This is a genomic window from Flavobacterium sp. KY-23415 (assembly GCF_055384985.1).
On the sequence record NZ_AP044001.1, the window covers coordinates 1 to 922,746 of the forward strand.

849 protein-coding genes, 8 tRNA genes, 6 rRNA genes, 3 CRISPR repeat arrays and 1 riboswitch (1 of these 867 only partly in view) are annotated in these 922,746 nt (G+C 31.1%); of the genes, 330 read left to right on the plus strand and 533 right to left on the minus strand.

Features of this window, described 5'->3' with window-relative positions; translation table 11 throughout:
* The 5 genes from dnaA to ACZ49Z_RS00025 all read left to right on the plus strand — a co-directional run bounded on the left by dnaA (window position 1) and on the right by ACZ49Z_RS00025 (window position 5,069).
* Complete coding sequence (dnaA, locus tag ACZ49Z_RS00005) at window positions 1–1,428, plus strand: chromosomal replication initiator protein DnaA (RefSeq protein ID WP_464306157.1); 1,428 nt, start codon at window positions 1–3, stop codon at window positions 1,426–1,428.
* Between the two features lies 1 nt (window position 1,429).
* On the plus strand, window positions 1,430–1,888 hold the full coding sequence (locus ACZ49Z_RS00010; protein ID WP_464306158.1) for a low molecular weight protein-tyrosine-phosphatase: 459 nt from the start codon (window positions 1,430–1,432) through the stop codon (window positions 1,886–1,888).
* 254 nt (window positions 1,889–2,142) lie between these two features.
* Window positions 2,143–2,874, plus strand: coding sequence for a glycosyltransferase family 2 protein (locus ACZ49Z_RS00015; RefSeq protein ID WP_464308086.1), 732 nt, complete (start codon window positions 2,143–2,145; stop codon window positions 2,872–2,874).
* Between the two features lie 410 nt (window positions 2,875–3,284).
* Window positions 3,285–4,154 (plus strand): hypothetical protein, encoded by an 870-nt coding sequence (locus ACZ49Z_RS00020; protein ID WP_464306159.1) that lies wholly within the window; start codon window positions 3,285–3,287, stop codon window positions 4,152–4,154.
* 183 nt (window positions 4,155–4,337) lie between these two features.
* Window positions 4,338–5,069 carry an SAM-dependent methyltransferase gene (locus tag ACZ49Z_RS00025; protein ID WP_464306160.1) on the plus strand — a complete coding sequence of 244 codons (732 nt, stop codon included), beginning with the start codon at window positions 4,338–4,340 and terminating at the stop codon, window positions 5,067–5,069.
* Window positions 5,070–5,072: 3 nt separating this feature from the next.
* On the opposite strand, the gene ACZ49Z_RS00030 is transcribed toward ACZ49Z_RS00025, so the two are convergent.
* The 4 genes from ACZ49Z_RS00030 to dapF all read right to left on the minus strand — a co-directional run bounded on the left by ACZ49Z_RS00030 (window position 5,073) and on the right by dapF (window position 8,653).
* Complete coding sequence (locus ACZ49Z_RS00030; protein ID WP_464306161.1) at window positions 5,073–5,732, minus strand: peptidoglycan-binding protein LysM; 660 nt, start codon at window positions 5,730–5,732, stop codon at window positions 5,073–5,075.
* A 377-nt stretch (window positions 5,733–6,109) separates the two neighbouring features.
* Window positions 6,110–7,153 (minus strand): endolytic transglycosylase MltG, encoded by a 1,044-nt coding sequence (gene mltG / locus ACZ49Z_RS00035; protein WP_464306162.1) that lies wholly within the window; start codon window positions 7,151–7,153, stop codon window positions 6,110–6,112.
* Window positions 7,154–7,157: 4 nt separating this feature from the next.
* Window positions 7,158–7,691, minus strand: coding sequence for a GNAT family N-acetyltransferase (locus ACZ49Z_RS00040; protein WP_464306163.1), 534 nt, complete (start codon window positions 7,689–7,691; stop codon window positions 7,158–7,160).
* A gap of 179 nt (window positions 7,692–7,870) precedes the next feature.
* Window positions 7,871–8,653, minus strand: a complete 783-nt coding sequence (dapF, locus tag ACZ49Z_RS00045) for a diaminopimelate epimerase (protein WP_464306164.1) — start codon at window positions 8,651–8,653, stop codon at window positions 7,871–7,873.
* Window positions 8,654–8,906: 253 nt separating this feature from the next.
* Between dapF and ACZ49Z_RS00050 the strand changes: the two genes are divergently transcribed.
* Window positions 8,907–10,295, plus strand: coding sequence for a S1C family serine protease (locus tag ACZ49Z_RS00050; RefSeq protein ID WP_464306165.1), 1,389 nt, complete (start codon window positions 8,907–8,909; stop codon window positions 10,293–10,295).
* Window positions 10,296–10,428: 133 nt separating this feature from the next.
* Here the strand turns inward: ACZ49Z_RS00050 and ACZ49Z_RS00055 are convergent, their stop codons facing one another.
* On the minus strand, window positions 10,429–11,067 hold the full coding sequence (locus ACZ49Z_RS00055) for an acyloxyacyl hydrolase (protein ID WP_464306166.1): 639 nt from the start codon (window positions 11,065–11,067) through the stop codon (window positions 10,429–10,431).
* Between the two features lie 313 nt (window positions 11,068–11,380).
* On the opposite strand from ACZ49Z_RS00055, the gene ACZ49Z_RS00060 reads away from it, so the two are divergent.
* Window positions 11,381–12,829 (plus strand): glyceraldehyde-3-phosphate dehydrogenase, encoded by a 1,449-nt coding sequence (locus ACZ49Z_RS00060; protein ID WP_464306167.1) that lies wholly within the window; start codon window positions 11,381–11,383, stop codon window positions 12,827–12,829.
* A gap of 314 nt (window positions 12,830–13,143) precedes the next feature.
* Here the strand turns inward: ACZ49Z_RS00060 and ACZ49Z_RS00065 are convergent, their stop codons facing one another.
* A complete protein-coding gene (locus tag ACZ49Z_RS00065) occupies window positions 13,144–13,812 on the minus strand; it encodes a Crp/Fnr family transcriptional regulator (RefSeq protein ID WP_464306168.1) in 669 nt (222 codons plus the stop codon).
* A gap of 420 nt (window positions 13,813–14,232) precedes the next feature.
* Between ACZ49Z_RS00065 and ACZ49Z_RS00070 the strand changes: the two genes are divergently transcribed.
* From ACZ49Z_RS00070 to ACZ49Z_RS00090, 5 genes are all read left to right on the plus strand, one after another.
* Window positions 14,233–16,620 carry an outer membrane beta-barrel protein gene (locus ACZ49Z_RS00070; protein WP_464306169.1) on the plus strand — a complete coding sequence of 796 codons (2,388 nt, stop codon included), beginning with the start codon at window positions 14,233–14,235 and terminating at the stop codon, window positions 16,618–16,620.
* Between the two features lie 87 nt (window positions 16,621–16,707).
* On the plus strand, window positions 16,708–16,902 hold the full coding sequence (locus ACZ49Z_RS00075) for a hypothetical protein (protein WP_464306170.1): 195 nt from the start codon (window positions 16,708–16,710) through the stop codon (window positions 16,900–16,902).
* Between the two features lie 54 nt (window positions 16,903–16,956).
* A complete protein-coding gene (locus ACZ49Z_RS00080; protein ID WP_464306171.1) occupies window positions 16,957–18,219 on the plus strand; it encodes a radical SAM protein in 1,263 nt (420 codons plus the stop codon).
* Between the two features lie 35 nt (window positions 18,220–18,254).
* Entirely contained in the window at window positions 18,255–20,423 is a 2,169-nt protein-coding gene (locus ACZ49Z_RS00085) for a peptidase domain-containing ABC transporter (RefSeq protein WP_464306172.1), read from the plus strand.
* A gap of 501 nt (window positions 20,424–20,924) precedes the next feature.
* Window positions 20,925–21,332, plus strand: a complete 408-nt coding sequence (locus ACZ49Z_RS00090; protein ID WP_464306173.1) for a hypothetical protein — start codon at window positions 20,925–20,927, stop codon at window positions 21,330–21,332.
* An 81-nt stretch (window positions 21,333–21,413) separates the two neighbouring features.
* Here the strand turns inward: ACZ49Z_RS00090 and ACZ49Z_RS00095 are convergent, their stop codons facing one another.
* From ACZ49Z_RS00095 to ACZ49Z_RS00185, 19 genes are all read right to left on the minus strand, one after another.
* Complete coding sequence (locus tag ACZ49Z_RS00095; RefSeq protein ID WP_464306174.1) at window positions 21,414–21,998, minus strand: hypothetical protein; 585 nt, start codon at window positions 21,996–21,998, stop codon at window positions 21,414–21,416.
* A gap of 219 nt (window positions 21,999–22,217) precedes the next feature.
* Entirely contained in the window at window positions 22,218–22,961 is a 744-nt protein-coding gene (locus tag ACZ49Z_RS00100; protein ID WP_464306175.1) for a hypothetical protein, read from the minus strand.
* Window positions 22,962–23,230: 269 nt separating this feature from the next.
* Complete coding sequence (locus ACZ49Z_RS00105) at window positions 23,231–23,905, minus strand: DUF4919 domain-containing protein (RefSeq protein WP_464306176.1); 675 nt, start codon at window positions 23,903–23,905, stop codon at window positions 23,231–23,233.
* A gap of 158 nt (window positions 23,906–24,063) precedes the next feature.
* Entirely contained in the window at window positions 24,064–24,645 is a 582-nt protein-coding gene (locus ACZ49Z_RS00110) for a hypothetical protein (protein ID WP_464306177.1), read from the minus strand.
* A 136-nt stretch (window positions 24,646–24,781) separates the two neighbouring features.
* A complete protein-coding gene (locus tag ACZ49Z_RS00115; RefSeq protein WP_464306178.1) occupies window positions 24,782–25,594 on the minus strand; it encodes a hypothetical protein in 813 nt (270 codons plus the stop codon).
* Window positions 25,595–25,751: 157 nt separating this feature from the next.
* Window positions 25,752–26,258 carry a hypothetical protein gene (locus ACZ49Z_RS00120; RefSeq protein ID WP_464306179.1) on the minus strand — a complete coding sequence of 169 codons (507 nt, stop codon included), beginning with the start codon at window positions 26,256–26,258 and terminating at the stop codon, window positions 25,752–25,754.
* Window positions 26,259–26,430: 172 nt separating this feature from the next.
* Complete coding sequence (locus tag ACZ49Z_RS00125; RefSeq protein ID WP_464306180.1) at window positions 26,431–26,760, minus strand: hypothetical protein; 330 nt, start codon at window positions 26,758–26,760, stop codon at window positions 26,431–26,433.
* Between the two features lie 344 nt (window positions 26,761–27,104).
* Entirely contained in the window at window positions 27,105–27,893 is a 789-nt protein-coding gene (locus ACZ49Z_RS00130) for a hypothetical protein (protein ID WP_464306181.1), read from the minus strand.
* A 210-nt stretch (window positions 27,894–28,103) separates the two neighbouring features.
* Window positions 28,104–28,433, minus strand: coding sequence for a hypothetical protein (locus ACZ49Z_RS00135; RefSeq protein ID WP_464306182.1), 330 nt, complete (start codon window positions 28,431–28,433; stop codon window positions 28,104–28,106).
* Between the two features lies 1 nt (window position 28,434).
* Window positions 28,435–28,920 (minus strand): phosphoribosylaminoimidazolesuccinocarboxamide synthase, encoded by a 486-nt coding sequence (locus tag ACZ49Z_RS00140; protein ID WP_464306183.1) that lies wholly within the window; start codon window positions 28,918–28,920, stop codon window positions 28,435–28,437.
* Between the two features lie 428 nt (window positions 28,921–29,348).
* Window positions 29,349–30,050, minus strand: a complete 702-nt coding sequence (locus ACZ49Z_RS00145) for a hypothetical protein (protein WP_464306184.1) — start codon at window positions 30,048–30,050, stop codon at window positions 29,349–29,351.
* A 464-nt stretch (window positions 30,051–30,514) separates the two neighbouring features.
* Window positions 30,515–31,153: a hypothetical protein gene (locus ACZ49Z_RS00150; protein ID WP_464306185.1), complete on the minus strand. Its 639-nt coding sequence runs from the start codon at window positions 31,151–31,153 to the stop codon at window positions 30,515–30,517.
* A 513-nt stretch (window positions 31,154–31,666) separates the two neighbouring features.
* Window positions 31,667–32,434, minus strand: coding sequence for a hypothetical protein (locus ACZ49Z_RS00155; protein ID WP_464306186.1), 768 nt, complete (start codon window positions 32,432–32,434; stop codon window positions 31,667–31,669).
* Window positions 32,435–32,522: 88 nt separating this feature from the next.
* Entirely contained in the window at window positions 32,523–33,470 is a 948-nt protein-coding gene (locus ACZ49Z_RS00160; protein ID WP_464306187.1) for a hypothetical protein, read from the minus strand.
* Window positions 33,471–33,764: 294 nt separating this feature from the next.
* Window positions 33,765–33,980, minus strand: a complete 216-nt coding sequence (locus ACZ49Z_RS00165; protein WP_464306188.1) for a hypothetical protein — start codon at window positions 33,978–33,980, stop codon at window positions 33,765–33,767.
* A 181-nt stretch (window positions 33,981–34,161) separates the two neighbouring features.
* Window positions 34,162–35,274, minus strand: coding sequence for a GNAT family N-acetyltransferase (locus ACZ49Z_RS00170; protein WP_464306189.1), 1,113 nt, complete (start codon window positions 35,272–35,274; stop codon window positions 34,162–34,164).
* A complete protein-coding gene (locus tag ACZ49Z_RS00175) occupies window positions 35,271–36,266 on the minus strand; it encodes a polysaccharide deacetylase family protein (protein WP_464306190.1) in 996 nt (331 codons plus the stop codon). The genes ACZ49Z_RS00170 and ACZ49Z_RS00175 overlap by 4 nt, the downstream gene beginning before the upstream one ends.
* A gap of 666 nt (window positions 36,267–36,932) precedes the next feature.
* Complete coding sequence (locus tag ACZ49Z_RS00180) at window positions 36,933–37,367, minus strand: hypothetical protein (RefSeq protein WP_464306191.1); 435 nt, start codon at window positions 37,365–37,367, stop codon at window positions 36,933–36,935.
* Between the two features lie 427 nt (window positions 37,368–37,794).
* The gene (locus ACZ49Z_RS00185; protein ID WP_464306192.1) at window positions 37,795–38,634 is read right to left on the minus strand and encodes a GIY-YIG nuclease family protein; all 840 of its coding nucleotides are present in this window, start codon (window positions 38,632–38,634) and stop codon (window positions 37,795–37,797) included.
* Window positions 38,635–39,278: 644 nt separating this feature from the next.
* Between ACZ49Z_RS00185 and ACZ49Z_RS00190 the strand changes: the two genes are divergently transcribed.
* Window positions 39,279–39,485, plus strand: a complete 207-nt coding sequence (locus tag ACZ49Z_RS00190; RefSeq protein ID WP_464306193.1) for a hypothetical protein — start codon at window positions 39,279–39,281, stop codon at window positions 39,483–39,485.
* A gap of 205 nt (window positions 39,486–39,690) precedes the next feature.
* On the opposite strand, the gene ACZ49Z_RS00195 is transcribed toward ACZ49Z_RS00190, so the two are convergent.
* From ACZ49Z_RS00195 to truA, 5 genes are all read right to left on the minus strand, one after another.
* Complete coding sequence (locus tag ACZ49Z_RS00195) at window positions 39,691–40,437, minus strand: DUF6261 family protein (RefSeq protein ID WP_464306194.1); 747 nt, start codon at window positions 40,435–40,437, stop codon at window positions 39,691–39,693.
* Window positions 40,438–41,094: 657 nt separating this feature from the next.
* The gene (gene lpdA / locus ACZ49Z_RS00200; protein WP_464306195.1) at window positions 41,095–42,483 is read right to left on the minus strand and encodes a dihydrolipoyl dehydrogenase; all 1,389 of its coding nucleotides are present in this window, start codon (window positions 42,481–42,483) and stop codon (window positions 41,095–41,097) included.
* Between the two features lie 128 nt (window positions 42,484–42,611).
* On the minus strand, window positions 42,612–44,402 hold the full coding sequence (locus ACZ49Z_RS00205; RefSeq protein ID WP_464306196.1) for a BamA/TamA family outer membrane protein: 1,791 nt from the start codon (window positions 44,400–44,402) through the stop codon (window positions 42,612–42,614).
* Between the two features lie 48 nt (window positions 44,403–44,450).
* Window positions 44,451–46,196, minus strand: a complete 1,746-nt coding sequence (locus ACZ49Z_RS00210; protein ID WP_464306197.1) for an ABC transporter ATP-binding protein — start codon at window positions 46,194–46,196, stop codon at window positions 44,451–44,453.
* Between the two features lie 33 nt (window positions 46,197–46,229).
* On the minus strand, window positions 46,230–46,970 hold the full coding sequence (gene truA / locus ACZ49Z_RS00215; protein ID WP_464306198.1) for a tRNA pseudouridine(38-40) synthase TruA: 741 nt from the start codon (window positions 46,968–46,970) through the stop codon (window positions 46,230–46,232).
* A gap of 164 nt (window positions 46,971–47,134) precedes the next feature.
* On the opposite strand from truA, the gene ACZ49Z_RS00220 reads away from it, so the two are divergent.
* Window positions 47,135–47,632, plus strand: coding sequence for a metallophosphoesterase family protein (locus ACZ49Z_RS00220; RefSeq protein ID WP_445710968.1), 498 nt, complete (start codon window positions 47,135–47,137; stop codon window positions 47,630–47,632).
* 98 nt (window positions 47,633–47,730) lie between these two features.
* Window positions 47,731–50,127: a hypothetical protein gene (locus ACZ49Z_RS00225; protein ID WP_464306199.1), complete on the plus strand. Its 2,397-nt coding sequence runs from the start codon at window positions 47,731–47,733 to the stop codon at window positions 50,125–50,127.
* A gap of 81 nt (window positions 50,128–50,208) precedes the next feature.
* Here ACZ49Z_RS00225 and ACZ49Z_RS00230 read toward each other — a convergent pair whose 3' ends face one another.
* Entirely contained in the window at window positions 50,209–50,622 is a 414-nt protein-coding gene (locus ACZ49Z_RS00230; RefSeq protein ID WP_464306200.1) for a DUF4293 domain-containing protein, read from the minus strand.
* Between the two features lie 187 nt (window positions 50,623–50,809).
* On the opposite strand from ACZ49Z_RS00230, the gene rho reads away from it, so the two are divergent.
* On the plus strand, window positions 50,810–52,579 hold the full coding sequence (gene rho / locus ACZ49Z_RS00235; RefSeq protein WP_464306201.1) for a transcription termination factor Rho: 1,770 nt from the start codon (window positions 50,810–50,812) through the stop codon (window positions 52,577–52,579).
* 84 nt (window positions 52,580–52,663) lie between these two features.
* Here rho and ACZ49Z_RS00240 read toward each other — a convergent pair whose 3' ends face one another.
* The 7 genes from ACZ49Z_RS00240 to ACZ49Z_RS00270 all read right to left on the minus strand — a co-directional run bounded on the left by ACZ49Z_RS00240 (window position 52,664) and on the right by ACZ49Z_RS00270 (window position 58,520).
* Window positions 52,664–53,380: a DUF4339 domain-containing protein gene (locus ACZ49Z_RS00240; RefSeq protein WP_464306202.1), complete on the minus strand. Its 717-nt coding sequence runs from the start codon at window positions 53,378–53,380 to the stop codon at window positions 52,664–52,666.
* Between the two features lie 276 nt (window positions 53,381–53,656).
* On the minus strand, window positions 53,657–55,009 hold the full coding sequence (locus ACZ49Z_RS00245) for a hypothetical protein (RefSeq protein ID WP_464306203.1): 1,353 nt from the start codon (window positions 55,007–55,009) through the stop codon (window positions 53,657–53,659).
* A gap of 4 nt (window positions 55,010–55,013) precedes the next feature.
* Window positions 55,014–55,505: a T9SS type A sorting domain-containing protein gene (locus tag ACZ49Z_RS00250; protein ID WP_464306204.1), complete on the minus strand. Its 492-nt coding sequence runs from the start codon at window positions 55,503–55,505 to the stop codon at window positions 55,014–55,016.
* Window positions 55,506–56,033: 528 nt separating this feature from the next.
* A complete protein-coding gene (locus tag ACZ49Z_RS00255; RefSeq protein ID WP_464306205.1) occupies window positions 56,034–56,621 on the minus strand; it encodes an alpha-ketoglutarate-dependent dioxygenase AlkB in 588 nt (195 codons plus the stop codon).
* A 140-nt stretch (window positions 56,622–56,761) separates the two neighbouring features.
* Window positions 56,762–57,709: a tRNA dihydrouridine synthase gene (locus ACZ49Z_RS00260; protein WP_464306206.1), complete on the minus strand. Its 948-nt coding sequence runs from the start codon at window positions 57,707–57,709 to the stop codon at window positions 56,762–56,764.
* Window positions 57,710–57,795: 86 nt separating this feature from the next.
* The gene (locus ACZ49Z_RS00265; protein ID WP_464306207.1) at window positions 57,796–58,029 is read right to left on the minus strand and encodes a hypothetical protein; all 234 of its coding nucleotides are present in this window, start codon (window positions 58,027–58,029) and stop codon (window positions 57,796–57,798) included.
* 2 nt (window positions 58,030–58,031) lie between these two features.
* Window positions 58,032–58,520: a DinB family protein gene (locus ACZ49Z_RS00270; RefSeq protein WP_464306208.1), complete on the minus strand. Its 489-nt coding sequence runs from the start codon at window positions 58,518–58,520 to the stop codon at window positions 58,032–58,034.
* A gap of 427 nt (window positions 58,521–58,947) precedes the next feature.
* Between ACZ49Z_RS00270 and ACZ49Z_RS00275 the strand changes: the two genes are divergently transcribed.
* The 12 genes from ACZ49Z_RS00275 (at window position 58,948) to ACZ49Z_RS00330 (ending at window position 68,564) form a co-directional block, all read left to right on the plus strand.
* Window positions 58,948–59,262: an HPF/RaiA family ribosome-associated protein gene (locus ACZ49Z_RS00275; protein WP_464306209.1), complete on the plus strand. Its 315-nt coding sequence runs from the start codon at window positions 58,948–58,950 to the stop codon at window positions 59,260–59,262.
* A 124-nt stretch (window positions 59,263–59,386) separates the two neighbouring features.
* Window positions 59,387–59,815 carry a hypothetical protein gene (locus ACZ49Z_RS00280; RefSeq protein ID WP_464306210.1) on the plus strand — a complete coding sequence of 143 codons (429 nt, stop codon included), beginning with the start codon at window positions 59,387–59,389 and terminating at the stop codon, window positions 59,813–59,815.
* 128 nt (window positions 59,816–59,943) lie between these two features.
* Window positions 59,944–60,612 carry a YggS family pyridoxal phosphate-dependent enzyme gene (locus ACZ49Z_RS00285; RefSeq protein ID WP_464306211.1) on the plus strand — a complete coding sequence of 223 codons (669 nt, stop codon included), beginning with the start codon at window positions 59,944–59,946 and terminating at the stop codon, window positions 60,610–60,612.
* A 58-nt stretch (window positions 60,613–60,670) separates the two neighbouring features.
* On the plus strand, window positions 60,671–61,042 hold the full coding sequence (locus tag ACZ49Z_RS00290; RefSeq protein WP_464306212.1) for a four helix bundle protein: 372 nt from the start codon (window positions 60,671–60,673) through the stop codon (window positions 61,040–61,042).
* A 98-nt stretch (window positions 61,043–61,140) separates the two neighbouring features.
* On the plus strand, window positions 61,141–62,502 hold the full coding sequence (locus tag ACZ49Z_RS00295; RefSeq protein WP_464306213.1) for an exonuclease domain-containing protein: 1,362 nt from the start codon (window positions 61,141–61,143) through the stop codon (window positions 62,500–62,502).
* A gap of 19 nt (window positions 62,503–62,521) precedes the next feature.
* The gene (locus ACZ49Z_RS00300) at window positions 62,522–63,361 is read left to right on the plus strand and encodes an ion transporter (RefSeq protein ID WP_464306214.1); all 840 of its coding nucleotides are present in this window, start codon (window positions 62,522–62,524) and stop codon (window positions 63,359–63,361) included.
* A complete protein-coding gene (locus ACZ49Z_RS00305; RefSeq protein ID WP_464306215.1) occupies window positions 63,362–63,820 on the plus strand; it encodes an HAD family hydrolase in 459 nt (152 codons plus the stop codon).
* The gene (miaA, locus tag ACZ49Z_RS00310) at window positions 63,813–64,736 is read left to right on the plus strand and encodes a tRNA (adenosine(37)-N6)-dimethylallyltransferase MiaA (protein ID WP_464306216.1); all 924 of its coding nucleotides are present in this window, start codon (window positions 63,813–63,815) and stop codon (window positions 64,734–64,736) included. Before ACZ49Z_RS00305 ends, miaA begins: the two co-directional genes overlap by 8 nt.
* A gap of 43 nt (window positions 64,737–64,779) precedes the next feature.
* Window positions 64,780–65,451, plus strand: a complete 672-nt coding sequence (locus ACZ49Z_RS00315) for a peptidase associated/transthyretin-like domain-containing protein (protein ID WP_464306217.1) — start codon at window positions 64,780–64,782, stop codon at window positions 65,449–65,451.
* Between the two features lie 62 nt (window positions 65,452–65,513).
* A complete protein-coding gene (locus ACZ49Z_RS00320; protein WP_464306218.1) occupies window positions 65,514–66,029 on the plus strand; it encodes a hypothetical protein in 516 nt (171 codons plus the stop codon).
* Between the two features lie 11 nt (window positions 66,030–66,040).
* A complete protein-coding gene (locus ACZ49Z_RS00325; protein WP_464306219.1) occupies window positions 66,041–66,778 on the plus strand; it encodes an acyl-[acyl-carrier-protein] thioesterase in 738 nt (245 codons plus the stop codon).
* A gap of 115 nt (window positions 66,779–66,893) precedes the next feature.
* Window positions 66,894–68,564 carry an IS1182 family transposase gene (locus ACZ49Z_RS00330; protein WP_464306220.1) on the plus strand — a complete coding sequence of 557 codons (1,671 nt, stop codon included), beginning with the start codon at window positions 66,894–66,896 and terminating at the stop codon, window positions 68,562–68,564.
* 53 nt (window positions 68,565–68,617) lie between these two features.
* Here the strand turns inward: ACZ49Z_RS00330 and ACZ49Z_RS00335 are convergent, their stop codons facing one another.
* The 5 genes from ACZ49Z_RS00335 to glmM all read right to left on the minus strand — a co-directional run bounded on the left by ACZ49Z_RS00335 (window position 68,618) and on the right by glmM (window position 74,121).
* Window positions 68,618–69,316, minus strand: a complete 699-nt coding sequence (locus tag ACZ49Z_RS00335) for a response regulator transcription factor (protein ID WP_464306221.1) — start codon at window positions 69,314–69,316, stop codon at window positions 68,618–68,620.
* Between the two features lie 5 nt (window positions 69,317–69,321).
* Window positions 69,322–70,905: a sensor histidine kinase gene (locus tag ACZ49Z_RS00340; protein ID WP_464306222.1), complete on the minus strand. Its 1,584-nt coding sequence runs from the start codon at window positions 70,903–70,905 to the stop codon at window positions 69,322–69,324.
* A 71-nt stretch (window positions 70,906–70,976) separates the two neighbouring features.
* Complete coding sequence (gene coaE / locus ACZ49Z_RS00345; RefSeq protein ID WP_464306223.1) at window positions 70,977–71,564, minus strand: dephospho-CoA kinase; 588 nt, start codon at window positions 71,562–71,564, stop codon at window positions 70,977–70,979.
* Window positions 71,565–71,573: 9 nt separating this feature from the next.
* Window positions 71,574–72,566 carry a glycosyltransferase family 2 protein gene (locus ACZ49Z_RS00350; protein WP_464306224.1) on the minus strand — a complete coding sequence of 331 codons (993 nt, stop codon included), beginning with the start codon at window positions 72,564–72,566 and terminating at the stop codon, window positions 71,574–71,576.
* Between the two features lie 166 nt (window positions 72,567–72,732).
* Window positions 72,733–74,121, minus strand: a complete 1,389-nt coding sequence (gene glmM / locus ACZ49Z_RS00355; RefSeq protein ID WP_464306225.1) for a phosphoglucosamine mutase — start codon at window positions 74,119–74,121, stop codon at window positions 72,733–72,735.
* Window positions 74,122–74,252: 131 nt separating this feature from the next.
* Here glmM and ACZ49Z_RS00360 point away from each other — a divergent pair, with 131 nt between their 5' ends.
* The 3 genes from ACZ49Z_RS00360 to ACZ49Z_RS00370 are packed head-to-tail and all read left to right on the plus strand — an operon-like array spanning window position 74,253 to window position 77,739.
* Window positions 74,253–74,837, plus strand: coding sequence for an acyl carrier protein phosphodiesterase (locus ACZ49Z_RS00360; RefSeq protein ID WP_464306226.1), 585 nt, complete (start codon window positions 74,253–74,255; stop codon window positions 74,835–74,837).
* A gap of 48 nt (window positions 74,838–74,885) precedes the next feature.
* Window positions 74,886–76,706 carry a chloride channel protein gene (locus ACZ49Z_RS00365; protein ID WP_464306227.1) on the plus strand — a complete coding sequence of 607 codons (1,821 nt, stop codon included), beginning with the start codon at window positions 74,886–74,888 and terminating at the stop codon, window positions 76,704–76,706.
* A 43-nt stretch (window positions 76,707–76,749) separates the two neighbouring features.
* Window positions 76,750–77,739: a tetratricopeptide repeat protein gene (locus ACZ49Z_RS00370; RefSeq protein ID WP_464306228.1), complete on the plus strand. Its 990-nt coding sequence runs from the start codon at window positions 76,750–76,752 to the stop codon at window positions 77,737–77,739.
* 56 nt (window positions 77,740–77,795) lie between these two features.
* On the opposite strand, the gene ACZ49Z_RS00375 is transcribed toward ACZ49Z_RS00370, so the two are convergent.
* Entirely contained in the window at window positions 77,796–78,317 is a 522-nt protein-coding gene (locus ACZ49Z_RS00375; RefSeq protein ID WP_464306229.1) for a hypothetical protein, read from the minus strand.
* Window positions 78,318–78,493: 176 nt separating this feature from the next.
* Here ACZ49Z_RS00375 and uvrA point away from each other — a divergent pair, with 176 nt between their 5' ends.
* Genes uvrA through ACZ49Z_RS00395 form a run of 4 tightly spaced genes read left to right on the plus strand, consistent with a single transcriptional unit; the run spans window position 78,494 to window position 84,017 of the window.
* The gene (gene uvrA / locus ACZ49Z_RS00380) at window positions 78,494–81,325 is read left to right on the plus strand and encodes an excinuclease ABC subunit UvrA (RefSeq protein WP_464306230.1); all 2,832 of its coding nucleotides are present in this window, start codon (window positions 78,494–78,496) and stop codon (window positions 81,323–81,325) included.
* A 22-nt stretch (window positions 81,326–81,347) separates the two neighbouring features.
* Window positions 81,348–82,736: an AAA family ATPase gene (locus ACZ49Z_RS00385; protein WP_464306231.1), complete on the plus strand. Its 1,389-nt coding sequence runs from the start codon at window positions 81,348–81,350 to the stop codon at window positions 82,734–82,736.
* A 3-nt stretch (window positions 82,737–82,739) separates the two neighbouring features.
* Window positions 82,740–83,270, plus strand: coding sequence for a hypothetical protein (locus tag ACZ49Z_RS00390; RefSeq protein WP_464306232.1), 531 nt, complete (start codon window positions 82,740–82,742; stop codon window positions 83,268–83,270).
* A 21-nt stretch (window positions 83,271–83,291) separates the two neighbouring features.
* Window positions 83,292–84,017 (plus strand): LOG family protein, encoded by a 726-nt coding sequence (locus ACZ49Z_RS00395; protein ID WP_464306233.1) that lies wholly within the window; start codon window positions 83,292–83,294, stop codon window positions 84,015–84,017.
* Between the two features lie 36 nt (window positions 84,018–84,053).
* Here the strand turns inward: ACZ49Z_RS00395 and ACZ49Z_RS00400 are convergent, their stop codons facing one another.
* The 3 genes from ACZ49Z_RS00400 to trxA (ACZ49Z_RS00410) are packed head-to-tail and all read right to left on the minus strand — an operon-like array spanning window position 84,054 to window position 85,033.
* Window positions 84,054–84,263 (minus strand): YgaP family membrane protein, encoded by a 210-nt coding sequence (locus tag ACZ49Z_RS00400; protein WP_464306234.1) that lies wholly within the window; start codon window positions 84,261–84,263, stop codon window positions 84,054–84,056.
* A gap of 44 nt (window positions 84,264–84,307) precedes the next feature.
* Entirely contained in the window at window positions 84,308–84,697 is a 390-nt protein-coding gene (locus ACZ49Z_RS00405; RefSeq protein ID WP_464306235.1) for a rhodanese-like domain-containing protein, read from the minus strand.
* A gap of 33 nt (window positions 84,698–84,730) precedes the next feature.
* Window positions 84,731–85,033 carry a thioredoxin gene (trxA, locus tag ACZ49Z_RS00410; protein WP_464306236.1) on the minus strand — a complete coding sequence of 101 codons (303 nt, stop codon included), beginning with the start codon at window positions 85,031–85,033 and terminating at the stop codon, window positions 84,731–84,733.
* A gap of 124 nt (window positions 85,034–85,157) precedes the next feature.
* On the opposite strand from trxA (ACZ49Z_RS00410), the gene ACZ49Z_RS00415 reads away from it, so the two are divergent.
* Window positions 85,158–86,507 (plus strand): DEAD/DEAH box helicase, encoded by a 1,350-nt coding sequence (locus ACZ49Z_RS00415; protein WP_464306237.1) that lies wholly within the window; start codon window positions 85,158–85,160, stop codon window positions 86,505–86,507.
* An 18-nt stretch (window positions 86,508–86,525) separates the two neighbouring features.
* Window positions 86,526–87,098 carry a pentapeptide repeat-containing protein gene (locus ACZ49Z_RS00420; protein WP_464306238.1) on the plus strand — a complete coding sequence of 191 codons (573 nt, stop codon included), beginning with the start codon at window positions 86,526–86,528 and terminating at the stop codon, window positions 87,096–87,098.
* A gap of 130 nt (window positions 87,099–87,228) precedes the next feature.
* Here ACZ49Z_RS00420 and ACZ49Z_RS00425 read toward each other — a convergent pair whose 3' ends face one another.
* Window positions 87,229–87,612, minus strand: coding sequence for a helix-turn-helix domain-containing protein (locus ACZ49Z_RS00425; RefSeq protein ID WP_464306239.1), 384 nt, complete (start codon window positions 87,610–87,612; stop codon window positions 87,229–87,231).
* A 129-nt stretch (window positions 87,613–87,741) separates the two neighbouring features.
* Here ACZ49Z_RS00425 and ACZ49Z_RS00430 point away from each other — a divergent pair, with 129 nt between their 5' ends.
* The 5 genes from ACZ49Z_RS00430 to gwsS (ACZ49Z_RS00450) all read left to right on the plus strand — a co-directional run bounded on the left by ACZ49Z_RS00430 (window position 87,742) and on the right by gwsS (ACZ49Z_RS00450) (window position 91,455).
* Window positions 87,742–87,993: a hypothetical protein gene (locus tag ACZ49Z_RS00430; RefSeq protein WP_464306240.1), complete on the plus strand. Its 252-nt coding sequence runs from the start codon at window positions 87,742–87,744 to the stop codon at window positions 87,991–87,993.
* A gap of 101 nt (window positions 87,994–88,094) precedes the next feature.
* Entirely contained in the window at window positions 88,095–89,099 is a 1,005-nt protein-coding gene (locus tag ACZ49Z_RS00435) for a hypothetical protein (protein ID WP_464306241.1), read from the plus strand.
* Between the two features lie 62 nt (window positions 89,100–89,161).
* Window positions 89,162–90,148, plus strand: coding sequence for an ATP-grasp domain-containing protein (locus ACZ49Z_RS00440; RefSeq protein WP_464306242.1), 987 nt, complete (start codon window positions 89,162–89,164; stop codon window positions 90,146–90,148).
* Window positions 90,138–90,371, plus strand: a complete 234-nt coding sequence (locus ACZ49Z_RS00445) for a hypothetical protein (RefSeq protein ID WP_464306243.1) — start codon at window positions 90,138–90,140, stop codon at window positions 90,369–90,371. The genes ACZ49Z_RS00440 and ACZ49Z_RS00445 overlap by 11 nt, the downstream gene beginning before the upstream one ends.
* A complete protein-coding gene (gene gwsS / locus ACZ49Z_RS00450) occupies window positions 90,364–91,455 on the plus strand; it encodes a grasp-with-spasm system SPASM domain peptide maturase (protein WP_464306244.1) in 1,092 nt (363 codons plus the stop codon). Before ACZ49Z_RS00445 ends, gwsS (ACZ49Z_RS00450) begins: the two co-directional genes overlap by 8 nt.
* A 78-nt stretch (window positions 91,456–91,533) precedes the next feature.
* On the opposite strand, the gene ACZ49Z_RS00455 is transcribed toward gwsS (ACZ49Z_RS00450), so the two are convergent.
* A complete protein-coding gene (locus ACZ49Z_RS00455) occupies window positions 91,534–92,820 on the minus strand; it encodes a sensor histidine kinase (protein ID WP_464306245.1) in 1,287 nt (428 codons plus the stop codon).
* Between the two features lie 194 nt (window positions 92,821–93,014).
* On the opposite strand from ACZ49Z_RS00455, the gene ACZ49Z_RS00460 reads away from it, so the two are divergent.
* The 5 genes from ACZ49Z_RS00460 to ACZ49Z_RS00480 all read left to right on the plus strand — a co-directional run bounded on the left by ACZ49Z_RS00460 (window position 93,015) and on the right by ACZ49Z_RS00480 (window position 96,735).
* Window positions 93,015–93,485, plus strand: coding sequence for an OsmC family protein (locus ACZ49Z_RS00460; RefSeq protein WP_464306246.1), 471 nt, complete (start codon window positions 93,015–93,017; stop codon window positions 93,483–93,485).
* A 17-nt stretch (window positions 93,486–93,502) separates the two neighbouring features.
* Window positions 93,503–94,015 (plus strand): hypothetical protein, encoded by a 513-nt coding sequence (locus ACZ49Z_RS00465; RefSeq protein ID WP_464306247.1) that lies wholly within the window; start codon window positions 93,503–93,505, stop codon window positions 94,013–94,015.
* 2 nt (window positions 94,016–94,017) lie between these two features.
* Complete coding sequence (locus ACZ49Z_RS00470) at window positions 94,018–94,599, plus strand: Crp/Fnr family transcriptional regulator (protein ID WP_464306248.1); 582 nt, start codon at window positions 94,018–94,020, stop codon at window positions 94,597–94,599.
* Between the two features lie 89 nt (window positions 94,600–94,688).
* Entirely contained in the window at window positions 94,689–95,159 is a 471-nt protein-coding gene (locus ACZ49Z_RS00475; protein ID WP_464306249.1) for a YybH family protein, read from the plus strand.
* Between the two features lie 352 nt (window positions 95,160–95,511).
* Window positions 95,512–96,735 (plus strand): DUF4272 domain-containing protein, encoded by a 1,224-nt coding sequence (locus ACZ49Z_RS00480; protein ID WP_464306250.1) that lies wholly within the window; start codon window positions 95,512–95,514, stop codon window positions 96,733–96,735.
* A 304-nt stretch (window positions 96,736–97,039) separates the two neighbouring features.
* Here ACZ49Z_RS00480 and ACZ49Z_RS00485 read toward each other — a convergent pair whose 3' ends face one another.
* A complete protein-coding gene (locus ACZ49Z_RS00485; protein ID WP_464306251.1) occupies window positions 97,040–99,142 on the minus strand; it encodes a starch-binding protein in 2,103 nt (700 codons plus the stop codon).
* A 217-nt stretch (window positions 99,143–99,359) separates the two neighbouring features.
* Complete coding sequence (locus tag ACZ49Z_RS00490) at window positions 99,360–99,653, minus strand: hypothetical protein (protein WP_464306252.1); 294 nt, start codon at window positions 99,651–99,653, stop codon at window positions 99,360–99,362.
* Between the two features lie 222 nt (window positions 99,654–99,875).
* Window positions 99,876–99,943, plus strand: a riboswitch (Fluoride riboswitch).
* 32 nt (window positions 99,944–99,975) lie between these two features.
* On the opposite strand from ACZ49Z_RS00490, the gene ACZ49Z_RS00495 reads away from it, so the two are divergent.
* From ACZ49Z_RS00495 to eptA, 10 genes are all read left to right on the plus strand, one after another.
* Window positions 99,976–101,292, plus strand: a complete 1,317-nt coding sequence (locus ACZ49Z_RS00495) for a voltage-gated chloride channel family protein (protein ID WP_464308087.1) — start codon at window positions 99,976–99,978, stop codon at window positions 101,290–101,292.
* A gap of 12 nt (window positions 101,293–101,304) precedes the next feature.
* The gene (locus tag ACZ49Z_RS00500) at window positions 101,305–101,922 is read left to right on the plus strand and encodes a hypothetical protein (RefSeq protein ID WP_464306253.1); all 618 of its coding nucleotides are present in this window, start codon (window positions 101,305–101,307) and stop codon (window positions 101,920–101,922) included.
* Between the two features lie 100 nt (window positions 101,923–102,022).
* Window positions 102,023–102,511, plus strand: a complete 489-nt coding sequence (locus ACZ49Z_RS00505) for a DUF2867 domain-containing protein (protein ID WP_464306254.1) — start codon at window positions 102,023–102,025, stop codon at window positions 102,509–102,511.
* A gap of 7 nt (window positions 102,512–102,518) precedes the next feature.
* Window positions 102,519–102,998: an SRPBCC family protein gene (locus tag ACZ49Z_RS00510; protein ID WP_464306255.1), complete on the plus strand. Its 480-nt coding sequence runs from the start codon at window positions 102,519–102,521 to the stop codon at window positions 102,996–102,998.
* A gap of 144 nt (window positions 102,999–103,142) precedes the next feature.
* Window positions 103,143–103,850, plus strand: coding sequence for an ATP-grasp domain-containing protein (locus tag ACZ49Z_RS00515; RefSeq protein ID WP_464306256.1), 708 nt, complete (start codon window positions 103,143–103,145; stop codon window positions 103,848–103,850).
* Between the two features lie 18 nt (window positions 103,851–103,868).
* Window positions 103,869–104,630 (plus strand): cyclase family protein, encoded by a 762-nt coding sequence (locus ACZ49Z_RS00520; RefSeq protein WP_464306257.1) that lies wholly within the window; start codon window positions 103,869–103,871, stop codon window positions 104,628–104,630.
* 38 nt (window positions 104,631–104,668) lie between these two features.
* Window positions 104,669–105,034 (plus strand): biotin/lipoyl-containing protein, encoded by a 366-nt coding sequence (locus ACZ49Z_RS00525; RefSeq protein ID WP_464306258.1) that lies wholly within the window; start codon window positions 104,669–104,671, stop codon window positions 105,032–105,034.
* A gap of 58 nt (window positions 105,035–105,092) precedes the next feature.
* Window positions 105,093–105,827, plus strand: coding sequence for a M949_RS01915 family surface polysaccharide biosynthesis protein (locus ACZ49Z_RS00530; RefSeq protein ID WP_464306259.1), 735 nt, complete (start codon window positions 105,093–105,095; stop codon window positions 105,825–105,827).
* A gap of 354 nt (window positions 105,828–106,181) precedes the next feature.
* Complete coding sequence (locus tag ACZ49Z_RS00535) at window positions 106,182–107,012, plus strand: phosphatase PAP2 family protein (protein ID WP_464306260.1); 831 nt, start codon at window positions 106,182–106,184, stop codon at window positions 107,010–107,012.
* Window positions 106,999–108,519, plus strand: coding sequence for a phosphoethanolamine--lipid A transferase EptA (gene eptA, locus ACZ49Z_RS00540; protein WP_464306261.1), 1,521 nt, complete (start codon window positions 106,999–107,001; stop codon window positions 108,517–108,519). The genes ACZ49Z_RS00535 and eptA overlap by 14 nt, the downstream gene beginning before the upstream one ends.
* A gap of 57 nt (window positions 108,520–108,576) precedes the next feature.
* Here eptA and ACZ49Z_RS00545 read toward each other — a convergent pair whose 3' ends face one another.
* Complete coding sequence (locus ACZ49Z_RS00545; RefSeq protein ID WP_464304835.1) at window positions 108,577–110,247, minus strand: IS1182 family transposase; 1,671 nt, start codon at window positions 110,245–110,247, stop codon at window positions 108,577–108,579.
* A gap of 283 nt (window positions 110,248–110,530) precedes the next feature.
* Window positions 110,531–111,892, minus strand: coding sequence for a transposase family protein (locus ACZ49Z_RS00550; RefSeq protein WP_464304430.1), 1,362 nt, complete (start codon window positions 111,890–111,892; stop codon window positions 110,531–110,533).
* A 450-nt stretch (window positions 111,893–112,342) separates the two neighbouring features.
* On the opposite strand from ACZ49Z_RS00550, the gene ACZ49Z_RS00555 reads away from it, so the two are divergent.
* The 7 genes from ACZ49Z_RS00555 (at window position 112,343) to ACZ49Z_RS00585 (ending at window position 120,629) form a co-directional block, all read left to right on the plus strand.
* Entirely contained in the window at window positions 112,343–114,187 is a 1,845-nt protein-coding gene (locus tag ACZ49Z_RS00555; protein WP_464306262.1) for a type VI secretion system Vgr family protein, read from the plus strand.
* 3 nt (window positions 114,188–114,190) lie between these two features.
* The gene (locus ACZ49Z_RS00560) at window positions 114,191–115,807 is read left to right on the plus strand and encodes a phospholipase effector Tle1 domain-containing protein (protein ID WP_464306263.1); all 1,617 of its coding nucleotides are present in this window, start codon (window positions 114,191–114,193) and stop codon (window positions 115,805–115,807) included.
* Window positions 115,800–116,888: a DUF2931 family protein gene (locus ACZ49Z_RS00565; protein WP_464306264.1), complete on the plus strand. Its 1,089-nt coding sequence runs from the start codon at window positions 115,800–115,802 to the stop codon at window positions 116,886–116,888. The genes ACZ49Z_RS00560 and ACZ49Z_RS00565 overlap by 8 nt, the downstream gene beginning before the upstream one ends.
* 35 nt (window positions 116,889–116,923) lie before the next feature.
* Window positions 116,924–117,136: a hypothetical protein gene (locus tag ACZ49Z_RS00570; RefSeq protein ID WP_464306265.1), complete on the plus strand. Its 213-nt coding sequence runs from the start codon at window positions 116,924–116,926 to the stop codon at window positions 117,134–117,136.
* Complete coding sequence (locus ACZ49Z_RS00575) at window positions 117,120–118,598, plus strand: T6SS phospholipase effector Tle1-like catalytic domain-containing protein (protein ID WP_464306266.1); 1,479 nt, start codon at window positions 117,120–117,122, stop codon at window positions 118,596–118,598. Before ACZ49Z_RS00570 ends, ACZ49Z_RS00575 begins: the two co-directional genes overlap by 17 nt.
* 62 nt (window positions 118,599–118,660) lie before the next feature.
* On the plus strand, window positions 118,661–119,611 hold the full coding sequence (locus ACZ49Z_RS00580; protein WP_464306267.1) for a DUF2931 family protein: 951 nt from the start codon (window positions 118,661–118,663) through the stop codon (window positions 119,609–119,611).
* A 67-nt stretch (window positions 119,612–119,678) separates the two neighbouring features.
* The gene (locus ACZ49Z_RS00585; RefSeq protein ID WP_464306268.1) at window positions 119,679–120,629 is read left to right on the plus strand and encodes a DUF2931 family protein; all 951 of its coding nucleotides are present in this window, start codon (window positions 119,679–119,681) and stop codon (window positions 120,627–120,629) included.
* 206 nt (window positions 120,630–120,835) lie between these two features.
* Here ACZ49Z_RS00585 and ACZ49Z_RS00590 read toward each other — a convergent pair whose 3' ends face one another.
* Complete coding sequence (locus ACZ49Z_RS00590; RefSeq protein WP_464306269.1) at window positions 120,836–121,516, minus strand: hypothetical protein; 681 nt, start codon at window positions 121,514–121,516, stop codon at window positions 120,836–120,838.
* Window positions 121,517–122,164: 648 nt separating this feature from the next.
* Here ACZ49Z_RS00590 and ACZ49Z_RS00595 point away from each other — a divergent pair.
* From ACZ49Z_RS00595 to ACZ49Z_RS00660, 14 genes are all read left to right on the plus strand, one after another.
* Complete coding sequence (locus ACZ49Z_RS00595) at window positions 122,165–122,731, plus strand: hypothetical protein (RefSeq protein WP_464306270.1); 567 nt, start codon at window positions 122,165–122,167, stop codon at window positions 122,729–122,731.
* Window positions 122,728–123,099 carry a hypothetical protein gene (locus ACZ49Z_RS00600; protein ID WP_464306271.1) on the plus strand — a complete coding sequence of 124 codons (372 nt, stop codon included), beginning with the start codon at window positions 122,728–122,730 and terminating at the stop codon, window positions 123,097–123,099. Before ACZ49Z_RS00595 ends, ACZ49Z_RS00600 begins: the two co-directional genes overlap by 4 nt.
* Window positions 123,100–123,491: 392 nt before the next feature.
* Window positions 123,492–124,037, plus strand: coding sequence for a hypothetical protein (locus tag ACZ49Z_RS00605; RefSeq protein WP_464306272.1), 546 nt, complete (start codon window positions 123,492–123,494; stop codon window positions 124,035–124,037).
* 140 nt (window positions 124,038–124,177) lie between these two features.
* Window positions 124,178–124,762 (plus strand): DUF2202 domain-containing protein, encoded by a 585-nt coding sequence (locus ACZ49Z_RS00610; protein WP_464306273.1) that lies wholly within the window; start codon window positions 124,178–124,180, stop codon window positions 124,760–124,762.
* A 375-nt stretch (window positions 124,763–125,137) separates the two neighbouring features.
* On the plus strand, window positions 125,138–126,055 hold the full coding sequence (locus tag ACZ49Z_RS00615; RefSeq protein WP_464306274.1) for a hypothetical protein: 918 nt from the start codon (window positions 125,138–125,140) through the stop codon (window positions 126,053–126,055).
* A gap of 41 nt (window positions 126,056–126,096) precedes the next feature.
* Window positions 126,097–126,768, plus strand: a complete 672-nt coding sequence (locus tag ACZ49Z_RS00620) for a hypothetical protein (RefSeq protein WP_464306275.1) — start codon at window positions 126,097–126,099, stop codon at window positions 126,766–126,768.
* Window positions 126,769–126,960: 192 nt separating this feature from the next.
* On the plus strand, window positions 126,961–127,791 hold the full coding sequence (locus ACZ49Z_RS00625) for a DUF5694 domain-containing protein (protein ID WP_464306276.1): 831 nt from the start codon (window positions 126,961–126,963) through the stop codon (window positions 127,789–127,791).
* Between the two features lie 407 nt (window positions 127,792–128,198).
* The gene (locus ACZ49Z_RS00630; protein ID WP_464306277.1) at window positions 128,199–128,684 is read left to right on the plus strand and encodes a tetratricopeptide repeat protein; all 486 of its coding nucleotides are present in this window, start codon (window positions 128,199–128,201) and stop codon (window positions 128,682–128,684) included.
* The gene (locus tag ACZ49Z_RS00635) at window positions 128,684–129,472 is read left to right on the plus strand and encodes a PhzF family phenazine biosynthesis protein (protein ID WP_464306278.1); all 789 of its coding nucleotides are present in this window, start codon (window positions 128,684–128,686) and stop codon (window positions 129,470–129,472) included. Before ACZ49Z_RS00630 ends, ACZ49Z_RS00635 begins: the two co-directional genes overlap by 1 nt.
* 295 nt (window positions 129,473–129,767) lie before the next feature.
* On the plus strand, window positions 129,768–130,382 hold the full coding sequence (locus ACZ49Z_RS00640; RefSeq protein ID WP_464306279.1) for a hypothetical protein: 615 nt from the start codon (window positions 129,768–129,770) through the stop codon (window positions 130,380–130,382).
* On the plus strand, window positions 130,345–130,971 hold the full coding sequence (locus ACZ49Z_RS00645) for a DUF7000 family protein (protein ID WP_464306280.1): 627 nt from the start codon (window positions 130,345–130,347) through the stop codon (window positions 130,969–130,971). Before ACZ49Z_RS00640 ends, ACZ49Z_RS00645 begins: the two co-directional genes overlap by 38 nt.
* A gap of 210 nt (window positions 130,972–131,181) precedes the next feature.
* Window positions 131,182–131,697, plus strand: coding sequence for a hypothetical protein (locus ACZ49Z_RS00650; protein WP_464306281.1), 516 nt, complete (start codon window positions 131,182–131,184; stop codon window positions 131,695–131,697).
* A gap of 68 nt (window positions 131,698–131,765) precedes the next feature.
* Entirely contained in the window at window positions 131,766–132,203 is a 438-nt protein-coding gene (locus tag ACZ49Z_RS00655; RefSeq protein ID WP_464306282.1) for a DUF3997 domain-containing protein, read from the plus strand.
* Between the two features lie 258 nt (window positions 132,204–132,461).
* A complete protein-coding gene (locus ACZ49Z_RS00660; RefSeq protein WP_464306283.1) occupies window positions 132,462–132,932 on the plus strand; it encodes a nuclear transport factor 2-like protein in 471 nt (156 codons plus the stop codon).
* A 209-nt stretch (window positions 132,933–133,141) separates the two neighbouring features.
* Here the strand turns inward: ACZ49Z_RS00660 and ACZ49Z_RS00665 are convergent, their stop codons facing one another.
* Complete coding sequence (locus ACZ49Z_RS00665; RefSeq protein WP_464306284.1) at window positions 133,142–133,405, minus strand: hypothetical protein; 264 nt, start codon at window positions 133,403–133,405, stop codon at window positions 133,142–133,144.
* Window positions 133,406–133,873: 468 nt separating this feature from the next.
* Here ACZ49Z_RS00665 and ACZ49Z_RS00670 point away from each other — a divergent pair, with 468 nt between their 5' ends.
* From ACZ49Z_RS00670 to ACZ49Z_RS00685, 4 genes are all read left to right on the plus strand, one after another.
* Window positions 133,874–134,725, plus strand: coding sequence for a response regulator transcription factor (locus tag ACZ49Z_RS00670; protein WP_464306285.1), 852 nt, complete (start codon window positions 133,874–133,876; stop codon window positions 134,723–134,725).
* Window positions 134,726–134,837: 112 nt separating this feature from the next.
* Window positions 134,838–135,512, plus strand: coding sequence for a hypothetical protein (locus ACZ49Z_RS00675; RefSeq protein ID WP_464306286.1), 675 nt, complete (start codon window positions 134,838–134,840; stop codon window positions 135,510–135,512).
* Window positions 135,513–135,516: 4 nt separating this feature from the next.
* The gene (locus ACZ49Z_RS00680) at window positions 135,517–136,800 is read left to right on the plus strand and encodes a hypothetical protein (RefSeq protein ID WP_464306287.1); all 1,284 of its coding nucleotides are present in this window, start codon (window positions 135,517–135,519) and stop codon (window positions 136,798–136,800) included.
* A 466-nt stretch (window positions 136,801–137,266) separates the two neighbouring features.
* On the plus strand, window positions 137,267–137,977 hold the full coding sequence (locus ACZ49Z_RS00685; RefSeq protein ID WP_464306288.1) for a hypothetical protein: 711 nt from the start codon (window positions 137,267–137,269) through the stop codon (window positions 137,975–137,977).
* A gap of 116 nt (window positions 137,978–138,093) precedes the next feature.
* Here the strand turns inward: ACZ49Z_RS00685 and ACZ49Z_RS00690 are convergent, their stop codons facing one another.
* The 11 genes from ACZ49Z_RS00690 to ACZ49Z_RS00740 form a co-directional block, all read right to left on the minus strand.
* Window positions 138,094–138,906, minus strand: a complete 813-nt coding sequence (locus tag ACZ49Z_RS00690; RefSeq protein WP_464306289.1) for an enoyl-ACP reductase FabI — start codon at window positions 138,904–138,906, stop codon at window positions 138,094–138,096.
* A gap of 47 nt (window positions 138,907–138,953) precedes the next feature.
* Window positions 138,954–140,147: an enoyl-ACP reductase FabV gene (gene fabV / locus ACZ49Z_RS00695; protein WP_464306290.1), complete on the minus strand. Its 1,194-nt coding sequence runs from the start codon at window positions 140,145–140,147 to the stop codon at window positions 138,954–138,956.
* A gap of 166 nt (window positions 140,148–140,313) precedes the next feature.
* Window positions 140,314–141,138 carry a TlpA family protein disulfide reductase gene (locus tag ACZ49Z_RS00700; protein WP_464306291.1) on the minus strand — a complete coding sequence of 275 codons (825 nt, stop codon included), beginning with the start codon at window positions 141,136–141,138 and terminating at the stop codon, window positions 140,314–140,316.
* Between the two features lie 102 nt (window positions 141,139–141,240).
* Complete coding sequence (locus ACZ49Z_RS00705; protein ID WP_464306292.1) at window positions 141,241–141,906, minus strand: bacteriocin fulvocin C-related protein; 666 nt, start codon at window positions 141,904–141,906, stop codon at window positions 141,241–141,243.
* 346 nt (window positions 141,907–142,252) lie between these two features.
* Window positions 142,253–143,905 (minus strand): DNA repair protein RecN, encoded by a 1,653-nt coding sequence (gene recN, locus ACZ49Z_RS00710; RefSeq protein ID WP_464306293.1) that lies wholly within the window; start codon window positions 143,903–143,905, stop codon window positions 142,253–142,255.
* A gap of 24 nt (window positions 143,906–143,929) precedes the next feature.
* Window positions 143,930–144,820 carry a type IX secretion system protein PorD gene (gene porD / locus ACZ49Z_RS00715; RefSeq protein ID WP_464306294.1) on the minus strand — a complete coding sequence of 297 codons (891 nt, stop codon included), beginning with the start codon at window positions 144,818–144,820 and terminating at the stop codon, window positions 143,930–143,932.
* A complete protein-coding gene (coaBC, locus tag ACZ49Z_RS00720) occupies window positions 144,813–146,021 on the minus strand; it encodes a bifunctional phosphopantothenoylcysteine decarboxylase/phosphopantothenate--cysteine ligase CoaBC (RefSeq protein ID WP_464306295.1) in 1,209 nt (402 codons plus the stop codon). Before coaBC ends, porD begins: the two co-directional genes overlap by 8 nt.
* Before the next feature lie 9 nt (window positions 146,022–146,030).
* Entirely contained in the window at window positions 146,031–146,345 is a 315-nt protein-coding gene (locus ACZ49Z_RS00725; protein WP_464306296.1) for a DNA-directed RNA polymerase subunit omega, read from the minus strand.
* An 8-nt stretch (window positions 146,346–146,353) separates the two neighbouring features.
* Window positions 146,354–147,160, minus strand: a complete 807-nt coding sequence (locus tag ACZ49Z_RS00730; RefSeq protein WP_464306297.1) for an outer membrane protein assembly factor BamD — start codon at window positions 147,158–147,160, stop codon at window positions 146,354–146,356.
* Window positions 147,161–147,254: 94 nt separating this feature from the next.
* On the minus strand, window positions 147,255–148,133 hold the full coding sequence (gene dapA, locus ACZ49Z_RS00735) for a 4-hydroxy-tetrahydrodipicolinate synthase (RefSeq protein WP_464306298.1): 879 nt from the start codon (window positions 148,131–148,133) through the stop codon (window positions 147,255–147,257).
* A gap of 1 nt (window position 148,134) precedes the next feature.
* Complete coding sequence (locus tag ACZ49Z_RS00740; protein ID WP_464306299.1) at window positions 148,135–148,653, minus strand: DUF6913 domain-containing protein; 519 nt, start codon at window positions 148,651–148,653, stop codon at window positions 148,135–148,137.
* Between the two features lie 49 nt (window positions 148,654–148,702).
* Between ACZ49Z_RS00740 and ACZ49Z_RS00745 the strand changes: the two genes are divergently transcribed.
* The gene (locus tag ACZ49Z_RS00745) at window positions 148,703–149,491 is read left to right on the plus strand and encodes a 5'-nucleotidase C-terminal domain-containing protein (RefSeq protein WP_464306300.1); all 789 of its coding nucleotides are present in this window, start codon (window positions 148,703–148,705) and stop codon (window positions 149,489–149,491) included.
* Window positions 149,492–149,504: 13 nt separating this feature from the next.
* Window positions 149,505–150,422: a bifunctional metallophosphatase/5'-nucleotidase gene (locus ACZ49Z_RS00750; RefSeq protein ID WP_464308088.1), complete on the plus strand. Its 918-nt coding sequence runs from the start codon at window positions 149,505–149,507 to the stop codon at window positions 150,420–150,422.
* Between the two features lie 39 nt (window positions 150,423–150,461).
* Here the strand turns inward: ACZ49Z_RS00750 and ACZ49Z_RS00755 are convergent, their stop codons facing one another.
* The 6 genes from ACZ49Z_RS00755 to rpsF all read right to left on the minus strand — a co-directional run bounded on the left by ACZ49Z_RS00755 (window position 150,462) and on the right by rpsF (window position 154,862).
* Complete coding sequence (locus ACZ49Z_RS00755) at window positions 150,462–151,172, minus strand: hypothetical protein (protein WP_464306301.1); 711 nt, start codon at window positions 151,170–151,172, stop codon at window positions 150,462–150,464.
* Window positions 151,165–153,165 (minus strand): NAD-dependent DNA ligase LigA, encoded by a 2,001-nt coding sequence (gene ligA / locus ACZ49Z_RS00760; protein ID WP_464306302.1) that lies wholly within the window; start codon window positions 153,163–153,165, stop codon window positions 151,165–151,167. Before ligA ends, ACZ49Z_RS00755 begins: the two co-directional genes overlap by 8 nt.
* 9 nt (window positions 153,166–153,174) lie before the next feature.
* Window positions 153,175–153,648: a DUF6495 family protein gene (locus ACZ49Z_RS00765; RefSeq protein ID WP_464306303.1), complete on the minus strand. Its 474-nt coding sequence runs from the start codon at window positions 153,646–153,648 to the stop codon at window positions 153,175–153,177.
* A 62-nt stretch (window positions 153,649–153,710) separates the two neighbouring features.
* Complete coding sequence (gene rplI, locus ACZ49Z_RS00770; RefSeq protein ID WP_464306304.1) at window positions 153,711–154,154, minus strand: 50S ribosomal protein L9; 444 nt, start codon at window positions 154,152–154,154, stop codon at window positions 153,711–153,713.
* Window positions 154,155–154,221: 67 nt separating this feature from the next.
* Entirely contained in the window at window positions 154,222–154,518 is a 297-nt protein-coding gene (rpsR, locus tag ACZ49Z_RS00775) for a 30S ribosomal protein S18 (RefSeq protein ID WP_045971798.1), read from the minus strand.
* A 2-nt stretch (window positions 154,519–154,520) separates the two neighbouring features.
* Window positions 154,521–154,862, minus strand: coding sequence for a 30S ribosomal protein S6 (gene rpsF, locus ACZ49Z_RS00780; RefSeq protein WP_464306305.1), 342 nt, complete (start codon window positions 154,860–154,862; stop codon window positions 154,521–154,523).
* Window positions 154,863–155,013: 151 nt separating this feature from the next.
* Here rpsF and ACZ49Z_RS00785 point away from each other — a divergent pair, with 151 nt between their 5' ends.
* On the plus strand, window positions 155,014–155,709 hold the full coding sequence (locus tag ACZ49Z_RS00785) for a LytR/AlgR family response regulator transcription factor (protein ID WP_464306306.1): 696 nt from the start codon (window positions 155,014–155,016) through the stop codon (window positions 155,707–155,709).
* On the opposite strand, the gene priA is transcribed toward ACZ49Z_RS00785, so the two are convergent.
* From priA to ACZ49Z_RS00835, 10 genes are all read right to left on the minus strand, one after another.
* Window positions 155,706–158,165: a replication restart helicase PriA gene (gene priA, locus ACZ49Z_RS00790; RefSeq protein ID WP_464306307.1), complete on the minus strand. Its 2,460-nt coding sequence runs from the start codon at window positions 158,163–158,165 to the stop codon at window positions 155,706–155,708. The two genes, ACZ49Z_RS00785 and priA, sit on opposite strands and share 4 nt — an antisense overlap.
* Window positions 158,166–158,260: 95 nt before the next feature.
* Window positions 158,261–158,370, minus strand: a 5S ribosomal RNA gene (rrf, locus tag ACZ49Z_RS00795).
* A 145-nt stretch (window positions 158,371–158,515) separates the two neighbouring features.
* Window positions 158,516–161,387, minus strand: a 23S ribosomal RNA gene (locus ACZ49Z_RS00800).
* A gap of 175 nt (window positions 161,388–161,562) precedes the next feature.
* Window positions 161,563–161,636: transfer RNA gene (locus ACZ49Z_RS00805), tRNA-Ala, on the minus strand.
* A 91-nt stretch (window positions 161,637–161,727) separates the two neighbouring features.
* Window positions 161,728–161,801, minus strand: a tRNA-Ile gene (locus ACZ49Z_RS00810).
* 84 nt (window positions 161,802–161,885) lie between these two features.
* Window positions 161,886–163,402: ribosomal RNA gene (locus tag ACZ49Z_RS00815) — 16S ribosomal RNA — on the minus strand.
* The 16S, 23S and 5S rRNA genes sit together here with 2 tRNA genes alongside, the layout of an rRNA operon.
* Before the next feature lie 606 nt (window positions 163,403–164,008).
* Complete coding sequence (locus ACZ49Z_RS00820) at window positions 164,009–164,839, minus strand: alpha/beta hydrolase (protein ID WP_464306308.1); 831 nt, start codon at window positions 164,837–164,839, stop codon at window positions 164,009–164,011.
* Between the two features lie 52 nt (window positions 164,840–164,891).
* Window positions 164,892–165,482: a TetR/AcrR family transcriptional regulator gene (locus ACZ49Z_RS00825; RefSeq protein WP_464306309.1), complete on the minus strand. Its 591-nt coding sequence runs from the start codon at window positions 165,480–165,482 to the stop codon at window positions 164,892–164,894.
* A 98-nt stretch (window positions 165,483–165,580) separates the two neighbouring features.
* Window positions 165,581–166,621, minus strand: coding sequence for a PLP-dependent cysteine synthase family protein (locus tag ACZ49Z_RS00830; protein ID WP_464306310.1), 1,041 nt, complete (start codon window positions 166,619–166,621; stop codon window positions 165,581–165,583).
* A 75-nt stretch (window positions 166,622–166,696) separates the two neighbouring features.
* Window positions 166,697–168,829 (minus strand): S9 family peptidase, encoded by a 2,133-nt coding sequence (locus ACZ49Z_RS00835; RefSeq protein WP_464306311.1) that lies wholly within the window; start codon window positions 168,827–168,829, stop codon window positions 166,697–166,699.
* 66 nt (window positions 168,830–168,895) lie between these two features.
* Between ACZ49Z_RS00835 and ACZ49Z_RS00840 the strand changes: the two genes are divergently transcribed.
* Window positions 168,896–169,219, plus strand: coding sequence for a YbaB/EbfC family nucleoid-associated protein (locus tag ACZ49Z_RS00840; protein WP_464306312.1), 324 nt, complete (start codon window positions 168,896–168,898; stop codon window positions 169,217–169,219).
* A gap of 38 nt (window positions 169,220–169,257) precedes the next feature.
* Here the strand turns inward: ACZ49Z_RS00840 and ACZ49Z_RS00845 are convergent, their stop codons facing one another.
* From ACZ49Z_RS00845 to ACZ49Z_RS00920, 16 genes are all read right to left on the minus strand, one after another.
* Window positions 169,258–169,974: a tRNA threonylcarbamoyladenosine dehydratase gene (locus ACZ49Z_RS00845; RefSeq protein WP_464306313.1), complete on the minus strand. Its 717-nt coding sequence runs from the start codon at window positions 169,972–169,974 to the stop codon at window positions 169,258–169,260.
* Between the two features lie 56 nt (window positions 169,975–170,030).
* On the minus strand, window positions 170,031–170,678 hold the full coding sequence (locus ACZ49Z_RS00850; RefSeq protein ID WP_464306314.1) for a TatD family hydrolase: 648 nt from the start codon (window positions 170,676–170,678) through the stop codon (window positions 170,031–170,033).
* Window positions 170,678–171,271, minus strand: a complete 594-nt coding sequence (locus ACZ49Z_RS00855; protein WP_464306315.1) for a DUF1684 domain-containing protein — start codon at window positions 171,269–171,271, stop codon at window positions 170,678–170,680. Before ACZ49Z_RS00855 ends, ACZ49Z_RS00850 begins: the two co-directional genes overlap by 1 nt.
* A 124-nt stretch (window positions 171,272–171,395) precedes the next feature.
* Window positions 171,396–172,085 (minus strand): hypothetical protein, encoded by a 690-nt coding sequence (locus ACZ49Z_RS00860; protein ID WP_464306316.1) that lies wholly within the window; start codon window positions 172,083–172,085, stop codon window positions 171,396–171,398.
* 15 nt (window positions 172,086–172,100) lie between these two features.
* Window positions 172,101–173,054, minus strand: a complete 954-nt coding sequence (ftsY, locus tag ACZ49Z_RS00865; RefSeq protein ID WP_464306317.1) for a signal recognition particle-docking protein FtsY — start codon at window positions 173,052–173,054, stop codon at window positions 172,101–172,103.
* A gap of 92 nt (window positions 173,055–173,146) precedes the next feature.
* Window positions 173,147–173,299 (minus strand): DUF4295 domain-containing protein, encoded by a 153-nt coding sequence (locus ACZ49Z_RS00870; protein ID WP_113988621.1) that lies wholly within the window; start codon window positions 173,297–173,299, stop codon window positions 173,147–173,149.
* Window positions 173,300–173,307: 8 nt separating this feature from the next.
* Window positions 173,308–173,490, minus strand: coding sequence for a 50S ribosomal protein L33 (gene rpmG / locus ACZ49Z_RS00875; RefSeq protein ID WP_026714106.1), 183 nt, complete (start codon window positions 173,488–173,490; stop codon window positions 173,308–173,310).
* A 26-nt stretch (window positions 173,491–173,516) separates the two neighbouring features.
* The gene (gene rpmB / locus ACZ49Z_RS00880; RefSeq protein WP_464306318.1) at window positions 173,517–173,753 is read right to left on the minus strand and encodes a 50S ribosomal protein L28; all 237 of its coding nucleotides are present in this window, start codon (window positions 173,751–173,753) and stop codon (window positions 173,517–173,519) included.
* A 79-nt stretch (window positions 173,754–173,832) separates the two neighbouring features.
* Window positions 173,833–175,080, minus strand: a complete 1,248-nt coding sequence (locus tag ACZ49Z_RS00885; RefSeq protein WP_464306319.1) for a CinA family nicotinamide mononucleotide deamidase-related protein — start codon at window positions 175,078–175,080, stop codon at window positions 173,833–173,835.
* A 5-nt stretch (window positions 175,081–175,085) separates the two neighbouring features.
* Complete coding sequence (locus ACZ49Z_RS00890; RefSeq protein WP_464306320.1) at window positions 175,086–175,436, minus strand: Hpt domain-containing protein; 351 nt, start codon at window positions 175,434–175,436, stop codon at window positions 175,086–175,088.
* Between the two features lie 12 nt (window positions 175,437–175,448).
* The gene (locus ACZ49Z_RS00895) at window positions 175,449–176,060 is read right to left on the minus strand and encodes a fumarylacetoacetate hydrolase family protein (RefSeq protein WP_464306321.1); all 612 of its coding nucleotides are present in this window, start codon (window positions 176,058–176,060) and stop codon (window positions 175,449–175,451) included.
* 78 nt (window positions 176,061–176,138) lie between these two features.
* The gene (locus ACZ49Z_RS00900) at window positions 176,139–176,909 is read right to left on the minus strand and encodes an exonuclease domain-containing protein (protein WP_464306322.1); all 771 of its coding nucleotides are present in this window, start codon (window positions 176,907–176,909) and stop codon (window positions 176,139–176,141) included.
* Entirely contained in the window at window positions 176,890–177,567 is a 678-nt protein-coding gene (locus ACZ49Z_RS00905; protein ID WP_464306323.1) for a DUF2306 domain-containing protein, read from the minus strand. Before ACZ49Z_RS00905 ends, ACZ49Z_RS00900 begins: the two co-directional genes overlap by 20 nt.
* 9 nt (window positions 177,568–177,576) lie before the next feature.
* Window positions 177,577–178,521: a YARHG domain-containing protein gene (locus tag ACZ49Z_RS00910; RefSeq protein WP_464306324.1), complete on the minus strand. Its 945-nt coding sequence runs from the start codon at window positions 178,519–178,521 to the stop codon at window positions 177,577–177,579.
* Between the two features lie 83 nt (window positions 178,522–178,604).
* Window positions 178,605–179,930 carry a dihydrolipoamide acetyltransferase family protein gene (locus ACZ49Z_RS00915; protein WP_464306325.1) on the minus strand — a complete coding sequence of 442 codons (1,326 nt, stop codon included), beginning with the start codon at window positions 179,928–179,930 and terminating at the stop codon, window positions 178,605–178,607.
* An 81-nt stretch (window positions 179,931–180,011) separates the two neighbouring features.
* Window positions 180,012–181,142, minus strand: coding sequence for a glycosyltransferase family 2 protein (locus ACZ49Z_RS00920; protein ID WP_464306326.1), 1,131 nt, complete (start codon window positions 181,140–181,142; stop codon window positions 180,012–180,014).
* Between the two features lie 139 nt (window positions 181,143–181,281).
* Here ACZ49Z_RS00920 and ACZ49Z_RS00925 point away from each other — a divergent pair, with 139 nt between their 5' ends.
* The 4 genes from ACZ49Z_RS00925 (at window position 181,282) to ACZ49Z_RS00940 (ending at window position 186,807) form a co-directional block, all read left to right on the plus strand.
* The gene (locus ACZ49Z_RS00925; protein WP_464306327.1) at window positions 181,282–183,132 is read left to right on the plus strand and encodes a CocE/NonD family hydrolase; all 1,851 of its coding nucleotides are present in this window, start codon (window positions 181,282–181,284) and stop codon (window positions 183,130–183,132) included.
* A 119-nt stretch (window positions 183,133–183,251) separates the two neighbouring features.
* Complete coding sequence (locus ACZ49Z_RS00930; protein ID WP_464306328.1) at window positions 183,252–185,114, plus strand: ABC-F family ATP-binding cassette domain-containing protein; 1,863 nt, start codon at window positions 183,252–183,254, stop codon at window positions 185,112–185,114.
* A gap of 72 nt (window positions 185,115–185,186) precedes the next feature.
* The gene (locus ACZ49Z_RS00935) at window positions 185,187–186,014 is read left to right on the plus strand and encodes an O-methyltransferase (RefSeq protein WP_464306329.1); all 828 of its coding nucleotides are present in this window, start codon (window positions 185,187–185,189) and stop codon (window positions 186,012–186,014) included.
* Between the two features lie 85 nt (window positions 186,015–186,099).
* The gene (locus tag ACZ49Z_RS00940) at window positions 186,100–186,807 is read left to right on the plus strand and encodes an ABC transporter ATP-binding protein (RefSeq protein WP_464306330.1); all 708 of its coding nucleotides are present in this window, start codon (window positions 186,100–186,102) and stop codon (window positions 186,805–186,807) included.
* A 44-nt stretch (window positions 186,808–186,851) separates the two neighbouring features.
* Here ACZ49Z_RS00940 and ACZ49Z_RS00945 read toward each other — a convergent pair whose 3' ends face one another.
* Genes ACZ49Z_RS00945 through ACZ49Z_RS00960 form a run of 4 tightly spaced genes read right to left on the minus strand, consistent with a single transcriptional unit; the run spans window position 186,852 to window position 193,901 of the window.
* Entirely contained in the window at window positions 186,852–189,278 is a 2,427-nt protein-coding gene (locus tag ACZ49Z_RS00945; RefSeq protein WP_464306331.1) for a glycoside hydrolase family 31 protein, read from the minus strand.
* 46 nt (window positions 189,279–189,324) lie between these two features.
* Window positions 189,325–191,226 (minus strand): 1,4-alpha-glucan branching protein GlgB, encoded by a 1,902-nt coding sequence (gene glgB / locus ACZ49Z_RS00950; protein ID WP_464306332.1) that lies wholly within the window; start codon window positions 191,224–191,226, stop codon window positions 189,325–189,327.
* Between the two features lie 2 nt (window positions 191,227–191,228).
* Window positions 191,229–192,491, minus strand: coding sequence for a glucose-1-phosphate adenylyltransferase (locus ACZ49Z_RS00955; protein WP_464306333.1), 1,263 nt, complete (start codon window positions 192,489–192,491; stop codon window positions 191,229–191,231).
* A 3-nt stretch (window positions 192,492–192,494) separates the two neighbouring features.
* Window positions 192,495–193,901, minus strand: coding sequence for a glycogen synthase (locus tag ACZ49Z_RS00960; RefSeq protein ID WP_464306334.1), 1,407 nt, complete (start codon window positions 193,899–193,901; stop codon window positions 192,495–192,497).
* Between the two features lie 295 nt (window positions 193,902–194,196).
* Between ACZ49Z_RS00960 and ACZ49Z_RS00965 the strand changes: the two genes are divergently transcribed.
* On the plus strand, window positions 194,197–194,520 hold the full coding sequence (locus tag ACZ49Z_RS00965; protein ID WP_464306335.1) for a hypothetical protein: 324 nt from the start codon (window positions 194,197–194,199) through the stop codon (window positions 194,518–194,520).
* On the opposite strand, the gene ACZ49Z_RS00970 is transcribed toward ACZ49Z_RS00965, so the two are convergent.
* The 3 genes from ACZ49Z_RS00970 to ACZ49Z_RS00980 form a co-directional block, all read right to left on the minus strand.
* A complete protein-coding gene (locus ACZ49Z_RS00970; protein WP_464306336.1) occupies window positions 194,504–195,232 on the minus strand; it encodes a hypothetical protein in 729 nt (242 codons plus the stop codon). The genes ACZ49Z_RS00965 and ACZ49Z_RS00970 overlap by 17 nt on opposite strands.
* Before the next feature lie 476 nt (window positions 195,233–195,708).
* The gene (locus ACZ49Z_RS00975; RefSeq protein WP_464306337.1) at window positions 195,709–196,809 is read right to left on the minus strand and encodes a thioredoxin-like domain-containing protein; all 1,101 of its coding nucleotides are present in this window, start codon (window positions 196,807–196,809) and stop codon (window positions 195,709–195,711) included.
* Between the two features lie 92 nt (window positions 196,810–196,901).
* The gene (locus tag ACZ49Z_RS00980; protein WP_464306338.1) at window positions 196,902–197,144 is read right to left on the minus strand and encodes a bacteriocin-like protein; all 243 of its coding nucleotides are present in this window, start codon (window positions 197,142–197,144) and stop codon (window positions 196,902–196,904) included.
* Between the two features lie 177 nt (window positions 197,145–197,321).
* Here ACZ49Z_RS00980 and ACZ49Z_RS00985 point away from each other — a divergent pair, with 177 nt between their 5' ends.
* On the plus strand, window positions 197,322–197,723 hold the full coding sequence (locus ACZ49Z_RS00985) for a TlpA family protein disulfide reductase (protein WP_464308033.1): 402 nt from the start codon (window positions 197,322–197,324) through the stop codon (window positions 197,721–197,723).
* A gap of 184 nt (window positions 197,724–197,907) precedes the next feature.
* Here ACZ49Z_RS00985 and ACZ49Z_RS00990 read toward each other — a convergent pair whose 3' ends face one another.
* Window positions 197,908–198,732, minus strand: a complete 825-nt coding sequence (locus ACZ49Z_RS00990; protein WP_464306339.1) for an Omp28-related outer membrane protein — start codon at window positions 198,730–198,732, stop codon at window positions 197,908–197,910.
* A gap of 138 nt (window positions 198,733–198,870) precedes the next feature.
* On the opposite strand from ACZ49Z_RS00990, the gene ACZ49Z_RS00995 reads away from it, so the two are divergent.
* Window positions 198,871–199,353 (plus strand): TlpA family protein disulfide reductase, encoded by a 483-nt coding sequence (locus ACZ49Z_RS00995; RefSeq protein WP_464306340.1) that lies wholly within the window; start codon window positions 198,871–198,873, stop codon window positions 199,351–199,353.
* On the plus strand, window positions 199,353–201,098 hold the full coding sequence (locus ACZ49Z_RS01000; RefSeq protein ID WP_464306341.1) for a DUF6029 family protein: 1,746 nt from the start codon (window positions 199,353–199,355) through the stop codon (window positions 201,096–201,098). Before ACZ49Z_RS00995 ends, ACZ49Z_RS01000 begins: the two co-directional genes overlap by 1 nt.
* Window positions 201,099–201,887: 789 nt before the next feature.
* Here ACZ49Z_RS01000 and ACZ49Z_RS01005 read toward each other — a convergent pair.
* From ACZ49Z_RS01005 to ACZ49Z_RS01025, 5 genes are all read right to left on the minus strand, one after another.
* Window positions 201,888–202,418 (minus strand): putative periplasmic lipoprotein, encoded by a 531-nt coding sequence (locus ACZ49Z_RS01005; RefSeq protein ID WP_464306342.1) that lies wholly within the window; start codon window positions 202,416–202,418, stop codon window positions 201,888–201,890.
* 33 nt (window positions 202,419–202,451) lie between these two features.
* Window positions 202,452–204,257 (minus strand): T9SS type A sorting domain-containing protein, encoded by a 1,806-nt coding sequence (locus ACZ49Z_RS01010; RefSeq protein ID WP_464306343.1) that lies wholly within the window; start codon window positions 204,255–204,257, stop codon window positions 202,452–202,454.
* Window positions 204,258–204,546: 289 nt separating this feature from the next.
* Window positions 204,547–206,811: an aconitate hydratase gene (locus tag ACZ49Z_RS01015; RefSeq protein WP_464306344.1), complete on the minus strand. Its 2,265-nt coding sequence runs from the start codon at window positions 206,809–206,811 to the stop codon at window positions 204,547–204,549.
* Window positions 206,812–206,933: 122 nt separating this feature from the next.
* On the minus strand, window positions 206,934–209,711 hold the full coding sequence (locus tag ACZ49Z_RS01020; RefSeq protein WP_464306345.1) for a bifunctional aconitate hydratase 2/2-methylisocitrate dehydratase: 2,778 nt from the start codon (window positions 209,709–209,711) through the stop codon (window positions 206,934–206,936).
* A 309-nt stretch (window positions 209,712–210,020) separates the two neighbouring features.
* Window positions 210,021–211,127, minus strand: coding sequence for an acyltransferase family protein (locus tag ACZ49Z_RS01025; RefSeq protein ID WP_464306346.1), 1,107 nt, complete (start codon window positions 211,125–211,127; stop codon window positions 210,021–210,023).
* A 38-nt stretch (window positions 211,128–211,165) separates the two neighbouring features.
* Here ACZ49Z_RS01025 and ACZ49Z_RS01030 point away from each other — a divergent pair, with 38 nt between their 5' ends.
* A complete protein-coding gene (locus ACZ49Z_RS01030; protein ID WP_464306347.1) occupies window positions 211,166–212,311 on the plus strand; it encodes a hypothetical protein in 1,146 nt (381 codons plus the stop codon).
* Between the two features lie 119 nt (window positions 212,312–212,430).
* Here the strand turns inward: ACZ49Z_RS01030 and ACZ49Z_RS01035 are convergent, their stop codons facing one another.
* The 13 genes from ACZ49Z_RS01035 to ACZ49Z_RS01095 form a co-directional block, all read right to left on the minus strand.
* Complete coding sequence (locus tag ACZ49Z_RS01035) at window positions 212,431–212,979, minus strand: hypothetical protein (RefSeq protein ID WP_464306348.1); 549 nt, start codon at window positions 212,977–212,979, stop codon at window positions 212,431–212,433.
* Window positions 212,980–212,990: 11 nt separating this feature from the next.
* Window positions 212,991–213,944, minus strand: coding sequence for an AAA family ATPase (locus ACZ49Z_RS01040; RefSeq protein ID WP_464306349.1), 954 nt, complete (start codon window positions 213,942–213,944; stop codon window positions 212,991–212,993).
* Window positions 213,945–214,169: 225 nt separating this feature from the next.
* A complete protein-coding gene (locus tag ACZ49Z_RS01045; RefSeq protein ID WP_464306350.1) occupies window positions 214,170–215,522 on the minus strand; it encodes a peptidylprolyl isomerase in 1,353 nt (450 codons plus the stop codon).
* Window positions 215,506–216,354: a hypothetical protein gene (locus tag ACZ49Z_RS01050; protein ID WP_464306351.1), complete on the minus strand. Its 849-nt coding sequence runs from the start codon at window positions 216,352–216,354 to the stop codon at window positions 215,506–215,508. Before ACZ49Z_RS01050 ends, ACZ49Z_RS01045 begins: the two co-directional genes overlap by 17 nt.
* Window positions 216,354–218,312: a peptidylprolyl isomerase gene (locus ACZ49Z_RS01055; RefSeq protein ID WP_464306352.1), complete on the minus strand. Its 1,959-nt coding sequence runs from the start codon at window positions 218,310–218,312 to the stop codon at window positions 216,354–216,356. The genes ACZ49Z_RS01050 and ACZ49Z_RS01055 overlap by 1 nt, the downstream gene beginning before the upstream one ends.
* Window positions 218,313–218,453: 141 nt before the next feature.
* The gene (locus tag ACZ49Z_RS01060; RefSeq protein ID WP_464306353.1) at window positions 218,454–220,394 is read right to left on the minus strand and encodes an OmpA family protein; all 1,941 of its coding nucleotides are present in this window, start codon (window positions 220,392–220,394) and stop codon (window positions 218,454–218,456) included.
* Between the two features lie 14 nt (window positions 220,395–220,408).
* Entirely contained in the window at window positions 220,409–221,338 is a 930-nt protein-coding gene (locus ACZ49Z_RS01065; RefSeq protein WP_464306354.1) for a PorP/SprF family type IX secretion system membrane protein, read from the minus strand.
* 54 nt (window positions 221,339–221,392) lie between these two features.
* Window positions 221,393–231,016 (minus strand): T9SS type B sorting domain-containing protein, encoded by a 9,624-nt coding sequence (locus ACZ49Z_RS01070; protein ID WP_464306355.1) that lies wholly within the window; start codon window positions 231,014–231,016, stop codon window positions 221,393–221,395.
* 22 nt (window positions 231,017–231,038) lie between these two features.
* A complete protein-coding gene (locus tag ACZ49Z_RS01075; RefSeq protein ID WP_464306356.1) occupies window positions 231,039–231,344 on the minus strand; it encodes a hypothetical protein in 306 nt (101 codons plus the stop codon).
* A gap of 396 nt (window positions 231,345–231,740) precedes the next feature.
* Window positions 231,741–233,240, minus strand: coding sequence for an ATP-binding response regulator (locus tag ACZ49Z_RS01080; protein WP_464306357.1), 1,500 nt, complete (start codon window positions 233,238–233,240; stop codon window positions 231,741–231,743).
* Complete coding sequence (locus ACZ49Z_RS01085) at window positions 233,230–233,715, minus strand: Rab family GTPase (RefSeq protein ID WP_464306358.1); 486 nt, start codon at window positions 233,713–233,715, stop codon at window positions 233,230–233,232. Before ACZ49Z_RS01085 ends, ACZ49Z_RS01080 begins: the two co-directional genes overlap by 11 nt.
* Complete coding sequence (locus ACZ49Z_RS01090) at window positions 233,708–234,526, minus strand: cell envelope biogenesis protein OmpA (RefSeq protein WP_464306359.1); 819 nt, start codon at window positions 234,524–234,526, stop codon at window positions 233,708–233,710. Before ACZ49Z_RS01090 ends, ACZ49Z_RS01085 begins: the two co-directional genes overlap by 8 nt.
* A gap of 20 nt (window positions 234,527–234,546) precedes the next feature.
* The gene (locus ACZ49Z_RS01095) at window positions 234,547–234,912 is read right to left on the minus strand and encodes a fructose 1,6-bisphosphatase (RefSeq protein WP_464306360.1); all 366 of its coding nucleotides are present in this window, start codon (window positions 234,910–234,912) and stop codon (window positions 234,547–234,549) included.
* A gap of 390 nt (window positions 234,913–235,302) precedes the next feature.
* Here ACZ49Z_RS01095 and ACZ49Z_RS01100 point away from each other — a divergent pair, with 390 nt between their 5' ends.
* Window positions 235,303–236,898 (plus strand): peptide chain release factor 3, encoded by a 1,596-nt coding sequence (locus ACZ49Z_RS01100; protein ID WP_464306361.1) that lies wholly within the window; start codon window positions 235,303–235,305, stop codon window positions 236,896–236,898.
* 215 nt (window positions 236,899–237,113) lie between these two features.
* Here the strand turns inward: ACZ49Z_RS01100 and ACZ49Z_RS01105 are convergent, their stop codons facing one another.
* Window positions 237,114–237,995 carry a bifunctional 5,10-methylenetetrahydrofolate dehydrogenase/5,10-methenyltetrahydrofolate cyclohydrolase gene (locus ACZ49Z_RS01105; RefSeq protein ID WP_464306362.1) on the minus strand — a complete coding sequence of 294 codons (882 nt, stop codon included), beginning with the start codon at window positions 237,993–237,995 and terminating at the stop codon, window positions 237,114–237,116.
* Between the two features lie 78 nt (window positions 237,996–238,073).
* Window positions 238,074–239,411, minus strand: coding sequence for a signal recognition particle protein (ffh, locus tag ACZ49Z_RS01110; protein ID WP_464306363.1), 1,338 nt, complete (start codon window positions 239,409–239,411; stop codon window positions 238,074–238,076).
* A 435-nt stretch (window positions 239,412–239,846) separates the two neighbouring features.
* Between ffh and ACZ49Z_RS01115 the strand changes: the two genes are divergently transcribed.
* Window positions 239,847–240,149: a YbjQ family protein gene (locus ACZ49Z_RS01115; protein WP_464306364.1), complete on the plus strand. Its 303-nt coding sequence runs from the start codon at window positions 239,847–239,849 to the stop codon at window positions 240,147–240,149.
* 62 nt (window positions 240,150–240,211) lie between these two features.
* Here the strand turns inward: ACZ49Z_RS01115 and ACZ49Z_RS01120 are convergent, their stop codons facing one another.
* The 18 genes from ACZ49Z_RS01120 to ACZ49Z_RS01205 form a co-directional block, all read right to left on the minus strand.
* Window positions 240,212–240,676, minus strand: coding sequence for a hypothetical protein (locus ACZ49Z_RS01120; RefSeq protein WP_464306365.1), 465 nt, complete (start codon window positions 240,674–240,676; stop codon window positions 240,212–240,214).
* 262 nt (window positions 240,677–240,938) lie between these two features.
* Window positions 240,939–241,127: a YgaP family membrane protein gene (locus ACZ49Z_RS01125; RefSeq protein WP_464306366.1), complete on the minus strand. Its 189-nt coding sequence runs from the start codon at window positions 241,125–241,127 to the stop codon at window positions 240,939–240,941.
* 64 nt (window positions 241,128–241,191) lie between these two features.
* Complete coding sequence (locus tag ACZ49Z_RS01130; protein ID WP_464306367.1) at window positions 241,192–244,389, minus strand: efflux RND transporter permease subunit; 3,198 nt, start codon at window positions 244,387–244,389, stop codon at window positions 241,192–241,194.
* A 74-nt stretch (window positions 244,390–244,463) separates the two neighbouring features.
* Window positions 244,464–245,543: an efflux RND transporter periplasmic adaptor subunit gene (locus ACZ49Z_RS01135; RefSeq protein WP_464306368.1), complete on the minus strand. Its 1,080-nt coding sequence runs from the start codon at window positions 245,541–245,543 to the stop codon at window positions 244,464–244,466.
* 177 nt (window positions 245,544–245,720) lie between these two features.
* Window positions 245,721–247,034, minus strand: a complete 1,314-nt coding sequence (locus tag ACZ49Z_RS01140) for a TolC family protein (protein ID WP_464306369.1) — start codon at window positions 247,032–247,034, stop codon at window positions 245,721–245,723.
* Window positions 247,035–247,914: 880 nt separating this feature from the next.
* Complete coding sequence (locus ACZ49Z_RS01145; RefSeq protein WP_464306370.1) at window positions 247,915–249,696, minus strand: ATP-dependent nuclease; 1,782 nt, start codon at window positions 249,694–249,696, stop codon at window positions 247,915–247,917.
* 522 nt (window positions 249,697–250,218) lie between these two features.
* Window positions 250,219–251,046 (minus strand): TlpA family protein disulfide reductase, encoded by an 828-nt coding sequence (locus ACZ49Z_RS01150; RefSeq protein WP_464306371.1) that lies wholly within the window; start codon window positions 251,044–251,046, stop codon window positions 250,219–250,221.
* Window positions 251,047–251,132: 86 nt separating this feature from the next.
* Window positions 251,133–251,927 (minus strand): retropepsin-like aspartic protease family protein, encoded by a 795-nt coding sequence (locus ACZ49Z_RS01155; RefSeq protein ID WP_464306372.1) that lies wholly within the window; start codon window positions 251,925–251,927, stop codon window positions 251,133–251,135.
* Window positions 251,928–252,099: 172 nt separating this feature from the next.
* Window positions 252,100–252,648 (minus strand): REP-associated tyrosine transposase, encoded by a 549-nt coding sequence (locus ACZ49Z_RS01160; RefSeq protein ID WP_464306373.1) that lies wholly within the window; start codon window positions 252,646–252,648, stop codon window positions 252,100–252,102.
* 108 nt (window positions 252,649–252,756) lie between these two features.
* Window positions 252,757–253,317 carry a hypothetical protein gene (locus tag ACZ49Z_RS01165; protein ID WP_464306374.1) on the minus strand — a complete coding sequence of 187 codons (561 nt, stop codon included), beginning with the start codon at window positions 253,315–253,317 and terminating at the stop codon, window positions 252,757–252,759.
* Between the two features lie 178 nt (window positions 253,318–253,495).
* Window positions 253,496–254,254, minus strand: a complete 759-nt coding sequence (locus ACZ49Z_RS01170; protein ID WP_464306375.1) for a hypothetical protein — start codon at window positions 254,252–254,254, stop codon at window positions 253,496–253,498.
* 502 nt (window positions 254,255–254,756) lie between these two features.
* Window positions 254,757–255,275 carry a nuclear transport factor 2 family protein gene (locus tag ACZ49Z_RS01175; protein ID WP_464306376.1) on the minus strand — a complete coding sequence of 173 codons (519 nt, stop codon included), beginning with the start codon at window positions 255,273–255,275 and terminating at the stop codon, window positions 254,757–254,759.
* Between the two features lie 47 nt (window positions 255,276–255,322).
* On the minus strand, window positions 255,323–255,976 hold the full coding sequence (locus ACZ49Z_RS01180; RefSeq protein WP_464306377.1) for a hypothetical protein: 654 nt from the start codon (window positions 255,974–255,976) through the stop codon (window positions 255,323–255,325).
* Window positions 255,977–256,305: 329 nt separating this feature from the next.
* Window positions 256,306–256,593: a GIY-YIG nuclease family protein gene (locus ACZ49Z_RS01185; RefSeq protein ID WP_464306378.1), complete on the minus strand. Its 288-nt coding sequence runs from the start codon at window positions 256,591–256,593 to the stop codon at window positions 256,306–256,308.
* A 241-nt stretch (window positions 256,594–256,834) separates the two neighbouring features.
* On the minus strand, window positions 256,835–257,290 hold the full coding sequence (locus ACZ49Z_RS01190) for a DUF2750 domain-containing protein (protein ID WP_464306379.1): 456 nt from the start codon (window positions 257,288–257,290) through the stop codon (window positions 256,835–256,837).
* Between the two features lie 162 nt (window positions 257,291–257,452).
* Window positions 257,453–257,980 carry a DUF4833 domain-containing protein gene (locus ACZ49Z_RS01195; RefSeq protein ID WP_464306380.1) on the minus strand — a complete coding sequence of 176 codons (528 nt, stop codon included), beginning with the start codon at window positions 257,978–257,980 and terminating at the stop codon, window positions 257,453–257,455.
* A gap of 167 nt (window positions 257,981–258,147) precedes the next feature.
* A complete protein-coding gene (locus ACZ49Z_RS01200; RefSeq protein WP_464306381.1) occupies window positions 258,148–258,822 on the minus strand; it encodes a hypothetical protein in 675 nt (224 codons plus the stop codon).
* A 130-nt stretch (window positions 258,823–258,952) separates the two neighbouring features.
* The gene (locus ACZ49Z_RS01205) at window positions 258,953–261,064 is read right to left on the minus strand and encodes a TonB-dependent receptor domain-containing protein (RefSeq protein WP_464306382.1); all 2,112 of its coding nucleotides are present in this window, start codon (window positions 261,062–261,064) and stop codon (window positions 258,953–258,955) included.
* Window positions 261,065–261,170: 106 nt separating this feature from the next.
* Between ACZ49Z_RS01205 and ACZ49Z_RS01210 the strand changes: the two genes are divergently transcribed.
* The 6 genes from ACZ49Z_RS01210 (at window position 261,171) to ACZ49Z_RS01235 (ending at window position 266,247) form a co-directional block, all read left to right on the plus strand.
* The gene (locus ACZ49Z_RS01210) at window positions 261,171–261,992 is read left to right on the plus strand and encodes an alpha/beta hydrolase (protein WP_464306383.1); all 822 of its coding nucleotides are present in this window, start codon (window positions 261,171–261,173) and stop codon (window positions 261,990–261,992) included.
* Window positions 261,993–262,116: 124 nt separating this feature from the next.
* On the plus strand, window positions 262,117–263,199 hold the full coding sequence (locus ACZ49Z_RS01215) for a hypothetical protein (protein WP_464306384.1): 1,083 nt from the start codon (window positions 262,117–262,119) through the stop codon (window positions 263,197–263,199).
* Between the two features lie 94 nt (window positions 263,200–263,293).
* Window positions 263,294–264,220, plus strand: a complete 927-nt coding sequence (locus tag ACZ49Z_RS01220; protein WP_464306385.1) for a TolB-like translocation protein — start codon at window positions 263,294–263,296, stop codon at window positions 264,218–264,220.
* 1 nt (window position 264,221) lies between these two features.
* Entirely contained in the window at window positions 264,222–264,740 is a 519-nt protein-coding gene (locus tag ACZ49Z_RS01225) for a GNAT family N-acetyltransferase (protein WP_464306386.1), read from the plus strand.
* A gap of 151 nt (window positions 264,741–264,891) precedes the next feature.
* The gene (locus ACZ49Z_RS01230; RefSeq protein ID WP_464306387.1) at window positions 264,892–265,725 is read left to right on the plus strand and encodes a hypothetical protein; all 834 of its coding nucleotides are present in this window, start codon (window positions 264,892–264,894) and stop codon (window positions 265,723–265,725) included.
* A 132-nt stretch (window positions 265,726–265,857) separates the two neighbouring features.
* A complete protein-coding gene (locus ACZ49Z_RS01235) occupies window positions 265,858–266,247 on the plus strand; it encodes a DUF2721 domain-containing protein (protein ID WP_464306388.1) in 390 nt (129 codons plus the stop codon).
* A gap of 4 nt (window positions 266,248–266,251) precedes the next feature.
* Here the strand turns inward: ACZ49Z_RS01235 and ACZ49Z_RS01240 are convergent, their stop codons facing one another.
* On the minus strand, window positions 266,252–268,471 hold the full coding sequence (locus tag ACZ49Z_RS01240) for an ATP-binding response regulator (RefSeq protein ID WP_464306389.1): 2,220 nt from the start codon (window positions 268,469–268,471) through the stop codon (window positions 266,252–266,254).
* 165 nt (window positions 268,472–268,636) lie between these two features.
* Between ACZ49Z_RS01240 and ACZ49Z_RS01245 the strand changes: the two genes are divergently transcribed.
* Window positions 268,637–269,392 carry a hypothetical protein gene (locus ACZ49Z_RS01245; protein ID WP_464306390.1) on the plus strand — a complete coding sequence of 252 codons (756 nt, stop codon included), beginning with the start codon at window positions 268,637–268,639 and terminating at the stop codon, window positions 269,390–269,392.
* Window positions 269,393–269,439: 47 nt separating this feature from the next.
* Here ACZ49Z_RS01245 and ACZ49Z_RS01250 read toward each other — a convergent pair whose 3' ends face one another.
* The 4 genes from ACZ49Z_RS01250 to ACZ49Z_RS01265 are packed head-to-tail and all read right to left on the minus strand — an operon-like array spanning window position 269,440 to window position 272,505.
* Window positions 269,440–270,408: a sodium-dependent bicarbonate transport family permease gene (locus tag ACZ49Z_RS01250; RefSeq protein ID WP_464306391.1), complete on the minus strand. Its 969-nt coding sequence runs from the start codon at window positions 270,406–270,408 to the stop codon at window positions 269,440–269,442.
* Between the two features lie 10 nt (window positions 270,409–270,418).
* On the minus strand, window positions 270,419–271,381 hold the full coding sequence (locus tag ACZ49Z_RS01255) for an L-threonylcarbamoyladenylate synthase (RefSeq protein WP_464306392.1): 963 nt from the start codon (window positions 271,379–271,381) through the stop codon (window positions 270,419–270,421).
* Window positions 271,382–271,385: 4 nt separating this feature from the next.
* Window positions 271,386–272,222: a DUF6671 family protein gene (locus ACZ49Z_RS01260; RefSeq protein ID WP_464306393.1), complete on the minus strand. Its 837-nt coding sequence runs from the start codon at window positions 272,220–272,222 to the stop codon at window positions 271,386–271,388.
* A gap of 4 nt (window positions 272,223–272,226) precedes the next feature.
* Window positions 272,227–272,505 (minus strand): hypothetical protein, encoded by a 279-nt coding sequence (locus ACZ49Z_RS01265; RefSeq protein WP_464306394.1) that lies wholly within the window; start codon window positions 272,503–272,505, stop codon window positions 272,227–272,229.
* Window positions 272,506–272,744: 239 nt separating this feature from the next.
* Between ACZ49Z_RS01265 and ACZ49Z_RS01270 the strand changes: the two genes are divergently transcribed.
* Window positions 272,745–273,668: a LysR family transcriptional regulator gene (locus ACZ49Z_RS01270; RefSeq protein ID WP_464306395.1), complete on the plus strand. Its 924-nt coding sequence runs from the start codon at window positions 272,745–272,747 to the stop codon at window positions 273,666–273,668.
* Here ACZ49Z_RS01270 and ACZ49Z_RS01275 read toward each other — a convergent pair.
* Window positions 273,665–274,282 (minus strand): murein L,D-transpeptidase catalytic domain-containing protein, encoded by a 618-nt coding sequence (locus tag ACZ49Z_RS01275; RefSeq protein WP_464306396.1) that lies wholly within the window; start codon window positions 274,280–274,282, stop codon window positions 273,665–273,667. The genes ACZ49Z_RS01270 and ACZ49Z_RS01275 overlap by 4 nt on opposite strands.
* Before the next feature lie 304 nt (window positions 274,283–274,586).
* On the opposite strand from ACZ49Z_RS01275, the gene ACZ49Z_RS01280 reads away from it, so the two are divergent.
* From ACZ49Z_RS01280 to ACZ49Z_RS01315, 8 genes are all read left to right on the plus strand, one after another.
* The gene (locus tag ACZ49Z_RS01280; protein WP_464306397.1) at window positions 274,587–275,483 is read left to right on the plus strand and encodes a DMT family transporter; all 897 of its coding nucleotides are present in this window, start codon (window positions 274,587–274,589) and stop codon (window positions 275,481–275,483) included.
* Window positions 275,484–275,638: 155 nt separating this feature from the next.
* Entirely contained in the window at window positions 275,639–276,349 is a 711-nt protein-coding gene (gene aqpZ, locus ACZ49Z_RS01285; RefSeq protein ID WP_464306398.1) for an aquaporin Z, read from the plus strand.
* Window positions 276,350–276,416: 67 nt separating this feature from the next.
* Complete coding sequence (locus tag ACZ49Z_RS01290) at window positions 276,417–277,019, plus strand: alpha-ketoglutarate-dependent dioxygenase AlkB family protein (protein WP_464306399.1); 603 nt, start codon at window positions 276,417–276,419, stop codon at window positions 277,017–277,019.
* Window positions 277,020–277,159: 140 nt separating this feature from the next.
* Entirely contained in the window at window positions 277,160–277,441 is a 282-nt protein-coding gene (locus ACZ49Z_RS01295; RefSeq protein ID WP_464306400.1) for a DUF2805 domain-containing protein, read from the plus strand.
* A gap of 94 nt (window positions 277,442–277,535) precedes the next feature.
* Complete coding sequence (locus tag ACZ49Z_RS01300; protein WP_464306401.1) at window positions 277,536–279,395, plus strand: M61 family metallopeptidase; 1,860 nt, start codon at window positions 277,536–277,538, stop codon at window positions 279,393–279,395.
* A gap of 86 nt (window positions 279,396–279,481) precedes the next feature.
* Window positions 279,482–280,786, plus strand: a complete 1,305-nt coding sequence (locus ACZ49Z_RS01305; protein WP_464306402.1) for a DUF819 family protein — start codon at window positions 279,482–279,484, stop codon at window positions 280,784–280,786.
* A gap of 26 nt (window positions 280,787–280,812) precedes the next feature.
* Window positions 280,813–281,529, plus strand: a complete 717-nt coding sequence (locus ACZ49Z_RS01310) for a DUF4369 domain-containing protein (protein ID WP_464306403.1) — start codon at window positions 280,813–280,815, stop codon at window positions 281,527–281,529.
* Window positions 281,530–281,736: 207 nt separating this feature from the next.
* On the plus strand, window positions 281,737–282,303 hold the full coding sequence (locus ACZ49Z_RS01315; protein WP_464306404.1) for a hypothetical protein: 567 nt from the start codon (window positions 281,737–281,739) through the stop codon (window positions 282,301–282,303).
* A 54-nt stretch (window positions 282,304–282,357) separates the two neighbouring features.
* On the opposite strand, the gene ACZ49Z_RS01320 is transcribed toward ACZ49Z_RS01315, so the two are convergent.
* The 7 genes from ACZ49Z_RS01320 to idi form a co-directional block, all read right to left on the minus strand.
* Window positions 282,358–282,431 (minus strand) — tRNA-Thr (locus ACZ49Z_RS01320).
* 130 nt (window positions 282,432–282,561) lie between these two features.
* Window positions 282,562–282,635: transfer RNA gene (locus ACZ49Z_RS01325), tRNA-Thr, on the minus strand.
* An 83-nt stretch (window positions 282,636–282,718) separates the two neighbouring features.
* Entirely contained in the window at window positions 282,719–282,988 is a 270-nt protein-coding gene (locus ACZ49Z_RS01330) for a hypothetical protein (protein WP_464306405.1), read from the minus strand.
* Window positions 282,989–283,046: 58 nt separating this feature from the next.
* The gene (locus ACZ49Z_RS01335; RefSeq protein WP_464306406.1) at window positions 283,047–284,012 is read right to left on the minus strand and encodes a type I phosphomannose isomerase catalytic subunit; all 966 of its coding nucleotides are present in this window, start codon (window positions 284,010–284,012) and stop codon (window positions 283,047–283,049) included.
* Window positions 284,013–284,047: 35 nt separating this feature from the next.
* A complete protein-coding gene (locus ACZ49Z_RS01340) occupies window positions 284,048–284,503 on the minus strand; it encodes a peroxiredoxin (RefSeq protein WP_464306407.1) in 456 nt (151 codons plus the stop codon).
* 1 nt (window position 284,504) lies between these two features.
* A complete protein-coding gene (locus ACZ49Z_RS01345; RefSeq protein ID WP_464306408.1) occupies window positions 284,505–284,915 on the minus strand; it encodes a 6-pyruvoyl trahydropterin synthase family protein in 411 nt (136 codons plus the stop codon).
* Between the two features lie 22 nt (window positions 284,916–284,937).
* The gene (idi, locus tag ACZ49Z_RS01350) at window positions 284,938–285,465 is read right to left on the minus strand and encodes an isopentenyl-diphosphate Delta-isomerase (RefSeq protein WP_464306409.1); all 528 of its coding nucleotides are present in this window, start codon (window positions 285,463–285,465) and stop codon (window positions 284,938–284,940) included.
* A gap of 322 nt (window positions 285,466–285,787) precedes the next feature.
* Here idi and ACZ49Z_RS01355 point away from each other — a divergent pair, with 322 nt between their 5' ends.
* Complete coding sequence (locus ACZ49Z_RS01355) at window positions 285,788–286,234, plus strand: cold-shock protein (RefSeq protein WP_464306410.1); 447 nt, start codon at window positions 285,788–285,790, stop codon at window positions 286,232–286,234.
* 72 nt (window positions 286,235–286,306) lie between these two features.
* On the opposite strand, the gene recQ is transcribed toward ACZ49Z_RS01355, so the two are convergent.
* A complete protein-coding gene (recQ, locus tag ACZ49Z_RS01360; RefSeq protein ID WP_464306411.1) occupies window positions 286,307–288,502 on the minus strand; it encodes a DNA helicase RecQ in 2,196 nt (731 codons plus the stop codon).
* A gap of 86 nt (window positions 288,503–288,588) precedes the next feature.
* On the opposite strand from recQ, the gene ACZ49Z_RS01365 reads away from it, so the two are divergent.
* From ACZ49Z_RS01365 to ACZ49Z_RS01385, 5 genes are all read left to right on the plus strand, one after another.
* On the plus strand, window positions 288,589–289,554 hold the full coding sequence (locus tag ACZ49Z_RS01365) for a KpsF/GutQ family sugar-phosphate isomerase (RefSeq protein ID WP_464306412.1): 966 nt from the start codon (window positions 288,589–288,591) through the stop codon (window positions 289,552–289,554).
* Complete coding sequence (tatC, locus tag ACZ49Z_RS01370; protein ID WP_464306413.1) at window positions 289,554–290,381, plus strand: twin-arginine translocase subunit TatC; 828 nt, start codon at window positions 289,554–289,556, stop codon at window positions 290,379–290,381. The genes ACZ49Z_RS01365 and tatC overlap by 1 nt, the downstream gene beginning before the upstream one ends.
* 2 nt (window positions 290,382–290,383) lie before the next feature.
* The gene (locus ACZ49Z_RS01375) at window positions 290,384–290,734 is read left to right on the plus strand and encodes a carboxymuconolactone decarboxylase family protein (protein ID WP_464306414.1); all 351 of its coding nucleotides are present in this window, start codon (window positions 290,384–290,386) and stop codon (window positions 290,732–290,734) included.
* 145 nt (window positions 290,735–290,879) lie between these two features.
* Window positions 290,880–291,668, plus strand: a complete 789-nt coding sequence (gene lptB, locus ACZ49Z_RS01380) for an LPS export ABC transporter ATP-binding protein (RefSeq protein ID WP_464306415.1) — start codon at window positions 290,880–290,882, stop codon at window positions 291,666–291,668.
* A 230-nt stretch (window positions 291,669–291,898) separates the two neighbouring features.
* Window positions 291,899–293,260: a transposase family protein gene (locus tag ACZ49Z_RS01385; protein WP_464304430.1), complete on the plus strand. Its 1,362-nt coding sequence runs from the start codon at window positions 291,899–291,901 to the stop codon at window positions 293,258–293,260.
* Between the two features lie 158 nt (window positions 293,261–293,418).
* Here the strand turns inward: ACZ49Z_RS01385 and ACZ49Z_RS01390 are convergent, their stop codons facing one another.
* From ACZ49Z_RS01390 to ACZ49Z_RS01475, 18 genes are all read right to left on the minus strand, one after another.
* Window positions 293,419–293,916, minus strand: a complete 498-nt coding sequence (locus ACZ49Z_RS01390) for a GNAT family N-acetyltransferase (protein ID WP_464306416.1) — start codon at window positions 293,914–293,916, stop codon at window positions 293,419–293,421.
* Between the two features lie 121 nt (window positions 293,917–294,037).
* Window positions 294,038–294,448, minus strand: coding sequence for a hypothetical protein (locus ACZ49Z_RS01395; RefSeq protein ID WP_464306417.1), 411 nt, complete (start codon window positions 294,446–294,448; stop codon window positions 294,038–294,040).
* Window positions 294,449–294,677: 229 nt separating this feature from the next.
* Window positions 294,678–295,211: a hypothetical protein gene (locus tag ACZ49Z_RS01400; RefSeq protein ID WP_464306418.1), complete on the minus strand. Its 534-nt coding sequence runs from the start codon at window positions 295,209–295,211 to the stop codon at window positions 294,678–294,680.
* A 433-nt stretch (window positions 295,212–295,644) separates the two neighbouring features.
* Window positions 295,645–296,256, minus strand: a complete 612-nt coding sequence (locus ACZ49Z_RS01405) for a hypothetical protein (RefSeq protein WP_464306419.1) — start codon at window positions 296,254–296,256, stop codon at window positions 295,645–295,647.
* A gap of 301 nt (window positions 296,257–296,557) precedes the next feature.
* Window positions 296,558–297,853 (minus strand): Fic family protein, encoded by a 1,296-nt coding sequence (locus ACZ49Z_RS01410; protein WP_464306420.1) that lies wholly within the window; start codon window positions 297,851–297,853, stop codon window positions 296,558–296,560.
* Window positions 297,854–298,313: 460 nt separating this feature from the next.
* Window positions 298,314–298,766 carry a hypothetical protein gene (locus ACZ49Z_RS01415; protein WP_464306421.1) on the minus strand — a complete coding sequence of 151 codons (453 nt, stop codon included), beginning with the start codon at window positions 298,764–298,766 and terminating at the stop codon, window positions 298,314–298,316.
* A gap of 516 nt (window positions 298,767–299,282) precedes the next feature.
* On the minus strand, window positions 299,283–299,669 hold the full coding sequence (locus ACZ49Z_RS01420; protein WP_464306422.1) for a hypothetical protein: 387 nt from the start codon (window positions 299,667–299,669) through the stop codon (window positions 299,283–299,285).
* A gap of 562 nt (window positions 299,670–300,231) precedes the next feature.
* Entirely contained in the window at window positions 300,232–302,886 is a 2,655-nt protein-coding gene (locus ACZ49Z_RS01425; protein WP_464306423.1) for a TonB-dependent receptor, read from the minus strand.
* Window positions 302,887–303,648 carry a GLPGLI family protein gene (locus ACZ49Z_RS01430; RefSeq protein ID WP_464306424.1) on the minus strand — a complete coding sequence of 254 codons (762 nt, stop codon included), beginning with the start codon at window positions 303,646–303,648 and terminating at the stop codon, window positions 302,887–302,889.
* Window positions 303,648–304,427, minus strand: coding sequence for a GLPGLI family protein (locus ACZ49Z_RS01435; RefSeq protein ID WP_464306425.1), 780 nt, complete (start codon window positions 304,425–304,427; stop codon window positions 303,648–303,650). The genes ACZ49Z_RS01430 and ACZ49Z_RS01435 overlap by 1 nt, the downstream gene beginning before the upstream one ends.
* Before the next feature lie 158 nt (window positions 304,428–304,585).
* A complete protein-coding gene (locus ACZ49Z_RS01440) occupies window positions 304,586–304,825 on the minus strand; it encodes a hypothetical protein (protein ID WP_464306426.1) in 240 nt (79 codons plus the stop codon).
* Window positions 304,826–304,848: 23 nt separating this feature from the next.
* Window positions 304,849–305,100, minus strand: a complete 252-nt coding sequence (locus ACZ49Z_RS01445) for a hypothetical protein (protein ID WP_464306427.1) — start codon at window positions 305,098–305,100, stop codon at window positions 304,849–304,851.
* Window positions 305,101–305,434: 334 nt separating this feature from the next.
* On the minus strand, window positions 305,435–305,884 hold the full coding sequence (locus ACZ49Z_RS01450; protein ID WP_464306428.1) for a sterol desaturase family protein: 450 nt from the start codon (window positions 305,882–305,884) through the stop codon (window positions 305,435–305,437).
* A complete protein-coding gene (locus ACZ49Z_RS01455; RefSeq protein ID WP_464306429.1) occupies window positions 305,884–306,723 on the minus strand; it encodes a phytoene/squalene synthase family protein in 840 nt (279 codons plus the stop codon). The genes ACZ49Z_RS01450 and ACZ49Z_RS01455 overlap by 1 nt, the downstream gene beginning before the upstream one ends.
* A 175-nt stretch (window positions 306,724–306,898) precedes the next feature.
* A complete protein-coding gene (locus ACZ49Z_RS01460) occupies window positions 306,899–308,362 on the minus strand; it encodes a phytoene desaturase family protein (protein ID WP_464306430.1) in 1,464 nt (487 codons plus the stop codon).
* Between the two features lie 37 nt (window positions 308,363–308,399).
* Window positions 308,400–309,293 carry a MerR family transcriptional regulator gene (locus ACZ49Z_RS01465; RefSeq protein ID WP_464306431.1) on the minus strand — a complete coding sequence of 298 codons (894 nt, stop codon included), beginning with the start codon at window positions 309,291–309,293 and terminating at the stop codon, window positions 308,400–308,402.
* A gap of 44 nt (window positions 309,294–309,337) precedes the next feature.
* On the minus strand, window positions 309,338–310,204 hold the full coding sequence (locus ACZ49Z_RS01470) for a glycoside hydrolase family 25 protein (protein ID WP_464306432.1): 867 nt from the start codon (window positions 310,202–310,204) through the stop codon (window positions 309,338–309,340).
* A gap of 8 nt (window positions 310,205–310,212) precedes the next feature.
* Window positions 310,213–310,944, minus strand: a complete 732-nt coding sequence (locus ACZ49Z_RS01475) for a CDP-alcohol phosphatidyltransferase family protein (RefSeq protein ID WP_464308034.1) — start codon at window positions 310,942–310,944, stop codon at window positions 310,213–310,215.
* A gap of 243 nt (window positions 310,945–311,187) precedes the next feature.
* On the opposite strand from ACZ49Z_RS01475, the gene ACZ49Z_RS01480 reads away from it, so the two are divergent.
* Together ACZ49Z_RS01480 and ACZ49Z_RS01485 are read left to right on the plus strand one after the other, a co-directional pair.
* Window positions 311,188–312,258, plus strand: a complete 1,071-nt coding sequence (locus ACZ49Z_RS01480) for a putative type IX sorting system protein PorV2 (RefSeq protein WP_464306433.1) — start codon at window positions 311,188–311,190, stop codon at window positions 312,256–312,258.
* Window positions 312,259–312,276: 18 nt separating this feature from the next.
* Complete coding sequence (locus tag ACZ49Z_RS01485) at window positions 312,277–313,392, plus strand: lipoprotein N-acyltransferase Lnb domain-containing protein (RefSeq protein WP_464306434.1); 1,116 nt, start codon at window positions 312,277–312,279, stop codon at window positions 313,390–313,392.
* A gap of 112 nt (window positions 313,393–313,504) precedes the next feature.
* Here ACZ49Z_RS01485 and ACZ49Z_RS01490 read toward each other — a convergent pair whose 3' ends face one another.
* The gene (locus ACZ49Z_RS01490) at window positions 313,505–313,867 is read right to left on the minus strand and encodes a DUF983 domain-containing protein (protein ID WP_464306435.1); all 363 of its coding nucleotides are present in this window, start codon (window positions 313,865–313,867) and stop codon (window positions 313,505–313,507) included.
* Window positions 313,868–313,957: 90 nt separating this feature from the next.
* Between ACZ49Z_RS01490 and ACZ49Z_RS01495 the strand changes: the two genes are divergently transcribed.
* Window positions 313,958–314,824, plus strand: coding sequence for an AraC family transcriptional regulator (locus ACZ49Z_RS01495; RefSeq protein WP_464306436.1), 867 nt, complete (start codon window positions 313,958–313,960; stop codon window positions 314,822–314,824).
* Here the strand turns inward: ACZ49Z_RS01495 and ACZ49Z_RS01500 are convergent.
* Window positions 314,821–315,057: a hypothetical protein gene (locus ACZ49Z_RS01500; RefSeq protein ID WP_464306437.1), complete on the minus strand. Its 237-nt coding sequence runs from the start codon at window positions 315,055–315,057 to the stop codon at window positions 314,821–314,823. The two genes, ACZ49Z_RS01495 and ACZ49Z_RS01500, sit on opposite strands and share 4 nt — an antisense overlap.
* A gap of 79 nt (window positions 315,058–315,136) precedes the next feature.
* On the opposite strand from ACZ49Z_RS01500, the gene ACZ49Z_RS01505 reads away from it, so the two are divergent.
* The 3 genes from ACZ49Z_RS01505 (at window position 315,137) to ACZ49Z_RS01515 (ending at window position 319,411) form a co-directional block, all read left to right on the plus strand.
* Window positions 315,137–316,186, plus strand: a complete 1,050-nt coding sequence (locus ACZ49Z_RS01505; protein ID WP_464306438.1) for a DUF2891 domain-containing protein — start codon at window positions 315,137–315,139, stop codon at window positions 316,184–316,186.
* A 78-nt stretch (window positions 316,187–316,264) separates the two neighbouring features.
* On the plus strand, window positions 316,265–317,833 hold the full coding sequence (locus ACZ49Z_RS01510; RefSeq protein WP_464306439.1) for an NAD(P)/FAD-dependent oxidoreductase: 1,569 nt from the start codon (window positions 316,265–316,267) through the stop codon (window positions 317,831–317,833).
* A 216-nt stretch (window positions 317,834–318,049) separates the two neighbouring features.
* Window positions 318,050–319,411: a transposase family protein gene (locus ACZ49Z_RS01515; protein ID WP_464304430.1), complete on the plus strand. Its 1,362-nt coding sequence runs from the start codon at window positions 318,050–318,052 to the stop codon at window positions 319,409–319,411.
* A gap of 259 nt (window positions 319,412–319,670) precedes the next feature.
* On the opposite strand, the gene ACZ49Z_RS01520 is transcribed toward ACZ49Z_RS01515, so the two are convergent.
* From ACZ49Z_RS01520 to ACZ49Z_RS01660, 29 genes are all read right to left on the minus strand, one after another.
* Entirely contained in the window at window positions 319,671–321,038 is a 1,368-nt protein-coding gene (locus ACZ49Z_RS01520; RefSeq protein WP_464306440.1) for a sugar transferase, read from the minus strand.
* A gap of 90 nt (window positions 321,039–321,128) precedes the next feature.
* Window positions 321,129–322,148, minus strand: coding sequence for a glycosyltransferase family 4 protein (locus ACZ49Z_RS01525; RefSeq protein WP_464306441.1), 1,020 nt, complete (start codon window positions 322,146–322,148; stop codon window positions 321,129–321,131).
* Window positions 322,105–323,400, minus strand: coding sequence for an O-antigen ligase family protein (locus ACZ49Z_RS01530; protein WP_464306442.1), 1,296 nt, complete (start codon window positions 323,398–323,400; stop codon window positions 322,105–322,107). Before ACZ49Z_RS01530 ends, ACZ49Z_RS01525 begins: the two co-directional genes overlap by 44 nt.
* A gap of 64 nt (window positions 323,401–323,464) precedes the next feature.
* Complete coding sequence (locus ACZ49Z_RS01535; RefSeq protein ID WP_464306443.1) at window positions 323,465–324,535, minus strand: glycosyltransferase family 4 protein; 1,071 nt, start codon at window positions 324,533–324,535, stop codon at window positions 323,465–323,467.
* A gap of 12 nt (window positions 324,536–324,547) precedes the next feature.
* Window positions 324,548–325,690 (minus strand): glycosyltransferase, encoded by a 1,143-nt coding sequence (locus tag ACZ49Z_RS01540; protein ID WP_464306444.1) that lies wholly within the window; start codon window positions 325,688–325,690, stop codon window positions 324,548–324,550.
* Complete coding sequence (locus ACZ49Z_RS01545; RefSeq protein WP_464306445.1) at window positions 325,668–326,210, minus strand: serine O-acetyltransferase; 543 nt, start codon at window positions 326,208–326,210, stop codon at window positions 325,668–325,670. The genes ACZ49Z_RS01540 and ACZ49Z_RS01545 overlap by 23 nt, the downstream gene beginning before the upstream one ends.
* 4 nt (window positions 326,211–326,214) lie before the next feature.
* Window positions 326,215–327,216 carry a glycosyltransferase family 2 protein gene (locus ACZ49Z_RS01550; RefSeq protein ID WP_464306446.1) on the minus strand — a complete coding sequence of 334 codons (1,002 nt, stop codon included), beginning with the start codon at window positions 327,214–327,216 and terminating at the stop codon, window positions 326,215–326,217.
* A 2-nt stretch (window positions 327,217–327,218) separates the two neighbouring features.
* On the minus strand, window positions 327,219–328,235 hold the full coding sequence (locus ACZ49Z_RS01555; RefSeq protein ID WP_464306447.1) for an exostosin domain-containing protein: 1,017 nt from the start codon (window positions 328,233–328,235) through the stop codon (window positions 327,219–327,221).
* Complete coding sequence (locus ACZ49Z_RS01560; protein WP_464306448.1) at window positions 328,235–329,764, minus strand: glycosyltransferase family 2 protein; 1,530 nt, start codon at window positions 329,762–329,764, stop codon at window positions 328,235–328,237. Before ACZ49Z_RS01560 ends, ACZ49Z_RS01555 begins: the two co-directional genes overlap by 1 nt.
* A 3-nt stretch (window positions 329,765–329,767) precedes the next feature.
* Complete coding sequence (locus ACZ49Z_RS01565; protein WP_464306449.1) at window positions 329,768–330,670, minus strand: hypothetical protein; 903 nt, start codon at window positions 330,668–330,670, stop codon at window positions 329,768–329,770.
* Window positions 330,671–330,725: 55 nt separating this feature from the next.
* Window positions 330,726–331,874, minus strand: coding sequence for a glycosyltransferase family 4 protein (locus tag ACZ49Z_RS01570; RefSeq protein ID WP_464306450.1), 1,149 nt, complete (start codon window positions 331,872–331,874; stop codon window positions 330,726–330,728).
* Window positions 331,875–331,877: 3 nt separating this feature from the next.
* Complete coding sequence (locus ACZ49Z_RS01575; protein ID WP_464306451.1) at window positions 331,878–332,552, minus strand: hypothetical protein; 675 nt, start codon at window positions 332,550–332,552, stop codon at window positions 331,878–331,880.
* Between the two features lie 77 nt (window positions 332,553–332,629).
* Window positions 332,630–333,721 (minus strand): acyltransferase family protein, encoded by a 1,092-nt coding sequence (locus ACZ49Z_RS01580; RefSeq protein ID WP_464306452.1) that lies wholly within the window; start codon window positions 333,719–333,721, stop codon window positions 332,630–332,632.
* Window positions 333,722–333,876: 155 nt separating this feature from the next.
* On the minus strand, window positions 333,877–335,271 hold the full coding sequence (locus ACZ49Z_RS01585; RefSeq protein ID WP_464306453.1) for a glycosyltransferase family protein: 1,395 nt from the start codon (window positions 335,269–335,271) through the stop codon (window positions 333,877–333,879).
* Window positions 335,272–335,291: 20 nt separating this feature from the next.
* Entirely contained in the window at window positions 335,292–336,107 is an 816-nt protein-coding gene (locus ACZ49Z_RS01590; protein WP_464306454.1) for a polysaccharide pyruvyl transferase family protein, read from the minus strand.
* A 1-nt stretch (window position 336,108) separates the two neighbouring features.
* A complete protein-coding gene (locus tag ACZ49Z_RS01595; RefSeq protein ID WP_464308035.1) occupies window positions 336,109–336,984 on the minus strand; it encodes an N-acetylneuraminate synthase family protein in 876 nt (291 codons plus the stop codon).
* A 129-nt stretch (window positions 336,985–337,113) separates the two neighbouring features.
* Window positions 337,114–338,271, minus strand: a complete 1,158-nt coding sequence (locus tag ACZ49Z_RS01600) for a cytidylyltransferase domain-containing protein (protein WP_464306455.1) — start codon at window positions 338,269–338,271, stop codon at window positions 337,114–337,116.
* Window positions 338,272–338,328: 57 nt separating this feature from the next.
* Window positions 338,329–339,180 carry a hypothetical protein gene (locus ACZ49Z_RS01605; RefSeq protein WP_464306456.1) on the minus strand — a complete coding sequence of 284 codons (852 nt, stop codon included), beginning with the start codon at window positions 339,178–339,180 and terminating at the stop codon, window positions 338,329–338,331.
* Between the two features lie 10 nt (window positions 339,181–339,190).
* Window positions 339,191–340,141, minus strand: a complete 951-nt coding sequence (locus ACZ49Z_RS01610) for a glycosyltransferase family 10 domain-containing protein (RefSeq protein WP_464306457.1) — start codon at window positions 340,139–340,141, stop codon at window positions 339,191–339,193.
* Window positions 340,128–341,264 (minus strand): glycosyltransferase family 4 protein, encoded by a 1,137-nt coding sequence (locus ACZ49Z_RS01615; protein ID WP_464306458.1) that lies wholly within the window; start codon window positions 341,262–341,264, stop codon window positions 340,128–340,130. The genes ACZ49Z_RS01610 and ACZ49Z_RS01615 overlap by 14 nt, the downstream gene beginning before the upstream one ends.
* Window positions 341,265–342,335, minus strand: coding sequence for a glycosyltransferase family 2 protein (locus ACZ49Z_RS01620; protein WP_464306459.1), 1,071 nt, complete (start codon window positions 342,333–342,335; stop codon window positions 341,265–341,267).
* Window positions 342,310–343,290 (minus strand): glycosyltransferase, encoded by a 981-nt coding sequence (locus tag ACZ49Z_RS01625; protein WP_464306460.1) that lies wholly within the window; start codon window positions 343,288–343,290, stop codon window positions 342,310–342,312. Before ACZ49Z_RS01625 ends, ACZ49Z_RS01620 begins: the two co-directional genes overlap by 26 nt.
* Window positions 343,244–344,170: a glycoside hydrolase family protein gene (locus tag ACZ49Z_RS01630; protein ID WP_464306461.1), complete on the minus strand. Its 927-nt coding sequence runs from the start codon at window positions 344,168–344,170 to the stop codon at window positions 343,244–343,246. Before ACZ49Z_RS01630 ends, ACZ49Z_RS01625 begins: the two co-directional genes overlap by 47 nt.
* A gap of 1 nt (window position 344,171) precedes the next feature.
* Window positions 344,172–344,825, minus strand: coding sequence for an acetyltransferase (locus ACZ49Z_RS01635; protein ID WP_464306462.1), 654 nt, complete (start codon window positions 344,823–344,825; stop codon window positions 344,172–344,174).
* A 5-nt stretch (window positions 344,826–344,830) separates the two neighbouring features.
* Window positions 344,831–345,466: a class I SAM-dependent methyltransferase gene (locus ACZ49Z_RS01640; RefSeq protein ID WP_464306463.1), complete on the minus strand. Its 636-nt coding sequence runs from the start codon at window positions 345,464–345,466 to the stop codon at window positions 344,831–344,833.
* A gap of 2 nt (window positions 345,467–345,468) precedes the next feature.
* Window positions 345,469–346,167: a WbqC family protein gene (locus ACZ49Z_RS01645; protein WP_464306464.1), complete on the minus strand. Its 699-nt coding sequence runs from the start codon at window positions 346,165–346,167 to the stop codon at window positions 345,469–345,471.
* A complete protein-coding gene (locus ACZ49Z_RS01650; protein WP_464308036.1) occupies window positions 346,167–347,240 on the minus strand; it encodes a DegT/DnrJ/EryC1/StrS family aminotransferase in 1,074 nt (357 codons plus the stop codon). Before ACZ49Z_RS01650 ends, ACZ49Z_RS01645 begins: the two co-directional genes overlap by 1 nt.
* Window positions 347,237–348,502 carry an ABC transporter ATP-binding protein gene (locus tag ACZ49Z_RS01655; protein WP_464306465.1) on the minus strand — a complete coding sequence of 422 codons (1,266 nt, stop codon included), beginning with the start codon at window positions 348,500–348,502 and terminating at the stop codon, window positions 347,237–347,239. Before ACZ49Z_RS01655 ends, ACZ49Z_RS01650 begins: the two co-directional genes overlap by 4 nt.
* A gap of 27 nt (window positions 348,503–348,529) precedes the next feature.
* Window positions 348,530–349,420 (minus strand): ABC transporter permease, encoded by an 891-nt coding sequence (locus ACZ49Z_RS01660; protein ID WP_464306466.1) that lies wholly within the window; start codon window positions 349,418–349,420, stop codon window positions 348,530–348,532.
* Between the two features lie 123 nt (window positions 349,421–349,543).
* On the opposite strand from ACZ49Z_RS01660, the gene ACZ49Z_RS01665 reads away from it, so the two are divergent.
* The gene (locus tag ACZ49Z_RS01665) at window positions 349,544–350,278 is read left to right on the plus strand and encodes a tyrosine-protein phosphatase (RefSeq protein ID WP_464306467.1); all 735 of its coding nucleotides are present in this window, start codon (window positions 349,544–349,546) and stop codon (window positions 350,276–350,278) included.
* Here ACZ49Z_RS01665 and ACZ49Z_RS01670 read toward each other — a convergent pair.
* The 8 genes from ACZ49Z_RS01670 to recR form a co-directional block, all read right to left on the minus strand.
* Window positions 350,271–351,401 carry a DegT/DnrJ/EryC1/StrS family aminotransferase gene (locus ACZ49Z_RS01670; protein ID WP_464306468.1) on the minus strand — a complete coding sequence of 377 codons (1,131 nt, stop codon included), beginning with the start codon at window positions 351,399–351,401 and terminating at the stop codon, window positions 350,271–350,273. The two genes, ACZ49Z_RS01665 and ACZ49Z_RS01670, sit on opposite strands and share 8 nt — an antisense overlap.
* Window positions 351,402–351,423: 22 nt before the next feature.
* A complete protein-coding gene (locus tag ACZ49Z_RS01675; protein ID WP_464306469.1) occupies window positions 351,424–352,029 on the minus strand; it encodes a sugar transferase in 606 nt (201 codons plus the stop codon).
* A 32-nt stretch (window positions 352,030–352,061) separates the two neighbouring features.
* Entirely contained in the window at window positions 352,062–353,339 is a 1,278-nt protein-coding gene (locus ACZ49Z_RS01680) for a nucleotide sugar dehydrogenase (RefSeq protein WP_464306470.1), read from the minus strand.
* Window positions 353,340–353,342: 3 nt separating this feature from the next.
* Window positions 353,343–354,734, minus strand: coding sequence for a UDP-glucose 6-dehydrogenase (locus tag ACZ49Z_RS01685; protein WP_464308037.1), 1,392 nt, complete (start codon window positions 354,732–354,734; stop codon window positions 353,343–353,345).
* A complete protein-coding gene (locus ACZ49Z_RS01690) occupies window positions 354,735–355,709 on the minus strand; it encodes an SDR family oxidoreductase (protein ID WP_464306471.1) in 975 nt (324 codons plus the stop codon).
* Window positions 355,710–355,731: 22 nt separating this feature from the next.
* On the minus strand, window positions 355,732–358,185 hold the full coding sequence (locus ACZ49Z_RS01695; RefSeq protein ID WP_464306472.1) for a polysaccharide biosynthesis tyrosine autokinase: 2,454 nt from the start codon (window positions 358,183–358,185) through the stop codon (window positions 355,732–355,734).
* Window positions 358,186–358,194: 9 nt separating this feature from the next.
* Window positions 358,195–359,001 (minus strand): polysaccharide biosynthesis/export family protein, encoded by an 807-nt coding sequence (locus tag ACZ49Z_RS01700; protein ID WP_464306473.1) that lies wholly within the window; start codon window positions 358,999–359,001, stop codon window positions 358,195–358,197.
* 68 nt (window positions 359,002–359,069) lie between these two features.
* Complete coding sequence (gene recR, locus ACZ49Z_RS01705) at window positions 359,070–359,690, minus strand: recombination mediator RecR (protein WP_464306474.1); 621 nt, start codon at window positions 359,688–359,690, stop codon at window positions 359,070–359,072.
* Window positions 359,691–359,886: 196 nt separating this feature from the next.
* On the opposite strand from recR, the gene ACZ49Z_RS01710 reads away from it, so the two are divergent.
* On the plus strand, window positions 359,887–361,335 hold the full coding sequence (locus ACZ49Z_RS01710; RefSeq protein WP_464306475.1) for a sodium:solute symporter: 1,449 nt from the start codon (window positions 359,887–359,889) through the stop codon (window positions 361,333–361,335).
* Here ACZ49Z_RS01710 and ACZ49Z_RS01715 read toward each other — a convergent pair.
* Complete coding sequence (locus ACZ49Z_RS01715; protein WP_464306476.1) at window positions 361,306–361,662, minus strand: CoA-binding protein; 357 nt, start codon at window positions 361,660–361,662, stop codon at window positions 361,306–361,308. The two genes, ACZ49Z_RS01710 and ACZ49Z_RS01715, sit on opposite strands and share 30 nt — an antisense overlap.
* Window positions 361,663–361,769: 107 nt before the next feature.
* Between ACZ49Z_RS01715 and ACZ49Z_RS01720 the strand changes: the two genes are divergently transcribed.
* From ACZ49Z_RS01720 to fcl, 5 genes are all read left to right on the plus strand, one after another.
* Entirely contained in the window at window positions 361,770–362,393 is a 624-nt protein-coding gene (locus tag ACZ49Z_RS01720) for a MarC family NAAT transporter (RefSeq protein ID WP_464306477.1), read from the plus strand.
* Between the two features lie 248 nt (window positions 362,394–362,641).
* Window positions 362,642–364,066, plus strand: coding sequence for an SDR family oxidoreductase (locus tag ACZ49Z_RS01725; RefSeq protein WP_464306478.1), 1,425 nt, complete (start codon window positions 362,642–362,644; stop codon window positions 364,064–364,066).
* A gap of 238 nt (window positions 364,067–364,304) precedes the next feature.
* Window positions 364,305–364,523, plus strand: a complete 219-nt coding sequence (locus ACZ49Z_RS01730) for a hypothetical protein (RefSeq protein WP_464306479.1) — start codon at window positions 364,305–364,307, stop codon at window positions 364,521–364,523.
* Between the two features lie 726 nt (window positions 364,524–365,249).
* Window positions 365,250–366,314, plus strand: coding sequence for a GDP-mannose 4,6-dehydratase (gene gmd, locus ACZ49Z_RS01735; RefSeq protein WP_464306480.1), 1,065 nt, complete (start codon window positions 365,250–365,252; stop codon window positions 366,312–366,314).
* Entirely contained in the window at window positions 366,308–367,249 is a 942-nt protein-coding gene (gene fcl, locus ACZ49Z_RS01740) for a GDP-L-fucose synthase (protein ID WP_464306481.1), read from the plus strand. The genes gmd and fcl overlap by 7 nt, the downstream gene beginning before the upstream one ends.
* Window positions 367,250–367,427: 178 nt before the next feature.
* On the opposite strand, the gene ACZ49Z_RS01745 is transcribed toward fcl, so the two are convergent.
* On the minus strand, window positions 367,428–367,625 hold the full coding sequence (locus tag ACZ49Z_RS01745) for a hypothetical protein (protein WP_464306482.1): 198 nt from the start codon (window positions 367,623–367,625) through the stop codon (window positions 367,428–367,430).
* Window positions 367,626–368,267: 642 nt separating this feature from the next.
* Here ACZ49Z_RS01745 and ACZ49Z_RS01750 point away from each other — a divergent pair.
* Window positions 368,268–369,140, plus strand: a complete 873-nt coding sequence (locus ACZ49Z_RS01750) for a hypothetical protein (protein WP_464306483.1) — start codon at window positions 368,268–368,270, stop codon at window positions 369,138–369,140.
* Between the two features lie 125 nt (window positions 369,141–369,265).
* On the opposite strand, the gene ACZ49Z_RS01755 is transcribed toward ACZ49Z_RS01750, so the two are convergent.
* The 27 genes from ACZ49Z_RS01755 to ACZ49Z_RS01885 form a co-directional block, all read right to left on the minus strand.
* A complete protein-coding gene (locus tag ACZ49Z_RS01755; protein ID WP_464306484.1) occupies window positions 369,266–369,634 on the minus strand; it encodes a hypothetical protein in 369 nt (122 codons plus the stop codon).
* Window positions 369,635–369,747: 113 nt separating this feature from the next.
* Window positions 369,748–370,242: a hypothetical protein gene (locus ACZ49Z_RS01760; RefSeq protein ID WP_464306485.1), complete on the minus strand. Its 495-nt coding sequence runs from the start codon at window positions 370,240–370,242 to the stop codon at window positions 369,748–369,750.
* Between the two features lie 126 nt (window positions 370,243–370,368).
* A complete protein-coding gene (locus tag ACZ49Z_RS01765) occupies window positions 370,369–370,839 on the minus strand; it encodes an MlaD family protein (protein ID WP_464306486.1) in 471 nt (156 codons plus the stop codon).
* Between the two features lie 246 nt (window positions 370,840–371,085).
* Entirely contained in the window at window positions 371,086–371,421 is a 336-nt protein-coding gene (locus ACZ49Z_RS01770) for a hypothetical protein (protein WP_464306487.1), read from the minus strand.
* A 199-nt stretch (window positions 371,422–371,620) separates the two neighbouring features.
* Complete coding sequence (locus ACZ49Z_RS01775) at window positions 371,621–372,301, minus strand: hypothetical protein (protein ID WP_464306488.1); 681 nt, start codon at window positions 372,299–372,301, stop codon at window positions 371,621–371,623.
* Window positions 372,302–372,659: 358 nt separating this feature from the next.
* Window positions 372,660–373,004 carry a hypothetical protein gene (locus ACZ49Z_RS01780; RefSeq protein WP_464306489.1) on the minus strand — a complete coding sequence of 115 codons (345 nt, stop codon included), beginning with the start codon at window positions 373,002–373,004 and terminating at the stop codon, window positions 372,660–372,662.
* 77 nt (window positions 373,005–373,081) lie between these two features.
* Window positions 373,082–373,474 carry a hypothetical protein gene (locus tag ACZ49Z_RS01785; RefSeq protein ID WP_464306490.1) on the minus strand — a complete coding sequence of 131 codons (393 nt, stop codon included), beginning with the start codon at window positions 373,472–373,474 and terminating at the stop codon, window positions 373,082–373,084.
* 77 nt (window positions 373,475–373,551) lie between these two features.
* A complete protein-coding gene (locus tag ACZ49Z_RS01790) occupies window positions 373,552–374,085 on the minus strand; it encodes a hypothetical protein (RefSeq protein WP_464306491.1) in 534 nt (177 codons plus the stop codon).
* Window positions 374,085–374,621 (minus strand): hypothetical protein, encoded by a 537-nt coding sequence (locus tag ACZ49Z_RS01795; protein WP_464306492.1) that lies wholly within the window; start codon window positions 374,619–374,621, stop codon window positions 374,085–374,087. Before ACZ49Z_RS01795 ends, ACZ49Z_RS01790 begins: the two co-directional genes overlap by 1 nt.
* Complete coding sequence (locus tag ACZ49Z_RS01800) at window positions 374,611–376,599, minus strand: hypothetical protein (protein ID WP_464306493.1); 1,989 nt, start codon at window positions 376,597–376,599, stop codon at window positions 374,611–374,613. Before ACZ49Z_RS01800 ends, ACZ49Z_RS01795 begins: the two co-directional genes overlap by 11 nt.
* A 619-nt stretch (window positions 376,600–377,218) precedes the next feature.
* A complete protein-coding gene (locus ACZ49Z_RS01805; RefSeq protein WP_464306494.1) occupies window positions 377,219–377,647 on the minus strand; it encodes a hypothetical protein in 429 nt (142 codons plus the stop codon).
* 451 nt (window positions 377,648–378,098) lie between these two features.
* Entirely contained in the window at window positions 378,099–378,707 is a 609-nt protein-coding gene (locus ACZ49Z_RS01810) for a hypothetical protein (protein ID WP_464306495.1), read from the minus strand.
* A gap of 369 nt (window positions 378,708–379,076) precedes the next feature.
* Window positions 379,077–379,388 (minus strand): hypothetical protein, encoded by a 312-nt coding sequence (locus tag ACZ49Z_RS01815; RefSeq protein ID WP_464306496.1) that lies wholly within the window; start codon window positions 379,386–379,388, stop codon window positions 379,077–379,079.
* Window positions 379,389–379,487: 99 nt separating this feature from the next.
* On the minus strand, window positions 379,488–380,642 hold the full coding sequence (locus tag ACZ49Z_RS01820; RefSeq protein ID WP_464306497.1) for a hypothetical protein: 1,155 nt from the start codon (window positions 380,640–380,642) through the stop codon (window positions 379,488–379,490).
* An 80-nt stretch (window positions 380,643–380,722) separates the two neighbouring features.
* Entirely contained in the window at window positions 380,723–381,238 is a 516-nt protein-coding gene (locus ACZ49Z_RS01825; protein WP_464306498.1) for an REP-associated tyrosine transposase, read from the minus strand.
* A gap of 168 nt (window positions 381,239–381,406) precedes the next feature.
* Entirely contained in the window at window positions 381,407–382,225 is an 819-nt protein-coding gene (locus ACZ49Z_RS01830; protein WP_464306499.1) for a hypothetical protein, read from the minus strand.
* Between the two features lie 485 nt (window positions 382,226–382,710).
* The gene (locus ACZ49Z_RS01835; protein ID WP_464306500.1) at window positions 382,711–383,727 is read right to left on the minus strand and encodes a hypothetical protein; all 1,017 of its coding nucleotides are present in this window, start codon (window positions 383,725–383,727) and stop codon (window positions 382,711–382,713) included.
* Between the two features lie 247 nt (window positions 383,728–383,974).
* Window positions 383,975–385,366: a hypothetical protein gene (locus tag ACZ49Z_RS01840; RefSeq protein ID WP_464306501.1), complete on the minus strand. Its 1,392-nt coding sequence runs from the start codon at window positions 385,364–385,366 to the stop codon at window positions 383,975–383,977.
* A gap of 380 nt (window positions 385,367–385,746) precedes the next feature.
* Complete coding sequence (locus ACZ49Z_RS01845; protein ID WP_464306502.1) at window positions 385,747–386,382, minus strand: JAB domain-containing protein; 636 nt, start codon at window positions 386,380–386,382, stop codon at window positions 385,747–385,749.
* A gap of 1,540 nt (window positions 386,383–387,922) precedes the next feature.
* On the minus strand, window positions 387,923–389,167 hold the full coding sequence (locus ACZ49Z_RS01850; RefSeq protein ID WP_464306503.1) for a sulfate adenylyltransferase subunit 1: 1,245 nt from the start codon (window positions 389,165–389,167) through the stop codon (window positions 387,923–387,925).
* A 2-nt stretch (window positions 389,168–389,169) separates the two neighbouring features.
* A complete protein-coding gene (cysD, locus tag ACZ49Z_RS01855) occupies window positions 389,170–390,087 on the minus strand; it encodes a sulfate adenylyltransferase subunit CysD (RefSeq protein WP_464306504.1) in 918 nt (305 codons plus the stop codon).
* Complete coding sequence (locus tag ACZ49Z_RS01860) at window positions 390,068–390,793, minus strand: phosphoadenylyl-sulfate reductase (protein ID WP_464306505.1); 726 nt, start codon at window positions 390,791–390,793, stop codon at window positions 390,068–390,070. Before ACZ49Z_RS01860 ends, cysD begins: the two co-directional genes overlap by 20 nt.
* The gene (locus ACZ49Z_RS01865; RefSeq protein ID WP_464306506.1) at window positions 390,781–391,014 is read right to left on the minus strand and encodes a DUF2061 domain-containing protein; all 234 of its coding nucleotides are present in this window, start codon (window positions 391,012–391,014) and stop codon (window positions 390,781–390,783) included. The genes ACZ49Z_RS01860 and ACZ49Z_RS01865 overlap by 13 nt, the downstream gene beginning before the upstream one ends.
* 72 nt (window positions 391,015–391,086) lie before the next feature.
* A complete protein-coding gene (locus ACZ49Z_RS01870; RefSeq protein ID WP_464306507.1) occupies window positions 391,087–391,500 on the minus strand; it encodes an RrF2 family transcriptional regulator in 414 nt (137 codons plus the stop codon).
* A 2-nt stretch (window positions 391,501–391,502) separates the two neighbouring features.
* Window positions 391,503–392,441, minus strand: coding sequence for a citrulline utilization hydrolase CtlX (ctlX, locus tag ACZ49Z_RS01875; RefSeq protein WP_464306508.1), 939 nt, complete (start codon window positions 392,439–392,441; stop codon window positions 391,503–391,505).
* Between the two features lie 52 nt (window positions 392,442–392,493).
* Complete coding sequence (locus ACZ49Z_RS01880) at window positions 392,494–392,862, minus strand: four helix bundle protein (RefSeq protein WP_464306509.1); 369 nt, start codon at window positions 392,860–392,862, stop codon at window positions 392,494–392,496.
* Between the two features lie 37 nt (window positions 392,863–392,899).
* The gene (locus tag ACZ49Z_RS01885) at window positions 392,900–393,814 is read right to left on the minus strand and encodes a dimethylarginine dimethylaminohydrolase family protein (protein ID WP_464306510.1); all 915 of its coding nucleotides are present in this window, start codon (window positions 393,812–393,814) and stop codon (window positions 392,900–392,902) included.
* Window positions 393,815–393,950: 136 nt separating this feature from the next.
* Here ACZ49Z_RS01885 and ACZ49Z_RS01890 point away from each other — a divergent pair, with 136 nt between their 5' ends.
* Window positions 393,951–394,313, plus strand: coding sequence for a hypothetical protein (locus tag ACZ49Z_RS01890; RefSeq protein ID WP_464306511.1), 363 nt, complete (start codon window positions 393,951–393,953; stop codon window positions 394,311–394,313).
* Window positions 394,314–394,357: 44 nt separating this feature from the next.
* Here the strand turns inward: ACZ49Z_RS01890 and ACZ49Z_RS01895 are convergent, their stop codons facing one another.
* The 37 genes from ACZ49Z_RS01895 to rpsL all read right to left on the minus strand — a co-directional run bounded on the left by ACZ49Z_RS01895 (window position 394,358) and on the right by rpsL (window position 417,457).
* Window positions 394,358–395,641, minus strand: a complete 1,284-nt coding sequence (locus ACZ49Z_RS01895) for a citrate synthase (protein ID WP_464306512.1) — start codon at window positions 395,639–395,641, stop codon at window positions 394,358–394,360.
* A 309-nt stretch (window positions 395,642–395,950) separates the two neighbouring features.
* Window positions 395,951–396,565 carry a hypothetical protein gene (locus ACZ49Z_RS01900; protein ID WP_464306513.1) on the minus strand — a complete coding sequence of 205 codons (615 nt, stop codon included), beginning with the start codon at window positions 396,563–396,565 and terminating at the stop codon, window positions 395,951–395,953.
* A gap of 89 nt (window positions 396,566–396,654) precedes the next feature.
* Complete coding sequence (locus ACZ49Z_RS01905; protein WP_464306514.1) at window positions 396,655–397,554, minus strand: LytR/AlgR family response regulator transcription factor; 900 nt, start codon at window positions 397,552–397,554, stop codon at window positions 396,655–396,657.
* A gap of 76 nt (window positions 397,555–397,630) precedes the next feature.
* The gene (eno, locus tag ACZ49Z_RS01910) at window positions 397,631–398,926 is read right to left on the minus strand and encodes a phosphopyruvate hydratase (protein WP_464306515.1); all 1,296 of its coding nucleotides are present in this window, start codon (window positions 398,924–398,926) and stop codon (window positions 397,631–397,633) included.
* Between the two features lie 101 nt (window positions 398,927–399,027).
* Window positions 399,028–400,137 (minus strand): glutamine-hydrolyzing carbamoyl-phosphate synthase small subunit, encoded by a 1,110-nt coding sequence (gene carA / locus ACZ49Z_RS01915; protein ID WP_464306516.1) that lies wholly within the window; start codon window positions 400,135–400,137, stop codon window positions 399,028–399,030.
* 113 nt (window positions 400,138–400,250) lie between these two features.
* On the minus strand, window positions 400,251–400,733 hold the full coding sequence (rplQ, locus tag ACZ49Z_RS01920; RefSeq protein WP_464306517.1) for a 50S ribosomal protein L17: 483 nt from the start codon (window positions 400,731–400,733) through the stop codon (window positions 400,251–400,253).
* Window positions 400,734–400,794: 61 nt separating this feature from the next.
* Window positions 400,795–401,787 carry a DNA-directed RNA polymerase subunit alpha gene (locus ACZ49Z_RS01925; RefSeq protein ID WP_464306518.1) on the minus strand — a complete coding sequence of 331 codons (993 nt, stop codon included), beginning with the start codon at window positions 401,785–401,787 and terminating at the stop codon, window positions 400,795–400,797.
* 20 nt (window positions 401,788–401,807) lie between these two features.
* Complete coding sequence (gene rpsD, locus ACZ49Z_RS01930) at window positions 401,808–402,413, minus strand: 30S ribosomal protein S4 (protein WP_464306519.1); 606 nt, start codon at window positions 402,411–402,413, stop codon at window positions 401,808–401,810.
* Between the two features lie 89 nt (window positions 402,414–402,502).
* Window positions 402,503–402,886: a 30S ribosomal protein S11 gene (rpsK, locus tag ACZ49Z_RS01935; protein ID WP_140962416.1), complete on the minus strand. Its 384-nt coding sequence runs from the start codon at window positions 402,884–402,886 to the stop codon at window positions 402,503–402,505.
* 12 nt (window positions 402,887–402,898) lie between these two features.
* A complete protein-coding gene (rpsM, locus tag ACZ49Z_RS01940; RefSeq protein WP_045968397.1) occupies window positions 402,899–403,273 on the minus strand; it encodes a 30S ribosomal protein S13 in 375 nt (124 codons plus the stop codon).
* 2 nt (window positions 403,274–403,275) lie between these two features.
* Entirely contained in the window at window positions 403,276–403,392 is a 117-nt protein-coding gene (gene ykgO / locus ACZ49Z_RS01945) for a type B 50S ribosomal protein L36 (RefSeq protein ID WP_002987490.1), read from the minus strand.
* Window positions 403,393–403,402: 10 nt separating this feature from the next.
* Entirely contained in the window at window positions 403,403–403,618 is a 216-nt protein-coding gene (gene infA, locus ACZ49Z_RS01950) for a translation initiation factor IF-1 (RefSeq protein ID WP_045968400.1), read from the minus strand.
* Between the two features lie 5 nt (window positions 403,619–403,623).
* Window positions 403,624–404,970, minus strand: coding sequence for a preprotein translocase subunit SecY (secY, locus tag ACZ49Z_RS01955; protein ID WP_464306520.1), 1,347 nt, complete (start codon window positions 404,968–404,970; stop codon window positions 403,624–403,626).
* A 14-nt stretch (window positions 404,971–404,984) separates the two neighbouring features.
* The gene (gene rplO / locus ACZ49Z_RS01960) at window positions 404,985–405,437 is read right to left on the minus strand and encodes a 50S ribosomal protein L15 (protein ID WP_464306521.1); all 453 of its coding nucleotides are present in this window, start codon (window positions 405,435–405,437) and stop codon (window positions 404,985–404,987) included.
* Between the two features lie 11 nt (window positions 405,438–405,448).
* Window positions 405,449–405,631 (minus strand): 50S ribosomal protein L30, encoded by a 183-nt coding sequence (rpmD, locus tag ACZ49Z_RS01965; protein WP_464306522.1) that lies wholly within the window; start codon window positions 405,629–405,631, stop codon window positions 405,449–405,451.
* A gap of 14 nt (window positions 405,632–405,645) precedes the next feature.
* Window positions 405,646–406,170 (minus strand): 30S ribosomal protein S5, encoded by a 525-nt coding sequence (gene rpsE, locus ACZ49Z_RS01970; protein WP_464306523.1) that lies wholly within the window; start codon window positions 406,168–406,170, stop codon window positions 405,646–405,648.
* 6 nt (window positions 406,171–406,176) lie between these two features.
* Window positions 406,177–406,527, minus strand: coding sequence for a 50S ribosomal protein L18 (rplR, locus tag ACZ49Z_RS01975; protein WP_464306524.1), 351 nt, complete (start codon window positions 406,525–406,527; stop codon window positions 406,177–406,179).
* 11 nt (window positions 406,528–406,538) lie between these two features.
* On the minus strand, window positions 406,539–407,081 hold the full coding sequence (gene rplF / locus ACZ49Z_RS01980; RefSeq protein WP_464306525.1) for a 50S ribosomal protein L6: 543 nt from the start codon (window positions 407,079–407,081) through the stop codon (window positions 406,539–406,541).
* A gap of 15 nt (window positions 407,082–407,096) precedes the next feature.
* A complete protein-coding gene (rpsH, locus tag ACZ49Z_RS01985; RefSeq protein ID WP_464306526.1) occupies window positions 407,097–407,495 on the minus strand; it encodes a 30S ribosomal protein S8 in 399 nt (132 codons plus the stop codon).
* A gap of 71 nt (window positions 407,496–407,566) precedes the next feature.
* Window positions 407,567–407,836 carry a 30S ribosomal protein S14 gene (rpsN, locus tag ACZ49Z_RS01990; protein ID WP_045968415.1) on the minus strand — a complete coding sequence of 90 codons (270 nt, stop codon included), beginning with the start codon at window positions 407,834–407,836 and terminating at the stop codon, window positions 407,567–407,569.
* Window positions 407,837–407,839: 3 nt separating this feature from the next.
* Window positions 407,840–408,391, minus strand: a complete 552-nt coding sequence (gene rplE / locus ACZ49Z_RS01995; protein WP_464306527.1) for a 50S ribosomal protein L5 — start codon at window positions 408,389–408,391, stop codon at window positions 407,840–407,842.
* Window positions 408,392–408,393: 2 nt separating this feature from the next.
* On the minus strand, window positions 408,394–408,708 hold the full coding sequence (gene rplX / locus ACZ49Z_RS02000) for a 50S ribosomal protein L24 (protein WP_464308038.1): 315 nt from the start codon (window positions 408,706–408,708) through the stop codon (window positions 408,394–408,396).
* Window positions 408,709–408,719: 11 nt separating this feature from the next.
* The gene (gene rplN, locus ACZ49Z_RS02005; protein ID WP_007803649.1) at window positions 408,720–409,088 is read right to left on the minus strand and encodes a 50S ribosomal protein L14; all 369 of its coding nucleotides are present in this window, start codon (window positions 409,086–409,088) and stop codon (window positions 408,720–408,722) included.
* A 2-nt stretch (window positions 409,089–409,090) separates the two neighbouring features.
* The gene (rpsQ, locus tag ACZ49Z_RS02010; RefSeq protein WP_045968420.1) at window positions 409,091–409,348 is read right to left on the minus strand and encodes a 30S ribosomal protein S17; all 258 of its coding nucleotides are present in this window, start codon (window positions 409,346–409,348) and stop codon (window positions 409,091–409,093) included.
* A gap of 17 nt (window positions 409,349–409,365) precedes the next feature.
* On the minus strand, window positions 409,366–409,557 hold the full coding sequence (gene rpmC, locus ACZ49Z_RS02015) for a 50S ribosomal protein L29 (RefSeq protein WP_464306528.1): 192 nt from the start codon (window positions 409,555–409,557) through the stop codon (window positions 409,366–409,368).
* Window positions 409,558–409,569: 12 nt separating this feature from the next.
* Entirely contained in the window at window positions 409,570–409,989 is a 420-nt protein-coding gene (gene rplP / locus ACZ49Z_RS02020) for a 50S ribosomal protein L16 (protein ID WP_140962404.1), read from the minus strand.
* A gap of 19 nt (window positions 409,990–410,008) precedes the next feature.
* Entirely contained in the window at window positions 410,009–410,731 is a 723-nt protein-coding gene (gene rpsC / locus ACZ49Z_RS02025) for a 30S ribosomal protein S3 (protein ID WP_236457044.1), read from the minus strand.
* 8 nt (window positions 410,732–410,739) lie between these two features.
* On the minus strand, window positions 410,740–411,150 hold the full coding sequence (rplV, locus tag ACZ49Z_RS02030; RefSeq protein WP_464306529.1) for a 50S ribosomal protein L22: 411 nt from the start codon (window positions 411,148–411,150) through the stop codon (window positions 410,740–410,742).
* A gap of 9 nt (window positions 411,151–411,159) precedes the next feature.
* Entirely contained in the window at window positions 411,160–411,438 is a 279-nt protein-coding gene (rpsS, locus tag ACZ49Z_RS02035) for a 30S ribosomal protein S19 (protein ID WP_464306530.1), read from the minus strand.
* Window positions 411,439–411,448: 10 nt separating this feature from the next.
* On the minus strand, window positions 411,449–412,273 hold the full coding sequence (gene rplB / locus ACZ49Z_RS02040) for a 50S ribosomal protein L2 (RefSeq protein ID WP_464306531.1): 825 nt from the start codon (window positions 412,271–412,273) through the stop codon (window positions 411,449–411,451).
* A gap of 5 nt (window positions 412,274–412,278) precedes the next feature.
* Window positions 412,279–412,569, minus strand: coding sequence for a 50S ribosomal protein L23 (rplW, locus tag ACZ49Z_RS02045; protein ID WP_464306532.1), 291 nt, complete (start codon window positions 412,567–412,569; stop codon window positions 412,279–412,281).
* A gap of 8 nt (window positions 412,570–412,577) precedes the next feature.
* Complete coding sequence (gene rplD, locus ACZ49Z_RS02050) at window positions 412,578–413,207, minus strand: 50S ribosomal protein L4 (RefSeq protein WP_464306533.1); 630 nt, start codon at window positions 413,205–413,207, stop codon at window positions 412,578–412,580.
* Window positions 413,207–413,824 carry a 50S ribosomal protein L3 gene (gene rplC / locus ACZ49Z_RS02055; protein WP_464306534.1) on the minus strand — a complete coding sequence of 206 codons (618 nt, stop codon included), beginning with the start codon at window positions 413,822–413,824 and terminating at the stop codon, window positions 413,207–413,209. Before rplC ends, rplD begins: the two co-directional genes overlap by 1 nt.
* Window positions 413,825–414,058: 234 nt before the next feature.
* Window positions 414,059–414,364: a 30S ribosomal protein S10 gene (gene rpsJ / locus ACZ49Z_RS02060; RefSeq protein WP_045968439.1), complete on the minus strand. Its 306-nt coding sequence runs from the start codon at window positions 414,362–414,364 to the stop codon at window positions 414,059–414,061.
* 11 nt (window positions 414,365–414,375) lie between these two features.
* Window positions 414,376–416,532: an elongation factor G gene (fusA, locus tag ACZ49Z_RS02065; RefSeq protein WP_464306535.1), complete on the minus strand. Its 2,157-nt coding sequence runs from the start codon at window positions 416,530–416,532 to the stop codon at window positions 414,376–414,378.
* A 17-nt stretch (window positions 416,533–416,549) separates the two neighbouring features.
* The gene (rpsG, locus tag ACZ49Z_RS02070) at window positions 416,550–417,026 is read right to left on the minus strand and encodes a 30S ribosomal protein S7 (protein ID WP_140996213.1); all 477 of its coding nucleotides are present in this window, start codon (window positions 417,024–417,026) and stop codon (window positions 416,550–416,552) included.
* Between the two features lie 23 nt (window positions 417,027–417,049).
* Complete coding sequence (rpsL, locus tag ACZ49Z_RS02075; protein ID WP_045968445.1) at window positions 417,050–417,457, minus strand: 30S ribosomal protein S12; 408 nt, start codon at window positions 417,455–417,457, stop codon at window positions 417,050–417,052.
* A gap of 239 nt (window positions 417,458–417,696) precedes the next feature.
* Here rpsL and ACZ49Z_RS02080 point away from each other — a divergent pair, with 239 nt between their 5' ends.
* The 4 genes from ACZ49Z_RS02080 (at window position 417,697) to rlmB (ending at window position 424,906) form a co-directional block, all read left to right on the plus strand.
* Window positions 417,697–419,346, plus strand: a complete 1,650-nt coding sequence (locus tag ACZ49Z_RS02080) for a BamA/TamA family outer membrane protein (RefSeq protein WP_464306536.1) — start codon at window positions 417,697–417,699, stop codon at window positions 419,344–419,346.
* Window positions 419,347–419,442: 96 nt separating this feature from the next.
* Window positions 419,443–422,661 (plus strand): SusC/RagA family TonB-linked outer membrane protein, encoded by a 3,219-nt coding sequence (locus ACZ49Z_RS02085; protein WP_464306537.1) that lies wholly within the window; start codon window positions 419,443–419,445, stop codon window positions 422,659–422,661.
* A gap of 12 nt (window positions 422,662–422,673) precedes the next feature.
* Window positions 422,674–424,092 (plus strand): SusD/RagB family nutrient-binding outer membrane lipoprotein, encoded by a 1,419-nt coding sequence (locus ACZ49Z_RS02090; RefSeq protein WP_464306538.1) that lies wholly within the window; start codon window positions 422,674–422,676, stop codon window positions 424,090–424,092.
* Between the two features lie 73 nt (window positions 424,093–424,165).
* Entirely contained in the window at window positions 424,166–424,906 is a 741-nt protein-coding gene (gene rlmB / locus ACZ49Z_RS02095) for a 23S rRNA (guanosine(2251)-2'-O)-methyltransferase RlmB (RefSeq protein WP_464306539.1), read from the plus strand.
* Here rlmB and ACZ49Z_RS02100 read toward each other — a convergent pair whose 3' ends face one another.
* Window positions 424,907–425,662, minus strand: coding sequence for a rhomboid family intramembrane serine protease (locus tag ACZ49Z_RS02100; RefSeq protein ID WP_464306540.1), 756 nt, complete (start codon window positions 425,660–425,662; stop codon window positions 424,907–424,909).
* A gap of 145 nt (window positions 425,663–425,807) precedes the next feature.
* Here ACZ49Z_RS02100 and ACZ49Z_RS02105 point away from each other — a divergent pair, with 145 nt between their 5' ends.
* Window positions 425,808–427,085, plus strand: a complete 1,278-nt coding sequence (locus ACZ49Z_RS02105) for a replication-associated recombination protein A (RefSeq protein ID WP_464306541.1) — start codon at window positions 425,808–425,810, stop codon at window positions 427,083–427,085.
* 64 nt (window positions 427,086–427,149) lie between these two features.
* On the opposite strand, the gene ACZ49Z_RS02110 is transcribed toward ACZ49Z_RS02105, so the two are convergent.
* From ACZ49Z_RS02110 to ACZ49Z_RS02135, 6 genes are all read right to left on the minus strand, one after another.
* Window positions 427,150–427,887: a hypothetical protein gene (locus tag ACZ49Z_RS02110; RefSeq protein WP_464306542.1), complete on the minus strand. Its 738-nt coding sequence runs from the start codon at window positions 427,885–427,887 to the stop codon at window positions 427,150–427,152.
* A 113-nt stretch (window positions 427,888–428,000) separates the two neighbouring features.
* A complete protein-coding gene (locus ACZ49Z_RS02115; RefSeq protein ID WP_464306543.1) occupies window positions 428,001–428,699 on the minus strand; it encodes a YjjG family noncanonical pyrimidine nucleotidase in 699 nt (232 codons plus the stop codon).
* Window positions 428,700–428,848: 149 nt separating this feature from the next.
* On the minus strand, window positions 428,849–429,331 hold the full coding sequence (locus tag ACZ49Z_RS02120) for a hypothetical protein (RefSeq protein ID WP_464306544.1): 483 nt from the start codon (window positions 429,329–429,331) through the stop codon (window positions 428,849–428,851).
* Window positions 429,324–430,628, minus strand: coding sequence for an ABC transporter permease (locus tag ACZ49Z_RS02125; RefSeq protein WP_464306545.1), 1,305 nt, complete (start codon window positions 430,626–430,628; stop codon window positions 429,324–429,326). Before ACZ49Z_RS02125 ends, ACZ49Z_RS02120 begins: the two co-directional genes overlap by 8 nt.
* A gap of 1 nt (window position 430,629) precedes the next feature.
* The gene (locus ACZ49Z_RS02130) at window positions 430,630–431,259 is read right to left on the minus strand and encodes an ABC transporter ATP-binding protein (protein ID WP_464306546.1); all 630 of its coding nucleotides are present in this window, start codon (window positions 431,257–431,259) and stop codon (window positions 430,630–430,632) included.
* 157 nt (window positions 431,260–431,416) lie between these two features.
* Window positions 431,417–431,764 carry a MerC domain-containing protein gene (locus ACZ49Z_RS02135; RefSeq protein ID WP_464306547.1) on the minus strand — a complete coding sequence of 116 codons (348 nt, stop codon included), beginning with the start codon at window positions 431,762–431,764 and terminating at the stop codon, window positions 431,417–431,419.
* 58 nt (window positions 431,765–431,822) lie between these two features.
* On the opposite strand from ACZ49Z_RS02135, the gene ACZ49Z_RS02140 reads away from it, so the two are divergent.
* Window positions 431,823–432,224: a Fur family transcriptional regulator gene (locus ACZ49Z_RS02140; RefSeq protein ID WP_464306548.1), complete on the plus strand. Its 402-nt coding sequence runs from the start codon at window positions 431,823–431,825 to the stop codon at window positions 432,222–432,224.
* Here ACZ49Z_RS02140 and ACZ49Z_RS02145 read toward each other — a convergent pair whose 3' ends face one another.
* The 4 genes from ACZ49Z_RS02145 to radC are packed head-to-tail and all read right to left on the minus strand — an operon-like array spanning window position 432,225 to window position 434,989.
* On the minus strand, window positions 432,225–432,683 hold the full coding sequence (locus ACZ49Z_RS02145; RefSeq protein WP_464306549.1) for an RES family NAD+ phosphorylase: 459 nt from the start codon (window positions 432,681–432,683) through the stop codon (window positions 432,225–432,227). It lies immediately after the preceding gene.
* A complete protein-coding gene (gene parS, locus ACZ49Z_RS02150) occupies window positions 432,683–433,186 on the minus strand; it encodes a type II RES/Xre toxin-antitoxin system antitoxin (RefSeq protein WP_464306550.1) in 504 nt (167 codons plus the stop codon). Before parS ends, ACZ49Z_RS02145 begins: the two co-directional genes overlap by 1 nt.
* Window positions 433,187–433,245: 59 nt before the next feature.
* Window positions 433,246–434,247: an acyl-CoA thioester hydrolase/BAAT C-terminal domain-containing protein gene (locus tag ACZ49Z_RS02155; RefSeq protein WP_464306551.1), complete on the minus strand. Its 1,002-nt coding sequence runs from the start codon at window positions 434,245–434,247 to the stop codon at window positions 433,246–433,248.
* 58 nt (window positions 434,248–434,305) lie between these two features.
* The gene (gene radC, locus ACZ49Z_RS02160; protein WP_464306552.1) at window positions 434,306–434,989 is read right to left on the minus strand and encodes a RadC family protein; all 684 of its coding nucleotides are present in this window, start codon (window positions 434,987–434,989) and stop codon (window positions 434,306–434,308) included.
* 113 nt (window positions 434,990–435,102) lie between these two features.
* Here radC and ACZ49Z_RS02165 point away from each other — a divergent pair, with 113 nt between their 5' ends.
* Entirely contained in the window at window positions 435,103–435,753 is a 651-nt protein-coding gene (locus ACZ49Z_RS02165; protein ID WP_464306553.1) for a DUF1287 domain-containing protein, read from the plus strand.
* A 94-nt stretch (window positions 435,754–435,847) separates the two neighbouring features.
* Here ACZ49Z_RS02165 and ACZ49Z_RS02170 read toward each other — a convergent pair whose 3' ends face one another.
* Window positions 435,848–437,203 carry a UDP-N-acetylmuramate--L-alanine ligase gene (locus ACZ49Z_RS02170; protein ID WP_464306554.1) on the minus strand — a complete coding sequence of 452 codons (1,356 nt, stop codon included), beginning with the start codon at window positions 437,201–437,203 and terminating at the stop codon, window positions 435,848–435,850.
* A 50-nt stretch (window positions 437,204–437,253) separates the two neighbouring features.
* Window positions 437,254–437,940 carry a tetratricopeptide repeat protein gene (locus ACZ49Z_RS02175; protein ID WP_464306555.1) on the minus strand — a complete coding sequence of 229 codons (687 nt, stop codon included), beginning with the start codon at window positions 437,938–437,940 and terminating at the stop codon, window positions 437,254–437,256.
* A gap of 140 nt (window positions 437,941–438,080) precedes the next feature.
* Between ACZ49Z_RS02175 and ACZ49Z_RS02180 the strand changes: the two genes are divergently transcribed.
* Both ACZ49Z_RS02180 and lysM read left to right on the plus strand, forming a co-directional pair.
* Window positions 438,081–444,581 carry an alpha-2-macroglobulin family protein gene (locus tag ACZ49Z_RS02180; RefSeq protein WP_464306556.1) on the plus strand — a complete coding sequence of 2,167 codons (6,501 nt, stop codon included), beginning with the start codon at window positions 438,081–438,083 and terminating at the stop codon, window positions 444,579–444,581.
* A gap of 72 nt (window positions 444,582–444,653) precedes the next feature.
* Complete coding sequence (gene lysM / locus ACZ49Z_RS02185; protein WP_464306557.1) at window positions 444,654–445,115, plus strand: peptidoglycan-binding protein LysM; 462 nt, start codon at window positions 444,654–444,656, stop codon at window positions 445,113–445,115.
* 64 nt (window positions 445,116–445,179) lie between these two features.
* Here the strand turns inward: lysM and obgE are convergent, their stop codons facing one another.
* On the minus strand, window positions 445,180–446,181 hold the full coding sequence (gene obgE / locus ACZ49Z_RS02190) for a GTPase ObgE (RefSeq protein ID WP_464306558.1): 1,002 nt from the start codon (window positions 446,179–446,181) through the stop codon (window positions 445,180–445,182).
* Window positions 446,182–447,046: 865 nt separating this feature from the next.
* Window positions 447,047–448,159: an adenylate kinase gene (locus ACZ49Z_RS02195; protein ID WP_464306559.1), complete on the minus strand. Its 1,113-nt coding sequence runs from the start codon at window positions 448,157–448,159 to the stop codon at window positions 447,047–447,049.
* A gap of 97 nt (window positions 448,160–448,256) precedes the next feature.
* Here ACZ49Z_RS02195 and ACZ49Z_RS02200 point away from each other — a divergent pair, with 97 nt between their 5' ends.
* The 7 genes from ACZ49Z_RS02200 to pepT all read left to right on the plus strand — a co-directional run bounded on the left by ACZ49Z_RS02200 (window position 448,257) and on the right by pepT (window position 456,402).
* Window positions 448,257–448,790 carry a hypothetical protein gene (locus tag ACZ49Z_RS02200; protein WP_464306560.1) on the plus strand — a complete coding sequence of 178 codons (534 nt, stop codon included), beginning with the start codon at window positions 448,257–448,259 and terminating at the stop codon, window positions 448,788–448,790.
* A gap of 355 nt (window positions 448,791–449,145) precedes the next feature.
* A complete protein-coding gene (locus tag ACZ49Z_RS02205) occupies window positions 449,146–450,303 on the plus strand; it encodes a 5-(carboxyamino)imidazole ribonucleotide synthase (protein ID WP_464306561.1) in 1,158 nt (385 codons plus the stop codon).
* Between the two features lie 112 nt (window positions 450,304–450,415).
* Complete coding sequence (locus ACZ49Z_RS02210; RefSeq protein ID WP_464306562.1) at window positions 450,416–451,726, plus strand: AAA family ATPase; 1,311 nt, start codon at window positions 450,416–450,418, stop codon at window positions 451,724–451,726.
* A gap of 3 nt (window positions 451,727–451,729) precedes the next feature.
* Window positions 451,730–452,308: a hypothetical protein gene (locus ACZ49Z_RS02215; protein WP_464306563.1), complete on the plus strand. Its 579-nt coding sequence runs from the start codon at window positions 451,730–451,732 to the stop codon at window positions 452,306–452,308.
* A 24-nt stretch (window positions 452,309–452,332) separates the two neighbouring features.
* Complete coding sequence (gene purE / locus ACZ49Z_RS02220) at window positions 452,333–452,815, plus strand: 5-(carboxyamino)imidazole ribonucleotide mutase (protein WP_464306564.1); 483 nt, start codon at window positions 452,333–452,335, stop codon at window positions 452,813–452,815.
* Between the two features lie 256 nt (window positions 452,816–453,071).
* A complete protein-coding gene (locus tag ACZ49Z_RS02225; protein WP_464306565.1) occupies window positions 453,072–455,099 on the plus strand; it encodes a M3 family metallopeptidase in 2,028 nt (675 codons plus the stop codon).
* A 64-nt stretch (window positions 455,100–455,163) separates the two neighbouring features.
* The gene (gene pepT, locus ACZ49Z_RS02230) at window positions 455,164–456,402 is read left to right on the plus strand and encodes a peptidase T (protein ID WP_464306566.1); all 1,239 of its coding nucleotides are present in this window, start codon (window positions 455,164–455,166) and stop codon (window positions 456,400–456,402) included.
* A gap of 35 nt (window positions 456,403–456,437) precedes the next feature.
* On the opposite strand, the gene ACZ49Z_RS02235 is transcribed toward pepT, so the two are convergent.
* Both ACZ49Z_RS02235 and rimK read right to left on the minus strand, forming a co-directional pair.
* Entirely contained in the window at window positions 456,438–457,394 is a 957-nt protein-coding gene (locus ACZ49Z_RS02235; RefSeq protein WP_464306567.1) for a succinylglutamate desuccinylase/aspartoacylase family protein, read from the minus strand.
* Window positions 457,387–458,259, minus strand: coding sequence for a 30S ribosomal protein S6--L-glutamate ligase (gene rimK, locus ACZ49Z_RS02240; RefSeq protein WP_464306568.1), 873 nt, complete (start codon window positions 458,257–458,259; stop codon window positions 457,387–457,389). The genes ACZ49Z_RS02235 and rimK overlap by 8 nt, the downstream gene beginning before the upstream one ends.
* 162 nt (window positions 458,260–458,421) lie before the next feature.
* Between rimK and ACZ49Z_RS02245 the strand changes: the two genes are divergently transcribed.
* Entirely contained in the window at window positions 458,422–458,994 is a 573-nt protein-coding gene (locus ACZ49Z_RS02245; RefSeq protein ID WP_464306569.1) for a YdeI/OmpD-associated family protein, read from the plus strand.
* 103 nt (window positions 458,995–459,097) lie between these two features.
* Here ACZ49Z_RS02245 and yajC read toward each other — a convergent pair whose 3' ends face one another.
* From yajC to ACZ49Z_RS02265, 4 genes are all read right to left on the minus strand, one after another.
* Window positions 459,098–459,376: a preprotein translocase subunit YajC gene (gene yajC / locus ACZ49Z_RS02250; protein ID WP_464306570.1), complete on the minus strand. Its 279-nt coding sequence runs from the start codon at window positions 459,374–459,376 to the stop codon at window positions 459,098–459,100.
* A gap of 23 nt (window positions 459,377–459,399) precedes the next feature.
* Window positions 459,400–459,900: a DUF1573 domain-containing protein gene (locus ACZ49Z_RS02255; protein WP_464306571.1), complete on the minus strand. Its 501-nt coding sequence runs from the start codon at window positions 459,898–459,900 to the stop codon at window positions 459,400–459,402.
* Window positions 459,901–459,924: 24 nt separating this feature from the next.
* Window positions 459,925–460,866 carry a transcription antitermination factor NusB gene (nusB, locus tag ACZ49Z_RS02260; RefSeq protein WP_464306572.1) on the minus strand — a complete coding sequence of 314 codons (942 nt, stop codon included), beginning with the start codon at window positions 460,864–460,866 and terminating at the stop codon, window positions 459,925–459,927.
* Window positions 460,867–460,983: 117 nt separating this feature from the next.
* Window positions 460,984–462,087, minus strand: coding sequence for a Glu/Leu/Phe/Val dehydrogenase dimerization domain-containing protein (locus ACZ49Z_RS02265; protein WP_464306573.1), 1,104 nt, complete (start codon window positions 462,085–462,087; stop codon window positions 460,984–460,986).
* Between the two features lie 189 nt (window positions 462,088–462,276).
* Here ACZ49Z_RS02265 and ACZ49Z_RS02270 point away from each other — a divergent pair, with 189 nt between their 5' ends.
* Together ACZ49Z_RS02270 and ACZ49Z_RS02275 are read left to right on the plus strand one after the other, a co-directional pair.
* On the plus strand, window positions 462,277–464,037 hold the full coding sequence (locus ACZ49Z_RS02270; protein ID WP_464306574.1) for an ABC transporter ATP-binding protein: 1,761 nt from the start codon (window positions 462,277–462,279) through the stop codon (window positions 464,035–464,037).
* A gap of 69 nt (window positions 464,038–464,106) precedes the next feature.
* Window positions 464,107–464,481, plus strand: coding sequence for a PUR family DNA/RNA-binding protein (locus tag ACZ49Z_RS02275; protein ID WP_464306575.1), 375 nt, complete (start codon window positions 464,107–464,109; stop codon window positions 464,479–464,481).
* 52 nt (window positions 464,482–464,533) lie between these two features.
* Here ACZ49Z_RS02275 and ACZ49Z_RS02280 read toward each other — a convergent pair whose 3' ends face one another.
* Window positions 464,534–464,878 (minus strand): tRNA-binding protein, encoded by a 345-nt coding sequence (locus tag ACZ49Z_RS02280; protein WP_464306576.1) that lies wholly within the window; start codon window positions 464,876–464,878, stop codon window positions 464,534–464,536.
* The gene (locus tag ACZ49Z_RS02285; protein ID WP_464306577.1) at window positions 464,868–465,329 is read right to left on the minus strand and encodes an Mpo1 family 2-hydroxy fatty acid dioxygenase; all 462 of its coding nucleotides are present in this window, start codon (window positions 465,327–465,329) and stop codon (window positions 464,868–464,870) included. The genes ACZ49Z_RS02280 and ACZ49Z_RS02285 overlap by 11 nt, the downstream gene beginning before the upstream one ends.
* Before the next feature lie 112 nt (window positions 465,330–465,441).
* Between ACZ49Z_RS02285 and ACZ49Z_RS02290 the strand changes: the two genes are divergently transcribed.
* The gene (locus ACZ49Z_RS02290) at window positions 465,442–465,996 is read left to right on the plus strand and encodes a thioredoxin family protein (protein WP_464306578.1); all 555 of its coding nucleotides are present in this window, start codon (window positions 465,442–465,444) and stop codon (window positions 465,994–465,996) included.
* Window positions 465,997–466,119: 123 nt separating this feature from the next.
* Window positions 466,120–466,449 carry a hypothetical protein gene (locus tag ACZ49Z_RS02295; RefSeq protein ID WP_464306579.1) on the plus strand — a complete coding sequence of 110 codons (330 nt, stop codon included), beginning with the start codon at window positions 466,120–466,122 and terminating at the stop codon, window positions 466,447–466,449.
* 156 nt (window positions 466,450–466,605) lie between these two features.
* Here ACZ49Z_RS02295 and ACZ49Z_RS02300 read toward each other — a convergent pair whose 3' ends face one another.
* From ACZ49Z_RS02300 to ACZ49Z_RS02335, 8 genes are all read right to left on the minus strand, one after another.
* Entirely contained in the window at window positions 466,606–467,064 is a 459-nt protein-coding gene (locus ACZ49Z_RS02300; protein WP_464306580.1) for a hypothetical protein, read from the minus strand.
* A gap of 39 nt (window positions 467,065–467,103) precedes the next feature.
* On the minus strand, window positions 467,104–467,604 hold the full coding sequence (locus tag ACZ49Z_RS02305; RefSeq protein ID WP_464306581.1) for a hypothetical protein: 501 nt from the start codon (window positions 467,602–467,604) through the stop codon (window positions 467,104–467,106).
* Window positions 467,605–467,619: 15 nt separating this feature from the next.
* Complete coding sequence (locus ACZ49Z_RS02310) at window positions 467,620–468,210, minus strand: hypothetical protein (protein ID WP_464306582.1); 591 nt, start codon at window positions 468,208–468,210, stop codon at window positions 467,620–467,622.
* Between the two features lie 52 nt (window positions 468,211–468,262).
* On the minus strand, window positions 468,263–468,754 hold the full coding sequence (locus ACZ49Z_RS02315; RefSeq protein ID WP_464306583.1) for a hypothetical protein: 492 nt from the start codon (window positions 468,752–468,754) through the stop codon (window positions 468,263–468,265).
* Window positions 468,755–468,887: 133 nt separating this feature from the next.
* A complete protein-coding gene (locus ACZ49Z_RS02320) occupies window positions 468,888–469,904 on the minus strand; it encodes an ATP-grasp domain-containing protein (protein WP_464306584.1) in 1,017 nt (338 codons plus the stop codon).
* Between the two features lie 65 nt (window positions 469,905–469,969).
* Window positions 469,970–470,950: an MvdC/MvdD family ATP grasp protein gene (locus ACZ49Z_RS02325; RefSeq protein WP_464306585.1), complete on the minus strand. Its 981-nt coding sequence runs from the start codon at window positions 470,948–470,950 to the stop codon at window positions 469,970–469,972.
* Window positions 470,951–471,049: 99 nt separating this feature from the next.
* The gene (locus tag ACZ49Z_RS02330; RefSeq protein WP_464306586.1) at window positions 471,050–471,301 is read right to left on the minus strand and encodes a microviridin/marinostatin family tricyclic proteinase inhibitor; all 252 of its coding nucleotides are present in this window, start codon (window positions 471,299–471,301) and stop codon (window positions 471,050–471,052) included.
* A 279-nt stretch (window positions 471,302–471,580) separates the two neighbouring features.
* Window positions 471,581–472,513, minus strand: a complete 933-nt coding sequence (locus ACZ49Z_RS02335; RefSeq protein WP_464306587.1) for a peptidylprolyl isomerase — start codon at window positions 472,511–472,513, stop codon at window positions 471,581–471,583.
* Window positions 472,514–472,708: 195 nt separating this feature from the next.
* Here ACZ49Z_RS02335 and ACZ49Z_RS02340 point away from each other — a divergent pair, with 195 nt between their 5' ends.
* The 4 genes from ACZ49Z_RS02340 (at window position 472,709) to rplS (ending at window position 475,256) form a co-directional block, all read left to right on the plus strand.
* Entirely contained in the window at window positions 472,709–473,428 is a 720-nt protein-coding gene (locus ACZ49Z_RS02340; protein WP_464306588.1) for a 3-ketoacyl-ACP reductase, read from the plus strand.
* A gap of 124 nt (window positions 473,429–473,552) precedes the next feature.
* Complete coding sequence (locus tag ACZ49Z_RS02345; protein WP_464306589.1) at window positions 473,553–473,999, plus strand: DUF1569 domain-containing protein; 447 nt, start codon at window positions 473,553–473,555, stop codon at window positions 473,997–473,999.
* 84 nt (window positions 474,000–474,083) lie between these two features.
* Window positions 474,084–474,761, plus strand: a complete 678-nt coding sequence (trmD, locus tag ACZ49Z_RS02350) for a tRNA (guanosine(37)-N1)-methyltransferase TrmD (protein WP_464306590.1) — start codon at window positions 474,084–474,086, stop codon at window positions 474,759–474,761.
* Between the two features lie 141 nt (window positions 474,762–474,902).
* Complete coding sequence (rplS, locus tag ACZ49Z_RS02355; protein ID WP_464306591.1) at window positions 474,903–475,256, plus strand: 50S ribosomal protein L19; 354 nt, start codon at window positions 474,903–474,905, stop codon at window positions 475,254–475,256.
* 287 nt (window positions 475,257–475,543) lie between these two features.
* On the opposite strand, the gene lpdA (ACZ49Z_RS02360) is transcribed toward rplS, so the two are convergent.
* The 3 genes from lpdA (ACZ49Z_RS02360) to ACZ49Z_RS02370 form a co-directional block, all read right to left on the minus strand.
* On the minus strand, window positions 475,544–476,947 hold the full coding sequence (gene lpdA, locus ACZ49Z_RS02360; RefSeq protein ID WP_464306592.1) for a dihydrolipoyl dehydrogenase: 1,404 nt from the start codon (window positions 476,945–476,947) through the stop codon (window positions 475,544–475,546).
* Window positions 476,948–477,134: 187 nt separating this feature from the next.
* Entirely contained in the window at window positions 477,135–477,326 is a 192-nt protein-coding gene (locus ACZ49Z_RS02365; RefSeq protein WP_464306593.1) for a hypothetical protein, read from the minus strand.
* A gap of 65 nt (window positions 477,327–477,391) precedes the next feature.
* Window positions 477,392–477,850: an Lrp/AsnC family transcriptional regulator gene (locus ACZ49Z_RS02370; RefSeq protein ID WP_464306594.1), complete on the minus strand. Its 459-nt coding sequence runs from the start codon at window positions 477,848–477,850 to the stop codon at window positions 477,392–477,394.
* Between the two features lie 148 nt (window positions 477,851–477,998).
* Here ACZ49Z_RS02370 and ACZ49Z_RS02375 point away from each other — a divergent pair, with 148 nt between their 5' ends.
* The 8 genes from ACZ49Z_RS02375 (at window position 477,999) to ACZ49Z_RS02410 (ending at window position 486,093) form a co-directional block, all read left to right on the plus strand.
* Window positions 477,999–478,634, plus strand: a complete 636-nt coding sequence (locus ACZ49Z_RS02375; protein WP_464306595.1) for a MarC family protein — start codon at window positions 477,999–478,001, stop codon at window positions 478,632–478,634.
* A gap of 6 nt (window positions 478,635–478,640) precedes the next feature.
* Window positions 478,641–479,840, plus strand: coding sequence for an aminotransferase class I/II-fold pyridoxal phosphate-dependent enzyme (locus tag ACZ49Z_RS02380; protein ID WP_464306596.1), 1,200 nt, complete (start codon window positions 478,641–478,643; stop codon window positions 479,838–479,840).
* 80 nt (window positions 479,841–479,920) lie between these two features.
* Entirely contained in the window at window positions 479,921–481,276 is a 1,356-nt protein-coding gene (locus tag ACZ49Z_RS02385; protein WP_464306597.1) for a M28 family peptidase, read from the plus strand.
* Window positions 481,277–481,401: 125 nt separating this feature from the next.
* On the plus strand, window positions 481,402–482,859 hold the full coding sequence (nhaC, locus tag ACZ49Z_RS02390) for a Na+/H+ antiporter NhaC (RefSeq protein ID WP_464306598.1): 1,458 nt from the start codon (window positions 481,402–481,404) through the stop codon (window positions 482,857–482,859).
* A gap of 120 nt (window positions 482,860–482,979) precedes the next feature.
* Window positions 482,980–483,615: a peroxiredoxin gene (locus ACZ49Z_RS02395; RefSeq protein WP_464306599.1), complete on the plus strand. Its 636-nt coding sequence runs from the start codon at window positions 482,980–482,982 to the stop codon at window positions 483,613–483,615.
* Window positions 483,616–483,697: 82 nt separating this feature from the next.
* On the plus strand, window positions 483,698–484,006 hold the full coding sequence (locus ACZ49Z_RS02400; protein ID WP_464306600.1) for a thioredoxin family protein: 309 nt from the start codon (window positions 483,698–483,700) through the stop codon (window positions 484,004–484,006).
* 28 nt (window positions 484,007–484,034) lie between these two features.
* Window positions 484,035–484,295, plus strand: a complete 261-nt coding sequence (locus ACZ49Z_RS02405; RefSeq protein WP_464306601.1) for a DUF6952 family protein — start codon at window positions 484,035–484,037, stop codon at window positions 484,293–484,295.
* A 103-nt stretch (window positions 484,296–484,398) separates the two neighbouring features.
* Window positions 484,399–486,093, plus strand: coding sequence for a T9SS type A sorting domain-containing protein (locus tag ACZ49Z_RS02410; protein ID WP_464306602.1), 1,695 nt, complete (start codon window positions 484,399–484,401; stop codon window positions 486,091–486,093).
* Between the two features lie 63 nt (window positions 486,094–486,156).
* Here ACZ49Z_RS02410 and ACZ49Z_RS02415 read toward each other — a convergent pair whose 3' ends face one another.
* The 13 genes from ACZ49Z_RS02415 to ACZ49Z_RS02475 form a co-directional block, all read right to left on the minus strand.
* On the minus strand, window positions 486,157–486,825 hold the full coding sequence (locus ACZ49Z_RS02415) for an MIP/aquaporin family protein (RefSeq protein WP_464306603.1): 669 nt from the start codon (window positions 486,823–486,825) through the stop codon (window positions 486,157–486,159).
* Window positions 486,815–487,429 (minus strand): arsenate-mycothiol transferase ArsC, encoded by a 615-nt coding sequence (locus ACZ49Z_RS02420; protein ID WP_464306604.1) that lies wholly within the window; start codon window positions 487,427–487,429, stop codon window positions 486,815–486,817. Before ACZ49Z_RS02420 ends, ACZ49Z_RS02415 begins: the two co-directional genes overlap by 11 nt.
* Window positions 487,430–488,044 (minus strand): class I SAM-dependent methyltransferase, encoded by a 615-nt coding sequence (locus tag ACZ49Z_RS02425; RefSeq protein WP_464306605.1) that lies wholly within the window; start codon window positions 488,042–488,044, stop codon window positions 487,430–487,432.
* Between the two features lie 2 nt (window positions 488,045–488,046).
* On the minus strand, window positions 488,047–488,520 hold the full coding sequence (locus ACZ49Z_RS02430) for a DUF6428 family protein (protein ID WP_464306606.1): 474 nt from the start codon (window positions 488,518–488,520) through the stop codon (window positions 488,047–488,049).
* 31 nt (window positions 488,521–488,551) lie between these two features.
* Entirely contained in the window at window positions 488,552–488,875 is a 324-nt protein-coding gene (locus ACZ49Z_RS02435) for an ArsR/SmtB family transcription factor (protein ID WP_464306607.1), read from the minus strand.
* A 231-nt stretch (window positions 488,876–489,106) separates the two neighbouring features.
* Window positions 489,107–490,873, minus strand: a complete 1,767-nt coding sequence (rpsA, locus tag ACZ49Z_RS02440) for a 30S ribosomal protein S1 (RefSeq protein WP_464306608.1) — start codon at window positions 490,871–490,873, stop codon at window positions 489,107–489,109.
* A 267-nt stretch (window positions 490,874–491,140) separates the two neighbouring features.
* Entirely contained in the window at window positions 491,141–491,824 is a 684-nt protein-coding gene (gene cmk / locus ACZ49Z_RS02445; RefSeq protein WP_464306609.1) for a (d)CMP kinase, read from the minus strand.
* 27 nt (window positions 491,825–491,851) lie between these two features.
* Window positions 491,852–492,868 (minus strand): type IX secretion system protein PorQ, encoded by a 1,017-nt coding sequence (gene porQ / locus ACZ49Z_RS02450; RefSeq protein ID WP_464306610.1) that lies wholly within the window; start codon window positions 492,866–492,868, stop codon window positions 491,852–491,854.
* Between the two features lie 13 nt (window positions 492,869–492,881).
* A complete protein-coding gene (locus tag ACZ49Z_RS02455; protein ID WP_464306611.1) occupies window positions 492,882–493,733 on the minus strand; it encodes a hypothetical protein in 852 nt (283 codons plus the stop codon).
* A 102-nt stretch (window positions 493,734–493,835) separates the two neighbouring features.
* Window positions 493,836–496,292: an endopeptidase La gene (gene lon / locus ACZ49Z_RS02460; protein WP_464306612.1), complete on the minus strand. Its 2,457-nt coding sequence runs from the start codon at window positions 496,290–496,292 to the stop codon at window positions 493,836–493,838.
* 201 nt (window positions 496,293–496,493) lie between these two features.
* Window positions 496,494–497,234: a hypothetical protein gene (locus tag ACZ49Z_RS02465; protein WP_464306613.1), complete on the minus strand. Its 741-nt coding sequence runs from the start codon at window positions 497,232–497,234 to the stop codon at window positions 496,494–496,496.
* A 39-nt stretch (window positions 497,235–497,273) separates the two neighbouring features.
* Window positions 497,274–498,566 carry an MFS transporter gene (locus ACZ49Z_RS02470; RefSeq protein ID WP_464306614.1) on the minus strand — a complete coding sequence of 431 codons (1,293 nt, stop codon included), beginning with the start codon at window positions 498,564–498,566 and terminating at the stop codon, window positions 497,274–497,276.
* Window positions 498,567–498,623: 57 nt separating this feature from the next.
* The gene (locus ACZ49Z_RS02475) at window positions 498,624–499,442 is read right to left on the minus strand and encodes a M48 family metallopeptidase (RefSeq protein WP_464306615.1); all 819 of its coding nucleotides are present in this window, start codon (window positions 499,440–499,442) and stop codon (window positions 498,624–498,626) included.
* Between the two features lie 290 nt (window positions 499,443–499,732).
* Here ACZ49Z_RS02475 and ACZ49Z_RS02480 point away from each other — a divergent pair, with 290 nt between their 5' ends.
* A complete protein-coding gene (locus ACZ49Z_RS02480) occupies window positions 499,733–500,431 on the plus strand; it encodes an alpha/beta fold hydrolase (RefSeq protein WP_464306616.1) in 699 nt (232 codons plus the stop codon).
* 152 nt (window positions 500,432–500,583) lie between these two features.
* Here the strand turns inward: ACZ49Z_RS02480 and ACZ49Z_RS02485 are convergent, their stop codons facing one another.
* The 6 genes from ACZ49Z_RS02485 to menD all read right to left on the minus strand — a co-directional run bounded on the left by ACZ49Z_RS02485 (window position 500,584) and on the right by menD (window position 505,755).
* On the minus strand, window positions 500,584–501,150 hold the full coding sequence (locus ACZ49Z_RS02485) for a chalcone isomerase family protein (RefSeq protein ID WP_464306617.1): 567 nt from the start codon (window positions 501,148–501,150) through the stop codon (window positions 500,584–500,586).
* A 43-nt stretch (window positions 501,151–501,193) separates the two neighbouring features.
* Window positions 501,194–501,757 (minus strand): chalcone isomerase family protein, encoded by a 564-nt coding sequence (locus tag ACZ49Z_RS02490; RefSeq protein WP_464306618.1) that lies wholly within the window; start codon window positions 501,755–501,757, stop codon window positions 501,194–501,196.
* 25 nt (window positions 501,758–501,782) lie between these two features.
* Window positions 501,783–502,709, minus strand: a complete 927-nt coding sequence (locus ACZ49Z_RS02495) for a YihY/virulence factor BrkB family protein (RefSeq protein WP_464306619.1) — start codon at window positions 502,707–502,709, stop codon at window positions 501,783–501,785.
* Window positions 502,709–503,566, minus strand: a complete 858-nt coding sequence (gene nadC / locus ACZ49Z_RS02500; RefSeq protein ID WP_464306620.1) for a carboxylating nicotinate-nucleotide diphosphorylase — start codon at window positions 503,564–503,566, stop codon at window positions 502,709–502,711. Before nadC ends, ACZ49Z_RS02495 begins: the two co-directional genes overlap by 1 nt.
* A 94-nt stretch (window positions 503,567–503,660) precedes the next feature.
* Window positions 503,661–504,005 (minus strand): DUF2853 family protein, encoded by a 345-nt coding sequence (locus ACZ49Z_RS02505; RefSeq protein ID WP_464306621.1) that lies wholly within the window; start codon window positions 504,003–504,005, stop codon window positions 503,661–503,663.
* 79 nt (window positions 504,006–504,084) lie between these two features.
* The gene (menD, locus tag ACZ49Z_RS02510) at window positions 504,085–505,755 is read right to left on the minus strand and encodes a 2-succinyl-5-enolpyruvyl-6-hydroxy-3-cyclohexene-1-carboxylic-acid synthase (protein WP_464306622.1); all 1,671 of its coding nucleotides are present in this window, start codon (window positions 505,753–505,755) and stop codon (window positions 504,085–504,087) included.
* A gap of 105 nt (window positions 505,756–505,860) precedes the next feature.
* On the opposite strand from menD, the gene ACZ49Z_RS02515 reads away from it, so the two are divergent.
* The gene (locus ACZ49Z_RS02515; protein ID WP_464306623.1) at window positions 505,861–506,361 is read left to right on the plus strand and encodes an N-acetyltransferase family protein; all 501 of its coding nucleotides are present in this window, start codon (window positions 505,861–505,863) and stop codon (window positions 506,359–506,361) included.
* Window positions 506,362–506,366: 5 nt separating this feature from the next.
* Here ACZ49Z_RS02515 and ACZ49Z_RS02520 read toward each other — a convergent pair whose 3' ends face one another.
* Window positions 506,367–506,954, minus strand: coding sequence for a glutathione peroxidase (locus ACZ49Z_RS02520; protein WP_464306624.1), 588 nt, complete (start codon window positions 506,952–506,954; stop codon window positions 506,367–506,369).
* Between the two features lie 111 nt (window positions 506,955–507,065).
* On the opposite strand from ACZ49Z_RS02520, the gene ACZ49Z_RS02525 reads away from it, so the two are divergent.
* The 4 genes from ACZ49Z_RS02525 (at window position 507,066) to ACZ49Z_RS02540 (ending at window position 509,744) form a co-directional block, all read left to right on the plus strand.
* A complete protein-coding gene (locus ACZ49Z_RS02525) occupies window positions 507,066–507,452 on the plus strand; it encodes a potassium channel family protein (protein ID WP_464306625.1) in 387 nt (128 codons plus the stop codon).
* A gap of 79 nt (window positions 507,453–507,531) precedes the next feature.
* Window positions 507,532–507,990, plus strand: a complete 459-nt coding sequence (locus ACZ49Z_RS02530; protein WP_464306626.1) for a YHS domain-containing (seleno)protein — start codon at window positions 507,532–507,534, stop codon at window positions 507,988–507,990.
* 105 nt (window positions 507,991–508,095) lie between these two features.
* Window positions 508,096–509,067 (plus strand): M28 family metallopeptidase, encoded by a 972-nt coding sequence (locus ACZ49Z_RS02535; protein WP_464306627.1) that lies wholly within the window; start codon window positions 508,096–508,098, stop codon window positions 509,065–509,067.
* Window positions 509,067–509,744 (plus strand): SDR family NAD(P)-dependent oxidoreductase, encoded by a 678-nt coding sequence (locus tag ACZ49Z_RS02540; protein WP_464306628.1) that lies wholly within the window; start codon window positions 509,067–509,069, stop codon window positions 509,742–509,744. The genes ACZ49Z_RS02535 and ACZ49Z_RS02540 overlap by 1 nt, the downstream gene beginning before the upstream one ends.
* Here ACZ49Z_RS02540 and ACZ49Z_RS02545 read toward each other — a convergent pair whose 3' ends face one another.
* Both ACZ49Z_RS02545 and ACZ49Z_RS02550 read right to left on the minus strand, forming a co-directional pair.
* Entirely contained in the window at window positions 509,745–510,440 is a 696-nt protein-coding gene (locus ACZ49Z_RS02545) for a VanW family protein (protein WP_464306629.1), read from the minus strand. It lies immediately after the preceding gene.
* Window positions 510,437–511,111 carry a class I SAM-dependent methyltransferase gene (locus ACZ49Z_RS02550; protein ID WP_464306630.1) on the minus strand — a complete coding sequence of 225 codons (675 nt, stop codon included), beginning with the start codon at window positions 511,109–511,111 and terminating at the stop codon, window positions 510,437–510,439. Before ACZ49Z_RS02550 ends, ACZ49Z_RS02545 begins: the two co-directional genes overlap by 4 nt.
* 48 nt (window positions 511,112–511,159) lie before the next feature.
* Between ACZ49Z_RS02550 and ACZ49Z_RS02555 the strand changes: the two genes are divergently transcribed.
* The 3 genes from ACZ49Z_RS02555 to ACZ49Z_RS02565 all read left to right on the plus strand — a co-directional run bounded on the left by ACZ49Z_RS02555 (window position 511,160) and on the right by ACZ49Z_RS02565 (window position 514,691).
* Entirely contained in the window at window positions 511,160–511,762 is a 603-nt protein-coding gene (locus ACZ49Z_RS02555) for a SprT-like domain-containing protein (protein WP_464306631.1), read from the plus strand.
* A gap of 475 nt (window positions 511,763–512,237) precedes the next feature.
* Window positions 512,238–513,293, plus strand: a complete 1,056-nt coding sequence (locus tag ACZ49Z_RS02560; protein WP_464306632.1) for a mannose-1-phosphate guanylyltransferase — start codon at window positions 512,238–512,240, stop codon at window positions 513,291–513,293.
* 3 nt (window positions 513,294–513,296) lie between these two features.
* Window positions 513,297–514,691, plus strand: a complete 1,395-nt coding sequence (locus ACZ49Z_RS02565) for a DUF389 domain-containing protein (RefSeq protein ID WP_464306633.1) — start codon at window positions 513,297–513,299, stop codon at window positions 514,689–514,691.
* On the opposite strand, the gene ACZ49Z_RS02570 is transcribed toward ACZ49Z_RS02565, so the two are convergent.
* The 3 genes from ACZ49Z_RS02570 to ACZ49Z_RS02580 all read right to left on the minus strand — a co-directional run bounded on the left by ACZ49Z_RS02570 (window position 514,688) and on the right by ACZ49Z_RS02580 (window position 516,669).
* Window positions 514,688–515,458, minus strand: a complete 771-nt coding sequence (locus ACZ49Z_RS02570; protein ID WP_464306634.1) for an ABC transporter ATP-binding protein — start codon at window positions 515,456–515,458, stop codon at window positions 514,688–514,690. The genes ACZ49Z_RS02565 and ACZ49Z_RS02570 overlap by 4 nt on opposite strands.
* Entirely contained in the window at window positions 515,458–516,204 is a 747-nt protein-coding gene (locus ACZ49Z_RS02575) for an MlaE family ABC transporter permease (protein WP_464306635.1), read from the minus strand. Before ACZ49Z_RS02575 ends, ACZ49Z_RS02570 begins: the two co-directional genes overlap by 1 nt.
* Window positions 516,205–516,435: 231 nt before the next feature.
* Window positions 516,436–516,669 (minus strand): hypothetical protein, encoded by a 234-nt coding sequence (locus tag ACZ49Z_RS02580; RefSeq protein ID WP_464306636.1) that lies wholly within the window; start codon window positions 516,667–516,669, stop codon window positions 516,436–516,438.
* Window positions 516,670–516,948: 279 nt separating this feature from the next.
* Between ACZ49Z_RS02580 and ACZ49Z_RS02585 the strand changes: the two genes are divergently transcribed.
* The gene (locus tag ACZ49Z_RS02585; RefSeq protein ID WP_464306637.1) at window positions 516,949–517,191 is read left to right on the plus strand and encodes a hypothetical protein; all 243 of its coding nucleotides are present in this window, start codon (window positions 516,949–516,951) and stop codon (window positions 517,189–517,191) included.
* Between the two features lies 1 nt (window position 517,192).
* Here ACZ49Z_RS02585 and ACZ49Z_RS02590 read toward each other — a convergent pair whose 3' ends face one another.
* From ACZ49Z_RS02590 to gcvP, 6 genes are all read right to left on the minus strand, one after another.
* Window positions 517,193–518,875, minus strand: a complete 1,683-nt coding sequence (locus ACZ49Z_RS02590; protein WP_464306638.1) for a helix-turn-helix domain-containing protein — start codon at window positions 518,873–518,875, stop codon at window positions 517,193–517,195.
* 18 nt (window positions 518,876–518,893) lie between these two features.
* Window positions 518,894–519,745, minus strand: a complete 852-nt coding sequence (locus ACZ49Z_RS02595) for a glycosyltransferase family 2 protein (RefSeq protein ID WP_464306639.1) — start codon at window positions 519,743–519,745, stop codon at window positions 518,894–518,896.
* A gap of 39 nt (window positions 519,746–519,784) precedes the next feature.
* The gene (locus ACZ49Z_RS02600) at window positions 519,785–520,309 is read right to left on the minus strand and encodes a methyltransferase (RefSeq protein WP_464306640.1); all 525 of its coding nucleotides are present in this window, start codon (window positions 520,307–520,309) and stop codon (window positions 519,785–519,787) included.
* Window positions 520,310–520,375: 66 nt separating this feature from the next.
* The gene (locus ACZ49Z_RS02605; RefSeq protein WP_464306641.1) at window positions 520,376–521,434 is read right to left on the minus strand and encodes a 3-oxoacyl-ACP synthase III family protein; all 1,059 of its coding nucleotides are present in this window, start codon (window positions 521,432–521,434) and stop codon (window positions 520,376–520,378) included.
* 132 nt (window positions 521,435–521,566) lie between these two features.
* Window positions 521,567–521,941 (minus strand): group III truncated hemoglobin, encoded by a 375-nt coding sequence (locus ACZ49Z_RS02610; RefSeq protein WP_464306642.1) that lies wholly within the window; start codon window positions 521,939–521,941, stop codon window positions 521,567–521,569.
* A gap of 231 nt (window positions 521,942–522,172) precedes the next feature.
* Complete coding sequence (gcvP, locus tag ACZ49Z_RS02615) at window positions 522,173–525,016, minus strand: aminomethyl-transferring glycine dehydrogenase (RefSeq protein WP_464306643.1); 2,844 nt, start codon at window positions 525,014–525,016, stop codon at window positions 522,173–522,175.
* Between the two features lie 148 nt (window positions 525,017–525,164).
* Between gcvP and ACZ49Z_RS02620 the strand changes: the two genes are divergently transcribed.
* From ACZ49Z_RS02620 to ACZ49Z_RS02765, 30 genes are all read left to right on the plus strand, one after another.
* A complete protein-coding gene (locus tag ACZ49Z_RS02620; RefSeq protein ID WP_464306644.1) occupies window positions 525,165–525,971 on the plus strand; it encodes a UbiA prenyltransferase family protein in 807 nt (268 codons plus the stop codon).
* 512 nt (window positions 525,972–526,483) lie between these two features.
* Window positions 526,484–527,020, plus strand: coding sequence for a helix-turn-helix domain-containing protein (locus ACZ49Z_RS02625; protein WP_464306645.1), 537 nt, complete (start codon window positions 526,484–526,486; stop codon window positions 527,018–527,020).
* Entirely contained in the window at window positions 527,017–527,955 is a 939-nt protein-coding gene (locus ACZ49Z_RS02630) for an alpha/beta hydrolase (RefSeq protein WP_464306646.1), read from the plus strand. Before ACZ49Z_RS02625 ends, ACZ49Z_RS02630 begins: the two co-directional genes overlap by 4 nt.
* Before the next feature lie 387 nt (window positions 527,956–528,342).
* On the plus strand, window positions 528,343–529,062 hold the full coding sequence (locus tag ACZ49Z_RS02635; protein WP_464306647.1) for a hypothetical protein: 720 nt from the start codon (window positions 528,343–528,345) through the stop codon (window positions 529,060–529,062).
* A 35-nt stretch (window positions 529,063–529,097) separates the two neighbouring features.
* Complete coding sequence (locus ACZ49Z_RS02640) at window positions 529,098–529,682, plus strand: Crp/Fnr family transcriptional regulator (protein WP_464306648.1); 585 nt, start codon at window positions 529,098–529,100, stop codon at window positions 529,680–529,682.
* 50 nt (window positions 529,683–529,732) lie between these two features.
* A complete protein-coding gene (locus ACZ49Z_RS02645) occupies window positions 529,733–530,182 on the plus strand; it encodes a DMT family transporter (protein ID WP_464306649.1) in 450 nt (149 codons plus the stop codon).
* Between the two features lie 2 nt (window positions 530,183–530,184).
* Window positions 530,185–530,916 (plus strand): GNAT family N-acetyltransferase, encoded by a 732-nt coding sequence (locus ACZ49Z_RS02650; RefSeq protein ID WP_464306650.1) that lies wholly within the window; start codon window positions 530,185–530,187, stop codon window positions 530,914–530,916.
* 332 nt (window positions 530,917–531,248) lie between these two features.
* Window positions 531,249–532,043 carry a DUF2314 domain-containing protein gene (locus ACZ49Z_RS02655; RefSeq protein WP_464306651.1) on the plus strand — a complete coding sequence of 265 codons (795 nt, stop codon included), beginning with the start codon at window positions 531,249–531,251 and terminating at the stop codon, window positions 532,041–532,043.
* Between the two features lie 175 nt (window positions 532,044–532,218).
* Window positions 532,219–533,070 (plus strand): hypothetical protein, encoded by an 852-nt coding sequence (locus ACZ49Z_RS02660; RefSeq protein ID WP_464306652.1) that lies wholly within the window; start codon window positions 532,219–532,221, stop codon window positions 533,068–533,070.
* A 377-nt stretch (window positions 533,071–533,447) separates the two neighbouring features.
* Window positions 533,448–533,936 carry a T9SS type A sorting domain-containing protein gene (locus tag ACZ49Z_RS02665; protein ID WP_464306653.1) on the plus strand — a complete coding sequence of 163 codons (489 nt, stop codon included), beginning with the start codon at window positions 533,448–533,450 and terminating at the stop codon, window positions 533,934–533,936.
* Window positions 533,937–533,941: 5 nt separating this feature from the next.
* Window positions 533,942–535,171 carry a hypothetical protein gene (locus ACZ49Z_RS02670; protein ID WP_464306654.1) on the plus strand — a complete coding sequence of 410 codons (1,230 nt, stop codon included), beginning with the start codon at window positions 533,942–533,944 and terminating at the stop codon, window positions 535,169–535,171.
* A gap of 54 nt (window positions 535,172–535,225) precedes the next feature.
* Window positions 535,226–535,741: a hypothetical protein gene (locus tag ACZ49Z_RS02675; protein ID WP_464306655.1), complete on the plus strand. Its 516-nt coding sequence runs from the start codon at window positions 535,226–535,228 to the stop codon at window positions 535,739–535,741.
* A gap of 100 nt (window positions 535,742–535,841) precedes the next feature.
* Entirely contained in the window at window positions 535,842–537,581 is a 1,740-nt protein-coding gene (locus ACZ49Z_RS02680) for a tetratricopeptide repeat-containing sensor histidine kinase (protein WP_464306656.1), read from the plus strand.
* Window positions 537,574–538,320, plus strand: coding sequence for a LytR/AlgR family response regulator transcription factor (locus ACZ49Z_RS02685; protein WP_464306657.1), 747 nt, complete (start codon window positions 537,574–537,576; stop codon window positions 538,318–538,320). Before ACZ49Z_RS02680 ends, ACZ49Z_RS02685 begins: the two co-directional genes overlap by 8 nt.
* A 127-nt stretch (window positions 538,321–538,447) precedes the next feature.
* Window positions 538,448–539,791 carry a beta-1,3-glucanase family protein gene (locus ACZ49Z_RS02690; RefSeq protein WP_464306658.1) on the plus strand — a complete coding sequence of 448 codons (1,344 nt, stop codon included), beginning with the start codon at window positions 538,448–538,450 and terminating at the stop codon, window positions 539,789–539,791.
* A gap of 417 nt (window positions 539,792–540,208) precedes the next feature.
* Window positions 540,209–540,445 carry a hypothetical protein gene (locus tag ACZ49Z_RS02695; protein WP_464306659.1) on the plus strand — a complete coding sequence of 79 codons (237 nt, stop codon included), beginning with the start codon at window positions 540,209–540,211 and terminating at the stop codon, window positions 540,443–540,445.
* A 166-nt stretch (window positions 540,446–540,611) separates the two neighbouring features.
* On the plus strand, window positions 540,612–542,117 hold the full coding sequence (locus tag ACZ49Z_RS02700; protein WP_464306660.1) for a hypothetical protein: 1,506 nt from the start codon (window positions 540,612–540,614) through the stop codon (window positions 542,115–542,117).
* A 209-nt stretch (window positions 542,118–542,326) separates the two neighbouring features.
* Window positions 542,327–542,782 carry a hypothetical protein gene (locus ACZ49Z_RS02705; protein ID WP_464306661.1) on the plus strand — a complete coding sequence of 152 codons (456 nt, stop codon included), beginning with the start codon at window positions 542,327–542,329 and terminating at the stop codon, window positions 542,780–542,782.
* A 264-nt stretch (window positions 542,783–543,046) separates the two neighbouring features.
* Entirely contained in the window at window positions 543,047–543,562 is a 516-nt protein-coding gene (locus tag ACZ49Z_RS02710; protein ID WP_464306662.1) for a hypothetical protein, read from the plus strand.
* A gap of 26 nt (window positions 543,563–543,588) precedes the next feature.
* Window positions 543,589–545,301 (plus strand): tetratricopeptide repeat-containing sensor histidine kinase, encoded by a 1,713-nt coding sequence (locus ACZ49Z_RS02715; protein WP_464306663.1) that lies wholly within the window; start codon window positions 543,589–543,591, stop codon window positions 545,299–545,301.
* Entirely contained in the window at window positions 545,301–546,047 is a 747-nt protein-coding gene (locus ACZ49Z_RS02720) for a LytR/AlgR family response regulator transcription factor (protein ID WP_464306664.1), read from the plus strand. The genes ACZ49Z_RS02715 and ACZ49Z_RS02720 overlap by 1 nt, the downstream gene beginning before the upstream one ends.
* Before the next feature lie 298 nt (window positions 546,048–546,345).
* Window positions 546,346–546,711: a hypothetical protein gene (locus ACZ49Z_RS02725; protein ID WP_464306665.1), complete on the plus strand. Its 366-nt coding sequence runs from the start codon at window positions 546,346–546,348 to the stop codon at window positions 546,709–546,711.
* A 221-nt stretch (window positions 546,712–546,932) separates the two neighbouring features.
* Window positions 546,933–548,036: a linear amide C-N hydrolase gene (locus ACZ49Z_RS02730; protein WP_464306666.1), complete on the plus strand. Its 1,104-nt coding sequence runs from the start codon at window positions 546,933–546,935 to the stop codon at window positions 548,034–548,036.
* Between the two features lie 211 nt (window positions 548,037–548,247).
* Window positions 548,248–548,508 (plus strand): hypothetical protein, encoded by a 261-nt coding sequence (locus tag ACZ49Z_RS02735; RefSeq protein ID WP_464306667.1) that lies wholly within the window; start codon window positions 548,248–548,250, stop codon window positions 548,506–548,508.
* A 41-nt stretch (window positions 548,509–548,549) separates the two neighbouring features.
* On the plus strand, window positions 548,550–548,876 hold the full coding sequence (locus ACZ49Z_RS02740; RefSeq protein WP_464306668.1) for a hypothetical protein: 327 nt from the start codon (window positions 548,550–548,552) through the stop codon (window positions 548,874–548,876).
* A 211-nt stretch (window positions 548,877–549,087) separates the two neighbouring features.
* Entirely contained in the window at window positions 549,088–549,549 is a 462-nt protein-coding gene (locus ACZ49Z_RS02745) for a cupin domain-containing protein (protein WP_464306669.1), read from the plus strand.
* 107 nt (window positions 549,550–549,656) lie between these two features.
* A complete protein-coding gene (locus tag ACZ49Z_RS02750) occupies window positions 549,657–550,001 on the plus strand; it encodes a hypothetical protein (protein ID WP_464306670.1) in 345 nt (114 codons plus the stop codon).
* Window positions 550,002–550,022: 21 nt separating this feature from the next.
* Entirely contained in the window at window positions 550,023–551,057 is a 1,035-nt protein-coding gene (locus ACZ49Z_RS02755) for a heme-binding protein (protein ID WP_464306671.1), read from the plus strand.
* A gap of 8 nt (window positions 551,058–551,065) precedes the next feature.
* On the plus strand, window positions 551,066–552,730 hold the full coding sequence (locus ACZ49Z_RS02760) for an FAD-binding oxidoreductase (RefSeq protein ID WP_464306672.1): 1,665 nt from the start codon (window positions 551,066–551,068) through the stop codon (window positions 552,728–552,730).
* Window positions 552,690–553,265 (plus strand): hypothetical protein, encoded by a 576-nt coding sequence (locus ACZ49Z_RS02765; protein ID WP_464306673.1) that lies wholly within the window; start codon window positions 552,690–552,692, stop codon window positions 553,263–553,265. The genes ACZ49Z_RS02760 and ACZ49Z_RS02765 overlap by 41 nt, the downstream gene beginning before the upstream one ends.
* Window positions 553,266–553,780: 515 nt before the next feature.
* Here ACZ49Z_RS02765 and ACZ49Z_RS02770 read toward each other — a convergent pair.
* Window positions 553,781–555,349 carry a protein adenylyltransferase SelO gene (locus tag ACZ49Z_RS02770; RefSeq protein ID WP_464306674.1) on the minus strand — a complete coding sequence of 523 codons (1,569 nt, stop codon included), beginning with the start codon at window positions 555,347–555,349 and terminating at the stop codon, window positions 553,781–553,783.
* A 271-nt stretch (window positions 555,350–555,620) separates the two neighbouring features.
* Between ACZ49Z_RS02770 and ACZ49Z_RS02775 the strand changes: the two genes are divergently transcribed.
* From ACZ49Z_RS02775 to ACZ49Z_RS02790, 4 genes are all read left to right on the plus strand, one after another.
* A complete protein-coding gene (locus ACZ49Z_RS02775) occupies window positions 555,621–557,012 on the plus strand; it encodes a Gfo/Idh/MocA family protein (RefSeq protein ID WP_464306675.1) in 1,392 nt (463 codons plus the stop codon).
* Window positions 556,999–557,922, plus strand: coding sequence for a nucleotidyltransferase family protein (locus ACZ49Z_RS02780; protein ID WP_464306676.1), 924 nt, complete (start codon window positions 556,999–557,001; stop codon window positions 557,920–557,922). Before ACZ49Z_RS02775 ends, ACZ49Z_RS02780 begins: the two co-directional genes overlap by 14 nt.
* Window positions 557,923–557,935: 13 nt before the next feature.
* The gene (locus tag ACZ49Z_RS02785; protein ID WP_464306677.1) at window positions 557,936–558,979 is read left to right on the plus strand and encodes a phosphotransferase enzyme family protein; all 1,044 of its coding nucleotides are present in this window, start codon (window positions 557,936–557,938) and stop codon (window positions 558,977–558,979) included.
* A 345-nt stretch (window positions 558,980–559,324) separates the two neighbouring features.
* Window positions 559,325–559,873 carry an inclusion body family protein gene (locus ACZ49Z_RS02790; protein WP_464306678.1) on the plus strand — a complete coding sequence of 183 codons (549 nt, stop codon included), beginning with the start codon at window positions 559,325–559,327 and terminating at the stop codon, window positions 559,871–559,873.
* Window positions 559,874–559,903: 30 nt separating this feature from the next.
* Here the strand turns inward: ACZ49Z_RS02790 and ACZ49Z_RS02795 are convergent, their stop codons facing one another.
* The 7 genes from ACZ49Z_RS02795 to ACZ49Z_RS02825 all read right to left on the minus strand — a co-directional run bounded on the left by ACZ49Z_RS02795 (window position 559,904) and on the right by ACZ49Z_RS02825 (window position 564,058).
* Entirely contained in the window at window positions 559,904–560,359 is a 456-nt protein-coding gene (locus ACZ49Z_RS02795) for an SRPBCC family protein (protein WP_464306679.1), read from the minus strand.
* A gap of 2 nt (window positions 560,360–560,361) precedes the next feature.
* The gene (locus ACZ49Z_RS02800; protein ID WP_464306680.1) at window positions 560,362–561,270 is read right to left on the minus strand and encodes a TIGR01777 family oxidoreductase; all 909 of its coding nucleotides are present in this window, start codon (window positions 561,268–561,270) and stop codon (window positions 560,362–560,364) included.
* A gap of 3 nt (window positions 561,271–561,273) precedes the next feature.
* Window positions 561,274–562,095 carry a DCC1-like thiol-disulfide oxidoreductase family protein gene (locus tag ACZ49Z_RS02805; RefSeq protein ID WP_464306681.1) on the minus strand — a complete coding sequence of 274 codons (822 nt, stop codon included), beginning with the start codon at window positions 562,093–562,095 and terminating at the stop codon, window positions 561,274–561,276.
* Complete coding sequence (locus ACZ49Z_RS02810) at window positions 562,061–562,435, minus strand: hypothetical protein (protein WP_464306682.1); 375 nt, start codon at window positions 562,433–562,435, stop codon at window positions 562,061–562,063. Before ACZ49Z_RS02810 ends, ACZ49Z_RS02805 begins: the two co-directional genes overlap by 35 nt.
* A complete protein-coding gene (locus ACZ49Z_RS02815; RefSeq protein ID WP_464306683.1) occupies window positions 562,432–563,142 on the minus strand; it encodes a YqjF family protein in 711 nt (236 codons plus the stop codon). Before ACZ49Z_RS02815 ends, ACZ49Z_RS02810 begins: the two co-directional genes overlap by 4 nt.
* A gap of 28 nt (window positions 563,143–563,170) precedes the next feature.
* Window positions 563,171–563,389 (minus strand): hypothetical protein, encoded by a 219-nt coding sequence (locus tag ACZ49Z_RS02820; RefSeq protein WP_464306684.1) that lies wholly within the window; start codon window positions 563,387–563,389, stop codon window positions 563,171–563,173.
* 162 nt (window positions 563,390–563,551) lie between these two features.
* Window positions 563,552–564,058 (minus strand): GbsR/MarR family transcriptional regulator, encoded by a 507-nt coding sequence (locus tag ACZ49Z_RS02825; RefSeq protein WP_464306685.1) that lies wholly within the window; start codon window positions 564,056–564,058, stop codon window positions 563,552–563,554.
* 131 nt (window positions 564,059–564,189) lie between these two features.
* On the opposite strand from ACZ49Z_RS02825, the gene ACZ49Z_RS02830 reads away from it, so the two are divergent.
* Both ACZ49Z_RS02830 and ACZ49Z_RS02835 read left to right on the plus strand, forming a co-directional pair.
* Window positions 564,190–564,693, plus strand: coding sequence for a hypothetical protein (locus tag ACZ49Z_RS02830; RefSeq protein ID WP_464306686.1), 504 nt, complete (start codon window positions 564,190–564,192; stop codon window positions 564,691–564,693).
* 418 nt (window positions 564,694–565,111) lie between these two features.
* Window positions 565,112–565,591, plus strand: a complete 480-nt coding sequence (locus tag ACZ49Z_RS02835; protein ID WP_464306687.1) for a hypothetical protein — start codon at window positions 565,112–565,114, stop codon at window positions 565,589–565,591.
* Window positions 565,592–565,662: 71 nt separating this feature from the next.
* On the opposite strand, the gene ACZ49Z_RS02840 is transcribed toward ACZ49Z_RS02835, so the two are convergent.
* From ACZ49Z_RS02840 to porU, 5 genes are all read right to left on the minus strand, one after another.
* A complete protein-coding gene (locus tag ACZ49Z_RS02840; protein WP_464306688.1) occupies window positions 565,663–567,282 on the minus strand; it encodes a 2-oxo acid dehydrogenase subunit E2 in 1,620 nt (539 codons plus the stop codon).
* 4 nt (window positions 567,283–567,286) lie between these two features.
* Window positions 567,287–568,285: a pyruvate dehydrogenase (acetyl-transferring) E1 component subunit alpha gene (gene pdhA / locus ACZ49Z_RS02845; RefSeq protein WP_464306689.1), complete on the minus strand. Its 999-nt coding sequence runs from the start codon at window positions 568,283–568,285 to the stop codon at window positions 567,287–567,289.
* Window positions 568,286–568,439: 154 nt separating this feature from the next.
* Window positions 568,440–568,922: a cytidine deaminase gene (locus ACZ49Z_RS02850; protein ID WP_464306690.1), complete on the minus strand. Its 483-nt coding sequence runs from the start codon at window positions 568,920–568,922 to the stop codon at window positions 568,440–568,442.
* A 64-nt stretch (window positions 568,923–568,986) separates the two neighbouring features.
* Entirely contained in the window at window positions 568,987–570,183 is a 1,197-nt protein-coding gene (gene porV, locus ACZ49Z_RS02855; RefSeq protein ID WP_464306691.1) for a type IX secretion system outer membrane channel protein PorV, read from the minus strand.
* A 39-nt stretch (window positions 570,184–570,222) separates the two neighbouring features.
* On the minus strand, window positions 570,223–574,110 hold the full coding sequence (gene porU / locus ACZ49Z_RS02860; RefSeq protein WP_464306692.1) for a type IX secretion system sortase PorU: 3,888 nt from the start codon (window positions 574,108–574,110) through the stop codon (window positions 570,223–570,225).
* Window positions 574,111–574,320: 210 nt separating this feature from the next.
* Here porU and gldJ point away from each other — a divergent pair, with 210 nt between their 5' ends.
* Both gldJ and ACZ49Z_RS02870 read left to right on the plus strand, forming a co-directional pair.
* A complete protein-coding gene (gene gldJ, locus ACZ49Z_RS02865; RefSeq protein WP_464306693.1) occupies window positions 574,321–576,018 on the plus strand; it encodes a gliding motility lipoprotein GldJ in 1,698 nt (565 codons plus the stop codon).
* Between the two features lie 73 nt (window positions 576,019–576,091).
* Window positions 576,092–577,375 carry a UDP-N-acetylmuramoyl-tripeptide--D-alanyl-D-alanine ligase gene (locus ACZ49Z_RS02870; RefSeq protein WP_464306694.1) on the plus strand — a complete coding sequence of 428 codons (1,284 nt, stop codon included), beginning with the start codon at window positions 576,092–576,094 and terminating at the stop codon, window positions 577,373–577,375.
* Here ACZ49Z_RS02870 and ACZ49Z_RS02875 read toward each other — a convergent pair.
* The 11 genes from ACZ49Z_RS02875 to ACZ49Z_RS02925 all read right to left on the minus strand — a co-directional run bounded on the left by ACZ49Z_RS02875 (window position 577,372) and on the right by ACZ49Z_RS02925 (window position 588,489).
* Complete coding sequence (locus ACZ49Z_RS02875; RefSeq protein ID WP_464306695.1) at window positions 577,372–577,701, minus strand: thioredoxin family protein; 330 nt, start codon at window positions 577,699–577,701, stop codon at window positions 577,372–577,374. The two genes, ACZ49Z_RS02870 and ACZ49Z_RS02875, sit on opposite strands and share 4 nt — an antisense overlap.
* Window positions 577,702–578,050: 349 nt before the next feature.
* On the minus strand, window positions 578,051–578,605 hold the full coding sequence (locus ACZ49Z_RS02880) for a sigma-70 family RNA polymerase sigma factor (RefSeq protein WP_464306696.1): 555 nt from the start codon (window positions 578,603–578,605) through the stop codon (window positions 578,051–578,053).
* Window positions 578,602–579,933: a polyprenol phosphomannose-dependent alpha 1,6 mannosyltransferase MptB gene (mptB, locus tag ACZ49Z_RS02885; protein ID WP_464306697.1), complete on the minus strand. Its 1,332-nt coding sequence runs from the start codon at window positions 579,931–579,933 to the stop codon at window positions 578,602–578,604. The genes ACZ49Z_RS02880 and mptB overlap by 4 nt, the downstream gene beginning before the upstream one ends.
* Before the next feature lie 2 nt (window positions 579,934–579,935).
* On the minus strand, window positions 579,936–581,426 hold the full coding sequence (locus tag ACZ49Z_RS02890) for a cellulose synthase family protein (RefSeq protein ID WP_464306698.1): 1,491 nt from the start codon (window positions 581,424–581,426) through the stop codon (window positions 579,936–579,938).
* A complete protein-coding gene (locus ACZ49Z_RS02895) occupies window positions 581,426–582,118 on the minus strand; it encodes a glycosyltransferase family 2 protein (RefSeq protein ID WP_464306699.1) in 693 nt (230 codons plus the stop codon). Before ACZ49Z_RS02895 ends, ACZ49Z_RS02890 begins: the two co-directional genes overlap by 1 nt.
* Window positions 582,118–582,519 (minus strand): toxin-antitoxin system YwqK family antitoxin, encoded by a 402-nt coding sequence (locus ACZ49Z_RS02900; protein WP_464306700.1) that lies wholly within the window; start codon window positions 582,517–582,519, stop codon window positions 582,118–582,120. The genes ACZ49Z_RS02895 and ACZ49Z_RS02900 overlap by 1 nt, the downstream gene beginning before the upstream one ends.
* A 62-nt stretch (window positions 582,520–582,581) precedes the next feature.
* On the minus strand, window positions 582,582–584,441 hold the full coding sequence (locus tag ACZ49Z_RS02905) for a 4Fe-4S binding protein (RefSeq protein ID WP_464306701.1): 1,860 nt from the start codon (window positions 584,439–584,441) through the stop codon (window positions 582,582–582,584).
* A 2-nt stretch (window positions 584,442–584,443) separates the two neighbouring features.
* On the minus strand, window positions 584,444–585,739 hold the full coding sequence (locus tag ACZ49Z_RS02910; RefSeq protein WP_464306702.1) for an NAD(P)/FAD-dependent oxidoreductase: 1,296 nt from the start codon (window positions 585,737–585,739) through the stop codon (window positions 584,444–584,446).
* A 66-nt stretch (window positions 585,740–585,805) separates the two neighbouring features.
* Window positions 585,806–586,708: a hypothetical protein gene (locus ACZ49Z_RS02915; protein ID WP_464306703.1), complete on the minus strand. Its 903-nt coding sequence runs from the start codon at window positions 586,706–586,708 to the stop codon at window positions 585,806–585,808.
* 20 nt (window positions 586,709–586,728) lie between these two features.
* Complete coding sequence (locus ACZ49Z_RS02920) at window positions 586,729–587,427, minus strand: DUF547 domain-containing protein (protein WP_464306704.1); 699 nt, start codon at window positions 587,425–587,427, stop codon at window positions 586,729–586,731.
* 198 nt (window positions 587,428–587,625) lie between these two features.
* On the minus strand, window positions 587,626–588,489 hold the full coding sequence (locus ACZ49Z_RS02925; protein ID WP_464306705.1) for an anti-sigma factor: 864 nt from the start codon (window positions 588,487–588,489) through the stop codon (window positions 587,626–587,628).
* A 156-nt stretch (window positions 588,490–588,645) separates the two neighbouring features.
* Between ACZ49Z_RS02925 and ACZ49Z_RS02930 the strand changes: the two genes are divergently transcribed.
* Together ACZ49Z_RS02930 and ACZ49Z_RS02935 are read left to right on the plus strand one after the other, a co-directional pair.
* On the plus strand, window positions 588,646–589,908 hold the full coding sequence (locus ACZ49Z_RS02930; RefSeq protein ID WP_464306706.1) for a BamA/TamA family outer membrane protein: 1,263 nt from the start codon (window positions 588,646–588,648) through the stop codon (window positions 589,906–589,908).
* A gap of 21 nt (window positions 589,909–589,929) precedes the next feature.
* The gene (locus tag ACZ49Z_RS02935) at window positions 589,930–590,922 is read left to right on the plus strand and encodes a glycoside hydrolase family 113 (RefSeq protein ID WP_464306707.1); all 993 of its coding nucleotides are present in this window, start codon (window positions 589,930–589,932) and stop codon (window positions 590,920–590,922) included.
* A 91-nt stretch (window positions 590,923–591,013) separates the two neighbouring features.
* On the opposite strand, the gene ACZ49Z_RS02940 is transcribed toward ACZ49Z_RS02935, so the two are convergent.
* Complete coding sequence (locus ACZ49Z_RS02940) at window positions 591,014–591,727, minus strand: T9SS type A sorting domain-containing protein (protein WP_464306708.1); 714 nt, start codon at window positions 591,725–591,727, stop codon at window positions 591,014–591,016.
* Between the two features lie 288 nt (window positions 591,728–592,015).
* On the opposite strand from ACZ49Z_RS02940, the gene ACZ49Z_RS02945 reads away from it, so the two are divergent.
* Window positions 592,016–594,871 (plus strand): zinc-dependent metalloprotease, encoded by a 2,856-nt coding sequence (locus tag ACZ49Z_RS02945; protein WP_464306709.1) that lies wholly within the window; start codon window positions 592,016–592,018, stop codon window positions 594,869–594,871.
* 760 nt (window positions 594,872–595,631) lie between these two features.
* On the opposite strand, the gene ACZ49Z_RS02950 is transcribed toward ACZ49Z_RS02945, so the two are convergent.
* Window positions 595,632–595,979, minus strand: coding sequence for a helix-turn-helix domain-containing protein (locus ACZ49Z_RS02950; protein ID WP_464306710.1), 348 nt, complete (start codon window positions 595,977–595,979; stop codon window positions 595,632–595,634).
* Window positions 595,980–596,082: 103 nt separating this feature from the next.
* Between ACZ49Z_RS02950 and ACZ49Z_RS02955 the strand changes: the two genes are divergently transcribed.
* Complete coding sequence (locus tag ACZ49Z_RS02955; RefSeq protein WP_464306711.1) at window positions 596,083–596,598, plus strand: hypothetical protein; 516 nt, start codon at window positions 596,083–596,085, stop codon at window positions 596,596–596,598.
* An 18-nt stretch (window positions 596,599–596,616) separates the two neighbouring features.
* Here the strand turns inward: ACZ49Z_RS02955 and ACZ49Z_RS02960 are convergent, their stop codons facing one another.
* Genes ACZ49Z_RS02960 through ACZ49Z_RS02970 form a run of 3 tightly spaced genes read right to left on the minus strand, consistent with a single transcriptional unit; the run spans window position 596,617 to window position 597,376 of the window.
* Complete coding sequence (locus tag ACZ49Z_RS02960; protein WP_464306712.1) at window positions 596,617–596,805, minus strand: hypothetical protein; 189 nt, start codon at window positions 596,803–596,805, stop codon at window positions 596,617–596,619.
* Entirely contained in the window at window positions 596,795–597,211 is a 417-nt protein-coding gene (locus ACZ49Z_RS02965) for a hypothetical protein (protein WP_464306713.1), read from the minus strand. The genes ACZ49Z_RS02960 and ACZ49Z_RS02965 overlap by 11 nt, the downstream gene beginning before the upstream one ends.
* 12 nt (window positions 597,212–597,223) lie before the next feature.
* Window positions 597,224–597,376 (minus strand): hypothetical protein, encoded by a 153-nt coding sequence (locus tag ACZ49Z_RS02970; protein WP_464306714.1) that lies wholly within the window; start codon window positions 597,374–597,376, stop codon window positions 597,224–597,226.
* A 603-nt stretch (window positions 597,377–597,979) separates the two neighbouring features.
* On the opposite strand from ACZ49Z_RS02970, the gene ACZ49Z_RS02975 reads away from it, so the two are divergent.
* From ACZ49Z_RS02975 to ACZ49Z_RS03010, 8 genes are all read left to right on the plus strand, one after another.
* Window positions 597,980–598,273, plus strand: coding sequence for a hypothetical protein (locus ACZ49Z_RS02975; RefSeq protein ID WP_464306715.1), 294 nt, complete (start codon window positions 597,980–597,982; stop codon window positions 598,271–598,273).
* Window positions 598,274–598,430: 157 nt separating this feature from the next.
* Complete coding sequence (locus ACZ49Z_RS02980) at window positions 598,431–599,177, plus strand: GLPGLI family protein (RefSeq protein ID WP_464306716.1); 747 nt, start codon at window positions 598,431–598,433, stop codon at window positions 599,175–599,177.
* A gap of 84 nt (window positions 599,178–599,261) precedes the next feature.
* Entirely contained in the window at window positions 599,262–599,474 is a 213-nt protein-coding gene (locus ACZ49Z_RS02985) for a hypothetical protein (RefSeq protein WP_464306717.1), read from the plus strand.
* Window positions 599,475–599,534: 60 nt separating this feature from the next.
* Window positions 599,535–600,215: a GLPGLI family protein gene (locus tag ACZ49Z_RS02990; RefSeq protein ID WP_464306718.1), complete on the plus strand. Its 681-nt coding sequence runs from the start codon at window positions 599,535–599,537 to the stop codon at window positions 600,213–600,215.
* Between the two features lie 27 nt (window positions 600,216–600,242).
* Window positions 600,243–600,515 carry a hypothetical protein gene (locus ACZ49Z_RS02995; RefSeq protein WP_464306719.1) on the plus strand — a complete coding sequence of 91 codons (273 nt, stop codon included), beginning with the start codon at window positions 600,243–600,245 and terminating at the stop codon, window positions 600,513–600,515.
* A gap of 80 nt (window positions 600,516–600,595) precedes the next feature.
* The gene (locus tag ACZ49Z_RS03000; RefSeq protein WP_464306720.1) at window positions 600,596–601,339 is read left to right on the plus strand and encodes a GLPGLI family protein; all 744 of its coding nucleotides are present in this window, start codon (window positions 600,596–600,598) and stop codon (window positions 601,337–601,339) included.
* Between the two features lie 148 nt (window positions 601,340–601,487).
* Window positions 601,488–602,201, plus strand: a complete 714-nt coding sequence (locus ACZ49Z_RS03005) for a GLPGLI family protein (RefSeq protein ID WP_464306721.1) — start codon at window positions 601,488–601,490, stop codon at window positions 602,199–602,201.
* Window positions 602,202–602,219: 18 nt separating this feature from the next.
* A complete protein-coding gene (locus ACZ49Z_RS03010) occupies window positions 602,220–604,886 on the plus strand; it encodes a carboxypeptidase-like regulatory domain-containing protein (RefSeq protein ID WP_464306722.1) in 2,667 nt (888 codons plus the stop codon).
* 527 nt (window positions 604,887–605,413) lie between these two features.
* Here ACZ49Z_RS03010 and trxA (ACZ49Z_RS03015) read toward each other — a convergent pair.
* From trxA (ACZ49Z_RS03015) to ACZ49Z_RS03160, 30 genes are all read right to left on the minus strand, one after another.
* On the minus strand, window positions 605,414–605,734 hold the full coding sequence (gene trxA, locus ACZ49Z_RS03015; RefSeq protein ID WP_464306723.1) for a thioredoxin: 321 nt from the start codon (window positions 605,732–605,734) through the stop codon (window positions 605,414–605,416).
* 59 nt (window positions 605,735–605,793) lie between these two features.
* Complete coding sequence (locus tag ACZ49Z_RS03020; protein ID WP_464306724.1) at window positions 605,794–606,342, minus strand: carboxymuconolactone decarboxylase family protein; 549 nt, start codon at window positions 606,340–606,342, stop codon at window positions 605,794–605,796.
* A 37-nt stretch (window positions 606,343–606,379) separates the two neighbouring features.
* Window positions 606,380–606,538 carry a hypothetical protein gene (locus ACZ49Z_RS03025; protein WP_464306725.1) on the minus strand — a complete coding sequence of 53 codons (159 nt, stop codon included), beginning with the start codon at window positions 606,536–606,538 and terminating at the stop codon, window positions 606,380–606,382.
* 846 nt (window positions 606,539–607,384) lie between these two features.
* Window positions 607,385–608,206, minus strand: coding sequence for a helix-turn-helix domain-containing protein (locus ACZ49Z_RS03030; protein WP_464306726.1), 822 nt, complete (start codon window positions 608,204–608,206; stop codon window positions 607,385–607,387).
* 22 nt (window positions 608,207–608,228) lie between these two features.
* Window positions 608,229–609,281, minus strand: coding sequence for a flavin monoamine oxidase family protein (locus ACZ49Z_RS03035; protein ID WP_464306727.1), 1,053 nt, complete (start codon window positions 609,279–609,281; stop codon window positions 608,229–608,231).
* 77 nt (window positions 609,282–609,358) lie between these two features.
* Window positions 609,359–610,060 (minus strand): type 1 glutamine amidotransferase domain-containing protein, encoded by a 702-nt coding sequence (locus ACZ49Z_RS03040; RefSeq protein ID WP_464306728.1) that lies wholly within the window; start codon window positions 610,058–610,060, stop codon window positions 609,359–609,361.
* A 95-nt stretch (window positions 610,061–610,155) separates the two neighbouring features.
* The gene (locus tag ACZ49Z_RS03045; protein ID WP_464306729.1) at window positions 610,156–611,019 is read right to left on the minus strand and encodes an AraC family transcriptional regulator; all 864 of its coding nucleotides are present in this window, start codon (window positions 611,017–611,019) and stop codon (window positions 610,156–610,158) included.
* A 15-nt stretch (window positions 611,020–611,034) separates the two neighbouring features.
* Window positions 611,035–611,610 (minus strand): DUF2911 domain-containing protein, encoded by a 576-nt coding sequence (locus ACZ49Z_RS03050; RefSeq protein WP_464306730.1) that lies wholly within the window; start codon window positions 611,608–611,610, stop codon window positions 611,035–611,037.
* An 8-nt stretch (window positions 611,611–611,618) separates the two neighbouring features.
* Complete coding sequence (locus tag ACZ49Z_RS03055) at window positions 611,619–612,416, minus strand: DUF6503 family protein (RefSeq protein ID WP_464306731.1); 798 nt, start codon at window positions 612,414–612,416, stop codon at window positions 611,619–611,621.
* Window positions 612,417–612,421: 5 nt separating this feature from the next.
* Complete coding sequence (locus ACZ49Z_RS03060; RefSeq protein ID WP_464306732.1) at window positions 612,422–613,270, minus strand: helix-turn-helix domain-containing protein; 849 nt, start codon at window positions 613,268–613,270, stop codon at window positions 612,422–612,424.
* Between the two features lie 6 nt (window positions 613,271–613,276).
* Window positions 613,277–613,963 carry a TIGR04283 family arsenosugar biosynthesis glycosyltransferase gene (locus tag ACZ49Z_RS03065; RefSeq protein ID WP_464306733.1) on the minus strand — a complete coding sequence of 229 codons (687 nt, stop codon included), beginning with the start codon at window positions 613,961–613,963 and terminating at the stop codon, window positions 613,277–613,279.
* A 1-nt stretch (window position 613,964) separates the two neighbouring features.
* Complete coding sequence (locus tag ACZ49Z_RS03070) at window positions 613,965–614,660, minus strand: DUF547 domain-containing protein (protein ID WP_464306734.1); 696 nt, start codon at window positions 614,658–614,660, stop codon at window positions 613,965–613,967.
* A 178-nt stretch (window positions 614,661–614,838) separates the two neighbouring features.
* The gene (locus ACZ49Z_RS03075; protein ID WP_464306735.1) at window positions 614,839–615,711 is read right to left on the minus strand and encodes a sterol desaturase family protein; all 873 of its coding nucleotides are present in this window, start codon (window positions 615,709–615,711) and stop codon (window positions 614,839–614,841) included.
* A gap of 11 nt (window positions 615,712–615,722) precedes the next feature.
* Window positions 615,723–616,541: a hypothetical protein gene (locus tag ACZ49Z_RS03080; protein WP_464306736.1), complete on the minus strand. Its 819-nt coding sequence runs from the start codon at window positions 616,539–616,541 to the stop codon at window positions 615,723–615,725.
* Between the two features lie 48 nt (window positions 616,542–616,589).
* On the minus strand, window positions 616,590–617,558 hold the full coding sequence (gene arsM / locus ACZ49Z_RS03085; protein ID WP_464306737.1) for an arsenosugar biosynthesis arsenite methyltransferase ArsM: 969 nt from the start codon (window positions 617,556–617,558) through the stop codon (window positions 616,590–616,592).
* 33 nt (window positions 617,559–617,591) lie between these two features.
* Complete coding sequence (locus ACZ49Z_RS03090; RefSeq protein WP_464306738.1) at window positions 617,592–618,407, minus strand: purine-nucleoside phosphorylase; 816 nt, start codon at window positions 618,405–618,407, stop codon at window positions 617,592–617,594.
* Window position 618,408: 1 nt separating this feature from the next.
* A complete protein-coding gene (locus tag ACZ49Z_RS03095; RefSeq protein WP_464306739.1) occupies window positions 618,409–619,038 on the minus strand; it encodes a TIGR04282 family arsenosugar biosynthesis glycosyltransferase in 630 nt (209 codons plus the stop codon).
* Between the two features lie 6 nt (window positions 619,039–619,044).
* Window positions 619,045–619,872, minus strand: coding sequence for a metallophosphoesterase family protein (locus ACZ49Z_RS03100; RefSeq protein ID WP_464306740.1), 828 nt, complete (start codon window positions 619,870–619,872; stop codon window positions 619,045–619,047).
* On the minus strand, window positions 619,857–621,191 hold the full coding sequence (locus ACZ49Z_RS03105) for a sodium:solute symporter (protein ID WP_464306741.1): 1,335 nt from the start codon (window positions 621,189–621,191) through the stop codon (window positions 619,857–619,859). Before ACZ49Z_RS03105 ends, ACZ49Z_RS03100 begins: the two co-directional genes overlap by 16 nt.
* 7 nt (window positions 621,192–621,198) lie before the next feature.
* Window positions 621,199–622,644: a SusD/RagB family nutrient-binding outer membrane lipoprotein gene (locus ACZ49Z_RS03110; RefSeq protein WP_464306742.1), complete on the minus strand. Its 1,446-nt coding sequence runs from the start codon at window positions 622,642–622,644 to the stop codon at window positions 621,199–621,201.
* A 12-nt stretch (window positions 622,645–622,656) separates the two neighbouring features.
* On the minus strand, window positions 622,657–625,848 hold the full coding sequence (locus ACZ49Z_RS03115; protein ID WP_464306743.1) for a SusC/RagA family TonB-linked outer membrane protein: 3,192 nt from the start codon (window positions 625,846–625,848) through the stop codon (window positions 622,657–622,659).
* Between the two features lie 57 nt (window positions 625,849–625,905).
* Window positions 625,906–626,598, minus strand: a complete 693-nt coding sequence (locus ACZ49Z_RS03120; RefSeq protein WP_464306744.1) for a TIGR04282 family arsenosugar biosynthesis glycosyltransferase — start codon at window positions 626,596–626,598, stop codon at window positions 625,906–625,908.
* Between the two features lie 7 nt (window positions 626,599–626,605).
* Window positions 626,606–627,658, minus strand: coding sequence for an arsenosugar biosynthesis radical SAM (seleno)protein ArsS (arsS, locus tag ACZ49Z_RS03125; protein WP_464306745.1), 1,053 nt, complete (start codon window positions 627,656–627,658; stop codon window positions 626,606–626,608).
* Window positions 627,659–627,752: 94 nt separating this feature from the next.
* Window positions 627,753–628,088, minus strand: a complete 336-nt coding sequence (locus ACZ49Z_RS03130; RefSeq protein WP_464306746.1) for an arsenosugar biosynthesis-associated peroxidase-like protein — start codon at window positions 628,086–628,088, stop codon at window positions 627,753–627,755.
* Window positions 628,089–628,091: 3 nt separating this feature from the next.
* The gene (locus ACZ49Z_RS03135) at window positions 628,092–628,586 is read right to left on the minus strand and encodes a rhodanese-like domain-containing protein (RefSeq protein ID WP_464306747.1); all 495 of its coding nucleotides are present in this window, start codon (window positions 628,584–628,586) and stop codon (window positions 628,092–628,094) included.
* 1,059 nt (window positions 628,587–629,645) lie between these two features.
* Window positions 629,646–630,212: a hypothetical protein gene (locus tag ACZ49Z_RS03140; RefSeq protein WP_464306748.1), complete on the minus strand. Its 567-nt coding sequence runs from the start codon at window positions 630,210–630,212 to the stop codon at window positions 629,646–629,648.
* Between the two features lie 10 nt (window positions 630,213–630,222).
* Window positions 630,223–631,104 (minus strand): RHS repeat domain-containing protein, encoded by an 882-nt coding sequence (locus ACZ49Z_RS03145; protein ID WP_464308039.1) that lies wholly within the window; start codon window positions 631,102–631,104, stop codon window positions 630,223–630,225.
* A 1,192-nt stretch (window positions 631,105–632,296) separates the two neighbouring features.
* Complete coding sequence (locus tag ACZ49Z_RS03150; RefSeq protein WP_464306749.1) at window positions 632,297–633,160, minus strand: tyrosine-type recombinase/integrase; 864 nt, start codon at window positions 633,158–633,160, stop codon at window positions 632,297–632,299.
* Window positions 633,157–634,017, minus strand: coding sequence for a tyrosine-type recombinase/integrase (locus ACZ49Z_RS03155; protein ID WP_464306750.1), 861 nt, complete (start codon window positions 634,015–634,017; stop codon window positions 633,157–633,159). Before ACZ49Z_RS03155 ends, ACZ49Z_RS03150 begins: the two co-directional genes overlap by 4 nt.
* A 115-nt stretch (window positions 634,018–634,132) precedes the next feature.
* Window positions 634,133–636,448: a CHC2 zinc finger domain-containing protein gene (locus tag ACZ49Z_RS03160; protein WP_464306751.1), complete on the minus strand. Its 2,316-nt coding sequence runs from the start codon at window positions 636,446–636,448 to the stop codon at window positions 634,133–634,135.
* A gap of 164 nt (window positions 636,449–636,612) precedes the next feature.
* On the opposite strand from ACZ49Z_RS03160, the gene ACZ49Z_RS03165 reads away from it, so the two are divergent.
* Entirely contained in the window at window positions 636,613–636,963 is a 351-nt protein-coding gene (locus ACZ49Z_RS03165; protein ID WP_464306752.1) for a helix-turn-helix domain-containing protein, read from the plus strand.
* A gap of 76 nt (window positions 636,964–637,039) precedes the next feature.
* Here ACZ49Z_RS03165 and ACZ49Z_RS03170 read toward each other — a convergent pair whose 3' ends face one another.
* The 5 genes from ACZ49Z_RS03170 to ACZ49Z_RS03190 all read right to left on the minus strand — a co-directional run bounded on the left by ACZ49Z_RS03170 (window position 637,040) and on the right by ACZ49Z_RS03190 (window position 643,894).
* Window positions 637,040–637,621 carry a HEAT repeat domain-containing protein gene (locus ACZ49Z_RS03170; protein ID WP_464306753.1) on the minus strand — a complete coding sequence of 194 codons (582 nt, stop codon included), beginning with the start codon at window positions 637,619–637,621 and terminating at the stop codon, window positions 637,040–637,042.
* A complete protein-coding gene (locus ACZ49Z_RS03175) occupies window positions 637,618–638,550 on the minus strand; it encodes a putative toxin (protein WP_464308040.1) in 933 nt (310 codons plus the stop codon). Before ACZ49Z_RS03175 ends, ACZ49Z_RS03170 begins: the two co-directional genes overlap by 4 nt.
* Before the next feature lie 1,192 nt (window positions 638,551–639,742).
* Window positions 639,743–640,606, minus strand: coding sequence for a tyrosine-type recombinase/integrase (locus tag ACZ49Z_RS03180; RefSeq protein ID WP_464306749.1), 864 nt, complete (start codon window positions 640,604–640,606; stop codon window positions 639,743–639,745).
* Complete coding sequence (locus ACZ49Z_RS03185) at window positions 640,603–641,463, minus strand: tyrosine-type recombinase/integrase (RefSeq protein WP_464306750.1); 861 nt, start codon at window positions 641,461–641,463, stop codon at window positions 640,603–640,605. The genes ACZ49Z_RS03180 and ACZ49Z_RS03185 overlap by 4 nt, the downstream gene beginning before the upstream one ends.
* Before the next feature lie 115 nt (window positions 641,464–641,578).
* Window positions 641,579–643,894, minus strand: a complete 2,316-nt coding sequence (locus tag ACZ49Z_RS03190) for a CHC2 zinc finger domain-containing protein (RefSeq protein WP_464306751.1) — start codon at window positions 643,892–643,894, stop codon at window positions 641,579–641,581.
* 164 nt (window positions 643,895–644,058) lie between these two features.
* Between ACZ49Z_RS03190 and ACZ49Z_RS03195 the strand changes: the two genes are divergently transcribed.
* A complete protein-coding gene (locus ACZ49Z_RS03195) occupies window positions 644,059–644,409 on the plus strand; it encodes a helix-turn-helix domain-containing protein (protein WP_464306752.1) in 351 nt (116 codons plus the stop codon).
* 76 nt (window positions 644,410–644,485) lie between these two features.
* On the opposite strand, the gene ACZ49Z_RS03200 is transcribed toward ACZ49Z_RS03195, so the two are convergent.
* From ACZ49Z_RS03200 to ACZ49Z_RS03210, 3 genes are all read right to left on the minus strand, one after another.
* Window positions 644,486–645,067, minus strand: a complete 582-nt coding sequence (locus tag ACZ49Z_RS03200) for a HEAT repeat domain-containing protein (protein ID WP_464306753.1) — start codon at window positions 645,065–645,067, stop codon at window positions 644,486–644,488.
* On the minus strand, window positions 645,064–649,683 hold the full coding sequence (locus tag ACZ49Z_RS03205) for a DUF6443 domain-containing protein (RefSeq protein WP_464306754.1): 4,620 nt from the start codon (window positions 649,681–649,683) through the stop codon (window positions 645,064–645,066). The genes ACZ49Z_RS03200 and ACZ49Z_RS03205 overlap by 4 nt, the downstream gene beginning before the upstream one ends.
* Window positions 649,684–649,758: 75 nt before the next feature.
* Window positions 649,759–653,277 (minus strand): RHS repeat domain-containing protein, encoded by a 3,519-nt coding sequence (locus tag ACZ49Z_RS03210; RefSeq protein ID WP_464306755.1) that lies wholly within the window; start codon window positions 653,275–653,277, stop codon window positions 649,759–649,761.
* A gap of 687 nt (window positions 653,278–653,964) precedes the next feature.
* On the opposite strand from ACZ49Z_RS03210, the gene ACZ49Z_RS03215 reads away from it, so the two are divergent.
* From ACZ49Z_RS03215 to ACZ49Z_RS03240, 6 genes are all read left to right on the plus strand, one after another.
* Window positions 653,965–654,381 carry a hypothetical protein gene (locus ACZ49Z_RS03215; protein ID WP_464306756.1) on the plus strand — a complete coding sequence of 139 codons (417 nt, stop codon included), beginning with the start codon at window positions 653,965–653,967 and terminating at the stop codon, window positions 654,379–654,381.
* Between the two features lie 347 nt (window positions 654,382–654,728).
* Window positions 654,729–655,973: a site-specific integrase gene (locus ACZ49Z_RS03220; protein ID WP_464306757.1), complete on the plus strand. Its 1,245-nt coding sequence runs from the start codon at window positions 654,729–654,731 to the stop codon at window positions 655,971–655,973.
* A gap of 293 nt (window positions 655,974–656,266) precedes the next feature.
* Window positions 656,267–656,572: a helix-turn-helix domain-containing protein gene (locus ACZ49Z_RS03225; protein WP_464306758.1), complete on the plus strand. Its 306-nt coding sequence runs from the start codon at window positions 656,267–656,269 to the stop codon at window positions 656,570–656,572.
* A complete protein-coding gene (locus ACZ49Z_RS03230) occupies window positions 656,569–656,982 on the plus strand; it encodes a hypothetical protein (RefSeq protein ID WP_464306759.1) in 414 nt (137 codons plus the stop codon). The genes ACZ49Z_RS03225 and ACZ49Z_RS03230 overlap by 4 nt, the downstream gene beginning before the upstream one ends.
* 113 nt (window positions 656,983–657,095) lie before the next feature.
* A complete protein-coding gene (locus tag ACZ49Z_RS03235) occupies window positions 657,096–657,575 on the plus strand; it encodes a hypothetical protein (RefSeq protein ID WP_464306760.1) in 480 nt (159 codons plus the stop codon).
* A 111-nt stretch (window positions 657,576–657,686) separates the two neighbouring features.
* Window positions 657,687–658,109 (plus strand): hypothetical protein, encoded by a 423-nt coding sequence (locus ACZ49Z_RS03240; protein ID WP_464306761.1) that lies wholly within the window; start codon window positions 657,687–657,689, stop codon window positions 658,107–658,109.
* A 307-nt stretch (window positions 658,110–658,416) separates the two neighbouring features.
* On the opposite strand, the gene ACZ49Z_RS03245 is transcribed toward ACZ49Z_RS03240, so the two are convergent.
* Entirely contained in the window at window positions 658,417–659,331 is a 915-nt protein-coding gene (locus ACZ49Z_RS03245; protein WP_464306762.1) for an outer membrane protein assembly factor BamD, read from the minus strand.
* 322 nt (window positions 659,332–659,653) lie between these two features.
* Between ACZ49Z_RS03245 and ACZ49Z_RS03250 the strand changes: the two genes are divergently transcribed.
* Genes ACZ49Z_RS03250 through ACZ49Z_RS03270 form a run of 5 tightly spaced genes read left to right on the plus strand, consistent with a single transcriptional unit; the run spans window position 659,654 to window position 664,705 of the window.
* Window positions 659,654–659,956 carry a 7(1) septoil knot domain-containing protein gene (locus ACZ49Z_RS03250; protein WP_088445138.1) on the plus strand — a complete coding sequence of 101 codons (303 nt, stop codon included), beginning with the start codon at window positions 659,654–659,656 and terminating at the stop codon, window positions 659,954–659,956.
* A 10-nt stretch (window positions 659,957–659,966) separates the two neighbouring features.
* On the plus strand, window positions 659,967–660,899 hold the full coding sequence (locus ACZ49Z_RS03255) for a hypothetical protein (protein WP_464306763.1): 933 nt from the start codon (window positions 659,967–659,969) through the stop codon (window positions 660,897–660,899).
* Window positions 660,900–660,933: 34 nt separating this feature from the next.
* Entirely contained in the window at window positions 660,934–661,911 is a 978-nt protein-coding gene (locus tag ACZ49Z_RS03260) for a hypothetical protein (protein ID WP_464306764.1), read from the plus strand.
* Window positions 661,912–661,916: 5 nt separating this feature from the next.
* A complete protein-coding gene (locus tag ACZ49Z_RS03265) occupies window positions 661,917–663,878 on the plus strand; it encodes a DUF4365 domain-containing protein (protein WP_464306765.1) in 1,962 nt (653 codons plus the stop codon).
* 8 nt (window positions 663,879–663,886) lie between these two features.
* A complete protein-coding gene (locus ACZ49Z_RS03270) occupies window positions 663,887–664,705 on the plus strand; it encodes a Shedu immune nuclease family protein (protein WP_464306766.1) in 819 nt (272 codons plus the stop codon).
* Between the two features lie 96 nt (window positions 664,706–664,801).
* Here ACZ49Z_RS03270 and ACZ49Z_RS03275 read toward each other — a convergent pair.
* The 7 genes from ACZ49Z_RS03275 to ACZ49Z_RS03305 all read right to left on the minus strand — a co-directional run bounded on the left by ACZ49Z_RS03275 (window position 664,802) and on the right by ACZ49Z_RS03305 (window position 673,547).
* A tRNA-Ser gene (locus ACZ49Z_RS03275) sits at window positions 664,802–664,889 on the minus strand.
* Window positions 664,890–665,104: 215 nt separating this feature from the next.
* Window positions 665,105–667,618, minus strand: a complete 2,514-nt coding sequence (locus ACZ49Z_RS03280) for a sodium-translocating pyrophosphatase (protein ID WP_464306767.1) — start codon at window positions 667,616–667,618, stop codon at window positions 665,105–665,107.
* A 111-nt stretch (window positions 667,619–667,729) separates the two neighbouring features.
* On the minus strand, window positions 667,730–668,260 hold the full coding sequence (locus ACZ49Z_RS03285) for an inorganic diphosphatase (RefSeq protein WP_464306768.1): 531 nt from the start codon (window positions 668,258–668,260) through the stop codon (window positions 667,730–667,732).
* 73 nt (window positions 668,261–668,333) lie between these two features.
* Window positions 668,334–668,939, minus strand: a complete 606-nt coding sequence (locus ACZ49Z_RS03290; RefSeq protein WP_464306769.1) for a DNA-3-methyladenine glycosylase family protein — start codon at window positions 668,937–668,939, stop codon at window positions 668,334–668,336.
* 3 nt (window positions 668,940–668,942) lie between these two features.
* A complete protein-coding gene (locus ACZ49Z_RS03295) occupies window positions 668,943–671,423 on the minus strand; it encodes a DUF5686 and carboxypeptidase-like regulatory domain-containing protein (RefSeq protein ID WP_464306770.1) in 2,481 nt (826 codons plus the stop codon).
* Window positions 671,424–671,497: 74 nt separating this feature from the next.
* Window positions 671,498–672,475 carry a pyruvate dehydrogenase complex E1 component subunit beta gene (locus ACZ49Z_RS03300; protein WP_464306771.1) on the minus strand — a complete coding sequence of 326 codons (978 nt, stop codon included), beginning with the start codon at window positions 672,473–672,475 and terminating at the stop codon, window positions 671,498–671,500.
* A 172-nt stretch (window positions 672,476–672,647) separates the two neighbouring features.
* Window positions 672,648–673,547, minus strand: a complete 900-nt coding sequence (locus tag ACZ49Z_RS03305; RefSeq protein WP_464306772.1) for a PKD domain-containing protein — start codon at window positions 673,545–673,547, stop codon at window positions 672,648–672,650.
* 347 nt (window positions 673,548–673,894) lie between these two features.
* On the opposite strand from ACZ49Z_RS03305, the gene ACZ49Z_RS03310 reads away from it, so the two are divergent.
* Genes ACZ49Z_RS03310 through ACZ49Z_RS03345 form a run of 8 tightly spaced genes read left to right on the plus strand, consistent with a single transcriptional unit; the run spans window position 673,895 to window position 682,766 of the window.
* A complete protein-coding gene (locus ACZ49Z_RS03310; RefSeq protein ID WP_464306773.1) occupies window positions 673,895–674,485 on the plus strand; it encodes a C40 family peptidase in 591 nt (196 codons plus the stop codon).
* The gene (locus ACZ49Z_RS03315; protein ID WP_464306774.1) at window positions 674,482–675,411 is read left to right on the plus strand and encodes a hypothetical protein; all 930 of its coding nucleotides are present in this window, start codon (window positions 674,482–674,484) and stop codon (window positions 675,409–675,411) included. Before ACZ49Z_RS03310 ends, ACZ49Z_RS03315 begins: the two co-directional genes overlap by 4 nt.
* A complete protein-coding gene (locus ACZ49Z_RS03320) occupies window positions 675,412–676,275 on the plus strand; it encodes a TssN family type VI secretion system protein (RefSeq protein WP_464306775.1) in 864 nt (287 codons plus the stop codon). It abuts the gene before it with no gap.
* A 7-nt stretch (window positions 676,276–676,282) separates the two neighbouring features.
* The gene (locus ACZ49Z_RS03325; protein WP_464306776.1) at window positions 676,283–677,473 is read left to right on the plus strand and encodes a hypothetical protein; all 1,191 of its coding nucleotides are present in this window, start codon (window positions 676,283–676,285) and stop codon (window positions 677,471–677,473) included.
* Between the two features lie 33 nt (window positions 677,474–677,506).
* Window positions 677,507–678,022, plus strand: coding sequence for a type VI secretion system TssO (tssO, locus tag ACZ49Z_RS03330; RefSeq protein ID WP_464306777.1), 516 nt, complete (start codon window positions 677,507–677,509; stop codon window positions 678,020–678,022).
* Between the two features lie 4 nt (window positions 678,023–678,026).
* On the plus strand, window positions 678,027–680,489 hold the full coding sequence (locus tag ACZ49Z_RS03335) for an AAA family ATPase (protein WP_464306778.1): 2,463 nt from the start codon (window positions 678,027–678,029) through the stop codon (window positions 680,487–680,489).
* Entirely contained in the window at window positions 680,470–680,901 is a 432-nt protein-coding gene (locus tag ACZ49Z_RS03340) for a GPW/gp25 family protein (RefSeq protein WP_464306779.1), read from the plus strand. The genes ACZ49Z_RS03335 and ACZ49Z_RS03340 overlap by 20 nt, the downstream gene beginning before the upstream one ends.
* A gap of 11 nt (window positions 680,902–680,912) precedes the next feature.
* Window positions 680,913–682,766, plus strand: coding sequence for a hypothetical protein (locus ACZ49Z_RS03345; RefSeq protein WP_464306780.1), 1,854 nt, complete (start codon window positions 680,913–680,915; stop codon window positions 682,764–682,766).
* A gap of 83 nt (window positions 682,767–682,849) precedes the next feature.
* Here ACZ49Z_RS03345 and ACZ49Z_RS03350 read toward each other — a convergent pair whose 3' ends face one another.
* The 21 genes from ACZ49Z_RS03350 to ACZ49Z_RS03450 form a co-directional block, all read right to left on the minus strand.
* Window positions 682,850–683,632, minus strand: a complete 783-nt coding sequence (locus ACZ49Z_RS03350) for a hypothetical protein (RefSeq protein ID WP_464306781.1) — start codon at window positions 683,630–683,632, stop codon at window positions 682,850–682,852.
* 598 nt (window positions 683,633–684,230) lie between these two features.
* A complete protein-coding gene (locus tag ACZ49Z_RS03355; protein WP_464306782.1) occupies window positions 684,231–684,722 on the minus strand; it encodes a hypothetical protein in 492 nt (163 codons plus the stop codon).
* Window positions 684,723–684,724: 2 nt separating this feature from the next.
* On the minus strand, window positions 684,725–685,546 hold the full coding sequence (locus tag ACZ49Z_RS03360) for a hypothetical protein (RefSeq protein WP_464306783.1): 822 nt from the start codon (window positions 685,544–685,546) through the stop codon (window positions 684,725–684,727).
* 35 nt (window positions 685,547–685,581) lie between these two features.
* Window positions 685,582–686,355, minus strand: a complete 774-nt coding sequence (locus tag ACZ49Z_RS03365) for a hypothetical protein (RefSeq protein WP_464306784.1) — start codon at window positions 686,353–686,355, stop codon at window positions 685,582–685,584.
* A 6-nt stretch (window positions 686,356–686,361) separates the two neighbouring features.
* Window positions 686,362–687,045 (minus strand): hypothetical protein, encoded by a 684-nt coding sequence (locus ACZ49Z_RS03370; RefSeq protein WP_464306785.1) that lies wholly within the window; start codon window positions 687,043–687,045, stop codon window positions 686,362–686,364.
* A 16-nt stretch (window positions 687,046–687,061) separates the two neighbouring features.
* On the minus strand, window positions 687,062–689,839 hold the full coding sequence (locus tag ACZ49Z_RS03375; protein ID WP_464306786.1) for an OmpA family protein: 2,778 nt from the start codon (window positions 689,837–689,839) through the stop codon (window positions 687,062–687,064).
* Window position 689,840: 1 nt separating this feature from the next.
* Entirely contained in the window at window positions 689,841–690,341 is a 501-nt protein-coding gene (locus tag ACZ49Z_RS03380) for a DUF4280 domain-containing protein (protein WP_464306787.1), read from the minus strand.
* A gap of 74 nt (window positions 690,342–690,415) precedes the next feature.
* The gene (locus tag ACZ49Z_RS03385) at window positions 690,416–691,471 is read right to left on the minus strand and encodes a hypothetical protein (RefSeq protein ID WP_464306788.1); all 1,056 of its coding nucleotides are present in this window, start codon (window positions 691,469–691,471) and stop codon (window positions 690,416–690,418) included.
* Between the two features lie 133 nt (window positions 691,472–691,604).
* Window positions 691,605–692,666, minus strand: a complete 1,062-nt coding sequence (locus ACZ49Z_RS03390) for a DUF2931 family protein (protein ID WP_464306789.1) — start codon at window positions 692,664–692,666, stop codon at window positions 691,605–691,607.
* Window positions 692,667–692,751: 85 nt separating this feature from the next.
* Window positions 692,752–694,191, minus strand: a complete 1,440-nt coding sequence (locus ACZ49Z_RS03395) for a T6SS phospholipase effector Tle1-like catalytic domain-containing protein (protein ID WP_464306790.1) — start codon at window positions 694,189–694,191, stop codon at window positions 692,752–692,754.
* 31 nt (window positions 694,192–694,222) lie between these two features.
* Window positions 694,223–695,173, minus strand: a complete 951-nt coding sequence (locus ACZ49Z_RS03400) for a DUF2931 family protein (RefSeq protein ID WP_464306791.1) — start codon at window positions 695,171–695,173, stop codon at window positions 694,223–694,225.
* Between the two features lie 67 nt (window positions 695,174–695,240).
* Window positions 695,241–695,414 (minus strand): hypothetical protein, encoded by a 174-nt coding sequence (locus ACZ49Z_RS03405; protein ID WP_464306792.1) that lies wholly within the window; start codon window positions 695,412–695,414, stop codon window positions 695,241–695,243.
* Between the two features lie 2 nt (window positions 695,415–695,416).
* Window positions 695,417–697,255: a type VI secretion system Vgr family protein gene (locus ACZ49Z_RS03410; protein ID WP_464306793.1), complete on the minus strand. Its 1,839-nt coding sequence runs from the start codon at window positions 697,253–697,255 to the stop codon at window positions 695,417–695,419.
* A gap of 48 nt (window positions 697,256–697,303) precedes the next feature.
* On the minus strand, window positions 697,304–698,017 hold the full coding sequence (locus ACZ49Z_RS03415) for a tetratricopeptide repeat protein (RefSeq protein WP_464306794.1): 714 nt from the start codon (window positions 698,015–698,017) through the stop codon (window positions 697,304–697,306).
* Between the two features lie 98 nt (window positions 698,018–698,115).
* Window positions 698,116–698,607 carry a hypothetical protein gene (locus ACZ49Z_RS03420; protein ID WP_464306795.1) on the minus strand — a complete coding sequence of 164 codons (492 nt, stop codon included), beginning with the start codon at window positions 698,605–698,607 and terminating at the stop codon, window positions 698,116–698,118.
* 75 nt (window positions 698,608–698,682) lie between these two features.
* Window positions 698,683–699,636, minus strand: coding sequence for a polymorphic toxin type 23 domain-containing protein (locus tag ACZ49Z_RS03425; RefSeq protein WP_464306796.1), 954 nt, complete (start codon window positions 699,634–699,636; stop codon window positions 698,683–698,685).
* 6 nt (window positions 699,637–699,642) lie between these two features.
* Window positions 699,643–700,038, minus strand: a complete 396-nt coding sequence (gene tssD, locus ACZ49Z_RS03430; protein WP_464306797.1) for a type VI secretion system tube protein TssD — start codon at window positions 700,036–700,038, stop codon at window positions 699,643–699,645.
* Between the two features lie 87 nt (window positions 700,039–700,125).
* Complete coding sequence (gene tssD, locus ACZ49Z_RS03435) at window positions 700,126–700,512, minus strand: type VI secretion system tube protein TssD (protein WP_464306798.1); 387 nt, start codon at window positions 700,510–700,512, stop codon at window positions 700,126–700,128.
* A 105-nt stretch (window positions 700,513–700,617) separates the two neighbouring features.
* Window positions 700,618–701,985 carry a DUF5458 family protein gene (locus tag ACZ49Z_RS03440; protein WP_464306799.1) on the minus strand — a complete coding sequence of 456 codons (1,368 nt, stop codon included), beginning with the start codon at window positions 701,983–701,985 and terminating at the stop codon, window positions 700,618–700,620.
* Window positions 701,986–701,991: 6 nt separating this feature from the next.
* Complete coding sequence (locus ACZ49Z_RS03445; protein WP_464306800.1) at window positions 701,992–702,456, minus strand: hypothetical protein; 465 nt, start codon at window positions 702,454–702,456, stop codon at window positions 701,992–701,994.
* Between the two features lie 27 nt (window positions 702,457–702,483).
* Complete coding sequence (locus ACZ49Z_RS03450) at window positions 702,484–703,470, minus strand: PKD domain-containing protein (RefSeq protein ID WP_464306801.1); 987 nt, start codon at window positions 703,468–703,470, stop codon at window positions 702,484–702,486.
* 190 nt (window positions 703,471–703,660) lie between these two features.
* Between ACZ49Z_RS03450 and ACZ49Z_RS03455 the strand changes: the two genes are divergently transcribed.
* The 13 genes from ACZ49Z_RS03455 (at window position 703,661) to porT (ending at window position 716,942) form a co-directional block, all read left to right on the plus strand.
* Window positions 703,661–704,407, plus strand: a complete 747-nt coding sequence (locus ACZ49Z_RS03455) for an electron transfer flavoprotein subunit beta/FixA family protein (protein WP_464306802.1) — start codon at window positions 703,661–703,663, stop codon at window positions 704,405–704,407.
* Between the two features lie 68 nt (window positions 704,408–704,475).
* Window positions 704,476–705,444, plus strand: a complete 969-nt coding sequence (locus ACZ49Z_RS03460; protein WP_464306803.1) for an electron transfer flavoprotein subunit alpha/FixB family protein — start codon at window positions 704,476–704,478, stop codon at window positions 705,442–705,444.
* A gap of 256 nt (window positions 705,445–705,700) precedes the next feature.
* Entirely contained in the window at window positions 705,701–706,327 is a 627-nt protein-coding gene (locus tag ACZ49Z_RS03465) for a bifunctional nuclease family protein (protein ID WP_464306804.1), read from the plus strand.
* A 15-nt stretch (window positions 706,328–706,342) separates the two neighbouring features.
* Complete coding sequence (locus tag ACZ49Z_RS03470; RefSeq protein WP_464306805.1) at window positions 706,343–708,004, plus strand: NupC/NupG family nucleoside CNT transporter; 1,662 nt, start codon at window positions 706,343–706,345, stop codon at window positions 708,002–708,004.
* A gap of 77 nt (window positions 708,005–708,081) precedes the next feature.
* Complete coding sequence (locus ACZ49Z_RS03475; protein WP_464306806.1) at window positions 708,082–708,366, plus strand: hypothetical protein; 285 nt, start codon at window positions 708,082–708,084, stop codon at window positions 708,364–708,366.
* Between the two features lie 130 nt (window positions 708,367–708,496).
* Window positions 708,497–709,321 (plus strand): thymidylate synthase, encoded by an 825-nt coding sequence (locus ACZ49Z_RS03480; RefSeq protein ID WP_464306807.1) that lies wholly within the window; start codon window positions 708,497–708,499, stop codon window positions 709,319–709,321.
* 7 nt (window positions 709,322–709,328) lie between these two features.
* On the plus strand, window positions 709,329–709,769 hold the full coding sequence (locus tag ACZ49Z_RS03485; RefSeq protein WP_464306808.1) for an energy transducer TonB: 441 nt from the start codon (window positions 709,329–709,331) through the stop codon (window positions 709,767–709,769).
* A 92-nt stretch (window positions 709,770–709,861) separates the two neighbouring features.
* Window positions 709,862–712,306, plus strand: a complete 2,445-nt coding sequence (locus ACZ49Z_RS03490) for a zinc-dependent metalloprotease (protein ID WP_464306809.1) — start codon at window positions 709,862–709,864, stop codon at window positions 712,304–712,306.
* 496 nt (window positions 712,307–712,802) lie between these two features.
* Window positions 712,803–713,501, plus strand: a complete 699-nt coding sequence (locus tag ACZ49Z_RS03495) for a DUF547 domain-containing protein (protein WP_464306810.1) — start codon at window positions 712,803–712,805, stop codon at window positions 713,499–713,501.
* 81 nt (window positions 713,502–713,582) lie between these two features.
* Window positions 713,583–714,944, plus strand: a complete 1,362-nt coding sequence (locus tag ACZ49Z_RS03500; RefSeq protein WP_464306811.1) for an aldehyde dehydrogenase — start codon at window positions 713,583–713,585, stop codon at window positions 714,942–714,944.
* Window positions 714,945–714,990: 46 nt separating this feature from the next.
* A complete protein-coding gene (locus ACZ49Z_RS03505; RefSeq protein ID WP_464306812.1) occupies window positions 714,991–715,476 on the plus strand; it encodes a dihydrofolate reductase in 486 nt (161 codons plus the stop codon).
* A gap of 40 nt (window positions 715,477–715,516) precedes the next feature.
* Window positions 715,517–716,248 carry a bifunctional demethylmenaquinone methyltransferase/2-methoxy-6-polyprenyl-1,4-benzoquinol methylase UbiE gene (ubiE, locus tag ACZ49Z_RS03510; protein WP_464306813.1) on the plus strand — a complete coding sequence of 244 codons (732 nt, stop codon included), beginning with the start codon at window positions 715,517–715,519 and terminating at the stop codon, window positions 716,246–716,248.
* Between the two features lies 1 nt (window position 716,249).
* The gene (gene porT / locus ACZ49Z_RS03515; protein WP_464306814.1) at window positions 716,250–716,942 is read left to right on the plus strand and encodes a type IX secretion/gliding motility protein PorT/SprT; all 693 of its coding nucleotides are present in this window, start codon (window positions 716,250–716,252) and stop codon (window positions 716,940–716,942) included.
* A gap of 4 nt (window positions 716,943–716,946) precedes the next feature.
* On the opposite strand, the gene ACZ49Z_RS03520 is transcribed toward porT, so the two are convergent.
* Window positions 716,947–717,669, minus strand: a complete 723-nt coding sequence (locus ACZ49Z_RS03520) for a TrmH family RNA methyltransferase (protein WP_464306815.1) — start codon at window positions 717,667–717,669, stop codon at window positions 716,947–716,949.
* Between the two features lie 36 nt (window positions 717,670–717,705).
* Here ACZ49Z_RS03520 and tamL point away from each other — a divergent pair, with 36 nt between their 5' ends.
* From tamL to ACZ49Z_RS03540, 4 genes are all read left to right on the plus strand, one after another.
* On the plus strand, window positions 717,706–720,246 hold the full coding sequence (gene tamL, locus ACZ49Z_RS03525; protein WP_464306816.1) for a translocation and assembly module lipoprotein TamL: 2,541 nt from the start codon (window positions 717,706–717,708) through the stop codon (window positions 720,244–720,246).
* A 44-nt stretch (window positions 720,247–720,290) separates the two neighbouring features.
* Window positions 720,291–721,358 carry a class II fructose-bisphosphate aldolase gene (gene fbaA, locus ACZ49Z_RS03530; protein WP_464306817.1) on the plus strand — a complete coding sequence of 356 codons (1,068 nt, stop codon included), beginning with the start codon at window positions 720,291–720,293 and terminating at the stop codon, window positions 721,356–721,358.
* A gap of 72 nt (window positions 721,359–721,430) precedes the next feature.
* Window positions 721,431–722,285, plus strand: a complete 855-nt coding sequence (gene accD / locus ACZ49Z_RS03535) for an acetyl-CoA carboxylase, carboxyltransferase subunit beta (RefSeq protein WP_464306818.1) — start codon at window positions 721,431–721,433, stop codon at window positions 722,283–722,285.
* Window positions 722,286–722,416: 131 nt separating this feature from the next.
* Window positions 722,417–722,498 (plus strand) — tRNA-Leu (locus ACZ49Z_RS03540).
* Between the two features lie 26 nt (window positions 722,499–722,524).
* Here the strand turns inward: ACZ49Z_RS03540 and ACZ49Z_RS03545 are convergent.
* The 6 genes from ACZ49Z_RS03545 to ACZ49Z_RS03570 all read right to left on the minus strand — a co-directional run bounded on the left by ACZ49Z_RS03545 (window position 722,525) and on the right by ACZ49Z_RS03570 (window position 733,140).
* Window positions 722,525–722,968, minus strand: a complete 444-nt coding sequence (locus ACZ49Z_RS03545) for a hypothetical protein (protein ID WP_464306819.1) — start codon at window positions 722,966–722,968, stop codon at window positions 722,525–722,527.
* A gap of 93 nt (window positions 722,969–723,061) precedes the next feature.
* A complete protein-coding gene (locus ACZ49Z_RS03550; RefSeq protein WP_464306820.1) occupies window positions 723,062–725,929 on the minus strand; it encodes an alpha-amylase family glycosyl hydrolase in 2,868 nt (955 codons plus the stop codon).
* A 74-nt stretch (window positions 725,930–726,003) separates the two neighbouring features.
* Window positions 726,004–727,470 carry a SusE domain-containing protein gene (locus ACZ49Z_RS03555; RefSeq protein WP_464306821.1) on the minus strand — a complete coding sequence of 489 codons (1,467 nt, stop codon included), beginning with the start codon at window positions 727,468–727,470 and terminating at the stop codon, window positions 726,004–726,006.
* A gap of 18 nt (window positions 727,471–727,488) precedes the next feature.
* Window positions 727,489–728,574: a SusE domain-containing protein gene (locus ACZ49Z_RS03560; RefSeq protein ID WP_464306822.1), complete on the minus strand. Its 1,086-nt coding sequence runs from the start codon at window positions 728,572–728,574 to the stop codon at window positions 727,489–727,491.
* Between the two features lie 16 nt (window positions 728,575–728,590).
* Window positions 728,591–730,186 (minus strand): RagB/SusD family nutrient uptake outer membrane protein, encoded by a 1,596-nt coding sequence (locus tag ACZ49Z_RS03565; protein ID WP_464306823.1) that lies wholly within the window; start codon window positions 730,184–730,186, stop codon window positions 728,591–728,593.
* A gap of 11 nt (window positions 730,187–730,197) precedes the next feature.
* Window positions 730,198–733,140: a SusC/RagA family TonB-linked outer membrane protein gene (locus tag ACZ49Z_RS03570; RefSeq protein ID WP_464306824.1), complete on the minus strand. Its 2,943-nt coding sequence runs from the start codon at window positions 733,138–733,140 to the stop codon at window positions 730,198–730,200.
* A gap of 228 nt (window positions 733,141–733,368) precedes the next feature.
* Here ACZ49Z_RS03570 and ACZ49Z_RS03575 point away from each other — a divergent pair, with 228 nt between their 5' ends.
* From ACZ49Z_RS03575 to ACZ49Z_RS03620, 10 genes are all read left to right on the plus strand, one after another.
* Window positions 733,369–734,391 carry a LacI family DNA-binding transcriptional regulator gene (locus tag ACZ49Z_RS03575; RefSeq protein WP_464306825.1) on the plus strand — a complete coding sequence of 341 codons (1,023 nt, stop codon included), beginning with the start codon at window positions 733,369–733,371 and terminating at the stop codon, window positions 734,389–734,391.
* A gap of 202 nt (window positions 734,392–734,593) precedes the next feature.
* Entirely contained in the window at window positions 734,594–735,961 is a 1,368-nt protein-coding gene (locus ACZ49Z_RS03580) for an MFS transporter (protein WP_464306826.1), read from the plus strand.
* A 2-nt stretch (window positions 735,962–735,963) separates the two neighbouring features.
* Entirely contained in the window at window positions 735,964–736,620 is a 657-nt protein-coding gene (gene pgmB / locus ACZ49Z_RS03585; protein ID WP_464306827.1) for a beta-phosphoglucomutase, read from the plus strand.
* 3 nt (window positions 736,621–736,623) lie between these two features.
* Complete coding sequence (locus ACZ49Z_RS03590) at window positions 736,624–738,933, plus strand: glycoside hydrolase family 65 protein (protein WP_464306828.1); 2,310 nt, start codon at window positions 736,624–736,626, stop codon at window positions 738,931–738,933.
* Window positions 738,934–739,310: 377 nt separating this feature from the next.
* On the plus strand, window positions 739,311–740,243 hold the full coding sequence (locus tag ACZ49Z_RS03595) for an alpha/beta hydrolase (protein ID WP_464306829.1): 933 nt from the start codon (window positions 739,311–739,313) through the stop codon (window positions 740,241–740,243).
* Window position 740,244: 1 nt separating this feature from the next.
* Window positions 740,245–742,620 (plus strand): glycoside hydrolase family 31 protein, encoded by a 2,376-nt coding sequence (locus ACZ49Z_RS03600; RefSeq protein ID WP_464306830.1) that lies wholly within the window; start codon window positions 740,245–740,247, stop codon window positions 742,618–742,620.
* 1 nt (window position 742,621) lies between these two features.
* Window positions 742,622–744,280 carry an alpha-amylase family glycosyl hydrolase gene (locus ACZ49Z_RS03605; protein ID WP_464306831.1) on the plus strand — a complete coding sequence of 553 codons (1,659 nt, stop codon included), beginning with the start codon at window positions 742,622–742,624 and terminating at the stop codon, window positions 744,278–744,280.
* A 7-nt stretch (window positions 744,281–744,287) separates the two neighbouring features.
* The gene (locus ACZ49Z_RS03610; RefSeq protein ID WP_464306832.1) at window positions 744,288–745,715 is read left to right on the plus strand and encodes an alpha-amylase family glycosyl hydrolase; all 1,428 of its coding nucleotides are present in this window, start codon (window positions 744,288–744,290) and stop codon (window positions 745,713–745,715) included.
* A 66-nt stretch (window positions 745,716–745,781) separates the two neighbouring features.
* The gene (locus ACZ49Z_RS03615; RefSeq protein ID WP_464306833.1) at window positions 745,782–746,459 is read left to right on the plus strand and encodes a glycerophosphodiester phosphodiesterase; all 678 of its coding nucleotides are present in this window, start codon (window positions 745,782–745,784) and stop codon (window positions 746,457–746,459) included.
* A 61-nt stretch (window positions 746,460–746,520) separates the two neighbouring features.
* Complete coding sequence (locus tag ACZ49Z_RS03620) at window positions 746,521–747,732, plus strand: BaiN/RdsA family NAD(P)/FAD-dependent oxidoreductase (protein ID WP_464306834.1); 1,212 nt, start codon at window positions 746,521–746,523, stop codon at window positions 747,730–747,732.
* 142 nt (window positions 747,733–747,874) lie between these two features.
* On the opposite strand, the gene ACZ49Z_RS03625 is transcribed toward ACZ49Z_RS03620, so the two are convergent.
* From ACZ49Z_RS03625 to ACZ49Z_RS03635, 3 genes are all read right to left on the minus strand, one after another.
* Entirely contained in the window at window positions 747,875–748,429 is a 555-nt protein-coding gene (locus ACZ49Z_RS03625) for a hypothetical protein (RefSeq protein ID WP_464306835.1), read from the minus strand.
* Window positions 748,430–748,458: 29 nt separating this feature from the next.
* Window positions 748,459–749,397: an OmpA family protein gene (locus ACZ49Z_RS03630; RefSeq protein WP_464306836.1), complete on the minus strand. Its 939-nt coding sequence runs from the start codon at window positions 749,395–749,397 to the stop codon at window positions 748,459–748,461.
* Window positions 749,398–749,488: 91 nt separating this feature from the next.
* Window positions 749,489–749,965 carry a TspO/MBR family protein gene (locus tag ACZ49Z_RS03635; protein WP_464306837.1) on the minus strand — a complete coding sequence of 159 codons (477 nt, stop codon included), beginning with the start codon at window positions 749,963–749,965 and terminating at the stop codon, window positions 749,489–749,491.
* A gap of 82 nt (window positions 749,966–750,047) precedes the next feature.
* Here ACZ49Z_RS03635 and mvaD point away from each other — a divergent pair, with 82 nt between their 5' ends.
* The 18 genes from mvaD to ACZ49Z_RS03725 all read left to right on the plus strand — a co-directional run bounded on the left by mvaD (window position 750,048) and on the right by ACZ49Z_RS03725 (window position 763,531).
* Window positions 750,048–751,124 (plus strand): diphosphomevalonate decarboxylase, encoded by a 1,077-nt coding sequence (gene mvaD / locus ACZ49Z_RS03640; RefSeq protein ID WP_464306838.1) that lies wholly within the window; start codon window positions 750,048–750,050, stop codon window positions 751,122–751,124.
* A gap of 40 nt (window positions 751,125–751,164) precedes the next feature.
* Window positions 751,165–752,103 (plus strand): mevalonate kinase family protein, encoded by a 939-nt coding sequence (locus tag ACZ49Z_RS03645; protein ID WP_464306839.1) that lies wholly within the window; start codon window positions 751,165–751,167, stop codon window positions 752,101–752,103.
* Window positions 752,104–752,134: 31 nt separating this feature from the next.
* Window positions 752,135–753,055, plus strand: a complete 921-nt coding sequence (locus ACZ49Z_RS03650) for a geranylgeranylglycerol-phosphate geranylgeranyltransferase (RefSeq protein WP_464306840.1) — start codon at window positions 752,135–752,137, stop codon at window positions 753,053–753,055.
* 27 nt (window positions 753,056–753,082) lie between these two features.
* Window positions 753,083–753,964, plus strand: coding sequence for a pseudouridine synthase (locus ACZ49Z_RS03655; RefSeq protein ID WP_464306841.1), 882 nt, complete (start codon window positions 753,083–753,085; stop codon window positions 753,962–753,964).
* A 58-nt stretch (window positions 753,965–754,022) separates the two neighbouring features.
* The gene (locus tag ACZ49Z_RS03660; protein ID WP_464306842.1) at window positions 754,023–754,382 is read left to right on the plus strand and encodes a nuclear transport factor 2 family protein; all 360 of its coding nucleotides are present in this window, start codon (window positions 754,023–754,025) and stop codon (window positions 754,380–754,382) included.
* Between the two features lie 540 nt (window positions 754,383–754,922).
* Window positions 754,923–756,080: an RHS repeat domain-containing protein gene (locus ACZ49Z_RS03665; RefSeq protein ID WP_464306843.1), complete on the plus strand. Its 1,158-nt coding sequence runs from the start codon at window positions 754,923–754,925 to the stop codon at window positions 756,078–756,080.
* Between the two features lie 2 nt (window positions 756,081–756,082).
* Window positions 756,083–756,547 carry a hypothetical protein gene (locus ACZ49Z_RS03670; RefSeq protein ID WP_464306844.1) on the plus strand — a complete coding sequence of 155 codons (465 nt, stop codon included), beginning with the start codon at window positions 756,083–756,085 and terminating at the stop codon, window positions 756,545–756,547.
* A gap of 98 nt (window positions 756,548–756,645) precedes the next feature.
* On the plus strand, window positions 756,646–756,855 hold the full coding sequence (locus ACZ49Z_RS03675) for a transposase (protein ID WP_464306845.1): 210 nt from the start codon (window positions 756,646–756,648) through the stop codon (window positions 756,853–756,855).
* Window positions 756,856–757,045: 190 nt separating this feature from the next.
* Entirely contained in the window at window positions 757,046–757,753 is a 708-nt protein-coding gene (locus tag ACZ49Z_RS03680; protein WP_464306846.1) for a hypothetical protein, read from the plus strand.
* A 33-nt stretch (window positions 757,754–757,786) separates the two neighbouring features.
* Window positions 757,787–758,116 (plus strand): hypothetical protein, encoded by a 330-nt coding sequence (locus ACZ49Z_RS03685; RefSeq protein ID WP_464306847.1) that lies wholly within the window; start codon window positions 757,787–757,789, stop codon window positions 758,114–758,116.
* 70 nt (window positions 758,117–758,186) lie between these two features.
* On the plus strand, window positions 758,187–758,669 hold the full coding sequence (locus tag ACZ49Z_RS03690) for a hypothetical protein (RefSeq protein ID WP_464306848.1): 483 nt from the start codon (window positions 758,187–758,189) through the stop codon (window positions 758,667–758,669).
* A gap of 234 nt (window positions 758,670–758,903) precedes the next feature.
* Window positions 758,904–759,845: an RHS repeat domain-containing protein gene (locus tag ACZ49Z_RS03695; protein ID WP_464306849.1), complete on the plus strand. Its 942-nt coding sequence runs from the start codon at window positions 758,904–758,906 to the stop codon at window positions 759,843–759,845.
* Window positions 759,846–759,883: 38 nt separating this feature from the next.
* A complete protein-coding gene (locus ACZ49Z_RS03700; protein ID WP_464306850.1) occupies window positions 759,884–760,117 on the plus strand; it encodes a hypothetical protein in 234 nt (77 codons plus the stop codon).
* On the plus strand, window positions 760,104–760,607 hold the full coding sequence (locus ACZ49Z_RS03705) for a hypothetical protein (protein WP_464306851.1): 504 nt from the start codon (window positions 760,104–760,106) through the stop codon (window positions 760,605–760,607). Before ACZ49Z_RS03700 ends, ACZ49Z_RS03705 begins: the two co-directional genes overlap by 14 nt.
* 207 nt (window positions 760,608–760,814) lie before the next feature.
* Complete coding sequence (locus tag ACZ49Z_RS03710) at window positions 760,815–761,213, plus strand: hypothetical protein (protein WP_464306852.1); 399 nt, start codon at window positions 760,815–760,817, stop codon at window positions 761,211–761,213.
* Window positions 761,214–761,395: 182 nt separating this feature from the next.
* On the plus strand, window positions 761,396–762,727 hold the full coding sequence (locus ACZ49Z_RS03715; protein WP_464306853.1) for an RHS repeat domain-containing protein: 1,332 nt from the start codon (window positions 761,396–761,398) through the stop codon (window positions 762,725–762,727).
* Window positions 762,728–762,731: 4 nt separating this feature from the next.
* A complete protein-coding gene (locus ACZ49Z_RS03720) occupies window positions 762,732–763,172 on the plus strand; it encodes a hypothetical protein (RefSeq protein ID WP_464306854.1) in 441 nt (146 codons plus the stop codon).
* Window positions 763,173–763,201: 29 nt separating this feature from the next.
* Window positions 763,202–763,531, plus strand: a complete 330-nt coding sequence (locus tag ACZ49Z_RS03725) for a hypothetical protein (protein WP_464306855.1) — start codon at window positions 763,202–763,204, stop codon at window positions 763,529–763,531.
* 404 nt (window positions 763,532–763,935) lie between these two features.
* On the opposite strand, the gene dusB is transcribed toward ACZ49Z_RS03725, so the two are convergent.
* From dusB to flxA, 33 genes are all read right to left on the minus strand, one after another.
* Entirely contained in the window at window positions 763,936–764,931 is a 996-nt protein-coding gene (dusB, locus tag ACZ49Z_RS03730) for a tRNA dihydrouridine synthase DusB (RefSeq protein WP_464306856.1), read from the minus strand.
* A 102-nt stretch (window positions 764,932–765,033) separates the two neighbouring features.
* A complete protein-coding gene (gene flxY, locus ACZ49Z_RS03735; protein WP_464306857.1) occupies window positions 765,034–766,332 on the minus strand; it encodes a flexirubin biosynthesis putative acyl-CoA ligase FlxY in 1,299 nt (432 codons plus the stop codon).
* Window positions 766,329–768,005 carry a C45 family autoproteolytic acyltransferase/hydolase gene (locus ACZ49Z_RS03740; RefSeq protein ID WP_464308041.1) on the minus strand — a complete coding sequence of 559 codons (1,677 nt, stop codon included), beginning with the start codon at window positions 768,003–768,005 and terminating at the stop codon, window positions 766,329–766,331. Before ACZ49Z_RS03740 ends, flxY begins: the two co-directional genes overlap by 4 nt.
* Window positions 768,006–768,015: 10 nt before the next feature.
* A complete protein-coding gene (locus ACZ49Z_RS03745) occupies window positions 768,016–769,536 on the minus strand; it encodes a phytoene desaturase family protein (protein WP_464306858.1) in 1,521 nt (506 codons plus the stop codon).
* A 2-nt stretch (window positions 769,537–769,538) separates the two neighbouring features.
* Window positions 769,539–773,240 (minus strand): 1-acyl-sn-glycerol-3-phosphate acyltransferase, encoded by a 3,702-nt coding sequence (locus ACZ49Z_RS03750; RefSeq protein ID WP_464306859.1) that lies wholly within the window; start codon window positions 773,238–773,240, stop codon window positions 769,539–769,541.
* A 2-nt stretch (window positions 773,241–773,242) separates the two neighbouring features.
* Complete coding sequence (locus ACZ49Z_RS03755) at window positions 773,243–774,421, minus strand: DUF2062 domain-containing protein (protein WP_464306860.1); 1,179 nt, start codon at window positions 774,419–774,421, stop codon at window positions 773,243–773,245.
* Window positions 774,422–774,423: 2 nt separating this feature from the next.
* Complete coding sequence (locus ACZ49Z_RS03760) at window positions 774,424–774,906, minus strand: hypothetical protein (protein WP_464306861.1); 483 nt, start codon at window positions 774,904–774,906, stop codon at window positions 774,424–774,426.
* A gap of 3 nt (window positions 774,907–774,909) precedes the next feature.
* The gene (locus ACZ49Z_RS03765; protein WP_464306862.1) at window positions 774,910–775,281 is read right to left on the minus strand and encodes an ApeI family dehydratase; all 372 of its coding nucleotides are present in this window, start codon (window positions 775,279–775,281) and stop codon (window positions 774,910–774,912) included.
* Window positions 775,282–775,285: 4 nt separating this feature from the next.
* Window positions 775,286–775,882 carry an outer membrane beta-barrel protein gene (locus ACZ49Z_RS03770; protein ID WP_464306863.1) on the minus strand — a complete coding sequence of 199 codons (597 nt, stop codon included), beginning with the start codon at window positions 775,880–775,882 and terminating at the stop codon, window positions 775,286–775,288.
* 8 nt (window positions 775,883–775,890) lie between these two features.
* On the minus strand, window positions 775,891–776,532 hold the full coding sequence (gene lolB2 / locus ACZ49Z_RS03775) for a flexirubin biosynthesis protein LolB2 (RefSeq protein ID WP_464306864.1): 642 nt from the start codon (window positions 776,530–776,532) through the stop codon (window positions 775,891–775,893).
* Window positions 776,498–777,130, minus strand: coding sequence for a flexirubin biosynthesis/transport protein LolA2 (gene lolA2, locus ACZ49Z_RS03780; protein WP_464306865.1), 633 nt, complete (start codon window positions 777,128–777,130; stop codon window positions 776,498–776,500). The genes lolB2 and lolA2 overlap by 35 nt, the downstream gene beginning before the upstream one ends.
* Window positions 777,120–777,770, minus strand: a complete 651-nt coding sequence (locus ACZ49Z_RS03785) for a polysaccharide deacetylase family protein (protein ID WP_464306866.1) — start codon at window positions 777,768–777,770, stop codon at window positions 777,120–777,122. The genes lolA2 and ACZ49Z_RS03785 overlap by 11 nt, the downstream gene beginning before the upstream one ends.
* A 119-nt stretch (window positions 777,771–777,889) precedes the next feature.
* Window positions 777,890–778,954: a beta-ketoacyl synthase N-terminal-like domain-containing protein gene (locus ACZ49Z_RS03790; RefSeq protein WP_464306867.1), complete on the minus strand. Its 1,065-nt coding sequence runs from the start codon at window positions 778,952–778,954 to the stop codon at window positions 777,890–777,892.
* A complete protein-coding gene (locus ACZ49Z_RS03795; RefSeq protein ID WP_464306868.1) occupies window positions 778,954–780,150 on the minus strand; it encodes a beta-ketoacyl-[acyl-carrier-protein] synthase family protein in 1,197 nt (398 codons plus the stop codon). Before ACZ49Z_RS03795 ends, ACZ49Z_RS03790 begins: the two co-directional genes overlap by 1 nt.
* Before the next feature lie 95 nt (window positions 780,151–780,245).
* Window positions 780,246–780,503 (minus strand): phosphopantetheine-binding protein, encoded by a 258-nt coding sequence (locus ACZ49Z_RS03800; protein ID WP_464306869.1) that lies wholly within the window; start codon window positions 780,501–780,503, stop codon window positions 780,246–780,248.
* 2 nt (window positions 780,504–780,505) lie between these two features.
* Window positions 780,506–781,120 carry a 3-oxoacyl-ACP synthase gene (locus tag ACZ49Z_RS03805; RefSeq protein ID WP_464306870.1) on the minus strand — a complete coding sequence of 205 codons (615 nt, stop codon included), beginning with the start codon at window positions 781,118–781,120 and terminating at the stop codon, window positions 780,506–780,508.
* Window positions 781,110–782,243: a beta-ketoacyl synthase N-terminal-like domain-containing protein gene (locus ACZ49Z_RS03810; protein ID WP_464306871.1), complete on the minus strand. Its 1,134-nt coding sequence runs from the start codon at window positions 782,241–782,243 to the stop codon at window positions 781,110–781,112. The genes ACZ49Z_RS03805 and ACZ49Z_RS03810 overlap by 11 nt, the downstream gene beginning before the upstream one ends.
* A gap of 85 nt (window positions 782,244–782,328) precedes the next feature.
* Entirely contained in the window at window positions 782,329–782,775 is a 447-nt protein-coding gene (locus ACZ49Z_RS03815; protein WP_464306872.1) for an acyl-CoA thioesterase, read from the minus strand.
* A complete protein-coding gene (locus tag ACZ49Z_RS03820) occupies window positions 782,753–784,015 on the minus strand; it encodes an ABC transporter permease (RefSeq protein WP_464306873.1) in 1,263 nt (420 codons plus the stop codon). Before ACZ49Z_RS03820 ends, ACZ49Z_RS03815 begins: the two co-directional genes overlap by 23 nt.
* 7 nt (window positions 784,016–784,022) lie before the next feature.
* Window positions 784,023–784,775, minus strand: a complete 753-nt coding sequence (locus ACZ49Z_RS03825; RefSeq protein ID WP_464306874.1) for an ABC transporter ATP-binding protein — start codon at window positions 784,773–784,775, stop codon at window positions 784,023–784,025.
* Complete coding sequence (gene darH, locus ACZ49Z_RS03830; RefSeq protein WP_464306875.1) at window positions 784,775–785,773, minus strand: BtrH-related acyltransferase DarH; 999 nt, start codon at window positions 785,771–785,773, stop codon at window positions 784,775–784,777. Before darH ends, ACZ49Z_RS03825 begins: the two co-directional genes overlap by 1 nt.
* On the minus strand, window positions 785,773–786,177 hold the full coding sequence (gene DarG, locus ACZ49Z_RS03835; protein WP_464306876.1) for a flexirubin biosynthesis protein DarG: 405 nt from the start codon (window positions 786,175–786,177) through the stop codon (window positions 785,773–785,775). The genes darH and DarG overlap by 1 nt, the downstream gene beginning before the upstream one ends.
* Before the next feature lie 20 nt (window positions 786,178–786,197).
* Complete coding sequence (locus tag ACZ49Z_RS03840; protein ID WP_464306877.1) at window positions 786,198–786,650, minus strand: hotdog family protein; 453 nt, start codon at window positions 786,648–786,650, stop codon at window positions 786,198–786,200.
* Window positions 786,651–787,076 (minus strand): hotdog family protein, encoded by a 426-nt coding sequence (locus ACZ49Z_RS03845; RefSeq protein ID WP_464306878.1) that lies wholly within the window; start codon window positions 787,074–787,076, stop codon window positions 786,651–786,653.
* Window positions 787,077–787,078: 2 nt separating this feature from the next.
* The gene (gene darB, locus ACZ49Z_RS03850) at window positions 787,079–788,212 is read right to left on the minus strand and encodes a dialkylresorcinol biosynthesis protein DarB (RefSeq protein WP_464306879.1); all 1,134 of its coding nucleotides are present in this window, start codon (window positions 788,210–788,212) and stop codon (window positions 787,079–787,081) included.
* A gap of 16 nt (window positions 788,213–788,228) precedes the next feature.
* Window positions 788,229–789,131, minus strand: a complete 903-nt coding sequence (locus ACZ49Z_RS03855) for a dialkylrecorsinol condensing enzyme DarA (RefSeq protein ID WP_464306880.1) — start codon at window positions 789,129–789,131, stop codon at window positions 788,229–788,231.
* A 32-nt stretch (window positions 789,132–789,163) separates the two neighbouring features.
* Window positions 789,164–790,819: a phytoene desaturase family protein gene (locus ACZ49Z_RS03860; RefSeq protein ID WP_464306881.1), complete on the minus strand. Its 1,656-nt coding sequence runs from the start codon at window positions 790,817–790,819 to the stop codon at window positions 789,164–789,166.
* 60 nt (window positions 790,820–790,879) lie between these two features.
* Window positions 790,880–791,758, minus strand: coding sequence for an LpxL/LpxP family acyltransferase (locus ACZ49Z_RS03865; protein WP_464306882.1), 879 nt, complete (start codon window positions 791,756–791,758; stop codon window positions 790,880–790,882).
* Entirely contained in the window at window positions 791,758–792,012 is a 255-nt protein-coding gene (locus ACZ49Z_RS03870; RefSeq protein WP_464308042.1) for an acyl carrier protein, read from the minus strand. Before ACZ49Z_RS03870 ends, ACZ49Z_RS03865 begins: the two co-directional genes overlap by 1 nt.
* A complete protein-coding gene (locus ACZ49Z_RS03875; RefSeq protein WP_464306883.1) occupies window positions 792,005–793,240 on the minus strand; it encodes a beta-ketoacyl-[acyl-carrier-protein] synthase family protein in 1,236 nt (411 codons plus the stop codon). Before ACZ49Z_RS03875 ends, ACZ49Z_RS03870 begins: the two co-directional genes overlap by 8 nt.
* A 15-nt stretch (window positions 793,241–793,255) precedes the next feature.
* Window positions 793,256–793,987 carry a flexirubin biosynthesis SDR family reductase FlxB gene (gene flxB / locus ACZ49Z_RS03880; RefSeq protein WP_464306884.1) on the minus strand — a complete coding sequence of 244 codons (732 nt, stop codon included), beginning with the start codon at window positions 793,985–793,987 and terminating at the stop codon, window positions 793,256–793,258.
* A 15-nt stretch (window positions 793,988–794,002) separates the two neighbouring features.
* On the minus strand, window positions 794,003–795,115 hold the full coding sequence (locus ACZ49Z_RS03885; protein WP_464306885.1) for a WG repeat-containing protein: 1,113 nt from the start codon (window positions 795,113–795,115) through the stop codon (window positions 794,003–794,005).
* Between the two features lie 125 nt (window positions 795,116–795,240).
* Complete coding sequence (flxA, locus tag ACZ49Z_RS03890) at window positions 795,241–796,761, minus strand: flexirubin biosynthesis tyrosine ammonia-lyase FlxA (RefSeq protein ID WP_464306886.1); 1,521 nt, start codon at window positions 796,759–796,761, stop codon at window positions 795,241–795,243.
* Between the two features lie 372 nt (window positions 796,762–797,133).
* Between flxA and ACZ49Z_RS03895 the strand changes: the two genes are divergently transcribed.
* A complete protein-coding gene (locus tag ACZ49Z_RS03895) occupies window positions 797,134–798,387 on the plus strand; it encodes an NAD(P)/FAD-dependent oxidoreductase (RefSeq protein ID WP_464306887.1) in 1,254 nt (417 codons plus the stop codon).
* A gap of 23 nt (window positions 798,388–798,410) precedes the next feature.
* Here ACZ49Z_RS03895 and ACZ49Z_RS03900 read toward each other — a convergent pair whose 3' ends face one another.
* Window positions 798,411–798,992 (minus strand): hypothetical protein, encoded by a 582-nt coding sequence (locus ACZ49Z_RS03900; RefSeq protein ID WP_464306888.1) that lies wholly within the window; start codon window positions 798,990–798,992, stop codon window positions 798,411–798,413.
* A 74-nt stretch (window positions 798,993–799,066) separates the two neighbouring features.
* Window positions 799,067–799,681: a hypothetical protein gene (locus ACZ49Z_RS03905; RefSeq protein WP_464306889.1), complete on the minus strand. Its 615-nt coding sequence runs from the start codon at window positions 799,679–799,681 to the stop codon at window positions 799,067–799,069.
* A gap of 328 nt (window positions 799,682–800,009) precedes the next feature.
* On the opposite strand from ACZ49Z_RS03905, the gene lepA reads away from it, so the two are divergent.
* The gene (lepA, locus tag ACZ49Z_RS03910) at window positions 800,010–801,806 is read left to right on the plus strand and encodes a translation elongation factor 4 (RefSeq protein WP_464306890.1); all 1,797 of its coding nucleotides are present in this window, start codon (window positions 800,010–800,012) and stop codon (window positions 801,804–801,806) included.
* A 99-nt stretch (window positions 801,807–801,905) separates the two neighbouring features.
* On the opposite strand, the gene ACZ49Z_RS03915 is transcribed toward lepA, so the two are convergent.
* Complete coding sequence (locus ACZ49Z_RS03915) at window positions 801,906–805,553, minus strand: ABC transporter permease/M1 family aminopeptidase (protein WP_464306891.1); 3,648 nt, start codon at window positions 805,551–805,553, stop codon at window positions 801,906–801,908.
* A gap of 2 nt (window positions 805,554–805,555) precedes the next feature.
* Window positions 805,556–806,431 carry an ABC transporter ATP-binding protein gene (locus ACZ49Z_RS03920; protein WP_464306892.1) on the minus strand — a complete coding sequence of 292 codons (876 nt, stop codon included), beginning with the start codon at window positions 806,429–806,431 and terminating at the stop codon, window positions 805,556–805,558.
* A 253-nt stretch (window positions 806,432–806,684) separates the two neighbouring features.
* On the opposite strand from ACZ49Z_RS03920, the gene ACZ49Z_RS03925 reads away from it, so the two are divergent.
* Window positions 806,685–810,854, plus strand: a complete 4,170-nt coding sequence (locus ACZ49Z_RS03925; RefSeq protein WP_464306893.1) for a choice-of-anchor L domain-containing protein — start codon at window positions 806,685–806,687, stop codon at window positions 810,852–810,854.
* A gap of 67 nt (window positions 810,855–810,921) precedes the next feature.
* Here the strand turns inward: ACZ49Z_RS03925 and ACZ49Z_RS03930 are convergent, their stop codons facing one another.
* The 10 genes from ACZ49Z_RS03930 to ACZ49Z_RS03975 all read right to left on the minus strand — a co-directional run bounded on the left by ACZ49Z_RS03930 (window position 810,922) and on the right by ACZ49Z_RS03975 (window position 824,185).
* Complete coding sequence (locus tag ACZ49Z_RS03930) at window positions 810,922–812,172, minus strand: ABC transporter permease (RefSeq protein WP_464306894.1); 1,251 nt, start codon at window positions 812,170–812,172, stop codon at window positions 810,922–810,924.
* A gap of 202 nt (window positions 812,173–812,374) precedes the next feature.
* The gene (locus tag ACZ49Z_RS03935) at window positions 812,375–813,439 is read right to left on the minus strand and encodes a bifunctional methionine sulfoxide reductase B/A protein (protein ID WP_464306895.1); all 1,065 of its coding nucleotides are present in this window, start codon (window positions 813,437–813,439) and stop codon (window positions 812,375–812,377) included.
* 251 nt (window positions 813,440–813,690) lie between these two features.
* On the minus strand, window positions 813,691–814,260 hold the full coding sequence (locus ACZ49Z_RS03940) for a hypothetical protein (RefSeq protein ID WP_464306896.1): 570 nt from the start codon (window positions 814,258–814,260) through the stop codon (window positions 813,691–813,693).
* A gap of 201 nt (window positions 814,261–814,461) precedes the next feature.
* Entirely contained in the window at window positions 814,462–816,384 is a 1,923-nt protein-coding gene (locus ACZ49Z_RS03945; protein WP_464306897.1) for a lipoxygenase family protein, read from the minus strand.
* Window positions 816,385–816,664: 280 nt separating this feature from the next.
* Window positions 816,665–818,899 (minus strand): APC family permease, encoded by a 2,235-nt coding sequence (locus ACZ49Z_RS03950; RefSeq protein WP_464306898.1) that lies wholly within the window; start codon window positions 818,897–818,899, stop codon window positions 816,665–816,667.
* A gap of 144 nt (window positions 818,900–819,043) precedes the next feature.
* Window positions 819,044–819,153: ribosomal RNA gene (gene rrf / locus ACZ49Z_RS03955) — 5S ribosomal RNA — on the minus strand.
* A gap of 145 nt (window positions 819,154–819,298) precedes the next feature.
* Window positions 819,299–822,170, minus strand: a 23S ribosomal RNA gene (locus ACZ49Z_RS03960).
* A 175-nt stretch (window positions 822,171–822,345) separates the two neighbouring features.
* A tRNA-Ala gene (locus ACZ49Z_RS03965) sits at window positions 822,346–822,419 on the minus strand.
* 91 nt (window positions 822,420–822,510) lie between these two features.
* Window positions 822,511–822,584 (minus strand) — tRNA-Ile (locus ACZ49Z_RS03970).
* An 84-nt stretch (window positions 822,585–822,668) separates the two neighbouring features.
* Window positions 822,669–824,185: ribosomal RNA gene (locus ACZ49Z_RS03975) — 16S ribosomal RNA — on the minus strand.
* Window positions 824,186–825,348: 1,163 nt separating this feature from the next.
* Here ACZ49Z_RS03975 and purH point away from each other — a divergent pair.
* The 5 genes from purH (at window position 825,349) to rodA (ending at window position 832,469) form a co-directional block, all read left to right on the plus strand.
* The gene (purH, locus tag ACZ49Z_RS03980) at window positions 825,349–826,875 is read left to right on the plus strand and encodes a bifunctional phosphoribosylaminoimidazolecarboxamide formyltransferase/IMP cyclohydrolase (protein WP_464306899.1); all 1,527 of its coding nucleotides are present in this window, start codon (window positions 825,349–825,351) and stop codon (window positions 826,873–826,875) included.
* A gap of 56 nt (window positions 826,876–826,931) precedes the next feature.
* Window positions 826,932–827,960, plus strand: coding sequence for a rod shape-determining protein (locus ACZ49Z_RS03985; protein ID WP_464306900.1), 1,029 nt, complete (start codon window positions 826,932–826,934; stop codon window positions 827,958–827,960).
* 8 nt (window positions 827,961–827,968) lie between these two features.
* Window positions 827,969–828,793, plus strand: coding sequence for a rod shape-determining protein MreC (gene mreC / locus ACZ49Z_RS03990; protein WP_464306901.1), 825 nt, complete (start codon window positions 827,969–827,971; stop codon window positions 828,791–828,793).
* A 501-nt stretch (window positions 828,794–829,294) separates the two neighbouring features.
* Window positions 829,295–831,211: a penicillin-binding protein 2 gene (mrdA, locus tag ACZ49Z_RS03995; RefSeq protein ID WP_464306902.1), complete on the plus strand. Its 1,917-nt coding sequence runs from the start codon at window positions 829,295–829,297 to the stop codon at window positions 831,209–831,211.
* A 1-nt stretch (window position 831,212) separates the two neighbouring features.
* Window positions 831,213–832,469, plus strand: a complete 1,257-nt coding sequence (gene rodA, locus ACZ49Z_RS04000; protein ID WP_464306903.1) for a rod shape-determining protein RodA — start codon at window positions 831,213–831,215, stop codon at window positions 832,467–832,469.
* Window positions 832,470–833,181: 712 nt separating this feature from the next.
* On the opposite strand, the gene ACZ49Z_RS04005 is transcribed toward rodA, so the two are convergent.
* The 13 genes from ACZ49Z_RS04005 to ACZ49Z_RS04065 form a co-directional block, all read right to left on the minus strand.
* A complete protein-coding gene (locus ACZ49Z_RS04005) occupies window positions 833,182–834,162 on the minus strand; it encodes a carboxypeptidase-like regulatory domain-containing protein (RefSeq protein WP_464306904.1) in 981 nt (326 codons plus the stop codon).
* A 110-nt stretch (window positions 834,163–834,272) separates the two neighbouring features.
* Entirely contained in the window at window positions 834,273–835,613 is a 1,341-nt protein-coding gene (locus ACZ49Z_RS04010; RefSeq protein WP_464306905.1) for an HlyD family secretion protein, read from the minus strand.
* A gap of 95 nt (window positions 835,614–835,708) precedes the next feature.
* Window positions 835,709–837,901 (minus strand): peptidase domain-containing ABC transporter, encoded by a 2,193-nt coding sequence (locus tag ACZ49Z_RS04015; protein WP_464306906.1) that lies wholly within the window; start codon window positions 837,899–837,901, stop codon window positions 835,709–835,711.
* A 50-nt stretch (window positions 837,902–837,951) separates the two neighbouring features.
* Window positions 837,952–839,628, minus strand: a complete 1,677-nt coding sequence (locus tag ACZ49Z_RS04020; RefSeq protein ID WP_464306907.1) for a hypothetical protein — start codon at window positions 839,626–839,628, stop codon at window positions 837,952–837,954.
* Entirely contained in the window at window positions 839,567–840,556 is a 990-nt protein-coding gene (gene gwsS, locus ACZ49Z_RS04025) for a grasp-with-spasm system SPASM domain peptide maturase (RefSeq protein WP_464306908.1), read from the minus strand. The genes ACZ49Z_RS04020 and gwsS (ACZ49Z_RS04025) overlap by 62 nt, the downstream gene beginning before the upstream one ends.
* Window positions 840,553–840,738, minus strand: a complete 186-nt coding sequence (locus tag ACZ49Z_RS04030; RefSeq protein ID WP_464306909.1) for a hypothetical protein — start codon at window positions 840,736–840,738, stop codon at window positions 840,553–840,555. The genes gwsS (ACZ49Z_RS04025) and ACZ49Z_RS04030 overlap by 4 nt, the downstream gene beginning before the upstream one ends.
* A complete protein-coding gene (gene gwsG / locus ACZ49Z_RS04035; RefSeq protein ID WP_464306910.1) occupies window positions 840,731–841,693 on the minus strand; it encodes a grasp-with-spasm system ATP-grasp peptide maturase in 963 nt (320 codons plus the stop codon). The genes ACZ49Z_RS04030 and gwsG overlap by 8 nt, the downstream gene beginning before the upstream one ends.
* Window positions 841,694–841,911: 218 nt before the next feature.
* A complete protein-coding gene (locus tag ACZ49Z_RS04040) occupies window positions 841,912–842,076 on the minus strand; it encodes a hypothetical protein (RefSeq protein ID WP_464306911.1) in 165 nt (54 codons plus the stop codon).
* Window positions 842,077–842,158: 82 nt separating this feature from the next.
* Complete coding sequence (locus ACZ49Z_RS04045) at window positions 842,159–842,356, minus strand: hypothetical protein (RefSeq protein ID WP_464306912.1); 198 nt, start codon at window positions 842,354–842,356, stop codon at window positions 842,159–842,161.
* 42 nt (window positions 842,357–842,398) lie between these two features.
* Complete coding sequence (locus ACZ49Z_RS04050) at window positions 842,399–842,572, minus strand: hypothetical protein (protein WP_464306913.1); 174 nt, start codon at window positions 842,570–842,572, stop codon at window positions 842,399–842,401.
* Window positions 842,573–842,657: 85 nt separating this feature from the next.
* A complete protein-coding gene (locus tag ACZ49Z_RS04055) occupies window positions 842,658–842,873 on the minus strand; it encodes a hypothetical protein (RefSeq protein WP_464306914.1) in 216 nt (71 codons plus the stop codon).
* A 77-nt stretch (window positions 842,874–842,950) separates the two neighbouring features.
* A complete protein-coding gene (locus ACZ49Z_RS04060; protein WP_464306915.1) occupies window positions 842,951–843,136 on the minus strand; it encodes a hypothetical protein in 186 nt (61 codons plus the stop codon).
* Window positions 843,137–843,217: 81 nt separating this feature from the next.
* Window positions 843,218–844,750, minus strand: a complete 1,533-nt coding sequence (locus ACZ49Z_RS04065) for a vitamin K epoxide reductase family protein (protein WP_464306916.1) — start codon at window positions 844,748–844,750, stop codon at window positions 843,218–843,220.
* Window positions 844,751–845,069: 319 nt separating this feature from the next.
* Here ACZ49Z_RS04065 and ACZ49Z_RS04070 point away from each other — a divergent pair, with 319 nt between their 5' ends.
* Window positions 845,070–845,267 (plus strand): hypothetical protein, encoded by a 198-nt coding sequence (locus ACZ49Z_RS04070; protein ID WP_464306917.1) that lies wholly within the window; start codon window positions 845,070–845,072, stop codon window positions 845,265–845,267.
* Here ACZ49Z_RS04070 and ACZ49Z_RS04075 read toward each other — a convergent pair.
* From ACZ49Z_RS04075 to ACZ49Z_RS04130, 12 genes are all read right to left on the minus strand, one after another.
* The gene (locus tag ACZ49Z_RS04075) at window positions 845,264–847,006 is read right to left on the minus strand and encodes a tetratricopeptide repeat protein (protein ID WP_464306918.1); all 1,743 of its coding nucleotides are present in this window, start codon (window positions 847,004–847,006) and stop codon (window positions 845,264–845,266) included. The genes ACZ49Z_RS04070 and ACZ49Z_RS04075 overlap by 4 nt on opposite strands.
* Before the next feature lie 202 nt (window positions 847,007–847,208).
* A complete protein-coding gene (locus ACZ49Z_RS04080; RefSeq protein ID WP_464306919.1) occupies window positions 847,209–847,373 on the minus strand; it encodes a hypothetical protein in 165 nt (54 codons plus the stop codon).
* Between the two features lie 504 nt (window positions 847,374–847,877).
* Entirely contained in the window at window positions 847,878–848,084 is a 207-nt protein-coding gene (locus tag ACZ49Z_RS04085; protein ID WP_464306920.1) for a hypothetical protein, read from the minus strand.
* Between the two features lie 11 nt (window positions 848,085–848,095).
* On the minus strand, window positions 848,096–848,308 hold the full coding sequence (locus tag ACZ49Z_RS04090) for a hypothetical protein (RefSeq protein ID WP_464306921.1): 213 nt from the start codon (window positions 848,306–848,308) through the stop codon (window positions 848,096–848,098).
* A 147-nt stretch (window positions 848,309–848,455) separates the two neighbouring features.
* On the minus strand, window positions 848,456–848,605 hold the full coding sequence (locus ACZ49Z_RS04095; RefSeq protein ID WP_464306922.1) for a hypothetical protein: 150 nt from the start codon (window positions 848,603–848,605) through the stop codon (window positions 848,456–848,458).
* Between the two features lie 454 nt (window positions 848,606–849,059).
* Window positions 849,060–849,938 (minus strand): thiopeptide-type bacteriocin biosynthesis protein, encoded by an 879-nt coding sequence (locus tag ACZ49Z_RS04100; RefSeq protein ID WP_464306923.1) that lies wholly within the window; start codon window positions 849,936–849,938, stop codon window positions 849,060–849,062.
* Between the two features lie 3 nt (window positions 849,939–849,941).
* The gene (locus ACZ49Z_RS04105; RefSeq protein WP_464306924.1) at window positions 849,942–852,137 is read right to left on the minus strand and encodes a lantibiotic dehydratase family protein; all 2,196 of its coding nucleotides are present in this window, start codon (window positions 852,135–852,137) and stop codon (window positions 849,942–849,944) included.
* Window positions 852,138–852,676: 539 nt separating this feature from the next.
* Window positions 852,677–854,326, minus strand: a complete 1,650-nt coding sequence (locus tag ACZ49Z_RS04110; protein ID WP_464306925.1) for a S8 family serine peptidase — start codon at window positions 854,324–854,326, stop codon at window positions 852,677–852,679.
* Window positions 854,313–856,001, minus strand: a complete 1,689-nt coding sequence (locus ACZ49Z_RS04115) for a S8 family peptidase (RefSeq protein ID WP_464306926.1) — start codon at window positions 855,999–856,001, stop codon at window positions 854,313–854,315. The genes ACZ49Z_RS04110 and ACZ49Z_RS04115 overlap by 14 nt, the downstream gene beginning before the upstream one ends.
* A complete protein-coding gene (locus ACZ49Z_RS04120; protein WP_464306927.1) occupies window positions 855,988–857,676 on the minus strand; it encodes a S8 family peptidase in 1,689 nt (562 codons plus the stop codon). Before ACZ49Z_RS04120 ends, ACZ49Z_RS04115 begins: the two co-directional genes overlap by 14 nt.
* Before the next feature lie 4 nt (window positions 857,677–857,680).
* Window positions 857,681–857,902 carry a hypothetical protein gene (locus ACZ49Z_RS04125; protein ID WP_464306928.1) on the minus strand — a complete coding sequence of 74 codons (222 nt, stop codon included), beginning with the start codon at window positions 857,900–857,902 and terminating at the stop codon, window positions 857,681–857,683.
* A 128-nt stretch (window positions 857,903–858,030) separates the two neighbouring features.
* The gene (locus ACZ49Z_RS04130) at window positions 858,031–859,731 is read right to left on the minus strand and encodes a helix-turn-helix domain-containing protein (RefSeq protein ID WP_464306929.1); all 1,701 of its coding nucleotides are present in this window, start codon (window positions 859,729–859,731) and stop codon (window positions 858,031–858,033) included.
* 754 nt (window positions 859,732–860,485) lie between these two features.
* On the opposite strand from ACZ49Z_RS04130, the gene ACZ49Z_RS04135 reads away from it, so the two are divergent.
* The 12 genes from ACZ49Z_RS04135 to ACZ49Z_RS04190 all read left to right on the plus strand — a co-directional run bounded on the left by ACZ49Z_RS04135 (window position 860,486) and on the right by ACZ49Z_RS04190 (window position 872,720).
* The gene (locus ACZ49Z_RS04135) at window positions 860,486–860,698 is read left to right on the plus strand and encodes a hypothetical protein (protein WP_464306930.1); all 213 of its coding nucleotides are present in this window, start codon (window positions 860,486–860,488) and stop codon (window positions 860,696–860,698) included.
* Window positions 860,699–860,722: 24 nt separating this feature from the next.
* On the plus strand, window positions 860,723–860,914 hold the full coding sequence (locus tag ACZ49Z_RS04140; RefSeq protein ID WP_464306931.1) for a hypothetical protein: 192 nt from the start codon (window positions 860,723–860,725) through the stop codon (window positions 860,912–860,914).
* Between the two features lie 346 nt (window positions 860,915–861,260).
* Entirely contained in the window at window positions 861,261–861,893 is a 633-nt protein-coding gene (locus ACZ49Z_RS04145; protein WP_464306932.1) for a hypothetical protein, read from the plus strand.
* A gap of 389 nt (window positions 861,894–862,282) precedes the next feature.
* Window positions 862,283–862,801: a peroxiredoxin family protein gene (locus tag ACZ49Z_RS04150; protein ID WP_464306933.1), complete on the plus strand. Its 519-nt coding sequence runs from the start codon at window positions 862,283–862,285 to the stop codon at window positions 862,799–862,801.
* Between the two features lie 16 nt (window positions 862,802–862,817).
* Window positions 862,818–864,995 (plus strand): peptidase domain-containing ABC transporter, encoded by a 2,178-nt coding sequence (locus tag ACZ49Z_RS04155; RefSeq protein ID WP_464306934.1) that lies wholly within the window; start codon window positions 862,818–862,820, stop codon window positions 864,993–864,995.
* Between the two features lie 826 nt (window positions 864,996–865,821).
* On the plus strand, window positions 865,822–866,088 hold the full coding sequence (locus ACZ49Z_RS04160) for a hypothetical protein (RefSeq protein ID WP_464306935.1): 267 nt from the start codon (window positions 865,822–865,824) through the stop codon (window positions 866,086–866,088).
* A gap of 60 nt (window positions 866,089–866,148) precedes the next feature.
* Window positions 866,149–866,880 carry a GLPGLI family protein gene (locus tag ACZ49Z_RS04165; RefSeq protein ID WP_464306936.1) on the plus strand — a complete coding sequence of 244 codons (732 nt, stop codon included), beginning with the start codon at window positions 866,149–866,151 and terminating at the stop codon, window positions 866,878–866,880.
* A gap of 161 nt (window positions 866,881–867,041) precedes the next feature.
* Window positions 867,042–867,287, plus strand: coding sequence for a hypothetical protein (locus ACZ49Z_RS04170; RefSeq protein WP_464306937.1), 246 nt, complete (start codon window positions 867,042–867,044; stop codon window positions 867,285–867,287).
* 61 nt (window positions 867,288–867,348) lie between these two features.
* Window positions 867,349–868,035 carry a GLPGLI family protein gene (locus tag ACZ49Z_RS04175; protein ID WP_464306938.1) on the plus strand — a complete coding sequence of 229 codons (687 nt, stop codon included), beginning with the start codon at window positions 867,349–867,351 and terminating at the stop codon, window positions 868,033–868,035.
* Window positions 868,036–868,054: 19 nt separating this feature from the next.
* A complete protein-coding gene (locus ACZ49Z_RS04180; protein WP_464306939.1) occupies window positions 868,055–870,721 on the plus strand; it encodes a carboxypeptidase-like regulatory domain-containing protein in 2,667 nt (888 codons plus the stop codon).
* Between the two features lie 131 nt (window positions 870,722–870,852).
* On the plus strand, window positions 870,853–872,106 hold the full coding sequence (locus ACZ49Z_RS04185) for an alpha/beta hydrolase (protein ID WP_464306940.1): 1,254 nt from the start codon (window positions 870,853–870,855) through the stop codon (window positions 872,104–872,106).
* Window positions 872,107–872,309: 203 nt separating this feature from the next.
* Window positions 872,310–872,720 (plus strand): hypothetical protein, encoded by a 411-nt coding sequence (locus ACZ49Z_RS04190; protein WP_464306941.1) that lies wholly within the window; start codon window positions 872,310–872,312, stop codon window positions 872,718–872,720.
* A gap of 598 nt (window positions 872,721–873,318) precedes the next feature.
* Here the strand turns inward: ACZ49Z_RS04190 and ACZ49Z_RS04195 are convergent.
* Both ACZ49Z_RS04195 and ACZ49Z_RS04200 read right to left on the minus strand, forming a co-directional pair.
* Entirely contained in the window at window positions 873,319–875,373 is a 2,055-nt protein-coding gene (locus ACZ49Z_RS04195; protein WP_464306942.1) for a M16 family metallopeptidase, read from the minus strand.
* Between the two features lie 8 nt (window positions 875,374–875,381).
* Entirely contained in the window at window positions 875,382–876,707 is a 1,326-nt protein-coding gene (locus ACZ49Z_RS04200; protein ID WP_464306943.1) for a M16 family metallopeptidase, read from the minus strand.
* 198 nt (window positions 876,708–876,905) lie between these two features.
* On the opposite strand from ACZ49Z_RS04200, the gene rplU reads away from it, so the two are divergent.
* The 9 genes from rplU (at window position 876,906) to ACZ49Z_RS04245 (ending at window position 894,579) form a co-directional block, all read left to right on the plus strand.
* A complete protein-coding gene (gene rplU, locus ACZ49Z_RS04205; protein ID WP_464306944.1) occupies window positions 876,906–877,559 on the plus strand; it encodes a 50S ribosomal protein L21 in 654 nt (217 codons plus the stop codon).
* Between the two features lie 33 nt (window positions 877,560–877,592).
* Window positions 877,593–877,853 (plus strand): 50S ribosomal protein L27, encoded by a 261-nt coding sequence (rpmA, locus tag ACZ49Z_RS04210; protein WP_464306945.1) that lies wholly within the window; start codon window positions 877,593–877,595, stop codon window positions 877,851–877,853.
* Between the two features lie 289 nt (window positions 877,854–878,142).
* Complete coding sequence (locus ACZ49Z_RS04215) at window positions 878,143–880,170, plus strand: tetratricopeptide repeat-containing sensor histidine kinase (RefSeq protein ID WP_464306946.1); 2,028 nt, start codon at window positions 878,143–878,145, stop codon at window positions 880,168–880,170.
* A gap of 3 nt (window positions 880,171–880,173) precedes the next feature.
* Window positions 880,174–880,896, plus strand: coding sequence for a response regulator (locus ACZ49Z_RS04220; protein WP_464306947.1), 723 nt, complete (start codon window positions 880,174–880,176; stop codon window positions 880,894–880,896).
* An 85-nt stretch (window positions 880,897–880,981) separates the two neighbouring features.
* Window positions 880,982–881,977 carry a hypothetical protein gene (locus ACZ49Z_RS04225; protein ID WP_464306948.1) on the plus strand — a complete coding sequence of 332 codons (996 nt, stop codon included), beginning with the start codon at window positions 880,982–880,984 and terminating at the stop codon, window positions 881,975–881,977.
* Between the two features lie 5 nt (window positions 881,978–881,982).
* Window positions 881,983–882,996 carry a hypothetical protein gene (locus ACZ49Z_RS04230; protein WP_464306949.1) on the plus strand — a complete coding sequence of 338 codons (1,014 nt, stop codon included), beginning with the start codon at window positions 881,983–881,985 and terminating at the stop codon, window positions 882,994–882,996.
* A gap of 15 nt (window positions 882,997–883,011) precedes the next feature.
* A complete protein-coding gene (locus ACZ49Z_RS04235; RefSeq protein WP_464306950.1) occupies window positions 883,012–891,618 on the plus strand; it encodes a DUF7507 domain-containing protein in 8,607 nt (2,868 codons plus the stop codon).
* Between the two features lie 55 nt (window positions 891,619–891,673).
* The gene (locus ACZ49Z_RS04240; protein ID WP_464306951.1) at window positions 891,674–892,594 is read left to right on the plus strand and encodes a PorP/SprF family type IX secretion system membrane protein; all 921 of its coding nucleotides are present in this window, start codon (window positions 891,674–891,676) and stop codon (window positions 892,592–892,594) included.
* Between the two features lie 38 nt (window positions 892,595–892,632).
* On the plus strand, window positions 892,633–894,579 hold the full coding sequence (locus ACZ49Z_RS04245; RefSeq protein WP_464306952.1) for an OmpA family protein: 1,947 nt from the start codon (window positions 892,633–892,635) through the stop codon (window positions 894,577–894,579).
* A 283-nt stretch (window positions 894,580–894,862) separates the two neighbouring features.
* Here ACZ49Z_RS04245 and ACZ49Z_RS04250 read toward each other — a convergent pair whose 3' ends face one another.
* Entirely contained in the window at window positions 894,863–895,420 is a 558-nt protein-coding gene (locus ACZ49Z_RS04250) for a hypothetical protein (RefSeq protein ID WP_464306953.1), read from the minus strand.
* A 50-nt stretch (window positions 895,421–895,470) separates the two neighbouring features.
* Between ACZ49Z_RS04250 and ACZ49Z_RS04255 the strand changes: the two genes are divergently transcribed.
* The 3 genes from ACZ49Z_RS04255 (at window position 895,471) to ACZ49Z_RS04265 (ending at window position 899,556) form a co-directional block, all read left to right on the plus strand.
* Window positions 895,471–896,259: a DNA/RNA non-specific endonuclease gene (locus ACZ49Z_RS04255; RefSeq protein WP_464306954.1), complete on the plus strand. Its 789-nt coding sequence runs from the start codon at window positions 895,471–895,473 to the stop codon at window positions 896,257–896,259.
* A gap of 1,469 nt (window positions 896,260–897,728) precedes the next feature.
* Window positions 897,729–898,844: an AAA family ATPase gene (locus tag ACZ49Z_RS04260; RefSeq protein ID WP_464306955.1), complete on the plus strand. Its 1,116-nt coding sequence runs from the start codon at window positions 897,729–897,731 to the stop codon at window positions 898,842–898,844.
* Window positions 898,834–899,556 carry a hypothetical protein gene (locus tag ACZ49Z_RS04265; RefSeq protein ID WP_464306956.1) on the plus strand — a complete coding sequence of 241 codons (723 nt, stop codon included), beginning with the start codon at window positions 898,834–898,836 and terminating at the stop codon, window positions 899,554–899,556. The genes ACZ49Z_RS04260 and ACZ49Z_RS04265 overlap by 11 nt, the downstream gene beginning before the upstream one ends.
* 1,772 nt (window positions 899,557–901,328) lie before the next feature.
* Window positions 901,329–903,118: a CRISPR direct-repeat array (repeat unit 46 nt; unit sequence GTTGTGAATTGCTTTCAAAATTGTATTTTTACTTATGATTCTCAAC).
* A gap of 151 nt (window positions 903,119–903,269) precedes the next feature.
* Window positions 903,270–904,227: a CRISPR direct-repeat array (repeat unit 46 nt; unit sequence GTTGTGAATTGCTTTCAAAATTGTATTTTTACTTATGATTCTCAAC).
* Between the two features lie 150 nt (window positions 904,228–904,377).
* A CRISPR array of direct repeats spans window positions 904,378–906,850; the repeat unit is 46 nt; unit sequence GTTGTGAATTGCTTTCAAAATTGTATTTTTACTTATGATTCTCAAC.
* Between the two features lie 116 nt (window positions 906,851–906,966).
* Here the strand turns inward: ACZ49Z_RS04265 and cas2 are convergent.
* From cas2 to cas9, 3 genes are all read right to left on the minus strand, one after another.
* A complete protein-coding gene (gene cas2, locus ACZ49Z_RS04270; protein WP_464306957.1) occupies window positions 906,967–907,314 on the minus strand; it encodes a CRISPR-associated endonuclease Cas2 in 348 nt (115 codons plus the stop codon).
* Window positions 907,315–907,760: 446 nt separating this feature from the next.
* Entirely contained in the window at window positions 907,761–908,660 is a 900-nt protein-coding gene (gene cas1 / locus ACZ49Z_RS04275) for a type II CRISPR-associated endonuclease Cas1 (protein WP_464306958.1), read from the minus strand.
* A 5-nt stretch (window positions 908,661–908,665) separates the two neighbouring features.
* Window positions 908,666–912,721 carry a type II CRISPR RNA-guided endonuclease Cas9 gene (gene cas9, locus ACZ49Z_RS04280; protein WP_464306959.1) on the minus strand — a complete coding sequence of 1,352 codons (4,056 nt, stop codon included), beginning with the start codon at window positions 912,719–912,721 and terminating at the stop codon, window positions 908,666–908,668.
* Between the two features lie 720 nt (window positions 912,722–913,441).
* Between cas9 and ACZ49Z_RS04285 the strand changes: the two genes are divergently transcribed.
* The 3 genes from ACZ49Z_RS04285 to ACZ49Z_RS04295 all read left to right on the plus strand — a co-directional run bounded on the left by ACZ49Z_RS04285 (window position 913,442) and on the right by ACZ49Z_RS04295 (window position 918,919).
* Window positions 913,442–913,969, plus strand: coding sequence for a helix-turn-helix domain-containing protein (locus ACZ49Z_RS04285; protein WP_464306960.1), 528 nt, complete (start codon window positions 913,442–913,444; stop codon window positions 913,967–913,969).
* Between the two features lie 119 nt (window positions 913,970–914,088).
* On the plus strand, window positions 914,089–914,301 hold the full coding sequence (locus ACZ49Z_RS04290) for an ABC transporter permease (RefSeq protein ID WP_464306961.1): 213 nt from the start codon (window positions 914,089–914,091) through the stop codon (window positions 914,299–914,301).
* Between the two features lie 223 nt (window positions 914,302–914,524).
* Window positions 914,525–918,919, plus strand: a complete 4,395-nt coding sequence (locus ACZ49Z_RS04295) for an Ig-like domain-containing protein (protein WP_464306962.1) — start codon at window positions 914,525–914,527, stop codon at window positions 918,917–918,919.
* 646 nt (window positions 918,920–919,565) lie between these two features.
* Here ACZ49Z_RS04295 and ACZ49Z_RS04300 read toward each other — a convergent pair.
* Window positions 919,566–920,435, minus strand: a complete 870-nt coding sequence (locus ACZ49Z_RS04300) for a DMT family transporter (RefSeq protein WP_464306963.1) — start codon at window positions 920,433–920,435, stop codon at window positions 919,566–919,568.
* Window positions 920,436–920,538: 103 nt separating this feature from the next.
* On the opposite strand from ACZ49Z_RS04300, the gene ACZ49Z_RS04305 reads away from it, so the two are divergent.
* Window positions 920,539–920,919, plus strand: a complete 381-nt coding sequence (locus ACZ49Z_RS04305) for a heavy-metal-associated domain-containing protein (RefSeq protein WP_464306964.1) — start codon at window positions 920,539–920,541, stop codon at window positions 920,917–920,919.
* A 74-nt stretch (window positions 920,920–920,993) separates the two neighbouring features.
* Here the strand turns inward: ACZ49Z_RS04305 and gldD are convergent, their stop codons facing one another.
* Complete coding sequence (gldD, locus tag ACZ49Z_RS04310; protein ID WP_464306965.1) at window positions 920,994–921,542, minus strand: gliding motility lipoprotein GldD; 549 nt, start codon at window positions 921,540–921,542, stop codon at window positions 920,994–920,996.
* A 10-nt stretch (window positions 921,543–921,552) separates the two neighbouring features.
* Window positions 921,553–922,746 carry the 3' portion of a gliding motility-associated protein GldE gene (gldE, locus tag ACZ49Z_RS04315; protein WP_464306966.1) on the minus strand. The gene runs 99 nt beyond the window's last position, so 1,194 of the gene's 1,293 nt are visible here — the last part of the coding sequence; the start codon falls outside the window, past its right edge; the stop codon is at window positions 921,553–921,555.

The window sequence follows — 922,746 nt, forward strand, 5'->3', positions numbered from 1 at the left end:
ATGGATAAAACTGCGCAATCGGTCTGGAAAAATTGTCTGTTGTTCATAAAAGACAACATTCAGGAACAAGCCTACAAAACATGGTTTGAACCGATACAGGCAGTTGACCTAAATGAAAACGCACTTTCTATTCAGGTACCTAGTAAATTTTTTTATGAGTGGCTAGAAGAGCATTATGTTAAACTTTTAAAAGTTTCTTTAACCAAAGAACTTGGACCAAGTGCAAAATTACTTTATAAGATCAAAATGGAAAATGCTTACGGTAATAAATTACCATTTACCGAGCAAATCCCTAGTAACAATAGGCAACCCGTAAAGACACAAGAAGTTGACGTTCCTATTGTACAAAAGAACCCAGAACTTAAAAACCCCTTTATTATTCCAGGAATTCGAAACATCAATATAGATTCGCAATTAAATTCAAACTATAGTTTTGACAATTTCCTTGAAGGAGACTCTAATAGATTAGCTAGAAGTGCCGGTTTGGCTGTTGCCAACAAACCAGGTGGAACTTCTTTCAATCCTTTATTAATTTTTGGAGGTGTTGGTCTTGGAAAAACACATTTAGCACACGCCATTGGAGTAGAAATTAAAGATAAATTTCCTGAAAAAACAGTTTTATATATTTCTGCCGAAATATTCACACAACAATATATTGACTCTGTAAAAAAGAACACAAGAAACGACTTTATACACTTTTATCAATTAATTGATGTTCTCATTATTGATGATGTTCAATTTTTATCAGGCAAAACAGGAACACAAGATGTTTTCTTTCACATATTCAACCATTTACACCAAAACGGAAAACAAGTAATTCTAACATCGGACAAAGCACCTGTTGACATGCAAGACATTGAGCAACGTTTATTATCTCGTTTCAAATGGGGACTTTCTGCCGAATTACATCAACCAGATTACGAAACACGTATTTCTATATTAAAAAATATTTTATATAGAGACGGTGTTGAAATGCCCGAAGAGATTATTGAATATGTTGCAAAAAATATAAAATCCAATGTTCGCGAACTTGAAGGAGCCATTATTTCATTAATTGCTCAATCTTCTTTTAACAAAAGAGAAGTTACTATTGAGCTAGCAAAACAAGTTGTAGAGAAATTTGTTAAAAATGTGAAACGAGAAATTTCTATTGACTACATTCAAAAAGTAGTTTCTGATTATTTCCAACTAGACATTGAAACATTACAATCGAAAACAAGAAAAAGACACGTAGTACAAGCAAGACAATTAGCTATGTTTTTTGCAAAGAAATTCACAAAATCATCTCTAGCAAACATTGGCAATCAAATTGGTGATAGGGATCACGCTACCGTACTACATGCCTGCAAAACTGTTGATAATTTAGTAACAACAGACAAGCAATTTAGAAAATTTGTTGACGATATTACTAAAAAATTATCATTATAAAATGAGTACAAAAATCTTAATGGTTTGTTTAGGTAACATTTGCCGCTCTCCTTTAGCTGAAGGAATATTACAAAGCAAACTCCCTAAAGATAAATTCATTATAGATTCTGCTGGAACAGGCGGTTGGCATGCTGGAGAATTGCCCGACAAGCGATCTATTGCTATTGCAAAAAAGCACAATATTGACATTACTAATCAAAGAGCAAGACAATTCAAAGTCACAGATTTTGATACTTTTGATTATATCTATGCAATGGACAATTCAAACTATAAAGATATTTTAAATTTAGCTCCAAATGACAAAGCCAAATCTAAAGTAAAAATTATTCTTAATGAACTGTTTCCTGAAGAGAACATTGATGTACCAGATCCATATTATGGTGGTGCTGATGGTTTTGAAAATGTATTTAACATGTTAGACCAAGCTTGCAACATCATAGCAAACAAGTTAAGTAGATAGCTTCCTAAATCTTTCACTCTTTTTTAATCAAACTAAAAGCATCATACGCAAATCTTAAACCCATTTATAATTCAAAATTATAAACCAACTCTTCTTTTTTTACTTTCCGTAAACATAAGAATAAAAACGACACAATATATTTTATTATACATTTTCTTTTAAAATAAACTAATAAAAATTATATTTTTACATTTTATCACTAAACAAAAAATATTAGTAGTATAAAGCAAAATTAAAATAGTTATTAAATTAAAATTGTGAAAAAATTAAAAAAATTATCAATTGTAATACCTGTTTACAATGAAGAAAAATTAATATCAAAAATTCTATACAAAATAGATTCAATTACACTACTTGAAGATATAGAAAAAGAGATTATTATTGTTAATGATAAATCCACCGACAACACCCAAGAAAATATTAAAAATTTCATCTCTAAAAATTCACACATAGAAATAGTTTTAGTAAATCATGAAAAAAATAAAGGCAAAGGGGCAGCTATAAGAACAGGAATAGATAAATGCAACGGAGAATATATAATAATCCAAGATGCTGACTTAGAATATGACCCGAATGAATACAACCTACTACTTAAACCTATAATAGACAATCATGCCGATGTAGTATACGGATCAAGATTTATTGGGGGAAAACCACACAGAATACTATTCTTTTGGCACACAATTGGAAACAAATTCCTAACTTCTTTATGCAATATGTTTTCAAACTTTAACCTTACAGATATGGAAACATGTTACAAAGTATTCGATTCAAAAATAATAAAATCGATAGCATTAAAAGAAAACAGATTTGGATTTGAGCCTGAAGTAACAATAAAAATATCAAGGATTCCAAAAATTCGCGTTTACGAAGTTGGGATATCATATTATGGCAGAACTTATGAAGAAGGAAAAAAAATAAACTGGAAAGATGGATTTAGTGCTATTTGGTGTATATTTAAATATGGAATTTTAAAATTCAAGTAAGAATGTGGACTACTTTTACAAACAAAAAGATTTCTTTAAAGCAAGCAAAATTTTATATTATAACATTATTTATATTATTTTTCCTTTTCAGAATATTATCTCTCCCTCCTTTTCTAACAGATTCTTATGAATATTTAGAAACCGCCACGCTTATAAGAAATTTTGAATATTTTAACAACCCAAATATTGACCATACACTATTAACTAAAAGACCTTTCGTCTATCCGCTTTTTTTAGCTTTTTTAGTACACAAAAACCCATTCGTTATTATTTCTATTCAAACCTTAATTTCAATAATAAGTTTTTTCATTTTATTAAAAGTCATTAAAAATCTCAACATTAAAATCAATAATTTTTTTGTTTTCTTTCTTATTCTTACTCCTTCAATTTATATATATACCCAACTTCTAATGACTGAGTGGCTGGTTATGTTTTGGCTACACCTTATTTTATATTTAATCTTCAAAGATTGGAGTCAAAAAAATTTTTTATACATCCAACTAATTACGTGTCTCTTAGCCTTCACAAAACCTGTTTTCTACCCATTAGTTTATATTAATTCTATTTTTTTTATCTTTTTTTTTATACAAAAAAAAACATTTAGTATTTGGTTTTTTTTACCTATACTAACATTACAACTCTATTTAAACTATAATGAAAACAAGACAGGTTTTAGGCATTTTTCGTCCATCGAAAATATAAATCTAATCAACTATAATCTATATTATTTCAAAGCCAGCCAAAACGGAAAAGAAAAAGCTGATTTATGGAAAGAAATGATATACGACAACCCTAAGACTAAACAAAAATCATTCAAAGAAACCAGTATTTATTTAAGAAACATTGGAAAAAAAGAAATTCAAGACAACCTTTTAAGCTATTCATGGTATCATTTAAAAAACAGCATAAGAGGGCTATTTGATCCTGGAAGATTTGACATAATGAGTTTTTTTAAAAAAGAAAATGGGAGCGAAGGTCTTCTTGAGGTTTTGAACGGAAATAAATCTTTTAGTTATTTATTAAACACCACATATATATATATATATCTTTTATTAATCCCTATTTTTATTTTCAATTTTTTCAAATGGTGGTATTTTATTAAATTTTTCATAAAAAACAAATTACCTCTTTTGAATTATTACATCCTTATTCTATTAATATCTTATATTGCCCTAACTGGTCCCATTAATTGCTCAAGATTCATGATGCCATTCCAAGGAATAGTTTTATTCTTTTGTATATGGCAAATCAGCAAACAGACTGTAGAGAAATATCACTAATAAACAATATTTACCTTTCAAAAAATTTTCACCATTGTTCATACTTAAACAAAAAACACCACTAACTCTTTCATTCTACAAAAAAACTCCAATAAATTATCAAAATCGCATTTAATTTATTTTTTTTAGCATTAACATGATGGTGTTTTTTATACTTTTGCAAAAAAACAAAACAACAAATCAATGAACACTTCTTTTGGTAAACTTTATTTAATTCCTTGTACATTATCAAACCCTGGAGAAACAACCGTAGCCCCAGAAGATGTTTTACCACAAACTATAAAAAGAAGTATTGATTTTATTGACCATTTTATCGTAGAAAATGAAAAAACAGCTCGTCGTTTTATAAAAAGCATTCATCCTGAAAAGAAACAATCCGAATTAATTATTTCACTTCTTAACAAACACACAGAAGTAGCTGCTCATTATGATTTCATTAAACCTTTATTGGAAGGTAAAAATGTAGGCTTATTGAGTGAATCAGGTTGTCCAGGTATTGCCGATCCTGGAGCAGTAATTGTTAAAATAGCACATGAAAAAAACATTCAGGTTGTCCCTTTAGTAGGTCCAAGCTCTATTTTATTAGCACTAATGGCAAGTGGAATGAACGGTCAAAGTTTCGCTTTCAATGGCTATTTACCTATTGATAATTACGAAAAGAAAAATGAATTGAAACATTTTGAACGATTATCGCAAGAAAAAAATCAGTCACAATTATTTATAGAAACACCTTATAGAAACAACAAATTAGTTGAGGATTTACTCCAAATTCTTCAGCCTACTACTTTTTTATGTATTGCTTGTGACATTACACTACCCACAGAATTCATCAAAACTATGACTATAAAAGACTGGAAAAAAAACAAGGTCGACTTACATAAGCGACCTTGCATTTTCATTATTCACAAAATGTAAATTTTAGTTTAGTTTTACTTTTGCATTTTTGTTAGCTGGTACATGAGAAACATCATAACCTCCAAACTTTTTAAAGTAACTTTTTAATGAAGTTCCAAAACCGTCTTTAAAACCGTTTCTACCATTACTTCTCAAGTATTTCTTAACAGAACCTGCTCCACCTAAATGTGCTGCCGCTAAAATACCAGATTCGGTAATTCTAACCCCATTAATTACTTTACCATTGTATTTTTTGATTTCTTTTCTCAATTCCCACTTGTTTATAGACAGTAAAGCTCTAAAAGCTTTGTCTTGCCAATCAGCATTTCTTAGGAATTCTTGAAAATCATTTATTCCAACACAACGTAAAGCTGTTTTTCCGAATTGGTATTTCCCCATGTAACCATAGGAATTAACCATATTCAAAATACCTCGAGATTCTTTAAATGCAAGTGCTTGTTTAAAACCTGCAAAAGTTTTTCCTACATAAGGAACAGCATTTTCGATCACTACTGTTTCGTCTTCAATTTCATTTTCATCTTCACTTGGAACATGATAGGAAACCACTTCGTTTTCCTCTAAATAAAATCCTCTTACTTTTTTAGTTTCAATTGAATTAAATCCTGATGAAACCAATACTACTAGGATGGTCAATCCTAAAAAATACGAACCTTTTCTTACCATAAATTACCATTTCTCAGGAGCTGTCACCTCACTGAAATTTGCGAGGGCAAAGATACACTTTTTTTTATAATACTGAATAGCAACATGTTAAAGTTTACTTAAAGCCAATTCTTAAATACTTTTCAACCTCAGAACACCCTTATAACTAGAGAGATAGTAAGGCTCAGCAAGAAAAATATAAAAGTAAAATTTATAAAAAAACAGGTGTCATTTTTCTATTTTAAAGATTAAAAACATCAATTTCAAGATTAAACTGATTAAAAAAAATCATATTTTAACTTATAAATAACAAATTTACAACATAAAAAAAGTTTTAAAACCATGAGGATTAAACTCACAATTTTAAAAATTTAAATTTATTCTTACTAGTTAGCTTATTATCTATTTATTCCTAATTTATTAACCCATTCACTATACTTCCTCGCATTCTCTTGATGTTGTGTGTAGTTTGATGCAAAAGCATGATAACCTGGTTTTTCAGGATTAGCACAAAAATAGATATAATCATGCTTCTCTGCGTTTAAAACAGCGTCTATTGCAGAAATATCCGGCATTGCAATTGGCCCAGGAGGCAAACCTAAGTTAATATATGTATTGTATGGTGAAATTGTACCTTGTGTATCTTTACTATATACTCGTTTAATAACCTGATCAAAATCACCTGAATTTTTCTTCATTGCAAAAATAACAGTTGGATCGGCTTGAAGCGGCATTCCTGTAGCTATTCTATTCAAATAAACTCCAGCTACCGCAGGCCTTTCATTTACTTTTACAGTTTCTTTATGCACAATTGAAGCCAAAATAGATACTTCAACTGGTGTTAGCTTTAAATTAGAAGCTTTCAACCTTCTCTCATCGTTCCAAAATTTAGTATACTCTTTTGCCATTTTATTAGCCACTTTTGAAGCTGATGTATTCCAATAGAACTCATAAGTATTTGGAATAAACATAGCCAAAATATCCTCCTCTGTAAACTTATTTTCAGATAAAAAATCAGGATTTGTAAATGCTTGTATTAATGCTATACTATCTGGTTCTATTTGAGATGCCAAACGTTGCACTAATTTATTTATACTTTCTTGATTATTAAAAGCAACACTTATAGGAATGTTACTTCGCATAGCTCTCACAATATCGAAATTTGACATCCCTTTCTTTATTCTAAATTTTCCTGCTCTAACATTTTGTGCATATTTTCTTTTTTCTGCGACAAAACTAAAATCTTCAATATTTTTTAAATAGGGCGATAAAATCTCCTTAACATCTGCATAGGTTGCATTTGTAGGGACAAAAACCTCTACTTCTTTTTCTTGAAATTTTGTGTTTGTCAAAAAAGCTTTATTATAGACATAATAAACTACAACGCCAGCAACCACAATTCCTGCAACTGCTAAAAAAGCAATGATTTTTTTCAGACTCAATGTATTATTTTTTATTATTAATTAATTGAAACATAAGCTCATCTCTATAAATTCCATTCACTTTGTTCCATTCTTTTTTTACTCCAATTTCTTTGAAGCCAAATTTAGAAAAAAGTTGCAAACTAATTTTATTTTCACTCCCTATATTTGCATATAATTGATGTAATTGCAATTGCTGAAATGCATAATTCAACAACAACTCTAATGCTTCTGAACCAATCCCCTTTGTTCTGTCTTTTCGATCTTTTATTAAAATCCCGATTCCTGCCCTATTATTTTTAGGGTCAAAATCGAATAAATCGATTAAACCAATAGTCTCTTCTGTTACATTTAAACAAATAGCTAATCGCAATTGCTTGGCTTCATATATATCTTGATGTGCATTTTCCAGATATTGCCTAATTAAAAATCGACTATAAGGAGTTTGTGTATTGCTCACTTCCCAAATTGTTTCGTCATTTTCAACTGCATAAACAAACTCCAAATCTTCTGGCTCTAACGCTCTTAAATAGATACTATTTCCTTTTAAAGTTATCAATTATTTTTCTTTATTTAATTGTTTTATCTTACTTTATATTAGACTAACAAAAGAGAATAGATGAAAGAAAACAAAATTACCTGGTCTATAAGCTAATAGACTAGTTTTTCTATTTATTGTTTTTTTTTGTATCGCCTTTAATCGTAAAAGAATTATAATGTTTATTCAACAATTATATACTACTTCTCAATTTTCCCTTCAAAAACAAATGTTGCCGGTCCTTTTAAAAACACATCTAAAAACTGTCCGTTTACCTCTTTAAAACGTACTTCTAAATTTCCTCCTTCTACATTTAATTTTACAATGCTAGAAGATGTTTTGCCTGTTTTATACATTGCTATTGCAACTGCAGCCGCACCAGTTCCGCAAGATAAAGTTTCATCTTCTACTCCTCTTTCATAGGTTCTTACTGCAAATTTGTCACTGTCAATTTGATCTACGAAGTTAATATTACTTCCTGCTACACCATACAAATCAGAATAACGAAGTTTTGCTCCTTCCTTTTTAACATCATACTGTTTTAAATTTTCAACAAGCTGTACATGATGTGGTGATCCTGTATCTAAAAAAGCATAATCATTATGCAACTCAACTTCGGTCACATTTTTCATTTGTAATGACACCATTCCTTCCTCATCTATAGTTGCAAAATGATAACCATCTATGGCTTCAAATGCAGCTTTATTCGTAATTACTCCAAGTTGCTTTGCGAAAGCTACCAAACACCTACCGCCATTACCACACATACTACTCTCATTGCCATCTGCATTATAATAAACCATTTTAAAATCATATTTCTCATGATTTTCTAATAAAATAAGCCCATCTGCACCAATGCCAAATTTTCTGTCACACAAAAAAGCAACTAATTTGGTATTATTTTTGTTAAAAGTATTTTCACGATTATCGATCATTACAAAATCGTTTCCTGTTCCTTGATATTTATAAAATGTAAGATTCATGTTTAATTCTAAAAGATTAGAACAAAGATAAAACAAAGATTGGAGGATTTAAAAATATATTGAAACAGCATCCTTTAATATCACATTTTTATATAAAATACTCATTTATATTAAGGTTTATATTTTCTTTGGTTTGTTTTTTTTGAATTGCTAACAAGATGTTAAACAATGTTAAGCGAGCGTTAAACTGATTTTTTGTATGATTTTTGTAATTAACTTTACACTATAAGAATAACAAATTAGTATTATGTTTATGAAAAATTTAGGAAGTTTATTTTTAGTATCATTACTAAGCGGTGCCGTAACTTTAGGTGCATATAAATTTTTTATTGAACCCAAAAACGAAGCATCAACAATTGCCGTAGCACCCAACTACACAAGAAATGTGAGTCTAGCTGCTGAAAATATAGATTTTACAACTGCAGCAGAAAACACGATTCATAGTGTTGTGCATGTTAAAAACATGACAATGCAACGTGTTTACAGGGACCCATTTGAGTTTTTCTTTGGTGGTGGTCGAAGTGGTGGAACACAACAACAAATGCAAGTAGGAACTGGATCTGGTGTTATTATATCCGAAGACGGATACATTGTTACCAATAATCATGTGATTGACAAAGCAAGTGAATTAGAAGTTACCTTAAATAACAATAAAACTTACAAAGCAAAACTTATTGGTACTGACTCAAAAATGGATATTGCTTTAATTAAAATTGAAAGCGATGAGAAACTACCGTTCATTACATTTGGAGATTCAGAAAATGTAAAAGTTGGTGAATGGGCTTTGGCAGTCGGAAATCCGTACAATTTAACCTCTACTGTAACTGCTGGAATTATTTCGGCAAAAGCAAGAGATTTAAGCAATGAAGGGCTACAATCTTTTATTCAAACCGATGCGGCTGTTAACCCTGGAAACAGTGGTGGTGCTTTAGTTAACACCCGTGGAGAGTTAATCGGAATTAACACCATGATTTCTTCTCCAACAGGAAGCTATACAGGCTATTCTTTTGCAGTTCCATCCAACATTACTAGAAAAATAATTGAAGATTTAATGCAATTTGGCAATGTGCAAAGAGGTATTTTGGGTATTGAAGGTGGCGATTTGAACCCAATGACTTCAAAAGAATATGGAATAGATGCTTCTGAAGGAGTATATATTGGAAAAGTTACTAAAAAATCTGGAGCAGAAAAAGCGGGCATTAAAGAAGGAGATGTTATCATAGGAATAGATGACAAAAAAATTAAAAGTTTTTCTGATCTTACTTCCTATATCAACACCAAACGTCCTGATGAAATTGTCAAAGTTAAAGTTATACGAGATAATGAAGAAAAAACGTTTCCTGTTAAATTAATTAAAAAAGAATTATTAGTGATTGAGTTTAATGGTGTTGAGTTTGAAGATCTTTCTCCAACCGAAATGAAAAAACTTAACCTAGATTATGGAATTAAGATTAAAAATGTGACCAATGAAAATTATCTTGAATACAAAGAGGATTTAGAAGGGAGTATCATTTTAAGTGTTGACAATGTTAAAGCTACAGATGCTGAAAAAGTTAGTTCTTATTTAAACAAGAAAAAAACTAAAAAGGCAAGATATAAAATCTTGTTTAAGAATAGACAAATACAAGATATTATCATGTAAAAGAGTTTAAAATAATTAAGGCTACCTATTGGATAGCCTTAATTATATGTATTACAAAAAACAATTCTCCAACACTATTTCTTAAAAATTCTAAATAGGTAAAGATACTGCATTATAAAATTCACTTTTCGTATTAATCAAGCTCATAAAACACTCCAAACTCAAAACCAAAAGCATTAAAGCCATAATTTGGCATTTGAATATTTGCATTAGAAACATGCCTAATCATTACTCTTCCATCTAAAGAAATTTTATTCAGTTTTAAATTTGTGCCCAATGCAAAAATATCACTAAATGCAAACCCTTTTTTTAATCTTTCTGTTTCAGTATCAATATACATTGGCCCAACATTTCCTAATGCATAACAAGACCAATCCTCTTTTAAATAATATCTGTAAATTAAACCCAAATTTAACACATATTCATTTATCGGTTTTAAAACCATAAACCTCGCTCTAAGCTCATCTGCAATATCACTAGACGTATAAAATTCATGCCAATAATTTAAAGACTCATGCTTTGACTGATAATAACTAGGTTCGATTAATAGTTCCCAAGTGTGCCTGTTTTTCTTTCTTAATTGAAGTTGGCAAGAAATTTTAAAAATATTACTTTCATAAAAATAATCACTATCCTGTCTTATAAACCGTTCTTGTGATGAAAATCCATAAACCACTCCAACACGTAACCATTTTTTCTGCTGCTTATTTTCTTGTGAAAAAACTGTAAAAAAATGAAATAACAAAAAAACAAAAAGTATTCTACCCTTCATTAGTACAAAATTAATTTGGGCAACAAAAATACTTTAATTTACTTCATGCTAAAATATTATTATTGTTTTTTACTTTAACACCAAGTTAAGACGTTCATGTTTCATTAAATACAATTTGAATTTATCACAGAAAAACATATAGCCTTAAAGATCCCTATTTCTTTTTTTAACCAAATAGAAAACAAAGGAAACAAGCTTAATTTAACACCTAATTCTAAATATTTTATACAGTTAAAAAAATATTTTAGGAAAACGATTGAAATGAGTACTTTTGCATAAATTTTTCAAAACAACACAATTTATATTTTACTTCATGAGTAACAATAACTTATACGAAAAAGAACTTGCTTTTCAAGCAGATAGAAGAAAAGCTTGCGTTGAACTTATTAAAATTATTAGCGATTTATGGTATGATAAATCTATTGAAATGGTTTTATTTAGAAATCAATTAATCGATAGAAACGTAAGCGATATCATTAACCTACATGAATATGCTGTCGAATTCGTTGGAAAACCAATCAATGTATTTGATTCTGTAGAGATTGCTGATGCAATTAATAGTTTAGATTTGCCACCCTCAAAAATTGATATTGGAAAACTTACTTACGAATATCATTTAGAAGATGACAAATACAACGATGCTAAAGCTTTTGTAATTGACAAGTTAAAAAATGCAAAAGACTATCACGAAATTAAACCTAAAGATGTTGTTCTTTATGGTTTTGGACGCATTGGTCGTTTATTAGCTCGTGAAATGATGAGCAAAATAGGTAAAGGTCAACAACTACGTTTGAGAGCTATTGTTACTCGCGATAAAAATGATGCGGTTCTTATTGAAAAAAGAGCTTCTTTATTACGTTATGATTCAGTTCATGGAGATTTTGAAGGTTCTGTTCAAGCTGATCCTGAAAACAGCGCATTAATTGTAAACGGTACAACGGTTCATTTAATTACTGCAAATGGTCCAGAAGAAATTGATTATACTCAATATGGCATTGAAGATGCTTTAGTAATTGATAATACAGGTGCTTTTACTACAGAAGAAGCACTACAACGTCACTTAACTTCTAAAGGAGTTGAAAAAGTATTATTGACTGCTCCTGGAAAAGGTGTTCCAAATATTGTTTATGGTGTAAATCATACAGCATTTAATCCAGATGAAGTGAACATTTATTCTGCTGCTTCTTGCACAACTAATGCCATTACTCCAATTTTAAATGTAATTGAAGACACTCTTGGGGTTACAAAAGGACATATTGAAACGATCCATGCCTATACTAACGACCAAAATTTAGTTGATAACATGCACAAAAAATACAGAAGAGGTCGTTCTGCTGCTTTAAACATGGTCATTACAGAAACTGGTGCAGGAAGTGCTGTTGCAAAAGCATTGCCTAGTTTAGCAGGGAAATTAACTTCCAATGCAATTCGTGTTCCTGTTCCTAATGGTTCTTTGGTAGTATTAAACTTGGAAGTTGATAAAACAACAACTGTAGAGGAGTTAAATAATATTATTAAGAAATATGCTTTAGAAGGAAAACTTGTTGAGCAAATTAAATATTCTTTAAACAACGAGTTAGTTTCTTCAGACATTGTTGGCACTCCCGCTCCTTCTATCTATGATAGTAATGCAACAATTGTTTCTGCTGACGGGAAAAACATTGTGATGTATGTTTGGTATGATAACGAATATGGCTATAGTCATCAAGTTATTCGTTTAGCAAAATATATTTCTAAAGTGAGACGTTTTACTTACTATTAGTAGGTAAGTACATCATAAAAAGTAAAAAGCACGCTCTTTTTAGAGTGTGCTTTTTTTGGTTAATAGCCTGATATTTTTTCCACAAAAGAAAATACCTTGAATAAATTAGAACAGTTTTGTCCCAAAACTCATATTAAAAATACTCAACTCAAAATTACTACCCTTTTTCAAAAAAAAATGTTAGTTACCTAACATTTCTATTTTTTTTTATTTTTACACATCCAACTACTATCATTAGTTACTTGAATTTACTGAAACAAAACGCTTTTTCAACAGTAATTTCAATATCATAACTGACATTCACCCTCGGATACTTACAATTTATTTATCAGTATTATTTCTTTTCTATTAAATTTCAAATAGCCTTCCTCCTGCAACTCATTGATTAATATATTTAATGTTGGTCGAGATGTACCAATTAGTGTTGCTATCTCTTTTTGGGTAAAAGGATGGCGAATAACAGTATCTCCAGAAACTGTATTTTGATAGCCGTAATCCAAGGCTAATTCTTTCAAATATTCTTTTAAACGCGTTTTTGTGTCTTTAAAAAGTAATAATTTTAGTCTTCTTTCTAATCGTTTTAACCTAAAGCCTATAAATTTATATATTTTTAAGCTCAGTTCCCTATTACCTCTAATTAGTTCTAACATTTCTTCGCTAGCTATAGGGCAAATGGAGGTGTTATTCTCTAAAACTAAGGCAAATTCATTTCTTTTTTCTTCTCCTAATATCGCTTTTTCTCCAAAAATTTCACCTTTGGATAAAATCGCAGATATGATTTCGTCTCCTTCTTCATTAACATAACCAATCTTAATTTTCCCTGTATTTATTAAATATATTTTATCGGCTGCATCTTCTTCAGAATAGATATAGTCATTTTTTGAATACTCTTTAAAGGTGTGATTGTATCCTGCTGCTTTAAATTTATGCGGACACATAATGTTGAAAAGATTAACATCTTCAAAATACCAGATTGAATTCATTTATAATTTTATTTACTCAAAGTTAATCATATTATGATAATAAAAAAATGGATTAGTTTTTCTAATCCATTTTTATCTTTTTGTTAACTATTTTTAGTTACTAATTCTTCTACTACAATAAGCACAGCAAAAAGGTTTTCTATTATTCAATTTGTTTACAACTCTATTCAACTATAACATTTTTTTCTATAATTCATTATACTAACACATGGAGATTTGTTTACATGAAAGAGAAAACCAGACCAATAGATCACAAAAAAAACAGGTATTTAATATACAAAATCTAAAACTTTAACAAAAAAGGCAATAAAAATGTATCCATTTTAAGTAAATAAACATATAAATTTGATACAGAGAAGAAACAACTATAAACATTTTTTTTAAAAAAAGCCACAAAACCTAAGTATAATTACAATAAAAATGAAATTCAAAGCCTTAACATTACTATTTTTTTTATCTATTTCACATTACATGATTTCACAAATAAAAATTACAGGACAAATAATAGATTACAATGATAATCCTGTTTCTTATGCTGAAATAATTTTACTAACAAAAGATAGTATATCAATAAAAAGTGATTTATCGAATATTGAAGGAACTTTTTATCTTGAGACAATAAATAAAGGAGACTATATAATACAAATTAGACAACTTGGTGATATTTTTTACAATCAAGAAATCAATGCTATTAATGATATTAATCTAGGAAAAATTAAAGTTGATGTCATCAAGTCGTTAAATGAAGTAGTAATAACCAATAAAAAAAAGCTAATTGAAAAAAAAATAGACAGATTAGTTTTTAATATTGAAAACAGCACTTTATCAAATGGTGGAGATGCAATTGATGCTTTAAAAATAACCCCTGGGCTTAGAGTCATAAACGACAACATAACCATGATTGGCAGAAGCAATATGAATGTAATGGTCAACGACAAATTTATTAATCTTGCAGGAGATGATTTAATCAACTATCTAAAGAATTTAAAATCTGACGACTTAAAAAAAATTGAGGTAATTACAACACCTCCTGCTAAGTATGACGCGCAAGGGAATAGTGGTCTAATTAACATTGTTACAAAATCAATAAAGAAAAACAGTTTTAACGGTAACATTAATAGCTATTTGTCTGTTGGAAAGAAAACATTTGGTAAAGGAGGACTAAATTTAAATTACCAAAAAAACAAATTAACTGTTAGTACAAAATCTAGCTATGCAAATGGAAGCACTTCACCATATCAAGAATACACCCTAGAATACCCAAATTATTTTTGGTCAGAAAGAAATGACAAAAGAAATTTTATCAATAACTTAACCAACAACTTAACAATTGACTATAAAATATCTCCAAGAATAAGGATAGGAACAGACTTATCAAATGGATATAGTCAACCTTTAATTAAAACACAAAACAACTCCTCAATTTTTAATACATCCAAAACATTAGATTCTATAATTAGAAATAATTCTAGAATTGAAATGTTAAGAAAAAGTAATACTGCTAATTTATACTCGATAATTAAACTAGACACTATTGGAACAAAGTTGAATTTTGATTTAACTTATCTAAATTATAATTATAACACCGATAACGAATTTTATAGTAATTCTTATTTCGCAAATGGAGAAATTAAACCAAACAATTATTTTTCGGCCAATAATAATAGTCTCTTAAATATTGATATTTTCACAACACAACTTGATTTAGATTTACCCTTAAAATGGGCAAGTTTAAATATGGGGACTAAATTCACTTCCATTAAGAATCGCAGTGATGTAGCTTTTTTCAATACCACTGAAGGCACCCCTATATTAGATCCACTACAAACAAATATTTTTAAATATGATGAAAACATACAGGCTTTTTATTTTAGCGGAACTAAGAATTTGTCTGAAAAAATACAATGCCAAATAGGTTTAAGAGCAGAAAACACTCAAACAGAAGGTTTCTCTGAAACATTGAATCAAAAAAGCAAAAATAATTATTTCAAGTTGTTTCCAACATTTTTCTTAAATTATTCAATTAATGATTACAAGATTGCTTCTTTAACTTACAACAAAAGAATCAACAGACCTTCATATAATGACTTAAACCCGTTTAGATTCTACACGACATCTTTCAATTATGGAGAGGGTAATCCATATTTACAGCCATACATAACTCACAACATTGAATTATCATATATATATAAAAACTCATACACAATGCTATATGCATCTAATATTGAAAATGGATTTGATCAAGTTACCTATGTAGAACCTAATTCCATAACACAACGAATAACACCAAATAATTTTTATAATCAAGTAAATTATGGTTTTTTTGAAGGATATGGTTTTAATTACAAAGATATATGGGAAAACAACTCAGATATATCAATATACTACACCAAAACAAATTCCAAAATTGCAACTATTGTACCTTCTATTGAAACTTGGTCGTGCAGTATAAACACTAATAATTCAATAAACATAGACAAAAAGAAACTCTTCAAAGCAGAACTTGGATTTTTATATCAATTTCCATCTTTAGCAGGTAGCTACAAACTATCAAGCTTTTATCAATTAAACATCGGTTTTCGAAGTAGCTTCCTGAATAAAAAATTACAATTTGCAATAAATGCCTCTGATGTTTTAAAAACGACCAAACAAATATTTACTCAAAATGTAAATGGAATTCAACAATCAAATTTAGATTATGGAGATTTAAGAAGAATAAAATTTTCTTTAACCTATAATTTTGGTAATGATTTAAAAATAAACAAACGAAAAGACGCTAATGAAGATGAAAAAAAACGAATAAAATAATTTTAAAAAAAGCTTGCAAGCAAAGAGCGAATAAAAAATTAATCTCTATAAACTATGATTAATGTTTAACACACAAATTTTATAATCATGAAAAAATTCTTTATGAAAAGTAATGATTTAGAAACATTAAAAACAAATGTTTCTAAATTCGAAAACCCAGCTTTAAAAAATGCTGCTTTAGGTGTAATCTCTAATGAGGACCTTGGAGGTAGTGCTTATTCAAAAGTAGTAGAATGGGGTAAACTTGTATGGTCAAGAGGAATTATTATTGTTAACGAATAATAATTCTAAATAACAACAAGCCCTGAAAAGGGCTTGTTTAAAACAAACAAACAAATGAAAATAGAAAGCATAGTAGTAAAAATTGCAAGTAGATGTAATATAAATTGCACCTACTGTTACATGTACAATCATGATGATCTATCCTATTTAAAACAACCTAAATTCATATCTGAAGAAACAACAATAAATTTTGTAGATAGATTATTAGAACAAGCTAAAGCAAAAGACATAAAAGAATATTCAATATGTTTGCATGGTGGCGAACCAATGCTATTGGGTAAAGAAAAATTAAAAAAATTTATAAGCTTTTTTGATAAACTAACAAAAAACGGTATAACAGTTCAATTCACAATGCAAACTAATGGTATTTTGATTGATGACGACTGGTGCAATATTTTTAAAGAATTAAATATTGGTGTTGGAATTAGTTTAGATGGACCGAAAGAGGTTAATGATTACTACAGAGTAGATCATAACAATGAAGGTACTTTTGACAGGGTAGTTAAAGGAATTAATACTATGACTAAAAACAAAATACCTACAGGTACATTATCTGTAATGAATCTACATGCTAATCCTGTAGAAATGTTCAATCATTTTATTAATATGAAGCTATCTTTTGTAGATATTCTATTCATGGATTTAAATTATGATAACTTTGAAAGATTCATAACTCCAGATTTAAAATACTCAATGTCAGAATGGTATATTCAATTATTTGATTTATGGTTTAATAATAGATCTAATAATTTTAAATTTAGACTCTTTGATGATTTCATTGGAAATATACTTGGAGGCAATACTTCCGCAGATTTTGTAGGAACAGCAGATAAAAACATATTAGTTCTTGAAACCAATGGAGATATGGAGCCTGTAGACTCATTAAAAATTTGTGGTGACTCTTTTACAAAAAGAAACTATAATGTTAAAGAAAGTAGCATCACAGATTTAGCTGAAAATGATTTGATACTATTATATCATAAAAGTGGCACTTTTGTTTCAAAAAAATGTTTAGCTTGTCCTGTTAAAGAACTTTGCGGTGGTGGTTACTTAGCTCATAGATATAGTTCTAAAAACGGTTTTAATAATCCGTCAATTTATTGTGATGATCTTTTGAAGTTAATAACTCACATACAAAATAGAATAGTAGACGAATTACCCGAAAATTATAGAAAAGAAAGTGGCATTGAAAAATTAACTTATGAAAATGCAGTTAAAATTATTGAAGAAACATTACCCACAATTCCAGAACCAAACTACACAGAGTTTTTAGAAAGTTTTGCATTATCCACTAAAGTTAATTCTCTACAAAATTAAATATTTAACAAAAAAATAAAATTGCATCATAGAAAATGATTAAAAAATTCCCTTTTATAAAACAATTGGACAGCCAAGACTGTGGTTTTGCTTGTTTGAAAATGGTTTGTAAATATTATAATAATAATTTTGGAGTTGATAATAAAATCATCAGTGATGCAAATCTATTAAAACAAGGCATTTCAATATCAGATTTAGAAAAAACATCTAAGAACATTGGCTTTGAAACATTAATTGTTAAATTAGATTTTGAAACTGCAATTAAAAACATTTCACTCCCTGCTATCTTCTTTTGGAATCAAAATCATTATGTTGTTGTTTATAAAGTAACAAAAAATAAAATATATGTAGCTGACCCTGCTTTTGGGAAAACAATATATAGAAAAGAAGAATTCTTAAAAGGATGGACACAAAATAAAGAAGAAGGAATTATACTATTACTAGAACCAACAGATGAAATATATAAATCTGTCGAAAATAACCAACCTCAAAAAGTAAATTTAAACTATGTAACTAAGTATTTAAAAAAACATAAAATTCAATTATATTTAATTTCCATAACACTTTTACTTTCATCATGTATTGAACTCATATTTCCTTTTTTTACACAAAAAATAATTGATAAAGGAGTAAAATTTCAAAATATTGACTACATATATCTTGTTTTAATTGCACAAATAATAATTTTCATAAGTCGAATAGGCCTTCAATTTTATAGATCATGGCTTTTTATACATATAAGTAGTAGAATAAGTTTATCTATAATTTCAGATTTTCTAATTAAACTCATGAAGTTGCCTATACGTTTTTTCAACTCAAAAAATATTGGCGATTTAATTCAAAGAATTCATGATCACAAAAGAATAGAAGAATTTTTATCTCAAGATCTAATACAAACTGTTTTTTCATTTTTTAGTATTATTATATATTCTTCCATTTTATTCTATTTTAACCTAAACATCTTTTTAGTTGTTATAATTAGTACTGTCATTGAACTTTTATGGATATTTAGTTTTTTAGAAAAAATTAGAATTAATGACTATAAGAACTTCGCTTTACAATCAAACGATCAAAACAAAATCTACGAACTCATTTCATCTATTCAAGAAATAAAATTAAATAACTTAGAGAATCAAAAAACAAAACAATGGCAAGAAATACAAAAAAAATTATATTTCAATAATATAGAAAAATTAAAAATAACCCAAAAATATGAAAGCTATAAATTCATAAATTTTTTCCAAACTATTCTTGTCATTTTTTTTGCTTCAATCGCTGTTATGAACGAAAATTTAACAATTGGAACAATGCTTTCAATTATGTTCATAATTGGCGGTCTAAATGGTCCTATAAGTCAATTTATTAATTTTGTTTTACAGTTTCAACTTGTAAAAGTAAGTTTTGAAAGACTAAACGAAATACACAACAAAAAAGATGAAGAGAACTTATCAGAAATAAATGAATTAAATAGCATCTTAGACATACAATTAGAAAATATTAATTTCTCCTACGACAACAAAACAATTATTTTAAAAGATATCAATTTAATAATACCCAAAAACAAAACAACTGCTATTGTTGGAGTTAGCGGAAGTGGAAAAACATCTCTTTTAAAATTATTATTAAAATTTCACAAACAAAAAAATGGAATTGTAAAAGTTGGCAAATATGAATTAGACCAAATAAACAACCAGCTATGGAGAAATAAATGCGGGGTAATTCTTCAAGATAGTGTCATCTTCTCAGATACTATAATATATAATATAACCTTAGAAGATAATCCTGATTTAAATAATTTTAATAAAGCATTAGAATTAGCAAATATAAAATCATTTGTAGATGGATTACCTTTAAAAGAAAATACTATTATTGGAGCAGAAGGTATTGGAATAAGTCAAGGTCAAAAGCAAAGAATATTTATTGCTAGAGCTATATATAAAAATCCAGATTATTTATTTTTTGATGAAGCTACTAATGCATTGGACGCAGAAAACGAAAAAATAATTGTTAATAATATAGACTCTTATTTTCAAAACAAAACAATGATAATTGTAGCGCATCGACTATCAACTGTTAAAAATGCTGACCAAATAATTGTATTAGACGAAGGGAATCTAATTGAAAAAGGAACGCATGACGAATTAATTCAATTAAAAGGAAAGTATTATAGCTTAATTAAAAACCAATTAGAACTAGGCGAATAATGAATAACAATAAAGACATACTTGGCAAAATTTCTCATAAATTCACAATAATAGGTATTATCATATCTATTTTTAGTGTACTAGCTATCATTTTTGCTTTTAAAATATTATTTTATCAATAAAATTGATCTTTTAAAGAAAAAAATACGAAAAATAGTAATTACTTTTTTTTGTAGTACTGCTTTTTAGTTTTAACTAACAACTTTCCCTCATAAAAACCTAACTTAGTTACAATTTTATTAAACAGAACATATTTAAAACAAAATTAAACTCCTCACATACTCGCAATCTATTTATAGTTATTCTTTTAATCCTTAAATACTAATTACAGATAGTAATTATATTTGATACTAAATAAAATATACATATTAAAAAACATTATAACCTTTAAAAACACAAATGATTTTAAATCTAAAGAAACAATTGCTTAACATAAACTTAGTTTTAAGCAAATAAAAATTTTGTAAATTTATACTTAATAATAAATCAAATAAACAAATTATGAAAATCTTTCAAAAAGCAATAATGCTTTCAGCATTTTGTGTTTTATTTTCTTGTGAAACAGAGGAAAGTATTACAGAAATGGAAACAAAATCAACAGCTAAAACTGAAAAAACATCTGAAGTACGTTTTGACGTGTACATTCAGTTAGAAGATTGGCAAACAGGGCAATCTGTTCCCGCAAATACCTTACCTGGTTATAGTGCTACAAATGTAGATACTGGAGCTACTTTTTATGACTCTATGTATGAAGTAGGTCTTTTTGAGAACCTTCCTGTTGGAACCTATAGATTTGATGCTCGTGATGGTTATTTTGATGGTGCTTCTTCTGCAATTGTAGAAGTTATTCCAGCAAACGAAACTCCAGATGGTTGGATTATTGCTACTTTAAAATATTGGTCGGAATAAAACATTCTGATTAAAAAACTGTCCAAAAATAGATTTTATCATTTTAGTGCTATGACAAAACTAATTTTGGACAGCTTTAAATTATTTCATTTTAGCCTTTTGTTCTTCATACAAACTGATACATTTCTTTTCAAAATCAAAATAAATAGCATCACTAAAATTTTCGATAGTAGTTTCTGGAAATACTATTTTTTCATTAATTAATGGCAATTTTATCAGTTTTTCATCAATAACAGCATAAAAATTACCAATATAATTACTAGTTAAAAGATCAACAGTCGATTTTCCACTTCCCTCTTTTACTTTTTCGCCATATTTTGTCCAGCTAATATCATAATCCGTTCGAGTTATTTTTATGAGTTGCATTTTATTTGTTACCTTATTATACAAAAACTCATTAATAAACCCTGAACGCCCATAATCATTCCAAAACTCAAAACCTTTCTTCGTTTCGACTAAGGTATTTCCGAAATTTAAACTTGGAATTCCTTGACTTTCCATTTTTTTAAAGTGCTGTATAGATAATAAACACACTAATTTCTTTGTATCGCTATCAATATAAACCGTGTCTTTTATGGAATCTCCATCAAAATCCTTAATAATTCTTCGTGTAGATTGTGCTACAATACAATTAGATAATAATATAAAAAATAGGATATATCTCATTATGTTTCGTTTATACATCAAGATTACAATAATAAAATAAACTTATTCAATGATACTAAATTGAACATGCATTTTAATTTAAGTTGTACTAAAAATTATCATTTATAACTTGAATTTAATTGTATTAAAATAGCTGAATTGTGCTACACAAACAAAGTCAAAAAAAACTTTTTTTATAAATTCTTTGAAAAAGTTTTGAAATAGCAAAACCCATAGTGGTTAGTCATTATTCTTTTTCTTTGGTTTCCAATATATTTTCTCAATTTCAAATTTCTTTGTTTCCGAATTAAAGTTGTAAAATATAGAATTTCCTATTAAACAGTCTTCATAATTTTCTTTTGTCAAATACCATGAACTTCCAATTTCTATTTTATTTTTATTTGAGAAATCAAACTCGAAAATTGGATCGTCCAATTCCTTAAATTTTTCTTCACAATTTTCATTTCCTTCTTCTTTCTTCAATTGTGTTTTAAAGTCCGAAAAGATAGTTTTTTCATCTAAGTACTCTTTTAATCTGTTAGATTTCACTTCGTAAAAACACAGAAAATTTCCATCTCCAACAATATCATCCGTAATAACAATATATGAGTTTTCAGCTGTTTTATATATATTTATTGACCAAAAACCATCAACAATTGAAAAACCAGCTCTATTTGGTTCAAAATATTTTTGATTAAAATAATCAGGACTTTCATCTATGTAATAATCATTTTCTTTTATTTCATTATACCATTTCATTCTATCCTCTATTTTCCACTCCCAACTTGAAAAAACACTGTCGGGCAAAAGTAGAACAATATCTAGTAGGTCCTTATTTTTTTTAAAATCTATTGAAACTTTGTTTTTTAAATTTTCAACTTTTATTGTGTCTTCAAGATTCGATGTAGTTCTAACAGTTACTTGAGTTTTATTTTTACAAGATACAAGTGTAATCGTCAATAATAGAAATAGAATTTGTTTCATTTTTGTTGTTTTTAATTATAAGATATTGAAACGTCAGTCCGTATAAAACATCTTTTATTTTGTTTGTTACAAAAGTGAAATAGTAAGTTTATACAATATTAAAAAGACTATTGAAAACCTTGATTTATAAAGCATTTTGAAAGAATCAAAAATGCAGCAATGTTTTTTTAAAAATTAATACGTTCCAATGAAAAACTATTGTTTTTTCTTGTGCTAATTTAATCGATTGCTGAAATCTAACTTTTAAACTTCTATAATTTAAAATTGGCTCACCTATGTTTATTAATAATTTCTTCATGTCTAATCATTGACCTAGAAGCATCGAAATAAATTTCTGTTGCTCTATAATATTCCCCTACATCGTTTAAAAATTTATCACACAACCCGAATGATTGCTGACGAGTAATCTTTGATATTTTGAAATAATCATATATCATATTATACTCATCAGAAACATAAATCACTTTAAAAGCAGTTTCGCAGCTCAAACCGTTTCCACCATAAGCAATTACCTTTCTAATATCTCTATATCTTTTTTGAAACCTTTTCCATTCAGTTTCTGGTTTTCCCAATTTAAATAATGCATATCCTAATTGATTATTTGCGTTTAAACTTACAGGATTTTTTTCTAAAATCATTTTGGCTTCTTTAACAACATTTTCATAATCTTCGTTTTCTGCAAATGTATTTAGTTTTTCTTCTCTTGGTTTGTTCTTTAAATAGTCTTCTTGAAATGAAAAACCGTAATAAATTAAGGCGTTTTCTTCTAAGGTTAATGTGGTATCAAAGTCATTAAATCTTTTCAAAAGTTTCGGATAATAGCTTTGTGAGTTTATATCTTCAACTCTAGATTTTATCTCGTCGAAGTTTATACGTATTTCATCTTGCGCAAAAGAAAAATCAAAAACAAATAAGGAAAATATTAAAATTATATATTGCTTCATATTAGTTGATAAATAGTGTTAATGTTGCAGCAAAATTTTAGTAAAAAAAATTAAAAACAACTTTAGCAAATATAGAGAAACCTTATAAAAATCATGCTGTTTTCTACCAAGAAATCCAAAACAAAACTATAGAATTTAACAGCTGTTTCACAATGATTTTATTCAATCCACATTCCAACTTTTGTTTTATTCCAACAACCTTTTTCTTTAACAAATAGGTATTCAATTCCAGAACCTAAAGTATTTACCCTTAAATATACTTTGTCTCTTCTTTTATTAAAAATTGGATTCTTTATCATCAAAAAGTAATCTTTATTTTCTTTTAGTTTATTTGCTACGTTTTGTTCGGAAGCTTTATTCCTAATTTCTTCTATACTTAATTTCTCTGAAGAATATTTACAAAGATCAAATATTTTAAATCCTTTCTGTTTTAATAAATCAAATTCAATTTTATTTTTTGCTTCAAATTGTTTTGTAATGAATAAAGTATCCTCTTCCACAAGTAATTCAGAAAGATAATCTATATCACTAATCTCTTTTCCCTCTTCACTAAAATCAATTAATAATAAGTTAGGTGTCCAATCAAAGTTTGAAATTAATGTATTTTTGGAAGTAATAATTTTTAGGTGTGTTGTATCTGATAAAATTTCACAAATAAATTCAGTTGATTCGGTATTCTCTTTTTTAGTTTTACAACTAAATAACAATAAAATAAATAACATTTGAATTACTTTTTTCATAATACTGTGAACAATCGCTACTTTTTGCAGATGCATAAATTTATGATAAAAGAGTATTTGCACAAAACTCCTTGCTTGATTTTCGAAAACCATTACATTTTGTCTAGAATTGTTGATAGTTTAACATTTTTTATTTTTACTCATTCAAAAAAGCCTTCTTAAAGTTACCACTAGAATCAAACATACTCTCAAATTGTCTGTAATTTATTGTTCCATTAAACTCATTAGAAAAATTTTCGCCTAATTTAATCCTCAATTTTGTTTTAAAATTTCCTTTATAAATCATTACAGAAGATACAATTATTGTTTTTGGTGGTAGAATTATACCATTTAGTCCTGTACCACACCCGTATTTGAATTGCTCTTCAATTGGTTTCCAATTTCCAATTGAATCTTTAGCTTCTAGTACAATAGGTAGCTTATTACCAGAACCAACTTTTATTGTATCTTTTTCCTTTGATTTAATAATTATTGGATAGGCATCAAAAAAACTAACATTAACATTAGTAAATGTATTTTCTTTTTTTATTTTTTGTAGTGTATCAACAGTAATTTTAATATGCGCATCATAATACCATCTATATTCTTTGTTTTCAAAATAATCTAAAACATATGGATTGGTTTTGATGTTTCTATCTTTTTTCTTCAAACTCTTATAAATAGAGTCTTCATTTTTTTCATTGGGTAAAGTTGGTGGACTTGGTGGTGGATAAAAGTCTATATTATTATAAATAGGATAAATTGTATCCATTTTATCTCCCATATATAAAATAGTATATTCTACTACCTCAAGCCAAGTTGAATTCCTTTTTATTGATTTAAAATTAGAGGTATCAATTATTGTTGGAATTTCTAAATTATTTGAATTATTCTCTTTAAAATTATTGTTTTTACAACTTAAAACAGTAGTAAAAACTACTACAAATAGCATTCTTAAAGTATCTTTCATTAAAATGTTTACTAACTTGTTTATTTACCCAATATACTAGCACTTTTCAAAATATATTAAATAATTAACTCTAAACCTTCATTATTTTTTACAACAAACTCTTTTACTACTTATTTAGGACTATGTTTAAAGCAAATAAGAAATTGCTTTACCTCACTTAGTTTTTAATTAAATTATATTTCTGATTCTCAATTAGTCTATTTAAATATTTGGAAAATAAAATCACAAATCCTATTGCTAAAAAAAAGCTACCTGAAGTCAAAAAACTAATTAGCAAATCATCTATAAAGTATCCAGGAGAAAAATATTTTTTAATAGTATATAAACCAAAAAAATCAAAGTGACTTAAAAAAAAACTTAAAATTAAAACGATAAGACTATTCCAAACAGACCATTTTCTCTTTACTGAAATCAAAATTGAAATTATAAATACAAGAATAATTGCTATTAAACTTGAAATGAAAGCTTTAGAGTTAAAATTCCACATGTCTATAATTGTTATACCGTAATCTTCAGTATTTTTTAAAACATTTTCAACACCATTTTCAGATATAAGTTTTAAAACTCTAATATTATAAATAGCAGCGTAAAATTGAAATGAAAATATGAAAAAACAGGTAGCAATAAAGTGTAAAATAATTTGTAAATAATTGATTCTTTTCATTTTAACTCGTTTTTATAAAGCATTATTGCTAACATGTTTATAGATCTGATTATATCAGACTTTTTTTAATATTCAAAAAATAATAATAAATTGCTACCAATCGTCAAAAGCATACTTTCATCTCAAGCACACACAGGGCAAAGCCTTAACTGTTAGTTACGTTATTTATATTTCATTTCATAATCAAGAAATCTCCTGATATTGGTCGCAATTCAACATTATTTAGTTTAACTACAGTCCAATTTTTTTTATCATCAGATTCATGGTCTTCTATTAATCGAAATTCAGAAGATGATGTTCTTGTAATCTGTTCAGGAATCCTAATTATATTCAAGTTTGGGTCTATTTGGTTTTCCATTCCTTTTTTTAGCCATTTTATTCCATTTTCAATATTCCTTTTTTCATTTACTAATTCTGAAGTGTTATTTACTCGAAGTTTTTCAATGATTTTGTCAGATTCCAACTTTAGAAGTTCAATTATATTTTCGTAATTAATTTCCACTATGATTTGTTTTAATGTAGACTAACATCAGTTCATCTAAAAACCTTCGTTTTATTAATTTAGATTCTATTTTAAAGTAAAAATAGCTTATTTAAGCTACACTAAAAAACTTTTTTTAAAATACCATAGTGATGAAAGTGTAATCGACAAGTATTTATAAGCTTGTCGAAAGATTCTACCACGGTTTACTTCACTTTTAGTATTGTTTTTTGTGTTCAGTGATTATAATTCATTACTTCGTCTGTTCGCTTTGCTCGGGTGTTCGTGCTTCGCACGCAACGACCCACGGAGTGAAGATGAATACCTATAAAAAACAATAAAAATTGATGAATAAACCTTAGCTGTTAGCTACAGTTTTTTAAAACAAATTTTGGGTAATGATACTTTCTATAATCCGATTGTACCTTTTCTAAAAGTTCTGCAATCTCTGAATCACTGTAAGTATCTTTACTTCCTGCACGTTCCAAATCTTTTTTTGAGCCTTCTAATAATTCCTTTTTAATCTCTGGATTTAAAAAAACGTAATCCATTAACTCATTAAAAACAGCATCGGTGTCTTTGTAATAAAAGTCAGATTCAGGGTTTTGTTTTTGCAATTCCTCAAAAGATAATATCAGATTATGATTTTGTAATAAACTTTCATAAAGTATTCTGTAATCCGCTAAAATTTTGTCAGGTTTTAATTCTTTACTTGCTGATAAATATCCACAAAAAGGGCTGGTCATTTTGATATCTACGGCTTTATAAATCCATCGTCCATAACAAGTAGCCATGCATAGATAGATTTTATTACAAGTTGTTAAATTTGCGTAGGTTAAAAATTCAGTCAGTTCAGTCCAATCGATATTTTCTCCGTTTGCTAATTCTAAACCCGCATTTTTACCTCCGTGCATTTCAAAATGAATAATAACTCCGAGTTTAAGTCCAGCTAAATTGTGCCTTATATAATTTATCGAATCAAAAAAATCAGTTCTGCTGTTTATAGAAAAAAAACGTAAAGTAAGTTTATTTTCAATGTCCGGATAATATTTGTAATGTTTTTCAAGAGTATCGTAGAAAATCTCGCTTCCAGTTTTCATATCACCTTTTGGTAGACTTTCTAAAACAAATATTGTTCCTATGTGTCCAATCATTCCTTTCAAATTGTAGCTAACGGTTGTGTGTATGGCTCGTTGCGTGCAAATTAGCAATAATTTTCGATTTAATCACAAGCCAAATTTTTAAATTTTACCATTTATTTTACTTTTTGGAAATCGTCAAATTTAAAAATTTGGCGACTTTTCAAATATGCCTTAAATTTGGTTTAAGCAACTGAATAGCAATGAGCTATACACGTTGTTAGCCTACGTTATTTTATTTCCAAATCTAATTTCTGCAATTATCATCATTGATATGAAATAAATAAGCGGAGTTAGACCAACAAGTATCCAAATCAGATGTTTTTTCCATTCAGGTTTTCTGTTAGACCACACAATTAATGGATGAATTAAAGACCAACAAAGTGAACCAAAAACCATTATTAAATTCAGATAACTACCATATTGATAAATCCAACGATATTCGGAAATTCGATATTTCTGCACATAATTCCCAATCAACATTCCAGTTAAACAAATTCCAATGATTAGGATTGCTGTCCATTTTGGATTGTATGCTAATTTTGAAACTTGCATTTTAAATCAGTCCAGCTTTTTTCATTATTCCAACTGCTTTTTCTGTTTCGTTCGTTCCGTCATTCATAGAACCTGGTAGCATAATTAATTTGCTTTTTATTTTTCCGTCATTTTGCTCAAAGTCCACTTTAAAGTAACTTCTTGTCAAAAACTTTTTCGCAGGTTTAAATTCCACATTTTTTATTTTATTCAGCTCAATTATTGGCGTTGCACTCAAATTCAGGCTTTTAATTAAGCTATACACAAGATAAATTCCAATTCCACAATAAATAGCGAATTCTATCCAGTCTTCTTTCACAATTTTTGTGTATACCACATACAATAGGACAACTGACATTATTCCATAAATTCCAAGTATTCGGTAAATGTAATTTCCAGTTGTCAATTCCGCTACATTTCCAACAATTCCATCACGAGTCAGAACAATCTTGTCAGTCAGAATGTGACAAAATCCAGTTTTGGTTTTAAATTTTTGTTCGGTTTCCATAATGTAGGCTAACGTCAGTTTGTCTTAAAACCTCCGTTTATTTTACTTTGTGTTATAAATTGAAGTAAAAATAGCGGATTTAAGCTACACTAAAAAACTTTTTTAAATGCAATTTTTATTATACATCAGCAATAGCCAAAATTCCAATCCTTGTGAAAGTTAATTTTATGGGTAAGGGAATTTATACTCAAAAGTGATGGAAAAACACGGAAAAACCAACTTAATTTTACTCCAAAAAAAAGAGGCTCACATGCCTCTTGAAATTCCTTCTAAAAACATAACGAAAACCCCATAGTGGTGGAATATAATAGGTTCCGTTCAACCACGGTTTACTTCACTTTTATTATTTGTGTTTTTGTGTTCAGTGATTATAATTCATTGTTCGTGCTTCGCACGCAACGAAACCTTAGCTGTTGTAACACGTTATTTTATTCAAATGCGTTTTCTATATTTTTCAATTCTGAATATAAAAATTCAGAGTCTTCTTTTTCCTTTTCAGCTAATTTGTAAACAACATTTTTTATGTTAGCCGAAATAATTGGATGTACTTTTCCAACAGATAAAGGTTCATCATTGTCTACAGACCAACTAAAGGCACCTGCTGATGATGATGCTACTAAAAATCCGTGCGTATAATCTCTAGTTAGAAAAGGTGAATGTGACTCCAATTGTTCGAATGTAAATTCTTTATTGTTCTTTTTAGCTAAATCTATTGCGTATAGAGCAAATAAACCTTTTCCAGAACTCCATTTTAATAAGTCCAACATTGCTTTATTTTTGTCGTCTTTGTTTACCTGTAATTCAATACTTTCAGTTTGTGATTCCTCATTCAAAGCGGGTTTTTGTTGTTGGTTTTCGAAACCCTTAAAAAAGTTTTTTTCGTCCTTATAGTCTGAGGGTGCGTATAGTTTTTTATGATGTTTTACAACTAAAAAAATAAAAGTAATTAGAATAAGTACGGGAAAACCGATTAAAAAATATATAAGTAAAATGCGTTCATTTGTATCTAAATTACTACTCGAAAATCCAAGTACTAAACAGGCAAAACCATATATTAAAGAAATAAATAAGGCTATAATTCCCAGTGGATTCTTGGTTAGTCCTTTTGCTTGTGACATAAAATCTTTCATATTTTTTCTCAAATGTGTTACAACTCGTTTATATGTATGACTTTGTCATACATATACGTCCAAAAATGGTTGTATATGTATGATAAATATCCTATTTTATTTTTTTCAAATATATCATTTTTTGTTTACAAATCATCTAAAGGACTTTTAATATGCTATAAGTTTTTTATGCTTACGTGTATCTAAATTTCTATTGTTTTGCAATCATTATCCGTTAATGGTTCTTGAATAAAACAGCAAATGAATTGAACAAATTTGATGTATAAAATGGTGTTAGTCACTGAATAAGTAGTCTATTTGATTCGATAGTTTTTTTTGTTCAGTGATTACAATTCATTACTTCGTCTGTTCGCTTTGATCGAGTGTTAGCTCTTCGGGCACAACGACCCACGAAGTGAAGATGAATACCTATAAAAAACAATAAAAATTGATGAATAAACCTTAGCTGTTACCTGTAGTTTTTTTTAATATTTTAGTATAAACTCTTCTGGTTTTTCTGGTTGTTCATTATAATCATTCCAAATATATAGATATACAGAATCATTTTTATAGTTCACTTTAATAGAGTCAATGTCTTCATAATGAAAATTTACATCATCGTGTTTTTCTTCAAAAATTCCATTTTTCTTATAAATTTGTACTCTTGGTGGAGCCATTACCCCAATAAAACTATTTTGAATTCTGATTTTATCGTCTTCGAAATATATTTTGTTAACTGGACTAAACAATTGTCCTATCAAAGAAACTACAACTATAAAACCAATCATAGGAATTAATACAAGTCCAAAAAAGACAATTGGGAAAAAACTTAAAAAGTTAAAATATTGCTTTTCAAATCTATTTAAGACACTTTTTTGAGCGAACAAATTGTAAAATATTCCACAAATTATTGCCACAATTATAATTATTCGGCTTGTCCAAATTCCTCTTAAAGTTAGACCTACAAAAGCTAAAATTATTAATATTGTAAACGTAAAATAATGTAAGTATTTAATTTTTATAGATGTAAGTTCGGAAAATCTGTAAGGATTGTTTTTCCAAAATTTCAAGGCATAACCATAGACACCTGCAAATATTAAAAAGAGAAATATTAATCCAATCATTTTTGTTTCAAAATTACAGGTAACGTCAGTTTGTCTTAAAACCTCCGTTTATTTTACTTTGTGTTATAAATTGAAGTAAAAATAGCGGATTTAAGCTATACTATAAAACTTTTTTAAATGCAATTTTTATTATACATCAGCAATAGCCAAAATCCCAATCCCTGTAAAAGTTAATTTTATGGGTAAGGGAATTTATACTCAAAAGTGATGGAAAAACACTTAAAAAACACCTTGGTTTTACTCCAAAAAAAAGAGGCTCACATGCCTCTTGAAATTCCTTCTAAAAACATAACGAAAACCCCATAGTGGTGGAATATAATAGGTTCCGTTCAACCACGGTTTACTTCACTTTTATTATTTGTGTTTTTTTGTTCAGTGATTACAATTCATTACTTCGTCTGTTCGCTTTGCTCGGGTGTTCGTGCTTCCCACACAACGACCCACGGAGTGATGGTGAATACCAATAAAAAGCAATAAAAATTGATGAATAAACCTTAGTTATTATGTAATATGTTAATAATCTACAAAGTCTGTTTCGTTTACTATTATATTCTGAAATGTTGTGTTTTCAATATTACTTGCTGGAAATATATATTCTGCTTTTTGTCTTATTCCATTATCTCTAATTCTCTTTAGAATTAAAGTTTGGGGGTTTGCTTTATCGATAAATAGTTTAATTGTTACAGGATTTGCAAAAGTATTTATTTCTCCATTGTTAAACTGATAAGTTAATAAATGAAAAGGTTCGATTGGGTATGTATTAGTCAGATTAAATTGCAAATTAACTTCACACAAATACAATTTTTTTAAAGCGTGATTAAATGAAAATTCTTTTCCAATAATTGCCATATCATTTGCATGTTGCGTCAAATTTATTCCTAATGGATCATTAATTTTTTGAACGAAGAAAGGAATAGGTCCATTTAATGGATAATTAGGAAAGTCACCAAGAAATAATCTATAAAAGTTACCATTACCACTTGTTGTAAATGTAAAATCAAAATTTCCGTTTGTGCTTAAATTTATAGTTTTTACAAATTGTTTAAATTCATAGTCATAATTTACTTGTGCAGGGCAAAAAAAACAACCACCACTTGTAGTTTCAACATATTCAGCAATTTTAATTTCCACATCGGATAAACTTTCACCATTTATACTTGTTACGTTTCCTGAAATTCTTGTTTCAATTCCTGCTGGAATTAAATTTGGTTCATCATCTTTTTCACAACTTAAGAATAAGGCAATAATTATTAATGTAAATAAAATTTTGATTTTTTTCATAATGTCTTTTTTAGCGATTTTTCAAAAAATACCACACAACAGCTAGAGTTTCATTGCGTGCGGAGCACGAACAATGAAACTCTAGCTGTTAACTGTTGTTTTTCTTTATTTCATTAAATTTTCTTTTGTATTTATGTTGTTCCAAAAATGGAAAGATTCTTTTTCCATTTATGTATTCTCCTTTAAATTTTTGATACAGTGAGTTTGAATGGTCAGTTTTTGAACTCCTTTTTGTATTTTCTAAATCAAATAAATTCGTAACTGAATTGATAAATTTTTTTCTATCTCCTTCTTCAATATTTGGAATCCAATTTTTATTATTAAGTTCAATTATTAATTCTAATAATTCTTGTTGAGTTCCTAACCATTTTAAAGGTTTTATATTATTATCTATATAGGTTGTTTTGTATTCGTTTCCAATATCTTCGATTTCAACAGTCAATAATTTTAACCGTTGCTCAATAAAGTCTATTAAAATATCGAGTGCGATATTGGAAATATCTTTAGTTAATCTAATTCCCCAAAAAATATTTATTTGCTTTGTTTCGTCCTTCAAAACACTTTTATATCTTTTTAATAAGTTCATTAGAATTATTTTTTCATCATCAATTCCGTCAAAGAAAAAATGATTTTTTGTGTTTTCAAGAACTGTTTTATACCTATAAACCAAATAGTGAATATATTCTACGAAGTAATCATAAATAATTTCATGATTTCCATTTAAATTTTTGAATTCTTGCTTTTTGAATTCAATTTCATCAATTCTTTCTCTATCAATTTTTTCTTCATAATCAGAAAGCGAATAATAATATTCGTATAATTGTATTAAATCAAGAGAAATTCCAATCTTATCAGTTGCCGTTTCAATTGTATAAGGAAAGTTCATGAAGATTTCTTGAAAATGTTGAATTATATCAGACTTTGTATTTTTAAACACAATCATTTTTCTAATAATTTCAACACCAGAATTATAGTTTTCTAATTCTTGATTAATCTTATCAAGTTTTGGCTCAAAATAATTTGAATCTGTAATCATTTTCTTTTTTTATTGCAAAGAAATATTTATTTCATGTATTTGGCAATTACTATCGAGTTACGTAATTCAAAATAACAGTTAAAGCTGAGCATATAAAACTGTAAGGGAGTTTGAAGCACTTAGCTTACAAATTTGCAATGAGCCAAATTTATGGTTTGACACAAACTTAAACTTTAAACAACCCATCAAATTGTAGATTTGACGGAGCTAACTAGTTGTATTAAATCACTGCTGCCTCTATGTTTTATTATGCATTGTTGCGCGTTCGTTCTTCTTTCCTAAAACTTCTAGATTTTATTTTTGGAGTTCTATAAGGTCAATCGCCTTTTTTAACTCTTCCTGTAATTCATCGTATCCAATTACACGTCCAATGCTTGTCAATTCAAGAAAATGCATTCTTAAATTTTGATACAACGTTTCTTTTATTTGATTCTTCAACTGGCTAATTTCTTTAGTTTGCTCCATGTCATCCAGTTGTTTATATAATTTTAAAATATCAGTATTCATCATAATTATAATTTTTAACGGTGTTGTTAATGTTATTCAAAAATATATTTTTTCTTTGATTAAATTCCAATTAACTTCTATCATTTTTTTTTTGTACAATATTGGCAACTACTTTTTATCATTTCCAATTTGAACAGGCATAATCTGTATTTCCAGTACCTATTGGTAGTCTCCACTTTTTAAATTATGCAAATGAACAATCACCGTCACCGAAATTCATTCTAACATTAGTAAAATCTGTTATCTTATATTCTTTTGATATTATTGATTGTTTGACTTTTTTTGTTTTATAAAGAAATATGCTTGACTTTTTAAAATTTTCACAAATAGCATCATCATAACAAATAATTTCTCTAGTATTTTGATACATTGCCTGTAATTTGATGATATTTGAAACATCAATTGTATTTTTTGAATTATCAAAATATGAAAAAAGTACTTTACAAACATAGTTTCTTTTTTGAAGTACTATAAAACCAATACATTCATTTTTGTTGCTTATTTTCATTAATGAAAATTCAAATTCTGTATCATAAATTGAAAATTCATATTTATCCTTATTAGTTAATTCTAATAAAGGTGCTTTTTGAACCCAATTGTAGGCTTTTAACCATTCAAAAAAATTATTATCCTTGATTGATATATCATTTTTATTAAAAGTATTAATAAGATTTTGAGTTTCAGAATCTAAATGATTTAAATATTCAATCGTTAAGTGTTTTGTTCTACTTAACAATATCGCTTTTTGAATATATAATTTCAAATTTACCATTGAATTTATAACTCCATCTATAGTGTTTAATAGCCTTTTTAAAAAAATTGATTTTGGAAATAGCGTTGGAATTACAAATTGTAAATTACTTCTAAGTACTGCTTTTATACCTATATTTTCTTTTAATGTTGTAAAATAGCCAGACTTATCATATACTCTTCTTGCACTTGGCGTAAATTGCGAAATTCCAATTTTACCTTGATTTTCAACATACATTGTATTTAGAATTTCACGTCCAATTCCTGTTCCTTTAGTCTTTGGGTGTACCCACCAAGTTGATAACCATCCAATTTTTTTAGACTGATTATTAATATTTATTTTGTCAATATATAACCCCATATAACCTACTAATTCATTATTTAAGTAAGCTAATAATAAAACTATATCATTTTCTTCAATTATTGGATTTTTATAGTGTGCTAATAATCTATGTTTACTAATTGTTAAAAACGAAAAATTCCAAAACTCATTATCTAGTAATAGTTTTGGAACATCTTTTTTAAATACTTTTTTTATTTCTATCATTTTCTTTTGATATTATACTTACCTATTAATTTATTGAAATACTTGTATAAATTTTCAGTTACAATTTGCTTTGCAGTTGTTCTTTGAGGGTTCTCTAATGAAAAACGTTGAATGATTCGATTATCTATATCTTTCTTTAATCCCGAATTTCCAAATAGTTTAATCTTGTCATCATATTCAAACAATTCATTCATTAATTTTTTCGAAATAGATTTATCAGAAAATGGAAAAGCAAAAAATGAATAATTAACATTGAAATTTTCTTTAAGCCAGTCAATAGAATCAATTATTTCTTTTTTCTGTTCTTCATGTGAAAGTTGATTTAATGGAGGATGCGTCATGGTATGCCCTCCAAAGAAGAAACCATCATTAATCATTTCTTGAATTTGTGCTTTTGTAATATATAGTTTGTGCTCTTGTAAATATGCTTTAATATCAATTTTTAGGAACTCTAAAACATCATTTATCTTTTCTCTTTCAGAAAACTTAATATTAATAATTTTTTGTTTAAACTCCTCAATAGAATTATATTCTATAGATAAAATTTGACTTATTTTGTCTAACGTTGATTTTTCGAAATTAATTCTCTTAAGGTCTGATAGTATCACACTAATATAATGCTTATATAATCCTTCATTATTATCAACAAAGTTGGGGTTTATAAAAAAAATTGCTTTTAGGTTATGCTTTTTTAGAATTGGATAAATAACGGTATAAACTTCTTGTAACCCATCATCAAAAGTAAGTAAGAAATTATTTTTTAACTCACCGTTATCTAATAGATCTTGAGGATTAATTGACTTATAATGTTTTGTTAATAAATCTATATCATTTAAAAATTGTTTGCAGTTTTTAAACTGATATAAATTTTCAATATGTGCTACTTGATCATCTCTTACTATATGATAATAAGGAAATATTGTTTGATTTTTAAAAATATTTAAAAATCTTTTATTAGCCGTTTTGTATAAAGCGTTTTTAACAATTCCCATAGTTTTTTAATTAAAAACTCTGATGCTAGCACCAGAGTTTTTATTATTAAGATGTAAAAATATAGATTTTATTCTAGTTATTTATTTTTTTTAAAGGTTAAAGCATATTTTTTTAGCCTTATTTTTAAAAAATAGAAAAACTAATTTTTCATAATTTTTCTTTATAATCTTTACCTGATTGTGTTTTAATCATAAAATACTGAAAGTCGGCTTATACAAAATACCTTTTACTTTGTTTATTATAAAAGTAAAAATAGCGGATTTAAGCTATACTAAAAAACTTTTTTAAATGCAATTTTATTATACATCAGCAATAGCCAAAATTCCAATCCTTGTGAAAGTTAATTTTATGGGTAAGGGAATTTATACTCAAAAGTGATGGAAAAACACGGAAAAACCAACTTAATTTTACTCCAAAAAAAAGAGGCTCACATGCCTCTTGAAATTCCTTCTAAAAACATAACGAAAACCCCATAGTGGTGGAATATAATAGGTTCCGTTCAACCACGGTTTACTTCACTTTTATTATTTGTGTTTTTGTGTTCAGTGATTATAATTCATTACTTCGTCTGTTCGTTTTACTCGGGTGTTCGTGCTTCGCACGCAACGACCCACGAAGTGAAGATGAATACCTATAAAAAAGCAATAAAAATTGATGAATAAACATTAGCTGTTATGCATAGTTTTTTCTAAATAATCTTTTGCGTCTCTTAAGTTAAGTTCTGTTTCATAAAAATCAGAGCCTCCTTTTCTGTCTGAATTAAAGACTGGTTCGTCCATATTGCCTAGAGATATTAATATTTGATAAACAGCTTGTAGGTCATTAAGTTTTATTTCTTCAGTAAGCCATTTACGGAAGTTCGGGATTAAGTTTCTATTATAACGCTTACCAAGTGACCAATACGCACTAATCTTTTCGGAAGAGTTTATGTAAGTTCCATTATTTATACCATCAACAACAATTTTTTCTAAAGCATTTGGATCAAGATCTCCAATTCCAGATTCTTTTATTATTTCGTTCTCATATTCACTCTTTATATTTCCATTTTCTCTTTCAAAAATATAAGTTAGAGCTTCAAATTGGTCTTGATTTAATTTCATTTTTTAAAATTATGCATAACGCCAGTTTGTCTTAAAACCTCCGTTTATTTTACTTTGTGTTATAAATTGAAGTAAAAATAGCGGATTTAAGCTATACTATAAAACTTTTTTAAATGCAATTTTTATTATACATCAGCAATAGCCAAAATCCCAATCCCTGTAAAAGTTAATTTTATGGGTAAGGGAATTTATACTCAAAAGTGATGGAAAAACACTTAAAAAACACCTTGGTTTTACTCCAAAAAAAAGAGGCTCACATGCCTCTTGAAATTCCTTCTAAAAACATAACGAAAACCCCATAGTGGTGGAATATAATAGGTTCCGTTCAACCACGGTTTCATTGTTCGTGCTTCGCACGCAACGACCCACGGAGTGAAGATGAATACCTATAAAAAAACAATAAAAATTGATGAATAAACCTTAGCTGTTAGCTGATGCCGTTATTTTTTTTGCGATTTGTCAATTTTCGGCTAGTTATTTCTAACATAAATATTTTAATATCTTCTATATCTTCTTCAATAAGTTCAAACCATTCACCTCTTTTCCTTTTTAGTTTGTATTTTTGATGTAGTAATCTTTCAATTTCAGCAGGTGCAATCCATTTCTCAATTAAAATAATATCCGGTTCTTGAGCTTGTAAAGTTTTTTCTCTGTGTTCGGGTTTTATACTTCTACCAATTTTATAATAATTATTTGACTTATTATGCATTATATATACATAATTTTCTAAATCTTTTTCCTTGGGTTTGGTATTCTTGTCAAGTTTTTCTGTTTCTTGTTTTTTTGCAAACGGAACATATAACGGCAATTTGTTACCTTTTACAATTAAACTAGCTTTTGAATCTTTAACTAAATCTTTTATTTCATCGCCAAAAGTCAAATAATCTTTTCTTTCAAATATTGTTCTTTGTTGGTCTTGAAAAGCATTAAAAACTCCCATTGTTTCTTCTTCATTTTTATTAAACTTTGTTCCAATAAAATTAGCAAATAGATTTGTTAACTCGTTTCTGTTTTTTTTAAGAGGTTGAAGTTGAATCAAGTATCCTTCAAGTTTCCGATTAGATTTAGTTACATAAATGAGATAGTAGCCAAAGTTAGCTTTATCATCGTTCCAAACAATTGTAGAAAATGATTCATTGTGTAAATCTACAACAACATTAAAAACTCCATTATCATTTTTTGATAAATCAAGAATGTCTTTTTCAGACATTTCCATTAACAATTTTTCAAGAGTTTTTGTCAGAGAATTAAGTTTTGATTTAAGCATTTTCTTCTTTTTTGCAGTTTTTTCAGACGGTTTCAGCTAACTCGTTTATATGTATTACTTTGTCATACATATACGTCCAAAAATGGTTGTATAAGTATGATAAATGTCCTATTTTATTTTTTTCAAATATATCATTTTTTGTTTACTAATCATCTAAAGGACTTTTAATATGCTATAAGTTTTTTGTGCTTACGTGTATCTAAATTTCTATTGTTTTGTTATTATTATTCGTTAATGGTTCTTGAATAAAACAGCAAATGAATTGAACGAATTTGATGTGTAAAATGGTGTTAGTTACTGAATAAGTAGTCTATTTGATTCGATAGTTTTTTTACTCACAATGAGCACATAATAAATAGTAGGTACTTATAGATCCTCCAACTTTTCTACTTTTAAAGTATTCCCGTTCTAAATTTATTTTTGTTTCAAAATCATAACATTTTAATTCTTTATTATTACATATTGAAAATATATAATATGGCATTTTACAGCAAGTCCAATTAGTGTTAGGTTCAATTTTTACAATATTATTTTTTATTAGTAATTCAATTTCTTTTTGATTTTTTTTATTTGTTAGTGGTTTATTGTAATCATAAAAAAACACATCTAAACCATTAATTTTTTTATAATAATAATCATGCTTTATGCGAAATGGAATGCACGATTCGGTTAAAAAGAAAATTTTACCTGATTTTCCAATTTCTTGGGAGCATATCAAAAGCTTACTATTATTATTTTTAAGTTTGGTAATTGTATCGCATATTGCTTTAGAATTACTAACAAATATTGAAAGCGATTCTAAACTTGTACTCGCAATTATTTCTTCTTCATCTGAATTAATACACGAGTAGAAAAAAAATATCGCGAAAAACACTAAACAATTTGCGATTCTTAATTTATACATATTTTTAGGTTAAATTACTGATAAATCATAAATGTACACAACTACAAGAGTTTAAATACATTGAAGACGTTGATTTTTAATAAATATTTCCAAATATATCAATAACATATTCATAACTACAAAAAATGCCAACCTTTCGGCTGGCATGACTATTATTCCATTGGTGGAATGGGTGTTTCGGGTGTGTTCTTTGTTGTTGCTTTTCTTTTGGCTAACAGATCGGAATAGTATTTTCGCACTGTGTTTATGAGGTCTAGTGCTTTGTTGAACTCGTCTGTGTTTTTACTTTTCGACATGCTGAGTACATAATCTGCCAAATCGGAATAGGTGGTTTTTAAATTGTTTCTTAATTTTTTCACATCGAATACTTCTTTCGATGCTACTTCTTGGGTGCGACCCGCAAAGAGGTTTTTGAATTCATTATTACGTGTGGCTAGTCGGTTTACATAGCTCGTCATGTTTAACAGTGCAACACTAGCAAGGTATTTGCCTTCGTTTAAATCGTTCAAAAGGTTGTCGATACCGTTGCTTTCTTCTTCAAAATTCCAAGATTGAATGCCTCTGTAGGTTTTTAATAGGGTGTTTAAACTTTTGTAGGCAAGTACTTCTTCTTCGTTTTCCGAGAGTTCGAATACTCTTAGATACCGATTGAGGGCGGTAACAGCTTTGTCTCGAAGTTGATCAGCTTGAACAATTTTTTCTGTTTCATCGCTTTTTTGAACCTGTATCATGGCTCTGTCATAGTTGTTGCTGTTGGTTGCTAATTGTGCGAGGTAGTTTGTAAAACCTTCATCGGTAGCATTGTTTAACGTAGTAATGCCGTTTAGTACGCTTTTTGCATGTTGTCCAAACTCAAGATTACTTAATCTTGCGATGTTTAGAGATTGTAACTCTTTCATGTTGTATTGTTTATAATTGATAGGTACGAAAATACTTATTTTAATAAACAAATTGGGAAAAATTTTACATTTTAGATTAAAAACAACATTTACAACATGAAAAACGTTTTTTTTACATTCAATACCAAGTTTCCTCTTGCATTAAAAGAATATTTTTCACCTCAGATACCGAGTATTTAGCATCAAAAGATTACTTTTCTTCTCAGATACTGAGTATTTAGCATCAAAAGATTACTTTTCTTCTCAGATACTGAGTATTTAGCATCAAAAGATTACTTTTCTTCTCAGATACTGAGTATCTAGTACCAAAAGTTTACTTTTCTCCTCAGATACCGAGTATTTAGCATCAAAAGATTACTTTTCTTCTCAGATACTGAGTATTTAGCACTAAAAAATTGCTTTTCACCTCAGCTACTGTGCATTTAGACACATTATTACTTTGAAAACGGTTATTTGTTTTTGGGGTTGCGTGAAGGATGGTAGCGGCATCCTTTTATGTAGCGCTAGCGGAATAAAAGATAGAGCGGACAGCCTGACCTTGAGGAGGAACGACGATGGGGCACGCCCAAATGAAAAGTCCGACTTGCTTGCACAAATCGGACTTTATGGTTTTGTTTAATGTTGCAAATTTTACATGCACACCAAACGTTTATTTTCTTACAGGTGAATTACTTCTCCGTATGCATCTGCAACAGCTTCCATCACTGCTTCACTCATGGTTGGGTGTGGGTGCACTGCTTTCAAGATTTCGTGCCCTGTTGTTTCTAGTTTGCGCGCTACAACTGCTTCTGCAATCATATCGGTTACTCCTGCTCCAATCATGTGGCAACCTAACCATTCTCCATATTTTGCATCGAAGATTACTTTCACGAATCCGTCTGGCGTTCCTGCTGCTTTTGCTTTTCCTGATGCTGAGAAAGGAAATTTACCTACTTTTATTTCGTATCCTTTTTCTAAGGCTGCTTTTTCTGTTAAACCTACAGATGCGATTTCTGGTGTAGCATAGGTACATCCAGGAATGTTTCCATAGTCTAAGGCCTCCACATGCATTCCTGCAATTTTTTCTACACATAGAATTCCTTCTGCAGATGCTACGTGTGCCAATGCTTGCCCTGGAGTAACATCTCCAATTGCATAATATCCTGGAACGTTTGTTTGGTAGAAATCGTTTACTAGGATTTTATCTCTATCTGTAGCAATACCTACTTCTTCTAGCCCGATGTTTTCGATATTGGTTTTAATTCCAACAGCAGAAAGTACGATGTCTGCTTCTAGAATTTCTTCTCCTTTTGCTGTTTTAACAGTTGCTTTTACTCCTTCTCCTGTAGTATCTACTTTTTCTACCGAAGCATTGGTCATGATTTTAATACCTGCTTTTTTCAAAGAACGCTCAAACTGTTTTGAGATGTCGATGTCTTCTACTGGTACTATATTTGGCATGAATTCTACAATAGTTACATCTGTACCCATTGCATTATAAAAATGTGCAAACTCTACTCCAATGGCTCCAGAACCCACAACGATCATTTTCTTTGGTTGTTCTGCTAATGTCATTGCTTGGCGGTAACCAATTACTTTTTTACCATCTTGTGGCAAGTTTGGTAGCTCACGAGAACGTGCTCCTGTTGCAATAATAATATTGTCTGCTGTGTATTCTGTTACTTTTCCATCGGCAGCTGTTACGGCTACTTTTTTTCCTGGTAGTACTTTTCCAAAACCGTCAATTACATCGATTTTGTTTTTCTTCATTAAGAATTGTACTCCTTTGCTCATTCCGTCTGCTACGCTTCTTGAACGTGCTACAACTGCAGAAAAATCTTTATCTACGTTATCTACTTTTAATCCGTAATCTGAAGCGTGCTTAAGGTAATCGAAAACTTGTGCCGATTTTAACAAGGCTTTAGTTGGAATACACCCCCAATTTAAACAAATTCCTCCTAAGTTTTCTTTTTCAACAACGGCTACTTTAAAACCTAATTGTGATGCTCTAATAGCTGTTACATATCCTCCAGGACCACTTCCTAAAACTACAATATCGTATTTCATTTCGTTATTTTTTATCTTTAATGAGTATGAGTTTGCGAATTTAAGGAAATTTTTTATATGTTGTTATCTTTGTTTTAAGTTAACACTTCATGTGCTTTATTTTTTCTTGCTATGGTTGGCTTATTAGCTTATTGATAATTGATATAGCGCGGTTTTGATAGGTGAAAAGTGGGTACGTCTAACTCGGAATTATCAATTGCATTGGTTTTGAATAAATTGTTTCCTTCGTATGGAATGCTGGGATAGTAGGAAAAGGATATTTGAAAACGATTGAAAACTAAGTAATCGTTATTAATGACTATACCTACGGAGAACTTTGAATAGGCTTCCTCTTTAAAAAGAGATTCGGAATCATTAATTAAGGAACCGATGGAACAATTGAGATAGGGACTAAAACGAAAGCCTAACCATGCTTTTGGAATATAGGCTTGGGTTTGGAGTGTTAGTAACCATTTTTTTGTACCAATGGTTCGCGATGTAAATTTGGGCAGACCATATTCTCCGTCTAATGTTAATTTGTCTTTGTCTGAAGGGTTTCTGTTGTTTCCTGCAACAAAATAGGGCACGATGAATTGCCGAATTTTCCAACCGCCTAAATGCCACAATGGTGAAAAATAGTGAAGTCCAATTTTATAGGCTGTTCTTTCTGATTGGTCGTTATTGAAAAAGCTTCCCCATTCTGCAAAGCCACTCAAATAGCCAAAATTAAATTTTTTACCATAGGAATATTTAGCCCCAATATAGCACCGTTTTGCATTGTCTTTGTCTTGATAGCCAAGAGTAATTGCATAGTTATAGCCATAGGGTATGTCTTCCACAATATCATAATAATAGATATAGTTGTCTTTAAAATATTTTTGCGATGAAACTCCAAAATGGGCAATAATATTTTTTTCGTCGCTAAAAAAGGCATAAGGGTCTAAATTTGCTTCTGGTTTTTGAATATAATGACGATTATTAAATGTTATTCCTGCAATGAGATTTCTTGTTTTGTTTTCATAACTATTTTCATTGTTCACTTTAAATGCTCTTCCATACCAATATTCTTGATAGGCTGTTTTTATAGGGGTTGTTTTTAAGCTATCATTTACAATAAAAGATTCGGTTTGCAGTTGGTTTTGATAATATACACCTCCAGCATTTTTGGTGAGAGGAGAAAAGAAAGGTCTGGACAAATCGAGACTTCTACTACTGTCTCCATTGAACTCGTTTTCATAATTGAGATGAAATGTCGCATAGGTTTTTTGAATGTTATTGATGCGATAGTTGGCACTGAAAGCGTTATTGCTACTGCTTATTTTCTTTTTGTAGTTGCCCGATATTTGATGTCCAACACCAAAAAGATTCCTTTCTGTCACTCTAGCATTCCATTGATTTGTTGAAATATTGCCTGTGGGAATGAGCGACCAAGAGTCTAACGAACGAACTATTATATCTATTGAATCATTAGCTTGATCTATTAGCTGTGGCAGAACAATTACTCTTCTTGTATTGCGTTGCCTACGGATTAACCGTTCCGATTCGGCAAGAACGATACTATCGCAAATGTCGTTTTTCTTAAAAAGCAGTAGATTTCTAATGGTTCTTTCTCTTGTTTTGAGGTGCAAACTATTCCCTATTTTATCTATTTTTCGTTTTGGTTTTCGAAGGGTGTCTTCTATGGAATAGCCAAAGGGATCTAAGGTTTCGATATAGATGTTTCGAATTATTTTTCCGTTACCCGTTTTATACTTACTTTCTTTCTTAATGGGAACTTCTTCTGTTTTGGTTTCTTTTACAGGAATAGAAGAGGCTCTAAATACTAAATTGTAGAGCCATTTATTAACTTTGCCTTTTTGGGAATAGTGATGTGCTTTTTTATAAAATGATAATGAATCTTTCTTTATAGTATCATTGGTTTGTGCAAGGCTAGTTAGCATTGAACAGAACAGTACTACTATAAAAAAATAAGGTTTCAATATTTTTATTTATTTGGTTTCAAACTGGGAATTGTATAGTTTTTTATAATATCCTTTTTCTATTTTTAATAATTCATGATGCGAACCAGATTCTACTATTTGTCCTTTATCCATCACGATGATTGTATCTGCATTAATAATTGTAGCCAAACGATGTGCTATTACTATGGAGGTTCTTCCTTGTGTGATGGTTGCTGTTGCTTTTTGAATCAACTCCTCGGAATAGGTGTCTATAGACGATGTTGCTTCGTCTAGAATGAGGATACTAGGATTACTCACATAGGCTCTTAGAAAGGCTATTAATTGTCTTTGTCCAGAGGAAAGCATTACTCCTCGTTCTTTCACATTATAATCATATCCGTTGGGCATGTTCATAATGAATTCGTGCACACCAATCTTTTTTGCTGCATTTATTACTTCTTCCCTACTAATGTCTTTATTATAGAGTGTGATATTATTATAGATGGTATCTGCAAACAAGAAGACATCTTGCAAAACAATAGCAATTTGTTTTCTAAGGCTTTCTAATGTGTAGTTTTTAATATTTTCTCCATCTACACAGATGGTTCCTGAATCTATTTCATAGAAACGATTCAATAGATTTATTATGGTAGATTTTCCAGCTCCTGTGCTTCCAACAATGGCAATGGTTTCTCCAGATTGCACTTCTAGATTGATTCCTTTTAGTACTTCTTCATTTTTGACATAACTAAAACGAACGTCTTTGAACGAAATGGCTCCTTTGAAACTAGTAACTACTTTATTGCCTTTGTTTTGGATTTGGCTGTCTGTTTCTAGCACTTCAAAGACGCGCTCTGCCGCTATGATTCCCATTTGCATGACATTAAATTTATCTGCAATTTGACGCAATGGGTTGAACAACATGTTAATATACCATATATAGGCAAACAATTGTCCTTCTGTGGTTAATCCTTCGTCATTAATAACACTTTTAACACCAATCCAAATGACAACTCCTAATGTTACATTGGTTACTATATCTGCGATTGGAAAAAAAACCGAATTATAGAGTATGTTTTTTAACCATGCTTTGTTGTGCTTCTGATTAATGGCTTCAAATTTCTGTGCTTCTATCTTTTCTCTATTGAAAAGTTGCACAATTTTCATTCCTGTTAATCGCTCTTGAACGAAAGTGTTTAGGTTCGAAATTTGATTCCTCACTTCATTGAAGGCTACTTTCATTTTTTTCTGAAAAATATTGGTAGCATAGATTAATATTGGCATTGCCAAAAGAATAATTAGTGTTAGTTTCCAATTCATATAGATCATAATACCAAGTATTACAATCATTTTTAGAACATCACTAACAATCATAAAAAGTCCTTGACTAAAGATGCTTGCAATAGATTCTATATCGGAAACGGTTCTTGTGACCAGCTTACCAACAGGTTCGTTGTCGAAATATTTCATTTTAAAAGACACTATATGAGAAAACAATTTGTCTCGAATGTCTTTAATTATATCTTGTCCGAGCCAGTTTGCCCAATAGGTAAAATAGAACTGTGAAGCAACCTCTAAAAGAAGAACTACTCCCATTAAAATGATATAATATAACAACCCATGAGCGTCATGGGTTTTTAAATATCCATCAACGGTTTGCTTTAACAAATAAGGTCTTCCAGCAGCAAAGACAGACAGTAAAATAGCCCACAAGATAACCCAATAAAATCGGCTTTTATATGGTTTTGAATACTCTAATACTTTTTTTAATGACTTAAACTTCGGTTTACTCATTGCAGCTTTATAAGTTAATTATCTACTTTAGTTTTATTCGGTTACATAAGGATAGGTTACTTTTACCAAATATAATCCATGTGCCGGAACAGAGAATCCTGCTTCTTTTCTATTTTTACTTTCAATTATTTTTCTAAAATCGTCTATCGTAATTTTGCCTATTCCTATATTTATCATGGTTCCAACAATTGCTCTTACCATATTTCTTAAAAAACGATCTGCTGTAATTGTAAAAATTAATTGATGCCCTTTTCTTTCCCAAAATGCTGCTGTAATAGTACAATTAAAAGTACGAACATCGGTATGCACTTTAGAAAAACATTCAAAATCGATATACTCAAAAAGAATTTTGCATGCTTCATTCATCTTTTCCACGTTCAACTCTTTATAGAAATACCAACTTCCTTCATGGTTAAACACATCTTTAAAATTATGAATATAATATTCATAGGTTCTGCTAGATGCGTCAAAACGTGCATGTGCCTCATCATGCACCTTAAAAATTTTGAAAACCACTATGTCTTTGGGCAAATAGGAATTTAATTTTTTAACCCATAATGAAGCATCAATCTCTTGTTCATAATCAAAATGGGCAAACATTTGTTTGGCATGCACACCACTATCTGTTCTACCAGCACCCACAATATCTATAGTGGTTTTAAATAATAAATTAATAGCTTTATTCAGCGTTTCTTGAACAGAAGCTGCATCGGGCTGAATCTGAAACCCAAAGTAATCTTTTCCGTTGTAAGCAAATTCTATGAAGTATCTCAAATTATAATTATAGCAAAGGTTTTTAAAGCAGCAAAGTTACAAAGTTTAAAGAATAGGAATTTATAAAGTTTCCTAAATTTATATTAAAATGAAAAATTATGTTGCTGTCTAAGAAGAATTAAGTTTGTAACTTCGCTTTTTATTAAACAGTTTTACTTTTTTTAATGACAAAAATTCTTTTACTTTCAGACACACACAGTTACATCGACGAGCAAATAATGAAATATGTTCGCTCTGCTGATGAAGTTTGGCATGCTGGCGATATTGGCGATTTGATTGTTACCGATACCATAAAAAAAGAAAAGCCGCTTCGTGCTGTTTTTGGAAACATAGACAACCATGAAGCTAGAAAAGAATTTCCGTTACACAATCGCTTTATGTGTGAAGGTGTTGATGTTTGGATTACCCACATTGGTGGTTATCCAGACAAATATAATATTGAAGTGAGAGAAGAAATTAGAAAAAATCCGCCCAAAATTTTCATTTGTGGGCATTCTCACATTTTGAAAGTAATGCCCGATAAAAAATTAGGGTTACTACACATGAATCCTGGTGCCATTGGAAAGCATGGTTTTCATCAAAAAAGAACCATGTTGCGTTTTGAAATTGATGGCGATAAAATTCAGAATTTAGAAGTGATAGAATTAGGCAATAGAGTGTAATTTTTTTTGTTTAAAAAAACAGTTCTATTTTATTTTTTTCTATATTTGACATGCTTCATAGTTACTATCTCGCATAGCGACAATTTTAAATTTTAACTATGAATACAAACTTAATAAAACAAAAGAGTAAAGCTCAAAAATATTCTGAAGCTCTTCATCTTTTATTAGAACACACAAAAGAGGACATTACTAAAAGTAATCTTCTAGATGATTTGTTATATGATTATTTTTCGAAAGAGAAAATACATTCTGAAACGCTTGAAATAAAGTTATCGGAATTATTTCCTGAAAAATTTGTAAAAGCCGTTAGAACAACTCAAGCGTTTCTCGACACTAATCGATTAACTTTTTTTAAGAGCCTTTCATTCCTACAAAAGTTCAAGGAACATGTAATGCTATGGGACTTTCTTCAAAAAGAAGAACATCAGCTATGGAATACTATTTCAAAAGAATCATCTGAATTATTAAAATTTGAAGTAGATTATGTTTTATCAGAAGTAGCATTTTGGCTTGAAAATGAAAGATATTCGGATAATTCTCAACAAAAGCTAACTAAATTAGGTTCTGTTTATACCTTTTTTATAGAATTCTATTGGCATTTTGCAAAAGAGCCTGTAACCATAACGGCAGAAAACTTCAATCAAACTTTTCACAAATTAGTATTAGAAAAAATAAAAAGCAACAAAACAATTGATCCGAAAATTAATGTTGTTTTAAACGCTATAAGCCATTGGATTTCATTTAACGAAGATGTATTACAAGCGTATTGCTTTGATTTAGAAATCAATCCATTAATTGAGAATGATTGTCTTTACTTGGTTCAAAAACCAATACATTATTACAAGTGGAAACTCGATGGATTACGGTATAATAAAGTAAGTTTTAATTATCAATTAAAAGCACAAGAAGTAATTTCAAACTTGATTAATCAAAAGAAATTAATAATTCCTGGAAAAACAGAATCTGATTTCAAAATGAATTTAGATGCTGCCGTCAAGTTGAAAAAAATTGAACTTTTTCTACACGATGCAACAATTCCTAATTATATACATAAAGAAAAAAATATAAGCATAAACAAGGTTTTTCATGGCATTAGCACCTATGCAGCCCACAAATTTTATCGATATGAAAATAGTATTGAGCAATTTAAAAGTATCAGTACCGATTGGTTTGATAATTATTTAAAAATAATTGCACTTTCAGTAAAAAATAAAATAGAGATACTTCCCTATGTATTAATAAAAGAAGAGACTTATGTAGCGCTTGTTAAAGAGGTAACAGGTATTTCTGAAGAAGACACTTCGCTTTCATTCGACATACTGTCCTACAAAACAAATAAAAAGAAAGGCTTTAACCGATTTAACATCAAATATAACGTTTGGACTAAACCATTTTTTAAAATGGGTAGTTCCTTTTTTTGCCCCATGCTTTTTTTAGCAACTAATGATTGGTTTTTTGCGGCAACGCAAATGGCTATTCAGCATTTAAATCAGAATTTTCAAGAAAGAAAGCACACAGCAACTGAAATGGAAACATATTTAGGTAATAAATTTAAACAAAAAGGATACAAAGTAAAAGTTACAAACAAAGACGAAGCAAATCTTATTGATGGAGATGTAGATATTATTGTTGAAGATGCAAACACCACACTTTTTATACAACTAAAAAGAACCTATCTTAGAGTTTCTGCAAAAGATGCTTTTAATGAATCGGAACAATCTGACAAAAAAGCTAGTCAACAATTAAATGATGCTGAAATATCGCTTAAAGCAAAAAATGATATTTATAATTTGAAACAAAAACCTATTAAATGGATTGTTTCTACTTCTTTTGAAGGTATAAATTCTAATATTAAAGACTGCAGAAAGATTAATTATTTTGATTTGCTTTTTACGTTAGAGCATCCTAACATACAATCATTAGCTGCACTAATCTTTTATCTAGAAAAAGACAGAAACATGATTAGTCTTGATGATTTAGAAAATAATTTAGAAGCTTTAAAAGGTTTTGGGCTACCATTAAAACTTATTGAGCCAGAAAATTTTAAACATAGTGTATATTATTTAAAAAAAGATGCAAATTATATCGAAATGTTAAATGATGGAATTTCACTATATAATAAAAATGATACAAAGGCAATAAAAATACTTGAACAATGTGCCAAAATTAATGAGAATGACGTGAATGTTTATGGTGCACTCGGCAATTGCTATGCAAACTTGAACGATGTTTTAAATTTTAAAAAAGCATTTGAAAAAGCATTAACAATAATCCCTAATGATCCCTATTTAAAGAGAAATTATACATTGGCTCTAATTGAAAATGAGTGTTATTATGATGGGTTAATAAAACTATTAGAAATACTAGAAGACTATGGTTATATTGATGATATTATCTATATATTTAAAAACAATCTGACTTTTTACAAAGAGAAACTCACTAAGAAAGAAAGAGAAGCAGTAGAAAAACTCTACAATTTCATCTCATTTTATTAAAGACTAATATAAACTACAAACAAAAAACCCGAATCATTAAGATTCGGGTTTTTAACGCACTAATAAACTAAGATGTTAGGTTTATCGCAATCGATCCACAGATTTTACGAGATCTTCGTCCTTTTTAATTGCTCTGTTAGCCAGAACAAGTAAAACGATAGAAATGGCAGGAAGAAGAATCCCAATACCCTTCTCAGAAACTTCCGTTTCTCCGGATAAGCTTAGTGTTCGATACACAAAAAATCCTAGTAAAATAAAGTTAAATATCATTGACAATCTGTTCAAAACAAATTGTAGTTGTCTCTTTTGGTACATAAAAACACTAATCAATGTAAGTAAGGATACAATACCAAACAATGACATATATATAGTAGAAGACGTAAAAAAAACAGGTACTTCATTTCCTACTTCTTTCCACAGAAAGAAAACAAAAGGAAATATTGCAGTCATAGCAATACTAACAGTCATGTGTAGTGTTTGAATTCTTTGTATCATTCTTTTACTTAATTAGCAAAGCAAAAATAGTTTTTCTTTTTTTAAAAAACTATTGTTTTATTCAATTTTATTCGTATTATTGCATTGTACAATCGTAAGTACTTCATTCTACGAATTGTATAATCTCAAAAAAAATCTCAATATTTTTTTGTTAACCTTTCAAAAATAATTTATTCATTATATATCCATGTTTGATATTGAAGTATTAAAAGAGAAAAAACTCTCTGATTTGCAAGAAATTGCTAAAGTAGCCAAAGTTAAAAAATACAGAACATTAAAAAAAGAAGAATTGATTTATCAAATTCTAGATGTTCAGGCTGCTAATCCCGATACAATTAAAACAAATGAGGCTTTAAAAGAAGAACCATCTGTTGAAAAACCCAAAAGAGCAAGAGTTACTGCTCCAAAGTCTCCCAAAAAAACTGCTCCTATTAAAACTGAAAAACCTTTAGCTACAGAAAAGAAAGCTGATGAAGTGAAAGAAACTAAGGCAAAACCAGTTCCAAATAAAATAACAAAGAGACCAGAAAACGAAAAAACAGTAACAGAAAAACCAGTTGTTAGCAAAGAAAAACCAGTAATTGCAAAACCAATTACGAATGTTCCTCCAACTGAAAGAAACACAGAAGAAACACTTCAGTCTAAAGCTCCAAGTACAGAAACTAACACTGTACCGAAACAAAACCCTCCCCAGAAAAGCACTAATCATAAGGCTAATCAAAACAACCCCAATCACCCTGCTTACAAAAAGCCAATCGCTAACAACAATAATAATAACAATAATAATAACAACAATAATACAGCTAATAATAAAGCCAATTTTAGAGAGCCCGATTATGAGTTTGATGGTATTATTGAGAGTGAAGGGGTATTAGAAATGATGCCAGATGGCTATGGCTTTCTACGTTCTTCTGATTATAATTATTTAGCTTCTCCCGATGATATTTATTTATCGACTTCACAGATTCGTTTATTCGGTTTAAAAACTGGAGATACTGTCAAAGGTGTGGTGAGACCTCCAAAGGAGGGAGAAAAATATTTTCCTTTGGTTAAAGTTCTTAAAATTAACGGACACGACCCTCAAGTTGTGAGAGACAGAGTTTCATTTGAACACTTAACCCCAATTTTTCCAAAAGAAAAATTTAATATTGCCGAAAAAGGAAGCACTTTATCTACTCGTATTATTGATTTGTTTTCTCCATTAGGAAAAGGACAAAGAGGAATGATTGTTGCCCAACCAAAAACGGGTAAAACTATGCTATTAAAAGAAGTAGCAAATGCAATTGCGGCTAATCATCCAGAAGTATATATGATTGTATTACTTATCGATGAGAGACCTGAAGAGGTTACCGATATGCAACGCAGTGTTAAAGGTGAAGTTGTTGCTTCTACTTTTGACAGAGAACCACAAGAACATGTTAAAATTGCTAATATTGTTTTAGAAAAAGCAAAACGTTTAGTAGAGTGCGGACATGATGTTGTAATTCTTTTAGACTCTATTACGCGTTTAGCAAGAGCCTACAACACTGTTCAACCTGCTTCTGGAAAAGTTTTAAGTGGTGGTGTTGATGCAAATGCCTTACAAAAACCAAAACGCTTCTTTGGTGCTGCTCGAAATGTAGAAAATGGTGGTTCTTTGAGCATTATAGCAACTGCATTAACTGAGACTGGTTCAAAAATGGACGAAGTTATCTTTGAGGAGTTTAAAGGAACGGGTAACATGGAATTACAGTTAGACAGAAGAATTTCTAACAAACGCATCTTCCCTGCTATAGACCTAGTGTCTTCTAGTACCCGTAGAGATGATTTGCTTTTAGATGAGACAACAATTCATAGAATGTGGATTCTACGTAAGTACTTAGCAGACATGAACCCTATTGAAGCAATGGAGTTTATTGAAAAAAGAATTAAAACCACACGCAACAATGAAGAGTTTTTAATTTCAATGAATGAATAAAACAATACTTTATCACACAAAAAGGCTTACCTAAAAAATAAGGTAAGCCTTTTTTGTATTTGCTTTTCGATTATTAAAGCTAAACTAAAAAGTTTCTAATTGTTTTAATTCGTTTTCCAATAAGACAACTTTTTTCTTCCAAATTTCAACTTCTTCTTTGGCAAAATTCACATCTTTAATCCTATCATTTATATCTCCATAGTCTTTGTTAGCATTTGCAGTTTTTAATAATTCTTCGGCTTTCTTCCGATTCTCGATAGCTTCTAAAACAGCATTCGATAACTGCATTATTTGATGTTGTTTTTTACTCAATTCTTCTTCAATTTCTTTTTCATTTTCTATAAATTCATATTGTGCATTTATGCGCTTCAATTTTGCAATAGAATCTTCTAGATGAACAATTACATTTGATTTTTCAATCAACAGTTTATCTTTTTCTAAAAGTTTCTGTTTGTTAACTCTATGAAAGTAGAAAAAGAAAAACGTAGTTGTAATCAAAATTACAACAACCACAAGAAAATAATTTATAAATAATTTCTTGTTTACCTTAAAAAAGGCTTCTGGCTGTGTTAAATTTCCATCGACCAAATTATCAATAGTTGGAGAAACAGCATCGATACTATTCAAAAAAGACTTAGACACCAAAAAACCCTTTAACTCAAGAATTTCTGAAGCAGGTTGCCAATCTTCTTTGCCTTCATACCAAACTAATGTTTCTTCATTTATTTCATAATCTAATAAATCTGAAAAACTTAATGGTCCAATTTTTTTATCATCAGCAATAATATAAATCGATTTCATTTTCTTTATTTGATTAATATTCTTTTTTTTTTGCATTTTACAATCACAAAAAAAAAACTTCTTCAAATTTAAGCTATAAAAAACGTATTGGAATAGGTATTTCTACGTGTTTTTTGTATAATTTTTAACACAAAACAGCAAGTAAATTTCATACTTAATTATCTCCACAACAACATCACTTTTAAGAAGAATCATAACTAATTATTTATAAAGAAAAAGAAAGCACCTTGCATATTTAATACTAGGTGCTTTTCAAAAGTTGTATTCTTATTTTTTTTATTGACCGTCTGCGTTATTTTTTCTTTGATTTTCTGCAGCCGCTTCTTTCATTAATTTTTGATTTCTAGCAAAAGTCTCCGATTGCTCTTGTCCTGCCCCATATAATTCTGGATGTACATATGTTCCTTTAAATTCTTTTTCTTTTTCAGATACAATTCTATTTTCATTAGCATATTTATCTGCTCTAACTGCTGTTATTTGCCAGCTTACTTCAACATTTGGAGTACTTGTTTGGATTACAAATTTATTACCTGCAACTTTTTCCTTAACAATTGCTTGTGAAAAGCTACCAATTGTTGTTAATTGATATCTAAAATCTTTGTTTGCTGCTTCAAAATAAGAAGGTAAAGTTACAGTAACATACCCATTAGCATCTGTTTTTGCATTTCCTGAATAGATATTCATCATTTCTGGAGACTCAACAAAACTGTGCACTAAATATTGATTTTTAGGATCTAGAGGGTGATCAATTTTAAAAGTACCACCACCTTTTGCGATATTACCTGTTACGTTTAAATCACCTGTAATTGTTACGTTCCCTGTAAAATCCGAATTACCATCTACAGAAAGCTGATTAGCTGGATTAGAATTATAACTTAACCCTAATCTTAATTGCCTCATGTTTGAAGCACCATTTCTATTAAATCTTGCAATAGTATCTGGAGCAGAACATCCTCCAATGATATACAAATTATTTGCAGCACCATTGTGTTGCATTTTAATTCCACATTCACCAGCAGCATAATTTGCATCCTCTACAAAATGTAACTCTCCTGAATTGATATTATTAAACCCTCCAATATTTCCAATTGCCATTTTAGGAGAAGCATTATTTGTAACATAAAAATTCAAATTAGAATTGGTAACATTAGAACCCACAACTACACTACCTGTGTTTGTGTTTCTAATATTATTTCCAGAAGTATTCCATTCTGCTCCTGCAACTCCACCAGAACTTTTTGCAAATAATGCATAAGGAACACTTAATAATTGGCTTGCTCCTGTAATTGTATATGCAGTTCCTCCTAATGGATCAATTTCAGATTTTATAAAATAAGAATCCGAAGACCAATCGATTGTTGAGAAATCTCCTGAAACTACTGTCCCTGCACCAATTTCAACACTCACTAATCCGTTAGCGTTTGTTGTTGGTGAGTGTGTTTCCACGTAAACAGCTGTACCTGTAGAAGATGTTTGAAGAATACTTACTTGCATTCCAACTGCTGTTGAAACTACTAAAGCATCACTTGCGTCTCTAACTACTGCTTGATAACTCATTTTCTCTGGTGCTTGTCCAAAAACGGTAAGTGATATTAATAATGCTGTTAAAAGTGTGTATAATTTTTTCATAGTCTTATTTTTTTATAATTTTGAATGTTTTAACTTCTTTGTTTTGGTTTATTATTTTTAGGAAATAGATAGCAGCAGGTAATGAAGAAACTGAAATATTGGTTTCATTTCCTAGAATTTTTTCATTCTTTATTACTTTCCCGTTAACATCTAGAATTTGAAAATTTAAGATTAAGTCATTCTCGTTTGTCAAATTCAAAGTTAAATCGTTAACTGTTGGATTTGGATAAATTCTCAAATCCTTAATTAAGCCAGAAAAATCTTCAGTCCCTAACACTTCTGAAATTTCATACGGCTGTTGCACTCCTTCTGACACACTACCATTTGATCCAGTATATGTCATGTAAACAACCTGCCCTACTGAGTAGGAAGCCGTTCCGTTGACCCCTGTTAAACTCCCTCCCGACGAGTTCACAGATTCTTGTGCTAAACAATTGGCGATGCTTAACGCAAAGCAACCAATTATTAGAAAAGACAGTCTTTTGTTTTTAGTCATAAATAATTTGTTTTAGTTTATATTTTTTTTATTACAAAAAATGGCACAATTACACTTTGAATATTTAACAAAATAAAAGTTAAAAAAAACAAAACAAAACCATTTAATATGTTAAATTTAGTTAAAAATAATTGAAAAAAATAATATAAATAATGTTTTTTTTATTACATCGTAAAATTAGTACAATCAAAAAAAATACATACAGGTAGAATTACCTGTTTTTAGAAAAGTTTAAAAAAAATGAACAAATTCAAGAATAAACCATTTTGCGTTTTGGATTATAATTTTATTTACTGTAAAATCAAAACATAAAGTGAAGAAAATATTTTAAACTCACCAATGAGGATACCTATTTTATGTAATAACTATTTATTAATCTCTTTCTTTTTATCAATAAACAGTATCGATAAAAAAAATCTTCAACAAGCACTATTACAAAACATTTTGAAATTTTATGTAATTTAACAAACACTACTATTTATAGTTTTTTTGTTGCTATTACAGAAAAATTGGGGCATATTTTTTTATTTATTTAAAACTTGGCTCCCTAAAAGTTATATTTATTCTTGGATTCTTGTATTTCGAATTTTGTGGTAAACTATGTTGGTATCTATCTTGAGCATAATCTTTCATAATCAACAAGCTTCCATTGGCTAGTTCTAAGGAGTAAACCTCATCGGTTTCGTTTGATTTAAAACAAAACTCACGAACTTCTCCTAAACTAATGGAAGGCAATATTGTTTTATATCCAGATGTTTGTTGATCAAAATGATAGGGTGCAAAATACTCGCCATTGGGGTAATATATACACATTGCCAATTCAAATTCTTTATCTAGAAGTACTTCTACTCGCTCTTTTATTTTTTTCATTGCACCCGACCAAACATGTACTTTCCCATGAATATTTTCAGGATGACTGTTGATCGCGATTAATCTTTCAGATGCAAATAATATCTTAAAACTATCAGTTGTTATTAACCTTCCTCCTGCTTCTATTATTAATCTTGAATTTTCGATGTTATATTCATTTATAAGCACTTCATAGAGCTCTTTTGCTTCTTCCTGATTTAGAAAATCGCTTATATACTCTACAGAACAATTTAATGGTAGTTGCAATGGTAAATATTTTAGTTTGTGTATCTTGTAAAGATAAGATTTATGAATAAATATTGCATTTTTTCTATAAGACTATTTTTTTTTTATCTCATAATCGAAATAAATACTTAATTTTAATAACACAATCATACACATTAAATCTATTTTTCACGGTTAAAAATCTCCTTAACCGCTTCTTGATAGGCTCTTGGACTAGATGCTTTTTTAATTTTTTTTAGTGTTTTTTGTGGATCGGAGAATGAATTTGAAAAATAGCCCCAAAAACCTAGCATTTTCATCTTTATTGGAGTGGGTCCAGAAAGAGCAGCATCATACTCATGGTATATTGTATCGTGAAAATCACTAAAAATTTGCCATCTGTCTTTAGGATATTCTGTAGTATCCTTTTTTATCATACTTGGCAAAAAAGGATCAGCTATCAAACCTCTACCAATCATAAAATGATCTATTGAAGGGAAACGTTCTTTCATTTCTTTATATTTCGCTACAGAAGTGATGTCTCCATTATAATATAGCTTATGCTTTGTATTTTCTGTACAACGTTGAAATGCTTCTAGATTGACTCCTCCATTATATAGTTGTTTTCCAATTCGTGCATGAATAGCGATATTTTTTAAAGGATACTGATCCAGTATAGGAAAGACATCTAAAATTTCTTCTGGATTTTCATAGCCCATGCGCATTTTCATAGACACGATTACATCTGTTTCATTATGCACACGATCTAAAATATAATTAATTTTCTCTGGCTGACAAATAAGTCCAGAACCCATTCCTCGTTTTGTTACCATAGGATATGGACATCCTAAATTCCAATTAAGCTCTTTATAACCTAGTTCTTGAATGTATTTAACAACAAACAAAAACTCATCGGCATCATTTGTCATTATTTGAGGAATAACTTCAAGTGTGTTATTATTCTCTATCTGTAAATCGCGTTGGTAGCCATTTTTTATTACCATTTTACCGTCTAAACGAATATACGGAGCATAAAAAGTATCAATACCACCAAAAAATTTGTGCTGTGCATTTCTAAAACGAAAATCAGTGAAGCCTTGCAAAGGAGACGAAAGTAGGGTAATGCTCATATAATAATTTGAAAAACAAAGATAGCTGATTTTTTTTGTTACCTTCTTTAAATACTCGATGCTATATTTATATTTTTTTATTAGCTTCAATTGCTAAAACAAGTTCTTTTAAATACATGAATTCTACATCTGAAAAAAAAAGAAGCTATGTCTTCACATTCTTTAAAAAAACTTAAATGACAGTTGTTACTAACGTTTTTGAAGCATGCACTTAATAGCATCATCATTCCTACAGAGTCATACATTCCTTCTCCTTCAAAATTGATCCAATTTTTCAAATAACCTTCTAGCTCTTCAAATGAATTAAAATTTTGCTTCATTATTAATTTCCCAATACTCTCTTTACTATTGCTATTTGTCCATTGTGCCAACTTTGATGTTGAGATAACCATAGTAGCGCTTGATATTTTGTTTTTGCCGCTGGATTAGGAGTTGCTGTTTCATCTTCCAAATTAGCATCGGAAAGACGATCTACATTTTCAAAAACAAGAGATAATGTAAAATTATATATATCCAATAACTTTTCTGGTGTCGGTTTTTCCATTTCAAAATCGGACGGATTTGATTTAGGTCCATAAAATTTTATAAAATCTGATACATTTACCTTTTCTCTAAATTGCTCATTTGCTCCAGATATTGAAGCAATTCCGTGAAGATAATTTGCTAAAATAATATGACCAATTTGCCAATTTAAATTTGTTTTTAGAACATCTGGTGTTTCAAACCATTTCTCAAAAGGAATATCAAAGATAAGTGTCTCTGTTTTTTTCTTAGCCAAATCAATTTGATCTTTAAGCTGTGTTGTTTTCATTGATTATTGTGTGTGTTTAATATGACATTAACAAATTTAAACTTTATAATTCTTCTCTACAATATAAACTATTAAAATAACCTAACTAACTTTTCATTGTAAACGCTAAAACACATTAGATTCTAACAACTAATACCATTTATATCTTTAAACTACTGGGATAAATGATATTATTATACTTAAATCATTTACTATATTTTTTAAGTAAAGTAGCAACCTTCAATCTCATTATCATTTTATTTTCATACAAATATTCTTTAAGTTTAAGCGAAGATAAAATGGAATAATTTCTACTTATAAATTGAAAACAACTGGTTTACAAGCTTTTCTAACTTCATTAAAAATAGTTTTCTTAAAGTTATTATAATTGCTTTGAAAGATTTGAAATATTGATTAATTTTATAGGAAACAATTAATAAAACAGAATATGCAAATTCAGATTAACACAGACAAAAACATAGATGGAAACAGTAGATTAGTAAATTTTTACACATCAGAATTAGAAAAAGAACTAGTTCGTTTCGATGATAAAATTACGCGAGTTGAGGTTCATTTTGGTGATGAAAATAGCGAGAAGTTTGGTAAAAATGACAAACGTTGTCTTATCGAAGTTAGATTAGCCAAAAAAGAACCTTTAGCAGTTACAGAACATGCAGACACGGTTGAAAAGGCATTTAGTGGCGCTCTTAAAAAAGCAAAAAAAGTAATGCAATCTACTTTTGAAAAAATGAGAGAAGCATAAGTAGTAACCTATGCGATTATAAAAGAGGCTGTCTAATAGAACAGCCTCTTTTTCTATACTTAAATTCTAATATTATTTATTATTTTAATTTACTGGAATAAAATTAAGTACACTTCTTTTACCCATGAATAAACCTGATTTTTTATACTTACTTCTTGGAGCAAGTTATGCTTCATTTAAATTTGCCAAAAATTATTTATCCAACGATTTAGTCCCTGAATTTAGATATGACATTGTATTAAATTTTTCAAATGACAATCCCAACTTAACTCAGTTTGACATTTATCCTGAAGATAATGATAAAAAATACTTCAATTTAGAAGATAATGAAGTGGTTGCTATCTTATGTAGAAACAATAAAATACCCGTTTGGATCGATATTGCTGTTTCAAAATCGGACATTGATAAAACAACACTTCAACTTTTGTGTTCAGGCAGATACACCGCTGACAAAAACGAATTTTATTACCACAAAAGAGGCTCGGGTCCATTTGGCATAAAAAGTCCGAAATTGCCTTTAGGGTATAAAGAAGTCCAAAAATTTAAATTATAGAGAAAAATAGTTTTATCTATGGTTAAATTATAGATTTAAACTAGATTTGTGTTGCGAAATTTTTACCGAAATTGAATTTCGCTTTAATATATCTATGCTACCTATAATTAATTATCAAGAGTTACAAAATGTCAATAGCAAACAACCTTCACACTATACAATCTTCACTTCCAGCCCATGTTACACTTGTTGCAGTTTCTAAAACAAAACCTGTTAGCGATTTAATGCAAGCTTATGAAGCAGGGCAACGCATTTTTGGGGAAAACAAGATACAAGAAATGACAGACAAACAGGAAGTGATGCCGAAAGATATTAATTGGCACATGATTGGTCATGTGCAGACTAATAAAGTAAAGTATATGGCTCCTTATGTAAATCTAATTCATGGTGTGGATAGTTTTAAACTTCTAAAAGAAATTAATAAACAGGCTGCCAAAAACAATAGAATTATTGATTGCTTGTTACAAATTCATATTGCGGAAGAAGAAACTAAATTTGGTTTAGATCATTCTGAATTAGATGAAATTTTGTCTATTATTAAAAATGACACTCAAAGTTTGCAAAACATTTGCATTAAAGGTTTCATGGGAATGGCAACTTTTACAGAAGATCAAAACCAGATTAAAAAGGAATTTCTTCATTTGAAATCTATTTTTGATGCAAATAAAACATTAGTCACTTCTAATTTTAAACTAGAAACATTGTCAATGGGAATGTCTGGAGATTATGAATTAGCTATTTCTTGTGGGAGCACAATGGTTAGAATTGGAAGTAGTATCTTTGGAACAAGGAATTAATACTATTCTGCTTCTAAAAATTTTAAACTGAAAAAAGAGTAAAACTCACCACAAAAATATGGAAGAAAAAAATATTGTTTTTAGTAAAAAAATATTCGATTTTGATGATAGACTAATACGTTTCGCGGGTGAGTGTATTTATTTCACTAGAAACATCGATAATTCTTTTGGAAATGACCATCATAAAGAACAAATAATCTGCTCAACAACATATGCTTCTTTATATTTTGAAGAGTCGAAAGACATAAACAACGATAGTGATTTTATTTTTAAACTAACTGAAGTTGTTAAAGAGCTAAAAGAGGCCAGAAATTCATTAAAAATACTCCAGTATATAAAAGAAGGAAACGAAGAAATTAGGCATTTAATCTTAAAAGAAATTGACGAATTAATTGCAATTGCTTCAAAAATGATAATTAACAGAAAATAATTCATTCTGATAGAGAATGATACAATCAAATTTTTAACTTTATATTTCAATTATACACCTTTTGAAATAGACCGTTGAAAATAGACCGTTAAATTAAGATGTACGCAATACTCGACATAGAAACTACAGGAGGGCAATACGACGAAGAAGGTATTACCGAAATTGCCATATATAAATATGATGGTCATGAAATTATAGACCAATTCATTAGCTTAGTTAATCCAGAAAAACCAATTCAACCTTTTGTTGTTAAGCTAACTGGTATTAATAATGCTATGCTTCGCTCTGCACCAAAATTTTATGAAGTAGCCAAACGTATTATAGAAATTACAGATGGTTGTATTCTAGTTGCTCACAATGCTTCATTCGATTATAGAATTTTAAGTACAGAATTTAGACGCTTAGGCTTTCCTTTTAAGAAATCTACACTTTGTACCATTGAATTAGCAAAAAAGCTAATTCCAGAACAACCTTCATATAGCCTAGGAAAACTTGTCCGTTCTCTTGGTATTCCAATTGCTGACAGACACAGAGCCAATGGTGATGCGATGGCTACTGTTAAGCTTTTTAAACTATTACTTTCTAAAGACAGTCAAAAAGAGATTGTCAAAAACTATATTAAAACAGAAGTAAAAACTGGAATGTCTCCAAAATTATTAGATATAATTGAAGCATTACCTTCAAAAACAGGCATCTATTATATTCATAACGAAAAAGGAGATATTATTTATATTGGAAAGAGCAAAAACATTAAAAAGCGTGTTAATCAACATTTTACAGGAACGAACCCAAAAAGCAAAAAAATTCAAAAATCTGTATATACAGTTACTTTTGAAGAAACAGGCAGCGAATTGATTGCTCTTTTGAAAGAAAGTGAAGAAATAAAAATAAACAAACCTATCTATAATAGAGCTCAGCGAAAAACATTATTTCCATGGGCATTATATATGGAGAAAAACACTAAAGGATATTTAGCTTTAAGAATTGCTAAATCTGATGGCAGAAAAAAAGAATTAACGTCATTTTCTACTGTCATGGAAGGAAAAAAAGCACTGTTTAAAATTACAGAAGAATATAATTTGTGCCAAAAAATAAATGGGCTGTATGACACTAAAAAAAGTTGTTTCCAATATGATGTTAAACAATGCTTTGGAGCATGTATAGATAAAGAAGAAATTAGCGAATACAACAAAAGAGTTAATCAGTTTATAGATCAGAATACTTTTTCCAAAAACAATCTCATTATTACAGATAAAGGAAGAATGCATAATGAACGAAGCGCTATTCTAATTGAAGATGGTGTTTATAAAGGCTATTGTTTCTATGACTTAAATCATCAAATTAAAAATATTGAGATATTAAGAAAATTAATTATTCCGATGCAAAACAACAAAGATGTTAAAAACATCATTCAAAGCTATTTAAGAAAAAGAAAAGTCATGAAGGTAGAGACCTTTTAAATTTTTCTAAATTTGTATTATGATCCAAAAAAAATCAGCTTATCAAAAATTTAGACAAAAGACCTATATTATTATATATGGCACAAACACCTTTGCTGGAAAAGCTTTTGATTTAATTCTTCTTGGTGTTATTCTCCTGAGTGTCCTGCTCACTATGATGGAAACTGTAAAAAGTTTTGAAGCAAAATACCACGATATAAGAATTGCTTTCGAATGGGGCATTACCATTTTCTTTACTATTGAATATTTCTTGCGCATTATTACTATTAATAAACCTTTAAAATATATTTTTAGTGTATATGGTATTATTGATTTAATTGCTACATTACCAATGTATTTAGCGCAAGTATTTGCAGGTTCTGGTGTCCTTTCAATTGTGCGCTCTTTACGACTATTGCGACTTTTTAAAATATTAAATCACCCTCAATTCACAGGACAGTCTAAGCAACTTAGAGATGCATTACTGGCAAGTAAAAGTAAAATACTTGTTTTTATCTATTTCGTATTGATAAGCACCATACTCATTGGCTCCGTCATGTATGTTGTTGAAGGAAAAGAAAACGGCTTCACGAGTATTCCAACAAGCATTTATTGGACAATTGTAACACTAACCACTGTGGGATATGGAGACATTTCACCTGTAACACCGCTTGGACAATTTCTTGCTTCGTTAGTTATGGTTTTAGGATATGGAGTAATTGCTGTTCCAACAGGAATTGTTTCCGCTGAAATTGCAAAAGCAATTCCTAATGCTGCTCCAGCTTTATTAAAAAACCCTTGTGCAGATTGTGGAGCAGAAGACCATCAAGAGAATGCAAAATTTTGTCATAATTGCGGAAATAATTTATTGGATGATTAGATGAATATTAGTTTTGATTTAGATGGCACGTTAATTCCTTATAATAACGAATTTGAAACTGAGAGCAGAAATTATTTTGCTGCCATGGTTGGAATTGAAAAAATAAGAAAAAGTAGCCCACAATTAATAAAAGAACTACAAAAAGAAGGTCATACTATTAACATTTATACTACTTCATTTAGAAAAAAAATAAAAATTAGAATCACTTTAGGATATTATGGCATTCATGTTAAAAAGATAATCAATCAACAACAAAATATAAAAACATTAAAGGAATTAAAAATTAATGTTTCAAAATATCCAGTAGCCTATAACTTCCATCTTCATATAGACGATTCGGAAGGTGTGAGAATAGAAAGTGAAACATCTAATTTCAAAATGATACTCGTTCAGCCTACAGATATAAATTGGACAAAAACTATTATGCAAAACATTAAATTCTTAAACACAATTGAATAATTATCTCATCACTATTATAGGTCCAACGGCCATTGGAAAAACAGCATTAAGCATCAAATTAGCACAATATTTTAATTGTAGTATCATTTCATGCGATAGTCGTCAGTTTTTTAAAGAGATGAAAATTGGTACAGCTGTACCGAACGAAGAAGAATTAGCTACTGCTAATCATTATTTCATACAAAACAAATCGATTTTTAATAATTATTCAGTAGGCGATTTTGAACAAGAATGCTTGCAAAAATTAGAAGTTCTTTTTAAAGAAAACAATATCCAAATAATGGTAGGTGGTTCTGGGTTATATGTTGATGCCGTTCTAAAAGGATTTGATGAATTCCCAGATATTGATTCTTCTATAAGAGATGCTATAAATGCACAATTTGAAGAAAAAGGAATAACCTATCTTCAAGACACATTACAAAATTTAGATCCCGACTACTTTAAAACAATTGTTACCCAAAACCCGCAAACACTTCAAAACCCACAACGAATGAAGCGTTTTGTGGAGGTCTGCATTGGTTCTGGAAAACCTTATTCTAGTTTTATTGGCAAAAGAAAAAACAAAAGAAATTTCATTCCCATTGTTATTGGTCTAGAAGCAGATAGAGAAATCATGTATGACAGAATTAACCAAAGAGTAGATATTATGATCAAAGAAGGTTTACTCAATGAAGTTCGTTCTTTATATCCTTACAAACAATTAAATGCACTACAAACTGTTGGCTACAGAGAATTGTTTGATCATTTAGATGAAAAAACGACATTGCCATTTGCAATTGAAGAAATAAAGAAAAACACACGACGTTTTTCAAAACGACAAATTACTTGGTTTAAACGCACTGAAAATGCAAAATGGTTTGATTATTTAACACCTGTTGAAGAAATTATTAATACTATTAAAATAACCATTTCATAACGCAACTTAAAAGAAATAAAGCCATCTTAGTAATAAAAAAATTATGAAAAAAAACGTTTTATTCCTTTTTATTATAGTATTACTTGCTAGTTGCGATCCTGATATTGAATATCATAATGGTACAAAATTAGTTGTTGAAGGTAAAATTGTAAATAAAAACAACATAGGAATACCAAATACCGAAGTTATTGTAGCCTTTGAAAAAAGCTCTGGTTATGGATATGATTATAGAGAACCTGGTTTAGGCTACACAGATGCAAATGGAAATTTCAAACTTTATGTCACTTCCGCTTCAAATGAAGATCAAATGATTATCATTATTAATGAAGAAAAAGTACTTGGTTACCAACAAAAGAAACTTGTCAATATAAAAGATACAAATTTTTTAGATTACAAACTCAATATAGGAACAACTGTGCTCTACCCTATTGATGAACTTGTTGGTTTAAAAATTATTTTTCAAAGATCTACAAGCCCCTACAATATTATTCTAAAAAATGTTACTTTCATTGGTGAATCTAGTTTTTATGAAAACTTCATAAATCCAATAGAGAATGATTATTACAATGAAATATTTCATTTTGATGGTATTATTAAAAATCAAAATGTAAGTATTCAATATGACTTATTTAACACGTTAACAAACACCACTTCTACAGAAACAAGAAATATTTCTATTGAAGACGCATACAAAGAAGAAATTATTATCTACTAATTATGAAAATAAAAACTTATTTTTTATTATTATTACCTTTGTTAGTATGCTCACAAAACAAAGTGAAATTTTTTAACGAAATAAACTTTGCTTACACTGTTCCAAATCAATTAGAGAATACATTTTTAAAAGAAGGTTATAAAAAAAACCATGCCTTTTTTTCTGAATTTGAGCATATTACTTATAAAAGATTTGGCTTCATAAATGGATTTCAAATTAACAAATATAGTGTTACGAATACCGCAATTGCAGGAAACAGTAAAAATGCAACGCTACAAACCATTCATTTAAAAGTAGTTTATCATTTAAAAGTAACAAACAAAATAAATATAGATCCCTATATAGGCTATGGCTTTATTGAGTTTAAGGGTATTAATAAAACTTTTGGAAATAGCTATATTTTAGGAACAAATTTCAATTATAATATATATAAAAAACTATCATTATTGATTGGTGCTCAATACAATGCAACTCAGTATGACATTACTACAAACGCTGCAGAAAAACATTTTTTCAATTCTTCTAATAATCTACAGCTAAATTTAGGATTGAATTTTAGGTTTACAACACTCGATTAAATATATATCTAATGCCAATAGCTTCAAATTTCACATCGATACTTGAAAAAGAATATGAAATTAATTTTCTATACTGTTATCCTAATGGATATTTAAAATATACCGATTTATGTAATTTATTACAAATAACCGCAGGAACTCATGCCGATTTAGGAGGTATTAGTTTTACAGATATGCAAACCCATCATCAGGCTTGGGTAATGAGCAGAATGCGTTTAGAGATTGATCGGTTACCTAAATGGAGAGACACTGTGACTATTAAAACATGGATTAAAACTTTAGAAAATTCTCGTTCCGTTCGTTGTATGGAAATGTATTTAAATAAAAAAAAGATTGTGGGTTGCGAAACCTATTGGGCTGTTATCAACACACAAACAAGAAGACCAGATGCATTAGCATTGCCTCATGAACATTTTGAAAAATTTCAAATAGACGCAACAAAGCAACCTACTTTAAAGATTGAAATTAGTGCAACAGCAAATGCAATTGGACAAAGGAAAGTAGTATTATCTGATTTAGATGTTGTAAATCATGTCAATAATGTTAAATATATGGAATGGTGTCTTGATTATGAAGATCCAGAAAAAATAATCCAACAAGACGTTAAGGCATTTGATATTAATTTTATGCGTGAGTTAAATTTAAACGACGAAAGCCCCATTTATGTTTTCAAAAATGAATCGAAGACAACATACAGTATTACAAAAGAAAACAAAAATGCATATGTACTGCAAATTGAATGGAAATAAAAAAAACCACTCTTTTCCATATTAGCTATGAGGCTGTCCAAAAAGTAATGACAGCCTTTTTTTGTTGTATTTTATCTCTAAAATTAGTATCTTAGAGTTGAGACAAAAATACACAATGGCTAAGATAGTTTTTAAAAATCAAACAGGCAATTCTCCAGAGTTATTTCCTATCAATATTTTCGATAGAATACCGCAAAACCATCCAGTTCACTTAGTGGAACAAGTTGTTAATCAGTTAGATATAAGTGAAATATTGAAAAAATATAAAGGAGGTGGTACTTCAGCTTACCATCCAAGAATGATGATTAAGGTTTTGTTTTACAGTTATTTATCTAATGTATATTCTTGCAGAAAAATTGCAAAAGCACTTCAGGAGAACATTCATTTTATGTATATTTCGGGCAACTCGACTCCTGATTTTAGAACGATAAACGATTTTAGGGGTAAAGTTTTAAAAAATCATATCCAAACTCTTTTTGCAGAAGTAGTAAAAATGCTTGTAAAAATGGGATATGTTAGCTTAGACATTCAGTATATTGATGGTACAAAAATAGAATCCAAAGCTAATAAATATACTTTTGTATGGAGAGGCTCCGTTGAGAAATATAAAGAAAAACTAGAAATTAAAATTAGTCATATTTTATCGACTATTGAAAACAGTATTCAATCTGATAATCAAGAACTAAATATAGAAGAATTACCAAAGTCGATTGATTCAGAAAGTTTAAAAGAAAAGCTTTCGATTCTTAATAAAAAACTCAAAGAACCTACCAAAAAACAGGCAAGAGAATTGCAAAAACTTCAAGAGGAACATCTTCCAAAGCTTGAAAAATATGAAAAAGACTTGGTTACAATGGGAAACAGGAACTCCTATAGTAAAACAGATCCCGAAGCTACCTTTATGAGAATGAAAGAAGATCATATGAAAAACGGTCAATTAAAACCTGCTTACAATCCGCAAATATCTACTGAAAACCAATTTATTACACATGTTTCTATTCATCAAACAACAAATGACACTACAACCTTAAGTTCTCATCTTGAAGGTTTTGAAAAAGCCTATCAAAAACAGAGCAAAGAAATCGTTGCAGATGCAGGTTATGGAAGTGAAGAAAACTATGAAATGCTGGAAGAAAAACAAGCTGATGCTTATGTGAAATATAACTATTTTCATCAAGAACAAAAAAGAAAGATAAAAAACAATCCTTTTCTTGTTCAAAATTTATTTTACAACAAAGAACACGATTTTTATGTTTGTCCAATGGGTCAAATCATGCAAAAAACAGGAGTAGGAAAACGTGAAACCAGTACTGGATATGAATCACAAATTACATATTATCAAGCCAAAAGATGCCAAGGATGTCCTTTACGAAGTCAATGCCATCAATCAAAAGGTAATAGAATTTTATCAGTCAATCATCGATTAAATGAATTAAAAGAAAAAGCAAGAAAGCTACTAATGAGTGAAAAAGGACTAGAACATCGAAGTAAACGTCCAATAGAGGTAGAAGCGGTTTTTGGTCAACTTAAAAGCAATAATAAATTCAATCGATTCACAATGAAGGGATTAGAAAAAGTAACATTAGAGTTTTTACTAATGGCCCTTGGACACAACTTTAGAAAAATGAATGCATTCAAGGCAGACTTGCTAAAATTTGTTTTCAAAACCAAAATTCACACTTATCTAGCCTATTTTAAAACTAAAATTTGCCTTGTTAAAGTAACTCAAAGTTATTTTGCTATTATTTTTTCTTCAAAACAAAATAGCTTAAAAATAGCTACATAAAAAAAAGCTGTCCTTTTCGGACAGCCCCATATAAAATACTAAAGCTTTATTCATTATTTCTTTACAACCAACCTAAAACCTTCTCCGTGAATATTAAGAATTTCAACACTCTCATCGCGCTTCATATACTTTCTTAGTTTAGCAATATAAACATCCATACTTCTAGATGTAAAATAATTGTCATCTCTCCATATTTTTGTTAAAGCTAATTCTCTTGGCATTAAATCGTTTTCATGTAGTGCCAACATTTTTAATAACTCACATTCTTTTGGTGACAATTTTACAGGTTCTTCATTTTGGTATGATAGAAAACGTAATTTTGAATTTAAGTGAAACTTACCTATTTCAAACTCAAATTTAGTGTTATCTGGTTTTACTTCACTTGCTTTTCTTTGGATAATTGCTTTAATTTTCATTAAAAGCACTTCTGAATCAAAAGGCTTATTTAAGTAATCATCTGCACCCACTTTATACCCTTTTAAAACATCTTCTTTCAATGTTTTAGCCGTAAGGAAAATAATTGGTACCTCTTGATTTTTTTCTCTAATTTCTCTAGCTAAAGTATAACCGTCTTTATATGGCATCATTACATCTAAGATACACAAATCATAAATGTCCTTTTTAAACTTTTCAAACCCTTCCATTCCGTTCTTTGCTAGGGTTACTTCAAAATCGTTAATAATTAAGTAATCCTTCAATATAGCTCCAAAATTTGGATCATCTTCAACTAATAAAATTTTTTTAGCTTCCATATATTCTAATTTATTAATGGCATTTTCAAAATAAATGCACTTCCTTTTCCTTTCTCACTTTCAACAAGAATTTGTCCGTTATGATCTTCAACGATTTGCTTCACATAGGCTAATCCTAAACCATGTCCTTTTACATTATGCAAATCTCCAGTATGCTCTCTATAGAATTTCTCAAAAACTCTTTTTTGAGCAATTTTACTCATTCCTAATCCTTGATCTTGTATTTTTATAATAATATAATCTTTTATATTTTCTGTAAAAACATCTATTATTGGTGCTCCTTCCGAATATTTCACTGCATTATCTAGAATATTAACCAATACATTGGTAAAATGCACATCGTTTAACAATATTGTTGTTCTAGTTGCATTAAAATGAGTTCTAATTTCACCTTCTCTATCTTCGATTATCAAACGAATATGTTCTATAGCATCTTCAACAATTTCTAAAACATCACCTGGTTCTTTCGAAATATCCAATTCATTTTTCTCAAGTTTAGAAATGCGTAAAACATTTTCAACTTGTGCATGCATTCTCTTATTTTCGTCCTTAATCATTTGAAGATAACGTTGTACTTTTTCTTTATCATCAATAATCTTAGGGTTTTTTATTGCATCAAGCGCTAAATTTATCGTTGCAATAGGCGTTTTAAATTCATGTGTCATATTGTTAATAAAATCTGTCTTAATCTCAGAAATTTGCTTTTGTTTAATCAACTGATTTAAAGCGCTTGAATAAGTTAAGACAATTATTAATGTAAACAATAGTGAAATTAAAGTTATTCCTAAAATCGATGAGAAAAAGAACTTACTTTTCTGTGGAAATGTCACCAACAGTTGATATTGACTCAAGCCTTCATTGTCTTTAAAAATTGGTATTCCATAAGTTGATCTTTTATCATAAACAAATCTATCAGAACGTATTTTTGTTGCCAAACCATTACTATATATACAAAATTCGAATGGTGTTTTTATTTGATATTCTTTTAACTCTTTACTTAAATATTTTTCTAATTCCTCTTTAGTAATCCTATCTTGAATGGCACGAAGCGAAACTATATCTTTAAAAAAAACTTGAAAATTAACTTTATCTAACGCAGAAACACTCCCAGTTTTTTCAATAGTTACATCTGGTCTTCTATTTATTTCCATTGAAGGTTTGTCTATTAAACTTCCTGCATAAATTTCAGTTCTTCTCTTTGTAACAAGATTTCCAACATTTACAGTATCTGCATTTTTATCAAAAAAAGAACCATTAACCCCGAAGCTTTCTGAAACCAATGAACTTGTATAGATTATAGTTTCGTTTGTTTTTTTATTTCTTTCTAAAAAATAAAATTCTTTTAACGTGTTTTTCTCTGGTTCTTTACCAATACTATCTTTAATTTTATGATATTGCCTGTAAAAACTAACCAGTTCTTTATTATCTATAATTGCAGCTACATTACCAATAATTTGCTGAACATGAAGTTTAAACTCTTCTTCGCTCTTTTTTAACGAAGTATTTATCCAATATAGTTGGACAATAATTATTCCTATAAGAGAAATACTCATTAAAAAAACCAACAGGCGAAATCTAGTTTTATTCATCAAGGCAAAATTAACATTTTAACATTTACACCCTAAAAACATTAACCAAAGATTAACATTAACGGATTTTATTACGATATTTTTAATATTTTAAGAATTTCACTAATCTTACTATATGTGTCATTTAATTCAATATTCGTTACAACAAAATCACTTTTTTTTAATTTTTCTTCATCAGAAAGCTGATTTTTTATTCTTTTCATTATTTCATTTTCTTGACCTCCATCACGCTGCATAACTCTCTTAATTTTAACATCGAGTGGTGCAGTAACTAAAATTACTTTATCACAATAGGCATCTCCACCTGTCTCAAATAATATTGCAGCTTCTTTTACTACAAAAGGATAATCTTTCTTTGCTTTTACCCACTCTTCAAAATGTTTTTTAACTTTTGGATGAATAATAGCATTAAGTGCATTTAATTTTTCTGGATTTTGAAAAACTATAGCTGCTATTTTTTTTCTATCTAGCTTATTATGACTATCAATAACATTTTCTTCAAACAAGGATTGCACTTCTGTAATCACTTCTTCTCTATCCATTATTTTTTTTGCTTCATCATCGGCAATATATACTGGAACGCCTTGTTTAGCAATATATTTTGCAACAGTCGTTTTTCCACTTCCAATTCCTCCAGTTAAACCTATAATTTTTGTCATGACTATTTTTTAAAAAAACAATTCTGGATGTGCTTCTTCAGGTTTCTTCTTAAAGATAACTAAATTTACAAAAGATTGCAAAAATCCTTTTCCATATCCATAAAACTGTATCATTGCCGCAATGACAGCATATGTCGCAATTTTTACATTTTTACTTTGTAATAATGAACCTACAAAAATCATTCCAAAATAGACTAAAAAACAAAATAAAAAGAAATTAATTCCGAACAAAAAAGCTAAAACACTAAAAATGAAGCCTATTAAAAACAAACTTGGAAACCAAAATGTAATTTTTGAATACTCTGGATACCAAAAATTCAAAATTGGTCGTGCCTTTCCAAATTTATTTACTTGTTTATAGAACTTATCCCAATCAATTCTTCGTTTATGAAAAACATAAGCATTAGTAATCAGTTTGGTTTTAAAGTTCATTTTCCACAATCGAATAGACAAATCAGGGTCTTCACCTGGATGAATGTTTCCAAATCCTTTTGAAGCTTCAAATGCTTCTTTAGAAAGTCCCATATTGAAACTTCTTGGCTGAAATTTATCTAACTTTTCACTTCCTCCTCGAATTCCTCCAGTAGTAATAAAAGAGGTCATTGTGAAGTTAATTGCTTTTTGAATATCTGAAAAAGAATCTAATGCTCTATCTGGACCACCAAAGCAATCCACAAAATCATTAGTCAAAGAATCTGAAACTACTTTTAGGTATTGTTTTGGGATAATGCAATCAGAATCTAATATTAAGAAATAATTTCCCTTTGCTTTTTTCATTCCAAAATTTCGAGAATCTCCTGGTCCAGAATTAGGTTTAAAAAAATAGGAAATAGTTAATCTATCTTTATATTTTTCAATAACATGCTCACATGTAATGGTAGAACCATCTTCAACCACCACCACCTCAAACACTTCATGATAATCTAATATTGCTAAACTGGCTAACAATTCTTCTATCTCGTCTGGACGATTAAAAACAGGAATAATAAAAGAGAAATACATCTTTGTCTATTTTTTTAACAAAGATACTCTTTATAAAAATGTAGTGGTATAAAAAAATGAATTCAAGTTTAATATTAACCTTAATTTTAAGTTCAAATAAACTAATAAGATTATTTAAATAAGAAAAACTGATTTAAAATTCTTAAATCAGTTTTTCTTATTTCATTTATATTCCAGCAATCTCTTTCATTTCATTAACAAATCTTTCTGCTAAAATAGCTGCTTCGTTTTGCGTTGGAGCTTCTGTGTAAATGCGAATAATAGGTTCCGTATTCGATTTTCTCAAATGCACCCATTCTGTAGGAAAATCAATTTTCACGCCATCAATGGTTGAAATATTTTCATTTTTATATTTTTCAATCATTGCTTTCAAAATAGCATCTACATCTATTTGTGGAGTTAATTCAATTTTATTTTTACTCATATAATATTGAGGATAACTTGCTCTCAATGCTGCAACTGTCATATCTAAGCTTGCCAAATGCGTCAGAAACAAAGCCACACCAACCAAACTATCTCTTCCATAATGACTCTCTGGATAGATTATTCCTCCATTTCCTTCACCTCCAATAATTGCATTTGTTTCCTTCATTAAAGTAACAACATTCACTTCCCCTACTGCACTAGCTTGATATTTTCCCCCATGCTTTTCAGTAATATCTCGTAATGCACGAGAAGAAGACATATTTGAGACCGTATTCCCTTTTGTTTTGCTTAAAACATAATCGGCACAAGCAACTAAAGTATATTCTTCTCCAAACATTTCTCCGTCATTAGAAATAAAAGCAAGTCTATCCACATCTGGATCAACAACAATACCAAAATCGGCTTTTTCTTCAACAACCAATTTACAAATATCACCTAAATGCTCCTTTAAAGGTTCTGGATTATGAGGAAAATGTCCGTTTGGCTCACAATATAATTCAACAACCTCTACTCCCATTTGCTTTAACAATTTAGGAATAATAATTCCACCCGAAGAATTCACACCATCTACTACTACTTTAAACTTTCTTTTAGCCACTGCATCCGCATCGACCAAAGGTAAATTCAAAACCTCATCAATATGAATATCCAAATAAGCATCATTCTGCGTTACTTCTCCTAACGAATCAACATCTGAAAAATCAAAATCCTCTGCTTCAGCAATTTCTAAAATTTTCACTCCATCTGCTCCATTTAAAAACTCCCCTTTAGCATTTAATAACTTCAAGGCATTCCACTGTTTTGGATTGTGTGATGCAGTTAATATAATACCTCCATCTGCTTTCTCTAATGGTACAGCAATTTCAACAGTAGGCGTTGTAGATAGTCCTAAATCAATAACATTTATCCCTAAACCAACTAACGTGTTTTGTACTAAATTATGAATCATTGGTCCAGAAATACGCGCATCTCTTCCAATTACAACTGTTAACTTTTCTTTATTTGAGTTTTGTTTCAAGAATGTTCCATAGGCCGAAGCAAATTTTACAGCATCTACAGGAGTCAGATTATCTCCAACATTCCCTCCAATTGTACCTCTAATTCCTGATATTGATTTTATTAATGTCATTCTTATTCTATTATTTATTTTAGACAACCTGTTTAAAAAACAAAGATAACAAGTTGTAGCAGAAAAAAAAACTTGTTTAATTTTACTATATTTACAATTAAGTACTACCACATATCACCCCGAAACAACAAATGAACTACCTTGCACACATATATCTTTCAGGAGAGAACGACATGATTAAGATTGGTAATTTCATGGCAGATGGCATTAGAGGAAAAGACTACATGAATTATCCAGATGAAATTAAAAAAGGAATTCTATTGCACAGAGCAATAGACACTTTTACTGATGCACACCCTATTTTTAGACAAAGCAAACATCGACTACACGAACGATATGGTCATTATTCGGGTGTGATTATTGATATTTTTTATGATCACTTTCTAGCCAAAAACTGGAATAATTATTCAAAAACGCCCTTAACTGAATATGTATCTCATTTTTACAATCTATTAGACAATAACTTCAATATTCTTACTACACGCACCAAAAAGTTATTACCCAGTATGGTGCACCAAAATTGGCTATTGAGTTATGCTAGTATTGAAGGCATAAGCACAACACTCTATAGAATGGATTATAGAACAAAATTTAAATCAAAAATGCAATATTCTACAGAAGAATTGCAACTTTTTTATAAAGAATTTGAAGAAGAATTTACACACTATTTTGAAGAAGTTCGAAAAATGAGCCTAGAAAAACTAATGAATGATTAGTGTATTTTTTAATTAAAACCTAACTTCGCAGAAATTACAAATTTTCTAATGTCTCCTAAGAAAAACAATCCAATTATCCGATTTTTAGCAAAAAGCATTAAACGTTTAGAACTATTTGTTTTTATTTTAAAATCACTAGTCACCCCTAGACAGTTCATTTACTTTTCATGTGTTTTAGTGGGTGTATCTTCCGCTTTAGCGGTAATTGTTTTAAAAACATTTGCTCACTGGGTATATAACCTATCCCAATATCTGGATCGACTTCTACATTTACCCTATAGTAACAGTATTTTACCCATCATTGGAATTGTTTTAACAGTGTTAGTTGTTAAAAAACTATTAGATGGTTCTATTCAAAAAGGAACTTCACATATAATGTATGCCGTTGCAAGGAAAGGTGGTTTTATGCCTTTTAAACAAATGTACTCGCAAATTATTACTAGTTCGTTCACTGTTGGACTTGGAGGTAGCGCTGGACTAGAATCTCCTATTACAATTACAGGTGCAGCTTTTGGCAGTAATTATGCTCAGAATTATAGACTATCACAAAAGGATAGAACATTATTATTAGCTTGTGGTGTTGCATCTGGAATAGCTGCTGCTTTTAATGCCCCGATTGCTGGGGTTCTTTTTGCTATTGAAGTAGTTTTAGCAGAAATCAGTATTACAGCGTTCATTCCCATTATGATTAGTGCTGCAACAGGTGCCTTAGTTTCTACCATTATCTTAAATGAAGATATTCTTTTAAGTTTTAAGCAAGGAGACGCAATGGATTATCATAATATTCCGCATTATGTGCTTTTGGGGTTGCTAGCAGGTTTTGTTTCCATCAATTATGCTCGTACATTTAGAAAAATAGAAACCTATTTTTCTAACTCTAAACTAGGTAACTATAGAAAAGCCCTTTTCGGTGCATCCCTATTAGCGATTTTAATTTTCTTCTTTCCAACATTATTTGGAGAAGGATATGAAAGTATTAAAACAATTGCTAACGCACACCCAGAAAAATTACTTGAAAACACCTTATTAAACGACTATAAATCGAACAATTGGGTATTATTAGCCTTTGTAGGAGCAACCATGATGATAAAAGTATATGCCACTGGGCTAACACTAGGTGCAGGAGGCAATGGAGGCAATTTTGCACCTTCTTTATTTGTAGGCTCTTACCTTGGTTTTTTAGTTGCTAAACTTTCTAATACAATAGGACTCACCAAACCTTTATCGGTTAGTAATTTTACATTAGTAGGTATGGCAGGTGTTTTAAGTGGTCTTTTTCATGCTCCACTTACCGCTATATTCCTAATTGCAGAAATAACTGGTGGTTATAATTTAATGGTACCTTTAATGATTGTTTCTTCTGTTAGTTTTGCCATTTCAAAACGATTTGAACCTTATTCATTCGACATTAAACATTTGGCAGATAAAGGAGAAGTTTTTACAGACAATAAAGACAAAAACATATTAACATGTTTACACCTATCTAATTTTATTTTAACCGATTACAAGGAGATTAAAGAATCAAACTCCTTAGAAGAATTAATTGAAATTATTAAATATACAGATGACATCGTATATCCTGTTTTTAATGCTAAAAAAGAATTTTTAGGATTAATCTACCTTGATGACATTCGCTCTATTATTTTTTCTTCTTTCAAGATAAAATATACTTCAACACACGAAGTTACAAAAGCTCCTAAGGAAATTGTATCTAACACCGATACAATTGAAATAGTTATGGAAAAATTTGAAAAAACAAACACCTATATATTACCTGTCTTTAAAAACGATTTTTTTATTGGTTTTGTTAATCGAAATATGATTTTAGAGAAATATAGAAATCAGTTAAGAGACATGATTATTGAGTAATTTTTTGTATTTTCATTTTTTTTTATAATTAAACCACTACTACATGAAAAAGAAAATCTTTATTCTTGCTGTTTCATTTATTGCTACCACTACTTTTTCTCAAGACAAAGAAGTAAAAAACATTGAATTTAACAAAGAACAATTCCTAAAAGAGATAAGCGAAAATGCTTGCAAATGCATTGACTCTATAGAAACATTTGACAGAACAAAAGAAAACATTGCCGAGGACATTAGCCAATGCATTGACAAACAAGTTGGCACATACCAAATGGGATTAAAAATTGCTGAATTAAATATAAAAGAGCTTGAAAAAGAAGCTAAAACGAATAATAATAAAAAAGATATAGACATTAACATAAATATTAATCCTAATTCTAAAGAATACAAAGAGTATTATTATAAACTAGAACGCTATTTAACAGATAATTGTAGTGCATTAAAATCTAAAGTCAATAGCAACGACAAATTAGGAGCAAAATCTCTATCTAGAAATGATCTTGCACTAGATTATTACAACAAAGGAATTGCTGCTTCAAAAAAAGAAAACTTAGAAGAGGCAATAAGTTATTATAAAAAAGCAGTAACGGTAGATCCTGAATTTGCATTTGCCTATGACAACATGGGAATTTCCTACAGAAAACTAAACAAGTTTGATGAAGCAATAGAAGCCTATGAAAAATCACTCAAAATAGACCCTAATGGTTCTATGCCACTTCAAAATATTGCAGTTGCATATACCTATAAAAAAGAATATAAAAAAGCAGTAAAAGCCTACGAAAAACTAGGAAAAGTGCAACCTGATAATCCAGAAGTATTTTTTGGAATTGGGTCAATTTACACACAGTATCTAAATGACATTGAAAAAGGTTTAGATAATATGTGTAAAGCTTATCTTATGTATATTGCTATTAAATCTCCTTATAGAACAGATGCTGAAAAATATATACAAGTTTTATATAATGAATTTGAAAAACAAGAAAAATTAGATACGTTTAATAAAATATTAGAAAAGCACAACATTAAAACGAACTAGATTATAATCAAAAAGACAAGTAACAAAATAGTACTTGTCTTTTTTTAAATCTATGCTTACTTCGTTTTCTCTCCAACAAAATAATCACTCTGATTTTTAAACAATACATTAAAAGTTGTTAAACTACCATAAATTCGTGTTATGTATTGTTGCAAATCAATTTTTTCAGATTCTTCCAAATTACTAGAATTAATTTTTTGCTCCATGACTCTAATTCTGTCTCTCACCATAACTATTTTATGAAAAAAAGTATCAATAGGAACTTCTTTACTTTGTGTTTGCGTTCCAGGCTCCATAATTAATTTACCACCTTTCCATTTATCAGCAATAGAAACTTGTGGAGTAACATCGCTCCAACGTTGCAATACATTTTTTAACATTTTCTCAACTTCAGAAAAACTAACTGTATCTAAATCGTCCTCTAAAGCTTCAATTACTTCAAAATCACTATCTAATGCAATTGTTTCTAATCCGTTTTCAATAAATGTAACCCAATACATCTTTGGAGAAACATTTGTAACTACACCAAGACCATACTCAGCATGTTTAATTCTTGAACCAATTCCTAATAATTTCATATTATACTACTGTATTTTTATTTCATTTATATAAAAACATCTACTTTTCTATTCTTTAAATTTTTTAAAAGCAAATTCTTTTTTATAATTTAATTCATTCAAAAATAACAATCTAATTTTAAAATCAAAAATACTTATCTACTTAAAAATAGTATCTTTGCATTTTGCCAAAAATTATGCTAAACACAGACGACACAATTGAAATTATAGGTGCAAGAGCTCATAACCTTAAAAACATAGATGTAATAATACCTAGAGAAAAACTGGTAGTCATTACAGGACTATCGGGTTCTGGAAAATCCTCACTCGCATTCGATACCATATATGCTGAAGGACAACGAAGATATATAGAAACATTCTCTGCCTATGCTAGACAATTTTTAGGAGGACTTGAAAGACCCGATGTGGATAAAATTGATGGTCTTTCCCCTGTAATTGCAATAGAACAAAAAACAACAAGCAAAAGTCCACGATCCACCGTTGGCACAATTACTGAAATATATGATTTTCTGAGACTTTTATATGCTAGAGCTGCAGATGCGTTTAGTTATAATACAGGAGAAAAAATGGTTTCCTATTCTGACGAACAAATAAAAGCACTAATATTAGAAAATTTCAAAGGCAAAAGAGTAAACATTCTAGCTCCTGTTATCCGCTCTAGAAAAGGACATTACAGAGAATTGTTTGAACAAATCTCAAAACAAGGCTTTTTAAAAGTGCGTGTAGATGGTCAAATTCGTGACTTAGAGTTTGGCATGAAAGTAGATCGCTACAAAACACACGATATCGAAATTGTTATTGATAGAATAGCAATCGAAGATGACGAAGACACCCACAAACGCCTAAACGAAAGTATCAACACTGCCATGTATCATGGAGAAGATATATTAATGATTATTGAGCAAGAAAGCCAAGAAGTGCGCTATTTTAGCCGCACATTAATGTGTCCAACCTCTGGAGTTTCCTATCCAAATCCAGAACCAAATAATTTTTCTTTCAACTCTCCCAAAGGAGCTTGTTCTAGCTGTAATGGTTTAGGAACCATAAATGAAATTAATTTAACTAAAATTATTCCCAACCCAAAACTATCTATTAAAAATGGTGGTTTTGCACCTCTAGGTGACTATAAAAACTCTTGGATTTTTAAGCAATTAGAGATTATTGCACTCAAATTTGATTTTAAAATTACAGACGCAATAGAAACCATTCCTAAAGAAGCTTTAGATATGATTTTGTATGGCGGAAATGAAAAATTTTCAGTAGTTTCCAAAGTGATGGGAATCACAAAAGATTACAAAATAGATTTTGAAGGTATTTCAAATTTCATAAAAAATCAATACGAAGAAAGCGGTTCCTCTTCCATCAAACGTTGGGCAAAAGAATTTATGGACGAAAATGATTGTTCTGAATGCAATGGTACACGTTTAAGAAAAGAAGCCTTATATTTTAAAATTGATGGCAAAAACATTGGTGATTTAGTTCAAATGGATATTTCTGAATTATCAGACTGGTTTGCCACATTACCACAACATTTATCTGAAAAACAATTAATCATTGCTAAAGAAATTATCAAAGAAATCACTTCAAGACTTCAATTTCTATTAGATGTTGGTCTAAACTACCTATCATTAAATAGAGGTTCAAAAACACTTTCTGGTGGAGAAGCACAACGCATTCGTTTAGCAACACAAATTGGCTCTCAATTAGTGGGCGTCTTGTATATATTAGATGAGCCAAGCATAGGCTTACATCAAAGAGATAACGAACGCTTAATTCAATCTTTAGAAAGTCTGCGAGATATTGGAAACTCAGTCATCGTTGTTGAACACGACAAAGACATGATTGAAAGAGCAGACCATGTTATAGATATTGGGCCTAAAGCAGGACGTTTTGGAGGAGAAATTATCAGTCAAGGAACTCCGCAAGAAATATTACAACACAACACCATTACTGCTCAATTTATGAATGGCAAAATGAGTATTGAAGTTCCAACAACTAGAAGAGAAGGAAACGGAAAAGTGTTAAAACTATCTGGAGCGACTGGAAATAATTTAAAAAATGTAACTGTAGAATTCCCATTAGGGAAACTAATCTGTGTTACAGGAGTTTCTGGAAGTGGAAAATCGACCTTAATTAACGAAACACTTTACCCAATTCTAAACGCTCACTTTTTTAATGCTGTAAAAAAACCACAAGCCTATAAAAAAATTGAAGGACTAGAACATATTGACAAAGTAATTGCTATAGACCAAAGTCCAATTGGTAGAACACCAAGAAGCAACCCAGCGACTTACACCGATGTGTTTTCAGAAATTAGAAGTCTTTTCACATTAACACCAGAAGCTCAAATTAGAGGCTACAAACCTGGTCGTTTTAGTTTCAATGTAAAAGGAGGTCGTTGTGAAACTTGTGAAGGCTCTGGTGTTCGCACTATTGAAATGAGTTTCTTACCCGATGTATATGTTGAATGTGAAACCTGCCAAGGAAAACGATTCAATAGAGAAACTCTCGAAATTAGATACAAAGGGAAATCCATATCAGATGTTTTAAACATGACAGTTGATGAAGCGGTTGAGTTCTTTGAGAACATTCCAAAAATATATCGAAAAGTAAAAACCATACAAGATGTTGGTTTAGGTTATATTACCCTTGGACAACAAAGCACAACATTGTCTGGTGGTGAAGCGCAACGTGTAAAATTAGCAACAGAACTTTCCAAAAAAGACACCGGAAATACTTTTTATATTTTAGATGAACCAACAACAGGATTGCATTTTGAAGACATCAGAGTATTAATGGACGTAATCAATATCTTGGTTAATAAAGGAAATACCGTACTAATTATTGAACACAATCTAGATGTTGTCAAGTTAGCAGATTACATCATAGATATTGGATATGAAGGAGGAAAAGGTGGTGGCCAATTAGTAGCCAAAGGAACACCAGAAGAAGTCATCAAAAATAAAAAAAGTTATACTGCTCAGTTTTTGAAAAAAGAATTATCTTAGCACGTCTATAAAAATAAAGGAAATGAAAATACAAGTTAAAGAAATTGGAGCTATTAAAGAAGCTTCGATAGATTTATCAAAAAAATTAAATATTTTTTGTGGGCCAAATGGAACTGGAAAGACATATATGGCTTATATAATTTATGCAATTACTTCACTTGAAAACAAAAATTTAGGAATTAGATTAGACAAAGAATACATTAACAATCTTGTTTCTGAAAAAGAAGCAAATTTATCAATAAATATTGATAAATTATGGAAATATCAACAACATGAAATATCACAAATTAAAGATAATTTGTGGAGTTTATTTGCACTTTCTGAAACTAAACAAGAACAATATTTCAACAAATCAAACATTACATTTTTAGAAACAGAAGATAAATTTAAAGAAAGAATTCTTAATCTTAGATACAAGTGGGATATAAAATTAGATGAATATAGTTTTATTATCTCCAAAGATAAAGAAAATTTAAAAATAACCATTCCTAATGAAACAAAAAGAGATGAAAGGTTTATAAGTTATATTGAAATTGTATTAATGTCAAGGATATATTCATTATTAGCTTTTTTCCCAATTACATCATCAGTTTTTTTTCCAGTTGAAAGAAATTCTATTTTTACATTTAGTAATGAATTATCAATTAGAAACAATGAAAGATATGAGATGATACAAGAAATGCTTCTTGACAAAAAAGACTTGAATCCATTTCAATTATTATTAAACAGAAAAACAAGATATCCACAGGCAATTAAGGATGCATTAAAAATAGCTGATGATTTAGATGAGTATCAAAAAACTCAAAGTAAATTTTATTATTTTGCTGAAGAAATAGAAAATGAATTGCTAAATGGGAAAGTTGTAATTTCTAAAGAAGGGAATGTTGAATTTAAAAGCAATAAAGCAAAATCATTATCACTATCTTTCCATCAAAGTTCTTCTATTGTAAAAACATTAGCTAGTTTAATATTATATTTAAAACACAAAGCAGTAGAAAATGATCTTATAATTATTGATGAACCTGAGCTTAATTTACATCCAAATAATCAAATTTTATTAACAAGAATTTTTAGTAAATTAATTAAAAAAGGATTACGAATAATTTTAAGTACACATAGTGATTATATAATTAGAGAATTTAATAATATTTTAATGATATCTAAAGGAGATGGAGATGTAAAAAAAATAGCGACAGAATTAGGCTATAATGAAGATGAAATTTTTGAAGAAAATGATATTAACATGTATTTATTTAGCTTTAAAAATGACAAATCGTTAAAAGCTGAAGTAAAAGAAATAACAAAAAATTTAAATGGATTTAGTATTAAATCAATTGATGATACTATAGAAAATCAAAGCGAAATAGCAAATCAATTATTTTATACATCTCGTTTTGGAATTGCTGAATAGAACATGATGAATCAATTAGATCTTATTAAACAAATTCTAAAACAAGACTACTTTATTAATTCAGATATACTTGAGGAACGAAATAAAGATAAGTCTGGTAAAGAATTTAGAATGATTAGAAAAATAAAAAGTCACAAAGATATAAAATATCTCCTTTTTAGATTAGACCCAGACAAAGTTTCTCCTTTTCCATATTTCAATAGAAATACAGGATTATCAAAAATATGTGATTACATTATATTTGTTCAAAAAAGAAAGGCTCTATTCATATTACTTGTTGAATTAAAATTAGGAACTGAAAGTGCTAGTAACCAACTAATTTCTAGTGAAGAATTTGCTAAATTTATAATAAACTCAGGTAAAAGAACTGGAATTGATTTCACAGAAGATATGCATTTTAGGAAAATCAAAATAAGTGAAGCTGCATTATCGCGACAAAAAACTGCTACTGATAGGTGTACAAAAGATGAAAATGAAATTATACACTATAATCATAAAAATGAATTTCAAATAATGGAAATTCTTCATTTATAATAAATTAATAAGCAAAGAAAAATGGCATTAGATCAATATGAAAACGAAGATCACAGAATACAAGAAAAGTTTAAACAAAAAACTTGGAACGAGATAAGAACCAACGATTCATGGGCAATATTTAAAATCATGTCCGAATTTGTTAACGGATATGAAGCAATGGGAAGAATTGGTCCTTGCGTTTCTATTTTTGGTTCTGCAAGAACAAAACCAGAAGACAAATATTATTTATTAGCTGAAAAAATTGCATACAAAATTAGCAAAGGAGGTTATGGAGTAATTACTGGTGGTGGACCTGGAATTATGGAAGCTGGAAACAAAGGAGCGCATTATGGAGGAGGAACTTCTGTAGGTTTAAACATAGAACTTCCTTTTGAACAACATTTCAACCCTTATATTGACAGAGACAAGAATCTAAATTTCGATTATTTCTTTGTTAGAAAAGTAATGTTTGTGAAATATTCACAAGGATTTGTTGTAATGCCTGGAGGTTTTGGAACATTAGACGAATTGTTTGAAGCAATAACACTAATCCAAACTAAAAAAATTGCAAAATTTCCAATTATTCTTGTTGGTACAGAATTCTGGACAGGATTAATGGACTGGGTAAAAACAGTACTGTTAGAAAAATTCAACAATGTTAGTCCTCAAGATTTAGATTTGTTTACTATTGTTGACAATGAAGACCAAGTGCTTGAAGCACTAGATAGTTTCTATAAAAAATATAACTTATCTCCAAATTTCTAAAAAACAAAGAGGCAGCCTAAATAGACTGCCTCTTTTTCATTTTTTTTTCACTTTGCAAGTGTTAATACCAAAAAGAGCATAAAGTCCACAAAATTGAAGCGATGAAGTAACAATCATAACCAAACCAAAGCCAAGAACAACCCATTTAAAAGTGCCTTCTAATGAGCCCGAAATTCCTAATATTAAGGCAATTATACCTATAATAATTCGAAGAAAACGATCTCCATTCCCTACATTTTTTTTCATATTATATAAATTTAATTGATTAATGGTTACTCATGCTATTTTTTTTAATTTTCAATAGGCTTTCCTTCTGCTTTCCAATCTGTAATTCCTCCTTCTAAATCTACAATTTTAGTAAACCCTAATTCTTTAAGTTTTTCTGCTGCCCTTGCACTTCTTCCTCCTGCTTTACAATAAACCATTACTGGTTTTGTTTTGTCTAATGTTGCTATCTTTTGTTCAAAATCCTTTGATTTAATATCTATATTTTGAGCCTTAGCCAAATGACCAGAATTAAACTCATCTGCAGTCCTAACATCAATAAGCTGAACACCTTCATCGTGCATCTTTTGCTCAAAAACAACACTATTGGCAAGCGTTACACTTTCTGTTTGCGACTTTACACAAGCTGTTGTTGCTAAAAACACAAGACCTATAATTCCAATTCTAAATTTCATTTTAATTTATTTTTCATTAAATATACAAAAAAATTAATTCATTTGACCTCTTATTATCGAAACCAAATCATTGGCTCCCACAACACCAGATTGTCTCCACAACATCTTCTCCTCTTTAAACAAAATTAATGTTGGAACACCCCTCACCATAAATTCACTTGCCAAATCTTGATATTGATCTACATTAATTTTTATAATCTTAACCTCATCTTTTAATATCGATTTTGTTTCTTGAAGAATTGGAGACATGGTTTTACATGGACCACACCAATCCGCATAAAAATCTACTAAAGTTAACTGATTTTGTCCAATTAGTGCATTAAATTTCTCATTCATAATAATTCTTTTTTAGTAGTACGAAATTACAAAAAAACAGACTTAAAAAATGTAATCTAAGTTACATAAGTCAAAATCATCAATCCCAAAAAGATTACGTACCTTTGCGCAAAATACAGCATTAATGAAAACATTTCAAGATTTCGATTTACCAAAATCACTTCAAAAAGCAATAGACGAACTTGGATTCGTTACCCCTACTCCAATTCAAGAAAAATCTTTCTCGGTCATACTATCTGGCAGAGACATGATGGGAATTGCACAAACTGGAACTGGAAAAACATTTGCGTATTTATTACCCATTTTAAAACAATGGAAATTTCAAAATAATGAATCTCCAAGAGTAGTCATACTTGTACCAACAAGGGAATTAGTCGTTCAGGTTGTTGAAGAAGTAGAAAAACTAACCCAATACATGTCTGTTCGCTCCTTAGGAATTTTTGGAGGAGTAAACATCAACACGCAACGAAAAAGCCTAGCTGAAGGCATAGATATTCTTGTAGGAACACCTGGTCGAGTAATGGACTTGGCCTTAGATGGTGTTTTACGTTTTGATAATTTACAAAAATTAGTTATCGATGAATTTGATGAAATATTAAACCTTGGTTTCCGTGTGCAGTTAACTTCTATTTTGTCAATGATGAAAAGCAGAAGACAAAACATCATGTTTTCTGCAACCATGACCGAAGATGTTGATGATGTCTTAGATGAATTTTTCGAATTTCCAGAAGAGGTATCTTTAGCACCAAGCGGAACACCGTTAGAGCAAATTCAACAGAAGCTATATCACATACCCAATTTCTTAACAAAAATTGACGTTATTAAACACATATTAAACACAGATGAAACCACTGAACGTGTTTTAATCTTTGTTAACAATAAAAAATTAGTCGATGTTGCGTTCGAATTAATAAACGAAGACTTTCCAGATCAATTTGGAGTGATTCATTCCAACAAATCCCAAAACTATCGTTTAAGCACTATGGCTAGTTTTCAAAATGCAGCACTTAGAGGAATTATCACAACAGACGTAATGGCACGTGGTCTAGATATTTCAAACATTAGCCATGTAATCAATCTTCAATTTGCAGATAGCCCAGAAAAATACATGCACCGTATTGGTAGAACGGGTCGTGCAGACAAAGAGGGTGTAGCCATTAGTTTAGTTGCTCCCTATGAAGAAGATTTACTACTTGCTGCAGAAACCTTAATGAACAAAGAAATAGAGGTTTTCGAAATGCCTTCAACCATTGAAGTATCTGAGAAAAAATTAGAATTTGAAAAAGACAAACGTCGATTCAAATCAATAGGAAAAAAAATAAAGACCGACGAAAGAGGTGCGGCTTTCCATGAGAAAAAAGACAAAAACAAAAAAATAAACCTTGGTGGTCCAGGAAAAACCAAACCAAGAAAAACGGCACCAAGAAACAGAGCAGCAGAAGCAAAAAAAGCTGCAAAAAGAAAGAAAAAATAACCTTGTAATTTGCACAACATGGCAAACGATTTTCTACACGACCAACGATTTACAGATATTATTTTCAAAGAAGACGACATCAAATATAAAGAATTTGAAAACTGTCAGTTCGTAAATTGTGATTTTAGAAATTGCTATTTTTCTAGCGTCTATTTTATAGATTGCACCTTTACCGAATGTAATTTTAATGATACTAAAATTAATTATGTTTCGCTTCGCGGTGTTGCATTCATTAAATGTGATTTTACTAATGTAAATTTTGCCATGACAGACCAAGTCATTTATGACTTTAACTTTACAGATTGTCTTCTAGATTATGCCAAATTTTATGCCTTAAAACTTAGAAAAATTAGTTTTTCGGGTTGTAGTTTAGTGGCTGCCGATTTCATGAAAACCGACTTGACTGAGGCTATTTTTGATCATTGCGATCTACGCAGAACCGTTTTCATTGAAACCATACTCAACAAAGCTGATTTTACAACCAGTTTCAACTATGCTTTTGACCCTGAAGTGAACAAAATAAAAAAAGCACAATTTTCTCTTGAAGGATTGCAAGGATTGTTGCAGAAATATGACATTGTTGTGAAGTAGTTTCTTCTGTTTTCCAATTATCACTAATTAAAGCTAAGTTTATAAACATTTCAATAAAAAAGGTATTCAAAAAAATGCTAAACTAATTACAAAACATTTAATCTAAATACCTTCTTTAATTTTAAAAAAATTATTTCAAATCATCTATTAATTTTTCAACCAGCTTTGTTTGTTGTTCGAGCAAATTGGATATTTTATTTTGATTGTCTAGCAGTGAATTTATTACTTCTGTAGAATTTGTAAAATTTATAGTTGAGTTATTAGGATTAATAACATAATTAGAACCTTTAAACTGAGCATTCGAAAAATTCACATTGGAAACGCCTTCAAGTAAAGAATAAATATCAGTTTCATAAAAATCACAAATTTTCATTAAATTATCAATACTTGGTTTTGACTTATTACTTTCCCAATTAATAAGTGCTGTTTTTGAAATTTCTAATTCTAAAGCTAGTTGTTCTTGAGACAATTTTCTAGTTTTCCTTAACGAATGTAATTTTTCACCTAGATTCATTATTTTTTTTCTGCTAATTTAGTAAAAATTAAACTTTAGTTACCAAAAAATAAACAATTGTTGTATTTACTACTTCCTATTGTTTTGTTAATTTGTTATGTTAAATGATTTAATTTAAATTTATTACACATGAAATTAGAAACTTTAAAGAAAGACAAATTTGAACCTTTTAAACAAAATGAGATTCAAAACAAAATGAAAATCGTTGGAGGAGCTGAAGGTGACCAACCAACTACCTTTAGAAATAACAGATACCATGGTACTGATACTATTAACACTAAAACTTTTGGAGAACCAAATACTGTTTTACCACAAGCAAGCCTTCTAAACGGACGCCCTGGATATGTTGATTTTCGTAAACATGAAAACATCCCAAATTAAACGCAAAACATTATCTTTTGTTCACAAATAAAATTATTCTACTTGTGTCTTGCAAGTGGAATAGTTTCTATATTGTTATACTTTTTTTTAAAATTTAAAAGATGAAATTAATTTACTTTCTTTTTTTTATCATTTCATTTGGTATCTATTCACAAAATAATAAAGATTATACTTATTATCATAAGCTAATCAATAAAGGAGAAATATTTTTTCTAAAAGAAAAAAATGTTGATAGCTCGCTATATTATTATGACAAAGCATTTAAAGAATTTGACTTTATTTTTGTTAAAGATGCTGTGAATGCCGCACAAATAGCCTATTATTCTAAAAAAGATTATAAAAGGTATCTTATTAAAGGATTTGATTTTGGTTTAACTCTAAATCATTTACGATGGATTAAACTTTTTGAACCAGATTTAAAAAAACTATTAATTGATAAAGTACTAGTAAAAGAACATGCCGTTAGAAGAAAAAAATATTTAGAGAAATTAGATTTGGACTATTTGAATACCCTATATACTATGGGACTTCAAGATCAAAGAGATAAATGGGATCCAAAGGCAAAAAACTATGAGAGTAAAAGAGATCGCGCTTTTCTCAAAATTGAAAAACTAATAAGAGAAAAAGGATTTCCTGGAGAAAAAATTTTGGGCATTCAAGATTCTATAGTTTTTAAGGATTCTAAATCAAAATATAAAGATTTGCCCAAGTTAATAAATGAAGATGCAACTTTAAAAACTTATTTTACAAGCGAAGATGGTTTATTATCGCAACACATGATCTATTTAATAATGATCCATAACTTCTGTAGCTATAAAAAACTAAACGATATATGGTTAAGAGAAATTAGAAATGGTAATATTCACCCCAGAGATGTTGCACTTTTCCATGACAATATGTATCGCACTTCTTCATGTGCAAGCCCAGATATTCCTTATAAAAATCATCTATATGTTCATTATAACAAGTATGATAAGTATTCAAAAAAAATTAACGAACAACGAGCTAAACTTTTTATAACCAGTTTAGAGATAGACGATTTAAAAAAAGAATATGAAGAAAAATACGGATTTAAATTTTTTTGGGGTTTCATGAGTTGCAGATAAGTTTTCACATTATAGCTTATTTTTTGAATTTTTAACATAATTTTTTTCTACCCTAAACCAATATGAATTCAAATTTACTTAATGACTTTAATAAGGGTAAAATTGTTATTCAATCTGACGCAGATGACAGAAGTACAGATGACGTTATTCAATGGCTAAAACACTTAGACTCTAATATTGCAATTCAATCCTATTTAAATAGTTATAACATTAATGATTTAAAATTTGAATTATCCAATTCAAATTTTGAAATCAACTTAAATAAAACAAATTTTTCTTTAAGTTCTAATTATTGGTATAGAAGAGGTTTCTTTCACATCTCAAAAACTAACACTTTTATTTCAGAAAGTATTCATATAAATAATTCAAAACCCATACTTGATTTTCTTAATAAAAAGAAAAATGCTATTCAAATTAATAAATATGATGACAACAAAATAGGAAAACTACAACAATTAGCACTTTGTAGAGAAGTAAATTTAGATTTTCCTGACACTTTAATTACAACCAACCTTATTGATGTTAAAGAGTTTTTGAATAAACATGTTAAAGTAATAACCAAGCCAATAGAAAATCCATTTTCTGAACATCAAATTAATGATTATACAGTGCATTTTTTTACTTCAACAAAAGTAATTACAAAAGAAAATATAGACCATTTTAATGAAGAAAAATTTCAACCCTCTTTATTTCAAAAATATACAGATAAAAAATTTGAAATAAGAAGTTTTTATCTGAATGGAACTTTTAATACTATGGCTATTTTTAGCCAGCAAAATGAGAAAACCAAAATTGATTATCGAAATTATGACAATGAAAATCCAAATAGAACGGTTCCTTTTTTATTACCAAATGATATAGAAATGAAACTGATTAAACTAATGAAATTGCTAGACTTGAATTGTGGTTCATTTGATTTAATCTATACTTTAGATAATAAATACGTTTTTCTCGAAGTAAATCCAATAGGTCAATTTCAATGGCTAAGTAGAGGTTGCAATTTTAATATTGAAAAATTAATCGCTAAAACATTACTAAATGGAGAATAAGGAAATTTTAAAAAATCAAATTAAAGAAATTTTAAAAAAGGAAGCTGATAAATTCCCTTTTATTGCGCAACTATGGGAAATTGAAATAGAAGAAAAAAAGTCAAAAAAAAGTCAAGAAGAAAATTTCATTTACTTTGGACATTTTGAAACAAAATGCTATTTATCGAGTCCTTTTTACAAGCCTTTTTCAAAAATAATAGATTTTTCAAAACTAGATGAATAAAAATATTTATAAACTTTTTGCTAATTGCATTATAGTAAAAGGAAAAAATAGAGCCCTAATTTGCGATTTACAAAAAAGTAAATTTCAATTGATTCCACTTAGTTTATCTGGTTTATTTGATGATGACAATGTAATTGATTTATATGAAATAAGAAAACAATTAGACGAAGAAAGTATGCCTATTCTTAAAGAATACATGGACTTTCTTATTAGTAATGAGTATGTATTTGAATGTACGAGAACGGAAGCAAAACAATTTCCATCTTTATCTATGGATTTTGATTATGCTTCTACAATTTCGAATGCAATTATTGATTATGATAAAAATTCAAATCATGATTTTCAAAAAATAGTCGATGCTTTTTTAATTCCATCAAATTGTAGGCATGTCCAATTGCGATTTTATGACAAAGTAGATTTCCCTGTAATAAATGCAATAATGAAAATAGTTAACACTTCTTTCATAAAATCTGTAGGGTTTATTATGAAATATAATGAAACTATTTCTATTGAAAATTTAAAAGAATGGGTATTTCTAAATAAAAAAATAAAAAGTGTAACGATTCATTCATATATTAAAAACGAAATTATTCAAGAAGAAAATTATGGTTTCGGAATCATTGCAGCTGTAAAACAAGAAATAAATAATGAAACACATTGTGGAGTTATTCATCATAATTATTTTAACGTTGTAGTAGAATCATTTACAGAATCTCAAAGTCATAATTCTTGTTTAAATCGTAAACTTTCCATTGATAAACAAGGAAATATCAAAAATTGTCCTTCAATATCACAAAACTTTGGAAATATAAAAGATACATCACTAGAAGAAATATTAATCAATGAAGATTTTAAAAAATATTGGAACATTACAAAAGACCATATAAACGTTTGTAAAGATTGTGAATTCCGGTATATATGTACAGATTGTCGCGCTTATATTGAAGAGCCAAAAAACCAATATTCAAAACCCTTGAAGTGCGGTTATAATCCTTATACCAATGAATGGGAAGAATGGAGTACAAATCCTTTAAAACAAAAGACAATTGAATATTATGATATGCAGGAGTTAATAAAAAAATAAATTTAACAAGACTACAACCTGTTAAGACAGTTATCTATAAGTTATCAAAATAATATTACTAATAAAAACCCTTAAAAATTAATTTCCCTTCTTGGGCAAAGTAAAAAAGAAAGTAGTTCCAATACCCAGCTCACTTTCCAACCAAATCGTACCTCCGCTTCTATTGATTATTTTTTTCACCAAAGCCAAACCAATTCCAATAGAATCTACTTCTGGCTTTATTTCCAATTTCTGAAACAGTTGAAAAATCTTTTCAAAATATTTCTCTTCAATACCTGGGCCATTGTCTTTAATTGAAAACAAGTGAAAGCGCTCTTCGTTCTTATAATCGACTGCTATCGCTATTTGCTCTTTATCATTATGCTTTATGGCATTTTGAATAAGATTTTGAAATACTTGAAGAATTTGAGATTCATTCACAATAATCGTTGGAAATTCCCCATTCATAACTATAGCACAGTTTTTAGATATATTCACAGCAATAAGACGTTTTAATAAAACATTCAGATCAACAGCAACAACACCCTCACTGGTTTTATCTTGCAATGAATAATTAAGAATTCCTTCAACCAGCAAATCCATTTGAGTAACCTGCTCTTTAATTAAATCTAAATTATTCACAATCTCCTCATCGAATTTATCTTTACTATCTTCTACCAACCATTGCGATATAGTATAAATATTTCTCAACGGACGCTTTAAATCATGTGAAACCACATAGGCAAATTCTTCTAAATCTTTATTTCTCTCAGAAAGCTCCTTTGCTCTTTCTTCTAAAGAAGAAGTGCGTTCTGTAACTTTTCTTTCCAAATCCTTATTTACTTCTAATAACATTTTGCTATAACGAACAGCACCATTTAAAATGATAAAAGAATAAAAGAATATGGCAGACATAGAAATAATAATGGCACCCTCAAGAACTACATCTAAAGAAGATTGTTGCACCCTATATATCATGTGGAGCAATTGGGTAGCACTTAAAAACACAATTAACACCCTATTACTTAAAATTAATATAGAACCAAAAATCACAATATAAGTCCCCAACAAGTAATCAATTGCAAAAGAATTTAAAAAAGTAGTATAAATTAAATAATGACCAAAAAGCCAAAGTGGGAAAAAAGAAAGCCAACCATAATAATTTGCAACCCATTTCTTATTTAGCCAAGCAAAAGCTCCAAACAATAAAAAAAACAATAAAAAAAACAAACGAGCACCATTAATTTCTATAGCAGTTGGTCGCAACCAAAAAATTAAAATAGAATAAAGATACAAACCAGGTGCAACCAAACACAAAACCAATCCAGTACTCTTGCGCTCGAAGGGTTCTAATTTTCCAGCATTTTTTAATAGGTTAAATAGCATAGCAGTAGTGATAAATTTAACTTAATCACCTAAAAATACAAAAAACAATTTTAAAAAACTGTTTTTCAAATTATTACAATAAAAAAAAACACAACACGCAAACCAAATTACCTTTTTAAAATCAATTCAAAAAAGTTGAAACGACTTCATAATATTAATTGTAAATTTGAATACTACAAACAAATAAAACCAAAATGAGGGAACATCATTACAAAATAAAAGTAGAATGGACTGGAAATTTAGGCGATGGAACACTCAATTACAAATCCTATAACCGAAACCACAACATTCTTGCAGAAGGGAAATACAACACAATACAAGGTTCTTCCGATCCTGCTTTTCTAGGAGATCCAACAAAATACAATCCAGAAGATTTATTTTTGTCCTCTTTATCCTCTTGCCACATGCTTTGGTATTTGCATTTGTGTTCAATTAATAAAATCATTGTTACTGCCTATATTGACAATGCTACAGGAACAATGGAAGAAACAGCAGACGGTTCGGGAAGATTTACTTGCGTTACGTTGTACCCAATTGTAACTATAACCGATGAAAACATGCAACAAAAAGCAAAAGAACTTCATGAAGAAGCCAATAAACGCTGTTTTATTGCAAATTCTTGCAATTTTAAAATAGCACACCATCCGAAAATTATACTTGAATAATTGTATTGCTATATAAAATGGAAGAAAAAATTTTTAAAACAAAAGAACAGATTAAAGAACGTATTGAATTTTGGTTTTGTAAATACTATAATAAAACCAAATCGCAATTTAATGGTTCAGAATTATTTACTTTTTTTGATGTAATAGAAAAAACAATACAAGAGAACATAATACTTTTAATCCAATTAAACGAAAATGAAATACCTATTTTAGTTCTAAAAACTAAAGACTCCTATATTATTAATACAACCGAAAGATTCATAAAAACAAACAAAATAACATCCGAATCCATCTATTATTCCAATTTTAAACATCACGAAGGTTTTGAAATAATGCATCAAAACAAAACAACCTTTTCTTTAGTAAAAAGTGTAAAAACAGAAGGCAATTTTGAAGCGTTTGGAATTAAAACACAAGAGGACACAACTGTCTATTGGACTATTCCAACAGGAAGCCCTGGCTTTGCATTTTGGAATATTACCAAAAAATGTAGCTTAATCGGCCGAAAATACACAACAGTAAAACAATAAAAATGAACACAAAACCAATTATAGACTATTTCTCCAAGATACTCCCCTTAAATGCAACAGAAAAGACAGTTGTTACTGCAAAATTTAAAGAACGAAAAATAAAACGCAGACAATTCATCCTTCAAGAAGGCGATGTTTGCAAAGTAAATACATTTGTTATAGAAGGCTGTTTCAGAATGTACATGGTAGATAAAAACGGAAAAGAACACAATTTACAATTTGCTATCGAGAATTGGTGGATTGGAGATATTGGAAGTTTCCATTCCGAAGAACCCAGTAAATTCTATATTGAAGCTCTTGAAAATTCAACTGTACTACAAATTCAAAAAGAAGATCAAATACGCCTGTTTATTGACTATCCTAAATTCAATCTCATTTTTAGAGTGTTCACAGAAAACGCACTAATCAGTTGTCAAAGACGAATCATACAAAATATTAGCTCCACCGCAGAAGAACGTTATCTTGACTTTGAAAAACGATACCCAAGTCTTTTCAACCGAATTTCTAATGTGCAAATTGCATCTTTTCTTGGTGTAACACCAGAGTTCCTTAGTACTATTCGCAAAAGAATTACACAATCTTAAACTACCTTAAGCGTTTTTCTTAAACTACCTTATAAGTAGGTTTCCTAGCCTCTTTGCATCTTTGTAATGAAATAAAAATAAACAAAGTAATGAAGAAATTATTCCTATTGCCTACAATCATTTTACTTGTAACAAGCTGCAAAAAAGAAAAAATAACAGAAACAAATACTATTATGGAAAAACAAGAAAAACTAGAAATTGAAAAGGTATTAATGAACTATAAAGAAACATTAAACACTTCAAATGCTGAGAAAGCGACTGCACTCTACACTAAAGACGGTATTTTTATGCCTTCTTCTGGACCATCTGCAATAGGCAAAGAACAAATTAAAGCATCCTATGATTTCGTTTTCTCTCAAATTCAATTAAATATTGAGTTTTATATTGAAGAAATAACCATCGAAAATAATTTTGCCTACGCAGTAACCAGTTCAAAAGGAGAAACACTAATTCATGCTACTAAAGCAACTCTTCCAGAAGAAAACAGAGAATTATTCATTTTTGAAAAAGAAAATGACAACTGGAAAATAGCCCGATACATGTTTAACAAAACAAAATAATATAAAATCAATTTTTAAGACCTCCTTATGCATTAGACTTTGTTATGGGAGAAATGTATGCAAAAAAGTTGCGAAGTACCGAAATTTTGAACCACAAATGTAACATTAACAACATTAAGGTCGTAAAACAGAGTACGAAAGCAACTACAAAGCAGTCCTTTTTCATAACAAAACTCTAATGCATAATTGAAATAAAAAAGAAAGAACAAAAACCAAAATATAAAAAAAGAACTTTCGTTTTTTATTTGAATTTAAAGTTATTTTTTTGTTTTTCAACACCACCTTTTTTATCATTATAAATGCATATTTTTACCGTTACACATTCACTCAGTAAAAATACCATTATAAAAAAATGACTTGCACTTTTTATTCTCATAAGATAGGCTTCAATGACCTTTTAGAAATAATAGAAAAAACAGTTCCAAATCCTGTAGTAGTAACCAAAAACGAGGACGACTATTTCATTGCAGAAATTTCATCGAAAGAAGGATTATTAAAAACATCTAAAAAAATTAAAATCTCCTACAGAGAAAGAAAAAATCCCTCTTTCCAACTACCTCAAACAAGCGATAGCGCGCTCACCGAAAACATTAAAGGAATGTATGGTTATGTCGATTCATTACCAACAAAAAATGAAACAATCAAAAACCTATTCCTTCAAAAAATAACAACACTCAATAGCGAATTTTCGATTGAGGAAATAAAAGGAATACTTCCAGAATTAAAATCGGTAATTGAACAATTAGCACTAGCATTTGATGCCATTCTTTTCGTGCAACCCAACACCATCATTAGTAAAGTCAAAACACAACATTTTTTAGACAAAAATCTAGAACTCCTTCTTGATCCAGAAGGAAATTGTGACATTGAAAAACTAGACGTATTCATAGAATCAAAATATTACGACACTCCAGAAAATGAAATTTCAACCAATCAAATAGATAGAAAAGAAAGGATAGAAACCATTTTAAAAGAAAGCAACATAAAAATTAACAAATATCTACCCTGCATCGAATCTGAAGAAGAAACCATCCTTCGCACACCAAAAGAAATTGCACAAAGAGTCTGCATTTTAGGTATTACCAATATGGTGGCGTTCAATGCAATTTCAGGACAAGAAGCTTTCGATTATATCAAAAAACACCAACTCGAAGAATGGGTCACTCCAAAAGAATTTGAATTTCTAGCAAACCCAACAGAAGAAAACAAAATGTATGAAACATGGAAATGTGAAGGCATATATACTCTAATGTGGGCTTTACATTATGTTGACGATCTTACTTTTCCAAATGTTTTGTGCGATTTAAACACTATTCCATACGAAAAATATCCTGTTGGACCCGATAAAAACCCTAACGATTTTATCAATAGCATAACTACTTCACGCACTAAAGAAGAAATACTAGACATGGCCGATTTGTATTATCGTTTAGACTGGGCATGTGTAGATGCTCGAATTAATCAAAGAAACATTGAAGAAGCAAACCCTAGTGTGGTCTATGAACGCCATTACACCTTAAATTGGTTAATTCATTACAGGAACCAAGATTGGGACGATGTTACTTGCGATACCTAAAAAAAGAACACCTATAAAGCTTTCCTACATTCCAAGTTCCCATCCTTGGAATGTTTGGTTTGAAAATGCGGTGATTCGATTTTCCTTTTGCACCTATTTTTTAAAGAAATGCGAACAGCTATTTCATAAAAAATGCATTGAGAAATTAAATACCAAAAACAAAACTTCACGATACTTTTTCAATTGAAGTAACGAAAAAAGAGCGTTTTATTTTGGCAACTTCAGATAACAAATTGCATCAATAAATCCAAAGAAAAAGCCGTCTAAAAAAATCAGACGGCTTTCCCAATAATCACAACCTTAATTATTCTTTAACAAATTTCGTAGAATTAGAATTTCCTTCAAAATCAACATAGTTGGCTATATATATTCCAGAATCTAATTTTTGAACATTAACTTCTGAAGTATTTGAAACATCTAATACTTCTTTCCCATCAATAGAGTAAACTTTAATATGCAATAGAGGTCTTGAAAATATTAAATTAGACTTCACAGGATTTTCAATAATAAAAGGCACTACACTTGCTTCTGCAAAATCATCAACAGCCAATCGGGCTGCACTTACAGCTGCTAACGAATTATACCAAACCCCATTTTTATACCAGCCTTCCGAACTTCGTGTCAAATCTGTAGTCTGTAAACCAGTTCCACTATTAAAAACAATATTCGCAGAAGAACATGAAGGGAAAGTATATTTATACCAGCCCCCCGATTCAGCAATCATATCTACCCCTGGCCATGCAGGAGTTGTAGCGCAATTTGCGGGTGACGTATTCCAAAAATAAATTTTCGCAGCTGTGTAATTAGATGGTTTAAAGAAATGAACCGTAAACCCAGTTGAAGATGCTAAAGGGTTGGTGTCGTACCATTCATTATTATAGTAGTAACCCGTTTTATTTCTTGATAAATCTATTGTTTTATTCACACCACCATCATTAAAAATTAAGTTTGTAGCAGCGGTGTTATTAAATGTAAATTTAAACCATTGTCCATCAACAGTCATGTTAACACCAGGCCATGTTACCGCAGGCATAGCAGTTGATGGAATAGTATTCCAATAATAAATTTTAGTTGCAGAAGCCCAACCAGCAGGTTTTTTAAAATATACAGTAAAACTTGACGTTGGTGGTGGAGGCGTTGTACTTTTTTCCCAAACAGCCCAATCCGTTCCTGAAGCTGCAACAACCCAACCTGACCCTGAAGGTGACCATGATCCTGAACCAATTTTCATAGCTATTTTATTATCAATAATTGACGCATATAAATTTTGTTGTGCAGCAACAATACTCAAAGAACTATTACTTTTAATTTCATTTCTTTTACGAATTGTAATTAAAGATTTAATAGTACTATTAAGTTGAGCTCCATAATCGAACATATGATCCCAAAAAACCATCGGAACTCCAGGATGCGTTAAAATATAAGCATAACCCTTCTCTAAATGCTGACTTGGAAACACCCAGTAACCTTGGTTGGGAGTTGGTCCAGTATCATGATTGTCCAACATGGTTACTGCTTTATTTGCCCACCAACCAATTAAACCAGAAGCTTTTCCATTATTATCTCTTAAATAGCTTAAATTATTGTCGTTAAACGCATTTTGCAAAGCACTTTTTGTTGCAAAATCAAAAGCACTCGAATTTGCATCTGCACTACCATCTTTTGTTAAATCTAACCAATTTGCTATTCGTTGTCTGTCTCCTTCTAATATTTCCCCAACAGAAAAATAGGGATTAGTTGCACTATTGTATTCTTTTATATATTTAGGATCATAGCCATGAACAAAATCATATCTCCAACCGTCAAAACCAATAGTATTCTTTAACCAGTTCATCCAGTCTTTAATACCATTTCTTACCGCCACATTAGTATGATCTAAATCTCTTCCAGCACCAAAACCGCCACTTTCACCTTGGCTTTTCAACCCAAAAGCTACTGGATTAAAATCTGGAGCTCCTGTTCCACAATTACAATCATCATTGTTCACTATCGAATAACGTTGATTAGGAGTATCCCATGAAGGAGTGGAAAAATCATAGAAACCAGTTGTACCACCTCTGTGATTTATTACAATATCTGCTAAAACCTTTATATTCTTAGAATGTAAATTGGATATTAAACTCGTTAATTGAGTTTGTGTTCCATACTTACTATTCAAATCATACCATACTGTAGGTATATATCCAGGATTATCAGCAGTTCGACTTGGCGGTGGTAGCCAAATTGCATCAATCCCTGCATTTTGCAGTTCGGTTGCTTTTGCATTTACTACATTATACCAACCACTTGTGTTTTTCCAAGAAACCCAATTAAATCCTTGAATCATTACATCTGTACTTTGTGAAAAAGATAAAGATGAAAGCAATAGTAATGCGAAGAAAAAGCGCTTTAAAACATTTTTTTTCATGTTAATTTGTTTAAGATTTACATAAAATTAAATACAATTTTTTAAACAAACATCAATTTTTAACCAATAACATTACGATATTATCAACTGTAACGTTGTAGTTTGATAACTTTTTAATTTTTCCTTAATCGATTTATTTTTTTAGGCCAAAATACCAACTTTAAAGTCTCTTATATTAACTTTTGAATATTTAACAACAACTTTTAGACATTCAATATCAATATTTAGGATATTTAATATCATTTTTTGGGTATTTAATATTACTTTTTAGGTATTTAATATTACTTTTTGGATATTTAATATCACTTTTTGAGTATTTAATATCACTTTTTGGGTATTTAATATCACTTTTTGAGTATTTAATATCACTTTTTGGATATTTAATATCACTTTTTTGGTATTTAATATCACTTTTTGAGTATTTAATATCACTTTTTGGGTATTTAATATCACTTTTTGGGTATTTAATATTACTTTTTGGATATTTAATATCACTTTTTGGGTATTTCATTAAACACCGAGACTGTCCAAAAAACTCTGAAAACACCTAAAAACATCCTATACACTAGTATCAAAACAGAAGACACATTAATAGTACTAACCTCAAAACAGTAACAAAAGCAATTATAAAGTTTCATGTTCTGGATAGCTTTTTAATGTAAAACTGAGCTTATTGCACTGGCAAACTCTTTAAAAAAATTGGCATAGAAAAAATAAAATAGTACTTTTGTTGTCACAAATAGGAAATGGTGTGCTTCCTAAACCAACCGCCCTGAAAAAGCTGATGACACCTGATTAAATATTTATTTTTCACAATTTTAATCAGGAAAATGATGTCCCAGAATTACACACCTAGAAATACAAATCCAAAAACACAAAAGCAGTTCCAATTATTTTTCAAACAGTTTCCATCATTGCCCTATATTGCAAAATGGTTGCTCATTAGTAGTCTCATCAGTATTTGTATTGGTTCTGCAGCTGCCGGATTTCTCATCTCCTTAGACTGGGTGACCAACTATAGAGAAAACCACCTTTGGATTATTGCATTGCTTCCCATTTGTGGATTATTCATTGGTTATTTATACCATTATTTAGGAAAAGATGTTGAAGCAGGTAATAATTTACTCATTGACACTATTCATGACCCTAAAAAAATAAAAATTCCCTTCAAAATGGCTCCCTTGGTCTATATTGGAACCATTGCCACACACCTATTTGGAGGTTCTGCTGGTCGAGAAGGAACAGCTTTACAAATGGCAGGTGCTATAGCCGACCAATTTACTAAACCCTTTAAACTAAATAATGAAGAACGAAAAATAGTACTCATTGCTGCTATTGCAGCTGGTTTTGGTGCAGTCTTTGGAACACCATTAGCAGGTGCCCTTTTCGGATTAGAAGTATTCCTTATTGGGAAACTTCGTTACAACGCCCTCTTTCCTGCATTTACATCGGCCATCATCGCCGATTTAGTGACCGATTTTTGGCAAGCCGAACACACCCATTATCATATTGATAGCATTCCTACACTTTCTATCGCAACACTATTATATAGTATTCTAGCAGGAATAGCCTTCGGACTTTGTGCGGCTTCATTTAGCAAAATAATGCATGCCATCACTCGTTTTTTCAAAACCAAAATTAGTTATGCCCCTTTGCGACCTTTCATAGGAGGCTGCATCGTTGCATTAGCAGTGTTACTCATGGGGACAACAAGATATATTGGATTGGGTGTACCCGTTATTGTAGAAGCCTTTGATCACACTTTACCCCTGCATGATTTTGCCTTAAAAATGGCATTCACCATACTCACGCTTTCTGCTGGTTTCAAAGGAGGCGAAGTGACTCCGTTATTCTTCATAGGAGCCACATTGGGTAGTGCTCTATCCTTATTTATACCCTTACCCACTGCGCTATTAGCAGGAATGGGATTTGTTGCTGTTTTTGCAGGGGCTACTAACACTCCATTGGCTTGCATCGTCATGGCAATAGAACTTTTTGGTGCAGCATGTGGTATTTATGTCGCTATTGCTTGTATTGTTGCCTATTTACTTTCCGGACATACTAGCATCTATACTGCACAAATTATTGGCAAAGCCAAACATTCCGATTTTAATGAGGAAGAAGGAAAATCAATCAAAGATGTGAAATAATACTGTGTTATAATGAAAAAGAACTTCTTGTTATTTGCTTTCATCATCTTGCTATTTTCATGCAAGAAAACAGCATCTACCTCTATTGAAACAACAAAAAACACAAAAGAAAAAAATATTCCAAAAAAAGAAGACAGCCAATTATTTGATTATAAAAAATTCACCATTTCTAAAGGAAGCATGGGAACATTAAAAATTGGCATGACTTGTCTTGAAGCAGACAAAATACTTTCTAAACTAACAAAAAAAGAAATAGATCCCTTTAATTTTGGCTTCGATGGTGGAGGAAAAGCATACATCTATTATTTTGAAAAAGAACCTATCCTATCATTAATCCCAAGATTCGAGACCGATACTATTTTTGCAATTATTGCCCTTTCAAAAGAAATAACCACAAAAAATGGCCTACGACCGAATGCCACTGTTGCTGAAATCCTTCAAAAAAACCCAAAACTGAGTGTGAATTATAATCCAATGATGGATTGGGAATATATGACCGATGAAAACAATAATTGGGATTTTATTTTTGCTACAGATACAAACCATCAAATAGGAAATTATACTGCTATTGAAGAACCTACAAAACCAATTCGGTTAGAAATAAAATCAGAATGGATAACAATCCAATAAGACAACAATAGGAAACAGCTAAAATTTTACAGAATGGTCTATTTTTCTTGATGGCTACAACAACAAGTTGTAAATTAATTCGTATTTTTAACCTAAAAAAATGAAGGTTAAAACAGAAATTGCACCCGAAACTAAACTTATTAAAGAAGCGCTTCCAAAAATAGACTTTACAGATACCTTTTCTACAACCAATCATCAAGATACTTTAGAAACCATAACACACCTCATCTTTGGCAAAGAGCCAAAATGGGTAACATTGCTTTTTAAAATAAGAAATGCCATTGTGAAACTGTTTGGTTTAAAAACAGAAATGCCCAAAGATGCAAACACCCAATTTAAAGTAGGCAGCTATATTGGTTTCTTTCAAATATATAACATCATAGAAAATGAAGTACTATTAGGAGCAGACGATAGCCATTTAAAATTTAGAGTCAGCATTCTCAATTCTCAAGAAAAAGACTTCAATATAAAAGTAACCACACTCGTGCAATACAACAATACGTTTGGCAAAATATACATGACCATTATAAAGCCCTTTCATTGTTTAGTAGTTAAATCGATGATAAAGAACGCCCATAAAAGTAATTGATAGCAGCATGAAAGTAGTAAACATCCACCAACGAATCATTAATGCGCCCATCAATACCATTAGCGAATGCCTGCAAACATTAGCCTCTGAAAACGATGTTATTTGGCCCAAAGAAAAATGGCCCGCAATACAATTTAAAGAAGGACTTAAAGTTGGTTCTAAAGGAGGGCATGGTCCAATACGATATACCATTGAAGTCTATGAACCAAATGAAAGGATTCAATTTCGTTTTTCTAGACCTAAAGGTTTTGAAGGCATTCATTATTTCGAAATTATTCCACTTAACACATCACAAACAACCATTAAACACACCATCGATATGACGGTAAAAGGTAAAGGAATATTGCTTTGGTATTGTTCCATTCTGCACCTTCATAACGCACTCATAGAAGATGCGTTCGACAAGGTAGAAAACCAATTCGGCAGTGTTAAACATCCTGCAAAATGGACTATTTGGGTAAGAGTACTTCGAAAGTTACTTTCCTAGAAAAGTGTTCCCAATGTGCGCATTGTTATATTACAGTAAATTCAAATCAGAACTGGTATTATTCCAAATACTTTTCTAAATTGCAAAAGTTTCTCAACAAATACAAATAACTTCATATAATCCAAACAAATAATAAATTATAAAATGAAGAATGAATTATTATTAATCCCTGACAAAGCGGATATGGAAAGAGATGCCATAGCTGAAACATGGAGAAATAATGATGGAGAAGTCTTAAGAATTGGAAAATTTTGGGAACGTCCAAATATAAAAACACAAAGAATAACAATCTATGGCAATGATACCTTTAGTCTTGTTTTAGCGCAAGTATTAAACGTTAAACTAATTCAACCCAAAGACGAAATAATAAGTCAAATAGATATTAAATGGACAAAACGAAAAATAGAAATAGTGGAAATATCAGCAGTCCAACCTGCCTATTTTCCAACATTTATTAAGCCTGTAAAACCAAAAACATTCAAAGCAAAAGTTTATAATGAGTATGATGAATTTCTAAAAGAAACAGAAGGCATACTTCCAAAAGAACAAATTATACACTCAAATATCATCCCGATTAATGCTGAAGCAAGAGCCTTTATTCTCAATAATAAAATATTAGATATTGCGCTATATGAAGGAACAGCGAAACTAACCGAAGCGAAACAGTTCTTAAATGAATTTCTAGCAAATTCCAAAAAAAATCTACCTAAAAGCTATGTTGTAGATTTAGGACACAACAAACAAGACGATTGGTTTTTACTAGAATTCAACTCAAGTTGGGGTGCTGGTTTAAATTCCTGCAATCCAAACAAAGTAATTAAAGGAATACGAGAAGCAACTATAAATAAATAACAAATAATAAATTATAAAATGAAAATAATAGACCTTTCAAAACCCATTCAATACAACAAAACAGATCCTTGGTTCATGAAAGTAAAAATAAAACACAAACCCCATCGAAAAGCGAAATGGCTTATTCGTGTTTTAGGACTTCCTTTCAAACTATTTCCAAAAGGATTTGAAGGCTGGGCAGACGACACTATTCAAAAAATGGGCGTACATGCCACCACACATATCGATGCTCCTTGGCACTACTCACCTACTACCAATGGAGAAAAATCGAAAACTATAGATGAAATTCCACTCGATTGGTGCTATGGTGAAGGTATTGTAATCGACATGAAGCACAAAGCCGATTTCGACCCTATTACTATTGCAGATATTGAAAAGTTCCTGTCCGAAAACCAACTTACTATTAAACCAAATATGATTGTACTCATCAAAACAGGAAGAGATCAGTTTAATGGTACTAAAAACTTTCATGAAATTGGCACAGGAATGAGTGCTGCTGCAACCGAATGGCTCATTGATAAAGGCATAAAAGTAATGGGTATCGATTCTTGGGGTTGGGATTTACCACTTCACTATCTCATGAAAAAAGCTAAAGAAACAAACAATCCTGAATTGTTTTGGGAAGCCCATCTTGTTGGAAGCAAAAAAGAATACTGCCACATGGAGCAATTAGTAAACCTAGATGCGTTGCCCTATACAGGGTTCAAAATTGCCGTTTTCCCTTTAAAAATTGTAGGAGCATCTGCCGCACCAGCGCGAGTAGTAGCCATGATGGAATAAAAAAGCACAAATCACGTTAAGTAGACAAATAGCTACAAATGATAAAGAAAATAATAGACCTACTATTCTTTCCAGCAAAAGAAAGAAATCCGAATTCTAGAACAGATAGAACAGCACAGATAGAATCGTCAAACGCAAAACAAACCAATATCTATGAATCTAGAAAAGGTGAAATTATCCCCATCGCCCTACCCAATCTAGGAAGTCCAGAACCCTTTATCGTAACACGATTTTATCACAAACCAGGTGACGTTGTTACAACTGGTGCTGTTTTATGCTCCATTGAAAATGAAGAAATTACCATTGAAATGGAGAGTTATTTTTATGGCAAAATAATAACTACTTGTGCATTGAACGAAAAACTAACAACAGGAGCAGAGATTTTAAAAATTGAAGTACTATAGAAGCTCTTTAACCCAAATTAAGCATTAGAATCTATCATTTAACATCATGAAACTATAAATGAACAAAAAAAACTTTCTATACATCATCTTCCTTTTTCCAATAGTAAGCTTCGGACAAACTGAAATGCACAAAGAAAAGTTTCGCGCATTAGAACCCGATATTTGGTTAGGCATTTGGGACAAAGAAAACTCCAATCCTTCCATTGTAATAGATACATTAAGCTATGACGACATACCCAAAGCAATCGATTTTAGAGGAACAGTTGTAGAAGCCTTAAAATGGAAAGACAAACAAGGAGAAAACATACTTATTCTAACTGTAACAGGACATTTTAATTGGAAAGACTATGAAGAAAATTCAACCGATTATATGATTCAAGATAAATCAGAATTGTATGCTTACCTATTTCAAAAAGGAGAAAATGAAAACGAATACCAAAGAAAATGGAAAATTTATGACTTCACCGAATGTTTTGGAGTCGATTGGTTTACTGGTTTCATACCCAAAGCAACCACAATAACCGATTTGAATAAAGATGGAATCGCTGAAATAACAATTCCCTATGTGTTAATTTGTAGAGGCGGAATGGATCCAGGCACAATGAAAATAATCATGTATGAAGGAAACACAAAATATGCATTAAGAGGAGAAACCAAACTCATGTGCAAGAGTAAAAATCCCTACGGAGGAACATATACTGAAAGTGACAATTTAAAAGACAACACTATTTTTAAAAATTTCTTACTAAGACATTGGAATCGTAATACATGCGAAGACGAGAAGTATTATTAAAAAACGCATTTTTTTCAAAACAATATGACAGCAAAAATAATACTACAAAAATATCTAGAATATACCGTTAATTGGGGAGACTCTGTTAAAATCAAGCACCTCAAAAACAAATCAGGTTTTTATAATTATTTTCAATAATCATACAATTATTTTGCATAAAAGATAACTATTAATGCTTCTTTTTCTATATTTACAGCGTTTTGCCACAAGAAAAGATTGTATAAAATTGTAGGTTGCTTTACATAGCAAACAAATACTACAAGAAGAGTTACTTCGGTATTTTCTAGGTTCTATTCTTTAAACAAAATATAGCATGTCCCAACTATTAACCTGTTTAAACATAATCAAAAATTAATGAACGCAAGAAGTATTCAAAATTTTTCAAAGCTAAAGCCTAGCCTGTTGTTATTGCCCTTGTTTTTGCTAGCCCTCATTTTTCTATTTCTTTACAAAAAAAATGCACTCTGTGCCATTTCCTATATCGAAATTCAGAAAGATGCTTTCTATTATTTAAATGGAAAACTATCCCAATTTCCCCAGCTTCAGTTAAACCTCACCCAGTTTGGAGATGCATTTATCGGTTTATCGTTACTCTCCATTTTCTTCCTATATGCACCAAGATTATGGGAAACTTTACTTTCGGCATCTATAGTATCTGCCCTAATTTGTTTGATATTAAAACCGCTATTTTGTGTGCCAAGACCCGCAGCTGTTTTTGACAGAACTTCTTTTGCCATTATTGGCAGGGTGCATCCTGGAAAAAAAAGTAGCCTTCCTTCTGGACATTCGGTAACTGTTTTTACAATTATTATTGTCATAATGTTTGCCTTTATGCCTAAAAAAACAATACACAAAATACTTTGGTGTTTGTCACTAATTGCATTTGGATATATTGTTGCTTTTTCTAGAGTCGCCATTGGAGCTCATTTTATACTGGATGTCATTATTGGTAGTATTCTTGGCTTTATTGCCGCCATATTAGGCATCTTTATTAGTCGAAAATATGAAATTTGGAGATGGATAACCAACAAAAAATACTATCCTTTTTTCATTTTGCTGTTCCTTGCTGGTGTTGTAATCGTAACATTCAAAATAGCTACTCAAAATTTAGCCATCTATTATTTTGTTCTCCTTAGCCTGATCTTTTCACTCTATAATATTATAATGCACTATGCTAAAAAATAATTTAAAAATAACTCATTTCGTACTACTACTGAGTGTCGCGAATTTTTTATTCTTTCATCTTCCATTCTATAATTTTGTGTTTGAGAATGTAGCCTATAAAAGCTTCAATGGTGTATTGCTTATTAGTAGTTTAGTGGTACTAATGTTGGTACTAAACGCTTTTGTTTTTTACCTCTTCTACTTTCTATCCAACTATGTAGGCAAATTGCTATTGGTATTTTTCTTTATTGGCAACGCTATAGCGCTCTATTTTGTGAACACCTATAGTGTGATTATAGATGAAAGCATGATTGGCAATGTGTTTAACACCAACTATGAAGAATCGAGTAGTTTTTTCTCTTTTAAATTGGTTTTATATGTAGTACTACTAGGCATAATTCCAAGTATATTGATCATTAAAGCCAAAATAATCAAAGTAACTTTAAAAAAATTCCTAACCACCTCAGCCCTAATTTTAACCTTTGTGGGTGTTCTAGTATTTGCCAACGCAAGCAATTGGCTTTGGATAGACAAAAACTCTAAAACTTTAGGCGGACTTGCCATGCCTTGGTCCTATGCTGTTAACACACCACTCTATTTCATTCATAAAAACAAAAAGAACGAAAAAGAAATCCTTTTACCCAATGCCGTTATTAAAGACAACAAAAAATCGGTTGTTGTTTTAGTCATTGGAGAATCTGCCCGAAGTCAGAATTTCTCTTTATATGGTTATGAAAAAAACACCAATCCGCTACTATCCCAAACAAGCAACCTCTATCATTTTAACGCCACTTCTTGTGCTACCTATACAACTGCGGGAGTAAAATGCATTTTGGAACACGAAAACACAGGCGATTTATATGAAATTTTACCCAATTATTTGTACCGAAACAATGTAGATGTCATTTGGAAAACCACCAACTGGGGAGAACCTCCCGTGCATATTAAAGAGTTTCTAGACAAAAAAACATTAACCGCTAATTGCGAAGGTGCACATTGCCAATATGATGAAATTCTTTTAGCTGGACTTAAAGAACGTATTCTTGCCAGCACAAAAGACAAAATACTCATTGTGCTGCACACCAGTACTAGTCATGGCCCAACCTATAGCCAAAAATACCCACCACAATTTGAAACATTCAAACCCGTTTGCAATAGTGTTGAATTAGGCAACTGTTCGCACCAAGAACTCATCAATGCCTATGATAATACTATTGTTTACACCGATTATATCCTACACCGTGTTATTGAAAATCTAAAAGAACTAACCGACTTTAATAGTACCATGCTTTTTGTGTCGGATCATGGAGAATCTTTAGGCGAAAAAAACCTATACATGCACGGTCTCCCCATGAGTATTGCTCCAAAAGAACAATATGATATTCCTTTTATTGTTTGGGTTTCTAATAACTCAAAACAACTAAAACCGAATGAAAGCGTAACACAAAACCACGTTTTTCATAGTGTCTTAAACTTTTTAGCTATTGAAAGCCCTGTGTATAAAGAAGAAATGAATATTTATAAATAAAAACACAACAACCAAAAGCCAATAAATAATGGGGCTGTCCGAAAAGGACAGCTTTTTTTATGTAGCTATTTTTAAGCTATTTTGTTTTGAAGAAAAAATAATAGCAAAATAACTTTGAGTTACTTTAACAAGGCAAATTTTAGTTTTAAAATAGGCTAGATAAGTGTGAATTTTGGTTTTGAAAACAAATTTTGGCAAGTCTGTCTTGAATGCATTCATTTTTCTAAAGTTGTGTCCAAGGGCCATTAGTAAAAACTCTAATGTTACTTTTTTTAAACCCTTCATTGTGAATCGATTGAATTTATTATTGCTTTTAAGTTGACCAAAAACTGCTTCTACCTCTATTGGACGTTTACTTCGATGTTTTAGTCCTTTTTCACTCATTAGTAGCTTTCTTGCTTTTTCTTTTAATTCATTTAATCGATGATTGACTGATAAAATTCTATTACCTTTTGCTTGATGACATTGACTTCGTAAAGGACATCCTTGGCATCTTTTGGCTTGATAATATGTAATTTGTGATTCATATCCAGTACTGGTTTCACGTTTTCCTACTCCTGTTTTTTGCATAATTTGCCCCATTGGACAAACATAAAAATCGTGTTCTTCGTTGTAGAATAAGTTTTGAACAAGAAAAGGATTGTTTTTTATCTTTCTTTTTTGTTCTTGATGAAAATAGTTGTATTTAACATAAGCATCAGCCTTTTTTTCTTCAAGCATTTGATAATTTTCTTCACTGCCATAACCTGCATCTGCAACGATTTCCTTGCTCTGTTTTTGATAGGCTTTTTCAAAACCTTCAAGATGAGAACTTAAGGTTGTAGTGTCATTTGTTGTTTGATGAATAGAAACATGTGTAATAAATTGGTTTTCAGTAGATATTTGTGGATTGTAAGCAGGTTTTAATTGACCGTTTTTCATATGATCTTCTTTCATTCTCATAAAGGTAGCTTCGGGATCTGTTTTACTATAGGAGTTCCTGTTTCCCATTGTAACCAAGTCTTTTTCATATTTTTCAAGCTTTGGAAGATGTTCCTCTTGAAGTTTTTGCAATTCTCTTGCCTGTTTTTTGGTAGGTTCTTTGAGTTTTTTATTAAGAATCGAAAGCTTTTCTTTTAAACTTTCTGAATCAATCGATTTTGGTAATTCTTCTATATTTAGTTCTTGATTATCAGATTGAATACTGTTTTCAATAGTTGATAGAATATGATTAATTTTAATTTCTAGTTTTTCTTTATATTTCTCAACGGAACCTCTCCATACAAAAGTATATTTATTAGCTTTGGATTCTATTTTTGTACCATCAATATACTGAATGTCTAAGCTAACATATCCCATTTTTACAAGCATTTTTACTACTTCTGCAAAAAGAGTTTGGATATGATTTTTTAAAACTTTACCCCTAAAATCGTTTATCGTTCTAAAATCAGGAGTCGAGTTGCCCGAAATATACATAAAATGAATGTTCTCCTGAAGTGCTTTTGCAATTTTTCTGCAAGAATATACATTAGATAAATAACTGTAAAACAAAACCTTAATCATCATTCTTGGATGGTAAGCTGAAGTACCACCTCCTTTATATTTTTTCAATATTTCACTTATATCTAACTGATTAACAACTTGTTCCACTAAGTGAACTGGATGGTTTTGCGGTATTCTATCGAAAATATTGATAGGAAATAACTCTGGAGAATTGCCTGTTTGATTTTTAAAAACTATCTTAGCCATTGTGTATTTTTGTCTCAACTCTAAGATACTAATTTTAGAGAAAAAATACAAATAAAAAAGGCTGTCCTTACTTTTTGGACAGCCTCAGGTTTAACAATAGTTATATTAGGCAAATTCAGAAGTAACAAGATTTTTTGAAAAATACTTTAAATAAAAACCTCAATTCATATTAATATAATTGAGGTTTTTTATTTTGTAGTAAAAATTATATGTTTTTATGATTTTTAAATTTGATATTTCTCAACAAGACGCACTTTTCCTATAAAGTATTTTTTTGAATACTTTACGCTGCTAGTTGTGTTTGATTTTTGTAAATTCTTCTTCCTATTTCTTTAGCATTAGCTGTATGTATTCCGAAAAAAATCCAAAGCATTTCACTTTTCTTGGTTCTAGCTTTTATCTTTCGTAAATTATAGTGCTCTTTTTCTTTGCCAAAACTACCTTCTAATCGAGTAGCTCTTTCTTTTTTAATTTCTGAGGCTAGCTTCTTTCTATGCTCTTCGTGTTTTCCAGCTTTTCCTTTTCTAACAAAGTCTGTTTGTATGTTATTTGTGGACGAAAAAGTTCTGTTTTTATTTGTGGCATAAATAGCATCAGCTCCAGTAATTCTTACTTTAGTTTTAGTTAGATTTTGTGCGCAAAATATACTGTTTTGAAATCGAGTTCCTTCGTTAAAGGCACGGTATTCTATATGTTCTATAAAATTGATTCCATCAATTTGAATTTTATTTACTTTTGCTCCAAATTCTACTTGTTTTACTTCTTTACCACGCACAATTGGGCGAATATAACTTTTATTTATGCTAACAATTCTATCGGGAACGCTTTTTCCTGTTGCAAAAATTTTTGATTGTTGTTGGTAAATAAGACGGATTATTCTGCGTTGTTTGCTGTATTTTGTGGTTGGCTCAAAGGAATATTGATTTTCAATTTTACTCAATTCTCCATTAAGTTTATATAATAATTTCAGAAGACCACGAGTCATTTTTGTTCGTTGCTTTGCTGTTTTTTTTCTTTTTCTAGAATACTCATTGTAGCGTTTACACCAATCAATATATTTGGTTCTTGGAAGTTTTATTTTTAAAATGCCACATAATGATTTCATTTGATTGTAATTCCACACAATACATTCCCAAAGTAGTTTCTCATTGGTAGGAAAACGCAACTCACTCTCATAACAAGTGGCATCTATCAAGACTTTGTCTAAATCATTCATATAAGGTAGCCAGCTTTTAGCTAATGTTTCTTGAACTTTTCGAACATCTAATTTTTTGGCTAATTCCATTCTTATTTGGCTAACTATTTTAAAATTTGTAAGCGGGGAATCTAGAGGTAATACAATATCACAAAAGTATTGCATGTAAACATTTCCGTTTAACAACTCGATTAGTTTAGCATCAGAACAACCATAATAGTTTTTTAGCATCATCAAGGCAATCTTACCTTTAGTACTAAAAATGCAATCTGGACCTTTTTTGCACGCTTTCAATTTAAAACTTTGAGAAAGTTCTGAAAAAGGTGTAGCTAGATGAATTTTACCTAAATCAGACTTTAGAAATTGCTCATAAAAAACATTAAAATCTTCATTGATAATATTTAAAGGCAATTTGTGCTGAAATTCACTTATTCGTATTATTTTTGACATACATATTTAAAAGAAAACCCCGTTTTTGACTCTTTTTGAGCATTCTCGGGGTTTATTTCTTCTAAAATACAAATTAAATAACTGATAAGCAAGTATTTATTTAATTGTGAATGTGCCTATATTAGTTCATTCTATTCATTCTCAAACCTCCATTGAAATACCATTTTTATTTCAAAAATAACAAACCATCAAAGTTGTATTAGCGACAACAAAACACAACAACAAGTTTGTATTTTTACACAAAATACAAACAAATAAACATTTCACACTTCATCATACAAAGAAGGCTACCCAAACAAAAAAACAACCCAAAACCAGCATAAACAAAGCAACAAAGCAGCCAAAACGAATTAAAAAAAAAGAAACCAACGAGAAAAAAAACACAAAACAACAACTAAAAATAAAAACACTTTTGTATATTTGACCACAACAACACAAATAAACAACATCATGGCTATAAGCACCACCATACGCATCCATATAGGAGGCGAATTGCTTACACGATTTTCTAAATTGGTGATTCACCAAAAAGTACACACACATCATACTTTTTCAATCCTACAACCCTTACCAAAAGAATTTGTGAGTCAAGCGCTAGATAAATCACAAAGCTACATTGGTCAAAACATAAAAATAGAAATAGCACCTTCCAGTCTAAGAACCACTTCACCGCTACTGTTTCACGGAATCATTACAGAAGCACAAATGATACGAACTTCGGGTGCTGCTGGAGGTATTATCATTAATGGTTATAGCCCAACCATTGCCATGGAAGGTACACCCAAAACACAATCTTTTTCAGACAATTCACTTTCAGATATTATAAAAAAAGTAACAGGCAATTATCCGCAAAGAGAAATACAACCCGCAGTTACTATAAAAAACGATACAACCCTACCCTATATAGTGCAATATAGAGAAAGCGATTTTGGTTTCTTGGCAAGATTGGCACAAAAAAAAGGACAATGGTTTTATCACAATGGTGAAGAATTGGTTTTTGGACAACCCAAATCTAAAAATTTCACCTTAGAATATGGTCGCTCCTTGCACAGTTTCAATATCGAAATGCGCACCAAACCACTTGGTTTTGAATATGTGGGTTATGATGCTAGTAATGCAGAAACACAAAAAGCCAATGCCACCGAAATAAATTACCAACCCGAGGGCTATGCAAAAGTGATGTATGAAAGGTCGAAAAAGCTTTTTCCAGACCATGCCACCATGCTTTATACACACCCTATTGAAGAAGGAAGTGCACGTACCCATTTAATAGATAGAGTAACCACACAATTGCAATCGCGTGCAGCAGACTTAGTTACTGCAAAAGGAGATAGTGATGAAACAGGCTTGCGAATTGGAGATGTTGTTTCCATTCAAGAACCTGCTTTTTCAATGACAGGAAATCTATTAGATGGCTTGCAAGAACAAAATTTTGGAAACTATATAATTACCGATATTACACATGTTTGTGAAGAATCGGGTTCCTATCATAATAGTTTTCAAGCAGTTCCGGAGAGTGTTTTGGCACCACCCTATGGTAATGTACACAATCACCCAACCGCCGATACCCAACCTGCTGTTGTTACAGACAATAATGACCCTGCGGGCTTAGGCCGAGTGCAAGTAACATTTGCTTGGCAAGACGGGAACACCCCTTGGATTCGCATGGTGAACCCACATGCAGGAGGCGGAAAAGGAATGTATTTCATTCCCGAAATTGGTGAAGAAGTATTAGTAGGTTTTGAAGCAGGCAATGCCGAAAAACCTTTTGTGCTTGGAGCCATGTATAATGGTAACGCATCAAGTGCCTATGCCACTTCGGGGAATGACAACAAAGTAATACAAACCAGAAGTGGCACAAAAATAATCATGAATGATGCAGCAGGAAGTGTTTTCATAGAAGATCCAAGTGGAAACACGTGGATGATGGACGGAAAGGGTAATATTAGTGTGAATGCACCGAATGATATTAGTCTAAATGCTGGGAAAAATATTACAATGACTGCGGGTCAAAACATAAGCAGCTTGGCAATTTTAAATATCTCTGAAAGCGCAGGTGCAAACAAAACTACAAATGTTGCAGCATCACATAGCTTGTTTGTGGGAACTGATAGCATGATGAATGTAGGAGGAAAAATGACAGAGATGATTGAGGGAAACAAAGAATCATACATAGAGAAAGACAAGCAAACTGTTGTTAAAGGAGAAAAACAAACACAAGTAAGTGAAAATTATGAAATACACTCTGTATCCGAAATCCATAATAATGCAGCAGAAAAATCAAACTTTTTTTAAGCCATGGAAAAAGAAAAAAACTATGCCAAAATAACCTATATAGGAGGAAACTATATCGAAAACATTAATGGCAAAAAGATTACCTATGCACAAAAGCATCAGGTTATTTCAGATAAAAAAATTGTGCAAACAGCTAAAAATGGAATACTATATAAAGAACCGCAAAGCCCTCCAACAATTTTACCTGCCACTACTACCATTAAAGTTTCTTTAAATCTTTTTTTCGATGGTACACAAAATAACAAAACCAATACCGAGGAAAAAATAAAGAAAACAGACGCATACAAGAAGGTAGGCAACAAAAAAAACGACAGCTATGAAAACGATTTTAGCAATGTAGCCCGTGGTTATAATGCAGTTAACCCTAATGCAGAAAATCAAGTATGTAAATACATAGAAGGTATTGGCACCGTAGATGAAGACAGTGATTATATTTCTAAAGGGGTTATATTAGGAGAAGGAGAAACTGGCATAAAAGCAAAAGTAGCCAAAGGTTGTATAGAAGGTGCCAAGGCATTGAGCGCATATGCAGGAAAAGACATAGAACTTGTTGTAAACGTTTTTGGTTTTAGCAGGGGTGCAGCAGCAGCTAGGCATTTTTTGCATGTGGCTACAAATGCAGCCCAAACCAAAAAAAGCAAAAAAGAAGGCTTTGTAATTGCCTTGCCGCCTAGTAAGTACTTGGATAGAGATAAAAACAAAAATGAAACAGTATCGCAAAATCCCGAAATTGAGATAAAAGAAAACCATGCACTACTTGCCTATGGCTATTTTGGAGCGTGTTTAAAAAAATATAATGTTATCCCAAAAAAAATTAGTTTCAAGTTTGCAGGACTCTATGACACCGTAGCTTCTTTTGGGTCGAACCACAGAGGAGGCTGGGGCATTGATAACGATACGGTGCAATTGGGTCTAGATGCTGTTAAAAAAGTCCATTTTGTATTGCATTTGGCAGCTGTAGACGAACACAGAGACAATTTCGATTTAACCAATATTGATAGTGCAGGTCTAAATGGACTTCAAATGAATTTACCAGGGGTGCATTCCGACATTGGTGGTTGCTATGTGAACAATCAAGTGGAAAATATAATTTTGCTAGCGCTATATGCTGAAAAATTTTGCAAAACCTTTGCTAGCATTATAGAAAATGACGGTTGGTATGCTAAGAATCAATTAGCAATTAAAAAAGAAACAAAAACACTATATGACCTAATTGGAACAAGAACACTACACAACACCTACGATAAAATTGCGCTAGAAACCGTTATTCACTATTCTAAAGAAACAGCAGGGGTTGAGTATTTAAATAATAAAGTAAAGATTATGAATGTTCAAAACACCAACGATGCCTTTTTAATAAATGCAAACAAACAACTCACTGCCTATAAAAATGCCTGCAACGAACTCCGCAACCAATATGTGCGAAAAGAAATAAATGACAATAATTACCTTCTGCGCTTAGCACAAATTGATTATAAAGACTATATAAAACCCGAAGATTTAAAAAAACTGCGCAATCGCTATTTTCATTGGTCTGCACAGCAAAGCATGGGGCTAAAACCAAGAATTAATTATCCTGCGACAGCAGAACAACGAACAAGAAACATACAAAATGGATAAACTAAAAAAACTACTTAAACATGCCTTGTGCATTATTATTATTATTAGTAACCTAACCCAATGTCAAAATACTAAAGAAGTGAATAAAAAATTCTATATAAAAAGCGCAAGCCCGGACGATGTGGCAATGTGCAGTGTGCTCCCCTTAGAAGCTGTTGTCTATACGCTAGAAGGCGAAGCAAGTTTTCCTTTTGGCAGTTCTGGAGGAAGATGGGGAGAATCTGGAAAAGGAGAGGGCGCGCAATGGGGCACCCCTATTGGTGCCAAAATAACCTATTATGCCGAGTTTGAGGGTAAATTCTACCATATCGATTTTCGCATGCCCCAAGACAGTATTCTAAACTATATGGAGCGTGCCTACCCGCGCTGGGACGATCTTGAGGCACCCACACAAGAATATAAAAATATAGGCAGAGGGTTTGAAGCACGAACAGATGGAGGGGTTTATGAAAGCTTTTCCGATTTAATTTTTGGTTTTGCTCCAGAAGGCATGCTGGTGGTTTGGTTGCGTTTTGGCACAACCCAAATAGAAGTGGGGCGCTACCAAGCTACAGTAATTACAGACCCCGCAGCAATTGAAAAAAACAGATTAAAAGTAGTCGCTTTTTATGGTTGCCATGAGAGTTATTTTTACGTGGCACAAAAAGAAAACTACAACCCCAATTTGTCTTCAAAACCCTGGGACAATTACCGCACACGCTATTCTTGGCGCCCTGTAATTGTTTCTGAAGATCCTAAACACAGACTCATGGAAACCATTTTTTATTATTATAATGGCGAAACCGAAATGGCTTTCCGTCCCTATGTTACAACGCCAACACACAGACAACGTGCACTACCTAAAGAATTAGTAGTCTTTTGGGAAACAGGAAAAACCAAAAATGAAAAATTCCAAGCTAGAGCCTTTTTTAATTGGGAAAAAGCCAACGAAATTTTCCAACAAGCAGGTAGCAATAGCGATTTAGAAATAAAAATCACCAATAACAACACCACAATAGAATTGTATCTTAATGGTACCCCTATACCCACCGATAGCACCAGAGTATATCTTTGGGAAGGAGAATATAGAGACTCCTATTAAGAGTAAAGAGTAAAGAGTAAAGAGTAAAAAATAACATGCCAACACACACTGCTCACACAGCAATTGCTTTAATTATGGCTATTCACAAAAAAGCAAAAAACCTTTCTATTACTGTTGTGTCTGATTATAATTTGGTGGTTGGAGGAAAATTAGAAAAAATAAGCAGTCAACATAATATAGAAGCTATCGACGGAAATTTGAACTTAATCTCTAATAAAAAAATAGTATCCGATGGGAACAAACATTAGTTTTGGAGATTATGCACCACCACCGCCTCCAAAAGGGACAATTAATATTCGTATAGGTGTGTTTTTTGATGGCACACAGAATAATAGAAGTAATTCTAGAGCAGGTGGTAATGACCCTAATTATACTGCCATTACCGACAAAGAAAAAAAAGCCTTCAAGAAAATGTCTAATAAAGATGACGACAGTTACATGAATGATTTATCTAATGTAGCAAGAAAAGAACTATGGTATAAAAAAGATAGTTATACAGAAAGTGTTTATGTTGAAGGGATAGGTACAGACGATTTAGAAGAAGACTCAGACGATTTAACCAACCATCTAGGAGTAGCTTTTGGTGCCGGTTCGCAAGGTGTTGTCGCTAAAGTAGAAAAAGGATGTGAATTAATTGCAAAAAAAGTCGAATCATTAAGTGGAAAAGATGATGTTAATGTTTTAACACTCGATGTGTATGGTTTTAGTCGTGGAGCAGCTGCCGCAAGGCATTTTGTGTACTTAATGTCTTTAAAAAAATCGAAACTTCAACTAGGAAGCCCTACAAACTCTTTAGGAAAAGAGCTAGAAAAAAGAAACAAAAAAATAGCATTGGTTAAAGTTCGCTTTCTAGGCTTGTATGACACTGTTTCGTCTTATGATCCAAATGCTAATAATTATACTAGAAATCCCGATTATACTAATGACGTAGCCGAACTAAACCTAAATACCATAACACACGCAAAAAAGATTATTCATTTTTGTGCAGCTGATGAACACCGTAAAAACTTTATGCTAACGCCCACTAAAACAGCAGGTGGCACAGATTATTATTTACCGGGAGTTCATTCCGATGTCGGGGGATGTTATACCGACAACATGGAAGAAAAAAATGTTCAAATAATGGACATAGACAATACTTGGAACACCCATTATACAGACAAAGAATATAAAGCTATTTTAAACAACGATTTAAAAAACCTAATAGAACAAGGATGGTTCAAAAAGGAAGAAGTAGTAACACCCAATTATGCATTAGAAACCTATATTAATAGAAAAAACATTCGCAATACCTATAGTTTTGTAACTTTATATTTAATGGCAGAAAAAACCAATAAAGAATATACCAATACTATTGATATGGCTAAATTAGAAACCAAACATATAATTCCTGAAGGAAAAGATCAAGACGGTTTATCGCTACTGGATTTAAAAGCACGTTTATGGGGCTATATAAACGATAACGAACCCCAAATGAAATATTATACCAATAAAGAAATTGAAGTTTTTAGAGCCAAACACACCGCAAAAGAAATAACCACAACCGAGTTTAACCGCATTGTGAAAGACCACAACATGCTGCTGGTGTTGCGCAACAAATACATTCACTGGAATTCTAATTTTGATAGTACCGTTGGGGCTTACGAACCAAATTATAGGATACAAAACAATATGATTCTTAGAACACGATTAAAAGAACCTAACTCATGAAAACAACAATAATACACTTATTTTTATTTACACTCCTACTAACCTCTTGCCAAAACACCCCTATGAAAAAATACGAATGGATACCTACCTCAAATGCTCCTGAACTATACCCTACCTATATTCACGATGGTCATTTATACTTAGAAGACGGCAATAGGGTTTATATACCTGGTTCAGGTGTAAATAAAAACGGCTGGGGCAATAGTGGTCCTTTTCACTCGCAAGGAGAAAATTTAAAAGCCGTTCCTGTAAAACTAGCTATTACTTGGGCAGCATATAAAGAAAACAAATTTTATACAGGTAGCTGGGATTTACCCGTAGCGCGAATTAAAGAATTATTTGAAAAAGGAACGATTGGCTGGAGAACCAATCTTCCATCTACCTATTCTGAAGTTAGAGTAGGTTGTGCACCTGGTGGTGTAGTGGTAGTATGGCTGTATGGAGACGACCAGCAAATAGAAATAGCGCGTTTTCAAGCAGAAGAAACACAAATTGCTATGAAAGATTTTGTACCAGACAATCCTATAATATCTCAAAATGAATTTTTTAAAATAATGGGGGAATTATCTCCAGAAGCAGAAGAATTATATAAAACCAAAGGCATTCAATATGATATTTGGGATATTTATCGCAAAAAATACGAGTGGAGAACAAGAATTGAAATTCCTAATTTTAATCTTTTAAATATTGGAATAGAAATGTTTAATGGAGAAGAAGAAACACTATTTAATGAAACAGTAAAAGAAAACTCCTTTAAAGAAAGAGCTGTACCTCGTTTATTAGACTATATAATACAAGATAAAAATGGAAAGAAAACAGTTTTCCAATTCAAATACTTAGACGAAGAAGAAATATTCAGTTTATTTAAACAAGTAGATACCTCAAAACCTATAGAAATTGTATTGCGAATGAACGAAGATTTAAGCAATCGTAAATTAATTTTTAAACAAGAGGATAAAGAATATCCTATTACAAAAATAGATTTAGACAATATGTGGGAATATAAAAATTAATAGGTTGAGAATTACAATCCTTATATATCTATTCTTTTTAAGTTTGGCTTCTTGCCATAAAAAAGTTATGAAAAAATACGAATGGATACCTACCTCAAATGCTCCTGAACTATACCCTACCTATATTCACGATGGTCATTTATACTTAGAAGACGGCAATAGGGTTTATATACCTGGTTCAGGTGTAAATAAAAACGGCTGGGGCAATAGTGGTCCTTTTCACTCGCAAGGAGAAAATTTAAAAGCCGTTCCTGTAAAACTAGCTATTACTTGGGCAGCATATAAAGAAAACAAATTTTATACAGGCAGCTGGGATTTACCCGTAGCGCGAATTAAAGAATTATTTGAAAAAGGAACGATTGGCTGGAGAACCAATCTTCCATCTACCTATTCTGAAGTTAGAGTAGGTTGTGCACCTGGTGGTGTAGTGGTAGTATGGCTGTATGGAGACGACCAGCAAATAGAAATAGCGCGTTTTCAAGCAGAAGAAACACAAATTGCTATGAAAGATTTTGTACCAGGTAATCCTACAATATCTCAAAATGAATTTTTTAAAATAATGGGGGAATTATCTCCAGAAGCAGAAAAATTATATAAAACCAAAGGCATTCAATATGATATTTGGGATATTTATCGCAAAAAATACAAGTGGAGAACAAGAATAGAAATTCCTAATCATTCTTTTGAAAGAATTATTATAAAAATGTTTAACGGTGAAGAAGAAACACTATTTAACGGTGTTGATACACAAAATGATTTCAAAGAAAGAGCTATTCCTAATTTCATTTCCTTTGTTTACAGAGACAGCGCAGGAAAAGATACCGTTTTTGAAGTAGAAAACGTTGACGAAGAAGAAATATTCAGTTTATTTAAACAAGTAGATGCCTCAAAACCTATAGAAATTGTATTGCGAATGAATGAAGATTTAAGCAATCGTAGGCTAATTTTCAAACAAGGAGATAGAGAAATCCCAATCACAAAAATAGATGTAGATAATATGTGGGAATATAAAAAATAACATGCTAACACACACTGCTCACACAGCAATTATTTTTTCACCTTTGGTGGTTTGCACAATCGCTACAGAATAATAATGAATAGATGACCCTTTTCAAGGCACTACTCTAAAAAAAACAAACCACATTATAACAAGGTATTTACTACCTTTGTTACCATGTGGTTAAATTCACTATCTGCATTGGCTCAAAGCCCATGTTCCCCATCCTAGTACTTTTCTTTTTGAAAACCCCAGTCACGAAGCTCTTGTTTGTAGGTATCTGGATAATTCGCTTTTAAAAGATTAATAATGGCATTCAATCCTTTTACTAAATTCTTTTTCAGTTCGTTCTTATCCCCTACTTTCACCGAAACCTGACCGTCTATTTGTGAAGCCTGCCCCACAAAAGTATCGTACTGAGTGGCTATTGGTGTCCAAAAAGCCAATCCATATTGCTTGTCTTCAAAGCCGTGTGCAGACAAAGCCTCCAACAACAATTGTAAAGCTGCAATACGTTTGTTTTGATCCGTAGGAAAAACATACTTTTTCCCTTTATGTTCAATACCAAAAGCAGCATAATAACTCGTTGCATTTTCTTTGGTATATTTATCTGTAATATACCCCTTCACATAAGACAACGCATTATCTATTTGATTGTCTAAGGTTCTCAACGATTGAGTCAACTGTGGTCTAGTAGCCCCTTTTTGCAACCTAATGGCTAAAATCGTGTTATAACTATTAGCCTGTGTTTGAAATTGCGCAACCGTTAGCCAGCGCAAAGTAGCCCATTCATTTGCCAACCACTTCTCACTCACTTTGGTTACCACAGTACCAAAATTAATATCCGCAACCGGTAGGCTTCTTTTTCTTTGCGGCTTTCCATTTCCTAAATTCGATGTTGTTTTCATAATGCTTAAAATTTAAATTATTATTTTAATACAAAAAGAACAAACCACATGCCAATTTTGTAGCCTTAATATTAAAAAAATGAAATTTTATACTTATTTTATGATTTTTACCCTATTTAATGTTAAAAAACACAAAAAAACAAACCCTGCAGTATCAAAAAACTATAGTAACCCACTATGATGCACTGTGCATTAGAGCACCCTCCTATAGTAACCCACTATGATGCACTGTGCATTAGAGCACCCTACTATAGTAACCTACTATGAAGCACTGTGCATTAGAGCACCCTACTATAGTAACCTACTATGATGCACTGTGCATCAGGGCACCCTCCTATAGTAACCCACTATGTTGCACTGTGCAACAGGGCACCCTCCTATAGTAAATATGTTAATGCACTTGCAATGAATTTGTCATTTTTAAACCGCAACAAGAAAAACCAATGCTTTTACCATACCAATGCTTAAAGTAAGTTAAACATACATAAGATTTTTTTGATGATTTGTAAGCGAAAAAATGATATATTTGAAAAGTGTTATTTTATAGTGCCTATACACCCAAAATTGGGTAGCTATGCTCAACTATTTTACAAAATACTGAGCATATAAATAAGTTAGCAGCAAGATTAGATATAGAATACTCAAAAAATGAAGCAACAAACAGAAGAACAAATTGATATTTTCACAAAACTATTTATTAATTGGGAACTTGACACTTGGGCCAATATTCTTGAAGTTGTTGGGTTCACAATAGCCGTTATAGCTTTCATAATTGGATTAATAATTAAATCTGAAATTAAAAAACTTAAAACTGATTTATTATTTGAAAAAAGAATCAAAAAACACTTGACGAATCTTACAAGTTCAGCATCTAAGTTGAATGTTTTTTTAAATGACTATAACAATAATAAATCTGAAATCAAAACTGAACTTGGAATTTGCATAACAGAATTGCAGGATTTGGTAACTAAAATTAGTTGTAAAGAAAGTTTAAAAGCTAGAAAATTAATTCGTTTTACGAAAAGTAGGCGTAATAAAAAATTTGCCGATGAAAGAGAAGACGACGATTCTACTCTTAAACATTTTTTGACAAAGCACATCCATAGAATATATGAAACAAACTACGATGATATTTGGATAATCTATGATGGAATTTTAGAGGTTCTGAGACAGATGGAAAACATTAAAGAAAATAAAAACAAAGGAAAAATATGAGTACAAGGGATTATGTTAGATTCGTATCTAAGTTAAATAGAGAAACTAAAGAAAATAAAATAAAATGGCAAAAAAGTACTTCCCCAGTAAAATCTCTTATTGGGTCTGAAACTCTTATTGATTTTGTCTATACCACAAATGTTGTTGATAAAATTATTAGACTTTTTAAATTTAAAGAAAAGCATTACAATGATGAAGATATTTATGATTGGGTAGAAAATTATAAACTAGAATTTATAGATATGACAGGTAATTCAATCTATACATTACCAGCTGACAGATCAATTCCAGATTTATATGAAACTGTTAGGTACAAAACATCTGGAATTGAGTCTTTTTTTGATAGTTATCTATCAGATGACGAATAAAATCCTGCTGCTAACAGCTAAGGTTTCGTTGCGTGCGAAGCACGAACAATGAAACCGTGGTTGAACGGAACCTATTATATTCCAATACTATGGGGTTTTCGTTATGTTTTTAGAAGGAATTTCAAGAGACATGTGAGCCTCTTTTTTTTGGAGTCAACATTAGTCGTTTTTTTTGAGTGATTTCCTTCACTGATGTATATAAATACCCTTACCCATAAAGTTAACTTTTACAGGAATTTGAGTTTTAGCTACCGCCAATGAATGATAAAAAATGCATTTAAAAAAGTTTTTAGTGAAGCTTAAATCCGCTATTTTTACTTCAATTTATAACACAAAGTAAAATAAACGGAGGTTTTAAGACAAACTGACGTTGTGTAATATACTAAAAAAGAATGCTTCATATTTTAATGTATATAATCTATTTTTTCGTTGGAATTATTATTCCATTAGTAATATCATATTTGATATATAGATGGTTTAAAAAGAAGCACAGTTGGTTTGGATTCAAAATTTTAGCTATAATCCCTGCTATAATTGGAATTTATATTGTATCTCAAGACATTTATATCTCTACAACATTCTCCGATAAGGAATACCGAGATGATTTTCAATTGATAACAGGCAATTCATTTCCAATTGATGGAAAATACATTTATCGCGTTGCCTCTTTTCACAATTATTCTATGCAATACAATTCAGCAGCCTTGATTGAGTTTGATAACTCAAGTTATTTCAAGAATATTTTGGTGGACAACGGATTCTCCCCTTCCAACCAATTCGTTAAATCAAAAGAACTGATTAAAGTTGAAAAAAAAATGAACGATATAAACTATGAACAAATATTAATCAAGCGAATTCAGAACCAACAATATTATTTTGCGGGATTTTTAAACGATGGAAAATCGATAGTTTTTGCAAGTACAAATCAGTGGAGATAAAGTACATCACACAACAATGGTAACTGCAAGCGTAAAGGCAAAAATTTCGAAGATAAAATGCTCTATGTAATATAAGTAACAGAAAATTCAAAATTAAAATTAGTACTTTGTTATATAGAATAATTTTAAAAATAGAAAATATGAAAAAGGTTATAATGATTTTGGTAATTCAATTAAGTTTTCTTACTGCATGTAACAAAGATGATGTATTGGTTTCTTTAAGCGACCAAGAAAAATCTGATTTAATTTTTTTGAGAGAAGAGGAAAAGTTAGCGAGAGATGTTTATATCTATTCTTATAATAAGTATGGACAGAATATTTTTAACACTATTTCAAATAGTGAACAGTCACATATGAATAATGCTTTGAGACTAATAAATAAATATGGATTGACAGACCCTATAACTGATAATTCATATGGTGTGTTTTCAAATAGCGAATTACAGACGCTTTATAATGAATTAACAGCTAAATCTGATATTTCACTTAATGAAGCATTAAAAGTGGGTGCAAACATAGAAGATTTGGACATTAATGATATTAAGATATTTAAAAGTCATACAACCAATGCGGATTTAATCAATGCTTATGATAAACTTAGTTGTGGTTCAAGAAACCATATGCGAAGTTTCGTTGGACAGTTAGGAACTTATACACCCGCTTATATTAGTCAAACAGAATATGATGCTATAATTAACTCTTCAAATGAACAATGTGGTCAATAATTCACAAACAACTTATGCCTTTAAAAACAGAAAAGGATAGATAACGACAGTAGGTAACAGCGATAACTGTTGCACAACTATCATTTTCAAAATAAAGCTCCAAAAAGCATAAAATTTTCACCTCGTTTAAGCACTTTTAAGCGAGGTTTATTTTTAAAATTAAGTTAACACAAAAATTACAAGGTCATATTTAGAGTTACAGCAATATATACTTATGTAAATACTAAAACTTAGAACAAATAAAAGCCCATTTAATGATTTGTAAGCGAAAAGCTATATATTTGAAACACGCTTTTATAGCATCTATACCCTAAAAAAGATAAATTGACACTATAACGTAGGGTATTAAATGAGTTATAAAACATTTTTAAAAATATGAATTTTAAAAAAACACTTATAATTATTATATGTTTGGCACCAATTATAATTCATTTAATTGGGTGTAAAAATTTACATATAGTCAATAAGAATGCTATCGAAATTCCTTTTGAATTGACGGAATATAATAACATTAAGATTAAAGCTATACTTAATGAAACAGATACATTAAACTTAAAATTTGACTCAGGTACCACAGGTCTTTTGTTAACACACAAAGCGATAAAGGAAAAAACTAATTTGCTAAAAAATAACGGAGAAGATAGTATCACCGAAAACTATGTTAAATTAAAAAACCTTTCTTCATTGCAAATTGGAGCTTTAAAGTGGAATGATTTGGAAATATACCCCGTAGAACATTCAGGTCAAGGAACTGACGGTAGATTTGGTTGGGATTTATTTAAAGATAAAATAATATCTATTGATTATGACAAAAGCCTTTTGACTGTTCATGAACAAATGCCAGATATAACAAGTTACACAAGATCTTCTCTAGAAAAAACAGAAACATTATTTTGTATTAACGGGGTAATTAAACATAAAAATAAAACTTATAAAAGTCGTTTTCTATTTGATACAGGCTACCAAAGAGCCTTATTGTTAGACAAAGATATTTTGCAAGAACAATCATTTCCTAAGGATTTAAAAATAATCAAAACAAATCAATTAAGAAATGGTGCTGGTGAAATTTTTATAACTAAAGTAGTAGAACTACCCTCATTATTTATAGGCGAGCAATCCGTTTCTGAATTTCCAGCTCAAATCCTTAACAGAGAAAATCCAGCAGGCTTTAAAACTCATATTTTAGGAAATGAGTTGATGAAAAGATTTAATACTATTTTAGATTTTAGAACTAATTACATCTATCTGAAAAAAAACAGTTTATTTGAATTAAAATATGCTGATGAATCTTAAAGTAAAAGCTTTACAACAACATTAAACCACTCATACGCTGAATGTCTATTAAGAATATTACAACCTTACAAAATTGGATTGGCAGTTTATCTGCAATTTGGTTAATCTTCTATCCAATATTTTACCCTTTTGCTGTATTAGTAAACATTATAATTCCTGTAGTTGGAATTTTATTTGCATTAAAGCATCAAGGGAAAGTTGGCATTGATTCTAGAAAATGGAACAATACGTCTATTCCCAAAATTAATTCTGCTATTCTATTTCCATCATTCGCATTAATTTTAAGAGCACTGATTGATATTAAAATCTTAGGATTCAAAAACATTTTAATCTATGCATTACTAATTAGTGTTCCTTTAATAATAGTCTTATTTTATGGAACAAAAGAATATCTAATTAGAAAAAATATTTTTACTGGAATGATCTGGGGAATAATCTTCCTATTCACTTTTGGTTGTGGAACAGCAATTTGGACGAATGTATTACTTGACAACTCAGAGCCTGAATTTTATAGGTCAAAAATCATAAATAAAGAGATTGAAGAAAGAAAAACAACAGCCTACAGAATTGATTTTGAACCTTGGGGTCCAATTTTAGAAAATGACTTACTGAGAGTTTCTAAAAAAGAATTTGACAACCTAAAAGTAAACGACTCAATTGAATTAGAATTAAGAAAAGGATTTTTAAAAACTAAATGGGTTATAAAAAAATAACGTTGTATAGCCGTTTGTAACAATTGCTAGGCTCGGTTTGTATTTGGAATTTTATTTTACCACTTCGTACTTTGTGCACATGTCTCCGAATTTTCTAAAATAAGTTTATATTTGTTATGGCTTGGTATTAGTTCACACCACTACACGTAGCCGAAAAACATTGTGTTTAATACAAGAAAACAAACAAAATCAATGAACAAACTACTAATTGCAATAACAACTTTAATTTTATTGGGTTGCAATACCGAAATCAATAAGGAGAAAGGAAACAATGAGAACAAACAAAATTATGAGACAGAAATAAATGGAAAGATTAGGGTTTTAAACTTCGGAACTGCTCATTTAAGCCAAACGTCAGACGCAAATTCTTCCCAAATCAATTTGAATGACCCCAATGAAAAAGCTGACTTAAAAAAGCTCGTTGAAAAAATCGTTAAATTTAAACCTACTATTATTTGCATTGAGTTGGAACCTAAAAACAATGACTATATAGCTTCTATCTATTCTGAATATGTAAAAGATCAAAACAAAAGATTAAATTACTCGGACGAATTAAATTCCATCGGACTAGAAGTGGCAAGGTTGAGTGGTTCAAATCGAATATATGGAATTGATAGCCAAACAGGGTTTGATTACCCAAGTTTGGTCGAGATTGCTAATAAAAAAGTCGCTGACAGTCTTTATATTTCTCAAGTTATGGATAACTACCAAAGGGTTAATGCTTTGAAATTTAAAGAACAATTTAAAACGATCAATACGAGAAGTTATAAAATGGAAACATTTAACCTATACAATTTCTTAGCAACACAACATACCAAAGGAAATCAGGAAGGAGTTGATGAAATTACTAAATTCTACCAACGGAATTTAAAAATGTTCAGCAATTTTAATGACATAAAAATGACCGAAAATGACCGTGTCTTTATCCTTTTAGGAGCAACACACACCGCCTATTTTGACGTATTTTTGGAGAATAACCCAAAATTTCAATTAGAAGATCCGAATAAATATACTGATTATTAAAAGTACTGAGCACAACAACGTGAGAAGTTCATTATATACTTTTGTAATAGCGACAAACAAAAAGTACAGTACTTAAACTACTGGATTGAATGTAAATGTGGGATTTCTATAAAAAACTACCATTAAAAACCAAAGTTAATGCATCAATTCATATTGTTTTCTATAGGTATTATCATCTTCCGTGTGTAGTTCGAGGAGTCAATAGACAAAGCAAAGCATGGCAATACTTCGTATGTTCGTCTTCGGTTGTGTCATTGAATAATCAAAAATATAAGAATATATATATTGGATTTGCTTCTTTTTTAAAGCATAAATCTGTTATTTTTACTTTATTATGTATAACAAATTAGAATAAACGGAGGTTTTTAGATGAACTGATGTTTGATATTAATTTAGAACTTCGAAAAATGACTGAAAAACTAAATAAGGCAATAGAATTAAGAAATCAAAAAAACTATTATGAATCAGAAAGAATTCTGAAAGAATTAATTATTGATTACCCAAATAATGCTCAAATCTATTATCATTATGCTTGGCTTTGTGATAATATGGAAAGGGAAATTGAAGCTAAACCAAAATATGAAAAAGCACTTGAACTAGGCTTAAACGGTGAGGATTTAAAAGGCTGTTACCTTGGCCTAAGTAGTACTTATAGATGCATTGGTGAATATGAAAATTCTATAACTCTCTTAAACAGAGCTATTGAAGAGTTCCCATCTAATAATGAATATAAAGTTTTTAAAGCCATGAGTCTATATAATACAGCCAACCACAAAGAAGCTATGAAATTATTATTGAATGTTATTGCAATGACAAGTAATGATCTTGGCGTTCAAGAGTACCAAAAAGCAATTGCCTATTATTCGGATAAACTAGATAAAAAATTCATTTAATGAAATTACCATTATATCAAATCGATGCATTTACCGACAAAATATTCGGTGGTAATCCGGCATGTATCGTACCACTTGAAAGATGGTTACCAAACGATATTCTTCTAAAAATTACAAAAGAAAATGCTGTTGCTGAAACTGCTTTTTTTGTGGATAAAGGTGATAAAATACATTTACGCTGGTTTACTCCCGAAATTGAAATGGACTTGTGTGGACATGCTACGCTTGCAACAGCTCATTGTTTAAAAACAATTTTGAATTACAAAAAAGATAAAATAATCTTTGAAACCTTAAGTGGAGATATAACAGTCATAGTAGAAAATGATTTCTATTATTTAGACCTCCCATCAAGAATGCCAATTAAAAGTAGTTTACCTGAAAACATCTCAAAATCATTAAACATTCAACCAAAAGAAGTTTTAAAATCAAGAGATTATTTATTATTATATGATTCTGAGGAAGACGTAAAAAACATAACTATTAACCGTCATTTTTTTGACGAAATAAACCTTGATCCAGGTGGCGTTATTGTTACTGCTAAAGGTGTAGATTGCGATTTTGTATCTCGTTTTTTTACTCCACAAGCATCAATTTTAGAAGATCCTGTGACAGGTTCGGCACATTGTTCATTAATACCTTTTTGGGCAAGTCGTCTATATAAAAATGAGCTTACAGCTTCACAAATTTCGGAACGCATTGGAAAACTAAATTGTAAAAACAAGAAGAATCGTGTCATAATTAGCGGAAAAGCTAGAACATACTCAATAGGATATTTATGGACAGAATAAAAACTAATGCTAACAACAAAAGTTAATGCATCAATTCATATTGTTTTCTATAGGTATTATCATCATTCCGTGTGTAGTTCGAGGAGTCAATAGACAAAGCAAAGCATGGCAATACTTCGTATGTTCGTCTTCGGTTGTGTCATTGAACACTTTAAAAAACAAGGATATATACTTGGAATCGTTTCTTTTTTTTAAAGATAAAACTGTTATTTTTACTTTATTATGTATAACAAATTAGAATAAACGGAAGTTTTTAGATGAACTGATGTTAATATCATTTAAAACAAACAACAACATGAACCGACTTATATTAACAATAACAAAATTGGCTCTTTTTATTATAGCTATATCATGTAACGATTTAGGTAGTGCAACAAACAATAAAACCTTGGCAAATGATTCATCGAAAAAAAAATTAATCTTAAAAGAAAAAACTTCCTTTTTATCAAGGTATCCTTTGTTAACTTGGGCTAGAAAAACCCCTGTTGAAATAGGTTGTATGCTAGAAAACGAATTTTCTTATCGAGATACTATCTTTAATTGTAATTATAAAAATTATGTAAACAATGGCGATCCTTGTAAAAATACTGATGAATATTATGAAGGAATAAATTTCCCCGTTGAATTAGCATCAAAAGTGAATTCTCTGATTGAGAACATAAATCTTAAATTTGAACACGGTAATCTTCAGGAGATATCAATCACTTTTAAAGACAGTTTGTTAAAAAATGAAATTAAACAAATGTTTGATTTGCCTGTAACAACACAAGATTTTCCAGATAATGTTATGAATATTCAATATGGAGAAAATGTGCTTTCAAACGAAAAGCCTATCAACCCAAACTATACTAAATGGCTAACAATTACAGTATTTGAACACATGGGGGCTGGTGATGTGGATTGTGATTAAAGACAATCCAAATTGCAAAAAACAAAAAGGAGACAGAATTAGAAAATATACGAGAAAAAGGGAGAAAAACAACACAAAAGAAAGAATGAACGATTTGAATAAATATATTTCGAATTATCAAGATCAACTGAAAAAAGGAGATATTTTAATTGCTTATAATGAGTTAGTGAAATTCGTTATGAATATCAGAACCGAATGCATCAAAACACTTTCAGACCAATATTCATTTGCTGGAATTCTTCACGGATATTTGGACTATACCTATTTCTACTATTCCAATGATTTTTTAAAAAGTAAAAAACTAAAATTCGGACTTGTTTTGAATCACGTGGAAATGAGATTTGAGGTTTGGCTACTTGGCAACACAAAACCAATTCAAGAAAAATATTGGGTGTTAACCAAAAATAGTAAATGGAATAAGAATAAAGATATAATGCCAGAATACTCAATACTTGAAGTGTCTTTGGTTGAAAATCCCGACTTTAATAATCTGCAGAAACTCACAGCACAAATAACAACAGAAATGATTAAAACTTCGGAAGAAATACTGAATTATCTTAAAACCATAACAGGGATTATACCCCGTTAATTTTAAAAAAAAATGAAACTGTATAAGAAAATTTTGATACTTTATAGAAAAATAATAATATATTTGAGGAAACAAAAAAGTAAAATATACTTTCGTTTATACTTCCAAAACCGCTAATTGACACTACTGAGTATTGGATGCAAACAAATTGAAAACAATTGGCTAGGCAAGGCTAAAATATAAACAATAGATTCAAAAATAATTATCAAAATGAAAAGTATATTTTTATTCATCTGTAGTTTTTTGATGGCACATAACACTTTGTATTCTCAAAATATAGCGGATTTGAGCAATGACAAATTAGAACTTAATAACGTTTTAAACACTTTTATGAGTAGTTTAAAAACAAAAGACAGTATTAGTCTTTATGATTTATTCTATGACGGCAATGTTACTTGGGTTGGAGTCTATAAAGACAAAACACAACAAAAAAGGCTCGAAAAAGATTCAAGTTTATTAAACTATAAAGTTTCTGATTACAAATCTTGGTTTAGAAGCACTACCAAAGGAGCTCTTAAAGAAGAAAAATTCTATAATGTTAACATTGATACAGATGGACATATTGCTTCTATTACTTTTGATTTCAGTTTTTGGGCAGGAGAAAAAAAGGGTTTATGGGGAAAAGAATCTTGGGGACTTGTAAAAATTAAAGACAAATGGAAAATTACTAGTGTTATCTTTTCTATGGAACAAGAGAATATTTTTCCTGAACCTAAACGAGAATAATACTCGGCTCTTATGTTAACTACAACCAAAAAACGTATCAAATAACAAACCCAATTTAAAATCTAAAAATGAAACAATGCTTAAAATCATTTTTAATTATAATCTTATTTTTATCTATTATAAGTTGTTTAGGACCAGGTTTGCAAGATTTTTCTACAGAGCTAAGTAATAATTATTCCATAAACAGAACTTCACCCCATAATATAATGATTACACCAAAAGATGGATGGAATAATAAAATTGCCATTATACCAACAAAAGTATTAAAGGTAAATATTTATAACAATTTTATAATTGCTGAAAGACAAGGATTAAAAAAACGTTCTCCAGATGACACTCAAGATAATTATGAAATTCCAGACGAGAAAATTAAAGATTATTGGATTTTAAACACAGCCAAAAATTACGTATTAGGGAATTTAAAATTTTCAACTTTTCAAAAAAAACTTGATTCATTGAATATTCCTAAAAATATCAAATTGATTGATGTTTATGATTATTATTAAAAAGTTAGTAACGAAGGTTTATTAATCAGTTCTTATTTTTTTCTAGTAGTTTACATAATAAATTTGTGAGTCGTTGTGCTCAAAGAGCCAAAAACATGAGCAAAACGAACTTGCAAAGTAAATAAATAAAACACTGTGCCAATTCGTCTTCGTCACGGAACACTACACCAATGTAAATAAACGCATAGTGAAGTACACACAGACAATTAAAAAAGACACACCTAATGTTATCACTAAAAAACAAATTAATATCTACATATGAAAACACATTTAAAATTATTTGCTTCAATATTTTTGATTTTTTGGACAACCAATCAAATTATAGCTCAAGAAGAAGCTACTCAAAGTCATAAAGATTCTTTAGCCGTTTTAATAACTCAATATTATGATTTGAATATAAAAATATTCAAGGCGAATTCAACTTTGCAAGATATTGATAACGTTTTTAACCTTTTTACAGAAGATTTTACTTATGTTCATCCCAAGTATGGAGGAACATATACAAGAGAGGATTTATATAAAGGATATGTGCGTAATCAAAAAAATGGAGGATATAACGGAAGTATAATAGCCATTAAAATAGAAAATAAAATTATTGGTCTGAACGCTGTAGTTGTAGAGAAAAGATTTGTGGAAAAAAAAGACGATAAAATAAATGATGGTAAACCAGAGATGACTCTTTTTGAGTTTAGGAGCGGAAAAATCTCACGTATATATGAATATTGGTAGTCAAACAATACAGTGCTCAACAACGAAACGTAACTATCAATTTTAATTATTTTAAAAGTTACTCACCATCAATGAGTTGGAATTGGGTTCAAAAAAACAACTATAAAACCATAATTGTAGTATCTATTTTTTCCTTTTCCTTTCTTCAATTTCCATTGCTTTTATTTCAATATTAATATCATCACGGCTTTCAATATAGGTTACACCTTCTACTGCTCCACCATAATAATAATGTTCGATGTTACTAAAAAGCCTATAATACTTACACAATGTCCATTATAATGCGACAAATCAATGCCTGTTAATTTATTTTTGTCTAAATACAAAACAAAACAATTTTTATAATTAGCATAGATTAAATCGTCACGAGAGAAAAAGATTAATATATCTCCTTCTTTTTTGTATCTTAAAAAACCTGTTATACCAATCCATTTTCCATCATATTTTTCAGGATTTGAAATTAAAGGTATCATAGAATAACTTTTAGACGTTTTTTCAACTTCCTGAGAAAAACAATTAAAAATTATTAAAAAACAAACAAAAGTAAACAAAGATTTTATCATTTTTATTTTTGATTTTTATAAAATTATGATTTTTATCTAATGGCAATGGATACCCATCAATGCACAAATATAATAAATATCAAAATTGACTGCATTCAGATTTACATTATGAATTAGCCAATTCAGCAAATTCCTTTATCAATAATTAAGCAATTAAAAATCTGTTTTACCAATTCAAATATAACCGACTCTCCTTTCATAGTTTTTAAATTCAAAAACAATACAATTCCTTGAATTCTAAATGATCATATTTCTTCTTTTTCAAAATACTTTTTTAATTATATTTGACAAAAATCTGTGATATTTTTTTCACAGACAACAATTAAGTATAATTCAAAAGACAATCTAATACTATTACAAAATAGAATTGTATTTCTTATGGTAACTCTTGAATATATTCTACTTGGATTAACCTATACAACGCTTTGCATTTCAATATTTTTGCAATGGATTTGCTATAAACGTAATATTGAGAATATTGAAACCATAGCATTCACCATTTCCCTTTTAATACTGGTTATTTCTATTAGTCTTTCACCATTATTTCCTGTAGGTGAAACATCTAATATTGCTACTCTAACAGCTATGGTGTTGGTATCGACTACAACTTTCTTAAACACATGGAGCGAAAGAAAACACACGCTAAAAAGTAACTACAAAGTAGCTTATTTAATTCTTACCTCTTTACTACTTATTGGTATTTTTGTTACCTATTTTACAGATCATTTGATTGTTGCTCAAAATGCAGTAGTTCTTTTTTTAATGTGTTCTATAATCGGAGCATTAGGTTTGGCACAGTTTACTAAACCAATAAAAAAATATGTTCATCTCGAAAAAGCAAATAAGATATTCGGTTGGGTATTTTTATTATTTGTACCTGTTTATCTAATTTTTCATTATGGTTTTGAACAAGAATATCAGCAATTTCCAATCGGTTTCTTGTTGTATATTGCCTTTTCTTTATTGGCTATACACAAAATTTATGATGACTTACAAAGATTATCGCTTGTAAACAAAAAGATTGAACCACATCAACAACATTTTAAAAACTTTGGTTTAACCGAAAGAGAAGAAGAAATTGCCAGACTATTAGTGCAAGGAATTACCTATCAAAACATTTCTGAACAATTATATATTGCATTACCTACTGTAAAAACCCACGCAAGTAACATCTATAAAAAATGCAATGTAAAAACACGTCACGAACTTGTATTCATTTTAACTTCCTAATTATCAACACTCATACTTTAGTATGATATCTTAATTTATAGTCAAAATCCGCCTATTGCCCGATTGTGAGCTTTTCACAACGCATATAATTTTGCTTCAAAATAAAAATAAAATGAAGTACACATTATTTATCATCGCAATCGTGGGAATTTGTACCATTAGGGCTAATGCTCATAATTTGGCACTCCACCCAACAAGCACAGTAAGTCTGTTTACCAAGAAAAACACTACTTTAGGAGTCAATCTTAGTCAAAAAGACACCACAAAAAACAAAAACATCAAATTCTTTATCGCTTATGATTTTGGTGAAGCTGCTTTTAACCAGTTCAAATCTCTAGGAGGTGAAGTTGGTATGCAATTTAAAAACAAACATCTTCTCAGATTAACACACACCAATCTTCATTTGACAGAAAAACATCTTTCATCAAATTTTGCAAGTGCAGTTAATGGTAAAAATGTAAAAGGAAAACAATTTGGGTTTGAACTTTTCTATGACTTTCCTCTTTTTATAAAAAGTCTTTACATTGCTCCTTCTCTAGGGTATTATGATAATGAATATACCCACACAATCCTAAATGAAAAAATTAAAAAATCTTCTTTTTCAGCAGGAACCGCCATCAGTTTTAGTGAAAATGATTTGTTCAAAATAAAAGGCTTATACTACCGAGTTTCTGTACCCTTTAGATTTAATTTTGATGCTATAAAGGAAACAAAATTGGGTGAAACAACAATCAAAAGCAATCTTTTTGATAACAATATATGGTTTTTTGTAGGATTTCAATTTTAATACAATGAAAAAGAAGATAGCAATCATCATATTAGTCAGTTTGTATATTTTAAACGTTCAAGCACAAAGTACAACATCTCAAAAACAAAGACTGGATTTTGCAAAAATGTATTTAGAATGCGGTGGAACTTACCTACCGTCATTTATTGGAAAGCAGTTCGTAAATAATCAATTGAGTACATTTGAACATTCAGCTAGCTTAAACCCTTACCTTACTTGGGGAGCATTTCACTTTTGGGGGCATACCGAATTTTATGTCACCTTTCCATTAAAGCAGTTAAACTTAACAAAGAATAGCGAAATCGACCACCAACTTTTACATTCGGTAGCTACAGGAGCACGAATATATCCTTGGGCTATGAAAGAGGGAAAAATACGCCCTTATATTGGGGCAAATTGGGGAGCATTAGAATTTAGACAAAAGTTAAAACCTGATGAAGATCAACCCACACTTTCCAAAGACATACTGCTCAATTATGATGCAGGATTAATGTATAATTATAAAAAAATTGCACTAAGGCTAGGCATTAACTATTTCCCAAACAACAAATGGAAGTATCCAGTAAGCAAAACTAAAATAACGGAAATAGAAACGCCACCTGTATCTTTTCAATTAGGATTGCTCTATACATTCGATTTATCAAAAGATAATACCCAAGAAAATATCGACAAATGGAATAGCTATCCAAGAGTTTCAAAACTATCTTATGATGCCAAAAAGTTTGGAGACTTTTTTATAGGGATTGGTCCTTCGCTTTCGTTTTCATTAGCAAAATCAGACTATAATACTAGTCAGTTTCCCTATTTGCAACAAAAACTTACCTCATCTAGTTATCTTGATATTGCAGTGGGCTATCATTTTAACAAAGCCAATTTATTTACAGCAATCTCATATCGAAACCCAGCTTATAAAACGGAAGGTTTTGGTACTAGTCAAACTATTAAAAAGACATCTATAACATTAGAAGTAAATAAATTCTTGACAGATTACTCGGGTTTTGCACCATATATTGGTGTTAATGTTGCCTATGATCAATTAGATTATAAACATATTGTTGACGACCTAAAAAAGCAACAATCATTCACAAATGCTGTAGAACCAGGAATCACTTTTGGTTGGGATATTGTGCCAGGAAAAACAAATGAAGCACTTATCTTGCGAACCAATTTGAGGTGGTATCCTTTTTCTAAATTTGAGCTAGACAACAAACAATTTAATTTTAGCCAATTAGAATATAACCTAATTCAAATAGTATTTTATCCCGAAAGATTTAAATGGGGAAAATAACACAAAAGATTGCTCAAAAAATTGGGAATTGCTTTATTACTACCCTTAAAACAAAACAATCTCATTTTAAGCTAAGTTTATTTTTAGTTAAATTACACAACTATAAAATTAAAACTGTTCACCATTAATTCATTACAATTAAACCCAAATTAGGCATTAGAATTCTTTTTCAAAAATAGTTACTTTAATACTCCGTTTTGCATCCATTTCTCTCATGACAAAGTCTAATGCCTAATCTGGATTAAACAATTAAAAAGTAAACACATTATAAACGCAGCTGTAAAATTTAAAATATAGTGAAAACTTTTTGATAATTTTTAAGCAGAAAAAACAATATATTTGGAACATTATAAAAACAAAAAAGATTCGTATTGGCACTCCAAATTGAATGAATTATAAACAGTTTTTTTTGGTATGCAAACAATTTAAAAGTAAGCTTAACCACTAAATTTCACAAAAAAACCGAATGAAAAAAATAATCATATTTACTTTTATTATTAGTCTTATAGCATGTAAAAATGAGACAAGAAATAATTTAAATGAGACCAAAATTGAGGATACAAAAATTAATGAAAAAGAAGAAGTGATTGGTTCAACAAATAGCATAAATGAAGATCTCTTTTATCAATTTAAACCTGACAGCATCACTAATGCTAAAATTGAAAATGTGTCAATCGATTATTCGTATGAAATTGATGGGCATAAAATTATAATTGGCTATTATGAACCCATTAATGGAGAATTGAGTAAGTACGACAAAGAAACTGATTATGGAGATAGACTATTTTTTCTCAATAAAAAAAATGAACTTCTTTACAAAGGAGCAGGACAAGGAGATGTATATTTATATGAACCCCATTTTTATAGAAACAATAAAAGCGATAAAATAATCATTGTCTGTCAATTAGCATTTGAATATTATTTCGGTGGCGATGCATTTTTATTAGAAAACAATAAAATTAGTCCGATTGGAAATATTGACGTCGAAAGTATTGACATGGAAACCAAATTGATAGATATACTTGACATTAAGGAAAAAAACGATAAAATTATCTTTAGTTTTAAATCAGACTCCTTACTGTTAAAACCGGGTAACGAAGATATTCAAGTAAAGAATAATAACTTAAGGTATGAATACACCAATAATACATTAAGATTAATAAAAGACAACAACTAAGATTAATACCATTTATTTTTGAAATCCACTGCAATAACTCATCATATCTTGTTTTATAGGCAAAAAAAATGAGTCCGACAATATATCGAACTCATCTATATAAAATATTCTGTTTATTATTCCTTTTCGAACATATCCATTACAGCCTGACTCACACCAATATTAGAGAAACCTCCATCATGATACAAATTTTGTAATGTAACACATTTTGTTAAATCGGAAAACATAGCAACAGTATAATTTGCACAATCCAATGCTGTAGCATTTCCTAAAGGCGACATTTTATCTGCATAGGCAATAAAACTATCAAAACCTTTCACTCCTTGTCCAGCAGTTGTTGGCGTTGGAGATTGAGAAATGGTATTTACGCGCACTTTTTTATCTTTTCCAAAGAAATATCCAAAACTACGAGCAATCGATTCTAAATAGGCTTTATTATCGGCCATATCATTATAATCTGGAAAAACACGTTGAGCTGCCATATAGGTCAGGGCAACTATACTACCCCACTCTGACATTGCTTCTTTTTTATATAATACTTGCATTACTTTATGGAAAGAAACAGCAGAAACATCCCAGCCTTTTTGTGTAAAATCATAATTCTGGTTAGTATAATGATTCCCTTTTCTCACATTTACAGACATTCCTATAGAATGTAACACAAAATCTATCTTACCTCCAAGAATTTCAACAGCTTTCTCTACTAAATTTTCAAGATCCTCAACAGAAGTAGCATCTGCAGGGATAATTTGTGATCCCGTTTTTTCAGCTAATTCTTTTATTGTTCCCATACGCATCGCTATGGGTGCGTTTGTCAAAACAAATGTACCGCCCTCTTCATGCACACGTTCGGCTGTTTTCCAAGCAATAGAATTTTCATCTAATGCACCAAAAATAATTCCTCTTTTCCCTTTTAATAAATTATACATACAATCTATATTTAATCTATATTTTTAAAATTCTCATGCACTAAGCACTAACTATCAATACTTGGTATGTTTACTAACTCATTAGCATCAGCTAAATAATCAACACCTTCAAAGCCAAATCCAAACAAATTCAAGAAATCTTGCTTGTATCCTGCCAAATCTCCTAGAGCTACTAAGCTTTCTGTTGAAGCTTCTTCCCACAATGTAGCAATTTTAGCCTGAACATCTTCTCTCATTTCCCAATCATCAATACGAATTCTTCCTTTATCATCTAAAGGCAATGCTTCACCAGAAAATAATCTATCTGCATACAAACGCTGAATTTGTTCAATACAACCTTCATGAATACCTTCTTCCTTCATAATTTTATACAACAAAGAAATATACAAAGGAATAACAGGTATAGCAGAACTCGCTTGAGTTACCAAAGCTTTGTTTACAGAAACATAGGCTTTTCCATTAACCGATTTTAAGTCCTCTGTAATTTCAAAAGCTGTCGCTTCCAAATGATCTTTTGCACGACCAATTGTTCCTTTTCTATAGACAGCTTCAGTAAGTTCTGGTCCTATATATGAATAAGCCACTGTTTGAGCTCCATCTGATAATAAATTAGCGTCTTTCAAAGCCTTCATCCACATAGCCCAATCTTCACCTCCCATTACGGTAACAGTGTTTGCAATATCTTCTTCATTCGCTGGCTCAATTGAAACATCTGATACCTTACCTGTATGAAAATCTACTGTTTTATTGGTAAATGTTCCTCCAATAGGTTTCAATGTGGAACGATGTAAAACCCCTGTAGTTGGATGCAAACGAACTGGAGAAGCTAAACTATAAATAACCAAATCAACTTGTCCCAAATCTTCTTTAATTAAAGCAAGAGTTTGATCTTTTACTTCATTAGAAAAAGCATCACCATTAATACTCTTTGCATACAAACCAGCACTTTTTGCTTCATTTTCAAAAGCAGCAGAATTATACCATCCTGGAGAGGCTGTCTTACCTTCGCTAGGAGCTTTTTCAAAGAAAACCCCAATTGTTGAGGCGTTCGATCCAAAAGCACTTGTTATTCTTGAAGCTAAACCAAAACCCGTTGAAGCACCAATAACTAACACACGTTTTGGTCCGTTAATGGTTCCTTTTGATTTAATATAGGCTATTTGATTTTTTACATTTTGTTCACATCCTTTTGGGTGAGATGTCAAACAAATGAAACCTCTCATTCTTGGTTCTATTATCATATTTGTAGTTATTTGTAACCTTTTGGCTTATTTTGTTTCAAAATTATTTATCAAATTTAAGATGCAAATATACAATATTTTAATTTTCCTACTAAATATAAAAAAACAATAGCGACTCTGATTTTACTCAAAAGTCGCCAGTATATATAACTCTTTTTTCTTTAAACTAATTAATATGTTCATCTATTAAATCGTAAATATTATTAAAAAGGATATAATTATCATAACTAGGATTTCCGTTATAAATTATTTTATTTTCTTTAACAATAATGATAGTTGGGTATTTATCTACTCCTATTTTCTCAGCCTCAGACAAACTGGATATGTATAGATTATCAAAACAAAAACCTTTATTTAAAACAAAGGAATTTATATCCTCAGCCTTATCACGAGCTAAGGCTACATTCACAGCATAAAACTCAACTCTGTCATTGTTTTTATAAATATTACATAGTTTGCTAAATTCTGGAAATTTTTCAATACAAGCACCACAACTAGTAGACCATAAATCAAAAATGTAAACTTTCTCTTTATCCAATTTTATTTTTTCACCATTAGCTAAAAACATATCGATATTAATATCATTTACAATAATTTCTCTTTTATTTAAATAATAAAAAACAGTACTATGTATGTATGTTGCTGAAAAAATTGAAAAAACTAATAGTAATAAAATAATCCCTATTTTTCTCTTATAACTTGTCGCATTAAAAAATAAATATCCAAAATAGGATGCTATAGGTGTTAAAAGAATAAAAAGAAATGATTTATCAAATTCTGCTATTCCTATTAATGTTATGAGTAATATAAATCCAGAAAAAGAAAACCATACAAAATATTTATTTATGTTAATTTTTAATCTTAGCATATAATAAACGGAAAAGAAAACACCCGAAAGAAATATAGGAATTAAAAAACGCCATTCAACTGTAAAAAAACTAATTATAAGATATAGAAAAAGTGTATATAGAAAAAATAATATATATTTCATTTTTATAAAATATTATATTCCCCATTATTATTTAAATTATTAACTAATATATATAACGAAAACGCTAAAATAATTTAAAAATAATGGGGAATAACACTAAAATTACATTTGACAACGACCTGTACAAGATTCTAAAAGTAAAAAACCACAACCTTTTTTTCCATCATCTTGACAATTATTTTTCACACATTCCATAGAACCACACGCAAACATACCTCCCCATTTACAATTACAATTATTTTTTTCCCCTCCACTACTTTGATCTTCTACCATCATCATTTCATTAACATCACTTGTTTTAAAAATATTATAATTAGAATTACCATTTACAAATTCAAAAGAGCAAAAAGTTATTCCAATAAATTCGTCAGTCCAATTTAACTCTGTTCTCCCTTTTTTCACAACCTCATTTAAATAATTTAACTCAACTTGTGAAAAACTTTTTGAAAAGTCTATTTTTTCAACAAAACCGTAAAAATCTTCAAGAGTTTTCTTTTCATTTACTTTACAATTATTTTTTAAAATAAAAAATTTTTCTAGCCAAATTGCCTTTTTATTATCATCACTTATATATCTATATATAGCTCTTTGTTTTTCTCCATAATAACTGGATATCTCTTCTAATTTAATATTATCAAAACTTGCCTTATTGGCTTTAACCCATTTATCTATAGTTGTATCATCGCTATAGACTGCATTATCATCGACCTTACTACAACTACTAAAAACTAAAGTAAGCACAAACAAAATAAAAAATTTTTTTTTCATAATTAAATAGATTTTTCCATTTACAGATTACCTGTCATTAAGGACGAAAATTTCAGGAAAATACATTAAGATTAATATTCCGCCCCATCTAACAAATACATAATCCTATTAGAAATTCTAATCGCTCTATCATATTCCTAACTAACTGTTTAAATTCAGCTTTACTTATAAGTTAAGTTATCAAGCAACGTTGATTAAAAATTTGTTAAATAAAAACTTTATCAAGTTCCAGAACAAAAATAAATCAATGCAGTGTTAATATGAATACATTAAATCTGTGTATTTTGTTAAAATTTAACAGCAACTGGTATAATAATACAATAAAAAATAAAAACGAACTATTTTTTTAATTCAATAACTCTTTTGCGTGGTTTATAGCTGAGTCAGATATATTTTTACCTGATAACATTTCTGCAATTTCTACAATGCGCTCATCGTGAGAAAGTAACTTTAATTCCGAAAGCGTATCTTCTTTCACATTATATTTAAAAACCTTATAATGTTGATTTCCTTTTGCTGCAATTTGAGGTAAATGTGTAATAGCAAACACTTGCATGTTTTGACTCATTTCTTTCATTATAATTGCCATTTTATTTGCAATTTCTCCAGAGACTCCAGTATCTATCTCATCGAAAATAATAGTGGGCAATTTCGAATAATTAGCCAAAACAGCCTTTACAGCAAGCATAATTCGAGACATTTCTCCTCCAGAAGCCATTTTTTTAATTGCACCTACTTCCATTCCTTTGTTACCTGTAAATAACAAATGAATTGTATTTTTTCCTAACTTAGTATATTGATCAGTTTCCTTAATATCAAAAAGCACTTTTGCATCAGCCATACCTAACAAGGCTAATATCTTCTCAATTTTTTGGGACAAGATTGGTGACGCTTCAAGTCGAGCATTCGTTATTAATGCAGCCACCTGATCCACTTTTTCTACTATATCTTCTTTCTCTTTTTGTTTTTTAAGAATTTCTGCGTCCAAATCATCGCTACGAAGCACTTTAGCGTCTAAATCATTTTGAATTTCCAACAAGGCTTCAACAGTAGTCACTTGGTGTTTCTTTTGCAAAGAATAAATCGCTTGAAGTTTCGCACTCACAAACTCCAAACGTTCTGGATCATTAATAATTTTTTCAGAATTAGAAAAACATTCGTCCATTATATCTTGCAACTCTATAGCAACACTTGTAACTCGTTCATGAAAATCATTATATTCTTTGGAAAAACCAGCTATTTTCTGAAAAGCTTGTTTAATCTCATTAAGTGTAATAATTGTCCCTAATTGCTCCTCATTAGCAAGTGTCAGCGCTCTATCTATATTTTCTTTAATAAATTCAACATTACTCAATTGCTCCAATTCTTCCTCCAGTTCCGCTTGTTCGCCAGTTTTTAACTTCGCAGCCAGCAATTCTTCCAAAAGAAATGTATTATACTCCTTTTCTTTTGCAAGCGATTCCTTTTCTGCAATGAGTTTGTTCAGCTCTTTATTTGCCTTGTTTAGTAGAGTCAATCCTTTTCTATAGCTTTCGAGACGCCTTTCATTCTTCGCTACAGCATCTACAATTTGAAATTGATACTCTTCGTTCAACAGTTCTCGTGTTTCGTTTTGCGAATGAATATCAATTAAATAAACAGATAAGGCTTGTAGTTCTGTAAGATTCACAGGACTATCGTTAATAAAAGCTCTCGATTTTCCAGATGGCAAAATCTCTCTACGAATAATAGTTTGCGCTTCATAATCCAGTTCTTTTTCCTTGAAAAAAGGTTCTAAATTATAATTAGAAAGCAAAAAATGTGCTTCAATGACACATTTTTGTTCTTTATCTTTTAACGCAGATAAATCGGCTCTATTACCTAGAACAAGCCCTAAAGCCCCTAAAAGGATAGATTTACCAGCTCCAGTTTCTCCTGTGATAATCGAAAATTGATTTGAAAAATCAATTTCTAAAGATTCTATTAATGCATAATTTTTTATCGAAAGTGATAAGAGCATAGTAGTATATGTAATTTTAAGAAATTATCTAATTTTATTCCATTTAATAGAATTTAAAGGTGATATTCTATTAAGAGTTTCTATAAGTTTCGCATTATTAGTCATTGGACCACCTGTAAACACTTGTACAATTTCGTCTGTTTTAGCATCAAAGAAAGTACGAGTTAACAAAGCGTTTGGTCTTGAACGTTGAATTTGAGCCAAGGTTTCTATAGCATTAGCTATTCCTTCTTTTCCCTTTTTCAAATCATCTGCCATCAAATCTAATCCTCCAAAATGATATTCTAATAAAGACTTTCTAAAAGGAACAAATGTATTCGACAATAGATCCGAAATTAAAAAGTAACGATTATTATTATTTCCTTCTGACTGAGACCAACCTTTATAGCCGCTTGATTGAGAAACATTCATAATGTTTGATGCAATTTCTAAATATTTTGTTCCACCCAATTCACTATTAGAATCCATATCTAGCCCTATAATGATATTAACATAATAAGCCAATACAGAAGTCAGATTGGAATTAAAATTATTTTGATCGAAAAGTAATTGCTCAAATTCTATGAATCTAAAACTAAAATCTTTATCATTCAAATTCAAAATGGGAGAACTATAAGTAGAATTAAAAATAGCTCTTGATGATTGAATTTGCAAAGTAGCGGTGATATTGTTTGAATTAAATTCTGATACATTAATAAAAAAATTACAATCAATTTTTTCATTTTGTTTGAAGGTCAAAGTAGTCCACTTTGTATTGTTTAAAAACTCAGCAACTTGTTTCTCTAAGTTTTTAAATATTTGAGGGTTAACATCTGTCATTCGCTCTGCATTTACTGATACAGTAGCATTAAGTTCTTGTGCGTTATGCACTCCAAATGCAAAAACAACAATAAATATAGTTAACCAATTACGCATAATATTGAATGATTTTATTTATAATATCTTGAGCTACATCTTCTTTTGATTTTAATTCCATTGGTTCAATAACAAACTCTTTCGTAATAAAAGTAACCTTGTTTGTATCGTGACCAAAACCTGCTCCTTTATCATTTAAAGAATTAAGAACTATCAAATCTAAGTTTTTTTTCTGAATTTTCAACTTTGCATGCTCAATTTCGTTTTCTGTTTCTAAAGCAAATCCTATTAAAAACTGATTTTTTTTCTTTTCTCCCAATGAAGCTAAAATATCTTTAGTCTTCTCCAACTCAATTATAAACGTAGCATCGCTCTTTTTTATTTTCTGACTAGCTACATTTTTTGGACGATAATCTGCAACTGCTGCTGCTGCAATTGTTACATCTACTGAATCGAACACTTCATGACAAGCGTCATACATTTCTTGAGCAGAACGAATTTTCTTTAAATCTATAAGAGGATGAGTTACTTGCAAATGTGTTGGTCCTGAGACCAAAATTACTTCTGCACCATTTTCAGCTGCCATTTTTGCAATATCAAAACCCATTTTTCCTGAAGAATGATTTCCAATAAAACGCACAGGATCTATGGCCTCATAGGTTGGGCCAGCAGTAATTAGAATTTTCTTTCCTTTTAAAGGTAGTTTATCTTCAAGATCTTTTGCAATAAATGCAACAATATTTTCTGGTTCTGCCATTCTTCCTTCACCAGAAAGACCACTTGCTAATTCTCCTTTTTCAGCAGGAATTATGATATTTCCAAACTTTTTAAGTTTTGTAAAACTTTCTAAAGTAGAAGGGTGTTTATACATGTCTAGATCCATTGCAGGAGCAAAATAGACAGGACATTTTGAAGACAAATAGGTTGCAATAAGCAAATTATCGCAATTACCATTTGCCATTTTAGACATAGTATTTGCGGTTGCCGGAGCAATAACTATATAATCAGCCCAAAGAGCCAATTCTACATGATTGTTCCAAGTTGCATTTTCGTCTTCTTCGTTATAAAAACTAGAATGTACAGGGTTTTTAGAAAGGGTAGACAATGTTAACGGCGTAACAAAGTCTTTAGAAGCAGGTGTCATTACAACTTGCACATGCGCACCTGCTTTTATAAAAAGTCTAACAAGATGTGCTGTTTTATAAGCGGCAATTCCTCCAGAAACTCCTAGCAAGATTTTTTTACCACTTAATACAGTCATAGTCATGTATTATTTTGCTTCTCTGTGGTAAACTTTACCTTCTAACCATTCTTGAACAGCTAAAGCATGTGGTTTAGGTAATTTCTCGTAAAATTTAGAAACTTCAATTTGCTCTTTGTTTTCAAAAATTTCTTCTAAACTATCATTATAAGTCGCAAATTCTTCTAATTTTTCAATTAATTCCTTTTTAATTTCGGTATTAATTTGACCCGCTCTTTTAGCTATAATTGTGATAGCTTCATACACATTACCCGTTGGCTCTTCAATCTTATTTTTATTATAAGTGACAGTGTTAACTGGAGCTGTTGTCTTTTTTAAATCCATGATTTAATTTATTTAGAAAATTGTTGTAATTCTTTATCTATTGTAGCCAACATTCCGTCAGCTTTTCCTTTAAATTCTGATTCTGGGCTAAATTTCACAAAACTACTATAGTTCGCTTTTGCTGCATTTAATCGTTCTTCTTTTTTATATTGAACACTATTCATAGCCAGTTTGTAGGCAGTACTAAATTTTAGAAATAAAGCCTCCTCTTTGTAAGGTGTTCCTGGATAATCTGAAATAAAATTATCTAAAGCTTTAAAAGCTGCATTATATTCTAATCTATGATCTGAAATTGTATAATACTGTTTTGCAATTTCAAAAGCCTTTTTTTCTAACTTCTCTCTCAATTCTTTCACATACTCGTTAGCTTTTGGCAAATATTCAGAGTCTGGATAAGTATCTATAAATCGTTGTAATTTTGCTAATGATTTTTCTGTATCTATTTGATCTAAACTATATCTTGGAGACAGTCTATAAAAACATTCAGCACCTAAGAAAGCTGCTTCTTCTCTTTTTTCGCTTTTAGGGTAACTAGCTGCAAAATTCTCAAATTGATAACCTGCTAAGTAATACTGTTTTGTATTGTAGTAGGATTTTGAAAACATATAAAAAAGTCGCTCTCCTTGAGGTTTTCCTCTATAGGCCGGTGCAATTTGTTCATATATACGTAAAGCTTTAGTATATTTTCCTTTCTCATATAAATCACTTGCAGTTGTATTCTTAAAAGCTAAATCTTCACTTTTTAGTGCTTTTTGATATTCACTACAAGAAGAAAGTGAAACGATAATAAGTAGAAAACAGATAAATTTATTCATTGATTATATTTTTTTACTTTTTTAAACATAAATTTTGCACCTAAAAAAGCAACTGCAAATTTAGACATAATTTAAATACTATGGAAATCTTTTTTTAGCTTATTTTTTTTGTGAAATTATTTAATCTCATAGCTAAATTTTCATCAACATTTACTAATGGCAAACGAACTGTATTTTCAGATAATGCCAACGCTTTGAAAACTTCTTTTATTCCTGCTGGATTACCTTGCTCAAAAATCATATCGATAGCTTCTGCTAAAAGATAATGCAATTCATAAGCTTCATCTGCCTTTCTTTCCAATCCTAAACGCACCATTTCCGAAAACTCCTTTGGAAAACCTTGACCAATAACCGAAATAACCCCAGAACCTCCAGCTAAAACCATAGGTAACGTAATCATATCATCCCCTGAAATTACTAAAAAACCTTCAGGCTTATTTTGTATCAATTTCATTGCTTGAACAATATCTCCAGCGGCTTCTTTAACCGCAATAACGTTTTTAAATTCTTTCGCTAAACGAATAATTGTAGCTGGCAAAACATTACTAGCTGTTCTTCCTGGAACATTATATAAAATTACTGGAATTGGAGAGGCTTCTGCAACAGCCTTAAAATGTTGATATATTCCTTCTTGCGTTGGTTTATTATAATATGGAGAAACAGACAAGATAGCATCAAAATGAGACAAATCTCTACTTTTTAACTCTTCTACAACTTTTTGAGTATTATTCCCTCCTACCCCTAAAACCAAAGGCAGTTTTCCTGCATTGGCTTCTACAATAGTCTTTATTACTAATTCTTTTTCATCCTGAGACAATGTTGCCGATTCTGCAGTTGTTCCTAACACAACCAAATATTCAACATTTCCTTTTGTTACAAAATGAACAATTCTTTGTAATGCTTCTACATCTACTGAAAAATCTTTTTTAAATGGAGTAACTAGTGCAATACCAGTACCTTCAAACTTTCGCATGTTATATCTTATTAAGTATTTTTAAATATCTAAATGACTCAGAAACAAATTCTTTGTATTTATTCAATTCCATAGACAACATAAAATGATGAATTCTTGCATCTACATTTGAAAAACCAACTTTAAATTTAGCCTTCGAAAGTTTTGACACCAATATTAAAGGTAATCTTTCTTCATCAAAATAATTAATCAGCAAATCAAAAGGGTAATCAACAAAGTCTTGCACTATTTTTTTGTTAATTGCACCACCAAAACCAATGTCTTTAATACTAAAAACCAACTCATGTTCTATGTCTTTACTTTTAGATTTATCTTGATAAACCAGTATTTTAATTTCCTTAAAATCCTTACTCATTGTCTTAATTTCAGACACAAGCTTTTCTTTATCAAAAAAATAAGTAGTATCAACTATAACACCAACTGTATTAATTTTACCTTCTGACTGTTCTAGGTTATAATTCAATAACCATTTCTTAATTGTTTTTTTTAGAAAAAACTCCTTAATTATTCTAGAAAACATAGTAATTTTACGCGTTCGACAAAAATAAATATTTAAACCTATTTAAAGGATGGTAAATGTAAAAAAGAAAAGAGTAAAATATAGTTTTTTTGTTATATTATTAACATTCTCACTTCTTAATTCTTGCAAAAGTCAAAAAACAAAAATCTACGAGATTGAAGGAAAAAGAATCAACATTAACGAAAACCACAAACAAAGCGTTGAGATTGAAGACTTTATCAAACCATACAGAACACACATTACCAAAGACTTAGACAGCATACTAGCATATAACCCAGTTACTTTAGAAAAAAGCAACACGATTGGAAAATGGCAAACAAACATCGGAAATCTTTTAGCCGAAACCACTTTAGAACTTAGTCGCCCGATTTTCTTTTCCAGAGAAAATCAAAATATTGATTTCTGTTTATTGAATTATGGAGGTATTAGAGCTATTATTCCACAAGGAAATATTACCTCTAGAACTGCTTTTGAAGTAATGCCTTTTGAAAATAGTGTGATGATCGTTGGCCTTACAGGAAAAGAAATTAGAACGCTTGCAGAGTATATCCTTAAAGAAAAAAAACCACACCCTCTCGCAGGAATAACAATATATACCGATCCTGATGAAAACAATGTTGCTCAAATTGAGATTAACAACAAACCACTTGAGGACAACAAGACCTATTATATTGCAACGTCTGACTACCTAGCAAACGGAGGCGATAACATGTCTTTCTTTAGAGAAAGTACTATCAAATATGATATTGATTACAAACTAAGAAACCTACTTATTGATTACTTCAAAAAAGTAGATACATTACCCAATATTACAACAAAAAGAGTTATAACAAAATAATAAAGCCAAGATGATGCAAAGAAGAGATTTTTTACAAAAAACAGTAGCCAGTTCTGCTTTATTAACTATTGGAGGACTTTCATTAAGCAGTTTTTCTACTCTTGAAGAAAAAAAAATAACCATACTACACACCAACGATGTTCATAGTCATATTGATCCTTTTCCGGCAGATCACCCAAGAAATCCAAATATGGGAGGAGCAGCTAGAAGAGCAAATATAATTGAACAAATTAGAAAAGAAGAAAAAAATGTACTGCTTTTAGATGCAGGTGACATTTTCCAAGGAACACCCTACTTTAATTATTATGGAGGTGAATTAGAATTTAAATTAATGAGTATGATGCAATATGATTTAGCAACCTTAGGCAATCATGATTTTGACAATGGCATAGACGGTTTTTATACTCAATTACCCCATGCTTCATTTGATTTTGTATCTGCAAATTACGATTTCAAAAACACAATTTTAGATGGCGTTGTTAAACCTTATAAAATTTTCAAAAAAGACGGAATAAAAATTGGAGTTTTTGGCCTTGGAGTTGAACTAGACGGATTAGTTGACAAAAAACTATATAAAGAGACAGTTTACAACAATCCAATTGAAGTTGCTAAAGACATGACTAGAATCCTAAAAGAAGACAAAAAATGCGACTTAATAATTTGTCTATCACATTTAGGATTTAAATATAAAAACGAGCCTGAAAAAGTTTGTGATATCTTACTTGCTCAACAAACAAAAGACATCGATTTAATTATTGGTGGTCATAGTCACACTTTTTTAGACAAACCTGTTTCAGAAACCAATCTTGACGGAAAAACTGTGCTTATAAATCAAGTAGGTTGTTTTGGAATTAATCTCGGAAGAATCGATTTTTATCTCTCTAATGATAAAAAATATGACAATATGACTAGCAACATCATATTGTCTTAATCAAGTTTTAGAGTAATATTATTTTCAATTAATATTACTCTAAAATTCCTTTTGCAAAAGCCTAACTCTATTTCTCAATGTGCTTCTTTCTAAAAAATATTTCACATAGAAATAATAAAATATTGTTTGCGAAAAAGCTGCTAAAATCTTAAAAATAGGCAAATCTAAAAAATGAGTAAATAAAACAAAGAAAAGCCCTGACATAAATAACGACAAAACAGCAAAAGCTAAATATGAATTTTTCCTGTAGCTAGAATAAACAAAAAGAAGACTTGTTAATACTGACATTATCAAAATCGAAACCCCAAAAAGAGCCATATAAGACATTACAAAATTTGAATTAAATTCTAAAAGTCTAAATACAGAATATAAAAGATAAGAAAGCAGAACACTTAAAAACCAAAATGATTTATCAATCTTAATTTTTCGAGTTTTGAGTAATATTACAAAATCAACATAGAGAAAATAAATTAATATTAAGTAGGGTAACAAAAAAAACAACAACCCTAATAAATAATAATCTTTAATATTAATTAGAAACAACATTTCTCCTATATAAAAAAACACTAATGAAGACAAAAATAAATCGTCATTTTTAGTGCTTTTCATTGTAAAATAATAAAATACAAGAGCTGGAATATAAACAGGTTTAGATAGTAATATTCCTAATTCAACTCCAAAAAAAACAGAAAAAACATAAAAAATACCAGAAAAAAAATACAGAAATAGAGAAGTGGTAAAATTATTCATTTAGCAATTCATTAAACTGAAACTCATTAATAATTTGTATACCCAATTTGTTAGCTTTTTCCAATTTTGCTGGCCCCATATTATCACCTGCAACAACATAATGTGTCTTAGAAGAAATAGAACTTCCTACTTTTCCTCCGTTTTCTTCTATTACCTTTTTTAAATCATCTCTAGAATAGGTCTCAAAAACTCCAGAAACAACAAATATTTTTCCTTCTAATTTATTCGAAATACTTACATTTAATGCTTCAACAATTTCAAATTGTACACCATGCCTTTTTAAACGATTAATGATTTCAACATTATCCTCATTTTCAAAAAAGAGAATAACACTTTGTGCAATTTTCTCTCCAATTTCATCAACTAAAACTAAATCCATTAAAGTAGCAGAAACAAGGGCATCTATAGTCTTATAATGTTTTGCCAACTTTTTAGCAACAGTTTCACCAACATATCTAATCCCAAGCGCATACAATACACTTTCAAAAGGAATTTGTTTTGATTTTTCAATTCCATTAATGAGATTTTCTGCCGATTTTTCTCCCATTCTTTCTAAAGAAACAACATCTTCTTTCTTTAAATCATATAAATCTGAATAATTTTTAATCAAACCTGCATGATACAACAAAGCAACCGTTTCACCTCCTAAACCATCAATATCCATAGCTTTTCTAGAGATAAAATGTTGAATTCTACCGATAATTTGGGGTGGACATCCATAATAATTAGGACAATAATGATTTGCTTCTCCCTCAATCCTTATCAACAAAGTATTACACTCTGGACAATTAGATATATATTCTGTAGGTTGACTATCTTCTTTTCTTTCATCAAAGTTTACACCAATAATTTTGGGTATAATTTCTCCACCTTTTTCAACAAAAACAGTATCATCAACCCTTATATCTAACTTTGCAATTTGATCAGCATTATGAAGAGAAGCTCTTTTAACAATTGTTCCAGCCAACTGTACAGGTTCTAAATTAGCAACAGGAGTAATAGATCCTGTTCTCCCTACTTGATAAGAAATTGAATTCAAAACAGTAGATACTTGTTCAGCCTTAAACTTATAAGCCATTGCCCAACGTGGAGACTTAGAGGTATAACCTAATTCTTCCTGAAATTGAACTTGATTTATTTTTACAACAACACCATCGGTTTCATAAGGTAAATTATGTCTTTCAACATCCCAATAATTGATAAAATCGAAAACTTCATCAATATTCTCAACCAATTTTGATTCATTTGGCACTTTGAAACCCCATTCTCTAGCTTTTTGCAAACCTTCAAACTGACTTGATACGGGTAAATTATTTCCTACTAAAGTATACAACAAACAATCCAAAGGACGCTTCGCAACTTCTGCACTATCTTGTAACTTTAAACTTCCTGAAGCAGTATTCCTAGGATTTGAATATGGAGTTTCTCCAATTTCTATTAAATCTTGATTCATTTTTTCAAAACCTGCAAAAGGCAATATTATTTCACCTCTAATCTCAAATTTATCAGGAAAATCTCCTTTCAGTTGAATTGGAACAGACTTAATTGTTTTTATATTATTAGTAACATCATCTCCTTGAAAACCATCCCCACGAGTTACTGCTCTCTTTAACTTCCCGTTTTCATATAAAATACTAATCGATGCACCATCATACTTTAATTCACAGGTAAATTGCAACGCAACATTTCCTAAAATCTTTTGACATCTATTTTCCCAATCTAACAAATCATCTTTAGAATAAGAATTATCCAGTGAATACATACGATACTCATGAGGTATCGTTTCAAAGTTTTTAGTCACAGTACCGCCAACTCTTACGGTTGGTGAATTCTCATCAAAAAACTCAGGGTATCTCACCTCTAATTCTTGCAATTCTTTTAGCTTAACATCAAATTCAAAGTCGGAAATAGTGGGCTTGTCTAACACATAATAATTATAATTGTGTTGATTTAACTCTTCTCTTAAAGCTAGAATAGTTTCTTTAGGATTCATCTATAAAATCTATTGGTTTAACAAGTTTTCTAATTTCATATAAAGCTCACCTTTACTAATTATCCCTCCTTGTTTAATTATTGTAAAAAGGTTACCATTTCTATCTTGAGAAATATCTTTCACCCCCTTTTGAATTTCGATTAAATCAGAAAAAATATTCTCACTTAACCAATTTATTCCTTCAGAAGTAAAAAAATCAACCGTTACATCTTTTGTATTAATTACATAAGAATATACTTTGGATTCAAAACATTTAAATAAAAAAATGTAGTTTTTTGAAAAATGATCAATAAATTCTACATTCCTAAGGGCTCTATCCCAAATCATATCTGAAAAAACATCAATTTCTTGTTCAGCAATCTCTGGTTTATTTGCCTTTAAATCTTCCCATTCTTTCTTATCAATAGATTGAGTTGCTAAAAAAGTAATGAATTCTGGATGCAATTCTTCCAATTGCTCTTTGGTTAACCTTATGTATTTCATGCTGTAAATATAAAAAAAAAGCCCTCCAATAATGAAGGGCCTTGTATTATTTTTTTACAAAATTATGCTTTTTCTGCAATAACTTCATAGTCCAATTCTACGATTACTGATCTATGTAATCTAACTGAAGCAGTATATTTACCTACACGCTTAACTAAACCACTAGTAATGAATTTTCTATCAATAGATTGACCATTTTTAGCTAATTCTTCAGCAATGTTTGCATTAGTAATAGAACCGAAAAGTTTATCACCACCTGCTTTAGCATAAATTTTAATTTCAATTGCTTTTAAAGCTTCTGCAATTTTATTAGCATCATCTACTAATTTTTGCTCTTTATGAGCTTTTTGCTTTAAATTTTCAGCTAATACTTTCTTAGCAGAAGGAGTTGCTAAAGTAGCAAATCCTTGAGGAATTAAATAGTTACGACCATAACCATTTTTCACAGTTACGATATCATCTTTAAAACCTAAGTTTTGAACGTCTTGTTTTAAGATAAGTTCCATGTTGTTGTCCTTTTTTTTACAGAAGTTAGGTTTCATTTAACTGAAAACCAACAACTTTATTTATAAATTATTTTAATAAATCAGCTACGTATGGCATTAAAGCTAAGTGACGTGCTCTTTTAACAGCAACAGAAACTTTTCTTTGATACTTCAACGACGTACCTGTTAATCTTCTTGGTAAAATTTTACCCTGCTCGTTCACAAATTTCAACAAGAAATCAGCGTCTTTATAATCGATATATTTAATACCTGATTTTTTGAAACGACAATATTTCTTTTGTTTGTTTGTTTCAATGTTTAGAGGAGTAAGATATCTAATATCGCCCTCTTTTTTACCTTTTGCAGATTGCTCTAATGTAGACATAATTAGTTTGATTTAGATTTTAATTTTACTCTTCTTCTCTCAGCCCAAGAAATAGCATGTTTATCTAACGATACAGTTAAAAAACGCATGATACGCTCGTCACGACGGAATTCAGTTTCAAAACCAATGATAACATCAGCTGGTGCCTTGAATTCAAACAAGTGGTAAAACCCGCTTTTTTTGTGTTGGATTTCGTAAGCTAATTTTTTTAAGCCCCAATCTTCTTTAGATACCATCTCTGCTCCTTTAGACGTAAGAAAATCTTCAAATTTACTTACTGTTTCCTTTATCTGTTGGTCAGATAAAACGGGATTCAAGATGAAAACAGTTTCATAGTGATTCATAATAAATTATTTTAATTTGTATAAAATTGAGTGCAAAAGTAGTCATTTAATTTTAAAAAACAATTTATAAGTCAACTTTTAAACAAATTTGAATCTTTTATTTGTAGTATTAATATTTTTAGTATACTTTTATCATTAAATAAATAGGTATATGAAGTTGAATTGTATAGTTGTCGATGATAGTGCGATACAAAGAATGACGATAACAAAACTAGTTAATGAATCTCCAAATCTACACTTAATAGGAGATTTTGCAAATGCCTTAGAAGCTAAAAACTCTCTAAACAATAATGCTGTTGATTTAATATTTTTAGATATAGAAATGCCTCTAATTAGTGGTTTTGATTTATTAGATGGTCTAAAAGTTAAACCGCAAATTATTTTTATTACTTCTAAAGCTGATTACGCTGTAAAAGCTTTTGATTATGAAGCTACTGATTTTTTACAAAAACCCATCTCGAAGGAACGTTTTCTAAAAGCTGTCAAAAAGGCTAATGAATTACACCAACTAAGAAATGAATCGCATGAAGAACAGGGTGACACAATAATTATAAAAAGTAATTTAAAAAAATTAAAAGTTTACACCTATAAAATTAAATGGATTGAAGCTTATGGTGACTATATCAAAGTAGTAACAGACGAAGAAAGTCATCTCGTTTTATCTACAATGAAAGCCTTTGAAAGCGAATTACCTGAAGGAAAATTCATTAGAATTCATAAGTCCTACATTGTGAACCTAGAAAGGGTAGAAAAATTCAACAGTAAATTTGCAGAAATAGACGGACAAAAAATACCAATTAGTAGAAACAAAAAAGACGTAATCAGCAAAGCTATAGAAGCTCTTTAATAATAATCAACATTTATTGAAACTTTTATAGACCTATACTGACTAATCGCTTCAAAACTTTTTAGAGCTTTTTCCATTACATCTTTTGTTTTCCCTAAGTTTACATTTGATGGTATTTTGACAATTATTGTTCGTATATACTGATTTCTAATCCTACTAATTGCTGGCTCTTCTGGACCCAAAACTGGAATTTGCAAATGCTTTATCAAAACATTATAAATCCATAGAGAACCCTCTTTTAGCTTTTCAAAATCCTTATGCTTCAATGTTAACCTTATTAATCTGTAAAAAGGAGGGTATTTAAAATTATTTCGATCATAAATTTGTTCTTTATACATTGCCGTATAATCATTCATCAAGACTTGCTGAATCGTATTATGATACGGATTGTAAGTCTGAATTACCACATACCCTTTTTTACTCTTTCTTCCCGAACGTCCAGCAACTTGAATCATCATTTGATACGCCCGTTCATAGGCTCTAAAATGAGGTTGGTTTAATAAATTATCTGCATTTAAAATCCCAACTAGGGTAACATTATCAAAATCCAAACCTTTAGCCAACATTTGAGTCCCAACAAGAATATCGAATTCTTTATTTTTAAAAGCATCAATAATTTTCTCAAAACCATATTTCCCTCTGGTTGTATCTTGATCCATTCTACCAATAACTTTATCAGGAAACAACTCTTTAAGTTCTATTTCTACCTGTTCTGTTCCAAAACCTTTAGATGACAAATCGACAGATTGACAGTTATGACAATGTGTTGGATTAGCTATAGAATAACTACAATAATGACATTTTAATTGATTTTTAAACTTATAATATGTCAAACTCACATCACAACTTGGGCAATGAGGCACATGTCCGCAGGTCAAACATTCCACAAAAGGAGAAAATCCTCGACGATTTTGAAACAAAATAACTTGCTCACCTAAACTTAAAACTTCCCTAATTTTATCCAATAAAACATCTGAAAAACGCCCATTCATCTTTTTACGAAAATACTTATCTTTTAAATCAACAAGCTCAATAGTAGGCAACAACACATTCCCAAACCGCTCTTTCAATTCAATCAACCCATATTTTCCAATTGAAGTGTTATAATATGTCTCTAAACTTGGGGTAGCACTACCCAACAAAACTTTCGCTCCGTGTTGCTTTGCCAAAACAATAGCAGCATCTCTTGCATGATATCTTGGCGAAGGATCTTGTTGTTTAAATGTTTGCTCATGCTCTTCATCTACTATAATTAAACCTAAATTTGAAAACGGCAAAAATAATGCACTCCTAACACCTATAACTACTTTAGCCTTATCTGAATTATTTAAGACATTATTCCAAATTTCTATTCTCTCGTTACTTGTATATTTAGAATGATACACAGCAATATCGTTACCAAAATATGCAGACAAACGCTTAACCAACTGAGCTGTAATAGCAATTTCAGGGAGCAAAAAAAGTATTTGTTTCTTTTTTTCAATATATTTTTCTATTAACTTTATATAAATCTCAGTTTTTCCTGAAGCTGTAACACCATGGAGTAATGCAACGTCATTTTTTTCTTCACTTACTAAAATTTCTTCAAAAGCTTTTTGTTGATGTGTACTCAATGTAAAAAAAACGGAACTATCTTTATTAAATTCAACTCTATCCTCATTTACAAAATACTCTTCAAAAACACCTTTATCAACTAAAGCTTTGATAATTGCGGCACTATTCCCTGAAAAAGCAACCAATTCCTTAACTGAAATTTCCTTTTTATTTACAGCTTTTAATTGAAAGTACTGCAAAATTATTGCTCGCTGTTTTTTAGCCCTAGAAAGACTCAATAACAATTCATTTAATTTATCTTCTAATAAAAACTCATCTTTTATTTTTACATAACGAACTAATTTTGGCGTATATTTTTCACAAACATCTTCTTGAAGCACTAACAAATTCTTACTTAATAACTCCTTAATAACAGGAAACACATTTTTCTTCCCTAAAATCTTAGAAATTTCCTTAACAGTAATTGATGATTGATTCTGAAGTGCTTCAATAATCAAAAACTCATCATCGTTAAATTCAGAAGTTTCAATTTTTGATACATCTAAAACCTCATTACATGACACTATGGTCTCACTTTCTAAAATCAAACCTGAAGGCAACGCTGATTTATAAACTTCACCAACTGAACACATATAATAACGAGACATCCATTTCCAGTGCTCAATCTGAAAATTATTAACAATTGGTTTCTCATCTAATATTTGATGAATTTCCTTTGGCTTGTATAATTGAGGCATAATATTATGCTTCGCTATCACCAATGCAGTAAACACCTTACTTTTCCCAAATGGAACAGCAATACGAATACCTACATTTATATAATAAAACTCAGCCTCAGAAACTTCATAAGTAAAACTCTTTGATATTGCTAATGGCAACACTACATCTATAAAAAATTGCATAAACAAATTTAATCTTAATTCATTTACTTTTCAAACAAAGTGAGATAAAACTAAAAACAAAAAACCCTAATCAGTTATGATTAGGGTTTTCAAAAGAAAGGCGACGACATACTCTCCCACAAAATTGCAGTACCATCTGCGCTGTCGGGCTTAACTTCTCTGTTCGGAATGGGAAGAGGTGAGCCCCGACGCAATAATCACCTTAAGAGGTTTCATTGCTTTGAGCAATATTTCTAATTAGTAAATATCTTTCAACATTGAATAATTAGAACAATATCTTAACATATTGAGACAAGAAAATTTATTTTTTATTAGAAAGTGACTCCCTGCACCTTACGGTGCAGGAATACGTACATAAGCTTATGGGTTATTAGTACTACTCGACTATGACATTACTGCCTTTACATCTATAGCCTATCAACGTGGTCATCTTCCACGACCCTTAAAAGAAATCTCATCTTATGGTGGGTTTCGCGCTTATATGCTTTCAGCGCTTATCCCTTCCAAACGTAGCTACTCTGCAGTGCTCCTGGCGGAACAACAGATACACCAGAGGTTTGTCCAATTCGGTCCTCTCGTACTAGAATCAGATCCATTCAAATTTCTAACGCCCACAGTAGATAGAGACCGAACTGTCTCACGACGTTCTGAACCCAGCTCGCGTGCCACTTTAATGGGCGAACAGCCCAACCCTTGGGACCTTCTCCAGCCCCAGGATGTGACGAGCCGACATCGAGGTGCCAAACCCCCCCGTCGATATGAGCTCTTGGGGGAGATCAGCCTGTTATCCCCGGCGTACCTTTTATCCTTTGAGCGATGGCCCTTCCATACGGAACCACCGGATCACTATGCTCTACTTTCGTACCTGATCGACCTGTATGTCTCTCAGTCAAGCTCCCTTATACCATTGCACTCTACGCACGGTTACCAAGCGTGCTGAGGGAACCTTTAGAAGCCTCCGTTACTCTTTTGGAGGCGACCACCCCAGTCAAACTACCCACCAAACAATGTCCCCCACTTTTGCGGGGTTAGGCCTCAGACAAGCAAAGGGTGGTATTTCAACAATGACTCCACAACGCCTAGCGACGCCACTTCATAGTCTCCCACCTATCCTACACATCACGTGTCCAAGGTCAATATTAAGCTATAGTAAAGGTGCACAGGGTCTTTTCGTCCCACTGCGGGTAATCGGCATCTTCACCGATACTACAATTTCACCGAGCTCATGGCTGAGACAGTGTCCAGATCGTTACACCATTCGTGCAGGTCGGAACTTACCCGACAAGGAATTTCGCTACCTTAGGACCGTTATAGTTACGGCCGCCGTTTACTGGGGCTTCAATTCAATGCTTCTCCGAAGATAACATCTCCTCTTAACCTTCCAGCACCGGGCAGGTGTCAGGCCCTATACTTCATCTTACGATTTTGCAGAGCCCTGTGTTTTTGATAAACAGTCGCCTGGACCTTTTCACTGCGGCCAGCATTACTGCTGGCGACCTTTCTCCCGAAGTTACAGGTCTATTTTGCCTAATTCCTTAGCCATGAATCTCTCGAGCACCTTAGGATTCTCTCCTCAACTACCTGTGTCGGTTTACGGTACGGGTACTTATAATCTAAGTTTAGAAACTTTTCTTGGAAGCCCTTAGGCACACTATCCCTTTGTCCGAAGACGCCGAGTACTATCGTATATCACCAAAATCTACGGATTTGCCTATAGATCTTATAGCTAAATACTTCAACGAACTATTCCGTCAGTTCGCGGTGCTTTCATCACTCCGTCATTCCATCACAATTATAAGTAGTACGGGAATATTAACCCGTTGGCCATCGACTTCTCCTTTCGGATGCGCCTTAGGACCCGACTAACCCACAGCTGATTAGCATAGCTGTGGAAACCTTAGTTTTTCGGTGTGCGGGTTTCTCGCCCGCATTATCGTTACTTATGCCTACATTTTCTTTTCTAAATAGTCCAGCAATACTCACATATCACCTTCAACCCAATTTAGAATGCTCCCCTACCACTCCGTAGAGTCCATAGCTTCGGTAGTATACTTATGCCCGATTATTATCCATGCTCGTCCGCTCGACTAGTGAGCTGTTACGCACTCTTTAAATGAATGGCTGCTTCCAAGCCAACATCCTAGCTGTCTGGGCAGACAAACCGCGTTTTTTCAACTTAGTATACATTTGGGGACCTTAGCCGATGGTCTGGGTTCTTTCCCTCTCGGACATGGACCTTAGCACCCATGCCCTCACTGCTAAAAATCATTATATAGCATTCGGAGTTTGTCAGGAATTGGTAGGTGGTGAAACCCCCGCATCCAATCAGTAGCTCTACCTCTATATAACTAATTTAGCGCTGCACCTAAATGCATTTCGGGGAGTACGAGCTATTTCCGAGTTTGATTGGCCTTTCACCCCTACCCACAGGTCATCCCAAGACTTTTCAACGTCAACGGGTTCGGACCTCCACTTTGGGTTAACAAAGCTTCATCCTGCCCATGGGTAGATCACACGGTTTCGCGTCTACCATTACTGACTCAGGCGCCCTATTCAGACTCGCTTTCGCTACGGATCCATACCTGAAGTACTTATCCTTGCCAGCAACGGTAACTCGTAGGCTCATTATGCAAAAGGCACGCCGTCACCCCACGAAAGGGCTCCGACCGCTTGTAAGCGTATGGTTTCAGGATCTTTTTCACTCCGTTATTCACGGTTCTTTTCACCTTTCCCTCACGGTACTGGTTCACTATCGGTCTCTCAGGAGTATTTAGCCTTAGCGGATGGTCCCGCCAGTTTCACACAGGGTTTCACGTGCCCCGCGCTACTCAGGATACCACTATCCTTATCTTCTCTTACTTATACGGGACTATCACCCTCTTTGGTTAACCTTTCCAGGTTATTCTAATTCAATCCAAAAGAAATCTCGTGGTCCTACAACCCCAAAATTGCCGTAACAACTCTGGTTTGGGCTAATCCGCGTTCGCTCGCCACTACTTACGGAATCACTTTTGTTTTCTTCTCCTCCGCCTACTTAGATGTTTCAGTTCAGCGGGTTTGCCTCCTATCGGATACTATGTCTTCAACATAGTGGGTTGCCCCATTCGGATATCTACGGATCAATTCGTGTGTGCCAATCCCCGTAGCTTTTCGCAGCTTATCACGTCCTTCTTCGCCTCTGAGAGCCTAGGCATTCCCCATACGCCCTTATTTTGCTTATTGTACTTGTTTTATCAAGTGTTATATACTATACAACACCCGAAATTTGTGCTTTCTATTATATTTTTATTTTTTCTTTTCTCAATATGTCAATGAACGGTTTTCTAATAATTAGTCCTTAGTAATTAGTAACTAGTTTTCACTAATACTTTTCACTATTCACTATTCACTCGAATAGTGGAGAATATCGGAGTCGAACCGATGACCTCCTGCGTGCAAGGCAGGCGCTCTAGCCAGCTGAGCTAATCCCCCGTTTCTTTAGTGATCAGTTAACAGTTTTTAGTTAACACTACTTAAAACGGTTAGCAAACCTCTAGAATTTCCTCTTAAAACTTTAAAATAGTAGTCCCGGGCAGACTCGAACTGCCGACCCCTACATTATCAGTGTAGTACTCTAACCAGCTGAGCTACGAGACTCTGTTTCTTTAAGTTTTATTGTATTATTTGAACCAACAGCGAGAGTAAATGCTATATAAAACACTAATCTATATCTTTCTCTAGAAAGGAGGTGTTCCAGCCGCACCTTCCGGTACGGCTACCTTGTTACGACTTAGCCCCAGTTACTAGTTTTACCCTAGGCAGCTCCTTACGGTCACCGACTTCAGGTACCCCCAGCTTCCATGGCTTGACGGGCGGTGTGTACAAGGCCCGGGAACGTATTCACCGGATCATGGCTGATATCCGATTACTAGCGATTCCAGCTTCACGGAGTCGAGTTGCAGACTCCGATCCGAACTGAGACCGGTTTTGAAGATTCGCATCATGTCACCATGTAGCTGCTCTCTGTACCGGCCATTGTAGCACGTGTGTGGCCCAGGACGTAAGGGCCGTGATGATTTGACGTCATCCCCACCTTCCTCACGGTTTGCACCGGCAGTCTCGTTAGAGTTCCCGACTTCACTCGCTGGCAACTAACGACAGGGGTTGCGCTCGTTATAGGACTTAACCTGACACCTCACGGCACGAGCTGACGACAACCATGCAGCACCTTGAAAGACGTCCGAAGAAATTACTGTTTCCAATAACGTCGTCTCCCATTTAAGCCCTGGTAAGGTTCCTCGCGTATCATCGAATTAAACCACATGCTCCACCGCTTGTGCGGGCCCCCGTCAATTCCTTTGAGTTTCACACTTGCGTGCGTACTCCCCAGGTGGGATACTTATCACTTTCGCTTAGCCACTCAGATAAAATCCGAACAGCTAGTATCCATCGTTTACGGCGTGGACTACCAGGGTATCTAATCCTGTTCGCTACCCACGCTTTCGTCCATCAGCGTCAATCCATTAGTAGTAACCTGCCTTCGCAATTGGTATTCCATGTAATATCTAAGCATTTCACCGCTACACTACATATTCTAGTTACTTCCTAAAAATTCAAGCCCTACAGTATCAATGGCAGTTTCCTAGTTGAGCTAGGAGATTTCACCACTGACTTATAAGGCCGCCTACGGACCCTTTAAACCCAATGATTCCGGATAACGCTTGGATCCTCCGTATTACCGCGGCTGCTGGCACGGAGTTAGCCGATCCTTATTCCTACAGTACCGTCAAGCCTCTACTCGTAGAGGTGTTTCTTCCTGTATAAAAGCAGTTTACAACCCATAGGGCAGTCATCCTGCACGCGGCATGGCTGGATCAGGCTTGCGCCCATTGTCCAATATTCCTCACTGCTGCCTCCCGTAGGAGTCTGGTCCGTGTCTCAGTACCAGTGTGGGGGATCTCCCTCTCAGGACCCCTACCCATCATCGTCTTGGTAAGCCGTTACCTTACCAACTAACTAATGGGACGCATGCTCATCTTGTACCGTTGGAACTTTAATAATCAGAAGATGCCTTCCAATAATACTATGAGGTATTAATCCAAATTTCTCTGGGCTATCCCCCTGTACAAGGTAGATTGCATACGCGTTACGCACCCGTGCGCCGGTCTCAAGGAAGCAAGCTTCCTCTACCCCTCGACTTGCATGTGTTAGGCCTGCCGCTAGCGTTCATCCTGAGCCAGGATCAAACTCTTCATCGTATATTTTTTATATTGTACGATAAAAACTAGTGTATTTAATTCGCCTCTACTCTCTTATTTTTATAATTTAAATCACTCTAAATTATGCTGTCAATTCAATATGTCTATGAACGTGTCTTTCGTATTTTAAACCTCTAACTCCAAAACTTGCGTCTCTGTGTTAGCGGCTGCAAAACTACAACCTTCTTTTTAATCTCACAAGATTTATTTGATATTTTTTTTATCTTAAATCTCACTCAATATATATCTGAACTTCGCCTGTTTTGCGGGGTGCAAAGATAATTAGTTTTTTAATTCCGACAAGCTTTTTTGAAAATATTTTTTTTCTTTTCTTAAAAACCCAAAACTCTCGTTTTATCTTCATTAATCTACCAAAGAACCTCTGCGGTAATGCGGGTGCAAAAGTAGTCACTTTTTATTAGTTTCCTAATGTTTTTGAAACTATTTTTAAATATATTTTTTAGTGCTTTAATTTTCAATTACTTACAATAAAAACTTTTTTTTTTTAAACTCTATACTCTTAAAGACAATTCTCTTGAATCCTGAAAAAACTTTTTCTATTAAACAAAATATAGTTTTATACTTTTACACAAAGCAGCTACTTAATTATTCATTAATAAAATCAACTATCTGACAATCCAACTCATTTGATTTTAAATTATGCCCCAAACCTTCTGTCATTATTAATTTACTATTCTTTATTATTCGAGACAATTCTTCAGTATAATTAGGATTCGTATCACTATCATATTTATCATGAATCAATAATACAGGTATATCAATCTCTTTAGCAAATTTTTTTGCAGAAAAATAAGAAGGATGATAACCTAACCTATTTTCAAACTCCTCTATAATTAATTTAGTTGTTTTTCCCTTAAGAGAAAGAATCTGCTCATAAAAATCAAAAAAATCATTTGCCTCTCCAGGCGCCCCCATTATAACTACCTTCCTTAACCCAACAACCTTATCATCAAACAACATATACTGAAGCACAAAACCACCAACTGAATGCGCAATAGCATAATCAATTTTTCCAACATGTTGCAAAAATACATTTAAACAATTTTTATAGATTAACAAATTTAACAGTTTTCCTTCCGACAGACCATGCCCCGGAGCATCAAAAGCATAAACAGTAAAATCATCTTTTACTAACTTTTCAATTATTTTTTTCCACCTAAAAGCATTACTAGCCCAACCGTGTATAAGCACTATTTTTTTTGAACCATCTCCCCATCTATACCCCTGCATCCTTTTCTCTTCAAAAATAAAACTAAACATTTCAGAGGTTTGCAAAAACTCCAACTGATGGGGCTTTATTTTTTTAGCTAGAGGATTACAAAATAATTCATATCCCCTTTTCTTCAACAATTTTGGACTAACATACGCCAAGGTATTTAAATACACCCCTGTTGATTTCATAACTATTTTTTTCATTTACTTATTACTTTTCTATGATACCGATTGGTATTTTTATATTTAAAAAAATTTACTTTTTATATGACTCGATATATTTTTTTAAAAAATCAGAAATTAATTTTAAATCTGTATTTGTATTACTCAACTTACTCATCATAATCGCACCCTCAAGACTTGCTATCACTAAAGTCGAAGTTAACTCCACATCTATATCAGATTTTAATTGATTATGTTCCACCCCGTTTATAAGTATTTTATTAATTGATTTTTTAACTAATAATAAAAAACTTTTTGCTTTATATTTTAAAATAGATTCAGTTTCATCAACCTCAATTGCAGCATTCAACAAAGGACACCCACCTTTAACAATAGGATCATTAACATAAGAACAGAAAAAATCAAAAAGTACATTTAATTTATCAAATACATTAGCCTCATTTTTAATTCTATCATTTAATGATTTCAAAACCAACTTTGACATATATTCTAAAGATTCAACTTCCAAAGCTTCTTTATTTTCAAAATGCCTATATATCGCACCTTTTGTGTACCCGCTCGCTTCTGTAATTTCACTTAATGAAGTGCTTTTATATCCTTGTGTATTAAACAAGTTACTTGATTCAATTATTATCCTGTTTTTTGTTAAATCTGATTTCTTCATAAAACAAAGATACCGATTGGTATCGAATTATTCAAAAAAAAAAAAAAAAAAAAAAAAAACTCTGAGTCACCTCAGAGCTTTATACACCATTCTATTTATTATTTGATAATCTCAATTTTTTGTGCTTCTTCGTTATTTATACTATCAAAAAAGCCTTGATCTCTCATCCAATCATCACTAAAAACCTTACTCATATATCGAGAACCGTGATCTGGGAAAACAACCACTACATTACTTTCAGAAGTAAATTCTCCCTCTTCTCCAAATTGCTTAATCGCTTGCATTGCAGCTCCTGAAGTATACCCTACAAAAAGTCCTTCAGTTCTAGCAATTTCCCTTGCTGTATGAGCACTATCTTCATCAGAAACTTTCATAAACTTGTCTATCATTTCAAAATCAGTTGCTGTAGGGATTAAGTTTTTACCCAAACCTTCAATTCGGTAAGGATAAATTTCTTTATTATCAAATTCTTTTGTTTCATGATATTTTTTTAATACTGACCCAAAAGCATCTACACCAAGAATTCTAATGTTAGGGTTTTTCTCTTTCAAAAAACGAGCTGTACCAGAAATTGTTCCTCCTGTTCCACTACAAGCTACTAAGTGCGTTATCTTACCTTTTGTTTGTTCCCAAATTTCTGGACCTGTAGTGTTATAATGTGCATCCATATTTAAATCATTAAAATATTGATTTATATATATTGATCCTTTTGTTTCTTCATGCAAACGTTTTGCTACATTATAATATGATCTTTCGTCATCGGCAGAAACATTAGCTGGACAAACATAAACTTTTGCCCCCATTGCCCTTAACATATCAATTTTATCCTTAGAGGATTTAGAACTTACTGCAAGAATACAATCATAACCTTTAATAATACTCACCATAGCCAAACTAAAACCTGTATTCCCTGATGTAGTTTCTATAATAGTGTCACCAGGATTAAGAATCCCTCTTCGCTCTGCCTCATTAATTATATAAAGTGCAATTCTATCTTTCGTAGAGTGCCCTGGATTAAAAGCTTCTACTTTAGCATAAAAATTACCTTCTATATTTTCTGTTACTTTATTTAATTTAATTAGTGGTGTATTACCAATTAATTCCAAAATATTATTGTAGGCATTTATTTCTTCTTTCATAAAAACTATATTAGTGGGGAATGATGTCTCTTTTTTTAAGCCCCAAAACCCTGCAAATTTAACAAAAAAATTTAACTACTCCTTAATTTTCTCCAAATCTAACAAAAAACTAAACTCTTTGGCCACATCTTTCAATGCTTCAAAACGTCCTGAAGCTCCACCGTGCCCTGCATCCATATTAGTATGCATAAATAATAATTTATTATTATTTTTTAACGCTCTTATCTTTGCAACCCATTTCGCTGGTTCCCAATATTGGACTTGAGAATCATGTAGACCTGTTGAAACAAACATATTAGGATAGGCTTGAACTCTTACATTATCATACGGTGAATATGATTTCATATATTCATAATATTCTTTTTCATTTGGATTCCCCCATTCATCATACTCCCCAGTAGTTAATGGTATTGAGTCATCTAACATTGTTGTTACAACATCTACAAAAGGAACTTGTGCAATTACTCCATTATACAATTCTGGTGCCATATTTACTATAGCCCCCATTAAAAGCCCACCTGCTGAACCTCCTTCTGCATACAAATGGTTGGGAGACGTATAATTTTGAGCAATCACAAATTTCGAACAATCGATAAAATCTGTAAAAGTATTTTTCTTTTTTAACAATTTTCCATCTTCATACCACTGTCTTCCTAAATCTTCCCCTCCTCTAACATGTACAATAGCATAGATAAACCCTCGATCTAACAAACTTAAACGAGTAGTAGAAAAGTAGGGGTCCATTGAAGCACCATAGGAACCATAAGCATATAAAAGCAATGGATTAGATCCATTTTTTTTCATTCCTTTCCTATAGACCATTGAAATTGGAACTTTTGTACCATCTGTTGCCGTTGCCCAAATTCTTTCTTCTATATAATTCTTTTTATCAAATTTCCCACCCAAAACTTCTTGTTCTTTTAAAATAGTTTTCTGTTTTGTCTTCATATTGAAATCAATAACAGACGAAGGTGTTGTTAATGATTGATAAGCATATCTAAGTACATCTGTATCAAAATCTACATTTGTGGTTGTATAGGCTGTGTATGTTTCACTTTCAAACGGCAGATAATAAGCACCATCACCACTCCAAGGACGAATTTGTATTTTATTTAATCCATTTGACCTTTCTTCTACTACTAAATAATCTTTAAAAATATCGACACCTTCAAGCAACACATCATTTCTGTGAGGTATAACCTCCGACCAATTTTCCATTTTTGTATTATTTTCATTGGTCTTCATCAATTTAAAGTTTGTGGCTTTATCTTTATTAGTAACAATATAAAAACTATCACCATAATGCGAAATACTATATTCCAACCCTCTTGTTCTTTTTTGAAACACTCTAAATTCACCATTAGGGTTGTTTGCTTCAAGAATTTGGTATTCTGATGTTAGTGTACTACTTGAACCAATAACTAGATACTTTTTAGATTTTTCTTTGTATATGAAAGTGGCAAATGTATCATCTTTTTCATGAAAAACTAGTTCATCTTTTTTTACATTAGTATTCAACAAATGCTTAAAAATCATATCTGAACGTAATGTTTTTGGATCTTTTTTTGTATAAAACAAAGTTTTATTATCGCTAGCCCAAGTACTTCCACCTGTTGTATTTTCAATTTTTTCTGGCAAAATTTCACCTGTAGCAAGGTTCTTAATTTGAATAACATATTGCCTTCTAGACACTAAATCGACACCAAAACTCACCCATTTATTATCTTCGCTTACACTTAATCCAGTCAGATTAAAATAAGCATGCCCTTTTGCCATTTCATTGCAATCGAACATTATTTCTTCTTTTGCATTTAGGCTTCCTTTTTTTCTTGAGTAGATCGGATAATCTTTTCCAGTTTCAAATCGAGTAATATAATAATACCCATTATATAGATAAGGCACAGAAGAGTCATCTTCTTTAATTCTGGCTTTCATTTCTTTAAACAAATCGTCTTGTAATGGTTTGGTATGAGCAGTCATTTTTTCATAATACTCATTTTCTTTGTTTAAATAATCTATTACTTCTTTATCTTCTCTGTTATTTAACCAAAAATAATTATCTGTGCGAATATCTCCGTGTTTTTCTAATGTATGAGGGACTATTTTTGCAATAGGCGGTTGAATATTTAATTTCATTTCTTCTTTTTTATCTTTACATGAAGTAGCAAAAATAAGAGAAATGATAGCACAATATGAAAATTTTTTCATGAAGTTATACATTTAAAGTTAACAGCTAATTTACTATTTTTGCAACAATAAAAAAATTTAAATACTATGTTTGGAGATATTATGGGTATGATGGGCAAATTAAAAGAAACCCAAGAAAAAGTAGAGGCAACAAAAAAAAGACTCGATACTGTTTTAATAGATGAAAAAAGCAGTGACGGCTTGCTCGAAGTAACTTTAACAGCAAATAGAAAAATCAAATCTATAACTTTGAGTGATGATTTATTACAAGATAAGGAAATGCTTGAAGATTATTTAGTGACTGTTTTAAACAAAGCAATTGAAAAAGCAACAAATGTTAATGAAGCTGAGCTAGCAGCTGTAGCAAAGGAAGGTATGCCAAATATTCCTGGAATGGACATGTTTAAATAAAACAAAAAGGGATAGTTCTAAAACCATCCCTTTTTTCTCTACTTTTTCACTAAATATTTAACAACAGTTTCTGCAGCGTGAAGACCAAATAACGCAGGCATCCAACTATTAGTACCATAAAATGATTTTTTAAAGTTTGTCCCATCAGTTAATTTTACACTAGCCGCATCAGGTTTTTCTACAGAATAAACTGCTTTAACTCCTTTACTTATACCTTCTGCTTTCAATCTTCTACGAATATTTTTTGCTAATGGACAATATTCCGTTTTACTTATATCTCTAACTCTTACTTTACTTGCTTCATACTTACCACCAGCTCCCATATTACTTATAACTTTAACTTTTTTTCGTTTTGCAGCAAGAATAAGGTTTAATTTTGGTGTAACACTATCAATACAATCCAAAACATAATCAAAATCTGTAGTAACAACTTCATAAGCACGTTCAGGAGATAGAAATTCTTCAATCCTAACAAGCTTTAGTTCTGGATTTATATCCAATAATCTATCACCTACAATCTTAACCTTTGGTTGACCTACAGTAGAATGTAAAGCAGGCAATTGACGATTTATATTTGTAATATCTACTGTATCACCATCAACAATAGTCATCTTACCAACTCCTGCTCTTGCCAAGAATTCAGCAGCAAAACTACCAACTCCTCCCAAGCCTACGACTAATACATTTGCATTAGTCAATTTTTTCATCCCGTCTTCTTTAAATAATAATTCTGCTCTTTCTTGCCACTTTGCCATTAATTTTTTTTGTTTAAAGTTTTATTTTAAATAGTTTTATTTTAAATAGTTTTAAATTATGAATTGAATACTCTTTTAAAATTGTTCCCTACAATTATCTTCAATTCTTCTAATGTTATTTTTTTTATTTGTGCTGCTTTTTTATAGACCTCTTCAATATTTTCTTCAATTGTATCAGTTTCAAGAAAAATTCTATTATTAGGAATCTCTTTAAAAACAGCAGCTAATTCAGGGTTCCTCAATAAATATTTTCCGAAAGACAAATAAAATCCATTATCCAAAAGTGAATTTGCTACTTGAATGTTTTTAGAAAATCCATGGATTACCATTGAATTTTCTATATTCATTTCTTTTTTTATTGCGATCATCTCCTGATAAGCTGCAACACAATGCAAAATTATTGGTTTTGATGTCTTTTGAACGATCTCAATCTGCTGTTTGAATACTTTTGTTTGAATTTCAATAGGAGTTTCAATACGTTTATCTAGTCCGCATTCCCCTAACGCCAAACATTCTTTCAATTGTAATTTTTCACCTATACATCTCAAATCAAGACTTAGCCTATCTTCGTTAATATACCAAGGATGAATTCCAATTGAATATTTAGGGATAGATTGATTAAACTCCCAAGGATATTGATTAACAACTTCTAGAACTGAAGTTTCATTAAAAAAAGTATGTGTATGCAAATTAATCAAACTCATCAGTCATGAAATTTCTTTACTCCTGCTTCAATAGCAATATCTAAATCGTTTTCTAGAGGAACTATAGGACAGGAATACTTATAGTTATAAGCGCAATAAGGATTATAAGCTTTATTAAAATTAATTATCACTTTGTTAGTTGTAGGAATTCGCATATCTATATATCTTCCACCTATATATGTTTCATTTCCATTTGTTAAATCCGAAAATGGGAGAAACAAATAGTCTTTAAAACCAGGTCGTCGTGAAAGCTGTATATTTTGATATACATTTAAAACAAATTTTCTTCCTTTAATCTGAAAATGAAGCTCTCCAAACTTCTTATAGATTGGTGTTCGCTCCGTAGAAGTTTTCATTTTAAAGGTCTTTTGTTTTTTTGACAAAATAAAATTTGCTTCAACAATAAACTCTTCATTAATTGGATAAAAATCTAAGGACTCAAAAACTGTTCTATCTTCATTTGTTAAAGGACTTTTTAAAGAATCTAAAAATTCTTCATTCATGTTTTTTTGAAACTCATAAACTTCATCTATTTCATTTTGCTGCGCAAACAAAACATTCAAAAAAAAGAATACAAAAAAGAACTTATACATGATATTTTTTTTTTACAAAAATAAATAATTTCTATTTTACTCAATTACAAAACGGATACTTTCTAAAACTAAAGCATAAAAAAACACCCGAAAGAGGTGTTTTTCATAATTTTATTCAAAAAAATCACTCATATGATGATATTACTTTAATTTCCAAACCCCTAACCCACCTTTGCATAAGTTCCTTATTTTCTGACAAAGGAGTAAGATAAAAATTATTAAAACACTTCATAACTTGAGACTCTTCAATTCGTTCCATTTCAACAAATCCTGAAAAATAATTGGAATGAATTAAAAATATTTCGTTTGATTTACGAAATAAAAAACCAACATGATTCCTATTAACCCCAATAAAATAAACACCGTCATTTAATACTTTATAAAACTCATCAACAACTTCCTTAAAACTTTGTCCATTTATATTCTGCACTTCTCCCGATAACGACAAACTATAAGCCTCATTAATTGGCAACTGTTGCGCTAATTTATATCTATTAAGATTAAACCCCATGTGTTTTAATGTTTTTGAAACAAAATACCCACAAGCAATCTCTCCTTTATTAGGCACATTAGAATAACCATCAAACGCCCATTTAGTACCGCACCAAAAAGGAATTATTTTATTTATTAAGTTATCTTCAAAAGATTCTGAAATAGCTAAAAAATCAGCATTAGAAGCCAAAAGTCCCACTCTCTCTTTTTCAATTTTTATTTTGACTTGATTATAACTTTCCAAAAATTCAACAGTACAAGATTTATGAACTACTTTTGAATTTAACGTTAGAAATAAAAAAAGCAAACTAAAAATTTTCATAAATCTTTACGTTGATTATTTAAAAAAGGAATCTACAAACTCAAACTTATTGAAAACCTGTAAATCTTCAATTCCTTCTCCAACTCCAATATATTTAACTGGAATCTTGAACTGATCTGAAATACCAATTACCACACCTCCTTTTGCTGTACCATCCAATTTTGTAACAGCCAAACTTGAGACTTCAGTTGCAGCAGTAAATTGTTTTGCTTGCTCAAAAGCGTTTTGCCCAGTAGAACCATCCAAAACAAGCATCACATCATGCGGAGCTTCCTCTACCACCTTTTGCATTACACGTTTTACTTTAGAAAGCTCATTCATTAAATTCACTTTATTATGCAAACGTCCTGCTGTGTCAATAATAACCACATCTGCATCTTGAGAAACAGCAGATTGCAATGTGTCAAAAGCTACAGATGCTGGATCACTTCCCATCTGTTGACGCACAATTGGAACACCAACTCTATCAGCCCAGATTTGCAACTGATCTATTGCAGCAGCCCTAAAAGTATCTGCTGCTCCCAAGACTACTTTAAAACCAGCTTTTTTAAACTGATAGGCTAACTTCCCTATTGTTGTTGTCTTTCCAACTCCATTTACACCAACCACCATTATAACATAAGGCTTTTTTGTTGAAGGAATAGTAAAATCTGTATCATTTCCTAAGTTGTTTTCAGATAATAAGCTTGCTATTTCTTCTCTAAGAATTTGATTTAACTCTTGAGTCCCTAAATACTTATCTGACGCAACTCTTTTCTCAATACGTTCAATAATCTTCAAGGTTGTATTGACACCAACATCAGAAGACACTAAAATTTCTTCAAGATTATCTAAAACCTCGTCATCCACAGTAGATTTACCCGCAACAGCCTTAGTTAACTTTGAAAAAAAAGTAGTCTTAGATTTCTCTAATCCTTTATCTAAAGTTTCTTTTTTTTCCGAAGAGAAAATTTTTCTAAAAAAATTCATTTTTATAATTCTTAAAATTTAGTAACAAATGTAAAAATAAAAAAGCTACTTTCAAACGAAAGTAGCTTTTCTATATATTTAAAAAAAAAGAATTATTTCTTTTTTAAGAATTCATCAACTAATTCAGGAGCCATTACAGATTCTACGAATGTGTATGCACCTGTTTTTGGAGATTTAACCATTTTAATCGCTTTAGTTAATCTCTTAGAAGCTGTTTGTAAAGTTGCTACGGTTTTCTTTGCCATGACTTATATTATTTAATTTCTTTATGAACAGTTACTTTCTTTAAGATTGGATTAAACTTTTTAATCTCTAATCTATCTGGAGTATTCTTTTTATTCTTAGTAGTAATATAACGAGAAGTTCCCGCTACACCTGAAGCTTTATGCTCAGTACACTCTAAAATTACCTGAATTCTATTTCCTTTCTTTGCCATCTTTGTATATTATTATGATTTAAGGATTACTTTACTAATCCATTTGCCTTTGCTTGTTTTAAGACAGCAGCAATACCTTTTTTATTTATTGACTTTAATGCAGATGCAGATACTTTTAAAGTTACCCATCTGTCTTCTTCCGCAATATAAAAACGCTTTTTAAATAAATTAACAGAGAATTTTCTCTTAGTTTTATTCATAGCGTGAGAAACATTGTTCCCTACCATTGCTCTTTTACCTGTAAGTTCACAAACTCTTGACATTATTTACAATCTTTTTTTCGTTATTCAAAATCAGGGTGCAAAGTAACAAAATTGAAATGAATTACACAACTTTGTTTTGTTATTTTTTTAAAATTTCTTTATATAAAATTTCAAAAGCTTTATTAACCGCTCTACCAATAACTTTCTCTCTTGGTTGACCAAAATTAAATTCTTCTGAAAACACTCCATTTGGGGTTGCTAAAGCGATAAAAACAGTTCCTATTTCAGCAATAGAATCCCCTTTTTCTGGACCAGCATTTCCTGTTGTTGCAATAGCATAATCTGAATTAAAAACCTTCTTAGCTTGCATCGCCATAGCTTCAGCAACAAAACCACTCACTACAGAATGCTTTTCGATTAATTTTTCAGAAACACCAAGCACATTAATTTTGGTTTCGGTTGCGTAGGTTACTACACCTCCTTTAAAAAAACTTGAAGCTCCAGAAATAGCTGTTATTAGCTGTGCAATCTTTCCTCCTGTACAACTTTCCGCAAGTGCCAATGTAAGTTTTTGCTCTTTAAAGATAGTACTTAGCACATTCTCTATTGGCTCATCACTTTCAGTTCCAACAATTATATCTCCAATAATACTATGTAACTTTTTAACTTCCTTATCTATTTCTTCATTCAGAACTTTCTCATCTGTTCCAGAAGTTGACAACCTCAATCTTACTTTTCCTGGCGAAGGCAAATATGCCAATTTAATATGAGCTGGCAAATTATTCTCCCATTCTTCAATCTGTTCTGCAATTAAACTTTCCCCTCTTCCATAAGTCATGATTGTTTTATGCACTATCGAAGCCCTATTGTATTCAGAAATTAACTTAGGCACTATAACCTCATCTATCAAATATTTCATTTCATACGGAACTCCAGGTAAAGAAACATATATTGTATTTTCTTTTTGAATCCACATCCCAGGAGCCGTTCCCATTTTATTAAAAAGCACAGTTGCTTGGGAAGGCACTAAAGCTTGCTCTTTATTTATTTGAGAAATTGGTCTTTTATAAAAACCTTCAATTAATTCTTTAACATGCAAAAGCACTTTTTCATCTTCAACAAGTTCATCATTAAAATACTCACAAAAAGTTTTTTTAGTAATATCATCTTTTGTAGGTCCTAAACCTCCTGTAATAATTACTAAATCAACTTTATTTTGAAGTAAATTCAATGTGTTTAATATTTGCTGTTTTTCATCTGAAATAGAAAGCATTTCTTTAATTGAAATACCTATTTTATCAAGCGCTTTAGCAATATATGAGGAATTTGTATCTATTATTTGACCTATTAGAATTTCATCTCCAATAGTCACAATTGAGGCATTCATATTTTTTATGATTGTATTTTAAAGTCTTTTTTCAACTCTTTAATTGCCAAATCGACTCTTTCTTTTAATGACTTATAAACCTCTTTTATCTCCTTCTTTTTTCCTTCTGTTTTAGCCCACGTCATAATTTGAAGATTTTCTTCATAGGCTAAATCCATCCCTAATAAATCCAGAGATGGTTTTATTTTATGTGCAGCAGCATAGGCTCTTGAAAAATCTTTTTCCTCTATTCCAACCTTTATAGATTTGATTTCTACGGGAACTTCTAACAAAAAAAGATTTACAATTTGAAGTGCAAAATCAATGTCATTTTCCGAAATTTCATACACTTTAGATAAATTGTATTGCAATGCCATAAATTATTATTATTATTTAACTTGAATTTTAAACATCTGGTTGTTTTCTACATATCCTTCGAGCACATCTCCTTCTTTTACAGCCGCTACACCTTTTGGTGTTCCTGTAAATATTATATCTCCTTTTTTTAAAGTAAAAAACTGAGAAACATATGCTATTATTTCATCAACTTTCCAAAGCATCAAAGAAGTATTTCCAGACTGAACAACAACCCCATTACTCCTCAACTCAAAGTTAACATTTTCTAATGATTCAAACGATTTTTTCGGTAAAAAGGCACCAATAATCGCTGAATGGTCAAAAGCTTTTGCTTTCTCCCAAGGCAACCCTTTGCTTTTTAATTCGTTTTGCAAGTCTCTTGCTGTAAAATCTATCCCCAAACCAATTTCTTCGTAATATTTATGAGCAAATTTTTCATTAATATAACGGCCTACTTTACTTATTTTTACCAAAATTTCCACTTCATGATGCACATCGTTACTAAATTCAGGGATATAGAATGGGTTCTTTTTAGGCAAAACAGCAGTATCTGGCTTTAAAAAAATTACCGGCTCACTTGGCCTTTCATTATTTAATTCCGAAATATGGTCGGTATAATTTCGACCAATACAAATGATTTTCATTATCTAAGTAATTTGCTATTAATAACTGGTAATTAGAAAAGTCTCACTAATCACTTTCCTCTCTTTACATGTTACCAACTATTTAGTATTTAATTTTCTTAATTTAATTGCAGTCAAAACCTTTTTAGTATATAGTGGAAAATCTGCATTTTGTAACCAGCTGTAATAACCTGGCTCTTTTTCCAATATCTCCTCAACAAGTTGCCCCTTGTGCTTTCCAAATGAAAACACTTCTTTTTCATCTTTGTTTAAAACTATAAATCCAGCAAAGTCAACTGTTTTTTTTCGGGTTGTATATTCGGATAATAATTTCACATCATTATCTAAATCTTCATACTTGTCTAACTGCGCTTTTAAAATCTCATAGGTCGCCATTGTATCAGCTTCTGCACTATGTGCATTTTCTAAACTTTGGTTACAGTAAAACTTATAGGCCGCACTAAGTGTCCTTTCTTCTTTTTTATGAAAAATAGTCTGAACATCTACAGAAACTCTGTTTTTCATATCAAAATCTACTCCCGCACGAAGTAATTCTTCTGCAAGAAGAGGGATATCGAAACGGTCAGAATTAAACCCAGCTAAATCTGAATCTTTAATCATATTATATACATGAGGAGCCAATTCTTTAAATGTTGGTTCATTAGCTACTTTCTCATCTGTAATTCCATGAACTGCTGTAGTTTGAGGTGGAATTGGAATTGTTGGATTAACCAACCATGTTTTACTTTCTTTATTCCCATTTGGAAATACTTTAAACACAGAAATCTCTACAATTCGATCTCTAGCAACATCAATTCCAGTAGTCTCAAGATCAAAAAAACAAATCGGTCTATTCAGTTTTAGTTCCATTTATATTTTTATTTTTTAGAAGATAAAATAGTATAACTTCTGCTATTATTAAATTAAAAGTCCATCCTAACCAAGAAACAATTCTATAGGTATCCATTGGTGGTGTTTGGAGCAAAAATACAATAATGAATTTAAACAATCTAAGAGAAATAGCAGATAATGTTAGTGCAAAACTTCGGATTGCAAACTTTACATGATTTTCAAAATCATGTTTTCTAGCGTAATAATAACTAAGATAAGTGAAAAAAATCCAAAATATAGAAAGCAATACAAAAGCAATTTTAGCAACAATTCCCCCATTTGCATGATAACTCATTATTAAACCCGAAGGCCCAGAAAGAATTAGAATTAGAAAAACATATAACTTTCCAACTCCAATATGAAGATTTTTATATTTTAATCGAATACTTTTCGAAAACTGCATCCATCCGATAAACAATAAAAAAATACTAGAATATACATGAACAAAAAAGGCTAATTTGTAATACAAAAATTGAATTTCTTCATACTTTACTCTTAAAAAAGCCACATTATAATCAATGGGTATATATTGAATTGTTATCAACAACAGAAGATACGTAAAATATCCATAGATAACGAGAAGTAAAAACTTCAATAAACCTCTAAATTTTATATTTACTTCTACCTTTTTTCCCATCTAAAACCACTAACCTCTTCCAAATTCATCATAATACTCTTCGGCATTTTTCTCATAAATTAATAATAACTTAATATTATTTTTTTCTATTTCCGTCAGCTCCTCTTTTATATTAGTATGTACAGGAATATACCATTCATGTTTGTCGAAAAAAGCTCTCAATTGACGGTTTTTAAAGGAATATCCATGTTTTGCATAAATTGAATTTCTTAAAACATAAATATCTGCTTTAGATAAATTCTCCACATCATTTTTAGTCAATACAGTTGAAGAAGGATTCAAATTAAAAACTTTTTGTGTTGTTGCAAAATATTCTTCTTGAAGATAGTCTTCAACATCCCCATCATATTCTACTTGAACCATCTTAGATTTTTTCTTTTCCCAATCCACATATACATTGCTCAACTTATTATTCGGATTATAAAAAAATATCTTTTTGGTTAAATTATATTTTCTTTCTTGTGTTTCTACCTTTTTATAGGCCTTCCATTTTCCAGAAATAACACTGTCATTTTTTCCTATTCCAAAATTAAATTCACCATCATACTTATCATCTCCTGGTTCTTTCACTTCAAAAACATAACTCTCATCCACAAAATGTAACGAACCTGAAAATGGTCGATCATTACCTGCAACTACAGAATGACCTTCAACGAAATTACCTGTTATCTTATCTATGGATATAGTTATTTTATTACTCATATCATAAGCAATATGTTCTCCAGTGTATTTGTTCTTTTCATAATCATCTTCCAAAGGCTCAAACCACCCCACCCAATAACCCAACAAATCATCTGTAGTATTGACTTTTAAATTTTGATTAAAGGTTGATAAATCAATCTGAGAAATTGATTCGCCTTCTGCTGGGTTTTCAATTTCTGGAGCAACATCTTTAATTGCCTCTTTACAACTATAAAAACTAATCCCTAATAGTAACAAAAACAAATATTTCATATACATTCCCTTTTACTGTATTTACAAAAAAATGACAGACTTAAAAAAGCCTGTCATAAATTTAATCTTTTTTTATATTCTTATTAAACCTCACGATTAATATCCCAAGCCTCTAAGTATTCTGCCACTCTTTTCACAAAACTTCCTCCAAGCGCTCCATCTACGACTCTATGATCATAAGAATGAGACAAGAACATTTTTTGACGAATACCTATAAAATCTCCTTCTGGTGTTTCAATAACTGCAGGTACTTTTCTAATAGCACCCAAAGCCAAAATACCTACTTGTGGTTGATTGATAATTGGTGTTCCAAATACAGAACCAAAAGTACCAACATTGGTCACAGTGTATGTTCCACCTTGTGTGTCGTCTGGTTTTAATTTTCCATTTCTTGCTCTGTTTGCTAAATCGTTTACTGCTTTAGCCATTCCTACAAGATTTAACTGATCTGCGTTTTTAATTACAGGAACAATCAAGTTTCCATTTGGTAATGCAGCAGCCATTCCTAAATTAATATTTTTCTTTTTAATGATAAAATCACCATCTACAGAAATATTCATTCCAGGAAAATCTTTTAACGCCTTAGCTACAACTTCCATGAATATTGGGGTAAAGGTTAATTTTTCACCTTCTCTCTTTTCAAAAGAGTTTTTAATTTTTTCTCTCCATTTAACAATATTAGTAACATCTACTTCTATAAAGGATTGAACATGTGCAGATGTTTGAACAGATTCTACCATGTATTTAGAAATTAGCTTACGCATTCTGTCCATTTCTATAATTTCATCTCCTCCATTTACAGAAACAGGTGTTACTGGAGCTACAGTTTGGCTTTGAACCACGGGAGCTGTTTTTTGAACTGCTACAGGTGCAGGTGTTTCTACAACTGGTGCAGCTACGGCAACCGGCTGAGTACCTCTGTTCTCTATATATTTTAAAATATCTTCTTTATTGACTCTACCACCTTTACCAGAACCTTCTATGGTTTCTAATTCTTGCAAAGTAACACCTTCTTCTTTTGCAATATTTTTCACTAAAGGAGAGAAGAACTTATCCGAACCTGAATAATCTTCAGAAACAGCTACAACATCTTTAGCCACTTCAATAGTTTTTTCAATTTCAGCTACCGGAGTCGCAACTTCAACTTGTGTTGCAACTTCTCCTTCACCTTCTGTCTCAATTATGGCAATTGTTTGCCCTACTTGAACAACATCATCGGTATTAAAAAGAATTTCAACAAGTGTTCCTGCAACTTCAGAAGGCACTTCACTATCTACTTTATCCGTAGCAATTTCAAGTACTGCTTCATCCATTTCAATTTTATCGCCAACGTTTTTCAACCAATTGGTTACAGTTGCTTCTGCAACACTCTCACCCATTTTAGGTAACTTCAATTCAAATTTTGCCATATTATTAAACTATCGTTGTGTTTTTGTATTTGATTTGCAAAAATACTAATTTTTACATCTTTTTATAATGAATGTCGTAAATTATTTCAATTTTACAACTTCTCCTCTATCATTTGAATTATTGCTACCAATTATATAATTTGAATTGCTAAAATAATTCTTAAATGTTATTTTCTTTGATTTATTCTCAATCATAAATTTTATAATTTCCTTATATGAAAATGATTTTACATCAAAAATAATCTCAATATTTTTATTTTCATCTATTTTAAACCCTTCAAAACTAGTTATCAATCTTGTTGGTTTTGGCAAATTTAATAAAGTTTTCGTTTTAGAAAAAAAGATATATTCATCTATTGTTTTTATTTTATTTTTTTGTTGCTTTTTTTTGAAAAAGCTAAAGACAAAACTCCCTGTTTTCATCATTACATCAAAAACGACTGATCTTTTAAAATGCTTTGCATAAAAAAATTGCATTGCTTCTTGAAAACGCTTCATATAGGTTCCATCTCTAACAGTACTTTCTCCTTTATAATGAATGACGGTTGTCTCGTGAAAATAGAAATTTGTTTTTCCAAGCTTTTTTATCATATAACTCAAATCGATATCATCTGAATACATAAAACAATTCTCATCAAAACCACCTACTTCCAAATAGAGCTTTCTCTCCATAATCATAAAAGCACCTACTAAGATAGCAACTTCTCCAGATTCATTCTCATTAATATGTTGTGCATAATATTTATTAAACAAGCTTAAACCAGGAAAGACCTTATATAATCCGAAAATTTTTGTAAAGGCAACCCAAGGAGTAGGAACTCCTCTTTTACTTTCTGGCAAAAAATTACCAGTACCATCTATTAACTTACAACCAATAATTCCTGTGTGCAAAGCCCAATTTTCTGGATTCAGAATTTTAGTAAATGTATCTTCTGCTACAACAGTATCTGGATTTAAGATGCAAATATATTTCCCTTTTGCTTCTGCTACTGCAATATTATTCCCTTTGGGAAAACCTAAATTTGCTTTATTCTCTATCAACTTCACCGTAGGAAATTGACGTTTCATCATTTCACAACTATCGTCTTTAGAATCATTATCTACGACAATAATTTCTCCATCAATATCTTGAAGTGCTTTTTGAACACTTAAAACACATTGTTCTAGGAAATACCGGACATTATAATTGAGTATAATAACAGTTAGTTGCATGCTGCGAATATAGAAATTCTTACCCAGTTTTAAAAGAACAATAACTAATCCTAGAATTTAAATTATTCAAATTTTCTTAATATCTTTCGAAACATTAAACATGAATCAATTAGACATTAAAATCATCAAAAACAATCGTATGAAATTTTTTATTAGACTATTACTTCTTTTCATATCCTTAAACACATTTTCACAAGAAAACATTGCTTTAAATTATGACAAAAAAGAAGTATATATTACTATGAGAGATGGTATAAAACTCTTTACAGTTATCTATACTCCGAAAGACATATCAAAAGATAATAAATATCCATTTTTAATGCAACGAACATGTTACAGTGTTGCTCCATATGGTGAGAATAAGTTTCCAAAATCATTAGGACCAAATCAATTTTTATTAAATGATAAATACATTTTTGTTTATCAAGATGTTAGAGGTCGTTACATGAGTGAAGGAACATTTACCAATATGACTCCACAAGTGGAACACAAAAACAAAACAAATATTGACGAAAGTACAGACACATACGACACTATTGAATGGCTTATTAAGAATATTAAACACAACAATGGAAAAATAGGTCAATATGGAACTTCATACCCTGGTTTTTATACTGCAGTTGGAGCATTAGCTAATCATCCCGCTTTAGTTGCTTCTTCTCCACAAGCCCCAATATCGGATTTCTTTTTTGATGACTTCCACCATAATGGAGCTTTTATTATGGGCTATTTTAGAACATTTCCTGTTTTTGGAATACAAAAAGACAAGGCTACTGGAGAACATTGGTACATGAAAGATTTTATTACCCCAACTTCTGAAGATGGATCTGTATTTTATAATGAATTAGGAACTATTAAAGAAGCATCTGACAAATACTACAAAGACAATTTCTTTATGCAAGAAATTATAGAACATCCAAATTATGACAGTTTCTGGCAAAAAAGAAATTTATTACCTCACTTGAAAAACATTAATCATGCTGTAATGACTGTTGGTGGTTGGTTTGATGCAGAAGATTTAGCTGGGCCTTTAAACATTTACAAAGCAATAGAAAAAACAAGTCCAAAAGCAAAAAACACGATTGTAATGGGACCTTTTTCACATGGTGGTTGGAGTCGTGAAAAAGGAAAACATTTTCATAATGATATTTATTTTGGGGACAGCATTGCTACTTTTTATCAAAAGAACATTGAGTATAAATTCTTTACACATTATTTAAAAGGAGATGCTAAAACAGCAGTAGGTTTACCCGAAGCTTATATGTATGACACTGGTAAAAAGGAATGGAACGAGTTTGCTAATTGGCCACCAAAACAAGCAACAAAACGTAATTTTTATTTGAGTTCAAATGGAAAATTAGAATTAAATAAACCAGAAAAATCTGCTCACAGCGAATATTACAGTGACCCGAATAACCCTGTTCCAAGTAGTGTGAACTACTCAGATTATAACGGCTTTACTCCTAGAAATTACATGAGTGAAGACCAGCGTTTTGCTTTAAGCCGCCCAGACGTAGTAACTTTTACTACCGATTACTTAACAGATGATATTACTTTAGCTGGAGAAATTATGGCAAAGTTGAAAATTGCTTCTTCTTCTACAGATGCTGATTTTGTTGTTAAGTTAATTGATATTTATCCGCTAGACGAGCCAGAAAACAAAGACAAACCCGATGTAATTTATGCAAATTACCATCAAATGGTGCGTAGCGAAGTTATGCCTGCCCGCTTTAGAAATAGTTTTGAAAAACCAGAAGCATTAAATCCAAATGAAACTACAGAAGTTAACTTTAGATTACAAGATGTTTTACATACCTTCAAAAAAGGACACAAAATTCAAATTCAAATTCAAAGTACTTGGTATCCTATGATTGCTGTTAACCCACAGAAATTTTTAGAAAATAATTATTTAACTACTAAAGAAGATTATACTAAAGCTTTTATCAAAGTATTCAATGATAGTTTTATTGAAGTAGAAGTTTTGAAATAGAAAATGAAACTCAGTTTTTAAAATCCGAAATCAAATTCTTTACCTCAAAATAATAAACTACTTTTGCATTTTGAAATAATTAGGAGATTATTACATCCCCTAAAAGACAACTTACTTTTATGAATTACCTTTCAGTCGAAAATATATCTAAAGCCTACGGAGAACGCGTATTGTTTGACAACGTTTCTTTCGGAATTAACAAAGATCAAAAAATAGCTTTTATTGCTAAAAATGGTTCTGGAAAAACGACCATCATGAACATGATTACGGGTTCAGATGAGCCTGATACTGGGCAAATTGTACTTAGAAAAGGCATTAACATGGCTTTTTTATCTCAAAATAATAATTTACAAGACGAATTAACCATCGAAGAAAGCATTTTTGCTTCTGACAATGAAACGCTAAAAGTAATTGAAGCTTATGAAAAAGCATTAGAAAATCCTGAAGATGAAGAAGTATATCAGAGAGCTTTTGATGACATGGATCGTTTTAATGCATGGGATTTTGAAACACAATACAAACAAATTTTATCTAAATTAAAACTTGAAGATTTAAAACTAAAAGTTAAGAATCTTTCAGGTGGTCAAAAGAAACGTTTATCTTTAGCAATAATATTAATTAACCGTCCCGATTTATTAATTCTTGATGAGCCCACCAATCACTTAGATTTAGAGATGATTGAATGGTTAGAAGATTATTTTGCAAAAGAGAATATTACTTTGTTCATGGTAACGCACGACCGTTTCTTTTTAGAACGTGTTTGTAACGAAATTATAGAATTAGATAATAATAAAGTATATCAATACAAAGGAAATTATTCTTATTATCTAGAAAAAAAAGAAGAACGCATTGCTTCTGAAAACGCGAGTATAGACAAAGCACAAAACTTGTTTGTAAAAGAATTAGCTTGGATGCGTCGTCAACCAAAAGCTAGAACAACAAAATCAAAATCACGTCAAGACGATTTCTATAAAATTAAAGAAAAAGCAGAAAGTCGCAGAAAAGAAAATGTAATTGAGTTAGAAATCAACATGGAAAGAATGGGTAGTAAAATCATTGAGATGGTTAAAGTAACCAAGAAATTTCCAGAAAAAACAATTCTTGACGAATTCTCCTATTCTTTTCAACGTGGAGAGCGTATTGGAATCATTGGTAAAAACGGAACTGGAAAATCTACCTTTCTAAATATCTTAACACAAACCATGCCTCCAGATTCTGGAAAGGTAATTATTGGTGACACCATCAAAATTGGTTATTATACTCAGAGCGGTATTAACCCTAAACCAGGTCAAAAAGTAATCGATATTATTAAAGAATATGGCGAATATATTCCTTTAACAAAAGGAAGAATAATTTCAGCTTCTCAATTATTGGAACGTTTCTTATTTGATGCCAAAAAGCAATATGATTTTGTAGAAAAATTAAGTGGAGGAGAATTAAAACGTTTGTACCTCTGTACTGTTTTAATCCAAAATCCGAATTTCTTAATTCTCGATGAACCAACTAACGATCTAGATATTGTTACACTAAATGTATTAGAAAGTTTCTTGTTAGATTATCCAGGGTGTTTGTTAGTAGTTAGCCACGACAGGTATTTCATGGATAAAATTGTAGATCACTTATTTGTTTTTAGAGGTGAAGGAAAAGTAGAAGATTTTCCAGGTAATTATTCTGATTTTAGAATTTATGAAGATTCGGTTGAACCAAAAGAACTTAATAACGTTAGTACAGAAAAAGTAAACTGGAAAGAGAAAAATGCAACTGCAACTGGTTTGTCTTTCAACGAACAAAAGGAATTCAATAAAATTGAACGCGAAATAAAAGATTTAGAATTCGAAAAAGCAAAAATAGAACAAGAATTCGCAGACGGTAAAGTTGCTGACGACAAGATTGAAGCCAAAGCCAATGAATTACAAAAAGTTATTCAATCTTTAGAACAAAAAGAAGAGCGTTGGTTCGAATTATCTAGTAAAATGGAGTAATTAGTGACTGGTAATTAGTGATTAGCATAAAACTTACTAATTACTTTTCTCTAATAACTAATCACTAATTCTATGAATCATTTAATAAAATCATATTTAAAATTTTTACTAAATTCCAAAAACGAACATGGAGTTCATTCTCCTTTTATATATGATTTAGTTACCAAATGTTTTTATGATAAAACAAATTATTCTGAATATGCAATTCTAAACAAATACAGAAAATCACTTTTAACTAATAAAAGCACTATTGAAGTAACCGATTTTGGAGCTGGCTCAAGAGTATTTAAGTCTAATACTAGAGAAATTGCTAAAATTGCTAAAACAGCAGGAATTACTTCTAAAAATGCGGAAATGTTATTTAGAATAGTTAATTATTTTCAACCAAAAAACATCTTAGAAATCGGAACTTCTTTAGGACTAGCGACTTCTGCACTTGCTTTAGGTAATCCTAACTCCAAAATAACAACATTAGAAGGCTGCCCTAACACCTTAAACATTGCAAAAAAAAAGCTACAAAATTCAAGTGTTTACAAAAACAATATCAATTTTATAAATACGGAATTCACACAATATTTATCAGCTTACAACTCACAACCCACAAAGTACAACTTGATCTATTTCGATGGTAATCATTCTAAAAAAGCCACATTAGAGTATTTTGAATTACTATTACAAACTATTACAAACGAAACGGTTTGGATCTTTGACGATATTCATTGGTCGAAAGACATGGAAGAAGCATGGAAGACAATAAAAGAACATTCAAAAGTAAAAATCACTATTGACACTTTTCAATGGGGAATTGTTTTTTTTAGAAAAGAACAAGAGAAAGAACACTTCATAATAAACCCAAACAAAACTTTAAGTTCGTTCCTTTTTGAAAAAATAAGAATTTAATTGTAACAAAATCATTTCTTTTTCTACTTATGGTTAGTTAAGAATTTCGAAATACTGAATTCTAAATCATAAAATTGAAACTGAAATGGCACAACCAATTATCGAAATAAAAGGGATTAAAAGAGATTTTCCATTAGGAGACGAAATTATTCATGTTTTAAAAGGAATAGATTTAACCATTAATAAAGGAGAATATGTTGCCTTAATGGGACCATCGGGTTCGGGAAAATCTACTTTAATGAATCTTTTAGGCTGTTTAGATACTCCTACCTCTGGCACTTATGTTTTAAACGGAAAATTAGTGAGTACAATGCACGATGATGAATTAGCTGAAATTCGCAATAAAGAAATTGGTTTCGTGTTCCAGACCTTCAATTTAATGCCAAGAACTACTGCTTTAGACAATGTCGCTTTACCAATGGTTTATGCTGGCTACTCTAAATCTGAAAGAAACGAAAGAGCTACTCAAGTTCTAACTCAAGTAGGTCTTGCTGATAGAATGGATCACAAACCTAATCAATTATCTGGTGGGCAACGTCAACGTGTTGCAGTAGGAAGAGCTTTGGTAAACAAACCGGCTATTATCCTTGCCGATGAACCAACTGGAAACTTAGACAGTAAAACATCTGTAGAAATCATGGGACTTTTCAATGAAATCCACGCTAAAGGGAATACTGTAATTCTTGTAACACATGAAGAAGATATTGCAGCATACGCACACAGAGTTATCCGTCTTCGTGATGGTCTTATTGAGAGTGACACTTTAAACACTAAAATTCACGTTCATGAGTAGGGAATAATTCCTATTTCTATATTTAACACATTATGTACTAAGCATTATTGTTCAACCCTTAAATCAACTTCGCAATATTTGTTATAAATTCTAATTTCTGTAAAGTCTTTTCTAGCTTTAACAATTGGAGATTGTATATTGGAATAGTCAATTATTTCTTTATCTACCTCTACAATTCCTTTTTCGAAAGGTAAGCCTATAAGGTTAATTTCTATAAATTCATAGGGTGTGGTATATTTTCCTGATTTGAATTGTTGAATCACGATAGAGTCTTTATCTCCTATTAAATTGAAATTTCTAACACTATACCTTCCTTTTAAATAATCGTAACCGTCTTGTCCGTCTTCATAGACCATTGATGATTGTTTGCCTAGTTTATAATACAAATCCAGTTTTAGTTCGGTGATTTCTAGTTCCCCTACATATTGTTGAATTGGGTATTTTGGAATTATTGCACCTTCTTTCACAAAAATAGGCAGTGTGTCTATATCTGCATCTACCCATTTTTCTTCTCCTCCTTCTACTAATTCATTAGTGAAGTAATTATACCATTTTCCTTGTGGAAAATACATTCTTCTTCCTTTTGAATTTGGTTCTACTATTGGGCAAACTAAAATACTATCACCATAGATGAATTCGTCGTTTCTAAAATAGGTTTGTTGGTCTTCTTGATCATAGACTACTAACGATTTTATAATTGGTATTCCTTCTTCTATATATTTCCAAAAGGCCGTATATAAGTAGGGTAATAATTGATAACGTATTTCTATGAACTTCCTTACTATATCGGTGATGTTTGTACCAAAAGCATAAGGTTCTTGATCACCATGATCACCCGATGAATGTGTCCTACAAAACGGATGAAAAACTCCTAACTGAATCCATCTTGCATAGAGTTCTCCATTGGGTTGTTCTGCAAAACCACCAATATCTGATCCTGCAAATGAAAAACCAGATAAACTCATTCGTTGTACTTGTGCATTAGCAATTTGTAAATGTTCCCAAGTGGCTATATTATCTCCTGTCCAAGTTGAGGAATAACGTTGTGTTCCTGAATAGGCTGCTCTTGTTATCACAAAAGGCCTTTTAGGATAGGAAAATTTCTTCAATCCATGATAGGTTGCTCTTGCCATTTGCATTCCATAAATGTTGTGTGCTTTACGATGACTGCAATTTGATCCATCATAGTTATGACGCACATCGTCTGGGAATGATTTTCCTGGTACATCCATTACTGCGGGTTCATTCATGTCATTCCAAACGCCTTTTACGCCAATTTCTTCAATTAGCTCTTTAAACAAGCCTGCCCACCAATCTCTTACTTTTGGATTCGTAAAATCTGGGAAATAACATTCGCCTGGCCAAACTTTCCCTTTCACATAGGGACCATCTGCTCGTTTGCAAAAATATTTATTTTCTAGTCCTTCTTTAAAAACCCAATATTCTGGATCTATTTTTATTCCTGGATCTATAATTACAATTGTTTTGAATCCATCTGCTGCTAAATCGGACACCATTTGTTTTGGGTTTGGAAAATAATCTTTATTCCATGTAAAACATCTGAAGTCATCCATATAGTCGATATCTAAATAAATGGCATCGCAAGGTATTTTAAGTTCTCTAAATTTTTGAGTTACTTCTTTTACTTTTGCTTCTGGGTAATAACTCCATTTGCATTGATGATAGCCTAACGCCCATAATGGAGGTAAATGTTTTGGACGTCCTGTTAAATCGGTATAATTAGCAATTACGCTTTCCATTTCTGGACCATAGATAAAATAATAATTCATTTCACCTCCCATTGCCCAAAAACTAGTTACTCCTCTTCTTTCGTGGCAAAAATCGAAATAGGTTTTAAACGTATTATCGAAGAATATCCCATAGGCTTTTTTAGTGTGTAGTCCTATATAAAATGGGATTGCTTTATAAATTGGGTCTGTATCTTTTCCAAAAGCATAGGAATCGGTCACCCAATTTTCAAATCGTTTTCCTTTTAAATTGTTTTGACAGGGTTTGTCTCCTAAGCCATAAAAACTTTCACTTATCTGAGAATGTTTAGACATTTTTACTATATCTCCTCCAAGTTCGTAACTTTCTTCCCAATGAAACCCTAGTTCGTCTTGACAGATTAATGTTTTATCTATAGCATCATATAGTGTTGTTTTTAAATCTGTTTTTCCAATGACGCAAATTATTTTTGATGTGATTATTTCATAACTTTCGGTTGTTTCGTTAATTTCTAATAAATTATATCCTTTGCTTGCTTCATTAGAAATAGCATAGGAGAAATCTTTACTAAAAGAACCTACTGTTGTAAATCTAAATCGTAAAACACTATCTCTAATTACGGTAACTTGTAAGACTACGTTATTTGTTGTGTAGAAATAAATTTTATCTACATTTTTTTTAAAAGAAATAATTTTACTTGGAAATATGTTCCCTTTTTGTTCTAATTCTGTATTTAAAATCATGGTTAACTCTTTTAGATTTTATTATAACATACTCTAATTTAGCAGTTTATTTATATTTTATAATTGAAATCCCCATAGGAGGCAAAGAAATTATTACTGAAAATGTTTGTTTATGATATGGAATTGTTGTTGCATTCAATTCTTGACTGTTTATTACGCCACTTCCTCCATATTGCAAAGCATCGCTATTGAGAATCTCTTCTAATTTTCCGTTTTTTGGAATTCCTATCCTATATTCTGGTAATGTTCTTGTTGAAAAATTGCAAACCACAATTAATTGTTCTGTTTTAGATTTTCTAATATAGGAGATAACACTGTTTTCATTATCATCATAGCTTAGCCATTCAAAACCTTCACTTGCGAAAGAAATTTCATGAAGTGCCTTATTATTTTTATAAATTAAATTTAAATCTGATATGTATTTTTGAAAATTAATGTGTGGGTAAAATTCTAAGAGATTCCAATCTAAACTTGTTTGAAAATTCCATTCTTTGTACTGAGCTATTTCATTGCCCATAAACACTAGTTTTGTCCCTGGATGTGTGTACATATATCCAAACATCGCTCTTAAATTTGCAAATCGTTGCCATTCGTCTCCTGGCATTCTTCCTAAAATTGACTGCTTTCCGTGTACTACTTCATCATGAGAGAGTGGCAGCATGAAATTCTCTGTAAAAGCATAGGCTAAACTGAAAGTGATTTCGTTTTGATGGTATTTTCTATATATAGTATCTCTATTAAAATAATGCAATGTGTCGTGCATCCAACCCATCATCCATTTCATTCCAAAGCCTAAGCCTCCCATTGATGTGGGTTTTGAAACCATTGGAAAAGCTGTGGATTCTTCTGCTATGGTTTGCACATCTGGAAAATTGAGATATACTGTTTCGTTTAATTCTTTTATGAAACTAATAGCTTCAAGGTTTTCATTTCCTCCATATATATTAGGCTCCCACTCTCCTGCTTTTCTAGAATAATCTAAATAGATCATTGAAGCTACTGCATCTACTCGAAGTCCGTCGATATGATATTGATCTAACCAAAACAGTGCATTACTGATTAGAAATGCTCTCACTTCGTTTCGACCATAATTAAAAATTAAACTTTTCCAATCTGGGTGATACCCTTTTTTTAGGTCTGGATGTTCATAGAGACATGAGCCATCGAATTTTCCTAGTCCATGAGCATCTTCTGGAAAATGTGAGGGTACCCAATCTAAAATTACTCCAATATTGTTTTGATGAAACTTGTCTATTAAATATTTAAATTCTTCTGGGTATCCTAAACGAGATGTTGGTGCAAAATAGCCTGTTATTTGGTATCCCCAAGATGGATCATAAGGATATTCCATTATAGGCATGAGTTCTACATGTGTAAAGTTCATTTGCTTTACATATTGAACAAGTTCGTCTGCTAATTCAATATAGGACAACGTTCTATTTTCTTCTACTTTTCTTTTCCAAGAAGGTAAATGTACTTCATAGACAGAATAGGGTGCTTCTAAACTATTAGACAAATGACGCTTTTGTAACCATTGGTTATCTTTCCAATCATAATTATCTTCCCAAATTATAGAAGCTGTTTTTGGTGGGTGTTCACAACGTTTTGCAAAGGGATCTGCTTTTTCAATTGTTGTTTCTGTAACATTGGACACTATGTGGTATTTATAGAGATTTCCTTTTCCTATGTTTGGAATGAAGCCTTCCCAAATTCCAGATGAATCCCAACGTACATGAAGTTCATATCCTTCTGGATTCCAATAATTAAAATCGCCAATTACTGCAACACTTTTTGCTGATGGTGCCCAGACTGCAAAGTAGGTTCCTTTTTGATTATTGATTGTTACGCAATGTGCACCTAATTTTTCATAGAGTTTGAAATGCTTTCCTGCTTTGAATAATTGAATATCAAAATCTGTAAAAAAACTATGTGCGTGTACATTTTTCATTTTTATATTTTAAAATTCGAAGGAATTATTGCTCCTTTTTTCACAATCACTATTCCATCTCTTACTGTGTATGTATCTGTATCTGTATCTTCTAGATGTTCTCCTCCATCAATTCTAACATTGTCTCCTATTCTGCAATTTTTATCTAGTATTGCATTTTTAATATAACAATTTTTACCTATTCCCATATTAACAATATTCTCATCTAGTATTTCTTCTAATGGTTGATAAAAATCGCTCCCCATCATGTAGGTATTAATCACTGTTGTTCCGCTTTCTATTTTTGAACGTATTCCTATTACCGAGTATTCAATATGCTCTGCATTAATTATTCCTCCTGAAGCTACGACTGCTTTGTGCATGTGTGTTCCAGAAATTTTTGTGGTTGGCAACATTCTTGCATTGGTATATATTGTTTTTGCTTTGTTATACAAATCGAACTCTGGAAAATCATCGGCTAATCCTAGATTGGCTTTAAAGAAAGAGTCTATATTCCCTATATCTGTCCAATAGCCTTCAAACTGATAGCTTATTACTTTATGATTGTGTATGGATTGGGGAATTATTTCTTTTCCAAAATCTATTGTATCTGGATTATCCATTAGTTTTATTAATAATTCTCTATTGAAAATATAAATACCCATTGATGCAAGGTATTCTTTTCCTGTTGCTTTCATTTCTTGGCTAACAGGAGAGGTCCAATCGGGCAACAATTCTTTTGCTGGTTTTTCTATGAAAGAGGTTATTTGATTGCTTTGGTTCGTTTTTAATATTCCGAATGATGTGGCTTCTTTTGCCTCTACAGGGATTGTTGCTATTGATATTTCGGCATTATTTTCAATATGATTATCGAGCATTAATTGAAAATCCATTTGATAGAGTTGGTCTCCTGATAGAATTAAAAAATATTCGAAATCGTGTTTCAGAAAATGATGCATACTTTGTCTGACTGCATCTGCTGTTCCTTGAAACCATGTTTGATTCATGGGTGTTTGTTCTGCTGCTAAAACGTCGACAAAGGCTGAACTGAAGAAACTAAAATGATAGGTGTTTTTTATATGTCTATTTAGGGAAGCGGAGTTGAATTGTGTTAAAACAAATATTCTTTTAAAATTGGAATTGATGCAATTTGAGATTGGTATATCTACTAATCTATATTCTCCTGCAATGGGCACAGCTGGTTTTGATCTGTTTTTTGTTAATGGATACAATCGAGAACCTTGTCCTCCTCCTAGAATAATTGATAAAACGTTGTCTGAATACATAATTTAGTTTGTAAGCGATTTATATAGTTGTTTGTATTTGTTTGCTGATGTTGACCAATCGTGGTCTATTTTCATTATTTGTTTGTTTATTTTTCTATATTTTTTTGGGTCTTGGTATAATTGTATTGCTCTTTCTATTGCTTCTTTTAGTGTGGGTATCGTACATTCTTCTATGCAAATTCCAAAACCGTTTTCTTGAGTTAAATCTACTACTGTATCTTTCAATCCTCCTACTTTATTGACTATGGGTATTGTTCCGTATCGCAAGGAATACATTTGGTTTAGTCCGCAAGGTTCTACCCTTGAGGGCATTAATAGGAAGTCTGCTCCGGCATACATAAGATGGGCTAAGGGTTCGTTGTATCCTGACTCATAATGAAATTTCCCTTTATGTTTTTCATTTAATTCTTTTAGGTCATTTTCTATTGTTGTGTCTCCAGAACCTAATATCATAATGTTTGCACTCCATTCTTCTAGATATTTACTGAATAGGTTTGCAAATAAATCGCAGCCTTTATCGTGGACAAATCTTCCAATAAAGACGATTAATGGTTTTTCTTTATTGAGTGTGTACTTTGTGCACAATTGGTTTTTATTTGTTTTCTTTCCTGTTATTAGGTTTGTTATTTTATAGTTTTTAATTAGGTTTTTATCGGTTTCTGGGTTCCAAACTTCTGTATCTATTCCGTTTAGAATACCTGTACATTTTCCGCTTTCGTAAACTAATAATTTTTCTAATCCGTTGGCATGCTGTTGCAATTCTTTCATATATGTTGGAGAAACTGTTGTTATTTTCCAAGCGCTTTTTATTGCTGCTGCCATAGGATTGATTACTCCGTCCCAATCTAACATGCCTACTTTTTCAAAGTTAAAGGCTGGGATTAAATGAACAAGTTCGTGGGAAAACCATCCTTGATATTGGGCATTATGGATTGTAAAGACTGTTGGTATGTTTTTTAGATCCTGAAATTGATAGGATTGTGTCATCATGAATGGTATTAATCCTGTATGATGATCGTGAAGGTGTATTATTTCTGGTTTGTTTTCCCAAGTGATTAGCCATTGCAAAAAAGCGATTTGAAAGGCTAAAAAACGTAATGTATCTTCTGAAGAATAGACATATTCTTTGAATAGTAGTTCTGGAATGTCTATTGCAAAGACTTCGGGTTCTTGTTCTTTGCTTATTATATGAATCTTAAAGGTATATTCTATATTATTAAATAGTAAATTGTCTTGGAAGATTGTTTTTAATGTTTTTGTTTTTATTGAAGGCAAATTATAATAGGGTATTACTACTTTTACTTGTTCTCCATTTTTTTTTTGATACTTTGGTAGTGCGCTTACAACGTCTGCAAGTCCTCCTATTTTAGCAAAGGGGAAGCATTCTGCTGCTAGATGAATTATTGCCATTTTTTTTTGTTAAATTACAAATTTTAATGGTAAAATGTATTAAGAAAACGATAATAAAACCGTGTTTTTGGTATTAATAATGAGATTTTATAACGATTATTTATTAATTTTTTAAAATTGATTTTATTGTTTTTTCAGGTGTTTGTTTGAGTACTAAGGCTTGTGTGTAATCTGGCATTAACCAAAGGGAGCAATTACATTGCGTTGCTTCTGTAATTGCTCCTGTGGTTGAAGTGACAAACTAAATATACTTTTAGCTATCCTCTCTTTTATTATTTTATTTACTGTTTTGTTGTTGCTGTTGACTATTTCTTTGTTGTTTGCTGTTGTTTTGTTGTTGCAGTTAGCTGTTTCTTCGTTGCAACTTGCTGTTTCTTCGTTGCAGTTGGCTACTTCTTCGTTGCAGTCTGTTGTTTCTTGGTTGCAGCCTGTTGTTTCTTGGTTGCAGCCTGCTGTTTCTTGGTTGCAGCCTGCTGTTTCTTCGTTGCAGCTTGCTGTTTCTTCGTTGCAGCCTGTTGTTTCTTGGTTGCAGCCTGCTGTTTCTTCGTTGCAGCCTGTTGTTTCTTGGTTGCAGTTGGCTGTTTCTTTGTTGCAGTTAGCTGTTATTCTATGTTTTTGAATCGCAATTTATTAATTTGTTTGTATTCGCTACTGCTTGCTCCAAAGAGTGACTTTACGTAGTTTTTTACTAGTTGTGTTCTATCTACTAGTCCTGTTTCTGGGGTGTATAGTTTTTTGTTTCTCGCAATCATTGCGTTGCTATAGGGTGTATAGGTGTTTTTTACTGCTGAGTTTATGTTTTCTAGTGCTGTTTTGTAGCTGTTTAGTGTTGTTACTTGCAATGGTGTTTCGTTTGGGTTGTATTTTGGTTCTAGTGTGGCTAGTTCTATTAGTTTTTCGAGGTGGTCTATTTGGAGGTCGAAACTTTGTTGTGAGACTGATATTTTGTTTTTTGGTTCTTCTCCTTCTGGTGTTGTTTCTTTTTTTGTGTTGGCTCTTCTTCCGTGAATTTTACGGTTGATTGTTTCTGCGTTTTCTATTACTGTTGTTGATGCTCCTGAGCTTCGGATGGCTCCCATTACTTTTGTTGTTAATGGTTTTAGGGTTTTGAATAGTAGTTGTCGTTCTCCTTCTGCTTCTTTAAAGGATCTTTCGGTTGTTTTTACGAGTTTGAGTGCTTCTTTGCTTTCTGTGTGCAGTGTTGTTAGTGCTTGTAGTGTTAGTTCTGGGTTTGAGGGGTTGTATGCTGCCCCGTAGCCTGTGCAGAATGAAATCATTGTTTCTAGGTTGCTGATGTTTTTTGCGTGACCTACTTCTGATCTTGATGCCATAATTTATTTGTTTATTGTTTATATTTTTCAAATGTATTATTTTCTGACATAAACCTCTTACTTTTTAACTTTTTTTTAAACTTTTTCTTTCTTTTTTATGATTTTAGTTGTGATTTTGGTTTTTTTTTATTGGGTTTGATTGTGGATTGGTGTTTTTTTTGTTTGTTTTTTAAGCTCTCTGATTTTTAAGCTCTACGCTCTGTGGGAAACTCTACAAGGGAAGTTTTAACCACCCCGCCCTGCGGGCACCCCTCCAAAGGAGGGGAAGTGTTGGGGATATAGCGTGTGTTCTTTTTGCACGCAGATTTTGCGGATTTGCGCTGATCGTTTTTGATTTTATACTATTCAGCTTTTTAAACACTATTAGTTAATTATAAAGCAAAACAGATTAACCAAAAAAGGCTAATCTGTTTTGTTTTTTATGCTTTTTTTAATGACTTAACTTTAATAGAATAACTATAAATTTTCTTGGAATGTTAATTTGAATTAATCAATTTTAATAGCTCTGCTTCACTTGATAATCCTAATGAGCTAGAAATAATTTTATTGTTATTATCAATTAGAATTGTGTAAGGTATTACATTGTTAAATTTAAGCATCATTTGAAGTTTTTCATTTGGTTCTGTTTTAACACTTGCAATTAATTGTTTCCAAGGCATAGCTTCTTTTTTAATTGCTTCAATCCAAGAATTTTTATCGGCATCAGTTGAAATTGAAATAAATTCAACTTCATTATGTTTTTGTAGATAGATTTTCTTTAGCAATGGAATTTCAGCTCTACAAGGTCCACACCAACTTGCCCAAAAAATCAATAAATGCTTTTTATATTTTTTATCTAAAATTTTAGTTTTACTATTATGAATATCTTCTAATAAGGGAAGTTCTTTATCAACTATTTTTTTTCTCTGATTGTTATAAGAAAATAAATCCTTCCACCTATTAGTTTCTTTTATTTCTTTACTAAAAGATTGAAGTAACTCTTTTAATTCATCAATTGAAAAAGTATTCTTATTATTAGCAATTTTATAAAGTAAGTGATACGAAAATGGATATTCTAAAATTTTATTTTTGATTAATCTTATTTTGTTTTGATTAATTTTTTCGAACAATTCATCATCTACATTATATAAAGCTTCTGTTTGCTTACCTGTAATAATTTTTGGGACTGTTACAAATTTCAAATTATTTTGATTTAGAAGCTCTTTTGGTGTTACATCTTTAAATTCTCCAAAAATAGATATTGTAGCGTCTGACATAAAAATACTAGAATTAAAGTCAGAACCTCTATACTTTGTATTTGTTGGAAAATTTATTGCTCTTAGAACTTTGTTTGCATCCAAATGATCGATACCTAAATAAACGGGTTCATCTTCATTCTTTTTATTAACAAAAACTAAGCTAAATTTACCGTTTTTTGTTTTAACACTATCTACTATATTTGTTGCATCATTTTCATAAAGATATACAGTTCCATCAGGTAGATTTGGAATATTACCTTCAATTAACGTTTTATTTGTATTTTGATTACACCCAATAATTGAGAAAAAAAGAATAATTAATATAGAATTGATTTTCATGTAGAAAAATTTATTAAAATTTAAAGCCGTTTCACTAAAGTAAAAACGGCTTCAAATTTACAATTAAAAGAATTCATTTAAAAATTCATTTTTTAGTTACATCTTGAAACTCCACCATTTGAAGATATAGGAATATCTCCTAATCCTGTTTCACAATAACTCCTTGTTGTTGGTATTGAAAAATCATCCGTTATACGGATCATTTCAACTTTTACTGCACAAGTTCCTGTTCTTGTAATCCACTTACCATCAGAACCTTGAATAGCAATAGAGCAAGCTTTACCACCAGTAATATTTTTTAATTCTTCTCTTGATAATTTTTTAAAATTTCTCATATTAATTAATTATATCGTTACATAACAAATCTATAAAAAAATATTTTTTTTTTCATCTTTTTAATTGTATTTTTTTTTAGTAATTTTCTTGCTATAACAAAAGACACTACCCGATTTGATCGATTGAAAGGGAATTATTTTTTTAGTTCTCAACAGGGCACTGTTTCTGAGTTGTTGTTGCTTGATAGTGATAAAAAGCCTGTGAATTTTAAAACTTTGGTAGCAAAGAATAAAGTGATTTATGTTGATTTTTGGGCGAGTTGGTGCGTTCCTTGCAGGGCGGCTATGCCTGCATCTAAGAAGTTGCATGAGGATTTTAAGGATAAAGATATTGGTTTTTTATATATTAGTATTGATTCTAATTTTGAAGCTTGGCAAAAAGCGAATGTTAAGGAGGGTCTGGGTGTAGCAAATAGTTTATTGGCTACTAATTATCCTGAGGCTTCTTTTTTTAAAGAACATGTATTGAAGTCTATACCTAGATATATGATTTTTGTTAATGGTAAATTGGTTAATAATAATTCTCCAAGTCCTGATAGCAAGGAAATTGCGAAAGTGCTTGATGGTTATTTGTACTAATTGGGCTTAATTTACTTCAATTTTATCACTACTTTTTTATTAGTAAAAATAGTTGCTTAGTACTTTTTTGTTTGTACTCTGCAACTATTTTATAAGTATTTGTTTGATTTTAAAGGCTTGTGTATTTGTGTTAACTACTGTTTTTTCTTATGTCTTTAAAAAAAACTCAAGTTAAATAGAATAACTATAAATTTTCTTGGAATGTTTGTGTTAAATTTGGTTTAGCTCCTCTCACGTTTATAACTGTTCCGCTTGCGTCCATCACTAAAGCAACAAAGGATATTTTTGAGGCGTTGACAACGTTTGTTGGTACGGGAACTGAGAAATTTTCTACAATTGTTTGCCCTGCATTAGTTCCTGACAATGCAATACCATTTACTAAATCTGTTAGACATGATCTTAAAACATGATTGTGTTCAAAGTTTGGAATTGGGTTTTGACCTCCATAAAACGAGGTAGCATTGGTTTGATCATGAATTAAACCGTCTTCCAAAACGTAAACAACTAATCTTAGGTCTGTAAAATTTTCAACAAATTTTACATTAACATCCAAATTAATATTTCCTCCTGTAACGGTTGAGCTTAATGCTATGCCTAGATCTGCATTTGGTTTTATTTGATTTTTTACTTCTACTGTTGAAATTTCATTATCCCAAAGTATGGTTCTATTTAACATTGCTGTTGGATAGCCTGACAATCCTATATTTTGTTCTAATGCTTCTGCTGCAAAATTATAGGGATCTGGGAAAGAACCAGAACTTCTATGAATGGACACTGGATATGCATTTAGTTCTTCTTCTTCTACTTGATCTATACCATGAAGAACTCTTGGGCAAAATTGACACCATGTTCCTGTATAGTCTTCAATTAATACATTTTTTAAAAACTTTCCTGGAATGGGTTCTTCAATAACAATTGCACTTTCTGATGTATCTTCCCAATCGTCGGAGATGCATGAAACGTTTATTAGAACCAATAAAGAAATGGCAATTAGTAGATTTTTTTTCATTATAATTTATGTTTTTCTGTTTTTTATGTGAAATTTTTAAAGCAAATTTAAATAAAAATAAATAAAAATGAATAAAATATATTTATATTTACAACCTTATTATAAAAAAATCAAATTATTTGTAAAACAATTTTCAGTATGAAAAAACTAATTTTATCCTTAGCCTTATTAGTCTCTGCTTTAAGCTTTTCGCAAAAAGAAATTCCAAGTATAACACTTAAAAACTTAGAAGGAACTTCGGTTTCTACTAGTCAAGATTACAACGAGAAAGACAAAATTTATGTATTTTGTTTTTGGGCAACTTGGTGCGCACCTTGCATTCAGGAGTTAGATGCTATTAGTGAGGTTTATGATGATTGGAAATCGGAATTGAATGTAGAGGTTATTGCGGTTTCAGTTGATGACGCTAGAACCAACAAAAGAGTTAAGCCTTTAGTAAATGGAAAAGGTTGGGATTATTCTGTTCTTTTAGATATTAATCAAAGTTTTAAAAGAAGTTTAGGAATATCTAATCCTCCTTATACAGCTGTGGTTAAAAATGGTGAAATTGTTTTCACTCAAAATGGACACACACCAGGCAGTGAAGATCATTTATTTGAACAGTTAAAGGCTTTAAAATAATGAATAAGATAGTCGTTTTCGCTTTTTTATTCTCATCTATGTTTGTGTTTTCCCAAGAGGATGACAATTCTACCAAAACAAAGTTGAAGATTTATGGGAGCTATGAAGCAAATGGTCAATGGTACACAAACGATAAAAACAGACAAATTAAACATGATTCTATTCCATTACGATCTAATAATTATTTAAATCTTAATTTCAATTACGGAAAATTTACTGCTGGAACTCAAATTGAATCCTACACGAATAATGCGTTACTGAATTTTAACCCTAAATTTAAAGGGACTGATTTTGGAACTTACTATGTTAAATATAAATCGGACAAACTTGATGTTACACTAGGGCATTATTATGCTCAATTTGGGAGCGGTTTAGCTTTAAGAACATGGGAGGATCGAGCCCTAGGAATTAACAATGCGTTGAGAGGTGCAAAAATTACTTATACTCCAATAGAGTATGTAAGTTTGACAGCGCTATATGGAAGGGTTAGATCTGGTTTTGATGTTGCTAATGGTGATGTTTATGGTTTTAATACCGACATTGATTTAGGAAATTTAATAAAACTAAATGCTTTTAATTTTAGATACGGTCTTAGTGTTGTGAGTAGGCATGAGGAACTTCCTGAGTCTGTTACTAATTTTGACGAATTTACTAACTTATTTTCTAACCGATTTGAATTTGAATATAAAAACTACTATTTAAACACTGAGTATGTTTTCAAAACTCGTGATGCTATCATCAAAGAAGGTAATTTAGACACCAATTTTGCAAAAGAAGGAAGTGCTTTGTTACTTAATTTTGGTTATTTTAAAAAAGGATTAGGAATTGATGCTAATTTTAGACGTGTAGAAAACATGCAATTATTAGCACAAAGAGATGTTGATAATTATCCTCAACTTTCTAGTACAAGTGTGAATTTTAATGATAAAATATTAAATTTTGTACCTAGTTTAACCAAACAGCATCATTCTAATTTAGCTAATATTTATGTTTACCAATCACAGTTTCAAGTTGTAATGGATCAATCTACTCAGGTGAATAAATTTGGAGAAATTGGCGGACAAATAGACTTTTTCTACGACTTTAAGAAAGGAACTCCTCTAGGTGGTAAATATGGAACAAAAGTGAACCTTAATTTTTCCTCTTGGTTTAATTTAAAAGCCAAATATAGATACACCAATAATGCAGGACAAAACATTCCTAATTATCAAGCAGAATTATTTAGCAGTAGAGAGAAATATTTTTCAGATTATAATATTGAAATTACTAAAAAAATAACTTCTAATTTTAGAACTGCTTTTACCTATATTAATCAATATTATAACAACAAGCAAATTCAAGGTATTTTTAAAGAATATATTGTAAATTCTCACACTTTATTTTCTGAATCTACTTACCAGTTATCTAAAACAAAATCGATAACTTTTGGTTTAGAGCACATGTGGGCTGATAATGATAGAAAAAATTGGTTAGGTGGTAATATTGAATACAACCATAATGAGAATTGGTCTATTTTCGCAATGGACATGTATAATTATGGTTTTGACAAAAATACACACACAATTAGTGAAACGGATTTATTTGATATTCATTTTTATAATTTTGGAGCTGCGTTCAAAAAGGGTAGCTCTCGTATTGCATTGAATTATGGCCGTCAACGTGGAGGTCTTGTTTGCGCAGGTGGTGTTTGTCGATTTGTACCCCCAAGTACTGGTCTAGGATTACAAATCTCCACTTCTTTTTAAAATATCTAAAAAACTATTTTTAATCTCGGTTAGTTAATTCTAATCGAGATTTTTTTATTCGTTATAACATTATTTATTACATGAATAAATACATTCTTGAAACACAAATTTCACTTTATAAGTCTATTACAAAAAAAAACATTACGAAGGTGAGTTCCGATATAAAAATTTTAAAGAAGCATAAATGAACAAAGATTTTTCGTCAGTTTGAGTGTTTTTTACGTAATAAAATGGAGTAAAAAATATATCAAAACCTAATCAATAAGGCATTTATAACATCTCGATACATTTTCAATTCCGCAAGCTACATTGAAAACACTCGATGTGACGGAAGAAAACCAATTAATTTACACAAAACTCACGTTACAAGGTTTAATTTCACCATCAACGCAAGATTAATAAAACCTGTAAACACTCAACCCTTTTCACAACCACTCCCACTATGAAACCTATTGCATAAACTAGATAAAATCGTTAAAGCATATAATTGACAAAAACAACTAATCTAGTTGTATTCTCATCTCCTAACCGATTATATTAGGCTAGCATCTTCGAAATATCTTTTTTCGCTACTTAGTTTAATCCAAATTACGCATTTGAATTCTATTACGAAAAATAGCTGTTTTATAATTTGCTTCAGTACTCCATAATTTAGGTTTAACAAAAATAGATCCATTTGCTTATTTCCATTTCTCTAAAACAGCTTTTTTTAACTAACATTTCTATATAACAAAAGAGTGAACTCACATTGAGCCCACTCTTTTTTTTAAAAAATTTTACCAAATTCTTTTAATTAGAATATCTATATGTAAAAGTAACTTTATTACCTACTTCATTCAAACCTGCATCATATTGATAAACTTCAAATACATAATCTACAGTTGTAGCTGGAGCTACTGGTGATGCTGTATTTTGAATCTTATAAACTCCATTCCCTAGAGTTCCATTAGCCGGCACAGTCAATATTGGCTCACCATTTACAGGATACTTTGATCCTGGATCAATTCCATTTAAACATAAATCACCAATACAGTATTGAACCTGAGTAGCATCTGGAGTTCCTGATACCGAAACAAATTTAGTTCTCACATTCATTGGAGAAGAAGACGTGTTTTTAAAATAAAACTTCAACGCATTTGCATCGTTAGTATTTGAATTAGAGGTTATCACAACCACATCACCGTCTTTAATTTCTGTACCAGTAGTTTTATTCATAACTTTTAATGGTTTAGTATCTTGTGGTTCTTCCGCAGGAGAATCGTCTTTACTACACCCAATTATTAAAAAACTCGCAAACAAAAACATTAACATTTTTTTCATAAGACTCTAAATTTAAATTACTCTAATTATTTATCATTTAATTATTATTCTTTCTGTTTGAACTCCATTTTCATTTTTCATTTTTAACATATAGACTCCTTTTTGCAAGTCAGTTAAATTCAATGAAGCTTGATTTGTTATTCCTTTAGCTCTAAATACTTCTTTCCCTGTAATATCTACAACATTCACATCTGTAGCCAATTCTGTATCTATAGTAAACAAACCATTTGAAGGATTTGGGAACACTCTAATTTTAGCTAAATCAAAAGAAGTATTAGACAACACCTCTTGCGTTGCTTTACTTGAATTCATAACTTGTTTTGTAGCATAATCTTGAATAAAAACAATAACATCAAGATCAGAATATTCTTCAATAAATGTTCCTGCCAAATCAACAGATAATGAAGTAGTAATTGGAGTATCTAATGTACAGTTTAATATTGTTCCACTAGCATCTGGTATCATTTTCATCATAACATTCTTGAAACTTGTTTCACCATTTGAAGCCACATTACCTGTAGTTGTTTTTTCAATTACAGCTACATACAATCTATATTGACCTGCCAAATAAGGAGTCGTAGTAACATTTACATTCATTGTAGTTCCAACCAAATTTTTTGTAGCAGCAACACCAAAATACGCAGGACTTGCTGATTGAACACCTACTTCAGTTTGTAAAGCGGCAGTCGTACCACTTGCAGAAGTTTTTGAATCTATATATAAAGTTGGAGCACCTGTTACCCCATAGAAAGCTCTTCTAACACCTGTTTCTGCAGTGTAGTATGGATCTCCACTACCTGGCCAATTTACTTGATAGTTTATTAAGTTTATATTATTCGCATTCCCAGCATAATAAGGAGAAAATACATTTGCATTATATCCTGCACATGGAGGACATGTTGAACTTGTAAATTTCTCTAACAATGGTGTTCTTGAAGTTGAGTTACTCGCTACTTTTATTGTTTTAACAACCTCATTATCTCCTAAATTATTATCTGTAACTCCATTTGGATTAGAAACCCAAACTTTTAAAGAATAATTCCCTGGAGCTGGAGACCACTGGTCACTGTGAGAATAATTATAAGTTGCTCCAACAGCCAAATTAATACCTGTTAAATTTTGCGAATAAACTGTACCTCCATCAACTTGCCAATTTAGCGTTGCTGAAGTTACTGCATTTGATCCATTATTTTTAAAAGTCCCAGTAACATTATATGATGATCCTCCCAAAATAATTGGTGCTACATCTAAAGATTCTAAGCCTAAATCATTTGTAACTAATTGTTCAACAGAAACATTATCTACAAAGACATTAGTTCCGTATTGAGATGTTGCCACCAGTCTTAAAAACCTTGCACCATTAGTAGCAGCAGGGATATTAAATTGGTAAACATACCAACCATCTGCACTAACCGTTGGAGATAAAGATCGAGATCTATGAACTGTTCCAAGCAATGTACTTGCTGATGGAGCTGTTGACGCAGCTGTCGTTAAGTGAACTTCCACTTTATCTGCATCTGTTGAATAGGCATTATCACGATACATACTAAACTTAACTTTATAGCTATTCGCACCAACTAAACTAAACACAGGAGAAGTTAATGCAAAAACATTTCCTGCAGCAATATCATAAGATGCAAATTTAGCCATACCTGCACCTTCATAGGGCGTACAACTTGGATTTGTACCTGCTGTAACTCTTGTCCATCCAGCATTTGTAGAAGTACCTGTTAATTTATTTACTGTCCAGCTTAAAGCTGTGTTAAAATCTTGAGATATTACTTGCGAATTTACCTGAAATACCACAAATAATACAGCAATTAACGTAATTTTTTTCATGTTTTTTAATATTAGGTTTGATTAATTTGAATACAATATTAGGAAATAATATTTGAAAACCAACAATATAACACCGAAAAAATTAACATAAATTTTAAATTATCAATAAAAATAAGCGCTCAAAAAATATTTTAAACAAAAAAAACAGTAAAAAAAACTAAATTAATACTGATTTAAAAAAATCACAGCTCCAATATAAAAACAAAAGAACTCCTAGTTTTCACTAAGAGTTCTTTAACATTATCTTAACACTACTTGTGTTTTTAAATTTAATGATATAAATTACTAATTATACCTTCCCTGCTGCAATTAAATTTAAAGCAGACCCCGCTTTAAACCACTCAATTTGCCCTTCATTATAGGTGTGATTTGCTAAAACAACATCTTTAGTACCGTCTACATGAACGAATTCAATAGTCAATGGTTTTCCGGGTGCAAACGAAGTCAAGTCTAAGAAATTTACAGTATCATTTTCTTGAATCTTATCATAATCGGCCTCATTAACAAATGTTAATGCCAACATACCTTGTTTTTTAAGGTTAGTTTCATGGATACGCGCAAATGATTTTACTAATACAGCTTTTACACCCAAGAAACGAGGTTCCATTGCTGCATGCTCACGAGAAGATCCTTCTCCATAATTATGATCCCCTACTACAATTGAAGAAACTCCAGCAGCTTTGTATGCTCTTTGAACAGCAGGAACAGCATCATAAGCACCTGTTAATTGGTTTTTAACTTTATTTGTTTCTTGATTGAAAGCATTAACTGCTCCAATTAGCATGTTGTTAGAAATATTATCTAAATGTCCACGGAATCGTAACCAAGGACCCGCCATAGAAATATGATCTGTTGTACATTTTCCAAATGCTTTGATTAACAATTTAGCATTTGTAATATTCTTTCCATCCCAAGGTTCAAAAGGAGCTAATAATTGCAAACGCTCTGATGTTGGCGATACTACTACTTCAACCCTCGAACCGTCTTCAGCTGGAGCTTGAAAACCCGCATCTTCTACATCAAAACCTTTATTCGGCAATTCCTCTCCTTTTGGAGGATTCAATCTCACTTCTTGTCCTTTATCATTTAGTAATGTATCTGTTAATGGATTAAAATCTAATCTTCCCGAAATTGCTAAAGCAGCAACCATTTCTGGAGATGTTACGAAAGCATGCGTATTTGGGTTTCCATCAGCACGTTTAGAGAAGTTTCTGTTAAACGAATGAACAATTGTATTTTTCTCTTCTTTATCTGCCCCTTCTCTATCCCATTGCCCGATACATGGTCCACAAGCATTGGTAAAAACTTTAGTTCCCATTTTCTCGAAAGTTGCAATAATACCATCTCTTTCTATTGTATAACGAATTTGTTCTGAACCAGGATTGATTCCAAATTCTGCTTTTGGAGAAATTCCGTGAGCTACTGCTTGTTCCACAATTGAAGCTGCACGTGTCATGTCTTCATAAGAAGAATTTGTACAAGAACCGATTAACCCCCATTCTACTTTTATTGGCCAACCATTTGCTGCTGCTTCTTCTTTCATTTTAGAAACTGGTGTTCCTCTATCTGGTGTGAATGGTCCATTAATATGGGGTTCCAATTCTGATAAGTTAATCTCAATTAATTGGTCAAAATATTGTGCTGGATCCGCATATACTTCTTTGTCAGCAGTCAAATAGGACGCTACTTTATCTGCAGCATCCACTACGTCTTGACGTCCTGTTGCAGCTAAATACCTACGCATTGAATCATCATATCCAAATGTAGATGTTGTTGCACCAATTTCTGCACCCATATTACAGATTGTTCCTTTACCAGTACATGACATAGACTCTGCACCCTCTCCAAAATATTCAACAATCGCCCCAGTTCCTCCTTTTACAGTAAGAATATCTGCTACTTTAAGAATAACATCTTTTGGAGCGGTCCAACCGTTTAGTTTACCCGTTAATTTTACCCCTATTAATTTAGGGAATTTTAATTCCCAAGACATTCCAGCCATTACATCTACTGCATCTGCTCCTCCAACACCGATAGCCAACATTCCTAATCCTCCTGCATTAACTGTATGGGAATCGGTCCCAATCATCATTCCGCCAGGAAAAGCATAATTTTCTAAAACGATTTGGTGAATAATTCCTGAACCTGGTTTCCAGAAACCAATTCCATATTTATTTGAAACCGATGATAAAAAATCGAAAACTTCACTAGATTGTGATTTTGCACGAGACAAATCGGCCTCTGCACCTACTTTGGCCTGAATGAGGTGATCACAGTGTACTGTTGTTGGCACTGCAACTGTTTTTTTTCCAGCATGCATGAATTGCAATAATGCCATTTGTGCTGTAGCATCCTGACACGCTACTCTATCCGGAGCAAAATCTACATAATCTTTTCCCCTCATAAATGCTTTTGAAGGCATTTTTTCCCACAAATGCGAATATAAAATCTTCTCAGACAATGTTAGTGGACGACCAACTATTTCACGTGCTTCATCTACACGTTCCGCCATAGTCGCATACACTTTTTTAATCATTTCAATATCAAAAGCCATATTATTATTGTTTAATATTTTACTAATTATTTTTCAAGATTACAAGATACAAAAAAATAAGATATATAAAAAAAAGCCTAAGTATAACTCAGGCTTTTAAAGTATATTAACAAAAAATTAAATTATCCTACTAGTTGTTTTTCAGAGGGTTTAAAAGTAGTTAAAACTATCCCTTCAACCGCTGCTTCATATTCTTCCATTGTTGGTGTTCTACCTAAAATAGTAGATAAAACAACTACTGGTGTAGATGACAACAATGATTCTCCTTTTTTCTCATCAGAATCTTTAACAACTCTTCCTTGAAATAAACGTGTAGAAGTAGCCATTACTGTATCTCCTGGTTCTGCTTTTTCTTGGTTACCCATACATAAGTTACAACCAGGACGCTCTAAATACAACATGTTTTCATATTTAGTTCGTGCTAATCCTTTTGGTGCGTTATCATCGAACTCGAATCCAGAATATTTTTGTAACACTTCCCAATCTCCTTCTTCTTTCAACTCATCTACAATGTTATAAGTTGGGGGCGCAACCACTAAAGGTGCTTTAAACTCAACTTTACCATGTTTAGCTTCTACATTTTTTAACATTTGAGCCAAAATTTTCATATCTCCTTTATGAACCATACATGACCCAATAAACCCTAAATCAACTTTTTTAGTTCCTCCGTAATATGATAATGGTCTAATTGTATCGTGTGTATATCGCTTAGAAACATCCTCATTGTTCACATCTGGATCTGCAATCATTGGCTCTATTACCTGATCTAAATCAATTAAAACCTCTGCATAATATTTAGCATTCGCATCTGGTCTTAAAGCTGGTTTTTCTCCTGATTTAATTTCTGCAATACGTTTATTTGCTTTATTTATTAAGCCTTGAAGTACTTGATTTGCATTATCCATACCCTTATCAATCATGATTTGAATTCTAGATTTAGCAATCTCTAATGACTCGATTAAAGTTTCATCTTCTGAAATACAAATAGACGCTTTTGCTTTCATTTCTGCAGTCCAATCAGTAAACGTAAAGGCTTGATCTGCAGTTAAAGTTCCAATATGTACTTCGATTACCCTTCCTTGGAACACGTTTTCTCCTCCAAACTGCTTCAACATTTGCTGTTGCGTAGCATGTACTACATCTCGGAAGTCTGTATATCCTTTCATTTCGCCTTTAAAAGTAACTTTAACAGAATCTGGAATTGGCATTGCCGCTTCTCCTGTTGCAAGTGCTAAAGCAACCGTTCCTGAGTCTGCACCAAAAGCAACTCCTTTAGACATTCTTGTATGCGAATCTCCTCCAATAATTATTGCCCAATCATCTACTGTAATATCATTTAGCACTTTATGAATTACATCGGTCATTGCATGATATTTCCCTTTAGGATCACGAGCTGTAATAAGACCAAAATCGTTCATAAACTTCATTAATTTTGGAATATTTGCTTTTGACTTATTATCCCAAACTGAAGCTGTATGACATCCTGATTGATAAGCCCCATCTACAATTGGAGAAATAACAGTTGCCGCCATAGATTCCAATTCTTGAGAAGTCATTAAACCTGTAGTGTCTTGAGAGCCTACAATATTAACTTCAACACGAACATCTGAACCTGTATGTAAAATTTTCCCTGGCGTTGTTCCAACTGCATTTTTGTTGAATATTTTCTCTACTGCTGTAAGTCCTTGTCCTGCATGAGAAATCTCTTTTGAAGGAGCGTAAACAGGTTGAGTTGCAATACCTAACGTTTTAGCTGCAAATGTTTGAATTTTTTTACCAAATACAATGGCATAAGACCCACCAGCTTTTATAAATTCTACTTTTTGCGGAGTTAATGAAGCTGAAATATCCATCAACTCTTCATTACCTTTGTATAATTTTTTTGTTTTAGTATTTATAGTCAAAACAGTACCCGTTTCAACAGAATAAGCTTGCTCTAATACTATTTCTCCATCTTCGTTACGAATTACATTTCCTTCTGCATCGGTTTTTTTAACCCAATTCTTAAGATCTATTCCAATTCCGCCTGTTACACCAACAGTTGTTAAAAAAATTGGCGAAACACCGTTTGTCCCTGCGATAATTGGAGCGATATTGATGAATGGAACATAAGGACTTGCTTGAATTCCTGTCCATAATGCAACGTTATTTACACCCGACATCCTTGATGAACCAACTCCCATAGTTCCTTTTTCAGCGATTAACATCACGCGCTTGTTAGGGTGTTTTTCTTTTAAAGCTGTGAGCTCTTTTTGCATTTCTTTATTGTGTTCAAAGATACACTGACCATGTAACTCACGATCCGATCTTGAATGCGCGTCTCCACCTGGCGATAATAAATCGGTAGAAATATCCCCAATACCTGCAATAAATGTAACAATTTCTATTTCTTCTTCTACATCTGGTAACTGAGTAAAGAATTCAGCTTTAGCATAACTTTCTAAAAGCTCTTTAGCAATTTCATCTCCATTTCTATAGGCTTCTGCGATACGATTTGTATCGGCATCATATAAGAAAACCTGTGTTTTAAGAACTTTGGCTGCTTCTTTTGCAATAGTTTTATCATTTCCTAAAGCTAAATCCAACAACACCTCAATAGAAGGTCCGCCTTTCATGTGTGATAATAATTCAAAAGCGAAAGCAGGTGTAATTTCTTCAACAACAGAATTACCCAAAATAATTTCTTTTAAAAATTTAGCTTTTACACCAGCAGCGCTTGTTGTTCCAGGCACAACATTATAAATAAAGAAATTAAGCGAATCTGCTCTATTTTCATTATTCAAATCTTTTATTTGGCTAATTATTTCGGTTAATAATTCAGCCCCTTCAATTGGTTTCGGATGAAGTCCTTGACCTTTTCGTTCTTCAATCTCTTGAATGTAATCTTTATAAGTATTCATAATAGGGGTGTTTTTGATGTCTGTAAGTGATTTAAGAAACTAAAAATCTTTCATCTATCACTATTTATTTCTTGATTTTTTTTAAGACGAGCAAATTTACTAAATAGTAATGAGATTTAAAAATTTTTAATAAAAGCATCTTTTCTACTCATTATTATTTAAAAAGATTCTATTTTACTGAAAATTATTCATCAAAAATAGCTTTTAACACGTTTTATTAAATTATTCTTAATTTCAGAATTATTTTTTATCAAATTCTTAAATTTCAAAACTTAGATTACGATTTTGAAAATTTCAACTCCATAAAATCTATCGATCTCTCCTGTCCATAATTGGTTTTTCATAGTATCTATAAAGCAAAAAACTTAATCCAAAAGTAATTATTAAATAGACTACCGTAAAAACGTGTAATTGTGGGATTGTATATTTTGTAGTGTCAATCCAATTTTTCATAAGTTGAAGCACAATACAATAATGAATTAAATATACCGAATAGGATACTTTACTAATAAATTTAACAATTCCCGAAAAGTAATATTTTGTTGTTTTCCATTCGGATAATATTGGTAAAAACAAAGCAAAACCTATTGAATTTATAGGCAAATAGAGTACATTCCAAAAAAAAGAATGTTTATCTATAAAAATTTTAAAATAGCTTACTCCTGCAAAAATAAACATCAACACTAGAGTTCCCAAAACAAAACAACTCTGTTTATATTTTTTCCAAAAATTTGAGTAGTTTTTTGAAAACCATGCCATTGCAACACCAATCAAAATAGCATCTATTCTATAAATCACTACTGATTTTAATGCCATGTTCCAATGTGTCATGGTAGAATTTGTGTTTGCAAAATGATAAACTATTTTCATTGTAACAAAAAAAAGTATTAGAGCTGCAATTACAGAAATAAACCTTTTTGATTTGTTTTTTACTTTTATAAACATTGAAAACAAAAGCGCTATAGGCAACAATAAATAAGCAAATTCTTCTACAGAGAGACTCCATGATTCTGGGAAAAAAGGGAGCATTGGAGTTGAGAAATTTTGAAGAAAGAAAAAATATTTCCACATGGATTTTGCTTCATAGCCTATATAATATGCTAATAGTATATTAATGATTAAAACTAAATAGTAATTCGGAAGGGTTCTAAACCATCTTCTTTTAAGAAAAACGAGAACGTCTAGTTTTCTAAAATGAGCTTGCGTATAGATTTTATATAGCATTCCTCCAATTAAAAAACCACTCAACACAAAAAATACTTCAACTCCCCAAAGTCCAAAAACTTCGAAAGCACTGGTAATAAAATTTCTTTTTGCTGGGTAAATCCATAAAATATGAGAGCATAACACCATTAGTATTGCGAAGGCTCTCATTAAATCTAAACCAAAAATTCGTTGTGTATTATTAGCTTTCATTATAGATTTTGTTATTTTTGTTTTTATAGTATTCAACAATGAGGAAATCAAAGATATATAAAATTTTAGGAGTTCTTTTTTTAATCGGGATAATAGGTGGCGGAATTTTCTATTTTCAGCTTACAAAAAGAAAAAAAGCGATTGTAAAAACAACCATATTACACACATTAGGTTTAGTTGATAGCGAATGGCAAATTGAATCTACTTCTTCTGTACACAAGATGTTATCTCCTACTTTTTTAGTTGATGGTATTTATAAATCTATGGAAGGACCACAAGCTTCAAGATTTATTCAATTGAGTGAAGCAGAGGATTTGTTTTGGATTACTGGTTTTGACATTAAAGCTGTTGATGCTGAAACAAATGCTCTATTATCTAATGATTTTATTTGCCACATGAATGTTGATATTAATGATGTTAATTATTATTCTCATTGGGATTTAAAAGAACGTATTGGTAAACAATTTCCTCGTTTAACTTCTCTTTCCAATGGTTTTATTACTTCCAATTTTCCAGAAGGATATGGTGTCCCTATTAAAGGCAATGATTTTCTCTATATAACTTCTCAGGTATTGAATCATAACGAAGTTTCTATTTTTAAGAAATTAAAACACGAAGTAACCATTACACACGAACCTTACAATGGACAACAAAAACCATTAATGAGCAAGACCGTTTTTATTCAATTACCCTATAATGTAGAGAACCCATATAAGAGTCCGCTTGCTCCAGGTAGTAATCAATGTGTGCCAGTAGATCCAAAATATCATAGTTATACTGATGCCATGGGGCAATCGCTTTCTGGGCACTGGGTTGTACCTCAAGGAAAAAACACCTACAGAAGTTCAATTAAAGATCAATTGCAGTTCAAAGATAGTTTGCGTTTGCATTATTCGGCTATTCATGTGCATCCTTTTGCCACTTCTATTGCTTTGCTAGACGTTAGTACTGGAAAAATACTTTTTAAAAGCACTATTACGAATTTCAAAAACAAGATTGGGTTACAAAAAGTAACTCCCTTTAGTTCTATTGAAGGTATATGGTTATATGCCGATCATGACTATGAATTGGTTTTAGAAGTAGATAATACTTCTGCAATTGACCAAGACATGATGGGAAGTATGTTTTTGTTTTTTTATGATAAGGAATTAGAAGATAAGATTAAGCAGTCTATTCAAAACTAGTACTATTATCTAAAGATATTTCATAAAATCCCACCATTTATATTCTTTAAATTCCTTTCTGATTTTCTAGAAAAAACATTCTTTTCCATTAAAAAAGTTAAGATTGAAACTACAATAAATCACATTTTAGGAGTTATATATGATATTAATTCCCCTTTACAAGTAGCTCCAATATAACCAAGTCCTTTTTGATAATAAAAATCATAAGTAACTCCATTATTGTATTCTGCTCTTAATACAAACAAATTTTTATAATTACAAAATGGGGTTCTTAATTTCCCATCTGTTGAAAGTACAACATACCCTACTTCATCTTCAATTCTTTCCCATTTCTCTTTGTTTTTCATTAAATCAGAATAACGCAACGATTCTGTATTACAACATTCTTCATACTGATATACCTTACCATTTTCTTCTCTTAAATAAAGAAAATCAACTTCACCATTTTCCCACTGTTGCATAAATTCAACATATTGCTTTTCATTTTTTATTTTTATTCCGTTAGGAACTTCATAATAAAAAGTACTATACCAATATATTTTCTTTTTGGTAATATCAAGTGGAAAATAACTTCCTTTATTATTTCCTTTACAAAAATCTTGACCTTCTTTTTGCGCAAACACAAAACTTGAAACAGACAATACAATTAACAAAATAATTTTTCTCATTTTTTTAAAACCTAAAACAATTTTTTAATTATTTCATCATCGCTTATTCCTTCCGCATCGGCTTTATAGTTTTTCACGATACGATGGCGTAGAATACCTGTTGCCACGGCTTGAACATCGGCAATATCTGGTGAAAACTTCCCATTAAGAGCTGCTTGTGTTTTTGCCGCTAAAATTAGGTTTTGAGAAGCTCTTGGTCCAGCACCCCAATCGATATAGGTTTTTACAAAATCGGTAGCCAATGGATTATCTGGTCTGGTCTTACTTACTAATGTCACTGCATATTCGATTACATTATCGGCTACAGGGATTTTTCGAATGACATTTTGAAAATCGATTATTTCTTGTGCTGTGAACAATGAATTTACTACAGGTTTAAAATCGGAAGTAGTGGCTTTTACTACACTTACTTCTTCTTGAAAACTTGGATATTCTAATTTTATAGCAAACATAAAACGGTCTAACTGTGCTTCTGGCAAAGGATAGGTTCCTTCTTGTTCAATTGGGTTTTGTGTAGCCAACACAAAATAGGGCAAGTCTAATTTATAATTATGTCCCGCAACGGTTACTGTTCTTTCCTGCATGGCTTCTAATAATGCAGCTTGTGTTTTTGGAGGTGTACGGTTGATTTCATCTGCCAAAATAATATTGGAAAAAACAGGTCCTTTAATGAATTTAAATTGACGATTTTCGTCTAGTATTTCACTTCCTAATATATCAGAAGGCATTAAATCGGGTGTAAATTGAATACGCTTAAAATCTAAACCTAATGCTTTTGCAATAGTATTCACCATTAATGTTTTTGCTAATCCTGGAACACCAATTAACAAAGCGTGACCACCAGCAAAAATACTAAGTACAATTTGATTGATTACTTCTTCTTGTCCTACAATAACTTTAGCAATTTCTTGTTTTAAAGCTTTTTGTTTTTGAACTAATTGCTGAATTGCTGCTACATCTGACATATATATCTTTTTATTATATTTGGTATTATTTTATTATTTTGAAGTTACTAAAGTAAGAAAAAATACTTATAAAAAAGTAAAGACAATTACTATTTAGGCTTGACAGAGGTTATTATCTTTTCATTGCTTCATTTTTCAATGAAATATAAAAGCGAATGGCAGGAAATTCATATACTGATTTACCTTAACCATTCGCTTCTATTAAAATTTTTATAAAAAAATAAACTAATTTTTCAACCAGTTATTTGTGAACTCACATTTTTTATAATCTGAACTTATTTTTATATATGTTTCATTAATTTTTTCTTCTGTCCATTTTGCAATTGCTTTAATTTGCTTGTCTTTCAAAGCTAATTCTTTAATTTTCAAATAGTCTTGAGAAAAATCTGCTTTGTGTTCTTCTGTTCTATTGTTTACAGTGATAATTTTATATACTTTTCCTGTTCTTTCTTCATCTAGAAAAGGCAATGTTATTTCACCATCTTTCAAATTTGAAACTCTTCCGTATAGAGCAGGATCCATTTTCGTTAGCTCGAAACGTGGTTCTAAGGATCTAGGATTTAAAAGTACACCTCCGTTGTTTTTTGTTTCTTTTTCATCTGACGATGCTTTTGCAGCATCTGAAAATGAAATTTCTCCCGTCAAAATTTTGGTTCTTATCCCCTCAATTTTATTTTTTGCATCTTTAAGAGCTTCTGGAGAAACTTTTGGAGAGATTAAAATGTGCCTTAACTCAACATCTTGTCCTTTAATTTTTTCTACTTGAATAATATGGTAACCAAACTCTGTTTCGAAAGGTTCTGAGATTTCTCCTTCTCCTAAAGAAAACGCCACATCTTTAAATTCTTTTACAAAAGGCGTTTTTCTGTTCATTTTGTAATATCCTCCATTAGAACTTGAACCTGGATCTTCTGAAAACAAAACTGCCTTACTAAAAAAACTAGCACCATTTAGTACTTCTTGTCTTAATTGGTTTAATTTATCGATAACTGCTTTCTTTTCGCTTTCAGGAACTACAGGTTTCACAACAATTTGAGCAACTTCTATTTCTGCTCCAAATGTTGGAATTTCTTCTTTAGGGATTTCTTTGAAAAAATTACGTACTTCTTCTGGAGTAATTTGCACCTCGTCAACAATCTTTTTTTGCATTTGAGATGTCAACTTATTATTCTTAATAATATCAAAGAAATAAGCACGAAACTCGTCAACGTTTTTCTTTCTATAAAAAGCTAACACCTTGTCCATAGAACCAACTTGTTCTACCATAGCGTCTATTTGCTCTTCCATAAAACCATTAACCTCTGCGTCTGAAACAACAATACTATCTTGAACTGCTTGATGTGCATATAATTTATCTTCTAATTGTTTGCCGAATAACTCGCAACGAGTAATATTTTTTACATCTACACCTTGTGCTCTTAATTGAATATATTCTAAGTCGATATCAGAATCTAAAATAACATAATCTCCCACTACACCAATTACACCATCTACTTTTTCTTTTGTTGCTTGCGCATTTATTATTGCTGTTGACAATAAAAAAAACAGTATGATTGTCTTTTTACTTATAAATTTCATATTTTTTACTTTTGATAGCATCATTTGTAATTTCCTTTTCTATTGTATTTATTAATTCTAATTTCCTATTATTAATTATAATCTGTTTAATTGTTGGTTTTAAAAACTGTAAAGGTGTTAAGCTGTTTTTAGGCAAGACCTGCTTTACTTTCACTAACCAAATTGTTGTTGAATCTGAATATTTAAAATTCTTTCCATCTGAAAGATAATTGTCTTTATTTTCAAGAGTAATAAATGGCAACTTTTCATACACTTGATTAATATCTACCCAAATGGAATCATTAAAAGCATAACTTTTGAACTGAATTGACAATTGTTCTAATTCTTTTTTATCTTTCGCAGCAAAGGAAGTAAACTTTGATTGAATTTTATCAAATTTTGGATTTTCTTTAACTAAATTAATATATCTTAACTTTACAAGCTCTGATGGGTTCTTAAAAAAATCTTTATTTTTCTCATAGTAATCTTTAATTTGTTCATCAGAAACCAGTGTATCAATTTTTCGAATCACTAATTCTTCAATGTATGCCTTTGAATATAAATCTATTTTATATTGATTAATTAAAGCTTCAAAATTTGCAATTTTATCTTTACTTAAATTTAATTCTGCACCTTTAAACAGTAGTTTTTGTGTAGCCCATCTATCAATATAAGCCTTTACAATTTCTATACTGTCTTTTTTTGAGGTTCCTTTTGGAACTAAATTTAATATATCTTCTTTATACAAATATTCACTTTCAACCCTTGCAATAGACTGAGGTTCTTTTGGTGCTCTAAAATATTCACAAGAAGTGGTTATAAAAATTAATATGACTATTTGTACTAACTTCATTATTTTGACAATTGTTTTTTAACTTTATTAAATACTTCTTGATTTATATTTACTGAAAATTCTTTTTTCAATTCTGATACCCAATTATTTTCTAAATACTGTTGATAATCACTAACCAATTTCCCTTTGCATTCTTCTATTTTTTTGGGTTCTGCTTCTTTTATATCTTTTACATTGGCTACAAAATAATAATTTCCTTTGGAAACAATTTGTGTCACTCCTTTGTTTTCAACATTTAATTCTGGTAAAACATCAAAATCTTCTTCGAAAACACCCGATTTTTCAATAATATTTACCTTATCGTCTATATTAAGTTTTTCTTTAATATAGTCTAATGTTTTTCCTTTTTTCAAATATGATTTTGCTTTTTTAATTATTTTTTCATCTGTAGATGATAATAAATCTACATCAATTCGTTTTTTCCACATATAATCATTTTTATGATTATTATAGAAATCAGTTAATCCTATTGTATCTGTTTTTGCTTTATTCCAAATTTCTTTTTCCATTAAATCAAACAGTAATAATCCATCTCTATACTCGTCCATGACATACTTAAATTCAGAAAATTCATTTTCTAAATTATTATCGTAATATTCGATTAACTTTTCATCGGACCATTTTTGAAAAAGCTCTTCAACTAATTTAGTAACTGGTTCTGTTTTAGTATTTCCTTTTTGTTGTTCAAACAGATATTTAACAAAATCCTCTGCTAATAATTTTTTATCGTTGTTAATTACTGCAAGTTCTCCTTTTATTTCTTTTTCATCGACTGGAATCGCCCAAGAGTTCGTATAATATTCTTTTGTAACTGCTTTTTTAATCTTGTTTAAAACAGCATCATCTATTACAAACGTATATTTTTCTCTAACTTTTTTTGCTAATGAATTAGTTATCAAAAGAGATCTTTCATCTCTTCTCACTTTATTTTCTAATTCATATTTAAGTTCTTCTAGGCTTTTTATTGGATTTTTTTCAATTAGTTTGACGATATGCCACCCAAATTGTGATTCGAAAGGTTCTGATATTTGATTTTTATCTTTTAATGAGAAAGCAACATTTTCAAATTCTATTGACGTTAATTGACCAGAACCAAATCGTTGTAATAAACCTCCTTTTGAAGCACTTGATTTGTCCTCTGAAAATTGATTTGCTAAAGCTTCAAAGCTTTCACCTTGCTTAATTTTTTTATAAATTTCTTCAATTGTTTGCTTTTCTTTACCTTCTGTTCCTGCATCAGAAGAATTCTTTTTCAAAATCATTATGTGTGCAACTGTAACTTCTCCTCTATTTTCTCTAATGTTTTCAACTTGCAAAATATGATAGCCGAATCTAGTTCTAAATGGTTTTGAAACTTTTCCTACTGGAGTCGTATATGCAGCGTTTTCAAAAGGATATACCATTCTAAAAGCAGAAAAATACCCTAAATCTCCTTTATTTTCTTTTGCAGAAGGATCTTCTGAAAATTTAGCAGCTAAATCTTGAAATTTTTCACCTTTATCAATACGTTTTTTTAAATCTAAAATTTTATTATAGGCTTTTAATGTGTCTTCTGGCTTTGCTAATTCATCAAGCATTATAAGAATATGTGAAGCTTTAACTTCTTTTTTCATTCTATCATATGCTTCTTCAATTAAAACGTTAGTTACTTTAGTATCGTTTAAATAATTTTTAGCCAATTGACCTCTATAAGACGCTAATTCACTTTTATATTTTGGATCATTTTGTAATCCTAGTTTATATGCTTTCTCTACTTTCAGCTTATATCCTAAAAAAAGTTCTAAATATTTATCTAAATCTTTTTGCGAATCGTCTTTTACTAAATCTAAATTTTTATTATATACTCTTAAAAATTCATCTGTGTAATAAGAGTGCTCATCAATAGTAAATAATTTTTCTTGTGCAAAAGAAAATAAGGACGAATAAAAACATATTACTACAAATACAAAGTTTTTCATATAAAATTTATTTTTTATTACTAACCAACAAAAATAGCAATTCAAACGTATATTGCAACTATATCTATGGCTATTAACTAAAATATTAAGCAAAAAAAGAGCATCAATTTTGTTGATGCTCTTTTTTTAAAACTTTTATTGTTACATTTCAATAACAATAAACTCACTTCGTCTATTCGCTTGATGTTCTTCTTCTGAACATTCTACTCCATCTGAACATTTATTTACTAATTGCGATTCTCCATATCCTTTGCCTGTTAGTCGATCGGCAGAAATGCCTTTTTTAACCATCCAAGCTACAGTAGCTTTTGCTCTTTTGTCTGATAATTTTTCATTATACTCTGCACTTTGCCTGCTATCTGTGTGTGAACGAACATCTACTTTTATAGATGGGTTTTCTTTCATTACTTCAACTATCTTTTCCAGTTCTAATGCAGCATCTTTACGAATATTTGCTTTATTTAAATCAAAATAGATGATTTTAATTCCAAACACTTTTCCTAAATCTTTACCTACTGCAACTTCTTTCATTCGTTTAGAAACTTCTAGTGTTGCTAATGTTTCACCAGAGATTTTGTCAGTAGTTACAGATACCTCAGATGTTTCATATTCTGGAACTTCAGCTCTAACGTGGTAAACTTTATTACAATCTAAACCTTCAAAACGATATCTTCCATCTTTATCTACTAAAATTTGTGACAACTGTTGCATATTTGCATCAAACAATCTAATGTTCGCTTTGGAAATAATTTCTGAAGTTTCTTCATCAGAAACAAAACCAGTTATTGCTTGTCTGCAATCGAATTCTAATGGTGTATTCTCTTTAAATTTATAAATATCGTCATATCCTTTACCTTCCGCTCTATTTGAAGAGAAGAATCCAACTCTTGACCTAGAATCTATCAAATAAGCAAAATCATCACTCGATCCATTTACGGGTGTTCCTAAATTTAAAACTCTAGAATAACTTCCGTCATCATACATTTTTACTGCAAAAATATCTAACCCGCCAAGACCTAATTGACCGTCTGAAGCAAAATAAAGAATTCCATCATTATCCACAAAGGGAAATGTTTCTCTTGCTTCGGTATTTATTTTGGGTCCTAAGTTTTCAGGAGTTCCAAATGAACCATCCGATTTAATAGCAACCTTAAACAAGTCAGATTGCCCTTTTGTTCCAGGCATATCAGATGCAAAATATAATGTTTTATTATCTGGACTTAATGCTGGATGCGCAACACTGTATTCGTCACTATTAAATGGAAGTTCTTCGATATTTTTCCAATTATCTCCTTCTAAAGTGGCTTTATACAACTTTAATAGAACTTTTTTATCACTATCAGTTCTTTTTTTACCATTATTAAAGTTGTTTCTTGTAAAATACATTGTTTTCCCATCTTTAGAAAATACAGGTGTTGACTCATTCAATTTAGAATTTACTTTTCTAGAAAATTCTTCTGGTGTATTTAAATTTCCTTCTGAGTCTATTTTCGCAGAATACAAATTAGTAAAAGATTGGTTTGTCCATTTACTTTTCACATTTGAAACACTTCCAGTATCTCTAGCAGAAGCAAAAATCAATTGATCTTTGTATAAAGCTGAACCATAATCTGAAAACTCAGAATTTATTTCTGCATTTTCTATTGTATATCTATTGGATATTTTTTTTATATCTGATAAGTAATTCTTGTTCTCATTATAGATAACTGAACGATTATCTGTTTTTGTTTTTTCAGAAAACTTAGATAAATAATCATTTGCTTTAGTATAATTCTCTACTGCTTTCAAACATTGCGCATAGCGATAGTAATACTCCACTTCAACTTCCTTCCCTAAACTAAATAACTTCTCATACCATTTCCCAGCTTCTTTTAAATTTCCATTAAAGTAATAGGAATTACCTAGTTTCTGAAACAAATCAGTCGATTCATGTCCTTTTTCAGCCACTCTTTCGTAAATCTCAATTGCGTCAATATATGCTAACGAATTATATTTTTTTTCTGCTGAAGCTAATTTTGCTTGTTGAGCAGAAAGCGATATAAAACTAAATAAACATATAAATAATAAATATCTCATTTTCATAACTTTCAATTTATTTAGAAGAATCTTGGTGATACAACTTTATCATAATTTTTAAATAATTCATATCTCAAAAATATTTCATGAGAACCTGAATTATAATTAGCGAGCTTGGTTGTTTCCATGTCGTATGCATATCCAATAAACCAAGAATCTGATGCTTGAAATCCTACCATTGCACTCATTGCAGCACTCCATCTATATGCAAGTCCAACAGTAAATTTATTATTAAACAATGCATTTGCTGATAAATCTACTTGTAATGGAGAACCTTGTACTAATTTAGTAAGGATTGCGGGTTTGAATTTAATATTCTCAGAAAAATCAAAAACATGACCTCCAATTAAGTAATAGTGCATTCTCTCAACAGCTATAGATTGAGAGCTAAAACTTGTTTCATTCTTATCAAAATGCCTTGTCTCAAGGAAATTTGGCACTGACAATCCTATGTAGCTTTTATCTGAATGGAAATAAATTCCAGCACCTACATTTGGAGAAAATTTATTATCAATATTTTGTCTTCCAAACTCATCATTTGGATCATAAATATTCAATTTTGTAAAATCGACATTTAATAAATTCGCAGTTCCTTTTATACCGAAAGATAACCTAAATGATTCCGACGTTGGAACAGAATATGAAATATCTACTGATATTGCATTTTCGTCTGACGGTCCAATTCTATCATTTATTACAGAAACTCCCAACCCTATTTTTGAGTTATTAATTGGAGTATTTAGTGATAATGTATTGGTCACTGGAGCTCCCTCTAGACCTATCCATTGATTTCTATGCAAACCAAATATACTTAAAACACCTCGTGAACCAGCATATGCAGGATTAATATTAACAGTGTTATACATATATTGAGTGAACTGTGAATCTTGTTGAGAGTACACTGATACTCCTGTTAAAATAAAAACTATGATTAATATACCTTTTTTCATTTTTTTCACTTTTTATAATTTCTTAAAGGGGATTTTCATCCCCTTTAAAGAATCTTATCTATTAATATATAAATATCCTGAACGTTCTTTTCCTTTACCTTCATTATTTGTGTACTTAACAACATAGAAGTAAGTTCCAATTGGCAGTTCAGATGTTTGACTCACTGTTACTCTACCTTCAGAAATTCCTCTAAAATAATTTCCGTTTTGTCCGTAACTAGCAGTTTCATATACTAATACACCCCAACGATTATATATTTCAACTGTATTGTTTGGATATAATTCAATATTTCTAATTACAAACACATCATTATCTCCATCTCCATTTGGTGTTACTAAATTAAAAATTTCTAAATCGTCTTCCGAAGGATTATGATTATTAAACTCTAAGAAATCTGCAATACCATCACCATCACTATCTAATGGATCAGTAGGATCAACACCATACTCTTCCCCATTAGTTAATCCATCGCCATCACAATCTGCATCAAAGAAAGCCTGAGATTGTAGTAATGTTACATTAGCTGCAACAAAGTCACAAAAATCTAATGGATCAGTTCCGTCTATCACTTCTTGTCCATTAGTCACTCCATCACCATCACAATCTGCTAGGTTCCATGCTCCTCCAGGTGTAACTGTCTGACTTGATAACACAAAATCACATGAATCTAATGGATCAGTACCATCTACTAATTCATCTATATTAATTACACCATCACCATCACAATCTGCTGCATCCCACGCTGCACTTGGAGTAACTGTTGCGCTTGCTAATACAAAGCTACATAAATCTAACGGATCCGTTCCATCGGTTACTTCTTGTCCGTTTGTCACTCCGTCTCCATCACAATCTGCTGCGTTCCATGCTGCACTTGGGGCAACTGTTGCACTTGCTAACACAAAGCTACATGGATCTTGACCATCTGTTCCGTCTAAGTTTTCCTGTTCATTCGTTACACCATCACCATCACAATCTGCTGTTGATGTTACTACTAAAGTAATATTTGCAGTTACAAAAGAACAATCATCTAATGGATCCGTTCCGTCTGTTACTTCTTGTCCGTTTGTCACTCCGTCTCCATCACAATCTGCTGCGTTCCATGCTGCACTTGGGGCAACTGTTGCGCTTGCTAATACAAAACTACATGGATCTTGACCATCTGTACCATCTAAGTCCTCTTGAGCATTCGTTACTCCATCTCCATCACAATCTGCTGTTGATGTTACTACTAAAGTGATATTTGCAGTTTCATAAGAACAATCATCTAATGGATCTGTTCCGTCTGTTACTTCTTGTCCGTTTGTCACTCCGTCTCCATCACAATCCGCTGCGTTCCATGCTGCACTTGGGGCAACTGTTGCACTTGCTAATACAAAACTACATGGATCTTGACCATCTGTACCATCTAAGTCCTCTTGTGCATTCGTTACACCATCACCATCACAATCTGCCGTTGATGTTACTACTAAAGTGATATTTGCAGTTACATAAGAACAATCATCTAATGGATCTGTTCCGTCTGTTACTTCTTGTCCGTTTGTCACTCCGTCTCCATCACAATCTGCTGCGTTCCATGCTGCACTTGGGGCAACTGTTGCGCTTGCTAATACAAAACTACATGGATCTTGACCATCTGTACCATCTAAATCCTCTTGAGCATTCGTTACACCATCACCATCACAATCTGCTGTTGATGTTACTACTAAAGTGATATTTGCGGTTATATAAGAACAATCATCTAATGGATCAGTTCCATCGGTTACTTCTTGTCCGTTTGTCACTCCGTCTCCATCACAATCTGCTGCGTTCCATGCTGCACTTGGGGCAACTGTTGCGCTTGCTAATACAAAACTACATGGATCTTGACCATCTGTACCATCTAAATCCTCTTGAGCATTCGTTACACCATCACCATCACAATCTGCTGTTGATGTTACTACTAAAGTAATATTTGCAGTTACATAAGAACAATCATCTAATGGATCAGTTCCGTCTGTTACTTCTTGTCCGTTTGTCACGCCATCACCATCACAATCTGCTGCGTTCCACGCTGCACTTGGAGCCACTGTTGCACTTGCTAATACAAAACTACAGGAGTCTAATGGATCCGTTCCATCGGTTACTTCTTGTCCGTTTGTTACGCCATCACCATCACAATCCGCTGCGTTCCATGCTGCACTTGGAGCAACTGTTGCGCTTGCTAATACAAAACTACATGGATCTTGACCGTCTGTACCATCTAAATCCTCTTGTGCATTCGTTACACCATCTCCATCACAATCTGCTGTTGATGTTACTACTAAAGTGATATTTGCAGTTACATAAGAACAATCATCTAATGGATCCGTTCCGTCTGTTACTTCTTGTCCGTTTGTCACTCCGTCTCCATCACAATCCGCTGCGTTCCATGCTGCACTTGGGGCAACTGTTGCACTTGCTAATACAAAACTACAGGAGTCTAATGGATCCGTTCCATCGGTTACTTCTTGTCCGTTTGTCACTCCGTCTCCATCACAATCTGCTGCGTTCCATGCTGCACTTGGGGCAACTGTTGCGCTTGCTAATACAAAACTACATGGATCTTGACCATCTGTACCATCTAAATCCTCTTGAGCATTCGTTACACCATCACCATCACAATCTGCTGTTGATGTTACTACTAAAGTAATATTTGCAGTTACATAAGAACAATCATCTAATGGATCAGTTCCGTCTGTTACTTCTTGTCCGTTTGTCACGCCATCACCATCACAATCTGCTGCGTTCCACGCTGCACTTGGAGCCACTGTTGCGCTTGCTAATACAAAACTACAGGAGTCTAATGGATCCGTTCCATCGGTTACTTCTTGTCCGTTTGTTACGCCATCACCATCACAATCCGCTGCGTTCCATGCTGCACTTGGAGCAACTGTTGCGCTTGCTAATACAAAACTACATGGATCTTGACCGTCTGTACCATCTAAATCCTCTTGTGCATTCGTTACACCATCTCCATCACAATCTGCTGTTGATGTTACTACTAAAGTGATATTTGCAGTTACATAAGAACAATCATCTAATGGATCCGTTCCGTCTGTTACTTCTTGTCCGTTTGTCACTCCGTCTCCATCACAATCCGCTGCGTTCCATGCTGCACTTGGGGCAACTGTTGCACTTGCTAATACAAAACTACAGGAGTCTAATGGATCCGTTCCATCGGTTACTTCTTGTCCGTTTGTTACGCCATCACCATCACAATCTGCTGCGTTCCATGCTGCACTTGGGGCAACTGTTGCGCTTGCTAATACAAAACTACATGGATCTTGACCATCTGTACCATCTAAGTCCTCTTGAGCATTCGTTACACCATCACCATCACAATCTGCTGTTGATGTTACTACTAAAGTGATATTTGCGGTTATATAAGAACAATCATCTAATGGATCCGTTCCGTCTGTTACTTCTTGTCCGTTTGTCACTCCGTCTCCATCACAATCCGCTGCGTTCCATGCTGCACTTGGGGCAACTGTTGCACTTGCTAATACAAAACTACATGGATCTTGACCATCTGTACCATCTAAGTCCTCTTGTGCATTCGTTACTCCATCTCCATCACAATCTGCTGTTGATGTTACTACTAAAGTGATATTTGCAGTTTCATAAGAACAATCATCTAATGGATCTGTTCCGTCTGTTACTTCTTGTCCGTTTGTCACTCCGTCTCCATCACAATCTGCTGCGTTCCATGCTGCACTTGGGGTAACTGTTGCACTTGCTAACACAAAGCTACATGGATCTTGACCATCTGTTCCGTCTAAATCCTCTTGAGCATTCGTTACTCCATCTCCATCACAATCTGCCGTTGATGTTACTACTAAAGTGATATTTGCAGTTACATAAGAACAATCATCTAATGGATCTGTTCCGTCTGTTACTTCTTGTCCGTTTGTCACTCCGTCTCCATCACAATCTGCTGCGTTCCATGCTGCACTTGGGGCAACTGTTGCGCTTGCTAATACAAAACTACATGGATCTTGACCATCTGTACCATCTAAATCCTCTTGAGCATTCGTTACACCATCACCATCACAATCTGCTGTTGATGTTACTACTAAAGTGATATTTGCGGTTATATAAGAACAATCATCTAATGGATCAGTTCCATCGGTTACTTCTTGTCCGTTTGTCACTCCGTCTCCATCACAATCTGCTGCGTTCCATGCTGCACTTGGGGCAACTGTTGCGCTTGCTAATACAAAACTACATGGATCTTGACCATCTGTACCATCTAAATCCTCTTGAGCATTCGTTACACCATCACCATCACAATCTGCTGTTGATGTTACTACTAAAGTAATATTTGCAGTTACATAAGAACAATCATCTAATGGATCAGTTCCGTCTGTTACTTCTTGTCCGTTTGTCACGCCATCACCATCACAATCTGCTGCGTTCCACGCTGCACTTGGAGCCACTGTTGCGCTTGCTAATACAAAACTACAGGAGTCTAATGGATCCGTTCCATCGGTTACTTCTTGTCCGTTTGTTACGCCATCACCATCACAATCCGCTGCGTTCCATGCTGCACTTGGAGCAACTGTTGCGCTTGCTAATACAAAACTACATGGATCTTGACCGTCTGTACCATCTAAATCCTCTTGTGCATTCGTTACACCATCTCCATCACAATCTGCTGTTGATGTTACTACTAAAGTGATATTTGCGGTTATATAAGAACAATCATCTAATGGATCCGTTCCGTCTGTTACTTCTTGTCCGTTTGTCACTCCGTCTCCATCACAATCCGCTGCGTTCCATGCTGCACTTGGGGCAACTGTTGCACTTGCTAATACAAAACTACAGGAGTCTAATGGATCCGTTCCATCGGTTACTTCTTGTCCGTTTGTTACGCCATCACCATCACAATCCGCTGCGTTCCATGCTGCACTTGGAGCAACTGTTGCGCTTGCTAATACAAAACTACATGGATCTTGACCATCTGTACCATCTAAGTCCTCTTGAGCATTCGTTACACCATCACCATCACAATCTGCTGTTGATGTTACTACTAAAGTGATATTTGCAGTTACATAAGAACAATCATCTAATGGATCCGTTCCGTCTGTTACTTCTTGTCCGTTTGTCACTCCGTCTCCATCACAATCCGCTGCGTTCCATGCTGCACTTGGGGCAACTGTTGCACTTGCTAATACAAAACTACAGGAGTCTAATGGATCCGTTCCATCGGTTACTTCTTGTCCGTTTGTTACGCCATCACCATCACAATCTGCTGCGTTCCATGCTGCACTTGGGGCAACTGTTGCGCTTGCTAATACAAAACTACATGGATCTTGACCGTCTGTACCATCTAAGTCCTCTTGAGCATTCGTTACACCATCACCATCACAATCTGCTGTTGATGTTACTACTAAAGTGATATTTGCAGTTTCATAAGAACAATCATCTAATGGATCAGTTCCGTCTGTTACTTCTTGTCCGTTAGTCACTCCATCTCCATCACAATCTGCTGCGTTCCATGCTGCACTTGGGACCATTGTTGCGCTTGCTAATACAAAACTACAGGAGTCTAATGGATCCGTTCCATCGGTTACTTCTTGTCCGTTTGTTACGCCATCACCATCACAATCCGCTGCGTTCCATGCTGCACTTGGAGCAACTGTTGCGCTTGCTAATACAAAACTACATGGATCTTGACCGTCTGTACCATCTAAGTCCTCTTGAGCATTCGTTACACCATCACCATCACAATCTGCTGTTGATGTTACTACTAAAGTGATATTTGCAGTTACATAAGAACAATCATCTAATGAATCTGTTCCGTCTGTTACTTCTTGTCCGTTTGTTACGCCATCACCATCACAATCCGCAGCGTTCCATGCCGCACTTGGGGCAACTGTTGCGCTTGCTAATACAAAACTACAGGAATCTAATGGATCCGTTCCATCAGTTACTTCTTGTCCATTAGTTACGCCATCTCCATCACAATCTGCTGCGTTCCACGCTGCACTTGGAGCCACTGTTGCGCTTGCTAATACAAAACTACATGGATCTTGTCCATCAGTTCCGTCTGTTACTTCTTGTCCATTAGTTACACCATCACCATCACAATCTGCTGTTGATGTTACAACTAAAGTAATATTTGCAGTTACATAAGAACAATCATCTAATGGATCTGTTCCGTCTGTTACTTCTTGTCCGTTTGTCACTCCGTCTCCATCACAATCTGCTGCGTTCCATGCCGCACTTGGGGCAACCGTTGCGCTTGCTAATACAAAACTACAGGAGTCTAATGGATCAGTTCCATCGGTTACTTCTTGTCCGTTAGTCACTCCATCTCCATCACAATCTGCTGCGTTCCATGCTGCATTTGGTGCTAACGTTGCGCTTGCTAATACAAAACTACATGGGTCTTGCCCATCAGTTCCGTCTGTTACTTCTTGCCCATTAGTTACACCATCACCATCACAATCTGCTGCATTCCATGCCGCATTTGGTGCTAACGTTGCACTTGCTAATACAAAACTACAAGAATCTAATGGATCTGTCCCATCGGTTACCTCTTGTCCATTAGTTACGCCGTCTCCATCACAATCTGCTGCGTTCCATGCTGCACTTGGGGCCACTGTTGCACTTGCTAAAACGAAACTACATGGATCTTGTCCATCAGTACCATCGGTTACTTCCTGTGCATTAGTCACACCATCTCCATCACAATCCGCTGTTGATGTTACTACTAAAGTGATATTTGCAGTTACATAAGAACAATCATCTAATGGATCCGTTCCATCTGTTACTTCTTGTCCGTTTGTTACGCCATCACCATCACAATCTGCTGCGTTCCATGCCGCACTTGGGGCTAACGTAGCGCTTGCTAATACAAAACTACAGGAGTCTTGTGGATCAGTTCCGTCTGTTATTTCATCCCCGTCAGTAACTCCATCTCCGTCTGAGTCGGTTGCTCTATTTATAAAAACTTCAACTACTGCTGTAGCATTACTACATGGAGCAGTTCCTGCAACAGTATAAGTATACAATCCAGATGTATTAGTAGCAGGATTAAACGTACCTAAAGATCCTCCAGATAATGCACTTGGACCTGTCCAAGATCCACCAGCATCAGGAGTTCCATCTAAAATGGTAAATAAATCTATTGGAGAATCATAAACATTTAATGAAACAAAATCATCTGTACCAGCTACTGGTTTAGTCTGATAGTTTATTTGTACAACATCTTCAAATAGACATCCAACTCCATTATCTGCCACTAACCTAAACCAAGTATTACCATTAATTGGGAAACTTGGTGATAATGTAGCATTCTCAAAAGGGCCTGACCATGGTCCTGTTGCACTATCTGTACTATATGACCATTCGTAACCTCCTATCCCACCAACTCCAATACCATTATTCAATGATATTGAACTGTCTGAATTAGAAACAGGGGGAGTAAAAGGCACTACATATTTTGATGCCGATAATGGATCACAAGAATTATCATTAATAGGTACACTTATCGCACCACTTGTATAAGTTACTGAATTACCCCCTCCATTGTCGAAAGTGATTGTTGCTCCCGTCAAATTTCCAACATCAGCTCCTACACAATCATAAATTTGAACAGCCCATCCACCATCTCTTCCATTCATACCATATAATGGTGCCCAATTGATTGGTACAGTTGCAGTTCCGTCAAAGTACTGATTATATAAACCTGTTAAAGGTGCTGGTTGTGTACAAAAATTAAATACGCCAGCAGCTTGATTTGTAAATCTTAAATTAGTTACATTATCACCTCCATTACAGGTATTTCCTTGGTTCGCACCCAATGTTATTGTTGTTAATCCATCTGGAGAAACTAAATAAAAACCTAAATCAGACACATAAGTATGCGTTGCATTAAACGTTACAGTAATTTGAGTTGAAGCACTGATTCTTAAAGGTCTTGGAATTGGGTCATAATAGGTATAGGTAGGATTACTTACTGTACCTGAACCATTTAAAGTAACCGATTGTCCTTCACATATTGTTTGAGGAGTACCTGCATCTAAAATTAAATTAGAATTCCAAACCCAAGCTCTACCTTCTTCAATAGTTCCACTATCATTTCTAACGACTAAATAACCACCATCTGCCAATCCTGTTTGTGTTGGTGTTGAATTTAAAGCATAATCATCATATGAATTTGTGGTTACATTATATTTATACCAGCTATATGTTGTCCCCGCACCTCCTAGTTCGGCAGATAATTCTCCAGAACCAGATGAGAATATGAAAATTGGATCATTTGAATTTGCAGAATAAAAAGGATTAGTATATTGTGTCATTACTTGACCACAAGATGTACCCGATGTAATCGGTACTTCTGCACTATTTATTTTTATGACTACAACTGTAGAAAAAGCATTTCCACATGGACCAGTTCCTGATACACTATATGTGAAAGTACTACCTCCTAATGGTAATGCTGCAACATTAATAGTACTAGGAGCAATCAAAGCGCCTGTTGCATCAATATCTTGCCATGTACCACCTGCATCTTGGGAACCATCTAAAGCTGTAAATAAATTAAAGTTAGGATCTCCTGTATAAACATATCTAGGGCTTGTTGGCACACCCGCATTTGCACCTTTTGTCAAAGTTAAATATGCAATTGAAGGAGGTGAAACATTTCCCTTTGTATCTGTGAATGTAATTCGTACTTGTCTTATTACTGCTGTATTAGGTGAAACAGCAGTATTCTCATAATACAAATCATTCACTGCATTTACAAATGGAGCATTGAGTGTTCCTGTTGTATTTGTGAAAGTTAACGAAGTTGTCCCATTGCCTGCAACAGTTAAACCAGCAAATCCTCCTGACATAGACAACGATTCTTGTCCTACATCTTGAGGATTCAAAAGAGTTACTGTCATTGACGACATACCAATTCCTCCAACATATTGTGCTGAAATCCCTGTATTTACAACTTCCAAAAATTCATAACCAGAAGCACAAGCTGGAACATTTATATCTCTTCTTCCAGCACTTGTTGCATTTGTTGGATCTAGCAAAATAAATGGCAAAGGATTTAAATCCATTGAAAAAGGCTCATTACTTGCTATATCCGAAGCATCTGTAGCATAATATTCCACACTAAAACTTGTTACTGGAATTGATGTTGATGCTTCCCAATAAGTTCCTGCTGTTACATTTGAAACTCCAACAGAACCTAAGTGAACATTTGCTGTTTGATTACCAACTAAAAAATGATTCGCTAATGGATTAACTAAATTTGCTTTAATTGTTGCTCCTGGAGTTGTTGTACTCAATTTTATGTTCTCAGTCCTCATTAAAGCACTATGTGCTTGAGAACTAAGACTAACATAAACAGGTTCACTAAAGGTATATGTATATGTATTACCAGAAACTCCAGTTGTTAACCTTCCATTATTAAAATTTAAATTGGTTATAACCGAACCAGGTGGAACAGCATTAACTGAACCTCCCGTTGTTGCGGAACCCGCTTGAGTTATATTTACTGTTACCAACGTTACACCATCGGCAGCTACTGCCGAATAGCTACTTGTTGCATATCCTATTTCTGGCATTGATCCAGACAATCCTGACCAATCAATTTCTTGCGAAAAGAATGGAAAAGAATAGAAAAGCAATAAGAACAAGAGTAATTTTTTCTTCATATAAAAAACTTTTAATTAACTTTTATTTCAAATTGTTATTTAACCAATTGTCATTTAAAATTTTATACTCTGAATCTGAAAGTTTAGCTTTCAATTTATTATGAATATTCTCTTTAACCTGACTTTTAGTTTTACTATCTGAATTATAATTATTATAATAATAAACTAACAATTGCTTAATGTAGTCGTAAGATGCTTCATCTAACTTTATTTTACTTTTAATTTCAACAAGATTCTCTTCTACTTTTTTTGTAGTATTGACTTCTTGAGAAAAAGTTAAATGAGCAAAAAGCATGAACAACAAGAGTGACAAAACTTTTTTCTTCATAATTTATTGATTTTTGATTATTATTTTTTTTTATTTCTTAATTTATTGAATCTATAAATTAATTTTTTTTATGTGATTTTATATTAAGTTTAATAATAGCAGTATATAAGGATTTAATAAAAAACACCAAAACTCCTACATTTTACAAATCTATACAACTCCTGTCAAGTTAACTATTTTTTTTGTTAAAAAAAAACAATCTTTATGTTAATTTAACACAAACTACAATAACACTATTGATTTTGTTAAAAAACACCAGCAAAAACTTAACAAAAAAATATAAATACACTTGTCATTCTTACAAAGTTATTATTACAAAACTGAAAAAAAAATTTAAAAATTTAAAATTCTTAAAAGTATCGCCCAAAGGCTTGTTTATATCGACAAAATGTATTTTTAGATAAGATTATAGATACATTGATATAATTCTTCTGACAAGAAAGGCTTTATCAAAACTTGAGTTAAATTATACTCTTGAAACAAAAGTGCATTCTTTTCGTTTATTCCTGTAGTCATCGGAATAAAGTTAACTTTATTAACTAACGAATTAGTATGATTTTTAACATTTTTAATAATATCTAATGGATTTACTTTTGAAAGATGAAGATCCAACAGTATTAAATCATATTTTTCATTCTCTAACATTTCTATTGCTTGATTTCCATCAATTGCAATATCAATATAAAAACCGCCGTGATTAATTAATAGCTTCATCAATATTAACTTATTGATTTCATTATCATCTATTATTAAGACATTGTAAATTCTTTTTAAATTTTTCTTTTTAAATTTTGCTTCTATGTTGTTCTTTGTGATTCCCTTTACAAGTTTAAAAGGTAAATAAACATCAACTTTAGTCCCTTCATTAATAACAGAGTGAAATTTTACATTTCCATTTAAATTTTCAGCCAAATTTGCAACTATAGAAATTCCTAGTCCAACCTCACTATTAGCATCAAATTTGAGTTTTGCATTTTTTATATCAACATCCGATTTATCTACTTCAAATCCTCTTCCTGAATCTCTGATGATAAAGCTTAGACCAACATTTAAAGATTTTTTATACACTTGTTGTATTTCTAATTCAACAAAGCCTTTGTCTGTATATTCGGAAGCATTATCTAATAAATTAAATAAAATCTGCAACAAACGGTCTGAATCTCCTATAATAACATCTGGTAATTTAGTTTTTTTTATAATTCTAAATTCTACCTCTTTAGAAACAAGTTTTCGCTGATAAATTTTTTCAATTCTATTGAGTAAATCTTGAAGACTAAATTCTTTTTCTTTGAGATTAAAAAGCCCTGTTTCTATAGATGCTAATTCATAAATATCTGTGATTAACCTATTTAAATATTTTGAAGATTCGAAAATAGTTTTGCATAATTCCCTCTGTTCATAGGACAGATTGTTTTTATCTAATAGATTTAATAAGTTTACAATAGAATGAATAGGTGTTTTTAAATCGTGTGAGATGCTCACTAAAAATTCGCTTTGAATATCTACTTTATTAAGTAAATTGAAGTTTTTTAAACTAATATTATAATTTTCAATTGACGTTTCGTTTTTTATTTGCGTCAATGATTGTATATTATTATAATGAGCAGTTTTATCAATAATTAAAACAAATGGCAATTGGTTTTTATCTCCAATAGAGAAAACAACATCTGCTATTAATTGTTCTCCATTTAGATTAACTGCTTCAAAAAACTCTTCTTTACAGTTTTCAACAATCAACACTTGGAATATTTCGAAAAAAGGATGAAAATCAAAAATGACAGCACCTAATGGTATATCTAAAATTGTATTCTCTACTTTTGTAACCACACCGTTTCTATCAAACTCAATTGTTTGATAGCTCGTATTTAAGTATTTATTTAAAACATTATCTATCATTTAAAAATTTTAAACCTAAATCATTAAAAATTAAATCTACGTTTTTATTCGTTTTCGCACTGGTAAAATAATCAATTCTGAAGTCAATTTTACTCACAAATTCATCTTCATCAATTAAATCAACTTTATTGGCTACAGTTATTAATTTTGCAGTTGGAAAATTTGCAACACAAAACGCTACATCTTGATTAATAGTCCTATAAGTATTATCTCTTGTTGGGTCAAAAACATAAATAAATCCTGAAGTTCCCAACAAGTACGATTTTCTAACTTCTGTAATATCTTCTTTACCTTCAATATCCCAAATAACAAATGTTAAATCAACCCCTTCCACCTGTATCACTTTTTTAAAGATATGAACCCCAATCGTTACTTTATAATCTTCCGAGAAAATATTTTCTACAAATCTTCTTATTAAAGACGACTTACCTACACCGAAATGACCAATTAAAACTATTTTTTTTGAACTAATCATTTATTTTAAATACTGTTTCTATTAATTTATTAACTTTCTTCATATCCATTAAAAAAAGCTCTTTTTTATTTTTTGACATCGCATCAAAAATCAAATCTTCTAACTCACTTTTAAATGTTCTATTAAAAGCTCCAGAGACAACTACTGCAATATAAAACTTTGAAAAATTTTGAAGATAAATATTATACAATTCATATTGTATCAATTCTAAATTCTGTTCTTCTTTAGTAAAAGCGTCTTCAACAAAACTCTTAATTGCTGTGAGCATACCTGCCACCATATCTTTATCTATATTATCATCATTTTTAGATACGTTAGCAATTAATAGACCCGATCCTTTCTCTATTATAAAGACTTGTTCAACAATAGGCTTTGCCATTTGTGATAGAATCAATTTTTCTTCTGGAATCCCTGTAAAAAAAGATTTAATTTTATTTTTCCATCTTGAAAATGAAAAAGTTTTCTGGACTTGATTGTTAATGCTTTCCGAGAGAACCCTTATTTCTTCTTGGATATACTTCTTAATCATTTTACCAATAATTGGAAATAAAGCTTCGACTACTTGATCTTGAGAATCTCTGATTTGAACTTTTAAAGCCTCAGTAATTGTTGGACCTAATTTACTAGGAATATCATTAGAAAACGATTCTATTTTTTTATCAATAATGGGATCTACTTTCTCAGAAAGCAGCTCTTCTTCATTAATAGTCGTTTCTAAATCTTCAATTCTTTTAAAAATTTTTAACGCAAAATCCTGATCTTCTTTAAGAAGAGCTTCCTTAAGCTTTTTTAATTTCTCAGAATCTGTCATGAAAGCATCTTTAAATATTACTAGTCTTTCATTATTTTTTCTCCCATTGCGACAAGCAAATTCCCCAATGTTTTTCTATCCATTTTTCTATGATTCAAATCTTCTATATTTTCTTCTACTTTAGCATCTAAATCTGTTATTCGAATATTTAAATCTGTTTCTAAGTTATCCAATGCAGTACTAAGTTCTTTTTGTACTACTTCTATTAAATTTTCAAGCTCATTTCTTCTCTTTTCAATATGCTCCTTAATAAGATGAAACTCCTGATCTATTTGTTGGATATTTTCTCCAAAAATCAGATTTTTTATAGCTTCTAATCGTTGAGAAGACTCATTGTTATCTATTGAAGATTTAGCACTTCCTTCTGTATCTTCTTTCTTTGACATAATGATTTATTAATAAAAATTTGTTAACAAAAATATAAAATTAAATCGGTATAGTAAAGCATTGTATCAAGTTTAAAACAGCCATAGTGTCAAAAAGACTCTTTTAACCCTTGATTACACATTAGACTTTGTCGAGAGGAAAACAAACACAAAATAATTGAGAAACAAAGAAGCTTTGAATCACAAATACAGCATCAGTTACTTTAAGAACATGAAATCGAGCACTAACAGCCATAAAAACAGCTATTTTATAATAGAATTCTAATGCTTAGTTCGAGCTTAAATAATTTAATTTCAGAGATTCAGATGTATAATTTTATCAGTGTCTTATTTTAGGTATTATTAATAGTGAATTATTTAAAAAACTTATATTTGCAAAAAAAATTTTTGATGAGTTTTAAAAACGAAATAAAAAGAAGACGAACGTTTGGAATTATTTCCCACCCAGATGCGGGTAAGACTACTTTAACAGAAAAACTACTTTTATTTGGTGGAGCAATCCAAGAAGCTGGTGCTGTAAAAAGTAATAAAATTAAAAAGGGTGCTACTTCAGATTTCATGGAAATAGAAAGACAAAGAGGTATTTCTGTAGCTACTTCCGTGCTTGCATTTAATTACAAAGACAAAAAAATAAACATATTAGACACTCCTGGTCACAAAGATTTTGCAGAAGACACCTTTAGAACATTAACTGCTGTTGACAGTGTGATTGTTGTTATTGATGTTGCCAAAGGGGTTGAGGAACAAACTGAGAAATTGGTTGAAGTTTGTAGAATGCGAAACATTCCAATGATTGTTTTTATAAACAAATTAGACAGAGAAGGTAAAGATGCATTTGACCTACTAGATGAAGTGGAGCAAAAACTAAAGCTTACTGTTTGCCCTTTGAGCTTTCCCATTGGTATGGGATATGATTTTAAAGGAATATATAACATTTGGGAAAAGAACATCAACTTGTTTAGTGGTGATAGCAGAAAAGACATTGAAGACACAATTGCATTTAATGATATTACTAATCCAGAGTTAGATTCTATAATTGGTCAAAAACACGCTGACAAATTAAGAGAAGAATTAGAGTTAGTCACAGAAATATATCCTGAGTTTAACCGAGAAGAATATTTGAACGGAACGCTTCAACCTGTGTTTTTTGGTTCTGCATTGAACAACTTTGGAGTTAGAGAATTACTAGATTGTTTTATTGACATTGCTCCGACACCTAGACCAAAAGAATCCGACACACGTTTAATAGACCCAAATGAAGATGTATTTAGTGGTTTCGTATTTAAAATCCATGCTAACATGGACCCAAAGCACAGAGACAGACTAGCTTTTGTTAAAATTGTATCAGGTACATTTGAAAAAAACAAACCCTATTTGCATGTTAGACAAGGTAAAAAAGTAAAATTCTCAAGTCCAAATGCCTTTTTTGCTGAAAAAAAAGAAATTGTAGATATTTCCTATGCAGGTGATATTGTTGGACTTCATGATACTGGAAATTTTAAAATTGGAGATACTTTAACAGAAGGTGAAGTGATGCAATTTAAAGGCATTCCTAGCTTTTCACCTGAGCACTTTAGATATATTAACAATGCCGACCCTTTAAAATCTAAACAATTAGAAAAAGGTATTGATCAATTAATGGATGAAGGTGTTGCTCAGCTGTTTACCCTTGAAATGAATGGAAGAAAAGTTATCGGAACTGTTGGTGCACTACAATATGAAGTAATTCAATATCGTTTAGAACATGAATATGGTGCAAAATGTACTTATGAAACATTTCCAGCACACAAAGCTTGCTGGGTAAAACCAAAAGATCCTAAAAACGAAGAATTTGCTGAATTTAGAAGGGTAAAACAAAAATTTTTAGGACATGATAAATACGGGCAATTGGTATTTTTAGCCGATAGTGAATTTTCTATTCAAATGACACGTCAAAAATATCCAAGTGTAGAATTATTTTTCACTTCTGACTACAGGACGATTTAATATAATTTATTATATCTCAATTAATAATTTACGAGACAGATTAAAACAAAAAAACTGCAAATTTTGCAGTTTTTTTGTTTTAAGCCTTTTAAGCTATAAATAGCCACAAAACGACTTATATTATACAGATATGTTTTTACTTTCTTAAATCGTAAATATTGAAGCCAATTTTAATCAATAAAAATTATATCGTTTTACCGTAAAATAAGATATTCCTATTTATTCTTTTTTTGTTCTCTCGCCAATAAAGTATTCTTTAAAAGCATTGCAATAGTCATTGGCCCAACTCCTCCTGGAACTGGTGTTATGTATGAAGCTTTTTTAGATACAAATTCAAAATCTACATCTCCAACAATTTTATATCCTTTATCTGTAGTTTCATCTGGCACTCTTGTAATACCAACATCAATAATAACAGCATCATCTTTTATCATTTCTGCTTTTAAATAATTAGGAACACCTAACGCAGTAATAATAATATCTGCTTGAGAAGTAATTTGATTGATATTTTTTGTATGACTATGTGTTAAAGTTACTGTCGAATTTCCAGGAAATCCTTTTCTACCCATCAATATACTCATAGGCCTTCCTACAATATGACTTCTACCAATAACAACAGTGTGCTTTCCTTTGGTTTCTACATTATATCTTTCCAATAATTCTAATATACCAAATGGAGTAGCTGGAATAAAAGTTGTCATATCTAATGCCATTTTTCCAAAGTTTTCAGGATGAAACCCATCCACATCTTTACTTGGATCAATAGCCATGATTATTTTTTGTGTATCTATTTGCTCTGGTAAAGGTAATTGAACTATGAAACCATCTATAGTATCATCGTGATTTAATTCTTTTATCTTTTTCAATAACTCTGTCTCAGAAGTAGTACTAGGCATTTTTATCAATGTAGATTCAAAACCTACTCTTTCACAAGATTTCACCTTACTTCCTACATACGTTAAACTTGCTCCATCATTCCCTACTATGATTGCAGCCAAATGTGGTACTTTTTCCCCATTAGCTTTCATCTTTGCAACTTCCGCAGCAATTTCATTTTTAATTTCTTCCGAAACTTTTTTACCGTCTAATAAATTCATTTGTGTGTGTTGTTGTTTTGTGTATTTAACCTATGAAAATTCACTATAAAAAAGACGCGATGTGTCGCGTCTTGTGTTTTATCTCATTCCTTTCATTCCTCCCATCATCTTCATAAGATTCTTTCCTGCACCACCTTGCATCATCTTCATCATCTTACTCATTTGATCGAATTGTTTCATTAATTGATTCACTTCTTCTATCTTTCTTCCAGATCCTTTCGCAATTCTTGCTTTTCGCTTCACATCGATCAAAGAAGGTTTGCTTCTTTCGGCTGGCGTCATTGATTGTATGATAGCCTCAATATGCTTAAATGCATCATCTTCAATTTCTACATCTTTTAATGCTTTTCCAGCTCCAGGTATCATTCCAACAAGATCTTTCATGTTACCCATTTTCTTTATCTGTTGAATTTGCGACAAGAAATCATCGAAACCGAACTCGTTTTTAGCGATTTTCTTTTGTAGTTTTCTTGCCTCTTCTTCATCATATTGCTCTTGTGCTCTTTCCACTAAGGAAACAACGTCTCCCATTCCCAAAATCCTGTCTGCCATACGTGATGGATAGAAAACATCAATCGCTTCCATCTTTTCACCTGTACCAATAAATTTAATTGGTTTATTCACTACCGATTTAATAGAAATTGCCGCACCACCTCTGGTATCACCATCTAATTTTGTAAGGATTACTCCATCAAAATCAAGTCTATCATTAAACGCTTTTGCTGTGTTTACTGCATCTTGTCCTGTCATGGCATCTACCACAAACAATGTTTCTTGCGGCTGTATTGCTTTATGGACATTTGCAATTTCGGTCATCATCTCTTCATCAACTGCCAAACGACCCGCTGTATCGACGATTACCACATTAAATCCATTAGATTTCGCATGTTTAATAGCATTTTGCGCAATCTCTACAGGATTTTTATTTTCTGGTTCTGAATATACCTCTACTCCAATCTGGTCACCCACAACGTGTAACTGATTGATCGCAGCAGGACGATAAATATCACAAGCAACCAATAATGGTTTTTTATTTTTCTTTGCTTTTAGAAAGTTTGCTAATTTTCCAGAGAATGTGGTTTTACCAGACCCTTGAAGACCAGACATCAAAATTACTGATGGGTTTGCTGATAAATTAATTCCTGCCGCATCACCTCCCATTAATTCGGTTAATTCGTCTTTAACAATTTTAACCATTAATTGCCCTGGCTGTAATGTTGTTAATACGTTTTCTCCAATAGCTTTATCTTTTACTCTTGTGGTAAAATCTTTAGCTATTTTAAAGTTAACATCGGCATCTAATAAAGCTCTACGAACTTCTTTCAACGTATCTGCAACATTTACATCGGTAATTTTACCGTGTCCTTTTAATATGTGTAAGGCTTTATCTAACTTATCGCTTAAATTATCAAACATAGTGGTATGTAATTTTAATAAGTCGCAAAGATAATATAAACTGTAAAAGTTTCAAAGATGAAAATTGCTTTTAAAATGAATAAAATAAAGAACAAAAGAAAGTTATCTCTTTAAAAACTTAAAAAGCTTCATTCTTTTCAAACATTTCTTTAAATAATTATTTACAAAGCCATTGCGATTTGCATGTTACTTATACCATTTATCACTTGAATTTACTGGAATAAAACGCCCTTTTTTCCTCGCTATTTCAATATAAAATAAAAACGTAGCGATGCTATGCTTTGATTTTCTATTTCATATCTAGAAAAAAATCATCATTTTCTTTTACAGTAAATTCAAATCACAAATGGTATTAACCCAATTTTAAAAAGAAATTGAAACAAAACAGTATTTTATACGACTAATTTTTTTAAAGTAACGATTTATTTAAAAAATATGATTTTAACAACAACAAACTCAATAGAAGGATATGCGATAATTGCCTATAACGGTATTGTTTCGGGAATTGCGGTTAACCTGCAAAAAACAAAAATGACTTTCAATATGCAAAAATATTATGCTGGGATTAGTGAAAGTATAACAGAAATTAAAGAGCAAGCATTTGAACAATTAAAAGCTAATGCAGAAAAATTAAACGCCAATGCTATAGTAGGCATCACAGTTGATATTGAACAAAAAGAAAGTAACACCATTAGTGTTATTGCAACAGGAACTGCCGTTAGTATCGTTAAGAGATAATTATACAATTGAAGAAAACTTTACACCTTTTTTTTCTAATCAAATTTTAAACAAAAACAATTTCACTCTTTTTCTGAAATAGTGGAATTGTTCTTTTTTTTATCTAATCTGTGATTGTTAAATATTTCAATAGCAGCCTTTAAAAAACCTATTAAACCAATTCCAAGAGATATTATTCCAACTGATAAATCTTTAAGGAGTTGTTTATTTGCAAATAGGAATAAACTTAAACCAAAAATTAAAACTGAAAAAGTTAAGACTGCAATATATACTATCGCTATCTTTCCTTTTTTGGGATTTTGCCAAATTCGCAACGAAAAATTATTTTGAGTTTTTGTTGTATCTTGTAGTGTTGAAAAACTAATTCCTATACTGAGAAAAATCAGAACACTATTAATATCACTAATAATTCTATCCTTATGATTAAATCCTTCTTCAAACATATAGGTATAGGGTTTGAATGCAAAATAAGCAGCAAGTAACAATATAGGATATTGTAAATAGCTAATCTTTTGAAAAAAACGCATACTTTTTATTTTTTTTACAAAGACAAAGCTACTAATAAATTTAAATAAAAAAGGCAAAAAATGAAGCTGTCCAAAAAGTCTTTTTTGTCTGCTGAACGTATCTAAATAGGTCGAATCTTCGGTTTTCAGATTTTAATAATTAGTACCATTCTAATAATTATAAAATCTAGGACGAAGCGAACTAACGATGCTAACAAGTTTTGTTTGACAAGATTATACTTTTTGCACAGCCTCTTTCTATCGTTATTTTTAATCTTTAATTTTAATCTTTAATTTTAAAAACTTTTCTTAAAATATCTTCCATTAAACACCAGTTGGTAAATGATGATTGTAATAAGTTTGCACCTACAAAAAGCGTAAACCATAACCAATTTTGATGGACATACATAGTCAACAATACACTTATTATTATAAATATACCTGCTATTCTTTTAATTAATTTATTTATCATTTTTAATTTGTTTTTAAGGTTTATATAACCTTTGTCAAAATTTAAAACTTTGACAAAGGGTTTCCTAATTATTTTTCTCCCATTTTTTACGTTCAACGATATAATAGATTAAAGGCACCACAATTAAGGTTAATAAAGTTGAAACAATAGCTCCTGCCACTAATGAAATGGCCAATCCTTGAAAGATAGGATCAAACAAAATAATCGAAGCTCCAATTACTACCGCACCCGTGGTTAACAAAATAGGTGTGGTACGCACAGCTCCTGCCTCAATTATAGCTTGTTTCATAGGAATACCATCATGTAAACGAATTTCTATAAAGTCTATTAACAAGACAGAATTTCGAACCATTACACCTGCTAATGCAATCATACCAATAAAAGAAGTAGCTGTAAAAAAGGCACCTAATAACCAATGTCCTAAAACAATACCCACAAGTGATAAAGGTATAGCTACCATCATAACCATTGGTGTTTTAAAGTTTTGAAACCAACCTACAATAAGCATGTATATCACAATAATTACCACTAAAAATGCAGCACCTAAATCGCGGAAAACTTCTAAGGTAATTTGCCATTCTCCATCCCATTTTACTGTAAAATCACTTTCATCGGAAGGTTGATCCATATACAATTCGTTCACTTTATACCCTTTTGGTAGGTTCATTTTTTGCAATTTCTCGTTCATACCTAAAATGGCATATACCGGACTTTCCAATACCCCTGCCATATCTGCTAAAACATATACGACTCTTTTTTGATCTTTACGATAAATAGTATTTTGCAAGGTATCTGTTTTTACTTTTACCAAATCACTTACCGAAACTACATTGCCTTGATTGCCTTTTATCTTTAAATTTTCAATATCTTGTAATGATGTTTTATCAGCATCTTCTAATGATAACACAATGCCTACTGGATCATTGGAACGTTCATCATATAAATTAGACACAGGCATTTCTCTCAATAAATAAGTAAGATTACCTACTACTTGTTGCGGAGCGATTCCATTCAACATGGCTTTTTCTCTATCCACTTCTAATTTATATTCCACCTGAGGAGCTTCTACCATCCAATCTGTATCCACCACATCATTTGTAGTTTCTAAAATTGTTTTCACCTGATGGGCTACTTTAATTTGCTCTTCATAGCTAGGGCCATATACCTCAGCTACTAAAGTAGATAAAACGGGTGGCCCTGGTGGCACTTCTACAATTTTAACATTGGCTCCATATTTTTTAGCAATCTTTTGTACCTGAGGACGCACTATTTTAGCTATGTCATGACTTTGCAAATCTCGATCTTCTTTGTGTAATAAATTCACTTGAATATCTGCCATATTACTTCCTCCACGCATATCATAATGTCTTACCAAACCATTAAAAGTAATGGGTGCTGAAGCTCCAATATAATTTTGATAATCTACCACTTCTGGAATAGTAGAAAGATACTGTGCTATCTCTTTTGTAACGGCTGCTGTTCGTTCTAAAGTAGTTCCCTCAGGCATATCGATGACTACCTGAAATTCATTTTTATTATCGAAAGGCAACATTTTAACCGCTACTGATTTTGTAAAAAACATAACCACAGATCCTAATAATAAGAAAATTGTAATTCCAAACATTAGATTTCTCTTCATGGAACTGTCTAATAGCGGTTGCTCTACTTTCTTATAGATTTTAAATATCCAGCTTGTTTCTAAACCATGTTCTGCTTTATGTTCCTGTTCGTCTTTCTCTTGTAATAAATGATATCCTAAATAAGGCGTAACTGTTAAGGCTACAAATAAAGACAACATCATCGCGATTGAAGCCCCTATAGGCATCGGACTCATATAGGGTCCCATCATTCCAGACACAAATGCCATCGGTAAAATAGCAGCAATAACGGTAAAGGTTGCTAAAATGGTTGGATTTCCTACTTCATTTATGGCATAAATAGCCGCTTGTTTGAATGGTAATCGTTTCATTTTAAAATGTCGGTGCATGTTCTCGGCAATAATAATACTGTCGTCCACTACAATTCCTACTACAAATACTAATGCAAATAGTGTGATTCGGTTTAAGGTATAACCTAATAAGTAATAACTAAATAATGTAAGGGCAAAGGTTAAGGGTACAGAGAAAAACACAACCAATCCACCTCTCCAACCCATTGCCAACATAACTAAAATAGTTACAGCTAATATAGCTACACCCAAATGCATTAATAACTCACCTACTTTATGAGAAGCCGTTTCTCCATAATTACGAGACACTTCAACATGAACATCTGTAGGTATTAAATTCTTTTTTAAATCCTCAACCTTTACTAAAATTTTATCAGCAATTTGCATCGCATCAGCTCCTTTCACCTTAGCTACTGAAATGGTTACTGCTGGATATTCTGATTTGTATTTTTCAAACTGGTTATTGGCTTTACCATAACCAAATGAAACATAATTTTTAGGTGTTTGAGGGCCGTCTTGAATGCTTGCCACTTGTTTCAAATACACTGGCCTATTTTGATTGACTCCAATAACTAAATTTTCTACATCTTCTGAAGTAGTTAAAAACTGACCTGTAGTAACTAAATATTCGGTATCATTTTGCACAAAATTACCTGATTGTGCACTTCCATTATTGGCTTGAATCATTTGCATGATACTTAAAGCATCTACTTTATTTTCAGCCATTTTATCTTTATCTAACACCACTTTTAATTCGCGTGTTCTTCCTCCTATTTCTTTGGTAATAGCTACATCTTTTACTTTTTCAATTTCAGAGGTTACTTCCTCTGCTATTTGACGTAATTGAAAATCATTGTACTTTTCGCTCCAAAGTGTTAATCCTAACATAGGAACATCGTCTATTGATCGGGTTTTAACCATTGGTTGATAAACCCCTTGTGGAAACATATCGCGATGTTTCATTAATTCGTCATACAGTTTTACATAGGAATCTTCACTGTTCTCTCCTACATAGAATTGTACTACCATCATGGCTTGACCATTCATAGCCATACTGTGAATATGCTCCACTCCTTTGATGTTACCTATAACTTTTTCTAGAGGTTTAATTACTCTACTTTCTACTTCTTTTGGACTTGCTCCTGGATAGCCCACCATAACATCGGCCATGGGAACATTTATTTGTGGTTCTTCTTCCCTTGGAATTAAGAACGAACTGTATGAGCCAATGATCATCAACGCTACCATTAATAAAATGGTTAGTTTTGAGTTAATGAAAAAATGGGCTATTTTACCTGATATACCTTCTTGCATTTTTTTTAGTTTAAAAGTTTAAGGTTTAAAAGTTTAAAGTTGTTTGCCAACTAAACCTAAAAACTGAACACTGATTACTGAATACTCACTTTTGCTCCATTATACAATTTTCCATCTGCAGAAAGAATGTAGGCTTCCTCTGGTGCTAATCCGGATAAAACCTCAACTTGGTTTCCATAGGTTTTTCCTATTCGCAACCATCTTAGTATGGCTACATTTCCTTCTCCTACTGTATAAACACCTGTTAACTGTCCTTCTCTTACTAAAGCACTTTCTGGCACCAAGACCGTAGTTGTTTCTTTAACTGCTTTCTGTTTTTCTATAGGAAATTGCACATTTACAAACATTCCTGATAAAATTTTCACATCGCTTTTTTCTAAATCAATTTTCACTAAGTATTGTCCTCCTGTGTTTTTAGCTGACAAGCTTACTTCACTTACTTTTCCATTTACTTCTATACCAAGCGATTTTACCAAAACTTTTACTTTCATACCGTTTGTTATAGCGGCAATATCACTTTCTGAAACCATAGCTGTTACTTGTAATTTTTGCGCTCCTTCAACGCTTACTAGTGGCATTCCAGGATTGGCCATATCGCCTTCTTTTATAAAGGTATTAGTTACTGTTCCACTGAAAGGGGCAGTGATGTTTGCATAGGCAAATTGGGCATTAATCTCATTGCGCATTTGTTTCGCTGCTTCCAAACCAGCTTGAGCCATTTCAAAACGGGAAGTCATGTCGTCTAGTTCTTTTTGAGAAGCACTTTGTTGTGCAAACAAATTGGTAAAACGCTCATAATCTTTTTTAGCGTTGTTGTAGGCCGCAGTGGCTTGAATAATTGAAGCATCGACTTGTGCTTTTTTGGCTTGTAAATCGGTATTGTTGATACTTACCAATAATTGCCCTGCATTGACTTTTTGTCCTACTTTTACATTGACTTTGGTTATATAACCCATCATTCTTGTACTTAAGTTGGCACTATTTTCGGATTCTATCTTTCCACTAGCCGAAACATACGGATGGGTATCATTTGTACTTTTGCCTGCTACTTTTACAGCAATGGCTGGTGTGTTGTTTACGGTTTCTTTTTTATCACTTCCACAAGAAACTAGGGTAAGTGTTGTTGCTATGATTAGGGTTGTTATTCTTTTCATTTTTATATTGTTGTATGTTAACTGTTCTCTGTTGTCTATTCTCTGTTGTAGGTTGTAGGTTGTGGGTTGTGAGTTATGGGTTGTGGGTTGTGGGTTGTGGGTTGTGGGTTCTCTGTTATTCGTTGTCTTCTTTGTGTTTTTTTCTTACTATTCACTAATTACTACTCACTAATCACTCTATTTAACCAAAAACTGCAAATACTCTTTCGTGAAATTATATTCAAACACAGCTTGCAGGAATTCTAGTTCTTTTTGAGCCATTTGTGTTTCTGCCATGAGTAAATCGGTTGTTTTTTCTAACCCTTGTGTAAAACGATTTTGACGAATTCTAAAGGCTTCTTGCGATTGTTCGAAAGCCAGTTGCGACAAGTGGACTTTGTTTTCAGCATCCGATAATTGACGATTGGTTTTGTTTATTTCTAACTGACTTTGTTTTTTGTATTGTTCGGTTTCTATTTTGGCTTTATTAAAATCGGCTTTGGCTTTTTGGGTTTTCCCCATGTTTTTATAGCCATCAAAAAGATCCCAAGATAGTTGTGCTCCTACTAAATATCCTTTGGCACTAGTTCCTAAAAACTGACGATCGTATAATTGATAATTTCCAAAGGCATTCAATCTGGGTAAAAAACCATATTTTGATGACTGTACCATTTTTTTATAGGCTTCAGTCGATTTTTCCATGGCTTGAATATCTTTTCGCGACGTATTCAAACCTGTTTCTATCTGTTCCAAAGTGATTTCGTTCGCTAAAGGTTCAGCTGGTTCATATATTTTACCATTGGTCTCTTCATTTAAAAGAAAAGCCAAATAATCGGACGCATTTTTTACATTGCTTTTAGCATATTGCAATTGGTTGGTTATTTCATTTACACGCACTTGCACATTGAGTAAATCGGTTTTTTGAAGCATGCCGTTTTTAAAATAGTTTTCAACCATTTTTAAATTGCCTTGTGCGGTTTCATTTGCTTTTTCTAAAACCGTAACGGCTTTGTAAGCCAGTTGCAGTTGCATATAGGCTTTGGAAACTTCTAACACTAAATACTCTTTGGTTCGTTCGGTTTGCAATTGGAACGCATCCATTTTTGCTTTTGCTGCCTGTCTTCCTAATAGCCCATCGAGATTCACCAAAGGTTGTTTGACTTCGATAACCGTTGCAAAATTTTGTGTTTGCTCTGGATCATTCAATAATGCTGGATTAAAATCGGCTGGAGTTAGGATTTCTTGGTTTAATTTGGAACCAAATGCCATTAATGGATTGGTAGTAACGATTCCTGTATATGACACATTTACATTAGGTAAAAATAAAGCATTCGATTGACGATAATCGGCTTTTGCAGCTTGATAAGACGCTTCAGCAGCTAACACTTGTAGGTTCTTTTCTGAGGCTTTTTGAACTACTTCTTCTTTTGAAATGGAAATTGTTTCTTGGCTATAGGTTATTCCTGTGAGTAGTAGGATGACGAGTGTGTATGTTCTTTTTATTTTCTTCATTGTTTTATATTCTTATTTACAAGAACAAAAGTACAATGGTGAAAAACGGTGGTTGGCAACTTGTGTTACAAAGGGGTGTAACTTTGGTTACAAAGCATTACTGCTAAATGATTAGTAGTAAACCAAACTCCATTAGTAGTGAGTCGAATTTGATTTGGTTTAAACCGAACTCAATTAATAATAAACCGAATTTGATTTAGTTTAAACCGAACTCCATTAGTAATAAGCCTAATTTAATTAGGTTTAAACTAAACTTAATTAGTAATAAACCGAACTTAATTAGTAATAAACCGAACTTGATTAGCAGTAAACCTAACATAATTAGTAATAAGCCTAATTTGATTTGGTTTAAACCGAACTCCATTAGTAATAAACAAAACTTAATTAGTAGTAAACTTAACTTGGTTTTTATTCAAAAATTTATGAACCGACAAAAGAAACGAATTACAGTACTACAATTATCTTTCCGTAGGTTGCAAATGAGTTTCCGTAGGTTGAAAGTGAACTTCCGTAGGTTGAAAGTGAACTTCCGTAGGTTGCAAATGAGCTTCCGTAGATTACAAATGAGCTTCCGTAGATTACAAATGAACTTCCGTTGGTTGAAAGTGAGCTTCCGTAGATTAAAAATGAACTTCCGTAGCTTACAAATGAGTTTCCGCAGGTTGCAAATGAGTTTCCGCAGATTAAAAATAAGCTTCCGTAGGTTGAAAGTGAGCTTCCGTAGATTAAAAATGAACTTCCGCAGGTTGCAAATGAGTTTCCGTAAGTTGCAAATGGAGTGATATTTTACATTACTTCGAAGTCAGGAGACTTCGAAGAGCGGGTTCAGTTCAACACTTGTTTCATTGTTCATGCTTCGCAAGCAACGAAACTCTAGCTGTTAGCAGCTGGCATTTGTATTTACCTCTTTAATAAATTGTTTAATCTTTGCGTTATCAAAAATTTCCTGTTGTGATTCTTGATTGTTTTCTAGAAGGTTACAAATATTCTTACACAATAATAGTTTGATTTCAAGTGTTTCAAAATCAATTTGATAGCTCTTATCAGTGTTTCTTAATTTACACATTTCATTCAAAAATTTCAGAATTGGAGTTTTTTCATAGATTGGTAATGATTTTTTTACTCTGTCTTCTGATCTAATTGTAGAAAAGCCTCTTTTACGAATTATTTTATTTGCAGCATCAATTACTACATTTATAGGAAGGAAATCTTCAATTTCGATATCATTTGGATAAGTACCATCGTACTTAGAAATATATTTATTTATAATTTTAATATTTGAAAGATTACTTTTCTTCTTTGGACTATCTAATGATGCAAACTCTGATCTTCCAGCAGAATCTTTGTCGTAAAGCACTACAACAACAGGTTTTTTTCTCATATCAGAACAATAGTCATTCATAAATTGTAAGTATCCTGAAAATTTATTTACACCACCAGCCGATAAGATATTAGGAGTGGGAAAACCATATAATTTATATATTTGATTTAGATAATCTTTATCTTCTTGCCCTTCAACTAAAATGTTAAATGGCATAACTTCCCAATTATCGTTTTTCTTTAAGCCAAAATTGTCTTTTATTCTTTCCGCCTTTTCATATTCTTGACCTTCAAATATTTTAGTATCAAGTTTATAGTAAATCGAGTTGTTTTTTCTTTTAAAAGGTTTCTCTTCTTTAATACTTTCAAATAAATAAGTATTAGTTAAATTATTTACATCTATAAAGAATTGAGAATGGGTTGTAATTAAAATTTGAGATGAAGCTGATTCATCTACAAAATTTTTATAAAGATTTTTTTGCAAACCAGCTTGTAAAAAGGCTTCAGGTTCGTCTATAGCCCAAATTACATCTTTATTAGTTTTCTTATTTACATATTTAATAAGTGATAAAAGAATAGATCTTTGGATACCACTACCTTTTGTTTCTAACGGATGTTGATTAGTATCAAATAACGTAAATGTAATCATATTTGAAATAGCTTCTCTCAAATAATTATATTCAGGAAAATTAATTTTTAATTTCCAACTTTTAACATCAAGAGAGTCTATGTCGTCTAGTAAATCAATAAGTAATTTGGTTAATTCAGATTCTATTTTTTCTACAACCGTCTTTGAGTGATTGATAAAATCGTCTAATTTATCTAGTGATTCTTTTTGTTGTTTACCACGTCTTCTATCTAAACTTAGCGGTAGTATTTCATCATTGACTATTTCAGAGATTAATTTTGGAATATCTACATTACTTGCTTCAATAAAAAATAATTTAAACTTATTAGTGAGAAATTTAAGTATTTCACTTTCATTTATGTTATTATTATTGACTTTACCTGAGATACTTATTTTTTTTACACCTTTAGTTTCAGTAAATTCTTGCTTTATCGAATAAATCGATCCAGTTTCAATTTCCTTGATTTTTGCGGACAACGTCGTTTTATATCCCGCACCTCTTGTCGCTTCAACTATATGATAGGGTATATCTCTTTGTGGTTCAAAATTTTCTTCAAAAGGATTAAAGAATAGATATAGTGCTCTTAGGAAATTCGTTTTTCCTATATTGTTAACACCACAAATAACTAATAAATTATCGTCTTTTGGTTGTATTTTTAATTTTAAAATTGATCTAAAATTTCGAATTTCAAATTCAGTTATTTTATATTTCATTTAAGCGGTATTTTTTGAGAATGCTTGCTGCTAACTCGTTTATATGCTCAGTTTTTTGCAAATTAATTGAGCAAGCTACCCATTTTTGTATAGATTAGCTCAATTATCGTTGCTTTTTATTTTTTATAAATCATCAAAAGGACTTTCAATCTGCTGTTATTTTTTTTATTATTGCTGGTAACTCATTTATATGTATAACAAGCGTCATATTTCCTTTTCACAAACCTAAACTATTCTTTCTAAATCCACAATACGTATAAATACGTAATTTTGGGTGTTTTTTGTACGTAGAAATACGTACGAAAGGCAATTTGGTTGCTTTTTCAAAGGTAATGCAGTAAATTTTCTGTTTTGTGCGGTAATCCATAAATGAGTAAAAAAAATATTTTTTAGGAGTACTATTCTAAATTGCTTGCTTTTTTCACTCTCCTAAATAAACTCCTCAGATTTTATTTAAAAACATTAGCAGTCCTTGATTTTTCAACCAAAAACCGCTATTGAGAATACATTTATATGAAAGATTTATTTTTGAATGGATTCAATTATATCATATATATTATTTGAAATAACAAATCTTTCATAGGCTGGATAACCATTATATACTATTCTATTATCTTTTATAATTATAATAGTAGGGTATAATGAAACACCTATTTTTTTCGCATCTATATCATCAAAAATATAAAGGTTTTCAAAGTTAAATTTTTTGTTCTCAATAAAGTTAATCGTTCTATAAAACTCATCTCTTTCAATAGCAACATTAACAGCAAAAAATTCTATTTCTTTTCTATTTGAAAAATGATTTGTTAAATTATTAAACAAAGGAAATTTTTCAATGCAAACACCACAACTGGTTGTCCAAAAATCCAGAACATAAATTTTATTCTTATCTAATTTCAATAATTCTTTTTTAGAATTATATAATTTTATTTCGGTTTCAACTTCGGATGTAATTTTATTGTAATTATTAAAGTAATGCACATTTTGCACTACTATAGTTGATGCAAAAACAGAATAAATTAGAATTAAAACAACAATACCAATTTTCTTAAATAGCGTTGTTGCATTATAAAAAACATAGGATAAAAAAGCTGTTATCGGTAAAAGAAAAATAATAATGTAGGCTTTATCAAATTGGATTATTTTAAATAGACTCAACAACAATAAAAAGGCTGAATATGAAAAACAAACAAAATATCTATTAATATTAAATTTAAATTTTTGAAACAATGTAACCGTAATAAAAACTAACAGCATGAATAATGGAATATATACTGAATATTCATCACTAACAACACCCGCAAGTAAATTATTTAACAATATGATAACAAAAAAAATAAAATATTTCATAACCTGATTTTGTTTGTGGGCACGAGCAAGATGCTCGCGCTAGCGGGGGTAAAACCACTGTTGTACCTTCGTTGTTTTATTTATCTTTATTTTTTTTCAACACATAAAATGCCATAGTTATAATCTATTGATATTTTACCAAGTTTACTTAAAGCGTTTTGACCTAATAGCATAGGAGCTTCTAAAGAGTTTGATATTGATGCCGATACATTATACAATGTCATATCACCAATTTTTAAACTTTTTATATTAAATCTTTCGCTTTTAGCAGTACTACCATCAGCAAATTTATATGTTGCACCTTCTAACCAATCGTTTTCTTTAATTGTACCTGTTCTAATTAATGTTAATGCAACATCAGGAGTAATGCTAATTTCAGAAGCACCTGAATCTATTATAAAAGATATTTTTAGTACGTTATTTATTTCAGTTGGTATTTCAAATAAATTTGAATTTGATTTATACAATTTAATAGGGTTATCACAAGAATTACTACTTGCTAAACTTTTATTTAATACTGTTGCTGAACCTAACATTCCATTTTGATAATACCAATAAAATACTAATTGTTTTTCATTCAAAACTTGTATAACAACTGTTCCATTTTCTACACACCCATTATAGTTTTTTGTCAACACTTCTTTAAAAAAGAATCTTTTGTCATAAGTATTACCAACAAAACTTAATATGCCACCACATCCTAAAGTCGGGTAATTTATACTTGCTGATACTTTATCTTGGGATATAGATTTAATACTTATTTCAACAGGGTATTCTTGACCAATACTTTGCTTATTAATTCCCGAATAGTATCCTTCAAGTTCTTGGCTATAACCACAAAATGTAATTAAAAATATTATTGCTAAATACAGTGTTCTCATTTTTTGTTATTTATTAGTTGTTTTTATTTTCTATTAATTGCATTTGGTCTTGAAACTCTTTGTATATAATCGGATAAAACCTTGAAACAGAAATATTTTTTTCTTTTGGTAAAATTATTTTCATCTCTTCCCCCGCTAGCGCGAGCATCTTGCTCGTGCCCACAAAGAAAAATCAATTTATATCAATCTCTAACACCGTTTGATCGTTGTTGCCATAGTTTCTAGCACTACTATACTTCCAATCTATTGGATCTATTACAAATCCTGTTTGTACAGGGTTATAATGAACATAATTTAATTTCTGTTCAAAAACTTTTAAAGACCAAATCGCTATTGGTTTGTTGTTTTGTTGCCAAAACTGTCTTTGTTTCACATTACTATTCTTTTTCCCTGCTCTTTCAAACATCCAAAGCATCCATTCTTTTCTGCTTTCCTGTTCATTTTCAACTATCGCTTTCATTATTTTTCTAGAAGTAAAACCTTTAAAATCTCGAATTAATCCAGAAGGGTCAGCATGTGATGAACGAAAAATTAAATGGATATGACTTGGCATTATACAATAGCCATAAATCTCCATACCTTTGTTTTTTCTACAATAGTCTAAAGATTCTATAATTAAATCAAAATACTCTATTCTCGTAAATACGTCTATCCAATTAACTGTTGAGAAGCTAATAAAATAGGCTCCTGATTGCTCTCCAAATTTATACTTCCTACTCATTTTGTAAAAATAACAAAACTATTAAAACCTTTTTAGCCTGATTTTGTTTGTAGGCACGAGCAAGATGCTCGCGCTAGCGGGGGCTAGCGCTATCTGAGGAAGAAGTTTTTATTCTTTCTTCCCAAATTTGTCGAAAAATGATTTTCTACCATTGTCATCATATACGTATGGATTGGAAAAAGTCTCGTCCCATTTATTTTGAATTGTTGGGAAATCTGCATCTACAAATTTCTCAAGGTCAGTTTTGTTTACTGAAATGAAGTAGGTTGTTCCTTTATGTGGTAATATAATAGATACTGTGTCGATATAGTCAAGCTTTTTCATAATCCTTACAGAACCGTCAACAAGTGCTTTCTCAATAGCATCTCCACTTTCCCAATATCCTTCTAAATCAGATTCAGTCAGTCCTGATTGTGGGTTTATTTTTTTATATTCTGCATAGTTTTTTACATAAATGATTTTTGCACTTTTACCTTCAAGTTCAACAGTTTTTACGGAACCACCTGCTCTCAATCTTGAAGCTTCCATTTCCACCTTTGAAAGTTTTTCATCTTTTGGACTTTCTTGTTCATTTTTTTTTGTTTGGTCAGTCTTACTTTCATTTGTCTGGTTTCCACAACTCACTAAAATCCAAGAAAGAATTGCGGCTGTAATAATTATTTTTTTCATTTTCCTATTTTTTTAGTTTGACATTTTTTTTGCTTAAAATGGCATACAACGGTCTGGTGTATGAATAATAGTGGGTGATATTTAACATTACTTCGAAGTCAGGAAACTTCAAAGTGCATGGGCTTTATAGTTGGCTCTTCAAGCCCAACGAAACATTAACTATTGTATGCTGTTTTTTTTATAGTTTTTTATTGCCAATAACTTTTTTAATTTCAGTATCAATAATGAATCCTAAATCCCTTTCTTTTGTGTTTTCTGATTCTTTCCAAGTTTTATCAAATCCTATTAATATAATTTTTTTCGTTGTAGATATTATTGGGTCAGTAAAAGTTATTTTAAATTTTTTTGATTCCTTAGCATCGAATTTCAAACAATAATTATTACTTCCACATTTGTTTTTAGAAATCTCCCACAAGTTTTTACCATTTATATCAGTTATTTCGCTTGAATTGTCTATTTGACAATCGCAACTTCTACTATAAGTTGTTGTCGCTGTAAATTTTTCATCGCCTAAAGAAGTGATTTCAAAATAATCAGGAATTGGAGCCATCATTTCTTTTTCATATGGATTTGTTATTTCAATTTCAAGTGATAGGACATAACCATCTATTTTTTTAGGAACTGAATATTCATCGTCTTTTATTTTAAACTCATTTTCTTTTTTTGTGGTTTTTATATTTAATATTTTTACATTGAAATTATAATTACTTTTTGGTAAATTATAATCGAAAGTGTTAAAATCAGTTATCTTTTTTGGAGAATTTGTTTCTGAATTTTTCGATTTAGGAATATTTTCTTTTTCATTAGAACTGTTAGATAGAGTGTTAAAAATAAATATAATCAAAAATAAACCAAGAATAGGAAGACAACCAAAACTTATAATTTTTTTGTTGATTTTTTTTCTTCTTTCTAATTCATCAGGATTTAAATTACTCATTTTTTAAGATATTAATTTCTTATTTTTTTTCGTTCCGTTCAAATGAAAGTCAACTTGTTATATATATAACAAACGCCATATTTCATTTTCACAAACCTAAACCATTCTTTCTAAATCCACAATACGTATAAATACGTAATTTTGGGTGTTTGTTGTACGTAGAAATACGTACGAAAGGCAATTCGGTTGCTTTTTCAAAGGTAATGCAGTAAATTTTCTGTTTTGTGCGGTAATCCGTAAATGAGTAAAAAAAAATATTTTTTAGGAGTACTATTCTATGTTGTTTGCTTTTTTCACTCTCATTTGTGTCACTTCTTCCAAGGACAATCCTGTGGCTTCGGCTATGGTTTCGTTGGCAATGCCTTTTCGTAAAAACCTCTCAAACTGACGGTGTGCTGGTTACAAAAACAATGCATAAAACCACTTTAGCAGCACATCAGTTCGAGTGCTTTTGTGTAGCGTAACGAAACAAAAATGTATCGAGAACTCATATAAATCTACCTTATTTCTTCACTTGCGCTTTAATTTGTTCGAAATACTTCGTATAATTCCCATAATCGATATGTTGGGTAATCTTTCCTTTTTCAATAGTGAGAATGGTTACAAAAGGAATGGCAATGAGAATGGTTTCGTTTGTTTTTTCCTCAAACCAAGCATTCGGTAAGACGCATTCAAAAGTGGAATTGATAATTGTATGATTTCCTGATGTAAAGACTTTTTCAATATTAAAATTCACGTAAGGTGGTTTGTCGTTTTTAAATTTGTCTTTAAAAACTGTTTTGAAGAATTGATACACTTTTTCTTTCCCATCGAAAACAAAATCTTGTTGAAAAGCTGCTTTGGCTGTTGGATCTTCAAAATGAACCTCATCTGCATAAAAGGTTTTCATGGTGTCAAAATCCCATTTTCCATAGGCTTGCATATAGGCTAAAGCCAGTTTTTCGTTTTGACTTTCATTGGTTTGCCCAAAGGAAAGAGTGGAAAGAATAAGTAGTAAAATTAAGGTTAGTGTTTTTTTCATAATCCTATTTTAGTTATTTCGTTGCTTTGAAGTGCTTGGTTTTATTATTAATAAGATACAGACATAAAGCTAGCTCCTTCTTCAAAATTATCGATAAATGTTTCTTTAAATTTTTCTTTTCTTTGACTGACTTCTTCTTCTGTTTTTGAATACTCATTATAATCTACACATGAAAAAGCATAATCAAAATCTTCTTTCAAAGCAAAATTATATTTCTCTCCATTGCAGAATCTACTATAAAAAGCACCTCCCATGCCTTTTCGTTGTTCTCCTACTGTTTTGAAATAGAATCCTTCTTTTTTTTCTGTAGTATAGTATTTAAGGATAATCCACTCACCATGACCATCATCAAAACACTTTTTTAAATTTTGATATCCTTTCGTTTTCTCAAAATCTTCTATTTCCTTTTCAAGTTGCTCTTCGTTTTCTCGAATTAAAAAAGTAATATCTTCTGAGCGAAAATGTTCTTTTACCTTTTTTAAATTTTCATTTCCCTTAACTATTACTACACTTTCAACTTCTGTAGGTACTTCAATCTCTTGAATGTATTTATTGAAATGTTCAAAATCTACATTAAATGCATCAAATTTTTCTTTGATTTCTGCTCCTGTTTCGCCATAAATACCTTCTCCAATATAGAATAAGTGATGCTTTTTTGCTTTTTCTAAAGTTGCTTTATAATGTGTGATGTCTAATCCCATTGTTTTTTTTAAATTAACTACATGAATTTAGGTTTTTACCAATAAACAGACAATAGATATTAAAATAGCTTCTCGATACGTTTTTTATAAAATTGCTGTTCGCTTTTTATAAAAAACACTCGAAGTGACGGAGTGCTGATTTAAATTTCTATTATATCTACTTTGTTTGCTATTATTGGTTCTCGATACATTTTTTACTCCATTTCATTCCATAAAAAACACTCGAACTGACGAAATGCTGATTACAAAAATAGCACATAAACCACTTTAGCAGCACGTCAGTTCGAGTGTTTTTGTGCAGAGAAACGAAACAAAAATGTATCGAGAACTTAAAATTTCTTCTTTGCTAAATTGGGCAAGTCATCAAATTCACCTAATATTAAAGCTTCTTTTTTTGCTCTAGACCACTTTTTTATTTGTTTTTCTTTTTGAATTGCAATAGTTATATCGGTAAACTCAGCATAGAAAACTAATGAAACTGGTCTTCTATTAAAAGTATAACAATCTTGAAAAACACCACTTTCATGCTGAAAAATACGTTGTGAAAGATTGCTTGTAACGCCCGTATAATAGGTGTTATCAGAACATTTTAAAATATATACATAAGAAGTTTTCATCTATATTTTTTTTAAGTGGGTTCTCGATACATTTTCTACTCCATTTCATTACGTAAAAAACACTCGAACTGACGGTGTGCTGATTTAAATTTCTATTATATCTACTTTGTTTGCTGTTATTGGTTCTCGATACATTTTCTACTCCATTTCATTACGTAAAAAAAACTCGAAGTGACGGTGTGCCGTTTAGTTGTGTTTGTTTTGAAAAGAGTAATTTTATTCATTTAAGGAAAGACATTTACTATTTTAGAATCGCCTTTATTTGCTTTTCTAAATCTTTTATTCCTTTAAATCCTTTAAAATTCAACTCTTTCCCAGTTGCTTTTAATTCACTAATTAATTCTAGAATGAGTTCCAAAGGTTCTGCTTCAAATCCAAACATGTTTTGGTCAAATTCTGTTCCAATGATAAGTCCGTCATGATCCATACCAATACACCAATTTTCTATAAATTCCACTAATGGAATTTCAGCAATTTTATAGTTGGACCATTCTTCTTTTATACAAGATTTTGCCAAAGCTATATCAGACCAAAAGCAAATAATACCAATGGGCTCCTCATGGTAGTTAATATAATTATTTGATGTAGAGGTTGCGTATCCTTCTGTATCTTTTAGGGTGTAAACAATAGTAGATTTACAAACGGTTTTTATAAATTTTTTATATTGTTTCTCTATTAAAATGGAGTCTTGTAGCATTTATATTATTTTATGTAAAGGTAATTAGAATGGTTTATTATTTTGCTAAAAAAATTAGACAAGAATTTTTATAAAAGCTTCTTGATACATTTTTCAATCCATTGTATTTCGTTAAATCACTCGAAGTGATGAACTAGCGAACTTATTATAGATTGTATCAAATCAATCCATAACTACTTTTTCTATTATTGCTTTTCCGGTATGAAAGTCTTTTCCATAAAAAAGTACATATTCTACATTGGTGTTTATTCCGAAATAGCCTTCTTTTAATTTTACAAACATTTTATCTAAATACATTTTGTGTGTGTTTACGGTTACATACACTTTTGCTCCTGTGTTTGCTGTATATTTTAGATGAAAATCTATTTCTCCTGAAGCTGCTAGTCTAAATTTATAAAAATTATGTTGCGCTGTTTTTAGGATTACTCCATAGGCTAGCTTTTTTTGTGTATTTGTTAATGGTCTTTTTATGCCGTTTTCTGTATAGGCTATTTGATATTGATTTATGGGTTCTGTGGGGTTTATTATTCCTTCTTTTATGTTAACATCATATACATAGGTGTTATGATTGTTGCTGTGTTGAATGTAGAACAAGCGTGTTGCTGTTTTTTCGGGTTCGGGATAGTTGCTTTGTGCAAAACCAGAGTAGAACAGTAAAAAAGTATAAAAAAAGGTAACGATAACTTTCATTATGATTGCTGTTTTTTTGAAACTTGGTTTGTTTTTTTTAAGGTTATACAAACTTTTTTCTAAGATACTACTTTTTTAAGAATATCTTAAATACGATGGTGTAAGTATAAAATAGGTATAGATATAGTGCTTAATTTTTTAATTCTAGATGATACGGAAACTAGCATTTACTTGCATTTTTCTATTTTTAATTCTTTCATTTTATCGATTTCTTCTTCAGTTTCATAGAGCTGTTGGTCATTGTCTTTATAGAACCATTTTTCATTATGTTTCTCTAAATAACCTTTAATTTCTTTATTTTTTGAAGGTTTTTCTCCTTTAATATAATCAAATGCGTCTTCTCTAATTCCGAATTGTTTTAATTGTACCCATTTGTTTTCACATAAAGTAACTATTTTACAACTATTTATTCTACTAAAATCGCATAAATCGACAACTAAGGCTACTTCATCTTTTCCATCTCGATTAGTATCTCCAATATTTATTAAGCAGTTTAGCCCACGAGCAGTTGTTAAATGTAGCGTATCTGAATTACTTCTATTCATTGATAAATAGACCTGTAATTCTTGTTTAAAAAACCAATCGACAACATCTTCCCATTTATTTAGATAAGGATCGGGTGCACTATCTATTTCTTTTTTATTTAGGTTTGAATAATTATGTTGAAATAGCGTATCCAATTCATCATCGCCATTAAAATCTCCAATAACAAATAGTTTTTCTAATTTATGCATTTCTAATCGTTCAACTTTGCTCTGAAAAACTGGAATTTCATTATGCTTTTCTCTTTTGCAAGAAAGAAAAATTATAACAACTAAACATGAAATTATTATTTTACCCATTCTTTTATTATTGATTAGTTTTTAACCTGAAATCTATGTAACGCTATACTTTCAAGGATAGTTCCACTTCTATTTAATAAAAAAATAATCGAAATTGACAAACTTTACACCATTATAAAATAGGTGAAACTTAATTCAAAACAGGATCGCTATCTTCTTTTTTATTTTTGTTCAACAGGTTCGGATCTTCTTTAGCGAGTTTATTCTTGGTTGGAATTTTATAGTTCAAGGTAAAGCCAAATCGTCTAGTATCGGCTTTGTTTTGAAGTAATAAATCTGTTCCCGATGAACCAAACCCTTGTCTATTGGTATTCAAAATATCATCGAAATTAATAGATATTGATAATTTATCATTTAAGAATTTCTTAGAAAAGGTAACATCTAGACTATGGCTAAAAGATTCTTCTGCTATGAAATAATAATAATTCCCTTTTGTTGTACTATAATTATAATTGGTAATAAATTTAATATCTTTTGGCAGTACAATCTGCGACATTAAATTAATTATCCAAAATCCTTTGGTGTTTACATCTGGAATTTGGTGTAATTGATAACCTGCGTAGGCATATAGAAAATTAATTTTATCGGGATTAAAATCGAATTTCAGAGTTTCTTTTAATCCTTTTGAAAATAACATATAGGGTATTGGCAAGCCTATATTGAAATTATGAATTTTTAGTTCAGGCACATTTATAGTGGTGTTTGAGACTACATCATTATTTACTAAAACCCTATTTATTACCTGATTTTTAGCGTTGCTAATACTATAGCCAATAAAAGCATAGTCAAAGGCACTAATTTTAACTTCATAGTTATCAAAAATTGTGGGTTGCAATTGTGGGTTTCCTGAATAGTTAACATTAGGGTTTTGATAATTGGTATTATTTGGATTCAATGACGATGTGCTAGGTAAGTTTATTTTTTTATTATAGTTTGCATTGAAATAAATTTGTGGTGCAAAATTATATTGTACGCTTGCATTTGGAAAAAAACGAAATTGATTAAAAGGTGTTAAGCTGTTTGTCTCTGTTTTTCCTTCTATAGCATAGTCCTCTGCTCTTCCTCCAAGGATAAAATCGAAATTTTTATAGGAAGATTGGAGTTCTAAATAGGTTGCTGCTGTTCTTCTAGTATAATCTAGATTTGTTGTGCCATCTTGTTTTGTTTCAAAAGATAGATTATCATATAAAGTACCTACACTTATTTTTCCTTCATCAAGAATTTTTATTTCTTCAGAGTAATCTGCTTTAAAATTAAAATATTCTTGCAAAGAGGAATTGTCTAGTATATTCACATTCATTAACCTTGAATCTAAATTAAAATCGTTATTGTTTCTAATATAATTAATTTTAAAATCCAACTTCTTATCGATTGCATCGAAACGTTTTTGATAGGTTGCAACTGCATCTTGACGAATGTTTTTGTTCTTACTAAAATCATTGGTTTGAAAACCAAATCCTGATCCCAGCACATAGGAATCGTTATTATTAAAATTGACATCATAATTTAATAATAATCTATCTCGTTTAAAATCGATTGTCATTGCCGATTTAGCAAAAGTGGTTCTTCCTATTCTATCGGCCTCTGTGTCGGACAAAATTGTGTTTGTATTATTTGCTCTATTCGTAACTGTTGACCAAAGTGCGCTTTCTCTATAATTCTGACCTACATTTAACTGCCAACCAAAATATTTGTTTTTAGAACTCAATAATAGACTATTATTAAATCGAGTTCTTAATTTATCATAACTTGTAAAATTAGCTCCAGAAGAATAAGTAGCGCTCAAATAGCTTTTTGCTCTCCTACTTGTAATAATATTAATAATTGCTCCACCAGAAGTGGCCGGAAATTCGGCTCCGGGTTGGGTAATTATTTCTACTTTTTCAATACTATTTGCAGGCATTCCTTCTAGAAATGCATTCAAGTCGTTTGAAGAAATATTTAAAGGTCTTCCTTCTAAAAATACTTCTAACTGCTTCCCTTGATACATCATTCCTGCTACATCGGAAACGATTAAGCCTGGTAATTTCTTTAATCCTTCTAAAACAGAACCCGAATTGAGATGGGCTTGCGATTCGAAATCGAATATCGTTCTATCGGGCTTTTGCTCTATAGCTTTTTTCTTTTTTACCAATACAACTTCGTTCAAATCTACTTCTTTTTCTTTTGTTTCGGTTTGTTGAGCCAAAACACTAGTTACGCTTTGAAAAAGCACTACAAATAATACAATTAGTTTTTTCACAGTTAATAATATTTTCAGGTTAGTAACCTTTTTGTAAAAAAAGTTACATGTTTTCCAAAAAGAATAAATTATTATATTTGAGGGGTTACAAACATTTATGCTTACTATGAAAAAATTCATTCTTTCTCTATCCTTTCTAATCATAACTACTACAGTAGTTTTTAGTCAAAATTCTAAAAAACCATTTACTATTGGAGAAACAGTTACTATTACTTCGGAAATACTCTCTCAAGAGCGGTTAATTAATATTTACTTACCCGAAGGTTATAAAGAAAATGACTCTATTCCCTACCCTGTTATTTATCTTTTAGACGGTTCGTCAAATGAAGATTTTATTCATGTTTGCGGATTAGTTCAGTTTTTTAATTTACAGTTAAATATGCCTAAAACAATTGTAGTGGGTATTGCTAATATTGACAGAAAGCACGACCTAACTTTTCCTACTGCAGTTGAAGACTTAAAGAAAAGTTATCCTACAACTGGTGGTTCCGAAAAGTTTATTAGTTTTATTGAACAAGAATTGCAACCTTTTATCACTAAAAACTATAAAGTTTCTAATAAAAAATATTTACTCGGACAATCTTTAGGTGGCTTGTTGGCCACAGAAATTTTATTTAAAAAGCCCGAATTGTTTACTCATTATATTATTACAAGTCCTAGCCTATGGTGGGACGACCAATCACTTCTGCATGATGCGGCTCAATATTTAGAAAAAATGAAACAAAAAGTATATGTTTATGTGGCTGTGGGTGAAGAGCACAAGGTAATGATTAAAGACGCAAAAACTTTAGCTGAAACATTGAAGAAATATCCAAAAACAATTAGCACCGATTTTAAGTTTTTTCCAAAAGAAAATCATGCCACCATTTTACACAACAGTTTGTATCATGCTTTTTTACTTGAGTTTCCTTATAAAGAACCTAAATAAACTAAAACTTATAAAGCGTAACATCCCCATTAGTGTATTTGGTTAATGGCTGTTTTTTTTTATAAAAATAGCTTTTTATGGACAATTGTTTTTTTTTAGTATATTGCAATTCAATACAATAACTATGAAGCTACACTACTATTTTTCATTTCTTCTAATGCTATTCACTTTTTCATCTTGTAATAAAGAAGATGAAAGTGAAGAATACACTACTGTTTCCCCAGTAAAAATGGATTTAACATTAGTTCCTTATCCTAAACTTTCAGATTATAATTTCTTTCAAGGAGAAATAAAAAACCAACAACCTGTTTTGGGTGTTGTCCCATTCCAACCGGAAAGCGTATTGTTTACTGATTATGCAGAAAAGAAAAGATTTGTCTGGATGCCAACTGGTTTAAAAGCTACCTATGTGAATGATTTTTCAATTTTGGACTTGCCTATTGGTGCAGCTTTAATTAAGAATTTCTATTATAATAATGTGCAGCCATCAAACACAACAAAGATAATTGAAACAAGGATTATGATTCGAAAATCTGACGGATGGATTTATGCTAATTATGTTTGGAATGATGCACAAACAGAGGCTTTTTTAGATTTAAATGGAAGTACACAACAAATTACATGGACAGACAATAATGCTATTACCAGAACAATTGACTACGTTATTCCAGATGAAATGAAATGTGCAGGTTGTCATACTATTTCTAACATTAAAAAACCTATCGGAATAAAACCTCAAAATTTAAATGGCAATTATACCTATTCCGATGGTACTTCCAATCAACTTGCTAAATGGATCAATTTAGGCATCTTAGAAAACAATCTACCAAGCAACATTAATAGTGTTGTAGATTACACAGACACTTCACATTCAACAGAGATTAGAGTACGTTCCTATTTTGATGCAAATTGTGCGCATTGTCATCAACCAGGTGGCTACGCCGATTATTACAACTTGAAATTTGAATTTAAAGAAACCACCAACTTGACTAACATGGGAGTTTGTGTTGCCCCAAATCATCTAGTGCCTGGTTTGGAAGGAAGAATTGTTAGTCCTGGAAATACAGCCCAATCTTTATTATATTATAGAGTCACTACAAACGATCCCTACTATAGAATGCCTTTCTTAGGGAGAAGTATTGTTCATCAAGAAGGTGCCGCTTTAATTGCAGATTGGATTAATGCAATTCCAAGTTGCCCTGATTAATTTAAAAAACATTTTAAAAGCCTTACTTGTTTTTTCAATTTTTAAAAGGGTTCTTTTTTACTATATTTACGTAAATTAGATTCAATTTAATACAATGCATAAAAACACAGTTCATTTTATTGTGACATTAATCTTTGCTACAGGATTTGCACAAAAAGAAAAAAAACCAATAGTTGCTTTTGACTTTTTAAAAACCTATCAAAACGTTAGGGATATTACTATTTCTAAAGATGGAAAAGAAATCTATTTCACTATACAAAGTCCAGACGAACAAGTTTCTAAAATAGCTTTCATTACACAACATAAAAACAAATGGTCTAAACCAAAATTAGTTCCTTTTTCAAGCGCCCACAGAGACATTGAACCTTTTTTATCTCTAGATGGCTTACGTTTGTATTTTGCTTCTAACAGACCTTTACAAGATACTATTTCAGAAAGTAAAGATTATGACATTTGGTTTGTGGAACGAAAAAACATGAAGGACGATTGGTCAAAGGCTATTAATATAGGATCCCCTGTTAATTCTGAGAAAGATGAATTTTTCCCTTCTGTTGCAACAAATGGGAATTTATATTTTACTTCGGAAAACAATCAATCCCTTGGAAAAGATGATATTTTTGTTTCTAAATGGCATAACAACAGCTATACTAATCCTGAAAATTTAGGTTTAAATATTAACAGTGAAGAGTATGAATTTAATGCATTTATTGCTCCAGATGAGTCTTTTTTGATTTATACTTGCTACAAACGACCCGATAGTTTTGGAAGTGGAGACCTCTATATTAGCTACAAAAACGATAAAAACGAATGGGAAAAAGCTAAAAATATAGGTAATAAAATAAATTCATCAATGATGGATTATTGTCCTTTCTATGATACTGAAAATGAGATTCTCTATTTTACAAGTAAAAGAAATTCTGTTTCAAACAGCTACTTTCATTCTATTGAAGATTTCCAAAAAGAAATAAGCAAAGAGGAGAATGGTTTTAGTAGAATTTACAAATACAACATCAAACTATAAAATGAATTGGCAACCTCTACTTAAGAACGAATTAATTACACTAAGACCGCTTATCCAAACCGACTTTGATGCGCTTTACAGTGTTGCTTCAGATCCTCTCATTTGGGAACAACACCCAAACAATGATCGTTATCTAGAACCTGTTTTTAGAGATTTTTTTGCTTTAGCACTAGACTCGAAAGGTGCTTTTGTAATAATTGACAATAGTACCAATAACATAATTGGATCTTCACGTTTTTACGAATATGATGCGATAAAAAAACAAGTAGTTATTGGTTATACTTTTATTTCTAGAGCTTACTGGGGAACAAATTACAACAGAAATATTAAGGAATTAATGATGAACTATGCTTTTCAGTTTGTAGATGCAATTCATTTTCATGTTGGAATAACAAATTATCGTTCTAGAAGAGCAATGGAAAAATTGGGTGGAGAAATTATTGGGCATCTTGTATCTAAAACTGGTGTTATTGGAAATCCTATTTATGAAATAAAAAAAGAGAAGTCTCATAACACTTAGTTTTTTTTTGCAACAATCACTATTTTAATTTATCTAAAAATTAATAACAGTAAAAACTGTTAAAACTAAATTTTGTTAAAAAAATTAACTTTTAGACTAAACCTTTCCTTTCTTTTTGCATCTAATATTTATGAACTTAAAAATTATGATTATGAAAAATTTAAATCGTTTTTTTATTTTAGGAGTAGCCTTTACAAGTTTCTTTTTTCAATCCTGTGACAAAGACGTAGTCGAGGATGTAGCTGTAGATAAAGATTTATTAAATGCAAATGCACAGATTGATTTCGCTAACGAGTTAGATTTTAGTACAGGTTTAGACATTAGTACAGAAAACGGAACTTACTCAAGCAAAACAGGCAACACCGAAAACTTTTCTCCTTCTTGTGCTACAATCTCTGTAAACAACGCAACTCCTGGAGTTTTTCCTAAAATTTTCACTGTAGATTTTGGAACGGGTTGTTTGAACAATGGTATTAATCGTTCGGGTATTTTAACTATTACATTAACAAATTATTTAATAAATACAGGCTGTCAAATGACAATAGAGCGTTCTAATTATTATGTAAATGGCAGAAAAATTGAAGGAACTGTTGTTTATGAAAACATTACATCGAACCCTCAAACTCCAAAATGGACAAGAACAGTAACAAATGGTAAACTAACAACTATTACGGGCGGTGTTTTCACTTTTTCTGGAACCAGAACAGTACAACAAATTGCAGGAGTTGGCACATTAACTCTTGGTGATAACATTTACGAAATTTTATCTGGAAACCACACTGTAAATTGTCCTAATGGAACATCTTTAACGGTAACCGTACTTACTCCATTGATTAAAAAATATGCTTGTAATTATATTTCTCAAGGTCAATTAAATCTTCAAGGCTCCTATCTAGATGGAGTTTTAGACTATGGCAATAATACTTGCGACAATATGGCTACCTATACACATTCTAACGGTACTGTTTATACTATTTCATTATAATCAATCAGTAGCTTTATATAGAAAACATCCTTTAAAAGCAAATACAAAGGATGTTTTTTTGTTTACTAACTTTCTTTTACAAATTGATTAGGCAAAAGAAAAAATAAGTTTGTAAATTTGGAAATAAAAAACATGAATCTTTCTATAGAAACCCCTGCACTTCTTTTTTCTGCTACTTCTTTAATTTTACTTGCCTATACTAATCGTTTTTTAACTATAGCTCAAATTATTAGAAGTCTCAAAAAAACATATGATGAGGAAGAAAATAGAATTATTTTATTAGAAATAAAAAACTTAAATCTTAGACTAACCCTTATTCGATATATGCAATTATTTGGAGTAATGTGCTTGTTTTTATCGGTTTTTTCAATGCTTTTGCTTTTTATTGGACACACTTCAATAGGAATCTATTTGTTTGGGTTGTCTTTGCTTAGTTTACTTCTTTCTTTAGGGCTTTCATTTTGGGAAATAAGCATTTCTGTAAAAGCTTTACGTTTACATTTGAGCGATTTAAAAGATTAACAAATTATACAGCTACTGCTTGAAATGCTTTTTTTAGCTTTTCAACTTCAAAAGGCTTCCATAAAAAACCATTAAAGCTACTTGTTTCATAGTTTTCTGCTGTTAGCATTGTATCTGCCGTTAAGGCTAATATTGGTGTACTATTATTTAAGTTTGAAGTAGTTTTAATCAAATTAGCTACTTCAAATCCATTCATTTCTGGCATGTGAATATCCATTAAAATAAAGTCGAATATTTTTTCTTTAACTATTTTAATCGCTTGTTTTCCATTGATTACATGTTCTGGTAACATGTCCCATTTAGAAAGAATTTTCATTAACAAAGTAGCATTTATCAGTGTATCTTCAACAATTAATACTTTTTTCCCTTTTAAATCTACTTCTTTTCCCTGCTCTTTCAAAACAATATTACTTGCTAAAACTCTGTTCATTTTTAACGTAAAATAAAACACAGATCCTTTACCAATGGTACTTTTTAATTTAATTTTACTTTGGTGTAATTCTACAATTTTTTTAACAATAGCTAAACCTAAGCCTGTTCCCCCTTGATTTCTTGTTAAAACGGGTTTTATTTGAGAGAAACTTTCAAAAATTTCGTTCTTGTTTTTCTTAGATATACCTTCACCAGTATCTTTAACTTCAAATAGAATTTTATCATATTCTTTTTTTATTTTTAATAATGATACTGATACTTCCACCACTCCTTTATCTGTAAATTTAATTGCATTACTAATTAAATTATTTAAAATTTGAGTAATTTTAGTTTCATCTATAAAATAGAGGTAATTGCTTTTAACAGCATAATTAAATTTCAACTTCAACCCTTTGTCTTGAGCTTGTTTTTCATATACATTTACTGTTCTCTGTACTAATTCAAAAAGATTAACAGGACTTCGCTCTAATCTTGATTTGTGAGAATCTAACTTAGAGAAATCTAAAACATCATTTACAATTTTTATTAAATTAGACGATGCAAATTGTAAACTTTTAAGCAATTTATTCCCTTCTTCAGTTGTTTCTCCTTCTAGCAAAGAGACAATTGAAGTAATCGCATTTAAAGGTGTTCTAATTTCGTGACTCATAATTGAAAGAAACTCTTGACGCATCCTAATAGCATTAACTTCGTCTAAATTTTTCTTTTCTAAAATTTGTTGCTTTTCTTTATCTAATATAGATTCTCTCTTTAACAAATCCATTTTAGAAATCATTTCATAATTCTCAATAACTTTCAATGTTTGAGCATTGATAACCGCTTCTTTTTCCTTCTGATATCGTTCAAAAAAATCTAATGATAAATAATACTCTTTTTTTTCTTTATAAATGAAGTATATTAATTTATTTAATTTTATTGTTGACATTGCTAGCTTTAATTCTCCAGCAATCTGAAGTCCTAACAATGCATATTCTAAGGCTAAATCTAATTTATCAATTTTATAATACATTTCGCCTAGCTTGGTATAACTCATTGCGATACCTGTATTTTCACCCATTTCCTTATGTATTGCTAAAGCTTTAAAATAGTATTGTTCTGCTTTCTCAAATTCATTTAAATAAAAAAAGACTTTAGCTTTTCCATAAATAGCATATCCTAAACCTCTAATATCATTGGAGAATTCTTTTAATTGAATTGATTTTTCTATAAAACGCATTGCAAATTTTAGCTTACCGTTTTTTGCTAAAATTCCAGATATGTTATTATATACATTAGATTCTAAATCGGAATTATTAATTTTTTTTGCGTTTTTAACAGCACTTTTATAGGACTTAAATGCATTATTTTGATCTCCAATGTAACCATATATAGTACCTAACGATTTTTCTGTTCTCGATTGGTTATAACAATCATCATGCTTTTGATATATTTTTAAGGCATCAATAAATGCAATTAACCCTAAATGATACAAGTTCGTTTTGTAGTAAACACCAGCTAAACTATATTTAGCATCAGCAATACCTTTTTCATCTTCAAGGTCTGTAAAAATTTGCAACGCTTCCTGAGCAAAAAAAGTAGCCTTGTCCATTTCACCAATCACCATATAATACAAGGATAATTGACTATAACATTTGGCTTGAAGTGATTTATTGTTAATTGCAATACTACTTTCCAAAGCATTTTGAGTTAACAAAATACTCTTAGAAAGGCTGTTAATTCTAATACGATGGGCTTCATCTAGCAACAAAAGTATTTCACTTTCTTTTTTGCTACCACAGGTTAGGTTTAACATTTATGTAAATTTGGGTTGCTAAATATATAAAAAAAAACAACAAAAACAACTTTTTCAAAAACATGACACAAAAAAAATTGTTTTTTTCTCTAAACCTTTTCTATTTTTTATTGTCTTATTGCTAAACTAATAATTAGAGAATTTTTAATCTAAAACCTAAAAATTATGAAACAAAGACTATCCATTTTAATAACAATTGTAGGGATTACATTAGGTCTTGGGCAGGAATACAGAGGAGAAGACTTCAGTTTAGAAGGTGCTTTAGCAATATTTAAGAACTCGAATTCATTAGAAGAATTTGAGAAATCAATTAATACAAAGGAAAATGATGTCAACAATTTAGATTTAAATAACGATGATGAAATTGATTATATCAATGTTGAGGCTATAAAAGAAAACAATAGCCATATAATTGTATTATCCACCTATCTAAATAATAATACTGCTCAAGAGATTGCCACAATTGGCATTGAAAAAACCGATAAAGAATTTGCAATAATTCAAATTGAAGGAAACGAAGATTTGTATGTAGAAAATACTATTATTGAGCCCTTTGAAGTTGCAGAAGAAGTAGATTCCTCAAAAAAAGGGCCAAATAGTGCTGTCGTCTCACCAATTAGAACTATTGTTAATGTTTGGTTTTGGCCATGCGTCAGATATGTTTACCATCCAAATTATATTGCTTGGAAATCGCCATACAGATGGAAAAAACACCCAAACTTTTGGAAACCTTGGAAACCCTACAAACACACCATTTTTAGAAATAAATGCATTAAACATCATTCTCATTTTCATAGCACAAAAACACATCGTGTTGTGGTATTAAAAAATAGACATTCTAAAAGAGAAACAGCTTCTCAAAATAAAAACTATAAAAGAAAGAAAGCAAACACAAAAAGTATCGCTAGAAAAAAACATTAAAATATAAACGGTGTAATTATTTTACTATTTACACCGTTCTTTTCAAATTATGAATTCATTATTATTGTTAGGTATAATGGCATTCCGAGAGTAATATTTACTGGAAACGTTACTGCTAAAGCCATTGGTATATATATTCCTGGATTGGCCTTTGGTACTGCCATTTTCATAGCCGCTGGCACTGCAATATAGGAAGCACTTGCTGTTAGAATAGACAAAATAAACCTATCTCCTACACCATTCATAATAAAACCACTTAAATAAGCAAACACTATACCGTTTAACAATGGTATTATAATAGCAAATAGTACCGTAAACTTTCCGTTTTTCAAAAAGTCTTTTAATTTTTTCCCGCAAACAATTCCCATATCTAAAAGAAAAATTGCAAGAAACCCTTTAAAAATATCGGTTGTAAATGGTTTTATCCCCATGGCTTGTTTGTCGCTTGCTAAAAAACCTATAACTAAACTTCCTAATATTAGCAACACACTTCCATTTGCAAAAGAGTGCTTTATAACAGTTGAAATTTTTTGTTCAGGAGCATCTGCTTTTTTCTTTGAAAACATCCTAATAAGAATAACACCAACAATGATCGCTGGAGCTTCCATTAGAGCCATAACAGCTACCATGTGACCATTGAAAGTTATATTTTGAATTTCTAAAAATGAAACCGCTGTTACAAACGTTACTGCACTAACAGATCCATAAGCTGCAGCTATTGCTCCCGCATTTGAAACAGACAAACGTTTTTTTAAGATAAAGAAAGTATAAAGCGGAATGATAATAGCTGTAAAAATTCCAAAAATTATACTCCAAATAATTTCCATAGAAAATGAACTATGCGCTAATTCTTGTCCGCCTTTAAAGCCTATTGAAAATAGTAGATAAAGAGAAATGAACTTTGATGAATTTTCTGGAATTGCTAAATCACTTTTAAGTCTTACTGCTATAATTCCTAATAAAAAAAACAATAAGGCCGGATTCGTTAAATTGTCTAATAATAAATTTATATTCATTTTTTTTTAATTATTTTGAACTTGCTCTCTTAAGCCTATCGTTAATACTCATCCCTAAATTTTTATTTTCAAACCATTCCACTACAATCACTTCGGCTTTAAAAGCATCGGCTTTAATCAATGTGCTGTATAGTTTTGAAGCAGCTTCTTCCACATCTCCATCACTCGATAATAGTAATTGATGTGTAACTGAATCATGATTTATTCTTTTATTAAATCCTATAAAAACTACGCTTTTAAAATCATTCATTTCTAGAAAATAATTAACATTACCAACTACATAAAGTGGGGTTTTTGGAGCATAATGCTTAGTAAACATTCCTGGAGCAGTCGGATTTTGATTGGGTTGTAAATTATTCAACATCTTAACCTTCCCAACAACCAATTCAATTTTTTCTAAGGTTAAAGAACCTAAACGATATACAACAGGCTCATCATTTTCAAAACCAATAATAGTGGACTCTATTCCTTTACTACACGAACCTCCATCTAAAACAAATGGTAAAACATTTTCAAAATATGAAACCACATGTGATGCTTTGGTTGCACTAACACAATTTGATGGATTTGCGCTTGGAGCCGCGATAGGGTAATCCAATTCCTGTAGCAATTGTAGTGTTAACCGATGATCTGGAACTCTTAGTGCAACTGTTTCTTTGTTTGCAGTAATATAATCTGGAATTAATGGTGACTTTTTCAATAATAATGTTAATGGTCCAGGCCAAAATGTTTTTGCTAAAATTGTTGCTTTTAAAGGAATATTTTGAGCATATTTTGATAATTCTTGCTCAGATTTTATATGAACTATTAATGGATTATTTAAAGGGCGGTTTTTAATTGTATATATTTTTTTTATAGCTTCTTTAGAATATATATTTGCTGCTAAACCATAAACTGTCTCGGTAGGAATGGCTACGACTTCATTTTGATCTAACCATTTAACAGCTTCTAAAGTGTCTTTACTTTTCAGCATTTTGTTAAGGATTACAATAATTACAAAATTGTTGTTCTTCTTTCTTTTTTTGATAAGGAAATTTCATTGTTTCCTTATAATTACATTTTTTACATTTATAAATATGTGCTAACGTTGATGCAGTAGGCAAACCACAACCTTCACAGGGCAAACCAGTAATTACTTCTGAGACATCAAAACCTGGAATAAAACAATCTGGACAAACATTGTTGATTTTTTTTAAAAGTTTCCTAGTCGCTTTCTCTATTACTTTCATCCTTGAAGGGTTGCACATTGCTCTCATATCTGTTTCTACAAAAACATCATAACCTTTACTTTTAATAGTATCGAAAGCAACAATCAGCTCATCTTCATTTTGAATTCCTTTATAAATGATTTTAGGTTTTTCATTACTTGATTTCAAAATTAAAGCATGGGAAGGAAACAATGCTTTTTTAGAAAATTCATAGAGTTCCTCTCTACTAGACACAACGGCATGAGCATAATTTGTTTCTGTACAAATTTCTCTTGCGACAATTTCAATATTGTTTTTAACATCTAAAAACATTATTAATTCATCATTTGCAGGAACAAAGAAAAAAGAAGGATGCGCCCCAAAAGATCCTTCAGATGCAATAACTAATTCAAATTCAGTTTCTTTTAATGCAAAAACACATTTTTTTCGCAGTGTTATTAGGGCGTCATCTTTTCGTTCAATTTCTCCTGAAAAAGTACCTAATGTATCAGTATCAAAACGATGATTAACCACACACTCAACTCCTAATTCTTCTTCTAACAAAGGTTGAATTACTTTCTCTTTATTATGTTGTGTTGCAATTAAAACTTGTCTATTAATAAACATTTTTTTAGGACTCTAATAGTTCTATTTTAATATCTCCTGTTATTTTAATTTTTGCATGAGTTTTCATTGCTTCCATTATGGAATGACTAACTAACTCTTTAGCATCTTCTAGTTCAACTATTCTGCTTTCAGAAGAAAACGTTGTTCCTAAATTTCTTTCTCTAATGCTAAAAGCTTCTAATTGATGAAATCTAATTTTGTTATTTATTAATGAAAACAACACATCCTGAGCCTCTTCTGGATCAAAAACACCTTTAACTAATTTGAAATCTAACTCTTTCATTTTAACACTTTTTTAGATTGTTTTGAAATAATTGTTATAAATAATAAAATCATCAACCCTAATACTGAATACTCTACAAAAATATTCAATGGTTTTGTTAGTAATAAACTTGTAATAACTAACAGAATTACGACTATAATTAAATTATGTTTCATGTATTTTTATTTACTGTGCAAAATTGCAGTTTTATATTTATAAATTTTTATTTATATTTGTAATGAATATCATTAATATATTTTATGAACTATACTTTACACCAGTTACATGTATTTCTAAAGATAACCCAAACAAAAAGCATAACAAAAGCAGCTGAAGAGCTACACCTCACACAACCAGCTGTTTCCATTCAATTAAAGAATTTTCAAGATCAGTTTGAAATTCCATTAACCGAAGTAATTGGAAGACAACTTTATGTAACCGATTTCGGAGTTGAAATTGCTGAAGCAGCACAAAAAATACTTAATGAAGTACAAGAAATTCAAAACAAAACACTTGCTTTTAAAGGACAGCTTACTGGAAAATTAAAAATATCTGTAGTGTCAACAGGAAAATATATTATTCCATATTTTCTTTCGGATTTTTTAAAAATGCACGAAGGAGTTGAGCTCTCTTTAGATGTAACAAACAAAGTAAAAGTGATAAAAAGTCTTGAAAAAAACGAAGTTGATTTTTCATTAGTTTCTATTCTTCCAGAAAACCTTTTAATCAATAATGAAGAGTTAATGAGCAATAAATTATTTCTTGTAGCTAACAAAGATTTTAAAATCCCTAAAAAACACTACAACTTAAATAAATTTAACGACTTAACAATGATTTACCGAGAAGAAGGTTCGGGAACAAGATGGAAAATGGAGCGTTTTTTTGAAAATAATAATTTAAAAATTGTAAAAAAACTTGAACTTACATCTAACGAAGCTGTAAAACAAGCTGTAATTGCAGGTATTGGTGTTTCTATTATGCCTTTAATCGGTCTAAAAAACGAATTACTAAACAACGATTTACAAATTATTCCCGTTAAAGAACTTCCTGTTGAAACAACTTGGAATTTAATTTGGCACAAACAAAAATCATTATCACCTGTTGCAAAAGCCTATTTAGCATTTATAAAAGAAAACAAATCTAAAGTTATCGACAAAAAATTCAAATGGTACAATGAATATTAATCAATTATCCATAACAAAACTGGTTTTTCACTCTTTTGCAATTGCTCGTCTAACTCTTCCATAAATTCATTAGAAACCGCAGGACACCCCCAACTTAAAGGGCTATATTTAGGATATACCTCTTCATTTTTCACTGCTTCCCAAGAATGCAAAACAACAACTCTTTTAACAGCTGTGTTGTTCGTTTTTTCTAAGCCATGAATCCAATATTTAACATTAATTCCCCAAGAACTATAATCTCTTTTCCCTATCTTATATTTTCCTTTCATCGAACAATGACTCCCATTCTTCGTGCTAAATTTTGCCTTTTCCCACTTTTCTGGATTTTCTTCAAACTTATCACAACTTCCATGAGTAACTAGCTTTTCTTTTATAATTATATCCTTTTTAAAATCATAAATAAAAAATCTATTTTTCCCAGAATGAATACTAAAATCTAATAAATAATAAAAATCTTGATTAAATCCATTCTGCTTTGCATAATTCAAGGCTTCTTTATGATAAGTGTTATATCCTCTATTACTAGTCTTAATATCATTACAATCTAATCTATTTACCTCTTTATTATTACAACATAAAAAAGCAACAAAAAAAACAAACAGCAAATTCTTCATTCTCTTTTCCTATTTAAAAGACAATGATAAAACATTTTCTGAACCTTATACGTTAATTAATACTTAAAATAAACAACTTTTCAACAGAAAAGAAAACACTCTGCATCAAATTAATTGATTAACATTTTACAAATCAATAAAACAACTTTTAAAGTATTAAAAAAAACAGTTATAATTTCTATAACCAAAATAAATAATACATCAACAAAATATAAAACCACAATCAATATCGATTATTTTAGAAGTTTTAATCTAAAAAACAATTCCTTTGCCTTATATTTGCGCCCCTTAAAAAAATATGAAAATGTCAAAGAATGAATTAATTAAAGGAGTTTTTTTAGTTGGATTAGGAGCGACAAGCTATGGCATGCTCGCAACTGTAGTAAAACTAGCCTACAAAAGTCAAGAACAATACACTACTGCCGAAGTAACAACCTCTCAATTTATTTATGGAATCCTAGGAATGTTACTAATTAATTTATATCAAAAATTCAAAAACAAAAACAACGTTGTAAAAGCCAGTACTAAAAACATATTCCATTTAATGCTAGCTGGTACTTCATTAGGAATGACAAGCGTTTTTTATTATTTATGTGTTAAATACATAGATGTTTCTATCGCAATTGTTTTATTAATGCAAACCGTTTGGATAGGTGTATTAGTAGAGTGGTTCATTGATAAAAAAGCACCATCAAAACAAAAATTTATAGCCGTTCTCATAGTACTTATTGGAACAGTGTTAGCAACAAACCTACTTTTCAGCAAAGTGGAACTTAACTGGCTAGGTCTTTTCTGGGGCATACTTGCTGCAATTTCTTTCACTACAACCATGTTCACAGCAAACAAAATCGCCACTAATATTTCATCTGCTCAACGAAGCTTATACATGCTTTTTGGTGGAGCAATTATTGTTTTATTATTTAGTCTTTATACACAAAAAGAGCCATTTAATTTTTCAATTTTTGGTTATTTTGGGATTTTCTTAGCACTTTTTGGAACAATAATCCCACCTGTTTTAATGAATGCTGGTTTTCCAAAAACTGGTTTAGGACTTGGAAGTATCATCTCCTCATTAGAACTACCTGTATCTGTCTTAATGGCTTATTTTCTTTTAAATGAGACAGTTGTTTTTTCACAATGGATTGGAATAACATTAATAATAACTGCCATTATTATCATGAATATTACATTTAAACGGTAAAAACATGTTCTTCGTCGATGTTTTTTAAACAATTCTTCTTTTAATTTATTCCGAGGAGTCTTTTTTTAATAAATTTATTTCAAGTATTTTTTTTAACTGATAATAATCAGTTTCTTAAAAAAGATAATAAAAAAAACAATTAATAAATTAAACGAATGAAGATTATGAAAAAATTATTTGCAGAATTTTTCGGAACTTTTTGGCTAGTATTTGGAGGATGTGGTAGTGCGCTTTTTGCAGCTGGAATTCCAGATCTTGGGATTGGGTTTGTTGGTGTATCCCTAGCATTTGGGCTAACAGTCCTTACCATGGCTTATGCAGTAGGACACATTTCAGGAGGACATTTTAACCCCGCTGTCTCAATAGGTTTATGGATTGGTGGTAGATTTCCTATTAAAGATCTTGCACCTTATATTGTTTCACAATGTGTTGGTGCAATTACCGCAGCTGGAATATTATACCTAATATTGTCAGGAAAATCTGGTTTTGAAATAGACCCAACACAAGCTGGCGCTTTTGCTTCTAATGGTTATGACTATTTCTCACCTGAAGGCTACTCCATTACTTCTGCTTTTATTGCAGAATATGTTCTAACATTATTTTTTCTAATTATAATATTAGGAGCCACAGATAAATTTGCAAATGGAAAATTTGCTGGGTTAGCGATTGGATTAGCCTTAACATTAATACACCTTATTAGTATTCCTATTACCAACACATCTGTAAACCCTGCTCGATCATTATCACAAGCCATTTTTGTTGGTGGAGAACCTTTAGCACAATTATGGCTGTTTTGGCTAGCACCTATCTTAGGAGCAATTACCGCAGGACTCATTTATAAAAACTTCTTAGAAGACAGCAAATAATAAATCTATTTTTAATATATTTAGAGAGCAATACAATTAATGTGTTGCTCTTTTATATTCACATAATATGTTAGATTTATTTCCAAATGAAAAGATTATTCTTAATCTACCAGATGCAACTTTTGAATATTACCCAAACTTCTTTGATAAAGAAAAAGCAGATTTACTTTTCAAAAAGCTCTTTAAAGATACACCATGGCAACAAGACACAATCACACTATTTGGAAAAACGCATTTACAACCCAGATTAACTGCCTTATATGGCAACGAAGGAAAACCATATTCATATTCAAACATCGTAATGCATCCGCACCACTGGACCCCAACATTAATGCATATCAAAAATGAAATAGAAAACATAATAAATCAAAATTTCACAACAGTCTTATTGAACCTATACAGAAACGAGAAAGACAGTAACGGTTGGCATGCTGATAATGAAAAAGAATTAGGAAGAAACCCCATAATAGCTTCGTTAAGTTTAGGAGAACACAGAACCTTTCAACTTAAACACAATGAAAAAAAAGAAGCAAAACAAAATCTAATTTTAAACCATGGCAGTCTGTTATTAATGAAAGAAGGGAGTCAAATTCACTATAAGCATCAACTACCTAAAGCCAGTTCTTCTAAAAAAGATAGAATAAATTTAACATTTAGAACTATAATTTAAAAAATTAACAATAATTATAAATTTTTACACAGCGAATTAACAAATTGTAAAAAACGAATATATTTTATAATATTTAATATTTTTTTAGTAATATTGAAGTGTATAACATTAATTAAAATTATAGATTAATTTTTCATCTAATGAAAAAAGACAAAATTTCAGAATTAGACAGTCAGACAATTGAAAGAATTGTGAGTATGGCACAAGAGGAAAAAAAACCTTTTGAAGTGTTAAAAGAAGAATTTGGAGTTTCTGAAAAAGAAGTTACCGAATTAATGAAGAAAAAATTATCGAAAGATAATTTTGAAATTTGGAAAAAGAAAGCAATCGCAAGCAAACCAAAGCCTAAACCGTTAAAATTCGATCCTCTACAAGACGATGATTTAGATAGTAAATATTATTTTAAAAATAAATTCGATTAAAAAGACTAAAAGCCTCCAATTTTTGGAGGTTTTTTTATTCATCTGTAACAAATGAAATATATTTGCGACAGATATAAATATCAAAAAGATTAAAATGAAAAAAATATTCCTAAGCCTTGCTGTTGCAAGTTTTATTTGGAGCTGTAAAACATCTCCTTCTAGCACAAAAAAAGATAATGTTGATGTTTTAATTGATTTAGTAAATGTAAAAGATGACAAAGTAATGGTAAGCATTACTACACCCACTTTCACTACTGAAACAACAACTTTCAATATGCCAAAAACAGTTCCCGGAACCTATTCTGAAGACAATTATGGTAAATTTATTGAAAACCTACAAGCTTTCGACGCAAACGGAAATGGATTAACCATAACAAAACTAACAGAGAACACTTATAAAATTAGTGACGCTACCAAATTATCTAAAGTTACTTACTTAGTTAATGATTCTTTCGACACTGAAAAAGGTGGTGGATTTGGTCAAAGTAACGATGTATTTTCTCCAGCAGGAACAAATATCTTAGCAGGTGAAAACTTCATGTTAAACACACATGGTTTTATAGGCTACTTTGAAGGCAAAGAGTCTAGCCCATATAAACTAACCATAACCCACCCAGCCACTCTACAAGGTGTTTCTGCCATGATTGACACAGATAACAGCCCAGATAAAGATGTTTTTCTTTCTAAAAGATATGCAGAATTAGTTGATATGCCCTTAATGTATTCTAAACCAGACATTACCAATTTTATGGTTGATGATATGGAAATTATCATCAGTGTATATTCTCCAACTGGTAAATATACAGCTGCTGACATCACACCAAATATGGAAACCATGATGAAAGCCCAAAAACGTTTTCTTGGACCAATAAATTCTACTAAAAAATATGCAATTCTTTTATATCTTTCTGAAGCAAACGAATTAGATGCTAAAGGATTTGGAGCCCTAGAACACACAACATCTACAACTGTTGTTATGCCAGAAGGAATGGCATTAGAAGAACTACAAGAACAACTAAAAGATGTTGTTTCTCATGAGTTCTTCCACATAGTAACACCATTAAGCGTTCATTCAAACGAGATACATTATTTCGATTTCATAAACCCTAAAATGTCTGAACACTTATGGATGTATGAAGGAGTTACAGAATACTTTGCAAACCTGTTTCAAGTAAATCAAGAATTAATTGATGAAGTTGAATTCTACGAAAGAATGTCACAAAAGATTCAACAATCAAAAATGATGAATGATAAAATGAGCTTTACTAAAATGAGTAAAAACGTACTTAAAGCTCCTTACAAAGACCAATATATTAACGTATATCAAAAAGGTGCTTTGATTGCAATGTGTATGGATATCATTATTAGAGAAAATAGTAATGGAGAAAAAGGAATTTTGAATCTTATGCAAGATTTATCAAAAGAATATGGTAGTAAAAAACCATTCAAAGACGAAGAATTATTTGCTAAAATCACCTCACTAACATATCCTGCTGTTGGCGAATTCCTAAACAAATATGTAGCTGGAGAGACCCCAATCCCATATGAAGATTTTTTTAATAAAATGGGCGTAACAAAAATAACTACTGAAGTATCTGGAAATGCTTTCCTAAAAAACATGCAAATTCCATACATTAGTGTTGACCCTGCTACTAGAGAATTCTTCTTTTTACCAAGCATTGAACCAACAGATTTCATGACAAATTTAGGAATTCAAGGAAACGACAGACTATTATCTGTAAACAATGTAGAAGCTAACATTCAAAATATTGAGAACATCATCGTATCCTCTTTAAACTGGAAAGATGGAGACCCAATTACCATTAAAATTAAAAGAGACGGCAAAGAACAAGAAATAAAAGGTACTGTAAAATTACCAAAAGAAAGTAGAGAAGGTTTCCAATCAACAGACGAAACCAAGAAAAGTCTTAGAGATGCTTGGCTAAAAGGCTAACACCTCACGTTAAGAATTTTAATCCTCAAAACACAAATGTTGTTTTGAGGATTTTTTTTATTATTTTGCGCTTAAATTTTAAAAAAATGCACAATCCTCCTTTTTTTACAGACGATACAATTGTATTTGGATTACTAATGCTCCTTATCGGAATTGTTTTTCACACTTCCTCTTCCGAAGACAAAGCATTAAAAAAATTCTACAATATAGTCCCAGCACTTTTAATTTGCTATCTACTTCCTGCTATATTTAGTTCATTCCATATTATTGCACCAGAATGGGAAGAAATTGACACTGCTGGAAAAGTTATTAAAAAAGAATCCAACATATACCATATAGCTAGTAGATATTTACTACCTGCTGCTCTAGTTCTAATGACATTAAGCGTAGATTTAAAAGCATTACTTAATTTAGGATACAAAGCAGTTCTTATTTTTCTTGCAGGAACCCTAGGCATAATTATCGGGGGGCCAATTTCCATATTAATCGTATCAATTTTTTCGCCAGAAACAGTTGGAGGAAATGATTTTGATGCTGTTTGGCGTGGATTATCAACCATTGCTGGAAGCTGGATTGGCGGAGGTGCAAATCAAGCTGCTATGTTAGAAATATTCAAATACAATCAATCCAAATATGGAGCAATGGTTTTGGTAGATATTGTAGTTGCAAACATTGGAATGGCAGCCTTACTATATGGAATTGGTAAAAAAGAAATAATAAATAAATGGCTAAAGGCAGACAATTCTGCAATTCAAGAACTACAAGATAAAGTTTCCAATTATCAAGAAAGCGTAAAAAGAAATCCTTCATTATCAGATTATATGATTATTATAGCAATTGCATTCACATCTGTTGGATTATCACATTGGGGATCCAAAATTGCCTCCGATTTTTTCAAAAACACCTTTGAAGCCGTAAACGACCCTAAAAATTTTGCTTCAACATTTGGAGGCACATTTTTTTGGATGATCACAATTGCAACCGTAATTGGAATTACTCTTTCTACTACCAAATTAAAAACCTATGAAGGAGCAGGAGCAAGCAAAATTGGAAGCATATTCATATATATACTTGTTGCTTCTATTGGTATGAAAATGGACTTAACAGCAGTTTTTGACAACCCTGGATTAATTGTCGTAGGAATTATTTGGATGATAATTCATTTTATTATCATATTTGCGTTCGCAAAACTAATTAAAGCTCCCTACTTCTTTATCGCAGTAGGAAGCCAAGCTAATGTTGGTGGAGCTGCTTCTGCACCAATTGTAGCAGCTGCATTTCACCCATCATTAGCAAGCGTTGGCGTTCTTTTAGCAATATTCGGATATATTGTAGGAACATATGGAGCCATACTTTGCGCTTTTCTAATGGAAACTGTTTCACCAAAATAAAAAATAAATTAACACCAATACATACAATGAAAAAAATATTGCTTTTAGGAATTGGCCTATTAACTTTAATCGCTTGCGACAAAAAAGAAACTCCAGAAGGAAGTTTACATTTAACTGGAAACATTAAAGGACTTAGCCAAGGAAAACTATACATTCAAAAAATAAAAGACACTTCTTTTGTCGTTTTAGACAGTATAACCTTCAAAGGTAACTCACATTTTGAAACCACAATTAAACTAAAAAACCCTGAAGTATTATACTTATTTCTAGACAGAGGACAAACCAACTCAATAGACAATAATCTATCTTTTTTTGCAGAACCAGGTGATATGAATATTGACACTAATCTTAAAGAGTTTTACGCTTCTGCAAAAATAACAGGTTCTAAAAATCACGATTTATTAACAGACTTCAATAACTTTAAAGCTAAATTTAACGATAAAAACTTAGATTTAATTGAAAGAAAAATCAAAGCTGGCAATCAACTAACACCAGAAACTACAGACAGTATCAATAAAGAGTATCAAAAACTATTAACAAGAAAATATCGCTACACAGCTAATTTTGCAGCAACTCACGGAGATTATGAAGTAGCTCCATACTTAGCACTTACAGAAATTGGAGACATTAACATCGCCTATTTAGATACCATTTCAAAAAAACTTTCACCAAAAGTGGCAAAATCTAAATATGGCCTTTTACTTAAAAAGCATATAAAAGAAAGAAAAGTAAACGAACAATAATGTATATAAAGGTAGATGAAAAAATCATTTACCTTTTTTTTTGCTTTAATATTTTTTAATCAAATAAAAAGCTATTTTTAATTAAATACAACCGCATAAAGTAACCATAAAACAAAATTCAATATTAAACTTAACCAAAAAACGCACACAGGTAACAATTATTAAAATCCACCTCTTTTTCAATTAATTAAAACACAAATAAAACCAATGATTAAACACTTCTTTATCATTCTATTTTTAAGCACTATTTCATACTCTCAAAATTACAGACTCATTAACAAAGCTGAAAGACTCCTAAATAGCAATGCTCCAAATTTCAGAAAAATAGATAATTTACTAGAACGAGCTTCAAAATCTAATTACGGATTCTGTGCAAATGCAAAAGGCATTGCCTTAAGTGAGATCGAATATTTAAAAGCAAAAAAATATTTTATAAAAAAAGAATACAGTAAATCCTTAACACTTTTAGACTCAAATACTGTTTGGTCTAAACCCAACTGTTCAGACTCTTTAAAAGTATTATGCTTAATTAAAATACATGGAAAAGAAACAATTCGAGATTTACTTTTAGAACACAAAAACAAATCAACCTCTTCTTGTGCAAGCAAAAACTATAACACAATATGCTTAGAACTACAAACAATCGATTACACATTTTGCTTTCATGATCAAAACAAAGGATTCTCAAAAGAAAAAGAAACAATCTTAACAACTATCAAACACACCAATTTTTACACACTATTATTTGATAACAATCCTAATACAGAAATCTAAAAAAAAATTCATAAAAACAAAAAAGACTATCACTTCTGATAGTCTTCAAAATAGAGCCGATGGAGGGACTCGAACCCACGACCTGCTGATTACAAATCAGCTGCTCTAGCCAGCTGAGCTACACCGGCAACTCTATTGCTTTAATGCGGTGCAAATATAAGTTAGTTTTTCATATTTGCAAAAAAAAACATAAAAAAAAGATACAATTTTTCTTCTTTTTAAAAAGAAAGACCATCACTTCTGATGGTCTTTAAATAGAGCCGATGGAGGGACTCGAACCCACGACCTGCTGATTACAAATCAGCTGCTCTAGCCAGCTGAGCTACACCGGCAACTCTATTGCTTTAATGCGGTGCAAATATAAGTCAGTTTTTCATATTTGCAAAAAAAAAGCAATTTTTTTATCGATTTTTTTCTAATTCAATCCGTTGATTTTTTCAACTATTTGATTAGCAACAACTTCAAAATCTTTACGAATTTGAGAAAAATGAGCTTTTTTATTCTCTACATTTTTTTGACCAATTTTCGTTACGAATCCATCATATTTTTCATAAATTTCATCAATAATCGCATCAGTTTGTTCTGTAGGTTTTCCTCCATTAGTCATTTCCCATACATAAACGATGTTTACTAAATCACCTAAAACATAGTTGATTTCTTTTTTCAAGTTTTTAACGCTTGCCATTTTATATTTATTTAAAAATTCTATGCAAAATTAAGCAATATATTTTAATGAATCTGAATTAAATAGAAATTTCTAAAATAGTTGCATTTCCTTTTAAAGTTACGTCCTCAATTATAGCAGGTAACAAAACTGTTTCTCCTTTTTTAAACGAATATTGCTGATCTTCATAAAAAAGCTCAAAAACACCTTCTGTACACATTAAAACTGTAAATGCTTCTGCTTTTTTCCCCCACACAACATCTCCATCTAAAGGCAAAATACTTGTTTTAAAATAAGGACATTCTACAACCTCTGTTAATATATTTTCTTGAAGATTAAAATCTTTTTTAGCATCTGTCGTATTATAATTTATTGCATCTAAAGCTAATTCTGTATGCAATTCTCTTCCGTTACCATCTGCATCCACTCTATCCCAGTCATATATCCTGTATGTAATATCGCTGGTTTGCTGAATTTCAGCAATTACTATACCAGCTCCAATAGCATGTATTGTACCGGTCTCTAAAAAGAAAACATCTCCCTTTTTAACCGGTATTTCATTTAAAATAGAAACAAGTGACTTTTTTTCTAAATGCTCTAAATATTCTTCCTTATTTGAATTCTCTTTAAAACCAACAACAATCCGTGCGTTATCATCTGCCTGCATTACATACCACATTTCGGTTTTTCCAAAAGAATTATGTCTTTTCTTGGCTAACGCATCATTTGGATGTAACTGGATAGACAAATCTTGTTGTGCATCAATAAATTTAAAGAGTAACGGGAACTGATTACCAAATTGTTCAACTACCTTTTTTCCTAAAAAGGAAGTTCCATACAAATCTATAAGTTCATTTATATTTTTCCCTTTTAATGAACCATTTTTCACAACACTAACATCATTTGGAACCGTTGATAACTCCCAACTTTCACCAATATTATTCGAATCAAATTCTTTATTCAAAAAAGAATTCAATTTTGTTCCTCCCCAAATTCTTTCTTTAAGAATAGGCTCAAACGTTAAAGGATATAATTTCATAGTCATTGTAAAAATTTATAAAGATTTGGGATAATTTAAAGTCATGTATTTAGTAATCGTAAAACCTCTTTTGCTTTTTGAATGTGACCATTAGCTTTCATACTATTAAAAACCATTTGAACAACACCTTCTTTATCCATAACATAAGTAACTCTACCAGGTATTAACCCAAAAAGACTGGTTGGCACACCAAATAGTTTTCTTATCTTCTTATCGCTATCGGATAACAAAATAAAAGGCAACTTATATTTTTCAGCAAATTGCTCATGAGAAACTTCCGAATCACCACTAACGCCAATAACTTCCGCACCCAAGTCTCTAAAATCACTATATTCATCCCTAAAACCACAAGCCTGAGTAGTACAACCTGGAGTATTGTCTTTAGGGTAAAAATACAAAACAATAGATTTTCCTTTATAATCTGACCAATTAAAAACCACACCATTTTGTGTCTTCGCAGAAAAATCAGGCACTAAATCTCCTTTTTTCAAAGCCATATTATTTCCCTTTATAGGTTACAAAATTCCTAGGTGTTTCATACAAAACAACCTCTACATCTTTATCCTCAGTTATAAATGGTCTCAACTTTTGCCAAATTACAACTGCAATGTTTTCTGCTGTTGGATTTAAATCTTTAAATTCTTCAACATCTAAATTTAGATTCTTATGATCGAATGCATTTTCAACATGCTCCTTAATTAAATCTGAGAGAATTTTTACATCAATCACAAAACCTGTCTCTTGATCAATTTCTCCAGTAACACTAACGATTAATTCATAATTATGCCCATGAAAATTAGGATTATTACATTTACCAAAAACTTCATTATTTCTTTCTTCTGTCCAATCTTTTCTATACAATCTATGAGCGGCATTAAAGTGAGCTCTTCTTGAAACAGTTACTTGCATTTAAGTATATCTTTTACTTTTATTATATTTTATGACCCTCTAGATAATGATAAAACTCATCAAAAATAATCTTGAACCAAACTGTATATTCGTCTGGATTAATAATCATATCTTCCTTAACATCTTCAATCCTCATCCACTTCCAGCTTTCAACCTCATCCCTATTTATTTCAGGTGCTTCATTATAATAACCAATCATTACATGATCTAACTCATGCTCTGTTAAACCATTATCAAATGGTGCTTTATAAATAAAATGAAAAAGCTCTTTCAAATCAGCCACAAATCCCATTTCTTCCATTAGCCTTCTTTTTCCTGCTTGAAGATTAGTCTCTCCAGGTCGTTGATGACTACAACAAGTATTTGTCCACAACAAAGGAGAATGATATTTATGAGCTGCTCTTTGCTGAAGCATTATCTCATTATTCTCATTTAGAATAAATACTGAAAAAGCCCTATGCAACAACGCATGCTTATGAGCTTCAATTTTTTCCATCAAACCTATTGGCTCATCATTAATATCTACTAATATTACCTTTTCTTCTTTCATACCTAATTATAATAACCCAAAAGTACAAAAAAAGTTTGGCTTTTAGCCCTATTTTTAGATTTGAGAGAAGTTTAACAATTGTGTAAGCATTAAAAAGAAAAGCCAAAAAGCAAGTATTTTCAATACAAATAAAATATTGAATATCAAAATATTAAATATAGAAGCAAACCTCAAATTATTATTGTACCTTTGTAGGATTAGGAAATAATTAAGGTTGATTTTAAAACAACATTAGTATCTCTAATTTAAAGGAATTTAATCACAATCACAGTAATACCCTTTTATTTTCTAAAATTAATCACATAAAATCATAAGTAAGTTAATGGCTAGACCTCAAGAAACATTTAACAAAAAAGAGCAAGAAAAACTTCGTGCTAAAAAAAGAAAAGAAAAACAAGAAAAGAAAGAAGCTAGAAAAGCAAATCCAAAATTATCAGGAGAAGATTTGTATGTATATGTTGACGAAAACGGACATCTAACAAGTACTCCCCCAGACCCTTCTAAAAAAATCATCGTAGATGCAGAAAGCATTGAAATTGGAATACCTAAAAAAGAGGACTTGGAAGAAGTGGAAACTGAAAGAAAAGGAATTGTTGATTTCTATGATACTTCAAAAGGATTTGGCTTCATTAAAGAAACAGACTCTGACAATAAATTTTTCTTTCACGTTAAAGGTTTGATTGATGAAGTTAAAGAAGGCAATAAAGTTACCTATGAACTTGAAAAAGGACTAAAAGGGATGAACGCAGTGAGAGTCAAGAAAATTTAACACCTAGTTTTTTCACCATAAAAAAATCCCTCATTTACAATAAAACGAGGGATTTCTATTTCTTACATATAATTAATTAGCTACTTCCGAAATAAATTTAATTCGCATTAAACGCAATTCTTCTGTATCATACTCTCCATCAAATTCCGATAGCGCATCCTTGATATTATCCGATTCAGATTCCATAAAATAATCGTGAATTTCCTCTTGTTGATCTTCATCTAGAATATCATCTACCCAATAACTAATATTCAATTTAGTTCCAGAATAGACTATCTGCTCCATTTCTTTCAGCAAACCATCCATATCTAAACCTTTTGCTTTAGCAATATCATCCAAAGCCAGTTTTCGATCTACATTCTGAATAATATATAATTTCAAACTTGAATTTGCACCTGTAGATTTAACTACTAAATCATCTGGACGAATAATATCGTTGTCCTCTACATATCTTTCAATTAACGCAACAAAATCTTTTCCATATTTTTTTGCTTTACCTTCACCAACGCCATGAATATTTCCCAACTCTTCCACTGTAATTGGGTACTTCAAAGCCATATCCTCTAATGAAGGGTCTTGAAAAACAACAAAAGGAGGCACACCTAATTTTTTGGCAACCTTTTTTCTTAAATCTTTCAACATAGACATTAAAGCTTCATCTGTTGTTGCAGTAGATTTTGCTGCTGCCACAATATTTTCATCTTCAGCTTCACTATATTCATGATCTTCAGACATTAAGAAACTCTGAGGATTATGAATAAAATCATGCCCTTTATCAGTCAGCTTCACAATACCATAGGTTTCTATATCTTTCCTAATAAGACCTGCAACCAAAACCTGCCTTAGCAAAGCCATCCAGTAACGTTCATCGAACGAACTACCTTTACTAAACAAAGGCTGAGCATCAATTTTATGTGCTTTAATTACAGCGTTCACCTTACCCACAAGTGCCAAAATAACTTCTTTCGACTTAAATTGCTCTTTAGTTTCCTTAATAACTTTCAGCAGCAACTCTACTTGATTTTTGGCTTCAATTTTTTTCTTAGGATTGCGAACATTATCATCCATATCTGCACCTTCTCCTGTTTCAGAATCAAATTCCTCACCAAAGTAGTGTAGCAAATATTTTCTTCTAGACATAGATGTTTCAGCATAAGCCACCACTTCTTGAAGTAATGCAAAACCTATTTCTTGTTCCGCAACAGGCTTTCCAGCCATAAACTTCTCTAATTTTTCAATATCTTTATATGAATAATAAGCTAGACAATGCCCTTCTCCTCCATCTCTTCCTGCTCTTCCTGTTTCTTGATAGTAGCTTTCTAAAGATTTTGGAATATCATGATGTATCACAAAGCGCACATCTGGTTTGTCTATCCCCATTCCGAAGGCAATAGTAGCCACAACAACATCTACATCTTCCATTAGAAACATGTCTTGATGTTTTGCCCTTGTCTTAGCATCTAGTCCTGCATGATAAGGTACTGCGCTCACTCCATTCACTTGAAGCAATTGCGCAATTTCTTCAACTTTTTTCCTACTTAAACAGTAAATAACTCCAGATTTTCCTTTGTGTTGTTTTATAAAACGAATAATATCGGATTCGATATTTTTTGTTTTAGGCTTCACTTCATAGTACAAATTTGCTCTATTGAAGGAAGCTTTAAAAGTGTTTGCATTTGGCATATCTAAATTTTTTAGAATATCCTCTTGCACTTTTGGTGTAGCAGTTGCAGTTAATCCAATAATTGGAACATTTCCCAATTGTTTGATTATGTTTTTAAGATTCCTATATTCTGGCCTAAAATCATGACCCCACTCAGAGATACAATGTGCCTCATCTATGGCAACAAATGATAATTTTACGCCTCTTAAAAATTGAATATACTCCTCTTTGGTTAAAGATTCTGGTGCCACATATAACAACTTGGTCAACCCTGAAGTGATATCACTTTTAACTTGATTAATCTCTGTCTTAGTTAAAGAAGAATTTAAAACATGGGCTATTCCTGCTTCTGAACTTAAACCTCTTATGGCGTCAACTTGATTTTTCATAAGAGCAATAAGCGGAGAAACTACTATTGCAGTTCCTTCCAAGACTAAAGCTGGCAGTTGGTAACATAAGGATTTTCCACCACCTGTAGGCATAATAACAAAAGTATTATTGCCGTAAATGATGCTGTTAACAACTTGTTCTTGAAGTCCTTTGAATTGGTTAAACCCGAAATATTTTTTTAATTCTTTGTGTAAATCAATTTCGTTTGGTTTCATTCTTTATTAATATGATTTTACCTAAATTTGCAATTATAAAGATACAATTTTCTTTATAAATACAAAACATAAATATTTTTTATACTTTGGACACAACAACGACTATATTAAACTCGGCAAGGAACACTATTTTAGCAGAAAGCAAAAGCATATCGGAACTTATAAATTACTTAACAGAAGACTTTGCAGAAGCAACAAAAATAATTTATAATTCGAAAGGAAGATTAGTTATTACTGGTATTGGAAAAAGTGCTATTATTGCTCAAAAAATAGTAGCGACATTAAACTCTACAGGAACGCCTTCTGTTTTTCTCCATGCTGCTGAAGCTGTTCATGGCGATTTAGGAATGGTGCTACCTGATGATGTTATTATTTGTATTTCTAAAAGCGGGAACAGTCCAGAAATTAAAGTTTTAGTCCCTTTGTTAAAGCGTTTTGGCAATATTTTAATTGGAATGACCGCAGATTCAAATTCTTTTCTTGGAAAAGAATCACATTATTTACTACATGCTTATGTAGAAAATGAAGCTTGCCCAAACAATTTAGCACCAACAAATAGTACTACTGCACAATTAGTCCTAGGAGATGCCTTAGCTGTTGCTCTAATGGAAATGAGAAATTTTAAGAGTGAAGATTTTGCCATTTATCATCCCGGTGGTGCTTTAGGAAAAAAATTATTGCTAAAAATAAAGGACATGCTAGACACCACACACACACCTCAAGTTGCTCCAGATGCCAGTATAAAAAAAGTAATAATGGAAATTTCCGAAAAGCGTTTAGGTGTTACTGCTGTAATTGATAATGAAAAAGTGATTGGTATTATTACCGATGGAGACATTAGACGCATGCTTAATAATAATGATACTTTTACACATTTAGTTGCAAAAGATATCATGACTAAAAATCCTAAAAATATTAATTCAAATATTTTAGTATCTGAAGCACTAAGCATATTAGAAAATAATTCTATCACACAATTAGTGGTTATTGACGACACAATTTATAAAGGAATATTACATTTGCATGATATTTTAAAAGAAGGAATTGTATAATGGCAAAAAAAAACATGGGTGAAATGTCTTTTCTAGACCACCTTGAAGAACTGAGATGGTTATTAATTAGAAGCACTATTGCAATATTAATTGGAGCAACAATAGCTTTCTTTTTTAGTGACTTTATTTTTGATCAAATTATTTTTGGACCAAAAAACCCCGATTTTTTCACCTACCATTTCTTTTGCGACCTTTCACAAAAATTTGGTTTAGATGAAAGTTTATGCGTGAGGGAAATTAATCTCCCAATACAAAATAGAGAAATGGGTGGGCAATTCTCTATACATTTATGGACTTCAATAACAGTAGGATTCATTTTCGCATTCCCATTCATATTATGGGAAATATGGAAATTCATTAGTCCTGCTTTATATGACAATGAGAAGAAATATGCTTCTGCATTTATCATTATTTCTTCTTTATTATTCTTTATAGGAGTCTTGTTTGGCTATTACATCATTGCTCCTTTGTCTGTGCAGTTTTTTGCAAGTTATATCGTTAGTGCAGAGATTAACAATTCTATCGATATTACATCCTATATAAGTTTAATGAAAACTTCCGCTATTGCTAGTGGTTTGCTTTTTGAACTACCCATAATAATTTATTTCTTAACAAAACTGGGACTAGTAACGCCTAGTTTCTTAAGAAAATATAGAAAATACACCCTTGTTATTGTGCTTATTTTATCGGCAATTATTACACCACCAGACGTAATAAGCCAAGTCATTGTAGCCATTCCTATAATGATTCTATATGAAATAAGTATTTTAATTAGTGCTGCTGTGATGAAAAAACAAAATACAACAACCGATTTAACAAAATACTAATTATGTCTGACTTAGTAAAAGAATTCAATGATTACCGTTCAAAGATGAACGAAAAATTATTAGCCGATAATAACAAAGTAATTAAACGCATTTTTAATGTAGATACTAATGCCTACATGGAAGGAGCATTAGACGTTAAAACCAAAGAACTTCTTGGCTTGGTTGCTTCTGCTGTTTTACGTTGTGATGACTGTGTTAAATATCATTTAGAAACATCCTATAAAGAAGGCATTACCAAAGAAGAAATGATGGAGGCTATGGGAATTGCTACTCTTGTTGGAGGCTCTATTGTTATTCCTCATTTAAGAAGAGCCTATGAGTTTTGGGAAGCTTTAGAAGAAAATGGTCAGTAAAAAGCAACAATAAAAGTGTTTCAAAAAAAGCACAACATAATTACTATGTTAATCATTTAACAATAAAATTTGAACTCGAATTAAATTTTATATTTTTACAAACCAATTGACTCATTGTCTAAATGTCTAATTGACAAATTAACTTATGAAATTAAGAGCAGAAAATTTAGTAAAGACCTATAAAAAGAGAAGCGTTGTAAAAGGGATTTCTGTAGAAGTAAACCAAGGAGAAATTGTAGGTTTACTTGGTCCAAATGGTGCTGGAAAAACAACTTCTTTCTATATGATTGTGGGTTTAGTGAAACCAAATAGTGGAAATATCTATCTAGACGATATGAATATTACTAATTTTCCAATGTATAAACGTGCACAAAACGGAATTGGTTATTTAGCACAAGAAGCCTCTGTTTTCAGAAAATTAAGCATTGAAGACAACATTCTGAGCGTACTACAACTAACGAATCTTTCAAAAGCAGAACAAGAAGCAAAAATGGAATCGTTAATTGATGAATTTGCACTACAACATATTCGTACCAATAGAGGTGATTTATTATCTGGAGGAGAAAGAAGACGAACAGAAATAGCAAGGGCTTTAGCCACAGATCCAAAATTCATTCTATTAGATGAACCCTTTGCTGGTGTTGACCCTGTTGCGGTAGAAGACATTCAAAGAATTGTAGCACAGTTAAAGAACAAAAATATTGGTATTTTAATCACCGATCATAATGTTCAAGAAACACTTGCCATAACCGACAAAACCTACTTAATGTTTGAAGGTGGTATTCTTAAAGCTGGAAAACCCGAAGAATTAGCAGAAGATGAAGTAGTGAGACGTGTATATCTTGGTCAGAATTTTGAATTGAGAAAGAAAAAAATTGATTTTGATGCTCCAAAAACCACGATTATTCACGGAAAAGGAGAACTTTTGAAATAGACGAATATACTATTCATAAAAAAAGATTGCTGCTCAGTAATCTTTTTTTATTTGGACGAAATTCTCATTTTTCAGAGTCCAATATATCATTTCATGATCTGTTTTTGTTCTTAGGCACATTCACAATTAAATAAATACTTGCTTATCAGTTATTTAATTTGTATTTTAGAAGAAACAAACCCCGAGAATGCTCAAAAAGAGTCAAAAACGGGGTTTTCTTTTAAATATGTATGTCAAAAATAATACGAATAAGTGAATTTCAGCACAAATTGCCTTTAAATATTATCAATGAAGATTTTAATGTTTTTTATGAGCAATTTCTAAAGTCTGATTTAGGTAAAATTCATCTAGCTACACCTTTTTCAGAACTTTCTCAAAGTTTTAAATTGAAAGCGTGCAAAAAAGGTCCAGATTGCATTTTTAGTACTAAAGGTAAGATTGCCTTGATGATGCTAAAAAACTATTATGGTTGTTCTGATGCTAAACTAATCGAGTTGTTAAACGGAAATGTTTACATGCAATACTTTTGTGATATTGTATTACCTCTAGATTCCCCGCTTACAAATTTTAAAATAGTTAGCCAAATAAGAATGGAATTAGCCAAAAAATTAGATGTTCGAAAAGTTCAAGAAACATTAGCTAAAAGCTGGCTACCTTATATGAATGATTTAGACAAAGTCTTGATAGATGCCACTTGTTATGAGAGTGAGTTGCGTTTTCCTACCAATGAGAAACTACTTTGGGAATGTATTGTGTGGAATTACAATCAAATGAAATCATTATGTGGAATTTTAAAAATAAAACTTCCAAGAACCAAATATATTGATTGGTGTAAACGCTACAATGAGTATTCTAGAAAAAGAAAAAAAACAGCAAAGCAACGAACAAAAATGACTCGTGGTCTTCTGAAATTATTATATAAACTTAATGGAGAATTGAGTAAAATTGAAAATCAATATTCCTTTGAGCCAACCACAAAATACAGCAAACAACGCAGAATAATCCGTCTTATTTACCAACAACAATCAAAAATTTTTGCAACAGGAAAAAGCGTTCCCGATAGAATTGTTAGCATAAATAAAAGTTATATTCGCCCAATTGTGCGTGGTAAAGAAGTAAAACAAGTAGAATTTGGAGCAAAAGTAAATAAAATTCAAATTGATGGAATCAATTTTATAGAACATATAGAATACCGTGCCTTTAACGAAGGAACTCGATTTCAAAACAGTATATTTTGCGCACAAAATCTAACTAAAACTAAAGTAAGAATTACTGGAGCTGATGCTATTTATGCCACAAATAAAAACAGAACTTTTTCGTCCACAAATAACATACAAACAGACTTTGTTAGAAAAGGAAAAGCTGGAAAACACGAAGAGCATAGAAAGAAGCTAGCCTCAGAAATTAAAAAAGAAAGAGCTACTCGATTAGAAGGTAGTTTTGGCAAAGAAAAAGAGCACTATAATTTACGAAAGATAAAAGCTAGAACCAAGAAAAGTGAAATGCTTTGGATTTTTTTCGGAATACATACAGCTAATGCTAAAGAAATAGGAAGAAGAATTTACAAAAATCAAACACAACTAGCAGCGTAAAGTATTCAAAAAAATACTTTATAGGAAAAGTGCGTCTTGTTGAGAAATATCAAATTTAAAAATCATAAAAACATATAATTTTTACTACAAAATAAAAAACCTCAATTATATTAATATGAATTGAGGTTTTTATTTAAAGTATTTTTCAAAAAATCTTGTTACTTCTGAATTTGCCTTCTTAAAAAATTAAACTTAGTTAATAGATTTATTGAGCTTACATTTTCTTTTAAACATTTTGCTGTGATTTCTTTTAAAAACTCGTTTGAAAACGCCCAATTAATCAGCTCTTTCACAGCTTCTTCTGCATATCCTTTTCTTCGTTCTTCTTTAATTATGCCATATCCAATATCTGCATTGTTTTCCTCGAAATTGAATCCTTTAAAGCCTAAATCACCAATTACTTCTAATGTCTCCTTTTTGACAATCATCCACGATTCAAAACCTGTTGGTTTTTCTACACTTTCTAGATTAATAATAATTCTAGGTAAAGTTTCTAACACATCTTCGTCAGGCCAATTTTGACTAATTTTCAACCCCATGTTTATGAGAGTCGTATAATCATTATTAAGTATTTCTTCACAAATATTAATTGTATAAGGAACTAACAGTAATCGTTCCGTAAACAGTTTCTCAACCTCAAGCGCTTTAATTTTCATTTTAAAATTCATTATATCTTTTATATAGATCAGCCGTCCAAAGTTAACATTTACAAATCTACATCTCCATACGAAAAGAGCTCAGGATTTACAGAATTAAGAGCTACCTTATTGGTTATGACTACTCAAAAATCGCTCCAATAAACTCACCAATCCCCTCTAATAATCCATCAAAAACACCTCCAAAATCTACCCATGAAGCGTCTATGTCTAAATCAGGAATAGCAAACCAATCTATAGCAGTAGAAGTTGCTAATCCACTTAACATGTCGGTTTTCATTTCGGCATAATTACAAACCTCTCCTGTAATTTCGTGATATGCATCGAAATCGGAATGAGATACAAATATGCACATTGCCCAACAATCCCAATCTACCCCACTAGAATCATAGTACTTAGATTTTTTCGAAGCTTTTTTTACTTCTTCTGGCTTGTAGTATTTCTTCTTTCCGTGTTCAGCTACTAATAGCTTTCCAATAGCTGTGATATATTCCTTTTTATTTGTTGGTGCAGTTGGACATTGATTGCTCATTTCTAGTATAGTTTTTTTCTATTTATACATTCAGTTACAATTAGATTAGGAGTTAATAATCCTGATGTATAAAGTCTTCTAATTTTGTACTATAATATAAAATTATTGACTTCAATATTCCATAAAAATTAATCCTCACCCAAACATAGTGTCATCGTAATTACCTATTAAATTTTACAAGCTCACTCGTTATAAACTTGCATGACACAACAAATAACCAACGTTTTTTTTACCAAAATTTCCACCATGGTTTTGTTTCGCTTTCAAAAGTTTTTGCTGGGGAAATTTCTACAATATGATTATAGTTTAACAAATCGAATTGTGGTAATTCGAATTGTTCTTCAATTGTATTCAGTTTTGTTATTTTTCCACCAAAATCATATTTGTAATTTTCATTTTCAGAATTAACAACATTTACATTATCAAACTCTTTGTCGTTTTTTGACACATAAACTTTTACCCAATCACCTTTAGAAAAGTCATTATTGCTTTTTATGTCTTTAGTTTGGTAATAACCACAAACAACAGGGTTAAAGTTATCTAATCCTTCTGGATATCTAAGATAATTTACAAAATAACTAAATCTTTCAAAATCTGGTGAATTTGTAAAGCATACTAAAAATGAACTCGTACTATGCTGTTTTCTGTACAATTGAATGCCATTAGTATATCCTGTATCTGCATATAGATTGGCAAGATTCATTAAAACATCTTCAATGTTTTGATTTAAAACATTATCAATTATTATATGGTTTTGTTCCATTTTAGATTTCGTTTTTTTTAAATTACAGTTACTATTTATAGGAATAGTAAGGCTTTGTGCACAAAGATGAAGCAAAAAAAAATCAGATACCACAAAAATGTAGTGACTTTTAGCAAAGTTCAAATTTAGTACTTTTTTTTACACTTTGTTTCCTATTAGCTTTATTCCTTATTGATTAATTCGACAATTTCTTTTCCCTTTTTATAAAACGATTTCGGAAAACTCAATTCAGGCTCAGTATTCATTTTCATATATGCTGAAAATATACCCTTAAAATCAGTAAATCATCAGATGGTCTAGCCTATAAAACACTATCATTAATTGGTGTTCAGTGATTACAATGCATCACTTCGGGTGTTCGTGCTTCGCATTCAATGACCCACGGAGTGATAATAAATACCTATAAAAAACAATAAAAACTGAGGAATAAACCTTAGCTGTTGGCAGTAGTTGTTTTTAGAAATTCTACATTTACATTCATCCTATTCAATAGCTCCTCGTTTTCAAACTCAATAAAAGAGCTTTTTATTCCTCTTGAAATAATAAGTCTTGTTATATCATTTTGATAATTGAAATCTTCAATTAAGTTTGTTAAAATATATAATCTCTTTGTATCATTTTGGATAATAAGTTTCCCTTCGTTATAATACCTTATGAAGTTCCCAAGTAAGTATGAGAAAGCGTAGTTGCAATTGTATTCGTCTTTTCTATATTTACTTGCATATACTAAATCAAAAGAGCTAAATTCTATCATAAATAAATCACTACTAGATAAGTAATTATTTAAATTTATAGAATTTACTTTTCCATCTGTAATTTGAATATCATTATTCAAGTCTTTATTTGCTAATATGGCACTTCCAAAATGATTATAAATGTCAATTGCTATAATGTCTTTAGGATTAAATTCATTAATACGAAAGGATGATTCTTTTATTTCGGACTTGAACAAATTATCTGTCATTCCTGATAAGATTAGCTCAGGAATTAATATTAGTTCTTTATCAAACTCTGTCCAAAACATCTTTTTATAGTCTACTTGCATAAATCTTTAGGCTAGTTTTTTTCCAATTATCGCCAACGTCAGTTTGTCTAAAACACTTCGTTTGTGCTATTTTAGATTCTATTGTAAAGTAAAAATAGCTGATTTAAGTTACATAAAAAAACTTTTTAGGCAACTCCATAAGGGTAGACATGAAATAGGTGAGCCTGTCCTGATCTAGCCGAAGGATTCAACCACGGTTTACTTCACTTTTAGTATTGGTGCTTTTTGTGTTCAGTGATTACAATTCATTGTTCGTGCTTCATATGCAACGAAACTCTAGCTGTTGTGTGACGTTAATTATTTATTTTAAAAAGTCATCAATTCTCTTTTTGTTCTTTAAAGTATATTTAAAAGGCTTTGTAGATTTATCTTCACTTATTATATCAAGCTTAATTAATTCGTTTAAATCTCTGCTAGCAGTTTGTCTTACAATTTCATATTTATCACTATATGAATTTAAAGTTACATTGTTCTTTTCTTTCAAATATAAAAAGCCTACTAAATCGGCTTGTCTTTTGTTTAAGCCTTTGTTTAAAAGTTCATATGATACTAAATTTGCCTTTTTTCTTTCTTCCGATTTTTTATCTCGATATTGGATTAGTTTTTCAAAAGCTACTCTAATGTTCTTAATTGAATAAATAATAAAATAGTTTAAATCATTATTGTCATATTCCGTTTTTAAAAAGGCTTTGTCATATTGAGTTCTAGATTCTAAAATAACCCTAGAGATTGAAATATTTTTAACCAACACATACCCTTTTTTTAGTAAAAACCAATAAAACAAAGCCCTAGCTGTTCGTCCATTTCCATCTTTAAAAGGATGGATGAAACCAATCATGAAGTGGATGATAGAAGCTTTGATGATGGGATGTATAAAACTTTTGTCATTATTGATAAAATCGCATAGTTCACCCATAAGTAATTCAACTTCTTCCCAATCAGGTGGAATGTGTGCAATCTCACCATCAACATGATCAGTTACAAAAACTTCACCTTTTCTAAAATCTCCAGAATATTTTTCAGCTTCAGTATTAGCGGTCATTATTCTATGTAATTCTAAAATAATTTTAAAATCAATTTTAGAATTTACAAACTCTCCTATATATTCGATTGCTCTTAAGTTATTGAAAATCATTTGTTCAGATTCATTTCTGGGATTTCTTCCAGATTTAAGCATATCTCTTGCAACTTCGGTGGTAGTTGCAGCACCTTCGACTTGGGAAGAAGCAACAGCTTCTTCAAGAAGAGAATTTTTAAAAAATTCAATTCTATCTGAAGGTAAAATTGGATTTTCTTGCAATCCCCCCATCAACTTTAAATCAAAGTCATGTAAATTTTTAGAAATGAATTGAGATATGAAGTATTGAAATTTGTATTTTCCAAATTCAATACTTTCATATTTACTAGTTCGGTATGTTTTTAATAATGTCCAATTGTCAATTTGAGAGTCGAAAGGAACTTCTTTTTTGTATTTGAAGTCATCCCAATAATAATATTTTTCATCGGATTTTATAATAAAATCTTCAAATTCACCTTTCCAAATTCTTTGGAGGTAATCTATATTTAAATTGAATATAGGTGGTTTTTCAAGTTTCATATTAAACATTGTTAAATTGTTATTCAAAATTAACAATGTTTAAGTTAACATGCAAGTTTTTGGTTTAAATATTGTACAACGTCAGTTTGTCTAAAACACTTCGTTTGTGCTATTTTAGATTCTATTGTAAAGTAAAAATAGCTAATTTAAGTTACACAAAAAAACTTTTAGACAACTCCATAAAGGTAGATATGAAATAGGTGAGCCTGTCTTGATCTAGCCGAAGGATTCAACCACGGTTTACTTCACTTTTAGTATTGGTGCTTTTTGTGTTCAGTGATTACAATGCATTACTTCGTCTGTTCGCTTTGCTCGGGTGTTCGTGCTTCGCATTCAATGACCCACAGTCTGTTCGCTTTGCTCGGGTGTTCGTGCCTCGCATTCAATGACCCACAGAGTGATGATGAATACCTATAAAAACAATAAAACTTGTAAATAAACTCTAGTTGTTACCAGCAGTTTATTTTTCTACATCTAAAGTCATTTTACCAGGAATTTTTATAACTCTTCCATTGTACGGCATTTTTAGAAGAAGTTCAAGCGTATCTTCTTCAATTGTTTTTGGTGTAAATTGAAATTCAAACCTTGTCTGATTACTTTCACCAACCTTAATTTCTTTATTGCCTTCGAGTTTATAAATTTCATATTTCGGCAAAGTCTTATTGAAAGTTTGAAGCAACATAACAATTTCATTTTTCTTTCCAACTTTGATAACTTTTGTATTAGGAATTCCAATCAATATTTGAGAGTATAAAAAGTCTGCCTCGACTTTTTTCAGAGAATCTTTCAACTTTAAATTTTCTCTTTCGAGAAAAGAGATTTCCTCAATAAGCTTCTCTTTTTCAGTTGATTTTTCAGAGTTACAACTGATTGTTGTTAGGATGTAGATGATTGATATTATTGCGTTTTTCATAAATTGCTAGTAACGTCAGTTTGTCTAAAACCTTTCGTTTGTGTTATTTTAGATTCTATTGTAAAGTAAAAATAACGGATTTAAGCTACACTAAAAACTTTTTTGCATGCATTTTTTATCATACATCGGCAATAAATAAAACTCAAATTCCTGTGAAAGTTAATTTTATAACTAAGAGTACTTATATACATCAGTAAAGGAAATCACTCAAAAAACCGACTAATGTTGACTTCAAAAAAAAGAGGTACAAACACCTCTTGTCATTCTCTCTCAAAACTTTACCAAAAACCCATAATAATGGAAGTAGAGCAGTTTACTTCACTCAACATTATTTTTTATAGGAGTTCAGTGAATATATTTCGTTCTTGGCTCTTCGAGCCCAACGACCCACGGAGTGAAGATGAATACTTATAAAAAACAATAAAAATTGACGAATAAACCTTAGGTGTTGTAGCCAGTTTTTTTTTAATTATTCTTTTAACTCTTAAAAGTTATTTATTATTTAAAAAGCAAACATTAGGCTGAAATTGGAAATAGTCCAATTTTTAGTGTAATAATTATTTCTAGATTTTCATTTAATAAAGTTTCATTAGAAAATAAATTAAATTTTAGATTTGATTCTTTAACTTTTATAGATTCTGGATTATTAAATACAATTTTATATTGTCCCGAATTGTTAATATTTATAGTAAGTATTTTTTTAGCTCTCTTACCATTTACATAAGTTTGTACTGGCCAAAATGCTTTCTTACTTTCTATTTTCTCATTAGTTTTATTGTTAATAAGTGAAATTGAAAAATTATTAAGAGTAATCCCAAAACCGCCAAGTAAAAAAATCTTGTAAGTACCAACTTCTAAACTAATCTCTTCATTTTGACTATTAATGTTTATTATTTTGCTCATTTTTTAAATTGGCTATAACTTATTTATATACTCAGTTTTTTGTAAAATAGTTGAGCATAGCTACCCAATTTTGGGTGTATATGCACTATAAAATAGGGCTTTTCAAATATATCATTTTCTCCTTAGAAATCATCAAATTTTCTTATGTATATTCAACTTGTTATAAATATTGGTGCGGTAAAAGCTTTGTTTTTCTTGTTGCGGTTTAAAAATGACAATTTTATTGCAAGTGCATTAACGTAATTACTATAGGAGGGTGCTCTAATGCACTGTGCTTCATAGCAGGTTACTATAGGAGGGTGCCCTAATGCACTGTGCATCATAGTAGGTTACTATAGGAGGGTGCCCTAATGCACTGTGCATCATAGTGGGTTACTATAGGAGGGTGCCCTAATGCACTGTGCTTCATAGCAGGTTACTATAGGAGGGTGCCCTAATGCACTGTGCATCATAGTGGGTTACTATAGGAGGATGCTCTAATGCACTGTGCTTCATAGCAGGTTACTATAGGAGGATGCCCTAATGCACTGTGCTTCATAGCAGGTTACTATAGGAGGGTGATTTAAAAGCTATAATTACAAGTAAACAAAAAAGTTCTTGGAATGATATTACTCGAATATACATTGGTATAGTAATCGGAAGTGTTTATTTCTATAAAGTTTTCGTTGTTCAGCAAATTCTTCCCTGTAAAACTAAATGTGAAACGCTTATCACTGGGGATGTATTTAACAAAAAAATCAACGAAGTTATACTCTGTTTCTTGACCTGTTGCATAAAAGTCATAGGCAACATTTGCAAACCATTTTTTATGGGGTTTACATAGCAGTTTAAACGAATTGCTATAGCTTATGTTTTGAAAGCTCTGATTATTATTACTCGTACTCTTTCTGAAATTGTATTTTACTATGTTTTCAAAATTGAGCACCCCATCAAAAGCAGATTTCATAAAGAACTCCGATATTGAATAGTTGCTTTGGTTATTTCTTATATCTGAGCTATTGATAAAGTTTTTATAATTTGAAATACCATAATAGGTTTTTAATCGAATGGTTGTTTCAATAAAGTGTAAATATTTTTCTATAAGGAAATTGGCTCCCTTAGAACTAAAGTCTTCATTCGAATAAAAATATTCTATTTGTGTTGTATTTTGATCTATGTTTAAATTGGAGAAAAAGTTTCCTGTATTGACGTTATAGTTTATTCCAAAATTCATTTGAAACTGTTTATACAAATCATAAATGTTATAGCTCAGATTATAATTTGCTGTTTTTTGCAATTCAAAACTAGGAATACTACGCATTGACGTTCTATTACTAATTAGCAGATTATTTGTTAGTAAATACTTATCCGATAGTACGTTTGTTCTAGAGCCTAGTCCAAAACTTAAACTTGAAACGCTATTCAATTTATAATTAAAATTTATGCTAGGCTCAATAATTATAGCATCATTTCTCTTTTTGTTGTTATTCTCAATATCATTTAGATATTGATTCAAGAAAGACACGTTTAGTGTTGCCGCAATTTTCCAGTTTCTCCAATCGTAATTAAAATCATTATCGAAGAATATTTTAGACTTGGTATAGTTAATACTATTGCTACTAACAATGTCTGTACCTAAATTTTTGTCTACTAGATTAGAACGTATTGGGTTATTATCAAATTGAAGACCAATATTGGTGCTGTATTTCGCATTCTTTATTTTTCCAATAATACTGTTTTGAATATCAAAAAATATCTTTTTGGATTGCACATTTTGTACTGCATTTAAAAAAGTTGTATTTGAGTTTTCGGGTGAAATATCAAAGGTTTGCTCTAATTTATCAAATGTTTGATGCGATGTTAATTGATATGCTTTTTTATCTGAAAGTCTTTTAGTATATAGAATTTTCGATTTTACAAAAACATCATCGGATACTAAATTGGTGTTAAAGTTTTGATTACCATTTTGTATTAGAGAAGCATTGCTCTTTATTTTCTCTTTACTAACTAAAACAGTATAATCTATTGAAGAAGATGCAGAAGAAAAATGTTTTAATTCGAAATCGGCTCTTAGTAGGGTTGGTTTTTTATTTGAAACAGTATTATCACTTGTAACAAAGTTTTGGTTATTTATTGTATTATTTGTTTCGTTTAGTGTTACTGAAGATATGACGTCTTTAACAAAATAAAGATTTGATTTGTAATTAGTGTTTAAACTTTTTTTATAGGAGATATTATAATTACCGAATGTTGTATTATTTAAGACTGTTCTTTTATTATCTAGAGTGTTTAAAAAATTAAATTCCGGAATAATTTTATTGCTTTTGAATTTCTGAATAGTATATTCATTTCTACTCATTGAACTTCCAAAATAATTAAATGGCGTATAGTTTAAAGCAATATTGTTGAAACTAAGTGTGCCAAAAGATTTTAGTTTTGAAGAAACGGTTAAAAAATTAAAATCGGAATCCGTTGCTAGTTTTTCTTCTTTAAATGTACCCGAAGAGGTATTTATACTTCCTGAAATATCGGTGATGTTTTTTTTAAGTTTAAGATTTAAGGCAACTTTCCCTCCTGCTTCTAAGCCTTTTAACAACTTGTTGCTAGAAAAATTTTCAATGGCTTGCACTTGTTCTATCATGCTAACGTTGATGTTTTTGGTTCCAATGGTATAATTACCACTAAACAAATCGTCACCATCTAATTGCACTGTTTCTACCGACTTTCCTTTGTATTTTATTTCTCCTGTATCATCGTTTACTTCCATGCCGGGAAGTTTTTTTATAACATCTTGAATTTTTCTATCAGAGTCATCTGTGTAGGAAGAAACATTAAAATTTACCGTATCTTTTAATTGTTGATAGGGTCTCTTTTTGGCTACTATTTCTATTTCCTTTAGATTGAAACTCATTTCTTTTTCTAAAACAAAATTGTTTGTATAGGTTTTCGTTTTTTCTGGGTTTTGAATTGTTATATTAACTTTATCATAGTTAATTGCACCTACTTCAATATAGATGGAACGATATTCTTTTTTTAGCGTAATGTGATATTCGCCATTCCTAGCGATTGCAAATTCTTTGATTCCTTTGGCATAGGCAGAATCTTTAACGATTAGGTTTGCCACTGGAATGGATTGATTATCTATAGTCGTTATTTTTCCTTTTATTGTTTGTGCGTTACAATTAAAACACTTTATTAAAACAATAAAAAAGAGTGTCGTTTTGATTTTTAAATTCATTTATTCAAAAACTATTAAAGGAAAATCTAATTCATTTATAGTAACTTTGATCCCTCCATCTGGATTTTTAGATTTTCTATATTTAAAATTTCGCTCAGAAAACTCATAAATTAGTTTATAATTTTTTTCTATATCTCCTTGCATTTCATAGGGTGCAGATGTATAAATAAACGAAGTATTTTGTATTTTTTTTATAGCGGTTACATAAAAGTTATGATGATTATCTTTACTATGTGCCTCTAGAATTAACCCTGGCAAACCATACAATTTCCAAGGACCGTCACTGACAGGAATATCTGCAGTAAACCACACAATAAATGTTCTCCCGAAAATCTCGGTAATGGCTTTTTGACATTTATAGTCAAGAATAGTTTTATACTCGTCTGTAATGGTATATTCTTTTAAACAAGACTTCTCTTTAAACAAAGCACCCGCAGCGCTTCGGGTATGGATAGAGTCGTTCTTAAAAATTTTTGTAACCACATAGCCAATACTATCGCCTTGTACTTCATTTTGATTTTTTTTATAATATTCTTCATAAAAATCTTTTTTAGGATAGTGATTTTCTTGTTCTGGCACACCATTTATTACCCTATCTTTTATGAATTTAGATTGTATATTATCGGTATATAAATAGCATTTTGATATTGTTTTGGTTGAACCAAAACTATCATTTGATTCTGTAATGTAGTCATATTCTACTTTGTATTGTGAAAATGAGAAAGTAGTGATAAAAAAAAGAAGTATAATTTGATGTTTCATTATTCGAAATTTGTTATTGGCATTTCTAAATTATCAACTTTAAGTTTTAAAGTAGTTCCTTCTGCATTTTTAGATTTCCCATATTTAAATCTTTTTTCCTTAGCATCTAAATACTCTTTAATAAATGTGGCTTTATCCATTTCTTTATCATAAGGGAATTGAAAAAACAATGAACTAAATGGTGTTGTTTTTCTCATGCTAGTCAGCTTAAATTCATGTCTTCGGTCTGAACTTTCAGCATAAAGAATCAAACCTGGCACTCCTTTCAATTTCCAAGGGCCATCATGAATAGCTATCTCATTTGTAAACCAGACTTCAAAAGTTCTGAATTCATTTTTGATTATGGCTTTTTGACAATTATAATTTTCTATCATTTTAAATTCATGTATCAATTCAACTTCTAGAACATTGGTATCGAGAAACTTTATGTATTTTTTCCTAGGAGCATCATGCAAACGCACAAAGACACTATCGTTATAATTATTTTTTATGACAACTTCACCAATGCTATCACCAGGATCAGTTCTTGCAATAGATTGCATTAATGCTAAAAATTCTGAATCTGCGTTAAAGTGTTCCACTTCATTTTTTCCATTTATCACTCTGTTTTTTACAAACTTAGAATGAATACCATCTGTATATAAATAGGTTTTTAATGTGATGGCAGAACTTAGATTATCCCCAACAAAACTTTTCATTGTATAATCATATTGTATTTCATATTGCGAAAAGATGCAAAGAGGCAAGGATATAAAAAAAACTAAAATGTATTTTTTCATATGTGTAAAATTTTATTTGTCATAGGTCACATATGTTATCGCCTTTATTTCGTTGTTTTTATTTGCAACAAACTTGTTGTAGATGACGATTTCATAATTTTAAATATAATCTGACGATAAATCTAGTTCTCGTCAGATTAAAGTTGTTTAATTAATTCTTATTCTGCTGTTTCAGTAACATTTTTAGCAAGATTTGCATAAGCATTTTTTCTTGCTTCACTACAGGTTTCCGCAGTTCCTGTTCCTGTAAAAGTATCTCCATTAGAATCTTCCATAGTAACTGTTACAGTACAGCTTCCATTCTCTTTATTGATAATTACTTTTTCAGTGTTTGCCTTTTCATTTGCTTGAATCATAAAAGTTGAAGCGAACACCAAACATACTATTAATTTTTTCATAATAAATTATTTAATGATTTTTATTAACTATGTAATCTTGCTCTAGCGTCAGCTTCTGCTTCTTCACAAGTTGCACCTGTTCCTGTTGCACTAATACGTTCAGTAAAAAAAGAACCTGCGATTTGGAATTTTACTGTGGCATAAATTGTTATAGTACAATGATCCTCAGTTTTTTGATTAATGGTAGTACTTAATACCTGAATTTGAACATCTTTAACTTCCGCATTTTTAGTATCATTCGCAAAAGTAAATGAACTTGTGACTAGTAAAGCCACTACTACAAAATTTTTAATTTTCATATTAAAAAGATATAATTATCCCATTAAGGTCTTGGATGTTAAAACGACCTATTTTTAGTATTTTATAGTTATACTCAACTTATCATTGGCCAAATGATTTACTATAATAATTTTTTTTTGGGAAGTTTGGTTAATTTGTTTGTACCAAAAGTAATACAAAACCCTACAATCTTAAATACAGATTTTCTGTAAAAATTGTTAAAATTTACTAAATACAAAAATCGTCCTTTTTAAGAATCAAACACTTATATAAACAAAAAAAAATCCCCGAAAGGATTTTTGAAAATAGAATGATATGATTTGTGAATTTTTACATTGAAAAATATTTCTTTGGCACATACAGCATTCCAAAACATTCTCCATGTTCTTTTCCTAAATGTTTGTGGTGTATTTTATGTGCTTTTCTCAATCCAACTAAATATTTATTTTTTGTATTCTTGAACCATTTGAAACGTTGGTGAATGAGAACATCGTGTATTAGAAAATAGGCTATCCCGTAGCATAATATACCTAGACCAATAAAAAACAAATAGTTTAATTCTGGTGTTACTCCAAAATAGAATAATAAAATGCTTGGTATGGCAAATATGACAAAAAAGGCATCATTTTTTTCAAAAACTCCTTGATACCTTGGTTGATGATGGTCTTCATGCAGATACCACAAAAAACCATGCATTACAAATTTATGTGTGAGCCAAGTTATTCCTTCCATACAAAGGAAAGTAACAAGTGTAGTTAGTGCGAAATATAGGATTGACATTATACGATGATATTTAATTGATAACGAAGATAAGATTTTCCTAGAATTAACATCTTTAAAGGATTTGAAACACGAATACGTTTACTTAAAAACTCCTCTGGTTGTGTTTTGTTTATTTTTTTCATTAAACTTTTATAATAACGATAGGCTGTATAAACTCCAAATTTTGCTTCCGAAGGTAATTGTACTATCCCTTTAAAGGCTTCTTCAAAATCGGCGTTAATTTCGGCTACAATTTGTTTTTTATTCTCGCTTGTTAATGATGAAAAATTAACCCCTGGAAAATATACTCTTCCTAAACTCTCATAATCATGTTTTAAATCTCTCAAAAAATTCACTTTCTGAAAGGCTGAACCCAACTTCATTGCGCTTTCTTTCAATTCATTATATTTTGTAGTATCTCCTTTTACAAAAACTTTCAGACACATTAACCCAACAACATCGGCAGAACCAAAAATATACTCTTGATATTCTTCAACAGATGCATATTCTTTTTTAGTTAAATCCATTCGCATACTTTTCATAAATGGAGCTACCAAATCATGAAGTCCATATTCATGAACCACTTTTTGGAATGCATTCAAAACAGGATTAAGACTTATTTTTCTATCTAGTGCTTTTTGATACTCTTCTTCAAATTCATCCAACAAAAGTTCTTGTTCATAACCTTCAAAAGAATCTACAATTTCGTCAGCACAACGAACAAAACCATAAATAGCATAAATTTCATCTTGAATGTCTGGTGACAACATCTTTATTGCCAACGAAAAAGAGGTACTATACTTCTTTGTTATTACTTTACTGCACTCTAAAGAGGCTACGTCAAACAATGCTTTCATATGTAGGTATTTATTTGTTTTTATAGATCATATAATATCGCCTTTTCTTTATTAGTACTTGTTTGCAACAAACTTATTGTTAGTGGCGATTTCCTATGTTAAAATTTTATTGGTCTGTTCTTTACTGTTTTATTTCATCTATTTTTATTACAACTTATGGTTAATAACTATAGAATCATGTATATTCTTTTATAATTTTTTCACTCACTATTTTACCCGAAATTAATGATGGTGGAACACCTGGTCCTGGAACAGTTAATTGTCCTGTGAAAAATAAATTTTGAACTTTTTTACTCTTTATTTTTGGTCTTAAAAATGCTGTTTGGGTTAGAATATTAGCTAAACCATAGGCATTTCCTTTATAGGAATTATAATCTTTAATAAAATCGTTCACACAATAGGATTCTACAAACATTACATCATCTTTTAACGATTGTTTGGTTGTCTTTTCTAATCTGTCTATTATAATATCAAAATATTTTTCTCTAATTTCTGCTGTATCTTCCAATCCTGGTGCAATGGGGATTAGAAAAGTGGCAGCTTCTTTGCCTTCTGGTGCAAAAAACGAATCGGTTTTAGAAGGAAAGCTTGCATAATACAACGGATTTTTAGGCCATACTTTAGTATCGTAAATTTCTTTTGCATGTGGCTCAAAAGGAGTATCAAAAAACAATGTGTGATGTGATACATTTTCTACCTTCTTATTAAAACCAACATAGAACAACAAAGAGGATGGTGCAAAAACTTTTTTATCCCAATATTTTTCAGAATACACTCTGTATTTTTCTTCTAACAATTGTTCTGAATGATGATAATCGGCACCGCTTAGAACAATATCGGCAAAAAGATTTTTATCAGTTAAAGCAACACCAATAGCTTTATTATCTTTTACTAAAACTTTATTTACGTTTGCATTTGTAATAATTGTGACACCTAATTCTGTTGCCAATTTTTCCATTGCCTCAATGACACTATACATTCCTTTCTTTGGATGCCAAGTGCCTAATCCAAAATCGGCAAAATTCATAAAACTATAGAACGATGGTGTGTTTGATGGTTTTGCACCTAGAAACAACACAGGAAATTCTAAAACCTTAATTAATTTATCGTTCTTGAAACGTTTTCTAACCTGTTGACTAATGGTTGAAAAAAATTGCCCTACTCTTGTTATTGTTGCTGCACTTACTAACTCTAAAGGTGAATCTCCTGGTTTATAGACCATTTTATCAACTGCAATAGCATAGTTATCTTGTGCTTCTTTTATAAATGCACGTAATTTTTTTTCACTTCCTTTTTCAATTCCTTCAAAAGTTGCAGCGATGTCATCAAGATTATCTGAAATTGTAATTTTCTCGCTATTTTCAAAATAAACATCATAAGCAGGTGATAATTTCTCTAATCTATAATAATCGGATACTTTTTTACCAAAATCTCTAAAAAATTTCTCAAAAACATCAGGCATCCAATACCACGTTGGACCAATATCGAAATGAAAACCGTCTTTAGATAATCTTCTTGCTCTCCCTCCAATTGTATTATTCTTCTCCAACACAGTAACATCATTACCAGCTTGCGCTAAATAGCATGCTGCTGAAAGTGATGCAAAACCAGACCCAATAACAATTATTCTTTTTTTCATCTCCTATTTTTTTTGATTATGATTTAATGAGTATGGTTTATACGTCTAACATTAAATTTTGTATTCCGTCATATACCTTAATTTTATTATATGTATTGGTTACAAATTGAACTTGTTTCCCCAATAAATACAATTTATTATTGGTTTCCTTTAGTATAGTTTCGTCGAATTCCTTGAGATAATTCTCTATTTCGTCTTGTTCTGGTTTAACCGTAAAATAAGACACAAAACAAACTTCGTTGAAATAGTCTTTCATTTCTACTAAATCTTCCATTGGCACACTTTCTCCTAAATACAAGACAGTATAACCTTTGTTTAGCAACAAATAATTAACAAAAACTAATCCTAGTTCATGAATCTCATTTAAAGGTAAATACAAAACAAATACTTTCTCTCTATGAAATTTATTCTCTGCATGCAATTTTTCTATTTCTGTGAATAACTTCTGCCTGATTAATGAGCTTATGAAGTGCTCGTGAATTGGTTTTAATGTGGATGTTTGCCACAACACTCCAATTTCATCTAGAAGAGGAATAAATACTTCATAGAATATTTGTTCAAAAGATTTTGTTTCTGTAAGTTTTTTGTAGTTCTGATGAAACAATTGTGTGTCAAAATTGAACATTGCATATTTGAAAGAAGTAATCGCCAAAGAAGCGCTATTCTTTTCAGAATATATTTGTTTCACCAATTCATTAATTTCATCAATAGATAAAGAAGAAATCTTAGATATTTTATATCCGAAATTATTTAAAAAAGTAATGTTTAATAATTTCAATAAATCATCAGAGTCATACGACCGAACATTGTGCTCATTTCTATCTGGAGAAAAAATTGAATACCTTTTTTCCCATATTCTAATAGTATGCGCCTTTATTCCAGATAGGTTTTCTAGATCCTTAACGCTAAAAGTATTTTTAATTTTGTTCATCGTTTTTAGTAAATCGTTAAACAAATATACTATTATTTTTTAAACTAACGATTTACATTTGAAATAAATTTAACAAAATTATCATTAAACACATTTAAATCAACGGTTCCATCAATCCCTTCAACCCTACCTCTTTCTGTAAATTGCCATATTAACCAATCTTTTTCGGGTTTCTTTTTCCAAATATTATAATTTGCAATCCACAATGGATAATCTGAGAATTCGTCTTTTAAAAAATCGGTATAATAACTTTCTCCAGAATAAATAATGGGTTTCATTTTATAATGTTTCTCCACTTTGGCTAACCATCTTCTCAGGCCAACTTTTAAACTGTCTATAGATTGTGTTTTGGGTAACTTTTCAATATCTAGTACAGGAGGAAAATCGCCTTTAGCTAAATTCACAGTTTTAATAAAGTTATCTGCTTGCTGCAATGAGTTTTCATTGGGTCTATAGTAATGATAGGCACCACATATGAAATTATTTTCTTTTGCCTTTTTCCAATTTCTTTTAAATTTTTTATCTACTTTGTTTTTTCCTGCTGTTGCTCTTATAAAAACAAATGATAGTTCGAAAGTATCTTCTACTTTTCCAATTTTATCCCATTGTATTCTTCCTTGGTATTCAGACACGTCAAAACCAAACACATGATCTTCATGAGTACTTAAAACTTCATATATTCTCACATCTGCAATTTCTCTGTCTTTCTGCGATAGCTCTTTGCTACTTTTATTTGTTTTAAAGCCTAAATAATATAGCAATCCGTCTCTAAAATAATATATTCCTCCTCCAACAATCACCATTATAAACATAGAAAAAAACCAAAGAATAATTTTCCTAAAAAAACTAGGTTTACTCTTTGGTTTCATTTTCTTTCTATTGTAAGTGTTGGCTCTATTCTTTATAGCCATACTGAAATTTATTTTTTTGAAATTGCATTTAAAATTAAAGAAAGGATAATATAACTAAAAATGATTACAGGAATGGCTATAAAACCTATACTAAAAAGTAAAACTAAAGCATAAACTAAAAAGACAATTTGAAGCTTAGCATGTTCCCAATCTAATTTTTTAAATTTTAACGAGAAAAGTGGAATTTCAGCATTTAATAAATAGGAACTCACAAAAATTATTACTACTAAAATGTAAGGATTATCAAATGCGCTCAATAACCAATCATAGCCTCCAACATATTGAATCATAGGGATACTCATAATTAACAATGTATTTGCAGGTGTTGGCAAACCAATAAAAGAATCTGTTTGACGTTTATCTATATTAAAATTTGCTAATCGGTAACAAGATGCTAACGTAATTGCAAAACCTAAATAGGGCACAAATCCCATATAGGCAGTTTCTTCAGTAACCCAATACCTTTCATCATTCAATTGAATATATTCAAGCAACTTAAACATCATTAAACCAGGCACAACTCCACTAGTAACCATATCTGCAAGTGAGTCTAATTGTAAACCTAACTCACTAGGAACATTCAACTTTCTCGCCAAAAAACCATCCCAAAAATCAAAAAATATTCCTAAACAAACGAATAAAAAGGCATGATCATAAAAACCATTAAAAATACTTATAAGTGCTAATAAGCCACTTAACAGGTTTAACATTGTTAATGCGTTTGGAATAAATCTTTTAATATTCATATTTTTTGGTTTAAAATGGCTTTTTACTGAATTCTTTACATATATTAATGTAGTTCTAAAAAAATATAACGTGTTAATTTTTAAAGAAATAACCCATTTAATATGCTTGGATTATTCAAAAAAGCGCAATAAAATGTAATTTAATTTAATTAAGAACAAATGTAATACAATAAGTTAATACATTTTGAGTTTACTAATTAAGATTTTTATTCCATCTTTGTAAAAATTTATTTTGATTTGAAAAAGACCCTTTATATAGTATTGCTATTACAAACATTATTATCGAGTAGTCAAACCGTTAGGAAATATTCTAATGAATTTTTGAGTATTGGTGTAGATGCTGCTGCTCTAGGAATGAGTAATGCTGTTACAGCACAAACAAATGATGTTAACTCTGGTTATTGGAATCCTGCTGGATTAATACAATTAGAAGACAAGCAGTTTTCCCTAATGCATGCCAATTATTTTGCGAATATAGCGCAATATGATTATGCTGGTTTTGCAACACCTATTGATGATAGAAGTGCTATTGGCTTTTCTTTAATACGCTTTGGTGTAGATGATATTTTAAACACCACACAATTAATTGACAGTCAAGGAAACATAGATTACAATAGAATTTCACTTTTTTCTACTGCAGATTATGCACTAACCATTTCTTATGCAAGAAAACTTCCGTTAGACGGTATAAATTATGGTGTTAATGCAAAAATTATTCATAGAATTATTGGAAATTTTGCTACTGCTTGGGGATTTGGATTTGATGTTGGCATCCAATATAAAACCGATAACGAGTGGTTATTTGGCTTGATGCTTAGAGATATTACCACAACCTACAATACATGGTCCTTTAACGAGGAAGAATATCAAAAAATAAAAGATGCTGTCCCTGGAGAAAACCAAGAATTACCAGAAACAAGTGAAATTACACTCCCTAAAGCACAATTAGGAATTGCTAAAAAGTATATATTTAGATATGATTATAGCTTGACAGCCGCTGCTAATTTAAACATGCAGTTTACACAAACAAACGATATAATATCTACAAAATCAGTCAGTATGGATCCAGCAATAGGTTTTGAGTTTGGTTATATTGATTTGGCTTTTTTAAGGGCTGGTGTTGGAAATTTTCAAAAAATTACACAAATAGACAATACAAACAAACTAAGTTTCCAACCTAATATTGGATTAGGCTTCAAATATAAAGGAATTCAAGTAGATTATGCGCTCACAGATTTAGGAGATCAAAGTGCAGCTTTATATTCTAATATATTTTCTTTGAAAGTAGACTTTGATATTTTTAGATAATTTAAAAATATATAATTCATGTTTAAAAAGATACTTATAACGCTAACAATTCTTTTTTCATCTTTGGGTTTATCGCAAAAAATTCAACTATCCAATGACTCCCAAATTAGCGTTTTAACTTGTGGTGCAGGAAATGAATCATATTCTCTTTACGGTCATACTGCTATAAGAATTAAAGATAATATTCAAAATTTTGATATTGTATATAACTATGGGACATTTGATTTTAATACCCCAAACTTTATTTTAAAATTTGTTAAAGGAGATTTACAATATTTTGTATCTACAAGCAGCTATCCAAATTTTGAATATGCATATCAATATGAAAACCGTTCTATATATGAACAAGTTTTAAATTTATCATTAGAAAAAAAACAACAGCTTTTTGACATGCTAAACACTTCTTTACGAAGTGATGAACGATTTTATATGTATAAATTTATTGATAGAAACTGCACAAATATGGTTGTTGACAAAATAAACCTCGTGCTTAATGATACAATAATTACAACAAAAAAGCCTGTAGAAATTTCATATAGAGAAATACTTTTTCCCTATTCTAAGAACCATTTTTTTGAGCAGTTAGGTATCAATATTATTTTTGGAGACAAAGTTGACCAAAAAGCAGACCGTTTATTTCTTCCTTTTGAATTGTTGGATGTTTTAAAAAACACAAAAACAGACAATCAACCCTTGGTTTCTAAAACAAAAACACTATTCGAGGCTCGCCCAACCAGCTTTGAACCTTCTATAATAAATAGCATTTACACTGTAATAGTTCTATTGCTTATTATTGTGCTCTTAAACAGAAAAAAAATCAACTTAATATATTATTCTATCACTGGATTAATAGGCCTTTTTCTATGCTTGGTAGGACTTTATTCTTTTCACGAAGAAGTAATGTGGAACTATAATGCACTGCTTTTTAATCCGTTTTATTTAGTTTTAACCTATTATATTATTAAAGGTAATAAAGACAAAATTGTTTTATTTGGAAAATTAATTTTAGGATTACTTCTTGTTTATATTATTTACATGATGAACAAAGTGCATTTGCAAATGCTACTACCTTTTATTGTTTGTCATTTTATTTTAGTTGGAAGGATGATTTTAGATATTAAAAAAGTACGTTAATATTAAACTCATTGAGTTTTTGTTTAAACTATTTTTTTTTCGAAAAACCTTATTGCCGTTGAATTTGCATTTATGGCATAAAAAAGATGCTATTTACTTAAAGCTTCTTTTTTTATTTAGAATAATTCTTAAACATATAGATCCAAATCATTCTTGAAAGTTTTATATTGAAAATAGAAAGCATAATGATTACAGTTACAATAATGGGAAAAATTCTCAAATCAAATGTCTTTTCAAAAAAAGAAAACACAATAAAATAAGTAATTAATGCTTCAGCAGCACCAAGAGCGTAATTAATAAACATAGCTCCAAAAAAGAATCCTGGTTCTTTTTCAAATTTAAAATCACAATTAGGACAATTCTTATGCATTTTAGGAAAACCTAACCCTAAATTGATTAATCCATTCTTGAAAACTTTACCTTTTGAACAATTTGGACATTTGTTACCAAAAAGTTTTTTTAGCGTTTGTATCATTGTATGTAAATTTTAGCAAAAGTATAATATTATTCGTTCTACTAAGTTTTGTATATTCGCTAAAAAGTGCACAAAAAAGACATTGCTATTATGAAACAATATCCCGTTTATGAGATAGAAAATTTTGATGAAAATATATATTACAATAACCTTTATGTAAGTTCCTTTAAAGAGCATTTGAAGAAACATCATTTTATAGAAGATTTACACAGGCATAATTTTTATTTATTGGTTTTCTTCACAAAAGGAGAAGGTAAACATACAATTGATTTTGATACTTTTGAAATTAAAAAAGGTAGTTTGTTTTTGATGCAACCTGGACAAATTCATTCTTGGATGTTATCCGATGATATTGAAGGCTACATAGTTTTTTATTCTAAAGAAATTTTCAATCTCCATTTTAAAAGCAAAAAAATAGAACATTATTCTTTTTTTCAATCATTCACAAATAATCCAGAAATACTACTTAATGCAGAAAACATTATAAAAATGACACTTTATTTTGATTTAATGCTTGAAGAAAGTATGGATAATTTGAGCTACAGAAAAGATAAACTATTAAATCTCTTGGATATAATTCATGTTGAAATTGCTAGGATTTACTCTTCCGAAAATCAGCAAGAAAAACCCATTTACAATTATAAATTGAAACAATTTAATGTTTTATTAGAAGCTCATTTTAAAGAAGAAAAATCGCCTACTTTTTATGCGGAAAAAATGGCGATTACTTTAAAACATCTTAATCGAATTACTAAGTCGGTTTTGAATAAAACAGTTACTGAACTAATTGCTCAACGTGTAATTTTAGAAAGTAAGCGTCTAATGGTGGAGCGCAATTTAACAATTAATCAAATCGCGGATGAACTTGGATATTCTAGTGCTAATTATTTTGTAAAACTGTTTAAAAAACAAGAAGGAATGACTACAAAAATGTTTTTAAAGCAAATTTTTAATTAAGAAGAATAAACTTCTCCACGATGCGGTCTTAAAGCGTCACGAACAATAATCATATCCTTTTCTTCTACTACCATAAAAGCAATAGCATACATTTCATTAATGATTTCGAATCCAGTAATATCTAGCCCGAATTTTTCAAGTTGAATATATTCCTTCAAATGAATTTCATGATGTTCAGCAGTTTTTGCAGCCGCTTGCCCTCTAAAATCCCAGATTAACTTTATTTTTCGCATTAGTATTAATTTTATGAATTGTCTTTTTAAATGAAGCTTCAAAGGTAGGTTTTTATTAAATTTGAAAAAACTTTATCAAATGAAATATTCAATCTTCTTTGTTTTTATAATAGGACAATTATTTTCTCAAGAATTAACTATAGAACAAGCAAACCATTTAGCAACATTACCTATTAAATGTTTGCAGCAAGAATATCCAAACAAACTAAATCAATTATTGTTGAATGAAACTGAATTACAATCACCAAAAGAATTGCATCCTGCATTTTATGGATGTTTCGATTGGCATTCTTCAGTCCATGGGCATTGGAGTTTGGTGTATTTGTTAAATCATTTTCAAGATTTAAAAGAAAAAGAAGATATAATTAATAAACTAGAAATTAATTTATCTAAAGAGAATATTGAAAAAGAAATTGAATATTTTAATAAAGCTCATGAAAAATCATTTGAAAGAACTTATGGGTGGAATTGGTTGTTAAAGCTACAATTAGAATTAGAGAAAAGCAAGCTAGAATTTGCAAAACCATTAGCAGAAAATTTAAAACCTTTAACGCATTTATTAATTGAAAGATATTCTGAGTTTTTGCCAAAATTATTATATCCTATTAGAGTGGGTACTCATTCTAATACTGCTTTTGGATTAACAAATGCTTGGGATTATGCTATATATACCAATAATGTTGCTTTCCAAAATAGTATTAAGAAAAATGCATTGAGAATGTATGCTTCAGACGAAGATTGTCCTTTTTTTTGGGAACCAAGCGGAACCGATTTTTTATCTCCTTGTATGGAAGAAATTGGGCTAATGCAGAGAATCTTGCCCGAAAAAGAGTTCTTGGTTTGGTTGAAAAAATTTGCCCCAAATTTGTTTGAAAAGAACTTTGAGTGGGAAACGGCAAAAGTTTCGGATAGGACAGATGGTCATTTAGTGCATCTTGATGGATTAAATTTTAGTAGAGCATGGAATCTTTATGCTTTATGTAATCAATATCCAAAACGATTTTCTCATTTAAAAAAAATGGCAAATAGCCACTTAATGTTTTCATTGCCTTCTGTTGTAGATGGTAATTATGAAGGAGAACATTGGTTGGCTTCTTTTGCTTTAAGAGCTTTTGAAGCAAAAAACTAATTAGATTTGATTACTTTTGCAAAAAAATGAATAAAACTTTTTTGAAATAAATAATTTATTCTATAAAACAAATAAAAAATGCCTCGCGAATTACAATTTCAAGTCTCTCCAGAAGTAGCTGCTAATGAAGTAATGTTAGCTAATCATGTTGCAAAATTACTTCAAGTATCGTCTAAGGAAATTCAGAAAGTGAATGTATTAAAAAGATCAATTGATGCAAGGCAAAAAAACATTAAAATAAATATAAAAGCTACGGTTTTCTTTATAGGAGAAACTTATGTGGCATCAAAAATTGAGTTACCTAATTATCCGAATGTTGAAAATGCTCAAGAAGTATTAGTTGTTGGAGCAGGACCAGCAGGATTGTTTGCCGCTTTACAATTAATCGAATTAGAGCTAAAACCAATTGTATTAGAAAGAGGAAAAGATGTTCGTGGTCGTCGACGCGATTTGAAAGCAATAAATGTTGATCATATTGTTAATGAAGATTCTAATTATTGTTTTGGTGAAGGAGGAGCTGGAACATACTCAGACGGAAAACTATATACTCGTTCTAAAAAAAGAGGCGATGTGGATCGTATTCTTCAATTATTGGTTGGGTTTGGAGCTTCCGATGAAATTATAGTGGAAGCGCATCCTCATATTGGAACTAATAAATTACCACAAATAATTCAGGATATACGTAAAAAAATAATTGCTTGTGGAGGAAAAGTACTATTCGAAACCAAAGTAACTGATATTTTAATAAAGAATAATGAAATAGAAGGTGTTGTTTTGCAAGATGGGAGTAGTATAAATGCTAGTAAATTGATTTTAGCTACAGGACATTCTGCTCGTGATATTTTTGAATTGCTTGACAGAAAGAATATTCATATAGAAGCAAAGCCCTTTGCGTTAGGGGTTCGTGCAGAACATCCTCAAGAATTAATAGATAAAATTCAATATTCATGCGATTTTAGAGGCGATTTTTTGCCTCCAGCTCCATATTCTATTGTGAAACAGGTAGCGGGTAGAGGTATGTATTCTTTTTGCATGTGCCCAGGAGGTGTAATTGCACCTTGTGCGACAAGTCCAGGTGAGGTTGTGACCAACGGTTGGTCTCCTTCAAAACGCGATCAAGCAACAGCAAACTCTGGAATAGTTGTTGAATTGCGGTTAGAAGATTTTAAACCTTTCGAAAAATTTGGTGCATTAGCTGGTGTAGAATTTCAAAAAGCTATAGAACAAAAAGCATGGCAACTAGCTGGGAAAACACAGAAAGTACCTGCACAAAAAATGGTCGATTTTACACAAAAAAAAGTATCGTCTAATATCCCAAAAACATCATATGTCCCTGGAACAACAGCTGTAGAATTGGGTGAGGTGTTTCCTAATTTTTTAACCAATACTATGCGAGAAGGATTTGCTCAGTTTGGAAAATCTATGAGAGGATATTTCACAAATGAAGCCATTTTGCATGCTCCAGAAAGTAGAACCTCATCTCCTGTTAGAATTCCACGCGATTCGATAACATTGGAACATGTGCAAATTAAAGGATTATACCCTTGTGGTGAAGGAGCAGGTTATGCTGGAGGGATTATTTCTGCTGCAATAGATGGTGAGAAATGTGCGCTTAAAATAAAAGAAAGTTTAAGATTTGATTCTTAATTTCATTGGCATTTTTATACTTAGTATACAAAAAATAGTTAACTAAGAACGTGCCAATGAAATCCAAAAACACAATACTATAATATTTTTAACTCAAAAGGCACATTCACAATTAAATAAATACTTGCTTATCAGTTATTTAATTTGTATTTTAGAAGAAACAAACCCCGAGAATGCTCAAAAAGAGTCAAAAACGGGGTTTTCTTTTAAATATGTATGTCAAAAATAATACGAATAAGTGAATTTCAGCACAAATTGCCTTTAAATATTATCAATGAAGATTTTAATGTTTTTTATGAGCAATTTCTAAAGTCTGATTTAGGTAAAATTCATCTAGCTACACCTTTTTCAGAACTTTCTCAAAGTTTTAAATTGAAAGCGTGCAAAAAAGGTCCAGATTGCATTTTTAGTACTAAAGGTAAGATTGCCTTGATGATGCTAAAAAACTATTATGGTTGTTCTGATGCTAAACTAATCGAGTTGTTAAACGGAAATGTTTACATGCAATACTTTTGTGATATTGTATTACCTCTAGATTCCCCGCTTACAAATTTTAAAATAGTTAGCCAAATAAGAATGGAATTAGCCAAAAAATTAGATGTTCGAAAAGTTCAAGAAACATTAGCTAAAAGCTGGCTACCTTATATGAATGATTTAGACAAAGTCTTGATAGATGCCACTTGTTATGAGAGTGAGTTGCGTTTTCCTACCAATGAGAAACTACTTTGGGAATGTATTGTGTGGAATTACAATCAAATGAAATCATTATGTGGAATTTTAAAAATAAAACTTCCAAGAACCAAATATATTGATTGGTGTAAACGCTACAATGAGTATTCTAGAAAAAGAAAAAAAACAGCAAAGCAACGAACAAAAATGACTCGTGGTCTTCTGAAATTATTATATAAACTTAATGGAGAATTGAGTAAAATTGAAAATCAATATTCCTTTGAGCCAACCACAAAATACAGCAAACAACGCAGAATAATCCGTCTTATTTACCAACAACAATCAAAAATTTTTGCAACAGGAAAAAGCGTTCCCGATAGAATTGTTAGCATAAATAAAAGTTATATTCGCCCAATTGTGCGTGGTAAAGAAGTAAAACAAGTAGAATTTGGAGCAAAAGTAAATAAAATTCAAATTGATGGAATCAATTTTATAGAACATATAGAATACCGTGCCTTTAACGAAGGAACTCGATTTCAAAACAGTATATTTTGCGCACAAAATCTAACTAAAACTAAAGTAAGAATTACTGGAGCTGATGCTATTTATGCCACAAATAAAAACAGAACTTTTTCGTCCACAAATAACATACAAACAGACTTTGTTAGAAAAGGAAAAGCTGGAAAACACGAAGAGCATAGAAAGAAGCTAGCCTCAGAAATTAAAAAAGAAAGAGCTACTCGATTAGAAGGTAGTTTTGGCAAAGAAAAAGAGCACTATAATTTACGAAAGATAAAAGCTAGAACCAAGAAAAGTGAAATGCTTTGGATTTTTTTCGGAATACATACAGCTAATGCTAAAGAAATAGGAAGAAGAATTTACAAAAATCAAACACAACTAGCAGCGTAAAGTATTCAAAAAAATACTTTATAGGAAAAGTGCGTCTTGTTGAGAAATATCAAATTTAAAAATCATAAAAACATATAATTTTTACTACAAAATAAAAAACCTCAATTATATTAATATGAATTGAGGTTTTTATTTAAAGTATTTTTCAAAAAATCTTGTTACTTCTGAATTTGCCTAATCTAATTTGTTTTAGTTAAGGTGTTTTTTTCTAAAAAACTTATTTCTGCTAAATTTTCATAAAAAAGAACATAAAACAAACTTATTGCCCTCTAGCAAAAAGTATTGTACTTAAAGTCTTCATTACGATATTCACATCTAAAAACAAACTTCTGTGTTTGATGTAGTAAAGATCATATCTAAGTTTCATTAGGCTATCTTCTAAATTTTCTCCATAAGGATAATTAACCTGAGCCCAACCTGTCAAACCCGGCTTGATTACATGTCTTGTTTGATATAAAGGTATATTTTTGGCAATTTCTTCCACAAACATAGGTCGTTCTGGTCTAGGTCCAATTATTGACATTTCTGCTTTTAAAACATTAATAAATTGCGGTACTTCATCAATTCTCAATCTTCTTAACAATCGACCAAAAGGAGTAATCCTTGCATCATTTGTTGAAGCGAAAACAGCACCATTTACTTCTGCATTAATAATCATCGTACGTAACTTATATATTTTAAAAAGATTACCGTTCCTACCCACTCTTTCTTGAGTATATAACAATGGACCTTTATTCCAAATAACATTTAAAATTAATAAAACTGGAATCATTATTCCTAAACAAATTATCCCAAAAACAGATAAAAGTATATCAAAAAAACGAGTATAAAACGCATAAAGGGCATTTTGATTACTTCTGCTAAATGGAAAAAACTTATACAACTCTTTACTGTTATGAAATTGGATAGGCAATCTATTCGTGCTATATTCATATACTTCAGAATATTCTCTAATAATAACTCCGTTTTCAAGTAATTTTAAAAGATGCGAATATAATTCAGTTCCTATCGTTCTCGTATAACTGTTAGTAACCACTATTTCAGAAATTTGATTTTTCATTACAATTTCCTCCAAAGCATCCAGTTCAATTTTTTTTATTTTACTTTCCTTTGTTTTATTATTCGTTGAAAGATACCCAACAACTTTATAATGCGGATCTGCTTTTACTAACTGATCGACTAAATCATCGATTTTTTTTCCGTTACCTACAAAAATCACCCTTTTTATAAATCTATTGGTAGTCAAAAACGTAATATAAAAATTCCTCCAAACTAAAAGCGAAAAGAAAATTGCAAAGAAAAACAAGACTATTTGTAGCCTGTTAGAAGGCAGAACAGGCGTATAAAAAGGTGTTAATAAATAGAACAATGTAGTTATTGCAGAAGTTAGCATTATACTTTTAAGAATTTGAAACTTATTGCTTGAAATCTGCAGGTTATACATCTCAAAAACAGTCCCAACCACAGTTATGTATAATGCCAAAACTATAGACGAAAAATAATTATTTGTTGTAATTTTAAAATAATCGAAAAAAATAAATTTTCCAATTAAATAAAGGGCTGTTAGCACAAACAAAACATCAAAAACTCGTAAAAGGATTTTTCTTTCTGATATTTCAAAATGCATTTTTTTCTTACTTCTCATTCTCTGGGGGGCATTAATCATTTGCAAAATAAACAATAAAAAGATAGGAATAGAAATAAATATTGAAATTTTCTATTTAAGCAAAGAAACCCACTGTTCTTTCACATGCTTCCAATCTTTAGTCTCAACATTTTTTCTTGCATTACTAACTATTTTTTCTGTATGATTATCTGAATTTAAAATTAGAAGCGCAATAGCTTTCGCCATTCCAATAACATCATTATCATCTACAAGAACAGCATTTTCATTATTCGTAAGCATGTATGAAATACCTCCAACATTGGTAGAAACAACAGGCAAGCCAAGAGCCATTGCTTCCATGACACTTATTGGTGTATTGTCAAAATGCGTAGTATTAATAAAAATATCATGTTCCTCTGCTAATTGCCACCATTCTTCTTTTGAAAGCTGCCCTGTAAATTGAACTTTCAACCCTAAATCATTAGCCTTCTTTTGAGTTTCGATTAAGCTTCCATCTTTATCTGGACCAACCATTGTTAATGAAGCCTCAGGATGTGTTTTTCTCAACTCTAATAAAACATCAATTGCCATTTTTGGATTATAAATAGTTGCAAAAGCTCTAACCCATAATAACTTTGGAGTAAAATTTATTCTTCTCTTAAAAACGTAATGGTTAATCTCTATCGTATTTGGAATATAAATTATGTTTTCAAACCCTTTTGCTTCAAATTCACTTTTAAGATAATTTGAAGGAGCAACATTTTTATAAGCGTTATTAAAGAGTTGTTTGCATAAAAAGGGACTTGTTTCCAACCTGCTTGGCAAATTACCTCCATGAAGAATAGGAATATACTTTTTACCTAACACCCTACAAAGCTGGCTAATTATAAAGGAATACCAAAAAGCTTTTGTACTATAAGTATCAATAATCACATAATCTACTCTTCTAAATTTCATGAGTAGAATAAAAATCATATCAAGTACTCTCGCGATAAAGTTCTTTTTATCAGAAGCATAAACAACATTATACCCTTCGTTTACAAAAGATAACCCTAAAGTCTCTATAGTTGTTTTATTAAATCCATGACTAGATAGCTTGTTCCCTATGTAAAGTAGTCTCTTTCTGTTCATTGGTCTTATCAAATTTAACTTTCAATAGTGATAAAGCATATACAAATGCTGGTGCTGCCAAACGCATGGCCGCATGATTTATTGTGAGCAACCAGAAAAAATAAAAGGACAACAAAAACAAATGTGCCTTATTATCTAAATATAAAAACAAGGGTGTTATTAATAAAATGAGGATTGCTAAAATCCCTAAAGAGCCATGTTCGGCAAGCAACCTAGTTAGTTCATTATGAGAAGCAGCAACAATACCTATCAGCTCCTCCCTATACTCTTTATTTTTCCCCACCCCAATTCCTAAAACTGGGTTTTCCCAAAACATACTTAATTCTGTTCCTGCAATCTCTTCTCTTCCTCCTAATCTATCTTCTTTTACCCTTCCTTTGGCATCTTTGTTTGCGTATCTGTTTTCTATTAGTCCTCCTGTTTGAGAAACGCTATAAAACCAAACTCCTGATCCAACAACAAATGAAGAAAATAAAATTAAAAACAACTTTTTTTTCATTTTACTGTTTGAAAAAACAAAAAACACAAATAGCAATAACACGACCATGAAAACACCAGTAAAAACACCACCTCTCGAAAAAGTCATAATGGCTCTGTAAGTAGCCATTAACAAGAAAAAGAAATGCACTAATTGTGCTTTTTTACTCTTAGAATAAAGCATAAATAATGCAAAAAAACAAAACATTCCTAATCCTAATATGGTGGAAACTTGATTGGGACCAAATCCACCTGAAGTTTCAAAGTTAGATTGTGTTCCTGTCACTACATCTCTAATTGATGGATTGTATAAAAAAAGATAAACGAGTGTACTTATAATTGGCAATGCTAATGCCTTTAAAACAATCCCTATCTGTTCAAAAGTAATAGTCCTTCTATAACAATATAATGCAGAAACAAACAAAGTAACTTCACCCATAATATTAAAAGCAATTGCTTTTCGAACATTTACACTATATCCTAATGTTGTTGCACCAATTAAAACACCTGGAACTAACAATAACAAAAACAGCCAATAAACGAATGAAGATTTTGAGAATCCAGTAAAGAACATTCCCATTAGCAAAAAAATCATCACTTCATATTTTGCAATTTCATATAATACATTTCCGCCAGTCATTCTTAAAAAAACTTCAGACCCTACAACATAGGCACAAACCAATAATGCTTGATTTTTATTGTTCTGTGTTTTAAGAATTAGTGCAAAACCAATTATTAAAATTATAACGCCATATAATTTAGATAAAAATGGCATTATAAAAACAATTATAGCAAGAGCTATATGCAATGCAACTAAAAAAAAATACGAATTTAGACGATTAAGCATTTAAAAATTTAATATATTTTTCACTCACAGTTTCTGGAGTATAATTTTTCTCTATTTCATGTTTTAGATTTTCACCCAATAAGTTTCTTAATTCAATATTATCAATCAAATCAACAATAGCGTCATAAAAATTATTCACTTCAAAATTAGGGATTAATATTCCATTTATCCTATTTTTAACAACAATACTAATATCTCCAACAGTTGAAGAAACAACTGGCAATGCAAAATTACCATATTCTAACAAAGAAACAGGTAAGCCTTCAGAAAAAGAAGTTATAAACCCTATTGAAGACTGTTTTATTATAGCAGCTATATCATTACAGGAACCATATAAAAATACATTTTCTTTCAAATTTTCCTCATGAATTTTATTTTGAATGGAAGCCGAATAATCATCCTTAAAGTCTTTACCAACAAAATGAAATGTCCAATCTGGATGTGAATCTTTTAAAAGCTTGGCTACGCTTAGCACTAAAAAATGATTTTTTTGAGGTCTCAAATTAGACAAACAAAGTATTCTTTTCCCATTTTCTCCTTTCAAAAATGTAAGTTGTTCTAATTCAATTGAAAGTTCTGGAAAATTCGGCAAAAATATAACCTTATTACACCAAAGTTTCTCCTCACTCCAATTTTTTAATCTTTCATTCACCGAGATAACCCCAAAAAACAATAATGAAGCAAGTTTAAGAACTCTAGTAGGTCTTTTCTTTAAGAATTCGCTATTCCCATAATGGTCGTGCCAAATTATTTTTATTTTAGGATATGTAAGCTTCAACAAAAAAGCGAGAAAGAAAGAACTACTATGGGCATGTATAAAAGAAACTCTATTTGACTTTACAAACTTTCTTAGAGTAAAAACAGAATTAAAATCGATTTTTCTTTTCTTTTTTAAAAACTTATATTCAACATTTGACTTAATACTAAGCTTTAGATCTCCTTCTTTTCTTGTAGCAATTAATCCAGAAAACTCAAATTTATTCGCTAAAAGATTTGCCAAATTAACTGCCATTCTTTCAGCTCCACCTGGTTCTAAACTATCTATCAATTGAACAATTCGCATATTTATTATTCTTTATTGAAGTAATTTTTTAATCTCATTTTCAAATCTATCAAGTGTAAATTCTCTAGACCATTCTATGGCACTTTCTACTTTTTCTTCGTACAAAGAAGATCCATCCAATATTTGTTCAATTTTTAAAACATCATTTTCTAAATTCTCCTCTAGTAAAACCCCTCTATCTCCATTTTTTAACATGTAAGACACACATGAAACATTTGTTACAATAGGCAAACACCCCCAAAACATAGCTTCTGCAACCACTTTAGGCCAACCTTCACTTTTAGATGGTAAGATTAAAAAGTGACTCTTTTTATAAGCTGTTTCAACAATCTCTTTGGATTGATTTCCATGTAAAGTTACAAATTCTTGTAATTTATTTTCACTAATATATCTTTCTAAAACTTCTTTTTGATTGCCTTCTCCATAAAAATCTAAAAAAATATTACGCCTTTTTTTTATTAATTCATGAACAACTTTCAAAGCATATATAGGATGTTTTCCTATAGTTAATGTTCCTACAAATAAGAAAAAAATTGTATCATTTAATACTCTACTATCAACATTTACTTTTTCCTTTTCTGAATAAGTTGCTGTAAAAAAAGGCTTTATATTTTTAGTTTGATTTTCCCATTCACCGTAGACTAAAACTTGCATATTTTTAGTCAAAAAAGTATTATTCAAAATCCATTTCTGTAACTTATAACTCCAAGGTTGCTTACTCTTTGGATCCCAATTCCCAGCATATTTTGCTGTTTTCACCTTCTTTGGAAAAAAAAACTGAATAAAACAAGCTAATAACGCCATATTTCCAGGACAACGTAGATGAATATGTTCCGCTTTTTTAATTGCTTTAAAAAGAACAAGGCAATTAATAAATGAAGAAAAAACCGCTTTAAATGCACCTTTCAAAGATTTTACATCAAACTCTTTTAATGTATAAACTTTATTAATTTCAAAATCTACTTTTGAATGCAATAATTCTCTGTCTTCAAACCAAACTGGACAACAAAACTCAATTTCATTTGAATATTTTGCCCAGATTCGCATTTCACTTTCATAGGGACTATAAGCAAAATACTTTTCATTTTTCTTGATTAAAGGAGCAGAAGAAATAACCAATAATTTATTCATATTAAATGTATTCTCTAGAACCATTATTAGAAATTTTAACTGCTGGAACGCCTAAAAATACTGCTCCTAAATCTGCATTAGAAGTAACTAAAGAGCAAGCACCAATTAAAACATTATCTGCTATTTTTATTTTACCAGCAACTACTGCATTTGCTCCAATATAAACATTATTACCAATTATAGGTGTTCCTCTTTTCTCACCTAGCCCAGAAACTCCAATTGTTACACCTTGAGAAATATTACAATTGTCGCCTATTATTGCATTTGCATTTATAACTATTCCTCCAAAATGCCCAATATAAAAAGAATGCCCTATTTTAACTGATGCAGGTATAGAAATACCTGTAAAAACTTCTATAGATTTTTGCCAAATTAGGCAGATGAACTGCAAAAACTGCTTTAGAACTGGAAACTTCATTTTAAAAACACTATGAGCAACTCTATACTGTAAAATTGCCCAAAACCCTTGTGTAAAAAATAATATAGTAATGAAATTACCTCCATACTTTTTATACTTTTTATAATCTGAATATAAATTATTCATCCTATTAATCAATTATTTTAGGTTTTGACAAAAATAACGAAAACCAGCCAACTATTCTTCCTAAAGCCTCTGTAAAAGCTTCTTTTCTTTTGTTTGTAGTAACAACATTACTTAATCGAATTGTTGTGAGTAATAACGTTATTAAATGCCATTTCAATTTAGCTTGGAAAGAAGGACTCGAATATTTTACTCTCCAAACATACCAACCATTTCGAACAACCATTTTGCCATATTGGTATTGATTGGGGCGACCTGAGGGGTCATGGTAGTGAGAAAGTCTCACATTTGTTGCAATTACATTCTTTCCGAATTTTTGAGCTCTAATACTAAAATCAGCATCTTCATATAGACCATACCCTTCAAAATAAGTGCTAAACTTTATCGAATCAATGACTATTCTTCTAAATGACATTGACATTCCAATTAGTAAATCAACTTCATAATTTTTACCATCTAATGGATAACCGCAAGTTCTTCCATGTGCAAATTCAGGCATAATACCTGGCATACAGTCCGACTGCAATTTAAAATAATTTCTAACCTTATTTCTACTTGCCTCTTTTATAACAAAATCATTGAACTGAAAATATTCATTCTCATTGTATTTAGTATTTTCAGTTCTCTTAACCCACTTATTTTCATTAATAGCTACTCCTCCAACACCGGTTATTTCAAAATTATTTTTGAACACATTTATTACTTCATGAAAATAATTAGGCTCTAAAATAGTATCATCATCTAAAAAGCAAACTACTTCACTAACAACTTTTACTTTTGTTATACCAAAATTACGTTGCTTTGTTAACCCTCTATCCTTTTCAGAAACTTTGAAATATTCCAAATTCTCAAATGAATTTTGTGATAACATTTCTTTTGTTAAATCATCTGAAGAACCATCAATAATTAATATTTCATCTGGATACAAGGTCTGATTTTTTACTGAAAGTAAAAGTTTTAACAAAGGTATTGAACGCTTATAAGTACAAATAATTAAAGTAAAATACATTATTAATAAAATTGTTTTGAAATTTCGATAAAATATTTTTGTCTATTTAACAAACCTAAAGCCAATTCTCGATTACTTTTTTGTATTTCTATTAATTCTTGATTTGTATAGGATTTATGAAATTGAAGTAAATCCTTAATCATTGTATCCGAATCAGTAAAAACACAGTGCTTATCCCAATTTATTTTATCGTAAAAAGGCAATCGAACATCTGTATTAACCAAAATTGGAATTCTGCCCATCATAAGTGTTTCATAAAAACGAACAGAAAAATTTCCCGAACCTCGCAAACAAAAAGTATATAAATTACGCTCAATATTCTTATAAAACTCTAAAGTAGTTTTATTTTTTTGAGCTTCTGTAGTTGCTCCTCCTCTATATTTATTTCTATAAATAAAATCTACTTCAACCATTTCTGAAATCCTAAGCTTTTCTAATAATTTAAATCGAATGCTACTCGAAGGGAAAAAAACCTGCTTATCTGTAAAATCTTTTTCTAATAATCTATTTAAAAATTGTTTTGAATAAATTATTACTTCTTTAATCCATTTAAAAAAAGAACCATCTGCATTACCTACAAATCCTATAGTTGGTTTTTCTTCTTTAATTAAATGATGCCAATTATTTTTTAAAATTGAATTAAAAGGATCGTTTATAAAAGATGGCAACACAAAAGTATTTGTATTCATTTTAGAATGAAATCCTCCCAATCTAAACATGAAAACATCTTCTAATAAAGTAGTCCCAAAATCCCCACCACTATAAATCCAAATTTTTTTTTCGAGCTTCTTTGCGGTAGCTACAAAAACATCTAGCTCTTGCTTTCTGTCATTTAACAAATAAAAACCTAAATCAACTGGTAAAATACAAACATCAGCATCTTCGATCGCTTCAACACACTTAAAGCAATCTCTTACAAGAGGGTTTTCTAAATAAAACCAATCAAAAAGCATTGGAAAAACACGTTTGCGATTCTCTGGAGTTATTTCTTCTATATTGGTGTAAAATTTTAACATCATTATATTTTTTCAGACCATTTTTTACTTGAGTTCCAATGCAAATTTGCCACTTTTAAGAACACAAAAGGGTTTTGAAAAACCTTTTTTTTCCATTTTTTAAAATAAAAAATAGTTCTATAAGCATTCCCTTGTTCAGTTGTTCTATATTTAAAATAATTTAATAGAATGGTTGGTGATGGGATGGGTTGAATTACATCTTGACTCCATTTAAAGACTGGTTTAATTCTAAATCCGCCCATAGGTGCTTTTAAATGTGTAATTGCTGGATTTGGAAAATAAACTACATCTGCTCCTACTTTTCTCAATTGCATTCCAAAATCAAAATCCTCTCCATAACAAAACTCGTAAGTAGCATCAAATTGCACTTGTTTCAAATAAGAAGATTTCACAAAACTATTTCCAGAACCAAAAATTGTAGTTTGATGAATTGTCGTATAATCAACACATTCATTAACTTGCGGGTAGGCTGTGGAAAGCACTTCAACACCATATTGCTTTATATTTGTAAATACTTTTTCAATCAAAGTAACTTCAAATCGATTGTCATCATCACACATAAAAACCCATTCACTCGTCACTTTTGAAAGCGCTAAATTTCTGGCATTACAAGCGCCAGGCTGATGTGTAAAGGTATGATCTATGATAAACGGCCAAGTTTCTTGAGTAAGAAAGTTTAATTGTGAATTACTATCAGGCGTTGGATTTTGCTCTACTATTATTACTTTTACAGGTAAGTGAGTTTGGTTTCGCAAATCACTTAAAACATTGTAAACATGACCTGAACGTCCAATAGTAGGAACAATCACATCTATTTCTCCAGTTGAAACAACTTTCTTTTTAGAACATACTTCAACAGTGTCTAAATACTTATTATTCCATTTTCGGGTAGTAAAAAACAATCCATAAATCAAAGGTAAAACAGAAAGTCTTTTTTCATAAATCAAAATATTAAAAAAAAGAACAAATAACCATTTTAAACTCTTGTGTTGCTTTACAAATCGAAACAAAATATAATCTGAACTCGATTCTTGGTTAAAATCTATGGAGCGATTCAATAATTTAGGCTCTGAATAACAAAACAAACCATTTGACATGGCTCGCTTGGTCAACGATTGCAATAAATAATCAAAAGATTCATTTTTATTTGGAACTAATTCATTCAAAGCATTTAACAAACTTGATTTTACTACACCAACTGTAACCGATACTTGCCAAGTAAAAAAAGAAACGCTTTTAGGAATTGATAAAATAGAAGCATGATCTACATACCCAAATCGTGTACTTATATATTCATTTTTATTTGGATTAAAAGACAATATCATTTTATCATGATGCAACAAAGTTGAAGCCATATGTGCATCAAAACAAGCATAAACACGTTCGTCACACCAAGCTAATACTTCTTCAGGATATTGTTTAGCCAAATCAAACAAAGTAACACCAATACTTTTTTCGAAAAGACCTAAATGATTTCCATCAGTAATAACTATTTGTGTTACTATCTTAGTATTATGAATAACTACAATCATATATTATTGAATTACTTCAAATGGTTTATTGCCTAAAATTGCTGCATATTTTGAAAAACCACTCAAGTACATTTTATTTTCTTTTAACAAATATACGCTATCACTTGATGCTATGAAAAAAAAATCAGTTAAGGTTTTTGTATGTGATTCCAAACTAGCATCATTATTTTTGACATCAACATGTTTAGGTTTTCCTTCCAAAACTTTGTATGCAGTATTTTTACGAATATAATCTAAAAATATAACACTATCAGACAAAACATAAACCGAACGATTAGGAAACAACAATGCTGTTTGATGAATTTTATTAACCAATGTTGTTATTAATTGCTGTTTTTCTTGTTCAGAAATTAGTTTAACTGAAGAATCTTTAAAATCTCCCATCAAAGATGTAAAACGAGTATGAAATACCAAATGCTCTTCCTGAGGCAATTTGGCAATTTCTTGTGATAAAAAAGCCGATTTTTTAAAGAGTTCATTAAAATTATTTCGCCATTGGTTAGTATGTTGCTCCACTGTAAATTCTGGAAACATAGTTTTAGAATAGTCAATATTACAATACACTAAAATTGTTTTTGCTTTAGATTGTTCAACTAATGCAAGCGGATTACAATCAAAATTATCCATCAAATAAAGAATCTCTGTATCAAATGGATTGTATTTCACTTCTCTTTCTAATTTCCAATCATGATCATTTGGTTCAAAATAAACACCTAAATCAAACGGATGATCAAATCGTATTTTAAAGTCATAATTTAATTCTTTTGCTACTCCATAAAACGAAATCATTCCTTTTATTCTGTCTACTAAACCACCATGTGAAAAAACACCATCAAAACAAATAATAATTGTTTTGGTCTCATTAGTTCTTGAAAAAGTAAGACGACGTCCATAAAAAAGTATCAATTTTACTCTTTTATGTAATTTATTCACTATTTTTTTTGTGCATTTTAGCATACTACTATTGATGAATTTTAGATTTGTAATATTGAATATTTTCGCTCACAACACTTTCAATATCAAATCGTTTTAAAACAAACAAACAAGCTGATGTTCCAAGCTTAACATATAAATCATCGTCTTGTAGAACAGAAACTATTCGATTAGCATATTCTTCATGATGTGAGGGATGCACTAAAAATCCACTTTTTCCATCTTCCATTAATTCTTGTGCCCAACCAATATTACTATTAACAACAGGTTTTTGCATTGCCATAGACTCAATAGTAACCATTCCTAAGGTTTCTGCATAGGTAGGAAATACACAAACATTTGCTTTTTTTATATAATCCTGTACTTCTAGGTATGGAATTTTACCAAGATACGTGACATTTGTTAAATCTTCTTCATTAAAATTCTTTTTAAGTAATTCCCAAGTCGATTTATTTCCTGTTGCTATATCAGCCGAATCGCCTCCAATTAAAACTAATTTTGCATTTGGAAATTCTTTTCTAACTTTATTAAAAATTTCTGGCAATTCAAAAACTCCTTTTTTTCTGATAATTGTTCCAATATATAACAATAATCCTTTTTCATATTGAGTAGGATTTTCATTTTGAAATTGTTTTAAATTTAAACCATAATGAATAGTGGTAACTTTATTTTTTGATAATCCAAACAATTTTGAGGATTGTTCACCAGCAAATTTTGTGGGAGAAATATAACCTTTTGCATTTCGTACTGCTAAAGTTTCGAAAACTCTATTTTTAAGTTTTTGTTTTCTTTTTTCTAGGTTACAAAAATAAGTATCGCTACCGTGAAAACGAATAATAAGTGGAATAGAAAATTTCATAAAAGCAGTAACTCCAGTATAATCAGGTGCTTCTAGAATATCAATATTTTCAGAATTCACAACTTTATTGATATAATTTTGAATATATTTTCTATAAAAAAACCATTTAGCAAAACGATACTTTTTATTAGAAATCAAATGAAAAGTAATTCCGTTTTCTTCAAAGATTTCAGCTTTTGGTTGTCCATAAATAAAAACACTAACTTTTTCTCCTTTAGCAACTAATGCTAATACCAAATTTTTAATACTCGTACCTAATCCACCAGAGTGATTTATTTTGGCATGTGGATATTCTGGTGTTAAAAAAGCAATGTGCATAGTTTATTTTCTTTCTAAAGTTACTTCAATATTTTTGGGTTGGTCTTCTTTTGAAAAGCCTCCAGAAGGATTTACTTCGAGATGAACTAAATTAAACTTTTCAGAACACTTTTTTAAAAAATCATATAACAATAGATGCTTTTCATCTAAATCATGAAATTCAAAAATCATACAATTAAACAAGTTGTTGTTATTTGTAATCTCTTCTAATAAATCATATTCACTACCTTCAATATCCAATTTTAAAATTATTTTTTTATTTGAAAAATCTTTTACTTTCTCCTTTATACAATCTAAAATACCTGTCTTATTTGACAACCATTTTTTTAAATGCCAACACCTGGCAGAACGAAGCATCATTATGAAAGTAAATGTATTAATTAAATACCTTAATTTTTCCTTTTTAAAAAAGAAGACTCGTAAAATAGCTTTTAATAGTAATTTTAATTTTGAAACCGTTGGATCTACCATTACTATTTTTAAAGTTTCATTCCTCCTAAAAAGGTCATATTCAAATTCAATATTGGAAGAAATACCACCACTAAATAAAACATCAGCTTCTAAAATATGTTTGGGAGACAAAAAATAACCACCATCTTTAATACTTCCATATTTAATAACTGAGTTACTTTCTATCAAAAACTCATTGCTAATAATTTCTAAATAATTCTCTTTCAATGTTTTTATTTTAAAAGTTAAAAAAATGCTTAATTTTTAAGAAAAATTTCTAATAAAATATTTTATATTTTTTCTTCTTAGTTTCTATTTTCAATTTTTGATATGATTCTTTTTGCTATAACTTGAAATCTATTTTCAATTAAATTATAAGTGATTGTAGAAATTAATGAAGATATTGATGTTACGAGAATAATTTTTATAATAAAATTTATTATAAAATTTGTGTGAAAATCTATCATATTAAATTCTTCTAACCAATATATTACAGCAAAATGAGTAATATAAAGACTGTAACTTATTTTCCCTAAATAAATACTTATTTTGTTTACTAAAAAATTTAATCTTCCCTTACTTATAAAAAATGTAAGTAAAGAAAACATAATTGAAAATAAAATGTGATTTACAAATAAAAAATCCATATTAAAACCAATTTGCAAAGGAATTAATACAACTATAAAAATAGCTTGATATAATTTTATTTCAGATAATTTATTCCCACTAAATATCATGAAGTATACTATAAAACCTATTGCAAATACTGGTAATTGACTTGGAAAATATAAATATATATATTCTCTTAAAAGTCTTTCTAAAACTCCAAAACTATTTAGTAGTAATATTTCCTGTAGAAAAAGTTTTAAAATTAATGATAATATAAAAAAATTTATTGCTTTATTAAAAGTTTTGATATACTTAAAAATAAATGGAACAAAAATATAAAAAGACATTTCAACAGTAATTGACCATCCTCCAGGAACAAGACTTGTTATCCAATATGGATTAAATCCATGCATGAATGTTATATTAGAAATTATGTTATAATTAGTAATAGTATCTTGATCTCCTAACCAATAACTTGAACCTAAACCATTCTGAAAAATATAATAAATAATTCCTAAGTAGTATATTGGTGCTATTCTAAAAAATCTTCTAATAAAAAAATTTAACCTAAATTTTTTTTCAGTCAAAACTCTTCTGTTAAATGATAAAAAAAGTGTCAAAGCACTTACAATAAAAAAAAGTTGAACACCACGTGAACCAAAACTTAACAAAACAGAAAAAAAATGAGGTATTTGTACACTTCCATGTTGATTTGAATGAACTAATAAAACTAGAAAAATAGCTATTCCTCTTAAAGCATCGATGTAATCATATTTATTTTCTCTCACAGTGTTTATTTTTTATATAAGCTTTTAATCTATTACAAAAATCTATGTTGCATGATACTCTTATTTATTTTTAAGTAATAATCTAAAGGATTTTAAGATTATTACTTAAAACACAACAACAAACAATAAAAACCTGATTTTTAATAAATTACACACTATTTCACAATAACATTTATCCCTTCCCAAATAATTTCAGATGCTTTGGTAGGTTGCGTTCCTAGAACAACATCAAACCATTTTTTACCTTCTGGAACATTCGATAGTTCTCCGTCTAAGATGGCTTTAACTTTTTTTGTTAGCTCCTCTTTAGCATATACAAAAAGGGCAGCTTCTTTAGAAGGCATAGAGCGAAAATGAATATATTTATAATTTTGACCTATATCTCTTATCCCTTTCTTCAATTGAGGTTGCTCATAATCAAAAAACAAACACGATTTATCATGAGCTACAAAATCAAAGACCATAGACGAAGCAATATTACCTACAAACTCTGTATAATGACAAACATTGGCTTGCAGTGCAAAATCTTCTTTAGTTGGCATAATTTCGTTCCAACTAGTTCCAACTGGTCTCCATAATGGGACTATCGACACTATAACGTCTTTATATTGTTCTAAAACTGTATCATAACGCTTTGTGAAGTCCACTGGGCATTTACGATAAATTATTCCTAAATTATATCCTTGATTATTCAATTCTCTAACAGACAATGCTAAATCTTCTAAATAAAATTGATCCAAAGGTGAAGTTACAATATCATCTCCTGAAAAACAGATGTATTTTTTTTCTAAATCTAAATTATGAGTCTCAAAAAATGACTCTTTAGTTTGTAGCAAACTTTTTTCAAAATGACTTTCAAATTGAGGAGTTCCAGTAACGAAAACTTGTTCTGGTTTTACGTAAGGACAATATTGAAGCAATTCTTTTTTCATGTAATCACTCCATACAAAATAGAAATCAGGTTCTATAAGTGTAGTTGCTTTAGGTAAATTATCCCAAGAAAAAATAAAACTTGCCGTTGGTATACCTAAATCTTGTGCTGCTAAAATTGGAGCAATTGCTTGTGTTGGCCTTGGATTAGTACAAAAGACAACATCTGGTTTGTTTTCAATTAATTGTTTTTTGCAATATTCATATTTTGATGTGCTACGTTCTAACTTCTTGATCTTATCCCGAATAGAATCTACTCCTTTTTCTGTTGATTTTGTTGCAACTAAGAAATCTACATTTAAACTTTTTATGGCATTTTTGACGCCTTTATAAGAATGAGGAAAATTATAGGTATTATAAACCGTCTCGTTGAATTTCTTATCAAAAACATTCAATTCGCAGCGCTTTCTTGCACGAGTATAAACAGTAGTCCAAGGATGCAGCTGATGATTTTCAATCATCAATTCGTTATATCCAAGTTCTTCTTTTATCTTAAATAGTGTGTTGTTCCAATAGGTAATTTCATAGCCCATTTCTGAACCAATTCGATTAAAATTTGTCAAAGCAAAATTTCTTAACCCTACTCCATCTGGTAAAAACACAAATGCTTTTTTATTCATTTTCATCTCGCTAACTAATTTTATTTAAAAGGACACACTTCCATTAAACCTACTCTCAATCTTTCCATTACTCCTTCATCTGGCAATGAAGGATAATCTTGGAATAATCTCTCAATATCTTTTTGTGAAAAAGGTGTTGTCTTTATTTCTGACTTATAGAATCCTAATTGAACCGACTCCATATAATCTTGGTATTTAATATCATTTCCAAAAACTTTATCAGATACTTTTTGCCAAACCGCTGGAATACCATAGCTATGAGCTATAATAATCCCATGGAGTGATGATGATATTATCTTCTCACATTCTAAAAACTCCATTGTTTTTGACTCAATATCGTTTGTCATTAAATCTATCACCAAAATATCCTGTGAATCTTTATGCCAATTTTTAACCATCTCATAGTCATTATAATGAGGCACAATCCCAATTTTATATTTTTTCTCGACTTTTGGATTAAAAAACCAAGGCAATAAAATAGCTGGATCACCATATATTTCAGGCACTTCATACCCTGAATTTAAAAGGTACTGTCTTGTTTGTGGTCCTCTAACCGCTAAAAAACGAGCTTTCTTTATTTCAATCTCTTGATTAATGATTCCACTCCCCCAAACAACACACTTATGATTCACATTATGAATTATACTTCCTATTGTTACATAGATTGGACTAAACCAATCATATATTGAAAACTTCTTAGGCCAAGCAAAAACAACTTTTTTATTGGCAATTTTTTCTACCAAGTATTTCCCCAAAACATCTCCATAATTCTCTTTAGATTTGCCTTGAATTATTTTTTCATTCCACCAAAATAAACGAATTTTATTTTGAAACATATTATACTTTCTTATTTTTCAACTTATCGCGTTGAACTTGTTCGATTGGTAAAATATCTTGGTTTTTAAATTGCAATGCTTTGCTCACAGCTTTTAAATCTCTAGCAAGCTTGCGAAGCCCTTCTGGTTCTAAGGAAGCGGCATGGTCAGTACCTTTCCATGTTCTATCTATGGTGTAGTGACGTTCAATAATATTAGCTCCTAATGTATAAGCAGCCACATCTACAGCAATTCCAAGATGATGACCTGAAAAACCAATATGTTTCACTTTATCACCATATTTCTGAATTAATAGATTAATATCTAACAAACATACATCTTCAAAAGGTACTGGATACCCCGAAGTGCAATTATATAATACTAAATCTTTGTTCCTATTTTTTGAAACGAAAAAATTAACTAGATCATCTGTTTCGTTCTTGGTTGTCATACCTGTAGAAATATGTATTTCTCCTTTATAATTATCGCATAACCAACCTAACATTTCATAATTATTATTACAAGCCGAAGGAATTTTAATAAACTCAGGATCTAATGACGTTATTTCTTTAGCAGAAGTGGTATCCCAAACCGATGTAGAATAAACTATACCTATTTCTTCACAATAGGCTTTTAATTCTGCATGTTGATGAACATCAAATTCTAAATACTCCCTATGTGCTCCATAAGTTTCTCCATAGGAATTAGCTGGGTTTGGATGTGGAGCATTGTATTGTTCTTCTGTAAGTAATTCAACATTATTCCGTTTTTGAAATTTCACAGCATCTGCGTTACAAAATATCTTAGCTATCTTGATTAATTCTTTAGCTATTTCCATTTCGCCTTTATGATTACATCCTATTTCAGCGATTACATAGGGTTTTTTATACTCTGTCATTTTCATTCTATTAGTAGGCAAAGAAAAATATTTTTATTGAATATTCACAACTTATCCTTATTAAACTTTCTATTTTACGTATTATAACGTTTTAGTAACTCTTAACTCCATTTTTAATTTTCTGCTAAACTAAAATCTCTTGTTATATTTCATTATCCATTCACAAACTTCTCTAATCGCACCATTAGCTGAATGATGATTTAAAACAAAATCAGCATGTTGTTTCACTGTTTCTGTAGCATTTGCAGGTGAAAAAGACCAACCAACTGTACAAATATTGGCTAAATCATTCACATCATCACCTACGTAGGCTAAATTAGACCATGAAGTAGCATTGTTTTGAATAAAATTTTGCATGAAAGAATATTTGTCTTTTACACCCAAAAAGATATGTTTAATTTGTAATTTCTCCATTCTTTTTTGAACTAAAACAGAATTTTCAGATGTTATAACGATAACTTCAACTTGATGTTGACGAAGAATTTCTAGTCCCATTCCATCACGCATATCAAACTTTTTGGCTAGTTCACCATTGGCATCATAATAGACACAACCATCTGTAAAAACGCCATCTACATCTAATACTAAATACTTAATTCTTTCTTGCTTCTTCATAGATTTCTGACGTTCCGCAAGCAAACTTTCTACCATTGTCCAATCTGATAAGCTATCAATTTCCAATAACGATTCTTCAGGCATTTCAACCAATCCAATTACACCGCTTACCCTATTTTTTGTTTTTAAGAAAGCGTTCTTTGTCGTAGCATAAACCGCTCCATTTTCCATCAACAACCCATCAAAATCTTGTCGTCTTGGTCGATTAAAAACATCATAATTCTGAGGAGTTCCATTAGCATTCCAAGTAAATCGATGTGTTTTGACCACACTAAGCGCAGCATCTTTTTCATCAATAGCTATTTGATGAATCGCTTTATTTATATCTTCTTCCTTTGTAAGAGGAGATGTTGCTTGCAAAAGACATAGGATATCAAAATCATAATTAATTCTCTCTGCAAATTCAATCATTGCACTTTCGGTTGATGCAGTATCATTTGCATTCTCATCATTACGCAGCAATCCTTTAATTTTTGAAGTCCAAGTATATTCTTTTTTTATATAATTTAAAATAGCTTCATCATCTGTAAAAACATAAACTTCGTCTAACTCAGAAAAAACAGCCTCAGACAAAACCCACGAAAATAATGGTCTTCCTAATAATTTCTTTTTATTTTTCCCCGGTATCCCTTTTGATCCTTTTCTTAATGGAATGATAGCTACTTTTTTCATGCTTTTAATTAAATTATTACACTAAAAATCTTGTTTGATCTACTTAACTTAATAAGATTATCTCTTAAATATCTTTTTTACTCTAGTCAAATATACTTTTCTTAAACCACTAGGTAAATAAGGTCTTAACTTCTTTTTTAGGAATTCAAAAGTAGAAATATTTCTTTGTCTTGTTAATTTTAGTAATTGAGGATATTTAGATTCTGGGTACAAACTTTTATAATTGTTACCAAATTGTGATGGATCACGATAAGCTTTTATGTCATATTTTTTAGTAAGCAAACTAAAAATAGATTGATCATGTCTGTGCTCATTAAATCCATCATAATTTGGCAAACCCATTATATTTACATTATCAGTTAAAATTCTTTCATCTTGAGCATAAGTTAACCACTCCTCTACAAAGCTCATTGAAAACTCTGTATTTCTCCACAAACTAAACCCTCCCAATCTTTGTTTGGTTTCATAATATCTTTCATAATCACATTGCAACAACTGGAAACAATCCCTCTTTGTCCAATTTTTTTCAATCGATTGTAGTTCAAAAACCATTAAATCATTTTTTGTATCGAAACTCGAAAGCAATTCCTCTATCGAATTTAAAAAAACACTTCCCGAATCTGAATAAAATAAAAGTTCTCCTTCCTCGATTTCTAAAAGTGCTCTTTTTATAAAATAAGGTTTCCAAAGCCAATAACCTCCTCCTCTATCTTGATTTAGAATAGATCTATTTTTAAACATAAAATCAGCATCTATATCATTATGTGAAAAAGAAATAACTTTTTTAAAACCTCCTATTTTTAATGCAGAATTTGTATTTTTTTTCTGAGCTCTAGTATATTTTTCATTAGAATAATTAATTAAAACTATCCCATTATTATTCTTGTTTTTATTATTTTGTATCTTCATTTAAATAAATTTAAATTTTAAACTGAATGGTGGTAACAATTTCCTCCAATGCTTTTTCTCTTTCCTCCTTCACAAATGATTTTCCCTTTTCACTAATTGAATTATAAACCAAAATACATTTATTCATTCTTTCAACATATTCTTCTTCTGTCATCTTTTCAATATACTCAAATAATTTTTCTGGAGATGCAAAATTTGAATAATCTAAAAAACTATCATTTGGAAAAATTTCATAAGCATTTGTCTCTTTTCCATAATATATTGGCAAACAATAATTTTCAATACTGTCCCAAATTTTTTCCGTCATGTAATTATAAGTTGCAGTATTTTCAAAACATAAATTAAACTCATAGGGTTCCATCAATGCTTTTTTTCTAGTAACCCAATCACCATCTCTTGAATCCTCTTTCGATAAATTATCTGGCCAACCTTTACCATAGACATCTAATACACCCTTCTTGGCTCCTTCAATTGCAATTTTACTTCTTAATGCGATTAAATCAATATTTTCACCATCTCTTATTAATTTTGGTGCTTTTAAACCTAAATAGTATGACATTAATGCTATTGTTTTTTTCTCTCTGAAAGTATAATTTATTAAAGGTTTTAATGTTTGGTTAATTAGACCAGCATGAAATGACAAATTGGTAACAAAAACATTTCTTGTATATATATTCATAAAATGAACATTTACAAGCCCAAAAAAATATTTTTTTTCCCTTTTAAATGAGGTGTCAAATCTAGGCTCTAAAGTCCAAATCATGAATCTTTTACCCAAAATAAATCTCCAAAAATATTTTTTTAAATGCTTTAAATTTTGAGATATAATTACATCTGCTGATTTTATATCATCAACTATATAAATATTGTGTTTATTGAAATAATCTAAATCACCTTCTACAAAATTATCAAACGGAGTATATTTAAAACTAGATGCTTTGTACAAATTAATTCTTTTCATTAAGTTTATATTTATCAATTATTTGATTTTTTATGCAGAAATAATCAAAATTTAAACATATTTTTAAATTAAGATTACTTGCTTCCTCAAAGTTAACTGTTGTTATTGCCTTTATTATTTTATTTTTTATTTCTTCTTTTGATTCACAATCTTCTATCAATAAACCATTTAGATTAGATTCAATAATTTCTTCAGTTGCTCCTCCTGGATTAGACTGAATTGGAAAAACACCCATACAAATAGCTTCCAAAAGTGTATTCGGTATTCCGTCAGAATTACTATTACCAATATAAATTAGCGATTCTCCCATTAATTGCAACACTTCATTATGCGAAACTTTTCCAATGATTTGAAAATTGTTCCAATTTTTCAAATCAGACTGTGAGACGAATTCAAAAATCTCTTTGTCGGATCCAAAAACTTTTATTGTAAAATCCATCAATTCCTTTTGCAACAATGCAATAGCCTGTAAAACAGTAATTGCTCTACCAGATCTCCCTTGAAATCCTTTTACTAAAATTGTTTTTCTTTCTTCCAAAGGTTTCTTGTACTCTTCCATTACTTTCAAATCAAAACCACCACCCCCTGGAAACACACCTAAAAACTCACCGTTAAAACCATATTGCTTCGCTATTTCAAAATCTCGCCTACAGTCCGTAAATAAATAATTTACTCTTGCCAATACACTCTTAATATCTTTAAGGTAATTAGGTTCATTTTGAAAATAGAACAAATCGCTACCCCACGATGAGTATATCCATTTTAAACTAGCATTTTTCTTCATCACATTTTGTATTGGTGAGCAAGAAAGATAAAGCGCAAAACTATGAACTACATCGGGTTGTATTTCTTGTATATATTTTTCAAAAACTTTTTCAGTATTATTCTCATTAAACTTTTGAATCAAACGGTACAATTTTGGGAACCTATTTTTCACAAAAGTTCTTCCTAAAAAATCCCATTTTAACTTCCAATTCGTTTTTTGATTTACCCAATCTATCCTAGGAACTGTTTTACTCATCCCTGTGATATCAAACCAATAGACTTCATATCCTGATTCTTCCAATTGGTCAACCCAACGAAAAAAATGCAATGAAGGAATAGAAACCATAACTATTTTCATTTACAAAGCTATTTTCCAGATTATTTTATTATCATTTTTTCTAAATTCAAAATGATAAGGATGGTTCCTAAAGTTTTTTATAATAGCCATTAAAATACTATTATTAACCTCATCTAATGTATAAAATGAGAGATACTTTTTACCTATTATTTTCTTTATTTTATTTTTTAAATCTTTTTCTAAAGGGTGTATAATAAAATTTATCTCATATGTCCCTTTTTCTAAATTAAAAATTGTTCCATTCAAAAAGGCATCTAATTCATTCACTTCATTCGTCACCACTATTCTTTTTGAAATTAAGGTTAAAGTTTCATAATTTTCTCTTTTAGGGATGTGCCCGTATCCAAAGACTGTATTGACTTGAATAATATTATGCTCAATATTGAAATTAATATATTTATGATTTATTCTTTCTAAAAGAGTATGAAAAGGTTCTTTACTTTCACTATTTCTATACTGTTTTGGGTGCCATTGGTGCTTCATCAATATTTTATCTTGATAGTAATCAACCTCAACCCCTTTGTTTTTTAAACGAATATGTACATCTGTGTCTTCTGCTCCCCAACCATGATAAAACTCATCATAACCGTTTATCGCTTTCAAAAGATGTGTTGGATATAAAGTCATTCCAGTAGCTTCCTCATTCGAAAGAAAAGCTGTAGCAAAATTTTCAAAAGTTGTATTCTTCAAACTTTCTTCTTTCGACATAAATCCCACTTGAAAATAAATTACTTTTTCCTCCCTTTTTAACTCATCTAATGTTGTTATGAAATCCTGAGCAAAAACCATATCAATATCACCTACAAAAAAATAAGGTGTTTCACATAATTTTAAAATCGTATTTATAGCTCTACTTTTATTCCACAACTGACCTGAAACAGGATATGTTATAAAATTCAAAAAAGTGTATTTTTTCACCAATTCTTTCAGAGAACTACAATACAATTCATTAGAACCATAATCCACTAAAAACAATTTAAAATTTTTGTTCCATTGATTTTGCAAAGAATCTAAGCAATTCTTTACAATCCTTAAATCGCGATTTCTATTGGTTATTACGATTGTTAGCATAATTAGCTTTTATTTTAATACAATACAAAAAGTATTTTATCACTTTTATTTTTTCGTAGTAAAAAAAACATTTAAAAAAAACTATCATTCCTTTTTTATATTTTTTTTCTCTCATTAAGTTTGCTAACAATTCCAAGTTCATTTTCTCTATTTCAGTTTTTATCTGAGGTAAAAACCTACTAAACATTTCTTCTTTTTCCAAACAATACAAAATGTCCAATAAAGATTTTATGAAATTAGAATATGTTGATGACAATTTATGCGAAATACCTACCCCATACCTATAAACTCCAGTAACCTCATTTAAATACAGAGCCTTTTCACCATTTTTTAAAAGAAACAGATACAATGCCCAATCACCAATTTTTAATTTACTAAACCATTCAGGCAACTCATTAATCTTTCCTTTTCTAAAAACTACTGATAAAGTATTTATATAATTTCCTTTAATTAAATCTGTAAAATCTGTTACTGAAAATATATTCCTTGCCATAGAAGGAATAATGTCACCATTTCTTCTAACTATGCTATAATTAGTAAAACAAATATTACATTCAGGATTTTTTTCTAGAACCTCAACTTGCTTTTGCAACTTATTAGCATCTGTCCAGTAATCATCTCCTTCAAGCATTGCAATATATTTGGCTCCGCTATTAAAACATGCATTATAAATGTTTTTTGCATTCAAATTACCCCCAATATTCTTTTCGTTAAGAATTAACTCAATTTTATCTGGATATTTCTCTTGCAGCGCAATACAAATTTCTCTTGTTTTATCTGTTGAACAATCTTCACCAATAAACAACTTATATCTAAAATCAGTAATCTGCATCATTACAGATTCAACAGCTTGTTCGATATAAGCTTCTTGATTATAAGTCACCATCCAAATGGCAACCAATATATCATTATTTTTTCCAGACTGCATATCCAAAACCTGTTTTTCCGAAGCCATTTCCATTATAAAACATTAAATATTGTGCTCCAACTTTTACTAAATAAGGATAAGATATCATTTCTGAATCCCAACCCATTTCAGATATGCTTATTCCAGAAGAATCATCCATACGTGTCCATTCTACACCATCATTTGATTCTGCATATCCTATTCTATAAGTATTTTCAATATTAGTACGGTAATCACATTTTTTTCTTTTCCCAAACCACATTTTATATTTCCCTTCTTCTTTTATTACAGATGCACTAACTAAACCACCTTCGTCTTCATTTAAAGGTATTGCTATTTTACCTGTTTGCTTCCAAGAAATTCCATCTAAAGATTCTGCATATTTTATATTATATATCGGTTCTATTTTTTCATTAAACTTCTCCCACTTTACGCACGACAAATACCACATTTTGAACACCTCTTTTTCTAATTTCACAAAAGAAGTTCCTGAAAAATACGGTTCAATATGATTTACAGAGATAATTGGTCCTTCTGAAAATCTAATAAAAGTTTTGCCGCCATCTTCACTAATAGCTAGGCCTACAGCATTTTGATAAGGTACTGTTCCCCTTGTTGTCCAACCAATATAATACAAATACTTTTTTTCTCCAACTGTAATAATTGAAGAAGGCATCATTCCAGAATCGTCAAAACTCCCTAATTTTCCAAAATCTAGCAATGGTTTATCATGCTCATATATAATTTTGTTAGGATTATCTTTTTCAACTTCTATATAACTAATATTACTCTTCCCTTCAGTATTTCGAGTTGCATAGTAAATCCTTATACAATCTCCTAAAACGTCAGCAACTGGAACTTGAGCATGTGTTTTATTCCATTCATAATTACCTTCTACATTAAAAACGAGTCCTTTCTTAATCCACATATTACATTTCTTTTGTAGAACGTTCCGATTTTACTCCTGGATTCCCTTTATACATTGACCAAGGCTCTGTATTTTTAATTACACTTGCTGCCATAGCAACAAATGTACCTTCCGCAATCGTAATTCCGTCTCTAATTGTAGCGTTAACTCCTATAGTAGCATATTTTTCTACAACACAATGTCCTGACAAAACTACTTGAGAAGTAAACATTACATGATCTTCAATTTTAGAATGATGTCCAATATGATTTCCACTCCATAAAACCACATTATTACCTATAGAAACATAAGGCTGAATAGTATTGTTCTCTAAAACAAAACAATTATCACCTATTGTAGTATTAAAAATAGTAGCTTTACTACTCACATAACTTATTAGTTCATATCCTTTCGATTTTATTTCATTATAAATTTTTTCCCTTACTCTATTCATTTTTACAGGAGCCATAGGAGCAAAAAACTTATATTCATTTACAGGATAATTTTCTTCTATAGTTTCAAAAGCAACGATAGGCAAATTATGAAATTGTTTTTCACTTGGTATGTATTCTTCATTAACACAAAATGCTACAACTTCATGTTCCGAATCATTTTCTAAATAATAATGTGCTAACTCTGCAAAATCTTGTATTCCAAATATGATAACTTTTGCCATATCCTTTATTTTTTATAAACATAAATTGTATATTCATAAAGTCCATAGTCGTTTCTAATGACATGACTTCTTGATAGATTCTTACATAAAAAAGAACTTAACAAATCATATGACACATGAAACAAGTCGTCTCTTTCCCAGTCAACATTTTTTGACATTACATTAAAAGCAAATCCTTTATTACATTTCTTAAATATCATAGTAATCATCTTAGTAAAATAGTCCCACATTTCTTCAAATAATAACTCTCTTTTTTCTGTAAAAACACCATTCATTACAATATAATCAAAAGTTGGGAAATCTAAATTTTCTTGAAGAATATCTTGACAAAAAAAAGTAATTTCAGGAAACTTTTCTTTTGCAACATTTATAAACTTCTGAGAAATATCTAATCCTGAATAAGTGATATTTTCTATTTTATTTTTTTTAATGTATTCTAACAAATGAGCTGTACCACATCCGAAATCTAAAAGCGTAACATTTTCGCCCTCTGAAGTATTAAATTTCAGAATATCTAACATCACTTTATATCTCTTATCAACATCTTCCTGTTTTGGCCAATCTACTCCAAGGTGATTATCTCCATGCTTTTCTAAACAGCTCTCGTAGTGTGATATTATTTTATTATATGGTTTTTCCATGATTATACTAATTCGTAATTATCCAAAAATAAACTAATTTCTTCAATTGAGTTAAACATCATTACATCGATTATTGATAACCAAGGCAGAAATTTGTTATTAAACTGTTTATACTCTATAGGGGTGGTCTTTATGAAATTCAACAGTAACTTTTCATCTAAAAAATTTTCTTTGTCATATAATGCTAATCCTCCTATTGGATTTATATAATGATCTGCTTTTATTTTTTTACAAATCTCAATTATTTTATCTTGCCCCTTAGCTTCTTCATTTTTATTAATCGCTGATGAATTAATTATCTTAGTGTCAATTTTTAAATAATCGCATACTTGTCTTAATAAATTTGCTAAAAACTTGGATAAGTTTTTTTCTTCAAACATAATTATACTTTCAAGAGTTGGAAAAACTTGTCCAAAAAAAGGAGCTTTCTTATAAGACAAAGTAATTGTCTTTAACAAATCTTGTTTCCAATTTGAATTTTCGTCAATCTCAATTTGATTAATATGTTTATTTTGACTTACTGATTGTAAAGCCATCCTAAACAAATAGGAATTGCCGTTTACAAGCATAAAATTCCTATTAATCCATCCTTTTTTAATATAATTTACATCATCATAAACAACAAAAGTATCTACAGCTTTTATCAACTGAAAATAACCAATATAAGGAAAGAAGTAGGGCTGCATAATCGCTACTTTCATTATAATGCTTTGTTTATAATAGTTACTATAGTATTTAAGTCTGTATCATCTAATCCAACATACAATGGCAAACACATCACCCTTGTTGCAATACTTTCAGAAAAGGGCATTGCAGATTCACCTACATATTGAATTGTATTTAATGACGGATAAAAATAACGTCTAGGAAAAATATTTTTTTCATTCAACAACTCTTGTATAGCCAATAGCTTTTCTTCAGTTTCAAAAATAACGGGATAATAGCTGTAATTCCATTTTGTATTTTCTCTTATTTTGATTGTTTTCAACTTCTGAAAATTCAAATTAGCGTTATAAAAATCCACTACTCTTTTTCGCTCAGATAAAATTTTATCTATATGAGGCAAAACAGTTAACCCCATTGCTGCTTGCAATTCAGATATTTTTGCATTTATTCCTAATCCGTGAAAAGCTAAAGGACCATTATGACCAAAATTATGACTGTAAAACAATTGATGTTGTAAATCTGATTCTTTAGCAAACAAAGCACCTCCTTCACCCGTATGAAACAATTTAGTAGCATGAAAGCTACAAGTACTTACATCGCCATAATTAAAAACGGATTCTTTATTATAGGTCACACCAAAACAATGTGCAGCATCATAAATGACTTTTAAATTATGTTTTTTTGCAATTGCCTCAATTACTTCAACATGACAAGGATTCCCAAAAACATGCGTTGCTAAAATAGCTGTAGTTTTATTCGTTATTGCGGCTTCAATTTTGGTTTCATCTATAGTTAAATACTCAGGATGAATGTCTACAAAAACAGGAATACAATTTTCCCAAATAATCGCTGCTGTAGTTGCAACATAGCTAAATGGAGTTGTAATCACCTCTCCTTCTTTACCTAATAATTTAAGCGCTATTTGCAAAGGAATAGTGCCATTATTCGTAATCAATACATGATTTACATCTAAATATTTCTTTATTTTTTCTTCAAGTTCAATTACAAGCTCTCCTCTATTTGTCAACCATTGGTTTTTCCAAATACGCTCTATTTGTAATTGATATTCTTTAATAGGCGGAAAAAAGGTTTTTGTTACATTAATCATAACTTTATCCATTCAAATTGTGGTTTTATATAACCAGGTTCTCTTCCCATATAGGTTCCTAACTCTCGCCCTCCATCGACTACAGTAAATCTAAAGAAATCTTTTTCTACAAAAATTGCAATTTTCTTATCTTTTACTATAAATATTGACAAAGAAAAATTACCCGACTGAAAGAAATCTGCTGGAATAATACAACTTATTCTATTATTCCCTAAGTTCATCTTTGCTTTCCTCAATTTGTCTCCAAAAGAAAACAAAGCCTCTCCAAGTTCATTATACAAGTGAAATGTCACTTGAAAATCTCCTTCTTCTTTTAAATCGATATCTGTAATTATTTCAATTGGTTGACTTTCTAAAATAGGTTCATTTAATTTTCTTGTCGTATTTTTTACAGACAATGAATTTAATTTAAAGACAGGTTTATTATAACTTTCGTCAAATATTGTAATATTAGAACTTTCTGAGCCTCCTTCTTTCAAATAATAGCTAACGCATTCCTCTGAGGTTCCTGAAAAAGTTAATTGACCATGTTCTAGAACAATTCCTTTAGTACACAAACTCTTAACAGCTGCCATATTATGACTAACAAAAAGCACAGTTCTTCCTTCACTCTTTGAAATATCTTGCATTTTTCCAATGGCTTTTTTCTGAAATTCGGCATCACCAACTGCTAAAACCTCATCTACTACCAATATTTCAGGCTCTAAAAAAGCTGCTACGGCAAAAGCTAAACGAACAGTCATTCCACTACTATATCGTTTAGTTGGTGTGTCAATATAGCGCTCGCACCCACTAAATTCTATAATTTCATCTAATTTAGCAGTAATTTCTTTTTTGGTCATCCCCAAAATGGCTCCATTCAAATAGATATTTTCTCTTCCTGTAAGTTCTGGATTAAATCCAGTACCCACTTCTAACAATGAGGCTATTCTTCCTCTTGATTTAATAACACCTGTTGTTGGAGCAGTAACTTTTGACAGTATTTTTAACAAAGTAGATTTCCCTGCACCATTTTTACCAATTATGCCTAAAACATCCCCAGCTTCAACTTCGAAATTAATATCTTTCAATGCCCAAACGTATTCACTACTCCCTTTTGAGCTTCTGTCATTAGTTTCTCCTAACTTTAAATAAGGATCTTCCTTCCCTCTTATTTTGTACCAAAATCGATTTAAATCATGAGATAAAGTCCCTGTACCTACAGTACCTAAACGATACTGCTTGGAAATATTTTCAGCTTTTAATATGATACTTTTTTTCATTATTTCTCTTTAACAATCATATTTATATTAAACTGTATCTATAAAACTCTTTTCAGTTTTATTAAAAATTAACAACCCTAAAAAAAAGAGTGCTATAGTAACAACAACGGTATAAATAATTCCAGTAGAAGGAACAGTTGTTTCATTTAAAAGCAAATATCTGGAAGCTTCCACTACATAAGCTAAAGGGTTGTATTCGATCAACCATCCAAAATTAGGCAGCTTTTCTTTTATTAAAGCCATCGGATACATTACAGCAGAAACATACATCAAAAGTTGCACACCGAAAGCAACAAGAAAACTTAAATCTCTATATTTTGTAACTAAAGATGATATTATCATTCCGAGACCCAACCCCAAAATACCCATTATTAGAACTAAAAAAGGGAACAAAAATAGATTTAATCCTAATTGGAAAGAAAATTGTCCTGTAACCAAATAATAAGTATAAAACCCAATAAAAATAAGAAATTGGATTCCGAATTTCAACAAATTAGAAACAACAATAGACATTGGCACTATTATTCTTGGAAAATAAACTTTACCAAATATCGATGCATTTTTCTTAAAAGTATCTGAAGTATCATTTAAACATGAAGTAAAATAATTCCAAACAATCACTCCTGCTAAATTATACAAAAATGAAGGTGTATTTCCTGTTTTAATTCCTGCAACATTATTGAAAATAATTGTAAATATTATTGAGGTAAATAAGGGTTGAATCAAATACCAAAGTGGTCCAAGAATTGTCTGTTTGTAGACCGTTACAATATCTCTTTTTACAAAAAGCATCAATAAATCTCTATATCTCCAAACTTCTTTTAAGTTTAGTGAAAAAAAATCATTTTTAGGTTTTATCTCAAATAACCAATCTTCTTCAATATCATCCGTTTTATTCATAGATTGTGGGACTCTCATTTAATAATATTTCAAAAGTAAACTATTTTATAGAGCTAGCAAACTAATTTAAAAGTTTCACTTGTTAATTGATTCATTAAATTCAAAGAATAACATTACTTTTGTAGAAATAATTACATCCTAATGTTTTCATTATTCAAAACCAAACCCACGCTTTCTCAAGTCATTCCCAAAGACTATATTGACATTCATTCTCATGTTTTACCTGGTATTGACGATGGTGCAAAATCTATTGAAGATTCTAAATTTTTAATGAATGCGATGATTGGTTTTGGTTTTAAAAAAATTATTACCACACCTCACACTATCAAAAATGTTTGGGATAATTCGAGGCAGAAAATTATCGATTTAAAAGAAGTTGTTAAAGAACAATTACCTACAGAAAGCAACTTCTTACAGCTTGATTGTGCTTCTGAATATTTTATGGATGATAATTTTGTAGATCAATTTCAAAATGAAAAATTATTAACACTAAAAGAAAACTATGTCTTAGTAGAGATGTCTTACATTAATGAACCGCTTCAATTATATAACATTCTTTTTGACTTACAATTGCAAGGCTACACTCCAGTTCTTGCACATCCTGAACGCTATTCTTTTTTCCATAAAAAGTTTTCGTCTTACGAAAAATTAAAAAAGGCAGGCTGTTTTTTCCAAATGAATTTACTTTCAAGTGTGGGATATTATGGAAAAGATGTTACTATAACTGCTGAAAAATTACTTTCTAGTGGTTTAATTGATTTTGTAGGATCTGATATTCATCATAAAAACCATATTGCTGCATTCGAAAATAGACTACTAATAAAATCTATTACAAAGTTTGAAGAAGCTATTAGTAAAAACTCTTTTTTTAGCTAAAAAAGGTCTTAATTACTTTTTCTATTCGCTTTTTATCTTTCTCAGATAAATTAGAACCAGATGGCAAACACAAACCTCTTTTAAAAATATTTTCTGAAATTTCATTTCCAAAATATCGTGAATCTTTAAAAACAGGTTGCAAATGCATCGGTTTCCAAACAGGTCTTGTTTCGATATTTGCCTTTTCAAATTCGATTCGTAAAGCTTCTCTTCTTTCATAGGTTGCTAACAAAATAACACTTAACCAATGATTGGAATAAAAATCAGTATTAGGTTCTTTTAATAAAAGAACTTCTTTATTATTTTTAAAAAGAGAATCGTAAAAAGCATTCATCTTTCGTCTAGCAAAAACATGTGAATCTAACACTTCCATTTGCCCCCTACCAATTCCAGCAGAAACATTACTCATTCTATAATTATAGCCTATTTCAGAATGCTGATAATGTGGTGCAACGTCTTTTGCTTGAGTAGCTAAAAAAATGGTTCTTTCTTTATCTAATTTATTTTTTGAAATTAAAGCACCTCCACCAGATGTAGTTATTATTTTGTTTCCATTAAATGAAACTATTGCAATTTTTCCAAATGTTCCGCATTTTATATTTTTAAATGAACTTCCTAGTGCTTCCGCACAATCTTCTAAAATAGGGATGTCATATTTTTTTGAAATAGCAAAAATTTCATCCACTTTAAAAGGCATCCCATACAAATGAACAGCAATAATTACTTTAGGTTTTTTTCCCTGATTAATTCTGTTCAAAATCGCAACTTCAAGTGCTTTTGGGCAAATATTCCAAGTATCTTTTTCACTATCTACAAAAACAGGTATTGCTCCTAAATATACAACAGGATTAACTGATGCTGAAAAAGTTAAGCTTTGACAAATAACCTCATCGCCATTTTGAACTCCTAATAAGATTAACCCTAGATGAATTGCGGCTGTTCCTGAATTTAAAACAGCAACATGTGTATTCTCTTTTAAATAACTTTCTAGATCTTGTTCAAATTCTATTATATTTCTCCCTGTAGGAGCTATAAAATTATCCGCAAATGCTTCTGCAATAAACTTCTGCTCATTACCCATCATATGTGGTGAAGAAAGCCAAATTTTCTCTTGTTGCGACATAAATTTTATAGTTAAACAATAATCAATACAACCCTTCAAAAGGTTCAATAGGAATATTATTATTTAAAATTACTTTTTCTTTTTTAAAAAGCAACATAATCGTTTTGAAAACTATCTTAACATCTAATAAAAAAGAACTATTTTCTACATAATATACATCTAACTGAAACCTTTTATCCCAACTCAATGAATTTCTTCCATTTACTTGAACCCATCCTGTTATCCCTGGCTTTATTAAATGTCGCTGATCTTCAAATTCGGAATATAAATACATATAATCTGTTAATAATGGTCTTGGACCAATAAGACTCATCTCGCCCTTCAGAACATTAAACAATTGTGGTAGTTCATCTAAAGACGTTTTTCGAAGAAAATTCCCCAAAGGAGTTATTCTTTGCTCATCATTTAATAAAACGCCTTCATTATTTCGTTCATCGTTCATTGTTTTGAACTTGATTATTTTAAAAACTTTCTTTCTTTTACCTGTTCTCTTTTGAATAAAAAACGGATTCTTTTTATAAACAACAAATAACGATAAAGTTAAAAAAGACAGTAATGGAAAAAGGAAAAGTAACCCTAGAAAGGAAAACAAAACATCAATTATCCTTTTTATCCATTTCTGATACATTTTTTATTTTTTGAGAGCTTTTAAGACCCAATTTATAGTTTACCATCAACTTCTTTTCCTAGTACACCTTTCACATCATACAATACACTTTTTTCTTTTCTAAGTATATTTAAATCCATCTCTTTAAACTCTTTATGTGCAACCCCAAGTACAATGGCATCAAACTTTTTTATTGGTTTTTGAGTAACAGCTATAAGTCCATATTCATGTTTCACTTCATTACTATTCGCCCAAGGATCAAAAATTGTGACTCTAATACCGTAGTCTTCAAGTGAAGAGACAACATCAACAATTTTTGTATTTCTAACATCTGGGCAATTCTCTTTAAAGGTAATCCCCATCATTAAAACCTCAGCATCATTAACAGCTATACCCTTTTTAATCATCAACTTAACAATTTGAGAAGCTACATATTCCCCCATACTATCATTAAGCCTTCTTCCCGCTAAAATAATTTCTGGGTGATAACCTTTTTCTTGTGCTTTTTGTGCCAAGTAATAAGGATCAACACCAATACAATGTCCGCCAACCAAACCCGGTTTAAAAGGCAAAAAATTCCATTTTGTGCCAGCAGCTTCCAAAACAGCTTGAGTATCTATTTCTAAAAGATTAAAAATCTTAGCCAACTCATTTACAAATGCAATATTAATATCTCGTTGAGAGTTCTCTATAACCTTGGCTGCTTCAGCAACTTTTATTGTAGGTGCTAAATGCGTTCCTGCTGTAATAACAGCTTTATATAAATCATCTACTCTTTTACCTATTTCTGGTGTTGAGCCCGATGTTATTTTTAAAATCTTTTCAACCGTGTGTTCTTTATCGCCTGGGTTAATCCTTTCTGGTGAATAACCCGCAAAAAAATCTATATTAAATTTTAATCCAGATTTTTTTTCCAAAACAGGAACACATTCTTCTTCCGTAACTCCCGGATAAACAGTAGATTCATAAATGACAACATCTCCTTTTTTAAGAACATTCCCTACGGTTTCACTTGCTTTATACAAAGGAGTCAAATCGGGTCTATTATGTTTATCTACAGGAGTTGGAACCGTAACTATATAATAATTGCAGTCTTTAATATCACTCAGTTTACTAGAGCAAAACAAGCCTATTTCGTTTGAATTAGACGGTAATAAAACGCTTTTCAATATAGCATCTTCTACTTCTAACGTTGCATCTATACCATTGTTCAATTCTTGAATTCTCGTTTGGTTAATATCAAAACCAACCACAGAAAACTTTGTAGCAAATAACCTTGCCAATGGCAAACCAACATAACCTAATCCTATTACCGCAATTTTAACAGCCATACTTTATGATCCTATTGTTTGATAAACAAACCCAATTTCTTCTAATTCTTTCCTATTTAATAAATTTCTACCATCAAAAACAAATGCAGGCTTTAACATTGAATGATAAATTTTTTGCCAATCATAAGTTTTAAACTCATCCCACTCTGTCAAAATAGCAATAGCATGCGAATCTTTAACCGCATCATAAGGATTATCTTCTACTGTCATATACTTTTCATTTTCTTCACTGGTTCTTGATTCAAGATAATCAAGATCAAAAAGTATTTGTGCTTTTTCAACCTTAGGATCGAACACAGAAATCATTGCTCGTTCACTAATTAAATCATCGGCTACATATATAGCTGCGGATTCTCTAGTATCGTTTGTATCTTTTTTAAATGCCCAACCCAAAAAAGCAATTTTTTTATCCGAAACAGTATTATACAAAGTACTAATCATGTTTTTAGCAAAACGCCTCTTTTGATGATCATTCATAATGATTACTTGCTCCCAATAATCGGCAACTTCCTTCAATCCATAGGACTGCGCAATATAAACTAAATTAAGAATATCTTTTTGAAAACAAGACCCTCCGAACCCAACAGAGGCTTTTAAGAATTTAGGTCCAATTCTACTATCCATACCAATTGCTTTTGCTACTTCATTAACATCTGCACCAGTCTTCTCACACAATTCACTCATGGCGTTAATAGATGATACTCGTTGAGCAAGAAAAGCATTAGCAGTTAATTTTGACAATTCAGAAGACCAAACGTTAGTTGTTAATATTTTATCCTTAGGAACCCAATTCGCATAAATATCAGACAATTGTCTAATCGCTTTTTCACCTTCCAAAGAAGTATCTCCACCAATTAAAACTCTATCCGGTGCAAACAGATCTTCAATCGCAGTACCTTCTGCCAAAAATTCAGGGTTAGATAAAATTTGGAAATTTACTCCGTTACCTGTATGATCTAATATATCTTTTATTGCTTGAGCTGTTCGAACAGGTAATGTTGACTTTTCTACTACAATTTTATCAGTCTTAGCGACTCTAGCAATTTGACGTGCGCAAAGCTCTATATATTTCAAATCGGCTGCCATTCCTTTACCAACTCCATAAGTCTTTGTAGGCGTGTTTACAGAAATAAAAATCATTTCTGCTTCATCGATAGCTTTATCTACTTCCGTCGAAAAGAATAAATTTCTACCTCTAGCAGCATTTACAACCTCTCCTAATCCAGGTTCATAAACTGGCAATTTATTCAGATCTTCATCATTCCAAGCAGCAATCCTACTTTCATTTAAATCAACAACTGTTACTTTTATATGTGGACATTTTTCAGCAATCACCGCCATTGTAGGCCCACCTACATATCCAGCTCCAATACAACAAATATTTTTAATCATAATCTATTTTAAATTTTCCCAATACCATTTTACAGATTCTTTCAAACCTTCTTTCAAACTATATTTTGGGTTATAACCTAACTCTTTTTTTGCTTTTTCTATTGATGCTAACGAATGTGGAATATCTCCAACCCTGTTAGCACCATATATCACTTTTATTTCTTTTATTTCTGAATTATATAGTGAGAGAAACTCTTTCAGATATGCTACTAAATCATTCAATGTTGTTCTATCACCACAAGCTGCATTATAGACAGTATTTACAGCATCTTTACTATTAGTCAACAAAGCTAATTCATTCATCTGAATAACATTGTCTATATAGGTAAAATCCCTAGAATAATTACCATCTCCATTAATAATTGGGCTTTCTAAGTTTATAAGTTGCTTTACAAATTTAGGAATTACAGCTGCATAAGCCCCATTTGGATCTTGGTTCCTACCAAAAACATTAAAATAGCGCAAACCAATTGTTTCTATACCGTAGGTTTTACTAAAAACATCTGCATATAACTCATTGACATATTTAGTAATAGCATAAGGAGACAAAGGCTTCCCTATTATATCCTCTTCTTTTGGCAAAGCTTCTGAATCACCATAGGTAGAAGAGCTTGCTGCATAAACAAATCTTTTAACTTTAGCTTCTTTTGCTGCCATCAACATGTTTAAAAAACCTGTTACATTAACATCATTAGAGGTAACTGGGTCATTTATTGATCTTGGAACGCTACCTAAAGCTGCCTGGTGCAGCACAAAATCAATATTCTTAACTGCTTCTTTACAAACTTCAATAGCTCTAATATCGCCTTCAATCAACTTAAAACTCTTATTTTGAAGTAACGATTCAATATTATGCCTATGTCCTGTAGAAAAGTTATCCAAACAAACCACTTCATTATTTTTCAAAAAATACTCACATAAGTTAGAACCAATAAATCCCGCACCACCAGTAATCAATATTCTCTTATTCTTTAACATTTTCACTTTTCTATTTATGAACTTATTTTCTAAACCTATTCAAAAATTTCTTCCAACGACTTTTTTCAACTGTTTCATCATGATAAGACTCACCATAAGCACCATAGCCATAGCCATAACCGTAACCATAGCCGTAACCATATTTTGCAGTATTTTGGAAGCCATTAAACAAAACACTAATATTATGCAATTCTCCTCTTTTATGTTTTTCATTAACAACAGAAAGCATTCCTTTTTTTGTAAATCCTTGACGGGTCACATAAATTGTTGCATCACAAAATTTTGCTAGTTCAAGAGCGTCTGAAACCAACCCTACTGGAGGTGTATCCAAAATGATATAATCATACCTGCCCTTTAGCTCTTCAATCATATCTTGCATACTTTCTCCCATTAATAATTCAGCAGGGTTAGGTGGTATTGGTCCCGATGTTATTAAATCTAGATAGGGAATATGTGTAGATTGTATTACCTCATCTAGCTGTTTTTGACCAATCAAATAGTTAACAACACCTGTAATATTATCAATATTAAAATCTCCAAAAATCCTAGGTTTTCTTAAATCTAATCCAACAATCACAGTTTTCTTTTCTCCTAAAGCAAAAACAGTCGCCAAATTAATTGAACAAAATGTTTTTCCTTCTCCACTCACCGAAGAAGTTAACATTAAAATTTTTGAACCTTCTTTTTGTTGTTTTTTATATAAAAATTGTAGAGAAGAACGAATTGCCCTAAAAGATTCTGCTAAAGGAGATTTTGGCTTTTCAAAAACAGATAAATTGTTTTCTGTATTTTTCTTCCCAACAACTCCAATTACTGGAATTTTTGTTAGTTTTTCAATATCTTCTACCGTATTAATATTATTATCCAATAAAGACAAAATAAAAATTATTATTGTTGGAATCATGAACCCTAATAACGTAGCAAGAATATAATTAATATTGGTCTTTGGTCCTCTTAAACCACCTCCTATATCTTTAGCAGGGTCTAAAAAATCAATATCTGAAATATTAGCTGCCTTAACTATTTCTGCTTCACTTCTTTTCTGCAAAAATGTATTATATATATTATCTTTCAGATTATACTTCCTAAAAATCTTAAGATGTTCCTGTTGCTGTTCTGGGAGGATACTTACTTCCGATTCTACTCTAGAAATATTCCTATTAATACTATTCAAATCAATTTTTAACGCATTTTTAGAGCTAGCAATATTTTCTAATAAAACACTTTTTATGGCATCCATCTTTACATCTAACTCTGTAAACATTATCCCATTTTTCACTGCATATTTTAACTCATCTCTCTCTTTTGACAGTTCAATAAGCTTGCTAACATTTGACAGTATATTAGGATCATCTATATTAGCTACACTAGGTGCAGGCAAAACTGTAAAATCTACACTCTTATCTAGATAAACCTTTAAATTATCCAAATATTTAATTTTTCTCTCAACAGCATCTTTTTGAACATCAAAGTCAGATAATTTTTCAGTTAGAATCTGACCTCCTCCTTCAATTTCATAAATATTTTTACCTCTTCTAAAATTTTTCAATTCTCCTTCTGTATCTTTAATTTGTGCTTCCATTACTACTAATGTACTATCAATAAAATTAATAGTATTAGTAGCAAAAAGGTTCTTACTATCTAACTGATTTTTTTGAAGCACTTGCACAGTTGTGTTTAGGTATTCTACCAATCTGTTTTTATTTGTCCCTTGTAGCTGCAAACTAATAACAGATTGAGCTTTATTATCGGCATCAACATTAATATTCTTATATTTTGAAACAGTTGCATCAAAACCATCAAAACCCAAATAGAACTCTTTACCAATATATTGAGTAGCTGTTGGCTTCAACTTCAAACTTAAACTCAAAAACGGCAAATTAACTTTTTCATTAATTTTAAAGATCTTTTGGAATAATTTGTTATCTATTTGAAAAGTACTATTTGAATTATCCACATAATGAATTAGCGTTCGTGAAGAAAATTCCTCAAAATCTACACTTAATTCATATTGTGTTGCACTAATAAATTTTATTTTAATTAAAGTAGATGCCAATTGACCTTTATTCTTGTCAATTTCAACATAAAAAGGAACCTCTCCATAGGCATCTCTAAAAAAGTATTTCTCCTTGACTTTATATTGAATATAATATTGCAATTTATCAACAACAAATTCATTGTGCGATCTCGACTTCAATTTTGTTATTACGGTTTGAACTTTATCAGAAACACCTCCCCAATTGAATACTAAACTTGTATTAGAAGTAAAAAATGGATTATTTTCGTCTTTAACAACAATAACCGATTCCATTCCATACACTTTTTCTTTTCTAACATTAACATTATAAGCAATTAAAAAAGTAACAATCAAAGTTATCAAAAACCATTTCCAATTTTTAATAATTTTCAAAAAGAAACCTTTAAAATCAAAGCTTGACTGAGATTCAAAAAAAGTAAAATCTTTAGTATCTAACATTTTTTAATTTTATAAATTTCGAGTTAACAAAATTGTAGTTGTAATGAGCGACAATGCAGTAATAATTGTACTAATTGTTTGAACACCTGTTGTCCCTGTTCCCCAAGATTTTTGCCTTAACGGTTTAATGTATATATAATCGTTTGGCTGAATATAAAAATATGGCGATTCAATTGCTGAAGCATCTGTTAAATCAATGGTGTATGTTTCAAATCCATGAGGAAATTTTCTAATTACCTGCACATTCTTCCTGTCTCCTGTAAATGTAATATCTCCAGAATTTGCAATTGCCTCCATAATATTCACTTTATCCTGATAAAGTACATTCGTTCCTGGAGAACCAATTTCTCCATTAATTGTATATCGCAAACCTGCTAATTTTACTGTAACAAACATTCTAGATTCAGACTTAAGATATTCATCTAATAATCTCTTTTCTACTATATCTCTAATTTCTTCTACAGTATAGCCAAGTACATTTACCTCTCCTAAAACTGGAATTCTAATATTTCCATGATCATCAACACTATAACCATTAAAATAGAGACTTTGTTGACTTAGTTGGCTTGCTCCTTGAGTAGAAGAATTTGACGGACTAAACATTTCGACCAATCTTTGGTCTATTGCTTTTATAGAAATATTTAATATATCGTTTGTTTGAACTCTATAGGGCTTTGATACAGACTCGTTAACTTCAATAGATTCACTACCCTTTTTAGAATTTTGCAAATAGACTAAATCCTTATTCGGAATGCATGAAGTACATATTAATGTGAATACAACCACTAATGGCATTAAAACTTTTCTAATCTTCATTTTTTTTGTTTAAAAAACAAATATAGTTTTTAGAACTATATTTTTTATACATTATTATAAAAATATTGCTAAACTTGCCTAATTGACTGTTCAAAAGGGATTCTATGCATTAAACTTCGACCAAGTGTCACTTCATCTGCATATTCTAACTCATCACCAATAGCAATTCCTCTTGCAATGGTAGAAGTTAAAACTGCATATTCTTTCAATTGTTTATAGATATAAAAATTTGTAGTATCTCCTTCCATAGTAGAGCTTAATGCAAAAATAATTTCGGCAACACCACCTTGTTTCACTTTTGAAATTAGTGTATTAATATTCAATTGAGATGGTCCAACACCTTCTATTGGATTGATTTTCCCTCCTAAAACATGATAGACTCCTTTAAAAGAACCTGTTCCTTCAATAGCCATAACATCACGAACATCTTCAACAACACAAATAATCGATTTATCCCTTGTTGGACTTTCACAAATCATACACAATTCGGCATCTGAAATATTATGACATTCTCTACAATATTGAATTTCTTTTCTCAATTTCTCCAAAGCAGCACTAAGCATTGAGGTTTGATTCTCAGGCTGTCTCAAAAGATGCAACGCTAATCGTAAAGCAGTCCTCTTCCCAATACCTGGCAATTGAGATATTTCATACACTGCATTTTCTAATAATTTTGAAGGCAATTCCATAGTTGCAAAAATACAAAACTAACTGTTTTTAATAGCATCTTTAAGTATCTTTCTTAACATTATATATATTATAACCTATCAACAAAAGAGTTTCAATAAATACATTAAATAAATTCTATTTTTTGGAGATTCTAAAATTAAAACAATTTTTGCTTGAAGTACAATTTTTATGTAGGTTTGTTGAAATATAAAAATTATGAGTCCAATTTCTATTCTAATTTTAATCCTTTCCTATTTTAGTGTCTTAATTTTATTTTCCTATTTCACTGGAAAAAAAGAGGATTCTAGCAACGATTCTTTCTTTAAAGCAAACAAACAATCCCCTTGGTATTTAGTAGCTTTCGGAATGATTGGCTCTTCACTTTCTGGCGTTACCTTTATCTCTGTACCCGGAAAAGTAGAAAGCTCTCAATTTGTCTATTTTCAAATTGTTTTAGGATATATTATTGGCTATTTCATTATCGCATCGGTTTTACTACCACTATATTACAAACTCAACTTAACTTCAATATATACTTATCTTGAAGAAAGGTTTGGTAAATTCTCATACAAAACAGGAGCTTGGTTTTTTATAATTTCTAGAACTGTGGGCTCCAATCTTAGATTATTACTCGTTGCTGATGTATTACAAACATTAGTCTTTGAACCACTTGAAATACCTTATTGGGTTACGGTTTCTGTAACTATTTTATTAATCTGGGTCTATACTTTTAAATCTGGTATAAAAACTATTATTTGGACAGATACCTTACAAACTTTTTTCATGCTTTTGTCTGTTGGAATTTGTATTGTTGTTGTTTCACAAGATTTAGGATTAAATATTTCTAATTTTTCACAATTCATTGCTGACAGCGATTTTTCTAAAACTTTTTTCTTAGACAACGTTAAAGCACCAACCTATTTTTGGAAACAATTTCTCTCTGGAGCTTTTATTGCTATTGTAATGACTGGATTAGACCAAGACATGATGCAAAAAAATCTCACCTGCAAAAGCTTAAAAGAAGCTCAAAAAAATATGTTTTGGTTTACTATTGTACTCACAATTGTTAACTTTTTCTTCTTAGTTTTAGGTTTATTATTTACAGAATATGCCATAAAATATGGGATAGATGCACACGGAGATACATTATTCCCAATACTAGCCAATAAACATTTAGGAATTGTGGTTGCATTTAGTTTTTTACTTGGACTTATTGCCGCTGCCTATTCTAGTGCGGATAGTGCTTTAACTTCATTAACAACATCATTCAGTATAGATATTTTAGATATTGAAAAAAAATATGATACAAATACTCAAGTAAAAATCAGAAAAAGAATTCACCTAATGTTTGTATTTGTATCCATATTTGTAATCTTATTTTTTAAATATGCTTTTAAAGATTCTAGCATTATTGATAAAGTCTTAAAATTTGCAGGATTTACCTATGGTCCTCTTCTTGGTCTCTACACATTTGGTTTGTTTACCAAACTAAAAGTAAGAGACAAATTAGTTCCTATCGTTGCAATTACTGCTGTTATAACTTCATTATTACTCAACAATTATAGTCAACAATGGTTCGGATTTAAGTTTGGCTTTGAAATTTTAATCTTAAACGGATTCCTAACCTTTTTAGGATTAATACTGATCAGTCGCAAGCAAAACTAAAGTGCAAGATTCTTCATAACTAATATTATTTGCTTTCAAAATTTCATAAAATTCTGCATTCTCTGTTCCAGGATTAAAAATAACACGTCTTGGTTTTAGCGACAGAATATAATCATAGTATTCTTTTTGATTTTTTGGATTCACATAAAGCGTTACGGTATCAACACCCAAAAAATGTTTTTTTTCGGTTTCAATTTTCACATCTAAAGCCATACCTTCTTTAATTCCTAAAGCAACAACTTGATGACTTTTCCCTACTAGATTATGAATCGCTTTGTAAGCATATCGCTCCTTATTTGTGGTTGCTCCTATTACTAATGTTTTCATTTTTGTTATTTTTTTCATAAAATTAATAAAAAATAATCATAACTTTGAGATAACCTTTTTTTAAACTTTAACTAAAAAAGTACGACGTACTTTGCAAAAAAAATAGAATGGAATTATTTATTTATGTCTTTGCTGCTTTATTTTCTGTACTAAACCCACTTGGAGCTGTTCCCGTCTTTGTTGGTTTAACGCAAGATGACAGCAAACAAGAAAGGTCTAGAACATCACTTTGGACAGCTATTAATGTTGCTATAATACTAATTATATCCTATTTCGTAGGGAAATATGTATTAGAGTTCTTTAGCATTAGTATAGACGCCTTAAGAATTGCAGGTGGTTTATTAATTGTAAATTCGGGTTTTAGTTTACTTTCTGGAAATGTAAGCAAGAAAAAAGGATTAAACAAAAGAGTAACAAACGATGCCATGCATCGAAATGATATTGCACTAACCCCTTTAGCAATGCCCATGCTTGCTGGACCTGGTTCCATGTCTTTGCTTATTGCCATGTACCAAGAACAACCTGAAATATCTCAAAAAATAACCACCTGTGTTGCCATTGCTTGTGTAGCCTTTACTATTTTTTTAATTCTAAGAAGTGCTCATTACATATCTAGAATATTAGGAGCCTCAGGAATTGTTGCTATCTCTAGAATCATAGGATTCATTGTTATTGCAATTGGAATTCAATACATTAGTAGTTCTGTTGTAAATATTTTTCAATCTATATAATTCTTCCACACAATTTCAACTTTAAAATGGGAGTAGCCCTAAACATCAAACCTAAAACCACGCTCATAATTGTTATTATTTTTCTAATTATTATATTAATCACTTGCTATCCATCTGTTTCTGTTGAGACACAAACTCAAAAAAAAGAAACCGAAACAAGCAATAACAAGCAATAACATATTTATTAATATTATTTGATTTAACATTTGTTCCTCAATTTTCTTAGTAACTTTAAGAAAAAATAATTTATGAGAATCTTACTTACAGGTGCAAACGGATATGTTGGCAGACGGTTATTACCCGAATTATTAGAAAGTGGACACGAGGTAGTATGTTGTGTGAGAGATGCAAACCGCTTAGGAATAGATAAAGAAACGAGAAAACTCATAACACTTTGGGAAGTTGATTTCCTTAATGAACCAAACTTTGAGTCTATCCCACAGAATATTGATATTGCATATTATTTAATACATTCCATGTCGTCTTCTACTACTGCTTTTGACGATATGGAATCTAAGACAGCTAAAAATTTCAATCAATACATGAACAAAATACAAACCAAACAAGTTATCTACTTGAGTGGTATTGTAAATGACGAACAACTATCAAAACACCTTCAGTCTAGAAAAAATGTTGAAGAAATACTATATCAAGGCAATTATCATCTAACCGTTTTAAGAGCTGGAATTATTGTAGGCTCTGGAAGTTCCTCTTTTGAAATCATTAGAGATTTAAGCGAAAAATTACCCGTAATGATTACACCAAAATGGGTATTAACAAAAACACAACCCATTGCTATTAGAAATGTAATTCAATATCTAATTGGTGTTATTCAAAATCCAAATTGTTACAACCAATCTTTTGACATTGCTGGCCCAGATATATTAAATTACAAACAAATGCTCCAACTATATGCTACCACTAGAGGATTTAAAAATTGGATTTTCACAGTACCTGTAATGACACCCAAACTTTCTTCCTATTGGCTCTATTTTGTTACCTCAACATCCTACAAATTAGCCATAAATTTAGTAGACAGCATGAAAATTGAAGTAATTGCAAAAGACAACAAACTACAAAAACTATTAAACATTCAACCCATTTCCTACACAGAAGCCATACAACTAGCTTTTCTAAAAATAGAGCAAAACCTTGTTATTTCTAGTTGGAAAGACAGTTTAGTCAGTGGCAGATTCAAAAAAAACTTAACCGAATTCATTCAAGTTCCTAAATATGGTTGTTTGAATGATCACAAAAAGATAAAAATCACAAACCTTGAAAAAACAATAGAAAATATTTGGTCTATTGGTGGAGAAAAAGGTTGGTACTATGGAAATTGGATGTGGCAAATTAGAGGCTTTATAGACAAACTATTTGGTGGTGTTGGATTAAGAAGAGGCAGAACACACCCAACACATATAGACAATGGAGATGCACTCGATTTTTGGAGAGTTCTATTGGCAGACAAAGAAAACAAAAGATTACTATTATTCGCCGAAATGCGATTACCTGGTGAAGCTTGGTTAGAATTTAGGATTGATGAAAACAACACACTTCATCAAATAGCTACTTTTAGACCTAAAGGCATAATTGGGAGACTGTATTGGTATGCTTTAATTCCTTTTCATTTTTTCATCTTTAATGGAATGATACGAAACATTGCAGAAAAATAATCTTAAATAACAATACCTACCCATTTAACACCTCTTTTAATATGCTTTTCTCATTAAATTTCAAGTAGTACTAGCAAAAGTATTTTTTTCAAAAATTTAAAAAAAAACAGAAAAAATCGTTACAGATTTAACAGAATATCACTTATAAAATTTAACTTTTTTTTATAATTTAAGGACTAACAAAGACATAGTATTATTACTACATTTGAGAGATATTAACAATCTAAATCATAAATTTATGAAATCAAATTTTTTAAAAATTTCTGGAATTCAAGTTCTAACAAGAGAAAACTTAAAAACAATCAAAGGTAGTATTATTGATGTTGCCGACCCAAAAAATCATGATTTATCGTTGTGTGGATGTGACTGTGCTGGAGCACAAACAGGTCCTGATTATTGCAGCCTTTATTTAGCTTGCCAACCTGTTTACACCTGTAATGATACATTTGAAATGTAAATAGTTGTCATACACCTTTTAAACTGCCCTTCAAACTAGTGAAACTATGAGAAGGGCAGTCTCGTTTTAGATAATCAATTTCTTTTTATTTTTTTTAACGTCTTGTTTTATAAAAATTGCAATTTAATCCACACACAAGTCAAATAAATTAACAAGTTAAAAACTCAATTTTATCAACCTTTATTTTCGATATTTCTTTACTTTTTCATTAATTTAAACCCAAATTACGCATTAGACTTTGTTATGAGAGAAATAGATGCAAAATAGTTGCGAAGTACGGAAGTTTTTGACCCACAATTGTAGCATTAGCTACATTGAGGACGTAAAACGGAGTACTAAAGCAAATATAAAGCAGCTATTTTTCGTAATAGTATTCAAATGCTTAATTTGAGTTAAATGATTTACACTTTTAAAAAAACAAAAAGACATACATATCAAATGGACATTTGTGATAAATCGTTTTCTATAGCGATAGCAATCTGATTCACATTTTTTAACCTCCTTTTTTATTATTGAATTGTCCTTATTAAATAAAATAGGAGGTAAAAAGCAGATTTACTAGAAAAATAACTACTTTTACTCATCCTATTTTACACATAGAAACACAAATTTACGATTCATTTAAAGAAGCCATCTTTTTGGCATCTTTTTTTATCGGACAACAATAAATGCTAATATAATAAAAAGGTAAAAGTTATATTTGCGTTTTGATTTAAAAAAGAAAGTATGAAAGTAGCATTAATTACAGGGATTAATGGACAAGATGGTTCGTATTTAGCAGAATTATTATTAGAAAAAGGATACGACGTTCATGGGATTATTAGAAGAAGTTCCTCTTTTAATACAGAAAGAATAGAACATTTATATATAGAAGGTTTATTACAAGACTTACACAAAGAGAAAAAAATAAAATTACATTATGGAGACATGACTGATTCCACTAATTTGATTCGTTTAGTGCAGCAAATTCGTCCAGATGAAATTTATAACTTAGCCGCACAATCCCATGTAAAAGTATCTTTTGATATGCCAGAATATACTGCTGAAACCGATGCTGTTGGCACTTTGCGTTTATTAGAAGCTATTCGAATTTGTGGATTAACAGAAACCACTAGAATTTATCAGGCATCTACCTCAGAATTATATGGTAAAGTTCAAGAAATTCCTCAAAAAGAAACTACTCCTTTTTACCCTAGATCTCCTTATGGGGTAGCCAAAATGTATGCCTATTGGATTACCAAAAATTATCGAGAATCTTATAACATGTACGCTGTAAACGGAATCTTATTCAATCACGAATCTGAACGTAGAGGAGAAACTTTTGTAACCCGTAAAATAACTTTAGCTGCTTCTCGCATCAAACATGGCATACAAGAGAAATTATACTTAGGAAATCTTGATGCGCTTCGCGATTGGGGATATGCAAAAGATTATGTAGAATGCATGTGGTTAATGCTACAGCAAGACACACCAGAAGACTTTGTCATCGCAACTGGACTACAATACTCCGTTCGCTATTTCTGTGAATTAGCTTTTAGAGAAGCAGGTATTGAAATTGAATGGAAAGGCGAAGCAGAAAACGAAAAAGGATATTGCAAAACATCTGGAAATTTATTGATTGAAGTAGATGAAAATTATTATCGCCCAGCTGAAGTAGAAACCTTATTAGGTGACCCTACCAAAGCCAAAACCCTTTTAGGTTGGAATCCAAGTAAAACTTCAATTGAAGCCTTAGTTAAAGTTATGATGAAGCACGATTTAGAATATGTAAAACTACCTAGAGTATGCTAAAAACAGCTAAAATATTTGTTGCAGGATCAAGAGGTATGGTGGGTTCTGCCATTGTGCGTAATTTAAAAGAAAAAGGATTTACCAACATTATTACTAAAAATTCTAAAGATTTAGATTTACGAAATCAACATGCTGTTTTTCATTTTTTTGAAACAGAAAAACCGGATTATGTTTTTTTGGCAGCTGCAAAAGTTGGCGGGATTCATGCTAATAATACTTATCCAGCAGAGTTTATTTATGACAACATGATGATTCAAAATAATGTTATCCATGCTGCTTATTTAAATAAAGTTGAAAAGCTGTTTTTCTTAGGAAGTTCCTGTATCTATCCTAAGTTTGCACCCCAACCCCTAAAAGAAGAATATTTACTTACTGGAGCCTTAGAACCAACTAATGAAGCCTATGCTATTGCAAAAATTTCAGGTTTAAAAATGTGTGAGTTTTACAAAAAACAATACGGTTGTAATTTTATTTCGGCAATGCCAACCAATTTATATGGCATAAAGGACAATTTCAATCTACAGAATTCTCATGTGCTACCAGCGCTACTACGAAAATTTATTGAAGCAAAACAAAACAACGCTTCTGAAGTAGTTGTTTGGGGCTCTGGAACACCAATGCGAGAGTTTTTGTATGTAGATGATTTAGCTGAAGCTTGTATATTTTTAATGGAAAACTACAATGACACGGAAACTGTGAATATTGGTACTGGTAAAGATGTAACAATAAAAGAATTAGCTAAAACAATTAAAAAAACCGTTGGTTTTGAAGGAGAATTAGTTTTTGATACTACAAAGCCCGATGGCACTCCAAGAAAGTTATTAGATGTTTCTAAGATTAATAATTTGGGCTGGAAACATAAAATAAATTTACAACAAGGTATCGAAAAAACCTTAAACTGGATTACAGAGAACGATTTTGAAATGTTTACATAATAAAAAGAGACCTATCGGTCTCTCCATTTTACTCTTTAGATGAAACTATCCTAAAAAGTGTCCATTTTTAATAGAAAAATTAATCAAACACTATTAGAGTGACAGGTAGTTCTTCACAATTTTTAAACACGTTTTCACATCTAAATTTTGTACAATAACACCATTGTTCAATCTACTTTCACAAAAACAGACTACTCATTATCATTAATTTATCCTTATCAGTTGGTTGACATTGCATACTAATTATCAATTCGGAGCTAAAAATCTCTGGACCTATCTGCAATACTATTGCTTCAAGCGAAGTATGACAATATACAATACGCTCTTTAAGGAAATCGTTTGTAAGTTCAATAATAGACAACATAGTCTTAGCCATCTAAAGTTGAAAATCCATCACCAATAATAATACCCTTCAAGAGTTACATTTATTCCTGTTTGCTCTTTAGCCCATATTAAACCCATAGTTCTAAAAAAGAATAAAAAATATTTTCAAAAGCAATACACAAAAACCATAAATCCCCAACCAAAGCTTAGCAGATTCAGGTCTCACTATCATTACTTTTTTTAAATTATAAAAAAATCACCTTTTTGGGGTGAAATCTGTTATGTGTAAATTATAGATTTTTGTAATAAACAAATTCACAACATAATGAACAATATATCCGATATGATAAATAATTACTTTTTATCTAGTACTACAAAAGAAAAAACAGATTTAAAAAAAATTTAAGTCGATTTTATTTTAACCAGATATATAAAATGCAATTCATACTAAAAAGAATACATCGCAAATTAGATCTGCTGTTTTTTATTGGTAATACTATCGATTCAGATTATTCCATAAAGAATACAAGTTTTTTTTAACTAAATGGAAAATTATTTAAAACAAAAATATGACACAAAAAAGACAAAAAGTTTTTCCGAATTTTCCGAGTAGCCTATTAAAAAATTATAGAAATACACTACTCGGGATTTAACAACAAACAAATTTTTAAAAACTATTAAACAAATTTCAAATATGAAAACAAAAATTTTATACCTAAGTTTATTCATTGGGCTTGTTAGTTTAATGATTAATATGATATCATGTAATAAGGAAGAAGACAACGTGATTAATGAAGAAGTAGTTCAAGAAAAATACGAATTAAAAGAATTAACATTGTTAGGAGATGAAATCTATTTACCTATTGGAACAAAGTGGTTCTATACTAACAAAGAACATAATAGAGTTGAGTTTGAATTACCAAAAGGATACCAATTTCTACTTCACAATGAAACAACAGATCAATTTAAATTTGATTTTATAGGTGGTGGTTATTCTTGTACTTGTTCAAAAGGAGGAAGTTGCACCGTTTTCTATAATGGAAAGATAGGCTATGGTTGTTTACAAAGCACCTGCAACGGATCATGTACTGGCAAGGCTTCTGGAATATCAGATTTCAAAATTGAAGGAGTAGTATATGACAACAACGACACCATTAATATAGATTCTAAAGTAAAAGCAAGTTTATCTGAAATTGGAAAAAGAGGAATTTTTAACGTTGCTGAATTTAGAAACGAGATAAAAAGAAATTATGACATTATCTATAAAAATCATGAAAAGCCAAACTTTTCAATGGATAATCTTGAAAAAGAAAATCTTTTTATTGCAAAAACCTACCTATACGGTTTTGAGATAGGTCTAGTAGTCCCAAATGACATAAACTTAGGGGCTATAATACCAAACTTAAAAAATGTAGTTTCAAAAAATGCAGCAAAAATGAGCTGTAAATGTAGTGGAGGCGGAAGCGGCTGCAAATTACAAAGCAAAGGTCGTTTTGGCTATGAAGTATATTATTGTACAGGTTGCACTACTTGCACAATGAGTAATGGAGTCATTAATGATTTTTAAGTAGAATAAAAACAAACTTGAATAAATTAAAAAGCAATGAGATTTTTTTAAAACCTCATTGCTTTTCAATTTACTTTGTTTTTAGAAAAGTGTCCATTTTTAATAGAAAAATTAATCAAACACTATTAGAGTGGCAGGTAGTTCTTCACAATTTTCAAACACGTTTTCACATCTAAATGCTCTCCAACAATACCATCGCTAAATGCACACTCACGCAACTCATAACACATTATCATTAATTTAGCATTATCGGTTGGTTGACATTGTATTCTAATTATCAATTCGGAGCTAAAAATCTCTGGACCTGTCTGCAATACTATTGCTTCATGCGAAGTATGACAATATACAATACGTTCTTTAAGGAAATCGTTTATATATTCAATAATAGACAACATGGTCTTAGCCATCAAAGGTTGAAAATCCATCAACCAAAAATAATACCCTTCAAGAGATACATTCATTCCTGTTTGCTCTTTAGCCCTTATTAAACCCATAGTTCTAAAAAAGAATAAAAAATATTTTTAAAAGCAATACACAAAAACCTCCTGAGTCTTTCAATTAAAACAAGCAAACAGAAGATAATATATTGCAGTAAAACTACCTTTCATTAAATTATTCCATTAAACGTTTTAGATTCACTATACACACTAATTCCAAAAAGATGCCACTCTAAAACTCCGTTTACTGTGAATGCCGTTTTTCCATTCAAACTCTCCGTAGCTATAGACTTAGCTTCCCAACGAAAACCACGCACAAACCCTGTTAAAAAACTATTTCTTTCAAACAAATTATATTGCTTTTTTTCTGTGGAATATCCCACAAGCATTATAACATCAAAAGTCCAATTTTCTTCCAATACAACTTGTTTAATTTCCGAATAATTTTTCCCGTCAAAATCCTTAGCTACGGTTATTCGATTAGCGTTTTTCTCCGAACGAGTAGCAAAAAGTATTTGAACAATTCCAAGAATCACAATAAAAATTGAGAGACCTTTAAATTGTGGGTGAAATATCTTTTTCCCTTTTATCAAGAAACCAATAATCAGATAGAAAAAAAACAAAACAATCATCAAGTTTATTATGGTCCAAATTAAATATGTCATAGTTTTCTTTTTTTAAATAGTTAGCTAAAATACTGCTTATATTAAATAGATAAATACAAAAATAACTATTATTTATAGAACTAAATAGTAATTCTAGAAGAGTAATTACTTGTTACTCTTTTATTGTTATTTTCTTCTTTCAAGGTTATCATTCAATCTTCTCAATTCTATCAAAATAGAATCGTTTTTCTCTTTCCCAATAGCTCTATTAATGGTATGTTCTATTATTTCTCCAATAGAATCTTTTAAAAAAAACTCACTGTCTTGCATCAAATTTACAATACTTTTATCTGTTAAACTCTGCTTGCTTTTTCCAAGACTAATATTTATTATTTTTCCACCAATTAAACCTTCATTTTGAATTTTAAATTTAGAATCTACAGGAATTTCAATTTCAGATTCTAGATTTGCCAAAATTGTTACTGCTCCATTTTCATCAAGTTTAACACTCGAAATCTCTCCAATCTCAAGACCACTAATTTTCAATTTTGTTTCATTTGTAATCCCATCTGCATTCGTTGCTTTCAACACCAATGATTTAGTCTTTGAGCAAGAAAAAAAAGAGATTAGAATTACAAATAGCAATATTTTTTTCATCTTAATTTATTTTTATTTTAAAACACAATTTAAAAATTTGATTACTTCGTTTAAAACCCAAAATTTTGAATCAATTCATAGCACTTTCAGAAATTGAGTTTAATGCTTTAATAATAATTTGATTTTTTTATGAAAACCAAAAAAAACATCATTATAAAGAGTATAATAATACACATCCTAAAATACACCTACAAAAGCATCAATCATTTTTTACCAAAGATTGCGAAATTTGACTATTATAGAAAGTTATTTTTTTGTTCTCATCTTTATTACAGTTTCTGTTTGTTCATCAGAAAATGTTTGTTTTATATATTGAATATCATTTCGAGCAGCTTCCAAAAATTCTTGCATTTGCTCTTGTTGATGGCTAATAAATTCCTCTTTTTTATCTATCCAAGCAGTGGAATTCACTACAATGTCTTTTGCTTCAAACAATGAACAATTTTGATTAGTTCTTACATACATAATGCATTCCAAAATGCTACAATTAACAGCTTTTAATTCAACCAATTTTTGTTCCAATTCAACTTTCGAAAATTTATTTTCAGATTCAGCCAATTCTCTTAGTTCGTCTAATGTCATTTGTTTTTTCATAATTCCCGCTAACAACATCAGCTTCTCTAAAACCTCCGTTTGTGTTATTTTAAATTTAAATGTAAAAATAGCCGATTCTAACTACACACAAAAATTTCTTTACTATTTCAAGAAACAATCAAGAAACACAAACAAAATCTTTTAAAAAACACTCCAAAAAAAAAAGAGACCTTTCAGTCTCTCTCTTTTATTCTTTTTGTTTATCACCACCATTCTTTCCTCTTCGCATTCGTGAAACCAATTTTGTAACCGTATATTCATCTATTTTAGACAAACCATCATACATAATCTTCCCAGCCTTAGTAATCAAACTCACAAAAGAATACAACTTGTCATATTCTGCTTTGTTATCCTTGTGCAATTGCTTCTTAATATTCATCACACTATTTTGCAATTCGTTTTTAGTCTCCAAATCTGCCTTTGCAATTGCCAACTCATCTGGAAAAGTAGCACTCATTCCTTTAGATTCTAGCGCTGCCTTCTTGCTCACTGCATATTGAATTACTCCTTCCAACCTTTGAGTAGCTCCTTCAATATTCCTAGCGGTTAATCTTTTCTTCACTGCCGTAATACTAGCTGTGTCTAAACCAGCACGCTCAAAATAAAAAGATAAAAAATTCAAATCTTTGTTTAAAACCGTTGAAGCTTCATACAAACTAGCCGTTACTCCTTTCTGATCCTCTGTTAATACCAAAGTAGATTCTAGTTTTTCAACCTTGATCAATTGCGCTTTAAAATCGTCCAAATACTCCGGAGTAAACTCACTAAACCGAGTAGCCAACTCTACTCTATCTCTTTCAAAACTTGTTTTTAGAAACGCACCTGCTGGCACATATTCTTCCATTCTCAATGTTACACTTTTGCTCATTTGTTTATAATTTATGATTATACCAAAAGCATTAACAAGAATTATACCAAAAAATTAAAAAATAAACATAAAAAACCTATACACCTCTCTTTATTCCTGTTTTTTCCTACTTCCCTATTCTTTTTTAATCATGTAATACATAAGCCATACCTTTGTTTTTTATGCAATGTTCTAGAAATAGAACAGTTAAATCAAAATATGTTTTTTGTTTGCAGACACGAACAAAATGTTTGTGTTAGCTGGCAGGGGAGTAAAATTCATTGTTCGTGCTTCGCACGCAACGATCCACCGAGTAATGATGAATGCCTATAAAAAAACAATAAAAACTAATGAATAAACCTAACCATCACTATGCTCGTTATTTATTAGTATTCTTTTTTAACCATCCTTTTTTTGGTGAAAAATTTAGACTTAAACCATAAAAAAACGGGTTTACAGTAAAACTACCCTCAAAATCACTGCTGTTTTCTAAATTATAAAATTTATACCTTCCTGTAATTGGAGACGAAGATGAAATTATTGTCCAATAGAAATCTAATTGAACCAAACCATATTTTGATTTATATTGAACTCCACTTGAAATTTCGCTTGAAAAATTTATTTTCTCTTGGCTATCAGAATACAAATAGAATATTTCTTTACTTGTGTTTTCATTAGAAACAGAAACTTTTGTAACTATTTCATCTGCTTTTCCAGTAATCAAATTTAAATTAATACTTGCACCAAATGTTAAATTAAATTTAGAATATATTGGAAGAAAATATTCAGTTTTTATGGGTACTAAAAAATAAATTGACTAAAAGGCTTAAAATCTGTCAAAAGATAATTCTCTCCAAATCCAATATCATCGCTTGACACATTTATATCAAATGAAGGACTAAAATCTTTAGCAATTAAACCCGTTTTAAAATTCCAATTTCCTGATTGAGCAAAGTTATAGTGAACACCAAATTGAATTGATTTCGAGTCAGAAAATTCCATATTTGGATATGAACTATTCGCTCTTTTCGTAGTATAATTTTCAAGTAAAATTGACGGTTGCAAAAGAATACTCAATTTTGAATATTTTGAATGGTAAATACTTTCTGCTTCTTGAGAGAAACAAAAAAAAGAACAAAAAGTAGCAATCATAATACTTGCTACTTTTTGTTTATTAATTAGCTGGCATATCATAAAAATCTTTATTAATAATTAAATTCCCCGCGCTAGCAGGAGAAATAATCCTGTAATTTTTAATAATTTAGTAACCATTATTGCACTGTAAACTCAATTTTACCTTCGCTATTCCAACTTTCAATATTGGTATCAAGCCTGTATCTATTGCATCTTGTTGAACCTTGAAACTCTAAATATTCTCCTGAATAAAATGAATACGCACCACTTTTAAGAAGTTTTATATTAATTTCCAATACATAAGTGCCATTTTCAGAGTAGTATGAAACATTAGACCAACCACCACCATATGCTTCTATAGAACCTTTTATATAGGATACTTCATTATCGGTGAAGATTATTGGGTTTATATAAATTCTTGCATCAAAATCATTAGTTTTTTCAAATAAATTTATTTGTTCCCCAAAAAACGTATTTGTAGACGGAATAATAATTTTATAAGTAATAATATCACCTATATTATAAGTAGATTGTAAAGGTATGATTTTTACTAAGTCATCAACTCTTGCTGTACTTCCCATATCAAAACAATCTTCATTTCCTCCAGGACAACCCGTAAGGGTTGCTAATAGGAGGAATAATCCTGTAATTTTTAATAATTTAGTAACCATTATTGCACTGTAAACTCTATTTTACCTTCGCTATTCCAACCTTCAATATTGGTATCAAGCCTGTATCTATTGCACTTTGTTGAACCTTGAAACTCAAATGAATCATCTGTATAGAAACTATAAAATCCTATTTTGTTAAGTTTAATTCTAATTTCAATTTCGTAGTTACCTGTTAAATTATTATAGGAGACATTTGACCAGCCACCATCATAAGCTTCAATTGAACCTTTTATATATGTAACTTCATTATCTGTAAATAAATATTTAGATGTAGTTACCAATCTAGCGTTATAATCATTTGTTCTTTCAAACAAATTTATTGATTCTCCAAAATAATTATTCTGAGCTGATATTTCACTTTTAATTGTAATAATATCGCCTTGATTATAGGTGGTTTGTAATGGCTCTATCTTTATTAAGTCATCAACTCTTGCTGTACTTCCCATATCAAAACAATCTTCATTTCCTCCAGGACAACCCGTAAGGGTTGCTAATAGAAGGAATAAACCTGTAATTTTTAATAATTTAGTAACCATAACTATTGAATAAGTTTCTTATTGGAGTTTCTTGAGCAGGATAAGCATTTATTAATGCATCTCTTAATTCATGAGGATTTTCTACATTTGAGTTTAATCTATTAAAAATAGAGGATAAATCATTGGAGTTAGAAAAGTTTCCCACAAAACAATTATCAACAATGTCATTAATAATTGTAGAACCATCACCACTTCTTCTTTTAGAATAAATTGGATTATCAACATTGTTGTCTAAAACATCCCACATAATACCATGTGCAAACCAATGTCTATCATCATATTGAGTAAAACTCATAGGAACATCATAAATATTAAAACGCTCCATATAGGTATTTATGCTACTATTATTATACATTGTTTCCCCATTAATAGAACTCATATAAGCTTTACCATAAATAGCAGAAGTAATTTTAAATTCACAAAAATTTCCCCAACCTTCTGCTAATCCAATCCTTTTCCCCGCAGTAAAAGAAGGTTTACTTCCATCAACATAAGGGTCTCTATTATATTGAACTATATTACTAACTTCGCTTGCAAACACTTGTGCCCAAAAAGCAGCTCCTGCTTTGGAAGCATGTGAATAATGACCCGATTCATGAAAAATAGTTTGATGAATACGTACAGTATTTGTAGGTGCTCCTTCTTTATTTTTTTTAGTGTTCATTCCTGCAAAAATAAAATCAGGTCTCAAATGAACTGGAACTACAGAAAAGAAACTCCCTTCTGCAACTATATTTATCAGTACACTCCAAAAACTAGCTTGTCCAATATTTGCTATCGTTGACATTGTTGATAATTGTGGGTATTTGTGCAGCATTGGTGTTGAAAAATCTTTACCCTTTGCCCAAACCCAAACATTTGCATAACTTACAGTGTGAGAAATACCATTTGAATAGCCAAAGTCATTATATTTTCTCAATCCATTGTGTGTAGTCCCTTTAAACCACAAATGCCCACCAACTAAATCAATTCCAAAAATACCAGAATGAGGTTCACTATGCATAATATTTTTAGTAATTCCATTATTGCCTCTTGTTATCGTCATTAAATGATCAGAAACCCACAAACCAATAATCTCGTTCCAAGTTTTTCTAATTGTAGCCGTATAACCTCTCCACTTTGCTCTAATTCTAACTTTACCACGATATTTTTTTGGAGCTTCAAAATATCCATTATTATCAGTATAAGTATATCGCCAAAAAATATTTCTACCTATACTAATTTTAGCTTTTAAAAGAGGCTCAAGATTTTGATTATCTGTATTTTGTACTTTTACATAGCCATTGGGTCTGTATCTTCTTCCAAATAGTCTGTTTGAAGATTGTTGAGCTAAAGAGTTTCTCAAATATTCGGGTAATCTTTCAGCTGTAACCTCAATGTTATCTGCTAAAAGATCTTCTTGCCAATTAGCAAAAAACAAAGCAACGGTTTCAACATCATATTCTCCTTCTGTAGGTTCATATATTTTATCAAGTATTACATACGGTATTAATGAAGGAAATTCATAACCCACAGGGATTAAAGTATATGCTGAATGATAAATATCATTTTCATCTTTTGGCATCACATAATAATCTCCTTCTTCTTTAATTTCATAATCAAGAGGATAGTCTTGTAAAACGGGTGCATTTTCATCATCACTATTATCCAATTCATCTAACATTGCGAGCTGTTCTGTTGTGTTTGGCGTAATTTTAATGTAATAATGTGTCGCTTCAACTGTTTTACCCTCAAAAGGAGAATTTGGAACAACTGAATTATAGTAATCAAATGCACTTTGCATGTTTGCAACAGTGTAAGGATTTTCTAATTTTTTACCCAAAACAATTGGCATATGTTCGTCGGGTTTGTCATTCTCATTAGTCCGCATTGCTAAGGTATTGTTTGACTTTAAATTTTCAGAGTCTTTTAGAATTTCGTCGTCATTACAGCTTGTAAAGAGAACAATAGCAGAAAGGAAATAAACAATTTTCTTCATTAGTTAATAAATAATAGGTTAAAAAACACTTTTTAATCAAGGTAAAATTCATCATAATATTCTTTTACGTTTTGTTTTTCATACAATGTTCGCGAACTCGTTTATATACCCTATTCTTACCGCCAATTACCTCTTTTTGGGTGTATATACACTATTACATAACTTTTCTCTAATTATCCACCAGACTTTCAATATCATTTGAAACACTATAAAAATATTTCTTGAAGAATATCTTTTAAGCTTACTAAAAAAACTACTACAAGATGAACTTGAATAAATTAACTAGTTTCTTTTTATTTTTACTTTCCACAAACCTAAACCTTTCTTTCTAAATCCACAATACGTATTTATACGTAATTTCAGGTATTTTTTGTACGTAGAAATACGTACGAAAGACAATTCGGTTGCTTTTTTAAAGGTAATGCAGTAATTTTTCTGTTTTGTCTGGTAATCCGTAAACGAGTAAAAAAAATATTTTTTAGACGTACTATTCTATGTTTGCTTTTTTCACTCTCCTAAATAAATTCCTCGCTAGCAGGGGGAACAAACGAACATTTTCAATTCATTATCGTGCTAAACATGCAAATCTAAAGTAGTATTGCATTATTTATTTTCATTTTTAAATTCCATTCAATATAATTCCGCCAATTATGAAAATCAAAGAAGAAATCAGGAAAGCTTTTTTTGATTTATAAACATCCGAAATTAAATTCCAACAATACAGATATATAAAAATCGGAATCATAAAACCTAAAATCGGGAAATCCTTTTCAATTGTCAATTCAACTCCTGAAAGAAACCAAAACATTCTCAAAAGAAACATTAGTGTTCCAAAAAAAATCCAAATCGGATTAATTTGAGCCATTCTTAATTTCAGTGTTTTCCTTCTGTTAATTGCAAATGGTTTATTCATCCATAAATAGGTTATAAAACAGAAAGCAAATCCAACAGATGTGAATCCTATTAAAGTATAATAATAAACTGAAATTTCATAATTCAAATTCCATTGATCAATATACATTCCTAAATTACACAATATTAAAGTCATACGAAATAGAGAATTTAGAATTATACTAAATCCAATTCCGATTAGAGCTCCGCTATAAAATCGGAACTTTCCAATTTCGTTTATCGAGAAGTTAGGTTTGAGGTTTTTCAATTCAGCGTAATGTTTGTATTAATGTTGTGCAACGTCAGTTCCTCAAAAAACCTCCGTTTGTGTTATTTTAAATTATAAAGTAAAAATAGCGGTTTTAAACTACACAAAAAAACTTTTCAAAAACTCCATAAAGATGGATATGGAATCGGTTCCGTTCAACACGAGTTTACTTCACTTCTAATATTGGTGTTTTGTGTTCAGTGAATTCATTTCATTACTTCGTCTGTTCGCTTTGCTCAGGTGTTCATGTTTCGCAAGCAACGACCCACGGAGTGATGATGAATACCTATAAAAAACAATATAAACTAATTAATAAACCTTAGCTGTTAGCAGTAATTTTTTATTCTACTACTTTTAATTTAAAATCCTCAAATTTTCGTAAATCAGTTTTGTCATAGTATTCAGGCAGTATATGTTTTAAACTTATAATACACTCACCAGTTTTATTAGGAACTATGAAAACGGAATTGTTTCTTTTATAGATTTTTCCATTATTGGTTTGGAGTTCAATTTGGTCTAAGGGAAATCCAACAATGATATTAATTTCGTTCTCAGTATTTAATTTGATTTCGTTTGATTTTGAAATGTTATATATTATGGGTTTTTGTTCAGGAAGAACTAAAATTTGTGTTGAAAAATTAATTTCAGTAGAATCATTAATTTTAATTTTACCACTCACTAAATAATCGCCAACTTTTGTCGGTCTAGTTGAATAAATATATTTAGTTCCTATTTTCTTTACAGAATCATTAGTGTTGATTTTTTCATCAAAATGAAACTCTATTTTATCATTTTCATTATGATTGAAATATATTTCTTTTTCAAAGTAATAGTCTTTCCAAGCAAACCATCTTGTTTCTATAAATTTAGAACTATTATTTTTTAATTCATTTGAGTTTTCTTTACAAGAAATTATTAAGAAGAAAAGTATAAAAATAAATCTAGTCATGTTTATTATGTTTGTTTAGTATTGTTGGTCTAAAATTACTGCCAACATCAGTCTCTCTAAAAACCTCTGTTTACAGTATTATATATTAAATTATAAAGTAAAAATAGCGGTTTTAAACTACACAAAAAAACTTTTCGATAACTCCATAAAGATGGATATGGAATCGGTTCCGTTCAACCACAGTTTACTCACTTTTATTATTTGTTTTTTGTGTTCAGTGAATTCATTTCATTACTTCATCTGTTCGCTTTGCTCAGGTGTTCATGTTTCGCAAGCAACGACCCACGGAGTGATGATGAATACCTATAAAAAACAATAAAAATTGATGAACTAACCTTAGTTGCACAATGTTTTAATTTTTAATTTATATTAAGTCAAAATTGTACTCAATATTCCGATAATAAAATTTACTAGTAATATAATACCTGAAAATAGTCTCAATTTGTTCGATTTCCGTTTTAATTTTTCATTTTCACCTTCAACTTTCCATTTCAGTTTAAAGATTGAGTTCAGCATCAATGCATATGATGAAAAAGAAAAAGGGTTCAAAAATGGAAATAATGGGTATTTATTATGGTCGGCAGAGTAATAAATCCAAAGATTCATGCATAACGCAATTCCAAACGAAAAGAAACTCAAAGCAATTCCAATAAAAATTACTCCGAAAACAATGTCATTCATAAGTGTCTGAGTGGTTTTTCAAATGTATTACAAAGGCAGTTTGTCTAAAAACCTCTGTTTATAGTATTATATATTCTCCCGCTAGCGCGAGCAGTGTTTTTAATTCATTCTTTTCATTCTCTCCTTTACATCAGCTTGAGTCGTTGCCATAAATTCAATTTGAACTTGTTTGTCAGTTTCGGTATTAATAGTCGTTTCAAAAATGTAAGGTGTCTCGTCTTTTGCAGATAAGGCGATAATTGTTAGTTCTTTTCCTTCTGGTATGTTTCTAAAAGAAGCAGTTTCTTTTCTACCTTTATAATAGTATTCGGTCATTACACTTCTTATGTCCTTAAAAATTGCAAAAAATCTAGCTCCTTGCAATGAATCATTATTTACAATTAACAGAATGTCAGTTTTCGGGCTTGGGTTATTATAAAATCTATCACAGTTTATCCACCCAAAATTCATAAGTTTGACTGCTTGGTATGTTTGCCGTTGATATTCAATCTCTTTTTTTAGCACTTCGTATTCCTTTACTTTCTTTAGATATTTCTTGTACTCTTCTTCGGAAACATCTTCCTTATTCACTTTTTTAGGTGCAGGTACAGAGTCACTTAAGTAATAGCCAAATTCGCCGGGAACAAGTTCAGTAACCAAGTCTTCCTTTTTAATTGGTTTCTCAGGCTTTTTAGCATCTGGAATATCCTTTGTTTCAAAATTTGCACTGGTTGAAATCCAATTTATTTGTCCAACACTATCCCTTTCTCCTAAGAAAAGTCCCATTTCATCTTCTGTTAGTTTTGGAAATTCAACTTCAAGCCCTATTCCTTGCTTAATTTTAAGCTGCTTTCCATCAGAAGTCATATTTAAGTAGTAAGCTCCACCTGTCACAAGCATTTGTCCATTTGAAATCGTCTGAGCGTTATTCAGCAGCATACTTGCGTTATTTGTCATTTCTAAAAGTTCAATTTGAATATCGTCTCCGAGGGGAGAACCGTCAACTGTCTCAAGTCGATTTGGGTCAACATGTATAATTGTTCCTTTAGCACCTGTCACAGTCGTTTTTTTGTCTGAAGGTGCGGTTAGGTTTTGTGGCTTTTCTGTAATTTCTGAAAGCAAATTATCAACTTGCTCCAATTCCTTAAGTGGGTTAATTCTAACCTTTTCGGTTTGTCCGTTTTGGTTAGACCTTCCCCTTTTACTCGATTCGTTTTTGCAGCCAAAAAGTATGAATGCTGCAAAAATTGAAATTATAAGTATATTCTGTTTCATGTTCGTTTTTTTTTACATTGCTCACAACTCGTTTATATGCCCCGCTAGCGCGAGCATCTTGCTCGTGCCCACAAAGAAAATCAATTTATATCAATCTCTAAAACTGTTTGATCGTTGTTGCCATAGTTTCTAACACTACTATACTTCCAATCTATCGGGTCTGTTACAAACCCTGTTTGTACAGGATTATAATGAACATAATTTAATTGCTGTTCAAAAACTTTTAATGACCTAATCGCTATTGGGTTGTTGTTTTGTTGCCAAAAGGGTCTTTGTTTCACATTACTATTCTTTTTCCCTGCTCTTTCAAACATCCAAAGCATCCATTCTTTTCTGCTTTCCTGTTCATTTTCAACTATCGCTTTCATTATTTTTCTAGAAGTAAAACCTTTAAAATCTCGAATTAATCCAGAAGGGTCAGCATGTGATGAACGAAAAATTAAATGGATATGACTTGGCATGATACAATAGCCATAAATCTCCATCCCTTTGTTTTTTCTACAATACTCTAAAGATGCTATAATTAAATCAAAATATGCTATTCTCGTAAATACGTCTATCCAATTAACTGTTGCACTTGAGCAAAGCAGATGCATGAACTCCTTTGTAAAAACAACAAACCGTGAATAAAGCTAATAAAAAGGCTCCTGATTGCTCTCCAAATTTATACTTCCTACTCATCTTATAAAAACAACAAAACTATTGAAACCTTTTTAGCCTGATTTTGTTTGTAGGCACGAGTAAAATACTCGTGTTAGTTGGGGCTAATCTCTAAAGCCATTCGTTCGAACTAATTTTTCTAATTCGTGTTTTAAATTTTCTAACCGATACTTTGCTTCTTTATTTTCGATACTATTTTTTACTACTTCTTCGAAATGTTTAATTTCTAATTGTTTTAATCTAAGTTTTACTACACTTATAGCATTAAAAGTACCAATATTTAATAGCTCCCAATCTCGATTAATTATAGGATTCTCATAATATGGCAATGATTCTAATTTATCTTTTGAATAATTTATGCTTTGGAGTAATTCTAAAATTTCATTGTAAAGGTTGTCATTACTATTTGATAAATTTCCAAGTGCGTCAATTAAGAAATCTAAGTAAGAATGGATATCACAAACTATTTCTTCAAATTTTGAATTAGTATCAATTCCAATCATCATACCTGTATCATCATCTTTTTGGAGTTGTATAATTCTGTTCCAATAGAAATTCATTTCATCTTCTACTTGTTTAATCATATTTAGATTAACAAGCATCATTTGTTCGGAAAATTGTTTTTCGTGATTATATTTAATTTCCTGTAATTTTTTAACTGTATATATTTCTGTGTTATCGGTTTCTTTGTGATGTCTATAACACATAAATAATAAATTTTCAGCGTTGTTATTTTTCTCTACTGAATTAAATGGGTTGAATCTTTGACCTCCAGGAGATACGCTTTCAATATGACATAATTGAGCTATAAGCAAATTATCATCATTAAAAATAGGATGATTACAATTTGGGAATGCACATCTGTTTCCTGATCTTAATAATAGAAATTTAATCGTATCAGATTTTATTGTGCGTTTTGTCATATGCGATTACAGCTTACGTCAGTTTATCTAATAACCACCGTTTGTATTAAATTTAAAGTAAAAATAGCTGATTTATGCTACACAAAAAACTTTTTGGGGTGTAATGTTTCCCGTGCTAGCTGAAAAACTAATAAAATAGGCTCCTGATTGCTCTCCAAACTTATACTTTCTACTCATTTTGTAAAAATAACAAAACTATTAAAACCTTTTTAGCCTGATTTTGTTTGATTCTGTTTGTAGGCACGAGCAAGATGCTCGCACTAGCTAGGATTTTATAGGTTGTACAACGAAACCTTAGCTATTACCAGCAGTTTTTTTAATCAAATATCAATCTACAAAGCAGATATGAAGTGATAATAAAAGTTATTTCTTTCAGATAAATTCGCCAAACTAAAATTTCATTAAATTCAATTTTCAATTGTCCAATAGTATAATTTTGTATTAGATAAAAAACACAAAATGCAAATACCAAAGAATTAATTTTTCTAATTTTCTTGATTTGAATTTCCATTTATACCTTTTAAAAGTTCGATTAGTTCTTCTGGTTTAATATCCATTTCTTTAAGTTTTTTAGTTAAATTCTCTTTGAACTCTCTGTCTTTTTTCTTGTCAAGAAAATCACTAACTTTTTTAATTAATCCGTCACTTTTAAATTTAAACCTAAAAGGTCTGGAATTTGATTCATATTCTGCACCAATTAATGCAGTAACTAATGTCGCTAAAACTACAATTCCGATTACAGAATAAGTTATAAACTCAATTGTTCCTGGTGATTGAACATTTATTTTTAAATCTATATCTTTTTTGTTTATTTCAATTTGTTCATCTTTCCCGAATTCTTCGGTTAAATCTAATAATTCAGTCCAAGTTGTAAACACATCATAAGCTGGGAAATTTTCTTTTCTCTCAACATTAATTGCTAGATGCGCATTGTCATTTTTGATATAAATTGGACTTATTATTCTGTCAATATAAGGGTGGAAGTCGTCTTGAATTCTTGTAATAGTTCTTTGACTATATTTTATACTGAATAGTTTTGAATCTATATGATTAAAAGTTAAATTTTGTTTTAACCATTTTATTTTCTTCCTTTTTAAATATGGACAATCGCTTTCGCCCAAATTATTTTTTAATTCATATACTGGAGTTTCTACAACTTCACCAATAGATATTTTGGAGCTTGATTCACTTGGAATTATAACAATATCTCCTTTTTTTATATTGTAACTAAAATCAATTAATTGATTTCCAATATATCCAGGTTTAGATTCATCAGGAAATTGTTTTTTAATAACTTCAGCTAAATACTTTTTTCCGCTTTTGCCATTAGCGGCATTTTTTATTAAAGATAAATTAATTGAATCATATCCAATTGCTATATAAGAATTTTCAAGAAACGTTTTATAAAAATCTCCACCTTGAGTACGTATGAACCAATAATTTCTTTGGTTATTGAATATATTTAACGAGTTAATTATTTCCTTTATGTCAAATTCTTCCATATATTGTTTACTTGTATTTATTTAATTTCGATTCGTTTACGTAAAATTACTAGTAACGGCAAGTTGTCTAAAAACCTTCGTTTATTTTAATTTGTGTTATAAATTGAAGTAAAAATAGCTGTTTTAAACAACACTAAAAAACTTTTCGATAACTCCATAAGGGTGGGTATGGAATCGGTTCTGTTCAACCACGGTTTCAATGTTAGAGCTTCGCACACAACGAAACCTTAGCTGTTGTGCATAGTACTTACATTCCCATTTTTTGTTCAAGATATTTAGTCAAAAGAGCAACTCCAACATCGCCAACTTTATCGCCAACTTTACCTAAAAATCCATAAAGTTTTTGCCAAGCTCCTCTTTTCTTTTCTTTTGAACTTGCATTGTCTTTCAGTTCATAAAGTGATGTTTGCAATTCAGTTGCTTCAGATAAACTATTGGTGAATTTTTCTATTAACTTATTTAGTTCTTGTTCTTCCGGTGTGAAATTAATATGTCCATTAAGTTCGTTAACTACAATTCCATCTACTTTACTTATAATTTGAGGATTTATCATAATTGTTTGATTTTGAATTGTCTGATTACCAAAAGTTAGATATTTTGTAGATTCTGAACTTGGAACACTATTTTCTATATATTCGATTACATCTTTAGAAAGCTCATATTCTTGAAGTTCATTTTGAAGTCTATGTTTGATAGAAATTATTTTCACTTCTCTTTCTTGTTTAATGTCAAGTAGTAACCTTTGAGATTCTTTTACATATTTTTTTAAGATACTTTGCTTTTTAGGTTCCGAAATATCTAACTCATTAATTAGATTTTGAGCTTCTTTAGGATTAGATGAACACAAATCCATAAACGCAGTAAATTCTTTATAAAGGTCGTTGATTTCGGATTCTGAAATATCCTTATTTAAAGAATATAAAGAACAGATAACACCCAAGTCAGTTCTATTTTGAGTTATTTTTAATTCTTCATTTGCAATATTAGAGGCGTAATCTCTAAAAAGAGTAATGAATTTGTCAAATTCATTACTCCATATCCTGTCTTTTGGAACATATATTCTAAATAAAAGTCCTTCTGCAATATTTTCGATAAAATTTTGTCCAGAAATCTCAACATCTATTAACTTCTCATATGGTAATGTAGTAAGTTCAACATTGATACGATTTATTAATTTTAAAACACGTTTCAGGTAATCTCCTTCTGTTTCTTCTATGTCTTGATAATTTAACCAGTTTTTTAATTCAGTATCAAGATAGAAAAAGTAATCTTCTTTCTCATCTACCTCGAATACAGATTCTTTAATTTCAACAGATTGAAAATAACTGAAATTCCCTACCAAATTATCTTTATATATAAAGATAATGTGCTTTTTGGTTTTCAATAAGTCAATAAGTCTTTCTACAACTTCTCTGTATTCAGGAATACACATTTTAAAAAGAGTGTGTTCGGTAAATTTCCCTAAAACTATTATCTTGTTTTCATTATCTTCTTCTAATATCTTACATATACTTTCCCAGTTTTTTACGCTTGAGTTTAAAATTTTCAATTTTCGGAAATAACCATTTGTTTGAAGAGTTGTAGTTATTGTTCCTCTGTCAATATTGTCTAATATTAAAGCTGTTTTTTCTTTACTCATTCAGTTTCCATGTATTGTTTATATGCTCAGTTTTTTTGCAAATCAATTGAGCATAGCTATCCATTTTTGTATAGATTGGCTCAATTATCGTTGCTTTTTATTTTTTACAAATCATCAAAAGGACTTTTAATCTGCTGTTATTTTTTTTATTATTGCTGGTAACTCATTTATATATATAACAAACATCATAATTCCTTTTCACAAACCTAAACCATTCTTTCTAAACCCACAATACGTATAAATACGTGTTTTTAGGTGTTTTTTATACGTAGAAATACGTACGAAAGACAATTCGGTTGCTTTTTCAAAGGTAATGCAGTAATTTTTCTGTTTTGTGCGGTAATCCGTAAACGAGTAAAAAAAATATTTTTTTAAGAATACTATTCTATATTGCTTGCTCTTTTCACTCTCAGTTGCTCCACTTCTTCCAAAGATAGTCCTGTGGCTTCGGCTATAGTTTCGTTGGCAATGCCTTTTCGTTTGAGTTGCTTGGCAATTTCGTTTGCTTTCTTTTGTTCTGCAATTACCATGGCTTCTTTTCGCATTCTTTCTTCCAAAACATATTTTGGTACATATTTGGTGCTTTTTTCCAGCTCGTCGAGTAAGCCAATGTCTTTAAAGCTAAGGTAGCTTCTAGTAGAAATAATCAAATGGTCAATCACCAACACATCCACAATAATACCCACTTGTATCAAGCGGTCGGTAACGTCTTTGTCGTTTTCCGAAGGTTTCAATTCGCCACTAGGGTGGTTGTGGCAAAGTATAATTTTTACAGCTCTTTTTTGCAATGCCAAACTATAAACTTCCATCGGTTCCACCAATGTTCTGTTTACCGTGCCCAAACTCACTAACTCTATAAACAATATCCTATTATTATTCGCAAGCCCCACAACCCAAAAATGTTCTTTGTCTTGGTCTATTTTGTTTTCTCGCAAGAGTATTTGCTGCATAATGCCATAAATATCATCAGAATTGAGGATTTTTATGCGTTGTTCATCGGTTAGTGTAATATCCATTGGTTGTTTGCTTTTTGCTATTGTTTGCTTTGGCTTTTGCAGTGGGATAAATTTATACTATTTGTTGCTATATGCAAAGGGTTTCATGTTTTTTTTGTTGTTGTTTTTTGTTGTCCGTTGTTGGTTGTAGGTTCTCCGTTTACAACTTTAAACTTATTTTTTTTTAACCACATAGGAACATAGGTTTTTTGTTGTCGGTTTTTTTGTTGTACGTTGTAGGTTGTAGGTTCTCCGTTTATAACTTTGAACTTATTATTTTTAACCACATAGGAACATAGGTTTTTTGTTTATCTATTTTTTTGTTGTCGGTTGTAGGTTCTTCGTTTACAACTTTGAACTTATTTTTTTTAACCACATAGGAACATAGGTTTTTTTTGTTGTTTTTTTGTTGTCCGTTGTAGGTTCTCCGTTTATAACTTTGAACTTATTTTTTTCAACCACATAGGAACATAGGTTTTTTGTTTATCTATTTTTTTGTTGTCGGTTGTAGGTTCTTCGTTTACAACTTTGAACTTATTTTTTTTAACCACATAGGAACATAGGTTTTTTTTGTTGTTTTTTTGTTGTCCGTTGTAGGTTCTCCGTTTATAACTTTGAACTTATTTTTTTCAACCACATAGGAACATAGGTTTTTTTGTTGTTTTTTTGTTGTCCGTTGTAGGTTGTAGGTTCTCCGTTTATAACTTTGAACTTATTTTTTTTCAACCACATAGGAAGATAGGTTTTTTTTGTTGTTTTTTGTTGTCCGTTGTAGGTTCTTGGTTTATAACTTTGAGCTTATTTTTTTCAACCACATAGGAACATAGGTTTTTCTGTTGTCGTTTTTTTTGTTCTCCGTTGTAGGTTGTGGGTTCTCGGTTTACAACTTTGAGCTTATTTTTTTTCAACCACATAGGAACATAGTTTTTTTTTGTTGTCGTTTTTTTTGTTGTAGGTTATAGGTTCTTGGTTTATAACTTTGAACTTATTATTTTTCAACCACATAGGAACATAGATTTTTTTTGTTGTTGTTTTTTTTGTTGTCCGTTGTAGGTTCTTGGTTCACAACTTTGAACTTATTATTTTAACCACATAGGAACATAGGTTTTTTGTTTATCTATTTTTTTTTTGTCGGTTTACTTACAACCTACAACATACAACCTACAACATACAACCTACAACATACAACCTAGAACCTACAACGGACAACAGACAACGGACAACGGACAACAGACAACGGACAACGGACAACGGACAACAGACAACAGACAACTTCTTACTCTGATGGTCTAGTTACTTACTCTGACGGCATTTTTCTTACTCTGGCGGTCTAGTTACTTACTCTGACGGCATTTTTCTTACTCTGGCGGTCTAGTTACTTACTCTGATGGTCTTGTTACCTACTCTGGAGGTCTAGTCACCTACTCTGATAGTCTTGTTACTTACTCTGACGGTGTTTTTCTTACTCTGGAGGTCTAGTCACCTACTCTTTTTCGACATCTATAGAAACACAAAAACCCCTAAACACACTTGCATTTAGGGGTTCTTTACCAATTTTTAATTATTCTACAAAACCAACGGCTACAGTATTATTGGTTTGAGAGTCTATGATAATGAAAGCACCATTGGCTTTATTATCGGCATACTTGTCTAAATAGATTGCATTAGCCAATTTTAATTTTACTAATGCAATGTCATTTAAATGTATATTTTCACATGGAAATTTTTCTTTTGGGGCTTCTGGCCTAATGAGGTGCACCATTTCTTGAATCTTACAAATCGCTGTTCTAGAATTGGCCTGAATGAGATATTTTGCGGCTTTGTTTGCTTTGTTTTCATCTAACCAAACAATCTTTGCAGTAAGTTCTTTTGCAAAAAGAGCCTCATTTTCTTCTTTCACTAAAAGCATTCCTCTACTAATATCGATATCGTCTTTTAATCGCACTTGTACAGAATCTCCAGCAGAAGCTTCTTCTAGGACAGTAGTAAATTTTCTAATTTCTACCACCTCCGAAGATTTGCCAGAAGGCAGCACAAATAGTTTATCGCCAAGTTGCAATTGCCCCGAGTTTATTCTTCCTGCATAGGATCTATAATCTACAAACTCCGAGTTTTGAACATGATACACTTGTTGCACATCCATTCTAAACTCTTTAGAAGCTTGGGTATTTTTTTGAAAAGCATGCAAAACACTTGAAAGCGTATTCCCTTGATACCAATCCATGTTTGAAGATTCAAAAACAATATTATCGCCTTTCAAAGAACTAATAGGAATGATTGAAATATTTTGATTGGTTATTTCGAATTCATTCACCATGCTATTAATATCGGTTGCAATTTTCAGGAAAACATCTTGGTCATAATTAACCAAATCCATTTTGTTAACACAAAAAATAACCGATTGCAAGCGCAATAATCTACTAATAAAATAATGACGATGTGTTTGTTCCAATAGTCCTTTTCTAGCATCTATTAAAATAATAGACACATCAGAATTGGAAGCTCCAGTAACCATGTTTCTAGTATATTCCACATGACCTGGACTATCGGCTATAATGAATTTTCGAGTATCGGAAGAAAAGTAAATGTGAGCCACATCTATTGTGATACCCTGTTCTCTTTCTGCAATTAAACCATCCGTAATAACCGAGAAATCTAAATCTTCTAATCCTTTTTCTTTGGTTTTTTGTCGAACCAATTCTTCTTGCTCAATAGTAAGTGCATTGCTATCATATAAAAACCGACCTATCAAGGTGCTTTTCCCATCATCTACACTTCCTGCTGTATTTATTTTGAGTAATTCCATAATTAAAAATATCCTCCTTTTTTTCTTTGTTCCAATGCTGCTTCCGAACGTTTATCATCTATTCTTGCTCCTCTTTCCGACGATTTAGAAGCTTTATTTTCATACATCACTTCTTCAATCGTTGCCGCATTCGACAGCAAAGCAGCCGTGCAAGTCATGTCGCCCACTGTTCTAAAACGCACCACATCGGTAATTACTTCATCAGTATCAACCAAATTCAAATAGTCCGAATAAGCCAAAACAGCACCATCTCTTTTCACTAACTTCCTTTCATGGGCAAAATAGATAGAAGGCAATTCTAATGCTTCTTCTTTAATATAGGTCCAAACATCTTCTTCTGTCCAATTGCTAATTGGAAAAGCCCTCACATTTTCCCCAAAATTAATTTTCCCGTTTAAAATTGTGAACATTTCTGGACGTTGTTTTTTTGCATCCCATTGTCCAAAATCGTCTCTAACCGAAAAAATTCTTTCTTTGGCTCTCGATTTTTCTTCATCGCGTCTGGCTCCACCAATACAAGCATCGAAACCAAATTCTTCAATAGCATCTAGCAAGGTTACCGTTTGCAACGAATTTCTACTAGCATATTTACCTGTTTCTTCCTGAGCTTTGTTTTCATTAATGCTATCTTGCACATAGCGAACAACAAGTTCCACCCCTAATTCTGCAATTAATTTATCTCTAAAAGCAATAGTTTCAGGAAAATTGTGCCCTGTATCTATATGCATAAAAGTGAACGGAATTTTTGCAGGATAGAAAGCCTTTTGAGCCAATCTTGCCACTGTGATGGAATCTTTTCCTCCAGAAAACAACAAAACAGGTTTTTGAAACTGAGCTGCCACTTCACGCAGGATGTAAATACTTTCGTTTTCTAATTCTTCTAAATGATTGCGCATTATATTAATTATTTTTTTCAACATGAATATGTAAACCACATTCTTTTTTCCCATTTTCCCACCACCATCTACCAGCTCTAAAATCTTCTCCTTTTTCTAAAGCTCTAGTACAAGGTGCACATCCTATACTCAAATAGCCTTTTCTATACAAGCTATTAATTGGAATATTATGTTTGTTCACAAGTGCTTCCACTTCTTCCAAAGTATATTTCAATAACGGATTGAATTTAACGAGATTGTTATCTTCATCCCATTCTAAATATTGCATAGTTTCTCTATTAGCAGATTGCTCTGCTCTCAACCCTGTTATCCAAACATCGGCTCCTTCTAATGCTCTTTTTAACGGAATTACTTTTCTAACGAAGCAACATTTTTTTCTACTTTCAACACTGCTATAAAAACCATTTACTCCTTCACTTTCAACATATTCTTGCACATCACTTTCTAAAGGATAATATACTTTGATTTTTATGTTTTTATATTTATTTTGTGTTTTATCAAACACTTCATAGGTTTCATTAAACTGCCTCCCAGTGTCTAATGTGAACACCGAAATATCTTTATTAATACCATTTATAAAATGAGTCAATAACTGATCTTCAATGCCAAAAGAAGTTGAAAACACTTTTTTACCTTGCATTGTTTCTGCAACAAACAACAATGCCTCTTCTAGTGAAAGACTGTCTAACACATTATTATAGTCGCTTATTTTATTTTTTATTTCGTCCATTTTGCCCAAACTCTTTCGTGAATAAAATATAATACCATTTTAGAAAATACTTCAAAACCTCCTATTGAGAAAGCTATTTTAAAATTTCCAGTCATTAAATAGGATATTATTACCGTATCAATTGTTCCTAAAATCCTCCAAGTAACTGCTTTATAAGCAGAAACTTTCACATCTTTACTCAGGTCTAATTGTCTTTTAAATTTGAATAAATCCAATAACATATAATCTCTAAATTTAATTTTCCAAATATACTAATAGTCTATCGGAATGATAGACTATTTGATAAAAAAAAATCAAAAAGTTATCAAATCTTGTAAAGTCTTGTTTTCCAATACATTAAGAGCATTATCTCTAACCTGAACAAGCAATTTATTTAGACCACAAGTTTCTTCACTCGGACAATCTTCGCATTTTTCGTAAAAATTTAAGCTCACACAAGGCAATAATGCAATAGGACCATCTAAAAAACGCATGATTGTTGCCACCGAAATATCTTTGGGATCTTTCAATAAATAATATCCACCACCTTTTCCTTTTTTAGAGGCTATAAGACCTGTTTTTTTAAGATCTAAAAGTATTAACTCTAAGAATTTTTTAGAGATATTCTCATGTTCTGAAATCTCAGAAATAAGGACAGGCATTAATTTATCTTGCTTAGCCATATAAATTAATGCTTTTAGTCCGTATTTCGTTTTTCTTGATAACATATTTATGCGTTTTGTGGTAAGAAAACTTCAGCCATCATACATCTAGCACTTCCTCCTCCACAAGCTTCAATAATATCTAAACTTGCATGCACAATCTTACAATGTTTTTGAATTTTATCTATCTGTGATTGCGTCAAAGATTCATAGGCAGCATTGCTCATTATTAAAAAGCGCTCGTCATTTGCTCCTCTAACTTGAAGCATGTTTCCAGCAAAATTATTCACTTGTTCTTCTGTAATTAAAATGACATCTTTTCCAGATTCTTTTAAACTAGAAAGCACCATCTTTCTTTCTGCCTTATCATCAATACAATCTGCACAAATTACTGCGAATGTCTCTGCAACACACATAATCACGTTTGTGTGATATATATGCTTTCTTTCACCATTTACGGTTTGAAAGGCTTCAAAAATAACAGGTGAATATTCAAAATCTTCACAAAACTCAATAAATAGTTCTTCATCTGCTCTTGGAGACAATGCACAATAAGCAATTTCATTTTCTCTATCTAAAATAATACTTCCAGTTCCTTCTAAAAATATATTATCTTCTTCTGCCGAAGTATAATCCATTATTTCGTTTATAGTGAAACCTTTCTCTTCTAAAATATCAAGAATATCTTCTCTTCTTTCTTGCCTTCTGTTTTCGGCAAACATTGGATACAAAACTACATCACCACTTTCATGGAAAGACACCCAATTGTTTGGAAATATACTGTCTGGAGTATCTGGATCAGTAGTGTCATCTACTACGACTACATTAATCCCTACTGCTCTTAACTTTTCAACATAAGCGTCAAATTCTGCTTGCGCTTTTGCGTTTACCGTTGCAGGCAATAATCCATCTAAAACTTTTTGATAATAATTATTTACTGCTGTTTGTTCATTCATTCGGAATGCTACCGGACGAATCATTAATATGGTGTTTGTCGTTTGGTTCATCTTATTTTTTTTATGTTGTTGGTTCTCTGTTATCTGTTCACTGTTTTTAAATTTATGACTTCCAATTCGTCTCTACATATTTAATAAAATTATAAATTTTAGCTCCTAAAATATTATATTCTTCAATAAAAGAATCTACCTCTGGAACTAAATCATTATACAAATACTTTATTTTATATAGATGTCCTTTTGTTTCCAAGCAACTTGCATGTGAAAAAACCAAAAAACGTATAAATTCTGCTTTATATCTTTTTCTTCCATATCCTTCAACTATGTTTGAATTTACAGAATCTGAAGATCTCCTTATCTGGCTTCCTAATTCATATAACTCATGTTTTGGCAATAATAAAGACGTTTCATGAACTCTATAAAACAATTCTAAACTCATTTTATAAACATCTAAATCCTCATAGCTTTTCATAAACTGACAACAAACAACAAATAACAGACAACTAAAATTACTCTCTAATCAAAGGTAATGTTGAGCATCTTAAAAGACCTTCTTGTTTTGAAATTTCTGCATATGGAATTTCTTCAACTGTGAAACCTTGCTCTCTTAACCAAGTATTCAATCTAGTGAAGTTTTTTTCTGAAACAACTACATCTGGAGCAATAGAAAAAACATTAGAATTCATGCCATACATTTCATCTCTAGTAATATGAAATAGATTTTCTTTTCCAAAAAGATTCACTAAATACATATAATCTGCTTCTTCACGGAAACCACTTTTATAGATAATTCCTTTATCTTTTCCTACTGGTTGAAAACAACAATCCAAATGCAAAGCATTATCTTTTGCTTCAATTTTCGATTTTACTAAATCGAATTCTTTTACAATTTTATGAGGAAATAAATCTTTAATATAATTTACACCTTCCATATTGGTTCTTGCAGTGATATAATCTTTATAATCTGAACCTTTATAAGTCCCAATAAAAATATAGTCGTTCCACAACATTACATCACCACCTTCAATATGTACTTCTTCTGGTGGGCGAACAACTTTCTCTGGATTTATTTGATCAATAACATATTGTATGGCATCTAATTCTCTTTCTCTATCTGGAAGAATATTCGCTTTGATAAAAACATCGTCAATTACAAATCCAATGTCTCTAGAAAAAATTTGATTATAATTCTCGATTGTATTTGGTCGAAAAACTTGCACTTCATACTTTTGAAATACTTGATTAAAGGCTTCCATTTCTTTAACCATGTCTTCTTCTACGGGATAAGTACCTGCAATTATATGTTCTAATGATTTCGGATCATATGCCTCTTCTACTGTTGGCGTTGGTCCATTACTTATTGCTGTGCCTAAAACGACAGCTTTTAATCTTGATGATTCGTTTTTTACATTTAATTGTAACATTGCTTTTGGCTTTTGACAAAGATAGAAAAAGGAATGCAAAAATTTTATTCTAAAAAAAAAATTAAATAGTATATATTTCATAGAACAAAGCATCTCATAAACAATAAATTAATACATTTGATAAAAACTATACAAAATGGGAATATCAAACTTTTTTAGTTCATTATTTGGCAAGGCCAAAAAAACAACAGATGAAACAATAGAAAAAGCAGCAGAAATTGCCGCAGAAGCTAAAGAAACACTAGAAGAACTTGCTGATTCTGCAACAAAAAAATTAGACGAGTTACATCTTTCCGAAAAAGTAGAAGACTTCGTGAAAACTGCAAAAGAAAAAGCAAGTGAAGCAGCAGAGTGGGCAGAAGAAAAAGCCCATGAAGTAAAAGATGCCATTGAAGACGTTGTAGAAAAAGCCGAAGAAAAAATAGACGAGCTTACCAAAGATAAAAACGAAGCTCCAAAACCAGAAGAAAAACCAGGAGATTCAAACAAAGAAGCCTAATTTTTTAAAATAAAAAAGCCGAGCAATGCTCGGCTTTCATTATATTATCTATCTTTAACTTCTTTAAAAGGTCTTAAAGTATGTCCTACATATACTTGTCTTGGACGTCCAATTGGTTCTCTATTAGAACGCATTTCTTTCCATTGTGCTATCCAACCTGGCAAACGACCAATTGCAAACAACACTGTAAACATTTCTACAGGAATTCCCATAGCTCTATAAATGATTCCAGAGTAAAAATCTACATTAGGATATAGGTTTCTTGCTTTGAAATATTCATCTTCTAAAGCTACTTTTTCTAATTGTTTTGCAATATCTAATAATGGGTCATCTACTCCTAAAGCTTCTAAAACATCATCAGCAGCTTTTTTAATAATAGTTGCTCTTGGATCGAAGTTTTTATATACTCTATGTCCGAATCCCATTAAACGGAAAGAATCGTCTTTATCTTTTGCTTTTAAAACATATTTTTCAACATCTCCACCATTATCGTGAATTTCTTGAAGCATTTCTAATACTGCTTGATTTGCTCCTCCGTGTAAAGGACCCCAAAGTGCAGAAACACCTGCAGAGATTGATGCAAAAAGACCTGCATGAGAAGAACCAACAATTCTTACAGTAGAAGTAGAACAGTTTTGCTCATGATCTGCATGAAGTATAAATAATTTATCTAAAGCATCAACAATTCTATTATCCATTTTATAAGGTTCTGTTGGGATTTCAAACATTAAACGCATGAAATTTTCAACATATCCTTTAGTATTATCATAATAATTTAATGGATACCCCATTCTTCTTCTATATGTCCAAGTAGCTATAACAAGGAATTTACCCATAGTTTTACACACAGCCTCATATAATTCCTTCTCATTATCAACATTAACTGCTTTTGGATTAAATGCAGTTAAAGCACTTGTTAATGAAGAAAGTACCCCCATTGGGTGAGCTGTCTTTGGGAAACCATCGATAATACTTTTCATTTCTTCATGAACTAAAGTATATTTTCTAATATCTTTCTCAAATTTTTCTAATTGAGCCTTGTTTGGCAAATCACCAAAAATTAAAAGGTAAGAAACTTCCAAGAAATTAGCTTTATCAGCTAAATCCTCAATAGAATAACCTCTGTAACGCAAAATCCCTTCTTCCCCATCTAAAAAAGTAATCTCGCTTTTACATGAACCCGAGTTTTTATACCCTGGATCAATTGTAATAGCACCAGTTGCACCACGCAACTTGTCTATATCGATAGCAACCTCATTTTCAGTTCCCACGATAACAGGAAACTCATACTTTTTGCCATCAATTTCTAATATTGCAGTTTTCGACATATATATAATGTGTTTTATGAAAATTTGTAAAGTATTTTGCGAATTTAATGAATATTAATGTAATTTTAAAGCATTTGACAATAATATATTCTTATATTCCAATAGTTAAATCTTTATTATATTGCATTTTATTAATTTAAGAATAAGATAACAATAAGATTTTATTAATTATGAAAAATTAACCATTTATTTTGTTAATTTAACAATTTGATTCTACTAAAATATAATTTAAAAACACATGTTTTTTCAAAAGAAAACACAGAACAAGTAGTTAAGTTACAGCTTAAAAAAGTTTGACCGTAAAAAAGATTAAAATTTTCCGAATTTTAAAGCAAGTGTTCCTCCTAAACCAGAAAAATCTTTATTGACATAATTTTTAGAATCTACTCCTTTAGCCATTCTATAATTTACCCCAAATCCGATTTTAAAATGCTTGAACAAATTAAGCTCTAATTCCAATTCTGGCTGTAAAACAAAGAGATCATCTGTAACTTCAAAAAAAACATACTCTTCATAATCATCAACTTTTCTTTCTCCAATTTGCCCCCAAGCAGATAATACAGAAGGTACTATTTGCACTTTAGGACTCAAATCAAAAACATAACCTACAAAAACACCTCCATAGGTTAAAGACAATTCTTTTTCATTATTGACTTTACTTTGATTTGTTGATTTTAACAAATACCCTTCAATACCCAACAAAACTTTATGGTTAAAAGCAACCCCACCTTTTCCACCTACAAAAAAGGCAAAATCGTTATCGAATGAAGAAAATTGCAAAACAGGACCTGCATAAAACGATAACGAGTTTAAGTCCTTAATAATAAAATCTTTTTTTTTCGCATTCTTTTCGTCTTCTTGAGAAAATACTGCTAGACTTGAAATAAAAAAACACACTGCAACAACTAATTTTGTTTTAATCATAATTATTTATTTTTAAAATTAATGCTGCAAAATTAAATTTCACTCCAAATTATTTCTCTCAAAGTCAACACTTTGATATGAAATGACAGTTATTTGTGATTAACTGACATGATAACGTCGAAGGTGTTTACAAAAACATCAAATTTATTTCTTGAGACAGGAATACTTTCTTCAATCCCTTTAAAAAATAGTTGATAATTCCTTGCATTCCCAGAAGCTTTATTTACTTTATATACATTCACAATAAACGAACGATGCACTCTTAACACAAACTGATAACGATTGAGTTTCTCTTCTATTAATTGCAAAGAATATCGATATAATGATTTTACTATTTTACCATTTTCTTCGGTATAAACTTCTATATAATTCCCCTCAGATTTAACAAACAGTAAGTCATTAACATCAAAAACAATCGCATCATTGTTCTTATTTGAAGGCAATCTTAAAACTGAATCATGATAAACAGGAATTGCTTGATTCATTTTATTTTCTAGTTTATTATTATAATCCAAAACCTTTTTTAAAGCATACTTCAATTGAATTGTATAATCAATCCAATGAATAAATAATGTTGGAAAAAAACCAAAAACAAAAGCAATCAATACCGAATAAAATATTGTTTGAAAAGTCAATAAATAACTATCCTTTACAAGGAATAAGGAAATAATTAATATATTAAAAACTGCTATAAAAATATGAAGAAAGAAAATCAAGACTATTTCATTAAAAATTGTCCAATTCTCTTTTATTCTTTCTGATAAAAAAAACTTTGGAAAGAAATAAAAAACCAATAATACAACTGTAAAAGTTACAGACGCAAAAATGAAAGAAAGTATTGTTATTGAACAATTGAATTGAGAAATAGAATTTTCGTCGTATAGAGTATAATTTATTATAAAAACAAACAAACTCACTATTGTAGCAATCAAAAGATTTCTCTTAAAAGAATCTTTTAACAGATAAGGTTTTTTTAAATACTGTAACATGGATTAATATAAAAAGAAATGCAGAATTTAAAAATCCTGCACTTCTGATATAATTTTATTCTTTATTTACACATAATTATGCCTTTTGCTTAAAAGCATTTTCTCCAGGAAAATAAGCAACATCACCCAATTCTTCTTCTATTCGAAGTAATTGATTATATTTTGCCATTCTATCTGAACGTGAAGCAGAACCTGTTTTTATCTGTCCACAATTTAATGCTACTGCAAGATCTGCAATAGTATTATCTTCAGTCTCTCCAGAACGATGACTCATAACAGAAGTATATCCAGCATTATGAGCCATATTTACAGCTGCTATAGTTTCTGAAAGCGTTCCTATTTGATTTACTTTTATCAAAATAGAATTGGCTATTTTCTTTGAAATACCTTTAGACAACCTTTGCACATTTGTTACAAATAAATCATCTCCAACTAACTGTACTTTGTCACCAATTTCTTCAGTTAACAACTTCCAACCGTCCCAATCATTCTCATCCATTCCATCTTCAATTGAAACAATAGGATATTTAGACGTCAATTCTGCTAAATAAGCAACTTGTTCTGCAGAAGTTCTAATTTTACCTACTTCACCTTCAAACTTAGTATAATCATATTTACCATTAACATAAAATTCTGCCGCTGCACAATCTAAAGCAATCTTTATATCTTCACCAAAAACATATCCAGCATTCTCAACAGCTAATTTTATTGAATCTAAAGCATCTTCTGTACCTCCAGCTAAATTTGGAGCAAAACCGCCTTCATCTCCTACAGCTGTAGAAAGCTTTCTATCATGCAATACTTTTTTTAGATGATGAAAAATTTCTGTTCCCATTTGCATTGCATTGGTAAATGACTTAGCTTTCACAGGCATAATCATAAACTCTTGAAAAGCAATTGGCGCGTCTGAATGAGAACCACCGTTGATAATATTCATCATTGGCACCGGTAATGTATTCCCAGAAACACCACCAACATATCTATACAGAGGCAACCCCAATTCATTCGCAGCTGCTTTAGCCACCGCAAGAGAAACTCCAAGAATTGCATTTGCACCTAAATTTGATTTATTTGGAGAACCGTCTAAATCTATCATTGCTTTGTCTATAGCATTTTGTTCAAAAACAGACATTCCAACGATTTCAGAAGCAATTTTCACATTAACATTTTCAACCGCTTTTAAAACACCTTTACCCATGTAGGTTTTTCCACCATCACGAAGCTCAACAGCTTCATGTTCACCTGTTGATGCTCCACTTGGAACTGCAGCCCTACCCAAAATGCCATTATCTGTAATTACATCAACTTCTACTGTTGGATTACCACGAGAATCTAATATTTGTCTTGCGTGAACTTTAATAATCATGCTCATTATTATATTTTTTTTTAAGTTATTATTTGCCTATAAGACAAAAATAAAATTTATAAAATCATATTGTGAATAAATCTAAAAAACTTATAAACGATAACGTTTTAGTTCTTTGAAGATTTGATATTATCAATAAATTGGTCAAACAAATAAGATGAATCGTGAGGACCAGGACTTGCTTCAGGGTGATATTGAACAGAAAAGCAATTTTTACTTTTCATTTTCATTCCTGCTACTGTCCCATCATTTAAATGAACATGAGTAAGCTCAAAATCTTTATTATTTTCAAGATCTTCTTTAACGATTGCAAAACCATGATTTTGTGACGTGATTTCACCTTTACCCGTTATTAAATTCTTTACAGGATGATTAATTCCTCTATGTCCATTAAACATTTTATAAGTAGAAATCCCATTTGCCAAACCAATAACTTGATGTCCTAAACAAATACCAAAAAGGGGTTTATTAACTTCAAGAATAGCTCTAGCTACTTGTTGAGCAGAAACTAACGGTTCAGGATCACCAGGACCATTCGATAAGAAATACCCATCTGGATTAAAAGAAGACAAATCTTCAAAAGTAGCATTATATGGAAATACTTTAATATAACAATCTCTTTTTGCAAAATTTCTAAGAATATTAGTTTTAATCCCTAAGTCTAAGGCGGAAATTTTATATTTTGCATGTTCATCACCAAAAAAATAAGGCTCTTTTGTTGACACTTTAGATGCAAGCTCCAAACCATGCATTTCTGGAACATCAATTAACTTTTTCTTCAACTCCTCGATAGGAGTACCGTCTGTAGAAATAATTGCATTCATAGCTCCATTATCCCTAATATAACTAACTAATGCACGAGTATCTACATCTGATATAACAATTAAATTTTGTTTTTTTAAATAATCATAAAGATTTTCAGAAGCATTATCTCTAGAATAATTAAAACTAAAGTTTTTACAAACTAAACCTGAAATCTTAACATTATCAGATTCAACTTCATTCTCGTTAACTCCGTAATTTCCAATATGAGCATTGGTTGTTACCATTATTTGCCCAAAATAAGAAGGGTCTGTAAAAATTTCTTGATATCCTGTTGTACCAGTATTAAAAGCAACTTCACCAAAAGTTATTCCTTCAATACCAATTGATTTTCCGTAGAAAACTGTACCGTCCTTTAATAATAATACCGCTTGAGTACGATTAATATATTTCATTATGTTGTGTTGTTGATTGTGCAAATTTAAATTAAAAAATTGAAAAAAAAGAATATAAAAAAAAGGATAAACAGTTGTTTATCCTTTTTTTATATACAATCATATATCCATGATTATTCAGTTGCTTCAGTATTTTCAGAAGTTTCAGCAGCTGGAGCTTCCGTAGTCGCTTCAGATTTTTTTGCTCTACCACGACGTGTAGCTTTTTTAACTTCTTTTACACCAGCTCTGTACAAATCATTATAATCTACTAATTCGATCATTGCCATATCAGCATTATCTCCTAAACGATTACCAAGCTTGATGATACGAGTATAACCTCCTGGTCTATCACCAACTTTTACAGCTACATCTCTGAATAATTCAGTAACTGCATATTTATTTCTTAAATAAGAAAAAACAATACGTCTGTTGTGCGTAGTATCTTCTTTTGATTTAGTAACTAACGGCTCAACAAATTGTTTTAAAGCTTTAGCTTTAGCAACAGTAGTATTAATACGTTTATGCTCTATTAACGAACAAGCCATATTAGCTAACATTGCTTTTCTATGTCCTGTTTGTCTACTTAAGTGATTGAATTTTTTTCCGTGTCTCATGACTTTCTATTTAGCCTTCATCTTGCTGCAATCCGCTTTGGAGAGCAAAATATGAAGTAATTTATTCTTTATCTAATTTATATTTACTTAAATCCATTCCGAAATTCAAACCTTTTGCAGCAACTAATTCATCTAGCTCTGTTAATGATTTTTTTCCAAAGTTACGGAATTTCATTAAGTCATTTTTATTAAAAGAAACTAAGTCTCCTAATGTATCCACTTCAGCCGCTTTTAAACAATTTAACGCTCTAACAGATAAATCCATATCCACAAGCTTAGTTTTTAACAACTGTCTCATGTGTAACGATTCCTCATCATAAGATTCTGTCTGAGCAATTTCATCAGCCTCAAGTGTAATTCTCTCATCTGAAAACAACATAAAGTGGTGAATCAACGTTTTAGCTGCTTCAGTTAATGCATCTTTTGGATGAATAGAACCATCTGTAATGATTTCAAAAACTAATTTTTCATAATCAGTTTTTTGCTCAACACGGAAATTTTCTATTGCATATTTAACATTTTTTACAGGAGTATAAATAGAATCTGTAAAGATTGTACCAATAGGTGCGTTTGCCTTTTTGTTTTCTTCAGCAGGAACATATCCTCTACCTTTTTCGATAGAAAGTTCCATATTGATAGTTGTTTTGCTTTCTAAATTACAAATTACAAGATCAGGATTTAACACCTGAAACCCTGAGATAAATTTTTGGAAATCACCTGCTGTAATTTGCTCTTTACCAGAAAGAGAAATAGAAACAGATTCATTATCTACATCTTCAATTTGTCTTTTAAAACGAACTTGCTTTAAGTTTAAGATAATATCTGTAACATCTTCTACCACACCAGAAATTGTAGAGAACTCATGTTCTACTCCTTCAATTCTTACAGATGTGATAGCGTATCCTTCTAGAGAAGAAAGTAAAACTCTTCTTAATGCATTACCAACTGTCAATCCGTAACCAGGTTCTAAAGGTCTAAATTCAAATTTACCTTCAAAATCGGTTGAATCGATCATGATAACTTTATCGGGCTTTTGAAAATTAAATAATGCCATATTTCGACTAAAGTCAATTATTATTTGTTATACAACTCAACGATTAGTTGCTCTTTAATATTTTCTGGAATCTGAAGTCTTTGAGGAACAGAAACAAAAGTACCTTCTTTTGTATCATTATTCCATGTAATCCACTCATAAACCTGAGAAGAATTAGATAAAGATCTTTCAATAGCTTCAAGAGATTTAGATTTTTCACGAACTGCTACTTTATCTCCAGCTTTTAAATGATATGAAGGAACATTTACCAACTCACCATTAACCGTAACATGTCTGTGAGATACAATCTGACGAGCAGCTCTACGAGAAGGAGCAATCCCCATTCTATACACTACGTTATCTAAACGTGACTCACATAATTGAAGTAAAATTTCACCCGTTACACCAGAAGCAGAAGAAGCTTTTTCGAATAAATTTCTGAATTGACGCTCAAGAACACCATAAGTATACTTTGCTTTTTGCTTTTCCATTAACTGTACAGCATATTCAGATTTTTTACCTCTTTTTTTAGCCAAACCATGTTGTCCTGGAGGGTAATTTCTTTTTTCGAAGGCTTTATCATCTCCGAATATTGCTTCGCCAAATTTACGAGCAATTTTAGTTTTTGGACCAGTATATCTTGCCATTTTAAAATTAATATAAGGTAGTGATTATGAATTCAGGTCTATATAATCCTTCGATAATCGTTAATCTACCTTGGTTATACTTAAATAAATTAAACTCTTCTTCTTTTTGGAGGTCTACATCCATTGTGAGGCATTGGAGTTACATCGATAATCTCAGATACTTCAATACCACCATTGTGAATTGAACGTATTGCAGATTCTCTACCGTTTCCAGGTCCTTTAACGTAAACTTTCACTTTCTTAAGTCCAGCTTCAAGTGCTACTTTTGCACAATCTTCTGCTGCCATTTGAGCTGCATAAGGAGTGTTCTTTTTAGAACCTCTAAAGCCCATTTTACCAGCTGAAGACCAAGAAATAACTTCACCTTTTTTATTTGTTAAAGAGATGATAATGTTATTAAATGTAGCATTAATATGCGCTTCTCCTGTAGATTCAACGATAACTTTACGTTTTTTTGTTGTTGCCTTAGCCATATTACTTACTTATTATTTAGTTGCTTTTTTCTTGTTAGCAACAGTTTTTCTTTTACCTTTTCTAGTTCTAGAGTTATTTTTAGTTCTTTGACCTCTTAATGGAAGTCCAGCTCTATGACGAATACCTCTTTGACATCCAATATCCATTAAACGTTTTATGTTTAATTGAATTTCTGAACGCAACTCTCCTTCAATTTTGAAATAAGAAACAGCATCACGAATTCCGCTTATTTCATCATCATTCCAATCTTGAACTTTTTTATCTTCGCTAACTTGAGCTTTAGCTAAAATTTCTTTAGCTCTGCTACTGCCAATACCAAATATGTATGTTAAAGCAATAACTCCTCTTTTCTGTTTAGGTATATCTACCCCTGCAATTCTTGCCATAATTATCCTTGTCTTTGTTTAAATCTAGGATTCTTTTTATTAATCACGTATAATCTTCCTTTTCTACGCACTATAATGCACTCGGCACTTCTCTTTTTTACTGATGCTCTTACTTTCATTTTACTAGCTTTAGTATCTATATGTAATTCTTGCTTTTGTTAAATCGTAAGGACTCATTTCAAGTTTTACCTTATCTCCTGGTAATAATTTTATATAATGCATACGCATTTTACCAGAAATATGAGCAATTACAACATGTCCATTTTCTAACTCTACTCGGAACATAGCATTTGACAATGCCTCAACTATTGTTCCATCTTGTTCTATTGCTGATTGTTTTGCCATAAATATTAAGCTACTGCTTTTCTATTTTTACCAGTTTTCATCAAGCCATCATAATGCTTATTCAATAAATATGAATTTATTTGTTGAATAGTATCGATTGCAACCCCTACCATAATCAATAAAGAAGTTCCTCCATAAAAATAACCCCAAGCACCTTGCACATCCAATAAACTTACCACAACTGCTGGAAAAACAGCAATTAGCGCTAAGAACAAAGAACCAGGAAAGGTAATTAATGACATTATCTTATCTAGATAATCACCAGTTTCAACTCCAGGTCTAATTCCAGGAATAAAACCGCCACTTCTTTTTAAATCATCTGCCATCTTATTAGTTGGTACTGTAATTGCGGTGTAAAAATACGTAAAAATTATGATTAACAAAGCAAATACTATATTATATACTAATCCGAATGGATCATTAAACTTACCAGCTAACGATTGTGCAACTTCAGATTCTTTTGCAAGACCAGAAACTGCAGCAGGAATAAACATAATAGCTTGAGCGAAGATAATTGGCATTACTCCAGAAGCATTAAGTTTCAATGGAATAAATTGTCTAGATCCCATCATATCCTCTTCGAAATCACCAGAAACGGTTCTTCTTGCGTATTGAACTGGAATTTTTCTAACTGCCATTACTAAAAGTATACAAGCAATAATAACAATAAACCAAAGCACCACTTCTAAAACAATCATCATTAAACCACCATTTGCTTGTGTAGTTCTTGAACTGATTTCTTGAATAAAAGATTGAGGCATTCTAGCAATAATTCCTACCATGATTAATAAAGAAATACCATTACCAATTCCTTTATCAGTAATTTTCTCTCCTAACCACATAGCAAAAATTGTTCCTGTAACTAAAATTAACACAGAAGAAAACAAGAATGGCACTGAACTAGATCCTAACAAAAAAGCTTCTGAAGGAAGTGTTGCATGAAGATTATAAATATAACCCGGCCCTTGTACTAAAGTAATTAAAATAGTTAACCATCTAGTAATTTGATTGATCTTCTTTCTACCACTTTCACCATCTTTTTGTAACTTTTGCAAATAAGGAACAGCAATTCCCATTAACTGAACTACAATAGAAGCCGAAATATATGGCATAATACCCAATGCAAATACAGAAGCTTGCGAAAACGCACCTCCTGTAAAAACATTTATCAACCAACCAATACCTTCATCTGTTTGGTTAGTCAAGTTACCCAATTGAGCAGCATCAATACCAGGAAGAGTTACTTGTGCACCGAAACGGTACACTAGTAACAAACCTAAAGTTAAAAAAATTCTATTTTTCAACTCTTCTATTTTCCAAACATTGATAAATGAATCTATAAATTTCTTCATTGTACTAAAAAGGTTTATAAAGTTACTACTTCTCCACCAGCAGCCTCAATAGCCGCTTTTGCAGTAGCAGTAAATTTGTGAGCACTTACTTTCAATTTAGCTTTTAGCTCACCTCTTCCTAAAATCTTTACTAAGCTATTTTTTGTAGCCAAACGATTATCTATTATTACTGACAAATCTAAAGTATCAGTAATCAAACCATTATCTACTAATGACTGTATTGTATCAAGATTAACACCTTGGTAGTCTACTCTATTAATATTTTTAAAACCAAACTTAGGTACACGTCTTTGAAGAGGCATTTGCCCACCTTCAAAACCAATTTTCTTAGAATAACCAGAACGAGATTTAGCACCTTTATGCCCTCTTGCAGCGGTACCACCTTTACCAGAACCCTCTCCTCTACCTAATCTTTTATTTTGGTTGTGAACTGAACCTTCAGCTGGTTGTAAGTTACTTAAATTCATAACGAATATTATTATTTAGCTTCTTCAACAGAAACTAAGTGTTTAACTTTATTTACCATTCCAAGGATAGCAGGACTTGCGTCATGCTCAACAACTTGTCCTAATTTACGAAGACCTAAAGATACTAAAGTTCTCTTTTGTGTCTCTGGACAATTGATTTTACTTTTTACTTGTTTTACTAAAATTTTTGTCATTTTTCCTTGGATTTTTAACTTTTAAATACTTTCTCTAAAGAAATTCCTCTTTGTTTAGCAACAGTAACAGCACTTCTCATCTGTAACAAAGCATCAAAAGTAGCTTTAACAACGTTATGAGGGTTTGATGAACCTTGAGACTTTGACAATACATCATGCACACCAACTGATTCAAGAACTGCACGCACAGCTCCACCAGCAATAACTCCTGTACCATGAGAAGCAGGCATTAAAAAAACTCTAGCCCCACCAAATTTTCCTTTTTGTTCATGAGGTACAGTAGCACTATTCAAAGGAATTCTTACTAGATTTTTCTTTGCATCTTCTACTGCTTTTGCAATAGCTTCAGAAACATCTTTAGACTTCCCTAATCCATGTCCTACAACACCGTTTTCATCTCCAACTACTACGATTGCAGAGAAACCAAATGCTCTACCTCCTTTAGTAACTTTCGTCACACGATTCACACTAACCAAACGATCTTTTAATTCAAGTCCACTTGGTTTTACTAGTTCTACATTTTTATATTTTTGATACATAATTTCTTAGAATTTAAGTCCAGCTTCCCTTGCTCCATCAGCTAATGATTTGATACGTCCGTGGTATAAATATCCACCTCTATCAAAAGAAATTTTAACAACACCAGCTTTAAGAGCTCTTTCAGCTACTAATTTCCCAACTGCGTTAGCAGTTTCAACATTTGTACCTTTAGTAACTTCCTTTTCACGAGAAGATGCAGCAACTAATGTTACACCGTTTACATCATCTATGATTTGAGCATAGATTTCTTTATTAGATCTAAATACAGCTAATCTAGGTTGTGTAGCGGTTCCGCTTACAACCTTTCTAATTCTGAATTTTATTCTTTGTCTTCTTTCACTTTTTGTTAATGACATAGTCTTAATTTTTAAGCTGATTTACCTGCTTTTCTTCTTAATACTTCACCTACAAACTTAATACCTTTTCCTTTATAAGGCTCAGGCTTACGGAAAGATCTGATTTTAGCAGATACTTGACCTAATAATTGTTTGTCAAATGATGATAATTTCACTATTGGATTTTTACCTTTTTCAGAGATGGTTTCCACAACAACTTCTGGAGTAATATCCATAACTATATTGTGAGAAAATCCTACTGCTAAATCAAGTTTTTGTCCTTGATTTGAAGCTCTATACCCTACACCTACAAGCTCTAATTGCTTTGTAAAACCTTCTGAAACTCCTATAATCATATTATTGATTAGAGCACGATAAAGTCCATGTTTCGCTCTTTCATTTTTATGATCAGATGAACGCTCAACGATAACTTGATTTCCTTCAACTTTAACCGTTACATCTGAAAATTCTTGAGAAAGCTCGCCTAATTTTCCTTTAACTGTAACTACAGCTTCTTTCACCTCTACGGTTACTCCTGCTGGAATTGCAATTGGATTTTTACCTATTCTTGACATTCTTTCGCTTTATTATTAATATACGTAACAAATAACTTCTCCACCAACATTAAGTTGTTTTGCTGCTTTACCAGTCATTACACCTTTAGAAGTTGATACAATAGCAATTCCTAAACCGTTTAAAATTCTTGGTAATTCAGTTGAGCCAGCATATTTACGTAAACCTGGTTTACTAATTCTTTGGATATCTTTGATTACAGACTCTTTAGTTTCTTTGTCGTACTTAAGAGCAATTTTGATAGTTCCTTGAACTCCACTATCATCAAATTTGTAACTTAAAATATATCCTTGATCAAATAAAATCTTAGTGATTTCTTTTTTCAAGTTAGAAGCAGGAATCTCAACTACTTTGTGATTTGCTCTAACTGCATTTCTAATTCTCGTTAGAAAATCTGCAATAGGATCTGTATACATATGTATGAATTTGCGGTTTTGGTTTTCGCTAGAAATATTCTAGCGAACCTGAAACCAATTAAAATTATTTTTTACCAGCTTGCCTTTTTAACACCTGGAATTAAGCCTTGATTAGCCATTTCACGAAAAGTAACACGTGAAATACCAAATTGACGCATATAACCTCTAGGTCTTCCCGTTAATTTACAACGATTATGTAAACGTACAGGAGATGCATTTTTTGGTAATTTCTGTAATGCTTCATAATCACCAGCTTCTTTCAAAGCTTTTCTTTTTTCAGCATATTTAGTCACTAACGCTTCTCTTTTTGCCTCACGGGCTTTCATCGATTCTTTAGCCATTTCTTAATTCTTTTTAAAAGGTAAACCTAATTCTGTCAATAATGATTTTGCTTCCTTATCTGTATTCGCAGAAGTAACAAAGGTAATATCGAAACCTGAAATTTTATTTATTTTATCAATATCAATTTCTGGAAAAATAATTTGCTCCAATACTCCTAAGTTATAATTACCTCTACCATCAAAACCTGTAGACTTAATTCCGCTGAAATCTCTAACACGCGGTAAAGAAGAAGTAATTAATCTATCTAAGAATTCATACATTCTTTCTCCTCTTAAAGTTACTTTAGCTCCAATTGGCATTCCTTTTCTTAATTTAAAAGATGCAACATCCTTTTTAGAAATAGTAGAAACTGCTTTTTGTCCAGTAATTTTTGTTATTTCTTCTACAGCATAATCAACCAATTTTTTGTCTGACACAGCTGCACCAACACCGCGGCTTACAACAATTTTTTCAAGTTTAGGAACTTGCATAACATTTTTGTAACCGAACTCTTCTGTAAGAGCAGAGATTACTCTACTCTTATATTCTTCTTTTAATCTAGGTATATAAGCCATTACTATAATACTTGATTAGATTTTTTTGAAATCCTTACTTTCTTATCTCCTTCAATTTTATAACCTACCTTAGTAATTGATTTCGATTTTGGATCAATTAATGATAGATTAGATATATGAATTGGAGCTTCTTTCTTAACGATACCTCCTTGAGGGTTTTTAGCACTTGGTTTAGTATGTTTCGAAACCATGTTTACACCTTCAACTATCGCTTTATTCTTGTCACGGATAACACGTAAAACAGTACCTTCAGATCCTTTATGATCACCAGCAATTACTTTTACAACGTCTCCTGATTTAATTTTTAGCTTTGTCATCATTTTTAGAATTAAAGCACCTCTGGTGCTAATGATACAATTTTCATGAATTGCTTTTCACGAAGTTCTCTGGCAACCGGACCAAAAACACGAGTACCTCTCATTTCACCTGCAGCGTTTAACAATACACATGCGTTATCGTCGAAACGGATATAAGATCCATCAGCTCTTCTCACTTCTTTTTTAGTACGTACAACAACTGCAGTTGAAACAGCACCTTTCTTAACGTTTCCGTTTGGTGTTGCATCTTTAATAGAAACTACAATTTTATCTCCTACAGAGGCATAACGACGTTTCGTTCCTCCTAAAACACGGATAGTCAAAACTTCTTTTGCTCCTGTGTTATCTGCTACTTTTAATCTTGATTCTTGTTGTACCATAATTATTTCGCTCTTTCAATGATTTCAACTAATCTCCAACATTTCGATTTAGATAAAGGCCTTGTTTCCATGATCTTTACTGTATCACCAATGTTACAGTCATTTGTTTCGTCGTGTGCAACATATTTTTTAGTCTTTAACACGAACTTACCATATAAAGGGTGTTTTACTCTTCTTGTTTCAGACACAACAATAGATTTCTCCATTTTATTGCTAGTAACAACACCAACTCTTTCTTTTCTTAAATTTCTTTTTTCCATCTTTCAGCAGAATACAATTATTGTAACTCTCTTTTAGTTATCTCTGTTGCAACTCTAGCAACAGCTCTTCTAATAGTTCTTATTTGAAGAGGATTTTCAATAGGAGAAATAGTATGAGCTGTTTTTAATTCAGCATACGTTCTCTTTAACTCACTAAGTTTCTCTTGTAACTCAGCTGCAGATAGATTTTTTATTTCTAATTGTTTCATAATATATCTTGATTATGCTTCGAAATCTCTAGCAACGACAAACTTAGTTTTTACTGGAAGTTTTTGTGCTGCAAGACGTAAAGCTTCTTTTGCAACAGATAGAGGAACTCCACCAACTTCAAACATGATTCTTCCAGGTTTCACAACTGCAGCCCAATACTCAACTGCACCTTTACCTTTACCCATACGTACTTCTAATGGTTTCTTTGTGATAGGCTTATCTGGAAATATTTTAATCCATAACTGACCTTCCCTTTTCATGAAACGAGTAGCAGCAATACGAGCCGCTTCTATTTGACGAGAAGTAATAAAAGTAGATTCCAAAGATTTAATCCCGAACATTCCATTAGAAAGTTCATGACCTCTTTGAGAAACCCCTTTCATTCTACCTTTCTGTACCTTACGGTATTTTGTTCTTTTAGGCTGTAACATTTTTCTTTAATTTAAAAAATTACTTTCTTTTGCTTCTGTTTGGTTTACCTTTTCCAGACGATCCTGAAGATTTGGATTTTTGTTTATCCATACCTACTAACGGAGAAAGATCTCTTTTTCCGTAAACCTCACCTTTCATTATCCATACTTTGATTCCCATTCTACCGTAAGTAGTATGAGCTTCAGCTAATGCATAATCAATATCAGCTCTGAAAGTTGACAAAGGGATTCTACCATCTTTAAAACCTTCTGAACGTGCCATTTCTGCACCATTCAAACGGCCAGAAATTAAAACTTTAATACCTTCAGCATTCATTCTCATTGCAGCAGCGATAGCCATTTTAATTGCTCTTCTATATGAAATCCTACTTTCAATTTGACGAGCTATACTATTAGCCACTAAATAAGCATCCAACTCAGGTCTTTTAATTTCAAAGATATTGATTTGAATTTCTTTGTCAGTAATTTTTTTAAGTTCTTCTTTCAACTTGTCTACCTCTTGTCCACCTTTCCCAATAATAATACCAGGTCTAGCAGTAGTGATAGTAACGGTTACAAGTTTCAAAGTTCTTTCAATAATTACTTTAGATACACTAGCTTTAGATAAACGCGCATGAATGTATTTTCTGATTTTAAAATCTTCAGCGATTTTATCACCATAATCATTTCCTCCATACCAGTTTGAGTCCCATCCTCTGATGATACCAAGTCTATTTCCTATTGGATTTGTCTTTTGTCCCATACTGTTTATTAATTGCTTTGTGTGTTATTGTTTGATCCTAACACGATAGTTACGTGGTTAGAACGTTTTCTAATTCTATGTGCACGACCTTGTGGAGCTGGACGAAGTCTCTTTAACATCGCACCACCATCTACTCTGATCTCTTTTACAAATAAGCCTGCTTCTTCTAAACTAGTTTCTGTATTTTTCTGTTGATAATTATTTATCGCAGATAACAATAATTTCTCTAATTTTCTTGAAGCTTCTTTACTGTTAAATCTTAATATATTAAGAGCTAATTCTACTTTCTGACCTCTAACTAAATCTGCTACAATGCGCATTTTTCTAGGTGAAGTAGGGCAGTTATTTAATTTAGCAAATGCAACTTGTGCTTTAGCTTCTTTAATCTGCTCTGCTCTTTCTCTTTTACGAACTCCCATAGCTTCTTATTATTTTTTACCTTTATTTTTTGCACCTGCGTGACCTCTAAAAGATCTTGTTGGTGAAAATTCTCCTAATTTATGACCTACCATGTTTTCAGTAACGTAAACAGGTACAAATTGACGTCCGTTATGCACAGCAATAGTTTGCCCAACAAAATCTGGAGTTATCATTGAAGCTCTTGACCAAGTTTTGATAACAGCTTTAGAATCTTTCTCAATATTTTCTTGAACTTTTTTCTCTAATTTATAGTGAACATAAGGTCCTTTTTTTAATGAACGTGCCATGTCTATCTAATTATTTCTTTCTACGTTCTACAATATACTTATTACTCGGATTAACTTTAGAACGAGTTCTATAACCTTTAGCTGGCAATCCTTTTCTTGAGCGTGGGTGACCTCCAGAAGAGCGTCCTTCTCCACCACCCATTGGGTGATCAACTGGATTCATTGCTACCGGTCTAGTTCTTGGTCTTCTACCTAACCATCTAGATCTACCAGCTTTACCTGACACTACTAATTGATGATCAGAGTTTGATACTGCTCCAATTGTAGCAGTACAAGTTAACAAAATCAATCTTGTTTCTCCAGATGGCATTTTTATAGTTGCATATTTACCATCTCTTGCCATTAACTGAGCAAAAGTACCAGCAGAACGAGCAATAACAGCTCCTTGACCTGGTCTTAATTCGATACAAGAAATTACTGTACCTAGAGGAATTTTACTTAAAGGTAAGGCATTTCCAATTTCTGGAGATGCATCTGCACCAGAAACTACAGTTTGTCCAACTTGCAAACCATTTTGAGCAATTACGTAAGTTTTTGCTCCATCAGCGTATGCTAATAATGAAATAAAAGCTGAACGATTTGGATCATATTCAATTGTCTTAACAACAGCTGGAACTCCAACTTTTGTTCTTTTAAAATCAATTATACGATACTTTTGTTTATGACCACCACCAATATAACGCATGGTCATTTTTCCTTGACTATTTCTACCTCCAGAGTTATTTTTCGGTGCGATCAATGAACGCTCCGGCTTATCAGTTGTTATAGTGTCAAAGCTATTAACAACTCTAAAACGCTGACCCGGGGTAATAGGTTTTAATTTTCTAACTGACATTTTTATTAGATATTATTATAGAAATCTATTGTTTCTCCTTCTTGAACTTGAACAATTGCTTTTTTATAAGCATTTGTTTTCCCACTGATCAAACCACTTTTAGTGTATTTAACGCTTCTATCCGCTCTATAGTTCATAGTATTAACAGTAACTACATTCACCCCATAAACAGCCTCTACAGCATTTTTGATTTGAATTTTATTAGCTTTTTTTTCTACTATAAAACCAAAACGGTTAAAAACTTCACCATCTTTAGTTATTTTTTCAGTTATAATTGGCTTAATAATGATACTCATAACCCTTATTATTTACTTAAATTATCTTCAATACTTGCTAAAGCACCCTCTAAAACTACCAAACTATTTGCATTTAAAACAGAATAAGTATTTACTTCTGAAGAAGTTACAACTTTTGCAGCTTTTAAATTTCGTGACGACAAATATACATTTTTATTCGTATCACCCAACACAAACAAAGATTTTTTACTATCTAACCCTAAAGCTTTCAATACATTAATGAAATTTTTAGTATTTGGAGCTTCAAATGTAAAATCTTCCAAAACTATCAAACTAGACTCTTTCACTTTTAAAGACAATGCAGATTTTCTAGCTAATCGTTTTAAATTTTTATTCAATTTGAATGAATAACTTCTTGGTCTTGGTCCAAAAACCGTACCACCACCTTTAAACAAAGGATTTTTAGCACTACCTGCACGAGCAGTACCCGTTCCTTTTTGTTTCTTAATCTTACGCGTACTTCCAGCAACCTCTGCTCTTTCTTTAGCTTTATGATTACCTTGTCTTTGATTTGCTAAATACTGCTTTACATCAAGATATATAGCATGTTTATTTGGCTCAATTGCGAATACTGAATCTGAAAGTTGAACTTTTCTCCCAGTATCTTTTCCGTTGAAATCTAATACTTTTACTTCCATTACTTCTGAATGATTACATAAGAGTTTTTATGCCCTGGTACACATCCTTTAACTACTAAAAGATTTTTATCAGCAACAACTTTTAAAACTTTAAGGTTTTGAACTGTAACATTCTCTCCCCCCATTCTTCCTGCCATACGCATTCCTTTGAATACTCTAGAAGGATAAGACGAAGCTCCAACTGATCCAGGAGCTCTCAAACGATTATGCTGACCATGAGTCGCCTGTCCAACACCACCAAAACCGTGACGTTTTACAACCCCTTGAAAACCTTTACCTTTTGAAACACCCTGCACATCAACAAATTCGCCCTCAGCAAACAAATCTACTGTTAGAACTTCTCCCAATTTGTGTTCTTCTTCAAAATACTTGAACTCAACAACTTTCTTCTTAGCAACAGTACCCGCTTTCTTGAAGTGACCTTCTTCTGCTTTAATTGTATGCTTTTCCGTTTTGTCATCGAAACCAAGCTGAAGAGCACTATACCCGTCAACCTCCTCGGTTCTGACTTGGGTAACTACACATGGCCCAGCCTCAATAACAGTACACGGAATATTCTTCCCGTTCTCATCAAAGATGCTAGTCATGCCAATTTTTCTTCCGATTAACCCAGACATATAAAAACTAATTAATTAATTAAACTCTATTTACTAAAAAAAATACACACAAATGCACTTTCCTCATTTTGAGGGTGCAAATATATAATTATTTTTTCAATATCACAAATATTATTAATTACGTGAATTTCAACATAAAAAACACACAACTCAATACATGAATGATATTAAAAAAACCGTTGTAAAATTTACAAACGGTTTTTATATTTTTTATACTGCTATACAGTACAGAAATTAAACTTTAATTTCCACTTCAACACCACTAGGTAATTCCAATTTCATCAAAGCATCAATAGTCTTTGATGACGAACTGTAAATATCCAACAATCTCTTATAAGAACTTAATTCAAATTGTTCTCTAGACTTCTTATTAACGTGTGGTGAACGTAAAACAGTAAAGATTTTTTTATTTGTAGGTAATGGAATAGGCCCAGTAACCACAGCACCTGTACTTTTTACAGTCTTTACGATTTTTTCAGCAGATTTATCTACTAAATTATGATCGTATGATTTTAATTTTATTCTGATTTTTTGACTCATTTTCTTAAAAATTAAGCGTTACCTTTTGCTTTTTTGATTACCTCTTCCGAAATATTAGATGGCGTTTCAGCATAGTGAGAAAATTCCATAGTAGAAGTCGCCCTACCTGAAGATAATGTTCTCAAAGTTGTAACATACCCAAACATTTCAGACAAAGGAACATCCGCTTTAATAGTTTTTGCTCCTGATCTATCCCCCATATTATTAACCTGACCTCTTCTTCTATTCAAGTCACCAACAATATCACCCATATTTTCCTCTGGAGTAATAACCTCAATTTTCATGATTGGCTCTAAGATTACAGCACCAGCAGCTTTAGCCACTTCCTTATAACCTAATTTTGCAGCCAATTCGAAAGATAAAGCATCAGAATCCACAGGGTGAAAAGATCCGTCCAATAAAGTAACTTTTAAACTATCCACAGCATAACCTGCTAATGGACCAGTTTTCATTGCTTCTCTAAATCCTTTTTCAACAGCAGGTATATACTCCTTAGGAACATTACCTCCTTTAACTTCGTTGATAAATTGTAACCCCATTGCTGGCTTACCATCAACATCATCAGCAGGTTCTAATCTGAAAACAATATCTCCAAATTTACCACGTCCACCAGATTGTTTTTTATAAACCTCTCTATGCTGAGCAGATTTCGTGAATGCTTCTTTATATTCTACCTGAGGCTCACCTTGGTTAACTTCCACTTTAAACTCACGTTTCATACGATCCACTAAAATATCTAAGTGAAGCTCACCCATACCAGAAATAATAGTTTGACCTGAAGCCTCGTCAGTTCTAACAGTAAAAGTTGGATCTTCCTCAGCTAATTTTGCTAAAGCCATACCCATTTTATCAACATCTGCCTTAGTTTTAGGTTCAATCGCAATACCAATTACTGGATCTGGGAATTTCATAGACTCAAGAATGATTGGGTGTTTTTCATCACACATTGTATCTCCAGTCTTAATATCCTTAAACCCAACAGCAGCACCAATATCTCCAGCTTCAATAAATTCAATTGGATTTTGCTTATTAGCATGCATTTGATAAATACGAGAAATACGCTCTTTATTACCTGAACGTGTATTTAAAATATACGAACCAGCATCTAATCTTCCTGAATAAGCACGGAAGAAAGCTAAACGCCCTACATAAGGATCAGTAGCGATTTTAAATGCAAGAGCAGCAAAAGGCTCTTTTGGATCAGGACGACGTAATATTTTCTTTTGATCTTCTTCTAACAAATCAGCATCATCAGGATGAATTCCTTCAATACCTTCTTTATCTAAAGGAGAAGGCAAATATTTACAAACCGCATCCAACATGAATTGAACTCCTTTATTTTTAAAAGAAGAACCAGCAATCATTGGAATGATAGCCATATCAATTGTAGCAGCACGTAATGCAGTGTTAATTTCTTCTTCTGTAATAGAGTTTTCATCTTCCATATATTTATCAAGAAGATTTTCATCATATGTTGCAATTTCCTCGATAAGAATAGAACGATATTTTTTTACATCATCTACCATATCAGCAGGAATATCAATAATATCAAAAGTAGCCCCTTGAGTCTCATCATGCCATACAATAGCCTGATTTTTAACTAAATCAACCACACCTTTGAAATCACTTTCTTCTCCAATTGGTAACGTAATTGCAACCGCATTCGATTTCAACATATCTTTCACTTGCTGACATACTGCTAAAAAGTTAGACCCTTGACGATCCATCTTATTAACAAATCCCATACGAGGAACTCTATATTGATCTGCTAATCTCCAGTTAGTTTCTGATTGAGGCTCAACACCATCAACTGCACTAAATAAAAACACCAATCCATCTAATACACGTAACGATCTATTTACCTCTACAGTAAAGTCAACGTGACCAGGAGTATCGATAATATTAAAGTGGTAAGCTTGCGATTCTGGCAACAATTTCCCTTGTTGTGTTGGAAAATTCCACTCACATGTTGTTGCTGCAGAAGTAATCGTAATACCTCTCTCTTGTTCTTGAGCCATCCAGTCCATTGTAGCTGCACCATCGTGTACTTCCCCAATTTTATGTGACTTTCCAGTATAAAAAAGAATACGCTCAGTTGTTGTTGTTTTACCAGCATCAATATGAGCAGCAATTCCTATATTTCTTGTAAATTTTAAATCTCTAGCCATTTCTTTTGTTTTATGAATTAAAATCTAAAGTGAGAGAAAGCTTTATTTGCTTCTGCCATTTTATGAGTATCCATTCTTTTCTTAACAGCAGCACCTTCTTCCTTAGCAGCAGCTAAAATTTCAGAAGCCAACTTGTTAGCCATTGATTTTTCATTTCTTCTTCTTGCATATAAAATCATCCATTTCATAGAATAAGAAATTTTTCTATCTGGACGAATTTGCATAGGAATCTGGAAAGTAGCTCCACCCACTCTTCTTGAGCGAACTTCTACATGAGGCATAACATTTGTTAATGCATCTTTCCATATTTCTAAAGCAGTTTTCTCTGCATCTTGCTTTTTAGCCTCTACGATATCTAATGCATCATAAAACACTTTAAAAGCTGTTGATTTTTTACCATCCCACATTAAGTTATTCACAAAACGTGTCACTAACTGATCGTTAAATTTTGGATCTGGTAAAAGAGGTCTTTTTTTGGCCTGTCTTTTTCTCATGTCTTTTTTTTAAAAGATTTAAATTACTTTTTCTTTCCAGTTGTTGCAGCAGCTTGTCCTGGTTTTGGACGTTTTGCTCCATACTTAGATCTACGTTGTGTTCTACCCGCTACTCCAGCAGTATCTAATGCACCACGAACGATGTGGTAACGTACACCTGGTAAATCTTTTACTCTTCCACCTCTAACTAATACTATCGAGTGCTCTTGCAGATTGTGTCCTTCTCCAGGAATGTAAGCATTCACCTCATTACCATTTGTTAAACGAACACGGGCAACTTTACGCATTGCCGAGTTTGGTTTCTTTGGTGTTGTGGTATAAACACGCGTACAAACCCCTCTTCTTTGAGGACAAGAATCTAAAGCAGCCGATTTACTCTTCTTAGTTATTTTGGCTCTTCCAGTTCTTACTAATTGTTGAATTGTTGGCATAATTGTTTATAATTATTACTAATAAATTTAACTCCCTAAAACTTTTAGGGGCTGCAAATGTAGTTATTATTTATTACAAAACAAATCTAATTTATTTATTTACAGCTAATTTTAAACCACAAAACAATCCGTAAAGCTAAAAGAAAAACAAAACAAACCACACATAACCTCACTAAATTCCAAAAGAATAGAACTCATTTCGAAATTTATTTTCATTTTTTTTACGTTACTTTACAACCATGAAAAAAATCTCTCTTTTATTAATTCTTATAAACACTCTTTATTGCAATGGGCAAAATTTCTTTTTAAAGATAACAAGCTCATCACCCGTAGAAAAAACAATAATTGACAGCATAAATTACACTAAGAAACACAACAACCTAAAAACACTACTAGAAGAAATAAATAAATTTGACACATTAACAACCAAAATTGGCTATCTTGAACGAAAACTAACTAAACAAGAAAAAATTAACGACACCACCTTCCATTTCAATTACTCTTTAGGAAAAAGAACAAACTACCTATATATATATTTAGGCAATAACAAATCAATTTTAAACCAAACAAAAGACACTTTAAAAATCAAAACGAATCAAATTAAAGAATGGACAAAAAGCACTATAAAAAACCTCGAAAAAAAAGGATACCCATTAGTTAAACTTAGACTGATTAATTACAAAAAAACAAACAACACCTTAAGTTCTGACTTAAAAATAGATTTAAACAACAAAAGAACTTTTGACGACCTCATTATTTTAGGTCACGATAATTTCCCAAAAAACATAAAAAAATCGATTATAAGAAACTTAAAAAAGCAAGATTTCAATCAAAAAAACATTGCAATACTTCACAAAGAACTTAACGAACTAACTTTTACCAACCAAATAAAATACCCTGAAGTATTATTTACAAAAGATAGCACTAAAATATTTGCCTATTTAGAAAAGTCAAAACCAAACAAATTTGAAGGATACATTGGTTTTTCAAATAACTCTCAGGACAAATTATCACTCAATGGTTATTTTGACCTCCAATTACAGAACATATTTAATAGTGCAGAAAAACTAACACTATATTGGAAAAATGACGGCAACAAACAAAGCATATTCAACATCACAACAGAGTTCCCATATCTATTAAAAACTTCTTCAGGAATAAGAACAAAACTACAAATATTCAAACAAGACAGTATTTTTCAAAACACATCGTCTGAAATTCAAATTGGGTATTATTTCAATATAAACAAAAAAACCTTCTTAGGAATACAAAACACAACTTCTACAAACACACAAAATTCACTTAACAATCCAATTAAAAATTACAAAAACATATTCTACACATTAACTTACGAGCATATAATTTCTAAAAAAACAAAAGAACCAATCAGGAAAAACACAGAAATCAATATAAAAACAGGAATAGGAAAAAGAAAAGACAAAGAAAACACTAACAGACAATTTTTCGCTGAAATAGACATTAAGCAAAACATTTCATTAAATAGCTACAATAACATTTTAATTAGAACTCAAAACTACATTTTAAACAGCAACACCTATCTCCCCAACGAACTTTATAGGTTTGGTGGAACCAACTCTATTAGGGGCTTTAGAGAAAACTCACTTCAAGCCAACCTACTAACATCGTTAATAACAGAATACCAATACTCCCTAAGCCCATCACTTTATCTTCACACTGTAATCGATTTTGCTTATTTTGAAGACAACATAAACAAAACAAAAAAAAACACTGTTAGCTTAGGACTAGGATTTGCAATACAAACAAAAAATGGAACATTCAATCTAATATATGCAAATGGGACTACAAAAAATCAAGCAATAAAGCTATCAAACTCCATCATTCAAATACAATTTAAGACAAGCTTTTAAGAATATTTATGTTAAATGTTAAAAAAATATTAAATAATATTAGGATAACAATATTTTTTTTTTGAATTTTGGGTCAACTAATTCAAATTTATAAATATGAGATCTAAGTTTAACGGACTTTTGACACTTGTAATAGTGTTATTAGGGCAATTTATTTTTGCTCAGGTTAAAACTGTTTCTGGAACAGTTACAGATCAAAACGGACAACCACTACCTAGTGTTGCTATCCAAGAAAAAGGAAGTGCAAACGGTACAGAAACCGATTTTGATGGAAAATTCAAAATTAACGTAAAACAAGGTGCTACGTTAAGATTCAGCTACATCAGCATGAAAACTCAAGAAGTAGTTGTTAATTCAACAGACTTAAAAATTGTAATGCAAGAAGACGTAGCTCAGTTAGAAGGAGTTGTAGTAACTGCTTTAGGTATTAAAAGAGAGAAAAAGGCTCTAGGTTATGCAACTCAAGAAGTTAAAGGTGATGACATTGCTGACACACCTGTAACGAATTTTGCAGATGCACTTTCTGGTGAAGTTGCAGGACTAGATGTACAATCATCAGGCACAATGGGAGGATCAACTAACATAGTAATTAGAGGTTATAACTCTATTCGAGGAGACAATCAAGCATTAATCGTTATAGATGGTACACCAATTAATAACGGAACTGGTAACTCAGCTGATCAAAGAACAGGTAGAGGTGGATACGACTACGGTAATGCAGCATCTGATTTGAATCCAGATGACATAGAATCATTAAACGTTTTAAAAGGTGCGGCTGCAACAGCTCTTTACGGCTCTAGAGCTGCAAATGGAGCAATTATTATCACAACAAAAAAAGGAAGAAAAGGAAAAGGTATAGGGGTTACAGTAAATAGCTCATTAGTTGCTGGTAGTGTAGATATGGAAACCTTACCAAAATACCAAAATCGTTACGGAGCGGGATATGGTCCATATTACGGTGCGACTGAAGACCAATACTTTAACGACCAATATGACATCAATGGAGATGGTATAAACGACCTATCTGTACCCTTTGGAGAAGACGCATCTTACGGAGCAGCTTTTGACCCGAATCTTCTTGTTTACCAATGGAATTCGCTTTACCCTCAATTATCAGGTTACCAACAAGCAACTCCTTGGGTAGCAGCAAAAAACAACCCAAACACTATTTGGAGAACTGGATTAACTTCAACAAACTCAGTATCATTCGGAAAATCTACAGATACTAATAGTTTCCGATTGGGCTACACTAATAAAATACAAAACGGTGTAATGCCAAATAGCGAAATCAAAAGAAACACCATTACATTTTCCGGCTCTCAGGACATCAGTGATAAATTGAAAGCTTCGGTTGACTTTTCATACATCAACAACACAGGAAGAGGAAGAAATGGAACAGGTTACAACGGAAGAAATCCTATGCAAGCATTCCGTCAATGGTGGCAAACTAATGTTGATTTAAAAGAACAAAGAGACGCTTTTTTCAGTACAGGTCAAAACATAACTTGGAACGCTACTAGCCCAACAAATACAGCTCCAAAATATACAGATAATGTTTATTGGACACTATACAAAAATTTCCAAAACGACACTAGAGATCGTTTCATGGGGAATATCAGTTTAAATCAAGAAGTAACAAAATGGTTTAGCATTTTAGGACGTTTTGCTTTTGATACTTATTCTGAAATAAGAGAAGAAAGATTAGACGTTGGTTCAAATGGTGTACCCTTCTACTCGGTTAACAACCGCAAAGTATCTGAATACAACTATGATTTGATTGGTAATTTTGACCACAACTTAAACGACGACCTAAACATAAACGGTTTAGTAGGATTTAATATACGTGTTAATAAACTTAATGGCTTATTTGCAAGTACTAATGGAGGATTAGTAACACCTGGCCTGTTCACATTAGCTAATTCACAAAATCCTTTAACGACGGATGATTACGCTAAAACTGATTTCACTAAAAAAGTAGATGGTGTATTTGCAAAAGCGGGCTTAGGATACAAAGGAACATACTACTTAGACGCGACTTTCAGAAGAGACAGATCATCAGCCCTTCCATCAAATAACAACGTATACTATTACCCATCAATTTCTTCAAGTATTGTTTTCTCAAACTTCATTAAACAAGATTGGATATCTTTTGGTAAAGTAAGAGCTAACTATGCACAAGTTGGAAATGATACTGATGCACTTAATGTATACACAAACTATGTAATTAATCCTGGTTTTGGAGGATCACCGAGTGTTACAAACCCAAATACTTTTAACAATATTGATTTGAAACCTGAAAGAACTAACGATATTGAGCTTGGATTAGAAATGCAATTATTCAACAATCGTTTTGGTTTTGACTTTTCATATTACAACAGAAAAACAGTTGATTTGATAACAGATTTAACAGTTTCAACTAGTTCAGGTACTGGAAGAATTTTTCAAAATGCAGGAGACATTGAAAACAAAGGAATTGAATTTATTGTAAATGGTACACCTATTAAAAATGAAAACTTCTCTTGGGAAATAAAAGTAAATTACACACAAAACAGAAGTGAAATAACTAAACTAGCGAAAGACATCGAGTTTATTCAGTTAGCTGGAGTTCAAGGTGGCGTTACACTTGGAGCTGCACTTGGAGAACCATTTGGAGTAATTAGAGGTAGAGACTATGTTTACCATGAAAACGGACAGCCTATAGTGGGTGCTAATGGTTATTACAGAAGAACTAGTGCAAGTAATAAAATATTAGGAAACATTAACCCTGATTGGACAGGAGGAATTAAAAACAACCTAAAATATAAAAACGTAAGCATGAGTTTCCTTGTTGACATACAAAAAGGTGGAGACGTATTTTCTTTAGATACATATTATGGTTATGGTTCAGGATTATATGATGTAACTGCAGGAAATAACCACTTAGGAAACCCTGTACGTGACCCAATATCTGCTGGAGGTGGTGTAATATTTGAAGGAGTACAAGCAGATGGAAGTCCAAATACAGTAGTAGCAGACGTTACAGAATCTGGTGTATGGGGATGGGCAATGCCTCAAGCTGCACATGTTTATGATGCATCATTTGTAAAATTAAGAGAAGTAACACTTGGATATAATTTTTCTCCAAAAATAGCTCAAAGTCTATCTTTACAGTCATTATCTCTATCTTTAATTGGTAGAAATTTATGGATTATTCATAAAAACGTTCCTTATGCAGACCCAGAAGCTGGGCTAAGTGCAGGAAATATTCAAGGATATCAATCAGGTGCTTATCCATCAGTTAGAGAAATTGGAGCGAGTTTAAAACTAGAATTCTAATACTAATTAATTATGAAAAAATATATAATATTATTATCATCTGTGCTTATCGTAAGTTGTGCATCAGATGAAAAATACGAAAATTTAAATAGAGACCAAAACGGTCTTAGTCAAGCGTCTTCAGAAGCTTTATTTGTATCGGCGACAAAATCACTTTTTGATAGAATGGAAAGCACAAATGTTAACAACAATGTTTTTCGCTTAACATCTCAATATTGGACACAAACGACTTATACAAATGAATCTAATCATGATTTAAACGACAGAAATGTTCCTGCAAATCATTTTTCAGATATCTATCAGAACGTATTATTTGATTTAAAAGATGCTAAGACAAAAGCAAGCACTCCAAATCAAACAGCAATGATTTCTGTATTGGAAGTATATGCTTGGCAAATTCTAGTAGATACTTTTGGAGATGTTCCATACAGTGAAGCATTACAACTAAAAGAAAATCCAACTCCTAAATATGACGATGCAAAGACTATTTATCAAGATTTGATTACTAGAATAAACACAGCAATCTCGACATTTTCTGTTTCTGGTCCTGCTGGATACACATCTGCTGATAAGATTTATGGAGGAAACGTAAACCAATGGTTAAAATTTGCCAATTCTATTAAACTAAAATTAGCAATGCGTATTGCTGATGTTTCATCAATGGCTACTTTATCAAAAACAGCTGCAGAAGAAGCAGTTACTGCTGGTGTCTTTTCTTCTAATACCGATAATGCAACTATTGCTTATGAAGATAATGCTACTAATGCAAATCCGTTATGGTTCGATTTAGTACAAAGCCAAAGAGAAGATTTTGTTGCAGCTAATACAGTTGTTGACATTATGAATACTTTGTCAGACCCAAGAAGACCATTCTATTTTAAAGAAAACTTAGGAGCAGGAGTATATACAGGAGGTCCGTATGGGGACAATAATTCATTCCCATCTTACTCACACATTGGACAATTAATGCATGAACCAGATTTCAGAGGTGTATTATTAGATTATTCAGAAGTAGAATTTATGCTAGCAGAAGCATCTGAAAGAGGGTATACTGTAGGCGGAACTGCTGAATCTCATTATAATGCTGGAATTACTGCCTGTATGAACGATTGGGGTGTAGCTAGTGGTGACATTACTACTTATTTAGCTCAACCAGCTGTTGCATATGCAACAGCTACTGGAACTTGGAGACAAAAAATTGGAGCTCAATATTGGCTAGCAATGTATAACAGAGGTTTCGAAGGTTGGTATGCTTACAGAAAATTTGACACACCAACTATGAATGATGCAGCAATTTCAGGTTTGCCTGTACCTTTAAGATTCACTTATCCTTTATCTGAACAAACATTAAATGTTACAAATTATAATGCTGCTGCTGCTGCAATTGGTGGTGATGAGCAAAACACTAAAATATTTTGGGATGTAAACTAAAAAAAATAGTTTAAATTTTTTAAATATCAAAAACCACCTCTAACGAGGTGGTTTTTTTTTATACATTTGCACTATGGAAAAAGAAAATCAAATTTTTGGAATTAGAGCAATCCTTGAAGCAATTCAAGCAGGCAAAGAAATAGATAAAGTTTTTATTCAGAAAGAGAGTCAAGGAGAATTAATGCAGGAACTCATGAAAAGCATGAAAAAAAACAACATCAATTTTTCATATGTACCTGTAGAAAAATTAAATCGCTTAACATCAAAAAACCATCAAGGTGCTGTAGCATCTATATCTCCTGTTTCATTTCACGATATTGAGACTTTAATTTCGAATACATTAAATTCAAACAAAACACCTCTTTTTCTAATCTTAGATCAATTATCTGATGCCAGAAATTTTGGAGCCATCATAAGAACTGCAGAATGTACTGGAGTTAACGGTATCATTGTTCAAAAGCAAGGTTCTGCTCCCGTAAACGGAGACACCGTTAAAACTAGTGCTGGAGCAGTTTTCAATGTTCCTATTTGTAAAGTTGAGCACATTAAAGATGCCATCTATTTTTTACAAGCAAGTGGTATTCAAACGGTTGCTGCAACTGAAAAAACAGAAAACACTATCTATGATATTGATTTTTCTGAACCGATTGCAATAATAATGGGTAGCGAAGATAGAGGAGTAAATCCTTCTGTTCTTAAAATTGTAGATCATAAAGCGAAATTACCAATGTATGGCACAATTGAATCGCTAAACGTATCTGTGGCTTGTGGTGCTTTCTTATATGAAACAGTTAGACAACGACTAGCTAAATAATCATTTCTTTAATCCAATAAATTCGTAAATTACTTTCAAAGAGGAGGAAAAATAATCTTTTATTAAATCCTCTGGCTTTGGCTGTGGGTTAAAATTACCATTTTCATCAAAATTTTTTATAAATGGATCATTTTGCGGGTTAAAATCAGGTTTTTCCCAATCATAAACTATTTCTTTTGCAAATTGAGGTGTTTTCATCACTAATGCCATTGCAATCCCTGTTAAAAAACCACTCAAATGACCTTCCCAAGAAATGCCTTTTTCAACATCAGGGAACATATACCAAACCATCCCACCATACAATAGTACTATTAGAAACGACAAAGCTAATAATCTATAATATTTGGTAAAAATACCTTTAAAGAAAATAAAACTAACTAAAGCATAAATTAAACCACTAGCACCAATATGATAACTCGGTCTTCCAAGCAACCAAGTACCTAGACCTGAAAAAACAACCCCAAAAAACAACACTAATATTGTTTGTTCTCTATAAAAAAACCTAAGTAAAGCTAACAAAACCAATAACGCCAAAGAATTATTCACCAAATGCTGAAAGTCTCCGTGCAAAAAAACGCTAAGAAAAATCCCCTTTACACCGAATGATTCCCTAGGGTAAATTCCATAATGCGAAAAACTAATTTTTAAATAGCTTTCAATCCAAAAAACAATCCATAATAGCAAAACAAAAAGCAAAGGCAACAATACTACCGAAGGGGTAAAAACAAAAGATTTATTTAAAATATTTTTTCTCATAGGTAAATTGTTTTACTTTTTTATAAAATTGATTTATATCTTATTACTGTAAACAAAATATAACTTTAAATTGATTTTATATCCTTCAAATATAACACCAAAAAAATTGTTATGCTTTTTTGTCAGAAAAATGTAATTTTACAGCATGGAAGCACCTTTAGCAGAAAGAATAAGACCAAAAAGTTTAAACGACTATGTTAGCCAACTACATTTAGTTGGTGAACAAGGTTCTCTAATACATCAAATAAAAAAAGGAATTTTACCTAGTTTAATTTTATGGGGACCGCCTGGAACGGGTAAAACGACTCTTGCACAAATCATGGCAACAGAGAGCAAACGCCCGTTTTATCAACTTAGTGCTATACATTCTGGTGTAAAAGATATTCGAGAGGTCATTGAGAAAGCAAAACAAAGTGGTGGCTTATTCACGGCTAAAAATCCGATTTTATTTATAGATGAGATTCACAGATTTAGCAAATCTCAACAAGATTCTTTACTTGCCGCAGTAGAAAAAGGTTGGGTAACACTAATTGGTGCTACAACTGAAAATCCAAGTTTTGAAGTCATCCCAGCGTTATTGTCAAGATGTCAGGTCTATATTTTAAATGCTTTCACAAAAAAAGACTTAGAAGCGTTACTATTCAGAGCGATCGAAAAAGATGAAATTTTAAAAACAAAAAATATCATTCTAGCAGAAACTGAAGCTTTAATACGCTTATCTGGAGGTGATGGTCGTAAATTATTAAATATATTTGAATTGGTCGTTAATGCTTCAAATGAAGATAAAATTACGATAACCAATGAGCTCGTCACCCATCTTGTTCAAAAAAATACTGTTCTTTATGATAAAACAGGAGAACAACATTATGATATAGTATCTGCTTTTATAAAATCTATTAGAGGTAGCGATCCAAATGGTGCTTTGTATTGGCTAGCACGAATGATTGAAGGCGGTGAAGATGTTAAGTTCATTGCTAGAAGATTATTAATTTCAGCTAGTGAAGATATTGGGAATGCCAATCCAACTGCTTTAATAATGGCTAATAATACATTTCAAGCTGTTTCTACTATTGGCTATCCTGAAAGCAGAATTTTATTAAGTCAATGTACTGTATATTTAGCTACTTCCGCAAAAAGCAATGCCAGTTATTTAGCAATAGGAAAAGCACAACAATTGGTTAAACAAACTGGAGATTTACCCGTACCCTTACACTTGCGTAATGCACCCACAAAATTAATGAAAGAATTGGGCTATGGTGAGGACTACAAATATTCTCACGACTTTTCAAACAATTTCGTAGAGCAGGAATTTTTGCCTGACGAAATTAAAAACACAACATTATTTGAACCAGGAGACAATGCTCGTGAAAAGGAATTACGTAATTTTTTAAAAAACAGATGGAAAGATAAATACAATTATTAAAAAAAGCAGTATTAGTACTTAATTATTAATGCTGCTTTTTTATGTATATGTAATATCTTTTTCTTTAGAATTTAACCTCAACGGTTTCCGAGGATAACTTACCTCTCTTATAAAATTCAAAATACCAAATATTGTCTTTCTTATAAAATATACCACTATCGATAATTCCTCTTTCAGCTAAAAATAAATTTTCTACAGATGTTTTCTTTAATTCGAAAATTATATTTGGAACTTTATCTACCAATCTAAATCCATTTTCTGTTGGCAACGCATACAAAGTTGTTTTATTTGAATCGATTAAATCCACAGGGTCTATTATTCCAACAAAGCTCTCTTTGCTTTCAACCGCAACCTCTTCTGTATCTACCATTAAGACATCTGATTTTTTAATCACTTTAGTTTTGCCTTTTAATGAATTTAAAGCTTCTCTCAATGCAACTGTATAAGCCGTTTTATAGTCCTTTTCCCTACTACTTCCTAGCATACTTAACATAACAGTTTTATTGGCACAATCTTTCACCTCTATATTTAAATTAGTTGTGAACATCTTATTGTTTTCAATAACATTAGCATACAAAGCATTACAACGTGCATTTAAAACATCTATAGGTAATTTGTCTGAATCATAAAAAACAGTGAAGCCTTCTGTCTCAAAAAATGATTTTGTTAAACTATTTAATCCGTATTTATCTGCTTCTTTAAAAAAAGAAAATTGACTCGGAACGATAATATATTTGTAGTTTTCTTGAGCACGAACTAAAACAGAAAACAATAAAACAATAGTAAGTATAGTTTTTTTCATAATATAAATTATTTAATAGATTAGGGGCAAAATATTAATATTCTATGGATTACAAATTTAACACTATAAAGTTTCACTTTTACATTGAGCTTAAAATAAAGTCAACTTTTTTATTATAACATCTTTTTCAACTCTAACAAATGATTAATCTGAAACACATCTGTTTTTAGTTGAATGTTTTGTTCATTAAAATAGATAGCGTCAATACCAAAATCTAAAGCACCTTGAATATCGGCCTCTAAACTATCTCCTATCATTATACTTTCATGTTTACTCGCTTTAGCTAAGGATAATGCAAAATCAAATATAGTTGGATGAGGCTTTTTTACGCCTGCTAACTCTGAATTAGTAATAGATGTGAAATAGTGTTTTATTTTTGAATTCTCTAATTTTTTGTCCTGAACTATATGAAAACCATTTGTTACTATATGCAAACTATATTTAGGCTTTAAATATTCCAAAAGTTCAATTGTTCCTTCAAACAAATAATTACTATTTGGTAAATGCTCAATATAAAGATTTGAAATTTGATTTATAGTATTTACTGGAAGTGAGATATTAAATATTTCAAAGACATCGTTTAAACGTTTGAAGCGTAAATCTTGCTGAGAAATTTTATTCATTTGATAGAGTTTCCAATAATATTGATTTCTAGGAATATAATGTTCTAAGAATTGGTCAGTAGAAAATGGGAATTGGTATTCTTTAAAAATTATATCAAAAGCTACTGCTGAATTTTTATCGAAATCCCATAATGTATGGTCTAAATCAAAAAAAAGGTGTTTCTTTTGTGTAAAATCAATATTTTTCATGCTCTCAGTTTGATAATTAGCCCCGATGGAAGCGAAAATCCTGTTTTCGCAATCTTTTTTACTTCTTTTTCATCTAATTTGTTGCGAAAACAGATTGTAGCGAACAGCGGGAATTTTGATTAAAAAAAGCCCAAAAGATGGGCTTCAAATTATTTTCCAGCAGTTATTACTGCATTTTCGATATGATATATCCAATCTTCAACATCGTTATCATTATACCTAAATTTCCCTTTTAATGTAACGTATTGATCTGTTTTCAATTTTGGCAAATCACCTTTAAACTTAATACCCATTAATGTTTCTGGACCAGATTTCCCACAGAAAAAGCAAGCTGCAAACACATTTTTACTAATAGCATAATTTTTACTATCTATTGGAATAATGAAACCGCTAATTGCAACTTCTTTTCCTTGTAATGCTTTTAGTTTCAAATTGATTACAGGAAACATTACTTCTCCATAGAGTTTATCTGCTTTTTTCGTGTAGTCTATTTTTCCTAACAAGCTCCAAGTTAACGTATCAGTAATTACAACTTCTTTATCATTTGAAATTGTGTTTATTTTGTTTAGGTTAAAACTTGACAAAGTGATAACAACAAGTAATGCGATTGAAAATTTAATATAGTTATGCATTTGCTAATGTTTTTGAAATATTTAATTGATATGCTTTTAACGAAGGAATTAATGCTGCCAATATTCCTACTAGTAATGTTAAGACAAACAAAACACCTTCTTTTTCCCAAATGAATTCATATGGGTTAAAACTTAATTTAAAATCTTGTTCTGCTGAGTTTGATATCAACATTAATGCTATTCTACCCAAAATCGTACCAAAAAAGAATCCGACAACGCAAAGTAACAAACTTTCTATCATAATTAGACTTAAAAGTTGAAAACGTTTTGCTCCATTTACTCTTAATAGTGCAAATTCATTTTTGCGTTCCTTTAATGTATTGAATAATGCTATAAAAATTGAAATACCTGAGATTAACATTATACCATAGGCTAGATAACGTAATGCATCAATTCCGATTCCGAACAATGAAAACAGTCTGTTTACCTCTATCGCTGGAGAAGCAGCTTGCATTTTTGTATTTTGAGCAATCATCCTTGGCCAAGTTACAATTCCCATTTTATTTCTAAACTGCAACAAAACTGCTGTAATTTCCATACCTGGTTCATCGATTGACATGTCTTTTTCTTTATGCTCATGATTGTGCTCCTCATGATCGTGTTCGTGTTGCATATGCTCATCTCCATCTTCATGAATATGACCTTCTTCTCCATGCTCTGGATTATGCACTGCCATATCTTCATGACCGCCATGCATTTGCCAAACACTTGGAATGGTACATAGAATTAGATTATCTACAACTTTACCTGTTATTTTTGAAATACCAACTACTTTATATGCATAATGATCATGCACTTCTCCTTCAGCTGCATCTCCGTGTGATCCAAAAAAAGTATCTCCAATCTTTAAATTTAATTTCTGAGCAATTTCTCCTCCAATTACAACTTCAAAGTTCTTTTGATATAACCTTCCCTCTGAAAGCGTTGCTTGATATTTTTCCAAATAATCATGAGTAGTTCCTAATATTTTATATCCTCTATAATTATCACCAAATGCTAAGGGAATAGCTTTTTTCACAAAAGGATTTTGCATCCATACTTTTGCAGAATCATAACTTATATTACCTGTTGGAGCATCTACTTGATATACAGAAGAAAGTATTAACTGTAGTGGGCTTCCTTGTGCACCAAGAACTAAATCTACTCCATCAATGTTATTTGTAAATTTTTCCTCAAATTGTTTTTCAAGTAGTACTAAAACGGTAATTATCGCAACACTAGAAGTTAAAAGAATTATACTTAAAATGGTATTCAATGGCTTAAACCAAATATTTCGCCATGCTAACTTTATGATCATATTACACTAACGTTATTCGGTTACTAAATTTTTCTTTTATTCTATTATCGTGAGTGACAATAATTAATGCTGCTTTATATTCTTTAGAAAGCGATGTTAAAAGTTGAATTACTTTCTCAGCATTTTTATCATCTAAACTTGAAGTTGGTTCATCTGCTAGAAGAACTTTCGGATCATTCATTAACGCTCTCGCTATTGAAACTCTTTGTTGTTGCCCAATGCTTAACTGATTCGGCAATTTATTAGCATGCGAAACTATATCTAATTGTTCCAATATTTTTTTTGCTCTTGTTGTATTTTTTTTTCCAGTTGCTAACCAACTTGCCATTTCTAGATTTTCTAAGACTGTTAAAGCACTTATAAAATGAGATTTTTGAAAGACAATCCCAATATTTTCTCCACGAAAAGCATCATTCTTTCGCTCTGACAAGGCGACAATATTTGTCTTATTAATTTCTATACTTCCTGTAGTTGGTTTCAATAAGCCTGCAAGAATATGTAAATAGGTTGTTTTCCCTTTTCCAGAATCTCCCGTTATTAGAATAGTATTTCCTGCTTCACAGTATAAATCTGGTAAGTGAAACAACTGTTCTTTATTGTACGAAAATGTGATGTTTGTAGTGCTTATCATTTTTGATATGCTTTTGTTTTTATAGTGTTGCAATATAGCAAAACATAAGGAATTTATTTCTTAATCTTTTCTAAAAATTTGGTCGTTGCGGTTTTATGAAAACTATATTAATAACCGAAACAATAACTAATCACCACAACGAACCAAATTATTTTTTTTAATGTCTATGATTATTAAAATTTAAAATGTGTCCAAAAATCATCCCTAAACCTCCTACATATAACAACATGGAATGTTCATCGGTAATAATTGTTAAAATGATGCTAAAAAAAATTAAACACATTGAAAGTAACAAAATGACTTTTATATATCTTAAAGTATTAGTTTTTATTATTTTTACAACTGCAAATAGACCAATTGAAGCAAAAAGTAAATCAATCCAATGATTGTGAGAAATACCAATTGGAATTATTGAAATGAAAGGAAAAACTAAACAGTGTATTAAACATAATGTAGCACTAGATATTCCTAAATAATCGAGAGATTTTGTGATTTGACTTTTCATTTCTTATATTTATTAAACGCAACACTGTTGCAAATATATAATAAAAAAACGAATATAAATGGAAAAAAAAATAAAACGTGAAAGAAATTCTTCAACAAAACAGAATATTCTATTTCTATTAAACGAAAAAAAGGAGGCACTTACTCACAAAGATTTTCAAGAGTTTTTTGAAAACACAGTAGATAGAGTAACAATCTACAGAGCATTAGACCGACTTGTTGATGAAGGGAAATTACATAAAATCGTAAGCCTAGAAGGCGTAATTCAATATGCAATTTGCAAGACATGTAATCATGAACATGAAACACATTCGCATAATCATGTTCATTTTTCATGTGTTAAATGTGAAAAAACAATTTGTTTAGATGAAATTAAACCGCAAATAAAACTTCCAAAAGGATATACAAATCAAGAAATGCAATTATTAATTTCTGGAGTTTGCGCAGATTGTAATGTTTAATTATTTAAAAATTCTTTTATCAAAAGGAAAATCTTCTTGATGTATAATTTTTATTCTATGAAAATCTTCATGATAAGGATTTAAAAGATAATTATAATCTCCTTTTACAACTGCAGAAGGCACTTTCATCACACAACTTTTTTTATTTCGGATGAATTCATCTCCCATTTTCTGAGTATCTATGAGCTCTGGAAAACTATTCCAACCTAAAGGCAATTTTTTAACATTAATTTCTTCAATGTATATATCATCTGGAATAAAAACAGTTAACATCGCAAAACCACTTGGTAAGGTAGCCAAAGTGACATGCACAACCACTTCTGCCATTGCCAAAGCTCTACTTTGTGCAGTATAAATCACTTCATTCCCTTTAGAATTCCAACGAGCTCCAGTAATTGAAGCTCCAATTCCAGATAATTCTATTGGATATTTTTTATTAGCCAAACGAAATACTTCCATTACACAAATATTCCGTATTGAATTTTATTCAATTCATTAATTACCATTTCTTTACCATAGGAATCTTTTAATAATTCAAAAGGTTGCAAATTCCCTAAGGCGAAATTTGGTGTATTCAACCACAAATAGAATTGTTCCTTTGAATCAAAAACTTCTTTTCCTAACGCTGTAACTTCGGCTAACTCAAGAATTTTTTCAGTTGGAATAGGATCAAAAACAAAGTCTTTTTTTAATTTATTTCTTTGAAGCGTTCGTATAGAAACACCAAGAAACTCAGCCCAATCTTCTTCGTTAAAAGGAGTACGCTCTTTAATTAGGTCATATATTTCATATGGCAATCCTCTTCTAATAGAATGCACTATTAACATTCTATTAGATAAGAATTTTTTATAAGTTATATTTTTATCTACAACCGTTAATGCAGATTCTTTTCCTACTTTAGATACATACATTCGTACGGCTTTATCTATATCTACATCTGAATTGGCTACAAGTTTAGTCATAATACAGTCATTTGTCAGTAAATTTACGACAATTGTCCATTAAAAACAAAAATATAACGTTATTTAACAGAACCCGTCTCTAACCAATAAACACAATCTCTAAAAACCTCATTCCAATTATAGCTACTTTCCAAAGGGTTTCCTTTGTCATCAAATTCCTTCTTAAAAAAATTATGATCATAATCGGGATATGCCTTAATAAAAAAATCTTTTTTTTCTTTTAATAAAAAAGGAAGCAAATCATTATGAAAAGCAACTATATCATTAGTCCCATAAACAACCAATACTGGACATTCACTTTTTTTTAAGCTATTAAAAGCTAACTCGGAATTATAACTTGACCAATTATACAAATCCGTATCGTTTCTATATTTTTCAATACTTTCAATACTAAGAAAATCTTTAGTAATATTATTGATAGCATTTTGAAAAGTGGAATCATTATTTTGAGTAAAACTTTCTAATCTATATTTTAACATTTCTTCTGTTGATCTATTGAACGGATCAGCAGACATACAAACTAATTTAGTGATTTTCTTATTATTTTCAGACAATTTCGCTGCAACACGATACCCTTCGGAATGTCCTATAACATAAACAGCTTGTTTATTAACCCATTTTTGTTTTTGCAAAAAATTCAAGACCTCTTTTGCTTGTTGCACTCTATATGTAAGATTGTCGTGTTTTAAATATTCTAACGGTATATTGCCATTTGAATCTTTGTAACCATTTGAATCTTTTTCAAAATCGCCAATTAATGGAATTCCTTTTCTTGCTATTAGAATTAAATTATATTTAGACAAATATTCATCCGTTTTAAAAGGAAATAAAGTAAAAAACTCTTCCTTGTCCTTAAAAATTATGGGCAGTGGCAATGAACCTTGAAGAAAAATTATTGTTGGTTTCTTTATTTGTTCATCATTAATCGATTTTATAAAAACAATTGTATCTGATTTGGTCTTTATTTCAACTTTATTAAACCCTATCTCTTTGAATTGATCTATTTGTCCAAAAGATTTAGACAAAAACAAGAGCAATAAAACAATTAATTTAAAACGCATCGAAAGCATTAATATTCATTATAATCAAATTAGACAATTTTAAAACATACTTTCATCTTTAAAACATTCCTTCATCCACAAAGCTCAAATATCCTTTTTCCGTAATTATCACATGGTCTAAAACTCGAATATCTAAACTTTTACCAGCTTCTTTTATCGTTTTTGTAATTTGTTTATCGGCTTCACTCGCTACTAATTTTCCTGATGGATGATTATGCGTAAGAATAACAGAAGTTGCACTACATTCTAGTGCTAATTTAAAAATTACACGAGTATCTACTACTGTTCCTGTAATTCCTCCTTTACTAATTTGACTTTTATTGACTACTTTATTGGCATTATTAAGATAAAGCACCCAAAATTCTTCATGGTATAGTTCTCCTATAATGGGTTGCATTATTTCAAAAACAGCTTTACTAGATGCAATACATTTTAATTCATTAGCGTCTTCTAGTCTTCTCCTTCTACCTAACTCTAAAGCTGCTATTATAGAGATGGCTTTTGCTTCTCCAATACCTTTAAATTGAAGCAATTGTTGCACTGAAAGCTTTCCAAGCGAATTTAGATTGTTGTTTGTCATCGCAAGTATCCTCTGACAAAGCTGAACTGCACTTTCATTACGAGAACCTGAACCAATTAAAATGGCTAAAAGTTCTGAATCTGTCAACACAGACTTTCCTTTACGAAGTAATTTTTCACGTGGTCTATCATTTTCGGCCCACTGATTGATTGGCGTGTACATTATAATTTTATTTGGCGTTTATACCAACAAATTAAATCATTTTTTTTAAAGTTTCAAAATAAATATTTTATATAATTTTTCAATATTTTTACGTTGTAACATAAAATATAATAATGAAACATTTCCTTCTTATTTCCTTAATAATAGGCACATTAAGCTGTCAAGAAAAGAAAAATGAAATCAAAATTGCAAATTTAATCACCAATAAGAAAGTATTTATAGTTGAAGAAATACAAAATCCTAAAACTTTTGGAGAAAAACTATCTAATGCTGCTATTGGAATTATTGATCCAGAAGTGGTCTATACCCCAAACTATGTTAGCATAAAATACCCAAATGGTGATGTTCCTCCAAAAACGGGAGTTTGTACAGATGTAGTTATTCGTGCTTATCGCAGATTGAATATTGATTTACAAAAAGAAGTTCATGAAGACATGAAGTCAAATTTTTCAAAATACCCAAAAACTTGGGGTTTAAAAACTACAGACAAAAATATTGACCATAGAAGAGTACCCAATTTAGAAATTTTCTTCGAACGTAAAGGAGAAAAATTGGCAGTAAGCCAAAACCCTTCAGATTACAAAACTGGTGATTTAGTCACTTGGATGATAGCAGATAAATTACCACACATAGGAATTATCACTCACTTAAAATCTAATGATGGAACAAGGCCTATGATTGTTCATAATGTAGGAAGTGGTCAAGTTTTAGAAGACTGTTTGTTTAGTTGGAAAATTGTAGGACATTTTAGATATGGGAAATAATTTTATAGTTATTGCGAGCAACGAGCAATCTAGACAACCACAATACAACATTGAGTTTGTATTATTTGAGCACTTCGTTCCTCGCAATGACGCACTAACCTATCAAGTCTTTAACCTCATCAAAATTTAAGCCTCCATAATTACCGGAACTCATTAACAATAATGCACAATTTTCAAAATTTTGAGAAAAAAGAAATTCTTTAAATTCTGTCGGATTAGTATATATAATTAAATCATCACGTTTAAAAGATTGTGCAATTTGTTCATAAGTCACTTCTTCCAATTGCTTTATTTTAACAGCATCTGGTGAATAAAACACAACTGCAACATCTGCACTATCTAAAGCTCCTTCATATTCTTTTAAGAATTCGGCATTTAAACTGCTGTAAGTATGCAATTCTAAACACGCTATTAATTTCCTATCTGAATATTGATTTTTTACTGCTTTTGTAGTAGCCGATACTTTACTTGGTGAATGCGCAAAGTCTTTGTAAGCTACTTTATCATTGTTTTCTGCAATTTTCTCTAATCGTTTACTTGCTCCTTTAAAGCTTGCAATGGCTTCAAAAAACTCAGCTTCATCTACACCCATACATTGACAAATCCATTTTGCACCTGCTAAATTATTTAAATTATGCGCTCCAAATACTTCTATTGGCATTGGTCCTTCAGGAGTTTCTAACAACGTAATTCCATTCTCAACACTATAATTTGGCGTTTGATAAGGAATTTTACGAATCGGATTTTCAGTGCCTTCTGCTACTGCTTTAACAGCAGCATCTTCTTCGTTATAAATAAGAATTCCTCCTCTAGTAATTTGATTAGTGAAAATCTTGAATTGTTCTACATAATTGTCGAATGTTGGAAACACATTAATATGATCCCAAGCAATTCCTGAGAGCAAGGCAATATTAGGTTGATACAAATGAAATTTAGGTCTTCTATCCATTGGTGATGATAAATACTCATCTCCTTCTAAAACAATAAAATCATTGTTTTCTGTTAGATGAACCATTGTATCAAATCCTTCTAGTTGTGCTCCAACCATATAATCGACTTCTATATTATGATAATGCATTACATGAAGAATCATTGAAGTAATAGTTGTTTTACCATGAGAACCACCTATAACAACACGAGTTTTGTTTTTAGATTGTTCATACAAAAATTCTGGATAAGAATATATTTTCAACCCCAATTCTTGTGCTTTCAATAACTCAGGATTATCCGCTTTAGCATGCATCCCTAAAATGATGGCTTCAATATCTGTAGTGATTTTTTCTGAAAACCAACCCATTTCCTCGGGAAGTAACCCTTTTTTTTCTAAACGTGATTTTGAAGGCTCAAAAATAGCATCGTCACTTCCTGTTACTTTGTATCCTTTATTATGAAGGGCTAATGCTAAATTGTGCATAGCTGCACCACCAATAGCGATGAAATGTGTTCTCATTAAATTAGAAGTTTAAAGTTTGAAGAAATTGTTATTTCTCATAACTTAAATTATTTATTATATTTTTTCGATTCTTCCTCTGCATTTTTTGCTTTTTGAGGAAGTTCCATTTTATTGTATAAATTAATTAAACGCTGATACGCTGTTTTAGAATGTGTTAAATTAACTCCTTGCAAATAATATCTTTCTGCGGAAGCATACCTTTCAAAATATTCATCAATATGCCCTTTTGCCATAACACCATCAATTTTTGAAATAACCATTAATTCATCTGCATATTTTTGCGATTTCTTTTCGCTTCCACCAATTATTGCAGGCAATTCAAGATATAAAATAAGCAAAGCCCATCTAGTATCTGTGTGTTTGGAATCTAATTTTGCAGCCAATTTAAAAGCATTTTCAATATCATCTATCATACCTAAAGCCTTAAATTTATTACTTTCTTTTGCTTTCATTCCCATTGCCCCACCAAATTTGTAATGATAATTAGCTGTTTGTGGAAATTTCTCTTTTAGGTATTTATATTTTTCAATTGCTTCGTCCCATTTTTTATAGTAACCCGCAATGTCCCCTACATACTCCATTGCTTTATAATCATTTGGATTAGATTTCAAATGTGCTTCAAAATAAACTTTGGCCTCATTGTATTTTTTCTGATTAAAAAGTTTTTCTCCTTTCTCAAAATTAGTTTGAGAAAAGACAAAAAAGGGCAAAAAGAACAAAATGAATTTATACATAGCTGTAAAATTTATTCAAAATTAAGAAAATACAATGATTTAACCTTGAGTAAAAAAATATTTATCTTAGCAGAAGATTTTTTTTACAAACAATCCAACCTTTTCCCATTTTTCACACTCTATACTAGAAAGCCTATTCCATGAAAAAATATTTTATCCTTTTATTTCTTCTTATTTGTACTACTCTATTTTCTCAATCCAATTATGACAATGAGTGGAAAGAAGTCTATCAACACGAACTAGATGGAAAAACACGTTCCGCATATGAAAGTGTACAGAAAATTTACAAAAAAGTAAAGCGCAAAAAAGACGACATCCAAATTATAAAGTGTTTTTTCTATACTTCAAAGTTCACACTTGCACTTGAAGAAGAGGCTCAATCTAAAATAATTCAGAACATTACAAGGGAAATAAATGACGCTAACGGAAACTCGAAAGCCATTTTGAATCACATTTATGCTTCCTTACTAAAAGACTACTACAATCAAAATAGGTATAAAATTAGACAAAGAACGAGCATCGAAAATGAAAACAATACTAATTTTTTACTTTGGAGTGAAGCAAAATTCGAATCAGAAATTATAAAACAATTTGAATCTAGTTTGCAAAATAAAAACGAATTACAACAGCAAACTATTACTGACTACAATGAAACTTTTATTATTTCTCCAGATATAGACGGTAAAAACTATACCTTATATGATTATTTATGGAATGAATATTTCGACTATTTAAAACGTAAAAATAGCAATTGGGAAATAAAACAAACTTTTGAAAACAATGCTATTATTGAAAAATTATATAGTACTACAGAACATTTTATTAGTCTTTCCACTACTCCATTCCACGACTCAAACTTCAAGAGAGTTATTGAATTATTTCAAGAAAAAGAGAAATTATATGCCACAGAAAACATAAAAAAAGCAAACAATACTTATAGTGATCGATTGAATTACATTCATGCTATTTTCCAGAATAATGATTTGTATATTCAAAATTTAAAATCACTTGAAGCAATAACGAATGATAAACATTTACAGCAACAATTAAAAGTCGATAGAGCTACCTATTTTTATTCTATTACCAATAAAAATTCAGAAAAAAATTACTATGACAAAGTTTTAATTATTTGTGATTCGGTTTTAAAATCTAGAATAAACAACAATGCTTTGGCTGATGCTGAAAAATTGAAATTCAATATTCAAAGAAAATTTTTAAATATTCAAATTAAGAAAACATTATATGACAATGAAAATACTAGAGCTTTTGTAACGTTTAAAAACATCGACACTATAACTATACATTATTACAAAATTTCTAAAAACTTCAAACACTTTGATAAAACTAAAAAATCAGACTCCATTATTAACCAATTTATTTCTAATAACAAAGCATTTAAAAGTTTCGTCAGAGTGCTACCTACTAAAAAAGATTATTTTGAATATACCACCGAAATCCTATTGGAACAAATTCCTATTGGGGATTATATAGTAGTTTTCCAACCAAATAATGATACTTTAGCAAAAAGTAATTATGAATACGAAACAATTACCGTTTCAAATATTGCTTTTATATCAGATGATGATGAAAAACACGACTACTTCTATGCTTCAGATAGAAAAACAGGAAAACCACTTCAAAACATAATCATTAGAAATAATGAAGAAACCAAACTAACAGATGCTTTAGGAAAAGTAAGTTTTAAGAAAAAGAAATATATAAAAGAAAAATCAACTTCTCAATTTTCTACTATTAATTTTATTCAAAAAAACGATACATTAGTTAGTAGTTATAATAAAGGTTGGTTCTATAATCAAAATGATGATGATGAATATGAAGATTTTGAAGCGAAAGCTAAAATTTATTTTGACAGAGCAATCTATAGACCAAGTCAAAAAGTATATTACAAAGGAATCATTATTCAAAACAAAAAAGGAGTTAAAAGTGTCGTTCCTTATGTAACTGTTTTAGTTACTATAGAAGATGCTAACAATACTACTTTAAAAGAATATGAAGTACAAACCAATGAATTTGGCTCTTTTACAGGTGAATTTGATCTCCCAAAAAACATTTTAACAGGTCAATTTTCAATTACAATTGATGAACCGATCAACTATGAAAACGACAAAAAATATTATGACGAAAAAGAAGACGAACACAAATTTTGGGATAATGTAGATTTTGGTTATTATCATAGTGAATTCCATTTCCAAGTGGAAGAATACAAACGACCAACGTTTGAAGTATCTTTTGAAACTATTAAAGAGAATCACACTATCGGAGATACTTTAAAAATTATAGGTAATGCTAAAACATTATCAGGAAGTAATGTTACCAACGCTAAAGTTAACTATACTATTTCTAAAAATGTTTATTTAAAAGAATACACACCTTATTCTAGTAGAAAAGATGTTTCAGGCACCATTAAAACAGATAGTAAAGGTAATTTCACGATTACTATGATTGCTAATGATAGTTTAATTGAAAATCAAAATATTAATACTATAAACTACACCATCGAAGTAGAGGTTATTGATTTGAATGGTGAAACAAGAAGAGCAACTAAAACTATATCCGTTGGTAAAGAAACACTTAAATTAAAACTTTCAACGGATAGCACTATTTATCAAGAAGACGAAAATAGACTAACAATTTCTGCAACTACACTAAATGATTATGCTATTAATGCAAAAGGAAAAATTGAAGTTTACTACAAAGAAAAAAAGCAGTTTTTAAAAGAGCGACAATTTTATAATCCAGAAACCCAAACCATAGATAAAAGTGAGTTTACTGAATTATTTCCAAACGAACCCTATGATAAAAACGAATCCGAATTAAAAAAGGTTTTAGTACAAACTATTTCTTTTGATACAAAAAACGGAAATACTGTTTCCTTAGATTTCTTAAAAAACTTTAAGAAAGGTGATTATGAGTTAATTGCGAAAGCAAATGACTCTAAAAACAACAAAATTGAGACTAGTTATAATTTCAAGCTACAATCGAAAATAAATATTTTTGATGAAGCAGTTTTATTCACATTTAAAGATATTACAAACGTAAATAGTGATTATTTCGAATTCGAATTTCAATCGGTTATTCCAGATTTAAGTGTTTTCTCAAGATTTTACATTGGTAAAGAATTGAATAAAGAAATCGTAGTTCAACTTACAAATGGTATTGGAAAACTTAAAATTAAAAAAGAATATACTAGTAAAGAAAACTTTTATTTTCATTTCTCAACTCGATATGACAATGAGACTTTGGATAAAAACTATGAAATTTCAAAAGAAGAGGTAGCTAAAAAATTAGAATTTGAAATTGTAAGTCTTCGCAATAAAATAGAACCAGGAAGTAAGGAAAGTTGGTCGTTTAAAATCCTCAATCAAAAACTAGAAACAGAAGTTTTAGCGAGTATGTATGATAGTTCGCTAGATCAATTTGCAAAAGAAGAATGGGATACAAATTTACGCTTTGACACTAACTACAATTCCCCAGATTATCCTCGTTTTTATGAAGATAAATTCAAATACATCTATTTTAACAAGTTTGACCAAAGCACAAAGTATCATAAGTATTACATAAAAATCCCAAAGTTGAACACATTTGGCTTCAACTTTAATGATTCTAATGGTAAATATTCACAAGAAAAATACCTGAAAACAATTGAACCATTAGCTGAAACTCATAAAAATGCAAAAACTATTACAGGAACAGTTTCAGATGTATTAGGTCCTTTGGCTGGAGCAAGTATAACTGTTCAAGGAACAAAAAGAGGAACAACTACCGATTTTGATGGCAACTTTATCATCCAAGCAGAAGCAAATGAAATTTTAACTATTTCTTATATAGGAATGATTGATGAATATTATACTGTAAAAGATAAAGATGACAACATCAATATTACATTAAAAGAAGATCATAGTGCATTGCAAGAAGTTGTTGTTGTAGCTTATGGAATTAAAAAAGAAACAAAATCTTTAAGCTACACTACAACAACAATTAAACATGACACAATAGACGATAATGCTTTTTTCATAAATTCCGTTAGCGGTTATGTTGCAGGTCTTGAAGTCAAAGGAACACCTGGGGCAAATCTGTCAATAAAAATTAGAGGAATGGGATCAAATTCAGCAAATGATGAAGCTTTAATCATAGTAGACGGTATCCCTATGTCTACAGAAAATTTTGCTAAACTCAAAACTGGAAATATTGATAATATTTATGTTCTTAAAGGAGAATCCGCAACAGCATTATATGGTTCAAAAGCTTCTAATGGGGTAATCATTATCACAACCAAAAAAGCATTACAAGAACTAACACAAATAAAAACAAGAACTAATTTTAACGAAACTGCTTTCTTTTTCCCACAACTACAAACAGATAAAAAAGGTAAAATAAGCTTTAATTTCACTACTCCCGAGTCTTTAACACGTTGGAAATTGCGTTTATTAGGTCATAATAAAGATTTTGAAACAGGCTATTTTCAATCGAATATTATTTCTCAAAAAGACATTATGATCATGCCGAACTTACCTCGCTTCGTGAGAGAAAAAGACACGCTAACCATAGCCGCAAAAGTGGTTAACATGACCAATGAAACAAAATCAGGTCTTGCAATGCTTCTTTTATTTGATGCAACGAATGGTGTAGCAATAGACAGCATTGCCATGAACAGAAATAATACAAAAAATTTCATTTGCAAACCAAAGGAAAGTGTTTCTGTTTCATGGACAATTACAATCCCTGAAAACCTACAAGGGCTACAGTATAAAATCCTTGCAAAATCGGGCAATTTTTCTGATGGAGAAGAAAATATTTTGCCCGTATTAAGTAACAAAATTTTAATCACTGAAAGTATTCCACTTTGGGTGCGAGAAAACAGCACAAAAGAATATGTCTTTGAAAACTTAAAAAGCAATACCTCAACAACGTTACAACATCACTCATTCACATTAGAATATACTTCAAACCCAGTATGGTTTGCTTTACAATCACTACCTTATTTAATGGAATACGAACATGAATGTGCTGAACAAACTTTTTCTCGTTATTATGCAAATACGCTTGCCTCAGAAATAATAAACAAAAACCCTAAGATTGCAACTTTGTTTGAATCTTATAGAAAAGAAGAAAGTCCAAAAAACAAATTAGAAATTAATCAAGAATTAAAATCAATTTTATTAGCCGAAACACCTTGGTTTTTTGATTCTGAAGATGAAACAACAAAAAACAAACAATTAGCTTACTTGTTTGATTTAGCTACTTTAGAAAACAAACAAGAGCAAACCTTAGAAAAATTGGAAGCCAAACAATTACCTTCTGGTGGTTTCCCATGGTTTGATGGCGGCGAAGAAAATACATTCATTACACAACATATCCTTTCTGGAATTGGTCATTTAAACAAATTAATTCCAAATACGAAAACAACGCATGAAAATATAACGTCAAAAAGTATCCCTTATTTAGATCGTAATTTTATTAACCGATTTGAAAAAAACAAAAAGGATTTTACAAATTATTCCTATACAGATGTCCATTTTCTATACACAAGAAGTTTTTTCATTGACCAATATCCTTTATCTAAAAAACTAGATTCAATAGTACAACAGCAATTGAAAGAAGTAAAAGAACACTGGCTTAGTTATTCTTTATATAAAAAAGGGCAATTGGCTTTAGTTTTCAATCGTTTTGGCGATGCCAACATGGCTAAAAAAATGATAACTCATTTAAAAGAAACCGCATCTTTGAATGAAGATTTAGGTATGTATTGGATAGAAAATACTAAAAGTTGGTATTGGCACCAATCACCTATTGAAACTCAATCAATTTTGATTGAAGCTTTTAATGAAGTAACTAACGACATTACATCGATTGATTTAATGAAAGTATGGTTATTAAAAAACAAACAGCATAAAAATTGGTCCACTACCAAAGCCACTACCGAAGCTATTTATGCTATTTTATTACAAGGAAAAAACTGGACAGCCAAAGAAAACAAGACCAAATTTAAAATTGGTAATGAAAAAATATTAAGTCAAAAATTATCTGAAAAGGAGAAAGAAGCTACAACTGGCTATATTAAGATTAACTGGAAAGCAGATGACATAACAACAGATATGGCAAACATTAGCATTCAAAACAAATCAGATGTTCCAAGTTATGGTGGCGTCTATTGGCAATACTTTGAAAACCTTGAAGAAATTAAAGAAAGTACAAATGCGGTTTTAAATATTAAAAAGGAATTATTTAAAAAAGAGAATACTCCAAAAGGATCAGTTTTAAAACCAATTGCAAAAGAAAATATAATTATTGGAGATATCATTACAATTCGATTAGAGATTCAAGCTATTGAAGATTTAGAATTTGTTCATCTAAAAGACCTTAGAGCTTCTTGTTTTGAACCAATAGATGTTATTTCTACACACGAAAGAAGAGATAATCTTTATTTCTATAAAAGCACAAAAGATGTCGCTACACATTTCTTCTTCGACAAGATAAACAAAGGAACATATGTTTTAGAATATGATGTTCGTGTAAATAATTCAGGAAATTTCAATGACGGCATTGCTACCTTACAAAGCATGTATGCACCAGAGTTTTCCGCTAATTCAAAAAACAATGTTGTAAAAGTCTCAAAATAATAACTTTAACATAGTTCTAAATACTCATCTTTTTCATATATTTGAGTATTAACATTTAAAACAAATAATATTATGGGATTATTTTCATTTGTAAAAAATGCTGGAGCAAAGCTATTTGGTAAAAAAGAAGAAGAAGCACCAGTTGAAGAAAAAGCAGTATTAAAAGCAAGTGCATTACTTGCACATGTAAAATCATTAGGATTAGAATATCAATCAATAAAAATCAAACTTACAGGTGATGACGTAATTGTTGAAGGTGATGTTGCAAAACAAGAAGATGCAGAAAAAATTGTATTGGCGATTGGAAATGTTGAAGGTGTGGACACTGTTGACAATCAAATGACAGTTATTGAGGCTAAACCAGAAGCAAGATTCCATACAGTTGAAAAAGGAGAATGGTTGTCTAAAATTGCAAAAAAATATTATGACGATGCTAACAAATATAATGTTATTTTTGAAGCTAATAAACCAATGTTAGAACACCCAGATAAAATCTATCCAGGTCAAGTGCTACGTATTCCAAATTTAGACTAATATTAGTTTTATACAAAAGAAAAGGAACGCAGAAGCGTTCCTTTTCTTTTGTATAACTATTAGATTAACTGTTAAGCATTTTCCACAACTTATCTTTTAACTCCTGAAGCCCTTGATGTGCAACAGAAGAAATAAACATATATTCTGTTCCTTTAAAAACGACATCTAACTCTACTTTCATTTCTGCTTTTAATTCATCATCAAGCATATCCGATTTAGAAATAACAATTAAACGGTCTTTATCCAACATTTCAGGATTATATCTTCTTAACTCATCCAAAAGAATTTTATATTCTTTACCAATATCTTCTGCATCTGCTGGAATTAAAAACAATAATGTTGAGTTTCGTTCAATATGACGCAAGAAATAATGACCTAATCCTTTTCCTTCTGCCGCTCCTTCAATAATTCCTGGAATATCCGCAATTACAAACGATTGAAAATCTCTGTAAGCTACAATTCCTAAATTTGGCTTTAATGTTGTAAAAGCATAATCTGCAATTTTTGGTTTTGCCGATGTTAGCACAGAAAGCAATGTTGATTTCCCAGCATTTGGAAAACCTACCAAACCAACATCTGCCAATACTTTTAATTCTAAAATAATATCTTCTTCCTGTCCAGGCATTCCTGGTTGAGAATAGCGAGGTGTTTGATTCGTTGCACTTCTAAAATGCCAATTCCCTAAACCGCCTTTTCCACCTTTTGCAATAATTCTAGATTCTCCATCCTCTGTTATTTCAAAAAGCACTTCTCCTGTTTCTTTATCTTTTACAACGGTTCCTAATGGTACTTCAATAATTTTATCTTCTCCATCTGCCCCAGTACTTCTAGAACTTCCTCCATCGCCACCGTGGCCTGCTTTTACGTGTTTTGTATATTTTAAATGATAAAGTGTCCAAAGGTTTTTATTCCCCACTAAAATAACATGTCCTCCACGACCTCCATCTCCACCATCTGGCCCTCCTTTTTCAATGAATTTTTCTCTATGTAAATGTGTTGAACCTTTTCCTCCTTTACCAGAAGCTATATATATTTTTACGTAATCTACGAAGTTACCTTCTGTCATTGTATTTCTATTTAAAAATTTAAAACATAAAAGATTAATAGCATTAACTAACAATCAATGTCTTAAACAGGTATTATTTTTTTGCAAAGGTATAATATATAATTGAATTTACCGATACTTTTAATTATAGCACAACTTACTATACAGAGTACTATTTAAATTCTAATTCAATTGACCCATCTAAAATTATTTATCTTTTGCATTTACTATTATAAAACCCTTTTATTTTTACTTATTTCAATGTAAAATACAAACACGATAAAACTCTGTTTTTTTCATTTAAAAATGTTTGATTTTTTTAATACTTACATTGCATAGCCTCTTTTTAATCTTCTATATTTATCTACTCAAATTCAAATTAAGCCTTTATTCACATTAGTATTCTATAAATAGACTGAATATGCAAACTGTAAGTTCATAAGGATTTTATACAAAAAACACCTTCATTTACTCTTCCAGTAAATTCAAATCACAAATGGTACTAACTTAGCTAATTTCAACATTATTGTACCATCACTATTGATACATACTTGTAATAGTTGTGATTCTTTTTTTGGTTTACTTATTTTTATCACAAAAATGTGATACTTTATTTTTATTCAAAAAAATAATCACAAAAACGTGATAAAAAAATAATTTCAATAAAAACAATCACAAACATATTACCGAAAGGAAATAATCATTTTACATTTATGCAATAAAAAAGAAAAACAATCTATCTCGAAATTAGAACTCTAAATTGACCTCAAAATAATTTTACAAGGTATCCGGTTTGAATAAAAAAGGAGCAACAATAAAGCTACTCCTAATTTTACTAAAGCTAATCTTTTATTCGATTATCTCATTATATTTATTCATGAACAAATTATAAACTATCTATAACAGTAAACAATCGGTTCGATATTTCAGCTATTTCTCCAATTCCATTCACAGCCTTAAACTTATTTTGCTTTTTATAATAATCCATTAAAGGAGCTGTCTTTTGGTTGTATTCGTCATATCTATTTCTAATTTTCTCTACATCTTGATCATCTGCACGACCTGAAGTTTTCCCTCTTTCTAGCAAACGTTGCACTAAAATTTCATCATCTGCTTCTAAAGCAACAGTTGCTGTAACTTCCCAGTTTTTAGATTGTAAAAAAACATCTAAAGCATCTGCCTGTGGAATAGTTCTTGGAAAACCATCAAACAAAAAACCTTTTGCTTCTGGATTTTTTTCAACTTCATCTTTTAGCATTTTTATAGTTACCTCATCTGGCACTAAATCTCCTTTATCTATAAACGTTTTAGCTAGTTTTCCTAATTCAGTTTCGTTTTTAATATTGAATCTAAAAATATCACCTGTAGATAAATGCACTAAGTTATATTTTTGTTTTAAAACTTCTGCTTGCGTACCTTTTCCTGCTCCTGGCTTTCCAAATAATACGATGTTGATCATTTTGTTGTGTGTGTTTGATAATTGATATACTTGTTTTAAATTTCTTCCTAATCCATCATAATCCAATCCGTACCCTACAATAAATTTATTAGGAATACGAATCCCTATATAATCTATCTTAATATCTTTTGTATAGGCTTCTGGTTTGAAAAACAATGTTGCTATTTTAAAATGCTTTACTCCTTGCGCTTTAAAAAGTTTCTTTAACTCTTCTACCGTGTTTCCAGTGTCAACAATATCTTCAACGATAACAACACTTCTTCCTGTTAAATCTTGATTTAAACCAATTAGTTTTTTCACATCATTAGTTGAAGTAGTCCCTTCATAGGAAGCCATTTTAATAAAACTCACTTCACAAGGACGTGAATAATTCTTCATTAAATCGGACAAGAACATAAAAGCTCCATTTAAGACCCCTATAAACACAGGAATTTCATCATAAAAATCATCTTCTATTTGCTTTGCTACATTTTGTATGGCAAATTTTATTTCTTGTTCAGGAATAAAAGCTTCAAAAGTTTTGTCGTGTAATTGAATCACAGGGTTTGATTTTAAAAATAAACAACAAATTTAATAAAGTCTAAAGTATTACAGTATTAAGTAGTCATATTTTTTTCATTTTTATTATTTTTATCAAATGAAATCTTCTTTCTACACTCAAATAGAGAACAGTACAGCTCACAGAAAATCGAGAGATAATAATTGTGAACTCGCAATGAATAGTTCAGAAAACTTAAGAGAACTTTTTGAATTAGCTTTTAATTTAAAAAATAAAAATCACTTCAAAGCCTGTTGGTGTTTAGAGTTAGTTTTAGAAAATGACATTACGCTACTTATACCTTACTTAGATGTTTTTTGTGAAAATATTTCAAAATACAAACATGATTCTGCTAAAAGACCAATTTCTAAAATTTGTCTTTTCATTTCTAAATCAAAACTTAATGATTTAACCAACGAACAAGAACAAAAAATCATTGAAACATGTTTGGATTGGCTCATACAAGAGGAAAAAGTTGCAACAAAAGCATACAGTATGCGAACACTTTTTAATTTCAGTAAAAAACATCTTTGGATTAAAGAAGAATTAAAAATTATTTTAGACCAAGATTACAGTAGCCATTCTGCTGCCTATCAAGCAGCTGCACGTGATTTATTAAAGAAATTAAAATAACCCTATAAACTGCAAATCATTACAATTGAAGTAACAAAAAGACATGTAGTAAAATTATAAAAACAGACAAGCACAGTATATAATAAACATATTTCGCTACACTACTTTCCGAAAATAAGCTTTCATTTTTTATCATTTTATTTTTTTTGGTTAAAACAGAATCAAATATAAATTTTACACCAACTATCTATTTAAAAAAATGACGTCAAACTATAATTTAATGTCGTAAAACCCTACTTTCATAGAACAAAATCATTACGAATATTGATAAATGATACTAAGAGGTGCATTAATTCGCTAAAGAATTGAAATTTATATTTTATCAATTATCTTTGCAAAAACAACAACACACATAATGAATTATTTTTCTTCAGATTTCAAATTAGGTATACTAGGTGGTGGTCAGTTAGGCAAAATGCTATTAACAGAAACACGAAAATTCGACATACAAACTTTAGTCTTAGATCCAAGTGAAGAAGCTCCTTCACGTTTTGGATGTAATCAATTTTACAAAGGAAGTTTAATGGATTTTGACACTGTCTATCAATTTGGAAAAATGGTGCACCTTTTAACTATCGAAATTGAAAATGTAAATTTAGACGCATTAGACAAACTAGAAGAAGAAGGTTTGCCAATTTTCCCGTCTCCAAAAACATTACGATTAATCCAAAATAAAGGAAAACAAAAAGATTTATATGTTAAAAACGGCATTCCAACTTCAAAACATTTACGTTTTGTTGGCCTAGACGACTTACGAAACAGTATTTCAAAAGACGAATTAGATTTTCCTTTTGTATGGAAAAGTGCCGAATTTGGATATGATGGTAACGGTGTAAAAATTTGTCGTTCTACTATTGATTTAATGAAACTTCCAGATGTTGAATGCATTGCAGAAGAACTAATTCCTTTCAAAAATGAATTAGCTGTTATTGTTGCAAGAAGTTTTTCGGGAGAAATTAAAACCTATCCTGTAGTTGAGATGGAGTTTCATCCAGAAGCCAATCAGGTAGAATATGTTATTTGCCCTGCTAGAATTAACGAAAGTGTGGCTCAAAAAGCGCAAGAAATTGCCTTGAAAGTTTCGGAAACCTTCAACCATGTTGGACTATTAGCGGTTGAAATGTTTCAGACAGAAGATGATGAAATCCTCGTTAATGAAGTAGCACCTAGACCACACAATTCGGGTCACTATTCAATAGAAGCAAGTTATACGTCTCAATTTGAAAATCATTTAAGAGCCATTTTAAACCTTCCTTTAGGTAGTACAGACAGTAAAGTAGCAGGAATTATGGTAAACTTAGTAGGTGAAGAAGGCTATGAAGGTCCTGTTTATTATGAAAATATAGGGCAAATTATGGCAATAGAAGGCGTTACACCACATATTTATGGCAAAAGAGAAACACGTCCTTTTAGAAAAATGGGACATGTAACTATTGTGAATGAAGACATGACAAAAGCAAGGCAAATTGCACAAGAAGTAAAGAATAGTATTAGAGTGATTAGTTACCAGTAGAAAGTGTTCTGTCACAATAAACATTTTATTTAGCTATTCCGAAACTCGGAATAGTTTTACCCCTCTATTCTTAGTTATTCTTTTTTACCTAAATTTGATAAAAAAATAAAATATGAAAATTTCGAAGTTACACATAGAACAATTTAGACATTTAGAAAACTTAGAGTTTGATTTCACTTATCCTGAAGACTTTCATATTAAGGAAAAGAGAGGAAAGCCTTTAGACAAAATATGTTTTATTGGTCAAAGTGCGACTGGTAAGACTGGATTATTAGAATTAATAAATGAATATGCAGTTAGTGCAATTAATACAGAACTAGTTAGAGGGTATTTATCTGGTTTGAGAAAAAAAATTATAGAATCAAAAGCAGAAATTCATTTTCTCTTTAATGACAAACTATTTAAACACAGAAATAGTAATGTCGAATATGACAACATAACCTATGAATATAAAAACATTGGAGGAGAAGTAAGACAACTCATTTCTAATTTATTAAGAAAAAACATTATTTATTTTAAATCATCATTAATTTCTAACGAAAACATATCATTTTTAGCTAAAAACCCTATTGAGTTAATAGAACAATATGATGCTAAAATTAAAAATTTTATTGAAATCAAAAAAATCAATTTTGATGAATATAATACCAGTTCATTTATTTTTGATGAAGAAATTAAGCCTGATATATTTATTTTCATTTTATTTGAAAAACTTAATTACCGTAAAAATTTTACACAAAAAATGTCTGAAATTATCCACAAAGGATTGCTTGCTGACACAAAAAAAATGACTCAAGAATTTCAAAAATGGCAAAAAGATAATCCTAATTTTTTAGACAAATTTGCTAAAAAATTTAATATTATACTTGATAAATTATTTTTAGAAGTTGACTTAATAAATACTTCATATTCAATTCCTATTAAAAACAAAAAAAATGAAGAGGTAATTCCGTTTGAAGATACAAGTACAGGAACAAAACAACTCTTACTAACTTCACTTCCGCTTTTTAATCTAGACACTAAAGACTCCATAATCTTAATCGATGAACCAGAACGTTCTTTATATCCAGACATGCAAATGGATTTAATGGACTATTATCAAAACCTAGCACCCGAAGCTCAATTCATTGTAGCTACACATTCTCCTTTTATTGCTGCTTCTTTTGAGCCTGATGAACGTTTTATTTTATATTTTGATGAGCAAGGAAAAGTAGCTGTTAGAAGAGGGAACTCTCCTATAGGAGACGATCCAAACGACATGCTTTATAATGATTTTGGCATTAACTACATCAATAGATATGGACAAGAAAAACACAATGAATATAAAGAGTTAAAACAAAAAGTCTTTTTTGAAAAAGACGAAAAGAAGAAAAAAGCAATTATAGAGAAACTTGAAAAATTAGGAGAAGAATATAACTTTTAAAGCATGAAGAGAATAATCAAAAATCCTAATTCTAAAATTATAGAAAATAAAATATCATATAAAAAAGGAGATAATAAAAAATTAGCTTCTATCCTTTTACTTGAACAAAAGAATTTTTGCGCTTACACAGAAGAATATATAGGCAATAATGACGCAGTAGATATTGAACATTTCAACCCAAATTTAAAATATAAAGCAGAAGATTCCTATCAAAATTGGTTTATGGTCAAACACAAACCCAACAACATTAAAAGAACAAATTGGATAGAACCAATTTTACATCCTACAGATGAAAAATTCGAAGAAAGACTAATTTATTTTGATGGTTATTTTTTACATCAACCAGAAGATATTGAAACTAAAAATTTAATAGATTTATTAAATTTGAATGATGAAATTTTTGTTAAAAACAGAAAGAAATTTATTGAAAGAAGAAAAGATAGAATTAAAGAAAAGAATGTTGATCCTAAAATTTATTTTGAAGAAAAAATAAGTAATGAAATAGACTCACTAAAATACCTAAGAGCCATTCAAGAAGAATTCAATATTCCTATTTGGGAAATGATTCCTGAAATTCAATAACAACACCACAAAAAACGACACACAATGAGTAAAGTAGCCATTATTATGGGAAGCATTTCCGATATGCCCGTTATGCAAGAAGCCATTAACATATTAAAAGAATTCAATATAGAAACCGAAGTAGATATTGTGTCTGCACATAGAACTCCCGAGAAATTATTCGATTTTAGTCAAAATGCACACAAGAGAGGAATATCTGTAATCATTGCTGGTGCTGGTGGAGCAGCTCATTTACCCGGAATGGTAGCATCCATGTCTCCTCTTCCTGTAATTGGTGTGCCAGTAAAATCGAGTAATTCAATAGATGGTTGGGATTCTGTTTTGTCTATCCTTCAAATGCCTGGTGGTGTTCCTGTAGCTACAGTAGCATTAAACGGAGCTAAGAACGCTGGTATTTTAGCAGCACAAATTATTGGTAGCAGCGATAGCAATGTTTTAGATCGCATTATAGCGTATAAAGACAGTTTAAAACAAGCGGTTTTAAAAGCATCAGAAAGTTTACAATAAAAAAATCCCGATGCTAGCACATCGGGACAAAAATCTATTCACATTTAAGTGACAACTATAAAAAAATTCTGATTTGGGACAAAAAGGCGTCTATATTTTTTCGACATCTAATCTGTTACAAATATATGCCTTTTATCGAAAAAAACAATCACTTTATCGGTAAAAAAAACACTTTTTTTCAAAAAAAATAACGAACCCAATAAAATCAAGGGTTTTCATAGAACACAAATTTATAAATTTTTTTAAAAAAAAATAAATGTCAATTTTAACTAGTAAATTCCATACGAAATATAGTACAGCTCCATTCTCAAAAATAGAAAACAGCGAATACAAAGAAGCTTTTATACAACTCATTAAAGAAGCAAAGGATGAAATTAATCAGATAATAGAGAACAAAGAAAAACCTACTTTTGAAAACACTATTGAACCTTTAGACTTTGCAGATATTCAATTAGAACGTGTTTCAAGCATATTTTTCAATCTAAATTCAGCAGAAACATCAGATGAAATTCAAAAAATTGCTCAAGAAGTCTCTCCATTATTAACAGAATTTAGTAATGATATTACCTTAAATGAAGAGCTTTTTAAAAAAGTAAAAGCAATTTACGACAGAAAAGAAAATTTGGAACTAAACATAGAACAAAACACACTCCTAGAAAAAAAATATAAAGGTTTTGTTCGAAATGGGGCATTGCTAAACGAAGAGCAAAAAACAAAACTTAGAGATATTGACACTAAATTAGCTAAGTTAAGACTCACCTTTGGTGAAAATGTCCTAGCAGAAACTAATAATTACCAACTGCATATTACTGATGAAACTAAACTTAAAGGCTTGCCAGAAGGAGCAAAAGAAGCGGCTGCAAGTTTAGCAAAATCTAAAAATGCAGAAGGTTGGATTTTCACACTAGACCATCCTAGTTATATCCCTTTTGTAACCTATCTTGAAGACAGAGAATTAAGAAAAGAATTAAGCATTGCTGCTGGAAAGAAAGCCTTTCAGAATAATGAATTTGATAATCAAGAAAACATCAAAAACATTGTTCAATACCGTCATGAAAGAGCTAATTTATTAGGCTATGCTTCTCATGCTCATTTTGTTTTAGAAGAAAGAATGGCACAAAATCCAGAAAAAGTGTTATCATTTTTAAATGACTTACTTTCCAAAGCCAAACCTGCAGCAGAAAAAGAATTCAAACAATTAACCGATTTTGCAAAAGAATTAGATGGCATTGACCAATTAGAAAAATGGGATGGTGCTTATTATTCCGAAAAATTAAAACAAAAACTATTTAACCTTGACGACGAAAAACTGAAACCCTACTTCAAGCTAGAAAATGTTTTAAATGGTGCTTTCACAATTGCTGAAAAATTATTTGGACTTCGATTTAAAGAAGTTTTTGATATTGATAAATACCACGAAGATGTTCAAACTTTTGAAGTAGTAGATTCTCAAGATAATTTTATAGCGTTATTTTATGCTGATTTCTTTCCTAGAAAAGGAAAACGTAATGGAGCATGGATGACTTCCTACAAATCACAATACATTAAAGACGGAATAAACGAAAGACCCCATGTTTCAAATGTGTGCAATTTTACACCTCCAACGCCAACTAAACCATCTTTACTAACCTTTAATGAAGTGACTACCCTTTTCCATGAATTCGGACATGGTTTACACGGAATGCTTGCCAACACAACATATCCTAGTCTATCTGGAACATCTGTTTATTGGGATTTTGTTGAATTACCAAGTCAAATCATGGAGAACTGGTGCTATGAACCAGAAGCATTAGCTTTGTTTGCTAAACATTATGAAACGGGAGAAATTATTCCGCAAGAATATGTAGAAAAAATAAAAGAAAGTGCTAGTTTTCTAGAAGGAATAGCGACAATGAGACAACTAAGTTTTGGTTTATTAGACATGGCTTATCATGGAAAATCGCAAACAATTGAAGACGTAAAAGCTTTTGAAGAAGCCGCTTTTGAGAATACAAAACTATATCCAGATGTAGCTGAAAATTGCATGAGTACATCATTCTCACATATTTTTCAAGGAGGATATTCTTCTGGATACTACAGCTATAAATGGGCTGAAGTTCTAGATGCAGATGCTTTTGCTTATTTTCAAGAAAAAGGAATTTTCAACAAAGAAGTTGCTACAAAATTCAAAGATAATATTTTATCAAAAGGAGGAACAGAACACCCAATGACATTGTATAAAAAATTCAGAGGGCAAGAACCAAAACCAGAGGCCTTATTAAAACGTGCTGGTTTAATTGATTAAATAAACAATCGCAAATCATAAAATTCAAATAAACAGTATATTTGCAAACTAAATTTAAAATAAAATGCAACATATTATAGATCGCTTTATAAGCTATGTAATTATAGATACAGAATCTGATCCAAATTCTAACACAACACCAAGCACGGCTAAACAATGGGATTTGGCTAACAAATTAGTTGAAGAACTAAAAGCAATTGGAATGCAAAATGTTACCATTGATGAAAACGCTTATATTATGGCAACCTTACCTAGCAATGTTGACCATGAAGTTCCAACAATTGGCTTTGTTTCTCATTTTGACACAACTCCAGACTTTACAGGAGCCAACATAAAACCTCAAATTGTAGAAAATTATGATGGGAAAGACATTGTTTTAAATGCTGAACAAAATATAGTATTATCTCCAAGTTATTTTGAAGATTTATTACAATATAAAGGACAAACACTTATTACAACCGATGGAACTACACTACTAGGAGCCGATGACAAAGCGGGTATTACTGAAATTGTAAGTGCTATGGAATATCTCATTCAACACCCAGAAATTAAGCATGGAGAAATTAGAGTTGGTTTTACTCCTGATGAAGAAATTGGTCGTGGTGCGCACAAATTTGATGTTGAAAAATTTGGTTGCCAATGGGCTTACACTATGGACGGAAGTCAAATTGGTGAATTGGAATATGAAAACTTCAATGCTGCTGGTGCTAAAATAACTTTTAAAGGCAAAAGTGTTCACCCAGGATATGCAAAAGGAAAAATGATCAATTCAATGCTATTAGCAAATCAATTTATTGCTGCACTTCCTGCTAATGAAGTACCAGAAAAAACGACTGGTTATGAAGGATTTTTTCATGTTCATCACCTAAATGGAACTATTGAAGAAACTGTTTTAGAATTAATCATTAGAGACCATGATAAAGATATTTTTGAAGCAAGAAAAGAATTAATTCAAACGATTGCGAATCAAATCAACGCACAATATGCAAAACAGTTTGGAGAAGACATTTGCATTGCTGAAGTTAAAGACCAATACTATAACATGCGTGAAAAAGTAGAACCAGTATATCATATTGTAGAAATTGCTGAAAAAGCAATGAAAGAATTGGATATTACCCCAATAATTAAACCAATTCGTGGTGGAACAGATGGCTCTCAATTATCCTATAAAGGACTACCTTGTCCAAATATCTTTGCTGGTGGACATAATTTTCATGGTAAATATGAATATGTTCCTGTAGAAAGCATGGTAAAAGCTACACAAGTAATCGTTAAAATTGCAGAATTAACAGCTCAACAATAAAACCACAAAAAAAGGGATTCAAAAAATCCCTTTTTTTATTCACATAACCCTATATTTATCAATGCATCACCTTGATTCACCATAGGCAGATGATTGTTATTTATAATATAGCCTGAATATTTACTTTTAATTTTCTTTTCAGAGAACCCAAAAGGATCTGAAACGCTACCAAGCACATCGCCAATTTCTACTTTTTCCCCTACTTTAATAAAAGAACGATACATTCCAGATTTATCTGCACGAATCCATTTAGAATCCTTAATTACAATAGAATCTGGATTTTTTTCTATTAAATCATCTGCAAAATCATTCAATCCTAAATGTTTCATTACTCGCAAGGCTCCATTAATTCCATACTTAGTTACGTTTCTATCTAAACTTAATGTTTTTCCGCCTTCAAAAAGAATAACTTTTTTGTTCAACTTTGACATAGCATGCCTAAAAGAGCTCTCTCGTTGTTTAGCATACATCATAAACTTTGTCCCAAAAATTTTAGCTAATGCCACCAATTCATTGTCTCCTTTTTGAAGACGAACATGTGCATAATTAAATCTCATATTTCCTCCCGTATGAAAATCTAAACAATAATCTGCATTAAAAGCTACTAATTTCATAAAATCATTAGCAAACCTACTTGCTAAAGACCCTGTTTTTGAACCCGGAAAAACCCTATTCAAATCTCTTCCGTCTGGAAATTCTCTTGTTTTATTGATAAAACCAAACACGTTCAAAACGGGCACACAAATTATAGTTCCTCTTTTCGGAATATGATAACCTTTAGACACAATTTGACGAACAATCTCTACGCCATTAACTTCATCTCCATGTATTCCTGCTAAGATTAACAAGCAAGGACCGTCCTCTTTTGCTCTATTAATAATGATTGGTACTTCTAATTTTGATTGTGTGTACAATCGTGCAATGTCCATTTTTAACGTTAGAGAATCACCAGGTAAAATTTCTTTACCTAAAATTTTAATCTCTCTATACATTTCTAGAAATATATTTTATAATATCTCTTGCAATATCTCTACCAGTAGCTCTTTCAATTCCTTCTAATCCTGGTGAGGAATTCACTTCCAAAATTAATGGTCCTCTTGCTGACTGAAGCATATCTACACCGGCCACACCAAGTCCCATTGCTTTTGCCGCTTTTAAAGCAGCATTTTCTTCCTCATCTGTTAATTCAATAAGCTCTGCTGTGCCTCCTCTATGCAAATTAGAACGAAATTCGCCTTCTTTTGCCTGACGCTTCATGGCTCCAACCACTTGCCCATCCACTATAAAAGCTCTAACATCTGCCCCTTTAGCCTCTTTTATAAATTCTTGCACAATTACCCTTGCTTGCAAACCATGAAAAGCTTCTAAAACAGATTCAGCTGCTTTGTCATTTTCTGCCAAAACTACTCCTAAACCTTGTGTTCCTTCTAACAATTTAATAATTAAAGGAGCCCCACCCACTTCATTAATTACGGCTTGTACATTTTTAGTATCATTCGTAAAAACCGTCTTGGGCAAACCTAAGCCAGCACGAGATAAAATCTGTAAACTTCTTAGCTTGTCTCTTGAACGAACCAAAGCCTGAGATTCTACAGCGGTAAACAGTTTCATCATTTCAAACTGACGAACAACTGCCGTTCCATAAAACGTTACTGAAGCACCAATTCTTGGGATTACCGCATCAAAACCATCTAGTTTAGTATTCTTATAGACTATTGAAGGCTGTTTTTTTTCAATCACTAAATCGCACTTCAAATGATCAATTACATGCATCTCATGCCCTAATTTTGTTCCCGCTTCCACCAATCTTCTTGTTGAATACAAGTTACCGTTTCTCGACAAAATGGCTATCTTCATACCTTAATTTAAATTATTTAATTTTGAGGATAAGGTAGTAAAAAAAACTATGCTCACAAGTAAAATGAGTTTTTATATTTATTAAATCAGTAAAGAAATGAAGAAGCTTTTTACTCCTATTTTTTTTCTTTATTTTACAACAACATTGTTAAAAAATTAAAAATGGAAAAAAATTCTTGGAACAAAACAAATCAATGGAAAGACGAACTTAAATTACTTCATGAAATCATATCTAAAACAGAATTAATAGAAACGAAAAAATGGAGAGGTTCAGTTTTCACGTTAAACAACAAAAACATTATTGGTATTGGTGGCTTTAAATCATATTTTGGCATTTGGTTTTTTAATGGTGTTTTTCTAAAAGACGAATATAACTTATTAATAAATGCACAAGAAGGAACCACAAAATCGCAAAGACAAATGCGTTTTAAGTCGATTGAAGATATTAATGAAAAAATTATTTTGAATTATATTAAAGAAGCAATAGTTATTGAAGAAAAGAAACTTAGTTTAAAGCCTCAAAAAAAAGAACCAATTATTTCATCGCTCCTGGAGCTGGAGTTTAAAAATAATTTAAGTTTTAAAAATGCTTTTTCTAATTTTCCACCTTATAAACAGAGAGAATTCATAGAATATATTGAAGCAGCAAAACAAGAAAAAACCAGACTTTCACGATTAGAAAAAATCAAACCTATGATTATGAAGAATATTGGGCTAAATGATAAATACAGATAGATTGAATTTACAACAAACAAAACAACTTAAAACAATTACAACAAAAAATCCCCAACTAACATAAATTTGAAAATTGGGGATTTTTATTAAAAATTTAGAAAAATTATTTCTTCTCTTTATCCATAAGTTTTGCACTTAATTCTAAAGAAATAGCCGATTTTTCCATTTTAATTTTTCCTGCCATGGTTTCTACAACAACCGTTGAATCTGATTGTTCCGCAATTTTTCCATGAATTCCAGATTTTGTGATTATTCTATCACCTACTTTTAAACCTGCTTCAAACTCTTTTTCTTTTTTAGCTCTTTGCTGATTAGGTCTAATCATTAAAAAGTAAAATATTGCAATCATCAACAATATTTGTATAGCTAATGTAGTATTCATCTTTTTTTATTGTGTTTTTTAAATTACTTTTTAAGAGGTGGAATTGCTTCTTTAGTTAGCACATTGGCTCTAATATTGAATTTTTCACTTCCTGTCTCTGTATTTGTAGTTAATGTAACTGTTTTACTTTGGTTACCCGATTTTCCTGTAGAGTCAAAAGTTACTTTAATTGGTGCAGATTCTCCAGATTTTAAAGGATGTTTTGGATAATCTGGCACTGTACAACCACAAGTTGCTTGTGCATTAGTAATGATTAAATCTCCTTCACCAATGTTTTTCACAATAAATTCTGTAGATACTTTATCTCCTGCATGTATTGTACCAAAATCATGATCCACTTTATCAAATTGAACTTTTGGCATTTTACCAGCCACTACTGTAGCTTCTTTATCAGCAATTTCTTTATCAGCAACTTCCACTGCTTGAATATCTGCATCAGTAATTTTTAAGTCTGCATTTTCTTTACATGAAGTAACCGAAAATAAAAATGACAAAGCAACTAAGCTTAACGTTTTTTTTAACATAACTATAAATAATTAAATTTAGGTTTATAATAATCCTCTACCCGCTTTTTTAATGCGGTTATTTTTTTCGAAATCTTTTACTAAATTATCTAAAATTCCGTTGATAAAAATACTACTTTTTGGCGTAGAATATTCTTTTGCAATCTCTAAATATTCATTAATTGTTACTTTAACTGGAATTGAAGGAAATTTCAATAATTCACAAATTGCCATTTTCAAAATAATTGTATCAATTTCAGCAATTCTATCCGTATCCCAGTTTGGTGTCTTATCGATATATTCTTTTGACAACTCCTCTTCATTTAAAATTGTTTTTCTAAACAAATTTTTCACATATTCTTTATCATCCAAATCTTTATATAATTTGGTAATAACAAAAGTTTCATCGTTTTCTTCACATTGCTTTAATTGCTTCAAGATAAGAGTATTCACAGACGGTAAATCATCCAACCAAGTCAATTTATGCTCTTCCAAATAGTCATACAATCTTTCATTTGGCGCAACAACTTCTGTAAACAAATTAGCAATAAATATCTTGTCGTCTTTGAAAGTCACTTTTGGCAAAGACATGTATTCCTTGTAAAGGTCACTTTCTTTTATAACATCTAGAAGTGATAAAATAATATCATCATTATGTTTCCAGTTTGTGATAGCCTTTTTATCTATTGCTTCCAATAAAGAATCGCTTTGCGCTAATAGATTCAATACTTTATTTTCTACAAACCTTTTGTTTGGATTTCGTTCTTCTTTAGTAGCTAAATGTTTCTTAGATGCTAGCTCTAAATATTGCTCTTCTTTTTCACGAATTTCTATCAATGCTGATAATATCAAAAGATATAAATCATGCATATTATCAATACTTTGAAACAAGAATTTTTCCTCTTTATCAAGGTTTTCTCCTTGATGTTGGTGCATAGCATAGATACCTTGCATCACCTTCACACGTATATGTCTTCTATTTAACATACTAATTTAAGAACTTTAAAAAATTAAGAAAGCGAAAGAAAATCTTTCGCTTTGCAAAAATACATATTTTTTTTATTTTAGATTATAAGTAGAAAAATTTAAAATCTAAATAACATTTTATTTCGAATTTTCATTCTTCTTATCATCAATACGCTTTTGAGCAATAGACATTGCAGCTTGATGTGTTGTAATGTTATTTTTTCTTGCGAAATCAAAAATTTCAAGTGAAGTATTATAGATATTTTCTGTTTTCTCCATTACTTGCGCTCTTGTTAAATTTGCTAGTTCAGAATACACATTAATTACACCACCAGCATTAATCAAGAAATCAGGAGCGTATAAAATTCCTTTATCTTTCAAAATATTACCATGAACTACCTCATTTGCCAACTGGTTATTTGCAGCACCTGCAATAACTTTTGCTTTAATCTTTCCAATAGTATCGTCATTTATGGTTGCACCTAATGCACAAGGAGCATAAATATCAACATCTGCACTATATAAATCATCTCCAGAAAATATCTTCGCTCCATATTTAGCCCCAACATCATGAAGACGTTGTTCGTTAATATCTGAAATACTAACAATTGCTCCATTTTCTGTTAAATGTTGTACTAAAACTTCTCCAACGTGACCAATTCCTTGCACTAAAACTTTTTTACCTTCTAGGTTATCTGTTCCAAACTGAAATTTAGCTGCTGCTTTCAACCCCATATAAACACCATAAGCAGTAATTGGAGAAGGATTCCCAGAGCCTCCTTTTTCTTCTGAAATACCAGTAACATATTTAGTTACCTCACGAACAGTATCCATATCTTTAGTCTCCATTCCAACATCTTCTGCTGTAATGTATTTTCCAGACAAAGAATCTACAAACTGCCCAAAACGTCTCATTAATTCTGGAGTTTTTTGTGTTTTCGCATCGCCAATAATAACAGCTTTACCACCACCAAGATTTAAACCAGAAATTGAGGATTTAAAAGACATTCCTCTAGACAAACGTAAAACATCATTCAATGCTTCCCATTCATTTGTGTAATTCCACATTCTAGTCCCTCCTAAAGCTGGTCCTAAAACAGTGTTATGAATTCCAATAATTGCTTTTAATCCTGTATCTTTGTCATGGCAAAATACAACTTGCTCATGTCCGTCAAAGGAAATTTGACCAAAAACAGGATCAACTTTATGTAGCTCTTTTGCTAATAATTGTTCTGTTGACATATTGTTCTGTGTTGAAAATTATTCAATAATTAGTCACAATATTACGAATAAAAATAAAATAATTGAAAAATTTATATTTTTTTTATTGATTTCACAATTAATTGTTATATACAAAATGTTTTCAAGTTCTCAATAAAATCATAAAATATTGCTTTTTTAATAAAAAAAAACACAACTTTAAATTTTTAAATGAAAGAATTACAATACTTAAACAAATATTTTGCAAAATATAAATACCGATTTTTTTTCGGAATTATTTTCACTATTGCGGCTCAAATATTCTCACTATTTACTCCAGAACTAATTGGAAATTCGATAAGTGCAATAAAAGAACTCACACAAAACAAAGATTTAACTATTGCATTCATAACATCTGTGCTATACAAAAACATTCTATTAATAATTGGCACCACCATAATTGCAGGTTTTTTTACCTTTTTAATGCGTCAGTCAATAATTGTTATGTCTCGATATGTTGAATTTGACTTAAAGAATGAAGTATTCAATCACTATCAAAGACTCACACAAAGTTTCTATAAGAAAAACAGAACAGGAGATTTAATGAATCGGATTAGTGAAGATGTCGGGAAAGTGCGCATGTATGTTGGACCTGCAGTGATGTATTCTTTAAACACAGTAATACGCTTTACAGTTGTTATCATATATATGTATAACATTTCACCCAAACTAACATTATATACACTACTTCCATTACCTTTATTATCTTATGGGATTTTCAAAATTAGCTCTATCATTAATAAAAAAAGTGAGCTTTTTCAACAAAACCTATCCACTTTATCCTCTTTCACACAAGAAATGTTTTCTGGAATTAGAGTTATTAAAGCCTATGCTATTGAAAACCAAAAAACAGAAGAATTTTCCACATTAACAAAAGACAGTAATGAAAAAGCAATGAGTCTAGCCAAAACACATTCCTATTTTGGACCTTTAATGATTCTCCTTATTGGGTTGAGTAATTTAGTGGTTATTTATGTGGGGGGAATGATGTATATTAATGGAGATATTCCCGATATTGGAATTATTGCTCAGTTTATTTTATATATAAACATGCTTACTTGGCCTGTTGCTTCCCTTGGTTGGGTTTCTTCTTTAGTGCAAGAAGCAGAAGCATCACAAAAAAGAATAAATGAGTTTTTATTAATTCAGCCAGAGATAACAAATGAGGTAGAGAATCATACTGAAATCATTGGAAGCATTGAGTTTAAAAATGTTTCATTTGTTTATGAAGACACAAACATTCAAGCTTTAAAAAACATAAGTTTTACAGTTAATCCAGGAGAAACACTTGCCATATTAGGAAAGACAGGTTCAGGAAAATCAACAGTACTTTCCTTGATTAGTCGATTATATGACGCTACTTCTGGAAGCATTACAATTGACCAAACTCCAATTAAAAAGGTTAATCTAAATGACTTAAGAGATAATATTGGAGTAGTTCCACAAGATGCCTTTTTATTTTCCGACACAATCAAGAACAATATTAAATTCGGAAATGAAAATGCAACAGATGAAGAAATAATTGAAGCAGCAAAGAAAGCGGTAGTTCACCATAATATTATTGAATTTACAACCCAATATGACACCATACTTGGCGAAAGAGGAATTACACTGTCTGGAGGTCAAAAACAGCGCGTTTCCATAGCAAGAGCTTTAATTAAAAATGCTCCTATCCTTTTATTAGATGATTGCCTAAGTGCTGTTGACACAGAGACGGAAGAACAGATTCTTAACAATTTAAGGGTGTTTTGTGATAATAAAACCACTGTTATTGTGAGTCATAGAATATCATCTGCAAAGAATGCAGACAAAATTATCATATTAGAAAATGGTGAAATTATACAAAAAGGCACTCATAATCAATTAGTATCCGAAGAAGGATACTACAAAGAGCTTTATTATAAACAACTATCCGAAAAAGAAATCATATAAACTATTGCTTTATACGATTTTTTTTTAGACTTTTGGGAAACTATAAAACAATAAATCGACCGTTGGATTATGAGAGAAAATGAAATGTTAGAAAAAGAAGATATCTTTTCTAAGGTATTAAGAGCAGGAAGAAGAACATATTTCTTCGATGTGAGAGCAACAAAAGCTGATGATTACTACATTACCATTACTGAAAGTAAAAAATTTACAGAAGAAGATGGTTCTTACCATTTTAAGAAACATAAAATTTATTTGTACAAAGAAGACTTTGTAGCTTTTAAAGAAATTTTAGATGAAATGACTGATTTTGTAGTATCTCAAAAAGGAGAAGAAGTAATTTCTGAAAGACATCAAAAAGATTTCAAAAAAGAAATCTATAATGATTCTGACGAAACAACTCCATCTACAGAGAGCTTTACAAACGTTAGCTTTGATGATATTTAATTAGTAACTTTAAAACGTTTTAAAGTGAACCTAGAATTTTTTCTAGGTTTTTTTATGACATTTTCATGCCATTTTCGACCTTTATATCTGGAGACAACAATACCACACCTCCTTCATGGTCATCTATACCCAAAACCAGACATTCACTCATGAATTTTCCAATTTGTTTTCTTGGGAAATTAACAACAGCCATAATTTGCTTTCCTATTAATTCTTCTTTAGTATAGTGTGTTGTAATTTGAGCTGATGATTTTCGAATTCCAATTGCTGTACCAAAATCAATATGCAGCTGAAAAGCAGGCTTTCTAGCCTCAGGAAAATCATTTACTTCTAAAATTGTCCCTACTCGAATATCTATTTTTTCAAAATCATTCCAAGTAATTATATTATTCTCCATTAAAAATTGAATGTATGACCCATGCTGGTCCAATTAATAAAAATTGTAAATCTTTTAAAAATGAAGGTTTTTTACCTTCTATTTTATGTCCATAAAACTGCCCAATCCAGGCGAGTATAAAAAATGATAGTGAAAACCAAAAAATTGACACCATAGAAGCTAGATAAAAATTCAAAATAAGACATCCTAAAGTAAACACAAACATTTTGATACCCATTAAAAATGAGAGTCTAAAATAAAACAACAATACAAAAATCATAGCTATAAATGCCCAATTTCCAAAAATTGGATGAATTAAACCTAATGGAGTTAGCAACCTATTAGGAATACTCATAAGCATTCCAACAACAGAGAAAAAAATTACAGGAACACAAACATAATGTATTTTCTTATTTGTCATATTCTGATGACTTGTACTATATTCTTCAAACCATTGGTTTAGTGATTTCATATATTAAGCTCTTCTTTTTTTAAATTTAAACATTTTGTAACAATTTAGCAAGTTTCAACGTATAACAATTAGAACCAAGTCAATTCTTGCTTTTCAAAACTTCACAATCATTATGGCACAAACAGCTTCTAACATGTTAGCATTGGGAACAAAAGCTCCTGATTTTTTATTACCAGCAACTAATTTTAATACAACGTTTAATTTTGAAGAATGCAAAGGCAACAAAGGCACTTTAGTGATGTTCATCTGCAACCATTGTCCTTTCGTGATACACGTCATAAACGAAATAGTTATGATTGCCAATGATTACCGTGTGCAAGGACTAGGAGTTGTTGCCATTTCTAGTAACGACATAGTAAAGTACCCTCAAGACAGTCCAGAAAGAATGGCAGATTTTGCATTAGAAAACAAATTAGATTTTCCTTATTTATTTGACGAGACTCAAGAGGTTGCTAAAGAATACAAGGCAGCTTGCACTCCTGATTTTTATTTGTTCAATAATCAAGACAAGTTAATCTATCGTGGACAATTAGACGATTCTCGACCATCTAATGGTATTCCTGTTAGTGGAAGCGATTTACGAAATGCTATTGATAGTATTATCTATAATCGCCATTTGAATGAAGTGCAAAAACCAAGTATTGGCTGTGGCATTAAGTGGAAGTAGAAATATTAGTGATCATTAAATAGATAGTAATTTTATGATTCTAGATGATTTTTTAAAGAAACAAGAACTAAAAGAGGTTTTAACACGGAGCTCAAAATAGAAAGATAAAAATTCATTGGAAAAATGAAAGAGATATCTGATATAAGTTTCAGAACAAAATTTTTATTAATTTCAGATGATTTTTTACCTGAAAAAATTAAATATGTTGGTAATTTTTCACGAAGTTTTATAGAGCTTAGGGAAAGGACATTCCCGTTTAAACGATATAAAGCAGGAAGCATTATAAAATTAAATTTAAATTCTCAAAACGAAATACTTTTTATTAAAACAAGCATTCAAGGAATTTCATACTTTAGGTTTATTTTAAGCACATTAACTTTATCTGTTTTATCATTATTTTGTATTTTACTTTTATTTGAATTAGCATTTCTGCCTATACTGTTATTGTATTAATTAATTAGTTATTTTTATTTATTTATAACTTTTAAAAATTCAAAAACTAATGTACAGAGAATAAAAAAAGAATTATCAAACTATTACAAAACAATTGAAAATTAAGTGCAACAAAAAACAATCAAAACTTTAACCATAACCAAACCAAAAATTACGTCAAAACCACTTTCCAGTGTTCATTGGTTTTTTCAGCATTTCTTTTACCATATTTAACGATTCTCCATTACCGAATTTTCTTTTAAAATTTTCAGTTCCTTTAAGTTTTTCTTGCGTTACTTCTTTTTGGTTATTTTCTGTAATCATTCTAGAATACCAATATTCTTTTCTTAATTGAATTCTTGTCTGCAAGCTTTCACTAAGATTCAGATGATTAGTTACTAATAGCATTTTATTGAAAATAATCTCAATTGGTTCATCAAGAAGTATTTCAATTAATTCTTTTTGATAATCATCACACAGCAACATCAAATTTTCAGCAATTTGCATTCTGTTTTTGTAATGTCCTTTTTTTAGAACAGATTTCAAAATCGTTACTTTCTCTTTTCTTATGAAAGAAAAAATCGAATTTTCAGAAAACTTAAAGTAAAAAAAGAAATAAATAATTCTTAAAAGCATGCTATATTTTATTAAAAAAGCTAAAACGAACAGAAAACTCTATTTGCGTTCCAAAATAACCTCTACAGGACTATTGGTTCTTTTGCCAAACATCTTTGCCTTTTGATTCTCTGTTGAACATAATATATATAAATTAAAGCTCTGCAAGGGCACTATTTGTGTTTTATATATCCCTTTGGTGTCTTCTATTTTAATACCGAAACGCTCTGCTGGAAAAGTATTGGCAACCGAAATGAAGTAATTATCCTTAGCATAAGGAAAAAAATAACGTTCTTTTTCACCTTCTTTACTAATCAAATAATTCTGTTGAAACACCAATGGTTGATTACTATTGTTCCAACTATACATATTATTAACATTAATAACGTCTGTTCCATTTGAATTAACAACTGTTATTTTTAAATTTTTCTCATTCTCAGACTTTCCATTTTCATGTGCATTAACCACTACATAAGACGTAAAATCGTAGCCACAATGTTGAATTTGGCTGAAAGTAAAAAAAGAAAGCAGAAAAAAGAGAATAAAATATAGCTTTTTCATGTATTAAAAATTCAGTTATTGATTAATTATTACAGCTAGTTTTTGCTTATCATCTTTATAGGACTCAATGTGGCCTATATTATTTTTTACAAAATTTAATAGTGCAAAATTTGGTTCTTTTAGATGATTATCTTTCTTAGATTGAAAATTTCGAAACAAGTACAAAGGTGTTTGAACTACACCTGAAGGAATTCCCCACCATCCTAAAACTAACGTTGAAAGCATTGCTTTATTATTACTTTTATCCAAACAATCAGGACAAGCAATACAGCTTTTAGTCTCATTTGAAGAAAAAACAACAAAGCTTTTAACCGTGAAAAGAATTGTGCCATTTAATTTTTTTTCCTTTGAATTACAAATAGGACAGGCAAGTTCTCTTAAATAGTTTGAATAACTAATTAATTCTTCAACACTATACTCTTTATTGTGTGCAATTACTCCATTAAGTAAATTAGGATTTAGATTTCTCTTTTTGATTTCGTACTCAATAATCGAATAAATTTCAGGCCTTAATCCTTTTGAATTTGATGTTGCAATTCTTTCAATTTCAAAATCTTCTTTCAAGGCATAATTCTTTTCGATTTGCTTAATATCAATTTCACTCATTATATTTAATCTTTTTGTAAAAATACAAATTCAAAAACAATACCAATAACTACTACCTTACTTTAAATTCTTCATACTTCTTACAGTATTCCTTATTTTTAGCTTTACACAGTTTTTGATAACAAACCAAAAGTTTGTGTTCCAATTCTTTTGTTTGCTTAATAGTATAGGCCAACTCTAATTCTTTAGATGCTTTAGAATAGTTTCCTTGATCATAATATACCGTCCCTTGATTGGTCAAGATTTCATAGGATTTAGTTTCAAAAGCAGCTTTGCTCTTTAATTGCAATTTCTTATTTAAAGCTTCATAGTTACTAAATCGCATTGAAAAGTAATACCCTAAACCACCCAAGGCAATTAAAATAGCAAATAATGTCAATAAGTCAAATTTTCTTCTGTTTGAAATATTCGCTAAAGCTTCACCCTTTTCATAAGCCCCAAATGAGGCATTAAAATTATTCGAAAACTCAGAGTTACCTGCTACTCCATTTCTAGAACGTGTAAATGGTTTTCTTGCTTTTTGCTTGTATATCCATTTTTGCAACCCAAAACCACTATATCCAATAGCAACATCATTTTTAATAAGGATACAAAAAACCCCTATTTTTCAAAACAAAAAAAGCCTCGAATTTTTTATTCGAGACTCTCTTCGTTTTGTTTTCTAAGTCATAAAAAAACTAAACTGTTGCGCTTTCTAGAACTGGTTTATAACGTCTAAATGTTTGACCCAATAATACTTTAGACAAATGAGTTGTAATTGCTCCATCAATTAATTTATCTAACCAATAAAATTCACCCGCAGAATTTATCTCTAAGAAATAGAATTCATTCTCAGGTGTTACAATAATATCTATTGCTCCATAATTTATCTGGTAAATATCCATTAATTCTAATAATTTATTTTTTACATCTAAAGGCAATTCGTAAGGCACCCAGTCTTTCAACAACGTTACACCCTCTCTTCTCCAATCTAATTTTGCATTAAACAACTTCTGAGAATCTACTGAAAAGGCAAAAATTTCATCTCCGATTATTGTAACTCTCAATTCCAATGCTTTTTCAAGTTTTTCCTGAAACTGCATAGGACAATATTGTAATGTTTCTAAGTTTTCAAGATCTTCTTCTTTAATCTCATTAGTAAACACAACATTTTCAACTCCATTTCTATAAATAGCAAACGAACTCTGCATTTTTGCAATAGTTCCATTTGGATGTGCTTTTACAAACCTTCTTGCTTCCTCAGGACTATTTGTAATGCATGTTTCAGGAATTAACATTCCAAGATGAGAAGCTACTTTCATTTGCTCTTCCTTACTATCCAATCTTCTATATGAACTGTATTTACCTATTTGAAAACAGTTTAAACTTTCTAGCATTCCAAATAATGTAGCTCTAACTTCTCCATGTGTGCTACTCAAAAACTCTCCTTCTAATATTTCATTCAATCCTCCTCCTAAATTGTGACTTCTTCTATACCATAACGCTTCCAAGTCATGCAAGCTTTCTCTGTGACCTTCATAATCCAAATACACTTTCCATTCCCCCTCTTCAAAACAAGAACTTAAGCTATATTTTACTGGGTACTCATCGACATTGAATCGTATAGCATATCCACCTAATTCTTGAATTTTATTAGTCACATTTTTTATACATTCATTATCCTTACTATGTGTAATAATCAATACTTTTTTCATAAACCAATATTTTTATATCAATATTCTGAAGTAATATTATTTTCTTTAAAATATTACTCTATAATTTATCTTTTTATTGTTTCTATAATTTGTTCTGCTATCGTTTCCCCAATAGGATACCCCAAATCTCTTTGTAACATTCCCCATTCTCCTTGCGGATTCACTTCTAGAAAAACATACTCTCCATCAGTTTGCCTAATGATATCAATGGCACCAAAATACAATCCCATTTTATTCATCATTAAAGTAATAGCATTACAAACTTTTTCAGGTAAAGTATATAGACCCCAACCAATATTTTTTTCTTTAGCTGCCCTCCAATCAATATTACCAGATTCTGATTGTGTTGCATTAATTTTTCCTACGAAAAAGACTCCATTAACATAAACAACTCTTAATTCGTACATTTTTTCAATATTTCTTTGAAATATCATTGGACAAAATTCCAAACCTTCTTTTAAAGCTTCTAAATGTTCTTTAGACACCAATGTGGTTGGAAAAAAAGCTCCATCTCTCTTCATACTTCTAGATAAAGATCCATGCAATTTTGTAATCATTTTTCCTTCACATACTTCATTGAAGAATACCTCAACTTGTTTGCTATTGTTTGTAAAAATACTCTCAGGTATAACTAATCCTGATTCTTGAGCAAGTTGTAATTGTTTAAATTTATTTCCTCCTATACTATGGTCAATATCCATAGGGTTTATCCAGAATTTATCCTTAAGAGCATCAAAAAACAATTTGTGCAATGTTCCATACTCTTGATAAAAAATCGAATAATATGATTTATCTAAATCTTTTGGTATTTTTAGTTCCCAAAGCTTCCTATACCAAACTGCTTTTATTTCATCTGTAGTAAAACGATACTCACCGTCTATAATTTCAATTGCCGTTTTTTTACCGATATTTTTACAGCTAATAGAAACATTATTTGAAAATTCATCCGAATTTAACCTGTAAACTTTTTCTCCTAATTCTTCTAATCGTTTTATTACAATATCTATAGTATAATAATCATTAGAATGACTTATACATAAAATCATATCCTTTAATTCAAAAATTTCACGTTGAAAGTATATTTATTAACAACGCACTTCAAAAAAAACAAAGAGTAACGGATTAACCGTTACTCCTTATTAACTCTATTTTTCAAATCCAGCTTCATCATTATCTGATGGATACTTCATTGTATGATAACCATCATTTAATGGTAAAGTTGTATCTTCATCATTATCCGATGGAGCTTTCATTGTAACATCTTCGTCACTATCAGAAGGATATTTTAAAGTATTATCGCTGTCAAATCTTGGATTTGTAATACCACCTTGTACAGCGTTAGACTCATCTTGAGTTAATTGATTTTCTAAAAAATTTGCGAAAAACGGCTTTTTCAAATTTTGATTTTTCATTTTTTTTGATTTAAATTTAATGTTTAGTTTTGTTGTATTTGCAAATAACGAACGCTCGAAATTAACATTTTTTACGGAAAAAACCCACACTTACTTTTTAAAAAAATGTTAAAAAATCAAAAAACCAGTAAACACACGTATTCCCAAATGAAAATAAATTCTCACTATAAAATTTATTTACTCAACTATAAAAAACAAAAAAAAAGGCTGTCCTGAACTAGAACAACCTCTTTATCATTAATACTTAACTAGTTAGTATTACTTTTATTTCACATCCATCAATTCTACATCAAAAACCAATGTTGCATTTGGTGGAATTACTCCTCCAGCTCCTTGAGAACCGTATCCTAAAAATGAAGGAATAACAAAACGTGCTTTATCCCCAACTTTAAGTAACGCAATTCCTTCGTCCCATCCTTGAATAACTTGACCAACTCCTAATTGAAATTCGATAGGTTGTTTTCTTTTATATGATGAATCAAAAACTTGTCCATTATCTAATGCCCCTTGATAGTGAACAGACACTTTTCTTCCTTTTTCTGCTTGCTTACCACTTCCTTTTTGAATAATTTGGTAGCGAAGACCACTATCTGTTTTTTGAAAACCAGCGGCTATTTTATCCAAAGCCTCTTCTGCCATTCTTTTTTGTTCTGCCAATCTTTTTTCTCTAGTTCCTTCAAAAGTTCTAAAAGCTTCAATTGCATTCCATCCTTTAGCTTCTTCACCAACTCTTACAATTTCAACAGATTCTAACAAATCCCCTTGAGCCACAGCATCAACAACATCTTGTCCTTCCACTACATGTCCAAAAACAGAGTGTTTTCCGTCTAACCAAGGAGTTGGAACATGAGTAATAAAAAATTGCGTCCCATTTGTACCAGGACCTGCATTTGCCATAGACAATACACCTGGCTTATCATGTTTTAATTCTGGATGAAATTCATCATCAAATTTATAACCACCATCACCTGTCCCTGTTCCTTGTGGACACCCACCTTGAATCATAAAATCGGTAATTACTCGGTGGAAATTTAATCCGTTGTAGTAAGGAGTCCCCATTGGTTTTGCTGAATTTTCTAACTGACCTTCAGCTAGCCCTACAAAATTACCAACAGTACCTGGAGTTTTATCATGTGTTAGCTTTACTAAAATACTTCCTTTAGATGTATTAAACTTTGCGTAAATTCCGTCTTGCATTTTATTGAATTTAAATTATATGAGACAAAATTAGTGATTTTATTACATAAAAAAAATTACTCCTTACGATATAAAAAAACAAAAAAAACTAGCCTAAAAACAAAATAGTTACAGAAAATTCACATAACTTTAAGAAATCGTCTCATATCTATTATCTTCAAATAATTACTTTTGTATCCTCATAAAAAAAATACAATGGAAAAATTAAGCGGCAAAAAAGCAATAATCACAGGAGGAAGTAGAGGTTTAGGAAAAGCAACCGCAATTGCATTTGCAAAAGAAGGTATCGATGTTGCAATTACTGGAAGAAACGAAACAAAATTAATTGAAACCGTAAACGAATTAAAAACATTTGGTATAAAAGCCAGCTATGCTGTCTTCGATGTTAGTAATTATGAAGAAGTAAAAAATGGAATAAAAAAAATAGTAACTTCACTTGGTACTGTTGACATTTTAGTTAATAATGCAGGAATTGCCGCTTTTGGATCGTTTAATGACATGGAAGTGAGTAAATGGAACGAAATCATACAGACAAATGTTATGGGAATGTATTATACAACCAAAGAAGTACTTCCTTTTTTAATAGAAAAAAACGAAGGAGACATCATTAATGTTTCATCTACTGCTGGTTTAAGTGGAAACCCTAATACGTCTGCTTATTCTGCTTCAAAATTTGCGGTGATAGGAATGTCGGAATCCTTAATGAAAGAAGTACGCAAAAATAACATTAGAGTGTGCACATTAACACCAAGCACCATTGCTTCAGACATGTCAATAGATTTAGGTATTGCTACGAAAGATTCAACTGAAACAGTTTTACAACCAGAAGATTTTGCAGAATTAATAGTTGCAGGTTTAAAATTACCTAGAAGAGCTATGTTAAAAAATGCATCTCTTTGGTCAACAAACCCTTAACAAAAAAAGCATTTTTAATTAAAAGCATAATTGTTTTTTTTTCAATTATGCTTTTTTTGTATATTTCAATAATTGATATATTATTCAAAACAAAATATCTTCATAAATTAAACGAACTTCCAAGATGAAAAACATTTTCAACTCAAAAGACAACCAAGAAATCATAGACAGAATCAACAAGCTAAGACCAGAATCACAAGCCTTGTGGGGTAAAATGTCAGTTGATCAAATGCTATCACACTGCATATCTCCAATTGCAGTAGGTTTAGGAAGCGAAACATTAAAAATCTCATTTCTGATGAAAATATTCGGAAGAATGATGAAAAAATCTTGGTTATCTGCTCCAGAATTCAAAAAGAATAGTCCAACTGCAAAAGAATTTATTCGCACTGATAATTATGATTTTAACACTGTAAAAAAAGAATTAATTGAAAAAGTTCAAAAATTAGGAGAAGGTTTTCATGTAATCAAAATTAAAACTCATCCCTTTTGGGGAAAATTAAACGAAATAGACTGGAATAATCTACAATGGAAACATTTAGATCATCATTTGAGGCAATTTGGCGTTTAAATATTTTTGTTTCAGCTTTAAAGTTAATTAAATTTGCACACATTACTTCATACTTGAAGCATTAAACCAGAAATAAGACATTCCATGCGTATAGACATAATTACTGTATTACCAGAACTAATCAAAAGCCCTTTTGAAGCTTCCATTTTAAAAAGAGCTATAGAAAAAGGATTAGTAGAAGTTCACTTTCACAACTTGAGAGATTACACCACCAATAAACAAAAGAGTGTTGATGATTATCAATTTGGTGGAGGAGCAGGAATGGTTATGAATATACAACCTATAGATGATTGCATTACAAAATTGAAAAATGAACGTGATTATGACGAAGTGATCTACATGACTCCAGATGGGGAAACATTAAATCAAAATATGGCTAACAGAATGTCTTTATTAAAAAATATCATTATTCTTTGCGGTCATTATAAAGGTGTAGATCAACGAGTACGCGATCACTTCATTACAAGAGAAATTTCAATTGGTGATTACGTTTTAAGTGGTGGTGAATTAGGAGCAGCAATACTTTGCGATAGTATTATTCGATTAATACCTGGTGTTTTAAGCAATGAGACATCTGCTTTAACAGATAGTTTTCAAGACAATTTATTAGCACCTCCTGTTTACACAAGACCAGCTGAATACAAGGGTTGGAAAGTTCCTGAAATTCTTCTAAGTGGAAATTTCCCTAAAATCGAAGAATGGAGAGAGCAAAAAGCTTATGAGCATACCAAAAACAGAAGACCTGATTTACTAAAAGAGTAAATTTCAAGTCAAAAAATACTAAATAATTAAAAAATCATAATTATATTTCATAATTAATTTTTACATTTGCACCCACATTTGGATCAACCTCTAGCGATGGACGTGTATGTTGCTCTAAATCAAATATTTATTTTATTCAAAATGGCTAATTTAGTAGATTTCGTACAAAGCGAATTTGTAACAAAAAAAGATTTCCCAGAATTTGGAGCTGGAGACACAATTACTGTGTACTATGAAATTAAAGAGGGTGAAAAAACTAGAACTCAGTTCTTCAAAGGTGTAGTAATACAAAAGAAAGGAACTGGATTAACTGAGACTTTCACAATTCGTAAAATGTCTGGTGCTGTAGGTGTAGAGCGTATCTTCCCTGTAAACATGCCAGCTTTACAAAAAATTGAAGTAAACCAAAGAGGTAAAGTTCGTAGAGCTCGTATCTATTACTTCAGAGAACTTACTGGTAAAAAAGCTAAAATTAAAGAAAAAAGAAGAAGATAATCTTCCCTTTTTAAAAAGCGAAATAATCACACTCTATTCAAATAGAGAGACAAAGAAGCAGTTACATCGTTTTGTAACTGCTTTTTTTTGTTTTTTTTAATCAAAATACTTTCCTGAACTACTTAACCATACAACCAATTAAACATCAGTTTACCGTAAAAACAAACCACATTTTTTTTGGCACGAAATAGAAGAACACAGGATTGCTGTGTTTTTATTTTGCATATATACAAAAAAAAGGGTTCACAAAATGCAAACCCTTTTTTTCATACAATAACTAAACTCAATTACACATGTAATGGCCTATTATCTGTAGCTGCCAATGCTGCTTCCTTCACTGCTTCTGCAAATGTAGGATGCGCATGAGACATTCTTGATATATCTTCTGCACTTGCTCTAAATTCCATTGCTGTAACCGCTTCTGCAATTAAATCCGCACAACGTGCACCAATCATATGCACCCCTAAAACTTCGTCTGTTTTAGCATCTGCTAAGATTTTAACAAAACCATCCGTATCACCACCTGCTCTAGCTCTACCTAAAGCTTTAAATGGAAAACTTCCAGATTTATAAGCCACTCCAGCTTCTTTTAACTGTTCTTCAGTTTGACCAACCGCTGCAACTTCTGGCCAAGTATATACAACTCCAGGAATTAAATTATAATCAATATGAGGTTTCTGACCTGCTAATATTTCAGCTACCAAAACACCTTCCTCCTCTGCTTTATGCGCTAACATTGCCCCACGAACAACATCTCCTATTGCATAAATATTAGATACAGATGTTTGCAAATGATCATTCACTTCAACCTGACCTCTATCTGTCAATTTAACGCCAGCTTTTTCAGCATTTAACCCGTCTGTATAAGGACGACGCCCTACAGAAACCAATGAATAATCTCCTTCTAAAGTAACAATTTCTCCTTTTGCATTTTCAGCCTTAACCGTCACAACATCTCCTGCTCTTTCAACAGATTGTACTTTATGAGAGGTATAGAATTTCATTCCTTGTTTTTTCAAGACCTTTGTTAACTCTTTAGATAATGCCGCATCCATTCCTGGAACAATTCTATCCATATATTCAACAACAGAAACTTGCGCTCCTAATCTTAAATAAACCTGACCAAGCTCAATACCGATAACTCCACCACCAATGATTACTAAATGTTTAGGAACTTCTGGCAATTTTAACGCCTCTGTAGATGTAATAATTCTTTCTTTATCCAACTTAATAAATGGCAAAGACGATGGCTTAGAACCAGTAGCAATTATTATATTTTTAGACTCTATTATTTCCGACGAGCCATCTTTCTTAGAAACTTTAACCGATGTTGCACTTTCAAAAGAACCAACACCTTCAAAAACTTCAACTTTATTTTTATCCATCAAATATTTCACTCCTCCAGATGTTTGATCAACAACAGCTTGTTTTCTAGCTATCATTTTCTCTAAATTAACTTTAACATCTCCCGAAACCTCAATTCCATGATCTGCAAAGTGTTGTAGCTCTTGATAATGATGTGAAGATGCTAATAATGCTTTAGAAGGAATGCATCCAACATTCAAACAAGTACCTCCTAGTGAAGAATATTTTTCAATAATTGCTGTTTTCATCCCTAACTGTGCGCAACGAATAGCAGCCACATATCCACCAGGACCTGAACCTATAATAACTACGTCAAATGAACTCATAGTATATATTTTATTTATGTTGTGTATTTATAATAATTAAGATGCAAAATTAAGGAATTATGTTTACACTGTTTTAGTTTATTTCGAAAATAAATATATTTCAACACTTTATCACTTAAGAAATATTTATAAAAAAATAGTCCTGATTTCCATCAAGACTATTTCTTTCATTTTTTAAAAAAAACTACTACATCTCTTCATTACAAGTATAAACTTGTAAACATGCAAAGTAAATATGACAGTATGCAGGTCCTGTTACAGCCCCACTACACGAACACCCACACTTAGACAAATCAACAATTGCACTACCTTGGATATTTTTCAAGTTCTCTCTTGACAATACTTCTACACCAGAAACATTTAATAATTTAGTTCTCATTTTAGTTTGTTATTTTTGTTATACTATACCAAATATAACAAATAAAAGATAACAAGCAAGAAAAATTACAAACTAAATGCCGTTGTATTTTTAACTTCTCCAATCATAAAAGTACTATGTGTACTACCTATATGTTGAATTGTAGTCAACTTTGTAACCATAAATTCTCGATATGCTTCCATATCTTTAACATAAATTTTTAAAATATAATCATAATCACCACTAACATGAAAACATTCTAAAACTTCATCGAGCTGAACAACTTCTTTTTCAAACTGATTAATTAAATCAACATTATGCTGTGTTAATTTTATATGACAAAAAACTACAAAATTTTTATCTATCTTTGATTTATCTAAAATTGCAACATAGCGACCAATAACTTGTTCGCGCTCAAGTTTTTTAATTCTCTCATAAACAGCAGTTACTGACAAATGCAGTTTTAAAGATAATTCTTTGGTAGTTCTTTTTGTATCCAACTGGATTAACTCCAAGAGCTTTTTATCAATTTCATCTAATTTCATAAGCTTATTTTTTTTAGTAAAACTACAAAAAAAGAGCTTAAAAACAGAACAAAAAACAATTATATCACAAATAAGTAGTTTATAAAACCAAAATTTAACTTTATTATTGATAAATATTCTGATATTCTATTTATTTGTAATAAAAACAATGGAAACCAACCTTTCATTTCTTTTCTTGTGCCTTACCTCTTTTTTTACCCTAATAAATCCGTTAGGCACAATGCCAGTATTCTTGGCAATGACTTCAGAATTGCAAAATCATGAAAGGAACAAAACAGCAAAAAAAGCCACTTTATATTCATTTCTAATACTTTGTGGATTTGCCCTATCTGGTCAATTACTATTTTCTTTTTTTGGCATTTCAATAAATAGTTTTAAAATAGTTGGAGGAGCCATATTTTTTATAATGGGAATGGACATGCTACAAGCGAGACTAAGTCCTTCAAAAATAAAAAAAGAAGAAATAAACAACTACGTAAACGACATCACTATTACACCTTTAGCCATCCCAATGATTTGCGGACCTGGTGCTATAACGAACGCAATTGTATTAATGGAAGATGCGAATAGTATTTTAAAAAAAACTATCCTATTCACATCTATACTCTTAATAAGTTTTCTTACCTACCTAATTCTATTAAGCTCCTCTAAAATCATAAAACTAATTGGCCAAACAGGCATAAATGTCATGATGCGGTTAATGGGTTTAATTGTAATGGTAATTGCAGTAGAATTCTTCTTTAGCGGTTTAATACCTATTATCAATCAAATAAATTTTAAATAAAAACATATGAAATTCAATCCAGCAGACAAAATTCAAGACCTCCAGTACTTTGGAGAATTCGGAGGCGTTAACCCTTCTATATCAGATTCATCTACCTATACATTTCTTTCTGCAAAAACAATGTTCGACACCTTTGAAGGAAATGCAGAAGGATGTTATCTTTATTCACGACACTCATCTCCTAGTAATCTTTATTTAGACAAAGCCTTAGCTGCAATGGAAGGTACAGAAAGTGCTAATGTATCTGCCTCTGGAATGGGCGCTATTACACCTACACTTTTGCAACTATGCGGAAATGGCGACCACATTGTATCTAGCAGAACAATTTATGGTGGAACCTATGCTTTCTTGAAAAATTTCGCACCAAGAATGGGAATCAAAACATCATTCATAGATATCACAAAACTAGATAGTGTTGAAGCTGCCATTACACCAAATACTAAAGTTATTTATTGTGAAACCGTAAGTAATCCGCTTCTAGAAGTTGCAGATTTAGCTAACCTTTCTAAAATTGCAAAAAAACACAATCTTAAGTTAGTAGTAGACAATACTTTTTCTCCACTTTCTGTATCTCCAATTAAATTAGGCGCAGACATTGTTATTCATTCATTAACAAAATACATTAACGGAAGCAGTGATACTGTTGGTGGTGTAATTTGTGCTTCTCAAGAATTCATTAACGATTTGAAAAATGTGAATTCAGGAGCAAGCATGTTACTTGGCCCTACAATGGACAGCATGCGATCTGCTTCTGTGATGAAAAACCTAAGAACTTTGCATTTACGCATAAAGCAGCATAGCCACAATGCTGCTTATTTAGCCGATAAATTCGAAAAAGACGGTTTAAAAACAGTTTATCCAGGACTAAAAAGCCACCCAAGCCATGATATTTATAAAAACATGATTAATCCTGAATATGGGTTTGGTGGAATGTTAACGATAGACGTTGGGAGTTTAGATAAAGCCAATGCTCTAATGGAACTAATGCAAGAGCGCAATTTAGGTTATTTGGCAGTAAGTTTAGGATTCTACAAAACATTGTTTAGTGCACCAGGAACATCAACTTCTTCCGAAATACCACTTGAAGAACAAGCTGAAATGGGATTAACTGACGGATTAATTCGTTTCTCTATAGGTTTAGACAATGACATTGAAAGAACCTACCTAATGATGAAAGACTGCATGAAAGAAATTGGTGTTTTATAATAATTTTATATTCGTTTGTGATATAATCCGATTGTACATTTCTCAATCGGATTTTTTTTATCTTTGAAAAAACGCAGACTATGAAAAAAATAACACTTATCATATTTTTACTTTTTTCTCACATAGGATACACCCAAACAGACCCTAAAATTTATGATATTATTAAAGATGTTTCTGCTGAAAGAATCAAAAAAGACATTACTACACTAGTCAATTTCGGAACAAGAAACACTTTTAGTGATACTACATCAAACACAAGAGGAATTGGAGCTGCAAGAAGATGGATTAAAAAAGAATTTGAAACTATTTCTAAAGATTGCAAAAACTGTCTAAACGTTTTCTATCAAAAAGATTTCGTTACAACAAATGACGGAGAAAGAGTACCCAAAGACACTTGGGTTGTTAATGTTGTTGCTATACAAAAAGGAACAAAATACCCTAATCGCTATATCATAATGAGCGGAGATATTGATAGTAGAAATTCCGACACTATGGATTTCACTACAGAAGCACCAGGAGCAAACGATAACGCATCTGGAATGGCAGGAACAATAGAAGCTGCTAGAGTACTCTCTAAATATCAATTTGAAAATAGCATCATTTATTTAGGACTATCGGGAGAAGAACAAGGATTATTTGGTGGAAATGGGTTTGCCACCTATGCTCAAAATAAAGGCTGGGAAATAATTGGCATATTAAATAACGATATGATTGGCAACATCGAAGGCATTGATGGTATAATTGACAACAGAACTTTTCGAATATTTTCCGAACCTACTCCAACAAACGAAACTGACAAAGAGCGCAACTTGAGACGTTTTTATGGAGGCGAAGTTGATGGAATTTCAAGACAACTAGCTCGCTATATTGAAAAAAACACTAAAACTTATATGCCAGAAATGAACCCTATGATGATTTATAGATTAGATAGATTTGGAAGAGGTGGGCATCATCGCCCCTTTAATGATCTTGGATATGCAGGAGTTAGAATAATGGAAGCACATGAGAACTATACCCGACAACATCAAAACATTAGAAAAGAAAACGGAATAAATTATGGTGATGTTTTAAATAGTGTAAATTTCGATTATGTAAAAAAACTCACCGCTGTGAATGCAATAAACCTAGCCTCATTAGGATGGTCACCACCAGCCCCAGAAGATGTTTTAATTGGTGGAATAGTAGAACCCAATGTAAAATTAAGATGGAAGAAAAGCGAAGACACATTTATTAAAGGGTACAAAATTTATTGGAGACTAACCACTTCTTCACAATGGGAACACAGCAGATATGTAGGCAATGTTGATAATTTCGAATTAGAAGGGATTATAATTGATAATTATTTCTTCGGAGTAGCATCTGTTGGTCAAAATAATCATGAAAGCATGATTGTTTTCCCTAAAGATACAATAAAAGACTCCTTTAGAAAGAGATAAACTTCACAGATAATCAAAAAATTAAGAAAAAAAATCTATAGTTTAAAAATTAAGTCATTTTTGGCACTAGACAACTTTGTCATTACTAACTCTTTTTTCTATCTTGCATGCTCAAAAAAAAATAAATGGATACTAAAATAAATTCAAATAAAGAATTAAGCATTTGGGAAGCTTTGATTCCTGTTTTTGCATTAATAACAATGTTAGGTTATAATGTATATATTTTTGAAGACGAAGCACTAGGAGGAAGCAATCAATTTGTTTTACTACTTGGAGCAGCAGTTGCAGCGATTGTAGGTTTTTTCAACAAAGTTTCCTTCCAAAAAATGCTCGATGAAGTAGCCGAAAACATTAAATCAACAGCAGGTGCCATTCTAATTTTATTAATGGTTGGTGCATTAGCAGGTACTTGGTTAGTTAGTGGCATTATTCCCTCTATGATATATTATGGTCTTCAAATTTTAAGCCCTGCCATATTTTTGCCTGCCACATTAGTAATATGCGCTGTTATCTCTATTGCAACAGGAAGTTCTTGGACAACATCTGCAACAGTAGGTATAGCACTTATAGGAATCGGAGGAGCTTTAGGCTTCCCTACTGGAATGATAGCAGGGGCAGTAATTTCTGGAGCATATTTTGGAGACAAACTCTCCCCAATGTCCGACACTACTAATTTAGCACCTGCAATGGCTGGAACCGATTTGTTTACACATATTAAATATATGGCACTAACAACGACTCCAACATTTATTATCTCATTAATTTTATTTATAATTTTAGGACTAACTGTTGAGACCAATGGAATTGCTGATTCTACAGGATTACTTTCCGACATAGAAAAATCTTTTAACATTACACCTTGGCTGTTTCTAGTTCCTGTAATTGTGATTGGATTAATTGTAAAAAAAACTGAACCATTAGCCGCACTACTTATAGGAACTTTATTAGCTGCTGTTTTTGCTATTATATTCCAACCTGAAATTATACTAATGCTTTCTGGAGGCAAAACCTTAAATTTCGCAAACGCTTACAAAGGCGTTTTAAATGCCATAACAACAGACTCAGTCATACCTACAGAAAATGAAACACTAAAAGACCTTTTCAAGTCGGGTGGAATGCAAAAAATGCTTGGGACAATTTGGTTAATTGTTTGCGCAATGGTTTTTGGAGGTATCATGGACGCCATTGGGGCTTTAGCTAGAATTAGTCAAACTCTATTAAAAATGGCAAAATCTACATTAGGTCTTTTCGCCTCAACTGTTGGAAGTTGTTTAGCATTAAACATTACCGCTTCTGACCAGTATTTAGCAATAGTTGTTCCAGGTAAAATGTTTGCGAAAGCCTATGCCGACAAAGGTCTAGCTCCTGAAAACCTAAGTAGAACCCTTGAAGATTCTGGCACTGTCACTTCTGTTTTAATTCCATGGAATACATGTGGAGCTTATCAATCTGGCACACTAGGAGTTCAAACCTCCGATTATCTTCCATATGCTTTCTTCAACCTTTTAAGCCCGATTATGACATTAATTTTTGCGGCCTTCAACATAAAAATAAAACAATTAGTTTCTACTATTAAGGAATAAAACAACAATAATTAAAAACTATTTAAAAATAAGAAATAACCATAACTTAATCTTAGTTATGGTTATTTTATTTTTAATTTTGTGATAAGAAATTAAAACAACAATTTAAATAAAAAAACTATGGCATTAGTAGGAAAAAAATTCCCAAACATCACTGTAGATGCAATCTCTGAAATGGGTGATAATCTAAGAATCAACGTTTTAGAAGAAGCTGTTAACAACAAGAAAAAAGTACTTTTATTTTGGTATCCAAAAGATTTTACTTTTGTTTGCCCAACTGAACTACATGCTTTCCAAGCTGCTTTAGGTGATTTCGAAAAAAGAAACACTATTGTTATTGGTGCTTCTTGCGACACAAATGAAGTACATTTCGCTTGGTTAAATACTGCAAAAGATAATGGAGGGATTGAAGGTGTAACTTATCCTTTATTAGCAGATACTACTAGAAACTTATCTGCTGCTTTAGACATTCTAGATGCAGAGTGGGTTTATGATGAAAACTTAGAGGAAGAAATCTTAGAAGGTTCTAACGTAACTTTTAGAGCTACTTATTTAATCGACGAAGACGGAAAAATCTTCCATGAAAGCGTAAATGATATGCCATTAGGAAGAAATGTAAACGAATATTTACGTCTAATAGATGCATATACTCACGTTCAAACTAAAGGAGAAGTATGTCCAGCAAACTGGGAAGAAGGAAAAGATGCAATGAGTGCTGACAGAAACAGTACTGCTGCTTATTTAGCTTCTCACTAACAACCCACAATGTTTCAAGTTTTAAGTTTAAAAAAAATAAACTTGAAACTTGAAACAATTTTCAAATTTAAATTTCAATAAAATGTTTACAGAAATAGAACAAGACAATCTAGCAGAAGTAATTACTTCAAATAACACAGTGGTAGTACAATTTTCTGCAACTTGGTGCGGAAATTGCAGAATAATGAAACCAAAATTCAAAAAAATAGCTTCAGAAAACGAATCAATCCCATTTATAGTTGTTGATGCTGAAAAATTTCCAGAATCTAGAAAATTAGCTAAAGTTGATAATTTACCAACATTCGCTACTTTTAAGAATGGTGTTTTAGTAAACCAAGTACAAACAAACAAAGCTGAAATATTAGCGGAATTGATTCAAGAAGTTATTTAATTTAAAACACCTTTAATCTCAAAACAAAATGAAATTACCAGTAATTAAACAACTCATACAGTTTATTGAAGATAACGATCAAGATTATTTAATTGAAACCATTGAAGTTCTTGAAAATCTAACAGAAGTTTCTTCATTAAAAGATGAAGAACTAGATGTAATTGGAGAATTAATTTCTAATATGTATGGAGCACTTGAAGTGAATAAATCCATCAAAAATGGAGCTGATAAAAAAACTGCCTTAAATGACTTTATGAAACGTGTTTTAGGATCTATAGACAAAGAATAGTTTTTAAATCTAATATTCAAATATTTTACTTATAAAAAAACAAATACTTTTTAATTATTTATTTATATATTGCACACTATAAACATCTATTTCGCAATAAATTATGAATAAAATTAGACTATTAACTGGTATTTCGTTTTTTTTTAGTTTATCCATTTTAGCACAAAACCCAACCACAGCAGTTAAAAGTAAAGATTCCATAATAAAATCTCCATTCTCTAAACAACAAAAATCAAGTTCTTACCAATTACCATACCCAATTGTTTTTATTCATGGACTGAACTCTAGTTCCGAAACATGGAACACCACTACAAACTACCTAGACAGTCAATACGATTTAATTTTTGGCGGAAGATTTGATTTTTGCTTAAATGCAGACAACAACAATGCTACTACTAACACAAATTTTTACCCGCTACCCAATGCAGATATTAGAGCTTTTGAAACTTCTGTAATTCCAAATGGCGATTATTATTATATCAATTTTAATGTGAATCCAGATGGAACGATAGGCTCAGACGCACTCAGCAACCAAGCAGCTATAACAAAACAAGGGAAAGCACTTCAAAAAGCTCTTGAAAGAATCCTTACCCTTACTGAAAAAAACAAAGTTATTTTGGTTGGACACAGCATGGGAGGATTGGCTGCAAGAGAATATATTCAAAACAGCTATAATTATCAAGCAGATGGACAGCATCATGTAGCTAAATTATTAACTATTGGAACTCCTCACGGCGGAAGCAATGCCAGCGATAGTGGACTTGGATGGTTTACAGGAATAGACACGCATTCTGAAGCCATTAGAGATTTAAAAACCACCTATTATTATAGTGGAGACCAAGGACGTTTTTTATTTGGTGGTGTAGAAATAAATGATAATTTAAACATGAACGAACATTTAATTGGTTCCGATTTCTTTAACTATGACGTGAATTGCAATGGCAGCATTGGAGACAATATCATAGGACTCAATCAAAAAACAATAGACAATCTTATCGATTTCTCTTCAATAATTGGAAGAATTACAAATGGAACAACAGATGGAGTTGTTGATGAACCCTCATCAAATCTTAATCATTTTTATCCAACCCTAACCTATCCTGCTAAATTATTTTATCATACTTCCGCTTCAAATTTCATTCAAAATCACACAGAATTACCAGGCTATTATTACGAAATAATGCAAGGTTTAGACGAACCAAATTTTAAAGAATTAGCTTTCAAAATCTCACCAAACAACAGCTACATTGGCTTTAGTACTGTACAATCTAACACTACAGAAAACGACAATGACTATTTTAGCTTTACAATCGCAGAAAATTCAAATACCACTATTAATATTAGTTCAATTGTAAACAACCAAATGGAAGCCTCTATAATTGACCAGAACGAAACAACAATAGGAAATACACATTTCAACAATGGAAATTCAATTAATTTCAACACTCTTTTATCTCCTGGCAATTATTACTTAAAACTTTCAAGCACAACCCCATCAAATACTGATTATCTAACACCATATATCTTTAGCATTTCAACAACTTTAGACACCAACTCTAATCTGTTTTCTAATTTCAATTATTATCCAAACCCAATTATCGACAACCTAGCCTTAGAAAACATCTCTTTATCTAGAGTAAAAATATACAACACCGTTGGACAAATAATAGAAAATATAAACCTAGACACAAACAAAACCTACAACACAATAAACCTATCTCATTTAAAAAGCGGCATCTATCTAATGATTTTAGAAAATGAAAACACAGAAAAAACTATTAAAATAATCAAACAATAATCCCAACAAAATCAAACTTAAAACCACAACTTCCAGATTACATATTAGAAATCATAGAAAAAATCACTCCAAATCCATGTTAGTTGTAGTCATCATAAATCCTTTATAAAAAAGTAACGCAACAAACATCCCAACGAAGGGAGCTATAAAATATAACCATAAAAAAGTAATGTTTTGAGAAATTATTCCTGGACCAAAACTCCTTGCCGGATTCATTGACGCTCCACAGATTGGTCCCGCCAACCACGCTTCTAAAAAAACAGTAAACCCGATAAGAAAAGGAGCAAATTTTAACAATTTCACCTTAGTAGTCGTTATTAAAATTACAAACATTAAAACTAAACTCAAAAACAATTCCAAAACAAAAGACTCCTGCCAACTACCACTAGGTAAAGTATTTCCTAAATTTTGATTATCCCAAAAAATAAGCCTTAACACCAAACTAGCCATAACAGCCCCTAATAGTTGAAAAAAAACATAAAAAATTGCTTTTTTTAAAGCAATTTGCTTATTAATAAAAAACACTAATGTAACTGCTGGATTAATATGACAATCAGAAACTTTACCTAGACAAAGAATCAAAAGCCATACAGTTAAACCAAAAACCACTCCTATTCCAAAAGCTTGCACAATTCCATTATATTCCTCACCAATTATCACAGAACCTGTTCCAAAAAACACCAATAGAAAAGTCCCTATAAATTCACAAAAAAAATCTTTTCTACTTTCCATTAACAATTTTTGAAAATACATAGTTCATCTCTGAAGCAATTTCGATACTTCTTTCTAAATATTTACTATCCATTTGTTCGGTTCCATCAAACATTTTTGGATCATTATAACGAATTGGAATTCTTTTTTCAGCTCCAGCAATAAACGGACAACCTTCATCCGCAGAAGTACAGGTCATAATTGCAGCAAAATTTAACCTCGGATTAAACTCGTCATCAAATGTTTTCGAAAAACATATAATTGGATGTTCATTTTCCGAATATTTTATGGCATACACAGGATTACTTTCATCGCTCAATTTTTGAATTTGAAACCCTTGATTTTGTAATGTTACTGCTACTTTTGAAAACAATGCTGTAGCTTCTGTTCCGCCAGAATAGCAATTCACGTTATTAACACTATAATGAAAAGCCATTGTTTGTGCCCAAACTTGAGACAAATGACTTCTTCTTGAATTATGCGTACAAATAAAATTCAAATTAACAGCTTCATTATTATCTATTTTTAATTGTATATAATCGATTAATGGCTGCAATATTTCTTTTCTTTCTTCTGTAACAATTAGAAGTTTTTCTTCTATTGTTCTTTTAATTACTGAATACATTTATAACTTTTTATAGAGACAAAAAATAAAATTCTGAATCGTATTGAATGGTGTCTTATGATCTTCAGTAAAGCAATTTTCCAACTGAAAATCATGTTCAAATAGCGATTCCATTTTTTCAATAGAATATTGGGTTATAGGCAAACCACTGCATTTTTCTGGACCTTCTTCAGAAAAAGCTCCAATAATGAAACACCCATTATTTTTCAAAGCATTAACAGTATTTGTTTTGTATTTTTCTATTTCTGAATCTTGAATTAAAAAATGAAAAGAAGCTCTATCATGCCAAACATCAAATTCATTTGCTTTTTGAAAGTCCAAAACATCAGAAACAATAAAAGTTACAAATTTTGCTTTTTCTCCAAGCCTTTGCTTTGCTCTTTCAATGGCTTTTTCCGAAATATCAAGCAAATATAAATTTGTATAACCTAAATCAATGAGACTATCTATTAAATAACTATCACCACCTCCAATATCTATAATTTTTGCATCTATTGGCAGTTTGCATGATTGTATCATTTGAATTGATGAAACTGGTTTTTCTTGATACCAACTTACTTCTTTTTCAGATTTAGTTTCAAAAACTGCCTCCCAATGTCCTTTTTTATTTTCCATAATTAACAACAACCTGAATTTGGACTACACGAATTCTCTTTTGGCTTCCATTCACCAATTTTCACTTTAAGTTTTTCGGTAGAGATTCCACATTTATCTTTCGCTAAACAGTTTGTCAACTTTGTTACCAATAAAAAATTAGTCCCATCAAAATCCAAACTAAATTTACCTATTGTAGTTGCCATTTGATACTCAACCTCAATTTCTAAATCTTCAATCCCTATAATTTTCTCTGACAATTCAATGATGTGAATTAATTTTTCTGGATGCAAACGATGGTTATAATCATTTTCTTCCCATAATTGAAAATTCACAACCTCTTCCTTTCGAACTGTACCACCACAGTCAATAAAATGCTTTGTAACCTTTCCCACTTCTGTAACATGGAAATGACTAGGTACCAACTCTCCATTGGGTAATTGAAAAGCAATTGTTGACAATTGTTTTAACGCTTTTTTTATTTCTGATAATTTCATAATATAATAATTAGTTATTAATGAATAATGATTAGCAACATTTGTTTTGTAGCTGGTTTGATATTCCTTTAAAATGTTTTTCTATAACAGCAATCGTTGCTTCATTAAGACAATAACAAATTGCAGTACCTTCAATAGTCCCTTTAATAATATTCGCTTTTTTCAAAGCGGCCAAATGCTGAGAAACTGTGGGTTGTGCCAAAGGCAAAACATTAACAATATCACCACAAATACAAGAATCGACACTCAATAAATATTGTATTATTGCAATACGTGCTGGATGCGACATTGCTTTAAACAAATTAGCTAACTCATTTTGCTCATCTGTAAAGCTTTCTGTTTTTGAAACTCCCATAAGTATTTAAATTCACTTGTTTGGTATAATTTAAAAGCGGTTCTCGATACAATTTTATAAAGTAAAAATTAGCATTTTTACTTTATAAAATCACTCGAATTGACGTTTTTATAATTATCATCAATTATTATATTGCAATATTACGATAAAACAATTTAATAAAAAAATTATACACAAAAAAAGCCCTGATAAAAATCAGGGCTTAACTCAATTTTAAAAAGAATCTAGTGATTATTTTTCACCTTTTTCCATTTTCGCTTTTAATTCAGCTAACGCATCGATATCTCCTAAAGTAGATTTTTCAACATTGTTTGATGAAGAAACATTAACCTCAGCAGCTTTAACCGCTTTTTCTTCTTCTTCACGGAAGATTGCTGTATGAGAAGCTACTACTCTTTTGAATTCTTTATTAAATTCAATCACTTTAAAGTCAGCAACATCACCTTTTTTCAATTTCTTACCGTCTTCTTTTTCTAAATGACGAGTTGGAATAAATGCCACAACATCATCTCCGAAATCTACAGTTGCACCTTTATCAACGATTTCACCAATAGTACCATTATGAACAGTACCAACTGCGAAAGCATCTTCGTGCTTATCCCAAGGATTTTCTGTAGTTTGTTTATGACCTAAAGACAACTTACGACCATCTACATCTAATTCTAACACCACAACTTCCATGTTGTCTCCAACATTTACAAATTCAGATGGATGTTTGATTTTCTTAGTCCAAGATAAATCAGAAATATACACTAAACCATCAATACCTTCTTCTAATTCTACGAAGATACCAAAGTTAGTAAAGTTTCTAACAATACCTGTATGTCTTGAACCTACTGGATATTTAGCTGTGATATCTGTCCAAGGATCTTGCGTTAATTGCTTAATACCTAAAGACATTTTTCTTTCCTCTCTATCTAAAGTTAAAACAACCGCTTCAACCTCATCTCCAATTTTCATGAAATCTTGAGCAGAACGTAAATGAGTTGACCAAGACATTTCAGAAACGTGGATTAAACCTTCAACACCTTCTGCTACTTCGATGAAAGCACCATAATCAGCTAAAACAACTACTTTACCTTTTACTTTATCGCCAATCGCTAAATCACCGCTTAAAGCATCCCATGGATGAGCATTTAATTGTTTTAAACCTAATTGGATTCTTGTTTTCTCATCATCGAAATCAAGAATTACAACGTTTAATTTTTGATCTAATTCAAGAACTTCACTTGGGTGATTAATTCTAGACCAAGAAAGATCTGTAATATGGATTAATCCATCCACACCACCTAAGTCAATAAACACACCGTAAGAAGTAATGTTTTTAACCACACCTTCTAAAACTTGTCCTTTTTCTAATTGACCAATAATTTCTTTCTTTTGTTCTTCAATATCAGCCTCAATAAGTGCTTTATGAGAAACTACTACGTTTTTGAATTCGTGGTTGATTTTCACAACTTTAAATTCCATAGTTTTGTTTACATACTGATCGTAATCTCTAATTGGTTTAACATCAATTTGAGAACCTGGTAAGAAAGCTTCAATACCGAATACATCAACGATCATTCCCCCTTTAGTTCTACATTTTACGAAACCATTAACGATTTCTCCAGACTCATGAGCAGCAATAACTCTATCCCAAGCTTTGATTGTACGTGCTTTTCTGTGAGATAATACTAATTGCCCAGTTCTATCTTCACGAATATCGATAAGTACTTCTACTTTATCACCAACTTTTAAGTTAGGATTGTAACGAAATTCGTTTAAAGAAATAACACCTTCAGATTTAGCATTGATATCAACGATAGCGTCTCTATCTGTAATTCTAACAACAATTCCGTTTACAACTTCTTCATCTTTTGTATCAATGAATGTTTTAGATACTAAATCTTCAAATTCTTGTAAGTTTTTCTCATCTACTACATCAATACCTTCTTCGTAATTGTGCCAGTTAAAATTCGCTAAAAACTCTTCTTGTGTTTTATTAATTTCAGACATATGCTGATTAAAAAATTTGTATGCTGTGTTCTTATAGAGTTTCTTATACAGATTAAAAAACAACAACAGTGTTTATATAAATAATTGATACCTAATGGAAACTCTATTCTGCCAAAAGGTGCGCAAAATTACAAATAATTTATTAATTACCAAATATTTATAAACAGAAAAGAAGGCTAAAACAATGAGTACAAAGAAAATAATTGTCCTAATTCGTATATTTACATAAAAAAAATAAAAAAACCGTTAGAATATAATTACAAAACACTATACTTTTTCTTTAATCAAATTCATCACCAACTCAAATTGCTCTTTTTTAGACAATGCTGAATTATTAATTTCAATAGCTCCTTCTGCTTTTACTAATGGAGAATCTTCTCTATGTGTATCGATATAGTCACGTTGTTGCACATTTTCCAACACCTCATCATAGGTAACATTTTGACCTTTCTCTACTAGTTCATCAAAACGTCTTCTAGCTCTAGTTTCTGCAGATGCATTCATAAAAATTTTCAATTCAGCATCAGGAAAAACTACCGTACCAATATCTCTTCCATCCATAACAATTCCTTTATCAACACCCATAGCTTGTTGTTGTTCTACCAATTTTGATCGCACTTCAGAAATTTCAGCAATTTTACTTACATTTCGAGACACTTCTATGGTTCGTATTGGCAATTCAATGTTTTCACCGTTTAAATACATCTCTGCAAATCCTAAATTTGGATTGAACTGAAATTGTAATTTTATATTTGGCAACTGTTCAATCAAAGCTTCTTTATTTAAAGAACTTTCAGAAACATAACCGTTTTGCATTGCAAAATAAGTCACTGCCCTATACATTGCCCCTGTATCTACATATACATACCCTAATGTTGCCGCTAATTCTTTTGCTAACGTACTTTTACCTGTTGACGAAAAACCGTCTATTGCTATTGTAATTTTTTTCAATGTAATCTATTTTCTTATGCTATTTTCTTATTCTAAATCTATAGACAAGCCAAACAAATTTGTACTTGCCGCCAATGTGTATCGAGAATAAGAATAATCAAATTTAATTTTTCCAAAACGCAAACCAAACCCAGCAGAGATTCCTGCAAATGTTCTTTGATCTACAATACTTAATTCTTGTCCTCTTCTAAAATTATAACCTAAACGAATATTAAAGCCTTTTTCTGGAAACAATTCTGCACCCAAAATAACATGCCTTAACGCATTGTTGAAAAAAGACACTTTTTCTTCATTTGTTTGACCATCTAATGTGCTTTCGGCTCTATTAGGATTTGAGAAAGCGATATTCCATTGTTGCAAATTTTCCAATGTAATGTGCCATCTTACCGGAACATTTTCAACCAATTGAGAAATCCCAGCATCTATAGACAAAGGTAATTTTTCTCGAACATCTTGATAAGGTGTAATTTGAAAACCTAAATTACGAACCGTAAATCCATAATTGATATCATTCTTTTCATCAACGTATAAAAACCCTAAATCAACAGCAGTTCCCCATGAATTATAAGACTCTAAAGTAGATGAAATTAATTTCACATTAGCGCCAACATACATATTTGTCCAAGGCACATTGTAGGCATAACCTATCGATAACGCCGCTTCACTTCCAGTAAAATCTGAAGTTAAATTTCCAACTTCATCTCTCCCTTCAAAAGTTCCATAATTAACATAACTGATTCCTGCATGAAAAGTCTGCACATGCCTATCCCAAGTATATGCATAGGCAGCAGTACCATAAGAAACCTCACCATAATAACTACCATAATTAGTAGATAATCGCTTATGCATCTCTGAATTAATCGTAGCCGGATTATAAAAAGCTTGATTTACATCATAATCTACAACCGTTACCGTCTTTCCTCCTAAAGCAGCTTGCCTAGGAGACTGCGCTAAATTCAAAAACTGATACACATATTTACCTCCAATTTGCGCTTGGCAAAAAGCAAGAGAAAACACAAACACTACTAGTAATCTTACTTTCATTCTTATTTTTAAATTACCAACCTGTAATTAATATTTTTTTCGCTGATTTCTCACTACATTTTTGATATTTAGCATAAGCTTTTGCGGCTGCATTTACAATTTCATTTCCTCCATTTCCGTTACAATATCCATTTATCGCATCATGCATAGAATAGGCCTCAGGACACATTAAGCCAGTTGTCCAAACTAACGGATTTGCCTTAGACTCTTTAATAAATGGAGAGAAAAACATTTTACTATAACACGCTAATATAATACAATCTCTTTTTTTATCATCAAAATTTCTAATTTCTTCTTCAATTTCAAAATCCATCAAGCCGTCATGACCTATATATCCTAATAAATTCGAATTACCATTTATTCCTATAACATTATTACTCACCACCAATGTATCTTTTATTTGACCTGAGCAACTTTTTAAAAAATCTACAGTACATTCCTTAATATACTTTCCATTATAAGCATCGGCAACTAAATAATCTTCTTTAGAAACATGTTTAAAAACTAATCTTTCCATTTTAACACTATCTATTTGAGAAGACCTAAGAAGTTTCCAATCCTTACTTTTCTTAAAATAAGTTTTCACTCCATAACCACAACCCCAATACAAATTATTTTTAGGATCTTGTCCGTTTCCAATAGCCTTAGGAACTGGCACAATTCCTTGATATTTATTATCGCACAAAGCTACTAAAATATGAATAACTTTTCTTTTTTTATTATCAAACTCATTATCCTTCTTAACAAAAGCATTATCAGAATCTAACAAAACATTAACGAATGTTTTTTCCTGAATCAACACCCCCTTGTCGTTTTCTTTACAAGATAAGAAAAGTAACACTAAAAAGACCCAATAACATTTCATACACACCTTTACCAAACAATAACGCAATAATAATTTTAAAAGTATGCAAACATAAAAAAACCTAAGCAATTTACTGCTTAGGTTCTATGTTTGATATTTTTTTTATTCACTCAGTTTTTTTGCACTCTTTACTTTTTGATCTGTAACAGCAATTTCGATCACTTCACTCATTTTATCAACGTAGTGAAATGTAAGCCCTTTTAAATATTCGGGTTTAATTTCATCGATGTCTCTTTTATTTTCGTTGCAAAGAATAATTTCTTTAATATTTGCTCTTTTTGCAGCTAATATTTTCTCTTTAATTCCTCCAACAGGCAATACTTTTCCTCTCAACGTAATCTCTCCAGTCATAGCAATACTTTTTTTCACTTTCCTTTGTGTAAAAGTAGAAATCATAGAGGTCAACATTGCAATTCCCGCACTAGGTCCGTCTTTTGGAGTAGCACCTTCAGGAACATGAATATGAATATTATTTCCAGTAAGAACTTCATTTGGAATACCCAAAGCTTCATTATTAGATTTAATATATTCCAAGGCTATAGTTACCGACTCTTTCATTACAGTACCTAAATTTCCTGTCATTGTCATTGTTCCTTTTCCTTTTGAGATTGAAGATTCTATAAAAAGAATATCTCCCCCAACAGATGTCCAAGCTAAACCTGTAACTACTCCTGCTGTGTCATTGTTTTCATATTTATCTCTCTCTAACCTTGGAGACTTTAATACCTCTAAAATATCCTCATCTGTCAACACCTTATTATACTCTTCTTCCATCGCTATTGACTTTGCTGCATTACGCACCATTTGAGCAATTTTCTTATCCAAACCACGAACACCCGATTCTCTAGTATAACCAATTACAATCTTCTCTAATTGCTTTTTGCCAATTTGTAAATCATCTGGTGTTAAACCATGCTCTTTCAACTGCTTTGGCAAAAGGTGTTTTTTGGCAATTTCAACTTTTTCTTCGATAGTATAACCTGACATGTTAATGATTTCCATTCTATCTTTTAATGCAGGCTGAATGGTTGACAAACTGTTAGAAGTAGCAATAAACATTATTTTAGACAAATCATACCCTAATTCTAGGAAATTATCGTGAAATTCAGAATTCTGTTCTGGATCCAAAACCTCTAACAAAGCAGAAGACGGGTCTCCATTATGACTAGTCGAGAGTTTATCAATTTCATCCAGAACAAAAACAGGGTTAGATGTTTTTGCTTTTTTTATACTCTGAATAATTCGCCCAGGCATAGCTCCAATATAGGTTTTTCTATGCCCACGAATCTCAGATTCATCACGCATTCCTCCTAAAGAAATGCGCACATATTCTCTTCCTAATGCTTCAGCAACCGATTTACCGATTGATGTTTTTCCTACTCCAGGAGGACCATACAAGCATAAAATTGGAGATTTCATATCATTTCTTAGCTTTAAAACTGCCAAATGCTCTATGATTCTCTTTTTAACATCTTCTAACCCAAAATGATCTCTATCTAATATTTTTTGAGCTCTTTTTAAATCAAAATTATCTTTTGAAAATTCATTCCAAGGCAAATCTAAAAAAAGCTCTAAGTAATTTCTTTGAATACCAAAATCTGGTGAATTCGGATTAGAACGCTGTAACTTTGAAAGTTCTTTTTGAAAATGCTCTCCTACTTTTTCATTCCATTTCTTAGCTTTAGCTTTCTCTCTCATTTCATCAATTTCTGCTTCATGAGAAACACCACCCAATTCTTCTTGAATAGTTTTCATTTGTTGATGCAAGAAATATTCTCGTTGTTGCTGATCTAAATCAAAACGAACCTTAGACTGAATATCATTTTTTAACTCTAACTTTTGCAATTCAAGATTCATGTAGCGAAGCGTTTCCAATGCACGAGTCTTTAAATCATTGATAGAAAGCAATTCTTGTTTTTCATCAACAGAAAGATTCATGTTTGAAGAAACAAAATTGATTAAAAAAGGGTTACTTTCAATATTTTTAATTGCAAAAGTGGCTTCCGTTGGAATATTTGGGCTCTCTCTAATGATTTGGATAGCCAAATCTTTTATAGACTCTATAATTGCATTAAATTCTACATCTTCTTTTCCCGGACGAACCTCACTAACTTCTTTAATTGTAGCTTTTAAATAAGGGTCTTCTTGCGTAAAAACATCTACTTCAAATCTTTTCTTTCCTTGAAGAATAACCGTAGTATTTCCATCTGGCATTTTTAAAACCCTGATAATACGGGCTACAGTTCCAATATGATGCACATCATTAGGCGAAGGCTCTTCTACACTTTCATCTTTTTGCGCTACAACACCAATAACTTTGCCACTAGCATTTGCATCATTTATTAACTTAATAGACTTATCTCTACCAGCAGTAATTGGAATAACTACACCAGGAAACAAAACAGTATTCCTTAGTGACAGAATAGGTAAATCATTTGGTAAAACTTCATTATTCATTTCTTCCTCGTCTTCAGGTGTTAACAAAGGAATTAATTCAGCATCTGAGTTAATGTCTTGTAGTGACAAGTTGTCAAATGTTATTATTTTTTGATCTGGCATAACTTTTAAAGGGTCATTTTGTCATTATTTATATTTCTTATCAGGTTTGCTAAACTTCAAAAACAGCAACAAACAATTGAATATCAATACAAATAACTGAATTATACTAATTATAAGCAGATTATAAAAACAAGATTTATGCCATAAAAAATCCCGAACAAAAAAATTCGGGATTTTACTATATTTTCAATGATTACATTTTTAAAACAATGTATAATCTACCAAAATAGAAGTAAAAGTAGTTCCTCCTGACAAAGTTATTGATTTAATTATACCAACATTTTTCGCAAACCAATATTCAGTAACCGCTGTTGTACTAGGCGCACCAGCCATACTTGCAATTTGGGTAATTTTAACTTTAATCACATCACTATAAACTTCTCCATTGACAGTTGCAGAAACATTTTTTTCTAAAATTTCTCCAGAATAATTAGTAGTTATAGTAATTGCAGGTATGCCAGCATAAGTTGTAGTTTGAGAATAAGTACCATTCCAAGTACTTCCAGCTGGTATATTATCTTTCAAAACAATATACTCATATCCTGTTTGAGTACCGTTTAATCCACCTGCACTCACATTAATATCATCTGTCTTAAGCTTATATAGTCCAGAATCCTTATTCAAACTAATTGTTGCAGTACCTGAAGAACTTGATCCAGAACCAGACACAGGAGCAAACTTATAATAAGTTTTTCCACTAATTACCACCGTACTACTCATTTTCATTACAGGTTGAGCCACACCATCTCTTTGAAAATGCCATTCATTATTAATTGCTGCTGGCCAATAATCACCAGACACTGTTCCGTTACCTCCCGAAGAATCAACTCCATTATCAATCTGACTAGACAATGAAGCATCAATCGGCTCAACATTACAAGAATTTAATATCAAAAGAGTAAATAAACTGACAAAGGCATAAATTAGATTTTTCTTTTTCATTTGATTTTTTTTAATTATTTTCAAAAATAACATTTTATTTTATTCCTTAGGCACTTTTGTAAGTAAAAAGACACCTATAACAAAAAAGACAGCTAAAAAAACGATTGCATTTCGCATTGAACCAGAAAACTGATCAATTGTTGCAAAAATTCCCATTCCAATTACTATTCCGATTTTTTCAGCCACATCATAAAAACTAAAATAAGAAGTTGTATCTTCTGTCTTTGGTAAAAACTTTGAATAGGTTGAACGAGATAACGATTGAATTCCCCCCATTACCAAACCAACAAATCCAGCTGTCACATAAAAATGAATAGGTTCCGTAACAAAAAATGCAAAAACACAGATAATTGCCCAGATTACATTTATTACCAACAAAGTTTTTACATTACCATATATAGTAGCAAAAACAGACGTTAAATATGCCCCAAAAATAGCTACTACTTGAATCATTAAAATACTTATAATTAATCCCATAGTTTTTTGACTATCTGAAGCCCAATTAATTTCTTGTTCCCCAAAATAGGTAGCAACTAACATCACTGTTTGAACTGCCATACTATAAACAAAGAAAGCGAATAAATAACGCTCTAATTTATCATTATTAAACAATTCATTCTTAACCTTTATTAACTCTTTAAAACCATTAAATATAATTTCTTTGGTCACTTTTCTTTTCGAACTATTCCCTTTTGGCAAATAATAAAAAGTATATTGACTAAATAGCAACCACCAGACACCTGTTAAGACAAATGAAAACCTCATTCCATCTAATGCTTCTTGCCCTTCTTTTCCTAAAATAAAAACAAACAAACATATCAACAATAACAAAACACTACCAAAATATCCTAAAGAATACCCCCTAGCACTAAGATTATCCTGTTGATCTTCATAAGCAATATCTGGTAAATAGGAATTATAAAAAACAATACTCCCCCAAAAACCAATTAATCCAAAGTAAAAACATAATATACCAAAATAAATATTTTCTGGAGAGAACCAATACAAACCAATACAAGAGAAAGCTCCTAAATAGCAAAAAAACTGCATGAACCTTTTTTTATTACCAACATAATCGGCAATTCCAGACAACAAAGGAGATAAAAAGGCAACTGTTAGAAATGCAAAAGCAGTCACATAACTAATTAACGAAGTTGGCTTAAAAAATATACCACAAAATTCTAAATCTGGACCATTTTTTGGATATAAAAAACCAAAATACAATGGAAAAATAGAGGAAGAAATCACTAATGAATATACTGAATTAGACCAATCATAAAACGCCCAAGCATTTAACAATTTACCACTTCCTTTTTGTAATGTTCTAACCATAATTATTAAATTAAAAAGTCCTGCTTAGCAGGACTTCGAATATACATATTATATTTATTATTTAAAAGTAACCCCAAATTTTGCAGCTTCTGCTTTTGCTTGAGGTATTAAAGCTGTTAAATCTTTAATTCTAGTTTCATTACTTGGGTGTGTGCTTAAAATTTCTGGTGGAGCTTGCCCCGTTGACAACTCCGACATTCTTTCCCAAACTTTCACTGCATTAATTGGATCATAACCTGCAATCGCCATTAAAGTTAACCCAATCATATCTGCCTCACTCTCATGACTTCTACTAAAAGGCAACATCCCGCCAACTTGAGAACCAACTCCATAAGCTTGCATCACTAAAGCCTGAGTTTGAGGGTCTTTATTACCAACAGCAACTTGTGCTCCAACTGCCCCAAGTTGTTGCAATAATCCAGCACTCATTCTTTGTTGACCATGATTAGCTAATGCATGAGCAACTTCATGCCCCATTACAGATGCTATTCCAGCATCATCCTTACAAACAGGCAAAATCCCTGTATAGAAAACAATTTTTCCGCCTGGCATGCACCATGCATTCAACTCTTTACTTTCCACTAAGTTATATTCCCAAGAATATCCTTCTAAATAATCCGATTTACCATTTGCATTCAACCATCTTTCCGCTGCTGTTTTAATTTTCATCCCAATTGTTTCAATTCTTTTCGCGTCTTTTGTTCCCTTTAAAACTTTATTCTCAGAAAGGAACTGATCGTATTGTTGGAATGCAGAAGGAAAAATTTGGCTATTTGGCACTAATGCCATAGTAGATTTTCCTGTAAAAGGGTTTTTTGCACATGACAACATTAAAGCAAAAAACAATACTAGAACAATTTTTATTTTACTAATCATTTTTTTCAAGTGTTTTATACAAAGTTAATACATTTAAAAACCATACCAAATATTAGTCCAAAAATATTTTTTTTAAGATAAATTTAATATTATTTCAATACTATTAATGGTAATTTCGCAATAAAAAAATGTCAAAAAGACAAAAAAACATATCAAGCAAAGACATTCCCACATCAATACTCTTTATTGCATGTGTATTACAAAAAACTTCCACCAGACTAACTGTTAGGTTTGCTAAATTCTTGTTTACAAAACCCATCAAATACAAGATTCCTAAAAGAGAGTTTGAAATGGAAAAGAATACCAAGCAAGAACTAATTAACATTCCTGCAATAGATAAAAAAATCATGGTATATCATTATGGTGAAAGCAAGAAGAAAGTTCTACTAGTCCATGGTTGGTCTGGAAGAGGCACACAGTTAGTTAAAATTGCCGACAAAATGCTAAGTCTTGGTTATTCTACAATAAGCTTTGATGCTCCTGCGCATGGAAAATCGCCAGGAAAATCAACATTAATGATTGAATTTATTGAAAGTATATTAGAATTAGAAAAACAACATGGCCCTTTTGAATACGTGATTGGACATTCTTTAGGAAGCATGTCTATCTTAAACGCTATAAAAAAAGGTTTAAATGTAAAAAAAGCAGTATTGATTGGCAGTGGAGATAGTGTTAATGATATCGTCTTTGATTTTGTATCAAAATTAAAACTAAAACCATTAATCGCTTCAAAAATGAGAAGTTCGTTTGAAAAAAAATTCAACGTCTCTATGGAGAGCTATTCTTCATATGTGGCCGCAAAAGATGTTAGCATACCAACCCTACTTATTCATGACAGAGACGATGAAGACGTTCCCTTCACAGCATCTGAAAACATCCATAGAAACTTAACCAATTGTAACATCTATCTAACCAATAAGCTAGGACATAGAAAAATACTTGGTGACGACAAAGTAATTAAAACAATAGAAAATTTTATAAAAAAATAAGACTACCAGAAAAAAAGCAACCTTATTGAATTGAACTTATTTCAGTTGCTATAAAACTATTTTTTAGACTTTATAGGCTATAAAATAAATCGAATTTCAGAGGTTTTATTCTTTCAGATAGTCTTACTAAATTATCTTTTTAAAGTAAAAAACTATTTCCCTAACATACTATTTTTAAGATCTTTATCGGCTGGTTTATTTGATAACCAAATACCGAATAATGCCTTTTTAAAATCCAAACCATCTATTACACCTTTTTTAGTGCCATTCTTGTAAACAACCACTCCAGATCCTGGTACATGGGCAATTAAAAAAGAATCACCTTTATTAAATTTATCCTTAAAAAAAGATTTAAATTGATCTATTTTACTTTTCAAAGGTGCCGTATTCCCACCTGTAGAGTTTTGAAACCCTTCATCTACTGCATTTATCATCTTCTCAGAAGTAATCATTCCCGATACTATATCTAATTTAATCACAGCAGCATCACTACTATTCACAATTTCCACAGCATTGGAACTCTTTTTCGGAAGATATAAAGAGCCAACATATAAATCTATCCAGAATTTTTCTCTAATTCCTGCACCATTCAATGTTAAACTTTTTCCTTCAACCGTTATAGAAGCGTCTAACTTAACACCTGAAACTGTTTTTTGAGCTTGCGTAGAAACTACAACTGTAAAAAAGGCAAATAAAAATGTAAAAAATCTTTTTTTCATGTTTTTGGTTAATTATTTATTATTAAAATTCAGCAATTCATCACTAATTATCCAACATTGCTCGCTTTAATTTTTCATCTGCAGGTTTAATACACAACCAAACACCGAACAATGCTTTTTTAAACTCCATTCCTTCAATTGTTCCTTTTTTTACACCGTTTTTAAAAAGTGTAATTCCAGATTTAGGATTATAAACAATCATAAACTCATCTTTTTCTTTAATTTCATCTCTAAAGACCGTTAAAAACTTATCCATTTTAGTTTTTATTGGAGCAATATTTCCGTTGGTCGCATTAACAAAACCTTCTTCCATTAATTCTACCATTTTAGCCGAAGAAACTAAACTAGACACAACATTAATTTTTATAATTGCTGGTTCTTCACTTTTAATTATTTCATCTGCATTAGTGCTTTTTTTCGGCAAATACAATGAAGCAACATACAAATCAATCCACATTTTCTCTTTAACACCTGCTCCATTTAAAACAAGTTTGTTTCCATCAAAAGAAAGAGTTTCATACACACTTACACCAGATATTTTATCTTGCGCAAAAGATACATTCAATTGTAGTATCAGAAATGTTAATAGTAGGTAAAGTTTTTTCATAATTTTAAAATATTGTATTTTTTTGTTAAATATATAAATTTTTTCTTTTTAATTTGTTAATTGCAGCATTTAATTCGAACCCTAATAAAAGAACCATACAATTAATCCATATATAGAACATCAGTACAAGAAGCGTGCCAATTGATCCATACAGCTCATTATATCTTGCAAATTTTTCAACGTAAATACCAAATATATAAGATGTTAACACTATAAGTAACGTTGTAAAAACTGCCCCATAACTAATAAATGACACATTCTTGGTTTCGCTTGCGCCAAATTTGTACAAAATTGAAGTAGTTATTAGTATCATTAAAATAACGAATAAATAACGTCCCCATTCAATCAAATACACGTCATTACTAATAAACCCCTGACTCTTAATTTTTTGAATAATTACTTCAAATATAACTATAGACGCAACAGTAATTATTAAAATAAACGACAAAGTTATAGATATTACTAAAGCAATTACATATTGTTTAAAAAAATTTCTTGTGACCGTTATGTGCTTAGACATTTCAAAACCTCCCAAAATAGCATTAACTCCATTTGTCATCAAAAAAATTGACAAAATAAATCCAGATGACAAAAGACTTTTGTAACTAGTATTCATAATATCTTTCAAAATAAGTTCAATGGCGTCATAGGTATTCGGAGGAACTCCTTTTTCTACAAAGAACAAGAAATCACTTTGAAAATTTTCAATTGGAATATACGGAATTAAATTTAAAATAAATAATGCAAAAGGGAATAATGCCATAAAAAAACTAAAAGCAACTGCACTCGCTCTATATGAAAAGGCTCCTTTTACAATTCCTAAAAAATATAATTCAATAATGTCATAAAGACTTAAGCCTTGAGAAGAAACAAAAGTAACCTTCTTTGCAAAGCCAACTAATTGCTTTACTACAGGAATTTTACTCAACTTATTTTCTATAGCTTCTGACATTAAAGCGCTTTTAAACTTAAATCCATATTATAAACAGAATGTGTTAATGCCCCAGATGAAATATAATTCACACCACATTCTGCATATTCTCTTATCGTTTTTTCGTTGATATTTCCAGAAGATTCAGTCAAACATTTATCTCCAATTAACGAGACAGCTTCTCTCGTCATTTCATAATTAAAATTATCTAATAAAATCCTATAGACACCCTCCGAGTTTAAAATTTCTTTTACTTCTTCAATATTTCTAGCTTCTACTATTATTTTTAAATCTCTATTTGTATCTTTTAAATATTTTTTAGTTTTTTCAATAGCTTTCGTTATTCCTCCAGCAAAATCAATATGATTATCTTTCAACATTATCATGTCATAAAGTGCAAAACGATGATTTTCACCACCTCCAATTTTCACAGCCCATTTCTCTAGCGCTCTTAATCCTGGTGTTGTTTTCCTAGTGTCTAAAATTTTAGTTGATGTCCCCTCTAGCAAATTAACAAAAAAACGTGTTTTTGTTGCAATAGCACTCATCCTTTGCATTGCATTTAACACTAATCGTTCAGCTTTTAAAATAGCCTGAGAACTTCCTGAAACATGAAAGACAACATCTCCATATTTCACTTCATCTCCATCATTAATAAAAGTTTCAATTTGCATTAAAGGTTCAACTTGAGCAAATACTTTTTTTGCAAATTCAACTCCTGCAATTATACCTTCATCTTTTACTAATAATTTTGCCTTCCCAATGGCATCACCTGGAATACAAGCTAGAGAGCTATGGTCGCCATCTCCAACATCTTCGCGTAATGCATTAACTATTATTATATCCAACTCGTTTTGAAATTGTGCTTCTGAAATCATTATATAAAAATTTGCTTGCTAAATTATGAATTCGAATTAACAAACTCAATTCTTTTAATAAAAAATCCCGCTAAAGCGGGATTCAATATTATTTTTATTTATTGTATACCGATTCTTTTTTAAAGTGCTTTGTTAACAAATAATAAAAAACTGCTCTATATTTATTTCTATTTGATTTTCCGTATTGCTCAATGACAGCATTAATAGCAGCATCTAGTTCTGGCCCATCATTTAATCCTAATTTTTTAATTAAAAAATTATTTTTAACAGTAGCTAATTCTTTTGGGTCTGTTCCAGATACAGTTGATGAATCTGCATTATAAATTGAAGGACCGCAACCAATGGTTACTTTGGTCAATAAATCCATATCTGCAGTAACACCACATTTATCTTTCAAATCCGATGCATACTTTGTAATTAATTCGTCTCTTTTACTCATAATCATGTTGTTTTAAATGTTAAAATAATTTGTTTTATAATGTATATAAAACGCACTTAGTCCTTATAAAATTATAATTTTATTTTAAATTTTTAAAATATTCTAATAAAATTTTATTATTTAATTTTTCAGGGGTAATTATTTCTAACAAACTTGGCTTATCATTTTGAACAAAGAAACTACCCAACTTTTCTTGTAAACCCAACTCATCACTAACTTTCTGATAATTAAACCCAAACATTTCTGCTAGATTTATTGCCGTTAAATTATGAGAAGTTTCAAAGAATTGGTTAAAAGTTTTTTCTTCTTTATGTCCTGGCAAAATACGAAAAATCCCTCCTCCTCCATTATTTATTAAGATTATTTTGAAATTTTTGGGCACATATTGATTCCAAAGTGCATTACTATCATAAAAAAAACTAATATCTCCCGTAATTAAAACTGTTTGCTTGGGAGAAGCTAGCGCTGCTCCAATTGCTGTTGATGTACTTCCATCGATTCCACTTGTTCCTCTATTACAATATACTTCTATGGATTCATCTAATTTCAAAAGTTGTAAATAACGAATTGCAGAGCTATTACTAATCTGTAATTTAATCTTGGAAGGCAAACTTTTTGTAATTACTTCAAAGGCTTTAAAATCAGAAAATGGAATCGTTTCCAAATATTTTATTGTTTTCTCTTCTCGTTGAGTAGCAATTTGCAAGATTTCACTTTGATAGCTAACAATATTACTAGGTTTTTCTATAATTAGTTGCTTAAAAAAAGTATTTATATCTATTTCAAAATGCCTTGTTAGACAACCATAAGTATCATAAGCTCTAAAATGATCAACATGCCAATGCTCATTTGGCTGATACTTCCTTAAAAAAGCTTTAATTCTTTTAGACACCACCAAACCACCAAATGTTAGCAAAATATCTGGCTGAAAAAAAACAAAATCTTCTTCATCAAATGGTGTAATAATGGTATCAATATTTGAAATAAAACGATGATGATGTAAATTGGATATTTTTTCCGTCAAAACAACTACATTTGGATCTTCTGCCAACCTATTCAAAACATCCTGATCAATTTCATTTGGTTTGTACTCTCCAACAAGAATTAACTTTTTAGGACTTTTGAACCACTTTGACAGAAATTCTTTTTCAAGAACAAAAGCCTTTTTAACTTCTACATCAAAATCAACCCATTTTGTACTCACTGTCAATTCATTCACGGTTTCATACAAGGGTTCTTCAAAAGGCACATTAATATGTACAGGACCATAATTTGTTTTTGCAACATGTAGAGCATACTGAATGAGAAGGTCATTTTCTTCAGATGCGCCTTCTGTTAAATTTGCACTATTTAAAATATGGTTTAAAAAAACATTTTCCTGACGAATAGTCTGTCCATCACCAATATCAATTTTATCATGTGGTCGATCGGCACTAATAACAACTAACGGAATTTGACTATAAAAAGCTTCAGCAACTGCAGGGTAATAATTTAGAACCGCAGAACCTGAAGTACAAACCACCGCAACAGGTTCTCTGAATTGCTGTGCTATTCCTAGTGCAAAAAAAGCAGCACATCTTTCGTCAACGATACTATAACATTCAAAAAAAGAATCATTAACAAATCCGATAGTTAACGGAGCATTTCTAGATCCAGGAGAAATGACAATATGTTTTACCCCTTTAGCTTTACATATGGTTAATAAGCTTTGTGCTAATGGAATTTTTGGGTATTTATTTTGTTCTATCAATTTTATATTTTAAATATTGAAAAAATTGAACTTCTGTTCCAATTGCAAAGTTATAAAGTTGCAAAGTTTTTTTATACATTTGTTAAAAATAAATTCTTTTTTAAGATGTCGATCATTATTAGACCATATGTTTTATCTGATTGTGAAGCAATTTTAAACATTATTAACTTTAACATTCTAAACTCTACAGCATTATACGACTACAAAGCAAGAACTTTAGAACAGCAGATTGCAATTTTTGAAGACAAATTAAAAAAGGATTTCCCAATCATTATAGCCGAACAAAACAATACGGTTATTGGCTTTGGTTATTATAGTGAATTTCGATTTAGAGAAGCCTATAAATATACAGTAGAGCATTCTGTGTATGTTGCTAACGAGCATCATGGAAAAGGAATTGGTCATCTTTTACTTTCAGAATTAATATCTTTAGCAAAAAAACAAAAACTTCACACCATGATTGCAGTTATTGATTCTGAAAACCAAAATAGTGTAAAGTTTCATGAAAAATATGGTTTCAAAACTGTTGGAATAATTAAGGAATCTGGTTTTAAATTCAACAAATGGTTAGATTCTGTCATTATGCAGCTATTTTTAAAACCATAAAAAATTTACTTTCCTTCAATCCAACTAATTATTGAGCTATCGTTTGGTAGTGTTGTTGGAGCAATTACTTTTTCTAATATTCCATTTTCATTAATAAGGTATTTTTGAAAATTCCATTTCACTTCGCTATCTTCTAAACCATTCTTTTCCTTCTGAGTCAAGAATTGATATAGTGGATGCATATCTTTTCCTTTTACAGATATTTTACTCATCATTGGAAAACTCACACCATAATTACGTTCACAAAAAGCTACAATTTCTGTGTTTGTTCCTGGCTCTTGAGCCCCAAAGTTATTTGCAGGAAAACCAATAATTACGAAATTCTGTTCCTTATATTTTTCATATAGCGCTTGCAACTCTTTGTATTGAGGTGTTAAACCACATTTAGAAGCCGTATTCACTATCATAATTTTCTTCCCCTTCAATGTTGAAAAATCAAATTCTTCTCCAGCAATATCTTCTACTTTAAATTGATATAAATTTTCTTTCATTTTCATCTCTTTAACGTTTTCTGTTTTTAACTTTTTAGATTGCGCATGAAAAGTCAGGCTAGTAAGAAAAACTAAAGCACAAGCAATAATATTTTTTTTCATATTTTTCTAATTTTAATTCCAAATTTAGTTTTAATTCCTTCAATTATCAATAAACAAATCATAAATCTAAATTAAATTTGTATTTTAGAAAATTAAAATAAACCAATTGTTATGTTTTTTTTTAGAACTATCGTTTCATTCTTACAAGACGACGAATATAGAGACCTATTAATCACCACTTTTATGATACTTTTAATGGGAACATTAACGTATCACTATTTAGAAGGATGGGGTATTATTGACTCATTATACTTTTCTGTTGTTACATTGACAACCATAGGCTATGGTGATTTTACCCCAAAAACCGATGCAGGAAAACTTTTTACTGTTTTATATATCATCGTCGGCATCGGAATGATTCTTAGCTTCATTAATACAATTCAACATCATTATACCTATATGAAGTATAGGGAAAAGAAAGAAATCCTAAAAGCAAAAAACCTAAATAAAGCTCCTCTTAAAAAAAAGCTATCTGAAAATAGCACGGAAAAAAAATAAATGCTTTTGTGTTTTGCAGCGAACAAATTTACTACAACATGTTTACTAAATTCGCTACGTAACTAAAAATCAATTTATTATGAAACATTTATTATTAATCATCCCATTTTTTACTATTATTAGTTTTTCTCAAACTACAGAAAATAGAATCAAAAATTTTAATATAGAAAAAAATGTAGCCATTCAAGGATATGATGCTGTTAGCTATTTCACTAATAACAAAGCAATTAAAGGAAAACCTGAATTTCAGTTTAATTATAAAGGTATCATTTACTATTTTTCATCGGAAAGAAATAGATCACTATTCCTAAAATCACCTACGAGCTTTGAACCAGAATATGGTGGTTGGTGCGCTTATGCAATTGGAAAAACAGGAGAAAAAGTAAAAATAAATCCAACAACATTCAAAATAATCAACAACAAACTTTATCTTTTTTACAATGCTAATTTCACAAACACTTTAAAACTTTGGAACAAGAATGAATTAGCACTTCATAAAAATGCTGATATTAATTGGAATAACTTAATTAAGGAATAAAATGAAAAATTGTTTTTAAAGATAAGTTATCGCCCTAAAAGACTTTTATTATTATCCTGAATTGATTCAGGATTTTTTTTTATTTTTACAAAAAACAAATTCATTATGCGATTTTTCTTAGCAATTGCTTCACTAGTCATTTTCTCTTCTTGTATAGCACAAAAAGAAACAACAACATCTAAAAATAGCACTTCAATTAAAGAGCTTACTTTTTCAACAGCAGAAAGCGTGTCAAAAACATTATCTTACCTCGCTTCTGACGAATTAGAAGGAAGAGACACAGGCAGTGAAGGAATTGAAAAAGCAAGTATTTTTCTAGAAAACTTACTCAAAGAAAACAACATAAAACCCTATTTCAAAACCTATAAAGACACATTATCTAACTATGATAGAACTTCCTACAACATTGTTGGTTATATTGAAGGTTCAGATCAAAAATTAAAAAATGAATTTGTAATAATTGGTGCTCATTATGATCACATTGGAAAAATAAATGCAGTAAATGGAGACAATATAGGAAACGGAGCCAATGATAATGCTTCTGGTACTACTGCAGTTACGGAGGTTGTGAAATATTTTGCGCAGGCCAAAAACAACAAGAGAAGTTTGTTATTTGTTTTTTTCTCTGCAGAAGAAAAAGGATTATTAGGTTCTAAACATTTAGCACAAAAATTAAAAAAACAAAATTTAGATTTATATTTCATGTTCAATTTTGAAATGATTGGTGTTCCAATGGTCAGAAAAGACATGTTACTCTATTTAACAGGCTTTGGGAAGACCAATATGGCACAAACCATGAACGAATATGCAAATGAAAAGCTAATTGGCTATATTCCAGCAGAAACACAATACCAGCTATTTAGAGCTTCAGATAATTATCCGTTTTTTACTGAATTTGAAGTTCCTGCACAAACCGTCTCTACTTTTGATTTTGAAAATTTTGAATTTTATCACCAACCAGATGATGAATTTGAATTAATGAATCCTACTCACATGGCAAATGTGGTGAACAAAATGATTCCCGTATTAGAAAAAATGATTAACGCACCAACAAAAGAGATTCAAATAAAAAAATAATGAAAAACATCATCATAACAGGTACATCTCGTGGAATTGGTTACGAACTAGCCCTACAATTTGCTAATGAAGGCCACAATGTCCTAGCTATTTCAAGAAAAACACCTCAACCTTTAATTGAAAACCCTAACATTACCTGTTTATCAATCGACGTTTCTGATGAAGACCAACTACAACAAGTAAACCATTTCATAGAAACTACGTGGAAAAAAGTAGATATTTTAATTAATAATGCTGGTAGTCTTTTACACAAACCTTTTCAAGAAATTACATCTAAAGAATTTCAAGATATTTACAAAGTAAATGTATTTGCAGTAGCCGAATTGACAAGGATATGCATTCCCTACATGAACAAAGGAAGTCATGTAATCACTATTAGTTCAATGGGTGGCATTCAAGGCAGTATGAAATTTGCTGGTTTAGCTGCGTACAGCTCTAGCAAAGGTGCAGTTATAACACTTTCAGAATTGTTAGCCGAAGAATACAAAGAACAAGGTATTTCTTTTAATGTTTTAGCTCTTGGTGCTGTTAATACAGAAATGCTCCAAGAAGCTTTCCCTGGTTATGAAGCACCAATTTCTGCTACTGAAATGGCCGATTATATTTATAATTTTTCATTAACAGGAAACAAATTCTATAATGGCAAAGTGTTGCAAGTTTCTTCAACTACTCCATAATTATTCAACAATATAATCTGATTGGTATTTTTCTAAATCATTTATCATTGTTATTACCTTTATTCGTTTTTGAGCTTGATTTTCAAATCGCACAAAATTAAGCTCAGATTCGATTATTTGCTTTTCACTTTCAACTGCACAGGTAATAGTATTGTCTATAATTTTAAAAGAAAAACAAATTGGGAAAGATTTGTTGTTTTTTATTCTTAAATCTTTATAGCCATAAACAACAGTAGCATCAGAACCCAATGGCGTAAACCGATCTTCCTCTTCATAAATATCTACAGAATGATTATATCGTTCAACAATTTCTAAATTTGCTTTTAAAGCAGTTACATAAAGAAGTGTTGAGATTTGACACAACCCTCCTCCTACTTCTTCAGAAACTTGTCCGTTAACAATATTTCTTCCTTTCTTAAAATTATTTTTTTCTGAAGGATTTCCAATAATTCTCCAAAAAGAGAAAATCTCATTAGGCCGAACTAGAATCTTTTCAATTCTTTCTTTTGCAATCTTAAAATTATGCACTTTATTCTCAAAATAATTCCCACCTTTTATTTCTTGATTTGTTTCTATTTTAAATTGAAAATCTAGCCCATCAACATTTGGTCCTGCAAAATCTACTCTAAAATCTTTAAAGAAGCCTAACACTATTTTCAACTTCACTTTCCAAGCTTTTGGAATCCATTTTTTCATTTTCTTTCAATTTCAATAATTAAATAGGATGCAAACTCTTTTAGAAATGAAGCACAAAGTAAGTTGTCTAATTTCAAAAAAAGCTTTCTAAAATTATAAGGAATTCTATGTACAGGTAAAAAAAGGGCACCTCTAACATTTTTTAATTGCCAATCGTCTCCTAACATTTTTTCAATTTCACTCAACGAAAAATGATTTGATCCGTGCCAACCATTGGTTTTATAATTAGTTAACAAGCGTCTCTTTTTGGAAGGAAAATCAAAAACCAACCTGCCCTTTTTTCTTAATTTCAACTTTGATTCATTTAAAAACTCCAAAGTACTTGCTTTATCCAAATGCATGATCACATGAAAAGAAAAGATAAAATCGAAAAAATCATTTTCAAAAGGAATAGAAGAAACACTCCCTACTCGAAATTCTTTATTAGGAAATTTGTTTTTAGCCACTTCCAACATGTTCGAACTAACATCAACTCCGAAATTGGCAAATTCAATAAGCCTACCTGTTCCACAACCTAAATCGAGAACTTTTAAATTTTCAACCTTTGAAAAACATTGTAACAAAAACGCTTTTTCTTGTTTATCAATAAATTCTCCATAAGAATTTCCGAACCTATTTTCATCGTAAGTTGTTGCTAAATCGTCGTAATATTTTTTTATTTCATTATTCATTCCTTAAATATATAATAATTCTGTCAAAAATAGATAAATTTGCATTCGATGAGTGATGTTTTAAAAAAATACCTTCCTGAGCACGCTGTCTCTTCTTGTTTTGAGCTAATCAAGACCAATAGAGTACATCTAAAAATTGTGAATGAACGTTTGACACGTCATGGTGATTATAGAAAAAATGCCAATGGATTTCATCAAATTACTGTAAATGCAAGTTTAAACAAATATCGTTTTCTCATTACTTTAATACATGAAATTGCTCATCTCGTCGCTTTTGAAAAATATGGCAGGTATATTAAACCACATGGCAACGAGTGGAAGAGAACCTTTCAACACTTAATGGTTCCCTTTATTCGTCCAGAAATTTTTCCAGCTCAATTACTTCCTCTTTTGGCAAGACATTTTAAAAACCCCAAAGCTAGTAGTGATACCGATGCAACATTATCATTAGCTTTAAAGCAATTTGACGAAACGGAATCTGACAAAAGTTATATCTTTGAAATTCCTTATGGAAGTCATTTCCGAATTCATAACGGGCGTGTTTTTAGAAAAATTGCACTTCGGGTGAAACGCTATGAATGTCTTGAACTAAAAACAGGAAAAATGTTTTTATTTCAACCCAATGCCGAAGTAGAGCTAATTCGAAATTAATTTATAATGCCATATCAAATTAAAAATAAATCCCATTTTGTATTGCTGGTTTTCAGTATCTTGTATATCCTATTAGGAACCTATCACGATTCCAAGGACACTCTAGATATAAATATTCATGATACCTATTACGTCATAGAGTACCGTCACATTTATTTTATCATCGGAGTTTTTCTTGCTGTTTTATATTTTCTGCACCTCCTATTTTCAATATTAAAATTACGATTACCTTTTCGTTTGCTAAACATTCACATTTATGCAACACTTATATCTTGTCTTGGAATAAGCTTCCCTTATCATTTTTTCTTTGACACAGACAGCCTTTTTCCCAGTACATTTAATACTAATTTTTATATAAAATCATTTGCAGTTTTACTGGTTTTATTCCAATTTCTATTTTTTCTAATTATTTTAATTAGTATCTTTAGAATATTAAAAGTAAAATCTAAGAACCCTGCAATCTAATTTTTAAAACATGAATACAAATTATTATGCAATATTAATGGCTGGAGGAGTTGGTTCTCGTTTTTGGCCTGTGAGTACTACCGATTTCCCGAAACAGTTTCATGATATGTTAGGCACAGGAGACACACTAATTCAAAAAACATTCAGTCGTTTGTCGCAACTTATTCCCAAAGAGAACATTTTAATTCTAACGAATGAGCGCTATAATAATCTCGTTTTAGAACAACTACCGCAAGTAAAACAAGAACAAATTATTCTAGAACCTGCAATGCGAAATACCGCACCTTGTATTTTATATGCTTCTTTAAAAATAAAAAAACAAAACCCAGATGCAGTTGTTGTTGTGGCACCAAGTGACCATTGGATTGAAGATGAATTACAATTTGTTTCAAACATTCAACGTTCGTTTGATTATTGTGTATTACAAGAAACTTTAATGACACTTGGCATATTACCTACATTTCCTAATACTGGCTATGGTTATATTGAGTTTAACAAATTAGACACACGTCCTATTAAGAAAGTAGCGCAATTTAGAGAAAAACCAGATTATCCAACGGCTAAAAAGTTCATTCAGAGTAGAAATTTCCTCTGGAATGCGGGTATATTCATTTGGAGCATAAAAGCGATTACGGAAGCATTTGAAAAATTTCAACCAGAAATGTATCAACATTTTATGAATGGTTACGAATGTTATAATACTGAAGCTGAAAAAGCTTTTATTGATGTTAATTACCCAAAAGCTGAAAATATCTCAATTGATTATGCTATTTTAGAAAAAGCACAAAATGTTTTTGTTCTTCCAGCCACTTTTGACTGGAACGATTTAGGGACTTGGGGTTCACTATATGATAAACTCCCTAAAGACAAACAAGAAAATGCTATAATTAATGCAAGTGTACTATTAGAAAACGCATCAAATAACATTATTAGAACTGAAGGCAAAAAAACGGTTGTTATTGACGGATTAAACGATTATATCATTGTAGATAAAGAAAATGTACTTTTAATTTACCCAAAAAACAAAGAACAAGAAATTAAAACTATTGTAAATAAGTTAAAATAAATAATGGAACACAATACCACATCTAAAACTTTTTCAGAAATTATAAAAGAATTAAAGGATTTTGTTCATGCTGTCTTTGACATCTCTAGAGATTCCGACAAAACAGCAACTATTGAAGAAATTAAATCTGGCATCTACATGAAAGGTACTGCTGCTTGGGTACTCATATTTTCAATATTAATTGCTTCTGCTGGACTAAACACGAGTTCTACAGCAGTTGTTATTGGTGCCATGTTAATTTCACCTTTAATGGGACCTATTTTAGGAATTGGACTTTCTTTAGGTATTAATGACATTGATTTTCTAAAGAAAGCTTTAACCAATTTTGGTGTGATGGTCGTATTAAGTCTAATCACTTCTTTTTTATTTTTTAGTATCCCTATGTTTCAAAACGAAACCAATGAACTAATTAATAGAACTATTCCAGATGTTAGAGATGTAATTATTGCTTTTTCTGGTGGTTTAGCTTTAATAGTTGCTCTAAGCCAAAGAAACAAATCTACTAATACCATTGCTGGAGTTGCCATTGCAACCGCATTAATGCCTCCTTTATGTACCGCTGGTTATGGATTAGCGACAGGAAAATGGGATTTTTTTGGTGGTGCTATGTTTCTATTCTCTATCAATACAATTTTTATAGCTTCGGCTACATTCATCATTGTACGTTTTCTAAAATTCCCTTATGAAGCATATGCCGATTCGACAAGAAGAAAAAGAATTTCTCAGGTAATTTCTTTTTTCGCTTTTGCTATTTTAGTACCAAGTATTTATATGTTCTATAACCTATATAGAAAATCCGATTTTACTCAGAAAGTAACACAACTCATTCAAAAAGTAAAAACAGAAAAAGGTATCTTAATATTAGATGTTGACACTGATTATGCTAGTAAAAAAATAGAATTTGCCGTAATTGGAAAAAGCCTTTCTAATAACGATATTTCGAAGTTTAAGCAAGACATGAAAAAAATGGGCTATGAAGATTGTAATTTCAAAGTATTACAAAATGCTGGAAACATTGAAACCATAAATAAAATAAACGAAATTGAATCTTCATTTTTATCCAACCAACAATTACTTCTTAAAAAAGAAGCGATTTTGCTTGAAAAAGACAAAGAAATATTTGATTTAAAAAACCAGCTAAGTGCAAAGAAGGAAGAAATTTTTCCTTTTGATGATATTGCTAAAGAAATTAAATCATTACACCCAGAGATAGAAAAAGTTTCCTATGCGGATGCTATTATAACCAACTTTACAAAAACAGATACTATCCCTAGATTCCAAATAGAATGGAACAAAAAGATAAAAACCAAAGACAAAGAAAATGCTATAAAAACATTAGAAAATTGGTTGCGCACAAAATTAAAAAATGAAGCTATAATTGTTGAAGAGGATCATTAATTTGTATCCTCTTCTAAATACATCTTTCTTACTTTTTTGAACAATTCCGAAGAATAAACAAAATCTGATACGGCTTCATTATCAGTTTTAAAAATTTCTTTATTAGTGCCTTCCCATTCTAACAATCCGTTTTTTAAAAAAACAATTTTTTGTCCAATTTCCATAACAGAATTCATATCGTGTGTATTGATAACAGTTGTAATATTATATTCCTCTGTAATTTCCTGAATTAAATTATCAATTACAATCGCTGTTTTAGGATCCAAGCCAGAATTAGGCTCATCGCAAAAAAGATATTTTGGATTATTCACTATAGCTCTTGCAATCGCAACACGCTTTTGCATTCCTCCAGATATTTCAGATGGTTTTTTAGTGTGTGCATTAATAAGGTTTACACGATCAATTACAAAATCAACACGTTCTTTAATCTCAAGAGTTGTCTTATTAGTAAACATTCGTAAAGGAAAACCAATATTTTCAGCAACGGTCATACTATCAAAAAGAGCACTACCTTGAAAAACCATTCCAATTTCTGTCCGCAATGCTCTCTTCTCATCATTAGTCAAATTAGAATATATCCTACCATCAAATTCAATAGTGCCTGTTTCTGGAGTATGAATTCCTAGTAACGATTTCAAAAAAACCGTTTTCCCAGAGCCACTTTGTCCAATAATTAAATTGGTTTTTCCTGTATCAAAACGTGTAGTGATTCCTTTTAATACTTTTTGATCACCAAATGTTTTCTCTAAGTTTTTTACTTCAATCATTAGCTTAAAAGGAGTTGAGTTAATATATAATTCGACAAAATAATAACGACAGATGTCCAAACAAAAGAAACTGTACTTGCTTTTCCAACTTCTAACGCTCCACCCTTCATATAATAACCATGAAAAGAAGGTATAGTAGCTAAAATTATAGCAAATATCACTGTCTTAATAAAAGCATAGGTAATATGAAAAGGAATAAATTCTGTTTGAAGCCCTGTAATAAATTCATTACTTGTTGTAAAGCCACCATAAACACCTGCTATATAACCTCCAAAAACACCTAAAAACATACTTAATCCAATAACAAATGGATATAACAAAAGAGCAATCATTTTTGGAAAAACCAAGTAATTTAATGAATTTACTCCCATTACTTCCAAAGCATCAATTTGTTCTGTAACCCTCATTGTTCCAATACTAGAAGTAATGAAAGACCCCATTTTACCAGCCATTATAATAGAAATAAAAGTAGGAGCAAATTCCAAAACGATAGATTGTCTTGTTGCAAAACCAATTAAATATTTAGGGATTAAAGGATTCGTTAAATTCAATGCGGTTTGAATAGAGACAACACCTCCAACGAAGAAGGAAATAAACGCCACTATTCCTAATGAATCTATAATTAAATCATCTATTTCTTTTAGAATTAATTGTTTCATCACACTCCATCTTGTTGGTTTATTAAAAACCTCTTTGAGCATAATAAAATATTTTCCAATTTGTGATAAATAACGTATGAGCATCATCTTCGAAAGTTCAATTTTCAGTTTAAGCCTCTGTTGCAATTATACAAAGACTGTGTAAAAATAGTCAAAAATATTGATTAATAAAGAAACTCTTAACAACCTACAACATCTAATCCATTAAAATTGTTTGCACTTCACTTTCATTCAGCAATAGTTACTCCATAATTCGTTACCAAAAACAAAACGAGTTACTAAAAATAGTAACCCGTTTACAAATCAGATATTACTCAATTACAATCCAGAACAAGCAATTCCCTCTGTATAGATATAATGATCTGGACAAACACCATCTCCAGACGGAACGACTCCTAATTGAGGATTATCGAACCCAAATCTAGGATCTGGTAAACAGCAATAATCTGCTATAACTGTAACCTTACCTCTTCCGCCGCCTCCATAAATATTCTTTTTAGTTAGAGTTGTTAGTTCCTCTACATTTTTTAAACTTAAAATTGATTTTTTCATAATATAAAAATTAAATTGTTAAAAATTATTCTCCTCTGAAACTTGCAAGATTTCTTTAGCAAATATTAGGGTTATTAAGCTGTTTTACAATTGAACTAGCTTACTATTTATAAATTCACCTAGTACTATTTATAAATAGTAAAGAATCAAAAAACAAATAAAACACTCAAAATCAATAATTTAAACTAAAAACAAAACATTTTTTTTCATCAACTAGCAAAATCATTTACAGGTTGCCATTTTGTTTTAAATTTGAACATAATCATAAATTAATTAAAAATGAAAAAGTCTATTAATCAATTAAAGTTTGAAAAATTAAGCAAAAATGAATTAATGAATATTAACTCACTAAAGATTGAAGGTGCTAGTGGTAAAAGTGGAGGAAACCCAGATGGCTTAAATGGTCCGTGCGGAACTGAACCTAGCCCAACCCAACCTAACTATGAAGCAGCTTATATATTGTGGAAAAATTGTATTGAAATGTATGAAAATCCAACTTCTGCAGGAACTTGTATTTTCTAAATTATTTTTCATTTAATTTGTTAATAAAGAGGATCGGGGTAACTCCCGTTTTCTCTTTAAAAATTCTAGAAAAAGAAACTCCATTTTTATAACCTAACATTTCTGCTAATGCCTGTGTTGTGTAATTTCTAATTTTTTTATCTTCAATTAAAACTTTAATAATATATTCAACTCTTAAAGTATTAGTATAATCATTGAAACTCATTTTCTTATGAGCATTTATAAAATTTGAAAGATAGGTTGTATTTGTATTAATTTTTTTTGCGGCATTATGAAGGTTAAAATTTTTATCTAAAAAATATCCTGTTTTTTCAATTTTTTCTAGTCCCTCAATTATTTTTAATTCAATATCATCATTTATGACAACTGAACTAGTTGGAGTGGCATTCTCAAGTTCTTTTTTATTATATTTTTCAATAATTTCAAGCAACCTTTCCTTTTGTTTCTTTTTTCTTAAAATAAAAAAATAAAAAATAATTATAAGAAGTAACAACAAGAACCCAAGAACTAAAGCAATTAATACTTTATCGGACCGAAGACTTGTGTTTTCTTTTTTTATTAAACTCACCTCTTCTTTTAAATCTGTATTTTCAAGTGTTCGATATGCTTCTGCAAACTGTTTTTTTTCTTCCTCTGTTGCCTTTTCATACAACAGCAAAAAAGTATCATAATAGTAATTGACAGAATCAGCCTTATTTTCTTTAATATAGATTTTGGTTAGATATTTATGTGATAATAAATAATTGAAATCTACTAAAGTATCTGAATGATGTTTAACAAAATCTAAAAAACCTTTTTTGGCAATTTTGAAATCTCCTTTCTGATAATTATTGTAGTAATAATTAAACTTAGCATTTAACAATAATTGCTTGAAATTCAAATCTTCATAAAGCTTAATTGCCTCAACAGAATATTCATTTGCTTTCTCAAACTCTTTTTTATGATTATATAATAGTGCTAAATAATAATTTGCAGGTGCTAAATATTGTTTTTCATCTGTTTTTAATATTATTTTATTAAACTCTGTAATTGCTGAGTCACAATATTTTTCATTTGCTTTCGAACCTTCATTAAGTTTTCTAAAGTAAATTGATCCTAATGTATTTGTAATGTATTTATCTATAAAATCATAATCATTAGAATCATGAATATCTTTCAATAGTATTCTTATCTCCTTAATTTCATTTATTGCATTATCTAACAAATTTATGGCGCTTAAATTTATTGCAATATTTATTTTAATTTTTGCTAGTTGAAAAGAATCATTGTTTAGTGAAGCAAATTCTCTTGCTTTAATATATTTCTTTATAGACGCATCAAATTTACCATGATTTTTATCAATATGACCTAAGAGTATATATATGCTAGCTAAATCTTTATAGTTTTCTTTTTTAACTATAACCCTGTTTAAATGCGCTTGTATTTTTTTATCGTATGCTGCAACATCAAACTCAGCACCAGTTACTGTTAAAATGTATTTCTTTGTTGTAAAGGCAAATGCTAAATCAATATCTTTTTTCGATTGAAATATCTTATCTACATATAGTAATGCACTATCAGGTTTATTCTGCAATTGAAAAAATTGTTCTTTATAAAACGTAATACCTTTATCATTTAATATCTGAGCATTAATACTCAAAGTAAAAAAAAATAGTAAAACAATAAACAACTTCAATTTATTCATATACTTATCTTCTGATAATTAAAAAAGCTTTTCTTTCATTTTCTTCCAGCGATAATTTCTAATAAACCTAGCTTGTTCTTTAGTAACCAATAATTCTTTTTTAGAAAATTTCGCTTTTAAAAAACCATGAATATAATCTACAAATAATAAAGGTTTCTTTTTTCGCATTGCTAGTTTTAATGATGCGATAGCGGTAATTAGAAAACCATAGCCGAGACTATAAAAAGCTTCTCCTTGTTTGTAACGGGCTGTTTTGTTATAATTAGCTCCTGTTGGTTTTAAATGTTTCACCTGTAATGTTTCATTGGTAACTACTTTCCAATTATAGAATTTACACAATAATTCATCTACTGTATCCCAACCCATAGCTGGTTTTAAACCTCCTATTTGCTTAAATGCAACTTTTCTGTAGGCCTTAAAAGCACCACGAATATGATCTTTATCGGTTAAATTTTCTAAAATCCAATCACCATTTTTTTCTATGTAAGCAAAACCACCTGCCATACCAACGGTATCATCAGATTGAAAATGTTTTATAATCGTTTCGAAATAATTAGTTGGAAAAATCAAATCTGCATCTGCTTTTACAATAATATCATAGTCCTCTGAAACAAATTGTAGTCCAAAATTAAAAGCATTAATAACCTTACTCCCAGGCATATGAATAGCTTCTGACAGAATTGAAACACTCGAAATTAGATCTGGATGTGATAAACAAAACTGATCAATAATTTTTTGAGTACCATCTGTTGAATTATCATTTACTACCAAAATATTTTTTGGAGGTAAGGTTTGATTTACTAATGATTCCAATGTTTGTTCAATAAACTGCTCTTCATTATGAGCTGGAATAATAATTTGATATTTCATTATGAGTTTCCCTATAGACTAATTACTAACGACTAATCACTACTTTACTTTCTCTGCATAGACCAAATAATATCTATTGGTAAAATAACGCAACAAAGGTCTAAAACCAAATTTCTTCACAGGATGTGTAAATTTAATGCTGTCCACAATTTTAAACCCTGTTTTTTCTAATAACCAATCCAATTGCCAATCTTCAAACTCATGGTAGTGTCTATCCCATTTATCGGTTTTACTTCTATAGGCAGCAGAAAACCACAAACGCATAGGAATAGAAATCAAAATTTTATCGCATTTTACATTTTCCAGTACCGTATAAGGATTTAACAAATGCTCAAAAATTTCAAAAGCAGTAAATACTGTATATTCTTCTGTTCTCAATGCACTTTGGTCGTTATCAATATCTTCTCCTTTTGTATTTATTACTCGGTAATTGTTCTCAGACATAATTTTAGAAAACGGATTAACCACTCCCAAATCTAAAATTGTTTCGGAAGTTGCTATGTGTTTTTTCAGAAATGCTAAGGTTAACTTAAAACGCTTATTAGGAAAAGTTTTTTCGTACATGGAAATAAAATTGAAACACAAATTTACTTTTTTCTTTCAACTTCTAACTTTTACTTCTAACTTTTTTTACATTCTATATACAATCGCATTAATATTCATCCCTGCTCCAACAGAAGCAAAAATAACCACATCTCCTTTGGTAAGTTCATGTCCTTCTAATGCTCCTTTTGTCAGTAAATCAAAAAGAGTGGGCACGGTAGCCACACTGCTATTCCCTAATTTATGAATACTCATTGGCATGATACCTTCTGGAACTGCTTTTTTATATAATCTATAAAAACGTTGAATAATAGCTTCATCCATTTTTTCATTAGCTTGATGAATGAGAATTTTTTTCACCTCGCTAATAGCTATTTTACTTTTTTCTAAACATTCTGCCATTGCTTTCGGAACATTTGACAAAGCAAACTCATAAATTTTTCGTCCGTGCATTTTTATATAACGAACATCTGGATCATGAGTAGTGTTGAATGAGTTTCCAAAAAATAAATAATAGGCTTCATCATAGGTAAAAGTAGCTGTTTCATGAGCCAATATTCCTCCTTCTTCCTCAGTAGCTTCAATTATTGTTGCACCTGCTCCATCAGAATATATCATTGAATCTCTATCATGAATATCTACCACTCTCGATAGGGTTTCTGCACCAATCACTAAACATTTTTTTGCCATTCCAGCTTTAATAAAAGCTTGTGCTTGAATAACCCCTTCAATCCAACCTGGACAACCAAAAAGCATATCATAGGCAACGCATTTTGGATTTTTAATCCTTAAATCGAATTTTACACGTGTAGCCAAACTTGGCAATATGTCGGTTTGAATTGCTCCTTTCTTTACATTTCCAAAATTATGGGCAAAGATTATATAATCTAATGTTTCTGGATCAATTTTCGCATTTTCAATTGCTTTTCGGGCAGCTATTGTGGCTATGTCTGATGCATTTAAATCTTCTGTAACATATCTTCTTTCTTGAATCCCTGTAATTTCCAGAAATTTTTGTGCTACTACATCATTAGGGTGCGGAAAAGGTGTGCCATCATCATTTAAAAAAACATGCTTTGCAAAATCTATATTTGAGACAACTTCTGTAGGAATATAACTTCCAGAACCTGTTATTTTGATATTCATAATATTGTGTTTCTATAACGAATTTATCATTATTTTTTAGAAATATACTTAAACAGTTTATAATATTTAAAGTAATTACAGAATAATCACTTTATTACACATATATTATTTATTTCTCTATTTTTCCACGTTTTATTGCGAAAACTTTATTTGCAATACTGTTGCCATATTTAATGCCTGCGTTTTCATTTGTTCCACTTTTTCTCCTGCAAAATAGTCATCTAAAGATGCATATAAATGTTTTAACCAAGTATCAAAGTGTTCTTTTGTAAAAGCAGCTTTTTCATGCACTTCTTTGTGTTTTTGAAACATATTATTATGATAACCTCCTTTTAAAAACAAGGCTTGTTCCCAAAAAGTAGCTAATATTTCAAAATGTTCTTCTAAATGTTTATCGGTATTCGTTATTTTGGTAAAGAAAAAACTAATAGAATCATCTGCTAAAAGTTTATCATAAAACTTTCTCATTATAAGTATTATATCTTCTCTAGTCTCTATGTCTCTCATAATATGTTGTTCTTTTTTGAATTTATTTTTTTGAATTGCTTTTGACTAATTATTTATTTATTCAACAATTTAAAACGCAAAGATACTAACAGACATAAAAAATGTCATAACGATTAGAAGTAAGATTTTTTATTTTCTTAACTTCACTCGAAATGACATTTTTATTTATTTATGAGTAGCTTAAGTTTACAGCCTTAAAACTCTATACACTAAGTACTACCCCATTATTATTTACATATAAGCCTCAATAGGTGCACAGCTACAAACTAAATTTCTGTCTCCATAAGTATCGTCTACGCGACGTACGCTTGGCCAGAATTTATTTTCCGCAATATACTCTAAAGGATAGGCTGCATTTTCTCTTGTGTATGGTAAATTCCAATCGTTAGCAGTAACCATTGCAAGAGTGTGAGGTGCATTTTTCAACACGTTGTTTGGTTCTTCTGCTGTTGCTGCTTCAATTTCTTTACGAATAGAAATCATTGCATCACAAAAACGGTCTAACTCAGCAATATCTTCACTCTCCGTTGGCTCCACCATTAGTGTTCCATTAACCGGGAAAGATACCGTTGGAGCATGGAAACCATAATCCATTAAACGTTTTGCAATATCTGTTACTTCAATACCATTAGCTTTAAACGAACGACAATCTAAAATCATTTCGTGAGCTGCACGTCCCATTTCTCCTGAATATAATACTGGATAATGAGATTCTAAACGTGCTTTCATATAATTAGCATTTAGAATAGCATAGTGTGTAGCATTTTTCAATCCTTCTGCTCCCAGCATAGTGATGTATCCATAAGAAATTAAACATACTAAAGCCGAACCATAAGGAGCCGCAGAAATAGCTGTGATCGCTTGCTCACCTCCTACTTTGATTATAGGGTTTGAAGGCAAGAATGGCACTAATTTTTCATTCACACAAATTGGTCCAACACCTGGTCCACCTCCACCGTGAGGAATAGCGAACGTTTTGTGTAAATTAAGGTGACAAACATCTGCTCCAATAGTAGCTGGATTGGTTAATCCAACTTGAGCATTCATGTTTGCACCATCCATATATACTAATCCTCCATTGTCGTGGATTATTTTTGTAATTTCTTTAATAGCACTTTCATATACACCGTGAGTCGATGGGTAAGTTACCATCAAACAAGATAATTCATCTTTATATTGGATTGCTTTTGCTTTTACATCTTCTACATCGATATTACCGTTTTCCATTGTTTTGGTCACGATAATTTTCATTCCGGCCATGGCTGCCGATGCAGGATTTGTTCCATGAGCCGATGCAGGGATTAAACATACTGTTCTTTGATCATCTCCTCTAGATTGGTGATATGCTCTAATAGCCATTAAACCCGCATACTCTCCTTGTGCTCCAGAATTAGGTTGCAATGTTGTTCCTTGGAAACCTGTAACAACGTTTAATTGTTGCTCTAATTTTTTAAGAACAATTTGATACCCTTCTACCTGCTCAATAGGTGCAAATGGGTGAATGCTGTTCCAGTTTGCCATTGATAATGGTAGCATTTCAGCCGCAGCATTCAATTTCATAGTACAAGAACCCAAAGAAATCATAGAATGATTCAATGATAAATCTTTACGCTCTAGTTTTTTAATATAGCGCATCAACTGACTTTCAGAATGATGATTATTGAAAACCTCATGTTGTAGGAAAGCTGATTTTCTTTCTAAACTTTCTGGAAAACTAATTTCCGATACCAATTCTGAAACTACAAAAGGTGCTTTACCCGTAGCTTCAGCAAAAATAGCAATCAGTTGGTTGATGTCTTGCAATGATGTTGTTTCATTGAAAGAAATTGAAATTGTTTCTGCATCTACATAGTAGAAGTTTACTTCGTTTTGTTCTGCGATAGCTTTTACTTTTTCTGCATTAGCTTTTACTAAAATTGTATCGAAGAATGCTGTATTGGTTTGATAAACACCTAATTTGTTTAAGGCTTCAGCTGCAGTAACTGCTGATGCATGTACTTTTGATGCAATATATCTTAACCCTTTTGGTCCGTGATAAACCGCATACATACCTGCCATAACTGCTAACAACACCTGAGCAGTACAAATATTTGACGTTGCTTTCTCACGTTTGATATGTTGTTCACGTGTTTGTAGTGCCATACGCAATGCTCTGTTTCCATTCGCATCTTGAGACACTCCAATGATTCTTCCTGGCATACTGCGTTTGTACTCTTCTTTAGTTGCAAAGAAGGCTGCATGTGGGCCACCATAACCCATTGGAATACCAAATCGCTGTGTTGTTCCAACCACAACTGCTGCACCCATTTCTCCTGGAGGCGTTAGTTTTACTAATGATAAAATATCGGCTGCAACCGCAACTTTTATTTCATTATCATTGGCTTTCTTAATAAAATCAGCATAATCATATACTTGACCATATTTCCCAGGATATTGTAAAATAGCCCCAAAGAAATCGCTCGAAAAGTCAAACGTTTCATGATTTCCTACTACTAATTCAACACCAATTGGCGTTGAACGTGTTTGTAACAAAGACAATGTTTGTGGTAAAATTTCTTCAGAAACGAAAAATTTGCAAACGTTGTTTTTCTTTTGATCACGTGTACGCACGTCAAACAACAAAGCCATCGCTTCTGCTGCTGCTGTACTTTCATCTAGCAAAGACGCGTTGGCAATTTCCATTCCTGTCAACTCAATAACTGTAGTTTGGAAATTTAAAATAGCTTCTAAACGACCTTGTGCAATTTCTGCTTGATAAGGTGTATAAGCTGTGTACCATCCTGGGTTTTCAAAAATATTTCTTTGAATAACAGCAGGCACAATCGTTGGGTGATACCCTAAACCAATGTATGATTTAAATAATTTATTTTTTTTACCTAATTCTTGAATGTGATTTAAATATTCATACTCTGTCATTGCTGGATCTAAATCTAAATCAGCTTTTAATCGAATATCATCAGGAATAGTTTCGTAAATAAGTTGTTCCATATTTTCAACTCCTATCGTTGAAAACATTTTTTCTAGGTCGTTTTCACGAGGACCTATGTGTCTCAAAGCAAATGCATCTGTTCTCATATCCTTAAAGAAATATATGATTTTGTGTGTTGTTATTGGGCAACAAAAGTAATTATTAATCTTGTAATATTTATGTTTTAAAAAGCTATTTTTTGTGATTTTATAAACTAAATACTAATGTTATTAACACTTTACTTATTTTTGTTTCATGAGTATTTTCAAAAACATTCTTCATTTTTATATTGAAAGTAGCCTTCATGTTGCTTTTGCGGTTTATGCTTTAGTACAAATTACTTTTTTAAAGTTAAACATTTCTCCCGATGATTCTGTTGCTCATTTTGCTTTTTGCGGTACAATTGTTGGCTACAATTTTATAAAATATGACGAATTAGCTCGTGTTAAAAAAATCAAACTAACCTCTCGTTTCAAAGCAATTATTATCTTGAGTGCTCTTTCCTTTTTGGGTGCTTTATATTCCTTTTTAGAACTACAATCCAAAACCAAGTTTATTGGCTTCATTACTCTTATCATTACCCTACTCTATACCTTGCCTTTTTTTCCAAATAAAGAAAATATGAGAAATTGGAGTGGTTTAAAAATCTATTTAGTGGCACTGGCTTGGGTATTTGTCACTGTCATTTTACCTGCTGTTAATGCAAATTATAACTGGGACTCTATAATAGCATTAAAAAGTTTACAACGATTTATTTTAGTTTTTATTCTGATGCTAATTTTTGAAATAATCGATTTAAAAGTTGATAACTGGCTTTTAAAAACCATTCCTCAACAAATTGGTATTCCAAAAACAAAGTTATTAGCCTATTGGCTCTTAATCATTTTTATTGGCTTAGACAGTATAATCAACACAACCGTAAAAAATATTTTTCCAACACTCAGTATTGCAGTTATTATTGCCTTTTTTACACATTTTGCTTCCATAAAAAGAAATACCTATTACACTAGTTTTTGGGTGGAAAGTATTCCTATTTTTTGGTTCATTTTACTTTTACTATGATTGTCTTTGAAATGGCAAACTTAAGCATGCAACCCATATATTTAAGTTTTTTTTTATCCGCATAGAAAGATAGTTTATTCAACAGGCAAGCACACAGAGCTTCATATTCTCTCATGTTTGAATACTTTTAAAGACTATGTTTGTTTTTGACTTCATTATATTTTTTTTTGAGCTATGTTCTTAATTCCTGAAGTTCTTTACCCTTTCATACTATTTCTGATTAATCCACGTTATATGTATTGACATGTTTATGTTTATAAAATTAAAGTTTAAAAACCTGTATTCGTTTTTAGTAGCAATTATTTCATTTATAATTGCTACTTTTTTGTTTTATTTCTAAAAATTTAGATTTAAATAAGTAGCAAAATTATTTTCATATAAAATTTGCTACAATAATTGTAGCAAAAATAACGTAGCGCTTTTTTTACTACAAAAAATTTGCTACAAAAGTCGTAGCATTTTTTTTGTTTTTTATAAAATTGCTTCATAAATTGTATAAAAAATAGACAACCATGAAGAAAGATGAAACAGAAAAAAACATTAGAGCGCTTTTGGGAACAACTCAGGAAGAAATGGCACTGTTGTTATTAGTTACGCGCAGCCAATATTCTTTATTTGAGTTAGGCAAAAGAGATTTACCCATTGAGGCAAAAAAGAAACTTTCCGACATGCTTTCTTTCGTTGAAAAAAGAAAGAAAAACCCAAAAAACGAATTGCAAAAAAACAATGACGAAGAAAAGAAGAAAATAAAACTGTTCAAAGAAGAGATTCAAATCAACCATTCGCAACTGCTCACACTAGAAAAAAAATTAGAAAGCCTAGAAAAACTAAACAACAAAAGCAAAGCAACCTTAATCTTAGCCGATTATTTAGAACAAAGTAATGATTTTGGAAAAGACTTAGCCAATAGTTTTCGTTATAAAGCCAATAGTGATTTAAAAAAAAGTGACACCCAAATCAGAGAGAAATACAAACTAAAAATCTTAGCGCTAAAATCCTATAATAAAGAATTAGAAAAAGCGTTAAAACATATAAAATCTAAAAAATGAAACGCTTTTTCAAAAGACTACTGAGCGTCTTTATAGTCCTTTTCGTAATCATGAACCTCATTGCTTTTTTTCATGCCTATAAATTAACCCATTTTTCTGAAGACAATCTAGAAAAAACAAAAAGTCCAGAAAAGCTAACTTTTCTTGAAAAAACTAAGGTGTTATTTTTCGGAGTTAATAATCCAAAGCCTAAAGGCACAAAGTTTCCAACTCAAAAATTCGAAACAATTACATTAAAAAGCAATAAACAAATTGAATGTTGGAATATTAAAAAAGAAAATTCAAAAGGGATTATCCTTTTGTGTCATGGTTACAGTGGTGAAAAATCGGCAATGCTAGACAAATCGGATATTTTTATAGAAAATGGATACAGCACAATGTTAATTGATTTTATGGGAAGTGGTAACTCTGAAGGAAACCAAACCACCATTGGCTATATGGAAGCAGAACAAGTGAAAACAGCCTATGATTACCTCAAAAATAAAGGAGAAAAAAACATTTATTTATTTGGCACCTCTATGGGAGCCGTTGCAATAATGAAATGCATAAACGATTACAAAATTAGTCCAAAAGGAATTATTATAGAATGCCCTTTCGGCTCCATGTATGAAACAGTATGTGCTCGGTTTAACAGACTAAACGCTCCTACTTTTCCAATGGCAGAAACACTACTTTTTTGGGGTGGTGTTCAAAACGGCTTTTGGGGATTTGATCACAATCCTACTGAGTACGCAAAAAACATAGACTGCCCTACTTTATTACTATATGGTGAAAACGACAAAAGCGTTAGTCGAAAAGAGATTGATGCTATTTTCAAAAACATTACAGGTAAAAAAACATTAAAGATTTACAAAAACACAGGGCATGAAAACTACCTTATAAAAAACAAAACCGAATGGACAAAAAATAGTATGGATTTCATTTCCGAATACTAAAAAAACAGTTTTTTATCTGAGATCACACATTTATACGCACGTAAAATCTAAGAAAGCACATACAAATATACATTGTGTAATACAATTTATAATCATAACTTTACTGAAATTATAAAAAACGCAAACTTTTAAATTCAACAAAATGAAGCCATTAAACTTTCTGTTCTTCTAATTATACTTTTTACTTTCACTACCTCATGCAATCAAGAACCATTACCTATTTTATTAATAGAAAACACAACAAGACATGACAAATGAACAGATTATATTTATTCTCACTATCCAAATTTAAAAGACCGTATTAAAGTATTATATTTTAGCTATTCAACTAGATCATAACCTCTTGACAAAACACACAAATACTTTACCAATATAAAACATAACAAAATGAAAGAAGAAAATTTTGAAGAGATCATTAAAAACGACGAATCACTTAACAAGCTACTAAATCAAAAAGACGTTAGTGTTTTTAGCAATTTTTCAAACAGCAATTTCAAAAATGAAGGCTTCAAAAAACATATTAACGAAGCGTATAGAACAAGCTATAAAGAGATCTTTGATAGAAATTTTGGCACTTCCGAAGAAGGAAAAATAACAACACTATTCAGATCTGTAGAATTTTTAGCAACACCAGAATTCAAAGAAGAAATTTACAATGATTTAGAGAAAATAATCACAGCAGCTTTAATTAATATAGACACCTATAAAAACACATTAAAGAGTAACCCTACAGATGTGAACATGCCTAATCATTATAAAAAATTCATTAATGAGTTAAATATTGTGAACATAGATATTCTGAATAGGTTTGATGATAATGAAAAAATCAAAACTATTAAAAATCAAATTCTAACCTCTATTTTTGACATTTGTGACATTCTAAGCCAGTTACCCGATAACACAGCTTACAAAATGAATACTTATACTCTAATTTTAGAAAAAGTTCAAAAAATTAAAGACCTTGGTAATCAAAAAGAACGTTTTGAGATTCAAAAACAAAAAGAAAAAACAAAAAATATAGGAATACAGGTTAAACTGTTTGCAGGATTAGCCCTTGTAATTTTATTTGCAATAATTCGAATATTAATTAGATTTTATCGTCACTAATATTTAAAAAAATATTCATAAAAAAACGAAACACAATGGATAAAAATATTACAGATTTTATATCTAACACATTTCTGTCCTATTATCCTGTGAGTGAATCCTCTTTATCACTTCTACATTCAATTGCAACAATTAAAAAATTAAAAAAGAATGAAACCTTATTGTCTTTCGGACAAATATCTAAAGAGTCTCACATCCTATACAAAGGAATTATTGTTTCTAATTTCTTATCGGATGAAGGAAACACCTACTACAAAAATATATTTCTAGAAGGTGATTTCCTTGGTTCTACAGTTTCTGCATTAAAAAGCGAGCCTTCTAACTTTTCTTTAGAAATTATAGAAAACGCTACTGTTATTAGTTTCGATTATTTAAAATACAGAACTTTAATAGAAGAGAATGACGAATTAAAAAACTTCTATATTGCTTATCTTGAAAAAAACTGGATTATAATTAAAGAACAAAGAGAAATTGACATTGTAATGAAAAATGCAAAAACAAGATATTTAAACTTCATCAATCTTCATCCTGAAATAGAAAAAAGAGTTCCACTTCATTATATTGCATCTCATTTGGGCATTACACCCACGCAATTGAGTCGAATTAGAAAAAACACATGACCTCAACATATGTAAAGAAAATATAGTTTTCATCTTCGCATCTTTGTCAAATGAAAATTATTTTTATTTATTGTGCAGCATTTATTGGAGGTGTGTTTTTAGCCATACAAGCTGGTTTCAATACGCAACTAGGTTCTATTTTAAAACAACCTCTTATAGCTGTAATTTCGACTTCGATTACTAGCACTATATTTGCTGGAATTGCATTGTTTATATTTAAAAAAAACAACATTCAAACAAATCATTTCGCTCAAGTGCCAACCTATTTATGGTTTGTTGGCGGACTTTGCAGCGCAATTGGTATTTCATTATACTTTTATACAATTCCAAAATTAGGCATTTCAAAAATGATCTCTTTTGGTCTATGTGGTCAACTCATATTTTCTATAATTGCAGGAAAATATGGCTGGTTAAACCTTCCTATTGAACCCATCACAACAAAACACATCTTAGGTATTTTATCGCTTATAATTGGTATTTTCTTAATCAATTCTAAATAAAAATGAACACTATCGAATTAAACATTAACAATCTAACAGCACTTTGGAAAAATGCTTGTATTCCTTTTAATACTTATTATACAAAAGAGAGTATTGAATATTGCTCTATTCCTAATTCAAATTGGCCCAACAGAATTTGGACAAAGGAAAAAATAACCAAAGAAAACATCTTAAAGATTTCAGATATTATTCAAAACTACAAATCAGAACTTATCTTTTCTTTTTTTAATCAAAACAACTCAAATGAAGAAGATTTAATTCTAGAAAATGGTTATTCTGAAAATTTTAGTCAACATGGGATGAGTTTAAAATTAAATAACGCATTCAGCACGAATTACTCTCTTGATTTTAAAAAAATTACAACGCAAAAACAATCTGAAAATTGGTGTAGTACGTTTAAACAAGCATTTGGCTATATAATTAGTAGTGAAACAGTATTTAAAAATTGTACTAACATTGATTATTTCATCATTTATCATCAAAACCAAATTGTTGGAACAATTCTATATTATATAACAAACAACACAATTGGGATTCATAGCTTAGGAATTATTCCATCTATGAGAAAAAAAGGTTATGCTCAAGATATAATGTGTCACATTCTTAACAAAGCATTAGATTTAGGAATCCCTTTAGCAACACTTCAGGCATCAAAAATGGCTAAATCGATGTATGAAAAATTAGGTTTCACTACAGCATTCATGGTTCAAAACTTCAAATTAAACCATTTGTGATTTGAATTTACTGTAAAAAAAATGATGACTTTTTTTGATATGAAATCGCCATTAGCAAAGCGTTTGCTTGCAAACACCAATGAAGATATGCGATTCCATATAACCAATTAAAAACAAATAATTATCTACATATAAAACAGAAAATCAAAACATAATATCGCTACGTTTATGTTTTATATTGAAATAATGAGGAAAGTAAGACGCTTTATTCCAATAAATTCAAGTGATAAATAGTGTTGGTATGAAATTAAATATTGAAAAAATCATTATCTCTTCAATCAAAAATATTTTATATTTGTTCAACACAATTAAAACACAAACAAATTATTGCTATGGGATTATTTTCTAAAATGTTTAAAAAAAACGAAAAAGAAGACGAAAAGAAAATTGTTTTCGCAAAACAAACACCAACAATGGAAGATGCCTATAGCAACGCACAAAAGACTTTTAAATATTTTTGGAGAGAGGTGTATTGGGAATACAGAAGAATCATTCCAGCACATGATTTATCGATAGTAAAAGTTCCTTTTCAACAAAAGTTTGAAGATTTTGACGAACCTATTGTTGAGCATATGTGGATTAATGAGATTGAGTTTGATGGAGAAAATATTACTGGCACTTTAATGAACACTCCAAATCAATTAACTAATATTGCTAATGGAGATACTGTTACAGTTAAACTAACCGAAATTAGTGATTGGATGTTTTCTATTGGAGGAAAAACGCATGGTGGATTTACCATTCAACTTCTTCGTTCAGACATGAGTGAAAAAGAACGCAAAAACCATGATGCTGCTTGGGGTTTAGATTTTGGAGATTATGATGCTATTTTAATAGCTTATGAACAAGAAAAACATCCTGAAAATTTAATTGAACACCCTATGAGTAGAAATATGGTAGAAAAATTTCGTGAGTTTTTAAATAACAATCCTGATGAAATAAACGCCAAAGATGGTTTAGGCTACACAATACTACATAGAGAAGCAATTGCAGGTAACAAAACGATAATTGATGTACTAAAAGAATTTAATGCTGACTTTACTATTAAAACGAACCATGGCAAAACAGCAGCAGATTTTGCTCAAGATTTAAATTGGGAACATTTAATTCCAATATTTCAAAACTAAATAATCAACTTATTTATCCTTTTATTTTCTTATAGTTTTATTGTATGAAATGTTAAATTTCACATTTAAACAATCATAAAACAGGTCTCCACTTATCATAAAAAGTGAAATAACCATAAAAAAACATATTTTTTTTATTCGTAATTTTGTAATCCCTAAATTTAACAAATTACCTATGAAAAAACAATTACTCACTCTTGTTGGGTTGGTATTGTCTTTGCTTGCACACGGACAAATGGCAAAAGAATCCATTCAACTTAAAAAAATCAATTGCGTTGAAACCGATTTAAAGACTGGTGAAAAACTAACAAAAACCTATTCGTTTGAAAATGGAAAACTGACTTCCATAAAAACTTCCGATATTATTCAATATTTCTATTATAACAAAGACGGAAAATTAGACAGAACGTTAAAGGAAAACGAAAACAATTACTGGAAAGAATTAACAACCTATTTTTATGATGAAAATGATAATCTAATCAAATACATCAACAAATATGACGAAGGAAACAAAAGTGTAACAAAAACCGTTACTTATAAGCATCAAGGTGGTCGCATAAAAGCACTTACTAAAAGTAGTCTTAGTAATGCAAAATTCACTCAAAGTATTGACTACTTCTTTAAAGACGACAAAATTGTTAATGAATCTGAACGCAATCTTAGTGATAAAATAATCAACAACAAACGAATTGATTACAATGAAAACGACATCATCACCTACAAAGGACTATTTGGAGACAAAACAGTAGACAATTATAATTATGACGATAAAAAATCTGTCATGCAATTGCTAGTAAAAAATGTTTTTGGGAAAAATTATCAAACAATTGTTCATTTAATTTCTTCTCAAGAAAAAGAGTTTCCTTTAGAATGCATTTCAGATCATAACCTTACAGAGTTTTCATCTTCCTCACCGTCAAAAACAGGATATACTAAAAAATTTACTTATACTACTTTTGACTATCCCGAAAGTTATACTCAAATTATAGACAAAACTAAAACAGTGGTCACCTATGAGTATGAATAAATTTTCAATACTCAACACTCAAACCCAAATAGTACATTAGAATTCTATTATAAAAAAGGCTACTGAATAAATTTACTGTAGCCTTTTTAAGTACTCAATCTAGCTAATACTACATTTTGGAAGACAAAAGTTGCCTAATTCTCATTATAGGTTCTAATTCTTTTACACTTAAAACCCCATTTCATTCCATTTTTTCTCCATCTTATTCCATTTTCTTTGATTTACTGGCTATTTTAAACGCTCTTTGTAAAGAATTACTGCATAACCAAATAATCAAAAATATTTCATGTAAATTAAAGTTTTACAGCTTGTTATAAAAAAAAAAAAAAACATATTTGATTTATCTGTAATTTTACACTTTAAAAAACACATAATAAATGAAAAACAAAAAAACAAAGTACTATGTAGCCATGCTATTTAGTTTGGGAGTTTTCGCAATGAATGCCCAAAACAGCACTAATAGTTCTGGAGGTAATGCTACTGGAGCTCAGGGTAGTGTTTCCTATTCAATTGGACAAACTTTCTACACAACAAGTACAGGAACTAGTGGAACAGTTGCACAAGGAGTTCAACAACCCTATGAAATTTCTGAGGTGTTATCTTCTCCAGATTTTTCTGAATTGGTAAAAGATTTAAACATTTTCCCAAACCCTACAACTGACGTGTTAACGTTAACTTTAAAAAATTTAAACAATCTTGAGTTAGATTACCAAATCATGGACATGAATGGAAAAGTTCTTCTAGCTCAAAAAAACATTAGCGATGAGACAAACATTACTGTTTCCTCTTTTCCATCGGCAATCTATTTTCTAAAAGTAACTAACCAAAACAAGGAAGTTAAAACATTTAAAATCATTAAAAAATAATTACTATGAAAAAAATAATTACTCTTATAGCTGTATTATTAATCAATACAATTGCCTTTGCTCAAATTCCACAAAAAATGAGCTACCAAGCCGTTATTAGAAATGCTAGTGACGCATTAGTAACATCAACTGCAGTAGGTATGCAAATCAGCATCTTACAAGGTTCATCTACTGGATCTGCTGTATATGTTGAAACACATACACCAACAACTAATGCTAACGGTTTAGTTAGTGTAGAGATTGGTTCTGGCTCTGTGGTTTCTGGAAATCTTTCTACAATTGATTGGTCAACAGGGAACTATTATATCAAATCGGAAACAGATGTAACAGGTGGAACTAATTATACTATTTCTGGCACAAGCCAATTATTAAGCGTGCCGTATGCAATGTATGCAGGGAAGGCTGAAGGTACTTTAGCAAATGGTCTAAATGCAGGAAACACCCCATACTGGAACGGTACAACTTGGGTTACGAATGGAAATAATTTTTATAATAATGGAGGAAATTTAGGAATCGGCACAACAAATCCTTCTACCGCAAAACTAGTAATTAATACTCCAGCAGGACAACGAGGTTTAGATTTAGCTAGCGCAGATAGTTATGCAAACTTGAGAGTAATTCAAAATTCTACTAGTGCAATTGACAAAGATTTGTATTTAGGATATAACAGTGGTGCAACAAGTAGTTTGCACTTATATTCTAACAATATAGAATCTATGACTGTAAAGAATAATAATGTTGGTATTGGAAACAATAACCCAACAGCAAAATTAGATGTTGCAGGTACTATAAAAATTGCTGATGGATCACAAGGAGCTGGAAAAGTTCTAACTTCAGATGCTAATGGTTTAGGAACTTGGGCAGCACCTGCTAATACTGCACCTTATTATAATTTATTCAGTACTTGGGATGGAACGAATCCACAGGCATCAGCACCTTTTACCCTTGGAAACTCTGGAACTATGGTAACTTTTGCAATTTATAACAATTGTGCTCAAGGACAATTATTTGGAGGAACAATGATAATAAACCCAGCAGGAGAAATAACAATTATTAATTATTCGAATGTATTAGCAAGTGCTACAATGTCTGCTACTGGAAATGTGATCACTTTAAATTCAGGATGTGGAGCTATAACCATGACATTTAATGTTACAGGATCTTCTTGCACAATAACCACTGGTGGTGTTCCTCTAGCAAATACACAAACAAAAATGACAGTACTGGCTTTCTAATCTAGTATAATTTTTTATTCATTATATTTAAAAAATAAACTAAAAAATAAAAGTATGAGTAATACAAATCAACAAGATAGTTCTTGCGAAAAAACTGTAAAACCTGCTGGTGTTGAAGTACCGAAAGTTTTGGTAAGTAAATTAGATTTTCAAATAAAATTTCCTAATCCAAGACATGACAAACCATTGCCACCAACTGTTCAAGCTACAATAAACGATAGTAAAGAATTAGAAATTAGCATGGTTGTATTTGTAAGCGAAAACACAAATGTAGATCCAGATAGTTTATGTGTTATTCAAGATTTTAGTTATACTAACAACAAAACGCCTTTTGCCAATTTTTATGTATGTTATGACATAGCTCCAGAACCTTGTTCTACTTTCAATCTTTTTCAATTGACATTCAATGCTATTACTTCTCCTGAAGGATATACTCCAAATGGAATCCTGCCTAAAGATATGCCAATACCAAACATATTAGATTTGAAAGAAATTGTTTCTTTTTTATGGGATGAAGATCCCGTTGGTTCCAGAGGAACAGTTACTACTGTTCAGCAAGGAGTTGGTTAGTCAATATTTTTTAAATTTTAACATGAGAAAATCCATAATTGAAAAATTATGGATTTTTTTTTAAATATATTTGTGCTTACTCCAAAAATCACAAGAGACAATGATTAAAGTAAGACAATTTATATTGACACTATTTTTTTTTTATACTTCATTTCTTCACTCTCAAAAAGACATTGATAGTTTATTCTATTCTTCCGTAAAAACAATAGTAAAAAAGTATCCAAAAGAGCATTATATTCAAAAAGCTTCTTTGTTTTTTTATGAAAAAAACTGGGATTCGACCCTAGTATATTCAATGAAACAGCTAGTGCTTCCCAATCAAAAAAAAGATTTAGAAAATTATTGCCATTTTCTAAGAGGATTCAGTTTTAAACAAAAGAAGCTCTTTAAAGAAAGCCAAAAAGAATTTTATTTCATATCACCTGAATTTTACCTTTATCATATTGTTAGATTACTTTTAGGTGAAATTGCTTTAGAGAAAAAAGAGTTTATTGAAGCCATTAATTATTTTAAAGAAATTGAATTTCTGAATGACAATAAGCTTCTGTTCATAAAAAAACACACCGTTACACATAATTTAGGCCTATGTTATTTACACTTAGAAGAATTTGATAAAGCAGAATTCTATTTAATAGAAAGTGTAAAACTCCAAGAACAACAAAAAGATTCTTTAATGCTCGTTGGTTCTTATGGTGATATTGCTACTTTATACTACGATCAATACAAAGACAATCTTGCAATTCCTTTTTTTGAAAAAGCATATCAACTTTCTAAAAAAACAAAAGATTTTCAGTTAAAACAAAATACAGCTCTCAATATGGCTGTTGTGGAAGAAAACCGTAAAGATTTCCAGAAAGCATTAGCCTATAGAAAAGAGTTTGAGCAATGGAGAGATTCACTAAACGATCAGAATAAAGTTTGGGAAGTTGCCCAATTAGAAAAACAATTTGCGGTTAAAGAAAAACAAAAAGAAGTAAGTCTTCTTCAAGCAGAAAACAAAATAAAAATAGCCGAAAGAAATGGATTATTCTATTCTGCTATCGTTTTACTTTTATTACTTGCCACAGGTTTCTATTTCTACAGGGAAAAAATTAAGACCAATAAGATTATAGTAGCACAAAAAGAAAATCTAAACGAACTAAATGCTACAAAAGACAAATTATTTTCTATCGTTAGTCACGATTTGCGTTCTTCTGTAAATGCCATGAAAACAAGTAATACCAAACTACGAGAAAATTTAACCTCTAAAAATTTAGATGAAATTGATGCTCTTTTGCATCAAAACAATACTATTGCTAATAGTACCTATAATTTATTAGACAACCTATTGCATTGGGCTTTACTACAAACCAAACAATCCTATTTTGAAATTGCATCGCTACGTTTATATTTTATTGTTGAACAAGTTGCTTACAACTATTTGCCATTAATGCAGGAAAAAAATATTGCGTTTGAAAATACTGTTTCCAAAAAAGACATAATTTCTGCCGACCAAGAATCGCTTAAAATTATTCTTCGAAATTTTTTAGACAATGCAATTAAATTTTCCAATGAAAATGGCATTATAAAAATTTATTCTCAAAACATTAATGATCATTATTGTAATTTAATTATTGAAGATAATGGAAAAGGAATGACCGAAGCAACAAGAAAAAATCTTCTAAAGGAAACGACATTATTAGCAAAAAAAGAAAACGAGAATACAATTGGCACAGGCTTAGGAATGCAATTATGCAAATCGATGATTCAAAAAAACAAGGGTAAATTAGATATAGAAAGTGAATTTGGAAAAGGGACGAAAATCATTGTATCTTTGCTTAAAACACCCTCAAATGGATAAAATCAACGTACTAATTATTGAAGACACTCCCGTAGAAAGCGAAATATTAATTAAAGTATTAGAAGAAAACAATTATAATGTTGTTGGTGTTGCAACCAATCATAAAGACGCTCTTTCTCTATTTTACAACAATAAAGTAGATATTGCCATTGTGGATATTTTCTTAAACGGTTCACCTGATGGTATTGCATTTGCAGAAACTATAAATATTGTTCCAAAAGCTTCAAAACCCTTTGTTTTTTTAACCAGTTCTTCTGACAGACAAATATTTGAAAGAGCTAAATTAACCAAGCCATTCAGTTATTTAATGAAACCCTTTAATGAGCTAGAACTTTTATATGCGCTAGAATTAGCTGTTGAAAAATTTTATGCACAAAATGATGTTTTCCTGAGTGATGAAGAAGACACCGTTATTAGTGATGAATATCTATTTATAAAAAAAGGCAAATCACTAAAAAAAGTCCTTATATCTGAAATAGTTTATATTGAAGTAGAAGAAAAATATTGTAATATCATTACAGAGAAAGAAAAGTTTGTAATTCTAATTTCATTAACTAAAATTTTAGAACTCCTCGATCAAACAATGTTTTCAAGAACACATAGAAATTACATCGTAAATAATAAAAAAATAACCGAAATTATACCCACTGACAATCTTATTCTTTTAAGCGGTGGGCACAAAGCGACTTTAAGCGAAAAATATAAAGACATCATTAAAAAGGTGCGCACACTCAAGTAATGATAATTTTCTAATGCATATTAAAAATGCTCTTATGCACATAATTTAATGTCTCATGCCAATTTTCAAAAAGCAAATGCTTTAAGAAAATAACTTTATGAAATAATAAAGATAAATAAAGTACATCATGGCAACATTAAAAGTAATTTTTAAAAACAATAGTAAACTATCAGACAAGCTTGTGTCGATTGGTTTTGTATCTGGTAGCACAACAGCACCTTTTAGTATAAGCTGTCCAAGTTCAAATCCTTTAAAACCATCAGAATTTGAGATAAAGCCCTTAAACGAGACCAAGGGCGAAGGCAATTGGTATTCTTTTGAACAATTAAAAAACGGAGTTTCAATAGAAAATTTTAGTGGTCGAATTTACATTTCATACGGTCAAACTTGGTCAGTTTTGAATGCTGGCTATGAACCTGCACAAAACATTACCGATCAAAATTTCTTTCTTCGCTATGACAAAATGGAACTCACCTTTAATGGTAATGTTGCAGATGTAGCCGACTTAACAAGCATTGATTATTGGAGTATTCCAATGCAGTTAGAAACTTCTCTAAATGGAACCGTAGTTCAAACCGATAATGGAATTAAAACAGGAGTAACTTCATATCCCATTTACTCACAATTAAATGCATTAACAACTCCACCACAATCTGGCTTAAATGATGCACTGCCCGCTTTGGTTCCTGGAAATTTTACACAACTGCCTACGCAACCTGGCACTGGTTTTGCGCGCATTATTGGTCCTTCTTCTTATCCTCCAATTGGAGGCGTTCCTGTGATTCCTTATTCTCTTTTTGACAAATACCTAGACCATTTAATTCAAAAATTTGGCCCCAATACACCCGTTGAAAAAACAAACGACAAAGAAAACATCACTGGCTTAGGAAAAGGAATTATTGCTACCATTGCGGGTCAGTTTAACGGTGTTGGTCCAAACGTCCCATCTTCTGGACCACAAAGCGCACAGGCTTATAACTTAACTGCTTCAATAGATAGCACAGGAAACATTACTTTAACAGGAACTGTAGGAAGTGTTCTTGGAACAACAACTATGGTTTACCAAAAAAATGATCTTATTAATCCGAGTGGTATTTATGGTGCTAATGCAGCATTTTCTCTTAACGGTGGAGCATCACAAAATCCTGCAAACGATGTGTTTGGTTGGATAACGGGAGATTTATTAGCTGGTTTTAATATTGGAGCTATTGGATCAGAAACTATAATTAACGGAACAAAAGTTGGAGCAATGACCAGTAGTGAATGGTTCGCAATACCTAACACAGAGTTATTCAGCAATTTACAAAGTAAACCTTCAAATTACAATCAATATGCAGCTACATTGCAAAAACTTTCAGACGCCTATAATTTTGCCTATTCGGATCGTTTTTCTCCTGTATTAGTTTCACTAAACCCATCAACTATTGATACATTACAAATTTCGTTGCTCAATGTATTAGAAGCTGTATAATTCTAAAAAAACTACCTCTATGAGTTCAATAACTATTGAGCTCATTTTGGTTACTACAATATGCTTACTAGTTTTTTTAATTTTCCATAACCAAAAAAAACAGTCTTGTTCTCTAATTATTCTTACTCATGGATAAAACTCAAGTACTCATTCCATTTAACTCACTTTCAAAACATTGAAATAATAACTTTACTATAGAAATTAAAAACTAGCTAGGTTTATTTTCAAAACACGTTTCAAATTAATAGTTCTAAAATACAAACCCAACTGTGTTTACAGTATTTAAAACCTTATGTATTGCAAACCTATTACTAAATGAAACAAGAAATAAAAGTGGAGTTCAGAAACCATATTAAAAAACGAGGCGAAACCTGAAAAGCCTTATGAGTAGGGACAAACAAATAAATTTTAAAAATTATGGAAGCATTTAATGGAAAATGGAAAGATGGTAATGGAGACACAATCGTTGTTACAGGAAAAGAAAATTTTTTAACAGTAAAATACAACAACGGCAGAGGTCCTTTTCAAGGTTTTGAGATCAATTTAACATCACCAGTTATTGATGTAAATTTTACAGACGACAAACCGTTTGTTGGCGTTTTAGGAGAGAGAACAATTTATTGGATTAATGGGACTACTTGGACAAAACAATAATTCTTTTGAATAATTAATCCCAATAAATATTTAATTAAAGGCTAAATTAACTCACAAGCAGTTAGCTTAGCCTTTAACAAAATTTAACTAACATCAATTCATCTCATTTGTTCTTTTATAGTATACAAGTTCTTGGAATAAGAATCCCTAATAAAAACAAAAAATCATGAAAAAAAATCCAAAAATTTTTATAGCAATTGTAATAACTGTAATTGTACTTGTAGTTATATTTAAAACTTGCTCAAAAGAAAAGTATCAAAAAAATGACGATTTTACTATTAACTATAGTTTACCCGAAGATTTACCCGAAGGAGCATCAGAGAAAGAATTAGCAGAGTTTGCATGGAAAGAATTTTTTGCTTTAAACTGGGAATCTTCATGGGAGAAAGATAGTTTAAGAGACCATCCTAATAAAAACTGGACACCTGAACAAAATAATGGACAACCAAATTTAGCTGTATGGGAAACTTTCATTCATCGTTCAGAATTACGCCCTGCCAACGGTAAAAGAACAAAAGATTTAAGCAAAGGGAAACCTCATTATACTTTTGTTGATTCTACTCTAGTAAACAATGGAAGTAACAAACTTAATTTATCAAATTATTGGAACATACTCGATGAAGATAATGAAATCGGCTCTGCTTATTTATTTTCAAATGAAAAACAAAATGAAGTGCTCTACATGGCTAAAACTAATTTAGTAGAATATAATTATCTTAAAAAGCATTTCCCAACAGATACACTACTGCACACTGCTGGAGAAAGAATTTCTTCTAATAACACGGAAGCAAATCTTCAACATTTTAAAAGTCTAAAGAAAAAAGGAATGTGTGCTAGTGATAGTCTTACTGAAAATGGATATATCTGTTTACCATGTGGAGATGAGAATGGAAATAAAGGTGCAACAGAAATAAAATTGGCTTTTAGAAAATTAGACTCTTTAACAGATGATGTCAGACGATTTATTACTAAAAAAGTGATTGTATTTGTTCAAGACAAAGAATCGGATTCAATAATTGCAAAAGAAGAAAATTATGGTTTAATAGGAATGCATATTATACATAAAAGTAAAAATTACCCAAGTTTTATTTTTGCTTCTTTCGAGCAAGTTGATGTTCGAAATAACAATATGCAAACAATTGGAATAGATACCGTAAAAGTTAACGATAATAATTATGTTAATGAAGATCCTCATCGATTAAATCCAGTCATTGAAAGAGTAATTCCCGAAAGCATACAAGAAGTAAATAATTTGATAAAAGAAGCTATTATCAAATTAAACCCGAATTCGAAATGGCAATATTATCAGTTAGTTGGTGTTCAGGCAAACCCAACAGATTATACTCAAAGAAATAATGATAATAATTATTTTATGGCTAACTATGTAATAGAGTCTGATTTAAAATTAACCAATTTTCATGGTTCTTTTGGCGATCCCTTCAATTCAATTATTCAAAATGTAGTTTCTAACGGCAATAGCTATAACATGGGAGGTTGTATGGGATGTCATGGGCAATCACAAGTGAATTTTGGAACCGACTTTAGTTTTCTCTTAGATAGTGGCAATAACAAACCAGTAATAAAACCAGATTTACTTCAAACATATCAAGATGCATTAAACTCTGTTAATAAAAAGAAACTAAAAACTTTTCTTAAAAAGAATGTAAAATAATAAGACTATTATCATTTGTAATTTGAATTTGCTTTAAAATAAAAGTCAAGGCATGATACTGTTCTTTTTAATTGTACATAAAAAAGGGCATTATATTATAGTAAATTCTAGTTGTAATAGACCTTAACAAAATTAAGAAATTACTATAAAAACGAGGCGAAATCTGAAAAGCCATAGAAGTAGGAACAAACAAATAAATTTTAGAAATTATGGAAACAACTAAAGTTTTTCAATTGTCTGCCGTTAGTCAAAATGATAATGGAGCAGCAGATGGCAACACAATTCTTTGTGAAGTTACAAAAATAACAAATGGAACATTAAGAGCAGGTTCATTCCCTATTAATAAGGAACTTCCTTTACCAACTCCTCCTGGTCAAAATGATTCAGGGCCAACACCTACATGGTTCTTACAACCAGACGGTGCTATTTTAGATACTTCGTTTGAGTTACAAATTTCATGTCCGACAGATAAAAACTATCCAACTACTTCTATAACCGTAAAAGCTTCAGATGTGGAAAAATGGGCTCTAATACCTTATAATGAAAGAGATAATCAAATTTATCAAAATGGGGAATATGGCATTTTTGGTTTTGCACAAGAAGGTCCAAATGGTTTAATCTATACCATTACAGCAGGCGTTTTGAATCCGCAGTTACAAGGATAAAAACACCAATTAATTTATTAAACACAAAGGAGACTGTCCAAAAAGTATCATTTTCAAACTAAACTTATTTTAGTTTCTATTAATATTTGATTATCATCTATAATTAGATTCAGAAATAAATTTGAGATAACAAAAAAAAATTTTTTAACAGTCTCTTTTTTTTGATATGTTTATTTATGAAATAAATTTAAAATGATTTTAGCTCTAGAATACAAAAAATAAGTTAAATTTACTCATTCTAAATAAACATTAATTTTAATAAACATGATCCCAACAAACACAATCGAAGACATTCTCTTACCTCCTGGTAACTCGCTCACTACTCAAGACATAGTAGCAACCACAAATGGACAAATAGTTTTTGATGATAAATTCTATCAATTAATTCCAACACTCCCACAGGCCGAAAGAATAATTACTGAAACGGAAAATAAAATTTCCGTATGTGTACTTTTCTTTTTAAACACAAAATTAACATCTCTAAATTTAAAAGTAAATACACTTTTTACAATAGGTAATAATGGTAAGCCTCAATTACAATTATTTATTTACACCAGTCTTGAAGAAAGAATGAAAATTATACAAAACAAGACAGCAGAAAAACACCATAATGCCTTCACTATCAATTTTGATCTAATGAATAAAAATTGCGAGAGCACATTACCTATTGGATATTCATTAAAGGATATTGAAAAAATTGAAACTTTCCTTTGGGATATTGACCCTAAAACATCAAGAGGGACTGTGACTACTGTACAACAAGTCGCTCCAAATAACTAATTTATTCCCAAATCTAATCATAATCAATGTCAATAATACGTAACTTGTTGTTCCTATTATTAACCATTTCATTAAATGCACAAGAGAAGATTATTTTTTTTAAAGAAATTGAAAAAAAAACCGCTCAGTTCGGTCATATAAAATTTTTCAATGAAACGTATACTTTTTACAAACAAAATGAATGGGATTCTACTTTAGTATACTCTTATAATTTATTAGATACTAAAGAAAATAAAGAACTTTTAGATTATATTCATTATTTCAGAGGTCATAGTTTCAAAAAGAAAAATTTAATTGAAAAGGCTATTAAAGAATATCTTTTAATCTCAACTAATTTTGCATTCTATTGTCATGTTAAAAGTGCTTTAGCAGAGCTTTATTTAATAAAAAATGAATATGCAAAAGCGCTAGTCTATTTTAATGACATTGAAAAGATAAAAAATCGGTTATGCCAACCCAAAAAGAGTGCCTTATTTCACAATATAGGTCTCTGTCATTTTCATCTTTCACAATTTGAAGAAGCAGAGACCTATTTACTAAAAGGAACAACTTTACAAGAAAAAGAAAAGGACACTTTGCTATTAATAAGTTCTTATATGGATATTGCCAACCTTTATTACGAACAATACAAAGACAATCAGGCCATTCCATATTTTGAAAAAGCATATACTTTATCAAAAAAAACAAAGAATTTTGAAATAAAACAAAATGCAGCCTTAAATATGTCTGTTGTGGAAGAAAACAGAAAAGATTTGGCTAAAGCCATGATCTATAGAAAAGAGTATGACCTTTGGAAAGATTCTTTAAACAATCAAAATAAAATTTGGGCAGTAGCCGAAATAGAAAAGAAATATGCTGTAAATCAAAAACAAAAAGAAATACAACTATTAGCTTCTGAAAACAAAATAAAAGCTTTTCAACGAAATGGTTTTATTGCCTCTTCTATTCTATTCTTACTGCTTTTTGGAACCGCTTTTTATTTTTACTACCAAAAGAAGAAAACAAATAAAATTATTGAAGCACAAAAAGAAAATTTAGATGCTCTAAACGCCACCAAAGACAAACTATTTTCCATTATTAGTCACGATTTGCGTTCTTCAGTGAACACGATGAAAGTAACGAACACTAAACTTTTAAAAGACATAGAAAATCGCAACTATGATACTTTAGACAAAACAGTTCACAACAATGCCGCTATTGCCAATAGCACTTTTAATTTACTAGAAAACCTTTTGCATTGGGCCACCCTCCAATCACAACAATTGTATTTTCATATTGAATCGGTTGACTTATTCTCTGTAATGCAACAAATAGAATACAATTACAAACCTCTCTTTGAAAATAAAAATTTGGTTTTTAAAAACACCATTCCAAAAGCTTCTTTTGTTTTTGCCGATTTGGATTCTTTAAAAATAATTATCCGAAACCTCCTTGATAACGCTATTAAATTTTCTAACGATAACGATACTATTACTGTCTTTATTTCCTATAATAAAGAATCTTTCATTAATCTCATCATTGAAGACTCAGGTATTGGAATGAATGAAGAAACCCTAAAAGATTTATTAAAAGAAGGAAACCTATTAAACAAAAAGAAAAATCAGGAAGGTATTGGAACAGGTTTAGGTTTGCAACTTTGCAAATCGTTAATTCAGAAAAACAAAGGTTATTTAACTATTGAAAGTTTTGAAAACAAAGGCACTAAAATGATTATCTCTCTCCCTAAATCAACTTTGTAATGGATAAAATTAACATACTTATCATTGAAGATAACTTAGAAGAAGCAAAAGCACTTGAAAAAGTATTAACGGAAAACAATTATACCGTAGTAGGCATCGCCAATACCTATCAAGAAGCACTATCATTATACTATAAATCACCCATCGATCTTGTTATAATTGACGTTTTTCTAGGTGAAAATCCAGATGGGATTACGTTTGCGGAAACTATTTCAATAGTACCCAATGCACTAAAACCATTTGTATTCTTAACGAACTCTAAAGACCGACAAATTTTTGAAAGAGCCAAACTAACCAAGCCTTTTAGCTTCCTGCTAAAACCTTTCAACGAGTTAGAAGTATTATATGCCATAGAAATGGCCGTTGAAAAATTCTTTAATCAACCCAATGTTTTTGTTAGCGAACATCAAGACACAGTAATCAGCGATAATTTTCTTTTTATTAAAAAGAAAAACGCACTCTACAAAGTAAAAAACGATGACATAATTTATATTGAAGTTGACGATCGATATTGCACCATTATAACGAATACAGAAAAATTTATTATACAAATTTCCTTAGGGAAAATTAGTGAGTTACTTTGTAATAAAACTTTTGCTCAAACCCACAGAAAATATATCGTTAATATTAATGCTATAGAGAAAATTATTTTAGAAGATAATCTTTTGTTATTGAAAGGCAATCACGAAGTCACTTTCAGTGGAAAATATAAGGATATCATAAAAAGTTTTACGGTTTTAAAATAACATATCATTTACTCTAAAGACTAAAAAATCTTCCCCCACAGGAGGTTTTTTTGTTTTATAGCGGCAAACTAATTTCACTCATACCACTAATTCCTTTCTTCTACATCAGAAAATATACCATTCACATCATCTTTTCTATTTTCCATTTATTCATAAACTATTTTTATCTCAGAAAACAAAATCTAGCGCTAGAAAATTGTTTTTCAAGATTAAAAGTAGAGTTCTGCAACTACTATAAAAACGAGGCGAAATCTGAAAAGCCAAAAGAGTAGGAACAAACAAATAAATTTTAGAAAAGATGTCAGAAAACGTTAAAGGAATCATCAATGTTGATAACCAAACAAATGCCTATGCTATTGCAAAACCAAAATCTACTGATATTGATTACGGAAAAATTGAAGAAGGACCATATTCTATTCCTCCTAAAACAAGACAATTAGGAATTAAATGTGAAGGAGCCAAGGGAACTGCTACAGGAACTGATTTTACACAAACTTGGGAAATGAGTACAGGTGGAATCATAAAAGTATATGTAGATGCGCCATATTCAAAAGATAACAATTACAAACTTAAAGAAAACACAACTGCTTATGACGTAACTGCTGAACTCTTAGATAAACATGGGAATGCAGTAGTTGATTTGATTATTAAAGAAAAAAAATAAGCTAAAAAAAACATTCTTATATAGATATATAGATAGAAAGAATACCTATTTTAAATTAAAGATAATAACACCCTGTTTTAAATCTTAAAAAGTAAAACAGGGTTAGTTTCACATTAATTACTAAATAATCGCTCTCCTACATTATTGTATTTAGAATTTAAAGACAGTTATTATAATAACTAAACAGCTAAATATAAAAAATTCATTAAAAACCAATAACTATGTGTACACGTATCACCAAATCTTTTAAAATCAAAGGAAAACAACATCAAATAACAGGAAGAAACATGGACTGGTTTGAATCTCAGCAAACCAATATATGGATTTATCCCGCTGGCATAAATCGAAACGGATCTGCAGGGCCTAATTCTTTTGAATGGACATCAAAATATAAAAGTATCACTGCTGCTGCCTATAACATTGCGACTTCTGATGGAATAAATGAAAAAGGCTTAGTCGCTAATTTATTATGGCTAGCGGATGCAGATTTTCCAAAATTATCTTTTCCCTCTTCCAAAAAACCTATTTCAATTAGCATTTGGGCACAAATGATTCTCGACCTATGTGCTACTGTTGAGGAAGCTATTCAATGTATGAAGCATGTATATGTAGTAACCACTAAATTACCCGAAACAGATAGGTTAGCACTTTGTCATTTATCTGTTAGTGACAAAAAAGGAAATTCTGTAATATTTGAATACAAAAATGAGCAATTGACAACCTCAACAAACATTAATAATTCAGATATTGATCATCTCCATGTTTACAATAAGAAAAAAATGAGCGTTATGACCAATGAACCTTTCTTCAACAAACAGTTAAAGTTGAATTATTTTTGGGAATACCAAAACGAAAAAATCTTTTTACCCGGAAGCCAAAAATCCGAAGATCGCTTTGTTAGAGCAACATATTATTCGAAAAACATTGAAAAAAAATACCAAAACGACTACAATGCATTAGCAAGCATACTAAGCGCTATGCACAACGTAGCAGGTCCGATCGGGAAAAATTATGGAGATCGACCAAATATAAGTCCTACTTGGTGGACAAGTATTAGTGACCATAAAGAACTAGTCTATTACTTTGAGGCTGTATATAGTCCCTCTATCATTTGGATCAATCTAAAAAGTGAATGGATTAATGGGGCGTTAGATAAAATGGAAGGAGAGCATAAAGCACTACGACTAAAATTCGATGAAAATTATCCTTTAGCCTATAACAACGAATTAATTGCTGGAAATGTTGAAAAATATCTTGAACCTTCAAAGACCTTTACTTTTTTAAAGATAGAAGCAGAAACCTTAAATTGTATTGAAATTTGCTAACGCAATAGTTTTTCAGAATAAGTCTATCAAAACAATTCTGTTTACTTCTAATTTATTGGATATCGCTGAAAACATCTTTTTATTTCCTCTTTCCCATAAAAGCTATTTTTATGAAAGAAACCTAGTGCTTGGGATTATATTTTAAACTTAAAAAGAGCAGAATTTATTTGCTAAACACCGTTTAAGTATTCAATCTAAATATTTTTAAGTTATGTCAGACAAAGATGAAGAAAAACAAAAAACATTATCAGCTAATGGTAATACAAAATATGTAATTAATTTTTCTAATACAGATCCAAAAAAGGATGTTGAAATCCTAAAAGAAAACAATACTATAACTAACTCAAAAGAAACTGCATGGACAGTCGGAAATCATGATCATAATAAAATACAGTATGACACATCCTATAATATATTTTATTCTAGTGAAGATTCAATGAGTCCCAATTATATAAGTAAGAAAAAAGATTAATTATTCTATAAGAAAAACAAGAATTAATACTAAATAAAATTATGTCAGAATCACAACTACAAGAAATAATCGCAACCATACGACCTAACCCAAACTATTGGAGTCCCTATGTCATTAATTTTAAAGATGATTTTGCGAAAAAAATATTTGATGAAACCGTGAAACCAAAAGAACCTAATTTTTTTCCATTTGCATACGCTACTCAACCTATTAATGGAGGAACAGCTCTTAGTTTTATTTGCAATAAAGCAATTACAAAAAGAGGTGAACCCTACGAATGCTTTTTAGTCTTCGTATATCAAACATTTGAAAACGAAAATATATTGATGAAAATCCAGAAAATTGAGTACAATTATAACAGTATGTAATGTAAAAAAATGAGGTCTAATTTCATTCACAGCAGAAAAACGCTCATTCACAACATTTATTCAATATTCATTACATTTTAAAAATACCTTTATAGATAAGTAATCAAATATAGTCTTAAAAACCATTTTTAAATTTTTTCAAAAAGTAGATTTTGTTTTTGCTATGACCTTTAAATCAATACTAACCAAGAACATTAAAAATTAATTAATTATGGCAACACAAGACCAACTTAACTTTGTAAACAATGCTCCATCTGGAATGAGAGAAGCCTATGCACAAGGGGCTGCTCAATTGTCTATTCCTGTTAATCATTTACTTGCCCCACATTGGCATCCAAATGCTAATGAAATAACCACTTGCATAAGCGGTGAAGGTACAGTTACTATTATAGCTCCAAATCATGGGACAGGTGATGCAAGCGGAGGAATTTATAATACATATCCATTTAAAGCTGGAGACACTGTTTTTTTACCTCAAGGTTTTTTACATTATTTTGTGAATACTGGTGAGGAAAATTTCACTATTGACCTTTCTTTTGACAAAGAGGATTTTAATATTCTTACCTTAAATGAAATTATAACATTATTACCTAGTGATATAAAAATAACATCTATTAAGGACAATAATGATTATCCTTTTCTTGCCTACAACAAAAAAGTTGTATCTGTTTAATCCAAAGTACTTAGCAATCTAATTGTAGTACTTAAAAGATTTTATTAATCTTTTAAGTACTAGCTTGTTGCTGTACAATTTAAAAAATAATAACTAAAATAAAAAAGATGACAGATTCAAACTCTAATACAACAAATCCGACAGTAGGAATGTCAAAAGCCCCTAATGACTATCAGATTATATTAACCCCAACCAAAAAACATATGTTCATTCAATATTTAGGGAACGTTTGCCATTTAATCGCAGAAAATTTAGACGAAAAGCAAGTAGCACAATTTTTTATATCAAAAAGAAGTGGAGGTATTTCTGGACAGAGCGTCTATATTCAACCCAAAATGAAATATGTTATTTCCCTAGAAAACATTGGCAATGAGATAATGGTTATGAATAGAACTCAAACAACTGATCTAACAAAACCAAAAATTGGGGTATCCATATTTGCTGAATCATAATACTAAAAGAACAATTAAGACATGAAAAACATAATAGAAATTCCAGCATTGAGTCAACAAACGAGTTCACCGATATTTCCAAACTCATTAATAACAGAACCTACACAGTCTTATCCTGAACCAAATATTCAAGGACTTGGCCCCTTTCAGTATTTAATAGGAACTTGGTCAAATCAAAATTTAGGAACCTCAGATAAAGGAGGAAGAATAAATCCTTATTCCTATAATTTATTAGCTTTACCTTCTTCTGAATCAAAAGAAAAGTTCATCTTAAAAAACTTTACTTATTATGAAGAAATCACTTTCTCTCCCATAAATGGTAATGTACAAAACAGAGGAGGAAATTATAGCCAATATTCAAATGTTCTTTTCTATGAACAACGTGTTTATTTTGCTGAAGGACCAAATAAAGATCAACTCGTTCATGCAGAAAATGGATCATGGCTATTCCTAGAAACAGGAGAACAACCATTAAATGCTTATGGGGCAACTCCTGTTATTCCTCCTCCCAATCCAATTCCTACACAAAACAGTTCCGCTAATATTGTCAAACAAATTTCTGTTCCGCATGGCAATTCAATATTAGCGCTTGGAAACATAAAAAACTATACCACTTCTCAAAAAAATGTATTTATAAATAAGGGACCATTAAAAATTGAGGATTATAATGGAAGTTTACCCATAGATATGGATTTATTATTCCCTTATGATACAAAAACAGATATACGAGGCGGAAATCCTTATCCAAAATTAGCTAAGAACCCTAACATACCGTTACAGGAATTCACTGTTGACAATCCTTGTACAAAATATATTGAATGGCATGTGGATACCGAAAATGAAGCTGCATTGGGCTCTGTTACAAACATCCCCTTTGAACAAAAAAAAGCTAATGTTTCAAACTATAAAGCTACCTATTGGCTGCAATCTTTTGGAACTGAAAATATTTTTACAGAATTAGCCTATTCACAGACTATTGTTTTGGATATTCCTATAAATGGAAAAATCGTAAAGTTCCCACACATAACATGTAATGTACTAACCAAGAAAAAATAATTAATAATATGGATATAACCGCTTTAAGAATTGACCAAGAAATTAGCACCCTACAAAATTTTATTGAGGGAATAAAGTCAAAGCTATCAGGTACTGTAAAAATATCAACAGCTATAGGGGATTCAGAAAATTTTTATGATCATTTTAAAAACAGTCAAATATTTAATTCTAGAATACAAACCAATCCTTTTGTTATAGTATACTGTGAAAGTGAAAATGATGTAAAAATAACCTACAAAACAGCCGTTTATTTTAATCTACCCATCCGAGTTAGGGCTGGAGGACACGATCATGAAGGTGAATGCATTGGTACAAATACCATTGTTATTGATGTTTCAAAAATAAATCATATCAAGATAGACCAAAACACTAAGATAGCATCTATTGGCCCTGGGAATAAATTTAAAAGACTCACCACAGAATTAGCTAAAGTAGATGTCATGATTCCACATGGCACTTGTGCAACAGTAGGTATTGCAGGCTTCACCATGGGTGGTGGTTGGGGGCCATGGACGAGAAAAAAAGGAATGTGCTGCGAGCATCTAGTAGGTGCTAATATTTTACTGGGTAATGGTGAGATTGTAAAGCTAGATGTTGACGCTAAAGGGAATGTTCCAGAATTACTTTGGGCTCTCAGAGGTGGTGGAGGCATGAGTTATGGTATTGTTACAGAACTCCGCATACAAACGTTCCCTTTACCTCCTGTCTTGTATCGTTTTGAATTAGAATGGAATTTATATAACGATTTACAAACAGATCTAATAGATGAAAAAGTACCAACTCTAAAAGTATTAAAAAAATGGGAATCACTTATTCAATCAAATGAAACATCACATCTTGTTGGAACTAATTTAAAAATAAACGGACGCCCTTGGGAAAAGGATAAACCAATTAATGTGACTACCATTGCTCACAATTGCTTAATGTATGGGTATTGGGAAGGTAATGAAGCTAGTCTTAAAGAATTTATAAATAAAAATTTCACAAATGAGCTTTTTCCTAGCGGATTAACCATTGAAAAACCAACTGGAGCTGACTATGAAAAAGACACCTATGGATTAAATTTAATGAATTCATGGGACAGAGAATCATTGCCTAGAATACAGTTCAAGATGAATTCTGGGAATGTAAACGGAATTCCATTTGAACCAGATGAAGATCAACCTGCCCCACATAAGATAACCTCAAGACTCGTAAATAAAGAAGGTCTTGACTATGATAGCAAAAACGGATATGAACAATTATTAAAAAGTTTAACGTCCGAACTTATCTTAAAAGGCAATCGCTCTCTTGGATTGTTTACTTACGTTACGCTAGGGGCAATAATAGGAGACTTCTACAAAGAACATCCAAAGGGTTATGATAGTGCATTTCCTTATAAAGACAAATTATATACCATTCAATACCAATGCTGGTGGAACGAAGAAGAAAAAGAGATTGAAAAAGAGCAAGATAATTTAGTATATGATAGAACCAACAGGGCTTTAGACTGGATAGAAGAAAATAGAGACTTTATCATTCCGAATACATCTGGTGCCTTTATCAGTTTCAAAGACAGCTCTATTCCAACAGCAACATATTTCTCTTTTAACTATGAAAAGTTAAAAGACATTAAGATCAAATATTCAGAAGATGAATACAATCATTTTAGAACACGTAAAACAATCATTTAAATATTTTTCACTAATGGCAATCGAATTTAATTTTAAAAACAATATTGATGACAAACCTCCACATATCTTAGATTTTCTGAAGCCTCAGGGTATAGGCTCCTATTTTTCAAGAAAATTACACGCTTGGGAAATACTACCTTTTAAATATGGAAAACCTATAGGGAGAACCGCTAAAGCAAGAAACATCATTAAAAAAAGTACTATTACAGTTTTAAAAACCAGTAACCAAGAAGCTACATTAACAGCAATCTATAAAGGTTTTTCACAACCAGACGATCTTGTTTTTGAATATAAACTAACGGGATTAAATGCTACGGAGTGGAAGTTATCTTACAATGAAATTGCTATAATATATGCAGAAAAGAAAGCTAGTATCAGTAGTCAATCAAAATTTAACACCTTAGGAGAATTTACCATTGGTCAATATACCAATTGGTTGTATAGCATCAGTCTATGGGAACAGCCTCAATTATTAGAGGATGCAATTTATGATTTACTAAATTTTAGTTTAACCGGTATTGATTTCTCTTCTTAATTTAACGTGAGTTCAATGTAAATTAGTTGGTTTCCGTTACATCGAGTGTTTTCAATGTAGCTTTCGGAATTGAAAATGTATTGTGATGTTATAAATATCTTATTAATTAGTTTTTGATACATTTTTTACTCCAATTTATTACCTAAAAACACTCAAACTGACGAGAAACCTTTGTTTATTTATACTTCTTTAAAATTTTAACATTGAACTCAGGTTAATTTAGTATTTAAAAACTAAAGAATAAATCAAGTTGTAATTTCGATGTAAAAAGTATAATTAAAATCCAATTTAATACATAATCTATAGTAAACAATTACTAGTCAATACAAATTTAAAAGTAAAGTGATTTTCTAAAAAATGTAAAAAATCCAATTTTGTAATTTCAAAATTGGATTTTTTTGGTAGTTCCTTAAAATAACTTAACATTAAAAGTGTAAAATCCAAAATAAAGAACCTTCTTATTTCAAGATGGAGGATATTACATTAAAAAATATAAGTCATTTTATTATCGATTCTTAAGAACTACAAGACAACGCAGAACATCCAACCTTGTGCCTAGCCCAATCGGGTCTTTTGGCAAACCATTTTTCAAACTCTGGTTGTTCATCATAGGGTTTTAACAACAAATTGTAAAGCTCATTCAATAATTCATAATCACCTTTATCTGCAGCATCAATGGCTAATTGTGCCATGTAATTCCTTAAAACATACTTTGGATTAATTGAATTCATCTCTTCTTCTCGCTCCTTGTTCAATCTATCCTCGTTCTTTAAAACAGACAGGTATTGTGCAAACCAATACAGCCAAGTATCTAACACTGTTTCTTTTACTTCTTCAATAGAATAAAATGATTCTTTAACTTTCTCAAAAGCGTTTTCTATGGTGTCTTCTTTGTGAACATTACTCAATTTTCTAAAAAATATCGTCATATCTGTTTCAACTAAACGTAAATTTTCAGTTAATAGATAAATACATTCTTTCGACTTTTCGTTTTCTTCAACAAAACCTAATTTATTGTGCATCATCTTTAAATAATCTACCTCATATTGAATTGGAAAATCATTTAATATTTTTTCTAAAGGCTCAGATTCTTCAATCAATGGATATAAAGCATTTGCTAATTGTAATAAATTCCATTGTGCAATCACAGGTTGATTACCAAAACGATATCTTCTATATTCATTATCTGTAGTATTAGGTGTCCAATTCGGATCGTAATCTTCTAACCATCCATAAGGACCATAATCAATTGTAATACCATGTATAGACATATTATCCGTATTCATTACACCGTGAACAAACCCTACACGCTGCCAATGTACTATCATTTCCAATGTTTTCTGAGCTACAGCTTCAAAAAAACTTATGTATTTCGTTTTTCCTTCTTCTTTAATTTCAGGATAATAATATTTTATAACAAAGTCAGACAATTCCTTTAAATTCTTATAATCTTCTCTAGCCGCAAATATTTCAAAATTCCCAAATCGAATAAATGAAGGAGCAACTCTAGTAACTATTGCTCCTTTCTCAAAAGCAGCATTACCATTATATAATATATCTCTCAAGACTTGATCTCCACTTAAAACTAATGCTAGCGAACAGGTAGTAGGCACCCCTAAATGATACATAGCTTCACTACAAAGATGTTCGCGTATAGAAGATCGCAATACTGCAAAACCATCTCCTTTCCTCGAATATGGAGTTTTACCAGCTCCTTTCAGTTGAACCATTAAATGTTGTTCATTATTTTCAACTTCAAATAAATTAATAGCTCTTCCATCTCCAAGTTGTCCAGCCCAGTGACCAAATTGATGACCTGCATAACACATAGCGTAAGGCTGTGTTCCTGCATAAATTGTTTTACCTGAAAAAACATTCAAAAATTGCTCTGACACCAAATCTTCTTCAGAAATACCAATTTCTTTTGAAACTTCTTTTGAAATATGAACAACGCTAGGGTTAGATGGATTTTGCGGTTCTACATAAGAAAAACAAGCTTCTACTACTTGTCTAGGAGTGTTAGTCTCTACTGTATCAGCTGACAATTCACTAGTAAATCTATTATTAATATTCAACTTCATCATAATTATCTTTTTCTAAACTACATTAATTTTTTGACCAACAATCAACTTCTTATACAAAGGTATAACAGTTTTTAGTTTTCTATTTATAAATAATCATTTATATGTTTTGAATTATTCCCGAAAAATAAGCCCCCATTTCTCGTAAAATACTAAAAGTGAACCAATCCTAAAAGTGACCTTCATAAATTACTTACACTATACCCTTTACAATGTTAAAAAACCAATAAATTAAAAATAAAAAATGTATTTTAGTCACAATAAAACTACTCAAATGACAAACAACACCAACAGAAGAAATTTTTTAAAAACTACTGCTCTTGCAGGTTTTGGAGCACTAATTTTACCTAACTCTCTATACTCTTTTACCACAACAACCAATAAAAAAGTACGCTTAGGCTTTATAGCTGTAGGACTCAGAGGGCAAGCACATTTATTAGAAATGCTCAAAAGAGACGATGTAGAAATCGTTGCATTTGCAGACCCTGATAAAAGGATGCTTGCTATGGCTCAAAAACTAGTCTCAGATTATAAGAGACCAGCACCAAAAGAATATGGTAATGGTAATTATGATTATAAAAATCTTTTACAAGATAAAACCATAGATGCCGTAATTATATCTTCACCATGGGAATGGCATAAAGAACAAGGTATTGATGCCATGTATGCAGGAAAAATTGTGGGCATGGAAGTTTGTGGTGCAATGAAACTTTCCGATTGTTGGGATTATGTAAAAGCCTATGAAGAAACGAAAGTTCCTATCATGATGCTTGAAAACGTTTGTTACAGACGAGATGTAATGGCTGTACTAAACATGGTGCGTAAAGGAATGTTTGGAGAGCTAATTCATGGTCAAGGAGGTTATGAACACGATTTAAGAGGTGTATTATTTAATGATGGTGTAACTCCTTATAATTCTGGTGTTGAATTTGGTGAAAAAGGTTTTAGTGAAGCACAATGGAGAACAAACCATTATTTAAACAGAAACGGTGAGCTATATCCTACACATGGTTTAGGTCCTGTTGCCGTTATGTTTGATATCAATAGAGGGAATCGTTTATTGCGCTTGTCTTCCTTTTCAAGTAAAGCAAGAGGGTTAAATAAATATGTTGAAGAGCATCCTAAAGGAGGAAAAGAACACCCTAATGCAAAAATAGAATTTAAACAAGGGGACATAGTCACTACTCAGATTCAATGTGCCAATGGTGAAACCATCTTACTCACTCACGATACTAGTTTGCAACGCCCATACAATTTAGGTTTCAGAGTTCAAGGAACCGAAGGTATATGGCAAGATTTTGGTTGGGGCGAAAAAAATCAAGGTTTTATCTATTTTGAAAAAATGATGAATCACTCTCACAGATGGGACAACACTGAAAAATGGTTAACAGAACACGATCATCCTCTATGGCAACGTTATGCTACAGAAGCAGAAAATTCTGGTCATGGTGGAATGGATTTCTTTGTTGACAACACTTTTATTGAATGTATAAAAAGAAATGTTGAGTTTCCTTTAGACGTATATGATTTAGCTACTTGGTATGCTATCACTCCACTAAGTGAAAAATCTATTAAAAAGAATGGTGAAGTCCAAGAAATTCCAGATTTTACAAGAGGAGCTTGGGAAACACGCAAACCTGTTTTTGGATTTGATGGAGAACTTTAATAAAAAAACATTACTCATTTTGGCTGGCGGTTTAGGTAGCCGTTATAAAGGTCAAAAACAATTAGATGCCATGGGACTTTCAGGTGAAAGTCTCATGGAATTTTCACTATATGACGCTATTAGAAATGGTTTTTCAAAAATTATTTTTGTAGTTAACAGTCAATTTAAGGATAACAATAAAGACTATTTTACTAAAATTGCTGAGAAAAAAAATATTGAGATTCATTTTGTAACGCAAGAAGTAAGCACAAAAATCCCTTTAGAATATATTGATAAAACAAAACATAGAATAAAACCTTGGGGAACAGGTCATGCAGTTTTATGTGCAAAAGAAATAATCAACGAACCATTCATTGTTATTAATGCCGATGATTTTTATGGTAAAAAAGCCTATCAATTAAGCAAAACAGCTATAGACACTCATAAAATTACGGAAACCACATTTCAGATGGTAGGTTATCCTATAGAAGCAACATTGAGCGAAAACGGTTCTGTTTCTAGAGGTATTTGTACCATAAATGAGCATGGTTTCTTAGAAAAAGTCACTGAGCGAACTCAAATTGAAAAAAAGGAAGACATTATTGTTTTTCATCTAGACAACGAAGAAGCCTCTATAGCTAAAAAAACAATAGTTTCAATGAATTTTTGGATCTTTCATCCAATACTCTTTCAGTATTTAGAAGAAAAATTCTTATCATTCATTTCACATTTTTATAATGATGCGAAAAAAGAATTCTTTATCCCTCAAGTAATTGATGAACTAATACATGAAAACAAAATTAGTGTCAATGTTTCCGTTTCCAATGATGATTGGTTTGGCGTAACTTATCCAGAAGACAAAGCAATAGTGATGAACAAAGTAAAAACATTAATCCAACACAAAAAATACCCAGAATCGCTTTGGGACTAAAACAAACTCATTAATGAAATTAGACGCAATATTACACACTTTTTTAACAAATTTATCGCCTTCTGAAATAGAAGTTAGCACTATTGACGATGGGTATATTAATAAAACATATCATATAAAAGTAAAAAATACTGATACAAGTGTGGATCAGTTTGTATTGCAAAGAATTAATAATTTTGTATTTAAAAATCCTGAAACCATTATGAAAACAATGGTAACTATTGCTGACCATCTCAAACAAAAGAATTACCCAAAAGGCATCTTATTCCCAATAGTAAATCATCAAAAAGAATATGTTAGCTATGATTCTGAAAATTATCCATGGAGACTTATACCATTTATTCCCAATTCGAAAACTTTATCTTTAATACAAAATCCATTACAAGCCTTTTTAGCAGCCCAAACTTTCAGCGAATTTTATGCCTATACATGGGATTTAGCTCCCTCATCTATTGAACCATCCATCCCTAATTTTCTAGATTTTCAGAAACGTATTGACGATTACAAAACAGCTTTACAAAATACTACTATTGAAAGACGAGAAAAAGCTACAAAAGAAATTCATTTTATAAATGAATACATTCAACTTCCTAACTCATTTATTTCACTATTAAAAGAAGGCATCCTTCCTACGAGGATTATTCATGCTGATCCTAAGCTTAGCAACATTCTCTTTGATACTCTAGAAATGCAAACCTTATCTGTTATCGATTTAGACACGATAATGCCAGGTAGTATATTATATGACTATGGAGATATGATACGATCATACACTAACAATCACAAAGAAGATGACACAAATGCTACTAACATTTTCAATAGATCAATCTTTGACGCTGTCACACAAGGTTTTCTTTATCATATTAAAGACAAGTTAACTACTATTGAACTTGAAAATCTTACTTATGCCGCACAAGTAATTATTTATATACAAGCTCTTCGCTTCCTAACTGACTTTTTGAATAATGATGTTTATTATTCTATACAATATCCTGATCAAAATTTAAATAGAACAATCAATCAAATACATTTACTACAAGAACTTCTCGCCCTTTAACTGAGATTATATATTAGAGTTCTATTGCGTAATTTTGAATTAAATAGCTACGCTACATTTCCCTTTCCTTATTTTACCATTGAAAAACTTTCAGTTTGTTTACCTCATATGATATAAAGTAAAGCTTTGCTCAATTCTAAAACACACCATTACAGAAAAACCACAAAGATATAAACATTTCATAAACAGGTATTTATACCTATAAATAGAGCACTATTTCGTCTTAGTTTTACAATGTAATATTACAAACAAATAAACAAAGTGAAGTTCAGTTATCACATAAAAAAACGAGGCGTAACCTGAAAAGCCATACGAGTAAGGAGAAAACAAATAAACAAATAAATTATGAGTGAAAATTTAGCAGCCTCATCGGCACAGATAGATATTCTTGTCGTTATCGATACAGAATATATTAAAAATCATTATCCTAAAAATAGTGATCCAAACAAAGCACAAGGTATAAATCACAGCAGTCAATTCATGATTTGCTATAGTCCTAGAGGAATTGTATCAGGTCAAGGAACAGCAGATTTAAGTTTTAGAGCAAACGTTGGTGATAATGTTTCTTTCCGTGCAACATCTATTCAGCAAAATTCAGATGATGCGGTGATTATTTACGGTGTTAAATATTGGAAAGGTGATAAAGTCTTCAATACGTTTACTACAAATATCGTTACAAGAAACAGAGCTGTACAGCCAAATCCAGATCAGTTAAATGGCATTCCTCCTGTACAAACTAAACAAAATTTCACCAGTTATGATTCAAAAATAGCTAGAGGAGGAACAGAAAACTTCTATGTATATATCGCTCTATATACACTCGCTAGTGACGGTCAAACTCAAGAATTATACGGGTATTATTATTGGGACCCTCAAGTAGTTGTTCCATCTTAATTAATCAATTTTTACATTATGAACACGAACTTAAATAAGTTCGTGTTTTTTATTCTTCAAAACCTCATTCCGATACCTAAGAAAATTAATCAAATGTCTTTTCAAAAACAAAACATCAAACAGATTTCCAAAAAACCCAAAGGGTGTTTCATATTGCAAAATATCTTGCATAACCACAACCCCATTTTTTTCTTCAAATAGATGTTGGTGCTTAAAACTCTTAAAATGACCTTTAGCTTGTTCGTCTACAAAATAAGTTGGGAAATCCATTTCGGAAATAATACTTTGATGCTGTATGTAAAATCCAAAGTGTTTGCCTTTCCAAGTTACGGTTTCTCCTAACTCAATTAATCCAGAAGTTATTCCTGCAATCGCCTTTTCATGAGTTTGACTCGCTGATTGTTGATGCAAATCAATATTTCTTGCATTATTAAACACCGTCCCTATTGGTGCTTCAATTTTTGTAGTAAGATGAATGATTGTCATTTTTATTCCAGTAAATTTTTAAATGTTTTATCTATAGTTTCATATTTAAAATCAAAACCTTCTTGTAGCAATCGCTCTGGAATCACATTTCGACTTTTTAAAACCAATTCAGGTTCTGTACCCATAATTTTTGCACCAAATTTTAATATTGACAATGGAGTAGGAAATCCAAAAGGAAATCCAAGGCTTTTTCGTAATTGCTTCATGAAAACTTTATTTTGAATAGGTTTTGGTGAAACTATATTGACAACACCTGTCATTTTTTCGTTGACGATAAATTCAATCACTCTAGCAAAATCTTGCTCATGAACCCAACTAATAAATTGGTTGCCCTTGCCTTGTTTACCTCCTAATCCCAATTGTGTCAATCGCTTTAAAGGAATAAAAGCCCCACCATTTTTGCCTAAAACAATAGAAGTACGCAAAGCGGTTTTTAAAGTATTTTTTGTGGGTACTTCAAAAAAAGTTTGCTCCCAAGTCTTGGCTACATTCATTGAAAAATCATCGCCAATTTCTCCATTCGTTTCCGTCATTTGTTTGTCTTCCGAATGCCTATAAATAGTAGCTGTAGAAGAATTCAACCAATGTTGAGGTGGGTTTTTGCAACTCAGTACGGCAATATTTAAAATGGCAGTACTGTCAATTCGAGAAGCTAAAATTTCTTTTTTATTCGCCTCAGTATAACGACAATCTACCGATTTCCCTGCGAGATTGATGAGTACAGTAGCATTTTCCAATTCGGTTTCCCAACCTGATAATGTTTTAGCATCCCAATGTACATACTTTATGTTATTTTTAATTTCAGATTTTCCTCGCGTTAAAACCACTATTTCATTACATGTATGTTTGAAATAACGAATTAAAACGCTGCCTAAAAATCCAGTTCCAGCTGCTATAACTATTTTTTTCATTTTTTAAAAGATTAATAAGAGAGGTAAGGCCAAAATGCGATACAAAATCCACGTTAATGTTAGGTGTTTTGGTAATTGTAAGAGGTTGATTCTTCTGTAATGTTCCAATATCATTACGGTTACGATGATGCCAAACCAAGCTAAAACAATGTATTGATGGAGAGCTACAAATTGATTTAGCATTATTATTGGAAGTAAAAACAAACTACCTATTACAGAAACGGTAACTAAATTTCCAATATAATGGAGTTGGTCTTGTTTGTTAATCTTACGAATAAAAAGATATTGAAAACCTATTTGTCCTAGTGCTAATGCTAATTCTTTACCAAAAAGAGTATTTGATAAGAATGGTACTAATTTGGCATATTGAAATAATGAAAAAGCAGTAAATAAAGTAGCTAAAACTATATATAAAATGCGATAAGTAGCATTAAAATCAGGTACACATTCTATTTTTTTGGTAGTATTTTTTTTGCTTGGTGCTATTACTTTACGATTGTAAGAAATAAATTTGTATAGCTTTCTCAACAGGTAGTTGACCGGTTTCCAACTGCCCACTTTTTCCATCCAAGGAAAAGAAGTACCTATTACTTTTAATAAACTATCAATTCCATAAAATACTTTTTTGTTTTTAGTATCTACTAATGCAATCTCGTTTTTTGCTCTATCTAAATCAATGTACGTTTGTTCTTCATCTGTTAAAACAACAAAGGGTTTTCTTCCATTTTGATCCAGCATATTGGCTTTGATGAACCCAGCAGTGTATAAATTGCACATAGGGCAATCTTCGTCATAGAGTAATGTGTGGTTCGTTAAGGTTTTCATTTTCTGTAACTATTTTATTTAGAATTATGTAGAAGTAAGTAGCAGCGATCCAAGGAGTTAAAAGTGTTATAGCACAAAAGAGTTCAAAATGAATCAGAACAAATTTACTTTTGAATACCCAAAAGAGAATTAACAACTCAATGAAAGTCAAACTCCAATACACTGTTAAATATCTTTTGGCTTTAAGAGATTTGTTATAAAAAGAATAACTCAAATAGATAGCAGAAACAATTTGTACAAAGCCCAAGAAAAACAAACCAATTGGACCTCCATAAAAAGTAAGCATAAGAATTAATGCAGTAAAAAAAGTGATTTTATTGATTTGAATTAGTGTTTTCATGATATTCTTTTTTTATTTTCAACACTTATCTCAGAACCTTTAGCCATAATGACTGAAAATGGTTTTAGTTTTTTCAAATTGGCAAAATCACTTCCATAAACTCTTTCAAAATCAACATCAATATTGGTTGCTATAACTTGATACTGTTCCCATCTTGGATGCTTTACTTCATATTCAAAAGTTGTTGAATTATTAAACTTTGTATAACCAAAATAATGTTCACATATAAATTCTGCTTCTGTGTTTTCTTCAATGGGTTCTAATTTGTTTTTTACTGTTATTGCAATTGAATTCCACGTATTACCAAATTTCCATTGGTAAACAAATTCTGAAGACTCTTCAGAATGTACAATACTATGTTTCATTGGAAGTGTTTGATAATGCTCTTTGTAGATAGTATTCGCAACAAATGTTAAAGCTGGTTTTGATACAATTTCTTTGATAAAAACCACCCCGCGTTTCCATTCATTATTTTCAAAACGTTTTACATAAAAACGAAGATTTACTTCTTCAAAATTGATATGAAAAGGAATTTTTAGCCCTAATAATCTAGTATTCTGAAATAAGAAACCAACAAGACTTACATAGCATTTGCCATTATAAAAATCGATTTCAGTTCCTTTGGGAAGGTATTTTTCTAAGATTTCTGGATCAATTTCATAATTGATTAAGGCAAGGTTTTTCCAGTTTGCGGTTAAGAAACTCATATTTTTTAATTTAAACATTTGAAAAGAATTAGCAAGTCTTAGTAGTCTTTACTTGGTCGTGTAATATTACCGTTAAAAAAGCACACAATAATGGTGGTAAAATCCAAATCCAATTATTTTGCTCTCCTACTAACCAAGAGATTAAAAAGAATGCAACTAAAAGTAAATAGACTTTAATCAATACGCTTTTAGGAAACAAAAAAACATAAATAATCCCAATAATGACTTGAATAATTCCTGTAAGCATGGTTGAAAGTAATGCAATTAAAATTATACTTTCATCAATAAAACCAAATATGGCAATTAAGAAAGGTAGAAGAATTGCTATAGTATTTAAGCGAATTAAATTTTTGATAATTTTTATTTTTTTAAACTTTCAAAAAAAAATGAAAGTTTAGATTAAAATTTTTTATTTTTTCATAAACTTAACTAGTAATTGAGCCAGCCAATTGTCTTTATATTCTGTTATTTTATCCAAAACATTATCTGCTTTTAAAACAAAATCATATAATTTAGTAGTTTGCGCTACGAAATGTCTTTCCTCTTCTGTCTTATTAGATTCTATTGAAGAAACCTCTTTTAAAACTTTTAATGCGGGTTTGATTTCTCTTTTACTTCGCTCTTTTGAAATTTTAACAGCTAATTCATCTAAATCTTTCTCAGCTATAAAAAACTCTCTTCTTTCACCAGCTTTGAATTCTTTATATACGATTCCCCAATCCATTAAGGCTCTTAAATTCATGCTAGCATTTCCACGAGAAATTTGTAATTCTTCCATAATGTCTTCCATAGAAACAGGCTCGTTACTCACCATTAACAAAGCATGGATTTGAGCCATGGTTTTGTTAATTCCCCATTGAGAACCCAATGCCCCCCAGGTTTGAACGAATTTATTTTTAGCTTCTTTGAATTCCATTATTTACTTTATCTCATTTAATAGCACAAATGTATATAAAAGTTTTTAAACTTTCAAAAAAAAATGAAAGTTTATTTTTGGCACGCAAATTGAAATACTTTTTCCAAATAATAAATTAAACAAAAACACTTATGAAATCATTTAACATCGCATTTTTAAAAAAATTAATACACGAGAGGACAAAAACAGTATTCGGTCTTATTGTACTTTTATTATTCACTTTACAAAGCAATGCACAAAGAGTATCCGTAAACATTAATGTTAATTCACATCCTAATCATGGTCATAGACATTATGAAGACAGCCATCACCATGAAGAAACTATTGACTATTATTATTACCCAGAAATTGAAGTTTATTATGATGTCCACTCTTCTGTTTATATTTATTTAGATTCTAATACTTGGGTTAGATCAAGATATCTACCTAGATATTGTAGCAATTATAACATCGAAAGAGGCTACAGAGTAGTATTAGACTATCATGGACGCAGACCTTATAATGATTTTCATCATCATAAAAAAAGATACAAATGTAGAAGGTATGAACAATCATGTTGTGAAAGAAACTATAAGCATAAATGCCATAAAAAACACAGAAGAAATCACGACGATGACGACGAAGATGATGATTAAGAACTTATTAGATAACTAATTAAAAAGCGAATCACTATTGAATAGTGATTCGCTTTTTATATTTAATAAAACAACGTGCATTAAGCACAGAAATATTTCCTTATTATTCACTATAATAAAGATTATTTTTTTATTAAATAATCTTTTTGATTTAAAAAAAATTATTAGGTGAATAATTTTCAATGATTAATCTGAAAAAATGTCAAATAATTCAACAAGAGAAAAAACAGTCTAATTCTTTTAAATTTAAATATTAAAAAAATGATTTAAATGAACACATATCATTAAACTAAAAACAATACTATAATTAAGAATAAGTCAACAAACTGTAAAGCTCTTGGAAGATGCACCCATCTAAAAGTATCTTTGAACTGTTTTAAATCTGCAGATAAAAACATAATTTAAATTAAACAAACAAATGAAAAAAATTACTTTTTTTTTAGCATTACTAGGAACATCATTACTTACTAGTTGTAGTACAGAGGAAATGAACACATCAAACAATGAAGTAGAAAATCACAAATTAGAAAAATGCGGCTTCACAAATAGAATAAATAGAACAACAAAAATAACAATTACTGATGTTACACGAGGATTCTATGAAACTATTGAAATTCAAGGAAATCAGGTAGCAAAAAACAGTAGCGGAATTGTCCCTCCTTCAAATTATATAATGACATATTCAAAATTTAACTATTTGAATTATTTATTTTCTACTTTAAATTTATCACAAATCCCTTCTTTTGCACCACCTTCAAAAGACTACATGTTTGATGGTGCCCAAATTGAAACTTTAGAAATTTTTCATAATGGCGTTCAGTATTCTTCTCAACCATATGATAGAGGAAATCCTCCAGCTGCATTAAAGAACTTTGTTAATTATGTAAAAAGTTTATAGCTAAATTAAAAACCATAGAACAAAAAAAATCCCGAAAATTCGGGATTTTTTTGCTCTATGTATTTAGAAAATTATGCTAACATGGTAACAGGGTTTTCCATAAATGCTTTAAATGTTTGTAAAAACTGAGCTCCAGTAGCACCATCAACCGTTCTATGGTCACATGCTAAAGTTACTGTCATCGTATTTCCAACAACAATTTGTCCGTTCTTCACAACTGGTTTTTCTACAATAGCTCCAACAGATAAAATCGCAGAATTTGGTTGATTAATGATTGAAGTAAAAGACTGAATTCCAAACATTCCTAAGTTAGAAATTGTAAAAGTACTTCCTTCCATTTCAGCTGGTTGAATTTTTTTAGATTTTGCTCTTCCAGCCATATCTCTTACACTTTCCCCAATTTGCGTTAAGCTCATTTGATCAGTAAATTTTAAAACGGGAACAACTAATCCGTCTTCAACTGCCACAGCCACACCAATGTTTACATGATGGTTCAAAATCATCGCATCATCTTTCCATTGAGAGTTTACTTGCGGATGTTTCTTCAATGCCATTGCACTTGCTTTAACTACCATATCATTAAATGACACTTTAGTGTCTGGCAAACTATTTATCATTCCTCTAGATGCAATTGCATTGTCCATATCTAACTCAATTGTTAAATAATAATGTGGAGCTGAAAATTTAGATTCTGCCAAGCGCTTAGCAATAACCTTACGCATTTGTGAATTTTTAATTTCTTCCTGATAAACCTCTCCTGCTGGAACAAATGGTTTAACAGCTGCAACACTAGAAGTAGCCTGAGCAACTGGAGAAGAAGATGGTACTGCAACAGTAGCAACAGTTCTAAAGCTTTCTACATCAGATTTTACTATTCTTCCATTTTCTCCAGAACCTTTAACTTCGTTAAGGTTAATTCCTTTTTCTTGTGCAATTTTTTTAGCCAAAGGAGATGCTAATATTCTTCCATGAGCATTAGTGGTAACAGCAACAGTATTTGTTGATGTTTCTGCCACAACAGCTGCACTTGTCTCTTTTTTAGTTTCTTCTGGATTACTAATTGTACTTCCTCCCTTATAGTTAGCTACAATCGTATTTACATCTGTTCCGTCTGGACCTAAAACAGCAAGTATTGAATCTACAGGAGCTGTACCACCTTCTTCAACGCCAATATACAATAATGTACCTGCATTAAAAGATTCAAATTCCATTGTAGCCTTATCTGTTTCGATTTCAGCTAAAATATCACCCTCAGTAATTTTATCACCCACTTTTTTTAACCAAGTAGCCACAGTACCCTCAATCATGGTATCACTTAATCGAGGCATTGTAACAACAACTACTCCTTTAGGTAAATCAGTATTTATTGCTATTTTTTCTTCTTGTTTTACTTCTGCTGCAACTTCTTCTTTAACTTCCGTCTTATTTTGTAATAATCCCGAAATATCTTCGCCTTCTTTTCCAATAATTGCAAGAAGTGAATCAACAACCGCAGTATCACCTTCATTAACACCAATATGCAACAACGTACCGGCTTCAAATGATTCGAACTCCATTGTTGCTTTATCAGTTTCAATTTCGGCTAAAATATCTCCTTCATTAATTTTATCGCCTACTTTTTTAAGCCATGTTGCGACAGTTCCTTCTGTCATGGTATCGCTTAAACGAGGCATTTTAATTACTATTGCCATTGTATTATAATTTATGAGGTAAAAAAGGGTAATTTTCTTGATCGTACACTACGTCATACATTACACTTAAATCTGGATAAGGTGACTCTTCTGAAAATGCTACACATTCTTCAACTAAATCTCTTACTCTTTGATCAATTGCTTCAATTTCTTCATCTGAAGCATATCCATTTTCTTTAATAATATCCAAAACCTGAGTAATTGGATCTATTTTTTTATATTCTTCTACTTCTTCTTTAGTTCTATAATGTTGTGCATCAGACATAGAATGACCTCTATATCTGTATGTTTTCATTTCCAAGAAGGTTGGCCCATCACCACGACGTGCTCTTTCTATAGCTTCATGCATAGCCTCAGCTACCTTAATTGGGTTCATTCCGTCAACTGGTCCACAAGGCATTTCATACCCCAAACCTAATTTCCAAATATCAGTATGATTAGCCGTTCTTTCAACTGAAGTACCCATTGCGTAACCATTGTTTTCAACAATAAACACGACAGGAAGTTTCCAATTCATTGCCATATTGAATGTTTCGTGTAAAGAACCTTGACGAGCAGCACCATCACCAAAATAGGTCATCGTTACACCACCTGTTTCAAAATACTTATCTGCAAATGCTAAACCAGCTCCTAATGGAATTTGACCACCTACAATACCGTGCCCCCCATAGAAACCATGCTCTTTTGAGAAAATATGCATTGAGCCACCCAAACCTTGAGAAGTTCCTGTTGCTTTACCTAAAAGTTCAGCCATAACTCTTCTTGGATCTACACCCATACCAATCGGTTGAACGTGGTTCCTGTATGCTGTAATCATTTTATCTTTAGACAAATCCATTGCGTGCAAAGCACCCGCAAGAACAGCTTCCTGACCATTATATAAGTGCAGAAATCCTCTTACTTTTTGTTGAATGTAAAGTGCAGCAAGTTTATCTTCAAACTTTCTCCATAACTGCATGTCTTCATACCATTTAAGGTAAACTTCTTTTGTTATTGGCTTCATTTGGTTTATTTTGTTAAATTGAATTTTTTACAAAAGGCATTTACACCCCGTAAAATTTACAAAAAGCAAAAATACTACATACAAGCTTATTGAAAAAATTAATTCTCATCAATTTTATATTTTTTCACAGAATAATTCAAAAAACAAAAAAACATCATAAGTATTTCTTATCAAATAATAATGGCAATAGATTTTTTAAAGAATCTGATTTATAAACTTCCCCTTTACTTCCCATAAAGAAAATTTCTATATCCGACTCTTGTTTAATTTCATATTCTGCAATAGATTGCCTGCAAGCACCACAAGGTGGAATTGGACTTTCCAATTCTCTATCTGCTGGGGCAGCAGAAATAAATAGTTTTAAAATTTTAGCCTCTGGATAGTTTGCTCCTGCATAAAAAATAGCCACTCTTTCCGCACATAAACCAGACGGGTAAGCTGCATTTTCTTGATTAGACCCCTGCACAACCTGTCCATTATCTAACAGAATAGCTACACCCACATTAAACTCCGAATAGGGTGCATAGGCTTTTTTACGATTCTCTATAGCTTTCAACATCAACCCTTGATCTTCACTATTAAGTTCACTTAATGAATTGTAAACTGAAAAACTTGTTGTAATTGTAATTTGCTTCATAAATAAGGAAAAAAAATCCAAATTCAACTAAGAATTTGGATATTAAAAATTTTATTTTTTAAGATTATAACTCATCATATTTATCACCAAAATTAAATGTAAGTGAAAAACGCAATGTGTTTTCTAATGGATTTCTAACTTTCGAAGTCGAAAACAAATAAGAAACATCTATTTTAACAATATTGTATTTAAAACCTGCTCCTAAAGTGAAATATTTTCTAGCTCCTTTCACTTCACTTTCATGAAAATATCCAGTTCTTAAAGAGAAAGAGTCTTGATACCAATATTCTGCACCTAATGCATAAGTAAACTCTTTTAATTCCTCTGAAAAACCATCTGGTGCATCTCCAAAAGATTTAAAAATTCCACTTACCCAACCTGTTTTTCTATAATCTATAACTGCCTGACCATTTGCAACATCTGCTTCTGCTTGAGTATATGCGCTACCATCTTCTTTTAAGTCTCCAACATTAATTTTTGCTGAAGGTGTTGGTACTAATAATTTTGTAAACTCAGCAGTCACACCAATCTTATTATATTCATCAAAGATAAAATCAAACCCTGCACCAACTCTTAAATTTGAAGGTAAAAAATTAGAGTTCTCATCTAACTTATCGTTATCATAATTGATTTTTGGCCCTAAATTTTGAAGATTCATTCCCGCTCTCCATCTACCATTAAACTCATCAAAAGCTAATTCTTCCGATTGATAGTAAGCTGCGATATCAACCGCAAAAGTAGAAGCTGCTGAAGCATCATTATTATCTGTTGCAATTTTTAAATTAGAACGTATAAATCTTCCGCCAACAGCCATGGAAAAACGTTCACTCAATTTCAAAGCATAAGAACCATCTAATGCTAATTCGTTTGGACTAACTGTATTCTGAAGCTCTCCAACTGCATTAGTTAATTGAATGTCACCTAAACCAAAATACCTTAAAGAAGTTGCAAAAGCACTTCTTTCATTAATTCTATTATAATATGTAATTTGACCCAAAGATATGTCATTAGCAATACTTGTCAAATAAGGCGTATAGCTTAAAGAAAAACCTTGTTTTTCTAATGAAAATGCATACTTAGCTGGATTATGCTGTTGCGAATAGGCATCAGCTGAAGTTGCCACACCCATATCTCCCATACCGGCAGACCTAGCATCGGCAGCAATTAATAAAAACGGAACTCCGGTTGTAATAACTCTATCTTGTGCTCCGATATATTGACTTGTTAAAGTTATCAATAGTAAAACTGCAATTTTTCTCATTCCTGAAAATTAAATTAATTAGACAAATATAATATTTTATTATAGTATTACAAGTTTCTCGTATTTTTCTGCCTTATCTCCATTATTAGCAGCTCGAACAGTTAACTTATAAACATAAACACCTTTTCCAATTTTATCTCCAAAGTCATCTTTCCCATCCCATTTAATTTCTCTACATAAAAATCCATCGGTAACAACTTGTTGATTTATTGTTTTAACAAGCTTCCCTGTAATTGTTAAAATTTGAACCTGCACATCTAATGGTTCGAATGGTCTATTATGTGAAAACCAAAATTCTGTATAACTCACAAAAGGATTCGGGTAATTCAACACTTTTTCTAAAACTAAATTTCCATCTCCACAAACTGCATTGAACTGAATTTCTTTTGTAATTAAATTATTATAAACATCCCAAGCTTTAAAAAGAATGGTATGCAAACCTGGAGACAAATCTCTGAACTGATATCGTACTTTCCCTTTTGTAAAATCATCATTTTCTGTTTCATAATAATCGTTTAAGATATAAGGATTCTCTTCATCTCCATCTAAGATTGCTACGATATCATGCCCAATACCGCTAGCTGTATTAATACCATGCTCATCTTCTAAAAACGCTAATAAAATAGGAGAACAATTAGTAACTCCACCTGAAACAAAACCTTCATCATTCATATACAAATTGACTACAGGTGGAGTTTCATCTAAAGGAGCATTAACATTTACCCCTCCAACTAAAATATCTGTGTTATAACCAGCCTGATCCGCTAATAAAGGCCCACTTCGTTTTGCATAAAAACTAATCTTACCATTACCCACAGGAATTCTTATATCCTGAGGTACAACAAAACTCAATTCAAACACACCATTATTAACAGATGCATTACCTCTAAAGATTGTTTCCCCTAAGGTTTCAAAATTCATTATTATTAAACCCGAAGCATTTGTTACTCCATCATTTCCAAGAGTAGATCGGTTGATATTTTTATCAAATATTTGAATAGATAAATCTCCATTATAATCTGAAATAATATTATCATTTTCATCTACGAGTTCTCCTTTAATCTTCATTAAACTCAACGCTTGAAAAGTTCCAGTAAACGAACCGACAGGAGTGTCATTTATCTCTGTTAAAACCACTTTAGGTTTTGGAATTGCCAATTTCAAAGCTGGGTCACCAATATAAAACACTACCCTCCTATTATCTGAGGTTCCAGGTCTTAATTTTGCCATTCTTAAAGCCTCAGCTATTGTAACATAATTATCAGTACCAAAAGCATAAAGACTTTCATTGAGATAATCATTCATAGCCAAACCAGTTGAAACAAAAATTAGTCTCGTTGTAGCAATCAAACTAATAGCACCACCTTGCGCATTCCAATACAAATATTCACCACCAGAAAAACGGTTTGGATCATCAAAACGTGTAAAATCGCAAGTTATTGTTATAAAGAGCGGGTATCTATACCTATTGTACAACGTTTGTGCATCTAATTTTTCGAACAATCTTTCTTTCGCTAATGATTCCTCATTTCCGTGTCCTAAATAATTTGCAACCAATGAACCCAATTGCAACGCATCTAAAAATGCATTTTTAGCTTCTGGATAACGCTCTCCACCGGCAGCTACTTGCTGCACATAAGCATCGGTATGTATCTTTTTAACATTCACAAATGGTTTCTGAGCCACTAAATCATCTGCTAAATCATTTAATCTAAATTGTAAAGTAGCATCACTTGAAGAATCAGCATCATCGGAATATATTGTATAATTATTTCTCCATCTTCCATAGGATTGTTCATCATGATATTCAAGAACTTTATTAACCATTTGCTGTGCTTGCGTAGTAGAAGAAACTAACATTCTACCTACCGCAATATCAATTCCATCAATACCACCAATCATTTGTCCTTCTGAATCATCCATTAATCCGTAAAAATCATCAGACATAAAAGAATTTGTTAAAGACATATTCTCCGAAGTTCCTAAAGAACTAGGAAAATCTCCATTCGGACTAAAACCATGAAAAACGGGTACTATATTTGTATTATCAGTTAATCGATTCTTATAATCATAAGAAGCATCACCAAAAAGATTAAGATACTTTACTCTTTTACTCGGATCGGAAGCATTCCAATAAACATACTTTACAAAATTTCTAATGGCAGCCACATCCTGTTTTCCTGAACTAAATTCTTGATAAATTAACTCTAAGGGAACAACCCTAACTACCAAACCCGAATAATTCCTATGAAAATTTGCCAAAACTTCAGCTTGACTAACCAAAAAGTTAGGAGTGATTATCAAATAATCTATATCTTGAAAGTTACCTGAATTATCTTTAAGAATTGTTCCTTTTAAATTTTGGTTTTGCACACGGGAATTAGATTCTTTTGAAGGCTCATAGTAATCTCCAGCATCAACAGCTATATATTTTTTTTGTTGCCCTAGATTAACTTTAAAGGAGAAAGAAGTTGAACCTGTATTACTATATTTTTTTACATTATAAATATCGGTAACATCCCAAACTTGTGCAATAGAAGACGCATTTGAAATACTGTATTGACCAATCCCAATATTACTCAATTCTTCTTTATTAAAAAAAGAAAATTGTTTTCCAAAACCTTGAAGATTGCATTTTGCTTTCAAGAAAATATAATCCAAATACCCGTTAGAAGCTGGAACTCCTCCATTATTATAAGTAAGATCAACAGTTATTGTTGGCGAGCCTACATTAACATTTGCAACCAATCTATTTTCGAACCCCTCATTACCATTTCCCGCAATTCCAAAAGAAACATTACCAAAATTCTGATTATTCACTTTAACATTAAAAGAAGTAGAAGTAAAAGACTTAGAAGCCAAATTCACCTTAAAATCTATTGGCAAAGAGACATCTAAATTTGGTATAGTTAACTCAAATTTTTGATTATTCTCAATATTGAATTGTTCGCCAAACCATCTTCTACCAACTTTACCCACATTAACTAAATCATTCTCATAGATGATTTCAGCATCAAATTGAGAGAAATTCATATCAGGATTCGCAACAGGCTCATTTGCGACCGTTATCCTTTTTCCTTGACCTAAAGAAGCTGTAACATAATAATAGGATTTATCTGCAAATAAATTATTTTTAGTCAAACTTTCAGAACTCCAATTATCAACACCTTCAGCATAAAACAATATATAGTCTGAATCATTAAAAACGCCATCTTCTTCACCAACAAACTGAACAGCATTTTCTTCTAAATCTATTGGATAAACAGCACTATTCAACAAAGGTAACATTCTACCACCATTGCCATAAATTCTAATATTCCTCGGATCAACATTTACATCAAAACCTAAACTCCTTAAAAAAGACTTTGACAGACTATAAACACCAGATTTAACGACGTAAAAACGAAACCATTCTCCAGACGCCAAAACAGAATTCTGAACACTCTGAACACCTAATTGACCATTCGTTTCTTTAAAAGAACTTGAACTAATGTAATTAAACTTATAAAACAGAGAAATTACTTTTTTATAACCCGATTCTGTCTTGATAATCGGAGAAAAAGTAAAAAGAGCATAATATTGATCTCTAGCTTTTACAGATTCAATAGAAGCATTTAGTTTGTTGGGGATTTTTAAAACATCTAGATCAAGAAGATCTTCTAGCGCAATCGTTTCATAAACAACATTTGTAATTTCCAGAGAATTTTCATCTATTGAGTTATTGACTAATAATTCTTCTTTATAGTTTATAAGTTTCGAAGAAGAATCTAAAGAATAAAACCTACTTTTAAAACTAGGAAATCTATATATAAAATCACCCGATTTATACGATGCCTGACCTTCCCAATCGATTGAAACGGAATTTTGATTTTGCGCTAAGTTGAAAAAACCAAAAAATAAAAAAATATAGAGATAAAACTTTTTCATTGTTTATAAAACGTAATATGTATTTTAATATTACAAATAGATAAAAAAAAATTCGTATTTTTAATCTTATTACAATAAAAATCATTTTTAAACGTTAGACATAGACAGTTTTAACATAAAATTAATTTTTTTTTACATTTTTTTAAAAACATGTTGCAATTTAACACATTATTATTATCTTGCGTCACTAAATTTATTACCTACTAGAGTATGAAAATTAAGAAAATTATAACAATGAAGGCTCTATTGCTATTATCAATAGGGATAGGTTTTACCAGTTGTAGTAAAAGTTCTGGAACTAAAGGCGGATCGAGAGCAACTGGATGGAAAATCAACGATAAAAACGGTGGTTTTCAACACAATTCTAAATTCTCAAAACAAGAAACTCCTCCTGGGATGGTTCCAGTTGAAGGGGGGACTTTTACAATGGGTAAAGTACAGGATGACGTAATGCATGACTGGAATAACAGTCCAAGTCAACAGCATGTACAGTCCTTTTTTATGGACGAAACAGAAGTTACTAACTTAATGTACACAGAGTACTTATTTTGGTTAAAAACGGTATTTCCTCCAACAGAAGAAAACTACAAAAACATTTACACAGGTGCAATCCCTGATACTCTAGTTTGGAGAAATCGTTTAGGATATAATGAAACGATGACAAACAACTACTTAAGACATCCTGCTTACTCAGAATATCCAGTAGTTGGAGTAAACTGGATTCAAGCAGTTGAGTTCAGTAAATGGAGAACTGACCGTGTAAATGAGAACATTTTAGAAAGAAATGGATACTTAAAAAAAGATGCTAAAATTAATTTAGGGTCTGATGTAACTGCAGAATCTTCATTTAGCACTGAAACATATCTTGCATCTCCAACTAAGACTTACGGTGGCAACGAAGAGATCTTATATAAAAGAGAAATGAATGGAGGGAAAAAGCAAGTTGCTGATACTGCTAAAAATGTATATGCTCAAAGAAACTCTGGTTTAATTTTACCAGAATACAGACTTCCAACAGAAGCAGAATGGGAATATGCAGCTAGTGCTTTAGTAGGCAATAGAGAGTTCAACATCTACAAAGGGCAAAAGAAATACCCTTGGGGAGGGCAATACACACGTTCAGGAAAAAGACAAACTAGAGGTGATCAATTGGCCAACTTCAAACAAGGTAAAGGTGATTACGGTGGAATTGCTGGATGGAGTGATGATGGAGCAGACATCACAAACAAAGTAAAAAGCTACCCTCCAAATGATTTTGGTCTATATGACATGGCAGGAAACGTTGCAGAATGGGTTGCTGATGTTTACAGACCAATGGTTGATGATGAAGCAAACGACTTCAACTACTATAGAGGTAACGTTTACATGAAGAACAAAATTGGTGAAGATGGAACTGTAGAAATTATCAATACTGATAATATTGTGTATGATACATTAAGCAACGGAAAGATTATGGCTAGAAACTTACCTGGTCAATTAGCTCAAGTTCCAGTTGACGAAAACGAAACATACTTAAGACAAAACTTTTCTACTTCGGATAACAGAAACTACAGAGACGGTGACAAACCATCAACTCGCTTTTTCAAATTTGATTCATCTGAAGATGAAGGAGAAGGTAAAGAAGAGAAAAACAGAATGTATGAATCACCTAAACATACAATTCTTGTTGACAGTACTGGTCTTGTAAAAAAACATGACAAATCTGACAAAAGATCTACTTTAGTTAATGATGACGTAAGAGTTTACAAAGGTGGTTCATGGAGAGACAGAGCTTACTGGTTAGACCCTGCTTCAAGAAGGTATTTCCCTCAAGATATGGCAACAGACTATATCGGATTTAGAAATGCAATGTCTAAAGTTGGTCCTAAGTCAAACAAAAAGTCTCCAAGAGGTAATCCAAAATTCTAAAAAAATAATTTTTTTATAAATTTTCATAAAAAAGCCCTTTTTAATAAAAGGGCTTTTTTATTATCTTCGCTTTATGAATATCAAAGACATATACAGTAAATTTATCGAGTGCACTGGCTTCACAACCGATACACGAAAAATAAATCAGGGAGATCTTTTTTTCGCTTTAAAAGGGGAAAAATTCAATGCAAACACATTTACTTCTCAAGCTCTAGATAAGGGCGCTAAATACGTTATTATAGACGAAAAAGAATACCTAATAGACGACAGAACCATCTTAGTAGAAGACGTACTTACCACTTTACAAAAGCTAGCAAACTACCATAGGAAACAATTAAAAACAATTATTGTTTCGCTTACAGGCAGTAATGGAAAAACAACTACCAAAGAACTCATTAACGCTGTTTTATCTAAAAAATATAACACAAAAGCAACCATTGGAAATCTAAACAATCATATTGGTGTACCCTTAACTTTGCTTTCATTTACTAAAGAAACACAAATTGGCGTGGTTGAAATGGGCGCAAATCATCAACAAGAAATTGATTTTCTTTGCACAATCGCCGAGCCTGATTTTGGCTATATTACAAACTTTGGAAAAGCGCATCTAGAAGGTTTTGGAGGTATAGAAGGCGTTATTAAAGGTAAAAGTGAGCTTTATAATTATTTAGAAAAAAACGAAAAAACAATTTTTGTTAATCTTGATGACACCTTACAAAACGAAAAAACAAAGCATTTAAAAAGATACAGTTTTTCAACCCAAAATAGTTCCGATATTAAAATAGATACTATAGAAGCTAATCCTATGGTTATTATTAGTTTTAACAATTTAAAAATACATTCTAATCTAATTGGTATTTATAATGCTAATAATATTAATGCCGCTATAACTATTGGTAAATATTTTAATATTGAAGACGCTTTAATAAAAGAAGCCATTGAAAGCTATATCCCATCAAATAACAGATCTCAACTTATCACAAAAGGGAACAATGAAATTATATTGGATGCCTACAATGCAAACCCGAGTAGCATGCTGGCAGCTATTACAAATTTTATTCAATTAGACACTGATAAAAAAAAGGTTCTTATCCTTGGTGATATGTTTGAGCTTGGAAAGGAAAGCATCGAAGAGCATAAAAAGATAGTTTCTCTTTTAGCAGAAACAAAACTAATCTCTTTTTGTGTTGGAGCCTTATTTTTCGAAAACAAAATTGACTCCCAAATAATTCATTTTTACAAAGATTTTGAAAGTTTTTCAAAGGAATTAAACAAGGATTATTCTTTAGAAAACAGTTTAATATTAATTAAAGGGTCCAGAGGAATGGCACTTGAAAGAGTATTAGATCTTCTCTAAATAGAGGATATTTTAATTAGAGCTTGAATGTTTTGACGAATAACAGAAGATGTTTTTAAGCCGCTTTCCTTCAGAAAAACATTCCCGCTTTTATAGTAGTGCAACGTTGGTATTATATTGATATTATTCTTTAATGTTAGATGCCCATGTTTTTCTACATCAAGAGTTGCTATTTGAACATTAAAAGCTGTCTCTGAAACAACTTCTTCAAGTAGCTTTTTCATTTTTTGACAAGGATGACACCAACTTGATGAAAAAAGAACGACAACAATTTCATGCTCTTTCACTACTTTAATTAATTCTTCTTCGTTATGAATCTCAATCATTGTGCTATTTTTACTAAAACACAAAGGTTAAACTTTACTAAAGAAAATCAGTGTTCTATATTACACTTTTAGTTAACAATTTTTCTATATTACTTTAGCCCTAATTTTTTTATTATTTCTTGTTTTTTTGTTTCAGACAATTTATTTCTTTTATCTGTTTTCATCAATTCTTTTAGTTCAAAATCTATCCAGTCATTTTGACTTTTAAAGCGAACACATGGCTTACATATTACTATATGATAACACAAAATAATGCTCTCTTTAAGTGTCCTATCACGAACGTCTTTACAAATTATTGCACTTACTTTTTTACATAAAAAAACAAAGTAGGGTAAATATTTTCTAAAATTCATAGGGCTTGATTAGTTTCTATACATTTTTTTAAAAGTATCTTTGCTCTATGAACAATTTGCCAATAATTCGATTCAGAAATTTTTAGTTCTTTACAAATTTCTTTTGTAGCTTTTTCAGAGAAGAACTTATAGGATATAGCTAAATTCCATTTTTTTGGAAGATTATTCAAACATGTTTTTAATTTCAATTCTGAAGAATGACTATTTTTATTCGCTAACCCTACCGCTTCTTCTAAATTATTTAACCAAAAATTATCTTCATCGAACATACTATTAAAAAAACAGCCTCTATTTTCTTCTATAGTTGTATAGCTAATTTTACTTGTTTTTCTATAATAATCAACAATTTTATTATTCAAAATTGCTATGAGCCAAGTTTTAGGATTACTTCTATTCTGAAATTTTTCATAAGAGTTAAAAGCCGATATAAAAGATTCTTGCACCAGGTCTTCAGACAACTCTTTAGATTTTGTTTTTGCAAAAGCCCAATTATACAAATCGTCTCCATGGCTAATGACCCAGTTTTGAAACATAATTGTTTTTTCACTCATATATATTCTCTATCTATATTTGTTGTTGTCTTCTTTAATTCATAGATAAATGTTCCAAAAACGAACAGGTATTCAATAAATAAAAGAATCATATTCTCTTTAAATAATGCATTGCTATATGCAAAGTAACTTAGAATCACAAAAAAAGACCAAACGACAGGAAATTTAAATCTAGTAAACACAGATAATGCAAGCAAATTAATAATATACCAAGGGTGGATTGTTGTGGAAAAGAAAAAATAAAACGAAAGTGCAATTAATCCATTTGCAATAATCCTTGTTACATTTGAATTATTTTTACACAGTGAATAATATAAAATAATAAAAACGGATACTACAGGAATCACTTTGCCAATAATGCCGATGGTATTATATCCTTTAATATAGAAGCCTATCTCTCTAAAAACATAGTACAAACTGGCATTAAACTCAAAATTCACAAACCAGAGCGATATTGTTTCAGCGTAATTTGCTATTAAATCCTTAGAAACAAAAGGCAAAAACAACAAAACGTTAAGTAATATTATTACTAAATAGAATAGAACACTTTTTTTCAAACCCAATTTCTGATAAAAAAAAGGCAATAATAAAAGCGGTAATAATTTAGTTGAAATGGACAATGCTACAAGAAAAGCACTAATGAACCATTTATTTAAAAAGAAAAAATAAAACCCTACTAACAAGAAAAACAACATTACACCTTCAAAATGTAGGTTTCCTGTTAACTCTATTATTACTAACGGATTCAAAAAATACAAAAAAATACTTTTTGGATTCTTGTTCAATAATAACAAAAGCTTCTTCCCATAAAAGTAAATCCCAACATCTGAAAAAAGGACAATTAGTTTTAATACTAAAGCTGCATAAAAAATAGATTTTGACGCAAAAATTCCAGCAATTGCAAAAAACAGTTGGTTAATTGGAGGGTAATTCGAATAATGAGATGCACTCAAATTTCCCATAGCATTATATAACTCCTCAGATTGAGCAATAGGAACAGTATCAATGATATTGTTAGGCAAAAAGGCATACGGACTTATCCCAGACAAGATTAAACGACCATCCCAAATGAATCGATAAAAATCCTGAGACCAAAAAGGCAAACAAAAAAGAAATACAAAACGAAATAAAACCCCAACAGCAAAAAGTTGGTTCTCTTTTATTGTTTGCGAATTATAGATAAAATAGAATGCTAAAAAAGCAAAACTGTATAAAAAAAATAACGCTTCAAAATTTGCTCTAGATACAAAATACCCTAAAAGAATATATACCACTAAAGAGAGCACAACCCCGAATAAAGCTTGATATTTTATATTAAATAAACGCAAAACTAGGTAGATTGAAACGATTTTACAAAAACGTAGCCATAACCAATTAGAAGCATTAAATGAAACGGGAAAAGTCCAAAATCATTCAAAACAAAAGCACTATAAATTCCAAAAGAAAAATAAACTACTAATAATCCTTCAACAATTGTATTTTTTGAAATTTTTCTAGAAATATATACATTATCCTTCCATTTTTCTTTTAAAGCTTCAATATTAAATTTAGGTGTTCTGACAAACTCACTTTTTTTACCAAACAACCCTTCTAAAACTGCAATTGAATTTTGAAATGAAAACCCCATTGCAATAGAATAAAAAGTAAAGAACATAGAAGTATATTTAAAGAAATTTTTTATTCCGCCCCCATGTAGATTTTTATAGGTGTACCAATAACAAACAAAAAATATCAATGAAGTTAGCACAAAAAACGCCATTATATTAAACAAAACGTTTAACTCTGGAAATGCATGTTTAATAAATAAAGCAGGAACACTTAAAAAAGCCATAGTGAATATACAAAGAAACATTGAACTATTCAACAAGTGCAAAATACCATGAAACTTTGTTTTGGTTTGTATATTATTTGCAATCATTACTTTAGCTGATATTTTTTTTAAATTTTCAGCACCTCCTTTATTCCATCTAAATTGTTGAGAACGCGCAGCACTTAATACTGCAGGCAACTCTGCTGGTGTTTCTACATCTTCCAGATATACAAATTGCCATTTTTTTAATTGTGCTCTGTAACTCAAATCCAAATCTTCCGTCAAAGTATCACTTTCCCAGTTACCAGCATCAATAATACAAGATTTTCTCCAAGCTCCTGCGGTTCCATTAAAGTTAATAAAATGATTTTTAGAATTTCTACCCACTTGCTCCAAAGTAAAATGTGCATCTAGTGCAAAGGCCTGAATCTTTGTCAATATTGAAAAATTTCTATTTAAATGCCCCCAACGTGTTTGCACAACTCCCACTTTTTCATTCTTAAAATAAGGGATTGTTTCCTGCAACCAATTTGGTTTAGGCACAAAATCGGCATCGAAAATTACAATAAATTCACCTTTAGCATCTATAAGTCCTTCTTTCAATGCTCCTGCCTTAAAGCCTACTCTATTCTCTCTTCTAATATGTTTAATGCTCAATCCAGACAAAGCAAGTTTGTTAATTAATTGAGCCGTTTCTATAACGGAGTCATCTGTAGAATCGTCCAAAACTTGTACCTCTAACTTTTCTTTTGGATATTCTAATGCTGCAACACTGTGCAACAATCTTTCTACTACATATTTCTCATTAAAAATAGGCAACTGAATGGTGACAAATGGAATTTCTGAAGGTTCCTTGAAATTAAATTTTACTCGATGTGTGTTGATGCAGTTTTTTTTACTTTTCAGGTAATTTAACAACAAATTAAATTGCGCCAAGCTATAAAAGAAAATTAAAATTATTGCTAAGCTGTAAAAAAATAATGCTATGTATGCAAGTATAGTATAAATCATTATTTTTTAAAGGTATATTTTAAAATCCATCCTATTATTTTCACTCCAGCCATGATAGTTCCTTTAACTGTTCCTGAGACTTTAGAAACACCAATTCTATTTTTATAGCGAACAGGTATTTCTCTGTAGGTCATTTTTTGTTTAAGTACTTTTAATTGCATTTCTACTGTCCAACCATAGGTCTTGTCTTCCATTTGCAAAGCCTTCAATTTTTCATACTTAATGGCTCTAAAAGGGCCTAAATCTGAAAAAGTTGATTTGAAGAAAATTTTCATTAAGAAAGTTGCTAACCAATTACCAAAAACTTGCTGTGGTGTCATTGAGCCTGTTTCTCTTAATTCTTTAACTCGTGCACCAATTACAAAATCGATATTCTCGTTGGTAATAGGTGCAATTATTTTTATTAATTCTTCTGGATAATCTGAATAATCCCCATCGAGAAAAACAATAATATCTATCGATTCATTTAAATTAGCAATATAATCTAATCCTTTTAAACAAGCATAACCATATCCTTTTCTCACTTCCTTAAGCACCGTTGCCCCTGCTTTTGAAGCTACTTTTGATGTTTGATCGGTAGAATTATTATCGACAACAATTATTTCAGAAACAATTTCTGGAATTTCATTAATTACATTTACAATCGCCTTTTCTTCATTAAAAGCGGGAATAATTACTTTTATATTTTTCATTAAAACAGACTCGGATTATCTTCTTTAAACTCGGCCATTGAATGCCATTCTTTTATTTTTTTTCCAACTTCATATTTTTCGGCTTTAACCACATCACCATTTTTATAAATAATCGAAAAACCATTTGGAACATTATTTTTATATTCTGTTTTACGAATCAATTTCTCATTTTTATCATAATAAACCCACCATTTTACTTTTTTATTACTACTATAATGTCCTTCTTCTTTAATCTTTCCACTTTCGTAATAATAGAACCAATATTTCGTTTTTTTACCATTCAACATCCACCCTTCTTCTTTCATTTTACCATTCGCAAAATAATTTTTCACATAATTTTCTTGTGTAAAATTGTAATGCATAGTTACCACAAAAAAGAAAAGAAATAAAACCTTATTCATATTATTTAATTTTATTAATCCCTTTTACATTCATTTTGTATGCTGTTTCAAAAAAAATTGGCCTATTTTTGATTTATAAGATCCATTAAATTCACATCGTTGCCTAACAAAATATCATTTGGGTTAATTCTCCCTTTTTCAGAAGCATTTTCTAATTTTAGCACGCCTCTTGGACAAACTGCAGCACACACACCACACCCTACGCAAGAAGCTCGCACAATATTTTCTCCTTTTTGTGCATAGGCTCTAACATCGATACCTTGTTCGCAATAGGTTGAACAATTTCCACAAGAAATGCATTGTCCACCGTTTGTAGTAATTCTAAATCTCGATTTAAAACGTTGAATCAAACCCATGTAGGCTGCTAAAGGACACCCGAAACGACACCAGGAACGATTCCCTAAAATGGGATAAAAACCAGTACCAATAACCCCTGCAAATATTGAACCTATTAAGAAACCATAGATTTCATTAATTTTGTATGCATTAATACCCAATAGCGTACTATCTCCAATATTATCTGGATTATAAATAATAGTATAGGTATTATAACCAACAACTATAGTCATTATTATAGCAAAGATTAATATGGGATATATTGTCCAACGTTCAATTTTCCAAGCAATTAATCTTTTATCCGATAATTGTCTATATGGATCACCAAGTGTTTCGGCTAAACCACCACAACCACAAACCCAAGAACAATACCATCTTTTCCCATAAAAATATACCATTACAGGTATTACAATTAGAGATAATATTATTCCCCAAATGAACATAAACTTACCTAAATGTCCTGCTTCAAGATGTTGTTTTACGTTCCAATCGGTTACAAAATTATAATCTAATGGCCAAGCATTTTTTAAATCTACACCAGGCAAATCGAATAATGGTAATATTTCAACCAATAGAAACGCAAAAATGATTTGAAAAAACAAAACACTTGCTGTTCTAACAATCTGATAATGATTGTGTCTGTATTTTATAAACATACGAATTCCCATTACAATCATAGAAACACAATACAAAACCCCATATAAAAACCATTGCGATGCTTTTGCTTTTGGGTTGAATACTTCTTTTAAAGGATCAACTATGTTCGTCCAGTTTACTATATAATAAGGAAAGAAATAGAGCAACACATAGAAAGCAACTAGAAATCCAAAAACCAAGAATGCAACCCAACCTCTGTTTGTGGCAGAAGACAAATAGATTCCATGATTCTTTATTCCTGCAATTGGCTCTAAAAACAATCCAGTCACTATAAACAATAAAGAACCAATAATTCCAAGTCCAAACGTTAGAAACAAAAACAATCCTTTACTATCTTTTAGAACACCTGTAACAGATGCTTTTGCTATATCAAATTTTGTATATTTATTTTCATATAGCAAATATTCCTGAGCGTTTGCCCTGTTTATATCTCCAATTTTATTATTAAAATCATTTATAAAATCCTCAGTTTTTTCATAGGTTTTATTAGAAGAATACATCCAGTTGGTTGCTCCATCTATCAATTGAATTTTTTCGGCATTTGTAGCGAAAATATTCTCTAAAACAGCTTTCGAATAATTCACTTTTCCATCCTGTACAGACTGAGATAAAATAGATTCTATTTCTTCTTTTGACAGTCCTTTCTCTGCTTCTATTTCTGAAGTAATCGTTCTATTGTAGTCCTCTAACAAACCCACAATTTCTGCATTAAATAAAAAAGGATTACTCACTGTTTTATTTGCGATTCCTTTTTTTTCTGCAACTTTAGTTAAGGTGCTAGTAACTCTTTCTGATTTTCCGCTAAAAACATCGTTGATAACCGTTTCTGTTAAACTATATTTACCTATAAATAAAGTTCCAACAAACAACACTACCGACAAAATAAAAGTAAATAACCCAATCAGTCTCAAAGATTTTAATGTCTTCATTTTTAAATAGTTTTAGAGATTGATACTTGTTTATTAAAAGCTGCTGTAATTTCTTTTTCATGTGTTTTAAAAAACTCTGGATCAAAATTAGCGGCTTTCAAATTTTTAATCACATAGGCTACGTTTTGCTTTTCGGTGAGTACTTTATCAAAAAAATCATGACGCATCCTTATTCCGAAGGTATTAATTCCTAAAAATTCATTTGTTTCTTTATGAAAAGATATTCGAATGGCTTTTTTTCCAGAAACATGCTCCCAATAAAACTGGTTTTCATAGTCTCTTGGTTTTGCCCAAACCCAACCATAGGTTTGGTATTCAATATCGAAAAACTTTGCCGAATTGAACCAATGTCCAGGATTGTATTGCATTTTATTTCCTGTAAGCGTTTGTGCCAAAACTTCTCCCATCATTCTTCCTGTGTACCAAACCGCTTCAATATTTCTTCTGTATCCAATGGCCTCGTGTTGTTCTGCACAATCTCCAATTGCATAAACATCTTGTACATTTGTTTCTAGAAAGCGATTAACCAAAACACCTCTATTGGTTTCAATTCCAGAATCTTTTAAGAAATCAATATTCGGAGAAACACCAACTGTTAAACCCACGATATTGCACTCAATAACTTCACCCGATTCTGTTACAACTGCTTTTGCATTGCCTTTTTCATCGGAAAGAATTTCCTTCAAATTGGTTTGTAATCTTAAATCGATATGATGTTCTAAAATATGCCTCCCAATCAATTTGGCTTCTCCTTCTGGAAGCACACCACCCCAAAAATTTTCTTCACGCACTAAAAAAGTAACGGGAATATTTCTAGTAGCAAGCATCTCTGCTAATTCTATTCCAATCAACCCTCCTCCTACTATAACTGCTTTTGCATTTTTATTGGAAAGTCTTTCTAATTCTTCTAAATCTTGTTTATGATATAACCCAAGAACACCTTTTAAATCTTGACCCGGCCAACCAAACTTATTCGATTTGGAACCTGTAGCAATTACCAATTTATCATAACTCAATTTAGAATTATCATTCAGTAAAAGTGTTTTGTTTTCTGTATTTACTTTTTCAACTTTTTTAAAAACTAAGTCAATCCTGTTTTTTTTCCAAAAATGTGGTTCATAAGGTTGTGTGTGCTCAAACTTCATATGTCCCATATAGACATACATTAATGCTGTACGTGAGAAAAAATATTCTGTTTCCTCAGATAGGATTGTAATTTTCTTATCTGATTTTTTTCGGATGTGCCTCGCTAAAGTAACTCCCGATATTCCGTTTCCTATTATTACTATATGTTCCATAAGATAATTTAAAGTACAAATATATCTGTTCAAGTTATAAAAAAAAGTTCGATTTCTAACAGTCAATTAGAAAATAGCTCTCAATCCTAGATTAAATGATTGTCCCAATCCACTTTCGTAACCTCTAACAAATTTGCTATAAAGCAATTCTGCATTAATAACCCTTGTTAACTGATATTTAGCACCTGTTCCCAATGCCGTATAGTTTTGAGAAAACTTGTTCCCTAAATCTATTAACTGCGCATGTTGCACAAAACCTAAAACCGTAAACTTATTCGTTGGAAAATAACTTAAAAACACCCCTGGTGCAACTTCTAAACTGTTGTTTGCAAATCCTCCGTTTTCATTAAAAGACCCATCATCATTTTTAGTTTTTTCACCAAAGAAAAAGCGTGTGCCAAGTTCTGAAAATAATTGAAATTTGTTTCCTGGAAAGGTATAATCATAAAAGAAACGATTTTGCCAGATATAACTTTTCTGTGCTAGATAGCCATTTTCATTAGTTTCTTTATCAAAAACAGGAATAAAAAAGGAACTTTGAACAGAAAATCTTGGCAAACTTTCAAAAGGAGCTACTTTTATAGAAGGAGCAATATGTCCTAGACCACTTCTCGACTTTCCAATCTCATTATTAAAACTAAAAACACTTGTTGCACTTTGGTCTCCGAATGAATTAGAACGAAATTCTAAAATTAATCCTGCATTAAATTTTTTATTATCGCTAACACCTGTAAAAACTTCTAAAGAAGTGGTGAAAAAATTAGAACGAGGAACATTAAAATTTCTACCATTACTATTTGTTCTTGTTTGCGTATATAGATTGTTAAACCATTTAATATCCCACTTCCCTTTTTCTAATAATTTTGAAGGTGTATAATTCTGAATATTAGATTCTACCACCTCATCTTGTGCAAATGCTACTGATGATATTCCTAGAAAAACGACTAATAGTCTTTTTATATTTTTCATTTTCAATTTATTTTTTAAAATTATTTTTTATTCAAATTCCAATCGTAATTGTAATATTTATAATTTGCTGATTCCTCTAATTTTTGTGTTCTATATTTATTGATAAAAGCTAAAGTATTTTTCCCAAAATCTTCCTTATACCACTGGAAAATTTGTGATAAATAAATTTTTCCTTTACTCACTTTTAAAAAGCCAGCATCATTCAAAGCTTTCTTAGTTTGCTCTTCTAACTGCGCTTCAATTTTTGATGGGAAATAGGCACTTGCAATAATAGGAGGACAACCTTTAGCTCCGCAAACTAACACAAAATGAAAACGAGGATCGTTATATTTTTTTCTTATTAATTTATTTTCAATATCATTTAGTGTGTAATTTTCACCTCCAAGATTGTATTCTATTTTATCGAAAAAACCTGCAATGTCTAATGGTGATTTTACAGGATAACGATCTACAATACCTTTAATCACTAAAATATTATAGGCATTCACCAAAAAGGCTTTATTGTTTTTTTCATCTGAACTAAATTTGAATGACGCAATTTGATTGACCAAATTGTCCAAATCTGACCTATTAGACTTTATAGCAGCATAATCTACATTATTTGAAGCAACATGTTTACTAAAAAAAACATGAGCATCGCTAAAAAAATCGTTTTTATTATTGGCAAACAAAGACAAACTTAAAAACAATAAAACAAAAGTTAAATAGCTGTTTTTCATAATTCTATTAATTCATTAAGACTTTTAATTTACAAGACAAAATTGCTTCTTTTAATTTAATTTCTCATTTTCTATTCTTCCTAGATAGTTGTCAATTTTTCCATCTGCAATACCTAAACTTCAAATTATTAAAAAATAGAGGTTAGATTTTCATCTCACCTCTATCAAAATTAAATTAAAACAAACTAAAATTTAATATTACCGTGTTACTGTCCCAGAAGGCAAAGATGTTAGATTGCTATTCATATTAATCACATTCCCTGTAACCGCTGGACTAGCTACTGTGTGCACTAATGGCTTCATTGCAAATGGCATTGATGAATTGTCTGGATTTGGTTCAACTGAAATTACAATTGTAGAACCTGACAAGTTCCCTGGAAAAGTTAACCCAGCAGGAGCATTCATTAAAAAATCTTCTCCTGGAAATGGTGGTGCCATCATTGTGCCAGAATAAGGAGCTGCATCATCTGAAGCATCGACAGCTGTAAATTTACCAGTACTTAGAGCAATTCCATTACTAACAACCCATCCTTCATATTTCCAACCTGCATCTAGCGTTGGTAAATGTAAACCTGCCATAGCAGTACCACTTGTGTTGTCTATGAACCAAACACCGGCTTCTGGATTCATGTTTCCATTTGTTGGTGTTGCTAATAGATACTTCCCTGTAGCTGCGGAAAAGTCTCCCACAATCCCAGAAGAAACTGTGGCTGTATTCCCTGTAAAATCGCCAACTAGATATTTCGTGTCCGAAGGAGCTGGACTAGGATCTATGGTTGGCTCAATACTTAAAACAAATTTTGTTGCAGCCGCTAAATTTGTTGGATCTACATCGAAACTAGTTTTAGACAATGTTCCGCTTGCATCTACTGTAAAAACCCCTGTAGAAATGGGAGCACCGTTTACAATTATCCATCCTTCATATTTATAATCTGGTCCTAGATCTTCTAAACCTGTCAGGTTTAATTTTAAACTTGGTGAAGCAGTTACAGCATCGTCATCGCTGTTACATGAAGCCATTAAAAGACTCAATGCCAAAATTGAAAAAAATTTGTTTTTCATAGCGCTTTTTTTTAATTATTAATAGTTGTTTTCTTTTTCATAGCAAAGATGTCTATTAATAATCGTTAACAGTTTTTCCTTTTTTCCTAGATAATTGTCAATTTTACCATTTTTCACTTTTTATTACTTTTTTTATAGATATTTGAATAAAAAAAAATGAAAAAATTAGGATTTATTATCATTATTCTTCAATCCTTATTGTTTTTTTCTCAAGAAAACAACATTCACAAAATAGATTGGTCTGGAGCAAAAAAGATGAATATTAAGTTCATGACAAAATTTATTCAATCTAAAGAGAACGAAGCATTAGACAGCCTAAAACTTAATCATGACGTGCAAGCGTTAACGCGTTTGAATGGAATTTCTAAAGTCACTTATACTGTTGAAAAAGATAGTGTTTCCAATCATTATAATATTACATTTAAAATTATTGAAAACTTTAGCATTATTCCGAACTCATCGCTTTGGACTACAGATGAAACTCCAGCTGCTTATAGAGTTGGACTCTATGAATTTAATTTGCTAGGAAAAAACAATGTTATTGGTGGTTTTTATCAATTCAATGGCATTAGCTCTTTCGGATTTAATTTTTCATCTCCTTTTTTGTTTAATGAAAACTTGGGTATTGAAACTAGTTATCAAAATCTAGGTAGCGTTGAACCTATTTTTTTTGATGCTACTACTGCAAGATATGAATACATCAATAGATCTTTTGAATTATTAGGCGTTTACAGAACTAGTTTTAAAAACACCATAAAATTAGGTGGCAATATATTCAATGAAAAATACCAATACAAATCTGGAGCCACAAGTGAGCGTATCCCTTTACGTTACAGTATTGATAAAATTCTCTTTAAACTAAACAACAATTACGATAATCTTAAATATGACTTCTATTTAATAGATGGCACAAAAAACACTACTAATCTTCAATTCGTTACACAGTCAAACAGTTTTCAAGAGAAATTCTTAATTGGCTGGAATGATTTTTCCTATTTCAAAAGAATTGGCGGAACAGGGAATTGGGCAACAAGAATTCGGCTAGGACTTTCATCGAATAACACTTCGCCTTTTTCTCCTTTTTCATTAGATAATAACGTTAACATTAGAGGCGTTGGCAACATTATTGATCGGGGAACGGGTACCTTTGTAGTAAATACCGAATATAGAACTACCCTCTTTGAAAAAAAATGGTTTGTGCTTCAAGGAAATAGTTTTATAGATATTGGTTCATGGAGAAAACCTGGTGGCGATTTTTCCGATTTTACAAAGTCTGAAAACTTTAAGGTTTACCCAGGTATTGGTTTACGTTTCATGCATAAAACCATTTTTAATGCTATCTTTAGGCTAGACTATGGTTTTGGAATTTCAAAAAACGGCACAAGAGGATTAGTCTTTGGAATTGGTCAGTATTTTTAAAAACATTCATAACAACACAATATGAAAAATTTATTCTATTTGGCTTTTTTTCTTTTTAGTTTTTGTTCATCGCAAGAATCTAAAATTAATGGAATTAGTTTTGTTGCTTCCAACTCATTAACTTCTGAAAAAGAAATCAAACACGTCATACATTCCAACGCAAATTGGGTTACCTTAATGCCTTTTGCTTTTATGAAAACCATTAATGATACTGCTATTTTTTACAATTCTAAACGGCAATGGATTGGTGAGCGCAAAGAAGGTATTGAACATGCAACTGCTCAATTTAAAACCAACACAATAAAGGTAATGTTGAAACCCCAAATTTGGATCCCTAATGGTTTTACCGGTCATATTGCAATGAATACTGAAAAAGAATGGCTTTCTTTTGAAAAAAATTATGAAAAATTCCTACTACTCTATGCTACTATTGCACAAGAACAACAAATTGATTTATTATGCATTGGTACAGAATTGAATAATTTTGTAATTAAAAGACCCGAATATTGGCAACAATTAATTGCTAAAATAAAAAAGGTTTACAAAGGAAAACTAACCTATGCTGAAAACTGGGACACTTTTGAATCTGTTCCTTTTTTAAAAAATTTAGATTATATTGGTATCGATGCCTATTTCCCTTTATCTGAAGAAAAAAACCCAGCAATAACCACAATTGAAAAGGAATGGCAAGTGCACAAAAACAAAATTAAAAACTTAGCCAATGATTTAAACAAAAAGGTACTTTTTACTGAATTTGGCTATCAAAGCATAGACTATACCACAAAACAACCTTGGAATTTTGATCAACAAAAAACAATTAATTTAGACGCACAGTCAAATGCACTTCAAGCTCTTTTTAATACTTTTTGGAAAGAAGACTGGTTTGCTGGTGGTTTTTTATGGAAATGGTTTGATATTCATGAAAATGTTGGCGGCTTGAAAAACACAGACTATACTGTACAGAACAAACCTGCTTTTGAAATTATTCAAAATGAATATAAAAAAATGCGATAAGATTATCTCATCGCATTTTAAAAAAACTAAAAATTAAATTCTTCAAATCTAAAAATATAACTGTTGTGACTTGAATTTGCTTTATAAATGGTTAAACCCTTTTAATGATATTTTTTATAGAAGTATTACCTTCTTTGTCAATTATTTCCACATAATATATTCCGTGTTTTAACCCCGAAACATCTATTGCAGCTTCTATATTTTTATTTTGACCCCAAACTTTTTGTCCTAAACTATTATAAATAGTGATACGCTCAATCACAATATCGCTTTGTCCCTTAATGAAAAAAACATCGTTCACAGGGTTTGGAAAAACTGTAATTTTTTCAGAATTAAAAACAGTGTTCGACAATACGGAACAGTTATTCGATGTAAAAGGAGCATAACTTCCAAAATCCCAAAAAAGACTATAATCTTCACATAAAAAATAAATCGTATCAAAATCTGCTATTGTTACCGAGCTAGGAATATTTTGTGTAAAGGACATTGCTCCATTTCCTGAAATTATTCCCATTTCAATTTTAGGTAATGAGGAAAAATTAAAAGTATTCGTCAATGCTGCATCTGTAAGCATTCCCCTGTCAACCAGATAAACCCTAACATCTGGACCTGCTGCAGTAGAAAAATTAGCTCCTGTTTCTAGGGTAATCGTATTATTCGTATTTAAAATTACAGTAACTCCTCCTTGAACATTATACATGGGAGTAGCAGTATTATTCCCAAAATTCATCCCAATTGCAGTACATTGTCCTTGTAATAATAAAGAAGAGCATAGAAGTACAAATAAGTATATAAACTTTCTCATAGTTTTCAATTTATTGTTCAATACAAAATTGAACCATAACCTAGTTTAAACACTATACAATTTTACATCAATACTTATCAATTTTACATTCACTAATCAAAATCATCTAAAAGTCCACTCTTTACCTTTATAAAAAACTACTGCTAAGCTAATTTCACTATCAACAACACTTTAAACACAAAAAACAGGTTAATTTAGTATCAATATGAGATAAGATAACATCATTATAACATTCACATAACAAATAGCTTTGTAGAATTACATATTAACTATAACCAACTTTTTATTATGAAAACAAAACTATTTAGTTTATTTCTGTTCCTATTTATATTTGAAATGGGATACACACAGCAAATAAGCTGTAAAACCAAAGAAGAAAATGATGTTGTGTATCGAAAATTTCCACAATCATTAAAAGAAAAAAACGATTTTGAAAAACAAACTGCAAGAATTATTAGAAACAACAGTTTTTCAAAAGCTCCAAACGCAACCTACACTATCCCTGTAGTATTTCATGTTTATGGGACAACTCAAAGCGGGCAAAGTGTTACCTATCAAAAGATAGTTACCGCTTTACAAAAAGTAAACGAAGATTTTAATGGTTTAAATTCTGATTTCAATACTGTTGAATCATTTTTTCAAGCCAGACGAGGCACATTAAATATCGAATTCAAACTAGCTAAAATAGACCCAAATGGAGCATGCACAACTGGAGTAGTTTTTCACAATGTTAAAAGCGGATTTGGAAACGGTGGCGGTTATGACGCTGAAATTCAAGCCGATGCTTGGGACAATTATAAATATATGAATGTATATATTCAAAATGATTTATATGATGATGGCGATCTAACAAATTCTGGAGTGGCTTGGTATCCAAACACTTCTATGTCTGACTATAATTTAGCACGTGTTGTTTATAATGGAGCATATCTATATGGAAATACTAGCAATGAGTTTGCCTCTGTTTTAACTCATGAATTTGGACACTTTTTGAACTTAATTCACACTTTCGAAGGTGGATGTACTGGTACAGACCAGGTTAACGATACGCCAATTGAAAATGGAAATCACGATCTAGGTTGTACTCCTGGTACTAATTGTAATGGTGATAAAGTAAATATTGAGAACTATATGGGCTATAATGGTGCTTCTGGTTGTTACAAAATGTTTACACAAGGACAAATTAATAGAATGCTTGCTGCATTACAACACCCTGCAAGAACTACTTTATGGCAAAATGCCAATCTAACCGCAACAGGTGTCAACACTACGGGTGGTTACATTGCTTCGGCAACATCTACTTTCAAAGAAGCCATTGCTAACAATGGTACTTTTACTTCCAATGCTATTATAAATGCAACTGGAGCAACTTTTTCTCAAGCTTCTGGTGTATTTACGCAAGGAACGCATTTCACACATACTTTTCCTGCAGGTTTAACACCTGTAATTACTGTAAACTCTAACGCACAAGTTACAGTTACAGTTAATGGAACTGCTGCTAACCACTTAGAAGCAAATAACACCATAGCTAAAATTACGTTCTTACCTGCTGCTTTTTCTGGTGCTAGTACAGTTTATTGTAATTCTATTTCCTATGCCCTAAAATTTAGAGATCCTTATGGTATTTTCTTTGTTGACATGGCAGATGCTACCGTTGCTGGAAGCACAAACTGGAAGTATTTTGAAATTAGCAAAGGAGATAGTAAAGCATATGGAGCTTGGATATTTGCAGCAAATCATTTAAAATTAGAAACCTACGGAAAACGTTTGGTTACTAACTCTGGCTCTAGAAACATAACTCGTCTTGGATTTAATGTGGCTGTTAATGCTTCTAATAATTTCACAGCACCTGGTGCTTATCCTGACCAACTAGACATTAGAACGAGTTCGTTTACAAATTGGGACGGACAAACAGGCTATATTGGTTTTGAATATCAAATTGATGGAGAAACTTGTTATGGTTGGTTTAAAGCTAATGTTGCCGCAGGTGGCACTGGTTATTCTATTACTGAATATGCCTACAACACAGAACCAGGAGCAACTATTTATACGGGTATGACTGCGAAAACGGTAATAACAGTTACTCCTACTTCTTTAAGTGAAAATATTGCAAATAATGGAAGTTTTACTGATTTCTCAACTATAGAACTTTCTACAAACAATGGCACATTCACGCAATCTTCTGGCACATTTACTTTGGGGACACATTATACTGTGACAGGTGTACCTAGTGGATTAACTCCTGTGCTTACGTTACAAAGCAATAACAAATTAAGATTAACACTTACAGGAAATGCAACGCAACATGCAGCTGCAAACAATAGTAATATGGTTATTACATTTAAAAATGCTGCTATTACTGGTGGAATTAGTACCTTAGAATCTAGTAGTGTGAGTATTGCCTTAGAATTTGAAGATCCTTATGGAATTTTTTATGTTGACAATGCCGACTTAACGGTTTCTGCCTCTAATGTTTGGGAATATTTCACTATTGAACCAGATGCAGACGATGATGCTTATGGATTATTTGTAGATGCAGCTTCTCAAAATTCACTTCGTTTAGAGACTTATGGAAAGGCTTTAATTTGTAATGGAGCGACTCAAAATGTTACGTATTTAGGACAAAACCAAGCTGTAAATGCTACACGCAATTTTGTAGATGGTGGTGCTTACCCTGATTTACACGTTATTAGAAGTGCACAATATACTTCTTGGGATGGTCAAACAGGTTATATTGGTTTCCGTTATTACAGAAAAGGGAATCCTTGCTATGGCTGGTTTAAAATAATTGTTTCGCCTAATGGTTCTAGTTATACACTTACTAATTATGCCTACAATACTGAGCCAAATGGTACAATTTACACTCCAAGTAGTTTATCTTCTGACGGTTTTGACAATGAGAATAGTTTTAGCATTTATCCTAATCCTTTCAATTCTTCTTTCAATATTGAGTTAAACAACCAATCTAGTGCAACTACTGTAATTGTTTCAACGTTACTAGGACAAGAAGTATTTAATACTACATTCAAGAATGTTACCAGTGAAATTACTATCGATTTAAATTCTTTTTCTAATGGAGTTTATCTTGTTAAGGTAATTGATGATAATGGAACTATGAAAACTAAAAAAGTAATTAAAAAATAATACCAATTTATAACCAACCAACCATTATTTTTTTTTCGAAGTTACTTTTGAAAATCAGGCTGTCAATAATTGACAGCCTGATTTGTTTTGATGAACAATCTGTTTTTTTATTGTACTCTTATTACATTTTAAATTCCCACTGAAATTCATTCATTATAAATTGTGCTAATTCAGAATATTTATTTTTTCACTTTCATCAATTGAACAATACGTTTTAAAACCTGTGACAATTTCGATTCACAAAATGAAAACGTCACAGTTTTTGTGTCATTTTTAAATTTAAATAAAAAATGCCACACTTTTTGTGACAAACCGAAAATCAAAACTGTTTTTGTCACCACTATTTCTAGTAGTGCAATATATAATCCTGTAAAAAAAGCCAAATGGAGTACTATTCGTTTTTTCTTACTACCTACTCTTATGATTTCTTCTTATAGGACTAATTAGTTTACAGTAGCTTGAAATGGGCTTCGAGGGAAAAAAATATCCTAAACAAAATACATTAAACACGCTTCTTTATTTCTTCTTGCTCACTTCTGTTACCATTTTCATAGCATTATAAGTATTGAGTACTTTTCCTGTTTTGCACAATGTTTTTTTACCACCCCGTCCTACGGACACCCCTCAAGAGGGGAATTATGGTAGTATGAATGGCATTGTAATTTGTTAGAAAACTCCAACCGACATAGTGCAACGATACAACAAAAACATAGGATTTATTTCTTTTTATCATTCATACTCACCCAAACAGCACACTGCTTTACTTTTGTTTTTTTAGTACTTCAATAATTTCTTTCAATTCTTTAATGCGTTCTTCGTATTGCTCTACTAGTTTTTCGGAAAGTTGATTCACTGTTTGTGTTTTTTGAGTTGTTTTGTTCTTTTCGCTATTCTCTTTTAGATTGTTATTTGTATTTACTAATTCTTCTAGTGTTACTTGAAAAATATCACAAATTCTTTCTATATGATTCACCCATGACGTACTGGCTCCGTTTTCTATTCGGGCATAGGCAGATTGAGACATAGCTAAATATTCTGATGCTTGTTCTTGTGACCACCCTTTTTCTTTGCGAAGTACTTTCAGTTTATTCCCAATTATCTTGTTCATATCTAGTCTATTCTTAGCGATAACGTTATTTTTTATTATTTTTGTTGTTATTAGTTACTCTTGAATATCAAAAATAGTAATTATATTTACCAAAAATAACAAAATGGATATTAAAATCTCTAATATTAAAGAAAGAATTTTATATTTTGCTAAAAATCAAAATATTAGTTACGAGTCATTTTGTGAATCTATTGGCATGACCTATGGTAGCTTTAAAGGAGTTGCAAAAAAAAGACCCTTAAACTCTGATGCTTTAGAAATTTTAATTACCAAATATCCTGAAATTAATTGCGAATGGTTGTTGAGTGGAAAAGGTGCAATGTTGAAAAAACAAGAAGAAGAAAAGACAATTCAAAATAGTATTCCTCTTGAAACTTCCTTAAGACAAGAATTGGATTTAAAAAACCAAATTATTACTCATTACAAAGAGAAAGTTACTTTTTTAGAAGATAAAATAAAGATAATGGGTTCAGATATTGAAAACGATGAACCTGCCTTACTGCAAATGATTAAAGAAATTCATCACATTACAGTTAGTAATGCAATAAATGATATTATTAAGGTTAATGAAGGAGAAGAGCAAAAAGAAATGAGCAAGAAAAAAGAATTGAACCCATAGAAACACTTAGTCCATGTTTTAAAATTCTATCCTTGAAATTAATTTATCTAAAATACCTTTAGATACATCATTATCTAACTCTTTAAGTTTTTCTTTTATTTGCAAGAAGACCCTATTCGCTTCTTCCGAAGTAATAAGCCCTTCTTGTTTTTCTTTAAGGGTAGTTTTTGCTAATGATAATAAAATTATTAACTCTTTATTTATCATGGATTGCAATTTTTAAATCTAACAATGCCTCTAATAATGATATTTTGTTTTTATAGTACTTCTCTTTTTTAATGAATTTATCTACAAAAAGAATGAGCAACACAAAGCAAATTACCACAGCAAATGCATAATGATAAGAATATCCCATATCTGATTTATCATCACTTAACACCCAAAACAGATTTGCACTATATATAAAAATAGGAAAAACGAAACTTATTCTTAAGGGTCTAAAATTTGCTCCTATAGCTAAAATAATAGGAGATAATGTTGTAGTTAATGCATAAATAAAATTAGTAGTTGAATTGTATTCAAAATTATAATCAAACTCAAAACCCAACTTATCCGTATAAGTTATTAATGCAGATATAACTACTAGAAAAGTTCCAAAAAATCTATCTTTCATATATTCACCAAATTAATTTCTAGGGGGAACAATTGTACCATCTTTAGTTCTAGGAGAGCCACTAGTTTCTGTTGATTCTACAGTATCATCTCCCCCAACAATTACAAGTAACTGCTTTTTTGTTAAAACTTCAACTTTTAATTGTTCTTTTTTGAAAATTTTCATAATAAACTTTTTATTTGATTAATAGTTATAAAAGTAATCATTCTAAATAGTTTATAAAACCTAATGCAAATTTATATGAAAGCTTTCTATTTATAATTACAGAAAAACTATACTTGTTGTTAAAGTTTACTATTTCAAGCTTATTTTCTGTTTTAAAATAGCGATAATGTCATTATTTTGCATTAGTAAATCCCTTACAGAAAGAATATTTATGCAATTAAAAATATTTTATGCAAAAAAAGACTGAAATTACCCGAAAAACGCATAAGACTCTGACAGCAAACTGTTTAATTTAGCCTTATGAAATTTTTATATTAAACAAAAAAATAATTATACTAAAAAGAGGAAATACTACTGCTATTTATTTTCTAAAACATAGTTGGCCACTATCGGGATTGTTTCAGCTGTTAGTAACCCGCACAAAAAACGAGCATTGATAGGAAGTGATGGTCTTTCTTGAACAAACCCATCAAACAAAGCAGGAAGAAACGGTTGGCTTTGGCTTTGTTTATTTGGGAAAAACCAACCTTAAAAAAACAGCCATACCCTAAATAAAAGTTTTGACGAACTTGGTATGACTGCCATTAATTAAATAACAAAATTATGAAAAAATTATTATTTAGTGCTGTTGCACTAGTTGCTTTTTCTTTTGCTGGAATGGCAAATGAAACGGAAGAAAAGACAGTTGACGCAAAAAACATTGAAATTCAAATTATTGAAAACACTATTGAGAGTACTCCTTCTACAGAAGAAGCAGGTTCTCTTAAATGTTGGGCTTTCGGGAAATGGTTAAGAATAAAATTAAATGCCGTTTCTGAAAACGAAGAATTAATTGATCAAACTGTTGATGCAGCAGTAAGTTTATGCAACACTCTTGATGATATTGGATTAATTTAATTTAACCTTATACGAGGCTGTCAGAAAAGTAAAAAATAGACACATTTTAGTCACTCCAACGCAAGAAGGAGTCTCATAATCAGTGTTATGTAATTTCTTCTTGCGTCGAAATGACAAGATTACTGACTTTTCGGACAGCCTCTTTAATTTTTAACACATGAAAAGAACACTTATCATTCCGTTATTATTTTTATATTTAGTTGGCTTTTCACAAGTAGGACAAATTGAATATGCCGCTTCATTCAAAAACAAGGCATCTAATTATATTAACAAAGAATTAGAAAATATTGTTGATGAAAATGCATCGGAGGTAATTTATACTCTCCTTGTAAATGGTAATCAAAGTATCTTTTTTTGCGAAAACAATCTTCAACAAAAAAATGATAAATTAAACCTATTATATATTAATTCCAAACTGATAGGAACAATTTACAAGGACTTGGAAAAAAAAACACAAATTCAAAATAAAACTGTTTTTGATGAGGAGTTTACCATTAAAGATTCTTTACCTTCTTACAACTGGGAATTAGATGATAAAGAAACCAAGTTCATCGACAATATGCTTTGCCATAAAGCAATTAATAGACAAATTATTGTAAAGAAAGTTGAAAACGAAAAAAATGAAATTGAAATCATTAAAAAAGAAAAAATTACAATTGCATGGTATTGTCCATCAATAAATATCAATGCAGGTCCTTTAGGTTTTTATGGCCTGCCTGGTTTAATTTTAATACTTGAAGATGATATTTTTGTTTATCAAGCTAAAAAAATAAGTTTTAAATTAGATAAAAATACGATTACTAAAATTAAACCTCCAAAAGCTAAGAGATTTTTAACAAATAAAGAGTTTCAATTGGAATATAAAAAATTAAAAATGGAAAGAGAAAATATGCTAAAAAATTAATTTTAAAACATTAAAAACAGGACTACCTTATTAAATATTTTCACGAACACAAAGTAAGACTGTACTTAAATAAACAACAAATTTATGAAAAAATTAATGTTTAGTGCTATTGCACTTGTAGCTTTTTCTTTTGCTGGAATGGCGAATGAAAAAAAATCGGATGCAGAAAGAAATGACCCTTGTGTAATTTTCTCAATTCGAGTAGTTGATGCTTTAGAAGAATTGCATGGTTGCGAATACTCAGATATTGAAGCAGGATGGATTATGCTTGAAGCATATGATTTATGTGCCAATTAAAAAAAGTTTTAGGATGGTTTATACCATCCTAAAATTTCAATCAATTAATACAATTAAAAAATGAGACACTATTTCTTTTTGCTAATTACTTCCTTTGTATTCTCACAAAACTACAAGTCAATTCAAGTAAATTATTCTGCTTTATTAGAGCCTGTTTTAACGAAAAAAACAGATAACGAAAAACATAATTCTTTATTCGATGAAATTAATGGCGCTTTAAATAATAAAATTTATCTTTTAAAAGCTAACTCTAATGGATTTATTTTTGAAGAACTGGTTGATTTAAAAGGGGATGAAAGACAAAAAAAAGTTTCAAAATTTGCGAACACAATTTACCTTATCTTTCCCTATACCTTTAACAAACAGACAAACAAATTATATAGAATTCTAAATGACGTTAATATTGAATCAGAAAACAATTATCAATGGGAGTTAACGAACGAATCAAAAAAAATAGACAACTACACTTGTTATAAAGCTACTTGTACAGTAGAGTTTAATACTCGACACGGAAATAGTGGTAGTAGAATAGTTTCAGCATGGTATACGCCTGAAATAAATTTTAATTATGGTCCGAATGGCTATATGGGACTCCCTGGTTTAATACTTGAATTAGAATATAATAAAACAAAAATTGTTGCAAAAGAAATCCATTTTTTTAAAGACGAAATTAAAATTGAAACTCCAAAAAACAAGGAAGTAACTGAGGAGGAATTTTTAAACAAAATAAAAGAAAAGTAATTTTAATCACCAAAAAACAACAAATTAATGAAAAAAATTATGTTTAGTGCTGTTGCACTAGTCGCTTTTTCTTTTGCTGGAATGGCAAGTAATGGAGAAGTAAAGGAACTTATTACAGAAGAAGTGAAAACGGAAGAAGTAAGTGAACAAATAATTGAAAAACCAACAACAGTATGCATGATCGTTGCTGTATTGGAAATGGTTAATTTAAGAAACCTCGGCATAGATGAAGCAACAGCTGGGCAGATAGGACTAGAAGTCTTTAATAGCTGTATGGGAGGCGAAGGGTTCGCAAATTAAATTAATCATTTAAAAACAAAAAATAAGCTAATTAACAAACCAGTATTTATTTATAATACTGGTTAAAATTTTATTTATAAATGAAAAAAATACAGATTTTTATTTTTTCTTTATCATTTATGCTTTCTATTGGTCAAAATAGAAACTCTACAATCACTTATGATTTTTCTTTTAACTTTAGTGATGATTTTTATAATCAATTAGATCAAACTAGAAAAAATAATTTTAAAGAAGCTGAAAGAATCGCTAAATTAATTGAACCAAAATTAGTTTTCAATGATTCACTTGCTGTATTTTATAGTGGCGAAATCCTAGATATTGATAATAAAATGGCTTTAATTATTGCAAAAGCATTTTGTAAATGTAAACAAAAGCTATTCTACAGAATCAAAGAGAAAATTTTATATTCAGAATCTAATGAAAATCCTTTTCATGATTGCGATCAATGCTTAATATATAAACCAATGAGTATCAATTGGGAATTATACAATGAGTCAAAATTCATAAATAATTATCTATGTTATAAAGCTACCCAAAATATTACATATAAAAGTGGCGAAAAAGAATTAATAAATAAAGTTACTGCTTGGTATTGCCCAGAAATACCTTATTCTATAGGCCCAAAAGGTTATGGGGGTTTACCTGGGCTAATATTTGAATTACATGAAAAAGAAGGGAGCTACGGAATTGTAAGTATCGAATTAAATAATAATGATGATATGAAAATTGAAATTCCAAAGTATAAAAAATTAATTTCACATGACGAATACTATAAATCTTTTTTTCAAAAAGTGGAAGATATTAACTCCCAAATTAAAAATTAATTAAAATGTAAAGTTTTTTATTTTTTCAATGTAAATCAAAAAATGCTGCTTAAGATTGTATTAAATAATAATTTGGAAATGTTATTCTAGTTAATGACTTTATTTAAAGAAAAAACATTACTAAATTTTCCAAAAATCACCCTTATAAATGCAAAAAAAAATCCTTTTACTTTTATTTTCAACTGCTTTCTATGCTCAAAACAAAACATCCGAAGCTGTTTATAATTACTATATAAAAATAGATTCCGTTTTTTTAAGCAAATTAGATGACACTAGAAAAGATGATTTTTTAGGTGCGCAAAGAGCTGCAGAAAATATTAAGCCAAGACTTGTTTTTAATGATACTTTGGCTTTTTTTGTAAGAAATGATGTTATGGATACAGGTGAAAACAAATTATATTTATTAACTGCAAAAGCATTATGCAGGTGTGAAAATCCAATTTATACCGATGTAAGTTCTAAAACTAATTATTTTAATTTTAGTTTCACTATGAATCCAAATAAAAAAGATTATTTGGTTACAAAAAAACTAGAAACGAATTGGGTATTACACAATGAGTCAAAAAAAATAAACAATTATCTTTGTTATAAGGCAACGCAAGAAATTACCATAAAAAACACAAAAGGCGAATTTAAACATATAGCTACAGCTTGGTACTGTCCTGAAATCCCATATTCTTTTGGTCCTTTTGGTTATGGTGGATTACCTGGATTAATTTTTGAATTACATGATAAATTCACCAGTTTTGGATTAAAAAGTTTGTATTTAAAAAACGGGAATTCAAAAATAGAATTACCAAAAGAAGGTAAATTAATTGAATATGAAGCTTTAATAGGTTCACAGTCCATTTCAAAAGAATAAAGAAGAAAAATAACCAAAATGCACAAATACCTATTCCTACTTTTTCTACTCACTAGCACTGTTTCTCACGCTCAAACCCTAACAGGCACCGTGAAAGACACCTTAGGGAATCCGTTAGCCAATGCCAATGTCATTGCCAAGCCCTTGGTAGAAAAACAAGGCTTAAAATTTGCTATTGCCGATCATTTTGGACGCTACAAATTAGAGCTAGAAAAAGGAGTGCCCTATGACGTTCGTGTTTCCTATTTGGGGTATCAAGAAGCCGTGTTAACGCTAGCAGCCGACAGCGAACTAAAAGAGCATCATTTTAAACTGAAAGAAACAGGACAACAACTCAACGAAATTGTTATCGATTATGAATACAAACCTATTGTTGTAAAAAAAGACACACTCATTTATAATGTGCAATCGTTTGCTAATGGTAACGAACGAAAAATGAAAGAAGTGCTTGAAAAATTGCCTGGTGTAGAAGTTGGCAAAGACGGTTCGGTAACTGTGCAAGGAAAAAAAGTAACCCAAATGATGGTGGAGGGAAAATCCTTTTTCGGAGGCGGTTCTAAATTGGCTGTAGAAAACATTCCTGCCGATGCGTTAGACAAAATTGAAGTGATTGACAATTTTAATAAAGTAGGTTTTCTAAAACAAGTATCGGATAGCGATGAACTGGCAATGAATGTGAAGCTGAAAGAAGACAAAAAGAGATTTGTATTTGGCGATCTGGAAGCGGGTGCAGAAGTAGCCAACGACAACGGTTTTCATGTACTGCATACTGCTTTGTTCTATTATAGTCCGAAAACCAATGTGAGTTTCATTGGCGATATTAATAACATTGGCAAACGTACTTTCACATTCGAAGACATGATGCGTTTTCAAGGCGGTGCCAGCAGTTTCATTTCGGGCAGAAAACAACTCACCAACCTTTACAGTTTTGCAACTGGAAACACCGATGTTATTGAAAACAAATCACAATTTGGAGCTTTCAATTTTCGTCAAGAAATTAATAGCAAATTAGATATTGAAGGCTTTGCTATCTTCTCAAAACTATTTACAGCAACACTGTCTAAAAGTCAAAACGAATATTTGCAAAACAGTAGCTTCACCTTCGAAGACAAAACAAACAAAGGAAACAACAAAAGCATTCTTGGCATCGGGAACCTTAAGCTTAATTACAGCCCAAGCGATCAATCGAGGTGGTTCTACAACGCACAATATCAATTTAGTACTAACGACATTATTTCGCTATTGCTTTCTGTGAGAGACGGACAACAAAACACCTTCGAAAACAGCAACAATGCCGACAATCGTCAGGTGAAACAGTTTTTAGAATGGCACAAACAATATAAAAACAAAAACCACACCACTACTTTTGTCATGAATCAAAGCTATGAGAACAACAAGCCGCAAAACAATTGGTTAACCGATACTGCATTTTTAACGGGACTAATCCCTTTGCAAAATGATAGTTTTTATAGGATTGAACAAATTAAAAAAGTAAAAAACAACAGTATTGATGCCTTGTTCAAACATTATTGGATTTTGAATAATTACAACCATATCTATACCAATATTGGAAACAACTTCGGAACAACCAATTTAGAAATCACCGAAAAGCAATATTTAACCAATGGCACAATAAACGATTTTGCAACTGCTGGTTTTGGCAATGATTTGAACTATTTGCTAAATGATTTTTATATAGGCTTTGAATATAAATTTAAAATTGGAAAATGGATTAACAAACCAGCACTATATACTCATTACTATCATTTGAAAACAAAACAAGTTGCCGAAAACTACACCACCAACAAAACCTATTTAGAACCACAATGGAATAGTGAATATGAATTCAATCAATCGGAAGCATTAAAATTCAACTACAAACTTTCAAACGATTTTCCAGACGCTACAAAACTTTTAGAACGCTATACGCTACAAAGCTATAATTCTGTTTTTAAAGGAAATGCGCTACTAAAAAACGAACGCTTTCACACAGCTAGTTTGCGCTATTCCAAAACAAGTATGTATCGCGGTTTCATGTTGTTTGCGAATTTAAATTACAATAAAAAAATTAGAACCATTCGAAATGTCATCGAATTGGCAGGAATCAATCAATTCACCACCCCAACTATAACCGATAATCCTGAAACCAACTGGCGATTCTATGGAAATCTAAGCAAAAAAATAAACCGAATTAGAATACAACTTAACAGTAACCTAAGCTGGTTTCAGTATATTCAATCCCTAAACGGACAAACCACTTCAAACAACAGAAACAATCAATCTGTTGGTTTAAAAATACGCACTGCCACCAAAAAGTGGCCAAGCGTTAGCCTTGGTTACGACAAAAGTTTTAGTCAGTTTCATGGGCTAACCAAATCTTCTTTCACAAATGATGTGTTTTCCTTTGATTTGGATATAGATTTCTTGAAACATTTTAATTTCAAAACCGATTATGAAATTACCTTCAATGAAAACAGCAACCATCAAAAAACAAACTACAGAATAGGAAATGCTTCCTTAAGCTATCACAAAAAAGACCATCCGTTTCGCTTTGAACTTTCAGCTCAAAATTATTTAAACAACGGTATAAAAATTAATAATTCTTTTTCCGATTTTTTAATATCTAACAACACAACCTATATTCTTCCTAGAGTGATTCTGCTTACTATTAGTTATAAGTTATAGGTTGTTAGTATTGTTGTGTTGCAAAACCCAGATTACTAGACTTTGTTTTGAAAAATAGTATGATGCTCAACATTGCAATGGCTAAATCTTATGTAAGAACCAATAAAGTAGTGTAGCATTTTTTTTAAAATGCAAATCATGCTACAAATTTTGTAGCGTTTTTTTTGTAGCATTTATTTTGCTACAAATTTCTGGCTACAAAATTTGTAGCAATTTTAAAATTTGTAACTAATTGCTACTTCTTTATATATTTTAGTAATGATATAATGAAAAATAATTTACATTTATAAAAACAAAACCGTTAGGTGCAACACGTTTTTGATGTTTTTCGTCAATTCGAGTTATTTTCGACAGAAAATAATATCGAGAACAAGAAAACATCGTTAAAAACGGTTCTCGATACACAATTTATAAAACTACTATTCGCAATTTAAATTCATGCCAGTATAGTGCTACTGACTTCTAAATTTACCTTTAAAAATATAATCATAAAAAAAATCCCAAATTGGGATTTTTTTTTATGGTCTCTAATTATTTATTAAAGTATTCAATTGATCGGTCAATGCTGTTTTACTCTGTAATCCGTTTTGTCTGCTCACCAATTTTCCGTTTTTAAAATAGAACAAAGCAGGAATACTTCTCACATCGAATTGTGCTGCTAGTTCTTGATTGGCATCTACGTTTACTTTCGATATAATGGCTTTTCCGTTAAAATCATTAGCCAATTCTTCAAGTGTTGGGTGCAACATTTGACATGGACCACACCAATCTGCAAAAAAATCTATTAAAACAATTTGATTTTCGTTTATGGTGCTTTCAAAGTTAGCGCTATCTATAGTATGTATCATGGTACTTGCGTTTTTAAAACTAAGGTTAGCAATGCAGCCAACCTTAGTTTCTGGGTTAATTATTGGCTGATTAATTCTAGTTCTGGTGCTATTGGAAAATCTATTGCTACATTAGTAACATTATGAAACAAGTTAGTAACTGTAATGCTACCAATTGCCACAATTAGATCTACTAAATTTTCTTTGGTATAGCCAACAGCATAAAAAGCTTCTACTTGGCTTTCTGAAATTTTTCCTCTTTTTTCTGCAATTGTTCTTGCTGTTTGTGCTAAAACTTTTGTTTTATTGTCCCAACTTGCAGTTCCTTTTCTTAGTTCTAAAATTTGCTCATCGGTAAAGCCATTCATTTTTCCTATTGCCGTGTGTGCTGATTGACAATAACGACATCCATTTAACTGGCTCACCGCTAGATCTACAACTTCTTTTTCTTTTTTTGTTAATGATGTTTCTGATCCTGAAAATTGCAAGTAGCTTCCTAATGCATTTTTAGAATGAGCCATTGCGGCATAGATATTAGGTACAAATCCTACTGCTTTTTGAAGGTTATCGAAAATTGCTTGGTTGTTCTCTGAAACTTGCGCTCTTGTAGGTACTGAAAAATTTGACATTTTTAAAATTATTTAATTGTTAGTATTATGGTTTAAATTATATAAATAGGAATTCATCATTACAGTAATTATCTGAAATGAAATGTTTATCGCAATACTCGTTTTGTTCTATTGCAATTGTTTTTTTTGATTTTATATTGAAAAAAGGGAATAGTATCTCTTTAACGGTGTTTGATATAAAGTCTGTTATTTTCATAATTTCTTTGCTTTAAATTGATAGTACAAAGTTGCAAAGAAAGAGGGCTATGGAGATAGACAGGATTTCCCTTTGAGTAGGTAATTCTTCCTATCATGATATTTAATGTGTTGAACACAATGAAATCTTAATGATTTTTTTTTCAAAAGCTTGAGTGTGAAGTGTGTCGAGGAAGTTTTGTTTTGAATAGACAAGTTCTCGATACACTGTTTATAAAAATTGCAGTTCGCTTTTTATAAACAGCACTCGAACTGACGGAATGCAAAAGCTAAAAAACTTCTTTTTTAGTAAGAAGAAAGGGATTGTTTTACTTAGTTTTTAAACCACCCCGTCCTACGGACACCCCTCAAGAGGGGAATTCTTAGTGCGAAAATTACATGAATCGTAATACTCACAAAATATGTCGCTTTGAATGCAGAGGGTATCGAGGAAGTTTTGTTTTGAATAGACGAGTTCTCGATACACTGTTTATAAAATTGCAGTTCGCTTTTTATAAACAGCACTCGAACAGACGGAATGCAAAAGCTAAAAAACTTCTTTTTTAGTAAGAAGAAAGGGATTGTTTTACTTAAGTTTTTAAACCACCCCGTCCTACGGACACCCCTCAAGAGAGGGGAGTTCTTAGTGCGAAAATTACATGAATCGTAATACTCACAAAATATGTCGCTTTGAATGCAGAGGGTATCGAGGAAGTTTTGTTTTGAATAGACGAGTTCTCGATACTCTGTTTATAAAAATTGCAGTTCGCTTTTTATAAACAGCACTCGAACAGACGGAATGCGAAAACTAAAAACTTCTTTTTTGGCAAGAAGAAAGGGATTGTTTTTAAAATTAACCCAAAGGATATTATACAGTTTTCTTGAAGTCGGAAGGAGAAACACCTTCTATTTTTTTGAAGAAGCGACTAAACGTTTGCAAATCTTCATAGCCTATTTCATAGGTGATTTCTTTGATCGTCTTGTCTGAATAGCGCAATAGGCGTCTTGCTTCTAATAGTTTTCTATCTTGAATGATTTGCAAAGGTGTTTTTTCTCCGTACTTTTTAAAGAGATTGGATAAAGTTTTTGGACTTTTGTTAAGCATCTCTGCATAATCTGCTACTTGGTGTTTTGTTTTAAAATGGGTTTCTACCAAATAATTATAGGCACGAACAATATCGAGTTGTTGTTTATCAAAGTGTGTGAGTTCGGTTTGTTCTTTATAAATGCGCGTGCATAGGATTAAAAATCGTTTTAACATCATTTGCAACATGTCGTTTTGCAAATCGTCTTTAGATTCCATCTCAATGCTAAACATTTTCCAAACTATTTCAAACTTTTCCATTTCGTCTGTTGGAATTACTATTTTAGGGAGTTGCGATGCTCCAAAAAATAACATTCCTCTACATCCTACTTCGCTATCATGATCTGAAATGCAATAGAACGCTCGGTTGAAACGTATGAGTCTTACTTTTTCAACTTCAAGAATTTCAACTTTATGAAATTCAGTTAAAAATAGAATTGCATCTTTTTCGAATAACATTTCGGTTTCATCAACTTTAATTTTTAGGGCTTCCAAACACCAAATAATACACAAACCATCGGCAATTTTCTCCTTAAGTAATTCACAATTATTTTTGTTAATTTCCTCTAAACGAATAAATTCATTGATCTGACCTGTATATAACATAATTATTTAAGTTTGTTCGAATTTAAAAATTTAAAATAACACTTGCCACATGTTTGGCAGCAATTATTGCGCCTTCCATATAACCAGGAAATTCGGATGCGGTTTCTGTTCCAGACAAAAACAATCTACCATTATAATAGTTTTCTCTAAAAATTGGATGACCGTTATTTTGATGTGGGAACACAAATCCTTCTTGACTAATATTCTTAGTATATTCTTCTTCTGACCAAATAGTTTCGTGATAATCACTATAATTTAATGCTTCTTTTCCGAAAATTTTCTCCAACTGCATAAGGATTTTCGCTTGTCTTTCTGCTTTAGAATACTCGCTCATTGCTCCATTAATAAAACCACATAAAGCAAAACCATGCAAATTGTAATTCGAATGATCATACAATTCTGTAATGGGTCCAACGTTACTAAAAACTGTACCCGAGATTCCTTTTGCTCTCCAAAATGGGGTTTTGTAAACCAAAGCAATTTTTATACTGTCTTGCATCCAAGTATGGGTGTTTTTGGCAATATGTACTAATTGGTCTGGAAGATTGGGATTAAATTTCACCTTAGACACTAAAAGCGATTGTGGAATGGTTGAGATTACAAAATCGGTAATCATCGTCTTTTTACTAGTAATAATCTTTGCTTTTTCATTTGTAAAATCTATTTCTTTAACCGCTTCATTCAAATGAAAGTTTACATTATTCAATTTAGCAGCTAAATTTTCAATTAATTTCATTGTTCCTCCAACAATTCTATAACTTGGACTGTTCTCTGGAATCTCAATTATTTGAGCTGGTGCAGCAGAAAAAGGTTCAAAAAAAGAATAACCTTTCATGAACTGTTCAAAGTATTCAATTTCTAACTCATCTAATACTATTTTCATATTTTGATGCACTTCATTAAACCAAGTTGCGCCCATTTCAACTTTTGCTTCTCCAGATTGTAATGTATGAATTCTTCCTCCAATTCTATTTCTTGCCTCAATAATTTCAATTTCGAAACCTTTATTTAAAAGTCGATACGCTATTAATAACCCACTTAATCCTGCACCTATAATGACTATTTTTTTATTCATATCTTTTCTTTTTACATCGTAAAAACTGACAGTATAGCTATACTGTCAGTTTTAAATTTAAAAGTTATTCCTTTCAATTACTTTTTTAAAACGTCTCTTAATGCTTCTGCTAATGGTGCGGCAGAGGCTGGACTTTGTCCTGTCATTAATGCGCCATCTACCACTACATTCGGCTCCCAATTGGCAACACTCTTATAGTTTGCTCCTCTTAATTTTAATTCTTGTTCTAAAGAGAACAACAAGTGTTTGTCTAATTCGATTTCTGCATCTTCTGCATCTTTAAATCCTGTTAAATTAACTCCTTCCACTAAGAATTTACCATTAGACAACTTAACGTCTCTTAAAATAGCGGGTGCATGACAAACCATTGCAATTGGGCGATTACTTTCATAGAAATCTTTGATTAATTTAATGATATGTGAATCGCTTGCTAAATCCCATAATAAACCATAACCACCTGGGAAAAACACAGCATCGAATGTGTTATAGTCGATATTTCTTACTTTTCTAGTGTTTTTAGCGGCAAACAAAGCTACTGGATCACTTAAAAAACGTTCTGTATATTCGGTAGTAAAAGGCACTTTCATACTTAACAAATCGATTGGTGCTTCTCCTCCATCTGGTGAAGCAAAAACCACTTCGTAACCTGCTTCTGTTAAAATATAATAAGGTGCTGCTAGCTCTGTAAACCATGTTCCTGTTTGTTTACCGCTAATTCCCATTTGGTCTTCAGAAGACATAATCAACAATACTCTTTTTTGTATATTACCTGTTTCCATCATAAATTGTTTTTAATTATTATTAAATTTTGATAGGACAAAGCTAGAGCGATGCGCATTCTAAAAATGGTAATATAAAGAGCAAGAATGGTAATTTAAGGAAGCAGACTTTGAAACTCTTTTGGTGTGGTTCCTGTGGCTTTTTTAAAATATTTAGTAAAATAGGTAGGTTGGTCAAAACCTAAATCGAAAGCAATTTCTTGAATTGACAATTCTTTGTTGGCTAATTTCCTTTTGGCTTCTAATATTTTTACTGATTGAATTATATTCGCTGGTGTATCGCCTAAATATTGTTTTACAACCGTAGTTAGTTTTTTAGAATTGGTATGTAATCTATCACTATAAAAGTCTATTTTATGAAATGTGTTTTTATAATTATATACTTCTTTTTTAAATGCAAAGGCAAGCATGAAATCGGGATTTTTATATACATCTTCTAAACTATCTTGACTTTTAATGCGTTCTACAGTTAACAACAAGCTACTAAACAAAAAAAACAATTGCTCTTTTTGTAGCTTGTTGCCTAATCCTAATTCTGCTTTAATAAGCTGTATAATACTCTCAAAACGAACTATATCTTCATTTGAAAGTTGAATATATGGTTTTCCTATTTCATTAAAAATTGACAACGAAAATCTTTCGGCTAATTGATGATGAAATTGATTTATAAAAAAATCATTAAAATGTATTAATATTCCATCATTAACAGAATCTGAACAAAAATAATGAATTTGGTTGGTGCTAATGAACAATAAAGTATTGGCTTCGTGTTCGATAATATCATAATCAACATAATGTCTTCCTTTTGATTGAAACCAAATAAGCTGATAAAAACCATGAGTATGTGCTTTAATTGCATGGTTAAAATGTTTTTGAAAATAGGATTTCAAATCATTTATTTCAAAATGTAATTTTGAAAAATCATCTTTATGCAGATAATATTTTTTAACCTCATCCATTCCCCAAAGATACTACTATTTCAATGTTACAGGTATTTCTGCAATGGTTTTGTCCCAACCAATTTTAATATGAACCACATTTTTAGTTTTTTCATACATAACAATAGATAAAGCTTCAATTTCTTTGTCGCTCATTGTTGTTGGAACGGTTACAGAAGCAATGTCTTTTGTTGGATCATACGAATAGTTTCCCCAACCATCATTTTCTGAATTCAATTTAATGGTCCATTCTTTCTCGGTAGGAATTGCAATTAAAGTATAGCGACCTGCTTTCACATCTGTTCCACCAAACACTACATCGGTTAAAAATAAAATTTCTGTAGATTCGTTTGCACCAATTCTCCAAGCTTCATTTAATTTAACAACTTTTCCAAAGACTTCTCTTCCGTTTTTTAAAGGTCTAGAATATAATATTCTAATTTTTGTTGCGGCTTCTGTTTGTTTTGTTTTGTCTTTTATGAATGCTCTTTTGGGTGCATTTTCTGGATAGTAGGCAGCATCTAAACCGCTTTTATCTATTTTAGCAAAATCTTGTGCGTTTACTTGAAAACCTAAAGCAACGATAGCAATAGTTAAAATGATTTTTTTCATTGTTTTTATTATTTAGTTTTATCTATGATTTGTTCTGTTTCTATTCTTGACACTTCTTTTAGTTTCTTCGTTTCCAGCAATTTTGGCAAATCTTTTAGAGCTGTGTTTATTGGTGCTTCATAATTGATGTAATCTTGAAAAGTGATCCCGTTTACTATTCTGGTATTGTAGGCTTCTCTAAACCGAACACCACCATCGTTCACTTTATAATTATAGGCCAAAAAGTCCATTTTATTTGTTTTCTTATTAATCCAATAATGAAATTCATCCTCGAAATCTTCTCCTCCTCCTTCTTCATTAAAAGTAACCTCTACAACATGATATTCTTGATTTCTTATTATTGTTTCTTCAATGTATTTTTTATTCACTGAAGCATCATTTAATTTATAGGGTAAGCTTGCAAAATAGATTACAGAATTTAATGCTTCTGTATATTTTTTAACGTCTTTTTCATTTGTGTTTTGCAGCACCTCATTTTTATAACGTTCAAATTTTCCATTGGTTAGAATGTCTTTTACCATTGTATCTTTGTCTTTAAACTCAACAGTATATTTATAGTTTTCTTTATCATTCTCAAAATGATATTGTTTACCTCTAAAAACAAAACTAAAATTCGCTGTCTTATACAATTCTCCTCCATGAGCTTTTATTGCAGAGTTTATAACTTCGTCTGCTTTGGACAAAACGACTTCTTCAATAACTTCTGAAGTTTTTTGATTAGTTTTCTGTTCCTGTTCTTTCTGTTTATTATTACAAGCAGACAACAACACTAAAAACACAAGTGCTAAATTGTATATTTTTCGCATACTGTTTATTTTTCTGTTGGATTAACCATTCCGTTATTATCTCTATACCCTTTGGGAGAAATTCCTATTTTATTTTTAAAGAATCTACTAAATGAAGGCATGTCTTCAAAACCCAATTCGAAGGTGATTTCTTTTATTGTTATCTCTGTATTTAGCAACATTCTTTTGGCTTCTAGTACTATTCTATCTTGGATAATCTGCAATGGTGTTTTCGAAATATGGCTTGAGAAAAGGTTAGTTAAGGATTTTGCAGGTTTGTTCATGAGTGCGGCATATTCTGCTACGGTATGCTTACTTTTATAGTGTACCTCAACTAGAAAACTAAAATTCCTTATAATGTCCATCTTGGTTTCTTCCACATGAAGTACTTTATTTTGCTCTTTATAGATTCTTGTACATAAAATTAGAAATCGTTTCAATAGCATTTGAAGCATTTCGCCCTGCAATTCGTCTGAAGCTTTTAGTTCATTCTCAAACACTTTCCAAAGCAATGCAATGGCTGCATTATTTTCTTCATTCAAAAAAAGAGTTGGCACTTGAGAAGTTCCAAAAAACAGAATTCCTTTGCAACCAATTTCGCTATCGTGATTGTCTAAACAGTAAAATTGCCTGTTAAATTGTATGCTATTTAACACACCAATTGTTGTTTTGTCTAATGCATGAAGTTCTGTTAAAAACATGATTTCATCTTTTTTTAGAGGATAAGAAACGTTATCTACTGTAATATTGGTGTCTTCATAAGGATTCCACAAAATATTCAAATAGGATTCGTTTCGTTGTCTAAAATTTTCTTCAACGGTATTGTCTATTTTGTCTAGCCAAAAATATTCTCCATTTTTCCCTTTAAATTCCATAGGCTCTTATCTAATATTTTTTTTATAATAAGAAACAATTTGTTCCTGATTGTAGATTTTGAATCGATATAATAAATGAATCATCATAAAATGAAATTGTAACCTAAAAAAGCCATTATCGTTATATCTTCTTGCAGATGTGATTATGTTTTCTTGTATTACTTTAAAATTTGAGTTTTCATATAACCTAAAAATCAAATCGTTGTCTTCATAGATAATTAACTTTTCGTTATATCCATTAAGATTAAAAAATAATTCTTTGGTTACAAAAAGAGACTGATCTCCTCCTCTACAGGATTTAAAATTAAACTTGGTGAACCATTGCGATATTTTTAAAACCAAATGATTGTTATCGAACTTCATTTTGAAGCAGCCTGCAGCATTACCTTCCAAAACTGCCTCTGTAATGAATTTATCATATCCTTTTGGTGGGAAACTATCACAATGCAAAAAATATAGAACTTCTCCTGTAGCTATTCTTGCTCCAGCATTCATTTGAATTGCTCTCCCTTTTGCAGCATGTTCTATGATAACTTCTGGATGTTTTTTAACTTCACTAATTGTATTGTCTTTGCTTCCTCCGTCAACAACTATAATTTCTTTATTATTATTACTATTCGCTATTAAATGGGCAATGCATTTTGAAATGTTTTTTTCTTCATTCAAAACAGGAATAATAATGGAAATTTTCATTTTATTTATTTAAATTCCAGTTATAATCTAAATATCTAATTTTAGCTTTTTCGTTTATTTTAACTTTAGAATATTTATTTAAAAAATCTATTAACGAAGTCTTTTTTGTTTTAAAATCACCTGAAAACCAATTAAATATTTCTGAAATTTGTATTTCACTTTCGGCAATATCATTTTTTGTTGCGTCATTAATAAATTCTTTAGTTGCTGTTTCTAATTGCGATTCTAAGGTTTGAGGTAAAAAAGGTTTATTTAGTAAATTAGGACAAGAAAATGAAGCACAATTAATTGCAAAGTGAATTCTTGGTTCATTCATCTTTCTTAAAATATTATGCTCAATATAGGACAATGAAATTTTCTTTGTTCCTAAAGTGATAAAACTATCGTCCCAAGCATTTTTTATATTTTTAATGCTTTTAGTTGGATAATTGTCTATTACTTTCTTTAGGGTGTGCAGATTATAAGAATTAATATAATAGGCTAAAATTTCATTTCTTGACCAACTTTTTTTAGGCTGTGTTTTTTCGAAATCGGCAACAACAGCGTTCAATTCTTCAACATTCATTTTTAATTTATCATAGTTTACATTTCCTTTACTAGAAACATGATCGCTTAATAAATCGGTATAACTTTTATAATCAAAGTTTTGAGCAAAACCCTGAACAGCTATCAATACTACTAAAATAATCCTTTTCATATGCATAAATTTTAATTGGTTATGGATCACATATATTATCGCATTTATTTGCTTGTGTTTATTTCTCTAAATATGTTTCAATTTGTGTTCTGTAATTTTTATTTGTTTGCACCCAACTTATTGTAAATGGCGATTTCGTAGTTGCGCGTTTTGGAATTAATCGCTATTTCTTTTCACTCTAAAATTTTAACGGATAGGCTTCTTGTTTTAGGAAGCTATCTGGAAATTCCTCATCTTTATCGAACCCTAATTCAATATCCTTGCCATCTTTTGGTATATAATCACTTTTAAAGAGATAGTCCCAAAGACTTAATGATATTCCATAATTTGCTCCATATTTCCTAGGCATTTCTTTACTATGATGCCAAATGTGCATTTTAGGATTATTGAGTATGTATTTTAGAAATCCGTAATCCCATCCTAAATTTGCATGATTTAAATGTCCGATAGTTATAGTTATGAAATGAACAATAAAAACATCTTGTATTGAAAAACCACCTATAATTGCCATAGGAACATAGAGCAATGTTTTGTAAACCACTGGTTCCATCCAATGATAACGAAGGTGAGCGGCAAAACCCATTTCTTTAACAGAATGATGCACTTTATGAAAATTCCAAAAGAATTCATAACGATGCAACAATCGGTGCGTGTTCCATTGTACAAAATCGGAAACAATAAAGAAAATGAACAATGCCAGTGGTTTTGGAAGATTTGACAAATCGATTAATTGCAATGATGCTACATTTAAACCGAAAAGACCTAAAAAGTCATTAAACAATTCGGCTGTCACATTATTCATTGCCATCAAGATAATCAAGTTTAGCAAAAAGAAATTAAAAAACATATAGAATGTATCTAACCAAAAGTCTTTTCTAAAAATGGGTTGGTTTTTTCTCCAAGGGAAAATAATTTCGAGCAAAAAGACGACCAAAGAAATGATTATTAGCCCATAAAAATAATTTTCTATATGAAGGTTAACTAATTCATTTTTCAAATAATTAAAATGATCTGAATAGGAATTGATAATTATTTCTTTGTATTCGTTCATTGCTAAAAAAATTATAGTTTAGTATATATTCCAATATTAATTGTTGGAGCTAACGGTGCATTATCTATCCCAAAGGCTCCAAATGCAGAGAAATTTGCTCCCAACTTATTTTCTATGAATTCATAATTGGCTTTCACTCCAAATGCGTTATAGGCTTGTCTGTCTAGATGTGATGCCCATTGTAAATTATCTTTTTCATAGGCATCTTCTTTTGTTACTGGATTTCTAGTATCTAGAACCAACATTATGTGTCCTTTGGGTATCACATTATAACCTACTTCTATTGTTGCTTTAAGATAATCGGAATAATCATTGTCCATATATCCATAACCAAGATTTCCAAAATAGTACCATTTATTATGACTAGACCCAATAGAAACGTATGGCAAAATAGTCGATGCATTTATTCCTGTTGTGCTTACTACTAATTCTGCATCTTTTTTTATTGAATTAGCTGCATAAATAATACCCGAACTAATTTTCCAATTCTTATCGGACAATTTATATTTTAAACCAAATGTTGCATTCCCTATTCCTGCAATATTTTGTGAAACTCCAATATTCTTATAGGAAGCCATTTTATAGGGCAAAACCAATTGCGCTTCTAACTTATCGGTTATACCATATTCTGCATAGGCTTGCACTGTAATATCTGAATAATCACCTAGATCTTTTTTATTCCCATCAAACTGAACAGTATTATAGGACAGACTTGTTAGTCCTAATTGCGCATAGGCTTTTCCTTTTTCTCTTGTCCATGGACTCTGTGCCTTAGCAAATTGAAATCCGAACAAACCAACAATAGATAACATTATCACTTTTTTCATCATGTAGCTTTTTTTTTAAAATTAGACGTCACTTTATTATTTCCTGACACACTAGCAACACCCGCCACCATTATAATGGAAGGTACTTTCACTAATATAAATATCTTTTCTGTTTAAAGAGGCTAGTGCTGCTGCTGTTTTATCGCATACTGCTAAAGGTTGATTTTTTAACAACACATGCCCTTTTTTATCATCAAAATAATCTTCTTTTCCAAAATATATGGCAGCTTTCCCAGTAAAAACACAAGGTCCATCTTCTGGCATTGGGTCTTTAATGGCACATACTTCTATACTTTCAATAAAGATTAACTCATTTGTTGGATAATTCTCTGGATCTAGTATTCTATAGGGTCTTCTTCCTCTAATTTCTATTGTTCCGAAACCCACATCGGTTAGTGCTTTTATATAGGCTGCGATTGGAATACTTCCACTTAGACACAAAGCTCTCAAATGATCATCGTTTCGTAACGTTTCATTCATTTCTTGCTCACAAGTTGGGTCACTCATTACCAGTCTTCCATGAGGTTTTAGCACCCGATACATTTCTTGCAACGCTTTTTTTAGGTCTTCTGTTTTAAAAATATTAAACAAACAGTTTTGAGCAGCCACATCGATACTTTCATCTTCAATTGGTAAATTAAGAGCATCTCCTTTTTTTAGTTCTACAAATTCACTTTTAAACCAATCGTTTTCTTCTTCTGCAATTTTGAAGTTTTTACGTGATGCTTCCAACATTTCATCTACAACATCCACACCAATAACGCCTCCTTTTTGTCTAGAAAAATAGGCAAACTGCAATAATTCCATTCCTCCACCTACACCAACATATAGTACTTTAGGATTATTAATTAGGTCTTGTGCTGAAATTGTACTTCCGCATCCATAATTCATTTCTTGCATTATTTTTGGAATTTCTAGCCCTGGGAATTTCCAAATAGGAGTTGTGGTGCAGCAAAGTCCAACATCTGGTGTTAAAGCTGCGTTCTTATATAAATCGTTCGTTGCGTTTAGATAGCTCATTGTTTTTTTTATTATCTTTTATATAATAATCGATTAAATTTGACGAATTAATTCTTTGAAAAGAATAATCATTTTAGGTTCTGCTTCTCCAGCAACTGCAATAATTTCTGGAATATTTACAGGTTTTAAATCATCAGGATTGCATTCATCTGTTAGTACCGAAACAGCCGTTACTGGTAAATTTAAATGATTTGCTACAATGACTTCGGGAACAGTACTCATTCCAACTGCATCGGCTCCTATTATTTTTAAATAGCGATACTCTGCTCTTGTTTCTAATTGTGGTCCAACTACCGCAGCATAAACCCCTTTGTGTAATACAATACTATTGGCTTTTGCTATTGCTTGCATTTTTTCATTCATAATAGCATCATAAGGAGCACACATATCTGTAAATCGTTCCCCAAAATCGGAAACATTTTTAAATGCTAGTGGTGAGCCACCTTGCAAGTTAATATGATCGTCTATCAACATCATATCTCCTTTTTTATATTCTAGATTAATGGCTCCTGCAGCATTTGACACCAATAATTGCGTAATTCCTAATGCTTTTAATACTCTCACAGGGAATGTAATTTCTTGCAAAGTATAGCCTTCATACAAATGAAAACGTCCTTGCATTACAATTACTTTTTTTCCTTCTAATGTTCCATATAATAGTTTTCCTGAATGAAACTCTACTGTTGATACTGGAAAATTTGGAATATCTGTATAATTTATTTGTACTTCAATTTCTAAATGACTTACTAATTGTCCTAGTCCTGTTCCTAATACAATTCCTATTTGTGGAGTTGTTATTCCTTTTTCTTTTAGAAAGTTTACTGTTGTGTTTATCGTTTCTATTGTCATGCTATTCTATTGGTTTGTATTTTTGAAATACTTGTATGTTTTCTATATCTTCAAAAATATCAATATCATTTAATTCTTTCATCAATTTTATGCTTTTATTTGACAAATCTTGTAATGTGTCTTTCAAAACAGTTGCTGTTCCCCATGCTTTGTTTTTAAAAATTGTGTTTTCTAGTTGTTTCATCCCAAGCAAATAATATCCTCCATCTTGGGCAGGACCTATTACAAAATCATAATTAGAAAGATGTTTGTATGCATTGTTCACTATTTTTGGGTTTAGATCATACAAGTCACTTCCAATAATTATTATTTTTTCATAGCCCATTTGTAACAATGTTTCAAATGCATTTTGCATGCGTTCACCTAAGTCATTACCAGACTGAAGCATTTTATTAAAATATTCGAGTTGCCAAATATCGTTTGTGATGATCTTTTCAGAATAGAACACAAAACGATCTGCTACAACTTCTTTACTAACATTTGCGGTGTGTTGCAGTAAGAAGGTATAGACTTCTAATGCTGCTTCGTCTCCAATCGTTTTTGCCAGACGTGTTTTGCATTTTCCTAGTTCTGGATTTCTAGTAAAAATGATGAGTGCGTTTTTAGTTTTTTCTAATTTATTTTGATTCATCTTTTTTTAAAATACTATTTCTTTCCCTTGTTGTTTTGCTTCTGTTTCTGGTAAGATCTCTGTGTTATCCCAAATTCCTGTTACAATTGTTTTAGCATATTCTTTTGGCAAACTGTGTTTTAGCATTAATTCGCTTGCCAATATATGATTATAGGATAACTTTTTATGTTCGATAGTTAACATTTTTTCCTTTTCTTCTAAAATCATATACCAAACAGTTGTATTGCCGTCATTGGCAGGCATTCCGATGACCCCTGGATTAAGCCAAAGTAATCCTTCATTACTATCCGTAAAAGGTAAGCCACAATGCCCAGCAATAATTACATTGCTATTGGTAGCTTTAAAATTAGGGAGTTTATTTTGCCATGGAGTGGATTTAAAAATAAACTCCGAAGTATTAAAATAGGAACCGTGCACTACTGTGAACTTTTTATTGGCAAATTCAAACCGGATAAATTCTGGTAACGTTTTTATGAAGTCGATAGAATTATTAGATAATTTACTTTTAGCATAAGGATACCACAACTGTGAAAATCCGTCACAGCGTGATCCTTTAGTAAAATCGCAACCGCAATCTTCTGCATTTGCACTCAATTGAATCTCTACATTTCCTGCTATGCTATGTATCTTCCATTTCTTAATTGCTTGCAGTGTTTCTTCGGGTTGCGCACAATAACCGATGTTATCGCCTGTACAAATGCAATTTTCGGGTGCTATGTTTGCTGTTTTTGCCACTTCTTGAATGGCTTGCAAGGCTTGCAAGTTGCTATAGATTCCTCCAAAAAGCAATATCTTTCCTTGTAATTTTCCTATGTTTTTTATTTTTTTATCCATTTTGGTATAAAATAAACACTAATACACATACTAATTCCCCAAACATTTACCCAAAGTAAATCGGCATATTTTCCTGTTGTTAAAACAAATGCTTTTGGAAAACTATTAAAAACCAATAACAATCCGAAAAACAATCCTGTGAGCACACTAAGATAAAAACTTATTTTAGGAACTTCCTTATTCCAAAATAAAAAAACAGGTGTTAATCCTATTACCATGGTTCCAGAAATTGTTGTTGCAGATAAAATTTCGGCATTTAAAAAAACTGGAATAGTTCCTATTATTGTAATGACTATCATTGCGACTCTTCCGAAAGTAATAGATTTTCCTAAGTTCAAATCGATAGCTACTAATTTTGAAAAAGATGAAAAAGTAGAATCTAATGTAGAGGCAGCAGAAGTAATCATAATAAAATTAATTACTAATAATACTATGATTCCAAACGCTTTTCCTACTTCAAAAGCAGCATCACCTTGCATACCGTAGGTTTTCGCATAAACACCAATTGTACTAAAAAGCACAATACAAATTCCTCCTAACAAGCTTGCCCATAGAAAACTTTTTCTTGTTGTTTTTGGACTACTAATAAATGCCCTGTCGGTAAGAACCGGATCATGAAAAGGATAACTAAACGATTGAATAATGGCTGCAAAAAACAAATTTAGCCCTAAATCGAAACGCCAAGTACTCGATGTTGCTACTTGTTGCATGCTAAACGTTTCTACAGAAAAGATATTCCACAAAATGATAATTAATAAAACAGAAAATAACACCATCTGTATAGCATCGGTAAAAATTGAACTACTTAACCCACCTTTTAAAGAATATGCCAAGGTTAAAAACGTGAATACTAAAATGGAAGCGTAATAAGAATTGCTCCCTTGTGCTCCGAAATAGTTCCCAATAACCATTGTATTGCTCCAAACTTCATTGAAAAGTCGAATAACAATAAGAATAGAAAAAAGTGTCATTGCCTTTTTACCAAACTTAGTCGTTAAAAACTTGTGAATGCTATTAAAATTCCCTTTAGTGCGCAATTGATACAATACAAGTCCTGCTACTGCAAAAGACAAATAATAGCCTGCATAGGCAAGACCACCAACTATACCAAATTCTAACCCAAGATTGGCGGCATTAGTAATACTCTTTGCAAAGATCCAAGAAATAATTAAACTTCCTGTTAGTACTAAAGTATTAGGCTCTTTGTTCTTCGTAACTGCTTTAAAAAACTGATCGGTTGTTTTGGCTAAAGGCGATAAAAAGAAAAAGCACAAACTCGATATAATGATTAACAACCATTGCCAATAGATTACTTCCATTATTTTCTTATTGGTCCCACCATACTGGGAAGTTTATACTATTACCATTTGTTGCTGTAGCTGCTATATTATAATTCTCACTATTTAATGCTTCCTCTTCTGAAGGATAAGGCATTCTAATAGGAATTAAATCGTTATTTAAACTAGCGGCAATCGTTCTTAATTGAGGAAAACCTGTTCTTCTATATTCCACCCAAGCTTCATAGCCATTAATGATATTGGCTATCCATTTTTGTGTGCTAATTTGTTGCAAAGGTGTTGTTCCTATTGCATTGTAGGCCGCATTCCCTGTTAGATAATTTGTTGGCATTGTGGTATTCCAATATTGAAAAGCGAGTGTTACTCCATTTTCATATAAGGTTTGTCCGTTCGCTGTAATCAATCCTTTTTCGGCTGCTTCTGCCAATGCCAATTGCACTTCCCAAGCGGTAATAAAATTAGCATCTAATGTCGCTGTGTTCTCTCTAAAAATAGTTCCAGCTAAAGAATAATTAGCCAATACAATAGAGGTTGAAGAAGCGTCAATACCATTAAGTAGTCCATTAAATTCTCCAGAAGTTGCGTTCGCATAAGGTCTAAAAAAAGTATTTATTCTCGTATCATTATAATTTGTTAAAATAGCTTCCATTGTTTCAGACATTACAAAATTATTAAAGTCTCCAACTCTCAATTGTGCCAATCTAAAACTATTGGGTGCGGTATTGGTGAAATTAAAAATAGCGTTTTGATCGTTCGTCATAATATAATTACCCTCATCGTAAAGTGCTTGTAACCGAGATGCCACATCCACTTTTGTTGCAATGCGTAATAAATATTTAATCTGTAATGATTTTGCAAACCGTACCCATGATTGCAAATTTCCATTATATATAATGTCTCCTTGCAATGGAATGGCATCGGTATAACTTTCAATAGCAGCAATACCTTTCTCTAAATTATCTAGAATTCCGTTTGTGTTTAGATAGATACTTTCCTGACTGTCATAGACTGGAGTTACTTCTCCTTCAGTTCCGTTGAATGCTTGAAAATAGGGTGCATCTCCAAATAAATCGGTGAGACCCGCAGCCATATAGGCCTTTAAAATCAATGCTGGTCCTTCATATACTTTTAAAGTAGATGACTGACGTGCTTGTTTTAGCATAATTTCATTATCGCGCAAGTTCTTATAGAAAACAGCCCAAGGATTCCCTCCTAATTGAGGTGATTTGAGTGCATGACGATCGAACAGATTAAAATCTAATGCCGTTCTATGCTGTGCTAATAAATCTCCTGCTACAAAACCTTCATAGCTCATGTTTTCTCCAAAATTATAAATCACTTGACGTAATAATAAGCTTGGATGTACTGTATTGGGGGCATTGGGGTTGCTATTTATCTCTTCAAAATCTTTTGTGCAACTGGTAATCAAAAAAACTGTTATTGCCACTAAACCACTGTATATATATTTTCTCATTGTTTTCTTACTTTAAAAATTAAAACCCAATTTAAAACCAACGCTTCTTGTAGTAGCATAGCTCATGTCTTCAACTCCACTCACAAATCCGTTACCTTGAACAGCTAATTGTTCTGGGTCGAAATGAGGGTTTTCTGTAATTGCAAATAGGTTATTGCCTATAACTGACAAATCGACTTTACCTCCTTTTTTCAATCCTAAAAATCCTTCTTTAATTGGCAAAGAATAGCCTATTGAAAACTGACGTAATTTTAAAAAAGAAGCATCATATATATTATTTTCTTCATGATTTCTATCATAAAACTGACGATAATAGGTTTCTGCCGGAATTGCAATAGTATTAGGCTGCCCTGATTGTGTTACTCCTTGAGCTACAATTCCGCTGTCTGATCTATAAGCTGTTTCTGCTAATTGTCCTCCAACATTTCCTAATGCTCTGGTTCTAGACACTACTTCTCCTCCTTGTCTCCAATCGAATAAAAAGCCTAAATTCCAATTTTTATAGGTAAAATTATTTGACCAACCCAATGTAAAATCGGGCATATAATTTCCTAGTTTTTTTAAATTATTATCGGCTATATATTTTCCGTTAGCATCTATTATAAATTGATCGTTCTCGTTTTTCAAATAGCCTGTTCCATAAATATCGCCTACTCTTCCACCTTCTTCTACTTGAAACCAAACGGTTTGGTTGGCACTATCATAAATTCGGCTATAAGCCAATGTTAATCGTCCTCCTTCTTGTGGTAAATCTTTAATAACAGAACGATTACTCGCAAAGTTAAATATTGTGTTCCATTTAAAATTATCTGTTCTCACAGGAATAGCTCCTAAAACAATTTCGACTCCTTGTGTATTCACTTTTCCTCCATTTACTACTTGTTGGTTATAGCCCGAAGAAATGGCAATAGGCAAAGAAATAATTTGATCTGCTGTATTTGCATTGTAATAGGTGAAATCTACATTGAAACGGTCATTGAAAAAACGAACGTCTGCTCCAACTTCATAGGAGGTAGTTTGTTCTGGTTTTAGATTTGCATTTGGAATGAAGTTTTGATTACTGAAAGTGGGTTGCCCGTTAAAAGGTGTTTGCGACACAAAAGCCCCTGATGTTTGATACGGACTTGTATCGTTACCTACTTGTGCAATACTCGCTCTCAGTTTTGCAAATGAAACCACTTTAGGTAAAGTCACAACATTTGATACAACAAAGCTTGAAGATATCGACGGGTAAAAAAAAGATGTACCATCTACCGAAAAAGGAGTAGCTAAGGCACTTGACCAATCGTTTCTTGCGGTAATGTCTAGAAACAAAAAATCTTTATAGCCCACTTTCGCAATTCCGTATAACGAATTGATTCTCTTTTTCGATTCGAATTGAAAAACTTCAATAGGTGAAGCGGCATTATTCAAATTATATATTCCAGGTTGTGCTAAATTGACGGTTTGTGATTGTTTGGTTGCTGCATTTTGGTCTAAGCGATTCCCTCCGAAAGAGATGTCTAAACGTACTGCATTGAATTTATTTTTATAATTGAGTAGAAAATCGGTATTGACTTCTCTGTATTTGACATCATGTTCTGCATAACCTCCGTTTCTAAAACGATTGCTACTAAATGCTCTTCGCATCTTTCTCGTTTCGCTACTATAATCCATTCCTGTTCGCACAGATAAACTTAGGTTTTTAGTAATTTCTTGTTGCATTTGTAGGTTACCAAAAATACGATCCCGTTCAAACGAGTTTCTATTTTCGTATAAAATGAAATACGGGTTGTCGAAAAATGTATAATTGAAAGAATATTGTTGTATGCCTTCTAAACCTGGTTGCCAATAATTCTTTAAACTGTTTATATCTAAAGAACGAGGTCCCCAAGCCACAAGGGAATAATTCACATTTTCACTTCCGTAACCATTTGAAGGTCTATTATCGCTACTGGAATTCACATAGTTTATAGCAGTAGAAATGGTTGTTTTTTCAGAGGGTTCAAAGTTTAGTTTAGCGGCAATAGTTTGACGATCTAGGTTTACACCTGGAATAATAGCTTCACTACGCAAGTCGGTAAACGATACTCTATAATTTCCTTTTTCGAAACCATTGGTTACAGCAATATTATTAATTGTAGTGGTGCCTGTTCTGTAAAAATCTTTAAGATTATTAGCATGCGATACGAAAGGAGTTGGTGTGATACCGATTCCATTGTACAAAGAAGTGTCTCCACCGCGAACAAAACTTCCGTCGGGTAATTGTACTGGGCTATCAAATTGAGGCACTAACAATCCTGCATCTAAACGAGGCCCCCAAGAATAGGTTATATTATCATTGGTTCCCCCACCAAGACCATCTACATAGGCAAACTGTCCAGAATTCCCTTGTCCGTATTGATTTTGAAAATCGGGTAATTGAAAAGCCGAATCTACTGTTAGAGAGGTATTGAAGCTAACTCCAAATCCTTTTTTCTTGTTACCATCTTTAGTCTTTATTACAATCACTCCGTTTGATGCTCTTGTTCCATATAATGCGGCTGCACTTGGTCCTTTCAAAACGGTAACCGATTCTATATCGTCTGGGTTTACTTCCATTGCACCATTACCGTAGTCTATTTCTTGAAATCCTGCTGCTGCTTCATTTGTGAAATTAAAAATGGTTTCATTATTTATGGGCACTCCGTCCACAACAAACAATGGATTGTTATTTGAAAAAGAAGCTTCTCCTCTAATGGTTATTTTTGAAGAAGACCCAACACCTGTAGCTCCTTGTGTTATTGTAATTCCTGCAACTTTTGCAGCAAGATTGTCTAAGAAGTTAACGGTTTTAACTTCGGTTAATGCTTCCGATGGTAGTGATTGCACAGCATATCCCAATTCTTTTGATTCTCTTTTTAACCCTAATGCGGTTACAACTACTTCTTGCAGGTTTGCTGTATCTTCTTTCAAGGCTACATTAATTAGGGTTTGATTACCTACCGTTATGGTTTGCGTTTGAAACCCGAGATAAGAAAATTGTAACCGTTCTGCTGTGGTATTTACTGTAATAGTATATTTCCCATTTTCATCTGATGTTGTCCCGTTTGATGTTGAAGCGATAATGCTTACATAGGGTAATGGAGTATTATCTACAGCACTAGTTATTGTACCTGTTATTTTTATTTGCGAAAAGCCAAAACACGACACCGTGAGTAGCAAAAGAACATAAATTTGCCTCATCTTATTTTTTTATTATATATACTAATTGTTCTGAATTGATTTCAGATAGAATGATTTTTAATTGTATATAATAAATGGAGAGCCTTTATTGTAATAATATGATTGTAGTATTGTTTTATAAAAAAGGACTAGTGGAATAAAAAGAAACTTAAGAACCTCAACTGTTTCTAGTAGTATGAAACGTATTGCATTTCTCATCTTTCTTGTGCTTTGCAAGATCTTTTTTATATCGTGCAAAGCATCAATATCGTCTAAGGTTTCTAGACAAACTACTTCGGCTTTGTAGGTTAGAAACAGTTTCGATAATGTGGTGGTTAGTTGTTGGGTTTGCCAAGGTAGTTTCAAAAACAATTTGGCATTAAAGTAGTCTTTTTGAATACCTAAAAGATAGAAACCTCCATCTGTTGCTTTTCCTACTACTACTTTGTTAGCATGAAGGTTTTTCTCTGCTAGAAGCAGGTGTTTTGTGGTTAAATGTGGTGTATCGTTTCCGATTACAATTACCGATTGATATCCTAAGTCATAAATGGATTGCACCGCATTGGTAAATCGTTCTCCAAAAGAATCGCCAACTTGTTCTTGTTCTGTAATTCGATAATAGGGCAGCTTCGTTTTTGAAACCAGTTTTAAAGTATGTTCGTTTAACGAATCAAAGATTTCTTTCGATTGTGGGAACGACTTTATGTTCGCTTCACATTCGGAAGAACGGGCAAAAATTAGTATTGCTATTTTTGATTCGTTTTTTTTCATCTCTTTTTTAGGCAACTGTTCCTTGGCAACTACTCCCTGCTCCTGCTGTACAGCCATAGCAGTGCTGAGAAATAATAATGTTTCTGTTGTTTAATTCTTTTTCATTAAACTCTGAAATATGCTTCGATTTGGAAGCTACTTTTAATCCTAGCATTTGATTGAAATCGCAATCATAGAGCCAGCCATCCCAACTTACTGAAATAGTATTGGTACACATTACATTTGCTACTGCGGAAGGGTTATAGGCTTCTACTAATGCATACATATAGTCTTCATAGTTTTCGGATGCTATTAGGTAGTCTAAAAATCTAGAGATTGGAAGATTTGTTATTGCAAAAAGATTATTAAACTGTATGTTAAAGTCTTCTTTTAATGCTTTTTTAAAATCTTTTTCCATTGCCATTTGGTTGCCTGGTAAAAAGGCTCCCGAAGGATTGTAAACTAAATCTAATTTTAATCCGCTTTCAGGCATTCCGTACCCCACTGCATTGAGTTCTTGCAATGCTTTTATTGATGTGTCGAAAACCCCATCTCCTCTTTGTTTGTCGGTTTTCCCTTTAGTCCAATGTGGCATAGAACTAACAACGTGAATATTATGTTTTTTAAAGAAATCTGGCAAGTCATAATATTTTTTATTGGCTCTAATGATTGTTAAATTGGAACGCACAATAAAATCTTTCACACCAATTTTTGATGCTTCTTCTACAAACCAACGAAAATGAGGATTCATTTCTGGTGCTCCACCTGTCAAGTCTAAAGTATTTACTTCAGTTGTTTTTAATACTTCCAAAATTTGTTGCATGGTTTCTTTGGTCATGATTTCTTTTCTATCTGGACCTGCATCTACATGGCAATGTGCACAAACTTGATTGCACATGTAGCCAACGTTTATTTGAAGTATTTCTATTTTCTTGGGTTGTAGTGGGTATTGATTGGATTTTTTAATTGTAGCTGCAAATGTGGGTAACGAACCATCGCTAAAAATCCCTGTGGCCAGAATTTCTAATTGTTTGTCGGTTTTGGATAACGGACTTTCTTTTGATTGGAGCGATTTTAACATAGTTGTTTTTTATTTTTCAAAATTCTTTGAATTGGTACAAAATTAGGATAGCTATTTTACATTAAAAGTTAGCTATTTTACACAAATGCAAAAACTACATGGATAGTTTGTTGTATTTGTTCATCATTTGCACTCCATGAACTAATGCTGCTCCTCCTTTTATTGCTGCTGCCACATGAACGGCTTCCATCATTTCTTCTTTGGTTATGCCTCTTTTCAAGCCATCTCCTGTGTAGGCATCTATGCAGTAGGGACATTGCACTGCATGAGAAACGGCTAATGCTATTAATGATTTTTCGCGAGCAGAAAGACTGCCTTCTTCGAACACTTTTCCATAATATTCGAAAAAACTATTTCCTAGTTCTTCATTCCACTCTACTATTTTGCCAAATTTTTTTAAGTCTGCTGGGTCGTAATATGTTTTTTCCATAAATTATTTTTTATATGTTATAGTTCCTTTTGTTAAATATTTACTCCATTCTTTAGAATAGACGTGTATGCTATCTGTAATTTTATTGTTGCTATCTACCACATTATTGTTTTGGTTTTTCCATTCAAAAATACCTCCATAAAGATTTTGAACATTGGTATAGCCCATTTTGATTAGCTTTTCTCCTATTTGTTCGCTTCGCACTCCTATGGAGCAATAAACAACTATTGTGGTTGCTTTGTTTGGATATTGTGCTTCAAATGTTTTTGAATTGAATTTTGTGTGTCCAACGCAAACTGCTTTTTCTAAATGACTAACGTTGTATTCCTTTTGTTCTCTGGCATCTAAAAGCAGAATTCCTTTTGTGTTTTTAAGTTCATTGACTGTAATATATGGAACGGTGTTCTTATTGTATTTTTGCAATACTTCTGGAATTGTTTTTTGAGAAAATCCAAAATTAAAAAGAAGTATGAAAAGAAGTGTTATTGTTTTTTTCATTTTTGTATTTTTTGTTACTTGTCTTATACTGTTTATCGCTTGTATTAACTTTGTTGTGTTTTTAGACGAAGTTACAATAACTTCCTGACATTTTATAACAGTGTTTTTTTTGGGTTGTGGAAATACTTTAAAATAAAACTCAATTATACGTTAGGACGTGCGTTCGATATAAAAAATTTAAAGAAGTATAAATAAACAAAACGTTTTGGTCAGTTTGAGTATTTTTTAGGTAATAAAATGGAGTAAAAATGTATCAAAACTAATTAATAGGATATTTATAACATCTCGATACATTTTCAATTCCGCAAGCTACATTGAAAACACGCGATGTGACGGAAGAATACCAATTACTTTACATCGAACTCACGTTTAGAATGCTTTTACAAAAATGGGTGTTTTTATATTAATCCAAATTTTGGATCAAACGCTAGTTCTGCAAATTAGCACGTTTTTTTGCTAGCGATGTGTATAAGTGTCTCCTTTCTTGTTTTGTATTTACAAATATCACTCGGCTTACACTCGACTTATACTCGGCTTTGATACGGCTTTGATACGGCTTAGTAACTTTTGTAAGTTTCCCTTTAATGATTACAAATTGGTTTTATAATGTAATGCAATTGTAATTCTGAATTCTTAATCTTTTTTCTGGACAGTACAAACGAACTTTCTATAAAGCACTATAAAACAACAAAACCACTCCTTTTTACAGCGTGGTTTTTGTTGTTTTATTATTTGCTACGAGGTCAGGAGACCATCGTAGAGTATCACGGTTTCATTAGAACACTTAGAAGAACTGGATGAAGGAACGAAAAAAAATGATTGAGCTATTAGATCAGCAAAAATATTTTGTAACTCGAATCTATAAATCCCCTGCCCGAAAAGATAAAGAATGTTTACTTCTCACTGTAAACAATTTCATTAAAGCTACTAAATTAAATAATCTATAAAACAACAAAACCACTCCTTTTTACAGAGTGGTTTTTGTTGTTTTAATTTGCTACGAGGTCAGGAGACCATCGTAGAGCTATTCGTTTTCATTAGAACTCCTCGAAGAGCTGGCTATCGGGTTTTTTCAGCTAAATTGATATTGATAGCAACTAAAAGTATTAAAGGAGCTCTATACTCAATTATTGTAAAATCATTCTGTGTGTAATTGTTAAAAAGTTTACAAATATTTTTTTTATTATTATACCCTGACTTCATAACTTCGTTTAAAATTTTCCCTTTCGAATAGAGCTTTTCATAAACTTTTCCTGTTCCAGATCTTGAGATTAAATATGGACATTGATTAAAAATAATATCCGTTGAATATAGATGATAATTATTCTTATCAAAGAGTTCTCCTATTTTCTTGTTGATTTTAGAGAAACTTTCATTACCATCTATAATTTTAAATAAAAGATTTTTGTAGTTCTTTTTTTTAACTTCTCTCAATAAATTATTTTTAATCAGTAAATCTTCAACTTCTAATATAAATTTGTAAAAATCAAATTCATTCGATTCTGAATAATAATGATTTTCGTTAATCTTCTCATTAACACAATTATTTAATTCAATATAAATATTCTGAGAGTTACAAGAAACTGATATAAGAATAAGGATTAAAGTGATTTTATTTTTAAACATTTCTTCTTATTTAAAGTTTAATCAATGATTTAGCCCTAAAATAGTTATATCTAGGAAATTTTTTATTCAATCTATCATAAAGTTGATCAGAATTATTTCTATGAACATAGATATGATATGATTCATTTTCAACTCCAGTATTAGGATGATACATTGGAAGGACTATATTGTGCTGATTATTTGGAAAATTATTTCCTCCAGTATCAAATCCATTAACAGGTGAATTACCAAGATTTGTGGTTGTACTAGAGCCATCAAAAGTTGATGGTCTATAAACAGGTATATTGTAAACAACATTAAAAATTTTACCTTCAATACTTATTTTTGCGCTGCCTCTTAAAACATTTTTATATTCTGTATTTGAAAAATACTGATTTGCTAAAAAACTAGCCTTTCCCTTTGATTTTGAATGATCTCTAGCAAAAAGAAAATGATCAAATCTTCTTTGTTCATTTTTTCCTTCAGGGGAATTTAAGTCCAATTTTAAAGCTTCGTTTCCTGTTATATTATTCACCATCTCTCCACTTACTTCAGTACCTTCTTTTATTTCAGTATCTCCAGTTGAACCAGTTATTATATTAGCTTCAGTTTGATCTAATCCATATTGTGAGGCAAAAGTTTTTGCACTATCTCCTTTTTCAGCAATATATGACGTTGAACCGTTTTCATTAAGCTTAGGTTTCCAAACTGCTTGCATTCCATCAGGGTCTACAAAAAACATCGGATTATTATAAGCATAGTTATATGGTGTCCATCTTCTACTATTTTCCGCTTTAGGGTCAATATTCATCCAACGCCCCAAAGCAGCATCATAATTCCTTGCGCCATAATCATACATATTCAATCCCAACTCTGTTTGTAACTCCTTACCGTTATACTTATACTTATACAGTCCTGCTCAACTTTTACCCTCGCGTGAGAGCCTTATTTTACTGCAACTCCTATGCTTCTTTCTGTAAGAACGTACTTTTTCATTTTCTCTCGCTTGTCAAAAATAGTACTTTTTATTTTCAATTGAAAAAAAAGATATTGCTTTATTTTAGGTTATTCGCTTTGGTTTCGTTTGTAATTCGCTTTAAATTAATCGTTTTTAAGCGTGATTTTAGCCTAAATAAGCCCTTTTTTATCCTTAGCTAATAACTTTTGTTGTTCAGCTATCAAAATGCTTTTATTTGGATTATTTCCTGAAGACTTCCTTTTTTTATCCATAAGAAAAAGTGGGCTCTAGTGGGCTTATGGTGGGCTTATCCTCGGGACATCTACGGAACATCGTCGGCTATAAGTCGGTTTATTCTGTAATACAAACTTGTTTAAATATTGCAACTTGTTTGTATGTTTTTTCGTTGTCAAGCCTTATGTTTACTCACTTTTTTTACTTTTTTATCAATCGTTTTTTTATCTTGGTCAACCGTGGCAAGTATTCACTATTTATGCGATGGGGCTTTTGGCTGGCTGAGTAGGTTCCGAAGGGTGTTCGTTTTAAAAGATGATGATTTAAAGCTTTGGAAGAAGTTAGGGCAATCATCAGCTTTTAAAATGATTAGGCTCACGCCGATTGAGTGCACAATCTTGGCTTTTTTAATTTTTGTGCACAAAAAACGAGCAAAGAAAGACGGCAACCACTGTAGCTGGATTTTTTGTGAAGCTTTTTTGAAGCAAATAATTAAAAATGAATAAACTTGCGAAGCTCCTATTTCGGGTGGGAGCGTTGGAGAGCGGCTATTTTACATAGTGCAAATTATAGTTTCATAAAAAAATCCTATTAAAAATAATCAACTCTTTTTTATGAACTATAATGCTCGATGCATTATGTAAAATAGCTTGGGAGTGGCTTTAGCGTCGGGTTAAGGCTCTTGTTTTTTCGGCTTTGGGTGAGCAGCTCTATACTAAACTTTATGGCTTTTTATTGACCGCTTAAAAAACAAATAATATCTCCCGATAAAAAACATAAAGTTTAGTATAGTGCTGTTCTTAGGGAAAAACAAGTGCCTTGTGTGGTGGGAGAAGCCACTGGAGCGTGGGGAGCGTTGGACGGGTGGGTGCAAATAACTCAGCGAAGCGTTCCTATTTTTATTATTGGTCTTTTATCTAATTGGGTGTAGTTTATCAATGGCTGTCTTTAAAGCGTTTAATCCTGTTTGCCTGTACTTTTCTGTGGTGTCTGGGTGTTTATGTCCTGCAAAGTGTTGTACTACTCGTAAATCGTTGTTTTTGGTTAGTAAGTTGGCTAGTACACTTTGTCTGATGGTGGTTGCTGTGAGCTTCTTTTTATACTGTTTTTGATAAGTTGTAATTAAGTAATCTACATCTTCGGTTCTGATGGGTGTTCCTAGTTTTCCCAATAGTAATTTATTGTTATCGTTTCTCCACGTTTTTAGCTTGGTTCTGTCTTGGTTGATGTATTCGTATAGCAATAGTATTTGTTCGGCTTTTAAAGGTAGATTTCTGTTATTGGTTAGTGCTGTTCCTGTTACTTGTATGGTTGCTTTCTCTAAATCTATATCGCTTAATTTTAAGTTTTCTATTTCGCCTATTCGTAAACCTTGATGAACTAATAAACTCATTATAATTTTGTTTCTCTTGGCCAAAAATGGATAACGTTCTTTTCTAGGATTTAAAAGGCTTTGTAGTTCTTTCTCTGTAAATAAATCTTGTAACTGGATTGGGTTTTCGGTTTTATCTCGTAATCGTATGCTGCGTGCTGGATTGTCTTTTCGTTTGCCTGTTTCAATTAAATAATCATAATATCGTTTGATGCAACCTAGTGTAGCTTTTATAGTGGATGGTTGGTAATTATTGCGTAATAATTCAATATACTGCATTACTTTTTGATAGTCATATTTGTCTGCATTTCTATTGGCTTTCTTGTATTTTTCAATACTATATAAATAACTTTCTACGGAACTTTCTCTTAAACTTTGTCGTAAAAAATCTTTTAATGTTGTCATTGTAATTTGGTTTTTAAAAAATTAATTCGAGTGTAAACCTGTGTTGTTCCAAGCTGTGTGTGTCCTAAAAAATCCCTAACCATTTCTATACTCATTTCATTTTCTAGTAGATGTGTTGCGATGCTATGCCGTAGGCTGTGTAAACAATAATTTTGATGATCTATTTTTTTTGTTCGTTTGAGTATTCTTTTAAAAGTGGTATAAATAGTATTCCCTTTTATAGGGTTTCCTAACTCATTGATTAAGAAGTTTTGTAGTTTCTCTTTTCTATAGATTTCTATTTGATTGTTATAGTTTTTTAAGTCCTTTACAATACTTTCAGTAAGTGGGATTACTCTACGTTTCTTGCCTTTTCCTTTTCTGATAAAGAGTAGTTTTTGTTCAAAGTTTATATCTTTTACATCCAATAAAATTACTTCAGTTCTTCTAAGTCCACAGCCATAACACAGATTTAAAATAGTAGTTTCTAATAAATTGGTGCAGTTTTGATACAGGGTTTTAATTTCTTCTTGTGTAAATACTAATCGTTCTTTTTTGGTAGGTTGTTTGATTCGTAGATTGTATGGATTTTGTTTAATTGTCCTGGTTCTTTCTAAATAATCAAAGTAGAGTTTAATTGCTAGTAGTTGGCTGTAGATGTGGCTTTCGCTTATAATTCCTTTTCTTCTTTTGTTGGGTTTTGTTTTTAGATATTCGTAGTAGTTTTTTATATGGTAATCGGTTATTTTTTGTGGTGTTTCTTTTGTATAATCTAATATATTTTGTGCATATTTTGGATAATTATTTACTGCTGTGTTGCTATATCCCAAGTTTAATAATTCTCTTCTAAAGTCATTTATTGTATTTTCTATTATCATTTATTATGTTTTTTAGGTTGTACTTTTTATTTTGACTGAACGCTAGAGTTATTTTTTTGGTTTTTGCTTATATAATAGGGCTTTACAGATTTTTTAGTGTTCGTTTGGTGTTCGTTTAGTTGCCGTTAGTGTTCGGTTTCAGTTGTTGTATTTGCTTTATAAAATGGTCTTTTAGTTTTTTTCTAACGCTCTGTATATCATCAAAGTGGAAGATTTTATATTTATAGCCTTTGTTGCCGTGTCCAAATTGTTTGATGTATTCTAATTGTACTAATTGATTGATATAGTATTGTAATTGTGTTTTCTTAAATCCTGTGGCTTCCATGGCTTCAAAACGTGTAAAATCATCAGTTTTAAACTTCTTTTTTAATCGCTCAAAAAACTGTCGCAAAGAGCCGTCTAACTCGTCAATTTTCAATATTATACTTTCAAAAAGTATTTCTACTGCGTTTTCGATGTCGATGATTTCGGTTATTATTCTATTATTTTGGGTTCTTCTTTGGTATTGGTTTATTATTGTGATTTGTTTTATAATGCTTTGGAACATTTCGTTTAATCGTCGTTTTTTATGTACGTTTTCAGGAAGTTGTATTTGTGTAGCATACGGATTTTGTACTTCTTCAACCTTTAAAGCTCTGATTATTTTTTGTAATAGTTCTTTGGCTTTCTCTTGGTCTTTTTCGTTTATTTCTCCTGCTATACGCTTGTTTTGATAATTAATTATTTTGTCTGTTTGGTCCTGGCTTTCATCTACGGCTAATAAAAAACTTCTACTCATATTGTCTTCGTAAATCTCGCCTTTGGTTGTGGCACTCAAGGAACTGAACACGCCTTTTACTTCTTTTTTGGTGGATTTGATATTTCCCTTTTTATCCTTAATTGATACGCTGCTGCTTAATCTTTGATTACTGATTAACTCACGCATTGCAAACATTGCTTCTTCTTTTAATCCGTCTAAATCTTCAATAACCAATAATTTATTTACTAACTCATATTCGCCCCAATTATATAAACTACTCTCTGTAATTCTTGTAAATCGAAGTACGTCTTCTTGTGGAATAATATCGGCTATTTTACTGATAAGGTGTGTTTTTCCGCTTCCGCTTGAACCTTGCACAATGGCGTGTAATGGGCTTTTGGTTTTGTAGCTTGATGCAATGATAAATAGTAATAATCGGCTGTTTGCTTCTCCAACTATTCCGCTTTGTTCTATCAGTTTATTAAGTTCTTGTAGTAGATTGTCTTGTTTTAAAAAATCAATGGTGTTTTCTAAATTGGGTTGTTTTGGTTTTGGTTCTGGAGTAATTTTTTGTACTTCCTGTTTTGGTTCAACTTTTATATCTTCTTCAATTGAAAAAGAAAATACTATCTCCTTTCTTTGCTCGATTAGATGGATTAAAATTTCTCTTTCGTGTCCAATGATTAAACTATTTATATCTTCGTTTACGTGCGTTTCTACTTGGCTTATTTTGGCTTTTGGGTGTAGCTCTCGCAAGATTTCAGCGTATTTGGTAACGGCTTCATTTCCTGCCTTATCTCCATCAAAAAAGAAAATGATTTCTTCTAACTGTTTTAATGGCTTGATAGCGTTTAGGATTTCGTCATTTAGTCCGTTAGTTCCGTAGCAGGTTAATAGTGTATAGCTTTCTTTTATTTCATCTATTTGTAATAAACTAGCTGTATCAATGATAGCTTCAGTAAGTACTAATTTCTTTGTGTCCGAGTTTGGATAATTTGGATATAATCCTTGTCGGTTCTTCAGATAAAAATGTTTTGAGTTTTCATTATTAATTGTTGATCTAAAATAAAAACTAACGATTTGATTTTCTTTGTTTTTTAATGGGAACAATATTGATTTATTTCCAAAAGGTTTGTAAGCTTGTCCGCCTGTTCTTGAGTTAGTTCCTGCCAAGGTTAGTAAACCATAATTTAAACAATCATTGATTAACTTTTCGTCTTTTCTTGCTCCGTGATGGAACTGCCCACTATTAAAACCTACTTCTAATTTATCAAAATCTAAATTTCTACTAATGCAATATTCTTTAGCTGGTGGACTGCTTAATAATCCTTTTCTAAAACTTAAAAACATCTTTTCTAAAAAGTACATTCTTTCCTGTTCGTTTACTGGATTTGTCGTTTGTATGGTTGTAATTGCTTTTTGAACTGGTTGGATTGTTTCTATCATTGCCGTACATTTTTTTAATGCTTCGTGTTTGGTTAGCTTTTCATAATCTTGAACAAACTGGATTACATCGCCTTTTTTATCGCAAGCGTGGCACTTGTATTTATTTTGGCTAAAACTTACTTGTAAAGAAGCTGTACTATCCTCGTGGAACGGACAACGGAGCATATTGTTTTTGTCTGCTTTTAGATTGTAGTGTTGTAAGATGCTTTGTAATGATAAATTTTGCTTAATGTCTTGTATTTCCATTGTTGAAAACTTTTTTATTATCTTATTTGAGCAAAACTACTCATAATTGAGCATATTTAAAATATAATCCAATAATAACTTATAAACATATAAGATATAAATAATACGCTATATATTATCTTTGTTGATATTAATGATGTTAATAAATATCTAATACGATTACAATGACACTAGCAGAACGCATACAGCAATTAAGAAAAGATAACAACTTAACACAGGCTAAATTGGCAGAAAAAATTGAGCTTTCTGTTCCGCAATTAGTACGTTATGAGACTAAAGGTGTGCAACCTCCTGCCGATGTATTAAGCAAAATGGCTAAAGTATTTGGGGTTTCTATTGATTATCTTGTTAATGGAACTATACAAAATAAAGCTGAAGAAGTAATTGACGATAATTTATTATTAAAGCAGTTTAAAGCGGTGGAGCAAATGAAAAAGGAAGATAAAACCGTTATCTCTAAACTTATTGATGCCTTTATTCTTAAAGCTAATATTAAAAAACAATTGATGCTATAAAAAAACCACATCGTTAAGATGTGGTTTTTTGGTCTTGTTAAATAGTATTTACTTCACTATTTTTTAAGTCTATTTATTACTTTATTTTTTTTAAAGCTTTCAAAGCTTCTTTTTTAATCAAGCTATTAGAATGAGTAAGTAGACTAGTTATTTTTCCTATTGCTTTAGTTGATTTTAACCTACCCAATGCATCTAAAGCATGAGGACATACTTCATTATCATCAAGCAACTCAATAAGTACATTTTCTGTATCTGTAGATTTAATTTTTCCTAATGCTAAAACAAACATCTGTCTTGACATTCCGTTTGATTTGTCCTTTACTATTGCTATTACTTTTTCAATATAATCTTCCGTAATTGTCGTGTAGACAGTATTTCCAATAGCCCATTTTAATAACATTTTATCTTTAGGCGTTTTGTTATATTCTTCAAATAATACTGGATTTGCAACACCTATAGCTTCTTTAACTGCTAAAGCCCTAATTATACCCTCTCTTATACCAATATGTTCAATACCATTCTTTAATAAATTTAAAAGAACAGGAATTGCTATAGGGTATGGCTCTTTGGTATTTACTAAATCATAAATATCATCTATTAGCACACCTACTTTGCTTAATTCTGTTTTAACAGTTTCTACTTCTGATATAGTAATCATTTTACTGGTATTGTTTTATTAATAATAGATCCGTTATTTATCAAAGTTTGCAAAGGAGCAGAAAAAGTTGTTTCTGGTCTAGTATGAAGTATCATTTGCAAACTATTCTGTTGTGAATAAAGATGAAAATCTTGTAGTTGTCTTGTAAAACTTAAACTTTGAACATTCTTAACTTCTTCAAGCGTAGTTGATGTTAATCTATCGGGTATTCTGTATTTAGCTGTTCCTGTTAAAGATGGTATTCTAGTTTTTGAAGCACCTATACCAACGGCATCTTCTCCTGCAACACCTAACGCTCTAACCCCTGCCATTCCTGTATCTGCTGTTGCTGTGCCAAAAACACTACCCCAAACATATCCTAAACCTTTAGCAGCCCATCCCCAAGAGAAGAAAGGAGAGCTAAACTCCATTGGAGTACAAGCTCCTGAAGCCATTGGCTTTTCCTTGAAAATATCAATTAAACCCCAAGAAGAAATCTTTGTTCCTGCACCTGTGGTAAAGCTCATTAGATTATCAGTCGCAACCAATTTACTACCACTTGCATCGGTAACACTGCCATCAGCATTTAAATTATATGAGTATTCTCCCTCTAAAGAAACAGTTAAAGATGCATTTACAGCTGTTGCATTTTCGTAACCTGCTGCTTTAGCTTCTTCAACTGTATTAACAGTTGAGTTGTAGGCTATAGTTTTTTCACCATCAACTATTGAAGTAATCCATCCATCAGCAGACATTCCTGTTGGATCAATAAAATATAATGGATTGTTGTTTAAAAATGAATATGGTGATATATTTGAGAACTTTTCAGCTAGTGGGTCAAGGATTGGTGTTCTAACTATTGCTGGGTCATACATCCTTGCTCCAAAATCGTACATATTCAGTGATAGCTCATCTTGCCACTCTTTATTTTCAAACTTATACTTATACAGTCCTGCTCAACTTTTACCCTCGCGTGAGAGCCTTATTTTACTGCAACTCCTATGCTTCTTTCTGTAAGAACGTACTTTTTCATTTTCTCTCGCTTGTCAAAAATAGTACTTTTTATTTTCAATTGAAAAAAAAGATATTGCTTTATTTTAGGTTATTCGCTTTGGTTTCGTTTGTAATTCGCTTTAAATTAATCGTTTTTAAGCGTGATTTTAGCCTAAATAAGCCCTTTTTTATCCTTAGCTAATAACTTTTGTTGTTCAGCTATCAAAATGCTTTTATTTGGATTATTTCCTGAAGACTTCCTTTTTTTATCCATAAGAAAAAGTGGGCTCTAGTGGGCTTATGGTGGGCTTATCCTCGGGACATCTACGGAACATCGTCGGCTATAAGTCGGTTTATTCTGTAATACAAACTTGTTTAAATATTGCAACTTGTTTGTATGTTTTTTCGTTGTCAAGCCTTATGTTTACTCACTTTTTTTACTTTTTTATCAATCGTTTTTTTATCTTGGTCAACCGTGGCAAGTATTCACTATTTATGCGATGGGGCTTTTGGCTGGCTGAGTAGGTTCCGAAGGGTGTTCGTTTTAAAAGATGATGATTTAAAGCTTTGGAAGAAGTTAGGGCAATCATCAGCTTTTAAAATGATTAGGCTCACGCCGATTGAGTGCACAATCTTGGCTTTTTTAATTTTTGTGCACAAAAAACGAGCAAAGAAAGACGGCAACCACTGTAGCTGGATTTTTTGTGAAGCTTTTTTGAAGCAAATAATTAAAAATGAATAAACTTGCGAAGCTCCTATTTCGGGTGGGAGCGTTGGAGAGCGGCTATTTTACATAGTGCAAATTATAGTTTCATAAAAAAATCCTATTAAAAATAATCAACTCTTTTTTATGAACTATAATGCTCGATGCATTATGTAAAATAGCTTGGGAGTGGCTTTAGCGTCGGGTTAAGGCTCTTGTTTTTTCGGCTTTGGGTGAGCAGCTCTATACTAAACTTTATGGCTTTTTATTGACCGCTTAAAAAACAAATAATATCTCCCGATAAAAAACATAAAGTTTAGTATAGTGCTGTTCTTAGGGAAAAACAAGTGCCTTGTGTGGTGGGAGAAGCCACTGGAGCGTGGGGAGCGTTGGACGGGTGGGTGCAAATAACTCAGCGAAGCGTTCCTATTTTTATTATTGGTCTTTTATCTAATTGGGTGTAGTTTATCAATGGCTGTCTTTAAAGCGTTTAATCCTGTTTGCCTGTACTTTTCTGTGGTGTCTGGGTGTTTATGTCCTGCAAAGTGTTGTACTACTCGTAAATCGTTGTTTTTGGTTAGTAAGTTGGCTAGTACACTTTGTCTGATGGTGGTTGCTGTGAGCTTCTTTTTATACTGTTTTTGATAAGTTGTAATTAAGTAATCTACATCTTCGGTTCTGATGGGTGTTCCTAGTTTTCCCAATAGTAATTTATTGTTATCGTTTCTCCACGTTTTTAGCTTGGTTCTGTCTTGGTTGATGTATTCGTATAGCAATAGTATTTGTTCGGCTTTTAAAGGTAGATTTCTGTTATTGGTTAGTGCTGTTCCTGTTACTTGTATGGTTGCTTTCTCTAAATCTATATCGCTTAATTTTAAGTTTTCTATTTCGCCTATTCGTAAACCTTGATGAACTAATAAACTCATTATAATTTTGTTTCTCTTGGCCAAAAATGGATAACGTTCTTTTCTAGGATTTAAAAGGCTTTGTAGTTCTTTCTCTGTAAATAAATCTTGTAACTGGATTGGGTTTTCGGTTTTATCTCGTAATCGTATGCTGCGTGCTGGATTGTCTTTTCGTTTGCCTGTTTCAATTAAATAATCATAATATCGTTTGATGCAACCTAGTGTAGCTTTTATAGTGGATGGTTGGTAATTATTGCGTAATAATTCAATATACTGCATTACTTTTTGATAGTCATATTTGTCTGCATTTCTATTGGCTTTCTTGTATTTTTCAATACTATATAAATAACTTTCTACGGAACTTTCTCTTAAACTTTGTCGTAAAAAATCTTTTAATGTTGTCATTGTAATTTGGTTTTTAAAAAATTAATTCGAGTGTAAACCTGTGTTGTTCCAAGCTGTGTGTGTCCTAAAAAATCCCTAACCATTTCTATACTCATTTCATTTTCTAGTAGATGTGTTGCGATGCTATGCCGTAGGCTGTGTAAACAATAATTTTGATGATCTATTTTTTTTGTTCGTTTGAGTATTCTTTTAAAAGTGGTATAAATAGTATTCCCTTTTATAGGGTTTCCTAACTCATTGATTAAGAAGTTTTGTAGTTTCTCTTTTCTATAGATTTCTATTTGATTGTTATAGTTTTTTAAGTCCTTTACAATACTTTCAGTAAGTGGGATTACTCTACGTTTCTTGCCTTTTCCTTTTCTGATAAAGAGTAGTTTTTGTTCAAAGTTTATATCTTTTACATCCAATAAAATTACTTCAGTTCTTCTAAGTCCACAGCCATAACACAGATTTAAAATAGTAGTTTCTAATAAATTGGTGCAGTTTTGATACAGGGTTTTAATTTCTTCTTGTGTAAATACTAATCGTTCTTTTTTGGTAGGTTGTTTGATTCGTAGATTGTATGGATTTTGTTTAATTGTCCTGGTTCTTTCTAAATAATCAAAGTAGAGTTTAATTGCTAGTAGTTGGCTGTAGATGTGGCTTTCGCTTATAATTCCTTTTCTTCTTTTGTTGGGTTTTGTTTTTAGATATTCGTAGTAGTTTTTTATATGGTAATCGGTTATTTTTTGTGGTGTTTCTTTTGTATAATCTAATATATTTTGTGCATATTTTGGATAATTATTTACTGCTGTGTTGCTATATCCCAAGTTTAATAATTCTCTTCTAAAGTCATTTATTGTATTTTCTATTATCATTTATTATGTTTTTTAGGTTGTACTTTTTATTTTGACTGAACGCTAGAGTTATTTTTTTGGTTTTTGCTTATATAATAGGGCTTTACAGATTTTTTAGTGTTCGTTTGGTGTTCGTTTAGTTGCCGTTAGTGTTCGGTTTCAGTTGTTGTATTTGCTTTATAAAATGGTCTTTTAGTTTTTTTCTAACGCTCTGTATATCATCAAAGTGGAAGATTTTATATTTATAGCCTTTGTTGCCGTGTCCAAATTGTTTGATGTATTCTAATTGTACTAATTGATTGATATAGTATTGTAATTGTGTTTTCTTAAATCCTGTGGCTTCCATGGCTTCAAAACGTGTAAAATCATCAGTTTTAAACTTCTTTTTTAATCGCTCAAAAAACTGTCGCAAAGAGCCGTCTAACTCGTCAATTTTCAATATTATACTTTCAAAAAGTATTTCTACTGCGTTTTCGATGTCGATGATTTCGGTTATTATTCTATTATTTTGGGTTCTTCTTTGGTATTGGTTTATTATTGTGATTTGTTTTATAATGCTTTGGAACATTTCGTTTAATCGTCGTTTTTTATGTACGTTTTCAGGAAGTTGTATTTGTGTAGCATACGGATTTTGTACTTCTTCAACCTTTAAAGCTCTGATTATTTTTTGTAATAGTTCTTTGGCTTTCTCTTGGTCTTTTTCGTTTATTTCTCCTGCTATACGCTTGTTTTGATAATTAATTATTTTGTCTGTTTGGTCCTGGCTTTCATCTACGGCTAATAAAAAACTTCTACTCATATTGTCTTCGTAAATCTCGCCTTTGGTTGTGGCACTCAAGGAACTGAACACGCCTTTTACTTCTTTTTTGGTGGATTTGATATTTCCCTTTTTATCCTTAATTGATACGCTGCTGCTTAATCTTTGATTACTGATTAACTCACGCATTGCAAACATTGCTTCTTCTTTTAATCCGTCTAAATCTTCAATAACCAATAATTTATTTACTAACTCATATTCGCCCCAATTATATAAACTACTCTCTGTAATTCTTGTAAATCGAAGTACGTCTTCTTGTGGAATAATATCGGCTATTTTACTGATAAGGTGTGTTTTTCCGCTTCCGCTTGAACCTTGCACAATGGCGTGTAATGGGCTTTTGGTTTTGTAGCTTGATGCAATGATAAATAGTAATAATCGGCTGTTTGCTTCTCCAACTATTCCGCTTTGTTCTATCAGTTTATTAAGTTCTTGTAGTAGATTGTCTTGTTTTAAAAAATCAATGGTGTTTTCTAAATTGGGTTGTTTTGGTTTTGGTTCTGGAGTAATTTTTTGTACTTCCTGTTTTGGTTCAACTTTTATATCTTCTTCAATTGAAAAAGAAAATACTATCTCCTTTCTTTGCTCGATTAGATGGATTAAAATTTCTCTTTCGTGTCCAATGATTAAACTATTTATATCTTCGTTTACGTGCGTTTCTACTTGGCTTATTTTGGCTTTTGGGTGTAGCTCTCGCAAGATTTCAGCGTATTTGGTAACGGCTTCATTTCCTGCCTTATCTCCATCAAAAAAGAAAATGATTTCTTCTAACTGTTTTAATGGCTTGATAGCGTTTAGGATTTCGTCATTTAGTCCGTTAGTTCCGTAGCAGGTTAATAGTGTATAGCTTTCTTTTATTTCATCTATTTGTAATAAACTAGCTGTATCAATGATAGCTTCAGTAAGTACTAATTTCTTTGTGTCCGAGTTTGGATAATTTGGATATAATCCTTGTCGGTTCTTCAGATAAAAATGTTTTGAGTTTTCATTATTAATTGTTGATCTAAAATAAAAACTAACGATTTGATTTTCTTTGTTTTTTAATGGGAACAATATTGATTTATTTCCAAAAGGTTTGTAAGCTTGTCCGCCTGTTCTTGAGTTAGTTCCTGCCAAGGTTAGTAAACCATAATTTAAACAATCATTGATTAACTTTTCGTCTTTTCTTGCTCCGTGATGGAACTGCCCACTATTAAAACCTACTTCTAATTTATCAAAATCTAAATTTCTACTAATGCAATATTCTTTAGCTGGTGGACTGCTTAATAATCCTTTTCTAAAACTTAAAAACATCTTTTCTAAAAAGTACATTCTTTCCTGTTCGTTTACTGGATTTGTCGTTTGTATGGTTGTAATTGCTTTTTGAACTGGTTGGATTGTTTCTATCATTGCCGTACATTTTTTTAATGCTTCGTGTTTGGTTAGCTTTTCATAATCTTGAACAAACTGGATTACATCGCCTTTTTTATCGCAAGCGTGGCACTTGTATTTATTTTGGCTAAAACTTACTTGTAAAGAAGCTGTACTATCCTCGTGGAACGGACAACGGAGCATATTGTTTTTGTCTGCTTTTAGATTGTAGTGTTGTAAGATGCTTTGTAATGATAAATTTTGCTTAATGTCTTGTATTTCCATTGTTGAAAACTTTTTTATTATCTTATTTGAGCAAAACTACTCATAATTGAGCATATTTAAAATATAATCCAATAATAACTTATAAACATATAAGATATAAATAATACGCTATATATTATCTTTGTTGATATTAATGATGTTAATAAATATCTAATACGATTACAATGACACTAGCAGAACGCATACAGCAATTAAGAAAAGATAACAACTTAACACAGGCTAAATTGGCAGAAAAAATTGAGCTTTCTGTTCCGCAATTAGTACGTTATGAGACTAAAGGTGTGCAACCTCCTGCCGATGTATTAAGCAAAATGGCTAAAGTATTTGGGGTTTCTATTGATTATCTTGTTAATGGAACTATACAAAATAAAGCTGAAGAAGTAATTGACGATAATTTATTATTAAAGCAGTTTAAAGCGGTGGAGCAAATGAAAAAGGAAGATAAAACCGTTATCTCTAAACTTATTGATGCCTTTATTCTTAAAGCTAATATTAAAAAACAATTGATGCTATAAAAAAACCACATCGTTAAGATGTGGTTTTTTGGTCTTGTTAAATAGTATTTACTTCACTATTTTTTAAGTCTATTTATTACTTTATTTTTTTTAAAGCTTTCAAAGCTTCTTTTTTAATCAAGCTATTAGAATGAGTAAGTAGACTAGTTATTTTTCCTATTGCTTTAGTTGATTTTAACCTACCCAATGCATCTAAAGCATGAGGACATACTTCATTATCATCAAGCAACTCAATAAGTACATTTTCTGTATCTGTAGATTTAATTTTTCCTAATGCTAAAACAAACATCTGTCTTGACATTCCGTTTGATTTGTCCTTTACTATTGCTATTACTTTTTCAATATAATCTTCCGTAATTGTCGTGTAGACAGTATTTCCAATAGCCCATTTTAATAACATTTTATCTTTAGGCGTTTTGTTATATTCTTCAAATAATACTGGATTTGCAACACCTATAGCTTCTTTAACTGCTAAAGCCCTAATTATACCCTCTCTTATACCAATATGTTCAATACCATTCTTTAATAAATTTAAAAGAACAGGAATTGCTATAGGGTATGGCTCTTTGGTATTTACTAAATCATAAATATCATCTATTAGCACACCTACTTTGCTTAATTCTGTTTTAACAGTTTCTACTTCTGATATAGTAATCATTTTACTGGTATTGTTTTATTAATAATAGATCCGTTATTTATCAAAGTTTGCAAAGGAGCAGAAAAAGTTGTTTCTGGTCTAGTATGAAGTATCATTTGCAAACTATTCTGTTGTGAATAAAGATGAAAATCTTGTAGTTGTCTTGTAAAACTTAAACTTTGAACATTCTTAACTTCTTCAAGCGTAGTTGATGTTAATCTATCGGGTATTCTGTATTTAGCTGTTCCTGTTAAAGATGGTATTCTAGTTTTTGAAGCACCTATACCAACGGCATCTTCTCCTGCAACACCTAACGCTCTAACCCCTGCCATTCCTGTATCTGCTGTTGCTGTGCCAAAAACACTACCCCAAACATATCCTAAACCTTTAGCAGCCCATCCCCAAGAGAAGAAAGGAGAGCTAAACTCCATTGGAGTACAAGCTCCTGAAGCCATTGGCTTTTCCTTGAAAATATCAATTAAACCCCAAGAAGAAATCTTTGTTCCTGCACCTGTGGTAAAGCTCATTAGATTATCAGTCGCAACCAATTTACTACCACTTGCATCGGTAACACTGCCATCAGCATTTAAATTATATGAGTATTCTCCCTCTAAAGAAACAGTTAAAGATGCATTTACAGCTGTTGCATTTTCGTAACCTGCTGCTTTAGCTTCTTCAACTGTATTAACAGTTGAGTTGTAGGCTATAGTTTTTTCACCATCAACTATTGAAGTAATCCATCCATCAGCAGACATTCCTGTTGGATCAATAAAATATAATGGATTGTTGTTTAAAAATGAATATGGTGATATATTTGAGAACTTTTCAGCTAGTGGGTCAAGGATTGGTGTTCTAACTATTGCTGGGTCATACATCCTTGCTCCAAAATCGTACATATTCAGTGATAGCTCATCTTGCCACTCTTTATTTTCAAACTTATACTGTTGTGCAAGTGCATTGGCATTGGCTAAGTTAAATAAATTATTGTATCCTTTGTGTTTTAATCCGAAAGGGTAATAATTATTTTCTTCAACAATTTCATTGGTTGCATTCACTTTTCTAATGCTTAAATCGTCAAACCATACTGTTCCACCACCATTGTTGTCTATTCTTAAGTTTATTGTTGCAATGTTCGGCTGTATTGTTACTCTTTTTTCTAAATATACCCAACGATTTCTTTCATAGGTAATGATGTTTTCAAAAGTTGTATTATAAGCTGTCTCGGTAGCTGTTTTTTGACATAAGAAGATCTCTGCCGAAGTGTTTTCTGCATAAACCCATCCTGAGAATATGTACTCTGTTGGTGCTGTATTGCTTATAGGTACCCATGTGTTACTATGCACATACAACTCACCAGCGGTTAACTTTTCTATTTTTCCAGAAGTGTTCCCGCTGTGTTTCCTTGTTGTGTCATAGGCAGAAACAGTTCCTCCATATAAAGCTCCTGTACTGTTCCATCCGCTTGCGCTTTCAAAACCATCATAAAACAGTTCTGTAGAACCTCCTGTTATAATACCATCATTATTCGAATCGGCATAAGAAAGTCTTACATTCCCTAAATGGTCTTTGTATTGGAATACATAAGAAAACATTCCAGAATTGTTAGAAACATAGCCTTCGGGTTGTGAAAAAAATTGTAGGACATTGTTTTCATAGATATAATTACCCGCATAATGGATTACTTTGGTTGTGTTTACATATGTAGGGCTAGGCATTTTAATTCTGCCATTTATAACATCACTTTTTGAAACGGTTTCTTCCGATTTTGATAGTGTTTTTGGAAGTGTACTTATAGGCTGTTCTATAGGTTCTAACACCTTTTTTTCAATTTTCACACCATTTGCGTCATATTTATATACTATCGTTTTTGGATATGGATGTACTCCTAAATCTTGGTTATTAAAAACAATTTTCGTTGGCAAGTTTAAATGATTGTACTCTATTTTTGTAATATTTTTATTTTTATCTGCAATCATATTTCCGTTTGCGTCGTAAAAATAATCATTACCAACAGTATTACCGTCTTTAAACTCTTCTGAGCTAATTACATTTGTTACATTGTCTTTAACAGCCAATAAACGGTTACCATCATAGGTATAGTTTAAAGCATCAATAAAAAGACTCATTGAAGAAGGAGGATTTGGCCAAACAGGAGGAGTGTTATAATTTGGGTTGGCAGATTGCCTATTAAGTCCTTTTATGTTTCCATTCTTGTCGTACCCTGTAATTTTTTCGTTATACCTGTTTGTTATTTTATCATTTTCTTCAAAATGAGCGTCTTTTATGCGGTTCAAGGCATCATACTTGTAATAATAAGAACGTAAAGTCGTTGACGTATTATTATCTGTGATCCATCGAGTTCCGCTTATGCTTCCATTAAACAATGATTCTCCTGGCGCACCATTATAATTGTAAGGTGTGTTTTGCTCTTGATAATTTAAATTAAAAGCAAACAAATCATTTCCTAAATGACCTAGATCATTAATATTTTTTAACCATCCTCTAATATTATAACTATAATCAACATTCTGCAAAGGACTTGCTTCATTGTTTCCAACTCCTTTTTTAATCAATTGCCCTAATTCATCATAGGTATTTTTCACAATCAATTGTTCTGGCTGTGCATTGATTTTTTGCTTTTGCGTTAATAATCTCTCCGCATGATCATAGGTAAAAAAATCTTCAACGGTTGTTGTAATACCTGCTTTAGTATGTGTAGTCTTCGTTTTTAAAACTTTCCCTGTGAAATCAAGTTTAGCATAGGACCAATCTTCAGTTGCTAAATAGTCGTTTTTAACATGTGTTTCCCATACTCTACCTTTATTGTCATAATAAGAAGCTGTAGTAATCCAATGATTCGTTTCTAAAACTTTTACTCTAGAAACGGTTGGCAACCCTTTTACATTGGCAACAGTGACCATACCTTCCCAAGTACTAGTGGTAACAGCAGGATTCAAACTTATTTGATTGCCAACTTCATAATTATCATAATATTGTATTGTAAGAATTTCGATTTCATCAATAGCTGAGAAATTTGGAAAAGCAACATTACTATAATAGATACTTGTACCAGCAATTGTTATTGGTGCTACTAATTTTGTTTCGAACCAAACAGGGCTTGGTTGATTATTAATATTATTTTGAATGGTCGCTCGATCATTATCTGGAGTTGTTGTCCAAAGACCAGTATAAGCAATTCTACCAAAAACATCGTATTTAGTAAACAACCATTTGTTTTTTGCTTTTAAATTAGCATCTTGAGTTAAAATTGGTCGGTCTAATTTGTCATAAATGATATATTCCCAATCTTTACCTGGAAGTTTCTTCTCTACTAATCGGTTTCTGTAATCATATTTGTATTGATACCCTAATTTATCAATATCATCATTTGCAATCGTCGTAGGAGCTTCACCAGTTAAAGTATTTAGATTAAAATTAATATCTATTAGTAAACCGTAAACAGGAGTACCGTCTCCAGTAATATATAGCTTGTTATTTTGTAAATAAGCCGAGTAATGACTAAAATCATAACCAGCACCTAATGAAGTTTGAATACCTATTGGTCCTAAATTAGCGTCTGGTAAACTTACATTAAACCCTAAAGCCGTCAAATCGAGTGCAGCACTAGTCGTGTTTAATGTTACTAATTGATTTTGCAACCCTATAAAAGCAACCACAAATGTATTATTAGCTAAGCTTATCGCTCCTTGATTATTCCAAGCTGCTGCTGGACTAAATATGTAAACCGTTTCAATATTATTCAACTCTATTGAAGGCTGGTTTTGCCAATCGTATTGTTCTAAAGGATAAGTGTTCATTTCTGGAGACAAAACATAGGTTAAGTTTCCATAGTCATCATAAACATAATAAGTATTGTGCCATCTGTTATTATCGAAATTTCTTTTTAAAACTACTTGGCCTTCTTTGTTCTTGAACTCAACAGTAGTATGGTCATTACTATTGGGTTGTGTAGCCGACCAATTCTCATCTTTAGTTACTGTTTTATACAGTTCATTTGCAGCATAATTACCATTATAAACAAAAGAAATATCGTATAATTTAGTTGTTGCATTCCAAGTTGTAACTGCTTTATAATGCTTTACTTCTCCAGCTGAATTGGTTTGGTAATCCATTTTAATTTCGTGTCCAGAACCTAATGCCCAAGCATTTCCAGGTGCGGCTTGTTTGAAAACACGCCCTAATGGAGAAGGCTCTATTTCTTTCTCACTAAAAGGATTTGTTGTTGTTTCAAAATTTGGATTACCTGTTAATGAAATAGAATTTGTAGCATAGAAATTCAAAGTATTCGTTCCCCCATTAGGATCATAATTAGCATTGGTATTGGTATGTACGTAGGGTAAAAATTCCTTAGTTTGCCTTCCAAAATCATCATACTCTATATGGTTAATGATATCTTTCCCACTTGCAGATTGCTTGTGCACAATTTGTTGAATGGGTCTACCCAACCCGTCTACATAATTCACCTGTACCGCAACATGAGTTGGGTCGTTTACATCAATTGTTGTTTGTGTACTTGCCTTTTTATACGTGGTACTTTTAACGTAATTTTGATTTTGACTTTGTCCTAAAACAAAAACAGGCAATAAAAACAACAGCGTAAAAAATATTTTTTTCATACTTTTTAATATTTGCCTTTGCGTTATACAAGATGATAACTGTGTCATTTGTTTCTTATTTTTATTCATCTTGAATTAGTTTTTATAATGATACTCGTTCTTACTTAAAACATTACCTTCATGATCTTCTACATAATCTAAACGATTAAAAGCATCATAATGATAGGTTGTTTTACGACCTCTTGCATCGGTAACTGTACTTACGCCTACTAAAGGTTTGTAGGTATAAGACGTTATCATGGCGTTTGGCAAAGCAGTTCGTAATGCATCTAAAGCATCTAATAAAGCCGTTTCGTTTCCGCCTTCGGAACTCGATTCTATTTGGTTATAAATTTGAATTGGTATATCATTGAAATTACTATTTTCAACTTTGGCTATTAAATTATTATTATGATTGTAATCCCACAATAATGTAGTTGTTTTATTCTCTCTTGTTTTAATTTCTCTTGGCATGTCTTTGTAATAGCTTATTATTTCGTATTCTGTAAACATTTCAGCTAGATTATAAGTATTTGCATCACTTTTTGCAGTTTTTATAATTTTTAATTTTGGTTCTGAAATATTTAAATTAAAATCAAAATACTCATTATGTTCTGAAGACAATAATTCAAAACTACTTGTTCCATTACGTCTTTCAAATATACTTTTGTGTATTATTTTATTTAAAAAATTTCTTTGAATTAGGTTCGAAATTGCACTTACTTCAGATGCTTGAATTGAATTATAATTAACCAAGTCATAAGGGTATTTTAATGAGATTAAAACCTCCTTATCATTAAACATAAATTTATGATTACTCAATAGGTTTTGTGAATCATACTTGAACTCTTCATGCTTTATTATAGAATTCCCATGAAAATAATTTTTAATATTCTTTTTAATTAAATTGGTTGGTCTCTGGAAATGAATGGAATTTGTTGTGTAAAAATATATTCCAGTATTTTCTAGCCTCGAAGTTTTTAAATCTTTATTAGGATTATTTGCCTCATAAATATGAGTATTTAAATAATCAAGAGTGACATTATTTATGTATTTGTAATTTATAAAATCATTACTATTAAGATCGTATTCATAATCTTCTTCTTTTAATAAAACATTTAAATTATTATAATATTTCCTTGAAGTTAGTTTACTATATAGGTAGCTTTTTTCATTAAAATACTGATTTTCTGGAAAAGGAAAAACATCTTGCCCTTTTTTTTCCACCAATCCATATAACACTTTCAAAGGCAAGTAATTAGTATTTAAATTACCAGCCCATACATCCATTGTGAATGTAGTTAAACCAGACGAACTAGTACCTACATAATAACAATTTCCATCTCCATAGTTAGCTTGAGGACCAAATGTTAAATCATCACTTGGACCACTAAAAGAATTTACCTCACTTTTTATTTCGCTTTTATTATAATAAAAATAATTATCAATGTAACCATTATTTAATTCGTTATACTCTCTAACGTTTGTATAAACAATTTCATTACCAAATTGATCACTTTGATTGCCTAATGGATGTGTTGATAAACAAATCATCTTTTCAGCAATTTGATTTATTGTTTTTCCCGAATCAGTCAGTCTTTTAAAAGTTGTAATTTTAGAATTTAATGTTTCTATAAAAGTATCTGCATTAAATTCAAATTCATTATTCACTGCATAATTTGTAAAATAAGCATAAGAAGGTTTGTATATTAAATTTCCACTTGAATTATTTGTTCCAAATAATTCATATTTATATTTTCTTTCAAACTTAATTTGAGAATCAAAATCTAAATAGCTTAATTTTTTCACTCTAACACCTGGTCCAAATTGATTTACAACTTGCAAACTTGAATCAAAAAAAACATTTGATTCGTATTCAATCTCCAAGCTCCCTTTTGTAGGAAACTCTATTTTATTCATTGTCCCATATTTAACCAAAACGGGAGAGGTATATTTTTGAAAACCAGAATATATATAAAATTGATTTGGATCAGACGTTGAATAGTAGCTAATTTTTTTTCCATTATTGTCATAAGGCTGAACATATAATGAAGAGAAAATTGGACTATTAGTTATATTTGAACTATTATTTGCATAGTAACCAAATAAGTCAGTTTTCCAATATTGATTCCTAGCTGGAATTAGCTCTGGATTCTGATAAGAAAATTTATAAGAATTTAAATTTTCACTATCAATTATTTCAGATAAAAAAATCCTGTAATTATAAGAATCTTGTACTCCTTTATAATTATATATATTTTTTTGCAAAGTAAAAGATTTAATTGTTTGTAAATTATCTTCTCCAAAATAAGACTTTAATGTAATTTGTTTCAAGTTTTTACCCCCTTGAGAACAATCGGGTCTATTGTCATCATAATCAAAAACAATTTTACACTTTCTAATGTACTCAATATTTGATAATTTAAAACCCTCAACTCCGAATTCGATATCATAAATGGGGGTATTTTGATTATTTTCCAAGAGGGGTGGAGATAAATTAGTCTTATGATTTAAATAAAGCCCCACATGTTTTCTAGGAACCTCTCTTTTGAATTTAGTCTTAACATTATTAAGATAATTAAACTGTATCCTTCCATCTGGTGTAACAACAGTTGTTAGATGCCATTTTCCAATATATGTTTGTTCTAAAGTGTACTGAAACATTCTTAAATCATGACCTACTGGATAATTTTGATTAAAAACAGTTCTTATATATTCATTATCATTAAACTCAACTTTATCAAAAGTATAAATAACACCATTTTTATCTGTAACAATAAACTTCGTAATTGCTTTATCGGGATCATTTCTATATCTATTACCATTTTGCCAACTTTTATAGTGGTTAATATTTGAAATAAAATATTCAATTTTTATTCCAGAATCATCTAAAGGTACTGCTTCGAATTGTTGTTCAATTATTTCTTGATCCGGAGTATTATCATACTCTATTTGAAATTGATCCTTAATCTTCAAAATAAATTTAAAACTTCTTTCTCCTACTGAAAAAGTAAAAATATCTCTTTCTGTATCAATTTCAGAAAACTTAGAATCTTTGGCTTTTTTTGCTAAAATCGCATCAACTTCATTGGTTGTAATCTCCAAGTTTAAACATTTCAAAGTTGAAAAATTAGGAAAATTTGTTAAAAAATTATTTGAAAAATGACTTGTTGCAGAACCTCTTTTTGATGCAGTGTTCCCAATTACACCTGTGAAATAAAAATTACTATCATTTCTACTATTTTTTCCTGAATATAAATCATGAATACCTGTTTTTTCAGTTAGCTCATCTGGTTGTCCTTTCAACTCCCTTTTAATAAAACATTCCCCAACTAAATTCCATCCAATTGCTACATCAGACGAAGTTTCATTTATTTTAACCCCAGATGTTGAATAATTTAAACCTATAGGTATTTGTACATATTTGTCCCCTATAGTATAAAATGGAATATTTAAACCAAACTTACCTGATTTCAAATCCACATTCCCTTTTTCCGTGTAATTTGAAAAATCATTAAATTGTTCAGGTAATTTCACATATGAATCTTCTAAGATTTCTTGAGAAAAAAAATTTACTTGTATAAATAATGATAATAATAATAACTTTGTTTTCATTTATGTTTTTTTTTATTTGTTTTCATTTATGTTTTTTTTACTAGTACTCAAAATATATTTTCCACAACTTAAACAACAGTCTAATACTAGCATTTTCTTGTTTTAATAAAACTATTAAAGAAATCCTAAATCTATATTTTTGGGCAAAAATAACTTTAAAATTAGAAAATTCAATCATTGATTTGGTATTTTTCTGAAAATTCAATTAATAGTGTGAGTTTTTCTTTCTTTTTTATAATTTAAAGTGGAGAGTCTGCTCTTTATTTTTTTACCTAAAAAGCATACAGTATGACTAAATGATTTTTTACACTTTTTAAGGCACTACCAAAATTACTCTTGTCAAACAGAAGAAAACTGTGTTGATAGTTTTTTTTTCAAAAGAACTTATGATGCTCCCACTCCAGATAAAATATCATTTAAATCAAAACTGACGAAAGAGTACAGAGATAAAATCTCGGATGATATTTTTTGCCATATAAACTTTTATATCAATGATAAAAAAATATTTACAACTCATGATGTATTTATATATAATGAAGAGGATTCATGTCGTTTTGTTATTAAAACAACAAATTTTATGAAAGAAAACTTTAAAGAAGAAGATTTTTATAAGTTAATCGATTCGTCTAAATCTTTAAAAGTAGAACTTGTTTATGATGATGCTGAAGAAAAATTTACTTTTACAAAATGCAGATAAAAAAAATACTATTAATTTTAATCATTAGTTTACAAAATTTGTCTTGTCAAACAGAAGAAAACTGTATTAAAAACATATCTATCGAAAGAATTTATGATGCTCCTTTAGCCGATTTGATTATTATAGATGTCGAAATGTCCGAAGAATATCTGGATAAAATTTCTGATGATGCTCACTGCCATATTAATTTTTACATAGGTAAGGAAGATTTTTTTACGACGCATTTTGTGGTATATGAAAACGAAAGTAAGAACTATCGCTTTAAGATCAGAACACCCCATTTTAATTATAAAAAAAACTTCAAAGAAGAAGATTTTTATAAGTTAATCGATTCGTCTAAATCTTTAAGAGTAGAATTGGTTTATGATGATTCTGGAGAAACATTTACTTTTACAAAGTGTAAATAAAATTAAACAGTAATACGGTTTAATTCTTGATCTGATTTCTTTTTAGTCTTACAATTTTATATGCGTAATTTATCAAATCCACAGGTTTTGGACTTGATCCCTTTATCCATAAAACGACTAAAGTGACCAAAAACAGAAAACCCTTTAAATCATGAGATTTAAAGGGTTTAATTGTTTTTGAGCCGTGCTCTGCGGAGAAAGAGGCTCCCGAACTTTTAATATTTCAGTTAATTCAAATTTATCTAATATCCTTTATTTATAAAGGTTTAAGCGTTATTTTTGGTAAAGATAAGTAAAGTTTTATTATCTTTGACAAATAAAAAACGGCAACTATAACGGCAACTATTATGGGTAATGTAATATTTAGTTTAAAATCTCCAGTAGATGAGAAAAAAGAAAATCTAGTTTTATTAGTTTTCAGATATGATGGTAAAAAACTGGTTTATTCAACTGGTCAAAAGATTTTATCAAAACATTGGGATTTTGAAAACAAATGTGCTGAAGGAAAATCTAAATTTCCTCAAAGTGCTGAATTTAATTACTACCTAAAAACGTTAAGAAACAAAACAGAGGAAATTTATAGAAATTCATTAATTGAAAGTAAACCACTTTCTATTTCTGAATTTAAAAACGCACTAGATATTTCACTTAACAAAGTAAAGCAAAAAGAAACTCCAACTCTTTTAACCTTTATTGATGAATTTATAACGAAAAGAGAACTAGCAGGAAAACCAAACGGCTCAATTCAAGTTTATAAAAAAACTTTAAAGCATCTTAAAGATTACAGCAAAAAGTATGGTAAATTAAACTATGAGGATATTGATATTGAATTTTTAGATAAGTTTCAAAACTTTTTATATTCTGCTCCACGTTCACTTTCTGTAAATTATTCATTGAAATTAATTCAAAATTTAAAACTTTTTTTAAATGAAGCCTCTGAATATGGTTATAACATTAATACGGCTTACAAAAGCCGAAAATTCACTATTAAAAAAGAGGATATAACACATATCTATTTAACGATGGAGGAACTTGAAAAAATGTATAATGAGGATTTAAGCGAAAATCCAAAATTGGATAGAGTTCGAGATAGTTTTATTGTAGGTTGTTTTACTGGTTTAAGATTTTCAGATTTTAGCAACCTACAACCTCAACATTTTAAAACGATTGATGGTGTTGAAGTTGTGGAAATTGTAACTCAAAAGACAAAACAAAAGGTAGTAATTCCAGTACATCCAAAAGTAAGAGCCATTTTAAATAAGTATAATGGTGTAATGCCTAGACAAATTACAAATCAAAAGATTAATGAATATCTTAAAGAGTTGGGTAAAAAGGTAAAGATTAATGAGGATATTTTAATAGTAAGAACCAAAGGAGGACAAAGAACAGAGGAAATATTTAAAAAATATGATTTAATAAGTTCACATACTGCAAGGCGTTCGTTTGCAACAAATAGTTTTAAATCTGGAATGAGTTCTATAAATATTATGCGAATTACTGGACATTCAACAGAGGCAAGTTTTTTACAATATATAAAAGTTACAAATGAAGAAAATGCAGTATTAATGGCACAAAATAGCTTCTTTAAATAATTGTAATTGAGTAAATTACAATAGTCTATTAAATTGCACTCAAATTTAATAACTCCTTTATTATGAAGGAGTTATTTGTTTTTTTGTCGAAATTATTTGCAGTTATCGAAAAAAAGTTAATACATTTGCAACATAGAATTAGAAATGTACTCTAATTTAGCGAACTATACCTCTTTGTATAGTTATTGACAAATAACAACTTCGCCGTAGCATCCCTTTTGAATTATTAAGTTGTTTGAATTTTTTTATTAATTTTTTCAAACAAAGTCTATCTAATTGGTAGCAGTTCTACTATGGCAATTTATTTGGAAGGGATTTCAATCCTAGAATTTAAAGCACTCATAAAAGAAAGTGTTAGTGAGCAATTTTCAAACGTTTTAACGGAACAAAAAGAAAATGCTATTGAGAATAATGATAAACTTCTAAACAGAAAAGAAACAGCCAAAATTTTAGGTGTTAGTTTAGTTACACTTCATAAATGGTGTTTAGAAGGGATTGTTCCTAGTTATCGTATAAATACTAGAATCCGTTTCAAAAAAGAGGATTTGGATAAAATCCTTGAAAATCCTAGAGGAATTAAATACAATACAAAACGATGAAAGCAAATATAATAAATTTTGAATATTGCTTATTTCAAAAATCGGCAATAAAAGGGGTTTTCAACAAGAAAAAACCTAAAGATGAGTTTGTATTTGATTTTATTAAGTTCTCAAAACCAAAGGCAAATTATTTGCTTGAAAACGATGTTGTTGAGGTTGTGCAAAGTTGGAAATTAATTGGAAAACACAAAGTTAAAATACTTCATTCTGGACTTTTCAATTTGGGTAACGGCATTTACATTGGTAATAACATAAACGAGAAAAACAAAAAGGATTTTATCCAATTGCATTATGAAAAAGAGCAACAACAAATACATTTCTTTTTAGTAAAAAATCGCAATCCTAAAAACAAAACTCAATTTGCTAATGAATTGATAGAATACTTTAAACTTCTTAATTTATTGAAATGAGTAAGGGTAAAATCTTTATAATCAACAAACGTGTTATTTTAGATTTTAAAATGTGCATCTCGGAATATTTAGTATTAATGTCAATTGTGAAAAGTGAAAGGAAATTTAAAACAATGCACAAAGGCACTAGAGTAAGATATTCCGAGATTAAAGGAATACATATTGCAGATGAATTATTAATTAATCCTTCAAATGTATCTAGGCATATTAATAAGCTAAAAAAAAAGTATTGTATTGATAAGACAAAGTTTGGTTATTGCGTTGCTGAACACATAGAGAGTTATTTTAATGATGTTTCTAGTAGTGATTGTATCTTGTTTTATAATGATGTTAGATTATATGAGTTTTGTAAAACTCCAGAGCAAATTTTAATTACAATGTATCTTTGGAATGAGTTTTACTTAAAAAGCAGGGACTTAAAAAAAATTGAAATTTACACCAACAACCCCGTTAATAAAGATACAGTTGATAATACATTGGAATATTTAAACAATAATCAAACAATAAGAGAATGGAAAAATAAGATTGTATTTTTAAGTAAATCAAAGCAAGTATTTTACGATGTAATTAATGAAAGTGAGATAAATTATTAATTGTGGAATCTTGCAATAAACGAGATAATATATTAACAGTATTAGATATTAAAACTGAAAAACAAAAACGTACTATTCTCAAAAATTGCAAGTTTCTTAAAAACTAAAATTATGAATGTAGAAAATGAAAATCCAGAAAATGAGAACTCAAAAAATTTGGGGCGTGAAAAAAATGTGAGAGGTCAAAACAAATTGACTAAAGAAAGTAAAGCGGTTTTATTCGAGGCGTTGAAAACAGATTTTCAAAGATTAGAAAAATTACTAAATTGTTGCAGTTTAGATGAAAGAGCAAATCTATTAAAAGGATTTACAAAATACCTTACTACTGGCGATGACGAAATTTCGCAGGAAATGAGAAAAATATTGTGGGAGCAGTTAGAACCACATTATAAGAAGTTGAGGTTTTATGTACCTCATTTGACCCCAAAAGAGAAAATTACTGTATTGAGAGGTTTTCTTAATGAAATTACACCAGTACACCGAAAAGAAGCAGTAAACATAATAGTTAAGCAAAATATTAAGTTTACTACATAGGTAGGTATAAGGGCAAAATAGATTATTTTTTGATTTAAAAGATTAAAGCATTACAAGAAACTTTCTTATAATGCTTTTCTTTTATAATTCAAGTGATTAGAAATTAATAACGTGGGTACAAGTCACTAAAAGATAATGAAAGCAACACTTTTATATTTTTTTTAGTAATTGATTTAAAAAACAGAATTAAATAATGATACCCCCCCTTTAAACCTAGTTTTCAAAATACACTACAACTAGGTAACACTTTGACCTCCGAGATGAGTATTTTTCTGAAAAATGGTATTTTGATAAAATTACCTTTGATTTATTGAACGGATAAAATATTTCCTTCTAAATCGACTTTTGCAGTTACTACCTCTATAATTTTTGCACCAAATGAATTTTTACCTCTAAACTTCATTTGAACTAACAAATAATTTCCTTTATCTGAATAAGTTGTTTTTATGTGGTCAAAACTTGAAGGGTCATTCATATTATCTTTTACATAACTCTTTAAAGTAGAATGTGAACCATCCCAAGATGAGAATTGAAGTTTAATTTTATTTTGTCTTACTGCAATAACATTATTTTGGTTTTGTTGTTCCTCATTAGGAATGATTTTAATTACAGTTTTTAATTTGTTGTTGAATTTATTTATTGCGATACTATCAAATTGTTTTTGATAAATAGATTGGTGTAGTTCCGCAGTACTTTGCCAATTACCTTCAGTTGCTTTTTTTGATAATTGAAAGTAAATTGTATCTGAATTTTTAGAGGTTAAATGTTTATTAATATAATCGCCTTGCCAAAATTTTACAATACTATCAGACCAGGTTTTTTGAAAGTCTTTATATGCTTTTAATTTTTCAATATTTTCCTTTTCAATTGCAATACTTAACTCCTTAATTTTTTGATTTGCAATTCCAATCTTTGAAACGGCATCTTTGTAATTTGTATCATTTGATCCAACTTTCTCAAAATCTTTTATAGCAAGTTCGTATTTTCTATCATTGAAATTATCAACTCCACTTTTATAATAATCTATTGGATTGAATATAGCCAAAATAATAACCAACAGCATTAAAGAGGATATTAAAGCAAAAAAAGAATAAAGAATTTTTTTCCAGAGTAAAGAATTTCTTTTAATGATTCCAATTACTCCAATTGGAGGTAAAACAAAAAGTAAAACGATTAATAACGGTTTATTATCATACCATTTTTTTGAATTTTCTAAAGTCATAAATATAGAGTTAAGTTAATTTCACATATCTATTTTGACTTTCAAAAAGTTCCTTACGTTAATCCGTAAACGCATAAAAAAAGCGTACCACGACATCACGCTACTGCTTACAATGGCTCGGCAAAGCCCAAACACAAATAACGGAGCGGGTACGCCGACTGGCGTACTCGTTTTTCCATCCCTTGTGTTTGTGTTTGAATTTTGCCGATTCTTGTAAACAAGGACTTCTAAAAGTACTATATCTTTTCCTCAAATTGGAGGAAGTATTTCTATTCTGACAAATTTACATTTTTTTAATTAAATTTGAGTAAAATTAAGTAAAATGAAACCTCAACATCTATTTTTATTCATATTCCTTTTAATTGGGTTTAAATCTCATTCTCAAAAAGTGTTTTATACTTCAAATCCAAAAGAAGCAAACTATAAAATTTTCATCTCAAAAAATGAGTATGAGGCAAACTGGATTGTACTAAAAACAAACTGGATAAAGAATGTAAAAAGAGGTATTTGGTTTGAAGTTAATTATAAAAATGAAGCCGATTTAATTGTTTATGTAGTTAATGAAAAATACCTTGCCGATAAAGTTGTGTTTTTTACAGAGTATGAGAGTAAAATAAAATATTAAAAAATATAAAATGGATTTAAACCTATTGACGATTTCAAGAAGAGCAGGATTAAGTAATATTATAGAAACTTCTTTTAATGATGCAAATAAAAAAATATTAGAGTTAAAAAATATCAATGATAAAATTTATAATTCAGATGAGTTTTCAATTGAAGAGAAACTACAAAATTGTGAATTTACAATCATTGGTTTAGTAAGTATTTTTGAACATCAAATAAATGAAATTCTTAAACAAATTTTAATTTCTTATCCTAAAAAATTTGGAGCAAAGAAATTTGAAATTGATGAGTTATTAGAGGAAGGCTCAATATTAGAATTATTTCATAAAAAGGCAACTCAAAAAATACTTGACCTTGCTTATGGAAAATTCGAAGGTTTTATAAAATCCTTTTCAGATACATTAGAATTAACCTCAACACTAGATGAAAGTTTAATAAATGAAGTAAATGAAATAAAGTGTACTAGAGATTGTATAATACACTCTCAAAGTAAAGCAACAGATTTATATTTCAGTAAAACTGGCTCAAATGCTAGGCGAAATAATAGTAAGAATAGGTTAGATGTAGATTACATTTATGTAGAAAATGCAATTAATAAAATACAACAGCTTTTACAAGATATAGAGAGTAAAGTTCCTAATAAATATAAATTATCAAATAGAAGTTATGTTTTTAAGCAAATGTGGGAGGCAACTTGTTTAAATAGACGAGTTTCATTTGATAAGGCTTGGGTAATTGAAAGTCCTAGTATGGTAAGACCAGTTGATATTGAGCGTGAATTTGGGTTTTCAAGTTCAGAGATGGAAGTTTACAATTTATTTAGACAAATGTATAGTTTCAATAGGTATAAAGTTGATTTTAGCTTTTATTTTTCAAGATGGAAACCACAATCTAATGAGTATCAAATTGCAACTTCTTGGCTAGATTATCAATTTTATTTTTAAAGGTTTAATTAATGAGTAAAATTAAGTATTAGAGATGGATGTAAGGTATTCGAGAGAGGTATTGAGTTTTTCAGATAAAGAAATTGATAAAAACCACTACAAAGAGGTAGTTCAAAACTTATTGAATAAATCATTCTCTAATAAAGATATAAGTTTAGCAGAGGAACAGTTTATTTGTGGTGTTATTAAACTTTTGAGAGATGAAAAAAATGAATTGAGTTATAATTTAAAAGATGTTGCTTTTTGTAAAAATTATATGTTTAGGCATCTATATATTATTTACTTTAATGATTTGAATGGTAATAAAGATATTTATGATGCAAATGGTATTATAAGTATATATCAAAAAAGAGAGGATGTTGATTTTTTAAATAAAGAGTATATTGATTGGAATAATAAAATTGAAAATAAGCAAAATGGAAATGAATTAATAAATTTTATTTCCAAAGAAACTAATGAGCAATTAAAGGATTTAAAAAGTTTTTCCAAAAGAAATTCTTTAGGTAGCAATTATATGAATTATTTAAAAAAATCATTAACTCTACATAGTAAGTACATTTATCTTACAGTCAAAGAATTTTTTCAAGAAAATAATTTCAAACAATTGGAATATATAATAAATAATGAAAAGATAATTATAGATGCTTATTCTTATGTACACATACTTTTTAGGCATTTTGCTGAAGGCATCAAAAAGCATCAAAATAAATCATACCATTTTGACCAAGATGTAAATTTTAAAAATATACCAACGGTTTTAGGTAAAATAATTGAATGTTATAAAAGCAATATTGATGAAAAACAATTTAATAAGCAATACATTTTTTTTACCTTAAATGATATTAAATATGCTATGTGGTTTAAGAAGACTACTATCTATTTAAAAGGTAATATTAAAAATGAGTTTTTGAGGATTCAAACATTTTACCCAATAGTTGAAAATAGAGATTTAAAAAAAATAGAATTGATGAGGTTAATTGAAACTAACTGTGGTTATAATTTTTACATATAGAGCAAATGAAACATAATATTAATGAAATAAAACTACCAAAAGATTCAAGAAATGAGCAATTAGAAACAATCTCTAAAAATAAATTTAGACTTTTTTTTGATGAAAAAAACTTCATTTTAAAAGAAGAACCTATTGATAACGGTGTAGATTTTCGCATTGAATTAAAAAACGATGGAATTAAAATTGGTTTTGGATTAAATTTTCAATTAAAAAGTTCAGAAAATACAAATTCTAATAATGATGGTAGTTACAGCAAATCAATTGAAACTTCAAATATTGAATATCTTTTAAATAATGGTCAAACAGCATATTATGGATTTTATATAGTAAATGAAGATAAATTCTTTTTTGAAAATTTAAAAACTATAATTTTTGAATTAAATAAAAAAGACCCAAATTGGCAAAATCAAAATAATCACTCAATAAGATTTACTAAACAATTAAGTTTAGATACAATTAATGAGATTTTTGAAACTACACTAAAAGAAGGGAACTTAATAAGACAAATTCACTCTAAACTTGCTGAAAACATTAATAATTTAGAAAGTGATAGTAAAATAATAATTGATTACAATGGTAATTTAGATTCCGATGAGGAAATAGAAAATTTTATAAATAAATACGGTCTTTTCTTGAATGATAATTGCAAATGGAATGAAATACTTGAATTGCATAATAAAACCTCAACAGGGTCTTCAAAATCGGCATTATACAACTTTATAATAGGTTTGTCACTTCTTTATTCTGGAGGTTATTTACAATCGTTGGAACACTTTAGAAAAGCCAAATTAAACAGCAGTACTTTATCAAAAGATATTAATGATTACTTAATATATTATCATGCAGAATTGAGTTTGTTATTTGGTTTAATTAAAGAGGATGAATATTTAAAAGAGATTCAAAAAGCCTCAAATAATTCAAGTTTAAAGCATTACATAGAATTAAATGAAATTGAAACCTTTAAAGTTGAAATGTACTCATCCGAAAATTTTCAATCACTAACTTTTGAAAATAAAATCAATGATTTTTTAAATAATGAAAGTATTCATTACCGAATTAAACATCTTGCAAAAATTAGTTTATTAAATTATAAAGCTGAAAAATTAATTTGTCAAACCCCTTTTATACTTGCAATTTCAAATTTTGAATATTTGCATCTAAATTTTACGGAATTGAATAAAGAGTTTAGAAGTGTTTTACTAGAGATTCAAAATTCCGATTCCGATTTTATACTTTATAATTGTGGATTAACTCATAATAAATTTTTAATTCAATTTGATGCACTTTATAAAATAAATTTTCCAGAAGGAATAGGTAAAGAAACATTAGACGATATTATTATTTCTATTTTGAGAACGTATGATTATTTTTTAGAGATTGGTCACGCTCACAATCAAATATATTCTTTATCAGTTTTACTAGAAGCATATCAAAATATTGAAGATATTAATAAGATTGAAGAAACAATCTTGAAATTAGATACATATATTGAAAAGTGTTACAATCCAGAGTTAAAAGTTAAAATTGATTTTATCAAAACTGGTGGAACTTTTGTAAATTATATGGTTAATAAAAGAAAAGAGGTAAGGATTTTAAAAGATGAGGTTGATAAAATGAGGAATGAATTAATCGAGATTGATAAAATTGAAGAAAACAATAAAATTAAATATAAAGATGCTTTAACAATACATTTATTTCCAATAGGTTATTTTAAATTTCCAAAAAATGAAATTGAAAAGGTCTTTCACATACTTGAAATAGAAAGCAAAAACCTAAAAGCCCATTATTTGAAATTATTTAAGTTTGTAATTCCAATTGCAAATATTTACGTTTCTAAAATTGAAAAAGAAGGTGCGTTAAATGGCAATTTGGAATATGGAGGTATAGAAAGTTATCGTAAAATGTATAAAATTAGAAAAGCGTTTTATGAGAATAATTTTCAAAGAATAGAATTAAAATTTAATTAAATAAGAGTATGCTGTTTAAAAAAGATTATAGAATTTTAAGTGAGGATGAATTAAATCAAATTGAAAAAGCAGAAAATTATATTGCAGATTTGAAGAAAAAAGGAATAAGTGTTGACCAACTAAACATTTTTCATAAAATGCTTCCTAAATCTGCTTATAATTATAAATCTTATTTTCCAAATAATTATTTACATTCTGGTTATGATACTAGCAATGAAACCCTAGATAAAGGTTTGAATGATTTTATTAATTTGATAAAATCAGTTGAAACTGATGAGAGAGCAATTTTAAATTTTATTAATAAAAATGAATATTATTTTATACTTGATTCAATCTTCTTTAAATACAACTTTGGTCATCACGATGCTTATTTATTCAAGGAATTTGAATTACCTCCAAACTATATAGTAGATTATTTATTAGTTGGGAAAAATTCATCTGGTTACGAATTTGTCTTTATAGAGTTTGAACACCCAAACAAAGAAATAACCCTTGCCGATGGTAGTTTAGGGAATTCCTTCAGAAAAGGAATTAAACAGATTGAAGATTGGGATGAGTGGATTGATGCAAATTTTCAAAATTTAAAAACTGTTTTTAAAAAGTATCAAAATCCAAATATAAATTTACCTTCAGAATTTTATGAATTAGATAAAACTAGAATACACTATCTTGTAATTGCAGGTCAAAGAAAGCATTTTAACGAAAAAACATATCGTTTAAAAAGAAAAGGCATTAATAATATACAAATATTGCATTATGATAACTTAATTGAAACTACAGAATGGATTTCAATCGAAAAGAAAAAATTAAATGATGTTAGAGGATAAATAATAACTTTTTTAACCAAAAGAGGCAACTATAACGGCAACTATAAAATAAAAAACCCTGTAATAAATTGATTTACAGGGTTTTATTTTGAAAAGTGGCGGAGAAAGAGGGATTCGAACCCCCGGACCTGTTACAGTCAACAGTTTTCAAGACTGCCGCATTCGACCACTCTGCCATTTCTCCAGTATCATTCGCTTTACTTCCGTATTGCGAGTGCAAATATAGAAGCTTTTTTTTAGTTTCAAAAAGAAAATTAAAAAAAAATTAAACTTTTTTTCAATTAAAAAATCAAACAATTAAAAATGAGAATATTAGACCTAAAAATATTTTTAAAAAAAATATCGACCAAATTGCCTTTACTGGCATTTTAGCCGATATTTCTATTCTTTATTCAAAAATTATTCTCTCAGTGCTGCTATTTTAGCATCTACTTCCAAATCATTTCCTTCAAAAATCTTTTCTTCGACTACTTCTTTCCCATCAATAATCGATTTAATAACAACAGTAGCTTTCACAACTCCATCGTCGCCTTTCTTTTTATCAATACTAATATCTACTATTTTCTTTTCAAAACCATGATTGCAATTTGGACCATGCACATGAACGGCTTCACCTCCTTGCAAAACTTTACAATTAGGATTTATACATCCTTTTTTTTCACATTCTGAAATATCTTTAGAATGACACACTACTACTTCACCGTGTTTATGGCAACAAGATGCAGATGTTGGTGTGGAATGCCCTCCTAATATTGGAGCAATCACTAAACCTATTAAGCAAGTCAGTTTAATTAAAATATTCATAGAAGGCCCTGAAGTGTCTTTAAAAGGATCTCCAACAGTATCTCCTGTTACAGCCGCTTTGTGTGCATCTGAGCCTTTATATGTCATTTCTCCATTAATCTCTACACCTGCCTCAAATGATTTTTTAGCATTGTCCCATGCACCACCAGCGTTATTTTGAAAAACAGCCCATAAAACACCCGAAACAGTTACTCCTGCCATATATCCTCCTAACATTTCTGCTACCAATTGATTATTATCTGAATATACTAACTTTCCAACAATAACAATCAGAATTGGAAAACCAATTGTTAAAATACCTGGAAGCATCATTTCTCTTAAAGCTGCTTTAGTAGAAATTTCAACACATTTACCATATTCCGGTTTTGCTTTTCCTTCCATTATTCCTGGAATCTCTTTAAACTGACGACGCACTTCATAAACCATGTCCATAGCAGCTTTCCCAACCGAATTCATTGCTAATGCAGAAAACACAACTGGAATCATTCCTCCAACAAATAACATTGCTAATACAGGAGCTTTAAAAATATTTATTCCGTCTATATCTGTAAAAGTAACATAGGCTGCAAAAAGAGCCAAAGATGTTAATGCCGCAGAAGCGATTGCAAATCCTTTACCTGTTGCCGCTGTCGTATTCCCTACAGAATCTAAAATATCGGTACGTGTGCGCACTTCTTTGGGTAGTTCACTCATTTCTGCAATTCCACCTGCGTTATCTGCAATTGGACCAAAAGCATCTATCGCCAATTGCATTGCGGTTGTTGCCATCATTGCAGAAGCCGCCAAGGCAACACCGTAGAACCCTGCCAACGCATAGGTTGACCAAATTGCTACTGCAAACAATATAATTGTTGGAAAAGTAGAAATCATTCCTGTTGCTAAACCTGCAATAACATTTGTTCCAGCTCCAGTTGATGATTTTTGAACAATAGCCAATACCGGTTTAGTTCCCAATCCTGTATAATATTCTGTTACTGATGAAATTGCTCCACCCACAAACAAACCGATTAATGATGCATAAAAAACTCGCATTGATGAAATATCTTGCAAACCTTCTCCAAAAAATTCCATTTTCATTGTTTCTGGCAACATGTATTTTACTAATACAAAACAGGCAATGGCTGTTAATGCAATAGAAACCCAATTTCCTATATTTAATGCTGATTGTACTTGTTTTTCTTTTGCACTATCTGAGGTAATTTTCACCAATAGCGTACCAATAATAGAAAATAAAATTCCAAAACCAGCTATTGTCATTGGTAATAAAATTGGACCAATTCCTCCAAATGCATCGTCAATAGCCCCACCCATATCTTTAATCACATAATTACCTAAAACCATTGCAGCTAGAACCGTTGCCACATAAGAACCAAACAAATCGGCTCCCATTCCTGCAACATCTCCAACATTGTCTCCAACATTATCTGCAATAGTTGCTGGATTTCGAGGATCGTCTTCTGGGATTCCTGCTTCAACCTTTCCAACTAAATCAGCTCCCACGTCTGCAGCTTTTGTATAAATACCACCTCCAACACGAGCAAATAGAGCAATAGATTCTGCTCCAAGAGAGAAACCTGCTAAAGTTTCCAGCACTACCGTCATATCGTTTGTTGAAGTCCATTCTCCGTTCATAAAGATTCTAAAAAAGAGAATAAAAAATGCCGTCAAGCCTAAAACTGCCAACCCAGCCACACCAAGTCCCATCACCGTTCCTCCACTAAAAGAAACTTTAAGCGCTTCTGGCAAACTTGAGCGTGCTGCTTGTGTGGTTCTTACATTTGTTTTTGTTGCAATTTTCATTCCCATATTCCCAGCCCATGCCGAGAAAATCGCTCCACATATAAAAGCTATAACAATCAACAAATGCGTTTGTACACCAGGAATAAATGTTATTCCTGCCAGAACAATACTAGCTCCAATAACAAAAAAAGTTAATAGTCTGTATTCCGCTTTTAAAAAAGCCAATGCCCCTTCATAAATGTAATCTGAAATTTCTTTCATTTTACCATCTCCTGCATTTTGTTTTAAAACCCAGGCTCTTTTATACATCATAAAAAGAAGCCCAATAATTGCCATAACAATTGGCACATAAATCATTATTGAATCCATAAAATTTTCAGTTGTTTTTTTGTTAAAAATTAATAATCATCCTTAACAAAAATAAACAAAAAAGGCAATATTCCTAATTAATATTGCCTTTTTTATGAATTCTATTAAAAATTACTTAATACTAAATAATCCTTCTGGTTTGTTTTCTAACTGATCAAAACGTTGCTTACACTTGATATAAATATCTTTTGCTTCATTTATATCTCCCCAACCTTCAACATCAACTTGTTTGTTCTCTAAATCCTTATAAACTTGGAAGAAATGCTCAATTTCTTTTAACAAATGTGAATTCATATCTGATAAGTCATTCAATTTATTCCAAATTGGATCTGAAACTGGTACACAAATAACTTTTTCGTCTGGTCCTTTATCGTCTGCCATGTGAAAAACACCAATTGGCTTAACTTCCATCACACAACCTGGAAAAGTTGGCTCGGTAACCAAAACCAAAACATCTAGTGGATCTCCATCAAGCGCAAGAGTTTCAGGTATAAATCCGTAATCTGCTGGGTACATCATAGATGAAAACAACATTCTATCGTATCGGATTTTTTTTAAATCAAAATCATATTCATATTTGTTTCTACTTCCTTTTGGAATCTCAATAAGTACATCAAATGTAGTAACTTTATCTGCTGTCATTTTTTATTATATTTTTATAAAGGAGTGCAAAGATAATGAAACATTCGCTATTTAAAGAAGAAGTAACCTTTTTTTAATATACCAAAGGTTTTCTGTTCCTTTTTTCTAAATAATAATGCCATAAGAAAAACGAAGCCATCGTTCTATAGGGTTTCCATTTCTCAGAAACCTTAAGAATTTGCTCATCTGTTTGACAGTTGTATAATTCTTTAATGGTATTTTTAATAGCAATATCACCCAGAGGAAGCACATCTTGTTTATGGAGAGAAAACATTAAATAAACATCTATAGTCCAATTACCAATTCCTTTAATTTTGATTAATTCTTTTCTAATTTCCTCAGATGTTTTACCAGCAAAAGTACTTAGATTAATATCACCTTCAAGAACGGTATTTGCAAGCGCTTTTAAGTAAGTTACTTTTTGTTTACTTACTGCATTATTTCTCAGTTCCTCTTCTGATGCATTTAAAATTGTTTCAGGAGTTATTTCTTTCAAATAAGCCTCTAACTTTAGATAACAAGCTTTCGCTGAAGCTAAAGACACCTGCTGTTCTAAAATCAATTTAGCTAAAGTTTGAAAACCTTCAGGCCTACTTGGAATATAAGGCTCTCCATATTGATCTAAAATATTTTTCATGATCACATCATGAGAAACCAAATACTCAATTGCCTTATCCATATATTAGAAATAAAAACCAAATGAAGCTCTAACTCCAAATTTTCTAGCATTAGGCATATCTAAGTAGCTTCCCCTCCAAGCAAAATCAATTCTCAACACCTTAAATATATTCCCGACACCTGCATGATATTCCCAATACAAATCATCTGGTGCAATATAGGTTAACCCAGAAGCGTTAATTTTTATATTATTTTCCGAAACTCTTCCATAAACACCTTTAACACCAATAATTTCTCTAAGATTTAATTTTCTTAACAATGGAATTCTAGAAAACAATCTTCCGTTAAAATGATGCTCAAAATGAAGAGAAGCATATTCATCTGCTACAAAATCATAATAATCTAAAAGATTATATGTGTTTTCAATTATAAAATACGATTGATTCCCAGGCACAATTCCCATTAAACCAAGTGGCACTGTTCCAAATATTTTACCCGTCTCAAAGGTCGTAAACAACCTACCAAATCCACCAACCAAGACAGGCTGTCTATAATAAAACTGAAGTTTTTGATAATCAAAATCACTATTTAAAACCCCTTTTAACCCTTGACTATAACTAAGGAACAAACGAGCGTAATTATTATCTACCTCTAATCTATCTACACCATAACCCACCGTCTTTCTATTAGGTCGATACTCCAACTGCAAATTAACTTCTGATTGCTTTACTTCACTTTTTATCTTAGTTTGCGACAAATCTTCATAATAATCCAAACTGAAATCTGGCGAAGCCGATTTTAATGTCCTATAAGAAAGATTTGTTTGAAAGGTGAAATTTTTCATGAACTCAATTTCCGCACCCAGAGTAGTTAAGCTAATATTTGTTAATTGATTATTTACTCCTCCTGCAAACAACGCAGAAGACGCAAAACTCCTACCCAACACATCATTTGAAGTCGTGAGACTCACACCTATTTGCTCTACATCTCTTCTATTTCCAACAGACAAAATCAACCTATTCTTTGGATTCACCATCCACCTTCCTGAGATTCCATACTTCACCTTGTCATCTTTAAAACCATAAGCAGTGTATCCTTGTATTCTCCATCTATCATTTGGACCATAATAAGTCCTACCTCCAATCCTAACACGAGTTCCTTCGACATCATTAAATCCAAAGGTTGAAAAAATAGGTCCGTAGTCAAAATTCCCTATTTGAATATACCCACTTCCTAATATGGTTGCCATATTATAAATTCGCTTGAATTTAGGCACCGTTTGTAAAGTGTCTAACATCTTATAGATTCCGAGTTCGTTATTATTCAGACTCTCAAACCTATTTTCGTTCCAAAACTCATCTGTTTTATTAAAAACAGAATTATCATAGAAATTAACCTCTTCCCTATAAAATTTATCGTCTTTAGGAATATTAAATTTATGATTTTTAAAAATTGTTGTTCGCTTTCCATATACTCCTTTAGATTCTTCTTTTTTAGAAAAACTAAAATCAGACATCATATAGTCTCTCTTCAACAAAAAAACAGAATCGTTTAGCACATCAAATTCTTGCTCAATATATATTTCCTTAACCCAGTTTATATTTGCACTTTTGCTTGCCTCTAGATTGATTTTCTTTATTGCAAAAGTGGTATCATTAACCCAAAAATCACCTTTAAAAGTCAGTTCATTTTTTCGTCTTGGGTAATAAACAATATTATAACACCACTTATTATCAATATACATACTATCACTCAACACATAGTTATATACATTAATACCTGTTCTAGACAGTGGGCTCACAAAGTTTTTATCGAAAAATTTTAAATAGTTATCATAAACATCATATTCTGCATATAAATCTTTTATAAAAGTATTCACTCCATCTCCATCTCCGAATCCAGAATTCTTAGTGGCCTTTAAAATTTCTTTTTCTTTTTTAGACACATTATCTCCATAGACCTCACTTAATCCTTCATTAATAAAAATAGGCAAAAATGATTTTCCTGTAATCTTAGAGGTGTCCATATTATCAAAGACAAACTCCATACCTTTAAAAATCTTACTATTGATAAAAGCAGAGTCGATTGTATTCATATCGAACTCAACTTTCTCATACTTATCATATTGGTACTGGTCAAACATTCTTAGTCCGTTTTTCCTTTTTCTTTCCCAAATTTTTCTAAGAATTACCAGAGCTGGATTGTCTTTTTTAGAGGTTTTTCCAGAATAGATAACCACTTCCTTTAATTGAGTTCCTTCTTTTAACACAATCTTAAGATTCGAATTCAACCCTGACTTCAATGGCACTTCCTTTTTTTCAAACCCAATAAATGAGACAACAATATGGGTATAGTTATTCAATGATTCAAAATAGAAGTCACCATTTTCATCTGTAATCACCCCCTCTTTCGAATCTTTAAAAATTACGTTTGCAAATGGTATAGGCTCATTATACTCATCTACAACCTTTCCACCTACTTTTGTTTGTGCAATTCCTAAAAATGAGAAAAAGAAAAACAAAAAGACAATTTTTTTTGTACACATATCTTAATTATTCAATAAAGCAAAAAAAACTTCATCAATTGGGTGATGAAGTTTCAAATATAGTAAGTTTCTTTTTATTTATATGCAACTTTCTTTACAGCCTTAATCACATCATTTGCATTTGGCAACCATTCTTTCAACAATGCTGGCGAATATGGAGCTGGCGTGTCTGCTGTAGTAATTCTTTGAATTGGCGCATCTAAGTAATCGAATGCCTTTTCTTGAACCATATATGCAATCTCAGAAGCAACACTAGCAAAAGGCCAAGCTTCTTCTAATACTACTAATCTATTCGTTTTTTTAACTGAAGTTAAAACTGTATCATAATCTAATGGCCTAACCGTTCTTAAGTCGATAATTTCACAAGATATTCCTTCTTTTGCTAATTCATCTGCTGCTAAAAACGCTTCTTTTAAAATTTTACCAAAAGAAACAATAGTCACATCTGTACCTTCTCTTTTAACATCTGCAACACCTAATGGCAAAGTATATTCTCCTTCTGGCACATCTCCTTTATCACCATACATTTGCTCAGATTCCATGAAAATAACAGGATCATTGTCACGAATTGCTGATTTCAAAAGTCCTTTTGCATCATATACATTTGATGGCACCACCACTTTTAAACCTGGGCAATTAGCATACCAGCTTTCAAAAGCTTGGGAATGCGTTGCAGCTAGCTGTCCTGCCGAAGCTGTTGGCCCACGAAAAACAATAGGAATATTGAATTGACCACCCGACATTTGACGCATTTTTGCAGCGTTATTAATTATCTGATCGATACCTACTAAAGAGAAGTTAAAAGTCATAAACTCAACAATAGGACGATTTCCATTCATTGCCGAGCCAACAGCAATACCTGCAAATCCTAACTCTGCAATTGGAGCATCTATAACTCTTTTTGCACCAAATTCATCTAACATACCTTTAGATGCTTTATAAGCCCCGTTGTATTCTGCAACTTCTTCACCTATTAAATAAATAGATTCATCACGACGCATCTCTTCGCTCATCGCTTCACAAATTGCTTCTCTAAATTGGATTGTTTTCATTCTATTTTTTTTAAATTCAAAAGGCAATTTAATTTCATTATTAAATTACTACTTGATATCTTATTTTTATTTTTAAGAAAGCAAAAATAGGAAATTTTTGAATTAATACATTACTTATATACAAAATTCATTTCTATACACTTCATTTACTTAGCACTGTTTCTTTTTAAAATTAAAAATAATGTCTGTGCTTTTTATCCACGTTTATCACACGAATACAATCTTCAGCATCTTTTTGTACTGTTACATCTTTAACCCTATCACCTTTTTTCTTAACTGCATTAAAAAACTCTCTTAGAGTACTCGTTTTTGCATCTTTATAAATAACGATAGGTAAATTATATTTACAGAAATGCTTCAAAAAATTTTCATAGCTTGTTTTTCCTTTTGCAACAGACTCCAAAAGACTTTCTAATTTTCCTGCATCTGTACCTCCAATCTCAGGCCCTTTAACAACTTTTTCTGGAGCATTCTCTATTTCTGGTGGTGCGTCTGGGACATTTTGAAAGGGATTATAAGGAATACTGCTCTTATGTTTCTCTACTTTTATCTTCACTTCTTTTTTAGGGATCACAAAAACTTCCTTAACAGACACATGTTTATAGTCATTATTAACAATTAAAGAAACTCTTTTTGCCCCAGGCGAAGTGAACACATAAGAACATTGTTTTTCAAAAGAATCAACTTTTCCACTCTCTCCAAATCGCCATTCCCAAGATTGTGCTCCTTCAGTTTCATCTTCAAACTCTATTACTTCTCCTTCTAAAACATGGCTTGCCACTCTAAAAACAGGCATTTTAGAATCATCAATTGCGTTTTTCTTTGGAGATATAGTTACTAATTTTTCTACTGTACATTCATTGTTAATTATTAATTTAACCAAATATTCTCCTTCCTTTTCAAAAGAATGCCCAACTTTAGACCTAAATAAAATTTGTGACTCATCGCCGAAATACCATCTCCAAGAATGAGATTTTTTAGAGACATCAGAGAAAATAATCAACTCTCCAACTTCAAAAGATGTAGCTTGAACATTAAATTCATTGACATCGCATTCTACTTCATTATTCATATTAAGTATAATAACAAAACTTGATAGCAAAAAAACTGACAAAAAAAGGATTATAACTTTTATATCAAAATATCCTTTTAGCTTCCCAAAACCGAACATACTTATTTATTTGTTTTATTTATTGTAATTTAAACTCAATATTTTATAACGTTTCCTTTTTCAAAAATAGGAATTTTCTTTTTCATAATTAAGGTTAACAACTTATTTATCTTCCTATCTTTTAAAAGTCAAAAAAACAACAGCTAAACATTTGTATTAACGCTTTTTTTATAAAAAAATACTTGTTTTTTTTAATAAAAACCCATACTATTGTAGTTAGTTTAAAACTAAAAAATAAGACTTTAAAAATGAGACTGATTGCTTTTCTTTTCTTTGCGTCTTTATTAATTAGTTGTGGTTCTAAAAAGAACACCTATATTTATAACGACGAAAGTATTAATCCCGAAACTCCTGAAAACACCAGCAATTATGTTGTTTACGACCCGGTTCCTGAAAATGACAAAGTGTATTTTGCCAAAAAATTGGGTGTAGACAAAAATGAGATTTTAAATGGTAAACTTTACTCTTTCATCAAAGAATGGGAAGGAACAAAGTATGTGTATGGAGGAGAAACCAAAGCAGGCATTGACTGTTCTGCATTAATGCAACATTTATTTAGAAGTGTATATAATTGTGCACTTCCAAGAACTGCTGAACAAATGGGGCTTGATGAAAAATTTCATTTATTTAAATCTACAAAGCACCTCAAAGAAGGGGACTTAGTATTTTTTAGAATAAATGATGAACGAATAATTACTCACGTTGGTATTTACCTTAAAAACAATAAATTCTTTAATGCCAATTTAACAGGAGGTGCTTCAATATCTGATTTAAAAAATGACTATTGGAAAAAATTTTATGTTGTATCTGGTAGATTAAAAACTCCAGTAGAAAAATGACAGAAGAACACACTTTCATAGCGAATCAAAAGAAACTAACCGCATTCGACTTAAGAGTTGAGTTGCTTCTAGAATCTTTATTAGAAAACAATATCGATGATTTTAATATCATTTTAAATTCAAAAGGACTTTTCTATAGAAAGTTCAGTAAAGATAAAATGCATATTGCGAATGATTCTATTAATAAAGAACTTCTAAACATTGAAATAAGTCGAGATGGTTTTTATGACGTGCTACCTGAAAGCATTTCTCACAACTTTAGAAACAACAATCACAATAATGACGTGGTTGCGGAGTTCAAAGCTAGAAGGAGAGAAGAAAAAGAGGCTCGAAATTTTTTCAATCCTTTAGAGAATGAATTTTTCAGATTTAGACATGCAATAGAAAAAAAAGAAGCAGATTTTTTTTCTAGCCTCAGTGCTAATGGGATTGTAGATATTATTAAAACAATACTTGTTTTTAAGGAGAATATTCCAGACGAACTTGTTGTAAAGATGTTCTATGCAATCCTGCAACAAAAAGACAATGCAAATCAAAGCATTGACAGCATCGTAAAGACGTTAACACAAATTTTAGAAGAAAAAATAACATACAAAACAGAAAACATAAAATTAGAAAGCCTTGTTGACAATGTTGAAAAATCAAATGATTTTATTATGGGAATCAACACTACATTAGAAAGTAACGAGGAGATTTATTTAAAAAAATACATTTTTACTATTGGTCCATTAAAAAACTCTGAAAGTTTAAATTATTACTTTAAAAATGAAGTTATGGATTCTTTTTTAAATAATTTTTTTAATTTATTTTTACCCTTTCATGTCCAGTATGCTTTTGAGCTTATTTTAAACAAAGAAGATGAGCTTTTTTCAATGGACGACAACAAACAATATAAATCAAGACTAGGAATATCAACTTTACTATAAATGAGAAAGTATTTAAATCAAATTAACGGAGGTGAAGAATTATTATATTTGTTATTAATTCTTTCATTTGGCCTCATAATCACCCTATTAATTGGAACAAAAATTCCAAAATTTAAACAATCAAAGAAAAAGTATTTCATTTATGTTTTAATACAATCTTTGGTTTTTTCCATTTTTTTTATCATACTTTATAACCTGAAAGAAACGACACTCAATCAGCGTTTCATCTCTCTTCAAGTATATATGGCTATTGCAGGAATTTTTCATTTAAAATTTTTTCACGATTATTTTAAAAAATTTGAATTTGAAAAATTTATTGGTGAAGTTGTTATTGCAATTAACACAATGGTTTTCATTGCAGCTTTTGCAGTAGTAATTGCAAAATATTTTGGAGAAAGCAGTTATGTTTTTTATATACTAACAACATTATTATTTTTCTTATTACCAACATTGTGCTTTAAACTTTTCGAGTATGCAATTTCGATTCCTGTTAAACTACATAAAAGATGGTTTTACCCGTTGAATGACCGATATCCTTCTCCAAAAGTTTCGGAAATGAAGAACATCATTATTCTTAATTTAGTTTTTCAAAAAAGAGCAAATGATGATCAAATAATTAATTTCAAAGTTAAAGCACCAAGAGCAATCGATTTTGGACGCTTATTCTACTATTTCATTAATGATTATAATGAGAAAAACCCTAATAGTCAAATTAACTTTGTTGATGAGAAAAACCAACCTTATGGCTGGTATTTTTACACAAAACCGAAATGGTTTAGCTCATCTGAATATATAGATCCAGAATTAGCAATAGATACAAACAACATAATAGACGGAGCAACAATTATTTGTCAACGCATATAAACAAACTATGGCAGAAAATATCAAACATTTTCCAGTAAATTGGATTGATGGAATGAAAATTAACAAAAACCATTTCATTGAACTACAAGACAATATTGAAGATTTAATTAGAGATGCAAGAAACTTAGAGGTGAACGAGCTCAATTATGGACTCTTACCTACACTTTTGAGCAAACCATTTAACTATACTATTTCAATTGATACTCACAAAGAATTGAGTGTTACAATCAAAATGCTCAAAGCTATAACTCCAGCTGGAGGCAGAATAGAAATAACCGACTTAACAGGTGAATTCTCTGAAAAACTAGAATTAAAAGATTTGAACAGCAAAGAAAGCAGCTACTACCTGTTACTTAATGTTGATCCTTACACTAGAGTTCCTTCTGGAGAACAAAACATGGAAGAGGTACCACCAAGGTTTCCTCATGCCCTTTCTAAATATACTTTAACATGTGTAGCAGAAAGCGAAGTGAATCAAAACAATATTGGTGCACTACAATTTCCTATTGCGAAGTTTAAATCTACTGGAGACAACTATGAAGTAGTTACTAGTTATATTCCTCCAAGTTTAACCTCAAATAGTCATCCAAGCTTAGTAAATCTATTTGAAACCTATGATTTATTCTTCAAGCAATTAGAATTCCATGCAATTCAAATTAATAGAAAAATTAAATTCAGAACCAATAATGAAGATGAGAATGTAATTGCCAATATGGTTTTTGAAGTTTGCGACAAAGCACTACGCTTTGCGGAACTATATATTACAAAAAACAAATGGCAAAACTATACTTTAAAACCAATAGAAATTCTAGACAACATTGTTACACTAAGCAGAACACTAAAAAACAGTTTTGATTATTTTTCGGGTGATGGTAAAGAAATGCTATTCAATTATTTTTCAGAATGGACAGATATTTCTAGTGGCGATTATGAACGTCTTTTTACAGACACCATCAATGTGAAATTTAACGCCTATGACATTGAGCCAGTAGTGCAACAAGTAAAAGATTTTGCCTTAAAAATAGATCAATTATTTTCTATTTTAAATCAATTGGATTATATCGGCAAAAAACGCGATACTGGAATTTTTGTAAATGAAAACATTTTAAAGAACGATAGAAAATCGAGTAGTATTTTTGGAAACGATAATGACGACAGAGACACTCCTCCTTCTTCTCCAACATTTTTAGCAGATTAACAAATAATTGACTTTTAAACAAACAAATATATCATGGATATTTTAAACAAGAAAGAACGTTTCAATGCGTTCATGTTATTTTTAGTAATGTTTTTTATTACAACTGGTGTTTTAATAACAGCTATCTTCTTCAACTTTAAACTTCCTTTAAAAGAAAATGAAGTTCTTAAAAGAGAGAATGACAAGATGAATGCTCAATTTACATTCAACAAAGAGTTTTCAGAAAAAATTGAGGAAATTGGCAAACTAATCGATTCTTTAGACAAAGCACCAGAAAGTTTTCAATTTATCTCTCAATCTATTAACTATGAATTAGTAGAATTGAAAGAAAAAATTCCTAATGACAGTATTGTTAATCCTGCATTATATCAAAATTTCATTATTACAACTAGCGAATATGTTAACACCAAGAAGAAGTTATTTCTAATTAATGATTCTAAGAAAGAAGTAGATGACTTAAAAGATGATTTAAAAGAGTTGCAAGCTGAAAACAAAGACTTAGCAAACAAGCTTCAAATGTGTGAAATTGTTAGTAAAATGAATAAATAATAAAATGTCTGAAATAACATCTCAAATAATTCATATTGCTAAACAATATGCAAAAGAAAATTTTAATTCTAAATTTTATGCTGCTCACATACTGAAAGCACTTCTAAATCAACAGTTTGATTTTTTAAAAGAATTAGACGCTAAGGGTATAGATGTATTCTATTTAGATGAATGGGCAGACATTAGAATTAGTGAATATCAAAAAGCAAATAAACACACGGATTCTCCAGAAGCCGATTTTAGTGCCATAACAGTATTAGAAGAAGCTGAAAGCATTGAAAAAAAATCGGGTATTTCTTCGGAATTTGCTAGTATTCTTAGTGCATTAGTAACTCCTGGTGTTGGTTTTTCACACGATCAATTAAAATCGTTACCTGTTAGTCCTGCAAGTATTATAGAATTATATCAAACTGGGGGAAAAGTAGCAAATCCGTCCATTAATTTATCAAATCCTGCTACAACTTCTTCAAAAAGTTCTAATGCAATTGACAAGTATTGTTTTAATCGGTTGAAGACCATTACAAAGACTGACTCACATGCAATAATAGGTCGAGACGAAGAATTAAAAACTATAACTGAAATATTAAACAGAAAACTAAAACCTCACGTAATCATTACAGGAGAGCCTGGTGTTGGAAAAACGGCTTTAGTTGACGGTTTCTGTAAAAAAATAGCGTCTAAAACAATTTTAAATGCTTTTGATAACGCATCGATTTTTGAGATCAATATTGGTGCTCTTTTTGCAGGTGCTTCCTATAAAGGAGAAGTAGAAGACCGACTTCAAAAGATTTTTAATGAGTTAAAAGATTTTGAAAAACCTATACTTTTCATAGATGATATTCATGAACTTTTTGACTCTAATCAAGGTTCAGGAATTGCTAGTATTATCAAATCTGAATTATCTAAAGGCATTATTACTTTTATTGGTGCAACTACGCAAGAGAAATTTAGAAAGACATTAGCCAAAGACGATGCTTTATCGAGAAGGTTTGAAACGTTAGAAATTAACGAACCTAATGAAGAGCTTGCCTTTAGAATGATTACTAGTATTATTCATTCGTATCAAGATCATCATAACTTTACTATAGACGATGATAATCAAAAAGAAGCTATTCGACTGGCAAAACGCTATTTAAAAGAAAAATCACTACCTGATTCTGCATTAGACTTAATCGATAGAACCATGTCTTCGTTGAAAGTTGCAAAAGAAACTATCAAAAAAGAAATTCCAGATTTAAAACTTCAAGTTGAAGTCTTAAAAAAAGAAGAAAAAAGCGAAGATAGAGACGATAAAATTCAATGGTTATTTACAGATATTCTTCAAAAAACTGGAAAAATATTGAATGAAACAGATCAGAGTAATATACAATTCAAATCTATAGAAGTTACAGAAGAAAAAATTGATTTTATTGCTAATCTATTACAAGAACTTGAAAAGCTTGAGGAGCAAGAAAATACCGTTTTAGGCACTCATTTATCTATAGTTGTATCTGATATTACAGGAATTCCGGCTGGAAAAGTAAAATCTGATGAAAGAGAACGCCTATTAGATATTGAAAAGACCTTAAAAAAGAGAGTTATTGGCCAGGATCATGCTGTTAAAGTAGTAGCTGATGCTATTATGGAATCGCGATCAGGGCTAACCAAACCTGGTCAACCCATTGGATCTTTCTTTTTCTTGGGACCAACTGGTACTGGAAAAACCGAGTTAGCAAAATCACTTGCAGATTTTCTTTTTGGTGATGAAAATGCTATTATTCGACTAGACATGTCTGAGTTTAAGGAAGAACACTCTGCTGCTTTATTATATGGTGCACCTCCTGGATATGTAGGATATGAAGAAGGTGGTTTATTGGTTAACAAAATTAGGCAAAAGCCTTATTCTATTGTTTTATTTGATGAAATTGAGAAAGCACACAAATCTGTTTTTGACGTTTTTCTTCAAATTTTAGATGAAGGTAAACTGCATGACCGTTTGGGTAAAGAAGGAGATTTTTCAAACTCGGTGGTCTTATTTACTTCCAATATTGGTTCTGATTATATCGTAAAATCATTTGAGAAAGAAATAATTCCTAAGTCAAATGATTTAATACAGCTAATGACTGGTTATTTCCGTCCTGAATTTTTAGGTCGCTTAACCGAAATAATACCTTTTGCTCCAATTAATGTTAAGAGTGTTGCTAAAATTTTTGATATACACCTAAAAAAAGAACTTATTCAGTTACTAGAAAATTTAGATATTACACTAGAAATTACTGATGAAGACAAAGAAAAAATTGCATTACTTGGATTTAGTCCAGAATATGGAGCTAGACCAATTAAAGGTACTATTCGAAACAAACTAAAGAGACCACTTTCTAGGATGATAATTGCTAACGAAGTAGTTAAAGGAAGTAAAGTTGCTGTTAGTTTGAACAATGAAGAAGAAATAAATTTCACTATCACTAATGAAGGATCTCTACTATAAAATACCTTTCGACTACAAAAAATTAAGCAACGGAGATGACGCTACTAAAGTGACTATTGAAGAGTCGTTAGCGCAATTTATTTCGGTAATCATTTCTACCATTTTTGGGGAGTATAAATATGATGAGGAGTTTGGGACTATCATTTGGGATACCGATTTTAACTTATTAGCCAATCCAAATAAGTTAAAGGATATGATTAAAGAATCTATTCATGAAAAGGTAAACCAGTATGAAAAAAGGTTAACTGTTACAGAAGTTACACTTGGTGTTAATGAAAACACATTGAGTTATGAAACAAACATTCGAGTAAAAAAGAGGTTAGACATTACTGTTTATGGTGTTATTAAGAAAACCAATGAGCCCTATTATTTTAAAAGTTCTTACTATTTAGCTCCATTTTCATTTAAATAAAAGAGACGTAAATGAACCCATTATCAAAAAATCAGATTAAAGATAGAATGTTGAAGCGTGCTGCCAAAAAATGGGGGTACAATGATGTTGAACTAGAGAATGTATTTGATCCCATTGTTAACCTACTTTTTGATGTTTGTGCAAAAGAACTTGAAAAAATATCTAATGAAATTTTTTCAAGTAGGAGAAGAATGACCGAAAGACTTGTAGATATTTTAACTCCAACAGCTTCTGCAAAAGCAACTCCAGCACGAGGAATTTTGAAAGCTTATCCTGTTGAGAATGAAACTTCTTTACATGATTATCATCAATTTTTTTATCAAAAAAAACAAGTTAACCCATACAATCCAGTTGAAAGTGTTATTAAAAACTTTCATTTTGGTTCTACTATTCCTGTTAAATTAAATCGGAACAAAATTTCTTATGTAATTCTTCCCAATGGAGTACATCAGGTCATAAAAGATCAGTTTAAAGAAATTATTTCGAATAAAGATTACTTAAAAAAGACACCCCATGGAACCATTTGGATTGCTTTAAAACATGAAGGAGAAGGAATCATTGAAGATTTAATGTTTTATTTTTATCTTAAAAACATTGAGGATCGTTCTAAATTTTTCCATTTTTTACCTCGGGCAAAATGGTATTTGAATGAGCAATTGTTAACTGCAAAGGAAGGCTATAATTGTGATGATGCCATTCAAAATACAGTTTATGATTTAAAGCAACACGACATTTATCATATTCAAAAAATTGAAGAACACACAAATGATTTCTACAAGAAGAACTTCATTACTATTAAAGATAAAATAACAATAGATAAAGACAGTTATAATTTTCCAAAAGAATTTGATACTTTATTTTCTGAAAAAGATCTTGAAAAAATTAAAATAGAGAAAGATATACTTTGGTTGCGTTTGGATTTCCCAAATGTTATTGGTCCAGATGTTTTATCAAACCTTTTTTGTTCTAATAATTGTTTCCCTGTAATTAATAAAAAACTAAATGAAACTCAAGGTAACATTAAAGAGTTCCTAGATATTTATCCTTTAAAATTAAATGATGATTATTTTCTAGAACTTTTTTCTGTAATGAACGACAGAAATAAGGAATTTGATGTTATTTCGAACAATGCTGAACCAGAAGATGAAAATTTTGCTTATTTACGTTTTGGTGGTGTAGCTCGTTTTGACGAACGTAATGCCGCTGAAGAAATTAATTATTTAATTGATTTAATTAGAGATGAGGCTGCTGCTTTTTCAAGGCTTGGGCAAGATTTTACAGATAATAATTTAAAAGAAATTAATCAGATTATTGCGCGTTTTAAATCTAAAATGTCACAAATTGGCATGCAAAACCTCAACAATCCTTATCTAGTTTTGAACACTAAAAAAACAAAAGAGAAAGGAACTCTTTTTATTAAATATTGGACAACAAACGGAGAGGAAGCCAATAAAATTAGTACGTTTAGTAAGCTCAACGTCTTTAAAGGTGCAGATTTTGAGAAAGACTCAATTACACTTATTTCTGCTACACAAGGAGGAAGAGATGAGCTTACCAATTCTGAGAAAATTTATGCCTACAGAGAAAATTTAATTTCTAGTCAACGTGTTGTGACTCGACAAGATATTATTATTCTATGCAAAAACCATTATGGCGATGCCATTGAAACTATAGAGGTTAAAAATGGAATACAAACAGGTTTGGATAGCAATATTGGCTATACACCTACTATCGATATTTGCCTTACTCGTTCATATAAAGAAATCTATAATGATGAAGAATGGCACTTTCTTAGTGAAGATTTAAAACTTATGATTGAAAAAAGGGCATTAAATATTGTTCCTTTTAGAATTCTTTATGTTTAACCCAAATTAGTAACTTATGTTAGACTATAAAGGCCTTAAGTTTAAAACACTTAAAGCCTTTGTAATCTTTTTATTGTTTATTCCTACCCTTTTAGTGTTATATTAATTTTCTCTATATAACGGATTTCTTCATTAATTAAAAATTGGAATAAAGCCGATTTTCTTTTTATTTTCTTTTCTACATTGTCAAAATGAGATTCTGCGTGTAGTTTTACCGTTTGATCCTCCCATCGGATTCCTCTTTTAATATGTGGTTTCAAAAGGTCTATAATATTGTGCGTTAGTCTTTGATAGGAATCAAAAGAAATAATAACATCCTTAGATCCTGGGTTTAAGATTGTTGTTCTCCCTATGCAAGGTATTTGCCCTATTGCTTTAATATTCCATTTTAAGGTTGTTCCAATATCGGGTAGATTAACATTGTCTATTGGAGGGTTGAAAAAAAACAAATTCCAATAGGGTTCTTTAAATTTCGCTTTAGTAAATACTTCTCGGTCTTTAATTATATTATAGTAATATTCTTTTACATCTTTAGCTTTGTCAAAATAATCGAATTTTTCAATCAATTCTTGTGCTCTACTATCCCATTCTTCAAGCCATTTTTCATGTTCAAAAATTTCGACGAAATGTCCTTTATAATCCGTTTTGATTTTTATAGGGTAGTTCAATGTCTCCAACTCCTCTACTATTCTTAAAAAAGCATTTTCTTGAATAGGAATTGTGTGAATTTTTTCTTTATTTATAATATAGATACGTTCGTCTTCTGTTTTACTAAATAAAGAAAAATCAATGTTAAATCTAGTTTTTGTTTCTTTCTGAAAGCCATTCATTAAAATGGTAGTTTCTTCTATAATTTCAAAAATCATACACTTGTTTTAAATTCATTAGGTTTACTTGTTTGCTTGTTTGTTTGTTTTAATAGTAAATTATTTATATCTCAAATATAAGAAAAGATTCACTTTTTATACAATTAGATTTATTAAAAAACAAGCACAATTATATGATTTATAAGTTTTGAATATTTTAGAAAAGGAACAATTTCTTTTAACTAAATTTACTCAATATGTGGCTTAACCAATTGTATTCTTTTTTTTGTAGATATATCAACACCCATTTTATATCTAGATAAACTTGAATATCTATTTTTTTTATCAAAAGCACAAGTATGAAGGCAAATTCAGAAATAAGCCAGTGAAACCTATATACTTTAATGAAATAGAGTTTCATGTATAAGTTTTCAAATATCCAATGGAAAGTGTAGTTTAAATTTGTTTTTAATGTTTGATAAAGTACCCTTCAAATTGTCTCAAGAAAACGGCAAACCCTGTTTTTAAATTTTTTTGCTCAAAAAATGGGGTTAAATTCAGAAGTAAGAAGGCTGTAAGCCTTTATTTTATTGATAAATTTTATTTGTTAATGTGCCTATGAAGTTTTGTCTGTTGTATTGATATGCTTTTATAATTTTTAAAATACTATTAATTTACTTTCAGGTAAATATTCACTATAATGTGTATTTTGTTCTAAACCTTTATAAGGTTTTGTGTAGCATAATTTTATATGTTTATCACTTTCTATCCATAAATTTTCAATGCCAAAGTCATTGGCTATAGTTTTTTTTGGTGTTTTATACAAACTATTTAACTTATCAAAATATTTAATTGAATTTGCTATGCCTGTTTCCCAAATTGTAAAACCAACTATTGTTTGATCTACTGAAAAAACAAAAGCTTCTAATCCAACAATTAAGTCGTGTTTATAACTACTATTTTCAAGTATAATATATGAAAAATCGCTATTCCCTTCTTTTTTTAAACTTAGATTTGTTAAAACAGTATCTTTCTTGCCTAATAAAGAAGTTAACGATAATTCTTCGTTTGAACAAGAAATTAAATTAGGTAATACTATTAAACCAGTTGCAACGGTAACGGTTTGTTGTATAAATTTACGCCTTTTCATAACTATATTATACTAAATCCTTTTTCTTTACTCCTCATATGTAACTTTATTTCCAGTTCAATATTCCCTTGTTTTTCAATATCTGGACTTTTAAATTGTAAGGGCTGACTTCCATCTAACTTTATAAGTCTTACAAGCTTACCATATCCCATAATTTCTAACTTTAATTCGCTTTCTATAAGTGGTTCTACTTCTAAATTTTGATTAAAAAGTTTTAAAGCACCCTCCATAAAACTTTTTTTTCGCTCTTCACTAAAATAAAATGCTTCTTCTTGTAATTTCATTTTTTCTTTTGAGAGATCTAAAAATTTTGTTGCATTGTGTTCTCTTAAAATGGCATGAACTTCTCTATAAAATGTAAGTACTTCTTTTAAAAGTTCTTTTTTTTCTATTTTAGATAAATCTACTGAATTTTGCCATCCATCTAAAACAAAAGGAAGTTCTACCTCAATCTCGGTAGTAATTTCAAAATAAGGATAATTAATATTTTCACTTAATCCATCCCAAGAGGATTCTATTTTAGGGTGGAATTTTGCTCTTGTTTTTTTCCACTTATCTAAATCAGCTTCCGCTAAATAAAAATCAATAAACAATGTTTCTTCTTCAGATATCACTTTTTTACCATACCTTGGGTACATTTTGCCAACGACTTTACATTTACCTGATTGTAACAATACGTGATTTATTTCACTATCACCACTCAATCCTCCTTCTGTAGTTTCTTTTCCATACCATTCTACTACTGGTACATCGTTAACATATATAGAGCCAGAACAATATAAATGTGGATAAACACTATATAATGGTTTAATAAATTTTTCCATTTTTTATTATTTACTTAATTTGTAATATAATACAATTAAATAACTTCAAATTCTGCTTTCCCTTTTGGAATGTAAAAGGTAATGTCAAGCATCAATTCTTCTTGGGTATTTTCATTCAATAAATAAAGAGCAGATTCTCCATTTGGTTTTTTAAAACTAGCAACTTTTCCATGACCACAAATATGTAAAATACTATTAGAATCAACTGGCATTATTTTAAAACCATTTTTAAAATCATCAATTAATTCACTGGTTCTAGACAATGCTTCTTCTTTTGACAAATACATCGATTTGACCATATTTTCTTCTCTTTTGGCAATTGCTTTTACAAAAGAATCGTAATTTTTACTTTTTATAAAATCTGATATATCAGCATAAACTTTAAAAAGTTTTTTATTTATGTCTTTTACATCTTTCAAGTTTTCACCTTTTTCCCAAGCATTCAACTCGTAAGGAACTTCAGCGAAAAAAGTACTATTATAATTAATCACTGGTAAAATTTTATCCTCTTCGACTTTTTGTGATTGATAAGCTCCAAACATTTCTTTAAAAATAAAATCGTTTGTTACATCAAATAGCTTTATATCAAATTTTAATTCAGCTTTAGTATCTATTCTTGACTCACCTAGTAACGGTAAAATGGAAACAGAAATAGTTTGTTCACCACTTTTTAGGATAGCATAGTTTATAGGAATGGTAGTAGCAACTTGTCCTTCTATGTTCATTATAATAACTGGATAATCATTTACTCTTATCTCAAACATACATGCAGAAGCACTGAAATCTAAGGTATAATATGGTTGTTGCATTTTATGTTATTTTAATGACTGATTTATATCTTGATAACCTAAACCACCAATGAAATCGACCCATTCTTTTTGTTTTTTTAACACAAATAAATTTGATTTATACTCAACATTATCGTTATAAGTAATCTGTGTAAAAAAATAATAAATTAAATTTTCATTTGACCAAATCCTTACTTTTTCATCAAATCTTATATTAGTTTGTTTCATTTCTCCATCAATAATGTCAGACACATTTCCAGATTTTTGATTTTGAAAAATTGTTTTCCCAAATTCAGAGTTCAATTTTTCTTCTAGGCTTTCAGTTTCTTGATTAGAAAATATATTTACTTGATACATTTTAACAATACTATCTTCTTCACTGTAATGAAAGATAACGTTATTATTTTGATTGTTATTTTTACCGCTTAAGGCTATTTTATCAAAGATTAAAACTTTTGATGATGTTGATTCAAATTTTTGATTAGTAAAAAGAGTAAAAGCATCTGTTTCCTCATTATTTTTAAAAGTCAAATCAACTGTTTTCAAAACATCTTTTATATTTTCGTCAAGCTTAATATTAATTAAGTCAAAAGGAACTTGAACTTGATTGTTTAATACTTTTTCTTGTTGTTCATTCACTTTATCTTTCTTTTGGGAATTACATGATTGTATTATAATTGATACTAAACAAATTATTATAGTTTTTAACATTTTCATTATTATAAATTTATTTAATTAAAGAGATTTTAGAATTTATTCCTGATACTTTTTCAAGTTTTTCGATAACATCAAATGGTTCAAATAATGTTTTATCAAATTTATAATCAACTAAATTTTTGCTGTGATCACTTTTAAAAATTCCTTTTTTTATAGATAAACCAACTTTAGCTTTTAAAACTCCAGTAACTTTTAATCCATCAAATTTTAGCTTTGGTTGATAATAAACATCTGGAACATTTGATTTTTTTTCATAATATAAGCCATGACCAAAAGTAACCGATGCAGAACCTTTAGCAGATGCTTCGGCTTCTACATAAGCTTCTCCAATAACGATAACTATTGCTCCGCGAACTTCAATACCTGCCTTTAATTCGACTTTTAATATTGTATCTAATTTTGCTTCTCCTTTGGCATTATCAGAATTTGTATTGATTGTGAACACAGAAGAACCATTTATTGTTCCTTTGATTTCTAAATCAAAATACATTTTAAATACGAATGCATGGTCATCATCGGCAAGCCAATCTCTAACTTCGTTAAAAATTTGTTTAGCTGCTATATTCCCAGCTCCTCCTGTTACAACACCAACTCCTACTTGAACTATCCCATCTAATAAGTCAATATTTATAGCCAATTCTATTAAAGGTTCAGCCTTAAAATAAAACTCCATTTTTGTCCCTAGTTCTGGCAATTTTATTTTATTTTTCTCTCCTCTTTCAAGTTGCCATTCGGCACCTAAACAAAAATTTGGTGGATTAATAAAAATTTTAAAAGGTAAGGCCTTTCCTAATCTGCTACTTGCTAATTTCCCTTTAGTTTGTCCTGTAACTCCTTTTGAAAATTCTTTTATTGATTCGAATATCTTATAAAATTGTTTTATTTTCTCTTCGTACTTTAAAGTAGCGTCAAAATGTGAGCTATATCTGTCATCAGATATGCTGTTCCAATTTGCATCAAGCAAAACTCCGAAATCAATTTCAGTTTGCTTCCATCTTTTTTCTGCACCTATTTTGCCTGCTTTACTTTTCATTTCTTTATCTCTTTCAGGAGATAATTTTTGCCATTTAACACTAAGTTTATTACTTAAATTGAGAAAAAAATCAAATTTCCATTTAATATCAGGATAAGCTTTAATCAAAATAGTCGAATTTTTATTTTCAGAAAAGTATCGACAAGAATGAATAAAAACATTGTACTCTTCGGCAGAATCTACACCCTTACCTGTAGCTCCTTCAATCAAATTCCATTTTGGCCATATATATTGTAATGGTGCTACGTTCCAAGTTGATAATGCGGAATGTATAGGAAAGCTTATGTGTTCTCCTTGCTTTATCAATGGGGTTTTATATTCCGTAGAAGTTATTTTTACTTCTTTTTTGTGTTTATCTTTATCTCTAAAACAAGCATTGGTTTGAAAACCAGTTATATCAATTAATAAGTCTTTATCTTTGCTTGGTGCAATGGTTTCAAACTCTATTGTTTTTGCTGTATGACCAAAATATTTAAAACTTATATCAACTCTCCTTGCTTCTATATATTCTTTTTCGTCTTTATATTTTAAATTATCTCCTTCACTATGATTATCTGTTGCTTTGATTTCTCCTTTTCCTGTTGAAACTATTCTACGAGTATCTAATTTCCCGTCCGCAAAGAATTTTTTAACAGCATCACTTCTTTTCTGAGAAAGGGTTTTATTATATTCCATTTTCCCAATTACACATGCATAACCATTAATAGTTATAATGGAATGTTCGTGTTCTAAAAGGAAACTTAATGTATTTTGCAACTTTTCGCTTCCATCTTTAGTAATTACATCACTATCAAAATTAAAAAAAATGGTTTTTGATATTTCATTTTGTTGATTTACAGGATTCACTAACCCAGTTCCGTTATCAAAAATCTTTACTTTATTTTGTGATACTTTTCCATCTTTTGTTTCTGTTTCTGTAATAGAAATGGTTTCAAATTTACAAGGTTCATAACGCTCTGCTTTAGCACTAGGTTCACCTGTTTTTAAAGGTGTATTATTTACTGGTGGTTTTGGAGTATTAGCAACTAATTTATTTTTAATTCTCAAAAAACGACCATGCTCGTCGTCACTCTTTCCATCTAAGATATACTGCCCTGTTACCTGATCTTTGACTTTTATATAGAACTTTTCTTCCTCTTGGATATTACTTACTTTTCCTTGCCAAACCGCTGTGTTTCTAATTTCTAAGTTAACTTCTCCATCAGCCACTTTTACGTTTGTATAGGTAAAAATTAACTTATCGCTTCTGAGTTTTTGAATATTATATATTTCAATAATTACTTTATCTCCATTTAAGCCTTCAGTATCTAAATTGAGATGTATATCGTTACCATAGAAAATTGGTGTTTGTCTCCTATCTGGACCATCAACGGAAGAACACCATTTACTAGCAATTATTTTTTTACTACACAAACCGTTTACATATAATCCTGTGAAATTAGGATCCGTTTTACCCGACAAACTTGCTTCTAAATAATAACTGTAGGAACCACAAAGTTTAGAAGGCATCTTTACACTAAACGATTTATTACCTGGTATTTGCCTTTTGTGTATAATAATATTTCGATCATGTTCTTGCCACAACCAGCTTATATTTTTTGTTTTATCTTCAGGCTTTGTCCCTGTATGCCATTCACTCACTGCAAACCAAACTTCTTTATCTGCTGGAATAACAATTCTAGAAGAGAAATCGGAACGTGATTGATACACAGCTCCTTTACCTGTCCATTTTATTTTTTTTACTCCTCTTGCCATTTTAATTTGAATTGAATTCTAGATTTTCATGCTTTAAGGGCTCTTTTCCAACTTTCTTTATATTCACCATAGGGTTCAACTGACTATGCACGTCTTCGTTGGCATTTTTAGCATTCTGAGAAGAACCTTCTGTCTTTTGCCCGTGTTTAGTTATGGAAATACAATCTGGACCACCAATAGGGCAAGTGGCTTTACTATCTTCTAAAAGTATTTTTCCTTGATTAGACATTACCACCTTTTCATAGAAACCGCTCCACTTTGTTATTACGGCTTTGCAAGGTAAATAATCGCTACTTGTGGGCTGTAGTTTGCATTTACCAAAGGTGTTTTTTTCTAAAGTTTGACCAATTTCCTTATCGGTTGCAATGAGTTTTTTAGATGCGTCTTTATCATTTGCATAGTCCTTGGTTTGTGATAAAACTTTTAGTTTATCTTTTTTAGGTTCTACGCTAAACTTACATTGGCATTCTGCTCCTTGTACCACAATATGTTTTTCGCTCATTTGATTTGTTTGTTTGTAACCCTTAAATATACAAAATTGCAATATTTTATCTACTACTATTTTGCACCCCAATTTTATATTACAGACACAACTACTTGTATCTTTTTTTCTTCTTTTAATACTATGGAACCTTCCAAATATAAAGATTCTATCAATTTGGATTTCTCATTTAAAAAATATAACGTTCTAATTTCTCCCTTTGCCTTGTCATACTCAGGATATAACATTCCAAAATATGGAATATTCATTTCATTTTGTAAGTCGGATTTTGATCTTCTATCTTCTAAAATTCCATTTTGCTCGATTCGTATTAAATTTTGTTCGTCTAAATATTCATCTATTTTTTGTTCTACCTTATATTCTACTGCTTTACAATTTGTTAGTATTGGAAATGATATTGTTGTTTCAAACTTAAATTTATGAGTATAATAAACATAAATAGCATTAAAATAACTATTTAAAAACCAATCTTTCTCTAAAGCTCTCAACAATTGATTTTCTTCTTCCAAAACCACTTCATTTAATGCAAGGTATTGCTGTACCCATTTTCCTTCATACTCCTCTAAAATCTTTTCTTTAACTACTTTCCATCGTTTTGCGATTGTTGAATAATTATTTATTGCTATCCATCTTCCTTCTTGACTAACTATTACTTCTAAGGGATAAAGTACTTTATTCGTTTTTTCTGCCAATTCATCGGCTATATTAGAAGCTTCTTCGTCATTAATATATGTCTGAGAAATTCTATCTATTTCAATTATAAAATCGTTATTATTGGTTTTTCCTTTATAAGACAAACTGATTTCGAATTTCAATGTATTTTTTTGTTCACCTTCGGTGATTGTGTACATTACTCCATAATTGATTTTATTTTGAAACGGTTTTAGTTCTAATTTGTATGGTTCTGAAAATGATACTTTAGGTATTAACGATAATTTTTCTTCATTATACTCAGGATATATGAATAATTCTTTCAAATGATTTGGAAGTTCAATGCCAACATAATCGGTATCTTTACAAAAAACATTATGAAAACCTTTTACTTCGTGAGTTGTTTTCTCTAATTGTAATGCGATACTTTCCAAAGTATCCCCTTTTTTTATTTTGTATTTTTTATATTTAGGTTTCAATTTTCAGTCTTTATAAACATATAATTCAATTTTATTACTCTACTTTTTCTTTATTAGTATTTCATCATTACCCTATTTTTAGTGCTTTCCATAACTCTTATAATAAATTAACTACGAAATAATTATTCGCAAATTATCTTACGTACCAAAATGTTACTTCATTCATTTGAAATTGCTTATCCTCTTGTTTTATTATAAAATGAATTTTATTTTCTACAAGTTTAAATATTAAATCAATGGGTTTAAGCGGGTCTAATTCTTGCATTTTTATGTAAAATTTTTCTTCTCTAAAATCTCTAGGAAATAATAACCCCTCTCCTCCTTTATAATTTGCTAATAAATAACTTTTACTTTCTGTAAAAAACAACCAAGCTTTATGATTAACTCCTTTATTATCTTCTAAATTAACATCAATTTTAAATGGTAAAGGGCGCATTTTATATTCATCTTTTAAAATATTTGGATTAGATTTATATACTCTTTCTCCTTCATTGTTTATTAATCTAGTGCTTATATCTAAAAATTTATAATCTTTTGGAAAATCAAAAACATATCTCCAATTATATTTTTTATTATAGTCGTCCCACTTTGAATAAGGTAAAGTTTTTGTTAAAATTTGATTTTTCACATATTCTTTAAACCCATCTTCCATATAATCATTTATTTTTTCTTCTCTTGTACCATATTCATAATAATTACTCCAAATGACATCCTTCTTTTCTGTTGCTTTATAAATACCTATAATTTTTTGTTCACTATCAGATTCACCAGAAATAGAAACAGTAACTTGCCCTCCTAAAGTTATAATTACCGATAAATAATTAAATTTTTGCCCGTTATTATTTTGTTCTTCGCTTTTTTGTTTAAAATAGTTTACTAATTCCTCATAAGGCAAAATAAAACTCCCTTCAAAAAATTTATTTTCTGTGAGAGAGAAATATAATATTTCAAGTTTGTTTGGCACCTTTTCATAACCGTCTCCACTTACTGTTCCAGTTTTATAACCTACTATACCATCATTAACAAATAACACTGGTAAATAATCTCCATCTGGAGAAAGGAAATGACATCTTTGAGTGTGCATATAATAATCTTCATCGTGATAAGCACCTACATCTATTTTATATTCCATATTTATATCTTGACATGCAATTAAATTACTAAATAAAGTTATACAGGCTATAATTTTTTTCATATGTTTAAATTTGTTAGTAATAAGCATTAGCATCGCTTTTTTACATTCTCTGTTAATTTAATTAAGAAGTTAAATGCGATCACAACTAACCATTTACAATTTTTCTTACATTATTTATTCTTGGTGAATGCCCTAATTTATTTGTTGCTGACCAATGTATATAGCTATTGATAAGTATTTTCTCATTTATAAAATCAAGAAAACTCTTATATGACTTCTCTTCTCCAGATTCTGCATTCTTAGCATATTCTTTTAGTTTTTCATGTACATAAGCTAAAATATGTTGGGATGAACCAGCAGTTTGTGGTATCTTAAATTCATTTTTCAATGATGAAAAATTTATTTTTGTACCCGTTTCCATAGAATATTCACACATGAAATAAAGTGGAATGTAACTATATTGCTTGTATACAAAACGTTTACCTTTATATGCTAAAGTATAAGCTCCTGTAACAAACTCAAATGTAATTTCATCACTTTTATACCACCCTGCACCTATCAAATCTTTTTTATAAAATTCTTTCCTTTCCTCAAATTCTGGTTTTGTATTTCCATATACTCCTATATATTTCATATCAGAAGCTAATGGTTTAATATAATGCATTTGAATTTCCTCTGCACTTTCATAACACCCACCTATATCCGCATGAGCCCCAGGAAAAGTGAGTTCTAAGCCTCTACTACCGCAACTTTTGATATTAGTAAGATTGAAATTTTTTCTCCATTCATGTCCAGCCGCAATTTGCACAACTCTTTTTACTGAACCATGTGAAATAGATGATAAATTAATTTCAGAAATATCAACTTTATCTGTAGTATCATCTTCAAAATTTAGCCCATAGGACGAAACTGTATCGTACAATCCTACAAATCTAATTTTAAACAAATTAATAGTTACATTTTTTTGTTTTAAAAGCATTCCTAAATGTCCTCTAGCTGGCAAATCTTTTTCATTTACTTGATAACCATCTAAATCTTCATAAATTTCTCCAAAATCAGTGTAAATAACATTAGCCGAATATTTCTGTCTTGTGAGTTCATGTACAAATGCTCTAGCAGCAGCTGCACCACGGCTAAAGCCAAAAACATCAATAATTAAGTCTAAAGTAACATCATTTCTAACTTTTTCAGAAAGTTTTTCACATCCTTTTCTAATTTTAGCTCTTATCCCCGTACTACCTGTACCAGTTGTATAACCTCTAACAGTATCGGTTTCACCATCTTCTGTACCAATACCCTCTATATAAAATTTATTTACCTCTTTACAAACTTGATATTTCCTAGCCACATTAGAATAATCATTTAAATAGCTATCTTTGTCCCAACCCCAAGGATCATCTGCTACAGCAATTTTATCATAAGGTTTATCTAATTTCTTTTTCTCTTTTTCTTTTCTAATATAACTATTTCTCAAATTATTTAGTGTTCCATCAAAAAAGAAACTTGCTACAATTTCTTGTTTTTGACCACTATTCTCAGTTATTTCAGGTGGTGAATAGTCACTAAAACTTATATTTATTGACATAGGCTTATTTTTTAAATTACAATTTAACAGATTACTCTATTATCGTTTTAAAATTTTTTATTGCTATTTCTTTGTCGCTACTTTTCAACAATAGATTCACTTTTGAATTTTCTTCTATTTTAATTATTAAATCAATTTTTTCGGAATCTGTAAAGTTATCATAGGCTCTAATTATTTCCTCTTCATTAAAATTTTCTAGCCAACAATCTGCAACTTTTTTATTATGTTCATCAATCCAACTAAATGAAATTGATTTTATAATTGCTCTTTTTTGATAATCAATTGCAATACCGTTTGTATTAGAACCATCTAATTCTATTTCACCGTTATATGTGTGAAGAACAAACGCATTAATTTTATTAGCATTAGGCAATACTATTAAGGGTTTCCAGAAATATTTTTTTCTAAAAACATCATAAATATCTATAGCAGGATAAGTCTTTTGTTTAATCCTATCAATAGTATTAAACTTTTCATTTAAATCAGACAAAACGATGTCGTTATACTCCTTTTCAAACACATAACCATTCTCTATTTTTGAAACATCTAAATGCATGTCTTCCGTTGCAACAAAATGTGCTACTTCTACTTGTTTTGCTCCGCCTTGTAACCAAAGTACAGCCAATCCATTTGGAGACAACCCAACAACGATAGTAGTATATGTCATCTTTTTATTTGTTGAATGATCCACAAAACCCTCTTCAAACATTTTTTGAATTTGCTCCTTCGGAAGCTTCCATCTTCCTATAAAGTTTTTTTGGTTTACATAGGAATGCCAAGCTATATTTAAACTATCAGGAATATTTTTAAGGTCTGGACCCATAATAACAGAAGCAGCATAGTTTCCCCATCCTGTGTTAATGTCTCCAAAACCAGTGAAAGACTGTTGATAATCTTTTGCTATTATAGCACCTTCATAAACTTGTACTGGATACTCCTCAGGGGCTGATAATGTTGCCGACCAATCAAATTTTTGTTCCATTTTAATATTTTGACATGAAATAGTGAATATGTTTGATACTAGGATGATGAATAACAATTGTAGAAACTTATCCTTTATTACCATCTGATACTATTTTTTTATTTGAAATTAAATTTAAGTTTCCGCTTTTAGCTTCTGTATTAAATTTATTAGTAAGTTTTTCCAACTTTCCTCCAACTACTAAATTATAATCTGTCACCACAGTAATATGTATATTTTTTGCTTTTTTATGAATTGCCATAATTAAAATAATTTAGATTTTTCTGCACTATTAAACTCGACAGTTTTTCCACTTTGAAGCGTCATGTTTTCTTTTTCACTAAAAATAGAAACTTCTGACGCTATTTCATTTGAAATATCTGCTTGACGCATAAAATCTTTATCTACTATTTCAGTACGTTTATCTGATGATTCCTTAATATCTCCTGTTGCACTTTGTATAATATCTGTTCCCGCAACTGTTGTAATGTTTTCGTTAGCAGAATTATCAATATTTGCACCTGCACTTACTGAGATGTTCTTTCCAGCTGAAATACTTATATTTTCTCCTGCTGCTAAGGAAAAGTTTTTAGTTGCATTCACACTAATATTACCCTTTCCGTCCATCATCCACGTGTTTCCACTTGGATCTTCTATAAAAACACTTCCTGCTGCATCGTTCATGATTATTTTTGTCCCGCTTCTGGTTTGTATTACTTTGTTGTCATTCCCCGAAGTGGCATAGGCACTTGATGCGTTACCATTATACATGGCTCCAAGCACAAAAGGTTTTTCGGCATTGCCTGCTTCAAAACCTACTAATACTTCTTCACCAATTTCGGGAATGAAATACATTCCTTTTCCGCCTCCTGCATGTGGGTTCACCATGCGAATCCAAGGGGTGTTCCCGTCTTGCCAAGCAAATGTTACTTGCACTCGGCCTAAGCCCGCAGGGTCATTATTGTCTGTAACAACAGCAGGTTGGGTATCGGCGGTTGGGTGATTGTGTACATTACCATAGGGTGGTGCCAAAACACTCTCCGGAACTGCTTGAAAACTATTATGATAGGAACCCGATTCTTCACAAACATGTGTAATATCGGTAATTATATAGTTTCCAAAATTTTGTTCTTGCAAGCCATCTAATAGATTTCCTGTCATTGAAAAAGCAGGTTCTTGAATGGAAACAACATCTCCAATTCGCAAGCCTGTTTCATCACTATCTCCTTTTGCAGTAACTAAGTCTGCTGCACGCGATTGCAATTGTGTGGTTACTCTATCTATTAAATGAGTTCGTGCACTTCCCTCTTCAATAGGGTGTGTATAAAGCATGGTGGCATGGTCTGGAAAAAGCTTTTTCGACCTTTCATACATCACTTTTGCATAGCCCTCGGGTTGGTAATTTATTTCGGTTGCATTGGCTTTTTGTGTTTCTGCATTACTAGCATCATAACCCACATATTCAAAACCAAGTGGTTTGGTGCGCATTTCGATATTGAAACTGTGCAAGGAGCGACCATATTCTAAGGTGAAATTTTTAGATTTGGGTTGTCCAAAAACCAATTCTTCACCATTGTGATAAAACCATTGTCCTTTTTTTTGTGCCAATCTTGCCAAGAAACCAAAATCGCTTTCTCTATATTGCACTATATAGGGTAGGGTTGTATCGTTTTTTATAGTAACTGCGGGTTGTATTTCTCTTTGCGGATAATTGCCTGTTACTTTTTTTATAATATCTGACAGTGAATTGTCTGAAAAAGATTGTGTTTTGGGTGTACCTTCCATGGCAATGGTTGGGCTATAACCATTAATGATAATACCTCCAGCAGCACCCGAAGTTCGTATCATTTGTGCTTCTGTAATGATTCCGTGAAACAGTAGCGGTGAAGTGGTTCTTAGACTGGAAGGTGCTATTTCTATTTTTATGTTTTGACCAATGTAGCTTTGTGATTTATCTAGCGCTTGACTCACAAATTCTTTTGGTAAGGGTTGTAGGATTGAAAAAGTATGATGTGTGTGTACTTTTTGGTGAATCACCAATTTAGAAAATCGTGTAAGAGTTTCATCTCCTATTTTAATACTGATAGTTGTACTTATTGCCATAACTTCGTTTATTTGTTTTGTTTTAGAAGCTTACAAATTATTTTACTACTAATTTGAATTTTCTTTTATTTTTTGTGTTGCTAACTGATAATCTGACTGGTATAATAATGCCTGTTTATAATCTAATAATGCTTTGTCTCTATCTCCCATTTTCAAAAATAAATTCCCTCTATTCGTTAGAATTTGAGCACTTCTGGGTTCAATATGTAAGGCTTTATTATAAGATTGCATTGCTTCATCATTCTTATTCATTAGTTCTAATACCACTGCTTTAGAATTGTGAGCTATAGCCCAATCTGGAGCAATTTCTAGCAATTTTTCAATAGTATAACATCCCTCTTCATACCTATTCATTTCAAATAAAACACCAATTTTATTCATATAAAACCATTTGTTTTTATTCTCTAATACCAAAGCCTCATTAAATGAACGTAACGATGAGTCAAGTTCATTTAATTTATAATACATCTTTCCTTTAAAGTTTTTAACATCTGGATTATTTGGTAAAATACTGTCTAAAATTATTGCCTTTTGAATTGCAAATTGATAATCTTTACTTCTTAATGCAGAAGCTATTTCTGCATTAACTTTTTTAGCATCATCAGGAAAGTTTTTTATTCTTTCTTTCAGTGCAATATTTTCAAGATTCAATTCTTTTAAATAAATATTATCAAACGTATCATTTAAAGATTGACTCGATAAGTTATGTGAATTAAAAAAAAATAAAAAAACTATTATATATTGTAACCCTTTTTTTTTCATTTGTTATTAATTTTAATAATATCATTCAGTGTAATTCTAACACTAAGACCTATCTTAAAACACTCAATAACAATTAACAAAATATTCTAAGTAAGGCATTAAAGATTAATAGGATGATAAATATACTTTACAGTATTTTCTTCATTATTACTCTCTCTATCTCTTGAAAAAATTGTATCTGCAATAATAACTGCATTTCTATAAGTGAATCTTTTCCTATACCAATTATAGGATTCTAAGAATAAACTATCGCCTTTAATTTTATAAACATTATGGTCTAAACTTGTGTCAATTTTTTTTATACTTTCAATTAAATCTTCCAGATTATAATATCCCCCTGACTCTTTCCACAAGCCATTATCTGTAAACTGACAATAAAAATACCTGTTAAAAAAAATTATTGTATCCTTACTTGGAATATTTCCTTTTAACGCTGGATGATCCCTATCTGGATAATTTATTCTATAACTGTCAACTTTATATTCAAATTTTTCTTCTGAATTAGAAATATAAATTCCATTCGTTTTCAACAATGATAACTTTGGTAAAACAAAATCTTTATCATAATATTTATATTCTTCTTTTGGCATTATCTTTTTAGAGTTATAAAATGATTTCTCACAACTCAATAAAATAAGAAAAATTAAGAATGAATATTTTTTCAATTAAAATTGTTGATTTAATGGTGTATATTGAAATTCCCAATAATTTGGATTCGTTGAAGGTATTACATGAAAATTAATGACATTATGAATACTATTTTGAGACCACATGTGTCCAGCTCCTAAGCCATTTAAACCAAATTCTCCTTGCGGTGTTTTTAGCCTAAAAGATGTTCTTCCCTGATTTAAATTAAAATCATGCATCTGGTTATTCCAAGTAATTCCACCTCTATATTCATTAAGATAATCTTGATTAAGTTCTGAAGCAATATTTGGTTTATGAAGAAAATATTTTTCATAAAATCCGCTATTATCAGGTGCAGGGATGTTTTTTTCGAAAACATCCAGCTTCATTTCATCAGAAGCTACTGTTTTCCCATCAATAACACTTTTAGTCCGTGGTTCAACATCTGTATCTGCAGTAAAAACATCACTTGCAATAACCAATTGATAGTCACTATTATTGTTTCCAATAGTAATATTCCCACCACCTGTCCACCAACGATCATACCCATCACTTATTCCAATTTTATGAAAACCTTGAAAATCATTATAGGTCTGAAAACTAAAATCAAAAGCCCTAACTTGAAGAAAACCTACATGCTGATTTCTACTATTATTATTTAGAATAAAATTTGTTCCTAATGTTGCAGAATACTTGTAATTATCTTCCATACCCGATCCACTATTCAAATGCAACGGTCTTATTGTCATTGGTTCTCCTTCCCCACCACCAACAGTAAGCTTACCAGTAATAACAGTATCAATATTAAAATTTGAACTATTCGGCAATGCACCTAAACCTCCATTATAGAAATTCACACCAAGATTCACACCTGGAGTTACAAAGTTAAATTTTTGACTTATTCCAACACCTGCAGTTCCAGACATATACGTTTTAGGCCCACCAAAGTGAATACTTAAACCTATGAAAAAATTAGCTTCTAATTCATCCATAACTTTCTAAAATTTTAATGGCCAGTTACGACTAAATTTAGATCCATTCATAATAATTTCCTTAGCAGAAATAATAATTTCTACACTCATTGAGGAATTACTTTGAGCTAAGAAAATTTCATTATATCCTATACAATATCCGTCGTTAAACTGCAATTCTCTCATTTTAGAAACAGCATCTCTTCTAAAAAAAGTTACCTTCCCATTTTTTGTTTGATTATTACTAATCATCCAATCAAATAGCATGGTACTTTTTGTAGATTCTAAAACAACTCTAAATCTACCACCGTTTGGGTCTGCAGAAGGCTTTCCACTTTTATCAATATCTTGTCCAATTGAGAATTGGAACTCTAAGACATTCATAACCTCCCCGTCAATTTCAAATTTTGCTAAAAAAGACATATCTATAAAGTTTGATTATTTAAAAAATGACAATAAAGGGTTAGTAATACTAACCCTTTAAAATTCATTACTATAAAGAAAAGATTATTATACCCATTCGTTAATATGCTCACCACCACCCATAGAAATTTCTTTTGCAGAAATAGTAAAAGACTCTACTAATGGATTGCTTCCTGTAGCATCAAAAGATTCTTTATATTTAATTAAATAACCTTCTTTGAAGTTTAATTCTTTTAATTTTGCGTCAGTATCTCGTTTTACATACTGAATTGACCCATCTTTTCTTTCAAAGTTATTCGTCATCCATTCGAAGAAGAATGAATCCCCAGTTGACTCAACTACTAAATTAATTGTTCCACCACGAGTAACCGAAGAAGGTCTTCCGCTTGCGTCAACCTCTTGGAATAAGTCATAAGTTGCACTTAAAATGTTTAATTCTTTCCCGCCAACTTTTAGTTTTGATTTAAATGACATAATGTAATATTTAAAGATTAAAATTTAATGTTTATAGTTTGTTTGTTTTTCAAAAGTAATAAAAAAAATTAAAAATTTTCTTCCCTATTGTTACTTTTTTATTGATTATGATTCCGCATAATCAGTATCCCAATCATTACCATCATCTCCTTTTTGTCCATCCATTTTAATTAAGAAATTTTTAGCCGGAAAATAAGGTTTTAGTCTAATATCAAGAAAGATTCTATCTTTTTGATTTGGATCTTGTTCAAATCTTTTAATATCAAAATCTTCAATAAGTTTATCTGGACCAGCAACATTATCTAAGAATTTAACAATTTGATTTAAGATTTCTTTTCTTGTTTTTGCATTAAAATTTTCAAAAGCTCTTCTATTTAAAAAATCCATAAGAACCTTGGTAATGTAATCAAATACACGAACTACAGAATAAGTTTGAAGCCCTAAGTTATCTCCATTAAATAATGTTTTCCCTGAAAAAGCCATTACTTTCCCATATTCATTAACCATCGGTATCAAACCAAGATTTTCTAAATTAGCAATTTCACTTTTCTTCAAATCAAATTTAACACCATCAACCTCATTAATCCCTCCAAATTTCTTACCTGCAGTAATTTGAGACATTAAAGTATTATATACTTTCCCCGCCAATGCCATTGAAGGAGCAACATATAGATCATCTTCTTCTTCAATTTCGTCATGTTTACCTCTACCCACAAGCCAGTTACATGCCATCATTACATTTGAACGATAGGTATCCCCTCCTGTTAAATTTGCAGATTCAAACATTTCCATAACATCGTCTGGTTCATCTAAATGCTGAAAGTCTGTTATTAACATGACTTTATTATCATATGCTATTTTTGCCCATTTTTCAACTACTTTGTTAGAACCTAAATAACCTGGAATAACTAATATAGAATAATTTTGCCTCAAATCTAAACGATCAAAACCATTCACTAATTCTTCCTGAATACTATCTATAAAGCGAGTATTATCTAAATCACTTAATTGTTCTAACTCAGCGTTAACAATTGATATGTTTTTAAGTTTACTTTCTTCTGTATTTTTATAAAAAAGAGCAATACTTCTATAGTTCTCTTCTAATTCTTTAACTTCTTCAATTGCAATTTTAAGATTCTTCTTAAATGTCTTTTCTGCTTCTTCTGATTTATTTGTACAATCATTCACTAAATCTACCAAATTATCCGAAGATTTTAATGAATCCGACCACAATCTTAATATTTTTTTTAGATTTTGACGTTCTGCTTTTTTATTAGATTCTGTTAAAAAAATATTTTTTCTAGCTTTTCTTTCTGGATTCAAATTCTGAACTCCTTCTATTGATCCTTCTAATAAATCAAATCCTCCAAACTGTATAAATGATTCTAAACTCTGCTCTAACGAACGTGATTGTACTTCTTTATGCTCTTCATTAATCCCTGATAAAGCACTACTATTTTCATTGCTTGCCATAATTGTTTATTTGTCTGATTCTTCTATTTCTGAAATTAAAGTTTCTAATGTTTCTATAATAGATCTTTTAGCATCTGGATCTTGCAAGGCTAATTTCAAAACCTTATTAGTCTTCAGCTGTTTAATCATTTTTTTATATTGTTCATTTTTTGTCTTTAAATCAGTCAAAATAGAACTTTGTTGCGAAATTCCGTTAATAGAGAAATCTCCAACATTTTTAAACTGTAATTCTTCTCTAACTGTTTGCCCATTTTCATCTTCGAAGCTTACTTTTACTTTGGGATCAAAATGTTCAAAAACTTCATCCATATTTTTTAAACCAGTAACTACTTGAGGTTTTACAGGCGTATTTGGTGTTAGCTTTTGTGCTATTAATGTTCTATTTTGTGGAATTTCTAAAATCCCTTCTTGTCCTTCTACTTTGACTTCGTTCCCTCCGATTCCATAGCTATTTGAAAATGTGTTCGCCATATTTATTTGTTTTTTAGTGATACAGATTTAAAAAAATGTTTTAAACTTAAAACTTACATGTATTGTTTCAATACATTTATCTTTCTCTTTATTAATTGTAACTTTCCTTACTTTTATTCCCTTATTTCGTATTGACTTATAGAATTGCTCTAAAGTCATGAATCTTTTATCCGAATTTACTTTTATTAAAGGAGGAAAATCATAGCAAAAATTATTCTTAAAATTACTTAATGAAATCTTATCCTCAGATATTAAATACATTAACTCACTAAACTCTGTTTCATTTATTGTTTTTATTACCGAAGGCACTAAACGCGTTGCTTCAGCTTCCGGTAAAGCTCGAACTATTGTATCTGGTTTTATTTCAACAATTTTTCTTTTCTTTTTTTCAACCTTCGTTGGTGCACCTGAAACAACAACAATATCACTAAATTTAATATTCTTTTTGTCACCATTAACCACCAATGAAACTGTCTTAACACCTAAAGTTCGATATGCATATCTTGGATTTTTAGACTTGCTATCTACTTTACCACTTTCTCCAAATCTCCATTCCCATGTTTCTGCATTATTCGTTTTATCCTGAAATTGCACACTTTCCCCTTGTGTCACTCTATCTGGTGCATTAAAATCTACTTCTAATTTTTCTACAACGACAACTTGCTTCTGTGAAATTTTTATACTTTTTTCTATCTCACAAGACTCATTAACCAAAAGTTTAACTTTATAATTACCTGGTTTAGTAAACACGTGACCAATTTTAGATTTATACGAAATGTCTGTGCCGTCACCAAAATACCATCTCCATGAAAACGAACTACTAGAATTTTCTGAAAAAGTAATCAACTCACCTACAGTAAACTCTGAAGCTTCTATTTTAAAATCAACCACTTCACACGTCTCTTCATTTGCTTTTTGAAAAGCAAGCAAAGCACATGAAAAAATAAAGATTGATATAAAAAAGAGAATTATTTTAAAATCAAAATGGGTTTTAATTTGGTTTTTAGTATTCATTAATCTATAGTTATCTTAAATTCTTAAAACAAAGAACAGTCCAAATATATAAAAAAAAAATGTAGTTAAAATCATTCTATTTTATATTTTATCATTGTTAATAAAAAAATATTATGCACGCATAGTATTTTATGATTTTTTTTAGTAAATTCGTAACCTTGAAATATATATAATTTTAATTTAAAAATAAATGAAAATATTAGTTTGCATCAGTCATGTACCTGATACTACATCAAAAATTAACTTCACAAACAACGATACTGAGTTTGACACCAATGGTGTGCAATTTGTAATTAACCCAAATGACGAATTTGGACTAACTAGAGCAGTTATGTTCAAAGAGAAACAAGGTGCTACGGTTACCGTAGTAAACGTTGGAGGTCCTGACGCAGAAGCTACACTTAGAAAAGCACTTGCAATTGGTGCTGACGAAGCAATCAGAATAAACGCTAACCCAAAAGACGGTATGTTCGTTGCAAAACAATTAGCAAAAGTTGTTAAACAAGGCGGATACGATTTAGTTATTGCTGGAAAAGAATCATTAGACTACAACGGAGGTATGGTTCCAGGAATGCTTGCTGGCATCCTTAATTACAACTTCATAAACTCTTGTACAGGATTAGAAATTGAAGGCAATAATGCAAAAGCAACGAGAGAAATAGATGGTGGAAAAGAAAACCTATCTACAAATCTACCATTAATAATAGGAGGACAAAAAGGACTAGTTGAAGAAAAAGACTTAAGAATTCCAAACATGAGAGGTATCATGATGGCACGTTCTAAAGCACTTACTGTTAACGAACCTACAGGTGACGAAAACGCTACTAAAGCAGTAAAATTTGAAAAACCTGCTCCAAAATCAGCAGTAAAATTAGTAAATGCAGATAATCTAGACGAGTTAGTAAATTTATTACACAACGAAGCTAAAGTAATCTAGTTATAACGTTTTTATTTTTAACCAAAAAGGTTAAATTTCAAACCATTATTCAATTTAAACTAAAAAATATGTCAATATTAATATATGCTGAATCAGCAGAAGGAAAATTTAAAAAAGTAGCACTTGAAATTGCTTCATATGCAAAAAAAGTAGCAGATACAATCGGAACAACAGTTACAGCGATTACAATTAATAATAATGATAACTCTGAGTTAGCAAAATACGGAGTATCAAAAGTATTAAAGATATCAAATGACAAATTAAACGTTTTTAATGCAAAAGCATACACTGACGTAATTAAACAAGCTGCAGAAAAAGAAAGCAGTAAATTAATCATTTTATCTTCAACAACAGATAGTTTATATTTAGCTCCACTTGTTTCAATCGGATTAAATGCAGGTTATGCATCAAACGTAGTTGCTCTTCCAGAAAGCACTTCTCCGTTTCAAGTAAAAAGAAACGCTTTTTCAAACAAAGCATTCAACATTACAGAAATCACTACAGACGTAAAAGTTATCGGAATTGCCAAAAATTCATTTGGGTTGGTTGAAGCAAACACTTCACTTACAGAAGAAGATTTCGCAGCAACATTAAACGATGCAGACTTTAGTATTAAAGTTGAAAACGTAGAAAAAGTAACAGGAAAAGTAACAATTGCAGATGCAGAAATTGTAGTTTCTGCAGGACGCGGAATGAAAGGACCAGAAAACTGGGGAATGATTGAAGAATTAGCTACTGTACTTGGTGCTGCAACTGCATGCTCAAAACCAGTATCAGACATTGGATGGAGACCTCATAGCGAGCACGTGGGACAAACAGGAAAACCAGTTGCAGCAAACCTTTATATCGCTGTAGGGATTTCAGGTGCCATTCAGCACATCGCAGGAATTAACTCTTCTAAAGTAAAAGTTGTTATCAATACAGACCCAGAAGCTCCTTTCTTTAAGGTAGCTGACTACGGAATTGTTGGTGATGCTTTTGAAGTTGTTCCACAATTAATCGAAAAATTAAAAGCTTTCAAAGCCAATAACGCTTAATTTTTTAAGTGTTTAAAAATATATTATATTAAAATTAGAGTTATCTTTGTTTAGATAGCTCTTTTTTTTATTTTTGGAGCGCAATGGCTTGCGCTTTTATGCAAATCATTTTCCTGCTGTTCACTTCAATCTTTTTATAGGTTATTCACCATAAAAAAGGATTTTCGTTTCCATCAGGGCTAATAAAAAACATCTGTAACCTATAAAAACCTTTAAGTATTACACTACAAAGTAGATACTTATTACAAATTGGACAATGAGTTTAGTAAAATTAACAATAAAAGGCATATCCTATAGCCAAACACAAAATGGTGCTTACGCCCTGATATTAAATGAAGTTGATGGAGAAAGAAAATTACCAATTGTTATAGGTGCTTTTGAAGCACAATCAATCGCAATTGCATTAGAAAAAGAAATTAAACCACCTCGTCCGTTAACACACGATTTGTTTAAAAATTTTGCCGACAGATTTGATATCATTGTAAAACAAGTAATTATTCACAAATTGGTTGATGGCGTTTTCTTCTCTAGCATCATTTGTGAAAGAGACAAAATAGAAGAAATTATAGACGCAAGAACTTCAGATGCTATAGCCTTAGCACTTCGTTTCAGCGCACCAATTTTTACCTATAAAAACATTTTAGACAAAGCTGGAATTTATCTTAAAATAAACCCTTCAGAAACAGAAGAGAACAAAGACAACAACGATGTTCTTTCTACCCCAGAAACATTTGGAATAGAAGAAAAAACCGCAAACAAAACAGAAGATTTATCAAATAATTCTCTTGAAGAACTATATACTAAACTAGACGAAGCTGTTCAAAATGAAGATTATGAGAAAGCAGCAAAAATTAGAGACGAAATCTCAAAAAAAGAATCTTAATCCAAACGTAACAAAATGCTAAAAAAAATATTTTTATTAATTACACTTACCTTTTCATTACTGAATTTAAGTGCGCAAGAAATTGAAAAAAAATGGCAATCAAAAAACGCTGAGAGTGCATTTTTAGAATTAAAAGAAGGAACGTATAATTTAAAACTAGCATCAGATAGCCTCCCACAAAAAGGCGATTACCTAATACAAGATAAATTTTTATTTCTTTTCGAAAACGGATCTGATTCTCCCACTAAACGCTTTGTTATAGACACAAAAACAGACTCTACTCTAACATTAAAAAAAGGAGATAAAGCCTATTCATTTTTCTCATCTAACAAAACCAAAGAAAAGAATACCAACAAAGCTAGTTTGGTTGAAAGCACTGGTCTAACAGGAATAGGCATTACTAGAGGAATAATAGGAATGATAGCTTTGTTAGCAATTGCTTTTCTTTTTAGTGCAAACAGAAAAGCAATCAATTGGAAGACTGTAGCAATTGGCCTAATAGCACAATTAATTTTAGCTTTTGGAATATTAAAAGTTCATTTTGTGCAATTATTTTTCGATTTTGTTGGAAAACTGTTCACTAAAGTACTAGAATTTACAAGAGCAGGAAGTGAATTCCTTCTTGGCGGAATGATGGACATTAAAAGTTTCGGATTCATTTTTCTATTTCAAGTTTTACCAACAATTATTTTCTTTTCAGCTCTAACTTCATTACTTTTCTATCTAGGGATCATTCAAAAAGTTGTAAAACTATTAGCCATAGTACTCACAAAATTATTAAAAATATCTGGAGCTGAAAGTCTATCAGTTGCAGGAAATATATTTCTAGGACAAACAGAAGCACCTCTATTAATTAAAGCTTATTTAGAAAAAATGAATAAGTCAGAAATCTTACTGGTAATGGTTGGAGGAATGGCTACTGTAGCTGGTGGAGTTCTTGCTGCTTACATAGGTTTTTTAGGAGGTGGAGACAAAGTTTTAGAAGCAGAATTTGCTAGACATTTATTAGCTGCCTCAGTCATGGCTGCACCTGGAGCTATAATTATTTCTAAAATTTTATACCCTCAAACAGAGATAATCGATACCAATGTAGAAGTAACAAAAGAAAAAATAGGATCCAACATATTAGATTCTATTGCAACAGGAACATCGGAAGGATTAAAATTAGCAGCTAATGTAGCAGCAATGCTTCTAGTTTTCATTGCCTTTATTGCAATGCTAAATTACGGATTAGACAAAATAGGATATTATACAGGATTAAATAGTTTTATCGCAGAAAACACTCCCTATACAAAATTTTCATTAGAGACAATTTTAGGTTTAATATTTTCTCCTTTGATGTGGTTAATAGGAGTAGCTACAGAAGACATGATGCTTATGGGGCAATTATTAGGAATAAAATTAGCTGCTTCAGAATTTGTAGGTTACATACAGTTAGCACAATTAAAAAATGTAGCAAATGAAATACATTTTACCTACGAAAAATCAGTAATCATGGCCACCTATATGCTTTGTGGTTTTGCTAACTTTGCTTCTATCGGAATTCAAATTGGTGGTATTGGATCATTGGCTCCAAATCAAAGAAAAACATTGTCAGAATTTGGACTAAAAGCAGTTATTGGTGGAAGTATTGCTTCATTACTATCTGCAACTATTGCAGGAATGATTATAGGTTAATTACGAATAATACATTATAATTTATGCTTATTAATCATTTTTACAATTGTCCTTCATGTAAAGCAAAAAACAAAATTATGATTGACGCTGACGACAGAGGTCAATTACAAATGAAAAAAGGCGAAGAAATTGGCTTTACTTGTAATTTTTGTCATAAAAAAGAAAAGATACATATAAACAAAATTTACGCTGAACCAACTAAAATCGGTTTTATCATAGGATTTATAATTAGCTGTATTATTACTATATTATTTTGGAATTTAGGCTTTGTAATAGTTCTTACATTTGGACTCCCTATGGGTATTTATTTATATCAGCAAAGCTTAGCAAGAAATTTTAATAATTACAGAATTCGAAAATAATTTTTATCATTCCGAACTTGTTTCGGAATCTAAAAATGAGATGCTGAAAATAAATTCAGCATGACAATAACCGTAAAATTTACAAAGTTGAAACTTTTAACCTTCAACTTACAACTTTTATCTTAAAAACATGAAACAATATCACGACTTAGTAAAACATGTATTAGAAAACGGTAACCAAAAAGGTGACCGAACAGGGACAGGAACTATTAGTGTATTTGGTTATCAAATGCGTTTCGATTTAAGCAAAGGTTTTCCTATGGTTACCACAAAAAAGCTACATCTTAAATCTATTATCTATGAATTATTATGGTTTTTGAAAGGAGACACTAATATTAACTATTTAAAAGAAAACGGTGTTAAGATTTGGGATGAATGGGCAGATGAGAATGGAAATTTAGGACCTGTATATGGACATCAATGGAGAAACTGGAACAGCGAAGAAATAGATCAAATTACAGAATTAATTGAAACTTTAAAAACAAACCCAAACAGTAGAAGAATGTTAGTTTCTGCATGGAATCCTAGTGTTTTGCCAAACACTTCAATTTCATTTTCAGAAAATGTAGCCAATGGCAAAGCAGCTTTGCCTCCTTGTCATGCTTTTTTTCAGTTTTATGTTGCAGACGGAAAATTGAGTTGTCAATTATATCAAAGAAGTGCAGATATTTTCTTAGGAGTTCCTTTTAATATTGCTTCTTATGCATTATTTACCATGATGATTGCACAAGTTTGCGATTTGCAAGTAGGCGATTTTATTCACACATTTGGAGATGCTCACATCTATAATAACCACATCGAACAATTAGAGTTACAATTATCTCGTGAATGTCGCCCATTGCCTACAATGAAATTAAATCCTGAAATTAAAAATATTTTCGATTTTAAATTTGAAGATTTCACTTTAGAAGGATACGATCCTCATCCACATATTAAAGGAGCTGTTGCTGTTTAAACTATTTATGAAAAAAATTTTACTTTTATTTCTATTTGTTTCATTTTTTGGTTTTTCCCAAATTGAAATTGAAACTACTAATATTAATTCTGAAAACAAGGAAATGGGTATTTCCGTTATAGAGGATATTCCATTATTTAAAGAATGTGAAAAGACTGAAAAAGAAAAACACATTGAATGTTTCAATGAAATGATTCAAAATCACATTAAAAGTAATTTTAAGTACCCAATTTTAGCTGCAAAATATGGAATACAAGGAATGGTTCTTATTCAATTTACCATTAACAAAGAAGGAAAAATAACTAACATTACATCTAAGGGACACCAATTACTAACTGACGAAGCTGAGAGAATCATTAGCTTATTACCTCAATTAAAACCAGGAAAACAAAGAGGAAAAACAGTAAATGTAAAGTATGGTTTACCCATAAGTTTTAAATTAGAATAAAACTACAACAAATCACTATTTTTATTTTCTTTAAAAAACCCTTTTTTCATTACTTTAATTTGTAGTATTTTAGCAAAAACAACTACAATAAAATGAAAAAAATTACATTTCTAATCCTCCTTCTATTATCCTTTAATAGTGGCTATTCGCAAATATGGAAAAAGAAAAAACCTAAAAAAACAGAAACAAATATTCCTATTGAAAAGAAAAAAGACACAAAAATAAAGGACTATAATTCTGTCATAACAAAAGAAGCAAAAACTTCAAACGGATTGTTCAAAGTACATAAAGTTATTGACAAATACTACTTTGAAATTCCGAACAATCTACTAAACAAAGACATGCTTTTAGTCAGCAAATTTGCCAAAGTACCTGAAGGCTTAGGTGGTGGCTATGTTAATGCAGGAACAGAAATGAACACTCAAATGATAATTTGGGATCGATTTGAAGACAAACTTTTAATAAAAGTCAAATCAGCAAATAGTATTGCTAATGACAGTTTGCCAATTAACATTTCAGTCAAAGCAAACAATAACGACATCACATTATATGCCTTTGATATTAATGCTTTTTCAAAAGATTCTACAGCAACAGTAATTGATGTTACAAAATTCTTCACTACAGATGTAAAAGCAATTAGCGGTTTATCACCTGAAATTAGAGAAGCATATAAAGTAAAAAACCTTGACGAAAGTAGAAGTTTCATTAACTATATCAAAGCCTTTCCTTTGAATATTGAAATACTCCAAGATTTTACCTATAATGCAGCTAAACCATCTGTTTTAGAAAATACGGAAACAATCAGTGTTCAAATGAGCCAATCAATGATTCTTCTCCCAGAAATCCCGATGAAACCAAGGCTGTTCGATTCCCGTGTTGGTTGGTTTACATTAAACAAATATGATTACAGTAGTGAAGAACTAAAAACGGACAAAAAAACATACATCAGACGTTGGAGATTAGAACCAAAAGACCCCGAAGCCTATGCAAGAGGCGAACTAGTTGAGCCAATAAAACCAATCATTTACTATATAGACCCAGCAACTCCTGAAAAACTTAGATCTTACATAAAAAAAGGAGTGGAAGAATGGCAAAAACCATTTGAAGCCGCAGGGTTCAAAAATGCGATCCTAGCAAAAGATCCTCCTACAAAAGAGGAAGACCCAGAATTTAGCCCAGAAGACATTCGCTATTCGGTAATTCGATATGTAGCAAGCACAACAAGAAATGCAATAGGACCAAGCATTTCAGACCCAAGAACAGGAGAAATAATTGAAAGCGACATTATCTGGTATCACAACCATTTGCGTTCTTACAGAAATAGATATCTCCTTGAAACAGGAGCAGCAAATCCATCAGCAAGAACCTTACACACCAATGAAGAAGAGTTAGGAGAAATGATGCAAATGGTAATTGCTCATGAAGTAGGACATGCCTTAGGATTCCCACACAACATGAGCGCTAGTTGCGCCTATAATGTAGAAGATTACAGAAAACCAGCTTTCACTAAACTCAATGGAATATCTGCAAGCATAATGGACTACGCTAGATATAACTACATTGCACAACCAGGAGATAAAGATGTACGTTTCATTAGACAAATGGGACCATATGATACTTATGCAGTAAATTGGGGTTATCGATTAATTCCTAACGCAAAAACACCCGAAGACGAAATCTCGACATTAGACCAATGGATTCTTGAAAAAGAAGGAAATCCTATATATGAGTTCGGAAAACAATCAAGTAATTTTGATCCTTATTCGCAAACAGAAGACATTGGGAATGATGCCGTCAAAGCAAGTACCTATGCCATTAAAAACTTAAAAATAGTTGCTAAAAATTTACCCGATTGGACAAGTAAAGAAACTAACAATTACGACGATCTTGAAGAATTATACGGAGAATTACTTTCGGTTTGGAGCAGATACATTGGACATGTTGTAACCTATGTTGGTGGTGTAAATGAATTGGAAAAAAAACCAAATCAAACTGGAGCTGTTTATAATATTATTCCAAAAGAAAAACAACAAGAAGCTGTAAAATGGTTAATTGAAAATGCTTTTTCGAATCAAAATTGGCTAGTTGACACTTCAATTTTAAATAAAATAACTCCTGATGGATACAACCAAAAGCTATTGAATTACCAAACAAGACATTTGAACAGCCTAATAAGCATAGAAAGACTAGGAAGACTCCTAGATGCTGAATTCGTAAACTCTAAAAATTACAAAGCACTAGAATTGCTTTCAGATATTAGAAAAGGAATTTGGAATTACAACACAAATAACAACATAAACATTAGTCAAAGAAACATACAAAAAGCACACTTAGAACGATTAATTTCACTCTACAAAGACAACACCAAGCACAATTTTAATGTTAACCAATCAGATATAAAATCGTTACTTTTTGGTGAGTTACTTGAATTAAAAAAAGACTTAAATATTGCCAAAAATACAACTAGAGAAACTGAAACTAAATATCATTTCTTAGAATGCATTAACAGAATAGAGAAAACTATAGACAATAAATAGGTTTCAAATTAATTATTTTACAATTACATAATGAATAAATATTTTATCAAATTGTATCAGGTAATTTTATTTGAGAGCTTATAAAAAAACAATGATTTTACTAAAAAAAAACAAACATAATGCAACTATCATAAAATTTAACATAAGATTAAGCCTCAAAACAAATACTTAAAAATTAGTGAATTATTCACTCTTTTAAAATTAAAATTTTTAAAAAAACATTCCGAGACACCATAAATTAAAATATATTCAATAATCAAATTTACACCATAACTATACTCAAGTAAAAATATTTCAACTCATCTAACCAAAATAAAATTTGGCTCGCTTTTTGATAACAATCTGTAACGAAATGCAAAAAAGTTTATATTTAAATGGTTTTCAGGCTTTTATTTGAAAAAAAGTTATTATTTTTGACAATAATTTAGCCTTAACTAAATAGTTTTTACTATTTTTGCGCTCGTTTTTTCGGAATTTATAAAATTAAAAGAGAATTATGAAGAGAATTATTTTACTGTTATTATTAACTTTAAACCTATCAGGGTTTAGCCAAGTCATCACATTTTCAGAATATGACGATTTCCTAAAAAAGCATGTATCAAGCAAAGGTGTAGTAGATTATGACAAAGTGTTAAAAAACTTAAAAGACATCAACAACATCACCTACAATTTTTCTAAAATTTCACCAAACAAAAGTTGGTCAGAAGCAGAAGTAAAAACATACTGGATCAATGTTTACAATGCCAATATTATCAAATTATTAGCAGAAAACTATCCAATAAAAAGCATCAATTACATTAGAGACCCATTCAAAATGGAGTTTATTGATTTTGATGGCGGTAAAATTTCATTAGATTATATCGAACATGAAATACTTAGACCAATGAATGATCCAAGAGTACATTTCGCATTGTATTCAACCGCTATTTCTTCTCCTTTACTTAGAAATACAGCTTACACTTCGAACAGTATCGATTATGATTTAGATGTTGCTACAAGTCTTTTTATTAATGATTCCTCAAAAAATCTATTAGGTTCTGCTTCTTCTAATTTATCAAAAGTTTTTGAATGGTATTTTACAGATTTCATAGGAAATGTAACTATTGTTGATTTTATCAATAAATACTCTACCACACATATTAGCGCAGATACAAAACTTACTTTTTCTGAATACGACTGGAATTTACATAAATAGTATTAAAAAATTACATACCTTATGCCTGTTTAATACCTTTGTATTAAACAGGCATTTTTTATTTCAACACTTTACCAAAAGATGAAAACAATAATCAACAATCAAAGAACATTCTTCAATAAAAATACAACAAAAGAAATAACGTTTAGAATTAATCAATTAAGCAAACTGAAAAACATTCTAAAAGCAAACGAATCGGTACTTAATGATGCTATTTATCAAGATTTTAAAAAATCGCCCTTTGACAATTACACCAATGAGCTTAGCCTACTTTACAAAGACATAGACGAAGCTATAAAAAACATAAAAAAATGGTCAAAAAGAAAACGTGTATCCACAAATATTGTTAACCTACCTGCAAAGAGCTACATTTTACCCGAACCACTAGGAGTTACTTTAATAATAGGAGCTTGGAACTACCCCTATCAATTATCCTTTAGTCCAGCAATAGCCGCAATAGCAGCTGGAAACACAGTAATATTAAAACCCAGTGAATTAGCCAAAAATACTAGTGCAATTATTGCAAAATTAATAAACGAAAATTTTAACCCAGATTTTTTTCTAGTAATTGAAGGTGGAATTCCAGAGACTACAGCACTCTTAAATGAAAAATTCGATAAAATATTTTTTACTGGGAGTGTTCCTGTTGGCAAAATAGTTTATCAAGCAGCTGCAAAAAACCTTACACCAGTAACCTTAGAATTAGGAGGTAAAAGCCCTGCAATTGTAACAGAAAATTGCAATTTAAAAATGACAGCAAAAAGATTAATTTGGGCAAAATTTTTAAACTCAGGACAAACGTGCATAGCACCAGACTATGTTTTTGTACATGAATCTATCAAAAACGCTTTTTTAACAGAATGTAAAATCGCAATTGAACAATCCAATTATAGTTTTGAAAACAGCAATTATGTTCAAATAATAAACGAACAAAACACCAAAAGATTAGTATCTCTAATAGAAAAAGAAAAAATATTCTACGGTGGAAATTACAACATTAATGAAAGATATATTCAACCCACATTACTGCAAAATATAGACGTAGAAGACAAAATAATGCAAGATGAGATATTTGGCCCAATTTTACCCGTATTAAGCTACACAAATATTAACAAAGTTATTTCATACATAAAATCAAAACCAAAACCATTATCTTGCTATTTGTTTACAGATGATAAAAAAACAAAAGAAAAGATCACAAACGAAATTTCTTTTGGCAATGGAGGCATAAATGAAGCGATAATGCAAATTACCAACAGTAATCTCCCTTTTGGAGGAGTTGGAGATAGTGGACTAGGAGCATATCATGGAGAAGAAGGATTCAGAACTTTTTCACACTACAAAAGTATTCTAGAAAAACCAACTTGGATAGAGCTGAATCTTAAATATTACCCTCATACTTTGAAAAAATTAAAAATAATCAAGTTACTATTGAAACTATAACCTTAAATTCACAAAAAACAAACTCTTTAATTTTACATAAAAAAACATGATTACAATTATAGCTGCTGCTGCCGAAAATGATGCATTAGGCAAAGACAATGATTTAGTTTGGCACTTACCTAATGATTTCAAAAGATTTAAATCTTTAACAACAGGACATCATATTATAATGGGTAGAAAAACTTTTGAAAGCTTCCCGAAACCACTACCAAATAGAACACACGTCATTATTACACGCCAAAAAAACTACACAGCTCCTGAAGGATGCATTGTAACGAACAGCTTAACAAAAGCAATTTCAATGTGCCCTGAAAACGAAGAAATCTTCATTATAGGTGGTGGTGAAATATACAAGCAATCTATTGAATTTGCAGATAAAATAGAACTAACACGAGTACATACCAATGTAGAAGCAGATACATTTTTCCCAAAAATAGATGAACACATTTGGAAATTAAGCAATAGCGAGCCACAACATAAAGATGAAAAACATCAATTTGACTTCACATATCTAACTTACATTAGAAAATGAGAATATAATTTGTATTTTTGCACTTCATAAAATCAAGATAATGTCTAAAAACATAACTCCCTATAAAAATTCTGAATTAGGTAAGAAAGAACAAGTTGCACAAATGTTCGATTCTATTTCTGGAAATTATGACGGTTTAAATCGAGTAATTTCGTTCGGAATTGACATCAAATGGCGAAAAAAAGTTTTAAAATTAGTAGCTGAAAAAAAACCAAAATCAGTATTAGATATTGCAACTGGAACAGGTGATTTAGCCATCTTAATGACAAATACTTCTGCTGAAGAAATAATAGGATTAGATATTTCTGCAGGTATGCTAGAAGTAGGTAAAAAGAAAATTAAAGATAAAAAACTAGACAATAAAATTGAAATGGTTCTAGGTGATAGTGAAAACATTCCTTATCCTGATAATTATTTTGATGCAATAACAGTAGCATTTGGTGTACGTAATTTTGAAAACCTTGAAAAAGGACTTACTGAAATCTTAAGAGTATTAAAACCTAATGGAATATTTGTCATTTTAGAAACTTCAGTACCTACAAAATTTCCATACAAACAAGGCTATGCCTTTCACACAAGATTCATTTTACCAATCATAGGAAAACTCTTCTCAAAAGACAAGTCAGCCTACAAATATCTATCTGATTCTGCTAATATTTTCCCTTTTGGTGAAGCTCTAAACAATATTTTAAGAAAAGTTGGGTTTATAGATGTAAAGCACTTACCCCAAACATTTGGAGTAGCAACAATTTATCAAGCTTCAAAAAAATAATATGAAGAAAAGTATATTTTTATTATTGGTAACCGCTTTAGGTTATTCGCAAGCAGGGATGTTTGGCAAAGACCCAATTATTAATCAGGAGAATTTCGACAAACAAAAAGTACATTGGGGGTATTTTTTAGGTTTTAATAGCCTCGACTTTAAATTTGATTACCTTACCCCAACTGAAGATATCAAGTCAGAAACCACAATTGGTTTCAATGTAGGACTTGTTGGAAATCTTAGACTAATGGAATATGCAGACCTTCGTTTTGAACCTGGTTTGGTAATCACACAAAGAAATTTAACATTTCCAGGATTCGACACACAACGAGACGCATTAAGAGAGGTAAAATCTACATACATTCACTTTCCACTTTTATTAAAACTCTCTTCAAAACGAACAGGAAATATTCGCCCATATGTTTTAACAGGAGTATCAACCACATTAAATTTAGGGAGTAACTCAGACGCTCCAGATGACAATTACAATCAGCGCTTTAGAGTAAAAAAATGGACTAACAATTACGAGCTTGGCTTTGGTATTGATTTATATTTAGAATATTTTAAATTCTCCCCTTCAATTAGAGGCGTTTTTAGTATGAATGATGAATTAATCAGAGACAACACACCAGACAGTCCGTGGACAGGAAACATTCAATCCATGAAAACAAGAGGGATTTTTATCAATTTTACATTCCATTAATTTTTTAACGTCTAAATTCACTCAAAATAATTGCTGTTGCTGTTGCCACATTCAAACTCTCCGTTTGCATAAGTTTGCCAAATCTAGGAATAGCAATTCTTTTTGTTACAAAACCTTCAATCAGCTTACTAATTCCATTAGCTTCATTACCCATTATGATAACACCTTCACTAGGTAATTTTTCATGATAAATATTTTCACCATCCATAAAAGTACCATAAATAGGCAATTCTATAGTCTTCAATATATCCTTTAAATCAGCATAAACAATATTAACCCGACTAATTGATCCCATTGTTGCCTGAATAACCTTTGGGTTATACACATCAACTGTCGCTTCAGAGCAAATCAATGTTTCAATACCAAACCAATCACAAAGACGTATTATGGTACCTAAATTTCCTGGATCTCTAACATCATCAAGCATCAAAATTAGACCCGATAGATCATTTTTTTTCTCAATAGGAATTTTAAAAAGAGCCAAACAATTATTAGGTGTTGTTAAAGCAGAAATTTTTTTCATTTCATTTTCAGAAATGGTATAAAATTTGTCTCTATTAACCGATGAAAATTCAATATCTGTAGAAAACAAAATCTCTAATTCATAATTAGCATCCAACAATTCTTGAATTACTTTTTTACCTTCTGCTAAAAATAATTGATGTTGCTTTCTATATTTTTTTTGTTGTAAACTTGTAATAAGTTTAATTTGGTTTTTACTAACCATAAAAATTGTATTTTTGACTAACTATTTTTAATTACATTGAAAAAAATCTTTCCAAAAATAACACTAATATTTCTAACTGGTATCATTTTTCATTCGTGTTCGATTGTAAAGAAAGTCCCAGATGGAGAAAAATTACTCACTAAAAACATCATTCTAACCAATGACAGCATTGTTAAGAACGAAAGAATAGAGGCTTTATTAAGTCAGAAACCAAATGGAAAACTGCTAGGATACCCATTTAGACTTAACCTATACAATTTAGCGAAAGAAAAACCAGATACCCTATATTATATTTGGCTAAACAAAAAACCAAACAGAAGGAAAAATCTAGCAAAAATACTTTCCAACAAGCAAGTAGATAGACTAAGTCAATCTTTCTTAGTATCTGGTTTAAGTAGTTTTTTAAAAAAAACAGGAGAAGCTCCTGTTATTATTAACCCAATAAAAACAAGATCTTCAAAAAATAAAATTAAAGGATATTACCAAAACCTGGGCTATTTTGACACAGAAGTAGAACCCAAAATTGACTCTGTAGCATTTAAAAAAGCAAAAATAACATATACTGTAAAAACAGGCGACCCTTCGTTTATTGATAGTCTTTCCAGAAGAATAGAAACACCTCAGATCGATAGTTTATATCTCAAAATAAAAGACGCTTCCTATATAAAATCAGGAAAACAATATAATGCAGATAATTTTGATTTTGAAAAAAACAGATTAACAGAATATTTTAGAAACAATGGAGTATATCATTTTCAAATAAACCATATTCGCTATGATGTAATTACCAATACGAGAGACAAAACAGTTGATGTAGTTTGTGAAATTGAAGATCGAAAAATAAAAAAAGGAGACACACTAATTAAAACACCTTTCAAAATATACAAAATAAGCCAAGTAAACATCTATACAAACAACACTTCTCGAAAAGTGAATAAAATTACAGATAGTACAACCTACAATAATTATAATTTCTATAGTAACGGAAAGCTAAATTACAAACCAAAAGCCATTGCAAACGCAATATTCATTGAGAAAGGAAATCTTTTCAGCGACAAAGAACGGTCATTAACTTCCATTTCATTAAGCAATTTAAAGGTGTTCAATTTTCCAAATATAGAGTATATTGAAGACCCTTACAATGAAAATCATCTAATTGCAAATATCTATCTTACTCCTTTAAAAAAGAAAAACTTAACAGCATCTATAGATTTTACACATTCAAACATTCAAGATTTTGGAATTACTGGAAACCTCTCATTGACCTTCAGAAACCTATTTAGAAGAGCCGAAACACTAGAGATTTCTACTAGAGGAAACATTGGTTCTTCTAAAGATTTAGCAAATCCTAAAAACATTTTTTTTAATATTGCAGAATATGGAGCAGATGTTAAAATTTCTTTCCCAAGAATATTTTTTCCAATAAATACTAGGGCAATTATCAAAAAAGAAATGCTTCCTACCACACAAATGAGCTTTGGTTTAACCAACCAAAAAAACATTGGTTTAGATAAAGAAAATTTCACTGGGGTAATCAATTATAATTGGCAGCCCAAAAACGACACAAGCCTCCGTTTCGATCTTGTAAACATTCAATTCATTAGAAATTTAAATAGCGGAAATTACTTCAATGTTTACAAATCTTCCTATAACAGACTAAATAACCTTGCACAAACTTATAGCATCGATCCTACTGACTTTGAAAACAACAACCTTACCAATAATGGAGCTGTAAATTTTATAAATGATGTCATAAACGGGAATACCGCTTTATCTCAAGGTCAAAATGATTATGAAGCAGTTAGAAGCATTGGTGAAAGAAGAAAACGTTTAATCGAAGACAACCTTATTGTCTCAAGCGCTCTAACATTCACCAAAAACACAAGAAAAGGACTTCAAGATGATACTTTTTACAGTTTCAAAACTAAGTTTGAAAGTGCAGGAAATCTTTCTTCGTTAATATCTAGACAAATTGACGAAAAAAGAAGCGACAATGGTAACGAAACATTATTCGGTATAGAATATGCACAATATATAAAAGGTGAATTTGACCTAGTAAAACATTGGGGCTTTGGAAAAAAGAGAGTCCTCACATTCAGAACCTTTGCTGGTCTAGCAGTTCCTTATGGCAACGCAAAATCTATTCCTTTTTCAAGAAGTTATTTTGCAGGAGGCTCCAACGATAATAGGGGCTGGCAAGCCTACAGTTTAGGGCCTGGAAGCAGCGGAGGTATAAACGATTTTAATGAAGCTAATCTTAAACTAGCAGGAAGCATTGAGTATCGTTTTAATATTGCTGGCAAAATAAATGGTGCTTTATTTGCAGATGCTGGAAATATTTGGAATGTTTTTGACAACATTGAAGACAAAGCCTATACTTTTAACGGAATAAAATCTTTGCAAGATATTGCACTGGGAACAGGAATAGGATTACGATATGATTTTGATTTTTTTGTATTCAGAATAGATTTTGGGTATAAAACTTACAATCCTGCTAAAGAAATGAGTGAAAGGTGGTTTAGAGATATAAACTTTGGAAGAACTGTTTTAAATTTTGGTATTAATTACCCATTCTAATTTTTTAAATTATTATTTTTGTAACATTAATTAAACAATCAACTATGAACCATACAATAAAACCTGGTGTTGCCACTGGAGATCAGGTACAGGAAATATTTAGATTTGCAAAAGAAAAAGGATTTGCTTTACCTGCTGTAAACGTAACTGGATCAAGTACTATTAATGGTGTAATGGAAACTGCTGCAAAACTAAACGCTCCAGTTATCATTCAATTTTCCAACGGTGGTGCTCAATTTAATGCAGGAAAAGGTTTATCTAACACCAATGAAAGAGCAGCTATTGCAGGAGGAGTTGCTGGTGCTAAACACATTCATGAATTAGCTGAAGCATATGGTGCAACTGTAATACTTCACACAGATCATTGTGCAAAAAACCTACTACCTTGGATTGATGGTTTATTAGATGCTTCCGAAAAACATTTCGCAGAAACAGGAAAACCTTTATTCAGTTCTCACATGATTGACCTATCAGAAGAACCTATTGAAGAAAACATTGAAATTTCTAAAAAATATCTTGAGCGTATGAGCAAAATGGGCATGACTTTAGAAATTGAATTAGGGATTACAGGAGGTGAAGAAGACGGAGTAGATAACTCAGATGTTGATAGCTCAAAATTGTACACCCAACCAGAAGAAGTAGCCTATGCTTATGAGGAATTAATGAAAATTAGCCCTCGTTTTACAATTGCAGCTGCCTTTGGAAATGTACATGGTGTTTACAAGCCTGGAAATGTAAAATTAACACCAAAAATTTTAAAAAATTCACAAGAATTTGTTCAAAACAAATTCAAAACCGGGAACAATCCTGTTGATTTTGTTTTCCATGGTGGTAGTGGATCAACTCTAGAAGAGATTAGAGAAGCAATCACTTATGGTGTTATAAAAATGAATATCGATACCGATTTACAATTTGCTTTCACAGAAGGAGCAAGAGATTACATCACATCGAAAGTTGACTATTTAAAAACACAAATTGGAAACCCTGAAGGCTCAGAAATACCAAATAAAAAATATTATGACCCAAGAAAATGGGTTAGAGAATCTGAAATTACATTCAACAAACGTTTAGAAAAAGCTTTTGAAGATTTAAATAACGTTAATACATTATAATAATAGAGAACAGTAATTACCCCATATTATTGGGTTAGTTACTGTTTTTTTTTACTGCTAATAATAAAATATATGGCTTGGTTTAAAAGAAAAGAAAAAGGAATTCAGACCCTTACAGAAGATAAAAAAGATGTACCAAAAGGATTATGGTACAAGTCTCCTACTGGAAAAATTATCGACACAGAAGAATTGGCTAAAAATCTATGGGTAAGCCCAGAAGATGATTTTCACGTGAGAATTGGAAGTGCAGAATATTTTCAAATACTATTCGATGATAATGTTTTTAAAGAATTAGATGAGAAAATGACTTCAAAAGATCCGTTAAATTTTGAAGACACTAAAAAATATAGCGTACGATTAAAAGACGCTATGGAAAAAACAAAATTAAAAGATGCAGTTAGAACAGCTGTTGGAAAATCTAAAGGAAAAGATTTAGTTATTGCCTGTATGGATTTTGCTTTTATTGGTGGATCAATGGGAGCAGTCGTTGGTGAGAAAATAGCAAGAGCTATCGATTATTCTATACAAAACAACACTCCTTTCCTAATGATTTCTAAATCAGGAGGAGCAAGAATGATGGAAGCTGCTTTATCATTAATGCAATTAGCAAAAACTTCTGCGAAACTAGCACAATTAGCAGAGGCTAGAATTCCATATATATCTTTATGTACTGACCCGACAACAGGAGGAACAACTGCTTCTTATGCAATGCTAGGAGACATTAATATTGGTGAGCCTGGAGCCCTAATTGGTTTTGCTGGACCTCGTGTTGTTAAAGATACAACTGGAAAAGACCTCCCAGACGGCTTCCAAACTTCTGAATTTTTATTAGAACATGGATTTTTAGATTTTATTTCTCATAGAAAAGAATTAAAAAACAAAATCAACTTATACCTAGACTTACTTCTAAATCAAGAAGTTAGATAACCATAAAAGCCAACAAATTTTGTTGGCTTTTTTACTACAATAAATTATTCTATTTTTTTTAAAAAAATACATAAAAGTATTTTGATAGTATTAAAAAATAATACTATATTTGCACTCACAATATGACACACGCGGGTGTGGTGAAATTGGTAGACACGCCAGACTTAGGATCTGGTGCCGCAAGGTGTGAAGGTTCGAGTCCTTTCACCCGCACAAAAGCCGAACTTTGTTCGGCTTTTTTATTTCAAAATCCTCAAAGTATTACTATAAGTAATTTTATACTTAACAGCCTTTGCTTCACGAATCTTCATTACATAGATAAATTTATGTTTTTTAGCATTTTTTGAATTTATTATTATTTCTTTTTTTGAGAAAACATCTTGAATAACAAGATTATTTTGATTATCCACACTAAAGAAATCAGCAATTCTTGTATTCAAGTTTGAAATAGGATATGATGAATAGACTGTATTTATACCCTGTGTAATAACAATTTTTTCTCCTTTAAAACCTTGAGTTAAAAACAAGACACTTCTCTCTTTAGAAGAGGCTTTATTCTTCTTCAAAAAAACAGCAACTTCATTTGCTTCCATTCCTTTAAAGTCGTCTCTAAAATTGGTTTCTACTACCGATTTACAACTAACAACACATATTCCTATCAATAATAATAAATATATCCTCATAATACTATAACAACGAAATTTAAAAAATCGTATTAAAAAAGCACTAATTTTAAGTTAAAATTAGTGCTCTGCAAAATAACCAAAACTCAAAATTTATTTTTTTATCAGCTTTTTAACAACGAAACTATCTTCATTATAAAACAATTTAACGAGATAAATCCCTTTTTCTAAATTACCCACATCCAACTTATCGTTTGTAGTAACATTAGAAAAAACTACCACTTTTTGTCCCGTAATGGCAGACAATTCAATTTTCTGAACATTCATAGATACTGAAAATTCATTTTTCACAGGATTTGGATACATTACAATTTCATCTGTAGTAACAAAAGAATCAATAGTAAGTACACTTGGTTGATTACCAAACACTCTAAATTTACCAGCAGGAATAGATATTGGTGAAGTTGTATTAGTAACAACAAGCGAAGTATTATCCATTAAATCATACCAACTTCCTGTATATGGAAAATCTGGAATAATCGTTACATCTGATGTGGAAAAATTAGCCAATACAACAACATTTTTTAAAGCTGTTGATGGCAGTGAATTATCATAAATATAAATTCTTTGCTTTAAATTATTACCTGCTTCTGGACTAATTGCATAATCTCCATTAAAAACCACTTCTTGCTTCTTTAAGTGAATTAGTTTCGCATAATCTTGATAGATCGCTCCTCTAACAGGATCGTTTAACCAATTTTCTACCCATTGCGGTTGTGGTTTTGTATCTAACTTACAATCCCCTGCAATAGCATCAAATTCTGTATTTACAGTACCATTAGAACATGTATAAATTGAATCATCCATTCCTAATTCTTGAAAATGCCAAATCATTTTGGGACCAGGTATCAAAATACTTGTTGCTGCAATAGCGCCCGCTCTATTCAATGCGTTTTGTAGATTTCCCCCAACAGGATTTGTTCCTGCACTTGCCCCATAAGTAATTGCTTCATACATCAACCTGTCTTTATCATGACTTTCAGGGTAACCAATCAAACGTTTCCCAGAAAAACCTCTACTAACATGCCCCATTCTTGAAATATTTCCATTAGAAGCATACCCTAAAGCCAACTGTTTATAGGACGTAAACAATTCTCCCCACATCATTATTCCTTTCCCTTCACCAATTTTATAATCTGCCCACTCTTTTTCTTCCGCATCAGACCCTAGGTGTTCAAAAATAACATAATGATCGGGATCCAAACTCCATGAATAATCCGCATATTCTTTAAGCACATCAACCCTATCTTGCTGGAATTGATTTGTCAAAGCATCACTCCCTGTTGCGTTCTGGGTAAATCCTTTCGTTAAATCCCACCTAAAACCATCAATTTTAAACTCGTTTATCCAGTATTTCAACGTTTGCTTCACATAGTTTTTTGTATAATCTGATGAATGATTAAAATCTTCACCGACACTGTAACTATGGGTTGCAACAGTATTAAAATATGGATTTTCAACACTTGGACTTCCCCAACCATCTCCATCTGGATCGTTCATCCACATTCTAACCATTGGATTCCTTCCAAAAGCATGATTAAATGCCAAATCTAACACAACTGCGATATCGTTTTGATGACACAAATCTATCAATTCTTTCAATTTATCTTTTGTACCATAAAATTTATCCAGCGCCATATGAAAAGAAGTATTATACCCCCAACTTTCATTACCCTCAAACTCCATTACAGGCATTAACTCTATTGCATTTATACCTAAATTTTTCAAATAATCTATCTTATCTATAACATCTTGAAAATTTCTATCCGAATCAAAATCTCTAATCAAAATTTCATAAACCACTAAATTATCTTTATTAGGCTTATTAAAATTAGTCACTTGCCAGTTATAAGGCGTTTGACCTGTTTGAAGCACCGTAACTTCTCGCTCTTGTCCAACAGGATAAGAAGGTAAATTCGGATAACTTGCGGCTGGAATCCAAGAATCATCAAACGGAGACAAAACCAATGTTGAACAAGGATCTGCCACTTTCACCAAAATAGGAGAATTTGCAATTGGAGTTTCATCTACAACCCAATATTGATAAGTTTCGATTTGTTCAGCAGTTAAACCCGTAAGTTCTAACCAAAATTTATTGATAACTGGATCTTTTTTCATTGCATATGAAGAATTGGGTTGCCAGTTATTAAAACTTCCAGCTACATATACAAAATCTTTACCAGGAGCTTCCAAAACCAATACAGCTTTTGTATTATCAGCTAAATAATTAATCCCATTTTCTAATCCGATTGGTAGAGCTTCTGAAACTGTAACGGGATTAACAATTACAGAAAATGATTTCGTTTGTGTAATTACTCCTTGTGTTATCTCTAAAACATAATTCTGATTTGAAACAATATTCGTATGATTATATGAATATGTATTTACTCCTGAAACTGCGTTTATAGAAACGCCATTCGCTTTCAAACTATAGTCTGCAACTCCGTTATTATTATTTGCCTCAACAAACAAACTTCCTCCAGAATTTATAATTGTTGTTGAATTCTGAGCGGGTGAAATTAATGTCGATTGAAACAAACCTACTTCTATCAAAATATCTTGCGATTTCTTATCTCCTGAACCATCTTTTGCTTTAATCAAAAAACCAATTCTCCCCATATTAGTTCTTGCATAAAAACTTGAAGGCACGAATGACATTGTATAGGTATCATTAGTTGCGTTATAAGTCAATCTATTTGCTTCATTTGAGTTCGTCCAAGAACCATTTGTTGGACAATCTAAAATATTCGCATCATTACTATCATATGACCAAGACCATAAATACAATGCATTCCCTGCAACACCCCAAGTAGCCTCATTAATCGAATTACCATTTACCGTAATAGTAATATTTTGATTTTCATTGAAGGAAGCTGGCGAAACAGAATAAGTTATTGTTTGTTGCTGTCCAAAAGCCAAAGCAGTAATTAAAAAAGTTAATATTTTAGTAATTTTTTTCATTTGTGAATCTTATTTATTTTTATTAAAGCCTAAAAAAGGGTCATCTAAAACTCCTAGACAACCCTTTTCTTTTATTATTGAGGAATAATTATGTACCTTCCATCTAAGTCATTAAACCAAACATCATAATTACCAGAAGCTTCATTAAATGGAAAATTATTTCCACTTCCCGCTAATAAAGATGTTCCATATTGATGTTGCGAACCAGTATATCTCCAGACATTTGACCAAGTATCATTTGCTCTAATCAAAAACTCATTTCCTGTTGTAAAAGCTACACCAAGAGCATACCATAAATGCGGATTATTAGCATCTTGAACAAAATTAACCTCATCAGTATCTCCCCAACCTCCAATGGCAGCACCAATAATACCCATACTAGTATACACAGGTGCTGCAGAAACATTATATGGAGTAACTGTAAAAGTTCCAGATTGCCCAACTGTTGTAAAACTATAAGTATAATATCCAGCCGTAGCAACATTAAAAGTTCCGGGATCTGAACCTCCACCAGGATTCGCTGCTAGTGTACTACCATCATTTGTTCCCCATTGTGGTTGCCACTGCCCTTTTATTTCTAACATTTTAAATGCTCCTGCTCCAAAATAACCAGTATAAACATAATTATTAGGCACATCTTGGTTTCTAAAAACTGGCGTATTATTATTGTTATTATTCCAATCTGCCGAAGTTGCATTACCTACAAAGTATAAATTTGGAAAAACAACATTATAAGGCGTTACAGAAATCGTAAGAGGATTAGAAATTCTTTCCAAAACACTTCCGTTTTCGTTTGTTGTTCTTGCAACAATTCTTAAATCCATGTTTCCAGCTACACCAGCAACCAAACCTATTCCTAATGCCACAGCATTAAAATCTGCATGAGTAGAAGATAATGTTGTTGCATTTTGAACAGCCCCAACTGAAACTGGTGAAGTAAAACCAGATCCTGATAAATCAGCTTCTATAGTGTAATCTACATCTATACCTAAATTAGAATTTAAAACTGCATCTGTCCAAGTTGTTGTAATTGCAACGCTAGACGAAGACGCGATGGACAGAACAAAACTATCATTTGCAGCAGGACTTGTGAACACCGCAGGATCTGTAGGATATGTAGTCACTAAAAAAAGTACAGCATTACTCAAAGCACTACCAGAATTAACTCGCAAATAGACCGCAATATCCCTAAAAGTAGTTGCTCCTGCATCATGAATTGCAGCATTCAAATCTTCTACAGAAATAGAAAATGTGTTTGAAGTTGAATTTCCTAAATTAAAAATGCTTGTAAACTCAGCATCTAAAGCCATTTCAATACCATAACTAGTGGCACCAGTTAAATTATCATTCCAAGTAATAGTCAAAGCTGAATTTTGCGGAAGACCAAAATTTAAAAACACATTATTAATTCCTGGTTGCTGTAAAACAAATGCAGCATCTGGAGATTTAATTTCTAAACTTTCTTCATCATCACAAGCTGTAAAAATAAGAGCCAATGACAAGACTAAAAGACAGGTTATTTTTTTTATATATAAATTCATCTCAATATTTTTTTAAGATTATAAATTCAACGGAATAAGAATATACTCCCCTGTTAAATCATTATACCAAACATCATAATCATCCTCAACAACTACAGGGATATTCTCCCCATTTGCAATAGCAGTTCCAGAGAAAGACGTTGAACCACCCCAAACTACACCAGCATTGTTTAAAAATTGTAAACCTCCTGGTGTTAAATGTAAGTTATTTACATACCAAATATGACTATCAAAACTTGATTGATTCATTGCAGTAGTTGCACCAGCAGATCCTTGCACTGTCATAGTTGAATAATTCGGTAAAGTAGAGACATCAAAAGCTACAAACGAAAAAGTATTGGTAGCATAATTTATTGTAAATGTATAATAGCCTGGAGTTGCAATTGCTGCATTATTATTTGGAAAAGTTCCAGGATCAGAGCCCGTCCCAGGGTTAACATCTATAGTTGCACCATCATTCGTTCCCCATTGTGGTTGCCAAAGCCCTTTGGTTTCTAATATTTTAAATTCCCCAGCTCCAAAAAAACCTGTATAATGATAGATTTTTGAATTTGAAGCCTCTCTAAACAAAGGATAGTTATTATTATTATTATTCCAATTTGAAGCTGTTGCATTACCCACCAAATAATAATCCATAAACGGATAATTAAAATAAGGATATACATTAAATGAAATACTATTTGAAGCTACAGGCAAACTAGATTGTGTCCCTACTGAAGACACAATTCGTGCATAGACAGTATTCCATGCAAATGGAGGCAAACCAACATTGCCCACTGCAGCATTTAATTCTGCAACTGAAAGCGTTATTGCATTATTTCCGTTTACTGTACCCGTTACTATAGGGTTTGTGAAAGTAGCATCTTCTGATAGCTCTAAACTATAATTAACTGCTGTTTGCTGACCATAATTAGCCAATGTCCAATTAAAAGTAACGGCAGGGTTATTATTATTAACAGGGTCTAACTCAATACTATTAATCGCTAATTCTGACAGAACTACTGGATTAGTTTTAGAAACTTTTAGATCATCTACAGTATCTTCGCATGAACTTAAAAACAAGATAGCACATGCTGTTTGTATAAAAATTACTATTTTTTTCATCTTCTTTTACTTTTGATTAATACCCAGTGTTTTGAGATAAATTAGGGTTTGATGCCAAAGCTGCACTAGGAATTGGAAACACTTTTAAATTACTCGATATTGCAATTCCATTTGATCCGTTTCCTTTCCAAACCCAATTGTAGCTTCCTCCTGTATATTTCCCAAATCGGATTAAATCTTGCCTTCTATGTGCTTCCATATATAGCTCTCTAGATCTTTCATTGATTATAAAATCAAGTGTTAAATCTGAAGCAGTTATGTTAGCAATTGAACTACCATTATTTGCTCTTTCTCTCAACATATTCACATATGAAACGGCATCTGCCATTGTTGCATTTGAAGCTCCTCTTGCAGCACATTCAGCATACATTAAATACACATCTGCCAATCTAAACAAAGGAAAATCAGTATCCACAAACGTAGAATTTGAACCTACTATACCTGTTGAAGATATATTAAAATATTTTCCAAAAACATACCCTTGATCTTTATCTGCTATAGACGTAATTTCAATATTTCGTCCTGCACTAATAATTGTATTTCTAGTATCGTTTGAATAAATTGGATCACTAAAAACCTGAGAAAATTGCTTTCTCAAACGAATAGCACCTCCCCAGCCTCCAACACCAAAATCACTTCCGTTTGCTTCTATTGAACCAACTTGTCCATTACATAAAACAGTTGTTGGTCCATAATTTTGAGTTACAACAGCATCTGATTGAAGTGTAAAAATTAATTCTGACGAGAGATGATTGTCTTTTTTAAAATTATTTAAATAAGTTGGATTCAAAACATAACCTCCTGCAATGATTTCATTACACTTTGTTACACACTCTGCATATTTATTTACCCCAATAAAAACCTCAGCATTCAAATACATTTTAGCTAAAATCATATTTGCAACTGCTTGATCTAATCTACCATACTCATTAGATCTAGGAGCTTTTAAACTTGGCAATACACTATTTATTTCAGATTCAATGAAAGTAAAAAGTTGTTGCCTATTGTATTCTGGACCTTGATAATTAATTGGATTATCTTCAGTGATAAAAGGAGCTTTCCCAAACAAATCCATCAAATTATAATATGCTAAAGCCCTTAAAACTCTAGCTTCACTTCTATAAAGATTTATATTTGCAATTTCACTTGCACTAGTTATCCCTCTTGCACTTAATTTCTCAGAAGTTGATTGTCTTAAAAACTCATTGGCAATAGCCACTTCAACCATTGTTCTACTAAACATTCCTAAAATAATAGGATTATCGGCAGTCCAAATATTTCGTTGCAACTCTCTCGTCCCTGGATCGTTTTCGTAACTCCATATTATTTGATCTGCAGTTAAATCTTGCATATACCACAAACATCTACCATATTGACTTGTTCCTGCATCTACACCTTCTAAAAAAGAAGAACCTGCATCGCCAGTTCCTGTTAAAGATAAATTACCATAAACCCCAGCAAGTGCTTGCTTATAAGCCCCAGGTTGCGCATAAAACTCATCCGCTGTTAACACATCGTCATCATCTGGAGTAACATTCAAATCGTCTGTACAAGAAGAAAACAGAAATAGAACCCCTACAAATGCTAATAAATTAAACTTAAAATTTTTCATAGTTATATTTTTTAAAATTTAATATTTGCTCCAAACAATACAGCTCTTTGTCTTGGATAAATTGTATTATCAATTCCGTTATTTGTTATTTCTGGGTCCAAGCCAGAATATTTAGTAATAACAAAAGCATTTTGAACACCAGTATAAAGCCTTAAAGACGCTTTTCCTTCAATCCATTTAGGAAAAGTATATCCTAAAGTAACATTGTCTAGTCTTAAAAAAGAAGCGTTTTCTACATACAAATCGGACAGAATAACGTCTGAAGTAGTCGTAAAACCAGTTTCTGCAACAGAAGTTGGGATATTTCCTAAAGCCGAGGATTGTTGATTTAATAAATTATATTGCGCATTACTAGCATTTACTCCATTATAAATTCTATTTCCTATGCTCGCTCTCATATTGAAAGAAAAATCTATATTTTTATAATTCATATAATTAGCAAATCCGAAAGTAGCATCTGGATCAGCATTCTTATAAACATATCTATCATCACCATTAACAATTCCATCACCATTCAAATCAGCATAAGCACCTTCTATAGGACTTCCATTTGCATCATATAGTTGTTTATAAACATAGAATGAATAAGGAGTAAAACCTTCTCTATGAATTTGAGCTGTTCCTCCTGTACCTGCACCAATTCCTCCTAATAGTATATCAGAATCTAATGCCAATTTATCAATTCTTCTTTCAAATTTTGTAGCATTAAAATTCACACTCCATTTAAACTTATCGTTTTCCACAATGGTTGCGTCTACAGAAAGCTCAATTCCTTTAATAGTCATGTCTCCTATATTTTGAACACCTCTATTTGAAAAATTCCCACCATCTGGCAAAGCTGTTCTAACCAATAAATCTTCTGATTTTTTATAAAAAACATCAAGCGTTCCTTTAATTTTATTACCAAACAATCCATAATCAAAACCAACATTATAGGTTGTTGTTTCTTCCCATTTTAATTTAGAATTAAAAGCAGTAGAAACAGCTATTGGAGTAGCTAACGTTCCGAAAACATATTGCGATGAATTTCCTCCTGTTACATATTGTTGCAAATATGACAAACGATCATTAATATCTTGTTGACCAGTAACTCCATAACCAATTCTTAGCTTCAAATCAGAAACTAATTTAGACTCTTGCAAAAACTCTTCTTTCAATTTCCATGCGAAAGCTGCCGCTGGAAAATTCCCCCATCTATTCTCTTCAGAAAAACGAGAAGAACCATCTCTTCTATAGGACAATGTTAAAACATATTTATCATTATAAGTAAAATTTGTTCTTCCAAAGAAGCCTATCAAAACTAAATCTGGATAACTATCCACATCTGCTATATTACTAGTGTAATTAGGCTGAAGTATATTTCCTGTAGAGAACTTACGTCCTTCAAATTTTTGATAGGAATAGCCCAACGTTGCATCTACTTCTAAGGTGTTGAATGTTTTTTTATAATTAAAATAAGTATCCAAGGATCTGTTTATTTTAATCTCATCTGTAAACTCATCTGCTCCATATGTTCTGTTATTATTATTGGGTGAGGCTCCTGTGAATGGAGAAACCGATTTTTTCCTTTCTCCTTTAGATTGATCAAAACCTAAATTCACTACAGCTCTCAGTTCTGGTAAAAAATGCAATTTATAATCTACTGAAAAATTCCCAAATAATCTGTTATTAATTCCTCTATCATTTGTTTGAATTAATTGTGAAACAGGATTTCTAACCACACTTGGCGTCAATTCTGCATATGCTGGGTCTGTTGCTTGATTCCAATATTCGAAATAACCACCATAATACGAATCCACATCATAAATCGGTTGTGTTGGATCAAATCGTATAGCTGAACCTTCAACGTTTTCTGCAAATCTATTTTTTTCATTTGCATAATTTGCGGCTATATTTATTTTTAAATGATCATCAAAAAATGCTGGATTTAAAGCCAATCCAATAGTATTTCTGTTTAGCTTGTTGGTTAACCTTAATCCTTCTTGATAAGTATTCCCTAAAGACAGTCTTGTTGGTATTTTTTTAAACAAACTACCCCTAATTGAAAGATTATTATCAACCAAGTCTGTCTTTCTGTAGATGGCCTCTTGCCAATCTGTATTTGCATTTCCTAAAAGTCCAACACCTGCTGGATAATGTGTTGCAACAACATCTCTAAATTCATCCGCAGAAAAAACAGCTACTTTTTTTACTAATTTCCCAGCTGCATATTGAAAATTATAATCAACATTTAGTTCTTTCCCACCTTTCTTTGTTGTTATAATGATAACACCATTTGAAGCTCTAGAACCATAAATAGCAGTTGCTGAAGCATCCTTTAAAACAGTAAAAGAATCAATATCACTTGGATTTAAAGCTGCTAAGATTGACGTTGAACCCGTATTGGAAGAGTTTTCTATTGGAAGACCATCAATAACAATTAAAGGATCATTTGAAGCTGTTAAAGAAGCACCTCCTCTAATTCTTATTTCAGATCCAGAACCAGGAGCTCCACTAGTATTGATGGTTAAACCTGCAACTCTACCATTCAATAAATTTTCGGCTGTTACTACCGCACCTTTATTAAACTCTTTAGAAGAAATAGTCGTTACCGCTCCTGTTGCATCTTTCTTCTTTACTGTACCATATCCAATTACTACAACTCCTTCTAATTGATTAGTATCTTCTACCAATAATACTGTAATTTCTTTTTGTCCATTATATAGTACTATCTGTTTTACAAAACCAAGATATGTAAAAACAATTTTATCTCCTTTTTTTAAGTTTGACAGCGTAAAATTACCGTCGAAGTCGGTAGCTGCTCCAGTGCTACTCCCCTCTACTGTAACATTCACACTAGGCAAAGGTTGCTGTGTAGTACTTTCTAGCACAGTTCCCTTTAAAATGTTTTGAGCAAACATCCCTAAAGGTAATATGAGCATGAAAAGTAAAAGTTTTTTTTGTAATGTTTTCATACATTTTATTTTGGTTAAACGCTTTAATAATTATGCTTATAAATCACTTCTAATGTTAAATTTATGTAAAAATGTGAGAAAAAAAAACTAACATTTATTTAGGGCTTACCGAAAACGTTTGCGTGTTGAAAACTTTATTAAAACCGACAGATTTTATAGTAAAAATTGTGATACTAAAAAAATAAAAGTACTTTTATTAAAAATATTGAATATTTAGTCAACAACTTCATGAAACGTAAAGTAACACTCAAACAAATCGCTAAAGAATTAGATGTTTCTATTTCAACAGTGTCCAAATCTTTAAAAAATAGTCCAGAAATAAGTGAAGATACACGACTAAAAGTTCAAGCTTTTGCCAAACTATACAATTACAAACCCAATAATATTGCATTAAGTTTAAAGAATAAAAAAACCAAAACTATCGGAATAATTATTCCAGAAATTGTACATCATTTTTTCGCGACAGTAATTAGCGGAATTGAACAAGTTGCTAATGAAACCGGATACAATGTAATTGTTTGCCTGTCTAACGAATCCTTTGATAAAGAAGTAATTAACCTAGAAATGCTAGCCAATGGCAGCACCGATGGCTTTATTATGTCTTTATCTAAAGAAACACAACAAAAAAAAGATTTTCATCATTTACAAGAAGTCATTAACCAAGGCATGCCTATCGTAATGTTTGATAGAATTACAAACGAAATATTATCAGACAAAGTCATTATAGATGATCAACTTTCAGCCTATCAAGCAGTGAGCCACTTAATAGAAGAGGGACGAAAAAAAATAGCCTTAATCACAACTGTGGACTATGTGAGTGTCGGCAAACTAAGAACGGATGGTTATTTAAAAGCGCTCTCAGATCATTCTATTGCTATAAACAATGATTTAATCATTAAAATAGAAAACATTGAGAATTGTTCCGAAGCAATTAACCACCTAATAGCAAATCAAGATATAGATGCTGTTTTTGCAGTTAATGAACTTTTTGCAGTTGTTGCAATAAAAGCGGCATCTAAACAAGAAATTAAAATACCCGAAGAAATGTCAGTAATTGCATTTACAGATGGTATTATTTCAAAATTTTCTTCACCAACCATAACTACTGTGAGCCAGAATGGGGTTAAAATGGGAAGAAAAGCAGCAGAAATATTAATTGAAAGACTTGAAGACGAAGATGAAGAAAATGAGAGATACAAGACAGAAGTTATAGAAACAAACCTCATTTTAAGAGAATCTACGAAATCGTAATAGTTACATTTAAAATACTAAAAAACAACAACATACAACTAAAAAAAACAAACCAATCAATTAAAAAAAGTACTAAAAAAAAATTGTCAGGTTAAAATAAAACATATATTTGCACTCTATCAAAGCTTGTATTTCACTTCTAAAAAATAAAAGTTTTGATAAGCAATAACGCTTATCGTAAATAATTAATACATTACGATACATGGAAAAGCGTAAGTTAGGTTTTTGGGAAATCTGGAACATGAGTTTCGGTTTCTTAGGAATACAGTTTGGTTTCGCCCTTCAGGGAGGGTTTATGTCTCGAATTTTTCAAACTCTTGGTGCCGACAAAGACGCAATACCTCTTTTATGGATTGCTGCCCCATTGACTGGTTTAATAATTCAACCCATTATTGGTTACTTAAGTGACAATACTTGGCATTCTAGATTAGGAAGAAGAAAGCCCTATTTTTTACTAGGAGCCCTATTATCTTCTATTACCCTATTTTTTGTACCCTATTCTCCAGCACTTTGGATAGCAGCAGGTTTCCTATGGATTCTCGACGCTTCAATAAACATTAGTATGGAACCTTTTAGAGCTTTAGTTGCAGACAAACTTCCGGATTCACAAAGATCCTATGGCTTTGTTATGCAAACATTAATCATAGGGATTGGAACATGGGTAGCTAGTAATTTACCTTGGTTAATTACAAAACTTGGCGTTAGTAATGAGGCTGCACCAGGAATTATACCTATGTCTGTAAAAATTGCATTTGCTATTGGTGGATTGGTATTTCTAATCAGCATTCTATATACCATTTTCACAACCAAAGAATATCCTCCTGAAAATTTAGAAGAATTTCAGAAAGAAAAAAAAGAGTCTCGATTTTTCAACGATCTTTTTAACTCTCTACAAGACATGCCTTCAACAATGAAAAAATTAGGCATCATTCAATTCTTTAGTTGGTTTGCCTTCTTTACTATGTGGAGTCTCGCTACTCCTTCTTTAACAGAACATGTCTTTAAAGCACCCGCACCCATTGAAAAAAATTACAATTTAGAAGATGAAGTTCAACTAGCTCAATTTAATGAAGCAGGAGCTAAATACCAAACTGCCGCAGATGCTGTTGGCTCAGCTATGGGAATTTATGGACTTTCTTCTATGGGATTTGCTCTTCTTTTAACATTTTATACTTCTAAATTTAGAATAAACAGAAAATACATCCATATGTTCTCTTTAATTCTTGGAGGAATTGGATTTATGATGATGAAATATATAGAGAATTCTTTCTATCTCAATATTTCATTTATTCTAATCGGTATTTCATGGGGAAGTATCCTTTCTATGCCCTATGCCATGCTGTCTAGTTCTGTAAATGAGAAAAAAATGGGAATGATGATGGGGCTTTTCAATATGTTCATTGTATTACCACAAATCATTGCAGCATTAGGTGGGATTAATTATATCTCTAAATTATTTGGAGACACTGCAATTGCTCCAATGACATTAGCCGGAGTTTCTCTAATAATTGCTGGACTGTGTAATTTTTTAATAACCGAAAAAAAAGCAATTAGCTTTCAAATCGACTAACCATGAAGACCAAAACATTCATATTCGACCTCGATGGAGTTATCGTTGATACTGCAAAATATCATTTTTTAGCTTGGCAAAGATTAGCCTCTAAATTAGGAATCAACTTTACACCCGAACACAACGAAGAACTAAAAGGAGTTAGTCGTGTAAAATCATTAGACTTAATTCTCGCTATTGGAAATCTTGAAGCATCGCAAGAAGACAAAAACAAATGGCTACAACAAAAAAATACAGAATATTTATCCTATATAGACGATATAGATCAAACTGAAATTTTACCTGGAGTACTCTTTGTTTTAGATTATCTTAAAAAAAACAAACACAATATCGTGTTAGGTAGTGCCAGTAAAAATGCCCGTCCTATTCTTGAAAAAACAAACATCCTACACTATTTCAATGCAATTGTTGATGGTAATGATGTGACCAATGCAAAACCAGATCCTGAAGTTTTCCTTCAAGGAGCAAAAAAAACGAATGACAATCCAAAGAACTGTATTGTATTTGAAGATTCTCTTGCTGGAATTCAAGCTGCAAATATTGCAAACATGATAAGCATAGGAATTGGAGACAAAGAAGTATTACAGGAAGCCGATTTTGTGTTTCCTGATTTTACGCATATCGACATAAATTTTATTGATAACTTAGTGAATAGATAAAAAATGAATCAAGATTATATTGTACCAAACAACTGGTCGATTATTGAAGAAGGATTTGAAGCTGATAGAGTAAAATCTTCTGAAAGTTTATTTAGCATTGGAAATGGTGCTATGGGACAACGTGCTAATTTTGAAGAAAAATATTCTGGAGACACTTTCCAAGGAAGCTATATTGCCGGAGTTTATTATCCTGACAAAACAAAAGTAGGTTGGTGGAAAAACGGTTATCCTCAATATTTTGCAAAAGTCTTAAATGCCCCAAATTGGATAGGTATTAATGTAGAAATCAACGGAGAAAATCTTGACCTAGCTACTTGTGAAATTAAAAACTTTCGACGCGAATTAAACATGCAAGAAGGTTGGTATAATCGTACTTTTAATGCAGTTCTTAAAAATGGAATTGAAGTAGAAGTGAACACCACTCGCTTTCTCTCATTAGAGATCGATGAATTAGGTGCTATAAAATATGAAGTAACACCAATAAACAATGATGCTAAAGTAGCTTTCAAACCTTACTTAGATGCTGGGATTGAAAACGAAGACACCAATTGGGAAGAGAAGTTCTGGGAAACATTAGAAATAAAACATGACGAAAACAACGCCTACATAGTAGCTCGCACTTTAAAAACTAAATTTTCTGTTGCTACTTATATGCAAAATAGTATATTGGTGAATACTATCTCTGCAAATGTCAAACCTGTTGAAGTAGAAAAAAAACCTACTTCAATATCGTTTACTTATGAAATTGCTGCCACAAAAGGTCAGACAGTAGCTATCGAAAAACTTGGCGGTTATACCGTTTCGACCAATCATATAGAAGAAAACTTAATCCCTGCAGCAAAAAAAATCTTAAAAAAAGGAAACGAATTGGGGTTCAACGAACTCTTAAACCTTCAAAAAGAAGCTTGGGCTAAAATATGGGAAATGAGCGATATTACTATTGAAGGCGATGTTAAAGCACAACAAGGTATTCGTTTCAATATATTCCAGCTAAACCAAACCTATCTTGGTAAAGATTCTCGCTTGAATATTGGACCTAAAGGCTTTACTGGCGAAAAATATGGTGGTTCTACCTATTGGGATACAGAAGCATACTGCATTCCTTTCTACATGGCAACAAAAGACCAAAATGTAGCAAGAAGCCTTTTAGAATATCGCTATAATCAATTAGATAAAGCTATTGAAAATGCTGAAAAAAATCTAGGTTTTAAAAACGGAGCAGCCTTATATCCTATGGTTACCATGAATGGTGAAGAATGTCATAATGAATGGGAAATAACTTTCGAAGAAATTCATAGAAATGGGGCTATTGCTTTTGCTATTTTCAACTATTATCGCTACACGGGTGATTATTCATACATTCCAGAAAAAGGCTTGGAAGTTCTAATTGGAATTGCTCGTTTTTGGCATCAAAGAGCTACTTTTTCATCAGATAAAAATCAATATGTAATTCTTGGTGTTACTGGTCCAAATGAATATGAAAACAATGTGAATAATAATTGGTACACCAATTACATCGCAAAATGGTGTATTGATTATACCTGCGAACAGATTGCAAAAGTAAAATCTGAATTTACTGATGACTATTCACGTATTATGAATAAAGTGAACCTTGATGAACCTGAATTAAATGAATGGAAAAAAGTAGCAGACAACATGTATTTTCCTTATTCTGAAAAACACAATGTATTTCTTCAACAAGATAATTTCTTAGACAAAGAATTAGTTAAAGTCTCAGATTTAGACAAATCGCAACGACCTATTAATCAAAAATGGTCTTGGGACAGAATTCTACGTTCTCCCTATATAAAACAAGCAGATACTTTACAAGGTTTCTACTTCTTTGAAGATCATTTTACTAAAGAACAACTAGAAAGACATTTTGATTTTTATGAACCTTTCACCGTTCATGAAAGTTCCCTTTCTCCATGTGTACATTCTATTCAAGCAGCAACTCTAGGAAGAATGGAACAAGCCTATACTTTTTACCTAAGAACTTCTCGTTTAGATTTAGATGATTACAATAAAGAAGTACATGAAGGTTTGCATATTACATCAATGGCTGGTACATGGATGAGTATTGTGGAAGGCTTTGGAGGAATGAGAATTAAAAATAATGTATTACATTTTGAGCCAAGAATTCCTAATCAATGGAAGGGCTATTCTTTTAAAATTAATTTCAGAAATCAAATTCTAAAAGTAGAAGTAACCCAAAATGAAACTAAATTTTCTTTAGAAGGTACTACTTCCATTAAAGTTTTTGTATTTGGAAAAGAAATTTTAGTAGAACCAAACTATCAAGTAACCGTATAATTTTTCATATCAGGATGTCCTAAAAGCAAAGAATCGACACCTATTTGTCACTCCAACATAAGGAAGAGTCTCGTAATCAATGTTATGCAATTTCTTCCTTTGGTCGAAATGACAAGACTACTGACTTTTAGGACACCTCATATTTTTTTAGAAAACATATTCTCCCATTAGAAATAAAAAAGAAAGAAATTATGAATAAAAAAGACAAATAGATAACTTTGGGAATAAACCGTAAAACAACAATATTTTTTACGGAAAATAAGCAATTAACATATTTAATCTATGAAATCGCCATTAGCAACATGTTTGTTATAAACAAACACCAATGATTAAAAGCGACACCATATATGACCGCTAACAAATTAAATTTTACATATATGAAAAAAGTATTTTTATTATTTCTTATTGGTACAGCAATATTTGCACAAGAAAAAACTACAATTTTACCAGAGTCCGACAAAGTTGAAGGTAAAATTATTAGAATTGAAGATTTTCCAACTAAAAACATCACTCCTAGGAATGTAGATATTTGGCTTCCAAAAAATTACTCAGAAACAAAGAAATACTGTGTGCTCTATATGCATGATGGTCAAAACTTATTTGATGCAAACGCAACATGGAACAAGCAAGAGTGGTTAACAGATGAAACAGCAAGTAAATTAATGAACGAACAAAAAGTTAAAGACTTCATTATTGTTGGTATTCATAACATCCCAAACATTCGATTTCTCGATTTATATCCTGAAAAGTCATTACAATATATTCCAAAACAAACAAAAGATTCCGTTTTTACACAAGCAAAAAAACAAGGGATGAATATTACAGAAAAAGATTTCAATGGTGACGGCTATTTAAAATTCATTGTTGAAGAGCTAAAACCCTATGTTGATAGCCATTTTTCAACTCTAAAAGACACAAACAACACATTCATTGGAGGCTCAAGTATGGGAGGATTAATGTCTATGTATGCGATTTGTGAATATCCAAATGTTTTTAGCGGAGCTATTTGTATTTCTACTCATTGGCCAGGAATGATGCCACAAAACAACAACCCTGTTCCTGCTTCCTTTTTTGCATATTTAAAAGACAAAATTCCTTCTCCAGAGAACCATAAATTCTATTTTGATTTTGGAACAGAAACACTAGACCAATTTTACCCACAATATGAAGACACCGTAAATCAATTGTTCTATGACAAAGGTTACTCTATTCAGAATTTCAAAAACCTACGCTTTGAAGGAGAAAATCACACCGCGTTGTCATGGCAAAAACGTCTTGATATTCCATTACTCTTTATGCTAAAAAAATAAAATGAAAAAACTAGTACTACTATTTCTTATTACAACGCTATCATTTTCTCAAAATGCAAACAGACAATTTTCTAAAGTTGAGATTAAAGGCAAAACAATTTCAGTTCAAACAAATGACGGGGAGTATTTATTCAATTATTTAAACAATAAAATAATAGAAACATCCTTCGTTCCAAGAAATGAAAAATTCAATTCCATTTCACATTTTAAAATAATGGAAAATGGATTCTTTAAAAATGACATTTTAGAAAACGAAAATGAAATTAAAATAGCGACTGATAATATCAAAATAGTAATTACTAAAAAACCATTTCAGATTTCCTACCTCAACAACGAAAATAAGCTCATTCTTTCCGAAAAAAACGGTTACATTAAAAAAGACAGTACAGAAACACTCGATTTCAATCTAACTCCTGATGAAGTATTATATGGTGGTGGTGCACGCGTTTTAGGTATGAACCGAAGAGGAAATAGACTACAACTATATAACAAAGCACATTACGGCTATGAAAACAAATCGGAGTTAATGAACTATACTTTACCAATAGTCATTTCTTCAAAAAAGTATATGCTTCATTTTGACAATGCTCCAATTGGTTATTTAGATTTGGATAGCAAAAAAAATAACACTTTAACCTATGAAACCCTTTCAGGAAGAAAAACCTATCAAGTTATCGTTGGTGACACTTGGGGAGATCTAATAGCAAACTACACCCTACTCACAGGAAGACAACCCTTACCTCCAAGGTGGGCTCTAGGGAATTTTTCCTCTCGTTTTGGTTATCATTCAGAAGCAGAAGCTAGAAAAACCATTCAGAAATTCAAAGATGAAAAAATCCCTGTAGATGCAATTATTCTAGATCTATATTGGTTTGGAAAAGAGATAAAAGGGACAATGGGAAATTTGGAAGTCTTTAGAGATAGCTTTCCTAATTTCGAAAAAATGATAGCCGATTTCAAAGAACACGGTGTGAAAACAATTACCATAACAGAACCTTTCATTCTAACAAATTCTAAAAAATGGGAAGAAGCAGAAGCAAAAAAAATCTTAGCTACGAACAACGATAATTCACCAGCAACTTGGGATTTTTATTTCGGAAACACAGGTTTAATTGATGTTTTTAAACCCGAAGGAAAGCAATGGTTTTGGACAATTTATAAAGATCTACACAACAAAGGTGTCTCAGGAATTTGGGGCGATTTGGGTGAGCCAGAAGTTTTCCCATCATCTGCTAACACTTTTACAGGAAAAGCAGATGAAGTTCACAATATTTATGGCCATGAATGGGCTAAACTTATTTATGAAGGTTATCAAAAAGATTTCCCAACAGAAAGACCTTTCATTTTAATGCGTGCTGGAGCAGCAGGTTCACAACGCTACGGAATGATTCCTTGGAGCGGTGACGTAAACCGAACTTGGGGAGGACTTTCAGGACAAACAGAAATTGCATTACAAATGGGAATGCAGGGTTTGGGTTATATGCATTCGGACTTAGGAGGCTTTGCAGGAGATAATTTAGACGATGAATTATACATTCGTTGGCTACAATATGGCGTTTTCAATCCAATTTTCCGTCCACACGCACAAGAAGACGTTCCTTCCGAACCTGTTTTTAGAAGTAACAAAGCAAAAGCACTCGCTAAGCAAGCAATAGAATTGCGTTATCAATTATTACCGTACAATTATAACCTTGCTTTTGAAAATTCCCAAACTGGAAAACCTTTAATGCGTCCCTTGTTCTTCGAAGAAGAAAATAACAAAGCGCTACTTACAAAAGCAGATGGTTATTTATGGGGCAACGATTTTCTTGTTTATCCTGTTACTGAGACTAATCAGAAAACTAAAGAGGTTTATTTCCCAAACACAGCCAATTGGTATGATTTCTATACAGAAAAAAAATACCAAGGAGGCACAACGCAAACCGTTGAACTAAACGAAAATACTATTCCAACATTTGTTCGTGGTGGTAGTTTCATTCCAATGGCAAAATTGGTTCAAACTACCGACAATTATAATTTAGACCAATTTGATTTGCATTTCTATTTCGATGATTCTCTAACAATTACTTCAGGACAATTATTTAATGATGATGGCTATTCTACAAACACTTTCAAAGATAATAAATTTGAAAAAATATCATTCAGAAGCAAATATAAAGACAACAAACTAGCCATTAGACTAGCATCTGATCATGAATTCATATCAAAAATAGTCAAAGAAGTTACTTTAAAAATTCATAATATTTCTAAAAAACCAAAAAAAGTAATAGTTAATTCTAAAAAAACAAAATATAAATTAGACACTTCCACAAACATTTTAGATCTAAAAATTGTTTTAGAAAACGATAAAAAAGCTCAAATAGAAATACAATTTTAAAATGAAAAACACTATTCTATTCTTCCTTACATCAATACTTTTAATTAGTTGCAATCAAAAAAAAGAAGCAATTGACAACAACATAGAAACAACAACACCTTTTGTTTGGGAAGCAGCCAATGTCTATTTTCTATTAACGGATCGTTTCAACAATGGTGATACTTTAAATGATAATCTATTAGAGCGAAACAAATCAGCTGCTAAATTACGTGGTTTTGAAGGTGGAGACATTCGTGGAATTATTCAAAAAATAGAGGAAGGCTATTTTAGCAATTTAGGAATAAATGCCATTTGGATGACTCCAATTGTGGAACAAATTCATGGTTCAGTAGATGAAGGGACAGGAAATTCGTATGGGTTTCATGGTTACTGGACAAAAGATTGGACAAACTTAGATCCAAATTTTGGAACCCGAAAAGATTTAGCAGAATTAGTTGAAAAAGCACATGCAAATGGAATCAGAATTGTTTTAGACGCAGTAATTAACCATACTGGTCCCGTAACTGAAAAAGATGAGGTTTTCCCAAATGATTGGGTACGCACAACTCCTAAATGCACCTATGATAGTTATGGAAATAACATCAATTGTACTTTAGTGGAGAACCTTCCAGATATAAAAACGGAAAATAATAATACGGTAGAATTACCTCCAATGCTTATTGAAAAATGGAAAAAAGAAGGACGTTATGAAGAAGAAATAGCAGAATTAAATACTTTCTTCAAAGAAACAGGCTATCCAAGAGCACCTAAATATTACATCATGAAATGGCTTTCGGATTATATTGTAGATTTTGGAATAGACGGTTATCGTGTTGACACCGTTAAACACACCAATGAAGATGTTTGGAGTGCATTTGCAAAAATTTGTCAAACAAAATTTGATGCTTTCAAAAAGAACAATCCAACAAAAGTTTTAGACAACAACAATTTCTTTTTAGTGGGTGAAGTATATGGTTATGGCATTTCTGGGAAAAGACTTTATGATTTTGGAGATAAAAAAGTTGATTATTTTGCTCATGGTTTTAATAGTTTAATCAATTTTGATTTTAAAAGCGATGCTAATAAATCTTATGAAGAACTATTTGCTCCATATTCAAATACGTTACAAAATAACCTAAAAGGATATAGTGTCATGAACTATATAAGTTCTCATGATGACGGTTCCCCTTTCGACAAAAAACGAGAAAAAGCAATAGAAGCAGGCACAAAATTATTATTAGCACCTGGTATTTCGCAAATCTATTATGGAGATGAGACAGCTCGTTCCTTAGAAATTGAAGGAACTGAAGGAGATGCTACTTTACGTTCTTTTATGAACTGGGAAGACATCAAAACGAATCCAAAAACAAAAGAAGTATTAAATCATTTTCAAAAACTAGGACAGTTTCGAAAAAAACATCCTGCTGTTGGAGCCGGAAAACACACATTAATTACTTCTTTGCCCTATACATTTAGTAGAACATATAAGACATTTAACTATGAAGACAAAGTAATCATTGCGCTAAATATCCCTAAAGGAGAGAAAGAAATAACCGTTGGAAGTATCTTCAAAGATGAAGACATTGTTATCGATACCTATTCGAATACTAAAGCAACCGTCCAAAACGGAAAAGCCACTTTCAACACGCCTTTTACCATTCTATTAATTGAAAAACCATAACTAACAAATGAAAAAAACAATCTTTACCTTAACTTTCCTTACAGCTTTATTGAGTTGTAAAGAAGAAAAAAAGGAAATAATAGCACAACCTGTTGTTGAAGAAACCAAAGAGATAGCTCAATTTTCTCCAGAAATAGCGGAAAATGCAGTTATTTATGAAGCCAACATTCGTCAGTACTCACCAGAAGGAACATTTAACGAGTTTACCAAAGACATTCCACAACTAAAAGAATTAGGAATTAAAATCATTTGGCTAATGCCCATCTTTCCCATTTCGGAAACAAAAAGAAAAGCGACAGGAGGAAAAGACAGCAAATTTGCTTCAGAAATGCCAAAATCAGAACAATCTAAATATTTAGGAAGTTATTATGCGGTTTCCGATTTTAAAGCCATAAATCCAGAATTCGGAACAATCGAAGATTTTAGAAAACTAGTAAAAACCGCTCACGACAATGGCATCTATGTGATATTAGACTGGGTTCCTAATCATACTGGTTGGGATCATGTATGGCTAAAAGAACATCCAGAATTTTATACCAAAAACGATAAAGGAGCAATTACACATCCCAAAGACACCGATTGGACAGATGTAGCCGACTTGGATTATTCAAATAAAGGTTTACGAAAAGCTATGGTGAACGATATGAAACACTGGTTAAACAATGAAGGTATTGATGGATTTCGTTGCGATGTAGCTGGTTCTGTCCCTACCGAATTTTGGCAAGAAGCAATCCCGCAATTGCGTAAAGAAAAAAACATAGTCATGTTAGCAGAAGCTTGGGAACCAGAATTATTCAAAGATGGATTGTTTGATATGGGTTATGCTTGGGATGGTCATCATGCAATGAACAAAATAGCTCAAGGAAAAGAAACCGTATTGGCATGGGATAACTATATGGAAAAGAGAATGAAAGAGTATGAAGCAAACGACATCTTAATGAATTTTGTAGATAATCACGATGAAAATTCTTGGAATGGAACTATTTCTGAAAGAATGCAGGAGGCTTCAGAAATCATGATGGCTTTGTCCTTTTTAACCCCAGGAATGCCTCTAATTTATAGTGGTGACGAATATGGATTAGATCACCGCTTAAAATTCTTCGAAAAAGACACTATTCCAAAAAACAAAGGTAAAAACTGGACAATTTTTAAGAAATTAGGTAAAATTAAAACCGAAAAAATTGCATTAAATGGCGGAAAAGAAAAAGCGTCATACAAGAAAATAAACACAACCTCTAAAGATAAAATTCTCGCTTTCGAAAGAGAGAAAAACGGAAAAAAAATTATTTTTATTGGCAACATGTCTAAAGAACATCAAGAATTCACAATTGAAACTATTGGTAATTTTAAAAACATTTATGCTAACTCAAGTTTCAACATTGAAAAAGATCAGAAACTCATAATGAAACCTTGGGAGTTTGTAATCCTAGAATAATTCGTTTATTTTTTATATAGCACGAATCGATTAACTTGATTCGTGCTTTTTTTATACATTTGAATTATGCAAAAAATTGGACATAGAGGAGCAAAAGGATATGCCATAGAAAACACATTAGAATCCTTTCAAAAAGCAATAGAGTTGAACGTTGACGCAATAGAATTAGACGTTCACATCTGTAAATCTGGTGAAATCATTGTTTTTCATGACTTCACCTTAGAAAGATTAACTAATGGCTTTGGTGAAATTTCAAAAATGACACTTGAAGAACTCAATCAATTAAAAATAAGAGAAAAACATAAAATTCCAACATTAGAAGAAGTTCTCAACTTAATTGATAAAAAATGCAATATAAATATTGAATTAAAAGGACACAATACTGCTAAACCTGTTTTTGATTTAATCCAATATTATGTAAACCAGAAAAACTGGAACTATTCTAACTTTATTATTTCCAGTTTCCAACAAGAAGAGCTATCTAATTTCAGTCAATTTAATCCAAAAATTTCGCTTGCGATATTAACCCAAGCAAGTGTAGCACAAGCCATCGAATGGGCAATCAAATTTAATGCAAATTATATTCATCCTCATTTTTCGTTATTAACCACAGATAATTGTAATTTTGCAAAACAAAGAGGTTTAAAAATTAATACTTGGACAGTTAATGAAGTATTAGATATTGAACATGTAAAAAAATTCAATATTGATGGTATTATCTCTGATTTTCCAGATAGAATCTAAATCCTTTACTATTATATTTCTGTCAAAACCTAAAATTATGACAGAAATTCAATTTTAAACTATGAATTCAAAATACGATATTATTATTGTTGGTGGTGGTGCAGCAGGTTTTTTTACAGCGATAAACATTGCCGAAAAAAATCCGAAACTTAAGATTGCAATTTTAGAACGCGGAAAAGAAGTCCTCTCTAAAGTGCGCATTTCTGGTGGTGGACGCTGCAATGTTACACACGCTTGTTTCGTTCCAAATGAACTAGCAAAATTCTATCCAAGAGGAGAACGAGAATTAAAAGGTCCATTTCATCAATTTTGTTCTGGAGATACTATTGAATGGTTTGAAAAACACGGTGTTACTTTAAAAATTGAAGAAGACGGAAGGATGTTTCCCGAATCCGATTCTTCCCAAACCATTATTGATTGCTTTCTAAAGGCTACTGAAAAAAACAAAATTGACATCTTAACGCTGCAAAGTGTACAGTCTATTTTTAAAAAAGACGAAGGTTGGAAAATCGACACTAATACAGAAACATTCCTTTGTCAGAAATTGATAATGACAACAGGAAGTAACCCAAAAATTTGGGAAATGCTACATGCGTTAGGGCACACAATTGTTCCTCCAGTTCCTTCTTTATTTACTTTTAACATTAGAGACAACAGAATAAAAGACTTAATGGGTCTTTCTGCAATTGCTTCAATAAAAGTTAAAGGAACCAATTTAAAGTCTTCTGGACCATTATTAATTACCCATTGGGGAATGAGTGGACCAGGAATACTCCGTCTTTCTGCTTGGGGAGCGAGAATTCTTTTTGAAAAAAACTATCATTTCACACTTCAAGTTAATTGGTTAAATGAAACTACTTTTGAAGAATGCTTAGAAGAATTAAAAGAACTCAAAGAGTTGAATAGCAAAAAATTAATCTCCAAATTTTGTCCGTTTGATTTCCCTAAACGGTTATGGGAAAGCTTAACTCTTGTTTCTGGGATTACAACCGAATTAAAATGGGCTGATTTGTCTAAAAAACACATGATTGCTTTAGCAGAACAACTCACAAATGGACAATTTCAAGTAAACGGGAAAAGTACATTCAAAGAAGAATTTGTTACTGCTGGTGGCATTGATTTAAAAGAAATTAATTTCAAAACCATGGAGAGCAAAGTGTTGTCCAATCTCTATTTTGCAGGAGAAATTGTAAACATTGATGCCATTACTGGTGGGTTTAATTTTCAGAATGCTTGGACAAGTGGTTTCATTCTCAGTAATGCTATAACATAAAGAGGCTTTTCTAAAAGTCAGTAATCTTGTCATTTCGACCAAAGGGAGCAATAACACAACACTAATTATAAGACTCCTCCTAGCGTTGGAGTAACAAACAAATGTTGATTTTTTAGTTTTAGGACAGCCTCTTTAATTTCTTTTATTTTTCTCTTCCTCCATCGAGAATGTCTTGCCAATCTTTCAACTCTTGCCATTTCCCTTCATAACATAATTTGGCTTGCCTTGGCCATGTTCCTGGATCGTGTATTTGAAAACGTTCTCCAGCTTTAAGCAAAATCTCTCTACATCTATCAACCGATGTTTCCGACAAAGACTTCCAAGTTAAAATTCCTGATGTTTTGAAAAGCTCTTCAATTTTTGGACCAATTCCTTCAATAATTTTCAAATCATTTTCATTAATTTTCTTACCAAAAACTGCTTTAACAACTTCACTATCAAAAGGGATAATATTATTTTTTTCTGTAACAGTTTCCGCAAATGAAGAACGTTTAGTTGATGCTTCTGTTACTTGAGATCTTAATTTCTCCATATCCAATCTCAATTGCGAGTTGCGTCTATTACAACTATCTAAATCATCTTTCAAAGAATCATAATCTCCCTCTGACCCCACTGAAACCCTCTTTCCTAATAAATAGCCTAATATTCCGCAAATAATACCCACCAATGCAGGTATTAAAAAACATAATAAATTCATAGTATAGTATTTGTTAGTTAATGTATTTCTTATTTGATTGTTACTTCCACTCTACGATTTTTTGCTCTGCCCTCTTCCGTTTCATTATCTGCTATAGGGCTTGCTGCACCTTTACCAAAAGATTCTATTTTTTCAGAAGGTATGCCATTTGCAATAAAATATTTCTGAGCAAATTCTGCACGTTTCTTAGAATAATACTCATTCGTGTTTCTTGGACCTACCACATTATCAGTATGACCTACGATGTCTATTTTAGAATCTGGAACATGATTTAAATAATCAACTATAATTCCTAATTTATCTTTTTCTGCTTCTGTAAGTGCAATATTAGATTGACCCGTTTGAAAATATAACGTCAATGGATTCGCTCTAATTTCATTTCGAATTTGAGACCAATCTTTATCTGCTTTAGGATTAACATCTAAGGATAACCAATCAAAAGATACCGCATTATAGACGAGATTGTTTTCTTCAATAAGATTTTGGTCATCTAATTGACTAAACAATTCCAATTTATTTTCAGGTAATCCTTTTTCAACCAAATAATTTTTAATAGCATTTGCTCTAGCCAATCCTAAATCTGGAAAAATAGAATTATTAATTTCTTTTGACGCATAATAGCCTTTAATTGCAAATTTCAAATTAGATTTTTCTAAAACCGATTTCAATTTAGAAATCCCTAAATCAATAGAGTCAGACACCGGAGTAATTACTTTTGCTTCAGAAACATTAAAAAGGAAATTATCAGAACACGTATAATTTAATTCTGGAGATGTAAATCCAAAACCGTTTCTGACTACATTAGATTTTGAAGTGTCTTGATTTTGTTCACTACTTATCGTATTTGTTTCAAGAGATTCACTCGCTTTCGCTTTTGAACAGCAATTACAACAAAACAATAAATACAACCAAGTTCCCAAAAGTATTGTGAGAACTATTCCTAGAAGGTAAATTGCTTTTTTTGACATAATACCATTTTTGAATTTACTCAAAAATAGGAAAAATTAACAAAAAAACAATTATAAAAACCTAAAAATTAAAAGGTTAAGAAAAATTAAATTAAAAATTAAGAAAATAAATTGTAACCGTTAATATTGTAGCGAAAGAAACCCACAGTAAATAAGGGATGAATAATCTACTCGCCATACTATCTATTTTCTTAAAAACAACATAGGTTTCATAGATAATGAGCAATAATAAAATAATTTCAATACTAGCTAAAAGAATATTTTTAAGACCAAAGAAAATAAAAGACCAAAAAGCATTTAACAACAATTGAACCGTAAAAAAGAATAATCCTTTTTTTACTAGTTCTCTATTTTGTTCTAATTTATCCCAAACCAAACCCCCTGCAATTCCCATCATTATAAATAGGAGTGTCCAAACAGGAGCAAAAACCCAATTAGGAGGGTTAAATATTGGCTTCTTGATGGTCGGATACCATGTCTCGATACTGCTTTGAGTCACCAAACTAGACAAATAACCCACCGCTAAACAAATAGCAACAACATAGAATATTTTTAAACTTTTGCTCATCCTAAATAATTTTGAAGCAAATTAACGAATAAAGAGAGAAACAACTAAATCAAATTTGGTATTTTTACCAAAAATTTCAGCTATGCTTACGGAAAAAGATTTTATAACTTCAAATTTTACACCTATTGAGACAGCAAGTTTTGTTTGGAGTGCTCCAAGCAATATTGCATTAGTAAAATATTGGGGGAAAAAAGAAAACCAAATACCCGCCAATCCTTCCATTAGTTTTACTTTAAATAACTGCAAAACAATTACAGAACTTAGCGTTACGAAAAAAGAAAACCATGAAGACTTTTCATTCGACTTATTATTTGAAGGAAAGACAAAAGAAGCATTTAAACCTAAAATTCAAAAGTTTTTAGAACGAATAGAAAAATATTGCCCCTATCTAAAAGAATATCATTTAAGCATCAACACAAAAAACACTTTCCCTCATAGCTCGGGGATTGCTTCCTCTGCCTCTGGAATGGCAGCTTTAGCAATGACCATTATGAGTTTAGAAAAAAAAATAACCCCCTCAATATCCGAAGATTACTTTTATTCGAAAGCCTCTTTTTTAGCTCGTTTAGGCAGTGGAAGTGCTTGCCGAAGCATTAAAGGAGAAGTCGTTATTTGGGGCGAAAACAAAGAAAATCCAGAAAACTCAAATTTATACGGAGTTACTTTGCCAGCTATTCATGAAAATTTTAAAAACTATCAAGATACTATTTTATTAGTAGATAAAGGAGAAAAACAGGTTTCCAGTACCGTTGGGCATGAATTAATGCACAATCATCCGTTTGCAGAAAAACGCTTTGAACAAGCGCATGACAATTTATCCAAAATTAAAACCATCCTAACCGAAGGAAATATTCCAGAATTTATTAAAGTGGTAGAAAGCGAGGCCTTAACGCTTCATGCAATGATGATGACTTCTTTACCCTATTTTATTTTAATGAAACCAAACACTTTAGCCATCATTAATCGTATTTGGAACTACAGAAACGAAACACAAATTCCTGTTTGTTTCACACTCGATGCTGGTGCAAATGTACATGTTTTATATCCTGAAATTCACAAAGAAAAAGTTTTAGATTTTATTAAGAATGAATTAGTTGGCTATTGCCAAAATGAACAGTATATTTGTGATCAAATTGGCAATGGTGCAAAATCATGTTAATTTTTTGTATCTTTACTTAAACCTGAATTTTTAAAAACTTATGAAAGGACCATTATTTTACTCAAAAATATTACTCTTTGGAGAATACGGAATAATTCAAGACTCTAAAGGACTTTCAATCCCCTATAATTTTTACAAAGGAGCGTTAAAAACTGAAGAAAATCCTTCTTCAGAAGCTATTATTTCTAATAAAAGCTTGGAACGTTTTGCCGATTACTTAACGCATTTACAAAACGAACAACCCGACCTTGTTACATTCAATTTGGATCTCTTAAAAAACGATATCAGGAACGGTATGTTTTTCGATTCAAGTATTCCTCAAGGTTATGGCGTAGGTAGTAGCGGTGCCTTAGTAGCTGCAATATATGACAAATATGCTACAACAAAAATTACGGTTTTAGAAAATTTAACACGTGAAAAGTTATTACAACTCAAAGCTATTTTTTCTCAAATGGAATCTTTTTTTCACGGAAAAAGTTCTGGTTTAGATCCGCTAAATAGTTATTTAAGCCTTCCAATATTAATTAATTCCAAAGACAATATAGAGCCTACTGGAATACCTAGCCAAAGTACTCAAGGAAAAGGTGCTGTCTTCTTGATCGATTCAGGAATTATTGGAGAGACCGCTCCAATGGTTAGTATTTTTATGGAAAACTTAAAAGACAATGGATTTAGACAAATGCTAAAATCTCAATTTATTAAACACACAGATGCTTGTGTTGATAATTTTCTCCATGGCGACATCAAATCATTATTTGCTAACACAAAAAAACTTTCTAAAGTCGTTTTAAATCATTTCAAACCAATGATTCCTGAACAATTTCATCAAGTTTGGCAAAATGGAATTGAAACAAATGACTACTATTTGAAATTATGTGGTTCTGGTGGTGGTGGCTATATTTTAGGCTTCACAGAAGATTTAGAAAAAGCAAAAACAGCTTTAAAAGACTACAAACTAGAAGTTGTTTACAACTTTTAATGCACACAAAGCTATTCCACAAATAATCTAGATGCTAAGCCGTAAATCAAAACTTTTTTTAAAAAAAATATTAAGTTTTTTCTCTGTTATTAGAGGCTACAACATTTGGGTAGTAGCACTAGCGCAATATTTGTCTGCCATATTTATCCTAGCCCCCGAAGAAAGAGCATTAGACATTCTTCTCGACTGGAAGATGTTCCTTATAGTGTTAGCTTCTTCACTAACAATAGCTTCTGGGTACATCATAAATAATTTTTATGATGCAAAAAAAGACTTAATCAATAGACCCAAAAAAGTAATGATAGACCGTTTAGTGAGTCAACCAACAAAACTAAAAGTCTATTTTGCTATTAATTTTTTAGTCGTTACTCTTGTCAGTTTTATTTCATGGAAAGCGGTACTGTTTTTTTCTAGTTATATTTTTTTAATTTGGTATTACTCTCATAAGCTAAAAAAAATCCTTATTATTGGCAACATTACTGCTGCTACATTAGCCATACTTCCATTCTTTGGAATCCTAATGTATTATAAGAATTTTTACAGTGTCATTTTCGCACATGCACTTTTTCTATTTTCACTCATCTTCATACGCGAATTAATTAAGGATCTAGAAAACATTGAAGGCGATTTAGCGAACGAATACAAAACAATCCCTGTGCTATTTGGAGAAAGAATAACAAAAAATATCATTTCAATAATTACATCTACTACAATTATACCTATTTATTTTTTAATAGACATTTATGATGTTGGCTACATGGATATTTATTTCTATATCAGCCTAATGCTATTATCCATTTTTCTACTCAAATTATGGAATTCAAATCTGAAAGCGGACTATCTAAAACTGCATTTTTTATTAAAATTTATAATTGTATCGGGCGTTTTTAGTATTATTTTGATAGATCCTATTGTTTTGATACACGGAAAAAAACTAATATCAAGTTATTAGTATATCTTTGCATAAAATATTTAGAGAATGACACGTCACCAAGGAAATGATAAAAGCAAACCAGGCTCTGGAAGACAAGGCGGTTTTAAAAAGAATAGTAGCTCTAGAGGTAATGCACCTATTAGAAAAACACCATCAAAATTTTCTGTAAAACCATCAGAATCAAAAGCACCAAAGACACCAAAAGCAGCATCTAACCCAGATGAAATGCGTCTTAACAAATATATTGCCAACTCTGGAATGTGCAGCAGAAGAGATGCCGACATCTACATTCAAAGCGGTAATGTAAAAGTAAACGGAATCCCAGTTACCGAAATGGGATACAAAGTTAAATTAACCGATGTAGTTCAATTTGATGGCAGTATCATTACTCCAGAAAAGAAAGAATACCTTTTACTAAACAAACCGAAGAACTTTTCAACAGCAGGAGATGATGCAAAAGGAGATGGAAATGTTTTAGATTTAATTAAAGGAGCAAGCAAAAGTAAGCTTCAACCTGTTGGCAGAATGGACAAAACTACTACTGGTCTATTATTGTTCACAAACGATACCGATATGGTTCGCAAGTTTACAACTCCAAACCAACGTTCTTCAAAATTATATCAGGTTACATTAGACAAAAATCTCAAATATGAAGATTTAGAAAAAATCGCTAATGGTTTAACCATCGATGAACATAGAGTCTATGTAGAAGAAGTAACTTATATTGAAGATCAACCAAAAAGTGAAATTGGAATTAAGATGAAAACTGCCAATGTAAAAATTGTACGCAAGATTTTTGAACATTTAAACTATGATGTCATTAAATTAGACAGAGTTACATTTGCTGGTTTAACAAAGAAAAACCTTCCAAGAGGAACTTGGAGATTCTTAACTGAACAAGAAATTATTAATTTAAAAAATAGTTAATACCTTTTTAACCACAGATTATAAAGAAACTTATAATCTGTGGAAAAACAATAAAAAAATGTCCGAGAATCTACAAACAATTGCATACCGTTGGTTTGAAGCCTTCAATGAAAAAAACATTGAAAAATTATTGGCTCTATATGATGACGAAGCAAAACATTTTAGTCCAAAACTAAAAATTAGACAACCTGAAACAAAAGGTTTAATAGAAGGAAAAAATGCTATGCACTCTTGGTGGAAAGAAGCTTTTGAAAAACTCCCTAGCCTACATTATAAGGTTACTTCACTCACTGCTAACACAGACCGTGTTTTCATGGAATATATCCGACAAGTTGAAAATGAAGAAGACATGGCTATTGCTGAAGTATTAGAAATTAGAGAAGGTAAAATCATCTTCTCAAGAGTATATCATGGATAAAATTGTTTTTTAACCGCTAGAACAAACCTTTAAAGACTTTACTAAGTCTTTTTTTGTGGCATTTTAAAAAAATAAAAACACTCTACCATTCCTCCTTTTAATTTTCTACCAAAAAACCAAACCCCCACCTTGGCATTTTTTTTGCGATGACTATAATATGCTACTTCAAAATTGTTGTGACAAAAACAGTAACACATTTCATTTTGTCACAGAAAGTGTGACATTATCCATTTCAAATTAAAATTGACACAAAAACCGTGACGTTTTGTGTTTCAAAATAAAAATTGTCACAGCATCCATTTCAAATCAAAATTACACCATTTACCGCGAAAGTTATACTATTTTATTTTTAAAAAACCAAAAACTAACGCAACTATTTTCAAAAAGCAACTCGAAATTCTTGAATTCCGAGTACAACTTGTTTTGTTGTTTTATAGCGTGGCTACATTTTCATTTTAGGTAACGTCTTAAAAAGTGTCTAAAACATTACCTTAGTTTTTCTATATTTACAATGCAACAGGGCAAAAAGTGATTAAAAAAGTGAACGAGAACAACACCAACATAAACACATACTATTTGTCAGGTGGTTTTCAGTATGAAGAAATCATCACATCAACTACCTCACAAATGCCACAGTTAAAATTCTTCCCACATGCAGAAGGCTATGTCAATGTAGAACAAGGAAGAAGCACTAGCTATTTTAATTATGTGTTTAACTATACCGACCACTTAGGCAACATTCGATTAAGTTATGGATACGATCCTTCAATACAAACAACCAAAATTATTGAAGAGAATCATTATTATGCCTTTGGACTAAAACACACAGGATATAACAGCGACCTGTTGCTTTGGATGGAAGACATAGACACCGATAGAATTAGCCTTCAACAAAGCCAGATCAAGACTGCTGCTCCTGCATTTGTTCCAAAATCTTCTGGTTACCAGTATAAATACAACGGTAAAGAACTGCAAACTGAGCTGGAGCTTAATATGTACGACTACGGTGCTAGGAATTATGATGCTGCACTAGGACGTTGGATGAATATTGATCCATTAGCTGAACAAATGAGAAGACACTCACCTTACAATTATGCCTTTGATAATCCTGTTTACTTTATTGATCCCGACGGGATGGCTCCTACTGGAGCGAATTCAGACCCTATTGAGAGAGATAAAAACGAAAAAATTGTATATGTGCCAAAATACACAACTGAAGTTAGCCATCCATCTGGTAGTACCACTACAGGAGAAATTGGTTATGTTTTTGCTGACGATGGAACTCCTATTGAAGTCATGAAAAATATGGGAAGTGAACCAGGATGGGATAAAAACTGTCACGGAACTAGTTTTGCTGATGGAGAATTTAATATGACCAATGATGAAGCAGCTAAATTAATTGAACATGATGGTTATTCTAGTGTAGATAAAGTTAAAAATATTAAAGAAGGTGATATTGCTATTTACTCTAAGGACGGTAACATTGAACATTCAATGACTGTTACTGAAACTGCCAAATCATTAGATAATATTAAAGTTACAGGGTTGGGTGGTTTAGAAAGTAAAAACAAAACTGTTAAAATAACTGAGGGCTGGAGTCGTGCTGATAACGTAACAGTTATTAGAAAAGATAAAGCAGATAAAGTTATTACAGATGAGCAAATCAAAGAACGTCAGGCAACAGTAGAAAAAATGTAATTATGAAAAAGAGTATTCTAATGATGATATTATTAACAATAATTATATCTTGTAAAACAGTCGACTTAACTCTCGGAGAGAAATATTCCTTGCAAAACGGAAAACGAAACGCAGAAAAAATATTTTTACCTAATAACAGTTATGCTAATAGTTTTGATATTATAAATAATGATATTTTATTTAAAATTTGTTTAAACGAAAAAAGTAAAATTATTTTTATTACAACAAAAGATTTAGATTTTGAGACTAATGGCTTCAAAATAAATCACGAAATTGGAAAAGAACTCAACAAAAAAGAAAAAGAAAAAATTGAAGGTTGGGGTCAATTTATACTTTTAGAAACTGGTTGGTATGCTGGTTTTGATGATAAAGAAATTGTAAATGAAAATTCTAAAATCAAATGTTTTTTTAAGTTTAATTTTAATCAGTCAAATGCCAAATTAAAATTAACTAATAAAAAAAATTAAATTTAAACTAAAGAGGCTGTCCAAAAAGTAAGGACAGCCTTTTTTTGTTGTATTTTATCTCTAAAATTAGTATCTTAGAGTTGACACAAAAATACACAATGGCTAAGATAGTTTTTAAAAATCAAACAGGCAATTCTCCAGAGTTATTTCCTATCAATATTTTCGATAGAATACCGCAAAACCATCCAGTTCGCTTAGTGGAACAAGTTGTTAATCAGTTAGATATAAGTGAAATTTTAAAACACTATAAAGGTGGAGGTACTTCTGCTTATCACCCCGCTCTTCAAGGAGTTCTAATGAAACCGTGATGCTCTACGATGGTCTCCCGACCTCGTAGCAAATAATAAAAAAGCAAAAACCACTCTGTAAAAAGGAGTGGTTTTGTTGTTTTATAGCGTGGCTACATTTATATTTTAGGTAACGTCTTAAAAAGTGTGTAAAACATTACCTTAGTTTTTCTATATTTACAATGCAACAGGACAAAAGGTGATTAAAAAAGTGAACGAGAACAACACCAACATAAACACATACTATTTGTCAGGTGGTTTTCAGTATGAAGAAATCATCACATCAACTACCTCACAAATGCCACAGTTAAAATTCTTCCCACATGCAGAAGGCTATGTCAATGTAGCACAAGGAAGAAGTACTAGCTATTTTAATTATGTGTTTAACTATACCGACCACTTAGGCAACATTCGATTAAGTTATGCCTATGACCCTTCAATACAAACAACCAAAATTATTGAAGAGAATCATTATTATGCCTTTGGACTAAAACACACAGGATATAACAGCGACCTATTGCTTTGGATGGAAGACATTGTTACAGATAAAATGAGCCTTAGAAAAATGTTTACTCCAAAATCTTCTGGTTACCAGTATAAATACAACGGAAAAAAACCTCAAACTGAACTAAATCTTAACTGGGATAGCTTCAAATGGAGAAACTACGATTATGCTATTGGTAGATTTATGAGTATTGACCCTTTAGCGGAAGATTACACTTGTAATAGCCCTTATGCATTTCAAGAAAATAAAATGGGATTAGGAAGAGAATTGGAAGGTCTTGAATTATATTCAGATAGATCAAAAGATGGTAAATCAACAACTTTAACTTACAAAGCTAAAGTTGTAAATAATACAATTAGTATTAGTCAAGCTCAAGTAAATCAACTTGTAAATGAAAGGATTGCAACTACATAAAAAAGTTTTAGTGGAGAAACAGCAGAAGGATTGATGGTAAATTGTAAGGTAATTTTAGATGAAAATGCAACAATTATTTGGGAGTATAATGATGCAATAATTGAAAAGAAAGGTAACCCAGGTGAACCAAACGGCATGGGATACACAGATGATAAAAATAATACACAAGTAAATAAAACACAAGTTAATGTGCCTAATGTATTAGAATTCGATGAGAACGGTATTCCAATAGTTAATGAAAGCAATAATGCTACAGCGTCTAAAACAGGTTCTCACGAAGATGGTCATGTTGGGAGGTTACGTCATGGTAAAGGATTAATGGGTAACAAAGACAACAACACAGAACTTACTAAAGAACAGTGAAGTCAACTAATTAAAAACGTAGAATTACAACAACCTAAAAAAGAAGATTCTCAAAATTAATAACTTAATTATGATTAAAAATACAGTTTATTTTATCGTTTGCTTTTGTTTATTTAGTTTAATTAGTTGTAAAAGTTACAAAGAGGAATTTAAAGAATTTGAAAGCGCATCATACGAACATGTTGTAAAAAAAACGCTAGAAAAATACGATGTTGTGGATGAAAAATATTCTTTGTTAATTTTTACAGATAATTATCTTAATGATAAAGTTTTTGTAAAAAATCATGGTGATACCTTGTTTAATGAAAAATTAATAACGAATGAGCATTATGGTATGGCTAAAACTATTAAAATTAATAATAATTTCGACACAAAAATTGTTGATTATGAAACTAATACCATTATAAATATTAAAAAAGAGACTGCTAAAAAGTATAAATATATATATGTAGAAAAACTAAAATACTACAAAGATGCTTGGGGTAATGACAGCATAGTTAATAAAAAACCATACACAATAACTTATAGTAATTCATTATTAGGTCTAATGTAATTTATATAAAACTCCGCTCTTCGAGGTGTTCTCATGAAAACGAATAGCTCTACGATGGTCTCCTGACCTCGTAGCAAATAATAAAAACAAAAAGCACTCTTGTAAAAAAGGGTGCTTTTGTTGTTTTATAGCGTGGTTACATTTATATTTTAGGTAACGTCTTAAAAAGTGTGTAAAACATTACCTTAGTTTTTCTATATTTACAATGCAACAGGGCAAAAAGTGATTAAAAAAGTGAACGAGAACAACACCAACATAAACACATACTATTTGTCAGGTGGTTTTCAGTATGAAGAAATCATCACATCAACTACCTCACAAATGCCACAGTTAAAATTCTTTCCACATGCAGAAGGCTATGTCAATGTAGAACAAGGAAGAAGTACCAGCTATTTTAATTATGTGTTTAACTATACCGACCACTTAGGCAACATTCGATTAAGTTATGTCTATGCCCCTTCAATACAAACAACTAAAATTATTGAAGAAAATCATTATTATGCCTTTGGACTAAAACACACAGGATATAACAGCGACCAATTGCTTTGGATGGAAGACATTGTTACAGATAAAATGAGCCTTAGAAAAATGTTTACTCCAAAATCTTCTGGTTACCAGTATAAGTACAACGGCAAAGAACTGCAAACAGAGTTAGGACTGAACTTCTACGATTACGGGGCTAGGAATTATGATGCTGCTTTAGGTAGATGGTTGAACATTGACCCGTTGGCGGAGAAGTATTCTCCTTCGTCCATATATCACTATTCTGCAAATAACCCTGTCTTTTTTAAAGAAGTTGATGGAAGATATTTTGTTGGAACCAATGGTAAGAGGGTTAAAATTAGAAAAAGAAATGGGATAATTAGGCTTGGAAAAAATGCTTCTGATGACTTAAAAAGTTTAGTGGATTATGTTAATTCTTCAGGAAGTGAAACAGCTGTTAATCAAATTTTAAAGACAGGTAGAAATAAAAGTAGAATACATGTAAAAGCAGAATACGAAGTCCATGATAGTCCTGATCAATTAGGATATGGTTTAAATGGCCTGCACCAAGCTCATGATGAAGAAGGAAATCCACTCTTGTGGAATGATGAAAAAGGTAATTTTGACGGAATACCTGCTTATGTTGAAGGAGAAGAAGGGTTTACAAAGAAGCTACTATTACAATTTTTATAGGAAATATAAAGAAAAAAGGAGGTGATTTCCCAATAATATTGACAAAAGATCAAGAGATTGCAAGGGTTTTTCAACATGAAACAAATCATAACACAGATAGTGAATTTATACAGGATCTAAAAAATAAACGAGAAGGTAAAAAAAGTTCTGGAATTGGCCCACATGATAATATAATTCCTCAACAAGATCAAGTTATCAAAGAAATTAACAAATTATATGGAGGGTCAGCAGGATCAGCTGATAAAAAAATAATTAATTATGAGAAACAATAATAAAATGAAGATTTTCTTTTTAATTATCAGTACATCTATGTTTTCACAGGGAGCATGGGATTTAAAATATATTCCTATCGATTCCATGAATAATTCTTTTATTAATAAAGAGATTCGATTAGACTTTAAAAACACAAAATATGACATTATAAATGGAAATGTAAGTGTATTTGATATACGAAGATTACTCTCCCATCAAGACACCGTCACATTAGGTGTAAAAGGAAAACTTTATAATTTTACAGAAAATTGGAAAATCTATGATGACTACGGTGTTTTAAGAGAGCAAACATTGGTAAGCTTCGATAAAAAAAAGGAAAACGATGAAACATTAGTGATCAAAGAAGTTTTTATCATGTCAATTGATGATACAATATTAAAATTAAAAATTAATATTTATACTAATTCAAAGTGTAAAAAAACAAATGAAGAGTTAGAAATCGTTGTGAGTAAGTATATTTTAAAAGGACTTTTATTAAGAGCCAAGTAGATGTCCCAATCCCCGCTCCCGCACGAATCCTTTCGTGTGGTAATTAAAACAAGAACAAAAACCACCCCAACCAGAAAGAATAACATATTCCTAAATGTAATTCCAAAAAAATTACCTACACTTTATGATGATACGAAAGATGAATTCGAGTTTACCTCAAAATTTAACCCTAGAGACGATTTTTACCATAAATAAAAACAAAATATAATGAAGAAAATTATAGGTATAATTATATTGTTCTTGTTTAATCATATAGGTTATTCACAGACAAACACAGTAGAACACGTTTCCATCATTGATTTAATTGCAAATGGAAATCTTTACAAAGAAAAAAAACTTTATATTAAAGGTTATTTTGTTGACTCAGGTAGATATGGCAGATTATATCTTAATAAAGAAGATGCGCAATACAGTATTGATGTAAACTCCCTAATGATTAATTATGATTTCTTTGATAATTGCGAAAGAAACCCAAATGATTTATTTGATTTTAATAATTCTTACATTTCATTAACAGCTTACTTCGATGGCATAAAAAACATCTACCAAGGAGGACTTATTTTTAATATTTATGATTTCTCAAAATTAGAAGTTGACGAAAATTAACCAGCTCATAGAGGTATGGTAATGTACCGCTCTTGGAGGAGTTCTAATGAAACCGTGATGCTCTACGATGGTCTCCTGACCTCGTAGCAAATAATAAAAAAGCAAAAACCACTCTGTAAAAAGGAGTGGTTTTGTTGTTTTATAGCGTGGCTACATTTATATTTTAGGTAACGTCTTAAAAAATGTGTAAAATATTACCTTGGTTTTTCTATATTTACAATGCAACAGGACAAAAAGTGATTAAAAAAGTGAACGAGAACAACACCAACATAAACACATACTATTTGTCAGGTGGTTTTCAGTATGAAGAAATCATCACATCAACTACCTCACAAATGCCACAGTTAAAATTCTTCCCACATGCAGAAGGCTATGTCAATGTAGAACAAGGAAGAAGTACTAGCTATTTTAATTATGTGTTTAACTATACCGACCACTTAGGCAACATTCGATTAAGTTATGCCTATGACCCTTCAATACAAACAACCAAAATTATTGAAGAAAATCATTATTATGCCTTTGGACTAAAACACACAGGATATAACAGCGACCTATTGCTTTGGATGGAAGACATAGACACCGATAGAATTAGCCTTCAACAAAGCCAGATCAAGACTGCTGCTCCTGTATTTGTTCCAAAATCTTCTGGTTACCAGTATAAATACAACGGTAAAGAACTGCAAACTGAGCTAGGACTGAACATGTACGACTATGGTGCAAGGAATTATGATGCTGCGCTGGGTAGATGGATGAATATGGATGCTCTTAGTGAATCGTATTTCCCAGTTTCTCCTTATATTTATGCTATAAACAATCCAATGTTTTTTGTAGATCCTGATGGTAATCGAATTATTATTTATTACGGTGAGAATGGAGATAAGGAACAAGAATATCAATATGAAAAAGATAGAGACTATTCAAAAATAGAAGATGCATTCTTAGCTGATGCTTACAAAGCATTATATGCTTTATATAGCACCTCAAATATCGAAATTGATGGAGAAGAAGTAAATATACTTGGTGAACTGATTAAAGATAATAAAGAATTATCTTTAGTTCAAACAGAAAACGGTTCAACCTTCTCTTATGGGAGATCATACAAAAACAGGAAAGACACAAGTGGCAAGTCTAATAATGATATCGGCACACTTTATTTTAACAACAAAGAAGGTGTTCTTTTTGATGATGTGAATGACACTTCAGGAAGAGAATTAGAAGAAATGTTTAAAAATGGCACTCTACCAAATACTGCAAAAATTAATTCACCGACTTCTTATTTAGGTCACGAAATAGTTCCTGCATTTAATTATAAAAGAGACAAAACAAGTTACTTTAACAGAAGAAAGAGTGAACCTGTATATTTTGGTAAAATTAGAATAAGAAATCAAGAAGAAGCAAAGACTACAACATTATCAACACAAATTAATATAAAACTGAATGAGAATCCAAGATTAAATCATAGAGGAGCAGGAATAATAACTCAAGGAGTTTTATCAAATAAACCTAAAAAATAAAATTATGAAAATCAATTTTGTCTTTCTTTTTATATTATGCAGCTTGATATCTTGCAAAACAAATTCTAAAATAAATGATAAAAATTTTGAAAATGAGATTGTTTCAATAAAATTTATGGGTTCAATAAATGATTATTCACGTTCAATTGATGAAAGAGATTTTTGGGGACATAACGAAGAACACGTAATTTTAAAATTTTATGATAATGATTTTTTAGAGTCAATAATAAAAATAAAAAATAATGATTGCTCTAATTTTGAAGAATATAAATACGTATTTATTTTAAGAAATAAAAACACGATAGATACTATTTATTCCGATTATTCTTTAAAAACTTGGATTTTTAAAAAAGAAAACAAGGAAGAAAAGTGTTTTTATGATGATAGTGGTAAGATAGCTAGAGATTTAAGAGATCGATATTCATTTTTTAGAGATTGCTGGTAAAACTGGTAATGTAATTAAAAGATAATAACATGAAAAAAAATCTATTTATAGTAATATTATTTCTTGCATCATGTAAGTCCATACAAAATGAACGTTCTTTATCTGATAAAGTATTCAATTACCATATAGGTGTTGTTGACAATTTTATTAAATCCGAATATATTGACGATGATGTTTCTTTAAGACGCTCTATAGAATTTCTTGAAAGAATTACAAAAATAAAAAGTGATTATTCAGACCAATATATTATGTTTTACAACCCAACAAAAAACAATTTAAAAGATTGGAAAAGATGGTACAAAAAAAATAAGAACAATTTATATTGGAATGAAATTGAGAAAAGATTAGAGTTAAAATAAAAAAAACGATAGCTCGGATTTATCTCCAGCTGCGCATTCTATGATAAAAAAATCATTAGCGCAGATTTGCATTCATAAGTGTTCGAAACCTTAAAATTGGTAATGTATCAAATTTAGTGATGGCGTTTTTATGACTTTTTAATTAATGGTTTAATAATCAATAAAAGCTGAAAAATAATTATAACAAAGATGAACTATATGGTTCATCTTTGTTTATGTTTAAAGTTCTTAAAAAGGGAAAAAAGACAATCTTGTGTATTAAAATTAGTGACAGTGTGGTTTTGTTGTTTTATAGAATACTTTGTATTTTTCTTTTAGCTATAAACGCATCAATTACGGAGAAAATATGATTGCGGTCAACTTCTTCAAACTTACATACTTTTAGAATACGATTACTAGTTTTCTTATTCTGTAAATTGATAATCTCCGAAAACTGCTTCAATTTCTGTAAAAACATCTAGTAATTGATGGAGTCCATCAGTGGTTACTAATTTTTGTTTATATTCTTTAAATCCATGAATACCTTTAAAATAATTTGTATAGTGTCTGCGCATTTCAACGACTCCTACTCTTTCATTTTTCCATTCTACAGACCAAATCAAATGATTACGAGCAGCTTCAATACGATCTCTCATTGTGGGTACTGGCAAATGTTCTCCCGTCTTGAAATAATGTTTAATTTCATTAAAAATCCAAGGATAACCAATGGCTGCCCTACCAATCATCATGCCATCTAAGCCAAATTTGTTTTTATATTCTAATGCCTTTTCTGGTGAATCAATGTCTCCATTACCAAATATTGGCATGTTTATTCTAGGGTTTTCCTTCACTCTGGCTATATGTGTCCAGTCGGAATGGCCTTTATACATTTGAGCTCTTGTTCTTGCATGTATGGTCAATGCTTGCACGCCTACATCTTGCAATCGTTCGGCTACTTCGTCTATATTTATCGAATCTTCGTCCCAACCTAAACGTGTTTTTACTGTTACAGGCAAAGAAGTGCTTTTTATAACTGCTTTAGTTAAGCGAATCATTAAGTCCACATCTTTTAGAACTCCTGCTCCTGCTCCTTTCGATACTACTTTTTTTACAGGGCAACCAAAATTAATATCAACTAAATCAGGCTGAACTGTTTCTACAATTTTTGCACTCAACGCCATTGCTTCTTCGTCTCCTCCAAAAATTTGAATACCTACTGGGCGTTCATAATCAAAGATATCTAGTTTTTGACGACTTTTAATAGCATCTCGTATTAATCCTTCTGAAGAAATAAATTCGGAATACATTAAATCTGCTCCATGCAGTTTACATAAACGACGAAACGGAGGATCACTAACATCTTCCATTGGTGCTAACAAAAGGGGAAAATCTGGTAATTCTATGTTGCCAATTTTGGGCATTTTCTATATTTTTTTTTGCAAAAATACGTTTTTATAGTATTAAAACACAAATGTATAAGCTATAAAAGTATTCGTTGTAATGATATGACTATTTTAAAAAAATTAGAATTCGTTTTTTCTTTTATCGAAAAAATGAATTGGTTTTCTACTCATTGGATTAAAAATCAATTTATTTAATATTTCTTTAGTAGAAAACTCAATTTTTGGTGTTACTCTTAATTTGGCTCTAAAATGATCTTTAATTTGCTGTAGAAAAGCAGGATTTTCATTATTTGTGGCAATTTTAATAACAATCTCATCAGTACCTATTTCGTTAGTCAACACTTCAATAATATGACATTCAATAGCATCAAAATCATTCAAAATATCATTCATTGCAGGAGGATAGAGTGTTGTTCCTTTATATTTTATCATTTGTTTTTTCCTTCCTATAACAGGACCAACGCGTACTGTATTTCTTCCACAAGAACATGGCTCGTCGTGAAGTTGTACTATATCACCCGTTTTAAAACGAACCAAAGGCATTGCTTCTACTCCTAAAGTAGTGAAAGTTAATTCACCCGCTTCTCCTTTCTTAACAGGTTTATTGTTTTCATCTAATACCTCAACTATGATTAGCTCTGGATGATGATGTCCTCCAACACCCTGTTCACATTCAGTGAAGGCGGTACTCATCTCCGTGGAAGCATAGGTAGAAAATAGCTTAATATTCCATTTATCAGTTATTTTCTTTGCTAATATATTCATTGAAAAATCTTGATTTCTTAAGGGTTCTCCAATACATATTGCTCCTTTTATCCCTGAATTATTAAAATCAATGTCTTGTTTTTCGGCATATTCTATCATTTTTAATAAAAAAGAAGGCACCGTAATTAAATAGCTTGGTTTATACTTTAGAATGGAATCCCATTGCAATTCTGGAATTCCTGCTCCAACTCTAACAACACCTACTTTCATTTTTCTGAGCCCTAGAAAATAGGCTAATCCAGCCATAAATCTTCTATCCATTGTGGTCATAAGTTGCACTACATCTCCTTCTTTTATTCCCGCACAATCAAAAGAAATTGCTTCATTATAGGCCAATCTGTCTAAATCACCATCTGTTAACCCAAAGGTAACAGGGTCGCCTAGTGTTCCCGATGTGGTAGCAAAATCAATTACTTTTGAAGTTGGCACACACATAAAATCATCATTATATTGCTGTAGTTCTTCCTTTGTCGTAACAGGTAACAATTGCAAATCTTCAATTGTTTTTATATTATTTAAATCAATGTTCTTTTCTTTAAATAGACGACTGTAGTATGGTGATTTTTCATTAACATAGTGCAACAAATCCATCAATTTTTGCTCTTGAAAGATCTTTATTTCCTTTGGAGTTTTTTTTTCAATTTCTGGAATCATTGTATTTTTCTATTTATTTTTAACACATATTTCTCAATTTCTTTTCTTGATGGTAATGTAGTTATTTCTTTTTTTAGTGCTTCCTCAAAATGTTTTTTTGCTATTTCATATTTTTTCTGACGATAATAGTATAGTCCAGCTTTGTAATGTACTACCCAATAATTTGGATTCAACGCTTGGTAGTCATTAATAAATGATGCTGAAATAGCTCCTTTTTGATCTAAAAACACATCCATTTTTCGATCTTCAATTCTAAACTTTTCATAATCTTTATACGCTTTTGTTTCTATGAAAATATCCTGTGGAATGTTCTTTTCTTCTGTTGCCAAAGATGTTATTGGAGATAATTTTCTTTTTTGTTCTTCACTAAAAATCTTTTTCAAATCATAACATACAAATTCACCTAGCTGATATGGATTTGCAGATACCCATACTAGTTTTTCGCTTGGTTGAAAAACAATACCATGATGGGCCAATAACTGATTGAGGGCTTTCTCATTTCCATAACCTAATGGCTTGTTCTTTAGTCCTTCTCTATTTCTAAGTATTTCTACTGCTACTATAGGGCTAATTTTTACATTTTCAGCAATTAGTTCCTGCATTCTTTCAAAACGATACTTAGAATGACTATTAATTATTTGTGATATATTTCTCTTATCGTCTTTAAAACTATCACTTTGAAAATGATTGGAACAAACAAGTTGGGTCGTATTTGGAACTTCATACACTCCAAAACCATTGGGTGCTACCTCTATTAAAATGGCTTTGTTATCATTGGCACTTCCAACCATAATAGATTCTGACACAAAAACTTTTCTATTCTTTGCAATTGCTATGGCTTCGTCAATATTTTTTGCATATTGTAAAATTTCTCTAGACAGAATTGAAATAGGTGTTTTTGCTACTAAAGGAATCTTTGATTTTCCTGCGTTAATAGTAACCGTTAGTCCTTCACTGTTCATCCCAGAACACACTCCAATCATCCCTGCCCAAGTGACCATCATGAAAGGATAGCCTTTATCTGGTTGTATAAAAGCTACCACTTTATCCTTTGCAAACTCATCACCTGCATAAAAATCAAAATTTCTTCCTATCAACAGGTTTCCATCTTCTGTTTTATCGCCCCAAGCAGCAAAAGACGAACATCCAACTAGTGCTAAATCCTGAAGCGCATGTCCAATATCATGTGCACCATGAAGGTACAGACTTCTTAAATATTTAGGTGCGATATAATTAAAATTATTTGATGTAAACTCAGCTATTCCATAGATCTCCGTTTTATATTCTTCCGGAACATTTAAATATAATTTCCTATTATACCATTTGAGAAAGGAACGCAATACTTTTTGTTTAAACTTTGAGGGAACTATTTCTTCAATTTTAGAAAAGAAAATGGATTCTTGCTTTTTCAGTAATGAATCTGTCAAAGCCCCCATCATTAGCCCTCTTTCTAAAGGGTCACCTGCTACATATAATTCCCAAAGACTTTGTTTGTTTTTTATAAAGAAATGATCTCCAGACACAAACTCTGTATCTGACATCTTATTGATTACAGGTAATTCGGTATTGTATCCTTCCGTAATTGGTTTATGTGATAACGATTTTGAAGTACCACAAGAGGAAAGAATTAAAACCATAATTCCAATAAGCCAAAAACGAATGTTCTCTTTTATTTTCAAACAATTAATCAATGTTATAATTCTTAATTTTATTTACTAAATACTCTTTCCCCACAATATCCGAACAAGTTACTACAGCTCCAATTGTAACTCCTAAGACCCCATGCATATTCACGCTTTGTCCTGTTAGAAATAAATTATCCAATTTAGTTTTTGTTGGAATAAACGTTTTCATCGGCTCGTTTGAATCTTTTACATATCCATACATATTCCCTTTGTGTCCACCAATATAATCTCTATAGGATAATGGTGTTGAAGTATGTATTGATTTTATGCAATCTCTAATTCCTGGAAACTTAATTTCTATTTCTTTTAAAAATCGTTCCGCTTTTCTTGCTTTGAACTCCTCATAGGTTTCTCCTCTACTGTTTTTTTCTGATACTGTATTGAAGGTATTTTCCCATGGTTTTAAATCATCAAAATGCATATAGGTTATAAAGGTCATTCCATCTGCCCATTCATCATTTTCACCTGATGCATTCATTGAACCCATATATGCTTTTGGCCAAGACTCTTCATCGTATTCGTAGGCTGTCCAAACATTATCACTATTTTTAAAATGATAGTAGTTGTTGTTAATATATTTAAATGTTTCAGGTTTAAAAACGATATATAAACTAAATGAAGAAATTACTCCTTCCAAACTTTGAATTCTTTTGTAAAAGGATTTTCTAAAATGTTCTTCTCCAACCATTTTTAAGGTCGTTTTCAATTCAATATTAGAAATGAAGTTTTCTGCTGAAACTTGTGATCCGTCTTTCATATCAACCGAAGTGATTCTGTTATCGGCAACATTAAAATTGGTAACTTCTTTGTATTTATAAACTTCGCCTCCGTACTTTTTTAATTGTTTGATTAGCTGTTTTGTGATTTGACTTCCTCCATGAATACATCTGTAAGCACTTTGTATATATGAATTAACGGACAACGCATGCACATAGAAGGGAGATTTATCCTCAACACCTGCATATAAAAAATTGGTTCCTGCTAATACAGCTTTCAATTTTTTATTATCAGTAATTCCATCAATATATTCTTTTGCGTTAATTGACAAAATCTCGCTTTCATATTGTCCTTCATATTCTAAATTATATAACGGAAATGAATTACAAACTTCTCTTACCTTTTTACAATATTCATTAATTGCTTCTCTTTCATTAGGAAAATATTTTACTAATTGCTCAATAAAATTATCATATCCTTGTGCATGTGGAAATTCTTCATTGGTATCTTCAAAGGAAATAATATCAAAACCATTTTCATCCATTTTTTTAAGCCTTAGATCATCCATTATACCTAAATATTTGAAATATTTATACAAATTCTGACCTTCGCTTAGCCCTCCGATATAATGAATTCCTGTATCAAAAATGGTTTTATCTCTAACAAATGTTTGTAGATTCCCTCCAAATTGATTGTTTTTTTCAAGCACACAAACACTATACCCTTCTTTAGCAAGAATAACAGCCGAAACCAACCCTCCAAGTCCACTACCTATAATGACTATATCATATTGTTCTTTCATCCTTATTTCCTCTTTAAAACAATTAATTTATCAACTTCATTTTCTATACTAAAATGCATAGACAGGATAATATCTTTATAATGTGATGCATTTAATAAAATTACCCTATTTGTTGTTTTTATAACATCATCAATATCATCTCCAACTCCTTTATTTGAAAGCAAGACTACATCATATTTGTTTTGTATAATGGTATCTATTGATTCTACGTATTTTAATTTTCTCTTTTTTGTTAAATAATTGGTTTTTGCTACACCTCTTTTTTCTTCATCTAAAATTAACGAAGTAATATTCCTTTGCGATTGCTGGAGTGTCATTAAAACATCTAACTGACCAAAATCATCTGCTAAATGGAAAACTTTTGCTTTATCAGAAATGTAACTATTTAATTCGTGATAGGTATGCGCATTCTCTTCAAAATCTTTTTTAATTTCGTCTACAATGATAGCCTCTTTGTAGTCAAAACTATTGAAAAGCATTTTCCTAAAATAAAAAGGATCTTCACTTTCTTTGCGCAATTTATTATACTCTTCTTTAAAATAAGCCCCAATCTTTTTTGTTTTTTCACTATACTCTTTTCCAAAAGTTAAACTATCAAATGGAATTCTCTCCAGTATTTCAACTGTAGTCTTGCCTCCATTAATAACAAAATCACCTTTTGGAAGCGTTTCTGAATAGCCATGAATCAATACTGGAACAATGTCTAAATTAAACTGTTCTGCTAAATAAAAAGCCCCTTTATGAAATCTTTTAACCGTATTATCTTCCGACCTTGTTCCTTCTGGAAAAACCATTAACGAAAATCCTTGTTCTACTTTGGATCGCAAATGTTCAACACCATTATCAATACCATTTGATACGGGATAAAATCCTGCTAAACGAACACCTTTTCCAAAAACGGGCGAATTATATACCCAATCACTCACTAAAAACACAATTTTCGGACTTAGGCTACCAACTGCTAAAATATCTAAAAAAGAAGTATGATTTGCTATAATTACAGCAGGTTTATCTAAATTTTCGTTTGATCTATTAATGATTCTTCTTTTATTGGAAGGATATGTTTTTAAAACTGACATCATAAATTTTGACAAAACACCATGGAAAGCTTTTAATTTTTTTTCTCTAGCAATTGGCAAAACTTTCATTAACAAAACACTAACGACTGACAACAGAAAACCTCCTAATCCATAGTAAATAAAAGATAGTACAGAATGAAGAAATCTTCGTATTTCTATTGGTGGTTGTCCTCTTTTTACTCTACTTGTCACAAAAAAACCAAAGACTAAAGGCTGAATTATAAAAGTAATTAACACAGCCGAAAATATTCCAATAATTGCAATTATTGAAATCGATTTTAAGGCTGGATGTTTTGCAAAAATTAAAACACCAATCCCTAAAATAGTAGTTGCTACAGAAAGCATTATAGACGTTCTATACGTTGGTAATTCACTTCTACCGTAGGTATGTTCTTTTTGCAAAGCAGAAGTCATGAAAATACTATAATCTACACCAATTCCAAAAATCAAAGTACAAACTATAATATTAATCACATTAAATTGTAAATCAAACATCCCCATTAATCCTGTAGTAAAAATCCAACTTACCACTATTGGAACGATACTAACTATAACCAATTCTATTCTCTTAAAGGAGAAAAGAAGAATAAAAAACATTGCTATGAACGAATAATTTATTAACCTTCCAAAATTATCCTTTAATGTTCCTAAAAATGTTTCATTCGTTTGTTGACGATCTATCACTACGATATTAGGTTGTTTCTTAATTTCATCAACAAAACCATCTCTTCTTTCTTTTGCGACCTTAACAACTGTAGAAATAGTATAAAAACCTTCTTTTTGAGCTACAAATTCATCTATAAAAAAAGAGGTTATTTTTTTATATTCATCAATAGTAACGGGAGCAAATTGATTTTTTAAATGCTCATAAAAAGTTTCGAAAGAGTTTTCTTTAAAACCAAACTTTCTCCCTTCGTCAATTAAATTTTCTTTAACTTCATTTATTCTTGAAGTATTCCAAAAAGCATTCCATTGGGCAATCTTTTCATTTTGTATTTTCTCTGAAAAAACTAAACCACCAATAGAGCTAAAATTAACAATTTTAAAATCTTCTTTATCCTTTTTTAGAACATCGAACAGATTGTTATTATTTTTTAAAACAGATTCAAAACTAGTACCATAATTAGCCAAATAGATGGATTTCGAATTTCCGTCCGTAATCTTTTCTAATTCACCTTCTACTTTCTTTAACTCTGGAGAAATAAAATTTAGTGATGCTAAATCGTTATTAAATGTCACTTTAGAATAGAAAAATGAACTCACCACTAAAAGAACAATCATTGCTATTACAAAAAACTTATTTTTATGATATGGATAGGCTGCTAATTTGTCTAAAATATTTTTTTCATTATTAAAAATTTTTAAACCTACTACACCTTTATCATTCTTGAATTTATACAATAAAGGAATCAAAATTAAAGAAAAAACAGACGTTGCAGTAACACACAAAGCCGCAAAAATTCCTAAATCTTTCAAAGCTTCAGATTTCACAAAAAATAAACATAGAAAACTGATGGATGTAGTAATTCCACAGAGCAATAAAGGTTTTGAAATATCTTTATAGAGTAGTTTGATATTTTTATTATTTCTCAGATGAGTAAGCACATAAATGGAATAATCTGTTGTTTCTCCTAACAAAATTGAACTAATTCCAAGCGATATTGCTGACACACTTCCTTTCGTGAAATACAAAACAGCTAATGCAAAAATGGCTCCTAATAAAGAAGGAATGAAAATAATTATCGGTGTTGAAATACTTCTGTAGAAAAAAGCTAAAATCAAAATGAGAGCAATCCCTGCAAAAACAGAAGTTAGCTGTACATCTTTTTTTATTTGTGTAGCATTGCCAACTGCTACAGGAGTAGCTCCATAGAAACTAAGAGAGGCCTTATCTTTAAACTTGAGATTCAAGTTATCTTTTATTTTATTTAATTTTTCAACAAAAACAGTATTTTTATCCGTTTCATTGGTGGGCAAGATTGGAGTAATAAACAATAAAATATTCTTTTTATCTTTTGTAATCACAAATCCATCTTGTAACTGAAAATCATCACCAATACTCAATTGTTGCATTTTTTTTAGAGCAATGAATGAAAGCCCTAATGGATCTTTCAAGATAAAATCACGAGACACAATGCCCGTTGGAGAAATTAACGATTTATAACTTGAAGCTACAATCTCAGAAATACTATCTTTTTGAATTTTATCTTGTATTGTTTTATAGTCGCTTTCCTCTAAAAACAAAGGCAAATTGTTATAGACAAAGTCAAAAACTTCTTCTAAATTTTCATCATTCAATCTACCTTGAACTTTTTCAACATACTCTTTGCATTCAGTTTCTAAATCATTTAGAAAAACGTCTGCCATTTCCGATAGAACTTCTGGTTCATTTTCCCCTTCTACAGAAATTTTAACTGTGATTTTATCTGCAAAATTAAGCTGATTTAATACTTTAGCTGTTATATTGGTTTTATCATTCGTTGGAATCAACCTTGTTATATCTTCACTAAATTGAATTTTAAATGCAAAATGCCCAACTAGTAAAAAGAAAACAAAAAAAAGCAAAATAGAAAATAATTTTCTCCTATTCACATAAGAATTAATAGCAATAAAAACTTTTTGCATGATTATTTTTTATTTTTAAAAGTATTAAAAATCATTAAGCACAAATAGGTAACAATTCCAAAAATAAAAGCTGCCAAGGTTGCTAAAACAACACTTCCTATCAGGTATTGCAATATATTATTTTGAATATTGTCAAAGGTAATTGATTTATCTAACTCTACTGAGTTATTATTTTCAAAAAAACAACCTCCAATCTTTAGTGAACCATAAATTATAAAAGGAATAAAAGGTGGAATACTTATATTAGAAGCTGCAAAGGAAATTGCCTTATTTAATTTAAAAAAAATGGACAACCCAATGACCAAAACTGTCTGAAAACCCCAAAATGGGCATATTCCTATAAAAACTCCGAGAGCAACAGACAATGCTTTTTTTAGTGGACTATCTTGATTGTGAAGTATGTTTTCAAGTATGAATCTCTTTATCCCTTTTTTTTTTAGGCTAAAGAATAAATCTCTAGGCTTAATATACAAAAGTGTTATAACAACCAAAATTGTATTTAATATACTTATTCTAGTAAAATCTTTAAATGGTCTAAAATGAGAAACTCGCTCAGAAGGATCGTATAAAACCTTAATAGGAACATTCTTTACAATTACTCCTTTCCATGCTGAACGAACTATGACTTCTATTTCGAATTCAAATTTTCTCGTAAAATATTTTTTAGGAATGCTCTTTAGAGGATATAATCTATAGCCTGATTGTGTGTCTTCTAGTTTTATTCCTGTTTCGAACCAAAACCAAAAATTTGAAAATTTATTTCCAAAACTACTCTTTTTGGGCACTCCTTCTTGAGTCATGTTTCTTCCTCCTATCAACAGGACATTTTTATCATTAACAACTTCATTGATAAAAACTGGTATATCTGATGCAAAATGTTGCCCATCAGAATCTATGGTAATAGCATACTCATAGCCTAAATCAATAGCTTTCTTAAATCCATTTCTCAAAGCCACTCCTTTTCCAGAATTTTTCTCATGATGAATCTGAACTAAATCAGAATAGTCTTTTAAAATAGTAGCTGTTTCATCTGTAGAGCCATCATTAACAATAACAACTCTATTGGTATATTCCAAAACTGAATTTAAAACTCGATTCAAAGTCTTATGATTATTGTATGTTGGAACAATAACACATATTTTTAACTCATCTATTATGTCTCTAACCGATTTTGAATCCATTGTTAATTTACTGAATCTTTTTCAGCCTTTGAAAAGCTTTTAGATTGAAATATAAAATTCTTTAGATATTCTTTTAATGAATTGGATTGATTCTTGTAATTCATCAGAATAAATTCCTTGTCTTCAGCAATATTTTTATTGTACTTAACAATTTTTGGCACATTTTCCTGAACACTCAATCTAATCATTCTTAATTCAACATTTTCAGGTTGCGAGGTGATACTTGATTCGATCAACTTCGCTCCTTCCTTAAATGTTTTTATTTTTTGACCTACTTTCTTCTCATATTTAGAAATCATGGCTAACGAAGCTCCTTTGTATGCAGATAAAACAACATTACCATCAACTGAAACTCCTTCCATTTTTTTCGCAAATTCTTTACTACTTGTTTCAGAGTCATATGCCTTTATATATAACTTTCTTATCTCTTCAACATTAGAGACAAAGAAAGACAGTACAAGTAGGAAAGAATAAATAGTCTTCATTTTTTATACTGTTTTATAAACACTAGACAATTTTAAAGCAGTTGTATCTCCAAAAAAAGTGGTATTTTTTACTTTCACAAGGTTATCATCTGTAAATACAAATTCCAATTCTAACTTTAACTCTGGATTCACAAAAGGATTAATTAAAGCCATAAACTTTACGTTTGAAACGCTTTGCATAAACAAAGAACGCTCGGTCATTTGCTCTGTTAATTCTTTAATAATTTGCATCATGCAAACACCTGGCATTATTGGATTTCCAGGAAAATGTCCTTCGAAAACAGGGTGTTCTTCATTAACCAAAATGATGACAACATATCTGTTATCATCATTTTTAGTTATAGATTTTATTGTATAAAAATTTTCTAAAATCATTTTTTTATTTTACATCAAAAGTATAAGTTGCACCAATACTAAAAACCACATTAGAATGATTACCATCTGAATAATCTAAAACCGGAATAATTCCTTTTTTAATTCTAGCTTCAATTCCAAAATTATCATTGAATTTATATCCCGCACCTAAAATAAAAGTTAAATCAACTTCACTATCAGTATTAAAATCGTCTTCAACTTGAAAATCTAACCCAGGACCAATATGTATATTAAATTTATCTGCAAAAGTAAATTTATTCATTATTTGAACCCCTAAATAAGAAACATTTAAAGTATTAGCATATTTATAATTACCATCTCTGAACTCGAACTTTGACCCTTGTCTCGAATAGTCAATTTCAGGTTGCAAAGTATAGTGATTTGTCAATTTTAAAGCGCCATAAAAACCAACATAAAAATCAGTCTTTGAACTAAACTCTCTTCTTTGCGAGTTAGAATCGTTGTAATAATAAGAATTATCACCTTTAGTAAAATGAGAAAAATTTAAACCTGCTCTAATTCCTGGTTTAAAAGTTACTTGAGCCTCAACTTGAGACAATCCCAAGATTGCAAAAAATGCAATAAAAATTTGTTTTTTCATAAATCAATTCATTTTTGTTTAAAATAATTCAATACAATTTTTAAATCAATATTATAATGTTGAATTACAATATTCTCGGCAAAAGTATTGTTTTTTGCATTAAAACTAATATTAATTTTTTGCTTTCTTTTAGAAGCATGAATAATATTAGTGAGTTTATTATCTATTTTTGAAAGTACGACGAAATCATACTTGTTTTTATTTAATGCCTTTAGTATTAAGGTTGTTTCATCTGCATAACTTTCAGAAATTTTAAATTCTTTTTTCAACAACAATCTAAAATCTTTTTTCAAAGTATTGACTAGAATTTTTTTATCTAGCTCTGACACAATAAAATTAACTTTAAATTCTTCTTCACCTATTTCAAAATCCAAAAGTTTATTTCCAAACTCCGTTGTAAAAACCACTCTGTGTATATCATCATTTATTTTTTTTGCTATAAATATTCCAGACAATTCATTTCCATATACAAAAATGTTAGCCTTATACACATAATCTATTTCTTTGCTAGAAAAATAACTTGGATAATAATTAGCTTCTTTTGTAGTAACTTTCTTTTGATCTTTAATAACATTATTTGTTCCACAAGATTGGCAAATAAATACTAGAAAAAAACTAATTATTAAAAACTGAATCTTCAATTTTCCCATTAATCTTTTTATTACTTAAAACAATTTTTGTGTAATCTTCCGATGATTCGATTAATTTAACCTGAATCACGGTTGCTTCTTCTTTATCAAATGTTAATTCTATCTGTTTGATGTATTTTTTAAGTGAAGCATCTTTTGGTATTAATCTCGTAATATTATTTGCCTTTGTTTTAAAAAAAGAAATATTAAATTCTTTTTCATCAAACATATTCCCACTAACACTACCTATAATTAAAGTATTTATTTTTCCGAAAATTTTACTATTCCCAATATCTACCGTATTCTTTTTACCTTCATCATCGATGAATATTTTATTATTTTTGAATAGAATAGAATAATTATAGGGTTTTTTATATTGCCATTTCAACAAATTAGGAGTAGAAAAATACATTTTCCCTGAACTTTCTATATCCTTGGAAAGAAAATCCATGTGTTTGTACTGTGTAAAATCTGTAGTTAATGTTTGAATCTTTTTAGCTACTGCATTTACTTTTTGTTTGAATGCTTTTATTTCTGTATCATTCATTTTCTCTTCCTGAGCATTACTCACCCAAAAAAACAAACTTAAAAATATTATTAGTATTTTATTACTCTTCATATGCTTTTAAATTGAGTAGTTCTGTTGTTGCGACTACTTTATAATTATTATTTTGCAAAAATAGCAATAATCGTTCCAAAACGCGAACAGTTGTTAACGAAGTATCATGTAAAAGTATTATTCCTCCTGGTGAAACTCTTTTTATTATCCTTTTATATATTATTTCTTCATTTTTCAAAACACCGTCCAATGATCTTATATTCCAACCAATTACATCATATTTAGCACTTCTCAAAGCCTTAGAAATAGCAGGATTTGTCACTCCATAGGGCGGTCTAAAAAAACGTACTTGTTTACCTGTATATTTTTTTATAATTTCATCAGTATCAACTAACTCTTCAATAATTTTCTTTTTTCCAAAGAAATCAAAAAAATGAGAATGCGAAAAAGAATGATTTCCTATCAAATGGCCTTGCTTATCTATTTGACATAGAATGTCAGGATGTTTTTCTATATTTTTACCAATACAAAAAAAGGTAGCTTTGGCATCATATTTCCTTAATAAAGCTAGTATTTGTGGTGTTATTAAACTAGGTCCGTCATCAAAAGTTATTGCAATTTGTTTTTCTTTTACTTCAGGATTGCTACAAAACGTTTTAACATGAACACTCCACTGAATAGAAAAAGAACCAATTAACAAAAGAATAAACCTAAACCCCAAAAGAACACAATAGTACCACCACTCTACTGATATATAGAAGCTAGAGAGGAATAACAAGAAAAAAAATGCAAGAAAAAAAACATTAATCTTTTTATAACTTAACATCTAGTAATTAATGTAAAACTATGATCAATTCCTTTATACTGATTATACAAAACTATAGTTTTATAGTCTGGTTTCACAACTCCATTCACCTTCAAAATATCTGGAATTTCTTGATTTTTAATAATCTTACTACCAATCCATAATCCAAAAGAAGAGGCTGTGTTATATTCTCCACTTAAATGCTTATAATATACTTGCGGTGTATTTTTAAAAATAGTCCCTGACAAATGTGAATAATAAACATCATATTCTACATCTCCATTGTAGCCCAAAACAACTGCATCTATATTATCAATCTCTAATTTATTTTTTTTCAAAAAAACTTTTAATCTTTCTTCAACTTCATTGATCTCCAAAACATTATTCATTTCTACATCTACAATTTCAGCATACGTAGTTGTTGTTTTTTGGTTTTCTAGAACAAAAAAAGTTGCTCCTTCTCCATATACTGCTCCTTTTGTTTTAGATTTTAAAACATTGTAAGGTGCTTCGTTATCTGGTTTAATAATCCCTGCTAATTTGAATAATCTTGAAGTATAATCGCTCATTTCATCAATTCCTCCAACGAGAATCGCTGATGATTCATCTGCATCTATCTGCATTTTCGCATCTAGGATAGCCGACTCAAAAGAGACTGCTGCATTGACGTAGGTGAAGTTATAAGCCTTACATTGAATTCCTAAAGCTATTTGCGACCCGACAGTATTATGTGTGGACTGAATAAAAGATGTTGGTGTTAAAAACTCTTCATTATTATCTATTAATGCTTTTAAAAACTTATCTGAATCTTCAATACATCCCATTCCTGTTCCAGTAATTATAGCATCTAGCTTTTCTACATTAGCTTCTTTCATTGCTAAATTAGCCGCTACAATACCGTTTTTCACTCCCTTAGCCATACGCCTTATCGCTGCTGGAGGAATAAAATCTTTATAAACAGGTGTTTTTATTGGAAGAACATTTTCGCTTACATTATATTCAAACTCTTCTTCAAAAGAATTTTCAAATGTTTTTTGTGCAGAAACACACCCTAGTCCATTAATATATGTCTTTCCCATTAGTTTTTAGAAAAAATTACTGTTGAGCAGTTTCCTCCAAATCCAAATGAATTAGACAAAACATGATCAATATTCTTATTTTTTAATGTTGTTTGCGGAATCATATTAAACTCACTCATAGGTGTCTTAAAATTCAAATTTGGAAAAACCACGTTGTTTTGAATCGCTAAAACACTATAAACAGCCTCAATTGCCGCTGCAGCTGCTAAAGTATGTCCTGTAAATGGTTTCGTTGAGCTAAAATCTGGCACATTTGCTTCACCAAACATTCTGATTATTGCTCTTCCTTCAGACAAGTCATTATTTGGTGTAGCTGTTCCATGAACGTTTATATAATCTATTTTAGACGGTTCTAATCCTGAAACTTGAAAAGCTTTTTCCATAGCTAAAAAAGCCCCTTCTCCATTTTCAGAAGAAGCAGTTTGATGAAATGCATCATTTGCGTTTCCATAACCCGAAACTCTTGCCAATACTTTTTTATTCTCTTTTGCAACAACCTCATCAGACTCCAGAACAAGAAAAGCCGCTGCTTCTCCCAAATTTAATCCTTTTCTATCATTATCAAAAGGAGTATTATAGGTATCAGACAAAATCATTAAGGTTTTGAACCCATTGATGGTAAATTTTGCCAAAGCATCAGTTCCACCCACGATTACACGATCTAACTTTCCTGATTTAATTAATCGAGCTCCCATCATTATGGAATTTGCCGCTGACGAACACGCTGTACTTATGGTTGTTACCAACCCTTTCAATCCTAATTCATCAGCGATTTTTTGTGCTACATCTCCTCCATCATGAGCTCTAATATATTTTACAACCTCGGGATTTTCAAAATATTCATAATAATATCTTTCTGTCATATCCATACCTCCTACACTAGAAGCTGAAATCAATCCTGTTTTATATTCATTGATTGACTTTATTCCTGCATTGGCAACAGCTTGTTTCGCAGCAATTGCTCCTAGCATGGCTGTTCTAGAAAAATTATTATCTTCAGAAAGATTTAATTCTGCTGCTAATTCATTGTTGGTCTTTTTTATTTCACCAACTTTTATAACATCTTTATGAACCGTAACAATATTCTCTATAGTTGAAATTCCTATATTTCCATTTAGTAATGATTCTAAATTTTCTTCTACCGTATTCCCGATAGCAGAAATAATTCCCATTCCAGTTATTGCTACACCTTTCATTTGTTATAATATTTTATTTTAGCAACTTTTAATTTTTCGAACAAGAAACATACCTTTAAAAAAGGTATAGTCTCTGTTTTTTATAGAAAATTTTATTACTTTGTTCTGTGCTCAGTTATATAAGCAGCCATTGTTTCTACCGATTCAAAAATACTTTTTCCTAACTTTGGATCTACCAATTTTATCCCGTATTCTTTATCTAACAAAACAATTAACTCTAAAGCATCAATAGAATCTAATCCTAAACCATCTCCAAATAAAGGATCATTGTCATTAATATCTTCTACATTAACGTCTTCTAAATTTAACACTTCAATAATTTTTCCTTTTAACTCTTGTTTTAATGCTTCCATAATTATCTATTAAATTCTATTTCTAAATTTTCTTTTGTATGTTTTATTTCCCCTTGATTTGAAACCAAATAAAAAAAACCTTTATATTCTTCTTCAAAATATTCAACCCATCCACAAAGCACTTTCTCCGCTTTTTTTGTCCTTATAAGAACATTAGCATAATTTTCCATAAATGAAAAATTAAAGGTGTCAAATATAAAAAAAGAATTCTCACTTTTCAATTGATGCCTAATGCTAATTTCTCCCAAACAAATATTAGGTAATGTATAAACAAAAACTGCCGGACTTGGAAAGTAGTTTTCTTTATCAGAAATTGAATTTTGGAATTTCACATCGGTATCTAAACTTGAGGATTTATTAGCAAATAACAAAGCAATATCATTTTCTTCCGAATCATTAACAACGGATTTTAATAACAATTCTGCTCCTATAAAAGCTAACTTGCTTAAGTTATCCATTTTAAAAAACTTTGGATAATTAAAGTCCATTTCTTGATATACTTTTTTAGCAAAACCAGCAAAGTCTACTGTTTTATCTAAAAAAACATCCATACCGTTCAACAGAATTTTGTTTTGTTGAATAGTACAGAACGAATGTATGTATATATTATTTTCCAAATTCATTTGTTTTTTGAAATATAACTGCTGTATTACAACCTCCAAATCCAGAAGCTGTTTTTAAAAAACAATTTAACGGTTTAAACTCATTTTTTTCTATAACATTTATGGACTGACTTACTCCAATTTCGTCAAAGCCTAAAGATGCAATCAATACATTCTGTAGCAATGTTTGAATCCCTATTACAGTTTCCAACAATCCTGAAGCACCTAACGTATGTCCATAATATCCTTTTAAACTATTAACAGGAACATTCTCCAGGTTTTTTCTATTAAACGCAATTGCTTCCATTTCATCATTAAAAGGAGTTGCTGTACCATGAGCAGAAATATAATCTATATGATTTTCATCTACTTTTGCTTCCAACATAGCACTTTCAATACTTCTCACCAAGCCTTCTCCTGTTCTGGAAGGTCCTGAAATATGATTTGCGTCATTTATAGATCCATCTCCTAACACTTCAACCAAAGCATTTTTAACCTCTGAAGTCACTAATACCGCTGCAGTTGCTTCACCAAGACTAACACCTGTCCTATTTTTAGAATAGGGCTTACATGGTTCATTACTCATGGCTTGAAAAGAATTAAATCCTGACAGTACAAATTCTGACACTAAATCTCCAGCAACAATAAACACATTACTGTATTGATCACTTTGAATTAATCTTTTCGCTACTGAAATTGCCAGAACGCCAGAAACGCAAGCATTAGACACCACAATTGGTTCTGTTTTGAAACCAAAAAAACCAGCTACTTTTTTAGCTAATTTATTCAATTGTGCTGTTTCAACATTATTCGCTAATGCTTTAATATTCCCTTTGGTTGTTGAAAGTAAAAAAGCCGTATTTTCTTGAACTAATGATTCTTCAACTATTGGCTGCAAAGCCAAAATCATCATTTTTTCTAGTTTGGTAAATGTTAAATCTGATGAAATTTTGCTAAAAGCAGCATTTAGTTTAGCTTCATCTATTATGGACGCATAAAAAGGTTCCTTCATTAAAGTTTCATCTTCATATCTTTTTATTCCGCTATTTCCTTCTAAAACATTCTCAATATTTTCCTTCACATCAAAACCTAGTGGTGTGATGCAGTTAATTTTAGATATGTAGACTTTTTTAAGCATTTTCTCTTTTTTGAAATGTTCTATATTATCATTGACACTACATTCTTACTTTTTGAATTAAAATAATTTCAAATAACAATTGACATTACCTTAATAATCCAACTTTTCTTTTCCATTCTTCATAAAAAGGAGGATTAGTTAGCATTAGTTCTCCTTCTTTATTTAAAAAAACCTGAATAGTTTCTCCTGTACAAGCAATTTCACCCTGAGCATTAAATATTTTATATCTATAAATCATCTTTGCTGCAGGTGTATCTACAATTGTAGTTTCAATGCGGAAAACATCTCCATATTTTAATGACAGTTTATGCTCACAGGTAGACTTCACTATAGGTGTTGTGAAGCCACTATCAAACACATCTAAATAGGACAATCCATGTTTTCTACCAAATGCTTCTCTACCATCTTCAAAATAAGTAATATAGTATCCATGCCAAACAATTCCTAATGGATCCGTCTCATTAAAACGAACCCTCACTTCCTGACTTACAACTAATTCATCTGCTTCTTTAAACACTTCTTTTCTTCTCATCGTATATAATTGCTATTGTCGTTGTAGTAATAAAAAACACAAATAATAAACCTAATTCGGGTAAAATATCAAATATTGATGAACTGCGCAAAAGTACATCATAAAAAGCATTTAATCCCCAATTCATTGGCGAACATTTTGCTACCATTTGCATCACTTTAGGCATAGCAAAAACAGGCACCCACACTCCTCCAACTGCTGCTAACACAATGGTTGCTGTTGCACCAAAAGGAGCCGATTGCTCTTGCGTTTTTGCAATTGTTCCAATAAGAACTCCAAAACCAATAGCAGCAAAACCAGAGAATAACGCTACAATCGTCATCAAAATTAATTTTCCTTCAATATCCAGAGCAGGTAATCCTATATGTGGAAAAACAAAAACCGCCAATAAAACCATCATAAAAAACTGAATCAAACAAATTACAGCATATGTAATTGTTTTACCCAACAAGACTATTGCATAGGGAACTGGATTTGTTCTAAGACGAACAAAAGTTCCTTGATTTTTTTCTTTAACAATATTAATGGATAATGGAATTACAATGAAGAAAATCGCAAACAATGTCCACGCTGGAACATTATGTTGCACAGAATTAGGAATTATTTCCTTATTATCATTTCTTGGAATTATTTCTTTAAATGAAATAAAATTACCTTGTTCAAATCCACCTACACTTTCTCCTAGTTGATCTTGAAAAGCAGCATAAATAGACTGTGTTTCTATTTGAGAAATCATTTTATCAACTGTATTCATCACCGCATTTTTAAAGCTCATTTGCACTGCTGGATCGAAATATAGTCTTACTTCCTTTTGTCTTATTTTTTCTTGACTTACAATAGTTTGCGCTTCATCTTCTGTAAAACTATTTATTATTTTATCAACATTCTGATTTATTTTAGATTGTAAATCAACACTCAATTTTGAAGGAATGACTATTGCAAGTTGATATTTTCCTTTAAAAACGTATTCTTTAGCCTGATTTTCCGTTATTTCCTTTCCATCAATTTCTGTCTCTACAGAAAAGGCATCACTTTTTTGTAAATTTTCAATAACTGATTGAGAAACTATTCCATTGTCATTATTAACTAATAGAATTGGCATTTTAGAATCTTTTACCTTTTTAAAAGTACTGTCTTGAATTAGTGTAACCGTTATAATGAGAACTAGTGGCATTACAAACAAAATAATTACACCTCCTAAATCTCTTTTAAGCAGCAAAAATTCTTTGTATATTGACATGAAAAGTTTATACATCATCTCGCAATTCTTTACCTGTTAACGATATAAAAACATCTTCTAAGTTCCTAGCTTCTTCGGTGTTTTTTATTAGATATTCCGGTGTTCCTTGTGCAAATATTTTTCCTTTATCTACTATTGCTATTTCTCTACAAAAATCCTGAGCTTCTGTCAAATGGTGAGAGGTATAGACAATTGTTGTTCCATTCTGATTAATTTTCTTCAAATAATCAATAATTGCATTTTTAGATTGTACATCAACCCCAACAGTTGGTTCATCTAGAAATAAAACTTTTGGATCATGAAGAATCCCTGCAATAAGATTAACCCTTCTTTTCATTCCTCCAGAAAAAGTTTCTACTCTTTTATCTGCAAATTTCAACAAACCTAATAAATCTAAACACTCAACCACTTTTTCTTTTAGTACTTTCCCTTTTAGACCATACATACTTCCAAAATACAACAAATTTTCTCTTGCTGTCATTGTTCCATACAATGCATATTCTTGAGGGACTACACCTATTATCTTTTTTATTTTTAAGGAATTATCTGCATACATTAGATTGGCAATTGTAAAACTCCCAGAAGTTGGTTTTACCAAACCACAAAGTATGGAAATAAGCGTAGTCTTTCCTGCTCCATTAGGACCTAACAATCCATAAATTTCACCTTCATTAATAGTCAAAGAAAAGTCTTCCAAAGAAAAATACTCTGCATCTTTATATCTTTTCGACAATGAATTTATCTGGATAATAGGTTGCATTAACTAATTGCCAATTTTAATTTCTTAAAAAAAACTTCTTCCTTATCAGCAATTACTAAAAGTTCATTAGCAATTGTATTATAAGCATCAACTTGAGTACTTCTATTCTTATAGATTCTTGAAGCATTCACTGCAAAATCTCTCCACATATCCCCTATTATTGTCATTTCTGCGGAAAGTTCTTTTAATTTTTCATTTTTTAAAATAACAGAAGCTTCTTGTAAAAATGCCGCATAAATAAATCTAAATCCTCCCCCACCTGTTCCTATTTCTTCTTGCATTCTTACTATTTGAGCGAGGTAGTGGTTTGCTTTTTTTGTACCGTGTTTTTTAGGCCATTTTTTAATTTTGTTAGCTACAAATCGAATACCTTTTACCCCTATTATTGGTACAGGAGCAAGCATATCTCTACAAGTATTTTTTATTCCTTTTATAATAGCTCCTTCCAAATCTATCTTTTCAGGAATATACACAGGATAATACATCTGACCTCGAGGTGCGAAAGCTCCTTTTGCAAATCGAACCTTATTTAATTCATCATGAGTTAAAGTAGTCACTGTTTCCATCACTGGATCACTAATCAAATAATCCGTTTCTGTTTTTCCATAGACAACTAAATTATGTGCATTAAAGTGAAAACGATACTCATCAGGAAAATACGTTAGATTAAAAACACCAACCTGTAATCCCGTAGGAATGTTTTTCTTTAAATTTTCATCCAATGCTTTAGAAGCATTGATTTCACTAGAAAACTTAACTCTTTTCACTTTAAGCCCTAAACGCTTAGCGAATTTATTAAAAATGGACCCAGGCATTGGTCTATAGCTAATTGCTGGAGCGTAATTGACTTTCAAAAAAGGCAAATAAACAAAAAAAAGTCCAGATCCAATACCAAAAACCATTGGTTCACTGACATTGAATCCGTTATGTTTTAATAAATTTGAAGCAACTCCATTTTCGCAATGTGCAGATTGATGATGCGTAAAGTTCGTTTCCATTATTCTGTTTTAAAGTTTTTCAATTCCTCTAGCGATATATTAAACGCATTAGCATACCTCATTAAAACAGAATCACTTAAGGTTTTAAATATTTTAGGTTTAAAATGACGTTTTACTCTCCATCTCCACATCTCTACATAGCTGGCAAGAATACCAATATCCATTTTATTAAGCTCCATAAAATAATAAATAGGGCTCATCTCTCCATTAGCCACTCTTTCCTTAGCCTCATTTATTCGTTCATTAATTTCTTCTAAAGAATTATTTAATGCTATTGTTTTAGGTTCCCAACCAGAACTCAAAGTTGTCACATAGTTTCCTTCCTTATCTGTAGCATAAATAAGCTCTTTTATATTACTTTTTGATAGATTACTATTATCCTGTGGTACTTCTTCTTCTTTCATTCTTATTGTTTTGAATAAAACTATTTTCTTTCCTGAATAAACAAATTTATTTCGCCTTCAAGAATCAACTTTTCTTCTATAAAAGTTTGGCATTTCATAGTACACAAAGTATAATCATCAGTCACAAAAGTTGATATCAGTTTCGCTTTATTTCTTATGGTTTCACCTACTTTAGCCAAAGAATATACTTTCAAACTCTTCAAAGCACTTATAAATCCAATTACGTTTACTTCTTCTCTGTCCTCATTGTTTTCATCTACATAAAATCCTTTGGCTACAATCGAAGAACACGTTTGCGCAGCATTTTCAATTAATCCTGCTTCTATAAAACACCTATTCTGTACAAAAATATTATCTTCTTTAATGCTAAAAATAGTCTCTACAAATTCAGCATTTATAACAACTATTTCATCGACCATTAACATTGGTTTTCTGTGAGGCAAGTAGTTCTTTATGTCTATAGAAACTTCCATTTATTTAGCTAAAACTGTTTTCATTTGCCCTATAGCTAAAACTTCCTCATTTGATTTTGTAATGATATCCACTAAGGTGATACCTCCAAACTCTTGGAGAATGGAAACTTCTGTTTGAATTTCCTCATTCAAAATTGGCAATCTATTAATTTTTACTTCTTTAATTGAGCCAATATATCCAGTAGGTGCTTTTTCTTTTCTTAAATGATAGGCATACCCTGTATGCAAAGCTACAGACTGAGCCATATGCTCCACCAAACCAGATTCTAAAAAGAATTCCCCATTAAAAAAAATATTATCTCGTGTTATTGTGAATCCAGAAACCAATGATGTTGTGGTAAAGTCATACATTTTATCTACCATTACAAAAGGAAACTTTTGCGGTAATAATTCTTCAACTATATTTTTTTCTAAAATTATTTCCATTTTTAGCAAACTGTTAAATAGGCATATGCAAATGAAAATCTTCCACTCTCTGGAACAGAAAGCAAAATTTTTTCTCCTTTTTTTAGTCTTCCAGAATTCATTAACTCATCCAGAGCTAAATAAATTGATGCTGAACCCACATTTCCTACATTAGACAAATTCATAAACCACTTTTCAAAAGGCAAATCTATACCATTTTCAGACAATGAATTTTTCAAACCATCAACAAAGAAATTTGAAGAAACATGTGGCAAAAAATAATCAATATCATTAGATGTTATTTTATTTTTATCCATTGCATTCTTCATACTTTCCGCTCCTTTAACTAAAATATTTTTATCTAATATTTTAACATCTTGCTTAATAGAAAAAACAGATTCATTAAACAATTCCTCGGTGCTATATTCACTCCAAGGTTTGATATTTCCATCTTCTAGTTTATCTCCTCCTGCATACATGCATGCTTCTAACTCATAAGCAAAAGAATATGCATCCATCCACTCTATTTTTAACGAAATAGGTCCTCTTGGTTGGTTTTCTAATAAAAATGCTCCTGCACCATCAGAAAGCATCCAACGAAGAAAGTCTTTCTTAAAAGCTATTATTGGTTGTTCTTCAAGATTTTTAAGATTTGTTATCTCTTGTTCATATTTATTTGCTTTCATCCAAGTAGAAACCTTTTCTGAACCAGTACAAACTGCATTTTTAGTATTTCCTGATTTTACAGAAAGATAGCCAAATTTTAATGAATTCATACCCGCACAACAAACACCAGATGATGAATTTAATTCAACTGATTGATTTTTCAACAATCCATGAACCATTGCTGCATGTGAAGGTAAAAAAACATCTGGAGTTGACGTCCCACAAGACAACAATTCCATATCTTTCGATGTGAACTGATCATCAAATAGGCTTTCAACAGCATTTTTCGTTAACTCAGCATTATTATGAGTACTATTCCCTTCTTTATCTATAGCATAATAACGACTTGTTATTTTATTATTTCTTAAAACTATCCTTCTTGCTTTTGAGGCTGTATCGTTAATAAATCCCAAATAATTTTCCATTTCTTCATTTGAAACGGCTTCATTTGGCAAATATTTTCCAGTTTTTGTAATGTAAACTTCAAACATAATTCAATTAAATCTGCTAAACTCCTTGATAATACTGTTTTTCCTTTTGTATTGCATTCCTTTTTAATGGATATGTAAAAATGTGCAAGATATACACAATTGGTGATATTAACCAAATTGCAAACCATAAATAAACATTAAATATTTTTAACCAAAATTTTCTATTATCACTCCTCTTCTCTATAAAAGAAGACCATTTCTTAAAAATTTTATTTGCCGTTTTATCTACTTTAACTAAATAAGAACTAATTTTCACAGCTCCTTGTGCAACTAATTCTTTCTGCAAATTGGAAAAATCTTCCTTCTGTAACGCTTTTAAAATTGTTTCTCCAAACTTAGAAGATTCCAAAATATCCTTGTCTGAAACTCCTGGCAAAGGAAAAATTCCTAAATATCTTTTTTTCACACCTGAAAACATCCATTTCACTATTGTCACCACACTTATAAGATTACCAACTCTATCAACAAGAGCTATATTTCCTTTCAGAACAGCGTTGTTTTCTTTCAACAGCACCTTCATTTTTTCTTGAGCCATTACCCACATATTCCTAGAACCATTGATAGTTACAACTGGAGTGTTTTGAAATATTATTTTTGCTTTAGGATGTTTTAAAAAAGAAGTTACTGGCACAGATGGTGACAAATACCATACTTGATAGTGAAACAATATCAAATCATATCTTTTATTCAAAATATCTTCTGGCAACTCTTCTATTTCACTTGGTTTTTGTAAAAAGGTTTCAGGAAAAACATCAAAAAAAGCGTCTTTATTCCAAGGAAATGGAAACTCTTTTTTCATTTTTATTTCATACCAATCCACATTTATATCTTCAGAATTTGATAATGGTTTTATAATATTTTCGGCAATTGTTTTCAATTGTCCTGATTGAGAATAATATATAATAAGGATATTTTTCATTTTCGATTATTTAAGACACTAATTTAGTCTCCTTACACTTTTATTACTCCTTTAAAAGTCCTCATTTTATCCGATCTTTTTACATGTACCCATTCTGGCCATGTTGAAATATTTTCAGCATCATAGATTCTAATCTTCTGATTAGGATCTTCTATAATTAAATCGTCATTTTCGCAACCTAATATTAAAGCCGCTGTTGACACACCTGAGTGTGTTGCTCCTGCGACCCCATGTGATAATGTACTTGCACCACAAAGATAAAAGTTTTCAAACTCTGTTTTATTCTTATACGAAAAAGGACCAACCTGTTTTAATGTCTTCTCTGTACCATAAACATTACCTTTAGTTGAGTTAACATAAAACTCATTCGTTTTTGGTGTTCCTAACTCTGCTTGAACAATATATTTTTTTGCATTTGGAATTATTTTCTCCATATTGTTCATGAATTTATTGATTACTTTTTCTTTAAAAATCTTATACTCTTCTGTATGATAATCCTTAGCATTCTTAAAATCGGGTAATTTATCATAATCTATATAGGTAACCAATTCGAAATTATGATACCTCCCATTAAAACTAACAGGATCTTTCAAGGTTGTACAACTAATAAAAAGAGCAGGAAATTCAACACCTTCTTCCACATTTCCATTTGTAAGTTCTTCAAAATGCAAATCCATGTCCTCACTCTCTAACATCCATATATTTCCTGAATCAATTCCGAACCGAGTCACATCGACATCTAAAGTTAAAAATAATATCAATGAGGTTACTGAATATTTAGTCTTACTTATCTTTTTTCGAAGTTCTTTACTTAGATGTTCTTTCCCAATTAAATCTAAATAGCTAATTGAAGGATCGGCATTTGAAATAATATTTTTTGCAAATAACTTTTCTCCATTATCTAACTGAACACCAATAGCTTTTTTATTCTCTATAATAACTTTTTTAACATTTTGCTTAACACGTATTTCTCCTCCATGTCTTTTAACACCATTCGTCATAGCTTTTACAATTCCGCCACCGCCTCCCATTGGATAAAACCCACCATCAAAATAATGACTCATAACCGAACAATGTACTGGAAAGCAAGCTCTATTTGGCGGAAGACCGTGATCTCCGCATTGAATATTTAAAATTGTTTTTAATAATGGATTTTTAATATGCCAACCTATGACTTTTTTCAAAGAAAACAAAGCAAATTTTCCAAAATGCTTAGTTCTAAATGGTACTGTTAATTTTTGCCACCATCCTTTTAATTTGGGCATTAATTGCAGTTCGTAATTCACCTTTTCCACGAGAGAAACATACTTTTTAATATTTTTCTCTTCATCTGGAAACTGAGCAATAAGAGTTGATTTTAAGTTTTCTATACCCGCGGGTAAATGAAAAATCTTACCATTTATCAAGCAATGTTCATAAGCCCTTTCGTTCATTCGAAAAAACACCATATCATTTGCTATTCCTAGTCCTCTATATAGTTCGTTTGTAGATTGCCCCTCATCAATTAAACCTACATAGTGCACTCCAGGACTAAATCGTTGACCATTTAACATGAAGCTATGACTCCACCCTCCAGGAACATAATGTTGTTCTAAAACCAATACTTTTTGCCCGGCTCTAGCCAAGCAAATTGCCGTGGCTAATCCACCAACTCCTGAACCAATAATAATAGCATCAAATTCTTCCATACTTTATCTAAAATCTACTAAAATACAAAAGAATATATCTAGTAATTAATTATTTAAATATTATTTAAGTTCATCCCAAAAATCAAAGTAATTAAACCACTGTAAAGGATATTTCTCTACCATACCTTCAACACTCTTACAATATTCTTTAAGCAATGCTTTTTCATCTCTGTGCTTTGCGTGAGACTCTCTAGTATATAAATGGTAATGCAAATTTGCCTCTTTCATTACATATACAAAAACAACTGGAACTCTTAATCTTGAAGCAATAAGAAATGGACCAGCTGGAAATTTTGCTTCTTTTCCTAACAATTCTTCTGTTAACGACTTCACACCTTCAAAATAGCGATCCCCTGTAAAACAAACTAATTCATTTCTTGCTAAAGCAGCGTTTATATCAAAGATATGAGATAAATCTTCTTTTAAAATTATAAATTTTACACTCGGTTTTTTTGTTATTTTTTCCAAATAATCTTTAATAGCTGAATGTTCTAAGTCAGTAGTAACTAAATTAATTTGAAAATCAACATCAATCTCTCCTAAAAAATGTTCTGCTATTTCAAAATTTCCCATGTGAGCACTAATAAGTACTCCCCCTTTTTTTTCTTCAAGCAACCTTTTTAGTATTTCAATACCGTCAAACTCGTAGGTAAATTTATTTTGCAAACCAGCTGCAATAGCAACCTTATCTATTATTGTTTGTCCAAAAGTATAATAGCTTTTGAACACCATAATTTTTGATTTAAAATAAGAAAATCCACATCTTTTATTAAAATAATAAAATATCGCCTTATTACTTGATTTTAAAAAAACGAAATAATAAGACGCTACAAAATATAAAATAAAATATGCAGATTTTACTCCTAATTTTTTTATACAAAAAACGAAGATTTTATATCCAAGGACAGTTCCTTTAGATTTGCCGTCCCATTTACTCATTAAGCAGATTTAAGTTTAATCTTATTTTCAATTAAATCATAAAAATTCTGAAAAGTAGAAATCCCAACGAAATCAGCTTCCACTAATTTAACTCCAAAAATAGATTCGATAGAAACTACTAAATCAACATAATCCAAACTATCCAATCCTAGCGTATCTTTTAAAATTGCATCAGGTTGAACATCATCAGATTCAACTTCAAACTCATCTACTAAAAACTCTTTAATTTTATCTACTATTTCCTCTTTATTCATCATCTTTTTTATACTTTTTTACTACTAATGCTGAGTTTGTACCACCAAACCCAAAAGAATTTGACAAAAATATGTCAAATTTTTTATTTAATGTTGTTTTAACAAGATTTAATTTTGCCGAATCCTCGTCTGGATTTTCTATATTAATATTGGGAGCAATAAAGTCATTTTGCATCATTAATATAGAGTAAATTACTTCACTAGCCCCAGCCATCCAGCACTCGTGGCCTGTCATCGATTTAGTAGAACTAACAAAAGGATTACTCTTTCCAAAAACATTAAAAATTGCTTTTGCTTCATTTGCATCACCAACAGGTGTTGAAGTTGCATGGGCGTTTATATATTCAATTTGGTCTGGACTTAAACCAGCTTCTTCTAAAGCTCTTTGCATAGCTATAGAAGGCCCTTCAACATTTGGAGTAGATATATGCCCGCCATTTGAAGAAAACCCATAACCTACAACCTCAGCAATTATATTTGCTCCTCTCTTAATTGCTGACTCATAACTTTCTAAAATTAAAGTAGCACCACCACCACTTGGCACAAGTCCATCTCTTGATGCATCAAAAGGTCTTGAAGATTTACTTGGATCATCTTCTCTATTAGAGAAAACACCTAAACCATCAAAACTACTCATGGCATATTTGTTGATTTCCTGTGCTCCACCACAAATAATTATATCTTGAAAACCATTTTTAATCAAAAAATAACCTAATCCAACAGAATGTGATCCACTAGCACAAGCAGCACTAACCGTCAAATTAACACCTCTTAATCTAAAAATAGTAGACAAATTCATCGTCACAGTCGAGTTCATGGATTTAAAGATTGCTCCCGATCCTATTAAAGATGTATCTTTTTTTTCCCGAATAATATCAGTTGCTTCTATAATAGCCTTAGAAACACTATCATTTCCATACATAATTCCTACCTCATTATTATCAAAAAAAGCGTCATCTATTCCTGCGTTTTTCAATGCCTCTATAGTAGCCAAATAAGCATACTCACTTTCCTCTCCCATACTAATTCTTTGCCTGCGAGAAAGCAAACTTTTTAAATCAGGTTTAGGAACCATGCCGGTTAAAGCAGATTTGAAGCCAAATTCTTTTCTTTCTTCATCGATTCGTATTCCCGATTTTCCTTGATATAATGATTCTTTAACTTCGTCTAAAGATGTTCCAATACATGAATAAATACCCATACCAGTAATAACAACTCTTCTACTCATTATTTAAAAGTAATTTTATGAATAAATTCCACCGTTTATATTAATAATTTCACCCGTAATATAACTTGCTCTTTTAGACACTAAAAAAGAAACTAAATCGGCTACTTCTTCAGCTTCGCCAAAACGATTCATAGGAATCAATTTAATTAATTCTTTTTCATCTAATTGACTTGTCATGTCAGTTCTAATAAATCCAGGAGCTACAGCATTTACAGTAATATTTCTTTTTGCAACTTCTTGTGCCAAAGCTTTTGTAGCCGCAACGATAGCACCTTTTGCAGCAGAATAATTTGCTTGACCTGCCGTACCTTTTACTCCAGAGACAGAAACCATATTAACGATTCTTCCAAATTTATTTCTTAACATTTTTTGAATAAAAAAGTTAGTTACATTGAAAAAACCGTTCAAACTTGTATTAATCACACTTGTCCAGTCTTCATTACTCATCCACATAAACAAGCCATCTTTTGTTATCCCTGCATTATTAACTATAGCTTCTACTATAGCATCTGGATTTGCCTCTTGCCAAGCTGTTAATACAGCTTTCACTTCTTCATAATTAGCAACATCAAATTGGATAATTTCACCAGTAGCACCATTTTTTATAACTTCTTCTAAAGTTTTTTCAGCAGCTATTTTATTAGCTTGATAATTAATTAAAATATGGTAATCCGATTCTTGCGATAATTTTTTACAAATTTCACTACCAATTCCTCTTGAACCACCTGTTACTAATACACATTTCATACTTTCCTTAATTTATTATTCTAAAAATGGTTCGGCATTATCATACCATTGATCCCCTAGAAGCTTTCCTTCCTTGTTTATGAATCCCCATTTTTTCCCATTTTTAACTCTTGCTAAACCTCTCACAAAACCTTTGTCCTGATTTTTAAAAATAGACAGCAGTCCTCCAGCGGAAATTTCATACAAATTAGGTATTATTAATGTTCCCGATTTATCAACAAATCCCCATTTTCCTTTTTTTACTGGTGCCAATCCATCTTTACTAAACACCTCTGCATCATCATATTTTGGTTCTATTACAAATTCCCCTTTACTATTTACATAACCCCATTGTTTTTTCACACATACTGGAGCTAAATCGTTTACAAATGCTTTTGCTTTATCGAATTGTGGAATTATAGCCCACTCTCCTTTTAAATTTATAAACCCTATTTTTTTCTCTTTCCTAGCATATGTTAAATCTTGAGAAGAAAAGTCCCAAATTTTATCCACACCATCAATCGGCTTAAATTCTCCTGAAATAACTAAACCAAAAGATTCATTTTTCCTTGCCCAAGCTACTCCTTTATAATAGTTTCCTATTTCATCATATTCAATTGCTACAACAACTTTACCTACTTTATTAATTATTCCCCATTTATCTCCCTCCTTCACTCTAGCAAACTCTCCTTCAAATGACTTAATAACATCATATTTTGGTGCAACAATTTCTTTCATTTGATTATTAACAAATCCAACCTTGTTATTTACTCTTATGAAAGCTACTCCTTCTTCAAAATCAAAAATCTTTTCTGTTAATGGAGATTTTATTACTTGTCCCTTTATATCAATGTAACCCCATTCTTTTTCTTTCAAAACAACACAAATTCCACTATCAAAATACTTTACATTGTCAAAAGTTGCTGGTATGACCATTTCTCCTTTAGAATTGATAAAACCCCATTTTCCATTATCTTCAACCGCAGCTAACCCATTAGAAAAATTTTTAGCTACTTTAAATCTAGGCTCTATTGCAATTTTACCTGACTCTGAAATATAACCAAATTTACCATCTTTCTTAACCAGTGCTAATTTTTGAGAATTAACAAACTGCACGAAAAACAACAATACAAACAAAATCCGATTCATCTTATTGAAATTTAATATTTTATACAATTATAAACATATTTTTTAAACAAAATATATTTTACTACAAAATACAATCAACCTCACATCCTTAAAAAAATAATTCGTAGATAAAAAATTTTGTTTAATTAATTATTCATCAAGTACGTTTTTACATTTTGAACATAAGGGTACATTACTTGGTCATCTTTAAATTCAGCAATTATAGTTCTAATATCATCGTATATTTTTCTTGTAACAGATGAAATTTGATCTTTGTGTCCCAAATAATCAATAGCCTGAACAATTGTAATTAATTCTATACTTAAAACTTCAAAGGCATTTTCAATAACTTTAGACGCAATAATTGCAGAATTAGTCCCCATACTAACAATATCTTGGTTATCATTGTTATTTGGAATACTATGAACATACATTGGATTAGATAACATTTGGCTTTCAGCTGTTGTTGAAGTTGCTGTAAACTGAACTCCTTGCATTCCAAAATTAAAACCTAATTTTCCTAAATTAACAAATGGAGGAAGAATTTCATTAATTTTAGAATTCATCAAATAATTTAACTGACGCTCTGCCAACATTGTTAATTTTGCAATTACAATTTTCAACTTATCCATTTCCAAAGAGATATAGTCACCATGAAAATTCCCACCATGATAAACATGTTTTTTATTTACATCAATAATAGGATTATCATTTGCTGAATTAAATTCATCTTCAAGAATTGAAGCAACACTATTAATTGTTTCTAATACAGGACCAAGAATTTGAGGAACACATCTAATAGAATAATACTCTTGTACTTTTTCTTTAAAAACATCTTCATTATTCTCTCCAGAATATAAATGCTCTTCTCTTTTTCTAACTAGAGTACTATCAGAAAGATTTTCCCTCATTCTTTTAGCAATCTCTTGCTGTCCTTTATGCCTTTTAGTTCCATTTAACTCTTCCGACAAATGATCATCGTAGGCTTTCACTAGTTCATTAATAGCACAGGAACATTTAATAGACCAATCTAAAACCTTGTTTGCATAATGAACATTTACTACACCTATTCCTGTCATAACTGAAGTTCCATTCATCAATGCCAATCCTTCTCTAATTTCTACTTGAATTGGTTCTAATTTTTCTATTTCAAAAACTTCTTTTGTTGCTCTACGCTCTCCTTTATAGAAAACCTCACCCTCACCTATCAATACAAGTGCCAAGTGTGCCAATTGCACTAAATCCCCACTAGCACCAACACCCCCATGCTCAAAAATTAATGGGGTAATATCTCTATTAATCAACTCCTTCATTAAGTTTATTACAGAAGGGTGAACCCCTGAACACCCTAAAGAAAGTGTATTTAATCTTGCTAAAATTGCAGACTTAACAAATAAAGGACTTAATGGTTTTCCTACACCTGACGAATGACTTCTTATCAAATTGTACTGTAACTGATTTCTATCTCCATCCTCAATTCTATACTGAGCCATAGGACCAAAACCTGTATTTACACCATATATAACTTTATTCTTTGAAAATTCTTTCAAAAACTCAAAACTTTCATTAACCTTATTTAAAACGGTTTCGCTAATTTCTATTCTATCGTTACCGAAAATTATAGATTCAAATTCCTTTAAACTTAAATACTCTTTTATTGTGTTCATGCAGCAATTATATTTTTAATTAAGTAAATTTCTTTTTTAAAACTTATACATTCTAAATCAATTACACTTAATTTACTGGGTGCAAATGTAATTTAATATCTTCAAAAATTAAATTAACAGCTTGTTTTTTTTATCATTCTAAAAGAATGAATTATATTTTTTCTATCAAAATCAAATTGAACAATATTTATTTTTTCCAAAACTCAACATTATTACAGAACTAACCTGCATATATTATGACTTTGACTACCTTCTTTTTTAACAGTTAAAAACTTTATTTCTAATCAAAAAACAATTTTTATAGAAAAATAATTACTTTTACCCTCTAATTTAAGAGATTTTTAAATACAAGAACATTCAAAATTCAGTGTTATGACTCAAGAGTATGTAGATGTGCTAATAATAGGCGCAGGACCATCTGGATGTGTTTCTGCCTCCTATCTTCACAAGAACAATATTAAAGTTAAAGTTGTTGAAAAAACTAAATTCCCAAGGCTCGTTGTTGGCGAAAGCTTGATACCTCGTGTGATGGATCATTTTGAAGAAGCAGACCTATTAGACTCGTTAAATGCTATGAATTTTGAAAAAAAATTAGGAGCACGATTCATAAGAAACGAAGAAGTTTGTGTCTTTGACTTTAGTAACAAACATGGTGAAGGATGGGATTGGACATGGCAAGTTCCGAGAGCTGATTTTGACAACACCATGGCTCAAGAAATTATTAGAAAAGGAATTGATTTAGAATTCGAATCTGAAGTTATTGCAATTTCATTTAATGAAAAAAAATCAACAACTACAATAAAAGACATAAATGGCAACCTTAAAGAAGTACATGCTAATTTTGTAATTGACTCTAGTGGATACGGCAGAGTTCTACCTAGATTACTCGATCTAGACTCCCCTTCTAAACTGGCTCCACACTCTGCTATTTTTACTCATGTAGAAGACATTAGAAGACCTGAAGGTGAAGAGGGAACACTAATCTCTTTTGACATTCTTGAAACTGAAGTTTGGCTTTGGGTTATTCCCTTCTCAAATGGAAAAACCAGCCTAGGTGTAGTTGGCCCAACTGATTTTATAAACAATCTTGCAAACAATAATTTAGAGGCACTAAACAAGGCTATTAATATGTCTGACCACTATATTAAACGTTTTGGTGGTGTCCCTTTTAGTTTTGAACCCATCAAACTTGAAAACTACTCACGCTCTGTAAAAAAAATGTATGGAGACGGTTTTGCTTTAACAGGAAATAGTTCTGAATTTTTGGATCCAGTATTCTCATCTGGTGTTGCATTTGCAACAGAATCTGGAATGTTAGCCGCTAAATTATATTTAAAAGAATCACAAGGTGAAAATGTTAATTGGGAAACAGACTTTACTGGCTATATGAGAAAGGGAATTGATGTCTTTTCAACCTATGTTAAAGAATGGTATACTGGTAACTTACAAACCTTATTTTTTCATCAACCAGAAAACCCAGATGTAAAAAGAAAAATCTGCGCTGTTTTAGCTGGCTATGTTTGGGATCAAACTAATCCGTTTGTAAAAAAACACAGTAATATTATCAAAAACATGGCTCACGTTATTAACATGGAGAAAACAATGCAAGAAAACAAAGAAGTCTAGATATTATATCTAGACTTCTTTGTTTATAACCTTTTCAATTGCATAACTATATTTTTCGCTAGTTTTTCATATGCTCCAGCAATTCTGTTGCCTTGATCGTATGTTAACTCTTTGGAAATCCCTATAACCTTGTCATATTCTATTTGAAAAAGTATATTTTCTGGATTTTGAGTTTCAAAAAATGTTAATACTGCACTAATTTTTGCAGGTTCAACAGCAGCAAGAGTATATCCAGGATAAACCCAAATAGTTTTTACAGTTAAACTAAACTTTAACAATTCATTTTTTTCTACTTTAATTTCTCCCTTTTTAAATCTTTCATTAAAATAAGAAATAAAACTAGGTTCATACTTATTTTCTCTGTCCGCATACCAATCTTCTTTAAATTTTTCTGCCTTCCACTGCTCACCACTTCTTTTTTCCATCTTTTCTGCTAAGTACTCTTCTTCAGACTCATAACCGTGAACTACTAATTCTGAATAATCGAAAGCAATGTTATATTCTGAAATCTCTTTTAAATTCTTTAAATCACCCGACAAAACTTTAAATCTTTGAGAAAAACCAAGGGTAGAAATAAAGAATAAAATTAACACTAATTTTTTCATTTTTTTCATTCTTTAATTATATCAAAAAGCCCTAGCAATACTAGGGCTTTAATCATAACTTTAATAAAGTTATATTATTTCATTTTCTTAAGCTCTTTCGCTATGTTTTTAGCAAGAGACTTTCCAGTTTTAGCAAACCCTTCACCAATTCTACTTTCATTGCTAAAATTATTTCCCCATTGGTCTCCAGGTGAATTCTCACTTTTTATTTCCAAAAGCACATTCGATCTGTTTGCTGTTTCAACAAATTTTAAATTAGTAGTAACTTTTGCAGGTTGTTTCATAACTGCAACATCCCATCCTGGAAAAATCCAAACAGCTTCTACAATTAAAGTATATTTCGCCGAAGACAAATCCTCTTGAAAAGTTATCTCTCTTTTTTCTTTAGTTAAAACTACATTTATTAATTCTAAAAATTTAGGATTCCAAATTAATTCTTTACTAGCTTCCCATTTCTTTTTCCATACATCTCCGTTACCTTTATTTTTTTTATTTAGATCATTCATTCTATCCTCTACATACTCAGCCTCTGTTTTATTTTCTTTCATCAATGTTAAATTGCTATAATCAAACTCAACATTAACTTCTGTCTCTCCATTAAGAAATTTATAATCTCCTTTTGTAACTTTCATTTTTTGTGCTGTCATTCCCAAAGAGACAAACATCAAAACTAATAATGCTTTTTTCATTTTTATTTAAATTTTTATTATTGCAAATATATCAATTTTGACATGTTATAATAAAACTATCAAATAAATTTTTCCATGTAGTATATCTGAATTAAAAAAAACACTTTACAACCTATTACTTTATTTTATTCAGATTTTACAATTCTCCAAATAACATTCGTTAATCTTCATTCCTCAATCCAAAACTTTAAATTATATTTGCAAATTATATGGTTACTTATTGAACATGTTTTTTAATGTTAATTTTTATAAATATTGCAATTATATAAAACAATAACAACCAAAAACGTAACGAAGAGAAAGTGACACCCTAACAAGAAAATTTAGAATGAAGAACATTAGAAACTTTTGTATTATAGCTCACATTGATCATGGTAAAAGTACTTTAGCCGATCGATTGCTTGCTGCTACACAAACAGTAACTGCTCGTGAAGAAAAAGCACAGTTATTAGACAATATGGATCTTGAGCGTGAACGTGGTATTACTATCAAGAGTCATGCAATACAGATGAACTACAAACATAATGGTGAAGATTATATATTAAACTTAATTGATACACCAGGGCACGTAGATTTCTCTTATGAAGTTTCTCGTTCTATTGCTGCTTGCGAAGGTGCTCTTCTAATTGTTGATGCTGCGCAAAGTATTCAAGCACAAACCATTTCAAATTTGTATTTAGCATTAGAAAATGATTTAGAAATCATACCTGTTTTAAACAAAGTTGACTTACCAAGTGCTAATCCTGAAGAAGTTAGTGACGACATTATTGATTTACTAGGCTGTAAATTAGAAGATATTATTCACGCCTCTGGGAAAACTGGTTTTGGAGTAGATAAAATTCTAGAAGCTATTATAGAAAAAGTACCCGCTCCTAAAGGAAATACAGATGAACCTTTACAAGCTTTAATTTTTGATTCACATTACAACCCTTTTAGAGGTATTGAAGTAATTTTCCGTGTTGTTAATGGAGAAATTAAAAAAGGGCAAAAAATTAAATTCATGGCTACAGGTAATGAATATTTTGCTGACGAAGTAGGAACTTTAAAATTAAATCAAGTTCCAAAAAATAAAATTTCCGCTGGTGATGTTGGTTATTTAATTTCTGGAATTAAAGAAGCAAAAGAAGTTAAGGTTGGTGATACTATTACTGATGCCAAGGAACCAACAACAAACATGATTACTGGTTTCGAAAACGTTAAACCAATGGTATTTGCTGGAATTTATCCAGTGGACACGGAAGATTTTGAAGATCTACGTGCTTCCATGGAAAAGTTACAATTAAATGATGCCTCTTTGGTTTTTGCTGCTGAAAGTTCAGCTGCATTGGGATTTGGCTTTAGATGTGGTTTTTTAGGCATGCTACACTTAGAAATTATTCAAGAGCGTTTAGAACGAGAATTTGACATGACTGTTATCACAACAGTACCAAACGTTTCATACTTAGCCTATACAAAAAAAGAACCTGAAAATGCAATCATTGTAAACAATCCTTCCGATTTACCAGAACCTTCTAAACTAGACCGAGTAGAAGAACCATATATCAAAGCAACCATTATTACAAAATCCGATTTCGTTGGTAACGTAATGAGTTTATGTATTGAAAAGCGTGGCGTTATTACCAATCAAACTTATTTAACTACCGAACGAGTGGAATTAAATTTTGACATGCCATTAGCTGAAATTGTATTTGACTTTTATGATAGATTAAAAACAGTTTCAAAAGGATATGCCTCATTTGATTATTCTCCTATAGGAATGCGTACTTCAAAATTAGTTAAGCTTGACGTATTATTAAACGCGCAATCTGTTGATGCCCTTTCTGCATTGATTCACGAGAGTAATGCCTACTATATTGGAAAAAAAATGTGCGAAAAACTAAAAGAACTAATCCCAAGACAACAATTTGACATTCCAATTCAGGCTGCAATTGGAGCAAAAGTTATTGCTCGTGAAACCATTAAAGCATTGAGAAAAGATGTAACTGCAAAATGTTATGGTGGTGATATTTCTCGTAAAAGAAAACTTCTAGAAAAGCAGAAAAAAGGTAAAAAACGTATGCGTCAAGTAGGAAATGTAGAAATTCCTCAAGAAGCGTTTATGGCTGTTCTGAAATTGAATGATTAATTAAAAACCAAAAGAAAGAATATAAAAAAACCCAACAACTTTTGTTATTGGGTTTTTTCATTTTTAGAATAAATCCCTAACAAATTATACTCTTTGTGATTATAAATCCATACGATTATCATTAGAATTTACATCAATTAATTTATTATGGGGATCTATCCCAACTTCTTTAGGGAGCTCTTCAACAATTAAAGTAATTTTATTATTTATATTAGTAATCTTATGCTTTTTTAAATATATCTCTTTTTGTGTTTTTTTACCATTTCTTTCCGTATCTGTAAAAACGCCCACTTCAATATAATCAGCTAATGGATGTGATTCTGTTTCATATTTATCTTCCTTACCTTTATATTTCAATTTCTTTCCTGCTCTATCTTTATAAACACGCTCTCCTAAATCATCTGCTTTATATTTGGCAACTTCAAATTCCATATCTATTTGATATTTCCCATTTGCAAGTTTCTTGTAGGTTGCTTTTTTCATACGATTTTCATATAGGGTAATTGTTTCAAACATGTCGTTAATTAAATATTTCAAGGAATCTGGAGTTACTACTCTTAATTCATTAACAAATTCAACAGAATTAGTATAGGGTGGTTCTTGAAAAGCAACTTTATTTACATATTTTTTCAATGCACTATTCATTTTCTTCTCTCCTATATAATCACTTAAAGCATACAAAACCATAGACCCTTTATAATAATGAATGTACTGTTGATTTTCGTTATACATTAAAGGTTTTTCTTTTTTATCTTCAAATGTTCTCCCTCTTAAATAAATATCTAAAGATTCTTTAAGAAATTTTCTCATTTGCGATTTTCCATATTCTTTTTCTAATACTTTTAGAGAACTATATTCCGACAAACTTTCCGACAACAATGTTGCACCTTGAACATTAGCCCCTATAACTTGATGTGCCCACCATTGATGTGCAACTTCATGCGCTGTTACAGAAAAAGGATAATCGACTGCTTCTGCATCTTCGTCATCTACCGAAGCAATAAATCCAATATCTTCTGAAAAGGGAATTGTATTAGCAAACGACTGAGCAAAGCCTCCTCCTGTTCTTGGAAATTCAATGATTCGAACTTGTTTATGCTGATAAGGACTAAAATTAACAGTATAATAGTCTAATGCCTTCTTTACCCCTTTTATCATTCTATCAACATTATAATCGTGTCCTTTGTGATAATATATTTCTATATTGACATCATTCCATTTGTCTTTTTTAATTTCATATTTAGCAGACTGAAACGCATAAAAGTTCAGCATCTTTTTATCCATTTTATAATGAAAATAATTCCTTCCTTCTTTTTGCCATTCCCTTGTCAAATATCCTGGGGCAATTGCAATTTGCTCTCCAGAAGTACTTATAGTCGTTTCAAATGTAATCCAATCTGAATCTGAACTAATATAATTGTTTTTCCTAGCAATCGAGTCTGTAGGACTTGCCATTCTTTCTTTTGGCTTCAATCCATATTTTGCTCTAACATCATCACCTGAAATTTCAGCACTTTCAGAATAACCAATTGAAGGAAAGCTACTATTATTTATAAAAGTTCCATTATATAATATTGGAGAATTATCTACAAAAAGTGTATTCGGCTTATTCTTAATTTTAAACGTCATTTGCAAGGAATCACCTGCTAAAAGAGGCTGTTCTAGACGATATATATCGAAATTAAAAACACTGTCTATTGAAATTACAGAATAAGGAACATTAAAATCAACCTTTGCTTCTTCAGTTCGATTTATATAAATTGTATCAATTGTAACATTGGTTTTATTTTTCAGAACGTAGATTCCTTTAACATTATAATTTCTTTCTTCGGGAAAAATATCTAAATCAATTTTTACATCTGTTACTCTTGGTTGTGGTTTGTTTTCATATTTTTTATATTTCTTCTCCCATTCTACTCTTTCTTTTTCTTCTTCGTTCGCAGACTTAAAGGTATTAACCACATTGTTTTGATAGTAAATAGCACTTCCTAAAGCTATAAAACCAATAAAAGATACAGTCAAAGGAATTGCTATTTTCTTATTTAACCTAGCCACGCCTTCTTTTATTCTAACTTTTGCAGACACTCCCATTCCTCTTTTATAAAACAATAAAGCCAAAAAGAAAAACGTAATACCTAATAACAACCAATAAATTTTATATATAAAATAAATCACTAAAGTATGTCCGTAACCATTCATATCAGAATAACGAAAACCTGTATCACTATTAAATTGATAAACTTCTTGTTCTATCCCTATTACAGATAAAAAATTTAATCCAATTGATAAAATAAGTAATATAAAAAACCCTAATAAATAATTTTTGAATAACGATTGAACTAAAAAAGCTAACAAAGCCCAAATAACATAGTGAATTAACTTTAGCCCGTAAAGCTCTTGTAAATAATGACCAATTTCAAAATTATAATAGCCTTTGTAAACTTGGAACAAAACACCCGAAACTAAGACAACTCCTAACAACACAATCTGCATTTTTACAATTGCAATAAATTTTGAAAGTAGTAGGACCCAATTTGGAGTTGGTGTAACATCAACCAAATGGCTCATTCTTGTAGTTGTACCTCTATGAATTAATAATCCAGTAAATAAAAATGTGAGCATATTTATAAACAGTCCAAACGTATTGCTGGGGGCAGCTAACATTTGCCAAGTAGTTGGATATGTTTCTGTACCATAGAACTCTCTAGAAGACACTGCCATTAATAAAATAAAAATCATTCCTAATAATAAAATACTAATAAAAATCCAATTCTTTACAATAAATTTAAAATCTACATTGGATAAATTCCATGCCGTTTTTATCTTTTGTGAAATTGAAAAATCATAGGATACTTTCGTTAGATTAATTTTTGTAATGCCTCCAAAGTTATTTTTAACCACCCTTTCACTACCCTTACTTTTTCTTAAAGTTAATGCATTTTGAGTAAAAGAAAAATATCGATAAATAAAGCCTAAAATCAACAAGGAAAAAGAAAACCAAAAAATACGATTATATACTAAAACTCCTTCAAAAGGGAGTAGATTATTATTTTTTTCAAAAACAGTCCAATACTTAGTATAATATTTCAATGCATCAACTCCAAAAGGTTCAAATAAGGCCACTAAAAATTTATTATCTACATTTTGTGTAAAATTACTTACTACCTCTTGTATAAAAAACAATATTAATATAGTTATAAATCCAATTGAAATATTTCTAAAAATAGTTACTACTGCAAAAACAATGACCCCATATGTAAACAAATTTGGAATAACAAATATTAAATAGGTTTGTAAATATGCTATAAAGTTATGTTCGCCTAATAAATTTGGGTTTACTCCTGGCAAGAAAGAAGCCAGAAAAGCTGCTATTCCAACAAAAACAGTAATAAGTACAACAATTAAAAATGAGCTTAAAAATTTACTCGTTAAATATTCCCATTTTGAAAACGGATACGAAAACAATATAGAATGCATATTATATTTAAAATCTCTATATACTGATGCACCTACAATTGAGGGTAATAAAAAATAAATCAATACTGAAAGACTATTCAATATTTGATTAATTGCTATTGGGGAATTAGCCAATTCCTTTGATGATGTCGTAGCAGAAAAATCATCAAAAATCCCCAAATTAGAACCCATTATTAATATAGAAATTGTAAAAAAGATAGCTATATATATGTATAAAAGAGGGCTTTTCAACCATCTTTTAATCTCGAAAGCAAAAATTGTTTTAAACATAATTAATTATCATTTTTTAGTGCCACAAAATAAACATCTTCAAGGATAGGAAATGCTTTTAGAAAAGTTGCATTAGGTTGTTCATTACTAAAAACTCTTATATTTAGTGTATTATCCTCATTATAACTTGAAGAAATTACAATAAATTCTTTTTCATAATTTTCTAGCTCTTGCCTATCGATAACTTTAGTCCATATTTGACCTTCTAATTTCTGAGTTGCTTCTTTTGGAGTTCCTTTACTAAGAATTTTTCCTCCATTTAAGATTGCCATTTCATTACATAATTCTTTCACATCTTCAACTATATGTGTAGAAAAAATTACCGTATTATTGGTTCCTATTTCTCTTAAAACATTTAAAAATCGATTTCTTTCTGCTGGGTCAAGCCCTGCTGTTGGCTCATCAACAATGATTAATTTAGGATTGTTTAACAACAACTGAGCAATCCCAAAACGTTGTTTCATCCCTCCCGAATAACCATTAACATACTTTTTTCTTACTTCATATAAATTTGTTACTTCTAAAACTTCTTTCACGATAGTTTCTCTTTCTTTTTTTGAAGCAATTCCTTTTAAACGTGCAAAATAATCTAACAAATCTTCAGCAGACATACTAGGATATACCCCAAATTCTTGAGGTAAATAGCCTAATACTTTCCTCAATTCTATCTGATTTTCTAATACATTTATACCATCAAATTCAACACTACCAGAATCAGGTTGTTGTAGCGTAGCTATAGTCCTCATCAAACTTGATTTTCCTGCTCCGTTAGGCCCCAATAAACCAAACATTCCAACTCCAATTTCTAAATTTAATCCATCAAGTGCTTTAACTCCGTTCCCGTAAGTTTTACTTAAATCTTTAATCTTTAGTTTCATACTTTTATTTTTAGGTTCTTTTAATGTCGATTGCTATTTCTAAACTACTATTCTCAATATTATTCCGTTATATGTACCAATTTTTAATCAAAAGTTACAATTTGTCATAAATTATTTATTCTTGGTTTTAAATTAAAAAAAGAATTATCAATTAATTAATTTATTATACTTTTTTTCTTTGTAAAAAAGAATTCCGTTTTAAAAAAATCCTTAACTTTATAACAATCAGTTGATTTTCAAACCCCAAGACATCATGATGAAAAAACTACACCTACTAATTTGGCTTATGCCATTAATCGCTTATTCCCAAACAATTACTGTTGACGACACCAGTAATTCTCCTGCAGATTTAGTAAATTTGTTACTAGGGAATTCTTGTACAGATGTTTCTAACATCCAAATCTCTTCAAGCCAATCGGTTGCATATTTTAACAATAATGCATCTTCATTTCCTATTAACGAGGGAATAATTATTCGAAGTGGAATTGCCAAACATTCAGAAGGAAGTTACACAGGGAATAATTTAGATAGTCAGCAAAACACACAAGGTGATCCTGGATTACAAAACATAATTAATAATCTAGGACAATCTGGAAACATAACCGATGTAGCTTTTTTAGAGTTTGATTTCATTCCTTTATCTTCTAATTTTAGTTTTGACTTCCTTTTTGCCTCCAATGAATACGGGCAATGGCAATGTGCTTCCTTTGATACTTTTGCATTTTTCCTGACCGATTTAACAACAAACACAACAACCAATTTAGCAGTAATACCTAACACGAATACCCCCGTATCTGTTCTAAATATTAGAAATCAAACTTTCAACGGCAACTGTCTATCATCAAACCCTAATTTATTCAGCACCTATAATGTTAACAACCCAAGTGCCTCAACATTAAACATGAACGGTCATACTGTTGTAATGAATGCCTCCGCTGCAGTTATCCCTAACAATTCCTATAGGATAAGACTCGTTATAGGAGATTATCAAGATTATAGATTTGATTCCGCAGTTTTTTTAGCATCAGGAAGTTTTATCACTACTCTAGATCTAGGTCCAGATAACACTATTTGTTCTGGAGATAGTACAACAATAACAACCGGATTAAGTAATACCGATTACACACATACTTGGACAATTAATGGAGGTCCATTGGCAGAAACTAGCAATACTTTAACCGTTACTCAAAGTGGTCTCTATGAAGTTACCGCAACCAAAATAGGCACAAATTGTGTAATTACAGATCAAATACTATTTACAGATTTAGCAGTAAACAGCCCAATAAATTTGGTTGCTTGCAACAACGGTAGCACCAATTATAATTATGATTTAACCAGAAATAATGAAATTTCGCTTGGTATTGATGATGTTATTTATGATGTAGAATATTACACATCTCTAGCTGATGCTACTGCACACATCAATAGCGTCCCACAGGCGCAATGGAATAATTACTCAAGTCCAGGAAATGAGACCATCTATTTTGCCCTACTAAATACCAATTCTGGTAATTTTTGCGATGCTATTTATTCTTTTGACTTATTAATTGATGCACCAATTGCTATTAACACGATAGATCCCATTGAAAATTGCGATTCATCTTCAGGCATTTTCGTCAACTTGACAACTAATACATTAGCAAACAACCCCCAACTCTCTTCAAACTACAATCTTCTTTTTTATGCCACACAAACAGAAGCACAAGCAGGGGCTGGTGGCAATTTTGCAAATCCAAATAATTATGAAGTTACAACTGGAGTTGGAACACAAACCATTTGGGTTAGAGTTGAGTCTTTAACTAATACTCTTTGTTTTGAAATCGCCAGTTTTGAAATCATTACACATCCGTTACCGCTAGTTGACACACTTCCAAATGTAATTGAATGCCAAGATTATACTCTGCCAATTATTACAAATGGAAATTATTTTTCTGCTCCAAACGGTTCAGGAGTTGCCTATAACGCTGGTGATGTTATCGATGTTGGAGGTACCTATTTTATTTTTAATGGCCCAGACGCTAATGGCTGTACTAATGAGTCTTCTTTTCAAATTACATTAATTGATGATTATACTATTCCTTTAAACCATTGTGGTCAATTTGTTGTTCCTAATCCTCCCGCTGGAGCTTTCTATGAGCAAGCTGGTGGACCATTAAATAACTCAAATGTAGTTATTCCTACTGGCACAGTTATAACAACTGACCAAACAATCTATTATTATGCTGATGTTAATGGAACATTTTGCAAAGAAGAGGCTTTTCCACTTATTATTCATCCCTTACCTCCTGTCGATTCGTTAAATGATGTTACTACTTGTGTGAGCTATAACTTGCAACCATTATCAAATGGGAGCTACTTTGACGCATCTGGCAACGCATTGAATGTGGGTGATGCGATCACTACTACACAAGTAATTACTATTATGAATGGACCTGATGCTAACGGTTGTATCAATCGAAGTTCATTCACAATTTTCATAATAAATAATGTTGGAAACCAAACGTCATGTGGTAGCTATACATTACCTAATCTTGATGCAGGAAATTATTATACAGGACCAACAGGAACAGGCACATTAATTCCTGCTCAAACGGTCATAACAACTTCGCAAACAATCTACATTTATGCAAACACGAGCACAGCTCCAAATTGCACAGATAATATGTCTTTCTTTGTTAATATTCTTCCTGTTCCGCCTGTCGATATACTTTCGGATTTCACGGAGTGTGAACAATTCATATTACCATCATTGACGAATGGTAATTATTTTACAGCTCCAAATGGTGGTGGTACAATGCTAAATGCAGGAGATATTATAGATTTAAACGGAAGTAATACTCCGGGTATCTATTATATTTACACACCTGCTAATAGTTCTGGCTGCGACAACCAATCTTCATTTAACATAACCATAAATCCTTTACCATTAGTTGACACTGTTGGTGATTTATATTTCTGCACTCCTTATTCACTACCTGACCCTATAAATGGAGATTATTATACAGAAGCAAACGGAACAGGTACATTAGTAACAACATCTATGGTATTTGAAGAAACAAAAACGTTTTACATTTATAATATTGACCCTAATACGGGCTGTTTTGTAAACATTCCTTTTACTGCTTATTACAATTTTATTGGACTACCTGATTATCCCAATCAAATTGGTTGTGATGTCTTTACTTTAGATGCATTGACACATTCTGCCCCTTTTCCTGATAATTACAACATAGGATATTACTCTCAACCAGGTGGAAATGCTTCAGATCTAATTAATCCGAGCAACTATACGCTTACAAACTCACAAACTGTTTATGTATTTGCTAGTAATGGAGATCGTTTTCCATGCACAGAAGAGAAGAGTTTCACCGTGACTATTTCGAATACACCCGATTTAAATAGTTACCCTATAAATTTTGCATCACTTGATGGGACAAATCATTGCGGGTCATTTACATTACCCACTTTGACACCTACTACCTATACTCTAAACTACTATAGTCAAGCAGGTGGAAACACATCTGATATTATAAACCCTAGTAATTACACATATTCTGTTTTACCTGGAAGTACAAGTCAAACATTCACAGTATGGGTATATGCAAATGCAACAGACAATCCTAATTGTATAGATGAAACACAATTTCAATTCACAGTATATCCTCTTTCTACTTTTGAAGTCGAAGATGGAATAATTTGCGTGCATCCCGAGACTGGAGTTGTAGAAAACACAACTACTTTACAAGTTAGACCAAACGGAAATCTAAACCCCGTGAATTACGACATTGAATGGTATTTGAATGGAATACTAATGGGGAATGGATATCAATATGTAGCAGATCAAACAGGTACATATGACATAGTTCCTGTTCGATTAACACCTGAAAACGCACCTGATTGTTCCTATGCCCCAACGACTGCTACTGTTACACAATCTAGTATAGCTCTTGCAGAGGTTGTATTAACAGATTCTTTTAAAGAAATTGCTATTGCTACTGTGATTGTTAATAGTGGTTTTGGAATATATGAATACCAATTAGACGAAGGAAATTACCAATCTAGTAATCAATTTTATGACGTAAGTTCAGGGGATCATACCATTCATGTGAACGATATTAATGGAAATTGTGGCGATACGGTAATTTCATTTACAATAATTAAATACCCTAAATTTTTCACACCAAACGGTGATGGCTATAATGACAAATGGAATATTTTTGACTTAAAAAATGATGAAACGGCAATCATTTCAATATTTGACCGCTACGGAAAATTAATAAAACAAATTAGCCCAAGTGGTGACGGATGGGATGGAACTTTAAACGGATATTCATTACCTTCTTCTGATTATTGGTTTATAGCAAATTATACCTACAATAATGCTAAAAGAGAATTTAAAGCCCATTTCACGATGAAACGATAATTTAAAAAACGCTTAGCAAAATTAATTGACTAAGCGTTTTTCTTTTATACTTTTAACTTAATTATAATTACATACCAGTCCTAATCGCTTCTACTGGATCTAATTTTGATGCAGAAATTGCTGGAACAATTCCCGATATCAAACCTATTAATGCCGCCAAACCTGTTCCTAACAACATATTTTGTGTGCTTAAGACAAACTCGAAATCTAGAATAGCACTCAATCCGATTGTACACACCCAAACAAGAAACATTCCAACCAAACCGCCAATAACAGAAAGAATAACTGCTTCAAATAGAAACTGAAAAAGAATAAACTTATTTTTTGCCCCAAGTGCTTTCTGAATCCCAATTAAACTAGTTCTCTCTTTAACAGAAACAAACATAATATTAGCAATTCCAAAACCACCCACTAAAAGCGAAAACAAACTTATTCCCCAACCGACCAAATTCATTTGCCCAATTATATTATCTATAAAGTCTGTAAATCCGGAAAGTACATTAATAAAGAAGTTATTTATATCTCCAGGTTTTATACTCCTAATAACCCTCATTTTTTGTATTAATTCAGCTTTAAACTCTTCTATATCTATACCTTTTTCTGGTTTTATTAGTATTACTGGAGTAAGCGTTTTATTATTGTCTCCATACATTCTTCTTAAATAGTTAACAGGAAAAAAAACTGCTACATCATTACTATCTCCAAAGGTAGATTCTCCTTGCTTCTTTAAAACACCAATTACAGAAAACTTCTGTCCATATAGTCTAATTTTTTTCCCAATAGGATCTGTATCTCCAAAAAGTCCAGTAGCTACTTCGCTACCAATAACTATAACTGGTGAACCCGAATTAGATTCTGACTCATTAAAAAACCTTCCGTTTTGTACTTTTATAGGTTCAATATCAATAAACTCATTTGTTGAAGGTTTTACTCGAATAGAATTCACGGTTTTGTCTTCATACTTTATGGTTTCATTCCTTGTAAAAAGATTAAAAGAAATTTTATCCACACCTTTTAATGAGCGCTTTAAATACTCATACTCTTCATAGGTTACATCTGGAAATTGTTCTCTTTTCCAACGTGGAACATCAGATGGACCAAATGAAAAACGAATTAAGTAAACGGTATTCAAATCCATATCACTTAAATCTTCTTTTATTTTTTTATCCATTGAATCTACTGCTGCAAGCACAGCAATAATTGAAAAAATCCCGACTGTAACACCTAATAAAGACAATAAAGTACGTAGTTTATTATTTCGCAATGCATTTAATGCAAAACTCAAACTTTCCTTAAGTAATCTAAAATATAATAACATAATACATGACTGATTATCTTATTAGTAGAACAATGAAAGAGATTGTTACAAAAAAAGAAAAAATTTCTAAACACACTTTCACTTCTTCAAGAAAAAAATTATCTGAAAAATTGAATATCCTATTACTTTTTTTTTAGAAAACACTTAATACAATTATTACAAATAAAAACAACTCTCTCTATAATAGAGTGGTTTGTTGTTTTTATTTCAATAACTCAGGGAAGTTTGCAATTGCCTTTTTATATCTCGGGATAGAAACAGCTTTCACATAACCCTGATTTGGATTGTTTTTTACATAATCTTGATGATAAGCTTCCGCAGGATAGAATTTTTTATTCGCTACAACTTCAACAGAAATCTTTTTAGTATATTTCCCTGACTGATTTAATTTTTGAATATAACTTTCAGCTGCATTTTTCTGTTTTTGATTGTTATAGAAAATAATTGAGCGATATTGCTTACCGACATCATTCCCTTGACCATTTACTTGCGTAATATCGCCAGAATTAAAATACACTTTTAATAATTCATCATAAGATATTATTGCAGGGTCATATGTTACCTCTATTGATTCTGCATGAGAGGTACTACCACTCCCTACTTCTTCATAAGTTGGATTTTTCTGATCTCCTCCTGCATAACCTGAAACCACACTTTTAACTCCTTTAATAGCTTCAAAGATATGTTCTGTACACCAAAAACAGCCTTGTGCAAAAACCACTTTCTCTAATTTTTGATCGGCATGAAATTTTAAAGCTATACCATCGATACAGTATCTTAAACCTGTTGGTTGCGGCCCATCGTTAAAAACATGTCCTAAATGTGCTTCACAACGTGCACAAGTCACTTCATTTCTACTCATACCTTCAGAATTATCTAAGCTAACATTCACACTTCTACTAAAATAAGGAGCATAAAAACTAGGCCAACCTGTTCCTGAGTTAAATTTTTCTGTTTTCCCAAAAAGAGGATTATTGCAAGAAACACAGAGAAAAACCCCTTTTTCTTTCACCTCATTAAATTCATGTGTAAAAGGTCGTTCTGTTCCTTGTTGTCTTGTAATATAATATTGTTCCTCTGTTAGAATAGATTTCCATTCTGCATCAGTTTTGACTATCTTCTGGGTCCAACTAGTATCTATTTCTGTACTCTTTTCCGTCAAACTATTATGATTATCTTTCTCTATTTTCTTTTCCGATTTTTGTGCGCAACATATGATGCTAAACGCAACAGCTAAGCCAACAACCACATTTTTTATAGTTCTCATTGTGTGTGTTTTAAAAATTAATATTTTAACGCTACAATTTTATTTACTACCTCTTGATCAAGTTTATTTGTAATTAATAAAGATAATAAAAGGTTCATAAAATTCAAAATACTCTCATATTCACCAAGCAAAGCTACTACAAACAATTCCTTTATTGTGTTGTCTAGCTTACAATTACGTCTTTTTAGAAAACATCATAAAAAAAGCACAGTCAAATACTGCGCTTTATAATAGTTAAAGATACCCCTATTTTATTTTTTCATTATTGGTTTTGCATATTTTTTCTTATTCTTCACTTTAAATGAATAAATCATCTTATCCATTATTTTCTCATGTTCTTGTTTTTTATCTAATAATGTCCAAGACATAATTTGATAATAATTCTCAATCCCGTTTATGAAAGCTAATTTATAAAAAACATCATATTCTTCAACTTTACTATTAAATCCAATTATTTTAGCATCTAAAGAATGAATGATTGTGTCTTGTATTTTTATATTTTTCATAGGAATTGACTGTTTTAAATTATCAATCATTAGTCTTGTATATCCTCCAAAATCATCTGAATAAATATCGCCCGTCCCTTCTATAGCCAAAGCATATCGAACTTCTCTTTTAGTTTCATCAATAACAATAACATATAATTCTTTAAAAGCATTTTGATACTGCAATGAGGCATCATCATTCAAATTATTAACCTCCGATAAATGATTCGGAACATCTAATGAATAATTTTTCACCTTTACTGTTTGATAGGTCACTGCTTCCTGACAAGAAACAAAACATAATACAACACTGATTAAAAGAAGTACTTTTTTCATTTTTCTAATTTTAGATGAGCTAAAATAGAGAAAAGACAACAATACTTAAAACAAAAAAACTCAAATCTTTAGTAAATATACATTTCTCAATCAAACCCAACTTATACACTAGTTAAATTGAAAATGCAAAATTAAAAACCTAAATAAATATAACAAACTGGTTCTATGATTGCGTCTAATTCATGATTACATATTATTAAATTAGGTTTCAATACTCATTGGCCATTGATGTATTTGCACTTCATTTGAAGGGCTATTCTGTATTTTATTTCTTTCTGAATATTCTTTCATAAAAGCTACCAATTTATTTCTAAACACAACTAAAGCAGTATTAATTGGATTATCAAGACCTCCTGTGAAGAAAAGCTCCTCTTCTATACCTGATAATGGTATAATCGGTTCATAAGGAGCAGAATTTACAAAGGTAAAATAGAACGTTATCATTTCTCCAATTGTTCCTGTATTGGGCAAATATTCCAATAATTCTTGAGCATCAAATTCACTTGATGCATTCGGTATGTGAGTACTTTGTAAACAAGGCGGGAAATTTCCAATAAATGTCATCGCTGGATTAGCCGTGTTATCTAATCTAGAAATTCCGTGTACAGTAATCCTATATAAAACACTAGTCAAAACTTTTATCAAAGCAACTCTAGAATTCATAGTCGGTAGTCCTCTTAAATTACCACCTTCTTTCTTGCTTGATATCAGAATCCATTCTTGCAATTCTTTATCATTAACAACACTATTGTCTGTTGAGTAAGCAGAACGAACAAACTGAGTAACATATTCCTCTACTATATCCCAAACTGAAAGTAGGTATCTAATAATTGGATAACAATCCCAGGATTCAGCAATAGTAAAATCAGCTTCTTGCAACCCTAATTTTTTTATTGTTTCCTTCGGATCATCGTCAAAAAAGTTTCTATTTTCAGCAAATTTGTCAATCAATTCAAGAAACTGATGCGCAGTTGTAATAGAGGTTGGAGGGGCAACATTTTTCCAAAGCAGCAACAAAACATCATTAAATCCAATTAAATGTTTAGACTGAGGAGAAAGAAATTTACTAATTGGATTATTCAAAGAAAAAGAATTATACATTGTCATAACCATCGTTGCGGTTACTAGGTGCCAATGATACACATGACCTAACCAAATTCCATATACCGTAACAGATGTTTTAACAGCTTGCAATGCATATAACCATGTTACGCTAGTAGCTGTATTATAGTCATAAAATTGTTCGCTAGCTCCATTATAACCAGAAACATGAATAGCAAACGGAACGATTCTTTTAGTTACGCTTTCGCGTTTTAACCATGTAAAAGTTGCTGGAGTAAACCGAACAAAACCTTCTGTTTGCTGAGGTTTTAGCGAATTAAAAATCCTAAAATCAATTATATAAAGATTTCCATCCTCATACAATTTATCCATTTCTGCTGTCCAATTTACCAAAAAAAACTCTTTGTAAATCGAAAAATTCTCAGCAGTTACCTTTTGAAGGATTAATAAATTATAAGCAACACCATACCTTGCAATAGTCGGAAAAAACTGCTCAGTAGCTGTTTTCGCATCTGATAATGATTTAGACCATAGCGGTAAAACATTGTCAGATGCCTCATTATATAAATTTCCAAAAGTTGTCCAAGAAAGTGAAAATTGTTCAGGATAATCTAATGACAACGATGTTAAAGGCTCAAATTCTAGAATTTTGCATGGCTCCCCTTCACTTTTCAATTTACTTTCTAAAAACGAAGTACTTCTATAAAGTGAATTATTGTTTTTCTTTACTTCATTCAGTAGTTTATTTATAGATTCTTCTTTTTTATCCAAATCTTTTCTACCGAAGGCAAAAGAATATGCATTTGCCGTATAATTTTTAATAGAATACAGTCTAGACAAACCCCATTTTGATTGTTTTATTTCCCTACTTCTTCCTAATAAATTAACTAATGTTGCCATTACTTCTTTTAGGATAATTGGAAAGGCTGGTACGTTTTTAAAACCAAGTTCTTGCAACGGTAAATGAAGTATTGTCTTTTCATTTACAATATACTTTCTATACAATGTCCAGAGAACAAACCCAACTGCAACAATACAAAGTAGAACTAATAAAATTTTCATGATCAAATAGAATTTGTTTACTTTTCAAAGCTAAATAATCATTCCGTTTTTCTTATGCGTATAAATACCTGTTTTCTTTTATAACAATTACTTAAAAACTTTTTATGAAATCAATACATTTAAAATAAATTTCATCACAGGCTGATCATTAATAAAATGGACGTTAAACATTACTCTTGCTTTTTTATAAAAAACAGCCTATACAAACCGTAATCTTGTCAATCCTTACTTATCTATTTATTCTATTATTTCCACTTTATAGTATATTAAAACACCAATATTATTTGATTTGCTTACTATTTCTAGTATTGACAAACAAAACATTTCCTAAATCATTATATTTATTAAAAATTTCTATGCCTTTAGTTTTCAAATTACTTTCATGGAATCCTAAAATTGTTAAATCAGAAGATTTAGATGTTTCATTAATCAATTGAATTTTATCTACATTTTCATCGATTGGCAACATAATAATATTGTTTGGAGATATTGGCAACCTACCTGTTGTTGTTAGCTGTATTAAACTTTCCTTTTCAATTTCCAAATTAGCCTTATCCACTACGGCAAAAATCTTAATTTCTGATTTTTTCCAATCAGGGTGACCTAAAATAATATAGGAAAGTAGAATCATCAAATTGGCATTCTCAAAATCTTCCTTTTTTATCCATACATGAATTTCACTTCTGTAACCAAAATTACGATCGGAACTAGCTAAAATACATAAATCATAATCAGCTGAAGCTATTAAATTATAATTATCGACAACATCTGTTAACCATTCCGTTGTACCTTTTTTAAATTCAAAGAGCATCATATTATTATTATGTCCTGAAATACCAGGCTGCTGAATTGCTTGAACTATAGCATTAGTATTTGAAGGGCTTATTATAGTTTCTAAAAACACATTAGATTTAGTTGTATTAGCCATTTCGATTAATTTGTTTAATTTCTCATTGGTAATTTGCTTAGTTGCTTTAGAGAAATATCCTTTTTCAAAATGTATATAAGTACCAAAACCATAACGATGAGAAATCCACTTCATCATATCAAAAGCTGCTAATCTTTGAAAACTATCCTTATTTAAACAAATAACCCCTGGTCTCCAATAATCATCAGAACTTTCCTTTTCTGTTTTTTGAAGAAAAACTTGCAAATTTCTACTTAATTGATGAATTACTCCTTGAAAAATATTAGCCATACCTTTCTTATTACTGTTATTAAAAGTAATATAAAAGTAAATACCTACCATTAACAATATTGAGGCCACAGCATAAACGGCATTAACCTTAAACATTAAATAGACACACAAGACCGCTCCTAACAATGAAAGATACCATTTCGATTTAAAGGAAGGCCTATACGAAGGATCTGCTGCAAAATGTTGCATGAATGAAATTAAACATAGAGAACCATAGGTAACCATAAAAAACATTGAGATAACCTCTGCTACAGCGTTTACATCACCCATTAAAACAAAAATTAATGCAATTACACTAGTAATAATAGTAGCATTACGAGGCTCATTATTTTTTGAAGTTCCGGCAGAAATAAAATCATTTACCCTTTCATTTGGTATAACCCTATCAGAACCAATAGCTTGAAGTGTTCTTGGAGCAACCATAAACGATCCTAACGCAGATGAAATTGTAGCTGCAGCTAAACCTAAAGGAATTATTGGTCCCCATAGTGCAATTTTACTCATGATTAATTGATCATTAACTAAATCTTCAGGAGAAACCGAATATGCTAATTTTAAAGCAATAAATATATATATTATCATTCCTACAATGGTTGCTGCAAGCGTTCCCAATGGTATAGATTTTTTAGGATCCTTCAAATCACCAGAAAGTCCCACTCCAGCTGTCATACCAGTAAAAGCAGGAAAAATAATTGCAAAAACAAAAAAGAAACCTTTACTCGAATCTACATTTTGAAATAACAACGTATTGTCATATACATTGGAATAATCTGTAGAACCTAAAAAAAACATTACTAAAGACACAAAAAGAATAGCAACAACTACATATAAAGCTTTCATTCCTAGATCAGCACCTTTTGTAATCATTAAGCCTATAAGTAACAATAACGCTGGAACACTAAAAAACCTATTATTTGTAATTGTATAGCCAAACTCATTACTTATCCATGGCTTTATTGCTTCAAAAGATTCCGCAAAAGCAATAACATAAAAAGCAACACTAATTGCTTGTGATAAATAAAGAGCCAATCCAATTGATGATCCAATATTTAAACCAAATGATCTTGAAATTATGAAATATTCTCCTCCACCTTCGACTTTTTGATTCGTTGCAATTTCAGCTAAAGCCATTGCTGTTGGAATTGTTACCAAATGACCGATCAAAATAATCAATAGTGTTCCCATAAAACCAACCTCTCCCACTGCAAAACCAAACCTTAAAAACATTACAGCTCCTAAAATAGTTGAAATTGCAGTTAAAAAAACTGGTAATGTACCGAAATTAGCTTTTAAAGTTTGTAACTTATTTTCCATCATTATCATCAATTATTTTGCAATTTAAAAACAATAATCAATTAAAAAATGTATTTTTTAACAAAATTTAAAAAACAATAAAGCAGATAGTATAGCAGTGCCTTAAAAACAAAAAACCCTAATCAGTTATGATTAGGGTTTTCAAAAGAAAGGCGACGACATACTCTCCCACAAAATTGCAGTACCATCTGCGCTGTCGGGCTTAACTTCTCTGTTCGGAATGGGAAGAGGTGAGCCCCGACGCAATAATCACCTTAAGAGGTTTCATTGCTTTGAGCAATATTTCTAATTAGTAAATATCTTTCAACATTGAATAATTAGAACAATATCTTAACATATTGAGACAAGAAAATTTATTTTTTATTAGAAAGTGACTCCCTGCACCTTACGGTGCAGGAATACGTACATAAGCTTATGGGTTATTAGTACTACTCGACTATGACATTACTGCCTTTACATCTATAGCCTATCAACGTGGTCATCTTCCACGACCCTTAAAAGAAATCTCATCTTATGGTGGGTTTCGCGCTTATATGCTTTCAGCGCTTATCCCTTCCAAACGTAGCTACTCTGCAGTGCTCCTGGCGGAACAACAGATACACCAGAGGTTTGTCCAATTCGGTCCTCTCGTACTAGAATCAGATCCATTCAAATTTCTAACGCCCACAGTAGATAGAGACCGAACTGTCTCACGACGTTCTGAACCCAGCTCGCGTGCCACTTTAATGGGCGAACAGCCCAACCCTTGGGACCTTCTCCAGCCCCAGGATGTGACGAGCCGACATCGAGGTGCCAAACCCCCCCGTCGATATGAGCTCTTGGGGGAGATCAGCCTGTTATCCCCGGCGTACCTTTTATCCTTTGAGCGATGGCCCTTCCATACGGAACCACCGGATCACTATGCTCTACTTTCGTACCTGATCGACCTGTATGTCTCTCAGTCAAGCTCCCTTATACCATTGCACTCTACGCACGGTTACCAAGCGTGCTGAGGGAACCTTTAGAAGCCTCCGTTACTCTTTTGGAGGCGACCACCCCAGTCAAACTACCCACCAAACAATGTCCCCCACTTTTGCGGGGTTAGGCCTCAGACAAGCAAAGGGTGGTATTTCAACAATGACTCCACAACGCCTAGCGACGCCACTTCATAGTCTCCCACCTATCCTACACATCACGTGTCCAAGGTCAATATTAAGCTATAGTAAAGGTGCACAGGGTCTTTTCGTCCCACTGCGGGTAATCGGCATCTTCACCGATACTACAATTTCACCGAGCTCATGGCTGAGACAGTGTCCAGATCGTTACACCATTCGTGCAGGTCGGAACTTACCCGACAAGGAATTTCGCTACCTTAGGACCGTTATAGTTACGGCCGCCGTTTACTGGGGCTTCAATTCAATGCTTCTCCGAAGATAACATCTCCTCTTAACCTTCCAGCACCGGGCAGGTGTCAGGCCCTATACTTCATCTTACGATTTTGCAGAGCCCTGTGTTTTTGATAAACAGTCGCCTGGACCTTTTCACTGCGGCCAGCATTACTGCTGGCGACCTTTCTCCCGAAGTTACAGGTCTATTTTGCCTAATTCCTTAGCCATGAATCTCTCGAGCACCTTAGGATTCTCTCCTCAACTACCTGTGTCGGTTTACGGTACGGGTACTTATAATCTAAGTTTAGAAACTTTTCTTGGAAGCCCTTAGGCACACTATCCCTTTGTCCGAAGACGCCGAGTACTATCGTATATCACCAAAATCTACGGATTTGCCTATAGATCTTATAGCTAAATACTTCAACGAACTATTCCGTCAGTTCGCGGTGCTTTCATCACTCCGTCATTCCATCACAATTATAAGTAGTACGGGAATATTAACCCGTTGGCCATCGACTTCTCCTTTCGGATGCGCCTTAGGACCCGACTAACCCACAGCTGATTAGCATAGCTGTGGAAACCTTAGTTTTTCGGTGTGCGGGTTTCTCGCCCGCATTATCGTTACTTATGCCTACATTTTCTTTTCTAAATAGTCCAGCAATACTCACATATCACCTTCAACCCAATTTAGAATGCTCCCCTACCACTCCGTAGAGTCCATAGCTTCGGTAGTATACTTATGCCCGATTATTATCCATGCTCGTCCGCTCGACTAGTGAGCTGTTACGCACTCTTTAAATGAATGGCTGCTTCCAAGCCAACATCCTAGCTGTCTGGGCAGACAAACCGCGTTTTTTCAACTTAGTATACATTTGGGGACCTTAGCCGATGGTCTGGGTTCTTTCCCTCTCGGACATGGACCTTAGCACCCATGCCCTCACTGCTAAAAATCATTATATAGCATTCGGAGTTTGTCAGGAATTGGTAGGTGGTGAAACCCCCGCATCCAATCAGTAGCTCTACCTCTATATAACTAATTTAGCGCTGCACCTAAATGCATTTCGGGGAGTACGAGCTATTTCCGAGTTTGATTGGCCTTTCACCCCTACCCACAGGTCATCCCAAGACTTTTCAACGTCAACGGGTTCGGACCTCCACTTTGGGTTAACAAAGCTTCATCCTGCCCATGGGTAGATCACACGGTTTCGCGTCTACCATTACTGACTCAGGCGCCCTATTCAGACTCGCTTTCGCTACGGATCCATACCTGAAGTACTTATCCTTGCCAGCAACGGTAACTCGTAGGCTCATTATGCAAAAGGCACGCCGTCACCCCACGAAAGGGCTCCGACCGCTTGTAAGCGTATGGTTTCAGGATCTTTTTCACTCCGTTATTCACGGTTCTTTTCACCTTTCCCTCACGGTACTGGTTCACTATCGGTCTCTCAGGAGTATTTAGCCTTAGCGGATGGTCCCGCCAGTTTCACACAGGGTTTCACGTGCCCCGCGCTACTCAGGATACCACTATCCTTATCTTCTCTTACTTATACGGGACTATCACCCTCTTTGGTTAACCTTTCCAGGTTATTCTAATTCAATCCAAAAGAAATCTCGTGGTCCTACAACCCCAAAATTGCCGTAACAACTCTGGTTTGGGCTAATCCGCGTTCGCTCGCCACTACTTACGGAATCACTTTTGTTTTCTTCTCCTCCGCCTACTTAGATGTTTCAGTTCAGCGGGTTTGCCTCCTATCGGATACTATGTCTTCAACATAGTGGGTTGCCCCATTCGGATATCTACGGATCAATTCGTGTGTGCCAATCCCCGTAGCTTTTCGCAGCTTATCACGTCCTTCTTCGCCTCTGAGAGCCTAGGCATTCCCCATACGCCCTTATTTTGCTTATTGTACTTGTTTTATCAAGTGTTATATACTATACAACACCCGAAATTTGTGCTTTCTATTATATTTTTATTTTTTCTTTTCTCAATATGTCAATGAACGGTTTTCTAATAATTAGTCCTTAGTAATTAGTAACTAGTTTTCACTAATACTTTTCACTATTCACTATTCACTCGAATAGTGGAGAATATCGGAGTCGAACCGATGACCTCCTGCGTGCAAGGCAGGCGCTCTAGCCAGCTGAGCTAATCCCCCGTTTCTTTAGTGATCAGTTAACAGTTTTTAGTTAACACTACTTAAAACGGTTAGCAAACCTCTAGAATTTCCTCTTAAAACTTTAAAATAGTAGTCCCGGGCAGACTCGAACTGCCGACCCCTACATTATCAGTGTAGTACTCTAACCAGCTGAGCTACGAGACTCTGTTTCTTTAAGTTTTATTGTATTATTTGAACCAACAGCGAGAGTAAATGCTATATAAAACACTAATCTATATCTTTCTCTAGAAAGGAGGTGTTCCAGCCGCACCTTCCGGTACGGCTACCTTGTTACGACTTAGCCCCAGTTACTAGTTTTACCCTAGGCAGCTCCTTACGGTCACCGACTTCAGGTACCCCCAGCTTCCATGGCTTGACGGGCGGTGTGTACAAGGCCCGGGAACGTATTCACCGGATCATGGCTGATATCCGATTACTAGCGATTCCAGCTTCACGGAGTCGAGTTGCAGACTCCGATCCGAACTGAGACCGGTTTTGAAGATTCGCATCATGTCACCATGTAGCTGCTCTCTGTACCGGCCATTGTAGCACGTGTGTGGCCCAGGACGTAAGGGCCGTGATGATTTGACGTCATCCCCACCTTCCTCACGGTTTGCACCGGCAGTCTCGTTAGAGTTCCCGACTTCACTCGCTGGCAACTAACGACAGGGGTTGCGCTCGTTATAGGACTTAACCTGACACCTCACGGCACGAGCTGACGACAACCATGCAGCACCTTGAAAGACGTCCGAAGAAATTACTGTTTCCAATAACGTCGTCTTCCATTTAAGCCCTGGTAAGGTTCCTCGCGTATCATCGAATTAAACCACATGCTCCACCGCTTGTGCGGGCCCCCGTCAATTCCTTTGAGTTTCACACTTGCGTGCGTACTCCCCAGGTGGGATACTTATCACTTTCGCTTAGCCACTCAGATAAAATCCGAACAGCTAGTATCCATCGTTTACGGCGTGGACTACCAGGGTATCTAATCCTGTTCGCTACCCACGCTTTCGTCCATCAGCGTCAATCCATTAGTAGTAACCTGCCTTCGCAATTGGTATTCCATGTAATATCTAAGCATTTCACCGCTACACTACATATTCTAGTTACTTCCTAAAAATTCAAGCCCTACAGTATCAATGGCAGTTTCCTAGTTGAGCTAGGAGATTTCACCACTGACTTATAAGGCCGCCTACGGACCCTTTAAACCCAATGATTCCGGATAACGCTTGGATCCTCCGTATTACCGCGGCTGCTGGCACGGAGTTAGCCGATCCTTATTCCTACAGTACCGTCAAGCCTCTACTCGTAGAGGTGTTTCTTCCTGTATAAAAGCAGTTTACAACCCATAGGGCAGTCATCCTGCACGCGGCATGGCTGGATCAGGCTTGCGCCCATTGTCCAATATTCCTCACTGCTGCCTCCCGTAGGAGTCTGGTCCGTGTCTCAGTACCAGTGTGGGGGATCTCCCTCTCAGGACCCCTACCCATCATCGTCTTGGTAAGCCGTTACCTTACCAACTAACTAATGGGACGCATGCTCATCTTGTACCGTTGGAACTTTAATAATCAGAAGATGCCTTCCAATAATACTATGAGGTATTAATCCAAATTTCTCTGGGCTATCCCCCTGTACAAGGTAGATTGCATACGCGTTACGCACCCGTGCGCCGGTCTCAAGGAAGCAAGCTTCCTCTACCCCTCGACTTGCATGTGTTAGGCCTGCCGCTAGCGTTCATCCTGAGCCAGGATCAAACTCTTCATCGTATATTTTTTATATTGTACGATAAAAACTAGTGTATTTAATTCGCCTCTACTCTCTTATTTTTATAATTTAAATCACTCTAAATTATGCTGTCAATTCAATATGTCTATGAACGTGTCTTTCGTATTTTAAACCTCTAACTCCAAAACTTGCGTCTCTGTGTTAGCGGCTGCAAAACTACAACCTTCTTTTTAATCTCACAAGATTTATTTGATATTTTTTTTATCTTAAATCTCACTCAATATGTATCTGAACTTCGCTTGTTTTGCGGGGTGCAAAGATAATTAGTTTTTTAATTCCGACAAGCTTTTTTTTGAAAATATTTTTTTTCTTTTCTTAAAAACCCAAAACTCTCGTTTTATCTTCATTAATCTACCAAAGAACCTCTGCGGTAATGCGGATGCAAAAGTAGTCACTTTTTAGTAGTTTCCTAATGTTTTTGAAACTATTTTAAAATATATTTTTTAGCACTTTAATTTTCAATTACTTACAATAAAAACTTTTTTTTCACTCACTAAATAACCATCAACAAAAACTAAGCCAACCACATATTCATACAGATTTTCAACATTCCAACACCAGAACACGAAATCTACAAATAAAAACTCACAAAACATTCCCTCATAACAAACCTTAACATCAAACAATAGAAAATTCACCAACTACACCCTAATCATAAACACAACCCTCTTTCCAAACCCTATATAGTCAAAATAATTTATAAAAAAATTCAATTCACATCAATCCCAAGCCTCAGTTTCACCTATTAAATACTCCTTAAACATTAATCAGAAAACAAACCCTCACACTTAACAGTCTTTCAAAACCCACCACCTTCGTGACAAAAGATATATATAATACAGACAACATCATCACATTCTATTCTTACGACATATATCCTATAAATTTAACCACTTAAACAACAATCAAACACACTGATTCCGCATGCAATTTATTAACTCTTTATATCATTTCCATTCTCAAAAAACAACAACACTTCCTTAATAACAAAATCTGTTTTTAAAACACACGCACTTTTTACAAAAAAAACATTAAACAATTAAAAATATCTTTTGAATCTTTTAATAAGTATAACTACTTTTGCAAAACTAAAAACACAATTGAATCTAAGTAACCTACATTATAGGTTAAACAACACAACAAAATGAACTCAGTAAAAAGCATTCAGTCTGCATTAATCTCGGTATTTGACAAAACAGGATTAGAACCTATAGTCAAAGCATTACACAAAAACAACGTTACTATTTATTCCACAGGTGGAACAGAGTCATTCATAAAGGATTTAGACATTCCTGTAGTCGCAGTTGAAGATGTAACTTCGTATCCTTCTATTTTGGGAGGGCGCGTAAAAACACTACATCCTAAAGTTTTTGGTGGAATTTTGAACCGTCAAGACAACCCAACCGACATTGCTCAAATGGAGGAGTTTGGTATTCCACAAATAGATTTAGTAATCGTTGATTTATATCCGTTTGAAAAAACTGTTGCGAGTGGTGCCGACGAAGCCGCTATTATTGAGAAAATTGACATTGGTGGCATTTCATTAATTAGAGCTGCTGCTAAAAATTTTAAAGACACTGTAATTGTAGCTTCTGTAGACGAATATGCAACTTTCTTACAATATTATATAGATGGAAACGGGGCAACTTCAATAGAAGAAAGAAAATTACTAGCTACTAAAGCTTTTCACACTTCTTCTCATTATGATACTGCCATTTTTAACTATTTCAACTCTGATGATACCTACCTAAAAGTTAGTATTGAAAAAGGCAAGACATTGCGATATGGTGAGAACCCACATCAAAAAGGCTTCTTTTTTGGAAATTTTGATGAAATGTTCACTAAATTAAACGGAAAAGACCTTTCTTACAACAACCTACTTGATGTAGATGCTGCAGTAAATTTAATGAGCGAGTTCAAATATGACCAACCTACATTTGCAATCTTAAAACATAATAATGCTTGTGGTATCGCAACAAGAGATACTATGAAAGAAGCATATATTGATGCATTGGCAGGCGATCCTACTTCTGCCTTTGGAGGAGTCTTAATTGCAAATGGGAATATTGACCTAGCTACTGCTGAAGAAATTCATGGTCTGTTCTGCGAAGTTATCATCGCACCATCTTATGACAAAGAAGCTATAGACCTATTAGAAGAGAAGAAAAACAGAATTTTATTAGTAATAAACGACATTGCCTTGCCAGAAAAACAAATAAGAACTTGTTTAAACGGAATTTTGGTTCAGGATAAAAACAACATTACTGATACTAAACAACAATTAAAAAACGTTACCACTACAGAACCTACAGAAGAAGAAATTGACGATTTGATTTTTGCCTCTAAAATTTGCAAACACACTAAATCAAACACCATTGTTTTAGCAAAAAACAGACAACTTTGTGCGTCTGGAACGGGACAAACTTCGAGAGTTGACGCTTTAAGACAAGCTATCGAAAAAGCAACTTCATTTGAATTTGACTTAACAGGTGCTGTTATGGCCAGCGATGCTTTTTTCCCATTCCCTGATTGTGTGGAAATTGCAAACAAAGCAGGAATTACAGCTGTTATTCAACCAGGTGGATCAATAAAAGACGAATTAAGCATTAATTATTGTAATGAGAATAATGTAGCAATGGTATTTACAGGAACACGCCATTTTAAACATTAATTTTATTACATTTGTAGAAACCAAACATTTACTAACACAAAACCCTAAAAAAGCATATGGGATTTTTTGATTTCATGACTGAGGACATCGCAATTGACCTTGGAACCGCAAATACCTTAATCATTCACAACGATAAAGTTGTTATAGATAGCCCATCTATTGTAGCAAGAGACCGAATTACTGGAAAAATTATAGCAGTTGGTAAAGAAGCCAATATGATGCAAGGGAAAACACATGAAAACATTAAAACCATACGCCCACTAAAAGATGGTGTTATTGCAGATTTTGATGCATCTGAAAAAATGATAAGCATGCTTATTAAAAGTATTCCTGCATTAAAGAAAAAACTTTTCACCCCTGCGTTGAGAATGGTAATTTGTATTCCATCTGGAATTACTGAAGTGGAAATGAGAGCTGTAAAAGAATCTGCAGAAAGAGTAAATGGCAAAGAAGTATATCTTATTCATGAACCTATGGCAGCTGCAATTGGTATTGGTGTAGATATTATGCAGCCGAAAGGAAACATGATTGTTGATATTGGTGGTGGTACTACCGAAATTGCAGTAATTGCTTTGGGAGGTATTGTTTGTGATAAATCAGTAAAAATTGCTGGTGATGTTTTTACCAATGATATTATTTATTATATGAGAACCCAACACAACTTATTTGTTGGGGAAACAACTGCTGAAAAAATTAAAATACAAATTGGTGCAGCAACAGAAGACCTAGACAGTCCTCCAGAGGAAATGTCAGTTCAAGGTAGAGATTTACTTACTGGAAAACCAAAACAGGTAGATGTATCTTATAGAGAAATTGCAAAAGCATTAGACAAATCTATTCAAAGAATTGAAGATGCAGTAATGGAAACACTTTCTCAAACTCCTCCAGAATTAGCAGCCGACATTTACAACACAGGTATTTATTTAGCAGGTGGAGGTTCAATGCTTAGAGGACTAGACAAACGAATTTCTATAAAAACGGATTTACCCGTCTATATTGCAGAAGATCCATTAAGAGCGGTAGTTCGAGGAACAGGAATAGCGCTAAAAAACATAAATAAATACAAAAGTATACTTATCAAATAAAATAACATATGCAGCAAATAATATATCTATTCATAAAAAACAGCCATCGTTTGCTGTTTTTGCTGCTTTTAGGTATTTCCTTTACACTAATTATAAAATCACATTCCTATCACAGAAGTAAGTATATAAATAGCGCAAATAGTGTTACTGGCAGTATTTATGAACAGATTAATTCTGCTGAAGAATATTTAAGTCTAAAGAAAAAAAATGAAGTCCTTGCTGAAGAAAATGCAAGATTAAAACAATTGTTATTCAACAAGAAAGACACCTTATTGGACTTCAAAAATATTTCTTATAATGACGCTGATTTTTTTACTGTAAGCAAAGCAAAAGTTATTAAAAACTCCTACAATAAGCAAGAAAATTATTTAACTATAAATTCTGGTGCTAAAAACAAAATAAAAACCAATATGGGAGTTATTAATGAAAGAGGGATTGTTGGAGTGATAGAAGATACATCAAATAAATATGCAACTGTAATCAGTATTTTGAACACAAAATTAAAAACAAATGCTAAAATAAAGAATTCAGATCATTTTGGAACTCTAACTTGGGACGGAAAAAACGCAGGTTATGTTCAATTAGTTGATGTACCAAGACTGGCATCAATAAAAAAAGGAGATTCAATAGTTACAGGTGCAGAATCTGTCATTTTCCCAGAAAATATTCCAATTGGAAAAATTGATAGAGTTTTTATTGATAAGAAAACAAACTACTATACTATAAATGTTAGAGTTTTTAACGATATGACAGCATTAGGATATGTTTATATTATTGAGAATAAAAACAAAAAAGAACAAGAAGCAATAGAACAAGTAACAACAAAAAAATAAATTGAATACAATAATTTTAAACATTATACGTTTTGTATTACTGCTTTTTTCGCAAGTACTACTATTCAATCGTTTTGACACTTTTGGATACCTAAATCCTTTACCCTATATCTTATTCATCCTTCTATTTCCAGTTAATGGAAACAAAAACTTACTATTAATAAGTAGCTTTCTCTTAGGCCTTTTCATAGACATGTTTTGCAATTCTGCAGGTATCCATGCTTTGGCATCATTAATCCTTGCCTTTATTAGACCCAGTTTATTTCGATTTTCATTCGGATTAAGCTATGAATATCAAACAGTCAAAATAGCAGACAAACTATCTACTGAAAGAATAACTTTCATACTTTTATCCATATTTATACACCACCTTTTTATATTCACATTTGAGTTGTTTAGTATCTCATTGTTTATAGACATCATGGTTAGAACACTATTAACAAGTTTATATACACTCATTTTTTGTTTACTAATTATTTATCTAATAAAACCAAGTAAGCGATGAGAAAATTAGTTTTGCCCGTTATAATTATAATTACTTCAATTATATTAATTGCACGTATTTTCTATTTACAAGTAATTGATGAAACTTTAAAATTAAAGTCTGAAAATAATGCCATAAAAAAAGTTTATGATTTCCCAGAAAGAGGCTACATCTATGATAGAAATGGAAAACTCTTGGTTGCAAACCAACCTTCCTATGACATTATGGTTGTGCCAAGAGAAATTAAAAACATAGATACTCTAGAACTTTGCAATTTACTTAATATCACAAAAGAAGACTTTATTCATAAAATCAAAAAAGCTACAATATACAGCCCTAGGCTTCCTTCTGTTTTTCTTTCCCAATTAAACAAAAGAGAGTATGCTTCATTTCAAGAGAAAGAAAGAAAATTTGAAGGGTTTTACACCCAGAAAAGAGCCTTAAGAGATTATCAAATAAATGTAGGAGCAAATGTCTTTGGATTCATTACACAAGTAAATGAAGCAATAATCAACAAAAACCCCTATTACAACAGTGGTGACTTAATTGGAAAGCAAGGTGTTGAACAAGAATATGAAGAAGTTCTTAGAGGTGTCAAAGGCATAAAATATTTACTTAGAGACAAACACAACAAAATAATTGGCCCATACAAAGAAGGAAAATTCGACACACTTTCCAAACAAGGAAAAGATTTAACATTAACTATAGATTATGAACTTCAAAAATATGGCACCGAATTAATGGTCAACAAGCGTGGTGGAATTGTTGCTATCGAACCAAAAACAGGAGAAATTTTAGCCTTGGTTTCTGCACCAACTTATGACCCTGCACTTTTAGTAGGAAGACAACGATCAAAAAACTACACACAATTATATACAGATTCGATTGCAAACCCTTTGTTTGATCGCGGTCTTCTAGCTCAATACCCCCCTGGTTCCCCTTTTAAAATAATAACAGGATTAATTGGCCTTCAAGAAGAAGTAATTACTGAAGAAACTGGTTTCACTTGCCATCATGGTTTTTCCTATGGAGGAGGTCGATTTATGAAGTGTCATGATGCAGGTTTCTCTAGACTAAATAATGGAACGTATCAGTCTTGCAATACTTATTTTTGTAGTGTTTACAGAAACACTATCGATAAATTTAAAAACTCATCTAAAGGAGTAGATGTTTGGTCTGACCATGTGAAAAGTTTTGGACTAGGAAATTATATGGGGACAGACTTACCCACTGGAAAAAAAGGAAACATTCCCACTTCTAAAACCTACAACCGCATATATCCTAACGGTGGCTGGAAAGGATCTACAATCATTTCTAATGGTATTGGCCAAGGAGAAGTATTAACAACCCCACTTCAATTAGCCAATATGATGGCAGTCGTTGCAAACAAAGGTTATTATTACACTCCTCATATTGTAAAAAAAATAAAAGATAGTCCAATTGATAAAAAATTCACAACAAAACACTATTCCACTATTGATCCAAAACATTTTGACCCTATGATTCAAGGTTTGGCAGATGTGTACAACAAAGGAACAGCTAGCTCTTTAAGAGTAAATGGCTTAGAAATTTGTGGAAAAACAGGGACTGCAGAAAACAAAATTAGAGTGGCAGGGAAAACCTATCAACTAAAAGATCATTCCATATTTGTGGCTTTTGCACCAAAGGAAAACCCAACTATTGCAATTGCTGTGTTTGTGGAAAATGGTTATTGGGGTAATAGATATGCAGGACCAATTGCTACTTTAATGGTTGAAAAATATGTAAACGGAGAAATTACGAGAAAAGATTTAGAAAAAAGAATGCTCACAGAGTCTTTAGAAAGTGAATATACCAAAATAGAAAACATTATTTACCAACGTTTTCCACAACAAGAAAAAGCAAAAGACACACTAACCGCTACTATAGCTAGAAAAGAAGAAGACGTAAATTAAAATGAGAAATCAAAGCATAGGAAACAGTATCGACTGGTTTACCGTAATTCTATATACTATCCTAGTTCTTATGGGTTGGATGACAATATATTCGGCATCTCTTCCCTTTGAAGAAACTTCTATTTTAGATACCACACAAATATATGGACGACAAATGATGTTCATATTTCTAACGATTCCTTTAATCTTCATTTTATTATTTGTTGATGCTAAAGTTTTCGAACGCTTTTCTTTTGTTTTCTATGGTTTAGGTATTCTGTTACTGCTCGGATTATTTGTTTTTGGATCTACAATTAAAGGACAAACAAACTGGTATAAAATTGGTGGCTTCGGATTCCAACCTTCAGAATTTGTAAAAACAGGAACTGCTCTCCTTTTAGCAAAATACTTAAGTTTTTCTCAAATTAACTTAAAAGACACCAAACATCAATTGATAAGTTTTGCAATCATTTTTCTACCCATTCTCTTAATTATGATGCAGCCCGATGCTGGAAGTGCAATGATATTCTTATCATTAATATTTGTATTAAACAGAGAAGGCCTACCGAGTTGGTATTTAATTTCTGGCTTTGTTGCCATTGTCCTTTTTTTTACAGCTTTAAAAATTGAACCAAAATATATAGCAGTAAGCATTTTGGTGATCATGATTATTCATTTTTTAAGAAATCGAAAAATAAGCAGAAATCCAATTCTATATCTTTTACTTTTTTTAATCATCTCTGGTTATGTTTTTTCGGTGAACTATGTTTATAATAATGTTCTAGAACCACATCAGAAAGACAGAATTGATGTATTATTAGGCGACAATGTCGATATAAAAAAAGAAGGCTATAATCTTAACCAAGCGATGATTGCAATTGGCTCTGGTGGATTAACTGGAAAAGGATATTTAGAAGGCACGCAAACCAAAGGTGGTTTTGTTCCAGAACAACACACCGACTACATCTTTACGACTGTTGGTGAAGAATGGGGGTTTGCAGGCTCTGTCGTTGTAATTCTATTTTTTGTTGCTTTGTTTCTCCGTATTATAGTGCTGGCAGAAAAGCAAAAAACCAAATTTAGTAGAGTCTATGGGTATTGTGTTGCTACCTATCTTTTTACACACTTTTTAGTAAATATAGCCATGCTTATTAAATTATTCCCTACTATTGGTGTGCCGCTACCCTTCTTTTCATACGGTGGTTCAAGTTTATGGGCTTTTACAATTATGCTTTTTGTTTTTATTAAATTAGATGCCAATAAGGTGAATGAGTGGTAATTTAAAACTGCCACAGTACAAATTACACCTCAAAGCCTAGATATTGTGAAACAAGATGATAATAACATTCCCATCTGGTTGAAACGCAATATACTCTTTAGACAACTTTAAACCTTGTGACTTTTTTAAAATAAAAAACGAAAACGTCACAGTTTTTGTGGCATTTTAGATTTAGAATAAAAAATGTCACGGTTTTTGTGACAAAGTGAAAAACAGAATCTATTTTGTCACAACAATAATTTGAAGTAGAACATTATATCAGCTGTAAAAAAAGCAATTTCAGAAGTAAGCCAATGAAATCTCTACACTTCAATAAATAAAAATTTCAAGTATAAGTTTTCAAATATCTAAAGGAAATTGAAGTTAAAAATGTTATTAACATTTTAATGTTTGATATAGTACCTATCAAATTGTCTCAAAAAATAGTAAACCCCGTTTTCAAGACTTTTTGCTCAAAAAACGGGGTTTACTTCTGGAGTAAGGAAGCTTTAAGCCTTTATTTGTGAATGTGCCTAGTACTCCGCTTTACATACTCGATGTCGCTAATGTTACCTATATAGATCAAAACTTCCGTATTTCGCAACTATTTTGTAGCTATAAGTCTAATGCGCAATTTGGGTGCAATCAAATATCTGACTAAAAACATATTTTAACTACAACTCCTATTTCTAATTTACACCTTTTCTAATATCTATTTTGGCTTTCAAACTTATTAATCGTATATTCCTAACTCATAACCAATCCCTATAGTATGAACCTCGGCATCTACCTTCTTACCATGTTTATAAAAAACTTCCCATTCATTTGTTGTTTCAGTAGTTTCAAATGAAAATCTGTAAAAAGTCTTTGGTTTATACTCTTTATTTATTACTGGAAAATAAGGCTTAGTCGGTTTTGCAACTTTAATTTGTTTTCCTTTAAACTCTTTTATCTCGAAGGGTTCCGTTTGTATAAGTCTATCATTTTCATCTACAGGACCTAAATTAACAAAACCAATAAACATCCCTTTTGATGGTAAATCAATATTATAAACACTTAAATCTATTTTGAATGCGTCATTCTCTTGAGATAATATGAAGACAATATTGCTTTGAGTATATAGTGGAGTTCCTGGTTTCCCACCATCATTTTCATAGAATGTCATTTTAAATTTACTAGCAAATTTTATCTTGTTGACCAATTGTTTTTCCCCTGCATCTTCTTTAGAAAAAGATATTGTCTTTGTAATAACAGGTATCGTAACACTCTTTAATTGTGCATTTTTTTCATTATTAGGATTGTCAATCAAACAAGAGAGCTCACCTCCTATTATTAACATGTGTCCTTCCATGAAGTTATTATGTTTACTTTCTTTAACCTTTACTTTTTTGAAATTTGGATTTCTGTTGGTTACCACAACTTCGTTTAAAATTGTAGTTGTGGGTAGTAAATACACTTTCTCGTCACGTATTTCTTTAACAACAATTTCTTTATTTTCATAACCCAAGCAGCTTAAATGTATGGTGTCCGATTTCAAAAAAGCAAGTTCAATGTCCCCGCTTTCATCTGCATAAATTCCCGTATTATTATCTAAAATCACAGTAACAAAAGGAATTGGATTATTCGTTTTAAAATCTAGAATTTTAATTTTTTGCTGTGAAAGACACAAATTAAAACACAAGGCAATTATATAGGCTAGCCTTAATCTCATCATAACATTGTTTGTTTTTTTAAAGCCAGTTGAATTTCTGACTTTCCAATAATTGCTAAACGAAAACTATTGTCCTTTATTATTTTATTACGACACAAAATAACTTCAAATTTTTATTCCTTTTTTTCTACTTTAGACTTTCTGCTGAAAATATTTTTAAATTGATAAAAGAAACGTTCAATTAATCGTAAATCTTCTGTAATAATATCGGCTGAACCAATCATTTCTTGTTGGAATACAATTTTCTTATCATAGGACGTGTCTAAGCCATTAGGCAAGTCTACATCAATCAACAAATTACCTTCTTTGTCTGGTGTTGCCGAAATGTTTTTTACTTTCCCTTTAATAATTCCAAATTCTGTATCTGGAAAATTGGCCAATCGTATATTTACACTTTGTCCTGCTTTTAATTTCCCCGAATTCTGTGCCAATGCCTTAACTTTTCCAATATAGACCTCATTATCTACAGGAACGACAGAAAAAACCTGATCGCCTGCACTCACCGTTTGGTTTTCTGCCCATAATTGCATAAAAGACACTCTCCCACGAATAGCGGTTCTCAAGACATAATTTAATTCCCAATCTTTTATAGCTTTCTTCAATTGAAAAAAGGATTGAATCACATTGCGTTCTAAGTTTATGGCATCTTTAGTAGCATTAATTTTTGTGGTCTTACTATTTCGGTTCAACTCATTTAGTGAAGAACGCAATTGGGAAATTGAACTCAACAGATTCTTATAATTCTTTTGAGATTGTAAATAATTCAACTTTTGCTTTTCGAATTCTTGTTCTGCAATGACGCCTTTTTTATATAAGGTTTCATAGCGCGTTAAATCGTTTTTTTGAAGTTCCAATTCAGATTCAGTAATACTCTTTTGCGACGCTAACAAACTTAACCGCTCACTAATTTGCCTTGCCTCAAATCCTTGTGCAATACTTTCCACCTGATACGGTTTTAACTGTTTTTGCAAAGCTTCTGAACTATATTCCTTTTGAAAAAGTGCAAATTGATTTTCAACATCTCCAAATTGTGTAAACGCTAACATTTCAAAAGGAAAGGGAGTCCGCTTTAAGTCAATAGTATCCACAATACTTTTCAACAAAAAAACATCTTTATAATTAGCTGTATTTTCAATTACTGCTAAAGGTGTCCCTTTTTCAAGCACGTCATTATCTTTCACAAGTATCGCTTCTATTCTACCTGAAGTTCTTGCCGTTAACTTTTCTGGTGGCACTTGCGTTGTTATGGTAATTTGAGCCGTATTTGCATCTGGATATTTTATAAAATAGGAAAAAAGCAATACTAATAACAAAATGATTAATATTAGCAGGTTACCCCATCGAATCATCCAATGTGGAATTTTTGTAAGTATCTCTTGAACCTGTTCACTTCTCAATTCAATATCAGAAGCCGGTAAGTGTGTGTTGTTTGTATCTTGACTATGATCTGGCATTTCAATTCTTTTAATAGATTATTGCAATTATTACAAAGTGGCTACTTGAACCCAAATGCTTCTTGATTAAAAAGCATTTCATTCAAAATCAAATACTAAGTCCCCAACTGCAATTGATTTTTAACTAATTCATAATAACTCCCTTTCTTCTCAATTAGCTCGTTGTGGTTTCCTGTTTCAATAATTTTCCCTTTCTCTAACACCACAATTTGATCTGCATTAATTACTGTACTTAGTCGGTGTGCAATAACCACTACGGTTTTGTCTTTAAAGAACACATTCAACTTTTCCATTATGTCTTTTTCATTATTAGAGTCTAAAGCACTTGTTGCTTCATCGAAAAAGAGCATTTCTGGGTTTTTATATACCGACCTAGCAATTAAAAGTCGTTGCTTTTGACCTGTACTAATTCCAACACCTTCCGAACCAATTTTAGTATTATAGCGCAGCGGATAATCGTCTATAAAATCTTTAATATTAGCCACATTAGCTGCATAATCTAGTCGTTCCTTATCTATTACATCCACTCCAATAGCAATATTGTTTGCAATAGAATCGCTAAAAATGAAACCTTCTTGCATTACAGAACCCACATGATCTCTCCATGCCTTTTGAGACAGATTACTCAATGACGATTTCCCGAGCAAAACATCACCTTCACTAGGTTCATAGAATTTCAACAACAATTTCATTAAAGTGGTCTTGCCACTTCCGCTTGTACCCACAATTGCCGTAATTTTTTTTGCAGGAATGGTCATATTTAATTCCTTCAACACATTGGTATCTGAACCTAAATAACGAAACGACAAATCTTTAATTATAATATCTTCATCGCAAGGAATCTCTGTTAATTTGTCTTTCTCTCCTTGCACCTCATCATCCATTTCATGAATCTCCGACAATCTGGCTAAAGATATTTTTGCATCTTGCAACTCTCTTATAAAACCAATTAATTGCACAATAGGTCCGTTTAATGTTCCCACAATACTTGTAATTGCCATCATTTCTCCAATGGTTAAATTACCATTAATTACTGAGATTGCAGAAAGGAAAATGATGAAAATATTTTTCAGCTCATTAATAAAATTAGACCCAATACTTTGCGTTTGTTCTAAAACCAATCCTTTTAAGGAAACCCTAAACAAACGTGCTTGAATATATTCCCAACCCCAACGCTTTTGTTTTTCTGCATTATGCAGTTTTATTTCTTGCATTCCATTAATAAGCTCAATCACTTTGCTTTGCTCTTGACTCACCTCTGAAAATCGTTTATAATCTAATACTTCTCTTCGCTTCAAAAACAGAATAACCCAAAGGAAATAGAGAAAACTACCCACAAAGAAGACTGCAAATATGCTAAGATTATAATAGGCTAAAACACCACCCATAATAATCATATTGATAAAGGAAAACAAAACACTTAATGAGGATGTAGTTAAAATTCGCTCAATTCTGTGATGATCATTTATTCTTTGCATGATGTCTCCCGTCATTTTCACATCGAAATAGGAAATAGGCAAACTCATTAATTTAATAAAGAAATCGGAAATTAATGAAATATTAATTCTAGTAGAAAGGTGCAGTAGGATCCAACTACGAATTAATTCCAAACCTGTGCGCCCAAAAAACAGGAACAATTGTGCAATTAGCACTAAATAAATGAAGTGCATGTTTTGGTTGTGAATTCCAACATCAACCACACTTTGCGTTAAGAAAGGCGTTATTAACTGCAACAAACTGACTGCAAAAAGACCAATTGCGAGTTGAATAATAAACGCTTTATATTTAAAAACATAGCGCGATAAAATCCCGAAACCATAGGTTTTCTTTTCTTCAAGATCGGATTCAGATTCATTAAAATTTGGCGTGGTTTCCAGTAGCAGCGCAATACCGTCTTCTGTTGTTCTGTCTGCATTATTGCCAATCCAGAATTTCAAAAATTCGGATTCTGAATATGCTATTAAACCAATAGCAGGGTCAGACACATAGTACTTTCCTTTTTTCACCTTATATAAAACAACATAATGGTTTTTGTTCCAGTGCAAAATGCAAGGCAATGGGGCTTCTTCTAGTTTTTCAAGAGATAGTTTAACTCCCAAAGAACGAAAACCAATTTGTTCTGCGGCATCACTAAGGGTAAGCAAATTACTCCCTTCTCTTGTTGTTTCGGAAAGCTCTCTTAACTTCTGAGTATTAAGCATTCTTCCATAATGCTTTGCTATAATCTTTAAACACGTTGGACCGCAGTCCTTACTTTCTGTTTGAGTATAATGAGGAAATTTTTTCAAAATTTGTTTATAGTTTTTACAAAAATAATTAAAAAATATTAAGGAAAAACTTAATTAACGCTTATATCTTTCAACATAACTTCTTTATTTTCTTTACTCTTGATGATCAGAAAAAAACTACCTTTTGGCACTTCTAAATCAACTTTCGCATTTTTAACTTTTTTTATTCTGCTAATTACGGGAATACTCCTAGAACGGTATTTACTATAATGTTCTTTATCATAAAAATTCAACAGTACTTCTTGTCCTTCAACTTCCTCAAGAAGCGCATCGTTTATACTGATTGTGGAAAGTTCTGAAAATTGAGAGAAAGAAGGAACTATATTATTAACAACAAAATAATCAACCGTGGTGGTAACTTTATCCACATCTTTAAATGCGTTCGATGCAAAAAGAGTCAATTCGTTAGGCACATTGGAAACAATTTCAACTTGATCTATTGTTAGAGGATCTATTCCTGTTAGATCTTTAAAAAGCGCAGCCATTCTTTTTTGGTTAACATCTTCCTCGTTTTCTAAAATATGATCAATACCAGCATAAACAAAAACTTTTGCAGTTGTGTCTTTATCAAATACTCGTTTTAAATTTTCGGCTTGCGATAATTCTCTGTTAGAACTCTCGAAATCGTCATAGTCAACTATTGTAAATCCAAGGGCACAGGCTTCTTTTATAAAGTTATTAAAAAAAGGCTCTCTAAGATAATAGCCTGAGGTTTTTATTGGAAATTTTCTACTGTTTAGTAAGCTATCTTGCCCTTTGTCTATGGCTTCAACAGCTAAATGGGTATAACCATTCTCTTTCAAAGGTTTCAATAATTTGGTCGCAAACACTCTATGCTCTGGTTTCCAATGCATTTCATTGAGCATTACAATCCTGTGTGCTTTAGCCATTTCAGCTATTTTTTGGAGTACGGTTGCAGTATTGTTATATTCATTATGGGATAATAAATGCTCTTTTTTAGTTGTGAATAAATCATTAAAATAAAGAGTGCGTTTATTTTCAAATTCCTTAATTAATGTTTTGTATCTATAGTATTCTGTGTCGAATGAAAGAATCGTAGTTAGCAATTGAAATTTTATCCAATCCTTTTTTTCATCACTATTAATTGGAGCATTTTCAAGCCTATTCATTACGAAAAGGTAATTATCCTCATTCTTGTAGTTATTAAAAATATCCATATAACTGGGAGCATTCTCTTCTAAAATAGTAAAAGACATCGCTTCTATAATACTCTTTCCATCGTGCAAGATTGTACTATTCGATTTGTGTTTTCCAATGCTTTTAAGGGCAACAAAAAAAGAGTGCATTCCGTTGGATTTTTCATAGAGAACCGCATTATTAAGTGTATCATTCGCTACTAATTTGGCAGTAGTGAATGCCTCAGCATGTTTCTTTTTCTTTAAAAAAACAAACAGCTCATAATGAGGAATTTCTGTTGTTTTGCCATAAACCAATAAATCATTTTTATGAAGCTTATAGGTTTTTGAGAACGGGATAACCTCGTTACATTCTTCTGGCTGGTAATATTGAATATCTCCAAAAAAACGTCCACTAACGTTTAAAGGATAATTATAGAAGTTTGTTCCGTTAAAAAAATTATGTTTTCTATTTTTTTTAACCAGACTACAAGACAGCATTAAGGCCGATGCTACCATAATAAAAACACTATTTCCAAGTAGTTGTTTTAGGATCATAATTACATAGATTTTCATGAAAATAGCTCCCATCTTTTTGCACAGGAACTCTATTATCAGGACAAATATATCTAAATTCGCATTGCATACAACCTTCTATGCGATCCTTATTCACTTTCCATAATTCTTGGAATGCATCTGTCGTTATAATTTCTGTAATTAAATCGTTTTGAATATTTCCAAACTCCTTTTCATGGTTAAAGTAATGTTTAACAGCTCCTTGATTCGTGATATGGACTTTTCTATTAAAAAATAAATTAAATTTTTGAGCTTCCATAAAAGCATCTAGATTGGGCACAAAATCGTTAATACTGCTAATTTTTTTCGACAAGAACGAATCCAGATCACCAGTATAAAAGCGAATCCATTGGTTGTTTGCAACTAAGGTGCTCGGTGCATTATAGAAATGAACCTCTCTTAGTCTAGGAAATGCAGCAAATAATTTTTCAATTGCTAAACTGTCATTTGAATATTCCGATATGACACTAATACTATTTAGCTTTGATTGTTGCACAAGTTTTAAAATTTGTTCAAGAACAACCAGTGCTATTTTTGATTTGGTTAACAAAACCAATTGCACGCAACCTAAACTGTCAATTTCCTGCAATAATTTCACCTTAAAATCCTGCAAATCATCTATTTCCAAAAACAGTATATCAGTCAAAAACAAGTAGTCTTTCTCTAGATCTAAATCTAAAAAATGGTCTGGTTCATCGGTAAGAAAACCAAGCTCATTTTCAATTAAAAAAGTAAAGTTTTTGGTAACTAAGGCTTCATAGTCACTGTATTCGCTATAAATTACTTCCAACTTTTGATCAAAATTATCTTGCAACATCGCTGTTACAGAATTAGACACAAAAAAGATTTCCGATCTTTGGAGATCGCATATAGCTGTTCTGTTATATCCCTTAACAGGAACACAAGCATTATAGAATCTAAAATATTTGTTTTTATCAATCATAGGAAAGCGGGTTTGTAGAAGGAATTGCACCTCATTTTTTGAGTTTGGTGAAAATCAGATGACACAAAAGCTAAATCAACATTCTTTATGGGTTCATTTTCTTTACCTTCAACAAAAAAAACATTAATTGGTAACTTATCTTTAAATTCACTATGAATTTGATCTATTAATTTATTACTCATTGTTAGCTATTAAATAGTTAGACATTTTTTGATGCAGATTATAATTACACGGAATACTAGTCATTCCAAACTGCCCCGACGGATTAACCTCTAAAAAATAATAGTCATTATCTACAGATTTGATAATATCAATAGAGCCCGTATTCAATCCAATTTTTCGCATGAGTTCAATTATTTTTTCTTCAATACATTGCGGTAATTGGTACCTTCCTACCCGATTGGGTTTCTCCATATCATAATTTCTAAAATCAACTTTTGTTTTTTCATTATTCTGAGAAAAAATTACCATGGTATCAATTTTATCGTCAATAAAAAATGCTCTTAACTCATATTTTTTATCGATATATTGTTGAAACATTGAGGGACTAAAACGGGTTGGAATACCCTCTAAGGATTTTATTATTTGCGTAAAAAAAGGGTAATTTCTATTATTAAATTCTATATGCTTCCCTTCTCCTATGGACTTTGAAATAATCAAATTATTATTTTCTTCAAAAAATTGTGTTAACTGCATCAAACCCGAAGTGATTAAACTATTTGGTGTTTTCAATCCAACCTCATTCGCTAACTTCAAAATTTCTATTTTCGTGAGCATATTTCCTCTCTTAAACAGCCATTTCTTATCTTCCAATAATTTAAAAATCAGATTTCTAATAACCGAAAACTCAGAGTATATGTATCTTGTTAAATCGTCTTTTTTGCCAAAGCAATCTTCATAGCTTTTAAAAAAACCAAATTTTCTCATCCAAACGACCTTCACATCAGAAAAATTTATCTTCCTATTTTCTTTAACCAAATAACTTTCATTAAGATTGTTAGGAACCAAGTTAAGAGTTACTGATCCTGACATTATATCCTCATCATTCAATCTAAAGAAATCGGCTTTACTATTATGCAAATTTTCTACTACTATTTGCGTATCCGTATCTCTTGGAGTACTTAATATTAATATCATAATTGATTATTGGTATTTAATCTCAATTGAGGCTGCCCTAAAAGTAAAAAAGTTGACACCTTTTTATCACTCCGACGCAAGGAGGAGTCTCATAATTAATGTTATGTGATTTCTCCTTGGATCGAAACGACAAGATTACTATTTTTTTGGACAAGCTTAATTTGGGGTTAAAAAAGTGCAGGAATTTCCTGCACTTTAGACCCAATTATTAGGTTGGACTATAGATCGTCCCACTCTTCATCTGAACCATCATCACCATTACTTGGTGCACCAGGTCCAACAGTTACTGTGTTTTGACTAAAAGTGTTCATAGCCAATTTACGTCCTCCATAGATTGAATCTACCTCAACTTTGTGAGATTGGAAATCTTCTAATTTTTTCATAATAATGATAAATTTTGTTTTTAATAAATCCTCAAAACGTTTTAAGTCAATTGAGACTTTGACTGTTTTTTGCAAAGGCAGCTTAGAATTCTAATCTACACCAGATTCTTGATGAACCTCCACAACCTCTCACCCATCCTGTACCAGGAGAAGTGCTAGACATTACACAACCTCTAGACAAACAAGCTGCCATTTCTTGAGTAATACCACCTTTAACCGTTTTTTGCTCATTTTTAGATAATTCTTGAGCACCGTTTAAATTTAAAATTGATTTTTTCATACGTAAAAAATAATAGTTTTTAAAAAAATATTGAATTTATTATTACAATCCGCAAGCAGATATGCAACATGCAACTGAATCACAGTATTTTACAAATGCACCATTACAGTAGCATGGGAAAGATGCGTCTAACATTTTTCTTCCACCCGTCACCTCTTTTTGTGCTCCTTTTGATAATTCTTGAGCACCTGCTAAATTTAAAATTGATTTTTTCATAATTAAAATATTGGTATTTTTTTGTTTACTACAAGCCTTTAGAGTCAATTGTAGTTTTTGACTATTATTAAACTAAAAAATAAGTTTAGCAATCCCAGTTTACAAGTGAACAACCTCCTGTTTCAGCAATCCAAATTGGATTATGATTTATTTGACTTAAACATTGTGATTTTGTCATTGTATAATAAACTTTCGCTCCACACAATCCTGTAACATCTGGAATTCTTCCCCCAGCAACCTCTTTTTGTGCGCCTTTTGATAATTCTTGTGCGCCTGCTAAATTTAAAATTGATTTTTTCATGTTATATTTATTTCATTTGTTTTTATTTACGCTACATTTTTGTCAATGATTTTGACAAATTTGTTGCTTATAGATTACTATCCTCTATCGCAAGCTGCCCAGCTACATCTTCCAAATTGATTTCTACATGTATTGAAACCGCAACCATCTTCTCCTGGTCCATCTCCTCCACCTGGATTAAAAACTTTTCCACCCGCAGTTTCTTTAAGCTCTTTTTTTGTTAAAATTTGAGCTCCTTTTAAATTTAAAATTGATTTTTTCATAATTAAAATATTCGTATTTTTTTGTTTACTACAAGCCTTTAGAGTCAATTGTAGTTTTTGACTATCGTTGCAACAATATCGTTATGCCATAACTGGCGATTTCTCTTCTTGAAAGTCTGAAATAAAATACCGCAGTTCTTTTATTTCATAGTCGTTTGGCAAAATTTTATTATTTACCAATTTCACGGGTGTATAATTAAATCCATTACTCAAACACCATTCATACTGTTCTCTAAGTTGTTCGCTAACCTTGACAGAAGCAAACTCCTGTTTCCATTTACCCATCCAATCCACTATACTCCTATTTTGAATGTGCCAATCGGAAAGCGCTTCTTCAACCTTATCTGGAAAATCTTGATTGATTTGAAAAAGTGTAGCCGCAACCGCATAAAAAGGGTTTTCATTATTATCTGGGTTCAAATTAAAAAACACCGTTAATTTTATAGTATCGCTATGGGCTTTCATGAGACTAAGAGCCTCTTGGTATGCGGTGTGACAATGTCCGCAACTTGGACTTAGAATTAGTGTAATATTTACAAAAGCAGCAGGCTGTCCTAGTGTTATTTTAGATAATGCAGAAAGACCTTCTTCATTGACTACTTCTTTTTGAAGGGCTTTAAAAATGGCAAACTGTCTTTTAAATTTTGTTAATTGATGTGTTTCTTTCTTGAACTTTTCTACATCGAAAAAATAGGGTTTTATAAAAAACCATAAAGGAACCACTATCCCAATAGATAAAGCCAAAGCTTCATAGCTTATTGCTGTAATAGCACTAGAAACAAAAAACAAAGCCGACTGACTAAACAATAAAAAAGCAATTGCCAAACACAAAACACACCATTTTTTCAACTTCACCTTTTGCAGCCAAAACGAATAAAACAATATCGGAATCGCTAAAACACTCGCAAAACTTACGGCAACCAGAGAAGACTCACTAATTAAGGCTATCAAAATTCCAATACTAAAAAAAAGGATTGGTAAATCTGAAAAATCCAACCAATTGGTAATTGCAGCCGATTCCGATTTAATCACCGAATCGCAAGAGGTGTTTTTGGCTATGGAACAAATTTTTGAAGCAATCCCGTTGGTCTTTTGTAATTTTTCTTCAACAATCAAAACACTTATAAAAAACCCAACAAGAAGCAACCCAAAATGAATTGCAGAAAACAGTGTCGTCAATTGCATCTGAACCAAGAATAACAAAAACAATCCAATACCTAACAAAATTGTTTTGTTCTTAAACAATGTAATCTTTTCTGGAGCTGCTTCAAGATTGGGTTCAATGGCAACAACAATGCCATTCCAGTGCTTTAAAAACTCATCGGTTGAAATCTTCTCCTTTCCTTTAGCCTCTCTTTCAATAACAATTTCCTTTTTCTCCTTCTTCACTAGCGTAATTTCGTCTTCAAAAATCGCTAAAAAAGAGGCTGGCAATGCTTGAAACTGCTCTTTAGGCACTTTTGCTGCAATATTCTCTACAGCCAATACATTAAAAGTATCGGTTATAGCAAATAGGCTAGGATAATTTGGATGAGATAAAAATAGATTTTCAAAATCATTGCTTTCCGTATTATAATTATTAGTGTATAAAAATTTTTCGATTAATGCCTTCATCGCTCCAATTAATTAGTGCTTCATTTTTGATAAATTTTCAAATTCATCTCTCATTTTATGTTCTTAAAAAGAATCACACATAATGAATTTGATGAAGCAAATATGAGCGTAAAAAAAGGAAAATGAAAAAGCTATTCTTTACAATTTATAAATTAAACGTAAACAATTTATAAATTATGGCTAATAAAAAAAACACATAACACGTTAAAAAACAAATACTTACAAATTACAACCCAATTTCAAGGCAAGTGTCGTCTCAAAAGCATTTCTATTCCTAAAAATTAAAGTACATTTGAAATATAACTATAAAACAGAATTTATGAAAACTAACATTTTCGCATTAGACAACTTTTTGAACCAAAAAATGGAAAACAGACAAATGACTAAAATAGTAGGTATGATTGACCCTAAAAAGCCAAAACCAAAACCAGAGTTAAATGATACGGTTAGCAGTGAAGATAATGGAGATGGGAAACCAAATGATACAGATCCAATAATAGAAGCAAATGTTCTTTAATGAACGGTAGTATCTTTTTCTATTTTTTTAATAAACTGAACAGGCGTAACGCCTGTTCTTTTGTTAAAAGACTTCGCAAACGACACCGCATTTTTAAAACCAACCGTTTCAGCTATTGCCTGAGTAGAATATTTTCTAAAAACAGGGTTTGTGATTATTTCTTCAATAACGTAGTTAATCTTTAGCTCATTAGAATATTCGCTAAAAGATTTTTCGAACCTTTTGTTCACAACATAGGACAAATAGGTCGTGTTTGTTTTTATTTTTTTTGCGGTGTTCTGCAAATTAAAATCCTCACGCAAAAAATACTTCGATTTTTCCAACTGCAACAATTTCTCTACAATCTCATTTTCTTTTTCTTCATCAATGCTAATAGCATTGTCAACCACTACTGCTTCTTGCTTTTTCTTAACTTCAATTTCTTCCAAAGCAGCAAGCATTTCTTTTTTTTGTTTAAACTCTTCTATTAACTTATTCACTTTTATGTTTGCCTTTTTCTTGCCTATATAATTCCTATATAGAAAATAAACCAAACTAAAAAAGACAACAAAAACTACAATTTGAACAAGCCTCGTTATCACTGATCTAATCTTTAGCTTTTTCCTTAAAGCAATAACCTCTTCAATTTCTTCTTTATTGGCAATAAAAGAATTAACATTCAATGTTTCTTCTTCTTTTAAATTCTCATACTTTCTAAACTTAGTATCATAGAGATCTAAATAACGTTCAGATTCGGAATAATTCTTATAATGGTAATGAATTTTTCCTAAATAAAACATGGTTTTAATCTGCTCTAATCTATTTGTTTCATTATCACCAATAGAATCTACTTTATTAAAATAGACCAATGCTTTTTCATATTTTTTTTGACCATAATTAACATACCCTAAATTATAATTAAGCGTGGTCATTTGCGCAGTCAAATCATTCTGTTCCGCTAAAATTAAAGAAGACAAATACTGTTTTTCTGCATTTTCAAACTGCCCTTTTTTCACAAAAATATTGGCAAGATTGGTTTGTGCTTTCAACTTTCTGTCAAACAAATTCTTCGAATAGATAATTGCTTTTTTATAATATAACTCAGAAGAATCAAGCAATTTCTTGTCCTTTTTAATATTATAATAGTTTTCATAAAAAGTCCCAAATTTAATATACACACTACTTTTCGATTTTAAAAAGTCTTCATTAGTATATAAATACTCTGTCTTGTCTAATAATTTCTCTGAATCTTTAACCGATGCAATCGCCAACTCATAATTGCCCACTTCTGCCAAAATGAGTGCCATATTGTTCGAACATTTGACTGCTAAAATCTTATCATCTACTTCAATAGCTATTTTTTTTGCCTCTTCATAATTTCTAATTGCCTCTCCTAATTTTTTTCGTTTCCAAAGAATCAATCCTTTAAAATTATATACCTTACTCTTTGTTTTCTTTTTTTCTAGCGGAAGAACTATTTTGTCTAGATACAAAAAGGATTTCTCCAAAGAAGCATTACTCTGTAGCGTGTCTGGATTTTTTTTCAACTGATACAAATAGGCTTCTGCTCCAAAAGCATAGGCTAACTGTGCGTCATTCTTAGACAATTTAATCTTATCTACATAAAAGAAAGCGCTATCCAATTTCCCATTAATATGAAAACTGACTTTATCTTGGTATGCTGTAAACTTTTTTTCGCTTAAAGTTTGGGAAAATAGAATATGTGTAAAGAAAAAAAATAAAAGACAACTATTTTTCATGTTTTTTTTTTAAAAGGACACCCAAAGGTATAACATAATTAAAAGCAAAAAAATAGGTGCTACAAAATAATCTTTCCGACTACTTATAGACACCTATAAATCCAAATAAAATAAGTCGTTTTTATGAATCAAAAATCAACTTTTTATTTTATCAAAAAAAAACACAAATACATAATTTTCTACGAATAGAAAAAATTATTTTTTATACCCAACCTGGGTCTAATTTACAGCCCGTATTGGCACAGTAATACCCATTAGCGCAACCATCTGTCGCACAACGGTGATCTGTAAAACCACCTTTTATACTTTTTTGTTCACTATTTGTCAATAACTGAACTCCTCTTAATTTTCTAAATGCATCTTTCATAATAAATAGTTTAATGTTATGTATCGCTTTTTTTTAGTCTAGATTTTTTTAAAAACCAATACATTAAATTATTTAACAAGACACATTTATTCCCTTTATTTAAAAACTAATATAAATATCCGAATGCGCACGCTAATTACTGCATCCTCACTATTTTTTGTTCTAATTTGGTGAGCTCTTGGCTTCAATCTGTTTTTGACTGACGGCTTCATTTACCAAAACTTTTATTGTTGAACAACTAAGCCACAAGCACTTGAACAACAAACAATAGTATCGCAGTATTTCTTAAAAACGCCATTACAATAACACGGAAACGATGCTCCAATCGCTTTAAGACCACCAACTATTTCTTTTTATGAATTCTTAGATAATTCTTGAACTCTTTTTAATTTTAAAATTGTTTTTTTTATTGTACTTATTTTTACAGATTACATCTCAGACTTTTTAGAATCAGTTGAAATGATATGACTAATCAATAACAATAATTGCAAAATCCTAAAAAATTTAAAAACAAGCTTCTGTTGTTAAAACACAACACGAATATTGAGATGGAATCGTCGAATATTGTGCACAAGTAACAACAAACCCATAAGGATAATCATAATTTTCGCAAGTAGCACCATTACAAGTACCGCCACCTCCAGAGATGGACTGTTGCATCTTCTTAGACAATTTTTGAGTTCCTTTTAATTTTAAAATTGATTCTTTCATTGCACTATATCTTAACAATTATTACCAATAACCGAACATTTTCTCGTTGCAGCATCCCAAATTGGATAATATCCTACTAATGACATACATTGATACTCCACGGACGTAAATGTCATTGCTCCACACAAATTACTTAAATCTGGAATTCTTCCTCCGCTTATTTCTTTTTGTGCATTCTTAGATAATTCTTGAGCTCCGTTTAACGTTAAAATTGTTTTTTTCATTGTACTTATTTTTATAGATTATATCTCATATTTTTTAGAGTCAATTGAAATAATATGACTGGTCAACAACAATAATTGTAACCCACTAGAAAAAATTCAAAATGCAACTATATTCAAATTATAAAATCATCCATTCTAATTAAAAACCTATACAAAAAGCAATCGTTTTAACCTTCTAACATTAAAAAGATTTTCGCTTAATCTAGCATTTTCAACATCTAATAGATTTAATTTATCTGTTATAAAATTCTCTTCCTTTTCTTGAAAAGTATTTTTTTTAAATTCTTTTAAAAGCATGTTTGTTTATTTGTTGTGTTATACCATTTATCACTTGAATGTACGGGAATAAAACGCTCTTTTTTCCTCGCTATTTCAATATAAAATAAAAACGTAGCGATGCTATGCTCTGATTTTCTAGTTTATATCAAGAAAAAAATCATCATTTTCTTTTACAGTAAATTCAAATTACAAATGGCATTATTTTCGCTTTACACCAAAATCAAACATTTGAATGCTATTCCGAAAAAAGCTGTTTTCTATTTACTTCAGTACTCCGCTTTACGTCCTCAATGTAGTTAATGCTACAGATGTGGGGAAAAACTTCCATACTTCACAACTATTTCTCTCATAACAAAGTCCAATGCCTACTTTGGGTTAAAAACAACACCACAATACTACAAAATACAAAAGTTAATTTATTACAACTTTATTGCCGAAAAAGTTAAAAAACAAAGAATTAGTCTGTTTTTTATCAAAACTCACTCCTATTTCTATAAAAAGTAGTTCTATAATAACGAAATAAATGATCATAAACAACTAATTCATATTGTCGTTGTCTCGAAGTATATTGTCGGTTCATCATCATGTGAATATGACTATTCAAGAAAGAAGACAACGAAACATCTAAGTCTTTCAAAATGGGTTCAATTGTGGCAGCCATCGCTTCTCTTTTCTTGGCAACCACCTTATAAATGGGTTCAAACTGCGGCAAGGCTTCCGCTAAAAAGGGTATCATTTCGTTTTCTAAACTTCTATACTGTTTGTCTAGTTCTTTTTTCAAAACCTTGTCGGCATGAAACTCTACTTTGAAAGCCGCTTGCATGCTTTCTAATAATTTCATTTTCGCTTCTAAGGTGAGCGAAAAACTATTCAGGAAAGAATCAATACTCAAAAAACTAAACAACAAGGGTGTAGCGTTGCTTTCAAACAAATTTTTAAAATCCACATAGGCAAGAATCAATTCACTATCGGCTTGAAAAATAGCTTCCGACAACGTATAGGTGGTCTTGCCATAGCGTTCTAACTCTCTAGCATAACTATCGGTTTGCAAGTTCCAAACCAAATTTTGTGCTTCTAATTCGGAAAAAACAGCATGCAATACTCCCAATACTTTTCCCAAGTTTTCCAAATTCGTTACTCTAAAACGCAAACGCAAATGCGCATCGGGATCGTTATACCGAATAAAAAACCAAGTAGCAACCCACTCTTTTTCTTTCAAATAGGCTATTGTTTCCTGCAAATAGTCTTGCAAAACAATATCTGCGGTTTTAACCCCACAATATATCTTATAGTAGAGCCATTCGCTACCCATACTAAATGTTCTTTTCACCTTTTCCATACTCCTATCCATACGTTAAACTTCTTTTTTAAAAGAAAATACAAACTGGTTGGCATACTGTTGTTCTGCTCCGTCTAAAACCACCGAATTGTTCACTAACAAAAACTCCTCAAGAACCACTTTCCCCTTGGAATGTATGGTTTTCATTAGAATATCAAAACAAATTTCGGTTTCCAAATCTAACAACAAAGTATTATCGCCACTCACTATAGTTACATATTGTGGTAATTTCTTTTTTTCTTTCCACAACGCAAAAGCGGCATCAAAGCGAAAATCCTTCACCTCATCGGCAAAGACATGCCATCTTGCTTTGGCCAAAACAACTTCTTTATAGACCACTCTTGGAAAATAATTGTAATGTTGTTTTAAAACACCCCAATCAAAACCATATACTGCTGCGGTATTTTGTCCTTGTAAATCGCATAAAAATTGATAGACAGGCAATGCATTACTACTATAATTATGGGCGTTCGACAAACAGGGTATAATTTCCTTGTTCAATCGTTTCGATTTTAAAATAATCCTATCGCCCACTACACTAATCCACAAATCGTCTATTGTTATTTGGTTTTCCTTTGGCACTACGCTGTTTGCCAAATACACAATTTCATAGGGTCGCAAAACAGGTCGTCGCAAAATATTTCCGGTTCTCGACTCTGGAATGTGAGCCACTTCTGCCAAAATAGCTTCTGGAAAACAAGCTGCCTCGTGTTGCACAATCGTTTCTGTTAAGGCATGAATGTGGGTATCGCCACTGCAAAAACGCCCCAACAATTTAGCCGCACTGTTGCTGCCTAACGATTCCAAAACAACGGTTTCATTTTGTCCTTCTTTAAAAATTTCTACCATGGCAGAAAAAGTAGCTGGCAATAGGTTCAAGGCATTTTCTCGTTTTTTAAAATCGGTTTCTTTTAATGCTATACTAGTTGCTTCATTGGCTAGTGCTTCTTGCAATTTTCTTTCTAACACATAGTCCATAGCAGTCCAATGCTCTTGGGTGTCGGTGGCTACGGTTCCCCGAATACTCAAAGCGTCTAACAACGGGTGGCTATCGTTCATGCTCGAGTTTTGCAAATAGCCAATTCCTATTTCAGCATCTAATACTACCGACAATGGCATCGATTGGGTTTCATAGCGTTTATAGAATGCTTTTCTAAAGGCTTCTAAATGGTAGTTTTTTCGTGGTTCTTGTACTGTGGCTAAAAAAACGATGCTTTGTTTCAATTTTTGCAAGACTTTTGTACTCACAACTGCTTTTGTGGTTTTGCTGTACAAATCGGTTTGCAATAAATACTTAGGGTCGAAAGGAATTTTTAAACCTTCAACCATGGTATGAATTGTTTTTGAAATTGATGTATAGTTTTGAATTCCATCATTCAAAAGGGCTAATTGCTCCACCAATGCTCTTGCTGGCACCTCACCTTCAATAGCTATTTCGTCCTCAGTAAACACCGAAAGGGCTCGCTCCATCTCGGCAGTTCCTGTCACTGTAGCTTCCAAAGCGCTCACCAATACTTGACTCGCTATCAATTCTTCAATAAAAGCCATGGCTTCCTCGCGTTCCGATTCGTCTGCAATAATACCACTAGCCAAATCATAACGATTTTTTCCTTCTTTTGCGTTTTCAAGTACAGCAGCAACAAACGCATTCTTCCGTATTGCCGAAATGCTGTGCTCTCTTCTTTTTTTATCATTTATACGATATTCTATATAGCGGTAAAAATTCCCTACAGCATACAACGATGTATTGGGAAAATAGTGCAGCTTGGCTTTCATCTCTGGTTCTTTTGCGATTGTTTGTAAGAAAACAATCCAAAACTGCATGTCGAACTGCGTGTGTGCGCTGTAGGCTTCTTTGTCTGTTAATACAATTTCTGTTTCTTTCCCTAGGCTTACTGTTGTGCAAGCCGCAAACCATCCAAAAGGTGTGGCACGAGCACACATTCTCGCCACATACTTTAGTAAGGTCATTTCTAAGGCCTTTGTTTTTTCGGCAGCATATGTTGAAGGGTTTTCTAAATATTTTTCAATTTCGCTCCACAATTCTGGCGATGCCAAAGCCAAGGCTTTTTGCACAAAATGCGAATGGGTAAATGCAAACAAAGCTGCTCTGGAATAGGACTGCATTAAAGTCGTATAGCTTGACACAGGCAATAAAGGGGTGCGCAAAACGGCTGTTGAAAAAGCGGAAAAGTTTGTTGTATTTGTCATTGGTCTGAATTTTTATTGGCGATAATTTTCCAAGGATATCGCTTCTAACTGTTATAGCCTTTGGGATAGCTTCTGTTTCTTTTTTATATCATTTGTAATTTAAATTTACTGTAAAGGAATAATAGCATTAGTTCAACCGACTGATCCCTCATCGTGAAAGGACGATTTTGCCTATACTTTCGTGGCACATTTCGATTCTATTGTAAAACCTGTGACAATTTCGATTCGTAAATGGAAAACGTCACAATTTTTGTGTCATTTTTGAATTTAAATAAAAAATGCCACACTTTTTGTGACAAACCGAAAATCAAAACTGTTTTTGTCACCACTATTTCTAATAGTGCAATATATAATCCCGTAAAAAAAATGCCAATTTGTTTGTTCTTATTCTTTTTTATTCTTGCTTACTTCCGCAGCCATTTTCATAGCATTATAGGTATTGAGTACTTTTCCTGTTTTACATAATGGTTTTTTACCACCCCGTCCTACGGACACCCCTCAAGAGGGGAATTTCAGTTTGAGATTAAACTAGCGAAGGTTTATTTCTTCTTGCTCACTTCCGCTGCCATTTTCATAGCATTATAAGTATTGAGTACTTTTCCTGTTTTGCACAATTTTGAAAAGTGTACCATTTCATTTTCCGTTCCTGGTTTCACAACCAGCTTATCAATAGTAACTCCCGATTCTAAAATAATGTTTTTTACTTCTTGTACTGTTAAATTGGGATAATATAACCAAATTAGAGCCGCTGTACCCGAAACCATGGGAGCCGCTAATGACGTACCTGAATAGAAATCGTATTGATTATCAGGAATAGCAACATAAATATCCTCACCGGGTGCAAAAAGATCTACATTGTTTTTACCATAATTAGAAGAAAATGGTATCATAGTGCTATCCCTTCTTTTGGATATGGAGCCTACTGTAATTAAATTCCTTACAATTTTAAGTTTGTTCTCATAATCAAAATCTGATGGATAATAGGGGTTTTCGTCTATATCTGTAGCACCATTACCCGAAACATGAACCACTAAAACATTTTTCCCCTGAGCATAATTCAAAGCTTTTGTTACGCTATATTGATCTAAAGAAAATTCTTTACTAAATGACATATTAATTACTTTCGCTCCATTATCTACAGCATAATAAATAGCATTTGCAATATCCTTATCATGTTCGTCTCCAAAAGGAGAGATATTCAGTGGCATTATCTTTATATTATTATGAAACCCTTTAACTCCTTTATTATTTTCTCTATTCGCTGCTATAATACTGGCAACTTCGGTATTATGTCTTCTTAATCTATAATGAGAATTTAAATTATTATTTCCGTAACCTTTTTCTAACTGATAGTTATTAATTTTTATTCTATCATCATAATCAAAATTTAAAAGTTTATTAACAATCGAATCCTTATGATTGCTGGAACTTTTCATTGATTCTATCGTAAAATTTAATCTCTTTATCAATCTCATATAAAAAATTAAATCTGAAAAAGTTCTTTTGGATTGATTATCTTCATCAACTCTTTCTGAGAACTTTTTATTATTTTGTTCTTGTAATAAATACAAGCTATCTAACTGCTTAACTGTATAATCCTCCTTTGGAAAATAATATTTTAAAGTATCTTTAGCTGGATAATAAGCCGAAATAAGCACTCCCTCTTCTTTTAAATATCTTGTATAATAATTATTTTCCTTATGATATTTGGCTAAAGCTCTTTTGTATTCCTTATATATAGGATCACTTTCATGCTTAAAACTATCTGCTACATCAAATTTATCCTTATATCTTTCAATAAAACGGACAAACTCAAATTTTGAAAAAGCTAACATATCAGTTTTACCAACTCCAATAAAACTCCAACCGTTAACATCATCAATATAACCATTATTGTCATCGTCAATATCATTGTTAGCAATTTCTTTTTTGTTTATCCAAAATTGACCTTGCAAATCTTCATGGTCAAGGTCAATTTGAGAATCTATTGTGGCTACAATAATTTCTCGTTTTGTTTTTTTAGGTTTTTCCACATACCATTTGTTTAATGATAGACCGTAAACACTATCTAAAGAAATATCTTGATGATGCCATAACGATAAAACTTCCTTTTCCCCTTTAGCTTTCTTTGAAACACAAGAGAAAAAAAACATAATAAGTACAACTACTAATAACTTATTTATTCTCATTCTTTTTTTTCTTCTTGCTCACTTCCGCTGCCATTTTCATAGCATTATAAGTATTGAGTACTTTTCCTGTTTTGCACAATTCAGAAAAGTGTACCATTTCATTTTCCGTTCCTGGCTTCACCACCATCTTGTCAATAGTAACCCCCGATTCTAGAATAATGTTCTTTACTTCCTGTACTGTTAAGTTCGGATAATACAACCAAATTAAAGCCGCTGTGCCCGAAACCATAGGAGCTGCTAATGAAGTACCCGAATCATATATATACTGATTATCGGGAATCGCAACATAAATATCCTCGCCGGGTGCAAAAAGATCTACATTATTTTTACCATAATTAGAATAAGAAGTTACCATAGTACTGTCTGTTCGTTTTGATATAGAACCTACATTGATAAAATTATTAACTAGTTCTAGTGATTTTCCATAACCAATATCATTAGGGTAATCAGGGTACTTATCAATATTATTAGCATCATTACCTGAACAATGTACTAACAGTACATTATGCCTTTCTGCATATTGCATAGCTTCTAAAACCCATTCTCTATTTAATGAAAACTCTTTCCCAAAAGACATATTAATTACTTTTGCCCCATTATCTACGGCATAATAAATTGCCATGGCTATGTCTTTGTCATGTTCGTCTCCCGAAGGTGAAATAGTCAAAGGCATTATTTTGATATTATTCGAAAACCCATCAGTCCCTATACCATTGGAGCGGAGAGACGCTATGACGCTTGACACCTCCGTATTGTGTGTATTAATACTTCTAATCCCTTCTATTTTTGCATTAATTTTATTATTACCGTAGCCTTTTTCTAAAACCTCTGGGTTATCTCCTATATAATCTCTTTCATTATATGCTACATTAAGGTTTTTATGAAGTATCGAGTCCATTTGGACTCTGTCATCTAACAAACTTGTTAAACTTGTTGTGTTATTGGCATAATTACTATAAAAACTATAGACTAATGCTAAAAAATCTGCATCTCTACTAGCAAGCATTTGTTTATAAGTTCTATTATCATTCCCTTTAATTTCATTATATAAACTATCGAGCTTTTCATAGTTATAATCCTCCTTTGGGAAATAATATTTTAATGTGTCTTTAGCCTTAGCATAGACTGAAATACTATAATCTAGGGACTTTATCCTATTATTATAATACTTTTTCGTATAATCTAACATAGCAGCAGCCCAGTTATACGTATTATAATTATATAAATTTTGCTTTTCAATATCTTCTTTTTTCTTCCCTTCAAAGGCAGATTCCCATTTTCGAACAAATCTCACATATTCAAAATTACCCCATACTGTATAATTCCCACTTTTAGTACCTATAAAATTCCAACCGTTAACATCGTCAATATAACCATTATTGTCATCATCTATCCCATTATTTGGAATCTCTTTTTTGTTTACCCAAAACTGTCCTTGCAAATCTTCATGGTCAAGGTCAATTTGAGTATCTAATGTGGCTACAATAATTTTATTTTTTGTTTTAGGAGGATTATCAGCGTACCATTTGTTTAATGATATACCGTAAACACTATCTAAAGAAATATCTTGATGATGCCATAACGATAAAACTTCCTTTTCCCCTTGAGCTTTCTTTGAAACACAAGAGAAAAAAAACATAAAAAGTACAACTACTAATAACTTATTTATTCTCATTCTTGTTTTTCTTCTTGCTCACTTCCGCAGCCATTTTCATAGCATTATAAGTATTGAGTACTTTTCCTGTTTTGCACAATTCAGAAAAGTGTACCATTTCATTTTCGGTTCCTGGTTTCACAACCAGCTTATCAATAGTAACCCCCGATTCTAGAATAATGTTCTTTACTTCTTGTACTGTTAAATTGGGATAGTACAACCAAATTAAAGCCGCTGTGCCCGAAACCATAGGAGCCGCTAATGAAGTACCCGAATCATAAGTATACTGATTATCAGGAATTGCTACATATATCTCCTCCCCAGGTGCAAACAAATCTACATTGTTTTTACCATAATTGGAAAAAGAAGAAACCATGGTACTGTCTGTTCGTTTTGATATAGAACCTACATTGATAAAATTATTTGCAATATATCCTGATTTATCTGAGTCCAAATCATTTGGGTAATTTGGATACGAATCTAAGTTGTCATGATCATTTCCCGAAGAATGAACTAATAATACATTATTCTTTTCTGCATATTGCATGGCATCCGAAACCCATTCTCTATTTAATGAAAACTCTTTCCCAAAAGACATATTAATAACTTTTGCCCCATTATCTACGGCATAGTAAATAGCCATAGCAATATCTTTATCATGTTCGTCACCAGAAGCCGAAATAGTCAAAGGCATTATTTTTATATTATTCGAAAACCCATCAGTCCCTATACCATTGGAGCGGAGAGACGCTATGACGCTCGACACTTCCGTATTGTGTGTATTGATACTTCTAATCCCCTCTATTTTTGCATTAATTTTATTATTACCATAACCTTTTTCTAAAACTTCTGAGTTATCACCAATAAAATCTCTTTCATTATACGCTACATTAAGATTTTTATGAAGTATCGAATCAGCTTGTGATTTCTTATCATATAAAGTTTCTAAACTTTTAATATTTGAAGCATAGTTACTATAAAAATTAAATACTAATGCTAAAAAATCGGAGTCCTTATTATAGAGCATATCATCATATGTTCTATCATCATTCCCTTTAATTTCATTATATAACTGCTGTAACTCTTCATAATTGTAGTCTTCTTTAGGAAAATAGTATTTTAAAGTATCTTTAGCTTTGGAGTAAATTGAAATATCATAATCATACGATTTTTGCAAATAGTCATAAGATCTCTTTTTATAATTCAACATAGCAACTGCCCACTGATAAGTATTAAAATTATATATATCTTTGGTTTCAATATCCTTCTTTACCTTCCCTTCAAAGGTAGATTTCCATTTTCGAATAAATCGTACATATTCAAAATTGACCCATACCGTATAACTTCCATTTTTAGTTCCTAAAAAATTCCAACCGTTAACATCATCTATATAACCGTTTTTATCATCGTCAATCCCATTATTTGGAATCTCTTTTTTGTTTACCCAAAATTGACCTTGCAAATCTTCATGGTCAAGGTCAATTTGAGTATCTAATGTTGCTACAATAATTTTATTTTTTGTTTTAGGAGGATTATCAGCGTACCATTTGCTTAACGATAGACCATTAACACTATCTAAAGAAATATCTTGATGATGCCATTTTTGGGCAATATCCTTTTTAACATCTTTAAAATCAATTCTACTTTGAGATTTACATCCAATGAAAATCAATACAATAAACAATATTAATCTCATCTTCTTAGCATAAATCAGAAAATTGCGGAGGAAGATCAGGGTCAGTTGGCAGAGGTTTTGGATCATTACCAGGTCTTTTACATCTAGGAGTCTTTGAACAATTGTTACTTGTATCTGTTACAGTATCTGGATCTCCTGTATTGTCTCCTCCAGTAATCATTTTTTTTCCTAATTTTGCTATTTCAAATTTCTGAAATAAGAACTTCGCATTGTTTTTGTTTTTCATTTTTTCTAATATTTTAATTATGACAACAAAATTAAATCGTTTTTCAAAAAAACAAAACTAAATTATTTTTTACATATCGAAATTCGCGAATTTCGATACACAAAAAAAACATAACACATTGTTTATCATCAATTTAATTCCTCAAGCTCTTTTATAAAATAAGTTGGCCTAATTCCTGTTTTCTTCACAAATGCCGATGTAAAAGACTCTGTATTATTAAAACCAAACTCCTTTGTAAGAGCGATGATTGTGTAGTTTCTAAGTTTTTTGTCTTTTTGTAATTGATTTATAGCATAAACAATCCTGAGATCATTAATGTATTGTATGAAAGTCTTTCTTTTGTATTTTTTTACAACTTTAGATAAATATTTATTATTTGTATTAAACTCATCAGAAAGTGATTGTAGCGTAATGCTGTTTTGTAAAAATTTTTTCTCCAATTCAAAATCGTGTAATTTTTCTAAAATCTGAGAAACCACCTCTGATGCGATACCAATATCATCATTTCTTTCAACTTCGGATATGTTTAAATTTTTTCCCTCCTTTTCAATAAGATTCGAATCAGATATAATTTTTTCAAATCTTTTTCGGTATAACCTTTTTTGCTTGTATTGATTTATCCCAAATATACTTACTCCTATTATTAATATAAACGAAAATCCAATTCCCCAATACGTATTAGTCTTGTCCTTCCTTAGGGAAGAAATGAGTATTTCTTTGTCCTTTAATAAATTTGGAATTACATATTCTTTTTGAATAGTCTTATAGACCTCTTTGTAATTTTTTTGAAAAACGCTATCGATAGACATCAATCTGGTTAGATACTTTAATTGATTTTCATTATCTCCATTTTTCTTGTAATAAGAAATTAAATAATTATAACCACTGACAAATTCTGGAGTAATTTTTTTATTTTTTAAACCAATTGAATCAACCAATTGAAAGTTTTTCACTGCTAATTTTTCATTTCCAAGCCCTTGATATGCCTTTCCAAAATAATAGTAAGCCGCTAAAGTATTTCCTTTATTTTCATACTTTAACATTATTGGCAAAGCTTTCTTTATACTATCTAAGGCTATTGTAAAATTATTATTTACAACCTGATTTGCTCCTTCATTTAAAACAAATAGACTTAACATATGTTCATCATTTGAAAATTTTGCCTCATTGAAACCTAATTTGTTATAATAAGTAGCAGAATCTACCATCTTTTTAGCCTTGTAAGCATCAGCTAGATCAAATAAAATCTCTTGATAAAAACTATTATATTTTGGATCCCGTACTCCTTTTTTTTTATAGAAATTAAAACATTGTTTATAAAGCACTATAGCTTCTTCAACCTCTCCCAAATATTCTGACTTTATTACAGCAATATTTAATTTCAAAACATAAGAAAAATCCTCGTCATCATTAGATTTTTCAGCTAAAATATAATTATTCACTGCCTCTTTAAATTTCAATCTCCTCTCTAAAATCCCTGCTATATCAAAATATTCAGTTGCCATCATATATCTATCACCAGTCATTTTAGAATAGTAAAGTGCTTTTTTTAAAAAAGATAAACATTGATTTTCATCATCTTCATAAATAGACAGTGCTAAAAGATAATACCCTCTTCCTTTATGTACTTGGTTTTCTTCACCCTCAGCTTTTTTCAAATAGTGTTTCGCATATTTAATTTGATTGTTTTTTTTATCAAAGTCTTTATAAAACAACACCCATAATTCATTATAGGATAATTTTGCTAAGTCTTTTTGATTATTTTGGGCAAGTAATACCAAAGGAAAAATAAAAATTACTACATTTTTGATTGAAAAAATATATTTCATGATGCTCATTGTTTTCTTTACAAGACTCAAAATTATAAAAAGGAATGTCAGAAAAAGAAAGATAATCAGAAATTATATGAAATTCGAGAATTTCATATCGAAATTCGAGAATTTCGACAACCTTTGTTTGCACAAAACCAAAAACCCCTGTAGTTTTGGAATCAGCAATAGAGAAGTATTGGATTGCTGTTTAAGGGCAAACAAAATAGTAAGCACAATAATTTTCTTCTATTGCTAGAAAAAGAAAAAGTTCATTTGTTTGGTTTTCCCTACTATAGCAACATAGTCAAAATATCAAAATTGCGTTGTAAGAGATAATTATAAAAAAGGCTATGTTGCCATATAGGGTTTTAAAAAAGTGTAGTAAAAATTGTTTACATTTATATAACAAAACCGTTGGATGCAACACGTTTTTGATGATTTTTTCGACAGTTCGAGTTATTTTCCACAGAAAAAACTAACGTTTTTAATAACGACATCGAACAGGTAATACAAAGAAAAATAGAAATGACATTTATTTTTCTAAAAAATATAGTTGGCCACTATCGGGATTGTTTCAGCTGTTAGTAACCCGCACAAAAAACGAGCAAAACAGGAATTGGGTAGCTTTCTAAAACAACACTACCAACAAAAGCAAAGAAACGGTTGACTTTGCTTTTGTTTGCTTGAAAATTCAACCATAAAAAAACAGCCACACCCTAAATAAAAGTTTTGACGAACTAGGTGTGACTGTCATTAATTAAATAACAAAATTATGAAAAAATTGAATGTAAATCAAATGGAAGATTTGGTTGGAGGAGTAGGTGGATTTGGCACTGGTCTGAGTTGCACAGTTACTGCATTTGCATTAGGTGCTATTATTGGTGGAGCTACGTTAGGTCTAGGTGCGTTTGCTTTTGCAGTTGCCTCCGCAGGCGTTTGTGGTGGTTCTATTGGTTGGGGATCAGCTTCTGGAAGCTGGTTTTAATTATTAACTTTAATAAATTATAAAATGAAAAAATTAGAAATCAATCAAATGACAGACCTAACAGGAGGAACTGTTAGTCAAGTACTTGGTGGAGTTTGTATAGGCACTGGTCTAGCTAGATTAGCAGGATTTTTCACACCAGCAGCACCTTTAGCAGCTGGAATTACTATAGCATGTGCAGTGAATGCAATCGCTGCTAATCAAGGTTGGTGGTAGAACTTTTATTCTATATGCTTGATTGAAATTATTATCAAGCATATAGAATTCTTTAAAATTTAATTATTATGAAAAACACATTAAAATACATAGCCTTTTTTTTAATACTTATAGATATAATTATTTATTTCTTAGATAACAGTATTACTTCAGCAAGATATTTAACAGTTCTCGCTCTTATAATTATGTTCTATAATGATTTCTTAAGAAAAGAAGAGTAATCAATATAAATTTTCACTATTAATTTAAAAAAACACAAAATGAAAAGAAAATATACCAATCTATTTTTATTACTGATTGTTTTTATAGTAAGTTTTATTGTTTTTTTTAACTTGGCAAAAAACAAATGAATTTAAAATTTTTAAAATTAATAACCCTTAATTTAACTGTCTTTTTTTTAAGTAATAAATTATTATTTAAAGATGAAATTTATTTCAATGATTTTCTGACTGAAGAAAATATATTAAATTTAATAAATTTTCAAAAAAAATGGGAATGGGTATCTTATGCTATAGTTCCCCTTTTATTGCTCCTAAAAACTACTATAGTAGCTAGTGTTCTCTATATTGGTACTTTCTTTTTTAGTAAAATAAAAGTAACTTTTAAACAATTATGGGATGTGGCTATAAAAGCAGAGTTTATTTTTCTAGGCGTTTGGTTTTTAAAAATAATTTGGTTCTGTTTTTTTCAGACTAATTATACCCTAGAAGATTTGCAATATTTCTTCCCACTATCGGCATTGAATATCATAGGATATCAAGATTTAGAGGTCTGGTTTGTTTACCCTTTGCAAACACTCAATTTGTTTGAATTAACCTATTGGCTATTGCTTTCCTACTTTGTAGGCACACTGGCTTTTACAGAAAAAGACAAAGGCAAACCAATGGATCTAGGCTTTAAAATAGTGGTTAGTAGCTATGGTAGTGCTTTGCTTTTGTGGGTGATTGCTGTCATGTTTTTTACATTAAATTATTCATAACCTCATTGTTTTAGTATAATACGCATCGCTCGTTAATCAGAATTTATTTTCAGGTTGCATTATCTAAGATTTAAATAAACATTCCATATTAAAAAACAGAAAGAAGCTTAAATTAATTTAATAACATAACGAAGCAATTGTTTCGTTGTTCCTCCTAGCAAAGACTATGAAATCGCTATTAACAATAAGCTTATTACAAACAAATAACATTCACTGCACAGAAATTGAATTCTATTTAGTGAAGTGAACCCCAATGAAGATAAGGCGATACCATATGACCTATGAAAAACAAATAAATATCTACATGTGAAATGAGGCATAACAAATCATGATACCTTATCGAGATGATAATTGGCGAATTCCATCTGACCTATAAAAAAATTAAACAGATGAAAAAAACACTCAAAATACTAACCCTGTTACTCATAATTAGTGTTACAGGGCTAATGACCTATAAGGTAATAACAAAAATTAACAACAAAAAAGAGATTGCGGCTAACATTAAAAAAATACCGAATTTCTCCTATAAAGACCTGAATAACGAATCCTTTACACGTTCTAATTTAACCCCTAACAAAGCCGTTCTCTTTATCTATTTTAATAGTGATTGCGATTTTTGCAATCATGAAGCCGAAATGATTCAACAAAATATTGACAAATTAAAAACTTTTCAAATTGTCTTTGTTTCGTTTGAAAGTGATGAGAAAATTGTTGCTTTTGCTAATACTTATAATTTACTTGGTTATGATAATATTCATTTTCTATCTGATACGACAAATTCTTTTGCTACTACGTTTGATGTAAATTCTTTACCCTGTTTGGTTCTTTATAACGAAGAACACTTTTTAATTGAAAAAATTAAAGGGCAGGTTAAAATTGAAACAATATTAGCGAAGTTAACCCCTTAACCCTAAAAAGGGAACAATGAAAAGAAAAGCTATGAACAAAAAAGCTATTGAAAAAACACATACACTACAATTAGACCAATCCGATTGTGGGGTAGCTTGTTTACTAAGCATTATAAAACTAAATGGCGGTACAAATGCTATTGAGAAATTACGAGAACTGAGCGGCACAACCAAGCAAGGCACAACACTTTTAGGATTGTATCAGGCTGCCAACAAAATTGGCTTTACAGCCAATGGTTGCCAAGCCGATATTGAGGCATTAATTGCACACAAGCAACCTGTCATTCTACATGTTCTTATTGAAAAGCAATTACAGCACTATGTGGTGTGTTATCAATATGACCAAAACAATGGGTTTCTAATTGGCGATCCTGCAAAAGGAATTGACTATTTATCTCCTGAAGCACTCGAAAAAATTTGGGTATCTAAAAGTTGCTTAACCTTGGAAACAAACAAAAACTTTGTGAAAGCAACATCAGAAAAAAAAGTGCAAAAAAAATGGTTTCTTAACTTGTTAAAAGAAGATTACAAACTGCTTTGGATTTCTGTCTTGTTAGGTGTTTTTGTTGCCAGCTTGGGCTTAGCCATGTCGTTGTTTTCTCAGAAATTGATTGATGATATTTTGCCCTCGGAAAACAAAACAAAATTAATTTCGGGTATTGCTCTGCTAACGCTTTTGCTTTTAGCTAAAGTGGGCATAACAGCTTTGAGAGAATATTTCCTTTTGCAACAATCTAAAGATTTCAACAACCGAATAAACAAACACTTTTTCTCTTCCTTACTACAACTACCCAAACCTTTTTTCGACACTCGAAAAATGGGTGAAATGATAGCCCGTTTGAATGACACACAAAGGGTGCAAAGGGTAATAAAAATGATAGCCAGCAGCCTAATTATTGATGTTTTAGTAACCATCATTTCACTCGTTTTTTTGTTTAGCTATTCTCTAACCATTGGCTTACTAGTTGTTTTAAGTGTACCGCTTTATTATTATATTATTTATAGAAGCAATAAGAAAATAATTAGCTCTCAAAAAGAAGTAATGCAGAGTTATGCCTTTAACGAAGGGAATTATATTGCTACCATTCAAGGCATAGCAACCATAAAAAACGACAACAAACAAGAGGTTTTTAACAAAACTAATGAAAAAGTTTTTGCTCATTTTCAAGAAAAAATATTTAGACTAGGAAAAATAAACATTACACTATCTTGGCAATCTGGCATTGCAAGTGTACTTTTCTTAATTGGAGTTTTAGTCTATACCTCCATTCAGGTTTTTAATAAAGAAATAAAATTAGGAGAATTAATGGCAATCCTTGGCATTGTGGGATCATTAATGCCATCTATTGCCAATTTAGCCCTAATTGCTATCCCCATTAACGAAGCCAAAATTGCTTTTAACAGAATGTATGAGTTCGCTTCTATTGAAAAAGAAAACGAAGAAGGAGTTTCAATTTCCGAAATCAATTCGATTTCCATTCAAAATCTTTCTTTTCGCTTTACAGGGAGAAAAGAACTGTTCAAGCATATTAATTTAGACATTCAAAAAGGAGTGTTTACTGCCATCGTTGGAGAAAGTGGTAGTGGAAAAAGTACTCTAGGACAACTCTTACAACGCTTTTATAATTATGAAAACGGTACTATTATAGTAAACAATCAATACTCGTTACACGAAATAGCATTAAAAGATTACAGGGATTTGATAGGTGTAATTCCGCAAGAGATTACCATTTTTAACGGCAACGTAATTGATAATATTTTACTTGGAGCGACCGCAACCCCAGAAACTATAACTAATTTCCTTACTACTTATGGATTCGAAACCTATTTTAATCAATTACCACAAGGCGTAGCAACAATTCTAGGAGAAGAAGGCATTAATTTAAGTGGAGGACAAAAACAAATTATTGCTTTAGCAAGAGTACTTTATAAAAAACCTCACTTTTTAATCCTTGACGAAGCAACTTCCGCAATGGACAGAAACACAGAAAATTTCACCATGAAGTTAATTGAAAAAATAAAACCGCATTGTGCAATATTCTTCATCTCTCATCGTCTCCACACTTTAAAAAAATATGCAGACAAAATATATGTCTTAAACAACGAAACTATAAGTCATCACGGAAGCCATGATAATCTATTAGAAAGCACTAATTTTTATAGCCAATATTGGGAATTTGTATCCTCTGATTAGTATCCGAAATGTATTTAAAAAAATTCCAAAACAAAAAACTTAAACTTTCAAAAGATATTATAGTCGAGATTCATGAATTCCGACATGCTTTGTTTGCACAAAACCAAAAACCCCTGTAGTTTTGGAATCAGCAATAGAGAAGTATTGGATTGCTGTTTAAGGGCAAACAAAATAGTAAGCGCAATAATTTTCTTCTATTGCTAGAAAAAGAAGAAGTTCATTTGTTTGGTTTTCCCTACTATAGCAACATAGTCAAAATATCAAAATTGCATTGTAAGAGATAATTATAAAAAAGGCTATGTTGTCATATAGGGTTTTAAAAAAATAAGAAAAAATGATTACAACACAAATATTGCAAATTGTATTAATAATCACAGTATTAGTATTGCTCTATTTTTTAGTGAAACTATTTAGAAAAGTTTTACATTTGATAGACAAACACAATAAAGAATGAGAGAAGAAAAAACATCATAAAAAACGGTTCACGATACTTTTTTTGTTCCGCTTTACAGCACAAAAAATACTCGAACTGACGTTTTTAATAACGACATCGAACAGGTAATACAAAGAAAAATAGCAATGACATTTATTTTTCTAAAAAATATAGTTGGCCACTATCGGGATTGTTTCAGCTGTTAGTAACCCGCACAAAAAACGAGCAAAACAGGAATTGGGTAGCTTTCTAAAACAACACTACCAACAAAAGCAAAGAAACGGTTGACTTTGCTTTTGTTTGCTTGAAAATTCAACCATAAAAAAACAGCCACACCCTAATTAAAAGTTTTGACGAACTAGGTGTGACTGCCATTAATTAAATAACAAAAATATGAAAAAATTATTATTTAGTGCTGTTGCACTTGTTGCTTTTTCTTTTGCTGGAATGGCAAATGAAACGGAAGAAAAAACAGTAGAACCTAACAAAGAAAAAAAAGAAATTGTCGATTGTGATCATTGTTACGATTATGCAGACTCTTTAGATGATGGCTCAGACAGATCAAATCAAAAATGGATGAAAAATGTTGATGGCTGTAGAACTTCAAATGGTTGTGAACCAGAATTCGATAAATTAACAAAAATTACTTCTGCATTTTAATCAACATCCAAAAGCTATTGCTAGAACTAATTTCAGTCATTATAACGAAACATTAAACAAATGAAATTTCCAAATCTTTTTATTCTATTATTCAGTTTAACTTGCTTTAGTCAACAAAGCGGTTATATAACTTATAAATCTTTTTATGCAACAACACAAGCAACAGAAGAGCTCAAAGAGAGAAGCAGGATGGAGTATCAGGAAGCTTTAGATGAGGAAATGATGGCAAAAATGCTTCGTTTTAAACTTGAGTTCAATACGGAAGAGTCTTTATTTTATCTTTCAGAAAGCTTAATCTCAGATTATGAAAGCGTAAGTACTAAAAACTATGTTACTGGTGCGTTTTATGGGTATGACAAATTCTATATTAACAGAGAAAAAGACAGCTTAATAGAACAATTATACTATTCCTTTGGTATTCTTTTAAAAAAGAAAAAAGCTAGCTTTATCAATTGGACACTTACATCAGAGAGTAAAGAAATCAATGGTTTTTTGTGCTACAAAGCAACTTACACTTACATTCAAAAATGGAAAGGTCGTGAGTTCCCTTGGCCTGTTATTGCGTGGTATTGTCCAGCAATACCCGTACCCATTGGACCAACTCGATATAGTGGATTGCCTGGATTGATATTAGAACTTCATGAAGACAAACGAGGTTTTGTTGTGGAGAAAATTGAGTTCAAAGACACGCACATAGCTATAAAAGTTCCTGTTGATGGAGAAGAAATAAATGAGAGCGAAATTAAAAAAAGAGACGAAGAATTAAAAAGAGCACTATTAAATCAAGATTAATATTCTTTTAAGCTTAGTCTTGTAAATTAAAAAAACAAAGACAGAGAAACGGTTGACTTTGCTTTTGTTTACTTGAAAATTCAACCATAAAAAAACAGCCACACCTTAAATAAAAGTTTTGACGAACTCGGTGTGACTGTCATTAATTAAATAACAAAAATATGAAAAAATTATTATTTAGTGCTGCTGCACTAGTTGCTTTTTCTTTTGCTGGTATGGCGAATGAAATTAAAGAAACAGAAACAACTAAATCCAATGAAGAAGTGGTAGTTGTAGAAGACGAATGTGTTACTTTTAGTTTTTTAGTTGCGGATTTATTTGAAGCAACTACTGGAATAACTTTATCACCCTTAGCTGCGGGTAATCTTATAATGGATGCCTATGACATATGTGATAAAAATAGATAATTAAATAATGTAGGCGGATTATTTCTGCCTACATTATAAAACAAATAAAACTGCATCTAATATGAAAAATATACTTTTAACTTTTCTATTCCTAACAAGCTTTTGTTTTTCACAAAACTATAAATCTATTCAAGTTGATTATACCGTAATTTTAGAGTCTATTTCAAATGAGAAAACAAAAAGTGATAAAAATAGTTGGCTTTTTGAAGAGATAAATAATACTATAAAAGAAAAGAAATTTATTTTAGAAATAAATTCTGAGGAATTATTATATAGAGAAATTAAGACGCTCGAAGATGACGAAAGAAAAAAGAGCTTTCATAAAATAGCTAATACTATTTATTCAATTGGTGATTATTATTACAACATAAAAAGAAATAAATTATTCTCAATCGCGAATGAAGTAAACATTGTAACTGCAAACGACTACAAATGGGAATTAACAAATGAATCTAAGAAAATCAATAATTACTCCTGTTATAAAGCTATTTGTAATTTCGAATATCTAACTAGAAAAGGAGACACAGCTATAAAAGTAATAACAGCATGGTATACTCCTGAAATAAATTTTAATTATGGGCCAAACGGATATATGGGCTTACCAGGTTTAATATTAGAATTAGATTTTAATAAAACAAAAATTGTAGCAAAAGAAATCCATTTTTTTAAAGAAGACATTAAACTAGAAATTCCAAAAAATAAAGAAGTTACAGAAGAAGATTATCTAAAAAGAATTAAAATAAACTAGCTTACAACAACCCACCAAAATGCACAAATACCTATTCCTACTTTTTCTACTCACTAGCACTGTTTCTCACGCTCAAACCCTAACAGGCACCGTGAAAGACACCTTAGGGAATCCGTTAGCCAATGCCAATGTCATTGCCAAGCCCTTGGTAGAAAAACAAGGCTTAAAATTTGCTATTGCCGATCATTTTGGACGCTACAAATTAGAGCTAGAAAAAGGAGTGCCCTATGACGTTCATGTTTCCTATTTGGGGTATCATGAAGCCGTGTTAACGCTAGCAGCCGACAGCGAACTAAAAGAGCATCATTTTAAACTGAAAGAAACAGGACAACAACTCAACGAAATTGTTATCGATTATGAATACAAACCTATTGTTGTAAAAAAAGACACGCTCATTTATAATGTGCAATCGTTTGCTAATGGTAACGAACGAAAAATGAAAGAAGTGCTTGAAAAATTGCCTGGTGTAGAAGTTGGCAAAGACGGTTCGGTAACTGTGCAAGGAAAAAAAGTAACCCAAATGATGGTGGAGGGAAAATCCTTTTTCGGAGGCGGTTCTAAATTGGCTGTAGAAAATATTCCTGCCGATGCGTTAGACAAAATTGAAGTGATTGACAATTTTAATAAAGTAGGTTTTCTAAAACAAGTATCGGATAGCGATGAACTGGCAATGAATGTGAAGCTGAAAGAAGACAAAAAGAAATTTGTATTTGGCGATCTGGAAGCGGGTGCAGAAGTAGCCAACGACAACGGTTTTCATGTACTGCATACTGCTTTGTTCTATTATAGTCCGAAAACCAATGTGAGTTTCATTGGCGATATTAATAACATTGGCAAACGTACTTTCACATTCGAAGACATGATGCGTTTTCAAGGCGGTGCCAGCAGTTTCATTTCGGGCAGAAAACAACTCACCAACCTTTACAGTTTTGCAACTGGAAACACCGATGTTATTGAAAACAAATCGCAATTTGGAGCTTTCAATTTTCGTCAAGAAATTAATAGCAAATTAGATATTGAAGGCTTTGCTATCTTCTCAAAACTATTTACAGCAACACTGTCTAAAAGTCAAAACGAATATTTGCAAAACAGTAGCTTCACCTTCGAAGACAAAACAAACAAAGGAAACAACAAAAGCATTCTTGGCATTGGGAACCTTAAGCTTAATTATAGCCCAAGCGATCAATCGAGGTGGTTCTACAACGCACAATATCAATTTAGTACTAACGACATTATTTCGCTATTGCTTTCTGTGAGAGACGGACAACAAAACACCTTCGAAAACAGCAACAATGCCGACAATCGTCAGGTGAAACAGTTTTTAGAATGGCACAAACAATATAAAAACAAAAACCACACCACTACTTTTGTCATGAATCAAAGCTATGAAAACAACAAGCCGCAAAACAATTGGTTAACCGATACTGCATTTTTAACGGGACTAATCCCTTTGCAGAATGATAGTTTTTATAGGATTGAACAAATTAAAAAAGTAAAAAACAACAGTATTGATGCCTTGTTCAAACATTATTGGATTTTGAATAATTACAACCATATCTATACCAATATTGGAAACAACTTCGGAACAACCAATTTAGAAATCACCGAAAAGCAATATTTAACCAATGGCACAATAAACGATTTTGCAACTGCTGGTTTTGGCAATGATTTGAACTATTTGCTAAATGATTTTTATATAGGCTTTGAATATAAATTTAAAATTGGAAAATGGATTAACAAACCAGCACTATATACTCATTACTATCATTTGAGAACAAAACAAGTTGCCGAAAATTACACTACCAACAAAACCTATTTTGAACCACAATGGAATAGTGAATATGAATTCAATCAATCGGAAGCATTAAAATTCAACTACAAACTTTCAAACGATTTTCCAGACGCTACAAAACTTTTAGAACGCTATACGCTACAAAGCTATAATTCGGTTTTTAAAGGAAATGCGCTACTAAAAAACGAACGCTTTCACACAGCTAGTTTGCGCTATTCCAAAACAAGTATGTATCGCGGTTTCATGTTGTTTGCGAATTTAAATTACAATAAAAAAATTAGAACCATTCGAAATGTCATCGAATTGGCAGGAATCAATCAATTCACCACCCCAACTATAACCGATAATCCTGAAACCAACTGGCGATTCTATGGAAATCTAAGCAAAAAAATAAACCGAATTAGAATACAACTTAACAGTAACCTAAGCTGGTTTCAGTATATTCAATCCCTAAACGGACAAAGCACTTCAAACAACAGAAACAATCAATCTGTTGGTTTAAAAATACGCACTGCCACCAAAAAGTGGCCAAGCGTTAGCCTTGGTTACGACAAAAGTTTTAGTCAGTTTCATGGGCTAACCAAATCTTCTTTCACAAATGATGTGTTTTCCTTTGATTTGGATATAGATTTCTTGAAACATTTTAATTTCAAAACCGATTATGAAATTACCTTCAATGAAAACAGCAACCATCAAAAAACAAACTACAGAATAGGAAATGCTTCCTTAAGCTATCACAAAAAAGACCATCCGTTTCGCTTTGAACTTTCGGCTCAAAATTATTTAAACAACGGTATAAAAATTAATAATTCTTTTTCCGATTTTTTAATATCTAACAACACAACCTATATTCTTCCTAGAGTGATTCTGCTTACTATTAGTTATAAGTTGTGAGTTGTTTGTATTGCACAAAACGGCTTCTAAACAATAGAGATAGTATAAAAAAAACAAATTCGCTAATTACTAAATCTAAAGTTTATAGTATATTTGAAAGTGTATAAAAAAACAGCATCAAACACCAATCAATGAAAAACATTGCAACGTTAATTGTGCTACTCATAAGTACAATTACTTTTTCTCAGGATAAAGAAACAGGAATAGCATTCATCAATGCGCTATTGGAAAAAAACGATTACACCAAAGCCTATTCCTATTTTGATCAAACAATACAAGCACAAATTTCTGAAACACTGCTCAAAGAAACGATAGAAAAAACAGAAACCCAATTAGGCAAGTTTAAAGCAATTATTGCTATCCAGCAAGAAGAACAAACCTATTATTATTACTCCGAGTTTACCAATATGAAGCTAGACATTGCTATTAGCTTCGGTTCAAACCATAAAATAATAGGCTTCTTTTTTGTAGCCCACAAAGAGCACAACAAAGAAAACACCTTGGGAGAGGCACTAAACATTCAAAGCAATACCATTTCGTTACAAGGAACACTATTACAGCCTGCAAACGACACCCTAAAAAAATTGGTCATTTTTGTTCATGGTTCTGGTCCTAATGATAGAGACGAAACCATTTTTGAAAACAAACCCTTTAAGGATATTGCAGAAAGCCTCTATAAAAAAGGAATAACCTCTTATAGATTTGACAAAAGAAGTTATTCAAACCCAGAAACTTTTAATAATCAAAGCACCATTGATGATGAAGTAACCAACGACATTGTGAACATTATTACCTACTTCAAAGACAATGAAAAATATAAAAACCACGACATTGTGTTGTTAGGCCATAGCCTAGGTGCCTATATGCTACCCAGAATTACTAACCAATCTAACAAAATTTCAAAAATTATTTTACTGGCTGGAAATGCACGCCCACTAGATGAATTAATTATGGAACAGTATGACTACCTTTATGCTTTAGACCCGTCACCTGCACTAAAAGAAGCAAAAGAGAAAATCAAGCAACAAATTAAATTCCTAAACTCAAAATCATTTCAACTAAATACCCCATCAAAAAACCTACCCTTAGATTTATCTGCCTATTATTGGAAATCCATAAAAGACTATGACCCTATTAAAGAAGTTCAAAAAGTAAAAACACCCCTGTTACTACTACAAGGAGAAAGAGACTACCAAGTAACAATGAAAGATTTTCAACTCTGGAAAAAAGCATTACAAAACAACCCGAAAGCGACTTTCAAAAGCTACCCTACATTAAACCATCTCTTCATGACAGGAGGCACTCCGTCTGACCCAAAAGAGTACCAGATTAAAAGTACAGTAAACACAGCAGTCATTACCGACATCTATAATTTTATAAAATAAACCCGCATTAATAGCACTGAATTAAAACTGTTTTCACAAATCCATTAATAACGCAAGCCTGTAGGTTTTAGTATGAAAATTAACTTAATTTTATATTTTTTCCTACAAAAAGTTAAACTTGACTTAAATGCTACTCTTTTGGCACACAATGGCATTTTGTTTGTGTTACTGTTAGTAATATTAATATATAAATTTTTTGTATTATGAGTTACTCAATTAACAGAATAACACAAGTTGCAGATTGCGACGTGTTATTAACATGGGCAGGAAAAGAGAAAGCAGAATTAGAATTCAAAAAGCTTTCGGAAGAGCGTTTAACTACGAAGTATGAAGATACTTCTGTAGAGGTGGAGGCAATATTGCAAGGGGTTATTGCAGAAATAGCCGCAGTAGATAGCATCATAAGTGTGTTGCCTGAAGGTCCCACAAAAGAGGATCAAATTAAAAACAAAAGAAAGTTAGAATATAAAAAATTCTTACTTGAAAATCGTAAAGAAAGCTATGGAGCAGTTGCTTTGTTAGAAAAAGAAGTAGATCTTGGACGTGTTGTAAAAGAACTAGAAGAGATAGACGCTTTCATAACAGCAATTACCAATCACAAAGCGACTTTATAGATGGAATGTTTTAAAAAAGAATAGGTTGTCCTGTAATGGGGCAACCTATTTTGTTTGGGCACTATGCTAAAAAAAAAATATCATTTAGGTATTACAAACAACAACGCAATAATTTTTCAACCAGATAGAAGACACCCAGACGCATAGCAAACTATAACAAGAAAAATGCTTCGCTTTAAGATAGCTTCCAATATTTTTTTTAACGCAATCCATAATCTAACGTGCGTTCGATGTAAACTAATTGGTTTTCTTCCATCACATCGCATGTTTTCAATGTTGCTTGCGGAATTGAAAATGTATCGAGATGTTATAAATATCCTATTAATTAATTTTCGATACATTTTTCACTCCATTTAATTACGTAAAAAAATACTCAAACAGACGAAAACCCTTTATTTATGCTTAATTTACATTTTTTACATCAAACTCATGTTAATCAATATTACTATGTGGTTAGAAGACATTCCAGTGAAAAAAATAATGTCTTACAGCCCATTCAAATTACAACAAATACAAATACGTTTGTATTTTGTACTCTAGTAATCCAATAAAAAAACGCCCCAATTGGAGCGTTTTAATATAAAGTACACTATTCTGATTATTCGAAATCCTTATCCGTTACCCCTTCATTGATTTTAACCTCAGAAGTTGTTAGTTCAATATCCATTCCCATCATTTTAACGATAGTTTTGTATGGAAATTTAACACCTTTAACATCTTTGTAGTCTTCATAATAAGCGGTTTGTGTTATTTTTTGTCCAGCTTGCTCAATTTCAACAGCTTGCCCTACTTTAAATCCAGATTTTGCATTATAAAAATAAGTTATTGGACCTCTTTTTATTACATATGCATCTTCACCATTAATAGTTTCTATTCCCGAAATCACAATTTCTTTATTATTTAATAAAGAAAGTTCTGGGAACATCTCCTCTGAATCTCTAAAAACAACAGCTTGTTCTTCTGTAAGTACTTGCTTTTGCCCTTGAACTAAAACATATCCTGCTTTGTCATTAATCACTGTCTTCATTGCAGTAGCACCCATTGCTGTAATTTCAGACGAATTTTTGTTTTTTGCGTGTTTATCTGTTCTAGTAACACTCATTCCCTGAATTGTTGCATTAGCAATTACAGTAAAAGTATTTACATCTTTCAGCGCTTTTTCTCCACCAATTAAATCAATATGCTTCTTTAATACCGATTGTGCAGTTACACCCGCTGGAATTTCTTTTTTAACTTCTGGCTTCTCAGCTTTGTTTCCAAATTTGTCAAAATAGAAAATTGGCATTTTCTCTTTTTTACTCATTACCTCTAATGATGGTAATACTTCAGCAGCTTTCCCCACAATAACCACTCTAGAGTTGTCTGCTAGGAAATATTTGTTGGCAGCATTTCTAATATCTTCTGCAGTTACTGCATTGATGTTTTTGATATAGTTTTCATAAAAATCGTCTGGTAAACTTTGTGTTTCTTTGTTTAATGCATAACGTGCTACAGTAGCAGGTTTTTCAATTTGCATCACGAAGTTACCAACATATTTAGCTTTTGCGTTTCTTAATTCTTCCTCAGAAACTAAGTCTTTTCTAATTTTTTTCAGTTCGTTGAAAATTTCAACAACCGCACTATCTGTAACGGCATTTCTTACTGCTGCTCCAGAACGGAATTTGTTAATATATTTTCCAGAACCTAAAGAAGAATATGATCCATATGTCCATCCGTGAGCTTCACGCAAGTTTAAGAACAATCTTCCTTCTCCACCACCACCAAGAATTTGGTTAGCAAGGATAGCTGCAAAATAATCTTTATCGGTCATTTTCAATTTAGAAAGATTCACAACAGCAATTTCAGATTGCACTGCGTTCGGAACATCTATAAAGTTTATTTGACTGTATTGCACGTCAATTGGATTAGAGTAAGTAAGTTGTGGAGCAGTTGCTTTTTTCCATTTTCCAAACAATTTCTCAACTTCTTTTTTTGTTTTTTTGAAGTCAACATCCCCAACAATTACTAAGTAAGCATTTCCAGGAACGAAATAGGTATTATAGTTTAACTTCACATCGTCTAAAGTAACATTCTTTAATGTTTCTTCACTTGTGAACTCACCATTATAGTGCTCTTTCCCATAAGTAAGTACACCTTCAACTCTACGTGCAATTGCAGTTGCACTTTTCTCATCGGCTTTCAAACCTTCAATAGCTTTAGCCACTTCTTTGTCGAATTCTTCTTGCACAAAGATTGGGTTCAATGCACCGTCTGCCATTAATTCTAATAAACGACTAGAATATCTTGAAAGTCCGTTTGCAGAAGCTCCACTTGACCAAAAGTTAATGTTCGCCCCTAAAAAATCGATTTCTTCATTGAACTTGTCTTTAGATACAGTTTCTGTTCCGTTTCCAATCATCGCACTTAAAATGTCTGATACTCCTTTTTTCGCACCTTCTGCATAAGGAGGATTATCCATTGTTAAAGTATAAGAAACACGAGGTAGTTTATGGTTTTCTACAATTAAAACTTTTAAACCATTTTTCAGTGTGAAACTTTCTGGTTTTTTTATGTTTATTGAGGGAGCAGGCCCTGGTTTTGGTTGTGGTCTGTCTTGTGCGTGCATTGTTATTGTTAAAAATAAACTAGCGGCTATATATACAAATTTTTTCATCTTCAATCTTAGTTTTGAGTTTTGTCTTTAGCTGGAATATAATCCAAAATCATTCTTTGGTTAGATTTTAGGTATTTATTTGCCACTTCTTTTATTTCCTCTCTAGTAATAGAACGGTAAATGTCGATTTCGGTGTTAATCAAATTAATGTCACCATATAATAGGTAATACGTTGCTAAATTATCTGCAATACCTTCAACACTAGCGTTACTGTTTACATATTGATTTTCAAATTTGTTTTGCAATTTTTGATAATCATTTTCAGAAATTAACTCCGTTTGTATTTTCACAATCTCTTCATCAATTTCTTTGATTAAATCATCTGCAGTTTTGCCTTGCATTGGAATTCCATAAATTAAATACATTCCATAGTCTTCTTGACTATTGTTAAAAGCACCAATTTGTAATGCCATTTTTTTGTCGTCAACTATTTTTTTGTAAAGTTTAGAACTTTTTCCATCAGACAAATAAGAAGAAATCATGTCTAAAACTCTAGCATCTCTAGTTTTCATAGAAGGCGTTCTATAGTTCGCAACAACCATTGGCAATTGAACGTTTGGATCTTCCCAAGTTGTTCTAAATTCTTTGGTGATTGGTTCTTCTGTAAACGTTTTGCGCTCTATTGCAGGTCCTTTTTTAATTGGCCCAAAATATTGCTCAATCCATTTTTTAGCATCTCCTTTTTCAAACTGTCCCGCCACTACCAATACTGCATTGTTTGGGATGTAGAATTTTTTATTGAAAGCTTGAAACTCTTCTAATGTTGCAGCATCTAAATGTTCCATTTCTCCAATAGTCGTCCAACGATAAGGGTGCACTTTAAACATGTTTTGTTTTACTGCTTTGAAGATGTTTCCGTAAGGTTGGTTATCTACTCTTAAACGTTTTTCTTCTTTTACTACTTCGTTTTGCGTGTCCACACCAATTTGGTTAATTACAGGATGCATTAATCTTTCCGATTCCATCCATAACGCTAATTCCAAATTATTAGAAGGGAAAACCTCATAATAATAGGTTCTGTCATCTGTAGTATTGGCATTATTATTCCCTCCATTGGCTGTTACCAATTTAAACCATTCTCCACGCTCAATATTTTTTGTACCTTCAAACAAAAGGTGTTCAAAAAAGTGAGCAAAACCGGTTCTGTTTGGTTGTTCGTCTTTTGCTCCCACATGATACATTACCGAAGTGATTACTACAGGAGCTGAATTATCTTGATGTAGCACAACATGTAGTCCATTTGCTAAATCATATTCTTCAAATGTTACTTTTTGGGCATAAGTTGCTCCACCTATCAAAAGGGCTGTACTTAAGGCCATTAAAGATTTTTTCATAAGTTAATATTTGAGTTATTGTCTAAATTAGACGCAATTTCTAAATTTTGTTACAAATTGTTCTTACTTTTTTGTTATTTTTTTGATAGAAATTGAAAAAAACATTTTTTTATTATGCATTTTAACGAGGAGCTGTTGCTTGATTCATAAAATGTTGTATATTTGCACACTTGAAAAATTAACTAAATTCATATTCGTATGTATGCAATCGTAGAGATAGCAGGGCAACAATTTAAAGTAAGCAAAGACCAAAAGGTTTATGTACACCGTTTAGCAGAAGAAGAAGGAAATGCAATTTCTTTCGACAAAGTTCTTTTGTTAGATGACAATGGTACTGTAACTCTAGGCGCCCCAGCTATAGATGGAGCTTCTGTTGAAGCAAAAGTCTTAAAACACCTTAAAGGTGACAAAGTAATCGTTTTCAAAAAGAAAAGAAGAAAAGGTTACAAAAAGAAAAATGGTCATAGACAATCTTTGACTCAAATTATCATTGAAGGAATTGTAGCTTCTGGTGCACCAAAAAAAGCGGCAGCTCCTAAAAAAGAAGCAGCTCCAAAAGCAGAAAAAGCAGCTCCAAAAGCTAAAGCTTCTAAAAAAGGTGATGATTTAAAGAAAATTGAAGGAATTGGACCTAAAGCTGCTGAGGCTTTAGTTGCTGCTGGAATTGATACTTTTGCTAAATTAGCTGCTGCTAGTGCTGCATCTGTAAAAGAAATTTTAGAAGCATCAACTTCAAAACTTTCTCATTTAGATCCTACTACTTGGGCACAACAATCTCAATTAGCAGCTGATGAAAAATGGGATGAATTACAAAAATTACAAGATGAATTAAACGGTGGTAAAGCTGTTTAATTATTAATATTAACAATTAAAACTTAAAACGTCATGGCTCACAAGAAAGGTGTCGGTAGTTCTAAGAATGGTAGAGAATCAGAATCGAAACGTTTAGGCGTTAAGATTTATGGTGGTCAAGCTGCAATTGCTGGAAACATCATTATTAGACAAAGAGGTTCTAAACACAATCCAGGTGAAAATGTTTACATGGGTAAAGATCATACTTTACATGCTAAAGTTGACGGTGTTGTAAAATTCCAAAAGAAAAAAGATAATAAATCTTATGTTTCAGTAGTTCCATTTGAAGCTTAATATTTAAACAAGATATATTATTTAAAGCCAGCATAACTGCTGGCTTTTTCTTTTTATATTTTATAGCTAATATTGAATTTATTAAGCGACATTATTACATTTAAAAGGGCATTTGTTCATCTTACTATCTAAGAAATTGAAAATACATTACGAAAAACCATTTGTGCTCTAGAATGAGAAATATGTTCAATCTAATTAGTTTTGTGCACTACGATTTGAATAAAAGGAAATAGTTTTTATATTAGGATTAAAAACTTAACTTTAACATTGATTTATTTATCTGAAAAAAATGAGAACTATTTTCTATATAACCATTATTATTAGTATATTTTTTCATTCTCATATATTTAGTCAAAACAGAAACACTTCTAATAAAAAGGAATTTACTGAAATTGAAAAACTAATTGCAAAAGCTAAAGAAATTCAAAAGACTAATTTTATTAAATATGAGAATCTTATAAACAGAATAGATAGTCTATCGCATAAATTTGATTATAAACAAGGTAGTTTAATTGTTTTAACACTTAAAACTCATTCTTACATTCATAATGGAAAATATAATGATGCTGAAAGATTAATTAATCTTTTTTTTAAGTCAAATGAAAAACTAAGTGTAGAGTATATACAAGAAATGCTTTATTACAAATCACTGCTATATTATTTTAAAAGTGATTTATTAAATGCTAAATTATACGCTCACAGATACATTGAAAGATTTAAAAAACATAAACCAACTCTATTAACAGGACTATTAAACAACCTGCTAGCAGCAATATATTTTAAGGAAGATGATTATGAACAAGCAATAAAATATTGTTTAGAAGCGAGTAAAAACTTTGACAACACTAATTCTAAAAGATACTTACTTAATACATATTCTGAAATAGCTTTTATATACTTACAGCTTAACAATTATGATTTAGCCTTAAAATATGCTAATCTTTCGATAAATAAGAAAGAATTAGCATACATGAATGACCCTCAATCAATTGCAATTTTAAAGTCTAATGCCTCTCATATTTATTTATATAATGATATTGATAAAGCAGAAAAATTGTTAAAAGAATCTAACCTAATTTTTGATACGGAAAATAACATTATTTATAAACTATATAATAAAAATCGCGAAGCCAATATATACTATTTCAAAAATGAGTTTGCCAAAACCATAACGATATCAAAAAAAATCATAAATAATCCAAACAAAAACCCTGAAATTGATGTGATTGCCAATTATAATTTGGGAAAATCTCTTTTAAAATTAAAGAAATATAAAGAAGCATTACCTTATCTCAAAATCGCCAGTGACAACCTAACTAAAGGTAGTATTTTTGAAATTAATAAAGATAACGCTTTAAAAGAATATGCATTATGCAATCAATTAACTGGAGATTCTATTAACTATTTAAAATCTAAAGTTAAATATTTAGAATTTAAAAACAGAAAAAAAGAATTGAGTAGTTTAAATGAATTAAACAATTTTAATGAATATAGAAATAACATAAAAATTAAAGAATTAGAAAAAGAAAAAATTTTAAAAGAAATAAAAATTAGAAATAGAAATTTAATAATAATTATAAATATCATACTAGCAACTTTTCTATTTATAATAATATTAATTTTAATATTTAATAATAAAAAGAAGAACAAACTAAATCATAAAATATCAGTTAATAATAAAAAACTCTTAGAAACACAGGTTTATCAAAGAAGATTAATAAAAGAAAAAAACATATTATTAAAAGAAATTCATCATAGGGTTAAAAATAATTTACAGTTAGTAGCCAGTTTATTGAATTTGCAATTCAATACTGAAACAAGTGATTTGAACGAAGTTCTTGAAAAATCTCAATCAAGAATTGCCTCTATGGCATTGATACATGAAAATTTATACAAATCTAAAAATGTTGACACAATAAATTTTAATTCCTATTGTGAAGAATTAATAAATAATATAAAAAACTTATATCAAATTGATCATAAAACTATTATTCAGTATAATTTTATAGATATAGAGTTTGATATTGATACAATAATACCATTAGGTTTAATTTTAAATGAATTAATAACCAATATTTTTAAACATGCATTTCCAGAAAACAAAAAAGGAATTATCAATATTGAAATTGAAAAAATTAATACTAAAAATTTTAAATTAATCATTAAAGATAATGGTGTTGGTTTCAAAATTAAGGAAAAGTCTACTACGCTAGGAATGCAATTAGTAACGGTTTTAACAAATCAATTAAATGGTATTATGGATATAAATTCTACAAATGAAGGAACAACAATAACTATAGAATTTAGCGAAATTTAAATTATGAAAAAAATTTTAATTGTAGAAGATGAACTTATAATTGCTTTAGATATTAAAAATATACTTATAAAAGAAGGGTATGAAGTAATATTTAACATCATAACCTATGAACAAGCAATAGAAGCTATTAATCAAAACAATCCAGATTTAGCACTGATAGATATCAGATTAAAAAGTGAAAAAGACGGTATTGCTGTTGGACAATATTTAGACAAAAAACACAGTCATATACCTTATATATATATAACTTCTTATACTGATGAACAAACATTAAACAACTTAAAAAAGCATACCACTCCATCAGGTTTCATAGTAAAGCCTTTTACACCTATAAACTTAAAAACTACAATAGAGATTGTTCTTAATAATATTGAGAAAACAAAAAGTACAAGTTTCGATGAAATCCCTTTACAGTTAAAAAAAGTAGTAGAATATATTAATACCAATATTACCCAAAAAATTGAAGTTACCGACTTATATCAATTAACATCTTGGAATCAGCAAAGTTTTGCTATACACTTTAAAAATTATTTAAAGACAACACCTTATCAATTTGTCATTAAATCAAAAATTAATTACGCAAAAGAAATACTTCTCAATGAAGATATAAAACTTAAAGATCTAGCCTTTGATTTAGGTTTTATAAGCTATTCAAATTTTTACAATGCCTTTTTAAAATACACAAATGAAACACCTGAAAATTATATTATAAAAAATAAAAAATAAAATTTTCGAAAGGTTTATATAAAAATCAAAATCGATAAGACTATTTGCAAAAGTAATTTTGTATTACTGTTTTAACCTATTGATTTTGAAAGAAATAATACTAATTTTAATTTGTGTTTCATCTACCTATGCTCAAGTAGGTATTTTTAATACAACCCCTCAAGCTGAGCTAGATGTCTCATCTACGCAATATGGAATTGTTTTTCCACAAATACCATTAATTTCGGTTAATCAAGAAAGCCCTGTTATCAATCCTCAAAACAACCCACTTATTGATGGCACATTAGTCTTTAACACTACAGTTACTAGTGAATTATCTAAAGGTTTTTATTATTGGAACACCTCTATTTGGTCAACTTTTGGTTCTTCAAATACAAATTGGGCATTATCTGGAAATTTAAATACTACACCAATAAATAATTTTATTGGTACAAAAACCAACCAAAGTTTTTTTTTAAAAACCAATAATACTGAAAGATTAGCAATTTCAGAAAATGGAAATATAAGAATAGCATCAAGCACATTTTCAAGTAAATTAAACATTGATAGTAATATAGCTAATAATTCAGGGTTAAAATTTACTCATTTAACAGCTACATCACCTTCTTCAGTTGGAAAAAAAATTGGGATAGATAATCTTGGGAACGTTATATTATTAAAAGATATAGATATAATTCCCACCAATCAATACCCTTTTAATTCGTTTTTAGTAAATGATTTAGATTACACAGAAATTATTGGCTCTAATAAAGATTTTAGTATACCAACTCACTCAAAAATTACATTTATAAATGTCAATGCAGGATTAGATTTTTATAATGTTCCTAATAATAGTGGAAATGGATATTATGAAATTAGACTATTCCTTGATGGTAATCCCACAGAAGTGTTCATGGTTCAGCAAGAAAAAAACATTGGAACCTCAATGAGTACTCTATTAAAAGGAACTTTTAATTTATCTACTGGTAATCATATTATATCTCTTAAAATGAAACGTATAGCTAACAACGGGACTACTTCTGGCTCGAATTTACTTGTAAATCTTATTTCTTATAACTCAAATATATTTTATATAAATTAAAGACAATGAATAAAATTTTGTTATTAACCACCCTATTAATAGTACAATTAGTAAGTGCCCAAGTCGGTATTGGTACTACGTCACCCAGAGGTGCTTTGGAAATTTTTTCAAACAACAAAGGGGTGCTTCCTCCTCGTGTCGCATTAACCTCATTAAATACTTCGTCACCTATAATTAATCCGCAAGGCGGCAATTTAGCAGATGGGACATTAATTTATAACACTGCGAATACTTCATCATTTTCCCCAGGATTTTATTATTGGGAAAATAATAGATGGGTTAATGTTACTTCATCGTCAAATTCATGGTCTTTAAGAGGTAATTCAAATATTAATGAAAATAACGATTTTTTAGGAACTTCAGACAATAGTGATCTCGTTGTAAAAACAAATAACATTGAAAGACTGAGAATAAAAAGCAATGGAAACATTGGTATTGGAACAAGTAACCCTACAGCAAAAGTTGAAATTAACAGTGAAACACCAAATGTATCTGGACTAAAATTTTCAAATGTAAATTCAACATCCCCAACAAGCATTGGACAACCTTTGGGAGTTGATAACGCTGGAAATGTAATTGTTACAAATAATACTAGCGTTTATACCTTCAATAACGGTTCAATTAATTTATCTGGATTTTTTAATGTTAATGATTTAGATTATTCTACAGCTACAAATTCAGATAGAACTATAAACATTACCTCTTCAACAAAAACCGCATTTATAAATTATATGATAGGTTTTGATTTAGTTGGTACTCCAGCAACTGGAAGTGGTAGTGCATACTATGAAATCAGATTATTCATTGATGGTTTAGCTACGAATAATTATGTAATCCTTCAAGAAATTGGATCTGGAACTTCAATGTCTGCAACAATAAGTGCAATTGAAAATCTTTCCATTGGTAGTCATTTATTAGAAATAAAATTAAAAAGAGTACAAAATATTGGAACATGGTCTGGTGCTAATCAACAATTTAGACCTATATCTGTTTCCTTTAATGTTGCATATATACAATAAATAATTGGTGAATTTATGGAAGAAAAATTACTTAAAAAACGAACGTACTATAAGCTAGTGATACTACTTTTACTATACTTTATTAGTACAAATGATGCACTGTCTCAAACTACTGCTACAAGAATTTGGACAGATTGGAATGGGTTTTGGACTGCTAATGGTGCGACCACAGGAGCTAATAGACCTGGAAGCTATAATAATTTAACAGCTTTTAGATGGAACGGTACTATTTATTCTACTGGAGTAAATGATGCTAGTTTAACATCCAATGGTGTAACTTTTTCTCCAGCAAACTTTAGAGCCCTACCAATTAGAAGTATTCCTTCAGGAGGTCTTTTTTTACAAGGTGCAAGAATAGATGGAACTGTTACCATTGCAGTGTTAACTCCTCCTATTTCAGGTACAACAGCCACTAACGGAGAATATGCACAACGTTTAACAGATGGGTCTAATGGATTAGCTTTAGGTACAGGTATTGCAAACATTCCTGCTGGACAAACTACTTTTCAATTACAAACTGGGGCATTAAATATATCTTCAATAAACGATGGTGTGCCTGACTTATTATTTAGCCAAATTGCACAACCATCTAACGTTGTGGATAGAATATGGTTTACAAACTCATCAGGTACTACAATTGGTAATCAGGTATCTATTAATTTTAATGGCTATCCAATTATGGGTACATATATATTAGACATTTTTAATCCTGATGGAACACTTTGGACAGGCAATATAAATACATCAAGAGATATCAGGATAGCAGCATTGGATTTTAGTGCTATGGGTATTACTCCAGCTAATGCGGCTCAAGTTAGCAGACTGGTTGTTAGCTATAGCGGACAGTCTGATGTAGCTTTTGTTGCAGCAAATCAAGCATCCCTTCAAATACCAGACCCCGCTATAACTTTATTAAAAACAGCAACTTTTAATGATTTAAACGGGAATGGCTATGCAGACCTAGGTGAAACTATTACTTACAATTTTACAGTTACAAATACAGGTAATATACCTATAACTAATATAACTGTTTCTGACCCAATGCCTGGATTAACAATTTTTGGAAATCCAATTGCTGTTTTAGCAGCAGGTGCATCAAATAATTCCATTAGTGGTACTTATACAATAACTCAAAATGATATTGATAATGGAAGTGTTACTAATGGAGCTACTGTTCAAGGATTTATTGTAGATTTAGATGGTGATGGAAATCCTGACACTATATCGAATGGATCAGATGATGATGGCGGTGCTACAGATAGTAATGGTGATGGTGACCCAAATAATGATGACACCGTAACCCTACTTCCTGAAAACCCAAGTATTGCAATTACTAAAACTGGGGTTGTAAATGATGGCGGTAACGGTTTACAAGCTGGTGATACCATAGATTATACTTTTGTAGTAACCAATACAGGTAACGTAACACTAAACAATGTAGTGGTAAACGACCCATTATTAGGTGGAGTGATTGCAGGTCCTGCAAGTGGTGATACAAACAACAACAACCTTTTAGAGGTAAATGAAACATGGACCTACACTGCAACCTACACCATCCTTCAATCGGATATCGATGCAGGTTCAGTAGTAAACAGCGCTACAGCTACAGCGAACAGTCCTGTAGGCACGGGTGTAACGGATAACTCTGACGACCCTAATGATACAACCAATATCGATGATAATGGTGACGGTGAACCAGATGATGACACTGTAACCCTACTTCCTGAAAACCCAAGTATTGCAATTACTAAAACTGGGGTTGTAAACGATGGCGGTAACGGTTTACAAGCTGGTGATACCATCGATTATACTTTTGTAGTAACCAATACAGGTAACGTAACACTAAACAATGTAGTGGTGAACGACCCATTATTAGGTGGAGTGATTGCAGGTCCTGCAAGTGGTGATACAAACAACAACAACCTTTTAGAGGTAAATGAAACATGGACCTACACTGCAACCTACACTATCCTTCAATCGGATATCGATGCAGGTTCAGTAGTAAATAGCGCTACAGCTACAGCGAACAGCCCTGTAGGCACGGGTGTAACGGATAACTCTGACGACCCTAATGATACAACCAATATAGATGATAACGGTGACGGTGAACCAGATGATGACACCGTAACCCTACTTCCTGAAAACCCAAGTATTGCAATTACTAAAACTGGGGTTGTAAACGATGGCGGTAACGGTTTACAAGCTGGTGATACCATAGATTATACTTTTGTAGTAACCAATACAGGTAACGTAACACTAAACAATGTAGTGGTGAACGACCCATTATTAGGTGGAGTGATTGCAGGTCCTGCAAGTGGTGATACAAACAACAACAACCTTTTAGAGGTAAATGAAACATGGACCTACACTGCAACCTACACCATCCTTCAATCGGATATCGATGCAGGTTCAGTAGTAAACAGCGCTACAGCTACAGCGAACAGTCCTGTAGGCACGGGTGTAACGGATAACTCTGACGACCCTAATGATACAACCAATATCGATGATAACGGTGACGGTGAACCAGATGACGATACAGTAACCCTACTTCCTGAAAACCCAAGTATTGCAATTACTAAAACTGGGGTTGTAAATGATGGCGGTAACGGTTTACAAGCTGGTGATACTATCGATTATACTTTTGTAGTAACCAATACAGGTAACGTAACACTAAACAATGTAGTGGTAAACGACCCATTATTAGGGGGTGTTATTGCAGGTCCTGCAAGTGGTGATACAAACAACAACAACCTTTTAGAGGTAAATGAAACATGGACCTACACTGCAACCTACACTATCCTTCAATCGGATATCGATGCAGGTTCAGTAGTAAACAGCGCTACAGCTACAGCGAACAGTCCTGTAGGCACGGGTGTAACGGATAACTCTGACGACCCTAATGATACAACCAATATAGATGATAACGGTGACGGTGAACCAGATGATGACACCGTAACCCTACTTCCTGAAAACCCAAGTATTGCAATTACTAAAACTGGGGTTGTAAATGATGGCGGTAACGGTTTACAAGCTGGTGATACTATCGATTATACTTTTGTAGTAACCAATACAGGTAACGTAACACTAAACAATGTAGTGGTGAACGACCCATTATTAGGGGGTGTTATTGCAGGTCCTGCAAGTGGTGATACAAACAACAACAACCTTTTAGAGGTAAATGAAACATGGACCTACACTGCAACCTACACTATCCTTCAATCGGATATCGATGCAGGTTCAGTAGTAAATAGCGCTACAGCTACAGCGAACAGCCCTGTAGGCACGGGTGTAACGGATAACTCTGACGACCCTAATGATACAACCAATATAGATGATAACGGTGACGGTGAACCAGATGATGACACCGTAACCCTACTTCCTGAAAACCCAAGTATTGCAATTACTAAAACTGGGGTTGTAAATGATGGCGGTAACGGTTTACAAGCTGGTGATACTATCGATTATACTTTTGTAGTAACCAATACAGGTAACGTAACACTAAACAATGTAGTGGTGAACGACCCATTATTAGGTGGAGTGATTGCAGGTCCTGCAAGTGGTGATACAAACAACAACAACCTTTTAGAGGTAAATGAAACATGGACCTACACTGCAACCTACACCATCCTTCAATCGGATATCGATGCAGGTTCAGTAGTAAATAGCGCTACAGCTACAGCGAACAGTCCTGTAGGCACGGGTGTAACGGATAACTCTGACGACCCTAATGATACAACCAATATCGATGATAATGGTGACGGTGAACCAGATGATGACACTGTAACCCTACTTCCTGAAAACCCAAGTATTGCAATTACTAAAACTGGGGTTGTAAACGATGGCGGTAACGGTTTACAAGCTGGTGATACCATAGATTATACTTTTGTAGTAACCAATACAGGTAACGTAACACTAAACAATGTAGTGGTGAACGACCCATTATTAGGTGGAGTGATTGCAGGTCCTGCAAGTGGTGATACAAACAACAACAACCTTTTAGAGGTAAATGAAACATGGACCTACACTGCAACCTACACTATCCTTCAATCGGATATCGATGCAGGTTCAGTAGTAAACAGCGCTACAGCTACAGCGAACAGTCCTGTAGGCACGGGTGTAACGGATAACTCTGACGACCCTAATGATACAACCAATATCGATGATAACGGTGACGGTGAGCCAGATGACGACACCGTAACCCTACTTCCTGAAAACCCAAGTATTGCAATTACTAAAACTGGGGTTGTAAACGATGGCGGTAACGGTTTACAAGCTGGTGATACCATAGATTATACTTTTGTAGTAACCAATACAGGTAACGTAACACTAAACAATGTAGTGGTGAACGACCCATTATTAGGTGGAGTGATTGCAGGTCCTGCAAGTGGTGATACAAACAACAACAACCTTTTAGAGGTAAATGAAACATGGACCTACACTGCAACCTACACCATCCTTCAATCGGATATCGATGCAGGTTCAGTAGTAAATAGCGCTACGGCTACAGCTAACAGTCCTGTAGGCACGGGTGTAACGGATAACTCTGACGACCCTAATGATACAACCAATATCGATGATAATGGTGACGGTGAACCAGATGATGACACCGTAACCCTACTTCCTGAAAACCCAAGTATTGCAATTACTAAAACTGGGGTTGTAAACGATGGCGGTAACGGTTTACAAGCTGGTGATACCATCGATTATACTTTTGTAGTAACCAATACAGGTAACGTAACACTAAACAATGTAGTGGTAAACGACCCATTATTAGGGGGTGTTATTGCAGGTCCTGCAAGTGGTGATACAAACAACAACAACCTTTTAGAGGTAAATGAAACATGGACCTACACTGCAACCTACACTATCCTTCAATCGGATATCGATGCAGGTTCAGTAGTAAATAGCGCTACAGCTACAGCGAACAGTCCTGTAGGCACGGGTGTAACGGATAACTCTGACGACCCTAATGATACAACCAATATAGATGATAATGGTGACGGTGAACCAGATGATGACACCGTAACCCTACTTCCTGAAAACCCAAGTATTGCAATTACTAAAACTGGGGTTGTAAATGATGGCGGTAACGGTTTACAAGCTGGTGATACCATAGATTATACTTTTGTAGTAACCAATACAGGTAACGTAACACTAAACAATGTAGTGGTGAACGACCCATTATTAGGTGGAGTGATTGCAGGTCCTGCAAGTGGTGATACAAACAACAACAACCTTTTAGAGGTAAATGAAACATGGACCTACACTGCAACCTACACTATCCTTCAATCGGATATCGATGCAGGTTCAGTAGTAAACAGCGCTACAGCTACAGCGAACAGCCCTGTAGGCACGGGTGTAACGGATAACTCTGACGACCCTAATGATACAACCAATATAGATGATAACGGTGACGGTGAACCAGATGATGACACCGTAACCCTACTTCCTGAAAACCCAAGTATTGCAATTACTAAAACTGGGGTTGTAAACGATGGCGGTAACGGTTTACAAGCTGGTGATACTATCGATTATACTTTTGTAGTAACCAATACAGGTAACGTAACACTAAACAATGTAGTGGTAAACGACCCATTATTAGGTGGAGTGATTGCAGGTCCTGCAAGTGGTGATACAAACAACAACAACCTTTTAGAGGTAAATGAAACATGGACCTACACTGCAACCTACACTATCCTTCAATCGGATATCGATGCAGGTTCAGTAGTAAATAGCGCTACAGCTACAGCGAACAGCCCTGTAGGCACGGGTGTAACGGATAACTCTGACGACCCTAATGATACAACCAATATAGATGATAACGGTGACGGTGAACCAGATGATGACACCGTAACCCTACTTCCTGAAAACCCAAGTATTGCAATTACTAAAACTGGGGTTGTAAATGATGGCGGTAACGGTTTACAAGCTGGTGATACTATCGATTATACTTTTGTAGTAACCAATACAGGTAACGTAACACTAAACAATGTAGTGGTGAACGACCCATTATTAGGTGGAGTGATTGCAGGTCCTGCAAGTGGTGATACAAACAACAACAACCTTTTAGAGGTAAATGAAACATGGACCTACACTGCAACCTACACCATCCTTCAATCGGATATCGATGCAGGTTCAGTAGTAAATAGCGCTACAGCTACAGCTAACAGTCCTGTAGGCACGGGTGTAACGGATAACTCTGACGACCCTAATGATACAACCAATATCGATGATAATGGTGACGGTGAACCAGATGATGACACTGTAACCCTACTTCCTGAAAACCCAAGTATTGCAATTACTAAAACTGGGGTTGTAAACGATGGCGGTAACGGTTTACAAGCTGGTGATACTATCGATTATACTTTTGTAGTAACCAATACAGGTAACGTAACACTAAACAATGTAGTGGTAAACGACCCATTATTAGGGGGTGTTATTGCAGGTCCTGCAAGTGGTGATACAAACAACAACAACCTTTTAGAGGTAAATGAAACATGGACCTACACTGCAACCTACACTATCCTTCAATCGGATATCGATGCAGGTTCAGTAGTAAACAGCGCTACAGCTACAGCGAACAGCCCTGTAGGCACGGGTGTAACGGATAACTCTGACGACCCTAATGATACAACCAATATAGATGATAACGGTGACGGTGAGCCAGATGACGACACCGTAACCCTACTTCCTGAAAACCCAAGTATTGCAATTACTAAAACTGGGGTTGTAAACGATGGCGGTAACGGTTTACAAGCTGGTGATACCATAGATTATACTTTTGTAGTAACCAATACAGGTAACGTAACACTAAACAATGTAGTGGTGAACGACCCATTATTAGGTGGAGTGATTGCAGGTCCTGCAAGTGGTGATACAAACAACAACAACCTTTTAGAGGTAAATGAAACATGGACCTACACTGCAACCTACACCATCCTTCAATCGGATATCGATGCAGGTTCAGTAGTAAATAGCGCTACAGCTACAGCTAACAGTCCTGTAGGTACTGGTGTAACGGATAACTCTGACGACCCTAATGATACAACCAATATCGATGATAATGGTGACGGTGAACCAGATGATGACACCGTAACCCTACTTCCTGAAAACCCAAGTATTGCAATTACTAAAACTGGGGTTGTAAACGATGGCGGTAACGGTTTACAAGCTGGTGATACCATAGATTATACTTTTGTAGTAACCAATACAGGTAACGTAACACTAAACAATGTAGTGGTGAACGACCCATTATTAGGTGGAGTGATTGCAGGTCCTGCAAGTGGTGATACAAACAACAACAACCTTTTAGAGGTAAATGAAACATGGACCTACACTGCAACCTACACTATCCTTCAATCGGATATCGATGCAGGTTCAGTAGTAAATAGCGCTACAGCTACAGCGAACAGCCCTGTAGGCACGGGTGTAACGGATAACTCTGACGACCCTAATGATACAACCAATATAGATGATAACGGTGACGGTGAACCAGATGATGACACCGTAACCCTACTTCCTGAAAACCCAAGTATTGCAATTACTAAAACTGGGGTTGTAAACGATGGCGGTAACGGTTTACAAGCTGGTGATACCATAGATTATACTTTTGTAGTAACCAATACAGGTAACGTAACACTAAACAATGTAGTGGTGAACGACCCATTATTAGGTGGAGTGATTGCAGGTCCTGCAAGTGGTGATACAAACAACAACAACCTTTTAGAGGTAAATGAAACATGGACCTACACTGCAACCTACACTATCCTTCAATCGGATATCGATGCAGGTTCAGTAGTAAATAGCGCTACGGCTACAGCGAACAGTCCTGTAGGTACTGGTGTAACGGATAACTCTGACGACCCTAATGATACAACCAACATCGATGATAATGGTGACGGTGAGCCAGATGATGACACTGTAACGCAGCTAACTCAAGTTAGTGAAATTGCTTTAATTAAAAACGCAACTTTCAATGATGAGAATGGAAATGGTATAGCAGAAATTGGAGAAACGATTAGTTATTCATTTACAGTAATAAATACAGGTAATACAACATTATTTGACATAACTGTAGAAGATCCATTACCTAATATTATTCTTACGGGTACTCCAATCGCAATTTTACTACCAGGAGAATCTAATACAACATCATATACTGCGACATATGCAATAACACAGCAGGATTTGATTAATGGTATGGTTACTAATCAAGCAACAGCTACAGGATACAATATAAATAATGATGAAATTAATGATTTGTCTGACTTTGAAGATGAAAATCTAGACAATCCTACTATCGTAGTATTTGATAATGATGATATCGAAATATATAATTTAGTTACACCAAACGACGATGGAGATAACGATTATTTCATCATTGGAGGAATTGAAAGATTCCTAAACAATACAGTAGAAATCTATAATAGATGGGGAGTTTTAGTTTATGAAACGAATGGATATGCGCAACATGGTAATTACTTCAGAGGTATATCAGAAGGAAGAATTACGATAAGCCAATCTTCAGAATTACCAGTAGGAACCTATTTTTACATCATAAAATATGTGAACAATTATGGTCAAACTAAAGAACTAGCTGGTTATTTATATATCAACAGATAATAAGCCTACTAGGGGATTAAAAATCCCCTAGTAGTAATCTTTAAAAGTCATACAAATGAAAAAAAATATAATAGTAATAGTTATGCTTCTTATAAGTAGTTTAACTTACTCACAACAGGATTCGCAATTCACTAATTACATGTACAACACCATAAATATAAATCCAGCCTATGCAGGTACACGTGGTGCATTAAGCATATTCGGATTACATAGAAATCAATGGGTGGGTTTAGATGGTGCACCAGTAACAAATACACTCTCTTTAAACACACCTATTCAAAACTCAAATTTTGGATTAGGGTTATCTTTAATAAGCGATCGTATCGGACCTTCAAATGAAACTTCAATATCTGCTGACATTTCTTATTCTGTACCAACTTCTGAAAATTTCAAACTATCATTTGGTATAAAAGGTACAGCTAACTTGTTAAATGTAGATTTTAACAAATTAAATCAATACAATCCTAATGATCAACTATCTCAAGTAAATATTGATAACAAATTTTCCCCAAATATTGGAGCGGGTATTTATCTACACTCAGATAAAAGTTACATCGGTTTTTCAATTCCAAATTTTTTAGAAACGAATCATTTCGATAAAAATAATACAATAGCTTCTGTAGCTTCAGAAAGAATGCACTACTATTTAATTGGAGGTCATGTATTTGACTTACAACAAAATATTAAATTTAAGCCAGCTGTATTAACAAAGCTAGTAAACGGAGCACCTCTGCAAGTAGACCTCTCAGCAAATTTTCTTTTTAATGAAAAATTGACTTTAGGTGCGGCTTATAGATGGAGTGCTGCATTCAGTGGCTTAGTAGGCTTTCAAATTTCAGACTCTTGGATGATTGGTTATGCTTATGATATGGAAACAACTAAACTAGCAAAATATAATTCGGGTTCCCATGAAATTTTTCTACGATTTGAATTGTTTAAAAGAGTTGACAAAGTAGTTTGCCCAAGATTTTTCTAATACAAAATAAATCAAGTCATCAATCTAAAAGTTATAAAATGAAAACAAAATACTCAATACTAATAAGCTTATTTGCGGTGAGTTTTATATTTGCCCAAAAAGTAAAAATACAATCAGCTAGTGGGAAATATAATGACTTAGCGTATGTAAATGCCATCGACATTTATGAAAAAGTAGCAGAAAAAGGATATGAATCGACCGAATTATTCCAAAAGCTTGGTAATTCCTATTATTTTAATGGCAAACTAATTGAAGCAGGTAAATGGTATCAAAAGTTAATTGATTTAGATCAAAATGTTGATCCTGAATATTTTTACAGATATGCACAATGCTTAAAAGCAAAGGAAGATTATAAAAAAGCAAATGAATACTTAGATAAGTTTACTGAAAAAATTGCCTCTCAAGACAAAAGAGCAAAACTTATTAAGGATAATAAAAATTATATTACCGATATTAAAAAATTGAATCCAAAATATACCATTGAAAATGCAGGTATTAACTCCATCTTTTCAGACTACGGTGCTGCTTTCTATAAAGACCAAATTGTATTCGCATCATCAAGAGATTCAGGAAGTGTTTCAAATGTAAAAAGTACATGGACAAATCAGTCATTCAGTAATTTATATACCTCTAAGGTAAACAATAATGGAACATTGGAGAAACCACTAACATTCTCAAAAAGAATCAATTCAAAGTTCCATGAATCTACTCCTGTTTTTACAAAAGATGGACAAACTATGTATTTTACTAGGAATAATTTTATCAATGGAAAAAAAGGAACTGATAATGATAAAATTACTCTTTTAAAATTATACAAAGCTACATATAACGGAACCTCATGGGATGATGTCGAAGAACTTCCTTTTAATAGTGATCAATATAGTGTAGCCCACCCAGCATTGAGTCCTGATGAAAAAACACTGTATTTTGCTTCTAATATGCCAGGTACAATTGGACAATCAGATATTTTTAAAGTAAAAATTAATGAAGATGGCACATTTGGAAAACCAGAAAATTTAGGCGTTGGAATAAATACTGAAGCTAGAGAAACATTCCCTTTTATTGCAGATGACAATGTATTATATTTTGCTTCAGATGGTCAATTAGGTTTGGGAGGTTTAGATATATTTGCTGTCAAACTTAAAAAAGACGGTTCTATAGTCTCTACCGTTTTAAATCTTGGAGCTCCAATTAATAGTTCTCTTGATGATTTTGCATTTATTATAGACAAACAAAATGAAAAAGGCTTCTTTTCTTCTAATCGTAAAGAGGGTTTAGGTTTTGATGACATATACACATTCAAACAAATCGAGAAACAAGATTTTGATTGCCAAAACAAGCTTACAGGATATCTAATTGACTCTGAAACATCTGAAATTCTTAAAAACACAAAAATAATACTTCTTGATAATGCAATGAAAACCATTGCAGAAATGACAACTAACAATGAAGGAAAATATATTTTTGAGAATGTGGAGTGCGATAAAATCTTTTACATAAGAGGAATTGCTGATGGGTATGAAGTGGTTGAAAAATATATTAAGACATTAAAAATAACAGGTGAAATAGAAACGATACTTCCTGTTAATAAGATTGAAAAGAAAATTACTGTTGGAACTGATTTAGCTAAAACATTCAATTTAGAAATTATTTACTTCGATTTAGATAAAGCAACAATAAGAAAAGATGCCGCAGTTGAATTAGCTAAAATTGTGGAAGTAATGAAACAAAATCCTTCAATAACTATTGATATTCGTTCACATACAGATAGCCGACAAACACAAGACTATAATAATAAACTATCTGAAAAAAGAGCCCAAGCAACTAAAAAATGGATTATAAAAAATGGAATTTCTCCAAACCGTTTAACCGCGAAAGGATATGGTGAAACCCAACTAGTAAATAATTGTACAGATAATATAAATTGCTCAGAAGAACAACACCAAGCCAATAGAAGAAGTGAATTTATCATCACAAAAATATAACACAAAAATTCCCCACCTCTGAAGGGTGTTCGGACACTATCCCACAAAGTGTATAAGTTACAAATAACTCCCCACCTCTGGAGGGGTGTCCGAAGGACGGGGTGGTTATTTTCAGATTACCCCTTCTCAACCTCTACATTCCATCTGTTCCAATAACTTTCAAATAAAATTACTAACAAAACGCACAACCGAAATACCGTAGGTTACAAAACTCTTTTTCAATAAAAAAAACACGACAAAAGAAATACCATCTTTTGTCGTGTTTTTATACAGGTTAAATCTCTTAATCTAATTTATTAGCTTTCTTTTGAGCTTTTTCCAAATCCGATTGAGAATCTCTAATCTTTTCCTCTTTTTTAAGGATTTTTTCTCTCCATTTCAATTCATCATTTGGACTTAATTTCCCTTTGATTTTTAGTTTTTCAAATTTAGCTTTGTCTTTTTCTAAATCTTTTCGTTGGCCTGCTAATTTGTCTTTTCTTTTTTCAACATTTTTTAATGCTTTTTCTCTTTGCTCTTTCGCTTTTTGAGCTTTTTTCAGCTCTTTTTGAGCTTTTTTTAACTCTTTTTCTTTTCTCTTCTCTGCTTTTATTCTTTCCTTTTCAGCTTTTTCTTGTTCTTTTATCGCCTTCTCTTTTTCTTTTTCAGCTTTAGCAAGCTCTTTTTGTTGTTTTTCTTCTGCTTTTAGGCGTTCTTTTTCTTCTTTAATTTTTTGTTTTTCTAACTGTAATTCTTTTTCTGTTTTCATTTTTGTTGCTGCTACAGTATCTGTAACAATTTCTTGCGAGAAAGAAAGTTGAAATCCCACAACGAATAATAATAACATCAATTTCGTTTTCATACTTTTCATTTTAAATTTATCTTTACAAAGATAGCTAAAAGGATATTACTATGAATATTTGCAAAACATTAATTTTAATCGGGTTTATTATTGGTTTTCAGTCTTGTAAAGAGGCTAATTTTTCAAACGAAAGGCTTGTTCCAGATTCCGACAATGAAGCAACAAACAAGAGTTTTAATTATTTACCTTCCAACACTACAGGTGCGGTCTATGAAAGAGCAACCTATACGCTATCGTATGCGGAAGAGTATGAACAAGCAGAATGGGTGGCCTATGTTTTGAAGGCTAGCGATATAAAAGATACCGATTATAAACGCCCCTATTTTGAAGTTGATCCTACTATTATTACAGGAGCCGCACATTGGAGAAATTATAAAAATTCGGGCTACAACAAAGGACACCTTTGTCCTGCTGGCGACAGAAGAGCTTCTTATGATGATTATGTGGATACTTTTTTCACTTCTAATATTTCACCCCAGGATTATGATTTTAATGCAGGGATTTGGAACAGATTGGAACAGAAAGTGCGCTATTGGGCAAAAAAACAAGATAGTTTATATGTGGTTACTGGAGGTGTTTTGTCTCATGATCTTGAAACCATTGGCTATGAGCATGTAGCTGTTCCAAAATATTTTTACAAAGTGCTTTTATCTAGTGATAGGAAACAAATGATTGGTTTTTTGTTGCCTAACGAGAAATCGGAACAACCTTTGTATAATTTTATTACTGCTGTAGATGAAATTGAAAAACTTACAGGTATTGATTTTTTCCCTGCTCTCGATGATGCTTTAGAGAATGAATTAGAAGCAAAAACCGATTATTCAGGATGGCGTTTTTAGACTACTCGTAGCACATTTCTCATTCAGGCTCTAAAACTTTAATACAAACTGCACGATTTTTCACAAATCAATTGGTGCTAATTCATGAAATTGGTATAAAAAACAAACTCTAGAACTTTGCAGACTTTCAGTCTATCATTGTTTAATTAGTCCAATAAATTCAAATGAGAAATAATATTATCTCACCTCAAAAACTAAAAGCGAGTCAGAAAAAAATTTGTTAGCTGTGTTTTTTTTTCGACTACACGGTCTTTATCTCTTGATTTTTTTAACCAAAATTACGCATTAGACTTTGATATGAGAGCAATAGATAATAATTGCAAAACACCGAAGCCTGACCCACAAATGTAGCAGTAGAACATTGAAGACGTAAAACGAAATACTGAAGCCAATATAAAGCAGCTATTTTCCCTAATAGCATTCCAATGCTTAATTAGAGTTTAATTACAACTTAGAGACAACAAGCTGTGACAAAATGCAATTTGATTTTCATTTTGTCACAAAAAGTGTGCTATTTTTTTTTTGAATTCAAAAATGCCACAAAAACCGTGACGTTTTCATTTTGAGAATTGAAAATGTCACAGCGCATCAAAAGTTACAAAACAACATCTAAAGACCGTTATTGTCTTGTTTAACTCAAATCGCTACGAACACCCAAAGAACAAAGATTGGACTTTATACTAATTGCATTAAACAAGCATATTGAACTGTATATTTTTTCAAGCGTAAGACTTTACAATCTCTTCTTTTATAAAGTACTGCATAGCCTTACCTCATCATCTACTATTTTTTATAGGTATTCGATGATTGATAGTTCAAAACTGCGAAGCACATCATGAGTACCTTTAAAAAAACAATAAAAATCAAACGAATAATTGTATTTTCACTTATGATTCTCAACGTTAATAATTTAAATGCAATTTTAGCCGCAGTTGTGAATTGCATTATCTCATTGTTTACTATTTTTTATAGGTATTCGATGATTTTTAATTATCTCATTGTTTACTATTTTTTATAGGTATTCGATGATTGATAGTTCAAAACTGCGAAGCACATCATGAGTACCTTTAAAAAACAATAAAAATCAAACGAATAATTGTATTTTTACTTATGATTCTCAACTATTCCTGCACGACTTCTATATAAAGACTGGTTGTGAATTGCTTTATCTCATTAGTAAATATTTTTTATAGGTATTCGATGATTTTTAATTATCTCATTGTTTACTATTTTTTATAGGTATTCGATGATTGATAGTTCAAAACTGCGAAGCACATCATGAGTACCTTTAAAAAAACAATAAAAATCAAACGAATAATTGTATTTTTACTTATGATTCTCAACAAAGTGCTTCATCTATTTACATGTTGGCTGTAATACCAGAACGACAGCATCCTTTAAAAAAGTGCCGTATTTTTTTTACGGAAGCTAATTTTTCACTATTTTTGCCTTATCAAATAGTATGAAAAATGCTTAGAAAATTTAAAGTTTCAAATTTCAAAAGTTTTGAAAAAGACTTTGTTCTTGACTTGACCAAAGTTAATGGGTATGAGTTTAATAAAGATGCTGTTAAAAATGGAGTTGTCAATAATGCTATTATTTATGGACATAATGGGGTTGGTAAATCCAATTTAGCTCTTGCCATTTTTGACATCATTGAACATTTAACAGACAAGCAAAGAAATGAATCAGTTTACAAAAACTATCTTAATGCTTATTGTAATTCTGACACAGCATATTTTTATTATGAATTTTCAGTAAATTCAAAAATTTTAGTTTATGAGTATAAAAAATCTGACTACAAGACTATTATTTATGAACGATTTCAAATAGACGATGAAGAACTTGTTATTTTTGACAGAACAAAAAACGCTAGTGCAACAATTTCTTTTAAAGGTGCCGAAACGCTAAAAACAGGCATTGAAAACAATCAATTGTCTATTCTGAAATATGTAAAAAACAATACTCAATTAGAACACAACGAAGTAAACGCAGCTTTTCTTTCTTTTTTTGATTTCATAGAGCAAATGCTCTATTTCCGTTCTTTACTTGATAGAACTTATATAGGTTTTGATGCAGGAAGTAAAAATATTTTGGAAGATATTGTAAAAAAGAAAAATGTCAAAAAATTTGAAACATTTCTTAATCAAGCAGGAATAGAGTGTAAGTTGTCCGAGGCAGAAGAACTTGGAAGAAAGACTATCGCATTTAACCTAAATGGTAAACGCTTATCTTTTTACGAAGTTGCTTCAACAGGAACAATAGCACTTTCTCTTTTCTATTTTTGGTATCAGGACTTTAAGGAAAACTCTAAAGTTTCGTTTTTGTTTATTGACGAATTTGACGCTTTTTATCATCATTCTTTATCATCTTTGATTGTTGAAAAACTTAAAGAAACTGGTGTTCAATTTGTTCTTACAACGCATAATACCTCTATTATGACAAATGATTTGCTTCGTCCAGATTGTTATTTTGAGATGACAAAAAACCAAATTAGTTCTTTGTCAAAAAGCACCCAAAAAGAATTGAGGGAGGCACATAACTTGGAAAAAATGTACAAAGCAGGTTCATTCGATGTCAAATAATATTCTATTCATTTTTGAAGGTCCGAAAACGGAAAAATCAATTACAGATAATCTGATTAATTTCTTTGTAAATGAAAATACCGTTATTACGTGTGCGTATTGCACAACTATTTACAAAATGTACACCGACATTTCAGAAGATGAATTTTTGGATACTTTCAATTTAGTGAAAGATATTGATGCAAATAAAGACACTTTAAAAGACTTTAAAAGGTCAGATTTTGCTCAAATTTATATGTTTTTCGATTATGACGGACACGCTACAAATGCAAGTGATGAAAAACTGAATGAATTACTTAATTTTTTCAATGAAGAAACAGAAAAAGGTAAATTATATATTAGTTATCCAATGGTTGAAGCGTTAAAACATATTGAGTGTTTTAATACATTCAAAGAACTTAAAATAGCTTGTAAAGATTTTGAAAACTACAAAAAAATAGTTAGTGATAATTGCATTGAGGGTTTGAAACATTTTCATCTTTACAATGCAGAAATTTGGAAACGAGTTGTGAAAACTCATTTAGAAAAAATGAATGAAGTTGTGAATAGCTCGTATGTATTCCCGAATGAAATCATAGACCAGCTAACAATTTTCAATAAGCAATTAGAAAAGCACATTAACATCGACCAAACAGTTGCTGTACTTAGTTCTTTCCCAGTTTTTCTTCACGACTATTATGGAAACGAAGAATTAAAAAAGCGTCTAGAATAATAGGGACTACTACCAACAAGGGTTTTGCAAGAGAGCGGGTTAAGTGCTACGTATGAGACTTTGTATTTTTACTTATGATTCTCAACGCACCTTGAGTGCTAGTTAAATTAGGTATGTTGTGAATTGCTTTATCTCATTAGTAAATATTTTTTATAGGTATTCGATGATTTCTAATTATCTCATTAGTAAATATTTTTTATAGGTATTCGATGATTGATAGTTCAAAACTGCGAAGCACATCATGAGTACCTTTAAAAAAACAATAAAAATCAAACGAATAATTGTATTTTTACTTATGATTCTCAACAACTAATGCAAATCTATTATTAGTAGTAATGTTGTGAATTGCTTTATCTCATTAGTAAATATTTTTTATAGGTATTCGATGATTTCTAATTCAAAACTGCGAAGCACATCATGAGTACCTTTAAAAAACAATAAAAATCAAACGAATAATTGTATTTTTACTTATGATTCTCAACTCCTAGTTTGTTAGAATTACCAGTAGTTAGTTGTGAATTGCTTTATCTCATCATTTAATATTTTTTATAGGTATTCGATGATTTTTAATTATCTCATTGTTTACTATTTTTTATAGGTATTCGATGATTGATAGTTCAAAACTGCGAAGCACATCATGAGTACCTTTAAAAAAACAATAAAAATCAAACGAATAATTGTATTTTTACTCATGATTCTCAACGTTATATCTTGGTCTTCCCATGTCGCCCAGTTGTGAATTGCTTTATCTCATTAGTAAATATTTTTTATAGGTATTCGATGATTGATAGTTCAAAACTGCGAAGCACATCATGAGTACCTTTAAAAAACAATAAAAATCAAACGAATAATTGTATTTTTACTTATGATTCTCAACTCCTAGTTTGTTAGAATTACCAGTAGTTAGTTGTGAATTGCTTTATCTCATCATTTAATATTTTTTATAGGTATTCGATGATTTTTAATTCAAAATTGTATTTTTACTTATGATTCTCAACAAGAACTATTATAGTATTAAGGGGTGTAGTGTTGTGAATTGCTTTCAAAATTGTATTTTTACTTATGATTCTCAACATGAATGATGCTGTTAACAACAGATATTCTGTTGTGAATTGCTTTCAAAATTGTATTTTTACTTATGATTCTCAACTTCACTTTGTTGTTTTTAAATTACCAACGTGTTGTGAATTGCTTTATCTCATCATTTAATATTTTTTATAGGTATTCGATGATTTTTAATTCAAAATTGTATTTTTACTTATAATTCTCAACCCAAACTCTTGTTTTACTTCTTTGATTGTAGTTGTGAATTGCTTTCAAAATTGTATTTTTACTTATGATTCTCAACAATACGTGCCAGTAAGTTGCGGTAAATGTAGTTGTGAATTGCTTTATCTCATCATTTAATATTTTTTATAGGTATTCGATGATTTTTAATTCAAAATTGTATTTTTACTTATGATTCTCAACATTTTTTTTGTATAAAAATAATATCTTATAGTTGTGAATTGCTTTCAAAATTGTATTTTTACTTATGATTCTCAACCCTACAGTCTCTTTAAATCTTGCAGATCCGTTGTGAATTGCTTTCAAAATTGTATTTTTACTTATGATTCTCAACCAAATCTTTTAGAGCATGGTTTCTTTGGCGTTGTGAATTGCTTTATCTCATCATTTAATATTTTTTATAGGTATTCGATGATTTTTAATTCAAAATTGTATTTTTACTTATGATTCTCAACAATTCGTACCAGTGAGCTGTGGAAAATGTAGTTGTGAATTGCTTTCAAAATTGTATTTTTACTTATGATTCTCAACTACCCTTTATGACAGAAGTTGCCTTGCCTGGTTGTGAATTGCTTTCAAAATTGTATTTTTACTTATGATTCTCAACTGAGCAACAAAACAAGAACAATCGAAAACCGTTGTGAATTGCTTTCAAAATTGTATTTTTACTTATGATTCTCAACCTAGAGCAAAACTACATGGTTCTTGATAGAGTTGTGAATTGCTTTCAAAATTGTATTTTTACTTATGATTCTCAACTGACAGAAGATATTCTAAAGATATAGATGGGTTGTGAATTGCTTTCAAAATTGTATTTTTACTTATGATTCTCAACTATTATTATCATCAAATAAATTTGATTTTTGTTGTGAATTGCTTTCAAAATTGTATTTTTACTTATGATTCTCAACCTACATGGTTTTAGATAGAAGATATTCTAAGTTGTGAATTGCTTTCAAAATTGTATTTTTACTTATGATTCTCAACATTAACTCCGAATGGATAGACGGAACTAAGTTGTGAATTGCTTTCAAAATTGTATTTTTACTTATGATTCTCAACGGAAAAAATATACTATATCAATGAATGGGTGTTGTGAATTGCTTTCAAAATTGTATTTTTACTTATGATTCTCAACAACAAATAAACGAAGTATTAACCAAGTTAAGTTGTGAATTGCTTTCAAAATTGTATTTTTACTTATGATTCTCAACACTAAGAAAAATTTCGGACAAAATGCAGATGTTGTGAATTGCTTTCAAAATTGTATTTTTACTTATGATTCTCAACTCAACAGGATCATTTACACTTGACCAACTGGTTGTGAATTGCTTTCAAAATTGTATTTTTACTTATGATTCTCAACTTGGTAGGGGTGCTTTTCGCTAATGCATGGGTTGTGAATTGCTTTCAAAATTGTATTTTTACTTATGATTCTCAACTGAAATAAAATTTCATATTTTGAAACAAAAGTTGTGAATTGCTTTCAAAATTGTATTTTTACTTATGATTCTCAACAAATGTTGTAACGATTGAAACAACACAATCGTTGTGAATTGCTTTCAAAATTGTATTTTTACTTATGATTCTCAACAGCTCGAGGCACAAAGAAAATCATTATTTGTTGTGAATTGCTTTCAAAATTGTATTTTTACTTATGATTCTCAACTATCGTCAAGTTCTAATTTAGGAGCGTCAGTTGTGAATTGCTTTCAAAATTGTATTTTTACTTATGATTCTCAACTTAATTCACGCTTTAAAGAATCGGTTTCGTGTTGTGAATTGCTTTCAAAATTGTATTTTTACTTATGATTCTCAACCATATCCATCATCTTCTTGCGGGTTAGCGGTTGTGAATTGCTTTCAAAATTGTATTTTTACTTATGATTCTCAACAAGATAGCCGATATATGTAATATTTATCTTGTTGTGAATTGCTTTCAAAATTGTATTTTTACTTATGATTCTCAACTTCAACGCAGTACCCTATCTTGCGTATTGGTTGTGAATTGCTTTCAAAATTGTATTTTTACTTATGATTCTCAACTTTAGCGGCTGGTACACTTGCTGGAGCTTCGTTGTGAATTGCTTTCAAAATTGTATTTTTACTTATGATTCTCAACGATTTGCAAGGTTTATTTTTACAACTACGTGTTGTGAATTGCTTTCAAAATTGTATTTTTACTTATGATTCTCAACCATTTAGTAAGGTCAAAGAATACACCCTTAGTTGTGAATTGCTTTCAAAATTGTATTTTTACTTATGATTCTCAACTAATGATTTTAAACCAATTTCAATCTATAAGTTGTGAATTGCTTTATCTCATCATTTAATATTTTTTATAGGTATTCGATGATTTTTAATTCAAAATTGTATTTTTACTTATGATTCTCAACTAAAAAACCAGTAGTTTCTAAATCTATAATGTTGTGAATTGCTTTCAAAATTGTATTTTTACTTATGATTCTCAACTTACATTTTTAGAAATCTTGCATGCTTTTGGTTGTGAATTGCTTTCAAAATTGTATTTTTACTTATGATTCTCAACGAGCCAACCGTTTAAAAATGCACCTCCTAGGTTGTGAATTGCTTTCAAAATTGTATTTTTACTTATGATTCTCAACTGACGAACTTGAAAACCTATGGAAGTACGGGTTGTGAATTGCTTTCAAAATTGTATTTTTACTTATGATTCTCAACCTGAAATTTTCAGGAAGGTTATTTTTTATAGTTGTGAATTGCTTTCAAAATTGTATTTTTACTTATGATTCTCAACAATATTAAAGAAGGCATTGACCGCTACAAGTTGTGAATTGCTTTCAAAATTGTATTTTTACTTATGATTCTCAACGATTTGCAAGGTTTATTTTTACAACTACGTGTTGTGAATTGCTTTCAAAATTGTATTTTTACTTATGATTCTCAACCATTTAGTAAGGTCAAAGAATACACCCTTAGTTGTGAATTGCTTTCAAAATTGTATTTTTACTTATGATTCTCAACTAATGATTTTAAACCAATTTCAATCTATAAGTTGTGAATTGCTTTCAAAATTGTATTTTTACTTATGATTCTCAACGCACTTCTGTGTTAGTTGCCATTAAGAATTGTTGTGAATTGCTTTCAAAATTGTATTTTTACTTATGATTCTCAACTGTTCAGTACCAAACCAAGATAAGTGGGACGTTGTGAATTGCTTTCAAAATTGTATTTTTACTTATGATTCTCAACGACAAATACCTAATCTATAATTATATGTACGTTGTGAATTGCTTTCAAAATTGTATTTTTACTTATGATTCTCAACTATAGAGAATGGACTTGGGATGATTATTGCGTTGTGAATTGCTTTCAAAATTGTATTTTTACTTATGATTCTCAACCTGTAATTGGGCAGAATAGAGTTACTTTAGTTGTGAATTGCTTTATCTCATCATTTAATATTTTTTATAGGTATTCGATGATTTTTAATTCAAAATTGTATTTTTACTTATGATTCTCAACTAAAAAACCAGTAGTTTCTAAATCTATAATGTTGTGAATTGCTTTCAAAATTGTATTTTTACTTATGATTCTCAACTTACATTTTTAGAAATCTTGCATGCTTTTGGTTGTGAATTGCTTTCAAAATTGTATTTTTACTTATGATTCTCAACGAGCCAACCGTTTAAAAATGCACCTCCTAGGTTGTGAATTGCTTTCAAAATTGTATTTTTACTTATGATTCTCAACTGACGAACTTGAAAACCTATGGAAGTACGGGTTGTGAATTGCTTTCAAAATTGTATTTTTACTTATGATTCTCAACCTGAAATTTTCAGGAAGGTTATTTTTTATAGTTGTGAATTGCTTTCAAAATTGTATTTTTACTTATGATTCTCAACAATATTAAAGAAGGCATTGACCGCTACAAGTTGTGAATTGCTTTCAAAATTGTATTTTTACTTATGATTCTCAACATTTAACGCTGTACCTTACCTTGCATATTGGTTGTGAATTGCTTTCAAAATTGTATTTTTACTTATGATTCTCAACCCCGCTTGGATTAACTACACAACAAATGTGTTGTGAATTGCTTTCAAAATTGTATTTTTACTTATGATTCTCAACACTTTTTTACAATTCTCAAATGCCCTTTTAGTTGTGAATTGCTTTCAAAATTGTATTTTTACTTATGATTCTCAACAAAAATTTAATAAAATGAGCGGATTCTTAGGTTGTGAATTGCTTTCAAAATTGTATTTTTACTTATGATTCTCAACTAAAGGTTTTAATTCTATCTTGTAGTTGGTGTTGTGAATTGCTTTCAAAATTGTATTTTTACTTATGATTCTCAACCAGCGTCTATTGCTATTTTCAAAGTTTCTGTTGTGAATTGCTTTCAAAATTGTATTTTTACTTATGATTCTCAACTCCTGCTTGTTCATGGAAACAACGTTATGAGTTGTGAATTGCTTTCAAAATTGTATTTTTACTTATGATTCTCAACTTATTGTAGAAAAAAGTAATTCACAATTAGGTTGTGAATTGCTTTCAAAATTGTATTTTTACTTATGATTCTCAACTCACACTCATAAATATATTGTCCTATCAATGTTGTGAATTGCTTTCAAAATTGTATTTTTACTTATGATTCTCAACAAGGTTTTTAACTAATAATCAAATGATATGGTTGTGAATTGCTTTCAAAATTGTATTTTTACTTATGATTCTCAACCTACACCATTAACAAATAAAACAGTTTTTGGTTGTGAATTGCTTTCAAAATTGTATTTTTACTTATGATTCTCAACCGAAGAAAAAGAATATAGAAGTGTTTTTAGGTTGTGAATTGCTTTCAAAATTGTATTTTTACTTATGATTCTCAACAGGAAAAGTAAGCCTAAATGATGGTTTTCTGTTGTGAATTGCTTTCAAAATTGTATTTTTACTTATGATTCTCAACCTTTTAACTCTGAAATGGAGAGTTTAGCTAGTTGTGAATTGCTTTCAAAATTGTATTTTTACTTATGATTCTCAACAATAAACATTAACGAAAGTAAGTCTGTATAGTTGTGAATTGCTTTCAAAATTGTATTTTTACTTATGATTCTCAACAAAATAGATAATCAAGACTATGGAATTATTGTTGTGAATTGCTTTCAAAATTGTATTTTTACTTATGATTCTCAACGTAATTGTACTTTAAGATTGTTATAAGCATGTTGTGAATTGCTTTCAAAATTGTATTTTTACTTATGATTCTCAACTCATTTTTAGATGAAAAATAACACCTACAAGTTGTGAATTGCTTTCAAAATTGTATTTTTACTTATGATTCTCAACACTATTTTGTAAATCTGCATCAGGCTGCCGTTGTGAATTGCTTTCAAAATTGTATTTTTACTTATGATTCTCAACCAATTGCATCTTTTTGAAGTTTAATATTAGTTGTGAATTGCTTTCAAAATTGTATTTTTACTTATGATTCTCAACTTTAGTGGCTATTTCTGGTTATTCTTTAGCGTTGTGAATTGCTTTCAAAATTGTATTTTTACTTATGATTCTCAACTGCGGCTAATTCAGGCGTAAGTACTCAGGAGTTGTGAATTGCTTTCAAAATTGTATTTTTACTTATGATTCTCAACATTGCCCATTCTACTATATCAATAGTTCCTGTTGTGAATTGCTTTCAAAATTGTATTTTTACTTATGATTCTCAACCCACGACCCTTCGGGAATAGATATGATTAGGTTGTGAATTGCTTTCAAAATTGTATTTTTACTTATGATTCTCAACCATAGGCTATTGGTTTTAAATTGGTTTTTAGTTGTGAATTGCTTTCAAAATTGTATTTTTACTTATGATTCTCAACAATAAAACTTTATATTATGCTAACATTAAAGTTGTGAATTGCTTTCAAAATTGTATTTTTACTTATGATTCTCAACAGATCAAGAAGCAGAATATCAAGGAACTATGTTGTGAATTGCTTTCAAAATTGTATTTTTACTTATGATTCTCAACATATCGGGCTTTAAAAAGCTGATATGTTGTGAGTTATAAATTATATAGAAAATAAAAAATGGCGCTTTCAATCGTTGCTCAGTAGCAAGCAACCTTGTTTTTTAAATTCTAACCGCTTAAAAAAGTTCGAGTTGCTGAGATGGTTTTTCGGTTGCCACTGGTTTTTTGCCATAAAATAGTTCCATCATGCCAAATTGTTTGTCGGTTATTTGCATGACGCCTATTTTGCCGTGTTCGGGCAAGTTGTTTTTTATGCGTTTGGTGTGCACTTCGGCATTTTCTCTACTAGCACAAAAACGCATATAGATGGAAAATTGAAACATGGTGAAGCCATCGTCTAGCAATTTCTTGCGAAAACCTGCCGCTATCTTGCGTTCTTTTCGGGTTTCGGTTGGCAAATCAAAAAAGACTAATATCCACAAACTTCTATATTGGTTTAAACGTGTATAATGCTCATCATACATAGTTAGTATTTATAATTCTACTTCTTTTTTATTTTTTCACTCCCACGTCACTTCGCGTTTTTTGTGTAGCGTAGCATAACTAACACCATTTATAATTTAAATTTACCGTAAAAACTTCTCGATACGTCTCAATAGCTATCGGAACACTCAGAAGCTAATTTCATCTGCGAAAATCAGTAAAATCTGCGTGAAAATATAAAAGCACACTGATTTAGCAGATAAGCGCAGATGCTATAATTCATAAAACGTATTATAGACAATCTAATTCACTTCAAAACGAAAACTCCTAAACTACAAAACAACAATTATTATAAGTTTTTACCACTATTGTCATTTTTTTTAATTCAATAGAAATCAATTATTTAAACATCTTACCCATTATTTCATATTGCTTTTTTTAACATAAAAAAGCATAGCTCGAAGTGACGTTTATCGGGGAACTACATTCATAAACCATAAACAGGATACAAAATTTTTCTCGCTTTTCCTTCAAAACATTCATACAGAGAGTTGGTCGTTCTGCTCATTGCCACTAACAAAGGGCTTCTTTTTCCATCTATAAGCACATCAATACTTGCAATACCTAACAACTGCTTTTTTATCTCTGTTGTCAATTCTTCATAGGGGGCTTCATTATCCATAATATTACATACTATTAAATCCACATAAGGGCGATAGGGTTCCATAATATCATCGGCAAGGCAATAGGCATTGTATTTGTTTCGGTGAAAAATACCTAAACTGGGCAACATGCCCGAACTCACCAGAGCACGAGCCGTTATGGCTCTCAGAATAGCATAGCCATAATTCAGCAAATGATTAGGAGCTATTCCTTTTTGTCCTCTGGTAAAATGAGGAATAGGAATGAGTTTTTCCCAATAATAAACAGCTGCTCTCGATTCATGGTTCAAAGCATCGCCCGAAGTGACTTCTTTTGCCCACAATTCCATTTTTCGCATGGGAATGCCCCTTTCTTTTAGCAAACCCGCCTGATTGAGAATTTTTGCACTAATGGTTTGTTGCCACAAATTCTTTTGCAACGGCACAGAAGCGTTGATTTGATGTTTAAAACGTTCGGTTTGCTCACTATGTCCCTGCAAAGGCAGCAATAGACCAGAGGGCAAATGTTGCCCGTCGCAAGTGACCACAGCTACATTGTTTTGTGTCAGTTTTTCCAGTAACCCATTGGTAATGGTTATTTGCTGATTTTCCAAAACCACCACACCAATGTCTTCTATTGCTACGGTCTTGGAGTCTTGTTCTTTGTCAGGATAAGCCACCACCAATTGTTTGTTTTTGGTGCTCAAATAGACGGGATTACCAAAGAAAAGGGTGCGTTTGATCATGATTATTATTCTCCTATTTGTACAATTTGACCTAAATGATTAATTCGAACTTTTATTATTCCTTCTAAATTCGAAGGGGTTTGTATGAAATGATAAGTTATCTTAGATAGATTTTTTTTTGTTTTTAACATTTCGCCATCAACAGCTTTAGTTTCTAGATGACTATTAAACATGTAGTTTTTGGATGAAATTTTTTGAACTCGATACAAATTTGAACTAATCAAATGATAATTAACTGGATTAAGCATATCTATTTCTTGAGGACTAAACGTATCTGAAGGAAAAACAAAAAACTCATTTTGCTTCATGCTAAATAAGAATTCCCATCCTTCTTCATGGTCTTTATTAATTATTGGCAATCCTAGATTTTTTCGTACTACCGCATCAAAGAATGAAACAACCTCTTCTTGCAAGTTGCCTTTTTCATCACGATAAATAGCAACATGATGGTTGTTGCCTGTGCTTACAAAATCTACAGGAATTGGCTTTCCATTTTCGTCTAGAATTTCATTCCCAAAATGATCTTTTTTAGTATGCAAAGCTAATGCATTACTCACACCACTAATAGTAACACGTTTTAGCGCAATTCCTTTTGCTTTGTTTTGCCAAATAGGGTTTTCTTCTAGGTTTATAAAAGCTTTTTTGGCATCTCCACCAAACTCATCCAAACGGGCTTGAAGTATTTTCTTTATTCCAATGTCTATTACTTTGTCAATTTTTAAATCGGGTGTAATGTCTTTTCTAATGGTGTAATTGTCTTCTAGCCATACTAGTTTTACTTTCTCAGGAACAACACTATTGTTTTCAAGACTGCTATAAAGAGGTGTTTTTGCTAAACTGTTTTTACCTGTAAAGGCTTTTTTAGGGTCATTGTTGTTTTCTTGTAATCGCTTTAATAGTAATTCTCGATACTGTTTCTTAGCAACTAGTTGAATGCGTTTTTCATCAAAACTCGCATTTACTTTTTCTTCTTTGGTTACATACTGTTGCAACTTTCCATAAATAGTTTCTTTATGCAGTTGTCCTCTTGGTGTTAATTGTATTTTTTCTAGTACATCTCCTTTTATCTTAATACTATTTTTATTGTTAGTTACTACTTTATTTTTGGCTTTGTATGAAATTAAAATGCGCTCTAAATGTTTTTTTGCTTCTTCTCTAAAATTAGGTATCGGGGTAATAAATCTAAGTTTGTTATTTTTGTCTCTATAGAGGTGTTTGTTTTCTATACCAACGATAGATTTTGCTTTCTGTTCGCCTTGTGTCTTGGCGTTTAGATTGTTTAAATACTGTATATATGCTGGTTTTGTAAAGGCAACGGTTAAAGCATCCATAGCATGATGACGATGGTCGTTTCGTTTAGACCAATCTTTAATTTTGTATAAACGTTCTCCGTTTTTGCCTTTATCTTCATAAGTTAAACCTAGCTTTTCATATTTGTTCCAATTTAATTCTTTCATTATTTCAACTAGTTCCCAATCTTCACGTAATTTATCAGTTATACTTCCTATTGTAGTAGTTACATTTCTAGAAATTTCTAATAGTATTTCTTTTGCTTTTTTAGCAATGTATTGTGTTTCTCTCAATTGACGTTCTATGAAACCTTCTGGGATTTCATGGTCTGCCATTAAAAGTTTATTTTGTTTTGTTCTACTAATTTTTCCGTAAAAGCTTTTTACTCTTTGTTCAAACTGTTCAAAATCTTCGGGGGATAATTTTTCTTTCAAAAAACTATAAGCCGTTTTACTGCTTTTATCGATATTCAATTGTCGTTCACAAATTGTTTTATTAGAAAAGCTATCATCAAACAAACGTGATTTTGGGATAATGTGTTCGATATCGTATTCTTTGGTAAATAACTTGGAAGCTTCAATGGGTTGCCCAGTATATAAAGAAATACCATCGGTTTCTTTCCATAATTTATATCTAATGATGTCATTGCGGGTAACTCTTGGAAATCCGAATTCGGCATGTAATATTTTTCTAATTTTTTCATGTTCCGCAGTTGCTTTGTTAATGCTATTTGTCATTTCTTTGCGTTGTTCGTTGTTGTTTTTCAACTCACGAGCCAATTCCACACGAATTTCATCGGGTTTCCCCATGGAAGGGTCTTTAATAATGGCATTAATAACATTAATCATTTGATTAAGAATTTTCTCAACCACAGGATTTCTCAAACTATTCTTTTTAAGTAGTTCTAATGTATCTTTTAAAACCCTATCATTATTTTGTTCCTTAGTTAAGGAAGAAGAATGGTTATAACCTGCTAATAAACAAGCCTTGTCATAAATATGACCATCCATTAAATGAGGTAATACTTTTTTAATAGCTCTAGCACTCAAACTCCCATAGTCGGCTTGTAGTTTTATATTTAAAAGAAAAGGCAGGTGTTCTTCTTTGAAACCAAACTTGCTTTTTAAACTCTCTTTTAATTTATCATCATCTTCAGCCGAATACAATAAATGCCATAGTTGATAGTAAGGTTGTTTGTCAAAATCATTTCCTTGTAAGGTTGGGTCAAAATCTAAAAGAGAGGTATTAATACCTAAATCCGTAAAAGCGGTTTTAAATACTTTGCTAATCTCTAATGCATCTAATTTTGATATATCCAATTCGTCATAACCTTCAACAACCAATATTTTTTCAAAAGCTTTGTAAATCTCAGTATTGGTTCTATTTCCTTCTATTTTTTTAAAATTAACGATGTAGTCTGTTTTTTTGAGTCCGCAAAAAGTAATGAATTGACTGTCTGAAAAATTTTCCTTAAAGAGTAATTCCTGTGCTAATTGTTGCTTTAATTCTTCTTCTAAAAGAAAAGGTTCTTTGGTAATTTCATTTTTAACAACAATATTATTGATGTTTTGCCATATTCTAAATTCTTGAAACAACGGAGATGATTTTGGTATGACTTTGTGTCCTTTTTCAAATTCGCAGAAACTGACTAAATGTTTCTGTGATTTTAATTTTCTTTGATAGAAAATAGTAATATCTCTTATTTCTTTTTTTAAGTCTTCATTTAATGCTAAGTGAAATTTAGCTTGGGTTTCCCATATTTTTTCAAATTCATCTAGATAATCTTGTCTGTAAAAAACTTGATTTTTTAATTTTGTATGATGGTTTTCTATTAATTGACGGTATAGAAATTGACCTACGGTTTCTTTATTAAAATAGAGTTCTTTACTTCGGTCGCTAATTGCTCCTAAATAACCACTAGATTTATTAATTTGATTATTAATTTCGGTTATAATAAAGGCTATTATTTCTAGGTCAAGTTCCTTACTTATCGCTTCATTTCTCCATTTATAATGTTGCAATTTGGTTTCTTCTCTTGTTCCTTTGTTTTCTGCCAAAGGAATATTTAATGTTTTTGAAAAATATTGTGAAGTAGCTGTTCTGTTTTTCCCCTGAATAGCTTCTAATAGTTCATGATTAATTATTTGAGGATGAAATTGATTTTGGAATACAATAATTTTTTCTAATTCTTTTTGTAAATCGGAACGATAAAAATCAGGGATAAATGTTTTTCCTTTAGATAAGGAAGTAAATACCCATTGTCCTGGGGTGTAATTATTATCAAACAATTCTTTGGCAATCTTCATGCCATCGATAGCCTCTCCTTCTTCTGCTGATTTTGCTTTTCTGCTGCTTTTGTATCCTCGTTTTTTGTTTATCATAAGTAAAACTTTTACCAGTTCTTCTTTCGATAGTGCTTCATTAACAGCTTTTGCTCGCAGCTCATAAGATGAAAATGTAGTAGCGGTACCAGTTTCCGCATATACATAATCAAATGGAATGAATTTTATTTTCTTGAAAATTTCCAAAAGATGATCTCTTCTTTGTTTGAAACGTTGCAGATTTCTTCTTGCTCCTCGTTTCAACGTTCGATCTGCATTTATTGAAATGGTATTTCCTTTTTTAAAATCCGCTTCTTCATCTGTAGTAAGAGGTACAATACGAACTCCAGTATTTATAATTTTTGACGTTTCATTATCATTTTCGGCTTCATTTATAAAAGCCCAACCAATACTATTGGTTCCTAAATCTAATCCTAATATTTTTCTCATTTATGTTTGAATTTGGTTTGCTATCTAATGAATTTTTAAAAATAAAGAAAAGAAAATTACCTTTTTTGCGGAAAACCGCAATACAACATAAATTTTTTTGTTGTATATTGCAGTACAATTTTGAAGCAATTCACAATAAGGATTATTCCGTTGTGAAAACATTTAAGCCGCCTCGTCTTTCAATACGGGGCTTTTTTATTTTCCTTAATCACGAACAGATAAAAACTGTGAGCTAAAACACTTAAAGCAACTTCCCAGGGGGCGCTTTTTTCTGCAATAAAAAAAACAATCTTCTTTGCATAAAGCTACACACTATTCTTTAAGTAGGCAATACGTATTTATACGTAAATTTCATACTTTTTCCTACGTATAAATACGCAAAACACTCTTTTATAAAGAAATTTGAAAAATATTTTAACTCTTGTGACTTTTTTAAAATAGAAAACGAAAACGTCACAGTTTTTGTGGCATTTTTAATTTAGAATAGAAAATGTCACGGTTTTTGTGACGAAGTGAAAAACAGAATCCGTTTTGTCACAACAATTTAGAATGGAACACAACAGCTGCTCCAAAAAAAAAATGGCATAGTTTAGTATTGCTTGTAAATCGCTTGATACCCGCTGTTTTTCACACCAATAAAATGGCTTTGTTTTTGCGGTACAAAATTATAACCCTATTTATGGTTTGAGTTTACACTACAATTAAAAAAAATACTATATCATGGAAAAGATAAAAATTAGAGAACTGTTGGGCATGAAGCAAGAAGAGATTGCTTTACTCCTTGAAGTTACTAGAAGCCAATGGGCCATGTATGAATTGGGAAAACGTGATTTGCCAACTGCTGCCAAATTGAAACTAGCTGAGATGTTGGCTTTTGTGCAAAAAAAAGACAGTTACTGGAAGAAAGAATTACCCGTTCATAAAGAACAAAAAGGGCAAATGAAAAAGAGACTAGAAGACTTAATTGTGATTAACAACCGTCTTCAATTTAAAACTACGTTAAAGCTTCAGGAGGTCAACAAGAAGTATAACTTGAATTTTAATCGCCTAAAAACGATGCGCTATTTTGAAATGAACCCTCAAAAATTGACCAAAAAAGAAAATTTACTATTAGAAGAAATGGGCAACAGAGCGAAAAATGAAACAGCAAAAAAAGGACTTTTGAAACAACTAGAATTGGAAGTTAAACTAGAAACACTGCAAGAAGAAGAGAAAGTATTGAAGAAAAAATTGAATGATTTGGGATAATAATTTTGTCGCGTTTTAAGTAAGCATTTTTTAGGACGAAACACCACGCTGCGCATTCTATGATAAAAAACATTAGGAGCCAAAAAAAATATTCAATTGCATTTTTTTTAAAAACAATTATGCTATCCGTAATTGGAGGAATTATTGGAATGTTTTTATGGGTCTGTGCCATTTCATTATGTGCCTTACTGGATTATGAATGGGTATTGCCTTTTTTACATATAATGATTGAAATTATTTTAGCTACCATAATTGGTTTATTGTCAGGGATAATTTCTACGATCTCAGCTTCAAAATTAGATCCAGTAGAAGCAATGCACACAGGAAAGTAGTTTCTGATGGAGGTAAATCTTATAATCCGGTACAGTCATCCCTGAAAATAGGGAATAGTAACCCGTGAGGGTTTTGTACTTTTGTATGACTTACAAATAATTACACACATAGAGAAATATGTTTTTAAGATTCCTTTTTTTATCCCTCTGGGTAAGTTTTTCCTTTTCCCAGAATACTACCTATACATTTTGTTTGCAACAAAAAGATGCACAACAAATCGCTTTGAACTTTACCATTTGTAACAATTCTTCTACAGCGATTACCAATGATTTTGTTTTTCAATTCCAATGGCCCAAAGTTTCTAATGTAACGGTAGATTATGGATTGGATGTTTTGCAAAATGGGAATAGTGGCATAGTAGCGTTAAAAAAATCGGCTTTTAGTCCTGTATTGAACCCCGGATGTTCAAATTCTTATACAGTGAGGATGAATTACCAGCAAGGAATGACAGTTCCTTTAACGGGATTGTTAGACGGTGTTTTGATTCAAGGAGAAAACTGTTATATCCCACCTCCTTATGAAAGTTTTGAGTGCGAGCGTGAAGTATCTACCGATTGTTTTGTTTCTACTACTCCTACAGGAAGTGTTAAAGAAATAAAAATAGGGGAAGGAGTAGTGAATGCTTGGAGTGCTACAAGAGAGGTTTATATTCCTACCAATCGAAAAACATGGGCGATAGGCTTAGGAGTGGCACATAGTTTGTTTAATAATTTGATGGGGTTTGAGGCAATTTCAATTAACGAATATATGGCAACTGCCCTACAAGAATCTAATTGTGGGTGCGATGGAGGCCTAACAGCACCTACTTGGGTTACCACTCCTTATCCTGTGTTGCCCGCCAATTATTGTGCCGATGCATCTCATGGGGTTGCAGCAGGTTTTTTTCAAATGGAATATGGAACGGCTTGGTTAGAGTTGTCACAAGATATTCCTTGTTTCATTCCTTTTGTTGATTTTGACCAATTTGTTTTAGGTGATAGCTTTGAAACACAAATCATACTCAAAACTTATTACGATTATAATGCAGTGGCATATTGGCAATATATTAAAGGATGGAATGCCATTGATTTTTTTCAAAATGCAACAGATCCATATTCGGTAGAAAAAACAATTGCTTTGGCCTACAATAGAGGGATTAATGCAGGAGAAATAGAATCGACATTAACGGTTAACAGGACCGCTGCTTTAGCGGCTACAGATATTTTGCCTTATTTTACACCTAATTCTCTAGGATGGTTGTATGCAGAGCAAATAAGTAGGTTTACAGCAGTATTAGATAATAATTTATCAGCTGTAAATCCTTCCAATCCTCAATTGGCGGGTGTTACTTATCCTGGGGTACATCAGTTCAGGAATTTTTATGACGAAATGATCAGCTGGGCAGATGTAGATGCCTATTTGAATAAAATTTTGCCCATGTATTCAGGTGTTAGCGTTAATGGGGCACTTGTAAAAGCAGAAGTGCAAACGGTTTTTAACCAAATAAACGGGGGAAATCCTGTTTCTTTTCGCTATCAAATGAATGATGTAGTAGAAGCCATTGTTATTAATTTGCCGTTATTTGATCCGAAACCTGGACTAGGAAATATTTATGGAAACTCCAGTAGTAATACAAATATGACCCCTACTGCTAATATGGGGGAAGATGAAATACTATGTAATGGCTCTCAATTCACCTTAACAGTTAATTTTGCAGGGGAGTCTCCTTGGAATTTTAGTTATCAAAAACCAGATGGAACGGTAGAGTCGATTTCAAATATAACAACGACACCTTATGTGTTTCAAGTTGCAGATCCAGGAATTTATAAGTTAATATCGGTTTCTAATGTACATGGAACGGGAGAAGTTATTTGTGTGCCCATTGAAAAAACTTTCAGTACTGGAACAGGAGGAATAACGGGTGAGGATGCAGTATGTGTGGGAGCACAAGTATCATTAACTGGGATAGGAAATCCTGCGGGGACTACCCCATGGGTAAGTTCCGATACTTCTATTGCAACTGTAGATAATAATGGTTTGGTTACAGGAATATCCAGTGGTTTAGTCACAATTAATTATTATACTGATTCAGGCTGTGAAGCCACTCATGAAATTACCGTAGGGAATTCGGCTTTAATTGTAGGTTTGTCAACCTTATGTGAGGGAGCAACAACGATTTTAACAGGTTCGGGCACGGCTTCCAGTAGCAATGCTTGGGTGAGTTCCGATGCTGCAGTGGCTATGGTTGATGGCAATGGTTTGGTTACTGCTGTTGCTACAGGTTCGGTAACCATTACTTATACGACAGCTACAGGCTGTGAGGCTACACATACACTAACAATAGAAAACAGTCCAACAATCAGTGGGTTGTCAACCTTATGTGAGGGAGCAACAACGATTTTAACAGGTTCGGGTACGGCTTCCAGCAGCAATGCTTGGGTGAGTTCCGATCCTGCAGTGGCTACGGTTGATGGCAATGGTTTGGTTACGGCTGTTGCTACAGGTTCGGTAACTATTACTTATACCACAGCTACAGGCTGTGAAGGTACACAAACACTAACAATAGAAAACAATCCGACAATCAGTGGGTTGTCTACTTTGTGTGAGGGAGCAACAACGACTTTAACAGGTTCGGGCACGGCTTCCAGCAGCAATGCTTGGGTGAGTTCCGATCCTGCAGTGGCTACGGTTGATGGCAGTGGTTTGGTTACTGCTGTTGCTACAGGTTCGGTAACTATTACTTACACGACAGCTACAGGCTGTGAAGGTACACATACACTAACAATAGAAAACAATCCGACAATCAGTGGGTTGTCAACCTTATGTGAGGGAGCAACAACAATTTTAACAGGTTCGGGTACGGCTTCCAGCAGCAATGCATGGGTGAGTTCCGATCCTGCAGTGGCTACGGTTGATGGCAATGGTTTGGTTACGGCAGTTGCTACAGGTTCGGTAACTATTACTTACACGACAGCTACAGGCTGTGAGGGTACACATATACTAACAATAGAAAACAGTCCGACAATCAGTGGGTTGTCAACCTTATGTGAGGGAGCAACAACGATTTTAACAGGTTCGGGCACGGCTTCCAGTAGCAATGCTTGGGTGAGTTCCGATCCTGCAGTGGCTACAGTTGATAGCAATGGTTTGGTTACGGCTGTTGCTACAGGTTCGGTAACTATTACTTATACCACAGCTGCGGGCTGTGAGGCTACGCATACACTAACAATAGAAAATACTCCGACAATCAGTGGGTTGTCTACTTTATGTGAGGGAGCAACAACAATTTTAACAGCTTCGGGTACGGCTTCCAGCAGCAATGCTTGGGTGAGTTCCGATGCTGCAGTGGCTACAGTTGATAGCAATGGTTTGGTTACGGCTGTTGCTACAGGTTCGGTAACTATTACTTATACCACAGCTACGGGCTGTGAAGGTACACATACACTAACAATAGAAAACACTCCAACAATCAGTGGGTTGTCAACCTTATGTGAGGGAGCAACAACGATTTTAACAGGTTCGGGTACGGCTTCCAGCAGCAATGCTTGGGTGAGTTCCGATCCTGCAGTGGCTATGGTTGATGGTAGTGGTTTGGTTACGGCTGTTGCTACAGGTTCGGTAACCATTACTTATACGACAGCTGCGGGCTGTGAGGCTACACATACACTAACAATAGAAAACAATCCAACAATCAGTGGGTTGTCTACTTTATGTGTAGGGGCAACAACCGTTTTATCAACTTCTTCATTTACAAACGGGACTTGGCAAAGTTCTGATTCTTCAATTGCTATTATTGACAATTTAGGAAATGTTACCGGTATAACAGGAGGACAAGTGACACTTATTTATACGAGTGCGATAGGTTGTGTTAGTTATTTTTCAATGACTGTTTTTGAACCTAGAGAACCTACACCGCAAGATGGTAAAATATGTGTCGATTCAGATTCAGGTCTTGGATTGTCAAATTATACTATTGATAGTGGGTTGTCAGATTCTGAATATTATTTTGAATGGCATAAAGAGGGCATTTTGATTGCTTCTGCATCTAATAGTTTTTTAACAGTAAATGAAACAGGTAATTATACGGTTCAAGCATTTTCAATAGTAGGAGATTGTACATCTTCCCCAGTAACAGTTACAATAGCTCCAGTTTATACAATAAACAATGTGCAAACAACAGTAAGTGAACTTTTTATGGATGACGCAACTCTAACCGTAATTGTTAACCCCCAAGGAGGGAATTATTGGTATCAGGTAGATAATCTACCTCCTCAACAAGATAATGTGTTTACAAATTTAACGGGAGGTGTTCATTTGTTGATAGTTGAAGATGAAGAAGGCTGTAGCAGGGTTGAAAAAGAATTCACTATTTTGAATTTTCCCAAGTTTTTTACTCCTAATGGGGATGGGATCAACGATTATTGGAATCTTCAAGGAGAGGTTAGGGACTTAGAGATGACTCTTTATATTTTTGATAGATTTGGAAAACTATTGAAAGAATTTAAACCTATAGACGAAGGTTGGGATGGGACTTATCTGGGACAGGATTTGCCATCAACTGATTATTGGTTTGTGGCAGAATATGTTTCTAACGAAAAAAACAAACGATTTAACGGACATTTTACGTTAAAGAGATAATTTTTCAAAAAAACACATTAAAAGAGGCTGTCCTGAAAGTTAGTAATCTTGTCATCCTATGCTTGCAAAAAGAAGAAATCACATAACACTGATTATGAGATTCCTCATTGCATCGGACTGATAAATTAGGTGTCAATTTTTACTTTTCGGACAGCTTCTTTCGTGAAAACCTATTCTATTAATGAAATGAAATTACTTCTCTTTTCTCTCTTAAATTTGTGATTTCATTTTAAGATACATTTTAATTATTTGAAAAACATTTTAACCCTTGTGACTTTTTTTAAATAGAAAACGAAAACGTCACAGTTTTTGTGGCATTTTTAATTTAGAATAGAAAATGTCACGGTTTTTGTGACAAAGTGAAAAACAGAATCTATTTTGTCACAACAATTTGAAATGGAGCATAACAACTGCTGCAAAAAAAATGCGACGCTGCAAAGTCTCGACTTTGCGCTAAATTATAAAAATCATTGACTTAAGTATTTAAAAAAACCTTTAATAATAGCAAATTAACTGGAAGTTGTATTGATTAGACCTCAAAGTCGGGAGACTTTGCGGAGCCTGGAAATTCTACGCCAACTATTGCGTTGCTTCAATTTATCGAACAACACAACCATAGTATTCATGCAAGCTTATTTTCTGACTACTATTTCCTACTCGACAAATAGACTCCTAAAAGCACCACAAGAGCTCCTGAGGCTTGAATTGAATTTAAACTCTCGTTCATGAAAAAATAGCCCAACAATATGGCTACTACTGGAATAATATAGGTAACAGAGGCCGCAAAAACAGGCGAAGACAACTGTATTAATTTAAAAAACAAAATATTAGACAACCCTGTCCCAACAATTCCTAGAATTGCAATATATCCCATCGCTGTTTGTACTTTTTCTTCTTGAATTACTTCAAAAAAACCAGAAAAATAGAGCACTAACAAAGCAGGAATGAATAGCACTACAAAGTTTCCTGCACTAATGGTTAAAGGTTTTAAATCGGAAAGGTATTTTTTAATTAGGTTCACATTGATTCCATAAAACAAAGTGGCCAATAAAACCAAAAGCGCATAATAGTAGTTCTTTGTTGTGTTCTCTCCTTCACTAAACCAAACCAACAAAACACAGCCAAAAAATCCAAGTATGACACCAAAAACTTGTCGTCTTTGCACACTCAAACCAAAAAACAACAAGCCAATTATGAGGGTATTTAATGGCGTTAACGAATTCAAAATAGAACTAACAGAACCATCTATTTTGGAAAGTGCCACTGCAAAAAGATAGACTGGCAAAAAAGTTCCAAACAATGAGGTGATTACAATATATTTCCACTTGTGCAACGGAATTTTAGCAATTTGCTTGTGCCCTACTGCAATTAGAAAAAGACCTGCAAACAAGATCCTCAAACTTCCCATTTGAACCGAATTTACTCCTTTTAATCCCAATTGCATTAGAATAAAAGAACTTCCCCAAACACAGCCCAAAAAAGCTAATAAGTACCATTTAGTATTACTATTTTCCATAGAATATATTTTAAGTCTCAAAATTCAGATTTTATTTTAACTTAACCCTCTTTTTTTACATAAATTTGCATTAATTATGAGATTTAAATTTAAAAACAGTACTATGAATACATTGAAAACAATAACTTTAATTGCATTAACTACAATTGCTTTTACAGGTTGTAAAAAAGAAAATACTGAAACGCCCGAAACCAAAGTTACAACAACAACTAGTTCTGAAGAAGAGACTGCAAACTTAGCAACTGCTACATTTCATATTGAAGGAATGACATGCGAAATTGGTTGTGCAAAACTAATTGAAGACAAATTATCTGGACTTGAAGGTGTGAGCAATGCAAAAGTTGATTTTGAGAAAAAGACAGCTACAGTAACTTTTGAAAACGGGAAACAAACTCCTGAAACTCTCACGCAAACAGTAGAAGGTGTCGCTGGAGGAGATTTATATAAGGTTTCAGATGTAAAAACATCTACAGACAAAGTTTAATGATACTAGAAAGAGAAAAACAAAAGTGCTCATTTAGTAAATAAAAAAGGAATGTTTTTAAAAACATTCCTTTTTTATTTCCACTCTAAAGTTTCAACCAACCTTCTAATATCGTCTTTAATATAACTAGTGGCTGGCAAAATGGAATCATAATTGGGTTTTGCATAAAAATACAAACTACCCACCATAAAATTCTTTGTACTGTCTGTCACATAAAACTGGGCATTCGTGGCTGCATTCCCTCCCACTTCATAGAACATTCCATAGACCTTTTTTTCCTTATTTAAAAAAGGCTGTTCCGAAATATCATCAGCTTTCACAACATGGTCATAGGTTAATTTTTGAGCATCTCTCAATAAATCGTCAATATTATTATCTACCTTTTTATAGGTCAAATATATTGTTGCTTTCATTTTGGGATAATGCAACTCATAGGCACAATCTGCTTTTTCTTTTAAAATTACATTGTCATTAATTTCAAAGACATAAGGGCATTCTTTTTTAAAAGTGCTATAAACCCCCGCAGGATATTCTAATCTTAATTGTCCTTTGGGCTTTGGCAGAACTTCATCTCCACAAGATATTATAACAAAAGCTAGCAGTATCAAAAATATTTTTTGCATGTTTCTTTTATTAACTTAACGTAACTTTTATTTGTTTTATTCTTCTTTTATCTAAACTTTCTACAGTAAAGACATAGTTTGAAAATGTTATTTTTTGCATTTTCTTTGGGAAATTACCCGATATTTCAAGGACAAAACCTGCTAATGTTTCTGCTTCTCCTTTATGCTCTTCGAACGCTGCCCCATTAATATCTATAATTCTATAGAAATCTTTTAAACTTATTTTCCCCTCAAAAAGATAATTTTTTTCATCTATTTGAGAATAAATAATATTTTCATCATCAAACTCATCGCTAATATCACCAACTATTTCTTCTAGTATATCTTGCAAAGAAACCAAGCCAGAAGTACCACCATATTCATCTACTACTATAGCGAGATGGTTTTTCATAACTTGAAACTCTTTTAAAAGATTGTCTAGCTTCTTGTTTTCGGGAATGAAAAATGCTTTTCTGATTAGTTGTTGCCAATTAAAATCTTTTTCATCTATATAAGGAATCAAATCTTTAATAAACAACACACCTTCTATGTGGTCTATACTTTCTTTATATACTGGAATTCGGGAATAGCCTTTTTCAACAATTTCATCTATTATGTCTGCAAAGTTGTCTTCTATCTCAATAGCGAAAATATCGATACGAGGACTCATTACTTGTCTTACTTCTGTATTTCCAAAAGTTACAATCCCTTCTAAAATTTTTTGTTCTTCTTGTGTGGTTTCTGACTGATTTGTTAATTCTAATGCTTGAGACAATTGATCAACTGAAAAACTCGTCTTCTGCACGCTAAACTTCTTTTCTACATATAAAATGATATTTCGCATTGGAATTGTTATAGGACTTAATAGTCTATCCAATATAGAAATTGGCAAGGACACTTTTTTTGAAAAAGCAACATTGTTTCTATTTGCATAGATTTTAGGTAAAACCTCTCCGAATAATAAGATTAAAAAAGTAACCACAATAACTTCTAAAACAAAACGAACAACCTCGGAAGTTATAGAGCTAAATAGGTCTTCACTGATTGAAGAAAACAGTATTACAACTGCAATATTTATAAAATTATTGGCAACAAGAATGGTCGCTAATAATTTTTTAGGTTTTTCTAATAATTTAGAAATTTCATTCCCTTTATTAAAATCCTCTGATGCTAAATCATCTACGTTTTTTTGAGACAAAGAGAACAATGCAACTTCAGAACCGGA

Bases quoted from the DNA above. Each gene is read 5' to 3' on its own strand.
- flxB (WP_464306884.1), bottom strand. From the start codon at position 793,987: ATGAAATGTGTATTAGTAACAGGTGGTTCAAGAGGAATTGGTAGTGAA.
- rplC (WP_464306534.1), bottom strand. From the start codon at position 413,824: ATGTCTGGGTTAATCGGAAGAAAAATTGGCATGACTAGCATCTTTGAT.
- ACZ49Z_RS01570 (WP_464306450.1), bottom strand. From the start codon at position 331,874: ATGCACATTGCTTTTTTAACACCAGAATATCCACATGCCAAAATAAAT.
- ACZ49Z_RS02435 (WP_464306607.1), bottom strand. From the start codon at position 488,875: ATGGGAGTTTCAAAAACAGAAAGCTTTACAGATGAGCAAAATGAGTTA.
- ACZ49Z_RS02140 (WP_464306548.1), top strand. From the start codon at position 431,823: ATGGAAAAAAAAATAAAACGTGAAAGAAATTCTTCAACAAAACAGAAT.
- ACZ49Z_RS00665 (WP_464306284.1), bottom strand. From the start codon at position 133,405: ATGATACCTTTAATTTCAAATCCTGAAAAATATGATGGAAAATGGATT.
- ACZ49Z_RS03820 (WP_464306873.1), bottom strand. From the start codon at position 784,015: ATGTCAATATACAAAGAATTTTTGCTGCTTAAAAGAGATTTAGGAGGT.
- ACZ49Z_RS03245 (WP_464306762.1), bottom strand. From the start codon at position 659,331: ATGACTTTAGAAAATTCAAAAAAATGGTATGATAATAAACCGTTATTA.
- ACZ49Z_RS03150 (WP_464306749.1), bottom strand. From the start codon at position 633,160: ATGACAACATTAAAAGATTTTTTACGACAAAGTTTAAGAGAAAGTTCC.
- ACZ49Z_RS02400 (WP_464306600.1), top strand. From the start codon at position 483,698: ATGTTTACAGAAATAGAACAAGACAATCTAGCAGAAGTAATTACTTCA.
- ACZ49Z_RS02270 (WP_464306574.1), top strand. From the start codon at position 462,277: ATGAAAGAATTACAATACTTAAACAAATATTTTGCAAAATATAAATAC.
- ACZ49Z_RS01045 (WP_464306350.1), bottom strand. From the start codon at position 215,522: ATGAAATTTATAAGTAAAAAGACAATCATACTGTTTTTTTTATTGTCA.
- ACZ49Z_RS02205 (WP_464306561.1), top strand. From the start codon at position 449,146: ATGAATTATTTTTCTTCAGATTTCAAATTAGGTATACTAGGTGGTGGT.
- ACZ49Z_RS01540 (WP_464306444.1), bottom strand. From the start codon at position 325,690: ATGGTTCTAGAGAATACATTTAATATGAATAAATTATTGGTTATTTCT.
- carA (WP_464306516.1), bottom strand. From the start codon at position 400,137: ATGAAATATATTAATCGTACTCAAGCGGTATTATTATTAAAGGACGGT.
- ACZ49Z_RS02165 (WP_464306553.1), top strand. From the start codon at position 435,103: ATGAAACATTTCCTTCTTATTTCCTTAATAATAGGCACATTAAGCTGT.
- trmD (WP_464306590.1), top strand. From the start codon at position 474,084: ATGCGTATAGACATAATTACTGTATTACCAGAACTAATCAAAAGCCCT.
- ACZ49Z_RS00175 (WP_464306190.1), bottom strand. From the start codon at position 36,266: ATGGGAATTGTTAAAAACGCTTTATACAAAACGGCTAATAAAAGATTT.
- ACZ49Z_RS03040 (WP_464306728.1), bottom strand. From the start codon at position 610,060: ATGGAAACAGGTAATATACAAAAAAGAGTATTGTTGATTATGTCTTCT.
- eptA (WP_464306261.1), top strand. From the start codon at position 106,999: ATGCTAAAAAATAATTTAAAAATAACTCATTTCGTACTACTACTGAGT.
- ACZ49Z_RS03130 (WP_464306746.1), bottom strand. From the start codon at position 628,088: ATGGAAAAAACATATTACGACCCAGCAGACTTAAAAAAATTTGGCAAA.
- ACZ49Z_RS03140 (WP_464306748.1), bottom strand. From the start codon at position 630,212: ATGTTTAAAAATAAAATCACTTTAATCCTTATTCTTATATCAGTTTCT.
- ACZ49Z_RS01100 (WP_464306361.1), top strand. From the start codon at position 235,303: ATGAGTTTTAAAAACGAAATAAAAAGAAGACGAACGTTTGGAATTATT.
- ACZ49Z_RS04010 (WP_464306905.1), bottom strand. From the start codon at position 835,613: ATGCCAGATCATAGTCAAGATACAAACAACACACACTTACCGGCTTCT.
- ACZ49Z_RS03045 (WP_464306729.1), bottom strand. From the start codon at position 611,019: ATGGATGAGGTTAAAAAATATTATCTGCATAAAGATGATTTTTCAAAA.
- ACZ49Z_RS03095 (WP_464306739.1), bottom strand. From the start codon at position 619,038: ATGAATCAAAATAAATTAGAAAAAACTAAAAACGCACTCATCATTTTT.
- ACZ49Z_RS02405 (WP_464306601.1), top strand. From the start codon at position 484,035: ATGAAATTACCAGTAATTAAACAACTCATACAGTTTATTGAAGATAAC.
- uvrA (WP_464306230.1), top strand. From the start codon at position 78,494: ATGCTAAACACAGACGACACAATTGAAATTATAGGTGCAAGAGCTCAT.
- rplW (WP_464306532.1), bottom strand. From the start codon at position 412,569: ATGAGTATCATTATTAAGCCAATTATAACTGAAAAAATAACTAAAGAT.
- yajC (WP_464306570.1), bottom strand. From the start codon at position 459,376: ATGAATACTACATTAGCTATACAAATATTGTTGATGATTGCAATATTT.
- ACZ49Z_RS03655 (WP_464306841.1), top strand. From the start codon at position 753,083: ATGACACGTCACCAAGGAAATGATAAAAGCAAACCAGGCTCTGGAAGA.
- ACZ49Z_RS02245 (WP_464306569.1), top strand. From the start codon at position 458,422: ATGGAAAAAAATTCTTGGAACAAAACAAATCAATGGAAAGACGAACTT.
- ACZ49Z_RS02550 (WP_464306630.1), bottom strand. From the start codon at position 511,111: ATGAATAATGAAATAAAAAAATATTACGACGATTTAGCAACAACTTAC.
- ACZ49Z_RS03875 (WP_464306883.1), bottom strand. From the start codon at position 793,240: ATGAGTAGAAGAGTTGTTATTACTGGTATGGGTATTTATTCATGTATT.
- ACZ49Z_RS01340 (WP_464306407.1), bottom strand. From the start codon at position 284,503: ATGGCTTTGAAAAAAGGAGATTTAGTGCCTGATTTTTCTGCGAAGACA.
- ACZ49Z_RS01830 (WP_464306499.1), bottom strand. From the start codon at position 382,225: ATGACAAAACGCACAATAAAATCTGATACGATTAAATTTCTATTATTA.
- ACZ49Z_RS00275 (WP_464306209.1), top strand. From the start codon at position 58,948: ATGCAAATTCAGATTAACACAGACAAAAACATAGATGGAAACAGTAGA.
- ACZ49Z_RS02770 (WP_464306674.1), bottom strand. From the start codon at position 555,349: ATGATGAAGTTGAATATTAATAATAGATTTACTAGTGAATTGTCAGCT.
- ACZ49Z_RS01225 (WP_464306386.1), top strand. From the start codon at position 264,222: ATGAATTGGCAACCTCTACTTAAGAACGAATTAATTACACTAAGACCG.
- ACZ49Z_RS00390 (WP_464306232.1), top strand. From the start codon at position 82,740: ATGATGAATCAATTAGATCTTATTAAACAAATTCTAAAACAAGACTAC.
- ACZ49Z_RS00500 (WP_464306253.1), top strand. From the start codon at position 101,305: ATGAAAAAGAACTTCTTGTTATTTGCTTTCATCATCTTGCTATTTTCA.
- ACZ49Z_RS03230 (WP_464306759.1), top strand. From the start codon at position 656,569: ATGAAAGCAAATATAATAAATTTTGAATATTGCTTATTTCAAAAATCG.
- coaE (WP_464306223.1), bottom strand. From the start codon at position 71,564: ATGACAAAAATTATAGGTTTAACTGGAGGAATTGGAAGTGGAAAAACG.
- ACZ49Z_RS02325 (WP_464306585.1), bottom strand. From the start codon at position 470,950: ATGATTTTATGTATAAGTCATTCTAATGATTATTATACTATAGATATT.
- ACZ49Z_RS03110 (WP_464306742.1), bottom strand. From the start codon at position 622,644: ATGAGAAAATATATATACAGTGGTTTAGTGGCAATAACAGTTTTTTTG.
- ACZ49Z_RS02835 (WP_464306687.1), top strand. From the start codon at position 565,112: ATGAAAAAAATTACTTTTTTTTTAGCATTACTAGGAACATCATTACTT.
- ACZ49Z_RS01375 (WP_464306414.1), top strand. From the start codon at position 290,384: ATGTCTGACTTAGTAAAAGAATTCAATGATTACCGTTCAAAGATGAAC.
- ACZ49Z_RS01645 (WP_464306464.1), bottom strand. From the start codon at position 346,167: ATGAAAGTAGCGATTATGCAGCCCTACTTCTTTCCTTATATTGGTTAT.
- ACZ49Z_RS00655 (WP_464306282.1), top strand. From the start codon at position 131,766: ATGAAACAATGCTTAAAATCATTTTTAATTATAATCTTATTTTTATCT.
- rpsD (WP_464306519.1), bottom strand. From the start codon at position 402,413: ATGGCAAGATATACTGGTCCAAAAACTAAAATTGCTCGTAAATTTGGC.
- dapA (WP_464306298.1), bottom strand. From the start codon at position 148,133: ATGCGAAAGTTTGAAGGTACTGGTATTGCACTAGTTACTCCATTTAAA.
- ACZ49Z_RS00115 (WP_464306178.1), bottom strand. From the start codon at position 25,594: ATGAAAGATACTTTAAGAATGCTATTTGTAGTAGTTTTTACTACTGTT.
- ACZ49Z_RS00495 (WP_464308087.1), top strand. From the start codon at position 99,976: ATGTCCCAGAATTACACACCTAGAAATACAAATCCAAAAACACAAAAG.
- ACZ49Z_RS02575 (WP_464306635.1), bottom strand. From the start codon at position 516,204: ATGATGCTCATACGTTATTTATCACAAATTGGAAAATATTTTATTATG.
- rplN (WP_007803649.1), bottom strand. From the start codon at position 409,088: ATGGTACAACAAGAATCAAGATTAAAAGTAGCAGATAACACAGGAGCA.
- ACZ49Z_RS04185 (WP_464306940.1), top strand. From the start codon at position 870,853: ATGAAAAACATTGCAACGTTAATTGTGCTACTCATAAGTACAATTACT.
- tssO (WP_464306777.1), top strand. From the start codon at position 677,507: ATGGATATTTTAAACAAGAAAGAACGTTTCAATGCGTTCATGTTATTT.
- ACZ49Z_RS00190 (WP_464306193.1), top strand. From the start codon at position 39,279: ATGCGAAATGGAATGCACGATTCGGTTAAAAAGAAAATTTTACCTGAT.
- ACZ49Z_RS01895 (WP_464306512.1), bottom strand. From the start codon at position 395,641: ATGTCGAAAACTGCAATATTAGAAATTGATGGCAAAAAGTATGAGTTT.
- ACZ49Z_RS02890 (WP_464306698.1), bottom strand. From the start codon at position 581,426: ATGATTTATACTATACTTGCATACATAGCATTATTTTTTTACAGCTTA.
- ACZ49Z_RS00050 (WP_464306165.1), top strand. From the start codon at position 8,907: ATGAAAAATTTAGGAAGTTTATTTTTAGTATCATTACTAAGCGGTGCC.
- rplD (WP_464306533.1), bottom strand. From the start codon at position 413,207: ATGGAAGTAAAAGTATTAGATTTCAACGGAAAAGATACTGGGAGAAAA.
- ACZ49Z_RS00055 (WP_464306166.1), bottom strand. From the start codon at position 11,067: ATGAAGGGTAGAATACTTTTTGTTTTTTTGTTATTTCATTTTTTTACA.
- ACZ49Z_RS01865 (WP_464306506.1), bottom strand. From the start codon at position 391,014: ATGTTATTGGATTTATTCAAATTTAAAAGACAATTAGACCTGAGTAAA.
- ACZ49Z_RS03930 (WP_464306894.1), bottom strand. From the start codon at position 812,172: ATGTTATTATATTTTAGATTACTTAAGGAAAGTTTGAGTTTTGCATTA.
- rlmB (WP_464306539.1), top strand. From the start codon at position 424,166: ATGGAAAAAGAAAATCAAATTTTTGGAATTAGAGCAATCCTTGAAGCA.
- ACZ49Z_RS01115 (WP_464306364.1), top strand. From the start codon at position 239,847: ATGATTTTAACAACAACAAACTCAATAGAAGGATATGCGATAATTGCC.
- ACZ49Z_RS03035 (WP_464306727.1), bottom strand. From the start codon at position 609,281: ATGAATAAAAAAATAGTCATTATAGGTGCAGGATTAAGTGGGTTATTA.
- fcl (WP_464306481.1), top strand. From the start codon at position 366,308: ATGCTAAAAACAGCTAAAATATTTGTTGCAGGATCAAGAGGTATGGTG.
- ACZ49Z_RS03365 (WP_464306784.1), bottom strand. From the start codon at position 686,355: ATGCAACAACCATATTATACCTTAGATTTCAGTGCTTCTGCATGTATG.
- ACZ49Z_RS02955 (WP_464306711.1), top strand. From the start codon at position 596,083: ATGGATATTAAAATCTCTAATATTAAAGAAAGAATTTTATATTTTGCT.
- porU (WP_464306692.1), bottom strand. From the start codon at position 574,110: ATGAAAAAGTTTTATCTCTATATTTTTTTATTTTTTGGTTTTTTCAAC.
- ACZ49Z_RS01035 (WP_464306348.1), bottom strand. From the start codon at position 212,979: ATGAGAAAAATTATTTTGTTAATTGTATTGTCTGTTTCAAGTTTTGTG.
- ACZ49Z_RS03300 (WP_464306771.1), bottom strand. From the start codon at position 672,475: ATGAAAACAATCCAATTTAGAGAAGCAATTTGTGAAGCGATGAGCGAA.
- ACZ49Z_RS00600 (WP_464306271.1), top strand. From the start codon at position 122,728: ATGAGTACAAGGGATTATGTTAGATTCGTATCTAAGTTAAATAGAGAA.
- ACZ49Z_RS03840 (WP_464306877.1), bottom strand. From the start codon at position 786,650: ATGGAAGTTTCTATAGACATAAAGAACTACTTGCCTCACAGAAAACCA.
- ACZ49Z_RS00850 (WP_464306314.1), bottom strand. From the start codon at position 170,678: ATGAGTTTGATTAATTTGCATACACATACTTTTTTTAATGAAACTTCA.
- rplQ (WP_464306517.1), bottom strand. From the start codon at position 400,733: ATGAGACACGGAAAAAAATTCAATCACTTAAGTAGACAAACAGGACAT.
- ACZ49Z_RS04070 (WP_464306917.1), top strand. From the start codon at position 845,070: ATGAAAACTAACATTTTCGCATTAGACAACTTTTTGAACCAAAAAATG.
- ACZ49Z_RS00180 (WP_464306191.1), bottom strand. From the start codon at position 37,367: ATGAAATTAAATCAAGACCAATTTGAAGCTCTAACTTATATTTTTGAA.
- ACZ49Z_RS03335 (WP_464306778.1), top strand. From the start codon at position 678,027: ATGTCTGAAATAACATCTCAAATAATTCATATTGCTAAACAATATGCA.
- ACZ49Z_RS01655 (WP_464306465.1), bottom strand. From the start codon at position 348,502: ATGAAAAAAAGTATCATATTAAAAGCTGAAAATATTTCCAAGCAGTAT.
- ACZ49Z_RS04065 (WP_464306916.1), bottom strand. From the start codon at position 844,750: ATGAAGGCATTAATCGAAAAATTTTTATACACTAATAATTATAATACG.
- ACZ49Z_RS02910 (WP_464306702.1), bottom strand. From the start codon at position 585,739: ATGGAACATATAGTAATAATAGGAAACGGAATATCGGGAGTTACTTTA.
- ACZ49Z_RS02100 (WP_464306540.1), bottom strand. From the start codon at position 425,662: ATGAGAAAAAATATTTTAAATAAATCTTTTGTTTTTACCCCTTCGGTA.
- ACZ49Z_RS00285 (WP_464306211.1), top strand. From the start codon at position 59,944: ATGTCAATAGCAAACAACCTTCACACTATACAATCTTCACTTCCAGCC.
- ACZ49Z_RS00490 (WP_464306252.1), bottom strand. From the start codon at position 99,653: ATGAAATACCCAAAAAGTGATATTAAATATCCAAAAAGTAATATTAAA.
- ACZ49Z_RS03405 (WP_464306792.1), bottom strand. From the start codon at position 695,414: ATGGCAATTCATAAAAAAGCAAAAAATATACATATTACTGTGGTGACA.
- ACZ49Z_RS03705 (WP_464306851.1), top strand. From the start codon at position 760,104: ATGAGAAACAATAATAAAATGAAGATTTTCTTTTTAATTATCAGTACA.
- ACZ49Z_RS03115 (WP_464306743.1), bottom strand. From the start codon at position 625,848: ATGAGGCAAATTTATGTTCTTTTGCTACTCACGGTGTCGTGTTTTGGC.
- ACZ49Z_RS04305 (WP_464306964.1), top strand. From the start codon at position 920,539: ATGAATACATTGAAAACAATAACTTTAATTGCATTAACTACAATTGCT.
- ACZ49Z_RS04105 (WP_464306924.1), bottom strand. From the start codon at position 852,137: ATGACAAATACAACAAACTTTTCCGCTTTTTCAACAGCCGTTTTGCGC.
- ACZ49Z_RS03050 (WP_464306730.1), bottom strand. From the start codon at position 611,610: ATGAAAAAAATCATTTTAACTATTGCTATCGTTGCTTTAGGTTTTCAA.
- ACZ49Z_RS03060 (WP_464306732.1), bottom strand. From the start codon at position 613,270: ATGGAATTTAAAGGGAAAAATGGAGAATATTTTTGGCTAGACAAAATA.
- cas2 (WP_464306957.1), bottom strand. From the start codon at position 907,314: ATGTATGATGAGCATTATACACGTTTAAACCAATATAGAAGTTTGTGG.
- ACZ49Z_RS02145 (WP_464306549.1), bottom strand. From the start codon at position 432,683: ATGGAAGTATTTCGTTTGGCTAATAAAAAATATCCAATAGAATTATCT.
- ACZ49Z_RS03420 (WP_464306795.1), bottom strand. From the start codon at position 698,607: ATGCCAAAAGAAGAATATAAATATTATGATAAAGATTTTGTTTTACCA.
- ACZ49Z_RS02130 (WP_464306546.1), bottom strand. From the start codon at position 431,259: ATGATAAGCACTACAAACATCACATTTTCGTACAATAAAGAACAGTTG.
- ACZ49Z_RS00945 (WP_464306331.1), bottom strand. From the start codon at position 189,278: ATGATTTTAAATACAGAATTAGAACAAAAAGGGAACATATTTCCAAGT.
- ACZ49Z_RS03545 (WP_464306819.1), bottom strand. From the start codon at position 722,968: ATGAGGATATATTTATTATTATTGATAGGAATATGTGTTGTTAGTTGT.
- ACZ49Z_RS01215 (WP_464306384.1), top strand. From the start codon at position 262,117: ATGAAGCTACACTACTATTTTTCATTTCTTCTAATGCTATTCACTTTT.
- ACZ49Z_RS00900 (WP_464306322.1), bottom strand. From the start codon at position 176,909: ATGGAACTAAAACTGAATAGACCGATTTGTTTTTTTGATCTTGAGACT.
- ACZ49Z_RS01715 (WP_464306476.1), bottom strand. From the start codon at position 361,662: ATGAAAACATTAGTAATAGGAGCAACCACAAATAAGGAGCGATATGCT.
- ACZ49Z_RS03190 (WP_464306751.1), bottom strand. From the start codon at position 643,894: ATGGAAATACAAGACATTAAGCAAAATTTATCATTACAAAGCATCTTA.
- ACZ49Z_RS00335 (WP_464306221.1), bottom strand. From the start codon at position 69,316: ATGGAAGCTAAAAAAATTTTATTAGTTGAAGATGATCCAAATTTTGGA.
- ACZ49Z_RS01395 (WP_464306417.1), bottom strand. From the start codon at position 294,448: ATGAGCAATCAATGTCCAACTGCACCAACAAATAAAAAGGAATATATC.
- ACZ49Z_RS00385 (WP_464306231.1), top strand. From the start codon at position 81,348: ATGAAAATACAAGTTAAAGAAATTGGAGCTATTAAAGAAGCTTCGATA.
- ACZ49Z_RS00370 (WP_464306228.1), top strand. From the start codon at position 76,750: ATGAAAAAGAAAATCTTTATTCTTGCTGTTTCATTTATTGCTACCACT.
- idi (WP_464306409.1), bottom strand. From the start codon at position 285,465: ATGAAAGAAGAAAAGGTAATATTAGTAGATATTAATGATGAGCCAATA.
- ACZ49Z_RS03670 (WP_464306844.1), top strand. From the start codon at position 756,083: ATGAAAAAGAGTATTCTAATGATGATATTATTAACAATAATTATATCT.
- ACZ49Z_RS01860 (WP_464306505.1), bottom strand. From the start codon at position 390,793: ATGGACGAAATAAAAAATAAAATAAGCGACTATAATAATGTGTTAGAC.
- ACZ49Z_RS02555 (WP_464306631.1), top strand. From the start codon at position 511,160: ATGAGTGATGTTTTAAAAAAATACCTTCCTGAGCACGCTGTCTCTTCT.
- ACZ49Z_RS01885 (WP_464306510.1), bottom strand. From the start codon at position 393,814: ATGTTACAATTAAATGTAAAAAACGAATCATCAAGATTAAAAGCTGTC.
- ACZ49Z_RS00930 (WP_464306328.1), top strand. From the start codon at position 183,252: ATGAATTACCTTTCAGTCGAAAATATATCTAAAGCCTACGGAGAACGC.
- ACZ49Z_RS01890 (WP_464306511.1), top strand. From the start codon at position 393,951: ATGGGAATATCAAACTTTTTTAGTTCATTATTTGGCAAGGCCAAAAAA.
- ACZ49Z_RS01120 (WP_464306365.1), bottom strand. From the start codon at position 240,676: ATGCGTTTTTTTCAAAAGATTAGCTATTTACAATATCCTATATTGTTA.
- ACZ49Z_RS02565 (WP_464306633.1), top strand. From the start codon at position 513,297: ATGGAACACAATACCACATCTAAAACTTTTTCAGAAATTATAAAAGAA.
- rplO (WP_464306521.1), bottom strand. From the start codon at position 405,437: ATGAATTTAAGTAACTTACAACCAGCTGAAGGTTCAGTTCACAACCAA.
- ACZ49Z_RS00840 (WP_464306312.1), top strand. From the start codon at position 168,896: ATGTTTGGAGATATTATGGGTATGATGGGCAAATTAAAAGAAACCCAA.
- ACZ49Z_RS00205 (WP_464306196.1), bottom strand. From the start codon at position 44,402: ATGCTAACTAGCCTTGCACAAACCAATGATACTATAAAGAAAGATTCA.
- ACZ49Z_RS00675 (WP_464306286.1), top strand. From the start codon at position 134,838: ATGAAGTACACATTATTTATCATCGCAATCGTGGGAATTTGTACCATT.
- ACZ49Z_RS01510 (WP_464306439.1), top strand. From the start codon at position 316,265: ATGCCTCGCGAATTACAATTTCAAGTCTCTCCAGAAGTAGCTGCTAAT.
- ACZ49Z_RS04030 (WP_464306909.1), bottom strand. From the start codon at position 840,738: ATGAGTAATAAATTAATAGATCAAATTCATAGTGAATTTAAAGATAAG.
- ACZ49Z_RS01420 (WP_464306422.1), bottom strand. From the start codon at position 299,669: ATGAGCAAAATAATAAACATTAATAGTCAAAATGAAGAGATTAGTTTA.
- ACZ49Z_RS00940 (WP_464306330.1), top strand. From the start codon at position 186,100: ATGGCACAACCAATTATCGAAATAAAAGGGATTAAAAGAGATTTTCCA.
- ACZ49Z_RS02420 (WP_464306604.1), bottom strand. From the start codon at position 487,429: ATGTATTCAGTAATTAAAAGAACAATAGAAGAAAAACTTCTAATTGTT.
- ACZ49Z_RS02265 (WP_464306573.1), bottom strand. From the start codon at position 462,087: ATGTCAACAGAACAATTATTAGCAAAAGAGCTACATAAAGTTGATCCT.
- ACZ49Z_RS00915 (WP_464306325.1), bottom strand. From the start codon at position 179,930: ATGGCAAAATTTGAATTGAAGTTACCTAAAATGGGTGAGAGTGTTGCA.
- ACZ49Z_RS03270 (WP_464306766.1), top strand. From the start codon at position 663,887: ATGCTGTTTAAAAAAGATTATAGAATTTTAAGTGAGGATGAATTAAAT.
- ACZ49Z_RS01265 (WP_464306394.1), bottom strand. From the start codon at position 272,505: ATGAAAGAGTTAGATTTCAAATTAGTTAAAGGTGTTTTTGATCCAGAA.
- ACZ49Z_RS02740 (WP_464306668.1), top strand. From the start codon at position 548,550: ATGTCAGAATCACAACTACAAGAAATAATCGCAACCATACGACCTAAC.
- ACZ49Z_RS00430 (WP_464306240.1), top strand. From the start codon at position 87,742: ATGAAATTAGAAACTTTAAAGAAAGACAAATTTGAACCTTTTAAACAA.
- ACZ49Z_RS01870 (WP_464306507.1), bottom strand. From the start codon at position 391,500: ATGTTATCAAGAAAAACGAAATACGGACTAAAAGCATTAATTTATATG.
- ACZ49Z_RS02385 (WP_464306597.1), top strand. From the start codon at position 479,921: ATGAAAAAAATAACACTTATCATATTTTTACTTTTTTCTCACATAGGA.
- ACZ49Z_RS02805 (WP_464306681.1), bottom strand. From the start codon at position 562,095: ATGAAAACCTTAACGAACCACACATTACTCTATGACGAAGATTGCCCT.
- porV (WP_464306691.1), bottom strand. From the start codon at position 570,183: ATGAGAAAAATTGCAGTTTTACTATTGATAACTTTAACAAGTCAATAT.
- ACZ49Z_RS02930 (WP_464306706.1), top strand. From the start codon at position 588,646: ATGAAAAAATTAGGATTTATTATCATTATTCTTCAATCCTTATTGTTT.
- ACZ49Z_RS00165 (WP_464306188.1), bottom strand. From the start codon at position 33,980: ATGATGAATACTGATATTTTAAAATTATATAAACAACTGGATGACATG.
- ACZ49Z_RS00020 (WP_464306159.1), top strand. From the start codon at position 3,285: ATGACTGAGTGGCTGGTTATGTTTTGGCTACACCTTATTTTATATTTA.
- ctlX (WP_464306508.1), bottom strand. From the start codon at position 392,441: ATGAACCAAACGACAAACACCATATTAATGATTCGTCCGGTAGCATTC.
- ACZ49Z_RS01620 (WP_464306459.1), bottom strand. From the start codon at position 342,335: ATGCTAACAATCGTAATAACCAATAGAAATCGCGATTTAAGGATTGTA.
- ACZ49Z_RS03550 (WP_464306820.1), bottom strand. From the start codon at position 725,929: ATGAAAAAAATTACTAAAATATTAACTTTTTTAATTACTGCTTTGGCT.
- ACZ49Z_RS01530 (WP_464306442.1), bottom strand. From the start codon at position 323,400: ATGCCATTTTTATCTAAATTATATGGCGTTATAATTTTAATAATTGGT.
- lolA2 (WP_464306865.1), bottom strand. From the start codon at position 777,130: ATGAAGAGTAATAAAATACTAATAATATTTTTAAGTTTGTTTTTTTGG.
- rpsJ (WP_045968439.1), bottom strand. From the start codon at position 414,364: ATGAGTCAAAAAATCAGAATAAAATTAAAATCATACGATCATAATTTA.
- ACZ49Z_RS02570 (WP_464306634.1), bottom strand. From the start codon at position 515,458: ATGATTGAAGTAAAAAACTTAGAGAAAACATTTGGTGATCAAAAAGTA.
- ACZ49Z_RS01505 (WP_464306438.1), top strand. From the start codon at position 315,137: ATGAAATATTCAATCTTCTTTGTTTTTATAATAGGACAATTATTTTCT.
- ACZ49Z_RS00460 (WP_464306246.1), top strand. From the start codon at position 93,015: ATGAGGGAACATCATTACAAAATAAAAGTAGAATGGACTGGAAATTTA.
- ACZ49Z_RS03650 (WP_464306840.1), top strand. From the start codon at position 752,135: ATGCTAAGCCGTAAATCAAAACTTTTTTTAAAAAAAATATTAAGTTTT.
- ACZ49Z_RS02110 (WP_464306542.1), bottom strand. From the start codon at position 427,887: ATGAAAAAAACTATACTTACTATTGTTTTATTGTTTTCTGTTTTAGTT.
- ACZ49Z_RS00555 (WP_464306262.1), top strand. From the start codon at position 112,343: ATGGCTATAAGCACCACCATACGCATCCATATAGGAGGCGAATTGCTT.
- ACZ49Z_RS04160 (WP_464306935.1), top strand. From the start codon at position 865,822: ATGAAAAAATTATTATTTAGTGCTGTTGCACTTGTTGCTTTTTCTTTT.
- ACZ49Z_RS02255 (WP_464306571.1), bottom strand. From the start codon at position 459,900: ATGTTAAAAAAAACGTTAAGCTTAGTTGCTTTGTCATTTTTATTTTCG.
- ACZ49Z_RS01425 (WP_464306423.1), bottom strand. From the start codon at position 302,886: ATGAATTTAAAAATCAAAACGACACTCTTTTTTATTGTTTTAATAAAG.
- ACZ49Z_RS02310 (WP_464306582.1), bottom strand. From the start codon at position 468,210: ATGAGTGAAATTGATATTAAGCAAATCGAAAAGAATTATGCCTTGAAA.
- ACZ49Z_RS03075 (WP_464306735.1), bottom strand. From the start codon at position 615,711: ATGAACGAATACAAAGAAATAATTATCAATTCCTATTCAGATCATTTT.
- ACZ49Z_RS01175 (WP_464306376.1), bottom strand. From the start codon at position 255,275: ATGAAAAAAACACTAACCTTAATTTTACTACTTATTCTTTCCACTCTT.
- ACZ49Z_RS01280 (WP_464306397.1), top strand. From the start codon at position 274,587: ATGTCAAAGAATGAATTAATTAAAGGAGTTTTTTTAGTTGGATTAGGA.
- ACZ49Z_RS03170 (WP_464306753.1), bottom strand. From the start codon at position 637,621: ATGATTACTATATCAGAAGTAGAAACTGTTAAAACAGAATTAAGCAAA.
- ACZ49Z_RS02525 (WP_464306625.1), top strand. From the start codon at position 507,066: ATGTTTTTTTTTAGAACTATCGTTTCATTCTTACAAGACGACGAATAT.
- ACZ49Z_RS03250 (WP_088445138.1), top strand. From the start codon at position 659,654: ATGAAACCTCAACATCTATTTTTATTCATATTCCTTTTAATTGGGTTT.
- ACZ49Z_RS04230 (WP_464306949.1), top strand. From the start codon at position 881,983: ATGAATAAAATTTTGTTATTAACCACCCTATTAATAGTACAATTAGTA.
- ACZ49Z_RS00150 (WP_464306185.1), bottom strand. From the start codon at position 31,153: ATGATTGGATTAATATTTCTCTTTTTAATATTTGCAGGTGTCTATGGT.
- flxY (WP_464306857.1), bottom strand. From the start codon at position 766,332: ATGATTCCAGAAATTGAAAAAAAAACTCCAAAGGAAATAAAGATCTTT.
- ACZ49Z_RS00975 (WP_464306337.1), bottom strand. From the start codon at position 196,809: ATGAAAATCAATTCTATATTAATTATTCTTTTTTTCTCAATTATTGGG.
- ACZ49Z_RS00845 (WP_464306313.1), bottom strand. From the start codon at position 169,974: ATGGCAAAGTGGCAAGAAAGAGCAGAATTATTATTTAAAGAAGACGGG.
- ACZ49Z_RS02920 (WP_464306704.1), bottom strand. From the start codon at position 587,427: ATGAAAAACAGCTATTTAACTTTTGTTTTATTGTTTTTAAGTTTGTCT.
- trxA (WP_464306236.1), bottom strand. From the start codon at position 85,033: ATGAATGAGAAATTTAATGCACTAATTGGACAAAATCAGTTAACTTTA.
- coaBC (WP_464306295.1), bottom strand. From the start codon at position 146,021: ATGACTGTATTAAGTGGTAAAAAAATCTTGCTAGGAGTTTCTGGAGGA.
- ACZ49Z_RS01140 (WP_464306369.1), bottom strand. From the start codon at position 247,034: ATGAAGAAAATAAAAAGAACATACACACTCGTCATCCTACTACTCACA.
- ACZ49Z_RS03355 (WP_464306782.1), bottom strand. From the start codon at position 684,722: ATGAAAAGGCGTAAATTTATACAACAAACCGTTACCGTTGCAACTGGT.
- ACZ49Z_RS01230 (WP_464306387.1), top strand. From the start codon at position 264,892: ATGAAAAATTTAAATCGTTTTTTTATTTTAGGAGTAGCCTTTACAAGT.
- ACZ49Z_RS01650 (WP_464308036.1), bottom strand. From the start codon at position 347,240: ATGATTAATGTAACAAAAACCTTTTTTCCGCCTATTAAAGAATATCAA.
- ACZ49Z_RS00210 (WP_464306197.1), bottom strand. From the start codon at position 46,196: ATGAGTAAACCGAAGTTTAAGTCATTAAAAAAAGTATTAGAGTATTCA.
- ACZ49Z_RS01610 (WP_464306457.1), bottom strand. From the start codon at position 340,141: ATGAAAAGAATTAATTTGTACAAAGCATCTAGTTTTAAATATACTCCG.
- ACZ49Z_RS01330 (WP_464306405.1), bottom strand. From the start codon at position 282,988: ATGGCAAGCGTTAAAAACTTGAAAAAAGAAATCAACTATGTTTTAGGT.
- ACZ49Z_RS00300 (WP_464306214.1), top strand. From the start codon at position 62,522: ATGATCCAAAAAAAATCAGCTTATCAAAAATTTAGACAAAAGACCTAT.
- secY (WP_464306520.1), bottom strand. From the start codon at position 404,970: ATGAAGAAATTTATAGATTCATTTATCAATGTTTGGAAAATAGAAGAG.
- ACZ49Z_RS03560 (WP_464306822.1), bottom strand. From the start codon at position 728,574: ATGAAAAAAATAGTAATTTTTATACAAACAGCATGTGCTATCTTGTTT.
- gldJ (WP_464306693.1), top strand. From the start codon at position 574,321: ATGAAAATTAAGAAAATTATAACAATGAAGGCTCTATTGCTATTATCA.
- ACZ49Z_RS03580 (WP_464306826.1), top strand. From the start codon at position 734,594: ATGGAAAAGCGTAAGTTAGGTTTTTGGGAAATCTGGAACATGAGTTTC.
- ACZ49Z_RS02670 (WP_464306654.1), top strand. From the start codon at position 533,942: ATGAAAAAAATAATTACTCTTATAGCTGTATTATTAATCAATACAATT.
- ACZ49Z_RS03710 (WP_464306852.1), top strand. From the start codon at position 760,815: ATGAAGAAAATTATAGGTATAATTATATTGTTCTTGTTTAATCATATA.
- pepT (WP_464306566.1), top strand. From the start codon at position 455,164: ATGCAACATATTATAGATCGCTTTATAAGCTATGTAATTATAGATACA.
- rpsA (WP_464306608.1), bottom strand. From the start codon at position 490,873: ATGTCTGAAATTAATAAAACACAAGAAGAGTTTTTAGCGAATTTTAAC.
- ACZ49Z_RS02680 (WP_464306656.1), top strand. From the start codon at position 535,842: ATGATTAAAGTAAGACAATTTATATTGACACTATTTTTTTTTTATACT.
- ACZ49Z_RS02580 (WP_464306636.1), bottom strand. From the start codon at position 516,669: ATGAAAAAATCAATTTTAAGTTTAAAAAATGTAGAGGAACTAACAACT.
- ACZ49Z_RS01675 (WP_464306469.1), bottom strand. From the start codon at position 352,029: ATGTATCAGAAATGGATAAAAAGGATAATTGATGTTTTGTTTTCCTTT.
- priA (WP_464306307.1), bottom strand. From the start codon at position 158,165: ATGCAATTTTTTATAGATGTAGTGTTGCCATTAGCAATATCAAAGAGT.
- ACZ49Z_RS01210 (WP_464306383.1), top strand. From the start codon at position 261,171: ATGAAAAAATTCATTCTTTCTCTATCCTTTCTAATCATAACTACTACA.
- ACZ49Z_RS03265 (WP_464306765.1), top strand. From the start codon at position 661,917: ATGAAACATAATATTAATGAAATAAAACTACCAAAAGATTCAAGAAAT.
- ACZ49Z_RS02700 (WP_464306660.1), top strand. From the start codon at position 540,612: ATGAAAAAAAATCCAAAAATTTTTATAGCAATTGTAATAACTGTAATT.
- ACZ49Z_RS04170 (WP_464306937.1), top strand. From the start codon at position 867,042: ATGAAAAAATTATTATTTAGTGCTGCTGCACTAGTTGCTTTTTCTTTT.
- ACZ49Z_RS01290 (WP_464306399.1), top strand. From the start codon at position 276,417: ATGTTAGATTTATTTCCAAATGAAAAGATTATTCTTAATCTACCAGAT.
- ACZ49Z_RS02535 (WP_464306627.1), top strand. From the start codon at position 508,096: ATGCGATTTTTCTTAGCAATTGCTTCACTAGTCATTTTCTCTTCTTGT.
- ACZ49Z_RS01055 (WP_464306352.1), bottom strand. From the start codon at position 218,312: ATGAAAAACTTTGTATTTGTAGTAATATGTTTTTATTCGTCCTTATTT.
- ACZ49Z_RS01390 (WP_464306416.1), bottom strand. From the start codon at position 293,916: ATGAAAATTAAAGCGCTTGAGGTTGAGAAACTGTTTACGGAACGATTA.
- gmd (WP_464306480.1), top strand. From the start codon at position 365,250: ATGAAAGTAGCATTAATTACAGGGATTAATGGACAAGATGGTTCGTAT.
- ACZ49Z_RS00260 (WP_464306206.1), bottom strand. From the start codon at position 57,709: ATGAGCATTACCCTACTTTCGTCTCCTTTGCAAGGCTTCACTGATTTT.
- ACZ49Z_RS00030 (WP_464306161.1), bottom strand. From the start codon at position 5,732: ATGGTAAGAAAAGGTTCGTATTTTTTAGGATTGACCATCCTAGTAGTA.
- ACZ49Z_RS03905 (WP_464306889.1), bottom strand. From the start codon at position 799,681: ATGAAAAAAGCATTATTAGTTTTGATGTTTGTCTCTTTGGGAATGACA.
- ACZ49Z_RS03465 (WP_464306804.1), top strand. From the start codon at position 705,701: ATGAGTTTAGTAAAATTAACAATAAAAGGCATATCCTATAGCCAAACA.
- ACZ49Z_RS02685 (WP_464306657.1), top strand. From the start codon at position 537,574: ATGGATAAAATCAACGTACTAATTATTGAAGACACTCCCGTAGAAAGC.
- ACZ49Z_RS03945 (WP_464306897.1), bottom strand. From the start codon at position 816,384: ATGAAAATTTTATTAGTTCTACTTTGTATTGTTGCAGTTGGGTTTGTT.
- ACZ49Z_RS03395 (WP_464306790.1), bottom strand. From the start codon at position 694,191: ATGTCAATAAATATAAGTTTTAGTGACTATTCACCACCTGAAATAACT.
- ACZ49Z_RS03760 (WP_464306861.1), bottom strand. From the start codon at position 774,906: ATGAAGACTATTTATTCTTTCCTACTTGTACTGTCTTTCTTTGTCTCT.
- rpsS (WP_464306530.1), bottom strand. From the start codon at position 411,438: ATGGCACGTTCATTAAAAAAAGGACCTTATGTTCACTATAAATTAGAG.
- ACZ49Z_RS03200 (WP_464306753.1), bottom strand. From the start codon at position 645,067: ATGATTACTATATCAGAAGTAGAAACTGTTAAAACAGAATTAAGCAAA.
- ACZ49Z_RS00135 (WP_464306182.1), bottom strand. From the start codon at position 28,433: ATGCAAGTTTCAAAATTAGCATACAATCCAAAATGGACAGCAATCCTA.
- ACZ49Z_RS03565 (WP_464306823.1), bottom strand. From the start codon at position 730,186: ATGAAAAATTTTAAGTTTAATTTATTAGCATTTGTAGGGGTTCTATTT.
- ACZ49Z_RS01060 (WP_464306353.1), bottom strand. From the start codon at position 220,394: ATGAAAATGAGATATTTATTATTTATATGTTTATTTAGTTTTATATCG.
- rpsF (WP_464306305.1), bottom strand. From the start codon at position 154,862: ATGAATCACTATGAAACTGTTTTCATCTTGAATCCCGTTTTATCTGAC.
- ACZ49Z_RS00130 (WP_464306181.1), bottom strand. From the start codon at position 27,893: ATGATTGGACACATAGGAACAATATTTGTTTTAGAAAGTCTACCAAAA.
- ACZ49Z_RS02155 (WP_464306551.1), bottom strand. From the start codon at position 434,247: ATGCGTTTTAAATTAATTGTTTTATTGCTCTTGTTTTTGTCTAAATCT.
- ACZ49Z_RS00620 (WP_464306275.1), top strand. From the start codon at position 126,097: ATGTCTATTAAGAATATTACAACCTTACAAAATTGGATTGGCAGTTTA.
- ACZ49Z_RS01900 (WP_464306513.1), bottom strand. From the start codon at position 396,565: ATGATTAAAACAAAATTAGTTGTTGCAGTGTGTTTTTTTATTTCAAGT.
- ACZ49Z_RS04140 (WP_464306931.1), top strand. From the start codon at position 860,723: ATGAAAAAATTAGAAATCAATCAAATGACAGACCTAACAGGAGGAACT.
- ACZ49Z_RS03220 (WP_464306757.1), top strand. From the start codon at position 654,729: ATGGGTAATGTAATATTTAGTTTAAAATCTCCAGTAGATGAGAAAAAA.
- ACZ49Z_RS01240 (WP_464306389.1), bottom strand. From the start codon at position 268,471: ATGTTAAACCTAACCTGTGGTAGCAAAAAAGAAAGTGAAATACTTTTG.
- ACZ49Z_RS01150 (WP_464306371.1), bottom strand. From the start codon at position 251,046: ATGAAATATTTTATTTTTTTTGTTATCATATTGTTAAATAATTTACTT.
- ACZ49Z_RS00265 (WP_464306207.1), bottom strand. From the start codon at position 58,029: ATGAAGCAAAATTTTAATTCATTTGAAGAGCTAGAAGGTTATTTGAAA.
- ACZ49Z_RS03915 (WP_464306891.1), bottom strand. From the start codon at position 805,553: ATGTTTAAAACAATTTTTGCTTTCGAGATTAAAAGATGGTTGAAAAGC.
- purH (WP_464306899.1), top strand. From the start codon at position 825,349: ATGAACTCAGTAAAAAGCATTCAGTCTGCATTAATCTCGGTATTTGAC.
- parS (WP_464306550.1), bottom strand. From the start codon at position 433,186: ATGACTAAACTTGTAGCCAATTCAGATGTAGATATAGATAAAGCCGTA.
- mrdA (WP_464306902.1), top strand. From the start codon at position 829,295: ATGAGAAAATTAGTTTTGCCCGTTATAATTATAATTACTTCAATTATA.
- ACZ49Z_RS04045 (WP_464306912.1), bottom strand. From the start codon at position 842,356: ATGAAAAAATCAATTTTAAATTTAAACGGTGCTCAAGAATTATCTAAA.
- gwsS (WP_464306244.1), top strand. From the start codon at position 90,364: ATGAATAAAAATATTTATAAACTTTTTGCTAATTGCATTATAGTAAAA.
- ACZ49Z_RS00750 (WP_464308088.1), top strand. From the start codon at position 149,505: ATGCAAAGAAGAGATTTTTTACAAAAAACAGTAGCCAGTTCTGCTTTA.
- ACZ49Z_RS02090 (WP_464306538.1), top strand. From the start codon at position 422,674: ATGAAAAAATATATAATATTATTATCATCTGTGCTTATCGTAAGTTGT.
- ACZ49Z_RS03165 (WP_464306752.1), top strand. From the start codon at position 636,613: ATGACACTAGCAGAACGCATACAGCAATTAAGAAAAGATAACAACTTA.
- ACZ49Z_RS00510 (WP_464306255.1), top strand. From the start codon at position 102,519: ATGAAAGTAGTAAACATCCACCAACGAATCATTAATGCGCCCATCAAT.
- ACZ49Z_RS01245 (WP_464306390.1), top strand. From the start codon at position 268,637: ATGAAACAAAGACTATCCATTTTAATAACAATTGTAGGGATTACATTA.
- ACZ49Z_RS03865 (WP_464306882.1), bottom strand. From the start codon at position 791,758: ATGAGTAAATGGGACGGCAAATCTAAAGGAACTGTCCTTGGATATAAA.
- ACZ49Z_RS02425 (WP_464306605.1), bottom strand. From the start codon at position 488,044: ATGGAAAATAAAAAAGGACATTGGGAGGCAGTTTTTGAAACTAAATCT.
- dnaA (WP_464306157.1), top strand. From the start codon at position 1: ATGGATAAAACTGCGCAATCGGTCTGGAAAAATTGTCTGTTGTTCATA.
- ACZ49Z_RS00765 (WP_464306303.1), bottom strand. From the start codon at position 153,648: ATGAAATACATAAGGTTAACCAAAGAGCAATTGGAAGAATTGCATCCA.
- ACZ49Z_RS02080 (WP_464306536.1), top strand. From the start codon at position 417,697: ATGAAAAAAATCTCTCTTTTATTAATTCTTATAAACACTCTTTATTGC.
- ACZ49Z_RS03950 (WP_464306898.1), bottom strand. From the start codon at position 818,899: ATGATGGAAAATAAGTTACAAACTTTAAAAGCTAATTTCGGTACATTA.
- ACZ49Z_RS00480 (WP_464306250.1), top strand. From the start codon at position 95,512: ATGACTTGCACTTTTTATTCTCATAAGATAGGCTTCAATGACCTTTTA.
- ACZ49Z_RS01725 (WP_464306478.1), top strand. From the start codon at position 362,642: ATGAGAATCTTACTTACAGGTGCAAACGGATATGTTGGCAGACGGTTA.
- ACZ49Z_RS01625 (WP_464306460.1), bottom strand. From the start codon at position 343,290: ATGGCTTCGGAAAAACAGGTTTTGGATATGCAGTCTGGAAAAAATAAT.
- ACZ49Z_RS03080 (WP_464306736.1), bottom strand. From the start codon at position 616,541: ATGATGAAAAAAGTGATAATGTTATCTATTGTTGGTTTGTTCGGATTT.
- ACZ49Z_RS02235 (WP_464306567.1), bottom strand. From the start codon at position 457,394: ATGTATAGAGAGATTAAAATTTTAGGTAAAGAAATTTTACCTGGTGAT.
- infA (WP_045968400.1), bottom strand. From the start codon at position 403,618: ATGGCAAAACAATCAGCAATAGAACAAGATGGAACAATAGTTGAGGCA.
- ACZ49Z_RS01925 (WP_464306518.1), bottom strand. From the start codon at position 401,787: ATGGCATTATTTAATTTTCAAAAGCCCGATAAAGTTATCATGATCGAT.
- ACZ49Z_RS02490 (WP_464306618.1), bottom strand. From the start codon at position 501,757: ATGAAAAAACTTTACCTACTATTAACATTTCTGATACTACAATTGAAT.
- ACZ49Z_RS02085 (WP_464306537.1), top strand. From the start codon at position 419,443: ATGAGATCTAAGTTTAACGGACTTTTGACACTTGTAATAGTGTTATTA.
- lptB (WP_464306415.1), top strand. From the start codon at position 290,880: ATGAAATTAAGAGCAGAAAATTTAGTAAAGACCTATAAAAAGAGAAGC.
- purE (WP_464306564.1), top strand. From the start codon at position 452,333: ATGAGTAAAGTAGCCATTATTATGGGAAGCATTTCCGATATGCCCGTT.
- radC (WP_464306552.1), bottom strand. From the start codon at position 434,989: ATGTACACGCCAATCAATCAGTGGGCCGAAAATGATAGACCACGTGAA.
- arsM (WP_464306737.1), bottom strand. From the start codon at position 617,558: ATGAGCTATCTAAACGCAACGAACGATTTATATAAGAACGCAGCTTTA.
- ACZ49Z_RS02515 (WP_464306623.1), top strand. From the start codon at position 505,861: ATGTCGATCATTATTAGACCATATGTTTTATCTGATTGTGAAGCAATT.
- ACZ49Z_RS00740 (WP_464306299.1), bottom strand. From the start codon at position 148,653: ATGTTTTCTAGAATAATTAAGGAGTTTTTTCTAAAAAAAACAATTAAG.
- ACZ49Z_RS01720 (WP_464306477.1), top strand. From the start codon at position 361,770: ATGGAATTATTTATTTATGTCTTTGCTGCTTTATTTTCTGTACTAAAC.
- ACZ49Z_RS02135 (WP_464306547.1), bottom strand. From the start codon at position 431,764: ATGAAAAGTCAAATCACAAAATCTCTCGATTATTTAGGAATATCTAGT.
- ACZ49Z_RS00375 (WP_464306229.1), bottom strand. From the start codon at position 78,317: ATGAAATTATTAGGAATTGGTTCAAGAATTAAACATGCTGAGTATGGT.
- ACZ49Z_RS01525 (WP_464306441.1), bottom strand. From the start codon at position 322,148: ATGAACAGAAAGAGACTACTTTACATAGGGAACAAGCTATCTAGTCAT.
- ACZ49Z_RS03495 (WP_464306810.1), top strand. From the start codon at position 712,803: ATGAAGAGAATTATTTTACTGTTATTATTAACTTTAAACCTATCAGGG.
- ACZ49Z_RS00325 (WP_464306219.1), top strand. From the start codon at position 66,041: ATGCCAATAGCTTCAAATTTCACATCGATACTTGAAAAAGAATATGAA.
- ACZ49Z_RS00405 (WP_464306235.1), bottom strand. From the start codon at position 84,697: ATGAAATTTAGAATTGGAATTATAGGTCTTGTGTTTTTAGCAACAACA.
- ACZ49Z_RS01020 (WP_464306345.1), bottom strand. From the start codon at position 209,711: ATGAATACTTATAAAGATTACATTCAAGAGATTGAAGAACGAAAAGGT.
- obgE (WP_464306558.1), bottom strand. From the start codon at position 446,181: ATGACAGAAGGTAACTTCGTAGATTACGTAAAAATATATATAGCTTCT.
- ACZ49Z_RS03635 (WP_464306837.1), bottom strand. From the start codon at position 749,965: ATGAGCAAAAGTTTAAAAATATTCTATGTTGTTGCTATTTGTTTAGCG.
- cysD (WP_464306504.1), bottom strand. From the start codon at position 390,087: ATGTTGAAAAAAATAATTAATATAATGCGCAATCATTTAGAAGAATTA.
- ACZ49Z_RS03660 (WP_464306842.1), top strand. From the start codon at position 754,023: ATGTCCGAGAATCTACAAACAATTGCATACCGTTGGTTTGAAGCCTTC.
- ACZ49Z_RS01635 (WP_464306462.1), bottom strand. From the start codon at position 344,825: ATGGCAAAAGTTATCATATTTGGAATACAAGATTTTGCAGAGTTAGCA.
- ACZ49Z_RS01085 (WP_464306358.1), bottom strand. From the start codon at position 233,715: ATGATTAGTTCAAAAAAAATAGTTTTAATTGGTCATTTCGGTGTAGGT.
- ACZ49Z_RS00195 (WP_464306194.1), bottom strand. From the start codon at position 40,437: ATGAAAGAGTTACAATCTCTAAACATCGCAAGATTAAGTAATCTTGAG.
- ACZ49Z_RS00065 (WP_464306168.1), bottom strand. From the start codon at position 13,812: ATGAATTCAATCTGGTATTTTGAAGATGTTAATCTTTTCAACATTATG.
- ACZ49Z_RS00565 (WP_464306264.1), top strand. From the start codon at position 115,800: ATGGATAAACTAAAAAAACTACTTAAACATGCCTTGTGCATTATTATT.
- ACZ49Z_RS01710 (WP_464306475.1), top strand. From the start codon at position 359,887: ATGAGTCCAATTTCTATTCTAATTTTAATCCTTTCCTATTTTAGTGTC.
- ACZ49Z_RS03210 (WP_464306755.1), bottom strand. From the start codon at position 653,277: ATGAAAACAAAGTTATTATTATTATCATTATTTATACAAGTAAATTTT.
- ACZ49Z_RS01615 (WP_464306458.1), bottom strand. From the start codon at position 341,264: ATGAAAATAGTTATGGTTTCTATTCCTTCATTGCATTTTTTTCGTTGG.
- ACZ49Z_RS03360 (WP_464306783.1), bottom strand. From the start codon at position 685,546: ATGGAAAAATTTATTAAACCATTATATAGTGTTTATCCACATTTATAT.
- ACZ49Z_RS01745 (WP_464306482.1), bottom strand. From the start codon at position 367,625: ATGGCTAAGACTATGTTGTCTATTATTGAACTTACAAACGATTTCCTT.
- rpmD (WP_464306522.1), bottom strand. From the start codon at position 405,631: ATGACAAAAATTTTAGTAAAACAAGTAAAAAGTAAAATCAATTGTCCA.
- ACZ49Z_RS03105 (WP_464306741.1), bottom strand. From the start codon at position 621,191: ATGGAAGTAATCTATTGGCAATGGTTGTTAATCATTATATCGAGTTTG.
- ACZ49Z_RS03500 (WP_464306811.1), top strand. From the start codon at position 713,583: ATGAAAACAATAATCAACAATCAAAGAACATTCTTCAATAAAAATACA.
- ACZ49Z_RS01520 (WP_464306440.1), bottom strand. From the start codon at position 321,038: ATGCATTTTGAAATATCAGAAAGAAAAATCCTTTTACGAGTTTTTGAT.
- ACZ49Z_RS00905 (WP_464306323.1), bottom strand. From the start codon at position 177,567: ATGGGAAAAAAGGTAGAAGTAAATATAAAATTTAGAGGTTTATTGAAG.
- ACZ49Z_RS01430 (WP_464306424.1), bottom strand. From the start codon at position 303,648: ATGAAACATCAAATTATACTTCTTTTTTTTATCACTACTTTCTCATTT.
- ACZ49Z_RS00270 (WP_464306208.1), bottom strand. From the start codon at position 58,520: ATGAAAACAACACAGCTTAAAGATCAAATTGATTTGGCTAAGAAAAAA.
- ACZ49Z_RS04005 (WP_464306904.1), bottom strand. From the start codon at position 834,162: ATGATGAGATTAAGGCTAGCCTATATAATTGCCTTGTGTTTTAATTTG.
- lolB2 (WP_464306864.1), bottom strand. From the start codon at position 776,532: ATGGGAAAATTGAAGATTCAGTTTTTAATAATTAGTTTTTTTCTAGTA.
- ACZ49Z_RS01490 (WP_464306435.1), bottom strand. From the start codon at position 313,867: ATGATACAAACGCTAAAAAAACTTTTTGGTAACAAATGTCCAAATTGT.
- ftsY (WP_464306317.1), bottom strand. From the start codon at position 173,054: ATGAATTTTTTTAGAAAAATTTTCTCTTCGGAAAAAAAAGAAACTTTA.
- ACZ49Z_RS03795 (WP_464306868.1), bottom strand. From the start codon at position 780,150: ATGAAAGGTGTAGCAATAACTGGAATGGGAATTATTTCTGCTATCGGG.
- ACZ49Z_RS03320 (WP_464306775.1), top strand. From the start codon at position 675,412: ATGAGAAAGTATTTAAATCAAATTAACGGAGGTGAAGAATTATTATAT.
- ACZ49Z_RS00680 (WP_464306287.1), top strand. From the start codon at position 135,517: ATGAAAAAGAAGATAGCAATCATCATATTAGTCAGTTTGTATATTTTA.
- ACZ49Z_RS00995 (WP_464306340.1), top strand. From the start codon at position 198,871: ATGAAAAAACTAATTTTATCCTTAGCCTTATTAGTCTCTGCTTTAAGC.
- ACZ49Z_RS03180 (WP_464306749.1), bottom strand. From the start codon at position 640,606: ATGACAACATTAAAAGATTTTTTACGACAAAGTTTAAGAGAAAGTTCC.
- ACZ49Z_RS03155 (WP_464306750.1), bottom strand. From the start codon at position 634,017: ATGATAATAGAAAATACAATAAATGACTTTAGAAGAGAATTATTAAAC.
- lon (WP_464306612.1), bottom strand. From the start codon at position 496,292: ATGCCAGATCAAAAAATAATAACATTTGACAACTTGTCACTACAAGAC.
- ACZ49Z_RS03415 (WP_464306794.1), bottom strand. From the start codon at position 698,017: ATGAAAAAAAAAGGGTTACAATATATAATAGTTTTTTTATTTTTTTTT.
- rpsE (WP_464306523.1), bottom strand. From the start codon at position 406,170: ATGTATCAAAAATATAAAAATGTAGAACTAGTAAAACCAAGTGGACTT.
- ACZ49Z_RS00010 (WP_464306158.1), top strand. From the start codon at position 1,430: ATGAGTACAAAAATCTTAATGGTTTGTTTAGGTAACATTTGCCGCTCT.
- rpmB (WP_464306318.1), bottom strand. From the start codon at position 173,753: ATGTCAAGAGTTTGTGAACTTACAGGTAAAAGAGCAATGGTAGGGAAC.
- ACZ49Z_RS01310 (WP_464306403.1), top strand. From the start codon at position 280,813: ATGAAAAAAATATTGCTTTTAGGAATTGGCCTATTAACTTTAATCGCT.
- ACZ49Z_RS01765 (WP_464306486.1), bottom strand. From the start codon at position 370,839: ATGAAAAAAATATTGCTATTTGTAATTCTAATCTCTTTTTTTTCTTGC.
- ACZ49Z_RS03290 (WP_464306769.1), bottom strand. From the start codon at position 668,939: ATGGATAAGGCAATTGAGTATTTGGTTTCTCATGATGTGATCATGAAA.
- rodA (WP_464306903.1), top strand. From the start codon at position 831,213: ATGAGAAATCAAAGCATAGGAAACAGTATCGACTGGTTTACCGTAATT.
- DarG (WP_464306876.1), bottom strand. From the start codon at position 786,177: ATGAAAGAAGAAGAAGTACCACAGGATAATAGTAATCTATCAAAAAGT.
- ACZ49Z_RS00240 (WP_464306202.1), bottom strand. From the start codon at position 53,380: ATGAAATCGATTTATATTATTGCTGATGATAAAAAAATTGGACCATTA.
- ACZ49Z_RS02300 (WP_464306580.1), bottom strand. From the start codon at position 467,064: ATGCTTTTAAGAATTATTTATTTCTTTTTTTACTTTAAGTTTTCTGAA.
- ACZ49Z_RS01125 (WP_464306366.1), bottom strand. From the start codon at position 241,127: ATGATAAATAAATTAATTAAAAGAATAGCAGGTATATTTATAATAATA.
- ACZ49Z_RS01730 (WP_464306479.1), top strand. From the start codon at position 364,305: ATGAAATCAAATTTTTTAAAAATTTCTGGAATTCAAGTTCTAACAAGA.
- ACZ49Z_RS02595 (WP_464306639.1), bottom strand. From the start codon at position 519,745: ATGAAATATCAAATTATTATTCCAGCTCATAATGAAGAGCAGTTTATT.
- ACZ49Z_RS03340 (WP_464306779.1), top strand. From the start codon at position 680,470: ATGAAGGATCTCTACTATAAAATACCTTTCGACTACAAAAAATTAAGC.
- ACZ49Z_RS00475 (WP_464306249.1), top strand. From the start codon at position 94,689: ATGAAGAAATTATTCCTATTGCCTACAATCATTTTACTTGTAACAAGC.
- ACZ49Z_RS00250 (WP_464306204.1), bottom strand. From the start codon at position 55,505: ATGACTAAAAACAAAAGACTGTCTTTTCTAATAATTGGTTGCTTTGCG.
- ACZ49Z_RS02335 (WP_464306587.1), bottom strand. From the start codon at position 472,513: ATGCAAGACGGAATTTACGCAAAGTTTAATACATCTAAAGGAAGTATT.
- ACZ49Z_RS03720 (WP_464306854.1), top strand. From the start codon at position 762,732: ATGAAAATCAATTTTGTCTTTCTTTTTATATTATGCAGCTTGATATCT.
- ACZ49Z_RS02840 (WP_464306688.1), bottom strand. From the start codon at position 567,282: ATGGCAATAGTAATTAAAATGCCTCGTTTAAGCGATACCATGACAGAA.
- ACZ49Z_RS02365 (WP_464306593.1), bottom strand. From the start codon at position 477,326: ATGAGAACTAAATTATTAAATGTTTCTGGTGTAGAAGTATTGTCAAGA.
- ACZ49Z_RS00245 (WP_464306203.1), bottom strand. From the start codon at position 55,009: ATGAAAAAATTATACACACTTTTAACAGCATTATTAATATCACTTACC.
- ACZ49Z_RS00295 (WP_464306213.1), top strand. From the start codon at position 61,141: ATGTACGCAATACTCGACATAGAAACTACAGGAGGGCAATACGACGAA.
- ACZ49Z_RS00455 (WP_464306245.1), bottom strand. From the start codon at position 92,820: ATGCTATTTAACCTATTAAAAAATGCTGGAAAATTAGAACCCTTCGAG.
- ACZ49Z_RS00870 (WP_113988621.1), bottom strand. From the start codon at position 173,299: ATGGCAAAGAAAACCGTAGCAACTTTACAAACAGCTTCTAAGAGATTA.
- ACZ49Z_RS03895 (WP_464306887.1), top strand. From the start codon at position 797,134: ATGACTCAAGAGTATGTAGATGTGCTAATAATAGGCGCAGGACCATCT.
- ACZ49Z_RS03570 (WP_464306824.1), bottom strand. From the start codon at position 733,140: ATGAAAACATTACAAAAAAAACTTTTACTTTTCATGCTCATATTACCT.
- ACZ49Z_RS03800 (WP_464306869.1), bottom strand. From the start codon at position 780,503: ATGGAAGCATTAAAACAAGAGTTAAAAGGAAAAATTATTGAAGTGTTA.
- ACZ49Z_RS00420 (WP_464306238.1), top strand. From the start codon at position 86,526: ATGGCAAACGATTTTCTACACGACCAACGATTTACAGATATTATTTTC.
- ykgO (WP_002987490.1), bottom strand. From the start codon at position 403,392: ATGAAAGTAAGAGCATCAGTAAAAAAGAGAAGTGCCGAGTGCATTATA.
- ACZ49Z_RS01275 (WP_464306396.1), bottom strand. From the start codon at position 274,282: ATGAAGAATTTGCTGTTTGTTTTTTTTGTTGCTTTTTTATGTTGTAAT.
- ACZ49Z_RS03595 (WP_464306829.1), top strand. From the start codon at position 739,311: ATGAAAAAAGTATTTTTATTATTTCTTATTGGTACAGCAATATTTGCA.
- ACZ49Z_RS02485 (WP_464306617.1), bottom strand. From the start codon at position 501,150: ATGAAAAAAAGATTTTTTACATTTTTATTTGCCTTTTTTACAGTTGTA.
- ACZ49Z_RS00305 (WP_464306215.1), top strand. From the start codon at position 63,362: ATGAATATTAGTTTTGATTTAGATGGCACGTTAATTCCTTATAATAAC.
- ACZ49Z_RS00070 (WP_464306169.1), top strand. From the start codon at position 14,233: ATGAAATTCAAAGCCTTAACATTACTATTTTTTTTATCTATTTCACAT.
- ACZ49Z_RS01630 (WP_464306461.1), bottom strand. From the start codon at position 344,170: ATGTGGATTAAGAAAGGACTCGTTTTTAATGTAGAAGGTAATTATGAA.
- ACZ49Z_RS01160 (WP_464306373.1), bottom strand. From the start codon at position 252,648: ATGAGTAGGAAGTATAAATTTGGAGAGCAATCAGGAGCCTATTTTATT.
- ACZ49Z_RS03025 (WP_464306725.1), bottom strand. From the start codon at position 606,538: ATGAAAATAACAGACTTTATATCAAACACCGTTAAAGAGATACTATTC.
- ACZ49Z_RS01180 (WP_464306377.1), bottom strand. From the start codon at position 255,976: ATGGGATTAGACATCACACATTATAAAGCAACTTTAGAAAAAGCAAAA.
- ACZ49Z_RS04175 (WP_464306938.1), top strand. From the start codon at position 867,349: ATGAAAAATATACTTTTAACTTTTCTATTCCTAACAAGCTTTTGTTTT.
- ACZ49Z_RS02340 (WP_464306588.1), top strand. From the start codon at position 472,709: ATGGAAAAATTAAGCGGCAAAAAAGCAATAATCACAGGAGGAAGTAGA.
- ACZ49Z_RS03575 (WP_464306825.1), top strand. From the start codon at position 733,369: ATGAAACGTAAAGTAACACTCAAACAAATCGCTAAAGAATTAGATGTT.
- ACZ49Z_RS01545 (WP_464306445.1), bottom strand. From the start codon at position 326,210: ATGAATAATTTATATTCAGATTATAAAAAGTATAAAAAGTATGGAGGT.
- ACZ49Z_RS01270 (WP_464306395.1), top strand. From the start codon at position 272,745: ATGAACTATACTTTACACCAGTTACATGTATTTCTAAAGATAACCCAA.
- ACZ49Z_RS01070 (WP_464306355.1), bottom strand. From the start codon at position 231,016: ATGAAGAAAAAATTACTCTTGTTCTTATTGCTTTTCTATTCTTTTCCA.
- ACZ49Z_RS02375 (WP_464306595.1), top strand. From the start codon at position 477,999: ATGGAAACCAACCTTTCATTTCTTTTCTTGTGCCTTACCTCTTTTTTT.
- ACZ49Z_RS00120 (WP_464306179.1), bottom strand. From the start codon at position 26,258: ATGAAAAGAATCAATTATTTACAAATTATTTTACACTTTATTGCTACC.
- ACZ49Z_RS01250 (WP_464306391.1), bottom strand. From the start codon at position 270,408: ATGAATATAAATTTATTATTAGACAATTTAACGAATCCGGCCTTATTG.
- ACZ49Z_RS01295 (WP_464306400.1), top strand. From the start codon at position 277,160: ATGAAAAAAGACAAAATTTCAGAATTAGACAGTCAGACAATTGAAAGA.
- ACZ49Z_RS00140 (WP_464306183.1), bottom strand. From the start codon at position 28,920: ATGGAAACCGAACAAAAATTTAAAACCAAAACTGGATTTTGTCACATT.
- ACZ49Z_RS02560 (WP_464306632.1), top strand. From the start codon at position 512,238: ATGAATACAAATTATTATGCAATATTAATGGCTGGAGGAGTTGGTTCT.
- ACZ49Z_RS01355 (WP_464306410.1), top strand. From the start codon at position 285,788: ATGGCTAGACCTCAAGAAACATTTAACAAAAAAGAGCAAGAAAAACTT.
- ACZ49Z_RS02590 (WP_464306638.1), bottom strand. From the start codon at position 518,875: ATGAATAAATTGAAGTTGTTTATTGTTTTACTATTTTTTTTTACTTTG.
- trxA (WP_464306723.1), bottom strand. From the start codon at position 605,734: ATGATACATACTATAGATAGCGCTAACTTTGAAAGCACCATAAACGAA.
- ACZ49Z_RS02285 (WP_464306577.1), bottom strand. From the start codon at position 465,329: ATGAAATCACTAAACCAATGGTTTGAAGAATATAGTACAAGTCATCAG.
- porT (WP_464306814.1), top strand. From the start codon at position 716,250: ATGAAGAAAAGTATATTTTTATTATTGGTAACCGCTTTAGGTTATTCG.
- ACZ49Z_RS04150 (WP_464306933.1), top strand. From the start codon at position 862,283: ATGAAAAAAACACTCAAAATACTAACCCTGTTACTCATAATTAGTGTT.
- mvaD (WP_464306838.1), top strand. From the start codon at position 750,048: ATGCTTACGGAAAAAGATTTTATAACTTCAAATTTTACACCTATTGAG.
- ACZ49Z_RS04090 (WP_464306921.1), bottom strand. From the start codon at position 848,308: ATGAAAAAAACAATTTTAACGTTAAACGGAGCTCAAGAATTATCTAAG.
- ACZ49Z_RS01090 (WP_464306359.1), bottom strand. From the start codon at position 234,526: ATGACAGATTCTGAGAAATTAAAAAAGCTTAAGGAAGCTCTTCTTAAA.
- tatC (WP_464306413.1), top strand. From the start codon at position 289,554: ATGGCAAAAAAAAACATGGGTGAAATGTCTTTTCTAGACCACCTTGAA.
- cas1 (WP_464306958.1), bottom strand. From the start codon at position 908,660: ATGATCAAACGCACCCTTTTCTTTGGTAATCCCGTCTATTTGAGCACC.
- ACZ49Z_RS00100 (WP_464306175.1), bottom strand. From the start codon at position 22,961: ATGAAACAAATTCTATTTCTATTATTGACGATTACACTTGTATCTTGT.
- ACZ49Z_RS02965 (WP_464306713.1), bottom strand. From the start codon at position 597,211: ATGAAAGATAGATTTTTTGGAACTTTTCTAGTAGTTATATCTGCATTA.
- ACZ49Z_RS02780 (WP_464306676.1), top strand. From the start codon at position 556,999: ATGGAGAACTTTAATAAAAAAACATTACTCATTTTGGCTGGCGGTTTA.
- ACZ49Z_RS01840 (WP_464306501.1), bottom strand. From the start codon at position 385,366: ATGAGTAAAGAAAAAACAGCTTTAATATTAGACAATATTGACAGAGGA.
- ACZ49Z_RS03815 (WP_464306872.1), bottom strand. From the start codon at position 782,775: ATGAGAAGAAAAGAAGTGTTTAAAGAAGCAGATGAATTAGTTGTAAGT.
- ACZ49Z_RS00060 (WP_464306167.1), top strand. From the start codon at position 11,381: ATGAGTAACAATAACTTATACGAAAAAGAACTTGCTTTTCAAGCAGAT.
- ACZ49Z_RS02745 (WP_464306669.1), top strand. From the start codon at position 549,088: ATGGCAACACAAGACCAACTTAACTTTGTAAACAATGCTCCATCTGGA.
- ACZ49Z_RS02520 (WP_464306624.1), bottom strand. From the start codon at position 506,954: ATGAAAAAAAATATTATTGCTTGTGCTTTAGTTTTTCTTACTAGCCTG.
- ACZ49Z_RS00330 (WP_464306220.1), top strand. From the start codon at position 66,894: ATGGCTAAGATAGTTTTTAAAAATCAAACAGGCAATTCTCCAGAGTTA.
- ACZ49Z_RS01460 (WP_464306430.1), bottom strand. From the start codon at position 308,362: ATGAAAAAAAGAATAATTGTTATTGGGTCTGGTTTTGCATCACTTTCA.
- ACZ49Z_RS00145 (WP_464306184.1), bottom strand. From the start codon at position 30,050: ATGAAAGATTTTATGTCACAAGCAAAAGGACTAACCAAGAATCCACTG.
- ligA (WP_464306302.1), bottom strand. From the start codon at position 153,165: ATGAATCCTAAAGAAACTATTCTAGCTTTAAGAGAAGAGTTAAATCAA.
- ACZ49Z_RS03555 (WP_464306821.1), bottom strand. From the start codon at position 727,470: ATGAATTTATATATAAAAAAAATAACCTGTCTTTTAGTCTTGTCATTG.
- ACZ49Z_RS00745 (WP_464306300.1), top strand. From the start codon at position 148,703: ATGGTAAATGTAAAAAAGAAAAGAGTAAAATATAGTTTTTTTGTTATA.
- ACZ49Z_RS04265 (WP_464306956.1), top strand. From the start codon at position 898,834: ATGTCAAATAATATTCTATTCATTTTTGAAGGTCCGAAAACGGAAAAA.
- ACZ49Z_RS00650 (WP_464306281.1), top strand. From the start codon at position 131,182: ATGAAAAGTATATTTTTATTCATCTGTAGTTTTTTGATGGCACATAAC.
- ACZ49Z_RS03380 (WP_464306787.1), bottom strand. From the start codon at position 690,341: ATGAGCGAAAAACATATTGTGGTACAAGGAGCAGAATGCCAATGTAAG.
- ACZ49Z_RS03490 (WP_464306809.1), top strand. From the start codon at position 709,862: ATGAAAAAAATTACATTTCTAATCCTCCTTCTATTATCCTTTAATAGT.
- ACZ49Z_RS00365 (WP_464306227.1), top strand. From the start codon at position 74,886: ATGTCTCCTAAGAAAAACAATCCAATTATCCGATTTTTAGCAAAAAGC.
- ACZ49Z_RS00350 (WP_464306224.1), bottom strand. From the start codon at position 72,566: ATGTATTTCTCTTTTATTATTCCTGTTTTTAATCGTCCAGACGAGATA.
- ACZ49Z_RS02690 (WP_464306658.1), top strand. From the start codon at position 538,448: ATGGCAACATTAAAAGTAATTTTTAAAAACAATAGTAAACTATCAGAC.
- ACZ49Z_RS03325 (WP_464306776.1), top strand. From the start codon at position 676,283: ATGGCAGAAAATATCAAACATTTTCCAGTAAATTGGATTGATGGAATG.
- ACZ49Z_RS00590 (WP_464306269.1), bottom strand. From the start codon at position 121,516: ATGAAAACAACATCGAATTTAGGAAATGGAAAGCCGCAAAGAAAAAGA.
- ACZ49Z_RS00560 (WP_464306263.1), top strand. From the start codon at position 114,191: ATGGAAAAAGAAAAAAACTATGCCAAAATAACCTATATAGGAGGAAAC.
- ACZ49Z_RS02610 (WP_464306642.1), bottom strand. From the start codon at position 521,941: ATGAGAGACATAGAGACTAGAGAAGATATAATACTTATAATGAGAAAG.
- ACZ49Z_RS01065 (WP_464306354.1), bottom strand. From the start codon at position 221,338: ATGAAAAAAGGTATATTAATCATAGTTTTTATTTTAACAGGAGTATCA.
- ACZ49Z_RS01670 (WP_464306468.1), bottom strand. From the start codon at position 351,401: ATGTCGCAACAAGAGAAAATTTGGCTTTCTTCACCACATATGATGGGT.
- ACZ49Z_RS04155 (WP_464306934.1), top strand. From the start codon at position 862,818: ATGAAAAGAAAAGCTATGAACAAAAAAGCTATTGAAAAAACACATACA.
- ACZ49Z_RS00085 (WP_464306172.1), top strand. From the start codon at position 18,255: ATGATTAAAAAATTCCCTTTTATAAAACAATTGGACAGCCAAGACTGT.
- ACZ49Z_RS03440 (WP_464306799.1), bottom strand. From the start codon at position 701,985: ATGGCAAGCAATGAAAATAGTAGTGCTTTATCAGGGATTAATGAAGAG.
- ACZ49Z_RS00090 (WP_464306173.1), top strand. From the start codon at position 20,925: ATGAAAATCTTTCAAAAAGCAATAATGCTTTCAGCATTTTGTGTTTTA.
- ACZ49Z_RS01825 (WP_464306498.1), bottom strand. From the start codon at position 381,238: ATGCATCTGCTTTGCTCAAGTGCAACAGTTAATTGGATAGACGTATTT.
- ACZ49Z_RS02290 (WP_464306578.1), top strand. From the start codon at position 465,442: ATGGCACAAACAGCTTCTAACATGTTAGCATTGGGAACAAAAGCTCCT.
- ACZ49Z_RS01145 (WP_464306370.1), bottom strand. From the start codon at position 249,696: ATGAAATATAAAATAACTGAATTTGAAATTCGAAATTTTAGATCAATT.
- ACZ49Z_RS03690 (WP_464306848.1), top strand. From the start codon at position 758,187: ATGATTAAAAATACAGTTTATTTTATCGTTTGCTTTTGTTTATTTAGT.
- ACZ49Z_RS01550 (WP_464306446.1), bottom strand. From the start codon at position 327,216: ATGTATTTTACTTTAATTATTTGTACTTATAAGCGTTCAATACCTTTG.
- ACZ49Z_RS02775 (WP_464306675.1), top strand. From the start codon at position 555,621: ATGACAAACAACACCAACAGAAGAAATTTTTTAAAAACTACTGCTCTT.
- ACZ49Z_RS04040 (WP_464306911.1), bottom strand. From the start codon at position 842,076: ATGAAAAAATTAGAAGATTTCCAATCTCACAAAGTTGAGGTAGATTCA.
- ACZ49Z_RS03755 (WP_464306860.1), bottom strand. From the start codon at position 774,421: ATGGATTCAAAATCGGTTAGAGACATAATAGATGAGTTAAAAATATGT.
- ACZ49Z_RS03750 (WP_464306859.1), bottom strand. From the start codon at position 773,240: ATGCAAAAAGTTTTTATTGCTATTAATTCTTATGTGAATAGGAGAAAA.
- ACZ49Z_RS02280 (WP_464306576.1), bottom strand. From the start codon at position 464,878: ATGGAGAATAATATAATTACTTGGAATGATTTTGAAAAAATAGATATT.
- ACZ49Z_RS02995 (WP_464306719.1), top strand. From the start codon at position 600,243: ATGAAAAAAATTATGTTTAGTGCTGTTGCACTAGTCGCTTTTTCTTTT.
- ACZ49Z_RS00640 (WP_464306279.1), top strand. From the start codon at position 129,768: ATGAACCGACTTATATTAACAATAACAAAATTGGCTCTTTTTATTATA.
- ACZ49Z_RS02620 (WP_464306644.1), top strand. From the start codon at position 525,165: ATGAGTATTTTCAAAAACATTCTTCATTTTTATATTGAAAGTAGCCTT.
- ACZ49Z_RS03120 (WP_464306744.1), bottom strand. From the start codon at position 626,598: ATGAAAAAAAACGAATCAAAAATAGCAATACTAATTTTTGCCCGTTCT.
- ACZ49Z_RS02830 (WP_464306686.1), top strand. From the start codon at position 564,190: ATGAAATCATTTAACATCGCATTTTTAAAAAAATTAATACACGAGAGG.
- ACZ49Z_RS03135 (WP_464306747.1), bottom strand. From the start codon at position 628,586: ATGAAAAAAACAATAACACTTCTTTTCATACTTCTTTTTAATTTTGGA.
- rplB (WP_464306531.1), bottom strand. From the start codon at position 412,273: ATGTCAGTTAGAAAATTAAAACCTATTACCCCGGGTCAGCGTTTTAGA.
- ACZ49Z_RS04250 (WP_464306953.1), bottom strand. From the start codon at position 895,420: ATGAAAACGAAATTGATGTTATTATTATTCGTTGTGGGATTTCAACTT.
- recQ (WP_464306411.1), bottom strand. From the start codon at position 288,502: ATGAAACCAAACGAAATTGATTTACACAAAGAATTAAAAAAATATTTC.
- rpsR (WP_045971798.1), bottom strand. From the start codon at position 154,518: ATGTCTACATTAGAGCAATCTGCAAAAGGTAAAAAAGAGGGCGATATT.
- ACZ49Z_RS03310 (WP_464306773.1), top strand. From the start codon at position 673,895: ATGAGACTGATTGCTTTTCTTTTCTTTGCGTCTTTATTAATTAGTTGT.
- ACZ49Z_RS02505 (WP_464306621.1), bottom strand. From the start codon at position 504,005: ATGAGTAAAAGAGACGAATTAATTACAAAGTATGCATCGGATTTGAAA.
- ACZ49Z_RS03065 (WP_464306733.1), bottom strand. From the start codon at position 613,963: ATGAAAATTTCCATTATTATTCCTGTTTTGAATGAAGAAAAAAACATT.
- ACZ49Z_RS03725 (WP_464306855.1), top strand. From the start codon at position 763,202: ATGAAAAAAAATCTATTTATAGTAATATTATTTCTTGCATCATGTAAG.
- ACZ49Z_RS03055 (WP_464306731.1), bottom strand. From the start codon at position 612,416: ATGCGAAAAATATACAATTTAGCACTTGTGTTTTTAGTGTTGTTGTCT.
- rpsG (WP_140996213.1), bottom strand. From the start codon at position 417,026: ATGAGAAAAAGACAGGCCAAAAAAAGACCTCTTTTACCAGATCCAAAA.
- ACZ49Z_RS03010 (WP_464306722.1), top strand. From the start codon at position 602,220: ATGCACAAATACCTATTCCTACTTTTTCTACTCACTAGCACTGTTTCT.
- ACZ49Z_RS03400 (WP_464306791.1), bottom strand. From the start codon at position 695,173: ATGGAACAAAAATTTGATTGGTCGGCAACATTATCAGCCCCTGAGGAG.
- ACZ49Z_RS03240 (WP_464306761.1), top strand. From the start codon at position 657,687: ATGAATGTAGAAAATGAAAATCCAGAAAATGAGAACTCAAAAAATTTG.
- gwsG (WP_464306910.1), bottom strand. From the start codon at position 841,693: ATGATATTAATATTAAGTACTCCAAGAGATACGGATACGCAAATAGTA.
- ACZ49Z_RS00360 (WP_464306226.1), top strand. From the start codon at position 74,253: ATGAACTACCTTGCACACATATATCTTTCAGGAGAGAACGACATGATT.
- ACZ49Z_RS01405 (WP_464306419.1), bottom strand. From the start codon at position 296,256: ATGCAAGTAGACTATAAAAAGATGTTTTGGACAGAGTTTGATAAAGAA.
- ACZ49Z_RS01025 (WP_464306346.1), bottom strand. From the start codon at position 211,127: ATGAAAGCTAATAATACACAACGAATTTTTGGTTTAGATTTAATGAGA.
- ACZ49Z_RS01880 (WP_464306509.1), bottom strand. From the start codon at position 392,862: ATGAAAAGCTATGAGGATTTAGATGTTTATAAAATGAGTTTAGAATTG.
- dusB (WP_464306856.1), bottom strand. From the start codon at position 764,931: ATGCCCAAAATTGGCAACATAGAATTACCAGATTTTCCCCTTTTGTTA.
- ACZ49Z_RS02600 (WP_464306640.1), bottom strand. From the start codon at position 520,309: ATGTACGAAAAAACTTTTCCTAATAAGCGTTTTAAGTTAACCTTAGCA.
- ACZ49Z_RS00095 (WP_464306174.1), bottom strand. From the start codon at position 21,998: ATGAGATATATCCTATTTTTTATATTATTATCTAATTGTATTGTAGCA.
- ACZ49Z_RS02815 (WP_464306683.1), bottom strand. From the start codon at position 563,142: ATGAGTTTCTTAACCGCAAACTGGAAAAACCTTGCCTTAATCAATTAT.
- rho (WP_464306201.1), top strand. From the start codon at position 50,810: ATGTTTGATATTGAAGTATTAAAAGAGAAAAAACTCTCTGATTTGCAA.
- ACZ49Z_RS01010 (WP_464306343.1), bottom strand. From the start codon at position 204,257: ATGAAAAAAATTACGTTAATTGCTGTATTATTTGTGGTATTTCAGGTA.
- ACZ49Z_RS04300 (WP_464306963.1), bottom strand. From the start codon at position 920,435: ATGGAAAATAGTAATACTAAATGGTACTTATTAGCTTTTTTGGGCTGT.
- ACZ49Z_RS03005 (WP_464306721.1), top strand. From the start codon at position 601,488: ATGCAAAAAAAAATCCTTTTACTTTTATTTTCAACTGCTTTCTATGCT.
- ACZ49Z_RS00825 (WP_464306309.1), bottom strand. From the start codon at position 165,482: ATGAAGAAATCAGATTTAACAAAAAACAGGATAATAATTGAATCAAGT.
- ACZ49Z_RS04235 (WP_464306950.1), top strand. From the start codon at position 883,012: ATGGAAGAAAAATTACTTAAAAAACGAACGTACTATAAGCTAGTGATA.
- ACZ49Z_RS01050 (WP_464306351.1), bottom strand. From the start codon at position 216,354: ATGAAGTTAGTACAAATAGTCATATTAATTTTTATAACCACTTCTTGT.
- ACZ49Z_RS01535 (WP_464306443.1), bottom strand. From the start codon at position 324,535: ATGCGAATTGTTCAATTGATAGATAGTTTAGAACCAGGTGGAGCTGAA.
- ACZ49Z_RS03615 (WP_464306833.1), top strand. From the start codon at position 745,782: ATGCAAAAAATTGGACATAGAGGAGCAAAAGGATATGCCATAGAAAAC.
- ACZ49Z_RS00670 (WP_464306285.1), top strand. From the start codon at position 133,874: ATGGTAACTCTTGAATATATTCTACTTGGATTAACCTATACAACGCTT.
- ACZ49Z_RS00570 (WP_464306265.1), top strand. From the start codon at position 116,924: ATGCCAACACACACTGCTCACACAGCAATTGCTTTAATTATGGCTATT.
- ACZ49Z_RS03860 (WP_464306881.1), bottom strand. From the start codon at position 790,819: ATGGAAGAATTTGATGCTATTATTATTGGTTCAGGAGTTGGTGGATTA.
- ACZ49Z_RS00220 (WP_445710968.1), top strand. From the start codon at position 47,135: ATGACAAAAATTCTTTTACTTTCAGACACACACAGTTACATCGACGAG.
- ACZ49Z_RS02530 (WP_464306626.1), top strand. From the start codon at position 507,532: ATGAAACATTTATTATTAATCATCCCATTTTTTACTATTATTAGTTTT.
- ACZ49Z_RS02380 (WP_464306596.1), top strand. From the start codon at position 478,641: ATGAAATTCAATCCAGCAGACAAAATTCAAGACCTCCAGTACTTTGGA.
- ACZ49Z_RS01690 (WP_464306471.1), bottom strand. From the start codon at position 355,709: ATGTTAAAGAATAAGAGAATATTGATTACTGGTGGTGCGGGATTTATT.
- ACZ49Z_RS01815 (WP_464306496.1), bottom strand. From the start codon at position 379,388: ATGAATGACATTGTTTTCGGAGTAATTTTTATTGGAATTGCTTTGAGT.
- ACZ49Z_RS03885 (WP_464306885.1), bottom strand. From the start codon at position 795,115: ATGAATCGGATTTTGTTTGTATTGTTGTTTTTCGTGCAGTTTGTTAAT.
- lpdA (WP_464306195.1), bottom strand. From the start codon at position 42,483: ATGAAATACGATATTGTAGTTTTAGGAAGTGGTCCTGGAGGATATGTA.
- ACZ49Z_RS00615 (WP_464306274.1), top strand. From the start codon at position 125,138: ATGAATTTTAAAAAAACACTTATAATTATTATATGTTTGGCACCAATT.
- ACZ49Z_RS02480 (WP_464306616.1), top strand. From the start codon at position 499,733: ATGGAAAAGAATACCAAGCAAGAACTAATTAACATTCCTGCAATAGAT.
- ACZ49Z_RS03855 (WP_464306880.1), bottom strand. From the start codon at position 789,131: ATGAAAAATATCCTTATTATATATTATTCTCAATCAGGACAATTGAAA.
- ACZ49Z_RS01760 (WP_464306485.1), bottom strand. From the start codon at position 370,242: ATGACATATTTAATTTGGACCATAATAAACTTGATGATTGTTTTGTTT.
- rpmC (WP_464306528.1), bottom strand. From the start codon at position 409,557: ATGAAACAATTAGAAATAAAAAATCTATCTGCAGCTGAGTTACAAGAG.
- ACZ49Z_RS03370 (WP_464306785.1), bottom strand. From the start codon at position 687,045: ATGTTAAAAACTATAATAATTTGTTTAGTATCAATTATAATACAATCA.
- ACZ49Z_RS01095 (WP_464306360.1), bottom strand. From the start codon at position 234,912: ATGTCAAAGAAAGAAGATACAGAAGGAAGTGCTAAATCTTCAATAGAT.
- darB (WP_464306879.1), bottom strand. From the start codon at position 788,212: ATGTTTGAAGTTTACATTACAAAAACTGGAAAATATTTGCCAAATGAA.
- ACZ49Z_RS01170 (WP_464306375.1), bottom strand. From the start codon at position 254,254: ATGAGTAATTTAAATCCTGATGAATTAGAAAGAAGAAAAAAAATCAAC.
- darH (WP_464306875.1), bottom strand. From the start codon at position 785,773: ATGGAAACGAACTTTACGCATCATCAATCTGCACATTGCGAAAATGGA.
- ACZ49Z_RS02665 (WP_464306653.1), top strand. From the start codon at position 533,448: ATGAAAAACAAAAAAACAAAGTACTATGTAGCCATGCTATTTAGTTTG.
- ACZ49Z_RS04115 (WP_464306926.1), bottom strand. From the start codon at position 856,001: ATGAGAATAAATAAGTTATTAGTAGTTGTACTTTTTATGTTTTTTTTC.
- ACZ49Z_RS00895 (WP_464306321.1), bottom strand. From the start codon at position 176,060: ATGAAAATCATTTGTATTGGTCGAAATTATACCGACCATATTTCGGAA.
- ACZ49Z_RS03260 (WP_464306764.1), top strand. From the start codon at position 660,934: ATGGATGTAAGGTATTCGAGAGAGGTATTGAGTTTTTCAGATAAAGAA.
- ACZ49Z_RS03425 (WP_464306796.1), bottom strand. From the start codon at position 699,636: ATGGATGAATTAGAAGCTAATTTTTTCATAGGTTTAAGTATTCACTTT.
- ACZ49Z_RS02275 (WP_464306575.1), top strand. From the start codon at position 464,107: ATGAGAGAAAATGAAATGTTAGAAAAAGAAGATATCTTTTCTAAGGTA.
- ACZ49Z_RS01820 (WP_464306497.1), bottom strand. From the start codon at position 380,642: ATGAAACAGAATATACTTATAATTTCAATTTTTGCAGCATTCATACTT.
- ACZ49Z_RS00465 (WP_464306247.1), top strand. From the start codon at position 93,503: ATGGAAGAAAAAATTTTTAAAACAAAAGAACAGATTAAAGAACGTATT.
- ACZ49Z_RS03020 (WP_464306724.1), bottom strand. From the start codon at position 606,342: ATGTCAAATTTTTCAGTACCTACAAGAGCGCAAGTTTCAGAGAACAAC.
- ACZ49Z_RS02960 (WP_464306712.1), bottom strand. From the start codon at position 596,805: ATGATAAATAAAGAGTTAATAATTTTATTATCATTAGCAAAAACTACC.
- ACZ49Z_RS00605 (WP_464306272.1), top strand. From the start codon at position 123,492: ATGCTTCATATTTTAATGTATATAATCTATTTTTTCGTTGGAATTATT.
- ACZ49Z_RS01785 (WP_464306490.1), bottom strand. From the start codon at position 373,474: ATGATATGCCAGCTAATTAATAAACAAAAAGTAGCAAGTATTATGATT.
- ACZ49Z_RS03985 (WP_464306900.1), top strand. From the start codon at position 826,932: ATGGGATTTTTTGATTTCATGACTGAGGACATCGCAATTGACCTTGGA.
- ACZ49Z_RS01315 (WP_464306404.1), top strand. From the start codon at position 281,737: ATGATTAAACACTTCTTTATCATTCTATTTTTAAGCACTATTTCATAC.
- ACZ49Z_RS01200 (WP_464306381.1), bottom strand. From the start codon at position 258,822: ATGGGTAAAATAATAATTTCATGTTTAGTTGTTATAATTTTTCTTTCT.
- rpsQ (WP_045968420.1), bottom strand. From the start codon at position 409,348: ATGGAAAAAAGAAATTTAAGAAAAGAAAGAGTTGGTGTTGTTACTAGC.
- ACZ49Z_RS02345 (WP_464306589.1), top strand. From the start codon at position 473,553: ATGAAAAACATTTTCAACTCAAAAGACAACCAAGAAATCATAGACAGA.
- ACZ49Z_RS03630 (WP_464306836.1), bottom strand. From the start codon at position 749,397: ATGTCAAAAAAAGCAATTTACCTTCTAGGAATAGTTCTCACAATACTT.
- ACZ49Z_RS01835 (WP_464306500.1), bottom strand. From the start codon at position 383,727: ATGGAAGAATTTGACATAAAGGAAATAATTAACTCGTTAAATATATTC.
- ACZ49Z_RS02495 (WP_464306619.1), bottom strand. From the start codon at position 502,709: ATGTCAGAAGCTATAGAAAATAAGTTGAGTAAAATTCCTGTAGTAAAG.
- ACZ49Z_RS03505 (WP_464306812.1), top strand. From the start codon at position 714,991: ATGATTACAATTATAGCTGCTGCTGCCGAAAATGATGCATTAGGCAAA.
- ACZ49Z_RS00980 (WP_464306338.1), bottom strand. From the start codon at position 197,144: ATGAGAAATTTTAAAAAATTATCAAGAGAAGAATTAAAAAATATTACT.
- ACZ49Z_RS04080 (WP_464306919.1), bottom strand. From the start codon at position 847,373: ATGAAAGATGCATTTAGAAAATTAAGAGGAGTTCAGTTATTGACAAAT.
- ACZ49Z_RS03000 (WP_464306720.1), top strand. From the start codon at position 600,596: ATGAAAAAAATACAGATTTTTATTTTTTCTTTATCATTTATGCTTTCT.
- ACZ49Z_RS02115 (WP_464306543.1), bottom strand. From the start codon at position 428,699: ATGAAAAATATTGATTTTACACAAAAGAAACACCTTTTTTTTGATTTA.
- ACZ49Z_RS00630 (WP_464306277.1), top strand. From the start codon at position 128,199: ATGACTGAAAAACTAAATAAGGCAATAGAATTAAGAAATCAAAAAAAC.
- ACZ49Z_RS01775 (WP_464306488.1), bottom strand. From the start codon at position 372,301: ATGAGCAAAAGTGTAACATTGAGAATGGAAGAATATGTGCCAGCAGGT.
- ACZ49Z_RS02125 (WP_464306545.1), bottom strand. From the start codon at position 430,628: ATGATCATAAAGTTAGCATGGCGAAATATTTGGTTTAAGCCATTGAAT.
- ACZ49Z_RS01810 (WP_464306495.1), bottom strand. From the start codon at position 378,707: ATGACTAGATTTATTTTTATACTTTTCTTCTTAATAATTTCTTGTAAA.
- ACZ49Z_RS04135 (WP_464306930.1), top strand. From the start codon at position 860,486: ATGAAAAAATTGAATGTAAATCAAATGGAAGATTTGGTTGGAGGAGTA.
- ACZ49Z_RS03460 (WP_464306803.1), top strand. From the start codon at position 704,476: ATGTCAATATTAATATATGCTGAATCAGCAGAAGGAAAATTTAAAAAA.
- ACZ49Z_RS00835 (WP_464306311.1), bottom strand. From the start codon at position 168,829: ATGAAAAAATTTTCATATTGTGCTATCATTTCTCTTATTTTTGCTACT.
- ACZ49Z_RS02950 (WP_464306710.1), bottom strand. From the start codon at position 595,979: ATGAACAAGATAATTGGGAATAAACTGAAAGTACTTCGCAAAGAAAAA.
- ACZ49Z_RS03600 (WP_464306830.1), top strand. From the start codon at position 740,245: ATGAAAAAACTAGTACTACTATTTCTTATTACAACGCTATCATTTTCT.
- ACZ49Z_RS03160 (WP_464306751.1), bottom strand. From the start codon at position 636,448: ATGGAAATACAAGACATTAAGCAAAATTTATCATTACAAAGCATCTTA.
- ACZ49Z_RS01165 (WP_464306374.1), bottom strand. From the start codon at position 253,317: ATGAAAAAAATAATTATTACAGCCGCAATTCTTTCTTGGATTTTAGTG.
- ACZ49Z_RS03375 (WP_464306786.1), bottom strand. From the start codon at position 689,839: ATGGCAAGAGGAGTAAAAAAAATAAAATGGACAGGTAAAGGAGCTGTG.
- ACZ49Z_RS03285 (WP_464306768.1), bottom strand. From the start codon at position 668,260: ATGACAGCAGATAAAGTTACTACATTTGATGTACTTATTGAGATTCCA.
- ACZ49Z_RS03070 (WP_464306734.1), bottom strand. From the start codon at position 614,660: ATGAAAAGGATTATTTTAGTAGTATTGATAGCTGTTCAGGGTTTTGCT.
- ACZ49Z_RS02905 (WP_464306701.1), bottom strand. From the start codon at position 584,441: ATGAAGACATTAAAATCTTTGAGACTGATTGGGTTATTTACTTTTATT.
- eno (WP_464306515.1), bottom strand. From the start codon at position 398,926: ATGAGCATGATTATTAAAGTTCACGCAAGACAAATATTAGATTCTCGT.
- ACZ49Z_RS02645 (WP_464306649.1), top strand. From the start codon at position 529,733: ATGAAAATTATTTTTATTTATTGTGCAGCATTTATTGGAGGTGTGTTT.
- ACZ49Z_RS02305 (WP_464306581.1), bottom strand. From the start codon at position 467,604: ATGAAAAAGCTATATTTTATTCTCTTTTTTCTGCTTTCTTTTTTTACT.
- rplV (WP_464306529.1), bottom strand. From the start codon at position 411,150: ATGGGAGTTCGTAAAAGAGAAAGAGCAGAGCAGATTAAAGAAGCTAAA.
- ACZ49Z_RS02945 (WP_464306709.1), top strand. From the start codon at position 592,016: ATGAAAACAAAACTATTTAGTTTATTTCTGTTCCTATTTATATTTGAA.
- ACZ49Z_RS00610 (WP_464306273.1), top strand. From the start codon at position 124,178: ATGAAAAAGGTTATAATGATTTTGGTAATTCAATTAAGTTTTCTTACT.
- ACZ49Z_RS00920 (WP_464306326.1), bottom strand. From the start codon at position 181,142: ATGCAACTAACTGTTATTATACTCAATTATAATGTCCGGTATTTCCTA.
- ACZ49Z_RS00960 (WP_464306334.1), bottom strand. From the start codon at position 193,901: ATGGCAATAATTCATCTAGCAGCAGAATGCTTCCCCTTTGCTAAAATA.
- rplU (WP_464306944.1), top strand. From the start codon at position 876,906: ATGTATGCAATCGTAGAGATAGCAGGGCAACAATTTAAAGTAAGCAAA.
- ACZ49Z_RS01130 (WP_464306367.1), bottom strand. From the start codon at position 244,389: ATGCAAGAAGGTATATCAGGTAAAATAGCCCATTTTTTCATTAACTCA.
- accD (WP_464306818.1), top strand. From the start codon at position 721,431: ATGGCTTGGTTTAAAAGAAAAGAAAAAGGAATTCAGACCCTTACAGAA.
- ACZ49Z_RS01470 (WP_464306432.1), bottom strand. From the start codon at position 310,204: ATGGCTATAAAGAATAGAGCCAACACTTACAATAGAAAGAAAATGAAA.
- ACZ49Z_RS00440 (WP_464306242.1), top strand. From the start codon at position 89,162: ATGAATTCAAATTTACTTAATGACTTTAATAAGGGTAAAATTGTTATT.
- ACZ49Z_RS03455 (WP_464306802.1), top strand. From the start codon at position 703,661: ATGAAAATATTAGTTTGCATCAGTCATGTACCTGATACTACATCAAAA.
- ACZ49Z_RS02695 (WP_464306659.1), top strand. From the start codon at position 540,209: ATGGAAGCATTTAATGGAAAATGGAAAGATGGTAATGGAGACACAATC.
- rpsN (WP_045968415.1), bottom strand. From the start codon at position 407,836: ATGGCTAAAGAATCGATGAAAGCCCGTGAGGCAAAAAGAGAAGCGTTA.
- ACZ49Z_RS03870 (WP_464308042.1), bottom strand. From the start codon at position 792,012: ATGAATAAAGAGGAAATAGTAGATAAAATTAAAGAGTTTTTAGTAGAT.
- ACZ49Z_RS03195 (WP_464306752.1), top strand. From the start codon at position 644,059: ATGACACTAGCAGAACGCATACAGCAATTAAGAAAAGATAACAACTTA.
- ACZ49Z_RS01850 (WP_464306503.1), bottom strand. From the start codon at position 389,167: ATGGAATTACTCAAAATAAATACAGCAGGAAGTGTAGATGATGGGAAA.
- ACZ49Z_RS00860 (WP_464306316.1), bottom strand. From the start codon at position 172,085: ATGAAAATTTTTAGTTTGCTTTTTTTATTTCTAACGTTAAATTCAAAA.
- ACZ49Z_RS01015 (WP_464306344.1), bottom strand. From the start codon at position 206,811: ATGGCTTTTGATATTGAAATGATTAAAAAAGTGTATGCGACTATGGCG.
- ACZ49Z_RS00575 (WP_464306266.1), top strand. From the start codon at position 117,120: ATGGGAACAAACATTAGTTTTGGAGATTATGCACCACCACCGCCTCCA.
- fabV (WP_464306290.1), bottom strand. From the start codon at position 140,147: ATGATAATAGAACCAAGAATGAGAGGTTTCATTTGTTTGACATCTCAC.
- ACZ49Z_RS04255 (WP_464306954.1), top strand. From the start codon at position 895,471: ATGAATATTTGCAAAACATTAATTTTAATCGGGTTTATTATTGGTTTT.
- ACZ49Z_RS03235 (WP_464306760.1), top strand. From the start codon at position 657,096: ATGCACAAAGGCACTAGAGTAAGATATTCCGAGATTAAAGGAATACAT.
- rpsK (WP_140962416.1), bottom strand. From the start codon at position 402,886: ATGGCTAAGGCAACAACAAAAAAACGTAAAGTTATCGTTGAATCTACA.
- nusB (WP_464306572.1), bottom strand. From the start codon at position 460,866: ATGTTAAATAGAAGACATATACGTGTGAAGGTGATGCAAGGTATCTAT.
- ACZ49Z_RS01600 (WP_464306455.1), bottom strand. From the start codon at position 338,271: ATGAAAAAAGTAGCTATCATTCCATTAAGAAAAGGATCAAAAGGGATA.
- ACZ49Z_RS01440 (WP_464306426.1), bottom strand. From the start codon at position 304,825: ATGAAAAAATTAATAGTATGTTTGGTGTTCGCTTCAACTTTTATGATT.
- ACZ49Z_RS03925 (WP_464306893.1), top strand. From the start codon at position 806,685: ATGATGAAAAAACTACACCTACTAATTTGGCTTATGCCATTAATCGCT.
- ACZ49Z_RS02430 (WP_464306606.1), bottom strand. From the start codon at position 488,520: ATGAAATTATCAGAAATAAAAAAAGCGTTAAAACAATTGTCAACAATT.
- lpdA (WP_464306592.1), bottom strand. From the start codon at position 476,947: ATGAGTTCATTTGACGTAGTTATTATAGGTTCAGGTCCTGGTGGATAT.
- ACZ49Z_RS04165 (WP_464306936.1), top strand. From the start codon at position 866,149: ATGAAATTTCCAAATCTTTTTATTCTATTATTCAGTTTAACTTGCTTT.
- ACZ49Z_RS03480 (WP_464306807.1), top strand. From the start codon at position 708,497: ATGAAACAATATCACGACTTAGTAAAACATGTATTAGAAAACGGTAAC.
- ACZ49Z_RS03645 (WP_464306839.1), top strand. From the start codon at position 751,165: ATGAAAGGACCATTATTTTACTCAAAAATATTACTCTTTGGAGAATAC.
- ACZ49Z_RS02790 (WP_464306678.1), top strand. From the start codon at position 559,325: ATGAGTGAAAATTTAGCAGCCTCATCGGCACAGATAGATATTCTTGTC.
- rpmA (WP_464306945.1), top strand. From the start codon at position 877,593: ATGGCTCACAAGAAAGGTGTCGGTAGTTCTAAGAATGGTAGAGAATCA.
- rpsH (WP_464306526.1), bottom strand. From the start codon at position 407,495: ATGTATACAGATCCTATTGCAGATTTTCTAACGAGAATTAGAAATGCA.
- ACZ49Z_RS00485 (WP_464306251.1), bottom strand. From the start codon at position 99,142: ATGAAAAAAAATGTTTTAAAGCGCTTTTTCTTCGCATTACTATTGCTT.
- ACZ49Z_RS02395 (WP_464306599.1), top strand. From the start codon at position 482,980: ATGGCATTAGTAGGAAAAAAATTCCCAAACATCACTGTAGATGCAATC.
- ubiE (WP_464306813.1), top strand. From the start codon at position 715,517: ATGTCTAAAAACATAACTCCCTATAAAAATTCTGAATTAGGTAAGAAA.
- ACZ49Z_RS02545 (WP_464306629.1), bottom strand. From the start codon at position 510,440: ATGAAAAAATGGATTCCAAAAGCTTGGAAAGTGAAGTTGAAAATAGTG.
- ACZ49Z_RS04085 (WP_464306920.1), bottom strand. From the start codon at position 848,084: ATGAAAGAATCAATTTTAAAATTAAAAGGAACTCAAAAATTGTCTAAG.
- ACZ49Z_RS01195 (WP_464306380.1), bottom strand. From the start codon at position 257,980: ATGAAAGTTATCGTTACCTTTTTTTATACTTTTTTACTGTTCTACTCT.
- rplX (WP_464308038.1), bottom strand. From the start codon at position 408,708: ATGACAAAGCTAAAAATTAAATCAGGAGACGTTGTAAAAGTAATTGCT.
- ACZ49Z_RS04190 (WP_464306941.1), top strand. From the start codon at position 872,310: ATGAGTTACTCAATTAACAGAATAACACAAGTTGCAGATTGCGACGTG.
- ACZ49Z_RS02880 (WP_464306696.1), bottom strand. From the start codon at position 578,605: ATGAGTGAAAAAACAATTATGTTTCAAAACTGGGTCATTAGCCATGGA.
- ACZ49Z_RS03590 (WP_464306828.1), top strand. From the start codon at position 736,624: ATGAATCAAGATTATATTGTACCAAACAACTGGTCGATTATTGAAGAA.
- ACZ49Z_RS00080 (WP_464306171.1), top strand. From the start codon at position 16,957: ATGAAAATAGAAAGCATAGTAGTAAAAATTGCAAGTAGATGTAATATA.
- ACZ49Z_RS03030 (WP_464306726.1), bottom strand. From the start codon at position 608,206: ATGTTATATACAGGTCAGATCAATGAATTTATTCGTTTAGAGGAAATT.
- ACZ49Z_RS02215 (WP_464306563.1), top strand. From the start codon at position 451,730: ATGAAGAGAATAATCAAAAATCCTAATTCTAAAATTATAGAAAATAAA.
- ACZ49Z_RS00530 (WP_464306259.1), top strand. From the start codon at position 105,093: ATGAACAAAAAAAACTTTCTATACATCATCTTCCTTTTTCCAATAGTA.
- ACZ49Z_RS01235 (WP_464306388.1), top strand. From the start codon at position 265,858: ATGAATCTTTCTATAGAAACCCCTGCACTTCTTTTTTCTGCTACTTCT.
- ACZ49Z_RS02455 (WP_464306611.1), bottom strand. From the start codon at position 493,733: ATGAAATGTTATTGGGTCTTTTTAGTGTTACTTTTCTTATCTTGTAAA.
- ACZ49Z_RS00415 (WP_464306237.1), top strand. From the start codon at position 85,158: ATGAAAACATTTCAAGATTTCGATTTACCAAAATCACTTCAAAAAGCA.
- ACZ49Z_RS00515 (WP_464306256.1), top strand. From the start codon at position 103,143: ATGAAGAATGAATTATTATTAATCCCTGACAAAGCGGATATGGAAAGA.
- ACZ49Z_RS01410 (WP_464306420.1), bottom strand. From the start codon at position 297,853: ATGAAACTTGAAAAACCACCTATATTCAATTTAAATATAGATTACCTC.
- ACZ49Z_RS02755 (WP_464306671.1), top strand. From the start codon at position 550,023: ATGAAAAACATAATAGAAATTCCAGCATTGAGTCAACAAACGAGTTCA.
- rplF (WP_464306525.1), bottom strand. From the start codon at position 407,081: ATGTCAAGAATAGGTAAAAATCCAATTGCAATTCCAGCAGGAGTAACC.
- ACZ49Z_RS01335 (WP_464306406.1), bottom strand. From the start codon at position 284,012: ATGACTATGAAATTATATCCTTTAACGTTTGAGCCTATTCTTAAAGAA.
- ACZ49Z_RS00290 (WP_464306212.1), top strand. From the start codon at position 60,671: ATGGAAGAAAAAAATATTGTTTTTAGTAAAAAAATATTCGATTTTGAT.
- ACZ49Z_RS02225 (WP_464306565.1), top strand. From the start codon at position 453,072: ATGTCAATTTTAACTAGTAAATTCCATACGAAATATAGTACAGCTCCA.
- ACZ49Z_RS03685 (WP_464306847.1), top strand. From the start codon at position 757,787: ATGGTAAATTGTAAGGTAATTTTAGATGAAAATGCAACAATTATTTGG.
- ACZ49Z_RS01590 (WP_464306454.1), bottom strand. From the start codon at position 336,107: ATGTTTCAAAATAAAATTCGTTTATTTTGGTGGAATGAAAAAATAATT.
- ACZ49Z_RS00155 (WP_464306186.1), bottom strand. From the start codon at position 32,434: ATGAAAAAAATCAAAATTTTATTTACATTAATAATTATTGCCTTATTC.
- ACZ49Z_RS02655 (WP_464306651.1), top strand. From the start codon at position 531,249: ATGGGATTATTTTCTAAAATGTTTAAAAAAAACGAAAAAGAAGACGAA.
- arsS (WP_464306745.1), bottom strand. From the start codon at position 627,658: ATGTTAAAATCGCTCCAATCAAAAGAAAGTCCGTTATCCAAAACCGAC.
- ACZ49Z_RS00395 (WP_464306233.1), top strand. From the start codon at position 83,292: ATGGCATTAGATCAATATGAAAACGAAGATCACAGAATACAAGAAAAG.
- ACZ49Z_RS00890 (WP_464306320.1), bottom strand. From the start codon at position 175,436: ATGGCATTGCAATACAATTTATCTAAAGTGTATGAAATTTCGGAAAAT.
- ACZ49Z_RS03625 (WP_464306835.1), bottom strand. From the start codon at position 748,429: ATGAATTTATTATGTTTTTTAATACCTGCATTGGTGGGTATTATTTGC.
- dapF (WP_464306164.1), bottom strand. From the start codon at position 8,653: ATGAATCTTACATTTTATAAATATCAAGGAACAGGAAACGATTTTGTA.
- ACZ49Z_RS02935 (WP_464306707.1), top strand. From the start codon at position 589,930: ATGAAAAATTTATTCTATTTGGCTTTTTTTCTTTTTAGTTTTTGTTCA.
- ACZ49Z_RS01805 (WP_464306494.1), bottom strand. From the start codon at position 377,647: ATGACTTTAATATTGTGTAATTTAGGAATGTATATTGATCAATGGAAT.
- nhaC (WP_464306598.1), top strand. From the start codon at position 481,402: ATGGATACTAAAATAAATTCAAATAAAGAATTAAGCATTTGGGAAGCT.
- ACZ49Z_RS03605 (WP_464306831.1), top strand. From the start codon at position 742,622: ATGAAAAACACTATTCTATTCTTCCTTACATCAATACTTTTAATTAGT.
- ACZ49Z_RS00580 (WP_464306267.1), top strand. From the start codon at position 118,661: ATGAAAAAATACGAATGGATACCTACCTCAAATGCTCCTGAACTATAC.
- ACZ49Z_RS04200 (WP_464306943.1), bottom strand. From the start codon at position 876,707: ATGAAAAAATCTTTAATGGCCTTAAGTACAGCCCTTTTGATAGGTGGA.
- ACZ49Z_RS00225 (WP_464306199.1), top strand. From the start codon at position 47,731: ATGAATACAAACTTAATAAAACAAAAGAGTAAAGCTCAAAAATATTCT.
- ACZ49Z_RS02980 (WP_464306716.1), top strand. From the start codon at position 598,431: ATGAAAAGAACACTTATCATTCCGTTATTATTTTTATATTTAGTTGGC.
- ACZ49Z_RS01665 (WP_464306467.1), top strand. From the start codon at position 349,544: ATGTTTTCATTATTCAAAACCAAACCCACGCTTTCTCAAGTCATTCCC.
- ACZ49Z_RS01155 (WP_464306372.1), bottom strand. From the start codon at position 251,927: ATGAGAACACTGTATTTAGCAATAATATTTTTAATTACATTTTGTGGT.
- ACZ49Z_RS03770 (WP_464306863.1), bottom strand. From the start codon at position 775,882: ATGAAAAAACAAATTTTTATTGCATTTTTTGCAATCTTGGGATTGTCT.
- ACZ49Z_RS04215 (WP_464306946.1), top strand. From the start codon at position 878,143: ATGAGAACTATTTTCTATATAACCATTATTATTAGTATATTTTTTCAT.
- ACZ49Z_RS01515 (WP_464304430.1), top strand. From the start codon at position 318,050: ATGTCAAAAATAATACGAATAAGTGAATTTCAGCACAAATTGCCTTTA.
- rimK (WP_464306568.1), bottom strand. From the start codon at position 458,259: ATGAAGATAGCCATTTTGTCGAGAAACGGTAACTTGTATTCAACAAGA.
- ACZ49Z_RS02210 (WP_464306562.1), top strand. From the start codon at position 450,416: ATGAAAATTTCGAAGTTACACATAGAACAATTTAGACATTTAGAAAAC.
- fusA (WP_464306535.1), bottom strand. From the start codon at position 416,532: ATGGCTAGAGATTTAAAATTTACAAGAAATATAGGAATTGCTGCTCAT.
- ACZ49Z_RS02635 (WP_464306647.1), top strand. From the start codon at position 528,343: ATGAAAGAAGAAAATTTTGAAGAGATCATTAAAAACGACGAATCACTT.
- ACZ49Z_RS02180 (WP_464306556.1), top strand. From the start codon at position 438,081: ATGAAAAAATATTTTATCCTTTTATTTCTTCTTATTTGTACTACTCTA.
- ACZ49Z_RS00935 (WP_464306329.1), top strand. From the start codon at position 185,187: ATGAATCATTTAATAAAATCATATTTAAAATTTTTACTAAATTCCAAA.
- ACZ49Z_RS01255 (WP_464306392.1), bottom strand. From the start codon at position 271,381: ATGCTGAAAAGTAAAGACACTTTAGAAGCTGTTAAATGGTTAGATCAA.
- porQ (WP_464306610.1), bottom strand. From the start codon at position 492,868: ATGAAAGTAAGATTACTAGTAGTGTTTGTGTTTTCTCTTGCTTTTTGC.
- ACZ49Z_RS00785 (WP_464306306.1), top strand. From the start codon at position 155,014: ATGAAGTTGAATTGTATAGTTGTCGATGATAGTGCGATACAAAGAATG.
- ACZ49Z_RS02970 (WP_464306714.1), bottom strand. From the start codon at position 597,376: ATGAAAATTTTCAAAAAAGAACAATTAAAAGTTGAAGTTTTAACAAAA.
- ACZ49Z_RS01640 (WP_464306463.1), bottom strand. From the start codon at position 345,466: ATGGAAAAACCATATAATAAAATAATATCACACTACGAGAGCTGTTTA.
- ACZ49Z_RS00280 (WP_464306210.1), top strand. From the start codon at position 59,387: ATGAATAAACCTGATTTTTTATACTTACTTCTTGGAGCAAGTTATGCT.
- ACZ49Z_RS01500 (WP_464306437.1), bottom strand. From the start codon at position 315,057: ATGCGAAAAATAAAGTTAATCTGGGATTTTAGAGGGCAAGCGGCTGCA.
- ACZ49Z_RS02605 (WP_464306641.1), bottom strand. From the start codon at position 521,434: ATGAATATCAAAATAACAGGTTCTGGAAGTTATATTCCTACAGAAGTT.
- ACZ49Z_RS01220 (WP_464306385.1), top strand. From the start codon at position 263,294: ATGCATAAAAACACAGTTCATTTTATTGTGACATTAATCTTTGCTACA.
- ACZ49Z_RS01595 (WP_464308035.1), bottom strand. From the start codon at position 336,984: ATGACAGAGTATAAAAAACCCTATGTAATCGCTGAAATAGGATGTAAT.
- ACZ49Z_RS01450 (WP_464306428.1), bottom strand. From the start codon at position 305,884: ATGTCAATCCTATATTTCGCACTAACTACACTTGTTACTTTCCTTTGT.
- ACZ49Z_RS03445 (WP_464306800.1), bottom strand. From the start codon at position 702,456: ATGGCGAACACATTTTCAAATAGCTATGGAATCGGAGGGAACGAAGTC.
- ACZ49Z_RS00400 (WP_464306234.1), bottom strand. From the start codon at position 84,263: ATGAAAAAAAATGTAGGGAATGGAGATCGTTTTCTTCGAATTATTATA.
- ACZ49Z_RS00230 (WP_464306200.1), bottom strand. From the start codon at position 50,622: ATGATACAAAGAATTCAAACACTACACATGACTGTTAGTATTGCTATG.
- ACZ49Z_RS04060 (WP_464306915.1), bottom strand. From the start codon at position 843,136: ATGAAAAAATCAATTTTAAATTTAAAAGGAGCTCAAATTTTAACAAAA.
- ACZ49Z_RS02475 (WP_464306615.1), bottom strand. From the start codon at position 499,442: ATGATTAGTAAAATAAAAATTGTTCTAGTATTGTTTTTTGCTTTAATG.
- ACZ49Z_RS00705 (WP_464306292.1), bottom strand. From the start codon at position 141,906: ATGAAAAAAAAATTTTTTATTTTGTTTGTGCTTACTTTAGTTTTTAGT.
- ACZ49Z_RS00315 (WP_464306217.1), top strand. From the start codon at position 64,780: ATGAAAAAAAACGTTTTATTCCTTTTTATTATAGTATTACTTGCTAGT.
- rplR (WP_464306524.1), bottom strand. From the start codon at position 406,527: ATGTCATTAACAAAAAGTGAAAGAAGACAAAGAATAAAATTCAGAATT.
- ACZ49Z_RS03100 (WP_464306740.1), bottom strand. From the start codon at position 619,872: ATGGATAAAAAAATAAAAAACATAGGAAAATTACAAGGAAAGATATTG.
- ACZ49Z_RS03610 (WP_464306832.1), top strand. From the start codon at position 744,288: ATGAAAAAAACAATCTTTACCTTAACTTTCCTTACAGCTTTATTGAGT.
- ACZ49Z_RS01485 (WP_464306434.1), top strand. From the start codon at position 312,277: ATGTTTAAAAAGATACTTATAACGCTAACAATTCTTTTTTCATCTTTG.
- mreC (WP_464306901.1), top strand. From the start codon at position 827,969: ATGCAGCAAATAATATATCTATTCATAAAAAACAGCCATCGTTTGCTG.
- ACZ49Z_RS01400 (WP_464306418.1), bottom strand. From the start codon at position 295,211: ATGGAACAAAACCATATAATAATTGATAATGTTTTAAATCAAAACATT.
- ACZ49Z_RS03825 (WP_464306874.1), bottom strand. From the start codon at position 784,775: ATGCAACCTATTATCCAGATAAATTCATTGTCGAAAAGATATAAAGAT.
- ACZ49Z_RS01305 (WP_464306402.1), top strand. From the start codon at position 279,482: ATGCACAATCCTCCTTTTTTTACAGACGATACAATTGTATTTGGATTA.
- ACZ49Z_RS02765 (WP_464306673.1), top strand. From the start codon at position 552,690: ATGAATACAATCATTTTAGAACACGTAAAACAATCATTTAAATATTTT.
- ACZ49Z_RS03470 (WP_464306805.1), top strand. From the start codon at position 706,343: ATGCTAAAAAAAATATTTTTATTAATTACACTTACCTTTTCATTACTG.
- ACZ49Z_RS00855 (WP_464306315.1), bottom strand. From the start codon at position 171,271: ATGTATAAGTTCTTTTTTGTATTCTTTTTTTTGAATGTTTTGTTTGCG.
- ACZ49Z_RS02750 (WP_464306670.1), top strand. From the start codon at position 549,657: ATGACAGATTCAAACTCTAATACAACAAATCCGACAGTAGGAATGTCA.
- ACZ49Z_RS01135 (WP_464306368.1), bottom strand. From the start codon at position 245,543: ATGAAAAGAATAACAACCCTAATCATAGCAACAACACTTACCCTAGTT.
- ACZ49Z_RS00105 (WP_464306176.1), bottom strand. From the start codon at position 23,905: ATGAAGCAATATATAATTTTAATATTTTCCTTATTTGTTTTTGATTTT.
- ACZ49Z_RS00160 (WP_464306187.1), bottom strand. From the start codon at position 33,470: ATGATTACAGATTCAAATTATTTTGAGCCAAAACTTGATAAGATTAAT.
- ACZ49Z_RS01605 (WP_464306456.1), bottom strand. From the start codon at position 339,180: ATGAAGATACAAAATAATAAAAACAAGAATAATAATGGGATAGTTTTA.
- ACZ49Z_RS03675 (WP_464306845.1), top strand. From the start codon at position 756,646: ATGGCTAAGATAGTTTTTAAAAATCAAACAGGCAATTCTCCAGAGTTA.
- ACZ49Z_RS00635 (WP_464306278.1), top strand. From the start codon at position 128,684: ATGAAATTACCATTATATCAAATCGATGCATTTACCGACAAAATATTC.
- ACZ49Z_RS01435 (WP_464306425.1), bottom strand. From the start codon at position 304,427: ATGAAAAAATACATTTTAGTTTTTTTTATATCCTTGCCTCTTTGCATC.
- ACZ49Z_RS01750 (WP_464306483.1), top strand. From the start codon at position 368,268: ATGAAAACAAAAATTTTATACCTAAGTTTATTCATTGGGCTTGTTAGT.
- ACZ49Z_RS04240 (WP_464306951.1), top strand. From the start codon at position 891,674: ATGAAAAAAAATATAATAGTAATAGTTATGCTTCTTATAAGTAGTTTA.
- ACZ49Z_RS01695 (WP_464306472.1), bottom strand. From the start codon at position 358,185: ATGTTAGATACTAAAGATTTTACTTTTTTTGAATCTCAGTCAAGCTTT.
- tssD (WP_464306797.1), bottom strand. From the start codon at position 700,038: ATGTCTTTTTTAGCAAAATTTGAAATTGACGGGGAGGTTATGAATGTC.
- ACZ49Z_RS03935 (WP_464306895.1), bottom strand. From the start codon at position 813,439: ATGAGAACTATAAAAAATGTGGTTGTTGGCTTAGCTGTTGCGTTTAGC.
- ACZ49Z_RS02810 (WP_464306682.1), bottom strand. From the start codon at position 562,435: ATGAAAACACTAATTCAAATCAATAAAATCACTTTTTTTACTGCATTA.
- rpsL (WP_045968445.1), bottom strand. From the start codon at position 417,457: ATGCCAACAATTCAACAATTAGTAAGAACTGGAAGAGCCAAAATAACT.
- ACZ49Z_RS02990 (WP_464306718.1), top strand. From the start codon at position 599,535: ATGAGACACTATTTCTTTTTGCTAATTACTTCCTTTGTATTCTCACAA.
- ACZ49Z_RS01455 (WP_464306429.1), bottom strand. From the start codon at position 306,723: ATGAAAGCATTGTTTGACGTAGCCTCTTTAGAGTGCAGTAAAGTAATA.
- ACZ49Z_RS01755 (WP_464306484.1), bottom strand. From the start codon at position 369,634: ATGGGTTTAATAAGGGCTAAAGAGCAAACAGGAATGAATGTATCTCTT.
- ACZ49Z_RS04130 (WP_464306929.1), bottom strand. From the start codon at position 859,731: ATGAAATATATTTTTTCAATCAAAAATGTAGTAATTTTTATTTTTCCT.
- rpsC (WP_236457044.1), bottom strand. From the start codon at position 410,731: ATGGGACAAAAGACAAATCCAATAGGAAATAGACTTGGTATCATCAGA.
- glmM (WP_464306225.1), bottom strand. From the start codon at position 74,121: ATGACATTAATAAAATCAATATCAGGAATTAGAGGTACAATTGGAGGG.
- ACZ49Z_RS00685 (WP_464306288.1), top strand. From the start codon at position 137,267: ATGAAAAAAATAATCATATTTACTTTTATTATTAGTCTTATAGCATGT.
- rplE (WP_464306527.1), bottom strand. From the start codon at position 408,391: ATGGCTTATATACCTAGATTAAAAGAAGAATATAAGAGTAGAGTAATC.
- ACZ49Z_RS01585 (WP_464306453.1), bottom strand. From the start codon at position 335,271: ATGAATAAAAAAGCATTTGTGTTTTTACCAGATGGAGTAGGGTTAAGA.
- ACZ49Z_RS01465 (WP_464306431.1), bottom strand. From the start codon at position 309,293: ATGAACAAAATTAAAAATACTTTTAGCGTTAAGGATCTAGAAAACCTA.
- flxA (WP_464306886.1), bottom strand. From the start codon at position 796,761: ATGAACACAATAAAAGAGTATTTAAGTTTAAAGGAATTTGAATCTATA.
- ACZ49Z_RS01905 (WP_464306514.1), bottom strand. From the start codon at position 397,554: ATGTTACAGTATTTAAAAAAACCTTATCTGTTAAAAGATTCTTTTAAG.
- ACZ49Z_RS00595 (WP_464306270.1), top strand. From the start codon at position 122,165: ATGAAGCAACAAACAGAAGAACAAATTGATATTTTCACAAAACTATTT.
- ACZ49Z_RS03315 (WP_464306774.1), top strand. From the start codon at position 674,482: ATGACAGAAGAACACACTTTCATAGCGAATCAAAAGAAACTAACCGCA.
- ACZ49Z_RS00660 (WP_464306283.1), top strand. From the start codon at position 132,462: ATGAAAACACATTTAAAATTATTTGCTTCAATATTTTTGATTTTTTGG.
- ACZ49Z_RS02320 (WP_464306584.1), bottom strand. From the start codon at position 469,904: ATGAAAAAAGTATTGATTATTACACATAGTAAGGATAATGAATGTATA.
- ACZ49Z_RS00990 (WP_464306339.1), bottom strand. From the start codon at position 198,732: ATGAAAAAAAATCTACTAATTGCCATTTCTTTATTGGTTCTAATAAAC.
- ACZ49Z_RS00910 (WP_464306324.1), bottom strand. From the start codon at position 178,521: ATGAAATATTTGTTTTTGTTACTATTAGGGATTAGTTTTTATAGTTGT.
- ACZ49Z_RS01415 (WP_464306421.1), bottom strand. From the start codon at position 298,766: ATGAAAAACGCAATAATATCAATCATCTACATCCTAACAACAATCAGT.
- ACZ49Z_RS02650 (WP_464306650.1), top strand. From the start codon at position 530,185: ATGAACACTATCGAATTAAACATTAACAATCTAACAGCACTTTGGAAA.
- ACZ49Z_RS04220 (WP_464306947.1), top strand. From the start codon at position 880,174: ATGAAAAAAATTTTAATTGTAGAAGATGAACTTATAATTGCTTTAGAT.
- fbaA (WP_464306817.1), top strand. From the start codon at position 720,291: ATGAACCATACAATAAAACCTGGTGTTGCCACTGGAGATCAGGTACAG.
- recN (WP_464306293.1), bottom strand. From the start codon at position 143,905: ATGCTCTTATCACTTTCGATAAAAAATTATGCATTAATAGAATCTTTA.
- ACZ49Z_RS02640 (WP_464306648.1), top strand. From the start codon at position 529,098: ATGGATAAAAATATTACAGATTTTATATCTAACACATTTCTGTCCTAT.
- ACZ49Z_RS02795 (WP_464306679.1), bottom strand. From the start codon at position 560,359: ATGACAATCATTCATCTTACTACAAAAATTGAAGCACCAATAGGGACG.
- ACZ49Z_RS01790 (WP_464306491.1), bottom strand. From the start codon at position 374,085: ATGGTTACTAAATTATTAAAAATTACAGGATTATTCCTCCTATTAGCA.
- ACZ49Z_RS00730 (WP_464306297.1), bottom strand. From the start codon at position 147,160: ATGAATAAATTTATCTGTTTTCTACTTATTATCGTTTCACTTTCTTCT.
- ACZ49Z_RS02120 (WP_464306544.1), bottom strand. From the start codon at position 429,331: ATGCATAACTATATTAAATTTTCAATCGCATTACTTGTTGTTATCACT.
- ACZ49Z_RS04245 (WP_464306952.1), top strand. From the start codon at position 892,633: ATGAAAACAAAATACTCAATACTAATAAGCTTATTTGCGGTGAGTTTT.
- ACZ49Z_RS01040 (WP_464306349.1), bottom strand. From the start codon at position 213,944: ATGTCAGATGTAGCAGCAATTCAGCAATTAGTTCAAAAACAAAAAGCT.
- rpsM (WP_045968397.1), bottom strand. From the start codon at position 403,273: ATGGCAAGAATTGCAGGGGTAGATATACCTAAACAGAAAAGAGGAGTT.
- ACZ49Z_RS03620 (WP_464306834.1), top strand. From the start codon at position 746,521: ATGAATTCAAAATACGATATTATTATTGTTGGTGGTGGTGCAGCAGGT.
- ACZ49Z_RS00725 (WP_464306296.1), bottom strand. From the start codon at position 146,345: ATGGATTTAAAAAAGACAACAGCTCCAGTTAACACTGTCACTTATAAT.
- ACZ49Z_RS03765 (WP_464306862.1), bottom strand. From the start codon at position 775,281: ATGATTTTAGAAAATTTTTATACAATAAAATCTATAACTAAAAATGAT.
- ACZ49Z_RS03390 (WP_464306789.1), bottom strand. From the start codon at position 692,666: ATGAAAAAAATTATAGCCTGTATAACTTTATTTAGTAATTTAATTGCA.
- ACZ49Z_RS00425 (WP_464306239.1), bottom strand. From the start codon at position 87,612: ATGAATCTAGGTGAAAAATTACATTCGTTAAGGAAAACTAGAAAATTG.
- ACZ49Z_RS00755 (WP_464306301.1), bottom strand. From the start codon at position 151,172: ATGAATAATTTTACCACTTCTCTATTTCTGTATTTTTTTTCTGGTATT.
- ACZ49Z_RS04180 (WP_464306939.1), top strand. From the start codon at position 868,055: ATGCACAAATACCTATTCCTACTTTTTCTACTCACTAGCACTGTTTCT.
- ACZ49Z_RS02585 (WP_464306637.1), top strand. From the start codon at position 516,949: ATGAAAAAGTCTATTAATCAATTAAAGTTTGAAAAATTAAGCAAAAAT.
- ACZ49Z_RS00830 (WP_464306310.1), bottom strand. From the start codon at position 166,621: ATGAAAGAAGAAATAAATGCCTACAATAATATTTTGGAATTAATTGGT.
- ACZ49Z_RS00885 (WP_464306319.1), bottom strand. From the start codon at position 175,080: ATGAATGCCTCAATTGTGACTATTGGAGATGAAATTCTAATAGGTCAA.
- ACZ49Z_RS04050 (WP_464306913.1), bottom strand. From the start codon at position 842,572: ATGAAAAAATCAATTTTAAATTTAGCAGGTGCTCAAGAATTATCAAAA.
- ACZ49Z_RS01795 (WP_464306492.1), bottom strand. From the start codon at position 374,621: ATGGTTACTAAATTATTAAAAATTACAGGTTTATTCCTTCTATTAGCA.
- gldD (WP_464306965.1), bottom strand. From the start codon at position 921,542: ATGCAAAAAATATTTTTGATACTGCTAGCTTTTGTTATAATATCTTGT.
- ACZ49Z_RS03345 (WP_464306780.1), top strand. From the start codon at position 680,913: ATGAACCCATTATCAAAAAATCAGATTAAAGATAGAATGTTGAAGCGT.
- ACZ49Z_RS03225 (WP_464306758.1), top strand. From the start codon at position 656,267: ATGGCAATTTATTTGGAAGGGATTTCAATCCTAGAATTTAAAGCACTC.
- ACZ49Z_RS02985 (WP_464306717.1), top strand. From the start codon at position 599,262: ATGAAAAAATTAATGTTTAGTGCTATTGCACTTGTAGCTTTTTCTTTT.
- ACZ49Z_RS02675 (WP_464306655.1), top strand. From the start codon at position 535,226: ATGAGTAATACAAATCAACAAGATAGTTCTTGCGAAAAAACTGTAAAA.
- ACZ49Z_RS03305 (WP_464306772.1), bottom strand. From the start codon at position 673,547: ATGAATAATGAAGTAGAATGCGATGTCAATGAATTTAATGTTCAAGCT.
- ACZ49Z_RS02705 (WP_464306661.1), top strand. From the start codon at position 542,327: ATGGAAACAACTAAAGTTTTTCAATTGTCTGCCGTTAGTCAAAATGAT.
- ACZ49Z_RS02825 (WP_464306685.1), bottom strand. From the start codon at position 564,058: ATGGAATTCAAAGAAGCTAAAAATAAATTCGTTCAAACCTGGGGGGCA.
- ACZ49Z_RS02915 (WP_464306703.1), bottom strand. From the start codon at position 586,708: ATGAAAAATATAAAAAGACTATTAGTCGTTTTTCTAGGAATATCATCA.
- ACZ49Z_RS03475 (WP_464306806.1), top strand. From the start codon at position 708,082: ATGATTGACGCTGACGACAGAGGTCAATTACAAATGAAAAAAGGCGAA.
- aqpZ (WP_464306398.1), top strand. From the start codon at position 275,639: ATGAAGATTATGAAAAAATTATTTGCAGAATTTTTCGGAACTTTTTGG.
- ACZ49Z_RS00470 (WP_464306248.1), top strand. From the start codon at position 94,018: ATGAACACAAAACCAATTATAGACTATTTCTCCAAGATACTCCCCTTA.
- ACZ49Z_RS03090 (WP_464306738.1), bottom strand. From the start codon at position 618,407: ATGACAATAGAAACGATAAACACAACAGTAAACTTTCTAAAAGAAAAA.
- ACZ49Z_RS01345 (WP_464306408.1), bottom strand. From the start codon at position 284,915: ATGCAAGTAACTGTTTCAAGAAGAGCTCACTTTAATGCCGCTCATAGA.
- ACZ49Z_RS02875 (WP_464306695.1), bottom strand. From the start codon at position 577,701: ATGATTGAGATTCATAACGAAGAAGAATTAATTAAAGTAGTGAAAGAG.
- ACZ49Z_RS01075 (WP_464306356.1), bottom strand. From the start codon at position 231,344: ATGAAGAAAAAAGTTTTGTCACTCTTGTTGTTCATGCTTTTTGCTCAT.
- ACZ49Z_RS01260 (WP_464306393.1), bottom strand. From the start codon at position 272,222: ATGTTTATTAATAGACAAGTTTTAATTGCAACACAACATAATAAAGAG.
- ACZ49Z_RS03845 (WP_464306878.1), bottom strand. From the start codon at position 787,076: ATGGAAATAATTTTAGAAAAAAATATAGTTGAAGAATTATTACCGCAA.
- ACZ49Z_RS01385 (WP_464304430.1), top strand. From the start codon at position 291,899: ATGTCAAAAATAATACGAATAAGTGAATTTCAGCACAAATTGCCTTTA.
- ACZ49Z_RS04100 (WP_464306923.1), bottom strand. From the start codon at position 849,938: ATGGATAGGAGTATGGAAAAGGTGAAAAGAACATTTAGTATGGGTAGC.
- ACZ49Z_RS04020 (WP_464306907.1), bottom strand. From the start codon at position 839,628: ATGGGAGCTATTTTCATGAAAATCTATGTAATTATGATCCTAAAACAA.
- ACZ49Z_RS00970 (WP_464306336.1), bottom strand. From the start codon at position 195,232: ATGGCATCAAGATCAGAAGTAGGTCACGCAAAAAACATCAGCAACCTA.
- ACZ49Z_RS02370 (WP_464306594.1), bottom strand. From the start codon at position 477,850: ATGAAATTAGATGAAATTGATAAAAAGCTCTTGGAGTTAATCCAGTTG.
- rpmG (WP_026714106.1), bottom strand. From the start codon at position 173,490: ATGGCAAAGAAAGGAAATAGAATTCAGGTAATTTTAGAGTGTACTGAG.
- glgB (WP_464306332.1), bottom strand. From the start codon at position 191,226: ATGAAAAATGTACACGCACATAGTTTTTTTACAGATTTTGATATTCAA.
- ACZ49Z_RS02725 (WP_464306665.1), top strand. From the start codon at position 546,346: ATGTCAGAAAACGTTAAAGGAATCATCAATGTTGATAACCAAACAAAT.
- ACZ49Z_RS04125 (WP_464306928.1), bottom strand. From the start codon at position 857,902: ATGAAAAACAAAAACAATGCGAAGTTCTTATTTCAGAAATTTGAAATA.
- ACZ49Z_RS00185 (WP_464306192.1), bottom strand. From the start codon at position 38,634: ATGCTTAAATCAAAACTTAATTCTCTGACAAAAACTCTTGAAAAATTG.
- ACZ49Z_RS00690 (WP_464306289.1), bottom strand. From the start codon at position 138,906: ATGTATAATTTATTAAAAGGGAAAAGAGGAATTATTTTTGGTGCATTA.
- ACZ49Z_RS02895 (WP_464306699.1), bottom strand. From the start codon at position 582,118: ATGAAAAATATAAAAGTAATTATTCCCGCTTTTAATGAAGAAAAGGCG.
- ACZ49Z_RS02870 (WP_464306694.1), top strand. From the start codon at position 576,092: ATGAATATCAAAGACATATACAGTAAATTTATCGAGTGCACTGGCTTC.
- ACZ49Z_RS01495 (WP_464306436.1), top strand. From the start codon at position 313,958: ATGAAACAATATCCCGTTTATGAGATAGAAAATTTTGATGAAAATATA.
- ACZ49Z_RS00340 (WP_464306222.1), bottom strand. From the start codon at position 70,905: ATGAATAAAACTAGATTTCGCCTGTTGGTTTTTTTAATGAGTATTTCT.
- ACZ49Z_RS02465 (WP_464306613.1), bottom strand. From the start codon at position 497,234: ATGAAAAAGAAAAATCTAATTTATGCCTTTGTCAGTTTATTTACTCTT.
- ffh (WP_464306363.1), bottom strand. From the start codon at position 239,411: ATGTTTGATAATTTAAGCGATAAGTTAGATAAAGCCTTACACATATTA.
- ACZ49Z_RS04075 (WP_464306918.1), bottom strand. From the start codon at position 847,006: ATGAAAAATAGTTGTCTTTTATTTTTTTTCTTTACACATATTCTATTT.
- tssD (WP_464306798.1), bottom strand. From the start codon at position 700,512: ATGTCATTTAAATCAAAACTAAAAGTTGGCGGGAAAGAATTAAACATT.
- ACZ49Z_RS03790 (WP_464306867.1), bottom strand. From the start codon at position 778,954: ATGGGAAAGACATATATTAATGGACTAGGGTGTGTTTCTGCACAAAAA.
- ACZ49Z_RS04095 (WP_464306922.1), bottom strand. From the start codon at position 848,605: ATGCTTTTAAAAGAATTTAAAAAAAATACTTTTCAAGAAAAGGAAGAG.
- ACZ49Z_RS01190 (WP_464306379.1), bottom strand. From the start codon at position 257,290: ATGCTACAAGACTCCATTTTAATAGAGAAACAATATAAAAAATTTATA.
- ACZ49Z_RS02540 (WP_464306628.1), top strand. From the start codon at position 509,067: ATGAAAAACATCATCATAACAGGTACATCTCGTGGAATTGGTTACGAA.
- ACZ49Z_RS02105 (WP_464306541.1), top strand. From the start codon at position 425,808: ATGGAAGCACCTTTAGCAGAAAGAATAAGACCAAAAAGTTTAAACGAC.
- ACZ49Z_RS02660 (WP_464306652.1), top strand. From the start codon at position 532,219: ATGAAAAAACAATTACTCACTCTTGTTGGGTTGGTATTGTCTTTGCTT.
- pgmB (WP_464306827.1), top strand. From the start codon at position 735,964: ATGAAGACCAAAACATTCATATTCGACCTCGATGGAGTTATCGTTGAT.
- ACZ49Z_RS02200 (WP_464306560.1), top strand. From the start codon at position 448,257: ATGAAATCTTCTTTCTACACTCAAATAGAGAACAGTACAGCTCACAGA.
- ACZ49Z_RS01030 (WP_464306347.1), top strand. From the start codon at position 211,166: ATGAGGAAATCAAAGATATATAAAATTTTAGGAGTTCTTTTTTTAATC.
- ACZ49Z_RS03410 (WP_464306793.1), bottom strand. From the start codon at position 697,255: ATGGCAATAAGTACAACTATCAGTATTAAAATAGGAGATGAAACTCTT.
- ACZ49Z_RS00925 (WP_464306327.1), top strand. From the start codon at position 181,282: ATGAAATTTTTTATTAGACTATTACTTCTTTTCATATCCTTAAACACA.
- ACZ49Z_RS03745 (WP_464306858.1), bottom strand. From the start codon at position 769,536: ATGAAAGAACAATATGATATAGTCATTATAGGTAGTGGACTTGGAGGG.
- ACZ49Z_RS00170 (WP_464306189.1), bottom strand. From the start codon at position 35,274: ATGATAGAAATAAAAAAAGTATTTAAAAAAGATGTTCCAAAACTATTA.
- ACZ49Z_RS02170 (WP_464306554.1), bottom strand. From the start codon at position 437,203: ATGAGAACACATTTCATCGCTATTGGTGGTGCAGCTATGCACAATTTA.
- ACZ49Z_RS03810 (WP_464306871.1), bottom strand. From the start codon at position 782,243: ATGCTTAAAAAAGTCTACATATCTAAAATTAACTGCATCACACCACTA.
- ACZ49Z_RS03295 (WP_464306770.1), bottom strand. From the start codon at position 671,423: ATGTGTACAAAAAAAATTGTCTTTTTGTTTTTCTTTTTCTCATTTTTA.
- ACZ49Z_RS03215 (WP_464306756.1), top strand. From the start codon at position 653,965: ATGCAGATAAAAAAAATACTATTAATTTTAATCATTAGTTTACAAAAT.
- pdhA (WP_464306689.1), bottom strand. From the start codon at position 568,285: ATGAAGCCAATAACAAAAGAAGTTTACCTTAAATGGTATGAAGACATG.
- ACZ49Z_RS02710 (WP_464306662.1), top strand. From the start codon at position 543,047: ATGATCCCAACAAACACAATCGAAGACATTCTCTTACCTCCTGGTAAC.
- ACZ49Z_RS01680 (WP_464306470.1), bottom strand. From the start codon at position 353,339: ATGGCTGTTAAAATTGCGGTAATAGGATTAGGTTATGTTGGTTTGCCA.
- gcvP (WP_464306643.1), bottom strand. From the start codon at position 525,016: ATGAGAACAGATGCATTTGCTTTGAGACACATAGGTCCTCGTGAAAAC.
- ACZ49Z_RS01005 (WP_464306342.1), bottom strand. From the start codon at position 202,418: ATGAAAAAAATGTTAATGTTTTTGTTTGCGAGTTTTTTAATAATTGGG.
- ACZ49Z_RS02925 (WP_464306705.1), bottom strand. From the start codon at position 588,489: ATGAAAAACAAATTTTTTTCAATTTTGGCATTGAGTCTTTTAATGGCT.
- ACZ49Z_RS02720 (WP_464306664.1), top strand. From the start codon at position 545,301: ATGGATAAAATTAACATACTTATCATTGAAGATAACTTAGAAGAAGCA.
- ACZ49Z_RS02975 (WP_464306715.1), top strand. From the start codon at position 597,980: ATGAAAAAATTATTATTTAGTGCTGTTGCACTAGTTGCTTTTTCTTTT.
- ACZ49Z_RS04195 (WP_464306942.1), bottom strand. From the start codon at position 875,373: ATGAAAAAATTTGTATATATAGCCGCTAGTTTATTTTTAACAATAACA.
- ACZ49Z_RS01845 (WP_464306502.1), bottom strand. From the start codon at position 386,382: ATGGATATTACACTAACCGATGAACAACGCATAAAAATCCTCAATTCT.
- ACZ49Z_RS04290 (WP_464306961.1), top strand. From the start codon at position 914,089: ATGCTATCCGTAATTGGAGGAATTATTGGAATGTTTTTATGGGTCTGT.
- ACZ49Z_RS02730 (WP_464306666.1), top strand. From the start codon at position 546,933: ATGTGTACACGTATCACCAAATCTTTTAAAATCAAAGGAAAACAACAT.
- ACZ49Z_RS03900 (WP_464306888.1), bottom strand. From the start codon at position 798,992: ATGAAAAAATTAGTGTTAATTTTATTCTTTATTTCTACCCTTGGTTTT.
- lysM (WP_464306557.1), top strand. From the start codon at position 444,654: ATGGGATTATTTTCATTTGTAAAAAATGCTGGAGCAAAGCTATTTGGT.
- ACZ49Z_RS01185 (WP_464306378.1), bottom strand. From the start codon at position 256,593: ATGAAAACTTCTTATGTATATATTTTAAAATGTTCTGATAACACCTAT.
- ACZ49Z_RS01080 (WP_464306357.1), bottom strand. From the start codon at position 233,240: ATGATAGATAATGTTTTAAATAAATACTTAAATACGAGCTATCAAACA.
- ACZ49Z_RS03280 (WP_464306767.1), bottom strand. From the start codon at position 667,618: ATGGATTCAATAATGATTTATGTGCCAATTGTTATGGCAATTATTGGG.
- ACZ49Z_RS01560 (WP_464306448.1), bottom strand. From the start codon at position 329,764: ATGATTGTAGTTATTCATAATACTAAGATAGTAACACAAATAGTTATT.
- nadC (WP_464306620.1), bottom strand. From the start codon at position 503,566: ATGATTTCAGAAGCACAATTTCAAAACGAGTTGGATATAATAATAGTT.
- ACZ49Z_RS00025 (WP_464306160.1), top strand. From the start codon at position 4,338: ATGAACACTTCTTTTGGTAAACTTTATTTAATTCCTTGTACATTATCA.
- ACZ49Z_RS01105 (WP_464306362.1), bottom strand. From the start codon at position 237,995: ATGAATTTATTAGACGGTAAAAAAGTTTCGGAAGAAATTAAAAATGAA.
- ACZ49Z_RS02940 (WP_464306708.1), bottom strand. From the start codon at position 591,727: ATGAGAAAGTTTATATACTTATTTGTACTTCTATGCTCTTCTTTATTA.
- ACZ49Z_RS00110 (WP_464306177.1), bottom strand. From the start codon at position 24,645: ATGAAAAAAGTAATTCAAATGTTATTTATTTTATTGTTATTTAGTTGT.
- ACZ49Z_RS02850 (WP_464306690.1), bottom strand. From the start codon at position 568,922: ATGAAGCAAATTACAATTACAACAAGTTTTTCAGTTTACAATTCATTA.
- ACZ49Z_RS00550 (WP_464304430.1), bottom strand. From the start codon at position 111,892: ATGTCAAAAATAATACGAATAAGTGAATTTCAGCACAAATTGCCTTTA.
- ACZ49Z_RS03920 (WP_464306892.1), bottom strand. From the start codon at position 806,431: ATGAAACTAAAGATTAAAGATTTAAGTAAAACTTACGGGAACGGAGTT.
- ACZ49Z_RS00535 (WP_464306260.1), top strand. From the start codon at position 106,182: ATGAACGCAAGAAGTATTCAAAATTTTTCAAAGCTAAAGCCTAGCCTG.
- ACZ49Z_RS00445 (WP_464306243.1), top strand. From the start codon at position 90,138: ATGGAGAATAAGGAAATTTTAAAAAATCAAATTAAAGAAATTTTAAAA.
- cas9 (WP_464306959.1), bottom strand. From the start codon at position 912,721: ATGAGAAAAATATTAGGATTAGATTTAGGAACCAATAGTATTGGTTGG.
- ACZ49Z_RS03185 (WP_464306750.1), bottom strand. From the start codon at position 641,463: ATGATAATAGAAAATACAATAAATGACTTTAGAAGAGAATTATTAAAC.
- ACZ49Z_RS01770 (WP_464306487.1), bottom strand. From the start codon at position 371,421: ATGACATTAGACGAACTAAGAGAATTGGCTGAATCTGAAAATAAATTT.
- ACZ49Z_RS02820 (WP_464306684.1), bottom strand. From the start codon at position 563,389: ATGCTTACAGGAATTATTCAAGTCATTATTGGGATTATTTATGTTTTT.
- ACZ49Z_RS03255 (WP_464306763.1), top strand. From the start codon at position 659,967: ATGGATTTAAACCTATTGACGATTTCAAGAAGAGCAGGATTAAGTAAT.
- ACZ49Z_RS00700 (WP_464306291.1), bottom strand. From the start codon at position 141,138: ATGAAATATATATTATTTTTTCTATATACACTTTTTCTATATCTTATA.
- ACZ49Z_RS04120 (WP_464306927.1), bottom strand. From the start codon at position 857,676: ATGAGATTAATATTGTTTATTGTATTGATTTTCATTGGATGTAAATCT.
- ACZ49Z_RS00585 (WP_464306268.1), top strand. From the start codon at position 119,679: ATGAAAAAATACGAATGGATACCTACCTCAAATGCTCCTGAACTATAC.
- ACZ49Z_RS03450 (WP_464306801.1), bottom strand. From the start codon at position 703,470: ATGAATACTAAAAACCAAATTAAAACCCATTTTGATTTTAAAATAATT.
- gwsS (WP_464306908.1), bottom strand. From the start codon at position 840,556: ATGATTGATAAAAACAAATATTTTAGATTCTATAATGCTTGTGTTCCT.
- ACZ49Z_RS00435 (WP_464306241.1), top strand. From the start codon at position 88,095: ATGAAATTAATTTACTTTCTTTTTTTTATCATTTCATTTGGTATCTAT.
- ACZ49Z_RS02800 (WP_464306680.1), bottom strand. From the start codon at position 561,270: ATGAAAAAAATAGTTATAGCAGCTGGAACTGGATTTTTAGGCAGCGTT.
- ACZ49Z_RS02175 (WP_464306555.1), bottom strand. From the start codon at position 437,940: ATGTATAAATTCATTTTGTTCTTTTTGCCCTTTTTTGTCTTTTCTCAA.
- ACZ49Z_RS04055 (WP_464306914.1), bottom strand. From the start codon at position 842,873: ATGAAAAAATCAATTTTAAATTTAGCAGGCGCACAAGAATTATCAAAA.
- ACZ49Z_RS00625 (WP_464306276.1), top strand. From the start codon at position 126,961: ATGAACAAACTACTAATTGCAATAACAACTTTAATTTTATTGGGTTGC.
- ACZ49Z_RS02470 (WP_464306614.1), bottom strand. From the start codon at position 498,566: ATGGTTAGAACATTACAAAAAGGAAGTGGTAAATTGTTAAATGCTTGG.
- ACZ49Z_RS01660 (WP_464306466.1), bottom strand. From the start codon at position 349,420: ATGAGAGTCCCACAATCTATGAATAAAACGGATGATATTGAAGAAGAT.
- ACZ49Z_RS03485 (WP_464306808.1), top strand. From the start codon at position 709,329: ATGAAAAAAATTTTACTTTTATTTCTATTTGTTTCATTTTTTGGTTTT.
- ACZ49Z_RS02785 (WP_464306677.1), top strand. From the start codon at position 557,936: ATGAAATTAGACGCAATATTACACACTTTTTTAACAAATTTATCGCCT.
- ACZ49Z_RS02735 (WP_464306667.1), top strand. From the start codon at position 548,248: ATGTCAGACAAAGATGAAGAAAAACAAAAAACATTATCAGCTAATGGT.
- ACZ49Z_RS02715 (WP_464306663.1), top strand. From the start codon at position 543,589: ATGTCAATAATACGTAACTTGTTGTTCCTATTATTAACCATTTCATTA.
- ACZ49Z_RS02630 (WP_464306646.1), top strand. From the start codon at position 527,017: ATGAAACGCTTTTTCAAAAGACTACTGAGCGTCTTTATAGTCCTTTTC.
- ACZ49Z_RS03940 (WP_464306896.1), bottom strand. From the start codon at position 814,260: ATGAAAAAAGTACTTCTTTTAATCAGTGTTGTATTATGTTTTGTTTCT.
- ACZ49Z_RS01800 (WP_464306493.1), bottom strand. From the start codon at position 376,599: ATGAAGAAAATTGTTTATTTCCTTTCTGCTATTGTTCTCTTTACAAGC.
- rplS (WP_464306591.1), top strand. From the start codon at position 474,903: ATGGCTAATTTAGTAGATTTCGTACAAAGCGAATTTGTAACAAAAAAA.
- ACZ49Z_RS00545 (WP_464304835.1), bottom strand. From the start codon at position 110,247: ATGGCTAAGATAGTTTTTAAAAATCAAACAGGCAATTCTCCAGAGTTA.
- ACZ49Z_RS00505 (WP_464306254.1), top strand. From the start codon at position 102,023: ATGAAGGTTAAAACAGAAATTGCACCCGAAACTAAACTTATTAAAGAA.
- rplI (WP_464306304.1), bottom strand. From the start codon at position 154,154: ATGGAACTTATCTTAAAACAAGACGTTCAAAACTTAGGTTTTAAAGAT.
- ACZ49Z_RS02625 (WP_464306645.1), top strand. From the start codon at position 526,484: ATGAAGAAAGATGAAACAGAAAAAAACATTAGAGCGCTTTTGGGAACA.
- ACZ49Z_RS00820 (WP_464306308.1), bottom strand. From the start codon at position 164,839: ATGAAAAAAATAGTTATGAAATCAACAGGGGTGTATTTAAATACCTTG.
- ACZ49Z_RS03350 (WP_464306781.1), bottom strand. From the start codon at position 683,632: ATGATTTTTGAAATTATAGAAGAAACTACCATTTTAATGAATGGCTTT.
- porD (WP_464306294.1), bottom strand. From the start codon at position 144,820: ATGCGTAATTGGTTAACTATATTTATTGTTGTTTTTGCATTTGGAGTG.
- ACZ49Z_RS03715 (WP_464306853.1), top strand. From the start codon at position 761,396: ATGTGTAAAATATTACCTTGGTTTTTCTATATTTACAATGCAACAGGA.
- ACZ49Z_RS00075 (WP_464306170.1), top strand. From the start codon at position 16,708: ATGAAAAAATTCTTTATGAAAAGTAATGATTTAGAAACATTAAAAACA.
- ACZ49Z_RS04285 (WP_464306960.1), top strand. From the start codon at position 913,442: ATGGAAAAGATAAAAATTAGAGAACTGTTGGGCATGAAGCAAGAAGAG.
- rplP (WP_140962404.1), bottom strand. From the start codon at position 409,989: ATGTTACAGCCTAAAAGAACAAAATACCGTAAGGTACAGAAAGGTAGA.
- ACZ49Z_RS00525 (WP_464306258.1), top strand. From the start codon at position 104,669: ATGATAAAGAAAATAATAGACCTACTATTCTTTCCAGCAAAAGAAAGA.
- ACZ49Z_RS04145 (WP_464306932.1), top strand. From the start codon at position 861,261: ATGAATTTAAAATTTTTAAAATTAATAACCCTTAATTTAACTGTCTTT.
- ACZ49Z_RS03520 (WP_464306815.1), bottom strand. From the start codon at position 717,669: ATGGTTAGTAAAAACCAAATTAAACTTATTACAAGTTTACAACAAAAA.
- ACZ49Z_RS02295 (WP_464306579.1), top strand. From the start codon at position 466,120: ATGAAAGAGATATCTGATATAAGTTTCAGAACAAAATTTTTATTAATT.
- ACZ49Z_RS00520 (WP_464306257.1), top strand. From the start codon at position 103,869: ATGAAAATAATAGACCTTTCAAAACCCATTCAATACAACAAAACAGAT.
- ACZ49Z_RS02415 (WP_464306603.1), bottom strand. From the start codon at position 486,825: ATGGAAAGTAGAAAAGATTTTTTTTGTGAATTTATAGGGACTTTTCTA.
- ACZ49Z_RS02760 (WP_464306672.1), top strand. From the start codon at position 551,066: ATGGATATAACCGCTTTAAGAATTGACCAAGAAATTAGCACCCTACAA.
- ACZ49Z_RS00955 (WP_464306333.1), bottom strand. From the start codon at position 192,491: ATGTATTCAGACAACGTTTTATCAATTATTCTAGGAGGAGGACAAGGT.
- ACZ49Z_RS02900 (WP_464306700.1), bottom strand. From the start codon at position 582,519: ATGAATAAGGTTTTATTTCTTTTCTTTTTTGTGGTAACTATGCATTAC.
- ACZ49Z_RS02410 (WP_464306602.1), top strand. From the start codon at position 484,399: ATGAATAAAATTAGACTATTAACTGGTATTTCGTTTTTTTTTAGTTTA.
- ACZ49Z_RS04260 (WP_464306955.1), top strand. From the start codon at position 897,729: ATGCTTAGAAAATTTAAAGTTTCAAATTTCAAAAGTTTTGAAAAAGAC.
- lepA (WP_464306890.1), top strand. From the start codon at position 800,010: ATGAAGAACATTAGAAACTTTTGTATTATAGCTCACATTGATCATGGT.
- ACZ49Z_RS03205 (WP_464306754.1), bottom strand. From the start codon at position 649,683: ATGAAAAAAATATTTTTTACGCTGTTGTTTTTATTGCCTGTTTTTGTT.
- recR (WP_464306474.1), bottom strand. From the start codon at position 359,690: ATGGAATTGCCTTCAAAATTATTAGAAAATGCAGTGTATGAAATATCT.
- ACZ49Z_RS01700 (WP_464306473.1), bottom strand. From the start codon at position 359,001: ATGAAGATTAGAAAAGTTTTAATGCCATTAGTGGTTGTATTCACATTA.
- ACZ49Z_RS04110 (WP_464306925.1), bottom strand. From the start codon at position 854,326: ATGAGAATAAATAAGTTATTAGTAGTTGTACTTATTATGTTTTTTTTC.
- ACZ49Z_RS01300 (WP_464306401.1), top strand. From the start codon at position 277,536: ATGAAAAAAATATTCCTAAGCCTTGCTGTTGCAAGTTTTATTTGGAGC.
- ACZ49Z_RS01000 (WP_464306341.1), top strand. From the start codon at position 199,353: ATGAATAAGATAGTCGTTTTCGCTTTTTTATTCTCATCTATGTTTGTG.
- ACZ49Z_RS01555 (WP_464306447.1), bottom strand. From the start codon at position 328,235: ATGATGTTAAAATTTTACACCAATATAGAAGAAATAACTCCAGAGAAT.